General features: G+C 65.2%; 810 protein-coding genes, 13 tRNA genes, 9 rRNA genes, 8 pseudogenes and 1 riboswitch (2 of these 841 cut by a window edge). Of the genes and pseudogenes, 485 read left to right on the top strand and 355 right to left on the bottom strand.

The window, feature by feature from the left end; all coding sequences use genetic code 11:
• A protein-coding gene (locus ACL58G_RS05355; protein WP_440965587.1) for a glutamate synthase subunit beta crosses the window boundary here: on the top strand, positions 1-1354 show its 3' portion. Its footprint begins 110 nt before the window's first position; 1354 of the gene's 1464 nt are visible here — the last part of the coding sequence; its start codon lies off the left edge, out of view; its stop codon occupies positions 1352-1354.
• Between the two features lie 256 nt (positions 1355-1610).
• Here ACL58G_RS05355 and ACL58G_RS05360 read toward each other — a convergent pair whose 3' ends face one another.
• Together ACL58G_RS05360 and ACL58G_RS05365 are read right to left on the bottom strand one after the other, a co-directional pair.
• Positions 1611-2627 (bottom strand): CapA family protein, encoded by a 1017-nt coding sequence (locus ACL58G_RS05360; RefSeq protein WP_440965589.1) that lies wholly within the window; start codon positions 2625-2627, stop codon positions 1611-1613.
• Positions 2617-3261, bottom strand: a complete 645-nt coding sequence (locus ACL58G_RS05365) for a dienelactone hydrolase family protein (RefSeq protein ID WP_440965591.1) — start codon at positions 3259-3261, stop codon at positions 2617-2619. Before ACL58G_RS05365 ends, ACL58G_RS05360 begins: the two co-directional genes overlap by 11 nt.
• A gap of 367 nt (positions 3262-3628) precedes the next feature.
• On the opposite strand from ACL58G_RS05365, the gene ACL58G_RS05370 reads away from it, so the two are divergent.
• From ACL58G_RS05370 to tatC, 24 genes are all read left to right on the top strand, one after another.
• The gene (locus ACL58G_RS05370) at positions 3629-4432 is read left to right on the top strand and encodes an ABC transporter ATP-binding protein (protein WP_413337560.1); all 804 of its coding nucleotides are present in this window, start codon (positions 3629-3631) and stop codon (positions 4430-4432) included.
• Complete coding sequence (gene mlaE / locus ACL58G_RS05375) at positions 4429-5208, top strand: lipid asymmetry maintenance ABC transporter permease subunit MlaE (protein ID WP_440965593.1); 780 nt, start codon at positions 4429-4431, stop codon at positions 5206-5208. The genes ACL58G_RS05370 and mlaE overlap by 4 nt, the downstream gene beginning before the upstream one ends.
• A gap of 22 nt (positions 5209-5230) precedes the next feature.
• Positions 5231-5704 (top strand): outer membrane lipid asymmetry maintenance protein MlaD, encoded by a 474-nt coding sequence (mlaD, locus tag ACL58G_RS05380; protein WP_440965595.1) that lies wholly within the window; start codon positions 5231-5233, stop codon positions 5702-5704.
• Positions 5701-6564 (top strand): MlaA family lipoprotein, encoded by an 864-nt coding sequence (locus tag ACL58G_RS05385; protein WP_440965597.1) that lies wholly within the window; start codon positions 5701-5703, stop codon positions 6562-6564. Before mlaD ends, ACL58G_RS05385 begins: the two co-directional genes overlap by 4 nt.
• Before the next feature lie 77 nt (positions 6565-6641).
• Positions 6642-7295: an MlaC/ttg2D family ABC transporter substrate-binding protein gene (locus ACL58G_RS05390; RefSeq protein ID WP_413381095.1), complete on the top strand. Its 654-nt coding sequence runs from the start codon at positions 6642-6644 to the stop codon at positions 7293-7295.
• Positions 7296-7297: 2 nt separating this feature from the next.
• Positions 7298-7573, top strand: coding sequence for an STAS domain-containing protein (locus tag ACL58G_RS05395; RefSeq protein ID WP_371760708.1), 276 nt, complete (start codon positions 7298-7300; stop codon positions 7571-7573).
• 167 nt (positions 7574-7740) lie between these two features.
• Positions 7741-8658, top strand: a complete 918-nt coding sequence (locus tag ACL58G_RS05400; protein ID WP_413381097.1) for an ABC transporter ATP-binding protein — start codon at positions 7741-7743, stop codon at positions 8656-8658.
• On the top strand, positions 8655-9422 hold the full coding sequence (locus tag ACL58G_RS05405) for an ABC transporter permease (protein ID WP_413381099.1): 768 nt from the start codon (positions 8655-8657) through the stop codon (positions 9420-9422). Before ACL58G_RS05400 ends, ACL58G_RS05405 begins: the two co-directional genes overlap by 4 nt.
• A gap of 6 nt (positions 9423-9428) precedes the next feature.
• On the top strand, positions 9429-9665 hold the full coding sequence (locus ACL58G_RS05410) for a BolA family protein (protein WP_105380128.1): 237 nt from the start codon (positions 9429-9431) through the stop codon (positions 9663-9665).
• Positions 9666-9679: 14 nt separating this feature from the next.
• Positions 9680-10930 carry a UDP-N-acetylglucosamine 1-carboxyvinyltransferase gene (gene murA / locus ACL58G_RS05415; RefSeq protein ID WP_413381102.1) on the top strand — a complete coding sequence of 417 codons (1251 nt, stop codon included), beginning with the start codon at positions 9680-9682 and terminating at the stop codon, positions 10928-10930.
• 141 nt (positions 10931-11071) lie between these two features.
• Positions 11072-11746 (top strand): ATP phosphoribosyltransferase, encoded by a 675-nt coding sequence (hisG, locus tag ACL58G_RS05420; protein WP_413337553.1) that lies wholly within the window; start codon positions 11072-11074, stop codon positions 11744-11746.
• A 5-nt stretch (positions 11747-11751) separates the two neighbouring features.
• A complete protein-coding gene (hisD, locus tag ACL58G_RS05425) occupies positions 11752-13077 on the top strand; it encodes a histidinol dehydrogenase (protein ID WP_413381106.1) in 1326 nt (441 codons plus the stop codon).
• Complete coding sequence (locus tag ACL58G_RS05430; protein WP_440965602.1) at positions 13074-13898, top strand: DNA-methyltransferase; 825 nt, start codon at positions 13074-13076, stop codon at positions 13896-13898. Before hisD ends, ACL58G_RS05430 begins: the two co-directional genes overlap by 4 nt.
• Positions 13895-14989 (top strand): histidinol-phosphate transaminase, encoded by a 1095-nt coding sequence (gene hisC / locus ACL58G_RS05435; protein WP_440965604.1) that lies wholly within the window; start codon positions 13895-13897, stop codon positions 14987-14989. The genes ACL58G_RS05430 and hisC overlap by 4 nt, the downstream gene beginning before the upstream one ends.
• Positions 14990-15009: 20 nt before the next feature.
• A complete protein-coding gene (gene hisB, locus ACL58G_RS05440; RefSeq protein ID WP_036233394.1) occupies positions 15010-15600 on the top strand; it encodes an imidazoleglycerol-phosphate dehydratase HisB in 591 nt (196 codons plus the stop codon).
• A gap of 8 nt (positions 15601-15608) precedes the next feature.
• Positions 15609-16250: an imidazole glycerol phosphate synthase subunit HisH gene (gene hisH, locus ACL58G_RS05445; RefSeq protein ID WP_413337549.1), complete on the top strand. Its 642-nt coding sequence runs from the start codon at positions 15609-15611 to the stop codon at positions 16248-16250.
• A gap of 25 nt (positions 16251-16275) precedes the next feature.
• Positions 16276-17052, top strand: coding sequence for a 1-(5-phosphoribosyl)-5-[(5-phosphoribosylamino)methylideneamino]imidazole-4-carboxamide isomerase (gene hisA, locus ACL58G_RS05450; RefSeq protein ID WP_413381112.1), 777 nt, complete (start codon positions 16276-16278; stop codon positions 17050-17052).
• A gap of 125 nt (positions 17053-17177) precedes the next feature.
• Positions 17178-17939, top strand: a complete 762-nt coding sequence (hisF, locus tag ACL58G_RS05455; protein WP_413337547.1) for an imidazole glycerol phosphate synthase subunit HisF — start codon at positions 17178-17180, stop codon at positions 17937-17939.
• An 18-nt stretch (positions 17940-17957) separates the two neighbouring features.
• Positions 17958-18389: a phosphoribosyl-AMP cyclohydrolase gene (gene hisI, locus ACL58G_RS05460; protein WP_056126210.1), complete on the top strand. Its 432-nt coding sequence runs from the start codon at positions 17958-17960 to the stop codon at positions 18387-18389.
• Between the two features lie 7 nt (positions 18390-18396).
• On the top strand, positions 18397-18738 hold the full coding sequence (locus ACL58G_RS05465) for a phosphoribosyl-ATP diphosphatase (RefSeq protein WP_371763189.1): 342 nt from the start codon (positions 18397-18399) through the stop codon (positions 18736-18738).
• A 50-nt stretch (positions 18739-18788) separates the two neighbouring features.
• Positions 18789-19163: a histidine triad nucleotide-binding protein gene (locus tag ACL58G_RS05470; RefSeq protein ID WP_413381114.1), complete on the top strand. Its 375-nt coding sequence runs from the start codon at positions 18789-18791 to the stop codon at positions 19161-19163.
• Positions 19164-19260: 97 nt separating this feature from the next.
• Positions 19261-19503, top strand: coding sequence for a Sec-independent protein translocase subunit TatA (tatA, locus tag ACL58G_RS05475; protein WP_056126149.1), 243 nt, complete (start codon positions 19261-19263; stop codon positions 19501-19503).
• 42 nt (positions 19504-19545) lie between these two features.
• Complete coding sequence (gene tatB, locus ACL58G_RS05480) at positions 19546-20052, top strand: Sec-independent protein translocase protein TatB (protein WP_056126151.1); 507 nt, start codon at positions 19546-19548, stop codon at positions 20050-20052.
• A 36-nt stretch (positions 20053-20088) separates the two neighbouring features.
• Entirely contained in the window at positions 20089-20844 is a 756-nt protein-coding gene (tatC, locus tag ACL58G_RS05485; protein WP_371763190.1) for a twin-arginine translocase subunit TatC, read from the top strand.
• A 32-nt stretch (positions 20845-20876) separates the two neighbouring features.
• Here tatC and ACL58G_RS05490 read toward each other — a convergent pair whose 3' ends face one another.
• Entirely contained in the window at positions 20877-21032 is a 156-nt protein-coding gene (locus tag ACL58G_RS05490) for a hypothetical protein (protein WP_440965608.1), read from the bottom strand.
• A gap of 39 nt (positions 21033-21071) precedes the next feature.
• Here ACL58G_RS05490 and ACL58G_RS05495 point away from each other — a divergent pair, with 39 nt between their 5' ends.
• The gene (locus ACL58G_RS05495; RefSeq protein WP_440965609.1) at positions 21072-21443 is read left to right on the top strand and encodes a hypothetical protein; all 372 of its coding nucleotides are present in this window, start codon (positions 21072-21074) and stop codon (positions 21441-21443) included.
• A gap of 4 nt (positions 21444-21447) precedes the next feature.
• On the opposite strand, the gene ACL58G_RS05500 is transcribed toward ACL58G_RS05495, so the two are convergent.
• The 4 genes from ACL58G_RS05500 to ACL58G_RS05515 all read right to left on the bottom strand — a co-directional run bounded on the left by ACL58G_RS05500 (position 21448) and on the right by ACL58G_RS05515 (position 31619).
• A complete protein-coding gene (locus ACL58G_RS05500; protein WP_440965611.1) occupies positions 21448-23502 on the bottom strand; it encodes a gluconolaconase in 2055 nt (684 codons plus the stop codon).
• A gap of 3 nt (positions 23503-23505) precedes the next feature.
• Positions 23506-25362: a DUF885 domain-containing protein gene (locus ACL58G_RS05505; RefSeq protein ID WP_440965613.1), complete on the bottom strand. Its 1857-nt coding sequence runs from the start codon at positions 25360-25362 to the stop codon at positions 23506-23508.
• 144 nt (positions 25363-25506) lie between these two features.
• Positions 25507-29679: an SNF2-related protein gene (locus ACL58G_RS05510; RefSeq protein WP_440965615.1), complete on the bottom strand. Its 4173-nt coding sequence runs from the start codon at positions 29677-29679 to the stop codon at positions 25507-25509.
• A complete protein-coding gene (locus ACL58G_RS05515) occupies positions 29676-31619 on the bottom strand; it encodes a dipeptidyl-peptidase 5 (RefSeq protein ID WP_440965617.1) in 1944 nt (647 codons plus the stop codon). The genes ACL58G_RS05510 and ACL58G_RS05515 overlap by 4 nt, the downstream gene beginning before the upstream one ends.
• A 143-nt stretch (positions 31620-31762) precedes the next feature.
• Here ACL58G_RS05515 and hemE point away from each other — a divergent pair, with 143 nt between their 5' ends.
• The 4 genes from hemE to ACL58G_RS05535 all read left to right on the top strand — a co-directional run bounded on the left by hemE (position 31763) and on the right by ACL58G_RS05535 (position 38222).
• Positions 31763-32842, top strand: a complete 1080-nt coding sequence (gene hemE, locus ACL58G_RS05520; RefSeq protein WP_440965619.1) for a uroporphyrinogen decarboxylase — start codon at positions 31763-31765, stop codon at positions 32840-32842.
• Between the two features lie 677 nt (positions 32843-33519).
• Entirely contained in the window at positions 33520-35526 is a 2007-nt protein-coding gene (locus ACL58G_RS05525) for a primosomal protein N' (protein ID WP_413381132.1), read from the top strand.
• A 312-nt stretch (positions 35527-35838) separates the two neighbouring features.
• On the top strand, positions 35839-36576 hold the full coding sequence (locus ACL58G_RS05530; RefSeq protein WP_413381134.1) for a PEP-CTERM sorting domain-containing protein: 738 nt from the start codon (positions 35839-35841) through the stop codon (positions 36574-36576).
• Positions 36577-36785: 209 nt separating this feature from the next.
• A complete protein-coding gene (locus tag ACL58G_RS05535; RefSeq protein WP_413381136.1) occupies positions 36786-38222 on the top strand; it encodes a dihydrolipoyl dehydrogenase in 1437 nt (478 codons plus the stop codon).
• Positions 38223-38348: 126 nt separating this feature from the next.
• Here the strand turns inward: ACL58G_RS05535 and ACL58G_RS05540 are convergent, their stop codons facing one another.
• Entirely contained in the window at positions 38349-38834 is a 486-nt protein-coding gene (locus ACL58G_RS05540) for an SRPBCC family protein (protein WP_413381138.1), read from the bottom strand.
• Between the two features lie 180 nt (positions 38835-39014).
• Here ACL58G_RS05540 and ACL58G_RS05545 point away from each other — a divergent pair, with 180 nt between their 5' ends.
• Positions 39015-41075 carry a UvrD-helicase domain-containing protein gene (locus ACL58G_RS05545; RefSeq protein ID WP_413336819.1) on the top strand — a complete coding sequence of 687 codons (2061 nt, stop codon included), beginning with the start codon at positions 39015-39017 and terminating at the stop codon, positions 41073-41075.
• 69 nt (positions 41076-41144) lie between these two features.
• Here ACL58G_RS05545 and ACL58G_RS05550 read toward each other — a convergent pair whose 3' ends face one another.
• On the bottom strand, positions 41145-41495 hold the full coding sequence (locus ACL58G_RS05550) for a hypothetical protein (protein ID WP_413386005.1): 351 nt from the start codon (positions 41493-41495) through the stop codon (positions 41145-41147).
• Here ACL58G_RS05550 and ACL58G_RS05555 point away from each other — a divergent pair.
• The 16 genes from ACL58G_RS05555 to ACL58G_RS05630 all read left to right on the top strand — a co-directional run bounded on the left by ACL58G_RS05555 (position 41385) and on the right by ACL58G_RS05630 (position 58352).
• Positions 41385-42749, top strand: coding sequence for an Ig-like domain-containing protein (locus tag ACL58G_RS05555; RefSeq protein ID WP_440967967.1), 1365 nt, complete (start codon positions 41385-41387; stop codon positions 42747-42749). The two genes, ACL58G_RS05550 and ACL58G_RS05555, sit on opposite strands and share 111 nt — an antisense overlap.
• Positions 42664-43404 (top strand): DUF4214 domain-containing protein, encoded by a 741-nt coding sequence (locus ACL58G_RS05560; protein ID WP_440965622.1) that lies wholly within the window; start codon positions 42664-42666, stop codon positions 43402-43404. The genes ACL58G_RS05555 and ACL58G_RS05560 overlap by 86 nt, the downstream gene beginning before the upstream one ends.
• Before the next feature lie 85 nt (positions 43405-43489).
• Positions 43490-43693, top strand: a complete 204-nt coding sequence (locus ACL58G_RS05565) for a SlyX family protein (RefSeq protein ID WP_413336820.1) — start codon at positions 43490-43492, stop codon at positions 43691-43693.
• Positions 43694-43779: 86 nt separating this feature from the next.
• The gene (locus ACL58G_RS05570) at positions 43780-44988 is read left to right on the top strand and encodes a GNAT family N-acetyltransferase (RefSeq protein WP_440965624.1); all 1209 of its coding nucleotides are present in this window, start codon (positions 43780-43782) and stop codon (positions 44986-44988) included.
• Positions 44989-44991: 3 nt separating this feature from the next.
• Positions 44992-45288 (top strand): DUF3144 domain-containing protein, encoded by a 297-nt coding sequence (locus ACL58G_RS05575; protein ID WP_413381142.1) that lies wholly within the window; start codon positions 44992-44994, stop codon positions 45286-45288.
• Between the two features lie 378 nt (positions 45289-45666).
• Positions 45667-46098 (top strand): hypothetical protein, encoded by a 432-nt coding sequence (locus tag ACL58G_RS05580; protein WP_440965626.1) that lies wholly within the window; start codon positions 45667-45669, stop codon positions 46096-46098.
• Positions 46099-46115: 17 nt separating this feature from the next.
• Positions 46116-46712 (top strand): TMEM175 family protein, encoded by a 597-nt coding sequence (locus tag ACL58G_RS05585; protein ID WP_413336824.1) that lies wholly within the window; start codon positions 46116-46118, stop codon positions 46710-46712.
• A 186-nt stretch (positions 46713-46898) separates the two neighbouring features.
• A complete protein-coding gene (locus ACL58G_RS05590) occupies positions 46899-49025 on the top strand; it encodes a M3 family metallopeptidase (RefSeq protein WP_413381176.1) in 2127 nt (708 codons plus the stop codon).
• A gap of 111 nt (positions 49026-49136) precedes the next feature.
• Positions 49137-49418, top strand: coding sequence for a DUF4404 family protein (locus ACL58G_RS05595; RefSeq protein WP_056126187.1), 282 nt, complete (start codon positions 49137-49139; stop codon positions 49416-49418).
• Between the two features lie 78 nt (positions 49419-49496).
• A complete protein-coding gene (locus ACL58G_RS05600; protein WP_440965628.1) occupies positions 49497-51770 on the top strand; it encodes a YgiQ family radical SAM protein in 2274 nt (757 codons plus the stop codon).
• 188 nt (positions 51771-51958) lie between these two features.
• Complete coding sequence (locus tag ACL58G_RS05605; protein WP_440965630.1) at positions 51959-54832, top strand: type VI secretion system Vgr family protein; 2874 nt, start codon at positions 51959-51961, stop codon at positions 54830-54832.
• Positions 54833-54839: 7 nt separating this feature from the next.
• Positions 54840-56204: a hypothetical protein gene (locus ACL58G_RS05610; protein WP_413381182.1), complete on the top strand. Its 1365-nt coding sequence runs from the start codon at positions 54840-54842 to the stop codon at positions 56202-56204.
• On the top strand, positions 56201-56977 hold the full coding sequence (locus ACL58G_RS05615; protein ID WP_413381184.1) for a hypothetical protein: 777 nt from the start codon (positions 56201-56203) through the stop codon (positions 56975-56977). Before ACL58G_RS05610 ends, ACL58G_RS05615 begins: the two co-directional genes overlap by 4 nt.
• Positions 56978-57347: 370 nt before the next feature.
• Positions 57348-57497, top strand: coding sequence for a hypothetical protein (locus ACL58G_RS05620; protein ID WP_440965633.1), 150 nt, complete (start codon positions 57348-57350; stop codon positions 57495-57497).
• A 99-nt stretch (positions 57498-57596) separates the two neighbouring features.
• On the top strand, positions 57597-57818 hold the full coding sequence (locus tag ACL58G_RS05625; protein ID WP_440965635.1) for a transposase: 222 nt from the start codon (positions 57597-57599) through the stop codon (positions 57816-57818).
• A 60-nt stretch (positions 57819-57878) separates the two neighbouring features.
• The gene (locus ACL58G_RS05630; RefSeq protein WP_440967969.1) at positions 57879-58352 is read left to right on the top strand and encodes a DUF6630 family protein; all 474 of its coding nucleotides are present in this window, start codon (positions 57879-57881) and stop codon (positions 58350-58352) included.
• 9 nt (positions 58353-58361) lie between these two features.
• Here ACL58G_RS05630 and ACL58G_RS05635 read toward each other — a convergent pair whose 3' ends face one another.
• The gene (locus ACL58G_RS05635; RefSeq protein ID WP_440965637.1) at positions 58362-59498 is read right to left on the bottom strand and encodes an AI-2E family transporter; all 1137 of its coding nucleotides are present in this window, start codon (positions 59496-59498) and stop codon (positions 58362-58364) included.
• Entirely contained in the window at positions 59495-59977 is a 483-nt protein-coding gene (locus tag ACL58G_RS05640) for a cyclic nucleotide-binding domain-containing protein (protein ID WP_413336828.1), read from the bottom strand. Before ACL58G_RS05640 ends, ACL58G_RS05635 begins: the two co-directional genes overlap by 4 nt.
• 247 nt (positions 59978-60224) lie before the next feature.
• Between ACL58G_RS05640 and ACL58G_RS05645 the strand changes: the two genes are divergently transcribed.
• Positions 60225-61379, top strand: coding sequence for a GGDEF domain-containing protein (locus ACL58G_RS05645; protein WP_413381188.1), 1155 nt, complete (start codon positions 60225-60227; stop codon positions 61377-61379).
• 204 nt (positions 61380-61583) lie between these two features.
• Here the strand turns inward: ACL58G_RS05645 and ACL58G_RS05650 are convergent.
• Positions 61584-61660: transfer RNA gene (locus ACL58G_RS05650), tRNA-Asp, on the bottom strand.
• A 45-nt stretch (positions 61661-61705) separates the two neighbouring features.
• A tRNA-Val gene (locus tag ACL58G_RS05655) sits at positions 61706-61781 on the bottom strand.
• Between the two features lie 326 nt (positions 61782-62107).
• On the opposite strand from ACL58G_RS05655, the gene ACL58G_RS05660 reads away from it, so the two are divergent.
• From ACL58G_RS05660 to ACL58G_RS05680, 5 genes are all read left to right on the top strand, one after another.
• Positions 62108-64330 carry a TonB-dependent receptor gene (locus ACL58G_RS05660; protein ID WP_413381190.1) on the top strand — a complete coding sequence of 741 codons (2223 nt, stop codon included), beginning with the start codon at positions 62108-62110 and terminating at the stop codon, positions 64328-64330.
• A 559-nt stretch (positions 64331-64889) separates the two neighbouring features.
• Positions 64890-66725 (top strand): S8 family peptidase, encoded by a 1836-nt coding sequence (locus tag ACL58G_RS05665; protein WP_440965640.1) that lies wholly within the window; start codon positions 64890-64892, stop codon positions 66723-66725.
• Between the two features lie 138 nt (positions 66726-66863).
• Positions 66864-68483 (top strand): S8 family peptidase, encoded by a 1620-nt coding sequence (locus ACL58G_RS05670; protein WP_440965642.1) that lies wholly within the window; start codon positions 66864-66866, stop codon positions 68481-68483.
• 114 nt (positions 68484-68597) lie between these two features.
• Positions 68598-69674 carry a DNA polymerase IV gene (dinB, locus tag ACL58G_RS05675; protein WP_413336833.1) on the top strand — a complete coding sequence of 359 codons (1077 nt, stop codon included), beginning with the start codon at positions 68598-68600 and terminating at the stop codon, positions 69672-69674.
• Between the two features lie 89 nt (positions 69675-69763).
• Complete coding sequence (locus ACL58G_RS05680; protein WP_036233477.1) at positions 69764-70660, top strand: recombination-associated protein RdgC; 897 nt, start codon at positions 69764-69766, stop codon at positions 70658-70660.
• A gap of 114 nt (positions 70661-70774) precedes the next feature.
• On the opposite strand, the gene ACL58G_RS05685 is transcribed toward ACL58G_RS05680, so the two are convergent.
• Both ACL58G_RS05685 and ACL58G_RS05690 read right to left on the bottom strand, forming a co-directional pair.
• Positions 70775-72397, bottom strand: a complete 1623-nt coding sequence (locus ACL58G_RS05685; RefSeq protein WP_440965645.1) for a catalase — start codon at positions 72395-72397, stop codon at positions 70775-70777.
• A 124-nt stretch (positions 72398-72521) separates the two neighbouring features.
• Positions 72522-73007, bottom strand: coding sequence for an asparaginase domain-containing protein (locus tag ACL58G_RS05690; protein WP_440965647.1), 486 nt, complete (start codon positions 73005-73007; stop codon positions 72522-72524).
• 134 nt (positions 73008-73141) lie between these two features.
• On the opposite strand from ACL58G_RS05690, the gene ACL58G_RS05695 reads away from it, so the two are divergent.
• On the top strand, positions 73142-73906 hold the full coding sequence (locus ACL58G_RS05695) for an L-asparaginase (RefSeq protein WP_413381202.1): 765 nt from the start codon (positions 73142-73144) through the stop codon (positions 73904-73906).
• Between the two features lie 177 nt (positions 73907-74083).
• Here the strand turns inward: ACL58G_RS05695 and ACL58G_RS05700 are convergent, their stop codons facing one another.
• On the bottom strand, positions 74084-75058 hold the full coding sequence (locus ACL58G_RS05700; RefSeq protein WP_440965648.1) for a D-2-hydroxyacid dehydrogenase family protein: 975 nt from the start codon (positions 75056-75058) through the stop codon (positions 74084-74086).
• A 443-nt stretch (positions 75059-75501) separates the two neighbouring features.
• Here ACL58G_RS05700 and ACL58G_RS05705 point away from each other — a divergent pair, with 443 nt between their 5' ends.
• The 3 genes from ACL58G_RS05705 (at position 75502) to ACL58G_RS05715 (ending at position 79314) form a co-directional block, all read left to right on the top strand.
• On the top strand, positions 75502-77367 hold the full coding sequence (locus ACL58G_RS05705; protein ID WP_413336840.1) for a phosphoenolpyruvate carboxykinase (GTP): 1866 nt from the start codon (positions 75502-75504) through the stop codon (positions 77365-77367).
• A 156-nt stretch (positions 77368-77523) separates the two neighbouring features.
• Entirely contained in the window at positions 77524-77610 is an 87-nt protein-coding gene (locus tag ACL58G_RS05710) for a DUF2256 domain-containing protein (protein ID WP_440967971.1), read from the top strand.
• 135 nt (positions 77611-77745) lie between these two features.
• A complete protein-coding gene (locus ACL58G_RS05715; protein ID WP_440965650.1) occupies positions 77746-79314 on the top strand; it encodes a GH39 family glycosyl hydrolase in 1569 nt (522 codons plus the stop codon).
• Between the two features lie 21 nt (positions 79315-79335).
• Here the strand turns inward: ACL58G_RS05715 and ACL58G_RS05720 are convergent, their stop codons facing one another.
• Positions 79336-80718: a YfcC family protein gene (locus ACL58G_RS05720; RefSeq protein ID WP_413381220.1), complete on the bottom strand. Its 1383-nt coding sequence runs from the start codon at positions 80716-80718 to the stop codon at positions 79336-79338.
• Position 80719: 1 nt separating this feature from the next.
• Positions 80720-81838, bottom strand: a complete 1119-nt coding sequence (locus tag ACL58G_RS05725; RefSeq protein ID WP_440965653.1) for a succinylglutamate desuccinylase/aspartoacylase family protein — start codon at positions 81836-81838, stop codon at positions 80720-80722.
• 152 nt (positions 81839-81990) lie between these two features.
• Between ACL58G_RS05725 and ACL58G_RS05730 the strand changes: the two genes are divergently transcribed.
• From ACL58G_RS05730 to ACL58G_RS05740, 3 genes are read left to right on the top strand one after another with little or no spacing between them, the layout of a single operon-like run.
• Positions 81991-82920 (top strand): MurR/RpiR family transcriptional regulator, encoded by a 930-nt coding sequence (locus tag ACL58G_RS05730; protein WP_440965655.1) that lies wholly within the window; start codon positions 81991-81993, stop codon positions 82918-82920.
• A 33-nt stretch (positions 82921-82953) separates the two neighbouring features.
• Positions 82954-85704 carry a TonB-dependent receptor gene (locus tag ACL58G_RS05735; RefSeq protein WP_440965657.1) on the top strand — a complete coding sequence of 917 codons (2751 nt, stop codon included), beginning with the start codon at positions 82954-82956 and terminating at the stop codon, positions 85702-85704.
• 1 nt (position 85705) lies between these two features.
• Entirely contained in the window at positions 85706-86917 is a 1212-nt protein-coding gene (locus ACL58G_RS05740; protein WP_440965659.1) for a cyanophycinase, read from the top strand.
• Between the two features lie 112 nt (positions 86918-87029).
• Here ACL58G_RS05740 and uvrA read toward each other — a convergent pair whose 3' ends face one another.
• Positions 87030-89876 carry an excinuclease ABC subunit UvrA gene (gene uvrA / locus ACL58G_RS05745; protein ID WP_413381230.1) on the bottom strand — a complete coding sequence of 949 codons (2847 nt, stop codon included), beginning with the start codon at positions 89874-89876 and terminating at the stop codon, positions 87030-87032.
• 470 nt (positions 89877-90346) lie between these two features.
• Here uvrA and ssb point away from each other — a divergent pair, with 470 nt between their 5' ends.
• A complete protein-coding gene (gene ssb, locus ACL58G_RS05750) occupies positions 90347-90847 on the top strand; it encodes a single-stranded DNA-binding protein (RefSeq protein ID WP_105380070.1) in 501 nt (166 codons plus the stop codon).
• 343 nt (positions 90848-91190) lie between these two features.
• Entirely contained in the window at positions 91191-91868 is a 678-nt protein-coding gene (locus ACL58G_RS05755) for a methyl-accepting chemotaxis protein (RefSeq protein ID WP_440965662.1), read from the top strand.
• 1 nt (position 91869) lies between these two features.
• On the opposite strand, the gene ACL58G_RS05760 is transcribed toward ACL58G_RS05755, so the two are convergent.
• Together ACL58G_RS05760 and ACL58G_RS05765 are read right to left on the bottom strand one after the other, a co-directional pair.
• The gene (locus ACL58G_RS05760) at positions 91870-93405 is read right to left on the bottom strand and encodes a rhamnogalacturonidase (protein ID WP_440965664.1); all 1536 of its coding nucleotides are present in this window, start codon (positions 93403-93405) and stop codon (positions 91870-91872) included.
• 130 nt (positions 93406-93535) lie between these two features.
• Positions 93536-95281 (bottom strand): ClcB-like voltage-gated chloride channel protein, encoded by a 1746-nt coding sequence (locus ACL58G_RS05765; protein WP_440965666.1) that lies wholly within the window; start codon positions 95279-95281, stop codon positions 93536-93538.
• 153 nt (positions 95282-95434) lie between these two features.
• Between ACL58G_RS05765 and ACL58G_RS05770 the strand changes: the two genes are divergently transcribed.
• On the top strand, positions 95435-96328 hold the full coding sequence (locus ACL58G_RS05770; RefSeq protein ID WP_440965668.1) for a hypothetical protein: 894 nt from the start codon (positions 95435-95437) through the stop codon (positions 96326-96328).
• Between the two features lie 81 nt (positions 96329-96409).
• Positions 96410-96619 (top strand): DUF4287 domain-containing protein, encoded by a 210-nt coding sequence (locus ACL58G_RS05775; RefSeq protein ID WP_440965669.1) that lies wholly within the window; start codon positions 96410-96412, stop codon positions 96617-96619.
• On the opposite strand, the gene ACL58G_RS05780 is transcribed toward ACL58G_RS05775, so the two are convergent.
• Both ACL58G_RS05780 and ACL58G_RS05785 read right to left on the bottom strand, forming a co-directional pair.
• Positions 96603-97955 carry an ATP-binding protein gene (locus tag ACL58G_RS05780; protein WP_440965671.1) on the bottom strand — a complete coding sequence of 451 codons (1353 nt, stop codon included), beginning with the start codon at positions 97953-97955 and terminating at the stop codon, positions 96603-96605. The two genes, ACL58G_RS05775 and ACL58G_RS05780, sit on opposite strands and share 17 nt — an antisense overlap.
• Positions 97939-98601 (bottom strand): response regulator transcription factor, encoded by a 663-nt coding sequence (locus ACL58G_RS05785; protein ID WP_413381243.1) that lies wholly within the window; start codon positions 98599-98601, stop codon positions 97939-97941. Before ACL58G_RS05785 ends, ACL58G_RS05780 begins: the two co-directional genes overlap by 17 nt.
• Positions 98602-98715: 114 nt before the next feature.
• Between ACL58G_RS05785 and ACL58G_RS05790 the strand changes: the two genes are divergently transcribed.
• The 4 genes from ACL58G_RS05790 (at position 98716) to ACL58G_RS05805 (ending at position 107416) form a co-directional block, all read left to right on the top strand.
• Complete coding sequence (locus ACL58G_RS05790) at positions 98716-100026, top strand: outer membrane protein assembly factor BamB family protein (protein ID WP_440965673.1); 1311 nt, start codon at positions 98716-98718, stop codon at positions 100024-100026.
• Between the two features lie 209 nt (positions 100027-100235).
• Positions 100236-103688 carry a glycosyl hydrolase 2 galactose-binding domain-containing protein gene (locus ACL58G_RS05795; RefSeq protein ID WP_440965675.1) on the top strand — a complete coding sequence of 1151 codons (3453 nt, stop codon included), beginning with the start codon at positions 100236-100238 and terminating at the stop codon, positions 103686-103688.
• A 149-nt stretch (positions 103689-103837) separates the two neighbouring features.
• Positions 103838-106495, top strand: coding sequence for a TonB-dependent receptor (locus ACL58G_RS05800; RefSeq protein ID WP_440965677.1), 2658 nt, complete (start codon positions 103838-103840; stop codon positions 106493-106495).
• Positions 106496-106579: 84 nt separating this feature from the next.
• Positions 106580-107416 (top strand): alpha/beta hydrolase, encoded by an 837-nt coding sequence (locus tag ACL58G_RS05805; RefSeq protein WP_440965679.1) that lies wholly within the window; start codon positions 106580-106582, stop codon positions 107414-107416.
• Positions 107417-107645: 229 nt separating this feature from the next.
• Here the strand turns inward: ACL58G_RS05805 and ACL58G_RS05810 are convergent, their stop codons facing one another.
• The 7 genes from ACL58G_RS05810 to ACL58G_RS05840 form a co-directional block, all read right to left on the bottom strand.
• Positions 107646-108410 (bottom strand): ThuA domain-containing protein, encoded by a 765-nt coding sequence (locus tag ACL58G_RS05810; protein ID WP_413381254.1) that lies wholly within the window; start codon positions 108408-108410, stop codon positions 107646-107648.
• A gap of 10 nt (positions 108411-108420) precedes the next feature.
• Entirely contained in the window at positions 108421-109326 is a 906-nt protein-coding gene (locus ACL58G_RS05815) for an alpha/beta hydrolase (protein ID WP_440965680.1), read from the bottom strand.
• On the bottom strand, positions 109316-112339 hold the full coding sequence (locus tag ACL58G_RS05820) for a glycosyl hydrolase family 28-related protein (RefSeq protein ID WP_440965682.1): 3024 nt from the start codon (positions 112337-112339) through the stop codon (positions 109316-109318). The genes ACL58G_RS05815 and ACL58G_RS05820 overlap by 11 nt, the downstream gene beginning before the upstream one ends.
• Before the next feature lie 6 nt (positions 112340-112345).
• Positions 112346-113668 (bottom strand): gluconate:H+ symporter, encoded by a 1323-nt coding sequence (locus ACL58G_RS05825; RefSeq protein ID WP_413337514.1) that lies wholly within the window; start codon positions 113666-113668, stop codon positions 112346-112348.
• Positions 113669-113681: 13 nt separating this feature from the next.
• Positions 113682-116651, bottom strand: coding sequence for a TonB-dependent receptor plug domain-containing protein (locus ACL58G_RS05830; protein ID WP_440965683.1), 2970 nt, complete (start codon positions 116649-116651; stop codon positions 113682-113684).
• A 73-nt stretch (positions 116652-116724) separates the two neighbouring features.
• The gene (locus ACL58G_RS05835; RefSeq protein WP_413381262.1) at positions 116725-117261 is read right to left on the bottom strand and encodes a gluconokinase; all 537 of its coding nucleotides are present in this window, start codon (positions 117259-117261) and stop codon (positions 116725-116727) included.
• Positions 117262-117502: 241 nt separating this feature from the next.
• Positions 117503-118579, bottom strand: coding sequence for an AI-2E family transporter (locus ACL58G_RS05840; protein ID WP_413381264.1), 1077 nt, complete (start codon positions 118577-118579; stop codon positions 117503-117505).
• 133 nt (positions 118580-118712) lie between these two features.
• On the opposite strand from ACL58G_RS05840, the gene ACL58G_RS05845 reads away from it, so the two are divergent.
• Complete coding sequence (locus ACL58G_RS05845) at positions 118713-119261, top strand: putative glycolipid-binding domain-containing protein (protein ID WP_440965684.1); 549 nt, start codon at positions 118713-118715, stop codon at positions 119259-119261.
• On the opposite strand, the gene ACL58G_RS05850 is transcribed toward ACL58G_RS05845, so the two are convergent.
• On the bottom strand, positions 119228-120457 hold the full coding sequence (locus ACL58G_RS05850) for a DUF418 domain-containing protein (RefSeq protein WP_440965686.1): 1230 nt from the start codon (positions 120455-120457) through the stop codon (positions 119228-119230). The genes ACL58G_RS05845 and ACL58G_RS05850 overlap by 34 nt on opposite strands.
• A 298-nt stretch (positions 120458-120755) precedes the next feature.
• Here ACL58G_RS05850 and ACL58G_RS05855 point away from each other — a divergent pair, with 298 nt between their 5' ends.
• The 4 genes from ACL58G_RS05855 to ACL58G_RS05870 all read left to right on the top strand — a co-directional run bounded on the left by ACL58G_RS05855 (position 120756) and on the right by ACL58G_RS05870 (position 124667).
• Positions 120756-121913 carry an MFS transporter gene (locus tag ACL58G_RS05855; RefSeq protein ID WP_440965688.1) on the top strand — a complete coding sequence of 386 codons (1158 nt, stop codon included), beginning with the start codon at positions 120756-120758 and terminating at the stop codon, positions 121911-121913.
• Positions 121914-122060: 147 nt separating this feature from the next.
• Positions 122061-122684: a DUF4254 domain-containing protein gene (locus tag ACL58G_RS05860; protein WP_413381272.1), complete on the top strand. Its 624-nt coding sequence runs from the start codon at positions 122061-122063 to the stop codon at positions 122682-122684.
• Positions 122681-123538, top strand: a complete 858-nt coding sequence (locus tag ACL58G_RS05865) for a glycosyltransferase family 2 protein (protein ID WP_440965690.1) — start codon at positions 122681-122683, stop codon at positions 123536-123538. Before ACL58G_RS05860 ends, ACL58G_RS05865 begins: the two co-directional genes overlap by 4 nt.
• Positions 123498-124667: a glycosyltransferase family 9 protein gene (locus tag ACL58G_RS05870; RefSeq protein WP_440965692.1), complete on the top strand. Its 1170-nt coding sequence runs from the start codon at positions 123498-123500 to the stop codon at positions 124665-124667. The genes ACL58G_RS05865 and ACL58G_RS05870 overlap by 41 nt, the downstream gene beginning before the upstream one ends.
• Here the strand turns inward: ACL58G_RS05870 and ACL58G_RS05875 are convergent, their stop codons facing one another.
• Genes ACL58G_RS05875 through ACL58G_RS05885 form a run of 3 tightly spaced genes read right to left on the bottom strand, consistent with a single transcriptional unit; the run spans position 124668 to position 128797 of the window.
• Entirely contained in the window at positions 124668-125720 is a 1053-nt protein-coding gene (locus tag ACL58G_RS05875) for a glycosyltransferase family 9 protein (protein WP_440965694.1), read from the bottom strand.
• A gap of 30 nt (positions 125721-125750) precedes the next feature.
• Positions 125751-127121: a N,N-dimethylformamidase beta subunit family domain-containing protein gene (locus tag ACL58G_RS05880; RefSeq protein WP_440965695.1), complete on the bottom strand. Its 1371-nt coding sequence runs from the start codon at positions 127119-127121 to the stop codon at positions 125751-125753.
• Positions 127118-128797 (bottom strand): carbamoyltransferase family protein, encoded by a 1680-nt coding sequence (locus ACL58G_RS05885; protein WP_440965697.1) that lies wholly within the window; start codon positions 128795-128797, stop codon positions 127118-127120. The genes ACL58G_RS05880 and ACL58G_RS05885 overlap by 4 nt, the downstream gene beginning before the upstream one ends.
• 163 nt (positions 128798-128960) lie before the next feature.
• Here ACL58G_RS05885 and nudC point away from each other — a divergent pair, with 163 nt between their 5' ends.
• Complete coding sequence (gene nudC, locus ACL58G_RS05890) at positions 128961-129782, top strand: NAD(+) diphosphatase (protein ID WP_440965699.1); 822 nt, start codon at positions 128961-128963, stop codon at positions 129780-129782.
• Between the two features lie 12 nt (positions 129783-129794).
• On the opposite strand, the gene ACL58G_RS05895 is transcribed toward nudC, so the two are convergent.
• Positions 129795-130667: a hypothetical protein gene (locus ACL58G_RS05895; protein ID WP_440965701.1), complete on the bottom strand. Its 873-nt coding sequence runs from the start codon at positions 130665-130667 to the stop codon at positions 129795-129797.
• Positions 130668-130816: 149 nt separating this feature from the next.
• Between ACL58G_RS05895 and folE the strand changes: the two genes are divergently transcribed.
• Together folE and ACL58G_RS05905 are read left to right on the top strand one after the other, a co-directional pair.
• A complete protein-coding gene (folE, locus tag ACL58G_RS05900) occupies positions 130817-131383 on the top strand; it encodes a GTP cyclohydrolase I FolE (RefSeq protein ID WP_160410791.1) in 567 nt (188 codons plus the stop codon).
• Positions 131384-131565: 182 nt separating this feature from the next.
• Positions 131566-131841, top strand: a pseudogene (locus ACL58G_RS05905) (transposase); the annotation flags it as partial.
• A 113-nt stretch (positions 131842-131954) separates the two neighbouring features.
• On the opposite strand, the gene ACL58G_RS05910 reads toward ACL58G_RS05905, so the two are convergent.
• The gene (locus ACL58G_RS05910; protein WP_413381289.1) at positions 131955-132377 is read right to left on the bottom strand and encodes a hypothetical protein; all 423 of its coding nucleotides are present in this window, start codon (positions 132375-132377) and stop codon (positions 131955-131957) included.
• Positions 132378-132412: 35 nt separating this feature from the next.
• On the opposite strand from ACL58G_RS05910, the gene ACL58G_RS05915 reads away from it, so the two are divergent.
• From ACL58G_RS05915 to ACL58G_RS05925, 3 genes are read left to right on the top strand one after another with little or no spacing between them, the layout of a single operon-like run.
• A complete protein-coding gene (locus ACL58G_RS05915) occupies positions 132413-133111 on the top strand; it encodes a (2Fe-2S)-binding protein (protein ID WP_413385942.1) in 699 nt (232 codons plus the stop codon).
• Between the two features lie 10 nt (positions 133112-133121).
• Positions 133122-134144, top strand: a complete 1023-nt coding sequence (locus ACL58G_RS05920) for an FAD binding domain-containing protein (protein WP_440965703.1) — start codon at positions 133122-133124, stop codon at positions 134142-134144.
• On the top strand, positions 134141-136360 hold the full coding sequence (locus ACL58G_RS05925) for a xanthine dehydrogenase family protein molybdopterin-binding subunit (RefSeq protein ID WP_440965705.1): 2220 nt from the start codon (positions 134141-134143) through the stop codon (positions 136358-136360). The genes ACL58G_RS05920 and ACL58G_RS05925 overlap by 4 nt, the downstream gene beginning before the upstream one ends.
• A gap of 12 nt (positions 136361-136372) precedes the next feature.
• Here ACL58G_RS05925 and ACL58G_RS05930 read toward each other — a convergent pair whose 3' ends face one another.
• The 6 genes from ACL58G_RS05930 to ACL58G_RS05955 form a co-directional block, all read right to left on the bottom strand.
• Positions 136373-137860, bottom strand: coding sequence for an efflux transporter outer membrane subunit (locus ACL58G_RS05930; protein WP_440965707.1), 1488 nt, complete (start codon positions 137858-137860; stop codon positions 136373-136375).
• Complete coding sequence (locus ACL58G_RS05935; protein WP_440965709.1) at positions 137857-138801, bottom strand: efflux RND transporter periplasmic adaptor subunit; 945 nt, start codon at positions 138799-138801, stop codon at positions 137857-137859. The genes ACL58G_RS05930 and ACL58G_RS05935 overlap by 4 nt, the downstream gene beginning before the upstream one ends.
• A gap of 7 nt (positions 138802-138808) precedes the next feature.
• Entirely contained in the window at positions 138809-139015 is a 207-nt protein-coding gene (locus ACL58G_RS05940) for a DUF1656 domain-containing protein (RefSeq protein ID WP_025511664.1), read from the bottom strand.
• Positions 139016-139026: 11 nt separating this feature from the next.
• Positions 139027-141063, bottom strand: coding sequence for an FUSC family protein (locus ACL58G_RS05945; protein WP_440965711.1), 2037 nt, complete (start codon positions 141061-141063; stop codon positions 139027-139029).
• Between the two features lie 2 nt (positions 141064-141065).
• Positions 141066-141518, bottom strand: coding sequence for a MarR family winged helix-turn-helix transcriptional regulator (locus ACL58G_RS05950; protein WP_413381301.1), 453 nt, complete (start codon positions 141516-141518; stop codon positions 141066-141068).
• 156 nt (positions 141519-141674) lie between these two features.
• Positions 141675-142307 carry an HAD hydrolase-like protein gene (locus tag ACL58G_RS05955; RefSeq protein ID WP_440965713.1) on the bottom strand — a complete coding sequence of 211 codons (633 nt, stop codon included), beginning with the start codon at positions 142305-142307 and terminating at the stop codon, positions 141675-141677.
• Between the two features lie 150 nt (positions 142308-142457).
• Between ACL58G_RS05955 and ACL58G_RS05960 the strand changes: the two genes are divergently transcribed.
• The 12 genes from ACL58G_RS05960 (at position 142458) to ACL58G_RS06015 (ending at position 152427) form a co-directional block, all read left to right on the top strand.
• Complete coding sequence (locus ACL58G_RS05960) at positions 142458-143669, top strand: extracellular catalytic domain type 2 short-chain-length polyhydroxyalkanoate depolymerase (RefSeq protein ID WP_440965715.1); 1212 nt, start codon at positions 142458-142460, stop codon at positions 143667-143669.
• A 102-nt stretch (positions 143670-143771) separates the two neighbouring features.
• Positions 143772-144263: an Hcp family type VI secretion system effector gene (locus ACL58G_RS05965; protein ID WP_440965717.1), complete on the top strand. Its 492-nt coding sequence runs from the start codon at positions 143772-143774 to the stop codon at positions 144261-144263.
• Between the two features lie 14 nt (positions 144264-144277).
• A complete protein-coding gene (locus tag ACL58G_RS05970) occupies positions 144278-144751 on the top strand; it encodes a penicillin-insensitive murein endopeptidase (RefSeq protein ID WP_440965719.1) in 474 nt (157 codons plus the stop codon).
• Complete coding sequence (locus ACL58G_RS05975) at positions 144748-145119, top strand: hypothetical protein (RefSeq protein WP_440965721.1); 372 nt, start codon at positions 144748-144750, stop codon at positions 145117-145119. The genes ACL58G_RS05970 and ACL58G_RS05975 overlap by 4 nt, the downstream gene beginning before the upstream one ends.
• Before the next feature lie 314 nt (positions 145120-145433).
• The gene (locus ACL58G_RS05980) at positions 145434-146525 is read left to right on the top strand and encodes an acyltransferase family protein (RefSeq protein WP_440965723.1); all 1092 of its coding nucleotides are present in this window, start codon (positions 145434-145436) and stop codon (positions 146523-146525) included.
• A 76-nt stretch (positions 146526-146601) separates the two neighbouring features.
• Positions 146602-147159: an HNH endonuclease gene (locus tag ACL58G_RS05985; RefSeq protein ID WP_440965724.1), complete on the top strand. Its 558-nt coding sequence runs from the start codon at positions 146602-146604 to the stop codon at positions 147157-147159.
• Positions 147144-147710: an HNH endonuclease gene (locus ACL58G_RS05990; RefSeq protein WP_440965725.1), complete on the top strand. Its 567-nt coding sequence runs from the start codon at positions 147144-147146 to the stop codon at positions 147708-147710. Before ACL58G_RS05985 ends, ACL58G_RS05990 begins: the two co-directional genes overlap by 16 nt.
• Positions 147711-148020: 310 nt before the next feature.
• Positions 148021-148596, top strand: a complete 576-nt coding sequence (locus ACL58G_RS05995) for a PAAR domain-containing protein (RefSeq protein ID WP_440965727.1) — start codon at positions 148021-148023, stop codon at positions 148594-148596.
• Positions 148593-149174: a VRR-NUC domain-containing protein gene (locus tag ACL58G_RS06000; RefSeq protein ID WP_440965729.1), complete on the top strand. Its 582-nt coding sequence runs from the start codon at positions 148593-148595 to the stop codon at positions 149172-149174. The genes ACL58G_RS05995 and ACL58G_RS06000 overlap by 4 nt, the downstream gene beginning before the upstream one ends.
• Before the next feature lie 67 nt (positions 149175-149241).
• A complete protein-coding gene (gene istA, locus ACL58G_RS06005) occupies positions 149242-150321 on the top strand; it encodes an IS21 family transposase (protein WP_440962794.1) in 1080 nt (359 codons plus the stop codon).
• Positions 150318-151103: an IS21-like element helper ATPase IstB gene (gene istB, locus ACL58G_RS06010; protein ID WP_413382469.1), complete on the top strand. Its 786-nt coding sequence runs from the start codon at positions 150318-150320 to the stop codon at positions 151101-151103. The genes istA and istB overlap by 4 nt, the downstream gene beginning before the upstream one ends.
• A 265-nt stretch (positions 151104-151368) precedes the next feature.
• A complete protein-coding gene (locus ACL58G_RS06015; RefSeq protein WP_440965731.1) occupies positions 151369-152427 on the top strand; it encodes a type VI immunity family protein in 1059 nt (352 codons plus the stop codon).
• Positions 152428-152569: 142 nt separating this feature from the next.
• On the opposite strand, the gene ACL58G_RS06020 is transcribed toward ACL58G_RS06015, so the two are convergent.
• From ACL58G_RS06020 to ACL58G_RS06030, 3 genes are read right to left on the bottom strand one after another with little or no spacing between them, the layout of a single operon-like run.
• Complete coding sequence (locus ACL58G_RS06020; RefSeq protein WP_440965733.1) at positions 152570-153253, bottom strand: hypothetical protein; 684 nt, start codon at positions 153251-153253, stop codon at positions 152570-152572.
• Complete coding sequence (locus ACL58G_RS06025; protein WP_440965735.1) at positions 153250-156651, bottom strand: VPA1269 family protein; 3402 nt, start codon at positions 156649-156651, stop codon at positions 153250-153252. The genes ACL58G_RS06020 and ACL58G_RS06025 overlap by 4 nt, the downstream gene beginning before the upstream one ends.
• Complete coding sequence (locus tag ACL58G_RS06030; RefSeq protein ID WP_440965737.1) at positions 156648-158099, bottom strand: tyrosine-type recombinase/integrase; 1452 nt, start codon at positions 158097-158099, stop codon at positions 156648-156650. The genes ACL58G_RS06025 and ACL58G_RS06030 overlap by 4 nt, the downstream gene beginning before the upstream one ends.
• A 266-nt stretch (positions 158100-158365) precedes the next feature.
• Between ACL58G_RS06030 and ACL58G_RS06035 the strand changes: the two genes are divergently transcribed.
• The gene (locus tag ACL58G_RS06035; RefSeq protein WP_440965739.1) at positions 158366-158509 is read left to right on the top strand and encodes a hypothetical protein; all 144 of its coding nucleotides are present in this window, start codon (positions 158366-158368) and stop codon (positions 158507-158509) included.
• Between the two features lie 66 nt (positions 158510-158575).
• Here ACL58G_RS06035 and ACL58G_RS06040 read toward each other — a convergent pair whose 3' ends face one another.
• The 7 genes from ACL58G_RS06040 to dnaA form a co-directional block, all read right to left on the bottom strand.
• Entirely contained in the window at positions 158576-159748 is a 1173-nt protein-coding gene (locus tag ACL58G_RS06040) for a Wadjet anti-phage system protein JetD domain-containing protein (protein WP_440965741.1), read from the bottom strand.
• A complete protein-coding gene (locus tag ACL58G_RS06045) occupies positions 159732-163082 on the bottom strand; it encodes an ATP-binding protein (protein ID WP_440965743.1) in 3351 nt (1116 codons plus the stop codon). Before ACL58G_RS06045 ends, ACL58G_RS06040 begins: the two co-directional genes overlap by 17 nt.
• 14 nt (positions 163083-163096) lie before the next feature.
• On the bottom strand, positions 163097-163762 hold the full coding sequence (locus ACL58G_RS06050) for a DUF4194 domain-containing protein (protein WP_440965745.1): 666 nt from the start codon (positions 163760-163762) through the stop codon (positions 163097-163099).
• A 7-nt stretch (positions 163763-163769) separates the two neighbouring features.
• Complete coding sequence (locus tag ACL58G_RS06055; RefSeq protein ID WP_440965747.1) at positions 163770-165239, bottom strand: DUF3375 domain-containing protein; 1470 nt, start codon at positions 165237-165239, stop codon at positions 163770-163772.
• Positions 165240-165338: 99 nt separating this feature from the next.
• Positions 165339-167843: a DNA topoisomerase (ATP-hydrolyzing) subunit B gene (gene gyrB / locus ACL58G_RS06060; protein WP_440965748.1), complete on the bottom strand. Its 2505-nt coding sequence runs from the start codon at positions 167841-167843 to the stop codon at positions 165339-165341.
• Between the two features lie 243 nt (positions 167844-168086).
• Positions 168087-169193: a DNA polymerase III subunit beta gene (dnaN, locus tag ACL58G_RS06065; protein ID WP_440965750.1), complete on the bottom strand. Its 1107-nt coding sequence runs from the start codon at positions 169191-169193 to the stop codon at positions 168087-168089.
• A 95-nt stretch (positions 169194-169288) separates the two neighbouring features.
• Positions 169289-170701 (bottom strand): chromosomal replication initiator protein DnaA, encoded by a 1413-nt coding sequence (dnaA, locus tag ACL58G_RS06070; protein WP_371763268.1) that lies wholly within the window; start codon positions 170699-170701, stop codon positions 169289-169291.
• A 589-nt stretch (positions 170702-171290) separates the two neighbouring features.
• Here dnaA and rpmH point away from each other — a divergent pair.
• The 9 genes from rpmH to ACL58G_RS06115 all read left to right on the top strand — a co-directional run bounded on the left by rpmH (position 171291) and on the right by ACL58G_RS06115 (position 179491).
• Positions 171291-171425, top strand: a complete 135-nt coding sequence (rpmH, locus tag ACL58G_RS06075) for a 50S ribosomal protein L34 (RefSeq protein WP_075796440.1) — start codon at positions 171291-171293, stop codon at positions 171423-171425.
• 34 nt (positions 171426-171459) lie between these two features.
• Positions 171460-171903: a ribonuclease P protein component gene (gene rnpA, locus ACL58G_RS06080; RefSeq protein WP_413338521.1), complete on the top strand. Its 444-nt coding sequence runs from the start codon at positions 171460-171462 to the stop codon at positions 171901-171903.
• Positions 171900-172160: a membrane protein insertion efficiency factor YidD gene (yidD, locus tag ACL58G_RS06085; RefSeq protein ID WP_056126914.1), complete on the top strand. Its 261-nt coding sequence runs from the start codon at positions 171900-171902 to the stop codon at positions 172158-172160. The genes rnpA and yidD overlap by 4 nt, the downstream gene beginning before the upstream one ends.
• A gap of 9 nt (positions 172161-172169) precedes the next feature.
• A complete protein-coding gene (gene yidC / locus ACL58G_RS06090; RefSeq protein WP_413381322.1) occupies positions 172170-173837 on the top strand; it encodes a membrane protein insertase YidC in 1668 nt (555 codons plus the stop codon).
• Between the two features lie 65 nt (positions 173838-173902).
• Positions 173903-175282, top strand: coding sequence for a tRNA uridine-5-carboxymethylaminomethyl(34) synthesis GTPase MnmE (mnmE, locus tag ACL58G_RS06095; RefSeq protein WP_413381324.1), 1380 nt, complete (start codon positions 173903-173905; stop codon positions 175280-175282).
• Between the two features lie 211 nt (positions 175283-175493).
• On the top strand, positions 175494-176162 hold the full coding sequence (locus ACL58G_RS06100; RefSeq protein WP_440965754.1) for a hypothetical protein: 669 nt from the start codon (positions 175494-175496) through the stop codon (positions 176160-176162).
• Entirely contained in the window at positions 176159-178348 is a 2190-nt protein-coding gene (locus tag ACL58G_RS06105) for a hypothetical protein (protein ID WP_440965756.1), read from the top strand. The genes ACL58G_RS06100 and ACL58G_RS06105 overlap by 4 nt, the downstream gene beginning before the upstream one ends.
• 50 nt (positions 178349-178398) lie before the next feature.
• Complete coding sequence (locus ACL58G_RS06110) at positions 178399-178956, top strand: DUF1439 domain-containing protein (protein WP_413341917.1); 558 nt, start codon at positions 178399-178401, stop codon at positions 178954-178956.
• A 322-nt stretch (positions 178957-179278) separates the two neighbouring features.
• A complete protein-coding gene (locus ACL58G_RS06115; RefSeq protein WP_413341915.1) occupies positions 179279-179491 on the top strand; it encodes a hypothetical protein in 213 nt (70 codons plus the stop codon).
• A 15-nt stretch (positions 179492-179506) separates the two neighbouring features.
• Here the strand turns inward: ACL58G_RS06115 and ACL58G_RS06120 are convergent, their stop codons facing one another.
• On the bottom strand, positions 179507-180124 hold the full coding sequence (locus tag ACL58G_RS06120; RefSeq protein WP_440965758.1) for an Hpt domain-containing protein: 618 nt from the start codon (positions 180122-180124) through the stop codon (positions 179507-179509).
• Positions 180125-180129: 5 nt separating this feature from the next.
• Positions 180130-181089 (bottom strand): CAP domain-containing protein, encoded by a 960-nt coding sequence (locus tag ACL58G_RS06125; RefSeq protein ID WP_440965760.1) that lies wholly within the window; start codon positions 181087-181089, stop codon positions 180130-180132.
• Between the two features lie 148 nt (positions 181090-181237).
• Here ACL58G_RS06125 and pssA point away from each other — a divergent pair, with 148 nt between their 5' ends.
• Entirely contained in the window at positions 181238-182020 is a 783-nt protein-coding gene (gene pssA / locus ACL58G_RS06130; RefSeq protein ID WP_413381336.1) for a CDP-diacylglycerol--serine O-phosphatidyltransferase, read from the top strand.
• A gap of 78 nt (positions 182021-182098) precedes the next feature.
• Here the strand turns inward: pssA and ACL58G_RS06135 are convergent, their stop codons facing one another.
• The 11 genes from ACL58G_RS06135 to ACL58G_RS06185 all read right to left on the bottom strand — a co-directional run bounded on the left by ACL58G_RS06135 (position 182099) and on the right by ACL58G_RS06185 (position 192013).
• Positions 182099-182407, bottom strand: coding sequence for a metal-sensitive transcriptional regulator (locus ACL58G_RS06135; protein WP_413341907.1), 309 nt, complete (start codon positions 182405-182407; stop codon positions 182099-182101).
• Between the two features lie 14 nt (positions 182408-182421).
• Positions 182422-183351: an aldo/keto reductase gene (locus ACL58G_RS06140; RefSeq protein WP_413341905.1), complete on the bottom strand. Its 930-nt coding sequence runs from the start codon at positions 183349-183351 to the stop codon at positions 182422-182424.
• A gap of 138 nt (positions 183352-183489) precedes the next feature.
• The gene (locus ACL58G_RS06145; protein WP_413341903.1) at positions 183490-184638 is read right to left on the bottom strand and encodes a D-alanyl-D-alanine carboxypeptidase family protein; all 1149 of its coding nucleotides are present in this window, start codon (positions 184636-184638) and stop codon (positions 183490-183492) included.
• A gap of 100 nt (positions 184639-184738) precedes the next feature.
• Positions 184739-185368 (bottom strand): alpha/beta hydrolase, encoded by a 630-nt coding sequence (locus tag ACL58G_RS06150; protein ID WP_160410777.1) that lies wholly within the window; start codon positions 185366-185368, stop codon positions 184739-184741.
• A 21-nt stretch (positions 185369-185389) separates the two neighbouring features.
• Entirely contained in the window at positions 185390-185716 is a 327-nt protein-coding gene (locus ACL58G_RS06155; RefSeq protein WP_105380024.1) for a (2Fe-2S) ferredoxin domain-containing protein, read from the bottom strand.
• Positions 185717-185759: 43 nt separating this feature from the next.
• Positions 185760-186887 (bottom strand): VanZ family protein, encoded by a 1128-nt coding sequence (locus ACL58G_RS06160; protein ID WP_413381338.1) that lies wholly within the window; start codon positions 186885-186887, stop codon positions 185760-185762.
• Complete coding sequence (locus ACL58G_RS06165; protein WP_440965764.1) at positions 186884-187489, bottom strand: ABC-type transport auxiliary lipoprotein family protein; 606 nt, start codon at positions 187487-187489, stop codon at positions 186884-186886. The genes ACL58G_RS06160 and ACL58G_RS06165 overlap by 4 nt, the downstream gene beginning before the upstream one ends.
• A 14-nt stretch (positions 187490-187503) precedes the next feature.
• Positions 187504-188451, bottom strand: a complete 948-nt coding sequence (locus tag ACL58G_RS06170) for an MlaD family protein (protein ID WP_440965765.1) — start codon at positions 188449-188451, stop codon at positions 187504-187506.
• A 1-nt stretch (position 188452) separates the two neighbouring features.
• Positions 188453-189316: an ABC transporter ATP-binding protein gene (locus ACL58G_RS06175; RefSeq protein ID WP_413343609.1), complete on the bottom strand. Its 864-nt coding sequence runs from the start codon at positions 189314-189316 to the stop codon at positions 188453-188455.
• Positions 189316-190443 (bottom strand): MlaE family ABC transporter permease, encoded by a 1128-nt coding sequence (locus tag ACL58G_RS06180; RefSeq protein ID WP_413343611.1) that lies wholly within the window; start codon positions 190441-190443, stop codon positions 189316-189318. Before ACL58G_RS06180 ends, ACL58G_RS06175 begins: the two co-directional genes overlap by 1 nt.
• An 88-nt stretch (positions 190444-190531) precedes the next feature.
• Positions 190532-192013, bottom strand: a complete 1482-nt coding sequence (locus ACL58G_RS06185; protein WP_413381342.1) for a B12-binding domain-containing radical SAM protein — start codon at positions 192011-192013, stop codon at positions 190532-190534.
• A gap of 411 nt (positions 192014-192424) precedes the next feature.
• On the opposite strand from ACL58G_RS06185, the gene ACL58G_RS06190 reads away from it, so the two are divergent.
• From ACL58G_RS06190 to rrf (ACL58G_RS06210), 5 genes are all read left to right on the top strand, one after another.
• Positions 192425-193953, top strand: a 16S ribosomal RNA gene (locus ACL58G_RS06190).
• 81 nt (positions 193954-194034) lie between these two features.
• Positions 194035-194111 (top strand) — tRNA-Ile (locus ACL58G_RS06195).
• A gap of 9 nt (positions 194112-194120) precedes the next feature.
• Positions 194121-194196: transfer RNA gene (locus tag ACL58G_RS06200), tRNA-Ala, on the top strand.
• Positions 194197-194413: 217 nt separating this feature from the next.
• Positions 194414-197290: ribosomal RNA gene (locus ACL58G_RS06205) — 23S ribosomal RNA — on the top strand.
• Positions 197291-197416: 126 nt separating this feature from the next.
• Positions 197417-197529: ribosomal RNA gene (rrf, locus tag ACL58G_RS06210) — 5S ribosomal RNA — on the top strand.
• The 16S, 23S and 5S rRNA genes sit together here with 2 tRNA genes alongside, the layout of an rRNA operon.
• 51 nt (positions 197530-197580) lie before the next feature.
• Here the strand turns inward: rrf (ACL58G_RS06210) and ACL58G_RS06215 are convergent.
• A complete protein-coding gene (locus ACL58G_RS06215; protein WP_440965767.1) occupies positions 197581-198426 on the bottom strand; it encodes an aldo/keto reductase family oxidoreductase in 846 nt (281 codons plus the stop codon).
• 115 nt (positions 198427-198541) lie between these two features.
• Here ACL58G_RS06215 and ACL58G_RS06220 point away from each other — a divergent pair, with 115 nt between their 5' ends.
• A complete protein-coding gene (locus ACL58G_RS06220) occupies positions 198542-199441 on the top strand; it encodes a LysR family transcriptional regulator (protein ID WP_440965768.1) in 900 nt (299 codons plus the stop codon).
• On the opposite strand, the gene ACL58G_RS06225 is transcribed toward ACL58G_RS06220, so the two are convergent.
• The 7 genes from ACL58G_RS06225 to ACL58G_RS06255 form a co-directional block, all read right to left on the bottom strand.
• Positions 199435-199911, bottom strand: coding sequence for a YbhB/YbcL family Raf kinase inhibitor-like protein (locus ACL58G_RS06225; RefSeq protein ID WP_440965769.1), 477 nt, complete (start codon positions 199909-199911; stop codon positions 199435-199437). The two genes, ACL58G_RS06220 and ACL58G_RS06225, sit on opposite strands and share 7 nt — an antisense overlap.
• Positions 199912-200207: 296 nt before the next feature.
• Positions 200208-200678, bottom strand: a complete 471-nt coding sequence (locus ACL58G_RS06230; protein ID WP_440965771.1) for a DUF6328 family protein — start codon at positions 200676-200678, stop codon at positions 200208-200210.
• Between the two features lie 60 nt (positions 200679-200738).
• The gene (locus ACL58G_RS06235) at positions 200739-201881 is read right to left on the bottom strand and encodes a VWA domain-containing protein (protein WP_440965773.1); all 1143 of its coding nucleotides are present in this window, start codon (positions 201879-201881) and stop codon (positions 200739-200741) included.
• Entirely contained in the window at positions 201871-204093 is a 2223-nt protein-coding gene (locus ACL58G_RS06240; RefSeq protein ID WP_440965775.1) for a DUF5682 family protein, read from the bottom strand. Before ACL58G_RS06240 ends, ACL58G_RS06235 begins: the two co-directional genes overlap by 11 nt.
• Entirely contained in the window at positions 204090-205181 is a 1092-nt protein-coding gene (locus ACL58G_RS06245; protein WP_440965777.1) for an ATP-binding protein, read from the bottom strand. Before ACL58G_RS06245 ends, ACL58G_RS06240 begins: the two co-directional genes overlap by 4 nt.
• The gene (locus ACL58G_RS06250) at positions 205178-206716 is read right to left on the bottom strand and encodes a DUF5691 domain-containing protein (protein ID WP_440965779.1); all 1539 of its coding nucleotides are present in this window, start codon (positions 206714-206716) and stop codon (positions 205178-205180) included. Before ACL58G_RS06250 ends, ACL58G_RS06245 begins: the two co-directional genes overlap by 4 nt.
• A complete protein-coding gene (locus tag ACL58G_RS06255) occupies positions 206713-208035 on the bottom strand; it encodes an SWIM zinc finger family protein (protein ID WP_440965780.1) in 1323 nt (440 codons plus the stop codon). Before ACL58G_RS06255 ends, ACL58G_RS06250 begins: the two co-directional genes overlap by 4 nt.
• Before the next feature lie 474 nt (positions 208036-208509).
• Between ACL58G_RS06255 and ACL58G_RS06260 the strand changes: the two genes are divergently transcribed.
• From ACL58G_RS06260 to rrf (ACL58G_RS06280), 5 genes are all read left to right on the top strand, one after another.
• Positions 208510-210038, top strand: a 16S ribosomal RNA gene (locus ACL58G_RS06260).
• An 81-nt stretch (positions 210039-210119) separates the two neighbouring features.
• Positions 210120-210196: transfer RNA gene (locus tag ACL58G_RS06265), tRNA-Ile, on the top strand.
• A 10-nt stretch (positions 210197-210206) separates the two neighbouring features.
• Positions 210207-210282, top strand: a tRNA-Ala gene (locus ACL58G_RS06270).
• A 223-nt stretch (positions 210283-210505) separates the two neighbouring features.
• Positions 210506-213382, top strand: a 23S ribosomal RNA gene (locus ACL58G_RS06275).
• Between the two features lie 124 nt (positions 213383-213506).
• Positions 213507-213619: ribosomal RNA gene (rrf, locus tag ACL58G_RS06280) — 5S ribosomal RNA — on the top strand.
• Positions 213620-213670: 51 nt separating this feature from the next.
• Here rrf (ACL58G_RS06280) and ACL58G_RS06285 read toward each other — a convergent pair.
• Positions 213671-214558, bottom strand: coding sequence for an alpha/beta hydrolase (locus ACL58G_RS06285; RefSeq protein ID WP_440965782.1), 888 nt, complete (start codon positions 214556-214558; stop codon positions 213671-213673).
• Positions 214555-215403 (bottom strand): subclass B3 metallo-beta-lactamase, encoded by an 849-nt coding sequence (gene bla / locus ACL58G_RS06290; protein ID WP_440965784.1) that lies wholly within the window; start codon positions 215401-215403, stop codon positions 214555-214557. The genes ACL58G_RS06285 and bla overlap by 4 nt, the downstream gene beginning before the upstream one ends.
• 141 nt (positions 215404-215544) lie before the next feature.
• Between bla and ACL58G_RS06295 the strand changes: the two genes are divergently transcribed.
• From ACL58G_RS06295 to ACL58G_RS06335, 9 genes are all read left to right on the top strand, one after another.
• Positions 215545-216651, top strand: coding sequence for a sensor histidine kinase (locus tag ACL58G_RS06295; protein ID WP_440965786.1), 1107 nt, complete (start codon positions 215545-215547; stop codon positions 216649-216651).
• A 2-nt stretch (positions 216652-216653) separates the two neighbouring features.
• The gene (locus ACL58G_RS06300; protein WP_440965788.1) at positions 216654-217409 is read left to right on the top strand and encodes a LytR/AlgR family response regulator transcription factor; all 756 of its coding nucleotides are present in this window, start codon (positions 216654-216656) and stop codon (positions 217407-217409) included.
• A gap of 41 nt (positions 217410-217450) precedes the next feature.
• On the top strand, positions 217451-218644 hold the full coding sequence (gene ampC, locus ACL58G_RS06305; protein ID WP_440967973.1) for a class C beta-lactamase: 1194 nt from the start codon (positions 217451-217453) through the stop codon (positions 218642-218644).
• A gap of 373 nt (positions 218645-219017) precedes the next feature.
• Positions 219018-220546, top strand: a 16S ribosomal RNA gene (locus ACL58G_RS06310).
• A gap of 80 nt (positions 220547-220626) precedes the next feature.
• Positions 220627-220703 (top strand) — tRNA-Ile (locus ACL58G_RS06315).
• A gap of 10 nt (positions 220704-220713) precedes the next feature.
• Positions 220714-220789 (top strand) — tRNA-Ala (locus tag ACL58G_RS06320).
• 218 nt (positions 220790-221007) lie between these two features.
• Positions 221008-223884 (top strand): 23S ribosomal RNA (locus ACL58G_RS06325).
• 126 nt (positions 223885-224010) lie between these two features.
• Positions 224011-224123 (top strand): 5S ribosomal RNA (gene rrf, locus ACL58G_RS06330).
• A gap of 183 nt (positions 224124-224306) precedes the next feature.
• Positions 224307-226691: a penicillin acylase family protein gene (locus ACL58G_RS06335; protein WP_440965790.1), complete on the top strand. Its 2385-nt coding sequence runs from the start codon at positions 224307-224309 to the stop codon at positions 226689-226691.
• Between the two features lie 6 nt (positions 226692-226697).
• On the opposite strand, the gene ACL58G_RS06340 is transcribed toward ACL58G_RS06335, so the two are convergent.
• On the bottom strand, positions 226698-228143 hold the full coding sequence (locus tag ACL58G_RS06340) for a DHA2 family efflux MFS transporter permease subunit (RefSeq protein WP_413343631.1): 1446 nt from the start codon (positions 228141-228143) through the stop codon (positions 226698-226700).
• 221 nt (positions 228144-228364) lie between these two features.
• On the opposite strand from ACL58G_RS06340, the gene ACL58G_RS06345 reads away from it, so the two are divergent.
• Positions 228365-229576, top strand: coding sequence for an IS4 family transposase (locus ACL58G_RS06345; RefSeq protein ID WP_440965792.1), 1212 nt, complete (start codon positions 228365-228367; stop codon positions 229574-229576).
• A 13-nt stretch (positions 229577-229589) separates the two neighbouring features.
• On the opposite strand, the gene ACL58G_RS06350 is transcribed toward ACL58G_RS06345, so the two are convergent.
• The gene (locus tag ACL58G_RS06350) at positions 229590-230129 is read right to left on the bottom strand and encodes an acyloxyacyl hydrolase (RefSeq protein ID WP_229412198.1); all 540 of its coding nucleotides are present in this window, start codon (positions 230127-230129) and stop codon (positions 229590-229592) included.
• A gap of 151 nt (positions 230130-230280) precedes the next feature.
• Here ACL58G_RS06350 and ACL58G_RS06355 point away from each other — a divergent pair, with 151 nt between their 5' ends.
• From ACL58G_RS06355 to ACL58G_RS06380, 6 genes are all read left to right on the top strand, one after another.
• Positions 230281-231180, top strand: a complete 900-nt coding sequence (locus ACL58G_RS06355) for an NAD(P)-dependent oxidoreductase (RefSeq protein WP_413381367.1) — start codon at positions 230281-230283, stop codon at positions 231178-231180.
• Positions 231181-231359: 179 nt separating this feature from the next.
• Positions 231360-232409 (top strand): ABC transporter substrate-binding protein, encoded by a 1050-nt coding sequence (locus ACL58G_RS06360; protein ID WP_413381369.1) that lies wholly within the window; start codon positions 231360-231362, stop codon positions 232407-232409.
• Positions 232406-232969, top strand: a complete 564-nt coding sequence (locus ACL58G_RS06365) for an SCO family protein (RefSeq protein WP_440965795.1) — start codon at positions 232406-232408, stop codon at positions 232967-232969. The genes ACL58G_RS06360 and ACL58G_RS06365 overlap by 4 nt, the downstream gene beginning before the upstream one ends.
• Complete coding sequence (locus ACL58G_RS06370) at positions 232966-233391, top strand: cupredoxin domain-containing protein (protein ID WP_413381373.1); 426 nt, start codon at positions 232966-232968, stop codon at positions 233389-233391. The genes ACL58G_RS06365 and ACL58G_RS06370 overlap by 4 nt, the downstream gene beginning before the upstream one ends.
• Before the next feature lie 17 nt (positions 233392-233408).
• Positions 233409-234188: an ABC transporter permease gene (locus ACL58G_RS06375; RefSeq protein ID WP_371771382.1), complete on the top strand. Its 780-nt coding sequence runs from the start codon at positions 233409-233411 to the stop codon at positions 234186-234188.
• Positions 234178-234942 carry an ABC transporter ATP-binding protein gene (locus ACL58G_RS06380; RefSeq protein ID WP_440965798.1) on the top strand — a complete coding sequence of 255 codons (765 nt, stop codon included), beginning with the start codon at positions 234178-234180 and terminating at the stop codon, positions 234940-234942. The genes ACL58G_RS06375 and ACL58G_RS06380 overlap by 11 nt, the downstream gene beginning before the upstream one ends.
• On the opposite strand, the gene ACL58G_RS06385 is transcribed toward ACL58G_RS06380, so the two are convergent.
• Positions 234908-236122: a M20 aminoacylase family protein gene (locus tag ACL58G_RS06385; protein WP_413381378.1), complete on the bottom strand. Its 1215-nt coding sequence runs from the start codon at positions 236120-236122 to the stop codon at positions 234908-234910. The two genes, ACL58G_RS06380 and ACL58G_RS06385, sit on opposite strands and share 35 nt — an antisense overlap.
• A 138-nt stretch (positions 236123-236260) precedes the next feature.
• Here ACL58G_RS06385 and ACL58G_RS06390 point away from each other — a divergent pair, with 138 nt between their 5' ends.
• The 4 genes from ACL58G_RS06390 (at position 236261) to ACL58G_RS06405 (ending at position 243173) form a co-directional block, all read left to right on the top strand.
• Positions 236261-238342, top strand: a complete 2082-nt coding sequence (locus ACL58G_RS06390) for a molybdopterin-containing oxidoreductase family protein (protein ID WP_440965800.1) — start codon at positions 236261-236263, stop codon at positions 238340-238342.
• A 9-nt stretch (positions 238343-238351) separates the two neighbouring features.
• Positions 238352-239467: an aminopeptidase gene (locus tag ACL58G_RS06395; RefSeq protein WP_440965801.1), complete on the top strand. Its 1116-nt coding sequence runs from the start codon at positions 238352-238354 to the stop codon at positions 239465-239467.
• A gap of 164 nt (positions 239468-239631) precedes the next feature.
• Complete coding sequence (locus ACL58G_RS06400) at positions 239632-241314, top strand: long-chain-fatty-acid--CoA ligase (RefSeq protein WP_440965803.1); 1683 nt, start codon at positions 239632-239634, stop codon at positions 241312-241314.
• Between the two features lie 179 nt (positions 241315-241493).
• Entirely contained in the window at positions 241494-243173 is a 1680-nt protein-coding gene (locus tag ACL58G_RS06405; protein ID WP_440965805.1) for a long-chain-fatty-acid--CoA ligase, read from the top strand.
• A 156-nt stretch (positions 243174-243329) separates the two neighbouring features.
• Here the strand turns inward: ACL58G_RS06405 and ACL58G_RS06410 are convergent, their stop codons facing one another.
• Together ACL58G_RS06410 and ACL58G_RS06415 are read right to left on the bottom strand one after the other, a co-directional pair.
• On the bottom strand, positions 243330-244907 hold the full coding sequence (locus ACL58G_RS06410; protein ID WP_440965807.1) for an alkaline phosphatase D family protein: 1578 nt from the start codon (positions 244905-244907) through the stop codon (positions 243330-243332).
• 10 nt (positions 244908-244917) lie between these two features.
• On the bottom strand, positions 244918-245352 hold the full coding sequence (locus ACL58G_RS06415) for an acyl-CoA thioesterase (protein WP_413338854.1): 435 nt from the start codon (positions 245350-245352) through the stop codon (positions 244918-244920).
• A 61-nt stretch (positions 245353-245413) separates the two neighbouring features.
• Between ACL58G_RS06415 and ACL58G_RS06420 the strand changes: the two genes are divergently transcribed.
• Together ACL58G_RS06420 and ACL58G_RS06425 are read left to right on the top strand one after the other, a co-directional pair.
• Positions 245414-247261 carry an ABCB family ABC transporter ATP-binding protein/permease gene (locus ACL58G_RS06420; RefSeq protein ID WP_440965809.1) on the top strand — a complete coding sequence of 616 codons (1848 nt, stop codon included), beginning with the start codon at positions 245414-245416 and terminating at the stop codon, positions 247259-247261.
• Positions 247262-247273: 12 nt separating this feature from the next.
• Positions 247274-248146 (top strand): Kdo hydroxylase family protein, encoded by an 873-nt coding sequence (locus ACL58G_RS06425; protein ID WP_413381391.1) that lies wholly within the window; start codon positions 247274-247276, stop codon positions 248144-248146.
• A gap of 129 nt (positions 248147-248275) precedes the next feature.
• Here the strand turns inward: ACL58G_RS06425 and ACL58G_RS06430 are convergent, their stop codons facing one another.
• Both ACL58G_RS06430 and ACL58G_RS06435 read right to left on the bottom strand, forming a co-directional pair.
• Positions 248276-249352: a type II asparaginase gene (locus ACL58G_RS06430; protein ID WP_440965812.1), complete on the bottom strand. Its 1077-nt coding sequence runs from the start codon at positions 249350-249352 to the stop codon at positions 248276-248278.
• 74 nt (positions 249353-249426) lie between these two features.
• On the bottom strand, positions 249427-250698 hold the full coding sequence (locus ACL58G_RS06435; RefSeq protein WP_056329705.1) for a dicarboxylate/amino acid:cation symporter: 1272 nt from the start codon (positions 250696-250698) through the stop codon (positions 249427-249429).
• Between the two features lie 184 nt (positions 250699-250882).
• Here ACL58G_RS06435 and ACL58G_RS06440 point away from each other — a divergent pair, with 184 nt between their 5' ends.
• Complete coding sequence (locus tag ACL58G_RS06440) at positions 250883-251608, top strand: amino acid ABC transporter ATP-binding protein (protein WP_413381393.1); 726 nt, start codon at positions 250883-250885, stop codon at positions 251606-251608.
• Positions 251609-251718: 110 nt separating this feature from the next.
• Here the strand turns inward: ACL58G_RS06440 and ACL58G_RS06445 are convergent, their stop codons facing one another.
• Positions 251719-252456 carry a sulfite exporter TauE/SafE family protein gene (locus ACL58G_RS06445; protein ID WP_440965815.1) on the bottom strand — a complete coding sequence of 246 codons (738 nt, stop codon included), beginning with the start codon at positions 252454-252456 and terminating at the stop codon, positions 251719-251721.
• A gap of 124 nt (positions 252457-252580) precedes the next feature.
• On the opposite strand from ACL58G_RS06445, the gene pyrC reads away from it, so the two are divergent.
• The 6 genes from pyrC to ACL58G_RS06475 all read left to right on the top strand — a co-directional run bounded on the left by pyrC (position 252581) and on the right by ACL58G_RS06475 (position 257266).
• Positions 252581-253630, top strand: a complete 1050-nt coding sequence (gene pyrC / locus ACL58G_RS06450) for a dihydroorotase (RefSeq protein ID WP_413381397.1) — start codon at positions 252581-252583, stop codon at positions 253628-253630.
• Positions 253631-253634: 4 nt separating this feature from the next.
• Entirely contained in the window at positions 253635-254450 is an 816-nt protein-coding gene (locus tag ACL58G_RS06455) for a DUF3025 domain-containing protein (protein WP_413381399.1), read from the top strand.
• A 104-nt stretch (positions 254451-254554) separates the two neighbouring features.
• Positions 254555-255460, top strand: coding sequence for a Gfo/Idh/MocA family protein (locus ACL58G_RS06460; RefSeq protein ID WP_440967975.1), 906 nt, complete (start codon positions 254555-254557; stop codon positions 255458-255460).
• On the top strand, positions 255457-255831 hold the full coding sequence (locus tag ACL58G_RS06465) for a 50S ribosome-binding protein YggL (protein WP_056123727.1): 375 nt from the start codon (positions 255457-255459) through the stop codon (positions 255829-255831). The genes ACL58G_RS06460 and ACL58G_RS06465 overlap by 4 nt, the downstream gene beginning before the upstream one ends.
• A gap of 141 nt (positions 255832-255972) precedes the next feature.
• Positions 255973-256371, top strand: a complete 399-nt coding sequence (locus ACL58G_RS06470; protein ID WP_440965817.1) for a hypothetical protein — start codon at positions 255973-255975, stop codon at positions 256369-256371.
• Between the two features lie 412 nt (positions 256372-256783).
• Positions 256784-257266, top strand: coding sequence for a hypothetical protein (locus ACL58G_RS06475; protein WP_440965819.1), 483 nt, complete (start codon positions 256784-256786; stop codon positions 257264-257266).
• Between the two features lie 43 nt (positions 257267-257309).
• Here the strand turns inward: ACL58G_RS06475 and ACL58G_RS06480 are convergent, their stop codons facing one another.
• Entirely contained in the window at positions 257310-258311 is a 1002-nt protein-coding gene (locus ACL58G_RS06480) for a GlxA family transcriptional regulator (RefSeq protein ID WP_440965820.1), read from the bottom strand.
• 87 nt (positions 258312-258398) lie between these two features.
• Here ACL58G_RS06480 and ACL58G_RS06485 point away from each other — a divergent pair, with 87 nt between their 5' ends.
• Both ACL58G_RS06485 and ACL58G_RS06490 read left to right on the top strand, forming a co-directional pair.
• Positions 258399-259079, top strand: coding sequence for a DJ-1/PfpI family protein (locus ACL58G_RS06485; RefSeq protein WP_413381409.1), 681 nt, complete (start codon positions 258399-258401; stop codon positions 259077-259079).
• Between the two features lie 124 nt (positions 259080-259203).
• Positions 259204-259464 (top strand): hypothetical protein, encoded by a 261-nt coding sequence (locus ACL58G_RS06490; protein ID WP_160410841.1) that lies wholly within the window; start codon positions 259204-259206, stop codon positions 259462-259464.
• 71 nt (positions 259465-259535) lie between these two features.
• Here the strand turns inward: ACL58G_RS06490 and recG are convergent, their stop codons facing one another.
• Complete coding sequence (recG, locus tag ACL58G_RS06495; protein ID WP_413381411.1) at positions 259536-261620, bottom strand: ATP-dependent DNA helicase RecG; 2085 nt, start codon at positions 261618-261620, stop codon at positions 259536-259538.
• A 253-nt stretch (positions 261621-261873) separates the two neighbouring features.
• Here recG and queA point away from each other — a divergent pair, with 253 nt between their 5' ends.
• The 5 genes from queA (at position 261874) to secF (ending at position 267605) form a co-directional block, all read left to right on the top strand.
• Positions 261874-262935, top strand: coding sequence for a tRNA preQ1(34) S-adenosylmethionine ribosyltransferase-isomerase QueA (gene queA / locus ACL58G_RS06500; protein ID WP_440965823.1), 1062 nt, complete (start codon positions 261874-261876; stop codon positions 262933-262935).
• A 3-nt stretch (positions 262936-262938) separates the two neighbouring features.
• Positions 262939-264078: a tRNA guanosine(34) transglycosylase Tgt gene (gene tgt, locus ACL58G_RS06505; protein WP_440965825.1), complete on the top strand. Its 1140-nt coding sequence runs from the start codon at positions 262939-262941 to the stop codon at positions 264076-264078.
• 269 nt (positions 264079-264347) lie between these two features.
• The gene (yajC, locus tag ACL58G_RS06510) at positions 264348-264626 is read left to right on the top strand and encodes a preprotein translocase subunit YajC (protein WP_229502203.1); all 279 of its coding nucleotides are present in this window, start codon (positions 264348-264350) and stop codon (positions 264624-264626) included.
• Between the two features lie 57 nt (positions 264627-264683).
• On the top strand, positions 264684-266570 hold the full coding sequence (gene secD / locus ACL58G_RS06515; RefSeq protein WP_440965827.1) for a protein translocase subunit SecD: 1887 nt from the start codon (positions 264684-264686) through the stop codon (positions 266568-266570).
• 12 nt (positions 266571-266582) lie between these two features.
• On the top strand, positions 266583-267605 hold the full coding sequence (gene secF, locus ACL58G_RS06520) for a protein translocase subunit SecF (RefSeq protein ID WP_413381419.1): 1023 nt from the start codon (positions 266583-266585) through the stop codon (positions 267603-267605).
• 184 nt (positions 267606-267789) lie between these two features.
• Here the strand turns inward: secF and ACL58G_RS06525 are convergent, their stop codons facing one another.
• The 5 genes from ACL58G_RS06525 to ACL58G_RS06545 all read right to left on the bottom strand — a co-directional run bounded on the left by ACL58G_RS06525 (position 267790) and on the right by ACL58G_RS06545 (position 270934).
• The gene (locus ACL58G_RS06525) at positions 267790-267930 is read right to left on the bottom strand and encodes a hypothetical protein (RefSeq protein ID WP_440968202.1); all 141 of its coding nucleotides are present in this window, start codon (positions 267928-267930) and stop codon (positions 267790-267792) included.
• A 663-nt stretch (positions 267931-268593) separates the two neighbouring features.
• A complete protein-coding gene (locus ACL58G_RS06530) occupies positions 268594-269112 on the bottom strand; it encodes a porin family protein (protein WP_413337082.1) in 519 nt (172 codons plus the stop codon).
• 202 nt (positions 269113-269314) lie between these two features.
• Positions 269315-270151 carry an HDOD domain-containing protein gene (locus ACL58G_RS06535; RefSeq protein WP_440965829.1) on the bottom strand — a complete coding sequence of 279 codons (837 nt, stop codon included), beginning with the start codon at positions 270149-270151 and terminating at the stop codon, positions 269315-269317.
• A gap of 29 nt (positions 270152-270180) precedes the next feature.
• Positions 270181-270462, bottom strand: a complete 282-nt coding sequence (locus ACL58G_RS06540; protein WP_056123771.1) for a hypothetical protein — start codon at positions 270460-270462, stop codon at positions 270181-270183.
• Position 270463: 1 nt separating this feature from the next.
• Positions 270464-270934, bottom strand: a complete 471-nt coding sequence (locus tag ACL58G_RS06545) for a MarR family winged helix-turn-helix transcriptional regulator (protein ID WP_413337080.1) — start codon at positions 270932-270934, stop codon at positions 270464-270466.
• Positions 270935-271034: 100 nt separating this feature from the next.
• On the opposite strand from ACL58G_RS06545, the gene ACL58G_RS06550 reads away from it, so the two are divergent.
• From ACL58G_RS06550 to ACL58G_RS06600, 11 genes are all read left to right on the top strand, one after another.
• A complete protein-coding gene (locus ACL58G_RS06550; protein WP_371767380.1) occupies positions 271035-271952 on the top strand; it encodes a DMT family transporter in 918 nt (305 codons plus the stop codon).
• 30 nt (positions 271953-271982) lie between these two features.
• Positions 271983-272921 carry a GlxA family transcriptional regulator gene (locus tag ACL58G_RS06555; RefSeq protein ID WP_413337078.1) on the top strand — a complete coding sequence of 313 codons (939 nt, stop codon included), beginning with the start codon at positions 271983-271985 and terminating at the stop codon, positions 272919-272921.
• A gap of 192 nt (positions 272922-273113) precedes the next feature.
• Entirely contained in the window at positions 273114-274355 is a 1242-nt protein-coding gene (locus tag ACL58G_RS06560) for an acetylornithine/succinyldiaminopimelate transaminase (RefSeq protein WP_440965831.1), read from the top strand.
• A gap of 83 nt (positions 274356-274438) precedes the next feature.
• Positions 274439-275479 carry an arginine N-succinyltransferase gene (locus ACL58G_RS06565; RefSeq protein ID WP_440965833.1) on the top strand — a complete coding sequence of 347 codons (1041 nt, stop codon included), beginning with the start codon at positions 274439-274441 and terminating at the stop codon, positions 275477-275479.
• Positions 275480-275504: 25 nt separating this feature from the next.
• Positions 275505-276536, top strand: a complete 1032-nt coding sequence (gene astA, locus ACL58G_RS06570) for an arginine N-succinyltransferase (protein ID WP_413337075.1) — start codon at positions 275505-275507, stop codon at positions 276534-276536.
• Positions 276529-278025 (top strand): succinylglutamate-semialdehyde dehydrogenase, encoded by a 1497-nt coding sequence (gene astD / locus ACL58G_RS06575; RefSeq protein ID WP_440965835.1) that lies wholly within the window; start codon positions 276529-276531, stop codon positions 278023-278025. The genes astA and astD overlap by 8 nt, the downstream gene beginning before the upstream one ends.
• A gap of 5 nt (positions 278026-278030) precedes the next feature.
• Entirely contained in the window at positions 278031-279374 is a 1344-nt protein-coding gene (gene astB, locus ACL58G_RS06580) for an N-succinylarginine dihydrolase (protein ID WP_440965837.1), read from the top strand.
• A 164-nt stretch (positions 279375-279538) separates the two neighbouring features.
• On the top strand, positions 279539-284308 hold the full coding sequence (locus ACL58G_RS06585; RefSeq protein ID WP_440965839.1) for an NAD-glutamate dehydrogenase domain-containing protein: 4770 nt from the start codon (positions 279539-279541) through the stop codon (positions 284306-284308).
• A 3-nt stretch (positions 284309-284311) separates the two neighbouring features.
• The gene (locus ACL58G_RS06590) at positions 284312-285298 is read left to right on the top strand and encodes a succinylglutamate desuccinylase (protein WP_440965841.1); all 987 of its coding nucleotides are present in this window, start codon (positions 284312-284314) and stop codon (positions 285296-285298) included.
• Between the two features lie 145 nt (positions 285299-285443).
• A complete protein-coding gene (locus tag ACL58G_RS06595; protein WP_413381435.1) occupies positions 285444-286559 on the top strand; it encodes an NADH:flavin oxidoreductase/NADH oxidase in 1116 nt (371 codons plus the stop codon).
• 119 nt (positions 286560-286678) lie between these two features.
• Positions 286679-287545 (top strand): head GIN domain-containing protein, encoded by an 867-nt coding sequence (locus tag ACL58G_RS06600; RefSeq protein WP_440965843.1) that lies wholly within the window; start codon positions 286679-286681, stop codon positions 287543-287545.
• Positions 287546-287627: 82 nt separating this feature from the next.
• Here the strand turns inward: ACL58G_RS06600 and hmpA are convergent, their stop codons facing one another.
• Positions 287628-288833 carry an NO-inducible flavohemoprotein gene (hmpA, locus tag ACL58G_RS06605; protein ID WP_440965845.1) on the bottom strand — a complete coding sequence of 402 codons (1206 nt, stop codon included), beginning with the start codon at positions 288831-288833 and terminating at the stop codon, positions 287628-287630.
• An 85-nt stretch (positions 288834-288918) separates the two neighbouring features.
• Positions 288919-289416 carry an RrF2 family transcriptional regulator gene (locus tag ACL58G_RS06610; protein WP_413337067.1) on the bottom strand — a complete coding sequence of 166 codons (498 nt, stop codon included), beginning with the start codon at positions 289414-289416 and terminating at the stop codon, positions 288919-288921.
• Positions 289417-289602: 186 nt separating this feature from the next.
• On the opposite strand from ACL58G_RS06610, the gene ACL58G_RS06615 reads away from it, so the two are divergent.
• Positions 289603-291090 carry an APC family permease gene (locus tag ACL58G_RS06615; protein WP_413381441.1) on the top strand — a complete coding sequence of 496 codons (1488 nt, stop codon included), beginning with the start codon at positions 289603-289605 and terminating at the stop codon, positions 291088-291090.
• Positions 291091-291236: 146 nt separating this feature from the next.
• Here ACL58G_RS06615 and ACL58G_RS06620 read toward each other — a convergent pair whose 3' ends face one another.
• Positions 291237-292337 carry an alpha/beta fold hydrolase gene (locus ACL58G_RS06620; RefSeq protein WP_440965847.1) on the bottom strand — a complete coding sequence of 367 codons (1101 nt, stop codon included), beginning with the start codon at positions 292335-292337 and terminating at the stop codon, positions 291237-291239.
• 160 nt (positions 292338-292497) lie between these two features.
• Here ACL58G_RS06620 and ACL58G_RS06625 point away from each other — a divergent pair, with 160 nt between their 5' ends.
• The gene (locus ACL58G_RS06625; RefSeq protein WP_440965849.1) at positions 292498-293724 is read left to right on the top strand and encodes a pyridoxal-phosphate-dependent aminotransferase family protein; all 1227 of its coding nucleotides are present in this window, start codon (positions 292498-292500) and stop codon (positions 293722-293724) included.
• On the opposite strand, the gene ACL58G_RS06630 is transcribed toward ACL58G_RS06625, so the two are convergent.
• The 3 genes from ACL58G_RS06630 to ACL58G_RS06640 all read right to left on the bottom strand — a co-directional run bounded on the left by ACL58G_RS06630 (position 293725) and on the right by ACL58G_RS06640 (position 297513).
• Entirely contained in the window at positions 293725-295884 is a 2160-nt protein-coding gene (locus ACL58G_RS06630) for a S46 family peptidase (protein ID WP_440965851.1), read from the bottom strand.
• 10 nt (positions 295885-295894) lie between these two features.
• Positions 295895-297172 carry a cardiolipin synthase gene (gene cls / locus ACL58G_RS06635; RefSeq protein WP_413381447.1) on the bottom strand — a complete coding sequence of 426 codons (1278 nt, stop codon included), beginning with the start codon at positions 297170-297172 and terminating at the stop codon, positions 295895-295897.
• Between the two features lie 71 nt (positions 297173-297243).
• Positions 297244-297513 carry a GlsB/YeaQ/YmgE family stress response membrane protein gene (locus ACL58G_RS06640; RefSeq protein WP_036234577.1) on the bottom strand — a complete coding sequence of 90 codons (270 nt, stop codon included), beginning with the start codon at positions 297511-297513 and terminating at the stop codon, positions 297244-297246.
• A 393-nt stretch (positions 297514-297906) separates the two neighbouring features.
• On the opposite strand from ACL58G_RS06640, the gene ACL58G_RS06645 reads away from it, so the two are divergent.
• Positions 297907-299391 carry a hypothetical protein gene (locus ACL58G_RS06645; protein ID WP_440965854.1) on the top strand — a complete coding sequence of 495 codons (1485 nt, stop codon included), beginning with the start codon at positions 297907-297909 and terminating at the stop codon, positions 299389-299391.
• Positions 299392-299569: 178 nt separating this feature from the next.
• Here ACL58G_RS06645 and ACL58G_RS06650 read toward each other — a convergent pair whose 3' ends face one another.
• From ACL58G_RS06650 to purB, 4 genes are all read right to left on the bottom strand, one after another.
• Positions 299570-300139, bottom strand: a complete 570-nt coding sequence (locus tag ACL58G_RS06650) for a YceI family protein (RefSeq protein ID WP_413381451.1) — start codon at positions 300137-300139, stop codon at positions 299570-299572.
• A 30-nt stretch (positions 300140-300169) separates the two neighbouring features.
• Positions 300170-300724 (bottom strand): YceI family protein, encoded by a 555-nt coding sequence (locus tag ACL58G_RS06655; protein ID WP_413381453.1) that lies wholly within the window; start codon positions 300722-300724, stop codon positions 300170-300172.
• Positions 300725-300735: 11 nt separating this feature from the next.
• The gene (locus tag ACL58G_RS06660; RefSeq protein ID WP_440965856.1) at positions 300736-301272 is read right to left on the bottom strand and encodes a cytochrome b; all 537 of its coding nucleotides are present in this window, start codon (positions 301270-301272) and stop codon (positions 300736-300738) included.
• 638 nt (positions 301273-301910) lie between these two features.
• Positions 301911-303290: an adenylosuccinate lyase gene (gene purB, locus ACL58G_RS06665; protein ID WP_413340650.1), complete on the bottom strand. Its 1380-nt coding sequence runs from the start codon at positions 303288-303290 to the stop codon at positions 301911-301913.
• Between the two features lie 165 nt (positions 303291-303455).
• On the opposite strand from purB, the gene ACL58G_RS06670 reads away from it, so the two are divergent.
• The 7 genes from ACL58G_RS06670 to ACL58G_RS06700 all read left to right on the top strand — a co-directional run bounded on the left by ACL58G_RS06670 (position 303456) and on the right by ACL58G_RS06700 (position 312628).
• Positions 303456-304064, top strand: a complete 609-nt coding sequence (locus ACL58G_RS06670) for a glutathione S-transferase family protein (protein ID WP_413381459.1) — start codon at positions 303456-303458, stop codon at positions 304062-304064.
• Between the two features lie 31 nt (positions 304065-304095).
• On the top strand, positions 304096-305082 hold the full coding sequence (locus ACL58G_RS06675; protein WP_440965859.1) for a LacI family DNA-binding transcriptional regulator: 987 nt from the start codon (positions 304096-304098) through the stop codon (positions 305080-305082).
• A gap of 260 nt (positions 305083-305342) precedes the next feature.
• On the top strand, positions 305343-307622 hold the full coding sequence (locus ACL58G_RS06680; protein ID WP_440965860.1) for a TonB-dependent receptor domain-containing protein: 2280 nt from the start codon (positions 305343-305345) through the stop codon (positions 307620-307622).
• A gap of 6 nt (positions 307623-307628) precedes the next feature.
• Positions 307629-309404, top strand: a complete 1776-nt coding sequence (locus ACL58G_RS06685; protein ID WP_440965862.1) for an alpha-amylase family glycosyl hydrolase — start codon at positions 307629-307631, stop codon at positions 309402-309404.
• Positions 309401-310345: a PfkB family carbohydrate kinase gene (locus ACL58G_RS06690; protein ID WP_440965864.1), complete on the top strand. Its 945-nt coding sequence runs from the start codon at positions 309401-309403 to the stop codon at positions 310343-310345. Before ACL58G_RS06685 ends, ACL58G_RS06690 begins: the two co-directional genes overlap by 4 nt.
• Positions 310345-311718, top strand: a complete 1374-nt coding sequence (locus tag ACL58G_RS06695) for an MFS transporter (protein WP_440965866.1) — start codon at positions 310345-310347, stop codon at positions 311716-311718. The genes ACL58G_RS06690 and ACL58G_RS06695 overlap by 1 nt, the downstream gene beginning before the upstream one ends.
• Entirely contained in the window at positions 311669-312628 is a 960-nt protein-coding gene (locus ACL58G_RS06700; RefSeq protein WP_413381471.1) for a PfkB family carbohydrate kinase, read from the top strand. The genes ACL58G_RS06695 and ACL58G_RS06700 overlap by 50 nt, the downstream gene beginning before the upstream one ends.
• A gap of 78 nt (positions 312629-312706) precedes the next feature.
• Here the strand turns inward: ACL58G_RS06700 and bfr are convergent, their stop codons facing one another.
• From bfr to ACL58G_RS06715, 3 genes are all read right to left on the bottom strand, one after another.
• Complete coding sequence (gene bfr, locus ACL58G_RS06705) at positions 312707-313177, bottom strand: bacterioferritin (RefSeq protein ID WP_413340699.1); 471 nt, start codon at positions 313175-313177, stop codon at positions 312707-312709.
• A 107-nt stretch (positions 313178-313284) separates the two neighbouring features.
• Entirely contained in the window at positions 313285-313965 is a 681-nt protein-coding gene (locus tag ACL58G_RS06710) for a PepSY-associated TM helix domain-containing protein (RefSeq protein ID WP_413340700.1), read from the bottom strand.
• 128 nt (positions 313966-314093) lie between these two features.
• Complete coding sequence (locus tag ACL58G_RS06715; RefSeq protein WP_036234554.1) at positions 314094-314312, bottom strand: (2Fe-2S)-binding protein; 219 nt, start codon at positions 314310-314312, stop codon at positions 314094-314096.
• Between the two features lie 244 nt (positions 314313-314556).
• On the opposite strand from ACL58G_RS06715, the gene ACL58G_RS06720 reads away from it, so the two are divergent.
• From ACL58G_RS06720 to ACL58G_RS06730, 3 genes are read left to right on the top strand one after another with little or no spacing between them, the layout of a single operon-like run.
• A complete protein-coding gene (locus ACL58G_RS06720; RefSeq protein ID WP_413340702.1) occupies positions 314557-314826 on the top strand; it encodes a FeoA family protein in 270 nt (89 codons plus the stop codon).
• Positions 314827-314836: 10 nt separating this feature from the next.
• Positions 314837-316729, top strand: coding sequence for a ferrous iron transporter B (feoB, locus tag ACL58G_RS06725; protein ID WP_440965868.1), 1893 nt, complete (start codon positions 314837-314839; stop codon positions 316727-316729).
• 2 nt (positions 316730-316731) lie between these two features.
• Entirely contained in the window at positions 316732-316986 is a 255-nt protein-coding gene (locus ACL58G_RS06730; protein ID WP_413381475.1) for a DUF6587 family protein, read from the top strand.
• Between the two features lie 30 nt (positions 316987-317016).
• On the opposite strand, the gene ACL58G_RS06735 is transcribed toward ACL58G_RS06730, so the two are convergent.
• The 4 genes from ACL58G_RS06735 to ACL58G_RS06750 form a co-directional block, all read right to left on the bottom strand.
• Entirely contained in the window at positions 317017-317844 is an 828-nt protein-coding gene (locus ACL58G_RS06735; protein ID WP_440965870.1) for a DUF72 domain-containing protein, read from the bottom strand.
• A 28-nt stretch (positions 317845-317872) separates the two neighbouring features.
• Positions 317873-318445, bottom strand: coding sequence for a PEP-CTERM sorting domain-containing protein (locus ACL58G_RS06740; RefSeq protein WP_440965872.1), 573 nt, complete (start codon positions 318443-318445; stop codon positions 317873-317875).
• A gap of 109 nt (positions 318446-318554) precedes the next feature.
• Complete coding sequence (locus ACL58G_RS06745; RefSeq protein ID WP_440965873.1) at positions 318555-320489, bottom strand: CocE/NonD family hydrolase; 1935 nt, start codon at positions 320487-320489, stop codon at positions 318555-318557.
• Between the two features lie 371 nt (positions 320490-320860).
• The gene (locus ACL58G_RS06750; protein WP_440965876.1) at positions 320861-322777 is read right to left on the bottom strand and encodes a methyl-accepting chemotaxis protein; all 1917 of its coding nucleotides are present in this window, start codon (positions 322775-322777) and stop codon (positions 320861-320863) included.
• A gap of 259 nt (positions 322778-323036) precedes the next feature.
• Between ACL58G_RS06750 and ACL58G_RS06755 the strand changes: the two genes are divergently transcribed.
• From ACL58G_RS06755 to ACL58G_RS06765, 3 genes are read left to right on the top strand one after another with little or no spacing between them, the layout of a single operon-like run.
• Entirely contained in the window at positions 323037-323705 is a 669-nt protein-coding gene (locus ACL58G_RS06755; RefSeq protein WP_440965878.1) for a glutathione S-transferase, read from the top strand.
• 7 nt (positions 323706-323712) lie between these two features.
• Positions 323713-324489: a 5'-3' exonuclease gene (locus tag ACL58G_RS06760; RefSeq protein ID WP_440965880.1), complete on the top strand. Its 777-nt coding sequence runs from the start codon at positions 323713-323715 to the stop codon at positions 324487-324489.
• Between the two features lie 13 nt (positions 324490-324502).
• On the top strand, positions 324503-324886 hold the full coding sequence (locus tag ACL58G_RS06765; protein ID WP_440965881.1) for a response regulator: 384 nt from the start codon (positions 324503-324505) through the stop codon (positions 324884-324886).
• A 3-nt stretch (positions 324887-324889) separates the two neighbouring features.
• On the opposite strand, the gene ACL58G_RS06770 is transcribed toward ACL58G_RS06765, so the two are convergent.
• Positions 324890-325078, bottom strand: coding sequence for a GAF domain-containing protein (locus tag ACL58G_RS06770; protein WP_440965883.1), 189 nt, complete (start codon positions 325076-325078; stop codon positions 324890-324892).
• Between the two features lie 159 nt (positions 325079-325237).
• Between ACL58G_RS06770 and ACL58G_RS06775 the strand changes: the two genes are divergently transcribed.
• Positions 325238-327025: a putative bifunctional diguanylate cyclase/phosphodiesterase gene (locus ACL58G_RS06775; RefSeq protein WP_440965885.1), complete on the top strand. Its 1788-nt coding sequence runs from the start codon at positions 325238-325240 to the stop codon at positions 327023-327025.
• A gap of 96 nt (positions 327026-327121) precedes the next feature.
• Here ACL58G_RS06775 and ACL58G_RS06780 read toward each other — a convergent pair whose 3' ends face one another.
• The 3 genes from ACL58G_RS06780 to ACL58G_RS06790 all read right to left on the bottom strand — a co-directional run bounded on the left by ACL58G_RS06780 (position 327122) and on the right by ACL58G_RS06790 (position 329338).
• Positions 327122-327598: a chemotaxis protein CheW gene (locus ACL58G_RS06780; RefSeq protein WP_413338047.1), complete on the bottom strand. Its 477-nt coding sequence runs from the start codon at positions 327596-327598 to the stop codon at positions 327122-327124.
• A gap of 122 nt (positions 327599-327720) precedes the next feature.
• The gene (gene mnmA, locus ACL58G_RS06785) at positions 327721-328830 is read right to left on the bottom strand and encodes a tRNA 2-thiouridine(34) synthase MnmA (protein WP_413381495.1); all 1110 of its coding nucleotides are present in this window, start codon (positions 328828-328830) and stop codon (positions 327721-327723) included.
• A 4-nt stretch (positions 328831-328834) separates the two neighbouring features.
• Complete coding sequence (locus ACL58G_RS06790) at positions 328835-329338, bottom strand: NUDIX hydrolase (protein WP_440965886.1); 504 nt, start codon at positions 329336-329338, stop codon at positions 328835-328837.
• Between the two features lie 246 nt (positions 329339-329584).
• On the opposite strand from ACL58G_RS06790, the gene ACL58G_RS06795 reads away from it, so the two are divergent.
• From ACL58G_RS06795 to ACL58G_RS06805, 3 genes are read left to right on the top strand one after another with little or no spacing between them, the layout of a single operon-like run.
• The gene (locus ACL58G_RS06795) at positions 329585-330697 is read left to right on the top strand and encodes a Re/Si-specific NAD(P)(+) transhydrogenase subunit alpha (RefSeq protein ID WP_440965888.1); all 1113 of its coding nucleotides are present in this window, start codon (positions 329585-329587) and stop codon (positions 330695-330697) included.
• A gap of 16 nt (positions 330698-330713) precedes the next feature.
• Positions 330714-331067, top strand: coding sequence for an NAD(P) transhydrogenase subunit alpha (locus tag ACL58G_RS06800; protein WP_413338040.1), 354 nt, complete (start codon positions 330714-330716; stop codon positions 331065-331067).
• Positions 331064-332521: an NAD(P)(+) transhydrogenase (Re/Si-specific) subunit beta gene (locus ACL58G_RS06805; RefSeq protein ID WP_440965890.1), complete on the top strand. Its 1458-nt coding sequence runs from the start codon at positions 331064-331066 to the stop codon at positions 332519-332521. The genes ACL58G_RS06800 and ACL58G_RS06805 overlap by 4 nt, the downstream gene beginning before the upstream one ends.
• 71 nt (positions 332522-332592) lie before the next feature.
• On the opposite strand, the gene ACL58G_RS06810 is transcribed toward ACL58G_RS06805, so the two are convergent.
• Genes ACL58G_RS06810 through ACL58G_RS06825 form a run of 4 tightly spaced genes read right to left on the bottom strand, consistent with a single transcriptional unit; the run spans position 332593 to position 336910 of the window.
• Positions 332593-333777 carry an FAD-dependent monooxygenase gene (locus tag ACL58G_RS06810; RefSeq protein WP_440965892.1) on the bottom strand — a complete coding sequence of 395 codons (1185 nt, stop codon included), beginning with the start codon at positions 333775-333777 and terminating at the stop codon, positions 332593-332595.
• Positions 333770-335119, bottom strand: a complete 1350-nt coding sequence (pepP, locus tag ACL58G_RS06815; protein WP_440965894.1) for a Xaa-Pro aminopeptidase — start codon at positions 335117-335119, stop codon at positions 333770-333772. The genes ACL58G_RS06810 and pepP overlap by 8 nt, the downstream gene beginning before the upstream one ends.
• Positions 335116-335841 carry an N-acetylmuramate alpha-1-phosphate uridylyltransferase MurU gene (murU, locus tag ACL58G_RS06820; protein ID WP_056123940.1) on the bottom strand — a complete coding sequence of 242 codons (726 nt, stop codon included), beginning with the start codon at positions 335839-335841 and terminating at the stop codon, positions 335116-335118. The genes pepP and murU overlap by 4 nt, the downstream gene beginning before the upstream one ends.
• 10 nt (positions 335842-335851) lie before the next feature.
• Positions 335852-336910, bottom strand: coding sequence for an aminoglycoside phosphotransferase family protein (locus ACL58G_RS06825; RefSeq protein WP_440965896.1), 1059 nt, complete (start codon positions 336908-336910; stop codon positions 335852-335854).
• 313 nt (positions 336911-337223) lie between these two features.
• Between ACL58G_RS06825 and ACL58G_RS06830 the strand changes: the two genes are divergently transcribed.
• The 4 genes from ACL58G_RS06830 to rsmA are packed head-to-tail and all read left to right on the top strand — an operon-like array spanning position 337224 to position 342772.
• Positions 337224-339485: an LPS-assembly protein LptD gene (locus tag ACL58G_RS06830; RefSeq protein ID WP_440965898.1), complete on the top strand. Its 2262-nt coding sequence runs from the start codon at positions 337224-337226 to the stop codon at positions 339483-339485.
• A 46-nt stretch (positions 339486-339531) separates the two neighbouring features.
• A complete protein-coding gene (locus tag ACL58G_RS06835; RefSeq protein ID WP_371767331.1) occupies positions 339532-340941 on the top strand; it encodes a peptidylprolyl isomerase in 1410 nt (469 codons plus the stop codon).
• Positions 340942-341988 (top strand): 4-hydroxythreonine-4-phosphate dehydrogenase PdxA, encoded by a 1047-nt coding sequence (pdxA, locus tag ACL58G_RS06840; protein WP_440965899.1) that lies wholly within the window; start codon positions 340942-340944, stop codon positions 341986-341988. It begins immediately after the preceding gene.
• Positions 341989-341992: 4 nt separating this feature from the next.
• Entirely contained in the window at positions 341993-342772 is a 780-nt protein-coding gene (gene rsmA, locus ACL58G_RS06845) for a 16S rRNA (adenine(1518)-N(6)/adenine(1519)-N(6))-dimethyltransferase RsmA (RefSeq protein ID WP_440965901.1), read from the top strand.
• Here the strand turns inward: rsmA and ACL58G_RS06850 are convergent, their stop codons facing one another.
• Both ACL58G_RS06850 and ACL58G_RS06855 read right to left on the bottom strand, forming a co-directional pair.
• Positions 342773-343471, bottom strand: a complete 699-nt coding sequence (locus ACL58G_RS06850) for an anti-sigma factor family protein (protein WP_440965902.1) — start codon at positions 343469-343471, stop codon at positions 342773-342775.
• The gene (locus ACL58G_RS06855; protein WP_413381518.1) at positions 343468-343956 is read right to left on the bottom strand and encodes an RNA polymerase sigma factor; all 489 of its coding nucleotides are present in this window, start codon (positions 343954-343956) and stop codon (positions 343468-343470) included. The genes ACL58G_RS06850 and ACL58G_RS06855 overlap by 4 nt, the downstream gene beginning before the upstream one ends.
• An 89-nt stretch (positions 343957-344045) precedes the next feature.
• On the opposite strand from ACL58G_RS06855, the gene ACL58G_RS06860 reads away from it, so the two are divergent.
• Both ACL58G_RS06860 and ACL58G_RS06865 read left to right on the top strand, forming a co-directional pair.
• The gene (locus ACL58G_RS06860; protein WP_440965904.1) at positions 344046-345320 is read left to right on the top strand and encodes a S8 family serine peptidase; all 1275 of its coding nucleotides are present in this window, start codon (positions 344046-344048) and stop codon (positions 345318-345320) included.
• Positions 345321-345414: 94 nt separating this feature from the next.
• The gene (locus ACL58G_RS06865) at positions 345415-345978 is read left to right on the top strand and encodes a hypothetical protein (protein WP_440965906.1); all 564 of its coding nucleotides are present in this window, start codon (positions 345415-345417) and stop codon (positions 345976-345978) included.
• A 6-nt stretch (positions 345979-345984) separates the two neighbouring features.
• Here the strand turns inward: ACL58G_RS06865 and ACL58G_RS06870 are convergent, their stop codons facing one another.
• Positions 345985-346749 carry a hypothetical protein gene (locus tag ACL58G_RS06870; RefSeq protein ID WP_440965908.1) on the bottom strand — a complete coding sequence of 255 codons (765 nt, stop codon included), beginning with the start codon at positions 346747-346749 and terminating at the stop codon, positions 345985-345987.
• Between the two features lie 226 nt (positions 346750-346975).
• Here ACL58G_RS06870 and ACL58G_RS06875 point away from each other — a divergent pair, with 226 nt between their 5' ends.
• Positions 346976-347170 (top strand): hypothetical protein, encoded by a 195-nt coding sequence (locus ACL58G_RS06875; protein WP_413381525.1) that lies wholly within the window; start codon positions 346976-346978, stop codon positions 347168-347170.
• Positions 347171-347190: 20 nt separating this feature from the next.
• Positions 347191-347361 carry a hypothetical protein gene (locus ACL58G_RS06880; protein ID WP_413381527.1) on the top strand — a complete coding sequence of 57 codons (171 nt, stop codon included), beginning with the start codon at positions 347191-347193 and terminating at the stop codon, positions 347359-347361.
• 344 nt (positions 347362-347705) lie between these two features.
• On the opposite strand, the gene ACL58G_RS06885 is transcribed toward ACL58G_RS06880, so the two are convergent.
• Positions 347706-348413 carry a hypothetical protein gene (locus ACL58G_RS06885; RefSeq protein ID WP_413381529.1) on the bottom strand — a complete coding sequence of 236 codons (708 nt, stop codon included), beginning with the start codon at positions 348411-348413 and terminating at the stop codon, positions 347706-347708.
• Positions 348414-348436: 23 nt separating this feature from the next.
• Positions 348437-349036: a hypothetical protein gene (locus tag ACL58G_RS06890; protein WP_440965910.1), complete on the bottom strand. Its 600-nt coding sequence runs from the start codon at positions 349034-349036 to the stop codon at positions 348437-348439.
• A gap of 232 nt (positions 349037-349268) precedes the next feature.
• Between ACL58G_RS06890 and ACL58G_RS06895 the strand changes: the two genes are divergently transcribed.
• Together ACL58G_RS06895 and hrcA are read left to right on the top strand one after the other, a co-directional pair.
• A complete protein-coding gene (locus ACL58G_RS06895) occupies positions 349269-349991 on the top strand; it encodes an HAD family hydrolase (protein WP_413381533.1) in 723 nt (240 codons plus the stop codon).
• Between the two features lie 60 nt (positions 349992-350051).
• Complete coding sequence (gene hrcA, locus ACL58G_RS06900; RefSeq protein ID WP_413381535.1) at positions 350052-351065, top strand: heat-inducible transcriptional repressor HrcA; 1014 nt, start codon at positions 350052-350054, stop codon at positions 351063-351065.
• 44 nt (positions 351066-351109) lie between these two features.
• On the opposite strand, the gene fur is transcribed toward hrcA, so the two are convergent.
• Positions 351110-351538, bottom strand: a complete 429-nt coding sequence (fur, locus tag ACL58G_RS06905; RefSeq protein WP_036234473.1) for a ferric iron uptake transcriptional regulator — start codon at positions 351536-351538, stop codon at positions 351110-351112.
• Between the two features lie 81 nt (positions 351539-351619).
• Here fur and ACL58G_RS06910 point away from each other — a divergent pair, with 81 nt between their 5' ends.
• The 13 genes from ACL58G_RS06910 (at position 351620) to ACL58G_RS06970 (ending at position 368752) form a co-directional block, all read left to right on the top strand.
• Positions 351620-352237, top strand: a complete 618-nt coding sequence (locus ACL58G_RS06910) for an outer membrane protein assembly factor BamE (protein WP_082577466.1) — start codon at positions 351620-351622, stop codon at positions 352235-352237.
• Entirely contained in the window at positions 352237-353046 is an 810-nt protein-coding gene (gene dapB, locus ACL58G_RS06915; RefSeq protein WP_440965913.1) for a 4-hydroxy-tetrahydrodipicolinate reductase, read from the top strand. Before ACL58G_RS06910 ends, dapB begins: the two co-directional genes overlap by 1 nt.
• A gap of 173 nt (positions 353047-353219) precedes the next feature.
• Positions 353220-353546, top strand: a complete 327-nt coding sequence (locus ACL58G_RS06920) for a barstar family protein (protein ID WP_056123988.1) — start codon at positions 353220-353222, stop codon at positions 353544-353546.
• Positions 353547-353679: 133 nt separating this feature from the next.
• Complete coding sequence (gene leuS / locus ACL58G_RS06925; protein ID WP_440965916.1) at positions 353680-356325, top strand: leucine--tRNA ligase; 2646 nt, start codon at positions 353680-353682, stop codon at positions 356323-356325.
• 60 nt (positions 356326-356385) lie between these two features.
• On the top strand, positions 356386-356856 hold the full coding sequence (locus ACL58G_RS06930) for an LPS-assembly lipoprotein LptE (protein ID WP_413381540.1): 471 nt from the start codon (positions 356386-356388) through the stop codon (positions 356854-356856).
• A gap of 15 nt (positions 356857-356871) precedes the next feature.
• Positions 356872-357888 (top strand): DNA polymerase III subunit delta, encoded by a 1017-nt coding sequence (holA, locus tag ACL58G_RS06935; protein WP_440965918.1) that lies wholly within the window; start codon positions 356872-356874, stop codon positions 357886-357888.
• A 22-nt stretch (positions 357889-357910) separates the two neighbouring features.
• On the top strand, positions 357911-359176 hold the full coding sequence (locus tag ACL58G_RS06940; RefSeq protein ID WP_413381544.1) for a glutamate-5-semialdehyde dehydrogenase: 1266 nt from the start codon (positions 357911-357913) through the stop codon (positions 359174-359176).
• An 88-nt stretch (positions 359177-359264) separates the two neighbouring features.
• Positions 359265-359678, top strand: coding sequence for a CopD family protein (locus tag ACL58G_RS06945; RefSeq protein WP_413338935.1), 414 nt, complete (start codon positions 359265-359267; stop codon positions 359676-359678).
• 323 nt (positions 359679-360001) lie between these two features.
• Entirely contained in the window at positions 360002-361210 is a 1209-nt protein-coding gene (locus ACL58G_RS06950) for a THUMP domain-containing class I SAM-dependent RNA methyltransferase (RefSeq protein WP_440965921.1), read from the top strand.
• A 3-nt stretch (positions 361211-361213) separates the two neighbouring features.
• Positions 361214-362488, top strand: a complete 1275-nt coding sequence (locus ACL58G_RS06955) for a multidrug effflux MFS transporter (protein ID WP_413381548.1) — start codon at positions 361214-361216, stop codon at positions 362486-362488.
• A 347-nt stretch (positions 362489-362835) separates the two neighbouring features.
• Positions 362836-364947: an HDOD domain-containing protein gene (locus ACL58G_RS06960; RefSeq protein WP_413385944.1), complete on the top strand. Its 2112-nt coding sequence runs from the start codon at positions 362836-362838 to the stop codon at positions 364945-364947.
• A 7-nt stretch (positions 364948-364954) separates the two neighbouring features.
• A complete protein-coding gene (locus tag ACL58G_RS06965; RefSeq protein WP_440965923.1) occupies positions 364955-367177 on the top strand; it encodes a putative bifunctional diguanylate cyclase/phosphodiesterase in 2223 nt (740 codons plus the stop codon).
• Between the two features lie 6 nt (positions 367178-367183).
• Positions 367184-368752 carry a tetratricopeptide repeat protein gene (locus ACL58G_RS06970; RefSeq protein WP_440965925.1) on the top strand — a complete coding sequence of 523 codons (1569 nt, stop codon included), beginning with the start codon at positions 367184-367186 and terminating at the stop codon, positions 368750-368752.
• 3 nt (positions 368753-368755) lie between these two features.
• Here ACL58G_RS06970 and ACL58G_RS06975 read toward each other — a convergent pair whose 3' ends face one another.
• The 3 genes from ACL58G_RS06975 to ACL58G_RS06985 all read right to left on the bottom strand — a co-directional run bounded on the left by ACL58G_RS06975 (position 368756) and on the right by ACL58G_RS06985 (position 371288).
• A complete protein-coding gene (locus ACL58G_RS06975; RefSeq protein ID WP_440965927.1) occupies positions 368756-369742 on the bottom strand; it encodes a bestrophin family protein in 987 nt (328 codons plus the stop codon).
• 10 nt (positions 369743-369752) lie between these two features.
• Positions 369753-370361, bottom strand: a complete 609-nt coding sequence (locus ACL58G_RS06980) for a glutathione S-transferase family protein (RefSeq protein WP_440965929.1) — start codon at positions 370359-370361, stop codon at positions 369753-369755.
• A gap of 90 nt (positions 370362-370451) precedes the next feature.
• On the bottom strand, positions 370452-371288 hold the full coding sequence (locus ACL58G_RS06985; RefSeq protein ID WP_440965931.1) for an alpha/beta fold hydrolase: 837 nt from the start codon (positions 371286-371288) through the stop codon (positions 370452-370454).
• Positions 371289-371455: 167 nt separating this feature from the next.
• On the opposite strand from ACL58G_RS06985, the gene ACL58G_RS06990 reads away from it, so the two are divergent.
• From ACL58G_RS06990 to ACL58G_RS07005, 4 genes are all read left to right on the top strand, one after another.
• On the top strand, positions 371456-372685 hold the full coding sequence (locus tag ACL58G_RS06990) for a putative DNA modification/repair radical SAM protein (protein ID WP_440965933.1): 1230 nt from the start codon (positions 371456-371458) through the stop codon (positions 372683-372685).
• Complete coding sequence (locus ACL58G_RS06995) at positions 372685-374196, top strand: UdgX family uracil-DNA binding protein (protein ID WP_440967978.1); 1512 nt, start codon at positions 372685-372687, stop codon at positions 374194-374196. Before ACL58G_RS06990 ends, ACL58G_RS06995 begins: the two co-directional genes overlap by 1 nt.
• A 115-nt stretch (positions 374197-374311) precedes the next feature.
• On the top strand, positions 374312-375331 hold the full coding sequence (locus tag ACL58G_RS07000) for a TraB/GumN family protein (protein WP_440965935.1): 1020 nt from the start codon (positions 374312-374314) through the stop codon (positions 375329-375331).
• A 10-nt stretch (positions 375332-375341) separates the two neighbouring features.
• A complete protein-coding gene (locus ACL58G_RS07005) occupies positions 375342-376361 on the top strand; it encodes a TraB/GumN family protein (RefSeq protein WP_440965936.1) in 1020 nt (339 codons plus the stop codon).
• On the opposite strand, the gene epsC is transcribed toward ACL58G_RS07005, so the two are convergent.
• Positions 376362-377294 (bottom strand): serine O-acetyltransferase EpsC, encoded by a 933-nt coding sequence (gene epsC / locus ACL58G_RS07010; RefSeq protein ID WP_413342610.1) that lies wholly within the window; start codon positions 377292-377294, stop codon positions 376362-376364.
• 993 nt (positions 377295-378287) lie between these two features.
• Between epsC and ACL58G_RS07015 the strand changes: the two genes are divergently transcribed.
• The 5 genes from ACL58G_RS07015 to ACL58G_RS07035 all read left to right on the top strand — a co-directional run bounded on the left by ACL58G_RS07015 (position 378288) and on the right by ACL58G_RS07035 (position 385776).
• Positions 378288-378361, top strand: a tRNA-Gly gene (locus tag ACL58G_RS07015).
• Positions 378362-378378: 17 nt separating this feature from the next.
• Positions 378379-380046, top strand: a complete 1668-nt coding sequence (gene ltrA / locus ACL58G_RS07020; RefSeq protein ID WP_440965938.1) for a group II intron reverse transcriptase/maturase — start codon at positions 378379-378381, stop codon at positions 380044-380046.
• A 225-nt stretch (positions 380047-380271) separates the two neighbouring features.
• The gene (locus ACL58G_RS07025; RefSeq protein ID WP_440965940.1) at positions 380272-382311 is read left to right on the top strand and encodes a hybrid sensor histidine kinase/response regulator; all 2040 of its coding nucleotides are present in this window, start codon (positions 380272-380274) and stop codon (positions 382309-382311) included.
• A 135-nt stretch (positions 382312-382446) separates the two neighbouring features.
• A complete protein-coding gene (locus tag ACL58G_RS07030) occupies positions 382447-382989 on the top strand; it encodes a response regulator (RefSeq protein ID WP_440965942.1) in 543 nt (180 codons plus the stop codon).
• 102 nt (positions 382990-383091) lie between these two features.
• Positions 383092-385776, top strand: a complete 2685-nt coding sequence (locus ACL58G_RS07035) for a bifunctional diguanylate cyclase/phosphodiesterase (protein WP_440965944.1) — start codon at positions 383092-383094, stop codon at positions 385774-385776.
• A gap of 119 nt (positions 385777-385895) precedes the next feature.
• Here ACL58G_RS07035 and ACL58G_RS07040 read toward each other — a convergent pair whose 3' ends face one another.
• Entirely contained in the window at positions 385896-387014 is a 1119-nt protein-coding gene (locus ACL58G_RS07040; protein WP_413381580.1) for a succinylglutamate desuccinylase/aspartoacylase family protein, read from the bottom strand.
• A gap of 139 nt (positions 387015-387153) precedes the next feature.
• On the opposite strand from ACL58G_RS07040, the gene trmB reads away from it, so the two are divergent.
• Complete coding sequence (gene trmB / locus ACL58G_RS07045; protein WP_413385946.1) at positions 387154-387834, top strand: tRNA (guanosine(46)-N7)-methyltransferase TrmB; 681 nt, start codon at positions 387154-387156, stop codon at positions 387832-387834.
• A gap of 82 nt (positions 387835-387916) precedes the next feature.
• Here trmB and recQ read toward each other — a convergent pair whose 3' ends face one another.
• The 3 genes from recQ to ACL58G_RS07060 form a co-directional block, all read right to left on the bottom strand.
• A complete protein-coding gene (gene recQ / locus ACL58G_RS07050) occupies positions 387917-389737 on the bottom strand; it encodes a DNA helicase RecQ (protein ID WP_413336967.1) in 1821 nt (606 codons plus the stop codon).
• A gap of 22 nt (positions 389738-389759) precedes the next feature.
• Positions 389760-390593 (bottom strand): undecaprenyl-diphosphate phosphatase, encoded by an 834-nt coding sequence (locus ACL58G_RS07055; protein WP_413381584.1) that lies wholly within the window; start codon positions 390591-390593, stop codon positions 389760-389762.
• A gap of 108 nt (positions 390594-390701) precedes the next feature.
• Positions 390702-390974 (bottom strand): YkgJ family cysteine cluster protein, encoded by a 273-nt coding sequence (locus ACL58G_RS07060; protein WP_440965947.1) that lies wholly within the window; start codon positions 390972-390974, stop codon positions 390702-390704.
• Between the two features lie 116 nt (positions 390975-391090).
• On the opposite strand from ACL58G_RS07060, the gene ACL58G_RS07065 reads away from it, so the two are divergent.
• The 4 genes from ACL58G_RS07065 (at position 391091) to ACL58G_RS07080 (ending at position 394255) form a co-directional block, all read left to right on the top strand.
• Positions 391091-391738 carry a TetR/AcrR family transcriptional regulator gene (locus tag ACL58G_RS07065; protein WP_160410642.1) on the top strand — a complete coding sequence of 216 codons (648 nt, stop codon included), beginning with the start codon at positions 391091-391093 and terminating at the stop codon, positions 391736-391738.
• Positions 391739-391902: 164 nt separating this feature from the next.
• Complete coding sequence (locus ACL58G_RS07070) at positions 391903-392556, top strand: protein-L-isoaspartate O-methyltransferase family protein (RefSeq protein ID WP_413336964.1); 654 nt, start codon at positions 391903-391905, stop codon at positions 392554-392556.
• A 14-nt stretch (positions 392557-392570) separates the two neighbouring features.
• The gene (locus ACL58G_RS07075) at positions 392571-392894 is read left to right on the top strand and encodes a rhodanese-like domain-containing protein (RefSeq protein ID WP_413381592.1); all 324 of its coding nucleotides are present in this window, start codon (positions 392571-392573) and stop codon (positions 392892-392894) included.
• Positions 392895-392935: 41 nt separating this feature from the next.
• Positions 392936-394255 carry a TolC family outer membrane protein gene (locus ACL58G_RS07080; RefSeq protein WP_413336962.1) on the top strand — a complete coding sequence of 440 codons (1320 nt, stop codon included), beginning with the start codon at positions 392936-392938 and terminating at the stop codon, positions 394253-394255.
• 95 nt (positions 394256-394350) lie between these two features.
• Here ACL58G_RS07080 and ACL58G_RS07085 read toward each other — a convergent pair whose 3' ends face one another.
• Entirely contained in the window at positions 394351-395676 is a 1326-nt protein-coding gene (locus ACL58G_RS07085) for an IS4 family transposase (RefSeq protein WP_440963700.1), read from the bottom strand.
• Between the two features lie 212 nt (positions 395677-395888).
• Here ACL58G_RS07085 and ACL58G_RS07090 point away from each other — a divergent pair, with 212 nt between their 5' ends.
• Entirely contained in the window at positions 395889-397079 is a 1191-nt protein-coding gene (locus tag ACL58G_RS07090; protein ID WP_440965950.1) for a hypothetical protein, read from the top strand.
• Positions 397080-397085: 6 nt separating this feature from the next.
• On the opposite strand, the gene ribB is transcribed toward ACL58G_RS07090, so the two are convergent.
• From ribB to ACL58G_RS07115, 5 genes are all read right to left on the bottom strand, one after another.
• Positions 397086-397742: a 3,4-dihydroxy-2-butanone-4-phosphate synthase gene (gene ribB, locus ACL58G_RS07095; RefSeq protein ID WP_440965952.1), complete on the bottom strand. Its 657-nt coding sequence runs from the start codon at positions 397740-397742 to the stop codon at positions 397086-397088.
• Between the two features lie 114 nt (positions 397743-397856).
• A riboswitch (FMN riboswitch) is annotated at positions 397857-398000 on the bottom strand.
• Positions 398001-398053: 53 nt separating this feature from the next.
• Positions 398054-398467 carry a lactoylglutathione lyase gene (gene gloA, locus ACL58G_RS07100; RefSeq protein ID WP_056124069.1) on the bottom strand — a complete coding sequence of 138 codons (414 nt, stop codon included), beginning with the start codon at positions 398465-398467 and terminating at the stop codon, positions 398054-398056.
• Positions 398468-398608: 141 nt separating this feature from the next.
• Complete coding sequence (locus ACL58G_RS07105) at positions 398609-399037, bottom strand: OsmC family protein (RefSeq protein ID WP_440965954.1); 429 nt, start codon at positions 399035-399037, stop codon at positions 398609-398611.
• On the bottom strand, positions 399034-400356 hold the full coding sequence (locus ACL58G_RS07110; RefSeq protein WP_440965956.1) for a PQQ-dependent sugar dehydrogenase: 1323 nt from the start codon (positions 400354-400356) through the stop codon (positions 399034-399036). Before ACL58G_RS07110 ends, ACL58G_RS07105 begins: the two co-directional genes overlap by 4 nt.
• Entirely contained in the window at positions 400353-400664 is a 312-nt protein-coding gene (locus ACL58G_RS07115) for a hypothetical protein (RefSeq protein WP_413336958.1), read from the bottom strand. Before ACL58G_RS07115 ends, ACL58G_RS07110 begins: the two co-directional genes overlap by 4 nt.
• Positions 400665-400772: 108 nt before the next feature.
• Between ACL58G_RS07115 and ACL58G_RS07120 the strand changes: the two genes are divergently transcribed.
• The 9 genes from ACL58G_RS07120 to ACL58G_RS07160 all read left to right on the top strand — a co-directional run bounded on the left by ACL58G_RS07120 (position 400773) and on the right by ACL58G_RS07160 (position 411158).
• The gene (locus ACL58G_RS07120) at positions 400773-401669 is read left to right on the top strand and encodes a DUF3667 domain-containing protein (protein ID WP_440965958.1); all 897 of its coding nucleotides are present in this window, start codon (positions 400773-400775) and stop codon (positions 401667-401669) included.
• Between the two features lie 144 nt (positions 401670-401813).
• Entirely contained in the window at positions 401814-402716 is a 903-nt protein-coding gene (locus tag ACL58G_RS07125) for an NAD kinase (protein ID WP_413336956.1), read from the top strand.
• 31 nt (positions 402717-402747) lie between these two features.
• Complete coding sequence (gene recN / locus ACL58G_RS07130) at positions 402748-404412, top strand: DNA repair protein RecN (RefSeq protein WP_413336955.1); 1665 nt, start codon at positions 402748-402750, stop codon at positions 404410-404412.
• A gap of 3 nt (positions 404413-404415) precedes the next feature.
• Entirely contained in the window at positions 404416-405519 is a 1104-nt protein-coding gene (gene hemH / locus ACL58G_RS07135) for a ferrochelatase (RefSeq protein ID WP_440965961.1), read from the top strand.
• Between the two features lie 429 nt (positions 405520-405948).
• Complete coding sequence (gene grpE, locus ACL58G_RS07140) at positions 405949-406500, top strand: nucleotide exchange factor GrpE (protein ID WP_413381620.1); 552 nt, start codon at positions 405949-405951, stop codon at positions 406498-406500.
• A gap of 92 nt (positions 406501-406592) precedes the next feature.
• Entirely contained in the window at positions 406593-408533 is a 1941-nt protein-coding gene (dnaK, locus tag ACL58G_RS07145) for a molecular chaperone DnaK (protein ID WP_413381623.1), read from the top strand.
• Between the two features lie 259 nt (positions 408534-408792).
• Entirely contained in the window at positions 408793-409914 is a 1122-nt protein-coding gene (dnaJ, locus tag ACL58G_RS07150) for a molecular chaperone DnaJ (protein ID WP_413336951.1), read from the top strand.
• Between the two features lie 94 nt (positions 409915-410008).
• Positions 410009-410671, top strand: a complete 663-nt coding sequence (can, locus tag ACL58G_RS07155) for a carbonate dehydratase (RefSeq protein ID WP_413336950.1) — start codon at positions 410009-410011, stop codon at positions 410669-410671.
• A gap of 124 nt (positions 410672-410795) precedes the next feature.
• Positions 410796-411158, top strand: a complete 363-nt coding sequence (locus tag ACL58G_RS07160; RefSeq protein ID WP_440965964.1) for a nucleotide pyrophosphohydrolase — start codon at positions 410796-410798, stop codon at positions 411156-411158.
• Between the two features lie 10 nt (positions 411159-411168).
• Here ACL58G_RS07160 and ACL58G_RS07165 read toward each other — a convergent pair whose 3' ends face one another.
• The 3 genes from ACL58G_RS07165 to ACL58G_RS07175 form a co-directional block, all read right to left on the bottom strand.
• A complete protein-coding gene (locus tag ACL58G_RS07165) occupies positions 411169-412788 on the bottom strand; it encodes a methyl-accepting chemotaxis protein (RefSeq protein ID WP_440965966.1) in 1620 nt (539 codons plus the stop codon).
• 244 nt (positions 412789-413032) lie between these two features.
• On the bottom strand, positions 413033-413392 hold the full coding sequence (locus ACL58G_RS07170; RefSeq protein WP_440965968.1) for a hypothetical protein: 360 nt from the start codon (positions 413390-413392) through the stop codon (positions 413033-413035).
• A complete protein-coding gene (locus ACL58G_RS07175) occupies positions 413393-414847 on the bottom strand; it encodes an NAD-dependent succinate-semialdehyde dehydrogenase (RefSeq protein WP_440965970.1) in 1455 nt (484 codons plus the stop codon).
• Between the two features lie 257 nt (positions 414848-415104).
• Here ACL58G_RS07175 and ACL58G_RS07180 point away from each other — a divergent pair, with 257 nt between their 5' ends.
• From ACL58G_RS07180 to ACL58G_RS07190, 3 genes are all read left to right on the top strand, one after another.
• Positions 415105-415863 carry a gamma-glutamyl-gamma-aminobutyrate hydrolase family protein gene (locus ACL58G_RS07180; protein ID WP_413381638.1) on the top strand — a complete coding sequence of 253 codons (759 nt, stop codon included), beginning with the start codon at positions 415105-415107 and terminating at the stop codon, positions 415861-415863.
• 125 nt (positions 415864-415988) lie between these two features.
• Positions 415989-417359, top strand: a complete 1371-nt coding sequence (locus ACL58G_RS07185) for a glutamine synthetase family protein (RefSeq protein WP_056124109.1) — start codon at positions 415989-415991, stop codon at positions 417357-417359.
• Between the two features lie 30 nt (positions 417360-417389).
• Positions 417390-418829, top strand: coding sequence for an aspartate aminotransferase family protein (locus ACL58G_RS07190; protein ID WP_440965973.1), 1440 nt, complete (start codon positions 417390-417392; stop codon positions 418827-418829).
• An 80-nt stretch (positions 418830-418909) separates the two neighbouring features.
• On the opposite strand, the gene ACL58G_RS07195 is transcribed toward ACL58G_RS07190, so the two are convergent.
• Complete coding sequence (locus ACL58G_RS07195; RefSeq protein ID WP_413381647.1) at positions 418910-420367, bottom strand: sodium:solute symporter family protein; 1458 nt, start codon at positions 420365-420367, stop codon at positions 418910-418912.
• A 138-nt stretch (positions 420368-420505) separates the two neighbouring features.
• On the opposite strand from ACL58G_RS07195, the gene ACL58G_RS07200 reads away from it, so the two are divergent.
• Positions 420506-421990: an aldehyde dehydrogenase gene (locus ACL58G_RS07200; protein ID WP_440965975.1), complete on the top strand. Its 1485-nt coding sequence runs from the start codon at positions 420506-420508 to the stop codon at positions 421988-421990.
• Between the two features lie 89 nt (positions 421991-422079).
• Here the strand turns inward: ACL58G_RS07200 and ACL58G_RS07205 are convergent, their stop codons facing one another.
• Positions 422080-422832, bottom strand: a complete 753-nt coding sequence (locus ACL58G_RS07205; RefSeq protein ID WP_413381653.1) for a LytR/AlgR family response regulator transcription factor — start codon at positions 422830-422832, stop codon at positions 422080-422082.
• Complete coding sequence (locus ACL58G_RS07210) at positions 422829-423869, bottom strand: sensor histidine kinase (RefSeq protein ID WP_440965977.1); 1041 nt, start codon at positions 423867-423869, stop codon at positions 422829-422831. Before ACL58G_RS07210 ends, ACL58G_RS07205 begins: the two co-directional genes overlap by 4 nt.
• A gap of 233 nt (positions 423870-424102) precedes the next feature.
• Between ACL58G_RS07210 and ACL58G_RS07215 the strand changes: the two genes are divergently transcribed.
• Positions 424103-425425, top strand: a complete 1323-nt coding sequence (locus ACL58G_RS07215) for a glutamine synthetase family protein (RefSeq protein ID WP_440965978.1) — start codon at positions 424103-424105, stop codon at positions 425423-425425.
• Positions 425426-425510: 85 nt separating this feature from the next.
• On the opposite strand, the gene ACL58G_RS07220 is transcribed toward ACL58G_RS07215, so the two are convergent.
• Positions 425511-427079 (bottom strand): response regulator, encoded by a 1569-nt coding sequence (locus tag ACL58G_RS07220; protein ID WP_440965980.1) that lies wholly within the window; start codon positions 427077-427079, stop codon positions 425511-425513.
• Between the two features lie 150 nt (positions 427080-427229).
• On the opposite strand from ACL58G_RS07220, the gene ACL58G_RS07225 reads away from it, so the two are divergent.
• Together ACL58G_RS07225 and ACL58G_RS07230 are read left to right on the top strand one after the other, a co-directional pair.
• Entirely contained in the window at positions 427230-428009 is a 780-nt protein-coding gene (locus ACL58G_RS07225) for a DeoR/GlpR family DNA-binding transcription regulator (protein ID WP_440965982.1), read from the top strand.
• A complete protein-coding gene (locus tag ACL58G_RS07230) occupies positions 428006-429172 on the top strand; it encodes an MFS transporter (RefSeq protein WP_440965984.1) in 1167 nt (388 codons plus the stop codon). Before ACL58G_RS07225 ends, ACL58G_RS07230 begins: the two co-directional genes overlap by 4 nt.
• A 44-nt stretch (positions 429173-429216) precedes the next feature.
• On the opposite strand, the gene thpR is transcribed toward ACL58G_RS07230, so the two are convergent.
• Both thpR and panB read right to left on the bottom strand, forming a co-directional pair.
• Positions 429217-429726, bottom strand: a complete 510-nt coding sequence (thpR, locus tag ACL58G_RS07235) for an RNA 2',3'-cyclic phosphodiesterase (RefSeq protein ID WP_440965986.1) — start codon at positions 429724-429726, stop codon at positions 429217-429219.
• Between the two features lies 1 nt (position 429727).
• Positions 429728-430564: a 3-methyl-2-oxobutanoate hydroxymethyltransferase gene (panB, locus tag ACL58G_RS07240; RefSeq protein WP_413336935.1), complete on the bottom strand. Its 837-nt coding sequence runs from the start codon at positions 430562-430564 to the stop codon at positions 429728-429730.
• 151 nt (positions 430565-430715) lie between these two features.
• On the opposite strand from panB, the gene ACL58G_RS07245 reads away from it, so the two are divergent.
• Positions 430716-431933 (top strand): anion transporter, encoded by a 1218-nt coding sequence (locus ACL58G_RS07245; protein ID WP_440965988.1) that lies wholly within the window; start codon positions 430716-430718, stop codon positions 431931-431933.
• On the opposite strand, the gene folK is transcribed toward ACL58G_RS07245, so the two are convergent.
• Genes folK through ACL58G_RS07270 form a run of 5 tightly spaced genes read right to left on the bottom strand, consistent with a single transcriptional unit; the run spans position 431930 to position 436251 of the window.
• Positions 431930-432406: a 2-amino-4-hydroxy-6-hydroxymethyldihydropteridine diphosphokinase gene (gene folK / locus ACL58G_RS07250; protein WP_440965990.1), complete on the bottom strand. Its 477-nt coding sequence runs from the start codon at positions 432404-432406 to the stop codon at positions 431930-431932. The genes ACL58G_RS07245 and folK overlap by 4 nt on opposite strands.
• On the bottom strand, positions 432403-433779 hold the full coding sequence (gene pcnB, locus ACL58G_RS07255; RefSeq protein ID WP_056124143.1) for a polynucleotide adenylyltransferase PcnB: 1377 nt from the start codon (positions 433777-433779) through the stop codon (positions 432403-432405). The genes folK and pcnB overlap by 4 nt, the downstream gene beginning before the upstream one ends.
• Positions 433772-434446 (bottom strand): HAD family hydrolase, encoded by a 675-nt coding sequence (locus ACL58G_RS07260; protein WP_413381678.1) that lies wholly within the window; start codon positions 434444-434446, stop codon positions 433772-433774. Before ACL58G_RS07260 ends, pcnB begins: the two co-directional genes overlap by 8 nt.
• Positions 434443-435135: a DnaA regulatory inactivator Hda gene (hda, locus tag ACL58G_RS07265; protein ID WP_413336929.1), complete on the bottom strand. Its 693-nt coding sequence runs from the start codon at positions 435133-435135 to the stop codon at positions 434443-434445. The genes ACL58G_RS07260 and hda overlap by 4 nt, the downstream gene beginning before the upstream one ends.
• A 33-nt stretch (positions 435136-435168) precedes the next feature.
• On the bottom strand, positions 435169-436251 hold the full coding sequence (locus tag ACL58G_RS07270; RefSeq protein ID WP_440965993.1) for an AI-2E family transporter: 1083 nt from the start codon (positions 436249-436251) through the stop codon (positions 435169-435171).
• A gap of 148 nt (positions 436252-436399) precedes the next feature.
• On the opposite strand from ACL58G_RS07270, the gene purM reads away from it, so the two are divergent.
• From purM to ACL58G_RS07290, 4 genes are all read left to right on the top strand, one after another.
• On the top strand, positions 436400-437443 hold the full coding sequence (gene purM / locus ACL58G_RS07275) for a phosphoribosylformylglycinamidine cyclo-ligase (RefSeq protein ID WP_440965995.1): 1044 nt from the start codon (positions 436400-436402) through the stop codon (positions 437441-437443).
• A gap of 3 nt (positions 437444-437446) precedes the next feature.
• Positions 437447-438037 (top strand): adenylyl-sulfate kinase, encoded by a 591-nt coding sequence (gene cysC, locus ACL58G_RS07280; protein ID WP_440965997.1) that lies wholly within the window; start codon positions 437447-437449, stop codon positions 438035-438037.
• A 164-nt stretch (positions 438038-438201) separates the two neighbouring features.
• On the top strand, positions 438202-439050 hold the full coding sequence (locus ACL58G_RS07285) for a sulfotransferase (protein WP_440965999.1): 849 nt from the start codon (positions 438202-438204) through the stop codon (positions 439048-439050).
• Positions 439047-448085: an Ig-like domain-containing protein gene (locus ACL58G_RS07290; protein ID WP_440966001.1), complete on the top strand. Its 9039-nt coding sequence runs from the start codon at positions 439047-439049 to the stop codon at positions 448083-448085. Before ACL58G_RS07285 ends, ACL58G_RS07290 begins: the two co-directional genes overlap by 4 nt.
• Positions 448086-448155: 70 nt before the next feature.
• Here the strand turns inward: ACL58G_RS07290 and ACL58G_RS07295 are convergent, their stop codons facing one another.
• From ACL58G_RS07295 to ACL58G_RS07310, 4 genes are read right to left on the bottom strand one after another with little or no spacing between them, the layout of a single operon-like run.
• On the bottom strand, positions 448156-450219 hold the full coding sequence (locus tag ACL58G_RS07295) for a sodium:solute symporter family protein (protein WP_440966003.1): 2064 nt from the start codon (positions 450217-450219) through the stop codon (positions 448156-448158).
• Positions 450216-450527, bottom strand: coding sequence for a DUF4212 domain-containing protein (locus ACL58G_RS07300; RefSeq protein WP_413381694.1), 312 nt, complete (start codon positions 450525-450527; stop codon positions 450216-450218). Before ACL58G_RS07300 ends, ACL58G_RS07295 begins: the two co-directional genes overlap by 4 nt.
• Positions 450499-452064: a sensor histidine kinase gene (locus tag ACL58G_RS07305; RefSeq protein ID WP_413381697.1), complete on the bottom strand. Its 1566-nt coding sequence runs from the start codon at positions 452062-452064 to the stop codon at positions 450499-450501. Before ACL58G_RS07305 ends, ACL58G_RS07300 begins: the two co-directional genes overlap by 29 nt.
• Complete coding sequence (locus tag ACL58G_RS07310) at positions 452061-452795, bottom strand: response regulator (protein ID WP_440966006.1); 735 nt, start codon at positions 452793-452795, stop codon at positions 452061-452063. Before ACL58G_RS07310 ends, ACL58G_RS07305 begins: the two co-directional genes overlap by 4 nt.
• Positions 452796-452984: 189 nt before the next feature.
• Between ACL58G_RS07310 and recA the strand changes: the two genes are divergently transcribed.
• The 7 genes from recA to ACL58G_RS07345 all read left to right on the top strand — a co-directional run bounded on the left by recA (position 452985) and on the right by ACL58G_RS07345 (position 459779).
• Entirely contained in the window at positions 452985-454064 is a 1080-nt protein-coding gene (gene recA, locus ACL58G_RS07315) for a recombinase RecA (protein ID WP_413381703.1), read from the top strand.
• A gap of 8 nt (positions 454065-454072) precedes the next feature.
• Complete coding sequence (recX, locus tag ACL58G_RS07320) at positions 454073-454531, top strand: recombination regulator RecX (RefSeq protein ID WP_413381706.1); 459 nt, start codon at positions 454073-454075, stop codon at positions 454529-454531.
• Between the two features lie 263 nt (positions 454532-454794).
• Positions 454795-455352, top strand: coding sequence for a DUF2889 domain-containing protein (locus tag ACL58G_RS07325; protein WP_413381709.1), 558 nt, complete (start codon positions 454795-454797; stop codon positions 455350-455352).
• Positions 455353-455439: 87 nt separating this feature from the next.
• Positions 455440-456609, top strand: coding sequence for an ADP-forming succinate--CoA ligase subunit beta (sucC, locus tag ACL58G_RS07330; protein ID WP_056124707.1), 1170 nt, complete (start codon positions 455440-455442; stop codon positions 456607-456609).
• A 17-nt stretch (positions 456610-456626) separates the two neighbouring features.
• The gene (sucD, locus tag ACL58G_RS07335; RefSeq protein WP_056124704.1) at positions 456627-457508 is read left to right on the top strand and encodes a succinate--CoA ligase subunit alpha; all 882 of its coding nucleotides are present in this window, start codon (positions 456627-456629) and stop codon (positions 457506-457508) included.
• 301 nt (positions 457509-457809) lie between these two features.
• Positions 457810-458250 carry a pilin gene (locus ACL58G_RS07340; RefSeq protein WP_440966008.1) on the top strand — a complete coding sequence of 147 codons (441 nt, stop codon included), beginning with the start codon at positions 457810-457812 and terminating at the stop codon, positions 458248-458250.
• An 89-nt stretch (positions 458251-458339) separates the two neighbouring features.
• A complete protein-coding gene (locus ACL58G_RS07345; protein WP_440966010.1) occupies positions 458340-459779 on the top strand; it encodes an O-antigen ligase family protein in 1440 nt (479 codons plus the stop codon).
• Here ACL58G_RS07345 and ACL58G_RS07350 read toward each other — a convergent pair whose 3' ends face one another.
• From ACL58G_RS07350 to pqqA, 8 genes are all read right to left on the bottom strand, one after another.
• The gene (locus tag ACL58G_RS07350) at positions 459780-460496 is read right to left on the bottom strand and encodes a flagellar brake domain-containing protein (protein ID WP_440966012.1); all 717 of its coding nucleotides are present in this window, start codon (positions 460494-460496) and stop codon (positions 459780-459782) included.
• A gap of 118 nt (positions 460497-460614) precedes the next feature.
• Positions 460615-462660 (bottom strand): S9 family peptidase, encoded by a 2046-nt coding sequence (locus ACL58G_RS07355; protein ID WP_413385947.1) that lies wholly within the window; start codon positions 462658-462660, stop codon positions 460615-460617.
• A 115-nt stretch (positions 462661-462775) separates the two neighbouring features.
• Positions 462776-464506, bottom strand: coding sequence for a methyl-accepting chemotaxis protein (locus ACL58G_RS07360; protein ID WP_413381722.1), 1731 nt, complete (start codon positions 464504-464506; stop codon positions 462776-462778).
• A 162-nt stretch (positions 464507-464668) separates the two neighbouring features.
• A complete protein-coding gene (gene pqqE / locus ACL58G_RS07365) occupies positions 464669-465796 on the bottom strand; it encodes a pyrroloquinoline quinone biosynthesis protein PqqE (RefSeq protein ID WP_413381725.1) in 1128 nt (375 codons plus the stop codon).
• Between the two features lie 7 nt (positions 465797-465803).
• Positions 465804-466067 carry a pyrroloquinoline quinone biosynthesis peptide chaperone PqqD gene (gene pqqD / locus ACL58G_RS07370; protein ID WP_413337305.1) on the bottom strand — a complete coding sequence of 88 codons (264 nt, stop codon included), beginning with the start codon at positions 466065-466067 and terminating at the stop codon, positions 465804-465806.
• Between the two features lie 11 nt (positions 466068-466078).
• Positions 466079-466768 carry a pyrroloquinoline-quinone synthase PqqC gene (gene pqqC, locus ACL58G_RS07375; RefSeq protein WP_371767250.1) on the bottom strand — a complete coding sequence of 230 codons (690 nt, stop codon included), beginning with the start codon at positions 466766-466768 and terminating at the stop codon, positions 466079-466081.
• Entirely contained in the window at positions 466765-467673 is a 909-nt protein-coding gene (gene pqqB, locus ACL58G_RS07380; RefSeq protein ID WP_440966015.1) for a pyrroloquinoline quinone biosynthesis protein PqqB, read from the bottom strand. Before pqqB ends, pqqC begins: the two co-directional genes overlap by 4 nt.
• 47 nt (positions 467674-467720) lie before the next feature.
• Positions 467721-467795: a pyrroloquinoline quinone precursor peptide PqqA gene (gene pqqA, locus ACL58G_RS07385; protein ID WP_081984033.1), complete on the bottom strand. Its 75-nt coding sequence runs from the start codon at positions 467793-467795 to the stop codon at positions 467721-467723.
• Positions 467796-467986: 191 nt separating this feature from the next.
• Here pqqA and ACL58G_RS07390 point away from each other — a divergent pair, with 191 nt between their 5' ends.
• Entirely contained in the window at positions 467987-468379 is a 393-nt protein-coding gene (locus ACL58G_RS07390; RefSeq protein WP_413381734.1) for a VOC family protein, read from the top strand.
• Here the strand turns inward: ACL58G_RS07390 and ACL58G_RS07395 are convergent.
• The 4 genes from ACL58G_RS07395 to moaC all read right to left on the bottom strand — a co-directional run bounded on the left by ACL58G_RS07395 (position 468376) and on the right by moaC (position 470534).
• A complete protein-coding gene (locus tag ACL58G_RS07395; protein WP_413337301.1) occupies positions 468376-468780 on the bottom strand; it encodes a hypothetical protein in 405 nt (134 codons plus the stop codon). The genes ACL58G_RS07390 and ACL58G_RS07395 overlap by 4 nt on opposite strands.
• Position 468781: 1 nt before the next feature.
• Complete coding sequence (locus ACL58G_RS07400; RefSeq protein ID WP_413381737.1) at positions 468782-469306, bottom strand: penicillin-insensitive murein endopeptidase; 525 nt, start codon at positions 469304-469306, stop codon at positions 468782-468784.
• Between the two features lie 13 nt (positions 469307-469319).
• Positions 469320-469811: an Hcp family type VI secretion system effector gene (locus tag ACL58G_RS07405; protein WP_413337299.1), complete on the bottom strand. Its 492-nt coding sequence runs from the start codon at positions 469809-469811 to the stop codon at positions 469320-469322.
• A gap of 237 nt (positions 469812-470048) precedes the next feature.
• The gene (gene moaC, locus ACL58G_RS07410) at positions 470049-470534 is read right to left on the bottom strand and encodes a cyclic pyranopterin monophosphate synthase MoaC (RefSeq protein WP_413381740.1); all 486 of its coding nucleotides are present in this window, start codon (positions 470532-470534) and stop codon (positions 470049-470051) included.
• 96 nt (positions 470535-470630) lie between these two features.
• On the opposite strand from moaC, the gene ACL58G_RS07415 reads away from it, so the two are divergent.
• Positions 470631-472226, top strand: a complete 1596-nt coding sequence (locus tag ACL58G_RS07415; RefSeq protein ID WP_440966019.1) for a M48 family metalloprotease — start codon at positions 470631-470633, stop codon at positions 472224-472226.
• Positions 472227-472330: 104 nt separating this feature from the next.
• Here the strand turns inward: ACL58G_RS07415 and ACL58G_RS07420 are convergent, their stop codons facing one another.
• Genes ACL58G_RS07420 through ACL58G_RS07430 form a run of 3 tightly spaced genes read right to left on the bottom strand, consistent with a single transcriptional unit; the run spans position 472331 to position 474157 of the window.
• The gene (locus ACL58G_RS07420) at positions 472331-472933 is read right to left on the bottom strand and encodes a DUF2946 family protein (protein WP_440966021.1); all 603 of its coding nucleotides are present in this window, start codon (positions 472931-472933) and stop codon (positions 472331-472333) included.
• Between the two features lie 3 nt (positions 472934-472936).
• A complete protein-coding gene (locus ACL58G_RS07425; protein WP_440966023.1) occupies positions 472937-473938 on the bottom strand; it encodes a YheT family hydrolase in 1002 nt (333 codons plus the stop codon).
• Positions 473939-473962: 24 nt separating this feature from the next.
• Positions 473963-474157 (bottom strand): zinc-finger domain-containing protein, encoded by a 195-nt coding sequence (locus ACL58G_RS07430; RefSeq protein ID WP_036236204.1) that lies wholly within the window; start codon positions 474155-474157, stop codon positions 473963-473965.
• A 223-nt stretch (positions 474158-474380) separates the two neighbouring features.
• Between ACL58G_RS07430 and ACL58G_RS07435 the strand changes: the two genes are divergently transcribed.
• The 12 genes from ACL58G_RS07435 to ACL58G_RS07490 all read left to right on the top strand — a co-directional run bounded on the left by ACL58G_RS07435 (position 474381) and on the right by ACL58G_RS07490 (position 487322).
• Positions 474381-475124 carry an AzlC family ABC transporter permease gene (locus tag ACL58G_RS07435; RefSeq protein ID WP_440966025.1) on the top strand — a complete coding sequence of 248 codons (744 nt, stop codon included), beginning with the start codon at positions 474381-474383 and terminating at the stop codon, positions 475122-475124.
• Positions 475117-475461, top strand: a complete 345-nt coding sequence (locus tag ACL58G_RS07440; protein ID WP_440966027.1) for an AzlD domain-containing protein — start codon at positions 475117-475119, stop codon at positions 475459-475461. The genes ACL58G_RS07435 and ACL58G_RS07440 overlap by 8 nt, the downstream gene beginning before the upstream one ends.
• 40 nt (positions 475462-475501) lie before the next feature.
• Positions 475502-476707: a phosphoglycerate kinase gene (locus tag ACL58G_RS07445; protein WP_440966029.1), complete on the top strand. Its 1206-nt coding sequence runs from the start codon at positions 475502-475504 to the stop codon at positions 476705-476707.
• A 58-nt stretch (positions 476708-476765) separates the two neighbouring features.
• Positions 476766-478214, top strand: a complete 1449-nt coding sequence (pyk, locus tag ACL58G_RS07450; RefSeq protein WP_413337291.1) for a pyruvate kinase — start codon at positions 476766-476768, stop codon at positions 478212-478214.
• 161 nt (positions 478215-478375) lie between these two features.
• Positions 478376-479440, top strand: a complete 1065-nt coding sequence (fba, locus tag ACL58G_RS07455; RefSeq protein WP_413337289.1) for a class II fructose-bisphosphate aldolase — start codon at positions 478376-478378, stop codon at positions 479438-479440.
• Positions 479441-479663: 223 nt separating this feature from the next.
• Positions 479664-480560 (top strand): phosphoribosylaminoimidazolesuccinocarboxamide synthase, encoded by an 897-nt coding sequence (locus ACL58G_RS07460; RefSeq protein ID WP_413337288.1) that lies wholly within the window; start codon positions 479664-479666, stop codon positions 480558-480560.
• Complete coding sequence (purE, locus tag ACL58G_RS07465; RefSeq protein ID WP_371767239.1) at positions 480560-481066, top strand: 5-(carboxyamino)imidazole ribonucleotide mutase; 507 nt, start codon at positions 480560-480562, stop codon at positions 481064-481066. The genes ACL58G_RS07460 and purE overlap by 1 nt, the downstream gene beginning before the upstream one ends.
• Positions 481066-482256, top strand: coding sequence for a 5-(carboxyamino)imidazole ribonucleotide synthase (locus ACL58G_RS07470; protein ID WP_440966033.1), 1191 nt, complete (start codon positions 481066-481068; stop codon positions 482254-482256). Before purE ends, ACL58G_RS07470 begins: the two co-directional genes overlap by 1 nt.
• Positions 482253-483278 carry an L-threonylcarbamoyladenylate synthase gene (locus ACL58G_RS07475; protein ID WP_440966035.1) on the top strand — a complete coding sequence of 342 codons (1026 nt, stop codon included), beginning with the start codon at positions 482253-482255 and terminating at the stop codon, positions 483276-483278. The genes ACL58G_RS07470 and ACL58G_RS07475 overlap by 4 nt, the downstream gene beginning before the upstream one ends.
• Positions 483279-483387: 109 nt before the next feature.
• Positions 483388-484899, top strand: coding sequence for an alpha/beta hydrolase family protein (locus ACL58G_RS07480; RefSeq protein ID WP_440966037.1), 1512 nt, complete (start codon positions 483388-483390; stop codon positions 484897-484899).
• 196 nt (positions 484900-485095) lie between these two features.
• Complete coding sequence (locus tag ACL58G_RS07485) at positions 485096-486466, top strand: SGNH/GDSL hydrolase family protein (protein ID WP_440966039.1); 1371 nt, start codon at positions 485096-485098, stop codon at positions 486464-486466.
• 178 nt (positions 486467-486644) lie between these two features.
• Positions 486645-487322 carry an OmpW/AlkL family protein gene (locus tag ACL58G_RS07490; protein WP_413337283.1) on the top strand — a complete coding sequence of 226 codons (678 nt, stop codon included), beginning with the start codon at positions 486645-486647 and terminating at the stop codon, positions 487320-487322.
• Between the two features lie 63 nt (positions 487323-487385).
• On the opposite strand, the gene ACL58G_RS07495 is transcribed toward ACL58G_RS07490, so the two are convergent.
• Positions 487386-488579, bottom strand: a complete 1194-nt coding sequence (locus ACL58G_RS07495; RefSeq protein WP_440966041.1) for an acyl-CoA dehydrogenase — start codon at positions 488577-488579, stop codon at positions 487386-487388.
• A 132-nt stretch (positions 488580-488711) separates the two neighbouring features.
• Positions 488712-489212: a flavin reductase family protein gene (locus tag ACL58G_RS07500; protein ID WP_413337281.1), complete on the bottom strand. Its 501-nt coding sequence runs from the start codon at positions 489210-489212 to the stop codon at positions 488712-488714.
• A 106-nt stretch (positions 489213-489318) separates the two neighbouring features.
• Between ACL58G_RS07500 and msrA the strand changes: the two genes are divergently transcribed.
• Positions 489319-489858: a peptide-methionine (S)-S-oxide reductase MsrA gene (gene msrA, locus ACL58G_RS07505; protein WP_413381779.1), complete on the top strand. Its 540-nt coding sequence runs from the start codon at positions 489319-489321 to the stop codon at positions 489856-489858.
• A gap of 2 nt (positions 489859-489860) precedes the next feature.
• Here the strand turns inward: msrA and ACL58G_RS07510 are convergent, their stop codons facing one another.
• Both ACL58G_RS07510 and pdxH read right to left on the bottom strand, forming a co-directional pair.
• Positions 489861-491075, bottom strand: a complete 1215-nt coding sequence (locus tag ACL58G_RS07510) for a class I SAM-dependent methyltransferase (protein WP_413381782.1) — start codon at positions 491073-491075, stop codon at positions 489861-489863.
• A 38-nt stretch (positions 491076-491113) separates the two neighbouring features.
• Positions 491114-492310: a pyridoxamine 5'-phosphate oxidase gene (gene pdxH, locus ACL58G_RS07515; RefSeq protein WP_440966044.1), complete on the bottom strand. Its 1197-nt coding sequence runs from the start codon at positions 492308-492310 to the stop codon at positions 491114-491116.
• A 100-nt stretch (positions 492311-492410) separates the two neighbouring features.
• On the opposite strand from pdxH, the gene tcdA reads away from it, so the two are divergent.
• The 3 genes from tcdA to cysK all read left to right on the top strand — a co-directional run bounded on the left by tcdA (position 492411) and on the right by cysK (position 495076).
• Positions 492411-493289 carry a tRNA cyclic N6-threonylcarbamoyladenosine(37) synthase TcdA gene (tcdA, locus tag ACL58G_RS07520; RefSeq protein ID WP_440966046.1) on the top strand — a complete coding sequence of 293 codons (879 nt, stop codon included), beginning with the start codon at positions 492411-492413 and terminating at the stop codon, positions 493287-493289.
• A 160-nt stretch (positions 493290-493449) separates the two neighbouring features.
• Complete coding sequence (locus ACL58G_RS07525) at positions 493450-493992, top strand: FKBP-type peptidyl-prolyl cis-trans isomerase (RefSeq protein WP_413337276.1); 543 nt, start codon at positions 493450-493452, stop codon at positions 493990-493992.
• 151 nt (positions 493993-494143) lie between these two features.
• Positions 494144-495076: a cysteine synthase A gene (cysK, locus tag ACL58G_RS07530; RefSeq protein ID WP_413337275.1), complete on the top strand. Its 933-nt coding sequence runs from the start codon at positions 494144-494146 to the stop codon at positions 495074-495076.
• 48 nt (positions 495077-495124) lie between these two features.
• Here the strand turns inward: cysK and ACL58G_RS07535 are convergent, their stop codons facing one another.
• The 5 genes from ACL58G_RS07535 to ACL58G_RS07555 all read right to left on the bottom strand — a co-directional run bounded on the left by ACL58G_RS07535 (position 495125) and on the right by ACL58G_RS07555 (position 500800).
• A complete protein-coding gene (locus ACL58G_RS07535; RefSeq protein ID WP_440966049.1) occupies positions 495125-496114 on the bottom strand; it encodes a cation diffusion facilitator family transporter in 990 nt (329 codons plus the stop codon).
• Positions 496111-496428: an ArsR/SmtB family transcription factor gene (locus tag ACL58G_RS07540; protein WP_036236165.1), complete on the bottom strand. Its 318-nt coding sequence runs from the start codon at positions 496426-496428 to the stop codon at positions 496111-496113. Before ACL58G_RS07540 ends, ACL58G_RS07535 begins: the two co-directional genes overlap by 4 nt.
• Positions 496429-496622: 194 nt before the next feature.
• Entirely contained in the window at positions 496623-499409 is a 2787-nt protein-coding gene (locus tag ACL58G_RS07545) for a M16 family metallopeptidase (RefSeq protein ID WP_440966052.1), read from the bottom strand.
• Positions 499410-499424: 15 nt separating this feature from the next.
• Positions 499425-500315, bottom strand: coding sequence for a metallophosphoesterase family protein (locus ACL58G_RS07550; RefSeq protein WP_413381794.1), 891 nt, complete (start codon positions 500313-500315; stop codon positions 499425-499427).
• 2 nt (positions 500316-500317) lie between these two features.
• On the bottom strand, positions 500318-500800 hold the full coding sequence (locus ACL58G_RS07555) for a CinA family protein (RefSeq protein WP_036236278.1): 483 nt from the start codon (positions 500798-500800) through the stop codon (positions 500318-500320).
• A 370-nt stretch (positions 500801-501170) separates the two neighbouring features.
• Here ACL58G_RS07555 and ACL58G_RS07560 point away from each other — a divergent pair, with 370 nt between their 5' ends.
• The 3 genes from ACL58G_RS07560 to ACL58G_RS07570 are packed head-to-tail and all read left to right on the top strand — an operon-like array spanning position 501171 to position 506303.
• A complete protein-coding gene (locus tag ACL58G_RS07560; RefSeq protein WP_413381797.1) occupies positions 501171-501713 on the top strand; it encodes a YfiR family protein in 543 nt (180 codons plus the stop codon).
• A 4-nt stretch (positions 501714-501717) separates the two neighbouring features.
• The gene (locus ACL58G_RS07565; protein WP_413381800.1) at positions 501718-503724 is read left to right on the top strand and encodes an ATP-binding protein; all 2007 of its coding nucleotides are present in this window, start codon (positions 501718-501720) and stop codon (positions 503722-503724) included.
• Complete coding sequence (locus ACL58G_RS07570; protein ID WP_413381803.1) at positions 503721-506303, top strand: EAL domain-containing protein; 2583 nt, start codon at positions 503721-503723, stop codon at positions 506301-506303. Before ACL58G_RS07565 ends, ACL58G_RS07570 begins: the two co-directional genes overlap by 4 nt.
• A 218-nt stretch (positions 506304-506521) precedes the next feature.
• Here ACL58G_RS07570 and thiL read toward each other — a convergent pair whose 3' ends face one another.
• The gene (gene thiL / locus ACL58G_RS07575) at positions 506522-507496 is read right to left on the bottom strand and encodes a thiamine-phosphate kinase (RefSeq protein WP_440966055.1); all 975 of its coding nucleotides are present in this window, start codon (positions 507494-507496) and stop codon (positions 506522-506524) included.
• Between the two features lie 9 nt (positions 507497-507505).
• Positions 507506-508441: an AraC family transcriptional regulator gene (locus tag ACL58G_RS07580; protein WP_440966057.1), complete on the bottom strand. Its 936-nt coding sequence runs from the start codon at positions 508439-508441 to the stop codon at positions 507506-507508.
• Between the two features lie 112 nt (positions 508442-508553).
• Between ACL58G_RS07580 and ACL58G_RS07585 the strand changes: the two genes are divergently transcribed.
• The 6 genes from ACL58G_RS07585 (at position 508554) to ACL58G_RS07610 (ending at position 516348) form a co-directional block, all read left to right on the top strand.
• Positions 508554-509102 carry a carboxymuconolactone decarboxylase family protein gene (locus ACL58G_RS07585; protein WP_413381812.1) on the top strand — a complete coding sequence of 183 codons (549 nt, stop codon included), beginning with the start codon at positions 508554-508556 and terminating at the stop codon, positions 509100-509102.
• A gap of 144 nt (positions 509103-509246) precedes the next feature.
• Positions 509247-511559 (top strand): NADP-dependent malic enzyme, encoded by a 2313-nt coding sequence (locus ACL58G_RS07590; protein WP_413381815.1) that lies wholly within the window; start codon positions 509247-509249, stop codon positions 511557-511559.
• A gap of 363 nt (positions 511560-511922) precedes the next feature.
• Positions 511923-512966 (top strand): GDP-mannose 4,6-dehydratase, encoded by a 1044-nt coding sequence (gene gmd, locus ACL58G_RS07595; protein WP_413342770.1) that lies wholly within the window; start codon positions 511923-511925, stop codon positions 512964-512966.
• Between the two features lies 1 nt (position 512967).
• Positions 512968-513909: a GDP-mannose 4,6-dehydratase gene (locus tag ACL58G_RS07600; protein WP_440966059.1), complete on the top strand. Its 942-nt coding sequence runs from the start codon at positions 512968-512970 to the stop codon at positions 513907-513909.
• The gene (locus ACL58G_RS07605; protein ID WP_440966061.1) at positions 513906-515171 is read left to right on the top strand and encodes a glycosyltransferase family 4 protein; all 1266 of its coding nucleotides are present in this window, start codon (positions 513906-513908) and stop codon (positions 515169-515171) included. The genes ACL58G_RS07600 and ACL58G_RS07605 overlap by 4 nt, the downstream gene beginning before the upstream one ends.
• A gap of 25 nt (positions 515172-515196) precedes the next feature.
• Positions 515197-516348, top strand: coding sequence for a glycosyltransferase family 4 protein (locus ACL58G_RS07610; protein ID WP_413345295.1), 1152 nt, complete (start codon positions 515197-515199; stop codon positions 516346-516348).
• 78 nt (positions 516349-516426) lie between these two features.
• Here the strand turns inward: ACL58G_RS07610 and ACL58G_RS07615 are convergent, their stop codons facing one another.
• Positions 516427-517455, bottom strand: coding sequence for a response regulator (locus tag ACL58G_RS07615; protein WP_413381821.1), 1029 nt, complete (start codon positions 517453-517455; stop codon positions 516427-516429).
• Positions 517452-520808 carry an MHYT domain-containing protein gene (locus tag ACL58G_RS07620; RefSeq protein WP_413381824.1) on the bottom strand — a complete coding sequence of 1119 codons (3357 nt, stop codon included), beginning with the start codon at positions 520806-520808 and terminating at the stop codon, positions 517452-517454. The genes ACL58G_RS07615 and ACL58G_RS07620 overlap by 4 nt, the downstream gene beginning before the upstream one ends.
• Before the next feature lie 222 nt (positions 520809-521030).
• Between ACL58G_RS07620 and ACL58G_RS07625 the strand changes: the two genes are divergently transcribed.
• Positions 521031-521771 (top strand): substrate-binding periplasmic protein, encoded by a 741-nt coding sequence (locus ACL58G_RS07625; RefSeq protein WP_413381827.1) that lies wholly within the window; start codon positions 521031-521033, stop codon positions 521769-521771.
• A 64-nt stretch (positions 521772-521835) separates the two neighbouring features.
• Here ACL58G_RS07625 and ACL58G_RS07630 read toward each other — a convergent pair whose 3' ends face one another.
• Positions 521836-522945 carry a helix-turn-helix transcriptional regulator gene (locus ACL58G_RS07630; RefSeq protein ID WP_440966064.1) on the bottom strand — a complete coding sequence of 370 codons (1110 nt, stop codon included), beginning with the start codon at positions 522943-522945 and terminating at the stop codon, positions 521836-521838.
• A 95-nt stretch (positions 522946-523040) separates the two neighbouring features.
• On the opposite strand from ACL58G_RS07630, the gene ACL58G_RS07635 reads away from it, so the two are divergent.
• Positions 523041-524090 (top strand): hypothetical protein, encoded by a 1050-nt coding sequence (locus ACL58G_RS07635; RefSeq protein WP_440966066.1) that lies wholly within the window; start codon positions 523041-523043, stop codon positions 524088-524090.
• Entirely contained in the window at positions 524065-525459 is a 1395-nt protein-coding gene (locus ACL58G_RS07640; protein ID WP_440966067.1) for a hypothetical protein, read from the top strand. Before ACL58G_RS07635 ends, ACL58G_RS07640 begins: the two co-directional genes overlap by 26 nt.
• A gap of 389 nt (positions 525460-525848) precedes the next feature.
• Here ACL58G_RS07640 and ACL58G_RS07645 read toward each other — a convergent pair whose 3' ends face one another.
• The 27 genes from ACL58G_RS07645 to ACL58G_RS07775 all read right to left on the bottom strand — a co-directional run bounded on the left by ACL58G_RS07645 (position 525849) and on the right by ACL58G_RS07775 (position 544770).
• Entirely contained in the window at positions 525849-526766 is a 918-nt protein-coding gene (locus tag ACL58G_RS07645; RefSeq protein ID WP_440966069.1) for an XAC2610-related protein, read from the bottom strand.
• Positions 526767-526822: 56 nt separating this feature from the next.
• On the bottom strand, positions 526823-527434 hold the full coding sequence (locus ACL58G_RS07650; protein ID WP_440966071.1) for a GAD-like domain-containing protein: 612 nt from the start codon (positions 527432-527434) through the stop codon (positions 526823-526825).
• An 83-nt stretch (positions 527435-527517) separates the two neighbouring features.
• Positions 527518-528123, bottom strand: a complete 606-nt coding sequence (locus ACL58G_RS07655) for a GAD-like domain-containing protein (protein ID WP_440966073.1) — start codon at positions 528121-528123, stop codon at positions 527518-527520.
• A gap of 84 nt (positions 528124-528207) precedes the next feature.
• Entirely contained in the window at positions 528208-528813 is a 606-nt protein-coding gene (locus tag ACL58G_RS07660) for a GAD-like domain-containing protein (RefSeq protein ID WP_440966075.1), read from the bottom strand.
• An 84-nt stretch (positions 528814-528897) separates the two neighbouring features.
• Positions 528898-529503, bottom strand: coding sequence for a GAD-like domain-containing protein (locus ACL58G_RS07665; protein WP_413381848.1), 606 nt, complete (start codon positions 529501-529503; stop codon positions 528898-528900).
• A gap of 14 nt (positions 529504-529517) precedes the next feature.
• Positions 529518-530942 carry a DUF6861 domain-containing protein gene (locus tag ACL58G_RS07670; protein ID WP_440966077.1) on the bottom strand — a complete coding sequence of 475 codons (1425 nt, stop codon included), beginning with the start codon at positions 530940-530942 and terminating at the stop codon, positions 529518-529520.
• A gap of 437 nt (positions 530943-531379) precedes the next feature.
• The gene (locus ACL58G_RS07675) at positions 531380-531928 is read right to left on the bottom strand and encodes a DUF2726 domain-containing protein (RefSeq protein ID WP_440966079.1); all 549 of its coding nucleotides are present in this window, start codon (positions 531926-531928) and stop codon (positions 531380-531382) included.
• 10 nt (positions 531929-531938) lie between these two features.
• On the bottom strand, positions 531939-533702 hold the full coding sequence (locus ACL58G_RS07680) for a methyltransferase domain-containing protein (RefSeq protein ID WP_440966080.1): 1764 nt from the start codon (positions 533700-533702) through the stop codon (positions 531939-531941).
• Between the two features lie 579 nt (positions 533703-534281).
• Positions 534282-534494, bottom strand: a complete 213-nt coding sequence (locus tag ACL58G_RS07685; RefSeq protein WP_440966082.1) for a helix-turn-helix transcriptional regulator — start codon at positions 534492-534494, stop codon at positions 534282-534284.
• 11 nt (positions 534495-534505) lie between these two features.
• Positions 534506-534679 carry a hypothetical protein gene (locus tag ACL58G_RS07690; protein WP_440966084.1) on the bottom strand — a complete coding sequence of 58 codons (174 nt, stop codon included), beginning with the start codon at positions 534677-534679 and terminating at the stop codon, positions 534506-534508.
• Positions 534672-534983 (bottom strand): hypothetical protein, encoded by a 312-nt coding sequence (locus ACL58G_RS07695; RefSeq protein WP_440966086.1) that lies wholly within the window; start codon positions 534981-534983, stop codon positions 534672-534674. The genes ACL58G_RS07690 and ACL58G_RS07695 overlap by 8 nt, the downstream gene beginning before the upstream one ends.
• Positions 534984-534992: 9 nt before the next feature.
• Positions 534993-535919: a phage Gp37/Gp68 family protein gene (locus tag ACL58G_RS07700; protein WP_440966088.1), complete on the bottom strand. Its 927-nt coding sequence runs from the start codon at positions 535917-535919 to the stop codon at positions 534993-534995.
• 5 nt (positions 535920-535924) lie between these two features.
• On the bottom strand, positions 535925-536695 hold the full coding sequence (locus ACL58G_RS07705) for a hypothetical protein (protein ID WP_440966090.1): 771 nt from the start codon (positions 536693-536695) through the stop codon (positions 535925-535927).
• A complete protein-coding gene (locus ACL58G_RS07710; RefSeq protein ID WP_440966092.1) occupies positions 536692-537567 on the bottom strand; it encodes a hypothetical protein in 876 nt (291 codons plus the stop codon). Before ACL58G_RS07710 ends, ACL58G_RS07705 begins: the two co-directional genes overlap by 4 nt.
• A 2-nt stretch (positions 537568-537569) precedes the next feature.
• The gene (locus ACL58G_RS07715; RefSeq protein WP_440966094.1) at positions 537570-538106 is read right to left on the bottom strand and encodes a hypothetical protein; all 537 of its coding nucleotides are present in this window, start codon (positions 538104-538106) and stop codon (positions 537570-537572) included.
• An 18-nt stretch (positions 538107-538124) separates the two neighbouring features.
• Positions 538125-538358, bottom strand: a complete 234-nt coding sequence (locus tag ACL58G_RS07720) for a hypothetical protein (protein WP_440966096.1) — start codon at positions 538356-538358, stop codon at positions 538125-538127.
• Complete coding sequence (locus ACL58G_RS07725) at positions 538358-540169, bottom strand: YqaJ viral recombinase family protein (protein ID WP_440966097.1); 1812 nt, start codon at positions 540167-540169, stop codon at positions 538358-538360. Before ACL58G_RS07725 ends, ACL58G_RS07720 begins: the two co-directional genes overlap by 1 nt.
• A 2-nt stretch (positions 540170-540171) precedes the next feature.
• Positions 540172-540708, bottom strand: a complete 537-nt coding sequence (locus ACL58G_RS07730; RefSeq protein WP_440966099.1) for an HNH endonuclease signature motif containing protein — start codon at positions 540706-540708, stop codon at positions 540172-540174.
• Complete coding sequence (locus ACL58G_RS07735) at positions 540701-541474, bottom strand: recombinase RecT (protein ID WP_440966101.1); 774 nt, start codon at positions 541472-541474, stop codon at positions 540701-540703. Before ACL58G_RS07735 ends, ACL58G_RS07730 begins: the two co-directional genes overlap by 8 nt.
• A 139-nt stretch (positions 541475-541613) precedes the next feature.
• Positions 541614-541823 carry a hypothetical protein gene (locus tag ACL58G_RS07740; RefSeq protein ID WP_440966103.1) on the bottom strand — a complete coding sequence of 70 codons (210 nt, stop codon included), beginning with the start codon at positions 541821-541823 and terminating at the stop codon, positions 541614-541616.
• Entirely contained in the window at positions 541820-542140 is a 321-nt protein-coding gene (locus ACL58G_RS07745; RefSeq protein WP_440966105.1) for a hypothetical protein, read from the bottom strand. Before ACL58G_RS07745 ends, ACL58G_RS07740 begins: the two co-directional genes overlap by 4 nt.
• Positions 542141-542181: 41 nt before the next feature.
• A complete protein-coding gene (locus ACL58G_RS07750) occupies positions 542182-542373 on the bottom strand; it encodes a hypothetical protein (protein ID WP_440966107.1) in 192 nt (63 codons plus the stop codon).
• A gap of 86 nt (positions 542374-542459) precedes the next feature.
• The gene (locus ACL58G_RS07755; RefSeq protein WP_440966109.1) at positions 542460-542834 is read right to left on the bottom strand and encodes a hypothetical protein; all 375 of its coding nucleotides are present in this window, start codon (positions 542832-542834) and stop codon (positions 542460-542462) included.
• A 182-nt stretch (positions 542835-543016) separates the two neighbouring features.
• Entirely contained in the window at positions 543017-543352 is a 336-nt protein-coding gene (locus tag ACL58G_RS07760; protein ID WP_440966110.1) for a hypothetical protein, read from the bottom strand.
• A gap of 42 nt (positions 543353-543394) precedes the next feature.
• A complete protein-coding gene (locus tag ACL58G_RS07765) occupies positions 543395-543778 on the bottom strand; it encodes an HIRAN domain-containing protein (RefSeq protein WP_440966112.1) in 384 nt (127 codons plus the stop codon).
• Between the two features lie 2 nt (positions 543779-543780).
• Positions 543781-544053, bottom strand: a complete 273-nt coding sequence (locus tag ACL58G_RS07770) for a hypothetical protein (RefSeq protein ID WP_440966114.1) — start codon at positions 544051-544053, stop codon at positions 543781-543783.
• A 12-nt stretch (positions 544054-544065) separates the two neighbouring features.
• Entirely contained in the window at positions 544066-544770 is a 705-nt protein-coding gene (locus ACL58G_RS07775) for a LexA family protein (protein ID WP_440966116.1), read from the bottom strand.
• A gap of 90 nt (positions 544771-544860) precedes the next feature.
• Between ACL58G_RS07775 and ACL58G_RS07780 the strand changes: the two genes are divergently transcribed.
• The 34 genes from ACL58G_RS07780 to ACL58G_RS07945 all read left to right on the top strand — a co-directional run bounded on the left by ACL58G_RS07780 (position 544861) and on the right by ACL58G_RS07945 (position 569992).
• Complete coding sequence (locus tag ACL58G_RS07780; protein WP_440966118.1) at positions 544861-545064, top strand: hypothetical protein; 204 nt, start codon at positions 544861-544863, stop codon at positions 545062-545064.
• A 109-nt stretch (positions 545065-545173) separates the two neighbouring features.
• Positions 545174-545425 carry a hypothetical protein gene (locus tag ACL58G_RS07785; RefSeq protein ID WP_440966120.1) on the top strand — a complete coding sequence of 84 codons (252 nt, stop codon included), beginning with the start codon at positions 545174-545176 and terminating at the stop codon, positions 545423-545425.
• Between the two features lie 99 nt (positions 545426-545524).
• Positions 545525-545698, top strand: coding sequence for a hypothetical protein (locus ACL58G_RS07790; RefSeq protein ID WP_440966121.1), 174 nt, complete (start codon positions 545525-545527; stop codon positions 545696-545698).
• Positions 545698-545910: a hypothetical protein gene (locus ACL58G_RS07795; RefSeq protein ID WP_440966123.1), complete on the top strand. Its 213-nt coding sequence runs from the start codon at positions 545698-545700 to the stop codon at positions 545908-545910. The genes ACL58G_RS07790 and ACL58G_RS07795 overlap by 1 nt, the downstream gene beginning before the upstream one ends.
• Positions 545907-546785, top strand: coding sequence for a DNA adenine methylase (locus tag ACL58G_RS07800; RefSeq protein WP_440966124.1), 879 nt, complete (start codon positions 545907-545909; stop codon positions 546783-546785). The genes ACL58G_RS07795 and ACL58G_RS07800 overlap by 4 nt, the downstream gene beginning before the upstream one ends.
• Positions 546782-547627, top strand: a complete 846-nt coding sequence (locus ACL58G_RS07805) for a YdaU family protein (protein WP_440966126.1) — start codon at positions 546782-546784, stop codon at positions 547625-547627. The genes ACL58G_RS07800 and ACL58G_RS07805 overlap by 4 nt, the downstream gene beginning before the upstream one ends.
• Positions 547581-548273: a hypothetical protein gene (locus ACL58G_RS07810; protein WP_440966127.1), complete on the top strand. Its 693-nt coding sequence runs from the start codon at positions 547581-547583 to the stop codon at positions 548271-548273. The genes ACL58G_RS07805 and ACL58G_RS07810 overlap by 47 nt, the downstream gene beginning before the upstream one ends.
• A 70-nt stretch (positions 548274-548343) precedes the next feature.
• Entirely contained in the window at positions 548344-548760 is a 417-nt protein-coding gene (locus ACL58G_RS07815) for a Gp49 family protein (RefSeq protein WP_440966129.1), read from the top strand.
• A 38-nt stretch (positions 548761-548798) separates the two neighbouring features.
• The gene (locus ACL58G_RS07820; protein WP_440966131.1) at positions 548799-549245 is read left to right on the top strand and encodes a DUF2829 domain-containing protein; all 447 of its coding nucleotides are present in this window, start codon (positions 548799-548801) and stop codon (positions 549243-549245) included.
• Between the two features lie 57 nt (positions 549246-549302).
• Positions 549303-549785 carry a hypothetical protein gene (locus ACL58G_RS07825; protein WP_440966133.1) on the top strand — a complete coding sequence of 161 codons (483 nt, stop codon included), beginning with the start codon at positions 549303-549305 and terminating at the stop codon, positions 549783-549785.
• Positions 549782-550003, top strand: coding sequence for a hypothetical protein (locus ACL58G_RS07830; RefSeq protein ID WP_440966135.1), 222 nt, complete (start codon positions 549782-549784; stop codon positions 550001-550003). The genes ACL58G_RS07825 and ACL58G_RS07830 overlap by 4 nt, the downstream gene beginning before the upstream one ends.
• Positions 550000-550377 (top strand): hypothetical protein, encoded by a 378-nt coding sequence (locus ACL58G_RS07835; RefSeq protein WP_440966137.1) that lies wholly within the window; start codon positions 550000-550002, stop codon positions 550375-550377. Before ACL58G_RS07830 ends, ACL58G_RS07835 begins: the two co-directional genes overlap by 4 nt.
• Positions 550378-550429: 52 nt before the next feature.
• Positions 550430-550888: a hypothetical protein gene (locus ACL58G_RS07840; RefSeq protein WP_440966138.1), complete on the top strand. Its 459-nt coding sequence runs from the start codon at positions 550430-550432 to the stop codon at positions 550886-550888.
• 267 nt (positions 550889-551155) lie between these two features.
• The gene (locus ACL58G_RS07845) at positions 551156-551545 is read left to right on the top strand and encodes a hypothetical protein (protein ID WP_440966140.1); all 390 of its coding nucleotides are present in this window, start codon (positions 551156-551158) and stop codon (positions 551543-551545) included.
• Positions 551542-552930 (top strand): phage terminase large subunit, encoded by a 1389-nt coding sequence (locus tag ACL58G_RS07850; RefSeq protein WP_440966142.1) that lies wholly within the window; start codon positions 551542-551544, stop codon positions 552928-552930. Before ACL58G_RS07845 ends, ACL58G_RS07850 begins: the two co-directional genes overlap by 4 nt.
• A complete protein-coding gene (locus ACL58G_RS07855) occupies positions 552918-553289 on the top strand; it encodes a hypothetical protein (protein ID WP_440966144.1) in 372 nt (123 codons plus the stop codon). Before ACL58G_RS07850 ends, ACL58G_RS07855 begins: the two co-directional genes overlap by 13 nt.
• Positions 553276-555405: a portal protein gene (locus ACL58G_RS07860; protein WP_440966146.1), complete on the top strand. Its 2130-nt coding sequence runs from the start codon at positions 553276-553278 to the stop codon at positions 555403-555405. Before ACL58G_RS07855 ends, ACL58G_RS07860 begins: the two co-directional genes overlap by 14 nt.
• Positions 555406-555434: 29 nt before the next feature.
• The gene (locus ACL58G_RS07865; RefSeq protein ID WP_440966147.1) at positions 555435-556379 is read left to right on the top strand and encodes a hypothetical protein; all 945 of its coding nucleotides are present in this window, start codon (positions 555435-555437) and stop codon (positions 556377-556379) included.
• 36 nt (positions 556380-556415) lie between these two features.
• Complete coding sequence (locus ACL58G_RS07870) at positions 556416-557630, top strand: P22 phage major capsid protein family protein (RefSeq protein ID WP_440966149.1); 1215 nt, start codon at positions 556416-556418, stop codon at positions 557628-557630.
• A gap of 72 nt (positions 557631-557702) precedes the next feature.
• Positions 557703-558104 carry a hypothetical protein gene (locus ACL58G_RS07875; RefSeq protein ID WP_440966151.1) on the top strand — a complete coding sequence of 134 codons (402 nt, stop codon included), beginning with the start codon at positions 557703-557705 and terminating at the stop codon, positions 558102-558104.
• 80 nt (positions 558105-558184) lie between these two features.
• Positions 558185-558688, top strand: a complete 504-nt coding sequence (locus tag ACL58G_RS07880; RefSeq protein ID WP_440966153.1) for a hypothetical protein — start codon at positions 558185-558187, stop codon at positions 558686-558688.
• An 84-nt stretch (positions 558689-558772) separates the two neighbouring features.
• Positions 558773-559408 carry a hypothetical protein gene (locus ACL58G_RS07885; protein ID WP_440966155.1) on the top strand — a complete coding sequence of 212 codons (636 nt, stop codon included), beginning with the start codon at positions 558773-558775 and terminating at the stop codon, positions 559406-559408.
• A complete protein-coding gene (locus tag ACL58G_RS07890) occupies positions 559405-559884 on the top strand; it encodes a GNAT family N-acetyltransferase (RefSeq protein ID WP_440966157.1) in 480 nt (159 codons plus the stop codon). Before ACL58G_RS07885 ends, ACL58G_RS07890 begins: the two co-directional genes overlap by 4 nt.
• Positions 559860-560546, top strand: coding sequence for a hypothetical protein (locus ACL58G_RS07895; protein WP_440966159.1), 687 nt, complete (start codon positions 559860-559862; stop codon positions 560544-560546). The genes ACL58G_RS07890 and ACL58G_RS07895 overlap by 25 nt, the downstream gene beginning before the upstream one ends.
• A gap of 9 nt (positions 560547-560555) precedes the next feature.
• Positions 560556-561965: a hypothetical protein gene (locus tag ACL58G_RS07900; RefSeq protein ID WP_440966161.1), complete on the top strand. Its 1410-nt coding sequence runs from the start codon at positions 560556-560558 to the stop codon at positions 561963-561965.
• A gap of 51 nt (positions 561966-562016) precedes the next feature.
• Positions 562017-563900 (top strand): hypothetical protein, encoded by a 1884-nt coding sequence (locus tag ACL58G_RS07905; protein WP_440966163.1) that lies wholly within the window; start codon positions 562017-562019, stop codon positions 563898-563900.
• Entirely contained in the window at positions 563900-565324 is a 1425-nt protein-coding gene (locus ACL58G_RS07910; protein WP_440966165.1) for a hypothetical protein, read from the top strand. The genes ACL58G_RS07905 and ACL58G_RS07910 overlap by 1 nt, the downstream gene beginning before the upstream one ends.
• A gap of 3 nt (positions 565325-565327) precedes the next feature.
• Positions 565328-566017, top strand: coding sequence for a hypothetical protein (locus ACL58G_RS07915; RefSeq protein ID WP_440966167.1), 690 nt, complete (start codon positions 565328-565330; stop codon positions 566015-566017).
• 30 nt (positions 566018-566047) lie between these two features.
• A complete protein-coding gene (locus ACL58G_RS07920; protein WP_440966169.1) occupies positions 566048-566377 on the top strand; it encodes a hypothetical protein in 330 nt (109 codons plus the stop codon).
• 9 nt (positions 566378-566386) lie between these two features.
• Positions 566387-568513: a hypothetical protein gene (locus tag ACL58G_RS07925; RefSeq protein WP_440966171.1), complete on the top strand. Its 2127-nt coding sequence runs from the start codon at positions 566387-566389 to the stop codon at positions 568511-568513.
• A gap of 45 nt (positions 568514-568558) precedes the next feature.
• Complete coding sequence (locus tag ACL58G_RS07930) at positions 568559-568807, top strand: hypothetical protein (RefSeq protein WP_440966173.1); 249 nt, start codon at positions 568559-568561, stop codon at positions 568805-568807.
• Positions 568804-569043, top strand: a complete 240-nt coding sequence (locus tag ACL58G_RS07935) for a hypothetical protein (protein ID WP_440966175.1) — start codon at positions 568804-568806, stop codon at positions 569041-569043. The genes ACL58G_RS07930 and ACL58G_RS07935 overlap by 4 nt, the downstream gene beginning before the upstream one ends.
• Positions 569040-569507 carry a glycoside hydrolase family 73 protein gene (locus tag ACL58G_RS07940; RefSeq protein ID WP_440966177.1) on the top strand — a complete coding sequence of 156 codons (468 nt, stop codon included), beginning with the start codon at positions 569040-569042 and terminating at the stop codon, positions 569505-569507. Before ACL58G_RS07935 ends, ACL58G_RS07940 begins: the two co-directional genes overlap by 4 nt.
• Positions 569504-569992, top strand: coding sequence for a hypothetical protein (locus tag ACL58G_RS07945; RefSeq protein WP_440966179.1), 489 nt, complete (start codon positions 569504-569506; stop codon positions 569990-569992). Before ACL58G_RS07940 ends, ACL58G_RS07945 begins: the two co-directional genes overlap by 4 nt.
• 69 nt (positions 569993-570061) lie before the next feature.
• On the opposite strand, the gene ACL58G_RS07950 is transcribed toward ACL58G_RS07945, so the two are convergent.
• Entirely contained in the window at positions 570062-571285 is a 1224-nt protein-coding gene (locus ACL58G_RS07950; RefSeq protein ID WP_440966181.1) for a tyrosine-type recombinase/integrase, read from the bottom strand.
• Between the two features lie 175 nt (positions 571286-571460).
• A tRNA-Leu gene (locus ACL58G_RS07955) sits at positions 571461-571545 on the bottom strand.
• Between the two features lie 140 nt (positions 571546-571685).
• On the opposite strand from ACL58G_RS07955, the gene ACL58G_RS07960 reads away from it, so the two are divergent.
• A complete protein-coding gene (locus tag ACL58G_RS07960) occupies positions 571686-573644 on the top strand; it encodes an APC family permease (protein ID WP_413381864.1) in 1959 nt (652 codons plus the stop codon).
• Positions 573645-573650: 6 nt separating this feature from the next.
• Here ACL58G_RS07960 and ACL58G_RS07965 read toward each other — a convergent pair whose 3' ends face one another.
• Positions 573651-574124, bottom strand: coding sequence for a hypothetical protein (locus ACL58G_RS07965; protein ID WP_440966183.1), 474 nt, complete (start codon positions 574122-574124; stop codon positions 573651-573653).
• A gap of 285 nt (positions 574125-574409) precedes the next feature.
• Between ACL58G_RS07965 and ACL58G_RS07970 the strand changes: the two genes are divergently transcribed.
• Positions 574410-575015 (top strand): FxDxF family PEP-CTERM protein, encoded by a 606-nt coding sequence (locus tag ACL58G_RS07970; RefSeq protein WP_440966185.1) that lies wholly within the window; start codon positions 574410-574412, stop codon positions 575013-575015.
• 4 nt (positions 575016-575019) lie between these two features.
• On the opposite strand, the gene ACL58G_RS07975 is transcribed toward ACL58G_RS07970, so the two are convergent.
• The 6 genes from ACL58G_RS07975 to hutC form a co-directional block, all read right to left on the bottom strand.
• Positions 575020-576780 carry an ArnT family glycosyltransferase gene (locus ACL58G_RS07975; protein ID WP_440966187.1) on the bottom strand — a complete coding sequence of 587 codons (1761 nt, stop codon included), beginning with the start codon at positions 576778-576780 and terminating at the stop codon, positions 575020-575022.
• Positions 576781-576959: 179 nt separating this feature from the next.
• The gene (locus tag ACL58G_RS07980; RefSeq protein WP_056124537.1) at positions 576960-577229 is read right to left on the bottom strand and encodes a type B 50S ribosomal protein L31; all 270 of its coding nucleotides are present in this window, start codon (positions 577227-577229) and stop codon (positions 576960-576962) included.
• Between the two features lie 164 nt (positions 577230-577393).
• A complete protein-coding gene (locus ACL58G_RS07985; protein WP_440966188.1) occupies positions 577394-577627 on the bottom strand; it encodes a hypothetical protein in 234 nt (77 codons plus the stop codon).
• A gap of 189 nt (positions 577628-577816) precedes the next feature.
• Entirely contained in the window at positions 577817-579079 is a 1263-nt protein-coding gene (gene rho / locus ACL58G_RS07990; RefSeq protein ID WP_413343042.1) for a transcription termination factor Rho, read from the bottom strand.
• Positions 579080-579217: 138 nt separating this feature from the next.
• Positions 579218-579544 (bottom strand): thioredoxin TrxA, encoded by a 327-nt coding sequence (gene trxA, locus ACL58G_RS07995; RefSeq protein ID WP_036236119.1) that lies wholly within the window; start codon positions 579542-579544, stop codon positions 579218-579220.
• Between the two features lie 280 nt (positions 579545-579824).
• A complete protein-coding gene (hutC, locus tag ACL58G_RS08000) occupies positions 579825-580544 on the bottom strand; it encodes a histidine utilization repressor (RefSeq protein WP_440966191.1) in 720 nt (239 codons plus the stop codon).
• Between the two features lie 130 nt (positions 580545-580674).
• On the opposite strand from hutC, the gene ada reads away from it, so the two are divergent.
• Entirely contained in the window at positions 580675-581757 is a 1083-nt protein-coding gene (ada, locus tag ACL58G_RS08005; protein WP_440966193.1) for a bifunctional DNA-binding transcriptional regulator/O6-methylguanine-DNA methyltransferase Ada, read from the top strand.
• Positions 581754-582440, top strand: coding sequence for a 2OG-Fe(II) oxygenase (locus ACL58G_RS08010; RefSeq protein WP_440966195.1), 687 nt, complete (start codon positions 581754-581756; stop codon positions 582438-582440). The genes ada and ACL58G_RS08010 overlap by 4 nt, the downstream gene beginning before the upstream one ends.
• A gap of 9 nt (positions 582441-582449) precedes the next feature.
• Here ACL58G_RS08010 and ACL58G_RS08015 read toward each other — a convergent pair whose 3' ends face one another.
• Entirely contained in the window at positions 582450-583118 is a 669-nt protein-coding gene (locus ACL58G_RS08015; RefSeq protein WP_440966197.1) for a transposase, read from the bottom strand.
• 257 nt (positions 583119-583375) lie between these two features.
• Here ACL58G_RS08015 and ACL58G_RS08020 point away from each other — a divergent pair, with 257 nt between their 5' ends.
• On the top strand, positions 583376-583876 hold the full coding sequence (locus ACL58G_RS08020; RefSeq protein ID WP_413381891.1) for a hypothetical protein: 501 nt from the start codon (positions 583376-583378) through the stop codon (positions 583874-583876).
• A 9-nt stretch (positions 583877-583885) separates the two neighbouring features.
• On the opposite strand, the gene ACL58G_RS08025 is transcribed toward ACL58G_RS08020, so the two are convergent.
• Positions 583886-584524, bottom strand: coding sequence for a glutathione S-transferase family protein (locus ACL58G_RS08025; protein ID WP_413381894.1), 639 nt, complete (start codon positions 584522-584524; stop codon positions 583886-583888).
• Between the two features lie 171 nt (positions 584525-584695).
• On the opposite strand from ACL58G_RS08025, the gene ACL58G_RS08030 reads away from it, so the two are divergent.
• From ACL58G_RS08030 to ACL58G_RS08070, 9 genes are read left to right on the top strand one after another with little or no spacing between them, the layout of a single operon-like run.
• Positions 584696-586366, top strand: a complete 1671-nt coding sequence (locus tag ACL58G_RS08030; protein WP_440966200.1) for an amidohydrolase — start codon at positions 584696-584698, stop codon at positions 586364-586366.
• On the top strand, positions 586363-587016 hold the full coding sequence (locus tag ACL58G_RS08035; RefSeq protein WP_413381900.1) for a hypothetical protein: 654 nt from the start codon (positions 586363-586365) through the stop codon (positions 587014-587016). The genes ACL58G_RS08030 and ACL58G_RS08035 overlap by 4 nt, the downstream gene beginning before the upstream one ends.
• Positions 587017-587071: 55 nt before the next feature.
• Entirely contained in the window at positions 587072-588778 is a 1707-nt protein-coding gene (gene hutU, locus ACL58G_RS08040) for a urocanate hydratase (RefSeq protein ID WP_440966202.1), read from the top strand.
• Positions 588779-588795: 17 nt separating this feature from the next.
• The gene (gene hutH, locus ACL58G_RS08045) at positions 588796-590340 is read left to right on the top strand and encodes a histidine ammonia-lyase (protein WP_413381906.1); all 1545 of its coding nucleotides are present in this window, start codon (positions 588796-588798) and stop codon (positions 590338-590340) included.
• 13 nt (positions 590341-590353) lie between these two features.
• Positions 590354-591154, top strand: coding sequence for an N-formylglutamate deformylase (gene hutG / locus ACL58G_RS08050; protein WP_413381909.1), 801 nt, complete (start codon positions 590354-590356; stop codon positions 591152-591154).
• The gene (locus ACL58G_RS08055; RefSeq protein WP_413381912.1) at positions 591151-592512 is read left to right on the top strand and encodes a formimidoylglutamate deiminase; all 1362 of its coding nucleotides are present in this window, start codon (positions 591151-591153) and stop codon (positions 592510-592512) included. The genes hutG and ACL58G_RS08055 overlap by 4 nt, the downstream gene beginning before the upstream one ends.
• Before the next feature lie 25 nt (positions 592513-592537).
• Positions 592538-593155 carry a HutD/Ves family protein gene (locus tag ACL58G_RS08060; protein WP_371761963.1) on the top strand — a complete coding sequence of 206 codons (618 nt, stop codon included), beginning with the start codon at positions 592538-592540 and terminating at the stop codon, positions 593153-593155.
• Complete coding sequence (gene hutI, locus ACL58G_RS08065; RefSeq protein WP_440966205.1) at positions 593148-594359, top strand: imidazolonepropionase; 1212 nt, start codon at positions 593148-593150, stop codon at positions 594357-594359. Before ACL58G_RS08060 ends, hutI begins: the two co-directional genes overlap by 8 nt.
• A gap of 45 nt (positions 594360-594404) precedes the next feature.
• Positions 594405-595892: an ABC transporter permease/substrate-binding protein gene (locus tag ACL58G_RS08070; protein WP_440967982.1), complete on the top strand. Its 1488-nt coding sequence runs from the start codon at positions 594405-594407 to the stop codon at positions 595890-595892.
• Here the strand turns inward: ACL58G_RS08070 and ACL58G_RS08075 are convergent.
• From ACL58G_RS08075 to ACL58G_RS08100, 6 genes are all read right to left on the bottom strand, one after another.
• On the bottom strand, positions 595880-596047 hold the full coding sequence (locus ACL58G_RS08075; RefSeq protein WP_371767179.1) for a hypothetical protein: 168 nt from the start codon (positions 596045-596047) through the stop codon (positions 595880-595882). The genes ACL58G_RS08070 and ACL58G_RS08075 overlap by 13 nt on opposite strands.
• 243 nt (positions 596048-596290) lie before the next feature.
• Positions 596291-596782, bottom strand: a complete 492-nt coding sequence (locus ACL58G_RS08080) for a GNAT family N-acetyltransferase (protein WP_413340336.1) — start codon at positions 596780-596782, stop codon at positions 596291-596293.
• The gene (locus ACL58G_RS08085) at positions 596779-597720 is read right to left on the bottom strand and encodes a DMT family transporter (protein WP_413381925.1); all 942 of its coding nucleotides are present in this window, start codon (positions 597718-597720) and stop codon (positions 596779-596781) included. Before ACL58G_RS08085 ends, ACL58G_RS08080 begins: the two co-directional genes overlap by 4 nt.
• A 48-nt stretch (positions 597721-597768) precedes the next feature.
• On the bottom strand, positions 597769-598224 hold the full coding sequence (locus tag ACL58G_RS08090) for a glycine zipper 2TM domain-containing protein (protein WP_036236083.1): 456 nt from the start codon (positions 598222-598224) through the stop codon (positions 597769-597771).
• Between the two features lie 14 nt (positions 598225-598238).
• Complete coding sequence (locus ACL58G_RS08095; protein WP_056124490.1) at positions 598239-598670, bottom strand: Mpo1 family 2-hydroxy fatty acid dioxygenase; 432 nt, start codon at positions 598668-598670, stop codon at positions 598239-598241.
• A gap of 43 nt (positions 598671-598713) precedes the next feature.
• Positions 598714-599676, bottom strand: a complete 963-nt coding sequence (locus tag ACL58G_RS08100; RefSeq protein ID WP_413381931.1) for a LysR substrate-binding domain-containing protein — start codon at positions 599674-599676, stop codon at positions 598714-598716.
• A gap of 157 nt (positions 599677-599833) precedes the next feature.
• Here ACL58G_RS08100 and ACL58G_RS08105 point away from each other — a divergent pair, with 157 nt between their 5' ends.
• The 6 genes from ACL58G_RS08105 (at position 599834) to ACL58G_RS08130 (ending at position 607596) form a co-directional block, all read left to right on the top strand.
• Positions 599834-600049, top strand: a complete 216-nt coding sequence (locus tag ACL58G_RS08105) for a hypothetical protein (protein WP_413340342.1) — start codon at positions 599834-599836, stop codon at positions 600047-600049.
• Positions 600050-600051: 2 nt separating this feature from the next.
• Positions 600052-600906, top strand: coding sequence for an alpha/beta hydrolase (locus tag ACL58G_RS08110; RefSeq protein WP_413340344.1), 855 nt, complete (start codon positions 600052-600054; stop codon positions 600904-600906).
• 139 nt (positions 600907-601045) lie between these two features.
• The gene (locus ACL58G_RS08115; protein ID WP_413381934.1) at positions 601046-602257 is read left to right on the top strand and encodes an efflux RND transporter periplasmic adaptor subunit; all 1212 of its coding nucleotides are present in this window, start codon (positions 601046-601048) and stop codon (positions 602255-602257) included.
• A gap of 27 nt (positions 602258-602284) precedes the next feature.
• A complete protein-coding gene (locus ACL58G_RS08120) occupies positions 602285-605497 on the top strand; it encodes an efflux RND transporter permease subunit (RefSeq protein ID WP_440966210.1) in 3213 nt (1070 codons plus the stop codon).
• Between the two features lies 1 nt (position 605498).
• Positions 605499-607004: an efflux transporter outer membrane subunit gene (locus tag ACL58G_RS08125; RefSeq protein WP_413381941.1), complete on the top strand. Its 1506-nt coding sequence runs from the start codon at positions 605499-605501 to the stop codon at positions 607002-607004.
• A 100-nt stretch (positions 607005-607104) separates the two neighbouring features.
• A complete protein-coding gene (locus ACL58G_RS08130) occupies positions 607105-607596 on the top strand; it encodes a DNA-deoxyinosine glycosylase (protein WP_440966212.1) in 492 nt (163 codons plus the stop codon).
• Positions 607597-607601: 5 nt separating this feature from the next.
• On the opposite strand, the gene ACL58G_RS08135 is transcribed toward ACL58G_RS08130, so the two are convergent.
• The 3 genes from ACL58G_RS08135 to ACL58G_RS08145 form a co-directional block, all read right to left on the bottom strand.
• The gene (locus ACL58G_RS08135; protein WP_440966213.1) at positions 607602-608087 is read right to left on the bottom strand and encodes an RICIN domain-containing protein; all 486 of its coding nucleotides are present in this window, start codon (positions 608085-608087) and stop codon (positions 607602-607604) included.
• A gap of 397 nt (positions 608088-608484) precedes the next feature.
• Positions 608485-608802: a CcdB family protein gene (locus tag ACL58G_RS08140; protein WP_440966215.1), complete on the bottom strand. Its 318-nt coding sequence runs from the start codon at positions 608800-608802 to the stop codon at positions 608485-608487.
• The gene (locus ACL58G_RS08145) at positions 608802-609059 is read right to left on the bottom strand and encodes a type II toxin-antitoxin system CcdA family antitoxin (RefSeq protein WP_413381952.1); all 258 of its coding nucleotides are present in this window, start codon (positions 609057-609059) and stop codon (positions 608802-608804) included. The genes ACL58G_RS08140 and ACL58G_RS08145 overlap by 1 nt, the downstream gene beginning before the upstream one ends.
• Positions 609060-609344: 285 nt before the next feature.
• Between ACL58G_RS08145 and infA the strand changes: the two genes are divergently transcribed.
• Positions 609345-609608 carry a translation initiation factor IF-1 gene (infA, locus tag ACL58G_RS08150; RefSeq protein WP_413381955.1) on the top strand — a complete coding sequence of 88 codons (264 nt, stop codon included), beginning with the start codon at positions 609345-609347 and terminating at the stop codon, positions 609606-609608.
• 49 nt (positions 609609-609657) lie between these two features.
• Here infA and ACL58G_RS08155 read toward each other — a convergent pair whose 3' ends face one another.
• The gene (locus ACL58G_RS08155; protein WP_440966218.1) at positions 609658-610836 is read right to left on the bottom strand and encodes a tetratricopeptide repeat protein; all 1179 of its coding nucleotides are present in this window, start codon (positions 610834-610836) and stop codon (positions 609658-609660) included.
• A gap of 82 nt (positions 610837-610918) precedes the next feature.
• Positions 610919-611791, bottom strand: coding sequence for an HDOD domain-containing protein (locus ACL58G_RS08160; RefSeq protein ID WP_413381961.1), 873 nt, complete (start codon positions 611789-611791; stop codon positions 610919-610921).
• Between the two features lie 150 nt (positions 611792-611941).
• Between ACL58G_RS08160 and ACL58G_RS08165 the strand changes: the two genes are divergently transcribed.
• Positions 611942-612511 carry a DNA-3-methyladenine glycosylase gene (locus tag ACL58G_RS08165; RefSeq protein WP_413337818.1) on the top strand — a complete coding sequence of 190 codons (570 nt, stop codon included), beginning with the start codon at positions 611942-611944 and terminating at the stop codon, positions 612509-612511.
• A 4-nt stretch (positions 612512-612515) separates the two neighbouring features.
• Here the strand turns inward: ACL58G_RS08165 and ACL58G_RS08170 are convergent, their stop codons facing one another.
• Both ACL58G_RS08170 and ACL58G_RS08175 read right to left on the bottom strand, forming a co-directional pair.
• The gene (locus ACL58G_RS08170) at positions 612516-614198 is read right to left on the bottom strand and encodes a methyl-accepting chemotaxis protein (protein ID WP_440966221.1); all 1683 of its coding nucleotides are present in this window, start codon (positions 614196-614198) and stop codon (positions 612516-612518) included.
• Positions 614199-614309: 111 nt separating this feature from the next.
• Positions 614310-614768 (bottom strand): cache domain-containing protein, encoded by a 459-nt coding sequence (locus tag ACL58G_RS08175; protein WP_440966223.1) that lies wholly within the window; start codon positions 614766-614768, stop codon positions 614310-614312.
• A gap of 297 nt (positions 614769-615065) precedes the next feature.
• On the opposite strand from ACL58G_RS08175, the gene ACL58G_RS08180 reads away from it, so the two are divergent.
• Genes ACL58G_RS08180 through ACL58G_RS08190 form a run of 3 tightly spaced genes read left to right on the top strand, consistent with a single transcriptional unit; the run spans position 615066 to position 618616 of the window.
• The gene (locus tag ACL58G_RS08180; RefSeq protein WP_440966225.1) at positions 615066-616472 is read left to right on the top strand and encodes a KamA family radical SAM protein; all 1407 of its coding nucleotides are present in this window, start codon (positions 615066-615068) and stop codon (positions 616470-616472) included.
• Positions 616473-616488: 16 nt separating this feature from the next.
• Entirely contained in the window at positions 616489-617796 is a 1308-nt protein-coding gene (locus ACL58G_RS08185) for an MFS transporter (protein WP_440966227.1), read from the top strand.
• Positions 617765-618616 carry a fumarylacetoacetate hydrolase family protein gene (locus ACL58G_RS08190; protein ID WP_440966228.1) on the top strand — a complete coding sequence of 284 codons (852 nt, stop codon included), beginning with the start codon at positions 617765-617767 and terminating at the stop codon, positions 618614-618616. The genes ACL58G_RS08185 and ACL58G_RS08190 overlap by 32 nt, the downstream gene beginning before the upstream one ends.
• 93 nt (positions 618617-618709) lie before the next feature.
• Here the strand turns inward: ACL58G_RS08190 and ACL58G_RS08195 are convergent, their stop codons facing one another.
• A complete protein-coding gene (locus tag ACL58G_RS08195) occupies positions 618710-620044 on the bottom strand; it encodes an aspartate aminotransferase family protein (protein ID WP_440966230.1) in 1335 nt (444 codons plus the stop codon).
• A 92-nt stretch (positions 620045-620136) separates the two neighbouring features.
• On the opposite strand from ACL58G_RS08195, the gene ACL58G_RS08200 reads away from it, so the two are divergent.
• From ACL58G_RS08200 to ACL58G_RS08230, 7 genes are all read left to right on the top strand, one after another.
• A complete protein-coding gene (locus ACL58G_RS08200; RefSeq protein WP_440966232.1) occupies positions 620137-620691 on the top strand; it encodes a carboxymuconolactone decarboxylase family protein in 555 nt (184 codons plus the stop codon).
• Positions 620692-620808: 117 nt separating this feature from the next.
• Positions 620809-621372, top strand: coding sequence for a transcriptional regulator (locus ACL58G_RS08205; protein WP_440966234.1), 564 nt, complete (start codon positions 620809-620811; stop codon positions 621370-621372).
• A gap of 8 nt (positions 621373-621380) precedes the next feature.
• Positions 621381-622412 (top strand): sensor histidine kinase, encoded by a 1032-nt coding sequence (locus ACL58G_RS08210; protein ID WP_440966236.1) that lies wholly within the window; start codon positions 621381-621383, stop codon positions 622410-622412.
• Positions 622409-623146 carry a LytR/AlgR family response regulator transcription factor gene (locus tag ACL58G_RS08215; RefSeq protein ID WP_440966238.1) on the top strand — a complete coding sequence of 246 codons (738 nt, stop codon included), beginning with the start codon at positions 622409-622411 and terminating at the stop codon, positions 623144-623146. The genes ACL58G_RS08210 and ACL58G_RS08215 overlap by 4 nt, the downstream gene beginning before the upstream one ends.
• Before the next feature lie 25 nt (positions 623147-623171).
• Positions 623172-624197: a S41 family peptidase gene (locus tag ACL58G_RS08220; protein WP_440966240.1), complete on the top strand. Its 1026-nt coding sequence runs from the start codon at positions 623172-623174 to the stop codon at positions 624195-624197.
• Between the two features lie 191 nt (positions 624198-624388).
• Positions 624389-626089, top strand: a complete 1701-nt coding sequence (locus ACL58G_RS08225; RefSeq protein WP_440966242.1) for a tetratricopeptide repeat protein — start codon at positions 624389-624391, stop codon at positions 626087-626089.
• Between the two features lie 113 nt (positions 626090-626202).
• Positions 626203-627546 (top strand): MFS transporter, encoded by a 1344-nt coding sequence (locus tag ACL58G_RS08230; protein ID WP_440966244.1) that lies wholly within the window; start codon positions 626203-626205, stop codon positions 627544-627546.
• 5 nt (positions 627547-627551) lie between these two features.
• On the opposite strand, the gene ACL58G_RS08235 is transcribed toward ACL58G_RS08230, so the two are convergent.
• Genes ACL58G_RS08235 through yjgA form a run of 4 tightly spaced genes read right to left on the bottom strand, consistent with a single transcriptional unit; the run spans position 627552 to position 629626 of the window.
• Entirely contained in the window at positions 627552-627749 is a 198-nt protein-coding gene (locus ACL58G_RS08235; protein WP_105376471.1) for a hypothetical protein, read from the bottom strand.
• A 2-nt stretch (positions 627750-627751) separates the two neighbouring features.
• On the bottom strand, positions 627752-628420 hold the full coding sequence (locus tag ACL58G_RS08240; RefSeq protein ID WP_440966246.1) for an alpha/beta hydrolase: 669 nt from the start codon (positions 628418-628420) through the stop codon (positions 627752-627754).
• Positions 628417-629037, bottom strand: a complete 621-nt coding sequence (gene mog / locus ACL58G_RS08245; RefSeq protein ID WP_440966247.1) for a molybdopterin adenylyltransferase — start codon at positions 629035-629037, stop codon at positions 628417-628419. Before mog ends, ACL58G_RS08240 begins: the two co-directional genes overlap by 4 nt.
• Positions 629021-629626 carry a ribosome biogenesis factor YjgA gene (yjgA, locus tag ACL58G_RS08250; protein ID WP_056124414.1) on the bottom strand — a complete coding sequence of 202 codons (606 nt, stop codon included), beginning with the start codon at positions 629624-629626 and terminating at the stop codon, positions 629021-629023. The genes mog and yjgA overlap by 17 nt, the downstream gene beginning before the upstream one ends.
• A gap of 93 nt (positions 629627-629719) precedes the next feature.
• Here yjgA and pmbA point away from each other — a divergent pair, with 93 nt between their 5' ends.
• The 3 genes from pmbA (at position 629720) to nfsB (ending at position 632882) form a co-directional block, all read left to right on the top strand.
• Positions 629720-631072: a metalloprotease PmbA gene (pmbA, locus tag ACL58G_RS08255; RefSeq protein ID WP_413382008.1), complete on the top strand. Its 1353-nt coding sequence runs from the start codon at positions 629720-629722 to the stop codon at positions 631070-631072.
• A 92-nt stretch (positions 631073-631164) separates the two neighbouring features.
• On the top strand, positions 631165-632169 hold the full coding sequence (locus ACL58G_RS08260; protein WP_440966250.1) for a DUF4214 domain-containing protein: 1005 nt from the start codon (positions 631165-631167) through the stop codon (positions 632167-632169).
• 59 nt (positions 632170-632228) lie between these two features.
• Positions 632229-632882: an oxygen-insensitive NAD(P)H nitroreductase gene (nfsB, locus tag ACL58G_RS08265; RefSeq protein WP_413382014.1), complete on the top strand. Its 654-nt coding sequence runs from the start codon at positions 632229-632231 to the stop codon at positions 632880-632882.
• A gap of 30 nt (positions 632883-632912) precedes the next feature.
• Here the strand turns inward: nfsB and ACL58G_RS08270 are convergent, their stop codons facing one another.
• The gene (locus ACL58G_RS08270) at positions 632913-634049 is read right to left on the bottom strand and encodes a M14 family metallopeptidase (RefSeq protein ID WP_440966252.1); all 1137 of its coding nucleotides are present in this window, start codon (positions 634047-634049) and stop codon (positions 632913-632915) included.
• A 106-nt stretch (positions 634050-634155) separates the two neighbouring features.
• Between ACL58G_RS08270 and ACL58G_RS08275 the strand changes: the two genes are divergently transcribed.
• Positions 634156-634410 (top strand): DUF2442 domain-containing protein, encoded by a 255-nt coding sequence (locus ACL58G_RS08275; RefSeq protein ID WP_413382019.1) that lies wholly within the window; start codon positions 634156-634158, stop codon positions 634408-634410.
• Between the two features lie 104 nt (positions 634411-634514).
• Here the strand turns inward: ACL58G_RS08275 and paaX are convergent, their stop codons facing one another.
• Complete coding sequence (gene paaX, locus ACL58G_RS08280; RefSeq protein ID WP_440966254.1) at positions 634515-635444, bottom strand: phenylacetic acid degradation operon negative regulatory protein PaaX; 930 nt, start codon at positions 635442-635444, stop codon at positions 634515-634517.
• A 102-nt stretch (positions 635445-635546) separates the two neighbouring features.
• On the opposite strand from paaX, the gene paaA reads away from it, so the two are divergent.
• The 13 genes from paaA (at position 635547) to ACL58G_RS08345 (ending at position 648118) form a co-directional block, all read left to right on the top strand.
• A complete protein-coding gene (gene paaA / locus ACL58G_RS08285; RefSeq protein ID WP_440966256.1) occupies positions 635547-636536 on the top strand; it encodes a 1,2-phenylacetyl-CoA epoxidase subunit PaaA in 990 nt (329 codons plus the stop codon).
• Between the two features lie 110 nt (positions 636537-636646).
• Positions 636647-636931, top strand: coding sequence for a 1,2-phenylacetyl-CoA epoxidase subunit PaaB (gene paaB / locus ACL58G_RS08290; RefSeq protein WP_056124395.1), 285 nt, complete (start codon positions 636647-636649; stop codon positions 636929-636931).
• Between the two features lie 8 nt (positions 636932-636939).
• Positions 636940-637695, top strand: coding sequence for a 1,2-phenylacetyl-CoA epoxidase subunit PaaC (paaC, locus tag ACL58G_RS08295; RefSeq protein ID WP_440966258.1), 756 nt, complete (start codon positions 636940-636942; stop codon positions 637693-637695).
• On the top strand, positions 637695-638222 hold the full coding sequence (gene paaD, locus ACL58G_RS08300) for a 1,2-phenylacetyl-CoA epoxidase subunit PaaD (RefSeq protein WP_440966260.1): 528 nt from the start codon (positions 637695-637697) through the stop codon (positions 638220-638222). Before paaC ends, paaD begins: the two co-directional genes overlap by 1 nt.
• A gap of 7 nt (positions 638223-638229) precedes the next feature.
• Positions 638230-639309 carry a 1,2-phenylacetyl-CoA epoxidase subunit PaaE gene (paaE, locus tag ACL58G_RS08305; protein ID WP_440966262.1) on the top strand — a complete coding sequence of 360 codons (1080 nt, stop codon included), beginning with the start codon at positions 638230-638232 and terminating at the stop codon, positions 639307-639309.
• Between the two features lie 135 nt (positions 639310-639444).
• Positions 639445-640236, top strand: coding sequence for a 2-(1,2-epoxy-1,2-dihydrophenyl)acetyl-CoA isomerase PaaG (gene paaG, locus ACL58G_RS08310; RefSeq protein ID WP_440966264.1), 792 nt, complete (start codon positions 639445-639447; stop codon positions 640234-640236).
• 2 nt (positions 640237-640238) lie between these two features.
• Positions 640239-641729, top strand: a complete 1491-nt coding sequence (gene paaH, locus ACL58G_RS08315; RefSeq protein ID WP_440966266.1) for a 3-hydroxyacyl-CoA dehydrogenase PaaH — start codon at positions 640239-640241, stop codon at positions 641727-641729.
• Complete coding sequence (gene paaI / locus ACL58G_RS08320; protein ID WP_413382044.1) at positions 641719-642150, top strand: hydroxyphenylacetyl-CoA thioesterase PaaI; 432 nt, start codon at positions 641719-641721, stop codon at positions 642148-642150. Before paaH ends, paaI begins: the two co-directional genes overlap by 11 nt.
• Positions 642151-642165: 15 nt before the next feature.
• Positions 642166-643476: a phenylacetate--CoA ligase PaaK gene (paaK, locus tag ACL58G_RS08325; RefSeq protein ID WP_440966268.1), complete on the top strand. Its 1311-nt coding sequence runs from the start codon at positions 642166-642168 to the stop codon at positions 643474-643476.
• Positions 643477-643486: 10 nt separating this feature from the next.
• The gene (gene pcaF / locus ACL58G_RS08330) at positions 643487-644692 is read left to right on the top strand and encodes a 3-oxoadipyl-CoA thiolase (protein WP_440966271.1); all 1206 of its coding nucleotides are present in this window, start codon (positions 643487-643489) and stop codon (positions 644690-644692) included.
• 1 nt (position 644693) lies between these two features.
• A complete protein-coding gene (gene paaY, locus ACL58G_RS08335; protein WP_413382053.1) occupies positions 644694-645287 on the top strand; it encodes a phenylacetic acid degradation protein PaaY in 594 nt (197 codons plus the stop codon).
• Positions 645288-645433: 146 nt separating this feature from the next.
• The gene (paaZ, locus tag ACL58G_RS08340) at positions 645434-647479 is read left to right on the top strand and encodes a phenylacetic acid degradation bifunctional protein PaaZ (RefSeq protein ID WP_440966272.1); all 2046 of its coding nucleotides are present in this window, start codon (positions 645434-645436) and stop codon (positions 647477-647479) included.
• 45 nt (positions 647480-647524) lie between these two features.
• Positions 647525-648118 carry a cupin domain-containing protein gene (locus ACL58G_RS08345; RefSeq protein WP_440966274.1) on the top strand — a complete coding sequence of 198 codons (594 nt, stop codon included), beginning with the start codon at positions 647525-647527 and terminating at the stop codon, positions 648116-648118.
• A gap of 16 nt (positions 648119-648134) precedes the next feature.
• Here ACL58G_RS08345 and ACL58G_RS08350 read toward each other — a convergent pair whose 3' ends face one another.
• The 3 genes from ACL58G_RS08350 to argH all read right to left on the bottom strand — a co-directional run bounded on the left by ACL58G_RS08350 (position 648135) and on the right by argH (position 650549).
• Positions 648135-648806, bottom strand: coding sequence for an HAD-IA family hydrolase (locus tag ACL58G_RS08350; protein WP_440966276.1), 672 nt, complete (start codon positions 648804-648806; stop codon positions 648135-648137).
• Positions 648807-648822: 16 nt separating this feature from the next.
• The gene (locus ACL58G_RS08355; protein WP_440966277.1) at positions 648823-649062 is read right to left on the bottom strand and encodes a hypothetical protein; all 240 of its coding nucleotides are present in this window, start codon (positions 649060-649062) and stop codon (positions 648823-648825) included.
• A gap of 92 nt (positions 649063-649154) precedes the next feature.
• Positions 649155-650549 (bottom strand): argininosuccinate lyase, encoded by a 1395-nt coding sequence (gene argH / locus ACL58G_RS08360; protein WP_440966279.1) that lies wholly within the window; start codon positions 650547-650549, stop codon positions 649155-649157.
• Between the two features lie 309 nt (positions 650550-650858).
• On the opposite strand from argH, the gene ACL58G_RS08365 reads away from it, so the two are divergent.
• The 3 genes from ACL58G_RS08365 to ACL58G_RS08375 all read left to right on the top strand — a co-directional run bounded on the left by ACL58G_RS08365 (position 650859) and on the right by ACL58G_RS08375 (position 652831).
• Positions 650859-651005 carry a hypothetical protein gene (locus tag ACL58G_RS08365; RefSeq protein ID WP_413382069.1) on the top strand — a complete coding sequence of 49 codons (147 nt, stop codon included), beginning with the start codon at positions 650859-650861 and terminating at the stop codon, positions 651003-651005.
• A gap of 94 nt (positions 651006-651099) precedes the next feature.
• Positions 651100-651543: a GNAT family N-acetyltransferase gene (locus ACL58G_RS08370; RefSeq protein ID WP_413339232.1), complete on the top strand. Its 444-nt coding sequence runs from the start codon at positions 651100-651102 to the stop codon at positions 651541-651543.
• Positions 651544-651610: 67 nt separating this feature from the next.
• Positions 651611-652831, top strand: coding sequence for a cyanophycinase (locus tag ACL58G_RS08375; RefSeq protein ID WP_440966281.1), 1221 nt, complete (start codon positions 651611-651613; stop codon positions 652829-652831).
• Here ACL58G_RS08375 and ftrA read toward each other — a convergent pair.
• Complete coding sequence (ftrA, locus tag ACL58G_RS08380; RefSeq protein WP_440966283.1) at positions 652800-653783, bottom strand: transcriptional regulator FtrA; 984 nt, start codon at positions 653781-653783, stop codon at positions 652800-652802. The two genes, ACL58G_RS08375 and ftrA, sit on opposite strands and share 32 nt — an antisense overlap.
• A gap of 89 nt (positions 653784-653872) precedes the next feature.
• On the opposite strand from ftrA, the gene ACL58G_RS08385 reads away from it, so the two are divergent.
• The 4 genes from ACL58G_RS08385 (at position 653873) to ACL58G_RS08400 (ending at position 657054) form a co-directional block, all read left to right on the top strand.
• Positions 653873-654271, top strand: a complete 399-nt coding sequence (locus ACL58G_RS08385) for a rhodanese-like domain-containing protein (protein WP_413339226.1) — start codon at positions 653873-653875, stop codon at positions 654269-654271.
• Positions 654272-654358: 87 nt separating this feature from the next.
• Complete coding sequence (locus ACL58G_RS08390) at positions 654359-655771, top strand: M64 family metallopeptidase (protein ID WP_440966285.1); 1413 nt, start codon at positions 654359-654361, stop codon at positions 655769-655771.
• Positions 655772-655856: 85 nt separating this feature from the next.
• A complete protein-coding gene (locus tag ACL58G_RS08395) occupies positions 655857-656369 on the top strand; it encodes a hypothetical protein (protein WP_413339223.1) in 513 nt (170 codons plus the stop codon).
• A 154-nt stretch (positions 656370-656523) separates the two neighbouring features.
• Positions 656524-657054, top strand: coding sequence for a hypothetical protein (locus ACL58G_RS08400; RefSeq protein ID WP_413339221.1), 531 nt, complete (start codon positions 656524-656526; stop codon positions 657052-657054).
• Between the two features lie 49 nt (positions 657055-657103).
• Here the strand turns inward: ACL58G_RS08400 and parC are convergent, their stop codons facing one another.
• Positions 657104-659443 carry a DNA topoisomerase IV subunit A gene (gene parC / locus ACL58G_RS08405; protein ID WP_413382082.1) on the bottom strand — a complete coding sequence of 780 codons (2340 nt, stop codon included), beginning with the start codon at positions 659441-659443 and terminating at the stop codon, positions 657104-657106.
• Between the two features lie 113 nt (positions 659444-659556).
• Positions 659557-661557 carry a DNA topoisomerase IV subunit B gene (locus ACL58G_RS08410; protein ID WP_413382085.1) on the bottom strand — a complete coding sequence of 667 codons (2001 nt, stop codon included), beginning with the start codon at positions 661555-661557 and terminating at the stop codon, positions 659557-659559.
• A gap of 295 nt (positions 661558-661852) precedes the next feature.
• Between ACL58G_RS08410 and ACL58G_RS08415 the strand changes: the two genes are divergently transcribed.
• On the top strand, positions 661853-662821 hold the full coding sequence (locus ACL58G_RS08415; protein WP_413382088.1) for a gamma-glutamyl-gamma-aminobutyrate hydrolase family protein: 969 nt from the start codon (positions 661853-661855) through the stop codon (positions 662819-662821).
• Positions 662822-662832: 11 nt separating this feature from the next.
• Here the strand turns inward: ACL58G_RS08415 and ACL58G_RS08420 are convergent, their stop codons facing one another.
• On the bottom strand, positions 662833-663285 hold the full coding sequence (locus ACL58G_RS08420; RefSeq protein WP_440966288.1) for an Lrp/AsnC family transcriptional regulator: 453 nt from the start codon (positions 663283-663285) through the stop codon (positions 662833-662835).
• 81 nt (positions 663286-663366) lie between these two features.
• On the opposite strand from ACL58G_RS08420, the gene ACL58G_RS08425 reads away from it, so the two are divergent.
• Entirely contained in the window at positions 663367-663984 is a 618-nt protein-coding gene (locus ACL58G_RS08425) for a LysE family translocator (protein ID WP_440966290.1), read from the top strand.
• Between the two features lie 78 nt (positions 663985-664062).
• The gene (locus ACL58G_RS08430) at positions 664063-664413 is read left to right on the top strand and encodes a hypothetical protein (protein ID WP_440966291.1); all 351 of its coding nucleotides are present in this window, start codon (positions 664063-664065) and stop codon (positions 664411-664413) included.
• Position 664414: 1 nt separating this feature from the next.
• Here ACL58G_RS08430 and ACL58G_RS08435 read toward each other — a convergent pair whose 3' ends face one another.
• On the bottom strand, positions 664415-665089 hold the full coding sequence (locus ACL58G_RS08435; RefSeq protein WP_440966292.1) for an ArsR/SmtB family transcription factor: 675 nt from the start codon (positions 665087-665089) through the stop codon (positions 664415-664417).
• Positions 665090-665162: 73 nt separating this feature from the next.
• Here ACL58G_RS08435 and ACL58G_RS08440 point away from each other — a divergent pair, with 73 nt between their 5' ends.
• Entirely contained in the window at positions 665163-665468 is a 306-nt protein-coding gene (locus ACL58G_RS08440; protein WP_440966294.1) for an NIPSNAP family protein, read from the top strand.
• Complete coding sequence (locus ACL58G_RS08445) at positions 665465-665797, top strand: antibiotic biosynthesis monooxygenase family protein (RefSeq protein ID WP_440966296.1); 333 nt, start codon at positions 665465-665467, stop codon at positions 665795-665797. Before ACL58G_RS08440 ends, ACL58G_RS08445 begins: the two co-directional genes overlap by 4 nt.
• Here the strand turns inward: ACL58G_RS08445 and ACL58G_RS08450 are convergent.
• The 6 genes from ACL58G_RS08450 to ACL58G_RS08475 all read right to left on the bottom strand — a co-directional run bounded on the left by ACL58G_RS08450 (position 665787) and on the right by ACL58G_RS08475 (position 671455).
• Entirely contained in the window at positions 665787-666233 is a 447-nt protein-coding gene (locus ACL58G_RS08450) for an SRPBCC family protein (RefSeq protein WP_413382109.1), read from the bottom strand. The genes ACL58G_RS08445 and ACL58G_RS08450 overlap by 11 nt on opposite strands.
• Positions 666234-666322: 89 nt before the next feature.
• Positions 666323-667441, bottom strand: a complete 1119-nt coding sequence (locus ACL58G_RS08455) for a YbdK family carboxylate-amine ligase (RefSeq protein ID WP_413339187.1) — start codon at positions 667439-667441, stop codon at positions 666323-666325.
• On the bottom strand, positions 667431-668621 hold the full coding sequence (locus ACL58G_RS08460) for a cation:proton antiporter (RefSeq protein ID WP_440966299.1): 1191 nt from the start codon (positions 668619-668621) through the stop codon (positions 667431-667433). The genes ACL58G_RS08455 and ACL58G_RS08460 overlap by 11 nt, the downstream gene beginning before the upstream one ends.
• Positions 668622-668814: 193 nt before the next feature.
• Positions 668815-669996, bottom strand: a complete 1182-nt coding sequence (locus ACL58G_RS08465; RefSeq protein ID WP_440966300.1) for a vWA domain-containing protein — start codon at positions 669994-669996, stop codon at positions 668815-668817.
• Between the two features lie 11 nt (positions 669997-670007).
• On the bottom strand, positions 670008-670604 hold the full coding sequence (locus ACL58G_RS08470; protein ID WP_440966302.1) for a GNAT family N-acetyltransferase: 597 nt from the start codon (positions 670602-670604) through the stop codon (positions 670008-670010).
• The gene (locus ACL58G_RS08475; protein ID WP_440966304.1) at positions 670601-671455 is read right to left on the bottom strand and encodes an AAA family ATPase; all 855 of its coding nucleotides are present in this window, start codon (positions 671453-671455) and stop codon (positions 670601-670603) included. The genes ACL58G_RS08470 and ACL58G_RS08475 overlap by 4 nt, the downstream gene beginning before the upstream one ends.
• Positions 671456-671684: 229 nt before the next feature.
• Between ACL58G_RS08475 and ACL58G_RS08480 the strand changes: the two genes are divergently transcribed.
• From ACL58G_RS08480 to ACL58G_RS08490, 3 genes are all read left to right on the top strand, one after another.
• Positions 671685-672023 (top strand): c-type cytochrome, encoded by a 339-nt coding sequence (locus tag ACL58G_RS08480; protein ID WP_413382124.1) that lies wholly within the window; start codon positions 671685-671687, stop codon positions 672021-672023.
• 10 nt (positions 672024-672033) lie between these two features.
• Entirely contained in the window at positions 672034-672390 is a 357-nt protein-coding gene (locus ACL58G_RS08485) for a c-type cytochrome (RefSeq protein ID WP_413382127.1), read from the top strand.
• Between the two features lie 94 nt (positions 672391-672484).
• Entirely contained in the window at positions 672485-673990 is a 1506-nt protein-coding gene (locus ACL58G_RS08490) for a SulP family inorganic anion transporter (protein ID WP_440966307.1), read from the top strand.
• A gap of 117 nt (positions 673991-674107) precedes the next feature.
• On the opposite strand, the gene ACL58G_RS08495 is transcribed toward ACL58G_RS08490, so the two are convergent.
• The 3 genes from ACL58G_RS08495 to ACL58G_RS08505 all read right to left on the bottom strand — a co-directional run bounded on the left by ACL58G_RS08495 (position 674108) and on the right by ACL58G_RS08505 (position 676973).
• Positions 674108-674533, bottom strand: a complete 426-nt coding sequence (locus tag ACL58G_RS08495) for a DUF1841 family protein (RefSeq protein ID WP_036238314.1) — start codon at positions 674531-674533, stop codon at positions 674108-674110.
• A 71-nt stretch (positions 674534-674604) separates the two neighbouring features.
• A complete protein-coding gene (locus ACL58G_RS08500) occupies positions 674605-676149 on the bottom strand; it encodes an aspartyl protease family protein (RefSeq protein ID WP_440966309.1) in 1545 nt (514 codons plus the stop codon).
• Between the two features lie 134 nt (positions 676150-676283).
• Positions 676284-676973: an RNA pyrophosphohydrolase gene (locus tag ACL58G_RS08505; RefSeq protein ID WP_413339204.1), complete on the bottom strand. Its 690-nt coding sequence runs from the start codon at positions 676971-676973 to the stop codon at positions 676284-676286.
• Between the two features lie 209 nt (positions 676974-677182).
• On the opposite strand from ACL58G_RS08505, the gene ACL58G_RS08510 reads away from it, so the two are divergent.
• Together ACL58G_RS08510 and ACL58G_RS08515 are read left to right on the top strand one after the other, a co-directional pair.
• On the top strand, positions 677183-678916 hold the full coding sequence (locus ACL58G_RS08510; protein WP_440966310.1) for a proline--tRNA ligase: 1734 nt from the start codon (positions 677183-677185) through the stop codon (positions 678914-678916).
• Positions 678916-679566, top strand: coding sequence for a lytic transglycosylase domain-containing protein (locus ACL58G_RS08515; RefSeq protein WP_413382139.1), 651 nt, complete (start codon positions 678916-678918; stop codon positions 679564-679566). Before ACL58G_RS08510 ends, ACL58G_RS08515 begins: the two co-directional genes overlap by 1 nt.
• A gap of 103 nt (positions 679567-679669) precedes the next feature.
• Here the strand turns inward: ACL58G_RS08515 and ACL58G_RS08520 are convergent, their stop codons facing one another.
• The 3 genes from ACL58G_RS08520 to ffh form a co-directional block, all read right to left on the bottom strand.
• The gene (locus tag ACL58G_RS08520; protein WP_440966312.1) at positions 679670-680563 is read right to left on the bottom strand and encodes a LysR substrate-binding domain-containing protein; all 894 of its coding nucleotides are present in this window, start codon (positions 680561-680563) and stop codon (positions 679670-679672) included.
• A 125-nt stretch (positions 680564-680688) separates the two neighbouring features.
• Entirely contained in the window at positions 680689-681093 is a 405-nt protein-coding gene (locus ACL58G_RS08525; protein ID WP_160409423.1) for an SWIB/MDM2 domain-containing protein, read from the bottom strand.
• 234 nt (positions 681094-681327) lie between these two features.
• Positions 681328-682695: a signal recognition particle protein gene (gene ffh, locus ACL58G_RS08530; protein ID WP_413344018.1), complete on the bottom strand. Its 1368-nt coding sequence runs from the start codon at positions 682693-682695 to the stop codon at positions 681328-681330.
• A 253-nt stretch (positions 682696-682948) separates the two neighbouring features.
• Here ffh and ACL58G_RS08535 point away from each other — a divergent pair, with 253 nt between their 5' ends.
• The 9 genes from ACL58G_RS08535 to ACL58G_RS08575 all read left to right on the top strand — a co-directional run bounded on the left by ACL58G_RS08535 (position 682949) and on the right by ACL58G_RS08575 (position 694659).
• Positions 682949-683923: an ABC transporter substrate-binding protein gene (locus ACL58G_RS08535; RefSeq protein ID WP_413382146.1), complete on the top strand. Its 975-nt coding sequence runs from the start codon at positions 682949-682951 to the stop codon at positions 683921-683923.
• A gap of 102 nt (positions 683924-684025) precedes the next feature.
• Positions 684026-684862 (top strand): ABC transporter permease, encoded by an 837-nt coding sequence (locus ACL58G_RS08540; RefSeq protein ID WP_413382150.1) that lies wholly within the window; start codon positions 684026-684028, stop codon positions 684860-684862.
• A gap of 1 nt (position 684863) precedes the next feature.
• Complete coding sequence (locus tag ACL58G_RS08545) at positions 684864-685658, top strand: ABC transporter ATP-binding protein (protein ID WP_440966315.1); 795 nt, start codon at positions 684864-684866, stop codon at positions 685656-685658.
• Positions 685659-685853: 195 nt separating this feature from the next.
• Entirely contained in the window at positions 685854-686657 is an 804-nt protein-coding gene (locus ACL58G_RS08550) for a cytochrome C assembly family protein (RefSeq protein WP_056124239.1), read from the top strand.
• The gene (locus ACL58G_RS08555; protein ID WP_413344304.1) at positions 686654-686959 is read left to right on the top strand and encodes a PP0621 family protein; all 306 of its coding nucleotides are present in this window, start codon (positions 686654-686656) and stop codon (positions 686957-686959) included. The genes ACL58G_RS08550 and ACL58G_RS08555 overlap by 4 nt, the downstream gene beginning before the upstream one ends.
• Before the next feature lie 8 nt (positions 686960-686967).
• Entirely contained in the window at positions 686968-688653 is a 1686-nt protein-coding gene (locus ACL58G_RS08560) for a sensor histidine kinase (protein WP_440966317.1), read from the top strand.
• Between the two features lie 17 nt (positions 688654-688670).
• Positions 688671-690101, top strand: a complete 1431-nt coding sequence (locus tag ACL58G_RS08565) for a sigma-54-dependent transcriptional regulator (RefSeq protein ID WP_440966319.1) — start codon at positions 688671-688673, stop codon at positions 690099-690101.
• 450 nt (positions 690102-690551) lie between these two features.
• Positions 690552-693464 carry a ribonucleoside-diphosphate reductase subunit alpha gene (locus ACL58G_RS08570; protein ID WP_413382162.1) on the top strand — a complete coding sequence of 971 codons (2913 nt, stop codon included), beginning with the start codon at positions 690552-690554 and terminating at the stop codon, positions 693462-693464.
• A 91-nt stretch (positions 693465-693555) separates the two neighbouring features.
• Positions 693556-694659 carry a ribonucleotide-diphosphate reductase subunit beta gene (locus ACL58G_RS08575; RefSeq protein WP_440966321.1) on the top strand — a complete coding sequence of 368 codons (1104 nt, stop codon included), beginning with the start codon at positions 693556-693558 and terminating at the stop codon, positions 694657-694659.
• Positions 694660-694720: 61 nt separating this feature from the next.
• Here the strand turns inward: ACL58G_RS08575 and ACL58G_RS08580 are convergent, their stop codons facing one another.
• A complete protein-coding gene (locus tag ACL58G_RS08580; protein WP_440966323.1) occupies positions 694721-695434 on the bottom strand; it encodes a DUF6445 family protein in 714 nt (237 codons plus the stop codon).
• 402 nt (positions 695435-695836) lie between these two features.
• On the opposite strand from ACL58G_RS08580, the gene ACL58G_RS08585 reads away from it, so the two are divergent.
• From ACL58G_RS08585 to ACL58G_RS08645, 13 genes and pseudogenes are all read left to right on the top strand, one after another.
• Entirely contained in the window at positions 695837-697012 is a 1176-nt protein-coding gene (locus ACL58G_RS08585; protein ID WP_440966324.1) for a type VI secretion system Vgr family protein, read from the top strand.
• 30 nt (positions 697013-697042) lie between these two features.
• Positions 697043-698584, top strand: a complete 1542-nt coding sequence (locus tag ACL58G_RS08590; protein ID WP_440966326.1) for a DUF2345 domain-containing protein — start codon at positions 697043-697045, stop codon at positions 698582-698584.
• 14 nt (positions 698585-698598) lie between these two features.
• Positions 698599-700323, top strand: a complete 1725-nt coding sequence (locus ACL58G_RS08595) for an esterase/lipase family protein (RefSeq protein ID WP_440966328.1) — start codon at positions 698599-698601, stop codon at positions 700321-700323.
• A complete protein-coding gene (locus tag ACL58G_RS08600) occupies positions 700320-701723 on the top strand; it encodes a T6SS immunity protein Tli4 family protein (protein ID WP_440966330.1) in 1404 nt (467 codons plus the stop codon). Before ACL58G_RS08595 ends, ACL58G_RS08600 begins: the two co-directional genes overlap by 4 nt.
• Before the next feature lie 3 nt (positions 701724-701726).
• Positions 701727-701993: a PAAR domain-containing protein gene (locus ACL58G_RS08605; RefSeq protein ID WP_413382182.1), complete on the top strand. Its 267-nt coding sequence runs from the start codon at positions 701727-701729 to the stop codon at positions 701991-701993.
• A gap of 104 nt (positions 701994-702097) precedes the next feature.
• A complete protein-coding gene (locus tag ACL58G_RS08610; protein WP_413382185.1) occupies positions 702098-703168 on the top strand; it encodes a T6SS immunity protein Tli4 family protein in 1071 nt (356 codons plus the stop codon).
• Positions 703169-703305: 137 nt separating this feature from the next.
• A pseudogene (locus ACL58G_RS08615) lies at positions 703306-703626 on the top strand (T6SS immunity protein Tli4 family protein); the annotation flags it as partial.
• Positions 703627-703644: 18 nt separating this feature from the next.
• A complete protein-coding gene (locus ACL58G_RS08620; RefSeq protein ID WP_440967984.1) occupies positions 703645-704217 on the top strand; it encodes a T6SS immunity protein Tli4 family protein in 573 nt (190 codons plus the stop codon).
• 14 nt (positions 704218-704231) lie between these two features.
• Positions 704232-704912: a peptidoglycan editing factor PgeF gene (pgeF, locus tag ACL58G_RS08625; protein ID WP_440966332.1), complete on the top strand. Its 681-nt coding sequence runs from the start codon at positions 704232-704234 to the stop codon at positions 704910-704912.
• Positions 704913-705064: 152 nt separating this feature from the next.
• On the top strand, positions 705065-706330 hold the full coding sequence (locus tag ACL58G_RS08630; protein WP_440966333.1) for a glycosyltransferase family 4 protein: 1266 nt from the start codon (positions 705065-705067) through the stop codon (positions 706328-706330).
• Positions 706327-707982: a glycosyltransferase family 4 protein gene (locus tag ACL58G_RS08635; protein WP_440966335.1), complete on the top strand. Its 1656-nt coding sequence runs from the start codon at positions 706327-706329 to the stop codon at positions 707980-707982. The genes ACL58G_RS08630 and ACL58G_RS08635 overlap by 4 nt, the downstream gene beginning before the upstream one ends.
• Before the next feature lie 707 nt (positions 707983-708689).
• Entirely contained in the window at positions 708690-710030 is a 1341-nt protein-coding gene (locus tag ACL58G_RS08640) for a transcriptional regulator (RefSeq protein ID WP_440966337.1), read from the top strand.
• 75 nt (positions 710031-710105) lie between these two features.
• On the top strand, positions 710106-710633 hold the full coding sequence (locus ACL58G_RS08645) for a YggT family protein (RefSeq protein WP_413382202.1): 528 nt from the start codon (positions 710106-710108) through the stop codon (positions 710631-710633).
• A gap of 226 nt (positions 710634-710859) precedes the next feature.
• Here the strand turns inward: ACL58G_RS08645 and ACL58G_RS08650 are convergent, their stop codons facing one another.
• The 8 genes and pseudogenes from ACL58G_RS08650 to ACL58G_RS08685 form a co-directional block, all read right to left on the bottom strand.
• Positions 710860-711798 carry a carbohydrate kinase family protein gene (locus ACL58G_RS08650; RefSeq protein WP_440966339.1) on the bottom strand — a complete coding sequence of 313 codons (939 nt, stop codon included), beginning with the start codon at positions 711796-711798 and terminating at the stop codon, positions 710860-710862.
• Positions 711799-711806: 8 nt separating this feature from the next.
• On the bottom strand, positions 711807-713237 hold the full coding sequence (locus tag ACL58G_RS08655; RefSeq protein WP_440966341.1) for a DUF3426 domain-containing protein: 1431 nt from the start codon (positions 713235-713237) through the stop codon (positions 711807-711809).
• A gap of 3 nt (positions 713238-713240) precedes the next feature.
• Positions 713241-714191, bottom strand: a complete 951-nt coding sequence (gene prmA / locus ACL58G_RS08660; protein ID WP_440967986.1) for a 50S ribosomal protein L11 methyltransferase — start codon at positions 714189-714191, stop codon at positions 713241-713243.
• Positions 714191-715583, bottom strand: a pseudogene (accC, locus tag ACL58G_RS08665) (acetyl-CoA carboxylase biotin carboxylase subunit). Before accC ends, prmA begins: the two are co-directional and overlap by 1 nt.
• A gap of 73 nt (positions 715584-715656) precedes the next feature.
• The gene (gene accB, locus ACL58G_RS08670) at positions 715657-716121 is read right to left on the bottom strand and encodes an acetyl-CoA carboxylase biotin carboxyl carrier protein (RefSeq protein ID WP_413382213.1); all 465 of its coding nucleotides are present in this window, start codon (positions 716119-716121) and stop codon (positions 715657-715659) included.
• An 86-nt stretch (positions 716122-716207) separates the two neighbouring features.
• A complete protein-coding gene (gene aroQ, locus ACL58G_RS08675; RefSeq protein ID WP_413338106.1) occupies positions 716208-716645 on the bottom strand; it encodes a type II 3-dehydroquinate dehydratase in 438 nt (145 codons plus the stop codon).
• 106 nt (positions 716646-716751) lie between these two features.
• The gene (locus ACL58G_RS08680) at positions 716752-717306 is read right to left on the bottom strand and encodes a TlpA family protein disulfide reductase (RefSeq protein WP_413382216.1); all 555 of its coding nucleotides are present in this window, start codon (positions 717304-717306) and stop codon (positions 716752-716754) included.
• On the bottom strand, positions 717299-717928 hold the full coding sequence (locus tag ACL58G_RS08685; RefSeq protein ID WP_413385950.1) for a hypothetical protein: 630 nt from the start codon (positions 717926-717928) through the stop codon (positions 717299-717301). Before ACL58G_RS08685 ends, ACL58G_RS08680 begins: the two co-directional genes overlap by 8 nt.
• A gap of 85 nt (positions 717929-718013) precedes the next feature.
• Between ACL58G_RS08685 and mpl the strand changes: the two genes are divergently transcribed.
• The 8 genes and pseudogenes from mpl (at position 718014) to corA (ending at position 726437) form a co-directional block, all read left to right on the top strand.
• The gene (gene mpl / locus ACL58G_RS08690; RefSeq protein WP_440966344.1) at positions 718014-719384 is read left to right on the top strand and encodes a UDP-N-acetylmuramate:L-alanyl-gamma-D-glutamyl-meso-diaminopimelate ligase; all 1371 of its coding nucleotides are present in this window, start codon (positions 718014-718016) and stop codon (positions 719382-719384) included.
• Positions 719381-719986, top strand: a pseudogene (locus ACL58G_RS08695) (YqiA/YcfP family alpha/beta fold hydrolase); the annotation flags it as partial. The gene mpl and the pseudogene ACL58G_RS08695, both read left to right, overlap by 4 nt.
• A 48-nt stretch (positions 719987-720034) precedes the next feature.
• A complete protein-coding gene (locus ACL58G_RS08700) occupies positions 720035-720628 on the top strand; it encodes a chorismate--pyruvate lyase family protein (RefSeq protein ID WP_413382221.1) in 594 nt (197 codons plus the stop codon).
• A complete protein-coding gene (locus ACL58G_RS08705) occupies positions 720625-722673 on the top strand; it encodes a ribonuclease catalytic domain-containing protein (RefSeq protein WP_440966346.1) in 2049 nt (682 codons plus the stop codon). The genes ACL58G_RS08700 and ACL58G_RS08705 overlap by 4 nt, the downstream gene beginning before the upstream one ends.
• Positions 722674-722857: 184 nt before the next feature.
• A complete protein-coding gene (locus ACL58G_RS08710; protein ID WP_413338113.1) occupies positions 722858-723709 on the top strand; it encodes a TonB family protein in 852 nt (283 codons plus the stop codon).
• Positions 723710-723720: 11 nt separating this feature from the next.
• A complete protein-coding gene (gene aroE / locus ACL58G_RS08715; RefSeq protein ID WP_440966347.1) occupies positions 723721-724542 on the top strand; it encodes a shikimate dehydrogenase in 822 nt (273 codons plus the stop codon).
• Positions 724539-725279 (top strand): monofunctional biosynthetic peptidoglycan transglycosylase, encoded by a 741-nt coding sequence (gene mtgA, locus ACL58G_RS08720; protein ID WP_440966348.1) that lies wholly within the window; start codon positions 724539-724541, stop codon positions 725277-725279. Before aroE ends, mtgA begins: the two co-directional genes overlap by 4 nt.
• 192 nt (positions 725280-725471) lie before the next feature.
• A complete protein-coding gene (corA, locus tag ACL58G_RS08725) occupies positions 725472-726437 on the top strand; it encodes a magnesium/cobalt transporter CorA (RefSeq protein ID WP_413382232.1) in 966 nt (321 codons plus the stop codon).
• A gap of 1 nt (position 726438) precedes the next feature.
• Here corA and ACL58G_RS08730 read toward each other — a convergent pair whose 3' ends face one another.
• The 5 genes from ACL58G_RS08730 to thiD all read right to left on the bottom strand — a co-directional run bounded on the left by ACL58G_RS08730 (position 726439) and on the right by thiD (position 731056).
• Positions 726439-726924: a heme-degrading domain-containing protein gene (locus ACL58G_RS08730; RefSeq protein WP_413338086.1), complete on the bottom strand. Its 486-nt coding sequence runs from the start codon at positions 726922-726924 to the stop codon at positions 726439-726441.
• Between the two features lie 169 nt (positions 726925-727093).
• Complete coding sequence (locus ACL58G_RS08735) at positions 727094-727507, bottom strand: hypothetical protein (protein ID WP_413338084.1); 414 nt, start codon at positions 727505-727507, stop codon at positions 727094-727096.
• A gap of 92 nt (positions 727508-727599) precedes the next feature.
• On the bottom strand, positions 727600-728877 hold the full coding sequence (locus tag ACL58G_RS08740; protein WP_440967989.1) for an NRAMP family divalent metal transporter: 1278 nt from the start codon (positions 728875-728877) through the stop codon (positions 727600-727602).
• Positions 728878-728893: 16 nt separating this feature from the next.
• On the bottom strand, positions 728894-730195 hold the full coding sequence (gene hemL / locus ACL58G_RS08745; RefSeq protein ID WP_440966351.1) for a glutamate-1-semialdehyde 2,1-aminomutase: 1302 nt from the start codon (positions 730193-730195) through the stop codon (positions 728894-728896).
• Positions 730196-730234: 39 nt separating this feature from the next.
• The gene (gene thiD, locus ACL58G_RS08750; protein ID WP_440966353.1) at positions 730235-731056 is read right to left on the bottom strand and encodes a bifunctional hydroxymethylpyrimidine kinase/phosphomethylpyrimidine kinase; all 822 of its coding nucleotides are present in this window, start codon (positions 731054-731056) and stop codon (positions 730235-730237) included.
• Positions 731057-731150: 94 nt separating this feature from the next.
• Here thiD and ACL58G_RS08755 point away from each other — a divergent pair, with 94 nt between their 5' ends.
• The 6 genes from ACL58G_RS08755 (at position 731151) to ACL58G_RS08780 (ending at position 740634) form a co-directional block, all read left to right on the top strand.
• Positions 731151-731303 carry a rubredoxin gene (locus tag ACL58G_RS08755; protein WP_029755924.1) on the top strand — a complete coding sequence of 51 codons (153 nt, stop codon included), beginning with the start codon at positions 731151-731153 and terminating at the stop codon, positions 731301-731303.
• A 161-nt stretch (positions 731304-731464) separates the two neighbouring features.
• The gene (locus ACL58G_RS08760; protein ID WP_440966354.1) at positions 731465-731866 is read left to right on the top strand and encodes a response regulator; all 402 of its coding nucleotides are present in this window, start codon (positions 731465-731467) and stop codon (positions 731864-731866) included.
• Positions 731867-731888: 22 nt separating this feature from the next.
• Positions 731889-732257 (top strand): response regulator, encoded by a 369-nt coding sequence (locus ACL58G_RS08765; RefSeq protein ID WP_413382244.1) that lies wholly within the window; start codon positions 731889-731891, stop codon positions 732255-732257.
• A 1-nt stretch (position 732258) separates the two neighbouring features.
• Positions 732259-732735 (top strand): chemotaxis protein CheW, encoded by a 477-nt coding sequence (locus ACL58G_RS08770; RefSeq protein ID WP_413382247.1) that lies wholly within the window; start codon positions 732259-732261, stop codon positions 732733-732735.
• Positions 732736-732842: 107 nt separating this feature from the next.
• Positions 732843-735185: a methyl-accepting chemotaxis protein gene (locus ACL58G_RS08775; RefSeq protein ID WP_440966356.1), complete on the top strand. Its 2343-nt coding sequence runs from the start codon at positions 732843-732845 to the stop codon at positions 735183-735185.
• 19 nt (positions 735186-735204) lie between these two features.
• On the top strand, positions 735205-740634 hold the full coding sequence (locus ACL58G_RS08780) for an Hpt domain-containing protein (RefSeq protein ID WP_440966358.1): 5430 nt from the start codon (positions 735205-735207) through the stop codon (positions 740632-740634).
• 87 nt (positions 740635-740721) lie between these two features.
• Here ACL58G_RS08780 and ACL58G_RS08785 read toward each other — a convergent pair whose 3' ends face one another.
• The gene (locus ACL58G_RS08785) at positions 740722-742170 is read right to left on the bottom strand and encodes a cryptochrome/photolyase family protein (RefSeq protein ID WP_440966360.1); all 1449 of its coding nucleotides are present in this window, start codon (positions 742168-742170) and stop codon (positions 740722-740724) included.
• Positions 742171-742390: 220 nt separating this feature from the next.
• On the opposite strand from ACL58G_RS08785, the gene ACL58G_RS08790 reads away from it, so the two are divergent.
• The 6 genes from ACL58G_RS08790 (at position 742391) to ACL58G_RS08815 (ending at position 747026) form a co-directional block, all read left to right on the top strand.
• Positions 742391-743005: a YqgE/AlgH family protein gene (locus tag ACL58G_RS08790; RefSeq protein ID WP_229482057.1), complete on the top strand. Its 615-nt coding sequence runs from the start codon at positions 742391-742393 to the stop codon at positions 743003-743005.
• Positions 743006-743107: 102 nt separating this feature from the next.
• Positions 743108-743503 carry a Holliday junction resolvase RuvX gene (gene ruvX, locus ACL58G_RS08795; protein WP_440966362.1) on the top strand — a complete coding sequence of 132 codons (396 nt, stop codon included), beginning with the start codon at positions 743108-743110 and terminating at the stop codon, positions 743501-743503.
• Positions 743487-744023: a bifunctional pyr operon transcriptional regulator/uracil phosphoribosyltransferase PyrR gene (gene pyrR / locus ACL58G_RS08800; RefSeq protein ID WP_413382258.1), complete on the top strand. Its 537-nt coding sequence runs from the start codon at positions 743487-743489 to the stop codon at positions 744021-744023. Before ruvX ends, pyrR begins: the two co-directional genes overlap by 17 nt.
• Positions 744016-744981: an aspartate carbamoyltransferase catalytic subunit gene (locus tag ACL58G_RS08805; RefSeq protein ID WP_025511864.1), complete on the top strand. Its 966-nt coding sequence runs from the start codon at positions 744016-744018 to the stop codon at positions 744979-744981. Before pyrR ends, ACL58G_RS08805 begins: the two co-directional genes overlap by 8 nt.
• Positions 744978-746264: a dihydroorotase gene (locus ACL58G_RS08810; RefSeq protein ID WP_413382263.1), complete on the top strand. Its 1287-nt coding sequence runs from the start codon at positions 744978-744980 to the stop codon at positions 746262-746264. The genes ACL58G_RS08805 and ACL58G_RS08810 overlap by 4 nt, the downstream gene beginning before the upstream one ends.
• The gene (locus ACL58G_RS08815; RefSeq protein WP_440966365.1) at positions 746265-747026 is read left to right on the top strand and encodes a lysophospholipid acyltransferase family protein; all 762 of its coding nucleotides are present in this window, start codon (positions 746265-746267) and stop codon (positions 747024-747026) included.
• Between the two features lie 118 nt (positions 747027-747144).
• Here the strand turns inward: ACL58G_RS08815 and ACL58G_RS08820 are convergent, their stop codons facing one another.
• Positions 747145-747990, bottom strand: a complete 846-nt coding sequence (locus ACL58G_RS08820) for a symmetrical bis(5'-nucleosyl)-tetraphosphatase (RefSeq protein ID WP_440966366.1) — start codon at positions 747988-747990, stop codon at positions 747145-747147.
• Positions 747991-748222: 232 nt separating this feature from the next.
• Between ACL58G_RS08820 and ACL58G_RS08825 the strand changes: the two genes are divergently transcribed.
• The 6 genes from ACL58G_RS08825 (at position 748223) to ACL58G_RS08850 (ending at position 754144) form a co-directional block, all read left to right on the top strand.
• Positions 748223-749317 carry a glycosyltransferase family 4 protein gene (locus ACL58G_RS08825; protein ID WP_413337415.1) on the top strand — a complete coding sequence of 365 codons (1095 nt, stop codon included), beginning with the start codon at positions 748223-748225 and terminating at the stop codon, positions 749315-749317.
• A gap of 86 nt (positions 749318-749403) precedes the next feature.
• A complete protein-coding gene (locus ACL58G_RS08830) occupies positions 749404-749730 on the top strand; it encodes an H-NS histone family protein (RefSeq protein WP_056130024.1) in 327 nt (108 codons plus the stop codon).
• Between the two features lie 197 nt (positions 749731-749927).
• Positions 749928-751310: a phosphomannomutase/phosphoglucomutase gene (locus ACL58G_RS08835; RefSeq protein ID WP_413382272.1), complete on the top strand. Its 1383-nt coding sequence runs from the start codon at positions 749928-749930 to the stop codon at positions 751308-751310.
• Complete coding sequence (waaC, locus tag ACL58G_RS08840; RefSeq protein ID WP_440966369.1) at positions 751310-752281, top strand: lipopolysaccharide heptosyltransferase I; 972 nt, start codon at positions 751310-751312, stop codon at positions 752279-752281. The genes ACL58G_RS08835 and waaC overlap by 1 nt, the downstream gene beginning before the upstream one ends.
• Positions 752281-753543, top strand: coding sequence for a lipid IV(A) 3-deoxy-D-manno-octulosonic acid transferase (gene waaA, locus ACL58G_RS08845; RefSeq protein ID WP_413382278.1), 1263 nt, complete (start codon positions 752281-752283; stop codon positions 753541-753543). The genes waaC and waaA overlap by 1 nt, the downstream gene beginning before the upstream one ends.
• Positions 753544-753646: 103 nt before the next feature.
• Positions 753647-754144 carry a YcxB family protein gene (locus tag ACL58G_RS08850; RefSeq protein ID WP_413382281.1) on the top strand — a complete coding sequence of 166 codons (498 nt, stop codon included), beginning with the start codon at positions 753647-753649 and terminating at the stop codon, positions 754142-754144.
• 56 nt (positions 754145-754200) lie between these two features.
• Here ACL58G_RS08850 and ACL58G_RS08855 read toward each other — a convergent pair whose 3' ends face one another.
• From ACL58G_RS08855 to ACL58G_RS08885, 7 genes are all read right to left on the bottom strand, one after another.
• Positions 754201-755124: a M48 family metallopeptidase gene (locus ACL58G_RS08855; protein ID WP_440966371.1), complete on the bottom strand. Its 924-nt coding sequence runs from the start codon at positions 755122-755124 to the stop codon at positions 754201-754203.
• Positions 755125-755168: 44 nt separating this feature from the next.
• On the bottom strand, positions 755169-755951 hold the full coding sequence (locus ACL58G_RS08860; RefSeq protein ID WP_413382286.1) for a lysophospholipid acyltransferase family protein: 783 nt from the start codon (positions 755949-755951) through the stop codon (positions 755169-755171).
• Complete coding sequence (gene gmhB, locus ACL58G_RS08865) at positions 755948-756505, bottom strand: D-glycero-beta-D-manno-heptose 1,7-bisphosphate 7-phosphatase (RefSeq protein WP_413382288.1); 558 nt, start codon at positions 756503-756505, stop codon at positions 755948-755950. The genes ACL58G_RS08860 and gmhB overlap by 4 nt, the downstream gene beginning before the upstream one ends.
• Positions 756506-756510: 5 nt before the next feature.
• Complete coding sequence (gene glyS / locus ACL58G_RS08870) at positions 756511-758607, bottom strand: glycine--tRNA ligase subunit beta (RefSeq protein ID WP_413382291.1); 2097 nt, start codon at positions 758605-758607, stop codon at positions 756511-756513.
• Positions 758608-758626: 19 nt separating this feature from the next.
• Positions 758627-759538 carry a glycine--tRNA ligase subunit alpha gene (gene glyQ, locus ACL58G_RS08875; protein ID WP_440966374.1) on the bottom strand — a complete coding sequence of 304 codons (912 nt, stop codon included), beginning with the start codon at positions 759536-759538 and terminating at the stop codon, positions 758627-758629.
• 99 nt (positions 759539-759637) lie between these two features.
• Entirely contained in the window at positions 759638-761215 is a 1578-nt protein-coding gene (gene lnt / locus ACL58G_RS08880; protein ID WP_413382294.1) for an apolipoprotein N-acyltransferase, read from the bottom strand.
• A 15-nt stretch (positions 761216-761230) separates the two neighbouring features.
• Positions 761231-762109 (bottom strand): HlyC/CorC family transporter, encoded by an 879-nt coding sequence (locus ACL58G_RS08885; RefSeq protein WP_259450082.1) that lies wholly within the window; start codon positions 762107-762109, stop codon positions 761231-761233.
• Between the two features lie 153 nt (positions 762110-762262).
• Between ACL58G_RS08885 and ACL58G_RS08890 the strand changes: the two genes are divergently transcribed.
• Positions 762263-762712 carry a (2Fe-2S)-binding protein gene (locus ACL58G_RS08890; RefSeq protein ID WP_413382297.1) on the top strand — a complete coding sequence of 150 codons (450 nt, stop codon included), beginning with the start codon at positions 762263-762265 and terminating at the stop codon, positions 762710-762712.
• Positions 762713-762884: 172 nt separating this feature from the next.
• Positions 762885-765122: a molybdopterin cofactor-binding domain-containing protein gene (locus tag ACL58G_RS08895; RefSeq protein WP_440966377.1), complete on the top strand. Its 2238-nt coding sequence runs from the start codon at positions 762885-762887 to the stop codon at positions 765120-765122.
• Between the two features lie 103 nt (positions 765123-765225).
• Here ACL58G_RS08895 and ybeY read toward each other — a convergent pair whose 3' ends face one another.
• The 3 genes from ybeY to miaB are packed head-to-tail and all read right to left on the bottom strand — an operon-like array spanning position 765226 to position 768129.
• A complete protein-coding gene (ybeY, locus tag ACL58G_RS08900; protein WP_440966379.1) occupies positions 765226-765696 on the bottom strand; it encodes an rRNA maturation RNase YbeY in 471 nt (156 codons plus the stop codon).
• On the bottom strand, positions 765677-766771 hold the full coding sequence (locus tag ACL58G_RS08905; protein ID WP_440966381.1) for a PhoH family protein: 1095 nt from the start codon (positions 766769-766771) through the stop codon (positions 765677-765679). The genes ybeY and ACL58G_RS08905 overlap by 20 nt, the downstream gene beginning before the upstream one ends.
• Positions 766768-768129 carry a tRNA (N6-isopentenyl adenosine(37)-C2)-methylthiotransferase MiaB gene (gene miaB, locus ACL58G_RS08910; RefSeq protein ID WP_413337400.1) on the bottom strand — a complete coding sequence of 454 codons (1362 nt, stop codon included), beginning with the start codon at positions 768127-768129 and terminating at the stop codon, positions 766768-766770. Before miaB ends, ACL58G_RS08905 begins: the two co-directional genes overlap by 4 nt.
• A gap of 687 nt (positions 768130-768816) precedes the next feature.
• Between miaB and ACL58G_RS08915 the strand changes: the two are divergent.
• A pseudogene (locus ACL58G_RS08915) lies at positions 768817-769128 on the top strand (hypothetical protein); the annotation flags it as partial.
• Between the two features lie 218 nt (positions 769129-769346).
• Here the strand turns inward: ACL58G_RS08915 and ACL58G_RS08920 are convergent.
• Positions 769347-770189, bottom strand: coding sequence for an HDOD domain-containing protein (locus tag ACL58G_RS08920; RefSeq protein ID WP_413382313.1), 843 nt, complete (start codon positions 770187-770189; stop codon positions 769347-769349).
• The gene (locus tag ACL58G_RS08925; protein ID WP_413382316.1) at positions 770186-770518 is read right to left on the bottom strand and encodes a hypothetical protein; all 333 of its coding nucleotides are present in this window, start codon (positions 770516-770518) and stop codon (positions 770186-770188) included. Before ACL58G_RS08925 ends, ACL58G_RS08920 begins: the two co-directional genes overlap by 4 nt.
• 137 nt (positions 770519-770655) lie before the next feature.
• On the opposite strand from ACL58G_RS08925, the gene ACL58G_RS08930 reads away from it, so the two are divergent.
• The gene (locus ACL58G_RS08930) at positions 770656-771207 is read left to right on the top strand and encodes a DUF1697 domain-containing protein (RefSeq protein ID WP_056130069.1); all 552 of its coding nucleotides are present in this window, start codon (positions 770656-770658) and stop codon (positions 771205-771207) included.
• A 79-nt stretch (positions 771208-771286) separates the two neighbouring features.
• Here the strand turns inward: ACL58G_RS08930 and ACL58G_RS08935 are convergent, their stop codons facing one another.
• Positions 771287-771559, bottom strand: coding sequence for a hypothetical protein (locus ACL58G_RS08935; protein WP_413337396.1), 273 nt, complete (start codon positions 771557-771559; stop codon positions 771287-771289).
• 510 nt (positions 771560-772069) lie between these two features.
• Here ACL58G_RS08935 and ACL58G_RS08940 point away from each other — a divergent pair.
• Complete coding sequence (locus tag ACL58G_RS08940; protein WP_413382319.1) at positions 772070-774034, top strand: AAA family ATPase; 1965 nt, start codon at positions 772070-772072, stop codon at positions 774032-774034.
• A gap of 201 nt (positions 774035-774235) precedes the next feature.
• Here ACL58G_RS08940 and ACL58G_RS08945 read toward each other — a convergent pair whose 3' ends face one another.
• Entirely contained in the window at positions 774236-774865 is a 630-nt protein-coding gene (locus tag ACL58G_RS08945) for a Vgb family protein (protein WP_413382323.1), read from the bottom strand.
• Positions 774866-774874: 9 nt separating this feature from the next.
• Positions 774875-776095, bottom strand: coding sequence for a helix-turn-helix domain-containing protein (locus ACL58G_RS08950; RefSeq protein ID WP_440966385.1), 1221 nt, complete (start codon positions 776093-776095; stop codon positions 774875-774877).
• Between the two features lie 85 nt (positions 776096-776180).
• Here ACL58G_RS08950 and ACL58G_RS08955 point away from each other — a divergent pair, with 85 nt between their 5' ends.
• Positions 776181-776951: a DUF899 domain-containing protein gene (locus tag ACL58G_RS08955; RefSeq protein WP_440966387.1), complete on the top strand. Its 771-nt coding sequence runs from the start codon at positions 776181-776183 to the stop codon at positions 776949-776951.
• A gap of 2 nt (positions 776952-776953) precedes the next feature.
• The gene (locus tag ACL58G_RS08960) at positions 776954-777538 is read left to right on the top strand and encodes a copper chaperone (RefSeq protein WP_440966388.1); all 585 of its coding nucleotides are present in this window, start codon (positions 776954-776956) and stop codon (positions 777536-777538) included.
• On the opposite strand, the gene ybaL is transcribed toward ACL58G_RS08960, so the two are convergent.
• Complete coding sequence (gene ybaL / locus ACL58G_RS08965; protein WP_440966390.1) at positions 777515-779206, bottom strand: YbaL family putative K(+) efflux transporter; 1692 nt, start codon at positions 779204-779206, stop codon at positions 777515-777517. The genes ACL58G_RS08960 and ybaL overlap by 24 nt on opposite strands.
• 126 nt (positions 779207-779332) lie before the next feature.
• Positions 779333-779968 carry a TetR/AcrR family transcriptional regulator gene (locus tag ACL58G_RS08970; protein ID WP_413341208.1) on the bottom strand — a complete coding sequence of 212 codons (636 nt, stop codon included), beginning with the start codon at positions 779966-779968 and terminating at the stop codon, positions 779333-779335.
• Between the two features lie 94 nt (positions 779969-780062).
• Here ACL58G_RS08970 and ACL58G_RS08975 point away from each other — a divergent pair, with 94 nt between their 5' ends.
• The 5 genes from ACL58G_RS08975 to ACL58G_RS08995 are packed head-to-tail and all read left to right on the top strand — an operon-like array spanning position 780063 to position 785193.
• A complete protein-coding gene (locus ACL58G_RS08975) occupies positions 780063-781244 on the top strand; it encodes a lipid-transfer protein (RefSeq protein WP_440966392.1) in 1182 nt (393 codons plus the stop codon).
• Between the two features lie 10 nt (positions 781245-781254).
• On the top strand, positions 781255-782376 hold the full coding sequence (locus ACL58G_RS08980; protein ID WP_440966394.1) for an acyl-CoA dehydrogenase family protein: 1122 nt from the start codon (positions 781255-781257) through the stop codon (positions 782374-782376).
• A complete protein-coding gene (locus ACL58G_RS08985; protein WP_440966396.1) occupies positions 782376-783536 on the top strand; it encodes a CaiB/BaiF CoA transferase family protein in 1161 nt (386 codons plus the stop codon). The genes ACL58G_RS08980 and ACL58G_RS08985 overlap by 1 nt, the downstream gene beginning before the upstream one ends.
• A 19-nt stretch (positions 783537-783555) precedes the next feature.
• Positions 783556-784854 (top strand): DUF445 domain-containing protein, encoded by a 1299-nt coding sequence (locus tag ACL58G_RS08990; RefSeq protein ID WP_440966398.1) that lies wholly within the window; start codon positions 783556-783558, stop codon positions 784852-784854.
• Between the two features lie 12 nt (positions 784855-784866).
• Complete coding sequence (locus ACL58G_RS08995) at positions 784867-785193, top strand: putative signal transducing protein (protein WP_413382347.1); 327 nt, start codon at positions 784867-784869, stop codon at positions 785191-785193.
• Positions 785194-785196: 3 nt separating this feature from the next.
• On the opposite strand, the gene ACL58G_RS09000 is transcribed toward ACL58G_RS08995, so the two are convergent.
• A complete protein-coding gene (locus ACL58G_RS09000; protein ID WP_440966400.1) occupies positions 785197-786366 on the bottom strand; it encodes a mandelate racemase/muconate lactonizing enzyme family protein in 1170 nt (389 codons plus the stop codon).
• A gap of 92 nt (positions 786367-786458) precedes the next feature.
• On the opposite strand from ACL58G_RS09000, the gene ACL58G_RS09005 reads away from it, so the two are divergent.
• Entirely contained in the window at positions 786459-787358 is a 900-nt protein-coding gene (locus tag ACL58G_RS09005; RefSeq protein WP_440967992.1) for a LysR substrate-binding domain-containing protein, read from the top strand.
• A gap of 52 nt (positions 787359-787410) precedes the next feature.
• On the opposite strand, the gene ACL58G_RS09010 is transcribed toward ACL58G_RS09005, so the two are convergent.
• The 5 genes from ACL58G_RS09010 to ACL58G_RS09030 all read right to left on the bottom strand — a co-directional run bounded on the left by ACL58G_RS09010 (position 787411) and on the right by ACL58G_RS09030 (position 791673).
• Positions 787411-787487: transfer RNA gene (locus ACL58G_RS09010), tRNA-Met, on the bottom strand.
• A gap of 79 nt (positions 787488-787566) precedes the next feature.
• Positions 787567-787643: transfer RNA gene (locus ACL58G_RS09015), tRNA-Met, on the bottom strand.
• Between the two features lie 86 nt (positions 787644-787729).
• The gene (gene miaA, locus ACL58G_RS09020) at positions 787730-788683 is read right to left on the bottom strand and encodes a tRNA (adenosine(37)-N6)-dimethylallyltransferase MiaA (RefSeq protein ID WP_440966402.1); all 954 of its coding nucleotides are present in this window, start codon (positions 788681-788683) and stop codon (positions 787730-787732) included.
• A gap of 8 nt (positions 788684-788691) precedes the next feature.
• A complete protein-coding gene (gene mutL, locus ACL58G_RS09025; protein WP_440966404.1) occupies positions 788692-790656 on the bottom strand; it encodes a DNA mismatch repair endonuclease MutL in 1965 nt (654 codons plus the stop codon).
• 102 nt (positions 790657-790758) lie between these two features.
• Positions 790759-791673 carry a peptidylprolyl isomerase gene (locus ACL58G_RS09030; RefSeq protein ID WP_440966405.1) on the bottom strand — a complete coding sequence of 305 codons (915 nt, stop codon included), beginning with the start codon at positions 791671-791673 and terminating at the stop codon, positions 790759-790761.
• A 181-nt stretch (positions 791674-791854) separates the two neighbouring features.
• Here ACL58G_RS09030 and ACL58G_RS09035 point away from each other — a divergent pair, with 181 nt between their 5' ends.
• Positions 791855-792499, top strand: coding sequence for a VTT domain-containing protein (locus ACL58G_RS09035; RefSeq protein ID WP_056130107.1), 645 nt, complete (start codon positions 791855-791857; stop codon positions 792497-792499).
• 148 nt (positions 792500-792647) lie between these two features.
• On the top strand, positions 792648-793715 hold the full coding sequence (locus ACL58G_RS09040; RefSeq protein WP_440966406.1) for a carbonic anhydrase: 1068 nt from the start codon (positions 792648-792650) through the stop codon (positions 793713-793715).
• Positions 793716-793727: 12 nt separating this feature from the next.
• Here the strand turns inward: ACL58G_RS09040 and ACL58G_RS09045 are convergent, their stop codons facing one another.
• From ACL58G_RS09045 to tsaE, 4 genes are all read right to left on the bottom strand, one after another.
• Complete coding sequence (locus ACL58G_RS09045; protein WP_413382367.1) at positions 793728-793958, bottom strand: hypothetical protein; 231 nt, start codon at positions 793956-793958, stop codon at positions 793728-793730.
• Positions 793959-794063: 105 nt separating this feature from the next.
• On the bottom strand, positions 794064-794897 hold the full coding sequence (locus tag ACL58G_RS09050) for a D-hexose-6-phosphate mutarotase (protein WP_440966408.1): 834 nt from the start codon (positions 794895-794897) through the stop codon (positions 794064-794066).
• Positions 794898-794934: 37 nt separating this feature from the next.
• Positions 794935-796350 (bottom strand): N-acetylmuramoyl-L-alanine amidase, encoded by a 1416-nt coding sequence (locus ACL58G_RS09055; protein ID WP_440966410.1) that lies wholly within the window; start codon positions 796348-796350, stop codon positions 794935-794937.
• A complete protein-coding gene (tsaE, locus tag ACL58G_RS09060) occupies positions 796314-796802 on the bottom strand; it encodes a tRNA (adenosine(37)-N6)-threonylcarbamoyltransferase complex ATPase subunit type 1 TsaE (RefSeq protein WP_413382376.1) in 489 nt (162 codons plus the stop codon). The genes ACL58G_RS09055 and tsaE overlap by 37 nt, the downstream gene beginning before the upstream one ends.
• 31 nt (positions 796803-796833) lie before the next feature.
• On the opposite strand from tsaE, the gene queG reads away from it, so the two are divergent.
• Entirely contained in the window at positions 796834-797925 is a 1092-nt protein-coding gene (gene queG / locus ACL58G_RS09065; RefSeq protein WP_440966412.1) for a tRNA epoxyqueuosine(34) reductase QueG, read from the top strand.
• Here the strand turns inward: queG and ACL58G_RS09070 are convergent.
• From ACL58G_RS09070 to ACL58G_RS09080, 3 genes are all read right to left on the bottom strand, one after another.
• A complete protein-coding gene (locus ACL58G_RS09070) occupies positions 797922-798275 on the bottom strand; it encodes a DUF3052 family protein (protein ID WP_440966413.1) in 354 nt (117 codons plus the stop codon). The genes queG and ACL58G_RS09070 overlap by 4 nt on opposite strands.
• A 140-nt stretch (positions 798276-798415) precedes the next feature.
• The gene (locus ACL58G_RS09075) at positions 798416-799009 is read right to left on the bottom strand and encodes a response regulator transcription factor (protein ID WP_413340077.1); all 594 of its coding nucleotides are present in this window, start codon (positions 799007-799009) and stop codon (positions 798416-798418) included.
• A 30-nt stretch (positions 799010-799039) separates the two neighbouring features.
• Positions 799040-801034, bottom strand: a complete 1995-nt coding sequence (locus tag ACL58G_RS09080; RefSeq protein WP_440966415.1) for a two-component system sensor histidine kinase NtrB — start codon at positions 801032-801034, stop codon at positions 799040-799042.
• A 264-nt stretch (positions 801035-801298) separates the two neighbouring features.
• Between ACL58G_RS09080 and ACL58G_RS09085 the strand changes: the two genes are divergently transcribed.
• From ACL58G_RS09085 to ACL58G_RS09100, 4 genes are all read left to right on the top strand, one after another.
• The gene (locus ACL58G_RS09085) at positions 801299-802318 is read left to right on the top strand and encodes a TRAP transporter substrate-binding protein (RefSeq protein ID WP_413382388.1); all 1020 of its coding nucleotides are present in this window, start codon (positions 801299-801301) and stop codon (positions 802316-802318) included.
• Between the two features lie 423 nt (positions 802319-802741).
• On the top strand, positions 802742-803272 hold the full coding sequence (locus ACL58G_RS09090) for a methylated-DNA--[protein]-cysteine S-methyltransferase (protein ID WP_413340082.1): 531 nt from the start codon (positions 802742-802744) through the stop codon (positions 803270-803272).
• Entirely contained in the window at positions 803245-804150 is a 906-nt protein-coding gene (gene xerD / locus ACL58G_RS09095; protein ID WP_440966418.1) for a site-specific tyrosine recombinase XerD, read from the top strand. Before ACL58G_RS09090 ends, xerD begins: the two co-directional genes overlap by 28 nt.
• 73 nt (positions 804151-804223) lie before the next feature.
• Entirely contained in the window at positions 804224-804406 is a 183-nt protein-coding gene (locus ACL58G_RS09100; protein WP_413382394.1) for a hypothetical protein, read from the top strand.
• Positions 804407-804477: 71 nt separating this feature from the next.
• On the opposite strand, the pseudogene ACL58G_RS09105 reads toward ACL58G_RS09100, so the two are convergent.
• From ACL58G_RS09105 to ACL58G_RS09115, 3 genes and pseudogenes are all read right to left on the bottom strand, one after another.
• A pseudogene (locus ACL58G_RS09105) lies at positions 804478-807578 on the bottom strand (efflux RND transporter permease subunit).
• 3 nt (positions 807579-807581) lie between these two features.
• Positions 807582-808769 carry an efflux RND transporter periplasmic adaptor subunit gene (locus tag ACL58G_RS09110; RefSeq protein WP_440966420.1) on the bottom strand — a complete coding sequence of 396 codons (1188 nt, stop codon included), beginning with the start codon at positions 808767-808769 and terminating at the stop codon, positions 807582-807584.
• A gap of 311 nt (positions 808770-809080) precedes the next feature.
• A complete protein-coding gene (locus ACL58G_RS09115; RefSeq protein ID WP_440966422.1) occupies positions 809081-810052 on the bottom strand; it encodes an endonuclease/exonuclease/phosphatase family protein in 972 nt (323 codons plus the stop codon).
• 38 nt (positions 810053-810090) lie between these two features.
• Here ACL58G_RS09115 and ybaK point away from each other — a divergent pair, with 38 nt between their 5' ends.
• The 3 genes from ybaK (at position 810091) to ACL58G_RS09130 (ending at position 812140) form a co-directional block, all read left to right on the top strand.
• Entirely contained in the window at positions 810091-810582 is a 492-nt protein-coding gene (gene ybaK, locus ACL58G_RS09120) for a Cys-tRNA(Pro) deacylase (RefSeq protein WP_371768992.1), read from the top strand.
• Positions 810583-810657: 75 nt separating this feature from the next.
• The gene (plsY, locus tag ACL58G_RS09125; protein WP_440966424.1) at positions 810658-811299 is read left to right on the top strand and encodes a glycerol-3-phosphate 1-O-acyltransferase PlsY; all 642 of its coding nucleotides are present in this window, start codon (positions 810658-810660) and stop codon (positions 811297-811299) included.
• A gap of 172 nt (positions 811300-811471) precedes the next feature.
• Positions 811472-812140, top strand: coding sequence for a DsbA family oxidoreductase (locus tag ACL58G_RS09130; protein WP_413343727.1), 669 nt, complete (start codon positions 811472-811474; stop codon positions 812138-812140).
• A gap of 7 nt (positions 812141-812147) precedes the next feature.
• Here the strand turns inward: ACL58G_RS09130 and ACL58G_RS09135 are convergent, their stop codons facing one another.
• The 3 genes from ACL58G_RS09135 to ACL58G_RS09145 form a co-directional block, all read right to left on the bottom strand.
• Positions 812148-812993 (bottom strand): endonuclease/exonuclease/phosphatase family protein, encoded by an 846-nt coding sequence (locus ACL58G_RS09135; protein WP_413382407.1) that lies wholly within the window; start codon positions 812991-812993, stop codon positions 812148-812150.
• Positions 812994-813101: 108 nt separating this feature from the next.
• Complete coding sequence (locus tag ACL58G_RS09140; protein ID WP_440966426.1) at positions 813102-813803, bottom strand: tetratricopeptide repeat protein; 702 nt, start codon at positions 813801-813803, stop codon at positions 813102-813104.
• Between the two features lie 6 nt (positions 813804-813809).
• Positions 813810-815921, bottom strand: coding sequence for a bifunctional 2',3'-cyclic-nucleotide 2'-phosphodiesterase/3'-nucleotidase (locus ACL58G_RS09145; protein ID WP_440967994.1), 2112 nt, complete (start codon positions 815919-815921; stop codon positions 813810-813812).
• A gap of 317 nt (positions 815922-816238) precedes the next feature.
• On the opposite strand from ACL58G_RS09145, the gene ACL58G_RS09150 reads away from it, so the two are divergent.
• The 3 genes from ACL58G_RS09150 to ACL58G_RS09160 are packed head-to-tail and all read left to right on the top strand — an operon-like array spanning position 816239 to position 819142.
• A complete protein-coding gene (locus ACL58G_RS09150; RefSeq protein ID WP_413382413.1) occupies positions 816239-817471 on the top strand; it encodes a CmpA/NrtA family ABC transporter substrate-binding protein in 1233 nt (410 codons plus the stop codon).
• Between the two features lie 13 nt (positions 817472-817484).
• On the top strand, positions 817485-818339 hold the full coding sequence (gene ntrB, locus ACL58G_RS09155; protein ID WP_413382416.1) for a nitrate ABC transporter permease: 855 nt from the start codon (positions 817485-817487) through the stop codon (positions 818337-818339).
• Complete coding sequence (locus tag ACL58G_RS09160) at positions 818336-819142, top strand: ABC transporter ATP-binding protein (protein WP_440966429.1); 807 nt, start codon at positions 818336-818338, stop codon at positions 819140-819142. The genes ntrB and ACL58G_RS09160 overlap by 4 nt, the downstream gene beginning before the upstream one ends.
• A 98-nt stretch (positions 819143-819240) precedes the next feature.
• Here the strand turns inward: ACL58G_RS09160 and tsaD are convergent, their stop codons facing one another.
• Positions 819241-820278: a tRNA (adenosine(37)-N6)-threonylcarbamoyltransferase complex transferase subunit TsaD gene (gene tsaD, locus ACL58G_RS09165; protein WP_413382421.1), complete on the bottom strand. Its 1038-nt coding sequence runs from the start codon at positions 820276-820278 to the stop codon at positions 819241-819243.
• Positions 820279-820369: 91 nt separating this feature from the next.
• Positions 820370-821428: a 3-deoxy-7-phosphoheptulonate synthase gene (locus ACL58G_RS09170; protein ID WP_440967996.1), complete on the bottom strand. Its 1059-nt coding sequence runs from the start codon at positions 821426-821428 to the stop codon at positions 820370-820372.
• Positions 821429-821529: 101 nt separating this feature from the next.
• Here ACL58G_RS09170 and ybiB point away from each other — a divergent pair, with 101 nt between their 5' ends.
• The 7 genes from ybiB (at position 821530) to ACL58G_RS09205 (ending at position 829428) form a co-directional block, all read left to right on the top strand.
• A complete protein-coding gene (gene ybiB, locus ACL58G_RS09175; protein WP_440966430.1) occupies positions 821530-822504 on the top strand; it encodes a DNA-binding protein YbiB in 975 nt (324 codons plus the stop codon).
• 148 nt (positions 822505-822652) lie between these two features.
• On the top strand, positions 822653-823864 hold the full coding sequence (locus ACL58G_RS09180) for an NAD(P)/FAD-dependent oxidoreductase (RefSeq protein WP_413382429.1): 1212 nt from the start codon (positions 822653-822655) through the stop codon (positions 823862-823864).
• Positions 823865-823970: 106 nt separating this feature from the next.
• Positions 823971-824183 (top strand): 30S ribosomal protein S21, encoded by a 213-nt coding sequence (gene rpsU / locus ACL58G_RS09185; RefSeq protein ID WP_005665410.1) that lies wholly within the window; start codon positions 823971-823973, stop codon positions 824181-824183.
• A gap of 129 nt (positions 824184-824312) precedes the next feature.
• Complete coding sequence (locus tag ACL58G_RS09190; protein ID WP_413337597.1) at positions 824313-824762, top strand: GatB/YqeY domain-containing protein; 450 nt, start codon at positions 824313-824315, stop codon at positions 824760-824762.
• Positions 824763-824913: 151 nt separating this feature from the next.
• On the top strand, positions 824914-826716 hold the full coding sequence (dnaG, locus tag ACL58G_RS09195; RefSeq protein WP_413337598.1) for a DNA primase: 1803 nt from the start codon (positions 824914-824916) through the stop codon (positions 826714-826716).
• 269 nt (positions 826717-826985) lie between these two features.
• Positions 826986-829196: an RNA polymerase sigma factor RpoD gene (gene rpoD, locus ACL58G_RS09200; protein WP_440966434.1), complete on the top strand. Its 2211-nt coding sequence runs from the start codon at positions 826986-826988 to the stop codon at positions 829194-829196.
• Positions 829197-829349: 153 nt separating this feature from the next.
• Positions 829350-829428: transfer RNA gene (locus ACL58G_RS09205), tRNA-Ile, on the top strand.
• Positions 829429-829596: 168 nt separating this feature from the next.
• On the opposite strand, the pseudogene ACL58G_RS09210 reads toward ACL58G_RS09205, so the two are convergent.
• From ACL58G_RS09210 to ACL58G_RS09240, 7 genes and pseudogenes are all read right to left on the bottom strand, one after another.
• A pseudogene (locus tag ACL58G_RS09210) lies at positions 829597-830803 on the bottom strand (IS3 family transposase).
• Positions 830804-830881: 78 nt separating this feature from the next.
• Entirely contained in the window at positions 830882-831760 is an 879-nt protein-coding gene (locus ACL58G_RS09215) for a macro domain-containing protein (RefSeq protein WP_440966436.1), read from the bottom strand.
• Positions 831757-832338 (bottom strand): TIR domain-containing protein, encoded by a 582-nt coding sequence (locus tag ACL58G_RS09220; protein ID WP_440966438.1) that lies wholly within the window; start codon positions 832336-832338, stop codon positions 831757-831759. Before ACL58G_RS09220 ends, ACL58G_RS09215 begins: the two co-directional genes overlap by 4 nt.
• Positions 832316-833065, bottom strand: a complete 750-nt coding sequence (locus tag ACL58G_RS09225; RefSeq protein ID WP_440966440.1) for a hypothetical protein — start codon at positions 833063-833065, stop codon at positions 832316-832318. The genes ACL58G_RS09220 and ACL58G_RS09225 overlap by 23 nt, the downstream gene beginning before the upstream one ends.
• 147 nt (positions 833066-833212) lie before the next feature.
• The gene (locus tag ACL58G_RS09230) at positions 833213-833554 is read right to left on the bottom strand and encodes a hypothetical protein (protein ID WP_440966441.1); all 342 of its coding nucleotides are present in this window, start codon (positions 833552-833554) and stop codon (positions 833213-833215) included.
• A 42-nt stretch (positions 833555-833596) separates the two neighbouring features.
• Positions 833597-833863: a hypothetical protein gene (locus ACL58G_RS09235; RefSeq protein WP_440966443.1), complete on the bottom strand. Its 267-nt coding sequence runs from the start codon at positions 833861-833863 to the stop codon at positions 833597-833599.
• A 142-nt stretch (positions 833864-834005) separates the two neighbouring features.
• Positions 834006-834221, bottom strand: a complete 216-nt coding sequence (locus tag ACL58G_RS09240; RefSeq protein ID WP_440966444.1) for a hypothetical protein — start codon at positions 834219-834221, stop codon at positions 834006-834008.
• A gap of 425 nt (positions 834222-834646) precedes the next feature.
• Here ACL58G_RS09240 and ACL58G_RS09245 point away from each other — a divergent pair, with 425 nt between their 5' ends.
• Positions 834647-835270: a YkgJ family cysteine cluster protein gene (locus ACL58G_RS09245; protein WP_440966445.1), complete on the top strand. Its 624-nt coding sequence runs from the start codon at positions 834647-834649 to the stop codon at positions 835268-835270.
• A 263-nt stretch (positions 835271-835533) separates the two neighbouring features.
• Here the strand turns inward: ACL58G_RS09245 and ACL58G_RS09250 are convergent, their stop codons facing one another.
• From ACL58G_RS09250 to ACL58G_RS09260, 3 genes are all read right to left on the bottom strand, one after another.
• Positions 835534-836316 carry a hypothetical protein gene (locus ACL58G_RS09250; RefSeq protein WP_440966447.1) on the bottom strand — a complete coding sequence of 261 codons (783 nt, stop codon included), beginning with the start codon at positions 836314-836316 and terminating at the stop codon, positions 835534-835536.
• Positions 836317-836499: 183 nt separating this feature from the next.
• Positions 836500-837894, bottom strand: coding sequence for an FAD-containing oxidoreductase (locus ACL58G_RS09255; protein WP_440966449.1), 1395 nt, complete (start codon positions 837892-837894; stop codon positions 836500-836502).
• Positions 837895-837995: 101 nt separating this feature from the next.
• On the bottom strand, positions 837996-838961 hold the full coding sequence (locus ACL58G_RS09260) for a helix-turn-helix transcriptional regulator (RefSeq protein ID WP_440966450.1): 966 nt from the start codon (positions 838959-838961) through the stop codon (positions 837996-837998).
• Between the two features lie 79 nt (positions 838962-839040).
• Between ACL58G_RS09260 and ACL58G_RS09265 the strand changes: the two genes are divergently transcribed.
• From ACL58G_RS09265 to ACL58G_RS09280, 4 genes are all read left to right on the top strand, one after another.
• Positions 839041-839718 (top strand): NIPSNAP family protein, encoded by a 678-nt coding sequence (locus ACL58G_RS09265; RefSeq protein ID WP_440966452.1) that lies wholly within the window; start codon positions 839041-839043, stop codon positions 839716-839718.
• Between the two features lie 10 nt (positions 839719-839728).
• On the top strand, positions 839729-840193 hold the full coding sequence (locus ACL58G_RS09270) for a DUF1579 domain-containing protein (protein ID WP_440966454.1): 465 nt from the start codon (positions 839729-839731) through the stop codon (positions 840191-840193).
• Between the two features lie 235 nt (positions 840194-840428).
• Positions 840429-841787, top strand: coding sequence for a GGDEF domain-containing protein (locus tag ACL58G_RS09275; RefSeq protein WP_440966456.1), 1359 nt, complete (start codon positions 840429-840431; stop codon positions 841785-841787).
• Positions 841788-841807: 20 nt separating this feature from the next.
• On the top strand, positions 841808-843163 hold the full coding sequence (locus ACL58G_RS09280) for a GGDEF domain-containing protein (protein ID WP_440966458.1): 1356 nt from the start codon (positions 841808-841810) through the stop codon (positions 843161-843163).
• A 14-nt stretch (positions 843164-843177) separates the two neighbouring features.
• On the opposite strand, the gene ACL58G_RS09285 is transcribed toward ACL58G_RS09280, so the two are convergent.
• The 4 genes from ACL58G_RS09285 to ACL58G_RS09300 all read right to left on the bottom strand — a co-directional run bounded on the left by ACL58G_RS09285 (position 843178) and on the right by ACL58G_RS09300 (position 848306).
• On the bottom strand, positions 843178-843759 hold the full coding sequence (locus ACL58G_RS09285; RefSeq protein ID WP_440966460.1) for a DJ-1/PfpI family protein: 582 nt from the start codon (positions 843757-843759) through the stop codon (positions 843178-843180).
• A gap of 172 nt (positions 843760-843931) precedes the next feature.
• Positions 843932-845797: a putative bifunctional diguanylate cyclase/phosphodiesterase gene (locus tag ACL58G_RS09290; protein WP_413382579.1), complete on the bottom strand. Its 1866-nt coding sequence runs from the start codon at positions 845795-845797 to the stop codon at positions 843932-843934.
• Positions 845794-846282 (bottom strand): YfiR family protein, encoded by a 489-nt coding sequence (locus ACL58G_RS09295; RefSeq protein ID WP_413382582.1) that lies wholly within the window; start codon positions 846280-846282, stop codon positions 845794-845796. The genes ACL58G_RS09290 and ACL58G_RS09295 overlap by 4 nt, the downstream gene beginning before the upstream one ends.
• A 2-nt stretch (positions 846283-846284) precedes the next feature.
• The gene (locus ACL58G_RS09300) at positions 846285-848306 is read right to left on the bottom strand and encodes a TonB-dependent receptor plug domain-containing protein (protein ID WP_440966461.1); all 2022 of its coding nucleotides are present in this window, start codon (positions 848304-848306) and stop codon (positions 846285-846287) included.
• Between the two features lie 271 nt (positions 848307-848577).
• Here ACL58G_RS09300 and ACL58G_RS09305 point away from each other — a divergent pair, with 271 nt between their 5' ends.
• Entirely contained in the window at positions 848578-849024 is a 447-nt protein-coding gene (locus ACL58G_RS09305) for a glycine zipper 2TM domain-containing protein (protein WP_413382588.1), read from the top strand.
• On the opposite strand, the gene ACL58G_RS09310 is transcribed toward ACL58G_RS09305, so the two are convergent.
• Positions 849021-850304 (bottom strand): cytochrome P450, encoded by a 1284-nt coding sequence (locus ACL58G_RS09310; RefSeq protein WP_440966463.1) that lies wholly within the window; start codon positions 850302-850304, stop codon positions 849021-849023. The two genes, ACL58G_RS09305 and ACL58G_RS09310, sit on opposite strands and share 4 nt — an antisense overlap.
• Positions 850305-850342: 38 nt before the next feature.
• Entirely contained in the window at positions 850343-852628 is a 2286-nt protein-coding gene (locus tag ACL58G_RS09315; RefSeq protein ID WP_440966464.1) for a CHASE domain-containing protein, read from the bottom strand.
• A gap of 151 nt (positions 852629-852779) precedes the next feature.
• On the opposite strand from ACL58G_RS09315, the gene ACL58G_RS09320 reads away from it, so the two are divergent.
• Both ACL58G_RS09320 and ACL58G_RS09325 read left to right on the top strand, forming a co-directional pair.
• On the top strand, positions 852780-853253 hold the full coding sequence (locus ACL58G_RS09320; protein ID WP_440966465.1) for a cupredoxin domain-containing protein: 474 nt from the start codon (positions 852780-852782) through the stop codon (positions 853251-853253).
• Between the two features lie 53 nt (positions 853254-853306).
• On the top strand, positions 853307-853924 hold the full coding sequence (locus tag ACL58G_RS09325) for an LON peptidase substrate-binding domain-containing protein (RefSeq protein WP_413343162.1): 618 nt from the start codon (positions 853307-853309) through the stop codon (positions 853922-853924).
• 144 nt (positions 853925-854068) lie between these two features.
• Here the strand turns inward: ACL58G_RS09325 and ACL58G_RS09330 are convergent, their stop codons facing one another.
• Positions 854069-854659, bottom strand: a complete 591-nt coding sequence (locus ACL58G_RS09330) for an EF-hand domain-containing protein (protein WP_440966467.1) — start codon at positions 854657-854659, stop codon at positions 854069-854071.
• 286 nt (positions 854660-854945) lie between these two features.
• Here ACL58G_RS09330 and ACL58G_RS09335 point away from each other — a divergent pair, with 286 nt between their 5' ends.
• Complete coding sequence (locus tag ACL58G_RS09335; protein WP_440966468.1) at positions 854946-856397, top strand: DEAD/DEAH box helicase; 1452 nt, start codon at positions 854946-854948, stop codon at positions 856395-856397.
• A gap of 72 nt (positions 856398-856469) precedes the next feature.
• On the opposite strand, the gene ACL58G_RS09340 is transcribed toward ACL58G_RS09335, so the two are convergent.
• The 9 genes from ACL58G_RS09340 to ACL58G_RS09380 all read right to left on the bottom strand — a co-directional run bounded on the left by ACL58G_RS09340 (position 856470) and on the right by ACL58G_RS09380 (position 869617).
• Positions 856470-858143 carry a histidine kinase famiy protein gene (locus ACL58G_RS09340; protein ID WP_440966470.1) on the bottom strand — a complete coding sequence of 558 codons (1674 nt, stop codon included), beginning with the start codon at positions 858141-858143 and terminating at the stop codon, positions 856470-856472.
• A 91-nt stretch (positions 858144-858234) separates the two neighbouring features.
• Positions 858235-861990, bottom strand: a complete 3756-nt coding sequence (locus ACL58G_RS09345; RefSeq protein ID WP_440966472.1) for a glycosyltransferase — start codon at positions 861988-861990, stop codon at positions 858235-858237.
• Positions 861974-863281, bottom strand: coding sequence for a class I SAM-dependent methyltransferase (locus ACL58G_RS09350; protein ID WP_440966473.1), 1308 nt, complete (start codon positions 863279-863281; stop codon positions 861974-861976). Before ACL58G_RS09350 ends, ACL58G_RS09345 begins: the two co-directional genes overlap by 17 nt.
• A complete protein-coding gene (locus ACL58G_RS09355; protein ID WP_413343393.1) occupies positions 863278-864498 on the bottom strand; it encodes an ABC transporter ATP-binding protein in 1221 nt (406 codons plus the stop codon). The genes ACL58G_RS09350 and ACL58G_RS09355 overlap by 4 nt, the downstream gene beginning before the upstream one ends.
• Positions 864498-865298: an ABC transporter permease gene (locus ACL58G_RS09360; RefSeq protein ID WP_413343391.1), complete on the bottom strand. Its 801-nt coding sequence runs from the start codon at positions 865296-865298 to the stop codon at positions 864498-864500. Before ACL58G_RS09360 ends, ACL58G_RS09355 begins: the two co-directional genes overlap by 1 nt.
• Before the next feature lie 101 nt (positions 865299-865399).
• Positions 865400-866179, bottom strand: a complete 780-nt coding sequence (locus tag ACL58G_RS09365; RefSeq protein WP_413343389.1) for a Crp/Fnr family transcriptional regulator — start codon at positions 866177-866179, stop codon at positions 865400-865402.
• Positions 866180-866186: 7 nt separating this feature from the next.
• Positions 866187-866513 (bottom strand): VanZ family protein, encoded by a 327-nt coding sequence (locus ACL58G_RS09370; protein WP_413343387.1) that lies wholly within the window; start codon positions 866511-866513, stop codon positions 866187-866189.
• A gap of 33 nt (positions 866514-866546) precedes the next feature.
• Positions 866547-867815, bottom strand: a complete 1269-nt coding sequence (locus tag ACL58G_RS09375) for a tetratricopeptide repeat protein (RefSeq protein ID WP_440966475.1) — start codon at positions 867813-867815, stop codon at positions 866547-866549.
• On the bottom strand, positions 867812-869617 hold the full coding sequence (locus ACL58G_RS09380; protein WP_440966477.1) for a CHASE2 domain-containing protein: 1806 nt from the start codon (positions 869615-869617) through the stop codon (positions 867812-867814). Before ACL58G_RS09380 ends, ACL58G_RS09375 begins: the two co-directional genes overlap by 4 nt.
• A gap of 201 nt (positions 869618-869818) precedes the next feature.
• On the opposite strand from ACL58G_RS09380, the gene ACL58G_RS09385 reads away from it, so the two are divergent.
• The 6 genes from ACL58G_RS09385 to ACL58G_RS09410 all read left to right on the top strand — a co-directional run bounded on the left by ACL58G_RS09385 (position 869819) and on the right by ACL58G_RS09410 (position 879966).
• The gene (locus ACL58G_RS09385) at positions 869819-871147 is read left to right on the top strand and encodes a FecR family protein (RefSeq protein WP_440966479.1); all 1329 of its coding nucleotides are present in this window, start codon (positions 869819-869821) and stop codon (positions 871145-871147) included.
• Positions 871148-871367: 220 nt separating this feature from the next.
• Positions 871368-874178 carry a beta strand repeat-containing protein gene (locus tag ACL58G_RS09390; protein ID WP_440966481.1) on the top strand — a complete coding sequence of 937 codons (2811 nt, stop codon included), beginning with the start codon at positions 871368-871370 and terminating at the stop codon, positions 874176-874178.
• Between the two features lie 380 nt (positions 874179-874558).
• Positions 874559-876361: a type I secretion system permease/ATPase gene (locus ACL58G_RS09395; RefSeq protein ID WP_440966483.1), complete on the top strand. Its 1803-nt coding sequence runs from the start codon at positions 874559-874561 to the stop codon at positions 876359-876361.
• Positions 876361-877743, top strand: coding sequence for an HlyD family type I secretion periplasmic adaptor subunit (locus ACL58G_RS09400; RefSeq protein ID WP_440966484.1), 1383 nt, complete (start codon positions 876361-876363; stop codon positions 877741-877743). The genes ACL58G_RS09395 and ACL58G_RS09400 overlap by 1 nt, the downstream gene beginning before the upstream one ends.
• A gap of 2 nt (positions 877744-877745) precedes the next feature.
• Positions 877746-879083 (top strand): TolC family outer membrane protein, encoded by a 1338-nt coding sequence (locus tag ACL58G_RS09405; protein WP_413382640.1) that lies wholly within the window; start codon positions 877746-877748, stop codon positions 879081-879083.
• Positions 879084-879396: 313 nt separating this feature from the next.
• Positions 879397-879966, top strand: coding sequence for a DUF4214 domain-containing protein (locus tag ACL58G_RS09410; protein WP_440966486.1), 570 nt, complete (start codon positions 879397-879399; stop codon positions 879964-879966).
• An 88-nt stretch (positions 879967-880054) separates the two neighbouring features.
• On the opposite strand, the gene ACL58G_RS09415 is transcribed toward ACL58G_RS09410, so the two are convergent.
• Positions 880055-880927 carry a sulfurtransferase gene (locus ACL58G_RS09415; protein ID WP_440966487.1) on the bottom strand — a complete coding sequence of 291 codons (873 nt, stop codon included), beginning with the start codon at positions 880925-880927 and terminating at the stop codon, positions 880055-880057.
• Positions 880928-881138: 211 nt separating this feature from the next.
• Here ACL58G_RS09415 and ACL58G_RS09420 point away from each other — a divergent pair, with 211 nt between their 5' ends.
• Positions 881139-882017, top strand: coding sequence for a MipA/OmpV family protein (locus ACL58G_RS09420; RefSeq protein ID WP_413382649.1), 879 nt, complete (start codon positions 881139-881141; stop codon positions 882015-882017).
• Positions 882018-882271: 254 nt separating this feature from the next.
• Positions 882272-885767: pseudogene (gene dnaE / locus ACL58G_RS09425) on the top strand (DNA polymerase III subunit alpha).
• Between the two features lie 49 nt (positions 885768-885816).
• On the opposite strand, the gene ACL58G_RS09430 reads toward dnaE, so the two are convergent.
• The gene (locus ACL58G_RS09430) at positions 885817-886233 is read right to left on the bottom strand and encodes a hypothetical protein (RefSeq protein WP_440966489.1); all 417 of its coding nucleotides are present in this window, start codon (positions 886231-886233) and stop codon (positions 885817-885819) included.
• Between the two features lie 312 nt (positions 886234-886545).
• Between ACL58G_RS09430 and ACL58G_RS09435 the strand changes: the two genes are divergently transcribed.
• Positions 886546-888087 carry a methyl-accepting chemotaxis protein gene (locus ACL58G_RS09435; protein WP_413382658.1) on the top strand — a complete coding sequence of 514 codons (1542 nt, stop codon included), beginning with the start codon at positions 886546-886548 and terminating at the stop codon, positions 888085-888087.
• On the opposite strand, the gene ACL58G_RS09440 is transcribed toward ACL58G_RS09435, so the two are convergent.
• Positions 888038-888847, bottom strand: a complete 810-nt coding sequence (locus ACL58G_RS09440) for a glycosyltransferase family 2 protein (RefSeq protein WP_413382661.1) — start codon at positions 888845-888847, stop codon at positions 888038-888040. The two genes, ACL58G_RS09435 and ACL58G_RS09440, sit on opposite strands and share 50 nt — an antisense overlap.
• Before the next feature lie 124 nt (positions 888848-888971).
• On the opposite strand from ACL58G_RS09440, the gene ACL58G_RS09445 reads away from it, so the two are divergent.
• The 3 genes from ACL58G_RS09445 to waaF are packed head-to-tail and all read left to right on the top strand — an operon-like array spanning position 888972 to position 892991.
• Complete coding sequence (locus ACL58G_RS09445) at positions 888972-890213, top strand: O-antigen ligase family protein (protein WP_440966490.1); 1242 nt, start codon at positions 888972-888974, stop codon at positions 890211-890213.
• Positions 890206-891936, top strand: a complete 1731-nt coding sequence (msbA, locus tag ACL58G_RS09450) for a lipid A export permease/ATP-binding protein MsbA (RefSeq protein ID WP_413382667.1) — start codon at positions 890206-890208, stop codon at positions 891934-891936. The genes ACL58G_RS09445 and msbA overlap by 8 nt, the downstream gene beginning before the upstream one ends.
• The gene (gene waaF / locus ACL58G_RS09455) at positions 891933-892991 is read left to right on the top strand and encodes a lipopolysaccharide heptosyltransferase II (RefSeq protein ID WP_440966492.1); all 1059 of its coding nucleotides are present in this window, start codon (positions 891933-891935) and stop codon (positions 892989-892991) included. Before msbA ends, waaF begins: the two co-directional genes overlap by 4 nt.
• Before the next feature lie 31 nt (positions 892992-893022).
• On the opposite strand, the gene ACL58G_RS09460 is transcribed toward waaF, so the two are convergent.
• Together ACL58G_RS09460 and ACL58G_RS09465 are read right to left on the bottom strand one after the other, a co-directional pair.
• On the bottom strand, positions 893023-893979 hold the full coding sequence (locus ACL58G_RS09460; protein WP_440966493.1) for a VirK/YbjX family protein: 957 nt from the start codon (positions 893977-893979) through the stop codon (positions 893023-893025).
• A gap of 148 nt (positions 893980-894127) precedes the next feature.
• Complete coding sequence (locus tag ACL58G_RS09465) at positions 894128-896380, bottom strand: family 1 glycosylhydrolase (RefSeq protein WP_440966495.1); 2253 nt, start codon at positions 896378-896380, stop codon at positions 894128-894130.
• Between the two features lie 179 nt (positions 896381-896559).
• Here ACL58G_RS09465 and ACL58G_RS09470 point away from each other — a divergent pair, with 179 nt between their 5' ends.
• Positions 896560-896796 carry a hypothetical protein gene (locus ACL58G_RS09470; RefSeq protein ID WP_413382678.1) on the top strand — a complete coding sequence of 79 codons (237 nt, stop codon included), beginning with the start codon at positions 896560-896562 and terminating at the stop codon, positions 896794-896796.
• A gap of 249 nt (positions 896797-897045) precedes the next feature.
• Here the strand turns inward: ACL58G_RS09470 and ACL58G_RS09475 are convergent, their stop codons facing one another.
• Positions 897046-898554 (bottom strand): class I adenylate-forming enzyme family protein, encoded by a 1509-nt coding sequence (locus ACL58G_RS09475; protein ID WP_440966497.1) that lies wholly within the window; start codon positions 898552-898554, stop codon positions 897046-897048.
• Positions 898555-898617: 63 nt separating this feature from the next.
• Here ACL58G_RS09475 and ACL58G_RS09480 point away from each other — a divergent pair, with 63 nt between their 5' ends.
• From ACL58G_RS09480 to ACL58G_RS09505, 6 genes are read left to right on the top strand one after another with little or no spacing between them, the layout of a single operon-like run.
• On the top strand, positions 898618-900345 hold the full coding sequence (locus ACL58G_RS09480) for an NAD(P)H-dependent oxidoreductase subunit E (RefSeq protein ID WP_440966498.1): 1728 nt from the start codon (positions 898618-898620) through the stop codon (positions 900343-900345).
• Positions 900342-903140 carry a formate dehydrogenase subunit alpha gene (gene fdhF / locus ACL58G_RS09485; RefSeq protein WP_440966499.1) on the top strand — a complete coding sequence of 933 codons (2799 nt, stop codon included), beginning with the start codon at positions 900342-900344 and terminating at the stop codon, positions 903138-903140. The genes ACL58G_RS09480 and fdhF overlap by 4 nt, the downstream gene beginning before the upstream one ends.
• Positions 903137-904003 (top strand): formate dehydrogenase accessory sulfurtransferase FdhD, encoded by an 867-nt coding sequence (locus tag ACL58G_RS09490; RefSeq protein ID WP_440966501.1) that lies wholly within the window; start codon positions 903137-903139, stop codon positions 904001-904003. Before fdhF ends, ACL58G_RS09490 begins: the two co-directional genes overlap by 4 nt.
• Entirely contained in the window at positions 904000-904710 is a 711-nt protein-coding gene (locus ACL58G_RS09495; protein ID WP_413337389.1) for an ABC transporter permease, read from the top strand. Before ACL58G_RS09490 ends, ACL58G_RS09495 begins: the two co-directional genes overlap by 4 nt.
• Complete coding sequence (locus ACL58G_RS09500) at positions 904707-905438, top strand: energy-coupling factor ABC transporter ATP-binding protein (protein ID WP_440966503.1); 732 nt, start codon at positions 904707-904709, stop codon at positions 905436-905438. Before ACL58G_RS09495 ends, ACL58G_RS09500 begins: the two co-directional genes overlap by 4 nt.
• An 8-nt stretch (positions 905439-905446) precedes the next feature.
• Positions 905447-906256: an extracellular solute-binding protein gene (locus ACL58G_RS09505; RefSeq protein WP_440966505.1), complete on the top strand. Its 810-nt coding sequence runs from the start codon at positions 905447-905449 to the stop codon at positions 906254-906256.
• Between the two features lie 135 nt (positions 906257-906391).
• Here the strand turns inward: ACL58G_RS09505 and ACL58G_RS09510 are convergent, their stop codons facing one another.
• The 9 genes from ACL58G_RS09510 to hemF form a co-directional block, all read right to left on the bottom strand.
• Positions 906392-907495, bottom strand: coding sequence for a glycosyltransferase family 9 protein (locus ACL58G_RS09510; RefSeq protein ID WP_056130344.1), 1104 nt, complete (start codon positions 907493-907495; stop codon positions 906392-906394).
• 355 nt (positions 907496-907850) lie between these two features.
• Positions 907851-910577: a beta-galactosidase GalA gene (gene galA / locus ACL58G_RS09515; RefSeq protein ID WP_440966507.1), complete on the bottom strand. Its 2727-nt coding sequence runs from the start codon at positions 910575-910577 to the stop codon at positions 907851-907853.
• A 196-nt stretch (positions 910578-910773) separates the two neighbouring features.
• On the bottom strand, positions 910774-912249 hold the full coding sequence (rng, locus tag ACL58G_RS09520; RefSeq protein WP_056328307.1) for a ribonuclease G: 1476 nt from the start codon (positions 912247-912249) through the stop codon (positions 910774-910776).
• A gap of 60 nt (positions 912250-912309) precedes the next feature.
• Positions 912310-913275, bottom strand: a complete 966-nt coding sequence (locus ACL58G_RS09525; protein WP_413381204.1) for an IS110 family transposase — start codon at positions 913273-913275, stop codon at positions 912310-912312.
• 272 nt (positions 913276-913547) lie between these two features.
• The gene (locus ACL58G_RS09530; RefSeq protein WP_413337384.1) at positions 913548-914168 is read right to left on the bottom strand and encodes a Maf family protein; all 621 of its coding nucleotides are present in this window, start codon (positions 914166-914168) and stop codon (positions 913548-913550) included.
• Between the two features lie 4 nt (positions 914169-914172).
• Positions 914173-914643, bottom strand: coding sequence for a 23S rRNA (pseudouridine(1915)-N(3))-methyltransferase RlmH (rlmH, locus tag ACL58G_RS09535; protein ID WP_413382702.1), 471 nt, complete (start codon positions 914641-914643; stop codon positions 914173-914175).
• Between the two features lie 6 nt (positions 914644-914649).
• Positions 914650-915336: a ribosome silencing factor gene (gene rsfS / locus ACL58G_RS09540; protein WP_413337383.1), complete on the bottom strand. Its 687-nt coding sequence runs from the start codon at positions 915334-915336 to the stop codon at positions 914650-914652.
• Positions 915336-915995: a nicotinate-nucleotide adenylyltransferase gene (locus ACL58G_RS09545; RefSeq protein ID WP_440966510.1), complete on the bottom strand. Its 660-nt coding sequence runs from the start codon at positions 915993-915995 to the stop codon at positions 915336-915338. Before ACL58G_RS09545 ends, rsfS begins: the two co-directional genes overlap by 1 nt.
• On the bottom strand, positions 915992-916068 hold the 3' end of the coding sequence (gene hemF / locus ACL58G_RS09550) for an oxygen-dependent coproporphyrinogen oxidase (protein WP_440966512.1). It continues 835 nt past the right edge of the window; only the last 77 of its 912 coding nucleotides appear in the window; its start codon lies off the right edge, out of view — the gene reads right to left on this strand; the stop codon is at positions 915992-915994. The genes ACL58G_RS09545 and hemF overlap by 4 nt, the downstream gene beginning before the upstream one ends.

Consider the following 916068-nt stretch of genomic DNA (forward strand, 5'->3'; position numbering starts at 1 on the left):
GCAAGCGAAGGTGCAAGGTGCGCGTTGCATGGATTGCGGCATCCCGTTCTGCAACACCGGCTGCCCCGTCAACAACCAGATCCCCGACTGGAACGACCTGGTCTACCACGGCAACTACCGCTACGCCGTCGACAACCTGCATTCGACGAACAACTTCCCGGAATTCACGGGCCGCATCTGCCCGGCACCGTGCGAAGCCGCCTGCACGCTGGGCATCAACAATGAGCCGGTCGGCATCAAGTCGATCGAGCGCAAGATCGCCGACGCCGGCTGGGAACACGGCTGGATCGTCCCGCAACCGGCTGCCGTCAAAACGGGCAAGAAGGTCGCGATCATCGGTTCCGGCCCCGCAGGCCTGGCCGCTGCCCAGCAACTGGGCCGCGCCGGTCACGACGTGACGGTGTTCGAGAAGAACGACCGCATCGGCGGCCTGCTGCGCTACGGCATCCCCGACTTCAAGATGGAGAAGGACCTGATCGACCGCAGGGTTGAGCAAATGCGCGAAGAAGGCGTGAAGTTCCGCACCTCGACGCTGATCGGCAAGGACTTCCCGGCCACCGTCAGCAACATGGCGCGCGACACCATCTTCCCGGAAGACCTGGTGAAAGATTACGACGCGGTCGTCATGGCCGGCGGCGCCGAGGCACCGCGCGACCTGCCGGTCCCGGGCCGCGACCTGAAGGGCGTGCACTTCGCGATGGACTTCCTGCCGCAGCAGAACCGCGTCAACGCCGGCGACAAAGTCAAGGACCAGATCAAGGCCACGGGCAAGCACGTGATCGTGATCGGCGGCGGCGATACCGGCTCCGACTGCGTGGGCACGTCGAACCGCCACGGCGCCGCGTCGGTGACCCAGTTCGAACTGATGCCGATGCCGCCGGAACAGGAAAACAAGCCGCTCGTGTGGCCGTACTGGCCGACCAAGCTGCGCACCTCGTCGTCGCACGAAGAGGGCTGCGAGCGCGACTTCGCCGTCGCCACCAAGCGCTTCGAAGGCAAGGGCGGTAAAGTGGAAAAAGTCATCGCCTGCCGCGTCGAGTGGAAAGACGGCAAGATGACGGAAGTGGCCAACTCGGAATTCGAACTGAAGGCCGACCTCGTGCTGCTGGCCATGGGCTTCGTCTCGCCGGTGCAGCAGGTGCTGGACGCGTTCGGCGTGCAAAAGGATGCGCGCGGCAACGCACGCGCCACGACCGATGGCGACGTCTGCTACCAGACGTCGGTGCCGAAGGTGTTCACCGCCGGCGACATGCGCCGCGGCCAGTCCCTGGTCGTGTGGGCGATCCGCGAAGGCCGCCAGTGCGCGCGCGCCGTGGATGAATTCCTGATGGGTTCGTCGGTACTGCCGCGCTGATCGACGCCAGGCTTGCCTGATTCCAGACACCCTGCAATGCTACGGCTTGCAGGGTGTTTTCATTTGGAGATCCGATCGAAGAATGCTCTCCGACGACGGTGCGATCCTCGGCATCGACGGCATGCATGGCGCGCAAGCACTTTGCGCCGGTCAGGCTGGCGGCCGGTGTCCGGAATTTCCGGATGCGCTACTTCCAGGGATTACGCGAGCACATCGCACTCGTGCTGGGCTGGAAAAGGCAGGTCTACGAAGCGGATCACTCGTGCGGCCTGGCGGCCTCCGGCTCGATGACGAGCAGGTCGCCGTCCAGCCGCGCTGCCGTGCCGAGATCGCGGCACAGCGCCTGCATGCGCGTATAAATCCACGTGCGTTGCGTGTGGTCGGCAGGTAGCACGCGGCCGTGGCGGATGAACACCGGGTGCAGCACGATGCGGCGCAGGGCGTCCTCGCCCAGGTGCACCTCGAACAGCAGTTGATGGTCGTTGCGCAGGTCCGCGTCGACGGCGTAGTCGTCGACGAGGTCGCCAGTCGCGTACAGGATCGGCCAGCCCCGGTACAGCTCGATGCCGTGGAAGATGTGCGCGCTGTGGCCGTAGACGATCTTCCAGCCGACGTCGATCGCGGCGTGTGCGAGGCGGCGCAGGTGCGGTGCGGGCGCCGTCACCCTGTTCGGACCCCAGTGCAGCGACAACACCGGCCAGCGCACGCCGGCCGCGCGCAGGGGCGCGAGCGCGCGTGCGAAGGCGTCGGTGGCGGCCGTTTCGTCGTGCAGGCCGAGCCAGGCGATGCCGGGATGATCGTCCGTCGCGGCGAAATCGGCCTGGTGGTCGCAGAACGCCGCCATCCCGACGAGCACCTTGCCGCACGCCACGACGGCCGGAGACAGCGCCCATGCGAGATCCGGACCGGCGCCCGTGTGGCCGATGCCGTGCGCGTCGAGGATGCGCAGCGTATCGGCCAGCCCTTGCACGTCGTAGTCGAGACTGTGGTTGTTGGCGAGGCTGACCATGCGGATGCCGGCGTCGAGCAGCGCCTGGCCGGCCACCGGCGTCGCGGCAAAATAAAACGCCTTGGGGACGCCGTGCCAGCGCTCTACGCTGTCAGTAAGTGCACACTCCAGGTTCACGATGGTCGCGTCGGCCGCGCGCAGCAGCGGCGAGATCGCTTCCAGCGGCGCGTGGACGCCGTCGCGCAGCATGACGTCGCGCACGTGGCGGCCCAGCATGACGTCGCCGCCGAACACGAGGCGCAGAGGGCGCAGATCAGGGCTCATGGACGAACCAGCTCGTGAACCAGTCCGCTGCCAGCCGCGCCACCTCTTCCAGCGTGCCAGGTTCCTCGAACAAATGCGTCGCACCGGGCACGAGCGCCAGCCGTTTTACGCAGCCCAGCTCGCCATAGGCTTGCCGGTTCAGCGCGATGACGGGTTCGTCGGCACCGCCCACGATGAGGAGTGTCGGCGCCTCGACGGCGCGCAGGGCGTCGCTGCCGGCGAGATCCGGCCGCCCGCCGCGCGACACGACGGCCGCGATGGGCACCGCCGGGTCCGCCGCCAGCTGCAACGCGGCGGCCGCGCCCGTGCTGGCGCCGAACAGGCCCAGCGGCAACGGGGCCGTCGCGTCCTGCGCGCCCAGCCAGCTTGCTGCCGCGCGCAGGCGGCCCGTCAGCAGGGAGATATCGAATCGGTTATGGTATTGACGGTCTTCGTGCGGCGTGAGCAGGTCCAGCAGCAGCGTACCGATGCCGGCGTCGCGCAGCACGTGCGCCACGTGGTTGTTGCGCGGGCTCAAACGGCTGCTGCCGCTGCCGTGCGCGAACAGCACGACGCCGGAGGGAGTGTCGGGCAGCTCGAGCATGCCTTCCATCGTCGCCGCGCCGCTGTCGATGTGGACCAGGGCTTTTGTCATGATCGTTAGACCATCTGGCAGGGGCAAAGATTCGGCATCCGATTGTTAAATGGGGCGTGACCGAAAGCCCGGTATTTGCCCGTTCCCGACGTCCGGGACAGGACGCCGGATCGCGATGTAGTGGATCTTCAGGATGTCCCCGCAAAAGGGTTTCTTTCAGGCATTTGTAAAGATTGTTTACTAATGTGAAACAATGTGTTGTATGCATAAGTTATTAAAAACAAGCACTTATGTCGCAAAATATCTGACTCTTCGTTTAGTAATGTTGTAATATCACGTCGATAACATCCCCGGAATCGGGCCGTGTCCTGCAGGCCTTGCCGTTTCTGCACTACAATACGGGATTCTCCAAATACCAATATCCACTGTGTCCAACCTCGTCGAAATTCGCGATCTGCATTTTTCGTATGGCGATCGCCCGATCCTGCAGAACCTGAGCATGGACTTCCCGCGCGGCAAACTGATTGCCGTGATGGGCGGCTCCGGCTCGGGCAAGACGACGGTCCTGCGCCTGATCGGCGGCCAGATCAAGCCGCAGCGCGGCACCGTCGCCGTGAATGGCGAGGTGGTGAACCAGCTCGACACCGAAGGCCTGTACAGGTTGCGGCGCAAGATGGGCATGCTGTTCCAGTTCGGCGCGCTGTTCACCGACCTGACCGTGTTCGAGAACGTGGCCTTTCCGCTGCGCGAGCACACGGAACTGCCGGAAGAACTGATCCGCGACCTGGTGCTGATGCGCCTGAATGCCGTCGGCCTGCGCAATGCCGCGGACCTGAAGCCGAACGAGATCTCGGGCGGCATGGCGCGCCGCGTGGCGCTCGCCCGTGCCGTCGCGCTCGACCCGGCGCTGATCATGTACGACGAACCGTTCGCCGGCCTCGATCCGATCTCGATGGGCGTGACCGCCAACCTGATCCGCAACCTGAACGACGCGCTCGGCTCGACGTCCATCCTCGTCTCGCACGACGTGAACGAAACTTTCTTGATCGCTGATTACGTGTATTTCCTGTCCGCGGGCCGGATCGTCGCTTCGGGCACGCCGGACGAGATGCGCCGCTCGACCGATCCGTACGTCAAACAATTCGTGAACGCCGAGCCGGACGGCCCCGTGCCGTTCCACTATCCCGGCAAATCGCTGGCCGAGGACCTGGGCCTGGGAGGCAAGCGATGACCAATCCTCTCGCACTCATCGGGGGCTTCGTCCTCGACACTTTCGCCCGCGTCGGCTTCGTCACGCGTTCGTTCGGCGGCCTGCTCGGCAAGGCGCCGGGCGCGCTGCGCCGTCCGACCCTGATTTCGGAACAGGTCCACTTCATCGGCAATTACTCCTTGCTGATCATCACCGTGTCCGGCCTGTTCGTCGGCATGGTGCTGGGCCTGCAGGGCTATTACACGCTGAGCCAGTTCGGCGCCGAGGAAAAGCTGGGCCAGCTCGTGGCGCTGTCGCTGCTGCGCGAACTGGGGCCGGTCGTGACGGCGCTGCTGTTCGCGGGCCGCGCCGGCACGTCCCTCACGGCGGAAATCGGCCTCATGAAGGCCGGCGAGCAACTGACCGCGATGGAAATGATGGCCGTCAACCCGATCCAGCGCGTGCTGGCGCCCCGGTTCTGGGCGGGCCTGATCGCCATGCCGGTGCTGGCCGCCGTGTTCTCCGCCATCGGCGTGGTCGGCGGCTACCTCGTCGGCGTGCAGCTGATCGGCGTGGACGAGGGCGCGTTCTGGTCGCAGATGCAGGCGAACATCGACGTGCGCCGCGACATCATGAACGGCGTCATCAAGAGCTTTGTATTCGGCATGGCCGTGACGTTCACGGCCCTGTTCCAGGGCTATGAAGCGCAGCCGACGCCGGAAGGCGTGTCGCGCGCCACCACGCGCACCGTCGTGATCGCGTCGCTGATGGTGCTGGGGCTGGACTTCGTCATGACCGCCTTGATGTTCAACAAGTAATCTGAAGAGTTGGGAAAAACTTATGCATCGTAAATCCATTGACGTCTGGGTCGGCCTTTTTGTCCTGTTGGGTGCGTTATCGCTCCTTTTCCTGGCCCTCAAGGCCGGTAACATGAGCACGATTTCGTTCAGCAAGACCTATTCGATCACGGGCAAGTTCGACAACATCGGCGGCCTGAAGCCGCAGTCGGCCGTCAAGAGCGCGGGCGTGGTCGTGGGCCGCGTGGGCGACATTGCGTTCGACGATAAAAGCTTCCAGGCGATCGTCCGCCTCGATTTGAATCCTGCTTACAAGTTCCCGAAGGACAGCTCCCTGAAGATCCTGACCTCGGGCCTGCTCGGTGAGCAATACATCGGCATCGAGGCCGGTGGCGACACGAACAATCTCGTCGAAGGCGACCGCATCACCCGTACGCAATCGGCCGCAGTGCTCGAAGACTTGATTAATCAATTTATCTATAGCAAGGCAGCCGAAGGAAAGGACAGTAGCAAATGACGAACCGCAATGACTCCGCCTCGCCGCGTATCCGCACTGGCCTGGCGCTGGCACTCGGTGCAGCCGTATTGCTGAGTGGCTGTGCGACGACCGCCAACCCGAAAGACCCGTTCGAGAAGTTCAACCGGGCCATGTTCAGCTTCAACGACACGGTCGACCGCGTCGCCCTGAAGCCGGCCGCCACCGCCTACAAGAACGTCACGCCGACCTTCGTGCAAACGGGCGTGAACAATTTCTTCGGTAACTTGACCGATTTGTGGAGCTCGCTGAACAATTTTGCCCAGCTGAAAGGGCAAGACGGCTTGAACGATTTCATGCGTTTTGCCGTGAACTCCACGCTGGGTCTTGCCGGCGTGCTGGACATCGCCACCCCGGCCGGCATGCGCAAGCATAACGAGGACTTCGGCCAGACCCTCGGATATTGGGGCGTGCCGAGCGGTCCCTACTTGATGTTGCCGCTGCTGGGCCCATCTACGATCCGTGACACCGCGACCTTGCCCGCCGACTGGTGGGGCGATGCGTGGACCCACGTGAACGATGTACCGTGGCGCACCAGCGGCATCGTCCTGCGCGCGGTCGACCAGCGTGCCAGCGTGCTGGACGCGTCGAACCTGCTGGAAGACGCCGCCCTCGACCGTTACGAATTCATCCGTGACGGCTACATGCAGCGCCGCAACAGCAAGGTGCTCGACACGGACAAGGCGCAGGAACGCGCCGACAAGGTCCACGAAAAACTGGAAAAGGTCCAGGAAAAGGTCGAATTGAAGCTGGGCGTGAAACTGGGCCCGAAACCGGTGCCCGAAGATGGCGCGGAAGAGCCCGCAGCGGCGCCCGTGTCATCCGAACCGGCCAGCAAATAGTTAACGACGGTACAGCCAGGCCGTCCGCGCAGCACGCGGGACCGCTTGGCCAGACCCAACCAAATTAAAGGAAGCGTATGAAACCCATCGCAAAACTGATCGTGACCGCCGCCGCCGTGGCCATGTCCACCGCCGTTCTCGTCGCACCGGCCCGTGCCGCCGTCGAGGCACCGGATGCCCTCGTGAAACGCGTCTCCACCGACGTCATCGAGAGCGTCAAGGCCGACAAGGACATCCAGGCCGGCAACAACAAGAAAATCATGGATCTGGTCAACAGCAAGATCCTGCCGTACGTCGATTCGGACAAGATGACGGCCCAGGCCGCCGGCCGCTTCTGGCGCCAGGCGACGCCGGAGCAGCAAAAGCAGCTGGCGGCCGAGTTCCGCACGCTGCTCGTGTACACCTATGCCGGTGCGCTGTCGCAGATCAAGAACGAAACCATCGAGTTCAAGCCGTTCCGCGCCGACCCGGCCGACACGGAAGTCGAGGTGAAATCGCAGGTCAACCTGACCCGCGGCGAGCCGATCACCCTGAACTACCGCCTGGCCAAGGGCCCGCAGGGCTGGAAGATCTTCGACCTGAACGTGCTGGGCGCGTGGCTGGTCGAGACCTACAAGAGCACCTTCGCGTCGGAAATCGGCAAGAACGGCATCGACGGCCTGATCAAGAAGCTGCACGACCGCAACGAGCAGCTGGCCAACAAGCCGCTGACCAAGTCCGCGCAGAAGTAAGCATGGCGGAAGCGAATCCCATGCTCTCGCTGGAAGCCCTGACGTTCGACAACGCGCAAGCGGCGTTGGCGCAGGGCTGTGCGGCCGTGTCCGCCGGCGAAACCGAGTTCGACCTCGGCGGCGTCAAGGCCGCCGACTCCTCGGCCCTGGCCCTGATGCTGGCCTGGCAGCGCCGCGCGCAGGGACAGGGGCGCAGCCTGAAGTTCATCAATGTGCCGGCCAACGTCGATGCGTTGGCAAAGTTGTACGGCGTCGACGGGCTGCTCGGCCGGGCGTAGATGCAGGCGGCCGCTGCCGGATTGTCGTAGGGTGGGCTCGCCGAGCCCACGCGTAACGCGCGCGGCCCATCCGACGTCGTTCGATACCCTGTCCGGCTTCACGTGGCGTTTTCTTCTATAATGGCTCGTTTCACCCGCACGGTTCCGGTCCTTCGGATCCCCAACGCATGACAGCAGCCATCCAGATCGACAGCGTCGAGAAAAGCTACAAGGGCTTCAAGGCCCTCAAGGGCGTTTCACTGAACATCGAACAAGGCGAATTCTTCGGCCTCCTCGGCCCGAATGGCGCCGGCAAGACGACCCTGATTTCGACCATCGCCGGCCTCATTCGTCCGGACGTCGGCAGCGTGCGCATCCACGGCCACGACGTCGTGAAGGATTTTCGCGACGCGCGCATGAAGCTGGGCGTCGTGCCGCAGGAACTCGTGTTCGACCCGTTCTTCACCGTGCGCGAGACCCTGCGCCTGCAATCGGGCTATTTCGGCCTGAAGAACAACGATCCATGGATCGACGAGGTCATGGAAAACCTCGACCTCACGCCCAAGGCGGACGTCAACATGCGCGCGCTGTCCGGCGGCATGAAGCGCCGCGTGCTCGTCGCCCAGGCCCTCGTCCATAAACCGCCCGTGATCGTGCTCGACGAACCGACGGCCGGCGTCGACGTCGAACTGCGCCAGACGCTGTGGAAGTTCATCGCGCGCCTGAACCGCGAGGGTCATACGGTCGTCCTGACGACGCACTACCTGGAAGAAGCGCAGGCCATGTGCCAGCGCGTGGCCATGCTCAAGACGGGCAACGTCGTCGCGCTGGACACCATGTCGCAGCTGCTGCGCCGCGTGTCCGGCTCGTCGCTTGTCGTGCACCTGAAGCACGGCGGCCTGCCGGAAGGCCTGCGCCACCTCGTCGCCCATGACGAACATAACGGCGGCAACAAATACACCCTGCGCGTGAACGAGTACAGCGAAGTGGAGGGCATCCTCGCGCGCCTGCGCGAATCCGGCGCCGAGATCGACGAGATGCAGCTGCAGCAGGCCGACCTGGAAGACATTTTTATCCAGATCATGGAAGGGAGCCCGGTACGATGAACGCGTTTTCCGTGGGTTTCCGTACCCTGTTTTATAAAGAAATCCTGCGCTTCTGGAAGGTCGCGACGCAGACCATCGCCGCGCCCGTCGTCAGCGCGATGCTGTATCTGCTGATCTTCGGCCACGTGCTCGACGGTCGCGTCGAGATGCTCGACGGCGTCAGCTACACGTCGTTCCTCGTCCCCGGCCTCGTGATGATGAGCGTGCTGCAGAACGCGTTCGCGAACTCGTCGTCGTCGCTGATCCAGTCGAAAATCACGGGCAACCTCGTGTTCATCCTGCTGCCGCCGCTGTCGCACGTGGAGATCCTGTCCGCATACGTGACGGCCTCCGTCGTGCGCGGGCTGGCCGTCGGCCTGGGCGTGTTCATGATCACGGCGTGGTTCGCGCACCTGTCGTTCGTCGCGCCGCTGTGGATCATCGTGTTCGCGCTGCTGGGCGCCGGCATCCTGGGCACGCTGGGCGTCATCGCCGGCATCTGGGCGGAAAAATTCGACCAGCTGGCCGCATTCCAGAACTTTTTGATCACGCCTGCAACATTTTTGGCCGGGGTGTTCTATTCCATTAAGAAACTTCCGCCGTTCTGGCTTGCAGTCTCGCATTTCAACCCGTTCTTTTATATGATTGACGGGTTCCGCTATGGTTTCTTTGGCCAGTCCGACGTGTCGCCCTGGACCAGCCTGGCAATCGTCGCCGTCTTCTTCGTGGCCTTGGCCGCTATCGCAATCAATCTGCTTCGCCGCGGCTACAAGCTGCGTCACTGAAAAAACATGGTTACTACACCCGAACTCATCCACGGCTACATCCAAAAGGGCCTGGAATGCACCCACCTGGAAGTGGAGGGCGATGGCCAGCATTTCAGCGCCGTCATCGTCTCGCCCGCGTTCGCCGGCAAGAGCCGCATCCAGCGCCACCAGATCGTCTACGCCGCCCTGGGCGACCGCATGCGTGAGGAAATCCACGCGCTGTCGATGAAGACGCTGACCCCGGACGAATACGGTAACTGAGCCAAGGATAATCAATGGACAAGCTCCAGATCGTCGGCGGCAAGCGCCTGAACGGTGACATCCCCATCTCGGGCGCCAAGAACGCGGCGCTCCCGATCCTGTGCGCGGGCCTGCTGACGGCCGGCGACCTCGCGCTGTCGAACGTGCCGCGCCTGCACGACGTGCGCACGATGCTGCGCCTGCTCGAGCAGACCGGCCTGAAGGTCACGCAGGACGACGAGAACGTCGTGCTGAACGGCTCCGCCATCAACACCCTCGTCGCACCTTATGAACTGGTGAAGACGATGCGCGCGTCGATCCTCGTGCTGGGCCCGATGCTGGCGCGCTTCGGCGAAGCCAAGGTGTCGCTGCCGGGCGGCTGCGCGATCGGTTCGCGCCCCGTCGACCAGCACATCAAGGGCCTGCGCCAGATGGGCGCCGACATCACGATCGAGGGCGGCTACATCTACGCGAAGGCATCGCGCCTGAAGGGCGCCCGCATCCACACGGACATGATCACCGTGACGGGCACGGAGAACCTGCTGATGGCCGCCACGCTGGCCGACGGCGAGACGATCCTGGAAAACGCCGCGCGCGAACCGGAAGTGACGGACCTCGCGAACATGCTCGTGGCGATGGGCGCGAAGATCGACGGCATCGGCACCGACCGCCTCGTGGTCCAGGGCGTCGACAGCCTGCACGGCACCGAACACGGCGTCATTTCCGACCGCATCGAAGCGGCGACGTTCCTGTGCGCCGTCGCGGCGACGGGCGGCGACATCCGCATCACCCGCACCCGCACCGACATCTTCGACGTGGCCATCGACAAGCTGCGCGAGATGGGCGTCCAGCTGACCGTGGAAGGCGACAGCATCCGCGCGCGCATGGACGGCCGTCCGCAACCGGTGTCGTTCCGTACCACGGAATACCCGGGCTTCCCGACCGACATGCAGGCCCAGTTCATGGCCGTGAACACGATCGCGAACGGCTCGAGCCGCGTCACCGAAACCATCTTCGAAAACCGCTTCATGCACGTGCAGGAAATGAACCGCCTGGGCGCGCAGATCTCCACCGAGGGCAACACGGCCTTCATCAAGGGCGTCGACCGCCTCGTGGGCGCGCCCGTGATGGCGACCGACCTGCGCGCCTCGGCCTCCCTCGTGATCGCCGGCCTGGCCGCCGAGGGCACGACCCTCGTCGACCGCATCTATCACCTCGATCGCGGGTATGACCGGATGGAGGCGAAGTTGTCGGCGGTGGGCGCGGATATCGTCCGTATTAAATAAAACAACGTCGTCCCCGCGAAAGCGGGAACCCATACTGAGGCTCCGACAGCCGATTCGTCGAATCCTCGTTGACCTAACTCGGAAGCTCAGCATGGATTCCCGCGTGCGCGGGAATGACGGGTCTAAAACGAACGCAGTCACATGAACGACACTACTCGGGACAGCTCGCAGCTGATCCTCGCCCTCTCGAAGGGCCGCATCTTCGAAGACACGCTGCCGCTGCTGTCCGCGGCCGGCATCGAGGTGCTGGAAAATCCGGAAACCTCGCGCAAGCTGATCCTCGCCACCAACGATCCCGGCATCCGCGTGCTGATCGTGCGCGCCAGCGACGTGCCGACCTATGTCCAGCATGGCGCCGCCGACTTCGGCGTGGCCGGCAAGGACGTGCTGCTCGAGCACGGCGGCGAAGGACTGTACCAGCCGATCGACCTGCGCATCGCCTGCTGCCGCATGTCCGTGGCCGCCAACGCCGGCTTCGACTACGACAACGCCGTGCGCCAGGGCGCGCGCCTGCGCGTGGCCACCAAGTTCGTGCACACGGCGCGCGAGCACTTCGCCAAGAAGGGCGTGCATGTCGACCTCATCAAACTGTATGGCTCGATGGAGCTGGCGCCGCTGGTCGGCCTGTCCGACGCCATCGTCGACGTCGTGTCGACGGGCGGCACGCTGCGCGCCAACAATCTCGTTGAAGTCGAAAAGATCATGGAGATCTCGTCGCGCCTCGTCGTCAACCAGGCCGCGCTGAAACTGAAGCGCGAGCGCCTGCAACCGATCATCGACGCGTTCGACCGCGCGTCCAAGCAGCAGCAATGCTAACGACCATGTCCATCACGATCCGCAAACTCGATTCCACCGCCGCCGATTTCCAGCAGACTCTCAGCAACCTGCTCGCGTTCGAAGCGGAGACCGACGACGCCATCGAAACCGCCGTGGCGAAGATCCTCGCCGACGTGAAGGCGCGCGGCGACGCCGCCGTGCTGGAATACACGAACAGGTTCGATCGCATCCCGAATGGCGGCGCCACGAGCATGGCTGCCCTCGATATCGGCCAGTCCGAATTGGATGAAGCCCTGGCGTCGCTGCCGGAATCGCAACGTGCGGCACTGCGCACGGCCGCGGAGCGCATCCGCGTGTTCCACGAGCGCCAGAAGCAGGAACTGAACGGTTTTACGTACACCGAGCCTGACGGCACGGTGCTGGGCCAGCGCGTCACGCCGCTGGACCGCGTGGGCATCTACGTCCCGGGTGGCAAGGCCGCGTATCCGTCGTCCGTGCTGATGAACGCGATCCCTGCCAGGGTCGCGGGCGTGAAGGAAATCGTGATGGTCGTGCCGACGCCGGACGGCGTCAAGAACCGCATGGTACTCGCGGCCGCCGCCATCGCCGGCGTGACGCGCGTGATCACGATCGGCGGCGCCCAGGCCGTCGGCGCACTGGCTTACGGCACGGCGACCATTCCGCCGGTGGATAAAATCGTCGGCCCGGGCAATGCGTACGTCGCCGCCGCCAAGCGCCGCGTGTTCGGCACGGTGGGCATCGACATGATCGCGGGCCCGTCGGAAATCCTCGTGCTGTGCGACGGCACGACGGACCCGGACTGGGTCGCGATGGACCTGTTCTCGCAGGCCGAGCACGACGAGCTGGCGCAGGCGATCCTGCTGTGCCCCGACGCCGGCTACATCGCGCAAGTCGAAGCGAGCATTCATAAACTGCTGCCGACGATGCCGCGCAAGGACACCATCGCCACGTCGATGACGGACCGCGGCGCGCTGATCAAGGTGCGCGACATGGATGAAGCGTGCGCGATCGCGAACGCCATCGCGGCCGAGCACCTGGAGATCTCCGCCGAGGAGCCGCAGCAGTGGGCCGATAAAATCCGTCACGCCGGCGCGATGTTCCTGGGCCGCTTCTCGTCCGAATCGCTGGGCGATTATTGCTGCGGCCCGAACCACGTGCTGCCGACGTCGCGCACGGCGCGCTTCTCGTCGCCGCTGGGCGTGTACGATTTCCAGAAGCGCTCGTCGATCCTGTTCGTGTCGCAGGCCGGCGCGCAAACATTGGGCCGTGTCGCGGCCGAACTCGCGTACGGCGAGGGCCTGCAGGCGCATGCGCGCAGCGCAGAGCTCAGGATCCAATCGGAATCATGACGGCCTGGCTCGATCAGGTCTTCTGCGAGGATGCGCTGGCCGGCATGGCGCGCATCCCCGACGGCAGCATCGACCTGATCCTGACGGACCCGCCTTATAATCTCGGCAAGGATTACGGCAACGGCTCGGACCAGCAGAGCGTGGAGGATTACCTCGCGTGGACCGAGCGCTGGATCGATTGTGCGCTGCCGAAGCTGAAAGACAACGGCAGCCTGTACATCTTTCTCACGTGGCGCTTCGCGCCCGAGATCTTCGTCATGCTCAAGCGGCGCATGACGATGATGAACGAGATCATCTGGGACCGCCGCGTCCCCTCGATGGGGGGCAGCACCAGGAGCTTCAGCTCGGTGCACGACACCATCGGCTTCTTCGTGAAGCGCAAGGATTATTATTTCGACTTGGACTCCGTGCGTATCCCGTACGACGCCGAGACGAAGAAGGCGCGATCGCGCTCGATCTTCGTGGGCGCCAAGTGGCTGGAAGTGGGTTACAACCCGAAGGACCTGTGGAGCGTGTCGCGCCTGCATCGCGAACATGCGGAACGGGTCGACCATCCGACCCAGAAACCGCTCGAGATCATCGAGCGCATGGTCAAGGCGTCGTGCCCGCCGGGCGGCGTCGTGCTCGACCCGTTCATGGGCAGCGGCACGACGGCACTGGCCGCCAAACGCCTCGGCCGGCATTTCACCGGTTTCGAGCTGAACCCCGCCTACTGCGCGACCATCGCGGAACGCTTGTCCGCTCCCGCGCAGCCGGCCACCAGGAAACAACGCAAGGGCGTCCGTGTGGACGCCACCACCGAAGGAGTGAACCAGGAATGACCAGCATCGACAAGCTCATCGCCAACACGATCCGCGAGGACGTCCGTGCCGGCCATATCTACAACGTGCCGGATTCGAGCGGCTACATCAAGCTCGACGCGATGGAAAACCCGTACCAGCTGCCGGATGCGCTGCGCGGGGAACTGGCCCAGCGCCTGGCGGACGCCGTCCTGAACCGCTATCCGCTGGCGTCGTACAGCACGCTGAAGGAAAAGATCCGTACCAACCTCGGCGTGCCGGCCGGCTTCGACGTCATCCTCGGCAACGGCTCGGACGAGATCATCTCCATCCTGTGCACCGCCTGCTCGCGGCAGGACAAACGCGCGGTCGTGCTGGCACCGAGCCCGGCGTTCGTCATGTTCCAGCGCTCCGCCCAGTTCGCGGGCATGGATTACGTCGGCGTGCCGTTGAAGGCCGACTTCTCGCTGGACCGCGCCGCCATGCTGGCCGCGATCGCCGAGCACAAGCCGAGCCTCGTGTTCCTGGCTTACCCGAACAACCCGACCGGCAACCTGTACGATGAAGCCGACATGGTCGCGATCATCGACGCGCTGGGCGAGAACGGCATCGTCGTGGCCGACGAGGCGTATCACCCGTTCGCCCGCACGAGCTTCATGGACAAGCTGCCGCAGTATCCGAACCTGGTCGTGATGCGCACGCTGTCGAAGCTGGGCCTGGCCGGCATCCGCCTGGGCTACCTCGCTGCCGCACCGGCGCTGCTGGAACAGTTCGACAAGGTGCGGCCGCCGTACAATGTCAACGTATTGACGCAGGTGGCGGCCGAATTCGCGCTCGACCACGTCGAAGTGCTGGACGAGCAGGCCGCCCGTTTGAACGAGGCGCGCACGGAACTGGCCGCCGCCATGGCCGCGCTGCCGGGCGTGACCGTGTTCCCGTCGAGTGCCAATTTCATCACCTTGCGCGTACCCGACGCTGAAAAGACCTGCGCTAAACTGTTCGCAGAACGGGTGTTGATTAAAAATTTGAGTAGAATGCATGAATTGCTGGCCAATTGCATCCGTGTGACGGTCAGCACCCCGGAAGAAAACTCCGTATTCCTGAATGCCCTGAAGGCTTCGCTGCAAGCCTGAACACCGCCGAGCACCTTGCAATGACCCGCACCGCAGAAATCACGCGCAACACCAGCGAGACGCAGATCCGCGTCGCGCTCAACCTGGACGGCACCGGCCGCCAGAAACTCAATACCGGGGTGCCGTTCCTCGACCACATGCTGGACCAGATCGCGCGCCACGGCCTGATCGACCTCGAAGTCGAGGCCGTCGGCGACCTGCACATCGACGACCACCACACCGTCGAGGACACGGGCATCACGCTGGGCATGGCGGTCGCCAAGGCCATCGGCGACAAGAAAGGCATCCGCCGCTACGGCCATGCGTACGTCCCGCTGGACGAAGCGCTGTCGCGCGTCGTGATCGACTTTTCCGGCCGCCCGGGCCTGGAATGGCACGTGCCGTTCACCCGCGCGACCATCGGCCGCTTCGACGTCGATCTCACCATCGAGTTCTTCCGCGGCTTCGTCAACCATGCGGGCGTGACGCTGCACGTGGATAACCTGCGCGGCGTGAACGCGCACCACCAGTGCGAGACCGTCTTCAAAGCGTTCGGCCGCGCGCTGCGCATGGCGTCCGAGCTGGATGCGCGCGCCGCGGGCACGATCCCGTCCACCAAGGGCAGCCTGTAAAGAGAATCATGAACAAGATTGTTGTTGTCGACTACGGCATGGGCAACCTGCGTTCGGTTGCGCAGGCCCTGCGCGCCGTCGCGCCCGAAGCCGACGTCCAGATTTCCGGCGACGCGGCCGCCATCGACGCGGCCGATCGCATCGTCCTGCCCGGCCAGGGCGCCATGCGCGACTGCATGCGCAGCCTGCGTGAATCGGGCGTCGAGGACGCCCTGCTGCGCGCGGCGAAAACCCGTCCGATGATGGGCGTGTGCGTGGGCGAGCAGATGCTGTTCGATTCGAGCGACGAGAACGGCGGCGTGCCCGGCCTGGGCCTGTTGCCGGGCAAGGTCGTGCGCTTCGAACTCGACGGCAAGCTGCAGGCCGACGGCTCGCGCTTCAAGGTGCCGCAGATGGGCTGGAACCGCGTGCACCAGAAGCGTGCCCACCCGCTGTGGGACGGCGTCGCCCCGGACAGCTATTTTTATTTCGTGCACAGCTATTACGCGCAGCCCGCCGAGGCGCAGGACGCCATCGGCGAGACCGACTACGGCGGACAATTCTGCTGCGCGGTCGCGCGCGACAACATCGTCGCCACCCAGTTCCACCCCGAGAAAAGCGCGGCCGCCGGCCTGCGCCTGTATCGCAATTTCGTCCACTGGAATCCCTGAGTTACCTAATCAACCGACTACGACCATGCTGCTGATCCCCGCCATCGACCTGAAAGACGGTCACTGCGTTCGCCTGAAACAGGGCGACATGGAACTCGCCACCGTGTTCTCCGAAGATCCCGCCGAGATGGCGCTGCACTGGCTCAAGAAGGGTGCGCGCCGTCTGCACCTGGTCGACCTGAACGGTGCGTTCGCGGGCAAACCGAAGAACGAAGAGGCGATCAAATCGATCCTGCAAGTCGTGCAGGAGTACGCCGAAGACAACGACCTGGACGAGATCCCGGTCCAGCTGGGTGGCGGCATCCGCGACCTGGACACCATCGAGCGCTACCTGGACGACGGCATCACCTACATCATCGTGGGCACCGCGGCCGTCAAGAACCCGGGCTTCCTGCACGACGCCTGCGGCGCCTTCCCGGGCAGCATCATCGTCGGCCTGGATGCCAAGGACGGCAAGGTCGCGACCGACGGCTGGAGCAAGATGTCCGGCCACGAAGTCATCGACCTGGCCCAGAAATTCGAAGGCTACGGCGTGGAATCGATCATCTACACCGACATCGGCCGCGACGGCATGATGGGCGGCGTGAACATCGAAGCGACCGTGCGCCTGGCGCAGGCCGTCAGGATCCCGATCATCGCTTCGGGCGGCCTGCACAACCTGGCCGACGTGGAAGCCCTGTGCGCCGTGCAGGACGAGGGCATCGAAGGCGTGATCTGCGGCCGCTCGATCTACGAAGGCACGCTCGACCTGGCCAGCGCGCAGGAACGCGCGGATGAACTCACCGAGGGCGCGCAGGCGTAATCAAGGCCGCCGCCCTCAAAACCGTCGCCCCTGCGAAGGCAGGGGCCCAATTTGCACGCGCAAACGCTACGCATGCAGAACTTGGGTCCCCGCCTTCGCGGGGACGACGCTAACCTAGTAATCTTATGCTCGCAAAACGCATCATCCCCTGCCTGGACGTCACCGGCGGCCGCGTGGTCAAGGGCGTCAACTTCACCGAACTGCGCGATGCCGGCGACCCCGTCGAGATCGCACGCCGCTACAACGAGCAGGGTGCCGACGAGATCACCTTCCTCGACATCACCGCCTCGAGCGACGGCCGCGACCTGATCCTGCCGATCATCGAAGCCGTGGCGTCGACCGTGTTCATTCCGCTGACCGTGGGCGGCGGCGTGCGCAAGGTCGAGGACGTGCGCCGCCTGCTGAACGCCGGCGCGGACAAGGTGTCGATGAACACCTCGGCCGTCACCAACCCGCAACTCGTGTACGACGCGTCGCAGAAACACGGCGCGCAGTGCATCGTCGTCGCCATCGACGCCAAGCAGGTCGCGCCCGGCAAGTGGGAAGTCTTTACCCACGGCGGCCGCAACGCGACCGGCATCGATGCCATCGAATGGGCCCGCAAGATGGAAAGCCTGGGCGCCGGCGAACTGCTGCTGACCAGCATGGACCGCGACGGCACCAAGTCCGGCTTCGACCTGGGCCTGACGCGCGCCGTGTCGGACGCCGTCGGCATTCCCGTGATCGCCTCGGGCGGCGTGGGCGGCCTGAAGGATCTCGCCGATGGCGTGCAGGAAGGGCATGCCGACGCCGTGCTGGCCGCGAGCATCTTCCACTACGGGCAGCACACGGTCGGCGAAGCCAAGCGCTTCATGGCGGACCGCGGCATCCCGATGCGCCTCGACTGATTGATGGAACCGACGACCATGGTGACCCCGCCCACCCCCCCGACGATCCCGGCCCAGCCCTGGCTCAAGAAAGTCCAATGGGACGAGCACGGCCTCGTGCCGGTGATCGCCCAGGAAGCCGCCACCGGCGACATCCTGATGTTCGCCTGGATGAACCGCGAAGCCCTGGCCAAGACCGTGGAGCTTGGCGAGGCCGTGTACTGGAGCCGCTCGCGCAAGAAGCTGTGGCACAAGGGCGAAGAGTCCGGCCACGTGCAGAAAGTACTGGAAATCCGCCTCGACTGCGACGAAGACGTGGTGCTGCTGAAGGTCGAGCAGGCCGGCGGCATCGCCTGCCACACCGGCCGCCATTCCTGCTTCTTCCAGAAGTTCGAGGACGGCGACTGGAACAGCGTCGAGCCCGTGCTGCAGGACCCGGATACCATCTACACCAACCAGAAGAAGAAATAGCGCACACATGAGCACGCAACTGGAACGCCTCGCGGCCGTCATCGAATCCCGCAAGCCGGCCAACGGCGGCGACCCGACGGCCTCGTACGTCGCGAAACTGTTCGCCAAGGGCGACGACGCCATCCTGAAAAAGATCGGCGAGGAAGCCGTCGAGACCGTGATGGCCGCGAAGGACGTGCGCGCCGGCGCGGATGCGTCGAAGCTGCTGTACGAGACGGCCGACCTGTGGTTCCATTCGATCGTCCTGCTGGCGCAGTTCGGCCTCACGCCGCAGCAGGTGCTGGACGAACTGGCGCGGCGCGAAGGCATTTCCGGTATCGAGGAAAAGGCGTCGCGCCCGAAAGACTGAGCCCGGCTGTCACGCCGGCGTCATCCCGTATCGATAGAATGTGAGAGAACATGGATAACTGTATCTTCTGCAAGATCGTCGCCAAGCAGATCCCGGCCAGCGTGGTGTACGAGGACGACGAGCTGCTCGCGTTCAAGGACATCAACCCGGCCGCGCCCGTCCACCTGCTGGTGATCCCGAAGCAGCACGTGGCCAGCCTGTCCGACTGCACCGACGCGCACGCGCCCGTGCTGGGCAAGATGCTGGCGCTGGCGCCGAAGCTGGCGCTTGACCACGGCATCGCGGTGAAAACCGGCCCGGACGGCGAGCGCAGCGGCGGCTACAAGACGCTGTTCAACGTCGGTCCGGACGGCGGGCAGGAGGTGTATCACCTGCACCTGCATGTCTATGGTGGTCCGCGTCCGTGGCGTGGCCTGGGAACGTAATTCCCTAAAGGAAAGAGGGCATTCCGGCCCTAAACCGCTTATACTGGCGTAGCTTTAGCTTACGCTGATCGGGTTGTCGCCCGGCAAGGAGAAAACAATGGGTTCGATGAGTCTCTGGCACTGGTTGATCGTGCTGGTCGTGGTGGTGGTGGTGTTCGGTACGGGCAAGCTGCGCAATGCGGGCTCGGACCTGGGCAAGGCCGTCAAGGGTTTCAAGGATGGCATGAAGGGCGATGAAGACGGCAAGACGCCCGCCAGCCAGACGGCGCAACAGACCGCGCAGCAGGTGGCCGACAAGTCGACTATCGACGTCGACGCGCGCGAAAAAACGCGTCACTAAGCGCGCCGCTAAGCCCGCCATTAATCCCATGCCTGACCCCGCATGATCGATCTCGGTCTTACCAAACTCGCCATCATCGGCGCGGTGGCGCTGGTTGTGATTGGCCCCGAGAAACTGCCTAAGGTGGCGCGCATGGCCGGCACCCTGTACGGCCGCGCCCAGCGCTACCTGCACGACGTGAAGTCGGAGGTCTCGCGCGAGATCGAAATGGAAGAATTGCGCAATCTGCACAAGGATATCCAGGACAGCGCGCAAAGCTTCAAGTCCGAGGTCGAGACGTTCAAGTCCGAGGTCGAGAACACCGTCTCGACCCACATGGACGAGGTCGAGTCTGCCTGGCGCGGCGACACGGCCGTAATGCCGACGACGGCCTCGACGGACGACATCGAGCGCAAGGCGCGCGACTTCCGCCGCAAGAAGCTGGCGAAGACGTCGAGCATGCCGGCCTGGTACAAGAACCGCCAGGGCACGCGCCAGCATGTGCTGTCCGGCGCCGCACGCGTGCGCAAGTTCCGTCCCGGCGCCACTTCCAACACCAAATTTTTCTGATGACGGCCGCCGTTGGGCGCCGCCTCCTAGCGCCAGATGACTGAAGAAACCGCGGGCGAAGAAACCTTCATCTCCCACCTGGTCGAGCTGCGCGACCGCCTGATCAAGGCGACGTACGGCATCGTCCTCGCCTGTATCGTGCTGATGCTGTGGCCGGGCCCGGCACAGATCTACGATTTCCTCGCCGCCCCGATGCTGGCCGCGCTGCCGGCCGGCTCCAAGATGATCGCCACCGGCGTCGTCTCGCCGTTCCTCGTGCCGATGAAGGTCACGTTGCTGATCGCCTTCATCCTCGCGCTGCCGTGGGTCTTTTATCAGGTGTGGGCGTTCGTCGCACCGGGGCTGTACGCACACGAAAAGCGGCTCGTGCTGCCGCTCGTGATTTCGTCGTCGTTCCTGTTCATCGCGGGCGTCGCGTTCTGCTACTTCTTCGTGTTCGGCCGCGTGTTCCACTTCATCGGCAACTTCTCGCCGACGTCCATCGCCGTGATGCCCGACATCGAGAACTACCTCGACTTCGTGATGTCCATGTGCCTTGCGTTCGGCGCCACGTTCGAGGTGCCGGTGGTCGTCGTGATCCTCGTCCGGATGGGCATCGTCAGCGTCGAGAAGCTGCGTTCGATCCGCCCGTACGCCATCGTCGGCGCGTTCGTCATCGCCGCCATCGTCACGCCGCCGGACGCCGTCAGCCAGCTGGCGCTGGCCATTCCGATGTGCCTCCTGTTCGAACTCGGGCTACTGATGGCGCCGATCTTCGTCAAGGCGACGCAGGCGCCGCAGGAACAGTCCTGATCGCCGCTATTTTTTCGCGCTATTTTTTCGCGCTATTTTTTCGATTTGGCGGCCACTTCTTTTTTCAACACCAGCTCGACCGTCAGCTTCGCACTGGCCGGATAACTCGTGCTGGAGATCTTCTTGAAAAAATAGGCGGGGTCGTCCGGATGGCCGTCGTCGCTTTCGGTCAGCCGGTACCAGCGCACCGGTGCATGCCCTGCTGTTGCGACAAGAATATCGAATCGATGCGCAAGACACTGCTGGCCATCGCCGGGGCGATCGTGGCGTCATGGCTCGCGTTGTTCGTGAACGCTGTTACGCTGCCGGTCGTCTTCCTGCATTACTCCGCCCAGGCCGTCGCGCCCGTGACCTATTTCTTCAACGAAGACAACGACATCGTCAAGGATCACCTGGCGCCCGGAGCAAGCATCGAGTTCCGTACCGCCCGCCGTCTCCATGCCGACTACTTCATCGACGTGAGCCTGCCACTCGCCAGCCGCGACGGCGTGGAAATCAAACGGCCGTTCAGCCGCGTCGATGTCTATATCGGGCCCGATACGAAGATCGAGCGCACCGTGGTGAAAACCGACTTCCTGGCACGCGTCGCTTTTGAATGAGTGCTTATTCCACCGTGATCGGCAGATCCCGCCCCTCCAGCGCCACCTGTCCCGCGAAATCCGCCGCGTAGATCCGTAACACGTAATCGCCCGGCGCGAGTCCATCCACTTTCCACGTACCGGGCAGCGCGACGCCATCCTGCAGCGTATTGTTGACGGCATAGGCGAACACGGTGGCCTTGCTGCCGTAGACCGTGATGCCGCTGTTCTCCGCGTACAGCAGTTTTACAGCCTCACGCTCGCGCGGCAGGCGGTCGTAGACCTGCGTGATGCGCGGCGTCTCGAATCCGGCGACGGGGCTGCCGTCCGCATGGAGCAGTTGGTAGCCCAGCTTGTACAGGCCGAGGCGGCGGCGCGCCAGGTTGCCGTCCATCTGGTCGTAGGCGGCGGCGACGATGGACACCGCGCCGAGCGTGCGCGCCACGTGCAGCCGCTTGCCCTTCCTGCCCGGCAGGCGCTGGCCGTTCGCATCGTACAGCGCGATGCTCTGGATGCGGGGCGGCACCGTGTCACGCAGGCCGGCGAAGGGCAGGGCCAGCGCGTTGACCGCGCGGCCGCCGGGGTAGTACTCCATGTGCACGTGCGCCATCGGATTGATGGTGCCGAGCGCGTCGCCGACGGCGAACCGCGTGCCGCGCCGTACGCGCACGCGTTCCGGCTTGCCGTTCGCGCCGCGCAGCACCTGGAAGCGCGGATCGAGCGCATTGCCCCTGGCGTCGCGGCCCACGCGCATGTGGATGTACGACAGCGGCCCGATGCTCATGCCTTCGCCCAGATCGTCGAACGCCCAGTTGGGATACGGATCGCTGACCGTCGCCGGCAGGACCGCCAGCACGCGTGCGCCGACGTCGGCGCGGATGTCCAGGCCCGCATGGAAGTGGTCGCGGTTCTCGCCGTCGTAGCTGCCGCGCACCTCGCCCAGCACGCCGACGACTTCGTGCGGTTCCGTTTGCGGGCCCACGGGCCAGGGCATCGATGCCGCCGCGGGCAGCACTTGCGGCCGCGCCTGCGGGGGCGGCGTGCCCGGTTGGGGCGGGGCCAGCACGAACAGCTGCTGCGCCTGGCCGTCGGCCACCACCAGTGCGCCGTCGCGTTTCACGGCGATGCCGCGCGGCGCATACAGGCGCACGTTGCCGTCGCTGGCATAGCTCACGCCCGCGGGACGGTCGGCGTCGGGCAGGGCGTGGTACTGCCCGCTCGGATCGAACTGGAGGATGCGTCCACCCGCGCCGCTCGCATACAGGTAGCCGTCATGCGTCAGCGCCAGCGCGACGGGGCGCCACAGCAGCGGGCGCCGCTCGTACTCGGGGGCGCGGGCGAACGTCGTCACGGCGCCGGTCTTGTCGATGCGCCGGATCGCGTTGTTGCCCGTGTCGGCGACGAACAGCACGCCGTGCTTGTCGACGGCGAGGGCGCTGGGCGTATCGAATGCGGCTGCGGTGCCCGTGCCGTCGAGGTGGCCGGGCGTGCCGCTGCCGGCCACCGTCGTCACCGCGCCGTCCTTGCCGATGCGGCCGATGCGGTCGTTGTAGGTGTCGGCCACATACACGTTGCCGTCGCGGTCGACGGCCACGCCGACCGGCCCGTCGAAGCCGGCGGCGCCGCCCGCCAGCGTGCTCACGCTGCCGTCGGGCGCCACCTTGCGGACCGCGTTGTTGTGCGTGTCGGCGACGTACAGGTTGCCGAGGCGGTCGATCGCCAGCGCCGACGGCGTGTCGAATGCCGCGGCGGCGCCGGCACCGTCCGCGAAGCCCGCGTGCCCACCGGCGAAGAGGGTCACCTGTCCGTCGGGCGCGATGCGGCGGATGCAGCTGCAGTCGCCACCGTCCGCGACGAACACGTTGCCGTGGCCATCGACGACGGTGCCGAACGGATCGCCGAAGCGGTCCGGCAGCGGCGTCACGCGTGCGGACCATGCGGGCCTCGTCGGCGCGTCGGCGGGACGCCAGAACGCGCGTCCCGGCGTCGCGTCCTGGCGCGCGTTGAAGACGTACAGGGCCGCGCCGCCGGCCAGCACGGCGACGCCCGCGAGCGCCGCGACGATCGTGATGCGCTTCACGCGTTACTGCATCAGCTGGCCGATGATCTTCACCGGCGCATTCCCGTAACCGAGGAACTGGTCGTGGAATTGCTTGAGGTCGAAGCGCTCGCCCAGCTGTTCCTTGCGGCGCTCACGGAGTTCCATGATGTCGCTGTAGCCGCTGAAATAACTGGAGAGCTGCACGGACGACAGCTGCGCGCGTTTCCACTTCTCGGCCGCTTCCTGCGGGGTCTGGAACGCCTGGCGCACGAGCAGGTCGATCGCCTGTTCGCGTGTCATGCCCAGCACGTGCACGCTGTAGTCGAGGATCGTGTTGGAGACGCTGCGCAGGTTCCACTTGCACCACATCAGCCACAGCTCCGGCGCGTTGTCGCCATAGCCCGATTCCAGCATCATGCGCTCGCCGTACACGGCCCAGCCTTCGACCATGGCGCCGTTGCCGAACAACGCCTTCACCAGCGACGGCGAACGGTTCGCGTTCATCAGCTGCGTGTAGTGGCCGGGGATCGCCTCGTGGATGTTCAGGATTTGCAGCATCCAGTTGTTGTACTCGCGCAGGCTGCTTTCGGCCTGCTCGGGCGTGAGGCCGTCCAGCGGCGTCACGTTGTAATAGGTTTTATCCTTCGGACGGTACGGCCCCGGCGCATCGATGCTGGCGCCGGCCACGCCGCGCTGGTACAGCGGCGTCTCGCGCACGACGAGCGGCTTGCTCGGGTCGATCGTCACGAGATTGTTCTTGATGACGTACTCCTGCAGTTGCGGGATCTGGCGGCGGATCTCGGGCAGGAAGTTGGCGGCCGTCGTGTGCTGCAGCGAGAGCTTGTCGATCACCATGCCGATTTTTTGATAACGGTCCGCGGGCTTCGCGGCGGCGCCCATCGTCTTGTCCCACAACTGGTCGGCGAGGCCGTCCATGCGCGTGAGGAGTTCGTCGCGCGCGGCCAGCGCCTTGCGATACGTCTGCTCGCCCGTGCTGGCGGACTGGATCTCGAACGCGAATTTTTGCTCGTACAGATCCTTGCCGATGCGGAACGAGCGCGCGTTCTGCATCTGCACCTGCGACTTGTCGAGGTCCGTCAGGAAGTCGACCCACGCCACCACCGCCGTGCCGGCGTTCGCGATGCGCTGCGCGAAGATCGCCTTCTCCTGCGGCGTCAGGATCGATTCCTGCGCGGCCTTGCCGAGGTCCGCCAGCACGACGAGCGTGCCCGGCGCCTGCTGGATCGCGAGCTGCGTGTGTTCGTGCGTCGGGTTGACGATGGACGCTTGCGCGGCCTGGTAGTACGCCGGCACCTCGGCCAGGCGTTTCAGGATCGTGCGCAGGCGCTGGGCCTTCGCGGCGTATTCCGTGGTCAGGATCAGGTCGAACGCCTGCGCCACGTTGTACTCGGCCGGGTTCCATTCGAACTCGCGGAACGTGGTCAGCTGCCAGCGCTCGTAGTTCAGCTTGTTGAGGAGGACGGCGAGGTCGGTGCGCTGGTTCGGCGACAGTTTGTCGGCGTTCAGCTTGCCGAACTTGTCGAGCCACTCGTCGATGAACGCGAGCTTTTTCGCGCGCGTGGCGGCGTCGGGAATCGTCAGCTTCGCCGCGGCGTCGAACTTGCCGACGTAGATGCCGTCTTCCGGATCGATGCGCCACAGCGCGGTCACGAATTGCATGGACAGCGAGTCCATGTAGCGGTCGTTGCGGTTCTGTGGCGTGGCGGCGGCGACGTGCGCGGCGGCCTTCCGTACCGGCTTGGCGGCGGCTTTGGCCTTCGGCTTGCTCTTGGCTTTGGCCGTGCTGGCCGCCTTGTGATGCGTCTTGGGACGCGCACTCGCCGGCGCCAGTGCGACGCTGGTCAGCAGGACGGCCAGTGCGATTTTCGATTTCATCATGTTCTATCTGCCTGGTTCATGGATGGGCCAGATGGGGGGCGCCAGATTAGCATCATTTGGCCCATTTGCGGGCATCTGAAACAATACGTCACGCGCGCGTCGTGACGTGATCCGCCGCCAACGCACCCGCAACGGCATGCATCCTCACCCGGTTTGCCACTCTCCGACGGATGGCGGACGCGGGTCCGACGACCCTGCGAGCCCCGCCTGCAGCATGGCCAGCATGTCCGCCGGCGACAGGCGCGCGGCGACGTCGGTCCCTTCCAGCAGGCTGTCGGCCAGGTCGCGCTTGTGGCGGTGCAGGTCGACGATGCCTTCCTCGATCGTGTGGCGCGCGACCAGCCGGTAGATCGTGACGGGCCGCTGCTGGCCCATGCGGTGCGCGCGGTCGCTGGCCTGGTCTTCCACGGCCGGATTCCACCACGGGTCCATGTGGATGACGTAATCGGCCGCCGTCAGGTTGATGCCGACGCCGCCCGCCTTCAGCGAGATCAGGAACAGGTCGCCGTCTCCGGCCTGGAACGCATCCACGCGGCGCTTCCGTTCCTGCATGGGCGTCGACCCGTCGAGGTACTGGTAGCGGATGCCGCGTTCGTCGAGATGCTTGCGGATCAAGGTGAGGTGGTCGACGAACTGGCTGAACACGAGCGCCTTGTGGCGGTTCTCCAGCAGTTCATCCGCGAGGCGCGCGAACGTCTCCAGCTTGCTGCTGCGGATGCCGCTTTCCGGCGCGACGAGCGCGGGATTGCAGCACGCGCGGCGCAGCTTCATCATCTCGGCCAGGATCTGGATCTGTTTCTGCGATTGCGGTGCCTCCAGCGCGGCGATGCGTTCGAGCGCTTCGCGCCGCAGCGATTCGTACAGCGCCGTCTCTTCTTCCGACAGCTGCACCGGCAGATCGACCTCCGTGCGCGGCGGCAGTTCGGACAGCACCTGCGCCTTCGTGCGGCGCAGGATGAACGGCTGCGTGAGGCGGCGCAGGCGCGTGCGCGCCGCCAGTTCCGCGCGCTTGTCCGATGCCTTTTCGATCGGGCCGGAGAAGCGCAGCTGGAACTGGTCGCTTGTCCCGAGCAGGCCCGGATTGATGAAGCGGAACAGGTTCCACAACTCGCCCAGGTGATTCTCCAGCGGCGTGCCGGTGGCGACCATTTTGAAATCGCCCGTGAGCGCCATCACGGCGGCCGAGCGGCGCGTGTACGCGTTCTTGATGGCTTGCGCCTCATCGAGCACGATCGTGCGCCAGCGGATGCCGTCGAACAGCGCGGACTCCAGCTGCAGCAGGCCGTAGCTCGCGACGATCACGTCGAACGGTCCCGCGTCCTTCAGCATTGCGGCGCGGTCGCCGGGCCCGAACAGCTTCATGTTCAGCGTGGGCGCGAAGCGCTCCGCTTCCGCCAGCCAGTTCGTCGCGACGGACGTCGGTGCCACGACGAGCGTCGGCCCGCCCGGCGCGCGCGACAGGATCAGCGCCAGCGCTTGTAACGTCTTGCCGAGGCCCATGTCGTCCGCGAGGCAGGCGCCGACGCCCCAGTGCGCAAGGCGCGACAGCCATTCGAAGCCTTCGACCTGGTAATCGCGCAGCTCCGCCTGCAAGGTGTTCGGCAACTGCGGCCGGTATTCGGCGTTCTCCTGCATGTGCTTCAGGTGCGCGCGCCACGCTTTATCCGCGTCGACGCCGCCCGCTTCCAGCGCCATCTCTTCCAGCGCGAAGCTGGCGAGCGGGTGGAAGCGCAGCGCCTCCTGGTCCGCATCGCTGTAGGCGGAGAGATCCATCAGGCGGCGGTGCAGCTCGTGCGTGAGCGCGAGAAACTGGTTGTCGCCGAGGGCAATGAAACGGTCTTCGCGCACGCGGGCGAGCAGCTCGCGCAGGTCCATCACCTTGTTCTCGTCGACCTGCACTTCGCCGTTCGCGGCGAACCAGTCCTTGTCGCGCCGGATCTGGAGGCGCACGGACTTCGACGTGATTTTCTTCGACACGCGGAACGATTCGCCCTCGGGCCACGCGACGACGACCTTCGCTGCATCCAGTTCCTGCAGCTGGACGACGAGTTCCAGGCAGTGGATCGGCGCCGCGAGCAGCCATTCGCCATGCTCGTCTTCCGCGTGCTCCAGCGCCGGCAGGTCGGCCAGGAGCTGGCGCTCGGCCTCGCGTTCGGCATTCAGGTCGCGGCGCGCTTCCGTGCGCACGCCGCCCACGTCGGCGATCACGCTTTCCGCGCCGTCGCCCGGGCGGAAGTAGGGGCCCGCATCAGGCAGCGGCCGCACCATCACGTGGATGCGCAGGCCCTGCTGGTAAGGCAGCAGGTTGATGTGCAGGCGCGGATCGGCCGTCACTTGCTCGATGTCCGCCGCGCTGCCGCCGATATCCGACTGCACGGTGACGATGGACGAGATGGCGCTGATCGCCTGCAGCACGCGCTTCTCCGCTTCCAGCGGCACTTCGAGCCCGTCGCCGACGATGGCGCCGATGCGCCGGTGCTCGTCTTTTACCCGCACGATGCGCAATCTCGTCGGCGTCTCCTTCGTGACGACGACCTCGCCCTGCTGCTCGCGCAAGGGCGGCACCAGCGTGATCATGACCTTGCCGCCGCCGGCGCGCACGACCAGTTGCGGCTCGCCCGGCAGCAGTTCGATGCGCGTGCCCGGCGCATCCATCCAGAACAGCAGCGGGTGGCCGGCCAGCGCGGCCACGGCCTTGTCCAGGTCGAATTCGTAGCGCGTGCCCGTGCCGCTGTAGTAGCGGTAGGCGCCGATGCTGCTCGCGACCTGCACGTCCTGCGCGGTCAGGAAGTCCAGCTCCGCCGCCTCTTCCGCGAGACGCTTGAGGCCCAGCGGACGGCCGCGCGTCCAGCCGCCCTGCACGTCGCGCTTCTGTTCTCTCGGTTCGATGGCGCGGATGCCGAGGTGCGCGTCCCAGCTCACGAGCCACGCGAGACGCGATTCCTTCACCACCTCCACGTTCACGGCGGGCTGCAGGTTGATGAGGGCGTTCAGCTGGCGTTCCCACGGCTGCTCGCGCTCGAACCACAGCGCGAGGTCGACGAAGCGGTGCCGCTGGCGCAGCGCGATCGCCTGCTTGTCGATGCCGACCATGCCCAGCTGCCCCAGCACGGACGCGATCTGCGCCGCGATGAAGTCGAAGCCCGCTTTCCCCGCTTCTTCGAACTGCCGTTCCAGCATGGCGCGCTGGTCCGCCAGCTGCGGCATGCCGAGCCACCAGTGCAGCAGGGCGCGGAACATCACGGGCTGCAGGCTCGTCTCCCAGTTGCGCGACGGGAGCACCTCCGCATCGACCGTGCCGCCGCGGATCTGGCGCAGCATCGACAACTGCTGGTACACGGCCGTATCGTGGCTTTGCACGGCGCGCGTGGCGCTGTCCAGATACGACTCCACGGCCTTCGCATGCCTGGTGTCGGCGCTCCTCAGCAGCGCCGTCACGTACAGATGGCCGCCGATGCCCTCGAAGATGGCCTTGCGTTTGCCCGTCTCGCGCCGCAGCGCTTTCAACGCCTTGTCGAAGCCGGCCAGCGCGGGTTCCGTGTCGCCGCGCAGCAGTTGCAGCACGCTGCGGTAGTACAGCGTGGCAGATTCGTCGAGGTCGACGAGCAGGTCGGCCGCCGCGTCGAGGCGCCCGCACAGGATCAGGTGTTCCGCCAGCGCCGTGCGCAGCGCCATCGATGCGCCGCCCTGTGCCACATGGTCTTCCGCATACGCGCGGATCGCGGGCGCGCTGGCCGGCTCGCGCTGCACGTGGTTGACGAGGACCGCGAGCACGTCGTCGCGTACAAGCCCGTTGATGCGCTCCATCAGGTCCGGTTCGAACGGCCGCGCGCAGATGTCGACGAGCGGATGCAGGTACGCCGCTTCGTGGCAGCGCAGGCACGCGGCCAGCAGCGGCGCGACGGCTTTCGGGCCATCGCCGGCGAGCAGGGCGAAACGCAGCAGCGCGACGCCCTGGCGGTAGCTGCGCAGCATGGGCGTGCCCTGCCAGTCCACGCGCAGCGGCGTCACCTGCTGGTAGACCTCGCGCAGCTCGTTGAGCCGGCGCGTGCGCAGCGCCCACTGGATGGCGGGCCAGGCGACATCGGCGGCAATCGTGTAGCCGCGCGACGGCAACTCGCCGACCAGGCCATCGGCGCGCAGGCGCTCCATCGGCTCGGCCAGTTTTTGCTCGCCCGCGCTGGCCTCCAGCGGCGCCAGGTGTTCGTGGATGCGTCGCCGTCCCATCGGCTCGCCGGCCAGCGCCAGCAGCGCGAGGATCAGCTTGCGTTGCTCGTCGCAGGCTTCCACGACCGCGTGTAACACCTCATCGCTCATGCAGGGAGATTCTCGATCTCGACGGCCGGCAGGCTTTCGGGGACCGGGATGCCGAACACGCGCAGATAAAAATACAGCTCCGCTTCCAGCGTGCGCACGATGCTGTCCGCCTTGCGGAAGCCGTGGCCCTCGCCGGCCAGCGTGATGTATGCGACCGGCACGCCGCGCGCGCGCAGCGCGGACACCATCACTTCGGATTGCGGCGGCGGCACGACCTTGTCGTCGAGACCCTGGAAGAAGATCATCGGCCGGTGCAGTTTATCGGTGTGGTTGATCGGCGAGCGCTCGGCGTAGACGCGGTCGGCGCTTTCCTTCGGCGCGATCAGGTATTCGTTGTAGTGCGATTCGAACTTGTGCGAATCCGCGTCCAGGCCTTTTAAATCGGACACGCCGTAGTAGCTGGCGCCGGCCTTGAACACGTCGTGGAAGGCGAGGGCGCACAGGGTCGTCAGGCCGCCCGCGCTGCCACCGCGGATCACGAGGCGCTCGCGGTCGACGAGATCGTTGTCGACGAGGTGCTGGGCGCCCGCGACGCAATCCTCGACGTCGACCACGCCCCATTGACCCTTCAGCAGGTCGCGGTAGGCGCGGCCGAAGCCCGTGCTGCCGCCATAGTTCACGTCCAGCACGGCGATGCCGCGGCTCGTCCAGAACTGCGTCGCCAGCTTCAGCGTGCTGGCCGCCATGCTCGTGGGGCCGCCGTGGCCGATCACCATCAGCGGCGGCAGCTCGCCCGGCTGCGGCGCGAAATCCCTGTTCGTGGGCGGGTAGAAGAACGCGTACGCCGTTCTCCCATTCATACTCGGATAGCGGATGCTTTGCGGGACCGACAGATAGCTCACGTCGGGCAGCTGCTCGATCGAGCGCGCCAGCACGTCGCGCTGCCCGGTCGCGAGATCGATGCACGCGATTTCCGCCGCCAGCGTGGGCGCGCCGCCCAGCAGCGCGACCGTGTCGCCTTCGATCTTCAGTTCGCTGATCTGTTCGTAAGGCGTGGCGATGGGTGTGAGGTGGCCACTGCGCGCATCGAGGCGTGCCAGCTTGCTCACGCCATCCTCGATGAACGTGCAGACGATTTCCGTGGCCGAGCGGAAGCCGTACATGCTGTTCCCGAAGACCCAGTGCGGGCCGCCGAATTCCGCCGCGCGCGGGCACACGGGAAGCACGACGCCGTGCTCGTAGCGGTACAGGTTCCACCAGCCGCTGCGGTCGGACACGAAGTGGAGTGTCCCGTCCGGCGACCATTCCGGCTGCACGATCGCTTCGTCTGCCCCGCCGGCGATCAGGCGGCCGTCCAGCAGCGTGCCGTCGTCGCCGATCTCGGCCAGCCACAGTTCGGTGCCTTGCCACGGCATGCGCGGATGGTCCCAGCTCAGCCACGCGAGGTGTTTGCCGTCGGGGGAGATGCGCGGCGACGAATAAAAATCGTTGCCGTCGACGAGGACGGTGACCGTGCCGTCCGCGCCGAGCGCGCCAAGCGTGTTGTCCGGGTACGTGCCGCCGGCAGAGTGATCTTCGCGCACGCCGATCAGGCGCCGGTGCGCGCGGTCCAGCACGAAGTCGGCCCAGCGCTCGCCGCCGCCCGCGCTGACGGGGACGGGTTCGCCGCTGCCGGCGCGGTCGAGGCGGTAGACGCGGTTGTCGGCGAAGTTCGAGAACCAGATGTGGCTGTCCGCGACGAGCGTGGCGCCGCCGCCGTACTCGTGCACGCGGGTGCGGACGTTGAACGGGGCCGGGGTCAGTTCGTCGACCTGGCCGCCGCGGCGGCGCAGCAGCGTGTTGCGGCCGCCTTCGCTGGCGCGGCCGGCCAGCCAGAACACGTCGCCGCCGTCGAGCAGCACCTGCGACAGCGGCGTGGCGCCGGCCGCGACGACGGCGGCGGTGATCGGGGAGGTCCAGGTGCCGCAGGGCGCGGCCTGTTTGCGGGTGGTGTCGGTCATGGTCGGTTCTGGAGACGGGCAGCGGGAAGACAGCCATTATAAGTGTCTGCCGCGCGGGTGTATGTCCACGTGGATGCGGTACGGGGGGCCAGTGATGCGATAATAGAGGTTTGCCCACTCAACCCGCGAACGGATTGTCAGCCATGCCACAATTTGCCCCGCTCCAGAACGACACCTTCCTGCGTGCGCTGCTGCGCCAGCCGACGGACTACACGCCGGTGTGGCTGATGCGCCAGGCGGGGCGCTACCTGCCGGAATACCGCGCCACGCGCGCGAAGGCCGGTTCGTTCCTGGGCCTGGCCAAGAATCCGGACTTCGCGACCGAAGTCACGCTGCAGCCGATCGACCGCTATCCGCTGGACGCGTCGATCCTGTTCTCCGACATCCTGACCGTGCCGGACGCAATGGGCCTGGGCCTGTATTTCGAGGATGGCGAAGGCCCGAAATTCGAGCGCACCGTGCGCACGGAAAGCGATGTCGCCGCCCTGCGCGTGCCCGACATGGCCTCGTTGCAGTACGTGTTCGATGCCGTGACGTCGATCCGCACGGCGCTGAACGGCCGCGTGCCGCTGATCGGCTTTTCCGGCAGCCCGTGGACCCTTGCCTGCTATATGGTGGAAGGCGGCGGCTCGCGCGAATTCCACACGATCAAGAAGATGCTGTATTCGCGTCCGGACCTGATGCACCGCATCCTGGAGATCAACGCGGAAGCCGTCGCGCAATACCTGAACGCCCAGATCGACGCGGGCGCGCAGGCCGTCATGATCTTCGACTCGTGGGGCGGCGCGCTGGCCGACGGCGCTTATCAACAGTTCTCGCTCGCGTACATGGAGAAGGTCGTCGCGAAGCTGCAGCGTGAAAAGGATGGCGTGCGCATCCCGGCCATCGTGTTCACGAAGGGCGGCGGCCTGTGGCTGGACGCCATGGCCGATATCGGCGCCGACGCGCTGGGCCTGGACTGGACCGTCAACCTGGGCCGCGCCCGCGCGCAGGTGGGCGACCGCGTCGCCCTGCAGGGCAATCTCGATCCGGCCATCCTGTTCGCCGGCCCGGACCAGATCCGCACCGAAGTGGAAAAGGCGTTGGCCAGCTACGGTACGCCGTCCGCAGGCCACGGCCACGTGTTCAACCTGGGCCACGGCATCTCGCAATTCACCCCGCCGGAATCCGTGACGGCGATGGTCGACGCGGTTCACGACTTCAGCCGCCGCCAGCGCGCCTGATGTATCTTCAGGCACCTCGAAAAACCGTCGCGAGCGGCAGCAATGGTGTTCGAGACGCGCAGCTGTACGAAAGTACAGCCGGTCCGCCGTCGCGGAGCATCGCAGGACGCCAGTGCAACGCGCAGCAGGTTTTGCGACGTGCCTGCAGCACGGTGAGCAGGCAATCACACTTATTCACAAAAAATCGGATTCGATCAGCGTGGACTGTAGAAATGTACAGTGCCCGTCCCAATATGGTAAGTGATTGATTTTATTGGATTTAATGCTGGGCCAAGGGCGGCCTGGCGAGGTGCTCGCAGAGGAGTGACCAGTTATCCACCGAAGCTGTCAGCCTATTGTTCACAAAGTTATGCACAGGTTCTGTGAATAATCCGGAAAAGTGCTTGGTTTACCGTGGTTTACGAGTTTTCTTCAAGTGTTGTATCAAGAATTTGCTGCACTGCGCTCAAGTTTTTCACCGGAAAGGCACAGTTATGCACAGAAGCGCGCAAGCGATGGGATATTTCACCTGCTCAAAGTAGAAAATCGTAAGTCATTGAATTTATAGAGAAAATTTCGGACTTTATGTAGAGAATTTCCTAACGTTTTGATCTAGCGTAAACCTTCTCCACGGTCAACTTTTCCATTTTCCACAAAGTTTTCCACAGTTTTCCACAGCTTCTCGACAAGGTACCGGATTGTCCCACTGCATCCTGCAAATCGCGCTCGACACGCCGCTCGACAGCCTGTTCGACTACCGCTGGGCATGCGAACCCGGCAGCGAGCCGGAAGTCGGGCAACTGGCGCTCGTGAACTTCGGGCGGCGCGAGGCGGTCGGGCTGATCGTCGCGGTCAAGCACGAGACGGACGTCCCGGCCGACAAGCTGAAGGATGCGCTCGCCGTACGCAGCCAGTTGTCTCCGCTGCCGGAGCGGTGGATCGCGCTGGCGCGCTTCGCCGCCGCGTACTACCACCGGCCGCTGGGCGAGGTGGCGATGCCGGGCTTGCCGAAGAATCTGCGGCTGTCGACGACGGTGGCGCTGGACCGGGCGCTGAAAAAACTGAACAAGGTCGAAGACGCCCACGATCCCACGCCGGCCGATATGCCCGTCCTGAACGCGGCCCAGCAGCAGGCGGCGGATGCGATCGGCGGCGCGCAAGGATTCAGTCCGCTGCTGCTGTACGGGGTCACGGGCAGCGGCAAGACCGAGGTCTATCTGCAGGCGTGCGCCCAGGTACTCGCGCGCGATGAAGACGCGCAGATCCTGATCCTGGTCCCCGAGATCAACCTGACGCCGCAGCTGGAAGCGAACATCCGCGCGCGCTTCCCCGGCGTGATGCTGGCCACGCTGCACAGCAGTCTTTCGGAAGGCGAGCGCATGCTGCACTGGCTGGCCGCGCACACGGGCCGCGCGCGCATCGTGCTCGGGACGCGGCTGGCGATCCTCGCGTCGCTGCCGAATCTGAAGATGATCGTGATCGACGAGGAGCACGACCCGTCGTACAAGCAGCAGGAAGGCCTGCGCTATTCGGCGCGCGACCTGGCCGTGTGGCGCGCGCGCCAACTGGGCATCCCCATCGTGCTGGGCTCCGCGACGCCGTCGCTGGAAAGCTGGCACCACGCGCAGACGGGCCGCTACCGCAGGCTCGAACTGCGCGAGCGCGCCGTGCGCGACGCCGTACTCCCGCGCGTGAAACTCATCGACATGGAGCGCGACAAGCCGAAGGAGGGCCTCACGTCGGCGCTGATGCAGGCGCTGCGCCTGCGCATGGAACGGGGAGAACAGTCGCTACTGTTCCTGAACCGGCGCGGCTATGCGCCCGTGCTGTGCTGCGAGGCGTGCGGCTGGATCAGCAACTGCACGCGCTGCACCGCGTTCATGGTCTTGCACCGGCCGGAGCGGCGGCTCCGCTGCCACCACTGCTCGCTCGAACTGCGCATTCCGCACGCGTGCCCGACCTGCGGCAACATCGATTTGCAGCCGCTGGGCCGCGGCACGCAGCGCATCGAGGAAGGCCTGCAGGCGCTGTTCCCGGACGCGCGCATCCTGCGCATCGACGCCGATTCCACGCGCCGCAAGGGCAGCGCGCAGGAGGCGTTCGACACGGTGCACCGGGGCGACGTCGACATCCTGATCGGCACGCAAATGGTCGCGAAGGGCCACGATTTCAAAAGGCTGACGCTCGTCGGCGTGCTGAATCCCGACACGGCGCTGTTCTCGCAGGACTACCGCGCCAGCGAGCGGCTGTTCGCGCAGCTGATGCAGGTCGCGGGCCGCGCCGGTCGCGCCGGACTGGAATCCGAGGTGCTGATCCAGTCGCGCTACTGCCAGCATCCGCTGTACGGCGCCGTGATGCGGCACGACTATGACCGCTTTGCCGGCAGCCTGCTGGAAGAGCGTCACCAGGCGGCGCTGCCGCCCTACATGTACCAGGCGCTGCTGCGTGCCGAGGCGCCCGAGCTGGCGACGGCGATCGAATTCCTCGGGGCGGCGCGCGACGCGGTGCCGTCGGACACGGTCGTCATCAACGAGCCGATCCCGATGACGATGACCCGCGTGCACAACGTCGATCGCGCGCAGCTGCTCGTCGAATCGAATTCGCGGCCGGCGCTGCAGGCGTTTTTGACCGAGTGGGTCGACGTGCTGCGGGCGATGAAGTCGCGGGTGCGGTGGTCGCTGGAAGTCGATCCTCTTGATATTTGAGGCATGTGCCGGTTTCCCTGGAAAAGAAAAGACGACGGCGTGGCTCTATTACCAGGGCACGCTCTGAGCGCAAAATGAAATGCCTTGTAATTGGATTTTACAATTACCCCGTCACTATCTGTCGAGAGTATTTACACTAAATCAGGAAGCGCCAAATCCAAATCAGCAAGCACTTGATTTCATTGAAAATTTAAAATTGGCATGGTAATTGCTGAATCTCAATTCGCAGTAAAGGGAGTCTTGATTACCAACCGAATGGAGAATGATATGTCTAGTGCACTGTATCGAGTCAAAAGAATGCTCGGATCATTCATGGTGATGCTGGCGACCCTGTTCGCGGCTCAGTATGCCTCAGCAGGTGCTGTTTTCCTGATCGGGAGCGATGCGATCGGCTTTCACGGCGACGCGAGTTTCGTCAATCCTGTCATCAACCAGCTTGCGGCCTCGGACCCTTCGAAGCCGGTTCTATTTTTGAACAACGTGGGGCGCACGTCGGTAAATTACACCGCAGGTACTGCCCTGATCGACTTCCAATCGTACGGGTTCCTGACAACGGCAAACCTTGCCAATTACAGCGGTGTGTACGTCGATTCACCGTATAACTGCTGCAGCGATGCCGGCCCGTTCATGACCCCTGCAGATAGCACGAAACTCGCTGCTTTTGTCGCGGCCGGTGGCAGCCTCGGCGTGGGTGACTATCAAGGTGATTCGTTCTGGGATGCCACTTTGGGCTTTTCCGGCAGCCCCGGCGTAACTGTTCCCGGCCCCACCTGCGTCGACCCCGGCGTTTCCACCGCATCCGGCCTCGCCTTCGGATTTGCGCCGTCGTATTCTGAAGGGTGCTTCGTGCATCAGGAATATGATCCCGCATTCTGGTCTGCCCATGGTTATTTTGCGCTGCAGGTGACGGACAGTGGCAGCTGGGTCACGATGGCGGCGGGCTTCGTGGAGCCGGGCACCGTGCCCGAACCGGCAACGCTTGGCCTGCTGAGTGCTGGTTTGATCGGCCTGGGCTGCGCGCGCCGTCGTAAATCCGCTTGCGTCTTGTAATATTCAAAGCGGTGAAAATCGCATAAAAGCCTGAAATCCATCGAAGACGATCTTTCCCCCCAGCATCCGTGATTCGGGGGGAAAGAGCCCGAATAGTAATCTGCAGCTTTTCCTTTGTTCCTCCCTGCATGCCCCGGCCTCGCGCTGTCGAGCCATCAGCGGAAACTCCGAAAATGGCGTATCGTCATGGGCGAACCAAAGGAGTGGAGATGCAAAAAATAATGGTCGACGTGGCCGTAATCGGCGCCGGCACGGCGGGGCTGGTCGCCTACCGCGCCGCGAAGGCGCAGGGGGCGCGGACGGTGCTGATCGAACGCGGCGTGTACGGCACCACGTGCGCGCGCGTGGGCTGCATGCCCAGCAAACTCCTGATCGCGGCCGCCGAGGCTGCCCACATGCTGCACCTGGCCCCCCAGTTCGGCGTCCATCCCGGGACGACCCGCATCGACGGCGTCGCCGTGATGGAGCGCGTGCGGCGCGAACGCGACCGCTTCGTCGGCTTCGTGGTCGACGGCGTCGACGCGATGCCGGATGAAGACAAGGTGCGTGGCCATACCCGCTTCGTCGATCCGCACACGCTGCAGGTCGACGACCACACGGAGATCGACGCCCGCCGCATCGTCATCGCCACCGGGTCCAGCCCCACGCGCCTGCCGACGCTGGAAAATGTGGGCCCCGGCGTGATCACGAGCGACGACGTGTTTTACTGGAACGACCTGCCGCGGTCCGTGGCCGTGATCGGCACGGGCGTCATCGGCCTGGAAATCGGCCAGGCCCTCGCGCGGCTGGGCGTGCGCACGCGCGTGTATGCGCGCGGCGGCAGCGTGGCGCAGTTGTCCGATCCGGTCGTGCTCAAGACGGCGTCGCGCGTGCTGTGCGAAGAACTCGACATCCATTTCCAGTCGCGCATCCTGAAAGCGGAACAGGACGGCGACGACGTCGTGCTGACGACGGGCCGCCACGACGAGGCGATCACGGAACGCTTTCAATACGTGCTGCAGGCGGCAGGCCGCACGCCGAACGTGCACGACCTGGGCCTGGAAAACGCCGGCATCGCGCTCGACGCCAGCGGCGTGCCGGTCTTCGACCCGCGCACCATGCAGTGCGGGAACAGCCACATCTTCATCGCGGGCGACGCCAACCAGGAGCGCCCCGTGCTGCCGGAAGCGGCCGACCACGGCAAGATCGCGGGCGACAATGCCGGCCGCTTCCCGGACATCCGCCCCGGCCTGCGCCGCGCGCCGCTGACGGCCGCGTTCACGGAACCGAACATCGTCACCTTGGGCGCCAGCTACAAGGCGCTGTGCGCGCCGGGCAAATCGAAGTTCGCGGTGGGGCAGGTGTCGTTCGAGAACCAGGGCCGCAGCCGCGTCATGTTGCAGAACAAGGGCATGCTGCGCGTGTACGGCGAATACCGCACGGGACGCTTCCTCGGCGCCGAGATGATCGCGCCGCGCGGCGAACACATCGGCCACCTGCTCGCCTGGGCCGTGCAGTCGCGCCTGACGGTGGACCAGATGCTGGAGATGCCGTTCTACCACCCCGTGATCGAGGAGGGCGTGCGCACGGCGTTGCGGGATCTCGCCGCCAATCTCGCGAAGGGAGAAAGCGATATCGATCCCGACGAGGTGGAACCCGGTACGTAGGGTGGGCGGCCTCCGCCCACGCGGATGCGGACATTACGCGTGGCACGTTTCATTTGAGGCCCCCGGCCTCAAATGCCCACCCTGCGAACGCATTTACGCGATCGGGCGCGTGCGGTGCCGTTTCATTCAATTCAAGAGCGAAGCGTCCAGCTTCCCTTCTGACGCCAGCTGCCGCACGATCTTGATCGTATCGATGTCGGCTTCCTGATACGCCGACTTCTTGAAATCCTCGTACATGCGGCCCGTCTCGTCGGTCGCCGACGCATTGCCGTCGTCGTACAGGAAACGCACCCACAGCACACCTTCGGACGGCGCCTCGATGGTCATGGTCAGCAGCGACTGGGCAATATCTCCCTGCGCCGGCACTTCGTAGCGCACTTCGTGCAGCGGGTGCAGGACCACTTTGTCGTCGATGACGAGGTCGCCGTAGCGCAGGCGGCGCATGAAGCTGCCGCTTTCGCGCTCGCTGATCGTGCATTCGTCCAGGTGCGGCACGAACATCTTCGGATCTTCGGCGCGCAGCACGAGGCCGCGCCACAGTTGTTCGCGTGTCATGGTGTCCGCCAGCGGATTCAGCGGGTCGTTAATCTCGATCAGGTGTTCAAATTTCATGTCGTATCCCTCGTTGGCTACTGCCCGGTCATGTTAGCGCATGCGTGGCGGGACTGATGCAAAAGACACATGTGGAGGCGGCTTGCGGTTTACTCAAGCGGCGTCGCCGATTCGACACGAACGTTACGCATGAGGTCCCAGCTTCGCTACAATGCTGGGCTGTTCTCTCCAATATTTCCAATGTCCAACACCCCGAACTTCGGCCTGAACGGTCCGCAAAGCGAAGCCGTGCTCTATCTCGACGGTCCGTGCCTGGTGCTGGCGGGCGCCGGGTCGGGCAAGACGCGCGTCATTACGCAAAAGATCGCCTACATGATCGAGCACCGCGGCTACGACCCGCGCACGATCGCGGCGCTCACCTTCACGAACAAGGCCGCGCTCGAGATGCAGGAGCGTATCGCCAAGCTGCTCAAGCAACCCAAGCAGGCCAAGCAGCTGACGGTGTCCACGTTCCACTCGCTGGGCGTGAAAATCCTGCGCCAGGAAGCGGCCGGCGTTGGTTTGAAGGACAAGTTTTCCATCATGGACAGCGACGACTGCTACACCATCGTCTCCGACCTGGCCGTGACCACCGACAAGCAGGAAATCCGCCGCATCCAGAACGCCATCTCGCTGTGGAAGAACGGCCTCGTCGACCCCGAGGACGCGATCCGGGACGCACGCGACGAGGACGAGGCCCAGGCCGGCCGCATCTACCGCAGCTATGTCGCGACCCTGCAGGCCTACCAGGCCGTCGACTTCGACGACCTCATTCGCCTGCCGGTGGAATTGTTTCGCAATAACGAGCCGATCCGCGACCGCTGGCAGCGCCGCCTGCGCTACCTGCTGATGGACGAGTACCAGGACACCAACACCTGCCAATACGAACTGGTCAAACTGATGGTGACGGGCCTGGGCAAGAAGCCCATGTTCACGGCCGTGGGCGACGACGACCAGGCGATCTATGCGTGGCGCGGCGCGTCGGTGGAAAACCTGCGCACGCTGCAGACGGACTTCCCCGACCTGAAAGTGATCAAGCTGGAGCAGAACTACCGCTCCACGACGCGCATCCTGCAGGCGGCCAACGCCGTCATCGGCAACAACCCGAAACTGTTCGAAAAGTCGCTGTGGTCCGAGCACGGCTTGGGCGAGCCCATCAAGGTTCTCGGCATGCCGAACGACGAGACGGAAGCGGACCAGATCGCGATCATGATCTCGGCCGACCATTTCCAGCGCAAGAATAAATGGTCCGACTTCGCGATCCTGTACCGCGGCAACCACCAGGCCCGCGTGATCGAGCAGGCGCTGCGCAAGGAGCGCATCCCGTACACGATCTCGGGCGGCCAGAGCTTCTTCGACAAGGCCGAGATCAAGGACATCATCGCCTACCTGCGCCTGATCGCGAACCAGGACGACGACCCGGCCTTCATCCGCGCCATCACCACGCCCAAGCGCGGGGTCGGCATGACCACGCTGGAAAAGCTGGGCGAATTCTCGCGCCAGTGGAATTGCTCGCTGTTCGAGGCGGCGCGCAAGGGCGGCATCGAAGCGCTGCTGCAGGAGCGCCAGCTGTACCCGCTGCGCGAGTTCTGCCACTGGATCGACGAACTGGAATCGCGCGCCACGCGGCCCGGCCCGTCGGGCAGCGGAGACAATGCCGCCGAGCTCATCGACGACATGATGAAGGAGATGAATTACGAGCACTACCTGTACGAAAACTTCGACGACAGGGCCGCGCAGGGTAAATGGCAGAACGTGCTCGAGTTCCTGAACTGGCTGAAGGAGAGGGGCCGCGGCGGACGCGACCGCGACGGTGAAGAGAAAAACCTGCTGGAACTGACGCAGATGGTGGCGCTGATGTCCATGCTCGAGGGCCAGGACGAGGAGCCGGACGCCGTCCGCATGTCGACCCTGCACGCCTCCAAGGGCCTCGAGTATCCGCACGTCTACCTCGTCGGTTGCGAGGAGGGCATCCTGCCGCACAAGGGCGATCCGGACGACCCCGTCGAAAAGATCGCTGCCCGCATCCAGGAAGAACGGCGCCTGATGTACGTGGGCATCACGCGCGCCCAGCGCAGCCTGCACGTCACGTGGTGCAAGAAGCGCAAGCGGGCAGGCGAGCTCGTGCATTGCGAGCCGTCGCGCTTCATCAAGGAAATGGCACTCGACGTGGGCGATGCGCCGCCGAAGGAAAACGAAGTGCTCACGCCCAAGGAACGTCTTGCCAGCCTGAAGGCGTTGCTGGCCACGCCGAAAGTGTGACGTTCACCCGCAGGGGGTGCGCACGATTGAAATTCTTATTTGACTTCAACTGTTGCGCGGGAAATACTTTCATGAATCAATTTTCAAGCAGCAAGCATCGTTAATTTCATGGCTACCGTATCTGACATCACGACCACGCCCGTGTCCGGGTTGAACCACATCGATGCCCTGCTCGATACCGGTCCAGACTGGAACTATTTGACGGATGAATTTGGAAAGCCCGTCTATCAGCTGACTTACACGTTTTCCATCGCGTCCGGTAACGAAGATCCAAAAGATACGCAAAAGAATTTCACTGGCGCCCAGCAGATATTCACCGCTACACAGCAACAGGCTGCTCGAGCCGCCTTTGACTATCTCAAGCAAGTCACGGGCATCGAGTTTGTCGAGACCCCCATAGGTAGCGATGCGCAGATTCATCTGTCATACGCTAACCTGATAGCCACGAACGTGACCGGCCTGTGCAGCTGGCACAGCAGTTTCACAAACTATCAAAGTGGCCAGCTGATGACTTACGACGCGGACGCCTACGTCTACCTCGACAACGACGCGACCTGGGGCGCACAGAACGCGAACCTGAGCAAAGGCGGCGACGGCTACGAGACGCTGCTGCACGAGCTGGGCCATGCGCTGGGTTTCAAGCACCCGTTCTATGAGCCTGACTACACAGGCGACAACAAGGCCGTGCTGCCGGACGCACAGGACAACACGGCCTATACCTTGATGTCCTACGACGCCAATGGCGGCCCGTACGCGACATACCGCGACTACGACCTCGCCGCATTGCACTGGCTGTACGGGGACGATGGCCTCGGTGGCGCGCAAGGCATGAACTCGACCGGCGGAGGGCGCTACATCACGGGAACCGGCGGTACGGACACCCTCACCGGAACGAGCGCCGATGACAAGCTTGCAGGAAATGGAGGAAACAACATGATCGACGGAGGAGCAGGAAACGATACCGCCGTATTCAGCGGCGCGCGCATCGATTACACGTTCACGAAGCTTGCCGACGGCGACTTGCAGGCCGTCGACAAGACCGGTACCACGACATTGCATTCGATCGAACTGATCCAGTTCGGCAGCAGCAAGGCCGTCAGTGCCAGCACGGTCCTCAGCAGCGACACGACGCCGCCCGGCGCGCCCGTGATGGCGGTCACCCGCAACGGCGCCGGTTATGCGCAGGGCAGCCAGCCGTACGTGAGCGGCACCGCGGAAGCCAATGCCGTGGTCAAGATCTACACGGCCAACAACGTGCAGGTCGGAACCGCCCAGGCCGATGCGAAAGGCGTGTGGAGCACGAACCTGAGCCCGTTCGCCGACGGGCTCGGCTACACGATCTACGCGACCGCCACCGATGCGGCCGGCAATACCTCGACGCACAGCGGCACGGCGACGTTCAACGTCGACGCGACTCCGCCCGTCATCCCGACCTTCAGCATGCAGTACGCGTCGGGCGACAACATCGCCACATTCAGCGGCACCGGCGAAGCCGGCACGCTGATCCAGGTCGTGCGCGCGGGGGGCGACCGTCGACGACTACATCGACATCGCCACCACCACCGTCCGCCTGGACGGCTCGTGGTCGGTGACCACGTCGCCGCTGCCCAATGCCGGCTACCAGGTCAACGTCGTCTCGTCCGACAAGGCGGGCAACGCCACCGCCAGCTTTAACAGCGCAACGTTCACGGTGGCGAACAGCGCCTTCCAGGGCGGTACGGCCAAGGACGACGTGATCAAGGTGACGACCGCGAACGGCGGTCATGCGATCGACGGCGGCGCGGGGCGCGACACGGCGGTTATTGCGGGCAAGTTTGCTGACTACAAGGTGGTCAAGGAAACCTGGGGCTACGGCGTCACGGACAAGCTGGGCAGCGGAGGACACGATTCGCTCATCAACGTCGAGCGTCTGCAATTCAACGATGTCAATGTCGCGCTGGACATCGATGGTCCCGCGGGCCAGGTCTACCGGCTGTACAAGGCCGCGTTCGACCGTGAACCCGATCCCCAGATCAATTACTGGATCGATCGGGTCGACCATGGCCTGCAACTGGAAGACATGGCGAAGGAGTTCATGACCAACCAGCCCGAGTGGGACAGGATGTACGGCAAGACCCCGTCCAACGCGGACTTCCTGACGAACCTGTATGCCCACGTCCTGCACCGCGGGCCGGACGGCGAAGGTTACGCATTCTGGCTGAATGCGCTGGACACCAAGATCGCCACGCGCGAACACCTGCTCGCCTTCTTCAGCGAAAGCCCGGAAAACCAGTTGCAGGTGATCGGCTCGATCGAGAACGGCTTTACCTATACGCCTTTCGGCGCCTGACGCCGATGCACGCAGAAGGCCGCCGCGACTGGCGGCCTTTTTTTCGCCCACGTATCATGCAGCTTTTACTTCACCGGACATCCACGTGAGCGACGAGAACCGTTTCATCGACATCGAAATCAAGCTGGCCGACCAGGAAAACCTCGTCGATACCCTCAACCGCACGATCTACGAGCAGGGCCGCCGCATCGACCAGCTGGAAGCCATGGTGGCCAAGCTGGCCGACCACGTGCGCGCGCTGCGTGACGCGGGGCAGGGGCCGATCAACGACCGGCCGCCGCATTATTGACGCATCACCGGCAGTCCATATCGATTTTTACAAGATGTCACCCGCGGTCCTTGCCTAATCTGTGATTTTTTTGGCGGGGGGCTGACATGATGGCCATACGGAGTCTCGGGACGAGTCCGCGCGCGCTGCCTGCGCCTTGGGAAGCGCGTCCCCGCGCGGCGCGTTGCCCGGACAGGTTCGAGCTGAACGTCGCGACCGCCTATCACGACCGCCCGGACATCCTCGCGGCGTGGCACCGGATGCTGGCTGCGGCGGCCGGTCCGGAAACGCTGTACCAGTCGCCCCAATTCTTCAACCACCTGATCGACATGGATCAAGGGCGGGACGCGAACCATGAATTGTTCCTCGTCCGCCGCAGTGTCGATTACGCGATCGTCGGCTTCATTCCCGTGCGCATCCTGCCGTGCCGGATCGCGTTCCATGCCGGCCCCGTGCCGCTGTTCGGGCGGACATTGCGCGCCTGCCAAATCCTCGGCAGCGTTCCGTTGCTGGACCCGGCGGAACCGGGCCTCGCCGAATTCATCGCGCGGCAGCTGCTCGTCCGCTTTGCGCAATGCCACGTGCTGTACCTGCAGGCCGTGCCGCAAGATGGCTGGAAAGGCATCGCGGGCGTGGCGGCGTACGTGCTGAACGGCTGGCGCGCGTGCCATACGCAGCCGCTGCCGGACGGCGTCGACGCCTATTTGAAGCATTTCAGCGCCAAGAAGCGCTACAACCTGTCGCGCCAGGTCCGCCTGCTGACGGAAGCGGCCGGCCCGCTGCACGTGCTGCGCATCGACCAGCCCGGCCAGGTCGGGGCCATGCTGGACGCCATGGTCGCCACCGACGCCTCCCGCGCCGCCGGGCGCGCCGGGGAGCAGGCGCGCCTGCAGAGCCTGGCGCGCCATGGCCTGCTGCTGTCCTACGTGATCCGTTGCGGCGAGAACGATGTCGCCGTCGTGTACGGCATGCGCTCGGCGTCCGTTCTGGCATGTCTACAAGATCCTGTGCCGGCAGGACTATATGCATCTGTCGGTCGGCACCAGCGCGATCCACCTGGCCGTGCAGGACGTGCTGGCCCATTGCACGTTCGACCATATCGACTTCGGCTACGGCACGCCGCACGCGGAATTCCGCTCCACGCACGTGCTGGAGACGCGCGGCCTGGTCCTGCTGCACCGCGCGCGCAGCCGGACGGCCTGGCTGCTGAACGTCCACGGCCGGTACGATGCGCTGAACGGCGCGCTGATCCGCCAGGTGAAGCGGTTCCGGAAATGACTGTTATAGTGGCGCACCTCCACCTCAATCCACGATGACTCATGAGTGACAACGCCCCCAGCCCGGAATTCTTCGACCGCGCCAACGCCCTCATCAACCTGGCGAACGACCAGTGCGCGTCGACCCATCCGAGCGAAGTCAGCGCATCGACGCTGTACGCCTCGGCGCGCTTCAACGCCTTCATCGTCGCGGCAACGACCGGCAACGCGGAGACCATGACCTCGGAAAAGGCGCGGGCGCTGGAGTATTTCACCGACCAGTTCCGCAAGATGATGGAAGCGAATCTCGACGATTTCATCGAGAACTTCGACACCTACATGAAGCGGGCGGACAAGTAAGCGCCTGCGCTCTACACATGGCCGCCGCGTGCGGCCATTTTCTTGCGCAGGGAAATGGCGTTCAAGCGGTACGCCCGTGGTGGCGGCTATCATGATGTCATTGTGAACTGAAGAGGTATCGATGGTGCAATTCGAATTCAGGCCGCAGTGGAAAGAGGAACTGCTTTGCTCTTGCGCCCTTGGTTCATTCACGTTGGACATGCCGATGGGCGTCATGTCCGTGTACCTGCCAATCAAGGCGTGTTGGCATGAAGTTGCGCCACCATGGGCATCGGAACTTTGGGACACGTTGCACCAGCAATTGCGAGCGTGGTGTGAGGAGAGAAACATCCCTCTTTATTTTTGTTAGTGCCACAACAATTACCACAAGGACTTCGTATGAAACCTGCCGAATCGGTACAAGCATTCCGGGACTTCGCTGCATCAAAAGGCATTGATTTGAATGCGTCAACGCCCCGAGTAGGCATCGAAGCAATGCTTGAGTTTCGTGCCCAGGCCGGATGCGTTGCATGTTCCGATGATATCTTGCTGTACCAGTGGGGAACCTACGACTGGGGAAACGGAAAATACTTCGAACTTGACATCACGCGTCAATTCATCGAAGCAGGGCTCGAGGATGACGACGCGATCAGCCAGCTGAGTCTTACATACAAGTATCAGCCAGGCGCTGAGCTGGATGCGCTCGGAACGAGTAACTGCTGGGAGGATGCAACACCGGACTTTCGCCGGTTCATCCTTGAGTCCGCTTCATTTATTTCGGTTGCGGACGCAAAAGCGGAGCAGATCGATCTCCGCCATTCTTACGTATAACGTTCACGAGAAAAGAGATGGGCAAAAACCGGCTGGAAGCCTTCAGCGACGGCGTCATCGCCATCATCATCACCATCATGGTGCTGGAACTCAAAGTCCCGCACGGCGCCACGTTCGACGTGCTGCTGCCGCTGTGGCCCGTCTTCATGAGCTACGTGCTCAGTTTCATCTACGTCGGCATCTACTGGAACAACCACCACCACATGCTGCACGCCGTGAAGGAAGTCAGCGGCGGCGTCCTGTGGGCCAATCTGCACCTGCTGTTCTGGTTGTCGCTGATCCCGTTCGTCACCGCGTGGATGGGCGAGAACCATTTCGAGAGCGGGCCGACCGCGGCGTACGGCTTCGTCCTGTTCATGTGCTCCGTCGCCTATCTGATCCTGGTGCAGGTGTTGACGGCGAATCATCCGAAGAACGCGGCGCTGGCCGAGGCGATCGGCAAGGATCGCAAGGGCAAGCTGTCGTGCGTTCTGTATCTCTGCGGCGTCGCCCTGTCGTGGTTTGGCGCCTGGCTCGGGTTCCTCGTCTATGCCGCCGTCGCCATCGTGTGGCTGATTCCGGACCGGCGCATCGAGGACAAAGTGGCACAGGAAGAGCAATCGGAGCGGGGCTGAGTCTCCCGCAAAGCCTTTTTTTAGGCCGTAAATATGTAACTTACGGCAATATCCCTGCTATCCTTAGGGCGCACTTCGCCGCCGGGTTCGTCCCGGCGGTTTCCATTATGGAGTGCACGAGCAAGAAGAGATCGGTCCGTGGCACAAGCACGGTCGGATCCGACAACCCTCCGGAGAGCCCAAAGAATGAACCGTTCGCACATCCTGGCCGTCGCTGTTACCGCAGCCGTCGCCAACCTGGCCCATGCCGCCCCTGCTTCGCTGCTGCCGGCGTCCAACCCGTTCGCCAAGCCGAGCACCCTGCAGTTCCAGTACCCGGCCTTCGACAAGATCAAGAACGAGGACTTCGCGCCGGCGTTCGAAGAAGGCATGCGCCAGCAGTCGCTGGAGATCGATGCCATCGCCAACAGCAAGGCAGCACCGACCTTCGACAACACGATCGTCGCGATGGAGCGTTCGGGACTGCTGCTGAACCGCGTCTCGACCATCTTCTACAGCCTCGTCGGCGCCAACACCAATCCCACGCTCGACGCGCTCGACAAGGATCTCGCGCCGAAACTGGCCGCCCACAGCGACAAGATCCGCCTGAACGACAAGCTGTTCAAGCGCATCCAGACGCTGTACGACAAGCGCGCCAAGCTGCACCTCGATCCGGAATCGGCCTACCTGCTCGAGCGTTATCACACCGACTTCGTGCGCGCCGGCGCGAAACTGTCGGCCGCCGACAAGGAAAAACTGAAGGCCTATAACGGCAAGATCGCCGCCCTGCAGACCCAGTTCAGCCAGAACGTGCTGAAGGAAGCGAACGCGTCGGCGCTCGTCGTCGACACACGCGCAGAACTCGCCGGCATGTCCGACAAGGCCATCGACGCCGCCGCCGCGCTGGCGAAGAAGGATGGTCTCGACGGCAAGTTCAAGGTGCCGGTCGTGAACACGACGCAGCAGGCGCCGCTGTCCGTGCTGACCAACCGCGCGACGCGCGAAAAACTGCTGGCCCTGTCGCTGGCCCGCGGCAGCCACGGCGGCGATTATGACAACCGCCAGGTCGTGCTGGACCTGGCCAAGGCCCGCGCCGAGCGCGCGAAGCTGCTGGGCTATCCGAACCACGCCGCCTACATGCTGGAAGACCAGACGGCCAAGACGACGGACGCCGTCAACAATCTGCTTTCCGAGTTCGCCAAGCCGGCCGTGCGCAACGCGAAGAAGGAAGCGGCCGAGATCCAGAAGGTCATCGATGCCGACGGGGGCAAGTTCCAGGCGACCGCCTACGACTGGAACTATTACACGGACAAGGTGCGCCAGGCGCGCTACGCGTTCGACGAGAACCAGCTGCGTCCCTATTTCGAGTTCAACAACGTGCTCGTGAACGGCGTGTTCTTCGCCGCCACCAGGGAATACGGCATCACGTTCAAGGAGCGCCACGACCTGCCGGTGTACAACCCGGACGTGCGCGTGTTCGACGTGTTCGATGCCGACGGCAAGCAGCTCGCGATCTTCCTGCACGATCCGTATGCCCGCTCGAACAAGCGCGGCGGCGCGTGGATGAATGCGTATGTCGGCCAGAACAAGCTGCTGGGCACGCACCCGGTCGTCGCGAACCACCTGAACATCCCGAAACCGGCCGCGGGCGAGCCGACCCTGCTGACGTACGACGAAGTGCGCACGATGTTCCACGAGTTCGGCCACGCGCTGCACGGCATGTTCTCGAACGTGAAATACCCGCGCTTCTCGGGCACCCGCGTGCCGCGCGACTACGTCGAGTTCCCGTCGCAGGTCAACGAGATGTGGGCGACCTGGCCGGACGTGCTGGCGAATTACGCGAAGCACTACCAGACGGGCGCGCCCATGCCGAAGGAGCTGCTGGATAAAGTGCAGGCCTCGTCCAGGTTCAACGAGGGTTATCGCACGACCGAATACCTGGCCGCAGCTATCCTCGACCAGAAATGGCACCAGCTGGGCGCCGCGCAAATCCCGACCGACGTGCTGGGCTTCGAGGCGACGGCGCTGCACGACGCCGGCGTCGACTTCCCGCTCGTCCCGCCGCGCTACCGCACGACGTACTTCTCGCACGTGTTCTCGGGCGGCTATTCGGCCGGCTACTACGGCTACCTGTGGGCCGAGAAACTGGACGCCGACACCGTCGAATGGTTCAAGGAACACGGCGGCCTGACGCGCGCGAACGGCGACCGCTTCCGCCAGATGCTGCTGTCGCGCGGCGGCACGATGGACGCGATGGACATGTACCGCAACTTCCGCGGCCGTGATGCGAAGATCGAGCCGCTGCTGGAGCGCCGTGGCCTGACGGGCGAGTAAATCCACGTGCGCGCGCCGCTCCCGTGCCGGCGGGAGTGGCGCGCGCCAATCCGCCGCCATCGCTGCCCCATCGGGTGTAGACTTCTCACAACATCATGACGTGAGAAAGCCATGCTGCCCGAAAACGAAAATACCCTGAAAGCGCACCTCAAGACGCTGCACCGCAGCCTCGAGGAAACCGGCGAAGTCGACGACGAACTGGAAATGCTGCTGCGCCAGCTCGACGGCGACATCAAGCACGTGCTCGACAAGCGCTCCCAGGATCCGGACGCGAACACGTACGGCCTGGCTTCGCGCACGCAGGAGCTGACAGCGCGCTTCGCCATCCGCCATCCGCACCTGGAACCGGCCCTGCGTGAACTCGGCAACATCCTCGCGAGCATGGGGATTTAACGACAAGCCATTGAAAATTAAGCCATTTTTCGAGGGGTCCGCAGCTTAAACAGGCGTTTTCCGGTAAAATGCCGGCCAATGAACTCCCCTGCCAATCTTTTCGCGAACGTCGCCAAGCGTTCCAGCCGCGCCCCTGCGGCCCCGTTCCTGCCCATGTCCCGTGCCGAGATGGACAAGCTGGGCTGGGATTCGTGCGACATCATCCTGATCACGGGCGACGCCTACATCGACCATCCGAGTTTCGGCATGGCCCTCGTCGGCCGCCTGCTGGAAGCGCAGGGGTACCGCGTCGGCATCATCAGCCAGCCGGACTGGACCTCCGTGGAACCGTTCCGTGCGCTGGGCAAGCCGAACCTGTACTGGGGCATCACGGCCGGCAACATGGACTCGATGGTCAACCGCTACACGGCCGACCGCAAGATCCGCTCGGACGACGCCTACACCCCGAACGCCGAGCCCAATAAACGTCCGGACCGCGCCGTGACCGTCTACTGCCAGCGCGCGCGCGAAGCGTTCCCGGGCGTGCCCGTCATCGCCGGCTCGATCGAGGCGTCGCTGCGTCGCATTGCCCACTACGATTACTGGTCGGACAAGGTGCGCCGCTCGGTGCTGTTCGAATCGAAGGCCGACCTCGTCATCTTCGGCAACGCCGAACGCGCGCTCGTCGACGTCACCCGCCGCATCGCGGCCGGCGAGAACATCAAATCCATCCGCGACCTGCGCGGCACGGCGTTCCTCGTGCCGCACGGCTGGCTGCCGGACGAAGAGTGGACGGTGCACAATTCCACCCGCGTGGACGTGCCGGGCCGCATCGACGCGCAGCCGAACCCGTACGCGATGGCACTGGAAGATCCGAAGCAGTGCGCGCTGGACAATGCGCAGCCGGAACCGGAAGTCAAACCGATCGTCATCATGACGCGCGAACAGCGCCAGGCCGCCGCGCGCGAAAAGGCGCAGAAGACCGTTGTCCGCCTGCCGTCGTTCGAGACCGTCAGCGAGGATCCGGTGATGTATGCGCACGCGTCGCGCGTGTTCCACCTGGAATCGAACCCGGGCAATGCGCGCGCGCTCGTGCAGCAGCACGGCGACCGCGACGTCTGGCTGAACCCGCCGCCGCTGCCGCTCGCGATGGACGAGATGGACGGCGTCTACGACCTGCAGTACGCGCGCGCGCCGCACCCGAGCTATGGCAAGGCGCACATCCCGGCCTGGGAAATGATCCGCTATTCCGTGAACATCATGCGCGGCTGTTTCGGCGGCTGCACGTTCTGCTCGATCACGGAACACGAGGGCCGCATCATCCAGAGCCGTTCGGAACCGTCGATCCTGCGCGAGATCGAGCTGATCCGCGACACTACGAAGAATTTTGCTGGCACCATCACGGACCTGGGCGGCCCGACCGCGAACATGTACCGCCTCGCGTGCAAGGACAAGAAGGTCGAGGAGAGCTGCCGCCGCCTGTCGTGCGTGTACCCGACCATCTGCAGCAACCTGGGCACGGACCACAGCAAGCTGATCTCGCTGTACCGCAAGGCGCGCGCGATCCCGGGCATCAAGAAGATCCTGATCGGCTCGGGCCTGCGCTACGACCTGGCCGTGCGCTCGCCGGAGTACGTCAAGGAACTGGTCACGCACCACGTCGGCGGCCTGCTCAAGATCGCGCCGGAGCACACGGAAGAGGGCACGCTCTCCAAGATGATGAAGCCGGGCATCGGCGCGTATGACGAGTTCAAGGCGCTGTTCGACAAGTACTCGCGCGAAGCGGGCAAGAAGCAATACCTGATCCCGTACTTCATCGCCGCGCACCCGGGCTCGACGGACGAGGACATGCTGAACCTGGCCCTCTGGCTCAAAAAGAACAACTTTCACCTCGACCAGGTGCAAACGTTCACGCCGACGCCGATGGCCATGGCGACGACGATGTACCACTCGGGTAAAAATCCGCTGCACAAGGTTACCGAGGATTCGGAAGAGGTTCTCACCGCCAAGAGCGGCAAGACGAGGAAACTGCACAAGGCGTTCCTGCGCTACTACGACCCGGAAAACTGGCCGGTGTTGCGCGAGGGCCTGAAGCGCATGGGCCGCGGCGACCTGATCGGCAACGGCGAACGTCACCTCGTGCCGCCGGCAGGGTCCGAACAGGAAGTTGCGCCGCAGCGTGGCGAGCGCCGGCCGCCGGTGGCGCCGCGTAGCGAGGCGCCGAAAGGCCGCGTGATCGAGGTCGCGACCCGGCGTAAAGGGCGCGGCAGCGAGCGCCGCAGTGAGCCGGCACCGTTCATGGCGCCGCCGCCCAAGGCGAAGGCGGGCATCCTGTTGACCATCAAGTCGAAGCCCAAGGCGGGGCGAAAATAAGCCGAGCACAAACCGGAGCAGCGTCTCCGGTTTTTTTTCGTCGATTGCCATGCCGCCCTGTTAGATTTCGAGAAATTTGCTCGACCACCCCAGTGTTATACTCGGAATTTTGTAAAGTTAATATTTCCGGATATTAACATTCTGGGGTGGTGAGGATGACGGGGATATTTGAGGCTACGATCTCGGCATTGGCTGGGGAAATTGCCGGACGGTTCACCCAACACCGGCGCATCCTGCGCCTGTCGTTACCGAACGGCCCGGACCTGTTGGCCGAAAGCCTGCGTGGCGAAGAAGGGGTCGATCAAGGCTATCGATTCCAAGTGACGGCATTGGCGCTGGACGCCGACATCCCATTGAAGACGCTGCTCGGACAGAGCGTGCTGGTCGAGCTGGAAACCACGGCCTTCGCTGCGCCGCGCGCGTTCCACGGCCACGTCACTGCAGCCGAACTGCTGGGCGCGAACGGCGGCTTTGCGCGCTACAGCCTCACGATCGAACCCTGGACCGCGTTCCTCGCACTGGGCCGCGACAGCCGCGTCTTCCAGGACAAGACCGTCTTCGACATCCTCGACGCCGTCTTCAAGGCTTACGACGGCAAGGGCTGCCTGGCACCGGGCTGGCGCTTCGACATCGGCGACCGCAGCCGGTATCCCCAACGCAGCCTGACGACGCAGTACCAGGAAAGCGACCTCGCCTTTGTCGAGCGGCTCATGAGCGAAGAAGGCCTGTTTTATTTCTTCGAGCACGAGAGCGCGCCGGACAGCCCTTCGCTCGGCCGTCACACGCTGGTCATCGCCGACCACAACGGGGCCTTCAAGCGCAATGTCCAGGCGGACGTACGCTTCACGCAGCCCGGCGCGGTCATGCGCGAAGACAGCCTGGACCGCTGGCGCACCGAAGTGCGCATGCAGACCAATACCGTCGAGCTCGCGAGCTGGGACTATCGGACGCGTTCGGTGCGCGCCGTCGCCAGCGCGGGCGGCGATGGCGACGTGCTGGCGATCCGCGACGTCCCGGGCGCATACGCGTACACGAACCGCGCGCATGGCCAGCGCATCGCCGACAACCAGCTGGAAGGGCTGGAAGCGCGCCGCAAAACCTTCGTCGGCGCCGGCACCGTTCGCACCTTCGCGCCGGGCACGACGTTCACGCTGCACGATCACAGCCTTTACGATGGCGGCGACGAGGCCGGCTTCATCATCCTGCGCGTCAGCCATCTGGCGCACAACAACCTGAACGCCGACACCGGCAATGCGCTGGAGCGCCTGCTGGGCGCCGGCCACGTGCAGCGGGCGAACGATGCCGATCTCGCGACGAGCCTGCATGCGACCGGTCGCGGCCCTGGCGAGCGTCCGGTCTACCGCAACCGCATCGACGCCATCCCGGCCAGCGTGCCTTACCGCCCCAGCCGGACGGACGGCCACGGACAATTGCTGCATCCGCGACCGAGCGTGCGCGGCCAGCAGACGGCGATCGTCGTCGGTCCTCCCGGCACCGTCATCCACACGGACCGCGACCATCGCATCAAGGTGCAATTCCACTGGCAGCGCGGCGAAGCGAGCCACAGCCGCCTCGACCACCCCACGCCGGACGGCCACACGGGCGCCCCCGCGGACGACCGTGCAGGCACCTGGGTGCGCGTGGCCACGCCACTGGCCCCGGTGGCCGGCGCCAACTGGGGCAGCCACGCGCTGCCACGCGTCGGCCAGGAAGTGCTCGTCGATTTCCTCGACGGGAATATCGACCGACCCGTGGTGATCGGCACGGTTTACAACGGCGCCGGCCAACAGGACGCACAACACAACCAGGCCGCCTACGGCAGCGGCGCCGCGACGGGGAACGCGCCGGCGTGGTTCCCGGGCGAGTCCGGCGCGCATGCGCACGCTGCTGTCCTGTCCGGCATCAAGAGCCAGGCGCTGCAATCGAGCCAGAGCGGCACGGGCGCCTACAGCCAGCTCGTGTTCGACGACACGCCGAGCGAGGCGCGCGTCGCGCTGCAGCACCATGCGACGGCGCACAAGGGCACGGCCGAACTGAACCTCGGCCACCTGCGCCACCAGACCGACAACCAGCGGCTTGCGCAAGTCGGTCGCGGGGCCGAACTGAAGACCGAACATGCGGCCGCCCTGCGCGCCGGCAGCGGCATGCTGCTGACCACCGACCGCGCCGGCGACGCGCAACCGCACCTGGATTCCAGCCCCGCGAGCCAGCAAATCACCGCGGCCGCGCAGCTGCAAAGCGACCTGGCAGGCACCGCGCAAAAGCACAACGCCAAGCTGGACAAGGAGCCCGATCCGGACAAGCTGCCGGCCATCGAAGCCATGCGGCGCAGCGCGGACGTCGTGCAGGCCTCCGATGAAGGTGCGGTCGGTTATACGGAACCGCATCTGCAAGTGTCGGCGCCGGCCGGTATCGCCGCGACGACGCCGGCCAGTGCCGTGTTCAGCGCGGGCGCATCGACGTCATTGGTCGCGGGGCAGGACCTGAACTTTGCCGCGCAGGGCAATCTGCATCACGGCGTGAAGGCTGGGATCAGCATGTTCACGTATGGCAAGGGTAGTAATGCCAGCAAGCCGAACCAGGAAACAGGCATCCGGCTGCATGCGGCCAGCGGCAAGGTCAGCAGTCAGAGCCAATCGGGCGCCACGCGGCTGACGGCGGACAAGCTCGTGACCGTTGCCAGTGTCGGGGCAAGCGTCAACGTGGCGGCGCGCGAGCATGTGCTGCTGACTGCGCAGGGGGCTTATCTCAAGCTGGAGGGTGGGAATATTCAGCTGCATGGGCCGGGGAAGATTGAGTTCAAGGCCAGCATGAAGGAATTTGCGGGGCCGGTTTCTGTGCCAAGTCTCGACATCGCTAACAAGATACATGAGCTCAACATTAAATCCGACCTAGAAATTGAATATGTTGACGCAGAGGGGAACGTCCCAGTCGGGGAGCCAATTACATTGCGATTCGCGAACGGCGAAAGGAAAGAAATAACGCTGGACGATAAGGGCAAGGGGGCTTTAAAAGATGTCCCACTTGGACCGTTTAGTGCAGATCAGATAAAGCGAAAATGAGGTAAGCATGACAAGCGCGGCTGCGAAGGTAAAAGAACCGATTGCTCAAGAGGTATGCATTGATTTGCCAGGTGAAACAGTTCAATGCTGGCGCTCAGGCGACAAACTTAAGGTAATTTTGCGGAAACATCGAGACGTTATACTTGACCTAAATCTTGGCCATGGGAAAACTTACACAGTACACGCGACGAAGTCAGACTTTTACAACGCGCGTGATAAAAAATTAGTTTATAGGAAACGCCATGATGGGGTGAGTTTTGTCGATGGTGAGCGGCTGCATTTATGGATTACACGCGGATTCAAAGGCTCCCTCATAGTGAAATGCGAAGACCATATTATTATTAAAATAACGCCGAGCGAAATCGATCCTCACGTATATGACGAGGCGCCGAAAACCAAGCCGTCGCCAATTATTATTGCATTGGGAAAGTCTTCAACACCAGTTGCTCCGGTTCCGAAATCAAATAGTAAACCTTTGATAAAGATGCCTGCGCCGGCTGCCGCTCCTGTTGATGAAGAGTGTGCAATTGTTTGCGTGGTTGATGGTACGGTGAAGGGTATGCCGGCTCACATCGCTCAGTTCTTCGCTAAAGGTGGAGGGAATTCAGGGCTTGCCGAAATAGATCCATATCAGATACCTACTCGAAACTGGATATGGGGTCAAGTGGCTGCTCTAGGAGCTTACATTGGCGACAATTGGAAGTGGCTGCGAGAGAGCTTGGATGGCAGAACTCACAAAGGATTCCGTTTAGTGAAAGCACAGGTCCATTTGGTGAGGGGTAAAGTCAGATTCTATTTTTCTGGATTCAGCAAATATAATAGTGTTTTTGGTCCTGGGGGATTTGGTCCTGCTCATGATCGGATTATGAGCATATTTGCTGGCGCTGGAAAGACCAAAAGTTCTTTTATGGCGATGGCAAAGGGAGTCGTTGGCACATTCAAAGGGTATGCTGCGGTAAGCTTTATATTTGGCGCTGCCACTTCTTATGCTGAATGGAAGGATGATGCAAAGAAAGATGGATATGATTTTGCGACTAGCTTTGTAATGGGGGTTGTAAAGAGCATTATTAGCGCGGCAATCGCTGTTGCCGTGGTTTCGGCTCTTGTAATGTTCCTCATGGTTTTTTTCGAAATTTCTGTCTCGGTCCTACTTGTCGGGGCGCTAACTATCTGCATTGGTACGGTAGTGGGATATCTCGTAGAAGCCGCCGATAGGAAACTAGGGCAGGTCGTAACAGGCGATAAAACAAATTTTGATGGAAGCTCTTCCATTATAGCCCCATATGTACGTAAATTTAGTTCGATGGTAGAGTCATCTTGGGCAGAGTTAATGAAGAAATTTCCCGCCGATTATCTGGAGATCGGATTTTGAAAAACTTGGAGAAGATTAATCCAGAATTCTCTAAACCAGAGCGGATTTTGCCTATTGGCACCATAATGCCATTTTTTGTAGGAGGGATAGGATGGTTTTTTTCTAGCGAAGCCGCGCCAAACATCCCGTTATATAAGGACCCACTCTCAATATTTTGCGTCATTGTAATGCTGTCGTCGTGTTTGTTGGCACTAATTTCAAAGATAAAAAGATGGGGGTGGCACGCGAAATATTTCGGGGTGGGCGCGTTGTATGTTGGCAGTGTCAGCCTATTAGGGATTGTCCCGTTTCTCTGTATTGTCTTGTACAGTTATCTGCCGTTGCTTGCTCGTTTAGTTTTGTTTTTAAGCTACAGTTCGGTCGTATTATGGTGGTGTTGGCGATTTGTTTTGTTTTATCGTGCGATAACGGCTGGCGAAAGATGGAATGAAAAGATATATGTAGAAGATGAGGATGTGGTTTATTATCTTCAAAAGAACGATACTTGGTTTCTGAAAAATCGATATAGATTCAGGCAATTGCCTTTTACTCCGTTTTTCGTAATAATGGCTTCCCTCGGTTTTTCTCTATTTCCATTTGGTAAAACCATATCGTCATCGATTGGTATGCCGGTCATTTATCTTTTTATGACAGTAAGTTTTTTTCCGTTTGTTCTTATGTTGTTGGGATTGATGACGCGCGGCTATCTTATTTATTACTTTTACCCAAGAAAGATCAGGGAAAGCACTGGTAAGAGCGTGTATATTGACATGGTCACAAGGACGCTGCACTAAAACCTATCTATATTAATTGAAAAGAATAAATGTACAGCTTTGGCGTGTCTCGAATTGCCGGTTGCGCGCGACGTCAAAATTATATTGACGAGAGGACCCATAGCAACACGCTCGCTCATCACGAACGCGAGGAGAATTTTATAATGATTTCTTGAGTAGGCCAGAAGCGCATGTGCGTAGCCATGCGACAGCACTGCGGTATCGCGCATTCGACCTCTGGAATGCTTTCCAGCTTAAATACACTTCTGGAGAAGATATTTCGGAGCTGACTCAGCATTAGAAAACGCTGTTGCGGCATACGGAAGATATGTTGACAAGAACGAGGAAATTCCCCGAGGGAGATTATCTGCCGCCTTTCCGGTTCGTCGGCATGATCGAAATCTATGTCGACTTTCTTCACATGCTGTGTGCAGCTATCCTGTCACATCTCGAAGATCTGGTGGTAACGATGCTTTCCTGGCTGGACGGTGGAGAGTGCATCGGGGAAGATGCAGTCCCGGAAGAATTGTTTACTTTTTAATATCCGGAATCGTCCTTCACCTAATTATTGGATCTGGAGGCCTGACCGGGGGGGCTCGACGTTGTAGATGCCAAGTCACCACACGACCGCCCAGAATTGATGAAACGCAATGTCCAAAAATTGTATAGCGGCATGAAGGGAAAAGCCGGCTTCTGGGGACAAAACGAGAAGATAACGCCTGAGTTCATCTATCCGATGAGCTCATCAATCCTGGAGGGCGTCAACAATCGCATCAAAGTCATCAAGCGCATGGCCTACGGATTTCGGGACGCATCCTACTTCTTCCTTAAAATCAAGGATGCGTTCCCCGGCAAAGCGTGATGAACCTTGTTTTTCTCACCCTAAACAAGTTAGAAGGAACACTCACTGTACGCTGAACTGATCGATCTGCTGAGCAGCCACATGCTCGAACCCCATGAGCGCGACGCTATCGCGGAGCGTGTCGCTGCCGCGCCCGACGATCCAGAGTACGAATGGACCCAGACCTACGGCGACGCGACGGTGGCCTGCGCGAGTGAACTTCGGTATGCGCTCGACGATTTCGCCGCGACGAGCGACAAGATCGATGAAGTGCACGAGCAGATCCAGGAGATGTTCGATGACGACTTTCCCGATTTTCCTTACGAGGCCGTCAAGTCCGGCTGGGGCGACGGTGTCGATGCGGACAAGTACGCTGCCTGGCTCGACGCGGAACTGGCTGCGCGGGGCGCGGAGAATGGCGGCTACGGTTTCGTGGTATTCGACACCCGCGCGGACGACAACATGAGTGTGTTTGTGGTCGACCGTAGCGACATCGACCGGATCATCGAGCTCGCCGGTGAACTCGACCTGAGAATTCAGCGGCGATTCGCGTGACGGCGATGCTCAGACACTCAAATCCGCACTCGCCTGCTTGTCCCTCAACCTGCGCGCATACCGATGCCGCGCCCTGAGCCTTGGATTGGTCATCAGCCGCCCCATCGTCTCGCCAACAACCATCACGACCCCCAATAACGGCAGCACGAGCATCAACCCAGCCACGCCGGACAGCGCCCCGCCGATGAAGATCATCAGCACCGTCACCAGCGGGTGGATATGCAGGCTGCGCCCCAGGGTCAGCGGCATGAAGACGAAGTCGTCCAGCAGGCGCGCGAGAATGAAGACGACGATCGCGCCATACGCGATCAGCGGATTGTTCGGCGCATCCGTGGCGGCCACGACCACGACCATGATGCAACCCACGACCGAGCCGACGAACGGCACCCACGCCAGCAGCGCCGAAATAAAACCCAGCAGCAGCGGCGACGAGACGCCGATCACCCACAGGCCGAAGCCGAGCACGATGGTGTCCAGCACGGTCAGCTTCAATAAACCCTCGAAGTAGCGGCGCGCGGTCTGGTCGACCTGGTGCAGCAGGAACAGCGTCCGTTCGAAATAGGCGTTCGGCACGGCGCGCGCGAGGAATTTTTTGAAGCGCAGGCCGTCGCGCAGGAAGAAGAAGGCGAGGAACGGGGCCAGCAGCAGCGACGGCAGCCAGCCCGCGGCCCCCAGCAGGATGGTCGTCAGGTGGCGCTGCGCGAAATTGTCCGTGTAGGCCTTGAAACGCTTGTTGACGATGGACGTCAAATGCATCTCGGCCAGGATCGGGAACTTCGCTTCCAGCAGCGTCATCGTGTTGCGCACGAAGGCGACGCCGCCGTCCAGGTAAAGGGCGCCCGTCTCGTGCCAGCCGTCGGCGTCGCCGGGCGCCGAGGTCCAGGTCATCGCCGCCATCACCAGCAGGACGGTGGCGCCGTAGAACACGATGCACACGAGCGTCGCGGAGACGTTGCGTGTAAAACCGGCGCGCAGCAGGCGTTGCATCGGGCCCAGCAGGATGTAGTACATGACGGTGCCCAGGATGAAGGGCAGCACCAGCCACAGCATGTGCTCGAGCAGCACCAGCAGCAAACACGTCACGCCGATGATGCCGGTCCAGACGAAGGGACCGCTGCGCTCGTCGCGGAGGGCGCCGTGGATCACAGCGCCTCCACCTGGGCGTTGCCGTCGAGCCAGCCGCGCAGCCGCTGGCCGATGTGGCGGGCCAGGGCGAGCGAGATCTTGTAGCCGATCACGGCATCCGTTTCCATCAGGGCGAGAAAGTCGTCGCGGAAGAAGACGGCCAGTTCGCACGTGTCGAGGGCGCGGACCTGGGCGCTGCGCGGGGAATTGTCCAGCAGGGCGAGGTCGCCGAAGAAACTGCCGGCGCTCATTTCGCCCACGATCTGGCGGCCCCGGCTGTGGCTGCGGCTGATCTGCACGCGGCCGCTCATCACGAGATACAGCGCCTGCCCTTCCTCGCCTTCGTCGAACACGATCTCGTCCGGCAGGTAGCGGCGCTCATGCATGAGGCCGTCGACAAACTTGATTTCCAACGGTTTGAGGGAACGGAACAGCGACGTGTTCTGCAGCCGAAGCTGGCGAGGGGACAGCGTGGACGATTTCAGGAAACCAAAGATCACGAATGCTCCAGGACGATGCAACCGAGTGGCTGCTTTGTCAATTATGAACGATTCATTTGTGCTTGCGCAGCAACGAATGCTCAGTTGATTGGACGCGACACAACACCCTCCAGCCGTTATGCATACCGCCCAACCATTGGTGCAAGTCGTGCGTGCACCTGCTTGAGAAACGTGTAATATAATTCCTTTGGGAAATATTCATTACATTCATGGCATCATCTCACCACTTCCTGCCAGGAGGAACCGAGTGATCGATATCCAGACCTTCATGCTGGCTCTTGGCGTCGGCAACACGGCGTTTGCGTTGCTGATGGCGGGTTACATGCGCGGTGCGGCGCCCAATCCGGGCCTGCGCACCTGGATGTGGGCGCGGCTGTCGTCCGGGCTGGCACAGATCTGCTGCTGGGTGGCGCCGCATGTCGGGTTGCCCATCGTGGAGGAACTGGCCGCGTTCGGCTGGGTAGGCGGCGTCGCGCTGGAACTGGCGTCGTACTGCGTGTTCTTCGGCTTCCGCAACTGGCGCCGCATTCTTGCGCCCGCGGCCGTTGCGGCATTGATCATCGTCGCGGCCGCGGCGCTGGTCCAGGCGTCGCGCGAGCAGATGACGCAGGTGGTGGCCGTGATCGTTGCCCTGTTCGCCTCCGGCGCCGCCGCGATCCTGCTGCGTCCGCAGGCCGATGCGCCTTTGCTGCAGCGGATCATCGGCGTCAACGATGCCCTGTTCGCCATCGCGATCTGGATCTGGATGGCGGTGGCCAATGGCGGCGTGGGCCCGTTCAATGCGAATCCGGTGTATGGCTTCGCGTACCTCGCCAGCTATCTGCTGATGATCGTCAACGGGTTCGGTTTCCTGTTGCTGTGCAAGCTGAAGGACGACAAGCGCATGCAGCGCCTGGCCACGATCGACGGCTTGACGGACATGCTGAACCGCCGCGCCTTCTTCGAGCGAGCCGAGAGCGCCCTGCAGACGGCGGTCCGCCTGCGCAAGCCGATCGCGTTGATGATGCTCGACCTTGATCATTTCAAGCAGCTCAACGACGGCTTCGGCCATGCCTGCGGCGACGAGGCCCTGCGGTTGTTTGCCGACACGGCGCGCGCCACCTTGCGCGAGAACGACGTGATCGGCCGGCTGGGTGGGGAAGAGTTCGCGCTGGCGATGCCGGGTACGTCGCTGGCGGGCGCGCAGTATGCGGCCGAGCGCCTGCGCATCGCCGTCGCCGAAGCACCTGCGCTCGCCTGCGCCGCTACCTATCGCATGACGGTCAGCATCGGCCTCGTGATGATCGATCCGAACGAGGAATTGACGGCCGCCCTGGCGCGTGCCGACCACGCCCTGTACGCGGCCAAGACGGGCGGCCGCAACCGCGTCGAGATCGGCGCGCCGCTGCTGAGGCGGGCTTAAGCGAAGATGGAACGAAAAAAGGTCCGACGAATCGGACCTTTTTTCTTGATGCTGGCGGAGCGGACGGGGCTCGCCCACGTTCCGCGGGCCGCGGTTTCGCTTGCAAGCGAAACCCTTCGAGCCCCAAACCGTGCCTCCCGCAGGGGAGGCACTCCGATAGAACGAAAAAAGGGTCCGACGAATCGGACCCTTTTTTCTTGATGCTGGCGGAGCGGACGGGGCTCGAACCCGCGACCCCCGGCGTGACAGGCCGGTATTCTAACCAACTGAACTACCGCTCCGTTTACTCTGATCGGTGCTTCACTTGCAAGACTTCTGAAACTGACTGGTGGGCGCTGAGAGGCTCGAACTCCCGACCTAATCCTTGTAAGGGATCCGCTCTACCAACTGAGCTAAGCGCCCGTTTCAGGGTTTTTCTTGCCGACGTTTGTCATCACGTCCGAAGAGGCCCGAATCATAGCGTATCCCTTCGAAAACCTGCAAGGGTTTTTCGGAAAAAAGTGAACAGGGATGTGACACACCACGTTCTCATATACAACAAACTGTTGTATGGATGTGTAAGCCGATTCGTATTCCTTGCATAAGGATATACACATAATCGACAATTGCCGGTTTACATGCCGGCAATATTTAGACATCAACAATCAGGTGCGAGTTTGCCGAGGCAGGAGAGAACGGCGGAGACAACGCGGCAGTTTTTTTCACTCTTCCCAGCTAGGAAAAACTCAATGATCAAGATGTCCAAGATGCACAAGCGCGTCATCGCCGCGCATGGCGCAATGCTGGCGCTCGCAGCCGTACCCGGCGGCGCGGCCCTGGCCCAGACTGCGCAGGCGACCGAACTGCAGACGGTGACCGTGACCGCACAACGCCGTACCGAGAACATCAAGGAAGTCCCGGTGTCCGTCACCGCCATCAAGGGCGAGAAGCTGGACGTGCTCGTGTCCGGCGGCGCAGACATCCGCCTGCTGGCCGGCAAGACTCCCAGCCTGAACGTTGAGTCCTCGAACGGCCGCACGTTCCCGCGTTTCTATATCCGCGGCTACGGCAACACGGATTTCTCGACCTTCGCATCGCAGCCGGTGTCGCTGATCTATGACGACATCGTCCAGGAAAACCCGATCCTGAAGGGCTACCCGATCTTCGACCTGGCCGGCGTGGAAGTGCTGCGCGGCCCGCAGGGCACGCTGTTCGGCCGCAACACCCCGGCAGGCGTCGTGAAATTCGAATCCGAGAAGCCGAACCTCAAGAAGACCGAGGGTTACTACAACCTGTCGTACGGCACCCACGGCACCGCCAACGTCGAAGGCGCGATCAACGTGCCGCTGTCGGACAAGTGGGCGATGCGCGTGTCGACCCTGCGCCAGCACCGCGACGACTTCGTCGACAACTATAGCGACGTCGCCAAGACGAACAAGACCGGTGAACTGGACGGCTACAACGAACACGCCGAACGCGTGCAGTTCCTGTACAAGCCGGACACCACGTTCAGCGCCCTGTTCAACGTGCACCAGCGCACGACCAACGGCAGCGCCCGTTTGTTCCGCGCGAACCTGATCAAGAAGGGCACGAACGATATCGCCGACGGCTACGATCTCGACAGCATCGTGACGAACGCCCAGAACTTCCAGAGCCTCAAGACGAACGGCGCCAATGCCCGCATCACGTGGGACCTGGGTCCGGTCATCTTCCACTCGATCACTGGTTACGAGTCGGTCGGCAGCTACTACAGCCGCGGCGACATCGACGGCGGCACGCCGCAAGGTCCTGGCTTCATTCCGTTCCAGTCCGAGACGGGCGGTTTCATCGACGACCTGAAGCAGTATTCGCAGGAATTCCGCGTCGAGTCGAAGAGCACGGGCCCGCTGAACTGGCAGGCCGGCGTGTATTATTTCAAGGAAGACGTGACGGGCGGCAGCGACGGCTACAACAGCGCCACGGGTGCCCGCACCTCGCGCCAGGCCAGCGAGCAGAACAACAAGGCCTGGGCCGCGTTCGGTTCCGTGACATACAACATCAACGACGCCCTGTCGGTGCGCGGCGGTATCCGTTACACGGACGACAAGAAGGACTTCCGCACCGTCACCGCGATCGGCTTCACGCCGGTGGGCCCGAACAGTGTCGGCGAAAGCAAGGACAAGATCAGCTGGGACCTGTCGAGCACGTACAAGCTGAATCGTGACGTGAACCTGTACGCGCGCGTCGCGACCGGCTTCCGCGCCCCGAGCATCGCGCCGGCCTCGACCTTCGCACCGGTGGGCATCACCGTCGCCGACGCCGAGACCATCACGTCGTACGAAGGCGGCATCAAGGCCGACCTGTTCGAACGCCGTGCCCGCGTCGCGTTCTCGCTGTACGACTACGAGATCAAGAACCAGCAGCTGACCGTGGTCGGCGGCAACACCAACGTCACCAAGCTGATCAACGCGAAGAAGACGGCTGGCCGCGGTGCCGAGTTCGACCTGGAAGGCCTGGTGACACCGGACCTGCGCGTCGGCGCCAGCGCGTCGTACAACTTCACGGAAATCCGCGACGCGAGCCTGTCGCTGACGAAGTGCGCAGCCTGCACGATCACCGATCCGCTGAACGCCGCCGGCAACGTCCTCATCGATGGCAACCCGCTGCCGCAGGCACCGAAGTGGATCGTCAACCTGAACGCCCGCTACAGCATGCCGGTCGCCAATGGCGAGTTCTACGTCTACACCGACTGGTCGTACCGTTCGAAGATCAATTTCTTCCTGTACGAAGCGAAAGAGTTCACGGGCAAGCCGCTGACGGAAGGCGGTCTGCGCCTGGGCTACATCTGGGCCGACGGCAAGTATGAAGTGGCCGCCTTTGGCCGCAACATCCTCGACCAGCGCCGCATCTCGGGTGCCATCGACTTCAACAACCTGACGGGCTTCACCAACGAACCGCGCACCTACGGTGTCCAGTTCAAAGGCAATTTCTAAGTTTTACTAAGTCGTCAGACGGAAAGGCCGCGAGCGATCGCGGCCTTTTTTTTAATTCGGGGTCAGAGCACATTTCGGATCAATTTTCTTGCGCATCCCGAACCGTTCAAGTCCGCAGGCGCCGTCGGTGTATCGCTTTGAGAAGCAGGCGGCGCCCCGATCGCGAATTGCTTTAAAGCTCGAGCACCAAAAAGCGCTCTGACCCCGAATTCCTTCTTTGGTGACGATTGAGATATCTCAATGTTGAGGATGTGCATATGTGCGCAACGCCTGACAGTCACGAAACATTGTTAATTCATGGGTTCGGCCAAGGCGATATGTTCTTCTGCTGAGTTCACAGTTTTCCGAAGAATCTAGGTTTTAGCGCTATCAATCGGTGAAAGTGTTGTATAGACATCGAATCCAATTGTGAAATTTCTACACGTTCATTTCTTTCGCGCTAATCTGGCACTCCCGCTTTTCAGACGGGAAATCGACGCTAAAAAAGCGTCGAGACAAAGATCTCAGGCAATCACGCCTGCGGAAAATCAACTTTTGTGTTTTTCTAAAAGGAATAAACATGAAGTCTCAGCAATCGAAGTCTCCGGCAGTGTTGAAACTGTGCGCCGCGGCCGTCCTCGGTCTCGGCGCCGGCGTTGCGGGCGCGGGGGTGCCTGCGGACGTGCCGGCCACACACGCCGCGCAGCGTGTGGCCGTCTCGGACCAGACCGACCGCATCATCGTCAAGTACAAGGACGAGAGTGCACCGGTCGTCTCCAAGGGCGGGCAGGTATCGGTCGCACGTGCGATGCCGCTGTCCGCCTCGCGCAAGGCCGTGGTCGACCGCGCCGGCCAGCAGTTCGGCATGCTGGTGAAGGCGTCGCATTCGATCGCCACCGGCGCCCGCGTCTTCAAGCTGGACCGCAAGGTGTCGCTGGCCGATGCCGCCAAGCTGGCGGCAGAGCTGAAGTCGCGCGATCCTTCCGTCGAGTACGCCGAGCCGGACCGCATGATGCATCCGCTGTTCACGCCGAACGACTCGATGTACAGCCAGCAGTGGGATTTCTTCGAAGCGACCGGCGGCCTGAACGCGCCGGCCGCCTGGGACAAGTCGACCGGGACCGGCATCCGCGTGGCCGTGATCGACACCGGCTACCGCCCGCACGCCGACCTGTCGGGCCAGATCCTGGCCGGCTATGACTTCATTTCCGATACCGCTATCGCGAACGACGGCAACGGCCGCGACAGCGACGCCAGCGATCCGGGCGACTGGACCGCGGCAGGCGAGTGCGGGGCCGGTGAACCGGCGTCGAACTCGAGCTGGCACGGCACCCACGTGGCCGGCACCATCGCTGCGGCGACGAACAACAGCACGGGCGTCGCCGGCGTCGCATACGGCGCCAAGGTCGTGCCCGTGCGCGTGCTCGGCAAGTGCGGCGGCTACACGTCCGACATCGCCGACGGCATCATCTGGGCATCGGGCGGCACCGTGTCCGGCGTGCCGGCCATCGCGGCGCGCGCCCAGGTGATCAATATGTCGCTGGGCGGCGGCGGCGCGTGCGACACGACGACGCAGAACGCGATCAACAGCGCCCGTTCGCGCGGCACCGTGATCGTCGTGGCGGCCGGCAACGAGTCCCAGAACGCGAGCAACAGCAACCCGGCCAACTGCGCGGGCGTGATCACGGTGGCGGCAACGAACCGCTCCGGCGGCCGAGCCTCCTACTCGAACTACGGCACCGTGGTCGACGTCGCGGCACCGGGCGGCGACAGCGGCGCGGCCATCCTGTCCACCTTGAACGCCGGCACCAAGTCGCCGGGCGCCGACAGCTACGCGGGCTATATGGGGACGTCGATGGCGACGCCGCACGTGGCCGGTGTCGTCGCGCTGATGCTGGCCAAGAACCCGAACTTGACGCCGGACGAGGTCGAGTCGCGCCTGAAGTCGAGCACGCGTCCGTTCCCGGCCAGCTGCTCGGGCTGCGGCACCGGTATCGTGGACGCCTCGGCCGCGGTGGATGCAGCGGCCGGCACGGGTGGCGGTACGGGCACGACGATTTCGGAAACGGAGTCGAACAACACGCTCGGCACGGCCAACGGCGTGACGACGTCCGGCACGACGGTCAATGCCGCGATGGGCAGCTCGACGGACACGGATTATTTCTCTGTCCAGCTTCCGGCCGGTAAAACCCTGAGCGCGACGATGACGCCGAATTCGAGCTCGGACTACGACCTGTACATCTACAACAGCGCGGGCACCTTGCTGGCACGTAGCGAAAACGGCACGGGCACCGCGGATACCGCCACGTCGTCCAACACGGGCTCGACCACGGTGACCCGTTATGTACGCGTCGTCTACTACAGCGGCGGCACCGGTTCGACCAGCGGCAAGTACACGCTCAAGCTCACCTGGTAATGCGTTATAACTGGACTCATAACCGTTAAAATTCAATTACTTAACGAAACTTTCCTGTTGTAAAAACCCCGAAAAGCGGCCCCATGCGGGCCGTTTTTCGTTACGCTGCACAGTTCGGTTTTCTGAAAAGGATGCAGCATGACGCAGCGCCGCAAGATCTCTTCGTTGTTGAAAATTTGTGCAGCGGCCCTCGTTGCCGCAGGTTTCGCCGGCCAGGCCGTGGCGCAGACCAATCACGCCGTCGTCCAGACGGACCGCATCATCGTCAAGTACAAGGGCGACAGCGACACGTCGAAGACCGGCGTGGCCGCACGCGGCATCGACCGCGCACGCCAGGCCCTGATCGACCGCGCCGGCCAGACCTATGGCGCCACGATGCGCGCGCTGCGCGCGACGGCGAACGGCGCGAACGTGCTGCAACTCAACCGCACGATGTCGCTCGACGAGGCGCGCCAGCTGGCCGCCGAACTGAAGTCGCGCGACGCCAACGTCGAGTACGCCGAGCCGGACCGCATCATGGTCCCGCTGGCCACCCCGACCGACCCCAGCTATACCCAGCAGTGGGACCTGTACGAAGCCACCGGCGGCATCAACGCGCCCGCCGCCTGGGACAAGTCGACCGGCGCCGGCATCAACGTGGCCGTGATCGACACGGGCTACCGTCCGCACGCCGACCTGTCGGGCCAGATCCTGCAGGGCTATGACTTCATCTCGACGACCACGATCGCCAATGACGGCGGCGGCCGCGACACCGACGCCAGCGACCCGGGCGACTGGGCCCCGGCCGGCAGCTGCGGCACGGGCGTTCCGGCCGCGGACCAGAACTCGAGCTGGCACGGCACGCACGTGGCCGGCACGATCGCCGCGAAGACCAACAACGGCATGGGCATCGCGGGCATCGCCTATAACGCCAAGATCGTCCCGGCGCGCGTGCTGGGCCGTTGCGGCGGCTACACGTCCGACATCGCCGACGCCATCGTCTGGGCGTCGGGCGGCACCGTGACCGGCGTGTCCGCCAATGCGAACAAGGCGCGCGTGCTGAACCTGTCGCTGGGCGGCACCGGCGCCTGCGACACCACGACGCAGAATGCGATCAACAGTGCCCGCTCGCGCGGCGCCGTGGTTGTCGTCGCGGCCGGCAACTCGAACACGAATGCGATCAATTCGAACCCGGCCAACTGCGCGGGCGTGATCACCGTCGCGGCGACGAACCGTGCGGGCGGCAAGGCGTCGTATTCGAACTACGGCACCAACGTCACCATTGCGGCCCCGGGCGGCGACAACGGCGCCGGCATCCTGTCGACCTTGAACGCGGGCACGACGACGCCGGCATCGGACAATTACGCCTGGTACATGGGCACGTCGATGGCGACGCCGCACGTGGCCGGCGTCGTCGCGCTGATGCTGTCGGCGAATCCGAACCTGACGCCGGATGACGTGGCCGCCAAGCTGAAGTCGACGGCGCGCGCCTTCCCGGCCGCGTGCTCGGGCTGCGGCGCCGGCATCGTCAACGCGGCCGCCGCCGTGAACGCGGCGCTGGGCTCGACGACCACGACGACGACGACCCCGACCTGGACGTATTGCGCCGGCGAGAACGGCACCTGTTCGTTCACCGGCACGCGCGACGTGCGCTACGGCACCGCCACGAGCTATGTGACGAAGACCTTCACCGGCTCCGTGAAATGCTCGAACTCGGTGTTCGGCGATCCGGCCTATCGCATCGCCAAGTCGTGCAGTTACTCCAGCGTCACCAAATAAGTCCTCTCTACCCGCCGCCGCATCCCCGCGGCGGCGTTCCCTCTTGCACTATTCCTAATTCCCAGCGATACTGTATGCAATTACAGTAGTCGCTCGGCGCGGGCGACCGCCACCGTGAACGCTCCCGTCCGCAAGATCATCCACTGCGATTGCGATTGTTTTTACGCATCCGTCGAGATGCGCGACGACCCGTCCCTGCGCGGGCGGCCGCTGGCCGTCGGCGGGCGGGCCGAGCAGCGCGGCGTGGTCGCCACCTGCAACTACGAGGCGCGCCGCTTCGGCATCCATTCGGCGATGGCCACCGCGCAGGCGGTCAAGCTGTGCCCGGACCTGATCCTGATTCCACCGAACATGGAAAAGTACCGGGTCGCGTCGCGCCAGATCATGGACATCTACCGCGACTACACGGACCTCGTGGAGCCGCTGTCGCTGGACGAAGCCTATCTCGACGTGACGAACTCGCCGCATTGCAAGGGCAGCGCGACCTTGATCGCGCAAGAGATTCGCCGCCGCATTCATGAAACGGTCGGCATCACGGCGTCGGCCGGCGTGGCGCCGAACAAGTTCGTCGCCAAGATCGCCAGCGACTGGAACAAGCCCGATGGACTGTTCCTCGTGCGGCCGGATGAGGTCGACGCGTTCGTCGCCGTGCTGCCTGTGAAGAAGTTATTCGGGGTAGGGAAGGTGACGGCCGCGAAGCTGCATCGCCTCGGCGCGCAGACGTGCGGCGACCTGCGCGACTGGAATATGGACAAGCTGCAGCAACACTTCGGCTCGTTCGGCGCGCGGCTGTATGATTTGTGCCGCGGCATCGACTACCGCGACGTGAATCCGGTGCGCGAGCGCAAGTCGATCAGCACGGAGGAGACGTACACGCCGGACGTCCCCGACCTGGATGGCTGCCTCGCGTTGTTGCCGGACTTGTACGAGCATCTGCTCGGCCGCATCAAGCGCAACAATGCTGAAAAATTCATCAATAAATTGTTCGTGAAGATCAAATTTGCCGACTTCCAGCGTACGACCGTCGAGTGCGTGGGCTACGCGCCGAACATGACGACATTCCGTCACCTGATGGAGACGGGCTGGCTGCGGGCGAGCCGTCCCGTGCGGCTGCTGGGCGTCGGCGTGCGCCTGAGCGATACGGAAACGGTCGAGCAGCTGAGCTTGTTTGACGAACGTGCAACACAATAAAAATCCCTTGTCGACGACGTGAATTTTGCCGCCAGTCAGCGTGTAGAATGTCGTTCCTTTGAAATATCGAGATAACTGGAAGCAACGTTATGTGGTTCAAGAATCTTCAGATCTACCGCCTGCCCGCACCGTGGAATTTCTCCCCTGAACAGATGGAAGAGGCCCTGCAGTCGCAGGCGTTCACGCCGGCCAGCAGCAACGAATTGCTGCGCCAGGGCTGGGATTCGCCACGCGGCAACGGCAAGCTCGTTCACGTCGTCAACAAGCAGATGCTGATGATGCTGGGCACGGAAAAGAAATTGCTGCCGAGCTCGGTCATCAACCAGGTCGCCAAGGCCAAGGCCGCCGAGCTGGAAGAGCAGCAAGGCTTCCCGCCGGGCAAGAAGGCGATGAAGGAACTCAAGGAACGCGTGGCCGACGAGCTGTTGCCGCGCGCGTTCTCGATCCGCGGCAACGTGTGGACGTGGATCGATCCGGTCAACGGCTGGCTCGTCGTCGACGCCGCCAGCCCGAGCAAGGCCGACGACGTCATCAAGCTGCTGCTGAAGGCCGTCGACAAGCTGCCGCTGGAATCGCTGCGCGTGCAAAAATCGCCGGTCGCCGTGATGACGGGCTGGCTGGAATCGGACGAAGCGCCGTACAACTTCACGATCGACCAGGACACGGAGCTGCGCGCCACCGGCGAGAGCAAGGCCGCCGTCCGCTACGTGAAGCACTCGCTGGATCCGGAAGACATCCGCCGCCACATCGCCAACGGCAAGCAGTGCACGCGCCTGGCCATGACGTGGAACAGCCGCATCTCGTTCGTGCTGACCGAGCAGCTGGCCGTCAAGGGCATCAAGCCGCTGGATGTGATCAAGGAAAACGAAACGATCACCTACAGCGACGACGAGCGTTTTGATAACGACATCATGCTGATGACCGGCGAGCTGGCCAAGATGCTGACCGACCTGGTCGAGGCACTGGGCGGCGAAGCCAAGGCGTAATTTCGACGGTGATGCATGGTGGGCACGTGTCATTTGGGACCCCCAGGCCCCAATTCCCACCCTACCGCTCGATCGCCAAACGTTGGGTGGGCACCCCGTGCCCACGCGTAACGCCTATTTGACCGACGCCACTTCTTCCGTCGTGGCCGGTTCCTTCTTGCCGCCGCCGCTTTCCGGCTGGCCGCCCGAATAGGCCGAGCCCGGGCGATTCTCTCCCGGCGCCGGCTTGCCCGGCAGCGGCTGCAAGGCTTTCGCCTTTTCCAGGTCGATGCCAGCGATCCCGGCGACGCGACGTCCGTAGTCCTCGTCGCAATGCCACAGGTGCCATACCATGCGCAGCTGGATCACTTCCGGACATTTCTTGAGGTCGTTGCCGACATTGTTGACGAGGTCGTCCCGCTCCCAATCCGCGAACGTGCGATAGCGGTCGCCGGCCTGCTTGTAGTCGTCGGCCGTGCGGCTCGTCTGGTAGCGGCCCAGGTGGCCTTCGACGTGCTGGTGGTAATCCTTCTCGGGCTGCGGTGCCTCGCCCAGGCCGCCCAGCAGGCTCGGTTCGTAATTGATGTGCTTTTCCTCGCCGCCGCCGTCGACATGGAAGGTCATCTGGCCGTCGCGCTGGTTCGTGCGCGCGATCGCTTTTTCTTGCGGCGCATTGATCGGTAGCTGAAGATAGTTGGGCCCGACGCGGTAGCGCTGCGTGTCCGAGTAGGACAAGGTGCGGCCCTGCAGCATCTTGTCGTCCGAAAAGTCGATGCCGTCGACGAGCACGCCCGTGCCGAAGGCCGATTGCTCGGTTTCGGCAAAGACATTGTCCGGGTTCTTGTTGAGCACCATGCGACCCACGGGCAGCAGTGGGAAGCGGTCTTCCGGCCAGCGTTTCGTGTCGTCCAGCGGGTCGAATTCCAGTTCCGGATGCTCGCCGTCGCTCATGATCTGCACGCAGAATTCCCACTCCGGAAACTCGCCGCGCGCGATCGCGTCGTACAGGTCGCGTGTGGCGTGGCTCGTGTCGTGCGCCTGGATCTCGGCGGCCTGCTGGCTCGTCAGGTTGCGCACGCCCTGTTTCGGCTGCCAGTGGAATTTGACGAGGTGGGCGATGCCCTGGTCGTTCACGAGTTTATATGTGTTGACGCCCGAGCCTTCCATCTCGCGGTAATTGGCGGGAATGCCCCACGGGCTCTTGACCCACGTGACCATGTGCAGCGCTTCCGGGTGGCTGCAGATGAAATCGTAGAAGCGCCACGGCTCCTGCTGGTTCGTGACGGGGTCGGGCTTGAAGGCGTGGATCATGTCCGGGAACTTGATCGCATCGCGGATGAAGAAGACTTTCAGGTTATTGCCCACGAGGTCCCAGTTGCCATCGACCGTCTTGAGCTTGACGGCGAAGCCGCGCGGATCGCGTGCCGTCTCCGGCGATTCCTTGCCACCGATCACGGTCGAGAAGCGCACGAACACGGGCGTCTGCACGCCGGTCTCGTTGAGGACGCGGGCACGCGTGTACTTGCTGGCGGGTTCGTTGCCGATCTTGCCGTAGGCCTCGAAATAACCATGCGCGCCCGTGCCGCGCGCATGCACCACGCGCTCGGGGATCCGTTCGCGGTCGAAGTGGGTGATCTTTTCGATGAACTGGTAGTTCTCGAGGGTGGCCGGACCACGTTCGCCGACGGAACGCATGGCCTGGTTGTCGCGGACGGGATGGCCCTGGCGCGTGGTCAGGGTGGGGCGCTGCTCGCTCATCGCATGGCTCCTTCAGGTTTGTTGGAAAACCATTATAGGAATTGACGAAAGCGAGCAGCGCCCGACACACCGGGGTCAGAGCCCGATTTTGGGCAATTGCCCAAATCGGGGCTCTGACCCCGGCTTACAGCGCCTGGAACACGCCCGCTGCGCGATTCTTCGTGACGTTATTCCAGGTGAACACTTTGCCGTTCATCGCGACATAGACGCCCGGCGGCAGCATCTGCGCGGCGGCGCAGGCGAAGCCGAAGTTGAACAGCGCATCCGAGTTGGCGATTTCGTACGGGATCATGGCACCCGTGAACACGATCGTCTTGTCCGACGTTGCCGCGCCCAGCACCTCGGCCGTTTCGCGCATCGTGTCGGTGCCGTGCACGATCACGATCTGCTTCTCGCTCGCGGCCTGGCACGCGGCCAGCACGTTCTGGCGATCGCTGTCCCGCATCTCCAGCGAATCGAGCAGTGACACGACCTGCAGTTCGACGGGAATGGTCATGCGGGAACGTGCGATCACCTCCGGTAAGTGGCTTTCGGCAAAGCCCAGAACGCCATTGAGTTCGTTATAGTGTTTGTCGAAAGTGCCGCCAGTGGCGATGATCCGCAAAGTCATGATGATTTGAAAACTCGGTAAAAAAAGGTGGGTAATGATAGCCGCAAACCGTAGTGTATCCGTATGTGTCTGCGCTAGAATCGTCCGGATCGGATGAGTATCCTTTCTCCTTTTTGGGCCGAGCCCGCCTTCCAATGAAACCCGTCGCACCTGGAACCGTCATCTTCCATCGCCATCGCGGCTATGGTGTCATCACCCACGTCAACCTGCTGACAGGCTGGATTTCCGCACGCTTCGGCAACGAGTCGCGCACGCTCGACCTGAACCTGTCGACCGACGAGGTGCAGCACGCCGATGGCGAAGCGATCCTGTTCCGCCGCTCGCCGCCGGACCGCATGCCGCATGCGCGCCTGATGGCGATGGTGCGCGAGCTGCACAAGGCCGGCTACGAAAAGCTGTACCTGTATTCCTGGCCGAAGCCGTCGGGCCTGCATTGGCGCTGGCAATTGTTCACGGGTAAGCGCGACTGGATGCAGCGGCCGTGGCGCGAAGGCTGGTACGGCTCGGGCGCCGACTACAACAACAATCCCGTGATGGGCTGGGGTGATGCGCCCGGCGCCAGCACGGATGAGCTGATCCATGCACTGGCGAAGTTCGATCCCGAAGGTCTTGCGCGCGCGCTTGGGCGCGACGAGGATCACACCGCATGGTTCGCGAACGTGTGCGATGCGCTGCTGCCGGGCTATATGTATTCCTTCGATATGGCGCCGATGCAGCCGAATGCGAACGGCGGCCTCATCGAGATGCCGCCGGTGCCCATCGTGCCCGTGCGTGCCGGGTTGCCCGCGTATGCCGGGCCCGTGATCGAGTGGCCGCCCGGCTGGGCCGGTCTATGGACGCGCCGGCATGAGATGCCGATGCGCAAGCCCAACTTCACGGGCGAGCCCGAGCTTCGGTAAGGGGGCGGCCTCTGCCCACGCGTGACGTTCCCGGTATGTTGGCGTCACGCGTGGGCACGGGTGCCCACCCTGTAAAGGCAAAGTTAAAATGTCCGCTTTCAGCAAAGTAGAAATGTCCGCTTTTTGGGGCGTTCAAATGCGCTTTTGAGCGGACATTTTCTTTGCTGCCGTCACACCCTACGGATTCAGGATATTGGTCGGGTTCCCGTTTGCGAAGTTCACGACATTCTCGAACGCCGCCCGGAAATACAGTTCATAACTGTCGCGCTCGACATAACCGATGTGCGGCGTCGCCAGCACGGTCGGAATCTTCAAGATCGGCGCGTCGCCCGCCAGCGGTTCGCTGGTGAACACATCCAGTGCCGCATACCCCGGCCGTCCCTTGCGCAGCGCGGCCTCCAGCGCACCTTCTTCCACCAGTTCTGCACGGCTCGTGTTCACGAACAACGCGTCGCGCTTCATGCGCGCCAGGTCGTCGGCCTTGACGATGCCGCGCGTCGCATCGTTCAGCCGCAGGTGCACACTGACCACGTCGGCCTGCTCGAAGAACGCTTCACGCGTCGGCGCGGCCGCCAAACCGCCGGCGACCGCGGCGGCCCGGCTTTTCTCGCTGCCCCACACCATCACCTGCATGCCGAACGCCTGCGCATAGCCCGCGATCAGGTGTCCGATCTTGCCGTAGCCCCAGATCCCCAGCGTACGACCCTTCAGCACGCGGCCCAGGCCGTTGAGCTCGGGATTGATCGACGCCGTCTGCCACAACCCGTCCTTCAGGTTGTTGGCGTATGGCACGATCTTGCGGCTGGCCGCCATGATCAGGGCCCACGTCAGTTCGGCCGGCGCGACCGGCGAGCCGACGCCTTCCGCGATCGCGACGCCGTGTTCGGTCGCGGCAGCCACGTCGATATGTCCGGCGACCTTGCCCGTCTGCGACAGCAGCTTCAAATTGGGCAGCTTGGCCAGCAGCGCGCGCGGAAACGCGGTGCGTTCGCGGATCAGGACCAACGCGTCGAACGGTGCCAGGCGGATGGCCAGTTGGCCCAGGCCTCGGGTCGAACTGTTGAACACTTTGACCTCGTGGCCGTCCAACATGCGGAAGCACTCGAGGGTGCGGACAGCGTCTTGGTAATCGTCAAGGATCGCAATTTTCATGGATGTTAGCGGATGTTATCGGTAAGAAAGTAATGAAATGACAGAATTTGAACGATGAGAAATAGCCTACTACTTTACTCAACCAAAATTCCTACATTTTTGTTGTGAAAGCATTCTAAAGCTGTTTGTGCAGGTGTAGAATCGACCAGAAATAAGAGCCAGAGATGTCAGACTGACATCATTTGCGGCCAGCAGCACACGTTCCAACCAGCCCGCCGGCCTCCGCGCACACGCGACCCCGGGCTGGCGACATGACCGCCGTAGCACCGAACCGTGAACCGCACGGCTTTCCGGGTGCGGGCCCACGAGGCCATCCTTGACGACGATCCTGCCGGGACAAGATTAACGGGATTCCGACCGCCGCGCGCATTGCAGGCCGCCGCCTCTGCCGCATCAAGGCCATCGGAATCGCCAGGGATTCTTAATTGGCATTGGAGGTATGTATGAACCAGCCCGTGATGGGCGGCGTCGCCGCACTGAACGTCCCAGCTTACATCAAGCACAATAAACTCATCAATTGGGTGGCCGAGATCGCGGCCCTCACGAAGCCGGACGCCATCTACTGGTGCGACGGCTCCGAAGAAGAGTACGACCGCCTGTGCGCACAGATGGTCGAAGCCGGCACGATGAAGCGCCTGAACCCGGAGAAGCGCCCGAACTCGTACCTGGCCTGCTCCGACCCGAGCGACGTCGCGCGTGTCGAAGACCGCACCTTCATCTGCTCGGCCACGAAGGAGCAGGCGGGTCCGACCAACAACTGGACCGACCCGAACGAGATGCGCCAGACCCTGAACGGCCTGTTCGACGGCTGCATGGCCGGCCGCACGATGTACGTCGTGCCGTTCTCGATGGGCCCGCTGGGCTCGCCGATCGCGCACATCGGCGTGGAACTGTCCGATTCGCCGTATGTCGCCGTCAACATGCGCATCATGACCCGCATGGGCAAGGCCGTGTACGACGTGCTGGGCAGCGACGGCGATTTCGTGCCGTGCGTGCACACCGTCGGCATGCCGCTGCAGGCGGGCCAGCAAGACGTGCGCTGGCCGTGCAACGCGACCAAGTACATCGTGCACTATCCGGAAACGCGCGAGATCTGGTCGTTCGGCTCGGGCTACGGCGGCAATGCGCTGCTGGGCAAGAAATGCTTCGCACTGCGCATCGCCTCCAACATGGGTTACCAGGACGCGCAGCAGGGCGGTCCGGGCTGGCTGGCCGAGCACATGCTGATCCTGGGCGTGGAATCGCCGCAGGGCGACAAGAAATACGTCGCGGCCGCGTTCCCCTCGGCCTGCGGCAAGACGAACTTCGCGATGCTGATCCCGCCCGCCGGCTTCGAAGGCTGGAAGGTCACGACCATCGGCGACGACATCGCGTGGATCAAGCCGGGTGCCGACGGCAAGCTGTACGCCATCAACCCGGAAGCGGGCTATTTCGGCGTCGCCCCGGGCACGAACGAAAAGACCAATCCGAACTGCATGGCCTCGCTGCGCGAAAACGTCATCTTCACGAACGTGGCGTTGACCGACGACGGCGACGTGTGGTGGGAAGGCATGACCAAGGAAGCCCCGGCGCACCTGATCGACTGGCAGGGCAAGGACTGGACCCCGGCGTCCGGCACCAAGGCCGCGCACCCGAACGCGCGCTTCACCGTGGCCGCCACGCAGAACCCGGTGATCGACCCGGCATGGGACGATCCGGCCGGCGTGCCGATCTCGGCCTTCATCTTCGGCGGCCGCCGCTCGACGACGGTGCCGCTCGTGACGGAAGCCCGCAACTGGACGGAAGGCGTGTACATGGCCGCCACGATGGGTTCGGAGACGACGGCAGCCGCCGCCGGCCAGATGGGCATCGTCCGCCGCGATCCGTACGCCATGCTGCCGTTCATCGGCTACAACATGAGCGACTATTTCCAGCACTGGCTCAACCTGGGCCAGAAAGTCGCCGACAAGAACCCGCAAGCGCTGCCGAAGATCTTCTGCGTCAACTGGTTCCGCACCGATGACAACGGCAAGTTCGTATGGCCGGGCTACGGCGACAATATGCGCGTGCTGAAGTGGATCCTGGACCGCAGCCAGGGCCAGGCCGGCGGCGTCGAGCACATGTTCGGCACCACCCCGACCTACGGCGACCTGAACTGGACCGGCATCGAGTTCACGTCCGAACAGTTCACCATGATCACGTCGATCGACAAGGATGCATGGCGCGAAGAACTGAAGCTGCACAGCGAACTGTTCGACAAGCTGGCTTACCGCCTGCCGCAGGAACTGGTCGCGACCAAGCAGCAGCTGGAGAAGCGCCTGGCCGAGTAAGGCTGCCGCGGAGAAACACAGGCGAGGAGACGACGGCCGCACACACGACGATGCGGCCGCGACAAAATGGAAAAGGACAGGTCTGGTGGCCTGTCCTTTTTTCATTGACTCATCGTGTCGTACTAGTCGGAAATATTGCAACTAACCGACTTCGACGTGGGCGCTCGGTGGAAGCGCAACTGGGACCAGGTGAAATACTGTTCCGGAGTGCTGCCGCCGCGCATCGCCTCCGTCACGAAATAAACCCATCGTCTTACGCGAAATCATTTCGTTTTTGATTTTACTAAATCACGCATATCCACTATCCTGTCGTCAACTCGCACTGTTAGCGCAAACATTGTGGATATAAGCGAGCTTCGACGTAAAAGGACAATAGACATGAGACAACGCCGCACCGTGCTGCGCGCCGCTCTGGCGCTGGCTTTCACCACCCCATTCGCATTGCCGGCCATGGCCGCCGACGCCGCGCGCCAGATCGTCATCGATGCGAAGGCGCCGACCGTCGCGCGCGACCATGCCGCCGACCTGTCGGTGGGTTCCGATTACCCGGGCACGCTGATCCGTGACGACAGCCTGGCCCAGTTGAAGATCGCGAAGGATGAGCTGGGCTTCCGCTACATCCGCTTCCACGGCATCTTCCACGACGTGCTGGGCACGTTCAAGGTCGTCGACGGCAAGCCCGTGTACAACTGGACGAAGATCGACTACCTGTACGACAAGCTGCTGGGCATGGGCATCAAGCCGTTCGTCGAGCTGGGCTTCACGCCGGAAGCGATGAAGACGTCGGACAACAGCATCTTCTACTGGAAGGGCAATACCTCGCACCCGAAACCGGAACTGTGGGCCGGCCTCGTCGACGCCTTCGTGCGCCACGTGCAGCAGCGCTACGGCAAGGAAGAAGTGCGCACCTGGTTCTTCGAAGTCTGGAACGAGCCGAACCTGGACGGTTTCTGGGAAAAGGCCGACCAGAAGGCCTACTTCGACCTGTATGACGTGACCGCGAAGACCATCAAGGCGATCGACCCGACGCTGCGCGTGGGCGGTCCGGCGACGGCCGGTGCGGCCTGGGTGCCGGAATTCCTCGCGCACACGCAAAAGAGCGGCGCCGCGGTCGACTTCATCGCCACGCACACGTACGGCGTGGACGGCGGCTTCCTGGACGAGAACGGCCAGGGCGACCAGAAGCTGTCGCCGTCGCCGGACGGCATCGTCGGCGACGTGCGCAAGGTCCGCAAGGAGATCGAAGCGTCGTACCTGCCCAAGCTGCCGCTGTATTTCACGGAATGGAGCACGAGCTACAACCCGCGCGACCTCGTGCACGATTCGTACATCAGTGCCGCCTACATCCTCTCGAAGCTGAAGGCGACGGAAGGCATCGCGCAGGGCATGAGCTACTGGACCTATACGGACCTGTTCGAAGAACCGGGTCCGCCGACCGCGCCGTTCGAAGGCGGCTTCGGCCTGATGAACCCGCAGGGCATCCGCAAACCGGCCTGGTTCGCCTACAAGTACATGCACGAGCTGGGCGACCAGCAGGTGCAGACCACCGACAAGCAAAGCTGGGTGACGAAGGACGCGAACGGTGTGCAGGTGCTGGCATGGGACTTCCAGACGCCGGACATGGGCAAGAAGACCAACCGCCCGTTCTTCGGCGCCGTCCAGCCGACGAAGAACGCCACGCCTTTGACGCTGTCGCTGAAGGGCATGAAGCCGGGCACGTATAACGTCCAGGTGTACCGCACGGGCTTCAAGGCCAATGACGCGTACACGGCCTACATCGAGATGGGCAAGCCGAAAACCCTGGCGGCCGACCAGCTCGCGAAGCTGCAGGCGCTGACGGTGGACACGCCCGAGACGCGCACCGTGAAGGTCGCGGCGAACGGCACCGCGAACGTGCAGGTGCCGATGCGCGCGAACGACGTGGTGCTCGTCAAGATCGCGAAGTAACCTGACCTGGTACTGCGCGGCTCAGCCCCACTGCATCAGGCAGGGGGGTATGAGCAGCACGAGGGCCAGCACGAGGTAGATCAGCTGCAGCGGGATCATCCACCTGGCCCACGTGATCCACGGCACGCGCGCGAGCGCGAGCACGCCGACCGTGATGCCGGACGTCGGGATCATCGGCGTCGACAATTCTCCGAGTTGAAAAGCGAGGATCGCGGTCTGGCGCGTCACGCCCACCAGGTCCGCGAGCGGCGCCATGATCGGCATCGTCAGCGCGGCCTGGCCCGTGCCCGAGTGGATGAAGAAGTTGATCACCGACTGGATCAGGTACATCTTCTGCGCCGCGAACACGGGATGGCTCGACTGCACGAGCGGCATCAGGCCGTGCAGCATCGTGTCGATGATGTGGGCGTCGCGCGCGAGGATCATCGTGCCGCGCGCGATCGCGATCACGAGCGCCGTCGGTGCCAGGTCCTTCGCGCCCTGCATGAAGGCCGCCACCCAGTTGTCGGGTCCGAGCCGCCCGACGATGCCCACGACGATCGCCATGGACAGGAACAGCGCCGCGATCTCGTCGATGTACCAGTCGAATTTCACCACGCCGATCACCATCGCCGCCAGCGACAGCGCGAAGATCGCCAGCACCGCCTTGTGCCGGCCCGTCATGCGGTCGAGGCCAATGTGCGCCGGCTGCTCCTGGCGCCGCGTCTGGTCCAGCACGTAGGTCGGGCTCAATGTCGGGTTCTGCTTCACGCGCGCCGCGTACCACATCAGGAACAGGATCGTGACAGTCGTCGTCGCCACCCACACGATCAGGCGATACCCGATCCCCGAAAACACGGGCACGCCCGCGATGCCCTGCGCGATGCCGACGTTGAACGGATTGAGGAAGGCGGCGCCGAAGCCGGCCTGCGAACCGAGGAAGGGGATCGACACGCCGGTGATGGTGTCGTAGCCGAGCGCCAGCGCGAGCGGCACGAAGATCAGCACGAACGGGATCGCCTCCTCGTTCATGCCGAATGTGGCGCCGCCCAGCGAGAACAGGGTGACGAAGACGGGAATCAGCGCGGCGCGCACGAGCGCCGAGTGCTCGTGCATGCGGGCGATCGAGCGGATGCCCGTGTCGATCGCGTCGGTCTTCTGCACGACGGCGAACGCGCCGCCGACGACCAGCACGAAGCCGATGATCTGCGCCGCCTCCACGAAGCCCTTGATGGGCGCCTTCATCAGCGCAACGAGGCCTTGGGGCGCGCTCTCGACATAGTGGAACGAGGCCGGGTCGATGAGCTGCTTGCCGTTCACGAGGTGCGTGTCGTACTTCCCGCCGGGGATGAACCACGTCGCGAGCGCGATCAGTGCGAGGATGGCGAACAGCAGCACGAAGGTATTGGGGATTCGCAGGCGCATGTTATTGGCTTAAAAGTGAACCCGAACGGAAGGGCGTCGTCCCCGCGATCTTACAGATGTGCATCCCGCGCAGCAGGTGGCGGTGTGCGGTACTCGCGAACAGCAGGCCGTCGCGGCTCGCATGCACGGTCGCCGTGTCGCCGGTGACCGGGTTGACGATGTCGGCGACGGCCTCGCCCGCCTTCACCTCGTCGCCCAGCGCCTTCAGGAACACGAGCACCCCCGTCTGCGGCGCGTGCAGGGGCTCGACGGCTTCCAGCGGCGACGCCGCGCACCGCGGCGCGGGCAGGGGGGCCGAGGGGATGTCGACGATGCCTTCGCGCGCGAGGAACTGCAGCAGCGCCCGCGCATCCTGCTCCGCGTAATCGTAGCGCACGTCCATCTCGCCGCGCAGTTCGACCGTGACGGCGGCGCAGGCGGGCGGAATCGGGATCGACGGTCCGAAATGCGCGGCCAGGTCCCACCACAGCCGGCTGCACGCCTCGTCGAACGGCTCGCCACCCGAACCGGCGGACAGCAGATAGGCGCGCGCGCCGAGCAGTGTCGCCAGCGGTGCCACGCGGTCCGCCAGCGCGGGACCGGTATAGACGTGCAGCAGCGCCTCGTTGTCGCAATGCAGATCGAGCACGATGTCGGCGTCGATCGCCATCTCCAGCAGCGTCTTTTTCAGCACCTGCGTTGCGTCTTGAGGAACCCACCGCTCGACGGCGGCGCGTGCCCCGGCGCGGATCGCGGCCACGTTCGCGGCCGCATCCGGCCCGAGCCGGCCGGCCAGCGTGTCTTTCAATTCGTCGGCGACGTGGCGGAAGGCGCGGTTGAAATTGGTACCTGTGCCCAGGTCGAAGCGTCCGAACGGCGTGCCGTGCACGATTTGCGACAGCCCGATCGGATTCGCGGCGGGGACGAGGATCACTTCGCCGCGGATGCGTCCCGCCGCATCGAGTTGTTCCAGTTCGCGCCGCAGGACGTGCGCGACGAGCATCGCGGGCACCTCATCCGCGTGCAGCGACGCCTGGATATAGACCTTGCCGCCGCTGCCCGCGCTGCCGTAGTGGTACGACGTGAGCTGGTAGCTGGCGACGCCCGGTTCGGTCGCGATCGGATGGGTCTTCGTATGCATGCGGACGGGTCTCCTGGCGGCGGATCTGCGGCCGATTATGTATGAATTTTTACACAACGTAAATCGATGAAAGATTATTTTCAAAATGTTGTTGAGTTGGGCGCTGTAACTGTTTTACATTAAAAAACATTAACTCATTGACATCCGGTCACATGACTTCTGCCGTCCCGTCCAGCGCTTCGCCCGACATCGGTTTCGCCGAATCTTCGCTCGGCCAGTCGCTGCTGCGGGTGCTGGCGGAAGGCTCGGCGTCGAACCGCGCGATCGCGGATTACGTGCTGCGCAACCAGGTGCGCGTGACGGCGCTTGGCATCGAGGAACTGGCCGACGCGTGCGCCGTGTCGACGGCGACCATCAGCCGCTTTGCGCGCGACCTCGGTTTCAAGAACTACGCGGCGATGCGCGGCGCGGTGGCGGAGACGCTGCAGTCGGTACTGCAGCCCGTCGAAAAGCTGCGCAGCACGATCGCCCGCCGTGCGGCCAAGGCGTCGCCGGCGCTGGAAAGCCTGGGCTATGCGGAAGCGTCCATCACGGCCACGAGCCGCGCGCTGGCCGGCACGCAGATCGACCGCGTCGGCGCCGTGCTCACCAAGGCGCGCACCGTGTACGTGCTGGGGTTCGGCCTGTCGTCGTTCCTCGCGGGCGCGCTCGCGATGCACTTGCAGCCGTTCTGCCGCCACGTCGTCGAAGCGGCGGCGAGCGGCGGCACGGAAGTCGCGGCCAGTCACCTCGCGACCATCACCGACAAGGACGTGCTGGTCGTGATCTCGCTGCCGCGCTACACGCTGGACGCCGCGTCGCTGACCCGGTTCGCGCGCGATGCCGGCGCGACCATCGTCTCCATCACCGATTCGCCGGCGTCGCCGCTCGCCGAACTGGGTCACCACGTGCTGTACGCGCACAGCACGCACCCGGTGCTGCCCAGCAGTTCGAGCGCCGCGCTGGCCGTCATCGAGGCGCTGGCCGTGTCGCTGATGACGTCCAACAAGGCCAACGTGGCCAAGGCGGCCCGCCACACCGAAGCGATCGCCGCGTATCTCTACGGTGAACACCAGATTCGCAAGCTCGTCAAAAAAACCTGAGTCATCACAAGACACCAAGAGGGAGAGCACCGCATGACCAAGCACATTTCGAGAGCCCTGCAACCGACCATACTGGCCGCGGCCGTCGCCGTCTTGACGTCGCAGCACGCCACCGCGCAAACGAAGACGCAGGCGGACGAACCGAAGATGCACCGCGTGGAGATCACCGGCTCGTCGATCAAGCGCATCGACACCGAGACCGCGCTGCCCGTGCAGCTGATCTCGCGCGAGGACATCGAGAAGATGGGCGCGACCACGGCCGCGGAACTGGTCAAGAACATCAGCGCGAACACGGCGCCGGTGACGGACGGCCCGAGCATCACGGACGGCACGTCCGGCCAGCGCGGCCTGAACGGCGCCAACCTGCGCGGCCTCGGCGTGTCGTCCACGCTGATCCTGCTGAACGGCCGCCGTCTCGCCAACTTCGCGTCGCCCGGCGACAACTCGGGCGTCGACCTGAACAACATCCCGGCCGGCGCGATCCAGCGCGTCGAGGTGCTGAAGGATGGCGCATCGGCGATCTACGGGACCGACGCCATCGGCGGTGTGATCAACTTCATCACGCGCAAGGACTACACGGGCATCGACCTGGCCGCGTCGGCCGCGGGCACGCAGCAGGGCGGGGCGGGCAAGAAGACGCTGAGCCTCAGCGGCGGCACGGGCGATTTGACCACCGACCGCTTCAACGTGTTCGGCGTGCTGGACATCCAGCAGCTCGACCGCCTGCGTTCCGGCCAGCGCCGCTTCATCTCCGAGCATCCGCTCGCGACGACGCTGCCGGCGCAGATGTCCAGCAACACCTTCCCGGCCAATATCGACATCTCGGCCGCGCAGCGTGCCGCCCTGATCGGCGCGGGCCTGCTGCCGGCCGGCAGCCGCGCGAGCCGCGTCAACCCGAGCGCGCCGAAGTGCAATCCGCCCGCCACCGTGTATGCCGAGAAGGGGCCGGGCGGCGTGGCCGGCTGCAGCTACGACTACATGGAAGATACGGAGATTTATCCGGACTCGCGCAAGATCGGCTTCATCGGCCGCGCGACCTTCCAGCTCGATCCGGACAACCAGCTGTTCGCGGAGCTGGTGCAGACGCAGGCCAAGACCAAATACGTGCTGTCGCCGAATCCGGTGTCGACCCTGCGCAACCTGCCCGTCAGCATCCTGCCGGAGGCGTACCGCAACGCGCTGTCGGCGCCCGGCCTGCCCGCCACGGTCAACCGGATCCGCTACCGGATGGCGGAAGCGGGCAACCGCACCAACGACGTGACGAGTACCGGCCAGCGCCTGCTGCTGGGTGCCACGGGCACCCTGGGCGGCTGGGACTACGACGTGGCGCTGGGCCGCGCCGAGAACAAGGCCATCGACAAGTACGTCGATGGCTACTTCCTGTACGACCAGTTCGAGGCCGGCGTGCGTTCGGGCGCGATCAATCCGTTCGGGCCGTCGTCGCAGGCCGGCCGGGACCTCATCAACAAGATCCGGGTCAACGACGAAGCACGCAATGCGAAGGGCGTGTCGACTTCCCTCGACGGCAAGATGTCGCGCTCCCTGACGACGCTGGCCGGCGGCGACCTGGCGCTCGCGGTCGGCGGCGAACTTCGCCACGAACACCAGACGTTCAGGCCGTCGGACCTGCTGCGCTCGAATAACATCCAGGGCGACCGCGACAGCACGATCCCGGCCGGCGAGCTGGCCGACGTCGAGACGGCGGACAACACGAGAAAAGTGGCGTCCGTGTTCACCGAGGTGGTCGCGCCGTTCACCAAGGAACTCGAGATGCAGTTCGCGGTGCGCTACGACCACTACAGCGAAGTGGGCAACACGACCAATCCGAAGATCGGCCTGCGCTGGCAGCCGATGCAGTCGCTGTTGGTGCGCGCGTCCGCGGGCACGGGCTTCCGCGCGCCGTCGCTGTCGGACCTGAAGCGCCCGACGATCTTCGGCACGACGGCCGGCATCCTGACCGACCCTCAGTGCGTGAAGCAGGAAGGCAGCATCGACACGTGTACCGACCAGTGGGACGTGGAACGCCGCTCGAACCCGGACCTGAAGCCGGAAAAATCGCGCGAGTTCTCGCTGGGCGTCGTGTTCGAACCTGTTAAACGCACGAGCCTCTCGATCGACTACTGGAACATCGAGAAGCGCGACGTGATCAGCACCCTGGGCGAACAGGTCATCATCGAAAACCCGGCAGCGTACAACGGCAAGTACATCCAGCGCGACGAGGACGGCTTCATCTCCAACATCCTGCTGATGAAGGAAAACCAGGGCAAGCTCAGGACGTCGGGCTTCGACATCGCCGGCGACTGGCGCAGCGAGCGCGGACCGTGGGGCCGCTTCGGCGTCAACCTGTCCGGCACGCTGATCCTGCATTACGACCGCCAGTTCGGTCCGCAGGAGCCGTTCCGTACGAACCTGGGCGTGTTCCTGAACGACCAGGCGATCCAGAAGTGGCGCCACCGCGTGAACTTCGAGTGGGACAACGGCCCGGTCACGCTCACGCTGGCGAACCAGTACTCGATGGGCTACACGGACCAGAACACGACCTACGACCCGTACACGGACACGCTGCTGGCGCCGAACCACGTGAAGTACTACTCGCTGTGGGACCTGACGGGCAGCTGGACGATCAGCAAGCAGCTCAAGGTGCGCGCGGGCGTCCTGAACATGTTCAATGCGGATCCGCCGTTCTCGAACCAGGCCTGGTTCTTCCTGGCGGGGTACGACCCGAGCTACACGGACCCGCGCGGCCGCAGCGCGTTCGTGAGCGTGAACTACTCGTTCCGCTGACATGCTGAAGAAACTGGGTGTCGCGCTGGCGCTGGCGGTATGCGCCGGCGCGGTGATGGCGGCCGACGCCGGGCAGCCGAAAGGATCGCTGGTCATCATCGGCGGCGGCCTGCGCGTCAACAACGCCGAGGTGTGGGAGAAGATCGTCGCGCTGGCGGGCGGGAAGGGCGCGCGCATCGCCGTGCTCCCGACGGCCGCGCAGACGCCCGCGAAGGAAGCCCGGCTCACGGTGGACGCGCTGAACCGCTACGGCGCGCGCGCGTTCGTCGTCCCGGTCGCGCCCATGCTGGCCGGGACGGACGTGAGCAAGGCCGCGGACGATCCCGCGCTGGCCGAGGCGATCCGCAAGGCCGGTGGCGCGTTCTTCACGGGCGGAGATCAAGCCCGCATCACGGGTTCGCTGCGGCGTGCGGACGGCAGCAACACGGCCGTGCTGGACGCGTTGTGGGCGCTGTACCGGCGCGGCGGCGTCATCGCGGGAACGAGCGCGGGCGCCGCCATCATGAGCAGCACCATGTTCTACGACCCGCCGCTGGAAGTGATGCCCGTGCTGAAGAACGGCGTGGCGGACGGCAAGGACGTGGCGCCGGGCCTGGGCTTCATCGGCGGCGACGTCTTCGTCGACCAGCACCTGCTCGCGCGCGGCCGCTTCGGCCGCATGCTGCCCGCGATGCTGGCCAAGGGTTATACGCTGGGACTGGGCATCGACGAGAACACGGCGGCCGTCGTGGGACCGTCGCGCGACGTGACGGTGATCGGCTACCGCAGCGCGCTCGTGCTCGATCTGGCCGGGGCCACGACGGACAAATCGAAGCCGGGATTCAATCTCGCCAATGCGCGCATCAGCTACCTGGACAGCGGCGACCGGTTCAACCTGGCCACGCGGACGTACACGCCGGGACCGGGCAAGGAGCCCGTGGACCGGCAGTACGTCGAGCACCGCGCGCCGATCTTTTATACGGACATCCTCGGCAACACGGCGGTCGCGGACCTGCTCGAGAAACTGGTGGACAGCGATCTGCAGCGGGCCGTCGGCGTGGCGTTCGAAGGGCCGGACAGCCAGTCGCCGGACCGCGGGTTCGAGTTCACGTTCACGCGCGTGCCGGACACCGCGGAATACGTGACGAATCGCGAGGATGCGTATTCGATCTACCGGATCCGGATGGACGTGCGGCCGGTGCGGGTGCACCAGCCGTTTTATACGGTGGAGTAGCAAGACTGTCGTTCCCGCGCAGGCGGGAACCCAAGTCACGTGCGCAGTGTTAGCCTGACGCCACAGGCTTGCATGCAAGATTGGGTCCCCGCCTGCGCGGGGACGACGTGGGTTACTTGAGCAGCGGTTTCAAGTATTTGCCGGTCACGCTGTTCGGATTGTCGGCCACGTCTTCCGGCGTGCCGTGCGCGACGATCGTGCCGCCGCCCGCGCCGCCTTCCGGACCCAGGTCGACGATCCAGTCCGCCGTCTTGATGACGTCCAGGTTGTGCTCGATGATGACGAGCGTGTTGCCCTGGTCGCGCAGGCGGTGGATCACCTTCAGCAGCAGGTCGATGTCGGCGAAGTGCAGGCCGGTCGTCGGCTCGTCGAGGATGTACAGCGTGCGGCCGGTATCGCGCTTGGACAGTTCCAGCGACAGTTTCACGCGCTGCGCCTCGCCGCCCGACAAGGTGGTCGCGCTCTGGCCCAGCTTGATGTAGCCGAGGCCCACGTCCAGCAGCGTGTGCAGCTTGCGGGCGATGACCGGCACCGGCTTGAAGAACTCGTGCGCATCCTCGACCGTCATGTCCAGCACTTCGGTGATGTTCTTGCCCTTGTACTGGACTTCCAGCGTCTCGCGGTTGTAGCGCTTGCCGTGGCAGACGTCGCAAGGCACGTACACGTCCGGCAGGAAGTGCATCTCGACCTTGATCACGCCATCGCCCTGGCACGCCTCGCAGCGGCCGCCCTTCACGTTGAACGAGAAGCGGCCGGCCGAGTAGCCACGCTCCTTCGCGGTCGGCACCGTCGCGAACAGGTCGCGGATCGGCGTGAACACGCCCGTGTACGTGGCCGGGTTCGAACGCGGCGTGCGGCCGATCGGCGCCTGGTCGACCGAGATCACCTTGTCGAAGTGTTCCAGGCCGTGGATCGCCTCGTGCGGCGCCGGTTCGGTCTGCGAACCGTACAGGTGGCGCGACAGGGCCGGGTACAGCGTATCGTTCACGAGCGTCGACTTGCCGGAACCCGACACGCCCGTCACGCAGGTCAGCAGGCCTACCGGCAGCTCCAGCGACACGTTTTTCAGGTTGTTGCCGGTCGCGCCCGTGATGACCAGCTGGCGGTCCGGGTCGGCCTGCGTGCGCTTCTTCGGCACGTGGATCTTCTTCTTGCCCGACAGGTAAGCCGCCGTCAGCGACTCCTTGCTCTTCATGATGTCCTTGAGCGAGCCTTCGGCGATCACGGCGCCGCCGTGCACGCCCGCGCCCGGACCCATGTCGACGATGTAGTCCGCCGTGCGGATCGCATCCTCGTCGTGTTCCACCACGAGCACGCTGTTGCCGATGTCGCGCAGGTGCTTCAGCGTGGCGATCAGGCGGTCGTTGTCGCGCTGGTGCAGGCCGATCGACGGCTCGTCGAGCACGTACATCACGCCCGTCAGGCCGGAACCGATCTGCGACGCGAGGCGGATGCGCTGCGCTTCGCCGCCCGACAGGGTGTCGGCGCTGCGGTCCAGCGACAGGTAGTCGAGGCCCACGTCGTTCAGGAATTTCAGGCGCGCGACGATTTCCTTGATCACGCGCTCGGCGATGTCCTTCTTCGCGCCCGTCAGTTTCAGGTCGTCGAAATAGGTCAGGCAGTCGCGCAGCGGCGTCTTCGCGACTTCATAGATGGCGCGCTGCTGGCGGCCAGCGCCGATCTTGACGTAGCGCGCTTCCGTGCGCAGGCGCGCGCCGCCGCACGACGGGCACTCCTTCTCGTTGATGAACTTCGCCAGCTCTTCCTTCACCGCCATCGAATCCGTCTCGCGGTAGCGGCGCTGCAGGTTGTTGACGACGCCTTCGAACGTGTGCTCGCGCATCACCGTGCGGCCACGCTCGTTCACGTACGCGAACGGCACCGACGTCTTGCCGGAGCCGAACAGAACGACGTCCTGCGCGGACTTCGGCAGCTGCTCGAACGGCTTGTCGAGGTCGAAGCCGTAGTGCGACGCGAGGCTCGTCAGCATCTGGTAGTAGAACTGGTTGCGGCGATCCCAGCCCTTCACGGCGCCGGACGCCAGCGACAGGTTCGGGAACGCGACGATGCGCTTCGGATCGAAGAACTCGATATGGCCCAGGCCATCGCATTCCTGGCAGGCGCCCATCGGGTTATTGAAGGAGAACAGGCGCGGCTCCAGCTCCTGCAGCGAATAGCCGCAGACGTTGCACGCGAACTTGTTCGAGTAGATGTGCTCCTTCTCCGTGTCCATCTCGTACGCGACGGCGCGGCCGTCCGCGATGCGCAGCGCGGTCTCGAAGCTTTCGGCCAGGCGCTGCTTGATCTCGGCATTCACCTTGATGCGGTCGATGACGACGTCGATCGTGTGCTTTTCCGTCTTCTTGAGTTTCGGCAGGTCGTCCACGTCGTAGATCTTGGCCGCGTGCGTGCCGCTCTGGATGCGGAAGCGGACGAAGCCCTGCGCCTGCATCGCTTCGAACAGGTCGCCGTGCTCGCCCTTGCGGTTCGCCACGACGGGCGCCAGGATCATCAGCTTGGTCCCTTCCGGCATGCCCAGCACGGCATCGACCATCTGCGACACGGTCTGCGCGGCCAGCGGCTCTTCCGGGTGATCCGGGCAGTAGGGCGTGCCGACGCGCGCGTACAGCAGGCGCAGGTAGTCGTGGATCTCGGTGACGGTGCCGACGGTCGAGCGCGGGTTGTGCGACGTCGCCTTCTGCTCGATGGAGATGGCGGGCGACAGGCCCTCGATCATGTCGACGTCCGGCTTTTCCATCAGCTGCAGGAACTGGCGCGCATAGGCCGACAGCGATTCGACGTAGCGGCGCTGGCCCTCGGCATACAGCGTGTCGAAGGCGAGCGACGACTTACCGGAACCCGACAGGCCGGTGATCACGATCAGCTTGTTGCGCGGCAGGTCGAGGTTGATGTTCTTGAGATTGTGCGTGCGGGCGCCGCGGATACGGATTTCTTCCATTGTTGTTTGAAGGCTTTCGAATGGTTGCGGGGCCGGCGCACGAATGGCACAGGTGAGCGGGCCGAACGGGAAAGCGCACTAGTTTACCTGTTTTTATTTACAGTGGTATGCCGGCCCTCGAAAAAGTCTGCGAGGCTTAACAGCATGATATGACGACCTGTCAAGATCTGCCGTTCCGGTATAACGTGCGCGTGTCGTATGTGGTCCGGGAGCGGGGCAATTCAATGGCAGACTCGCCAGAAAACAGAAAAAATTTTCGGTGATCCTATTGATGCGTATCTCTTCCAAAATGGGCACTTTGGCCCCATCTACGAGGTCTGATCGGGTGCTGCAACCCGGGGGTCCGGTCAGTGCGGAACCAGTTGCTTTATGAGGCAACTGACCAGCATAATAGCGGACGCAATATCAACAGTTTCCCTCACGCTTAGTCTTCATGCAGAGTCAGGGATCATCCAAAGGAGCTTTACAAAATGGCATCAGTTAACAAGGTCATCATCGTCGGCAATCTCGGCCGCGATCCGGAAATCCGCTACATGCCGAGCGGCGACGCCATCGCCAACATCGCGGTGGCCACGTCCTACAAATCGAAGGACAAGAACACCGGCGAGCAGAAAGAGCTGACCGAGTGGCACCGCATCTCGTTCTTCGGCCGCCTCGCCGAAATCGTCGGCCAGTACCTCAAGAAGGGTTCGTCGGTCTACGTGGAAGGCCGCCTGCAGACCCGCAAGTACACCGACAAGGACGGCATCGAGCGCTACGCCACCGACATCATCGCTGAAAACATGCAGATGCTGGGCGGCCGCCAGGGCATGGGCGGCGGCGACAGCTACGGTGGTGGCGACGACATGGGCGGCTACGATGCCCCGCCGAGCCGCCCGGCACCGCGCCAGGCCCCGCCGGCCCCGGCCGCACGTCCGCAGCCGAAACCGGCACCGAACTTTTCGGATATGGATGACGACATTCCGTTCTAAGCGCGACCTCGTTGTCCACTGACGAAAGCCCGCTCTTCGGAAGAACAGCGGGCTTTTTCTTTGTACATGCCGATGGGTTACCAATGTGTGCCTGATTGCGCCGCACAGGTCTTGAGCGTTCATCTTTTCAGTGTGTTCACGTTACGTGAACAAGAAAAAATCGTGAACAAACGGGCGAGCCTGCCCAATATGTGGGCTGTCTCACGCCCCGGGTGCAAATCGTCCCCAGAGTTTGATTCAAGTTAGTGCATGTAACTACAGCCGCCACGAATCTCGCTGGCATAAAACCTGCATCAGCTACTGCATCAGCCGCCGCCGGCGGCCCACCCGATCGGAGCCCAGCATGCACGCAGAAACTCTCCCCGCCGTATCCACCGCCCAGCCCGACGTCAAACTGTCCGGCGACGTGTTCGGCGCCCTGATCAACCTGTCCGGCCGGCGCCGTTTCACGTCACAGCGGGTGGTGCTGTATTCCGTGCTGGCGTCACTCGGCCATGACGGCGCGGACAAGACTGCCCGCGACACGCTGGCGGCCTTCCGGGACGCGCATGTCACGCTCGTGCAGGGCAAGCAGGGATTGCCGGGCATCTTTTGCCAGCAACTGCGCGACGCGTATTTCGGCACGATGCGGGGCGACCAGATCATCCGCGACTTCATCGCACTGGCCGAGAGTACGCTGGACGCCATCGGCACGACGTCGCGGCGCGCGCCCGCGCTGCTCGATGAGCTGGTGCGCAGCGCGACGCCGCTGCTCACCGTGCTCAATGCGCTGACCCTCGTGTACGAGGAACAGTCCAAGCGCCATGCCCTGCTGCAGCGCAGGCAGATGCAGGAATTGATGGGGGACATCAAGACCATCGCGCGGCAGGCGCGCATGGTCGCCTTCAATGCCCAGGTCGTTGCCGCGCGCGCCGGCGACGTCGGCAGGGAGTTCGCCGTGGTCGCGAGCACCATGACCAACATCACCGGCGAGATCGATGCGCTGGTGCAGACCGCGCTGGAGGGTTCGCTCGCCTACTGAATCAGATGCGCTGGCGCTGCACGGTGTCGGGAACGTGCTGGTCCTGGACCCTGCGCGCGTCGCGCACCGTGAAGTCCGTCACCGACCGCAGGTCGAACATCGCCGCGCCGCCGCTGCCCGGCTGGGCATTGACCGCGCTGAAGACGGCGTCCCGTACATCCTCCAGCACGAAGGCGGCGCGCGCCTCGGGCTGCGCATACGTCACCGTGACGTGGCCGACGTCGATGCCGGCCGCATGGCGCACGTACAGGCCATAGGCCGGGCACGGGCCGAACATGCCCGGCTCGGGATACGCTGTCGGCTTTTCCAGCGGGACCACGTCGCGCAGCATGGCCGTGCCGCCGCCTTCGACGTGCAAGCGCAGGTTCGACAGGTGGATGTCCTCGACCGGATGACCGGGCAGGCCGCTGATCGTGCTGGTAAAACCCGGTTGGGCGCCCGAGACGACGATGTTGCTGATGTTGACGCGCCGGATGGTCCCGACCGGCGGCGCATCCGGCCCACGCAGGCGCGCGCCGAGGCAGATGAAGATCGGATCGTTGGCCACCTTGCGCATGGTGATGTTGGAAATCGTGAGGTCTTCGATGTGCGAACCGTCCACGCTTTCGATGGCGAGGCCGCGGCAATCGTCGAAGATGCAGTTGGTGATCGTGATGTTCCTGAAGTCGCCATTCGATTCCGTGCCCAGCTTGATCCGCCCGACGCGGCTCGAGTGGTACTCGGGCGCGCTGCGCTTGAATGTCCCGTCCAGCAGCGTGCCGACGTCGAAATTCCCGGCCACGTAACAATCCGAAATGGTGATGTTGTCGCAGGCCGCGATCCGGCCCAGTGCATACGACGCCTTCAGGCAGATGCCGTCGTCCCAGGGCGAATTGACGCTGCACCTGGAAATACGCACGTTGCTGCAGCAATCGATGTCCATGCCGTCGCGATTGGTATCGATGCGCAGATTGTCGACCGTCACGTTGCTGCATCCGGTCGCCAGGAGTCCGAAATGGCCCCCTCTCAAGATGCCGAAGTCGCGCAGCAGGACGTTATTGCATTCGCGTAGCGAGATCGCCTTGTTGCCTTCGCCCGGCCCGCCGTCCGCGTCGTAGCGTATGCTCCCGTCGGGCAGCTTCCGGTAGCCCGGGTTCAGTCCCTTGCCATCGATGTGGCCGGTGCCGGTGATCGCAACGCTGTCCAGGCCGATGCCCCAGATCAGGCTGTTCTTCCAGTGGCTGTGGCCGAAGTCCTGGTAGTTGCCGCCCGCGGCATTCGGTTCCGGCAGGTCGTACGGCGCGACCTTCCAGTCCACCGCTTCGATCACCGCGCCCGCCTCCAGATGCAGCGTGACGCGGCTGCGCAGCCGGATCGATGCGGACAGGTAGCGTCCGGGCGGGAAAAGTACCGTGCCGCCACCCGCCCTGGCCGCCGCCTCGATGGCGGCGTTGATGGCGCCGGAATCGACCGTCTTGCCGTCGCCGCGGGCGCCGTAGTCGCGCACGTCGTGGCGCGCCGCGGCTTGCGCCTGCGCGTTGCCGAAGGCGGACAGCATGGGAAGCGAGGCCGCCAGTCGGGCGGCTGAACCAAGCAAACGACGGCGGGTAAGTGTGCTCATGGACCGATAAGCGGAAGAGTGGGTAATCTCTCGATGTTATCGATCTCACAATATATCTGCAAGCAGTTTATGCCTCCACCTGCATCCCCAGCGGCGCCCGATTCAGCCTGACATACGCATCCAGCACATCCGTCTTGTGCACGGCCCCGAGCAGCTCGGGGTCGAGCGCGCTGCGCACGGCCGGCAGCCGCTCGCCGAAGTGGCGCATGAACTGGCGCAGCGCGTCGTCCAGGCCCATGTCGGCGGTGACGACGGGCAGGGCGTCGGGCCGGGCGATGTCGGCGCAGGTGCGGGAGGATGCTTCGTCCCGCTCGTACAGCGCGGCCACGTCGTGCAGCGCCACCACGCCGCGGTAGCGCCGGGCGGCGTCGACGAGGTAAACGTATTTCACGGGATGCTGGCGAAACAGCGCGGCGGCCTGCGCGATGGAGGCATCGAGCGGCAGGACGGTGTCGGCGGGGCGGATCAGTTCCTGCATCCGGATCGCGCGCAGGCGTTCGCGTTCCTGCTCGTCGGCCGCGCGGCGCGCCGTGATCTCGTACATCGACGGCCCGTTCACGGCCCGCGCGACGGCAAAGGCGACGACGCAGGCCAGCATCAGCGGCAGCATCAACGCATAGCTGAGCGTCATCTCGAAGATCATCAGGATCGCCATCAGCGGCGCGCTCGTGGCAGCGGCCAGCAGGGCGCCCATGCCGACGGCGACGAACGCGGCCGGCGCGGCGGCCGTTTCCGGCGTCAACGCCTGCGGCACCAGCGCGAACAAATGGCCGACGGCCGCGCCGACGAACAGCGTGGGCGTGAAGATGCCTCCGATGGCGCCGGAGCCGCTGGTGAGCAGCGTCGCCGCGATCTTGCAGACGAGGACCACGAGAACGGCCTGCCATAGCCAGGACTGATGCAGCAGCGCGTTCACGACGCTGTAGCCGTTGCCCCAGACCTGCGGCACCCAGATGGAGATGGCGCCCACGCCCAGGCCGCCGAGCGCGAGGCGCAGCGGCAGCGGCAGGCCGCTGTCGGCGAACCTGCCGCGCGTGCGCTGCAACGCGACCAGGAAGGCCGGCGCGATCAGTCCCGCGAGCACGCCCAGCGCGACGAACCACACGACCTCCAGGTTGGCGATGGGCGCGAACGCGGGCATCTCGTACGTCGGATGATAGCCGGGCAGGCGGCGCATGGTGATGTTGGCGACGACGGCGGCGACCATGATCGGCCCGAGGCTGTTCATGGTGATGGCCCCCAGGATGATCTCGGTGACGAAGAACGCGCTGGCGATGGGCGCGTTGTAGGCCGCGGCGATGCCCGCCGCCGCGCCGCACGCCACGAGCAGGCGCAGACGCTCCGTATTGAAACGGGCGATGCGGCCGACGACGGACGCGCTCATCGCCGCCAGCTGGATCATCGAGCCTTCGCGGCCGATCGAGCCGCCCGACGCGATCGACAGCAGCGACGATACGCTGTTCACGAGCGTAAGCTGCACCGGCACCTTGCCGTCGCCGACGGCCACCACTTCCATGTAGTCCGCACGCGCACCGCCGGCATGGCGGCGCGCCAGCACCAGCACGCAGCCGGCCAGCAGGCCGCCCGCGCTTGGCATCAGCAGGCGTGCCTGCCAGGGCAGTGCGGTCGCGATGTCGACGAACGAGCCGCTGCGGCCGAACAGCAGCGCCTGCAGCAGCGTGAGACCGTCGCGGAAGAGGAGCGTCGCCAGCGCGCCGACGAAGCCGACGAGCGCCGCCCACAGCAGGATGGCATTGGCGCGCAGCAGCAGCGAGAGCCGCGTGCGCAGGCGATCGGGCAAAGGAGCATTCATGACGAGGGGGCGGAGCCCGGCGCGGACCAGGTCGGCAACTATAGCATGCGCGCTGCGTTATGCGATCTGCATTTGAGGGATGTCAACCCGACGCCGACGGTACGACTTAGGATCGCTTCAGCGCCGTGTGCGCATTCCGACCTGGAGGTTCTCATGCCGTATCCACTGCGCCGGCTGCTCCGCCCGCTGCTCATCCTCGTTGCCGTCATCATCATGGCGGCGTCCGGCCATGCATGGGGCCGTGAGCCCCCGTTGCCGAGCGTATCCGCCCCGTACCGTGTCACGGTGTATGCCCATGTTCCCGAGCCCATGAAACTGTCGTTCGCACCGGACGGCTCACTGTATGTCGGGCGCCAGCCGGGACTGCGCATCCATCGTGTCGGACCCGGCGGGCAGCCGGTGACGGAGTTCGGTCCGCCAATGACCGATCCGGACGCCGTGCTCGTCGACGCCGCCGCGCACATCGGCGGGCACAAGTTTGCGGTCCTCGTCGGCGGTGGCGGCGTCCTCGCGGCGATCCATGCCGACGAGACGTCATCGGTTCTCTTCGACACCGGCTTCGACGATGTCGACGACATGAAGTTCGACCGTCACCGGCGCCTGGTTTTTTCGGACGACCGGCCACGCGTGTTGAGCACTACCGGAGCCCCGCCGACCGTCCTGTTCGAGACGCCGACACGTCCCGGCAGCATCGCCATCGATACGCGCAACCGGATCTTCGTTGCGCTCGCCGACGGTACGATCCGGATCTACGGCCCGGATGGCCGTCTCGTGGACGACGCTTTCGCCACCGGCCTGGCCGGTCTGGATACCTATCTCGCCTTTCCCGGCATCGCGGGCGCCGCGATGCCGGGGCCGCTGTACGTTCTGAGCGGCACCACGCTGCTACGCTTCACGCCTGGAGGAAAGGCGATGACGATCGGGACTGGCTTCGTGCCCGGCCCGTCGAGCGGGACTGGCTTCGTATTCGGTCCGGACGGCGCCCTGTATGTGTCCGACTACTATGCGAACCGCATCCTGCGGATTTCGCGTCGCGGCCGGCCATAGCGCGGCCGGGTGTCGACATGCCGTATCCTCGTTCGTCGTCGAGAAGCAGACTCGACTCGACAACGACCGCAAGGAACCGGCATGCCAACGCAAGACACCGTAAAAGGCCCCGCCTCGTACTTCCCCTCCATCGAAAAGAAGTACGGCAAGCCGATCGCGCACTGGATGCAGGTCCTGGAGCAGGCGGGTCCGCGCAAGCACATGGAGCTGGTCGCCCACCTCAAGAACGACCACCAGCTGGGCCACGGTCACGCCAATGCGCTGGTCGCGGCATTCATGGCGAAGGCGTAGCGCAGCCGGCGTCGCCGAACGCGATGCGCACGGCCAGTCCGCGCCCATCGGGGCGGCCGTCGAGCGTGATGCGGGCGCCGTTGCGGGCCGCGGCCCGTTCCGCGATCGCGAGACCCAGGCCGCTGCCCGCCTGGTCCTGGCCCGGCACGCGGTAGAAACGTTCGAACACCCGCGCGCGCAGCGTGGGCGGGATGCCGGGGCCCTGGTCCGACACAGTGATGCAGGGGCCGGCGTCGAGGCACACGTCCACGCGCGTGCCGTCCGGTGAATACTTGATCGCGTTGCCGACCACGTTGTCGAGCAGGGCGGCCATGCTTTCGCGGTGCAGCGGCAGGGTGATCGGAGCGGGCGCGTGCAATTCGATGTCGACGCCGCGCTGCAGCGCCAGCGGCGCGGCCACGGCGATGCGTTCGCGCAGCAGCGCGGCCAGGTCCAGGTCCTGCAGCGGCGCGTCCGTCGATTCCTGGCGTGCCCGTTCGAAGGCGAGCAGCTGGTGCACCGCGTGCGTGGCGCGCGCGACCCCTTCGCGCAGGCCGGCGCCGGCTTCGGTCTTCTGGGCCGCGTCCGTGGACGCTTCCAGCAGGTGGGCATTGAGCTGCACGACCGACAGCGGCGTCTTGAGCTCGTGCGCGGCGTCGGCGAGGAGTTCTTGTTCGCGCGCGAGCCGTTCGGACAGGCGCCGCATCAGGCGGTTCACAGCATCCACGACCGGGGCCAGTTCGCGATAGGGCGACGCGGGCAGCGGCGCCAGCTCGGCGGCGCCGCGCGCCTCGAGGGCCTGCGCCACCTCGCGCAGCGGGCGCAGGCCCACGCGCACGATGAGCCAGGCCGGCAGCAGCATGAACGGCAGGCTGTAGACCAGCGGCGAGAGCAGATAATTGGCGGCCGACGGGGTGAATACCCAGTCGCTGTCGGGCTTTTCGCGTCGCTCCACCGTGATGCCGCGTGTGGCGTCGCGTTCGGTCCAGAGCGCCCACCCGTCGTCCAGCGGCGCGCCCGGCGCCGAATCGTACGCGAGCTGCCCTCCCAGCCAGACGCGGATGCGCGCCTGCGTCGGGTAGCCGAACTCGCGGAACATGTCCAGGCGCAGGTCTTCGATGCGCTGGCCGATGCGCGCCAGCGCCGCCGGATCGGGTGGCAGCGACTGCATGTTGAGCATGATCTGGCGCGTCCAGGCCCGGTTGACGGCCGCCGTCTGGCGCACTTTGTCGACCTTGACCTGCTTCACGATATGGGCCAGCGCCGCCAGCCAGATGGCGAGCATGACGAGCATGAAGCCGATCAGGAGGCGACGCAGCAGCGACTTCGGCGGCGACATGCTAACGGTCGCCGTCATGGCGCACCATGTAGCCGACACCGCGCACGGTGCGGATGTAGCCGTCGCCGATCTTCTTGCGCAGGTTCGAGATATGCACGTCCAGCGTCTGGCCCTCGCTGTAGGGCAGCACGCCCTGTTCGAGTTCCGCGCGCGTGACGATGCGGTCCGGGTTGCGCACCAGCGCGTGCAGCAGCGCGAACTCCGTCCGCGACAGGTTCACGGGCGCACCGCGGCAGGTGGCGCTCATGCTGCGTGCGTCGATGGCGAGGTCGCCGACCTGCCACAGCGCGTCGGCCTGCGCGCCGCCGGCGCGGCGCACGACGGCGCGCAGGCGGGCCAGCAGCTCGGGGATGTCGAAGGGTTTGATGAGGTAATCGTCGGCGCCGCCGTCGAAGCCGTCGAGGCGGTCCTGCAGGCTGTCGCGCGCCGTGATCAGGACGGCGGGAAGCACGTGGCCGGCCGCGCGCAGGCGGCGCAGCAGCGCGACGCCGTCGCCGTCGGGCAGGCCCAGGTCCAGCAGCAGCGCGTCGTGGCGGCGCTCGTCCAGCAGGCGCGCGCAGTCGCTGCCCAGGCGCACCCAGGTGACGTCATGGCCGTCGTTGTGCAGCACCGACTGCAGCGCGCGGCCCAGCGCCAGGTCGTCTTCCACGAGTAGGAGTCGCATGGAGCGCAAGTATAGCGACGCGCCGCCGCCGCGCCTATCGGCCGTGAAGCCTCCCTGAAGATTGCGGGCGCTTCCCGCCTCTAGAATGGCGGCATCCCAACGTCAGGATCCCCCATGCGCCGCCTTGCCCTGCTGCTTGCCTTCCTCGCCACCCCATCGTTCGCCGCCGACTGGCCCATGTTCATGGGCGACCCCGCGCATACCGGCCGCGTGGCCGGCGAAACGCGCGCCATCGAGGGTTTCAGATTGGCGGGGCGGTTCGACGTCCACGCGGCGATCCATGCGTCGCCCGTGGCGGCGCAGGGGCGCGTGTTCGTCGGCGCGGAGAACGGCAACCTGTACGCGCTGGATGCGAAGACGCGTACCCTGCAGTGGCTGTATCACGCGCGCGGCGGCATCGCGTCGACGCCCGCGGTGGCCGACGGCACCGTGTACTTCCTCGACCGCGCGGGCAGCGTGCATGCGCTCAAGGCGGACGACGGCTCGCCGCGGTGGACCTTCCGCACGCAGGGCGAGGCGGTGTTCGCCGCCCACGGCATGTTCGGCATGCCGCGCGACGGCCAGCCCGTGCCCGACCCGTGGGACCTGTACCTGTCGTCGCCGCTGGTCCACGGCGGCAAGGTCTACGTCGGCAGCAGCGACGGCCACGTGTACGCCCTCGACGCGAAGGACGGCAAGCTCGCGTGGGCGTGGCGCACGGGCGGCATGGTGCATTCGTCGCCCGCGCTCGCAGGCGGCAACATCGTCGTCGGCAGCTGGGACGGCGCCGTGTATGCGCTCGATGCGCAGACGGGCGAGCAGCGCTGGCGCCACCAGACGGGCGTCGAGCAGAAGACCAGCATCATGTTCGGCATCCAGGCATCGCCCGCCGTCGATGGCGACACGGTGTACGTCGGCTCGCGCGACGGCTTTTTCTACGCGCTCGATGCGGTGGGCGGCCAGCCGAAGTGGCGCTACGACGCGCAGGGCAGCTGGGTCGTCGGCACGCCGGCGGTGGATGGCGACAGCGTGTACGTCGGCACGTCGGACACCGGCCTGCTGCTGGCGCTGGACAAGCGCACCGGCCGCGAACGCTACCGCTTCGAAACGAAGGTGTGGACGTTCGCGTCGCCGCTGCGCGTGGCCGACGTCGTCGTGGCGGCGTCGATGAAAGGAGAGTTGCACGCGCTCGACGCGGCGACCGGGCGCGCGCGCTGGTCGTGGCGCAGCGATGCGCTTGCCGTGAACGATGGCCGCGTGATCGACACGGCTACGGGCAAGCTGGACACGAAGCACATGTACGAGGGCGGACCGCATGCGCTGTACTCGGCCATGGAATACGTCAAGCGCCTCGGTGCCTTCGCGGGTTCGCCGGCCTGGTACGACGGCCAGCTGATCGCGGCCACCGCGACGGGCGAGGTATTGTTCTTCGAACCGCAGCGCTGACGGGCGGCTTTACTAAAACGCCGCGCGCCGCTGCCCGCGCGGCGGACGGCGTCGTTTGACCATCAAGCGCGGCCAGTTTAGTAATCGCCGCTAAACAGCGCCGCAAAGCCTTTCCGGCGTTTGACCCTCCCTCCGGGCGGATGCAGAATCCGCCGCATAATGATCCCGGCCGTCCGCGCCGGGACTTCATGCCTATCCCGGAGACCATCATGCGCCACGCCAGTTCGGGCCTGCCCACGCCCGTCGCACGCCCACCCCGCCTTTCGAACGCCTTGCTCGCCGCCGTGTTGCTGGCGGCATCTACCGTCCACGCGGCCACGTGGGGACCGTTCAACGCCGAATTCCCGGCCGCCGCCGACGGCCTGGTCAAGAAGGCGCCCGCCGGCGTGACGCTGGCGGCGCAGCGCGTCGCCATCGGCGGCTGGTTCAAGCCGTCGGAGACCGCGCGCGGGACGGTGCTGCTGGCCGGCGCGGACGGCATCGGCTATCTGTGCAGCGTGGACGGCACGCTGGCCTTCTGCGGCGCGGGTGCGCCGGTGCGCAGCAGCGTGCCGCTGCCCGCCGGCGCCTGGACCCATGTGGCGGCCAGCCGGGACGGCCGCCACGTCGTCCTGTACGCGAACGGCAGGGAAGTGGCGCGGCGGGAGGTGCAAGGCAGCGCTGCGGCCGCCGCGCAGATCGCGATCGCACCGCGCACGGGGACCGATGCCGCGTTCGCGGGCCGCGTGGCCGGGCTGACGCTGGGGGACGACGCACAGGCCGTCGCACGGCTCGCGGCGACGCCGCCGGATGAAGGCATGATCGTGTTCGAGACCGGCAGCCCGCACTGGCCGCTGCAGACCCGCCAGATGGCCGGCCAGCTCGTGCCGCAGGATGCGTGGACGCTGCCGCACAGCGCGACGCCGCCGTCGAAGCCCGTCGCCGTGCCGGCCTATGCGGGACCGGCGCTGGAACCGCGGGGCGCGAACGCATGGACGATCCGTGCGTGGACGCTGCAATCGGCGGACCAGGCACCGGGATCCGCGCAGCAGATCGCGAGCGGCGGCTATGACGCGTCGCGCTGGTACAAGGCCACGGTGCCGGGGACCGTGCTCACGACGCTGGTCGACCGCGGCGTCTATCCGAGCCCGGCGTATGGCCTCGACAACCTCGCGATCCCGGAAAGCCTCAGCCGCCAGGACTGGTGGTACCGCACGAGCTTCGCGCTGCCGCGCGGCCATCGTCCGGGTCGTCACCTGTTCGTCACGTTCAAGGGCATCAATTACGCGTCCGAGATCTGGGTCAACGGCCACCGCGCCGGCACCACGCGCGGCGCCTTCGTGCGCGGCAGCGTCGACCTGGGGCCGTACCTGAACCCGAAAGGCGAGAACGTCATCGCCGTCAAGGTGTCGCCGCCGCCACATCCCGGCATCGCGCACGAGGAATCCGTCGCGGCCGGCGTCGGCGAGAACGGCGGCGTGCAGGCGCAGGATGGCCCGACCTTCATCGCCACCGAGGGCTGGGACTGGATCCCGTCCGTCCGCGACCGCAACACGGGCCTGTGGCAGGACGTCGTCCTGCGCAGCACGGGCGACGTGCGCGTGGGCGATGCGCACGTGATCACGGCGCTCGCGGACGACCATCGCGAGGCCGACGTCGGCATCGAGGTGCCGGTGACGAATTTGTCGAACAAGACCGTGCGCGCGACCGTGCGCGCCACCATCCGCGACCGGGCGGGATCGATGCAGCCTATCGTCGTGAGCCGCACGCTGGACGTGGCGCCCGGCACGCGCACCGTGCGCTTCGCATCGAACGACTTCGCCGCGCTGAAGGTCAAGCAGCCGCGCCTGTGGTGGCCGAACGGCTACGGCAAGCCGGAGCTGCACGACCTCGACGTCGACGTGCTGCAGGGCGCGGCCCTGTCCGACCATGCGCGCACCGCGTTCGGCATCCGCAGCGTGACCTACGAACTGTCGCTGGTCGACCGCACGGGCCACCTGCGCCGCGTGGAGGCCGATTTCACCAGGGCGCACGCGCTCGGCGTGCGCATCACCGATGCCCGCCACGAGGCGCTGCGCAAGGTCGCGGGCAACCAGTGGGCGACCGGCCTGCGTGCGGAAGCGGAAGGCACGGCCGCGATCCGCGAACTGGCCGATGCCGGCAGCCTGGCGCCGCACCTCGTCATCAAGGTCAACGGCGTACGCATCGCGGCGCGCGGCGGCAACTGGGGCATGGACGACTTCATGAAGCGCGTCGACCGCGCGCGCCTGGAACCCTATTTCCGCCTGCACCGCGACGCCCACGTGAACATCATCCGCAACTGGGTCGGCCAGAACACGGAAGAGACGTTCTTCGAGCTGGCCGACGAATACGGCCTCATGGTGCTGAACGACTTCTGGGCCTCGACGCAGGACTACAACATCGAGCCGCAGGACGTCGACCTGTTCATGGCGAACGCCGTCGACGTCGTGCGCCGTTTCCGCAACCACCCCTCGATCGTCGCCTGGTTCGGCCGCAACGAGGGCGTCCCGCAGCCGGCGCTGAACGAGAAGCTGGAAGCGCTGATCTACGCGGAAGACGGCACGCGCTGGTACACGGGCAGCTCGAACCGCGTGAACCTGCAGAACAGCGGCCCGTACGACTACCAGCCGCCGGAAACGTATTTCACGACGCACGGCAAGGGCTTCGCCGTCGAGGTGGGCACGCCGTCGTTCCCCACGCGCGAGGCGTTCGAGGCCGCGGTGCCGGCATCCGAGCGCTGGCCGCTGGGCGATACCGCCGCGTACCACGACTGGCACCCCAGCGGCAACGGCCGCGTGGAACCGTTCATGAAGGCGCTCGAGCGGCAGTACGGCGCGCCAGCGTCGCTGGCCGACTTCGAGCGCAAGGCGCAGCTGATGAACTACGAATCGCACCGCGCGATCTTCGAAGGCATGAATGCGGGGCTGTGGCGCGAGAACAGCGGCCGCATGCTGTGGATGACGCAGCCGGCCTGGCCGAGCACGATGTGGCAGATCCTCAGCCACGACTACGATACGCACGCCGCCTACTACGGCACGAAACACGCGTCCGAACCCGTGCACGTGCAACTGAACCTGCCCGATCACGCGGTCGACGTCATCAACAACCCGACCGCGCCGCTGGACAATGCGCGCGTCGCATTCGAGGCCTGGACCGTCGACGGCCGCCTGGCGGGCCGCGGTGCCGCCACCGTCAGCGTCCCCGGCGTGGCCACGTCGGGGCCGATCGACCTCGGCATCGCGCCGCTGCTGGCGCGCGAAGGCCTGCTGGTCGTCAAGCTGACCTTGACCGACGGCGCGGGCCGCACGCTGTCGGACAACGTGTACTGGCCGTCGACGAGCCCCGAGCGCCAGCGCGGCCTCGATACGCTCGCCGGCGTGCCGGTGACCGTGCGCGCCACCGCCCGCACGCAAGGGAGGGTGGACGTCACGCTGACCAATCCATCGAAGGTGCCCGTGTTGAACACCAAACTGACCCTGCTCGACGCGGCCGGCGCGCGCGTGCTGCCCGTGTACTGGTCGGACAACTACGTGGCGCTCTTGCCGGGCGAGAGCCGCACCGTCAGCGCCGAATTCAGCGGCGGACAAGGCGCGCTGAAGGTCGCCGTACGCGCCTGGAACGGCCCGGAACAAGCGGTCGCGGTGGACGCCGCGCAGCCTTGAACCTGCGCGACAAGCTGATTGTTTAGTAAAGACGAAGAAACTGAAAGGTGTCCGGCGAAATTCTTTGATTTTACGAATTCCGATTGAAATACTCGTCGACACGTGACCGGTTCGCCGGCACGCAGAATTCAAAAAACCAAGGAGATATGATGCTGCATCCAATCAAACGGACGGCCATGAGCGTGGCCGTCGCCAGTGCCTGCGCCTTCGCCGCCATGCCTGCCTGGGCGCAGGCCGACACCAAGCCCGCGCAGTCCGCCGACACGATCCCGGAAGTGACGGTGACCGCCACCCGCTTCAGCACCTCGCTGCTCAAGACGCCGGTCGCCGTGACGGCGTTCTCGCAGGACCAGCTGACCCGCAAGGGCGCCACCAACATCCGCGACCTCGCCAACGACATCCCCAACGTCACCATCGATTCGGGCCTCGACAACGGTGTGCAGATCACGATCCGCGGCATCACGTCGACCAACTTCACCGAGACGGGCGACCCGGCCGTGGGCTTCCACGTCGACGGACTGTACTCGCCGCGGCCGCAGGGCGCGCAGGCGCTGATGTTCGACATCGACCAGCTCGAAGTGCTGCGCGGTCCGCAGGGCACGCTGTTCGGCCGTAACTCGACGGGCGGCAGCGTCAACGTCATCACCGCGAAACCCGACTTCAACGGCAACTACGGCCGCGTGGAGACGGACTTCGGCAACTACAACAAGAAGCAGGTCAACTGGGTGCAGAACGTCGTCGTCAACGACAAGCTGGCGCTGCGCGGCTCCTTCATGCGCGTGCGCCGCGACGGCTACGCCGACCAGCACCAGGACCTGTCGGAAGCGAACGTGCCGTCGAAAGGCTGGATCCCGAACGGCGTGCCGGACGTCGACATGCGCTACAACCGCCAGGTCCGCCCGTCCGACTACTACACCAACCAGAACGAGTGGGCCGCGCGCCTGCAGGCACTGCTGCGCGTGAACAAGGACCTCACCTTGCACGCCGCCTACGAGCACTTCCAGGATTCGGGCGCGGGCTATGCGTTCTTCCGCGACTGCGGCGCCGGCGTCGGCACGCGCTATGCCTGCACCAACGACGAGTTCTATATCAACGTCAACGTGCCGGGCCAGACCGACATGAAGATCCGCACGGTGCGCGCGGGCGCGGACTGGAACGTCAACGACCGCACGGCGGTGAGCTACAACTTCGCCGTCGCCGACCAGCGCCGCAGCCAGATCTCGGACGACGACCTGGGCCTGCAGAACGCACCGTCGTGGGCCGACATCGCCCCGTTCCCAAATACGAAGGACGGCAACTGGGGCACCTGGCCGCTGCGCGACACGTGGCACCGCACCGCGGATTCGCGCTACCTGTCGACCGTGCACGAACTGCAGCTCAAGCAGCAGCTGGGTTCCCTGAAATACGTGTCCGGCCTGTTCTGGATGCACGAGCGTAACCGCATCGACTACGAGATGACGGAAGCGATCCAGAAACCGTTCGGCGACCCGGGCAGCGTGGTGTACGCGCAGCCGAACCGCCAGATCGATTCGAAGGCCATCTTCGGCCAGGCCGACTGGAGCTTCGCGCCGAAGTGGACGGCCACGCTGGGCGCGCGCTACAGCCGCGATTCGAAGGAAGACAAGGGCGGCAAGGTGTACGGCGCCAACTGGATCGGCAACCCGGCCTATTACCGCGGCCTGTACGACCGCGGCATCCCGGGCACGCCGGGCTTTACGATCCACGACGGCACCGACCTGACGCAGCAGATGGGCTGGGCCGGCGGCGGCCCGATCGCCTATGCCGGCTACGCCAACGCGACCAACAACGATCACAAGGAAACGTGGGGCAAGGTGACCTGGCGCGCGGGCCTGCAATTCCAGATCACGCCGCGCCAGATGGCTTATGCCTCGGTCTCGACGGGCTACAAGGCGGGCGGTTTCGCGGACAAGGTCGACAGCTGCAACTACCACCTGTGCGCCGCGACGGGCAAGCCGGGCGAGGCGACGTTCCTGCCGTACGGCCCGGAGACCGTCACCAACTATGAGCTGGGCTGGAAGGGCCGCTTCCTGGACAACCGCCTGAGCCTCTCGGCCACCGCCTTCTACATGCGCTACAAGGACATGCAGCTGACGGGGAACTACTTCGTCAACCAGATCATCCCGGACAACGGCCTGCCTTGCCCGGCCGACCAGCCCAAGTGCGACGTGTACGAATCCTGGCGCACGATCAACGTGGGCGACACCCGCATCCCGGGCCTGGAACTGGAATGGGACTACAAGCCGTGGCGCGGCGCGCGCGTGGGCGGCGGCTTCGCCTTCATCGACACCAAGGTGCACGGCTTCTACAACTACAGCGACGATTACCAGTGCGGCGACGTGCGCGCGGAATTCGGCGTCCAGCCTTGCCCGGCCATCTACAACGGTCCGGACAAGTCGCTGCTGGGCCGCCGCCTGTACGACATCGACGGCAACCACCTGCCGAACACGCCGAAGTACCAGGTCTACCTGAACTTCTCGCAGGAGTTCGAGCTGCCGGGCGGCTACCGCCTCACGCCGTACGTGAAGGTGAACTGGCGCGACAAGGCCTATTTCGACCTGCGCAACTCGGACTGGGCCGGCATCGGCCGCTACCAGGCCGCGTATGCGCTGGCGGATGCGTCGGCACGCCTGGATGCCCCGGACGGCAACTGGTATGCGGAAGCGTACGTGCGCAACGTGACGGACAAGCGCGCCAAGACCAGCAGCGATTCGCTGTGGGGCGGCTTCATGAAAGCCACCTACGTCGAGCCGCGCATGTTCGGCATCCGCGCGGGCTTCAATTATTGAAGACTGCCTGAAGAAAGCCCGTTCCATTCGTGGCTAGAATGAGCCGGTGCTCATGGGAGGCCACGGATGGAACGTCGGAGTCTTTTGCTTGCCACGGCTGCCTGCCTGGCCGGTTGCGGGGGCGGCAACGCTCCGGTTCAGCTGGCCGTCGCGCCCGGCCCCGCGGCACCGGCGGGCACCGTCGACACCTTCGCCGTCGCGAGCCGCGCGCTCGGGCGCACGATGAACGTCGCGCTGTACCTGCCGCCGGGCGGCGCGCGCCATCCCATCCTCTATCTGTTCCACGGCTTCGGCGGCAACGGCGCGGCATTCTTCGATGCCGGCCTGGCCATCAACCGCGCGGCCGACCGGCTGGGCACACCGCTCGTCATCGCCGCGCCCGACTACGACAACGGCTTCGGCGTGAACACGACGCCAGCGCAAGGGACGCAGACCTCAGGCGGCACGATCGGCCTGTACGAGGATTACCTGATGACGGAGATGCTGCCGGCCGTCGAATCACGGCTCGGCGTGACGGCCACGCGCGCGGACCGGCGCATCGGCGGCGTGTCGATGGGCGGATTCGCCGCGCTGCATCTCGCATTGCGCCACCCGGAGATGTTTTCACGCGTGGGCGCACACAGCGCCGCGTTATGGGACTACAGCGGCGCGGACCAGTTCACCGGCCAGCGCGACTGGCTGTACCCGACGCCGGCCCTGCGCGCGCAACGCGATCCGCTGCTGCTGGCGCAGCACGCCGACCTGCGCGGCCTGCGCTTCTACCTCGACGTCGGCGACCGCGATCCGTTGCGCAAGCAGGACGAAGCGATGCAGGCCGTGCTCGGCGCCGCCAGCGAATTCCACGTGGGCAGCGGCGGCCACGACGCGCAGTTCTGGCGCAGCCGGCTGGAAGACTGGTTGTCCTTCTACAGTGCCGCCTGACGCCGCTGGCCCTGAAACAACCCACCCGATAAATTCGGGGTCAGAGCACATTTCGCCGCAGATTCGGGGTCAGAGCACTTTTTGAGACACAATCTTCAAAGAAAGATCTTTCGGAGCTACAGCCAGCTCCGTCGTGTGGTCCGGCGTGAATGGCGTCCCGATTGCTCCAATCTAGGAGAAGCACTGTTCACCCGGACATTGACCCGGAATGCGCTCTGACCCCGAATTTTCAGCGCTGCTGGCCCCGGCCCGTCGCCGCCCACCAGATCCCGCCCATCAGGTGCGCGAGATATTGCGGGTCGCGGTACATGTCGCCGTTGTGGCCCAGCAGCGTGACGAACACCCGGCCCTTCTCGACCGTGTGGTACCACGACACCGGGTGGTCACGGCCCATGCCCGTCGACACTTGGCCGGGCCAGATCTTCGTGACGTCGTAGCTGGATTCGTCGATGTTCAGCACGGGGTGGATGGCGACCTTGTACGGGTTCGTCGTCTCGTACCACTCGTCGCTCCAGATCCAGCGCGGCGGGATGCCGAACGTCGCCGGGAACGTTTTATCGACGACGTCGACGGCGCCCGTCTGCAGCATCGGGTGCGTCTTGAACGAGCGGCCGACGAGCTTCTCGTACCATACCCACCCGTTCGGCGGCGTGATCGCGGCGCGGTGCACGACGACGGCATTCCCGCCGTCACGCATGTAGGCCTCGAACTTCGCGCGCTGCGCCGGGTTCAGTTCCTCGCCCGGCGTGTTGAGGAAGACGACGGCGGCGTACTGTTTCAGGTCGCCGTCGAACACCTCGGGCTTGTTCGTGTACGTGAAGTCGAACGCGTGCAGCTTCGCCAGCTTTTCCAGGCTCTCGCGCGCGATCGGGATGTATTCGTAGTGGTACTTGTTGGGGATGGCCAGCACGAGCAGCTTGTACTGGACGTCCGCCGCCCAGGCGGCCGGCGTGGCCAGCAGGGCCACGGCCAGCGCCGATGCGATACGTTTCATATGGATCCTTTCAAGGTGCGGGCACGCCTTCCGGCTTGCGCGAATGACTCCCGATACTGCGCGGGATGAGCCAGCCGCCGTCGGCGAGCCAGTCCGCCAGGCGATCCGGCCAGTGCTGCAGCGAGATGCGTTCGCCGCGCTGGCCCACGTTGAAGGCGTGGTCCGTGTCCGCGTACAGGTGCAGCTCGGCCGACACGCCGGCCTTCACGAGCTGCTGGTACAGGGTGATGGTGGGCGGCATGCAGCACGTGTCGCGCGAGCCGGCGACGAGGAACGCGGGCGGCGCACCGTCCACGGCCTTCGCGGGAGAGCCCAGCGGCCCGGGATACACGAGCACCTGGAAATCCGGGCGCGCGCTCTGGCGGTCCAGCGCATCCATCTTGCCGCGCGGCGCGGGCTCCGGATTGTCGGCGACGAGCGACACGAGTTCGCCGCCCGCCGAAAAGCCCATGATGCCCACGCGCTGCGGGTCGATGCCGTATTCCCCCGCATGCGCGCGCACCCAGCGCACGGCGCGCCGCAGGTCGGCCGCGGCGTCGCCTTCGATGCTGTAGCCGGCGGAATCCGGATCGCGCGCCAGCCGGTATTTCAATACGAAGGCCGTCACGCCCATGCGGTTCAGCAGCTTGCCCGCGACGACGCCCTCGTTCTGGAACACGAGCATGCGATGCCCGCCACCCGGCACGACGACGATCGCCGCGCCGTTCGCATGGCGCGGGTCGGCGCGCAGCACCGTCAGCGACGGGTCGTGCACGTTGCTGACGTACGCCCCGTCCGTCAGCTTCTCGGGCTCGCCGTGACGCTTTTCGGAACCGGGCGCGCCGTCGGGCCACAGTTGCACGGCCTGCTGGGCGAGGGCGCTGCCGGCGCAGCCCAGCGCCAGCAGCATCGCCACACAAAGGCGCTTAGTCGACATGGCTCGTGTACAGGCTGTGGTGCGTCAGGATGAACAGCGTGCGCTTGTCGGCGCCGCCGAAGATCAGCTGCAGCGGCCGTTCCGGCACGTCGATGCGGCCCCGTTCCTTGCCGTCCGGGCCATAGATGAACACCTGGCCGTTGGCGACATAGACGTTGCCGTCCGGGCCCATGGTCGCGCTTTCGCCGCCGCGGTCGGCGACCTGCTTCAGGTCCGTGATGGCGCCGCCCTGGCCCACGAGACCGCTGAACGTGCGGTTCTCGGAACCGTTCGTGAAGATCACGCGCTCGCCCACACGGGCGCTGGTAAAGCCGTGCGTGTCCAGCGTGTCGGACCAGCGGTAGCCCAGGTGGTCCGTCGGGCCCTGGCGCGTCACGCGCCATGCCGGGAGCACGAGGCTGCCGTCCGGCGACACGTATTCCTGCGCCTTCGGCTTCGCCACGTCGCGCGCGAACATCTCGCTCAAGGTGGTGAACTCGTAGGTCTTCGGATCGATCTGGTCCTGGAACTCGCCGTTCTGCCAGAAGTTGACGGGAATGGCCACACGCGCATCCGCACGCGCCGCGACCGCCGTCGGCTTGATCATCGTGTAGCCTTCCGGCGTCGGCGGCACGTCCGGCTTGAACGCATACACGCTCGCGTTCGGACCGTAGTGCGACACGACCATCACGTTGCCGCTGCGGTCGATGGCGAGGTTGATCGGGTCGAGCGGCGTGTCGCGCACGATCTCCAGGCCGCGGTCATGGCTCCATGCGTGGACGCGCTTGAAGTGGCGATCGATGAAGTACAGCTTGCCGTTGGCGTCGACGGCCGCGCCGGCGATGGAATAAAAGCCGTCCGCGACCTTCTCGACCTTGCCCAGCGGTGCCGGCGCGGCCGTCTGCTTGCCCGTGTAGTCGAGGATCGCAAATTCCCGCTCGCGCACCTGGATGTTGTGCGTGACGTCGGTGATGGCGTTCTCGTACGGGTACTTCGACGCGCGCAGGTACGTGGTGCAGCCGTTCTCGTCGCAGGTGGCGAAGCCGCTCTCGCCGTTCACGTGCACGTTGCGAAAGCGGATGTCGCTGGAATTCGCGATGCGCACGGCCGTCACCGCCGGCTTGATGGAGCGGGTGACGCGGTAGCCGTGGTAGTTCGCGATCAGGATGTTTTTCGAATTCCGGATATCGAGCGACACGGAATCCATGCCGTCGCGGACTTCCTCTTCGGTCTGCGGCGCATAGAACGACCAGTTCTCCACGCCGTCCAGCACGATCTCGTTGCGGATGTGGTGCTCGGCCGAGAGTTCGTACACGCGGCCCGGCGTCTTCGTGTTCGTTACGTAGAAGCCCGCCTGGGCATAGCCGCTCGGCGACCAGATGCCGGTGAACGTGCCGCCGCCGCCGTCCGTCACCCAGACACTCGGGTACTGGCGGTCCCACCATGCCGTCGTATCCCACCGCTCCGTCTTCTTGTACGGATCGGCGCGCGTGCCGTCGTACAGGCGCGTGCCGTGGCCGCCCTGGATGCGCACGTCGTCGACCAGCGATTGTTCGCCCGCGCGCCACAGCAGCGCGACGGCGCGGTTGTTGACCTCACCGGTCGCGAGGCCGATGCCGGACACGATGCCGGCGCCGCCGCGCGCGCTTTCCAGCAGCGCCTTCGGCGTGTCGACGCCCTGGAACAGCGGCGAGCCGTTCGGCAGCACGAGCTGCGTCAGGCCCGGGTGCAGGCCGACGATCACGGTGTCCGGCTTCATGCGGATCGTGTCGTTGACCATGTAGAAGCCCTGCGGCAGGTACACGACGCGGTTGCTGTCGATGGCTTTCTGGATCGCGGCCGTGTCGTCCGCGCGGCCGTCGCCCTTCGCGCCGAACTTGTGCACGTTGGCCCATTCTTTCGACGGCGGAAGCGCTTTCAGCACACGCTGCGGCGTGACCCTGGCGCTCAAAGGCGCCGTCTTGTAGTGGGTCGTGAAGCGGCCCGGCGTGCCCAATTGATCGAGCTTCATGCCGTAGTTGAGTTCCGTGACCTCGTACGCGCGGCCGGCGCCCGCGAGGGTCTTGCCGCTGTCGCGGAACTTCGCGAAGGTCGGCACGTTCTTCGCGCTGGCGTGGTCGAACGCGATCTGCGTGTAGACGTTGTCCTCGTTGCTGATGACGACGGCGGCCTTCGCCACGTTCTCGAAGCGGACGTTCTTGGCATACAGCCAGTCGCCGTAGCCGCGGTCGATGTCGATGCCGACCGGGGTGTCGCGGATGTCGACGTTGTCCAGCGTGAGCCCGGCCTCGTGCTCGCGGATGGCGGCGTCGCGCTGGCCGTCGAACGTCGCGTCGACGAGCGTGAACTGCCAGGCGGGCGACGTCTTTTCGGCCAGGATGCCGTAGCGGCCGCCGTGGAATTTCAGGTCGTACGCGATGTTCCCGACGTGGTAGACGCCGGCGAGGCCGCTGCCGATATGGAAATCGATGTGCGACAGGTTCGAGTGCTGCGCCGTGTGCATGCGCACGCCGGTGGCGGCCGGGTTGCCGTCGCCGATCTCGAAGTCGACGTTCGACAGCACGGAATAGAAGGTGGCGGAGTTCGCGTCGCGCACGTCCTTCTCTGCGCCGACGGCGCCCGCGACGGGCATCGGCACCTTGCCCACCGTGTACTGGTCGCCGCCGGTGAAGATCACCATGTTGGCGACGCCCTGCTGGAAGCCCGGCGTCTTCGGCGCCAGCACGAACACGGGACGCGTCGCGCCCACGCCGTACACGCGCACGGCGAGCGGAATCAGGATGCTCTTCGTGATGCGGTAGCGGCCCGACGGCAGGAACACGACGCCGCCTTCGCCCTTGTTGGCGGCGGCGTCGATGGCCTGCTGGATGGCGGCGGTGTCGTCCGTTTTGCCGTCACCCTTCGCGTGCACGACGACGGCGCGCGGGTCCTCGGGCATGGTCTGGAAAGCCGATACGGATGCGGCGGAAGCCGGCGTGGCGAGTACGAACGCCAGCGCCAATGCGGCAGGAATCGTTGAAAGCGTAGTCTTCATTTATAGTTATCCTTGAGTGACGAACAGCGACAACAACATCACGAACAGCAGTCCGAACACGCCGACGAGGGTCTCCATCATCGTCCACGAGCGGAACGTATCCTTCAGCGACAGGCCGAAGTATTCCTTGAACATCCAGAAGCCCGAATCGTTCACGTGACTGAACATCAGGCTCCCGGCACCGACGGCCAGGACCATCAGGTTCGGGTCGACGCCGGAGCTTTCCACGAGCGGCCCGACGACGCCCGCCGCCGTGATGCCGGCCACCGTGGCGGAGCCCAGGCACACGCGGATCAGCGTCGCCACGGCCCAGCCGAGCAGCAGCGGATGCACGGGCATGTGCGCGAGCTGCGTGCCCAGTTCCGCGCTGACGCCGGAATCGATCAGCACCTGCTTCAGGCCACCGGCACCGGCGATGATCATCAGGATCGGCGAGATCTCGCGCAGCGCGCCCGCGGCGCTGTCCGTCACTTTCGAGAACGGCTGGCCGCGGCCGATACCCAGTGTCACGACCCCGACGGCGTACGACAGCAGCATCACGACGAGCGGACTGGATAGAAACGCGAGCGGCTTGGACAGGTCCGGGCGGATCAAGGTGACGAGCGTGAGGGCGCCCAGCAGCACGACCGGCAGCAACGCGGTGAAGAAGCTGTTGAAGGTGCCCGGCAGCTCGCTGTCGGGAATCGCCTGCTGCGCGGTGCGGAACATCGGCGCGGGCTCGCCGCGGATGTGTTTCAGCGACATGGCGAAGATCGGCCCCGCGATGATCAGCGTGGGGATCGCGACGACGAGGCCATACAGCAGCGTCTTGCCCATGTCCGCGTGCACGGCGACGACGAGCGCGGTCGCGGACGGGTGCGGCGGCAGGAAGCCGTGCGCGATCGACAGGCCCGCCAGCAGCGGCATGCCGAGCGCCACGGCCGGACGGCCGGACTGGTACACGAGCGAGAAGATCAGCGGGATCATCAGCACGAAGCCGACGTTGTAGTACAGCGGCATGCCGACGACGAAGCCGGTGACGGTCATCGCCACCGGGATCCGCGCCATGCCGAGGCGGTCGACGAGGCTGATGGCGATGCGCCGGGCCGCGCCGCTGTCGGCGATCAGCTTGCCGAACACGGCGCCCAGGCAGATCACGACGACCAGGGACCCGAGCAGGTCACCGATCCCTTTTTCGATGGCGCCCGGGATCTTCGCGGCGGGCATCCCAAGCATCAAGGCGGCGACGATGGCTGCGACGACGAACGCGAGGAGCGGCTGAATCTTGCCCCACGCGATCATCACCGTCAGCAGGCCGACCGCCAGTAGTACTGACAGCAGGTTCCACATGGCCGGCCTCCGGTCAGAAGTTGTAGCGCAGGCCGGCGCGGTAGGTGCGTCCCACGACGTCGTACAGGGCCGGGTTGATCGCGAAGCTCGGGTTGGCCTGCGGTGCAGGTTCCGGATCGCGGTCCGCCAGGTTGTCGATCTTGAAGTAGACCATCATCTGCTTCGACACGTTGTAGCTGCCGCCGAAGTCGACGTAGGTCGCGCCCTTCATCTTGTTGTCGTAGATGGTCGGGTGGATCAAGGTCGACACCGGGCAGTTCGTCTGGCACTCGATGTACTCGTTGCTGTACTTGCCGTCGCTGAACCAGCGCTCGGTGAGGGTCAGGCTCAACTTGTCGTTGTCCCACGACTGCGTGGCGAGCAGCTTCCACTTCGGCGTGTTGCCCAGGTTGACACCAGCGCCTTCCGACGGGATCGTGCCGACGACGCCCGAATCCGTGATGAAGTGCAGCGTGCGGGTGGCCAGCGCGCGGACGGTGAAGCGGCCCGGCAGGTTGAATCTGTCGAGGTTCGTGCGGTACGCCGACTCGATGTCGAAGCCTTTCAAATGCAGCGAAGCGAGATTGAAGTTCTGCACCGTGACGTAGTTGTTGCCCGGGCTGTTCAGCTCCATCGCCTGGCAGATCTCCTGGTTGCCGGCCACGCACAGGTCGACTTCCTGCTGGATCGACAAGGTCGAGATCACGTCGTTGACCTTGATGTCGTAGTAGTCGAGCGACGTCGAGAAGCCCGGCGCCCAGCTCGGCTGGCTCAGCACGATGCCGAACGAGTTATTACGCGCGATTTCCGGACGGAGCTTCGTGTTGCCGACGGTGCGCTGCTGCACGCTGACCGTGTTGCCCTGGTACTGCACCTGGTTGTTGACGACGACCGGCGCCGCGAACAGTTCGGAGAGGTTCGGTGCGCGCACGTCCTTCGAGCTGACGGCGCGGAAGCGCAGGCCGTCGATGGGCGTCTTCCACGTGGCGCCGATCTTCCAGCTGCTGACGCTGCCGGCGGTGCTGTACTTGGTCTGACGGTCGGCCAGGTTCAGGTTCGCTTCGCCCCAGGTGTCCGACTTCAGTACGGGCAGGTTCAGCTCGACGTACGCCTCGCGCACGTTGTACGCGCCCGCGCCGTTGTGATAGTTACCGGCATACCAGTTGTTGCCGACCGTGCTGTTGAGGGTCGGGTCGGCGGGGTAGGCTGCGCCGCCGATCGAATCCGGGGAAACGCCGGCGCCGTACGGATCGCCGTGCACGTCGTACTTCTCGCGGCGCCATTCGGCACCCGTCGCCATCGACAGCGGGCCCGCCCAGCCTTCCCAGATCTCGCCGTTGAAGTTGGCGCTGGCCACGTCCTGGCTCTGCGTCGTGCGCTGGATCGGGCCGGCGCCCGGCGCGACATAGCCCCACGCGGCCGGATCGACCGGGTTGTTGCCGATGATGTTCAGCGGCACGCAACCGTTGGCGGCGGCGACGGCGTTGCGGCAGACGATCTTGCCGCTGGCATCGCGCACGGCGTCGATCGCATTGTTGTAGCGCGTGTTCAGCGTGATGTCGTGGACGTTGATGTTGGTCGTGTTCTCGCCGTGTTCCGCGTAGGCGTCGTACGACCACTCCTTGCCGAACAGGTTGAACCTGCCGTCCGCGCCCACGACGAAGCGGCGCTGCGTGCGCGTCGGGTGGACGTTGATGTTCTCCGGGAAGATCGCGTTCGCCGTGCCGTACTGGAAGCTCTTGATGTTGTTGGCCGCGCAGGCCGCCGCGATCGAGGCGGGCAGGAACGGGTTGTCGCACTGGATCGTCAGGTTGGCCTGCTTGGCCGCGCCCGGGTTCGGCGAGAAGTGCGATTTCACCTGCGCATAGTTCGCGGTGAAATAGATCTCGTTATCCGCGTCGAGGTCCCACGACAATCGCGTGTAGGCGACTTGTCGCTTGAAATTCATCGCGAGGTTCGTACCGGCGCCCACGCTGCCCGAGAGGTCGCCGCCCACGCAGAACGGATTCACGCAGTTCGTGACCTGGCCGGTGCCGGTCGGCACGCCGTTCGAGCCGTAGTTGAACTGGTACGGCACGCCGCCGTCGCCGAACGCGGTGCCCTGCAGCGGGCCGCTCGTGATCAGGCCGTATTTCGAATACTGGTATTGCTGGGCGTGGTCGATGGCCATGTATTCCGGCTTGCCGTCGGTGGTCTGCGACAGCGGACGGCGCTGGAACACCGTGTTGCGGTACCACGTGCGGCCACCCGCGCCCACTTCGCCGAAGCCCGGCGAGTCGATGCCGTTTTCCTTGCTGAATTCGCCGCTGACGGTCGCGTGCAGGCGGTCGTCCATGAAGCCCTTGCCCCAGGCGGCCTGCAGGGTGCCGCTCTTGTCGTCGTGGTAGCGCGTCTGGCCGCCCTCGACGTTGGCCTTGAAGCCCGTGAATTTCTTATCCGTGATGAAGTTGACGACACCGCCTACCGCATCGGAACCGTACGACGCCGACGCGCCGCCCGTCACGACGTCCACGCGCTTCACCAGCAGTTGCGGGAACTGGCTGACGTCCGTGACGCCGGTGACGTTCGCGCCGACGACGCGCTGGCCATCGAGCAGGGTCAGGGTCCGGATGGTGCCCAGGCCGCGCAGGCTCAGCGAGGACAGGCCCTGGATGCCGCTCGAGGTGCTGTTGGTGCTCGTCGTGCGGCCCGTGCTGCCCTGCAGCGCCGGCAGTTCGGCCAGCGTGTTGAACAGGTTCGGCTTCGCGGCCTTTTCGAGGTCGGCACTGGACAGGCTCGTCGTCGGCGTCGGCTGCGTGAAGCCGCGGGCCGCGATGCGCGAGCCGGAAATGCGCACGACGTTCGCTTCCGGGACGGCGGGGGCGGCTTCAGGCGCCTGGGTTGCCTGGGCATCCGTCGCCGGCTGTTGTGCCGGTTCGGCTTGCTGCGCATGGGCGGCGCCGAGCATGCCGCAGGCGCTGGCGACGGCGAGGTTGATGAGGGTGCGTTGTAGTGGTGTACGCATGGTAGTCTCCATTATTCTCATGTGGTCGGCATGCCGCCTCGGATGGGCGGCTGGGCCGGGTGCGACGACTGACTTAGTGATTGATCGATGCGATGATGCTGGCCACCAGGGTTTCTGGCGGCTGGGTAATGTCCAGGGTGATGCCGGCCTCGTCCGGCTGCAGCGGCTCGAGGTCGCGCAGCTGGCTGTCCAGCAGGGTAATCGGCATGTAGTGGCCGATGCGCGTCTGCATGCGCGCCGCGATCGTGCCGCGCGGACCATGTAAATGGGCGAAGCGCAGGTTCGGGTCGGCCTGGCGCAGCAGGTCGCGGTAGCGGCGTTTGAGCGCCGAGCACGACACGACGACACCCGTGCCGCGTTCGCGCGCGGCGCCGATCTCGTTGGCCAGGGCTTGCAGCCAGCCGGCGCGGTCGTCGTCCGTCAGCGGGACGCCGGCCGACATCTTGACCACGTTGGGCGCCGGGTGATACGCGTCGCCCTCGAGGAAGGCGACGTCGAACGCCGCGGCGAGGGCGGCAGCGATCGTGCTCTTGCCGCAGCCGCAGACGCCCATGATGACCCAGCGGCGGCCTTCGCCCGAGGGATTGGATACATCGCTTGGTGATGCCATTCTGTCTCTCTTTCTGTCAATTCACAGCGACCGTTAGCGCTATCATTTTTGCCAAGTCTTCAATAAGGCGGCGGGTTTGTAAAGTGTTATTCATGTTGCGGAGCAAACCTTGCGGGGGGCGGCTCATGCAATTTGCATGAAATGACCGGGAGATTGCTGTTTCCTCAGAGGGAAACTGTGAAAATTGGACTGATAGCGCTATCAGTTGTGCACGGCGGCATTATGGGAGAGCGTGTGGCGTTTACAACACGTTTGCATCACCGGACGTTGGCGGAGTCGTGACCTTGGTCCGATGCAGGCGCATTTGCACGACAAACATCCGCAGCGCGGCCAGGAAGGGAACGGAAAGGAAGATGCCGGACACGCCGGCCAGTTCCTCGCCGGCGAGCAGGCCGAACACGACGAGGATCGGCGGCACGTCCACGCCCTCGCTCATCAGCCAGGGGCTCAACATATAGTCCTGGAAGACGCGGTAGCCGCCGATGAAGACGATGATCCAGCCCACGTGCTCGTAGCCGCTGAACAGGGCGACGCCGACGATGGCCGCCGCCGCGACGAGTGGCCCCAGCACGGGAATCACTTCCAGCACGGCCGCGACGCCGGCCAGCAGCAGGGCGAACGGCACCCTCATCAGCGACAGCACGAGACCGTAGGCGAGGAGCGTCGCCAGCGACAGCAGGGCCAGTGCCCGCACATAGCTCGACAGCAAGGTGTTCAGGCCGTGCAGCACGTCTGTCCAGAACGCGCCGTTGCGGCGGTGGCGCATCGCCACGAGCAATTCGTCGAAGACATGCGCCTGCAAAATCATCAAGAAGCTCAGGATCGGGACGACGATGACGTAGATCAGGTTGCCGGCGAGGTGCACCAACCCGTAGCCGATGTTGCGCACGAACGGCATCGCCTCCGCCGAGCCGCCCTGCAACAGGTCGCGCAGGAAGGCGGCCAGGCGCGCGCGCAGGGGTTCGAGCAGGTGGGGCAGCGGCAGGCGCCGCTCCAGCGTGGCGGGATCGAGCAGGGTCGGCAACTGTTGCGCCAGGGCCGTGGCCTGCTCGGCCACCGTGTTGCCGAACAGCCCGACGGCCAGCGCGACGAGCCCGACCACGACGAGGTAGACGAGGCATAGCAGGAGCGTGCGCGGCACGCGGCCGCCGACGACACGCTGGGCCAGCACGAACAGCGGATAGATGAGGTAGCTGAACAGCACGGCGATCAGCATCACCAGCAGCGTCGTCCGCACGAGAAAGACACCATACAGTCCTGCAATCACCAGCGCGGCCGTCCACACCACGCGGGCCGTACGCGCATCGATACCGAACACGGCGTCTCCCTGTCAGCAACCCGCCGCGGCGGCGGGCCTTGTCATGATGATACGACCAGGCCTTCTTCGCTGGCGCGCAACACGGCCGCCCGGTGCTACATTAGGCGTGCATGGAACACGGAAGGAGGGCGACGTGAAACGCAGCTATCGCTGGGCAACGGAGCAGGGTGGCGGCCTGGAGCATGTCGAGCTGGAGACCGGGGAGGCCGGCGTGACGGCGGAAGGTGTCCTCATCGGCCCCGCCGGCGGACGTCTGTTCGCCTGCAGTTATCTGTTGTGCTGCGACGAGCACTGGCGCGTGCGCAGCCTTGACGTCCATGTCGCGGGCAAGGGGCGCGTGAGCCTGCGCGCCGACGGGGCCGGCAACTGGACTGACGCGGGCGGCGCGCCGTTGCCGGCGCTGCAGGGCTGCACGGACGTCGACCTGTCCGGCAGTCCCTTCACGAACACGCCGCCGATCCGGCGCCTCGGCGATGCGCTGCATGACCGCCAGGAAATCCGCGTCGCGTACGTCGACCTGCCCAAGCTCGACGTCCAGCCCGTCGCGCAGGCGTACACGCGCGTGGCGCCCGACCGGGTGCGGTTCGAAAGCCTGTCCCGGCCATTCGCCGCCGACCTCGACGTCGACGGCGATGGCGTCGTGCTGCGCTACGAGGGGTTGTTTACGCGCGTCGCGGGCTGAGGGCTTTGCGTTGACGCCGCGCCGATCCACGTCAGGCGGTGCCACAGGGCTTCCAGCGGGCCTTGCTTATGGTGCTTGAGCCACCAGGCGCTGAAGCAACCCTGCAGCATGGCCAGCACGATGCCGATCGACAGCGCCGCGACGGTGCCGGTGACCTCGTACAGGCCGAAGCCGAAGCCGTGGTACAGGGTCGTGCCGACGATCGATTGCATCATGTAGCTCGTCAGGCTCATCCTTCCCAGCCAGCGGAGCGACCCCAGCACGCGCGCGCCGGCGGGACGACGGTACAGCAGGGCGAAACCCGTCACGAGCAGCAGCATGATGTCCAGGTTGAGCAGCGGCTTGGCGATGGCGTCCAGCGGCCGGCGCAGGGCCTCGGCGGGGAACCACGCCGCCAGGTGCCCTTGGATGAAGATCAGCGGACCGAGCAGCAGCAACGCCCCGAAAAAGACGCGGCGCCAGATGCCGATGTTCCTGTCATTCACGGCAAACAGCCCGAGGCGGCCGGCCAGCATGCCGAACATGAACAGCGCGGGAATCTGCAGGAGGCGGCCCATTTCCCAGCTCCACAACAGCACGGCCTGCTTGCCGTTCGTGAGGTTGCCGATCCAGACGTCGAGCAGTGAGCCGTGCTTCAGGTATTCCTCGGCGCGGCCGAAGTATGCCCAGGAGGCGGGATCGGGCAGCTTGCCCGGCGCACTGCCCAGCGCCGCCAGCGCATCGAACCACGCGACCGGCTGCAGGCTGAGGAAGCAGGCCAGCAGGAAGACCGTCCACGTGCCCAGGCGCGCGACGGGAATCAGCACGAGGCCGAGCACGGCATACATCGCGAGAATGTCGCCCTCGTAGAACGCGGAATTCACGAGTCCGAACCCGAGCAGGAGCAGCATGCGCCACGCGAAGCGCGGCCGGAAATCCTCCCCGCGCCGGGCCCGGGCGTCGTCCTGCAAGTGGAACGTCAGGCCGAACAGCAGGGCGAAGATGGCATACGACTTGCCGCCGAACAGGGCGAACATCGTATCCCAGATGTGTTGTCCCAGTTCTTTCAACCAGGCCGGCTCGCCCGGCGGCGAAAAATAGAGATCGAAGTGCTCGATGTTATGCAGCAGCATGATCGAGACGATGGCAAAGCCGCGCAGGGCATCGACCAGGTCGAGGCGGGAGTCGGTACGGGGCATGTCGGGGGAGGGCGTCATGGTATTCCTGTCCGTTTTTGGGCCCGGCCATTCTAGTTTGGAATCGTTTTCATCTCCACTATATTTTTTACAACGCCCACGCTTATTTCTCGTTATAAGTTCACATCTGGTTACAAACTGCCCGTGTTTGTCGGCATCCCGCAACGCTGAAAATTTTTTCCGAGTGGCAAAGCAAAGTTCTCGCAAACCGTTTAGAATTGCCTCCCATCAGCTTTCCACGCGCCAACCGCTCGGTTGGCGTTTGCTTTTTGATCCAGACATTTTTTTAAAAAAAGTCATCTACTAAATGCAAAATCATTTGCCCGCTACTGCTGCCGCCCGCTCCCGCAGCCTCCCGCTCGCGCAATCGCAGTCGTTCGCCCTGCCGCTCCTGTTCACGGTATTCGGCGTGATCATGGGTTCGTGGGCCGGCCGCATTCCGGCCATGGCCGAACGCGTGCACGTGTCGCACTCGGCGTTGTCGATGGTGCTGCTGTGCGGCGGCCTCGGTGCCGTTCTGTCGTACCCTATTTCATCGCGCATGATGAGCTCGCTTGGCGCCCGCAAGACCATGCTGTTTTCCGGCCTGGCCCTGCTCGCCGTGCTGGTCGCCATCGGCGGCGCACCGACTGTGCCGCTGCTGATGATGGCCGTCCTGAGCCTGGGCATCACCGCCAGCACGTTCGACGTCGCCGTCAACTCGACCGCCACCCGCCGCGAAAAGCAGTCGGGCAAGTCGGAACTGTCGAAACTTCACGGCCTCGGCTGCGCCGGCGGCCTGGCGGGTGCGACCCTGGGCAGCCTGATGGCCGGCCTGCACATCGCGCCGCTCACGCACTTCGTGATGCTGGCCAGTCCGCTGGCCCTGGCCCTCTACTATGGCTATGCGTCGCTGGATGCGGACGACACCGGTGAAGTCGTCGAGAAAAAATCGTTCTCGCTGCCGCGCGGCCCGCTGCTGTTCCTGGGCGCACTCGGCTTTTTCGGTTCGATGGCCGAAGGCAGCATCGCCGACTGGAGCGGCGTGTTCCTGAAGGAGCACTTCGGTGCGTCGGACGGCCTGGCGCCGCTGGCCCTGTCGTCGTTCTCCGTGATGATGCTGCTGGCCCGCCTCGGCGGCGACAAGCTCAAGGTGCGCTATGGTGCCCGTTCGCTCGTCACCAGCGGCTCGATGCTGGGTGCCGCCGGCCTGTTCTTCGCCGTGCTGTCGCCGAATGCCTGGTTCGCCCTGTTCGGCTTCGCCGTCGCGGGCATGGGCCTGGCGCTGGTGTTCCCGTTCGTGTTCAGCGCGGCGGGCGCGCAGGGTCCGGCGGCATTGGCCGGCGTGGCCAGCATGGCCTACAGCGGCAGCCTGATGGGCCCGCCGGTCATCGGCGCCATCGCCCAGGGCATGGGCATGCAGATCGCCATCGCCTACATCGGCGGCCTCGCCTGCCTGATCGCCTTCGTGGCCAGCCGTTCGCGCCTGCTGAAGTAATCATCCTTTCTTCCTCGTTCAGGGCGGTGCCGATGGCGCCGCCCTTTTTTGTTTGCGCTGTGCCAAGCCCGCGCGCATTCCGCAGAACTCCAGTACGCCTGCGTACTCCAAGCAAACGTCGCTCGTCTGCCCAGGATCGGAGTTGCCATGCAAAGCGAAATCGATGCCGTGTCCGTCGTCTGGTTCCACGACCGCCAGCTGCGCGAACGCGATTGGCCCGTGATGTCGCACGTCGCCGCCGATGCTGGTGTATGGGAATGGATCGCCGCCAATCACCGCTACAACGGCCTGCTGTGGCGCGAGGAAGACCGGGCGCGCCGGCTCGACGTGCCGCCTTCCGAGATCGCGGCCGGCAAGCGCCTGATCGACCGCTACAACCAGAAACGCAACGACGCGGTCGAATCCATCGACGAAGCGCTGCTGGCCGGCCTGCGCCACGTCGTCTGCGTTCCCGATGCGCGGCTCTCCAGCGAAACGGCCGGCGCCATGATCGACCGCCTGTCGATCCTCGCGCTGAAGATCCACCACATGCGCGCGCAGACGCAGCGCGTCGATGCGGACGACGCCCACATCCGCGCGTGCACCGCCAAGCTCGACCGCCTGCTCGCGCAGCGCCAGGACCTGATGGCCTGCCTCGACCTGCTGCTCACGGAAGCGCGGGCCGGACGGGCCTATTTCAAGCTGTATCGTCAATTCAAGATGTACAACGATCCCGCGCTGAACCCGTACCTCAACGGCCAGGTGCAGGGGGATGGAAGGGCGGCGCCGTGAACGAGACGATCGACGTCGTGATCCCGACCCGCAACCGCCCCGCGGCGCTCGCGGTCACGTTGACGGCGCTCGGCGCGCAGACCTGGCCGGCCTTGCGCATCGTGCTTGCCGACCAGTCGGATGGCGACGGCGTCTGCACGCATGGCGAAGTGCAGGCGGTATTGCGCTACCTGCGCGTTACCGGGCGCAGTGTCGACACGTTCCGGCGCCCGCGCCGCCGCGGCATGGCCGAACAGCGCGCCTTCCTGCTGGCCCACGTGCGCTCGCCGTGCTGCCTGTTCGTCGACGACGACGTGATCCTCGAACCGGACCTCGTCGCCCGTCTGCACGCCGTCCTGCGGGAAGAGGAATGCGGCCTCGTCGGCAGTGCGCTGCATGGATTGAGCTACCTGGGCCAGTTGCGGCCGATGCAGGAAGCGATCGAATTCTGGGACGGTCCCGTGATGCCGGAAACCGTGCGGCCCGGCAGCCCGGCGTGGGCGCGTCATCACCTGCACAGCGCGGCGAACCTCTTTCACGTGCAGACCCGCCTGGCGGACGAGACCGGAGCGACGCGACGCTACAAGATCGCCTGGGTCGGCGGCTGCGTGATGTTCGATACGGCCAAGCTGCGCGCGGTGGGCGGCTTCGACTTCTGGCGCGACCTGCCGGCCCAGCATTGCGGAGAAGATGTACTGGCCCAGCAGCGTGTGATGGCGCTGTACGGCGGCTGCGCGATATTTCCGTCCGGCGCGTATCACATGGAACTGCCGACGACCATCACGGCACGGGCCATCGATGCGCCGTATGTGTTGCCGCTCAGTGAGCCACACGATGAGCCGCACGACGAGCCGCACGATGCGACCGGCGAGTGACCGTGTCGATGACATGCGTGTAGACGACATGCGTGTCCACGACATGCGTGTCCACGACGTGCGTGTCCACGACATGCGTGTCCACGATGTGCGCAAGATCGTCGTGCTGCGGCCGGGTGCGGTGGGCGACTTCGTGTTCGCGCTGCCGGCCCTGCACGCGTTGAAGCAGGCGTATCCCGGGGCCGAACTGGTCCTGGCGGGAAAAGCCTGGCATCGTGCGTTCCTGCACGGGAGGCCAGGGCCGGTCGACCGGGTTGTCGAGGTGCCGCCCGTGCAAGGCGTCGGCGCACACGAGACTTCGAAAGACGAGGTCGAGCGCTTCGTCGACGCGCTGCGCGCCGAGCGTTTCGATCTCGCATTGCAGATGCATGGGGGAGGGCGTCATTCGAATCCATTCCTGTTGCGCTTCGGTGCACGGCTGACGGCGGGGGCCTGCGCGCCGGGTGTGCCCTTGCTCGATCGCTGGGTGCCGTTTCGCCAGCCCAGCCCGCGCAGGCTGGCCTTGCTCGAGATCGCGGGCCTGGCCGGCGCGGAGATCCAGTGGCCGCTTGACGCGCAACCGGAACTCGCGCTCACGGAAGCCGACCGGCACGAGGCTGCGGCGATCATGCCCGGGCTGGCCGGTAAACGGCTCATCGTGCTGCAGCCGGGGTCGACCGATCCGCGGCGCTGCTGGCCGGCGCCATCGTTCGCGGCGCTGGGCGACCGGCTCGCGCAGGACGGCGCCTGTGTCGCCGTCAACGGTTCGCCGGACGAAGTGGATCTTGTGCACGAGGTCGTGGCGCGCATGCACGCGCCGGCCGTCGCACTCGCAGGCCGGCTGAGCCTGGGCGGGCTGTGCGGCCTGCTGGCGCGCGCCGCGCTGCTCGTGTCGAACGACACCGGCCCGCTGCACCTGGGCCTGGCGCTCCGTGTGCCGAGTGTCGGTATCTTCTGGCTGACGAATTTGATCGACGGAATGCCGTTGCGGCCCTCGACCCTGCATGCGGCCATGTCGGTGCGGACACGCTGCCCTGTTTGCGATCAGGACAATCTGCGAGCGCGCTGTCCGCACGATGTGAGCTTCGTCGCCGATGTCGGCATCGACGAGGTGGAGGCGCTGGCCCATGCGGCATTGGCTCATCAATAGTCACCAGTAAGGCCACATGCCGACACTGCGCTGGCGGCTCGGCGCCGTGCCGGCCAGCAATGCGCGTGCATGTTGCAGCACCACCTGGGCGCGCTCCGCACCGGGATCCCAGATGCAGCGGTGCGTGTGGCGGTCGAGCGGCGCCCAGCGGGCAATGTCGGCCTTGCTGAACACGACGACGCTTTTGAGCCCGAGGCCGGCCGCGATGTGGGACACGCCGGTGTCGTTGCAGAGCAAGAGCCTGGCATCACGCATCAGGACGGACATCGCACCGATCGAGATGGGCGCGGCGGCGTCGAGCGGCGGGTGGTGCATGCGGGACGCCACGTCGGCCGTCAGGTCCGCTTCCTCGGCCGATCCCGTCAACACCACCTTGAGGCCGAACTCGGCGGCGAGGCGGTCGCCGACCTCCGCAAACAAGGCCGCCGGCCAGCATTTGTCCCGCTTGCGCGCGCCCGGGTGGATGCACACGTAGGCGCCGGGCGTGAGTGCGGTGCCGAGGCCGCTTGCGCGCCACTCGTCTTCGTCGTCGTGCGACAGCGGAAATTCCAGGTGGACGCCGGTCGATGGTGCGCCGAGCTGCTCCATCAGCGACAGGAGGCGCTCCGGCTCCGCCCCGACTTCCGGATAGGGAAACAGGACGGTGCGGTCGCGGACGACGGGCGCGCCACGGCAGAACCCGGCCATCGCCTGCGCGCCGAAGCCGCTGACGATGTCGTTGCTCACGTCGCCACTGCCGTGCAACTGGAGCGCCAGCGCGAACTGGCGGGCGCAGAGACTGTTGTAGAAACGCGCGAGCGCCTCCTGCCGTACCGGTTGCTCGGGCAGCAAAGGGTGGCCGGGAAAGGCGATGAATTCATCGACGTACGCACTGAACCGGTCTGCGAATTGCTGCGCCCACGGCAAACCCACCAGCGCGATGTGGGCACGGGGCACGGCGGCGCGCAGCGCACGCAGCGCGGGCACCGCGCACAGCATGTCACCCAGGTGAAGGGCGCGGAATACGATGACCGAAGGCGGATCGAGGCGCTGCAGCAGTGGTCGACGGTACATTGTTGCTCCTTTGTCGCCTGAGTTGCCGCGCTACCTTCGCAACAGGCCATCAAGGACATTGCGCGTGACGCGCTCCAGTTGGCGATCCCGGCCGGCGTCGAGGACTTGCGCCCAGTCGGTGGTTCCGGCAGAAAACACGGTGCCGTTGCGTGTGAACAGGCCCATGGCGGCCGTGTGGATGCCTTCGCCGGCCGCGTGGCGTGCACGTGCCGGCAATTCCTGCCAGTCGGGGCCCAGGCGCGCCGCCGCCAGCAATGCATAGCCGTCCGGCGTACCGTCCCCGTCCGCCCAGACGGACAGCAATGCGCCATGGTCGGCATCGAAGACGTCGAGCGGAACGCCGTCGCATTCATAGCCCGCCAGCGGCGGCCAGCTATGCCGTCCGAGCGCGTCGCCGCGCGCCAGGCCGGTCTCCGTGAAGATCCAGTGATCGGGCTGCTGGACACGATAGCCGCCGGACCTGCGCGGACCATCCCACGAGCCGCCGCCATGCCGGTAGCTGGCGCCGCTCAAGCTGTCTTCGGGACGCGCCGCGCCGCGGGGTGACCACCATTGGTCGCGGGCGCCATGCGGGCCGCCCTGGTGGCAGACGATGGCCGTCCCGTCAGCGACGACGTGGATGCGCCACCAGCACACATTGCCGGCGAAGAAAGCGAGATTGCCGCCGCGGGCGACGAAGTCCTCGACGGCATCGCGTGTCGTCGTGCTCCAGTATTCGTCATGGCCGGCCGCGACCAGGAGGCGGTAGCCCGCGAGCAGCGCCGGGTCGGCGTGGATGTCGAGGTCCGTGCAGAAGTCGGCGCGGTAGCCATTGCGTGCCAGCCAGCGGATGAAGCGCGCGTCCCAATGGGCGAAGGTCTGGCGGGGCGATGCGGTGTCGTAATGGTCGGCGGCGCACCATACCGGCCCGCCGATGCCGCCGCCGGGACGGCGCAGCGAGACGCGCGCGCCCGGTGGCTCGATCGAGCGCGGCGGGTGGACGTAGAAGCAGCCGCCGCCGCTGGCGTTATAGGCGTGGTACGTGGCCAGCGGCAGTTTGTAGAGCAGACCGCCGGGCATGCCGCGTTCTCCAGGCCGTGCCAGCACGACGAACAGGGCGGCCCCGTGGCCGCGGGCCAGGTCGAACGTGGTCTTGCGTCCTTCTTCTTCGAGGTCGGCAATGACCACGGCCGAGGGCCAGTCCGGGGGGATCGGAAAGGGATAGGCCGGCCAGTTCCAGTCCGCGTCCGGCGCGGCATCGGCCGCCCATGCGCCGGGCAGCCAGTCGCTGCGCAGCATCTCGACCGGTCCGTCGCTCCAGCGGTAGAACGTGACGCGGAAACGGCGGCTGTCGGTCGACACGTGCAGCTGCAGCGTGGCGCCGGGCAGCACGCTGGCCCGTCCTGGATACGCACGGATCATGCGGGCAGCTCCGGTTCGATCCGTTTGGTCACGAGAAAGGGCGGTATCGCGAGGGCGTGCAGCGGCATGCGGCGGAACGAGGCAAGCGCTTCCTCCGGCGTTTCGACGATCGGTTCGTCCTTGCCGTTGAACGACGTGTTCAGCAGGACCGGCACGCCCGTGCGCGCATCGAAGCCCGTCAGCAGGCGGCGCAGCAGCGGGTCATCGTCCGGGCCGACGGTCTGCAGGCGCGCGCTGCCGTCCACGTGGGTGATGGCCGGTACCTGTGCGATCCTGTCCGGCCGGACCGGCGCGGCGAACTGCATGAAGGGCGAGGGACGCGGCAGGTCGAAGTATTCCCCGGCCCGTTCGGCGAGCACGACGGGGGCCAGCGGACGGAACCACTCGCGCTGCTTGACGCGCGCATTGATCCAGTCGCGGACTTCGGCCTGGCGCGGATCGGCCAGGATGCTGCGGTGGCCCAAGGCGCGCGGTCCGAATTCGCTGCCTTCCTGGTACAGGGCGAGGACGCGGCCCCGGCACAGCAGGTCGAGCATGTGGCTGCACATGGCGTCGGTGTCCGCGAGGTGGACGATGTGCAGATCGTCCCGGTCTGCCAGGGCGGCTTCGATGTCGTGGTGCCGCGGCAGGGGCCCGAGGTAGTCGTGGGTCCAGCGGTAGGCGCAGCCGGCGCCGGCCAGTTCCGCGAGGCCGTACAGCGCACAGCCCAGCGCGGTGCCCGCATCGCCCGGCGCGGGCGGAATGAAGACCTGCTTGAACGGCGTTTCGCGCAGCAGGCGTTCGTTGGCCGAACAGTTCAGCGCCGTGCCGCCGGCGAAGCACAGGTTGTCCAGCCCGGTCTCCGCATGCAGCCAGCGGGCCACGGCCAGGATGGCATCCTCGAACGCGCGCTGGCCCGCCGCCGCCAGGTTGGCGCAGTCGGCGAAGGCGACGCCCGGCTGGCCGTAGCGGAATCGTTCGTGGTCGCGCAGGATGTCGCGCCAGGCCGGCGGCAACGTCACCTGCCCGCCTTCGACGGCCAGTGGCGGCAGGCCCAGTGCATGCGGCTGGCCGTGCGGGGCGAGCCCCATCACCTTGCCTTCGTTGCCTTCGCCGGGGAAGATGGCTTGCGTCAGCAGGAAATAAAACATGCCGAGGCCGACGAGGCGCATGTCGTCCCGGTCCCACAGGTGCTTGCCGATGCAGTGCACGCGTTCGCGGTCGGCGCGGTAGAACGAGGCGACTTCGCGCCAGTCGCCCGGCACGTACGCCGCGCCGCTCCAGTGGTCGGTCAGGTCCGCGACGGGGCTGCCCTGGCCGTCGATGACCATGGCGGCGGCCTCGCGGAACGGCGACGGGTGGAACACGCTGTAAAGGTGCGCCAGGTGGTGCGAGATGCGCACATGCCGGCAGCCGGGGGCAAGGCGCAGCGTCGCGCCCAGTTCCGCGTCGTACCGGGCCTGGTGGCGCGCTTCGTCGTCGCACGAGAAGCATTCGACCACGATGTCGATGGGCCGCTCCGGCCATGGCAGGCGCGGTCCGTAATGGTCGCGCACGTCGCCCGGCCGGCCCCAATGGTGCTTGTGCCGCGTGAGCCGCTCCTTCTGGATCGCCCACACCAGCCGCGAGCCCTGCATCAGGCAGGCACTGGCGTCCTGGGTCCGGTTAATACCGAGCACGACGGGGACATCGGTCATCGTTACCTCCGCGTTGGGTTGCGCTGCGGTCCTGCTGAGGCTTGGAGCACGATGAGCTGGATTAGTTCATCCATTCGCGCGGTCGTTGGATGTCGATGGCGGCCTGAACGGTACGGCGAAAGACGGTATCATCGACGGCAGTGCCCTTGATGACGGATTCCTCATGCTCCAGACGCCCGCCTCGTTCACGCCCCTGATGGCTCCGCAGCAGGATGCCGCACCGCTGTCCTTCGTCTTCCATGGTGGGCGGCTGCTCGTGCGCGAGGCCGACCTCGGCCTGCCCGACGAGGCCGCGCTACGCAGCCTCGCGCTCGACCCGCCGCGCCTGCAGCCGGTGGGCCTGCTGGACGGCCGTTATTGCCAGACCGCCTGGGTCGACGACGAAGCCCTGGCTCCGCCCGGCCACGCCTGGCGCGGGCTGCGTTCGCTGTTCGGCGAGTTCGACGAAGGCCACCTCGGCGTGGCCGCGCGTGCCTGCCAGATCGCCGAATGGGCGCGCACGCACCGCTTCTGCGGCGCCTGCGGCAGCGGCACCGTGCTGGCGGCGGGCGAGCGCTGCTTCAAGTGCGTGAACTGCGGCCACATGGCCTATCCGCGCATTTCGCCGGCGATGATGGTCCTGATCCGCAATGGTGACAAGGTGCTGCTGGCGCTGCACACGCAGTCCGCCGTCAAACGCTTCGTGCCGCTGGCCGGCTTCCTGGAAGCGGGCGAGACGATCGAGGAAGCCGTGCACCGCGAAGTGTTCGAGGAAGTGGGCCTGCGCGTGCACAACCTGCGCTATTTCGGCAGCCAGTCGTGGCCGTTCCCGCACTCGCTGATGATCGCGTTCACGGCCGATTACCTGGACGGCGAGATCCGTACCGATCCCAACGAGATCAGCGAGGCGCGCTGGTTCGCACCGGGCGACGAGTGGCCGGAGCGCGTGCCGCACGTGTCGATCTCGAGCATGCTGGTCGACAGCCACCGTCCGCCCGGCCGCTGACGGCCGGCCCGCTTACGGTACGGGCGTAGCTGCGACCTTGCCTTCCACGCGCAGCGCCAGCGGCGTCTCTTCCGGCCGCGCGCCCGTGCTGCGCATGCGGACGACGCGCTGCATCAGGTCGAACCAGAAGGGGGCGCCGAACAGCGCGGTCGACGCCGTGACGATCCAGCCGGCGACCTGCAGCGCGAAATCGGCATTGGCTACCGGAGGGAACCGCGTCCAGCCGATCGGCAGCGCCATCATGGCGTCGAACACGGCCGGGTCGAGCGCGCCGGGCGCGTCATGGAGATGGGCCGCAAGGGCCGGCTGCTGCCACAGCGTGCGGAACAGGTGGATGCTGTCGATGTTGAACAGGATCGCCAGCAGCAGCGCCAGCAGCAGGGAAATCAGCATCTGGCGCCGTTTATAGGCGCCGGACATGCGCGCCATCGCGTTGTCGAACCAGCCAGCCAGCATGTCCTGGAATTGCTGCAGGTCGCGCGCCCGCCCGTACAGCCCGCGCATCACCTGCCGGACCTGCGCATCGGGAATCGTCTCGATGGCGTTGCCGAGCTGGGCGAAGTCGCCCGGCACTTTCCACAGGCTGTCCACCAGCGCAATCGCAAAATGCGCCGGTTCGATGTACGATGGCCGCGTACGCATGTCCCGTTCGCTCGGGTGCGTGCCGTCCGCATGCGGGTTGACGAGCGGATGCTGGTAGACGGCACGCGCCAGCCCGTCGAAGCGGGAGTCGTTGAGCATGCTCTTGACGCCCGCCAGCAGGGTGTTGGCACGCAGCCGGAACGCCGCGGCCAGCGCTTCCTGCAAGGTGCTGACGATCAGGGCGACCGTGCCATAACAAAATGTCAGGCCGATCGCGACTTCCAGGACGGTGCTCCCAAGCATGGCTGTTCTCCGCGCAGTGACAAGGACGTCGACTACGCTAGCGCATCCGCCACAGTCCGGCTTTCGTTTTGCGCAAGGAAGCCGCCGTCATCTGTGGATCCGCTTCATTTTCTATATACTCTCGGCAATCGAAAATTTTAGGGTTAACCATGTCTGACAAAGAAGTCTTCACCGAGAATGACTGGCGCCGCCTGCTGGTAAGCCTTGGCGAAGATCCCAATCGCTCCGGCCTGCACGAGACGCCCGCGCGTGTCGCCAAGGCCTGGAAACACTGGACTTCCGGCTACGACCAGGATCCGGTCGAGATCCTCAAGGCGTTCGAAGACGGCGCCGAGGAATACAACGAATTGATCGTCGTGCGCGGCATTCCGGTCTACAGCCATTGCGAACACCACCTGGCGCCGTTCTTCGGCAAGGCGACGGTGGGCTATCTGCCGAACGGCAAGATCGTCGGGCTGTCGAAGCTGACGCGCCTCGTCGACGTGTTCTCCAAGCGCCTGCAGGTGCAGGAACGCTTGACGGTCCAGATCGCCAACACGCTGATGGAAGTGCTGGAACCGAAGGCCGTGGGCGTGGTCATCAAGTGCCGCCACATGTGCATGGAAAGCCGCGGCATCCGCACGCCGGGCGAGGAAACCATCACGTCGACCCTCCTGGGCGAACTGCAGCCGAACCTGGCGCTGCGCACCGAGTTCCTGGCGCTGGCCCGCGACTGACGGCCTGCCCGACCCCGCACGCATGGCGCCGCAAAAAAAAGGCGCCATGATTCCGAACACGCTGCTAGACTGTATTTACTGGGCGCCGTGTTCGAATCCGTCGCGACAATGCGCTACGCCCCGTCGATGACCGGGAACCTGTTCCGGATCATGTGTCTCCAAGTGAATTTGAGGCGATCGACATGGCCAGGCAAACCTTTCCAAGCGATGTACCGCGTGAACAGTTCGAGACCGTGCGTGAAATGCTGGAAGCGGCCCGCCGCAAGACCCGGCCGCGCAAGCACGATCTGTACGATGTGTTCTGCGCCGTCCTGTACTTCCTCCACACCGGCAGCGCCTGGCGCAGCATGCCGCCCGAGTTTCCGCCCTGGCGCACCGTGCACGAATATTTCACGCAATGGACGATGCTGCGTGACGGCGACCGCACCCTGCTCGAGCAGGCGCTCGACCGGCTCGGGCGCACGGCCGAAATCGCGCGGCTGCGCCAGCTGACCGGGCAGCACTGATCCGGGCTGGGGGCGGATGACCGACTGGTCGCCGGCGGGTGTGAGCGCTATCCAGCGAGGCGGGACTAGCGCGTGGCCGCCACCGAGCCTTCCGCCGGCTCGAACACGAGCTTCTTTTTCGCATCCATGTGGAACACGCCGATCGGCTGGGCCTGCACATTGTCCGACGGTTCCGGCAACTGGCTGCAGGTACGGGTTTCCAGTTGCCACATCGCGTCGCCCGCGCGCAGCAAAAAGGTTTCGTCGCCCGTGGAGAACAGCTCGACGTTCAGGTCGGCCAGTGGCGTCTTGCCGAGGTCGAACTGGCGCTGGCAGTCCGGCAGGCGCGATGCGATCACCCGCAGGCCCACCTGTTTGCTCCAGAAATAATCCTGTGTGACAACCACGGTCAGGGCGTGGTCGTTGCTGTCGATCGTGTAGCTGGCCGATTCGTTGACGCAGCCGGCCAGCAGCAAGAGCGGTGTCAACAGGAGCAAGGTGGAGCGCATGGTCATTTCCGGGTTGCTGATGCTTCTGTGCATCACTGCGCGAGTATAGAGCGCTTCAAACACTTGCCGCAACGGCACGCTTCTCGCGCGCTCCGCGATTTTTTGATTTCGGAGATGATGAATCAGGCAATCCATCTTCGAAAGCGAGCAAAGTCATGCCAGACGATGACCAAAGTCTATCGGAGCAGCGTGCGCAGGGCGCGACGTTGGTCCATGCACCGCCGCAACCGCTCACCTTGCGGATCAATGGCGCCGAGCACAACCTGACGATCGAGCCCCGCGTGACCCTGCTGGACGCACTGCGCGACGTGCTGGGCCTGACCGGCACCAAGAAGGGCTGCGACCGCGGCCAGTGCGGGGCCTGCACGGTCCTCGTGGACGGCCAGCGCATCAACGCCTGCCTCACGCTGGCGATGATGCATGACGGCCGCGAGATCACGACCGTGGAGGGGCTCGCCCAGAGCGGGCAGCCGCATCCGATGCAGCAGGCGTTCATGGATTGCGACGGCTTCCAGTGCGGCTATTGCACGCCGGGACAGGTGTGTTCGGCGGTGGCGCTGCTGGATGAAGTGAAGGCAAGGCAGGCCAGCATGCTGACCGAAGGCGACCAGCTGGCGCCGGGGGCGCTGTCCGAAGACGAGATCCGCGAGCGCATGAGCGGCAACCTGTGCCGCTGCGGCGCCTATCCCAACATCGTCAAGGCCATCCACAGCGTGGTCTTGCGCCAGGCGTAGGGGGACGTGCATGCAATCGATCTTCTACGACCGTGCCAGGGATGTGAATCACGCGCTCGAGCTCGCGCGCCAGCCGGGTGCGAAATACATCGGCGGCGGCACCAACCTGCTCGACCTGTACAAGAGCGGCATCGAGAAACCCGTCCGCCTGATCGACGTGAGCCGGCTGGCGCTGGCCGGCATCGACGAGCTGCCGGGCGGCGGCCTGCGCATCGGTGCCATGGCCAGCAACACGGCGGCCGGGAATCATCCGCTCGTGCGCCAGCGCTACCGCCTGCTGTCGGAGGCGCTGCTGAACGGCGCGTCGCCCCAGCTGCGCAACATGGCGACCGTGGGCGGCAACCTGCTGCAGCGCACGCGCTGTTATTACTTCACCGATCCAACCTTCCCCCACTGTAACAAGCGCGATCCCGGCTCGGGTTGCGACGCCATCGACGGCCACAACCGCATCCACGCGATCCTGGGCGCGAGCCCGCACTGCATCGCGACCAATCCGTCCGACATGAGCGTTGCCCTTGTCGCGCTCGACGCGGTCATCCACCTGCAGGGGCCGGACGGCGCGCGGCAGGTGCCCGTCGCCGAGTTCCACCGGCTGCCGGAAGACCGCCCGCAGGACGACACGGTGATCCGCCCTGGCGAACTGATCACGGCGGTGGAATTGCCGCCGACGCCGTTTTCCCGGCATGCGCACTACCTGAAGGTACGCGACCGCGCCAGCTATGCGTTCGCGCTCGTGTCGGTGGCGGCGGCCGTCGACGTGGACGGCGACATCATTCGCGACCTGCGCATCGTGCTGGGCGGCGTGGCCCATAAACCCTGGCGGGCGCTGGGTGCGGAACAGAGATTGCGCGGCCAGTCGCTGGGCGCGCTCACGGACGACGTGCTGGGCAAGGTCGGGGCGGATGCCGTCGCCGGCGCGCAACCGCATGCGCACAACGCGTTCAAGGTCGAACTGGCGCGGCGCGCGGTCGCGCGGGCGCTGCGGATCGCGACGGGCAGTCAGGCCACGGGCGAGATGGGAGGCATGGCATGACGATCACGGGCGCACCCATCAATCGCGTCGACGCCTGGGCCAAAGTCAGCGGCGCGGCGCGCTATTCGGCCGAGCATCCGGTCGACAACGTGGCCCATGCGGTCCTCGTCACGAGCACGATTCCCAGCGGACGCGTGCTCTCCATCGACGACAGCGTGGCCCGCGAGGTGCCGGGCGTGCTGCTCGTGCTGACCCCGGCGAACGCCATGCGGCTTCCTCCCAACATGAAGGACGGCAAGCTCCAGCCGCCGATCGGGCGCAGGCTGACCCTGCTGCAGGAAGACGACGTCTACTACAACAACCAGCCGATCGCCGTCGTCGTGGCCGACACGTTCGAGCGCGCACGCGAGGCGGGCGCCCGGCTGCGCATCGAGTACGAACGCAAGCCGGCCGTGCTCGACTTCGAGCAGGCCAAGGCGTCCGTGCATCCGCCGGAAAAAGTGTTGACGGAAGAGACCGACACGAAGCGCGGCGATTTGCAGGCGGGGCTGCTGGCCGGTAGCGCGCGGATAGCCGTCACCTACACGACGCCCATCGAAAACCACAATCCGCTCGAAACGCATGCGACGATCGCGCAGTGGGACGGCGACCGCCTCACCTTGTACGACTCGACGCAATACATGAAGGGCGTGCAGCGCATCGTCGCCAGCATCTTCGACATCCCGCCGGAGAACGTCACGGCGATCTGTCCGTACGTGGGCGGCGGCTTCGGCTCGAAGGGTTCCGTGTGGTCGCACGTGGTGCTCGCCGCGATGGCCGCGAAGCAGTTGGGGCGTCCCGTGAAACTGTCGCTGGACCGCAACCAGATGTTCGGCCCGGTCGGCACCCGCCCGAACACCGAGCAGCGCATGCGCATGGCGGCGCTGTCGGACGGCCGCATGACGGCATCCAGCCACGATACGATCGCCTACACGTCGATGATCGAGGACTGGATCGAGCCGTGCGGCCTCGTCACGCGCATGATGTACGAAAGCCCGAACCAGGAAACGTCGCACCGGCTGGCACGGATGAATCTCGGCACGCCCACGTTCATGCGCGCGCCAGGGGAAGCGACGGGCTCGTACGCCCAGGATTGCGCGATCGACGAGCTGGCCTACGAGCTGCACATGGACCCGCTCGACCTGCGCCTGAAAAACTACACGGAGCGCGATCCCGGCAAGGATTTGCCGTTTTCCAGTAAATCGCTGCGCCAATGCTACGAGATCGGCGCGGAGCGCTTCGGCTGGCGCGACCGCAACCCGCAACCGCGCTCGATGCGGCAGGGGAACAAGCTCGTCGGATGGGGCATGGCGACGGCGAGTTATCCGACGAACCGTTCGGCGGCGGAATGCTCCGCGACCTTGACGCCGGACGGCACCGCGCTGTTCCGCTCCGGTACGCAGGACCTCGGCACCGGCACCTACACCGTGATGACGCAGGTGGCGGCGGATGCGCTCGGCGTGCCCGTCGACCGCGTGCGTTTCGAGCTGGGCAATTCGCAGATGCCCGAAGCGCCCGTCTCGGGCGGATCGACGACGGTCGCCAGCGTGGCGCCGGCCGTGCAGGCGGCGGGGAAGGCGTTGCGCCTGAAGCTGCTCGGCATTGCTGCGGCCGATGAACGCTCGCCATTGTTCGGCGCGACGGCCGACCAGGTGGGCGTGGATTCGACGTCGGATGGCGGCGAGCTCTATCTGCTGGCCGATCCGGCGCGGCGTGTAGCGATGCAGGCCATCGCCGCACGCCACGGCGGTCCCGTGGAGGTGACGGCGAAGGCCGAGCCCGGCGACGAGAAGCAAAAGTATTCGATGCACGCGTTCGGCGCCGTGTTCGTCGAGGTGACGGTGGACGAGGACCTGGGCGAGATCCGCGTGCCGCGCGTCGTGGGCGTCTATGGCGTCGGCAAGCTGATGAACGAAAAGACGGGCTACAGCCAGCTGATGGGCGGCATCGTCTGGGGCATCGGCCTGGCGCTGTTCGAAGAGACGCTGATCGACAAGCGCGCAGGCCGCGCGGTGAACGGCAACCTGGCCGAGTACCACGTCCCGACGAATGCCGACATCCAGGCGATCGACGTGCAGATCGTCGACGAGGACGACCCGCACGTGAACCCGCTGGGCGCCAAGGGCATCGGCGAGATCGGCATCACGGGCGTGGGCGCCGCCATCGCGAATGCCGTGTTCCACGCGACGGGCAAGCGGGTGCGGGATCTGCCGATCACGCTCGATAAATTGTTGTGAACGCCAGGCGCGTCACTCCTTGTGATGCGCCTGCGCGACATGCTCGCCGCCATGCTGCGCGTGCGTGTTTTCCCATCCGCCGCCCAGCGCCAGGAACAGTTGCACCTGATCCGCCGCCAGCTGCGCGTCGGATGCCGCGAGGATGCTCTCGGCGCTGGCCAGCGTGCGGTCCGCGTCGAGCTGGGACAGGAAGTCCGTGCGGCCGAACTGGTACAGCCTGGCCGACTGGCGCGACGCCAGCGCGCTCTGGTCGCGTGCGGCGCGCAGGGCGGCGTTGCGGTCGAGCTCGCGGGCGTAGACGGTCAGCGCGCTTTCCGTCTCGCGCAATGCGTTCAGCACGACCGAGTCGAAACGGGCCAGCGCACCGGCCGTGCTGGCCTTGGCCTGCGCGATGTGCGAGCGGGCGGAGCTGGTCGCCGGCAGGCTCCACGAGATCAGCGGGCCGAGGCTGAACTTCCACGTGTTCGCATCGTTGAACTGGTTCATCATGCCGATCATGCCGACCGACGCGCCTAGGTTGATGTTCGGGTACAGCTCGGCCGTCGCGACGCCGATGCGCGCGGTGGCGCCGGCCAGTTGGCGCTCGGCCTGGCGCACGTCGGGGCGGCGGCGCAGCAGGGCGGCACCGTCGCCGACGGGGATCGTCGCGGCCACGCGTGGCGGCGTCGAACATTGCGCGACCTCGGCCGGGAACTGGCTCGGGACTTCACCTGTCAAAACAGCCAGACGGTACAGCGCCGTGCGGCGGCGCGCTTCCAGCGGCGGCAGGTTGGCGCGCAACTGGTCGAGCTGGGCTTGTGCACGGGTGGTGTCGATGGCGATGCCGCGGCCGCGCTTGACGCGTTCGGCCGTGAGGTTCACGAACTTCCGCTGCAGATCGACGGAATCCTGCGCCACTTTCAGCTGGTAGCCGGCCGAACACGCTTCCGCATAGGCGCGGGTCGTGTCGGCCGCGACGATCACGTGCGTGAGGTCGCTGGCCGCCTGCGCGGCTTCGACGTCCGCTTCCGACGCTTCGACGGCGCGGCGGATGCGGCCCCACAGGTCGAGCGTGTAGCCGATCTTGACGTCGGCGTCGTACAGGCCGTCGGTAGGCAGTTGTTCCGGGATGCCCAGCTGGGCGCCGGCGATCCGGCCGTATTGCGGGGCGGCGCTCATCTCGACTTCGGGGCGCTTCTTTTCCTCGACCTCTTCCAGCACGCCATGCGCGCGTTGCAGGTTGGCGGCGGCCACGCGCAGGTCGGCATTGTTGGCGAAGGCCTTGGCGACCAGCTTGTCGAGCAGCGGGTCCTGGTACAGGCGCCACCAGTCGGCCGGGAGCGGTTCGGATTTGAAGGACTGCTCGGCCGCGCCCATGAACGGGGCGTTGGCCGCGTCGCGCTTGATCACGGCCTCTTTCGGCACGTGGTAGTCGGGGCCCACCGTCGTGCAGGCGGCGAGCGCGGCCGCCAGCAGCGACAGCGTGAAGACTTTCTTGACGGAGGATCGGTAGCGGTTCATGACGATTTATGCGTGGTAGTCGCGGCGGGAACGGCAGCCACTGCCTTGGCCGCAGGCTTGGCCGAAGGTTTGGCCAAAGCCGGCAACACCTTCACCGTCGCCGTCTGCCCGGCGACGAGGCGCACGGTGGCCGGCACCTGGTCGATGGCGATCCGCACCGGCACGCGCTGCGCGAGGCGGACCCAGTTGAAGGTCGGGTTCACGTTCGGCAGCATGTTGGCGCCCGTGCTGCGGTCGCGGTCGGTGATGCCTTCGGCGAAGCTCTCCACGTGGCCGCGGATCGGCTGGCGCGTGCCCATCACCGTCACGTCGACCTGGTCGCCGAGCTGGATGCCGGGCAGCTTGGTCTCTTCGAAATAGCCTTCGACGTAGAACGAGCCGCTGTCGACGACGGCCATCACCGGATGCCCCGCCGTGGCGTACGCGCCTTCGCGCAGGTCGAGGTTCGTCACGATGCCGTTCACGCTGGAGACGACGCGCGTGCGTTCGAGGTTCAGCTTGGCGGTGTCGCGGTTGACGATGGCTTGGGCCAGCGTGGCGCGGGCCTGGTCGGTGCGGGTCTGCCCTTGTTCCCGCGTTTCCTGCGACACGAGGTCGTCGAGCTGGGTGTTACGCTGGTTCTCGCGCAGCGCCTGGGCCAGCGCGGCCTGGGCTGCCGTCACCTGGGCTTCGCTCTGGCGCAAGGCGAGTTCGAAACGGGCGCGGTCGATGTCGAACAGTGCCTCGCCGGCCTTCACCTGCTGGTTGTCGTGCACGTAGACCTTGGTCACCTGGCCCGTCACGTCGGGCGCGACCTGCACGACATAGGCTTTCACGCGGCCGTCGCGCGTCCAGGGCTCGACCTCGTAATGGCGCCACAGCTGCCAGCCCGCGTAGACCGCGCCCGCGGTCACCGCCGCCGTGATTGTTACCCGGCCAATTGTCGACAAAATAGTTTTCATAGCCATCTCAGGACCAGTTGCGTGTGTAATACGTCAGTGCGCCGAGCACGATGACGAACAGGGAAAAATCGAACAGGGCCGGGTGCCAGACGACGCGATAAAAGCCCGTCTTCGCCAGGACCAGGTTGATGAGCCGCGAGACCACCAGTGCCGCCAGCGTGAGCAGCAGGAGCGGAGGAACGTAGAGGCCGTAGATGCTGACTTCGCCGATCATCGGATCTCCTTTCAGATTGCAGTTGCAAGCGACGGCTGATATGCCGCCGCCTTGGGAAACAGGTCGCGCCGCATGCCGGTGAGGGCAGCGAGCGCCTCGCGCTGGGCCGCGTCGCGTTCGCCGGCGCAGATGGCGCGCAGGGCGTTGTCGAGCGTGTCCAGCAGGCTGCGTTCGCAGCCGGCGTCGACCCTGGGGCGCAGCGCGAAATGGCGCGACAGCTGCTTCATCAGCGGGCCAACGGCCGCTTCGCCGCGGCCCAGCCGGGCGCGCACGCTTTGCAACAGGGTCATGTTCAGGCCGATGCGCAGGTCGCGCAGGGCGTCGACGGCCTGCAGGTCCTGGTCCTTGCCGGCCAATGCCAGGCGCGGGGTCAGCTGGCCCACGCGGTCGACCATCCTGGCCGAGAATTCCGGCAGCGACGGCACGCGCTCGCCTTTGCCCATGCGCGACAGCTCGCTCCACCCGGCCTTGAGCAGGCGGCGCGCCGTCCAGCCGGCGCCCACGCGGCGGAACACGCTCGTCGTGACGGCGGCCGCGATGTAGCCGACCACCTGCGCCAGCGTGCTGTTCACGAAGGACACCATGTCGGCGTTGTGCGTGTCGACCATGGCCAGCGTGCCACAGATCGCGAACAGGAAGGGCATCGCGCGCCCGAACGTCGAGGGACGCGCGAGGAAGACGCCCAGCGCGAGGAAGGTCGGGGCGCACGCGAGCACGAGCGACTCGAAGTTGTGCACGGCCGGCAGGATGCCCAGCAGGTACAGGGCCGACAGCGGGATCGCGTAGATCGAGTACCACATGAAGGTCTTGATGAACGGGACCGGGTCGTCCTGCGTGGAGAAGAAACAGCACAGCACGGCCGTCATCATCGGGGCGGCGGGGCCGGCCGGCCAGCCGGTCAGGATCCAGAACGCGCAGCAGGCCAGCACGGCGACCGCGGCGGCGAAGGCGGACAGCGCGGCCATGCCGCGGTCCAGGTGCAGCGCGCTCACCGGCACGCCCGGCAGGTGGCGTACGGCCTCGGGCAGGCGCCCGTGCACGCCCGCGTCGATGTGCTGGCGCAGCGCGCGCGTCTCGATGCAGATCTCGATCAGGCGCCGCAGCCGCGCGGCCAGGTTCACTTCGATCATGCCGGTCCAGCCCAGCGTCTCGTCGACCTTCGGTTCAAGGGCGTCGATGCGCTGGCGCAGCGCGGCGCCCTGCGCATCGATGGCCACGTCCTTCGGGCTCCCGGTGAGGGCGACGACGTCGCGCAGCAGCGCGTGCCACCGTTCCGATACCTCGGTGGCGCCCAGGTCGCGCAACGCCGTCAGGCGGTCTTCGACGCCGGAGACGATCGGCACGAACGCGGCCAGGCGTTCCTGCAGCGCATTGACCGCCTTCTCCGTCCAGCGCAGGTGCGATGTGTCGAACGGCAGGTGCGTGGTCATCAGGCGCATTTCCGTGATGTCGCCCGCGAGCTTGCGCCGGTCGCCGGCACTGCGCGCGTCGCCGGCCGGGTTCAGGGCGTCGCGGATCCAGTGCTGGGCGTCGCGCACGGCATTGTCCAGGCGCGCCACCAGCATCGGACCGAACGGCTGCGGCAGCACGAGGCTGTGCACGACGGTGGCGCACGTGATGCCGAGCAGGATCTCCTCCACGCGCGCGAGGGCGATGTCGAAGATGGCGGCCGGCTCATTGACGGCGGGGAAGGCGATGAGGCCGGCCGTATAGCCGCCCAGCATCAGCATGTACGAGCGCGGCGTGCGGTCGAGCAGCGACACATACAAGCAGCCGGCGATCCACAGCGCCAGCGCCAGCGACAGCAGTTCGGGCGAGTTGATCAGCCGCGGCACGAGGAACGTGACGACGATGGCGCCCAGCACCGTGCCGCCCGCGCGATACAGCCCCTTGGAGCGGACGGGGCCGGCGAACGGCGCGGCGCAGATATAGGCCGTCATCATGGCCCAAAACGGTCGCGGCAGTCCGATGCGCATCGATACATAGACCGAGAGCATCGCTGCCGCGAATGACTTGACGGAGAACAGGATCTCCGACCGGGTTGGCATGTTCACGCACCCTGGATGGTGGCGATGGCCGTCGGCAGGCCGGACAGGACGCGCAGCGTGGCCTCGACATCGGCCGCATCGAACTGCCCGAACAGCTTGCGGCGGAAGGGCGTCAGCGCCTGGTCCATCTGGTGGGCGGTCTTGAGGCCCTCGTCGGTCAGGCGCAGGATCTTGGCGCGGCGGTCCTGCGGATCTTCATGGCGCTCGACGAGGCCCGATCCGATCAGGTGGTCGACGACGCGCACGAGCGACGACGCTTCCAGGCTCAGCGTCTCGGCCAGGATGCCCGGCCGCACGCCGTTCTCGCCGAAGCGGTGGATGACCAGCACCGGCAGCCCGGTCGCCTGGGACAGGCCGAAGTCGGATGCGACCTTGTCGGCAGCGGCACGGTAGGCGCGCGACGCGTGGGTCAGCGCGGCGGTGAGACTGCTCAGGGTCTGGTCGGTGAGTCGCATGTTGATCCTTGTAAATACTTTTCTTGTTCACTGTTGATATGCGAAAGTTTAGCATGCGAACTATTTACATGCAACGTAGCGTGGGCACGCTGTGCCCAGGCGTAACGTTTGCGTGATGCCTGCCTTCGCGCGGCACGAGGTGCCCGCCCTGCTTGCTTATGGAGACGGTGCGATCCGGCATAACGCCGCCGGTGTCACGAATTCAGTGGCGCACGCCTCCGCGCGCAGCGCTTCGATCGTGGCAATGCCCCAGTGGACGGCGCCGAACGCCACGCCGGCTTTTTGCGCCGCCTCCGCATCCGTCGCCTGGTCGCCGATGTAGATGGCATCCGCCGGCGCCACGCCGCAGGCCTTGAGCACGGCCCGGATGCGGCTTGCCTTGCCGAACACGGACATGCCGCATTCGAAGCGCCGGATCAGCGCCGCCAGCTCGGGTCCCAGCACCGCGCGCACGTTGTGCTCGGCATTCGACGAGACGACGGCGAGTACCACGCCCCGGTCGTGCAGGTGGCGCAGCGCGTCCGCGATGCCGTCGAACAAAGGAATCGCGTGGGCGCTGGCGCGCATCATCGTGACGAAGGTCTTCGACGCGAGCGGCAGCTTCCAGGCCGGCATGCCGACGTGGTCCATCATCTGGCGCACGTGGAGGTGGCGCAGTTCGTCCGCGCGCGCGACGTCGATACGGCGAAAGCCGTGCTGGTCGGCGATCGTGTTGAAGACGGTGAGGACGAAGGGAAACGAGTCGGCGAGCGTGCCGTCGAAATCGAACATGGCGAGGCGATAGGTCATGCGCACATGGTACACGCCGCGTGCTTCCGCTCCGGATGCATCGTTTTTGCACAGCCGCCTGATCGCAAGCGCACATCGCTTTGCGCTTGCACATCGGTCTGCCTCATCTAAGCTGATCCGGGTCAAACCTATAAAACAATCGGAGACAGTATGACCATCCTGATCAGGGCAAGGCAGCTTGCCGGCATCCTCATTGGTTTTCTCGGCACGAGCGCCTTCGCGGCGGTCGTCGCTTTACCGAAGTACAACGTCAGCGTGAACGACGTGTCGGTCTCCGGTTTTTCGTCCGGCGCCCACATGGCGGCGCAGATGCATTTCGCGTATTCGAAAACGGTGAAAAAGGGCGCAGGCATCATCGCCGGCGGGCCGGTCTACTGCTCGCAGGGGAACGTCGCGATCTCGGTCGGTCCGTGCATGGCGAATACCGGCTCGCGCAATCTGCCGTATTTGATGTCGGTGGTGAATACGTGGTCGGGCAATGGCTATATCGACCCGACCAGCAATATGGCCGCATCGAAGGCCTATCTGCTGTCGGGAACGATCGATTCCACGGTCCGCCAACCCGTGATGGACGACCTCAGGACGATGTACGGTTCGTATCTCCCGGCCGCCAATATCTATTACAAGAACAATCTCGCGGCCGAGCATTCGATCCCGACGGATTTCTTCGGCAACGGCTGCGCCATCAACGGCAGCCCGTACGTCGACAACTGCAACTTCGATACCGCGGGCGAGATCCTGAAATGGATTTATGGGCCACTGAATCCGAAGAACACGGGTGTGCTGTCCGGCAGCTTCATCAACTTCGACCAGTCCGTTTTCTGGGGCAATTTCAATCCGAATTTTTATAGCATGGCCAACAGCGGCTACGCCTACGTGCCGGCCAGCTGTGCCGCGGGTCAATCCTGCCGGCTGCACGTGGCATTCCACGGCTGCCTGCAAAGCGCGTCCGTCGTCGGCACGGCGTTTTACCAGAATGCCGGCTATAACCGCTGGGCCGATACGAACAACATGATCGTGCTGTATCCGCAAACGATCGTTACCGCGAACAATCCCGGCGGATGCTGGGACTGGTGGGGCTATGAGGACGTGAATTTCCCGGCCAAGAGCGGCGGGCAAATGGTCGCCATCAAGACCATGATCGACAAGATCGTCAGCGGCAACGCGGCGGCGCCGTTCACGTGCAGTCACTGGTATGCCAGCAATGTGTCGCACGTGTCGGCCGGCCGGGCGTACATCGGGGCGGATGGGCAGGTGTATGCGAAGAATTCGAACCAGTATCTGGGGTATTACATGGTCGCCGCCTATACGGATGTGAGGCAGACGTCGGCGGGGTATTACGCGTATGGCAGTTGTTCGTGACCAGCTCCTTGATTGACCAAGCGCATCGAGCCTGCCGAGCTTGGGTGAATACTTCAGCTTTTCATCGCAGAAGTGATTCACCCTCTAACTCGGAGATGATCCATGGCAATCGACGTATATCTGCAAATCGACGTCATCAAAGGAGAGTCGCAGGATTCCACCCACCAGGGATGGATCGAACTGACGTCAGCCCAATGGGGTGTTTTGCAGCCCAAGTCAGCGACAGCATCAACTGCCGGGGGCCACACTGCCGAACGCTGCGAGCACCGCAGCATTACGGTAACGAAGCTGGCCGACCTGGCTTCGCCGCTGCTGATGCAGACTTGTTCGGCTGGGAAAACGATCCCGAAAGCCAAGCTTGAATTCATGCGTGCCGATAGCGACGGCAAGCCGGTGAAGTACTACGAGGTCGAACTGGAAAAAGTATTGATTGGCAGCGTGAACCAAGCCGCTCATGAAGGCGGCATTCTCCAGGATTCCGTGTCCCTCAAGTTTTCGAAGGTCAAATGGAAGTACACCCAGCAGAAGATCAGCGGGGGTGCCGGCGGAAATACTGCCGGAGGCTGGGATCTGGCAGCCAACCGCATCATGTGAGCGGAGGGCTCACCATGCTCGAAGTCCATCCGAAGGATTCGCGCGGCTACTTCATGCTCCCACAAACTCCCGAAGATGCCGGCTACTATGTGTATGGGACGCCGGATCAGGGAGGCGGGCAGTATGCTCATCCTGTAATGATGACTCTCCTTTTGTTCATCGAGCGCGAGTGGCAGGCGATCGATCGCCGGAAGTTCGGTGTCGGGAACATTAGCCTGCCAGGCGGTGGGAAATTCAAACCTCACGACTCGCACAAGGATGGCCTTCAAGTGGACGTCCGGCCTTTGCGAAAAGACGGTGCCCATGTGCCCGTAAAATACTTTCAAGAGGGGTATGACAGGGGCGCTACGGAACGGCTCATCGGTCTTTTTCAAGCTCACCCGGCCGTGATCAAGGTGTACTTCAATGACTTGAGTATCCCTGGCGTACAACCGTTGAAGGATCACGACAATCACTTCCATGTCGCACTACGTGTGGGTACAGCATGAAGAACACCGTGGCAATTTTAGGAGCAACGGCATTGGTTTCCTTGGCATATGCTGCGGAACAAGTCCACCGGCCGGCGCCGTATCGGCCGTTCAAGGGGGAGTACACCATTTATTCAGGCGACCTGGATGATCAGCAGGCACCTACCAAAGAGGACCGCAAGCTGTCATTCATCATCGAAGGCCAGCCGGCGAAGGAGATATTCAATGCGATGCCTCCAGATGACAAGCAAACCTGTAGCGGGAAGAAGGGCGCGCGAAGCCGGAGCAAAGAGAAGGTCTGGTGCACGTTCGACCCGGCAGATGGATATACCTGTTATTTCGGGTTTGACTTAAGGACTGGCAAGAGCATCGTCGGCGGTATTTGCTGACGGTTACGACGTCCAAGGTGAAAGTTATATCTGCTGCTTCTTGGACAGTTTAGTTGCTTTGCATGGCTTAAAGCGCAAGCAAAACGCCCATTCAGCCATTATTTTTACGATTAATTTGCATCTTTATGTAACAGGCTTTACGAGGTGTAAAGCGTGGTCCCGCACAATTCAGCTCGGCTATGATGGCCGCCCGCTCAGCTGTTTCCGCAACATTGTTGCTTAATTAATGCTGAGCAACACTGAAATGGCTGGGCTCACACATGAAAGATCCGGGAGTGTCTGGACCGAACGCGACGGTCCAAAAACAGTTTGGTTTGATCAACCTTTTGAAAGCCGGTGCGGCGCAACTGATCGTCTTGCACCACCTGGCGTTCTACGGCCCGATGGCCGACGCCGCGCGGCCGCTGATGCCGCCGATTATCGACTGGCTCGACCAGTACGGCCGCATCGCCGTCCAGGCCTTCCTCGTCATCAGCGGGTTCCTCGTCGCGAAATCGCTGTCGCCGTCCGGCATGCCGGGCATCGGCAATCCGCTGGGCACGATCTGGCGCCGCTACATCAAGCTGGCGCCGCCGTTCATCGTGGCCATGTTCCTGGCGATCGGCGCGTCCGCGCTCGCGCGCACGTGGATGGTCCACGATTCGATCTCGGCCCCGCCGAACATGTCCCAGCTGGCCGCGCACGTCCTGCTGCTGCACAGCGTGCTGGGCTATGAATCGCTGTCCGCCGGCGCCTGGTATGTCGCGATCGATTTCCAGCTGTATGCGCTGATCACTTGCCTGCTGTGGTTGGGCGGACGCATCGCCGGCAACCGCTCCATGCCCTGGCTGATGCCCCTGCTGGTCACGCTGGGCGTGAGCATCTCGCTGCTGTACTTTAACCGCGACGCCGATTTCGACGTGTGGGCGTCTTACTTTTTCGGCAGCTACGGCCTGGGCATCCTCGCGTGGTGGGCGAGCGACCCGCGCCGGCCGTTCATGGCGACGTTCTCCCTGCTGTTGATGATGGTCGTGCCGGCCGTGCTGGCGCTGGAACTGGATTTCCGGATCCGCATCGCGGTGGCGTCCGTCGTGGCCTCCTTCTTGTGCCTGTACGGCCGCACGCGGCTGGGCACGTATGCGAGCTCGGGATGGTCGCTCATCAATTACCTGGGCAAGATTTCATATTCGATTTTTCTCGTCCACTTTCCGGTTTGCCTGATCGTGAATGCGGCATTCACGCGCTTCGTTCCGGATGATGCTTATCTGCAAGGCGCAGGGGTCGTGTGGGCGTGGGCGGCCAGCGTGGCGTCCGGGGCGGTGTTTTATCATTGGGTCGAAGCGCCGCTGGGCCGCTTCCTGGCCGGGCTGGCGAAGCCGGTGACGGTGCCGACGTTCGGCACCAAGCCCGTGAGATTGCGGGGCTGACGCCGAAGTCAGCGCACGATTGCTGACTTTTATTTGTGTTCAAGCTACGCTGTCACTACGGAATGAAGGTGACACGATGAACACGCAAATCCTGGCACTCGATATTGCAGGTAACCCTTTCGACTGGATTGCGCCCGAGGACGCCATCCTGTACTACGCACTCGGCAAAGTGGCCTGGGAACTGGGCGGCCGCGAATTCGTTTTCCGCGGCGGCTATTCCAAGTCGGGCGTGCAGTCGAAAATCGCGGTCAAGCCGATCATTGCCATCGCCGGCAGCGAAATCATGACGCGCATGTTCAGGACCGGCCTGCCGCTGACGCACCAGAACGATCTACTGTTCAAGCGCGACCGCTACACCTGCGCCTATTGCGGCAACCGCTTCGCGCACAAGGAACTGTCGCGCGACCATATCCTGCCGAGGTCGCGCGGCGGCCAGGACACGTGGATGAATTGCGTGACCGCATGCAAGTTCTCCCCACCAAAACCCTTACCAGTCCATCATGATATTAACCAACGCCGCGTGTATCGGAGAGTTTATGGTCGGCCGAATGTAGTAACCCTTACTACTTCCACCTTACCAGTTGTCCGGCACAGGCATTTTTGCCAAAAGGACGACCGATGCAACAGATTCTGATGCTCGACAACGGCGGTCGCCCGTGCGAATGGGTTCCGCCGGACAAAGCTTTTTCATTGAAGCGCCGGGGGGCAATTGCCTGGGGTGTAGGAGAGGACCTCGAATTTCATGCGGGCGTCTCCAAACAAACTGGCGAACCTTCGATTCTTCGTGTTCCGCCCATCATCTCCGTTCGCAACCAGACGTTTTCCGGGCGCGTGTTATTTTGCAATACAACACTGTTCGCGCGCGACCAGCACATCTGTTGTTATTGTGGATTGAGGTTCCCCCGGAGCATGCTGACGAGGGAGCACATCCACCCCAAGTCAAAAGGAGGCGGAACGAATTGGCTTAACTGCGCCGCTGCGTGCAAAACATGCAATAGCCGCAAAGGTGACAAGCTTTTGTCCGAATCCGGCATGGAGCTGGTCTACCTGCCATATGTCCCGAACACTGCGGAGGCCTTACTCCTGTCTGGGCGAAGCATTATCTCAGACCAGATGGAGTTTCTGAAGGCATGCCTACCTAGCGGCTCACGTGTCTGCCTGCCATGGTCTGAAGAACGGTTCTAGGGTGCTGAGCGGCCATCAGACCGCGGGTGGCATCAGACCCTAGACTCGGTAATGCCGCAGGTTTTCTCGGCCAGGCTTACCGCACCTCTGCCCGCCTCAAAACTTGAAGTCAGGGTAAGCCTGCCAACGCCTTGAAGGGCCGCCCTTGGCATGTCCAAAGCGGACTATGCGGAACTCATGGCCGTCAGGAGTCTGCGCGGCTTTTCAGACCACTCGACCACACAAAATATTGGATTCAGAAAAGTCGCAAATGCAACATCGATGTGAAAATTTACTTCAAGACAAGTAACAAGTCATCGCGGAGGAATTCTTGAAGCCCATCATCGTTATCGGCGACAAAACGAGTCACGGCGGGACCGTCATCACCTGTTCTCAATCCTCAGATACCGACGGGAAGGGTTGGGCTCGGGTTGGCGACATGGTTTCGTGCCCGAGATGCAAGGGCGTGTATCCCATCGTGGAAGGGGACGCAGGCTTTCTTGACGACGGCCACGCTGTCGCCTACGACGGGTGCAAAACAGCATGTGGTGCTGTGTTGGTCGCCAGCCAGCAAATGACCCTTACGGAGCCCGTGAACGGCAGCGCATCTGGTGCCGTGTCCGACGCTATCGGTACATCGCTGCAGGGCTTCGGCGTCGTGGCCAAGGGGCTCGCAAGCCGCTACCAAGATGAGCCCGCCACGTCAGGCCAAGAGCGCTTTCGCGGGCGGTTCCAACTCGTCGACGCCATCACTGGAGCTCCAATGCGCAACCAGGCGGTGCGCGTCAGGTCCACCGGTGGGCAATACATCACGGGCACTACCGACGCAGACGGCTACACGACATGGGTCGAGCGTGACGCGCGCGAAGCGCTGGCGTTCGATTTGATTCAGAAAGATGACGCATGACGGGCCCTACTGCTCCGCCGCCGGGCGAACGGCCGCCGATGGCGGTTGGGGACATGTCTCCGGAAGGTTCCACGACCGTCGTGCCCTTCAAGCCGCCTGAGCTCGACCCAGTCGACAAGAAAGTCCTCTGCTCGGCGATGTGCCAGTGCCAGACACAGCCGAATATCGGTGCTGACGGGCGCCGGCTGAAGCAAGAGTGTGTCTCCGGCCGACTCAAAGCGCTCGACGAGACGCTCAAGCACACGAGTCCTTACAAGGCCGAGTACACCTACGACATGACGAAGCGCCCGCCACAACCGTTCCTCGACAAGGAGGTTGCAACGAAGGGCCGGGAGCTTTGGCCCGGCTGGACGAAGACGCTATGGCCCAAAGACCCGACGCGCCCGCAGCCGTATGTCGCCGGTCGCGGCTATACCCGCCGCCCGGATGTGGTCATCGTCAAGGACCCTTCAAAGCCGCCCACGCAGGACAACATCAAGCAAGTGGTGGAGATGAAGTTCCCCGACGACCAATATCGGTTAGGCCAGCGCCAGGCCTACATCAAAATTGCCGGTGACCGCTGTCAGCAGCGGTTGTAAACTGATACAGGCAGCGATTGAAAACTGATACACCGATTTGAGAAGATGGCCGCTTTGCGGAGCGGCCTTGAAACCCAAAGAGGTGTACGTGGAAGTCAAGCTACTGAAGAAGCATGGGTTGAGCCTTCGGCAGATTGCCGCTGAAGTCGGCTGCGCAGTGAACACGGTGCGCCGGCATCTGGCTCTGGAGGCCGTGCCGAAGTACGAGCGCAAGGTCAAGCGCCAGACGAAGCTGGCGCAATTCGAGCGGTATCTGAGGGATCGGCAGCAGGCCGCCCAGCCCGATACGATTCCAGCCACGGTGCTGTACCGTGAGATCGCAGCGCGCGGCTACGAAGGCGGCATGAGCCAGCTGCGCGCCTTCATGCGCACGCTGCGCCCGACGCCGCCGGTAGATCCGGTGGTGCGTTTCGAGACGGCGATGGGCGAGCAGCTGCAGGTGGACTGGGTCGAGTTCCGCAAGGGCAGCGCGCCGCTGTATGCATTTTGCGCCACGCTCGGCTTTAGCCGGGCCAGCTATGTGGAGTTCGTCAGCAACATGAAGGTGGAAACCCTGATCGCTTGCCACGAGCGCGCTTTCGCTGCCTTCGGTGGCGTGACGCGGCGGGTCCTGTACGACAACATGAAGACGGTGGTACTGGAGCGCGACGCTTACGGCGAAGGCGAGCACCGCTTCCATGCCGGCTTCCTGGACTATGCCAGGCATAGCGGCTTTGTGATCAAGCTGTGCCAGCCGTACCGTGCCAAGACCAAGGGCAAGGTCGAACGCTTCAACGGTTATCTGCGCCGTTCGTTCTACGTGCCGCTGGTGAGCCGGCTGGCGCAGAGCGGCCAGAAGCTTGATGTCGTAACGGCCAACGTGGAAGTGGCTCACTGGTTGCAAGAAGTGGCCAATGCACGCATCCACGGCACCACCGGGGAGCCGCCAGCCGCGGCGTTGAAGCGGGAGTCGGAGCACCTGCAGCCACTGCCAGCACCGTGGCGGGCAGACATTGCGGCAGCCCGGCCGCAACCGGCAGTAACGGCGCCTGCGGCACCACGGCCGGCGGCAGTGGTGGAGCGGATCGCGCAACCTTCTCCGGTACAGCATCCGCTGCAGGTCTACGACGCGCTGCTGATGCGGGTATCGGAAGGAGTGGTGGCATGAATCTGCAGCATGAGCGGATCGCGGCGCTGTGCGAGAGCCTGAACCTGCCGTTCGTGGCGCAGGGCTACAGCGCCGCAACCCAGAAGGCAGCCAAGCAGGGAACGGCCTACAGCGACTTCCTGGAAGGCTTGCTGAGGGAGGAAGTAGCTGGACGCAATGTGCGCAAGCAAAGCACGCTGACCCGGCTGGCCGGATTCCCGGCAGTGAAGACGCTGGATGAGTTCAACTACGACTTTGCCAAGGGCGTCAAACGCAGCCAGGTCGAGGAGTTGGCCGGCCTGGGCTTCGTCGAACGGCATGAAAACGTGGTACTGGTCGGCCCCAGCGGCGTGGGCAAGACGCACTTGGCAATGGCCCTCGGTTACAAGGCCACGCAGGCCGGCATCAAGACGCGCTTCACGACGGCAGCCGACCTGTTGCTGGCGTTGACGACGGCGCACACGCAGAACAATCTGAAGGCGGTGATGCACCGCGCGATCAAGGCATATCGGCTCCTGATCATCGACGAGATCGGCTACTTGCCGATGAACCGGGAACAGGCCAATTTGTTCTTCCAGGTGATCGCGGCCATGTACGAGCGCAGCAGCCTGGTCGTGACCAGCAACCTGCCGTTCGGGCAATGGGACACGACCTTCGCGCAGGACACGACGCTGACTGCGGCCCTGCTCGACCGGTTGCTGCACCATGCGCATATCGTGCCGATTGCAGGGGAAAGCTATCGCTTGAAACACCAGCGACAGGCCGGAATGATGAGGGGGAACGACGTTGCAGAACTGGGCTGAACACGGACGGTGTTCGGCGACGGCGGTGTATCAGTTTTAAATCGCTGGCATGACGAAATCTGTATCAGTTTTCAATCGCCGTTGACAACCGCAACAAGATGGTGCCGTTAGACCTCAAGCAATGCGACTGTGACCGTCCCGAGCCAAAGGCGACGAAGGTGCCCGTTGAACAATTGGGGCCCGCAGCTGCAGCTGCAGGCATAATTTACATGATTGTGACGAAGCGGCCGCCACCAGGCGGCGTGCCGGCATTCTAAGGACTGACATGAATGATTTACCGTTCGACCCTATCGAGCTGATGCGCACGAACCCTGGGGCTATGAACGTTCCTGGCGGACTGCTCACGAAGCAGGGACCGCAAAACTATGTGGGCTGTGTGCCCGCCATCGCCGCCACGCTCTTTTTCACGGACGCGCACCTGCCCGCTGTGCGCGAGGCCATCAATGAGTGTTTCGCGGTATATCAAGCAGCAGTGAACCCTAAGCTGACCTGGCTCTTGCGTGAAGACCCGCCGGAGGGGCCCGACAAAATGGCAATCGAGCAGGCAAAGCCGCTCAAGGTTATGCTGTCAAGGCTGGACCCGGACGATGCAGTGAGCTTTTACTACACCAGCGGCAAACTGGTGCACGACGCCGGACCTTGGGAATTTCAGGTCTATGGGCTTCCCGCATGGAACGCGAAGATGGGCGACTGGGGCCTGTGCGGCATGCGATTTTCTGTACCGCTCCTGTTTGTCGAGGAGCACGCAGCCGCCTTCCAGGAACTCTTCGTTGACTGCGCGCGACGTCTGCGTGCGGTCCATGGCTATGCGGGCCACAGCCTGAATCTGTCAGCCCTGCGCTATGACGAGAACCAGGCGTTCGAGGCGTTCCTCTGTTCGAAGTTGCGCGGCTTCGATGCTGGCAATCTGATTGCCGGCGCCGCCAACGCGCATCTGGGCATCAAAACCATTGGCTGGCTGACGGCTATTAACAGGGAATACCTGGAGAAGGTGGGCGGTGAGTCGACCGTCCGGTCCGAGCTGCCGATGGATTGGTTCCGCCTGTTCGATTACGGCGCGGGCGTCGTTATCCAGGCTGGCCCTCGGCCGGATGCGGCGCCGGCGGACGAGCCTCCCCCAGCGCGGATGGTGCTACCGAACATGCTCCTGCAGCCCGTCCGGACGCCTGACGTACAGCTCCACTACGCCTCTTCTGAGAGTGAACCTCGGCTGATAGGCTGGGCCGCCGACCAGTGGCTCAAGCGATTCGACGTACCGCCCGAGCAGCTGATGGCCTACAAGGCGCAGTTGCTCAAGGAGCCAAAGATTCCTTCCAGTCGGTAGAGCCGCCTCTGCTGGACGGTCGCTCGGTTCGCCGCGACTTGAGGCCCAAATAGCAAATCAAACGAAGAGCCCTCTGTGGTAGCGTCTTGTACACCTTGGCGGCCCGGAAGCATACGTAATACAGGCTGGCTCTAGGGGCTCCTTAGGCTGACCCGTACCTTAGCTTCCACTCGTCCTCTCGCAGACCACAAGCCTGCCGGAGAGTGGAAAGCTCGCGAGGGTCCAGAATCGCCTTGTGGTTGATGGTCAGTCGTCCACGCATTTCCACGTACTGCCGCTCATGAATCAGGTGGTCCATGAGCTTCAGCAGGGCACCGCTGAGTTCGTCGCTTGCCGGCGCCGCACTGGGTGGTCGAGCCGCAATTAACGGTTGGCCCTTCGTGGCGCGCGAGAGTGCAGTGTCGATGTCGGCCCCGGGCGACAGGTTCTTCAGCAGGTGGCGCAGCGCCGTGTTCTCCTTTTGGAGCCACCGGGCAGTGCTTTCCTTGTCTCGAATCTGTGCGGCCAGAACCGGGTCGGAAATGCGTTCCGCAAGGTCTTGCTCACGCCCAGGTGACTGAGGCAGCGCCGCTGCCTGCTCAGTTATGCGCAGCTTGACGTACTCGCCCAGCTGCGAGCCCTTGTTGCTGATGGTCGAATAGGCTGGCCCGTGCTCTCCACCGCGCCGAACCACCTCTGCGGCCGTAATGATTACCCGGTCGCGCTCCATCTGGTCACATACTTCCTTGATAATTCGGATGTTCTCACGGCGCCCGCTGTTCCGGGAGTCTAAGATTTCCTCGTAAAGGACATCGGATGCTCGACGTTTTTCCTTGGTCGCAGTCATGCGGGTTCTCCGAGTGTGATGGGTTCGCGCGGGGTAAGCACGAAGGATTTGTTGTGACTGTGGGCAAGCATGGTCGTGATGTCCTCTCGCAAGCCGGGGACCATTGTCAGGTCCAGGCTCCCTTCAAGTAGAGCCTCGGCGCTCTCCGGAGGCAAGGCTCCCATCATTAGTTCGACGGCCAGGTTCGCGGCCGTAAGCCGCTGCTGGTCCGACAGCTTGAAGAACGTCGCGGTCAGGTCTCGCTCGTTGTTAATCGCCAGGAACTTGCCCACTGCAATCTCGATGTCCTGGCGGGCACCAGTCTGCTCAAGGCTGAACTCAGGCAGTATCTCGGCGCAAGTGGACAGAAAGTGCTTCAGCTCAAGCGACGTCGCTTGGTTAAAGCCGAAGCGAATATCAGCCTCGGACGCCTTCGACATTAGCACGACTGGCCTGGCGCTACCTGGCACGCCGTCGAGCGGCTCTGCACGTTGGGCCGTTCGGTAGGCTTCAAGTTTGGCCACCGACGCCTCGTAAAATCGCATCCGATGCCACCATTCGGTCAGCATGTCGTTGAGCTGCCGTTCTTCGATTTCCGCCTGGCCGCGCAAGAGGTCGGCTTGCCGGGTATCGTCGGCGTCTTCGGCATCCATTACGCGGTCGCGCAAGGCGGTGAGGTTCTGAATTTTGTTTCGAATTTTGAGGATGAGCTGGTTGCCCTCGATGGCCTGGCCGAGCAGGAACGCCGGGCCAGTAAGCCAAAACCGGCATTGTGGGCATGAGGGCCCTCTGTCGCCAACAGGCACCGGAACCATCCGCATCGTTTCATCGAGCCCGCCTTCCGAGCAGCGTGCCCCCGGGCAGATTCCGGACTGCCGCAACAGTATCAATCCCTTGTTCTCGTTCAGAGCATCGAACCCGTTGTAAAGGTCTCGATGGTCCGGATGAGGAAGCAGATACGGCTTCAAGTCCGCGAGTTCTTCCTGTGTAAAATCTGGCAGCGGACCTGCTCCGCTGCCGACGCCGGCGCGGGCCTGCATCAGGTAGTTCCGTACCGCACCTGGTGCGGGCTTGTCGTACCAGAGGGTCATGATGTATGTCGCATGTCCGGCCACGTACTCAGAAACGATGTTGAGCGGTACACCTCGGTCGAGTAGGTCCGTAATTCCGGAGACTCGAAGGGAGTGGATGTCGAAAAGAGCTTTGGGATAGCGCTCGCTTTCAGTCCCAGGCCGAACCAGCGTTATCCGGCCTCCGTTAACGACCCCGTCGTTGTAGCGTCGCTGCGTCTCAAGACAGAGCGCTCCCCACAATTTGAGAAGCTTCTGCTTCGAGACAGGTAAGGATGCGGCAACCTTTTGTTCCGCAGCCGGGTCCCGGAACAGGCAGTAGAACTTCGGTTCACGCTCCACCCATTCGATGGGCGTGTTGCGATGGCCTTGGGCCTCACTAATGCCGTGTGTATGCGGATGAGCCGCATATCGCGTAATGAACTCACGTTGGTAACGCAAATGCCGTAGGAGGTCTTCACTGACCCATGGAACGGCATATCCCTGGTCGCTCGTCTTATTGGTCGAAATCCAGAGTCCCGCGATGTCCGTGATGCCACGCATGCCAGAAGCCATGGTCTGCAATACACCTTCCTTTCGGCGAGGGTCCAGCTTGCCGTCGATAGGAAGTTGGTGCGGATTCGGCACCATGCGACCTGAGTCGAAATCGAAAATTTCGGCATCGCCCTCGCCTGAATCAAGAAGCCGTCCTTGCAGGCTGCGCAAGGGCACAGAGAGCAGTGTGTAGAGCAAGATTGTCGCGCTCGGGCACCAAACTCGCTCGATTACGCCGGTATCGTCATTAACCAAAGTCGCCCAGTCGTTCGGCAGTGCGGTCTTGGCCCACTCGTAATCGTCCGCCACCAGGATGTTGCGCATCATCTCCATGATGTCGCTGCCGATGGCCTTTCGATGGCTACCTGCCTTGTACTTCACCACAAACCGGTCGAACCGCATATCAACGGGATTCGGGAACCAGGCTTTGTCGACCGCATCGGCCGAGCTGGCACGCGACGAGTCCCGCACAAAGTCAAAAAAGCTACCCAGCAAGGCAAGGCGGCCATTCCGCGTCTCAGCAGTCGCCTCGCCGGACTTCAGATGGTTGCGATAGGTCGCACCCTCATCGTCGTAATCGTTAATCAGGTCTCGAGGTGTTGACTCTGGTGAAGCCGGGGGACTGGGATGGCCAACCAGGAACTTCGCAAACTCGGTGCAAGTCAGCCGCCGCAGCCCGCCTTGGCTGTCTTCGGTTGCCGCTACAAAGGACTCAAACGCGGTCGCCCATTTGTCCCATTTCTGGTCGAGGTCTCGCAGGTACTGGAACGAAGCGAATTCCGCTACGGTGACATTCTTGCGCGGTGGCATAACCTCCCGCACCAGGTAACCCTTCTCGGCTTTGCTGTTATGGATTTTGATGAGCGCGTTGTAGGTACGCCGCGCCATGCCAATGTTTTGGAAAACCATCGGCCGTTCCGTCTCTGCCATGACAGCCATGCATGCTTCAAACAGCTCGCGACTGCACTGGCGGATGTCGCGAAAGGTCGAGGCTATTACCAAATTACGGAAGTGAATGGCGAACTTCGCGTGGGTGGTTCGCTCCACAGGGACCGCTTCCAACGCGGCAAGGATGTCCGCAATCTCGGCTGGCCGGTACGGCTCGATAAAGAACCGGCCGACATTTTCCCGGTGACTCAGGACATAGTGCTCCTGAAGCCCGGAGCTATGGTGGATGAAGGGAAATAGTATCCACTGGCGAGCCATCGCCATGCCGAGCAGTTCAAACGCCCTGGCTTGATGCTGTTCGGTTGGAGGCGTACCAAGCCGGTAGTCTACGCCCTTCAGGAAGCTGAACAGATTGTCAATCAGTTTTCCGAAAAAGGTCAGCGCATCCGGAGCATCCTCCAGAATCGACATGAAGTAGCGGTAGCCAGTTACATCTTCGATAGGCTGGTCGCGGTATAACGCAAGCATCTCCGCAATGGACTTGGGCTTATGAGCGCTCAGCCGGCCCCGTTGTTCTTCGATGGACGCGCCCGCCAGTTTTGAAAGGATGCCTGCCTTCGTCGTAGCGCCGGCCGTATCCCGCAGGACATGGGCGGGCAGCCAGGCGCGATTGCTTGAATGGACAATGAATGCGCGAATGGTTTGCGTTGCAGAGGTCGCCGGCGAGCCCAGCTGATTGAGAAAGTCCCAGTGGGCGTCGAGCCGAAAACGCGCGTGCTCCTCTACAAGCGCCTGAATTTCGGAGAGAGCCGGGTTCGCAATGAGCCGGAACTGCTGCTTGTTGGGATTGAACAAGACCGGTGCAACGCGCGCATCAGGGCCTGGAAAGCTAAGCGGCGCGTCAACTATCAGGTGGTCATAGGTCATCGGAGGGGTCTTTGAAGGTTTCTCGTGTCCAGCATGCCGAAACGAGTCGAGTCAAGTCGCCAAGCTTCGGGAATCGGCTCAATGCTTTGGCCAGCAAACGATTGAGCAATGGCTTCGCGCTCTTCCGGAGTAATGCTCACGCGGCCATCAAGCTTGGCCTGGATTTGCGCATCGGCCAGCGCCTTTGCTGCGGTCTCGGGTGAAATATGTGCGTACACTGCCGTCGACGAAGGCTGGGCGTGCCCCATCCATTTCTGGATAAGCAGCAGGTCTGCCCGCAATACGTCGGCGCAATAAAAGCCGTAGTAGTGACGTAGGGAGTGGGGCCCGTATCCCTCAAGCGAAACGCCGTACTTCTTTTCGAGCCGGCGGCAAGCCAAGCTGAACTGCTTTTCTACCGCCCGGATGGTGAGCGGCTCGCCGTCCAGTGCGACAAAGTAGTACGGGTGAGGTCGTCGTGGGACTTTGCTGCGGACTTCGTGCAGGTAGGCTCGGTGCAGAGTCAAAAGGTAGCTTTCGACTTCGCGGATAAAGTACACCTCCGAGCTCATACGAGCCTCGTCGTCGAATTTCATCCCTTTCCATCCTGCGGCAGAGGGCTGCGCCCCATGCTCGGTCCGAGGTAACAGCTGGAACATGTTGCGCAGGTATTCGACTCGGGAACCCTTGACCGTTGCCCCAGTCGCGGACGTCCACTTCATCGGCGACTGAGAAGGGTGGCGCAGGACTACACCAACGCTCAGGCCACGTGCTTCAACGTCACCGACGAAGAGGTGCAGCATCTCCGAAAGTCGACGGCCTCCGAAAGCCATCAAGGAGAACAGGAGCTTGTCACGAATATTCTTCGTGTGCTCAATCAACGGAACCACGAGGTCGGGCGGAAACGGTTTGTAGTGCCTGAGCCCGGTGACGATGCGCTTGCGGCCACGCGCCTTCTTGCGACCTCGTTTCTTCGTATGAAACAGGAGGCTCTTTTCGGCATGGGTTGCGTTCTGCCAAGCATCCCGGCAGGCGGCAATAAAGCGAAGCTCGTGCGTCGGCCAATCAACACTGGGGTTGTCGAGGAGGAATTTGACGTACTCGAAGACTGCGCTGCGTGTCTGCAAATAGTCGTGATTGCTCGCTGGTCGCCAGTTCAGAATCGTACCGTGGTCGATGGCGAACAGGAAATCTTCGAGAAGACTTTTCATGCCATCAGGCGTGAGCATCTCGCCACCGCGCTCACAGAGGTAGAAGTCCCGGAGCTTGCCGATGGCGATGACTGCCTTCCGGAGTTTATCGTAACTGTAGACGCCTTCACGCTGGAGGTAACGGGCGAACTTGGCCACGCTGACCGTAATCTTCGGGTGCTCAGGGTCATCTAGTTCTACTAGAACTGGAAGGGTTTTAGCATCCGGGGCTTGGATTCCAAGATGAATAACGGTGTGGGTCCTTCTCAACGCTTCCATTTCACCTACACCTAATAGACCTTAGAAAATTCGACTGGGCAACATTATATAGTAATCTAGTTGGTAGGTGTATCGTTAAAGGACGGCGTGAAACACCCGCCGCATGGATTGTCGACAGGAGGCGCTCGCCTCTTGCTGCATATGGACTGCCGGGGCATCTACGTAGATAACCCTGCCATAGTGGTAATCGGAGAATCGGTGAAGTAGTGAACTACCCGTGGTAGGGATAATGCAAGCGCTGCAACCAGGAGAAGGGCAATCTGCTGGTGGAGCAATTCCGGCCGCTGATCTACGTGCCGTATGTTCCCTGCCGCGCGGAGCATTACCTGCTGAGCGGCCGGAATATCCTCGCCGATCAGCATGATTATCTGGCGGCGCAACTGCCCAAGCACAGCCGGTTGTTGAATTGACGGTGCTGTATTGATTGTTTGATATGCAATTTCGAGGTGCCGCAGCATCGCACCTCATCGCCTCGATCAATCCACTTTTGCCAGCGCATCGTTGAGCGCCGGCCAGGCGATGTCCCAGGAAATCCGTTCCTGCTCCAGCCGTACCGCGGAGCCCAGCACGTGTTGCTTGAGTATGTGGTACAGGGCCTGCTCCACGGGATCGAGATGCGGCAGTTCATGCGCGGCGTGCTGCGTTGGTTCACTGGCCCACAATGCGCGGTGGGCCAACAAGGTGGATTCGTTCATGAACAGCGAGCGAACCGCAGGCAGCTGTGCGCGTAATAGGCTCAGGATGGCAAAGCCGTGGGTGTCGATGTCGCCCCAGTAAAAGCTGTGCGCGCCACGTACCCAAGACACCCTCGCCAGCAGGTCGACGCCATAACCCAGCGCCATGAACAGCACCGTGCCGGGGAGGTCCCCGAATGCGAGTCCCGTCTGCAGGTTCTCGACGATGACGACATGCCGCGGTGCGAGGTCCAACTGGTCCAGCTCGTTGACGGGTACGGTGAGATCGCCGAGTCCACCCACGCGAGCACGCAGCGCAGGGTCGAGCACGCGCATGCGCAGTCGGACCGGCGGGCGGCGGAGACCGCACAGGGCGTGAAAGTCGCCGGGTATATCGGCGCGGTTTGTTATGTGACACAACATGTCCGCGAGTACGCCTTTGCGTGCCTCGATCCACTTCGTGTCGAGGCCGGCAATGGGTAACTGGCGCAAGTACAGGCCGGAGTCGGGATGCCGTTCCAGCCAGTCCAATGTGGCGATCAACCGTTCGAAATCGGGGTCGGCATAATCGGCAAGTACGTCGAAAAATCGGCCCAGACGTCCCGTCAACACGGGCCAGCGCCGGACCATCCCGGCCTGCCGACCTCGAGCCCGGTCCCAGCGTTCCACCTCGTCGAGCCATGCGGCCACGTCACGAACGCCGCCGAGACGCAGCGATTCGGGCACGCGCTGCGTACCCAGCGTGCGCCACTGGCGTTCGGTCCACTGCAACATGCCCGCGCCCCGCCACGTCTGCCACGCACGCACCCAGGCAAGGGCCGCGTCCAGGCGAGTCTTTGCCGCTTGCTCCGTGGGCACGCCGAGAGGAATCGTCAGCGGCCAGTCTTCGCCGGTATCCGGAGCGTTGAACCATTCGCGATGACGGTTGTCGAAGCGACGCCGCAGCAGGGCGTGCACTTCATTCGGCAGTTTCAAGCGTGTCCCCTTCGGGCAGGCGGTCGGCCAGTTTCAGGCGCTGGCGTTCATCGTCGTATTCGATCAGAAGTACGCTCGATACCTTGCGTTCGCGAATATCGACAAAACACGCGCCGCCGATGAAAGGTTCCAGCGTCATCACGGATTTGAGCGGCGTGGCGACGATCATCTGGAAACCGAAGTTGGCAAAGATGTTCATGGCAAGGGCGGTGAATTCATTGTCCGCCTTGTCGAATGCCTCATCCAGCACGACAGGCGCGTAGCGTGGAATACCCGTATCGTTGCCGCCGAGCTGGTAGCGCAGGGCCGCGGCCAGCACAGTCGTCGCCAGCTTTTGGCGCTGACCGCCGGACAGGCCGGCCCCGCTTTGGTGCACCTGCACTTCCTGGCCTTCCTCGTCAAACTCGCGGCCGATGAATTCGACGTGCTGGCGCACGTCGAGGACGGCTTCGCGCCAGCGGCGATGTTCCGATTCCTGGCTGGCCAGCCGGTTCACCAGGCGGCGCAAGTCCATGAAGCGGGCCTCGGCGAACTCGCGGTCGTCGATCCACGCATGCTTGAGCGCAGCCGTAATGTCCTGCTTGAACTGCTGCACTTCGGGCAACTGTCGATCCTTCGGCTGAATATGCAGGTAGGTGCGCTGGTGCTCGCTGCTGTTGAAGGGCACTTGCCGCAGACTGTCATTGACCAGTTCCATGCGCGCCAGGATCGCCTTGCGCGCGTCGTTCAGGTAGCTGGACAAGGCGGCCAGATTCTGGTGGCTCTGGTTCTGGAGCAGGTCGAAAAAGCGCTGTTCGTGCGCGGGCAAACCGTCCGATTCGAGGCGGACGAGCTTGCGGAAGAAATCAGGTGCCGCCGCCAGGCGTGCATCGAGCCCGTCCGCATCCGCGCGCCAGCGGTTGATGAAGATGGCGAACTGGGCCTCGACGAATTTTTCGCCTTGCGCGAGATCGGCGTCGACCGCACGGATGTCGTCGTGCAGCCCTTTGCCGACGGCCCGGTCGGCGCTGTCCACGTCCTTCAACCGTAACGTTCCGTTCCAGGCCGCATACCGTTGCGCCAAGCCCGCTTGCTGGTGCGGCGTCAGCGCCACGATGGACGGGTCCTCCCGCAGTGCGGACAACTGCTCTTCCTGTTCCGCACACAGTTTTTGGCGCGACCGTTGTTCGACGAGTTCATCGTTCAACGCATTGCGCGCCTCCCGCACCAAGTCTTCCTGCTGGCGCAGGCGCTCGTCCATGCGCTGCAAGTCGGTGTTCCCCTTCTGCAACGCGTCGAGCTGGCGCTGGATGGCGGCGATGCGGTCGGCCAGCGGCAACACGTCGATTTCCTGCCATTGCAGGTTGACCAGGGTCTGGCATTGCAACAGGCGCGCGGCGCGCGTCTGGCGCTGTTCGCGCAATGCCCGCAATTGGGTGTCGAGCCGGGCTTCGCGTTCTCGCAATTGCCGGGCCTCCTCCTCGTATAGAGCAAGCTTGGTGCGGTTGTCGAAACCGAGCACCCAGTACTGGCGGGCCTCGACGCTGGTGCGATCGTCCTTTTCGTGGCGTGACCGGTTGTGCTTGATTTGGCCTTCGCGCGTGAGCGCGCGCTCGCGCGCGGCACGGAACGCCCGCAGTGTATCGACGCAGTCGTAGTCGAAGCGTTGCCGCAATTCGTTCTGCAGCCAGCCGGAAAATCCATTTTCCTTGACGTTCAGCTTCAGCACCAGCGATTGCGTTTGCAGCGGCCGCGCCGGTTGGTCGCCACGCACCGTGCGGTAATAGACCAGCTTGCGTCCGAGGTCGGTGTCGTTGACGTAGGCGGACACGGCGGCGTACTGGTCTTCCTGCACGAGGATCGACAGCGCAAACCCGTGCAGCACACGTTCGATCGCACCGCGCCACGCATGTTCTTCCGGCTTGACCTCGACCAGTTCGCCCACGAATGGCAGCGCCGCTTCTGCGACCCCGATGGCCTCCGCGATCTGGCGTCGCAGTTCCAGCATTGGTGCCGGAATGTTCGACGGCTGGCGTCGCAGCGAGGCGAGTTCATGGTCGACGACGACGCGCCGCGCCCGGACCTCCGTCGCCTCGCGGTCCAATGTCAGCAGGGCTTGCTGCTGCAGGTCATCGTTTTGCCATTCATCGATTTCCCGGCGCGCCATGCCGAGCAGTTCGGCAAAACCCTGTGGGTCCGGCCGCAAATCCCAGCCGAGCGCCTTGCAGGCATCGACCGCTTGCGATCGCTTGCGCATGCGCTCCTTGCGCTGGACTCCCAAGGTCTCGATTTCACTTCTGAAAAATTCGATCTGCTCACCACCCGCTTCCCGTCGTTGGCGTTCGAGGTCGCGCAACGCGGCGCTGCGATTGTCGAGCACGTTCTGGTGACGCTGGACGTTGCCGGCCAGGCCCTCCAGTTCGATCCTGAGCGCAGCAATGTGCTCGGCCAGCAAGGTCATGCGCAGCCGCTCGCGATAGCTGTGCATGCCCGCCAGCAGTTCTTGCAGGCCATTGCGCTCAAGCGCGAGTGCTTCCATTTTCTGGTGCCGGCTGCGCGCCGGCGCGAGTACCTGTACTTGTTCGCGCGCGGTCACCACGGCTTGGTGCGCGGCATCCAGTTCGCCGAACTCACTGACGAGGCGATCCGCAACCTCGAACGTTTCCGGCTTGTCCAGCATGAAGTCGCGCAGGAAGGCATTCAGGTCGCCGACATTCTTGGCCGATTGCGTCTTGTGCAGCAGGCGCAAGGCCATCTCGCTGTCGATGCCGAGCAAGCGGCAGAAGCGCTCGCAATATGGCCGGAATTCGTCGCGCGCGAACGCATCCGGCAGCGCCTGTTTCAGCTTGCGCACATCGAAATTCGTGCTGCCGAAATCCTGCAGTTCGCGCAGGTCGAAGAGGCGCTCGAGGACGAGAAAATAGGATTTCACGTCGCGGTTGCTGTTCGCATTGCCGCGCACCCAGAATAATTGGACCAGCGCCACCCGCTGCCCCGCTTCGTTTTCGTACTGCAAAGCCAGGGCCGACCAGGTCGTACCGGCGCGCAGGTAACGCACTGCGGATTCACCGGAAGCGGCATCTGTTTGCGCAGTCCAGGCGCCGCGCACATAGCTGACCAGGTTGCGGTCGCGGCCAGCGCGGCTGGCTTCGCGTGCGGCGGCATTGAAATCGATCCAGCGCGGCGGTACCAGCAGGGCGGACAACGCATCGAGCAGAGTCGACTTGCCGGCGCCGGAACGGCCGACGATCAGGAAGCCGCGCTTGCTGACCGGGATGTCGTGCAGACCGCTGAACGTGCCCCAGTTGAACACCTGCAGGCGGGTCATGCGGAATTGTTCGCCGGTGTCCGGCATCGGCATGTTCATGGTCACTCGTCCTCGTCGTCGTCCAGCGGTTGGCGTGCCAGCGTCGGCAATTCGCCGGCCGCCATGCGGTCATACAGCGCGGTCAGGGCGATGATTTCCTCGGCCGAGAACAGCAGCTTGAGGGTCGGCGCGATCTCGAAACGGTCTTCGCTGGCACGCAGCTTCTGCAGGATATTGTGCTTCTTGAGTTTCTCGACCGACGCGTTGACCCGCTTGCTGAAACCTGCCCGGTCCGTGCTGGCGGCCCGCTCGTAGGGCATCAGGTTCTCCACCATCTCGTCGCGCGCAATCACGGCGCGTTCACCGTGGGACTCGGCCTGGGTCAGGCGTTGGCGCAGGAACAGCAGCAGGACCGAGTCGACGAAAGTCAGTTGCGCGCGCCGCAGCAGGATGGGAATGTCCAGCTCCTCGGCGGCCACCTGGGACGTGAATGCGACCTGCACATCCCGGTCCAGCACGAGCTCAAGGAACAGTTCGGCCAGGCGGCGCCGGATGACTTGTTCATCGCGCAGCAGGACGGGCCAGAGCCGAGGATGCCGCCGTCCCTCCAGCGACGGACCGGACAGCAGCTGCACCAATACGCGCCGCGTGTCGAGCGGCAGCTCGCCCGTGTCGTTGACGAATAACACGTCGGCGGGCCGTTCTTCATGACCGGTTGCTTGGGTCATCGTGTTTTCATGTGCCGGCCCCGACGTCACTGAGCTTCTCCTTTAAGAAATAGATGAGCGGAATGCGGGCTTGGCGGGCGACACCATCGCCACCGATCCATGCGACGGTTTCGCCGCTTTCCCCCACGATGCCATGCCGCGCGCCTAATGCGAGCAGGCCGAGCACACTGCCAAGGCCTTGGCTGGCCGGAAACTCGCGCAAGACTTCGCCGATGGACGCTTGCGAACGTATGTCCAGCACGTTGCTCACGTTTTCCCGTAGCGAACGGAAATCGATCTCCGATTGAGCGACGAGGTCGCCGATCATCGAGAGGTCGAGTAGCGCGGTATCGCCGTCCGTCATGCGGTCGGGCAGCGCCTGCAGCGCAGGATCATGCAGCACCCATTGCGACAGCGAAGACAGCCTGCTGCTGGTGAGCGGGAGCGTGTATTGCAGCGCCTCGGTTGCCTTGACTTCATCCTTCAGCGCGAGCGCCGCTCGTTGGGCCTTGCGCAACAACTGGTTCAGACGGCGCTGTTCGATGAATTCACGGCTTTGCACAAAATTCTTCAGGCTGCGCGCAAATGACTGCAGCACGTCGTGAACCATGCCGCCCTGGTCCAACAAAGTTCGTGTCAGCCGCAGCAGGAACCGGCGTTCATCGGGATCAAGAGCCGCGACGTAATCGCGTGACATCAACTGGTCCAGCGCGTCGTCCAGCGACGCGGACTGGACAGGATCGGTGAGCAGGCGCCAAAACGCGGAAAACGTGCGTCCGGCTTCGCTCTCCGAAATGACATCGATGCCGGCGAACAGCGCGTCGAGTACGTCGCCACGGCTGCCATCGTTGTCCATGATCCGCTCGCGCAGATGCCGGTTCAGCTGCTCGAACTGGTCGCGCACCCGGCGAAAATCGCCGGCGAGATTGTCGGCCAGCGCGATGATCTCGCGCGTGCGTTCCAATGCCGCGCTTTCGGACAGCACCTGGAACGTGCCGCGCTCGACGTCCGCGATCTCGCATGCGATCCGTTCCTGCTCTGCGCGCAGGCGTGCGATGCGCCGTCCCTTGTCGTTATCGGTATCGTCGGCCAGCTTGGCCAGCGCCCCGATGACCAGACCGAGGCGGCTTTCGGTCGCCGCATTGTGCGGCCTGGTCAAACTGGCGACATAGCGGATCGCTTCGACGGTCGAGGTGGCGAGTTCGTACTCTTCTTCTTTGGACCCCGCCGGAAAGCGCCGTTCCAGATAGCCTTCGGCAAGCCAGCGCGCCACGTACAACTGCGCCGTTTGTGGCCAGTCCTCGCCACGGTTGCGTAATTGCTCGAGGTCGCGCTCGATGCGCTCGTGCAGGATCGACGCAGGCAGGCTGCGGTCGGCGTCGTACAAGTGGGTTTGCAGTAGTGCGAGCACGGTCGGCCCCGTGTCGGCCGCCAGCAGGCGCCACAATGGCTGGGTGCGCAGTTGGCGGTAGAGGGCGAGGGGCTTGTCGGCTTTCATTGCGCGAGGATCGTCGATTACCTGATTGTAGCGCAGCCAATCAGCCGAATTTCGTGAACTATAAAGGCCTCCGAAGAGGCCTTTGCATTTTCATTCCGATCAAACGTCGATATTCCCCGCCTGCAGTGCATTCGACTCAATAAAGTGCCGCCGCGGCTCCACGTCATCTCCCATCAGCGTCGTAAAGATCTGATCGGCAGCAATGGCGTCCTCGATCTGCACCTTGAGCAGGCGACGCACCGTCGGATCCATGGTCGTCTCCCACAGCTGCTCGGGATTCATCTCGCCCAGGCCCTTGTAACGCTGCTTGGACACGCCACGCTCCGCTTCCTCGCGCAGCCATTCCATGGCCTGCTGGAAGTCGCGCACGGCGAATTCCTTCATCTTCTCGCCTTCGCCGCGGCGGATGATGGCGCCTTCGCCCATCAGGCCCTGGAACGTCTCGGCCGAGTTTTCCAGCGTCTTGTAGTCGGCGCCGGCGACGAAGTCGGCGTCGATCGACGTCACTTGCACGTTGCCGTAGTGGATGCGTTCGATGCGCAGGCTGTGCTTGTCCGACAGTTCGTCCGAACGCACGCCCACCTTCACGCTCGTGTCGTGGATCGCGTCGGCCATCGCCTGGGCCGATTTCTCGGCCGCTTCCTGGGTCGACAGGTCCAGCTTCACGCCGGTCATGATGGCGGACAGGGCGGCGCGGTCGATCACGCGCGACAGGCGCATCATGATCGCGTTCGCCTTGTTGTACTTGTCGACCAGGTCGCCCAGCGCGCCGTCGGTGATCGTCTCCGCGCCCTCCTTCGGCATCAGGGCAGCACCGTTCAGGGCGAAGCGCATCATGTAGCTGGCTTCCTCGACGTCGTCCTTCAGGTAGCGCTCGTCGCGGCCGGCTTTCACCTTGTACAGCGGCGGCTGCGCGATGTAGATGTGGCCGCGCTCGACCAGCTGCGGCATCTGGCGGTAGAACAAGGTCAGCAGCAGGGTGCGGATGTGGGCACCGTCGACGTCCGCGTCGGTCATGATGATGATGCGGTGGTAACGCAACTTGTCGACGTTGAACTCGTCCGGGCCGATCGACGTGCCGAGCGTCGCGATCAGCGTCGTGATCTGTTCCGACGACAGCATCTTTTCGAAGCGCGCCTTTTCCACGTTCAGCACCTTGCCGCGCAGCGGCAGGATGGCCTGGAACTTACGGTCGCGCCCCTGCTTGGCGGAACCGCCTGCGGAGTCACCCTCGACGATGTACAGCTCGGCCAGCGCCGGGTCGCGCTCCTGGCAGTCGGCCAGTTTCGACGACAGGCCCAGGCCGTCCATCACACCCTTGCGGCGGGTGAGGTCGCGGGCCTTGCGGGCCGCTTCGCGCGCGCGCGCCGCTTCCACGATCTTGCCGCAGATGATCTTGGCGTCGTTCGGCTTTTCCATCAGGAAGTCGGTGAGCGTCTTCGCCACGATCTCTTCGACCGGGCCGCGCACTTCCGACGACACGAGCTTGTCCTTCGTTTGCGACGAGAACTTCGGCTCAGGCACTTTCACCGACAGCACGCAGGTGAGACCCTCGCGCATGTCGTCGCCCGAGATTTCGACCTTGGCCTTCTTGGCGAAGTCGTTCTCGTCGATGTATTTGTTGATCACGCGCGTCATCGCCGCGCGCAGGCCCGTCAGGTGGGTGCCGCCGTCGCGCTGCGGGATGTTGTTCGTGAAGCAGAGCACTTGCTCGTTGTACGCGTCGTTCCACTGCATCGATACGTCGACCGAGACATTGGTGCCGTTTTCCGACATACGGTCGCCCGTCGCCTGGAATACGGTCGGGTGCAGGACGGTCTTGGACTTGTTGATGTACTCGACGAAGCCGCGGGTGCCGCCTTCGAAGGCAAACACTTCTTCCTTGCCGGTGCGCTGGTCGGTCAGCTTGATGTTGACGCCGTTGTTCAGGAACGAGAGTTCGCGGATACGCTTGCTCAGGATCTCATAATGGAACTCGACGTGCGAGAAGATTTCCTCGTCGGCCCAGAAATGGACTTCCGTGCCGCGCTTGTCGGTTTCGCCGATAACCTTGATCGGCGAGACTTCCACGCCGTCACGGATTTCGATTTCGCGGTTCAGCGGAACGCCGCGCTCGAACTCCATCTGGTGCACTTTGCCGTTCTGGCGCACGGTCACGCGCAACAGTTTCGACAGTGCGTTCACGCAGGACACACCCACGCCGTGCAGGCCGCCGGAGACTTTATAGGCGTTCTGGTTGAATTTGCCGCCGGCGTGCAGTTCCGTCAGGGCGATCTCGGTCGCCGAGCGTTTCGGCTCGTGCTTGTCGTCCATCTTGATGCCGGTCGGGATGCCGCGGCCGTTGTCGGTGATCGAGACCGAATTGTCGGAATGGATCGTGACGTGGATTTCGGAGCAGTAGCCGGCCAGGGCCTCGTCGATCGAGTTATCGAGCACCTCGAACACCAGGTGATGCAGGCCGGTGCCATCCGACGTGTCGCCGATGTACATGCCCGGACGCTTGCGTACCGCTTCCAGGCCTTCCAGAATCTGGATCGACGAGGCGCCGTACTCTTCCGCCTTGGCAGGGGAGGATTCCAAAACTGCTTGAGTGTTCTCGGACATGACTGCTTTCTCAAATAACGTGTGAATCAGACGGCGGGCTTTCGGGACCGGCTGTCTTGTGTCGTCGGATTATGGCGGGACGCTTGCGCTACGACTTCGGTAGTTCAGCTTGGATTCCCGCCTTCGCGGGAATGACGGTTTTGAGGTACGCGGCCTTAAAACCGTCGCCCCTGCGCAGGCAGGGGCCCAATCACCACTTGAGTCCCCGCACAACAGGACGAATATATGGGCGCTTCGCCCTAATTAAATACGCATCGGCATGACGACATACTTGAAGTCGCCATTCTCCGGAATCGACATCAGCGCCGACGAATTCGAATCGCCCAGCGAGATATTCACCTGGTCGCACTTCAGGTTGTTCAGCACGTCCAGCAGGTACGTGACGTTGAAGCCGATGTCGATCGTGTCGCCGCCGTAGTCGATTTCCAGTTCTTCCACCGCTTCTTCCTGGTCGGCGTTGGTCGAGCTGATCTTCATCGAACCCGGAGAGATCATGCAGCGCACGCCCTTGAACTTGTCGCTCGTCATGATCGCGGCACGCTGCAGCGAGCGCAGCAGTTCATCGCGGCTGATCGTGAAGTCGTTCTTGTAACCCTTCGGGATCACGCGGGTGTAATCCGGGAACTTGCCTTCGACCAGTTTCGAGACGAGCTCGATATCGGCGAACGTCAGCTTGACCTGCGAAGCCGCGATGTCCAGGCGGACTTCGTCGTCGCTCTCTTCCAGCAGGCGCTGCAGTTCCAGGATGGTCTTGCGCGGGATGATCACTTCCTGGCGCTCGAACGTCTGCTCGGCCGTCACCTGGGAAAATGCCAGGCGGTGGCCATCGGTGGCGACGGCGATCACGTTGTTACCGTCCAGCACCAGCAGCAGGCCGTTCAGGTAGTAGCGGATGTCTTGCTGGGCCATCGCGAAGTGCACCATGTTGAACAGGTGCTTCAGCGTTTTCTGCGGCAGCGTGACGGTCGCGTTGTAGCTGTCGGCCACGGACACGGTCGGGAATTCCTCGGCCGCCAGGGTCTGCAGCGCAAAGCGCGACTTGCCGCTCTGGACGGTCAGGCGCTTGTTCAACAGGGTCATCGTGACGTCGCCCGATTCCGGCAGGGCGCGCAGGATGTCCAGCAGCTTGCGTGCCGCGACGGTCGTGCCCGCCTCTTCAGGACCCGAACCGATGTTGGCCAGGGTCGTGATCTGCACCTCGGTGTCGGTCGACAGGAACGAGACGCTTTCGCCAGTCTTGCGGATGAGGATATTGGCCAGAATCGGCATGGTGTGCCGACGCTCGACAATACCACTCACGATCTGCAGTGGCCGGAGAAGCGTGTCTCGGGTGGATTTGACCAGTTGCATAAATATCCTCGGTTATGGGTAGGGTAAAAATGTTGTTCGCGCAATATTTTGCCAGAAATCATCGGGGGCACAGCCTTTTCCCCCGCGTTCACGCATCAGCCTTTCAGGGTCTGTTCCAGCACGTGCAATTCGTGGTTGCACTCGGCGTTCTTGGTACGGTCCTGGGCGATCTTGCGGACCGCGTGCAGCACCGTCGTATGGTCGCGGCCGCCAAACAGTTCGCCGATTTCCGGCAGACTCTTCTGCGTCAGCTCTTTCGCCAGGTACATCGCGATCTGGCGCGGACGCGCGATGTTGGCCGGGCGGCGCTTCGAATACATGTCCGCGACCTTGATGTTGAAGAAATCGGCCACGGTCTTCTGGATGTTTTCCACGGAGATCTGGCGGTTCTGCACGGACAACAGGTCCTTCAGCGCTTCCTTCACGACGTCGATCGTGATGTCCTTGCCGTGGAAACGCGAGTACGCGAGGATCTTCCTCAACGCGCCTTCCAGTTCGCGCACGTTCGAGCGCAGGTGTTTCGCGACGAAGAAGGCGACGTCGTCGTTCAGCATAACGCCTTCCGATTCCGCCTTCTTCATCAGGATCGCCACACGCATTTCCAGTTCCGGCGGTTCGATCGCGACCGTCAGGCCCGAGTCGAAGCGCGAGATCAGGCGATCGTCCATGCCCGTGATCTCTTTCGGATAGGTATCGGACGTGATGATGATCTGCTTTTTCGCCGCGATCAGCGCCTCGAACGCATAGAAGAATTCTTCCTGCGTACGGCTCTTGCCACCGAAGAATTGAATATCGTCGATGAGCAGCATGTCCAGCGAGTGATAGTAATGCTTGAAGTCGTCGAAGCCTTTGCGCTGGTACGCGGTCACGACGTCGCGCACATACTGTTCCGCGTGGATATAGCGGATGCGCGCGCCCGGCTGGTCGGCCATCACCTGGTTGCCGATCGCGTGGATCAAGTGGGTCTTACCGAGGCCCACGCCGCCGTAGAAGAACAGCGGGTTGTACGAGACGCCCGGGTTGTTGGCGACCTGGATCGCGGCGGCGCGCGCCAGCTGGTTCGCCTTACCGGTCACGAAGTTCTCGAACGTGAGGTCCGGGTTGACGCGGCTCTGCTCGCGGCGCGGATTGTTCGCGATGACATTGTCCGGCGTGACGACGGGCATCTCCGGCACGGTCTTGTCGGCGGCGGCGTTGATGCCCAGCGCGCCGCTGCTGGACGGCATCGGGGCAGGGGCCGACGACACCGCTTTTTTCGGCATGCTGTTCTTCGGGTCGAGCACGAACTGCACGTCGACCGGCCGCTGATAATGCTCGGACGCCAGCGCGGTGATGCGGTTGGCGAACTGCGACTTCACCCAGTCGAGCTTGAATCGATTGGGCGCCGCAATGCGCAGCTTGCCGTCCTCGTAGTCAAGGGCGACGAGTGGTTTGATCCACGCGGTATATTGCTGCGGTGTCAGCTCGAGCTCCAACTGGTTGGAACAGGTCTGCCAAAAGTTATCCATACATCGACTAAGTTAAGCGTAACACTCTATTTTACCTGTGTTCTCGCAAGTTATCCACAGGCGATACAGGAATTTTCCACCGAAACGGGAGCGCCTGACGTGCATGTGCAACCGTTTGCGGCGCACAATAACGCGGCCTTGACACAACTGGTGCCTTGACAGTTGAACTCAAAATGCTGAATAATTCAGGGTTCCCCGCCCGTACGCTTTGTTTGGGCACCTCGCAAACCTACTGCGCGTTGCATTTCCGGCCTGCGATGCTCGCTGTACTTTCGTACAGCTGCGCTTCTCTGCCAGAACTGCTGCCGCTCGCGACGGTTTTCGAGATGCCCTTTTAAGTGCACACAGGCGACAAGCTTTGCTGTGGCGTGACGCTGGCTTAACAACTGCGAAATGTCATTGGCGCAATGCTGGCAACAGGGAGCTTCGAAGAACCGTCGCGAGCGGCAGCAGTTTTGAACGAGAAGCGCAGCTGTACGTGAGTACAGCGAGCATCGCAGTTCAAAAATGCAACGTGCAGCAGGTTATTCGACGCTATCCGTGAGCTCAGCCCCGATTTTGCATCTATTTTGCTTTAAGCGAGACCACCATGAAACGTACTTACCAACCTTCCGTCGTCCGTCGCAAGCGCACGCACGGCTTCCGCGCACGTATGGCTACCCGTGGTGGCCGCCTTGTCCTGAACGCTCGCCGCGCCAAGGGCCGCAAGCGCCTGGCTGTCTAAGCCCGGAAAGCCGCATCGACCACGCCTACGACCTATGTCAGGCGAAGGTTCGCACGACTTTGCGCGCGTTCGGCGTATCGTAAAAACGGATGAGTTTTCATCCGTTTTTCGTTTGCGCCCTGCACAAAAAACCGCGCATTTCGTGCTCTATACCCGACCGAATGCCCTGCCTCATGCGCGGCTGGGCGTCGTCGCGGCCAAGCGTTTTGCGCCGCGCGCGGTCACGCGCAACACCATCAAGCGCATCACGCGCGAACTGTTCCGGACCACGCAGCTGCCGGCGCTCGACTGCATCGTGCGCTTGTCGCGTCCGGTCAACGGCAAGGACGGTCCGGCGACGACGTCCGCGTTGAAGGCGCAGTTGCGCGTGGAACTGGCACGCCTGTTCGCGTCGCAAATGCCGCGTCCGCGCAATGCCCAGGCCGCTCCACAGGCGGCAAGCGTTGCGCCTTCAGGCTCGCAACCGGGACTATCATGAACCGGTTGCTCGTCTGGCTGTTGCGCGGTTACCAGTTGCTGGTGTCTCCGATGCTCGGACAGAACTGCCGTTTCTTTCCGACCTGTTCCAATTACGCGATCGAGGCCGTCAAGATCCACGGCGCCGCGCGCGGCGGCTGGCTGGCCCTGCGCCGCGTCTGCCGCTGCCATCCGTGGAACGACGGCGGCGTCGACCTGGTACCGCGTCCCGGGGAGCAGCATTCCTCACCAACCGCTTGCGGTTGCAAGCATTCCTGAATAAGACCAATGGAAATCAATAAACGTACCATCCTGTGGATCGTGTTCGCCGTCGCGCTGGTCGTCCTGTGGAACGACTGGATGGTGGCCAACGGCAAGCAGTCGATGTTCTCGGCACAGCCGCCGGCCAAGGTCGCGCAGGCACCGAACCCGGCCAAGCCGAACGACTTGCCCAATGACGTAACCTCAGCGGCGACGCCGACCCCGGCCGGCACCGTCCCGGGCACGCCCGCGGCACCCGCGCCCGTGCAGGCCCAGGTCATCACCGTCACCACCGACGTCTATAAAGTCGACATCGACACGGCTGGCGGCGTGATCCGTCGCCTGGAATTGCTGAAGTACCGCGACAAGGTCGACCCGAACAAGAACCAGGTGCTGTTCCAGGCCAACGGTCCGCGCGTCTACCTCGCGCAGACGGGCCTGACCGGCGCCAGCGCGGCCGGCGTCCTGCCGAACCACAACACCCCGTTCACGGTCCGTCCGGGCCCGCGCACGCTGGACAGCAACAACCAGGTGCAGGTCGTGCTGGACGCGGAGCAGGGCGGCGTGCGCCTGACCAAGACCTTCACGTTCAAGCGCAACGACTACGTGATCGACGTGCGCCACGACGTGACGAACCTGACCCAGGCACCGGTCACGCCGTCGCTGTACTTCCAGCTCGAGCACGACGGCATGAAGCCGGAAGGCGACACCTATTTCAACAGCAGCTACACGGGCCCCACGCTGTGGACGCCGGAAGAGCACTACCAGAAGCTGACGTTCGAGAAGGTCGGCAAGGGTTCGGCCGACCACGCCAAGCAGTCGAAGGATGGCTGGATCGCGATCTCGCAGCACTTCTTCGTCTCGGCGTTCATCCCGCCGGCGAACACGCAGCGCGACATCTACACGAAGTCGCTGGGTAACAACCTGTTCGCCATCGGCGCCGTCGAGCCGCTGGGCACCGTGGCACCGGGCGCGACCGTCTCGAACACCGCGCGCCTGTACTCGGGTCCGCAGGTGCAGTCGCTGCTGGAAAAAGTGACCCCGGGCCTGGACCTGGTGCGCGACTACGCGTGGGCCGCGATCATCGCCAAGCCGATCTTCGCCACGATGAACTGGCTGCACTCGATGATCGGCAACTGGGGCTGGACCATCATCGCCTTCACCATCCTGATCAAGCTGCTGTTCTTCCCGCTGTCGGCCGCCGGCTACCGCAGCATGGCCAAGATGAAGACGGTGACGCCGAAGATGCAGGCGATCCGCGAGCGCCATAAAAACGATCCGGTCAAGATGCAGCAGGCCACGATGGAGCTGTACAAGGCCGAGAAGATCAACCCGCTGGGCGGCTGCCTGCCGATCCTGGTGCAGATGCCGGTGTTCCTGGCGCTGTACTGGGTGCTGCAGGCCGCGGTCGAGATGCGCGGCGCACCGTGGGTGGGCTGGATCCACGACCTGACGGCACCGGACCCGTACTTCATCCTGCCGATCCTGTACGCGATCTCGATGTTCATCACGCAGAAGCTGAACCCGCAGCCGGCCGATCCGGTGCAGGCCAAGATGATGATGTTCATGCCGCTGGCGTTCTCGGTCATCTTCCTGTTCTTCCCGTCCGGCCTCGTGCTGTACTGGGTCGTGAACAACCTGATCTCGATGGCGCAGCAGTACGTCATCACCAAGAAGTTCGCGCCGGCCAAGTAATACCGGCCCGGTGATCGAAAAGCCCGTGTCCGCACGGGCTTTTTTATTCGCACTACAATCCGACCATGAAACTCGATACCTCTCCCATCGCCGCCATCGCCACCGCCCCCGGCCGCGGCGGCATCGGCGTGGTGCGCGCCTCCGGCAAGGACTTGTCCGCCCTTGTGGCCGCGCTGTTCCCCGGCACGAAGCTCGCGCCCCGCCACGCCACCTATGTACCGTTCAAGGACGCCGCGGGCACCGTCATCGACGAAGGCCTCGCGCTGTACTTCAAGGCGCCGCATTCGTACACGGGCGAGGACGTGCTGGAACTGCAGGGCCACGGTGGCCCCGTCGTGCTGCGCATGCTGCTCGCGCGCGTGCTGGAGGCGGGCCGCGACGTGGACCTGCGCCTGGCCGAGCCGGGCGAATTCACGCGCCGCGCTTTCCTGAACGACAAGCTCGACCTCGCGCAGGCGGAGGCCGTCGCCGACCTGATCGACGCGTCCACCGAGGCCGCCGCGAAATCGGCGTCGCAATCGCTGTCCGGCGCGTTCTCGAAGGTCGTGCACGAACTGGTCGAGAAGACGATCAACCTGCGCATGCTCGTCGAAGCCACGCTCGACTTCCCGGAAGAGGAGATCGACTTCCTCGAGAAATCCAATGCGCGCGGCCAGTTGAAGGGCATCGTCGATGCGCTGGAAGCCGTGTTCCGCCAGGCCGCGCAGGGCGCGCTGCTGCGCGAGGGGTTGAACGTGGTGCTGGTCGGCCAGCCGAACGTGGGTAAATCGTCGCTGCTGAACGCGCTGGCCGGATCGGACGTCGCCATCGTCACGCCGATCGCGGGCACGACGCGCGATAAAGTCAGCGAGACAATCCAGGTCGAGGGCATCCCGCTGAACATCGTCGACACGGCCGGCATCCGCGCCATCGACGAGGGCATCGACGTCGTCGAGCGCATCGGCATCGAGCGCACGTGGGGCGAGGTCGGCAAGGCGGACGTGATCCTGCACCTGCTCGACGCGAGCCTCGGCCCGGCCAAGGCCGACGAGGACATCGTCGCCGCGTTCCCGGCCGGCGTGCCCGTCGTGCGCATCTGGAACAAGATCGACCTGTCCGGCCACCAGCCGTCCGTGGACCAGGGCGCGGATGCGGTCAACATCTACCTGTCCGCGCACGAAAAGATCGGCATCGACCTGCTGCGCGCGGAACTGCTGCGCATCGCCGGCTGGCAGCAGACGGGCGAATCGCTGTACCTCGCGCGCGAACGCCACCTCGTCGCGCTGCGCCAGGCGCGCGAGCATCTGCGGTATGCCGCCGAGCATGCGGCGCAGGATGACCAGTCGCTCGACCTGTTCGCGGAGGAGCTGCGGCTCGCGCAGGATCAGCTGTCCAGCATTACGGGGCAGTTCACGCCGGATGATCTGCTTGGGGTGATCTTCAGTCGCTTCTGTATCGGTAAATAAACCCGTTCCGGCCTAATGCCGGTCAATTAAGCGCATGCAATCCGCAAACGTGTGGTGGGCACGGGGTGCCCACTCTACGGGTTCTGCTTAACTGAACGGCATTACCCGCTCCGGCGGGTTTTTTTACGACCATCGTGTGTGATTGTGTGTGCAAATTCGGCAACAAAAGCTTGCTAACATAGCGCCCGCCGCAGCTGCTGAAAGAACCCGCTTGCCCATTCCCGCCCTCCCGCCCGAACCGCCCGCCGGCGCCATCGCCTGGCTGTGGAGAGATGCGCCCGTCCCCGCGTTCTCGCGCACTACTGTCGCCGTGGTCGACCGCCACATCTGGCTCGCCGGCGACAAGGTGCTCGTGCGGCCGGGCGCACGTCCGCGCGCGCTGGCGCGCGGGACGCGCGTGATCCCCGTCGTGCACGTCGAGATCGACCCGCTGCATCCGCCATCGGGTTTGCAGGCCGCACGCGCTACCGTGCTCGCCGCCATGCACAGCGCCGCACGCGCGTCGACGTCGGGCTGGGTGCAGCTGGACCTGGAAGCACGGCCGTCGCAGCGCGCCGACTACCGCGACCTCGTGCACCGCATCCGCGCCGCGCTGCCGGGCGATATGCGGCTGAGCGTCACGGCCCTCGGCTGGTGGTGCCGCGCCCCGGCCTGGCTGGACGGGCTGGAGGCGGACGAAGTGGTGCCGATGTTCTTCCGCATGGGCCGCGACAACGAGGCGCTGCGCGGCATCGTGGCGACGCGGCCCGACGTGCTGCATCCGCTGTGCCGCGCGGGCAGTGCCGGCTTTTCGCGCCAGGAAGCGTTCCCGCCCGCGGTGGCGGCGCGCTACCGGCGCACGTTCTGGTTCGACGAAAAAGGATGGAGAGATTCCCGATGAAATACCGGCTTGCCTGTGCCGCCATCGCCGCCGTCGCGGCGAACGCGTTCGCCAGCGGCGACTATGGTCCCAGCTACACGATGTTCAAGGCTTACACGAAGCCGGACATTCCCAACGCGCGCTTCCAGGCCGGCGACCTGGGCGTGCTGCAGCCGGGCATGCGCCGCGTCTACCTGTACACGGCCTGGCGCGCGATCATGCTCGGCGCGCCGGTCGCGCAGAAGCCGGGCACCGAGAAAGGCCTGGACCGGGCCGACGGCAGCGCGTTCGGCTACGGGTGGGACCACGTCGACGGCGAGGACACGTCCGCGGATCTGGTCGGGCGCGCCGCCAAGGTATTGAACATCAAGATCGACGATCCGGCGGCGCGCATGATCGTGGCCTGTCCGGCGGCCGCCAATGCCTACGCGGCCGCGACCCTGCGCCAGCTGGAGGCGCGGCCCGACGCCACCCGCGCGCGGGTCGATGCGTGGCTGCGCGCGCAATACCAGGTCGGCGAATCCTGCCAGCGCGCGGAGGATGCGCGTTACGCGTATCGCACCGAGAAACTGCCCGAGATCGTCGCGCCGCAGCCGCTGCCCGCGACGGAGCCGGGCTACTGGCGCCAGCTGCGCGACTACCAGCGCGCCGCGTGGCAGTTCCACGGCGCCCACTATGCCGAGAGCACCGCGCTGTTCGACCAGATCGGCGCGACGGCCGGCCATCCGATGCGGGGTCTCGGCGCATATCTGGCCTTGCGCTCGGAAGTCCGGCGCGCCGTCGCCGCCGTGCCGCAGACGCCGCGCAATGAACGCGAGCTCCAGGCGCAGCGCCTCGACAAGCGCGGCGCCGCCATCGTGACCGACGCATCGCTGCAGCCCATGCACGAACCGGCCCGCGCGCTGCTGCGGTCCATGCGCGCGCGGCTGACGCCCGAAGCCCGGCTCGACGAATTGAACCGCTACCTGGGCGATCCCGCGCACGACCCGTTTGCGCTCGACCGCCTCGGCGACTGGTCCGTCCTGATGGACGACGCGAAGCCGGAGCCCCTGCGCGGACAGTACGCCTTCGTCGACTGGATCGCAACGCTGCAAGACTGCGACGGCAGCCGCGATGGATCGTGCGCCGTCCCGGCACGCCATGCGCTGGAGCGCTGGCAGCGGGGGACGAAGCCGCGCGGGCATACCGACCCGTGGCTGGTCGCCGCGCTGATGCTGTCCGAGTCCCTGACGCCCGCGCTGGAACAGGCCGCGCTGGCCGTCGACGCTTCCGATCCTGCTTACCTCACCGTGCGCTACCACCTGGCGAGGCTGTACCGCCTGGCGGGCAAGCGCGATGCCGCGCGCGCCGTCGCGGACGCCGCGCTGAAGGGCAAGCTGTCGCCGGGCACGCGCAACCTGTTCCGCGAAGAGCGCTTCGCCGTCGCGACGTCGGTGCGGGACGCCGGCGCGTACCTGCTGCGCGCGAACGTCGACATGGCGAGCCCCGACGCCGCACCGGCCGAGGACATGCTCAACGACGATGCCATCGCGTGGTTCAAGCGCGGCCTGGCCGCCGCCGACATGCTCGAGCTGGCGCGCGTGGAGTCGCTGCCGCAGCCGCTGCGCGCGCGCATCGCGGGCGCGGCCTGGATCCGCGCGGCGCTGCTCGACCAGCCGGAAACCGGCCGCGCCGCCGCCGACCTGCTGGCCAGGCTGGTGCCGGCCACGGGCGACATGGCGACGCGCTACGCCCGTGCCGCCACGCCCGCCGAGCGCCGCCACGTGGCGCTGGTCGCGTCGGTCGCATTCGGCCTGTCCGCGGACCTCGACATGACGGCCCCGCCCGTGACGCGGATCGAGGCCGGCGATGCGACGGCGTCCGCCTGGTGCAGCTTCAAGCCGGACCGCCTGGGCGAGCCGACGAGCTTCGTGTGGCGCCTGCCCGCGACGCCCGAACTGGGCGACTCGGCGGCGCGCCGCGCGGAACTCGGCAAGCTGGAACAACTGAAAACGGCCACCGGCACGTTCGGCGACGACGTGCTGCAATGGGCCGACACGCATCCGGCCGACCCGGAGCTGCCCTGGCTGCTGCACGTGACCGTGCTGTCGACGCGCGGCGGCTGCCTCGACAAGGATGCGTCGGCCCTGTCGCGCAAGGCGCACGCGCTGCTGTACAAGCGCTGGCCGAAGAGCGAATGGACGCGCGCAACGCCGTACTTCTATTGATGTGCTAGGCTTCGCCCCATCCATGGACGAGTGAGGCGATGATGACGGCGATGACGAGACGGACGTTCGGCAAGGCGGCGCTGGCGCTGGCGGGCGGTGGCCTGCTGGCATCGTGCGCGACGGTGATCGGACCGCGCCGCGTCGAACTGTCGCAATCCCGCCTGCAGGCCGGCCTGGAGCGCCGCTTCCCGCTGCGCAATCGCATGCTCGAGCTGTTCGACGTGCAGCTGACCCGGCCGCGCCTCGCGATCATGCCGGAGACGGACCGCGTGGGCTTGTCCCTGGACGTGTCCGTGTCGCCCCCGTTCCTGCGCCAGTCGTGGAACGGCAGCCTGGCCATGTCCGGCCACCTGGTGCTGGACAATGTGCGCAATGCCGTCGTCCTGTCCGCCACGCACGTCGACAGCTTCGACGTCGACGGCATGGAGGGCGACCGCGCGCGCGACCTGGGCCGCGCCGCCGATCTGCTCTTGAATCAACTGATGCGCGACATGCCGGTCTACACCTTCCGCCCCGAAGACCTGCGCTACGCCGGCGTGCAATTCATTCCCACCCGCCTCGAGACGGCGCCCGGCGCCCTGTTCGTCACGCTGGAACCGGCGCGCTGACGGCATCCGGCGCGCCCGTCGTAAATCCGGCACGCCGGCTCGCACGATTGAACGGCCCGGCGCACGCATTGCCATTGCTGCTATTATTTCGGGCAGTTGGATGGTCCGGCATCGGTGACGATGACGTCGGGGCACCGTGACTGTTGTTTCTTGAAAACTCGTGGGCAACAGGCGTTGCACAGGTAGCCCATTCGGCGCACACTGGTTTGAAAGACCACGTACCGCAGAAGCGGGCACAAGCGCGCTTGCGCTTTCTCATGCACACGATGTTCCACTAAAGTAATCTCAGCGTTACTGACGTGCTGCCGGTAAGGGGGAAACCTTGGAAACGATACAGGAAAGTGTTCCGGACAAGAGCGTGCCTGTCGATCCGGCCGTCGCGGCGCCCATGAGTGCGGCGCCGGTGCCCGCCCGTTTGAGCCTGCCACCCAAGGGCGCGTGCTGGTACTGCGACAAACCGCTCGACAGCGTGCGCCGTTTTTGCGGCAAATCCTGCGCCGATTCCTTCGACGAAGAAGCGGAATACAACCGCTGAACCGCGGGCTGCGCGTCAGCCGCCCGCCCGTTCGCGCAGCAGCGCCAGGGCGCCGTCGAAGTCGAAGCCTTCGACCAGGTCCGCCACCTGGCGATAACATCCTTCCCCGAGTTGTGCGGCCAGCGCGCCGGCGCCTTCGCGCACGAGGTCGACCGCATCGCCATTGCCTTCGTCGAGCAGCGCCATCAGGCGGTCGACGATAGCGTGATCCATCTCCGCCGGCCGCTGCGCCGGCGCCGCGGGACGGCGTTCCGGCAAGGTGAGCGCCAGCGCATCCAGTTCGCGCAACACCCGTTCCAGCTCATCCTGCAGGCGCGCGAGGCTGCCGTGGACGTCGCCCGCACCCCCGCGCAACAGGTCTTCCACGATGTCGGCCTGGCGCCGCAGCGGCACGGCCTCGATCATGCCGGCGGCCCCTTTCAGCGTGTGGACGAGGCGCAGCGCCAGCGCGGTGTCGCCCTGGTCGTGCGCGGTGCGGATGCCGGCCGCGGCCTGGCGGTATTCGTTGCGGAAGCGCGCGAGCACGCGTCCGAACAGGGCCCCGTCGCCCATCAGGCGCGCGATGCCGCCCGCGTGGTTCACGGCGGGGGCATCGTGTGCGTTTGGCGGGAAACGGTGGTCGGGACTGTCCATGCGTTTTATTTTGTCGTGAATGACCAGGTGCGGCTGACCGGGGCACCGTCGATGGCGCCCGAGAAGCTGACATCATACGTGGTCGCGGACGCCAGCTGGGCCAGAGGCACGATCGCCGCCGCCGACTTTGTGGTTGTATTCGAATCCTTGCCCAAGGCCAGCAGACGCGTCTCCAGGTCGCTACTGGTCCCGTGGGCGCGCATCGTGAAACTCTGGACCGTCAGTGTGCGATCGAGGTTCGTGTGCACGCTGACCGGGTAGCCGACGACGCTGCGGTCGGGGACCGGATCCGGTTCCTCGTAATCGCTGTTGAAATTGTTCGGGACCTGGGTCTGGCCATTGAACGGCCACGTGACGATCGTGCCCGCGGCGATGCCGGTCCCGTAGCCGTTGTTGGCGACGAAGTCGGCGGTGAAGTAGCTGTAATTGGCGGACGTCGTCGCCGCACCCGCGCCGATTTCCTTGAACACGGGTTCGAAGATCACGAAGCGGTGGTAGATCGCCGTGATCAGTTCCTCGGCCATGTAGAAGCCGGAACCGTTCGAAGTGGCCGAAATGACTTCGCCGATCGCATTCGGCGACCCGAACACGTAGCCGGCATTCTGCAGGCGGTCCTGCAGGCGCGCGCCCGTGTAGCCGGTCTTGCCGGCCGTCTGGTCGTGCGTCACCACGTTGTTGATGCGCTGGTAATCGGAATGGCCCTGGGCCGCGGTGTCGATGACGGCGTTGCGCGCCAGCGCCGGCATGCCGATCTGGCTGCGGCGGTAGTTGATCCAGTTCAGGCCGTCGGTGGCGATGTTGTTCGTCGCCGTGGGCGCCGAGGCGTCCTGTCCCGAGAATCCGGTGGAGGGAGTCGCGTTCGGGGCGCCGGCACTGCTCCCGCCGCCGCCTCCGCCGCAGGCGACGAGCGCCCACGCCGCGGTACAGGCGAGGGCGATCTGCCGCACGCGAAGCATATTGTTCATCATATATCACTCCCGGCGTCGGTCCTGATGGGGTAAAGGAGCCTCCATTCTAGGCGAAATCGGTGCCCGGTGACGATCGTAAGGACAATCGCGGCCCCGGCATAAGCCCATGTAAAATAAGCCATTCTCTCGCTTTTAACGAATCTCAGTGAACCCAACCCGCCAGCAGCGCCTCGCGCGCGCCAAGTTTGCCCTGCCCAGTTTCGTGACCCTGCTGTCGATCGCCTGCGGATTCGGCAGCATCGTGATCTCGGTCGACAACGCCCCCGTGGGCGATCCGTCCGACTATCGCCTGGCCGCGATCCTGCTGGTGCTGGCGGGCGTGTTCGACGCGCTCGACGGCTTCGTCGCCCGCGCCACCAACACCCAGTCCGCGTTCGGCGTGCAGCTGGACTCCATCGCCGACGTGATGAATTTCGGCTGCGCGCCAGGGCTGCTGCTGTACTGCTACGGCTTCGCCCAGATGGGCGCCGCGCACCCGACCCTCGTGCGCATGGGCGGCCTGGCGTGCTTCGTGTTCGTGGCCTGCGGCGCGCTGCGCCTGGCGCGCTTCAACGTGATGGTCGGGAAGACGGACCCACGCTACTTCGTCGGCATGCCGATCACCGCGGGCGCGGCGTGCGTCGCCTCGGTGGTGGTCGCATGGCCGGATCCGGTGGCCGACATGGCCGGTGCCTTTCTCGTCATGCTGCTGATGGTGGCCGTCGGCACGCTGATGGTGTCGACGATCCGCTTCCCCAGCTCCAAGCAGCCGAAATCGAAGGCGGCGCTCGTCGCGCTCATCGTCTGCATCGCGCTGCTGGCGCTGTTGCGCACGCGCTTCTTCGCGCTGTTCTTCGTGTTTTATATCAGCGCGACGCTGCTGCTGAACATCGCGTGGACGGGCGGGTGGACGAAGATTGCGCCGCCGAAGGTGTACGACGACGAGTGAGCCGGTAGGTTGGGCACCCTGTGCCCACGCGGAAGTTCGCGCACCGAACACGTTACGCGTGGGCTCGGGGAGCCCGCCTTACGCGAACTTGTCGAACATGGCGGCCAGGCGCGCCGCCGCCGCTTTCGCTTCCTCGACGTCGCCCGCATTACCCGTATGGGTGACGATGCTGGCGGTGAGGAGCTGCACGAACGACCGGTCCAGCGCCTTGCGCGCGGCGGCCATCTGCTGGGCCACGGCGTCGCAGTCGGACGGCGCGTCGGCCAGCGCGATCAGCTTCTGCACGCCGCGCAGTTGGCCTTCCACGCGCGCGAGGCGGTTCAGCAGGTCCTTCTTCTGCTGCGCCGTCAGCGCGCGGCCTTCCACGATCTTGAGGGGTTCGCCCATGGCGGCGTAGACTCCTACGCGACCTCGTGGCCGCGCGCGGCGCGCAGGATCGTGAACCAGTCGGCGCGCGACAGCTGGAACGTGGTGCCGGCGACGGCGACCGCGATCGCCTCCGCGCGGCCGCTGCCCGTCAGCGGGATGGGACGCGACGGCAGTTGCAGGATCCACGCGAACACCACGCTGGCGAACGGCTGGTGCAGGCGGTCGGCGATCTCCTTGATCACGAGGCGCAGGTTTTCCGCGTTCGCGTCGTTCGACGTGAACAGGCGGCCGCCGGCCAGTGGCGACCAGATCATCGGCGCCACGCCTTTATCCTGCAGGCCGTCGAAGGTCTCGTCGAACATCGGCGCCACGTGCAGCGGCGAGAATTCGACCTGGTTCGTCGACAGTTCGATGCGGCGGTTCAGCGCCTCGAACTGGTGGCGGCTGAAGTTCGAGACGCCGAAGTGCAGCACCTTGCCGTCCTGCTTCAGGCGCGAGAATGCGTCCGCGATCTCGTCGAAGTCCATCAGCGGGTCGGGGCGGTGGATCAGCAGCAGGTCGAGGCGGTCCGTGTGCAGCTGGCGCAGCGATTCCTCGGCGGACGCGACGATGTGCGCGGCGCTCGTGTCGTAGTGCTGGATGGTGTGCTGCGGGCGTTTATTGGACAGCAGCTTGATGCCGCACTTGCTGATCAGCTGCATGCGGTCGCGCAGCGACGGCTGGGCGCGCAGGGCTTCGCCGAACAGGCCTTCGACGCCGTAGTTGCCGTAGATGTCCGCATGGTCGAACGACGTGACGCCCAGCGCGATGCACTGCTCGATGAAGGCGATGCGCTGCTCCACCGTCATGTCCCAGTCGCCCATGCGCCACATGCCGGCGACGATGCGGGACAGTTCGAGGTCACCGTTCTTGCGGGGGGCGATGCGCGGGCAGGACAGGTCGCGGGGGAGGGCTGGGTTCATTGCGTTTTTTCCAGGTTGACGGATCACGTCATTATAAAACGTCGTTCCCGCGGAAGCGGGAACCCATGCTGAGGTGATCGAGGACGCTCAGTATGGGTTCCCGCCTGCGCGGGAACGACGGTGTTTACAGGCAGGTGATTACTTCATCCACAGACGCATCGAGTCCCACGCCCGGCCAAAGATCGACGCTTCCTGCACCTCTTCCAGCGCCACGACCGGCAGCGCCAGCAGCGGCTTGCCGTCGACGTTCATCTTCAGCGTGCCGACGCGGCTGTTCAGGGCCAGCGGCGCGACCAGCGGATCCTTGCGTTCCAGGACCGGCTTCATCTTCTGCGCCACGCCCTTCGGCACGGTCACCCACACGTCGTTCGGGAAGCCGATCTTGACGTTCGACTTGGAGCCCTTCCAGATTTCCGGGGTCAGGATGGCCTGGCCTTTCGAATACAGCTTGACGGTGTCGAAGTTCTGGAAGCCCCAGTTCAGCAGCTTCTGGCTTTCGGCCGTGCGGTTGCCGTCCGACGTGGCACCGGACAGCACCGAGATCAGGCGGCGCTCGCCCGCCGGGCCGTTCGGGCGGTGGGCCGACGCGATCATCGAGAAGCCCGACGCTTCCGTGTGGCCCGTCTTCATGCCGTCCACGGTCGGGTCCAGCCACAGCAGGCGGTTGCGGTTCTGCTGCTTGATGCGGTTGTATGTGAATTCCTTGACCGAGTCGATCTTGTAGAACTCGGGGAAATCCTTGATGACGCGCGCAGCCAGGATCGACAGGTCGCGCGCGGTGGAGTAGTTGTCCGGCGACGGCAGGCCGTGCGGGTTGGCGAATTTGGTGTTCTTCATGCCCATGCGCTCGGCGTCGCGGTTCATCAGGGTGACGAACGTCGCTTCGTCGCCGGCGACGGCTTCGGCCAGCGCCACGGCCGCGTCATTGCCCGACTGGACCATCAGGCCGTACAGCAGGTCGCTGATCTTGACCGGGGTGGCGGGGTCGATGAACATCTTCGAGCTGCTGCCGTCGACCTTCCAGGCGCGGACCGACACGTTGACCATCTGGTCCAGCGTGACTTTCTTGTCGCGCACGGCTTCGAACACGACGTAGGCCGTCATGACCTTGGTGAGCGACGCCGGCTCGATGCGGGTATCCGGATCCTGCGAGGCGATGATCTGGCCGCTGGTCGCGTCCAGCAGCAGCCACGAACGGGCGGCGATTTGCGGGGCCGGCACCTGCTGCGCTTGGGCGGCCGACATCAAAAGGGCACTGGCGGCGAGGGCCGCGATTAACTTTTTCATGGAAGACAATTCAGAGAATAACGTGGATTGTGATGCGATAGACAATGCTCGAAAGCATTGCCTTGAAAGAAGATCGCATCATTATAGGCCAGCGTTCGCCTCAAATGTCACGTCTCCACAATTGCGCGACAAGATTTTTAATGTGGACGAGCTTGCGGTGGAAGAAGTGGTCGGCGCCGGGGATCACGGTCACGGGGATGTCGAGCGGGCGCGCCCAGTCGAACACGTGCGCGAGCGGTATCGTATCGTCAAGTTCGCCGTGGATCAGGATTGTGTCGGCCGGGACTTCCGGCATCGGCCACTTGCCGGCGGCCGTACCGACCAGCGCCAGGCGCTCGGCCGGGCGGCCCTGCTGGATCAGGCGCTGTTGCAGTTGTGCCTGCACGAAGGTGCCGAACGAGAAGCCGGACAGCGCGTACGGCAGGCCCGGATACTGTTCGATCATGTGGTCGAGCATGATTTCCATGTCGTCCACTTCGCCGCGGCCTTCGTCGTGCACGCCTTCCGACTCGCCCACGCCGCGGAAGTTGAAGCGGGCCGTCACGTAGCCGAGGCCGACGAAGGCGCGGGCCAGCGTCTGCGCCACTTTATTGTCCATCGTGCCGCCGTACAGCGGGTGCGGGTGCGCCACGAGGGCGATGCCGACGGGCGTGCCTTCCGGTTCGTCCAGCACACACTCCATCTTGCCGGCGGGGCCGGTCAGGTAAAACTTCTGGGAATTCTTGTTCATTGCTTGTTCAGGCGTACTTCGTCAGATCTTGAGGCGTTCGACGACCTCGCCCTTGACGAGGTGGCGGTCGATGATTTCGTCGATGTCGGAGTTGTCCACGTAGGTGTACCAGGTGCCCTGCGGGTAGATGACCACGACGGGGCCTTCCTCGCAGCGGTCCAGGCACCCGGCCTTGTTGATGCGCACCTGGCCCGGGCCGTTCAGGCCCAGTTCCTTGACGCGCTTCTTGGCGTGTTGCTGCGCCGCTTCCGCGCCGCTCTTGCCGCAGCTGGGGCGGCAGTCCTTGCCTTCGCGTTCGTTCAGGCAGAAGAACACATGGTGTTGATAAAAGGGTTTGTCGTCGTTCATGTTGGTTCCGGATGGCGTGTATCTTTCATATGATACGCCGTTATCAAGAGCGATTCAGCCGGTGCGACGGCAGCAGCAGGAACCACAATGCGATGATGGGCCAGGCCATGTCGAGGAACTGGGCCGCCCCGTTGAAATTCAGGAATTTACCCTGCTGCCAGGCCTGCAGGGTGGAGACGAAATACGGGTTGGCGGGAATCGTGTTGACGACGATGAGCGACAGTACGAGCGTCACGACGGCCAGCCGGCGCTGCGCGACCTGGGGCGCGAACGCAAGGCCCGTCAGCATGATCAGTCCGATCAGGAAGCCGCCTTCGGCGCCCGGCGTGACCCACACGAACGCATTGTCGGGCGCGAAGAACAGGGAACTGGCGAGCGTCTTGACGACGATGCCGACGCCGACCAGCGCCAGCATCAGCGACAGCCGCGGCGCGCCGCGGCGCGTGAGGCACAGCAGCGTGAGGGCGGCGCCCGTCATGCCGCACGCGGTGATGATGGTTTCAGAGAGCCAGTATTGCTCCACGCTCATCGGCACGTCGCCGCGCAGCATGGTCACGAGGTCGATGTCCGTATCGAGCCAGTCGGACAGCCATTCCGACAGCAGCGGCAGGATCTGGCCGTTGCCGAACAGGTAGTTCTGCGGATAGACCTGGGCCAGCGGCCACAGCGCGACGAGCACGAGGCCCTGGCTCGCATGCGCCGCGAACCAGCGCTGCCGCAGCAGATACAAACGGCTGCGGTCGAGGAGCATCGGGGCGAACCACGCGCCGATCACCGCCCCGGCCAGGCAGCCGCCCGCATTGGTCAGCAGGTCGAGGCTCGACGGCACGCGGCTGGGCAGGTAGTTCTGCACGACCTCCATCGTGCCCGAGACGAGCAGGCCGACGACGGCCGCGATGGCGACCGCCCACAGGCCGCGCACGCGCGGATGCAACGCGAGCGCGATCAGGATCCCGAACGGCATGTAGCCGACGATGTTGACCATGACGTCGAAGCCGGTCCACCAGCGCGGCATCTGCAGGACGAGGAAGGCGAACGGCGACAGGCCGCTGCTGCGCCAGCCGGAGAACGGGAACCAGCTGGCGTAGATGATCAGCAGCAGATAGGCCAGCAGCGCCGCGCGCGCCACCGGCGAGGCGCGCGGGCCGGCAGCGTCTTCCGTCTCGGTCATCGTCGGTTGAGATTCAATGTGCCCAGCCACGCCACGATGTCGGCCGCGACGGCATCGGTGCTGGCCGCGAGGGCGCGCGCGCCGCCGGCCGCATCGGCGCTGGGCGCGGCGACGGCCTGGCGGAAGCTCTTCTGGTCGACGAGCGTATGGCCCTGGAACACGGAGGCGCGCACGGCGACGACGCCGGTGCTCTGGCTCACGGCGCCGAAGTCGTGGATGAATTCATCGACATCGATGCGCAGCAGCGGGATGCCGGCGGCCGCATCCGTCTCCGACAGCACGCGCGCACCCGCCTGCGCGAGCCGCGTCTTGAAGCGCTGCGTCAGCAGCTGCAGCGGATTCGCCGTCCAGCGGCTGTTCGCATAGGTGCGGGCCTGCAGCGGGTCGGCATAGCTCAGGCGGTAGAACATGCGCTCGCTGTCCAGGGCACTCGAGCCGGTGACGTCGGTGACGACCACCGCGCCGAGCATGCCCTGTGCCTGCGCTTGCGCGGCCGTGGCGGGGCCGAAGTCGAATTGCGTGGTGGGCTGGCCCTTCTGCGAGGCGCAGGCGGACAGGGTCAGGGCCAGGGCGGCAGCGAGAATGATGCGGGTCGGATGCATGGTCGCTGGGTTCCTCATTTGGTCGGGGGGACGAAGCCGGGTTCGCCCGGGCCGGGTTCGGCGGCCGGTGCGCCGAACAAGATGCTTTGCGGGCGGTCGCCCAGGTTCGTCACGGTGCGGCGCACGGCGCGCAGCGAGGTCTTCGCCTCGTCGGCCATGTCGACGACGTGCGGCAAGGTTTGCAGCTCGAGGTCGGATGTCACGCCGCCCAGCGAATCGATGGTCGCGCCGGCGCGCTCGACCGGGCCGCCCGGGGCCTGCAGGCTCGTCGCGAGGCGGTCGTAGTTGTGTGCGGCGGCAGTGACGCTGGTGGAAAGCTCCTGTACGGAGCCCATCGTGCGGTCGAGTTTATCCGCCAGCGCGGGCAGGCGCGCCAGCGTGGGCTGCAGCTGGCCCGGGATCTCGGCATACGCGGCGGCGGCCTTGTTGATGCTGTCGAAGGCGCCCGTGAGCTTGTCCTGGTTTTCTTTACTGAGCACGTTGTTCAGGCTGTCCGTGATGCGCTCCGTTTTTTCCAGGATCGCGAGGCCGCGCTTTTCCAGTTGGTCGAGCAGGCCGGGACGCAGCGGGATGCGCGCCACGTGGCCCTTGTCGCTCTGCAGCAGCGGGGAGCCGGTGCGGTCGTCGTCGAGCTGGATGAAGGCGATGCCCGTCACGCCCTGGTAGCCGAGCGAGGCGAACGTCGTCTGCGTCACGGGCGCGCCTTCCTCGATCGAGAGCTTGATGAGGATCTGGCCCGTCACGCGCGGGTCGAACACGATGTCGTCCACGCGCCCGACTTCCAGGCCGCGGTAGCGCACCGCGGCCTGCGGGTTCAGGCCGGGGATGGTCTGCGTGGTGACGATCTCGTACGGATGCATCGTGGTGCGGTCGCGGTTCAGCCACAGGCCGATCAGGATGGCCGCGACCAGCAGCGCGACCGTGAAGAAGCCCGTCATGAGGGCATACGATCTGTTTTCCATGTCAGTCTTCCGACTCCTTTCTTGCGATGCGCTCTTCCAGCACTTCCAGCGCCCGCTGGCCGCGCGGCCCCAGGAAAAAGTGTTTGATGAAGGGGTGCTGCACGCGCAGCACGTCGCACGACGGTCCCACCGCGATCACGTGCTTTTCCGCCAGCACGGCGATGCGCGAGGACAGCGCGAACAGCGTGTCCAGGTCGTGCGTGACCATCACGACGGTGAGTTTCAGCTCGCTGTGCAGCGTCTGGATCAGCGCCACGAACGAATCGGACAGGTCGGGGTCGAGGCCCGCCGTCGGCTCGTCGAGGAACAGCAGTTGCGGCTCGAGCGCGAGGGCGCGCGCGAGGGCCGCGCGCTTGATCATCCCGCCCGACAGGTCGGACGGCATCTTGTTCGCGTCGCCCGGGCCGAGTCCGACCATGTCCATCTTGAGCAGCACGGCGGCGCGCACGACCTCCTCCGGCAGGGCGCGCAGTTCGCGCAACGGCAGGGCGATGTTGTCGAACACGGTCAGCGCGGAATACAGCGCGCCCTGCTGGAACAGCATGCCCCAGTGGTTGCGCATGCGCTGCAGCTGTTCCGGGCTGGCGCTGCTGACATCCTCGCCGAACACCCGCACGCAGCCGCTGGACGGCCGCTCCAGGCCCAGCATCTGGCGCAGCAGCACGGTCTTGCCGGTCCCGGATCCGCCCACGATGGACAGGATTTCGCCCGCATAGATGTCGAGGTTCAGGTCCTGGTGGACGACGGTGCGGCCGAAGCGCGTCCACAGGTTGCGGATCTGGACGACCGGCGGCCCGACGTCTTCCTCGGGCTCGCGGTTCAGTTGCTGTGGCGGGCGTTGGGCTGGTTGAGCAGGATTCGCCATCAGAAGCCCACCCCGGAGAAGATGATCGCGAACACGGCGTCGGCCAGGATCACGACGGTGATCGCCGTGACCACCGACGTCGTCGTGCCGCGGCCCAGGCTTTCCGTGTTCGGCTTGATGCGCAGGCCGAAGTGGCACGAGACGAGCGCGATCAGCATGCCGAACGCGACGCCCTTCGCGAGGCCGATGGTGTAGTTCACGATCGGCACGGCGGACGGCAGCTTCTGGATGAAGTAGCGCATCGTCAGGTTCAGTTCGATCTTCGCGGAGACCATGCCGCCGATCAGGGCCATCGCATCCGTCCACACGACGAGCAGCGGCATCGCCAGCGCGAGCGCGACCACCTTGGGCATGATGAGACGGTAGCCGTGCGAGATGCCCATCACCAGCATCGCGTCGAGTTCCTCCGTCACGCGCATCACGCCCAGTTGCGCCGTGATCGACGACCCGGAACGGCCCGCGACGAGGATCGCCGCCAGCAGCGGCCCCAGTTCGCGGATGATGCTCATGCCGAGGATGTTGACGAGGTAGATGTCGCCGCCGAACATGCGCAGCTGCTGCGCCGACAGGTACGACAGCACGACCCCGATCAGGAAGCCCACGAGCGCCGTGATGCCGAGCGCCTGGAAGCCGGAGTGATAAATATTGGCCGACACTTCGCGCCAAGGTCCGGACAGCGGATGGCGGATGAAGCGGCCGATGTCCTGCACCACCTGGCCGATCAGGGTGATCGCGCCGCGCAGGTGTTCGAAGAAACTCAGCACGCCGCCGCCCAGCGTGATCACCCATTGCAGATGGCTCTTGCGCGTGCGCGGCAGCTCGATCCGGCCGGATTTCTCGATGCGCTCGAAGAGTTCTTCCTGCTTCGGGTCGAGCTTCAGCTGCTCGGGGCGGCGCTTGCCCCACGAACTCCAGAACAACTGGGCGCCGATGTGATCGAGGCTGGCGATCTCGGACAGGTCCCAAACGACCGGCTTGCCGGCGAGGGATTTCAGCGTCTTTTCGATGTCCTTGAAGCCGCGCCGGGAAAACGCGTGGACCTGCCATACGCCGCGCGCCACCACGGATTGCCCCGCGCCGGCGTCTGGGTGTTCGATGGTTAATGTTGGCGCATTTTCAATCCGCATTGCGGCAGTGTAAAAGAGATTCGCGACTGCCGCCACCAGCGCTACGTTACCGTGACCGGATAGCGTTCGGTGGCGCACATTGCCGTGTTTACGCTGCGAGGTGGCGAACCTGGCGCTCGGGTGCGGCGTGCGTCGACTTGTCGGCCGGCTTATGGGCGCTGCCGGCGTAATCGCTCGCGATGAGGGCGGCAGCGTCGGCGGCCGGCATGCCCTGGCGCTGCAGCCAGGCCTGCACCAGCTTGGCCAGGCGGTCGAGCGCGATGCGGTGGGTGGCGTCGAGCTGCGTGTAGATCCAGTCCGAGAACGCCATGAAGTTGGCGAACGGGCTGTCGCCCAGCAGCACCTTGACCGTGTGGGCGAAGCGGCCGGAGTTCGCGACCAGGTCCCAGTAGCGGGCAAAGCGCACGAGCCGTTGCATGGTGGCGAAGTCGATGCGGTCGGTGGCCAGCACGGTGTAGGGCGGGTACGGCTCATACACCATCTTGTACGGTTCCGTGTGGCGGATGATCGGCGTGCCGCGCAGGCGCTTGAGGATGCCGAACTGGATCTCGTGCGGGCCGAGGGCGACCAGCTGGTCGAAGCCGCGCGCGAACGATTCGACGTCTTCGCCCGGCAGGCCGGCGATCAGGTCCACGTGCAGATGGGCGTGCGATTGCGTCGTGAGCCAGCGGATGTTGTCTGCAGCCTTGGCATTGTCCTGGCGGCGGCTGACGAGCGTCTGCACTTCCGGGTTGAAGCTCTGGATGCCGATCTCGAACTGCAGCGCGCCGGGCGGGAATTGCGCGATCGTCGCCTTCAGCGCTTCCGGCAGGTGGTCCGGGACCAGTTCGAAGTGGGCATAGACCGGATCGTCGGGATGCGCCGCGATCTTGTCGAGGAAGAACTGCATGATGCGCTGGCTCGTCTTGACGTTCAGGTTGAACGTGCGGTCGACGAATTTGAATAATCGTGCGCCGCGCTGGTACAGCGTTTCCATCTCCGCGAGAAAGGTGTCGATGCCGAATGGCCAGGCCGTCTTGTCCAGCGAGGACAGGCAGAACTCGCATTTGAACGGGCAGCCGCGCGACGCTTCCACGTAGAGAGTGCGGTGGGCGATGTCTTCGTCGCTATATAAAGCGTAAGGCAGGGAGATGTCCGCCATCGGGGGCTGCACGCCCGCATGCACCTTCATGATCGGCTTGGGGCCATTAAGGATCTCGCCGCACAGCTTGGGGAAGGTGATGTCGCCCCAGCCGGTGACGACATAGTCGGCCAGGCGCGCGATCTCCTGCTCGTTCGTCTCGTACGAGACTTCCGGCCCGCCCAGCACGACCGTCACCTCGGGCGCGACGCGCTTGAGCATCGCGACGACCTTCGTCGTTTCCTCGACGTTCCATATATAGATGCCGAAGCCGACGATGCGCGGCTTCTTCGCCAGCAGGCGTTCGACGACCTCCACGGTCTTCGCGCCGATGACGAATTCCATCAGGCTCGTCTGTTCCTGGAGCTCGCCCATATTGGCCAGCAGATAGCGCAGCCCGAGCGAAGCATGGGCGTAGCGGGCATTGAGGGTGGAGAGCAGGATGGTCATGGCGGAGCGGGGAAGACGGCAAAGGATGCATTGTAGCGGGACTTGCGGCCCGTATGCGACGCTGGTATGATTCGGTCCCTCGTCGCAAACGACAGGCCGTCAAACGGTTCTGAACGCTTCGATGGGGAATAAAAAGAAGTTGACGAACATCGCGAAACACTGCATAATCTCACTTCTCTGCTGCTGACGAACAAAACGATTCGCAAGCGCAGCAAGGCAGTACCGAATACAGCTCTTTAACAATCAACAGTCGATAAGTGTGGGCGTTTGATGAAGTGCCAGTATCGCTTCGGTGATACTGAATGCTTAAATTATCAAATGTTCACGCAAAAGAAATACGTTGCTCAGCAATGAGTGACGGTCAGTATTTTGAGTGAGCGATCTGCTACGAAAGTAGCAAAAACAGAGATTAAACTGAAGAGTTTGATCCTGGCTCAGATTGAACGCTGGCGGCATGCTTTACACATGCAAGTCGAACGGCAGCGCGGGGCAACCTGGCGGCGAGTGGCGAACGGGTGAGTAATATATCGGAACGTACCCAAGAGTGGGGGATAACGTAGCGAAAGTTACGCTAATACCGCATACGATCCAAGGATGAAAGTGGGGGACCTTCGGGCCTCATGCTCCTGGAGCGGCCGATATCTGATTAGCTAGTTGGTGAGGTAAAGGCTCACCAAGGCGACGATCAGTAGCTGGTCTGAGAGGACGACCAGCCACACTGGGACTGAGACACGGCCCAGACTCCTACGGGAGGCAGCAGTGGGGAATTTTGGACAATGGGCGCAAGCCTGATCCAGCAATGCCGCGTGAGTGAAGAAGGCCTTCGGGTTGTAAAGCTCTTTTGTCAGGGAAGAAACGGTTCAGGCTAATATCCTGGGCTAATGACGGTACCTGAAGAATAAGCACCGGCTAACTACGTGCCAGCAGCCGCGGTAATACGTAGGGTGCAAGCGTTAATCGGAATTACTGGGCGTAAAGCGTGCGCAGGCGGTTTTGTAAGTCTGTCGTGAAAGCCCCGGGCTTAACCTGGGAATTGCGATGGAGACTGCAAGGCTTGAATCTGGCAGAGGGGGGTAGAATTCCACGTGTAGCAGTGAAATGCGTAGAGATGTGGAGGAACACCGATGGCGAAGGCAGCCCCCTGGGTCAAGATTGACGCTCATGCACGAAAGCGTGGGGAGCAAACAGGATTAGATACCCTGGTAGTCCACGCCCTAAACGATGTCTACTAGTTGTCGGGTCTTAATTGACTTGGTAACGCAGCTAACGCGTGAAGTAGACCGCCTGGGGAGTACGGTCGCAAGATTAAAACTCAAAGGAATTGACGGGGACCCGCACAAGCGGTGGATGATGTGGATTAATTCGATGCAACGCGAAAAACCTTACCTACCCTTGACATGTCAGGAACCTCCGAGAGATTGGAGGGTGCCCGAAAGGGAGCCTGAACACAGGTGCTGCATGGCTGTCGTCAGCTCGTGTCGTGAGATGTTGGGTTAAGTCCCGCAACGAGCGCAACCCTTGTCATTAGTTGCTACGAAAGGGCACTCTAATGAGACTGCCGGTGACAAACCGGAGGAAGGTGGGGATGACGTCAAGTCCTCATGGCCCTTATGGGTAGGGCTTCACACGTCATACAATGGTACATACAGAGGGCCGCCAACCCGCGAGGGGGAGCTAATCCCAGAAAGTGTATCGTAGTCCGGATCGCAGTCTGCAACTCGACTGCGTGAAGTTGGAATCGCTAGTAATCGCGGATCAGCATGCCGCGGTGAATACGTTCCCGGGTCTTGTACACACCGCCCGTCACACCATGGGAGCGGGTTTTACCAGAAGTAGGTAGCTTAACCGCAAGGAGGGCGCTTACCACGGTAGGATTCGTGACTGGGGTGAAGTCGTAACAAGGTAGCCGTATCGGAAGGTGCGGCTGGATCACCTCCTTTCTAGAGTGGCACGGGAGCTAACGCTCCATCATCAAGCGCCCACGCTTATCGGCTGTTCAAAGTTAAACGAGAAGAGTTTTCGGGGCTGTAGCTCAGCTGGTTAGAGCACCGTGTTGATAACGCGGGGGTCGTTGGTTCGAGTCCAACCAGCCCTACCACGTTACACTGGGGGATTAGCTCAGCTGGGAGAGCACCTGCTTTGCAAGCAGGGGGTCGTCGGTTCGATCCCGTCATCCTCCACCACTCTCTGTTTACTGCATTTATGTAAGGCACAAGCTTTAGATAAGTGTAGTTCTCGTTCTTTAACAATCTGGAAGAAGTAAAGTTTTCTTTAAGCGTGTAGCTAACGAAAGTTGGATGCACACTTAGGGTAGTAATCTGTATGTATCAACAAACAAAGTAAGCTGAACTCTTGTTGTTATGACGTTCCCTGATACTCATGCAGGGGCCAACGTTATAGGGACAAGTGAATAAGTGCACATGGTGGATGCCTTGGCGATTACAGGCGACGAAGGACGTAGTAGCTTGCGATAAGCTGCGGGGAGTGAGCAAACACACTTTGATCCGCAGATTTCCGAATGGGGAAACCCGGCCTTTTAGGTCATTGCATACTGAATACATAGGTATGCAAAGCGAACGCGGCGAACTGAAACATCTAAGTAGCTGCAGGAAAAGAAATCAACCGAGATTCCCAAAGTAGTGGCGAGCGAAATGGGATGAGCCTTGTACGTGATAGTCGATCGAATAGTGGAACAGCCTGGAAATGCTGGCCATAGAGGGTGATAGCCCCTTACACGAAATTCGAACGGTGGTACTAAGCGTACGACAAGTAGGGCGGGACACGAGAAATCCTGTCTGAAGATGGGGGGACCATCCTCCAAGGCTAAATACTCGTAATCGACCGATAGTGAACCAGTACCGTGAGGGAAAGGCGAAAAGAACCCCGGGAGGGGAGTGAAATAGATCCTGAAACCGTGTGCATACAAACAGTCGGAGCCTCTTCGTGGGGTGACGGCGTACCTTTTGTATAATGGGTCAGCGACTTACATTCAGTGGCGAGGTTAACCGGATAGGGGAGCCGTAGAGAAATCGAGTCCGAACAGGGCGGCAGTCGCTGGGTGTAGACCCGAAACCAGGTGATCTACCCATGGCCAGGATGAAGGTGCGGTAACACGCCCTGGAGGTCCGAACCCACTAATGTTGAAAAATTAGGGGATGAGCTGTGGGTAGGGGTGAAAGGCTAAACAAACCTGGAAATAGCTGGTTCTCTCCGAAAACTATTTAGGTAGTGCCTCAAGTATCACCATCGGGGGTAGAGCACTGTTATGGCTAGGGGGTCATTGCGACTTACCAAACCATTGCAAACTCCGAATACCGATGAGTGCGAGCTTGGGAGACAGACGTCGGGTGCTAACGTCCGGCGTCAAGAGGGAAACAACCCAGACCGCCAGCTAAGGTCCCAAAGATTGGCTAAGTGGAAAACGAAGTGGGAAGGCTAAAACAGTCAGGATGTTGGCTTAGAAGCAGCCATCATTTAAAGAAAGCGTAATAGCTCACTGATCGAGTCGTCCTGCGCGGAAGATGTAACGGGGCTAAGCCAGTCACCGAAGCTGCGGATATGTGCTTGCACATATGGTAGGAGAGCGTTCCGTAAGCCTGAGAAGGTGTCTTGTAAAGGATGCTGGAGGTATCGGAAGTGCGAATGCTGACATGAGTAGCGATAAAGAGGGTGAAAAGCCCTCTCGCCGAAAGCCCAAGGTTTCCTGTTCAACGTTCATCGGAGCAGGGTGAGTCGGCCCCTAAGGCGAGGCAGAGATGCGTAGCTGATGGGAAGCAGGTTAATATTCCTGCACCGTCGTATGATGCGATGGGGGGACGGATCGCGGAAGGTTGTCCAACTGTTGGAATAGTTGGTTCTTGACTCATAGAAGGCGCTTAGGCAAATCCGGGCGCGTAATTCAAGGGGTCGAGACGTGTGTCCTTGTGACACGAAGCAATCGGAAGTGGTTCCAAGAAAAGCCTCTAAGCTTCAGTCATACGAGACCGTACCGCAAACCGACACAGGTGGGCGAGATGAGTATTCTAAGGCGCTTGAGAGAACTCGGGAGAAGGAACTCGGCAAATTGGTACCGTAACTTCGGGATAAGGTACGCCCCGGTAGCTTGAATGGTTTACTCCATGAGGGTGAAAGGGTTGCAATAAACTGGTGGCTGCGACTGTTTAATAAAAACACAGCACTCTGCAAACACGAAAGTGGACGTATAGGGTGTGACGCCTGCCCGGTGCTGGAAGATTAAATGATGGGGTGCAAGCTCTTGATTGAAGTCCCAGTAAACGGCGGCCGTAACTATAACGGTCCTAAGGTAGCGAAATTCCTTGTCGGGTAAGTTCCGACCTGCACGAATGGCGTAACGATGGCCACACTGTCTCCTCCCGAGACTCAGCGAAGTTGAAATGTTTGTGATGATGCAATCTACCCGCGGCTAGACGGAAAGACCCCATGAACCTTTACTGTAGCTTTGCATTGGACTTTGAACCAATCTGTGTAGGATAGGTGGGAGGCTTTGAAGCGGGGACGCCAGTTCTCGTGGAGCCAACCTTGAAATACCACCCTGGTTCGTTTGAGGTTCTAACCTTGGCCCGTGATCCGGGTCGGGGACAGTGCATGGTAGGCAGTTTGACTGGGGCGGTCTCCTCCTAAAGTGTAACGGAGGAGTTCGAAGGTACGCTAGGTACGGTCGGACATCGTGCTAATAGTGCAATGGCATAAGCGTGCTTAACTGCGAGACCGACAAGTCGAGCAGGTACGAAAGTAGGACATAGTGATCCGGTGGTTCTGTATGGAAGGGCCATCGCTCAACGGATAAAAGGTACTCTGGGGATAACAGGCTGATTCCTCCCAAGAGTTCATATCGACGGGGGAGTTTGGCACCTCGATGTCGGCTCATCACATCCTGGGGCTGTAGCCGGTCCCAAGGGTATGGCTGTTCGCCATTTAAAGTGGTACGTGAGCTGGGTTTAAAACGTCGTGAGACAGTTTGGTCCCTATCTGCCGTGGGCGTTGGAAATTTGAAGGGGGCTGCTCCTAGTACGAGAGGACCGGAGTGGACGAACCTCTGGTGTACCGGTTGTCACGCCAGTGGCATTGCCGGGTAGCTAAGTTCGGAAGAGATAACCGCTGAAAGCATCTAAGCGGGAAACTCGCCTTGAGATGAGATTTCCCGGAGCCTTGAGCTCCTTGAAGGGTCGTTCGAGACCAGGACGTTGATAGGTCAGGTGTGGAAGTGCAGTAATGCATTAAGCTAACTGATACTAATTGCCCGTACGGCTTGTCCCTATAACCTTGGCAGTCATTGCCAATGCAAGGGTTCAGCTGTTTGTTGAGACAACAGATTACGAAAACTGCTTCTTCCGGATTCAGAGTGACGCACGCATTATGCAAGCGGCACTCGTACAAGTTATGCCTGATGACCATAGCAAGTCTGTACCACCCCTTCCCATCCCGAACAGGACCGTGAAAAGACTCTGCGCCGATGATAGTGCTGCAACCAGTGTGAAAGTAGGTTATCGTCAGGCTAGTTATATGCAGAAGCCCGTTCAGTTGATACTGAGCGGGCTTTTTGCTTTCTAGATCCTCTCGAGCTTCTTCAGCACATCCGGAGACAACACGAGATCCGCCGCCTTCAGGTTCTCGCGCAGGTGGGCACTCGACGACGTCCCGGGAATCAGCAGGATGTTCGGCGACCGCTGCAACAGCCAGGCGATTGCTACCTGCATCGGCGTCGCCCCCAACTCGGCTGCGACTGCGGACAACGCATCCGACTGCAGCGGCGAAAAGCCACCGAGCGGGAAGAACGGCACATACGGAATACCGTCGCGCGCCAGGGCATCGACCAGCGCGTCGTCATTGCGGTGCACGAGGTTGTACATGTTCTGCACGCACGCGATCGGCACGATGCGCCGTGCGTCCTCGACCTGCTTCATCGTCACGTTGCTCAGGCCGACGTGCTTGATGAGACCTTCCTCGCGCAGCGCCGCCAAGGTCGTCACCTGTTCTTCGAGCGACCCTTCCGCTGGACCATGGACATCCAACATGCTGCGGAAATTGACCACCTCCAGCACGTCCAGGCCGAGATTGCGCAGATTGTCGTGCACGGCCTCGCGCAGTTCCTTCGGCGACGTGGCCGGCAACCACGCACCCTGGGCGTCCCGTCGCGCACTGACCTTGGTGACGATGACGAGGTCGTCCGGATACGGATGCAGCGCTTCCCGGATCAATTGATTGGTGACGTGAGGGCCGTAGAAATCCGATGTATCGATGTGGTTGACGCCGAGCGCCACCGCGTCGCGCAGCACGGCGAGCGCGGCCTCGCGATCCCGCGGCGGCCCGAAGACGCCGGGTCCTGCCAGCTGCATGGCGCCATAGCCGAGGCGCCGGACGGTACGGTCGCCGAGTTGATACGTGGTGGACATTGAGATTCTCCTTGATGGATAGTGAACAGTGCAGCCACGATAAGCCCGCGACGATCTCAGGACAATCCGGCATAATCCGCATGGGTTGTACGTCATAACGGACAATGGAAAACACATGAAAGTCGATCTGGGCGATCTGTCCGCCTTCGTCGCCGTCGCGCGAGCCGGTGGCTTCCGCGATGCCGCGCGGGCCACGAGCGGCAGCGCATCCGGTCTCAGCGATGCGGTACGGCGCCTCGAAGCGAAGCTCGGCGTACGCCTGCTCAACCGCACCACGCGCAGCGTCGTGCCGACGGAAGCGGGCCGTAGCCTGCTTGCGCGCCTGGACCCCGTGCTCACCGAAGTCGAGAGTGCGCTCGACGTGGTCAATGGTTTTCGCGATACGCCCACCGGCACTCTCAAACTCAATGTACCGATGAGTGCGGCCCGGCTCGTGCTGCCGTCCATCGTGCCGCGCTTCCTGGCTGCCTACCCCGAGATCCGCCTGGAAGTGATCGCGGACGAGAGCTTCGTCGACGTGCTCGCGGCCGGCTGCGATGCGGGTATCCGCTACGAGGAAAAGCTCGAGCAGGACATGGTCGCCGTGCCCATCGGCCCGCGCGTCCAGCGCATGGCCGCAGCCGCGGCGCCCGACTATCTCGACCGGCGCGGCCGCCCTCAGCATCCGCGCGACTTGCTGGACCACGCTTGCATGCGCGCGCGTTTTGCCAGCGGCGCCGTCATCCGCTGGACGTTCGAACGCGACGGCGAGACGCTCACGATCGATCCGCCCGGACAATTGCTCGTCCAGGTGGGCGGCGCTCTCGACCTGAAAATCGACGTCGCCGTCGCCGGCACGGGCATCGTCTACCTGTTCGAGGACTGGCTGCGCCCGTATATCGACCGCGGCGAGCTCGAGCCCGTGCTGGAATCGTGGTGGCCATCCTTTTCCGGCCCGTATCTCTACTATCCGGGGCGCAGGCTCGTCCCCGCGCCACTGCGCGCCTTCATCGATTTCATCCGCGCGGATCAGTGACCGCGCTGATAGGTGCCGATCAGTTCCGCCTGCGCCTTCACATGTCCCTGCATCGCCTTTTCCAGCTGGGGCTTGGTCGGGTGACGCAGGTCGGGCAGCATGGTGTCGAGCGCATACAATTTATGCACGTAGCGATGCCGTCCGATGGGCGGACATGGCCCGCCGTAGCGCGTGTTCTTGAAATCGTTCAGGCCGGCTTGCGTGCCGCGCGGCAGTTCCGCCTCGCGTATCGCGGCGGGAAGGTGGTTGGCCTGCGGCGGCAGGTTGTACAGCACCCAGTGCACCCAGGTCATTTTCGGTGCCGCTGGATCGGGCGCGTCCGGATCGTCGATGATGAGGACGAGGCTGCGGGTGTCGGGCGGGACGCCGGACCACGACAGCGCGGGCGACGTATTCGCGCCATCGCATGTGTGGATGGCGGGGATGGGGCCGCCGGGCGTGAAGTCGGCCGAGGTCAATGTCAGGCTCATGCTTGCCTCCCTGGAGTCGAAACGCTACAGGCTTCGACATCGGCAAACGCTCTCGGTTGCACCGCTTCCAGCCGTCACAGCAGGCGCGCGATCGTCGCGTCGCCGCTGCGTGAACGGCTGGGCAAACACCCGCCACCGTTCTGTGCTCCCCCCGATATCGGAACTTGAAGGTAGGCCAGTGTCGCCCAGTTCGTAAAATTCTTGTCCACGATGCCGTGGACACAGGAGCATTATCCGGGTGCAAGCGCCCTCATCTGTTCGCCGCCTCACACAACACGGCCGCGGCCACGCCGGCGTCAGGACTGCGGTTCGCCGACCTGGATCGGGTCACGGCGCGGAATGATGTACCAGAGTCCCACAAAGAGGAGGAGTGAGGCAACCGCGGCAGCGATACTGAGCGAGAGCATGTCGGTTGCAAGCGACACGACCGTCAACATGTCGAGCGACAGCCCAAGAGCCAGTGGCATCAACGCACCCCGGATGGCTTTGCGCGCTACCTTGACCATGAGCGACGTCGCGTAACCGTGCTGGGCGCGGTAATACACTGCCGGCGTCATCAGGAGAGCCATCGCGATCACCATCAACGCGAGGCCGACCATGTGGCACGCCTGTGCGTACGGCGCGAGGTCATTGAACCGTTCGTTGAACACGGCGATCGTCTGGAAACCAAACACCGCCTGCAGGCCTGGGAGAATGCAGCGCGCCTCTTCGATGATGTCGCGCATGGCTCGGTGGTTCTTTTCTTGTTGAGAAGCTTGATCGTCCATGGGATGACAGTAGCGCCAAACACGGCTGTGTTCAACCGCCCGCACGATTGAAGCACGTCGTTACGCATGGACGATGCCGGCCTGCGATGCCCATTGTTCCAGGCTGTGCCGCTGGATCGCCGCCGCCATCAGGTCGGGGAATAAATCTGGCGTGCAGGCGAAGCAGGGAATGCCCAGCGCGGCCAGCTGCGCCGCATTGTTGCGGTCGTACGAAGGGGCGCCGCTGTCGTCCAGTGCGAGCAGGGAGATCACCTGCGCGCCGCTGCCGACGAGGCTCGCCGCGCGCCGCAGCATTTCCGCATTGTTGCCGCCCTCGTACAGGTCGCTGATCAGGACGAAGATCGTATCCTGCGGCCGCGTGACGAGACCCTGGCAATATGCGAGCGCGCGGTTGATGTCCGTGCCGCCGCCGAGCTGCGTGCCGAACAGGACCTCGACCGGGTCGTGCAGCAGCGGCGTCAGGTCGACGACGGCCGTGTCGAACACGACCACCGACGTCGTCACCGCCTTGATGCTCGCAAGGACCGCCGCGAACACGCTCGCGTACACGACCGACGGCGCCATCGATCCGCTCTGGTCCACGCACAGCACGATGTCGCGCAGCGAGCGTCCGCGCCGGCCGTAGCCGATGCGCGTCTCGGGGATGATCGTCTGGTAGTCCGGTTGATAGTGCCGCAGGTTGGCGCGGATGGTGCGCAGCCAGTCGATGTCCTGGTGGCGCGGGCGCAGGTTGCGCGCCGCCCGGTTCAGGCTTCCCGACACGGCCTGGCGCATCGGCGTGGACAGCTTCTTTTCCAGTTCCTCGACGACCTTCGCGACGACGGCGCGGGCCGTCGCGCGCGTCTTGTTCGGCAGGACGCGGTTCAGGCTGAGGAGCGTCGCGACGAGGTGCACGTCCGGCTCGACGGCCGCCAGCATCTCCGGTTCGCACAGCATCTGCTGCAGGCCGAGGCGGTCGAACGCATCCTTCTGCATCACCTGCACGACGCTGGACGGGAAGTACTGGCGGATGTCGCCCAGCCAGCGCGCGACGCGCGGTGCCGATCCACCCAGGCCGCCGCTGCGCGTGTCCGGACCGGCGCCGTACAGCGCGTCGAGTGCCGCATCGATCGCGGCATCGGCACCGCCCAAGTTGAGTGATTCGTCCGCGTCCTGGCCCAGCACGAGGCGCCAGCGGCGCGCCGCTTCTTGTTCATTCGCCATGGACGGCCTCCTGGAGTGACCCGGTTCCGAACAGCGTGTGCAGGATGGGCAGCACGCGGCGCGCCCGCGCCGGATCGATGGCCGTTGCCGCCGCGGCGTGCGTGACCGCGCCGCCTGCTTGCGCCGCACGCTGGCCCAGTTCGCGCCGCTCCGGTGCGCTGAACGTGGCGACCGTCCGGCGCAGCAGCGGCAGCAGTTCCGTGAACACATGGTCCGGCTGCGCGAGCAGCCAGCCGTTCACGATATGCCACAACGGGTCGCTGTGCGCGAGCAGCGCGCCGCTGCCCTGCAAAAACCCTTCGAGCCAGTGCGCGGTAACGAGCGGCGGCACGGCCGGCGAGCAACGCAGCGCGAGCTGGCGCGCGGCGCGCTCGCTGTCCCAGCGTCCCTGCTCGGTGAGGATGCGGCCGCACCGCCCCGCCAGCAGCGGGTGCGACAAATCGCTCGTCGCGCCGGCCTCCAGCGCATCGAACCAGGCCGCCGCATGCGCCTCGTCCTGCAACAGGCGCACGGCCTGGTCGGCCGCGATGATCTGGCCCAGCAGCGCGGCGGCCGCATCGTCCGCGACGCCGCGCAGGCCGTACGGCAGCGCGATGCACGCGCGCGCCAGGAGACCGTCGACGACGCTCGCCAGTGCCTGCGTGTCGACGTTGCGCGCGCTGCCGTAGCGCAGCACGTTGACGAGCGACGGCAGCGCCGCCAGCAGCAGCCCGAGGTCGGGCGTCAACGTGCCCACTTCCTGGATGCGCGCCATCAGCGGATCGACGGCCGCGCGCAGGTCGGCCAGCAAGATCGTCTCCATCAGGCGCGTGAGTTCCGGCAGGGTGTGCGCCTGCGCGGCGCGGTCGGCGGCGAGCGCAGTTGCGGCGCTTTCGAGCGTGGCGCCCCAGCGGCTCGCGGCGATCAGGTCGACGGCGAATTCCGGCTCCCACGCGAGCTGCCATTGCTCGTGGAACGTGCCCGTCCGGCCGCGGACGGTCTGCTGCCGGCCCCACGGGACGCCCAGCAGCGCGAGGCGATGCAGCAGCACGCTCTTTTCCAGGTGAGCGGGCTGGCGCAGGTCGAGGTCGAGCTCCGTCATGTCCGCCCGCACGGGCATGCGCAGGCGCTTCTGCTGCGCGGCCACGTCCTGCGCGAGCGGCACGGCCGGGACCTCGTCCGGGACACTCCCCAACGCCTCGTCGACGAGCAGTTCGCGCCGGATCAGACGCAGCGGCGCGTCGCTGTCGTAGCAGAACACGGCGCGCACGGCTTCCATCAATTCGTCCAGGCCCGGACGTGGACGGTCGCGCAGCGCGGCCAGCGTGTCGGCCAGGCGCGCCGCCTCGATCACGTGGGCGGACGATGCGTCGAGATCGTGCTTGCGAAGGAGCGTCGCGACTTCCGTCAGCCAGTGCAGGCCCGCGCGCTCGCGATGGCGCCACAGGTGGCGATACCAGCCGGGCGCCGTCACGCCGGCGCCGTAGCCGCTGGCGAACGTGAGGCGGCCGTGCGTCCACGGCACCCACGTCGCCGCGATCTTTTCCTTCGCCAGGCCTTTCAACAGATCGGCGTCGCTCTTCGCGCTGGGCAGCGTCGCGAGGGCCGGCACGTGCCACGCACCACACACGACGGCGATGCGTTCGCGGCCTTCCTTGACGGCCTGGCGGATCGCCGTGCGCATCCACGCTTCGCGTTTTAGTTCGACGTCGTCGGACGGCGGGCCGGTTTCGTTGCGCAGCGCCGTCATCATCTCGGCAATGGCGGCGAACAAGTCCAGGCTGTCGCCGCGCTGTTCGACGAGATGGTCCCACCACGTCTCCGTGTCGCCGTAGCCGGCCGCGCGGGCGAGCCAGCGCAGCGGGTCGTCCTGGATGTCGTCCTTCTTGGCATCCTTCCTGTCGTCCGCTGCGCGCAGTGCGAAGCGGTAGGCCTGCGGCAGATCGCAGAAGCGCAGCTCCGCGCCATGTTCGCTCGCGTAGCGGAGCGCCTGCCATTCCGGCGAATACTCGGCGAACGGGTAGAACACGGCGCGCTGCGGATCGGCCGGCGCGTACAGCAGCAGGGCCACGGGCGGTACCAGCTCCGCATGGCCGGCAAAGGGCGCCAGCGCATCCGCTTCCGCCGGACCCTCGACGAGGATGCAGTCCGGCGCCAGCGCGGACAGCGCGGCCGCCAGGCTGCGCGCGCAACCGGGGCCGTGGTGGCGGACGCCGAACAGGTGGACGCTCATGCCATGACGTCGCGGCAGGCGCGGTACAAGTCCTTCCACCCGTCGCGCTCCTTGACGACGGTCTCCAGGTATTCGAGCATCGCCACGCGGTCCTGCAGCGGATCCTTGACGATTGCGCCGACCATGCCGGCCGCAAGGTCCGCGCCGCGCAGCACGCCGTCGCCGAAGTGCGCCGCCAGCGACAGGCCGTGCGTGACGACGGAGATCGCCTCGGCCGTGCTCATGCTGGCGCTGGGGACTTTCAGCTTCGTCTTGCCGTCGCTGGTAACGCCTTCGCGCAGCTCGCGGAATACGGTGACGATGCGGCGTATCTCTTCCAGCGCCGGCGTCTCGGCCGGCAGCTCCAATGCGCGTCCGATGCTCGCCACGCGCGTCTCGACGATGCGCACTTCCTCGTCGGCCGTGCGCGGCGGCGGCAGCACGACGGTGTTGAAGCGGCGTTTCAGTGCGCTCGACAGCTCGTTGACGCCGCGGTCGCGGTCGTTCGCGGTGGCGATGATATTGAAGCCTTTCTCGGCCAGCACCTCGTCGTCCAGCTCCGCGATCGGCAAGACCTTCTCGGACAGGATCGAAATCAGGCCATCCTGCACCTCGCCCGGCATGCGCGTGAGTTCCTCGATGCGGGCGACGCGTCCCGTGCGCATGGCGCGCATCACGGGACTCGGGACGATGGCCTCCTGTGACGGGCCCTTGGCCAGCAGCTGCGCGTAGTTCCAGCCATAGCGCACGGCTTCCTCGCTGGTGCCGGCGGTGCCGTGCACGACGAGCGTGGAGTCGCCGCTGATCGCGGCCGCGAGATGTTCGGACACCCACGATTTCGCGGTGCCCGGCACGCCGAGCAGCAGCAGGGCGCGGTCGGTGGCGAGCGTGGCGACGGCGATCTCGATCACGCGCGGATTGCCGATGTACTTGGCGCTGATCGTCGCGCCGTTTTCCAGCGCGCCGCCCAGCAGGTATGTCGAGACGGCCCACGGCGACATCTTCCAGCGGGGCGGGCGCTGGCGCGTATCGGCGGCGATCAGCGCTTCCAGCTCGTCGGCGTACTGCTGCTCGGCGTGCTGGCGGAGGACGGAAGAGGTGGCGGTCATGCGGGCTCCTGGAATGAAAGGGTCATCTCGTGGCGCAGGCGCGCGAGATCGAAGAATGCGTCGACGGCGTTGTTCCACTCGGCGTCGGGCTGCCAGGCCGCGCGCAGGCCTGCTTCCGACGCGACGGTGGTCGCCGGGTCGAGCGCAAGGGCGAGGCTGGACAGCATCTGGCGTACGAGCCACGGGTGGCCCATGTCGGGCAGCGGCAGCAGCGATGTGCGCAGCCGCTCCAGCGCGCGCCGGCTCATGTCCGCGGACCAGGCGTGTGGCGCGCCGGCGGCGAGGCGCGTCAGCAGCCGCATCGGGAACCCGTCGCCGATCCACTTGCCGGCGAGGGCGTCGAACAGGGCATCGTCTTGTGCGACGTGGGCGGCGGCGACGTCGAACAGGCTGTCGGGCACGGCCTCGCGCAGGGAGGGGCGGGCGCCGGCCGACCAGACGAGGAAGTCGCGCAGCCACGCGCGTGCGCCGTCCTGGCGCTGGACGGCCAGCGCCCAGCCGCGCACGAATACGGTGGCGAACTCGCCGTGCGCGGCGAGTTCGAGGCAGGCGCGCGGTGTGCGGTCGACATGGCGCGGCCACACGTTCGGATCGACGGCCGCCAGCATGTCCACGACCCACCCGGCCTTTTCGCCCAGGCCGTGATGCGGCGTGGCGCCGATGCCGTCGCGCCGCATGGCCGCGTCCAGCGCCGCCGGGAAGGCCAGTTCGATGCGGTCGGATTCGATCCGCAGCAGCGGCAGCAGCCGGCCTTCCATGCGCTGCGCCAGCCGCGATCCGGGCAGGCGCGCGAGCAGGCGCTGGGCCGCGGTGCGCACTTCCTTGCGGCGATCGTCGAGCGCCGCTTCGAGGAAGGCTTCGTCGTCCGGCCCCAGTCCGACGGCCAAAGCGGCCAGCAGGGCCGCGCGCCGGTCCGGGGGCTCGCTGCTCCACGCCGCTTCGAGTGCGGCGAGCGCCGCCTGCGGATCGCGCGCACGCCAGTCGCGCAGCGCGGCCACGCGTTGTTCCGGTGTGCCGGTGTCCCACGGCGCTGCCTCCGCATCGATGCCGGCGGCCCAGTTCCACTCCGCCTGCACGCGCGCGAGCCAAGGTCCCCGTTCGCCCAGCACGGGCAGCAGTGCGGGACGCAGCGCCGGCCGGCGCGTGGCCGCATCGAGCAGCTTGGGCAGCATGTGTGCGGGCAGGTGGCCGCCGTACCGGTGCAGCAGCCGGAGCCACTCCGCTTCCAGGCCGGCCGGATGCAGGTCGCGCAGCAGCACGGCCAGGACGGCTTCCGCACGGCGTGGGCAAGGACGCAGGGTCTCGGGCGCGGCGACGGATGCCGGCATCGGCGCGGGCAGGCCGGGCGCGATAAAACCGCTGCGTTCCCACAGGTCGAGGGCACCGAGCGAGAGCCACAGCGCCGCTTCCGGCACCGCCGCGGCATCGTGCGGCAGCAACGCATCGAGCGGCGCGTGGAGTCCGGCGGGCGGACGGCCGGCGCGGGCCATCCCGATTTTTAACTGCTGCTGCAGCTGGCGCGCGGCGTCGTTCATGGAAGGTCGCTGTCGATGTTGTAGAGCCGTCCGTCGTTCCAGACGGCGAGCGGCAGCAGCATGCGGCCATCCCATTCAGCGCAGACGGTGAGCGGATGGCCGCCGGAGAGGGCCAGCAGGTGCACCGGATGGCGGAAAGACGGATGCAAGGCGATGCGGCGGCCCTGCGTGTCGCGGACGATGCCATGGTCCGCGCCGTCCGGCACGAGGCCGCCGAGCAGCACCGGGTGGCGCTCCAGGAAGGGCTGGGCGGCGAGGGCGTCCGCGTACGTGTCCTGCAGGGTGTCGAGGCTGGACGGGTCTGCGATGGCGGACAAGGGCTGCACGTCGTCCTGGTGCCGGATGTGCGCGCGCAGCGGCCATGCGCTCGGATAGAAGCACAGGTCACCGTCGAATGCGGTGCCCGGCGCGAGCTGTTGTTCGAAGCCCTGCGTGCCGACCGCGTACTGGAGGTGCAAGGCCCAGCGTCCCGTCGCGGCGCCCAGCAGCCAGGTCGAGCGCACGCGCAGGCGTTCGTCGTCGAACGTGCACTGGGCGAGCACGCTCCAGCGGTCCGTGACGGCGCCCTGGCGCAGGACGTCGTCCTGGCTCATCGTCCACCCGAGCAGGGCGCGCACGTCGGCCTGCAGCGCCGGCGCCAGTTCGTCGATGCGCTGCCATGCCCGGACCAGCAGGTACAGCGATGCGAGTTCGTTCGCGACGAGGCTTTCGGCGTTGCGCAAGCCTGATTGGTAGAGCATGCTGCCCGCGCGGCGCAGGCGGCGTGCGACCGGGGCCGCCTGGGCATCTGCCATGCGCGCGGCGATCGCATCCCAGAACCCTTGGCCGCGCGAGCGCACGGACGCGAGACCTTCGCGCGCCAGATCGTGCAGCCAGGTCTGCAGGTCCGCCAGGCCAGCGGTCACTTTGTCTTCGCGCTTTTCCTCACGCTTGCGGGCCAGTGCCGCGGCTTCCGGACCGGCGTCTTTTGTGAGCGTCTTCTTTTCCTGGCGCGACTGGCGTCCCTGTAGCCAGTCGCTGACCCATGCCGGCGTCTCCGCCTGGTCGAACAAGGAGGGCTCGGCGGCGCGCAGCAGGTACAGGCCGAGGCCATGCTTGCAGGGGAATTTGCGGCTGGGGCACGTACATTTGAAGGCGGGGCCGCCGAGGTCGATCTGGGTGCGATAGGGTGTCTTGCCGCTGCCCTGGCATTCGCCCCACAGGGTGCTGTCGCTCGTGCCGAGATTCGACCAGTTCCGCGGCGTCGCCAACTGGCTGCCGGCCTTGGCCGAGGCGGAATCGGGCGCGAGAGCCAGGATCTGGTTGGCGTCGAGGGTCACCGGTGTCCTTCAGGCGGATTGATATATTTTCTAGTTCAGTATTCGTGATTATTGCCTAAACGTCAATTAGATGGTGGAGGCGCTGAAGTCGCGCTCGTGCAACGGTACTTGCGTAAGGGCACGTGGGTTGTTATAGTGCGCGTCCTGTTTTGCAGCGCATGAATTGAGTCGGAAACGACGACGCGACAAAACAGACGAGGGGTTGACGAGTTAAGCGAAGTACGGCATAATCTCACTCCTCTGCTGCTGACGAACAAAACGATTCGCAAACGCAGCAAGGCAGTACCGAATACAGTTCTTTAACAATCAACAGTCGATAAGTGTGGGCGTTTGATGAAGTGCCAGTATCGCTTCGGTGATACTGAATGCTTAAATTATCAAATGTTCACGCAAAAGAAATACGTTGCTCAGCAATGAGTAGCGGTCAGTATTTTGAGTGAGCGATCTGCTACGAAAGTAGCAAAAACAGAGATTAAACTGAAGAGTTTGATCCTGGCTCAGATTGAACGCTGGCGGCATGCTTTACACATGCAAGTCGAACGGCAGCGCGGGGCAACCTGGCGGCGAGTGGCGAACGGGTGAGTAATATATCGGAACGTACCCAAGAGTGGGGGATAACGTAGCGAAAGTTACGCTAATACCGCATACGATCCAAGGATGAAAGTGGGGGACCTTCGGGCCTCATGCTCCTGGAGCGGCCGATATCTGATTAGCTAGTTGGTGAGGTAAAGGCTCACCAAGGCGACGATCAGTAGCTGGTCTGAGAGGACGACCAGCCACACTGGGACTGAGACACGGCCCAGACTCCTACGGGAGGCAGCAGTGGGGAATTTTGGACAATGGGCGCAAGCCTGATCCAGCAATGCCGCGTGAGTGAAGAAGGCCTTCGGGTTGTAAAGCTCTTTTGTCAGGGAAGAAACGGCCCAGGCTAATACCCTGGGCTAATGACGGTACCTGAAGAATAAGCACCGGCTAACTACGTGCCAGCAGCCGCGGTAATACGTAGGGTGCAAGCGTTAATCGGAATTACTGGGCGTAAAGCGTGCGCAGGCGGTTTTGTAAGTCTGTCGTGAAAGCCCCGGGCTTAACCTGGGAATTGCGATGGAGACTGCAAGGCTTGAATCTGGCAGAGGGGGGTAGAATTCCACGTGTAGCAGTGAAATGCGTAGAGATGTGGAGGAACACCGATGGCGAAGGCAGCCCCCTGGGTCAAGATTGACGCTCATGCACGAAAGCGTGGGGAGCAAACAGGATTAGATACCCTGGTAGTCCACGCCCTAAACGATGTCTACTAGTTGTCGGGTCTTAATTGACTTGGTAACGCAGCTAACGCGTGAAGTAGACCGCCTGGGGAGTACGGTCGCAAGATTAAAACTCAAAGGAATTGACGGGGACCCGCACAAGCGGTGGATGATGTGGATTAATTCGATGCAACGCGAAAAACCTTACCTACCCTTGACATGTCAGGAACCTCCGAGAGATTGGAGGGTGCCCGAAAGGGAGCCTGAACACAGGTGCTGCATGGCTGTCGTCAGCTCGTGTCGTGAGATGTTGGGTTAAGTCCCGCAACGAGCGCAACCCTTGTCATTAGTTGCTACGAAAGGGCACTCTAATGAGACTGCCGGTGACAAACCGGAGGAAGGTGGGGATGACGTCAAGTCCTCATGGCCCTTATGGGTAGGGCTTCACACGTCATACAATGGTACATACAGAGGGCCGCCAACCCGCGAGGGGGAGCTAATCCCAGAAAGTGTATCGTAGTCCGGATCGCAGTCTGCAACTCGACTGCGTGAAGTTGGAATCGCTAGTAATCGCGGATCAGCATGCCGCGGTGAATACGTTCCCGGGTCTTGTACACACCGCCCGTCACACCATGGGAGCGGGTTTTACCAGAAGTAGGTAGCTTAACCGCAAGGAGGGCGCTTACCACGGTAGGATTCGTGACTGGGGTGAAGTCGTAACAAGGTAGCCGTATCGGAAGGTGCGGCTGGATCACCTCCTTTCTAGAGTGGCACTGGGAGCTAACGCTCCATCATCAAGCGCCCACGCTTATCGGCTGTTATAAAGTTAAACGAGAACAGTTCGGGTCTGTAGCTCAGTCGGTTAGAGCACCGTGTTGATAACGCGGGGGTCGTTGGTTCGAATCCAACCAGACCCACCAGTTACCAAATGGGGGATTAGCTCAGCTGGGAGAGCACCTGCTTTGCAAGCAGGGGGTCGTCGGTTCGATCCCGTCATCCTCCACCATTCGACTGTTTAGACTATCTTTATCCAAGACCTGCGTCTTCGATAAGTGTAGTTCTCGTTCTTTAACAATCTGGAAGAAGTAAAGTTTTCTTTAAGCGTGTAGCTGGTCTAACGATCAGATGCACACTTAGGGTAGAAAATCTGTATGTATCAACAAACAAAGTAAGCTGAACTCTTGTCGATATGACGTTCCCTGATACTCATGCAGGGGCCAACGTTATAGGGACAAGTGAATAAGTGCACATGGTGGATGCCTTGGCGATTACAGGCGATGAAGGACGTAGTAGCTTGCGATAAGCTGCGGGGAGTGAGCAAACACACTTTGATCCGCAGATTTCCGAATGGGGAAACCCGGCCTTTTAGGTCATTGCATACTGAATACATAGGTATGCAAAGCGAACGCGGCGAACTGAAACATCTAAGTAGCTGCAGGAAAAGAAATCAACCGAGATTCCCAAAGTAGTGGCGAGCGAAATGGGATGAGCCTTGTACGTGATAGTCGATCGAATAGTGGAACAGCCTGGAAATGCTGGCCATAGAGGGTGATAGCCCCTTACACGAAATTCGAACGGTGGTACTAAGCGTACGACAAGTAGGGCGGGACACGAGAAATCCTGTCTGAAGATGGGGGGACCATCCTCCAAGGCTAAATACTCGTAATCGACCGATAGTGAACCAGTACCGTGAGGGAAAGGCGAAAAGAACCCCGGGAGGGGAGTGAAATAGATCCTGAAACCGTGTGCATACAAACAGTCGGAGCCTCTTCGTGGGGTGACGGCGTACCTTTTGTATAATGGGTCAGCGACTTACATTCAGTGGCGAGGTTAACCGGATAGGGGAGCCGTAGAGAAATCGAGTCCGAACAGGGCGACAGTCGCTGGGTGTAGACCCGAAACCAGGTGATCTACCCATGGCCAGGATGAAGGTGCGGTAACACGCCCTGGAGGTCCGAACCCACTAATGTTGAAAAATTAGGGGATGAGCTGTGGGTAGGGGTGAAAGGCTAAACAAACCTGGAAATAGCTGGTTCTCTCCGAAAACTATTTAGGTAGTGCCTCAAGTATCACCATCGGGGGTAGAGCACTGTTATGGCTAGGGGGTCATTGCGACTTACCAAACCATTGCAAACTCCGAATACCGATGAGTGCGAGCTTGGGAGACAGACGTCGGGTGCTAACGTCCGGCGTCAAGAGGGAAACAACCCAGACCGCCAGCTAAGGTCCCAAAGATTGGCTAAGTGGAAAACGAAGTGGGAAGGCTAAAACAGTCAGGATGTTGGCTTAGAAGCAGCCATCATTTAAAGAAAGCGTAATAGCTCACTGATCGAGTCGTCCTGCGCGGAAGATGTAACGGGGCTAAGCCAGTCACCGAAGCTGCGGATATGTGCTTGCACATATGGTAGGAGAGCGTTCCGTAAGCCTGAGAAGGTGTCTTGTAAAGGATGCTGGAGGTATCGGAAGTGCGAATGCTGACATGAGTAGCGATAAAGAGGGTGAAAAGCCCTCTCGCCGAAAGCCCAAGGTTTCCTGTTCAACGTTCATCGGAGCAGGGTGAGTCGGCCCCTAAGGCGAGGCAGAGATGCGTAGCTGATGGGAAGCAGGTTAATATTCCTGCACCGTCGTATGATGCGATGGGGGGACGGATCGCGGAAGGTTGTCCAACTGTTGGAATAGTTGGTTCTTGACTCATAGAAGGCGCTTAGGCAAATCCGGGCGCGTAATTCAAGGGGTCGAGACGTGTGTCCTTGTGACACGAAGCAATCGGAAGTGGTTCCAAGAAAAGCCTCTAAGCTTCAGTCATACGAGACCGTACCGCAAACCGACACAGGTGGGCGAGATGAGTATTCTAAGGCGCTTGAGAGAACTCGGGAGAAGGAACTCGGCAAATTGGTACCGTAACTTCGGGATAAGGTACGCCCCGGTAGCTTGAATGGTTTACTCCATGAGGGTGAAAGGGTTGCAATAAACTGGTGGCTGCGACTGTTTAATAAAAACACAGCACTCTGCAAACACGAAAGTGGACGTATAGGGTGTGACGCCTGCCCGGTGCTGGAAGATTAAATGATGGGGTGCAAGCTCTTGATTGAAGTCCCAGTAAACGGCGGCCGTAACTATAACGGTCCTAAGGTAGCGAAATTCCTTGTCGGGTAAGTTCCGACCTGCACGAATGGCGTAACGATGGCCACACTGTCTCCTCCCGAGACTCAGCGAAGTTGAAATGTTTGTGATGATGCAATCTACCCGCGGCTAGACGGAAAGACCCCATGAACCTTTACTGTAGCTTTGCATTGGACTTTGAACCAATCTGTGTAGGATAGGTGGGAGGCTTTGAAGCGGGGACGCCAGTTCTCGTGGAGCCAACCTTGAAATACCACCCTGGTTCGTTTGAGGTTCTAACCTTGGCCCGTAATCCGGGTCGGGGACAGTGCATGGTAGGCAGTTTGACTGGGGCGGTCTCCTCCTAAAGTGTAACGGAGGAGTTCGAAGGTACGCTAGGTACGGTCGGACATCGTGCTAATAGTGCAATGGCATAAGCGTGCTTAACTGCGAGACCGACAAGTCGAGCAGGTACGAAAGTAGGACATAGTGATCCGGTGGTTCTGTATGGAAGGGCCATCGCTCAACGGATAAAAGGTACTCTGGGGATAACAGGCTGATTCCTCCCAAGAGTTCATATCGACGGGGGAGTTTGGCACCTCGATGTCGGCTCATCACATCCTGGGGCTGTAGCCGGTCCCAAGGGTATGGCTGTTCGCCATTTAAAGTGGTACGTGAGCTGGGTTTAAAACGTCGTGAGACAGTTTGGTCCCTATCTGCCGTGGGCGTTGGAAATTTGAAGGGGGCTGCTCCTAGTACGAGAGGACCGGAGTGGACGAACCTCTGGTGTACCGGTTGTCACGCCAGTGGCATTGCCGGGTAGCTAAGTTCGGAAGAGATAACCGCTGAAAGCATCTAAGCGGGAAACTCGCCTTGAGATGAGATTTCCCGGAGCCTTGAGCTCCTTGAAGGGTCGTTCGAGACCAGGACGTTGATAGGTCAGGTGTGGAAGTGCAGTAATGCATTAAGCTAACTGATACTAATTGCCCGTACGGCTTGTCCCTATAACCTTGGCAGTCATTGCCAACGCAAGGGTTCAGCTGTTTGTTGAGACAACAGATTACGAAAACCACTTCTTCCGGATTCAGAGTGACGCACGCATAAGCTGCGGCACTCGTACAAGTCATGCCTGATGACCATAGCAAGTCTGTACCACCCCTTCCCATCCCGAACAGGACCGTGAAAAGACTCTGCGCCGATGATAGTGCTGCAACCAGTGTGAAAGTAGGTTATCGTCAGGCTAGTTATATGCAGAAGCCCGTTCAGTTGATACTGAGCGGGCTTTTTGCTTTCTACTTCACCTTCTTCAGATACGCCCGCAAGCCATGGGTCAGCACCAGCGGAAAGACGCTGGCATGATCCTCGTCCGCAAATACTTCGAGCCGGCTTTTCAGGTTCGGATACCGGTGCGTTTTCAATGCCGCGTCGAAGTCGCATAGATCCGCGACCATGTCCGCATTCTCTTCCGTTCGCGACCGCTTCCGGTTCGCCGGCAATGTCTCACGGCCGCCGATACCGAAGAACACGGACGCCGGCATATCCTTGTGTCCCTTTGCATAAGCCTGTTCCCGATCGAACATCACGCCCTGGTCGAACCACAGCGATGGACTGCCGAGGATGTAATGGTCGAATGTGGCCGGCTCGCTCAACAGCACTTGCAGGCCGAGCAGACTGCCATAGGAATGGCCGACAAAGATCTTGCGACTCATGTCGGCCCGGTAGTTCGCGGCGATCAGCGGGAAGACGTCGGCAGCGATGAAGCGGCCATAGGCTTGCGCCTCGCCGAACGCGGCGCTCCGTCCCGGCATATCGGAGACATACTGGCCCCGGGGCATCGACGGCGTGTAATCGCGGCGCCGGCTATACACGGGACTGTCGCCTTTCGCATACGACAGCCCGACGATGATCGCCTCTTCCAAACCCGCATGTTTGGCCAGCCGCTGGGCGATACCGCGCGCGACCGGAAACGCGTAGTTCGCATCGACGACGAACACCACCGGATAACGCCGGCTCGACGAACGATACGAATCGGGCAGCGCGACGAATACCTGGTAGTCGCGGTTCAGCGTATTCGCATGCACGTCGCGCACCTCCGTGTCGTCGAGCACATAAGGTGTCGCGGCCGAGGCCAGGCTGGACACGAAGCAGCACGCCGACAGCAGTTTGCGGATGACCGTCACTGTTGCCCCTCCGCCGCCAGCGTCTTCGCCAGCCATTCCCGCGCGACCGCCGCGTACTTGCGGCAGGCGTCGCGATCGACGAGGGTCTTGTTCTCCTTCCGCTCCCAAAGATCACCGAAATCCGGATGCGCGCTCACGAGCACGTCGCATTCCAGTCCTTCGATCGTGGCGATCGAACGCTCGACGTCCGCGCGCGCGGTCGGATAGAGCGGATTCCTGCTGAAACTGCGGCCATCCGCAGCGATGGCGGTGAGGCTGTCCGCGTACACCACGCGCATCGTCTTGCCGCTTTCGCTCGATTGCCACGTCCAGCTGGTGGCACCCGGTGTGTGCCCCGGCGTGAAGTGCGCCGTGACGGCGAGCGGCCCGAGTGTCACGACTTCGCCGTCGCGTACCGCACGCGTGTTGGCGACGGGTGTCATCGGGACCAGGCTGGGATATTGCGGATCCCGCTTGTCCGGCTGGCCCGACTTCAGCACGGCGACGGAAGCCGGACTGCCCAGCACCGTCGCACCGCTCATCTTCTGCAGCGCCGCGATGCCGCCTGCGTGGTCGAAGTGATCGTGGCCATTCAGGATGTAGCGGATGTCTTCGACCTTGAAGCCGAGCGCGCGGACATGCGCCGCGACCTGGTCGGCCGCGGCGGGCGGGCCGCCGTCGATGAGGATGTGGCCCGCCGGCGACGTGATCAGCACGGCGCTGATGCCGTGCGTGCCGACGTAATACGTGTTGCCGTAGACGGGGAACGGATCCTGCGGCGCGAGCCACTCCGCCATGCCGGCGACGGTGGAAGCGGAGACGCCGCCGAGCAGGAGCGCGGCAGCCAGGCGTATCGTGTTTTTCATGGGTAGCTGGAGAGTTGATAAAGAGGATGCGTCGCCGATTCTGCGGCCATGCCGGTACGACGGACACGCCGCCGTGACGAAACACCGCTTCCACGTGACGAAGCGGCCGGCTGCGCTCCACCGGCAGGCTATACTTTCCCGATGACGCAGCACGCCATTTCCCCGCCATCGACTCCGCCCGCGGTAAGGACCATCGCCATCGTCGTGCTCTTGTGGACGGCGATCAGCACCCTGGGCGCCCTGCAGACCTACAGCGACAACCTGCGCCTCGGCGTCGACAGCCACTATCCGTCCCTGCTGGTGACGTGGTTCGTGGAGTACGCCGTGCCGCTGATCGTCCTGAGCGCGGGCCTGAGCCTCGCGCTGGCGCGCTGGCCTGGATTGATCGCCCGTCCGCGCAACGTGTTCCTGCTGTTCGTGGGCCTCGTGCTCGTGTTCCAGCCCGCGCAGTGGACGTACATGGCGTGGCTGCGCGGCTATCTGCACATCGCGAGCCTCGACGACGCGCGCCGCCTGCTGATGAAGATGCTGCTGGTCGGCTGGTTCTCGACGACGGGCACGTTCGCCGCCATCCTCGCGGTCCACTACTGGCGGCAGGCGCGCGAGCGTGATCTGGCGTGGCAGCGCAGCCAGACCGACATGCTGAATCTGCGCCTCGCGCTTGAAGAGCAGCGCATGCTGGCCCTGCGCGCGCAGTTCGAACCGCACTTCCTGTTCAATGCGCTGAACGCGATCAGCGCGCTCGTGCGCGAGGGCGACCGCACGCTGGCCCTCGGCGGCATCGGCCGCCTGAGCGACCTGCTGCGCTACGCGCTGTCGGCCAGCGTGCGCAATACGGCGACCGTCGCGGACGAGCTGCAGTTCGTCCGCGACTACCTCGACCTGCAACGCTTGCGCTATGGCGACCGGCTGCAGGTCCGCATCGAAGGCGACGACGCGCTGCTGCACGACGTCGATTGTCCGCCGCTGCTGCTGCAGCCGCTGATCGAGAACGCGCTGCGCCACGATCTCGACTGCCACGACGGACCGAGCGATATTCGCCTGTCCTTCGTGTCCGACGGCGCGGCCCTCACGATCCGGGTGACGAATCCCGCGCTCGCGCAGGCGTCGCCCAATCCCGGCGCGGGTCTCGGGCTCGCGAATACGCGCGAGCGGTTGCGCCTCATGCATCCCACCGCGACGCTGCGCACGACCCTGCCGGACGGCCGTTTCGTGGCCGAAGTCCGGCTGCCTTTGGCGCGGGAGTGAGCATGCCGGTGCGCTACCTGATCGTCGACGACGAGCTGCCCAGCCGTTCGAACCTGCGCCTGGCCCTGGCCGCGCATCCGGACTGGCGGCTCGTGGCCGAATGCGACGGCACCGCGTCCGCGCGCGCGGTGCTGGCCGCGCAGGAGGTCGACGTCATCTTCCTCGACATCCAGATGCCGGCCGAATCGGGCCTCGTGCTCGCCCGCGAGATCAGCCGCGCATGCGCGCCGCCGCTCATCGTGTTCGTGACGGCTTACAGCGAACACGCGATCGACGCGTTCGACGTGCACGCGCTCGACTACCTGCTCAAGCCCCTGAACGATGCACGCCTCGCCCAGACGGTCGAGCGGATCGGCGCCATGCTGGGACAGCGCCAGCGCGAGGCCTATGGCGCGGCGCTGCGCGATTACGTCGATGCCGGCCAGACTGCGGCGCGGCCGGAGCGGATCAACGTGCGCTCCGTCGGCCGCATCGAACAGATCCGGGTGGCCGACATCCTGTGGATCGAATCGGCCGGGAATTACGTCGAGCTGCACCTGGCCGGACGCACGGTCCTGCACCGCATCACGCTCAACCGCCTGGAAACGCTGCTCGCGCCCGAGGATTTCCTGCGCGTGCACCGCGGCGCGATCGTCAGGCGCGGCGAGATCGCGCGGCTGGATTCCGTCGGCGACGGCAGCTACCGGCTCACGCTGCGTTGTGGCGCCACGGTCGCCGTCAGCGAGCGTTACCTGGGCGCGCTGAAGTCGGCGATGTGACGGACACCCGGTTTGCCGGGATGGCCGCGCTGTCGGCGGACATGGCTGCGTGCCTATACTGGTGCCCGTCACGAACGAACCCGGAGAATGCCTTGTCTACGAAATCCATCGCCCTCGCATGCCTGTCGTTGTTGCCGCTGACGGCCGGCGCCGTCGATGCCGCTGCCGTGCGTGCTGCCGTCGACCGCGCGATCCAGCCCTTGATGGCGCAGCACGACGTGCCCGGCATGGCGGTCGCCGTCACGGTGGATGGCCAGGCACTGTTCTTCAATTACGGCGAGGCGTCGAAACAGGAGCACAAGCCCGTCACCGAGAACACCTTGTTCGAACTGGGCTCCGTCAGCAAGACCGTCACGGCGGCGCTGGCGTGTTACGCGCAGGGACTCGGCAAGCTGTCGTTCGCGGATCATCCCGGCCAATACGTCCCGCAGTTGAAGGGCAGCGCGATCGACCGTGCGAGCGTGCTCGAACTGGGCACCTACACGCCGGGAGGCCTGCCGCAGCAATTCCCGGACGACGTCGAGACCGAGGCGCAGGCGCTCGCTTACTTCCGCACGTGGCGACCGGACGCCGCACCCGGCACGCTCCGCCGGTATTCGAATCCCAGTCTCGGGCTGTTCGGCCATGTGACGGCGCGGGCGCTGGGCGCCGGGTTTGCCGATGCCGTCGAAGGCCGGCTGTTCCCCGCGCTGGGCCTGAAGCACAGTCATATCCGCGTGCCTGGCGGCGCAATGGGCGACTACGCCTGGGGTTACGACAAGACCAACCAGCCGGTGCGCGTCGGCCCCGGACCGTTCGACGCGGAGACGTATGGCGTGAAAGCCAGCGCGGCGGACATGATCCGCTACGTCCAGCTGAACATCGACGCCAGCGGCCTGCCGGAACCGATGCGGCGCGCCATCGATTGCACGCACACCGGTTATTTCCGCATCGGCGATACCGTGCAAGGGCTCGGATGGGAGCAGTACCGCGCGCCCGTGAGCCTGGCTGCGCTACAGGTGGGGAATTCCACGAAGATGAGCGCCGAGCCGAATCCGGCCGTCCGGCTGGAGCCGGCCCAGGTCCCGCCGCCGGGGACGCTTTTCAACAAGACGGGCGCGACGCGCGGATTTGGCGCTTATGTTTTGTTCGTGCCGTCGCGTCGCGTCGGGATCGTCATGCTGGCCAATAAGAATTACCCGAATGCGGCACGGGTGGAGGCGGCGTATTCGATTCTCGGGCATTTGGTACCGTGACCCCCTTGCGCACTGGGGCCAGGCTTTGCTATAGTTCGCCTCCTGTTTTGCAGCGCAAGAAAATCAGTCGGTAACGACGGCGCAACAAAACAGACGAGGGGTTGACGAGTTAAGCGAAACACTGCATAATCTCACTTCTCTGCTGCTGACGAACAAAACGATTCGCAAGCGCAGCAAGGCAGTACCGAATACAGCTCTTTAACAATCAACAGTCGATAAGTGTGGGCGTTTGATGAAGTGCCAGTATCGCTTCGGTGATACTGAATGCTTAAATTATCAAATGTTCACGCAAAAGAAATACGTTGCTCAGCAATGAGTAACGGTCAGTATTTTGAGTGAGCGATCTGCTACGAAAGTAGCAAAAACAGAGATTAAACTGAAGAGTTTGATCCTGGCTCAGATTGAACGCTGGCGGCATGCTTTACACATGCAAGTCGAACGGCAGCGCGGGGCAACCTGGCGGCGAGTGGCGAACGGGTGAGTAATATATCGGAACGTACCCAAGAGTGGGGGATAACGTAGCGAAAGTTACGCTAATACCGCATACGATCCAAGGATGAAAGTGGGGGACCTTCGGGCCTCATGCTCCTGGAGCGGCCGATATCTGATTAGCTAGTTGGTGAGGTAAAGGCTCACCAAGGCGACGATCAGTAGCTGGTCTGAGAGGACGACCAGCCACACTGGGACTGAGACACGGCCCAGACTCCTACGGGAGGCAGCAGTGGGGAATTTTGGACAATGGGCGCAAGCCTGATCCAGCAATGCCGCGTGAGTGAAGAAGGCCTTCGGGTTGTAAAGCTCTTTTGTCAGGGAAGAAACGGCTCAGGCTAATATCCTGGGCTAATGACGGTACCTGAAGAATAAGCACCGGCTAACTACGTGCCAGCAGCCGCGGTAATACGTAGGGTGCAAGCGTTAATCGGAATTACTGGGCGTAAAGCGTGCGCAGGCGGTTTTGTAAGTCTGTCGTGAAAGCCCCGGGCTTAACCTGGGAATTGCGATGGAGACTGCAAGGCTTGAATCTGGCAGAGGGGGGTAGAATTCCACGTGTAGCAGTGAAATGCGTAGAGATGTGGAGGAACACCGATGGCGAAGGCAGCCCCCTGGGTCAAGATTGACGCTCATGCACGAAAGCGTGGGGAGCAAACAGGATTAGATACCCTGGTAGTCCACGCCCTAAACGATGTCTACTAGTTGTCGGGTCTTAATTGACTTGGTAACGCAGCTAACGCGTGAAGTAGACCGCCTGGGGAGTACGGTCGCAAGATTAAAACTCAAAGGAATTGACGGGGACCCGCACAAGCGGTGGATGATGTGGATTAATTCGATGCAACGCGAAAAACCTTACCTACCCTTGACATGTCAGGAACCCTCGAGAGATTGAGGGGTGCCCGAAAGGGAGCCTGAACACAGGTGCTGCATGGCTGTCGTCAGCTCGTGTCGTGAGATGTTGGGTTAAGTCCCGCAACGAGCGCAACCCTTGTCATTAGTTGCTACGAAAGGGCACTCTAATGAGACTGCCGGTGACAAACCGGAGGAAGGTGGGGATGACGTCAAGTCCTCATGGCCCTTATGGGTAGGGCTTCACACGTCATACAATGGTACATACAGAGGGCCGCCAACCCGCGAGGGGGAGCTAATCCCAGAAAGTGTATCGTAGTCCGGATCGCAGTCTGCAACTCGACTGCGTGAAGTTGGAATCGCTAGTAATCGCGGATCAGCATGCCGCGGTGAATACGTTCCCGGGTCTTGTACACACCGCCCGTCACACCATGGGAGCGGGTTTTACCAGAAGTAGGTAGCTTAACCGCAAGGAGGGCGCTTACCACGGTAGGATTCGTGACTGGGGTGAAGTCGTAACAAGGTAGCCGTATCGGAAGGTGCGGCTGGATCACCTCCTTTCTAGAGTGGCACGGGAGCTAACGCTCCATCATCAAGCGCCCACGCTTATCGGCTGTTATAAAGTTAAACGAGAACAGTTCGGGTCTGTAGCTCAGTCGGTTAGAGCACCGTGTTGATAACGCGGGGGTCGTTGGTTCGAATCCAACCAGACCCACCAAGTTTCAAATGGGGGATTAGCTCAGCTGGGAGAGCACCTGCTTTGCAAGCAGGGGGTCGTCGGTTCGATCCCGTCATCCTCCACCACTCTCTGTTCACTGCATTTATGTAAGGCACAAGCTTTAGATAAGTGTAGTTCTCGTTCTTTAACAATCTGGAAGAAGTAAAGTTTTCTTTAAGCGTGTAGCTAACGAAAGTTGGATGCACACTTAGGGTAGAAAATCTGTATGTATCAACAAACAAAGTAAGCTGAATCCTTGTTGCTATGACGCTCCCTGATACTCATGCAGGGGCCAACGTTATAGGGACAAGTGAATAAGTGCACATGGTGGATGCCTTGGCGATTACAGGCGACGAAGGACGTAGTAGCTTGCGATAAGCTGCGGGGAGTGAGCAAACACACTTTGATCCGCAGATTTCCGAATGGGGAAACCCGGCCTTTTAGGTCATTGCATACTGAATACATAGGTATGCAAAGCGAACGCGGCGAACTGAAACATCTAAGTAGCTGCAGGAAAAGAAATCAACCGAGATTCCCAAAGTAGTGGCGAGCGAAATGGGATGAGCCTTGTACGTGATAGTCGATCGAATAGTGGAACAGCCTGGAAATGCTGGCCATAGAGGGTGATAGCCCCTTACACGAAATTCGAACGGTGGTACTAAGCGTACGACAAGTAGGGCGGGACACGAGAAATCCTGTCTGAAGATGGGGGGACCATCCTCCAAGGCTAAATACTCGTAATCGACCGATAGTGAACCAGTACCGTGAGGGAAAGGCGAAAAGAACCCCGGGAGGGGAGTGAAATAGATCCTGAAACCGTGTGCATACAAACAGTCGGAGCCTCTTCGTGGGGTGACGGCGTACCTTTTGTATAATGGGTCAGCGACTTACATTCAGTGGCGAGGTTAACCGGATAGGGGAGCCGTAGAGAAATCGAGTCCGAACAGGGCGACAGTCGCTGGGTGTAGACCCGAAACCAGGTGATCTACCCATGGCCAGGATGAAGGTGCGGTAACACGCCCTGGAGGTCCGAACCCACTAATGTTGAAAAATTAGGGGATGAGCTGTGGGTAGGGGTGAAAGGCTAAACAAACCTGGAAATAGCTGGTTCTCTCCGAAAACTATTTAGGTAGTGCCTCAAGTATCACCATCGGGGGTAGAGCACTGTTATGGCTAGGGGGTCATTGCGACTTACCAAACCATTGCAAACTCCGAATACCGATGAGTGCGAGCTTGGGAGACAGACGTCGGGTGCTAACGTCCGGCGTCAAGAGGGAAACAACCCAGACCGCCAGCTAAGGTCCCAAAGATTGGCTAAGTGGAAAACGAAGTGGGAAGGCTAAAACAGTCAGGATGTTGGCTTAGAAGCAGCCATCATTTAAAGAAAGCGTAATAGCTCACTGATCGAGTCGTCCTGCGCGGAAGATGTAACGGGGCTAAGCCAGTCACCGAAGCTGCGGATATGTGCTTGCACATATGGTAGGAGAGCGTTCCGTAAGCCTGAGAAGGTGTCTTGTAAAGGATGCTGGAGGTATCGGAAGTGCGAATGCTGACATGAGTAGCGATAAAGAGGGTGAAAAGCCCTCTCGCCGAAAGCCCAAGGTTTCCTGTTCAACGTTCATCGGAGCAGGGTGAGTCGGCCCCTAAGGCGAGGCAGAGATGCGTAGCTGATGGGAAGCAGGTTAATATTCCTGCACCGTCGTATGATGCGATGGGGGGACGGATCGCGGAAGGTTGTCCAACTGTTGGAATAGTTGGTTCTTGACTCATAGAAGGCGCTTAGGCAAATCCGGGCGCGTAATTCAAGGGGTCGAGACGTGTGTCCTTGTGACACGAAGCAATCGGAAGTGGTTCCAAGAAAAGCCTCTAAGCTTCAGTCATACGAGACCGTACCGCAAACCGACACAGGTGGGCGAGATGAGTATTCTAAGGCGCTTGAGAGAACTCGGGAGAAGGAACTCGGCAAATTGGTACCGTAACTTCGGGATAAGGTACGCCCCGGTAGCTTGAATGGTTTACTCCATGAGGGTGAAAGGGTTGCAATAAACTGGTGGCTGCGACTGTTTAATAAAAACACAGCACTCTGCAAACACGAAAGTGGACGTATAGGGTGTGACGCCTGCCCGGTGCTGGAAGATTAAATGATGGGGTGCAAGCTCTTGATTGAAGTCCCAGTAAACGGCGGCCGTAACTATAACGGTCCTAAGGTAGCGAAATTCCTTGTCGGGTAAGTTCCGACCTGCACGAATGGCGTAACGATGGCCACACTGTCTCCTCCCGAGACTCAGCGAAGTTGAAATGTTTGTGATGATGCAATCTACCCGCGGCTAGACGGAAAGACCCCATGAACCTTTACTGTAGCTTTGCATTGGACTTTGAACCAATCTGTGTAGGATAGGTGGGAGGCTTTGAAGCGGGGACGCCAGTTCTCGTGGAGCCAACCTTGAAATACCACCCTGGTTCGTTTGAGGTTCTAACCTTGGCCCGTAATCCGGGTCGGGGACAGTGCATGGTAGGCAGTTTGACTGGGGCGGTCTCCTCCTAAAGTGTAACGGAGGAGTTCGAAGGTACGCTAGGTACGGTCGGACATCGTGCTAATAGTGCAATGGCATAAGCGTGCTTAACTGCGAGACCGACAAGTCGAGCAGGTACGAAAGTAGGACATAGTGATCCGGTGGTTCTGTATGGAAGGGCCATCGCTCAACGGATAAAAGGTACTCTGGGGATAACAGGCTGATTCCTCCCAAGAGTTCATATCGACGGGGGAGTTTGGCACCTCGATGTCGGCTCATCACATCCTGGGGCTGTAGCCGGTCCCAAGGGTATGGCTGTTCGCCATTTAAAGTGGTACGTGAGCTGGGTTTAAAACGTCGTGAGACAGTTTGGTCCCTATCTGCCGTGGGCGTTGGAAATTTGAAGGGGGCTGCTCCTAGTACGAGAGGACCGGAGTGGACGAACCTCTGGTGTACCGGTTGTCACGCCAGTGGCATTGCCGGGTAGCTAAGTTCGGAAGAGATAACCGCTGAAAGCATCTAAGCGGGAAACTCGCCTTGAGATGAGATTTCCCGGAGCCTTGAGCTCCTTGAAGGGTCGTTCGAGACCAGGACGTTGATAGGTCAGGTGTGGAAGTGCAGTAATGCATTAAGCTAACTGATACTAATTGCCCGTACGGCTTGTCCCTATAACCTTGGCAGTCATTGCCAATGCAAGGGTTCAGCTGTTTGTTGAGACAACAGATTACGAAAACTGCTTCTTCCGGATTCAGAGTGACGCATGCACCATGCAAGCGGCACTCGTACAAGTTATGCCTGATGACCATAGCAAGTCTGTACCACCCCTTCCCATCCCGAACAGGACCGTGAAAAGACTCTGCGCCGATGATAGTGCTGCAACCAGTGTGAAAGTAGGTTATCGTCAGGCTAGTTATTAGAAAAGCCCGCTCAGTATGCACTGAGCGGGCTTTTTGCTTTTCCGGGCCTCGAAAACGGATATTTGAATCGGAAAAAACGAAACCTGACAAGCTTGTGTTCCAACAGTTGTAGCAAAAGCGAAAACCGCTAGCATCGATAGCCCGATTCGCTTTCTCTACGTTCAAGGAGCACTATGCACTTCCATCGTGTTTTTCCTGCGATCGCCCTGGGCGCCATTCTCACCGCCTGCAGCCATCACGACAGCGACATTTCGCCTTCCACGTCCGCACCGCCGCCCCAGTTCAGCGCCGACATCACCCGCACGACCCACGGCATCGTCCACGTCAAGGCGGCCGATTTCCGTAGCCTGGGCTATGGCCTCGCGTATGCCTACGCGCAGGACAACCTGTGCATGTTTGCCGATTCCTTATTGACCGTACGTGGCGAGCGTTCGCTGTATTTCGGCGGCGAAGCGCGTGCCACGGCCCGCAAGGGCGATAAATACGGCGCCGCCAGCGGATTCATGGACCTGAAAAACGAAGACAGCGATTTCTTCTTCAAGGGCTATCTCGACATCGACCAGCTGCGCGCCGGTTATACCGCCGGCGCAAAGGAGCCGCGTGATCTGCTCGAAGGCTATGTCGCCGGCTACAACCGCTACCTGAAGGACAATGCCGGTAATTATCCAGCCGCGTGCAAGGACGCGAAGTGGGTCAAGCCGATGACGGTCGAGGATATGTACCTGGTCCTGGCCGAGAAAGCGCTGCACGCCTCGGGTGAAGTGTTCGCGAAGGAGGTCGTCGCGGGCGCGCGTGACACGAACGCGACGGTGGCATCCCGGTCGCGTCGACAAAACAAGCTCGACCCCGCCTTCCTCCTCGCCCGCCTGGACAAAGTCGTGCACCAGGGCTTCGGCAGCAATGCGCTGGCCGTCGGCAAGGATTTGTCCGCGACCGGCCGCGGCCTTCTGCTCGGCAATCCCCATTTCCCCTGGACGAGTACCGACCGCTTCTACCAGGCCCATCTCACCGTGCCCGGGCGCTATGACGCGATGGGTGTCGTGCTGGGTGGCTTGCCTGTCGTTGTCATCGGGTTCAACAAGGATGTCGCGTGGTCGCACACCGTCACGGCCGCCACGCACTTCACGACGTTTAAACTGGCACTCGATGCGGGCGATTCGACGGGCACGACCTATCTGATCGACGGCGAAAAGAACAAGATGACGTCGAAGACAGTATCCGTCGACATCCTGATGGCGGACGGCGCGACGGTGAAGCGCACCAAGACCTTTTACTTCAGCAAGCAGGGCGCCGTCATCGTGAAACCGGAGGCGGGGCTGACGTGGAACAGCACGACGGCCTATGTCCTTGCGGACCCGAACCGCGGCAATACCCGCATGCTCGAACAATGGCTGGGCATCGGCACCGCGACGAGCGTGCAGACGCTCAAATCGTCGCTGGACTCCGTTGTCGGCCTGCCGTGGGTGAACACGGTCGCGGCCGACCGCGCCGGCAATGCGTTGTATGCGGACGCAAGCGTCGTCCCGCGCGTCACGACGGACAAGTTCGTGGGCAATTGCCTGCTCCTGCCGGCCCTCGTGTTGTTCGACGGTTCGCGCAGTGCGTGCGGCTGGGGCCAGGATGCCAATGCGCCTGCCGGCATTTTCTCGCCGGCCAATGCCCCATCGATGCTGCGCACGGACTACGTGGGCAATTCGAACGACAGCTACTGGCTGACCAACGCCCGATCCCTGCTGACGGGCCCGGCGCCGCTGGGCTATTCACCGCTGTACGGCAAGACGGGTGTCGAGCAGCGCCTGCGCACGCGCATCGGCTTCATCCAGTTCGAAGAGGTGGCGCAACAGGGACATCAATTCCAGCTGTCCGACCTGCAGACGCTCGTGTTCGCCGACCGCATCTACGCTGCCGAGCTCGTGCTGCCGGACCTGCTGGCGGCCTGCCCAACGAACGATGCGACCCTCGTCCAGGCCTGCACGGTGCTGGGTGCGTGGGACCGTCACGCGAATCTCGACAGCCGCGGGGCCGTCCTGTTCCGCGAATTCTGGACTGCGGCCTCGCAGATCCCCAACAAGTGGAAGGTGCCGCTCGACCCGGCCGACCCCGTCCACACGCCCAATGGTGTCGCGCCCGCCGCGCTGCCCGCGATGTTCGCCGCGCTGAAGACGGCGGCGCAGACCTTGCAATCGCTGAACATCCCGCTCGACGCGAAGCTGGGCGATTACCAGGGCGAAACGCGCAACGGCGCGCGCACGCCCTTGCACGGCGGCGTGGGCGACGTCGACGGTTCGTACAACTCGCTGCGGATGAGCACCGGCCTCACGACCACCGGCTACAACAACGTCTATTGGGGCACGAGCTATGTGCAGACGGTGACGTTCGACGATGCCGGCCCGGTCGCCCAGGCGATGCTCGTCTATGGCCAGTCGACGGACCCGAAGTCGCCGTACTATGCGGACCAGTTGGCGCTGTACTCGCGCAAGGAATGGCCGACGCTGCCGTTCACGGACGCCGGCATCAATGCGGATCCGAACCGCAAGACGACAACGCTGACCGAGTAACCCGCGTCAGGCTTGGGACAGCGGCGCCGGATCCTGCGCCACGGCCGTCGCTGTCTTGCCCTGCGTGATGCTTGCGCCATCGCCGCGGCGCAGGCGCGCGAAGACGAGGGACGACAGCATCGTCATGACGGCCAGCGTGATGAACGCGTGGTGCAGCGCCTTGGTGACCATCACCTGGTCCGTCTGCGGCACGCGGCCCAGGAACCACGCCGTCACGATCGAACCGGCGGCGAGGCCGAAGCTCATCGACAGCTGTTGGAACGACGAGGCGATCGTGCTGGCCATGCTGGAGTCTTTCGATTCCACGTCGGCATACGCGAGCGTGTTCATGCTCGAGAATTGCAGCGAGTTGAAAAAGCCCTGCAGCAAGCCGATGCCCGCAATGGCGTACCACGGCGTGGACGGCCCAACGAGCGAGAACAGGCCGATCGTCAGGCCGATGCAGATCGTGTTGAACATGAGCACCTGACGGTAGCCGAAGCGGGCGAGGACTTTCGGCGCGATGAGCTTCATGCCCATCGCGGCGGCGGCTGTCGGCATCATCAAGAGGCCCGACTGCCACGGCGCGAGCTTGAGGCCCAGCTGGTACAGCAGCGGCAGCAGGAAGGGCAGGCCGCCGATGCCCAGGCGCGTGATGAAGCCGCCCAGCACCGAGATGCGGAACGTGCGCACCTTGAACAAGGCCAGGCGCAGCAGAGGGAACTGGGCCTCGTTCGCGTGCCAGGCATACGCGGCCAGCAGGGAGATCGATAGCGCCAGCATCAGGCCGGCCGTCATGGGGTCGAGCGTGTGCTCGCCGAACACTTCCAGCAGCCAGGACAGGATCGCCGTGCCGGAGCTGAACAGGATCAGTCCGATCACGTCCAGCGGACGCGGCTCGGCGCCGTGGTAATCCGGCATGTGGCGCCAGACGAGGTAGAGCGCGAGCAGGCCGACGGGCACATTGACGAAGAAAATAAAGCGCCAGGAAACCCAGTGCACGATCAGGCCGCCGACGGTCGGGCCCAGCAGCGGGCCGATCAGCGCCGGCAGGATCACGAAGTTCATCGCGCCCAGCAACTCGTTCTTGGGAAACGTGCGGATGATCGACAGGCGCCCGACCGGCATCATCATCGCGCCGCCGAGGCCCTGCAACAGGCGGGCCGCGACCATCATCGGGGCGTTCAGCGACAGGCCGCACAGCACGGACGCCACCGTGAAGATCGCGATCGCCGTGAAGAACACGCGGCGCGTGCCGAACCGGTCGGCCATCCACCCGCTCACCGGAATGCCCACGGCGAGGCTGAGGATGTAACTCGTGACGACGGATTTGAGACTGAGCGGCGTGACCTGCAGGCTGGCCGCGATGCTGGGGACGGCGGTGTTGACGATGGTGGCGTCGAGCTGCTCCATGAACAGCGCGGTCGCCACCAGCCACGGCAGATAGCGTTTGATGGTGTCGGTATCGGTCATCGGATGAATTCTCACACAAATCCGATAACCGGGTCGCAACCGGGGTCAGAGCCCGATTTTGGGCAATTGCTTAAATTCGGGCTCTGACCCTGACCCTTCCCCACATATTTTTCTTGTAGGTGGACGGAGTTGCTGTTAGCTTCCGGTGAAAAAAGCTGGTGCATGCATGGCTGTGTTAGCCCTCTCTTTCGTAGCGTCCAAACTGCGAAGGAGAAGCAACCATGCACGCACACCGCATCATACAAAATCTATTGGACACGAAGTGTCCCGAGATCCATGCCAAGCGCCGCGGCTGTATAGCGAAAGTGGCAGAGGCCGGCAGAATCGGCGGGCTTGGTGTCGTCAAGATGGGGCGCTGTCTAGACACGAAGACGAGCATTCGTCATCGCATCAAGTGCTGTGATCGTCTGCTGAGTAATCGTCATTTGCCGGCTGAGCGGCTAACGATTTTTCGTGCTCTGGACGAAGCCGTCCTGGCTGGTCATCGGCACATTGCCATTAGTGTCGACTGGTCCGATTTGGTGCCTGACGGAAGCTTGCATCTCTTGCGCGCCGCAGTCACCGTCAAGGGACGTGCCTTGGTTCTTTACGAAGAGGTGCATGCGGAATGCGACCTGGGATCTTCGAAGGTACACCGCCGCTTCCTCGAAACGTTATGTTCGCTATTGCCCGATCAATGCCAGCCGATACTGGTCACTGATGCCGGGTTCCGGGCAACGTGGTTCAAGCTGGCCACGGGAATGCACATTTCGTGGGTTGGGCGCATCCGGAATCGTGACATGGTATGTGCCGAAGGATCCGGACAATGGGACGGCTGCAAGACCTGGTATGCCGGAGCGACAGCAAAGCCACGCTGTCTTGGCCGTTTTGAGTACGCACGCTCCAACGCGACGCCATGTCAGCTGGTGCTGTACAAAAAGGCACCTCAAGGGCGCCATCATCGCACCAGCTTCGGCAAGAAGACGACGAGCTCCAATAGCAAGAAAAACAGGGCTGCTCAAGTTGAACCGTGGTTACTCGCCGTCTCCCCGGACCTGGAAGCATTGAGTGCGAAACAGGTAGTGGAGATCTACGCTGGCCGGATGCAGATCGAGCAGACCTTCCGGGATTTAAAAAATGCTCAATGGGGAACGGCATTATCAGAGAGTCAGAACGCGCGCGCCCCAACGTCTGGAAGTACTCTTGGTGCTCGGAGCATTGATCAGCTATGCCCTCTGGCTGATCGGCTTGGCGGCGGCAAGCGCTGGCTACCACATCAATTACGGCAACACGAAGAAGTCGGGGCCCACGCTCTCAATACTAACCCTGGCACGTCATTATTTGGCCGATTGCGTACGACCTCCGTTGGATCGCCAAGCCTTCCAGCTCGCCCGACTTACACTGATCAATCTGGTGCAGGTAGTGAAAATTTGAGGGGAAGGGTCAGGCTCTGACCCCGGTTTGATCTTAATAGTGGTACGCCGCCTTCAGCAGCAGCAGGTTCACGCCGCCGTTCGGTTTCTTGATGCCGCCGTTCGAGTAGTGCTGCAGGCGCGCGCCCAGTTCCCATTTGTTGGCGAAGACATAGCCCACGCCCACGTGGTCGGCGAATTCGAACGCGGTCGACAGCTGGCGGTGCGTGTTGCGGTAGACGCTCGAGAAGACCGCGGCGCCGATGCCGGCGTCGGCGTAGAAGCCCAGCTTGTTGTCGGCTTCCCAGCGGAACACCGGCGTGATGCCGACGACGGCGAGGTCCTTCGTGTTGCCCTGCTGGTCGAGCCACTGGTTGGCGCGCCAGTAGGCGACGTTCGCGTCCCAATAGCCGTTCAGGTGGTAGCCGCTGGTCGGCAGCCAGGATTTGTTCCAGTCTTTCTGGACCGCGAGACGGACGACCTGCACGTGTTCGCCGCCGCCGACTTCCACCGACGAGGAATCGAAATAACCGTCGGCGGCATGGGCCGCCGTCGCGGCCGACAACGCGGCCACGGCCGCCAGGGAACGCATCATTTTTTTCATGGAGAACATTGCCTTTGCTGTGAATGAGAGCCGTGCAAGCAAAATGGTCACGGCCAAACCGCTATTGTAGCGAGGTCGTTGAAAGGACGTAGTCGACCTATCAATTGTTAAAATGCGGACAATGAATCATCGAGAGGAAGCAATGACGTTACCGACTGTGGCATTTCTCGGCATCGGCCTGATGGGCAAGCCGATGGCGACCCGGCTGGCCCAGGCCGGCTATCCCCTGCGCGTGTGGAACCGTACGGCCGCCAAGGCCGAGGCACTGCGCGACACCGGGGCCGAACCGCATGCCGACCTGATGGATGCCGTGCGCGGTGCCGACATCGTGATCTCGATCCTGGAAGCGGGCCCGGTCGTCGGCCAGGTCATCGACGATGCCCTGCCGGCACTCGCGCACAACACGTTGTGGATCGACATGAGCTCCACGCGCCAGGACGAAGCCGTGAATTTTGCCGGCCGCCTGCGCCAGGCCGGCTGCCGCTTCGTCGATGCGCCCGTGTCCGGCGGTGTGGGCGGCGCGGAAGCGGGGCAGCTCGCGATCATGGCCGGCGCCGATGCGGCCGACTACGCCCAGGCCGAGCCCGTGCTGCGCGTGATGGGTTCGCCGAAAGCCGTCGGGCCCGTCGGCAGCGGCCAGGTGGCCAAGCTGTGCAACCAGTTGATCGTCGGTGCGACGATCAATGTTGTGGCGGAAGCGCTGTTGCTGGCGGAAGCGGCCGGGGCCGATCCGGCTGCCGTGCGCGAGGCGATCCGCGGCGGCTTTGCCGGCAGCCGCGTGCTGGAAGTGCATGGCCAGCGCATGCTGGAGCGGAACTTCATGCCGGGCGGCCAGGTCAAGACGCAATTGAAGGATCAGCGCAACATCCTCGCGGCAGCCAGCGGCGCCGGCGTCACGCTGCCCGTGACGGAACTCGTGACGCGGCAGTTCGAGAGCATCGCGGGCGACATCCCGTCCGCCGACCATGCGGCCGGCCTCATCGCGCTGGAGCGGATGAATCCAGGCAAGCGGCTGGGCTCCGCGCCGGACCGTATGCCATAAGTATTTATTCGCTACCTGTTTGCGCTATCAATACAACCTCGTATAATTCCCAGAGGTATTACATCGTTACGTAATATCACGGAGACAATGGAGTAGATGGCCCGCCGCAACAGTATGTTGCCCCGGGCCGAAAACTTCTCTACCCTTGCCGCACATAACGAACCCAATACAGGGGCAGCATGGATAATCTGGGAAACGGCTTCCGCACGCGGCGGCAGTTGTTGAAACTGGCGTCGGCAATGGCGTTGCCGTCCGCTTTGGCGGCGTGTTCTTCGGAGAAGAAAAGCGCATCACTGGTCGTCGGCGGTTTGCCGGTGACGTGTAACCTGACCCTGCCCGTCGCGTGTGCGGCCAAAGAGGCCGAGATCGCCGCGAAGAATGCCGCAACCAAGCCGGCGAACCCGCTCGGCTTCGAGTACAGCAAATACAGCGGCTTCCCCGAGCTGAAGGAATCGCTGATGTCGGGCCGCATCCAGGCCGCCTATGTGCTGGCGCCGATGGTCATGGACCTCGTGTCCAGCAATATCCCCGTCAAGGTCGTGTCGCTGGGCCACCGCTCGGGCGCCGTCATCATGGTGCGCACGGATGCCGGCTACAAGAAATTCCGCGACCTGCAGGGCAAGCGCGTCGCCATTCCGAGCCGTTTCGCCGTCGACCTGCTCTTCCTGCGCAAGATGCTGGCGGAAGAGGGCATGAACATCAAGGACGTCGAACTGGTCGAGATGCCCCCGCCGGACATGCCGGCCGCGCTGTATGCGAAAGCCATCGATGCCTATTGCACGGGCGAGCCGTTCGGCGCCTCCGCGCAGATGGCCGGTTACGCGACGCCGCTGCGCATGACGCGCGACGAATGGCCGAATTACATCTGCTGCGTGCTCACCGTGCGCGAAGACCTGATCGCGAACAACCGCGCCGCCGTGCAGGACCTCGTCAACTACGTCCAGGCGGCCGGCAGCTGGATGGATGCGGATCCGGTCCACCGCGACCGCGCCATCGCCATCGCCGCGACCAGGAAATACTTCAATCAGGATCCGAAGATCCTGAAATTCGTGATGACGAATCCGAGCGACCGTGTCACGTATGGCGACCTGCGCATCATCCCGAAGGAATTCGACGAATTGATGCAGATGTCGCTGGACGCGGGCACGCTGAAGAAACCCATCCAGTTCAACCAGTACGTGGACGAAAGCTTCTTCAAGGCCGTCCGCCCCGTCACGATCACGCTATGAAACGCCTCGCCGCAGCACTGCTGTTTGCCTTGCCGTTGGCCGCGAGCGCGGATGCATTGAAATCCGGGGAATTCTCGCCGCCCCGCATGGCGCCGGATTTCACGCTGCAGGGTTCGACCGGCAAGCCGCTGAAACTGTCCGATTACCGCGGCAAGGTCGTGGCGCTGGGCTTCGGCTTCACGTCCTGCCCGGCCGTCTGCCCGACGACGCTCGCCGAACTCGCGGCCGTGAAAACGAAGCTCGGCGCGCAGGGCAAGGATTTCCAGGTCGTGTACGTGACCGTCGATCCGGAGCGCGACACGGCAGAGCGCATGCGCGCCTATCTGACGGCGTTCGATCCGACGTTCGTGGGCGCGACCGGCCCCGCCGCGCAACTGGCCGAGGTGCGCAAGGAATACGGCGTCACGTCCACGAGGACGGGCAGCGGCGCAAATTACGGTTTCAATCATTCGTCGTTCGTCTACCTGATCGACCGGTCCGGCAAGTTGCGCGCACTGAGTCCGTATGGCCGCGCGGTGGATGACGTCGTGCACGACGTGCGCGTCCTGCTGAATCAATGACACGTTCCCGCATCCTGGTCCTGGCGGCCGTGGCGCTGGCCGTCGCTGCCCTGTGGGCCATGTTCGCGCCGATTCCCGCCGGCTCGCGCGAGCAGCTGTTCGAGATTCCCGCCGGGACGTACGCGCGGCGCGCGGCGGGCGACAAGGTCGAGATCCTGCCGACGTCGATCCGGCTCACGCTGGGCGTGAAGGACATCCTCGTGCTGAAGAATCTCGACAACGTGCCGCAAACGTTCGGGCCCGTGCTGATCATGCCGGGGCAGAGTTTCAGGATGCCGTTCGGCGTCGCGGGGGACGTGCAGTTCGAATGCACGGCGCACGCGAGCGGCCAGATGCGCATCGTCGTCGAGCCGGCGCCCGATGCGGGTTGGCGCCGGCTCGCGTGGCGCGCGCGGACGGCACTACATTGGTTGCAACCATGATGGGGAGACAAGAAGCTGTGAAAAAGAAGAGTTTTTTTGCACAGAAGCGGGCGCGGATCATCGCGCCGGCGGTCGTGCTGGCGTTATTGATCGCGGTCTGGTGGATCGTCGTCGTCCAGACCAGGAGCGCGATCTTCCCGACGCCGGGGCAGGTCGTCACGGGCACGTGGGAACTCGTGCAGGACGGTACGCTGTGGGACCACATCGGTTCCTCGCTGATGCGCGTCGGTACCGGCTTCCTGCTGGCGATCGCCGTCGCCATTCCGCTGGGCCTCTGGATCGGCCGCATGGAGGGCGCGTGGGTCACGCTGAATCCGCTGTTCCAGCTACTGCGTCCGATCTCTCCGATCGCGTGGATCCCGCTCGCGATCCTGTGGTTCGGCGTGGGTAACGCGTCGCCGATTTTCCTGATCTTCATCGCGTCCGTGTTCCCGATGATCGTGCAGACCGCGGCCGGCGTGCACACGATCGAGCGGCGCTACCTGCGCGCGGCGGAAAACTTCGGCGTCTCGCGCGCCAAGCTGTATCGCCAGGTGATCATTCCCGCCGTGCTGCCCGAGATCATCGTGGGCATGCGTATCACGCTCGGTGTCGCGTGGCTGGTCGTCGTGGCGGCGGAAATGATCGCGCTGCGCTCGGGCCTCGGCTACCTGATCATGGATTCGCGCAACGCGGGCAACCGCTACGACCTCGTGATCGCCGCCATGATCATCATCGGCATCATCGGCCTCATGCTGGACGGGATCACCCGTCTCCTGGAACGTCTCAAATCGGTAAGGTGGCGCTATGGACGCTAAGGTGAACTACAAGGTCGCGGACAAGATCGTCGTCGACGACATCCGTCGAAGCTTCGAGACGCGCAAGGGCACGCTGCCGGTCGTCGGCGGGATCAGCCTCACGATCCGCGACGGCGAATTCGTCGCCATCGTCGGGCCGTCCGGCTGCGGCAAATCCACGTTGATGAAGATGCTGTGCGGCTTCGATCAGCCGGACGAAGGCCGCGTCCTGATCGACGGCCAGGTGCGCCACGGTCCGAGCCCGAAGGGCATCCTCATTTCCCAGCACGGCTCCGTGTTCCCGTGGCTGACGGTGCAGCAGAACCTGATGTTCGGCCTGGACGGCATCAGCGAGGCCGAGAAGGCAGAACTCGCCGACCACTACACGGCGATGGTGGGATTGAAAGGTTTCGAAAAAAGCTATTCGCACGAGCTGTCGGGCGGCATGCTGAAGCGCGTGGAGATCGCGCGGGCGCTCGTCATGAAACCCGAGATCCTCTACATGGACGAGCCGTTCTCCGCGCTGGACGCGCTCATGAATCTGAAGATGCGCATGGAGCTGCTGCGTATCCTGGAAGAGGAGCGCCACACGGTGCTCCTGATCACGCACGACGTCGAGGAAGCCGTGCACCTGGCCGACCGCATCGTCGTGCTGTCGCCGCGGCCGACGACGATCCAGGCCACGTTCGAGGTGAACATCCCGCATCCGCGCAAGATGTCCAGCCCCGAGGCGCAGGATCTCAAAGAGGCCGTGTTGAAGGAGCTGGGGCTGTAAGGCTCATCTCGACCAATCGCGCCCAGAAGCTCGCGCCGATCGGCAGCAGGTGGTCGTTGAAGTCGTAGCTGCCGTTGTGCAGCTGGCACGGCCCGAGGCCGTGCCCGTGGCTTCGATGATCGCCGTCGCCGTTGCCGATGAAGACATAGCAGCCCGGCTTTTCCTGCAACATGAACGCGAAGTCCTCGGCGCCCATCGTCGGCTCGACGTTCGTGTCCACGTTGTCCGCACCCACCACGGCGCGCATCGCTTCGATGGCGAACGCCGTCTGTTCCGGATGGTTGATCAGCGGCGGGTAGTTGCGCTTGAACGAGAAATCGATGGTTGCGCCGAAACCGGCGGCCAGGCCGTTCGCGATCTCGTTCATGCGCCGCTCGATCAGGTCCAGCACGCTGGTGGAGAACGTGCGCACGGTGCCGATCATGACGGCTTCGTCCGGGATGACGTTGGTGGCGCTGCCGGCGTGGATCTGCGTGATCGAAAGGACAGCCGTATCGAGCGGGTTCTTTTCGCGCGAGATGATCGTTTGCCACGCTTGCGCGATCTGCACGGCGGCCATCACGGGATCGATGCCGCGGTGCGGCTGCGCGGCGTGCGCGCCCTTGCCCTTGACGACGACGCGGAACTCGTTACTGGATGCCATCATCGGCCCCGCGACGACGCCGAAGCTGCCCGCCTTGATGCCCGGCCAGTTGTGCATGCCGTACACGGCGTCCATCGGAAAACGTTCGAACAAACCATCGTCCATCATGCGGCGCGCGCCGGCGCCGCCTTCTTCGGCCGGTTGGAAGATCAGGTAGACGGTGCCGTCGAAGTTGCGGTTCTGCGACAGATAGTGGGCTGCACCCAACAGCATCGTTGTGTGCCCGTCATGACCACAAGCATGCATCTTGCCGGCGTGGCGCGACGCGTGATCAAATGTGTTGAGTTCCTGCATCGGCAGGGCGTCCATGTCGGCACGCAGGCCGATGGCGTGGTCCGAGGTGCCGTTCTTGATGATGCCGACGACACCCGTCACGCCCAGCCCGCGGACGACGGGGATGCCCCATTCGGTGAGACGCGCGGCCACCACGTCGGCCGTGCGTTGTTCTTCGTAGCAGAGTTCGGGATGGGCGTGGATGTCGCGCCGGATCGTTTCGAGCTCGGATTGGTAAGCGAGTATGGGTTCTACCAGTCTCATTGATTTCTCCTCATGCCTGATAGGCATGCATGTTTTGAACTATTGTAGCCCTTCCATCATGTGGAAGGCCAGAGCCCCGACGGCTGCCACCGGAATCGTATAAAGTACTGGTTTATCGACGTTTTTCCGGATGAATCCATGACCAAGACCATCGTCCGCGGCGCCTGTCCGCATGACTGCCCCGATACCTGCGCGTTGCTCGTGACCGTGGAGGACGGCGTGGCCACGGAGGTCAAGGGCGATCCGGATCATCCGACGACGGCCGGGGTGCTGTGCACGAAGGTCTCGCGCTACGTCGAACGCACGTACCACCCCGACCGCCTGCTGTACCCGATGCGCCGCGTGGGTAAAAAGGGCGAAGGCAGGTTCGAACGCATCACGTGGGAACAGGCGCTCGACGAGATCGCGAACCGCCTGCAACCCATTGCCGCGCGCGACCCGCAGGCGATCCTGCCGTACAGCTATTGCGGCACGATGGGCCTCGTGCAGGGCGAGGCGATGGCCATGCGTTTCTTCAACACGCTCGGTGCTTCCCTGCTCGACCGCACCGTGTGCGCGAACGCCGGTGCCACGGGCTACAAATACACGATCGGTGGTTCGATCGGCACGGATACCGAACAGTTCCAGGATGCGAAGCTGGTCTTGATCTGGGGCGGCAATCCCATCGCGTCGAACCTGCATTTGTGGACGCGTTTGCAGGAAGCCAAGCGCCGCGGCGCGAAGCTGATCGCCATCGATCCGTATCGCTCGCTGACCGTCGAGAAATGCCACCAGCACATCGCGCTGATGCCCGGCACGGACGCCGCGCTGGCGCTGGGCATGATGCACGTGCTGGTGAAGGACAACCTGCTCGACCACGACTACATCGAGAAGCACACGTTCGGCTTCGCGCAACTGAAGGACCGGGTGGCCGAATGGACGCCGGAGCGCACGGCTGCAACCTGCGGCATCACGGTGGAAGAAGTCGTCGACCTCGCGCGCGAGTACGGCCGCACGGCGCGCGCGGGCGAACCGGTCGCGATCCGCATGAACTACGGCCTGCAGCGCGTGCATGGCGGCGGCATGGCCGTGCGCAATATCGCGTGCCTGCCGGCGCTCGTGGGCGCGTGGCGCCACGCGGCGGGCGGCGTGCAGTTGTCGACGTCGGGCACGTTCCCGGCCAATAAAACCGTCCTGCAACGCCCGGACCTGTTGCGCGGCAAGCTTCCGCGCACGATTAACATGAACACGATCGGCGCCGACCTGCAGCGCGACGCGTCGCCGGATTTCGGCCCGAAGATCGAAGCGGTCATCGTGTACAACTCGAACCCGCTCGCGATCGCGCCGGATTCGGCGCAGGTGCAGCGCGGCTTCGAGCGCGAAGATCTCTTTACGGTGGTGCTGGAACACTTCCAGACCGACACCGCCGACTACGCGGACATCCTGCTGCCGGCCACCACGCAGCTGGAACACGTCGACGCGCACCTCGCGTATGGCCATTTGTACATGATGGCGAATAATGCGGCGATTGCGCCATTGGGCGAATCGAAGCCGAACACGGAAATCTTCCGCCTGATCGCGAAGCGCATGGGCATGAACGACCCGATCTTCGACGAGACGGACGACGAACTGGCCGCGCAAGCGTTCGACAGGAAACACGAACGCGCCGTGCACTTCGACTGGTCGTCGCTGAAGCGCACGGGCTGGCAAAAGCTGAACATGCCGGCCGCGCCGTTCGCCGAAGGCGGCTTTCCGACGCCGTCCGGCAAGTGCGAGTTTTATTCGAGCTCGATGCTGGCCGATGGCCTCGACCCGCTGCCGACCCATATCCCGAACTACGAATCGGTCGCCTCCAACCCCGAACTGGCTGAGAAATATCCGTTGGCGATGATTTCTCCGCCGGCCCGGAACTTCCTCAACTCAACCTTTGTCAATGTCCAGAGCCTCCGCGCAACGGAAGGTGAACCGCACCTGGACATCCATCCCCTTGATGCCGCCTCCCGGGGCATCGTCGACAAGGAGATGGTACGCATCTTCAACGACCGGGGCGCGTTCGTCGCGCGCGCCCGGGTCACCGCCAAAGCGCGGGCCGGCCTCGTCGTCGGCCTGTCGATCTGGTGGAAGAAGCTCGCCAGCGACGGCAAGAACGCCAACGAAGTCACCAGTCAGCGCCTGACCGACATGGGCCGGGCGCCCACCTTTTACGACACGCTGGTGCAGGTTGAAAAGGCCGCACCATGATCTGGAAATATGAAACTCACACGGATTACCCCGTGGCTCCGCCCCGTGCTGATCGCAGGCACGGCAGCGGGGCTGCTGGCCAGCTGCTCGACGCTGAATTACTACACCCAGGCCGCCCAAGGGCAGCTTGAACTCCTGTCGGACGCCCGTCCGATCGATGACTGGATCGCCGACCCCGGCACCAGTACCAAACTGCGCCATCGCCTCGAGACGGCGCGCCAGATCCGCCGCTTCGCAGTTGCCGAAATGGCTTTACCCGACAACAACAGTTATAAAAACTACGCGGCGCTGAAGCGGCAATACGTGTTGTGGAACGTCGTCGCGACGCCCGAGCTGTCGCTGCGGCCCCTGCAATGGTGCTTCCCCGTCGCCGGGTGCGTGAACTACCGCGGCTATTACAACAAGGAAGCGGCCGAGTCGTACGCGAAGGAATTGCGCGACGCCGGTGACGACGTCGAGGTCGGCGGCGTGGCCGCGTATTCGACCTTGGGCTGGTTCAGTGATCCGCTGATCTCCACGTTCATCAATTACCCGGACGGCGAACTGGCGCGCATGATTTTCCACGAGCTGGCGCACCAGATCGTGTACGTGCAGGGCGATTCGCAATTCAACGAAGCGTTCGCGTCGACGGTGGAAGAGGTCGGCGTCGAGCGCTGGATGGAGCGCTTCGGCAACCAGCAGATGCGCGACGCCTATGCGCGCTACTGGAGCCGCAAGAAGGATTTCCTCGGTTTGCTGATGAAGTACCGCAAGGCGCTCGAGCAGAATTACGCGCTCGTCGACCGCAGCGATGCGCAGAAGCGGGCCGTCAAGGCGCGTTTGTTCCAGGAGTTGAAGGACGAATACCAGGTCCTGAAGGGCAATTGGGGCGGGTATGCAGGGTATGATCGGTTCTTCGAGCAGCCGTTGTCGAACGCCCACCTGGCATCGATCGCGACCTACGAGGATTTCGTGCCGGCGTTCCGCGCGCTATTGCAATGCGAGGGCAGCTTCCCGAAATTCTATAACGCCGTCAAAAAACTGGCCGACATGGACCGTTCCGACCGCCACCGCGTGCTGAACGCCCTGGTGCCGCCGCTCGTGACGGCACCGTTGATGGTGCAGCGCAGCGAAACGCGACCGTAGCCATTTACGTCAAACGTCGATAGAGTCGTTGTTCGAAAAGCGCAAAAGTGCTTGCGTCCGCGGGCGCTGCCCGATAGCATCTTGTTTGATAATATCAGCACGACCGTGCGATTTTTTTTTGGGCCGCGCTCAGAACGATAACGATACTGGAGACAGAGGCACCGATGGACAAGATTTGGCTCAAGGCTTACCCGCCCGGCGTGCCGGCGGAAATCGATCCCGACCAGTATGGTTCGCTGGTGCAAATGCTGGAGGAATCGTTCCGCAAGTATGCGGCGAACAACGCGTACGTCTGCATGGACAAGTTCCTCACCTACGGGGAACTGGACAACATGTCGAAGCGCCTGGCGGCCTGGCTGCAGAGCCGCGGCATGAAGCCGGGCGCGCGCGTGGCGGTCATGATGCCGAACGTGCTGCAATACCCGGTGGCGCTGGCCGCGATCCTGCGCGCGGGCTATACGGTCGTCAACGTCAATCCGCTGTACACGCCGCGCGAGCTGGAACACCAGCTGAAGGATTCGGGCAGCGAAGCCATCATCGTGCTCGAGAACTTCGCGCACACGGTCGAGCAGGTACTGAGTAAAACGCTGGTGCGCCACGTCGTCGTGGCCAGCATGGGCGAGCTGCTGGGCGGTGCCAAGGGCATGCTCGTCAACTTCGTCGTCCGCAACATCAAGAAGATGGTGCCGGACTTTACGATCCCGCACATGGTGCGCTTCAAGGACGCGCTGGCGCAGGGCGCGAAGATGCCGTTCCAGGCGGCGCAGCTGAAGAGCGGCGACGTCGCCTTTTTACAGTACACGGGCGGCACGACGGGCGTGTCGAAGGGCGCGACGCTCACGCACCGCAACGTCATCGCCAACATCCTGCAGACGGAGGCGTGGTCGAAGCCGGCGATGAGCCAGCCGCCGCTCGTCGAATTCCCCACCATCGTGTGCGCGCTGCCGCTGTACCACATCTTCGCGCTGACGGCGTGCGCGCTGTGGGGCATGCGCGTGGGCGCGCTGAACATCCTGATCCCGAACCCGCGCGACATCCCGGGGTTCATCAAGGAGCTCAAGAAGTACCGCATCAACATGCTGCCCGCAGTGAACACCTTGTACAACGCGCTGGTGAACCACCCCGATTTCAAGGACGTCGATTTCAGCGCGCTGAAGGTCTCCAACGGCGGCGGCATGGCCGTGCAGCAGGCTGTCAACGACAAGTGGAAGTCGCTCACGGGCACCAACATCATCGAAGGCTACGGCCTGTCGGAGACGTCGCCCGTGGCCACGTGCAACCGCTGCGACGTGCCCGGCTTCACCGGCACGATCGGCCTGCCGGTGCCGTCGACGGACATCGCCATCGTCGACGACGACGGCCGCCCGCTGCCGGTGGGCAGCATCGGCGAGATCGCGATCCGCGGTCCGCAGGTGATGGCCGGTTACTGGAACCGTCCGGACGAGACGGCGAAGGTCATGACGGCGGACGGCTTCTTCAAGTCGGGCGACGTCGGCATCATGGACGACAACGGCTACGTGAAGATCGTCGACCGCAAGAAGGACATGATCCTCGTGTCGGGCTTCAACGTGTATCCGAACGAACTGGAAGCGGTGATCGCGGCGCATCCGGGCGTGCTGGAATGCGCGGTGGTCGGCGTGCCGGACGAGCATTCCGGCGAGGCCGTGAAGGTGTTCGTCGTGCGCAAGGATGCGAGCCTGACGGCCGAGCAGCTGATGGACTACTGCAGGCGCGAGCTCACCGGCTACAAGAAGCCCAAGTACATCGAATTCCGCACCGAGCTGCCAAAGACGAACGTCGGCAAGATCCTGCGCCGCGCGCTGCGCGAGGAAAAGCAGGCGGCGTAACGGATGTGACGACAAGCGCATGAGACGTCATCCCCGCGGAGGCGGGGATCCAATTTTGCATGCAACGCGATGACGCGAGCAGAAATTGGGCCCCTGCCTTCGCAGCGGCGACGGGCCGCCGTTCGGCGGCTTTTTTTGCGCATACGATTTATATGATTGAGAACTAGCGAGGCAATGACATGGACAAATTCTGGCTGAAGTCGTACGAGGCGGGCGTGCCTGCGGAAATCGACTGGACGCAGTACCGCTCCCTCACGCACCTGCTGGAGGATTCCTTCCGCAAGTACGCCAACCGCAACGCCTTTGCGTGCATGGGCAAGTCCATGTCGTTCGCGGAGCTGGACAAGCTGTCCGGCGCGATGGCCGCGTGGCTGCAGCAGAAGGGCCTGGCGCCGGGCGCGCGCGTGGCGATCATGCTGCCGAACGTGCTGCAGTATCCGGTGGCGATGGCCGCCATCCTGCGCGCCGGCTACACCATCGTCAACGTCAACCCGCTGTACACGGCGCGCGAATTGCAGCACCAGCTGAACGATTCGGGCGCGGAAGCCATCGTCGTGCTGGAGAACTTCGCGCACACCGTCGCCGAAGTCGCGCACAACACGAAGCTCAGGCACGTCATCGTCGCCACCATGGGCGACCTGCTCGGCGTGAAGGGCCTGCTCGTCAACTTCGTCGTCCGCACCGTCAAGAAGATGGTGCCGGCGTGGTCGCTGCCGTCCGCCGTGCCGTTCAAGCGCATGCTGGCCGAAGGCGCGCGCCTGTCCCGCAAGCCGGTCGAGTGCGGCCATGAAGACGTCGCCTTCCTGCAGTACACGGGCGGCACGACGGGCGTGTCGAAGGGCGCGGTGCTGAAGCATAAGAATGTGATCGCCAACGTGCTGCAGAACGAAGCCTGGTTCGCGCCGACGCTGGCCAAGATCCCGGCCGGCGAGACGCCGATCTTCGTGTGCGCGCTGCCGCTGTACCACATCTATGCGCTGACCGTGTGCGCCCTGATGGGCCTGCGCGCGGGCGGCACGAACCTCCTGATCCCGAACCCGCGCGACATCGGCGGCTTCATCAAGGAGCTCAAGAAATACCGCATGCACGTCTTCCCGGCCGTGAACACGCTGTACAACGGCCTGCTGAACCATCCGGAGTTCGCGAGCCTGGATTTCTCGGGCCTGAAGGTCTGCCCGGGCGGCGGCATGGCCGTGCAGAAGGCCGTGGCCGACAAATGGCTCGCGGTGACGGGCGCGCCGATCGTCGAAGGCTACGGCCTGTCGGAGACGTCGCCGGTGGTTGCCGCCAACCGCTGCGACATCACCGAATTCACGGGCACCATCGGCTTTGCGCTGCCCTCGACGGAGCTGCGCATCATCGACGAATCCGACAACGAAGTCCCGTTCGGCACGGCCGGCGAGATCGCCGTGCGCGGCCCGCAGGTGATGGCCGGGTACTGGCAGCGTCCGGACGAGACGGCGAAGGTCATGACGCGCGACGGGTTCTTCAAGACCGGCGACATCGGGGTGATGAACGCCAGCGGCGCCGTGAAGATCGTCGACCGCAAGAAGGACATGATCCTCGTTTCCGGCTTCAACGTGTACCCGAACGAAGTGGAAGACGTCGTCGCCGCGCACCCGGGCGTGCTGGAAGTGGCGTGCGTGGGCGTGCCGGACCAGCATTCCGGCGAGGCCGTCAAGCTGTACGTCGTCAAGAAGGACAAGACGCTGACCAAGGACGACCTGCTGGCCTTCTGCAAGGAACAGCTGACGGGCTACAAGCGGCCGAAATACGTCGAGTTCCGCGACAGCCTGCCCAAGACGAACGTCGGCAAGATCCTGCGGCGCGAGCTGCGGGATGAAAAGCAGACTGCCTAACCGTCGTCCCCGCGGAGGCGGGGACCCATGCTGAGCATCAGTAATCGCGATACCTGAAGCGCCGCAGCATTTCTAACGTTGCGACGCCGGCGCCTCAGCTTGGATTCCCGCCTGCGCGGGAATGACGGTTTTTAATGCAGCGGCAAGAAACACGTTCTAGACCGCCGTGATCTCCACCCCAGGCTTCCCATCCTCGACCCGAAAGGCCGCCAGCTCCCGCTGGACGGTCTTCGGATCGCGCACCTCGTCCAGCCCGATGAAATGCGTGCGCGTCTCGCCGGGGGTGATCTCCATGAGCATGTACCCCCGCTTGTCGCTGCGCCCGTACCGGACGTGCGGGTTCATCGCCACGTATTGCGACGTGCGCAGCTGCGGGCGCGAATTCGACGTGACCGACGTGCCGACGAATTCCGTCGCCACGACCGGGTTTGCTTTCGATACGGGCCGGTTGAAATCGCGCCGCAGCTCCGTCGCGTAGAACGTGTGCACGTCGCCGCCCAGCACGAGCGGGTTCGCGGCGCGCGTGTCCACGAGCGTGTCGAGGAGGCGCCGGCGCGCGACCGGGTAGCCGTCCCACCCGTCCGTCCAGAAGCGGCCGCCGTCGACACTTCCCACCGGGATCTGCGACGACTGCGCCATCATCGTCTGCTGCGCGAGGGCGTTCCAGCGCGCCTTCGACGACGCCAGCCCCGCCTTCAGCCACGCTTCCTGCTCCGCCCCCAGCATCGTGCGGCGCGGGTCGAGCAGGGCGGGGCAGGCGCGCGGCGTCACGGAATTCGAGCCGCCGATGCCCGGATGCGAGCACGCTTCCCACGCGCGGTACTGGCGGTCGTCGAGCACGTGGAAGCGCGCGAGGCGCCCCCAGTCGTAGCGCTGGAACATGCGCACGCTCGCGAAGCTGCGTGGCGGCGGCAGGCGCAGCGGCATGTGCTCGTAAAAGGCCTGGTAGGCGGCCGCGCGCCGTTGCACGAAGGTCGGCGACAGGCGCTCGTCGCGGTCCGCCGCGTAGTCGTTCGCGACTTCGTGGTCGTCCCACGTGACGATCCACGGCGCGATCAGGTGCGCGGCCTGCAGGTCCGGGTCGGTCTTGTATTGCGCGTAGCGGCGGCGGTAGTCGGCCAGCGTGAACGACTCGTCCTGGCGCACGATCCGCACGCCCGGCGCCGGATGCTGCAGGCGGTACGCGCCCCATTCGTAGATGTAATCGCCGAGGAAGGCGACGAGGTCCGGGTTCGCCTGCGCGAGGTAGCGGTGCGCCGCATAGCTGCCGAATTCCCAGTGCTGGCACGACGCGACGGCGAGTTTCAGGCTGTCCGGCATGCTGTCCGGCGCCGGCGCCGTGCGCGTGCGGCCGACGGGGCTGACGGCGTCGCCCAGCATGAAGCGGTACCAGTACCAGCGCCCCGGTTCCAGGCCGCGCACGTCCACGCGCACGCTGTGCGCCAGCTCCGGCGTCGCGACGGCGGTGCCCTGCGCGGCGATCTTGCGGAACGCGCCGTCGTGCGCCACTTCCCAGCGCAAGGCGAGGGCGAGCGGCGGCGTCCTGGTCGCGTCGAGCGGATCGGGCGCGACGCGCGTCCACAGGATCACGGAATCGGGCAGGGGCGAGCCCGACGCGACGCCAAGGCTGAACGGATAGCCGGCCGCGTTCGACGGTTTGGCGAGCAGCAGCGACGACGATGCCGCCGCGAGCCGCGCGGCGTTCAGCAGGAACAGACGGCGCGGCCAGGTCATCGGGAGGCGATTACTGCGCGATCAGCGATTCGAGCGGCGGCAACTGGCGCGGCTTGCGGTCCGGGCCCGTGGCGACATAGGTCAGCGTTGCTTCCGTCACCTTGACGACGTCCGTCTGCAGGCGGTTGCGCTCCGCATAGACCTCGACGTAGACGGTGATCGACGTATTGCCGACCTTGACGATGTCGGCGTAGAACGACAGCAGGTCGCCGACGAACACGGGATTCTTGAACACGAAGGAATTCACGGCGATGGTGGCAACGCGGCCGTTTGCGCGGCGCACGGCCGGCAGCGAGCCGGCCACGTCGACCTGCGCCATGATCCAGCCGCCGAACACGTCCCCGTAGACGTTCGCATCGGACGGGGCGGGCATCATCCGCAGCACGGGCATCTTTCCTTCAGGCAGGCGGGTGATGGACGGGGTGGTGTTTACTGGCTGGGTCATCTTGAATTCTCGGTAAAGGCTACAATCCTCTCGATTGAACCATAAAACCTCGAGCCCTGCCATGCGACGCTCCTCTCCGAACTCCCTGCCGCCCGCCGCCGACCCGAACGCCAAACGGAACGACTGGGCCACCATCGCCACCTTACTGCCCTATTTGTGGGTCTATAAATGGCGCGTGCTGGCCGCACTGATCTGCCTCGTCGGCGCCAAGATGGCGAACGTCGGCGTGCCGCTCGTGCTGAAAAAGCTCATCGATGCGCTGACGATCAGCCCGACGGATCCGCACGCCCTGCTCGTGCTGCCGCTCGGCGCGCTGGTCGCGTACGGCGCGCTGCGCTTTTCGACGACGCTGTTCACCGAGCTGCGCGAATTTTTATTCGCGCGCGTGACGCAGCGCGCCGTGCGCACGATCGCGCTGAAAGTGTTCCGGCACTTGCACGCGCTGTCGCTGCGCTTCCACCTGAACCGCCAGACGGGCGGCATGACGCGCGACATCGAGCGCGGCACGCGCGGCGTCAGCTCGCTCGTGTCGTACTCGCTGTTCTCGATCCTGCCGACGCTCGTCGAGATCACGCTGGTGCTGGGTTACCTCGGCACGCACTACGACGCCTGGTTCGCGGGCATCACCGCGATCGCGCTGGTCACCTACATCACGTTCACCGTCACCGTGACGGAATGGCGCACGCACTTCCGCCGCACGATGAACGAGCTGGATTCGAAGGCGAACACGAAGGCGATCGACTCGCTGATCAACTACGAGACGGTCAAATACTTCGGCAACGAGGACTACGAGGCCAGGCGCTACGACGAAGGCCTGCAGAAGTACGAGCAGGCCGCCGTGCGTTCGCAGACGTCGCTGTCGTTCCTGAACACGGGCCAGTCGCTGATCATCGCGGCGGCCGTCACGGCGATCCTGTGGCGCGCGACGCAGGGCGTGATCGACAAGACGATGACCCTGGGCGACCTCGTGCTCGTGAACTCGTTCATGATCCAGCTGTACATCCCGCTCAACTTCCTCGGCGTGATCTACCGCGAGATCAAGCAGAGCCTCGCGGACATGGAGCGGCTGTTCGGACTCCTCGAGCAGAACCGCGAAGTGGCGGATTCACCGGACGCCAGGCCGCTCGCGACGCACGGGGCAAGAGTGGAATTCTCGCATGTGGAATTCAGCTATGACCCGAACCGCCAGATCCTGTTCGACGTCGACTTCACGATCCCGCCCGGCACCACGACGGCCGTGGTGGGCCACAGCGGCTCGGGCAAGTCGACGCTGTCCCGCCTGCTGTTCCGCTTCTACGACGTGCAGCAAGGGGCCATACGCATCGACGACCAGGACGTGCGCAACGTGACGCAGGATTCGCTGCGCTACGCGATCGGCATCGTCCCGCAGGACACGGTGCTGTTCAACGACACCATCGAATACAACATCGCCTACGGCCGTCCGGGCGCGAGCCGCGCGGACATCGTGGCGGCGGCGCGCGCGGCGTCGATCCACGACTTCATCGAAACCCTGCCGGACGGCTATGCGACAATGGTGGGTGAACGCGGCCTCAAACTGTCGGGCGGCGAGAAGCAGCGGGTCGCCATCGCGCGCACCCTGCTGAAGAATCCCGCGATCCTGATCTTCGACGAAGCCACGTCGGCGCTCGATTCGAAGTCGGAGCAGGCGATCCAGGCGCAGCTGAAGGAAATCGCGAAGCAGAGAACGACGCTCGTCATCGCGCACCGCCTGTCGACCATCGCGGACGCCCACCAGATCCTCGTGCTCGACCACGGCCGCATCGTCGAACGGGGCACGCATGCCGCGCTGATCGCGGCGGACGGCCTGTACCGGCAGATGTGGGACCGCCAGCAGGCAAGGCAGGACGAGGACCTGGCGTCACCGCCGGTCGAAGTGGTACAAGATTAAGGATTGAACAGGATGGAAAAACAGATCGTCGAGATCGACATGGCCGACGTCGGCCACGGCAACCCGGCCTGGATCGCCGCGCTGGAAGCGGGCAAGGTGCTGTACTTCCCCAACTTCGCGCAGCACGGCTTCGCGCCGCAGAAGGAAGAGCTGGCGCTGTTCCGCGAAGACATCCGCGACCCCAAGATCCGCAACATCAGCCTGTCCACGAGCGGCGACCTGAAAGGCGTCGTCGGCGACGATGCGACGAAGGCGCTGATGGCCGGGATGATCGGCCGCTTCCGCGCCGAGGCCGAGGGCCTGCTCGCGAACCTGGTGCCGCGCTACGGCGAGTACCTGCGTCGCGGCGCGACGAGCTTCCGGCCGTCCGTCGTGCAGAACCGCGTGCAATCGTGGCGCGCCGACGACCGCCGCATGCACGTCGACGCCTTCCCGTCGCGCCCGAACTACGGCGAGCGCCTGCTGCGCGTATTCACCAACGTGAACCTGGAAGGCGAACCGCGCGTGTGGCGCGTGGGCGAACCGTTCGAGGACGTGGCGCGCCGCTTCCTGCCGAAGGTGAAGCCGTATTCGGCATGGCAGGCGAAGGTGCTGAATGCGCTGCACGTGACGAAGTCGCTGCGCAGCGAATACGACCACATCATGCTGCAGCTGCACGACGCGATGAAGTCGGACCTCGATTACCAGAAGAACGCGCCGCAGGTCACCTTCAACTTCCCGCCGGGCTGCGCGTGGGTGTGCTTCTCGGACCAGACCTCGCACGCCGTGATGGCGGGGCAGTACATGATGGAGCACACGCTGCAGCTGTCGCCCATGCACCAGTACGACAAGGAGGCGAGTCCGCTGGCGATCCTGACCAGGATGCAGGGACACGCACTGGTTTGACGATGAAAAACGGCCGCAATCGCGGCCGTTTTCGATGATGCATGCGTTGTCGTGGGCACGGGGTGCCCACCCTACGGTAATGCGTACATCGTAGGGTGGGCTCCCCGAGCCCACGCGGAAGCCACCAACTCAATACGTGTAGAACATCCGCTGAATCTCCTTGGTGCTGTTGGTCTTCGTGAGCGCCAGCATCAGCAGGATGCGCGCCTTCTGCGGATTCAAGGTATCGGCCACGACGAAGTCCAGCTGGTCGTCATTCGCTTCGCCATTGCGCGCCACGATGCCCTGGCCCACGCGGCTCGCGCGCACGATGATCACGCCTTTTTCGCGTGCGGCCGACAGCGCCGGGCGCACCTTGTTCGGCAGGCTGCCGTCACCGACACCCGCGTGGATCAGGCCCTTGGCACCGGCGGCGACCAGCGCGTTGACGGCGGTCGGGCCCACGTTCGCGTAGGTGTAGGCAATGTCGACCTGCGGCAGGGCCGACAGGTTGCTCACGTCGAATTCCGTGTCGACCGTGTGCTTGCGGGTCGAGGCGCGGTAGAAGTGCGCCTTGTTGCCCACCACGTAGCCCAGCAGACCCAGTTCCGTCGCCTTGAACGTGTCGGTGGTCGTCGTGTTGGTCTTGCTGACGTCGCGCGCGGCGTTGATCTGGTCGTTCAGCACGACGAGCACGCCCTTGCCGACGGCGTCCGGGCTGCCGGCCGTCAGTACGGCGTTGTACAGGTTGATCGGGCCGTCGGCCGAGATCGCGGTCGACGGACGCATCGCGCCCACCACCACGACCGGCTTCCTGCTCTTGACGACGAGGTCGAGGAAGTAGGCGGTTTCCTCGATCGTGTCGGTGCCGTGCGTGATGACGATGCCGTCCACGTCCGGCTTGGCCAGCAGCGTGTTGACGCGCTTCGCCAGCGTGAGCCAGTGCTCGTTGCTCATGTTTTCGCTGGCGATCTGGAACACCTGTTCGCCGGTCACGTTGGCGACCTGCTTCAGTTCCGGGACGGCCTTGATCAGGTCATCGACGCCGACCTTGGCGGCCGTGTAGCCGACCGTCGTCGTGCTGGTGGCACCCGTGCCGGCGATGGTGCCGCCGGTCGCGAGGATCACGATGTTGGGCAGGCGGGCCGCCGTCTGGGCTTGGGCGGATGCGGCCAGCAGCGTCATGAGGCACAGTGCGAACCACGTGCGTACAATTTTTAAGAACATCAGATCTCCTTTTTTAACAATTTTTGGAAGGCAAAAAAAAGGCTCCTTGGGAGGAGCCTGGTTCGGGGTGCCGGTCAGCGCAACGGCGCTGTGGCGATGTCCTTGTCGGCGAGCGCGGGATCGGTGAGATCCCCCTCCCACTTCGCGACGACCGCGGTGGCGATGCCGTTGCCGATCACGTTCGTGGCCGAGCGGCCCATGTCGAGGAAGTGGTCGATACCGAGCAGCAGCAGCAGGCCGGCTTCGGGAATATGAAACTGGTTCAGCGTGGCGGCGATGACGACGAGCGACGCGCGCGGCACGCCGGCCATGCCTTTCGACGTCAGCATCAGCACGAGCATCATGGTCATCTGCGTGGACAGCGCCAGCTCGATGCCGTAGGCCTGGGCGATGAAGACGGAGGCGAAGGTGCAATACATCATCGAGCCGTCCAGGTTGAACGAGTAACCGATCGGCAGCACGAACGCGGCCAGGCGGTTCTTGACGCCGAAGCGCTCCAGGCCTTCCAGCGTCTTCGGATACGCCGCTTCCGACGACGCGCAGGTGAACGCGAGGATGGTCGGCTCGCGCAGCAGGCCGAGGAGCTTGAACAGGCGCGGGCCGACGAACAGCATGCCGATCGCGATCAGGATGCACCACAGCAGCGCGATGCCGAGGTAGAACTCGCCCATGAACTTGCCGTAGGTGCCGAGCACGCCGACACCGCTCGTGGCGACGACGCCGGCGACGGCCGCGAACACGGCGAACGGCGCGAAGTTCATCACATAGCCCGTCACTTTCAGCATCACGTGCGCGGCGCCGTCGATGGCGGCGATCATCGGCGCGGCGCGATCGCCGATGGCGGCGGCGCCGGTGCCGAAGAAGATCGAGAAGATCACGATCTGCAGGATCTCGTTCCTGGCCATGCCGTCGAAGATCGACGTCGGCACGAGGTGGGTGATGAAGTCCTTCAGCGTGAGGCCGGAAGCGGTGATGCCCGACGAGGCGCCGGCCGCCGGCAGGGTGCCGGACAACGCCATCGCGTCGCCCGGGCGGAACAGGTTCACGAGGATGAGACCCAGCGTGAGCGACAGGAGGGAAGCGATGATGAACCAGCCCAGCGCCTTGATGCCGATGCGGCCGACTTCCGCGGCGTCGCCCATCTTGGCGATGCCCACCACCAGCGTGGAGAACACGAGCGGTGCGATGATCATCTTGATCAGGCGGAGGAACAGCGTGGTGACCAGCGACATCGTGTCGGCGAAGCCTTTGGGATCGGCGAGATTCGTGTGCGCGATGTAGCCGGCGGCGATGCCGAGCGCCAGGCCCACGAGGATCCAGGTGGTGAGGCGGTTTCTTTTGTTCATAAGCTTCCTCTAGGGTGGCGGATGGCGGAGCAGGGGAGATCGTCCGTCCTGTTCCGCTGCCGTGGCACAATCTCGTGCAAGATCAGGGAGTTGCCGGGTGCCTGGTGCTGCGATATTGACAAGTCCCGGCAGTATCCTAGGCGTTGATGGTACTGTCAAGCAAACCTAAATCCGACGAAAACAAATGATAGAAATCGACAACGTCAGCAAGTGGTACGGCCCTGTCCAGGTTCTGCGCGACTGCACGACACGCGTCGCGCGCGGCGACGTGGTGGTCGTGTGCGGGCCGTCCGGTTCCGGCAAGTCGACGCTCATCAAGACCGTCAACGGCCTCGAACCCTTCCAGCAGGGGACGATCAGGGTGGACGGCACGTCCGTCGGCGACCCGGCCACGCGCCTGCCGGCGCTGCGCGCGCGCATCGGCATGGTGTTCCAGAATTTCGAGCTGTTCCCGCACCTGTCCGTCCGCGACAACCTGACGCTCGCGCAGGTCAAGGTACTCGATCGGTCGCGCGACGAGGCGGCGGCCAACGGTTTGACATACCTGGACCGCGTGGGCCTGCTGGCGCACCAGGACAAATTCCCGGCCCAGCTCTCGGGCGGCCAGCAACAGCGCGTGGCGATCGCGCGGGCGCTCGCGATGGACCCCGTCGCGATGCTGTTCGACGAGCCCACGTCCGCGCTCGATCCGGAAATGGTGGGCGAAGTGCTGGACGTGATGACTGGCCTGGCGCAGGAGGGCATGACGATGATGGTCGTGACGCACGAGATGGGATTTGCGCGCCGCGTCGCGGACCGTGTCGTGTTCATGGACGAGGGGCGGATCGTCGAGGACAGCGCCGGCGAGGCGTTCTTCGAGGCGCCGCAGTCGGCACGGGCGAGAGAATTTTTGGCGCGGATTATCCACTAGCCCCAAGACCGCCGCCCCCGAGCAGGCGGGGGCCCGGTTTCTCATGCAGCCCGGCAGTGCGACGAACCTGGATTCCCGCCAAGGGGGGCGCCTAGCCCGGGGATGACGAATCACAGGTTCCGTAGCACCAAATTCACCCCACCGGTGATCAGCACGACCCACACCGCCTGCTTGATCCGCTCCGCCGGCAGCCACTGGTGCAACCGGTTGCCGACATACAGCCCGCCGAGCGCGAACGGCAGCAGCACGATGGCCAGCAGCGGCAGCGCCGGCTGGCTGTACAGGCCCGCGCCTGTAAACAGCACGAGGCGCGAGATGGCGCTGAAGAACAGCACGCCGCTGAGGGTGGCGCGCAGGGCCAGCTTGTCGTCCAGGCGGCTCGTGAGGAAGATCGTGTAGAACGGCCCGCCGGTGCCGAACAGCGCCGTGAAGATGCCGCCCACGACGCCGAACGGCACTGCCCACGCGGGCGCAAACGGCGGCAGCTTGCGGCGCGCGAACAGGCTCCAGGCCGAATAGCCCAGGATGAACAGGCCGAGCACGACCAGCAAGGTGCGCTCGGGCGCACGCACGAGCGCGAGCACGCCGACGGCCATCCCGACCGCCATGAACGGGATGAGGCGCAGCGCTTCGCGCTTGTCGATGTGGCGGCGGTTCTTCACGCCCAGCAACACATTCGAGACAAAGTCGAAGATGAGCATCAGCGGCACCGCCATGCGCAGCGGCATGAACAGCACGAGCAGCGGCATCGCCGTCACGGACGAGCCGAACCCGGTCAGCCCCAGCACCGTGTAACCGAACACGATGATGAGCGCCAGCTGGGCGAGCGTGAGCAGATCGAACGTCATGCCACGATTTTAGCCCTAACGGGTGATTTCATTCTGTATTGCAATGTATCGTGCGTAGCAAACAACGCGTGCCGGCAACTTGACCTCCTAGTAAAATGTCGGGGTTCGCAATCCGAGAGCCGCCATGTCCATCATCGAATCCCCCGACACCCTCACCATCACCCGCCCCGACGACTGGCACCTGCACCTGCGCGACGGCGCGGCCATGGCCAGCGTGCTGCCGCACAGCGCGCGCCAGTTCGCCCGCGCCATCGTTATGCCGAACCTGAAGCCGCCCGTCACGACGGCCGCGCTGGCTGCCGAATACCGCGCGCGCATCCTCGCCGCGCTGCCGCAAGGCATGAGCTTCGAGCCGCTGATGACGTTGTATCTGACTGACAACACGGAACCGGACGAGATCCGCCGCGCGCGCGACACCGGCTTCATCCACGGTGTGAAACTGTACCCGGCCGGCGCCACGACGAATTCCGCCGCCGGCGTGACCGATCTGCGCAAGTGCTATAAAACGCTGGAAGTGATGCAGGAACTGGACATGCCGCTGCTGACGCACGGCGAAGTCACGGACCAGCACATCGACCTGTTCGACCGCGAAGCCGTGTTCATCGAGCGCGTGATGCGTCCGCTGCGCCGCGACTTCCCGGAACTGCCGATCGTGTTCGAGCACATCACGACGAAGGACGCGGCCGAGTACGTGGCCGAGGCCGAAGGCCCGATCGCCGCGACGATCACGGCGCACCACCTGCTGTACAACCGCAACGAGATCTTCAAGGGCGGCATCCGCCCGCACTACTACTGCCTGCCCGTGCTGAAGCGCGAGGAACACCGCCTGGCGCTGGTGACGGCGGCGACGAGCGGCGACGAACGCTTCTTCCTCGGCACCGACTCCGCGCCGCACGCCATCCACACGAAGGAAGCCAGCTGCGGCTGCGCCGGCTGCTACACGGCGCTGCACGCGATGGAGCTGTACGCCACCGCCTTCGAACAGGCCGGCGCGCTGGATAAACTGGAAGCGTTCGCGAGCCTGAACGGCCCGGCCTTCTACGGCCTGCCGGTGAACGAGGGTACGATCACCCTGAAGCGCGAGGCGTGGAGCCTGCCGGCGACGGTGCCGATGGGCGAGCAGGAACTCGTCCCGCTGAACGCGGGCGAACAGATCGGCTGGAAGATGCTGTAACGGGATGTTCCCCGAGATCGACTGGGCGCGGCCGTGGTACGACACGGTGCGTCCCGCCTTCGACAGTCTGTCCGCCGGGCCGTTCATCGATGGTTTCAACGCGAACGCGGCGCGGCTCGGCCTCGTCAACGTGGACGGCCAGCCGATCCGCTTCGTGCCCCAGGCCGACCTGCCGGAGGGCGTGGCGTACGAAGCCTTCATCGGCGCCACGGGGTGCGTGCCCACGCGCGCGAACCTGCACGATTTTTTCAACGGCCTCGTGTGGCAGACCTTTCCGCGCATCAAGCGGGAACTGAACGCGCTGCAGGCCGCGCAGATCGCGCAGGCGGGCGTCGGCAAATCGCGCGGACCGGCGCGCGACGCCGCCACCATTTTTGATGAGAATGCCGCGCTGCTCGTCGTGCGCGACGATGCTGCCGGCCACGCGCTCGTCGCCGACCTGCGTGCGCATCGATGGCGCTCGGCCCTGTTCGACAAGCGCGACTTGTTCGGACGCGATGCCGAACTGTGGCTGTTCGGCCACGCGCTGATGGAAAAGCTCGTCGCGCCGCGCAAGGCGATCACGGCCCATGTGCGCGTCGTGTTCGCCTGCGACGATTTTTTTGCGCTCGACCGCGAGGGACGCCGCGACTGGATCGATGGCGCGGTGTCCAAGGCGATAGCGGCCGAGGGCCTGTCCACGGCCGGCTTCACCCCGCTGCCCGTGCTGGGCGTGCCGGGCTGGTGGCCGGACCAGGACGAAGCCTTTTATCTCGACCACACCGTGTTCCGGCCCAAAAGGCCGGCCAGCACCACCGAAGGAGGACACCATGACCGATAAGGTACGTTGGGGCATCCTTGGCACGGGCAAGATTGCCAAGGCCTTTGCCTCCGCATTGAAAGACACGCCAGAACGCGCGGCTCGCCGGCGTCGGCTCGCGCAACCTGGCCAGCGCCGAATGGTTCACCCGCGAGTTCGGCGGCACGGCGTACGCATCGTACGAAGACCTCGTGCATGCGCCCGACGTGGATCTCGTCTACGTCGGCACGCCGCACCCCATGCATTACGAGAACGTGCGTTTGGCACTGGAAGCCGGCAAGGGCGTCCTGTGCGAAAAGGCGTTCACGGTGAATCGCCGGCAGGCCGAGGAACTCGTGCAACTCGCGCGCGAGAAAAACCTGTTCCTGATGGAGGCGATGTGGACGCGCTTCCTGCCCGCGCTGGCCGAGGTGCGCCGCATCGTCGACTCGGGCGAGATCGGCACCGTGCGCCAGGTGAACGCGGACCTCGGCTTCAAGGCCGAATTCGGCCCGGAACACCGTTTGTTCAACCCGGTGCTGGGCGGCGGCGCGCTGCTCGACCTGGGCATCTATCCGCTGTCGATCGCCGTGGCGCTGCTGGGTCCCGTGGACACCGTGCTGGCCCATGCCGACATCGGCCCGACCGGTGTCGACGAGCAGACGGGCATCCTGCTGCGCCACAGCGGCGGCGGCCTGTCCGTGTGCAGCTGCTCGCTGCGGGCGCGCCTGCCGAGCGAGCTGACGATTGCCGGCGAACGTGGCCACGTCCGCATGAACACGATGTTCTACCGCACGCAGACGGTGACGGTGGTGCGCGCCGACGGCATCGCGCGCACCGTGCCCACGCCGTACATCGGCAACGGCTACGTGCACGAAGTGATCGAGGCGCAGCGCTGCTGGCGCGCGGGCCTGATTGAGAGTCCCGGCATGACACATGCGGACACGCTGGCGCTGATGGGCGTGATGGACGAGATCCGGCGCCAGATCGGCCTGACCTATGACGCCGATTCGACACAGATGAGCGGCACACCACCCAAGGAGAATGCATGAAACGCGACCCTCGTTCGACCAGCCGCATGCGGCGCCTGAAGCCGCGCCAGCGCAAGAAGCTGCGCGTCGGCGAATTCCAGGAACACTGCTTCGACGTCGAACTCGTCTTCCACAACCCGATGCGCGGCGAGCCGTATCACGACTTCATCAACGACTTCTTCGGCGCGCTGGAAGAACGGGGCCTGCTGGGCGGCGGCTTCGGCGGCCGCGAGCCGTTCAGCGAGACGGAAGGCGTCATTGCCCGCATCGAGCGCGGCTCGCCGTCGGAAGAAGACCGCGAAGCCGTGATCGCGTGGCTGCGTGCGCGGCCGGAAGTCGTCGACGCGCGCGCCAAGGACTTCAAGGACGCGTGGCACGGTTACGGCTTTTAATACGGTCGAGTTGTAAGGATCTGTCAGCGCGGTAACGGATTGTAAAGCCCGTCAACAGGCGGGTAGGCCGCGCCGTTTTAGGGACAAGTGCAGCGCAAAACGACCTGCACCGAACCCCAAAAACTCCGAGGACCCTTCATCATGAAAAAGACCATTGCTACCCTGATCGCCGGCCTGTTCGCAACCGCTGCCTTCGCCCAGGCGCCCGCGCCTGCCGCTACCACGCCGGCCGCGGCCAAGGTCGAAGCCAAGCAGGAGAAGCAGGCCGCCAAGGCTGAAGTGAAGGAAACGAAAGCCGCCGCGAAAGCCGACGTCAAGGAAGCCAAGAAGGAAGCCAAGGCCAACGTGAAGGAAGCCAAGCTTGATGCCAAAGCCGACGTCAAAGAGGCCAAGCTTGACGCCAAGGAAGTCAAGAACGAAGCCAAGGCCGACGTGAAGGAAGCGAAAGCCGATGCCAAGCATGCAAAGGCCGAGCACAAGGCTGAACTGAAGGCGGAAAAGGCTGAACACAAGGCAACGACCGTCGCCGCTGCCAAATAAGCGTTCTTTACGCCGTCACAAAGCCCGCGCGATGCGGGCTTTTTTGTTGTGCGCCCAGCATGGGCGCACTCTTGTGGGTGAAAGTCCCGCCGCAAGCTGACCACAGCGAGCGAAGTGAAGCGCAACTGCGTGAGGGCGACCGGGTCGGAAGCCGATGAAAGCGGGCCTGGTGCGCGGTTCGGCACTGCGACCTCAACTGTTCCAACCGCCTGGTGCGGACCCGCATGGCGGGCCCCTATCCCGATATGGCAGGCGGCGCCGATAAGCAATAATCGTTGCACACCCTGTAAGCATCTGTCAGGCACGTAACCGATTGTAAAGTTCGTCAACACACGGACAGACGGGCTCGTTGATGGGATAAGTCACACACAACGATGTGCACATTGACCGACAACCGAAAGGACCCTTCATCATGAAAAAAACCATCGTTACCCTGATCGCCGGCCTGTTCGCCACCGCAGCTTTCGCCCAGGCGCCTGCTCCCAAGCAAGCAGTGCTGGTCAACAACGCCGATGTGAAGGCAACGAAGACGGAGACGAAGGCAGCGCCGGCCGAAGCCAAGGCAGCGCAAGCCGACGTGAAGGAAGCGCACGCCGATGCGAAGACGGCAAAGACCCATGCCAAAGAAGCAAAAGCCAGCGCCAAGCATGCGAAAGCCAAGACGAAGCATGCCGTGAAAGAAGAAACGGCCGCCACGACGGCACCGGCACCGGCCGATGCAGCGACTCCAGCCACCCCGGCCGCTCCGGCCGCCATGGGCAGCTCGGGTACCGCGGGCACGTCGGATTCCTCGGCGACCCCGGCTACGCCGGCCACTCCGGCCACCCCGGCTGATCCTGAAACGCCGGCGACCCCGGCACCGGAAGCCGCACCCGCCGCACCGGTCACCCAGTAACTCTACGAGCATCTTCACGAAGCCCGCGCGATGCGGGCTTTTTTTATTCCGCCCCCTGTTCCGCGTGCATCGCACGGAATAGCCCCGGACTCACGCCGAAGCGGCGCGCGAACGCCTTCGACAACTGGCCCGCCGCCGCGTAGCCCGCCTGCGCGGCCACCGTCTTCAGCGCCATCGACGTCTGCAGCAGCGTGCGCGCGTGGTCGAGGCGCAGCGTCTCGACGAAGCGCGCCGGCGTCTCGCCCAGCGCGTCCGTGAAGCGGCGGTGGAACGTGCGCGGCGACATGCCCGCGCGCGCCGCCAGGCTGGCCACGTCGAGTTCTTGGTCCAGGTGCGTGCGGATCCAGTCGACGAGGTCCGCGAACGGGCTGTCCGCCTTTTCCTGCGCCGCCAGCACGGTGCTGAACTGCGACTGGTAGCCGGGCCGGCGCGCATACAGCACGAGCCGGCGCGCGATGGCGTTGGCGACGGCGTCGCCCAGGTCGCGCGCGACGAGCGCCAGGCACATGTCGATGCCGGTGGTGACGCCGGCCGACGTCCACACGCGGCCGTCCTCCACGTACAGCGCATTCGCATCGACGTCGACGCCGGGATGCCTGCGCCCGAGGATGTCCGTCGCTTCCCAATGCGTGGCGACGCGCTTGCCGTCCAGCAGGCCGCACGCGGCCAGCGCGAACGCGCCCGTGCACACGGACCCGTAGCGGCGCGCGCGGGCACAGGCGCGCCGCAGCCACGCTTGCGCGGCCGGGTCCTGCGCGAGCGCCTGCAGGCCGCGCTTGCTGCCGCCGGCGACCAGCACCGTGTCCATCGCGCCCGGCTTCACGGCGGCCAGCGGCGTCGTCACGACCGCGAGACCGCAGTTCGTGGTCACGTGGCCGCCCTGCGGCGACAGGATGTGGATGCGATAGAACGCGCGTCCCGTGAGGTGGACGGCGGCGTCGTTGGCCGCGCCGAACACGGCGGCGGGGCCGGTGACGTCGAGCACCTGGACGTCGTCGAAGGCGATCAGGGCAACCTGGCGCGCTTTGGAAGGCCCGGATGGCATGGCAGGAATCGACACAAGTTTGACATTGCTGCCAATGCTAGCGGGTTCCTAGAATGGCGTCACCATCCATCGACAACGGAGCCTGCCATGACTGACACCCTGCACATCGGATTCCTGCTGTTCCCGCGCGTGACCCAGCTCGACCTGACCGGTCCCGCCCAGATCCTGAGCCGCGTCCCCGGCGCCCGGGTACACCTCGTGTGGAAGACGCGCGATCCGGTGCCGACCGACGTCGGCTTCACCATCAACCCCACGACCACCTTCGCCGACTGCCCGCAGCTGGACGTGCTGTGCGTGCCGGGCGGCTTCGGCATCGAAGACCTGTTCGGCGATGCCGACACGCTGGCTTTCCTGCGCCGTCAGGGACAGCAGGCGCGCTATGTCACGTCCGTGTGCAACGGCTCGCTCGTGCTGGGCGCGGCCGGCCTGCTCGACGGCTACCGCTCCGCATGCCACTGGACCTGGTTGCCGTTCCTGACGCACTTCGGCGCCATACCCGTCGCGGAGCGGATCGTGCGCGACCGTAACCGGATCTCGGGCGGCGGCGTGACGGCGGGGATCGACTTCGGCCTCGCGCTGGCGGCCGAACTGGCCGGCGACGACGTCGCGCGCATGATCCAGCTGGCGCTCGAATACGACCCGCAGCCGCCGTTCGATGCGGGCTCGCCGCAGGGCGCCGGCGCCGAGCTCGTGGCGCGCTACCGCGAGATGGTGGCGCCGCGGCTGGCGCGGGTCGAGGCGGCGCTGGCGCAAACGGCTGGGCTGTAAGAGATTGTCAGGCGCGTAAGCATTTGTAAATCGCGTCAACAGGGGAGTGTTCCCGGCCGTTTTCAGGCACAAGCGACGCGCAAACGTGGTCGCAGAAACCCAAAACTACCAAGGACCCTTCATCATGAAAAAAATCGTCGCCACCCTGATCGCCGGCCTGTTCGCCACCGCTGCTTTCGCCCAGACCCCGGCTCCGGCCCAGACGACCACGCCGGATTCGGCCACGCCGCCGGCCGTCGCCAAGGCCGAGGCGACGCACGAGAAACAGGAAGCGAAGAAGACCACGAAGCACGTGAAGAAGGCCAAGCACGCGAAGAAGGCCGAGACCAAGGAAGCCGCGAAGGATGCGGCGGCCGATACGACGGCGCCTGCTGCGACGAAGTGATGCATGGTGGGCACCCCGTGCCCACGTTACACCACGATCGGGATACGTAGGGTGGGCACCCCGTGCCCACGTTACACCTTCAAGAACTCCTCGCGCCCGCCCAGCCACCGCTGCAGGTGCGCATCCACAATGGCCGCGGCTTCCGGCCGATCCGACTCCAGCAGCCACGCCGCCACGTCGCGCGCCTGTTCGACGATCCACTGGTCCGTCTCCAGGTTCGCGAAGCGCAGCATCGCCTGGCCGGACTGGCGCGCGCCGAGGAATTCGCCGGGGCCGCGGATTTCCAGGTCGCGCCGCGCGATCTCGAAGCCGTCCGTCGTCTCGCGCATCGTCATCAACCGCTGTTTCGCCACGGGCCCCAGCGGGCTCTGATACAGCAGCAGGCACACGCTGGCCGCCGAACCCCGGCCCACGCGGCCGCGCAACTGGTGCAGCTGCGACAGGCCGAAGCGCTCGGCGTGTTCGATCACCATCAGCGATGCATTGGGCACGTCCACGCCCACCTCGATCACCGTCGTCGCCACGAGCACGTGCACCTCGCCCGCGGAAAACGCGTCCATGATCACCTGCTTTTCCGCCGGCTTCATGCGGCCGTGCACGAGCCCGACGACGAGGTCGGGCAGCGCTTCCGCCAGCGTTTCGTACGTCTCGGTGGCCGTTTGCAGCTGCAGCGCTTCCGATTCCTCGATCAGCGGGCAGACCCAGTACACCTGCCGGCCTTCCTGCGCGGCCGCGTGCACGCGCTCGATCACTTCGTCGCGCCGGTTCTGGTCGATGGCGCGCGTGACGATGGGCGTGCGACCGGGCGGCAGTTCGTCGATGACGGAGACTTCCAGGTCGGCGTAATACGTCATCGCCAAGGTGCGCGGGATCGGCGTCGCCGACATCATCAACTGGTGCGGCACCAGCCCGTCCGACCCCTTGTTGCGCAGCGTGAGGCGCTGGCCGACGCCGAAGCGGTGCTGTTCGTCGACGAGCACGAGGCCGAGCTTCGCGAACTGCACGGTGTCCTGGATGAGGGCATGCGTGCCGATCACGAGCTGCGCCTCGCCCGATTCCGCCATCTCGCTGGCCGCCGTCTTTTCCTTCTTTTTCAGGCTGCCGGTCAGCCACGCGACCTTCACGCCCAGCGGTTCCATCCATGCGGCGATCTTGCGGAAGTGCTGCTCGGCCAGGATCTCCGTCGGCGCCATCAGCGCGGCCTGGTAGCCGCTGTCGATGGCCTGTGCGGCCGCGAGCGCCGCGACGACGGTCTTGCCGCTGCCGACGTCGCCCTGCAGCAGGCGCTGCATCGGGTAATCCTCGCGCAGGTCGCGGCGGATCTCTTCGACCACGCGCTGCTGCGCATTGGTCAGCTTGAACGGCAGGGCTTCCAGGAACGACGACGACAATGCGCCGACCGCACCGAGCACCGGCGCCCCTTTTTCGCGGCGTGCCTGCTGCGCGCGTTTCAGCGACAGCTGCTGCGCGAGCAGTTCGTCGAACTTCACGCGCGTCCACGCGGGGTGGCTGCGTTCCGTCAGCGCGTGCTCGTCGACGTCCGGCGGCGGGTAGTGCAGCAGGCGCACGGCCGGCTGGAACTCGGCCAGGTTCAGCTTCTCGCGCACGGCACGCGGCACGGTGTCGGTCCAGTCCACGCGCTTCATCGCGTCCGCGATCGCGCGCCGCAATATCGTCTGCGACAGCCCTTCGCCCGCCGGGTACACGGGCGTGAGGGAGTTGGGGAGCGGCGCGCCCTCGTTGACGATCTTGTAGACCGGATGGACCATCTCGGCGCCGAAGAAGCCATGCCGGACCTCGCTGCGGGCGCGCACCCGCGTGCCCTCGGCCAGCTGTTTCACCTGGCTGCCGTAGAAATTCATGAAGCGCAGCTGGATGTCGGACGTCTCGTCGGCGATGGTCACCAGCAGCTGGCGCCGCGGTTTATAGGCGATTTCGTTCTTCGTGACGACGCCTTCGACCTGCGACACGTGGCCGCCGCGCAGGCAGGCTTCGCGGATGGGGACGATCTGCGTCTCGTCCTCGTAGCGCATCGGCAGGTGCAGGACGAGGTCCATGTCCGTGCGCAGGCCGAGCTTGGCGAGCTTGCTCTCGATGCTTTTCGGTGCTTGTTTGGCTGCGGCTTTGGCCGCCGGTTTGGCATTCGTGGCTGGCATGGCGGTTCGTTGGCGCGTGTTGTCGGCTTATCAGGATTTGGGCATAACGGTTATGGCCTGCGCCCGCCGGCCGGAATCCGGGTGTAAAATAATGGGTTCGCCGCACGCTGTAGCCCATATTGTAAAGGGAACCTGAAGAGCCGTCGCGAGCGGCGGCAGTGCCGGTCGAGAAGCGCAGCTGTACGAGGAGTACAGCGAGCATCGCAGGCCGGCAATGCAACGCGCAGCAGGCTATTCAGGTTCACGCGGCTCCATGAGCAGTTTTTCCCAGATGAGCAAAACGTACTCTCTCTCCGACTTCGATTTCGACCTGCCGCCCGAGCGCATCGCCCAGGTGCCGCTGCCCGACCGCAGCGCGTCGCGCCTGCTGCAGCTGGACGGCGACCGCATCACCGACCGTCAATTCTCCGACATCGTCGACCAATTGCAGGCCGGCGACACGCTCGTGATGAACAACACCCGGGTGCTGAAGGCCCGCTTCTTCGGCCAGAAGGACACCGGCGGCCAGGTCGAGGTACTCGTCGAGCGCGTGCTCGACCCGCGCACCGTGCTCGCGCAGGTGCGCGCGTCGAAGTCGCCGAAGCCCGGCTCGCGCATCCGCCTCGCGGACGCGTTCGAGGTCGGCGTCGGCGAGCGTGCCGGCGAGTTCTTCACGCTGCACTTCGACGGCGACGTGTTCGAGCTGATCGAGGCCCACGGCCGCCTGCCGCTGCCGCCGTACATCGAGCATGACGCCGACGATTTCGACGAGCAGCGTTACCAGACGGTCTATTCATCGGCGCCGGGCGCCGTCGCCGCGCCGACCGCCGGCCTGCACTTCGACCAGCCGCTGCTCGACAAGGTCGCGGCCAAGGGCGTGCGCATCGCGTACGTGACGCTGCACGTGGGCGCCGGCACGTTCCAGCCCGTGCGCGTGGAAAATCTCGCCGAGCACAAGATGCACAGCGAGTGGTACACGATCCCGCAAGAGACCGTCGACGCCGTGCGCGCCGCGCAGGACGCGGGCCGTGACGTCGTCGCCGTCGGCACGACGTCGCTGCGCGCGCTGGAGTCGGCGTCGCAGTCGGGCGCCCTTGCGGCCGGCAGCGGCGACACCAACCTGTTCATCACCCCGGGTTACCTGTTCAAGACGGTCACCCGGCTGATCACGAACTTCCACCTGCCCAAGTCGACGCTGATGATGCTCGTCTCGGCCTTTGCCGGCTACGACGAGATCCGCGCCGCGTACGCGCACGCGATCGCCTGCGAATACCGCTTCTTCAGCTACGGCGACGCGATGCTGCTGACGACGCATTCACGCGCAAACAAGAATTGAACCATGCTCGAATTTACCCTTCTTAAAAAAGACACGAGCGGCCTGTCGCACGCCCGCCGCGGCCGTTTAAAACTGAACCACGGCACCATCGAGACGCCGATCTTCATGCCCGTCGGGACCTATGGCTCCGTCAAGGCAATGGCGCCGAACGAGCTGAAGGAAGTGGGCTCGCAGATCATCCTCGGCAACACCTTCCACCTGTGGCTGCGCCCGGGCACGGACGTCATGGACAAGTTCGGCGGCCTGCACGGCTTCATGGGCTGGGACAAGCCGATCCTCACCGACTCCGGCGGCTTCCAGGTGTTTTCGCTGGGCGCGATGCGCAAGATCACGGAAGAGGGCGTGAAGTTCGCGTCCCCGATCGACGGCTCGCGCCTGTTCCTGTCGCCGGAAATCTCGATGCAGATCCAGCGCTCGCTGAACTCGGACATCGTCATGCAGTTCGACGAGTGCACGCCATACGAGATCGACGGCCGCCCGGCCACCGCCGAGGAAGCGGCCAAGTCGATGCGCATGTCGCTGCGCTGGGCCCAGCGCTCGATGAACGAATTCAGCAAGGGCGAGAACCCGAATGCGCTGTTCGGCATCGTCCAGGGCGGCATGTACGAGCGCCTGCGCGACGAATCCCTCGCCGGCCTGGAAGAGATTAATTTCCCGGGCCTGGCCATCGGTGGCCTGTCGGTGGGCGAGCCGAAGGAAGACATGATGCGCGTGCTGCAGCACGTCGGCCCGCGCCTGCCGGAAAACAAGCCGCACTACCTGATGGGCGTCGGCACGCCGGAAGACCTCGTGGAAGGCGTCGCGAACGGCGTCGACATGTTCGACTGCGTGATGCCGACCCGGAACGCGCGCAACGGCTGGCTGTTCACCCGCTTCGGCGACCTCAAGATCAAGAACGCCCGCTACAAGGACGATCAATCTCCGCTGGACGAGTCGTGCTCGTGCTACTGCTGCAAGAATTTCTCGCGCGCGTACCTGCACCACCTGCACCGCTCGAAGGAGATCCTGGGCGCGCGCCTGAATACCATCCACAACCTGCATTACTACCTGAACCTCATGCAGGAGATCCGCGACGCCATCGATGCGGATCGGTTCCACGCCTTCCGCCTGCAGTTCAACGCCGACCGCGCCCGCGGCGTGTAGGATGGGCGGCCCCCGCCCACGCGGACGTCAACATGATTTGAACATCCGCGTGGGCACGGGGTGCCCACCCAACGCCAACCCGCTACGAATTAAATTTCCGATAACGACTTGCATTTAGGCATGCCAGTTCCCACATCGTGGGGAATTGGCTGTTGCCAGTTTGCCGGTGCTAGAATACAGCGCTTGTTTTTTCATCTTATACAATCGGAGTCCTTGTGTTCATTTCCAACGCTTACGCGCAAACCGCCGGTGCAGCCGATCCGGGTCTGATGGGTAACCTCACCACGTTCGCCCCGCTGATCCTGATGTTCGTGGTCATGTACTTCCTCATGATCCGTCCGCAGCAGAAGCGCCAGAAAGAACTGAAAACCATGATGGACGCGCTGGCCAAGGGCGACGAAGTCATCACCGTCGGCGGCATGCTGGGCCGCGTGACCAAGGTCACCGACACGTACGTGACCGTCGAAGTGTCGGCCGGCACCGAAGTGGTCGTGCAGAAGAACGCCGTGACCGCGCTGCTGCCGAAGGGCACGCTGAAGTCCCTGTAATCCGGCCGCGCGGCCTGCGCGCCGCGCTTCCCGCCCGATCCTGAACGCTGGAACATCATGAATCGTTACCCCCTCTGGAAGTACATACTGATCCTCGTGACAGTACTCGTTGGCCTGCTGTACACGGCGCCCAACTATTTCGTCGACTCGCCGGCACTGCAGGTGACGACCTCCAAGGCGACCGTCAAGGTCAACAGCGACACGGCTGCCCGGGTTGCCGAAGCGCTCAAGCGTGACGGTATTCCTGCCGAAGCCGTGAGGCTGGAAGGTTCGGGCGACAGCAGCACCGTGCGTGCGCGCTTCGCGACCACCGATATCCAGTTCAAGGCCAAGGCCGCGCTGGAGCGCGACCTGAACCGTGACCCGGCCGACCCCGACTACATCGTCACCGTCAACCTGGTCAAGAACACGCCGGCCTGGATGCAGGCCATCAACGCCAAGCCGCTGAACCTGGGCCTCGACCTACGCGGCGGCGTGCACTTCCTGCTGCAGGTGGATGCGAAGGCCGTGCAGGAAACCCGCATCAAGGGCGTCCTGTCCAGCGTCCGCAGCGAGCTGCGCGACAAGAACATCCGCCACGCCGGCATCGACCGCATCGGCAACAACATCGAGATCAAGTTCCGCGACGAAGCCACCCGTACGCAGGCGCGCAATGCGCTGGCCCAGAACGCCGACCTGGCATTCTCCGAAGCCGCCGACGGTACCGACCTGAAGCTGATCGTGGCCCTGAAGCCGGAAGCACTGCAACGCGTGGTGGAAGAGGGCGTCAAGCAGAACATCAGCGCACTGGGCAAGCGCATCAACGAACTGGGCGTGAGCGAGCCCGTGATCCAGCAACAGGGCCGCGACCGCATCGTCGTCCAGCTGCCGGGCGTGCAGGACGTCGCCCACGCGAAGGACATTATCGGCCGTACCGCCACGCTGGAATTCCGCATGGTCGACGAGACCGTGACCCCGGGCACCGAGCTGTCCGCTGCGATCCCGCTGAATTCGGAACTGTTCACCGAAGGCCAGGGCGCGCCGGTCGTCGTGTCGAAGGATGTCACCGTAACGGGCGACTCCATCACCAGTGCCGTGGCCGGCTTTGACGAGAACCAGCGTCCGGCCATCAACATCGACCTGAACAGCGACGGCGGCCGCAAGATGCGTGAAGCGACCCGCACCCGCGTCGGCAAGCGCATGGCCACGCTGCTGAAGGAAAAAGGCAAGTACAACGTGCTGCAGGTCGCGACCATCCAGAGCGAGCTGGGTTCGCACTTCCGGACCACCGGCATGGCCAGCCCGCAGGCCGCCGCCGAGCTGGCGCTGCTGCTGCGCTCCGGCGCGCTGTCGGCCCCGATGGAATTCGTCGAGGAACGCGTCGTCGGTCCGCAGCTGGGCGCCGAGAACATCGCCAAGGGCCTGCACTCCACGCTGTGGGGCTTCGTGGCCATCGCGATCTTCATGATCATCTATTACCAGCTGTTCGGCTTCTTCAGCGTCGTCGCGCTCGCGTGCAACCTGCTGTTCCTGCTCGCGCTGCTGTCGATGCTGGGCGCGACCCTGACCCTGCCGGGTATCGCGGCAATCGCGCTGGCGCTGGGTATGGCGATCGACGCCAACGTGCTGATCAACGAGCGCATCCGCGAGGAGCTGCGGGCGGGTAATACACCGCAGTCGGCCATCTCGGCCGGCTTCAGCCACGCGTGGGCGACCATTCTCGACTCGAACGTGACGACCCTGATCGTCGGCCTGGCATTGCTGGTGTTCGGTTCGGGCGCCGTGCGCGGCTTCGCCGTCGTGCACTGCCTGGGCATCCTGACGTCGATGTTCTCGGCCGTGTTCCTGTCGCGCGGCGTCGTGAACCTGTGGTACGGCCGCAAGAAGAAGCTCGGCAAGCTCGCCATCGGCACCGTGTGGAACGCGGATGCCGCCGCGGCCAAGACGGCCGTCAAGAAAGGATAACCGGGGTAGACCATGGAATTTTTCAAGATTAAACGGGACATCCCGTTCATGCGCCACGCGTTGATCTTCAACGTGATCTCGGCGCTGACCTTCGTCGCCGCGGTGTTCTTCCTGGTGACCAAGCACCTGCACTTCTCGGTCGAGTTCACGGGCGGTACCGTGATGGAGCTGCGCTATCCGCACGCGGCCGACCAGGAAAAGATCCGCCACACGCTGGAAAAACTGGGTTACGAGCAGCCGGAAGTAACGAGCTTCGGCACCGCGCAGGACGTCATGCTGCGCCTGCCGATCCGCAAGGACGTCGCCGGTTCGGGCACGTCGGCGACTGTCTTCAACGCGCTGTGCGCGGCCGAAGCCGGCTCGCCGAAGCAGATCGAGCAGACCACCGACAAGGGCGAGAAAGTCGCCCGCACCAGCTGCGTCAACGCGGCCGGCGCGGAAGTGCTGAGCCAGCAGCGCGTGGAATTCGTCGGCCCGCAGGTCGGCGACGAGCTCGCGCAGAACGGCCTGAACGCCCTGATCATGGTCGTCGTCGGCGTGATGATCTACCTGGCCGTGCGCTTCGAGTGGAAGTTCGCCGTCGCGGCGATCGTCGCCAACCTGCACGACGTCGTCATCATCCTGGGCTTCTTCGCCTTCTTCCAGTGGGAATTCTCGCTGACCGTGCTGGCCGCCGTGCTGGCCGTGCTGGGCTACTCCGTGAACGAATCGGTCGTGATCTTCGACCGGATCCGCGAGACCTTCCGCAAGGAGCGCAAGCTGTCCGTGACCCAGGTCATCGACCACGCGATCACGAGCACGATCTCGCGTACGATCATCACCCACGGCTGTACCGAGATGATGGTCCTGTCGATGCTGTTCTTCGGCGGCCAGACGCTGCACTACTTCGCGATCGCGCTGACCATCGGTATCCTGTTCGGTATCTACTCGTCCGTGTTCGTCGCGGCCGCCATCGCCATGTGGCTGGGCGTCAAGCGCGAAGACCTGATCAAGCCGATCAAGGCCAAGGACGAAACGGACGGCGCCGTCGTGTAAGTACGCGCATCGTCTTCGGTACAAAAAGAGCCGCCCGGCCTGGCCGTGGCGGCTTTTGTTTTTACTATGTGTGAAACAGCGCACAGAGCGCTGACACAAGGCGGCCGTAAGATGGACTCGTCTCTTTCAGGACATCCCTAGTTTTGGACTTCACCCGCTCCCGCAAGGAGCGGGTTTTTTTTTATCAGGCCGGCGGCAGCGGGATCCCTTCCGCGCGCGTCAGCCGCGCCAGCGCCGCCTCGCGGATCATGCAGGCCTGGCCGGTCGACGGGTACAGATCCAGGCGGACTTGCGCAACCGCGCTCGACGTCGATGGGCCGCACAAGCACGCCGTCGCGCGGCGCGCCGCCGCCGCCCAGCGTGCGCAATTCGTCCGTGGACAAATGGGCCAGCTGGCCGATGGGATGGCCGCGGTCGACCAGTTGTTTCAGCAGGCCCAGGCGTTGCACCTGGTCCGCCGTGTACAGGCGCTGGCCGCTGGCCGCTGGCCGAACGGCGCGTGCCCGACAGGTCGTAGCGCCGTTCCCACACGCGCAGGGTTTCCACCGACAGGCTCGCCAGGCGGGCCGCTACACCGCTGCGGTAGGTCAAGTCGCTGGTATTGTCCCGGGGTTGTTCGTCTATTGCCTCCATGGAGAACCGAAGTTGAACAGGAAAGCTGCGCTTATATCGGTTCAAAGATTGGACGCTACCGAATTTACCTCTACATTGTCAGTGTAGCAACCAAGGCGGGTGGCCCGTCCTTTTTGCGCTTGGGCACGAATTAGTCAAAATATTTAACAAATGTGAGTTCACGCACAGAGTGCACGCGCCGTGGGCACTAAGATGGACTCGTCTCTTTCAGGACATCCCTAGTTTTGGACTTAGCCCACTCCCCGGAGTGGGCATTTTTTTTATCCGGATGCCATAAAAAAACGTCGTCCATGCTTGCGCAGGGACGACGCCGGTGCAGCAGACCCGTTGCCGGGTCCGGGGAGGGGAATCGGAATCAGAAACCGTATTTCAGGCCGACGGTGTAGACATCGGCCTTGGCGCCGAATGCTTTGTCCTTGCCGTAGCGTTCGTACTCGGCGTTCAGGGCCAGATTCTGGTTCAGCTTGTACTCGACGCCGACGCCGCCGTACAGGCCGGTGTCGTAGCTGTTGACCTGACCCAGGGTGCTGCTGCTGTACTTGCGCTCGTTGTACGAGACGCCCAGCTTGCCGTAGCCGGTGAAGCGCTCGCCCAGCGGCATGCTGTACTTGCCGGCGACATAGGTGCCGGAACCTCTCACGTTGCCGAGGGAAGTGTCCTGCTTGTCGAAGTTCGTGTAGCCGGCTTCGACGCCCCAGTTCTGGTCGAATTCATAGCCGCCGTAGATCTTGGCGTTCGTGTGGTAGTCGTCGGTCGACTTGTTGTCCGCGGTGGCGGCGCCGATGCCGACGTAGGCGTGCGGCGTGGTGGTCTGGGCTTGTGCGACGCCGGCGACGGCGGAGGTGGCGATCAGTGCGAGCAGCAGTTTCTTCATGGTTCACTCCTTGGTGTTCTAGGGCTCGCGATTCGTCGTGAATCGCAATATGGCCAAGATAGCACCATGTTTCCCTAAGAGAAGTTCTTAAACGGTAAGGAATGTAACAAGATGAAAGTAAGTGACTCAAAAGTCACATATGGTCGAAACGACACCGGCCGCATGCAGCGGCCGGTGGCGACGTGAACGTGAGAATGGGGAATCAGGCCAGCGCGGCCGTCAGGCTGTGCACTTCATCCTCCGATTCCTGGAGGATGGTTTTCAGCGTGCCTTCGCCGACGGCGAAGTCGATGGTGGCGCCCACCTGGATGCCGGACACGCCGGTATCGCGTTCCAGCAGCGGCGATGCGACGGGAGACAGGTCGTTTGCCAGCAGCAGCGTGTCGCCCAGCGTTTCCGGCGGCAGCGCGCGCATCCCGTTCCACAGCGCCTCGATGGCGCCCATCACGGGGGCCGGCACGCCCAGCTTGAGCAGGACGCCGCGGCCGATGGCGGTTTCGCCGTGCTCGATCCATTCGTCGGCGCCGCCGTCGAGCAGGCCCGGGAACTCGGGCGCGCGCGACAGCAGATAAAAGCCGCCGACTTCGTGCACGATGCCGGCGAACATTGCCGTTTCCGGATCGACGAACGACACGCGCCGCGCGATCACCTGCGACAACGCGGCCACGTGGGTCGAGTGCAGCCATAGTCGATCGGCCTTGGCGCGCAACTCGGGATCGTGGATTTCGCTCGCCAGCTGGCGCACGATGACGGCGGCGGCGAGCGCGCCCAGCGTGCGGAAGCCGACGCGCTGCACGGCCGCCTTGACGTTGGTGACGTCGTTGCCGAAGCGGTTATAGGCGGCCGAGTTGGCGATGGCGACGGTGCGGGCGGCCAGCAACGGCTCCGTCTGCACGAGACGCGCCGCTTCGTCGATGTGGCATTCCGGATCGGTCAGCGCGCGCTGCAGCTTGAGCGTCGCGTCGACGTGGGTAGGGAAGTGGAGGTCGCCGCGCCCGGCTTGCGCGGCAATGCTCTTGAAGGCGTCGATTCTGTCCATGGGAAAAAATTATACCCCCAGGAACTTCGTCAAGGCTCGCTGAAAATGGCGTCGCAGCCGTCTTTCGGTTCCTCGGTGTCCTGCAGCTCGTCGACGAGGCCGAGGTCGAACAATTCCTCGACCGCGTTCATGAAGCTGTTCAGGGTGGCGGCGCCGATCAGGCGGTAGATCTCGCCGTCATCGTTGCGCACGCCGATCACCATCGGTTCCTCGCGCACTTCGGCGGGCGATGCCACGTCCAGCAGCAGGTTGCCGATGATGTGCTTGTCGAAATGAGGCGGCTTTTTGCCTTCCAGTAGTGCTGTATTCATATCATCCTTCGTCGGCGGGAACGTGCCCGCCCGGTGTGACCAGGCCCGGCGCATCGAGCCGGGTGCGCAGCCGGCGCAGCGCGTGGTCAAGTTGTTCGAAATCGCCGTCGCCATAATCGGCGAACAGCTGCTTGCCGTGTGCGACCACGGCCGGAAACACGGTGCGGAACAGGCACTCCCCGTCCGCCGTCAGGCGCACGAGGAACGAGCGCTTGTCGTCGCAATTGCGCGCGCGTTCCACGAGTCCCTTCTGTTCGAGGCGGTCGATGACGCCGGTCAGCGTCCCCTTCGTGATCAGGGTCCGCTCGCCCAGTTCCTTGTAGGTCATGCCGGGCGTGTTGCCGAGGGTGGCGATGATGTCGAATTGCGGATGCGTCAGCCCATGCCGGCGCACCGGTTCGGCGACGAAGCGCTCGAACCCTTGCAGGCACTCGGCCAGCAGGCGCACACTCTTCAGATATCGTTCACCCATGAAACGATTATAGCCGCCAGCGCGGGAGGGGACCCCAGTCTTCGTCGTTGCGGCCGGGTCCGGTACCATAGCAATCTTGCCAGAATTTATTTCACGTTTCATGACCCAGCATCTGCGCGGCATCCTCGCCCTCGTCGTCGTCGTCCTCGTGTGGGGGACGACATTTCCTGCGATGAAGGAACTGACGGCTTATTTTTCTCCCGTCTGGATCATTTTGACCCGTTTCGCCATCGCGACGGCGCTCTTGTCGCCGTTCCTGTGGCGCGCACGCCGCACGGACCTGATGCTGGGCGGCATACTCGGCTTGCTGCTGTTCTTCTGCTACCTGTTCCAGGTGGAAGGTCTCGCGCTGACGACCTCGAACCGCAATGCCTTCATCTGCGGCCTCAACGTGCTCGTCGTGCCGCTGCTGGGCCTGCTCGGCGGACGCTTGCCGGAACGCCGCATCGTCATCGCGCTGCTGCTCGCGATCGCGGGGCTCGTGGCGCTGTGCTGGGATGGCGGGGGCGGCTGGGGCCGCGGCGACACGCTCGCGCTGCTGGCCGCGCTCACGTTCGGCGCCTACATCAAGGTCATGGAGGTGTATACGCGGCGCGCCGTCCGCCTGATGACCGTGACGGCCGCGCAGATCGGTACCGTCGCCCTGTGCGCGGCGCTGTGGTTGTTCGCGCGCGAGGTGCCGCGGGGCAGCATCGACGTGGCGTCCGATGCCGCCAACTACTGGGCCTACATCGGTCACGGGCTGCTTCACTATTCGCCGAATTTCGCCTATCTCGGCGTGCTGTGCACGGCCGCCATCATCTCGATGCAGGCGTGGGGCCAGGCGCGCACGAGCGCCAACGAGGCGGCCGTCATCTATGCGTTCGAGCCCGGCGGCGCCGCGTTTTTCGCGTATTTCTGGCTGGGCGAGGCGATGGGCGGCCGGGGCTGGCTCGGCGCAGCTTTGTTGATCTCCGGTATGATAGTCAGTCAATGGAATGCCGAAAGCCGGCCGGCCGCCGCGCTCGCCCCCGAGTGATGATCCCTCATTGTCCTGCTCATTTTCCTAATGCAGCAACTTGAATTATCCCGCCTCGCGCTAGAGGCGCCGCTGCGCGTGCTGCTCGTGCATGCGGGCGAGCCGGATTCGCTGACGTGGTCCGGCCTCGTGCAGCCGCTGCGCCTGGCGGCCAAGGTGCTGGGGCCTGAACGCCTGCACGTGGACGTGCGCACCCCCGACAAATTCGCGGCCGACCAGCGCCACTGGCATCTCGTGCTGCTCGTCGCCGACGAGGCCGAGGCGGGGCTGCGTCCCGCCAACCTGCGCACCGTGATCTCCCGCTGCCGGGCGGCGCCGTGCTGGGGCGGCGTCGGCGCGGGCGTGCTGTGGCTGGCGGAGGCGGGCGCGCTGAACGGTGCGCGCGCCGCGTTGCCGTGGTCGCTGTATCCCGACGTCGACATGCGCGCCGACCAGGCCCTGCTGAGCCCGCACCTGTACGAGATCGACGGCGCGCGCCTGACGTCCTGCGGCGGCGCGGCCAGCATCGACTTCGCGCTGACCCTCGTCGACCTGCTGTTCGGTGCGACGGTCCAGGCGCAGGTGAAGGAAATCCTGTGCGTCGACCGCGTACGCGGCCCGGACGAACGCCAGCGCGTCGCCCTGCAGGCCCGCTTCGGCGTGCTGCAACCCAAGCTGACGGAGGCCGTGACCCTGATGGAAGCGAACATCGAGGAACCGCTGTCGACCGACGACATTGCCCAACTGGCGGGCGTGTCCCGCCGCCAGCTGGAGCGGCTGTTCAAGCAATACCTGGGCAGCCTGCCGTCGCGCTACTACCTCGAACTACGCCTGCAACGGGCGCGCCAGCTGCTGCGCGACACCAACTACTCCATCGTGCAGGTGGGGCTGATGTGCGGCTTCTCGTCCGGCTCCCACTTCTCTACCGCCTTCGGCGCCCTGTTCGGCAATACGCCCCGCGAAGAACGCCAGCGCAAATTGAGCCAGTAAGCACCGGGGTCAGAGCCCGATTTTGGGCAATTTCCAAAATCGGGGCTCTGACCCCGGTTTTTGTTGCTCGTCCAAAAATGAAAATGCCTGTCGCAGTTTGGAAAGAACGGCAACGATTGGCTTCTCTATAATGAGTCGCTCGGCGCGGCTGCTGGAGTCCGCGCAACCTTTTATTTGGATGAGGAAAACGTCATGAATGCTAAGCTCGACTCGGGTGTCGCCACGCGGCCTGTCACACGCCAGACTTTCGACGAGGTGCTCGTCCCGACCTACGCACCCGCCGCGATGGTGCCCGTGCGCGCGTCGGGCCTGGACGTCTGGGACCAGGACGGCAAGCATTACCTCGACTTCACCTCCGGCATCGCCGTCAGCAGCCTGGGCCATTGCAACCCGGTCGTCGTCGAGGCGCTGACCCGCCAGGCCAACACGCTCTGGCACGTCGGCAACGGCTACACGAACGAGCCGGTCCTGCGCCTGGCGTCGGCCCTGATCGAGGCCACGTTCGCCGACCGCTGCTTCTTCGCCAACTCGGGCGCGGAAGCCAACGAAGCGGCCCTGAAGCTGGCGCGCAAGTACGCGCACGGCAAGTTCGGCCCGCACAAGTCGCGCATCGTGTCGTGCTATTCCTCGTTCCACGGCCGCACGCTGTTCACCGTGTCGGTCGGCGGCCAGTCGAAGTACACCGAAGGCTTCGAGCCGCTGCCGCCGGAAATCAACCACATCAACTACAACGACATCGAGTCCGCGCGCGCCGCCATCGGCGATGACGTCGCGGCCGTGATCGTCGAGCCGATCCAGGGCGAAGGTGGCGTGATCCCGGGCGACATCGAATTCCTCAAAACGCTGCGCGAACTGTGCGACAAGACCGGCGCCCTGCTGATCTTCGACGAGGTGCAGTCGGGCGTGGGCCGTACCGGCACCTTCTACGACTACATGAACGTGGGCGTGACCCCGGACGTGCTGACCTCGGCCAAGGCGCTGGGCAACGGCTACCCGATCGGCGCGATGCTGACCACCAACGAGATCGCGCAGTATCTGGCCGTCGGCAGCCACGGCACCACGTACGGCGGCAACCCGCTGGCGACGTCGGTGGCGCTGGCCGTGATCGAGCAGATCAACCAGCCGGCCTTCCTGGCGCGCGTGCGCGAGGCAAGCGGCAAGATCGTCGCGAACCTGGAAAAGCTGGCCACCGACTACCCGCAGCTGTTCACCAAGCCGCGCGGCAAGGGCCTGCTGCTCGGCCTGCCGATGGCCGAAGGCTACAAGGGCAAGTCGAAGGACTACACGAAGGTCGCGGAAAAGCTCGGCCTGATGCTGCTGATCGCCGGTCCGGACGTCGTCCGCCTGGCACCGGCGCTGGTCGTCTCCGACGAGCAGATCCTTGACGCGGATCGCATCATGCGCCAGGCCGCCGACGCGTTCCTCGCCGGCTGATACGCCTGCACCACCCGGCCGGCGGGGGGGGCCCCGCCCTCCCGGCCGGCTCCGTTCGTTCGATGCCTTTGTCGGGAGAATCCATGTATGTAGTTCGTCCGGTAGAACCAGCGGATGTCGGCGCCCTCGAGACGCTGCTCGCCGCGTCCACGCCGGGAGTGCACACCCTGCCGCGCACGCGCGAAAAGATCGCCGCGTTCGTGGAGCGTTCCGTGGCGTCGTTCGCCGCCCACGTCGACATTCCCAGCGAAGAGTCCTACCTGTTCGTGCTCGAAGACGCCGACAGCCGCGAGTTGGTCGGCACCGCCGCGATCCACGCGTCGGCCGGTTCGAACGGCACCTATTTCGCGTTCCGCAACGATGTGATCCAGCAGGTCTCGCGCGACCTGAACATCAGCCACAGCGTGCACGCGCTGACCCTGTGCTCGGAGTTGACGGCGTATTCGCAGCTGTCCGGCTTTTATATTCGCGCCCGCGACACGGCGCGGCGCGAAGCCGCGCTGCTGTCGCGCGCCCGATTGTTATATGCCGTGCTGGCGCCGCACCGTTTCGGCGACCGCTTCTTCGTGCCGCTGGCCGGCGTCACCGACGAGGGCGGCCAGTCGCCGTTCTGGGACGCGCTGGGCCGCAAGTTCTTCAAGATGGATTTCCTCGATGCGGAGCGCACGATCGGCGGCGCCCGTAACCGCACGCTGATCGTCGAGCTGATGCCGCACTACCCCGTGTACGTGCCGCTGCTGCCCGGCCCCGCGCAGGCCGTGATGGGCCAGATCCACCCGAGCGGCGAACTCGCGTTCGACCTGCTGACGGAAGAGGGCTTCGAGGCCGACGAATACATCGACATCTTCGACGGCGGTCCGATCCTGCAGGCGCACAAGCACGCGCTGCGGTCGTTCTCCGGCTCGATGGTGAAGAAGGTCGCGAACGCCGAACTGCAGCCGCCCACGCGCGGCGGCAAGGCCGCGATGGTGAATTACGCGGTGGCCAGCAGCGAGCGCAAGTTCCGCGCGATTGTGCTGCCGTGCGACCCGGCCGAGAGCTCCGAGTCCATCTGCCTGCCGCCCGCGGCACGCGAGGCGTTAGGCAGAGAGACCGGCGACAGCGTCATCTGCGTACGCATCTGACGCTTTGGAAAACTATGAGGAATCCATGCTCGTAATCCGCGCAATCACCCTGAACGACATCGATCCGCTGATCGAGATGGCGCGCCAGGTCGGCAGCGGCATGACCACGCTGAAGCCGGACCGCGCCATGCTGGGCGAGCGCGTCGAGACCGCGGTGGCATCGTTCGCGCAGACGATCCCGCCCGAGGAACGCGACTACATGTTCGTGATGGAAGACACGTCCAACGGCCGCCTGGCCGGCGTGTGCGCCATCAAGGCCGCCGTCGGCCTCACGGAGCCGTTTTATAACTACCGGATCGGCACGCTGGTGCATTCCAGCCGCGAACTGGGCGTGTTCACGCGCATGGACACGCTGTACCTGTCCAACGACCTGACCGGTTCCACGGAACTGTGCTCGCTGTTCCTGATGCCGGAATACCGCACGGGCTACAACGGCAAGTGGCTGTCCAAGAGCCGCTTCCTGTTCATGGCCCAGTTCCAGCACCTGTTCACGGAAAAGATCATCGCCGAGATGCGCGGCTACCAGGCGGAGGACGGCACGTCGCCGTTCTACGAGGGACTCGGCCGCCACTTCTTCAAGATGGATTTCAACCACGTCGACGGCCTCACTGCACTCGGCAAGAAATCGTTCATCGCGGAGCTCATGCCGCGCCAGCCGCTGTACGTCGCGTACCTGCCGGAAGACGCGCAGGCCGTGATCGGCCAGGTGCACCGCTCCACGCTCCCGGCGCGCAAACTGCTGGAACAGGAAGGCATGCACTACGAGGGTTACGTCGACATCTTCGACGCGGGCCCCGTGTTGCAGGGCCGCGTGGCCGAGCTGCGCGCCGTGCGCGACAGCGTGCTGACGACGGCCGAGGAAGGCCAACCGGACGGCGAGTGCGAAGTCACGCTCGTCTCCAACACGAAGCTCGACGATTTTCGCATGGTCCTTACCCAGGCCTGCGACGGCGGCCGCAAGGTCGCGCTATCCGTGCGCGAACTCCAACTGCTGCATTGCCAGCCGGGCGACCTTATCCGCTCGCTGGCCCTCAACGTAAGGAAAAACAATGGCTAAAGAATTGAGCTCTAACTGCGCTAACTTCATCGGCGGTGAATGGCTGGCCGGCTCCGGTCCGCAGCTCGACACGATCGACCCGTCCACCGGCCGCCAGACCTGGACCAGCAACGAATCCACGGCAGAAGATGTGGACCGCGCCGTAAAAGCCGCGCGCGCCGCGTTCGAAGACTGGGCGCTCACGCCGCTCGAACAACGCATCGCCATCTGCCAGCGCTTCCGCGACCTGCTCAAGGAGCACAACGAGGAACTCGCCGCGATCATCGCCGAGGAAGTGGGCAAGCCGCTGTGGGAAGCCCGCACGGAAGTGACGACGATGGCCAACAAGGTCGACATCTCGGTGCAGTCGCATGCCGCGCGCACGGGCGAAACGGCTGCGAAGGTCGCCGACGGCAACGCCGTGCTGCGCCACCGTCCGCACGGCGTGTTCGGCGTGTTCGGCCCCTATAACTTCCCCGGCCACCTGCCGAACGGCCACATCGTGCCCGCGCTGATCGCGGGGAACACGCTCGTGTTCAAGCCGAGCGAATATGCGCCGCGCACCGCCGTGCGCACCGTGCAGCTGTGGGAACAGGCCGGCCTGCCGCAGGGCGTGCTGAACCTCGTGAACGGCGGCCGCGCGACCGGCGTCGCGCTGTCGCAGCACCCGGACGTGGATGGCATCCTGTTTACCGGCAGCAGCCAGACGGGCGTCGCGCTGCATAAACAGTTCGGCGGCCAGCCGGGCAAGATGCTGGCGCTGGAAATGGGCGGCAACAACCCGCTCGTCGTGTGGGACGTGCAGGAGGATGAGAAAATGCGGGACGCGGCCGTGCACCACGCCGTCATGTCCGCGTTCATCTCCGCCGGCCAGCGCTGCACGTGCGCGCGCCGCCTGATCGTGCAGGACACGCCGGAAGGCCAGGCCTTCATCGACCGCCTCGTGGACGTGGCGAGCAAGCTCACGGTCGGTCCGTCGAACGCGGACCCGCAGCCGTTCATGGGCCCCGTCGTCTCGGCCGCCGTGGCGAAACGCCTCGTGCAGGCGCAGGAGATGATGGAAGCGCAGGGCGGTAAAGTTTTGCTGCGCATGCGCCAGCTCGATCCGAACGCGGGCTTCGTCACCGCCAGTATCGTCGACGTGACGGATGCGACGGGCATCCCGGACGAAGAGTGGTTCGGACCGCTGCTGCAGATTGTCCGCGTGGCCGATTTCGACGCCGCCATCGACGCCGCCAACGCGACGGAATACGGTCTCGCCGCCGCGCTACTGTCGCCGTCGGAAGAGCTGTGGAAGCGCTTCGCGATCAAGGCGCGCGCGGGCGTCGTCAACTGGAACCGTCCGACGACGGGCGCCGCCAGCTCCGCGCCGTTCGGCGGCGTGGGCAAATCGGGCAACCATCGTCCGAGCGCCTATTACGCGGCCGACTACTGCGCGTACCCGGTCGCCTCGATCGAAACGTCCGAGCTGGAAATGCCGGCGAAACTGTCCCCGGGCCTTAACTTCTGAACGATATGCGCAACGCACGCGAATTCAACTTCGACGGCCTCGTGGGCCCGTCGCACAACTACGCCGGTCTGTCGTTCGGCAACGTCGCCTCGTTCAACAATGTGCGGAGCGCGTCGAACCCGCGCCAGGCCGCTTTGCAGGGCCTCGCCAAGATGCGCGCGCTGGCCGCGCGCGGCTTCGCGCAAGGCCTGCTGCCGCCGCAGGCGCGTCCGAACTTCCGCCTGCTGCGCCGCCTCGGCTTTTCCGGCACGGATGCAGACGTGCTGGCGCAGGCGTACCGCGAATCGCCGGTGATCCTCGCGTGCGCGTACTCCGCATCGCCGATGTGGACCGCGAACGCCGCCACCGTCAGCCCGTCGGCCGACACGGCGGACGGCCGCGTGCACTTCACCGCCGCGAACCTGAACAATAAACTGCACCGCGCGGAAGAACACGTGCAGGCGACGCGCACCCTGCGCGCCCTGTTCGCGAACCCGGACCGCTTCGTCGTGCACGACCCGCTGCCGTCGACGCCCGCGTTCGGCGACGAGGGCGCCGCCAACCACACGCGCTTCGCCAGCGCCCACGGTGCGTCCGGCGTCGAGTTTTTTGTCTATGGCCGCGTCGAATTCGACCCGTCCGCACCGGCGCCCGTGAAATACCCGGCGCGCCAGACGCTGGAGGCGTCGCAGGCCGTCGCCCGCCTGCACGGCCTGGACGCGGCGCGCACCGTGTTCGCGTCGCAGAACCCGGCCGTGATCGACCAGGGCGTGTTTCATAACGACGTGATCGCGGTCGGCAACGGCAACGTGCTGTTCTACCACGACCAGGCGTTCGCCGACGAAGCGTCCACGCTGGATCTGCTCCGCCGCGCGCTGGGCGTCACCGGCACCGACCTGCGCGCCGTGCGCGTGGACACGGGCGTCGTCCCCGTCGCCGATGCCGTCGCCAGCTACCTGTTCAACAGCCAGCTGCTGTCGAAGCCGGACGGCGGCATGGCGCTCGTCGTCCCGCACGAATGCCGCGAGACGGCGACCGTGGCCCGCTACCTCGAGCAGCTCGTCGCATCCGGTGGCCCGATCGACGAATTGATCGAATTCGACCTGCGCCAGAGCATGCGCAACGGCGGCGGCCCCGCATGCCTGCGCCTGCGCGTGGTGCTCACGGACGAGGAAGCGGCCGCGATGCACCAGGGCGTGCTGATGACGGAAGATTTGTATGCGCGCCTCGTGCCGTGGGTCGAGCGTCATTACCGCGACCGCGTGGAGCCGAAGGATCTCGCAGACCCGCAGCTGGCCATCGAATGCGCGGCCGCGCTGGAAGACCTGGAGCGCATCCTGGGCTTGCCGGGGCTGTATGATCTGGCATGATTGGTTGGGTGGGCACAGGGTGCCCACCCAACATAATGAATCGTTTCCGGGAACAGGAAGCATAAGAGATCTGGACGGGACAACCCTGTCCGTACCAGCCGGGAACATGTGGCCACAAGCCGCGCCGAACCCGGCGCAACAACCAGCTTTTGGAGAAGCTAAACATGAACAAAGACATGCCTCACGATCTGCGCACGCAAACCCTCGCGCTGGTTAACGAGAACAAGCCGGTGAACGCCCCGGAACAAGTGGGCGCGCTGATCGGCGCCTGGATCGGCGCGCTGGACGAGGACGACCTCGCCGGCATCGATCCCCGCAACCTCGCCGCCATCCTGTGGGATGCCTTCGCCCAGGTGGCGCAGCGCACGACCGACGGCTGCCAGATCGCGGAGAATCGCTATACGGATGGGCGCTGCGGCATGTCGACCGCCTTGCTGATCCTGAACGAGGACATGCCCTACCTCGTCGACTCGTTCGTGATGGCGCTGCGCCGCCAGCGCGTCGTCGCGTCGGGCGTGCTGAATACGGTGCTGCCCGTGCGCCGCGACGAGGCCGGCCGCGTGGTCGCCGTCGGCGAAGCGGGCGCGCCGCTGGAATCGTATGTCCTGTGCCTGCTGGCGGAAGACCTGCCGCAGGACGAACTCTCCCAACTCATCGAGCGCATCCAGATGGTCGCGCGCGACGCCGCCATCGTGCACCGCGACGCCGTCGCCATGGCCGACCGCATGACCGCCGTTGCCGCCGCCGCCGCCGCACAAGGTACGCCGTCCGGCCAGGAAGTGGCGGCCTTCCTCGACTGGGCCAAGAACGAAGGCTTCGAGCCGTTCGGCTACGCCTACTACTTCGTCAAGCCGGGCGTGCGCGAACTCGAACGCGACATCCCGAGCCGCATCGGCGTGCTGCAGGATACGTCGCACCCCGTCTACGGCACCTGCCTGCAGAACATCCCGGGCGACTTCGAGATCCTGTCCAAGCGCGACGAGACGCTGTCGATCGTGAAGGCCGACGTGGCCGGCACCTTGCACCGCGACCAGCCGCTGGACTTCATCGGCGTGCGCGACACCGACACGCAGGGCAACACGATCGGCGAACACTGCTTCGTCGGCCTGTTCACCCGCGCCGCCACGTCGACCCCGCTGGCGCGCCTGCCGTTCGCGCGCGGCCGCGTGGCGAAAGTGCTGTCCATCGCCGGCGTGCGCCAGGAAGGCTTCCGCGCCGAGAAATTCCTCGAGATCCTGGAGTCGCTGCCGCGCACGGAAGCGCTGGAAGCGGATCCGGACTGGCTCGCCCAGGTGTGCAGCTCCGTCGTCTCGCTGTACAAGCAGCCGCGCGCGAAAGTGTTTGCACGCCGCGACGTCTATCACCGCCACCTGAACGTCCTGGTCTATTTGCCGCGCGAACGCTACAGCGCCGCCGTCGTCGCCGGGCTGGCGCAGGCGCTGAAGGAAAGCTCGGGCGCCGTCGACGTGCGCACGCAGACGCTCGTCGCGGACGGCCCGCTGGCCCGCGTCTACCTGATCGCCCAGGCCGCGCGCTATCCGCTCGACCTGGAATCCGACATCCAGAAACCGCTGCTGTCCGTGCTGGACGGCTGGCATGACCGCTACACGGCGCTGACCGACACCGTCGAAGACGTCCCGACCCGCAACGCGCTGCGCAAGATCCTGCCGACGCTGCCCGTGAACTACGTGGCCGCGACGGCACCGGAAATCGCCTTCCGCGACGTGAGCGCGATCATCGCGAACGGCCAGCAGGGCCACGTCTCGGTCCGCATCGAGACGGATGAAGCGGGCGTCACGTCGCTGCGCCTGTACTCGACGAACACGATGCCGTCGCTGTCGCGCATCCTGCCGGCGCTGCAGAACGCCGGCGTCGCCATCGACCGCGAGCAAAGCTTCTGGATCGACACGGCCGACGGCACCCGCCGCTACATCACGGGCCTGATCGTCGACGCGGATTCGGCCGCCAAGCTGGCCAAGCCGGGCGTCGCGGAAGTGGCCGGCGAACTGTTCGCCGCGCTGTTCAACGACGAAGCGGAAGACGGCCGCCTGAACGGCCTCACCATCGAAGGCGGCCTGGCGATGCGCGAAGTGCAGCTCGTGCGCGCGTACATCAGCTACTGGCGCCAGGCCGGCAGCAAGTTCTCGACCCGCTACATGGCCGAGACGCTGCGTCCGCGCGCGAACCTCGTCAAGGAACTGGTCGAAGGCTTCGAACTGCGCTTCGACCCGAAACGCAGCGCCGAGGAGCGCGCCGAGGGCGATGCGAAACTGGTCGCGCTGAAGGCGGGCCTGGCCAAGGTCAACCACGCCGACACCGAGGAAATCATGGCCGCGCTGGTCGATCTCGTGATGGCGACAGTGCGCACCAATTACTATCAAGGAACGAAGGAAAATCGCGGCGAGAAGATCATCTTCAAGCTCGACACGAGCCACCTGGCGCTCGTGCCGGAACCGCGCCCGTTCCGCGAGATCTACGTGTTCTCGCGCCGCTTCGAAGGCCTGCACCTGCGCGGCGGCCCGGTCGCCCGCGGCGGCCTGCGCTGGTCCGATCGCATGGAAGACTACCGCACCGAAGTGCTGGGCCTCGTGAAGGCGCAGATGGTCAAGAACGCCGTCATCGTGCCGGCCGGCTCGAAGGGCGGTTTCGTCTGCAAGCAGATGCCGAAGGATGCGGCGCGTGACGTCGTCGCGGCCGAAGGCGAAGCCGTCTATCGCCTGTTCATCGCGAGCCTGCTGGAAGTGACGGACAACCGCGTGCGCGGCGAGATCGTTCCGCCGGCCGACACGGTGCGCTATGACCAGGACGACCCGTACCTCGTGGTCGCCGCCGACAAGGGCACCGCGACGTTCTCCGACATCGCCAACAGCATCGCCGTCTCGCGCGGCTTCTGGCTGGGCGACGCGTTCGCGTCCGGCGGCTCGAACGGCTACGACCACAAGAAGATGGGCATCACCGCGAAGGGCGCGTTCGAAGCGGTAAAACGCCACTTCTACGAGATGGGCCACGACATGAACACGACCCCGGTGACGATGGTCGGCGTGGGCGACATGTCGGGCGACGTGTTCGGCAACGGCGTGCTGCTGTCGCGCCAGCTGAAAGTGCTGGCCGCGTTCGACCACCGCCACATCTTCCTCGACCCGAATCCGGACGTCGTCGTGTCGTTCAATGAGCGCAAGCGCATGTTCGCGCTGCCGCGTTCCTCGTGGGACGACTACGACAAGGAACTGATCTCGGAAGGCGGCGGCGTGTTCCCGCGGTCCGCGCGCCACATCGAGCTGTCGCCGCAGGTGCGCGAAGCGCTGGCCATCGAAGAGACGTCGCTCACGCCGGAAGAACTGATGCACCGCATCCTGCTGGCACCGGTCGACCTGTTCTATAACGGCGGCATCGGCACCTACATCAAGGCATCGACCGAGACCCACGCGCAAGTGAAGGACCGCGCCAACGACAACATCCGCGTCAACGGCAACGAGCTGCGCGTGAAGGTTGTCGCGGAAGGCGGCAACCTGGGCGCCACGCAGGCCGGCCGTATCGAATTCGCGCTGGCCGGCGGCCGCATCTTCACGGATGCGATCGACAACTCGGCCGGCGTGGACTGCTCCGACCACGAAGTCAACGTCAAGATCTGGCTCGACACCGAAGTCAACGCGGGCCAGCTGGACGAGGGCGAGCGCAACCGCCTGCTGACCGAGATGACGGGCGATATCGAGAAGCTGGTCCTGCGCGACAACACGCTGCAGACGCACCTGCTGGTGCGCGAGGCGCAGGCGCAATCGAACAGCGCCGTCGTCGACGGCTACGCTGCCCTGATCGCGAGCCTGGAGGCGGAAGGCGCCGTGTCGCGCGAGCTGGAACAGCTGCCGGGCGAGACGGAACTGCAGCGCCGCAAGGCCCAAGGCCTGGGTCTCACGACGCCGGAACTGGCCGTCGTCGTCGCCAACGTCAAGAACCGCTTGAAGCGCACGCTGGCCGCGCTGCCGCTGACGGAACAGCCGTGGGCCGAGACCATCCTGCGTCCGTACTTCCCGGCGCAGCTGGTCGCCACGCGCGATCCGCTGGCGCACCCGCTGGCCAACGCGATCCTCGCGACCGTGCTGGCCAACGAATCCGTCAACCGCTGCGGCCCGCTGATGCTGCGCGACCTGGCGCTGGAACACCGCATCGACGACGCCGAAGTCGTCAAGTCGTGGGGCCAGGCGTGGGCCGCGCTGCACCTGGCGCCCGTGTTCGAGGCACTGGACCATGACGCGCTGGTCGTGCCGCGCGACGTGTCGCAGACCGTCGATGCGCGTACCCGCGTGATGCTGCGCACCGTGATCGAAGGCGTGCTGTCGCTGCCGGCCGAGCAGGCCGGTGCCGGCGGCATGGAAGAGCTGTCGAACCTGTTCGCCCAGCCGGAACAACTGCGCCAGCTGATGCCGGCGAAGTCGGAGGCGGACAGCCACGCCGGCCTGTCGTCGTCGTTCGTGCAGGCGTGGAAGGCCGTCGACACGGTCGAATCGCTGGCGACGTTCCTGTTCGCGGCCGTCTCCGTCCAGCGTCCGCAAGGCATGTCGCTGGCCGAGTTCCTGCGCGTCGGCATGTTGCTGCGCGAGCAGGCGGGCATCGACACGCTGGAACGCGGCCTCAAGCTGCCGGCCACGAGCAAGTCGCAGGAACAGCTGCGCAACTACGCGCTGCAAGCCCTGCGCCGCACGCAGCAACGCCTGCTGACGGAAGTGCTGGCGGCGAGCCGCACCAGCGGCGACATGCAGTCGGCCGTGCGCGAGCTGACCGCGGCAATGGGCCTGTCGGCCGGCTACGTCCAGCCGACGGACCTGGAGCAGGCGATGCTGGCCGTGTGGTCGCTGTCGGAGGGTTCGAGCCCGGACCGCATCGCGTCCGGCACCGCGGCGACGACCGTCGCCACCACCGTCGCGAACCTGGCGTAAGCGATGGCGGCCACCTTACCGAAGGAAATCCGGGCACTGGCCGAAGGCGACTTCGGCGAGGTCGCCGCCCGCTTCGCGCAAGCCGGCTTCACGGTCGGCCAGCCCGCGAAGGGCGTGCTGACCGTGAAGGCCGCGACGCCGTCGGCAGAGCGGCCCGCCGTGCTGCTGTCGGTGGGCGTGCACGGCGACGAGACGGGGCCGATCGAGATGGTGGCCTACGCCATCGAGGCCCTGTCGCGCACGCCGGGCGAGCTCGCGGTGGACCTGATGCTGTGCGTCGGGAACATCGACGCCATCGCGGCCGGCAAGCGCTTCATCGACGCGGACCTGAACCGCATGTTCCGCGACCAGCGCGGCGACCTGGCCGGCACCTTCGAAGCCGGCCGCGCGGACACGCTGATCGCGGCGACGGCCGCGTTCTTCGAGGCCAGCGGCCCGCGCCGCTGGCATCTCGACCTGCACACGGCGATCCGCGGCTCGCGTTATCCGCGCTTCGCGATCGTGCCGGAGCTGATCGCGGAGACTCCCCGCCGCGCGCTGATCGCGTGGCTGGGCCTCGGCGGCATCGAGGCCGTCATCATGAACCCGGCGTCCGCGGGCACGTACAGTTACTGGACCGCCGAGCGGCACGGCGCCGCGGGCACCACCGTCGAACTGGGGCGCATCGGCACGCTGGGGCGGAACGACCTGTCGCAGTTCGCGGCGATGGCCTCGGCCCTGCATGGCCTGCTGCGCGGGCAAGCGCAGGCGGGCGGCAACGAGCCCATCGTGTTCAACACGGTCCAGTCGATCATCAAGCTGTCCGATGCGTTCACGATGAGCTTCGGACGCGATACCGAAAACTTCACGCCATTGAAAAAGGGTGAAGTGATCGCGCGCGACGGCGATACTGTTTATACCGTTCAGCACGACGAAGAGTGTGTCGTGTTTCCGAATCCCGATGTGCGCGTGGGGTTGCGGGCGGGGATCATGGTGGTAAAAATACAGTAGTAGGGTGGGCACCCCGTGCCCACGCGTTCAACGCACGTATCCGTTCTCGAAAAGCGCGTTTTTTCTCTGCGCGCTAGACTATCCCTTTACGCACGCATCTGGTGGGCACGGGGTGCCCACCCTACAAAGGGAAGGGTTTCTACCCATGAGCAAGCTGTTTTCTCCGATCAAGCTCGGCCCGCTGGAGCTGGCCAACCGGATCGCTATCGCGCCGATGTGTCAATACTCCGCCGACCGGGGCTACGCCACCGACTGGCACATGATCCACCTCGGCCACCTCGCACTGTCCGGCGCGGGACTTCTCATCATCGAAGCGACCGCCGTGACGGAGGAAGGGCGCATCACCTATGCCGACCTGGGCCTCTGGTCCGACGAGCATGCGGCCGCGCTGGAGCCCGTCGTCAACGCGATGCGCAAGCATGCACCGATCAAGATCGCCATCCAGCTCGCACACGCGGGCCGCAAGGCGTCGAGCGAGGTGCCGTGGCACGGCGGCGCGAATCTTCCGGTGGGGGACTCCCACGGCTGGCAGACCGTGGCGCCGTCCGCGATCCCGCACGCGGAGGGCGAGACCGTGCCGCTGGCGCTCGATGCCGCCGGCCTGCAGCGCGTGAAGGACGGCTTCGTCGCTGCCGCGCGCCGCGCCGATGCGCTGGGCCTGGACGCCATCGAACTGCACGGCGCCCATGGCTATCTGCTGCACCAGTTCCTGTCGCCGCTGTCGAACCAGCGGGACGATCAATATGGCGGCTCGCTGGAAAACCGCATGCGCTTTCCGCTCGAGGTGTTCCAGGCCGTGCGCGCGGCCGTGTCGCCCGAGATGGTGGTCGGCATGCGCATCTCGGCCAGCGACTGGGTCGAGGGCGGCTGGGACCTGGAACAGAGCCTCGTGCTGACGCAGGAACTGGAGCGGCTCGGCTGCCAGTTCATCCACGTGTCGAGCGGCGGGCTGTCGCCGCACCAGAAGATCCCCGTCGGTCCGGGCTACCAGATCGAGTTCGCCGCGCGCATCAAGGCGAACACTCCCATGCCGACCATCGGCGTGGGCCTGATCACGGAAGCGAAGCAGGCCGAGACCATCGTGCAGACGGGCCAGGCCGACATGGTGGCGCTGGCGCGCGCGATGCTGTACGACCCGCGCTGGCCGTGGCATGCGGCCGCGGAGCTGGGGGCGACGGTCAGCGCGCCGCCGCAGTACTGGCGCTCGCAGCCGCACGAGTACAAGCATCTGTTCGGCGATACGCGCCTGGGCCAGCGCTGACGGTCGTCGCTGGTTTTCCTCCGTTCGTTCCGCGTTTTACACCGTCCGTCGCACGCGGGCGGACGGCCCTGCAAGCCCTTGCTACAGTGGCATGGTCAATAACAACAAGGCCATCCACCATGCGTACTCCGTTCGCCATCGCTCTCACCTGCGCCATCCTCGGCGGCTGCGCCATCATCGTCGCCCCGGGCGGCGATGGCGACTACCAGGTCCGCACGCCATTCTCCAGCGATTCCATCGAAGGCAACGGCGTGCCCGCGCGCGACGAGCGCACGATCGCCACGGTGCCGGCGCTGGAAGTGAACGGCACGATCACCGTCGACGTGCGCGTGGGCCCGGCGACGTCGCTGGTCGTGGAGGCGGACAGCAACCTGCTGCCGTTCATCCGCACGGAGCTGCGCGGCGACCGGCTCGTCATCGAGAAGGAGCGCTCGTTCCGCACCAACAATCCCGTGCGCGTGACCTATACCGTGCCGCGCCTGACGAACGTCCGCCACAACGGCTCCGGCCACCTGTCCGTGCAAGAGCTGAACGGCGGACCGCTGGTCGTGGAAGCGCAGGGATCGGGTTCCGTGCTGCTGACGGGCCGCGTGGCCAGCCTGGACGTGGTGCAGAACGGTTCGGGCAGCATCGACGCGACGACGTTGCAGAGCAGCGGCGGCAACCTGACCTTGACCGGTTCCGGCCGCATCGTCGCGGGTCGCATGCAGGGCGAGCGCCTGACGGCGAGCCTGAACGGCTCCGGCCAACTGCGCGTGACGGGTGCGGTGCGCCACCTGGCGGCGCGCTCGAACGGCTCCGGCCACCTGGACCTGGCGGACCTCGTCAGCGAGCAGGCGGACCTGTCGTCGACGGGATCGGGCGGCATGACCGCGAACGTGCGGCAATCGCTCGTCGCGCAGAATAGCGGCTCCGGCGGCATCCGCGTGTACGGCAATCCGTCGCAGCGGACTGTGAGCGGGAAGCTGATCCAGGTCCTGAACTGAATGCGGTGGCACGCGTGGGCACGGGGTGCCCGCCCTACCGTAGGGTGGGCGGCCTCCGCCCACGCGTTCAACGCACGCTTGCTTACAGCAGGTGGTCGAGCAGCTCCGGCCCGAACACCTCGCGGTGCAGGCGGCCGGCCGGCACGCCCGCATTCAGGAGGTCCAGCCACTGCACCTGCATGAACTTGTGCGGACCGCACAGGTAAACTTCAGCCTCATCGACCGGCCATGCCGGCAGCCTGGCCACGTCCATGCGGCCTTCGATCACGCCGGCGCGATTTTTCTCATCCTTCTGCGCATCTTCGTGGAAGGTCACGATGGACAGGTTCGGCATCACGGACACCAGGCCTTCGACTTCCGCGCGCAGCGCGTGGTGGCCGGCGTCGCGTGCGGCGTGCGCGAAGATCACACGGCGCTGCGGATTCACCTGCGCCACGCGCTTCAGGGCGGACACCATCGGCGTAATGCCGACGCCAGCCGACAGCAACACGAGCGGCGCGTCGCCTTCCGTCTCCGGCAGGAACTCGCCGAACGGGTGCGACACCTGCAGCGTGGCGCCGACCTTCACGTTGGCGTGCAGCCAGTTCGACACTTCACCGGCCGGCGTATCGTCCACGCCGTCTTCGCGCTTCACCGAGATGCGCAGGTCTTCACCATTCGGCGCATCCGACAGGCTGTACTGGCGCAGCTGGTGACGGCCGCCCGGCAGGTCGACCGCGACGCTGACGTACTGGCCCGGCTTGAACGCGGGGACCGGTTTGCCGTCGGCGGGGACGAAGCGGATCGACAGCACGTTGACGGATTCCGTCTTGACTTCCACGACGCGCATCGGACGGGTGTCGCCCGGCTGGATGCCGGCCGTGCTGTACAGGTTCGCTTCCGCTTCGATCAGCAGTTTGGCGAGCGAGTTGTAGGCTTCCTTCCACGCGTTCAGCAGCGGTTCCGTGGCGGCGTCGCCCAGCGTGGCCGCGATGGATTCCAGCAGGTGCTTGCCGACGATCGGGTAGTGCTCGGCGCGGATGCCGACCGACACGTGCTTGTGCACGATGCGCTCGACGACGGGACCCAGCGCGCCCGGGTTGCCGATGTTGGCCGCGTACGCGAACACCGCCGATGCCAGCGACTGCTGCTGCGCCCCACTGGCCTGGTTCCCCATGTTGAAAATGCGGGTCAGTTCAGGATGCGCGCCCAGCATGTTCGTGTAGAACAGCCTGGTGATCGTCAGGCCGTGCTGGCGCAGGACGGGGACGCTGGCATCGATGTAGGGGCGGGAAGCTTCCGAAATCATGGTGGTTCCTTTAATTATGCATTTAAAATGCAGATTTAAGATTCAAAAAAAGGCCCGCACAGCGGGCTTGCCATCAATATTGAAGTTAATCCTCACTCACCGGCTCGGGCAGGGCCACGGCGGTTTTCGCCGCTGCGCTATCCCAGAACATGCGGTGCATGCGCACGACCTGTTCGCCCGTGCCGCCGGCGGTCGCGTGGGCCAGCGTGTAGCGGTCCATCGCGTCGTAGAACGCCCGCATGCCGGCGCGCAGCATGCCGCGCAGCTGGCAATCCATCTTCAGCGCGCAGTCCGTGCCGTCGCAGTCGACCAGCTCGTCGTCTTCGCCTTCCAGCTTGCGCAGCACCTGGCCGATCGTCAGGGTGGCGGGATCGGCGGCGAGGCGCAGGCCGCCGTTGCGTCCGCGGGTCGCCTGCACCCAGCCCAGTTTGGCCAGTTGCCCGACCACTTTGACCAGGTGGTTCAGCGGGATGTCGAATTGCTTGCCGATCTCGGCCACCGTTACCGGATGCGGACGTTCTCCCGCGCGTTCCAGATAGATCAGGACACGCAGGCCAATATCGGAGAATCGGGTGAGTCGCATCGGATCAGCTCAGTGGTTACGAGCGTATTCTAACTCCATGGGCGTATTCTACCTAAATGTGCATTAAAAATGCAGGTTTAGAGGAAGTATTTTTTTTCCCGCAGTGAAAGCAGTGCCGGGAACTGGCCCTATAATCGCGGACTTTGGATAAGACAACAGCGCTACCCGCGCCAAGAGGACGACGACGTGAACCAGACACTGGGCCAAAAGCTCTTTCGTACCAAGACGTCCGAGCACAAGCTCGATGACGGCCATGCCCACGCCCTGGGCCGCTCGCTGGGCTTGTTTCCCCTGACGATGATCGGCGTCGGTGCCACGATCGGCACCGGTATCTTCTTCACGATGGTGGAAGCCGTGCCGAAGGCCGGTCCGGCCGTCGTGCTGTCGTTCCTGATGGCCGCCGTCACCGCGGGCCTCACCGCGCTGTGCTATGCCGAACTGGCCAACCGCGTGCCGGCCGCCGGCTCCTCGTATTCGTTCGCCTACGCCACCGTGGGCGAGTTCGCCGCCTTCATCGTCGCGGCCTGCCTGCTATTGGAATATGGCCTGGCCGCCAGCGCGACCGCGATCGGCTGGTCGGATTACCTGAACAACTTCCTGCAGAACGCGCTCGGCTGGCAGATCCCCGACGCGCTGCGCTCGCCCCTGGTCGTCGCGGGCAAGAACGGCGGCGTCGAATTCCATACGGGGCACATCAACCTGCCGCCGATCCTGCTCGTCGTGCTGTGCTGCGTCCTGCTGATCCGCGGCACCAAGGAATCGGCGACGACGAACGCCATCATGGTGCTGATCAAGCTGGCGATCCTCGTGTTCTTTTCCGCGATCGCGCTGTCCGGCTTCGACATCAACAACTTCCACCCGTTCGTCTGGCCGGCGGACGGCAAGGGCGTCGGCGGCCTGGCCGGCGTGACGGCGGCCGCGGGCACCGTGTTCTTCTCGTTCATCGGCCTGGACACCATCGCCACGGCCGGCGAAGAGGTCAAGGATCCGACGCGCGACGTCCCGATCGGCATCCTGGCCGCCCTCGGCATCGTCACCGTGTTCTACATGCTGGTTGCGATCGCCGCGCTCGGCGCCCAGCCGGCCTCGATGTTCGCGGGCCAGGAAGCGGGCCTCGCCGTGATCCTGCAGAACGTGACCGGCAAGGCGTGGCCGGCGCTCGTGCTGTCGGCCGGCGCCGTCATCTCCGTGTTCTCGGTGACGCTGGTGACGATCTACGGCCAGACGCGCATCCTGTACGCCATCGCCAAGGACGGCCTCGTGCCGAACGCCTTCCGCAAGGTCAATCCGCGCACGCAGTCGCCGGTGACGAACACGCTGATCGTCAGCATCGTCGTGGGCGCCGTGGCGGGCCTCGTCGACTCCACCTTCCTGTGGGACATGGTGAGCATGGGGACGCTGGTCGCGTTCATGGTCGTGTCGATCGCGGTGCCGGTCATCCGCCGCAAGCAGGGCGAGACGGGCCGCAAGGGCTTTCGCGTGCCATTCGGGCCTTACCTCGTGCCGGGGCTGTCGATCCTCGCGTGCCTGTATCTCGTCGGCGGGTTGTCCAGCACGACTTATACGGTGTTCACCATCTGGATGGCGGTGGCCGTTCTCACGTATTTCGGGTATGGGATGCGCAACAGCCGGTTGAACAAGGCGGGTGTTCCGCAGACCGAGTTGACGCACTGACCTGACCGCGAACGCTTATCGACGTCGTCCCCGCGAAGGTGGAATAGTGCCCCCAGCACTATTCCTGCAATCTTACAAGCGTCGTCGCGACGCATCGAACTTGGGCCCCCGCCTCCGCGGGGGCGACGTTTATATGCCGTCGGTTTTTATTTCGCCAATGGCCTCACATACGTCAGCAAACTGACCAGCGTCTTGCCCGGTTCCTCCCACGGCACCATGTGCGCCGACCGCTCGAACCACACGGCCTGTTTCGACGGCGCCTTCACCTGCTTCAGCCACGCCTCGGTCGGTGCCGTCGGCGTCGTGTAATCGTGCCGGCCCAGGAACATCACCACCGGGATCGGGAAGCTTTTCACGTTCGAGAAATCCACCTGCACGAACTCCGGCAAAATGCGGCCCAGCGTGAGCAGGTTGCCCTGGTCGATGTCCTTGACCTGCTGCGCATCGTATTCCGGCGACAGGCGCGGGCCGTCGAAATAATAGGCCGACTCGCTGCGGTAGGCGCTCAATCCGCCGTAGTACTGCGGCCACTTGCGCGCGACGATGATGCGTTCGCGGGTGATCGGCTGGTTGCCGGGGTAGGGCGCGATCGACTGCAGGTCGCGCAGCGCTTCCTCGTTCTTGTGCTGTTTCGCCTGTTCCAGCGCGTAGTCGAAGCTGATGCGCTCGTTCTCGCGCACGCTGATCACCTGGCCGATGCCAACGTAGGCATAGAATAAATCCGGACGCTTCAGCGCCGCCTTCATGCTCACGATGGTGCCCCAGCTGTGGCCCATCAGGATCAGCTTCTTCTTGCCGTAGCGCTGGCGCAGGTGCTCGGCCACCTCGATGGCGTCGTCGACGTAGCGGTCGATACGGATGGTGTCCGCGACCTGCGCGGGATCCGTCTCGCCATAGGTCTTGCCGGCGCCGCGCTGGTCCCAGTTCGCGATGGTGAAGTATTCCTCGAGCGGGCGCTCGAACTGCCACAGGGTCGGCGTGACGGGCGCCGCCGGGCCGCCGTGCACGAACAGGATCATCGGATTGTCGCGCTCCTGGCCGCGCACGGTGAGCCACTGGTCGATGCCGCCGATGCGCGTCTTGTACGATTCCTGCACGCCGTGCGGCGCGACGATTTTATCGAGGTCCGCCACGATGGCGCGGGCTTGCGTCCATGCCTGCGCCCGCTCTTGCCGGATTTTGTCGTCCTGTGCGTGCACGTGGGCGCATGCGACGGCGAGCAGTGCCCAGATCCAGATCCGCTTCATACCAATTCTCCTTATGCGTGATGTGCAGGCAGTGTAAGGAATCCGCTCCGCGCCGGCAGGCCCAATGGCATGGATTGCGCATTGCGCGGTATGAGATGCAGATGGCGCGGATGGAATACTTGGTACACTTGTCCGACTGCCAACACGACGAAGACCCACCATGAACACACTGCTCCAGCCAACCCGCAACGACATCCTCCCGCCCCACGTCGACCATCTCAGCGCCATCCTGCCGGACGACCCGTTGCTGATGATGGGCGCCGGCCCCGTGCCGATCCCCAGCGCGGTGGCCCGCGCGAATTCGCTGGTCATCAACCACCTGGGCGAGACCATGGCGAAGATCATCACCCAGGTGAAGGACATGGCGAGATACGTCTTCCAGACCCGTTCCAACTGGGTGCTGGGCGTGGCCGGTCCCGGATCGGCGGCGATGGAAATGGCGATCTGCAATCTGGTCTGGCCCGGCACGCGCGTGCTCTCGATCTGCAACGGTTTCTTCAGCGGCCGCATGGCGGAAATGAGCCGCCGCGCGGGGGCGGACGTCGTCACGATGAACGAGATCTTCCCGCACTCGATGTCGCTGGACAGGCTGGAAGCGCTGCTGGACGAACATCGGCCCCATTGCCTGACGCTCGTCCAGGGCGAAACGTCCAACACCACGTTCAACAACGACGTGAAGAACATCGCGCGGCTGGCGAAGGCGCGGGGCTGCCTCGTCATCGTCGACGCCGTGTGCACGCTCAGCACGACGCCGTTCGAGATGGACGACTGGCAGGTCGATGCCGTGATCACGGGCGGGCAGAAAGGGCTGTCGTCGATTCCCGGTGTCTCGCTGCTCGCGTTCTCCGACGCCGCGTGGAGCCGGATCCGCGAACGGTCCACGCCGAATACGCACTGGTGCCTGGACGCCCTGCTGGCCGAGAACTTCTGGCACAAGGCGTCGTACCACTACACGGCGCCGGTGTCGGGCGTGCTGGCGCTGCACGAAGCCTTGCGCCTCGTGTGCGAAGAAACGCTGCCGGTCAGGTTCGCCCGCCACCTGCGCTGCTCGACCGCGCTGCAGGACAGCATCGAGGCGATGGGCCTGTCCCTGTTCGCGCCCGCGGAATCGCGGCTCAATTCGGTGGTCGGGATCAATCTGCCGGAGGGCATCACCAACCAGGCGGTCTGCTCCACGATCTCGAGCCGCTACCAGGTCGAGATCTCGGGCTCCTTCGGCCTGCCGATCGTCAGGATCGGGCAGATGGGCGAGCAGTGCCGCGCGCATCACCTGTTCCGCACGGTGCACGCGCTGGGCAGCACGATGCGCGACCTGGGCGCGACCGTGGATCTGCCGTCCGGCATGGCGGAACTCGAGAACTCGTTGCAGCGCTCCAAGGCCGACTGATCACAGCACGCCCATCTCCTTGAGTAGGTTGTCCGCATGGTCGACCTTCTCCATGTTCCACAGGATGTAGCGGACGTCGACCTGGATGTCGCGCGTGGCGCGCGGATCGAAATCCCAGTCGGAGATGATCGAATCGAGCGTGCCGTCGAACGCGAGGCCCACCAGTTCGCCGCGCGCGTTCAATGCCGCGGAGCCCGAGTTGCCGCCCGTGATGTCCAGCGTGGCGAGGAAGTCGACGGGCACCGTCTTCAGCTTCGGATCGGCCCAGCGTCCGAAGTCCTTCGCGCGGATCGCGGCCAGCTGGCGCGCCGGCGCATTGAACTCGCCTTCGCCCGTGTGCTTGGCGACGACGCCCTTCACGGTCGTGAACGCGGTCCATGAGCCGGTGCCGTCGGCGCCGTAGTCGCGGCCCTTGACGTTGCCGTACGTGACCCGCAGGGTGCTGTTCGCGTCCGGGTAGACGGCGCGGCCCTTGCTGTTCATGTACGCGATCTTCGCCTTCATGTAGCTGGCGTAGGTCTTCTGGATGTTCCCCGCCAGTTCGTCCTCTTCGGCCTCGCGCTTCATGTCGGCGTCGTACATCGCGACGGCGGCCTTGATGAAGCTGTCGTTGCTGGCCCTGAACTCCTGCGGGGTCTTCGTCAGCCACGCCGTGCGTACTTCCTTGTCCTGCAGGTGCGAGCCCGCGTAGATGCGGTCCAGCGCCGTTTTCAATTCGGCTTCGCTCATGCCCGGCCCGATGCCCAGCGCACTGTCGAACGCGGCGTCGTGCTGGTCGGCCGGCTGCGCGTTGTACTGCTTCAGGAAGTTCAGCACGAGGGCCTTGTCGACCTTCTCGTCGTACGTCCGGTCCTGGCCGCCGATGACGGACGTCAGGCGCGGCAGGTCGCGTTCCTGGTAGCCGGACTTGCGTTCGACGTCCGGCTTCGTGCGCTCGTTGGCCAGGCGGTACAGGGTGCGCGCCGAGTTCAGGAAGCGCGGCACCGAATACCCGAGGAAGAATTCGCGCCGCGAGTCGGCGTCGCGCCGGGCGATCAGCTTTTCGACCGCCTCGATGTCCGCGCCGAATTCGGCCTTGCGCCGCGGGTCCGCAGCGACCCAGGCCTTCAGCGCATTGTGCTCGGCCGTCTTGCGCGCGAGGATGTCGCTGCCTTCGTAGCTGGCGATCATGCCCTTGCGGTTCTTGTAGTAGTTGTTGACGCTCGCGATCTGGCCCGCGTACTTCAGGCGCGCGGCGGGGTCGTTCTTCGTCTCGCGCTCGATGACGGCCAGCGTCTCGCCGGACGCCTTCACGAAGGCCGGATAATTCCAGTCGAACGTGAACGCCACTTCGGACGGCAGGCGGTGCCGGTTCGTGCGGCCCGGGTAGCCGAGGGCCATGACGAAATCGCCTTCCTTCACGCCGTCCTGCGCGATCCTGAGCCACAGCTTCGGGCGGTACGGGACGTTGTCCTTCGCGTAGTCCGCGGCCTTGCCATCCTTGCTGACGTAGGCGCGATAAAAGCCGTAGTCGCCCGTGTGGCGCGGCCACATCCAGTTATCGGTATCGCCGCCGAACTTGCCGATGCCGACCGGGGGCGCGTGCACGAGGCGCACGTCGCGGATCTCGAGCTGCTTGATGCGGTAGAACTCGAGGCCGCCGTAGAAGCTCGCGACGGTGCAGCGGTAGCCGGCGTCCTTCTCGCATTCGGCGACGAGTGTTTTCTGGTTCTTTTCCATCGCGTCCAGGCGCGCCTTGCCGGTCAGCTGCGCGACATCCGGCGTGATCACGCGCGTGCTGACGTTCGCGACTTCCTCCGTGACGAACACGCGGCTGCCCGGCGCGGCGGGCAGTTCCTCCGCCATCGTCTTCGCGAGGAAGCCGTCGGCGAGCAGGTCGCGTTGCGGCGTGGAGTTCACGGCCACGCTGTTGTACACGCAGTGGTGGTTCGTGATCACGAGGCCTTGCGGCGACACGAACGACGCCGAGCAGCCGCCCAGGCTCACGACGGCGCCCATCGGGAACTCCGTCAGTTTGGTGAGGCTGGCCGGATCGAGCTTGAGGCCGGCGGTCTTGAGTTGCTGCGCGATTTGCGGCAGCTGCTGCGGCATCCACATGCCTTCGTCGGCGCGAGCGCCTAAGGACGCGAGGATGGCGAGCGAAAGAAGGGTGTGTTTCATGGCTAGTCCTTTACAGCTGCGCCCCGATCAGGTCGGCCAGCTTGCCGCCGATTTTTTCCATGAATGGACGGTTCTGCCACGCCTGCAAGGTGATGGGGCGCGCGTGTTTCCAGTCGTCTTCGAAGACAGCTTCTTGTTGCTTGGCAAAGTCAGGATCGAGCACGTTCAGGTTGGCCTCGTCGTTGAGGATGAACGAGCGGTTGTCGAAATTGGTGGAGCCGACGGAGACGAGCAGCGAATCGACGACCAGTGCCTTCACGTGGTACATCGTCGGCTGGTACTCGGCCATCTTGACGCCGGCTTCCAGCAATTCGCCCCAGCGCTCGCGCGAGGCGGCGCGCACGACGTCGGAATCGATGATGGGACCCGGCGTGATGATGCGCACGTCCACGCCCCGTTTCGCCGCCGCGACGAGCGCCTTCACGGCCAGCTCGTCCGGCACGAAGTACGAGTTCGACAAGTGGATCGTGCGGCGCGCGGCCGTGATGGCCAGCAAATACATCAGGTGCATGCTCTCGCTGCCGCCCGTGGGCGAGCTGGAGAACATCTGCGCGGGCATGTCGCCCTGCGCGACGAGGGCGGGGAAGTAGGCGGGGCCGTCCAGCACGGCGCCCGTCGCCTTGGTCCAGTTGTCGTTGAACACGGCCTGCATCTGGCCGACGACCGGGCCTTCCACACGGAAATGCGAATCGCGCCAGTGCTCGGGATCCTGGGCGTTGCCGCGCCATTTGTCCGCGATACCGACGCCGCCCGTGAAGCCGACCTTGCCGTCGACGATCAGGAGTTTTCTGTGCGTACGGTTGTTCAGGCGCGCGAGTTTCCACCAGACGGGCTTGTGGTAGCGGTGCAATTCGACGCCGGCGCGGCGCATCTCGTCGAGCGACTTGTCGTCGATCTTCATGCTGCCGATCCAGTCGAGCAGCACGTGCACCTTGACGCCGGCGCGCGCCCGTTCCGACAGCGCGTCCGTGAATTCGCGGCCGATCGTGCCTTCCCAGTAGATATAGGTTTCGAAGCTGATGGATTTCTGCGCCGAGCGGATCGCGTCCAGCATGGCGGGGAAAATCTTGTCGCCGTTGAGCAGCACTTCGGCCTTGTTGCCCTCGATGATGGGCGGGCCCAGCAGGACGCCCAGCGAGCGGCGGAATTGCGGATCGTCCGTGTCGTACAGGCGCGTGAGCTGCGTGTCGATCTTCTTTTCGCCGGGCGCGAAGTTCAGCACGAGCAGGCCCGCCACGAGGGTGGCGACGCAGGTGATGAGGACGACGATGGGGCGTTTGATACGCATGAGTTCGATTTGAAGACGTAAAAAAACCAACGCCAGCCGACGTTGGTTTTCAAAGCGGGGCTTGCACCTGCTTAGCGGACGCGGCCGCGACGCAGCAGATTCACGATTGCGAGCAGGATCACAGCGCCCAGGAACGAGACCAGCAGCGACGATACACTGAAGTCATCGGAGTTGATGGTGCCACTACCGAACAGCGGGGACAGCAGCCAGCCACCCAGGAAGGCTCCCACGATACCGACCACGACATTGAGAATCATGCCTTGCTCAGCATCCGTCTTCATGACCATGCTGGCGAGCCAGCCGAGCACACCACCAACGACGATCCAGATAATGAATAACATGTTGAGTCCTCCTCAAGTTGGAAAAAACATACTCCAGGCCAATTGAATGCCGAGGCCATGTGCAAAGTCTATTGATGCACACGGTACCGGGTCGGTGCGTTGCCGAACGTTAGACGCGCAAACTCCGGCGACGTTCTCTTGTGGTGCGGAATGTCCCCAACTGGGTGCGTCACCGAACAGAAGCGCCTTGCTCGGCAGGCATATCGTTCAATCACTTTGCATCGAAAGGCGCGTCGAAAAACCTACTGCGCGTTGCACTTGCAGTTTGCGATGCTCACTGTACTTTCGTACAGCTGCGCTTCTCAACCGCAACTGCGGCCGCTCGCTACGGTTTTTCGAGACGCCTTGAAACGTAACACCCCGGACCGCTTCGATTACTGAAAGGAACGCATCATGGCTATTTTCGACAACACGACGACTGAGCAGAACAAGCAGAACCGTATGGTGACCGGGCTGTTCCCCGACCGCGCCAGCGCGGAGCGCGCCTACAGCGCCATCTCCACCCGCGGCTATACGAAGGACGACGTCAACCTGATGATGTCGGACACGACCCGCAAGACCCATTTCTCCGACACCGAGACTGAGCTGGGCAGCAAGGCCGCGGAAGGCGCCGCTGCCGGTGCAGGTATCGGCGGCACCATCGGCGCCGTGCTGGCCGGCGTGGCCGCCATCGGCACCTCGCTCGTGATCCCGGGCGCAGGCCTCGTCGTCGCCGGTCCGCTGGCGGCAGCTCTGGCCGGCGCAGGCGCGGGCGGCATTACCGGCGGCCTGATCGGCGCGCTGATCGGTGCCGGCATCCCGGAAGAACGCGTCAAGCACTACGAGGAAGGCATCAACAACGGCGGCATCGTGATGGGCGTGACGCCGCGTTCGGACGAGGACGTTGCCTACCTGAACCAGACCTTCACCGATAACGGCGGCTCGCACGTGATCGGCACCGGCATCGGCGCCGCCGCGGGTGCCGCCACCGGCGCCGCCCTGGGCGCGGCCGGCGGTCCGATCGGCATGGCGGCCGGCGCCGCGATCGGCGGCATCGCCGGCGGCATGGCCGGCAAGGGCGTGGGCGAAGTCGTCAACCCGAAAGCGGGCGACGACCTGGGCGAACACTACCTGGCCAAAGGCACGGGCGCCGGCGCCGGCGCGGCAATGGGCGCGGCGGCAGGCTCCGTGGCAGGTCCGGTCGGTGCCCTGGCCGGTGCCGCGATCGGCGGCCTGGCCGGCGGCGCGGCGGGCCGCGGTGCGGGCGAAGTCGTGAATCCGCATTCGGAAGACCGCCTGCATGAACACAACCTGGCCCAGGGCACGGGTGCGGGTGCGGGCGCACTGACCGGTGCGGCCGTGGGCAGCGCGGCCGGTCCGATCGGCACCGTCGCGGGTGCGGCCATCGGCGGTATCGCGGGCGGCATGGCCGGCAAGGGCGCGGGCGAAGTCGTGAACCCGAAACCGGGCGACGATCTGCATGAGCATAACCTGGCCGGCGGCGTCGGCGCGGGCGGTGGTGCGGCAGCCGGTGCGGCGATTGGTGCCGTCGGCGGCCCGGTCGGCATGGCGGCGGGTGCAGCCATCGGCGGCATCGCCGGCGGCATGGTCGGCAAGGGGGCCGGCCACCTCGTGAATCCGACGGTGGAGGATGCGTACTGGCGCTCGAACTACCAGAACGCAACCGTACTACACCACGGGCTACACGTACGACGATTATTCGCCGGCCTATGCGCTGGGCTACAACAATGCCCGCCGCTTCCCGAGCTACGACCTGGCCGAGCCGCACATGGCCGACGAGTGGGATCGCGTGAAGGGCCATTCGCGCCTGTCGTGGGAGCAGGCCAAGTCGGCCAGCCGCGCCGCGTGGGATCGCGTGGAGCGTGCGATTCCGGGTGATTCGGATCGCGACGGCCACTGATCGTTCGGCGGCGCAGGGTGGGTATTTGAGGCCGGGGGGCCTCAAATGAAACGTGCCCACGCGTGACGCATGCGGTTCGTTGGCGCTACGAACCCGGCAAAAGAAAAAGCCCCGCGGCCGTGCTGGCCGCGGGGCTTATTCTTTGGGATCGAGCGATTACTGCTTGACGGCTTCGACCTGGATCGCCAGCTTGACTTCCGGCTTGAAGCCCATCTTGACGCCGTAGTCCACGCCGAAATCGGCACGGTTGAACGTGGCCGACGCATCGGCGCCGCACACTTCGCGCTTCAGCATCGGGTGCTGGATGCACTTGAACGAGTTGATGTGCAGGGTGACCGGCTTGGTCACGCCGTGCAGGGTCAGTTCGCCGTCGACGGTGGACGGTGCGTCGCCCTTGAACACGATCTTGCCCTTGTAGGTGGCGTTCGGGAACTTGGCCACGTCGAACATGTCCGGGCCCTTGGCGTGCTCGTTCATCTTGGCGTGGCCGAAGTCCAGGCTGTTCGCGTCGATGGTGATGTCGACGGTGCCCGTCTTGGCCGCGCGGTCGACGACGATGGTGCCTTCCGTCTTGTCGAACTTGCCGCGCCAGTTCGACAGGCCGCCGAAGTGGTCGGCCTCGAAGCTCGGGTACGTGTGGTTCGAATCGATCTTGTAGGTGTCGGCGGCGAAGGCGGCGCTGGAAGCGAAGGCGACGGCCAGGAGGGCGAGGTGCTTGAGTTTCATGTAAGGCGATCCTTTAACGATAGATAGTGTTTATTGTCCCGCTGCGACGCGGAATTTGATGACGACTTCGTCGGCGACCATGCTCGTGTCTTTCCACTCGCCTTCGCCGATGTTGAAGGCCAGCCGCTTGATCGGCAGTTGCCCTTCGAAAACCTGTTTGCCGCCTTCCGGCTTGACGGTGACCGGGAAGGTCACGTCCTGGACCCGGCCCTTGATGGTCAGCTTGCCCGAGACGGAGAGCTTGCCCGCGCCGGCCGGCTTGATGGCGGACGAGACAAAGGTTGCCTTCGGAAACTTGGCCGAGTTGAACCAGTCCTTGCCGGCCACTTCCTTGTTGTACTCGGCCTCGCCGATGTCGAAGCTGGCCGTGTCGATGTCCACGCGCGCCGTCGCTTTTTCCGGGTGCGCCGCGTCGTAGTCGATCTGTGCGTTGAAGCTCTTGAACTTCGATTCGACCGGCACGTTCATCTGCTTGAACACGGCCGAGACGCTGCTGTGCGCGACATCGGTTTTCAGCGGTACGGCGCTGGCGATCAGCGTCACGCCAGCCAATACGGCCGCCAGGCCGCCACGGGTGAATTTCATGGTTTTCTCCTTCAGTGGGAACGGCCGGGCAGCATGCGTCCGAGCGTGCCGTCGCGGTCGACGAATTGGTGCTTCAGGGCGGCGACCACGTGCACGCCGACGAGGCCGGCCATGACCATGTTCAGCCAGTAGTGGATCGGCTTCAGCGTGGCGGCCAGTGCCGGGTTCTTGGCGATGAACACGGGCAGCTGGAACAGGCCGAAATAGACGACCGGGAAGCCGGCCGCCAGCGTGTAGAAATAGCCGGACAGCGGCACGGCGAAGATCAGCACGTACAGCAGATGATGCAGGCCGTGGGCGGCGCCGCGCTGCCACGCGGGCATCGTGGCGGGCAGCGCCGGCGGACGGTTCTTCAGGCGCCACAGCAGCCGGATCGTGGCGAGCAGCAGCACGGTCACGCCGGCCCATTTGTGCCACGAAAAATACTTCAGCTTGGTGGGCGAGATGCCGGGAATGTCCGTCATCACGAGACCCAGCGTGAACGCACCGATGATCAGCACGGCGATCAGCCAGTGAAGCACGATGGCGGTCGTGGTGTAGCGCTGCATGACGGGTCTCCGATGAATTAGTACGAATTAGAACTAAATATTACCAAACTACCCAGCACACTAGCATGAGTTGCGGGTAGCTGTGGATTTGCAATAGGGATACTTTAACGGTTCCAAATATTGCGCGGAAGCTATCCATACGGATAACTTTGTTCAGCCAGTGGGACAATCCGTGACGCATATGCCATGTCTGCCCATGTGCGCACTGGGCCGCGCATGCGTGAAGGTAAAATGTTAAAAAAATGGCAGCCCGATGACGACGGGGCGTGATCCCGCCTGCACGGCCCAGCTGCGTTCCAGCCACGCGATCGACGCGGACCGTGAACTGGAACTGGCCGTGCGCCGCAATGGCGCGCCGGGATTTCCGAACGTGCCGGCTTACTGGGCCGTGGATGCCCGGTTCGGCTGGCGTTTCGCGCCGGGGATGGGGGGCGGTGATCGGGACGAACCTGAACGGCGGGCACGCGGAGTATGGCGTGGCGTCGGTGCGGACCGAGGTGCCCGGGACGGTGGGGTGAAGCTGACGTGGCAGCGCTAAACCCGTCGTTCCCGCGCAGGCGGGAACCCAGGTTCTGCACGCGTTTCGGCAGCTCATGCAACATTGGGCCCCCGCCTTCGCGGGGGCGACGTTCATCGACTTAGATAGCCTTCGCCAGCTGCGCCGCCAGACCGGTGTAATTCGCCGGCGTCATGGCCAGCAGCAGGTCCTTGGCATCTTGCGGAATCGCCAGCTTGCCGATGAATTCCTGCAGCGCGTCGCGCGTGATGCCCTTGCCGCGCGTGAGTTCCTTCAGTTGCTCGTACGGGTTCTCGATGCCGTAGCGGCGCATCACGGTCTGCACCGGCTCGGCCAGCACTTCCCAGTTCGCGTCCAGGTCCTGCTCCAGGCGCGCCGGGTTCACTTCCAGCTTGTTCAGGCCGCGCAGGCAGCTGTCGTACGCGAGCAGCGCGTAGCCGAAGCCCACGCCGATGTTGCGCAGCACGGTGGAGTCGGTCAGGTCGCGCTGCATGCGCGACACCGGCAGTTTATCGGCCATATGGCGCAGCACGGCGTTGGCCAGGCCCAGGTTGCCTTCCGAGTTCTCGAAGTCGATCGGGTTCACTTTGTGCGGCATCGTCGACGAGCCGATCTCGCCGGCCTTCAGCTTCTGCTTGAAGTAGCCGAGGGACACGTACGTCCAGATGTCGCGGTTCAGGTCGAGCAGGATCGTGTTCGTGCGCGAGATCGCGTCGAACAGCTCGGCCATGTAGTCGTGCGGCTCGATCTGGATCGTGTACGGGTTGAACGTCAGGCCCAGGCGCTGTTCGATGACGTTCTTCGAGAACGCCGGCCAGTCGAAGCCCGGATACGCGGACAGGTGCGCGTTGTAGTTGCCGACGGCGCCGTTCATCTTGCCGAGGATTTCCACGTCCGCGATGCGCTTCACCGCGCGCTGCAGGCGCGCGACGACGTTGGCGAATTCCTTGCCGAGCGTGGTCGGGCTGGCGGTCTGGCCGTGCGTGCGCGACAGCATCGGCAGGTCGGCGTTCGTGTGGGCGATCTCGGTCAGCCTGGCGATGACGGCCTGCAGCGACGGCAGCAGCACGCCGTCACGCGCCGCCTTCAGCATCATGCCGTGCGACGTGTTGTTGATGTCTTCCGACGTGCACGCGAAGTGGATGAATTCGGACGCCGCGACCAGCTCCGGCACGTCCTTCACTTGTTCCTTCAGCCAGTACTCGACGGCTTTCACGTCGTGGTTCGTGACGGCCTCGATTTCCTTGATGCGGGCGGCGTCCGCGTCGGAGAAGTCGGCGGCCAGCTTGTCCAGCAGGGCGGATGCGTCGGCGGAGAACGGTTTCAGTTCGGCGAAGCCGGCCTGCGACAGCGCCTGCAGCCAGGCGATCTCCACTTTCACGCGGTGGTGCATGAAGCCGGCTTCCGACAGGATCGGACGCAGCTTGTCGGTCTTGGCGGCGTAGCGGCCGTCCAGCGGGGACAGGGCCGACAGGGTCGAGGAGGATGCGGTAGAGGTCATGGGAGGAGGGAGGCGGTGAGTGCAAAAACGAGATTCTACCATCGGCAGCCTGGGGTTGGCCGCTTTGTCAAGTCTCATTTGGCCACCGTTGCAGGCGTTTCGCCGGCGTTTGGCGGGCGATAGGCCGATGCTATACTGTCTGCCAATCCACATGACTGAGCATCTATGAAACTCATCGGTTCCTTCACCAGTGCCTACGTGCGCAAGGCGCGTGTCGTCCTGGCAGAGAAAAAGCTCGACTATCAGTTCGAGCTGGAAAACGTCTGGGCGCCGGAAACGAAGATCGCTGCGTCGAACCCGCTGGGCAAGGTGCCGTGCCTCGTGATGGAAGACGGCAGCACGATGTACGACTCGCGCGTGATCGCGGAATATCTCGATACGCTGACGCCCGTGTGCAAGCTGCTCCCCCCGAACAGCCGCGACCGCGCCAACGTCAAGGTGTGGGAAGCGCTCGCGGACGGCGTGCTGGACGCGGCCGTGCTGGCCTACCTGGAGCGCACGTGGCGCCCGGGCGAGCAGCAGAGCCAGGCCTGGTTCGACCGCCAGATGGGCAAGGTGCGCGGCGGTCTTGCCGTGATGTCCGAGAACCTCGGCGAACAGCCGTTCTGCATGGGGATCCATTACACGCTGGCCGACGTCGCCGTCGGCTGCACGCTCGGCTGGCTGTCGTTCCGCTTCCCGGACATCGACTGGCGCAGCGCGTATCCGAACCTGGCGCGCCTGTTCGACAAGCTGTCGGAACGGCCGTCGTTCAAGGACACCGTCCCGCACTGATACGATGTCCTCGTCGTCCCGGCGGTTGCAAATGGTCGACATCGCGCGCCTCGCGGGCGTGTCGACGTCGACCGTCTCGCGCGCGCTCAGCCACAGCCCCCTCGTCAACCAGGAAACGCGCGACCGCATCCTCGACCTCGCGCGTTCGCTGAATTACACGATCAACATCGGCGCGCAAAACCTGCGGCTGCAGCAGAACCGCACGGTGGCCGTCGTCATCCCGATCGACCAGTCCTCGCGCCAGCAACTGACCGACCCGTTCTTCCTGTCGATGCTGGGCGGCCTCGCGGACGCGCTCAGCGAACAGGGTTTCGACACGCTCGTTTCGCGCGTGGACGCCGACCAGGTCGACGCCGCCGCCGCCCCATTCGACGGCGGCCGCGCCATCGGCGTGATCCTGATCGGCCAGGGCCGCCACCACGCTGAACTCAACAAGATGGCCGCGCGCGGCGTGCCGTTCGTCGTCTGGGGCGCGCAGCTGCCGCAGCAGTTGTACACGACGGTCGGCGGCGACAACGTCACGGGCGGCCGTCTCGCGACGGAACGCCTGCTGGCGCAGGGCCGGCGCCGCATCGCCTTCTTCGGCGACACCAGCTTGCCCGAAGTCGAGCAGCGCCACCGCGGCTACGTGGAAGCGCTGGCCGCGCACGGCCTCTCTCCCGATCCGCAACTGCACGTGGCATCGTCGTTCCTGCCCGAGAGCGGCGGCCAGGCCGTGGCGGAACTGGCCCGGCGCGGCGTCGCGTACGATGCCCTGTTCGCCAGCAGCGACTTGCTCGCGATGAAATCCATCCACGCCATGCGCGAACTGGGCAAGGACGTGCCGGTCGACGTGGCCGTCGTCGGCTACGACGACATCGAGTTGTCCAGTTATTTCCACCCGCCGCTCACCACCGTCGCCCAGCCGCGCGACGTGGCCGCGCGCGCGCTCGTCGATGCGCTGCTCGTCCTCGTCGACGGCCGCAGCGCACCCTCCGTCCAGCTTCCCACCGAACTGATCGTCCGCGCCAGCGCCTGACCGGGCGCCGCCGCGACCTGCGTTGCATCCCCTTTTTTTTGCAAACGATTGCAATCGAAGCGTAGGGTGGGCGCCCCCGTGCCCACGCGTAACGCCAAAGCGTCGCGTAAGAGCGCGTGGGCACGGGGTGCCCACCCTACGTTGATCTGTTGCAGCGTTTTTGCAACGCTATTGCAATCGTTTGCATTTTTCCAAAAATAGGGAAATAATGGCCGCGTGCCTGACAAGGTGCCAACAAATCGAATACAAATGGAGGAGACATGGAAGTTCGCATGAAGCTCACGGCGCGTGCCGTGGCGCTGGCTTTGCTGCACCTGGGTGCGGCGTCCGCGCAGGAAGCCGCCGCGCCGGCATCGGCTACCGATGGCCTGAAGATGGAACGCGTCGTCGTCACCGGCACGCCGATCGGTTCGAGCAAGATGAAGTCGAGCGTCTCGGTCAGCACGCTGGAAGCGGACGCCATCCAGAACCTCGCGCCGACCAGCGCCGCCGAAGTGCTGCGTTCGATCCCGGGCGTGCGCTCGGAGTCGTCGGGCGGCGAAGGCAATGCCAACATCACCGTGCGCGGCGTGCCCATCTCCGCGGGCGGCGCGCGCTACGTGCAGATGCAGGAAGATGGCCTGCCGGTGCTGCAGTTCGGCGACTTCAACTTCATCACCCCCGACAGCTACATCAAGATCGACGGCACCCTCGACCACGTGGAAGCCGTGCGCGGCGGCTCGGCCTCGACCCTGGCCACCAACTCGCCCGGCGGCATCATCAATTTCATCTCCAGGGACGGTGCGCAGCAGGGCGGCAGCATTGGCCTGTCGCGCGGCCTCGATTACGACAGCACGCGCGTCGACTTCGACTACGGCGCGCCGGTCTCGGAGCGCGACCGCTTCTTCGTCGGCGGCTTCTACCGCCGCGGCGAAGGCATCCGCAACGCGGCCGGCAAGGACGAGCGGGGCGGCCAGCTGCGCGCGAACTTCACGCACGACTTCGACGGCGGCTACGTGCGCGTCGCGCTCAAGCACCTCGACGACCAGAGCCCGACGGCGCTGCCCGTGCCGGTCCTGGTGGGCAACGGCCACATCTCGGAAATCGCCGGCATCGACCCGCGCTATGCATCGTTCTATTCGCCGTACTGGGTGCAGGACGTCTCCCTCACCAAGGGCAACGGCCGCGTCGCGAGCGACGTCAACGACGGCCTGTCCGTGAAGAGCAATGCGATCGGCCTGGAAGGCTCGTTCGACCTGGGCAATGGCTGGACCGTGACGGACAAGTTCCGCAAGGCGTCCAACAGCGGCCGCTTCGTGGGCGTCTTCCCGGCCGACAGCGGCACGGTGGGCAGCTATACCTTCGCGACGGGCCCCAGCGCCGGCCAGGCCTACAACGGCCGCGCCTTTAATGCCGTCGTCTTCAACACGTCGATCGACGACGCGGGCAACACGCTGAACGATGCGCGCCTGACCAAGACATTTAAAATCGACGGTGCGAAGCTGAACGTGACGGCGGGCTGGTACTCGTCGCTGCAGAAGCTGGGCCTGACCTGGAACTTCAACCAGTACCTGATGCAGGCGACCGGCGACGACCCCGCGCTGCTGAAGACCGCGAGCGCGACGCCGGGCTACGTGGGGCCGGCATTCGGCGGCTGCTGCTCGCGCGCCGTCGACGTCGAATACCGCACCAACTCGCCGTACGCGAACTTCGGCTGGGAGCAGGGCACCGTGAACGTGGACGCCAGCGTGCGCCGCGACCGCCAGCACGCCGGGGGCAGTGCCAACATCGCCACCAATGCGGCGGCGTACCAGCCGGGCACCGTGCAGCACGTCGACTACGACATCGGCCACACCTCGTATTCGGTGGGCGGCAACTGGAGAATCACGCCGTCGCTGGCACTGTTCGCCCGCACGAGCGAAGGCGTGGCGTTCAACGCCGACCGCATCCTGTTCGGCACCCCGCTGGACGGCAGCGCGCCGATCAGCATCAACACCGTGAAACAGCTGGAAGGCGGCGTGAAATGGCGCAGTGGCAGCCTGTCCACGTTCCTGACGCTGTTCCATGCCAAGACCCGCGAGAGCAACTACGAAGCGACGACGCAGCTGTCGACCGCGAACAGCTACGACGCGAAAGGCGCCGAACTGGAAGCGGCCTATCGCGTGGGCGACTTCCGCGTCAACGGCGGGCTCACCTTGACCAATGCGAAGATCACCGCGACGGCACCGGGCGGCGAAGCCACGATCGGCCACACGCCGCGCCGCCAGGCCCACGCCGTGTACCAGCTCACGCCGAGCTACGACCTGGGCGCGGCCAACTTCGGCCTGGCCGTCGTCGGCACCGGTAAAAGCTGGGGCGACGATGCGAACACGCTCGTCCTGCCCGGCTACACGGTCGTGCATGCGTTCCTGAATTACCAGCTGACGCCGAAGGTGCAGCTGTCCCTGAACGCCAACAACCTGTTCAACCGCATCGGCTACACCGAGATCGAAGGCGACGGCCATGCCGCCCGTTCGATCACGGGGCGCGCCGTGAAGGCCAGCGTCAAGTACGCGTTTTAAGGATCCATGAGCACGATGTCCCACTCCCTGCGCCGCCTGCTCGACGGGCTGCCTCTGGGTCGCCACGCCGACGCGCAGCGCCGCTTTGCGCGCCACGAGGCCGTGCTGGCCGATCGCCTGCAGCGCCTGTACGGCCACCTGCCCGGCCACGCCGGCTGGTTCGACAACCTGATGGCCGGGATCGGGCGCCTGATGGCCGCGCGCCCGGCCGCGCTGCAGGCGCTCGACGCCGCCCGCGAAGACGATCCGCGCTGGTTCTGCGCGCCGACGATGCTCGGCTACAGCGCGTACGTCGACCAGTTCGGCGGCAACCTGCGCGGCGTGAAGGAACGCATCCCGCACCTGCGCGACCTCGGCGTCACGTACCTGCACCTGCTGCCGTTCCTGCGTCCGCGCGCGGGCGAGAGCGACGGCGGGTTTGCCGTCGCGAGCTTCGACGAGGTCGACCCGCGCTTCGGCACGATGGCCGACCTGGAAGACCTGACGGCGGCGCTGCGCGAAGCGGGCATCAGCCTGTGCTCGGACCTGATCCTGAACCACGTGTCTGACGACCATCCGTGGGCGCTGGGCGCCCTGACCGGCGACACCGCCATGCGCGCCTTCTTCCACGTGCTGGACGAAGACAAGGCGCAGGCGTATGAACGTACGCTGGGCCAGGTGTTCCCGCAGGCGGCGCCCGGCAATTTCACGCATGTCCCGGCGATGGGCGGCTGGGTGTGGACGACGTTCTACCCGTTCCAGTGGGACCTGAACTACGCCAACCCGGCCGTGTTCGAAGCGGTCGCGGCGGCGCTGCTGCGCCTCGCGAACCGCGGCATCGACGTGTTCCGCCTCGACTCGACGGCCTTCCTGTGGAAGCGCCTCGGCACGGACTGCATGAACCAGCCGGAAGCGCACCTGCTGCTGCAGGCACTGCGCGCCATCGTCGACATCGCCGCACCGGGCGTGCTGCTGAAGGCCGAAGCGATCGTGCCCACGCGCGAACTGCCCGCGTACTTCGGCGACGCCGCAGCACCCGAATGCCACCTCGCGTACCACAGCACCCTCATGACGGCCGGCTGGGCCGCGCTGGCCGAGGAAGACGCGGGCCTCGTGCGCGCGGTCGCCGCCGCCACGCCGCCGCTGCCGTCGGGCGCGAGCTGGCTGACCTATGTGCGCTGCCACGACGACATCGGCTGGAAGCACCTGCTGGCCGAAGCGGGCAATCTCGACCGCCTGGCCAAAGTCGCGCGTTTTTATAATGACGAGGTGAGCTATGCCGCAGGCGTCGGCTTCCAGGGCGGCCTCGCGACCAACGGCACGGCCGCGGCGCTGTCCGGCGCGGACGGATCCGAGGAAGGCTTGCGGCGCCTGCTGCTCGTGCACGGCCTCGCGCTGTGCTTCGGCGGGCTGCCCGTGCTGTACATGGGCGACGAGCTGGCGATGGCCAACGACGAAAGTTATCTCGCCGACCCGGCGAAAGCGCACGACAGCCGCTGGATCCAGCGCGCGCCGTTCGACGAAGCGCGTCACGCGGCGCGTGACGACATCACGACGCCGGCCGGCCGCGCGTACGCGGGCCTGCGCCGGCTGATCCGGCAGCGCCGCGCGACGCCGGACCTTGCGGCCGGGACGCCGTGCACGGTGCTGCCCGCCGGCGATCCGGCCCTGCTGGCGCTGGCGCGCGGCGAGCGCTTCCTAAGTCTCTTCAATTTTTCCGGCCGCGCGTTGACCGTCGACCTGGCCGCGTACGGCCGCGCCGGCGCGGTGACGCTGGCGCCGTGGGATCAGGTGTGGCTATGATGACGCAACGTGTCAATGGAACCGTCGCCGTGTTCGGCGAAGCGCTGGTGGACGACTTCGGCGACCGCCAGGTGATCGGCGGCGCGCCGTTCAATGTCGCGCGCCACCTGGCCGCGCTGGGACAGGACGCCCTGATGCTCACCCGCGTGGGCCTGGACGAGAATGGCGCCCGCATGCGCGCGGAGTTCGAGCGCTTCGGCCTGCCGATGGCCGGGCTGCAGGTGGATGCGGCCTTGCCGACCGGCCGGGTGAGTGTGGAACGCCACAGCGACGGCGGCCACCGCTTCACGATACTGCCGCACCAGGCTTATGATGCCATCGAGGCGGAGCCCGCGGTGACGGCCATGGCGGCCGCCGCGCCCGCGACGCTGTATTTCGGCACGCTGGCCCAGCGCGAGCCGGCATCGCGCGATACGCTGGCGCGGCTCTTGGGCGCGACCGATGCCTGCCGCTACCTGGACCTGAACGTGCGGGAAGGGCAGGTGACGGAGCGGTGCGTGTTCGCGTCGCTGCACGCGGCCGACATCGTCAAGGTCAACGAAGAGGAGTTGCAGGATTTGTTCGGCTGGTACACCCACATGCGGCTCCCGACGGACGACATGGCATGCGCCGACGTGCGCCACGCGTGCGCGACCTTGCTGCGCGTGTTTAACCTGACGGGCCTGATCGTGACGCTGGGGCCGCGCGGTGCCGTGTATCTCGGTGCCGATGGCGCATATCACTCAACCCCGACGCCGGGAGTACCCGTGCAGCTGGCCGATACGGTCGGCGCAGGCGACGCCTTCTCCGCCGTGTTCCTGCTGGGCCGCGCGCGCGGCTGGGCGCTTGATGCCACGCTTGCCCGCGCCAACGAATTCGCCGGCGCCGTGTGCGGCATCGTCGGCGCCGTCCCGGACGATCATGCGTTCTACCGTCCATTCATCGACCGCTGGGAGCCATGATGGCCAAGCCGCGTATGACGTTCTGGCAGATCGTCAACATGAACATCGGATTCTTCGGCATCCAGTTCAGCTTCGGGCTGCAGCAGAGCAGCATGAGCCCCATCTACAAATACCTCGGCGCCGACGAGGCGAGCCTGCCCTACCTGTGGCTCGCGGGTCCCGTCACGGGCCTGCTCGTGCAGCCGCTGATCGGCGCGATGAGCGACCGCACCGTCAGCCGCTGGGGGAGACGTACGCCATACTTCCTGATCGGCGCGATCCTGTGCAGCCTCGGCCTGCTGGCAATGCCGTACAGCCCGACGCTGTGGATGGCCGCGAGCCTGCTGTGGATCCTCGACTCCGCGAACAACGTGACGATGGAACCGTACCGCGCGTTCGTCAGCGACAAGCTGCCCGCGAGCCAGCACTCGCTCGGCTTCCTCACGCAGAGCGCATTCACGGGCCTGGGCCAGACGCTGGCCTACCTGACGCCGTCGCTGCTCGTGTGGATCGGGATGGACAAGGACGCCGTCAACGGCAGCCATATCCCGCAGGTCGTCGTCGCGGCATTCCTGATCGGCGCCGTGTGCTCGCTCGTGTCCGTGCTGTGGTCCGTGAAGACGACGCCGGAAGACCCGCTGCCGCCGCACGCGCTGGCGGCGCTGCGCGCCACGCCCGGCGGCTGGAAGCATACGCTGGCGGAGATCGGCGCCGCCGTGCGCGACATGCCGGTGACGATGAAGCAGCTGGCCCTCGTGAAGCTCTTCCAGTGGTACGCGATGTTCTGCTACTGGCAATTCATCACGCTGTCGCTGGCGCGCACCCTGTTCGGCACGAGCGACGCGGCCTCGCCGGGCTTTCGCGACGCGGGCCTGCTCAACGGCCAGATCGGCGCGTTCTACAACTTCATCGCGTTCCTCGCCGCGTTCGCGCTGGTGCCGTTCGCGCGGCGTCACGGGCCGCACGTCGTGCACGCCGTTTGCTTGCTGCTGGCCGGCGCCGGCATGCTCGCGATCCCGCACATCCACACGCCGGTGCTGCTGCTCGTGCCGATGGTCGGCATCGGCCTCGCGTGGGCCAGCATCATGGGCAATCCGTACGTGATCCTCGCGTCCAGCCTGCCGCCGGAACGCACGGGGGTCTACATGGGCATCTTCAACATGTTCATCGTGATCCCGATGATCATCCAGATCTTCACCCTGCCGCTGTACTACCACAGCTGGCTGGGCGGGAACCCGGAAAACGTGATCCGCCTGGCCGGCGCGCTGCTCGTTTGCGCCGCTTTCGCGATGCGCCTGGTGCGCTACAATGCCCCGGGTACGGTCGAACGGACGGAGATGGCGTATGGTGAAGTGGAACGGGATGGCGGTGGTGTTCGGCGAGGTGCTCGTTGAGGAAGGCGCGGGAGGGACTCTGGTCGTGGGCGGCGCCCCGTTCAACGTGGCGCGCCACCTGGCCGCCTTCATGGCACCGCCCCTCCTGATCACCCGCATCGGCGACGACCGCAATGGCGCCGCCGTGCGCGCCGAGTTCGAGCGCTTCGTGATCCCGGAAACGGGCCTGCAGATCGATACGATGGAAGAGACGGGCCGCGCCGTCGTCGAGCGCCAGGGGACGAGCCAGCGCCTCACCTTGCTGCCGCGCCAGGCCTACGATTTCATCGACCCCGCCTCCGCCGCAGCGAGTGTTTCCGGCGAGGTGGGAAGCAATGAGTACGACACCGTGTATTTCGGCACGCTGGCCCAGCGCGAAGAACGCTCGCGCCTCGCGCTGGCGGCCGTGCTGGACGCGACGCCGGCGGCCAAGCGCTTCCTCGACCTCAACCTGCGCATGGGCCACGCGACCGAACCGATCGTCACGAAGGCGCTGACGGCGGCCGACATCGTCAAGGTCAACGAGGAGGAATTGCAGGCGCTGTTCCAGTGGTATTTCCAGATCGGCCCGAACGACGCGGCGCTGTCGACGGAAGAGGTGCACGCGGCCTGCCGCGCGCTGATGGACCGGTTTGCGCTGGAGGCGCTGATCGTGACGCTGGGCCACCGCGGCTCCGTGTACTTCGGCGCGGACGGCAGCTACATCGCCACCCGCGACAACCCGGTGCCGCCGTTCGTGATCGACACGACGGGCGCGGGCGACGCCTTCGCCGCCATCTTCATGCTGGGCCGCGCGCGCGGCTGGCCGCTGGAGCTCATACTGGCGCGCGCCAACGAATTCGCCGGCGCGATCTGTGCGGTCAGCGGGGCGGTGCCCGGCGATATCGGCTTCTACGACAAGTGGGTCGCGCGCTGGCGCGACGCGGCCTGATTCAATCTGCCGGTCGACGCATGGCGGGCACGGGGTGTCCACCCTACCGCCCACCATTGCACGCGAATTGCCGACGTATTATTCGCCCATTTGCGATTGCAGGTAGTTCTGGATGCCGACCTTGACGATGAGGTCGAGCTGCGTCTCCAGCCACTCGATGTGTTCCTCGGTGTCCTCGAGAATCTCCAGCAGCAGGTCGCGCGACACGTAGTCGTGCGCCACCTCGGCGGCGGCGATGCCCTCCTTGACCGTGACCTGGGCCGCGCGTTCCAGCTTCAGGTCGCATTCCAGCATCTCCTGTACCGATTCGCCGATCAGCAGCTTGTGCAGCGCCTGCAGGTTCGGCAGGCCGTCCAGCATCAGGATGCGGTCGATCAGGCGGTCGGCGTGTTTCATTTCGCCGATCGACTCGTCGTATTCCTTCTTGCCCAGTTTCGCGAAGCCCCAGTGCCTGTACATGCGTGCATGCAGGAAATACTGGTTGACTGCGGTGAGCTCATTGGTCAGCTGTGCGTTGAGCAGCCGGATGATGTTGGGATCGCCCTTCATGGATTGCCTTTTCGTGCGGTTGTCGTCATAGCATCATAGCAAACCACGAGGCAGGCGGGGAGGGCATACTCCAGATGTCGCATGCCGGTGCCGCCCGCTGCAAATCGTCAGATCGCCGCCAGCGCCAGGCCGCCCGCCGCCAGCAGCGACATAGCCCCGATCACGATGCCGACGGTGCGCCGCCGGTTGGTCAGCGACCACAGCACGACGCCGGACAGCGACAGCAGGATGATGGAGCCGGCAAGCGTGTCCACGAGCAGGATCCACGCGGCACTCATGCCCACGCCCTTGTGCAGGTTGACCAAGGTGCCGAAGACATTATTCTCGGCACGCTTGACGGTCACATAGCTGTTGCCGACCCAATATTCGGCTTGGACATTGCCCGACGGTGAAGTAAAACTGGCGCTCCAGCGCGCGGGTTGGATCAGCGACTTCTCGCCCCACGCGACGGGCCGCGCGGCCTCGGCTTTTACGCGCCCGGGTTCCGGCTCCAGCCGCAGCGAGCGCTTGAGCCAGGTCGCCAGCGCCTGTGGACTGCCGGGTGCCGGACTCGGCAAGGGAACCTGGACCGTGGACTCCTGCGCCTGGACGGCGGGAATCTTCATGACGGCACGGTGGTTGAGGAGGATGCCGGTGCTGCCGAACAGCAAGCCGAGCACGGCGCCCCAGAGACCGATCCAGCCATGCGTCTTGCGCAGCCATTTGACGATGACGGCGCGGCGCGTGGGCTGCGGAGGCGGCTGGACCGTAAAGGGCGCTTTCGGTGGGCGGAACGGGATTACGGGCATGGGAGTGAAATCCGGATGCGTCGGAAGTCACATATTACCAAGACCGGGTCGTGCATGGTCGGGTGCACGTACCGATTTTGCATAGCAATATCGGGCACCGCGGCGGCCTGCGCGGGAAGGTGTGTGGATCAGGCCACGATCCCGTCGGCGGGCGCGCGGCGCAGCTCGGTGACGACGGTCTTGCTTTCCAGGTGTTCGTGCATTACTTCGCGCGCATAGCTGACGCATTTGCCGCAGCAGGTGCCGACGCCCAGTTCCTTGTACAGGTCGGCCATCGACGTGAGGCCGAGGTCGACCGCCTGGCGGATTTCGCGGTCGGAGATGTTATTGCAGACACAGACGATCATGGGACGGTTCCGGTGGTGGATGCATCACAGGCCGTTGTTACTTGGTCTATAATGCGAATCATTCTCATTACCCTTCGTATTCTGCTCAAGTTGGATCGCGAATGCAAGCGTTTTTGTTGCGTTGTTGCGTTAAATGAAGGCTGAGAGAGCGGAAGTAGACAAACCGCAAATAGAAATAATTCGCATTTAGGTTTATGATGTACCCAACCGTAAAAGCATCGCCCCTTACTCCGGAAGCGACACCATGACTCTTGCTCCTACCCTGACCACGCTCGACAGCCTCAAGGCCGGCCAGAGCGGCACCGTGATCCATCTCGCGCCGAACGCGATCGGCAGCCGCGACGGCGGCATCGACGTGTCGCGCCGCCTGATGGAACTGGGTTTCGTGCCGGGCGAGCGCATCCGCATGCTCAAGCGCGGCCTGCCCGGCGGTCCGCTGGCGGTCAAGGTCGGCCAGTCGACGTTCGCCCTGCGCCGCTTCGAGGCAGCGCTGGTCTCGATCCAGCCGGAGTAATGGAACCGACATGGGAGCAGTAGATCAGCAGGTCCAGGCGGCCGCAAAAACGCCGCTCATCGCCCTGCTGGGTAATCCGAACTGTGGCAAGACCGCCCTGTTCAACCGCCTGACCGGCGCGCGCCAGAAGGTCGCGAACTACGCCGGCGTCACCATCGAACGCAAGGAAGGCAGCTTCACGCTGCCGGGCGGCCGCGCATTGCGCGTGCTCGACCTGCCGGGCGCCTACAGCCTGAACGCCCACACGCCCGACGAAGCGATCACGCGCGACGTCGTCGCCGGCCTGCGCGCCGGCGAACAAACGCCGGACGCCGTCGTCTGCGTCGTCAACGCGACGAATCTGCGCCTGAACCTGCGCCTCGTCCTCGAGATCAAGCGCCTCGGCCTGCCGATGGTGCTGGCGCTGAACATGGTCGACGTGGCGAAGAAGCGCGGCATCGAGATCGACACGGCGCGCCTGTCGAACGAGCTGGGCATGCCCGTCATCGAGACCGTGGCCGTGCACGCCGGCGGCGAGAAGGGCCTGCTGGCGGCGCTGGAAGCCATGCCGCTCGAGCTGCACGTCAAACCGAATCCGCTGTCCGCCATCGACGCCGTCCCGGTCGAGGAGACCCAGCGCGAGGTGCGCCGCATCATCGACGCGACGGTCAGCTTCGACAACGACAAGGGCAACCTGAGCGAGCAGATCGACCATGTCGTGCTGCACCCGGTGATCGGCCCGGTCATCCTCGCGGCCACGATGTTCCTGATTTTCCAGGCCGTGTTCAGCTGGGCCGCCGTGCCGATGGACCTGATCAAGAACGGGGTCGACGCCATCGGCCAGTGGGTCGGCGGTGCCATGGCCGATGGCCCGCTGCGCAGCCTGATCGTCGAGGGTATCCTGGGCGGCGTCGGCAGCGTGCTCGTGTTCCTGCCGCAGATTTTGATCCTGTTCCTGTTCATCCTCGTGCTGGAGGATTGCGGCTACCTGCCGCGCGCCGCGTTCCTGCTCGATCGCATGATGGGCGGCGTCGGCCTCTCGGGCCGCGCGTTCATCCCGCTGCTGTCGTCGTTCGCCTGCGCGATTCCCGGTGTGATGGCCGCGCGCACGATCCAGAATCCGCGCGACCGCCTCGTCACGATCATGATCGCGCCGTTGATGACGTGTTCCGCGCGCCTGCCCGTGTATGCGCTCGTGATCGCCGCGTTCATCCCGAACCGCGAACTGGCCGGCGGCATCAACCTGCAGGGCATGGTGCTGTTCCTGCTGTACGCTGCCGGCATCATCAGCGCGATGGCCGTCGCCTGGGTGTTCAAGCGCACGATGGGCGCCAAGGGCCACCAGCCGCTGATGCTGGAACTGCCGGCCTACCACTGGCCGCACCTGCACAACCTGGCGCTGGGGCTGTGGGAACGCGCGCGCATCTTCATCACCCGCGTCGGCACCGTGATCCTCACCCTGATGGTGCTCGTCTGGTTCCTGTCCAGCTTCCCGGGCGCACCGGAAGGCGCGACGCACCCGCCGATCTACTACAGCATCGCGGGCATGCTGGGCCGCGCATTGGCCGTCGTGTTCGAACCGATCGGCTTCGGCTGGCAGATCTGCATCGCGCTCGTGCCGGGCATGGCCGCGCGCGAAGTGGCCGTCGGCGCGCTGGGCACGGTGTACGCGCTGTCGGGCGGCGGCGAGGACGTGGCCAGCTCGCTGACGCCGATCATCGCCGCGTCGTGGGGCCTGCCGACCGCGCTGTCGCTGCTCGCGTGGTATGTGTTCGCGCCGCAGTGCCTGTCGACCCTGTCCGTCGTGCGCCGCGAAACGGGCAGCGTGCGTTACGCATTCCTGATGGCCGGCTACATGTTCGCGCTCGCGTACACGGCCTCGTTCCTGACCTTCCACATCGCACGGGCCGTGCTGGGGAGCTGATCATGATCCAGTACCTGGTCGTCGCAGTCATCGTCGCCGTCGCCGCGCTGTATGCGGCGGTCAAGTACCTGCCCAAGGCGTGGCGCGAAAAGCTCGTCTACAAGCTGTCGGGCGGCACCGGCAAGGGCCGTTTCGTGAAGTGGCTCGGCACGGATTCCAGCTGCGGCAGCGGGTGCGATACCTGCGGCACGTGCGAGACCGAACCGCTGCCGGAGAAGGATGCAAAAGGGCGCAAGATCATCAAGATCCATTCGTAGGGTGGGCGGCCCTCCGCCCACGCGTTACGCCTACGATTCGCGCCAGCGCAGGTCCAGCATTTCCATCAACCGCTTCGCATCGAACGGCGCCCTGACCTTGATGTCGTTGTCGAAGTAGCAGTACACATCCCCATCCTGCGCCCAGGCGCGGATGCGCGCGGCCCAGCGTTCCAGCGATTCGTCCTCGTACCCGCTCGCATACAGTTCGTGCTCGCCGTGCAGGCGGATGTAGACGAAGTCCGCCGTCACGTCATCCACTTCCAGCCATTTGCCGGCCGTATCGGCCACCACCAGCGCCACGTTGTACTTGCGCAGCAGCGCGAGGAAGGCCGGGTCGCGGAAGCTCTCGTGCCGCACTTCGACGGCGTGGCGCAGCGGGCGCACGGCGTCGATGTCGAGCAGCGCGCGGCCCGCGAGCTTCTCGTCGTGGGCGCGCGCGATGGCAAGCGCATGGCCCGTGTCGTGCGGGAGCAGGGACAGGAAGTGTTCGACCTTGTCGGCATCGAAGCGCAGCTGCGGCGGGAACTGCCACAGGACCGGCCCGAGTTTTTCGCGCAGCGCGAACACGCCGGACGCGAGCACGTTGGCGAGCGGCGTCTCGATGCCGCGCAGCTTGAGCATGTGGGTGAGGAAGCGGTTGCCCTTCACGGCGAAGATGAAACCGGGCGGCGTTGCGTCGTACCACGCCGCATAGCTGGATGGGCGCTGCAGCGAGTAGAACGAGCCGTTAATCTCGATGGTGGGCAGGAAGCGCGACGCATATTCCAGCTCGCGCGCCTGCGCGAGGCCGGGCGGATAAAACACCCCGCGCCATGGTTCGTAACGCCAGCCCGAGATGCCGATGTAGATTGCGCCCATGCCCCCAGTCTAGGGCAAACCGCGGAAATCAGGCGCGCCGGCGGCGCCACAGTCCGATGCCGCCCACGCCCGCCAGCAGCATCGCCCACGTGGGCGCTTCCGGCACGGCCGGCACCGATTCCATGCCGGGCAGGACGGACGACATGGAGAGCGTCGTGCCGTCCGTCCAGAGCAGGTGGTGTTCCGAACCGCCGTACGGGTTGAACTGGTAGTCGTAGACCATCTGCCCGGTCGTGACGAAGTGGCCGCCGCCGTTCAGGCCTTCCGGATCGCTGGAATATTCGCTGATGCCGAACGACAGGCCGCTCTCCGCGGAGAAGCGGAAGCTGTCGGCGTCGCAGTGGTAATAGGTATTGCTGCCCGCCGCGCAGGCCACGTAGTCCTTCGCGTCGACCAGCAGCGACGTCAGCTCGCCCCGTTCGAGGACACCGTCGCCGTTGGCGTCGACGCCGGTGAACGACCCGTCGATGCGCAGGTCGGGCAGGAAGGCGGCGGCTTCCTGGTCGTGGAAGCCGGTGTAGCTGAAGGCCCAGTGGGATGTCTGGGCGTGGGCGATTGTGCTGGCCAGCAGCAGGGCGCCGGCGGTGACGGGGAACTTCATGGGCAGGACCTCGGGAATCAACAAGCGCGACAGACGACAGCCTACCTTGCCGTCCACGAAAGTCCTATGGATTTAACATATGTGTCGCCGCTCAGCCACAGTGCATGAATTACTTCCCTGCCTGCACCACCGGCAGCTCGATCGCGCTCTCCAGCCCCGGCGCGTGATAGATGCGCTGCGTCGCCTTGCGATAATCGCCCGGCTTGGCGTAGAAGATGTTCGGCACGAACGTCTGCGGGTTGCGGTCGTACAGCGGGAACCAGCTGGACTGGATCTGCACCATGATGCGGTGGCCCGGCAGGAACACGTGGTCGACGTTCGGCAGCGCGAAGCGATAGCGCTCGGCCTTGTTCGCGGGGATCGCGGCCGGCTTGTCCAGGCCCTGGTAGTAGCGGCCGCGGAAGATGTCCATCGCGATCGGCAGCTGGTAGCCGCCCATCTCGGGCTGCGCCGCGACTTCGTCCGGGTACACGTCGATCAGCTTGACGACCCAGTCGCTGTCCGTGCCCGACGTCGACGCGTACAGGTCGACCATCGGCTGGCCGGCCAGCTGCAGCGGCGCGGTGAGCGGGGCGGTCGTGTAGGTCAGCACGTCCGGGCGGTCCGAATAGCTGCGCTGGTCCGTCACGAGCCACGGCTTCCACACGCTGGCGTCGGTCATGTGCACGGGACGGGGCACGAACGGCACCGGTTTCGCCGGGTCGGACACGTATTCGTCGAACGCGGCCGTCTTGTCGGCCTTGCCCTGCGCCTTCTCGAAGGCGAGGCCGAAGCCCGGCTTCAGGTACAGCGGCGTAGAGGCCGGCACGAGCGGCCACTGGTCGAGACGGCGCCAGCGATTGACGCCGGTCTGGTACGACCACACGGGCGGCGTGTCGAACGCGGGCGCGCCATCCTTCAGGTACTGGTTGAAGAACGGGAGCATGACTTCACGGCGGAATTCGCGCGCGGTGTCGCCCGTGAATTTCAGCGCGCCCAGCGTCGAGCCTTCGTAGTTGACGCCACTGTGGCGCCACGGGCCCACCACCAGCGAATTCAGTTTATTCGTCTTGTCCTGCGGCTCGACGGCGGCATAGGTCGCATAGGCGCCGTAGATGTCTTCCTGGTCCCAGCGGCCGACGACGGTCATCGTCGGCACGGCCAGCGGACGCCTGGCGAGGATCTTGTCCAGTGCCTGCTCCTGCCAGTAGCTGTCGTAGGCCGGATGCTCGAACAGCTTCTTCGTGAAGTTCAGCTGGTCGACGCCGTAGAGGTGCGCGAAGTCGGACGTGGAGCCCGCGCGCAGCCAGGCGTCGTAGTCGTCGTTGATGCCGGTGACGATCTTCTCGCCTTCGCCGCGCGCCGCGTTCTGGCTGGCGATGTAGGCGAGGTTCGGGTTGCGGAACGCGCCGTTGTGGAACCAGTCGTCGCCGCGCCAGCCGTCGACCATGGGGCTCATCGGCACGGCGGCCTTCAGCGCGGGGTGCGGGTCGACGAGGGCCATCAGCACGGTAAAACCTTCGTAGGACGAGCCGACCATGCCGACCTTGCCGTTCGATTGCGGGATGTTCTTGATCAGCCAGTCGATCGTGTCGTAGGCATCGGTCGTGTGGTCGACTTGCGTGTTGTTCAGCGGGCCGCGCACCGGGCGCGTCATCACGTAGTCGCCTTCGGAACCGTACTTGCCGCGCACGTCCTGGAACACGCGGATATAGCCGTTCTCGATGAAGGCATCGTCGCCGTCGCCGAGAATCGACGTGATGTGCGGGCTCTTCATGCGGCCCGCGCGGCCCGACGCGTTGTACGGCGTGCGCGTCAGCATGATCGGCGCCTTGCCTTCCGCGATGCTCTTCGGGATCACGATCACGGTATGCAGCTTGACGCCGTCGCGCATCGGGATCATGACGTCCTGCTTGACGTAGTCGGCGTTCGGGACCGTCGTCTCGAATTTTCCGGCCGGGATATCCGGCGCCATCGGTGACGTCTGGGCGTGCGCGGCGCTGGCGAAGGCGGCGGCAAGCACGAGGGAAAGGACGGACAGGGACGGCAGGCGGTAACGCGGCATCGGATTGGTCTCCACGGGACGGTTGAGTGAGCAACCTTGGATAAAGATTGCAACAGAGCATGGTACCGAACCGTGGGAAAGTCTGCAAACGCGCCACCAGAATTCGGGGTCAGAGCACGTTTTGCTCAGAATTCGGGGTCAGAGCACATTTTTAGGCACGGTCTTTAGAGAATTCGGGGTCAGAGCACATTTTTAGGCACGGTCTTTAGAGCAAGCTTGTGCGCTAGTCGTCACCTGTTCGGATCTACATGCGGCGAGCGGTCGCGGGGCCATGTGAGCATCCCGTAGGGTCAATATCCATCTGGACATTGACCCAAAATGTGCTCTGACCCCGAATTGAAAAAATGGCCGGTGGGAACCGGCCGGGAGGATCAGGTGGCCAGGAGCTTGCGGCCTGCCGGCGCAGCGACGGGCGGCGTGCTTGCTGCCAGCTTGAAGGTGCTGACGACGGCATCCAGTTCGCGTGCCTGTTCCTGCAGCGCGGCGGCCGCTGCGGCGGCTTCTTCGACGAGGGCCGCGTTCTGCTGCGTCGCGTCGTCCATCTGCGCGATCGCCTGGTTGACCTGCGCGATGCCCGTGCTCTGTTCCTGGCTGGACGCCGCGATGTCGCGCATCAGCACTTCCGCGCGGCGCACCGACGTGACGATCGCTTCCATCGCCTTGCCCGCGCCGTCCGCCAGCGCGCTGCCCGCGTCGACCTTGGCGACGGAGTCGAGGATCAGCTGGCGGATCTCTTTCGATGCCGCCGCCGAGCGCTGCGCCAGGGTGCGCACCTCGCCCGCGACGACGGCGAAGCCGCGGCCCTGTTCGCCCGCGCGCGCGGCTTCCACGGCTGCGTTCAGCGCGAGGATATTGGTCTGGAAGGCGATGCCGTCGATGACGCCGATGATCTCGGAAATCTTGCGCGAGCTTTGCGTGATGGCGCCCATCGTGCGCACGACTTCCGCCACGACGGCGCCGCCTTTCTCGGCCGACTGCGCCGTCTCGGACACGAGGCGGTTCGCTTCCATCGCATGCTCGGCGTTGTGGCGCACGGTGGTCGTCAATTCTTCCATCGCGGCCGCCGTCTCTTCGATGCTCGACGCCTGCGCTTCCGTGCGCGCCGACAGGTCCAGGTTGCCGCGTGCGATTTCCTCGGTCGCGCCGGCGATCACATGGCTGCTGTCGCGCACCTTGCCGATCGTGCCGCTCAGCGAGCCGACGAAGCGGTTGAACGCCTGCGCCAGCTTGCCGACTTCGTCCTCGCCGTCCGCCTGCAGACGGCGGCTCAGGTCACCTTCACCGTCGGCGATCTCGCCCAGCATGCCGGCCGCGCCCATCACCGGCGCCGAGATGGCGCCCGCGACGAACCAGATCGCGGCGAGACCGACGGCACCGCCGACGAGGGCCGCAACGATGGCGGACACCGCCGCCGTCTGTCCGATGTTGCCGAGCACTTCGGCCTCCGGCACCTCGGCCACGACGTACAGGTTCAGCTCCGGCACATACGACGAGGCGACGAACTGGCGGCCCGCCGGCGCGTCGTAGCGCGCGGAGGAAAAGGCCTGCTTGCCCAGCAGCGAACGTACGAGTGCGGGCGTGAAGCCGGGCTGCTTGTCGAGGGTGTGGCGACCGTCGAGCAGGCCGCGGTCGCGGTGGACCAGCAGCGTGCCGTCGGTGCTCACCAGGTAGACGTAGCCGGATTTGCCGAGGCGGTAGTTGCGGATGCTGTTCGCCAGCGCTTCGGCAGAGAGGCCCAGGCCGGCGACCGCCAGCTTGCCGCCCGGCGTCTGCACGCGCGCGTCGATGAACAGCATGTAGACGCCCGTGGTGCCATCCTTGTCCAGGTTGAGCGAATAGGACACGCCGCTGTCGAGGAATTTCTTGAACCAGGCATCCTTGTCCGACTTCTTGTCGATCATGCGGTCGAGGCCCTTTTCGGTGAAGTATTTCGACGTCGTGTCCGACACCCATAACACGGTGGCCGCATGGTTGGCGTCCTGCAGGCGCTTGGACTGCGCGGTCCACGCGGCGAGGCCGTCGTCCGGATTGCCGGCGTCTTCCCACGCCTGCAGGAAGGTGTTGTTCGCCAGCGTCTGCGAAATCGCGGCGGGTTCCGCGATCTGGCGCTGGATGTCGTTGCGGATGGCGCTGACCTGGGCCGGCAATTCATTGTCGACGACGCGCTCGCGCATCTGCGCGCTCGTCATCGAAATGGACAAGGTGGAGGAAATGGCGATGAAGACGAGCAGGCACACGCCCATGCTGAGCATGAGCTTGCTGCGGATGCCGAGTTGACGAAAGTTCATGAGCGTGAATTGATTTGTGGAAAGTCACATGGAGTGTAATCAGGGAAGCGTTGCATGAAGCCCGTAATTCCTGAACTTCGTCAAATTTCATGCCTTGACGCGGCATCGCTACAACGTTCTTTTATAGTCTTGTAAATGGTCAGGGAGCTGATCTTTCCAGCGATATATGGGCTATCTTCCCTTGAGTATGTTGTCGGTTTGCTTCTTGTCGGCACGCAAGAATGCTAAGCTACCGCCTTTCCCATCCCGGTACACGCTGATGATCGTCGTCCATCACCTGAACAACTCGCGCTCCCAGCGCATCCTGTGGCTGCTGGAAGAACTGGGCCTGGACTACGAGATCAGGAAATACCAGCGCGATCCGAAGACGATGCTGGCGCCGCCCGAACTGCGCGCCGTGCACCCGCTCGGCAAGTCGCCCGTGATCCAGGACGGTGACGCGATCGTGGCCGAATCGGGCGCGATCGTCGAATACCTCGTCGACCGCTACGCCCCCGCATTGGCACCGAAGCCCGGCACGCCCGAGCGGCTGCGCTACACGTACTTCCTGCACTACGCGGAAGGCTCGGCGATGCCGCCGCTGCTGTTGAAACTCGTGTTCGACCAAGTGGAGAAGAGCCCGGCGCCGTTCTTCGTGCGCCCGATCGCAAAGGCCATCTCGAACAAGGTCAAGAGCAGCTACGTGCTGCCGCAGATCCGCCAGCACCTGGCGTACCTGGAGGGAGAATTAAGCAAGCGCACGTGGTTCGCGGGCGACGAGTTTTCCGCCGCCGACATCCAGATCAGCTTTCCGCTGGAAGCCGCAGCCGCGCGCGGAGGATTGGATGCACAATATCCGAACCTCGTCGCCTTCCTCGACAAGATCCACGCGCGCCCGGCCTACAAGCGCGCGCTCGAACGCGGCGGGCAATACGACTTTGTAAAGTAAGAGATACATGGCGAAGCTGCTGGCCATCGACGGCCTGAACATCGTGCGGCGCGTGTACGAGGCGAGTCCCGAGCCGGACTCCGACCTCAAGGCGAGCATCGCCCTGCGCCACGCGTTCTCGTCGTTCCGCAACCTGCTGGAAGCGCACGCGCCCACGCACGTGCTGGCCGCGTTCGACTACGGCGGCGCCACATGGCGGCACGCGCTGTATCCGCGCTACCGGGAAGGCCGGGCGCCCATGCCGGGCGTGCTGCGCGAGGCGCTGCCGGCATTCCACGACCGCCTGCGCAGCGTCGGGCTGCACGTGCTGATGCTGCCCGAGGTCGAGGCCGACGACGTGATCGGCACGGGCGTGATGCGCTGGCTGGCGGAAGGGCGCGGCGACGCCGTCGTCGCCACCACCGACAAGGACTTGCACCCGCTGATCGCGCACGGCGCGCTCGTGTGGGATCATTTCAAGGGCGAGTGGCACGACGACGCCTGGGTGCGCAACAAGTTCGGCGTCGCGCCCGAGCGCCTGCACGACCTGCTGGCGCTGATGGGCGACCCGACCGACGGCGTGCCGGGCGTGTCGAAGATCGGAATGAAGACGGCGGCGCGGCTGCTGAATGCGTACGGCGACCTGGACGCCGTCATGGCCGGCGCCGGCATCCTCAAGACGCCGCTGGGCGAACGCCTGCGCGCGGAGCGCGAGATCCTCGAGGTGTCGCGCAAGCTGGTACAACTGAAGACCGACGTGCGGCTGGGCGTCACGTGGAACATGCTGGCCTACGAGTCAGGCTGAAGAAAGGAAATCGATGCTCAAGGCGATCATCGTCGACGGCAGCGCAGTGGCGCGCGGCCTCCTCAACACGGTGCTGACGGACGGCGGCTACGACGTGGCCGGCCAGGCCCATACGGCGGCGGCCGGGTTCGCGCTCGCGCTCAAGCACCAGCCGCACATCTTCTGCATCGCGCGCGACCAGTTCGAGGATGGCCGGGAAGCCGTCGACCAGCTGCGCGCGCAACTGCCCAAGACGCTGATCTTCATGGTCTCCGGCTCGCTCGACGCACCCGCCATCCAGGCCGCGGTCGCGGCCGGCGTGCACGGCTTCATCGTCAAGCCGTTCAAGGCCGACACGGTGCTGCGCACGATCCGCAATACCGTCATCTCCATCGTCAAGAAGCACCGCGGGCCTTGACCTTCAGGGGCGGCGCCGCAGCTCCTCCACGGCGCTGGCCGCCAGTTCCTGCAATGCCCTGACTGCGCGCGCGCGCAGGCGGCGCGGCTCGCGGTCCAGCTCGCACAGCGTGCCGAGCGCATGGCCGCCCGCATCGGCCAGCGGCACGCCGGCGTAGAAGCGCACGTGCAGCTCACGGCATTCTCCTTGCATGTGTGTCACGCATCCAAAAAATTGACGCATTTGATTTGTTGCTTTCCCGCGTATTCGGCAAGTATTTGATTATATGGCCGAATTATTTGTTGACCACAGGGAATTTGCCGATCAGAATCCAATGAATTAGTCAAATCCGTCAAATCACTGAAGGCAACCATGCCCCTGACCCACCTCCGCCCGCGTGGCGAAGCCGCCCGTCTCGATGTGTTGCGCAAGCTGAACCTGCTCGACACGCCCCCGAGCGAGGCCTTCGACCGCATCACCCGCATGGCCGCCCAGTTGTTCGGGCTGCCCATCGCGGCCGTGTCGCTGACGGACAGCAACCGCCAGTGGTTCAAGTCGCGCGTGGGCGTCGAGCGCGACTCGATCCCGCGCATGAAGGCGCCGTGCGGGCAGGTGGCCGACGAGCGCGCGCTGCTGGTCATCGAGGACCTGCAGCTGGAAGCGTGCTATCACGACAGCGTGCTGGCCGCGTCGGGCGTGCGTTTCTACGCGGGCGCGCCGCTCGTCACGCGCGACGGCTGGTGCCTGGGCGCGATGTGCGTGCTGGGCCCGAGCCCGCGCACGATCACGGACGCCGAGCGCGTGGCGCTGACCGACCTCGCGGCGATGGTGATGGAACAGATCGAGCTGCAGCATGCGCTGGGCCGCGTCGACGCCGTCAGCGGCCTGCCGAACCGCACGCAGTTCCTCGACGATTTCAAGGACCTCAACATGGACAGCCCGCGTGGCGAACACCGCCTCGCCGCGCTCGTGAACCTGGCGAGCCCGGAGCAGCTGGGCAACGCGATGCGCGCGATGGGGGCGTCCTACCAGGACGAGATCGTCGGCGAGGCCGTGCGCATGCTGGACTCGACGATCGGCAAAACGGGGATCGTGTACCACATCGGCGCGACGGAATTCGCCTTCGTCGCGCCGGCCGGCACCGAGCTGGATGGGTTCTGCGCGGACCTGGAAGACTGGCTGCGCCAGCGCGCGCAATCGGTGACGTCGCGCTTCGTGACGACGGCGACGGTGGGCATCGTGCCGTTCCAGATCGGCCCCACCGCGTGCGCGGACCTGCTGCGCAACCTGCACTCGGCGGCGCACCACGCGTTCGAGATGGACCGCGGCGTGTCCGTGTTCTCGCGGGAGCAGGACGCCGTGTACCGGCGCCGCTTCTGGCTCATCAACGAATTCGGCGCGGCGCTCGAGAACAGCGACCAGCTGCGGCTCGTGTACCAGCCCAAGGTCGACCTGGACAGCGGCGCGTGCATCGGCGCGGAAGCGCTGCTGCGCTGGACGCATCCGACGTTCGGCGACGTGTCGCCGGCCGAGTTCATTCCCATCGTCGAGCAGACGTCGATGGTGCGCGCGACCACGCGCTGGGTCGTGGAGACGGCGCTGCGCCAGCTGGCGGCGTGGTGGGAAGCGGGTATCGAACTGCAGGTGGCCGTCAACGTGTCGGCCGTGAACCTGCTGGAGCCGGACTTCTGCGAGCGCATCGTCGACGGCCTGCGCCGCCACGGCCTGCCGGCATCGAGCCTCGCGCTGGAGATCACGGAGAGTGCGCTGATGAAGAACCCGCGGCTGGCCGAGGCCACCCTGCAGGCGCTGGATGCGGCCGGCGTGCGGCTCGCGATCGACGATTTCGGCACGGGCTACAGCAGCCTGGCCTATCTGCAAAGCCTGCCGGCGCAGGTGGTCAAGATCGATCAGTCGTTCGTGCGCGGTATCGAACGGGACGAGCGCAAGCGCTCACTGGTGGCGGCGATGATCAAGCTGTCGCACGACCTGGGGCACCGCGTGGTGGCGGAAGGCGTGGAGACGGCGGATGTCGTGGATGTGCTGAAGGAGGTGGATTGCGACGAAGCGCAGGGCTATCTGTATGCGCGGCCGCTGGCGCCGCAGGCGTTTGTGCAGTGGGTTGAGCGACGGGGGCAAGCTAACGCAATGCCAGCTTAAACCAACGTCGTCCCCGCGCAGGCGGGGACCCAATTTTGCATGCGTTTCGATACGCTTAAAACTTGGCCCCCCGCCTTCGCGGGGGCGACGGCATTTTTACGCCGCGTCCTTCGCAGCGGCCAGCAACCCCATCTCTTCCGACCCGAGCAGCTTGTCGATATCGAGCAGGATGAGCATGCGCTCGTCGACGGTGCCCAGCCCGCGCAGGTATTCGCCCGACACGGTGGCGCCCAGGTCCGGAGCCGGCTTGATCTGGTCCGGCGTCAGCGTGACGACGTCCGAGACGCTGTCCACCACCATGCCGATCGTGTGCTTGTTGATGTTCAGGACGATCACGACGGTGAACGCGTCATAGGTCGGCGCGCCCACGTTGAACTTGATGCGCATGTCGACGATCGGCACGATGCTGCCGCGCAGGTTGACGACGCCCTTCAGGTATTCGGGCGCGTTGGCGATGCGCGTGACGGCGTCGTAGCCGCGGATTTCCTGGACCTTCAGGATGCTGATGGCGTATTCCTCGCCGCCCAGGCGGAACGACAGCACTTCGGTCGCGTTGTTGATGTCTTCAGCCATGATACCTCTCGTTAATTTCCATGTGGCAATATAACGAGAGATTACGACATTTTTGTGTCAGATACGATGGACAAATGACAATCGCGCACAAAAATGCCGCAACTGCGGGATGAACGCAACAATCAGACGGCGCTCGCCGTATCGATGATGCCGCCGCCCAGGCAGACGTCGCCGTCGTACAGCACGGCCGACTGGCCCGGCGTCACGGCCCATTGCGGGTCGGTGAAGTCGAGCGCGAAGCGATCGAGGCCTTCCGGCGTCACCGTGCACGGCACGTCGGTCTGGCGGTAGCGCGTCTTGGCCGACAGTGGACGGGGCTCCGGAGGTTCGCCCGCGATCCAGCTGGCCTGGCCCGCGCCGAGACGCTCCGACAGCAGCCACGGGTGATCGTGGCCCTGCACGATGTACAGCGTGTTGGTGGCGATGTCCTTGCGCGCCACGAACCATGGCTCGCTCGTGCCGTCCGCATTCTTGTGCGACTTCAGGCCGCCGATGCCGATGCCCTTGCGCTGGCCCAGCGTGTAGAACGACAGGCCCACGTGCTCGCCCACGGTCTGGCCATTATCGAGTTTCATCGGGCCCGGCTTGTGCTGCAGGTAGCGCCCGAGGAATTCGCGGAACGGGCGCTCGCCGATGAAGCAGATGCCGGTCGAATCCTTTTTCGCCGCGTTCGGCAGGTTCAGCTTTTCCGCGATCTTGCGCACTTCCGTCTTGGCGATCTCGCCCAGCGGGAACAGCGATTTCGACAACTGCGCCTGGTTCAGGCGGTGCAGGAAGTAGCTCTGGTCCTTGGTCGAATCGAGCGCTTTCAACAGCTCGAACTTGCCGGTCGAGACGTTCTGGCGCACGCGCGCATAGTGCCCGGTCGCGATCAAATCGGCGCCCAGCTTCATCGCGTGGTCGAGGAAGGCCTTGAACTTGATCTCGGCGTTGCACAGCACGTCCGGGTTCGGCGTGCGGCCGGCCTGGTACTCGCGCAGGAATTCCGCGAACACGCGGTCCTTGTATTCGGCGGCGAAATTGACCGCCTCGATGTCCACGCCGACGACGTCGGCCACGCTGGCCGCGTCGATCCAGTCCTGGCGCGTGGAACAGTATTCGGAATCGTCGTCGTCTTCCCAGTTCTTCATGAACAGGCCGACGACTTCATAGCCCTGTTCCTTCAACATCCAGGCCGCGACCGAGGAGTCGACGCCGCCCGACATCCCGATCACGACTTTCTTTTTGTGCATAGCTTCAGGTTACGTCCGGTTTGATGGTTAGCCCGCTGTTATACACCGAGTAGTCCGTGTACAGCAGGTCCAGCGGGGTGCGCTTGCCCGCCAGGTAATCGTCCACGCAGCGCAGCACGATGGGGCTGCGGTGGCGCTCCTGGCACGCGGCCAGTTCGTCGCGCGTGAGCCACAGCGTGCGCAGGATGCCGTGGTCCAGTGCCTGGTCGTACTGCCTGCCGGCCTTGCCGCAGAACGTGAAGCGCAAATACGTCACGTCGTGCCCGCGCGATTTCGAGTGGTAACGCGACAGATACATGCCGACGAGGGCTTCCGGGATGAACTCGTGCGCCGTCTCTTCCATCGCCTCGCGGATCACCGCCTGTTCAAGCGATTCGTGGGGGTCGAGGTGGCCGGCGGGCTGGTTCAGGCGGATGCCGTCGCTGGTTTCTTCTTCGATCAACAGAAAGCGGCCATCGCGCTCGATGATCGCGGCGACGGTGACTGACGGTCTGAAGGTATGGGTCATGCGCGTCCTTGTAGTGAGCCGACATTCTACCTTGATGGAACGTGCGTTGCTCGGGCGCACGCTGCGCCGCAACAGTTCGAGTCAAGGAAACTTATTGATATAAGACAAAACGAGGCGAGATTTGTCTAGGTTGCAATGGTATGCGCTATGAAAATCGCTTATCTGTTTCTGAAAAACCACTATCTGTATTGATCGGGTGTATTACATGCTAGATTGTAGACAGTTAATTAACTACACGGAGGCATCATGAGAATTGGTGTGCCGGCCGAATCGAGGCCGGGCGAAACGCGTGTCGCAGCAACTCCCGAAACCGTCAAGAAGCTGGCCGCCCAGCACGAAGTCATCGTGCAGTCGGGCGCCGGCCTTCACGCTGCCGCGATCGACGATGCCTATGTCGCCGCCGGCGCCCGCATCGGTACGGCGGAAGACGCCCTCGGGGCCGACCTCGTCCTCAAAGTGCGCAGCCCGGATGCCCAGGAACGCGCGCTGATGAAACCGGGCGCCGCCCTCGTCGGCATGCTGAACCCGTTCGATACCGACAACCTGGCCGCGCTGGCCCAGCAGCGCTTGACGGCGTTCGCGCTGGAAGCGGCGCCCCGGATCACGCGCGCCCAGTCGATGGACGTGCTGTCGTCGCAGGCCAATATCGCCGGCTACAAGGCGGTGATGATGGCCGCCAACGCGTACCAGCGCTTCATGCCGATGCTCATGACTGCCGCCGGCACCGTGAAGGCGGCGCGCGTGCTGATCATGGGCGTGGGCGTCGCCGGCTTGCAGGCCATCGCGACCGCGAAGCGCCTGGGCGCCGTCATCGAGGCGTCCGACGTGCGTCCGCCCGTGAAGGAACAGGTGGAATCGCTGGGCGCCAAGTTCATCGACGTGCCGTTCGTCACGGACGAGGAACGCGAGATCGCGAAAGGTGTCGGTGGCTATGCGCGCCCGATGCCGGCCGACTGGATGCGCCGCCAGGCGGAACTCGTGCACGAGCGCGCGAAGCTCGCGGACATCGTCATCACGACCGCGCTGATCCCCGGCCGCAAGGCGCCGGTGCTGATCCTTGAGGAGACGGTGCGCGCGATGAAGCCGGGCTCCGTGATCGTCGACATGGCCATCGAGCAGGGCGGCAACTGCCCGCTGACGGAGCTCGGCAAGACGGTCGTCAAGCATGGCGTGACGATCATCGGCGAGCCGAACCTGCCGGCGCTGGTCGCGGCCGACGCGTCGGCCCTGTACGCGCGCAACGTGCTGGACTTCCTGAAGCTCGTGATCGACAAGGACGGGAAGCTCGTCATCGACCGCGAGGACGAGATCGTGCGCGCGGTGCTGGTCGCCATCGATGGCGACGTGTTACGCAAATAGAAGGGGAGGGGACGCCATGGAAATCAGCCATACCATCATCAACCTGATCATCTTCGTGCTGGCGATCTACGTCGGCTACCACGTCGTGTGGACCGTCACGCCCGCGCTGCACACGCCGCTGATGGCGGTGACGAACGCCGTATCGGCCATCATCATCGTCGGCGCCATGCTGGCGGCCGGCCTGACGGAAGGCCTGACGGGGCAAGTCGCCGGCACCATCGCCGTCGCGCTGGCCGCCGTGAACGTGTTCGGCGGCTTCCTCGTGACCCAGCGCATGCTGGAGATGTTCAAGAAGAAGGAACCGAAAGCGAAGGGGCTGCCTGCCGCAAAGGATGCCGCCGGCGCCGTCCATGCCAAGGAGGCCGCATGAACATGATCAGCATGAACGTCGTGACGCTCTTGTACCTCGTGGCGTCCGTGTGCTTCATCCAGGCCTTGAAGGGTTTGTCCTCGCCGTCGACCGCGCGCATGGGCAACGCGTTCGGCATGACGGGCATGGGCATCGCCGTCATCACGACCATCGCCCTGATGTTCAAGCTGAAGGAGCAGATGCAGACGGGCGGCATGGGCTTCGGCCTCGTGCTGCTGGGCGTCGTGGTCGGCGGCGCGATCGGTGCCGTGGCCGCGAAGCGCGTCGAGATGACCAAGATGCCGGAGCTGGTGGCCGCGATGCACTCGCTGATCGGCCTCGCCGCGGTGTGCATCGCCATCGCGGCCGTGTCGGAGCCGTGGGCTTTCAACATCGCCGCGCGCGGCGAAGGGCTCCCGTTCGGCAACCGGTTGGAACTCTTCATCGGCACGTTCGTCGGCGCCGTCACGTTCTCCGGTTCCGTGATCGCGTTCGGCAAGCTGGCCGGCAAATACAAATTCCGGCTGTTCCAGGGCGCGCCCGTGCGCTACCCGGGCCAGCACATGATCAACCTGGTCGCCGCCCTCGCCATCGTCGGCCTGGGCCTCGCGTTCTGCTTTTCGGACGGTGCCGCGCCCGCATGGACGCCATACATCGTGATGGCCGTGCTGTCGTTCATCCTGGGCGTGCTGATCATCATCCCGATCGGCGGCGCCGACATGCCCGTCGTCGTGTCGATGCTGAACTCGTACTCCGGCTGGGCGGCGGCCGGCATCGGCTTTTCGCTGAACAACTCGATGCTGATCATCGCGGGCTCGCTGGTGGGCTCGTCGGGTGCGATCCTGTCGTACATCATGTGCAAGGCGATGAACCGCTCGTTCTTCAACGTGATCCTGGGCGGCTTCGGCGGCGAGGCGGTAGCGGCAGATACCGGCGGCGCGAAGGAACAGCGCCCCGTCAAGTCTGGCTCGCCGGAAGACGCGGCGTTCATCCTGCAGAACGCCGAATCCGTCATCATCGTGCCGGGCTACGGCCTCGCCGTGGCGCGCGCCCAGCACACGGTGAAGGAACTGGTCGACAAGCTGACGGAACACGGCGTGCAGGTGCGCTACGCGATCCACCCGGTGGCGGGCCGCATGCCGGGCCACATGAACGTGCTGCTGGCCGAAGCGGAAGTCCCGTACGACCAGGTCGCGGAGATGGAAGACATCAACGGCGAATTCGGCCAGACGGACGTGGTGCTCGTGCTGGGTGCGAACGACGTCGTGAACCCGGCCGCGAAGGATCCGAAATCGCCGATCGCGGGGATGCCGATTCTCGAGGCCTACAAGGCCAAGAGCATCATCGTCAACAAGCGGTCGATGGCGTCCGGGTATGCGGGGCTGGACAACGATCTGTTCTACCAGCCGAACACGATGATGGTGTTCGGCGATGCGAAGAAGGTGATCGAGTCGATGGTGAAAGCCGTCGAGTAGGGGCGGCACCCTGTGCCCACGCGTGACGCATGCGTCCAAGTCGGCCGTCGCGTGGGCTCGGGGAGCCCACCCTACCGCCGACCGAACATCATCAGTTCGGCCAGCAGCATCCGCGCTGGTTTGACGGTATCTAAAGCGGCCAATGCGAGCCCGAACAGCGGCTGCAGCGGCCCCGTGTTCGCGAACACGCGCGCCATCGCATCCGTCGCGCGGATGATGGCGCCGCGGTCGCGCGCACGTTCCTCGGCGAAGCGGGACAACGCGTCCGCGATGCCTCCGTCCTGCTCGATCCCGTGCCCCAAGGATCGAGCCAATAAGCGCGCGAGCACGGCCGCATCGCGCAGGCCGAGATTCAGTCCCTGGCCCGCGACCGGATGCAGCGTTTGCGCCGCGTTGCCGATCGCGACCGTGCGCGCCGAGAAGCGCGGATCCGCATTCAGCCCGAGCGGAAACGCCGCGCGTTCCGATGCGCGCGTAAAGGTGCCGAGACGTTCGCCGAACGCGTCGCCCAGCTGGCGCAGGAATTCAGGCTCGCCCAGGTCCAGCAACTGCTGCGCGCGTTCCGGCCGCACGCACCAAACGAGCGCATATTGGTGGCCATCGGGGCCGTCCTGCGGCAGCAGCGCGAGCGGGCCTTCGTCCGTGAAGCGTTCGAAGGCGCGGTGCGGTATGCCCTGGCTGCACGTCACGCGCGCGATGACCGCGGTCTGCACGTAGTCGCGCCGCCGGGTGCGTTCCGCCTGTTCGCCGAACACGCCGCCTTCGGCCTGCACGGCCACCTGCGCATGGAGCTTGCGGCCATCGTCCAGGTCGAGCACGACGCCGTCGCGGTCTTCGACGAGCGCCGTCACGCGCACGGGGCGCAAGGCCTGCACGCCCGCGCGGTCGCAGGCGCGCACCAGCGCGTCGACGACGTCGCCGTAGCGCGCCACATAGCCCAGCGCGTCGACATCGTGTTCGGCGCGGTCCATCATGCTGCGGCCCAGGTGGCCGCGGCGCGACACGTGGATCTGGTGGATCGGCGTCGCGTGCGGCTGCACGTTGGCCCACGCGCCCACGTCGACGAGCAGCTGGCGGCTGCCCCACGACAGCGCGATCGAGCGCGGATCGGAGATCGCCTGGCCCAACGCCTTCGCATCGACGAGCGCGATGCGCTTCGGTTCGACCCCGCGGCGCGCCATCAATGCGGCCAGCGCGAGGCCGACCGGGCCGGCGCCGCAGATCGCGACATCGACGGACAGCGTGTCTTCAGCCATGCGTGGTCCCCACGATCGCTTCGATCTCGGCCACCGACTTCGGCGCGGACGCCGTCAGCAAACGATAGCCGTCCCTGGTCACGACGACGTCGTCCTCGATGCGGATGCCGATGTGCCAGAAGCGTTCCGGCACGCCGCCGGCCGGGCGCACGTAGATGCCCGGTTCCACCGTCACGACCATGCCTTCCTGCAGCGGCCGCGAGGGCTTGTCGGCCTGCGTCACGTCGCGGTAGGCGCCCACGTCGTGCACGTCCATGCCGAGCCAGTGGCCCGTGCCGTGCATGTAGAACGGGACGTGGGCCTTGTCGGCGATGGCGTCGTCGACGGTGGCGTATTTCGTCTTGTCGATGAGGCCCAGGTCCAGCATGCCCTGCGCGAGCACGCGCAGGGCCGCTTCGTGGAAGGCGCCGTACGGCCGGCCCGGCGCGATGGCCTTGAACGCCGCGTCCTGCGCCGCCAGTACGAGCTCGTAGAGTGTTCTCTGGGCGTCCGTGAAGCGGCCATTCACCGGGAACGTGCGGGTGATGTCGGACGCGTAGCCATCCAGCTCGCAGCCGGCGTCGATCAGCACGAGATCGCCGTCCTGCATCTGCCGGTCATTGACGTTGTAATGCAGGATGCAGGCGTTCGGACCGGATGCCACGATGGGCGTGTAGGCCGGGAACTGGGCGCCGTGCTTGCGGAAGGCGTACAGCAGTTCCGCTTCCAGTTCGTATTCGAACATGCCGGGCTGCGCCGCGCGCATCGCGCGCGCGTGCGCGCCGCCCGAGATCTCTCCGGCGCGCAGCATCAGCGCCTGTTCGTCGGCGTCCTTGATCAACCGCATTTCGTCCAGCAGCGGCAGCAGGTTGACGACCGTGTCGGGCGCCGTCGTGCCGGTGCGGCCTTGCGCGCGCACGGCCTTGATCCAGCCGGCCACCTGCGCATCGAGCGCCGCGTTCGACGCCACCGCGTAGTACAGCGCGGGCGCGTTGGCGAGGATGCGCGCCATGTGCGTATCGAGTTCGCCGATGGGATAGGCGTCGTCGAAACCGAACGCCGTGCGCGCCGCTTCCGGGCCGTGGCGGTAGCCGTCCCAGATCTCGCGTTCGACGTTCTTCTCGCGGCAGAACAGGATGGCGCGGGCCGGCTTGTCGCCGTGCGCGGCGACGAGTACCAGCACGCTTTCCGGCTCCGTGAAGCCGGTCAGGTAGTAGAACGAACTGTCGTGGCGGTAGGGATAGTCGCTGTCGCCGTTGCGCAGGACTTCCGGCGCGGTGGGCAGCACGGCCACACTGCCGGGCTGCATCTGCGCGGCCAGGCGCGCTCGCCGATTCCCGTACTGTGCCGCGTAATCCATCATGCCCCGGCCTTCGCCACGGAGCCCGGTGGCGCGTTGAGTTCTTCGAGCTGGCGCACGGTGCCCACGTTGACCCATTGGCCATCGTAGATCTCGCCGCCCACGCGACCCTGGTCAATGAACTTGCGCATCAGCGGGCCGAATTTCAGGAACTCGCCCGCCTTGATCCCGTCAAACATCTCAGGACGATAGACGCCGATGCCGGCGAAATTCCACTTCGGGTTGCCCTCGTTGGACAGGGTGTACATCGTGAGGCCGAAGTCGCCGTCCGGGTTGTGCCACGGGTTCGGCGTCAGGTACAGCCAGGCGATGTCGCGCTTCTCGGTCGGAATGAGCTGGCCGACGGCGTCGTGGTCCTTCAGCACGTCCAGGACTTGCTCGAAGTCGAAGTAGGGCGCGTAGATGTCGCCGGAGACGGCCAGGAACGGTTCGTCGCCGAGCAGGTGCAGGGCGTTGGCGATGCCGCCGGCCGTTTCCAGCGGCGTCGGCTCGTGCGAGTAGACGATGCGCGCGCCGTAGCGGCTGCCGTCACCCAGTTCTTCCTCGATCATGTGGCCGAGGTGGGAATGGTTGATGACGATGTCCTTGATGCCGGCGCGCACGAGGTTCAGCACGTGCCAGGTGATGAGGGGACGGCCCCGCACCTTGAGCAGGGGCTTGGGACAGGTGTCGGTCAGCGGACGCATCCGCTCGCCGCGGCCCGCGGCGAAGATCATGGCTTTCATCGGCTTGTCTTCAGAAGGTGTAGCCGACCTGCGGCGCCTTGTCCTCGAGCGCGTCGAGCAGGCGCAGGAGCGGCTTGAGTTCGGTGTAGCGGTTGGCGGTCTTGCGCACGTAATCGATTACCGTGGGCAGGTCGCCCAGGTAGTGGGATTTGCCGTCGCGGTAGTTCAGGCGGCAGAAGATGCCGAGGATTTTCAGGTGGCGCTGCAGGGCCATGTATTCGAAGTCGCGGTAGAACGCGTCGATGTCCGGATTGACGGGCAGGCCGACCTGCTTCGCGCTTTGCCAGTAACGCACGACCCAGTCCAGCACGAATTCCTCGTCCCACTGGATGTAGGCGTCGCGCAGCAGCGAGGCCAGGTCGTAGGTGACGGGGCCGTAGACGGCGTCCTGGAAATCCAGCACGCCCGGGTTGCCCTGGTCGAGGAACATCAGGTTGCGCGAATGGAAATCGCGGTGCATGTAGACCTGCTGTTGCGCCAGCACGTTCGCCGTGATCGCCTCGAACACTTTATCCAGCTGGGCGCGCTGGACGTCGTTCAGCCTGGCGCCCAGGTGGCGTTCGATGAACCACTCGGGGAACAGGTTCAGCTCGCGCAGGACGAACGCGCGGTCGAATTCCGGCAGCACGCCGGCCTGGCTGGTCATCTGGAACTTGATCAGGGCGTCGATGGCGTCCGAATACATGAACGGCGCGTTGTCGACGTCCAGGCGCTGCAAATAGGTCGTCGTGCCGAGGTCGGACAGCAGCAGGAAGCCGGCTTCCACACTGCGGGCCACGATGGCGGGCACGGTGACGCCGGCGTCGCGCAGCAGGCCGTCGACGTGGATGAACGCGGGCACGTTTTCGCGCTCCGGCGGGGCGTCCATGGCGATGAGCGTATCACCCAGCTTGTCGCGTAGCGCCGGCACAACATCGAGACGGAAGTAGCGGCGGAAACTCGCGTCGGCCGACGCGGGGCGCAGGCTGGCGACGTCGACCAGGTCGAGCGGGACGAGCCATTCGGTCAGCTGGGCGAGGCGGGCATCCTTGTCGGAGGCGGAGGGAGCGTGTTGAGGCGAAGAAGACATGAAGCGTCCCGGTGAACGGGTTGGTGACTGGAGTTATAAGTTTGCCCATGCGCGGGCACGGGCGGTTCGATGTAATGATACGCGATTTCCCCTTGGATCGGACCATCCGGGCCTGAGGAGGGAAAGATCCCATTGTTAAAATTGTATCTATCGGTAAAAATCATTTCCCTTTGAAAATCAAAGGGTTATGGTCCACCGTCGCGCTTCCAAAGTATTGCCGTTGGGCCGACTAACGCGACCGTGCCGCACGAATTCCCCTATAATAAGGGATTCAATCCAAACAATCGCCCTCCATGGTGCAACGCGATCTTTCATGAGCTGGATGACGGCCCTACCATTCCCGCGGCGGCGAACTGCCGCCGCTGTGTCCGCCCTCGTGGCCGTGGCCGCGGGACCGCTGTATGCGCAAACGGCGACACCGGCTGCTCCCCGCACCGACGAGCAGGACCTGCCGATCACGATGCGCGCCGAGTCGTTCAGCGGGCGCCCGGACCGCATCCTGAACATGGAGCGCAACGTCGAGATCACGCGCGGCGCCACCGGCGTCACGGCGGACACGGCGTGCTACCGCCGCGTCGAGGACGAGGTCACGGCCGAGGGTCACATCACGATGTGGCGCTTCGGCGACCGCTACAAGGGCGACGCCCTGCAGCTGAACCTGGAAACGGGTAAAGGCTGGGTGCTGCATCCCGAATACCGGCTGGTGATGAACAATGCGCAGGGCAAGGCGCAGCGCATCAACTTCCTGGGCGAGGACCAGGCCGTCGTCGTCGACGGCACGTACAGCACGTGCGAAGGCCCCGATCCGGACTGGTATCTTAAATCCAGCACGCTGCGCCTGGACCAGGGCCGCGACGTCGGCACGGCCGGCAAGACGATCATCTATTTCAAGGACGTGCCCATCATCGGCACGCCCGCGCTGTCGTTCTCGCTGTCGGGCGCGCGCCGCTCCGGCTGGCTGCCGCCGACGATCGGCGTCGGCTCCAAGGGTTCGGCCGAGCTGATGGTGCCGTATTACGTCAACATCGCGCCCAACCGCGACCTGACGCTGTTCCCGCGCTACATCTTCGCGCGCGGCCTGCAACTGGGCGCGACGGGGCGCTACATGGGCGAGACCGACCGCGGTCCGTACCACGGCGAGACGCACGTCGAATACCTCGCGAACGACCGCCTGGCGCACCGCAATCGCTGGTGGGTCGACACGCTGCACAACCAGTACCTGGACTCCAACTGGACGTTCGGCTGGAACGCGCACGCGGCGTCCGACAACGAATACCCGTCCGACTTCTCGCGCACCGTGGCCGCCAGCGCCGAGCGCCAGCTGCTGCGCGAACTGCGCACGGACTACTACGGCCAGTACTGGAACCTGACGGCGCGCGTGCAGAGCTACCAGGTGCTGCAGGACCCGGGCGCCGTCGCGAATCCGGACCTGACCGTGGCCACGCCGTACAACCGCCTGCCGACGATTAACTTCCACGCCGGCCGCTACGACGTGCTGGGCGGATTCGACTGGGCGGTGGACGCGGAGGCGACGCGCTTCACGCACCCGGACGACAAGCAGGTGCAGGGCGACCGCGCCAACATGGTGGCGCAGGTAAGCTATCCGTGGGTGCATCCGGGCTGGTTCGTCACGCCCAAGCTGATGCTGCACGCGACGCAGTACAACCTGACGCACAACGCAGTCGGCGCGGACGACAAGATCTCGCGCGTGCTGCCCACGTTCTCGCTGGACAGCGGCCTCGTATTCGAGCGCAAGACGTCGCTGTTCGGGCCGGACGGCACGCAGACGCTGGAGCCGCGCCTGTTCTACGTGCGCACGCCGTACAAGAACCAGGACGACATCCCCAACTTCGACACGGGCGTCGCCGGTTTCAACTACGCCCAGCTGTTCACGGAAAACCGCTTCGTCGGCGCCGACAAGGTGTCGGATGCGAATCAGCTGACGGCGGCGATCGTGTCGCGCTTCATCGAGTCCAACGGCGCCGAGCGCCTGCGCCTCGCGGTCGGCAGCCGCTATTACTTCAGCGATCCGCGCGTGCGCCTGAATTCGAACGAGCAAAGCAACCAGACCCGCTCGGACGCGCTGGTCGCGGCGTCGGGCCGCATTTCGGAATCGTGGACCTTCGACAGCGGCGTACAATACGATGCACAGGCGCGCAGCCTGTACAGCTCGAATGTCGGGGTGCAGTGGCAGCCGGCCCCGATGAAGGTGTTGAACCTCGAATACCGCTACCAGCGCGACACCTTCGGCATCGCCAACGGCTTCCGCAACGCCGACGTCTCGGGCCAGTGGCCGCTGTCGCAGCGGTGGTATGGTGTGACCCGGGTCAGCTACTCGGTGCGCGACCGCAAGCTGCTCGAGAGCCTCGTCGGGCTCGAGTACAAGGCGGATTGCTGGGTGTTCCGCATGGGCGCACAGCGCTTCGTGACCGCCGCGCAGAACGTCTCGACGACGAGCTTCTTCCAGCTCGAACTGAACGGCCTGTCGCACCTGGGCTTCGGTAATCCGCTGGAGACTTTCAACAAGAGCATTCCCGGCTACACCCGGCTGAACACCAACGTCGGCCGCCCCTGACCGGGCCATGGACAACTAGATACCTGAAATGAGTGCTTTCCTGAATATGCGTACTACCCGTCTGTCTCCGCTCCGCCCGCACCAGATCAAGCTCGCGGCGGTGCTGCTGTGCGCCCTCGCCACGGGCGATGTCCTGGCCCAGGCCAAGCCTGCAGCTCCGGCTGCGGCCCCTTCCACCAAGCCGGGCTCCGGCTTCCTGCCGCCGGCGTCCAGCAACGCCCACGTCATCGATTCCGTGTACGTGATCGTCAACGACGAAGTCATCACCAAGCGCGAAGTCGACCAGCGCATGGCCGAGATCGCGCAGCGCCTGAAGGCGCAGGGCGCCCAGATGCCGGCCGAGGAAGACCTGCGCCGCCAGGTCGTCGAAGCCATGATCACCGAGCGCGCCCAGCTGCAGCTGGCCAAGGAAATGGGCGTGCGCGTCGACGACACGACGCTCGACCGCGCCATCGGCCGCATCGCCGAAAACCAGAAGATGACCGTGCAGGACATGCGCAACGCGATGGAGAAGGACGGCCTGCCGTTCTCCCAGTTCCGCGAGCAGATCCGCAACGAGATCATGATGCAGCGCCTGATCGAGCACGAAGTCGACAGCAAGATCCAGGTCACCGACGCCGAGATCGACACGTACATGGCCGCCGAGAAGGCCGCCGCCGCCGACCGCGTGGAGATGGACATCTCGCAGATCCTCGTGCGCATCCCGGAAAACGCGTCGCCCGAACAGATCGCCGCCCGCAAGGCGCGCGCCGACGAAGTGGCGCGCCAGCTGCGCACGGGCGCCGACTTCGCCAAGATGGCCGCGACGTATTCCGATTCGCCGGACGCGCTGAAAGGCGGCTCCGTCGGCTGGCGCGACCCGGACCGCCTGCCTCCGATCTTCGCGAGCGAGCTGCACAAGCTGAAGCCGGGCCAGGTGACGCCGGTGATCCGCACCAACGTCGGCTTCCACATCATCAAGCTCGTCGACCAGCGCAAGCTGGCGGATGCGCAGAAGGCCGACCAGGCCGTCGTGCAGCAGACGCACGCGCGCCACATCCTGCTGAAGATCACGCCGACGCAGAGCGAGGACGACGCCCGCAAGAAGCTCACCGAGATCAAGCAGAAGATCGACAGCAAGCAGGCGACCTTCGAAGACATGGCGCGCCAGTATTCGAACGACGGTTCGGCCTCGAAGGGCGGCGACCTGGGCTGGCTGTTCCCGGGCGACGCGCTGCCGGAATTCGAGAACCCGATGAACGCCCTGAAGCCGGGCGAGGTGTCTGGCGTCGTCAAGACCCCGTTCGGCCTGCACCTGATCCAGGTCGTCGAGCGCAAGTCGGAAGACGTGTCGAAGGAGAAGGAACGCGCGGCCGCGCGCCAGGTCCTCACCGACCGCAAGCGCCAGGAAGCGCTGGAAGACTGGAGCCGCCAGGTCCGCGACCGCGCGTACGTCGAGTTCCGCGAGGACAAGTAATTGGCCTCGAGTCCACGTCCCACGCTGGCGATCACGGTCGGCGAGCCGGCCGGCATCGGTCCGGAGATCTCGATCCGGGCCGCGTGGGCGCTGCGCGCCGACGCGCGCTGCGTGCTCGTGGGCGATGCCGCCTTCCTGTCCCTCACGGCGAGCCTGATCGACCCAGGCATCCGCCTGTCCGCGATCTCCACGCTGGCGCTGCACCACAGCGGCCTGCCGCACTTCGGCCCGGACATCATCCCCGTCGTCGACGTGCCGCTCGACGCGCACGTCGTCCCGGGCAAGCTGGACGCCGCCAACGGCCGCGCCGTGCTGGCCACGCTCGATCTCGCGATCGAGGGCACGCAGGCCGGCTGGTGGGACGCCATCGTCACGGCGCCGCTGCAGAAAAGCACCATCAACGACGCGGGCGTCGCGTTTTCCGGCCACACGGAATACCTGGCCGAGAAGACGGAGACGCCCAGGGTCGTCATGATGCTCGCGGGCTCGCCCGGAGGCGATCAGCCTTACCTGCGCGTGGCGCTGGCCACGACGCACCTCCCTTTGAAAGACGTGCCGGCGGCGCTCACGCGTGACACCCTCACGCAGGTGCTGGACATCCTGCACGCGGACCTCGTGCGCAAGTTCGGCATCGCGGCGCCACGCATCCTCGTGACGGGCCTGAACCCGCACGCGGGCGAAAACGGCTATCTGGGCCGCGAAGAGATAGCCGTGATCACGCCCGTGCTGGAAGACGCCCGCACGCGCGGCATCGACGCGCGCGGCCCGTATCCGGCCGACACGCTGTTCCAGCCGAAGTACCTGCGGGACGCCGACGCGGTACTGGCCATGTACCACGACCAGGGCCTGCCCGTGCTCAAGTACGCGACGTTCGGCCGCGGCGTCAACATCACCCTCGGCCTGCCGCTGATCCGCACGTCCGTCGACCACGGCACGGCGCTCGACCTGGCCGCCAAAGGCCTCGGCGAGGCCGATTGCGGCAGCATGGAAGAGGCGATCCGCGTCGCCCTTTCGATGGTGCGCGCGCAACAGCAACAATCCGCATAAGACCATGAAACACGTAGCCCGCAAGCGTTTCGGCCAGAACTTCCTGACCGACGACCACGTCCTTCACGACATCATCGAAGGCATCAACCCCCGCCGCGGCGACACCATGGTCGAAATCGGCCCGGGCCTGGCCGCGATGACGGCGCTGCTGCTCAAGGAGCTCGACCACATGCACGTGGTCGAACTGGACCGCGACCTCGTCGCGCGCCTGGAAAAAGCGTATCCGCGCGAGCGGCTGACCATCCACTCGGGCGACGCGCTGAAATTCGATTTCGGCAGCATCCCCGTCCCGGAAGGGAAGAAGCTGCGCGTGGTGGGCAACCTGCCGTACAACATCTCCAGCCCCCTGTTGTTCCACCTGGCCGATTTCGCCCACCTCGTCGAGGACCAGCACTTCATGCTGCAGAAGGAAGTCGTGGAGCGCATGGTGGCGGAGCCGGGCACGAAAGCCTACAGCCGCCTGTCCGTGATGCTGCAGTGGCGCTACGACATGGCCATGCTGTTCGTCGTGCCGCCGACGGCATTCGATCCGCCGCCGCAAGTCGATTCCGCCATCGTGCGCATGGTGCCGACGAAGCGCCAGCTGCCGGCCGACGCGGACGCGCTGAGTGCCGTCGTGCAGAAGGCGTTCTCGCAGCGCCGCAAGGTGATCCGCAACTGCGTGGCCGGCATGTTCACCGAACAGCAGCTCGTCGACGCCGGCATCGATCCGGGCGCGCGTCCGGAGGCCGTGGGGCTCGAGCAGTACGTGGCGCTCGCCAACATCCTCAAGCCGCAGGGCTGATCAACGTGCGGGCCGCCATCCGCGCGCCCGTGCCGCTTCTTCTCCCGCCGCGTCGAGCGGCTTGTCCGCGATGCGCGCGTCGATCGCGTCCAGCACGGCCGGCGGCAACGCGCTGCCGGCCTGGCGGTAGCCGCCCGCCGCTTCCTTCTCCGCCTCGGCCAGCACGGGAATCTTCCACTGTCCGCCCTCCCGGCACGCGAGGCCGGCCGCCGCGCCCATGACGAAGCCGCGGCAATAGGCGCCGTCGCGGGCGGCGAAGCTGACGCCCACTTTTACCGCGCCCTCCGCCTTGCCGCCGACCTGGCGGTCCAGCGCGGCCGCGAGTTCTCCCTGCGCCACCACCTGGTTGCCGTTGCCGGCGATGGCCGGACCGCCGCCGCCGGGGATCATCCGGCCGGCCAGGACGCCGACGACGAGCGTGGCCGCCAGCGCGGCCCATTCCGGCCACGACCAGCGCCGCCGCTTGTCGCGCTCCACAGCCAGCGACACGACGGGTGCCGGCGGCTGCAACCGCGCGGGCACGGGTTCGTCGAGGATGCCGGCAAACGCGGCGGCCACGTCCGCGCGCAGGGCGCGGTGGCGCTCCACGGTGGCGGCGATGGCGGGATCGGTGCGCATCGCCTGTTCGATGGCGGCCCGTTCGGCGGGTTCGAGCTCGCCGTCGGCATAGGCCATCAGGGTGTCGTCGGAATACGTCATGGTGTCCTTCGTGTTGGGTCGGCGAGCAGTTGCTGCAGGGCGTCGCGGGCGCGCGCGAGGCGGCTCGTAAGCGTCCCGACGGGGATCTCGAGCACGTCGGCCGCTTCCTTGTACGGCAGGCCGTCGACAAGCACGAGGCCGACGACGAGCCGGTGTTCCTCGGACAGCAGACTGATCGCCTTCTGCAGCGCGAGCCGCTGCTGGTGCGCCTGCGCGGTGTCGTCGCCCACGTGTTCGCCTTCCTCCTCGGGCGCGAACAACTCGGCGCGCCGCGTCCGGCTGCGCACTTCGTCGATCCACGCGTTCTTGATGATCCGGAACAGCCAGCTGTCGAGCCGCGTGCCCGGTTCCCACTGCTCGCTGCGGCCAAGCGCACGCTCCATCGCGATCTGGACGAGGTCGTCCGCGTCTTCGCGATGATAGGTCAGCGCCCGCGCGAAGCGGCGCATGCGGGGCAGCAGGGCGGCGATGTCGTCGGCAAGCATGGTCTCTATGAGGTAAACGATCCGGGCGGGGATTTTCTTCCCGGCGCCGTTCGTTATTGGGGTATCGGCCAATCATATATGATCCACTCATGAGTCCCTTCGTAAATATGCGTGTTCTCGTGGCCCTGGCGCTCCTGTGCGGCACGGTCTCCGCGCACGCGCAGCTGGGCCTGCCCTCGCTGCCGCTGCCCAGCCGCATCGGCCCGCTGGGGCTGGACGGCGTGCGCCGCCCGGTCGACCGGTTGCTCGACCGCGCGCCGTTGCCGGATCTCGGCCACCTGCGCGTCGACACCGTCCGGCGCCTGCTGCGCGACCATCCGGACCAGTTGGAGGCCGACCCGCGCGGCGAGCCGGCATTGCGCGGCGAGGTGCTGGCCGGGGCGCCGTCCGAGGCGGCCTTGCAGGCGGCGCGTGACGCGGGCGCGGCGGTCGTGCGCGACGAGGTGCTGCCCGGGCTGGGCGAACGCATGGTGGTGCTGCGCCTGCCGGCCGGTGCGTCGACCGCGGCCATGGTCGAGCGCCTGCGCGCCATCGATCCGGACGGCAGCTACGATTTCAATCATGTCTACACGGGCAGCGGGGCGGCGGGCGGCGTTCGCGCCGGCGAGGGAGACGCCGTGCGCATCGGCCTCGTCGACAGCGGCGTCGACGGCGCCCACCCCGTGTTCGAGGATGCCGCGATCACGCGCTGGGGCTGCGGCGGCCAGGTGATCCCCGCGCCGCACGGCACGGCGGTGGCGGCGCTGATGGTCGGGCGTTCCGACTACCTGCGCGGCGCGGCGCCGGGCGCGCGCCTGTACGCGGCCGACGTGTACTGCGGCAGCCCGGTGGGCGGCGCGGCCGACCGCATCGTCGCCGCGCTGGGCTGGCTCGACCAGCAGGAGGTCGGCGTCGTGAACATCAGCCTCGTCGGCCCGGCCAATGCGCTGCTGGCGCGGGCCGTCGCCGCGATGCAGGCGCGGGGACACCTGCTCGTGGCCGCCGTCGGCAACGACGGGCCGGCGGCACCGCCGCTGTATCCGGCCAGTTATCCCGGCGTCGTCGGCGTGACGGGCGTCGACCGGCGCGGCCGGCCGCTGCCGGAAGCGGCACGGGGGCCGCAGGTGAAATTCGCCGCGCCGGGCAGCCAGATGGTCAGCGCCGCGCCGGGCACGCCACCGTACCGCCAGGTGCGCGGCACGTCGTTCGCGGCGCCCATCGTCGCGGCCCTGTTGGCGCAGCGGCTGCCCCGGCCGGACCGGGCCGGCGCCGCGCGCGCCGTGGACGCACTCGCGCGCGAGGCCGGCGCTGCCGTCGCGAACGACGAGACCGGGTACGGCATCGTCGGCGCGAGCCTGCGCACGGACCCGGCGGAGCTGCGCTGAAAAATTTTTTGAAGGGATGGAAGAAATCGGCGAGCCCATCCGTTTTCCCTGTATCGGCGGTGAGAGACACCGCCCCATCACAAGGAGAACAGTCATGAAAGCCAAGTCCATTACCCTCGTCCTCATCCTCGCCCTCGGTCTCGCCACCCAGGCCCACGCGCAGCTGCTCGGCGGCCGGCTCGGCGGCTCATTGGGCGGCTCGCTGGGCGGCTCCATCGGCGGTATCAGCGGGATGAGCGGGATGAACGACATGGGCCGCGTGCACACGATGGGCGGCACGCTGCGCGACGATACCGCTGGCCGCGCGAGCCGCGCTACCAGCCAGCCGGCAGCCGGGAGCGCACCTGCGCAGCGACCGGGCGTGCTGGCGGGCGCCGGCAGCCTGGCAGGAAATGCGGGCGCCGGAAGCTCGGCCGGCGCGGACGGCTCCGGCTCGGCCAGCGTGGACGCGAGTGCCGTCACCGGGGCACTCGGCGGTGCCGCCGGCGCGGCCCGTGGCGCGGCAGGCACCGCCCGCGGCGCCGTCGGCTCGGTGCGCGACACGGCATCGACCATGAACGGCAGCGTGGCCGTCGAAGGCAGCGCGGGCGGTTCAGCGGCGGGCAGCACGGGCGGCTCGGGTGCGAGCCAGGCATCCGGTACCGCGTCGCGCCAGTAAGACGCGTTACATGTCCCCTTGCCAGTACCGGCGCGCCTTGTCGAACACGCGCGCGCCGACCTTTCTTCCCATGTCCTGACCGGGCCCCGGTCCCGCCTGCGCCGCCAGGTCCGTGAATGTGGCGTCGTCCAGGATGTCGCTGCCCGTGAAGCGGCGCAGCGCCTCGGCGGCGGCAAAGGCGGCGCATACGCCGTCGCGCGCAGCGTCGTCCGCGTCGGCCAGCGCATTGGCCAGCACGAAGAACAGCAGCACGTCGCGGTCGTCGTCATGCCCGTCGCGGACGGACACGCGCTGCGCCACGTCGCACCACACCGCGACGAACGCCAGCGGCCGTGCGGCGGCGGCCGGGCGGACCTCGGCCGGCATCAGCGCGAACGGCTGGTCGCGGTGGCGGACGTCGAGCAACGCGGCCGCCTGCATGCGCCCGATGCCCTTTGGCGTGAACAGACCGTCATCCGTGCCAGACCGGGCGTCCAGGCCGGCGAGTACGGCGTGGGCCGCATGCCCCATCGCGGCGGCCTGGCTGGCGGCGTCGCGTTCGGCCCGCGGCAGGCGCACGGCCACGCCATGCGCGGTCTGGCGGGCGTTATCGTCGTACGCCGCCCACGCGTTGTACATGCAGGTATGCACGAGGGCGAGCGCACGCGCGGGCTCATGTGCGAGTGCCACGGTGCCGATCGTTCCGAGTGCCAGCGCATTCCAGGCCCGCACCGTCGCCAAGGGCGTAGCCGCCCCGTTCGCCTCGAGTTCCAGGATGTTTTGCCGATCCATGTCGCCCCCTTTGTGCCCTCGAGAAGTATCGCCAGCGAATCCGGCCCGGCTGTTGAGCGTTCTCATGCGTCGGCTGCTCATGCGGCAACGCACCATCCGCTTTTTGGGCGCGCTTTTGATCCTTCCATCCCGTGTTTTTTGCGTTTCGTCGCACGCCGGTGGAAGGGGAGGGGGCGGTCGCCTACAGTGACACCATCGACGAAACAAACACACAAGGAGAGCCAAAATGAACGTCCTCAAACACATGGAAGCCATCTTCCTCGCAGCCGCCGTCCTCGTGGGCGTGACGAGCGCCGCGCACGCCGCCAGCGTCGCCAAACACGAGCGCTACGATGCGCAGGTAACGATCGAAGGCCAGCAGATGGCCGTCGTCAAAGTGACCGCGAAACGCCTCGCCGCCATCGACAAAGCCGCCAATTGAACACGTCAAGGATAGCCCCAATGAACATCCTGAAAAACATGGAAGCCATCTTCCTCGCGGCCGCCGTCCTCGTGGGTGTGACGAGCGCCGCGCACGCCGCCAGCGTCGCCAAACATGAGCGCTACGACGCGCAGGTAACGATCGAAGGCCAGCAGATGGCCGTCGTCAAAGTGACCGCGAAGCGCCCGTAACACCCGTAGTGGAAGCAGCTGCCGCCCGGCAGTGAAGACGCAGAACGCGCAGCTCGAGAGCGCCGTTCGGACCCGGCCCCGAGGCCAATCGCACCAGACAATACCGGCACCTCCGCCGGCACCCCGCAGACCTTGACCAGCCGCGACGGCATGCCGCCGCAGGGACGCTTGTTGCCGTATGGGCGAAAAAAAAGCCCGCTGTTGAGGCGGGCTTAAATCCAATTCTTTCTGAGGAGAGTTGGAGGAGACAGGTGCAATTATGCTGCGCTACAGCATATCAGTCCAATTTTTGTTTCGCATATTCGTTATAAGAATTTGCGATATCTCATCCATGCTCTCCGGGTTTAGTTATTGACGCAGGTCACGACCAGGTTGCCCACGCCGCCTGCCGCTTCCGCCGCATCGTCCATCGTGCCGCCGCCGAAGCCGTTCGCGCCGCCGGTAACGGTGCAGGTCTGGGCCGGGTTGGTGGGCTGGGTCAGGACGGTCACGCCATAAGTCGTGTTGTACGGAACCGAGTTCATGACGAGGGCCACGTCCGCGCCGGTCGGTTTCTGGTTGGCGTCCAGCGCGGGGTTGACGCCGATGGTGCCGGTCGTGCTGCCGTTCGCCAGGACGAGGCCGGTACCGGTCAGGCCCTTGACCGTGCCGCCGAGCGGGTAGGTGTTGATGGCGCAGACGAAGCGGATGTCGATCCTGGCCAGTTGGCCGGCCGTGCCGTATGGCAGGTATGGCGACGCCGCGCATTGCTGGTGTTTCGGCTGGGTGCCGCCCACCGGGGTGTGATTGGTGACGACCGCGCCTTTCGGGATCACTTCATAGACCTGGCCGTATTCGATCTGGTTCGGGAAGACGGCCGTGACGTCCTGGCCGGCCGTGGCCGGCGGATTGATGGGCAGGTCCTGGCCGTTCGTGCTCAGGACCAGGCCCGGGTATTGCAGGCCGCTGACCGTGATGTTGATCGGGAACGTGGCCTTGCCGCCACCGCCGCAGGCGGCCAGCGTGGCCAGGACCGCGAGGGCGAAGGCCGGACGCGCGAGGGAAAACTTCATGTGGGTCTCTCCAGATTCCAGATTTAAGCGCAGGTGACGGTGACGGTCGTGTCTTCGGTCGCGCCCATGGTGCCCGCACCCTTGCCGTTGCCGCCGCCGCTGACGGTGCAGGTCTGGCCGGCCGGCTGCTGCAGGACGGTGACGCCGTACGCGCCGTCTTCGTTCACGGGGGCCATCGGCACGGTTGCGGTGCCCGCCGCGACCTCCTTGCGGTCGGCGCCATTGATGATCACGAGGCCGCTGGCCGTCAGGTTGACGATGCTCGCGGTCAATTTACGCTGGCGGATCTTGCAGTCCACGCGGATCTGCGCGATCGTGTAGTAGTTGGCGCGCGCCTTGCCGTTGGTGACGACGCAATCCGCGATCTTCTCGACGTTCGACGGGACGCTCTTGACCGTGATGTTGAACTGGTCGTCGGTCGAGATGCGGTTGTTGAACTGGAACGACTGGTAGGGCGTCGTCACGGCCAGGTCTTCGCCGTTATTCGTCAGCACCAGACCGTCCTTGGTGACGTTATAGACCGCGCCGGTCAGGTACAGGTCGCCGCTCCCGCCGCCGCAGGCGGACAGGCCCAGCGCGCATGCCAGCGCTACAACGCCGGCACGCAGGATCGAGCTCTTCATAAAATCTCCACAGTGGAATGGGTGGCGCGCGGACGCTGCGCCGGTACGGCCGAATAGAAAAATGCCCATCATTTTAGTGCATTTGGCAAGCGGCGGCCCTATTTGGCTTTGTATCACGGTGTAACCATGAGCCCGTGTCCGGCGCGCCATTGCTTTTCGGCGCTGCCCTCGTTATGCTTGGACCGCTCCTTTCCACTCTCCAAGCTTCGTTTCCGGAGCCGCAATCCCGACCATGAACACGCGCCGCGCCTGGCCCAAGGCCATCCTGTTCGACCTCGACGACACGTTGTGGCCCATCGCCCCCGTGATCCTGCAGGCCGAAGAGAAGCTGTTCGCGTGGCTGCGCGAGCACGCGCCGCGCGTGGCCGAGCGCTTCACCATCGACACCCTGCGCCAGGCGCGCCTGGAGCTGCTGGCGAAGAAGCCCGAATTTCACCTCGACCTCGGCAAGCTGCGCCATGCCGGCCTCGTCGACGCCTTCCAGCAGGCCGGCGAGGATGCCGCCAAGGTCGAGCACGCGATGGCGCAGTTCTTCGCCGCGCGCAATGCCGTGATCCCGTACGACGACGTGCTGCCGGGCTTGCTGAAACTGAAGAACCGCGTACTGATCGGGTCGATCTCGAACGGCAACGCCGACCTGCGCACGATCGGCCTGTCGCACCATTTCAAGGTGTCGGTGGCGGCGTCGGCGTTCGGCGTCGCCAAGCCGGATGCGGCGATCTTCCTGGCCGCCTGCAAGGAGCTGGGCGTGGCGCCCGAGGATGCGGTCTACGTCGGCGACGACGTGCTGCTCGACGTGCGGGGCGCCCAGCGCGCCGGCCTGCGCGCCGTCTGGATGAACCGCACGGGCTCGACGAAGCACATGGAGCACGAAGTGGTGCCGGATGCGATCGTGCGCGACTTCGACGAGTTGCTGGACTGGCTCACGCGCGAACACGAACAACAGCGCGGATAAAGCACAAGCACGCATCGAACGTGCATAATGACATAAATGAAACGAAATCCTGGCTAGACCATGCAACTCGATAACCGTGCACAAACCCTGTTGAAAGCCCTGGTCGAGCGCTACATCGCCGACGGCCAGCCGGTCGGTTCGCGCGCGCTGTCGAAGATCTCCGGCCTCGACCTCTCCCCGGCCACGATCCGCAACATCATGGCCGACCTCGAGGAAATGGGCTACGTCGCCAGTCCGCACACGTCGGCCGGCCGCATTCCCACACCGCGCGGCTACCGCCTGTTCGTCGACACGCTGCTCACCGTGCAGCAGATCGACGAGAACGCGGTCGAAGCCGGCATGCGCCTGCCCGCGCACCAGCCGCAGAAGGTGATCGCGAACGCGGCGCAGATGCTGTCGTCGCTGTCGCAGTTCGCCGGCGTCGTGCAGAGCCCGCGGCGCGAATCGGCGTTCCAGCAGATCGAATTTTTACGCCTGTCGGAAAAGCGCATCCTGCTCGTCATCGTCGACCCGCGCGGCGACGTGCAGAACCGGCTGCTGCTGACCGACGTCGATTATTCGCCGTCCCAGCTGATCCAGTCCGCGAATTACCTGAACCAGCATTTCGCCGGCCTGTCGTTCGACCAGGTGCGCGCGCGCCTGACGGGAGAATTGCGCCAGCTGCGCGACGACATGGGCCGCCTGATGCAGGCCGCGGTGGAGGCGGGCAGCGAGGCGCTGGCCGAGACGGACGACATGATCATCGCAGGCGAGCGCAACCTGCTCTCGGTGGCCGACCTGTCGTCCAACATGAGCTCGCTACGCCAGATGTTCGAGATGTTCGAGCAGAAGACGGGCCTGATGCAGCTGCTCGATGTGTCCAGCAAGGCCGGCGGCGTGCAGATCTTCATCGGCGGCGAATCGAAGCTCGTGCCGATGGACGAGATGAGCGTCGTCACCGCGCCGTACGAAGTGAACGGCAAGATCGTCGGCACCCTCGGCGTGATCGGACCCACGCGCATGGCCTATGAGCGCGTGATCCCGATCGTCGACATCACGGCCAAGCTGCTGTCGAGCGCGCTGAGCCATTCTTGAAGGTAGGGTGGGCGGCCCTCCGCCCACCCTACCAGGTCGCGCTCTTAGTGCCGGTGCGGGCAATCCGTCTTCTGGCAGTGGCCGTAGATGGCCAGGGCGTGCTCGGCGATCTTGAAGCCGCGTTCGCTGGCGATCTTCTGCTGGCGGCTTTCGATTTCGTCGTCGTAGAACTCTTCCACGTGGCCGCAGTCAAGGCACACGAGGTGGTCGTGGTGCGAGCCGGCATTCAGCTCGTAGATCGCCTTGCCGGTTTCAAAGTGATTGCGGTTCAGGAGGCCGGCCTGTTCGAACTGGGTCAGCACCCGGTAGACGGTCGCCAGGCCCACGTCCATGTTTTCGTTCAGCAAGGTCTTGTAGACGTCTTCCGCCGTCAGGTGCCGCACCGCGCTGTTCTGGAAAATTTCCAGGATTTTTAGCCGAGGCAAGGTCGCTTTCAGGCCGCTGGCTTTCAGGTCGGTTGGATTGTTGCTCATGTTTTGTTACTCGGATATGGGCGGAGTGCTTTATGATATAGCGTTTTACAAGCTCCCGCCTCATCGATTTTAAGGTCAGATATGCGCACTAAAGCCGTTTTCCATCGTTCCCACGCACGGGCAGCGCTCGTGGCCGGCCTCGCCTGCATGACGCTGGCGCTGTCCGGCTGCGCGGCCTGGCGTAACCAGACCAAGCCGGCGGCGCCGGTGAGCACCGCCCCCGACGCGGTCGCCGCCGATGCCGGCAAGTCCGCGGCAATCGCGAATTCGGGCGCGCAGACGACGACCGTCACCAAGCTGCAGAAATTCCTCTGGATCTTCTCGCCGTACCGGCCGGACATCCAGCAGGGCAATTTCGTGTCGCAGGAAATGCTGAACCAGCTGAAGGTCGGCCAGACCCGCGACCAGGTGAGATTCATCCTCGGCAGCCCGCTGCTGCAGGACGCCTTCCACAAGGACCGCTGGGATTACCCGTTCTACCTTGCGCGCGGTAACGGCGAGCTGACCACCAGCCGCGTCACCGTCTACTTCAAGGACGACAAGGTCGACCACTTCGACGGCGGCAACCTGCCGACGGAACGCGAATACATCAATCGCCTGATCGGCATCTCGAAATACGAAACCAAGACCGAGCAGGAATCGCTGGACGAGCTCAAGCGCAAGCGCGACGAGGCTGCGAAAGGCGGCGGAGGACAATAATGACCCAACTGAAAATCGCCGTTGCCGGCGCCAGCGGCCGCATGGGCCGCATGCTGATCGAAGCCATCGCCGCCGCGCCGGACGTCGTCCTCGCCGGCGCCCTCGACCGCGAAGGCAACCCGTTCATCAATTCGGACGCCGGCGCGTTTTCCGGCCAGCTGACCGGCGTCGTGATCCAGTCCGACCTGGCCAAGGGCCTGGCGGACGCCGACTTCCTGATCGATTTCACGCGCCCGGAAGGCACGCTGCAGCACCTGGAGTACTGCGCCGCGCACGGCATCAAGATGATCATCGGCACCACCGGTTTCGATGACGCCGGCAAGGCCGCCATCCGCGCCGCCGCCGAGAAGACCGCGATCGTGTTCGCCCCGAACATGAGCATCGGCGTGAACGTCACGCTGAAGCTGCTGGAAATGGCAGCCAAGAATTTCTCGGAGGGCTATGACATCGAGATCATCGAGGCCCACCACCGCCACAAGGTCGACGCCCCGTCCGGCACCGCGCTCAAGATGGGCGAAGTGATCGCCGACGCGCTGGGCCGCGACCTGAAGGAATGTGCCGTCTACGGCCGCGAAGGCGTGACGGGCGAGCGCGACCCGTCGACGATCGGCTTCGCCACCGTGCGCGGCGGCGACATCGTGGGCGACCACACCGTGCTGTTCGCCGGCATCGGCGAGCGCATCGAGATCAGCCACAAATCCAGCAGCCGCGTCAGCTACGCCCAGGGCTCGCTGCGCGCCGCGCGTTATATTGCCGACAAGGCAACGGGACTGTACGACATGCAGGACGTGCTGGGTCTCAAGGCCTGATCCGAACTGGACGGCCTGGCTAGCGATCTGCTGGCATACTGACACCTACCTCCGTCGTTCCCGGACTGGCCGTCCGCCTTGGCGGGAACCCAAGTTGCGTGAGCGCGTGCAAACTTGGGCCCCTGCCTGCGCAGGGGCGACGTTGTTTTACGTTACCTGACAGGAGATTCCCCATGGCCACCGTCGAGCTCAACGGCGCCGCGATCACCGATGCGGAAAGCTTCCACGTCGAGAGCCAGCGTGCGTTCGGCTTCCCCGATTCGTACGCGCACACGATGGATTCCTGGGTCGATTGCCTGAGCTACCTGCGCGACGAGGACGGCATGAGCAGCGTCCGCCTGAAGAAGGACGAGGTGCTGCACATCGTCGTGACGCACTCGGAAGCCCTGCGCGAACGGGCCCCGGACGTGCTGGAAGAGATGGCGTTCTGCATCATCGGCATCAACGAGCGCTACGAGGACTATGGCGAGAAGGCGGCGCTGGAGCTCGAACTGCGGTAATTGCGCGTCACGCGTGGGCACGGGGTGCCCACCCTACGGCAATGTGCGGATATCGTAGGGTGGGCACCCCGTGCCCACCACGCCGAACGACCGGTATAATGTTCTGCTCACCTCCTTCAGTCCGCAGAACATCATGCAAGAAAAATATAGTCCAGCCGAAGTCGAACAGGCCGCGCAGGCCTACTGGAAGTCGATCGACGCGTATAAAGCCGTCGAGAACGACCCACGTTTCCCGAAAGGCAAGTATTACGCCTGCTCGATGCTGCCCTATCCGTCGGGCAAGCTGCACATGGGGCACGTGCGCAACTATACGATCAACGACGTGATGTACCGCTACCTGCGGATGAACGGCTACAACGTGCTGATGCCGATGGGCTGGGACGCCTTCGGCATGCCTGCCGAGAACGCGGCGATGGCCAACAACGTGCCGCCGGCCCAGTGGACCTATTCGAACATCGCCCACATGCGCGGCCAGATGGAGTCGATGGGTCTCGCGATCGACTGGTCGCGCGAAATGACCGCGTGCAAGCCGGAATACTACAAGTGGAACCAGTGGATGTTCCTCAAGATGCTCGAGAAGGGCATCATCTACCAGAAGACCGGTACCGTGAACTGGGACCCGGTCGACCAGACCGTGCTCGCGAACGAGCAGGTCATCGACGGCAAGGGCTGGCGCTCGGGCGCGGTCGTGGAAAAGCGCGAGATCCCGATGTACTACGTGCGCATCACGGACTACGCCGACGAACTGCTGGACCACGTCGAGAACAAGCTGCCGGGCTGGCCGGAACGCGTGCGCATCATGCAGGCCAACTGGATCGGCAAGTCGACCGGCGTGCGCTTCGCATTCCCGCACGTGATCATGGACGAGCAGGGTGAGCTCATCAACGAGGGCAAGCTGTACGTCTTCACGACGCGCGCCGACACGATCATGGGCGTGACCTTCTGCGCCGTCGCGCCGGAACACGCACTGGCCCAGCACGCGGCCAAGGACAATCCGGAACTGCAGGCGTTCATCGCCGAGTGCAAGCAGGGTTCCGTCATCGAAGCCGACATGGCGACGATGGAAAAGAAGGGCATGCCCACGGGCCTGTTCGTCACACACCCGATCTCCGGCGAGCAGGTGCCGGTCTGGGTCGGCAACTACGTGCTGATCACGTACGGCGACGGCGCGGTGATGGGCGTGCCCGCCCACGACGAGCGCGACTTCGGCTTCGCGCAAAAATACGACCTGCCGATCAAGCAGGTGGTGGCCGTGGAAGGCGAAACGTTCTCGCTGGACGGCTGGCAGGAGTGGTACGGCGACAAGGAGCGCGGCGTCGTCATCAATTCGGGCAAGTACGACGGCCTGGATTACACGTCGGCCGTCAACGCCGTCGCGGGCGACCTCGCGAACCTGGAGCTGGGCGACAAGAAGGTCACGTTCCGCCTGCGCGACTGGGGCATCTCGCGCCAGCGCTACTGGGGCACGCCGATCCCGATGATCCACTGCGAGAAGTGCGGCACGGTGCCGGTCCCCGAGAAGGACCTGCCGGTCGTGCTGCCGGAAGACTGCGTCCCGGACGGCTCCGGCAACCCGCTGAAGAAACACGAAGCGTTCCTCAAGGTCGACTGCCCGTGCTGCGGCGCGCCCGCCCGCCGCGAGACGGACACGATGGACACGTTCATCGACTCGTCCTGGTACTACATGCGCTATACGTCGCCGGGTTCGAACGACGCGATGGTCGACCCGGCCCGCAACGATTACTGGATGCCGATGGACCAGTACATCGGCGGCATCGAACACGCCGTGCTGCACCTGCTGTACGCGCGCTTCTGGACGAAGGTCATGCGCGACTTCGGCCTCGTGAAATTCGACGAGCCGTTCGTCAACCTGCTCACGCAGGGCATGGTGCTGAACGAGACCTATTATCGCGAAGACGCGTCGGGCAAGAAGACGTGGTACAACCCGGCCGACGTGAGCCTCACGTTCGATGAGCGCGGTCGTCCGCAATCGGCGGTGCTGAAGGAAGACGGCCAGCCGGTCGTCATCGGCGGCACCGAGAAGATGTCGAAGTCGAAGAACAACGGCATCGATCCGCAGGCGCAGATCGAGCAGTACGGCGCGGATACCGCCCGCCTGTTCACGATGTTCGCCGCGCCGCCGGAGCAGACGCTCGAGTGGTCGGAATCCGGCGTGGAAGGCGCGAGCCGCTTCCTGCGCCGCGTCTGGGCCTTCGCTTATGCCCAGCGCGAGCGCGTGGCCGCCGCGCTGGCCGGTCAGCAGGCCGGGACGCTGGACGACGCGCAGAAAACGCTGCGCCGCGAAGTGCACAAGGTGCTGCAGCAGGCGGACTATGACTTCAAGCGCATCCAGTACAACACGGTCGTCTCGGCCTGCATGAAGATGCTGAATACGCTGGAGTCAAGCAAGCTGGCCGACGGTGCAGCGTCGGACGCCGTGATCACGGAAGGCCTGTCGATCTTCCTGCGCATGCTGAACCCGGTCGCGCCGCACATCACGCACGCGCTGTGGCAGGAACTCGGCTACGCCGGCAAGTATGGCGACATCCTGAACGTGGCCTGGCCGGAAGTGGATCCGGCCGCGCTGGAGCAGGCCGAGATCGAGCTGATGATCCAGGTGAACGGCAAGCTGCGCGGTTCGGTGAAGGTGCCGAAGGAGGCCGACAAGGCCGCCATCGAAGCCGCCGCGCTGGCGTCGGAAGCCGCACAGAAGTTCGTCGAAGGCCTGCCTAAGAAGGTCATCGTCGTCCCCGGCAAACTGATCAACATCGTGGTGTAAGCCATGCGCGCCCTGACTAGGAAGTTGACGGTGCGTGCGGTTACGGTTGCGGCTCTGCTGGTGGCCAGTAGCCTAGCAGGCTGCGGCTTCCAGCTGCGCGGTTCGAACGGCAGCTACACGATGCCGTTCCACAGCATCTATCTCGGCTTCCCGGACACGTCCGCGCTGGGCACGGAACTCAAGCGCAACCTGCGCGCGACGGACCAGGTGGTCATCGCGGACAAGGCGGCGGACGCCGAAGCGCAGTTCGTGCTGCTGGGCGAGTCGCGCAACAAGTCCATCCTGTCGCTGAACAGCCTGGGCCGCGTGCGCGAATACCTGCTGACGTACACGATGTCGTTCACGGTGCGCGACGCGAAGGGTGCGGAACTGGTGCCGCCCACGCAGATCTCGCTGCGCCGGAACATGGCGTTCGACGAGACCCAGGTGCTGGCCAAGGAATCGGAAGAAGCGCTGCTGTACCGCGACATGCAGGCGGATCTCGTGCAGCAGATCATCCGCCGCCTCGCGTCGATCAAACCAGCCACTTGATTAAAAAGGAACACCATGCAGTTGCGGCCTGAGGCGCTCGACGGGCACCTCGCCAAGGGGCTCGCGCCCCTGTACGTGATCACCAGCGACGAGCACCTGCTCGCGCTGGAAGCGGCGGACAAGATCCGCCGTGCCGCGCGCGCGCAAGGGTATTCCGAGCGCGACGTGCTCACGGTCGAGCGCAACTTCAAATGGGGCGAGCTGCTCGCCGCCAACCAGGCCATGTCGCTGTTCGGCGACAAGAAGCTGATCGAGCTGCGCATTCCCGGCGGCAAGCCCGGCAAGGACGGCAGCGCCGCGCTGCAGAACTATGCGAAAGACCTGAACCCCGACAACCTCACGCTGGTCACCCTGCCGAAGCTGGACTGGCAGACGGCCAAGGCGTCGTGGGTGGCGGCGCTGCAGCAGGCCGCGGTCTACGTCGAGATCCCGAACGTGGAACGCGCGCAGCTGCCGGGCTGGATCGGCACACGTCTGGCCGCGCAGAACCAGAGCGCGGACCGCCAGGGCCTGGACTTCATCGCCGACCGCGTCGAGGGCAACCTGCTGGCGGCGCACCAGGAAATCCAGAAGCTCGGCCTGCTGTACGAACCGGGCAAGCTGACGTACGAGCAGGTGCATGACGCCGTCCTGAACGTGGCGCGCTACGACGTCTTCAAACTGTCGGAAGCGATGCTTGCCGGCGACCCGGCCCGCCTCGTGCGCATGCTCGAAGGCTTGAAAGGCGAGGGCGAGGCGCTGCCGCTGGTATTGTGGGCCGTCTCCGAAGAAATCCGTACGCTGCTAAAATTAAAGGCAGGGATGGCGCAGGGACGCCCGCTGGGCGCCCTGCTGAAGGAATACCGCATCTGGGGCCCGCGCGAGCGCATGATGGAACCGGCGCTGCGCCGGATCTCCCTGCCGACGCTGGAAGCGGCGCTGCAGCAGGCGGCGCAGGTCGACCGGATGGTCAAGGGCCTGCGCGCGAAGCAGTTCGCGGGCGATGCGTGGGATGCGATGCTGCAACTGGCGTTGAAAGTCGCGTCGACATAACGAAATCACAGGAAGAAGCACGATGGATATCACCGAGACCATGCACACAATGGGCCGCCAGGCACGCGCGGCGTCGCGCGGCATGGCGCGCGCGGACAGCGCGACCCGCAACCAGGCCTTGCTGCTGATCGCCGCCGCCATCGAGCGCGACGCCGACCAGCTCCGCGCCGCCAACGCGCGCGACATGGAAGCGGCGGCCGCCGCCGGCCTGGAGCCGGCGCTGCTGGACCGCCTCGCGCTGTCCGACAAGGCGATCGCGACGATGGTCGACGGCCTGCGCCAGATCGTCGCGCTGCCCGACCCGATCGGCGAGATCACCGACCTGAAATTCCGCCCGACGGGCATCCAGGTGGGCCGCATGCGCGTGCCGCTGGGCGTCATCGGCATCATCTACGAAGCGCGCCCGAACGTGACGGTCGACGCGGCCGGCCTGTGCATCAAGAGCGGCAACGCCGCCATCCTGCGCGGCGGCTCGGAAGCCATCCACTGCAACCGCGCGCTGGCGGCCCTCGTCGCCGAAGGCCTGCGCGGCGCCGGCCTGCCGGAGCACGGCGTGCAGGTCGTCGAGACGACGGACCGCGCGGCCGTCGGCGCCCTCATCACGATGCCGGAATTCGTGGACGTCATCGTCCCGCGCGGCGGCAAGGGCCTGATCGCGCGCCTGATGAAGGAATCCACCGTCCCGATGATCAAGCACCTGGACGGCATCTGCCACGTCTACATCGACGCGAAGGCGGACATCGCGAAAGCGCTGCCGATCGCGATGAACGCGAAAACGCACCGCTACGGCACGTGCAACACGATGGAGACCTTGCTCGTCGCCCGCGCCATCGCGCCGACCGTGCTGCCGCAACTGGCGGAGCTGTACGCGACGAAGGAAGTGGAACTGCGCGCCGATCCGGAAGCGCTGGCGATCCTGCAGGGCTATCCGCATCTGACGCCCGCGACGGAAGAGGACTGGAGCACGGAATACCTGGCGCCGATCCTCGCCGTGAAGATCGTGGACGGCATCGACGCGGCCATCGAGCACATCAACACGTATTCCTCGAAGCACACGGACGCCATCGTCACCGAGGATTACACGGACGCGATGCGCTTCCTGCGCGAAGTCGATTCGGCCTCCGTGATGATCAACGCGTCGACGCGCTTCGCGGACGGCTTCGAATACGGCCTGGGCGCGGAGATCGGCATCTCGAACGACAAGCTGCACGCGCGCGGGCCGGTCGGGCTGGAGGGTCTTACGTCGCTGAAGTACGTGGTGTTCGGCCACGGAGAGATCCGCAAGTAGGGTGGGCTCCCCGAGCCCACGTGTAACGCCAACATACCGCAAACTTCACGCGTGGGCACAGGGTGCCCACCCTACGTAAAGGATCTGCATGTACCTCTGGATCAAAGCGCTGCACATCGTCTTCGTCGCCTCGTGGTTCGCCGGCCTGTTCTACTTGCCGCGCATCTACGTGAACCTGGCCCAGGAAAGCAACCCGGCCGTGGTCGAGCGCCTGCTCGGCATGGGCCGCCGCCTGTACCGCTTCACGACGATCCTGATGGTGCCGGCGCTGTTGCTGGGCCTGTGGCTGTGGCTGGGCTTCGGCATCAAGGGCGGCTGGCTGCATGCAAAACTGGCGCTCGTGATCCTCGTGATCGGCTACCATCATGCGTGTGGTTCGCTGCTGAAAAAGTTCGAACGCGGCGCCAATACGCGCAGCCATAAGTGGTTCCGCGTGTTCAACGAAGTGCCGGTTTTACTGTTGCTGGCAATCGTGATCCTGGTCGTCGTCAAACCGTTCTGACCTGAAGATTCAACCAGATTGATTGGCGGCCGGGCCTACATCCCCGGCCGCTTCGTTTTAGTCAGTCGGGGTCAGAGCCCACCCGTGAAAACCGGGCGCTGACCCCGAATGTTCTTCGTTTTAGTCAGTCGGAGTCAGAGCCCACCCGTGAAAACCGGGCTCTGACCCCGAATGTTCTTGTTTTAGTCAGTCGGGGTCAGAGCCACCCGTGAAAACCGGGCACTGACCCCGAATGTTCTTTTTTAGTCAGTCGGGGTCAGTGCCCACCCGTGAAAACCGGGCGCTGACCCCGAATGTTTTTCAATACGGATAAAGGGTACCCCATGACTTCCTATTTTTGCCCCTGCCCGCGCGGCATGGAACAGGCGCTGGCCGACGAGCTGGCCGAGATCGCACAGACCACCGGCAGCACGTCGCTGAAGGTGCACAACCAGGTGCCGGGCGGCGTCCACTGCTCGGGCACGGACACGGACGCGTACCGCATCAACCTGCATTCGCGCATCGCGTCGCGCGTGCTGCTGCGCATCGCCAACCGCACGTACGCCAACGAGAACGACATCTACGACCTCGTGCTGGAACAGCCGTGGGAAGACTGGTTCAGCGTCGACCACACGATCCGCGTCGACATCACCGCGATCAAGTCGCCGCTGACGAGCCTCGAGTTCACCACGCTGAAGATCAAGGACGCCGTCTGCGACCGCTTCCGCGACCAGTTCGGCCGCCGCCCGTCCGTCGACACGCGCACGCCGGACATGCGCATCATGGGCTTCCTCGACCAGCGCAACTTTACGATCTACCTCGACACGTCCGGCGAAGCGCTGTTCAAGCGCGGCTGGCGCGAGGAGACGGGCGACGCGCCGCTGCGCGAAAACCTGGCCGCCGGCCTGCTGCGCGTGGCCGGATGGAAGCCGGGCATGACGTTGTTCGATCCGATGTGCGGCTCGGGCACGATCCTGATCGAGGCCGCGCAGATGGTGCAGGGCATCCCGCCCGGCGCGCGCCGCCGCTTCGCGTTCGAGAAATTCAGGAACTTCAATGCCAGGGCCTGGCAGGAGATGAAGACGGCGATCAAGCCGAACCCGCTGCCGGCAGAGCCCACGATCTTCGGCTCCGACATCTCCGGCGACATGGTCGCGATGACGCGCCACAACCTGCGCTCGGCCGGCATCCTGTTCGAGGTGCCGCTGAAGCAGATCGAGGCGCAGCAGGTGCAGCCGCCCACCAACGAGCCCGGCCTGCTGGTGACGAATCCCCCGTACGGCGAGCGGATCGGCGTGCGCGGCGATTCGACCATCCCGCAGGACGAGATGGCCGTCGGCTTCTACCAGCAGCTCTCCGCCACCCTGAAGCAGCGCTTCGCCGGCTGGACGGTATATCTGTTCACGGCCGACCTGGGCCTGCCGAAGATGCTGCGCCTGAAGGAATCGCGCAAGACCCCGTTCTTCAACGGCGCCCTCGAATGCCGCCTGTTCCGCTTCGACATGGTGGCAGGTTTCAACCGCCGCGACGCCGCAAAACCGAAAGAAGAATAATCAATGCTGCCCGAACCCGAACCGGACAATCTACCGAAAGACCCCGTCACCCCCATCCCGCTGCCGGCACCGCACAAGATCGCGATGCTGTCGGCGGGCGGCCTCGCCACCCTGCTGGCCGCGCTGTCGATGCTCGGCCCGTTCTCCGTCGACGCCTACCTGCCCGCGTTCCCCGCGATCCAGGCATCGCTGCATGCGACCGGGCTGGAAGTGCAGCAGACGCTGACGGCGTACATGCTGGCCTTCGCCGCGATGTCGCTGTGGCATGGCGCGCTGTCGGACGCGTTCGGGCGGCGCAACGTGGTCCTCGTCGGATTGATCGTGTTCGCGGTCGGGACGCTCGGCTGCGCGTCCGCGCATTCCGTGCACTACCTGTGGATCTTCCGGATCATGCAGGGCGTATCGGCCGGTGCCGGCGTCGTCGTGGGCCGGGCGATCATCCGCGACCTGTATTCGGACGCGCCGGCCGCGCGGCTGCTGTCGATGGTGACGATGATCTTCTCGATCGCGCCGGCCATCGCGCCCGTGCTGGGCGGCTGGGTCGTGTCCGCGTTCGACTGGCGCTCGATCTTCCTCGGCCTGCTCGCGTTTTCCGTCGTGCTGTGGTGGGTGTGCTGGCAGCACCTGCCCGAGACGATGCCGGTGGAACGCCGCCAGCCGTTCAACCCGCGCTTCCTCGCGCGCAGCTACTGGGACATCTTCAGCTCCGTGCTGTTCCAGATGAAGTCCGGGATCGTCGCGTTCAACTTCGGCGGCATGTTTCTGTTCATCGCGGGCGCGCCGGTGCTGCTGCCCGTGCACCTGCACCTGGGGCCGTCGGATTTCGCGTGGCTGTTCGTGCCGGCCGTGAGCGGCATCTTCCTGGGCGCGCTGGTCGCCAACCGGCTGGCGGGCAAGATGACGTTCTCGCGCCAGATCGCGATCGGCTATATGTTGATGCTGGCGGCCGTCACCGGCTCCGTCGCCTACCACGCCGTGCTGCCGCCGGCGCTGCCGTGGACCGTGCTGCCGATGTTCTTCTATAACTTCGGCAGCTCGATCATCAACCCCAGCGCCACCCTGCTCGCGCTCGACCTGTTCCCGCACATCCGCGGCACGGTGGCGTCATGCCAGTCGTTCGTGACCACGTTGATGGGCGCGCTGGTCGCCGGCCTCATCGCGCCGGCGCTGACCCATTCCGTGCTGGCGATGGCGCTCGGCCAGGCCGCGTTTGCGCTGGCGTCGCTGGCATGCTGGATGACGTCGCGCCAATACCGCCGGTACAAGGCTCTCGCTTAAAAAGTAGTGGCGGTAATGATAGTGGTCGTAAATAAATGCTAAATTTCGGGGACTTCTCTGTGCATTGTCAATACATTTCAGTTGAAATTTGATTCTAAAACGCGTCAAATTTCTTGGAAAGTATTGTTCCCGGTCAGAAATGTATATATGCTAAGATAAGTTTTTCATGCTTGGGATAACGATGTAAACATCGTGCTGTTCCAGGGACCGCAAGAACGAACACTGTGGCAGCCCCCGCAGGGGAGAGCGGCCATCACCCAAAAACCAAGTTGGCGGCCGTGCTTGAATCCATACATCAACCTGACCAGGACATCCGCAATCGCCTGCTGATCGCGCGCTTGCCGGCCATGCCCCAGATCCTCATCAAGCTGCTTGCACACCTGCAGGCGGACGATCTGGGCATGCCCGAACTGGCCGCGCTGGTTGCGAAGGATGCCGGCATGACCGGCAAGATCCTCACCGTCGCCAACAGCTCCGCCTACCACCGCAACAGCCGCCAGCCGAACCTCGAGCAGGCGATGGTGGCGCTGGGCACGGACATGATCAAGACGCTGGTCATCAGCGACTCCGTCTTCCAGACCTTCAACAGCTTCCCGAATTCCAGCGCCACCGACCTGCGCGCGTTCTGGAAGAACTCGTTGACGGCCGCCGTGCTGGCGCGCGAAACCGCACGCCGCATGAATTACGCGCAGCCGGAAGAAGCGTATCTCGCCGGCCTGCTGCACAACGTCGGCCGCCTGGCGCTGCTCGCGACGGCGCCGAAGGAATATGCCTTCAACTTCACGGCGCGCGACGACGAAGACCTGTGCGCCGTCGAACAGCGCACCCTGCAGATCACGCATGCGGAAGCGGGCGCCTGGCTGATCGAACGCTGGCAGCTCGATTCCTTCCTCGCCGATTCCGTGCTGTACCACCATGAGCCGAGCGAGCGCCTGGAAGCGGCGCATCCCCTGATCCGCATCGTGCGCGTGGCCCACGTGCTGGCCTGCCATGCGCACGACGATGCCCTCGTGGACGAGGCGCGCGCGCTGTGCGGTCTCGGTCCGGAAGCGCCGGACGAATTGCTGGGCCTCGCCGCGCGCCAGGTCGAGAAGGCCGCGATCCACCTCGGCATCGATCTCGCCGGCGCCGACGACCTGCCCGTGCCGGCCGCGTTCGCGCCGCCGCCGCCCGTCGATCCCGTGCAGCAGCGCCTGTCCGAGGAAGTGCGCAACCTGGTGCTCGTGTCCGAAGTGGGCCAGGCGTTCGCGCGCCAGCAGGGTGAATCGGGCCTGCTGGAAGCGATGACGCGCTCGGCGCGCATCCTGTTCGATTTCGAGAACGCCGTCGTCCTGCTGGAGAACCCGACCGGCCAGGCCCTCGTCGGCGCGCCGACCGCGAACCAGCAGCGCATCGCCGAATTCACGGTACCGCTGGCGAAGGGCGGCGCCGTCGCGCAGGCCGCGCTGGACCGCCGCCTCGGCTTCATCCGCCGCGATGGCCGACCGCTCGGCCTCGCCGAAGAACAGCTGCTGCGCATGCTGGGCACGGAATCGCTCGTGTGCCTGCCGCTCGTCGCGGGCGCGCGCTGCCTCGGCGTGATGATCGGCGGCGTCGCGACGTGGCAGCTGCCGGCGTGCCAGAAGCGCGAGCGCTTCCTGCACGCGTTCGGTGCGCAGGCCGCGGGCGCGCTGGAGACGGCGATGTCGGAACGGGGCCACGCGCGCCGCCAGCTCGCCCACGTGGCGGAGGAATACCGCGAAGCGTCGCGGCGCGTCGTGCACGAAGTGAACAACCCGCTGGCTATCATCAAGAACTATTTGTCGGTCCTGGACAGCAAGCTCGAACGCCAGGAACCCGTCAGCGCCGAGCTGTCGATCCTGAACGAGGAGATCGACCGCGTCGGCCAGCTGGTGGGCAGCCTGACCGAGATCCAGCTGGGCGCCGCTACGTCGAAGGTCGACAGTGCGCCGGCGGCGGACGTCGCCCGCGTCGTGGACGACGTGCTGCGCCTGTTCCGCACGACGAATTTCATCCCGGCGAACGTGGAAATCGTCGTCAGCATGTCGGACGCCGAGAGCCGCATCGAGGGCGATCCGGACATCCTCAAGCAGATCCTCGTGAACCTCGTCAAGAACGCGATCGAGGCGCTGTCCGGCAGCGGCGGCCGCATCGAGATCGCCAACCGCGGCCACGTGAACCGCGAGCGCAGGCTGTACCTGGAACTGGTCGTCTCCGACACCGGTCCGGGCCTGTCGCGCGAGGTGCTGGCCAACCTGTTCTCGGCCGTGAAGAGCACCAAGGAGGGACCGCACCACGGTCTCGGCCTGTCGATCGTGCACAGCCTGGTCAAGAAGCTGAACGGGCATATCGCCTGCCGCAGCGGCACGACCGGCACCAGTTTTGAAATCCTGCTGCCGGCGCATGCCGGCGCCGGCGCCCCGGCCATACCGCCGGTGCGCGCGCTTGGATCCGTATAAGGTAACAATGAATCCATTCTCCGCCAGCGCCACGTCGTCCAGCCCCCACGACACGCAATCCTCGCTCGGCATCGACCAGCCCCGACTCCTGCTCGTCGACGATGAACCGCGCCTGCTCACCTCCCTGTACGAACTGCTGCAGGGCCGCGGCTACCAGCTCGTCACGGCCGCCACCGGAGGAGAAGCCCTCGCGCACCTGGCGCGCCTGCGCTTCGATCTCGTGCTGCTCGACCTGCGCCTGCCCGACATCGGCGGCCACGAGATCATGGACTTCATCAACGAGAAGGGCATCGACGCCGACGTGATCGTGATGAGCGGCGAGGTCGGCATCGACGCGGCGATCGGCGCGCTGAAACGCGGCGCCTACGATTACCTGCGCAAGCCGTACAGCCGCGAGGAACTGCTCAAGACCGTCGCGAACGCCCTGAAGCAGCGCCGCCTGGAACAGGCCAACGCGCGCATCGCGAGCCAGCTGGAAAACTCGGAAAAGATGTACCGCTACCTGGTGGATTCGTCGCCGGACATCATCTACACGCTGAACCACGAAGGCAAGTTCACCTTCATCAACGACCGCGCCTACCAGCTGCTCGGCTACAAGCGCGAAGAACTCATCGGCCAGCATTACTCGATCCTCGTGCACGACGAAGACCTGGAGCGCGCGCGCTACGTCTTCAACGAGCGCCGGGTCGACGAGCGGGCCTCGCGCAACGTCGAGCTGCGCCTGAAGTGCCATGCGGGTGCCAACCAGGACCGCACCTTCAACAACACCTTGATGACGATCTCGCTGAACGCGATCGGCATGCACGTGCCCGACCAGGAAGTGAAACGGCTCGAGTTCTACGGCACGTACGGCGTCGCGCGCGACATCACGGACCGCAAGCGCGCCGAGGAAGTCATCTCGTACCAGGCCTACCACGACATCCTGACCGACCTGCCGAACCGCATCCTGTTCAAGGACCGCCTCGGCCTCGCCGTCATCCAGGCCAAGCGCAAACAGACGGAACTCGCCGTCATGTTCATCGACCTCGATCGCTTCAAGCTCGTGAACGACACGCTCGGCCACGTCAAGGGCGACGAGCTGCTGCAGCAGGCCGCGGGCCGTTTGAAAGAATGCCTGCGCAAGGGCGACACGCTGGCGCGCCAGGGCGGCGACGAATTCACGATCGTGCTGCCGGAACTGCGCGACCGCGACGACGCGCGCATGGTGGCCGACAAATTCCTCGAGGTGCTGCAGGAGCCGTTCGATCTGGACGGCCATGCCGTGCACATCTCGGCTTCGATCGGCATCGCGGTCTATCCGGTCCACGGCGAATCGATCGACGAGCTGCTGCGCCACGCCGACATCGCCATGTACCAGATCAAGGGGCAGGGCAAGAACGGCCACGCGTTCTACGACCCGTCGATGCAGGACGTGTCGCACCAGAAGATCGCGCTGGAACAGAGCCTGCGCCGCGCGCTCGAGAACAACGAGCTGGAGATGTACTACCAGCCGCAGATCGACGCCATCAGCGGCCGCATCGTCGGCGCCGAGGCGCTGATGCGCTGGAACCATCCGACGCGCGGCGTCGTGTCGCCGGGCGAATTCCTGCCGTTCGCCGAGGAGAACGGCCTGATGCTGCCGATCTCGGACTGGATGATCGGCGCGCTGTGCCGCGACATGCTGCAGTGGAAGAACTTCGGCGGCAACCAGGTGCGGTTGTCGCTGAACCTGTCGCCGCAATACCTCGACCGCGGCGATTTCTACGAAAAGATGCGCAACGCGCTGCTGCGCTACGGGATCGCGCCGAGCCAGATCGAAGTCGAAATCACCGAGAACATCTGCATCCGCAACCCGCAGCACGCCATCGAGCAGCTCAACAAACTCGGCCAGCTGGGCGTGTCCGTCGCGATCGACGACTTCGGCACCGGCTATTCGTCGCTGGCCTACCTGCACCGCTTCCCGGTCCACACGATCAAGATCGACCAGTCGTTCGTCAAGGAGATCCACGACGAGCACGGGCACTATCCGGTCGTCCTGGCGATCATCTCGATCGCGCGCGGCCTGGGCCTGAACCTGATCGCGGAAGGCGTCGAGACGGACTCGCAGGCCCGCTACCTGCGCGCGAACGGCTGCCTGACGATGCAGGGCTATTTGTACCACCGCCCGATGCCGCTCGGCCGCTTCATCGACGTGCTGCGCGGGCAGACACTGCCGGCGGGCGTGTCGAACGTGCTCGCCTTCCAGGCCTGATGCGTCATGACCCCCAGCGAGACCGACGCTCGCCATACCGCTGAGTTCTTGCGGGTCAAGGCGCTCGCGGAGCGCGGCGTCGCCACGGCCCAGCACAGCCTGGGCTTCATGTACGTGAACGGCCAGGGCGTGCCGCGCAACTACGAGCAGGCCGTTGCGTGGTATCGCATGGCGGCGAGCAGCGGCCTCGAACAGGCGCAGTACAACCTCGGCGTGATGTACCAGAAGGGGCAGGGCGTGGCGCAGGATCTGGGCCAGGCGCTGTACTGGTACCGGCAGGCCGCGGAGCAGGGCTACGTGCAGGCCCAGTACAACCTGGGCTGGTTGTATGCGAAGGGACAGGGCACGCCGGCCGACGTGCATGAGGCGCTGCACTGGTTTAACAAGGCCGCCGAACAGGGCGACCCCGGCGCCCAGCACAATCTCGGCATGATGTACGAGGGCGGCAAGGGCGTCGCCCAGGACGTCGCGCTGGCCATCGAGTGGTACCGCAAGGCGGCCGAACAGAATTACGCGCGCTCGCAGTTCAATCTCGCACTCAGATACGACAGTGGCCAGGGCATCGCACGCGACGTGCAGCAGGCCATCCACTGGTTCCGCAAGGCCGCGGAGCAGGGCTATGCGCCCGCGCAGTTCAACCTGGGCCTCCGCTACGACAAGGGCCAGGACCTGCCGCAGGACAGCGAGAAGGCGGTCCTGTGGTACGGCCGCGCGGGCGAGCAGGGCCACGCCAGCTCGCAGTTCAACCTCGCGCTGATCCACGATGCCGGCCATGGCGTCGCGCGCGATCCGGAGCTGGCGCTCGCGTGGTTCCGGCGCGCGGCCGAGCAGGGACACGCGGGCGCGCAGGACAATCTCGGCCTACGTTATGAACACGGCCAGGGCGTCGAGCAGGATTACGCGCAGGCCGCGCACTGGTATGTCCTCGCCGCGGAGCAGGGCTTCGCCGGCGCGCAATACCACCTCGGCCAGTTGTACGATGCGGGCCATGGCGTGGTGCAGGATCCTTCCATCGCACTGGACTGGTATCGCAAGGCCGCGGAACAGGGCCACCTGCGCGCGCAGTTCGATCTCGCCTTGCGCTACGAGAGCGGCAATGGCGTCACGCAGGACGAACGCGAAGCCGCGTACTGGTACCGCAAGGCGGCCGACCAGGACTATGCGCCCGCGCAGTACGCGCTGGGCCAACTCCTCGACCGCGACGACACGGGCACGGTCGATCCGCGCCAGGCGACGCTGTGGTACCGCAAGGCGGCCGAGCAGGGCCACGCGCTCGCGCAGTTCGCGCTGGGCCTGCGCCACGACAGCGGCCACGGCGCCGAGCGCGATTACGAGGCCGCGCACTTCTGGTACCTGTGCGCCGCGCGCCAGGGCCATGCGCGCGCCCAGTTCAACCTCGGCGTGATGTATGCGGCGGGGCAGGGCGTGCCGCTCGATCTCGTCGAAGCCTATGCATGGCTGCACCGCGCGGGCGCCGCGGGCATTGCGCCGGCCGCGAACTATATCCGGCGCATCGCCGCGCGCATGGAACCGGCACTGCTGGCGCAGGCCAACGGCTATATCGGCGCGGCGTAGATCCTAGAGCACGATGTGGCCGGCCGGCGGGGCGGGCGGCCGGTCGTGGGGCAGGCCATGGAGCACGCTCAACTCGGCTTCGATCGCCCGCGACAGGGACGTGATCGGCACATCGTTGGCGCTGCCTTCGAACGGATTATCGGTGCTGGCGCCGACCTGGTCGAGTGCCAGGTACATCCATCCGATCAGCACGCTGAACGGCACGGCCAGCCACGCCATCTGCCCGTCCAGCCGCGCGAATTCCCGCACCGTACCCAGTGGCAGCAGCAGCGCGAACAGCCAGACGAACAGCGAATTGACGATCGCGTACTGGCGCGGATAAGGAAAGTCCTTGAGGCGTTGCGCCCGCGCGTGCTGATCGATCAGGTCCTTCAGGGTCTTTTGCATCTCGGCGTATTGCAGCATCTGCAGCGCCTGGCCGTGGAACAGGTCGCGGATGGCGCGGCTCTGCAGGGACATGAGCGCGGCGGGAACGTCGGCGACGGTCAGGAGGTGCGCGACGGTGTCCGGCGGCAGATAGCGGGCCAGTTCGGCCTCGAGCGGCACGCTGCGTTCCGCCACGTCGAACATGCGCTCCCGGTATTCGGCATTCGGCGCGGCCGCGGCGGCCTCCCACACGCGCGGCGCGCGCAACTGGTAGCGGACGGCGGTCAGCCAGGCCAGGTGGCGGGTGACCAGCGCGGGGATCGCGCGCTCGTCGGTCGGAAAATCGCGGCAGATCAGGCCCCAGTGGCGGCTGGCGGCCGCGAGGGACGACCAGATCTGCTGGGCTTCGACCGTGCGGCCATAGCTCTGCGCATTCTTGAACCCGACGATGAAGGACGCGGCGGTACCCAGCAGCGCGAGCACGGGCCACGGCAGGGAAAGCCAATGCCAGCCGCCCAGCTGGTACAGGGCCACGACCGTGCCGGCGCACGCGGCGAGCGGGTAGACGTGGCGCCGGGTCCAGTGCGCGAACTCGAACAGCCCGTAGGACTTCCCGATGTGCATGGACGTCCGGTCAGGTTTCCTCGGCGCGCAGCGCGTCGCGCACCGCCGGATCGCGCGACATCCGCTCGTGGAACGCGGCCAGCGCATCCAGGCCCGCCATGTCGACGCCTTTCGCTTGTGCCCAGCGCAGCACGACGTAGAGGTAGGGATCGGCGATCGAACGCTGCCCCGTGAGCCAGTCGCGGTCCGCGAGCGCGCCGTCGAGGCGTTCGAGGTACGCCCGGACATGGCGGTGCGCGTTGGCCGCCAGCTGCTCGTCCAGGTCGCGTTCGTCGAGGAAGCGCTCCGGCGCGAACAGGGGTTTGAATGCCTTGTGGACGTCCGAATTGAGGAACGCCAGCCAGCGCATGACTTCGGCCCGGCCGCGCGGGCTGCCGTCGCCCGCCAGCCGCGCATGCGGATGGAGGTCGGCCAGGTAGCCGAGGATGGCGACGTTTTCCGTGAGGGCGAGGTCGTCGTGCACGAGCAGCGGCACGTTGCCGCCGGGGTTGCGCGCCAGGTAGGCGGGCGCCTTGATCGAGTCGAGCGTCATCGGCACGATCTCGTGCGGCACGCCGAGCCAGCCGAGAACGATCAGGTCGGCCAGCGAACAGGCGCCGCGCATGTGGTAGAGCTGCATGGTGTCTCCGGTGGTGTCGATAGCGGCGCCACTATCGCACGGGTCCATGCCGCGCATTGGTGCATTTTCGGCACCGGATTGCGTCCTGTCTTACACTGCCGGATTCAAGGCGAGCCGTCCGTCCTCGCGCAGCGTCCGTGCGAGGAAGGTATCGATCGCGACCGAGCTGGCCGTCGGCGCGCTCAGGTGCGGGCAGTGGCCCACGTTGTCGATGACCTTCAGCGTGCTGTGTGCCAGGTGCTCGTGCAGCCATTCGCCCACTTCGCGCGGCACGATCAAATCGTCGCTGCATTGCAGGATCAGGGCCGGGACCGTGGCGCGCTTCACCTCGGCGCGGATGTCGGCCTGGAAGGTCACGCGCGCGAAATGCTTGGCGATGGCGGGATCGTTGCGGCAGAAGCTGCGCGTCAGTTCCGCGCCCAGTTCCGGACGATTGGGCGCGCCCATGATCGCGGGCGCCATCTTGCGCGACCAGTCGAGGAAGTTCGTCTCCATCGCCTGCAGTAGGCCGTCGATGTCCTCGCGGTTGAAGCCGCCGATGTAATCGCCGTCGTTGATGTAGCAGGGCGACGGGCCGACGAGAACCTGGGCGAGGAAACGCTCCGGCGCCGCCACCGACGCCAGCAGCCCGATCGACGCGCCGACCGAGTGCCCGACGACGACGGTCGGACCGGCCGCGCAGGCGTCGAGGATGTCCAGCAGGTCCGTCACGTGGCCCTGCAGGCTGGCGTACTTCGCGCGGTCGTAGGCTTCCCAGTCGGAGCGGCCGCTGCCCGTGAGGTCGTACAGCACGACGCGGAAGCGCTCCGCGAACGCCGGCGCCAGGAAGCGCCACATGGTCTGGTCGCAACCGAAACCGTGCACGAACACCATGGTGACAGGTCCAGAGCCGGTGACGTGGACGTTGTTGCGAAACTGTACAGACATGGTGAATCCTGGCCGAAGCATGTAACAATCCACTGATATTACCACTGTGAAACCACCGTCAGCGGCACACACATTGATCTAGCGCAAACCGCGCAACAGTGCGTTCGCGCACGGCACGGCGGGATCGATTCGCGATATACTGTTTATATATACAGTATTTATTCGCGATGGAACTCAAAGACAAGCTGGAGATCCTGGCCGACGCGGCCAAGTACGACGCCTCCTGCGCCAGCAGCGGCGCGCCCAGGCGCGATTCCGTCGACAAGGACGGGCTGGGTGCGACGAACGGCATGGGCATCTGCCACAGCTATACGCCGGACGGACGCTGCGTGTCGCTGCTGAAGATCCTGCTGACGAACTTCTGCGTCTACGATTGCCAGTACTGCGTGAACCGGCGCACGTCGAACGTGCCGCGCGCCCGCTTTTCCGTCGACGAGGTCGTGAAGCTCACGCGCGATTTTTATCTGCGCAACTACATCGACGGCCTGTTCCTCAGCTCCGGCATCATCCAGTCGAGCGACTACACGATGGAGCAACTGGTCGAGGTCGCGCGCCGCCTGCGCGAAGACCACCAGTTCCGCGGCTACATCCACCTCAAGACGATTCCCGATGCCGACCCGCGCCTCATCGAACTGGCGGGCCGCTATGCCGACCGGCTGTCGGTGAACATCGAACTGCCCACGCAGGACAGCGTGACGAAGCTCGCGCCGGAAAAGAGCGTCCACACGATCAAGCTGGCGATGGGTTCCATCCGCACGAAACTGGACGAAAAGGACGACCACCCCAAGGCGCCCACGTTCGCGCCGGCGGGGCAGAGCACGCAGATGATCGTCGGCGCGGACGCCAGCGACGACCAGACGATCCTGAATACCGCGCAGACGCTGTACGGCAGCTATAAACTGAAACGCGTGTACTACTCGGCGTTCAGCCCGATCCCGCACAGCCCGTCCAGCGTGCCGTCCGCGCCGCCGCCGCTGCTGCGCGAGCACCGGCTGTACCAGGCCGACTTCCTGCTGCGCGGCTACGGTTTCACGGCGAAGGAGCTGATGCCCACGGCCGGCAACCTGGCGCTGGACATCGACCCGAAGCTGGGCTGGGCGCTCGCGAACCGCGACCACTTCCCGCTCGACCTGAACCGCGCGGACGAGACCATGATCGCGCGCGTGCCGGGCATCGGACTGCGCACGGCCAAGCGCCTGATCGACCTGCGGCGGCTGCGGCGCATCCGCTGGGAAGACCTGTCGCGCCTGCGCTGCAGCCTGAAAAAGCTGGCGCCCTTCGTGATCACGGCGGACTACAAGCCGGTGCAGGGCACCGTGTCGTCCGACCTGCTGCGGCGTAACCTGGCCGACGCCCCCCAGCAGATGAATTTGTGGCCGGAACTGCAGGCGGCGTGATGGCGGCGGATGCGCTGGTCCGGACAGGGCAGCCGGTGCAGGTCGAGACGTTCGCGGAGTGGCGCGAGGCCGCGCGCGAGCTGCTCGTCCACGGCATCCCGCCCGACCAGGTGACGTGGGGCGTGCCGCACATGGGCGACCTGCTGGCCGGCGGCGACCTGTTCACGGGTGCGCCGGCCCCCGCCGAGGCACCGCATAATCCCGTCATACCGCCGGACGAGCCAAGGAATGAGCCGCTGCGCCCCGCGCCGCACATCCCGCGTTCGCTGATGGAGATGCTGCAGTCGGCCGCCTGCTGCCGCGTGCCGGACCGCTGGGCCTTCCTGTACCGCGTGATCTGGCGCTGGCAGCAGGGCGAGCACGACGTGCAGTCGCCGGCCGACGAGGATGGCGCCCGGCTGCACGCGATGGTGAAGGCGGTCCGCCGCGAGGAACACGACATGCATGCCTACATCCGCTTCCGCGAGCGTTCGGAAGAAGCCGGCCCGCCGCGCTTCGTCGCCTGGTACGAGCCGCGCCACGACGTGCTGCCCCAGGTGGCCGACCATTTCGTCTCGCGCATGGGCAAGGTCAGCTGGATGATCGCCACGCCGGAGGCGAGCGTCCTGTGGGATGGCCATACGCTGCACAATACCGGACCGCTCGTGCGCGATGCGGCCGACCTCGAAGACACGGGCGAAGCCCTGTGGCTGACCTACTACCGCAGCGTGTTCAACCCGGCCCGCCTGAACACGAACGTGATGCACCAGCATATCCAGTCGGACCGGTGGAAGAACCTGCCGGAGGCGAAGATCGTGCCGCACATGGTCAGCGAGGCGGCGCTGGGTGCGCGCAAGGTGGGCCAGTACGAGGCCGTCGGCCAGCGCAAGGGCACGACGATCCCGATCGCCCCCGAGGATGCGCAACCGGAACGCGAGCAGCCGTCGAAACTGGACGAATGCCGGCGCTGCGAGCTGTGGCAGTTCGCGACGCAGGCCGTGGGCGGCGAGGGACCCAAGCGGGCGAAGATCATGTTCGTCGGCGAGCAGCCGGGCGACCAGGAAGACCTGGCGGGGCAGCCGTTCGTCGGCCCGGCCGGCAAGCTGCTGGACCGCGTGTGCGAGGCGGCCGGCGTCGACCGCGACACGATCTACGTCACCAACGCCGTCAAGCATTTCAAGTGGGAGCCGCGCGGCAAGCGGCGCCTGCACAAGACGCCGGTCCAGCGCGAGATCGAGGCCTGCCACTACTGGCTCGACAAGGAACTGGCGAGCGTCAAGCCGACCGTCATCGTGGCCCTCGGCGCCACCGCGCTGAAGTCGGTGCTGCGCACGGCCAACGTCACGCTCAAGAATTCGCTCGGCAAACCGCTGCGCCACGAAGGGCACTGGGTCGTCACGACGTACCACCCGTCGTATGTGCTGCGCGTGCCGGGCGAGGACGCGAAGCGCGAGGCCTTCGACGCGATGGTCGAGGGCCTCAGGCTGGCGCACGCGCTCCTGGACCGCCCGGTCGACGTACCGGACGCGTGAACGTTGCTGTTGCGATATATGCATGTCAAAGATGTAACACTTCGTTGCCTCGATAGGCTAAGCTCATCGGTGGCGCTAAGCTTTTGCGCACACAACAACAACGATGGGATGCCCGATGAGCAAACGGTATGCATGTGCGCTTTACCTGAGTTTCCTGACCCTGCCTGTTCTGGCCCAGACCACGCCCGAGCCCGAACCCGCGCCCGCCGCCGCCGAGGCCTTTGACACCGTCCCCGCGACGGTCGTGGTCGAAGGCCGCCGGCCCGGTCCCGGCGTCTGGAAAGTGTCGAAGGGCGACCACGTGATGTGGGTGTTCGGCGTGTATTCCCCGCTGCCGCAGAAGATGGAGTGGGATGCGGCGCGCGTGGAACGCCTCGTCGGCAAGTCGCAGGAAGTGCTGACGCGGCCGGGTGCCCGCATGGAGGTCGGCTTCTTCAAGGGCCTGACCCTGCTGCCGACCGCGATCGGCATCGACAAGAATCCGGACGGCGCCACGCTGCACGACGTGCTCCCGGCGGACGTGTATGCGCGCTGGCAGGTATTGAAGGGCAAGTATATCGGCGATGACGACGGCATCGAGCGGCGCCGCCCGATCTTCGTCGCCGACACGCTGCTGAGCAAGGGCTTGTCGAAAAGCGGCCTGACCCAGAATACCGGCGTGGAAGAGCAGATCGAAAAGGCGGCCAGGCACAACAAGGTCAAGATCACGTCGACCACGCTCAGCATGGACGTCGACGATCCCCGCGCGCTGATGAAGGAATTCAAGAAGTCGCAAGTGGAAGACGTGGCGTGCTTCACCAAGACCCTGGACCGCCTGGAAGGCGATATCGACGCCATGCGCGTGCGCGCGAACGCCTGGGCCAATGGCAATATCGCCGAGATGTCGAGCCTCGATTACGCCGAGCGCGACAAGGCGTGCAACGACGCCATCTTCAACAGCCAGTTCGCCAAAAATTCTCCCGCATTCCAGCATCTTCCCGAGCGCATCCGTGCCAACTGGATGAAGGCGGCCGAGAAAGCATTGGCCGACAACACGTCGACGTTTGCGCTCCTGCCGATGAAGAACGTCATCGGTCCGCAGAGCTATCTGGCCGACCTGCAGGCGCAGGGCTATACGGTCGAGAGCCCGAAATAAGGAGCACGCCATGACGAAGACAATCAACGGGTATGTGTTCTCGTTGGCTCTGCTGGCCCCGCCGGCGTTCGCGCAGAGCGTGGACCAGACCGCGCAACCCGCCGCCGCCGAGGCCGCCGGCGCCGTTCCCGCGACGGTCGTCATCGAAGGCCGCCGGCCCGGCCCCGGCGTGTGGAAGGTGTCGAAGGGAACGCACGTGATGTGGGTCTTCGGCACCTATTCTCCGCTGCCGCGGAACATGGAGTGGGATGCGTCGCGCGTCGAGCGCCTCGTGGCGAAGTCGCAGGAAGTCTTGATGCCGCCCGTCGCGAAAGCCCACATCGGTTTCTTCAGCGGATTGACGGCGTTGCCCAGCCTCATCGGCATCAAGCGCAATCCGGACGATGCGGTGCTGCATGACGTCGTCCCGGCCGACGTCTACGCGCACTGGACGGTGCTGAAGGCCAAGTACATCGGCGAAGACGACGGCATCGAGCATTACCGGCCCGTCTTCGCCGGCGAGGAACTGCTGCTCGCCGGCCTCAAGAAAAGCGGCCTGAGCTATGGCAGCGAAGTGCTCGGCAAGATCGAGGACGTCGCGAAAAAGAACAAGGTCAAAATGACCGACTCGGGCTACGACGTCATGGTCGACGATCCGCGCAAGCTCGTGCGCGACTTCAAGAATTCGCAGGTGGCCGACCTCGTCTGCTTCACGAAGACGCTCGACACCCTGGACACCGATCTCGAAACGATGCGCGTGCGCGCGAATGCCTGGGCCAACGGCGACATCGCCGAGATCCGCGCCCTGAACTTCGCGGAGCGGCGGGATGCATGCCTGGACGCCGTCATGAACAGCTCGATCGCGAAGGACGCCGCGGCCCTGCGCCAGGTGCGCCAGCGCCTGCGCACGTCGTGGCTGAAGGCGGCGGAGAATGCGCTGGCCAGCAATGCCGCCACCTTCGCCGTGCTGGAGATCCAGGACATCCTCGGCCCGACGAGCTACCTGGCCGGCCTGCAGGCCAGGGGTTACGTCGTCGAAAGTCCGAGGTAACTACACCGGCTCGCCCGATATGTCCGATGCGCCCAGGTCGTCCTCGCGCGACGCGGCCTGGGCCACGCGGGCACCCGGCGGCACGTCATGCGTCAGCCAGACATTGCCGCCGATGACGGCGCCCTTGCCGATCGTGATGCGGCCCAGCACGGTGGCGCCCGCATAGATGACGACGTCGTCCTCGACGACGGGATGGCGCGGCAAGCCCTTCTGCAAGGTGCCGTCGACATTCGCGGGAAAGCGCTTCGCGCCCAGCGTGACGGCCTGGTACAGGCGCACGCGCTGGCCGATGACGGCCGTCTCGCCGATCACGACGCCCGTGCCATGGTCGATGAAGAAGCCGGCGCCGATCGTCGCGCCCGGGTGGATGTCGATGCCCGTTTCCGCATGCGCCTGCTCGGCGATGATGCGCGCGAGCAGCGGCAGGCCGAGCCCGTACAGGCAATGCGCGAGGCGGTAATGGATCATCGCGTGGATGCCCGGATAGCACAGCAGCACTTCGTCGACGCTGCGCGCGGCCGGGTCGCCCTGGAAGGCGGCGATCACGTCGCTGTCGAGCAGGGTGCGGATGCCGGGCAGCGCGGCGCCGAACGCGCGCGTGGCCTCGAGCGCCTGCGGTTCGATGTCGGTATGGGTCAGGTGGCGCAGCGCGGCGCTGTAGCGCAGCTCGATGCGGACCTGGCGTAGCAGCGCGTGCAGGGCGGTGTCCAGCGCGTGTGCGACGTGGAAATCCTCGCTTTCCTGGCGCAGGTCGGGCGGACCCAGGCGCAGCGGAAACAGCACGCCTTTCAACTGCCCGACGATGGTCGCCAGCGCGTCGCGCGACGGAAACTCGATGCCGCGCACCTCGCCGGCCGGACGATGCGCCTGGCGCCATTGGCGGCGCGCCTCGTTCAGGTCGCGCACGATCGCGCCAATGTCGAAGTCGGCCATCATTCATGCTCCCGGAGGCGGTGTTGGTCGGAAAGAATTGGCCTCACGGTGCCTCCGCTGTGCTGATGGACGAGTGTTCAATATACGAGCCCATCCATGGGGGGCTCAACGAATTTTTCGACACAAGCTCATGTCGAAAAATGTCTAAGGTGACAAAGGAACGTGAACCCGCGTAGAATGCGGGCAACGCGGGTGTAGCTCAATGGTAGAGCAGAAGCTTCCCAAGCGTGCGACTCGAGTCGCTAAGGACGCCGTTCCTCCACACCACGTCATAGAGTGTGGTCAATCCCCAGCTGCACCTTTGCTACCATGGGGAGAACAGGTCTGATGAGCAACAAATGTAGCGACGAAGGCTGTACAAGCAATTGTCTTGAGGTGCATCAGCGGCCGGCAAGACCGAGGGTTCAGCCCCTCGTAGCCTAGGAGCGGTGCGTCACTGGTAACGGTGGGGTGCTGAGCGCTCCGACAATGTAGCCACCTTTCGGGGTACGGTAGGTTCCGTGAGGGATTTGCTGGGAGTTCGGTAGTTGCGATCGGACGAGGCGCTAGGCTGGATTAGATGGTTAACGCAAAGTGAACTGCTATTAAACGTCGTCAAGCTTGACGAGCCAAACGCAACGGCAAGAGGCTCGACGTGATCGGTTGTCCGTCTGCTTGGTGCGGACACGCTGACATAGGTATCACCGGCGAAAAGGCAGAACCTTCCTAATCCTGTTGCCAGTACGGAACGAGGTAAGCCTGATATGGCGTCTGGCCTGTACGGCAGACAAGGGTAATCGCGAGGTTGCCTGATGCTATAGTAGGTAGAGGATGATGGAAAAAGCGAATGCCTCTCTGTAATGGAGAGGATAGGGGATGAAAAGATTGCCCTAACGTGAAAACGTGCAGACTTCCATCTGGTGATCTGTCGCAAGACAGGTCTGTTAATCGCACCCAGTGGGGATAACGCATGCCCCGTTGGGGGCAAAGTGCGTCTATTCCCTTTGGGACGATGCGGGTGTAGCTCAATGGTAGAGCTGAGGCTTCCCAAGCCTATGACGAGGGTTCGATTCCCTTCACCCGCTCCAATCGACCGGAGGTTGATATGGACGCAAGTCAGTACGATTGTGATATTGCCTCCACAGGCTGGAAATCTTGGCACGACATTTCGTGGGTCAAAATTTATCAGACTGTCGCGAGGATACAGACACGCATTGCGAAGGCAGCAAAAGCAGGTGAATGGCGGAAGGTGCGCTCCCTGCAGAGACTCCTGACCAAATCCACCGGAGCGAAAGCTCTGGCCGTGAGGCGGGTAACGGAGAATCGTGGCCGGAAAACTCCTGGTGTGGATCAGCAGACCTGGAGCACCCCAGAAGAGAAATGGCAGGCGGTGAATGGTCTCGGTATCAAGAGATACAAGCCTCTGCCACTACGTCGCATCTATATCCCGAAAGCTAATGGTGAAAAGCGCCCGTTGGGCATTCCCACCATGCGTGATCGAGCCATGCAAGCGCTGCACCTGTTAGCACTGGACCCTGTTGCCGAAACCATCGGCGATCCTCATTCATATGGCTTTCGACGGGAACGCTCGACGGCGGATGCCATCGGTCAGGTACGAAATGTACTGAGCCGTGAGGTGTCTCCCAAGTGGGTTCTTGAAGGGGATATCAAAGGTTGCTTCGACAATATCAGCCACGACTGGTTGGCCGCCAATGTCTGCATGGACAAGGGTGTCCTAAAGAAATGGCTGAGAGCAGGGTTCGTCGAGATGGGAAGGCTGTTCCCGACGCAAGCCGGAACGCCGCAGGGAGGCATCATCTCTCCGGTACTGGCGAATCTCGCATTGGATGGGCTGCAAAACGAACTTGCCTCACTGTTCCGAACGGTGAGAGAAGCGCGGACCGCGAAGGTCAATCTGGTGCGTTATGCGGATGACTTCATCATTACAGGCAGTTCGAAAGAACTTCTGGAAAATGAAGTAAAACCTCTGGTCGAGCGGTTTCTTGCGACCAGAGGACTTGTTCTCTCGGAGAAGAAAACCAAGGTCACGCATGTGACGGAGGGATTCGACTTTTTGGGATGGAACGTCAGGTACTTCGACAGTGGGCTGCTAGTGCAACCTTCCAAGAAGAACCAGAAGACGTTTCTGGACAAGATTCGGGAATTTCTGAGAACACGACAGGCCGTAGCACAGGTCGAGGTGATAGAGAAACTCACGCCGGTCATCAGGGGATGGGCCAACTATCATCGAAGCCAGAACTCGACCCGGACGTTTGCGAAGTGCGATCATCAAATCTGGCAAGCGTTGTGGCGCTGGGCGTGCAGACGCCATCCCAACAAGGGAAAGAAGTGGGTCAAGAAGCGCTACTTCAGGTGTGTAAAGGGGCGTGAGTGGTATTTCGCCGATAAGGATAAGCTCCTGCCGGTCTTGGGTGGTTATACGAAGCAGGTCCATGCCAAGATCAACAGCGACGCGAATCCATATGATCCGAAGGATGATGAATACTTCTCCAGACGGCTCGCGCAGCGGATGGAGAGGACTCTGGAGGGGCGGCGAAAGCTGCGATGGTTGTGGTGGTGGCAGGAAGGTCGGTGCCCGGTGTGCGAACAGAAGATCACACGCGAGACGGGGTGGCATCTGCACCATATCGTCAAGCGATCTGAACGTGGATCTGACAAGTTGACCAACCTGGTGTTGTTGCACCAAAACTGCCATATGCAGTATCACGCTAGAGAGAAACACGGTCCTGCCGGCATCTCGATGTTCAAGTAGGGATGCTGATGGATTGCTTGAGCCGTATGCGGGGAAACTCGCACGTACGGTTCTAAGGGGAGGGGAGTGCCGCGAGGCGCTCTCCTTACCCAACTTACGACGAGGGTTCGATTCCCTTCACCCGCTCCATCTTCAATCCCTCCCCTGAAACATACCGACCGCTGCGCGCGCCCTGCGGCAAGCCCTTATGGCACACTGGCGTTGTTGCTTCAACCAGTGTCAATCATGCAAGAAAACAGACAACAGTCTGACGAAAACCATGCCGGCGCCCTGATGTTCCTGAGCGGCGGCGGCGAAGTGGGCGCGATGATGCGTGCGCACGACTGGTCCACGTCGCCGCTGGGCCATCCGCGCACGTGGCCGCAGGCGCTGCGCACGGTCGTCGGGCTGATGCTCAACTCGAAATTCCCCATGTTCGTCGCATGGGGGAAGGAACTCGCATTCCTGTACAACGATCCGTATCGCGAGATCCTCGGCGACAAGCATCCGGCCGCGCTGGGCGGGCGCTTCCACGACATCTGGGCCGAGATCTGGCACGACATCAACCCGCTGATCGAACGCGCGCTGCGCGGCGAGGCGACGTATGCCGACCGCCTGTACCTCGTGATGAACCGCCACGGCTACGACGAGCCGACCTGGTTCACGTTCTCGTATTCGCCCGTGCGCGACGAGGACGGGGCGATCGCCGGCATGTATTGCGCGTGCGTCGAGGTCACCGAGCAGGTGCTGGCCGAGAAATACCGCAACGAGGAAAACGAGCGGCTGCGCGGCCTGTTCTCGCAGGCGCCGGGGATCATGGCCGTGCTGCGCGGCCCCGAGCACGTGTTCGAGCTGACGAACCAGTCGTACATGCAGCTGGTCGGCCACCGCCCGATCGTCGGCAAGCGCGCGCGCGAGGCGCTGCCGGAAATCGTCGGCCAGGGCTTCCTCGAACTGCTCGACCGCGTGTACGCGACGGGCGAGCCGTTCGTCGGCCATGCGCTGCCCGTGCGCCTGCAGCGCGAACCGGAAGGGCCGCTGGAAGAGCGCTACATCGACTTCGTCTACCAGCCGATCCGCGACGAGAACGGGGCCGTCAGCGGCATCTTCGTGGAAGGCAGCGACGTCACCGACCGCAAGCTCGTCGAGGACGAGCTGCGCGCCGCCAACCGCCAGAAGGACCAGTTCCTCGCGATGCTGGCGCACGAGCTGCGCAATCCGCTCGCGCCCATCATGACGGCGGCCCAGCTGCTGAAGCTCGGCCGGCTGGACGCCAGGAGCGTGGCCAACGCCAGCGAGATCATCGTGCGCCAGGCCGAGCACATGACGGACCTCGTCAACGACCTGCTGGACGTCTCGCGCGTCACGCGCGGCCTCGTCACGCTGGAGATGGAAGCGCTGGACCTGAACGTGATCGTGTCCGCCGCCGTCGAGCAGGTGCGGCCGCTGATCGACGCGCGCCGCCATGCGCTGACCCTGCAGCTGTCGGGCCAGCCGGCGCACGTGACGGGCGACCGCACGCGCCTCGTGCAGGTCATCTCGAACATCCTCAACAACTCCGCCAAGTACACGGCGCCCGGCGGCCGCATCGTGCTGGCCGTGACCGTGGGCGACGGGCAGGTGACCGTGGCCGTGCGCGACAACGGCGTCGGCATCGCGCCGGAAGTCCTGCCGTACATCTTCGACCTGTTCACGCAGGCCGAACGCACGCCCGACCGGTCGCAGGGCGGGCTCGGGATCGGCCTGGCGCTGGTGAAAAGCCTCGTCGCGCTGCACGGCGGCACCGTGCATGCCCGCAGCGAGGGCCTGGGGCAGGGCAGCGAGTTCTCGATCTGCCTGCCGTGCGCGGCGCGCGCGCCGGCGGCGGCGGCCAACGATGGCGGCGGGGCCGCGGCGGGCACGGCGCCGGACAATGGCAACCTGCGCGTGCTGGTCGTCGACGACAATGCCGACGCGGCCCAGATGCTGGCCGCGCTGCTCGAAGTGCAGGGCCACGCGGTCAGCGTCGAATACGATGCGCGCGGCGCGCTGGCGCGGGCGAGAAGCGAGCATCCGGACGTCCTGCTGCTCGACATCGGCCTGCCCGACATGGACGGCTACGAACTGGCGCGGCGCCTGCGCGCACAGCCCGAGAGCGCGGGCGCCACGCTCGTCGCCCTGACCGGCTACGGCCAGAACCAGGATCGCGAGGAGGCCCAGCAGGCCGGCTTCGACCATTACCTCGTCAAGCCGGCCGACCTGAACGAGGTCAACGAGGTGCTGGCCCGGGCGGAAGCGCGGCGCTGAACGTTCTTGCGTGCGCGTATTGCCGCGCGGAACAAGGAGCGCTATCCTAGGTGCATGCCCCCCCTGCGTAAGTTGCGCGCCGGGGCGGCGTATTTTCGTACCATAGTCAACGCGGGCGAAAACGGGGACGAGCATATGTACGACACCATCGAAAAACCGCAGGAGATCAGCCTCCTCGAACGGCACGGCGGACAGGCCGCCACGCAGGGCGTGGGACCGGACAAGGGTGCCGCGTCGACGGCCAGGCCGCCGCATGCGGGGCCGGGGGCCGTGGCCGTCGACGCCGCCGGCGGCGCCGCGGCGCAGCCGGGCGTGCGGCGCGTGCTCGTCGTCGACGACAACGCCGACGCCGCCCAGACGGTGGCGATGCTGCTGGAGGTGCTGGGCCACGAGGCGTCCATCGAATACGACCCGCTGCAGGCGCTCGCCTGCGCGCGCGAACGGTCCTTCGACGCGTTCGTCCTCGACATCGGCCTGCCGGGCATGGACGGCCACGAACTGGCGCGCCAGATCCGCGCGCTGCCGCGTGCGGCCGGGGCGCTGTTCATCGCGCTCACGGGCTATGGCCAGCAGCAGGACCGCGACGCGTCGAAGGCCGCGGGTTTCCATTACCATTTCGTGAAGCCGGCCGACGTGGATGCGCTGGCGCAGGCGCTGGCGAAGGGCACGCCGGCCTGACGCGCGGCCGTGTCATCATCCCGTCACTTTCTTTTCTTACACTGCGGGTTGCTGAACAGTAACTGAGCGTGCATCCCCGCACGCCTTTCTGACGGAACCCGCATGTCCAAGTCCAGTGCGCACACCGCCCCGCGCACCCACCGATTCCTCGCGCTGCTGTGGCCCGCGCTGGCCCTGCTCGCCTGTGCCGCCCTCTGGACCGCCACCATCCTGCACGCCGGCGCGGAACGCCGGCGCGCCGAGGAGCAGGCGTTCAAGGAGGCCGACGCGTATGCCGAAGCCTACGAGCAGTACGTCACCCGCTCGGTCGCCCAGGTCGACCAGATCACCATGCAGCTCAAGCACAGCTGGGAGCACGCGCGCGACCGCAGCCTGATCGAGAACATGCGCCGCGACGGCATGTTCACCGACGCCGCCTTCGTCAACGTGAGCGTGATCGGGCCGGACGGCGCGGTCCGCTCCTCGAGCCGCATCCACGCGCGCGGGCTGAATCTGTCCCGGGCCGACTTCTTCATCCAGCACCGCAACGCCATCTCGACCGCGCTGCGCATCGGCACGCCGCCGCCGGAACTGGACGAAGCGCGTGGCACCATCCTCTTCACGCGCCGGCTCGACACGCCTGACGACGGCTTCGACGGCGTGCTGCTGATGGCCGTCGACGCCGCGTATTTCACGTCGTTCGTCAGCTCGCCCACGCTGGGGCCCGGCAGCCTGCTGGCGCTCGTCGGCACCGACAACGCCTTGCGCGTCGAGCAGGACGCCAGCGGCATCGTGCGGACCATGGGCGCCGCCTCGCTGCTGCCCGCGAACGCCGACCGCTGGCCGGTGGCACGCGGCGTGCAGCTGGTCGACGGGCAGGGCGGCTTTGCCGACGGCGAGCCGCGCGTGCTGGGCTGGCGCCGCTCCGGCGCGTATCCGCTCGTGGCCCTCGTCGCGCTGTCGCATACGGCCGTGCTGGAAGCAGCCGACGCCTACTGGACGGACAGCCGCAACCACACGCTGGTGGCCACCGCCGTGCTGACCCTGCTGGCGCTGGGTGCGAGCATGCTGTCGCTGCGCGCGGCGGCGCGGGCGCGCGAGCGGGCCGAGATCCAGCGCGCCTACCGCACGGCCACCGACAGCGGCAACGACGGTTTCTACATGATCGCGCCGGTGCGCGACCGCAAGGGGCAGACGGTCGACTTCCGCATCGTCGACTGCAACGAGCGCGGCGCCTTCTTCTACGGCACGACGCACGCGCAACTCGTCGGCAGCCTGATTTCGCAGCTCCACCACGGCAAGTCCTTCGACGACCTGACCGCCAATTACCGTACGGCGCTGGCCGTCGGCTTCCACCAGGAAGACCGGCGCATGCCCGACAACAACCGGCTGAACATCCGCTGGGGCCATCGCCGCATCGTGCGCGTGGGCGACAACCTCGCCGTCACCCTGCAGGACATCAGCGAGCGCAAGGAACACGAATCCCAGCTCGCGCGCCTGGCCAACGAGGACAGCCTCACCGGCCTGCCGAACCGCCACTGGTTCCTGAACTTCGTGCCCGTGGCGCTGGCGCGCGCGGACGACGGCGACCACGGCGCGGCGCTGCTGTTCATCGACCTCGACGAATTCAAGCAGGTCAACGATACGCACGGCCACGCCGTCGGCGACCGCCTGCTCCAGCTGGCGGCCGAGCGCCTGCTGTCGCAACTGCGTCCGGGCGACAGCGTGGCGCGTTTCGGCGGCGATGAATTCGTCGTCTTGCTGAGCCCCTTCGACAGCGACCAGCAGGTGGCCATCGTCGCCACGCGCATCGTCGAAGCCTTCAGCAAACCGTTCCCGATCGCCGACGACCAGCACATGATCGGCGCCTCGGTCGGCATCGCCGTGTACCCGCGTGACGGTCTCGATGCGGCCACCCTGATCCGCCACGGCGACATCGCCATGTACGCGGGCAAGGCCGAGGGCAAGGGCCAGTACCGCTTCTTCGACCCCGCGCAGTCGAACATCCTCAAGACGCGCACCCAGCTGCGCCAGCGCCTGCTGGAAGCGATCGACAAGCGCCAGTTCGTGCTGCACTACCAGCCCCGCGTGGACACGCGCACGGGCGAGCTCCTGAGCATGGAAGCGCTGCTGCGCTGGGAGCATCCGCAGCTGGGCATGATCCGCCCGGACGAATTCATCCCGCTGGCCGAATCCAGCGGCCTGATCGTGCCGATCGGCGCCATCGTGATCGACCAGGCCTGCGCCCAGCTGGCGGCCTGGCGCGCGCACGGCGCCGTGCCGGTGCCGGTGTCGATCAACGTCTCGCCGAAGCAGTTCCTGCGCGGCAGCGTGCAGCGCGAGCTCGAAGACGCGCTGGCCCGCCACGCCGTGCCGGCCGGCCTGCTCGAAGTGGAGATCACGGAGTCCGCGATGATGGGCGACCAGGCCGAGATCCTCGCCGAGCTGGCCGCGATCCGCGCGCTGGGCGTCAAGCTGCACGTCGACGATTTCGGCACCGGCTACTCGTCGCTGTCGCAGCTGCAGCGCATGAAGATGGACGTGCTGAAGGTCGACCGCTCATTCACGGCCGAACTGGGACGCTCGCGCGAAGGCACCGTGTTCTTCCAGGCCATCGTGTCGATGGCGCACGCGCTCGGGATGGAAGTCGTGGCGGAAGGCGTCGAGAACGAGGAGCAGCTGCAGATCCTGCGGGCGCTGAAGTGCAACGAGGTGCAGGGGTATTTCGTTGCGAGGCCGCTGCCGGCGGCGGGCATCGGTCCGTTGCTGGCGCAGCGCTATCTGTTCAAGGAAGAGTTGGCAGCGTAGGACACGCGACGCTCGCTACGTCGTCCCCGCGAAGGCGGGGACCCAATTTTGCATGCCCCGCCACTGCGCATGAAACTTGGGCCCCTGCCTTCGCAGGGGCGACGGTGCATACGTTCCGGTCAGGCGCCCAGCAGACTGCCCGTCCGCGACGCCTCCGCCCCCGCGATCTTACAAACGTGCATCCCGCGCAGCAGGTGACGATGCGCCGTGCTCGCGAACAGCACCCCGGACTGCGTGCACCGCAAGGCCGTCGTCCTGCCGCTGACCGGATCGACGATGTCGGCCACGGCATCGCCGGCCCGCACCTGGTCGCCCAGTTTTTTCAGGAACACGAGCACCCCCGCATGTGGCGCGTGCAGCGGTTCCACGCCTTCCAGTGGCGTCGGTTCGCACAGCGGCGCCGGCAGCGGCGCGACGGGCAGGTCGACGACGCCCTCGCGCGCCAGGTATTGCAGTAGCGCGTGCGCGTCCCGTTCGGCCAGGTCGTAGCGCACGTCGTTCTCGCCGCGCAGCTCGACCGTCACGCCCACGCAGCCGGACGGGATCGGGAAGCGGTCGCCGAAGTGTTCCGCCAGTTCCCACCACACGCGGCTGCACGCTTCGTCGAACGGCTCGCCGCCGGATTCCGTCGCCAGCAGCACGGCGTGCGCGCCCATCAGCGCGGCCAGCGGTTGTACCCGCCCGGCGAGCGGCGTGCCCGTGTACATGTGCAGCACGGCCTCGTTGTCGCAGTGGAGGTCGAGCATGATGTCGGCGTCGATCGCCATGCCCAGCAGCGTCTTCTTGAGCTCTTCCGTCGCGCTCGATGGCAGCCATGCGGCCACTTCGCGGCGCGCGTGCTCGCGCACGAGGGCCGCGTTGGCGGCGGGATCCGCGCCGAGCTTGTCCTGCAGCGACGCCTTCAACGCCGCGGCCACGTGCCGGTACGAGCGGTTGAAATTGGTGCCGGTAGCGAGGTCGAAACGCCCGAACGGCGCGCCGTGGATCACCTGCGACAGCCCGATCGGATTCGCGGCCGGCACCAGGATGATCTCGCCGGTGACCTTGTTCTCCGCATCCAGCCGGTCGAGCTCACGGCGCAGCACGTGCGCGACGAGCATCGCGGGCACCTCGTCCGCGTGCAGCGAGGCCTGGATGTAGACCTTCCTGCCGCTGCCCGGCGTACCGTAGTGGAAGGAGGTCAGGCGGTAGGCGGCGACGTTGTCTTCGGTGGCGATCGGGTGGGTCTGCTGGCGCATCGGTGGCTCCTGGTTGCAACAGATGCATTATGTCCGAGATCGCGGCCGGAAAGCGCCGGGTTATAATGGCGCCCGTTTTTTCCTCATTCTTTCATTCCCCATGTCCGCCGATACGCCTACCAACGAGCAGGGCCGCCCGATGCTCTACGACCCGACCGACCGCCGCATCCGCAGTTTCGTCACCCGCGCCGGCCGCCTGTCGACCGGCCAGGCGCGCGCGCTGGAAGCGTATGGTCCGCATTACCTGATCGAGTACCGCAAGGCCCAATTCGATTTCCACGCCCCGTTCGGCCGCACCGCGCCGTTGATCCTGGAGATCGGCTTCGGCATGGGCGACACGACGGCGCACATCGCGAAGGCGATGCCGGACAAGGATTTCGTCGGCGTCGAAGTGCACACGCCGGGCGTGGGCAGCCTGCTGAAACTGGCCGGCGAACAGGACATCCAGAACCTGCGCCTCATCCAGCACGATGCCGTCGAGGTGCTGAACAACATGATCGCCGACGGTTCGCTGGCGGGCGTGCACATCTTCTTCCCCGACCCATGGCACAAGGCGCGCCACAACAAGCGCCGCCTGATCCAGCCGCCGTTCGTGCAACTGCTGTGCCAGAAGCTGGCGCAGGGCGGCTATATTCACTGCGCGACGGACTGGGAAGATTACGCGGTGCAGATGCTGGAAGTGCTGGGAGCGGAGCCGGCGCTGCGGAACACGGCCGAGGGCTATGCGGAGAAGCCGTCGTACCGGCCGCTGACCAAGTTCGAGAACCGCGGCCTCAAACTCGGCCACGGCGTGTGGGACCTCGTCTTCACGAAACGATAACGCGTGCATTTGGTGGGCACGGGGTGCCCACCCTACGGCACCGAGATATCGTAGGGTGGGCGCCCCGCGCCCACGCGTAACGTCAAACCATCTCGCTGATGATCCCGACGATCTCGTCGCCGTAGGACGTCAGCTTCTTCTCGCCGACGCCCGAGACGCCGCGCAACTGGTCGAGCGACACCGGCTTGACCTTGGCGATCTCGCGCAGGGTGGCGTCCTGGAACACGACGTAGGCGGGCACGCCGTGCGCGCGCGCCGTCTCGACGCGCCACCAGCGCAGCTTGTCGAAGATCGCCTGCTCGGACTTCGACAGCTCGACCTCCTCGTAGCTGCCGCGCGGCGTCGACGTGCGCTTGGGTTTCACGGGCTTCTGGTACTGGCGCAGCTGCACTTTCTGCTCGCCTTTCAGCACCGGCCGCGCCGCTTCCGTCAGCTTGAGTGAACTGAACGCGTCGTGGTCGACGGTGACGAGGCCCAGGGCGATCGTCTGGCGCACGATGGCGCGCCATTCCTGCTCGCCGCGCTCGGCGCCCACGCCGAACACGGTCAGCTTGTCGTGGTGCCACTGGACGATGCGCTCGGAGCTCACGCCGCGCAGCACGTCGATCACGTGACCGGCCGCGAAGCGCTGGTCGACGCGGTAGATCGCCGACAGCAGCTTTTGCACGGGCACCGTCGCGTCGAACGACGTCGGCGGAATGAGGCACGTGTCGCAATTGCCGCATGGGCCGGAGCGCTCGCCGAAGTATTCGAGCAGGCGCATGCGCCGGCAGCTGAGCGTCTCGCACAGGCCCAGCATCGCGTCGAGCTTCGACGACAGCACGCGCTTGAAATTCTCGTCGGCCTCGGACTCGTCGATCATCCGGCGCTGCAGCACGACGTCCTGCAAACCGTAGGCCATCCACGCATTGGACGGCAGCCCGTCGCGGCCCGCGCGGCCCGTCTCCTGGTAATAGCCCTCGAGCGATTTCGGCAGGTCGAGGTGGCAGACGAAGCGCACGTCCGGCTTGTCGATGCCCATGCCGAACGCGATGGTGGCCACCATCACGATGTTGTCTTCACGCAGGAAGCGCGCCTGGTTGTCGGCCCGCAGCGAATACTCCATGCCCGCGTGATAGGGCAGGGCGCGGATGCCGTTCTCGTTCAGGAATTCCGCCGTCTCCTCGACCTTCTTTCTCGACAGGCAGTAGACGATGCCCGAGTCGCCCGGGTGTTCCGCCGTGATGAAGTCGAGCAGCTGCTTGCGGCCGTTCGTCTTTTCGACGATGGAATAGCGGATGTTCGGGCGGTCGAACGACGACACGAACTGCCGCGCCTCTTCCAGCTGCAGGCGCTGGGCGATTTCCGCGCGCGTGAGCTGGTCGGCGGTTGCCGTCAGCGCGATGCGCGGCACGTGCGGGAAGCGCTCGTGCAGGATCGACAGGCGGATGTATTCGGGCCGGAAGTCGTGGCCCCATTGCGACACGCAGTGCGCCTCGTCGATGGCGAACAGCGAGATGTGCGCGGACTCGAACAGTTCCAGGCAGCGCGGCGTCATCAGGCGTTCGGGTGCCACGTAGACGAGGTCCAGTTCGCCGGTGCGCACCATGCGTTCGATGCGCAGGGTCTCTTCGAACGTCTGCGTCGAGTTCAGGAACGCGGCGCGCACGCCCACTTCGGCCAGCGCGTCGACCTGGTCCTGCATCAGCGCGATCAGCGGGGAGACGACGACGCCGACGCCGTCGCGCAGCAGCGCGGGAATCTGGTAGCACAGCGACTTGCCGCCGCCGGTAGGCATCAGCACGAGCGCATCGCCGCCGGACGCCACATGCTCGACGATGTCGGCCTGCTGTCCGCGGAAGGCGGGATAGCCGAAGACCGTCTGCAGGATTTGCAGCGCGCGTTGCTCGATGTCGCTCGTCATGATGGTGCTTGCTGCTTTCTGATTATTCGGCCCAGACCACCCAGCCGAAATGGGCGGTGATCAACACGACCACACCGAACACGATACGGTACCAGGCGAAGCCCGTGAAGTCGTGCGTGCTGATGAAGCGCAACAGCCAACGTACGCACAGGAAGGCGGAAATGAACGCCGCCACGCCGCCAATCAGGAACAGCGGCAGGTCGGACGCGTGCAGGTCGTGGCGCGCCTTGAAGACGGAATACACGGTCGCGGCCAGCAGCGTGGGAATCGCGAGGAAGAACGAGAACTCCGTCGCGGCCGTGCGCGACAGGCCGAACAGCATGCCGCCGATGATCGTCGCACCCGACCGGCTCGTGCCCGGGATCAGCGCGAAGCACTGGGCGCAGCCGACCTTGAACGCGTCGACGACGGTCATGTCGTCCACGGTCTGGACGCGGTGCGCGCCCGGCAGCACCTTGTGGCGGCGCTCCGCCCACAGGATCACGAACGCGCCGACGATGAACGCCAGGGCCACGGGCACCGGCGCGAACAAATGCGCCTTGATCGCCTTGCTGAACAGGAAGCCCAGCACGGCCGCCGGCAGGAACGCGACGATCAGGTTGATGACGAGCTTTTGCTGGCGCGGATCGGACGTGATGCCACCGAGCACGGCGCCGATGCGCGCACGGTATTCCCACATCACGGCCAGGATCGCGCCGGCCTGGATGGCGATTTCGAACACTTGGGCCACTTCGCCCGTGAAATTGATCAGACTACCGGCCAGGATCAGGTGTCCGGTGGACGAGATCGGCAGGAATTCGGTGAAGCCCTCGACGAGGCCCATGATGATCGCTTTCAGGGCGAGAATGATATCCATTGGTGTGTGCGGTTCGGTAGGGTTGGGGACGCGTGCGCGGCAGATATTGCGCGGGCCGCAAGCTTACCATGAGGAAGGGGACTGCCGTCGAGTTACCGTGTCGCCATGTCAGGCTGTCAAGCGCTCCAGTTCGGCCAGGAAGAACATCGCGTGCTCGCGCGTGTCGCCGCACATCTCGCCCGACGGCGGCAGGCTGCCGCACACGCGCGGGCGGCCCGGCTGCCCGAAAATCTTGCAGCCGTGGTGCTCGTCCAGCTGCACGCAACGCACGCCCGCAGGCTTGCCGTTTGACATGCCTGGAATCGGGGACGTGATCGACGGCGCGATGCAGCAGGCGCCGCAGCCGGGGCGGCAGGAAACAGGAGAAGGCGGGATATGCATGTAAAGACCGGGGACAGGCAAGCAGACAGTATACTACGGTGAAGGCGGCCGTTCTTGACTGGCCCTATCCCCAGGTCTATATTTGCTGACTCAATAGTTAGTTGTCGGACAGAAGCATGCCATGCCCTTTTGACACCAAGCCGCGCTGGGAGCGCCGTAAGGACGCGCGGCCCCAGGAGTTGCTGGAGGCGGCCATCGACCTGTTCGTCGAGCGTGGCTACGCCGCCACACGCCTGGAAGACGTCGCGCGCCGCGCCGGCGTGTCCAAGGGCACCTTGTACCTGTATTACGAGAACAAGGAAGAGCTGTTCAAGGCCGTCGTGCGCAGCAATATCGTGCCCGTGATCGGTGAGGCGGAGGCGTCCGTCGCCGAGTTCGACGGCCACAGTGCCGACCTGCTGCGCCAGCTGATCCACTCCTGGTGGCAGCGGCTGGGCGCGACCAAGGCCTCCGGCATCATCAAGCTCGTCATGGCCGAAGCGGACAATTTCCCGGAACTGGCCCGCTTTTATCAGGAAGAAGTGATCACCCGCGGCACCAATGCCATGGCGTCGATGCTCGAACGGGGCATCGCGCGCGGCGAATTCCGCAAGATCGACGTCAACACGATGACCCAGGTGCTCGTCGCCCCGATGCTCACCCTGATCATCTGGAAGCATTCGGTCGGCCCGTGCCCGCGTGCGGAGCTGGAGCCGCTGGCCTTCCTCGACACCTTCCTCGACATGGCGCTGCATGGCCTCCTGCCGGCCGCGCCTCCCGTTTGACCCCGTTTTCCTACGTCAAGACGCTGTTTTCCGGGGTTCATGCCCCGGAAACTGCAGACTGTCGCAATTTCCGCTGGCACTCAGCCCCATGTCGTTAAGATATGTTTGCTGAAGCCGTTCAACGATAAAATATCGGATTATTTATTTTCCCACCGAGTCTAAAGATGAATATCGAACAAGCCCGCTTCAACATGATCGAACAGCAGATCCGTCCGTGGAACGTGCTGGACCAGGATGTGCTCGACCTGCTGCACGTCGTCAAGCGCGAACAGTTCGTGCCGGCGGCGTACCAGAACCTGGCGTTCGCCGACGTCGAGATCCCGCTGCCGGGCGGTGACGCCATGCTGGCGCCGAAGTTCGAGGCACGCATCCTGCAGGAAACAGGTGTGAAGAAGCACGAGACCGTGCTGGAAATCGGTACGGGTTCGGGCTACATGGCCGCCCTGCTGGCGCACCGCGCCGCCAAGGTGACCACCGTGGAAATCAATCCGGAAACGGCGGAACAGGCCAAGAAGAACCTGGCCAATGCCGGCGTCCACAACGTGACCGTCGAAGTCGGCAACGGCGCCCAGGGCTGGGAAAAAGGTGCGCCGTACGACGTGATCGTGATCTCGGGCGCGCTGGAAGTGCTGCCGGAAGCGATCCTGAAGCAGGTGAAGGTGGGTGGCCGCATCGCCGCCATCGTCGGCCAGGCACCGGTGATGGAAGCCTCGATCATCACCCGTACCGGCGACAACGCCTACAGCACGGTCAAGGTGTTCGAGACCAACGTGCGCTACCTGACGGGCGCCCCGGTGCCGTCGCACTTCCAGTTCTGAGAGGCGAACGACGCATGCAGCACATTACCGCCCCCGAGTTGGCCGCCTGGCTGGCCGACTCGTCGCGTCCGCAGCCGCTGCTGCTCGACGTTCGGGAAAACTGGGAATTCGAGACCTGCCATATCGAAGGCTCGACCCAGATCCCGATGAACCTGATTCCAATCCGCGTGAGCGAGCTGGACGACGGCCAGGACATCGTCTGCGTGTGCCACCACGGCGCACGCAGCATGCAGGTGGCCGCCTTCCTGGAGCGCAACGGATTCAGCAACATTACCAACCTTACAGGCGGGATACACGCCTGGGCCGTGCAGGTCGACTCTTCGATGCCGAAGTATTGACTCTGCGTCCTTAACTATTGATGACTCCGACGGAGAAAGTAATGCAGAAGCCCCTCATCGCCGTACTGTTGGCCAGCGCGTTTTCGCTCAATGCCCAGGCGGCCGATCTGATCCAGGTGTACCAGCAGGCATTGGCGAACGACGCCACGTATGCCAGCGCCCGCGCGTCCGCCGCGGCGGGTCGCGAACGTATCACCCAGGGGCGAGCCGGCCTGCTGCCGACCGTCGGCATCAATGGCGACATCACCAAGAACAACAGCAGCACCGACCCGTGGAACAACGTACCGAGCCCCGGCAGCAACCTGCGCACCAACGAGATCCAGGTGACCCTGCAGCAGCCGCTGTTCCACTGGGACCGCTGGCAAACCTACCAGCAGAGCAAGCTGTCGCAAGCCATTTCCGAAGCACAGTTCGCCCAAGCCCAGCAGGACCTGATCACGCGCGTCGCGCAAGCCTATTTCGACGTGCTGGCCGCCCAGGACACGCTGGAATCCACGCGCGCGCAAAAAGTCGCCGTGACCGAGCAGCTGGCTTCCGCCAAGCGCAACTTCGAAGTCGGCACGCAGACCATCACCGACACCCATGAAGCCCAGGCCGCATACGACCTCGTGGTGTCGCAGGAAATTGCTGCCGTCAACGATCTGGAAACCAAGAAGACGGCGCTGCAAGCCATCATCGGCACGCCACCGTCCACGCTGGCGACCTTGCGCACGGGCGTGTCCCTGACGGCGCCGCAGCCGATCAACGTCGACCAGTGGGTGTCCGCCGCCGAGAACCAGAACTACGCCGTGACCGTGGCCCAGCTGCAATTGGAATCGGCCAAGCGCGACATCTCGAAGAACCGCGCCGGCCACTATCCGACCGTGGACCTCGTCGCATCGTCGCTGCACCGCGACGTCAATGGCCAGACGATCCAGTCGGGCAAGACCACGAGCAACTCCATCGGCATCCAGTACAGCATCCCGATCTTCAACGGTTTCGCCGTGACGAGCAAGGTGCGCGAATCGATCGCGCTGGAAGACAAGGCCCGCAACGACCTGGAAGCGAACCGCCGCAACGCCGCGCTGGTGGCGCGCCAATCGTTCCTCGGCGTGAACAGCGGCCTCGCGCAAGTGAAGGCGCTGGAAGCGGCCGAAGTGTCGAGCAATTCCGCGCTGGAATCGAACAAGCTCGGTTACCAGGTCGGCGTGCGTATCAACATCGACGTGCTGAACGCGCAGCGCCAGCTGTACCAGACCCGCACCGACCTCGCGCGGGCGCGCTACAACACGATCCTGGCTGGCCTGAAGCTGAAGGCCGCGGCGGGTTCGCTGCGCGAGGAAGACCTGCAGCCGATCAACGCACTGCTGCAGCAGCCTTGAACACCGGGGTCAGAGCCCGATTTTTGGCAATTTCCTGAAAACGGGCTCTGACCCCGGTTTGAAAAGACGGCGCTCGATGCGCTAATGCCGTTCAGTTAAGCTAGCTTCTTGACCTTCCGGACGGCATAACGCTTTGGCGTTGCCTTGACGGCCCGGTCGCATTTGCGGCCGGGCCGTTCGTCTTTCAGGAGGCTAACCAGCCTTTCCCGCAAGTGTCTCATCGACGCAGGCAATTTTCCATACGATCTCGTGACGCCGGCCCAGTGCAGTTCGAATTGGATCAGGTGGAATGCCCGGATGAAGCTGACCTCGGTCGGCTCGCACTTCACCGCCAGCGCAGCCTTGGCGATCTCGAGCCGGATCAGGTTGTAGGCGATAAGCGTTCCCCAGATTTCCTGATATACGCCATCCGTTGTTTTCGAGCGCAGCGTCAGTGCCGTGCCGAGCATCGTTTGCTTGAGCTCCCGGTAGCTCGTTTCAATCCCCCAGCGCTTGTCGTAACAGGCGGCGATATCGCTTGGCTTGTAGCGACGACGGTCGCGCAGCGAGGTCAGCAGGATGCGTTTGCGCGCCTGTGCGTCGACGACGGTGATCGCGCGCGCTTCCCAGAACTCAGGCAATTCTGCGCACTTGGCCCTGGCCTGGGGCGACACACGCATGCGCACCAACATATCGTCGCTTTCGGCTTCGAGCGCTTCCCACTTGGTGTTCGATTTGGCTGGAATGATGTAGTGCCGTTCGGCGCCGCTGCCTGTCAGGCCGCACAAGATTTCGGCCGAGAGAAAGCCTCGATCGAAGACCGTCAGCGATTCATCCGGAATAGCCTCGATAAGCTGCTTTGCGTACAGCATTTCATTGGTCGAGTATGGGCCGAACGCGGCACTATGCACCAGGTGCGTGGGCAGCGACGTGAGGGTGACACCGCGCACTTGCGGATAGCTGGCGACCGTATCGCTGGCGTAACTCTGGGCGCCAAAGTGGTTGCGATTTTCCGCAGTGTCGTGCGTGCGCAAGGTCGTCCCGTCCATGGCGAACAGCTGCAGTCCTTTGAACAGGTAAGCCTTCCTGTCCTGCGTCACCCAATGCCTTGCCGAGCGCTCGAATAGCCACTTCAAGGGCTCAGGTCCGACGCGCTGGCGCGCTTGGGCCGCAGCGCTTTTGCTGACGAACGGCGTCTGCGCGTCCGGTAGCGCCAAACCAAGATCATCCAGCACTTCGCTGATCGATTTGTGCCGATACAAAGCCAGTGCCACCATCAGCCATACAACCTGCTCGGCAGGCAGGCGACGATGTCGGATACTCGTCGCTTCCGTGCTTATGACGGCCTGCTCGATCCATTCGTATGGCAAATGCTCCCCCAACCTTGCCCAGTCGGGAGCCTCAAGATGATTTGCCAGAAAATGCAGAGTGTCGTCGAACATGGCGACGAAGGTTAACAGCGATGCCCGGCGTTTACAACGATTAAATAAAAATGCCGTTCAGTCTTAACTGAACGGCATTAGCGCTCGATGCGCCGTTTTTTATTGCCCTCGAAAATCTCGCTTGAGACGCCCCAAGCAAGCTCCTCATTCATCGAACTCGCGCGACACGCACTCCTACACTCAAGCGTGAACCATTCGAAAGCGAGGTCGCCATGTTCACGTTCTCCCGCGCATCCGCATCCGCCGCTGCGCTCGCATTCACACTGACGCTGACCGCCTGCGGCGGTGGCCACCATCACGGCAATCCGGGCGGGCCCGGGCCCGGGCCCGGTGACACGGGACCTACCTACGACGTCATCCCGATCGGCCTGCCGGGCATCGCGTATGGCGAGGTCACGCGCCGCGGCATCGCGAACGGCGGCATCGTCGCCGGCACGTCGCGCGGCGCGGACGGCGTCGCGCACGCATTCCTCTACGACGGCAGCAAGACGATCGGGCTGGGCACGCTCGGTGGCGATTTCTCCCAGGCCATGGCCGTGAACGCCTGCGGCCATGTGACGGGCTGGTCCACGACAAAGGCCGACCTCGTGCATGCCTTCCTGTACGACGGCACCCTGCACGACCTGGGCACGCTCGGCGGCAGCGAATCCGCAGGCACCGTGATCACCCATTGCGGCCAGATCACGGGCTGGGCGGCGACGGCCGCCGGGCAGACCCACGCGTTCCTGTACGACGGCAAGAAGCTGAACGACCTCGGTTCGCTCGGCGGCAATTCGTTCGGAAACGGGCTGAACAACCTGGGCGTGGTGGTGGGCTATTCGTACGGCCCGGGCAATGCCTGGTTCCACGCCTTCCTGTACGACAGCCGCACGGGCGGACCGTTGGTCGATCTCGGCTCGCCGGTCGGCAATTCCGTGGCCGTCGACATCAACGATGCCGGCCAGGTCACGGGCTGGTTCCGCAACGGCGAGGGGCCGATCGGGGCGTTCCTGTACGAGCTGGGCAAGATCCGCGACATCGGCACGCTCGGCGGCGCCGGCGCGGAAGCCGTTGCGATCAATGGTGCGGGCCTCGTCATCGGCATGTCCGCAACTGCCGATGGCAGCAACCGCGGCTTCGTCCACGACGGCACGACCATGACGAGCATCGGCGTTCTCCCGGGCGGCAATTTCTCGACCGCGGAGGCGATCAATGCGAGCGGCCTCGTCGTCGGTGCGTCCGCGACGGCGACCGAGGCGCATGCCGTGTCCTGGACCCGCAGGGACGGCCTCGTCGACCTGAACGACCGGCTCCATGCGCCGCCGGCGGGCCTCGTGCTCGTGCACGCGCTGGCGGTGGCCGACGACGGCTACATCGTCGTGCGCACCAACCAGGGCCTGGCGTTGCTCAAGCCCAGGAAGTGAGACGGCCTACGCGGCTTGCTGCTCGTTGCGCGACCGCCAGGCGATCAGCTCGGCGATGGTGAGGATCGGAAAGCCGCGTTCGCGCGCGAAGCGTTCGATGGCGTCGCCGCGCATCATCGTGCCGTCCTCGTTCATCAGCTCGCACAACACGGCCGCCGGCTGCAGGCCGGCCAGCACGGCCAGGTCGACGGAACCTTCCGTGTGGCCCTTGCGGCCCAGCACGCCGGCCGGGTTGGCACGGAGTGGGAACACGTGGCCCGGACGCACGAGGTCGGACGGCTTCGCATCCGGCGCGATGGCCGCGCGGATCGTCGTCACGCGGTCCGCTGCGGACACGCCCGTGGTCACGCCGTCGCGCGCTTCGATCGAGACGGTGAACGGCGTGCCGTAGCGGCTGCCGTTGTCCGCCGCCATCGGCGGCAGGTCGAGCGCGCGGACCTTGTCGGCCGACAGGCACAGGCACACGATGCCGCTGCATTCGCGGATCATCAGCGCCATGGAAGCGACGGTCAGTTTTTCGGCCGCGACGATCAGGTCCGCTTCGTTCTCGCGGTCGAAATCGTCGAGCAGGATCACGGGAATGCCCGCACGGGTGGCATCGAGGGCGGCGGCGATGCGGCCGTCGAGATCCTCGCTATACAGCGTAAAAGTTTGGGTGGTCATTGAGACGCTCCTCGCAAAAAATTGGCACACAAAGGCGCAAAGCGAAAAACGCATCAGGGCAAAGCGAAACGACGCGCACGCCCATGCCTGGCGGCACAGCGTACGCATGATGACGCACATCTTCTTTCATCCGGACTATACCGTCGGCCCTGGCATCTCACCAGGTCTGCTGACCCTGCAACCGCAGGCGCTCGCGGGCTCGGCCATCGTGATGGCCATACCGCCGGTGGGGAATTTCACCCCGCCCCGAAGACGTAGTTAAATTGTCGCCCGTCGCGAAACGGGCGCGGTGATTGTAGCAGGGTGGGTAATTAGCTGCCGAGGCCGCCGCCGCCGGCGTTGTCGGCGCGCTCGATCAGTTCGACCTTGTAGCCGTCCGGATCGGTGATGAAGGCGATCACCGTCGTGCCGCCCTTGACCGGGCCCGGCTCGCGCGTGATGTTGCCGCCGGCCGCGCGGACCTGGTCGCAGGTTTTATAGATGTCGTCGGCCGAGATCGCGATGTGGCCGTAGGCCGAGCCCATGTCGTACTTGTCGACGCCCCAGTTATAGGTCAGCTCGAGTTCCGCATGGTCCGGATTGTTGCCGTAGCCGACGAAGGCCAGCGTGTATTTGTATTCCGGATTCTCGCTCGTGCGCAGCAGTTTCATGCCGAGCACCTTGGTGTAGAAATCGATGGAGCGCTGCAGGTCGCCGACGCGAAGCATGGTGTGCAGGAGGCGCATGGTTGTCCTTGTTGCTTTGTTGATTGGGAGGGAAAGCAGGAATTTTATGCGCTTGAAAGGATTTGTGCAGGCGGATGGTGGGCACGGGGTGCCCACCCTGGGTTGCCGTGTAGCGTGGGCTCCCCGAGCCCACGCGCTGCATCATGCCTGCAGCTTGGCGTCCAGCGTGATATCGGCATTGAACAGCTTCGAGACCGGACATCCTTCCTTGGCCTTGCGCGCCGCTTCCTGGAACGCTTCCTCGCTCGCGCCGGGAATCGTGGCGACGAGCTCCAGGTGCACGGCCGGGATCGCGAAGCCGCCGTCGGCCTTGTCGAGCGACACGGTGGCCGTCGTCTCCAGCTTCTGCGCCGTCATGCCGGCCTCGCCCAGCTGGGCCGACAACGCCATCGTGAAGCAGCCGGCGTGCGCGGCCGCCAGCAATTCTTCCGGATTCGTGCCCGCGCCATTTTCGAAGCGGGTGTTGAAGCCGTATTGCGCCTGGTTGAGGACGCCGCTCTGCGTGGACACGGTGCCCTTGCCATCTTTCAGTCCGCCGCTCCAGACGGCGCTTCCCTTCCGTTTGATCATCGTTTTGCTCCCTGGTTAGTGGCGGCCGGAGTGATCCGCCAGACAATGTTGCCGACGTCATCCGCCAGCAGGATGGCCCCGGTCCGGTCGACCGCGACCCCGACCGGGCGCCCGTACGCGTGCTCGTCCTTGCCGAGGAAGCCCGTCAGGACGTCCTGCGGCGGACCGCTCGGCTTGCCGTCGGTGAACGGCACGAACACGAGCTTGTAGCCGGAGTGCGGCTTGCGGTTCCACGAGCCGTGCTGGCCGATCAGCGCGCCGTTCCTGAATTGCGGCAAGAGATCTCCGTCGTAGAACGCCAGGCCCAGCGACGCGGTGTGCGCGCCCAACGCATAGTCGGGCGGGATCGCTTTCGCGACGAGGCCGGGATTCTGCGGCTTGACGCGCGTGTCGACGTGCTGGCCGTAATAGCTGTACGGCCAGCCGTAGAACGCGCCGTCCTTCACGGCCGTCATGTAGTCCGGCACGAGGTCGTTGCCCAGTTCGTCGCGCTCGTTGACGACGGTCCACAAGGCCTTCGTCTGCGGCTGGAAGTCCATCCCGTTCGGATTGCGCAGGCCGCTCGCGTAGATGCGCGACTTGCCGCTGGCGAGGTCGTACTCCCAGATGGCGGCGCGGCCCTTTTCGATCTCCATGCCGTTCTCGGCCACGTTGCTGTTCGAGCCGACCGTGATGTACAGCTTCTTGCCGTCGGGCGAGGCGACGACGTTCTTCGTCCAGTGGTGGTTGATCCCCGCGGGCAGGTCGAGCACCTTGGTGCCCTTGGCCGTGATGCTCGTCTCGCCGGATTTATACGGAAACTTCCACAGCGCGTCGGCATTCGCGACGTACAGCTCGTTGCCGACGAGGGCCATGCCGAACGGCGACGTGAGGCCCTGCATGAACGTGGTCTTCGTATCGGCCGTGCCGTCCGGCTTGAAGCCGCGCAGCAGGATGATCTTGTCGGGCGACTCGACGCCGGCGCCCGCCTTCTTCTGCGCCAGTCCCTGCACCTTGGCGCGTATGCCTTTTTCCTTGGGTGCATTGCCGGGCTTGTTGCTCTCGGCGACGAGCACGTCGCCGTTCGGCAGCACGTACAGCCAGCGCGGATGGTCGAGGCCGGTCGCATACGCGGTGACGGCCAGGCCCGCGGCCGGCGTCGGGCGCGTGCCTTGCGGCCATGCGTCCGCCTCGGCGATGTTGATGGTCGGGATCAGCGATCTTTCGGGTGCCGGCAGGGCCGGATTCGGTCCCCAGCCGACGGGATACTGCTGGGCGTGCGCCATGCCGGCGCCCAGCAGAGGAAGGATCAGGAGCGCAAGCCTGGCACGTGGTGTCATCGGTTCTGCCCTCCGTCCGGAATGGTCGAATCGTGGTCGCGCATGTCGCGGTGGCGGTCGGGCTGCGGGTTGGCCTGGCCCGTGGCGCCCGGTGCCGGGTTCACGGCTTCGCTGGCGCCCGGAGTCGCGCGCGCATCGGTGTCGACGAGGCCTTGCTCGAGATCTTCCGCCGCCTGCTTCATGATGCCGCGCGGCCTGACGCCTTGCCCGTCGGGCGATTCGTCGCGCTCGTGCGGTTCGCGCTTGTAGCTCTGTTCCTCGATCTTCCGGTCGGTGTTCACGACGCGGTCTTTTTCTTCCTGCACCATAGCAACCTCCTTCGATTCAATTGATTAAATCCTAATCCTTCGAATCGAAGGCGGTCGCGCAATTGGAAGATGCTTTTTTGCAATGAACTGTTTAACATGCTGGTTCATATGACAAACCATTCTCACCACACCGCCAGCGATTGCCCGAACTGCGGGGCCACCGTGTCCGGTAATTTTTGCCACGAATGTGGCCAGGAAACGGTCCTGCATCCGCCCAGCACGCGCGAGTTCCTGCACGAGTTCATCGGCCATTACGTCGCGCTGGAAGGCAAGCTTTGGAAGTCGCTGCTGCTGCTTTTGTTCCGGCCGGGGCAGCTGACTTTGGAATACATCAATGGCCGCCGCGTGCGCTACATCCAGCCGCTGCGCCTGTACCTGACGTTCAGCCTGATTTTCTTCGCGGTCGCGAAATTCGGCGGCCACGACCAGGTCCCGGCACCGGCCGGGCAGGACCATGCGCCGGTTGCCGCGCACGGCCAGGCGGACAGGCAGGGCGGCCTGGTGCGCGAAGACGCGCCGGGTGAAATCGCCGAGGGGACGGTGGACCTGCGCAAGAGCATCGGCAGCGTCAACGCGCACTGGGGCGAGCAGGCGGACCGGTTCGCGCGGATGCCGCCGGCGGAGCGGGACAAGGTGATGCGGACGGCCTTCGGTAGCTACGTGCCGTATGCCGTGTTCCTGATGATGCCGCTGTTCGCGCTGTACCTCAAGATCCTGTATCTCGGATCGGGACGGCGCTACGGCGAACACCTGCTGTTCGCGCTGCACGTGAATGCGTTCGCATTCCTGGCGCTGACCCTGCTGATGGTGGTGCCGGATATCGTCGGCATCGTCTCGTTCGTGCTGTGGGCGTGGCTCCTGCTCTACACCCCTGTCGCGATGCGGCGCGCGTACGGCGGCTCGCGCCTGGCGACCGGCGTGCGCTGGCTCGTGCTGATGGCGCTGCACGTGACCGGGGTCGGGGTGGCGATCGGCGCCGCGTTCGCATTCGGCATCCTGCATTGAAGCGGGCTCGACTGTCCGCTTGCCGGAAGTCCATCCGCCCAACTATACTGTGCGTTTGTACAGTATTTGCTGAGTTGCGATAGTGCAGAAGCCGGGCGAATCGGTTAATCTTCTGTCTCCCTAACACCTGCTGCCGAGAGTCGTATGTCCGTGACGCCTGAATCGCAACAAACCATCGCGCTCGTCGTACGGCACAACACGGCCGGGATCGACGAGCCCGTGCAGGCCATCGTCGACTTCCTGCAGGGGGCCGGCTATCGCGTCGTGTTCGAGCAGGAAACGGCGGGGCACGTGAAGGTCGCAGGCGTGGCCGCCATGACCATCGACGAGATCGGCGCGCACTGCGGCACCGCCATCGTCGTCGGCGGCGACGGCACGATGCTCGGCATCGCCCGCCAGCTCGCGCGCTACCGCGTGCCGCTCATCGGCATCAACCAGGGCCGCCTGGGCTTCATGACCGACATCCCCATCGACCGCATGCTGCCCGCGTTGGGCGAGATCCTCAGCGGCAAGGCCAAGGCCGAGGAACGCTCGCTGCTGGAGGCGCGCGTCGTGCGCGACGGCGTCGAGATTCACTGCTCCGTCGCCGTCAACGACGTCGTCGTCGCGCGCGGCTCGGGGGCCGGCATGGCCGAGCTGAAGGTCACGGTGGACGGCACGTTCATGTACAACCAGCGCTCGGACGGCCTGATCGTCTCGACGCCCACCGGTTCCACGGCGTACGCGCTGTCGGCCGGCGGCCCGCTGCTGCACCCCACCTTGGCCGGTATCGTGCTGGTGCCGATCGCGCCGCACGCGCTGTCCAACCGCCCGATCGTCGTGCCGAACACGAGCGATATCGTCGTCGAGATCATCAACGGCCGCGACATCAGCGTGAACTTCGACATGCAGACCTTCACCAGCCTGCAGCACGGCGACCAGATCATGATCTCGCGCTCGCCCAACACCATCACCTTCCTGCATCCGGAAGGGTGGAGCTACTACCACACCCTGCGCGAGAAGCTGCACTGGAACGAATATCCGTCCGGTGACGGCAAGCTCAAATAAATCCAGCATCCATCGGGAGACCTGTTTCTTCATGTTGCGCACACTGACCATCCGCGACTTCGTCATCGTCGATACGATCGAGCTCGAGTTCTCGAACGGCTTCACGGTGTTCACCGGCGAGACCGGCGCCGGCAAGTCGATCCTGATCGACGCGCTCCAGCTCGCGCTCGGCGGCCGCGGTGAGGCAAGCATGGTGCGCGAAGGCGCGGCCAAGGCCGACATCAGCGCCGACTTCGCGCTGACCCAGGCCGCGAGCATCTGGCTGGAACAGAACGAGTTCGAAACCGACGAAGGCGGCGCGCTGCTGCGCCGCGTGATCGACAACGCCGGCCGCTCCAAGTCCTACATCAACGGCATCGCGGCGACGGCCAGCCAGCTGCGCGAACTGGGCGAGCTGCTCGTCGACATCCACGGCCAGCACGCGCACCAGTCGCTATTGAAACTCGACGCCCAGCGCGCGCTGCTCGACAACCAGGTCGCCGTGCGCGACCCGGGTGCGACTGCGCAGGTGCAGGAAGTCGCGAGCGCGTATAAAGCGTGGAAGGCGCTGGCGCGCCAGCGCGAGGAATTCGAGACCAACGCGAAGAACGTGCTGCTGGAGCGCGAGCGCCTCGAGTGGCAGGTCGGCGAGCTCGATAAGCTCGCGGTGAAGCCGGGCGAGTGGGCCGAGATCACGAATGAACACAGCCGCCTGTCGCATGCCGCGAGCCTGATCGAAGGCGCGCAGGAAGCGCTGAATGCGTTGTCGGAATCGGAACAGCCGATCCTGTCGCAGCTGTCGTCGCTGAACCTGAAGTTGTCCAAGCTCGCGGGTGTCGACGCGGACCTGCAGGCCGTGCTCGACTGCATGGAGCCGGCGCGCATCCAGCTGCAGGAAGCCGTGTACGCGCTGAACACCTATGTCGACAAGGTCGAGCTCGATCCGGACCGCCTGTCCCAGGTCGATGGGCGCATGGACGCCATCCACAGCACGGCCCGCAAGTTCCGCGTGACGCCGGAAGAACTGCCGGAAGAACACGCGACCCTGAAGGCCAAGCTGCAGCAACTGGCCGACGCGAGCGACGTGGACGGCCTGCGCAAGCAGGAAGAGAAGGCGAAGGCCGTCTACATGGCGGCTGCGCAAAAGCTGTCCGCGACGCGTGCGCAGGCGGCGCAGCGTTTGTCGTCGCAGGTGTCGGAAGCGATGCAGGAACTGTCGATGAGCGGCGGGCGCTTCGTCGTCGCGCTGAACCCGTGCGAGCCGGCCGTGTACGGCTGCGAGCAGGTCGAGTTCCTCGTGGCCGGCCACGCGGGCGTCGCGCCGCGGCCGCTGGCCAAGGTGGCGTCGGGCGGCGAACTGGCGCGTATCTCGCTGGCCATCTCCGTCATCACGGCGAACGCGACGACGGTGCCGACCTTGATCTTCGACGAGGTCGACACGGGCATCGGCGGCGGCGTGGCGGAAGTCGTCGGCCGGTTGCTGAAACGCCTGGGCCAGAGCCGGCAGGTGCTGTGCGTCACGCACCTGCCGCAGGTCGCGAGCCAGGCGAACCAGCACTTCCAGGTCGCCAAGGGCACGACGGATGGCGGCAAGACCGTGTCGCGCATCGACGTGCTCGACAACAAGGCCCGCGTGGAAGAGGTGGCGCGCATGTTGGGTGGCATCGAGATCACCGAGACCACGCGCAAGCATGCGCGCGAGCTATTGGCTTCCTGACCCATGGCATTCAACAAAGAACCGGTGCACGAGCACGGCACCGTCGCGAAGAGTGCCATCGTCCTCGTCAACCTCGGCACGCCCGACGCGCCGACGCGGCCCGCGGTGCGCCGCTACCTGAAGCAGTTCCTGTCCGACCCGCGTGTGGTGGAGATTCCGCGCGCCGTCTGGAATTTGATCCTGCACTGCGCGATCCTGCCGTTCCGCTCGGGGCAGTCGGCAAAAAAATACGCGACGATCTGGAGCCGCGAAGGCTCGCCGCTGAAGGTCTACACGGAACGGCAGGCGAACAAGCTCCAGGCGCTGCTCGAACAGCGCGGCCACCACGACGTCGACGTGGCGATGGCGATGCGCTACGGCTCGCCCGCGCTGCCGGACGTGCTGGACGAATTAAAGGCGCGCGGCGTCGAGCGCATCGTCGTGCTGCCCGCGTATCCGCAATACTCCGGCACGACGACCGCGTCGATCTGGGACGCCGTCTTCGACCACTTCAAGAAGGTGCGCAACATCCCCGAACTGCGCCTCGTGAAGCACTACCACGACCACGAGGGCTATATCGACGCGCTGGCCGCGTCCGTGGAGACGTACTGGGAGACGCACGGCCGCGGCGAAAAGCTGGTGATGAGTTTCCATGGCGTGCCCAAGCGCACGCTGCTGCTCGGCGACCCGTACCACTGCGAATGCCACCGCACGGCGCGCCTGCTGGCGGCACGCCTGCGCCTGACGCCGGAGCAGTACATCGTGACGTTCCAGTCGCGCTTCGGCAAGGCCGAATGGCTGCAGCCGTACACGGCGCCGACCGTCCAGCAGCTGGCGAAGGACGGCATCAAGCGGATCGACGTCCTGTGTCCCGGTTTTACCAGCGACTGCCTGGAGACGCTGGAAGAGATCAACATGGAAGTCCGCCACGACTTCGAATCGAACGGCGGCCAGGATTATCACTACATTCCGTGCCTGAACGACAATCCGGCCTGGATCGTCGGGATGGCCGAGATTGCCGAACAGCACCTGATCGGCTGGCCGACGATGCTCACGCCCGTGCAACGCGAGGCGCAGCGTAGAGATGCGGAGACTGCGCGCGAGCACGCGGTGAAACTCGGCGCGTAGGGTGGGCGACCCCCGCCCACGCGGACGTATGCGGTTCGCCGGCGTCCGCGTGGGCACGGGTGCCCACCCTACGGCAGCCAACGCCGGGATGTTAGAATGCCACGTTTTGCGGCGCCGACCCGAGCTCCGCCAGGCAGATCGCAGCCAGCGCAAGCAGGGTGTAGATGAGCACGGCGCCGCTGATCAGATGCAGTTTCATGTTCTTTCCCATCGTGTCGATAGACGGATGTCTTAACGACACGATAGTAGAACGGCTGACTGTCGATGGTGACTACGAGCAAGTAAATCTTGTAACAAAAGAATACGCACATCTGCATATTAGTTCCGTGTCCCCTTGAAAATGTAGGCGAATGCCCAATATGGGGCGCTGTGTGACTGCAACAGTCGTCCAACCAATCAGCCAAGTCCTTGATTTCAGGAGTTTTTTCGATGCAAGACCAAGAAAACCAAGAGGTGAGCAATCAGCCGGAAGCCGCCGATGCGGCTGCACCCGCGGCAGCGCAGGCCGCACCGGCCAACGAGCCCGGCCTCGAAGAACAGCTGAGCGCCACCGAAGCCAAGCTGGCCGAGATGCACGATGCCTTCATGCGTGCCAAGGCCGAGGCGGACAATATCCGCCGCCGTGCCCAGGAAGATGTGAGCAAGGCCCACAAGTTCGCCATCGAAAGCTTCGCGGAGGCCATGGTGCCCGTGCGCGACAGCCTCGAGATGGCGCTGAAAGTCGAAGCGCCGACGGTCGAATCGATCAAGGAAGGCGTCGAGATGACCCTGAAGCAGCTCACCGCCGCGTTCGAGAAGAACCGCCTGGTCGAAGTGATGCCGCAGCCGGGCGACAAGCTCGACCCGAACAGGCACCAGGCCGTGGCCGTGGTGCCGTCCGACCAGGAAGCGAACACCGTGGTGGCCGTCCTGCAGAAGGGTTACATGATCGCCGACCGCCTGCTGCGTCCGGCCATCGTGACCGCCGCCGCACCGAAATAATGTTGCTGCAAGGCTGAATAAGCTCTTGAAACTACGCGACATTTCCCAATATTCGACACATCTGAAAACTTAGTACTAAAAAGGAAAATATTATGGGCAGAATCATCGGTATCGACCTGGGCACCACCAACTCCTGCGTGGCGATCATGGAAAATGGTCAGCCCAAGGTCATCGAAAACGCGGAAGGCGCCCGTACTACGCCTTCGATCATCGCTTATCAGGAAGATGGCGAGATCCTGGTCGGCGCGCCGGCGAAACGCCAGGCCGTCACCAACCCGAAGAACACCCTGTTCGCGGTCAAGCGCCTGATCGGCCGTAAATTCGACGAGAAGGAAGTCCAGAAGGACATCAGCCTGATGCCGTACACGATCACGAAGGCCGACAACGGCGACGCGTGGGTCGGTGTGCGCGACAAGAAACTGGCGCCGCCGCAGATCTCGGCCGAAGTGCTGCGCAAGATGAAGAAGACCGCCGAAGACTACCTCGGCGAAGAAGTGACGGAAGCTGTCATCACGGTCCCGGCGTACTTCAACGACTCGCAGCGCCAGGCGACCAAGGACGCCGGCCGCATCGCCGGCCTGGACGTCAAGCGCATCATCAACGAGCCGACCGCGGCCGCGCTGGCATTCGGCCTGGACAAGACCGACAAGGGCGACCGCAAGATCGCCGTGTATGACCTCGGCGGCGGTACGTTCGACGTGTCGATCATCGAGATCGCCGACGTGGATGGCGAGAAGCAGTTCGAAGTGCTGTCGACCAACGGCGACACGTTCCTGGGCGGCGAAGACTTCGACCAGCGCATCATCGACTACATCATCGACGAGTTCAAGAAGATCAACGGCCTCGACCTGTCGAAGGATCCGATCGCGCTGCAGCGCATCAAGGCTTCGGCCGAGCGCGCGAAGATCGAACTGTCGTCGTCGCAGCAGACCGAGATCAACGAGCCGTACATCGCCATGGCGAACGGCGCGCCGGTCCACCTGAACCTCAAGATCACCCGCGCCAAGCTGGAAGCGCTGGTCGAGGAACTGATCGCCAAGACCATCGAACCGTGCCGCGTCGCCATCAAGGATGCGGGCGTGAAGGTCTCGGACATCGACGACATCATCCTGGTCGGCGGCATGACCCGTATGCCGAAGGTGCAGGAAAAAGTTAAGGAGTTCTTCGGCAAGGATCCGCGCAAGGACGTGAACCCGGACGAGGCCGTCGCAGTCGGCGCCGCCATCCAGGGCTCCGTGCTGGCCGGCGACCGCAAGGACCTGCTGCTGCTGGACGTGACCCCGCTGTCGCTGGGTATCGAAACCCTGGGCGGCGTGATGACCAAGATGATCCAGAAGAACACCACGATCCCGACCAAGTTCTCGCAGGTGTTCTCGACCGCCGACGACAACCAGCCGGCCGTAACCATCAAGGTTTATCAAGGTGAACGCGAAATCGCCGCCGGCAACAAGGGCCTGGGCGAGTTCAACCTGGAAGGCATCCCGCCGGCACCGCGCGGCACGCCGCAGATCGAAGTGACCTTCGACATCGACGCCAACGGCATCCTGCACGTGGGCGCGAAGGACAAGGCCACCGGTAAGGAAAACAAGATCACCATCAAGGCCAACTCGGGTCTGTCGGAAGACGAGATCCAGAAGATGGTGAAGGACGCCGAGCTGAACGCGGAAGAAGACAAGAAGGTCAAGGAACTGGCCGAGTCGCGCAACCAGGCCGACGCGCTGGTGCACTCGACCAAGAAGTCCCTGACCGAATACGGCGACAAGCTGGACGCCGGCGAGAAGGAAAAGATCGAAGCCGCGATCACCGACCTGGAAGGTTCGATCAAGTCGGGCGACAAGGCCGAGATCGACGCCAAGGTGGCTGCGCTGTCGACCGCCGCGCAGAAGCTGGGCGAGAAGATGTACGCCGACATGCAGGCCCAGCAGGGCGCCGCGGGCGCGCAGGCTGGCGGCCAGCAGCCGGGTGCCGAGTCGGCCAAGCAGGAAGACGACGTCGTGGACGCCGACTTCAAGGAAGTCAAGGACGCCAAGTAAGGACGTCCTGGCGGGGCGGACCTGATGCAAGGCCCGCCCCGCCGCCGCAACCCCGAGCCGAAGCGACCTCATGGTGCCCGGCTCGTTTTTTTGTGGTGTGTCCAACATCAGCGGGAGCGATTCGGCCGTTGTTTTTACGGCCGAGTCGCGCAAGCCCGACATGCTCACTGTATACTCGTATCCTTTTGGGCTGTGCGATCGCAGGTGTCAGCCTGGTCCGCCACAGTTCTTTTGTAGATAGACAGCAAGGTGCCGACAAATGGCAAAGCGTGATTTTTACGAGATCCTCGGCGTCGCGAAGACCGCTTCGGAAGACGAGATCAAGAAGGCCTATCGCAAGCTTGCGATGAAGTACCATCCGGACCGCAATCCCGACAACAAGGAAGCGGAAGAGAAGTTCAAGGAGGTCAAGGAAGCCTACGAGATGCTGACCAATCCGGAAAAGCGCGAGGCTTATGACCGCTACGGTCACGCTGGCGTCGATCCGAACGGCGGCATGGGCGGCGGCTTCGGTGCCGGCGGCTTCGGCGATGCGTTCGGCGACATCTTCGGCGACATTTTCGGCGGCGGCCGCGGCCGCAGCTCGGGCCCGCAGGTGTACCGCGGCGCCGACCTGCGCTATAACCTGGAAATTACGCTGGAACAGGCAGCCGCCGGCTTCGACACGACGATCCGCGTGCCGAGCTGGGACAAGTGCGACACCTGCCACGGCAGCGGCGCCAAGCCGGGCACGTCGCCCATCACCTGCACGACCTGCCACGGCCACGGCCAGGTGCGCATGCAGCAAGGCTTCTTCTCGATCCAGCAGACCTGCCCGAAATGCCACGGCAGCGGCAAGATCATCCCGGAACCGTGCGCATCCTGCGGCGGCGCCGGACGCATCAAGCGCAACAAGACGCTGGAAGTGAAAATCCCGGCGGGTATCGACAGCGGCATGCGCATCCGCTCGACCGGCAACGGCGAGCCGGGTACGAACGGCGGGCCGCCGGGCGACCTGTACGTCGAGATCCACATCAAGCCGCACACCGTGTTCCAGCGCGAAGGCGACGACCTGCATTGCGAAATGCCGATCTCGTTCAGCAAGGCTGCACTGGGCGGCGAGATCGAGGTGCCCACGCTGGGCGGCAAGGTTTCGTTCACGATCCCCGAAGGTACCCAGACCGGCAAGACCTTCCGCCTCAAGGGCAAGGGCATCAAGGGCGTGCGCTCGGGTTACTCCGGCGACCTGTTCTGCCACGTCGTGATCGAGACGCCCGTCAAGCTCACCGAGAAGCAGAAAGACCTGCTGCGCGAATTCGACCGCCTGACGAACGAAGGCGGTTCGAAGCACAGCCCGCAGAGCAAGGGCTGGATGGACAAGGTGAAGGACTTCTTCGAGTAAGATAGCGGATGGACCGCCGGGCGCGCGAGCCCCGGCGGTTTTTTTTGACCAGAATGTGGTCGATTAAACAAGTTTTAGAGCAAGGTAAAACGTCATGGCAAAGACCCCTACCGGCCTCACCGCCGCAGACCTCTTCGAACGCAACCGCCAATGGGCGGCGGCGATGATCCAGGAGGATCCTGATTTCTTCAAGGATCTGGCCTCCCAACAATCCCCGGAATACCTGTGGATCGGCTGCTCCGACAGCCGCGTGCCCGCGAATGAACTCGTCGGCATGGCGCCGGGCGAACTGTTCGTCCACCGCAACATTGCCAACGTCGTCTCCCACTCCGACCTGAACTGCCTGACGGTGCTGCAGTTCGCCATCGACGTGCTGAAGGTCAAGCACATCATCCTGTGCGGCCACTACGGCTGCTCGGGCGTGGGCGCGGCGCTGAACAACACCCGCGTCGGCCTGGCCGACAACTGGCTCGGCCACGTGCGCGACGTGCGCGACAAGCACGGCAAATACCTGGGCAATGTCGCCGGCACGGCCGCCACAAACCGTCTCGTGGAACTGAACGTGGCCGAGCAGGTCATCAACATCGCCCAGACCACGGTCGTGCGCGATGCGTGGGAGCGGGGCCAGGACATCACCATCCACAGCTGGGTCTACGGCGTGCATGATGGCCTGCTGCGCGACCTCGGCGTCACCGTCCGCAGCTACGACGAGATCCAGCCGAAGCTGGACAAGATCCTGCAGGGCTACCTGAAGTGACGGGCACGTCGAAACACCTACTGCGCGTTGCACTGCCGTTCTGCGATGCTCGCTGTACGACTCGTACAGCTGCGCTTCTCGAACAGCATTGCTACCGCTCGCTACGGTTTTTCGAGGTGCCCTGATGCAGCCCGGCGGCGAACTTGACCAACTGCGCGCCATCGTGCGCCAGTTCGTCGAGGAGCGTGACTGGGACCAGTTCCACACGCCGAAAAACCTCGCGTCCGCGCTGACGGTGGAAGCGGCCGAGCTGCTGGAACACTTCCAGTGGCTGCAGCACGGCCGTGCGGACGAACTCGGCGCGGACAAGCTCGTGGAAGTGCGCCACGAGATGGCCGACGTGCTCGTCTATCTCGTGCGCCTGGCGGACAAGCTCGACGTCGACCTGCTCGCCGCCGTGCAGGAAAAGATGGTGCTCAACCGCGCCAAATACCCGGCCGACCAGGTACGTGGCGACGCGCGCAAGTATGACGAGTACAAGCGATAGGCCGTGACGGTCAAGCCATCGCGATACGCACACGGTGGCTGGACGCGTGGCCGGCGGAGCCGCTCACCCTGCGCCCCGGTCCCTCGTCCGCCAGCCGGAACGTGCTGACCATCTGCTCCAGCTGACCCGACTGCACCTGGAGCGACTGCGCCGCCGCGGCCGCTTCTTCCACCAGTGCGGCATTCTGCTGGGTGACGGAATCCATTTCGCTCACGGCCTGGTTGATTTGCTGGATGCCGGCTTCCTGTTCCAGGCTGGCCGCAGTGATCTCGGCCATGATGTCCGTCACGCGGCGTACGCTGCCGACGACGTCTTCCATCGTCGCGCCCGCTTCGTGGACGAGGCGGCTGCCTTCGTTGACCTTGCTGACCGAATCGCCGATCAGCGTCTTGATTTCCTTGGCCGCGCTGGCCGAACGCTGGGCCAGGTTGCGCACTTCCGACGCGACGACGGCGAAGCCACGGCCCTGCTCGCCGGCACGGGCCGCTTCCACGGCGGCGTTCAGCGCCAGGATATTGGTCTGGAACGCGATGCCATCGATGACGCCGATGATGTCCACGATGCGGTTGGCGGATTCGTTGATCGATCCCATGGTCGTGACGACGTCGGCGACGACAACGCCGCCGCGCACCGCGACTTCGGATGCCGATTGCGCCAGCACATTCGCCTGGCGCGCATTTTCCGCATTTTGCTTGACGGTCGAGGTCAGCTCTTCCATCGACGATGCGGTTTCTTCCAGCGCGCTGGCCTGCTGCTCGGTGCGGCTCGACAGGTCGAGGTTGCCCGTCGCGATTTCGTCGGTGGCCGTGGACAGCGTCCGGGTGCCGTCGCGCACCTGGTGCACGATGGAACGCAGCGATTCGTTCATGGCCTTGAGCGCGGCCAGCAGCTCGCCCGTCTCGTCCTTCGTGTCCACCTCGATGCGGCTCGTCAGGTCGCCGGCCGCAACGGTCTTGGCGATGGCGATTGCCTGGCGCATCGGATGCGTGATCGAGCGCGTGAACAGCCAGCCGACGGCCACGGCGAGAAGGGTGGCGAGACCCGCCACGCCCCACAGCAGCATGCTCGCCTGTTCGTACCGGACCACGCCTTCCTTCTGGTCCTCCTCGTTGCGGGCAGTCTGGTAATCGACCATGTCGCCGATGGTTTTCTGCCAGGCCGCCACGGCCGGCACGACCTTCGTCTTGAGTTGCGCGAACGCTTCCTCGTTCCTGTTTTCCTTGCCGAGTTGCGTGGCCGTCGCGATCAGGGGCAGGGCTGTCGCGCGGGCATCGGCGATCTTGTGCAGGAAGGACTTGCCCTGCGGGCGTTTGACGAGATTTTCCAGGACCTGGTACGCGTGGTCGTAGTCTTTCCAGGCCGCGTCGACGCTTGCGGATTCGCGCGCGATGCTGGCGTCGTCTTCCGCCAGGATGACGTCGCGAATGCCCTGGGAAATGCGGCGCTGGGCGTCACGCATGCTGTTGGCGGTACTGAGCCGGGCATTGTTTTCGTCGACGACACGGCGCATCAGCGTGTTGATCGACGACATGTTGGTGAGTCCGGTCGCGGCCACGAGCAGCAGCAGCGCCACCATCAGGCCGAAGCCCAGGCCGAGACGCTGGCCGATTTTCAGATTGTTCAGCTTCATTGAATCTTTCTTTTTTTTCGAGAAGGCACACAACCGAGAGTCGGCGGTCAGGGGTGTCATTGTGGGAAACACTGTTGCGAGGATGCGATCACGGCTTACGGCGCGCTGACTCTTGCCGTGACGACGTCGCCCAATGTTAGAGAGATAAGACTAAAATTTGAAGCGATTTTAGTAGGATTAGTCCTACAGCACAACGAGTTAATTTCTTTGTGGAAATGGGGCAACGGGAACAGAAAGGTGCGACTTACCGTTCTGTAAGGTAAAACGCGACCAAGCCGTCCACGTCATCGATGCCCAGGATGGCCAATAGATGTTCGAGTTCCTGACAGAAGCAACGCCGTGCCCGGGGACGCTCGCCGGCAACCGCTTCCAGCGATTGCCGGATTTGCAGCATGGCCCAGAATCGCGTGGGATGGGCGCCGATGCCGCCGAGCAGCCGCTCGCCCAATCGGTCCAGTTCGGCCGCCAGCCGCGCATGCTCTGGCGCTTCCGGCCTCAGGTCGGCAAGCTTCGGCCCGGCACGCCAGGCGCGCAAGGCGTCCAGCGTGCGCGGCACGACGAACAGTGGCGCGTCCGTGATCCGCTCGGGCGGTCCGGACGGCATTCAGATCCCGCCCAGGCAGATGTACTTGATGACGAGATAGTCATCCATGCCGTACTTCGACCCTTCGCGCCCGAGCCCGGATTGCTTGACCCCGCCAAACGGTGCGACTTCATTGGAGATCAGGCCAGTGTTCACGCCCACCATGCCGGATTCGATCTGCTCGGCCACGCGCCACACGCGGCCGATGTCACGGGCGTAGAAGTACGACGCCAGCCCGTACTCCGTCGCGTTGGCCAGGGCGATCGCTTCCTCGTCGGTCTTGAAACGGAACAGCGGCGCCACGGGGCCAAACGTTTCCTCGTCCGAAATCAGCATCTGCGGCGTGACGTCGGCCAGCACGGTCGGCTCGAAGAAGGTAAGTCCCAGCGGGTGGCGCTTGCCGCCGAGCAGCACACGGGCGCCCTTGCCGAGCGCATCGGCGATGTGGTGTTCGACCTTCTCGACGGCTTTTTCTTCGATCAGCGGTCCCTGGTTCACGCCCGGCTCCATCCCGTTGCCGACCTTCAGCTTCGCGACGGCGGCCGTCAGCTTTTCGGCAAACGCCTCATAGACGCCATCCTGCACGTAGATGCGGTTCGCGCACACGCAGGTCTGCCCCATGTTGCGGTATTTCGAGGCCATCGCGCCTTCGACGGCGGCATCGAGGTTGGCGTCGTCGAACACGATGAACGACGCGTTGCCGCCCAATTCCAGCGACAGTTTCTTGACGGTCGGCGCGCATTGTTCCATCAGCAACCGGCCGACCTGCGTGGAACCCGTGAAACTGAGCTTGCGCACGATGGGATTCGCGCACATCTCCGCGCCGATCGCTTTGGAGTCCCCGATCACGATCGAAAAGACGCCCTTCGGCACGCCGGCGCGCTCCGCCAGCACGGCCAGCGCGAGGGCGGAATAGGGCGTCAGCTCCGCCGGTTTCAGCACGATCGGACAGCCCGCCGCGAGCGCCGGGCCGACTTTACGGGTGATCATCGCGGCCGGGAAATTCCACGGCGTGATCGCGGCGCACACGCCGATCGGTTCCTTCGTGACGACGATCCGGCGGTCGCGCGCGGGCGATTCCAGCACGTCGCCCTCGATGCGCTTGGCCTGTTCGCCGAACCATTCCAGGAACGAGGCGGCGTACGCGATTTCTCCCTTCGATTCGGCCAGCGGCTTGCCCTGTTCGGCCGTCATGATGGCGGCCAGGTCGTCCGCGTTGTCCAGCATCAGGTCGTTCCACTTGCGCAGGACGAGGGCACGTTCGCGCGCCGTCTTCTTGCGCCACGCGGGCCAGGCCGCCTGTGCCGCATCGATGGCGCGCCGGGTTTCCCGTGCGCCCATGTGGGGCACGGTGCCGAGCGTTTCTCCGGTGGCGGGGTTGATCACGGGGACGGTCTTGCCGTCGTCGGCGTCGCACCAGGCGCCGTCGATGTACGCCTGCTGGCGCAGCAGGGAAGAATCATTGAGGTTCAGCATGGGTTCCTCGTTGTCATGTCGTTCGGGCGGGAACAACATAGCACGATGCTCGCCAAGGCCTCGTTTGTGTTGGCATCGTTCTTCAGTTGACGTTAAGCTTTTGCTACGGGTTACAACCGCGAACCCGCTCGACTAGCAGATCCCAGGAAGCGTTTGCAATGGGAACGCGGTTTCCTTGATCTGAAACAACGGCCACTCGCATTCGGACCACTTTGTACGTATGATGGTTCCTGTGCGCTCACTACAAGGTAGAGACCATGCGCCCGATCGTTTTCGTCCCCGCTTGCACCCGCGATTTCGGTGAACACCCGTACCACGCGGCCCAGCACAAGTATGTCGACGCCGTCGTCCTCGGTGCCGACTGCGCCCCGCTGATCCTGCCGTCGCTGGGGGAGGCGCTCGACCTGGAAACGATGCTCGCGCTGTGCGACGGGATCATGCTGACCGGCTCGGCATCGAACGTTCATCCCAGCTATTACTCCGAAGAATTGCTCGACCCGTCGCTGCCGCAAGACCCGGCACGCGACCAGACCACGTTGCCGCTGATCCGCGCGGCCGTGAAACGCGGCATCCCGATCATCGCAATCTGCCGTGGTTTCCAGGAAATGAACGTGGCGCTGGGCGGCAGCCTGTTTCAGGCGGTGCAGGCGGTACCCGGGCACTTCGATCACCGCGAGAATCCCGAACTGGGCATGGACGAGCAGTACGGCGACGCGCACAAGGTGCAGCTCGTCGAAGGCGGCATGCTGCACCAGATCATCGGTCTGCCGGAAATCCCCGTGAATTCCCTGCATGGCCAGGGCGTGAACGAACTGGCGTCGGGCCTCGTCGTCGAAGCGACGGCGGAAGATGGGCTCGTGGAAGCCTTCTCGGTGAAGGACGCGCCCGGTTTTACGCTGGCCGTGCAATGGCATCCGGAATGGCGCATCGTCCACAATCCCCATTCGATGAAGATGTTCGGCGCATTCGGCGCCGCCTGCCGCGCCTACAGATCAACGAAACGGACACCATCATGACCCCCGACGCGACATGGGCGGTCACGCCTGTCCCATAGCTTCCCTGATCTCTGCTCGATCCCACGCAGCCCGCGGGCGGCGCGTTTGCGCTCGCGTGCAATCCATTAACGGACAGAGGAAACATCATGGCTATCCGCGACAATTTTTCGTACAACGACATGGACGAGTGGCTCAACGGCAAACGAGTCACCGAAATCGAATGCCTGGTGCCCGACCTGACGGGCGTCGCGCGTGGAAAAATCCTCCCGCGCGTGAAATTCACCGAGGACCGCGGCATGCGCCTGCCGGAAATCGTGCTGGGCATGACCGTGACGGGCAATTCGCCGTCCGACGACGACGCGTTCGACCGCGCAATCTCCACCACCGACCGCGACATGATCCTGAAGGCCGACCCGGGCACGATCACGATGGTGCCGTGGGCCGTCGATCCGACGGCGCAGGTGATCCACGACTGCTATTTCTCCGACGGCAAGCTGGTTGATTTCGCGCCACGCAGCGTGCTGCGCCGCGTGCTGAAGCTGTACGAGAAAAAGGGGTGGAAGCCGCTCGTCGCGCCCGAACTGGAGTTTTACCTGACGGCGAAAAACATCGACCCCGACCTGCCGCTGGCCGCCCCGATCGGCCGCAGCGGGCGCTCCGAGACGAGCCGCCAGGTCTACAGCATCGACGCCGTCAACGAATTCGACCCGCTGTTCGAAGACATCTACGATTACTGCGACATGATGGGCCTCGACGTCGACACCCTGATCCACGAGATCGGCGCCGGTCAGATGGAAATCAATTTCCAGCACGGCGAACCGCTGGGCCTCGCCGACAAGGTCTTCTACTTCAAGCGCACCCTGCGCGAAGCGGCTTTGAAACACGACATGTACGCCACCTTCATGGCCAAGCCGATGGCTGGCGAGCCCGGCTCGGCGATGCACGTGCACCAGAGCGTCGTCGACGCGGAATCCGGCCGCAACATCTTCAGCAATGTGGATGGATCGCCGTCCGACCTGTTCCGCCACTACATCGGCGGCCTGCAGAAATACATGCCCTCCGCGATGGCGATCGTCGCGCCGTACGTCAATTCCTACCGCCGCATCGTGCGCCACACGGCCGCCCCGATCAACCTGCAATGGGGCGTGGACAACCGCACCGTGGGCTTCCGCGTGCCCGTGTCCGGCTCGCAGGACCGGCGCGTGGAAAACCGCGTGATCGGCGCCGACGCGAATCCGTATCTCGCGCTGGCCGTCACCCTGGCGTGCGGCTACCTCGGCATCCAGGAACAGCTGGAACCGACACCGATGGTCGAAGGCAGCGCCTACAAGATGAAGGTCGAGCTGCCGCAAGGCCTGTCCGAAGCGCTGACCCTGCTGCGCGGCGAAGACCGCCTGCGCGACATCCTCGGCGAGCGCTTCGTCGACGTCTATTCCGCGGTCAAGGAACTGGAGCACCAGGAATTTATGACGGTCATTAGCCCGTGGGAACGGGAGCACCTGTTACTGCACGTATGACCATGCGACGACGACGACAAGGAGATCATCATGACTTTCGACACCATGGCATTCGAGGCAGGCCTGCGCGCGCCGGTCCGTGAGGACCATGACACCCGCACATTGCAACAGCTCGACAGCGCCCACTTCCTGCATCCGTTCACCGACCACGGTGCCCTGAGCGCGAAGGGCGCGCGCGTGATGGTGCGCGGCGAGGGCATTTATTTATGGGATTCCGACGGGCATAAAATTATCGACGGCATGTCGGGCCTGTGGTGCGTGAACGTGGGCTATGGCCGCACGTCCATCACGCAAGCCGTCGCGCGGCAGATGGATGTTTTACCGTTCTACAACAGCTTCTTCAACACGACGAACGTGCCGGCCGTGAGGCTGGCGGAAAAGCTGGCGAGCCTGGCACCGCCCGGCTTCGAGCACGTGTTCTTCACGAGCTCCGGCTCGGAGGCGAACGACACCGCGCTGCGCATGGTGTGGCGCTACTGGCAGCTGATGGGGCAGCCGGACCGGCAGATCGTCATCAGCCGGCGCAACGCCTATCACGGCAGCACGATTGCCGGTGCGTCGCTGGGCGGCATGGCGGCGATGCATGGCCAGGGCGCGCTGCCGATCCCGCACATCCACCACATCGAGCAACCGCATTTCGGCGAGCACGGCCGAAGCTTGTCCGAAGCGGAATTCGGGCTGCTGGCCGCGGACTGGCTCGAACGGAAGATACTCGAATTGGGGCCGGACAAGGTTGCCGCGTTCATCGGCGAACCGGTGCAGGGCGCGGGCGGCGTCATCATCCCGCCGCAGACGTACTGGCCGCAGGTCCAGCGGATCTGCGACAAGTACGGCATCCTGCTCATCTCGGACGAGGTCATCTGCGGCTTCGGCCGGCTGGGCACGTGGTTCGGCAGCGAGCGCATGGGCACGCGGCCGGATTTGATCCCGTTCGCGAAGGGCGTCACGTCCGGCTATGTGCCGCTGGGCGGGGTGCTGGTCGGAGAGCGGGTGGCGCGCGCGCTGATCGAGCGCGGCGGCGATTTCAACCATGGTTTCACCTATTCCGGCCACCCCGTCGCGTGCGCGGCGGCGCTGGAAAACCTGCGCATCATCGAGGACGAGAAACTGGTCGACAAGGTCGCGCGCGAGACGGGGCCGCATTTGAAAGCCGCGTTCGCGCGGCTGGCCGAGCATCCACTCGTCGGACACGCGGAGAGCATCGGCATGACCGCCGGCCTGAACCTCGTGCGCCGCAAGGGCGCGACGGTGCACGACTGCGAACCGTTCGCACGCGACCTGGCGGTGGGGATGGTGTGCCGGCAGCACATGTTCGACAACGGCGTCATCATGCGCGCCGTCGGGGACCGGATGATCGTCGCGCCACCGCTTGTGATGACCTGTGCGCAGATCGACGAGATGGTGGCGCGGATACGGGATTGCCTCGACCTGACGCTGAAGGACGTGACCGGACGGGGATGGATGGACTAACCGCGTGCGGGGTGGGCTCGGGGAGCCCACCCTACGGCTAACCGCGTGCGGCGTGGGCTCGGGGAGCCAACCCTATACGATTACACGCTGAGCGCCGTCTTGTGCGGCTCGTGCCGGTTCTTGAGAACCTGCGGCGCCAGCGAGCCGACGAACATGCCCGCGAACGCCGCCAGCAGGCCCGCCAGCTGGCCCGGGAAGACTTCGCCCAGCGGCGAGATCTGCGGGAAGAATACGATCCACGTGGCGATGCCGGCGACCAGCGACAGGATCGCGCCCTGCGTCGTCGCGCGCTTCCAGTACAGGCCGGTGACGAGCGGCACGAAGGCGCCCACGAGCGTTACCTGGTACGCGGACGACACGAGGTCGTAGATCGACGTGCCCTTCATCGCGATCGCGTAGGCCAGCACGAGCGAGGCGAATACGACGATGGTCACGCGCATCGCGAGCAGTTGCTGGCGGTCGCTCATGCCCGGGCGCAGGTTTTTCAGGATGTTTTCCGTGAAGCTCGTCGACGGGGCGAGCAGCGTGGCGGATGACGTACTCTTGATGGCGGACAGCAGGGCGCCGAAGAACAGGATCTGCATGATCAGCGGCATCTTCGTCATCACGAACGTGGGCAGCACGCGCTGGTAATCGCTCTTGGCCAGTTCCAGCGCATCATTGCCCATCACGATCACGGCACACGCGACGACGAACATCGGCACGAACGCGAAGATGATGTAGCTGGCGCCGCCGATCACGGCGCCGGCGCGCGCGGTCGGGGCGTTCTTGGCGGACATCACGCGCTGGTACACGTCCTGCTGCGGAATCGAGCCCAGCATCATCGTCACGGCCGAGCCGACGAAGAAGGCGATGTCGGTGAACTTCGGCTCCGGCAGGAAGTGCCACAGGTTCGCGTTGTTGGCCATGTCGATGACGGCACCGGTGCCGCCGGCCAGCTTCGCCGAGAACACGGCGATGATGGACAGGCCGACCACGAGCACGATCATCTGGATGAAGTCGGTGATGGCGACGGCCAGGAAGCCGCCGATGACGACGTAGATCAGCACGGCGAGCGTGCCGACGATCATGCCGGCCGTCTCCGACATCGCGCCGCCCGTCAGCACGGAAAACACGAGGCCCAGCGCCGTGATCTGCGCCGCGACCCAGCCGAGGTAGGACAGGATGATCGCAGCCGAGCAAAAGACTTCGATGCCCTTGCCGTAGCGGGCGCGGTAGTAGTCGCCGATGGTCAGCAGGTTCAGTTTATAGAGGCGGGCGGCGAAGAACAGGCCGACGAGAATCAGGCAGGTGCCGGCGCCGAACGGGTCTTCCACGAGCGCGCCCAGGCCACCCTGCACGAACTTCGCCGGGATGCCCATCACGGTTTCGGCGCCGAACCAGGTGGCGAACGTCGTCGTGATGACCATGATCAGCGGCAGGCTGCGGCCGGCGACGGCGAAGTCGGACGTGTCCTTGATCCGCGTGCCGGCCCATACGCCCAGGCCGAGCGTGCCGAGCAGGTAGAGCACAACGGACGTAATCAGAATAGTGTTCATTAAATGCTCCGCGGCAGGCGATTAACTGAAATTACGGCGGGGAAAAATTCGCGATTATAGCGGCAGAAATCGGCATTTGGATCGATTTTGTTTGCTAGTATCGGCCTGACAACAAGTTGTAATCTTGATGGAGGCATTATGACCACGCCAGGCTGGCATGAGCGTTCCAAAAGGGTGCATATCGACGGCCGCGCCGTCGTCGAGGGCCGGCGGATCGACGCCGCATCGGGCGCCCGTTTCGACAATATTTCTCCCATCGACGGCCGCATCCTGGGCGAGATGGCCCGCTGCGACGCCGCCGACGTCGACGCCGCGGTCGCCAGCGCCCGCGCCGCGTTCGAGGACGGCCGCTGGGCGAGTAAAGCCCCGGCCGAGCGCAAGCGCACCCTGATCCGCTTCGCCGACCTGATGCTCGCGCACGAAGACGAACTGGCCCTGCTGGAAACCCTCGACATGGGCAAGCCCATCCGCTACAGCAAGAGTGTGGACGTGCGGCTCGCGCAGAACTGCATCCGCTGGTACGGCGAGGCCATCGACAAGATCTACGACCAGGTCGCGCCGAGCCCGCAGGACAGCCTGGCCCTCATCACGCGCGAACCGGTCGGCGTCGTCGCCGCCATCATCCCGTGGAATTATCCGATGCTGATGGCCGCGTGGAAGATCGGCCCGGCACTCGCGGCCGGCAACAGCGTCGTGCTGAAGCCGTCGGAAAAGGCGCCCCTCAGCTCCTTGCGGCTGGCCGAGCTGGCGCTGGAAGCGGGCGTGCCGGAAGGCGTGTTCAACGTGCTGCCCGGCTACGGCGACGAGGCGGGCCGCGCGCTCGCGCTGCACATGGATGTCGACTGCATCGGTTTTACCGGTTCCACGCGCGTGGGCAAACAGATCCTGCAGATGGCGGGGCAGTCGAACCTGAAGCGGGCGTGGACGGAGCTGGGCGGCAAGTCCGCGAACATCGTGTGCGCGGACTGTCCCGACCTCGACGCGGCCGTCGCGGGCGCCATCGGCGCGATCTATTTCAACCAGGGAGAAAGCTGCAACGCGCCGTCGCGGCTGTTCGTCGAGGAATCGATCCGGGAAGCGTTCCTCGACAAGGCCCTCGCGTTGATCCCGCAGTACGCGCCGGGCGACCCGCTCGACGAGTCCACCGTGATGGGCGCGATCGTCGATTCGATCCAGATGAAGACGGTGCTGGGCTATATCGAGGACGGCAGGGCGGCCGGCGCGCGCCTGCTCGCGGGCGGCAACGCGGCACGCGCGCAGACCGGCGGTTTGTACATCGAACCGACGCTGTTCGACGGCGTGGAGTCCACGATGCGCATCGCGCGCGAGGAAATCTTCGGGCCCGTGCTGTCCGTGCTGTCGTTCACGGACCTGGACGAGGCGGTGCGCGAGGCCAACGCGACACCGTATGGCCTCGCGGCGGCCGTGTGGACGTCCGACATGAGCCGCGCGATCCGCACGTCACGCAAGCTGCGCGCGGGCACCGTGCACGTGAATCAGTACGACAACGACGACATCACGGTGCCGTTCGGCGGCTATAAACAGTCGGGGAACGGGAGGGACAAGTCCCTGCACGCGTTCGACAAGTACACGGAACTCAAGACGACGTGGATCCAGGTCTGACCCGGTAGGGTGGGCACCCCGTGCCCACGCGTGACGTTCGCGTGATGCCGGCGTTACGCGTGGGCGGAGGGCCGCCCACCCTACCGGAGTCAGATCGCCATCTCGCGCAGTATCTTCGACGCTTCCCGGCTCGCCGTCAGCACGGCCCCGTCGCGCATCGTGATCTCGAGCTGCGACTGGTCGTCCGCGCGCATGGAATCCACGAAGTCGAGGTTCACGAGCGCCGAGCGGTGGATGCGGATGAAGCGGCCCGGGTCCAGCTGGGCTTCCAGTTCCGAGATCCCGATGCGCACGAGGAAGGTGTGGCCGCGCGCGGCGATCGCCGTGTATTTCGCATCCGCCTTCAGGTAGGCGATCTCGTTCACGGACAGCGGAAAGATGCGGCCGCGGTCGCGCACGAGGATGCGTTCGATGCGGCTCGGCACACGATCGACCGCCAGCGTGAGCGCGCCGCCGATGACGTCGGGTGCGGGGACGGACGATCCCGGCGTCTCCAGCAGGCGCGCGACGGCCGCGTCGAAGCGGGCGCGCGTAAAAGGTTTCAGCAGGTAGTCGACGGCATTCAGTTCGAACGCGGTCACGGCGTACTGGTCGTACGCGGTCGTGAACACGATGTCCGGCACGACGGTCAGGCGGCGCAGCACGTCCAGGCCCGTCATCTCGGGCATCTGGATATCCATGAAGACGATGTCGGGGCGGATGCGGGAGATCTGCGCGAGCGCGCTGGCGCCGTCCGCCGCTTCGCCCACGAGGCGCAGGCCCGCATGGGCATAGATGAAGTCGCGCAGGACGTCGCGCGCGAGCGGTTCGTCTTCCGCGATGAACACGGTCCGGGCATTCATGTGAATTCCTTGTCGTTGGCGGACAGGGGAATGGCCATGGTGACGACGAAGCCGGCGCCCGGCGCCGTGTCGATGGCGAGTCCCTCCTCGGTGCCGTATTCCAGTTGCAGGCGGCGCTCGACGGTGCGCAGGCCCAGGCCGTTCGACGCGCGCACGCGGCCGATGTCGGCGCCGGGGCCGTCGTCGCCGACGGACAGCACGAGCCTGCCCGTGTGCGCGTCGAGGCGCGTGCGGATCAGCAGGCGGCCCGGCCGGCTGTGCGGGTTGAACGCGTGCTTGATGCTGTTCTCGACGAGCGGCTGCAGCGACAGCGCGGGCAGCAGGTGGCTGGAGGCGGCATCGTCGAGCTCCCAGTCGACGTGCAGGCGCGCGCCGAGGCGCAGGCTTTCCAGCTCCAGGTAGTCGCGCACGAAGCGCAGTTCGTCGTCCAGCGTCACGCGGTCGTTGCCCGTCTTTTCCGTGTCCAGCACGTAGCGCAGCATGTCGGAAAACTGGAACAGCGCGGTCTCGGCGGCGTTCGGGTCCTTGCGGGTGAGGGCGATGATCGAGTGCAGCGTGTTGAACAGGAAGTGCGGATTGAGCTTGCTGCGCAGCGCGTTCAGCTCCGTCGCGACGAGCAGCGCGTGCGCCTGCTGCACGGCGACTTCCTGCAGGCGGCGCGCATCGTTGGCGCGGATCATGTGGAACGCGGTGGCGATGACGCCATAGCCCATCATCGAATACAGCACGGGCCACACGTAGAACGACAGCGGCTGCGTCGTCTCGTAGAGGAGCCCCGGCAGCGCGTACGACAGGATGGCGTACGTCGGCGCGCCCACGCCGTGAATCAGGCAGCGCGTCGCGAACGGGACGTGGCGGCGTTCCATCCAGCCGCTGAGCGGCCAGTGCAGGGCGAGCACGAAGGCCTGGGGCACGATCCACAGCATCGGGATCAGGCCGCGCCAGTTGTAGCCGTGCTGGCTGGAGTCGGCGAGCCGCAGCACGACCGCGAGCAGCACCATGTACGCGAGCCAGGCGCAGGCGTAGTTACGCCACATGCGGGTGGTTTTCGGCTGTGTCGTGGTCGTCAGCTGTTCCATTCATAAAGTATGACGCAGGACGGCGCTTGGCGGAACGGCGATGACGCGAAGTGCGGTATCGCGGCAACTAATTGAGGAAATGGGGCGAAAACGGGGCCGTCCGACCCGCGCGCGGCCTAAAAATCGCCGATGCTATATTGACTCGCATCGAGTCAAGCGAGGGTGTGATGGATTCCGAAGCGCATAATCCGATGCGCGATTTTCTGCGCGAACACAATATCCACGAAGTCGAGTGCGTCATCGCCGACATGACGGGCATTGCCCGCGGCAAGATCCTTCCGAAAGACCTGTTCCTGGCGGGCGAGCACATGCGGTTGCCGAAAAGCGTGCTGCTGAACACGGTCCATGGCGAACAGCCGAACAACACGCCGTACGTCGGCTCCATCGATCCCGACATGGTCTGCGTGCCCGACCCGGCCACGATCCGCGTCGTGCCCTGGGCGACGGAGCGCGTCGCGCTCGTGATCCACGATTGCACGAACTTCGACGGTACCCAGGTCGACCTCGCCCCGCGCTCCGTGCTGCGCCGCGTGCTGGGCCTGTACGCCGAACGGGGCTGGCGGCCCGTCGTGGCACCCGAAATGGAGTTTTATCTCGTCGCGCGCACGACGAATCCGCACGAGCCGTTGAGTCCGCCTACGGGCCGCAGCGGCTTCACGGAGCAGGGCCGGCAGTCGTATTCGATCGATGCCGTCAACGACTTCGATCCGTTCTTCCTGGAACTGTCGGCGTTCTGCAAGCAGCACGAGCTCGGTGTCGAGACGCTGATTCACGAGGCCGGCGCCGGGCAGATGGAAATCAATTTTACGCACGGGGACGCGCTGGAGCTGGCCGACCGCGTGTTCCTGTTCAAGCGGGCCGTGCGCGAAACGGCGCTGCGCCACGGCATCTTTGCCACGTTCATGGCCAAGCCGATGGAGACGGAGCCGGGGAGCGCCATGCACGTGCACCAGAGCATCGTCGACGCGGACGGCCGCAACATCTTTTCCAACGACGACGGGTCGGAGAGCGCCCTGTTCCGCCACTTCATCGGCGGGCTCGAACGCTACGTGCCGGCGGCGACACTCCTGTTCGCGCCGCACGTGAATTCCTACCGGCGCCTGTCGCGCTTCCAGTCGGCGCCGATGAACGTGCACTGGGGCTACGACAACCGCACGTGCGGCATCCGCATCCCGAACTCGAGCCCGGCCAGCCGCCGCGTGGAAAACCGCGTGCCCGGTGTCGACGTGAACCCGTATCTCGCGATGGCGGCCACGCTGGCCTGCGGCTTCCTCGGCATGGTCGAAGGGCAGGAACCGTCGGCGCCAACGCCCGAGAGCGCGGAGCACATCCACGGCGACCTGCCGCGCAATCTCGAGGATGCGATCCTGCAGCTGCGCGGGTGCCCGGCGCTGGCCGACATGCTCGGCCCCTTGTTCGTGCAGGCGTTCTGCGAAGTGAAGGAGCTGGAGTTCGCGACGTTTTCGCGCGTGATCAGTTCGTGGGAGAGAGAACACCTGATGTTGCTGGTTTGATCGGGGATGGTGGGCACAGGGTGCCCACCCTACGATGCGGCGATTACCGTAGGGTGGGCGGCCCCCGCCCACGCGTAACGTTGCGTCACACGCAGGGCAGGGTGATCGTCAGCCGCGTGTGCCCGTCGCCCGTCTCCATGGTGGCGTCGCCGCCCTGGACCTCGGCCATCAGGCGGATCGAATAGGTGCCGAGGCCCATGCCGCCCTGCTTGCCGGCCGTGGCGTACTTGTCGAAGAAGCGGCCGCGCATGGTCAAGGGAACCTCGCCCTCGTTGTCGATCACGACGTGCAGGCTGCCGGGCCCCGGCGCCACGTCGACCTTGATCGTGCCGCCCGGCGCCGCCGCCTCGGCCGCGTTCTTGAAGGCGTTCGAGAACATCGAATAGCACAGCAGCGATTCGCCCAGGCAGACGGTGTCGCCCGGTGCGGCGAAGCGGATGGCGATGCGGCGGTCCGTGAACGCGAGCTCGGTCTGCTGCGCGACGCGCGACAGCAGCGCTTTCATGTCGAACGGCTGCAGCGCCGGCTGGTACTCGCCCTTTTCCATCTTGTGGATGTCGAGCGTGCGGTTGATCATGTCGAGCGCGTGATTGGCGGCCATCTCGATCATGTGCGCATGTTCGCGGTGCGCATCCAGCAGGTCGCCCGCGAGCAGCGCCTGGCTCGCGTGCAGGGTGACGGCGATGGGGCTCTTGAGGTCGTGGCGCGTCATCCGCTCCACGTCTTCGCGCAGGTGCGCGTTCTCGATCAGCAGTTCGTTCTGGCGCTTCAGGTCGCCCATCGCGGTGGCCAGCGCCAAATGTGTCGCGATGCGCGCCTTCAGGATCGTCGGGTCCGCGGGCTTCGACACGTAGTCGACCGCGCCCAGGCGCAGGCCGCCCACGATATCGTCGACGGCGTCCTTCGCGGACAGGAAGATGATCGGGATGTGCGCCGTCTTCGGATCGGCTTTCAGGTGGCGGCACGTCTCGAAGCCGTCCATCACGGGCATCATGATGTCGAGCAGGATGATATCGATGGGGAAGGCGGCCGCGATCTCCAGCGCCTTGCGGCCGCTGATCGCCACCTTGATCGCGTACTCGTCCTTCAGCGCGCCGGCCAGCACCTCGATATTGGTCGGCACGTCGTCCACGATCAGCACCGTGCAGCGCTTCAGGCGCTCGGCCAGCGGGGCCTGCAGGCCGATGACGTCGGCCTGGACGGGCGTCGGCTTCAGCACCGGCGGCGGCGCGGAATCGGGCCGCGGTACGGGTTCCGGCGCAGGCTCGGACTCTTGCACCGTGCCGATCATCGCCATGAACTTGCTGGCGAAGCTGTGCACGGTGAACGGCTTGATCATGTACGCGTTGACGCCGGCCCGCAGCGCGCTGCGCACGGAAGCGGGATTCGCCTCGGCCGTCAGCATCATGAACGGCGTCTTCGCATAGCGCGCGTCGTGGCGCATCCAGTGCAGCAGGTCCAGGCCGCTCATCACCGGCATGCCCCAGTCGCCGATGACGATGTCGATCGTCTGCTTGCGCATGAGGTCTTGCGCGGTCTTGCCGTTCTCGGCCTGGAACACGTTGGAAAAGCCGAGTTCCGTCAGCACCTGGCGCACGGCGGTGCGGATCAGGAGATAGTCGTCGACGATCAGGATGGCGGCGGACTTATGCATATTGTTCTGATAATGAATGCAGCGAGTGTAGCAATGATTAGGCCGCCAACCAACCGCCAGGTCGCCCGCATGCATGAACATGCGTGTTTTTATTGATTATTGCTGGTTTGTGCGTAAACGTGTAAAGTGTGGGCATTCAAGGAGAAACATATGCAACTGGCGGAAGAACGACGGCAACACATCGTCGACACGGTCGAGCAGCAGGGCAAGGTGCTGGCGGCCGAACTGGCGCAGCGGTTCAATACATCGGAAGACACGATCCGCAGGGACCTGCGCGACCTGGACGCGGCGGGCCTCTTGCGCCGCGTGCACGGCGGCGCGATGCGGCGCACGCAGCCGGTGCCCAGCTTCGGCCAGCGCGTCGATGCCGACGAAGCGCGCAAGGAGATGCTCGCGCGCGCGCTGGCCGACAGCGTGCAGCCGGGCGACACGGTGCTCGTGGATGCCGGCACGACCAATCTCGCGTTCGCGCGCCAGCTGGAAGACGGCCGGGCCGCGACCATCATCACCAACAGTCCGCAGATCGCCCTTGGCCTCGGCCATTTGCGCAGCACGCGCGTCGTGCTGCTGGGCGGGGTGTATTCGGCCCACGTCGGCGCCGTGATGGGCGCGCAGACGCTGGCCGAGATCCAGCGCCTGCGCGTGGACGTGTCGGTCGTGGGCGTGTGCAGCGTCGAGGCCGAGCGTGGCCTGGGCGCGAGCGACCCCGAGGAAGCCATCCTCAAGCAGGCCATCCTGGCCGCCGGCAGCCGGCGCGTCGTCGCCGCGCTGAACGAGCGGCTGGAAGCGCCGGCGCCGTTCCCGATCGCGCTGCTGGCGGACATCGACCGCCTCGTGCTGGAAGCGGATGCGGCACCCACCGTGGTCGCGCGCCTGCGCAAGGGCGAGCGCGCACCTGAAATCGTACTGGCAGCAAGGAGCCGCGCATGAGCCGCATCGACGACACACGATCCCTCCAAAGGGCGCCGGCCGCCAGCGTGAACGCCGCGCGCTGGTCCGTGTCGACCATCTTCCTGCTGAACGGCGCCGGCATCGGCGTGTGGGCCGCGCACGTGCCGCTCGTGCAGGCGCGTGCCGGCATCGACACGGGCGTGCTCGGCTTCCTGCTGCTCACCATCGCGGGCGGCGCGATCTCCGCAATGCCGCTGTCCGGCTGGATGGCGGGACGCTGGGGCACGCGCGCCGTCGTCGTCGGCAGCGGCCTGCTGTTCGCGCTGACGAGCGACATCCTGATGAACGTGAGTGGCCTCGTGCCCCTGTTCCTCGCGGCCTACGCATTCGGCGCCAGCAACGGCGTGCTGGACGTGGCGATGAATGCCAACGCCAGCGAGGTCGAGGCGGCGCGCGGCATCCCGACGATGTCGTCGTTCCACGGCTTCTACAGCCTCGGGGGCCTGATCGGCGCGGCGCTCGGCGGCCTCATGATCGGCGCGGGCCTCGGCGATGGCCGCGGTGCGATGATGGTGAGCGCCGCCATCTTCGCCGCCGTGGTGTCGTGCGGCGGGCGTTTGCTGGTCGTCCCTCCGGCGCCGCATGCGAGCCATTTCGCCTTGCCGCGCGGGCCCGCGCTGTTCCTCGGTTTATTGGCCCTGCTGTGCTTCGCCATCGAGGGCGCGCTCGTGGACTGGAGCGCGCTGCTGCTGAAGGAGCGCACGCAGGTCGATGCGGCGACGGCGGCGCTCGGCTACTCCGCGTTCTCGGTGACGATGGCCGCCTGCCGTTTCGCGGGCGACCGGCTCGTGCTGCGTTTCGGTCCGCTGCGCGTGATGATCGTCGGTGGCCTGGGGATGTTCGCGGGCCTGATGCTGGCCGTCGTCAGCACGCAGTTCTGGCTGTCGGCGCTGGGCCTCGCGCTGATCGGCCTCGCCGCGGCGAACGTCGTGCCGCTGATCTTCGCGGCGGCCGCGCGCATGCCGGGGATGTCGGCCGGCGGCGGCCTCGCGACGGTCGCCACGCTCGGTTACGCGGGCCTGTTGATGGCGCCGCCGCTGCTCGGGGCGATTGCGGCGCACACGAACATCGCCGTGGCGCTGGGCATCCTGTCGTTGTCGGGGATCGTGATCGCGGCGAATGCGCGGATCGTGAAGCGGTAGGGTGGGCACCCCGTGCCCACGCGGACGCCGACACATGGCAAACGTCACGCGTATTCTCGTAATACGGTGTATGTGCCGGAACGCGATTCGACCAACGCGTATCGCTCGACCCGCCAATCGATCGCTGGACCGGCGGCGGGGATGACCGCGCCGTTCGCGCGCCGCGCCATCGTCACGTGCGGCCGATAGGCGCGGGCTTCCGGCACGAGGCCCAGCGCCATTAAAGCGTCGGACAGCCGCGCATGCAGGTCCAGCAACCCTTGCGGTTCGCTGAGCGGCTCGATCCACGCGATGCCGCTGCGCTGCAGCGCGGCGCGGCCGAACTGCAGGTCGAACGGTTCGAAAGGCACCTGGAAGCCGTCCAGGAAGTCGGGCAGCCGCGCGGTGGGCTGGTTGCCGAGGAAGTGCAGGGTCACGTGCAGTTTATCCGTGTGGACAGGCGTCGCGCCGCGCGGCCACGTCCACGCGTCGCGCCACGCGCGCAACTGGTCACGCACGGGCTCAATCGGCCACAGGGCCAGGAAGAGGCGGGCGGTGTCCGGCTGCGCGCTCATCTCAGAAGCAGTGTTCCGGCGCCGGGAAGCTGCCGTCCTTCACGGCCGCGACATAGGCCTGCACGGCGGCGTCGATGCTCGTCTGGCCTTCCATGAAGTTCTTCACGAAGCGCGCCTTGCGGCCCGGGAAGACGCCCAGCAGGTCGTGCATGACGAGCACCTGGCCGGAGCAGTCCGGACCCGCGCCGATGCCGATCGTCGGCACCTGCAGGATGCCCGTCACTTCCTTGCCCAGCGCCGCGGGCACGGCTTCCAGCAGCACCATCGCGGCGCCGGCTTCCTGCAGCGCCAGCGCGTCGCGCTTGAGCTGCTCCGCGCCTTCGTCCGTCTTGCCCTGCACCCGGTAGCCGCCCAGCTGGTGGACGAATTGCGGCGTCAGGCCGATGTGGGCGCAGACGGGGATGCCGCGCTCGGTCAGGAAGCGGACCGTTTCGGCGAGCCACTCTCCGCCTTCGATCTTGATCATCTGGGCGCCCGCGCGCATCAGGGCGGCGCAGCTGTCGTAGGCCTGCTGCAGGGTGCCGTAGCTGCCGAACGGCAGGTCGGCCAGCACGAACGCGTTCTTGCGGCCGCGTACGACGGACGCCGTGTGGTAGGCCACGTCGGCCACGGTCACGGGCAAGGTCGAGTCGTAGCCGGCGCACACCATGCCCAGCGAATCGCCGATCAGCAGGATGTCCACGCCACAGCGGTCCATCAGCGACGCGAAGCTGGCGTCGTAGCAGGTGAGCATGGCGATCTTCTCGCCGGACGCGCGCATCGCCAGCAGCGAGGGCAAGGTCACGGCCTTGCGTACCGGTGCTTCGTTCGTCGAGGTTCCGCCCAGGTAAGCGCTCATAGTATTCCTTTGCAAATCAAAATAAGCCGTGCCGGAGGATCGCCCCGGCGTGCCACGCGTCCGGGCAGGCATGCGGTCACAGGCGTGCCCGGTATCGTTTGTTAAGATGCGCGATCTTACCCGAAAACGCCGCCGGCATTCGTGCAACCCCATGGCCACAACAATCCTCATCATCTTCCTCATCGTCTATCTTGGCATGATCCTCGGCGGCCTGCCGTTCCTGCGCCTCGACCGGACCGGCGTCGCGCTGCTCGGGGCGATTGCGCTCATCAGCATCAATGCGCTGACGCTGGAGCAGGCGGTGGCATCGATCCATTTGCCGACGATGGCGCTCCTGTTCGCGTTCATGGTCGTCTCCGCGCAGATGCGGCTGGGGGGATTCTACGACTGGGTCACGCAAAGACTGGCGGGGCTGGCGCTGAGTCCCGCCAGCCTGCTGGGCGTGCTGATAGGCGTGTCCGCCGCGCTGTCGGCCGTCTTCAGCAACGACATCGTCTGCCTCGCGATGGCGCCGCTGCTCGTCGACGCGTGCCGCCAGCGCCAGCTCGCGCCGGTCCCGTATCTGCTGGCGCTCGCGTGCGCCTCCAACATCGGCTCGGCCGCGACCCTGATCGGCAATCCGCAGAACATGCTGATCGGCCAGACGATGCGGCTGTCGTTCGACGGTTACTTCCTCGACGCGATCCTGCCCGTCGCGCTGGGCCTCGCCGCCTGCTGGGTGCTGATCGCCTGGCAGACGAAAGGGCGCTGGAAAGAGCGCGCAGCCGCCACCGAATCCCAAGCCGCAACGGTGCCTTTCGATGCGTGGCAGACGACGAAGGGCCTGCTGATCGCGGGCGCGCTGCTGGTGGCGTTCCTCGTCGCGCCGTGGCCCCGTGAGCACATGGCGCTGATCGGCGCGGGCATCCTGTTGATGAGCCGCCAGCTGCGTTCGCAGAACATGCTGGGCCTCGTCGACTGGGAATTGCTCGTGCTGTTCATGAGCCTCTTCGTCGTGAACGCCGCGTTCCAGGGCACGGGCTTCACGGCGCATGCGATTGCCTGGCTCGCGTCGCTCGGCGTGCGGCTCGACCAGCCGGGCTCCCTGTTCGCCGCCACGTTCGTGCTCTCGAACCTGGTCTCGAACGTGCCCGCCGTGATGCTCCTGATGCCCGTCGTGCACCATCCGCTGGGCGGCGTCATGCTGGCGCTGGTGAGCACCCTGGCCGGCAACCTGCTGATCGTCGGGAGCATCGCGAACATCATCGTCGTGGATGCGGCGGCGCGGCGCGGCATCGTCATCGACTGGCGGCGCCACGCGCGCGTGGGCGTGCCGGTCACGTTGATGACGCTGGCCGTCTCCGGCGTCTACCTGGCGCTGCGGTTTTAAGCGAGGCGGGCGACGCCCTGGTCGCCGGCGTCCGCGAGCAGCGCGGTCACGGCACCGCGGCCGGGGATGACGAGATCGGGCGCGACGTCGGCCAGCGGCGCGAGCACGAACGCGCGCTCGTGCATGCGGGGGTGAGGGACGATCAGCGTGGGCGCATCGTCGATGACCTGATCGCCGTAGAGGAGCAGGTCGAGGTCCAGCGTGCGCGGCGCGTTGCGGTAGGGCCGCTCGCGGCCGTGCGCCTGCTCGATGGCGAACAGGGCCCGCAGCAGGGCGTGTGCGTCGAGGTTGGTGTCGAGCATTGCCACGGCGTTGACGTAGTCGTCGCCCGAGGAATCGATCGGCGCCGTGCGGTACAGCGGCGACGTCTGCAGCAGCCTTGCGCCCGGCAGGCGCGACAGGCGCTCGATCGCATCGAGCACGTTCGCGCGCGCGTCGCCCAGGTTGGCGCCGATGCCGACCCAGGCGATCATTCGCCGCTCGCGGCCTGCGGGGCGTCGACCGGTGCGCCGCCTTCGCCCTCGGCGCGGCGCGGGCCGCGGCGGCGCGGGCGTTTCTTCTGGCTGGACGGCTGGACGTCGCGCGCGGAATTGACCAGGCGTTCGCGCTCGGCGATGTCGCCGGCGTAGAACGTCGCCCACCAGTTGCCGATCTCCGCATCGAGCTCGCCCGATTCGCAGCGCAGCAGCAGGAAGTCGAAGCCGGCGCGGAAGCGCGGGTGCTCCAGCAGCTTATACGGGGTCTTGCCGGTGCGGCGCTCGAAGCGCGGCTGCATGGCCCAGATGTCGCGCATGTCGGTCGCGATACGGCGCTGCAGGGCGAGATTGTCGGTCTGGTTGTCGAGGACGTCGTCCGCCGCGAGGTGCAGCGCGGGGATCGGCGATTCGCCGGCGGCGCGGTACGCATTCCACTTTTCCAGCACCTGGTGCCACAGCAGCGACGCGAACAGGAAGCCCGGCGACACGCCCTTGCCGGCTTTTACGCGCGTGTCCGTGGATTCGAGGGCCAGGGTCACGAACTTCATGCCGATCGGCTGCTCCAGCACGACGTCCAGCAGCGGCAGCAGGCCGTGGTGCAGGCCGGACGAGCGCAACTCCTTCAGGCAGGCCAGCGCGTGGCCGCTCATCAGGAGCTTCAGCATTTCGTCGAACACGCGCGCGGCCGGCACGTTGTTGATCAAGGGGGCCATCACGGGGATCGGGGCGCGGGTCGCCGGCTCGATCGTGAACTGCAGCTTGGCCGCGAAGCGCACGACGCGCAGCATGCGGACCGGATCTTCGCGGTAGCGCGCTTCCGGCTGGCCGATGATGCGCAGGACCTTGGCGCGGATGTCCTCGATGCCGCCGTGGTAGTCGAGCACCGACTGCGTGGCCGGGTCGTAGTACATGGCGTTGATCGTGAAGTCGCGGCGCTCGGCATCTTCGTGCTGCGGACCGAAGTTGTTGTCGCGCAGGACGCGGCCATGTTCGTCCTTCGGCGCGTTGTCGCTGCCCTTGCCGCGGAACGTGGTCACCTCCAGCAGGTCCTGGCCGAACATCACGTGCACGATCTGGAAGCGGCGTCCGATGATGAAGGCGCGCCGGAACAGCTTTTTCACTTCCTCGGGCGTCGCGTCGGTGGCGATGTCGAAGTCCTTCGGCTTCACGCCCAGCAGCAGGTCGCGCACGGCGCCGCCGACGACGAACGCCTTGAAGCCGGCTTCCTGCAAGGTCTGCGTGACGCGCACCGCGTTGTTCGACACGAGCTTCGGATCGATGCCGTGCTGCTCCGGCCCGAGGATGACGGGTTCGGTCGGGTCGCGCTCGTCTTTGACGCCCAGGATTTTGCGGATGAATTTTTTAATCATTGAAAAGGTGCAGTGAAGTCCAGCCGAGGGCGTTGGCGTGTTGGTTCAGTTTCTCGCTCGGGTTGGTCGCCACCGGGTGCGAGACGACCGACAGCAGCGGGATGTCATTGTGCGAATCGCTGTAGAACCAGCTGCGCTCGAAACTGTCGAACGGGCGCCCCAGGCCGTCCAGCCACGCGTGCATGTGCACCACCTTGCCGTGGCCCTGCGTGGGCGTGCCGGCCAGCTTGCCGGTAGGGTGGCCGCGCTCGTCCAGCTCGGGGCGCGCGGCGATCAGGTGCTCGACGCCGAATTCGCGCGCGATCGGCGCGGTGACGAACGCATTGGTCGCCGTGATGATCGCCACGAGGTCGCCCGCGTCCTGGTGCTTGCGCACGAGGTCGAGCGCCTTCGGACGGAGCGCCGGGCGGATCACCTCCCGCATGTACTGCGCCTGCAGGTCTTTCAAATGGGCCGGGTCGAAGGCCGCCAGCGTACCGAGGGCGAATTCGAGGTATTCGACCGGGTCGAGCGTGCCGGCGTTGTACTGCGCGAAGAAGGCGTCGTTGCGGCGCTGGTGTTCGGCGGCGTCGACGACGTTCTCACGCACGAGGAACTGGCCCCATTCGTAGTCGGAGTCGATCGGCAGGAGGGTGTGGTCGAGGTCAAACAGCGCGAGGTCGTTCATTCTTTTGGTTCGGAGTGTGGACTGCCGGGATTGCCCTGAAGCAAGAGATCACGCAGCAGCGGCACCGTGACCGGACGCTGGGTCTCGAGCGAATACTGGTCGAGCGCATCCAGCATGGTCGACAGGGAGCGCATGTCGCGCTTGAAATGGGACAGCAGATAGGGTAACACGCTGGCGGACAGCGTCAAACCGCGGGCCTCGGCGGCCTGCGTGAGGGCGGCGATCTTCTGGTCGTCGGACAGGCCGTGGATCTGGTACACGAGACCCCAGCCCATGCGGGTCCGCAGGTCTTCGCGCACCGGGAGCACGGCCGGCGGCACCGGCCCCGTGCAGACCATGTAGGCGCCATGCTCGCGCACCTGGTTGAACAGGGCGAAGGCGTCGATCTGGCGTTCGGGCGACAGCTGGTCGACGTCGTCGACGAGGTACAGGCTCACGTCTTGTGTCAATACGAAGTCGTCCGCACCGCTCGTCGCCGCGATGTAGCGCGCGCCGTCGGTGGCGGCGAGGCCCTGCAGCAAATGCGTCTTGCCGGCGCCCGTTTCTCCCCACAGGTAGCAGAAATGCTCGCGCGATGCGCGCTGGGCGAACTGGTGCATCAAGTGCGCCATTTCGGCATTTTCCCCTATCTGGAAGGTGTCGAGGCTTTGCGCCGGCTCGGCGCCCAAGTCGAGCACCAGCTGTTTCATGGCTCGGTTCTCTTCATGTCGTGTGCGTAGGAACTAGGCATTATAAAAGCTGCTGCGCAGATAGTGGCGTTTCAAGTGACGGAAAGCCACCATCAGCACGGCCGACGCCGGCAACGCCAGCAGCACGCCCACGAAGCCGAACAGCTGGCCGAAGGCGAGCAGGGCGAAGATTACGGCCAGCGGATTCAGCCCGATGCGCTCGCCCACGAGGCGCGGCGTGAGGAAAAAACCCTCGATGACCTGGCCCGCGCCATAGATCACCGCGACGGCGATCACGCCGCTCCAGTCGGAAAACTGCAGGATGGCGGCCGTCAGCGCCAGCACGAGCCCCAGGCCGTAGCCCAGGTAGGGGATGAAGACGAGCAGGCCCGTCAATATGCCGACCGGCAGCGCCACCTCGAAGCCGGCCAGCGCCAGCGCGGCCGAGTAATACAGCGCCAGCACGAGCATCACGAGCAGTTGCCCGCGCAGGTACTGGGCCAGCAGCGCGTTGACTTCCTGGGCCATGCCCACCGGCTGGCGCACCCAGCGGCGCGGGACGGCGTTTTCCAGTTGCAGAAGCAGGCGGTGCCAGTCCAGCAGCAGGTAGAACAGCACGACGGGGATCAGGATCGCCGTGGCGACCCAGCCGAGCAGGGCGCTGCCGCCCACGCGCGCGGACGCGAGCACGGTCGTCCAGATCTCGTCGCTGGACGTCATGATCTGCTGCGTGAGGATGGTGCGCAGGCTGCTGCCGTCCAGCTTGATATGGATCCCGAGCTGCGCCAGGCGGGGCGACAGGATGGTGTCGATGCGGGCCAGCGCGTCCGGGATCTGGGCCTGCAGCAGCGGCAATTCCGTGCGCAGCACCGGCACGACGATCAGCACGAGGGCGGTGACGGACGCCAGGAACGCGAGGATCACGACGACGACGGCGAGCGAGCGCGGCAAATGGAACTTGCCGAGACGCGTGCGTTCGAGCCGGTCGACGGCGCCGTTCAGGGCGTAGGCGAGGATGGCGGCGGCGATGAACGGGGTGAGGATGGGGCCGAGAGCGTACAGCAGCAGACCGCAAGCGAGCCAGAGTGCCAACCAGAACGCTGACTGTTTTTGCTCCGGGCTGAGGGAAAAAGGCATCTAATTGTTGTTCTTGACCGTTAAAACGGTGCCGCGGCAGGCCGTTTTGATAAAATAATGGATTGACCGACTGGCTACCACCGGTGCACGCTGTTAAATGCCCAGTTGTCAACCGCCTACTATTTTACCGCCTCCGCTGCCAAATACCATGAGCCAACCATCTAATGTTTCTCTCTCCTACCGCGACGCTGGTGTCGATATCGATGCCGGCGACGCCCTGGTCGAAGCGATCAAACCTTTTGCCAAGCGCACCATGCGCGAAGGCGTGCTCGGCGGCATCGGCGGTTTCGGTGCGCTGTTCGAAATCAGCAAGAAGTATAAAGAACCGGTCCTCGTGTCCGGCACCGACGGCGTCGGCACCAAGCTGAAACTGGCGTTCGAACTGAACCGCCACGACACGGTCGGCATCGACCTCGTCGCCATGAGCGTCAACGACATCCTCGTGCAGGGCGCCGAGCCGCTGTTCTTCCTGGATTACTTCGCTTGCGGCAAGCTGGACGTGCCGACCGCGACCGCCGTCGTCAAAGGCATCGCCACCGGCTGCGAACAGGCCGGCTGCGCCCTGATCGGCGGCGAAACGGCCGAAATGCCGAGCATGTACCCGGACGGCGAATACGACCTGGCGGGCTTCGCCGTCGGCGCCGTGGAAAAATCGCAGATCATCGACGGCACGAAAATCGCCCCGGGCGACGTCGTGCTGGGCCTGGCTTCGTCGGGCATCCACTCGAACGGCTATTCGCTGGTGCGCAAGATCATCGAGGTGTCGAAGCCGGACCTGGAAGCCGACTTCCACGGCAAGAAGCTGTCCGACGCGCTGATGCAGCCGACCCGCATTTACGTGAAACCGCTGCTGGCGCTGATGCAGTCGATGGAAGTGAAGGGCCTCGTGCACATCACGGGCGGCGGCCTCGTCGAGAACATCCCGCGCGTGCTGCAGGATAACCTGACGGCCGTGCTCGACAGCAAGTCGTGGACCCTGCCGCCGCTGTTCCAGTGGCTGCAGCAGCACGGCGGCGTGGCCGACGCCGAGATGCACCGCGTGTTCAACTGCGGCATCGGCATGACCGTGATCGTCTCGAAAGAGAACGCGGACGCGGCCGAAGCCCAGCTGAAGGCGGCCGGCGAGACCGTGTACCGCATCGGCGAGATCCGCGCGCGTGGCGAAGGCCAGGCGCAGACGATCGTCGAATAAGCCATGACGGCGCCCGCTGTTCCGCTGCCTGTTGGTGACGAAGAACGGCGGCGCCCCACCGGCGCGGTGGTCTGGATTACCGGACTGTCCGGCGCCGGCAAGACGACGCTGGCTCAGGCCGCCGAACGGGTCCTGTTCGAGCGTGGGTGCGGCGTGTTCGTGCTGGACGGCGACAAGGTCAGACATGGCCTGTGCGCCGACCTCGGTTTTTCCCTCCCCGAACGATCCGAAAACATCCGTCGGATCGGCGAAGTCGCGCGCCTGTTCTACGAGGCCGGACAGATCGTGATCGTTTCCGCCATCTCCCCGCTGCGCGCCGACCGCGCCCGGGCCCGGGCCCTGATCCCGGCGCCCTGTTTCATCGAAGTCCATTGCCGTTGCCCGCTCGCCGTGTGCGAGGCGCGCGATCCCAAGGGCCTGTACCGCCGGGCGCGCGCGGGCCTGTTGCCGGAATTTACCGGCATCTCGTCGCCCTACGAGGCGCCGGATGGGCCGGAACTGGTCGTCGACAGCGCGACCACGTCCGTCGCGGACGAAGTCGCGCGCCTCGTCGACGTGCTCGAGCGGCGCGGCCTGCTTACCCCGCGCGGCTGAACGGGATCGGCGACTGTCTCGGTTTCGGAACACTTTGCTGTATTTTTCGTTTTAATGTCACTTCTCCATTGCTCCACTGAAATAGTCTTTGCATGATGATGGGAATACACGGGTGATTTGCTTCATCCGGAGTTATTTCCCATTTTTCATGAGTGACCATTCCAGTGTCAGCGAACAGGAAATTCCATTTCATTTCCGGCTTGCCGCGTTCCGGCTCCACGCTGCTGTCGGGCATCCTGCTGCAAAATCCGCGCTTCCATGCGGGCATGTCGAGCCCGGTCGTCGGCCTGTGCTCGTCGATCATCGGCCAGTTCAGTGCGGGTTCGGAATTCGCCCCCGTCGTCGGCCGTGACAAGCGCAAGGCCCTGCTGCGCGGCATCTTCGATGCGTATTACGCGGACGTCGACCGCGAGATCGTGTTCGATACGAACCGTGCCTGGTGCGCCAGGCTGCCCCTGCTGCTGGACCTGTTCCCGCAGGCGAAAGTGATTGCCTGCGTGCGCAATGTCGCGTGGATCATGGACAGCGTCGAGAAGATGGTGCGCGCCAATCCGTATGAAAACACGCGCCTGTTCGGCGCCGGCGGCGGCCGCGGCACCGTGTACAGCCGTCTCGATTTCCTGGCCCATCCGGACAACCTGGTCGGTTTCCCCTGGGCCGCGCTGCGCGAAGCCTTCTATGGCGAGCATGCGGGTTCGCTGCTGCTGGTCGACTACGACCTGCTGGCCAAGGCGCCCGCCAAGGTCCTGCCGCTGGTCTACGACTTCCTCGGCGAGCCGCATTTCGAGCACGACTTCGACAACGTCGAGTACGACGCCGAGGACTTCGACCTGCAGGTGGGCGTGCCCGGCCTGCATCGCGTGAAGGCGCAGGTGAAATTCACGCCGCGCCGCGCCGTGCTCCCGGCCGACCTGTTCGATAAATACAGCAAGATGTCTTTCTGGAATGACTCCACCGGCAGCACCGCCAACGTCATTACCGCCCAGTCTCCACAACAAGGAAAACCTGAATGAGCTCCACTGACCTCGATGGCATCGGCGACGATCTGATCATCTCGACCGGCGCGGCGCCCGCCGCCCCGTCGCTGGATGCGGCGTTCCAGGATGTGCAACTGGCGCGGCCGCGTACCGAGATCGTCTTCATCGAAGACAACGTCGCCGATTACCAGTCGCTGGCGCAGCAATTGGGCGCCGGCCGTGAAGTCGTCATCCTCGATTCCACTGTGGACGGCGTGCACCAGATCGCCGACGCGCTGGCCGGACGGACCGGCATCGATGCGCTGCACATCATTTCGCACGGCGCCGCCGGTACCGCGAACCTGGGCGCGCTGACGCTGGATGCGGCCAGCCTGGGCGACCACCAGGCCGACCTGAACGCCATCGGCCGCAGCATGGCCAAGGACGGCGACATCCTGCTGTACGGCTGCGACACCGGCGCCGGCAGCCGGGGCCAGGCCTTCGTCGACCAGCTGGCGATCGCCACCGGGGCCGACGTGGCGGCATCGAACGACTTGACCGGCAGTGCAGCGCGGGGCGGCGACTGGCAACTGGAGGTGACGAGCGGGAAGGTGGAAACTGCCAGCGTCGGCGCGGCGGGACAGAGCCTCAGCTACGACGACGTGCTGGCGCTCACCCAGGCGACCGCCACATTCGATCTCAATTACGGCTATTCCGGGTCGTGGGGCCCGCAAGGGGCAGACCTGTATTTCGGCCTGACGCAGGACGGGGCTTACCAGATCCACGTGCACAACGACACCAATGTGAACATCGTGTCGACCGACATGGTCCAGCTTATGGTCGATTCCTACGCCGTCGCCGCACATCCGGCCGAGGTGTCGTTTTACGGCGGCAAGGTGTTTTCGGTAACCTCGCTCGACCTGTCCCTGGACGGTTCGGGGTATTACACTCCCGGGGTCCAGCACGCCAACGTCAAGATCACCGGCCTGGACGCACACGGCAACACGGTCGACAGCAAGACCGTCGACATGGCGTACGATATCAACGGTGCCTACGCTCAGCTCAATACGGTGACGTTCAGCGGGATGACCGAGATCACGACGCTGAAGATCGTCGTGGACAATAACTCCGGCAATTTCCGGAGCGTGCTGATCGACAACGTGGCCGTCACCAATGTCCATGCCCCTGACACGACCCCGCCGACCGCGACGAATGCCAGCGTCGCCTTCTCGGCCGACACCGGCGCGTCGAGCACCGACCTGATCACCCAGACCGCGGCGCAGAGCATCAGCGGCACGCTGAGCGCCAACCTGGCGTCGGACGAGCACGTCGAAGTCTCGCTGGACAACGGCGCGCACTGGACGACGGCCAGCGCCACCGTCGGTACCAACACCTGGTCGCTGAGCGCGACGCTGACCGCCAGCAATACGCTGAAAGTGCGCGTGGTCGACACCGCCGGCAACGCCGGCACGGCTGATAGCCACGCCTACACGCTCGACACGGCCGCCCCGGCTGTGTCGACGCCGGTGCTGGACGCCGCCAGCGACACGGGCGTATCGAACAGCGACGGCATCACGGCCGCCACCACGCCGACCTTCACGGGCACGGCCGAGGCGGGCGCCACTGTCGACCTGTACGAAGGCAGCACGCTGCTGGGCAGCGCCGTCGCCACCGGCGGCACCTGGAGCATCGCCAGCGCGGCACTGGGCGCGGGCCAGCACACGGTGTCCACGATCGTGACGGACGCCGCCGGCAACGCCAGCGGCGCCTCGGCCGGCCTGACCTTCACCATCGACCTGACCGCGCCCACGACCACCGTGGGCGGCATCGCGTTCTCGGCCGATCATGGCGCATCGGGCACCGACTTCATCACGGACACGGCCGCGCAGACCATCAGCGGCACCTTGAGCGCCGCGTTGCAGACCGGCGAGCAAGTCCAGGTCTCGCTCGACAACGGCGCCAGCTGGACGGTGGCGCAGGTCAACGGCACGGCCTGGTCGCTGGCGGCCACGCTGGCCGGCAGCGGCACGCTGCAGGCGCGCGTGGTCGACGCCGTCGACAATGCCGGGCCGGTGGCTTCGCAGGCCTATGTGCTGGACACGGCGGCGCCGACGGTGACGATTACCAGCGACGCCGCCGTGCTCAAGGCCGGCGAGACCGCCACCGTCACGTTCACGTTCAGCGAAGACCCGGGCGCGAGCTTCACCTGGGACGGCACGCAGGGCGACGTCGTCGTCAGCGGCGGCACGCTGTCCGCCATCGGTGGTTCGGGCCTGGTGCGCACGGCGACCTTCACGCCGGACGCGAACACGGACGGCGGCACCGCCAGCATCACGATCGGCGCCGGCAGCTATGCCGACACGGCGGGCAACACCGGCGGCGCGGGGACGACCCCGTCGCTTCACTTCGACACGCTGGCGCCGGCGGTGCCGCTGGCGCACCTCTCGCTGCTCAGCGACAGCGGCGCCGTTCCGGTCGACGGCGTGACCAGGGTCGTTACGCCGACCTTCGAGGGCTTCACCGAAGCCGGTGTCACCATCACGTTGTACGATACCGACGGCACCACGGTGCTGGGCAGCACGGTCGCCACCAACGGCATCTGGTCGATCACGACGTCGACGCTGAGCGAGGGCGCACACACGATCACCGCCAGGGCGAGCGATGCCGCCGGCAACGCGAGCGCCGCATCGCTCGGCACGCAGGTCACGATCGACACGACGGCACCGGACGCGCCGTCGATACCGACGCCGGGCGCCACCACGACCAGCGACACGACCCCGACGTTCACGGGCACCGCCGCGGCGGGCGTCGTCGTCGACCTGTTCGATACCGACGGCACCACGGTGCTGGGCTCGACCGTTGCCGACGGCAACGGCGCCTGGAGCATCACGGCCGCGACGATGGACGAGGGCACGCACACGGTGACGGCCAAGGCCACGGATCTGGCCGGTAACACCAGCGCCGCCTCGCCGGCGCAGGGCGTCACGATCGACACCAGCGCGCCGGCCGCATCGTCGGCGCCGGTGCTGGACGCCGCCAGCGACACGGGCGTATCGAACAGCGACGGCATCACGGCCGCCACCACGCCGACCTTCACGGGCACGGCAGAGGCGGGTGCCACGGTCGACCTGTACGAAGGCAGCACGCTGCTGGGCAGCGCCGTCGCCACCGGCGGCACCTGGAGCATCGCCAGCTCGGCACTGGGCGCGGGCCAGCACACGGTGTCCACGATCGTGACGGACGCCGCCGGCAACGCCAGCGGCGCCTCGGCCGGCCTGACCTTCACCATCGACCTGACCGCGCCCACGACCACCGTGGGCGGCATCGCGTTCTCGGCCGATCACGGCGCATCGGACACCGACTTCATCACGGACACGGCCGCGCAGACCATCAGCGGCACCTTGAGCGCCGCGTTGCAGACCGGCGAGCAAGTCCAGGTCTCGCTCGACAACGGCGCCAGCTGGACGGCGGCGCAGGTCAACGGCACGGCCTGGTCGCTGGCGGCCACGCTGGCCGGCAGCGGCACGCTGCAGGCGCGCGTGGTCGACGCCGTCGACAATGCGGGGCCGGTGGCTGCGCAGGCCTATGTGCTGGATACGGCGGCGCCGACGGTGACGATTACCAGCGACGCCGCCGTGCTCAAGGCCGGCGAGACCGCCACCGTCACGTTCACGTTCAGCGAAGACCCGGGCGCGAGCTTCACCTGGGACGGCACGCAGGGCGACGTCGCCGTCAGCGGCGGCACGCTGTCCGCCATCGGCGGTTCGGGCCTGGTGCGCACGGCGACCTTCACGCCGGACGCCAGCACGGACGGCGGCACCGCCAGCATCACGATCGGCGCCGCCAGCTATGCCGACACGGCGGGCAACGCCGGCGGCGCGGGGACGACCCCGTCGCTTCACTTCGACACGCTGGCGCCGGTGGTACCGCTGGCGTACCTGTCGCCGCTCAGCGACAGCGGCGCCGTTCCGTTCGATGGCGTGACCAGGGTCGTGACGCCGACCATCGACGGTTTCGCCGACGCCGGTTCCACCGTCACGTTGTACGATACCGACGGCACCACGGTGCTGGGCAGCACGGTCGCCACCAACGGCATCTGGTCGATCACGACGTCGACGCTGAGCGAGGGCGCACACACGATCACCGCCAGGGCGAGCGATGCCGCCGGCAACGCGAGCGCCGCATCGCTCGGCACGCAGGTCACGATCGACACGACGGCACCGGACGCGCCGTCGACGCCGACGCCGGGCGCCACCACGACCAGCGACACGACCCCGACATTCACGGGCACCGCCGCGGCGGGCGCCATCGTCGACCTGTTCGATACCGACGGCACCACGGTGCTGGGCTCGACCGTTGCCGGCGGCAACGGCGCCTGGAGCATCACGGCCACGACGATGGGCGAGGGCACGCACACGGTGACGGCCAAGGCCACGGATCTGGCCGGTAACACCAGCGCCGCCTCGCCGGCGCAGGGCGTCACGATCGACACCAGCGCGCCGGCCGCATCGTCGACGCCGGTGCTGGACGCCGCCAGCGACACGGGCGTATCGAACAGCGACGGCATCACGGCCGCCACCACGCCGACCTTCACGGGCACGGCCGAGGCGGGCGCCACCGTCGACCTGTACGAAGGCAGCACGCTGCTGGGCAGCGCCGTCGCCACCGGCGGCACCTGGAGCATCGCCAGCGCGGCACTGGGCGCGGGCCAGCACACGGTGTCCACGATCGTGACGGATGCCGCCGGCAACGCCAGCGGCGCCTCGGCCGGCCTGACCTTCACCATCGACCTGGCCGCGCCCACGACCACCGTGGGCGGCATCGCGTTCTCGGCCGATCATGGCGCATCGGACACCGACTTCATCACGGACACGGCCGCGCAGACCATCAGCGGCACCTTGAGCGCCGCGTTGCAGACCGGCGAGCAGGTCCAGGTCTCGCTCGACAACGGCGCCAGCTGGACGGCGGCGCAGGTCAACGGCACGGCCTGGTCGCTGGCGGCCACGCTGGCCGGCAGCGGCACGCTGCAGGCGCGCGTGGTCGACGCCGTCGACAATGCCGGGCCGGTGGCTTCGCAGGCCTATGTGCTGGACACGGCGGCGCCGACGGTGACGATCACCAGCGACGCCGCCGCGCTCAAGGCCAGCGAGACCGCCACCGTCACGTTCACGTTCAGCGAAGACCCGGGCGCGAGCTTCACCTGGGACGGCACGCAGGGCGACGTCGTCGTCAGCGGCGGCACGCTGTCCGCCATCGCCGGTTCGGGCCTGGTGCGCACGGCGACCTTCACGCCGGACGCCAGCACGGACGGCGGCACCGCCAGCATCACGATCGGCGCCGGCAGCTATGCCGACACGGCGGGCAACACCGGCGGCGCGGGGACGACCCCGGCGCTTCACTTCGACACGCTGGCACCGGATGCGCCGTCCGCGCCGCAACTGGCGGCGTCCACCAGCGACGTGACGCGCGACACCACGCCGACCTTCACGGGCACGGCCGAAGCGGGCGCCACCGTCACCTTGTACGACACCGACGGCACCACGCTGCTGGGCAGCACGGTCGCCACCAACGGCACCTGGTCGATCGATGCGGCGGCGCTGGGCGAAGGCGCGCATACCGTCACCGCCAGGGCGACCGACGCCGCGGGCAATGCCGGCGCGGTGTCCTCCGGTACCACCTTCACCGTCGACACGACGGCGCCGACCGTCACGATCGGCAGCGATGCGAGCGCACTGAAGGTGGGCGAGACCGCCACCATCACATTCACGTTCAGCGAAGACCCGGGCGCAAGTTTCGCCTGGGACGGCACGCAGGGCGACCTCGTCGTCAGCGGCGGCACGCTGTCCGCCGTCAGCGGCACGGGCCTGGTGCGTAGCGCGACCTTCACGCCGGACGCGCACGTGAACGGCGGTACGGCCAGCATCACGATCGCGGCCGGCACCTACGCCGACCGGGCCGGCAACGACGGCGCGGCGGGATCGCTCCCTGCGCTGCACTTCGACACGCTGGCGCCGGCCGCATCGTCGGCGCCGGTGCTGGACGCCGCCAGCGACACGGGCGTATCGAACAGCGACGGCATCACGGCCGCCACCACGCCGACCTTCACGGGCACGGCCGAGGCGGGCGCCACCGTCGACCTGTACGAAGGCAGCACGCTGCTGGGCAGCGCCGTCGCCACGGGCGGCACCTGGAGCATCGCCAGCGCGGCACTGGGCGCGGGCCAGCACACGGTGTCCACGATCGTGACGGACGCCGCCGGCAACGCCAGCGGCGCCTCGGCCGGCCTGACGTTCACCGTCGACCTGGCCGCCCCCACGACCACCGTGGGCGGCATCGCGTTCTCGGCCGATCATGGCGCATCGGGCACCGACTTCATCACGGACACGGCCGCGCAGACCATCAGCGGCACCTTGAGCACCGCGTTGCAGACCGGCGAGCAAGTCCAGGTCTCGCTCGACAACGGCGCCAGCTGGACGGCGGCGCAGGTCAACGGCACGGCCTGGTCGCTGGCGGCCACGCTGGCCGGCAGCGGCACGCTGCAGGCGCGCGTGGTCGACGCCGTCGACAATGCCGGCCCGGTGGCTTCGCAGGCCTATGTGCTGGACACGGCGGCGCCGACGCTCACGATGGCCAGCGACGCGAACCCGCTCAAGGCCGGCGAGACCGCCACGATCACGTTCACGTTCAGCGAAGATCCCGGCGCGACGTTCACGGCGGCCGATGTCGCCGTCAGCGGCGGCCAGCTCTCCGCGTTGTCCGGTAGCGGCACGGTCCGCACGGCCGTGTTCACGCCGGATGCGAACCTGGACAACCAGACGGCGAGCATCACGGTCGCCGCCGGCAGCTACATCGACGCGGCCGGCAATGCGGGCGGTGCGGGCACGCCGGTGAGCATCTACTTCGACACGCTGGTGCCGGGCGCGCCGCCTGCTCCCATGCTGAGCGCCGCCAGCGACGCCGGCAGCTCGGCCACGGACACCGTCACGAACGTGGCCGCGCCGACCCTCGAGGGCATGGCGGACCCGCATGCCGTCATCCTCGTGTACGAAGGCGACGCGCACGTGGTGGGCGCCACGATCGCCGACGCCACCGGTGCCTGGAGCGTCAGGATCGACGCGCTGGCCGACGGCGACCACATCCTGCGTGCGGTGCAGTCCGACGCCATCGGGAACGTGTCGCCGTTCGGCGCGCCGCTGGTCATCACGGTCGACACGCACGCGCCGTCCGCGCCGGCGGCCCCGCTGCTGGCTGCCGCCAGTGACAGCGGCACGGCCGGCGACCGCATCACGAAGGTCACGACGCCGACGTTCAGCGGCACCGCCGAAGGCCTGTCCCGGGTGACGCTGTACGACACCGACGGCACCACCGCGCTCGGTTCGACGCAGGCCGATTCCCACGGCAACTGGTCCCTCGCGGCGTCCCCGCTGGCCGACGGCACGCACGTGCTGACCGTCAGGCAGGTCGACGTGGCCGGCAACGAATCGGCCGCCAGCCCGGCCCTGACGGTGACGGTCGACGCGACCGCACCGGCGGCGCCCGCGGCCCCGCAGCTGCAGGCGCAATCCGATACGGACTCGGTCGGCGACGGCGTCACGTACGCGGTGCCGGTCCTCGAGGGCAATGCGGCGGCGAACGACCTCGTCACCCTGTATGACGGCACGACCGTGGTGGGCACGACCCATGCGGACGCGCACGGCCACTGGAGCATCGCCGCCCAGGCGCTGGGCCTCGGCCGGCACACGCTGAGCGTGACCGATACGGATGCCGCGGGCAACGTGTCCGCGGCGAGCGGCAGTTTCGCCCTGACGGTCGAGGAAGCGCCGGTGCCGCTGGTGGATGGCGTGCGCGTGGTGACGGTGCCGGTCGCGCTGCCGGGCGGCGCGTCCGGCAGCCAGGTCCAGGTCCCGATCGTGAGTGCCGGCCGCGTCGAGCAGACCGGTGCGGCCGCCACGGCGGACATTCCGCTGGCCGGCGGTACCGACCTGCTGATGGCCCACGTGGGCATCGGTTACGGATTGACCGCCAGCGGCGGCGCCAATACGACGGTGGCAAACGGCAGCGCCGGCCTGATCGCCGCGATCCAGGCGACCACGTCCGGCGGCGACCTCGTCCACATGAGCGGCAACGGCCAGAGCTACCTGGCGCAACTGCAGGCGAGCCAATCGCTGCTGGTCCAGACCATCGCGCCGGTCAGCAGCCAGGAGGCGCCGGACGGGGTCCTGACCCTGAGTGCCGCGAGCAGCGCCGGGCAGCAAGTGGCACTCGTGATCCAGACCGGCGGCCTCGCTCCTGGCGCCACGATCGCGCTGCAGAACGTCAATTTTGCGGCGATCGTCGGCTCGGCCAATGTCGTGGTCCAGGGCGGCACGCAGATGCTGACCGGCGATGCGGCCAGCCAGCACATCACGCTGGCGTCCGGCGGCGACACGCAGGTGTTCAGCGGCGGCGGCGACGATACGCTCGGCTTCGGTGTACCGGCGGCGCGGGCGGCGAGCGCCAGCGGCGCGGCCCACGCGAATGCGGCATCGGCGCCGGCCACCACGGTCCTGCACGGCGGCACGGGCAGCGACACCGCGACGTTCGCCGGCGCCCGTGCCGACTTCGACGTGGAAGCCCACAACGGCTACCTGGTGGTGAGCAGCAAGGCCGCGCCGGCGGCGAAGGCGCTGGTCGTCAACGTCGAGCAGCTGCAGTTCAGCGACGCCACCGTCAAGGTCGAGGACAGCGGCGCCATGGATACGCTGGCCAGCATCTACCAGACCGCGCTCGGGCGCCAGGCCGATATGTACGGCATCGAGTTCTGGGCCGACGCGCACCAGGCGGGCGTCAGCTGGGGCAGGATTGCGCTGGACATCATCCGTTCGCCCGAGTACACGGCCAGCCACGACGCGTTCAACGGCAATGCCGAGCACGATGTCGGCATGCTCTACAAGGCCTTGTTCGACCGCGCTCCCGACGCGCCGGGCCTGGCGTTCTGGACCGAAGCGATGCGCAATGGCGTCAGCCTCGAGCATATCGCCACGGAGTTCGTGGAATCCGTCGAGATGATCGGCCACCAGCGCGCGGCCACCGACTGGGATTTCATCGTGTAAGCATTGCGCAAGCGATGAACAACGGGCGCCGCGTGGCGCCCGTTGTCATTGGATCGTCGACGATGCGTTTTTATTCCGGCGCCCGGATATGCGCCACGAGCCCGCCGCTCGCGCGCGGCGGCGCCCTGGTGACCAGGCTGACGACGACCAGCGCCAGCGCCCCCGCCGGCACGCCGAACACGCCCGCGGAGATGGGCGCGATGTGGAACCAGACCGCATCGAGGCTCCCGCCCAGCATCGGATTCGTGTGCAGCATGTAGTAGATGCAAACGAGGAAGCCGGTCGCCATGCCAGCGATCGCGCCGGCGAAATTGGCCCGTTTCCAGAACACGCCTGCCACCAGCGAGGGGAACATGGTCGACCCCGCGAGCGAGAACGCGGCGCCGACGAGCGACAGGATGTCGGCCGGCTTTTGCGACGCGACGTAGGCCGCGATGAACGCGACGGCCAGCAGCAGCAGCTTGGAGATCGTCACGCGCTTCTGCGTGGAGGCGCCCGGGTCGACGATCTTGAAGTAGATGTCGTGCGACAGCGCGTTCGAGATCGCGAGCAGCAGGCCGTCCGCGGTGGACAGCGCCGCCGCCAGGCCGCCGGCCGCCACCAGCCCGGAAATCACGTACGGCAGGCCGCCGATCTCCGGCGTGGCCAGCGTGAGCACGTCGCCGTCGATCGCGATCTCGGCCAGTTGCACGATGCCGTCGCGGTTGACGTCGACGATGCTGATCAACGGATTCGCCTTGTCGACGTTGGCCCAGTACGAGACCCAGGTCGGCAGGGAATCGAAGTTCGTGCCGACGAGGGCCGTGTAGATGTCGTACTTGGCCAGCACGGCCAACGCGGGCATCGTCAGGTAGATCAGCAGGATGAAGAACAGGGTCCAGAACACGGATACGCGCGTCTCGTGCACGGACGGCGTCGTGTAGGACCGCATCAGGATGTGCGGCAGCGCCGCGGTGCCGAACATCAGGCAGAACACGAGCGATAGAAAATTGTTGCGGCGGATGTCCGATTCTTCCCGCGTCTTGCCCGGGAACGGTTCCGCGTGCGGTTCCGGCGGCTGGGCGCGCGCCAGGTTGGCGGCGCGCAGTTCGGTCCACACGCGCGCGGCTTCGTCCGCCGTGCGCGGATAGTCGAGCAGCTCGCGTTCCGCGCTGCGCACTTCGGTCAGCGGCGCATTGCGGCCGCGCGCCTTGTCCAGCCGGCGCTGCGCCTCGATCTTGCCCGCTTCCCAGGAGTGGGGCAGCGCGGCGATGCGCGCCGCGTAGTCGTCGGCGCGGGCGCGGAAACGGCCGCGCACTTCGGCCTCGCGCGGATCCGCCGCCAGCTGGGCTTCGCGCGCGGCCAGCTTGGGCAGCACGGAGCCGTACGCGACCTGCGGCACCGGGTTGCCCGCGAATTTCATCGACAGCCAGATCGTCGGGATCAGGAAGGCGACGAGGATGATGATGTATTGCGCCACCTGCGTCCACGTGATGGCGCGCATTCCGCCGAGGAACGAGCACACGAGGATGCTGGCGAGGCCGAGGAAGATGCCGACCGAGAAATCGACGCCCGTGAAGCGCGACGCGATCAGGCCGACGGCATAGATCTGCGCGACGACGTACGTGAACGAGACGACGATGGTGCCGCCGACCGCGAGCGCGCGCACGATGCTGCCCTGTCGCGTGCCGGTCTCGCCGCCGTAGCGCGCGGCGAGGAAGTCGGGGATCGTGTACTGGGCGAAGCGGCGCAGGTAGGGTGCGATCAGCAGGGCGACGAGGCAGTAGCCGCCCGTCCAGCCCATCACGTAGGCGAGGGCGTCGAAGCCGTGCAGGTACAAGGTGCCCGCGAGGCTGATGAAGCTGGCCGCCGAGATCCAGTCGGCCGCCGTCGCCATGCCGTTGAACAGCGCCGGCACCCGCCGCCCCGCCACGTAGTATTCGGACACGTTCGACGTGCGGCTGACGACGCCGATGATCGCGTACAGGACGATCGTCGCGAACATGTACAGGTGGCCGATCCACTGGCGCGGCATGCCCTCGTGTTCCAGGATCGCGAGCGCGCCCAGGAACAGCGCGAAGCACAGCGTGAACCACAGGTAGTAGCGGGCGAGGCGGCGGAAATAGCTGCGGGTCCTGGCGGCCGTCCCAGTCATGAACGGCCCTCCAGCATGCGTTGGAAATCGCGGTCGAGGATGCGCATGCGCCAGGCGTACGCGCCGATGATGGCGAGGTACGTGAGCGACGCGCCCTGTGCCGCGAGGTAGAACGACAGCGGCCAGCCGAACACGGACAGGTGCGCCAGGTCGCGCGCGAAGAACACGGTGCAGAAGCTCGTCGCGAGCCACAGCGCCAGCAGCAGCGCGATCAGGCGGCGCGCACGCGCCCAGTGCGCGGCGCGCGCGGCAACGATGGCCTGGCGCTCGCGGTCGGGGTCAGAGGAAGGGGCGGTCTCGGTCGGCATCGGGGACAAGCGTGACGGTGGGCGGGAAGGTCAGCCGGAACAGGCTGCCCGGGAATTTCTTGTGCGTGCTGCGCGGGTTGTTGAAGATCTCGATGTCGGCGCCGTGCTGCTGCGCGATCTCGCGCACGATGGCGAGACCGAGGCCGGAGCCGGACGCGCTCGAGCCGAGGATGCGATAGAAACGTTCGAACACGCGGTGGCGTTCGGCGGGCGCGATGCCGGGGCCCGTGTCCTCGACTTCCAGCAAGGCCTGGTTGCCGTTGCCGATGTTCGTGCCGCGCACGCGCACGGTGACGCTGCCGCCCGGCGGCGTGTAGCGCAGCGCGTTGTCGATCAGGTTCGACAGCAGCTCGCGCAGCATCATGGCGCTGCCGTCGATCTCCGGCGGGTCGCCGATGACTTCGTAGCCGAGGTCGATCTCGTGCGCGAACGAGGCCTGCACCCAGTCCTGCACGACGTCGCGCGCCAGGGCGGCAAGGTCGAGCGGTTCCAGCGTCTGGCCCGCGTGCGGCTGGTTTTCCGCGCGGGCCAGCGCCAGCAACTGGTTCACGAGGCGCGTGGCCGATTCCGAACTCGTGGCCAGCTGCTCGAGCGAGCGGTGGATCTCGTTCGGATCGACCTGGCGCAGCGCCAGCTCCGACTGCATGCGCATGCCCGCGAGCGGCGTCTTCATCTGGTGCGCGGCGTCGGCGATGAAGCGCTTCTGCGCGTCGATCGTGTGCGCGAGGCGCGCCAGCATGTCGTTCAGGGAGCCCACGAGCGGCGAAATCTCTTCCGGCACCTGGCGCGAATCGATGGGCGACAAATCGTCCGGCGGGCGCGCGCGGATGCGTTCCTGCAACTGCGCGAGCGGCGACAGGCCCCGCGACAGCGCGAACCAGACGAGGGCCAGGATCACGGGCAGGATGATGAACTGCGGCAGGATCACGCCCTTGATGATCTCGTTGGCCAGCTGCGCGCGCTTGTCGAGCGTTTCCGCCACCTGCACGAGCGCGAGGCGCGGTTCCTGCGTGGCGTCCAGCAGCGGCTGCAGATTGACCCAGGCATAGGCGATGCGCACCGGCGTGCCGTGCAGCGTCTCGGTGCGGAAGTGCACGCGGCCGCTGCGCTCGGCGTCGTCGGGGTTCGGCGGCGGCAGGTCGCGGTCGCCGTCGACGAGCTCGCCGCGCGGGCCGCTGATCTGGAAATACACGCTGTCGACGTCGTCCGCACGGAGAATGTCGCGCGCGGTGCCGCCCAGGCGCGCGACGACCTTGCCGTCGACCTCCTTGACCTGCTGCGCGAGCACCGTGACGCTGTCTTCCAGCGCGTGGTCGAACGGTTGATTCGCGATCGACTTCGCGACCAGGTACGTGATCGCGATGCTCATCGGCCACAGCAGCAGCAGCGGGGCCAGCATCCAGTCGAGGATTTCGCCGAACAGCGAGTGCTGGATGCTTTCTTCCGGTTCCGGCCTGGGCGGGACGTAGAGGTCGTCGACCGGTTCCGTGACGGCGAGCGGATCCGGTCCGGCCGCGCGCCGCTTGAACCGCTTCACTTCTGGCCGCTGGCCGCTTCGGCGCTCTTGCGGGCGCTGTCGCGGGCGCTGTCGCGGTTATTCTCGGAAAAGCGCTCGAGGCAATAGCCGAGGCCGCGCACGGTGGCGATGCGGATGCCGCCCGTCTCGATCTTCTTGCGCAGGCGGTGCACGTAGACCTCGATGGCGTTGTTCGACACTTCCTCGCCCCATTCGCACAGGTGGTCGACGAGCTGTTCCTTCGACACGAGACGGCCCGTGCGCGCCAGCAGGATTTCCAGCAGGCCCAGCTCGCGCGCGGACAGGTCGAGCATCTGGTCGTTGATGGTCGCGCTGCGGCCGACCTGGTCGTACACGAGCGGGCCGTGGCGGATGACGGTCGAGCCGCCGCCCTGGCCGCGCCGGGTGAGGGCGCGCACGCGCGCTTCCAGTTCGGACAGCGCGAACGGCTTGGGCATGTAGTCGTCGGCGCCGGCGTCGAGGCCGCCCACGCGCTGCTCGATGGAATCGGCGGCCGTCAGGATCAGCACCGGCAGCAGCGAGCCGCGCGCGCGCAGGCGGCGCAGCACGTCCAGGCCGGACAGCCTGGGCAGGCCGAGGTCGAGGATCAGGAGATCGAACTCCTGGGTCGACAGCGCCGTGTCCGCGTCCTGGCCGTTCTTGACGCAATCGATCGCGTAGCCGGACTGGCGCAAGGAGCGCGTCAGCCCATCGGCCAATACGCTATCATCTTCGGCTAGTAAAATACGCATCTTTTCCCCCGGCTTTCGTTGTTCGACCCCGCTTACCCGCGTATTGTGTGTGAAGTTTCGCAACATGTCGAATGGGGCAGGCGATGGTAAATATCGCTTGCCAAAACCACTGGGATTTTATACAGTACTTCCTATTGAAATCGCGCGAGCGGCCCACACCTTGGTTCACTCTAGGACAGAAAGAAAGTTATGGACGACAAAAAATCCGCAGTAAATGCAGCCGAGAAGGGCAAGGCGCTGGCAGCAGCCCTCGCGCAGATCGAAAAGCAATTCGGTAAAGGCTCGGTGATGCGCATGGATACCAATGCGCCCGTCGAGGAAGTGCAAACCGTCTCGACCGGCTCGCTGGGCCTGGACATCGCACTCGGCGTCGGCGGCCTGCCGCGTGGCCGTATCGTCGAGATCTACGGGCCGGAATCGTCGGGCAAGACGACGCTGACCCTGCAGACCATCGCCCAGATGCAGAAGCTGGGTGGCACCTGCGCGTTCATCGACGCCGAGCACGCGCTGGACGTGACCTATGCGCAAAAGCTGGGCATCAAGCTGGACGAGCTGCTGATCTCGCAGCCGGACACGGGTGAACAGGCGCTGGAAATCACGGACGCCCTCGTGCGCTCGGGCAGTGTCGACATGGTGGTCATCGACTCGGTGGCGGCGCTGACGCCGCGCGCCGAGATCGAAGGCGACATGGGCGACTCCCTGCCGGGCCTGCAGGCCCGCCTGATGTCGCAGGCGCTGCGCAAGCTGACCGCGTCGATCAACCGTACGAACACCCTGGTGATCTTCATTAACCAGATCCGTATGAAGATCGGCGTCATGTTCGGCAGCCCGGAAACGACGACCGGCGGTAACGCGTTGAAGTTCTACGCCTCCGTGCGTCTGGACATCCGCCGTACCGGCTCGATCAAGACCGGCGACGAGGTGATCGGTAACGAAACCAAGGTCAAGGTTGTCAAGAACAAGATCGCGCCCCCGTTCAAGGAAGCGCACTTCGACATCCTGTACGGCGAAGGCACGTCGCGCGAAGGCGAGATCATCGACCTGGGCGTGGACAACAAGATCGTCGAGAAGTCGGGTTCGTGGTACAGCTACGGTGGCGAGCGTATCGGCCAGGGCAAGGACAATGCCCGTATCTTCCTGAGGGAGCGTCCGGCACTGGCACGCGAAATCGAGAACAAGGTCCGCGCCGCCCTCGGCGTGCGCGAACTGCCGCCGGCCCCGGCCGGCAGTGCTGCGGTCGTGCCGGCAGCCATCGGCGACGACGAGTAATCGTCCTGATGCCGCGCCAGCAGCTGAGCCTCAAGGCTCGCGCGTTGAAGTATCTGTCGACGCGCGAGCACAGCCGGCTCGAACTGGCGCGCAAATTGTCGCGCTATGCGGAGGAGGGCGACGACGTCGAAGCCCTCCTCGATTTCCTTGAAAAGAACAACTGGCTGTCGCAGGAGCGGTTTGCCGAATCGCTGGTTCACCGGCGAGCCGGACGCTACGGTAACGCCCGGGTGCTCGCCGAACTGCAGCAGCATGGCGTCAATGGCGAAGCGTTCGACGAACTCAAGTCCGAACTGAAGGAATCCGAAACGGCACGGGCGCGTGACGTCTGGCGCCGCAAGTTCGGCAGGGTTCCGCAGGACGCCGAAGAACGCAGCAAACAGATGCGCTTCCTGATGCAACGCGGCTTTTCCCAGAGTGCGGTGCGTGCCGCGCTGAAGGGCGGCGACGACGAGGACGACCTCTGATCTCATCGTTGTGAATGTCCCACTGTCGTCTTGTTTATGATGCGAGCTTGCGCTTTCGGCATCACAACTTCGCAACATCTCCCCTTATCTTCCCTGCAAAAACCCTTCTGTAACCGGGGAGACGGTGCACAGCCCGTTACCCTGTGCTAAACTTTCATGGTTTAAGCAGCGCCGCAAGAGCGGTTGTTGCCGTAGAAGCTGCGGCAACGTGCATCAGGCACAACGGCTGCAAATTTTTTCGCCGCATTCCGGCATTGGTGTTTATGCCCCTGTCTCCTCCCGCTCCGCGTAAGCCAAGGCACACGCGCGCCATTACCGTCGAAGCGTTCGCGCGCGACGATGGCCTGTGGGACCTCGACGCGTGCATCCGCGACACCAAGACGCATGACATTGCCCTGCCTTCGGGGGCCCGTCCGGCCGGCCTGCCGGTGCACGAACTCAAACTGCGGGTGACTATCGACCGCGACATGAACATCGTCGACGCCGAAGCCGCGTCCGATGCCGTACCCTATCCCGGTTTCTGCGACACCATCGCCCCTGCGTATAAAAAGCTCATCGGCTTGTCGCTGCTGAAACATTTCCGATTGCATCTGAAGGACCGCCTGTCCGGGGTACTCGGCTGCACCCACCTGACCGAACTCGCGCAAGTCCTGCCCACCGCGGCAATCCAGGCCTTCGCCGATGACGCGATGGCCAACCGCCCGGCCGATGCTTCGGCCGGGCGGCCTTACGAACTGGACCGCTGCCACGCGCTGCGCCTCGACGGCCCCGCCGTCGAAACGTATTACCCGCGCTGGTCGCTCAAGGCGGTGCCGGGGTAGTGTTGTCCGGAGTAGACTCCGGATTTGTCGCTTTATTTTTCAACCGTATTTCTAAACTACATCAGTAACAGAAGAAGGGAAGCCAGCATGAAAATCCATGAGTATCAGGGCAAAGAGATCCTCCGAAAATTCGGAGTGACCGTTCCGCGCGGCATTCCATGCCTGTCGGTCGACGAGGCTGTCAAAGCAGCTGAAGAGCTGGGCGGTCCGGTCTGGGTGGTCAAGGCCCAGATCCATGCTGGCGGCCGCGGCAAGGGCGGTGGCGTGAAAGTCGCCAAGTCGCTGGAACAAGTGCGCGAATACGCGAACCAGATCCTGGGCATGCAGCTGGTGACCCACCAGACCGGTCCGGAAGGCCAGAAAGTCCGCCGCCTGCTGATCGAAGAAGGCGCCGACATCAAGAAAGAACTGTACGTGTCGCTGGTCACCGACCGCGTCACCCAGAAAGTCGTGCTGATGGCCTCGTCGGAAGGCGGCATGGACATCGAAGAAGTTGCACACAGCAACCCGGAAAAGATCCACAACGTCGTGATCGAGCCGAGCGTCGGCCTGACCGATGCGGATGCCGACGACATCGCCCGTAAGATCGGCGTGCCGGAAGGCTCGATCGCCGCTGCGCGCGCGAACCTGCAAGGCCTGTACAAAGCGTACTGGGAAACCGACGCATCGCTGGCGGAAATCAACCCGCTGATCCTGACCGGCGACGGTAAAGTGATCGCCCTGGACGCCAAGTTCAACTTCGACTCGAACGCCCTGTTCCGTCACCCGGAAATCGTCGCCTACCGCGACCTGGACGAAGAAGATCCGGCCGAAGTCGAAGCATCGAAATTCGACCTGGCGTACATCTCGCTGGACGGTAACATCGGCTGCCTGGTGAACGGCGCCGGCCTGGCCATGGCCACCATGGACACCATCAAGCTGTTCGGCGGCGAGCCGGCCAACTTCCTGGACGTCGGCGGCGGTGCAACCGCCGAGAAGGTCACCGAAGCCTTCAAGATCATGCTGAAGAACCCGGGCCTGAAAGCCATCCTGGTCAACATCTTCGGCGGCATCATGCGCTGCGACGTGATCGCCGAAGGCGTGATCACCGCATCGAAGGCCGTGTCGCTGCAAGTGCCGCTGGTCGTCCGCATGAAGGGCACCAACGAAGACCTGGGCAAGAAGATGCTGGCCGACTCCGGCCTGCCGATCATCTCGGCCGACACCATGGAAGACGCAGCGAAGCAGGTCGTTGCCGCCGCTGCTGGCCAAGCCTAATTCGCAAAGGAAATAACATGTCGATTCTGATTAACAAAGACACCAAAGTCATCACCCAAGGTATCACCGGCAAGACCGGCCAGTTCCACACCCGCATGTGCCGCGACTACGCGAACGGCCGTGAAGCCTTCGTCGCAGGCGTGAACCCGAAGAAAGCCGGTGAGGACTTCGAGGGTATCCCCATCTTCGCGAGCGTCAAGGAAGCCAAGCAGAACACCGGCGCGACCGTGTCGGTCATCTACGTTCCGCCGGCAGGCGCCGCTGCCGCCATCTGGGAAGCCGTCGAAGCCGAGCTGGACCTGGCAATCTGCATCACCGAAGGCATCCCCGTCCGTGACATGATGGAAGTCAAGGACCGCATGGCCAAGGCCGGTTCGAAGACCCTGCTGCTGGGCCCGAACTGCCCGGGTCTGATCACGCCGGACGAGATCAAGATCGGCATCATGCCGGGTCACATCCACAAGAAAGGCCGCATCGGCGTCGTGTCCCGTTCGGGCACGCTGACGTATGAAGCCGTCGGCCAGCTGACCGCACTGGGCCTGGGCCAGTCGTCGGCAGTCGGCATCGGTGGCGACCCGATCAACGGTCTGAAGCACATCGACGTGATGAAGATGTTCAACGACGATCCGGACACGGACGCCGTCATCATGATCGGCGAGATCGGCGGCCCGGACGAAGCCAATGCTTCGTACTGGATCAAGGACAACATGAAGAAGCCGGTCGTCGGCTTCATCGCCGGCGTCACCGCGCCGCCGGGCAAGCGCATGGGCCACGCCGGCGCGCTGATCTCGGGCGGTGCAGATACCGCCGACGCCAAGCTGGAGATCATGGAAGCCTGCGGCATCAAGGTCACCAAGAACCCGTCGGAAATGGCTCGTCTGCTGAAGGCGATGCTGTAATCCTGCGGTTTCGGATCCGATGACACGGGACGCTTCGGCGTCCCGTTTTTTTTGTGCTGACAATTTTTGTCGTAACTCAACAAAAACGGTCGGGGTGACAATTTTCGCCATGCCGGCGTGACAAAAATTGTCATGCGGCAATGCAAAAAGTACGCGAAAACCCACAATTCGATGGCACTGTGCTAACGATTCTGTACGGAAACGAGCTGGCACGCCCATTGCATAGTGTAAGGGCAGAAGCAAGCAGTAACCAGATACGCAGTACCCCTTAATTTTGCAGTGCCCCACCTGGAGAGACATCATGAAAGCACCGAAAATCGTCAAGAAAGCCCAAGCCGGCTTCACCCTGATCGAACTGATGATCGTTGTCGCGATTATCGGTATCCTGGCCGCCGTCGCTATCCCGGCTTACCAGAACTATGTTGCCAAGTCGAAGTTCACGGCTGCGCTGGCTGAAGTGTCGGCTGGTAAGACCGGTTTCGACGTCAAGATGAACGACGGCACGGCCCCGGCGGACCTTACTGAAGTCGGCCTGCAAGCCTCGACGACCAACTGCGCGATGAAGCTGAAGGACACGACCGGTGGTGGCCTGGTTTGCAAGATCGTCGGTGGCCCTGCTGTCGTGAAAGATTCGACGATCACCCTGACCCGCGGCACCGATGGCACCTGGTCCTGCGCGAGCGACATCGCCGACGCTGCCGACAAGACGAAAGTCGCCGGCACGACTTGCACCGGCAGCTAATCTGTCCTGACTCAACCGACATAGCGTCAAGGAGCCGCCCAGTGTAAGCTGGGCGGCTTTTTTTATTACCGGATCGAACGAGGTCTAGCGTGCTTACGACGGGAACCCATCCATCGGCGCTGTTGCGGACGCGCTTCACGGCGCTGCTGTGCCTGGCCCTGTTGGCCAATTTCATGGTGGTGGCCGGCCACGATCACCAGCGCCTCGTCCAGATCGGCACCGTGCTGCTGGGCGGCAGCATCGCCCTCGTCGAGCGCAAGACCCTCTCCAGCCTGTTTTCCGGACGCCCCGGCATGGCGCTGGCTGCGTTCTTCCTGCTCGGCATCCTGAGCACCGCGGCGGCCTTCTCGCCGCGCTTTGCCGCCTTCGAAGTCGCGAACCTGTTTTTGCTCTACGTGCTGGCCGCCATGGCCGCGGCCGAGATCGCGCGCTACGGACAATCGGCCCTCCTGCTCGTTCTTCGCTGCCTGGGCGGCATGTGCGCGTTCTATGTATTCCTGTTCATCGTCGCGTATGTCGGTGGGCTCAGCCTCGGTATCCCGCTCGCCCTGGACGACTTCACGACCAACTTCAGCAACATCCGTTTTTTCAACCATACGCAGACCTCGACGTTGCCGCTGCTGATCCTGCTGTGCTGCCTGACACCACGCACGTCCAGGTTGCGCTGGCTGTGGATGGCCGTGGCGACGTACTGGTGGATGGCGTTGTATGCCACGGCGGGCCGCGGCACGCTGGTGGGCATGATGGCCGGTTGCGCCGTCGCCGCCGTGCTGGCGCGGCGCCGCGCCGCGCCGTACCTGCGCCACGTCGCCACGACGGCGGCACTGGGCCTGGTCGCGTACTTCTTCTTCCTGACCGTCGTGCCGGCGTTGCTCGGTGCCGCCGGCATGAGTTCGTTTTCGTCCGCGTTCCAACGCACGGCCGCCGATCCGGCGTCCGGCCGCATGCTGCTGTGGCGGCTTGCCGCCGCGCTGATCGAACAGCATCCGTGGCTTGGCGTCGGACCCATGCATTTCGCACACCATGCCGGTTATCTGCACATCGGTGCCCATCCGCACGACTGGCTGTTCCAAGTTGCCGTCGAATGGGGATTGCCCGCCCTTGCGTGCCTGCTTGCCGCCATCGCGTACGGGCTGCGCGCCCTGCTGCGATCCGGCGCGCGCGTCCGCGACGACGACGGCGCCAACCAGGCCATCTTCGCCGCGCTGCTCACGGGCGCCGTGGCGATCCTCGTCGACGGGCTCGTGTCCGGCATTTTCGTGATGCCGCAGAGCCAGCTCGCCGTCGCGTTGTATCTCGGGTGTGCCATCGGCTGGCACCGGATCGCCGGCCCGGCGCTCACCGCCACATCAGGCGGCGTCCGCTATGGCATCAGTGCGCTGTGCATCGTCGCGGCAATGGTGGGGGTGGTCGCCGGCGCAGGGCCGGATGCCGGCGCCAGGCTGCGCAGCGAGGATCCGACGCCGGCGCAGCAGGCGCTCAACACGGGCTCGCAATGGCCCCGCCTGTGGAAAGCCGGCTACTTCTGATCAGACGATCTTCTGGCGATCCGCCAGCAACGCCTCGTACGTCAGGTTCTGCACCAACGTATAGTGCGCCGGATTCAGGCTGATGAACTGCACACCGTAGGCAAACCCTTCAGCCTGTTCCGCACCGCTGGTCAGCGCGCTAATGTTGCGCACGGCCGCGCGCGCGCGTACACGGACTTCCTGGTTATTGGGCGGAGCTTGCAGCAGGAACTCCAGATCGAACTCGTCTTCGTCCTGCGGCAGGCTTTTCTGCGCTTCGATGCGCGCGCCATTCACGCTCAGGTTCGTAAGAAGGCATTCCGCAACCAGCACGGCGCTGTTGGCGGTGAAAATGCGTGCGGGAATATCCACCTTGACCCGCATCGCCGTGCGCAGGCTCGTGCCCTGGATCGTGCGCGGGAACGAGATGTGGGCATACAACAACGGCCGGCCGAACACGCGCTCGACCGTACATGCGAACGAGCACACGTGGATGCCCGAGAATACGCGCATCGTCACGCGCTCGCCCTCGACCAGGGCGATCGGCGCGCCGTTGTCCATCGGGATCTTGACGATCAGGTATTCGTCCTTCGACCAGCCGATCAGCGTGGAGAAGTGCTGCACGGGTTTCAGGCGCCGGTGCGTGATGAATTGCAAGCGCATGCCGACCTGCAGGTTCATCGATTCGAATTCGAATTCCTGGGGTTTGAGTTCGCGGTCCGCTTGCGGGTCGTTCATGATGTTTTCATCTTCGTAAGCGACCAATAGTAGCACTGGGGCAATTCTTTGGAAACGAAAAAAACGCCTGTACGTACAGGCGTTTTTTTCGTCATCCAGGCAAGACTACTGCGCGGATTTACTGCTTCAGGTGTTGGTCCAGCCAGCCGATCACGGTGTGATGCCACAGCACGGAGTTGGCCGGCTTTAGTACCCAGTGGTTCTCGTCCGGGAACACGAGCAGCTTGCTGTCGATGCCGCGGCGTTGCAGCGCCGTGAACGTGGACAGGCCCTGGGTCGTCGGGATGCGGAAGTCGAGGTCGCCCTGCACGACGAGCATCGGCGTCTTCCACTTGTTCACGTGCAGCACCGGGTTGAAGCGCTCGTGCTTGTCCGGTACGGCGAAGTACGGACCGCCGTTTTCCCAATCGGTGAACCATTGTTCTTCAGTGGAATACGCCATGCCGCGGGTGTCGAACACGCCGTCGTGGTTGACGATGCACTTGAAACCATCGGACCAGTTACCCTCGATCCAGTTCATCATGTAGCCGCCATACGACGCGCCCAGCGCGCACGCGTGCGAACGGTCCAGCCAGGCGTACTTCGCCGTCGCCGCGGCCAGGCCTTTCTTGAGGTCCTCGAGCGGCTTGCCGCCCCAGTCGCCGCTGATGGCGTCCGTGAATTTCTGGCCGTAGCCGGTCGAGCCGTGGAAATCGATGAACACGGTCGCGTAGCCCGCGCCCGCGTACACCTGCGGGTTCCAGCGGTAGCTCCAGCCGTTGCCGAAGCTGCCCTGGGGGCCGCCGTGCACGAGGAAGGCGATCGGATATTTCTTGCCCGGCTCGTAATCCCACGGCTTCATCACGTAACCATGGACGGTGTCGCCGTTCGCGCCCTTGAACGAAAACTGTTCATAGTCGCCCCAGCGTACGTCGGCCAGCTTCTCCTCGTTCACATGGGTCAATTGCTTGGATTGCGTCGTGCCCAACTGCATGCCGAACAATTGCGCGCCCGATGCGAGGTTCGTTTGCGTGAAAGCGACGGTATTGCCGCGCACGTCGAAGCCGCCGATGGAACCCTTGTCAGTCAGCGGCGACACTTTGCCGCTGGCCACGTCGATCGCAAACAGGCGGTGCTGGCCGATGTCCTCGGCGTCCGCGATGAGCGTCTTGCCGTCGGCCGTCCACTGGATACTGCCCGGCGAGCGGTCCCAGCTGTCGGCCACGTTGCGCTTCTTGCCGGTGGCGAGATCGAGCAGCACGATGTGGTAGCGGTCCGCCTCGAAGCCGGGACGGGTCATGGCCAGGTAGGCGAGGGTGCGGCCGTCCGGCGAGAACACCGCTTTCGTATCCCAGGCGTTATTGTCGGCAGTCAGGTTGCGGGGCGTGCCGCCCGTGGCGGGGACGGTGTACACGTCGAAGTTCGTCGACCACGCCTCGGTCTTGCCTGCGATGCGGACCGAGAACACGACGGTCTTGCCGTCCGGGCTGAAGCGGAATTCCTCGCGGTCGCCGAACGGTTTCGACGGCACGTCGCCGTCGAGCGCACCCGACAGGCTGACCGGCGTGCCGTTCACGCGGCCTGATGTATCCAGCGGTGCAGCGTACAGCACGTTGTTGCGGCCGTCCGACCACGTGTCCCAGTGGCGCACGAACAGGCGGTCGTAGATCTTGCCGCTGGCCTTGTCTTTCTCTTTCGCGTCCACGCGCGCCTTCGTGCAGGCGAGGTCGGCGCAGTCGCGGAACACGGCCATGCTGAGCAGCATGCGGTCGCCCGTCGGCGCGACGCGGAAGGCGTCCACGTCGAGCGGCAGATCGGTCACGCGGACCGCGTCGCCGCCGGCCGCCGGCACGCGCCACACCTGGCCCGAGCCCGACCGGGATGACAGGAAATAGATCGCGTCGCCGTTCGGCGACCATTCCGGATCCGTGCTGCTGGCGGCATCCGACGTCAGGCGTTGCGGCGCCGGATTGGCGGCGCGCAGGTCGACCAGGTAGAGGTCGGTATGGCCGCGGTTCTTGCCCATGTCGGTCGTGCGCACCGTGTAGACGACGCGGCCGCCGTCCGGCGACACCGCCGGGCTGCCGACGCGTTCCATCGTCACCAGGTCTTCGACCGTGAATCCGCGCGGTGCGGCCGTCGCGCCCAGCGCCGTGCCCGTCAGGGCGGCGGCCAGCGCCAGCATACGTAATTTCATCCTGTCCTCTCGCTTGTGGCTTGTGAATACACGGCTGCGCCTGTTGGCTCAGCCGGTGAAAGGCAGCAATTTACCACGCGAAAGATGGAGCAGGGAACGGGCCTTAGAACTCTTCCCACTCGTCCGCAGCGGCCGACGCCTTCGCGGGCGCGCGTGCCGGCGCCGGCTTGACGACAGGTGCCGGCTTCGGTGCCGCCAGCGTCGCGGCACGTTTCGCGGCACGGACCGGCGCCGCCGGCGCCGCCGGTGCGGCCGGTGCAGTCGCCTTTACACGGTCGTCGAGGCGGAACACGCTGACCAGTTCCGCCAGCTTGCCCGCCTGGTTCTGCAGGGCTTCCGACGCGGCCGCGGCTTCCTCGACGAGGCCCGCGTTCTGCTGGGTCACGTTGTCCATCTGGCTGATCGCCTGGTTGATCTGCTCGATGCCGCTGGTCTGCTCCTGGCTGGCGGCGCTGATCTCGGCCATGATGTCCGTCACGCGCTGGATGCTTGAGACGACCTCGTGCATCGTGCTCCCGGCCTGGTCGACGAGCCTGGTGCCGATCTCGACCTTGTCGACGGAGTCGCCGATCAAGCCCTTGATTTCCTTGGCCGCGGCGGCCGAGCGCTGGGCCAGCGTGCGCACTTCGCCCGCCACGACCGCGAAGCCGCGGCCCTGTTCGCCGGCACGCGCGGCCTCGACCGCCGCGTTCAGCGCCAGGATGTTCGTCTGGAACGCGATGCCGTCGATGACGGTGATGATGTCCACGATCTTCTTCGACGAATCGTTGATCGAGCCCATCGTCTGCACGACCTGCGCCACGACGTCGCCGCCCTGGCCGGCCACGGTCGACGCCGTCTGCGCAAGCACGTTGGCCTGGCGCGCGTTGTCGGCGTTCTGCTTCACGGTCGACGTCAGCTCTTCCATCGACGATGCCGTTTCCTCGAGCGAGCTGGCCTGCTCTTCCGTGCGCGACGACAGGTCCAGGTTACCGCTCGCGATTTCGGCGGAGGAGGAAGCGATGGCGTCCGTGCCCTGGCGCACCTCGCTGACGATGCGGGCCAGGCGGTCGCGCATGGATTTCATCGCGAACAGCAGGCTCGTCTCGTCGCCGGCGCGCAGTTGCACGTCGGTGCCCAGGTCGCCGGCGGCGATGCGGCCTGCAACTTCGGCTGCGTAGGCGGGCTCGCCGCCCAGCTGGCGCGTGAAGCTCCGGGTGGTCAGGATACCGAAGCCGGCGCCGAGCAGGGCGCTGAGCGCGACCAGCACGAGCAGCGTGGCGCGGCTGTCTTCATATGCGTTCTTGTTGCTCAGATTGGTTTCCTGGGCCATCGCTTCCTTGTTCTGGGCCAGATCCGCCAATTTGGCGTCGAGGTCTTGCGACTTCGGCAGCATCGTCCCGAACAGGTAGTCGACGGAATCGCGCTTCGTCTCGAGCGGCTCCGCTTTCACGCGCTTGACCAGGTCCGCGATCATGCCGTCGAAGTCGCGCAGCTGGGCGTCGGCTTCGGCAAAGATGCGCTTGCCTTCGTCCGAATGGAACAGCGGACGCGCCTTGTCGAGGTTTTCCTGCAGCTGCTGCCTGTACTTGTCGGCGTTGGCCAGCATCGTGGTGCGCTGGTCGTCGGTCGACGCCAGCATGGCGCTGCGCAGCGAACGGCCGAGGGAGACCTGGTTCAGATCGGCTTCCTTGACGTAGGAAATGCCCAGCAATTCCTTCTGATACATGCGCTTGGCGCGCTCGTTCATCTGGGTCATGTTATAGATCGCAATGCCGGCGACGATGGCGCCGAGCACGACGACGGCAAGAAAACCAAGGGTCAGCCGGGTCGCGACCTTCATTTGCTTGAACATGGCACATCTCCTGATGATGAGTTCAGGTAAATGTTAATTGATGTGCGGAAATAATTTGTGAGAATTCGGGTCCGTATGTACGATCTGGCGTGTTTTTCCAACACTTACTTGAATGCTTGCTTAGTTCGATATCTGTTCAATAAAAGATCGTTGAGTAGAGACCTATTTCTTGGGATTTTTCCGGAACACGATCGGTTGCGCCGGCTGCCACACGGCGTCTTGCTGTGTTCGCTGCGCATGCATGACGATCGCCTGCACGTCGCCATGCCGCGCCGACTTCGCGCACACCGGGTCCGCGTTTGCGGCGTCGCCCGTCAGCGCATGCGCCTGGCAGCGGCAGCCGCCGAAGTCCTTCGCCTTGTCGTCGCACGTGCGGCACGGATCCTTCATCCAGGCATCGCCGCGGTAGCGGTTGAATGCGTCGCTGTGGTACCAGATGTCCTTCACGCGCGTGTCGCGCACATTCGGAAAATCGATGCCCGGCAATGTGCGGGCCGCGTGGCAGGGCAGGGCGGTACCGTCCGGTGCGATGCCGAGGAATACGCCGCCCCAGCCGTTCATGCACGCCTTGGGCCGCGCCTCGAAATAGTCGGGCACGACGAACAGGATGCGCATTCTGTTGCCGATCCGCGCGCGGCATGCATTCACGACGCTTTCCGCACGCGCGACCTGCTCCCGCGTCGGCATCAGCTGGTCGCGGTTGACGAGCGCCCAGCCGTAATACTGCGTGTTGGCCAGTTCCAGGTACTCGACGCCCATCTCGAGGGCCATGGCGATGATCCGCTCCACGTGGTCGAGATTGAAGCGGTGCAGCACGACGTTCAGCACCATCGGATAGTCGTACTGCTTGATGAGCCGGGCGACGCGCGCCTTCAGGTCGAACGTGTTCGTGCTCGACAGGAAATCGTTCAGCTCGCGCGTCGAATCCTGGAACGACAGCTGGATGTGATCGAGGCCCAGTTCCTTCATGCGCGCGAGACGCGATTCGGTGAGGCCGATGCCGGACGTGATCAAATTCGTATAAAACCCCAGCCGGCGGCCTTCGCCGACCAGTTCTTCGAGATCGTCCCGCAGCAGCGGCTCGCCGCCCGAGAAGCCGAGTTGCGCGGCGCCGAGCTGGCGTGCCTGGCGCATTACGTCGAACCATTGCTCGGTCGTCAGTTCGGTGCGGTCGTTGGCGGAATCGACCGGGTTGTAGCAGAACGGGCAGTGCAGCGGGCAGCGATAGGTCAGCTCGGCCAGCAGCCACAGCGGCGGCGCGATGACGGGACGGAAGGTCGGGGCGTTCATGATGGGCTCACACGATCCAGCCGCGCTCGCTGGCGACGCGCAGGAAATCGTCGACGTCCTCGCGCAGGCCGCCGCAGTTGAACGCCTGTTCGAGCTCGCCGACGATGGCCGGCACGGTACGGGCGCCATCGCAGCGCTTCAGGATCTCGGCCGCGCTCTGGCTCAGCTTGACCATCCCTTCCGGATACAGGAGCACGTAGTTGCCTTGGGCCTCTTCCCACTGCATGCGGAAGAGGCGCGACAGGGCGGGTTGATCGGGAACGGTGTGCATGACTTGCCTCCTCAGGGATAGGCCTTCTCGATGGCGTCGAGCATGGACCACAGGATGTCGAGCTTGAATTGCAGGATCTCGAGCGCGCGTTCCTGCTGGGCGCGGGTGGTGAAATGGCCGAGCGTCACTTCCAGGCCGTGCTCGACGTCGCGCTCGGCGAGCGAGATGCGGCTGCGGAAATACTGCAAGCCATCGGGATCGATCCATGCGTAATGCGTCGGCCAGTTGGCCAGCCGGTCCTTGTGGATCTTCGGCGCGAACATCTCCGTCAGCGACGAGCAGACGGCTTCCTGCCACGGCGCCTGGCGCGCAAAATTGACGTACGCATCGACCGCGAAGCGCACGCCGGGCACGACGTGCTTGTGCGACCACAGCGCGTCGCGCGTGAGCCCGACGGCTTCGCCGAGCCGCACCCACGCCTCGATACCGCCTTCGTTATCGCCCCAGCCGTCATGGTCGAGGATGCGGCGCACCCACCGGCGCCGCGTGGCGCGATCCGGGCAATTGGCGATGATGGCGCCATCCTTTTGCGGGATATTGACCTGGTAATAAAACCGGTTGGCGACCCAGCCGCGGATCTGGTCCGGGCCCAGCAGGCCCTCGTTCATGTTGACGTTGAACGGATGGTGGATGTGGTAGCCGGCACCTCGGGCGCGCAATTGCGCCTCGAACTCGTCGCGGCTCCATGCTTCGGTACTCATATCGTGATCTCCATGCCGTCGAACGCGACCTCGATGCCGTGGCGCGCGAGCAGGGCGCGCTCGTCCGAGTCTTCGTCCAGGATCGGATTCGTGTTGTTGATGTGGATAAGCACCTTGCGCCGCGCTCCAATCCTGTCGAGGACGGCGATCATGCCCCCGTCGCCGGACTGCGGCAGGTGACCCATGTCGGCCGCCGTTTTTTGGGAAAACCCCAGCGCGATCATCTCGTCCGCGCGCCAGAACGTGCCGTCGACGAGGACGCAATCCGCTGTCTTCAGCGCGGCGTCCACCTGCGCATCGATTGCGCCAAGGCCAGGTGCGTAGAACACGGATTTGCCTGTTTGCGTGTCTTCGATCAGCAGGCCGATGTTGTCGCCCGGGTGCGGATCGTTGCGGTGGTCGGAATAGGGCGGCGCCTTGCTGTTCAGTGCGAGGGGCGTGAAACGGATGCCGTCGATGCCGGGCACGTGCAGGCCGTCTTCGATCGGCAGTTCATGCCAGCGCACGCCGCAATAGTGCGACAGCACGGGCACGAGCGGCAGCCCCTGGTTGAGTTCGCGCCAGACCTGTGCGGTGCAATAGAGCGGTAGTTCTTTCCCTTCGCGCAGCATCAGGAGGCCGGTGACATGGTCGATCTGCGCATCCATCAGCATGACGGCGGCGATGCCGGAGTCGCGCTGGCCGCGTGCCGGCTGCAGGGCCGGTGTGGCGCGGATCTGCGCGAGGATATCCGGCGACGCGTTGATCAGCACCCAGTCGGTCCCGTTGGCCGACACGGCGATCGACGATTGCGTGCGCGCCGTCGCGCGGAGGGTACCGTTACGCAGGCCAGCGCAATTGCGGCAATTGCAGTTCCACTGCGGGAAACCGCCTCCGGCTGCGGAGCCTAATACGACGATGTTCATGACGTGGGTCCGGTAAGCCCGCGGCGCTGCCGCGGGCATGGGCTGCATTAGCGATTCGCGATGTACATCGTGATTTCGAAGCCGAAACGCCAGTCGATGAATTCGGGTTTGGTCCAGGCCATGGTTGTCTCCTTGATCGTTGGATGGGTTATGAATGCGCGGCGCGCAGTCAAGGAGGAATTCGCAATATCCATGCCACATGGCCGGCGCGGTCTCGCCGGGGCAGGCCTGTGTCAAAGATGAACAGTTGTATTGCACGACGATACATCTGTGACAGAATTGTTCAGTTTCGTGTGAACACTGGGAGACGCGGATGGACGAACGATACAAACCGGATGGCTATAACGCGGTATCGCCGTATTTGCTCGTGAAGGATGTGCGCGCCATGCTCGATTTCCTCGCCCACGCGTTCGGGGCGACCGAGCTGCGGCGCCAACCGGACGCCGACGGCGGGATCCGGCACGCGGAAGTCAGGATCGGGGATTCCGTGGTGATGATGGGATGCCGGCCGGGGGCGGAGCTGATCGCCTCGGTGCATGTGTATGTCGAGGATGTCGACCGGGTCTATGCGCGGGCGCTGGACCGTGGCGCAACCAGCCTGTCTGAGCCGCGCGACCAGCCGTATGGGGACCGGACGGCGGGGGTGCAGGATGCGCAGGGGAATTACTGGTGGATCGGGACGCGGTTGCGTGGGAGCGGTAGCTAGCAACTCACGGTTCCGACGCTGTCCCCAGTTCGAAGGTCGAGACCGATCCAGCATCGATAGGGGCCATCTTTCGTTCCCTTGTCCTGCGCGGTGTAGCTGCAATGAAGGCCTTTTTTTTCCCGCATCCGGTCGCCCGGTTCTCCGGTACATGTTTCGGGCAGGTCCGGACCAATGGAATCGAAAATGTCTTTCGCAGACTTGCCATCGACGAGAACTGTCAGCTTGCGATCGCTCGCCGTGGCCGGCGTGCGATCTGAAACGATGCCGGAATGGACCTTGTAGATTGCCCCTTGCAGTGGTTTCCAGAGACGGTACGGATCGGAAGACGGGGCGGCAGCATGGGCGAGCGACAGCGCGATCGCCGTCGCGCCCAAGGTCAGTAAGGTTATCGTTTTGCGCATGTCAGCCCCGTAGCTTCACATGAAAATGATGGTCGTGATTCGTGGCCTTTCTGACGAACGGGATATCAGGGCCGTTAAACAATACAAAAGCGGCTGGAGCAAATGTTCTGAACATCTCGATCAGCTTTGCGGTGCCTTGTTTGTCATACTCCGCATCCCACCAGAACACCGGAAGTTCGAGACCGTCCTTGCGTAGCGGCCGCACATCAACCTCCAGCCCGCTCATGTGTGAGTTGTGATCCGGGGTTCTCCTGCCGTCCGGGAGGCTGATGTCTCCGATACCGATACGTCGCTTATCGATGGCCTGCCACTCCAGCGCCACACGAAGCACGGCCGTCATCATGATCGGGTGAGCGTACTGATAGGCGCCTTTGGCCGGCTTCTTGTAGAGATCACCATACGCATAGTAGCCCGAGTCCATCGGCGCTTGTGGAAGCATGAAGAAGCCGCGCGAATCCTGCGTCGGGCGAGGACGGATCGGGTCGGGGCACTTGTCGTCGTCTTCGGTCGTCCATTCGGTAGGCATGGCGTAGCCTCCGTCAGGCGCATTTGTTACAAGCCAAATCCCAACCGCCCGTGGTCGATCCACCAGCGCCGCCGCCGATTTTCTGCTGCGTGTACGACCATTTGATCTTGGAGAAGCGCAGTCCGATTTCGTCATGCAGGATGCCGCCCCCATGCACCATTTGCTCCATGTTGGCGATCATGACGTTTTCTAACTCGACTTGGTAATACTTGACGCGGGCGCCATCGCCATCAGCGCGCATGAACTCCAGCTTGGCCTTCGGGATCGTTTTTCCCATCGAACAAGTCTGCATCAAAACGGGTGAGGCGAGGTCCGCAAGCTTACTGATTGCGAGGGTGCGGTGCTCGCAGCGTTCCGCAGTATGGCCGCCTCCTGTGGATGCGGTTGCGCTACGGGGCTGTGTGACGCCCCATTGGGCCGAAGTCAGCTCGATCCATCCTTGGTGTGCAGAGTCTGCTGACTCGCCCTTGATTCCATCGATACTCAGATAAACGTCAGTAGCCATGCTTCTCTCCGGTACAAGTTGAGGGAAGCGAATATTTTCGACCGGGCCGCTGGCGCCGTCATTGGTAACTGTCAAGTGAAGTGAAGGGGAAAAATCAAGTCTCAAGAATGGGGTTTCTGGAATTTTCTTTGATTATTAAACGGGCGCCCGTGCGGACAAATCTTCTGTCGTTGACCGGCTCTTGAAGAGTGGCCAGTTTCGGATGGGCATATAACCCAACGAGTCTATACACATTAATCACACCGCCGCCGTCCAGTCGCCCGACTTGCCGCCATGCTTCTCCAGCACCCGCACATTGCTCATGACCATCCCCCGATCCGCCGCCTTGCACATGTCATAAATGGTCAGCAAGCCGACCTGCACCGAAGTGAGCGCTTCCATCTCGACCCCGGTCTTGCCGTAGGTCTCGACCTGCGCCCGGCAATGGACGCTGTTGTTCGCCGCGTCGATCTCGAAATCGACGGCGACCCGCGTGATGGCCAGCGGATGGCACAGGGGGATGAGGTCGCTCGTCCGCTTGGCCGCCATGATGGCCGCGATGCGCGCCACGCCCAGTACGTCGCCCTTCTTGGCCGAGCCCGACGTCACCAGTGCCAGGGTGGCCGGCTGCATGCGGATGGTGCCGGCGGCGACGGCGATGCGGTGGGTCGCGTCCTTGGCGCCGACGTCGACCATGTGGGCTTGTCCGGTGGCGTCGAAGTGGGTCAGGGGGGAGGTTGTCATGTTGTCGAGGGAACGAAGTAACAAAATATGGCCCAGCAGTAGCAACGGCCAGGAAGCGGTTATCATAGCATCGTGAAACCTAACCCGATTTCAGCGATGTTGCAGCTTTCACCAAGGTGGCCGTGGCGCCGTGTCGCGGCGTCCGTCGGCCTGGTCGTGGCCACCGCCGGCGCGCTTGCCGCCCCTACCGTTCCCGTCCTCCACGGCGGCGCCGATACGACCGGATTGCCGACGCTCGGCGATACCGCGCGTGCCGACTTGTCGCCCTTCCTCGAGCGCAAGCTAGGCGAGGAGATCATGAACGATATCCGGCGCGATCCCGATTACCTGGACGACGACGCGATCATCGAGTTCTTGAACAATTTCGGCGAAAACCTCGTGTCGTTCGCGCCCGGCGCGCGCGGCGAGACGAATGCCGATTTCTTCTTCTTTGCCGTGCGCGATCCGATGATCAACGCATTCGCGCTCCCCGGCGGCTTCATCGGCGTGCACTCGCAGTTGCTGATCTCGGCGCAGAGTGAGTCGGAACTGGCCTCCGTGCTGTCGCACGAGATCGGCCACGTGCAGCAGCGCCACATCGCGCGCATGATCGGCCAGCAGAAGCAGGATGCGCTGTTGCCGCTGGCCGCGCTGCTGCTGGCGGCGCTCGTCGGCAAGGCCGGCGGCGGGGCCGATGCGGCGATGGGCGTCATGCTGGGCGGGCAAGGTCTCGCCATCCAGCGCCAGCTGAATTTCAGCCGCGACGCCGAACGCGAGGCGGACCGCGTCGGCTTCCAGACGATGCGCGCGGCCGGCTACGACACGTCGGGCATGGTGGCGTTCTTCAAGCGCCTGCAGAGCACGACACGCGTCTATGGCGAGGCGCCGGCCTGGCTCAGCAGCCACCCGCTGACGGGCGAGCGCATCGCCGACATCCAGGCCCGCATCCGCGACAATCCGAAGCCGATCCACATCCGGCCGGACAGCATCGAATTCCACCTCGTCCGCGCCCGCGCGCGCGTGCTGCAGGACGAAAGCCAGAAGGGGCGCGACGAAGCGAAGTCCACGTTCGACAGCCAGCTGGCCCAGCCGAACACGCAGCAGCAGACGGCCGCGATGTACGGCCTGTCGTTCCTCGCGCTGAAGCAGGGCGACCTGAAAGGGGCGCAGAGCTGGCTCGACAAGGCGAAGGCATCGACGAAGCCCCGCCCCGGCGTGTTTTCGAGCGAGCGCAGCGGTACCGATGGCAGCGCCATGTTCGCCGCCCTCGGCACCGAGATCAAGCTGGCGCCGGGGCAGCCGCCCGCCGTCGTCCACCAGGCCGTGCAGGATGCGGAAGCCGCGTACCAGAAATTCCCACTGTCGCGCATGCTGGCACGCCAGTATGCCGACGCGCTGATCGCGGACGGCCAGCTGGACAAGGCGGCCCAGTTCCTGCGCGACCAGGTGCAGCAATACCGCGAAGAGCCCAAGCTGTACGACCAGCTCGCCAAGACCTATGCGGCCCAGGGCAAGATCGCGCTGCAGCACATGGCGCTGGCCGAATCGTATGTGTTGTCGGGCGCGTTGCCGGCGGCCGTCGACCAGCTCAATCTCGCACGCAAGGCGAAGGATGTGTCGTTCTACGACCAGGCCGTGATCGATGCGCGCGAGCGCGAGCTGAACGAGCGGCAGAAGGACGAGAAGAAAGAGAAGAAGGACAAGGACCGGTAACCCAAAACCACGTCGCCCCTGCGAAGGCAGGGGCCTAATATTGCGTGAGCGACCTGCGCAAAAATTCGGTTCCCGCCTTCGCGGGAACGACGTTCACATGTTATCTATTTTTGCCCCTGCAGCAAGTCCGGCCGCCGCACGAACCCGAAGCGTGCCGGCACCTCGTCCGCCATCAACCGTCCAACGGCGATGCGCCTGTCCTGCCAGCGCAGCGCCAGCTCTCCGGCGCCGCCTTCCAGCCACGCCATCACGTCGTCGTCCGACGCAGGACGGCGATCCAGCTCGAACGCCTGCAGCAATTGCGCCACGTCGCGGTCGTCCACCTGGGCCACCGTCCGGCCCGCACGCAGCACGATGCCGCCGGCCTCCGTCATGAACGCTTCCTCCGGCGCGCCCAGCGGTTGTCCGGTGTGCAGCACGAGGCCCTGCGCCGGATCCGTGCGCGCGATGAAGGGCGTCGTCTCGAGGTTGATGTACACGCGCTGCGGACCGTTCTGGAAATACCAGCAGCCGCGCTCGTCCGATAAATAATTGCGGGCGATGAAGCCGACCAGCGCGGCGTTCGTCAGCTTGTCGCCGGGGGCGCTCGCGCGCTGGGCCGCCTCGTCGCGCATGCGCCACGCGCCGCGCGCATCCAGTGCGAGCCAGCCGTAGCAGTACGGCACGTTCGGCCACTTGGCCATTGCCTGTTTTACGATGTCGTCCATGGTTCAAGCTTCGCACAGCCGCGCGGGCGCGGGCGCGCGCATGGCCGTGTCGTCGAAAAATGTCAGGATGCGTTGCGGCAGCCAGTCGAGCCGCCCTGGGAAGGGACCGACGGAAAAGCCGACGTGACCGCCCGTCGCGGGATACTCCAGGGTCACCGCGTGTGCAGCTGTCCGCGGCAGGTGCCGGCCGGGCAGGAACGGGTCGTTCTGCGCATTCAGCACGAGCGTCGGCACGACGATGTCGTGCAGGACGTGGCGGGCACTGGCGCGGTGCCAGTAATCGTCCGTGTCGCGGTAACCGTGCAGCGGGGCGGTGACGACGTTGTCGAAACTATATAAATCGTTCGCGGCGAGCAGACGGTCGCGGTCGAACAGGCCGGGAAAGCGGTCCAGCTTGGCCAATGCCTTTGGCTTCAGGGTCTGCAGGAACATGCGCGTGTACAGGCGGTTGAAGCCGGCCGACAGCGCGGTGCCGCCGGCCGCCAGGTCGAGCGGGGCGGAGATGGCCACGGCGGCATCGACGATGCCCGCGCCATGGCCCTGTTCACCGAGCCAGCGCAGCAGCGCGTTGCCGCCCAGCGAGACGCCGGCCACGTAGAACGGCCCGGCATGGCGGGAGCGCAGGCGGCGGATGATCCAGTCGAGTTCTTCGGCGTCGCCGGAGTGGTAGAAGCGGGGCGCGAGGTTCGGTTCGCCCGAGCAGCCGCGGAAATGCGGGATCGCGCCATGCCAGCCGCGCGCTTTGGCGGCCGCCATCAGCGACCGCGCGTAATGGCTGTCCGACGACCCTTCGAGGCCATGGAACAGCAGTACGCAGGGAGAAGCAGGGGAAGCGCCGTCGACGAGGTCGACGTCGATGAAATCCTGGCCGCAGGGGGTGTTCCAGCGTTCGCGCCGGTAGGCGACGGCCGGCTTGCGGATGCAGACGGCGGGATAAATCGTCTGCAGGTCACCGCCCGGCAGCCACCACGGCGCCTGGTAGCCTGCTGCGCCCGGTTGGTTCACGGCAAGCTCCCGGACAGAAGGGAATCAGTGATGCGCCAGCACGGTACCCGGCTTCAGGCGGTACTGGGTGCCGCAGTACGGGCACTTGGCGTTGCCGTCATGATCGAAGTCCAGGAAGACGCGCGGGTGGGACGACCACAGCGGCATGGCAGGGTTCGGGCAATAGGCCGGCAGGTCCTTGGCTTCCAGTTCCACGACCGGGATGGTCTTGTCGTTCATTCATTTCTCCGTCAGCAAATAGGCAGGAAGTACAACATTCCCAAAACCACGATTCTAACGGATTCGACCTGATTGCCGGAATGGTCCGGTAGAATAGCGATCTTAATACTGTCGAGTAGAATTTCCGACAGGGAAATCTACGCGCATTTTCACGCCCTCGTTTCATGTCCGAACGCAGCCTGTCCGCCATGCTTGTCGACCGCTTTTGTTGCAGGAACGCGACATGAGCGGAGTGCGCATGGAGAGCGGCAACGATGTCGACGTTCACGACCCCGTCGCCTGGCGCGAGGGTTTCCACGTCGGCCTGCCCACGTTGTTCGGCCTCGGCGCATGGGGCATCGTGGTCGGGGTCGCGATGGTCAAGAGCGGCCTCACGGTGCTGCAAGCCAGCGCCATGACGCTGATCGTGTATTCCGGCTCGGCGCAGCTCGCATCGCTGCCGCTGATCGCCACCGGCGCACCCATCGGCGTCATCTTCGCCACCGCCTTCGTCGTCAACCTGCGGTTCGTCATTTTTTCCGCACTGCTCGCCCCCCATTTCTCGCACCTGCCGCTGGTGCAGCGTTTTTATCTTGGCCATATCTCCGGCGACCTGACCACCGCGCTCTTTCTGCAGCGCTACCCCCGCACGGCGCCCGAACGGGGCAAGCTGTCGTTCCTGAAGGGCTTGCTGTATCCGAGTTGGGTCGCGTGGCAGGTCGGCACGTTCATCGGCATCTTCCTAGGCAGTGCCGTGCCCACGGAATGGCAGCTGGGCTTTGCCGGCACGCTCGCCATCCTGTGCATCCTCGTCCCCCTGGTCATGAACAGCGCGGCCCTGTGCGGCGTGCTGGTGGCGGGCATCGTGTCCGTGCTGGCGCATGGCCTGCCGTACAAGCTGGGGCTGCTGCTTGCGGTTCTCGTCGGCATGGTCACCGCCATCGCCATCGAGGAAACGCAGGAACGCCGCAAGGTCCGCCATGGCTGACTGGGAAATCTGGACCGTCATCGTGGTGCTGAGTGTCGCCACCGCGTGCTGTCGCAGCGCCTTGTGGATGGTGGGCCACCGCGTAACGATTCCCCGGCGGGTGCAGGAAATGCTGCGCTATGCGCCCGCCTGCGCGCTGGCCGCGATCGTCGCGCCCGATTTCATGCTGGGCCCCCAGGGCGAGATCGAGCTGGTCGTCACGAACCCGAAACTCCTGGCCGGTATCTTCTCGCTTGCCTACTACCTGTGGCGGCGGAACATGTTGCAGACCATCGTTATTGGCATGGTGGTATTTACTGTGCTGCGCGTTTCTGGTGTTTTCCATGGGGTCGGCTAAGGTAAAATAGCGTTTTTTAAACATTCCAAGATTGTTGACAATGGCCGTTCTCAATTTCACCCGCTTGCAAGACCTGATCGACCAAGACGCGCTGAAAGGCAAGCGCGTCTTCATCCGCGCCGACCTGAATGTCCCGCAGGACGACGCCGGCAACATTACGGAAGACACGCGCGTGCGTGCTTCGGTTCCCGCGATCCGCGCTGCGCTTGATGCGGGTGCGGCCGTGATGGTCACGTCGCACCTGGGCCGTCCGACCGAGGGCGAGTTCAAGCCGGAAGACAGCCTGGCGCCGGTCGCCAAGCGCCTGTCCGAGCTGCTGGGCTTGCCGGTCGAACTGAAACAGAACTGGGTCGATGGCGTCGACGTCGCGCCGGGCCAGGTCGTGCTGCTGGAAAACTGCCGCGTCAACAAAGGTGAGAAGAAGAATTCGGACGAGCTGGCGCAGAAGATGGCCAGGCTGTGCGACATCTATGTGAATGACGCCTTCGGCACCGCGCACCGCGCCGAAGCGACCACGCACGGCATCGCGAAGTTCGCGCCCGTGGTCGCCGCCGGTCCGCTGCTGGCGGCCGAGCTGGATGCGCTGGGCAAGGCGCTGGGCGCACCGCAGCGTCCGCTGCTGGCGATCGTCGCCGGTTCCAAGGTGTCGACCAAGCTGTCGATCCTGCAGAGCCTGGCCGACAAGGTCGACAACCTGATCGTCGGCGGCGGCATCGCCAACACGTTCATGAAGGCCGTGGGCCTGAACATCGGCAAATCGCTGGCGGAAGCGGACCTCGTTGGCGAGGCGAAAACCATCATCGACAAGATGGCCGCCCGTGGCGCGACCGTGCCGATCCCGGTGGACGTCGTGTGCGCGAAAGAGTTTTCGCCGACCGCCGCCGCAACCGTCAAGGACGTCAAGGACGTAGCTGACGACGACATGATCCTGGACATCGGCCCGAAGACCGCGGCCCAGCTCGCCGAACAGATCGCCAAGGCCGGCACCATCGTCTGGAACGGCCCGGTCGGCGTGTTCGAGTTCGACCAGTTCGCCGAAGGCACCAAGACCCTGGCCCAGGCCATCGCCGCATCGAAAGCCTTCTCGATCGCGGGCGGCGGCGACACCCTGGCTGCCATCGCAAAATACAATATTGCCGACCAAGTCGGCTATATCTCGACCGGCGGCGGCGCCTTCCTCGAGTTCCTCGAAGGTAAGACGCTTCCGGCGGTGGAGATCCTGCTGCAGCGTAGCGCTGCGAAATAACACCTCACGGTCACCGGCGCAGCCCACGGGCTGCGCTTTTCACTTCAAGGATAGATCAATGTCTCGTGGTACCAAGATCGTCGCAACCATCGGCCCCGCTTCCTCCGACTTCGATACGCTCGTCCGCATGATCCGCGCGGGCGTGGACATCGTGCGCCTGAATTTCTCGCACGGCCGCGCCCAGGACCATATCGACCGTGCCAACCTGGTGCGCCGCGCCGCGGCCGAGTGCGGCCGCGAAGTGGCGATCATGGCCGACATGCAGGGCCCTAAGATTCGCGTCGGCAAGTTCGAAGAAGGCAAGATCCTGCTGAACAACGGTGACCGCTTCATCCTGGACGCCCGCTGGGGCGAGAACGGCGAGCTGGGCAACCAGGAACGCGTCGGCCTCGACTACAAGGCACTGCCGAACGACGTCCGTCCGGGCGACACGCTGCTGCTGAACGACGGCCTGATCGTGCTGATCGTCGAGCGCGTGGCGGGCAGCGAGATCCACACCATCGTGAAAGTCGGCGGTGACCTGTCCAACAACAAGGGCATCAACCGCATGGGCGGCGGCCTGACGGCGCCGGCGCTGACCGCGAAGGACATGGAAGACATCAAGACCGCGATGACCTTCCAGGCCGACTACCTGGCGATCTCGTTCCCGAAGACGGCGACCGACATGGAAATGGCGCGCCAGCTGGCGAACATCGCCGGCGAGCCGTTCGGCCACAAGCCGATGATGATCGCGAAGATCGAGCGCGCGGAAGCAATTCCCGTGCTGCAAGAGATCCTGGACGCCTCCGACGGCATCATGGTCGCCCGCGGCGACCTCGCCGTGGAAGTGGGCAACGCGGCCGTGCCGGCGCTGCAGAAGCGCATGATCCGCATGGCGCGCGATTGCAACAAGCTGGCGATCACCGCCACGCAGATGATGGAATCGATGATCGTCAACGCCGTGCCGACCCGCGCCGAAGTGTCGGACGTGGCCAACGCCGTGCTGGACGGCACCGACGCCGTGATGACGTCGGCCGAGACCGCCGCCGGCAAGTGGCCGGTCGAGACGGTCGAGATGATGTCCGCGATCTGCGTCGAAGCGGAACGCTCGGAATACAACAAGCTGGAAGCCGACTTCCTGAACGTGCAGTTCACCCGCATCGACCAGTCGATCGCGTACGGTGCCCTGTTCACCGCGCACCACCTGCGCGTGAAGGCGATCGTGGCGCTGACCGAGTCCGGTTCGACCGCGCTGTGGATGAGCCGCCACCGCGTCGACACCCCGATCTTCGCCCTGACGCCAAGCGTCACCACCCAACGCAAGGTTGCGTTGTATCGTAACGTGCATGCGTACCACCTGACGCAGCGCGGCGACAGCAGTGCCGTCCTGAAACAGGCGGAAGACTTGCTGGTGGCCAACGGCATCGTCAAGAAGGGCGACACGATCGTCGTCACGTGGGGCGAGCCGATGGGCCAGGTCGGCGGTACGAACGCGCTCAAGATCGTTCGCGTCGGTGAATTCAATTAAGAGGGAGCTCAACACCTGAGCGCGCGGCCGCAACCGCGGCCGCGCCAGACTGTCGAACGGATGATGTGCATGGCTGACGCGCCTTTGCGCGAGGCCAGACGCACGCACGCGCAGAAGGTGTGAGACCCGGAAAGGTTTCTTTATTCCTATGGAGCTAAACCATGGCACTCGTATCAATGCGTCAACTGCTGGACCACGCCGCCGAACACGGCTACGGCCTCCCGGCGTTTAACGTCAACAACCTGGAGCAGGTCCAGGCCATCATGGCCGCGGCCGACCAGACCGGCAGCCCGGTGATCATGCAGGCTTCGGCCGGCGCCCGCAAATATGCCGGCGAAGCCTTCCTGCGCCACCTGATCGACGCCGCCGTCGAAGCCTACCCGCACATTCCCGTCGTCATGCACCAGGACCACGGCCAGTCGCCGGCCGTCTGCATGGCCGCGATCCGTTCGGGCTTCACGTCCGTCATGATGGACGGCTCGCTGGAAGCGGACGGCAAGTCCGTCGCCTCGTACGACTACAACGTCGAAGTGTCGAAGGAAGTGGTGAAATTCGCGCACTCGATCGGCGTGACCGTCGAAGCGGAACTGGGCGTGCTCGGTTCGCTGGAAACGATGAAGGGCGACAAGGAAGACGGCCACGGCGCCGACCGCACCATGACCCGCGAAGAGCTGCTGACCGACGTGGCACAGGCCGCCGACTTCGTCGCGCGCACCCAGTGCGACGCGCTGGCCATCGCCATCGGCACCTCGCACGGCGCCTATAAATTCACGCGCAAGCCGACCGGCGACATCCTCGCCATCGACCGCATCAAGGAAATCCACGCGCGCATCCCGAACACGCACCTCGTGATGCACGGTTCGTCGTCGGTCCCGCAGGAACTGCTGGCGATCATCCGCGAATTCGGCGGCGACATGAAGGAAACGTATGGCGTGCCGGTCGAGGAAATCCAGGAAGGCATCAAGCACGGCGTCCGCAAGATCAACATCGACACGGATATCCGCCTGGCGATGACGGCCGCGATCCGCAAATACCTGTTCGAGAATCCGGCGAAATTCGACCCGCGCGACTACCTGAAGCCGGCCCGCGAAGCTGCGACGCAGATCTGCAAGGCGCGCTATATCTCCTTCGGCTGCGAAGGCATGGCGGCCAAGATCAAGCCGATTCCGCTGGAGAAAATGGCGGAGCGCTACAAGGCTGGCGAACTGGCGCAGATCGTCCAATAAAGGCATTACGCGTGGGCGGAGGGCCGCCCACCCTACGGTCGCGGTATCTCGTAGGGTGGGCACCCTGTGCCCACGCGCAGCGCCGGCATACCGCATCCATCGCCGCTTTTGACGACGATGACGTAAGAATCACGTAAAATATCGCTTTGGCACCGGCTCTCACTGGCCTTCGCCCATCCGACCGGCCCCTTCGCCGGTTTCGCTTTATCAAGATATCCCCTCTATGAAAAGCCTCTACCAATCCACTATTTCCTCCCTGCCATTGCTGGGCCATGGCAAGGTCCGTGACAACTACGCCGTCGGCGACGACAAGATCCTGATCGTCACGACCGACCGCCTGTCGGCCTTCGACGTCGTCATGAACGAACCGATCCCCGGCAAGGGCATGGTGCTGAACCAGATGTCCGACTTCTGGTTCGAAAAACTCGGCCACATCGTGCCGAACCACCTGACCGGCGTGGCGCCGGAATCCGTGGTCGCACCGGAGGAAGTGGAGCAGGTCAAAGGCCGCGCCGTCGTCGCCAAGCGCCTGAAGCCGATCCTCGTGGAAGCCGTCGTGCGCGGCTACATCATCGGTTCGGGTTGGAAGGATTACCAGGCGACCGGATCCGTCTGCGGCATCCAGCTGCCGGCTGGCCTGCGCCAGGCCGACAAGCTGCCCGAGCCGCTGTTCACCCCGGCCGCGAAAGCCGACCTGGGCGAGCACGACGAGAACATCAGCTTCGCCGACATGGAACAGCGCATCGGTTCCGAACTGGCGAATAAAATCCGCGACATCAGCATCCAGCTGTACAAGACCGCCGCCGACTACGCGGCCACGCGCGGCATCATCATCGCCGACACCAAGTTCGAATTCGGCCTGGACGAGAACGGCGTGCTGCACCTGATGGACGAAGTCCTGACCGCCGATTCCTCGCGTTTCTGGCCCGCGGATTCGTACGCGCCGGACATGTCGCCGCCGTCGTTCGACAAGCAGTTCGTGCGCGACTACCTGGAAACGCTGAAGGACTGGAACAAGGCCCCGCCGGCGCCGGCGCTGCCGCAGGACGTCATCGAAAAAACCCAGGCCAAGTACTTCGAAGCCATCGAACGCCTGACGGGCGAGAAGCTGAAGGTTTAATGATGGCGGATCAGAACAAGCCGCTGGTCGGGGTAATCATGGGTTCCAGCTCCGACTGGGACGTGATGCAGCACGCCTGCGCCATGCTGAAGCAGTTCGGCGTGCCGTTCGAAGCGCAAGTGATCTCGGCGCACCGCATGCCGGACGAGATGTTCGCGTATGCGGAATCCGCCCGTCGCCGCGGCCTGCGCGCCATCATCGCCGGTGCCGGCGGTGCGGCGCACCTGCCGGGCATGGTCGCCGCGAAAACGGTCGTGCCGGTGCTGGGCGTGCCCGTGCCGTCGAAATACCTGCGCGGCGAAGACTCGCTGCTGTCGATCGTGCAGATGCCGAAGGGCGTTCCTGTGTCGACGTTCGCCATCGGCGAAGCCGGCGCCGCGAATGCCGCGCTGACCGCGATCGCCATCATCGCCACCACCGACGACGCCCTGGCGGGCCAGCTTGAACAATTCCGCCAGCAACAGACCGCCGCCGCCAAGGCCATGACCCTGCCTGTGAACGACTGATGAGTACTACGAAGTCACTCGCCTATTTGCCGGAAGCCGCGGAACCCGCGTGGCTCGGCGTGATGGGCGGCGGCCAGCTGGGCCGCATGTTCGCCCACGCCGCGCAGGCGATGGGCTACCGCGTGGCCGTGCTGGAGCCGTCGGCCGACTGCCCGGCCGGCCAGGTGGCCGAACGCCTCGTCGAGGCCGGCTATGAAGATGCGGCCGGCCTGGATGCGCTGGCCGCGCAATGCGTGGCCGTCACGACGGAATTCGAAAACGTCCCGGCCGCCAGCCTGTCGCGCCTCGCGCAGCAGGTGTTCGTCGCGCCGAACGCGCACGGCGTGTCCGTCGCCCAGGACCGCATCGCGGAAAAATCCTTCTTCGTCGCCTGCGCGACTAAATCCGGCGTGATGCCGGCGCCGCACAAGGTGATCGCGAGCGATGCCGACATCGACGCGATCGCCGAGGACCTGCTGCCCGGCATCCTGAAAACGGTGCGCATGGGCTACGACGGCAAGGGCCAGGTGCGCGTGCGCACGCGCGAGGACGTCCGCGCCGCATTCGAGGCAATGGGCCGCGTGACCTGTCTGCTGGAAAAGATGCTGCCGCTCGCGTACGAGGTGTCCGTGCTGACGGCGCGCGGGGCGGATGGCCAGTCGGTCGTCTACCCGATCGCGGAAAACGTGCACCGCGACGGCATCCTGTTCACGACGACCGTGCCGGGCCCGAACGTGTCCGACGAATGCGCGCGCAAGGCGCAGGATGCGGCGCGTGCCATCGTGGCCGAGCTCGGTTACGTCGGCGTGCTGTGCATCGAATTCTTCGTGCTGGCGGACGGTTCGCTCGTCGTCAACGAGATGGCGCCGCGGCCGCACAACAGCGGCCACTACACGATCGACGCGTGCATCACGAGCCAGTTCGCGCAGCAGGTCCGTGCGATGGCGAAACTGCCGCTGGGCGATGTGCGCCAGCATTCGCCGGCCGTCATGCTGAACATCCTCGGCGACGTGTGGTTCGAGGGCGAGACCGTCCGTGAACCGGCGTGGGGCCAGGTGCTCGCGCTGCCCGGCGCCAACCTGCACCTGTACGGCAAGACGGACCCGCGCCGCGGTCGCAAGATGGGCCACGTGACGTTCGTCGCGCCGACGCTGCAAGAGGCGCAAGCAAACTTTGCGCAGGCCTGCGCCATCCTCGGGATCGCGCCGTGACCGATGCGATCAAGGCCGCCGCGCGCGCGCTCGAGGCCGGCCGCCTCGTCGCCCTGCCGACCGAGACCGTGTACGGCCTCGGCGCCGACGCGGAGAATCCGGCCGCCGTCGCCGCGATCTATGCCGCCAAGGGCCGCCCGCAGGATCACCCCGTGATCGTGCACGTGGCGCCTGGCGCCGATCTCGACTACTGGGCCACCGATATCCCGTCGGAAGCGCGCCAGCTGGCCGACGCCTTCTGGCCCGGTCCGCTGACGATGATTTTAAAACGCGCGCCGCACATTCCGGACGCCGTCTCGGGCGGCCAGGACACGGTCGGCATCCGCTGCCCGTCGCACCCGGTTGCCATCGAACTGCTGCAGGCGTTCAAGGGCGGGAAGGGCGGCATCGCGGCGCCGTCCGCGAACAAATTCGGTGCCGTCAGCCCGACGACCGCGCAGCACGTGCGCGACGAGTTCGGCGACGACATCGGAGAACACGGCCGCATCGCGTTCGTGCTGGATGGCGGCCCGAGCGAGGTCGGCATCGAATCGACGATCGTGGATCTGTCGCGTCTCGCCACGCACGGCCCCGTGCTGCTGCGTCCGGGCCATATCTCGGCGGATGCCATCGCGGCCGTGATCGACCAGGTGCCGGCCCGTCCGGATGCCGCGGCACCGCGCGCCTCGGGCACGCTGGAATCGCATTACGCGCCGCACACCCCGGTCGCGATGCAGGATACGGCGACCCTGGCTGACACCTTGTCCAGGTTGCAAGGGGCGGGACGCAAGGTCGCCCTGATCCATTACTCCGACTTGCCGGCCACGCACGCGGCCGTCCGCCTGCCGAATTCTCCGGAAGGCTTTGCGCACGCGTTGTATGCGGCGCTGCGCGCGATGGATGGCACGGGTGCCGACGTCATCCTCGTCGAGGCGCCGCCGCAGGATGGCGCCTGGCTGGGCGTCAACGACCGCCTGCGCCGTGCCGCGCATGGTTCGACCGGCATCGTGCACGGGTTGATAAACAACACTACCGCGCTGTAATCAGTCGGGAATCTTCCCAAAAACGCCTGTCCGGTGCATGCTACTCGGCAATCCCGGCCCGCCTTTCTGCGCGGGCCTTTTGCCTTGATCAGTGAGTCGAAGGACATCCATGCGTTCCCTCTTAACCCTGGCCTGCAGCCTTGGGCTGGGCTATTTGCTTGCCGCTTGCAGCGGCGGCACCACCGCCGGCGGCACGCCGACCGGCGTCGCGAATCCTGAGCCGCTGCCCGTCGCAACGCGCGGCAGCCTCGTGGGGCAGGCCGCCTCCGTGGCCGTCAGCGTCGGCGGTGCGAGTCTCACCACATTGACTCCGACCGTGCTGGCCGGCTTCCTCGAATCGGCCCAGCAGGGCACCCTGGCCGTCGCGGGACAGCCGCAGTGCTCGGTCTCCGTGTACAAGGTCCACTACAACACCATCGGCGGCGCCGGCGAAGCGACGGACGGCAGCGCCGCCGTCTTCGTGCCCACCGGCGGCGGCGCGTCGTGCAGCAACTCGCGGCCCGTCGTGCTGTATGCGCACGGCACCTCGTTGCAGAAATCCTACGACATGGCCGACATCGCCAACAACACGGAAGCGCGCCTCGCGGCGGCCGTGTTCGCGGCCCAGGGCTTCATCGTCGTCGCGCCGAACTATACGGGCTACAGCGGTTCGTCGCTGGGCTACCACCCGTACCTGGATCGCGTCGCGCAGGCCGCCGACATGATCGATGCGCTGCGCGCCGCACGCACGTCGTTCGGGGCGATCGGCGCCAAGGATTCCGGCAAGCTGATGGTCACCGGCTATTCGCAAGGCGGCTATGTCGCGCTGGCCACGCAGCGCGCCATGCAAGACCTGGGCACGAACGAGTTCACGTTGACGGCGGCGTCCGGCATGTCGGGTCCGTATGCCATCGCCCGCTTCGGCGACGACCTGTTCGGCGGCGCACCGCGTAGTGGTGCCACCGTGATCGTGCCGATGATCATCAACGCGGGCCAGCATGCGAGTGCCGCGCTGTACGCGACGCCGTCGGACGTTTACGAGACGCAGTACGCCGCATCCATCGCCGACCTGGTGCCGGGCAGCCTCGGCAGCGGTGACCTCGTCGACCAGGGCAAGCTGCCCGAGTCCGCCCTGTTCGCCGCGGATTCGCAGCCGCAGACGCCCGGCTACACGGCATATTTCGGCGCCAACAACCTGATCCGCACGGCCTACCGCAGCGGCTACCTGGCCGATCTCGCCGCGCACCCGTGCGACCAGAGCGCGACGTCGCCGCTGGCCTGTTCTCCGGCCCACAACCTGCGTAAATGGCTCGTGCGTAATGACCTGCGCAGCTATATGCCCAATGCACCGACGATGCTGTGCGGCGGCCACGACGACCCCGTCGTGCCATTCTTCAACGCGACGTCGGCCGCGAGCTATTTCAGCGCGCGCGGCAGCAGGATCACGCTGCTCGACATCGACGATACGCCAAGCCTGAACGACCCGTACCGCTCGGCCAAGGCAGGCTTCGTGGCGGCCAGGACGATCCTGCGCGCGGCGTCGGGCGACGGTGCCGTCGCGTCGGCCTATCACGCCGGTCTCGTGGCGCCGTTCTGCATGGCGGCGACGCGTGATTATTTTCAGACAACATTGTCACATTAAGACATGAATTCACCGGCGGCATTGCTATAATCGGCCGCGCTGCCGGCCTCGTCTCCCAGCCGTCGCAACAGGGTGTTGTTGCCGGCGCACGACAAAGCTTTTCGCTATACAACGATGCCGAACACTGGCATATTAGTCGGCACACGAATAGCACGGCCGTTCGTTGCAAAAGAGAAAAATTTCTTTAGGAGACACAATGCGTAAGACCTCATTCGCGCTCGCGCTGTTGACCGCTGCCGTCCTGACGGCTTGCGGCGGCAGCAGTACCAGCCCTCGCGGCGGCGACCAGACCCCGGTGACCAAATTCAGCGCACAGGTATCGTTCGGCGACAGCCTGTCCGACGTTGGCTCCTATGCCGTCGGTGGCGTCAAGGCGCTGGGCGGCGGCAAGTTCACGATCAACGGCGACAACACGTCGATCAACGCTGACCTGACGGGCAAGAACTGGACCGAATTCGTCGCAGCCCAGCTGAAGCTGCCGGCACCGTGTGCGGCCCAGACCGGCCTGCAGGGCGACGCGACCAAGGGCTTCGCCGTGCCCGTTACGTTCAACACCAATTGCCTCAATTACGCGCAGGGCGGCTCGCGCGTGACGAATCCGATCGGCCCGAACAACAAGGCCGTGAACCCGACGCTGGGCCTGACCACCGTGCCCGTGGTGACGCAGATCGAGAACCACCTGGCCAAGAACGGCGGCAAGTTCAGCGGTACCGAACTCGTGACCGTGCTGGCCGGCGGTAACGACATCCTGTTCCTGCTGGGCCAACTGTCGACGAACGCCACCGCCGCCGGCACCGCCGCCGGTTCCCAGGCCTTCGCCGTGTCGCTGACGACCCAGCTGGCCGCCGGTGCGACGAACCCGGCCACCGCGGCCCAGGCGATCGGCCTCGCCATCCAGACGGAAGCAGCGCGCGCGGGCCACACCGACGCGTCCATCGTGCAAGCCGCCGTCACCGCCGCCGTCATGGCCGGCAACACCGCCGCCGCGCAGGCGACCGTGTATGGTCCAATGGTCGCCAAGGCCCAGGCCGACGCCACGGCCGCCGGCCAGAAGGCGGGCGCCGACTACCTGACCGCCAACGCCGCAGGTGTCGTCACCGCGATGGCGACGGCCGGCGCCGAGCTAGGCGTCCTCGTCAAGACGCAGATCGTCGCCAAGGGCGCGAACTACGTCGTCGTGAACAACCTGCCGGACGTGGCGTCGACGCCGTCGGGCAAATCGCAGTCGGCCGCCGTCCAGGCGCTGATCGTGAAAGCCGTCGACGCCTTCAATGCGCAGCTGAAGGCCGCTGTCGCCAGCGAGCCGAAAGTGCTGTACGTCGACCTGTGGACCATCAGCCACGACGAGGTGATCAACCCGGCCCCGTACGGCCTCACCAATACGTCGACCCCGGCCTGCGGCCAGAACGCGCTGGGCACGACGTCGCTCGTCTGCAACGCGAAGAACGTGATCGCAGGCGACGTCAGCCGCTACATGTTCGCCGACGACGTGCACCCGACGCCGTTCGAGAACTGGCTGATCGCGCGCTACGTCCTCGAGCAGATGGCCGTGAAGGGCTGGCTGTAATCGTCACGAAGGGGACCTCGAAAAATCGTCGCGAGCGGCCGCAATGTCGGGCGAGAAGCGGCGCTGTACGAGGAGTACAGCGAGCATCGCAACCCGACAGTGCAACGCGCAGCAGGTTTTTCGACGTTCACGACAGGCCCGTCCGCGGGCGGGCCATCAATAAGAATCAGGAGATAACATGAAAGTAAGTTCCAACGTCGTGAAACTGCTGGTCGCCGCGGGTGCGCTGGCCGTGGCGGGCAGCGCCGCGGCACAGGCCAAGGGGAAGTGGGCCGTGTCGCTGGGCGCCATCGAGATCGAACCGAAGGTAGAAAGCGGCGCGATTTCCGCCCCGGCCCTGCCGAATTCGCTGGGCGACGTCGGCAAGGACACGGAACCGGTGGCGATCATCAACTACGGGATCACCGACAACATCACCGCCGAATTCACGATCGCGAAGCCGTACAAGCACAGCATCTACGGCGCAGGCGCCATCGCCGGCACGGGCGAGCTGGGCACGGCCCATGCCTTGCCGCCGACGTTGTTCGCGCAATACCGTTTCTTCTCGCCGAACGCGGCGTTCCGTCCTTACGTCGGCCTGGGCGTGACCTATGCCTACTTTTACAAGGAAACCGGTTCGTTCCGCCTGACCGCGCTGACGAACCCGGGTGGTCCGGCCACGACGTTTAGCATCGACAACAAACTGACTTATTCGGGCCAGATCGGTGCCGTCTGGAACTTCAACGAGAAATGGTTCCTCAACGCCGCACTCGTGAAGACCCGCCTGCGGACCGACGTCCACTTCTCGACGGGGCAGAACCAGCACATGAAGCTGGACCCGAAGTCGACCGTGCTGACCCTGGGCTACAAGTTCTGAGCGCGTTTCGCGCAATAAAAAACCCGCCGTGTTCGGCGGGTTTTTTTTCGTGAACCGGGGCGATCAGAACGCCGCGATACCGGTCTGCGCGCGACCCAGGATCAGCGCGTGGATGTCGTGCGTACCTTCGTACGTGTTGACGACTTCCAGGTTGACGAGGTGACGCGCCACGCCGAACTCGTCGCTGATGCCGTTACCGCCCATCATGTCGCGCGCCATGCGTGCGATGTCGAGTGCCTTGCCGCAGGAATTGCGCTTCATGATCGACGTGATCTCGACCGCGGCCGAGCCCTCGTCCTTCATGCGGCCCAGACGCAGGACGCCCTGCAGGCCCAGCGTGATTTCCGTCTGCATGTCCGCCAGTTTTTTCTGGATCAGCTGGTTGGCGGCCAGCGGCTTGCCGAATTGCTTGCGGTCCAGCACGTACTGGCGCGAACGGTGCCAGCAGTCTTCCGCGGCGCCCAGCGCGCCCCAGGCGATACCGTAGCGGGCCGAATTCAGGCACGTGAACGGACCCTTCAGGCCGCGCACGTCCGGGAACGCGTTTTCTTCGGGGCAGAACACCTCGTCCATCACGATCTCGCCCGTGATCGACGCGCGCAGGCCGACCTTGCCATGGATGGCCGGCGCCGACAGGCCTTTCCAGCCCTTTTCCAGCACGAAGCCGCGGATCTTGCCTTCGTCATCCTTCGCCCAGACGACGAACACGTCGGCGATCGGCGAGTTCGTGATCCACATCTTCGAGCCGGACAGCGAGTAGCCGCCGTCGACCTTGCGCGCGCGCGTGACCATCGAGCCCGGGTCGGAGCCGTGGTTCGGTTCGGTCAGGCCGAAGCAGCCGATCCACTCGCCGGTGGCCAGTTTCGGCAGGTATTTCTGCTTCGTTTCTTCATTGCCGAATTCGTAGATGGGCACCATCACGAGCGACGATTGCACGCTCATCATCGAGCGGTAGCCGGAATCGACGCGCTCGACTTCGCGCGCGATCAGGCCGTAGCTGACGTAGTTCAGGCCGGGGCCGCCGTATTGCTCGGGGATGGTCGGGCCCAGCAGGCCGAGCTCGCCCATCTCGCGGAAGATGGACGCGTCGGTGGTTTCGTGGCGGAAGGCTTCGAGGACGCGCGGCAGCAGCTTGTCCTGGCAATAGGCCGCGGCGGCGTCGCGCACCATGCGTTCTTCGTCGAGCAACTGCTCGTTCAGCAGCAACGGATCATCCCAATGGAACTGGGCTTTGCGGGGCGTATCGGAACGGCTCATGGGGCTCCTGTCTCAATCTTTGTAAGAATGTGGCGGGCGAATGGATGGCCGCCCGGGACGAGCCATTATAGAAACCCCTCCCCGTCACATCTTTTCAAACTGCGACAGGCATTTTCATTTTTCAAACAAGGATCAGGTGCTGCCGAACCGCCCGCCATGGAACAGCAGGGCGGACTGTGGATGCACGGCGCAGTCTTCCACTTCGCCCACGAAGATCACGTGGTCGCCTTCCGGGTAGCGGCTGCGGTTGTGGCATTCGAACCAGGCGGAGACCCCCTTCAGGATCGGCAGGCCGGTGCGCGACAATTCGTACTCGACGCCTTCGAACGGATCCTGGCCACGGCGCGAGAACCGGCGCGCCAGCTCTTCCTGGCCGGCGGACAATACGTTGATGACGTAGTGCGAATTGCCCGTGAAGATGGGCAGGCTGTTGGCGACGTTCGACAGGCTCCACAGCACCAGCGGCGGCTCCAGCGATACGGAATTGAAAGAGGACGCGGTCAGGCCGCGGAATTTGCCGTCGCCCAGGCGGGTCGTGATGACGGTGACACCGGTCGCGAATTGGGACAGGGCCTGGCGAAAATGGGCGGAATCGAAACCGCGCGTGGTGGCGCGAGGTGAGCTGGTGTTCATGCGCGCATTATGCCATCAATGGCCGGCGGTCCCCCGAGCCTGCACGACCGCGCACTTTCGTTTACAGTGAAACCATGAACAACTATTTATCCCTCGAGGAGTCAGCATGAGCCAGCAATCAGCAACCGAAGTGGCCATCCTGGGCGGCGGGTGTTTCTGGTGCCTGGAAGCGGTTTACCTGGAAGCGCGCGGTATTCTCCGCGTGGAATCGGGCTATATGGGCGGCGAGATTCCCGCGCCGACCTACGAGCAGGTGTGCGCGGGCACGACGGGCCACGCGGAAGTGGTGCGCCTGGAATTCGATCCGAACGTGATCGGTTATCGCGACATCCTGGAAATCTTTTTCACCATCCACGACCCGACGACGCCGAACCGCCAGGGCAACGACGTCGGCACGCAATACCGCTCGGTGATCTTCTTCACGTCGCCGGAACAGGAAGCGACGGCGCGCAAGGTAATGGCCGAGATGGCCGCTGTGTGGGATGCGCCGATCGTCACGCAGGTGCTGCCGGCCGAGCAGTGGTACAAGGCCGAGGACTACCACCAGAATTATTTTGCGCAGCACCCGTTGCAGGGGTATTGCGCGTTCGTGGTGGCGCCCAAGGTGGCCAAGTTCCGCAAGGTGTTCACGGATCGGGTGAAATAGCGCTAGCGATACATGTACCGCCGCGACCACGGAATCAGGTCCGGTTCTTCGCCCGCCTTGCCGCACACGATCTGGTACAGGCTGATCCAGTCGTGTGCGAAGCCGTACGCGCAGCCGGCCAGGTAGACGTGCCAGATGCGGAACGTCTTCGGATCGCACGTCGCCCGGATGCGGTCGGCATTGTTCTCGAAATTCTCGGTCCACAGCGCGCACGTGCGGGCATAGTGGCGGCGCAGGTTTTCCACGTCGCGGACCTCGAGTCCGCCTTCCTGCATCGTGCGGATGACGGTGGACAGATGCGCCAGCTCGCCGTGGGGGAACACGTATTTGTCGATGAACTCGCCACTGCCGTGCGGGCTGTTGCGCTGCTCGACATCGGTCGTGGTGATGCCGTGGTTCATCACGACACCGCCCGGCGCCAGCAGCTTGCTGATGCGGCGGAAGTATTCCGGTAAATTGTCCACGCCCACGTGCTCGAACATGCCGACGCTCGTGATGCGGTCAAAACTGCCCGCGACGTCGCGGTAGTCCTGCAAGCGGATCTCGACACGGTCCTGCAACCCGGCCTGCGCCACGCGCTCGCGCGCCAGCTCGTACTGGCGTTCGGACAGCGTGACGCCGACGCAGCGCGCCCCGAACTTGCTGGCCGCACGGATCACGAGCGCGCCCCAGCCGCAGCCGATGTCGAGCAGCGTCTGGCCCGGCTGCACGCCGATCTTGGTGAGGATGTGGTCGATCTTCTTTTGCTGGGCCGTGGCCAGGTCCTCGTCGCCATTCTCGAAATAGGCGCAGGAATACACCATGGCCGGGTCGAGGAACAGGCCGTAGAACTCGTTGGAGACGTCGTAGTGGTAGCGGATTGCCTCGGCATCCTTCTCGCGCGTGTGCGGCGAGACGAGGCGCAGGGCGGCGCTGGCGACGCGGCTCGCGCGCGCCGGCTTGCCCGTCGATTCCGCGAGGGCGGAACCCACCTGGATCATGTCGGCCGCGCGTCCTTCGATCTCGAGCGCGCCTTCGACATAGGCCTCGCCGAGGTTGCCCAGCGATGGCGCGAGGAGGTAGCGCAGGCCGCCCGGGTTCGGGACGCGGATTTTCACGCGTGGTTGCTCAGGGGACAGGTCCACCTGCGCGCCGTTCCATAATTCCACGCGCAGAGGCAGGTTGAATTTACTGCGTATGCCTGAGGTCCAGGCGGAAAGCTTCAGTTGATCGAACACGCGTCTTCTCCGGCTGATCCTGAACCGGATGCACCGGGTCAGGGTTGCAAACGTTGCCGCGTCCAGCTGCCATCTTCCTGCCGCGTGTAGACGATGCGGTCGTGGAAGCGTGAACGCCGCCCCTGCCAGAACTCGATCCGTTCCGGCACCAGGCGAAAACCGCCCCAGTGTTGTGGTCGTGGCGGTGCTTCGCCATACTGACGCGCCACTTGCTCGTAGTGTTCTTCGAGGGCGGCACGGTTTGCGATCGGCTCGCTTTGTTCGGACGCGATCGCCGACAGCCGGCTTTTCAATGGTCGGCTGTTGAAATACTTATCGCTTTCCTCGGCACTCGTGCGCTCAACTCTGCCTTCGATCCGCACTTGCCGTTCAAGTTCACTCCAGAAGAATAGCAGAGCTGCAAAAGGCTTGCTTGCCAGCTGCCTGCCTTTCTGGCTGTCGTAATTCGTGTACCACGTGAAGCCGCGCGCATCGAATTGCTTGACGAGAACAATGCGCGACGTCGGCCGCCCATCCTCGCCCACGGTGGCCACGCTCATCGCGTTCGGCTCGTTCACTTCGGCCTTCAGCGCCTCCTCGAACCAGCGCGTGAACTGGTCCATCGGGTCGTCGGCGACGTCGCTTTCGTCCAGGCGGGCCTGGCCGTAATCCTTGCGCAGGTCGGCGACTTGTTCGCCGATCGAAGGTGCCGGGGCCACCGCCTGTTGGAGGCCGCGGCGCTGGCGCATCGCGCCGCCCAGGCGCGCCATCTGATCCGGACCAAAGAGGCGCAGCGCCATCGGCGCGACGATGCCTTCTTCGCGTTCCATATGGCCGTGATAGCTCTGCACGAAGCGGCGCACGATCGAAGCCGACAGCTGCGTGCCGCTGCCGTCCGCGATGCCCGCCAGCTGCTCGTGCAGGTCTTGCCACATTGCATCCATGTCCTTGTGTTCCTGCAGGATCATGGGCGCGAGCGCCTGCAGCGTGGCCGCATCGTCGCCCTTGGCGACCGCGAGCAGCATCGGCAGCAGGTCCTGTTCCTCGTCTTCGTGGTGCAGGTGGGCGGCCTTGTCGAAGTATTTCAGTACGGCCGTAGCCGCCTGGCGCGCCTGCTCGTCGGCGCCGTGTTCGGGCAGGTGGGCGAGCAGTTTTTCCATGGTCGCAAGCTGTTTGCGGATGCGGCCGTGGCAATGCTTGAGGACGGCGACGGGTTGGTCGAAGTCGGGAGCGGGGTCGGCAAGAAGGTTGTTCATGATCGCTGTTGTGGACGTGCAGAATGCGGGAAATTTTTTGATTGACTGAAAGTTATTTTAGAGCAATGAGCGCCATTCCGTCCGGTAAAATGAAGGGATCATGACTACGATTTCCACCTCCCTCTTCGATGACGTCGACTTCGAGCGGCGCTTCGGCGGCATTGCCCGCCTCTACGGCGAGCGTGCACTGGAACGGTTCCGTGCGGCGCACGTTTGCGTGGTCGGCGTCGGCGGCGTCGGCTCCTGGATCGTCGAGGCGCTGGCCCGCAGCGCCGTCGGCCGGCTCACGCTCATCGACCTCGACAACGTGGCCGAATCCAACATCAACCGGCAGATCCAGGCCCTGTCGACCACGGTCGGCATGCCCAAGATCGAGGCGCTGAAACAGCGCATCGCGCTCATCAATCCGTACTGCCAGGTCGATCTCGTCGAAGACTTCATCGATCCGGACAACATTCCGCAGATGATCGGCACCGACGGTTTCGACTACGTCGTCGACGCGATCGACAGCGTCAAGGCCAAGGCCGCGCTGATCGCGTACTGCAGCCAGCATGCGATCCCGCTGATCGTCATCGGCGGCGCCGGCGGCCAGCTGGATCCGACCAAAATCGAAGTGCGCGACCTCGCCCGTACCGAGCAGGAACCGCTGCTGAAGAAAGTGCGCAAGATCCTGCGTGCCCGCTACGGCTTCGCGCGCGGCGAAAAGAACAAGTACCACATCGACGCCGTGTTCTCGATGGAACCGCTGCGCTACCCGCAGTCCGGCGACGGCGACGCCTGCGAAGTCGACGCGAACAGCATCACGGGCCTGAACTGCGCCGGCTTCGGCTCGAGCATGGTCGTCACCGCGACGTTCGGCATGGTCGCGGCCGGCCACATGCTGCGCAAGATGGCGGAGGAGGCGAATGCCGTGCCGGTGCCGGACCATGTAACCGAATCCGTCGACGCTGTCCAACTGGAAGATGCCTTGTTATCATAGGATCAGTGGGGCACGTCGCAAAACCTGCTGCGCGTTGCACTGCTGTCCTGCGATGCTCGCTGTACTACTCGTACAGCTGCGCTTCTCAAACAGCATTGCGGCCGCTCGCGACGGTTTTGCGAGGTGCCCTGGTTTTTACTGATTCGTGAAAAGAGGCTCCATGATCCGTCGTATCGCCCTCGCGAGCCTGCTGCTGGCGGCCGTCGCCGCCAACGCGCAGGACGCATCCCAGCAGGCCGGCGACGGCCTGCAAGGTCCCAAGGACCCGGCCCAGGCCACCGCCAACGCGGCCCATCCCGGCAACCCGAACAATCCCGTCGACCCGACGCCCGCTGGCCAGGAACAGCAAGGGCCGAAGGTGCAGGTCGTCGACCACGTGATCGGCAAGGGTGCCGAAGCCAGCGTCGGCAGCACGGTCGTCGTCAACTACACGGGCTGGTTCTACAAGCCGCTGGCCGCCAGGCAACGCGGCCGCAAATTCGACTCGTCGCTGGACGCGGGCCGCGAACCGCTCGAGTTCCAGCTCGGCGCGCGCCAGGTCATCAAGGGCTGGGAGCAGGGCGTGCAGGGCATGAAGGTGGGCGGCAAGCGCACGCTGATCATCCCGAGCGAACTCGCGTACGGCAAGCGCGGCGCAGGCGGCGGTTCCATTCCGCCGGATTCCGACCTGATCTTCGACGTCGAACTCCTGAAGGTCAAGTAAGGGAACCTCGAAAAACCGTCACGAGCGGCAGCAATGTCGGTTGAGAAGCGCAGCTGTACGCTAGTACAGCGAGCATCGAAGACCGACAGTGCAACGCGCAGTAGGTTTTTCGATGTTTTCTTAAGTCAAAACTCATCAACGGGAGAACTGCATGCGTATCGCGAACGACGTGACGGAACTGATCGGCAATACCCCCTTGGTGCGGATCCGCCGCCTGGCGCAGGGCGCCGGCGCCGATCTCACCGCCAAGCTCGAGTTCTACAATCCGGCCCACAGCGTGAAGGACCGGATCGGCTGGGCCATGATCGAAGCGGCCGAGCAGGCCGGCAAGATCGGCCCGAACACCATCATCGTCGAACCCACCAGCGGCAACACGGGCATCGCGCTGGCAATGGTGTGCGCGGCGCGCGGCTACCGCTGCCGCCTCGTCATGCCGGAAACGATGAGCAACGAACGGCGCATGCTGCTGCGCGCCTACGGCGCCGAACTGGTGCTCACGCCGGGGCCGGAAGGCATGCTGGGCGCCATCCGCCGCGCCGAGGAAATCGTCGCGGCCGACCCGAACTGCTTCATGCCCCAGCAGTTCAACAATCCCGCCAACCCGGAAGTCCACCGCCGCACGACGGCCGAGGAAATCTGGCGCGATACCGACGGCAAGGTCGACATCCTCGTGGCCGGCATCGGCACGGGCGGCACGATCACGGGCGTGGCCGAAGTGATCAAGGCGAGGAAGCCGTCGTTCCAGGCCATCGCCGTGGAACCGGAAGCGTCGCCGATCCTGTCGAAGGGCACGAAGGGCCCGCACCCGATCCAGGGCCTCGGCGCCGGCTTCATTCCGGACGTGCTGAACACGAAAGCCTACGACGAAGTCATCACCGTCAAGAACGAGGATGCTTTCGAGACGGCTCGTGCGGCCGCGCGCGAGGAGGGGCTGCTGGTCGGCATCTCGTCCGGCGCTGCCCTGTGGGCCGCGATCCAGGTCGCCAAACGGCCGGAAAATGCGGGCAAGCTGATCGTGACGATCATTCCGTCGTTCGGCGAGCGCTATCTCAGTACGGCGTTGTACGCGAACCTGGCCGGCTGATCAGGCTTTCCATGTAAAAACGGCCCGCTTGCATGCGGGCCGTTTTGTTTAGTGTGCGTGTGAGTGACCGTGATGATGGTCATGATCATGATCGTGATCGTCATGCGCCTCCGGCCCATCGTGCAGGCAGCAACTGCTGTGCTTGGTCGTCCCTTGCTCCACCTGCAGCGTGCAGTGATGGATGGCGAAATCCTCGCGCAGGTGCCCGACGATCTCGTCGATGGCCGCATCGCCCGGATAGCCGCCCGGCATCACGAGGTGGGCCGTGAGGGCCGTTTCCGTCGTGCTCATCGCCCAGATGTGGACGTCGTGCACTTCGGTCACGCCGGGTTGCGCGGCCAGGAAGGCCGTGACGCCCGTCGCGTCGACACTGGCCGGCACGCCCGCCAGCACCATCTGGATCGATTCCTTGAGCAGCGACCACGTCCCCACGACGATCACGACGACGAGCACGAGGCTGACGACCGGGTCGAGCCACGACCAGCCCGTGTAGATGATCACGACGCCGGAGATGACGACGCCAAGCGACAGCAAGGCATCCGCCGCCATGTGCTGGTAGGCGCCGCGCACGTTGATGTCGTCCTTGCTGCCGGCCACGAACAGCCAGGCCGAGAAGCCGTTGATCAGCACGCCGACGAGGGCGACGATGGACACCGTCGTGCCGGCCACCGGTTCCGGATGGGCGAAGCGATGCACGGCTTCCCATGCGATGGCGCCGCAGGCCACCATCAGCAGCAGGGCGTTGGCGAGGGCGGCCAGGATGGTCGTGCCGCGCATGCCGTACGTGAAACGGCGCGTGGGCGCGCTCTTCGTCAGCAGCGCGGCGCCCCAGGCGAGGCCGAGACCCAGCACGTCGGACAGGTTGTGGCCGGCATCGGCCATCAGCGCCGTCGAGTTGGCGATGAAGCCGTAGATGAATTCGATGGCGACGAACGCGGTGTTCAGGCCGATCGCGATGCCGAACGCGCGGCCGTTGTCGCCCGGCGTCGGGTGATGATGGTGGCCATGTCCATGGCCGTGGGAATGGTGGTGACTCATGCGTCCAGTCCGGTGGTGGGTTCGGCGATGTGTTCGAACATATTGGAAAGCAGGCCGCTGATGTGGGCATCGGCGGCCGCATAGAACACCTGCTTGCCCTGGCGCTCCGCCTTGACGATGCGGGCCGCGCGCAACAGGCGCAAGTGGTGGCTGACCAGCGAACTGGACAGGTTCAACGCGCCGGCGATATCGCCCACGGCCGTCGGCTGCGCCAGGCAGGCGAGCACGATCCGCAACCGGGTGGGGTCGCCCAGCAGGTGGAACAGGTCGGCGAGTTCGTCGACCGCATTGTCGATGTCGGGTGGGATGCTCATGCTTAACGTTTGAAGAACTGTTCACATGTTAAGCGCATAGACGTGGCGGGCGCAAGGGATATCGTACCGACGTGGCGAAGGTGTAATGAAGACTCGCGCGTTTGGCGGGCTCGGGGCGCCCACCCTACGAATCGAGCGGCGCACGGGTAGAGTGGGCACCCCGTGCCCACGCGGAAGTTGGTGTTACCGGAGCGTTACGGCACCTGCCCATCCGCGTCCCGCACCTCCGGCTGCCCCAACCCAAGCTTCTGCAACTGCGGCAAAATCGCCGCGCGATCCCCGACGGCGATGACTTTCAGCTGATCAGGCTTCAGGTATTTCTGCGCCGCCGCCTGCACCTGCGCCGCCGTCACGGCGCGGAACCGGTCGGGCAGGGTGCGCCAGTAATCCGCCGGCAGGTCGAACACGAAAGTCTCGGCCAGGCTCGCCCCGATGCCGCTGTTCGTTTCGAACTGTCCCGGCAGCGAATACACCTGCGAGTCGCGCGCGCCCGCCAGTTCGGCCGCAGGCAGCGGCTTGGCGCGCATGCCGTTCACTTCCCTGAAGATCTCGGAAATGGAAGCCCCCGTGACATCCGTGCGCACGCTGCCCGCGATGGTGAACGGGCCCGGTGTGCGGTCGTAGCGGAACGCCGAGAACACGCCGTAGCTGTAGCCCTTGTCTTCGCGCAGGTTGAGGTTGATGCGGCTCGAGAACAGGCCGCCCAGCGCCGCGTTCATGACCTGCATGGCCGGATAGTCCGGCGTCCTGCGCGCGGCCGCGATCGTCGTCACGCGCAGCGCCGTCTGCGGCGTGCCCGGCTTGTCGACGACGACGAGGCGCGCCTTGGTGCCGGCAGGATCGCCGACCGACGTCACGGCGGCATCGGCGCGTTCCCAGCCGCCGAAGCGGGCCGTTGCCAGCGCGCGCAACTCGTCCGCCGTGATGTCGCCGGAGACGACGAGGGCCGCATTGCCCGGCAGGTAGTGGCGGCGCCAGAAGCGCACGAGGTCTTCGCGCGTCGTCGCGCGGATCGCCTGTTCCGTGCCCAGCTGGCCGTAGCCGTACGGGTGATCCGGGCCGTACAACGCACCGGCCGCGGCGACGACGGCGACGAGGGCGGGATCGTCGCGCTGCTGCGTCAGTTCGCCGATGCGGGAGGCGCGCTGGCGTTCGACTTCCGCGGTCGGGAAGGCCGGGTGCAGCACGACGTCGGCCAACACGTCCAGCGCCTGCGGGAACGTGGAACGCAGCGCGAGCAGCGACACGGTCGACGCGTCCGCCGTACTCCCGCTGCCGAGGAAGGCGCCGAGCTGCGCGATCTCGTCGGCGATGCGCGGCGCGCTGCGGGTGGCCGTGCCTTCGTCCAGCATCTGCGCCGTGAAGCCGGCGAGGCCCGGCTGGTCGGATGGATTGGCGTCGGAGCCGCTTTTCACGACCAGTTCCGCCGCCACGAGCGGCAGCGCGGGGTTCGGGTGGACGATGACCGTCAGCCCGTTCGGCAGCTTGAACGCGTCGCCCTGCGGCAGCGTGAAGCGCGGCGCCGGTCCCGGTTTCGGCGGCGTGCGGCGCCACGCCTCGTCGCGGTTGATGCCGGCGGCGCGGTCGGTCTTGCCGGTCTTCGAGACTTGGGGCGGTGGCGGCGCCGGCACGTCGGGGCCGAGGTCCGGCTTGCCCGGCACGCCGGCGACGATCACGCGCGCGTTCGGCTGCAGGTAGGCCTGCGCGACGCGGCGCACGTCGGCGGCGGTGACGCGGCGCAGGCGCTCGATGTCCTTCGGCAGGTAGCCCGGGTCGCCCGTGTACTGGTTGTACTGGTTGATCTGGTTCGCGAGGCCCGTGCCGCCCAGCTTCTCGATCGACGTCAGCATCGCCGTCTCGATCGTGTTGCGGGCGCGTTCGACTTCCTGCTCGGACGGTCCCGTGTCGCGCAGCGCCTTGAGTTCCGCATCGATCGCCGTCTCCAGCTCGGACGGTTCGTGGCCCGGGCGCGCGGTCGCGTCGACGATGAAGGTCGACGTCAGCGCGTTGGAATTCTGCGCGGCCGCCGCTTCCTGCGCGATCTGCCGTTCGTACACGAGGGTTTTATACAGGCGGCTCGACTTGCCGCCCGCGAGGATCTGTGCCGTCACCGCCAGCTCGGCGTCGCCCGGCTGGAAGGCCGGCGGCGTGAGCCACGCCATGTACAGGCGCGGCAGCTCCACGCGGTCCGGCACCGTGATGCGGCGCTCGCGCGCGATGGCGGGTGTCGCGACCTTCGGATGCACGACGGGCGGACTCTTTTTGAAGCTGCCGAAGTATTTGGCGACGAGGGCGCGCGTCTTGGCCTTGTCGATGTCGCCGGCGATCACGATGCTGGCGTTGTTCGGGCCATAGTAGCGTTTGAAGAAATCGCGCACGTCGGCCAGCTTCGCGTTCTGGATGTCGGCGTGCGAGCCGATGACGGCGGCGTAATACGGGTGCGTCTTCGGGAACAGCGCGTGGTTCAGCGCTTCCTCGACGACGCCGTAGGGGCGGTTCTCGACGCTCTGGCGGCGCTCGTTGCGCACGACGTCCTGCTGGTTCGACAGCGCCGCCTGATCCAGCACGTCGAGCAGGTAGCCCATGCGGTCGGCGTGGACCCACAGCGCGAGTTCGAGCTGGTTCGACGGTACCGTGTCGTAGTAATTGGTGCGGTCGTAGTCCGTGCTGCCGTTGCTGTCGGTGGCGCCGGCGCCTTCCAGCAGGCGGTCGGCGAGGCCGCGCGGCAGGTGCCGCGTCCCGGCGAACATCATGTGCTCGAACAGGTGGGCGAAGCCGGTGAGCCCTGGCGCCTCGTTGGCGGGGCCGACGTGGTACCAGATGTTGACCGCAACGATGGGCAGGCGGTGGTCCTCGACGAGGATCACTTCCAGGCCGTTGGGCAGCGTCGTCTTGTCGTAGCGGACCTCGGGCACCTCGGCCGCTGCCACCGGCCCTGCGAGGAGGAGCAGCAGGGAAAAACAGGAGAGGAGGCGTGTCATGCGGGCTCCGTTGTTTTAATGACAGGCGGCGCTGCCGCGGTCGGGTGGGGCGATGCTGAAGGACGCGAGCCGCGTCGACTCGACGAATTCCCAGCCGTACCCGCCCGCGTACAGGCGCAGGCGCAGCACGCCGGTGCGGTTGCTGTCGCGGACTTCGCTGTGCGCGACGGTGAACAGGAACGGCGTCGGATACGCGCCGCCGGTGCCGACGACGAACTGGCGGATGCCGTGCGTCGGGTCGAGCCGGCCATCCGCATCCTGCGGGGCGAAGCGTTCGTAGTCGTGGTCATGGCCGGACAGCACCAGCTCGGCGCCGGCCGCGTACAGCAGCTGCCAGGCGTCGCGCATCTTCGGGATGCTGCCGTGGCCGCCCGAGCTGTACAGCGGATGGTGCCAGTAGGCGAGCGTGCAGCGCGCGGGGTGGGCGGCGAGGTCGGCGCGCAGCCAGTCCAGCTGGGCCGCGTGCTGGGCCGGGGCGACGTTGCTGTCCAGCGAGATGATGTGCCAGGTGCCCAGCTCGAAGCTGTAGTAACCGCGGCCGGCGCGCGCGCCCCACCAGTCGAAATAGGGCTTCGCGCCCGGCGTGTAGTACTCGTGGTTGCCGGGTGCGGGCCACGTGCGGTCCTTGAAGCGGCCCCACGTCGGCGCATAGCAGCCGGTGAATTCCTTCATGGCGCCGCGCGGATAGGTCAGGTCGCCCAGCGCCAGCACGACGGCCAGCGGGTCCTGCGCGAGGCCGGCGGCGACGGTGGCGGCCGTGTCGGCCGCGCCCGAATACGCCGGATCGCGGTATGCACAGCGCGCGATGTCGCCGGCCGCGTACACGGTGATGCCCTGGTCCGGGCTTGCTGCGGCAGCGTTCAAGGAAGCGGCCGCCAGGAGCGCGGCCGCGGCCAGACGGCGCATCCTTACTCGAGCAGCCGCAAGAGGCCGGCCAGCGCGTGCGCCACCGTCTGCTCGCGGACCGCGTGGCGGTCGCCGGAGAACACGAGGCGTTCGGTGTACGTCGTGTCGCCCTTCGACCAGCCGAAGCACACCGTGCCCACGGGCTTGCCGGGCACGGCGCCGGTCGGGCCGGCGATGCCGGTCGTGGACACGGCCACGTCGGCGTTGCTGTTGGCGACCGCGCCCTCGGCCATCGCGCCCGCGACTTCCTCGCTGACGGAACCGAATTGCGCGATCAGCGCGGCCGGCACGTCCAGCATCTCCGTCTTGGAGGCGTTCGAATACGTCACGAAACCGCATTCGAACCAGCCGGTCGAGCCGGGGATTTCCGTGATGGCCTGGGAGACGCCGCCGCCGGTGCAGGATTCGGCCGTGGCCAGCAGCAGGTTCTTGGATTCGAGTGCCCGGCCCACACGGGTGGCCAGGTCGATGATGTCGTTCGTCACGTGTCGCTCCTCCTTGTAATGGCGGTAGCAGAGAACCGCCAGGTCTCCAGGATCCAACCGAGTGCGCCGCCGTGTGCCGGTCGCGGAAACGTTCCGCTGCGCGCTCGCGTCCATTCTAGCGCGCCTTCCCGCCCTGCGGCATCGGAATCTTAACGAAAAGCCATTCTTGCGGTTATGCCTTTACCGTCCTTACAAACGCAAATGTCTTTACCGCTGTAAATGACAGGCCCCGTTCCGTGCGACATCGTCCCCGGTTGTGCTGCTATCCTGCTCGCCTTGCGGGCTGGCCCGCTTGTTGTTCATTGACCGAACCAGGACCTCGCATGCCGCTCGACCGTTTCGCGCATGACCATCCGGGGCCGGCATACTCATGATGGTCTTTTCACGCGCAGCCGCGCGGCCTGTCCGCCGGGCGGCGCTGTGCCTGCTGATCCTCGCGGGTGCCGCCCACGCCGGCACAGGCCCCCTTGGCGCGCCTGAGCACAAGCTCAAGGCGGCCTACCTGTACCGTGTGGCCACGTTCGTCGACTGGCCGGACGCCGCGTTCGCGCACGCCGGCAGTCCGTTGCTGGTCGGCGTCGCCGGTAACGACGCGCTGGCCATCGAAGCCGCACAATTCATGACGGGCCGCCTCGTGCATGGCCGCGCGCTGGCGGTCCGCCGCGTCGACCCGCGCGCGCTGCCGCCCGGCCTGCACGTCCTGTACGTGGCCGCGTCGCCCGCGCGCGGCCGGTTGCTCGCGGCCGTGCGCAGCCAGCCCGTATTGACGGTGTGCGACGGCGTCCCCGCACCCGGTTGCGTCGTCGGACTCGTGGCGGACGGGGACCGCCTGCGGCTGCGCATCGACCGGCTCGAAGCGATGGCCGCGCAGCTGCGCATCAGCGCGCGCCTGCTGGCGTTGGCGACGTGGTGATGCCATGATCCGTCCGCGCCGCTCCATCCGCGAAAAACTCGTCACGATCGTGATGTCGACGACGCTCGCCGCGCTGGCCGTGTCCGTCGGCACCGTCGTCGTCTACGACCTGCGCAGCTATAAACACGCGCTGCTGACCGACCTCGCGACGCAGGCCGAACTGGTGGGGCACATGACGTCGGCCGCGCTGGCCTTCGACGACGCGCGCCTCGCGCGCGAGAACCTGGCCCTGCTGCGCAGCCGGCCGTCGGTGCGCGCCGCCGCGATCTACGACGAGAAGGGCGCGCTGTTCGCGACCTATGTGGCGCCCGGCGCGGACAGCACGTTCCCGGTGCGGCCCGCGAAGGGCGGCCGGTCCGTGCATGCGGGCGGCACGGCAACCTATGTCGGGCGCGGCGACGAACTGGTGCTGTACAAGCCGATCAGCGAAAACGGCGACCTGCTCGGCACCGTCTACCTGCGCTCGGAAAACCAGCTGATGGAACGCATGCGCGACTACCTCGTCATCTGCGCGTGCGTGACGGTGCTGGCCCTGTTCACCGCGTGGCTGCTCGTGCGCCGCCTCGGCCACACGATCACGACGCCCATCGATGCCATCACCCGCATCGCGCGCGAAGTCGTGGCGCGGCGCGACTATTCGCGGCGCGCGCCGCGCATCAGCGAGGACGAGGCGGCGGAACTCGTCGACTCCTTCAACGCGATGCTGACCGAGATCGAGCAGCGCACGCGCGCGCTCGAAGACTCGAACCGCGAGATCGCGCGCCTGAACGAAGGCCTGGAAGCGCGCGTGCAGGAACGCACGGCCCAGCTGGAGCTCGCCAATTCGGAACTGGGACTCGCGATCGACGAAGCGCGGAATGCCAACCAGGCCAAGTCCGCGTTCCTGTCGTCGATGAGCCATGAGCTGCGCACGCCGCTCAACGCCATCCTCGGCTTCGCGCAGATCCTGGCATCGAAGGACATGCCGACGACGCCGGAGCAGAAGCTCGAATTCTCCGGCCATATCCTGAAATCCGGCCGACACCTGCTCACCCTGATCAACGAGATCCTCGACCTGGCCAAGGTCGAGGCAGGGGCCGTGAGCCTGTCGATGGAACCGGTGCTGCTGGCCGAGGTGCTCGCCGAATGCGAGGGCATGATCGCGCCGCTGGCCGCCGCGCGCGGCGTGCGCGTGCTGTTCCCGGAGGCGCCGGCGGCGCGCCTGCTGGCCGACCGTACGCGCCTGAAGCAGGTCCTGCTGAACCTGTTGTCGAACGCGGTGAAGTACAACCGCGACGGCGGCGCCATCGTCGTCGATTGCGCGCAACCGGCGCCGCAGCGCCTGCGCCTGTCGGTGCAGGACACGGGCATGGGCTTGAGCCCTGAACAGGTCGCGGGCCTGTTCCAGCCCTTCAACCGCCTGGGCCAGGAAGCAGGCACGCAGGAAGGCACGGGCATCGGCCTCGTGGTGACGCGCCGCCTCGTCGAGCTGATGGGCGGCGAGATCGGCGTGACCAGCAGCCCCGGCGTGGGCAGCGTGTTCTGGATCGAGCTGGCCGTCGCCGGTACGGATGGCGCGTCGCCTGCCGCCCCGCCTGCCGCGCGGTCGGTGCCCGTCCGGGCGGACGGCACCGGACCCGGAGAGCCGCATACGGTGCTGTACATCGAAGACAATCCGGCCAACCTGAAGCTCGTGCAGGAGATCGTGCGCTTCCGGTCCGACCTGCGCCTCGTGAGCGCGCCGGACGGCCACTTCGGCCTGTCGCTCGCGCGCAGCCAGAAACCCGACGTCATCCTGATGGACCTGAACCTGCCCGGCCTCTCCGGGTTCGAGGTCCTGGCGCAGCTGCGCCGCGAACCCGAGACCGCGCGGATCCCGGCCATCGCGGTATCCGCCAACGCCATGCGCGCCGACATCGACCGCGCGCTGGCGGCCGGCTTCACGTACTACCTGACCAAGCCGATCGACATCGGCCAGTTCAACGAGGCCATCGACGCCGTACTGTCAGCCCGAATGAGGACGACCCCATGATTTCCGCCACCGACATCCGCCACGCGCACATCCTCGTCGTCGACGACGAACCGGTGAACGTGCAGCTGCTCGAGTTCCTGCTCAAGACCAGCGGCTACGAGCACGTCGCCAGCACCACCGACCCGCGCCAGGTCGCCGCGCTGCACCTGCAGCATCGCTACGACCTGATCATCCTCGACCTGCAGATGCCGCACATGGACGGCTTCCAGGTGATGGAAGCGTTGAAGCCGATGGAGCGCGAGTCCTGGCTGCCCGTGCTCGTGGTGACGGCGGAGCCGGACAAGAAGCTGGCCGCGCTGGAAGCGGGCGCGCGCGACTTCATCGGCAAGCCGTTCGACACGGTGGAGGTCCTGACGCGCATCCGCAACCTGCTCGAAGTGCGGCTGTTCCACAAGGAGTCGCAGGACTACGGCGCGCGCATGGAGCGCACGGTGCGCGAGCGGACGGCCGAGCTGCAGCGCTTCCGCGGCGCGATGGACGCGACCACCGACGCCATCTTCCTCGTCGACGCGCGCACGATGGCGATGGTCGACGTCAGCGACGGCGCCTGCCGCATGCTGGGTTTTTCGCGCGAGGCGCTGCTGCGCATCGATCCGGTGGCGCTGGGTCTCGCGGAACGCGCTCAGCTCGAACGCTATGCGGACCCGGCGTCCACGTCGCGCGAGCACGACATCGTCGAGACGGAGCTGCTGCGCGCGGACGGGCAGGGCGCGGTGCCGGTCGAGATCAGCTGGCAGCTGCAGCAGCAGGACAACAGCCACCGCATCCTGATCGCCGTCGCGCGCGACATCAGCGAGCGCCTGCAGGCCGCGCAGCGCCTGAAGCACATGTCGAACTACGACAGCCTGACCGGCCTGCCGAACCGCAGCCTGTTCTTCCACACGCTGCGCGACGCCATCGAACTCGCGCAAGACAAGAACTGGCGCATCGCCGTGCTGTTCATCACGCTCGACCGCTTTAAAATCGTCAACGACTCGCTCGGCCCCGCGCTGGGCGACGAGCTGCTGCGCCAGTTCAGCACGAGACTGGTGCGCTGCGTACGCCTGCGCGACACGATCGGCCGGCTCGGTGGCGACGAGTTCGCGCTGATCCTGACGATGACGCGCGAGCAGACGGAGGACGAAGCGGTCAGCGTCGCCAACGAGGTGCGCGAGGCGCTGCGCGCGCCGTTCGACCTGAACGGCCAGCAGGCCGTGCTGACGGCCAGCATCGGCATCGCGATGTACCCGGACGACGCCACGGATCCGGGCACGCTGGTGAAATACGCGGACGTGGCGATGGTGCGCGCGAAGGAGGCGGGCCGCGACGGCTACCGCTTCTTCACGGCCGGGATGAACGTGCAGGTGCTGGCGCGGCTCGACCTCGAACTGGCGCTGCGCGCGGCCATCGACGGCGAGCAGTTCGAGCTGCACTACCAGCCCAAGCTGGACCTGAACACGGGCCGCGTGACCGGCGTGGAGGCGCTGCTGCGCTGGCGCCGTCCCGGTGTCGGCCTCGTGTACCCGGCCGAATTCGTGCCCGTCATGGAAGACACGGGCATGGTCGTGCGCGTGGGCGCGTGGATCATCGACGAGGCCTGCCGCCAGATCGCCGCGTGGAATGCGGAGGGCGTGCGCGACGTACGCGTGGCCGTCAACGTGTCGAGCCGCCAGTTCGTCGAGGGCGACCTGGAAGGCGACATCCGCGCGGCGCTGGCGGAGCACCGCGTGGATCCGGGCCTGCTCGAACTGGAGCTGACGGAAAGCGCGCTGATGTCGAACTTCGAGCACACGGTGCAAGTGCTGGAGCGCTTGAAAGCACTGGGCATCCGCATCGCCATCGACGATTTCGGCACCGGCTATTCGAGCCTCGCGTACCTGAAGCGCTTCCCGATCGACAAGCTGAAGATCGACATCGCGTTCGTGCGCGACATCACGACGAACCCGGACGACGCCGCGATCGCGCTGGCCATCATCAGCATGGCGCACAGCCTGCACATGCAGGTGATCGCGGAGGGCGTGGAATCGCGCGCGCAGATGGCGCTGCTGCGCCGCCACCGCTGCGACGAGATCCAGGGTTTTCATTTTTCGCGCGCGCTGCCGCCGGCCGACCTGGCCCGGCTGGTGCTGGAGAACCGCGCCCAGCCGACGCGTCCGGCGGAGGACGACCGCAACGTCCAGACGCTGCTGCTGGTGGACGACGACGTCAACGTGCTGGCCGCGCTGCACCGGCTGTTCAGGCGCGACAACTACCGCGTGCTGACGGCCGCGTCGCCGGCCGAGGGCTTCGAATTGCTGGCGCTGTACCACGTGCAGGTGATCCTGTGCGACCAGAAGATGCCCGTGATGAACGGCACCGAATTCCTCAGCAAGGTCAAGGAGATGTATCCGGACACGATGCGCATCATCCTGTCCGGCTACACGGGCGTGGAGACGGTGCTCGATTCGATCAACCGGGGCGCCATCTACCGCTTCTACACGAAGCCGTGGAACGAGACGGAATTGCGCGACAACGTGCGGCTCGCGTTCCGCCAGTACTGGCTCACGCACGGGCCGTACGATGACCGCAAGACGCCGCGCGGGGACGAGGAAGCGGCGTGAACGCGTGGGCACGGGGTGCCCACCCTGCCGGCTACGCGACATCGTAGGGCGGGCTCCCCGAGCCCGCGCGCAAGCTAGCCCGGGCTGAAGTGATCCCAGCCGTAGGGCGGGCTCCCCGAGTGAACGCGTGGGCACGGGGTGCCCACCCTACCGGCTACGCGACATCGTAGGGCGGGGTAATTGATGCCAGCGGCATCAATTACGAGCCCGCGCGAAAGCTAGCCCGGGCTGAAGTGATCCCAGCCGGCCAGCTGCAGATCGAGATCTGTGCCGTCCGCATCGACGAGACGCAAGCCCCGTTCGGAAGTGATCGACCCCACCCGCGTCACCGCCGTCCCGCTGGCCGCGCCGGCGGCCACGATCGCATCGCGCTGCGCCACCGGCGCCGTGAAGCACAGTTCGTAATCGTCCCCGCCGGCCGCGGCGAAGCGGCGGCGTAGTCCGATCGGCTGGCGGGCCAGTGCCGGGCCGGCCGGCAGCGCGTCCACGTCCAGCACGGCGCCCACGCGCGACGCGGTCAGGATGTGCTTCAAATCGCCCACGAGGCCGTCCGAGATGTCCAGCGCGGCATGCGCGAGGGCTCCTTCCGCGAGCAGGCGCCCGAGCGCCACGCGCGGCGTGGGCGCGTGCATGCGCTGGCCGGTGGCGGCGTGGTCGGCGGCATCCAGCGCGACCTCGCTGCGGCGCGCGGCCAGCCACAGGCGCGCATCGCCCAGCGTGCCCGAGATCCAGATGTCGTCGCCCGCGCGCGCGGCGTCGCGCCGCAGTGCCTGGCCGGGCGCCAGCTCGCCGAAGATCGTGATGCACACGTTCAGCGGGCCCTTGGTCGTGTCGCCCCCGACCAGCTCGCAGCCGTGGGCGTCGGCCAGCGCGAACAGGCCGCGCGAGAAGGCGTCGAGCCAGTCGGGTTCCGCCGCCGGCAGCGACAGCGCCAGCGTGAAGCCGAGCGGCCGCGCGCCCATCGCGGCGAGGTCCGACAGGTTCACGGCGAGACACTTGTGCCCGAGCGTGAACGGGTCGGCGCCGGCAAAGAAATGGCGGTCCTCGACCAGCATGTCGGACGAGATGGCCAGCACCTTGCCGGGCGTGGGGGACAGCAGCGCGCAATCGTCGCCGATGCCCAGGAAGGTGTTGGGACCGGGCGCGCGGTCGCGCTGGAAGTAGCGCTTGATGAGATCGAATTCGGAGAGCATGCCGCGATTCTAATCCGTGACCGCCGCCACGTGGGCCGCGCGCCGGTAGCCGCCGGGCCCGATCCCGTAATGGCGCTTGAACACGCGGTTGAACGCCGCTTCCGACTGGTAGCCGACGGCCAGGGCGACGTCGCCGACGGCGCCCTCTCCCTGCAGCAGGGCGCGGGCGGCGCGCGCCATGCGCAGCTGGGTCAGCATGTCGGCCGGCGGCATGCCGCACAGGCGCGCGAACAGGCGGGCGAACGTGGCGCGCGACATGTGGCACGCCTCGGCCAGGTCTTCCACCTTCCACGGCCGTTCGGGCGATTCCAGCATGCGGGCGAGCGCGTTGCCCAGGCGGCGGTCGGCCAGGATGGCGAACAGGCCGGGCGCCTCGTGACCGGTTCCGGCCAGCCAGGCGCGCAGCAGCAGCGCGAACAGGGCGCCCGACAGCTGGGCGATGACGACGTCGCCGCCGGGCCGCACCACCGTCGTCTCGTGCTGCAGCAGCCGCACGAGCGCGTGCAGGCCGGGGAAGTCATCGGCGCGGCTGGCGCGCACGACCATCACGTCGGGCAGGGCGCGCGCGAGGGCCTGGCGCGCGGCGCCGTCGAACACGAAGCTGCCGCACAGGATCGCCGTGGCGGGACCATCGCCTTCGTTGCCCTTGCGTTGCAGCGGGCCGTCGGCGCCGAGCGATCGCACCGGGGCGGCGTCCGCGGCCGGCCCGGCGTGCAGGCGGTGCGCGCTGCCGCCGGGGAAGACGACGACGTCGCCCGTCGCAAGGTCCAGCGTGTCGTGGCCGGGGACGTCGACGCGCGCGCCGCCCTCGACGATCACGTGGAACGGCGCCACGCCCGGCGTCGCGGCGGGTTCGTCCAGCACCCAGGGCGCCGCGAGTTCGCAGCGGATGTCGAGGGAGGTGCGGATCGTGTACAGCGACAGCAGGCGGCTCAGGGTATCCATGTCTTTATCAGATGAGACGATTGGGCAAATTATCGCAGCATCCGGGCATTCATCGTACTAGTCCAAGGGCCTAGACTTCTTTCCACACCAACCCACAACGAAAGGAAAGATCATGAGCCGTCTTAACGCACTGGGTACCAACGCCACCGGCCGTACCGCCGAACTCTTTACCGCCATCAAAGCGAAACTGGGCAAGGTCCCGAACGCGTACGACACGATCGGCAGCAACAGCGCCGTGGCCCTGGAGGCGCTGCTGGGCTTCGATGCGAAGCTGGCCGACACAAGCCTGTCGAAAAAAGAGATCGAGGTGATCAAGCTGGCCGTCAGCGAAGTGAGCGGTTGCGATTATTGCCTGGCCGCGCATACGCTGATGGGCAAAATGGCCGGCCTGAGCCCGGAGGAAATCCTGGCCGCAAGGAAGGGTAACGTCAACGGCAACCCGGGCGGCGATGCGAAACTGGACGCGCTGTCGACGTTCGTGCGTGAAGTGGCGGGCACCCGCGGCACCGTGCCGCAGCCGGTGGTGGATGCGTTCAAGGCGGCCGGCTACACGGATACGCAGGTGGTGGACACGATCTTCGCGATCAGCAGCATCACGTTCACGAACCTGCTGAACCGCATCAACGACACGGTGGTGGACTTCCCGAAAGCGCCTGCCTGAAGCGGAACGGGGCGGGAAGCGGAGGCAGGTGCCATGCTACCTGCCTCCGGTCACGACTGTCGATACCAAGAAATACGTAGACGGTTCGCGGTGACACTCTGCTAAAATCGGAGACCCCCGGTTAGTTCAGGAAGGCTGCAAAGCATGGATTCGTCAATCGATAAAAAAGAAGAACTACGTCAACAACTGCGGGCTGCCGCGCTCGAGTACCACCAGTTTCCCTCTCCCGGCAAGATCGCCGTCACCCCGACCAAATCCGTCCTGAACCAGCGCGACCTGGCTTTGGCGTACTCGCCGGGCGTCGCCGCGCCCTGCGAAGAAATCGTCAAGGACCCCGCCAGCGCCTATAAATATACGGCGCGCGGCAACCTCGTCGCGGTCATCTCGAACGGTACCGCCGTCCTCGGCCTCGGCAACATCGGCCCGCTTGCCTCGAAACCGGTCATGGAAGGCAAGGGCGTGCTGTTCAAGAAGTTCGCCGGCATCGACGTGTTCGACATCGAGATCAACGAAACCGATCCGGACAAGCTGATCGAGGTGATCGCCGCGCTGGAACCGACGTTCGGCGGCGTGAACCTCGAGGACATCAAGGCGCCCGAGTGCTTCTACATCGAGCGCAAGCTGCGCGAGCGCATGAAGATCCCGGTCTTCCACGACGACCAGCACGGCACCGCGATCATCGTCGGCGCCGCCATCCTGAACGGCCTGAAGGTCGTCGGCAAGGATCTCAAGAAGTGCAAGATGGTCGTGTCCGGCGCGGGCGCCGCGGCGCTGGCCTGCCTCGACCTGGCGGTCGACCTCGGCTTCCCGATCGAGAATATTTACGTGACCGACCTCGCCGGCGTCGTCTACAAGGGCCGCACCGAGCTGATGGACCCGGACAAGGAACGCTTCGCCCAGGATACGCCGGCCCGTTCGCTGTCCGAGATCATCCCGGACGCCGACATCTTCCTGGGCCTGTCCGCCGGCGGCGTGCTCAAGCCGGAAATGGTCGCGAAGATGGCGCCGAACCCGCTGATCCTGGCGCTCGCCAACCCGAACCCGGAAATCCTGCCGGAAGACGCGAAGGCCGTCCGCGACGACGTCATCATCGCCACCGGCCGTTCGGACTACCCGAACCAGGTCAACAACGTGCTGTGCTTCCCGTACATGTTCCGCGGCGCGCTGGACTGCGGCGCAACGACGATCACGCGCGAAATGGAAATCGCCGTGGTGCACGCGATCGCCGACCTGGCCCACGCGGAACAGTCGGACATCGTGGCATCGGCCTACGGCATCTCGAACCTGTCGTTCGGTCCGGAATACCTGATCCCGATGCCGTTCGACCCGCGCCTGTTGACGCACATCGCGCCGGCCGTCGCCAAGGCGGCGATGGATGGCGGCGTCGCCACCCGTCCGATCGCCGACCTGGCCGCGTACGCCGAGAGCCTGCAGCAATTTGTCTACCGCAGCGGCAGCTTCATGAAGCCGCTGTTCCAGATCGCCAAGAGCGCGCCGGCCGAGCGCAAGCGCATCGTCTTCGCCGAGGGCGAGGAAGAGCGCGTGCTGCGCGCGGTGCAGGTCGTCGTCGACGAGAACCTGGCCCGCCCGATCCTCGTCGGCCGTCCGGCCGTGCTGGAAAAGCGCATCGAGAAATTCGGCCTGCGCCTGAAGCAGGGCAAGCACTTCGACGTCATCAACCCCGACTTCGACGAGCGCTACCGCGATTACTGGCAGTCGTACCACCAGATGGTGATGCGCAAGGGCGTCACGGAAGACCTCGCCAAGCTGGCGATGCGCCGCCGTCACACGCTGATCGGCGCGATGATGATCCACAAGGGCGACGCCGACGGCATGATCTGCGGCACCTACGGCACGACCGACGTGCACCTGCAGTACATCGAGCAGGTGCTGGGCAAGCGTGCCGGCAGCAACGTCTATGCGGCGCTGAACTTCATCATCACGCAGGAACGCCAGATCGCGATGGTCGACACGCACGTCAACGAGAATCCGACCGCGGAAGAGCTGGCCGAGATCACGCTGATGGCGTCCGAGGAACTGGAGCGCCTGGGCATCACGCCGCGCGTGGCGCTGCTGTCGCACTCGAACTTCGGCACGTCGAACAGCGCGTCGGCCAGGAAGATGCGCGCCGCGTTGGGCCTCATCCAGCAAAAGGCCCCGAACCTGGAAGTCGACGGCGAGATGCACGGCGACACGGCCCTGGACACGAAGCTGCGCGCCAAGATCATGCCGCAATCGACGCTGAAGGGCGACGCCAACCTGCTCGTCATGCCGAACATCGAAGCCGCGAACATCGCCTACAACGTGGTCAAGACGGCGGCCGGCAGCGGCGTCGCCATCGGTCCCGTGCTGCTGGGTTGCGCGCGTCCGGTGCACATCCTGACCCCGTCGGCCACCGTCCGCCGCATCGTCAACATGACGGCGCTGTGCGTCGTCGACGCCGTCTCGGAGCGTTGATACGACACCTTTGTGTTGTAGATTTGCCACCTGTGACGAAATGACTCAAAAGGGCCCATTGCGGCCCTTTTGTCATTGAAATGTAGAAGTTCCCGACATTTCGTGAATATGTAATAAAGCTTGAGCGACTCGTAACAATGCGTAATCACGCGACGTGTTTGCGGGCTTTCAGGCGATAATAGACGAGTACATATTGCTTCTTTTGCACGATTTCTTTTGTGCAAGGGCCCAAGCACCACTCTGTTACAATGCGGGGTTGTTGGAAAATTATCTGGTCCGCGCCAGCGCGGCCGACGACCCGCATGCCGACCCGCCTCGGCTGTTGCGGCGGCCGCTACGGACCACCACTGGATCACCAAGAACATGCAAACAACAAAAAAGGCCCTGATCACCGGTATTACCGGGCAGGATGGAGCCTATCTGGCACAATTGCTCCTGGAAAAGGGCTACTCCGTGACCGGCACTTTTCGCCGGTCCAGCTCGGTTAATTTCTGGCGCATTGCCGAACTCGGTATCGAGCAGCATCCGAACCTGAACCTCGTCGAATACGACCTCACCGATCTCTCCTCGAGCATCCGCCTGATCGAATCCACCCGTCCGGACGAGGTGTACAACCTGGCCGCGCAGAGCTTCGTCGGCGTCTCGTTCGATCAGCCCGTGACCACCGCCTCGATCACCGGCATCGGCGCCGTCAACCTGCTGGAAGCGATCCGCATCGTCCACCCGAAAGCGCGCTTCTACCAGGCCTCCACGTCGGAGATGTTCGGCAAGGTGCAGGCCGTGCCGCAGGTCGAGTCGACCCCGTTCTATCCGCGCAGCCCGTACGGCGTCGCCAAGCTGTACGCCCACTGGATGACCGTGAACTACCGCGAGTCCTATGGCATCTTCGGCAGCTCGGGCATCCTGTTCAACCACGAGTCGCCACTGCGCGGCCGCGAGTTCGTCACCCGCAAGATCACGGATTCCGTCGCCAAGATCGTCCTGAACAAGCTGGACGTGCTGGAACTGGGCAACATGGACGCCAAGCGCGACTGGGGCTATGCGCGCGAATACGTGGAAGGCATGTGGCGCATCCTGCAGGCCGACGAGCCCGATACGTTCGTGCTGGCCACCAACCGCACCGAAACGGTGCGCGACTTCGTCACCATGGCCTTCCGCGGCGCCAACCTCGACGTCGAGTGGAAAGGCAAGGGCGAGCAGGAAACGGGGCATTGCGCCCGTACCGGCAAGCTGCTCGTGCGCGTGTCGCCGAAGTTCTACCGTCCGGCCGAGGTCGACCTGCTGATCGGCGATCCGTCCAAGGCGCAGCAAGAGCTGGGCTGGAAGGCCGAGACGTCGCTCGAACAGCTGTGCCAGATGATGGTCGACGCCGACCTGCGTCGCAACGAGACCGGTTTTTCGTTCTGACATGAACCGCATGGTCACGGAAGACCTCGTCCGGATGGTTGAGCCCAGGGAAGGCGAGGGCAAGCGCGCCCTCATCACCGGCCTGCGCGGCTTCACCGGCTACTACATGGCGCGCGAGCTCACCGCCGCGGGCTATCACGTGTTCGGCACGGTGTTGCCGGGCAGCGAGACCGGACCGGACATCTTCACCGTCGACCTGACCGACCGCGCCGCGCTGGCCGCCGTCATCGAACAAGTGCGGCCGGACGTGGTGGTCCACCTGGCCGCCATCGCGTTCGTGGCCCACAACGACGCCGAGCAAATGTACCGCGTCAACGTGGTCGGCACCCGTAACCTGCTGGAAGCGCTGGCGCACGGCGCGCACAAGCCGTCCAAGGTGCTGCTCGCGTCGTCCGCCAATATCTACGGCAACGCCGCGGTGCCCGTGATCGACGAATTCGTGCCGCCCGCGCCGGCGAACGACTACGCCGTCAGCAAGCTCGCGATGGAATACATGGCGCGCCTGTGGATGGACAAGCTGCCGATCGTGATCGCGCGGCCGTTCAACTACACGGGCGTCGGCCAGAACGAGAACTTCCTGCTGCCCAAGATCGTGTCGCACTTCCGCAAGGGCGCGCGCCGCATCGAGTTGGGCAACCTGGCGATCGCGCGCGATTTTTCCGACGTGCGCACGGTGGCGAAGAGCTACCGGCGCCTGCTCGCGGCGGCACCCGCCGGCGAAGTCTTCAATGTCTGCTCCGGCCGCTCGCACTCGCTGGAGAGCCTGATCGACATGATGAGCGACATCGCCGGCTACCGCATCGAAGTGCACGTCAACCCCGCCTTCGTGCGCGCCAACGAGGTGCTCACGCTGTCCGGCAGCAACGCCAAGCTGGCAGGCACGATCGGTACGATCGAGCCCACGCCGCTGGTCGACACGCTGCGCTGGATGTACCAGGCATGAACAGGGTGCCGACCGGCCTGGACACCACCATGATCGAACTGGGCCTCCCTAAACGACGACCGGACGGCACGCCCGCCCTGCAGGACCGCCTGCGCGCGCTCCCCGGTTCCGCCGAGGCCGCCAACGATGCGCTCGTGCAGCCGGACCTGCGCATCGGCATCGGCACGACCATGATCGAGCCGGCCTTCACGGGCGGGCACCTGGACGGCATCGGCGTCTATACGCAGGCATTGCTGCGCCACCTGCCGCACGCCGGCTGCGCGATGCGGCCGTATTCCTGGCCGCGCCTGCGCAGCGCCGGGCCCGTGACGAAGGGCGAAGCGTTGCCCCGTACCTTCGAACGCGCGTCCTTCGTCGACCTCGTGACCCCGGACGCGCACCGCGTGCACATGCCCGTCGACGTGTTCCACGTGACCGACTACCGCGTCGTGCGCATGGATTGCCCCGTGGTCGCCAGCCTGCACGATGCGCTGCCCGTGAAACATCCCGAGTGGTGCAATCCGCGCATGCGTGGCCTGAAGAACTGGCTGCAGCGCAAGGCCGCGCAAAAGGCCGACCACGTGATCGCGCTGTCGCACTTCGCCATCGACGAACTGGTCGACTGCTTCGGCATCGACGAGCGCCGCATCACCGTCGTGCCGTGCGGCGTGGATGAAGAATGGCTGGCGCCGCCGCCGGCGCATGCCGTGGCGATGACCCTGCAGGCCAACGGATTGCGTCCGGGGTATTTCCTGTTCGTGGGCACGCTGCAGCCGCGCAAGAACGTCGAGCGCCTGCTGGACGCCTACCTGTCGCTGCCGCCCGCCGTGCGCGCGGAGCGCCAGCTCGTCATCGTCGGCAGTGCCGGTGCGCGCTCGGAAGACCTGCTGCGCCGCATCGCCGCCGCCGTGCAGGACGGGGCGAACGTCGTCTGGCTGAACCGGCTCACCGACAACACCGAACTGCGCCACGTGTACGCCGGCGCGGGCGTGTTCGTGTTCGCGTCGCTGTACGAAGGCTTCGGCATCCCGGTCGTCGAGGCGTTCGCGTCCGGCGTGCCGGTCGTCGCGTCGAACACGACGTCGCTGCCGGAAGTGACGGCCGGCGCGGCGCTGGAGGTCGATCCGCTCGACACCGGCGCGATCGCCGACGCCATGCTCACGCTGGCGCGCGAACCCGCCGTGCGGGCGCGCTGCATCGCGGCCGGGCGGGTGCGCGCCGCCCAGCTGACCTGGAACGCGACGGCGCGCCAGACCGCCGCCGTCTACCGCTCTTTACTCTGACCAGACTGCCTCCATGTCCCAGCCCATGCGTGTCCTGCACTTCTACAAGACCTATTTCCCCGATTCGGTCGGCGGCGTCGAACAGGTCATCCGTCAGATGTGCGTGGGAACAGGGCGTCTGGGCATCACGAACCAGGTGTTGTCGCTGTCGCGCGACCGGCGCCTGGAACCGTTCGACTACGAAGGCCATACGGTGCACCGCGTGCCGCTGAACTTCGAGGTGGCGTCGAACGCGGTCTCGGTGCAGGCGATCGGCAAGCTGGCGCGCATGGCGGCGGAAGCCGACGTCGTGCACTACCACTTCCCGTGGCCGTTCATGGACCTGGCGCACTTCATCGCCCGCATCGACAAGCCGACCGTCGTCACGTACCACTCCGACATCGTGCGCCAGAAAGCGCTGCTGAAGCTGTACCAGCCCCTGAAGCACCGGTTCCTGGAAAGCGTCGACACGATCGTCGCGACGTCGCCCAACTACCTGGCGTCGTCGGCCGTGCTCGACCGCTACCGCGACAAGACGCGCGTGATCACGTTCGGCCTCGACAAATCCAGCTATCCGGAACCGGACCAGGCCCGCCTGGACCACTGGCGCGCGCGGGTCGGCCCGAAATTCTTCCTGTTCGTGGGCGTGCTGCGCTACTACAAGGGCCTGCACATCCTGCTCGACGCCGTGGCCGGCACGGATTACCCCGTCGTGATCGTCGGCGCGGGTCCGATCGAGGCGGAACTGAAGGCGCACGCCGAGCGCCTGGGCCTGAAGCGCGTGCAGTTCGTCGGCGCCGTGGACGACCTCGACAAGGCGGCGCTGCTCAAGCTCTGCTACGCCGTCGCCTTCCCGTCGCACCTGCGCTCGGAAGCCTTCGGCATCTCGCTGCTGGAAGGCGCGATGTACGGCAAGCCGATGATCTCCAGCGAGATCGGCACGGGCACCACGTACATCAACGTGCACGGCGAGACCGGCCTGGTCGTGCCGCCGTCCGACCACGAGGCGCTGCGCGCCGCGATGACGCGGCTGTGGCACGATCCGCAGATGGCGCAGGAGATGGGCCAGCGCGCGGAGGCGCGCTACTGGCAGCTGTTCACGTCGGCGCAGATGGCCGACAACTATGCGCGCCTGTACCAGGAACTGGTGGCGCGCCGGGCGGATGTGCGACTGGCTGCCGCGCCGCGTCTGGGCTAAGGTCACGCGTGGGCACGGGGGGCCCACCCTACGGTTCCCGTAGCTCGTAGGGTGGACTCCCCGAGCCCACCATGCATATCACGCCGCCACCGCGATCGGTGCCGGCGCCGGCACCGCGTCCTGCTCCGCCCACCGCTCGCGGATCGCGCGGATCGCCGGCATCTGCGCGAGAAACAGGTCGACCAGCTCCGCATCGAAGTGCTTGCCCTTCTGCTTGACGAGGAAGTCGAGCGCCTCTTGTTCCGTCCACGCCTTCTTGTACGGCCGGATCGACGTCAGCGCGTCGAACACGTCGGCGATGGCGCAGATGCGGCCTTCGAGCGGAATGTCCTTGCCGGCCAGGCCGTTCGGATAACCGCTGCCGTCCCATTTCTCGTGGTGCGTGAGCGCGATATTGCGCGCCAGCGCCAGCACGCCGTGGTCGTGGTGGCCGATGATCTCGGCGCCGATGCGCGCGTGGCTTTGCATGATCTTCCATTCGTCCGGATCGAGCGGTCCGGGTTTCTGCAGCACGCGGTCGGGAATGCCGATCTTGCCCACGTCGTGCATCGGCGCGGCGTGCAGCAGGTCGTCCGCTTCCGCTTCCGTCATGCCGGCCGCGAGGCCCAGGATGCGCGCGAAGTGGCTCATGCGGATGACGTGCAGGCCCGTCTCGTTGTCCTTGTATTCGGCGGCCAGGCCGAGGCGCTGAACGATCTCCAGGCGCGACGCGCGCAATTCTTCCATGCGCACGAGCGACAGGTGGGTGCGCACGCGGGCGCGCACGATCGGCGGGCTGACGGGCTTCGTGATGTAGTCCACGGCGCCGGCCTCGAAGCCTTCCACCTCGTCGCTCGTGTCGTTGAGCGCGGTGACGAAGATGACGGGGACGGCGGCCAGCGCCGGATCGGCCTTGAGGGCGGCGCACACTTCGTAGCCGCTCATGCCGGGCATCATCACGTCGAGCAGGACCAGGTCGGGCGTTTCTTCGCGCGCCAGTTCGAGCGCGCGTGGGCCGTCCTTGGCGAAACGCAGGCGGTAGTGGTCTTGCAGGATCTGGCGCAGCAGCTGCAGGTTGCTGGCCTCGTCGTCGACCGCGAGGATCAGCGGTTGGTTGACGGTGGTCATTCGATGGTCTCCTGTGCCGGCTCGTCGATGGCGGCCAGCACGGTGTCAAGTTGTTGCAGGGCGAGGTCGAAGTCGAAATCGGAAATGGCGGCGTGGACTTGCGCGACGCGGGAGGCGAGCGGATGGCCGCTCGTGGCGGCGGCGAGGCCCGCCAGCGCGGCGTCGTCCAGGCCGCCGCGCTTGAGCGCGTCGCGCAGCACGTTGGCGGCGCGGCGTGCGCGGTCCAGGTCGGCCACGGGGCGGGCCGCCTGCGGCTTGGCGGCGGCCGGCTGGGGCAGGGCGGCGCGGATCGCGTCCAGCGCGGCGTCGAGCAGGCCGCAGAGGTCGTCCAGCGACGCTTCCAGCGTGGGCTCGGCGGCGGGATACAGCTTGCCGCTGTCGCCGTCGACGAGGCCTTCCAGCTTGGCCAGCGCATCGGCCAGCAGTTCCAGGCCGAGGTTGGCGGCGACGCCGCGCACCTTGTGCGCGTGCATGCGCAGCGCGCGGTAGTCGGCCGCCGTGGCGTGGGCCGCGAGCGTGGCGCCGAGGCCGTCGTGCTGGGCGGCGAAGTGGGCGAGGGCTTCCAGCCACGCGTCTTCCTTGTCGCTCCAGCGGCGCAGGCCGGCGTGGCGGTTGAGGGTCTGGCGTTCCTGCGCCGGCAGGTCGTCCGCTTGGTGGCCGGGGCCGAGGCCCAGCACACGCGCGATTTCGTGCGACAGCGCGAACCAGTCGACCGGCTTGGTCGCGAAGCCGTCCATGCCCGCCTCGACGCTGGCGCGGCGGTGCTCGGCCAGCACGCTGGCGGTCATGGCGATGACCGGCACGCGCGTCCGGCCGCCGGCGGCTTCCTGTTCGCGGATCATGCGCGTGGCGGTGAGACCGTCCAGCGTCGGCATCTGGAAATCCATCAGGATGACGTCGAAGCGCTCGCGGGCCGCGATCTCGACGACGGCGGCACCGTCGCCCACGGCCGTCATCGTGTGGCCGCGGCGCGCCAGCAGCAGTTGCAGCAGTTCCTGGTTCTGCGGCACGTCGTCCGCCACCAGCACGCGCAGCGGCGGCAGGGCGGCGGCCGTGCGCACGCGCGGCTGCTGCGGGGCGAAGCGCGCCAGTACGAGCGGCAGCACGACGTGGAACGTCGTGCCGCGGCCTGGTTCGCTCTCGGCCCAGATGCGGCCGCCCATCAGCTCGACGAGCTGCTTGCAGATCGTGGTGCCGAGGCCCGTGCCGCCGAAGCGGCGCGTCATCGACGCGTCGGCCTGGGTGAACGGTTCGAAGATGGCGGCCAGGCGCTCCGGCGCGATGCCGATGCCGGTGTCGCTGATCGTGAAATGCAGGTGTTCGTCCTTCAGGTCGGCGCGCAGGGTGACGCTGCCCTGTTCCGTGAACTTGATCGCGTTGTCGAGCAGGTTGGTGAGCACCTGGCGCACGCGCAGCTCGTCGCCGCGCAGGCAGGTCGGCAGCGCCGGATCGTAATGGATGTCGACGTGCAGGCCCTTGGCGCGCGCGTTGGCGGCCAGCGTCGACGACAGCTCGTCGATCAGCGACAGCAGGTTGTAGTCGTTCTGTTCCAGCTCCACCGCGCCTTTTTCCAGCTTGGCGGTGTCGAGGATCTCGTTGAGGAGGCGCAGCAGGGCGCGGCCCGAGCTGCGGATCGTGTCCAGGTGGCGGCGCTGGTCGGCGTTCAGTTCGCCGTCCAGCAGCACGTCGGTGAAGCCGAGGATGGCATTCATCGGCGTGCGGATCTCGTGACTCATGTTGGCGACGAAGCTCGCGCGCGCCGCGGCCGCCTGTTCGGCGTTTTCCTTCGCCACGCGCAGCGCGTCTTCTATCTCGCGCCGCTCCGTGATGTCGAGGATGACGCCGTCCAGCCAGCACAGCTCGCCCGCCTCGTTGCGCACGCCGGTGCCGTTTTCCCACATCCAGCGGGTGCTGCCGTCCGCATGCAATAAACGGTACTCGACGAGGTACGGCCGGTCCTCGCGCAGCGCGGTGGCGATCGTTTCCGACACGCGCACGCGGTCGGCCGCGTGGATCAGCGGCGCGAACGTGCGGCGCGGCGCCGCGCCCAGGAAGTCGCGGCCCGGATAGCCGGTGATGCGCTCGACGGCGTCGCTGATGAACAGCATCGGCGCCTCGCCTTCGATCAGGCTGCTGCGATACGAGATGCCGGGAATGTTGCCGATCAGCGAACGGAACTGCTGCTCGCTGGCGCGCAGCGCCTGCTCCATCTTGCGCCGGTCGCTGATGTCGGTGATGAAGCAGACGAACAGGTCCTGCCCGTCCAGGCGCGCATGGCCGAGGGCGCGCCGGATCGGCACGATGCTGCCGTCCTTGCAGCGGCCCGTGACGTCGGCGCCGCGCGCGCCGGGGCTGATCTGGCCCGTGCGCAGCGAGTGCAGCAGGCCGACTTCCTCGGACGCGGTTTCGTTGCCGATCACGAGGCGGATGTTGTGGCCGACGATCTCGTCGCGGCGCCAGCCGAAGATGCGTTCGGCCGAGGCATTGAATTCGCGGATGGTGCCCTGGCGGTCGACCGTGATCACGCCGTCGACGGTGGTGGTGAGCAGTGCCCGCATCCACGCCTCGCTGCGCGACAGTTCGCGGAACAGCTGGCGGTAGCGCAGCAGGCCGTTGGCGGCCAGCACGAAGACGGTGAACGCGACGGTGATCAGCGTGATCGCCAGTGCGAGGAAGGTGCTGGTCGTGTGGGTCGCCGGCGTTACCGTGTGGCCGACGAAGCGCGCCGCGGCCATGCCCGTGTAATGCATGCCGGCGATGGCACAGCCCATCACGATGGCGGCCAGGAGCAGGCGGCGTTGTTCGCTCAGCCGGTGCGACAGGCTGGACAGGCCGAAGCGCACCCACAGGGCCAGCGTCGCCAGCACGACGGCGACGACGATCGACAGGCCGAACATGAGCGGGTCGTAGCGCAATTCCAGGCCCATCTGCATGCCGGTCATGCCCGCGTAGTGCATGACGCCGATGCCCGCGCCGACGATCACGCCGCCGGCCAGCAGGCCCCAGCCGCCCAGGCGCTCGCGCGCGATCAGGGCCAGCGCCACGAACGAGGCGCCGATGCTCGGCAGGCTGGAGAGGATGGTGGCGGACGGGTCGTAGTCGACCTCCGTGCACAGGTCGAACGCGAGCATGCCGATGAAGTGCATGGCCCACACGCCGGCGCCGAGCGCGAGGCTGCCGGTGGCGAGGATGATCCAGCGCTGGGCGCGATTGGCGGCGGCCTGGCCGGCGATCTGCAGGCCCATCCAGGATGCGAAGATGGCGACGAGGATGGACAACGCGACGAGCTTCGGCGTGTACAGCCCGTAGCTGAGCAGCGACGGATCGGAAGGAAGCGTGAACACGGACAGCATGGCGTGTGATTTTTGGTGAGAATGGCCCAAGTATGGCACTTTCACCACTGAAAGTCTTGCCTGTAAGAATTAAATGCCGAACGAGCCGGAAAAATGTCGCAAATACGCTACCGGTAAGCAGTCAATATTGCCGGCTTGTTACGCGTTGCCGCGTTCTCGATGTTGCTGCTATGCTAGTTAAACGGGTTGTCCGCCGGGGACGCCCGCACTGGGTGCGAACGTATGAAAACGACAGTTCTTGCCGCATTGCTGGCGGTAGCCTGCGCGTGGGCGTGGGCGGAGCCGGCGCCGCGGCTGTACCTGACCACCGAGACCTCGGCACCGTACAGCATGCGCGAAGGCGACCGCGTGACGGGGATCGGTACCGACATGGTGCGCGAAATCATGGCCCGCTCCGGCATCGCCTATTCGATCGACCTGCTGCCCTGGAAGCGCGCCTACACGGCCGCGCTGGAACGCAAGGACGCCTGCGTCTATTCGACCACGCGCACGCCCGAGCGCGAACCGCATTTCAAATGGATCGGACCGATCGGCGAGGCCGAATGGGTCCTGATGGGCCGCGCCGGCCGCCGCTTCGACGTCCGCACCCTGGACGACGCGCGCGCCTACCGCGTGGGCACCTACAACGGCGACGCGCGCGACCAGTTCCTGCGCGCGCGCGGCTTCAACGTCGACCCCGCGCCGAACGACCTGATCAATCCCCGCAAGCTCATGATGGACCGCATCGACCTGTGGGCCGCCAGCATCCGCCGCGGCAGCCTCACGCTCGACCGCCTGGGCTACACGGGCAAGGTGGTCCCCGTCCTCGTGTTCAACCGCATCCGCGTCTACCTGGCCTGCAACCGCGCCGTGCCGGATGCGCTCGTCGCGCGCATGAACGGCTCCCTGGAAGCCATGGAACACGACGGGACCTCGCGCGCGATCGTGCACAAGTACGACGACTGGGGCGTGAAGTCGCGCTGACCGTCCGTGCGGCCGGGATCGGGCGGGCGATCGACATGCCGGTCAAGGCTGCCTGGCCGTTCCGTCAGTCGCCCTGTTGCAAGGCGAGCGCCTCGGCCAGGAAGGCGCATATCTCCTGTTTGAGATCGTCCGGCGCCAGCACCTTGGCTTCGCGGGCCATGCTTTGCAACATGCGGCGCAGCGTCGACGTATTGGCCACGGTGGCCATCAATTCCCGTTGTCCGGCCGTGTTGAGGAAGATGGTTTGGTCGTCGGACAACGGCATCTCTTCCAGTGTGCGCGCGAAGACGTCCGCGTTCTCGCCGCCAGCGAAGCGCAGGTGCAGGGTGATACGGCCCTTCGACCACATCTCCAGCGTGCCGCGCGCGAGCGCCTCGTCCAGCGTGGGCACCCTGATGTTGCGCGCGACCGGATCGTCCAGGGCCACTTCCCGCATGCGGTGAAGGTGGAAACTCTTGACCGTCATCGCCGCTGGATCCTTGGTGACCTCGGCCTCGTCGACCGCCAGCAGGCGCAGCGTACGGTCATGGATCACGAGGCCGACGGGATACACGCGATGCGTCCTGTTCACCTCGGACCTGGCCGCGCGGTAGACCAGACGCAGCATCAGGTTCTTCATCAAGGCGTCGTTGACGGTCTGCAGATGCGCCGGAGCTACCTTGCCAGGTCCCATCGGCCGGCCGTCCGGCAGGCGGCGGATCTTGTCCTGGTAGGCGATGGCCTGCCGATGCGCGTCGGTCTGGTGCAGATGCCGCTGTTTCCGTTCGATCGTCGCGACCTGCTCGTCCAGCGCCCGGCGCGCGTCGCGCGGCAGGAACGGCCCCAGTTCCTGGCGGGCGAAGCTGGCCACCAACGCGTCGACGGCCGTCACGGATTTGAACAGAGGGATCTTGCTGTGCGCGGTGGTGAACCATTCGTTGACCCTTCCGTCGTCCGCGCTGGGACGGGACTCCACCTCGAGGCCGAACTGTCGCCGCCACGGACCCTGCGGATCGGCGAGGTCCCGCAGGTCACGTTCGAACGTGCGCCGATCCACCGCGAAGGCGTCGCCCAGCCTGGTGATGAGCTGGTCGACTGTCGCCCCCTGTCCGGTACCGTGCTCGGGCAGAAGGGGCAACAGGTCGATGATCGCCAGCCTGCGGGCCAGCTGTCGTTCGGTGGAATCTCTGGGCATGGTTTCCGGCGTATTTTGTCGCTAATCCGTCGCACTATAGCGGTACCGGTGCCGGGCAACAAGCCGCGGGAATCGGATATCGAAAGGAGAACGCATTGAAGCAGACGACGATCACGCAGGCGACGAGCGCGCCACGCCTGCTGCGCGAACTGACGGAGCTGGGCAATCTCGTGTTCGGCATGTTTGCCGGTCCGCACGTAATCGTCCGGCACTGGCCAGTGTATTACCGCGTGTACGTCGAAGTCGACGGGCTGTGCCGTGAAGTCAACCGGCTGGCCGGGCACCTCGCGCGCGGGTTTATCCACGCCGACGACACGGTCGACGCGGGCAGGATCGCGGATGCGAATGCGTGCTTCGCCCGCGTCGACGGACATGTGCGCACGACGGTGGCGCTACTCGCGGACGTCGTGCGCGACCGGCTCGTGATTCCCGGCAATCCAGCGCTGGTACAAATCGCGGACCGCCATTTCGCGCCGGAGAGCCAGTGGTACCGCGGCGTGCAGGCGCACTACCGGTCGGGATGCGTCGCGCCGGACGGACGCACGCTGGCGCGCTCCGTTCTGCCGATCGATCCAGATCCGGCCCGGTGGGGCGGGGACGAGGCCTCCATCGAACAGCAGCAGTTCGAGCTGGCGCCGGCGTACGTGCGCACGCTGAATGACCGCACCATCCGGCAGGTGCAGACGGCTCTGAACCAGGTGTACGCCGCACTCGGCGGGTGTTTCGTCCAGCGGTGTCCGTCGGTGGGCGCCTTGCTGCATCCGCGTTCGACGCCCGGGCCCGCATCCATGGGTTTCTTCTACAGCGCCAGGACCCTGCACGAGGAGCACGAACCGGTCAGGGAGCTGCCGGGTGGCCTGGCCGTGTACGTCAGCCGCGACCATACGTTCGCGACAATCGGCACGCGCGGGATCCGGCCGGCGGACGGGACGCCGGGGCTGATCATCCACGTAACCGTCGACATCGCGGAAGAAGATCCGGCGAAGCGGTCGGCGCGCTTCATTCCCGCGCAATCGCATCACAACGGCGGATACACCGCGGCCAGTGCGGATGAACTCAGGACTTTACTCTTCCGCGCATTGATCGACGCCGGCCTCGTGCCCCCGGGCGCCAGGTTCGATGACGAGCGCTGGCGTTATTTTTGACCGATACGCGCGCTCGACCCGCATTGCTATAATTTGGATCGTAGTTTCTTTAAAGAAAGCTTTTCGCATGAACAGAAACGCATTTATCGCGTCGTCGGACGTCGCCGCATTCACGGACTGGCTGGCTGAACACTACCGTAGCCTGTCGATCCGGCTCGACATCAAATCGTCGCGCTTCGTCCCCGGCGGCATCCGTACGGACGTATCCGGGCTGGACTTGCTGCGGCATTACCGCTGGCGTACGAAGGGCAGCGAAACAGGCAACTGGCAGGAAACGCGGGATTACCTGCACGAGCTGGGCGATGCGTTGAAGCGGGCCATCGCCGGCCGCAACGAGGACGAGGTGCTGGACGCCTGCCGCCGGGTTCTCGCTTGGGGTGGCAACCGTAACGATGCAAAAGGCGCCATGCCGTTCTTGAAAGCGTTGCATGCGGAGGGAAAGCTGGCGGAATACCTGGGCACGTCGAGCCGCGCATTCGCGCTCGATGTCGCCGTCGTTGACGCCAGTCGGCCGCAGGCTGTGAAGATGAATTCGATGCTGACCAAGGTCCACGCGCTCGCATCGCACGATGGATTGCCGATTTACGATTCGCGGGTCGCGGCGGCGATCGCTGCGCTCGTCGAGTTGTGGCGCCGCTCGCAGGGCAAGGCAGGCGTACCGCTGCCATCCGAACTGGCCTTTCCGGCGATACCGTCCGACCGCTCCGTGCACAGCCTGTTCGCGGATGCGCAGAGCCCCGGCGTGCTGTCGTACGCGCCCGCCGCTGCCGCCGCGACGGCCGCCGACTGGTGCGGCGCAAAGATCCGGCTTGGCTGGCTGATGGCCGCGCTGTTGGAGAAGGCGCCCGGGCTGTTCGCGGGAGAGGCGGCAAAAGACCGCATGCATGCGTTCGAGGCGAGCCTGTTCATGATCGGCTACGACGTCAGCTGCCTGAAGGAGAACGCGCCGGGTGCTGGCATCGACGAGCGGCAACGCAAGCACATCCAGCGGGCGGGCGCAGCACGGCTCAGGCGCGATCATGCGGGTTTGCCGCGCACGCTGATCAGCACGCTGAACGGCAAGACACCGAACATCAGCTACGCGGGCAACGTCCACATCGGGTTTTCGGGTGACTGGAGCGAGACGCCGTTCACCATCGACAGCGACTTCCTGCAGGATTTGCTGAACGATTTTCCAGCGGGCGCGGAAGCTGGTCTCGGTGCCAACATGACCGGCGATGTCGAGCCCGACACGCTTGGCTACTGGATCAATCAACACTACCCGGCCAAGTCCCGCAGGCTGGCGTCCGTGCTGGCGCCGATTCTGGTTGCCGAAGGCTGCGTGGAATCCATCACCGGCGTATACCCGATCCGCCTGCGTTTTCTCTGAACGCAGTGAATCCGGCGGGCGCCGCGCAATCAGGAGCGGGCTGCTGATTCAAACTTCGGCGCACAAAAAAACGCGTTCCCGGAGGGAAAAATGCGGGTTCTTGGACTTTGCGGGTTACTACGGATGAGTAGGTTCTGGCCGGAATCGATGAGTTCGATGGAAGGCGCGTGGCTGCTGGGTTTTCGTGGCGGGCTCAGCTGTGGCATGGATACACCTGTGGGTACACAACCGTTTAGGGTATGGATGCGGTTTTCTAACGCGGAATCCCGCTGACCAATTTGACCGTTGTCGCGAATCTTGGTTCACTGTCGTTTCTAGGCAAACGCGTGCAGCGGCGGGACGGGCTGCGTTACGACGCCGACTGAAGCACATCACTACCTCGCGCGTCGTCAGTCTTCCTTGGCCTTGCATTGCGACACCGGATATTTTTTCTTGCTGGTCTTCGCTGTCTCGGGTTCGCCGGACACTGTGGTTTCCTCGATCAGGCAGTATTTGCTGCCCGTGTATTTGTAGACATTCATACCTTTAGACTTTGACCCGCCGTCCCACTCCTCGATGATTTCATCGGTGCTGTACCGCGTGTGCGTGACGTTAATGTCGCGCAGCGACGCCGGCGCGTCCACGTAGCGGTGTTGTATCGGGTCGTACAGCCAGTAGAGCTGCTCGCCATTCTCGACAGGTATCGCGAGATCGGGATAACCGTCGAAATTCAGGTCGCGGTTCTCGTACCGGAGATTCGAGAGCGATGTGAAGATGTTGGCGTCGGCCGGGAGCGATTGCGTCAGCTTTTGGTCGCGATAGATGTCGATTCCCTTTAACTTCATGTCCTCGTTCGTACGCGCGACACGGGCGAAGATCTTGAGATTGCCTGGCACCCCGACGGCGGTCGCCGTGAATTCCAGGCTCTTGCCTTCCGGCGAACGCCACATCCCCGAAAAGACGTTGCCGGCGATTTTGCCGTCGAACTGGCCCGTCATTTTATCCTTGAATTTTTCGACCAGCGTCACGCTGCCAATGGCTGTCGCGGTGCCGTTCAAATCAATCCAGCGCGGTGCTTCGTTGGCGCCTTGTTTCACGTAGGCGTAGGCGCCCTCGACAGTCGCCCCCTGCTGTGACAGAACCATCAGGATGCGCTTGTTGGACAGAGTCCCTTCGTAGCGTGTCGGCGGTTTGCGGACAGCGTTCAGCGCGACGCTTTCTATCTTCGACGGTTCGTTTGCCGCGAAGGCGGACGGCATGTTTAAGAAGGCGCCGGCCACGGCCAAGCACGAGAAGCGTTTCTTCATGTTGTCGACTTCGTCTTTCATTTAAAAGCGGGGACTGGACCAAAGGCCGATCACACGGCCGGATGGCGCCCGCCCGATCAGATTCCGGTTTCGGTCACGTAAAGGGGCTCGATCTGCGCTAGGATAACGAGGTGCTCGACCGCCTTGACCTTTTTCAGGTTGGCTAGCGTGGGCGCGCCTCCGAGCGCCAATGCGGGAACGAAGCCGTACATTTCGTCGTGTGCCAGACGGCCCAACTGCTTGAGCGCCGGCGCGAATAGTCCTTCGACGTCGTTAGTGTCGCGCCACAGCGAACCAAAGAAGACGCGCATTTGGAAATCCCGATCGACGTCGTTGTCAGCCGCCGATGAGAAACCGCATGACGCAGGCGCAAAGATACGCAGCGTGTCACCGGTTTGCTCGCCCCAGAGGTAAAGCATGCCGAACGCACTTCGGGCGATGACGTGATACACGTCCTGTTCCATGAACGGCGTATCGCCGATCCACGCACCGAGCGCAGGTTCGTATTCCTGAGGATCGGCGGTCCAGAACAACCCATCCGCATAGCCGCACCAGCCGTACTCGTCCCAGTACGCTAACAACTGGTCCGGCAGTTTGCCTCGATAGCGCGCGATCGTCGATGGCGGAACGTAGCGCTTATCGATTGCCGGTCCAAACTCTGCCAAGAAGCAGGCGAAATCTTCATCCATATCAAGGGTCCTTTGGCAGGAAGCGGCTGCGCCATCACGGCCTGGACTGAGGCCGGTCACGCGGCTAGACGGCGCCCGCCCGATCACATTACGGTTGCGTCACGCGGCGCAAGCTGTGCAAGGAGGACGAGGTGCTCGACCGTCTTGACCTTGCGCAGGTTGGAGAGCGTTAGAGCGCCGCCCAGCGCGAGCGCCGGAACGAAGCCGTACATTTCGTCGTGCGCGGGGCGCCCTAATTGCTGCAGGGCCGGCGCGAACAGGCCCTCGACGTCAATGCCCTTGCGCGACATTCCCCCAAAGAACAAACGCATTTCGAAATCGCGGTCGATGTCGTTGTCGGGAGACGATGCGAAACAGGTCGAGGCTGGCGCGAATATGCTGAGTGTGTCCCCGGTCTCTTCGCCCCAGAGGTAAAGCTTACCGAAAGCGCTGCGTGCGATGACGTGGTAGGCGTCCTGTTCCATGAATGGCGTATCGCCGATCCACGCTTCGAGCGCAGGTTCGTATTCCTGAGGATTGACGGTCCAGAACAACCCATCCGCATAGCCGCACCAGCCGTACTCGTCCCAGTACGCTAACAACTGGTCCGGCAGTTTGCCGCGATAGCGCGCGATCGTCGATGGCGGTACGTAGCGCTTATCGATCGCCGGTCCAAAATCTGCCAAGAAGCAGGCGAAATCTTCGTCCATGTCAAGCGTCCTTTGACGGGAAGCGGCTGCGCCAGCGCGAGCCTACACTGAGGCCGGTCACGCGGCCGGACGGCGCCCACCCGGTCAGATTTCAGTTACGTGAAGCGGTGCAAGTTGTGCAAGGATAACGAGGTGCTCGACCGCTTTGACCTTGCGCAGGTTGGAAAGCGTTAGAGCGCCACCGAGCGCGAGCGCCGGAACGAAGCCGTACATTTCGTCGTACGCGAGGCGCCCCAACTGTTGCAACGCCTGCGCGAACAGGCCCTCGACATCATTGGCCCCGCGCGACATCCCCCCAAAGAACAAACGCATTTGGAAATCACGGTCGATGTCGTCGTCGGAAGGCGAGGTGAAACAGGTCGAGGCCGGCGCCATCACGTTGAGTGTGTCTCCGGTCTCTTCGCCCCAGAGGTATAGGGTGCCGAAAGCGCTGCGTGCTATGACGTGGTAGGCGTCCTGCTCCATGAACGGGGTCTCGCCGATCCATGCCTCCAGCGCCGGCTCGTACTCCTGGGGATTCACGGTCCAGAATAACCCATCCGCATAGCCGCACCAGCCGTACTCTTCCCAGTACGCCAGCAACTGGTCAGGGAGCTTGCCGCGGTAACGATCAATCGTCGCGGGCGGCACGTAACGCTTATCGATCGCCGGTCCAAACTCTGCCAAGAAGCAGGCGAAATCTTCGTCCATGTCGAGTTTCCTCTGGTGGGAAGCGGCTGCGCCATTGCGGGCCAGGACTGATACCAGTCACGTGGCCGGACGGCGCTCGCCCGATCAGATTTCAGTTACGTGAAGCGGCGCTAGCTGTGCGAGGATGACGAGGTGCTCGACCGCCTTGACCTTGCGCAGGTTGGTGAGCGTTGGAGCGCCACCGAGCGCGAGCGCCGGAACGAAACCGTACATTTCGTCGTGCGCGAGGCGCCCCAGCTGCCGCAAGGCTGGCGCAAACAAGCCTTCGACGTCGTTCGTGCGGCGCCACAATCCTCCAAAGAACAGGCGCATGGCGAAGTCACGATCGATGCTGTCATCCGGCATAGACGAAAAGCCGCGCGACGCCGGCGCGAAGATGCGCAGCGTGTCGCCGGTTTGTTCGCCCCACAGATAAAGCGTGCCGAACGCACTGCGGGCGATGACGTGATACGCGTCCTGTTCCATGAACGGCGTATCGCCGATCCACGCTTCGAGCGCAGGCTCGTATTCCTGAGGATTGACGGTCCAGAACAACCCATCCGCATAGCCACACCAGCCGTACTCGTCCCAGTACGCTAACAACTGGTCCGGCAGTTTGCCGCGATAGCGTGCGATCGTCGATGGCGGCACGTAGCGCTTATCGATTGCCGGTTCAAACTCTGCCAAAAAGCTGGCGAAATCTTCGTCCATGTCCAAGCGTTCCCTTATTTGCAGCGTTCAAGTTTTGCGTTCATCTTCATCGTCGCGCGTAGCGATGCCGGCACGCGCTCGGCGGCCTTGTCCAATTCCGCCAGCCGGGTCGTCTTGTTACCAGGCTCTCCAGTCAGCGCCTTCCATTGTGCTCCGATACGCGAATTGATCGAGCGGTCGCCGAATCCGGCGATCACATCCCTCCCGCCAGCGACCATGTCCGGATTATGCAGTGCGGCGAGCGTTTTCATTTGGTCCGCCGCCATTTCCACTGCCTTGGCTCGCGCTGCGTCGGACGACAATCCCTGTACGCGCAACTGCCTGAGGAACTTGGCTTCCAAGCCGCCCTCATGGGTTGTACGTGCCGTGCGCGCGACATTCGGATCGCGCACGGCCGTACCCGATTCAAACGCGTCGCGACCATCGAGGTAATCGGCCACCGTCATGGCGTTGAGTCCGGTCTCCTGCCCGGCCAACTGGCGGTCGAATTCAGGAAAGCGTGTCGACGGCAAGCCGTTGGTCTTGAAACACGGAACCCTCGCCGTCGGCATCAGGAGCGGGCGGGAGCCCTCGCTCTCGCGTCGTCCGTCACGCGGCCGCGATGGCGGCGGCTTTTGCGCCGTCCCGTGAGGACCGCCAGCGCCTCCATGGGTCGCCTGCAGCGCCGGTTGGCGGCGCAGCCGTTCTTCGTTCTGCTCGACCCAGGCCGCGACGCGCGGACCTAGCCGGGGGCTGCGCTCGATTTCGTTCAGCAGGACCGCCCGGTCAGCCTTCCCTCGCGACATATACGGCGTCATGACGGACAGGATCGCCATCATCACGATCACGTGGCCGTTGGCGAGGTCGAACGCTGCCGCGGCCGTATCGCCGCGCGCGCCCAGTCCCAGGCGCAAGCGGTCGTCCTGTCGCTCGGGGCCCCATGCATCCGCGATTCCCTTCTGGTAGTGCCGCAGCGCGGCCGGTATCGCCTCTGCGATGCCTTCCACCAGCGACTTCAGGCCCAGCACACTCAAAATGAGGCCGCCGACGTAGCTGCCCGCAGCGGCGCCGGCGGCAGCGCCCGGTACCGCGCCGATGCCGCCGAAGAAGGCGCCGCCGACACCGCCGATGAATCCACCGATAACGGTCGAGCCACCATAGATCAGTGCCAGGTCCTGGCACGCCGACACGAGGATGGACGCGATCATCGACAAGTCGATACCAGCGAGGCGCTCGACGATTATGCGCTGCGCCAGCGGCCCCGAATCGTGCAGCGCCTTGCGCACACGATTGACGCGGCCGAGCTGGTCATAGCCCCACGCGCCGCCCAGGTGCGCCGAGGTGCCGGCAGGCCGCCCCATGCTGTCGTACTGTTCGCCGTGACCAGGATAGCCACCGCTCCACGTCAACTGGTCTTCTTTTCGCTTCAGATCGTTCCAGACACGTGACACTTCCTGCATCGTCAGTCCCCTTGCACACACCGTCCGATATTGCCTACTGCACGTTGCCCGTAGTCGCAGCTGTCGTCGACAGAACTACGACAGCGCTGACTCGGTCGAGTTACCGCCCGGCATGATATCCGAATGCCCCGGCTACCCGCGCTCGATAGGCAAGGACCTTAGGCTCGCCAGCATGGTTGCTTAGAGCCCTTATTCGTGTCATCCATTTATTTGCAGCGATACCCGGTCGGGAATGGAGGGGTCTTGCATCAGGAAGAGCATCTTTACAAGCGATGCTTAGGAAGCGATGCGTACAAATTTCGTCGCGACGAAATCCGGATGTTCGCCATGACCGCGCTGCAGCTTCAAGTCGCTGTTGTTCGAAGTGATGGAGCAACAGGCATCGCGGCGGCCCGGACCACAAATTTCGTCATGACGAAATCCGGTGCGCGGGCGAACTATTGCTGTGTGAGCGGCGTAGCACTGGCCGGGACGGCATCCTGGCCGGCGTGTTCGGTCGTACCCTTGCCGGCCTCGGTCACCGCGGGGCCGACAATCATGTTCCGGATGACGTCGACCTTTGGCTTGTTACGAGCCTGGAAGCGGACAGTCCGTATGCCCGCCTGTTCGAGGCGCGCGTCCCGCAGTTCATCCTTTGCGCGCGAGTGCGTCTTGTCGTCCAGTTCGACGACGGCGACGACCTCGCAGCGTCGGGTGCAGACGACGTAATCGACGCGCTGCTGGGCGATCCGCAATCGGTCGCTATGGGCTGTTCGCTTGTCGCTACTCGCCGTGTCGAGCAGGGCTGACATCGCGACTTGCGGAAAAATGTAGTGGTCGGGAAGCGCCACGACGAGCCGGCCGAAGAACTCTTCCTCGTTATCGGTCATGAACTTGCGGCGGCGGTACGCACCCGTGCGGCCTTTTCCCTTCGCCGTCTTCGACTGCACTGCGAAGAGTCCCGCTAGCAGAACGGCAAGGACGACGATGACGAAGATGATTTTCATGTGTGCGAACTCATTCGATAGTCGGTTGATGCATTGACGGAAGGCTTGCTGCCGCAGCCCGGTTGCGACCGGCAGTATTGGCAGGCTCCCAAGGGCGCAGTCCCTGATCCTTGCTCAACCTGATGCGATGGACTTTCATCGCGTCGATGACGTCCGCCGGTTCCGGAGTGGTCACGAGAATCGGCAGGGTCTGTGACGCTTCAAGGAAGAACTGGCGCCGCAGGCCGTCGCCCTGACTCAGGAAGGCGTCGTTCCACCAGCTGCTGATGGTGTCGCTGGCGCGTTCCAGCGCGGCCTGGGAGACGAGCCGGTTCGACTTCTGGATGTTGACCTGGCGTGACGCCGGCATCAGGTTCCACGCGTCCCCGCAAGGCCAAGCGGCGAACGGGAAGCAGTGGTCGACGTCGTATTCGTCGCGCAGGCGCGCACCGGACCAGACGCAATACACAGGCTTGCCGGCTGTGCGCATGCGATCGACCGCCGCGCGGGCGAAGCTGGTGTCGCGCGCCGGATCGACCCATGCGAGCAGCGAGTGAGCGAGGGTGCGAACGTCCGGGCGCCCGTCGTTGCAATAGGACTCGATCACCCTGACCCACTCCGACACGAGCACGGGCTCGATCCACACGTTGTAATGCGTGAGCGCATGCCAGATCTCGAGTGGGATGCGGAAGTCGCCGAGACTCCACAGGAAGGCTTCGTCGATCTGCAGCGACGAGGGCGTCGGCACCATGCGGCGCCGCGTGACGTCGAAGATCGGCTTGTCGCTCGCGGGCCAGCGCAGGTAGTTCGCGGGCATGTTGCGGATCACCTGCGAAATCTCGGAAAGACTCTGGTGCAGGTGCTTCGCCGTTTGGTCGCCGAACACGGAGCCGATCCGCAGTTCGACCGCGGTCACGGACCGCAGCGAGGTGAAGCTGTTGGTGACGAAACCGGGGCCGGTCCCGAGCCGCGTGAGCGGCATCTGGGGCAAGGCGTGTTCGATCAGGGGCTTGTACATGCGCAGCCAGAACAGCGATACAACACCCAGCGGCACGATCACGGACTCCGCTTCGTAGCGCGCCAGTCCCGCTGCGGTATCCGCGATGCGGGCAAGGACGCGCAGCAGCGCGATCTTGTACGTCGACGACTTTTCGTCCACGAGGATCAGGTGCCGCAGCAGGGACAGGGCACCCAGGCCGTCGTCGGGGAGCCCCAGCACGACGTTCGTCCACGACACTTCGCTTCGTCCCAGCTTGTCCTGGCTGTCGCTGGCGTGGACGATGCGTAGCCCGAATTGCTGGGCAAGGCCGGCCAGTTCCAGTAGCGAGACCTCGTGCATCGCGCGTTCGGTGTCGGGCGCACCGAGCCGGAGGCTGATCGCGATGCGTCCTTTCGGCGCCAGCAGCGTCGCCAGCTTGCGCAACGCACGCTGGCGATCGGATGGAGGAATGTGCATCCAGACGGCGGACAGCAGGATGAGGTCGAAGCTCAGCCCGAGGCGTCGCACCTTCGCGAGGTCAGGCAGGCTGTCGGAAAGCCATTGGATCCGGCTCGACGTGTGTTTCGCGCGCGCGTGGGCGAGCATGGCTTCGGATGGCTCGACGGCCACGACGTCGTATCCCTTTGCCGCGAGCCACGCCGCGTCCCGGCCGGAACCTGCGCCGATATCGAGGACCGTGCTGCCCGGCGCCGGCAGTATGCCGATCAGGTCCGCGTGGACGTCCTCAAATGACAGCGACTCATATTGAGTAACCAGCCGAGTTGCGTGCTGTTCGTAATAGGGGATAGCTGACATCGACTGTTGCCGTTGCTGTTGAGCTAATTGCTATTGTAATGCGGAGCTGTTCAATATCTATATTTTTGTTTCAAATGGGCAACCTTTGGCAAGGTTGGCAGGACAAATTCCGTCATGACGAAATCCCGCCTCTTTGCGCGACGCCGGTCGAGGTTTTGTATGGGGTGGTGAGATAAACCTCCAGGCCGACCAAATTCTTGAGCTGGCACGATCCAAGGGCGTGCCGAGTACACGCGCTGTGGGCTGCGCCGGCGTATCGCTCGCACTACTCGCGTCGCTGACCGATGAAGGCCGGCTGCTCGAGCTGGTTCGCGGCTTATGTGCTTTGCCCGACAGCGCAACATCCGCCTACGACAAAAACGATGGCTGGTGATGGACGAGCTCAAACTTCGGCGCACAAAAAAACCGCGTTCCCAGAGGGAGAAACGCGGTTTCTTGTACTTTGCGGGACTACTACGGATGAGTAGGTGGTGCCTCCGGCCGGAATAGAAAAAGCGGCTGGAGGCCTCATGGATGCTGGGTTTTTGCGGATGAGGTTGGCGACGTACCAACAGAAATACCAACAAATCGCGGCGTTGGTCAGGCGTGCTTCGCGATCCATTCGCGCACGTCCTCGACGCGCCAAGCCGTGATGCCTTCGGACAGCTTGACTGGCGCCGGGAACTGGTGCGATTTCACTTTCCGCCACAGGGTTGCGTGCGAGAAGGGGATCGGGCCGCGCGCTTTCGCACTCCCGATCAGGTCGCGCTCGCGCATGAAGCCGGTTTCCGGCAGGGTTGTGGTGGTTTGCATCTGGTCTTCTCCTAACGTTCTCGTGGGTGCTGCCGGCGCTCGCCGTACAACTGCTGCTCGCGCGTCGGCGGTGCCTCCTGGGGCACCGTGCCGCGCCGCTCGAACCGCGGCCGGCGTCGGTCGTGCTGCGGGCTGGTGAAGTACGACGACACGCCGCGGCGGCGGTCGGCTCCTCGTTCAATCATGGTGCCCGCCTTCGCTGTCGACCTGGTCGTTGGTAGGGACATCGTGCACGACGCTTTGCGTCATCCATTCGCCCAAGGCATTCGCAAGCGCGGCGCCATCGCCCTGGCCAACGATCGGCCGCGCGTCCGGCACCTGCTTGCGCAGCAGCAGCGCCACCTGCGCCGGCGTCCCGATCGCGATCACGCGGTCGCCGCCCGGGATGTGCACGATGTTCGATTCCGTCTTCGTGCACTGCTGCAGGCCGACGGCCGCCGCGATCAGGTTCACGCGCATGGTGTCGCAGGGGTCGATTTTCTGGTTCATGGTGTCCTCTCAAAAAGTGCCAGATTTGGCACTCGGGTATCCGTCGTGCTGGACGCCGTCGAGCTGGCGTCCAGCGGCTTTCTTGCCGACCCGCGCGACCTGCTGTCCGCACTCGAAGCCGTGCCATTGCAGCTTTTCCGGTAACGGCGCGGCGCCCTCGAGGATCAGCGTCTTACCCAGCACGCTGCGGCCGTCGATGGCCGGCAACCACTCTCCCCACTGCTTGAATAGGAAGGGCACGCCGGCGGCCGCGCACTGGTCGCGCAGGTCACGAGCCCAGTCCGGATGCATAGGGCGCGCGGCCGGGCCGCTCTCGCCGCCGACGATGACCCAGTCCAGCATATTCAGCATCGGGCGGTGCCAGCGTAGTGCGCGCTCCCCCGGCAGGTTGCCACGCAGGTCGACCGGCCCCAGCAGCGGTTCCATGGACAGGAACTTCACGGCGGCGTGCAGCGCGACCAGCTTCGGGATGTCGCGGTCCGCCTCGATCTGGTTGACGATGCTCGCCCCCAGCCACACGTTCGTGTGCTTCATCAGCCAACCGTTTGGCAGCATGTCGGTCACGTTGCCGATGCGCTTCGTCAGCAGCAGCCAGTCCAGGTCCGGCGTCTGGTCGATCAGCTCAAGCAGATCCGCGCGCCACGCCGGGTCGACCTGATTGTCGAAGACGTCGGCCAGGCTGGCGCAGAACACACGCTGACGGCGGCCGTGCTGGGCGAAGAATCCCTCATGCCGGCGGTTCCAGGCCAGCGGCTTCGACCAGTTCGCCGGCTTCGTGCGCACGCGCTCGCCGTGCGGGCCCCACTGGACCACCTTCAGGCGGCTGGCCATGTCGCGCTCGGCGTAGCAGTGGTCGCAGCCCGGGCTTACCTTCGTGCAGCCGATCCACGGATTGAAGGTGTGATCGGTCCATTCGATTTTGCTGTTTTCGCTCATGATTTTCAGGCCGTCATTTCTCGGTAAAGCTGTTCCACGAGATCAGCCGCTTTCGTGCTGATCCTCCCTTTTTTGTTCGGCTGGATCGACGGCGCATCCTCGCCGAGCCGCGCGGCCAGCTCCACCAGCCGCTGCTCGATCTGATGTTGCGTGTATCCCTCGTCGCGCAGCTTCGACAGCAGCTTCATGGTCGGCTTGGCGCACTCGCATTTCAGTTTCTCGAACAGGCGCTCGACCAGGTACGCGCTGCGCACCGTCACGAAGTCGCGTTTGAGCTGCAGCGCCGGAACCTTGCTTTTGCTGCCGAGCTGCGCAGCGAGATAGGTCCGGGTGTATCCGTCGTCGATCAGCTGGTCGAGCATCTTCCAGGTGGCCTTGCCGGGGACCAGCGCCCCGTCGCCAGCTGCGGCGGCGGTGACTTTCAGGATGGCGCGTTCCGTCGAGGCGCGGATGTTCGTCTTGCGGCCGGAGATGATGTCGGCCAGCACGGTGTCGGCGACGTCGCATGCAGCCCCGACAGAACGCCGTCCGACTCCCTGCGCCGACAGTGCCTTCAGGTGCGCACGCGCCTTCGCGGCCGGCACGATGCCGTTTCCTTCGCCGGCGGCGCGCGCAATCTTCCGGGCCGCCTCGTACGCGGTATTGGCGCTCCGGCAGTGGAAGCAACGGCAGCCCGCCCTGTAGCGCAGCCGGTCGCCGTGATCCCGGCCCGCGGCGAGTTCTGCGATCGGCCTGAGGCCACGGATGCTCAGCGGATTCTGGGATAACTGGCTCACGATTCGTTCCTCGCATGGCTGCGCGCCGTCTGGACGTCGGCCACCAGCTGCCTGTCGGCGACGGACGCATACAGTGCACTGTAGGACCAAGTCGTATCACGGAAGACACGACCGTCCTCGAAGTCGCGCGTACAACCCAGAACGTCGTTGGCGATGTCCTTGTCCTCGTTGTCGCGGATCGTGAATCGGCTCAGCGCGTATTCCACGGCGCCGCATCCATCGTTCCAGTCGCCGCGCACGTCCTCCATCGCCACAGCCAGGTCGAGCCGCTGATCGCGGCCGCGCAGGGCTTCCAGCACATCGTGCCATTCGGACTCGATCGGCAGACCGTAGCGCTGAATGATCGTCACCAGTTCGAGGTCGGCGCGGTGCTTGGCAAGCTTCTGCGCCGCCTCACGCTCGGCCGCAGCACGTGCGCGCTCCGCCTCCACCTGGGCCGACGCCTCATACTCGCGATAGCGCGCCAGCAGCGTGTTATAGGTGTTCGTCGCAGCCGTGAAGCCGTCGTCCGTCCTGCACTCGCGTACTAGGTCAGTCAGGTAGCCCGCCGGAGTGGTGATGTTCTTCGGGTAGCGCGACCGCGACTTAGTCTCGCGCTGTGACCAGCTGCGCGGCATGCCGATCGCATCCATTACGGCCTCGACGTGGGCGCGAACCGCAGCATTGTTCGCGATCGCCGGCAGGTTACGTTCATGGGTAGCCACGTCAACAGCACGCGCCGATTCCAGTTCCCGCATTGCTCGCGTGGCGATCTGGTCAATGGATGGCGTGCGGTAGGCGCTGATGCTCGACGCGTAGCTCTGGGGCGACGCCATGCATTTGCTGACGGCGCCGCACTGTTCCAGCGGCATGATTTTCAGTACGGCGCTCATGATCAGGCCGCCTTCCGCATGTTGTCCGGGAACAGATCGTCGGCCGTCTTCGCCTCTGGCGCCGTCAGCGTCAGGTCGATGTCGCGCGCCATGAACTCGCAGATCGCGCCGACGTCCTCGGTGTCCGGATGGGCGATGATGCGGAAGGTCAGCACGACCGAGCCGCCGTTCTGGGCCTCGATCTTGAAGTGGTCGATTTTGCAGTCGTGCAGGACGATGTTGCTGTCGCCGCCCAGGCCGTAATCGATGGTGGCCGTGTACCCGGCACCTTCCCAGTCCCATTTGATGGCGCCCATCTTCGGGTAGCGCAGCACGGTCAGGCCGTCGCCCCCGGTCATCTGGTCGACCTGGTCGACCAGGTCGGGGTTCTCGTCCTTCTTGAAGAGGTGCTGACGCAACTCCGAATGGAAGTGGATCAGCACGCTGCTCGGGCACGTGGCCTCGATCTTGAGGTCGAAGGCGGGCTTCGGGTCTTCGCCGTGCAGCTCCGCGCGCGGGTTGACGTTGGCGAGTTTGACGATCTGTTTCAGTTCGAACATGGGTTACATCTCCTGGTCCTATTGGTGGTTGGTGGGGTGCTGCTTTTGATAGTTGAGGTACGCGCGCCGGATCCGTTCATCCCAGCGCGCCTGTGCGGCTGCGTCGCGGTCCAGCTCGGCGCGCGAGCCGACTTCGCAGACTTCCTTCACGCGGCGCGCGGCCGCGGTCTCGCTGTCGACGCCGAGGAAGCGCTGGAAGTCCTGCTGCTTGCAGTGCAGGACCGTCCACAGGCACGGGCGCTGGCCGGCCATTACGCGGCCTTCGCCTGCTGGGCCACCGTTGTGACGTGGCGGATCAGCGCGGCGCACATCGCCGGGAAGTCTGCTTCGTGGTACAGCTTGGCGGACTTGTCGGTCGCGGCCGGCGCGAAACCCAGGCGCGCGAGGCCGTCGGCGGTCAGCGCGATGGGCGCCAAGCGCTCATTGATCTGGCCCAGGCGCAGCGCGGGCGCCGTGGTCGGTGCTGCTGCCGGGCGCGCGGTCTCGATCGGCGTCACAATCGCTGCGGCAGCTGGATGCGTCGCGGCGAAACGGGCTGCGCCTTCTTGCTCGAGCAGCACCTGCGCGGACGGCGACAGGTCCGCGCCTTCTGGGCTGGCTTTTGCTGCGGCCAGTTCGGCAGCAGCTGCCTTGTTCGCCGCAGCGATGCTGGCGGCCTGCTCATCCAGCTGCCGCTTCATCTCGGCGGCGACGCGCGCACGCTCAGCGTCCTCTGCAGCCTTCTCGGCCTTGACGCGTTCCTCTTCGGCGATCTTGGCGCGCAGGGCTTCGGCCTTCGCCGCCTCGGCCTGCTCGTGTTCGGCGATCCGCAGCTTGACCAGCGCGGCCAGGTCATCGGGGTCCTTGAGCACGATCGATGGCGTATCCGCGAACAGGAAGGAATGCGCGACGGCCAGCTCGCGCAGCGTGCCGAGGTTGATCTGGATGCGGTCGGCGACTGCATTCGCCTCGATCTTGAAGCGCGCGAGCTCGGTGTCGACGGCGTCGCGCAGGCTGGTGACGGTCTTCTTGCCCTTCATGACGCCGGCGAAGTCCACGGCGACGGGCGGCATGTACGGCTTGCCGAGGCGCGCGTTCAGCGCAGCGATGTGGGCCGCGGCCTTGTCCTTGCCGGCCTGCTGGATCTCGACGCGGATCGTCTCCTTGCGCGCCTTGACGACCTTTTCCAGCATCAGGCGCGTCTTCCTGGCCAGCTCGTGGTAGCTGTCCACCGTGCGCACCATCTCGTCGACGCTGGAGACCTGGCCCAGCGCGGATGCCTTTGCGGCGCCCAGCGCGGTCTCGGCGCGCTCCATCACCTTGATGGCCTGCTCGGCGTCGGCGAAAGCCTGATCGTCGCTCGGGTTCGTATCGATGTCGTCGATGAACGACTGCAGCCGCTGGCCGAACAGCACGAGATTGTGGTTCAGGGTGAGCTGGCCGTCGACGCGGATCGACAGCGCCGGCAGGTCCTGCACGGCGGCGGCAACCGGCGGCGGAAGCACCTCGACGTGCTGGTATTCGGCCAGGTCGGCTTCGAACTGCTTCCAGCCGTCGCGGATGCGCGCCTGCCACGCCGGATCCGGCAGCACCCACAGGTACACGAAGTTATCGCGCGTGCCGTCGGAACACACGAAGATCACCTTCTTCGCGGGCGTCACCATCATGATCTGCTGCGGCTGCGGCATATACTCGTCCGGCAGCTGGCCGGCCTCGATCGCAGCGGCCAGTGCCTGGTTCCACTGCTTGTGCTCGAATGCGATGTCTTCACCCATCGTCAGGCCGTCGCACGATGCCGAGAGGCGGCCGTCGGAGCACGTGACCGGATAGAGGTCTTCTCCGATCAGCTCTTCGACGAGCGGGCGCGCCAGCGCTTCGACGTGGTGGCCGTAGTCGAGGATGTTCTTTTGCACCCAGTCGCTGAACTCCTGCGCGGTGCCGGTAGCCTTCATGTGCAGCAGCTCATTGCGCTTCACGAGCGTGGAAATTCCCAGCATCGCGGCCGCCTCGCTGGCGCCGAACTTCTCCAGTCGGTACTGCTGCCACTCGGCGCTGCCTTGGGTGAGGTCGTGGATGGTTGTCATATTCATTTCCTTCCGTGGTTCGAATGAAAGCCGAGATTTACTTCGGCGGTATGCCTGGCCGCAGCGGCTTCCGCCACAGTCCCGAACAGGCCCAGGTGTTGCGCTTTCCGGTTCACCTTGATCGATGCGCGCCATTTGCGATGCGGCTGGCTCCAGTGCACACCGATGACGCCCGACTTGTTGGTGATGGCGAGCTGTCGGTTTTGCTGGTTCTCTTGCTGCGTTACATCGCGGAGATTGCCGGGGCGGTTGTCATCGCGCATGCCGTTCTCGTGGTCGATGAACTGCGCCGGCCAATGCCCATGGGTCATTGCGAACACGACTCGATGCGCGAACACAAAGCAGCCATCGATACGACCAGTGAAGTAGCCGGCCGCCGTCTTGCTGTGCAAAGCCGGCTGACCAGCGCGCACTGCATTCCAGTGCTTTGCCCGAACGCTGGCGGCCTTGGGCTTCCAGGTCAGCAAGCCCGTCTCGAGGTCGAGCGTCAGCAGCTCATGCAGCCGCTCGACCGGGATGCGCGTCTCGATCTCAGTCATTCTCACGACCCCAACTGTCGATCGTCAGCTTCTGCTCTTCGGACAGGACCGCCTTCGTGCTCAGCATCGAGATCAGCGCGGCCGGCGTCTTCTTTCCGGACAGGACCATGTCGCGCCACGCCGGCGCGTTCTCTTCGAACTTCTCGGGCGTGCACACCGGCAGCTCCGCCCGGGCCAGCGCCGCAGTCTCCTTGGCCGTTGCTGTCGGCGCCGGCGTGATATCGCGCTCGACGCGCTCCTCGGCGGGGTAATCGCGCAGCTCCTCGGTCGACTTGATACCCTTGAGTGCGTCGGCGAACAGGTCGCGGGCGGCGAACGCGAACGCGCGCATTTGCAGCATCCGCTTCGGCGCGGTCTGCCACGGCCCCGACTTCCCGGCCAAGCCGGCTTTCTTCGCGTCTTCCATCGTAAACGTCGTGACCACCGGGGAGCGCCCGCGCCGCTTCAAGGTGACGGTGCAGTACGTGTCCTGCTTGTCCTCGTGCAGGTCCTCGAATTCGGGGTGGCTGATCACGAGCGCGCGCATCGCATCACCCCAGATGCTGGGCCGGCCGTTGATGACCGAGATACCCTGCAGCGACTGCATCGGCTTGAGGCCCAGCTCGGCGCCGGTCTGCACTGCCACCAGCACGTTGCCCGGCTTGTTGACGTAGTCCTTCGGGACCATATCGGACTGCGCGATGATCTTCGCGAACTCCATGGCCTCGGCCAGGTTGCGGGGGGAAAGGGAGAACGTGGATTCGCCCTGGATGGTCAGTTCGTTCATGGTTTCCTTCGTGGTTAAAAGCCGATCAGGTAGCTGCTCACGGCGCGGGCAGCGGCTTGGCGCGGGCGGAAGCCGGCGCGCAGGTACAGGCGGTACTGATTGAAGACGTGGCGGATCATGGGTTCCTCGGGTTGATGGGTTACCAGTTGCGAATTTCGTTCCGGCGCGCGACCAGCAAGACAGCGTGCACGCGCATGTCCTTCTCCATGCCGACCAGGTCGCCGCGCAGCTGCGCGTAGTGTTCGGCGTGCGCTTCGGCCTCGGCGATCTGCAGGTCGGCCAGCCACAGGGCGAACGGCTTGATCAGCTTGCGCACCAGGCGGCGCGCGATGCGGGCGGCGGCGATCATGCGGCGCTCCCGGTGGCCCTCGCAATAGCCGCATCGATAGCGGCTCGCGCACTGCAGGGGATACGGGGCAGACCGTCCAGGCCGCAGTCGTCATCGGCGTCGCGCATCATGATTACGACGTCGAGCAGCTCGGGGGCCGCGGCGATCAGCGGGATGTTCTCCGGCGCGATGGATTCGGCGATGAGGTTGCCGCCGTAGTACTCGACGGCATCGGAGCCGCCGAGCGCGCCGACCGCCAACTGGTCGGAGACCACTGATCCTTTGCCACCGGTACCGCTTCCGGCGCGCCACGGCCCCGGCGTGTGTTTCAGTTCCATCCTGCTGCTCCTCGTTCTGGCCGGCGCCGCCGGCGGTTGGTTTATTGGTGTTGGCCGGCTGCTGCGGCCTTGCCCTGTTCGTAGATCAGCTCACGTGCGACTGCGTCGACGGCGATCTGGATGCCGGACCGGAGCGCTTCGACGGTTTCAACCCTGCCGGGGTTGGAGAGCTGGGCTGCAGCCTCGAGGCTCGATTTCAGGCGCTCCAGGCACTTAATGGTTTCGCAGTTCATGCTGCCTCCCGTTCACGGCACCAGTTCAGCAGTCAGCGCGCGGTTCTCTTGCCGCAGGTACGCGGCCTGTGCACGGAAGAGCTTGCTCACGCTGCCACCTCACGCGCAAAGAAGTGGTTCCACACGCGCTGCTCGATGCGTGCGTCCTGCGCGGACTGCTCGCGGCGGCGCTCCATGTCGGCCACGTCGCTCTCGGCCAGCGCCTCGGCTTCGAAGTAGATGGCGGCCTCGACGGCGGCTGCGTGGTCGACGCCCACGGCGGCGGAGTGGCCGACCACGGCCGCGTGCAGCACGGCGCCGGCGTCGCCGTCGAACGAGCCCAGGTCGAGGCGCTCGAGCACGGCCGCGACGGTCGACGCGCGATTCGCGCGGATGTCGTGCTTGATGGCGTGGATGCGGGCGTCGATCAGCTGGCAGACCTGGTCTTCGCGGTCTTCGGCGGTGTAGGGGAAGCGGTCCATCGTGGTCTCCGGTTGGCCCTGCTGGGCTCGGTTGCGATGGAGACATACTAAAGCCAACTTTAGTTTAAGGTCAAGTAATCTTGAGAAAAATATTCAAGTCAACTTGGGTGAAGGGGGGGATTGAATCGGAAGGGCGAAAAAAAACCCGCTTGAAGCGGGCTCGGTACTGATGAGGTTGCGAGTTAGAACTTGGACGGCTTTATGGGTTGCAGCCCAGGCAAAGGTTGAAGTCCTGGTGATGGCTGGCTCAGCGTGTTTGACTGGCTGGGCTGGGACTGCTGTTGGCGAGGTTGGGCGTTCTGGTAGCCATACGGGTCAGGTTCCTTCGTGCCCGGCTGCCCGGTATACGGGTTCACGTTGCCCTTCGTGCTGTAGTTGTCCAAATTGGTATGGTTGGGCGCTGTACGCTCGTGCGGAGCGACATACGTGCCGTCCTTTTTCGTATAGCCATTCACATGCACTTGGGCAAACGCTGGCGCGGCAGCAATAAGCAATGCTGCGGTTAATATCTTTTTCATTTTTTCTCCCTAGTTCGGCATGTAGGCGTGCCGTATCGCCGTTCAATCTCCATCGAGTAAGAGGTCGAGTCGCACGCCGAAATGTCCGACGTTGCCGTTACCAGTGTCCCAGCCGCCGCAAATAATCGCAGCGCATTCAAACGTTTCGTACACGGACAGCGGGCCATAGCGAACAGTGCGCCGAAATGCGCGAGCAGCGTCTTTAGGTAGGTGTCCCACCTGGTAACCTGAAATGGTGACCTGCACCGCAAGCTTGTCATACTCGTTGTCATCTTGCAGCGTCAGCTGGGCGCGCGTCTCGATCTGCACACCCTCAGGCCTGCGTGGCCCGGCGAGGGCGATAAAGCTCTCGGGGTAAAAGCTCTCTCCAGCTACGTTGACCAGGTAGAGACCCGGGCCCTTGATAAAAGGAAGATCGCCCGACATTTTCAATCGTCGTTTAAAAAGGTATCGCGCTGAGCATAATTAGCTAATCGCTGATAATCGTCGGTTGCTTCGTTTATCCTTTCAAGGTGATTTGCAGATTTACTCATCTCTATTTCAATAAGATTTAGCTGGTCGTATATTTGCGCAAGCTTCTCTTCCGTGGATTCTGAGCGCGAAATTGACTTTTGAAGTTGGTCGCAAACTCGAGCCAAATTCGTGCTGATTTGCCATAGAAACGCAATAATGCAACCTAGTAGTACGTACTCATAATTCATCGGGCGTTCCTCTCACAGACTTGGGCGGAATACGAGTTTTGGGATGTGTCCGAGCACCAGATGCATGCGATCAATTTCGGCGCAATCGATGATGATGTTAGGGTGGTCCTTGTTCACGGACTCGAAGCAGGCCTGGTCGTCTCGTATCCACAAAAGGCGTTTGATTAGCCGACGGCCATCCTTGAGAAGAACAATCACCTCATCGCTCGGTTGCGCTTCACCGCACGGATCCACGCCCACGAATTCACCCGGCAGGTAACGCGGGCTCATGCTCTCGCCGCGGATTCGCAACGCGTAAGCATCCGCACAAGTCGCATACCAGTCGAGGAATCCATCAGGGTGCTCGGCACTGAAGTCGTCGATATGCAACAGGCCATCCGTTCCCGCCTGGACACGACCGATCACGGGAATGCTCTGCCGCGGTCGAATGATCTTTGGCGCATCTTCCACCTCGCTGTCGTCTGAACGCCCGATTGATGACGTCGCGGTCGGACTTCCTTCGCCGGTTTCCAGCCACAGCGGATCGACCCGCAGATACGCCGCCACCGCGCGTGCCTTGGGGGCGTCCATCCCGTGATCGCCCTTGAGCCAATTACCAGCGGCCGTGTCCGATACGCCAGCCACACGAGCCAGCTCGGCTTTGGTCACCCGCTTGCCGTTCCGGCGCACGCGCTCGCGCTCAATGGCCCAGCGCAATCTTTCCGATAGTAATTTCATAAAGATAGCTTAACAAACCGTTTTTCAAGCTGGCTTGACTTTATTCTCAAGGGAACTTACGATGTTTCTAAAGTCAACTTGAGAATTCAAATGAACGCTACCGAAATCATTCAACGCCTTGGGGGCGTGACCAAAACTGCGGCGCTGTGCGAGGTCACGGCCCAGGCTGTGTCGCAGTGGCACCGCAACGGCATCCCCAAAGCGCAAGTGAAATTTCTACGCCTCGCTCGCCCTGACGTTTTCGAGCCTGTGCCAGCCAGCGACACGCCCCATCCTGAATCTCAGCCGCAGTAACAGCTGCGGTTTTTTTGCGCCTGAAGAGTTGCACAAGGGAAGTTGCCCTTGAGCGATAGCAGCACCAGAAGTCCCATCCTCGCAAACCCGCATCACCAAGGAGAAACACATGAGCTTGAACCCCGCGACCCGCATCGAGACGGTCGAAGTGAAGATGAACCCGGAAGAGCTGGCCAGCCTCGACGGCCTGCGTAAGTTGTTCGGCCTCGGGCGCAGCCCGTTCCTGCGGGCGCTCAGCAATGTTGCAGCGCACACGCATGGTATGGCGCCGCCACCGGTCCGGGAATCCCGAGCATGTCCGGGTGTCGGTCGGATTGCAGGCCGCTCGCGCGGCGTGAGCAACGGCCGGAGGCATCTTTAATGGCTTCCGGCTGCGCTCGGAGACGACAAAAACGCGCCCTGCCACGAGCTGGGCTGAACAGGAATCAGAACCATGACAACATCAACCCAAGATCCGGACATGACGAAACTGCTGTCGATGACTGACAACGTCGTGATCCGGGATCGCGTGTATGGAGCCGCCCGCAACTCGGGCACCGAGAACCGGGAATACGGGCGGCTCCACAAAAGCATCAACGAGCTGGCGAAGGAAGCGAAGAAGTTCCGCAAGCCGAGCGAACAGGCGGAGGATTGATGGATTCCCCGATCATCCCCATCGACATGCTCCAGGCGGAAGCCCGCGCCGCGTACGCGCGCCGGGCCGGCCGTGACGACCACGGTTTCAACTGGCACGCCGTCGACGCCATCGCAGCCTACCAGGCCGAGTGGGACCGCTGCGCAGCTGCGGAAGCGGCCGTGCTGAAGGTCAAGCCCATGCTGGCCCAGGCGGGAGTGACGCCGCCATGACGACCACCGCCGACACGCTCGAGGCGCCGGCGCGGCCGGTGCTGCGCTACCACGGCGGCAAGTTCCGCCTGGCGCCGTGGGTCATCCGCCACTTTCCTCCGCACCGTTGCTACGTCGAGCCATTCGGCGGCGCGGCCGGCGTGCTCATCCAGAAGGATCGCGCCTACGCCGAGGTCTACAACGACCTGGACGGCGACATCGTCAACGTGTTCCGCGTGCTGCGCGATCGCGCCCAGTGCGACGAGCTGATCGCTCAGCTGCTGCTCACCCCCTATGCCCGCGACGAGTTCGACGCCGCGTACAAACCGACCACCGATCCGATCGAGCGCGCGCGCCGCACGCTGGTCCGTGCTGAGATGGGTTTCGGCTCGGCCGGCGCCACGAAGGGAACGACCGGCTTTCGCGTCGACACCCGGCGCAAGCACGGCACCGCGCAGCAACTGTGGGCCCGCTTCCCGGAATCGCTCGCTCGAGTATGCGCGCGCCTGTCCGGCGTGATGATCGAGAACCGCCCGGCCCTGTCCATCCTCGACCAGCACGACGCCGAGGACACGCTCTTCTACGTGGATCCGCCGTACGTCATGGGCACGCGTAACGTCGGCGCACGCCACGGCCGCTATTACACATGCGAGATGTCCGACGACGAGCATGTCCAGTTGCTGGACAAGCTGTGTGCCTTGCAGGGAATGGTCGTGCTCAGCGGGTACGAGAGCGCCATGTATCTCGGCGCCCTGCAGGGCTGGTCCATGGCCAGCACCGAGGCACGCATCTCGGCCGCCCGCGGCACCGGGATCCGGACGGAATGTCTTTGGCTGAATCCGGCCGCGTCGCGCGCGCTCGATCGCACGGGCCTGTTCGCCCAGGTGGCGCCATGAACTTCTACAAACGCCACATCGGCGACTACATCAAGAAGGCCGGCCACCTGACGCTGCTCGAGCACGGCATCTACGCGCGCCTGATGGACGTCTACTACACGCGCGAGGCCGGCATCCCCGAGGACAAGGCCGCGCGTCTCATCGGCGCCCGCACGAAAGACGAGCTGCAGGCGCTTTCCAACGTGCTCGACGAGTTCTTCACGCTCGTCGACGGCACGTGGACGCAAGGCCGCTGCGAGGAGGAAATCGGCATCGCCAGCGCGAAAGCGGACAAGAACCGAGAGAACGGCGCGAAGGGTGGCAGGCCGAGGAAATCGGCAAGCGAAAACAAACCCAGCGAAAACCCAAACGGTTTTGATTTCGAAAACCATGTGGGTTTTGAAAAAAACCTTAGCCAGACTCCAGACTCCAGACTCCAGACTAAAACCCTTGGAGACCGCGCGTCTGATCAACCGGAGTTGAGCGCGGAGCCCATCCTCCCGACGCCCGTTGGCGACCTGAGCAAGGCCATGCGCGAACTCGGGATCATGGGTCAGCCTGCCGACCCGCGCCTGATCACCCTGGCCCAGCAGGGCGTGTCCGTCGCCACTATGCGCGCCGCCTGCGAAGACGCAAAACGTTCGAAGCCGAACGAGCGCATCGCGCCGGCCTACGTGTTCGCCATCCTCGAGCGCTGGGCCCGCGAGGCCGCCGACCTGAACGCCGCAGGCGCCACACAGCCGCGCGCATCGCCGCGCCTAGCCGCGAACGCCAACATGCAACGCCTCAACGACCGCATCAACGGAACCGCACGCCATGAACCTGACGACCGAATCATCGACCTCAACGAACGCCCTGCCTGAGGCGTGGATCGAGCGCCTGTTCGAGCGGATGCTGCTCGAGTACGGAAAGCGCTTCGGCGACCAGTGGGCACAGGCCAACATGGACAAGCTGATCGCGCACTGGGCTGCGGAGCTCGCCGGCTACAGCGGCGCGGAGCTCAAGCGCGGCGTCGATGCCCTCGCCTCGCGCGATTGGCCGCCGACGCTGCCCGAGTTCAAGCGCATGTGCCGCCCACCCGTCGACCCGATGCGAGCGTACTACGAGGCCGTCGCCGGCGTGCAGGCCCGCTTCGCCGGCGAACACGGCACCTGGTCGCACCCGGCGATCTACTGGGCCGCGATGCCCATGGCCGTCGAGCTGCGCGAACAGACCTTCAGCGCCGTCAAGGCCCGATGGGAAACTGCGCTAGCCGACCAGCTGGGCCGCGGCGAATGGGAGACGATCCCCGCGCCGATGCTGCAGCTCACCGCGCCCGGCCAGTCGACCACCAGCAGCGCGAAAGCACGCGAGGCGATCAAGCAGCTCGTTGGCCAGATCGTGCACAAACCAGCCGACGGCGACCCGAAAGGCTGGGCCCGGCGGATCCTTGATCGCCACAAGGCGGGCGAGAAGATCACGCCCACCCAGCTGAGCATGGCGCAGGACGCGCTGCAGGCCGGAGCCTGACGAGACCATTTCGCGCGCGAGCGCACCACCGAGCCGGGTTACGGCTTCGACAACAACCTGAAAGGCAGACATGAACGACCAAGCAATCGAGCAGCAGATCCAGGCCAAGGGCAAGACCGCGCCGCGCGTCACGCCAGCGGACATCGAGGCGAACATCGCCAGCGCGCACTACTTCACGGCACACGCCGGCGTCATCGGTGACATGTTCGCCGCCGGCCTCATCGACGATCCGGACGGCCACAACCTGCCGCCTACGCTCGGCCTGCTGACGTTCTGCGTGCTCACCCTGCGCAACGGCTTCACCGTCACCGGCGAGAGCGCGTGCGCCAGCCCGGAGAACTTCGACGCCGAGATCGGCCGCAACATCGCGCGCCAGAACGCCGTCCAGAAGATCTGGCCGCTGATGGGCTACCAGCTGCGCGACGAGCTGCACCGTCGCGCTCAGTTCGCAGCCGAGCCGAAAACCAGCGACGCGGTGCAGGCATGACGCGCTACATCGGAACCAAAATCATCACCGCCGAGCCCATGACGCGGGTCGCGTACAACCAGTTCCGGGGCTGGGCCTTGCCGACCGACGAGAACGGTGCGGACAACGGCTACCTGGTCGAGTACGAGCCCGACGGCAAACCGAACGTGCCCGGCCGCGCTGGTTACGTCAGCTGGTCTCCGAAGGCCGTCTTCGACGACGCGTACCGTCGCACCGATGCCATGACGTTCGGTCTGGCCGTCGAGGCATTGAAGCGCGGGCACCGCGTGACGCGCGCCGGCTGGAACGGCAAGGGCATGTTTGTGTACCTGGTCCCGGCCAACAGCTACCCGGCGCAGACCGGCGCCGCGAAGGCCTTCTTCGGCGACGGCGGCATGGTCCCGTACAACGCCTACCTCGCGCTCAAGGGCTCGGACGACACCGTGAGCACCTGGGCGCCCAGCGGCAGCGATGCCCTGGCCGAGGACTGGCTGATCGTCGAATAACCACCACCCCGCCCGGCCAGCCCGGGCGCACAACAACGACACGGGAGAACCTGAACGATGAACATCCTCGCCATCGACATCGGAACCCAGACCGGCTGGGCACGCAGCTCGCGCGCCGGCACCGTCGCCAGCGGCAGCGAATCGTTCGCGCCGCGCCGCATGGAAGCGGCCGGCCAGCGCTGGCTGAAGTTCCGCGCCTTCCTCAACGAGCAGCGCGTCGCCGGCGGCGAGATCCACGCGGTCTACTACGAAGACGTGAAGCAGCACGCCGGCACGCTGGCGGCACACGTCTACGGCGGCTTCCTCGCATGCCTGGAGATGTGGTGCGCGGCGAACAACGTCCCGCTGCGCCCGGTCGGCGTCGGCCAGGTCAAGAAGCACTGGACCGGCAAGGGCAACGCGGACAAGGCAGCCATGTGCGAGACCGCGCGCGTGCTCGGCTTCCGCCCGAAGGACAACAACGAGGCCGACGCGCTGGCGATCCTGTCGCTGGCCAAGCACCTGGAAGGCGTGACAGCGCCGGTGGCGGAGGCGGCATGATCGGCGCGTTCTTCGACTTGCTGACCCCGATCTACGAGCACGAGGCCACGCGGCAGCGCATCGCCGTGCTCGAGGCAGACATGGAACGCCATCGCCGCGAGTACGAGGAGCAGCTGCGCGCGCACGCCGCTGCGGATCCGGCCATCATCGACGTCGAGGCGCGCGAGGTGGACGACGTGCCCGCGCTGCCGGCGCCCGAGGGAACGGAGGCACCTTGACCGAACGGAAGGACATCGGCTGGAGGCTGGAGAACTGGGCGCGCTGGGCAACCGCGCGCGGCCGGCGCGGCGCCGATTGCATGACGGGCGCCATCTGCGACAGCATGCGCCGTTCCGCCCTGGGCGACGTGTGGTCCGGGATCGAGGTTCGCGCCGGCATCGATGCAAAGGACGCCGCGCGGATCCAGCTCGCTATGCCACGCGTTCCGATTGCGCAGCGCGTGCTGCTGAACTGGTGCTACATCGAGCAGGCCCGGCCCGAGATCGTCGCGCGCAAGTGCGGGTTCCCGGTCAAGGAATTCGTCGAGCGGTTCCGTGCCGCGCAGGCCGCCGTTGAGGACGCGGCCGACGACCTGGACAGCGGGAACAGATGAGCGCGCGGACTGGCCTACAATGGCGGCTGATGAGATTGCGAGGGCAACAACCATGAACACCGACGACAACCCTTTCCGCCGCGTCGACTGGCCCGGCGATCAGCCGCAGCCGAGCGACGACGACGACGAGCACGGCATGCCGCTGCAGCCGCCGCGCGGGCCCGGCCTGTCTGCCGACGACCTGGAGCTGCTGACGCTGGCCGCGCGTGCGCTCGGTGCCGTCCGGGTCGAGGTCGTCGAGGGTGAGAACTGGGTGAATCTGTACTTCGCTGACCAGCCGCCCGCGTTCAGCTGGAACCCGCTGCTGCACGGCGACGATACGTTCAACTTGCAGGTGCAGCTGCGCATGATGATCGAGGTCGACACGGCGTGGTCCTATGCCTGGTTCAACTACCGGAAGCAGCATACTCAGGAGTCCCACGTCGACCAAACCCCAGGAGACGCCACGAAACGCGCCGTCACGCGCGCCGCCGCCGAGATCGGCCGTGCCAATCTGCAACAAAATGCTTGACAGCCGGAAATCTCAGCAGTAAATTCCGAGCAACAACTAATTTCCGTCCTTCAAGACGCGCGCCGGGTTCCCAGTGGGAGCCTGCGGCGCGCCCGAAGGGAAAGCGAGGCCCCGATGCAGCGATGCTCGGGGCCTTTTTGCTTTCCGGACGATAGCGTTTGACAGTCGGGAACAGCACCGACACCAGTTTCCAGCGTCTCCTGCCCTGCGCTCCACAGGGTATTCGGGCCCGGCCTCAACAGCCGGGCCTTTTTTTGGCCCGAACATATGTCCGCTTCCACCTACACCACCGAACTCGCCGCCCAGTTCTGCGCCGCGATCGCGGACGGCGGATCCCTGCGCTCGGTTTGCAAGAAGCCCGGCATGCCCAGCAAGGCCACCGTGTTCCGCTGGCTGGGCGAGTTCCCCGAGTTCGTGAAGATGTACGAGAAGGCCACCGACGAGCGCGTGGACACGTTCGTCGACGAGATCGTGGACATCGCGGACAACTGCAAGACCGACAAGGATTCGATCCGCAAGGCCAAGCTGCGCATCGAGGCACGCGTCGAGCAGGCCCAGCGCATGAAGCCGCGCAAGTACGGCAAGCAGCTGCAGCTGACCGGCGAGGGCGGCGGCGCGCTCCAGGTCGTGTTTGCCGCGTCGGACGCCGACCTATGAGCGGCTTCAATCCCACCGAGCGCCAGAAGCTGGCGCAGGCCGTGCTGGGCAGCCTCGCCACCTGGTTGATGCTGTTCGGCGGCGGCCGCTCGGGCAAGACCTTCCTCATCATTCGCAACATCATCACCCGCGCGCTGAAGGCGCCCGGCTCGCGCCACCTCATCGTCCGTTCCCGCTTCAACCACCTGAAGGCCTCGATCATGCTCGACACCTTCCCGAAGGTGATGCGCGTGTGCTTCCCCCAGCTGGAGAAGGGCCGCGACTGGGACATGAACATGAGCGACGGCTACGCGAAGCTGCCGGGCGACGCCGTGGTCTGGTTCCTCGGTCTGGATGACAAAGACCGCATGGAGAAGGTGCTGGGCATGGAGTTCTGCACCATCTACGTCAACGAGGCGTCGCAGATCGCCTGGGCCGGCGTGCAGATCCTGCTGACCCGTCTCGCGCAGCGCTGCATGCAGATCATCAACGGCGTCGAGCAGCCGCTCAAGCTGCGCTTCCTGTTCGACTGCAACCCGCCGTCGAAGATGCACTGGACCTTCAAGGTCTTCAAGCAAAAGCTGGATCCGGAGACGAAGGCGCCGCTGGCCAACCCGGCCAACTACGACAGCTTCCAGATGAACCCGACGGACAACGCGGCCAACCTGTCGCCGGAATACCTCGCGACGCTGGAAGGCCTGTCCGAGCGGATGAAGCGTCGCTTCCTGCGCGGAGAGTTCGCCGACGCCACGCCGAACGCTCTGTTCGACGAGGCTGACATCGACAAGTGGCGCGTGAACGCGAGCGAAGGCTTGGTCGAGGAACTGCCGACGATGGTGCGCATCGTGGTCTCCGTGGACCCGAGTGGCGCCAGCGACGACGAGCAGAACGCCGACAACGACGAAGTGGGCATCACCGTCGATGGCTTGGGCGTGGACGGCAACGCGTACTTGCTCGAAGACCTCACCGTAAAGGGCGGCCCTTCTGTCTGGGGCAAGGTGGCCGTGCTGGCGTACATGCGGCACGAGGCGGATGTGATCGTGGGTGAGACGAACTTCGGCGGCGGCATGGTGAAGTTCGTCGTCCAGGCTGCAGCGGTGAAGCTCGGCACTCGCGTCAACTTCAAGATGGTCAACGCCAGCCGGGGCAAGGTGCAGCGCGCCGAGCCCTTCAGCGTCCTGTACATCGACGGGAAGGTACGCCATGCCGGCCTGTTCCCGAAGCTCGAGGACGAGCTGTGCGCCTTCTCCACCTCGGGCTACACCGGCCCGCGCTCACCGAACCGCGCTGACGCGCATATCTGGGCTCTGGCCGAGCTGTTCCCCGCCCTGGTCAAGCCCGCCAAGAAATCGGCGGAAGCCGACACCCAAGACCACTACGAAGGAGAAGGCGGATGGATGGGATGAAGCCCGGCCACATCGTCATGGGCCACGCAAGCCTGGAGCTCAGCTACTCGGGCATCGTCCCGGTCGCCGATCGCGGCCGCGTGCTGGAAGTCACGAGCTTGCGCACGGATCGCTGGTCGCGCAACCAAGGCCACGCCGGCGCACTGATGCGCGAGGTCTGCCAGCAGGCGGACGACAACGACATGTTCCTGCTGCTGCGGCCCGAGGCGTTCGGCGCCGGTGGCCTGACTACCGAGCAACTGGCCGACTGGTACATGCGCCGCTTCGGGTTCGTCGAGCTGCAAGCCGCGCCCCTGATCCTCGTCCGCCTGCCGCGCACCGCGGCGCAACAATGGGCCGCCGCGCATGAGTACGCATGACAATGACGGCGCCGGCAAGGGCGCCAACACCGACGCCGGCCTGCTGAAGGAAGTGCGCGAGTTCGTCGAGCACGCGATCAGCGCAGACAGCGACAACCGCGACAACGCTCGCGCCGATCTTCGCTTCGAGGCCGGCGATCAGTGGCCGGAACAGATCAAGGCGCAGCGCCAGCGTGAGGGCCGCCCGTGCCTGACGTTCAACCGCCTGCCGACCTACAAACGCCAGGTCACGAACGACCAACGGCAGAACAAGAGCGGCATCAAGGTGCACCCGGTTGGCGACGGCGCCGACGTGAAGAAGGCAGGCATCCTGCAGGGCATCATCCGGCACATCGAATACAGCAGCAACGCCGACATCTGCTACGACACGGCCGTGAACAGCGCCGCGTCAATCGGTTGGGGCTTCTGGCGCCTGGTCACCGAGTACGAATCGCCGATGTCGTTCAACCAGGTCATCCGCTTCAAACGCGAGCGCGACGCGATGAAGGTCTACTTCGACCCGAACAGCGTCGAGGCCGACGGCAGCGACGCGAAGCGCTGCGCCATCGTCTGGGACATGGCCTCGGCCGACTTCAAGCGCACGCACCCGAACGTCGACGTTCCGATCGGCGCCGCCGCCGGCTGCGAGCTGCAACCCGGCTGGATGGACACTCGCTACGTGCGCATGGTCGAGTTCTACTACTTCGAGCAGACGCGCAAGACGATCTACCTGCTGGACACCGGCGACGTCGTCGAGAAGGTGCCCGACGGCGGCGTGGTGAAGGCCCAGCGCGAGACGTTGGTGCCGCAACTGAAGTGGGTCAAGACGGCCGGCGGCACGAAGGTGCTGGAGCGCACGGACATCATGTGCCGCTGGATCCCGGTGTTCCCGGTCTGGGGCAACGAGATCGACATCGACGGCAAGGTGATCCGCAGCGGCATCATCCGCGACGCGAAAGACCCGGCCCAGATGTACAACTTCTGGATGACCAGCGCGACCGAGGAGGTCTCGCTGCGTCCCAAGACGCCGTTCATCGGCGCCGAAGGCCAGTTCGAGGGTCACGAGAAGAAGTGGGCGCAGGCGAACAACAAGAGCTTCGCCTACCTCGAGTACAAGCCCGTCTCCATCGACGGCGTGCTGGCACCGCCGCCACAGCGCTCGCCCATGGCCGACGTCCCGGTCGGCATGCTGCAGATGGCCGTGCACGCGGCCGACAACATCAAGGCCGTTACCGGCCTGTTCGACGCATCGCTGGGCGCCGCCGGCAACGAGACGAGCGGCAAGGCCATCACGGCCCGCCAGCGCGAAGGCGACACCGCGAATTTCCATTACACGGACAACCTGAACCGGTCCATTCGCCATTGCGGTCGCTGCCTGGTCGACATGATCCCGCACTACTACGACGCCCAGCGCGTGGTGCAGATCCTCAACGAGGACGAAACCATCTCGGCGGCCGAGATCAACAAACCGGCCGTCGACGAGCAGGGCCGCGCGGTGGATGAGCAGGGACAGCCCGTCGTGGACCCGGTGAACCAGGTGCAAGCCGTGCTGAACGACATGACGGTCGGTACCTACGACGTCACGATCGGCACCGGCCCGAGCTACGCGACCCAGCGTCAGGAAGCTGCCGACGGTATGGAACGCCTTGCCTCGGCCTGGCCGAAGCTGATGGACGTGGCCGGCGACAAGGTCGTCGCCGCGCTCGACTGGCCGGGCTCCGAAGAGATCGCCGCGCGCATCAAGGCCACGATCCCGGGCCAGATCACCCAAGCCGACAAGAACGGCGAAGACGGCGAGGAACAGGGCCCGGCACCGCTGCCGCCCGAGATCGAGCAGGCCCTCCAGAACGCCGACCAGATGGTCGAGCAGCTGCAGCAGCAGCTGGCCGAAGCGCAGGCCGGCCATCAGGCCGCGCTGGACAAGGCCCGGCTCGACGCTGCCAGCCGCGAGGAAGTCGCGCGCATCAACGCACAAGGCCGCGCCGACGTGGCCGAGCTGACCGGCCTGGTCAACCTGCTGCTGGCGCGCATCCCGCCGCCGGCCGGCCTGGTCGCCGCTGCCGCTGAAACCGAAGATTCCCGCCCCGCAGGCAGCCAACCTGCGGACCCGGCGCAAACCACGGCCCAACCGGAGTGAGTCCGGGTTTCTAATCCTTGGGATGAACCATGCAAATCAATAACGACGCCTCTGCAACGACCACGACCACGACCGCGCCCGCCGGCACGGACGTCACCGCCCAGACCACGACCACGCCGCCGGCCAACGGCGAGGCTGGGCAGGGCCAGGGCCAGGGCCAGACCGACGCCGGCACCAGCACCACCAGCACCGCACCCGCGGATGGTCAGGACGAGCAAGGCAAGCAGCAGGGGAAGACCGACGACGCGAATGGCGACACGCCGCGCGACGAACAGGGCCGCTTTAAGTCCCCGAAGCTCCAGAAGCGTATCGATGAACTGACCCACGCGCGCCATGCTGCCGAACGCGAAGCGGCACACTGGCGCGCCATCGCGGAAGGTCGCAAGACCGACCCCGCGCCCCAGGCTCACGAATACGCCTCGGACGAGGCTTACGAAGCGGCCAAACGCCAGCACGAGGTGCGTCAGGCTGCCCGCGAGGAGCTGGCCGAAACCGCCAAGGCGACGGCCGACCGCTTCCAGCAGGACGCGGCGCACGCGATCGACGCCACGTACAACGAACGGGCGACCGCAGCGGCAGCTCGGATCCCGGACTTTGTGGACGTCGTGAGCAAGGCCGACATCCAGATCACGCACGACATGCTGGCGGCCATCAAGGAAAGCGAGCACGGCCCCGACATCACCTACCAGCTGGCCAAGAACCCGGAGCAGGCCGCGCGCCTGGCGCAGATGTCGACCGCGCAGATGTACCGGGAGCTCGGCCGCATGGAAGCGGCGATCGAGGCCAAAGACGCCACCGCAGCACCGGCGCCCGCTGCCGCACCTGCCCCTGCTGCACGCACCACCAACGCGCCCGCGCCGGCCAGCACCGGCGCACCTGCCGGCGCAGCCCCCGCCAACACGGACCCGGCCAAGATGTCGCAGTCCGAGTACGAGGCATGGCGGAAGGCGAACGGCGCGAAGTACTTCCGATAGCACACCCCTCAACGCCAAATTTAGGAACCCATCACCATGGCAAACGTACTTGCAACTACCGCCGTCGTCGCGAAAGAATCGCTGGCGGTCCTGAAAAACATGCTGTCGTTCTCGGCCAACGTCAACCGCGACTGGGAAGACGAGTTCACCGAGAACAAGAGCCGTGGCTACGCGCCGGGCCAGACCATCAACATCAAACGCCCGCCGCGCTACCAGTACCGCGCCGGCCGCGTCGCCGTCCCGCAGGGCACCGTGCAGAACACCGTGCCGCTGACCCTGCAACAGGGCGGCTGCGACCTGCAGTTCACGTCCGGCGAGCGCACGCTGTCGCTGGACAAGCTGTCGGACAAGCTGCAGGCCGCGATGGCCGAGGTGACGAACGAGATCGACCGTCAGGGCCTTGCTCTGGCGCACTACTCGACCTTCAACACGCTGAACCCGACCGGCGCCATGCCGAACACGCAGGACCTGTCGATCGGCGCGATGACGGACCTGAACGCCCGCCTGGACGAAATGGGCGCCCCGCGCGTCCCGGGCTCGCGCACCCTGATCAGCGCCCCGCGCCTGAACGGCAACCTGGTGCGCGGCATGGCCGGCCTGTTCAACCCGAACGGCACCATCGCGAAGCAGAACAACAACGGCATGCAGGTGCCGTCGTTCGGCCTGAACGTGGGCATGGACCAGAACGTCGATTCGCACACGAACGGCACGCAGGTCGTCACCGGTACGGCCGTGAACGGCGCCAATCAGACCGGCAGCGCGATCACCGTGGCCGCGCTCGGCGGCACGATCACCCGCGGCACGGTCATCACCTTGCCGGGCGTGTTCGCCGTGAACCCGAAGACGCGCAACAGCACCGGCGTGCTGGCCCAATTCGTCGTCACGGCCGACCTGGCCGCCGGCGCCGTCTCGATCCCGGTCTCGCCGGCCCTGGTGACCAATGGCGCGTTCCAGAACGTGACCGCGTCGCCGACCAACGGCCAGAACTTCCTGATCGTAGGCGCCGCGTCGACCACCTACCAGACCAACATCGCCTACCACAAGGACGCCTTCACCCTGGCCATGGTCCCGATGGCGACGCCGCAGGCTGGCTCGGGCGCGACCGCGCACCAGGAAACCAGCGACGGCTTCACCGTCAAGGTCACCGAGTTCTACGACGGCACGAACGACGTCTCGATCATGCGTCTGGACGTGCTGTTCGGCTGGGCCGCGACCTACCCCGAGCTGTCGGCCAAGTACTACACGACCTGATAACGGCGCGTAGGCGAGCGCGGGGCTCTGGCCCCGCTTCAACGAATCCCCATCATTTCAAGGAAGCACACCATGGCAATCACCCTCAACCGCGGCTACATGGGCCTGCTGGCCGGTACCGTCGTCGGCCTGACCACCAACATCGAGCAGAACCTGATCGCCCAAGGCCTGGCCAGCGCGGCAGCGTCGAAGGCGAACATCACCCCGGGCAACGTCACCTATAACGGCATCCAGGGCTCTGTCGCGATCGCGGCCGGCGCGAACTCGGTGACCATCACCAACGCCCTGATCGATGCCAACACGAAGATCACGGCCAACATCGCGCAGGCAGCCGCCGACGGCACGCTGACCAGCCTGCCGCGCATCGTTCCCGCCGCCGGCTCCGTGACGATCTACGGCAACGCCAACGCGACGGCCGCCGTCATCGTCGACTGGTCGATCGTCGCCGCCCCTGGCCTGACCGTCGCCAACTGATCCCGTTCCCGCGTACGCGGGTTTCCCTCGCAGCCCGGCCCATCACCACGATGCGCCGGGCTTTTTTGTAGGAGCAGAACATGCAAAAGCAGCAATTCCCGATGATCCTGACGCACCGCGAGAACGCGCACGCGCAGATCGTGGTGGCGAACGCCGAACAGCTGGCCGACGTGCCGGAAGAATTCCTGCCGCCGGCGCTGATCCCGACCGTGACGGCCGCCGCCGCAGTGCCGGACGTGAACCTTGACGCCGGCGTCGCCGAGCTGGACGCGCAGCGCGCCGAGTTCTCGCGCACCGTGGACGAGTTCACGATGCACGTGCAGTCCGAGACCGAGCAGCTTGCGGCCATGCGCACGCAGATCGACGCCGACCGCGCCCAGCTGGACGAGCTGCGGGCCCAGCTCGAGCAGGACCGCGCCGCCTTCGAAGCGCAGAAGAACAGCGCCCAGCCGCCGGCAACTGGCGACACCGCTGGCGAAGCCGGCGCGGATCAGGCAGCTGCACAGGGCGCGGAAACTGGCGAAGATGCCGCGCAGGCCGCAGCACCCGCCAAGCGCGCCAGCACCGCGAAGGCGAAGGGTTAAACCATGGCTGCGGTTCTGGACCTGATTACGGCCGCCCTGGTAACCGTCAAGGCGCTGGCAGTTGGCGATACCCCGGGCGCCGATATGACGACGGACGCCCTGGACAAGTTCAACGACGTGCTGGAGGCGCTTTCGATCCAGAACCTGGCCGTGTACGCGAGCGTCGACACCGTGGTGCCGCTGGTGGCCAACCAGGCTGTCTACATCCTCGGCCCGGCCGGTACCGGTCAGCGCCCGCTGTCCATGAACTCGATCGACTCGGCGCGCGTCACCTACGGCGGCGTCGACTTTCAGGTCGAGATCGTGTCGGACGTCGAATACGATGCCCTGGCGGTGAAGCAGACCACGGGCGTGCCGAAATGGGCCGCACTGGACAACGACTACCCGAACGCGACCATCAGCCTGTGGCCTGTTCCGTACCAGGCCAGCGCCCTCACGCTGAGTCAACGGCAGAAATTCACGGCCGCCAGCACGCTCGCCGACACGTTCGATATGCCACCCGGCTACAAGCGCCTGATCCGCCTCATGCTGGCCTGGGAGCTGCGGACCGACTACCCGGGCATGTCGCCGCAGGAGCTGCAGAACCTGAAAGACGACCTGACCGGCGCACTCGCCAGCGTGAAGCGCGCCAACATCGAGCCGGTGCTCATGCGCAGCGAGGTTGCCGAGCTGGACGCCTCGGGCGGCGGCGCGTTCGCGAACTGGCGGGACGGCGTATGAAGGTCGAGCGCACGCACGATATGCGCTTGGTCGCCCAGATCATGGCGCATCCGTCGATTTTTCCCCACATCGCGGAGGATGGCGTCGACTGTCCGGATCCGCTCGATCACCCGGGTTTCTTCTGGATGCTGGCCACGGACGACGGCGAGGCCGCAGGACTGTTCCTGGTTCACGCCCGGGGCGCGGTCTGCTTCGAAATGCACACGATGATCCTGCCGGCCTTCTGGGGAGCTCCTGCGACGGCTGCGGCGCGCGCATTGCTGGCTTGGGCATTTACCGAACTGGGTTGCCAGAAGCTCGTCACCAGCGTGCCCGAATACAACCGCGCCGCGCTGCGCTTCGCGATCGCCAACGGCATGCGCCGCGAGGGCGTGAACCGCGCCAGTTTCCTGCGTCGCGGCCAGCTTATCGACCAAATCACCCTCGGAATCACGAAAAAGGAGTGGATCCCATGCCAGCAGCAATCCCTGTCGTAGCCGCCGTCGCCGGCGGCTATATCGCGTCGCAAGGCGCCAAGTCGGCCGCAAGCACGCAGGCCGCGTCTACCGACCGCGCGGCCGACTTGAACTGGCAGCAGTACCAGCAAACGCGCGAGGATCAGGCGCCGTGGCGCGACGCCGGCAAGGTCGCGCTGTCGCAGCTCGTCGGCGGCCTGTCGCCGGGTGGCGAGTACAACCGCTCGTTCACGATGGCCGACTATCAAGCCGACCCGGGCTACCAGTTCCGCCTCTCCGAAGGGGAAAAGGGCATCAACAACGCAGCGGCCGCGCGCGGCTCGCGCTATTCCGGCGCCACGCTGAAGGCTCTCGCACGCTTCAACAGCGATCAGGCCAGCCAGGAATACGGCAAGGCGTACGACCGCTACAACAACGACGTCTCGACGCGCTTTAACCGGCTCGCGTCCGTGGCGGGCGTCGGCCAGACCGCAACGAACCAGACGGCGGCGGCCGGTGCATCGGCAGCGGCGGCGACAGGCCAAGCCATCCAGGATGCCGGAACCGCGCGTGCGTCCGGATATGTCGGTACTGGCAACGCCGTGAACGGCGCGCTGGGCCAGATCAGCAACTACTACACGCTGCAGTCGCTGCTGCCGAAGACCGGTACCGCAAGCGGCACCGTCGCCAACGTCCTGTATTGAGAGGAATCCATGCCACAACCCCTCGTTGCACTTCAGGCAGCGCTACCGCAGTTCGCTGACCCGGCCGACCAACAACTCAAGGCATACAAACTGCGCGACCTTGCCGCGCAGGCTGACGTCGCCGACCAGGCCCGCGCCGATGACCAGGCTTCGCGCGCCGCATACGCCGCGAACCCGACCGACGGCGCGGCACGCCTGTCCGCGCTGGCCGGCGTCTCGCCGAAAGCGTACGCCGCTGAAGCTAAGGCGCAGGCCGACCAGGCCAAGGCCAGCGCCGAGACCCGCGCAAAGCAGATCGATTCGGCGCACAAGGCAATCGAAGTCGCTGGACGAGCTTTTGATTACGTGCGTCGCTATCCCACCCCAGAGAACGCCCACAGCGCGATCAAATGGCTAACAGATCTCGGAAACTTCACTCCGGAGCAGGCTGCGCAGTATCACGCTCAAGTGGACGCAAATCCGGGCGGCATCCAGGCGATGGCGGATCAGGCATTCGCTGCAGCTCTCGATGCGAAAGACCATTTACCGAAGATCGAAACGCGCGATCTGGGCGGTCAGGTGCAGACCATCAGCACTGACCCCCTGACCAACAAGACCACCACGCTGTCGACGCTGGCCAAGACGCAGAGCCCGGACAACGTCGCCACAAACGAGCGGATTGCGAAGGAGGGGGCAGCGAACCGCACCAACCAGATCGAGGTGCAAAAGATGATCGGCGCGCGCCAGGACGCGAAGGGCGACGCCGAGGCGTCCCTGGATCCGGACACGCTGGGCATGATGGCGAAGCAGTACCTGCGCGGCGACAAGTCGGTGCTGCAGAACCTCGGCCGCGGCGCGCAGGGATCAGCCAACCTGGTCGCGCTGCGCAAGTCGATCACCGCCGAAGCGAAGGCGCAGGGCATGAGCGGCGATGACATCGCCGCGCGCATGGCCGACTTCCAGGGCCAGACCGCAGGCCTGCGCACCGCCAACAACATCAGCGCGCGCATCGAGAACGCCGCCGCCGAGGCCGCCCAGCTGGCGCCGCTGGCGATTGAGGCCAGCCGCAAGGTCGCGCGTTCCGACTTCCTGCCGTTCGGACGCGCACAGGTGATGTTCAACAACCAGACCAACGATCCGGACCTGAACAAATTTGCGACCGCGAACATCGGCTTGGCCACCGCGTACGCCGGCGCAATGGCACGCGGCGGCAAGGCCACCGTGTCCGACAACGAACACGCGCGCGAATTGCTGACCACGGCGAAGAGTCAGCAGGCCTATGAAGCGATCGTGAACCAGATGCTGCAGGAGATCGCCGCAGCGCAACGCGCGCCGAAACAGGTGCGCGACAACCTGCGTGGCGAAGTCAGCGGCAAGGGTGGCCACGGCGCGCCGGACGCGAGCGCCGGCAAGGTCGTCGACTTCGGGAGCCTGAAATAATGGACGTTCGACTCCCTGACGGCACCATTATCCGCGGCGTCCCAGAACGGCATGAGCAAGGCCGACTTGACGGCAAAGCTCGCGCGCAACGGGTACGACGTCTCGAAGCTGGGCGGCGGACCGGCCGATGTGCCCCAGGTCGGCACCGATGGCCATATGGTCCGCCAGCAGCCGGCCGCAGCCGAGGAACCGCGCGACAGCCTGCTGGGCGTGATCGCTTCGCCGGTCGACGCTGCGCTGTCCGCTGGATCCGCCGCGCTCGGCGGCATCGTCGGTGCTGTCGCCGGCGCCGGTAACAACATCGTCAATGGCCGTGCCCCAGGTGCACGCCAAGGCGAAGAATTCGGCTCACGCGTAGCCGAGAAGATCGCCCGGCCGCCGGCCACGCAGACCGGCCGCGCGATCCTCGAGACTGTCGGCAAGGCGGCCGAACCGCTCGGCGCGCTGCCGACGGCCACGCTTGCCGAATTGGCGGGCGCCGCCGGCAACGCATCGCGCGCCGTGCGTGGCGCCGCGGCAGCCACGGCCGCCACGCAGGATGCAGCCGACGCCGCGGCAGCGGCAGCGACTGGCCCGCGCCTGCGCGACCTGGTGCGCGCGCCGCAACAACTCGACGGCGTAGGCGCCGCGCGGGCCAGTGAGGCCGCCCAGCGCGCCGCGCGCGCACAGTCGCTTCCGGTACCGGTCAAGCTGACGAGGGGCCAACTCACGCGCGACCGTACGCAAGTTGCCTTCGAACGCGAGACCGCCAAGCAGAAAGAAGGCGCATCGCTGGCCGCGCACTACGAGGACCAGAACGCGACGTTCGGCCAGAACCTGGACGCCGGCGTTGACGCGACGGGCGCCCAGAACATCACGCCGCGCGCGGTCGGGAAGTCGTTCGTGGCCGCCCTGGAATCGAAGGACACGGCCAAGCGGGCCGAGATCAACACCCTGTACCAGAAGGCGCGCGACGCCGGCGAGATGGCGCAGCCCGTTGACGTCTCGGCGCTGGCGGAATGGGTGAAGCGGAATAAGGGGAAGGATCGCCTGGCGCCCATCATCAGTGTCATCGAAAGCGAGTTGAAACAAAACGCCGAGGTGCAGGGCGGCGGCGTCGACCTGCGCACCCTGACCAAGCAGCCGTCGCGCACCGTCATGTCGCTCGAGGCCTCGGAAGACCTGCGCCAGGCGATCGGCAAGCTGTCGGAGCCTGGGACGCCCAATGTGGCGTTCGGCAAACAGGCGAAAGGCATCATCGACACCGCGCAGGACGGGAAAGGCGGTGACCTGTTCCGCCAGGCCCGCCGCGCGTACGAGAACTACGCCAACGAGTTCGAAAACCGCGACGTGATCGCCAAGGCGCTGCGCACGAAGCCGGGAACGAGCGATCGCGCCGTCGCCTACGAGGACGTCTTCAAGCACGCCATCATGAACGGCAGCACCGACGACGTCCGCCACGTCTTCCGCGTGCTGACGGCGCACGAGGCCGGCGCGGATCCGGCGGTCGTAGCAGCTGGCCAGCAGGCAGCGAAAGACCTGCGCGGCGCCGTGATCAACCACATCAAGGACGAGATGCAGAAGAACCTAAATGTGGACAGCACGGGCGCGCGCACGGGCTCGCCGGCGAAGATCGATTCAATCGTGCGCGAGCTGGACAACGACGGAAAGCTGGACGTGATCTTCGGGAAGCAGGACGCCCAGAAGATCCGCGACCTGCGCGACGTAGCGATCGACATCTACACCTCGCCGAGCGGCACCGTGAATTCGTCGAACACGGCCAGCGCCCTGATGCGCAAGCTTGACGACGTCGCGGGCTACGCGAAGTCGGTACCGGTCGCCGGCAAGGCCGCGAAGTACATGGCTGACCAGATCAAGTCCGTGCAAACGCGCCGCAAGGTGCGTGACGCGATCAACCCGAACCTGCGTGACCTGACCGGGAAAGGGGGCAACTGATGCCGCAGATTCCATTCGTCGGCGCCTCCTACCGCGAGCGCAGCAGCAACCTGGACGCGCAGGCCTGCATCAATCTGTTCCCGGTGGTGGGCGAGTCCGGCACGGCCAAGGCCGTCAGCGCACTTTACGGCACGCCCGGCACGCGGCCGCTGCTGACGCTGCCGACCGTTCCTGTGCGCGGCATGCATGTTCCCGACGATGGAAGCCGTGCCATCGTGGCCGCCGGCGGCAGTGTGTACCGTCTCGGTAAGGATCTCGCATACACGAAAATCGGCACCATCGACGATGGAACAGGCCTGGTCGATATCACCGACAACGGGACGCAGGCGGTGATTGTTACCGGCGTGGCAGGGTATCTGGTCGACATCAGCGCGAATACCGTGACCAGGATCATCGACGACGCCTTTTACGGAGCCAGCAGCGCCGCCATCCTCGACACGTTCGCGATTTTCAACCGGCCAGGTACCAATCAGTTTTACATCTCCGGCTCGAACGACATGACGTTCGATGCACTCGACTTCGCCAGCGCGGAAAGCAACGCCGAGCCGATCGTGCGCTTGATCGTGAACCACGGTGAGCTGCTGATCTTCAAGGAAACCGTCACCGAGCTCTGGCGCGCCAACGGCAACACGGACTTCCCGTTCGGCCGAGACACCAACGCCACGATCGAGCAGGGTTGCGCAGCGCCTTGGTCGGTCGCCTCTATGGACAACACCGTGTTCTGGCTGGGGAAGAACAAGGACGGCGGCGGCATCGTCTGGCGCCTGAACGGCTACACACCGCAGCGGGTAAGCACTGACGCGATCGAGTACGCCATCGCCAAATACCCGACGATCGCTGATGCGCGCGCGTACGCCTACCAGCAGGAGGGGCACACCTTCTACGTGCTCACGTTCCCGAGCGGTGGCGCAACGTGGGTTTATGACGCCGCGACGCAGCTGTGGCACCAGCGTGCCTATCTGGATCCGGACACGGGAACGCTGGGCCGGCATCGCTCCAACTGCCACATGTACTACGCCGGCCTGCATATTGTGGGCGACTTCGAAACTGGCGACCTGTATGCGCTCGACTTGGACTATTTCCAGGACGGCACGGACCCGATGCCGTCGATCCGGGCAGCCGCGTACATCAGCGGCCCGGATTACAACTGGATCATCCACAACCGCCTGCAGGTCGACTTCGAGCCTGGCGTGGGCCTCGTCGACGGCCAGGGCTCGGCGCCACTGGTCCTGCTCGACTGGTCCGACGACGGCGGCAAGACGTGGAGTAATCAGCATCGAGGATCCCTGGGGAAGACCGGCGAATACATCACCCGCATTTTCTGGACACGTCTCGGCCGGGCCCGCGCGCGCACGTACCGCGTGACGATCAGTGACCCGGTCAAGCGCGTGATCATGGGCGCGGCCCTGAATCCGGAGGCTTGAGGCATGAGCACGATCCTGAATCTGTTCCCGGTGCGCGTGCCGATCGGTCGGTTCACAGGCCCGGATGGCAAGGTCTACGACGTCTTGATGACTCAGGAACTCGCCCGGGCGCTGGCTGCGCTGATGGTGCGTGTCGGTGGCCCGTCGGCGATGAGTCTGGACGACATGCTGATGCTGTTCTCCAGCGATGTGAGCAGCGCGGCCACTAGCGCCGCGGCCGTGCGCGCCGCCTCCGACGTCGCCGTGCAGCAGGCGGCCAACCCCCAGTTGGCGGCACGGATCGCGGTGCTCGAGCGCCGCATTGAAGACCTTGCGCGCCTGCTGAACTCGACCGGGCCGGCGCCTGTCGATTGGGAGCACCCGGGCCGCCTGGGCGACAAGACCCCAAACACGGCGCGCGTGACCACGCTGAACAAGATCACGTTCACCCAGCCGGCGGTGCAGGCGACCTTCACGCTGGCCGACGGGAAGACGTTCACGGTTTCCAACACCCTGACGCTGACTAGCAACGACGGCGCGACTCTGAACATCGTCGGCGGGGGAACGCTGGGCAGCGCGGCATACCAGAACACCACTGCATTCGCCGCGCGCACGAATACCGCACTCGCGGCCGTCGCCACCGACGCCGCCAGTACGCAGGCGCTGGCCAACAGCATGCGCGCCGCCCTGATCTCCGTCGGCATCGGCACGTAACCGTAGCACCCCACCCACGATAGGAAAAACATGACCATCCAAAACTATGTTCACGACGGCAGCACCATGGCGGCGGCTGCGGCGATCCAGGGCGCCGCTGTACCAGCGCTGACCAAGCGCATCATCCGAGCCGCCACGATTTGCAATTCAACCGCGGCGCCGGTCGCCGCGTCTGCCTGGCTTGTGCCGTCTGGCGGTGCTGCGGACGCGACCAACATCATGATCAGCGCGCGCACGATCGCCGCCGGCGAATCCTATCCGTGCCCCGAGCTGGTGAATCAGGGCCTGAATGCGGGCGGCGCTGTATATGGCCTCGGTCTCGGCCTGACCTTCAAGTACACCGCCACCGATATCTCGTAAAGGACAGTCATGCCCATTACTAACCTGATGCCGCTACCGAAACAGCAGTTTCTGTCCGCACTGGGCACTCCGCTGGTCGGCGGTAAGGTCTATACATACGCTGCAGGTACGTCGAACCCCAAGGCCACGTACACCGATGCTGCCGGTACCATCAATCAGCCGAACCCGATCCCCCTGAACGTGCGCGGCGAACCCGCGAGCCCCATCTACTGGAGCGGTAACTATCGCGTCGAGGTGCACGACCTGCTCGATAACCTGGTCTACACGGTCGACAATTTCAATACTGATCCTGCGGGTCTTTGGGGTCTGGTGAAGTCGTACGGCTCCTCCCTGATAGGTTTCATCCAGTCCGACGCGGGCGCGGTTATGCGTACCGTTCAGGACAAGTTGCGTGAAACGGTCAGCCTTAAGGATTTCGGCGTAATCGGCGATGGCAGCGACGAGACGGAGAACTTCCAAAAAGCGATCGATGCCTCTGTGGGCAAGACGTTGCGTGCCGAAGCAGGACAGAACTACGTGCTGCGCAACACCATCACGATTCCGAGCAATGTGACGTTGGACATGCAGGGAGCGATGATCACGGACGGCGTGCAAGGGTTCTGGCCCGCATCGAATGCCGGACGGGCGAAACCGCTGTTCTTCATTTACGGGGTGGAGAACGTTTGCATTAAAAACTTGACCTATTCCGCGACGTCGGATCGTTCGACCCTTGCTGACGACGGGATCCCAACTGTCATTTTCTGGGTTGGTGACAATCGCGGCGGCACCGACGCGACGCGCGGAATCTCGCTCCAGAACATCAAGGCATCCAACTGCGCGGCTTCCACCATGTTTATTGCCGTCTTGGGCAATGCCTTCGACGTTGACGTGCAGAAGGTCGAAATCACTGGTTCTTGCTCGTATGGGATCAACATCGAATATGGGCGAGCACCGACCTTGAGCGACCCGTACGGCATGCACCCGTACGACGTCCGTGTCGAGAACTTCAACGGCTACGACAACCCGACATCGGTCGGATTTCTTCGGGTTGCCAGCTGCTACAACATCAAGTTCACGAATTGCTACGGCAAGGACGTTCGATTTTTCATCTACGCATGGGCGGGGGACCGCGGCATTTCCCGCGTCTCTGAAAACGTGGTTTTCGAGAACTGCAGCCACTATGCCAGTTCGGACTTCTTGCCCGGTGTGGTCAATTACGTGGTGCAGGTCATGGCGGCGGATCAGGATGGATCCACCGGCGTACCTCTGCCATCGTGGACCAACTACGACCACCTGTTCATGTTCCGGGGATGCCAGTTCCAGAACAATAAAGTCCAGTTCAGCGCGGCGCTTCGTTACTACGGCACGCAAGGCTCCACCGTATTCGACACCTGTATTTTCCAGGGCTCTTACTACGGTGCGCGAATCGAGCGAACTGCCAAGGTGACCTACACCCCCATCAGCGTCCTCTCGTTCCGTGAATGCGTTTTCAAGAAGAACTACCAGGACATCACCATGGCGGGCATCGTCGGGGTTCTGTTCGACCACTGCAAATTCAAGGAACCGGACGGTGCAGTGGCGCCGTTCGCTATGACCAGCAGTGCCTATTACAACAAGGTGCTGAACTGCCATTTCTCAGGGATGCCGACAGACATTGCGTGGCTGACGATTGGAGGCAGTTGTGACGATAACGAGATCAGCGGGTGCGTGTTCGAGGACTCCGGCGGCGCCGGTTCGGTACCGCCGCTGGAGCTGTCTTCTCGCACCTTCGGGTTGGGCAACAGCAACCGGTATTCGGCGCAGGGCCTGGCCAAGTCTGGCAGCGCCTATTACGGCGTTCAAGGCGAACCGTCGACCATGGAATTCGATCTGGCCGGCCTTGTTGGGACGTCGGTGGATTGCAAAAAGCGGACTTCCTATGTCGCCGGCACATCGGCAGTGAACGCCACGATCAGCTCGATCACAAACGGCAACGTCGGCGACGTCGTGGTGTTCCGCTCGACCTCGACGGGTGCCACGGTCACCTTCGTGGATAACGATGCCGCCGCTGGCACTTCGAATCGAATTTTGACTCCAGCCACGGGCAACCTGGTGAAAACCGGATCGCGCTGGGCCGTAACCGCATATCGCACCGCAACCGGCTGGGTTCTGTCGTAACAGCCTCCCACCAACAACCATAAACGTGAAATGAAAGTCCAAAACATGAGCGAACCCCTGAACATGCATTCGGTGCTGGAGGCGGCGGCTGGCAATCCGAAGGTCGGCGCTGCCGTCGCCGCAGCAACAGGCGCAACCGGCGCGGCGAACTACCTGCAGGTGATCGACGGCTTTCTGGCGCGCGCCAGCATGGTCGTCGCCCTGGCCACCGCGATTGTCGTATTCGGCGTGCAGCTGATCCGCTTCGAACAAGCCTGGCGCGAACGCCGCCAGAAAAATAAGGAGTCTGCATGAAGATCCTCGACCACATCCGCGCCGCATGGCGCTCGTTCACGGTCCGGCTGAACGCCATGTTGCTGATTGCGTATCCGTTCGCCGACTCTATCATCGTGGCCGTGCGCGACAACCTGCCTGACATGGCGCCGTACCTGCCGGCGAATGTGTTCCGTGCGGTCGGCTTGGCCCTGGTCATCTACAACATCGTGCACGGTGCGCGTGCAGCCTCGAAAGCGGCGAAGGCGGCCCAATGACGCCCGCCGAATTCATCGACCAGATGCTGCCGGGCGCGCGTCAATGCCAGCGAACCGCCGGCATCCCGGTCAGCTTCACGATTGCGCAGGCAGCGCTGGAGAGCGGCTGGGGCAAGGACGCGCCCGGGAATAACATTTTCGGCATCAAGGCGGACTCCTCGTGGAAGGGGCCGACGGTCAAGTTCCCCACGACCGAAGTCGTCAACGGAAAGCGCATCCGGATCATTGGTACGTTCCGCGCGTACCCGAGCTGGGCCGCATGCATCGAGGACCGAGCGCAGTTCTTCCTCCGGAACCCGCGCTACGCCCGTTGCTTCACGGAGCACACCGGCGCTGGCTGGGCGCGAGCGGTGGCCGCCGCCGGCTATGCGACCGATCCGAAGTATGCAGACACGCTCGTTTCGATCATGGACGGCCGCAGGCTGCAGCGCCTCGACGTCCTACCGGCCGAGGTGGCGCCGTGACCGCGCTGGAACGCCTGCTCGTCCAGGTGCTGACGGCGGTCGTGCTGGTAGCCGTCAGCATCCTCAGCGTGCGCGGGTACGGAAACCACCGATACAACGCCGGCCACGCCGCGGCGATCGAGGAGCGCGCCACAGCCGACGCCGCTGCCGTGCTGAAGCGCACGCGCGAGAACGCCACTACGGCCACCCAGCAGGCGACCAGCAACGCAACCATTACGGAGAAAACGCATGAAGATATTCAGCCTGTGCGCGAGCGCATTGTTACTCGCCGCGTGTACGTCGGCTCCGCGTTATGTGGTGACCGACCTGCCGCCCCCGCCGAAGCGCAAAGCCCCGGCGGTGGCGACGAAGCCGATCCACCCGGCCGGCTGGTTCGACCAGACGTTGAGCGAGATCTTGTCGCGCTGAAGCTGGCCGTCGAGGAAGACCTTGCCACGGGCCGCGCATGTCAGGCTGTGCTCAAGGACGAAGGCATGGTGCCGTGATGGACCTGCACGTGATCGCCCCGGGCCGGCCCGCCGACCTCGTGGCGCGCGTTGTCGACGGCCAACTCGTTATCGTGCCGCCGGCGGGTGCAGCGACACGACGTCTGCGCCCACCCGCAGCTTGTCCAGATAGTCGGCCCACCGCTGCATCATCTCTCGACGCGCCGGCAGGTGAGCCGTGCGGTTGTACGCCCGCCCGTTCGCGTCCGTGACCGCGTGCGCGAGCTGGTGCTCGATCAGGTCGACCCGTTCGCCCAACACTTCATCCAGGATGGTGCGAGCCATGGCGCGGAAGCCGTGGCCCACCATCGTCTCTTTGTCGTATCCCAGCGTGCGCAGCGCGGCATTGATCGTGTTGTCGCTCATCGGCCTGCCGGGCCGTAGGCTGGCGAACACGTAACGGCCGCTCCCTGTGATCTTCTGCACCTCGCGCAGGATGTCGACGGCCTGGCGCGACAGCGGCACGATGTGATCGTTGTCCATTTTCATTCGCGCGGCCGAGATCCGCCATTCCGCGGCGTCAAGGTCCACCTCTGCCCATTCGGCCTCGCGCACCATGTGCGGGCGCTGGAATACGAGCGGCGCGAACTTGAGCGCCAGGCAGGTCACGGGGTGCCCGTCGTAGGCGTATATGGCACGCAGCAGGGCGCCCACCTTTTCCGGTTCCGTGACCGCGGCGTGGTGTCGCGTGACGGGCTTCTCCAGCTGCTCTCCAACGCCGATCGTCGGATCGCGCTCAACCAGTTCCGCCACCATCGCGCGGCGGAACACCTTGCTGACGTAGCCGAGCACCCGGTGGGCCGATTCCTTGACGCCGCGCGCCTGCATCGTCTTCATGATGTCGAGGATGTCGGATGGTCGCAGGCTGTCGATCTGCCTCTGGCCGATGCGGGGGAGCACGTCGCGTTCGAACCAGCTGACGACCCGGCTGTGCGTGCTCGAGCTGCGCTGGCTGGCGGTGCTGGCCAACCAGTCGCGCGCCACGGTTTCGAACACGGCGCCGGCGGCCCGCGTGGCGTCCCGGGCAGCTTCCTGTTTCTCCGCGCTCGGATCCTTGCCGGCGGCCAACAGCTCGCGCGCCTGGTCGCGGCCCTTGCGTGCTGCGGCGAGCGAAACCGTCGGGTAGACGCCGAGGGCGAGCGTCTTCTGTTTGCCGAGGAAGCGGTAATTCATCCGCCAGTACTTGCCGGCCGCATTGACCAGCAGGTATAGGCCGCCGCCATCGGAGTGCTTGTCACCGGCCTTGGCCCCGCTGTATTTGGCCTGCCGGATAAATGTGTCAGTAAGGGGCATTCCTGTCTCGTGTTGGTATCTGGTAGCCGTTTGATGGCGACATACCATCAAACCTACCAACAAATTTTCGAGATGGAATGATACAGCAGGTGACGAGGTGAGCCGACTTAAACGCCAGCTTCATAGGAGAAGCGAGGGATTTTGATACAGGGTGGTACTAGTTGCTACAAGGTAATGGTGCCTCCGGCCGGAATCGAACCGGCACGCCTTTCGGCGCTTGATTTTGAGTCAAGTGCGTCTACCAATTCCGCCACAGAGGCTGCAAGCGCAGGCGCGCATATTAGCACATGGAATGCAAAACTGACCAGAGTGCGTGCGCCCGAAGTGGGCGCAGGGGGCGTTCCGGCGTATGATCTTGCCTACCTGAGCAAACGCGCCGTCCGGCAAGGCGGCCTGTACGATGAAGAATAAGAAAATACGCGAGATCATCCTCGGCAAGCCGCTCGACCCCATGAAGAGCGAGACGCGTCACTCGATGGCCCTGGTCGCCTTCCTTGCCTGGGTCGGGCTCGGGGCGGACGGCCTGTCCTCCTCGTCGTACGGTCCGGAAGAAACCTTTCGCGCGCTCGGCGCCCACACCCACCTCGGCCTGTACATGGCCGCCGCCACCGCCGTCACCGTCTTCATCATCGCGCTCGCCTACAACCAGGTGATCGAACTGTTCCCGACCGGGGGCGGCGGCTACCGCGTGGCCACCAAGCTCGTCGGGCCGTATCTCGGCCTCGTGTCCGGCGCCGCCCTGATCCTCGACTACGTGCTGACCATCGCGATCTCGATCGCGTCCGGCGTCGATGCGCTCGCGTCGTTCCTGCCGCTCGGCTTCCAGCCCTATAAACTCTGGGCCGAGGCGTTCTTCATCGGCCTCCTGATCGTGATGAACCTGCGCGGGCTGAAGGAGGCGATCCAGATCCTGCTGCCGATCTTCCTCGGCTTCGTCGCCACCCACCTCGTGCTGATCGTGTACGGCATCGTCGCGCATGCATCGCACCTTCCGCAACTGGTACCGAACACGATGGCCGAGACGGGGTCGCTGGCCGGCGAGATCGGCTGGGCCGGCGTGGCCGGCATGCTGCTGCTCGCGTACTCGCAGGGCGGTGGTACCTATACGGGCCTCGAGGCCGTGTCGAACAACGTCAACCTGCTGGCCGAGCCGCGCGTCCGCACAGGCAAGATGACGATGTTCTACATGGCGCTGTCGCTGGCCGTCACGGCCGGCGGCATCATCCTGCTGTACCTGTTGTGGGATGCGCAGCCGACCGCGGGCGAGACGCTGAACGCGACCACCTTCCGCCGCATCATCGCCAGCATGGGCCTGGGCGGTGAGCTCGTGAACCAGATCGTGCTGGCCGTCGTCCTCGCGTTCGAGGCCGGACTCCTGTTCGTGGCGGCCAATACCGGCTTCCTCGGCGGGCCGTCCGTGCTGTCGAACATGGCGGGCGATTCGTGGGTGCCGCACCAGTTCCGCTACCTGTCCACGCGCCTCGTCACGCAGAACGGCATCCTCGTGATGGGCATCGCCGCGCTGGCGATCCTGTTCTGGACGCGCGGCCAGGTCACGCTGCTCGTCGTGCTGTATTCGATCTCCGTGTTCCTCACGTTCGCGATCTCGCTGTTCGGCCTGTGTTTGTACTGGTGGCGTCATCGCAAGGACGCGCGCTGGATCCGGCGCTTCCTGCTGTCGCTGACGGGCTTCATCATCTGCGCCGGCATCCTCGCCGTGCTGCTCGTCGAACGTTTTACGCAGGGCGGCTGGGCCACGGCGCTGATCATCGCGGCCATCGCGGGCCTGTGCATCTTCATCCGCAACCACTACCGCGAAACCAAGCGCGCCATCCGTTCCGTCGACCGCGTGTTCGCCAACCAGCCGTTCGGTCCGGTCAAGGAAGCCGTCGATCCGGAACCGGATGCGCAGACGGCCGTCTTCATCGTCGGTAACTCGCGCGGCGGCGGCCTGCACGCGCTGCTGTGGGTGCTGCGCATGTTCCCCGGCCACTTCAAGAATTTCCTGTTCGTGAACGCGCGCACGGTCGACGCCCACGCCTATGGCGGCGAGGGTGCGCTCGAGAAGATGCGGAAGGATGCGGCGCGGACGCTGGAATACTTCGTCGATTTCTGCCAGAGCCACGGGATGGCGTCGGCGTCCTACATCGGCTTCGGCACGGATGCGGTGGAAGAGGTGACCCGCATGTGCGAGCAGATCAACCGCGAGTATCCGAACTCGATTTTCTTCACCAGTAAATTGATCTTCGCATCCGATAACTGGTTCACGCGGCTGCTGCACAACCAGGCGTCGCTGGCGGTGCAGCGCCGGCTGCACCTGGAAGGCTTGCAGATGGTGATCCTGCCGATGAAGGTGTGAGGCGGGTCAGCAGCTGAGCTGCCGGCGCAGCGCGTGCAGCGTGCGTACGGGGCCGGCGACTTCGAGCATGTGGTCGCGCACCGTCACCGTGATCTCGGCGTTCTTTCCTGCGGGCCAGCGTGCTGCGCGCATGCGGTAGCGCACGGTGCCGGGGCCGCGTTCGGCCGGCGCGTAGCCGAGATTTTCCATCGCATCGTCCAGGGTGCCGACCAGGTGGCAGGCCGAAAAGCGGGTCGTGACCTCGAAGCGGCCAAGGAGCGTGGGCGCGATCGCCGGCAGCAGGCCGCCCAGCAGTACCGGCACGACGATGTAGCCGAGCGGCGCTGTCGGATCGATGAGGTGGAAGGCGAAGGCCAGCGCGGGCAGGCCCAGCACCATGCTCAGCAGGAGAAGTAGCCGGCGTTGCGCGGGGGCGGGGGAGGTGGGGCGATGCGCTCCCTTCCGGACGCGCTCGATTTCGGAAAACGTCACGCTTTTCATGTCGCACTCCTTACGTTCAACGACGGCAGGGACCGATTACAAACCCCATTTTGATCAAGCGCCCCCGGGACGGATTGACCTTCCTCAAATTCGCCTTTTCTGAGAAGAATTGTTCTGGAATAAAAGGTTCCTGGTCGGAAAATTCTTTTCTATTCAGAAATGATAGAAATTTGTGCGAGATCTAACGGTTAGTCAGGCTTTCGGAACTTAAGCTGTTCCGACGGATCGGTGTAAAGACACCTGCTCCTGGATAGCGAGTCCGATTAATCTCTCAACGGAACTATCATGAAACTCAAATCTCTCGTTCTGGCCATGGTCGCGGGCGCGGCCCTGATGGCGCAAGGCGCGGGGGCGGCGACGGTCAACCGCACGGCCCCGGTCGTCACGACGGACGATGGCCTGGGCGGCTTCAACGCGCATTTCGGCGACACGTTCGCGCAGTCGACCACCGGCAGCACCTTCACCGACGTCTTCACGTTCGACGTCGGCACGCCGTTCGACGCGGCCGCCTCGCTGACGTCGTCCTACCTGAACACGCCGCAGACGAAGGACCTGCTGATCACGGGCTTGTCTCTTTACCGCTACGATCCGGTCACGAAGGCCATGCTGGGGACCGCCATCGCGGGCATCGATCTGACGGGTTCGGGTGCCGATGCGCCGGATTCGTGGGCGCTGTCGGGCTTTGGGCTGACGAGCGGTTCCTACGCGATCCAGGTGAATGGCGAGGTGCGTGGTGTCGGGGGCGGGGTGTTCGGGGCGGATCTGACGATCTCGCCGGTGCCGGAGCCGCAGGCTTGGGGCATGCTGCTGGCCGGCCTGGGCGTGTTGACGACGCTGGCATGGCGCCGGCGCCAGCCCGCGCGCGTGCGCGCGGACGTGCGGCGCCGCTGAGCGCTCAGCGCACGCGCCGGTACAGGCGGAAGCGTTCGTCGCGGTCGGACGGGCGGCGGCCTTCCCACAGCAGCGTCCAGTCGCGGCCGTGGAACGGCAGCGCCGCACCGCCGCGCACGAGCGCGCCGTTCTGCATCGCGCCCGACTGGGCAGGCACCTTCTGGCCGACGCTGTCCTGCAGCAGCAGATAGCTGCACGCGCCGCCGTCGACGGGGGCGAACGGCAAGTGGCCGAAGTAGGCGAACGACGCACGCTGGGGCGCGCCGACGTTCGTGTCGATGCAGTCCGCGCCGGCCGGCAGGCGCGCGGCGATCTGCTGGGCCACGCTGGCGTAGCTCTTGCCGTAGTTCAGGTCCGGCAGGAACAGCGTCATCAGCAGCACCCACAGCAGGATCAGGCCGCCCGACGACAGCACCACGGCCCGCCACAGCACGGAAGGCTGGCGCGACAGGCGCCAGTGCACGAGGAAGATCCAGCCGACCGTCGTCGCGGCCGCGACGAGGAAGGCGACGATGCCGAATTCCGGCTTGAAGCCCGGGACCAGCTTGAGGGCGTTCTTGGCGAATTGCGCGGGCCAGCCCGTCAGCTTGGCGATCCAGAACACCCAGACGAGGCCGCCCAGCAGCGTCAGCACCATCACGGAGAACCAGTCGATCGCATTGATCGCGCCGCGTTTCATCGTCGGCAGGCCGAACGCGGCCATCAACGCCATCGGCGGCAGCAGCTTCAGCAGGTCGCCGCTTTCGGGAATCGGGTCGCACAGGATCACGAGCGTCAGCACGCCGACGAAGCAGGTCGGCAGGATGATGTGCAGCAGCCCGTGCTGGCGGCGCCAGGCCCAGGCGGTCCAGGCGGCGAACGGCCACGCCGGCCAGAAATACCAGATGCCGACGCGGAAGAAGGCCTTGATCGCATGCCAGCCTGGCACGCTCAGCTGCTCGGCATTCCAGGCCAGCCAGCCGCCGACGGGCGACAGGCCGTACGGATGCGCCAGCGTGGCCGGGATGGCCCATACGAGCGTGATGAGCAGCGCGGTGCCCGCGGCCTGGCCGAGATGGCGCAGCAGGGAGGCCGACGGCAGCTTGAGGAAGCGGATGCACAGGTACAGGGCGGCCAGCAGGGCCAGCGGCGGCGCGAAGCCGCGCGTCAAGGTGAGCAGGCTGAGCGCTGCGCCGACGTACACGGCGTTGCGCGGCGTGCTGTCCTCGATATAGCGCACCGAACGGAACAGGAACCAGGACAGCAGCGCGCCCTGCAGGGTGACGGCCAGCGTCTCGTGGCTGTGTAGCAGCAGGCCCAGGCAGCCGAGGTAGATCAGGACGGCCGTGTCGGCCAGCGTGCGGCCATAATCGTCCGGCTCGGGCTGGCCGCCGAAGGCCAGGCGCAGCGGCTGGGCTTCCGAACGCCGGCCGAGGTGGAATGCCGTGTGCCACAGCGATACCGTGCCGAGCGCGAAGATGCCGATGGTCGAGATGCGCGCGCCGAGCACGTCGCCCAGGAGCCAGCCGAACAGTTTGATGCACAGTGCGCCGAGCCAGAACGCCAGCGGCCCTTCCTCGGGCGCGGGCAGGCCGGCGATGTGCGGCATCAGCCAGTCCTGGATGCCGCCGTGCGCCATCGTCCACATGATGCCGAAGCTGGCGGCATCATCCTTCCACGGGTCACGCCCGATCAGGCCCGGCAGGATGTACAACAGGCCGAGTGCGTACAAAGCCCAGCGTGGCAGCGCGAGGGTGGCGGCGGCGGGTAGGCGGACGGGTTTCATCGATAGCGCGCGAAGTAATGCAATAAATTAATGTCGCGTAGTATAAGGGGACCGTGGCAAAGCGTCGCGGGTGGTATTGCTACGAGGCGTAACGTGGGTGGGCAACGACGAAAAAAAAGGAAGCCCTGGGCTTCCTTTGGGGAGGCCCGAAGGCTTCCCGGATGTTCGCTCGTCGGGAATTAGCCGTTGGCGACGCTGGTCTTCGAACCGACCGAGCCGAACTTCTGGCGGAATTTTTCAACGCGGCCAGCGGTGTCGACGATCTTGTGCTTGCCGGTAAAGAACGGGTGCGATTCAGCGGACACCTCGATCTTGACCAGCGGGTAGTCTTTACCTTCGAAATTGATGGTTTCGCGGGTAGAGATGGTCGAACGGGTGATGAATTTGAAATCGCAGGACAGGTCGTGGAACACGACTTCGCGGTAATCCGGATGGATATCGGTCTTCATGGTTTTGCCTTGGTTAGGTTGGTAGCCAAACGGCACTTCGTCGGTCGACCTGCTTCTTGACCCGATTGCCGATCACTTGCCAGGGTTGGATACGGAACCGGCGATTATAAGCCAGCCCCGCGCCCAAGGCAACCGGCGCTGTTGCTGCACCGTTTCGGCACCGTTCAGGCGCCGTGCAGGCGCGACATCATGGTGAGGATCATGCCGCCGAAACCGAGGCCGAAGCCGATGAGCATCGTGATGGCGGTTGCCGCCATCCACTTGCTCAGGTGGGCCGATTCGCCATGGATGTCGGCCTTGAGTTCGGCCTTCAGTTCCGACAGGTCTGCTTTGTTGGGTAACATGGTCAGCGTGGTGTCGAAGCGGGTTTCGAGAACCGTCAGCCGGCGGTCGAGCACGACGTCCTTGTCGTGCCGCGCGCCGGGACGTCGCGTAATTCGTTGAAGATCATCTTGGCCTCCATGGTTGTCTTGGTGCGGATTTTCCGCGCCCGTACCACCCTCGGCTTGACCTAGATGAATCGTACCGCATAAAGCAGAAAAGGCGAGTACGACTCGCCTTTTCCGTTCGATGCCAGGGCTGGAGGATCAGCCGCCGCGACGCATCAGGTCGAAGAATTCGACGTTGGTCTTGGTCGCGCGCATCTTGTCGAGGATGAACTCCATCGCCTCGATCTCGTCCATCGAGTACAGCAGCTTACGCAGGATCCAGATCTTCTGCAGCTGGTCCGGCTTGATCAGCAGTTCCTCGCGGCGGGTGCCCGACTTGTTCAGGTTGATCGCCGGGTAGACGCGCTTCTCGGCCAGGCGGCGCTCGAGGTGGACTTCCATGTTGCCGGTGCCCTTGAATTCCTCGTAAATCACGTCGTCCATGCGCGAGCCGGTCTCGATCAGCGCGGTCGCGACGATCGTCAGCGAGCCGCCTTCCTCGACGTTACGCGCGGCGCCGAAGAAACGCTTCGGACGCTGCAGCGCGTTGGCGTCGACGCCGCCGGTCAGCACCTTGCCCGAGGCCGGGATCACGGTGTTGTAGGCGCGTGCCAGGCGGGTGATCGAGTCCAGCAGGATCACGACGTCCTTCTTCATCTCGACGAGGCGCTTGGCCTTCTCCAGCACCATCTCCGCGACCTGCACGTGACGGGTGGCCGGTTCGTCGAAGGTCGACGCGACGACTTCGCCGCGCACCGAGCGCTGCATCTCCGTCACTTCCTCGGGACGTTCGTCGATCAGGAGGACGATCAGCGTGCAGTCCGGGTGGTTGGCGGTGATCGCGTGGGCGATGTGCTGCAGCATGACCGACTTGCCCGACTTCGGCGAGGCGACCAGCAGGCCGCGCTGGCCCTTGCCGATCGGCGAGATCAGGTCGACGATGCGGCCGGTGATGTTTTCCGCGCCGTTCATGTCGCGCTCGAGGCGCAGCGGCTCGTTCGGATGCAGCGGCGTCAGGTTCTCGAACAGGATGCGGTGTTTCGAGGCTTCCGGCGATTCGCCATTGACCTTGTCTACCTTCACCAGCGCGAAGTAGCGCTCGCCATCCTTCGGCGTGCGGACCTCGCCTTCGATCGAGTCACCCGTATGCAGGTTGAAACGGCGGATCTGCGATGGCGAGATGTAGATGTCGTCGGTGGAAGCCATGTAGCTCGCATCCGGCGAACGCAGGAAACCGAACCCGTCCGGCAACACTTCGAGCGCACCGTCGCCGAAAATCTGTTCGCCCTGTTTCGCGCGCTTCTTGAGGATCGCGAACATCAGTTCTTGTTTGCGCAGGCGAGCTGCGTTGTCGATATCCAGGCTGATCGCCATCTCCAGAAGGGCGGAGACGTGCATTGCCTTCAGTTCAGATAAGTGCATGTGTCGGGTGTCCCGTGACGGGAAAGTAAAGGTAGGGGAGGGAACTGCGTGGGTTAATCAAAGGGATAGGATCGGAATCGATCGCCTACCCGGTCCGGAACAGGCGGCAGTGCGGGCGCGCTGCCGCCACCTATGGTATCAGATGTTGCTATCGATGAAAGCAGTCAGCTGGCCTTTTGCCATCGCGCCGACTTTCTGGGCCGCTGCGACACCGTTCTTGAACAGGATCAGCGTGGGGATGCCGCGGATGCCGAACTTGGCCGGAACGGCCTGGTTCGCATCGACGTCCATCTTCGCGATCAGCAGCTTGCCATCGTATTCTTTCGCGACTTCTTCCAGGATCGGGGCAATCATCTTGCAGGGGCCGCACCACTCGGCCCAGAAGTCGACCAGGACCGGGCGCTCCGATTTGAGCACGTCGGTTTCGAAAGATGCATCGCTGATGTGTTTGATGTTTTCGCTCATGTTTTCCTCAAGAGAGGTAAGTAATTAACGCCTGCAGGTCTTTCGGACTCTCGTCGATCCTGCTCGGTAGTGTCAGCCGGTTCCCGTACTTGTCAGACTGGCTTGCTGCACAAAGGTGGTGCCAATGTGTGCAATATTCAATAGTGGAAGAGCTGCAAGAGGATGTCAGGCGGGGTTTAATCGGAATAATAACCGATTTTTTTGGAACGTGTTCGTGAGCTTTGTACAAAATCCCAACATGCTCAAGGTTCCTGATTGACCTCACCAATTATCACCACAATCAGCCGACGCTGCCCGTGAATTTATATAAATGTCCCGGGTGCCACATTGTCACGACCGAGGCCACCCGGCCGCCCGACGTCGTGCGGCGCTTGAGCACGAGGCACGACGTGCCGGGTGCGACACCGAGCATCTCCGCCACTTCGCGCGGCGCCGGCAGCGCTTCGATGCTGTACGTGGCACCCTGCAGCGGCGCCGCTTCCATCAGGTGCTCGTTGGGCGTGATGCGCGCGAAGTCCTGGTCCAGGTAGGCGGGCGCGCAGGCCGGATTGACCCAGCGGTCCTCGACCTGGATCGGCTGGCCGTTCTCGTCGTGGACGATCAGCGAATGGAACAGCGGCGTGCCGGGTTCCAGCTCGAACTGGCGCGCCAGCGACTCGCCCGCCGGACTGTGTTCCAGCAGGCGCGGATGGCTCGCATGCACGTGGCCGCGCGCGCGCACCTCGTCGGCGATGTTGCGGATCTCGACCAGCGTCGCCTGGTACTTCTGCGGCGCGACGTAGGTGCCCGAACCCTGGCGGCGCGTGAGCACCTGTTCCGCCGTCAGCTCGCGCACGGCGCGGTTGACGGTCATGCGCGAGACGCCGAACTGGCGCACGAGCGCCTGCTCGGACGGCACCAGGTCGCCTTCCTTCCAGCGGCCCGACGCGATCTCGCCGAGCAGATAATCCTTGATACGCTGGAAAATGGGCGTGCTGTCTTGCGCGATCTGTTCGTCCAAACTACTCTCCGGAATCTGTCACCTCGTCGGGGAGGCGACATTCTAGCATCGCGAATTCGAAAGCAAGACCCGAAGTGTTTGCCGGAACGCCCGCGCTTACGATGGGGCCATCGAGAATCTGGAGACCGAGATGAACACCGCCACCCTCCCCCAATCCGCTGCCGCCTGGCTCACCGACGACGAGCGCTGGGCCGCCGTGGTCGCCCGCGCGCGCGAAGCCGACGGCCAGTTTTATTATTCCGTGCGCAGCACGGGTGTGTACTGCCGGCCCTCGTGCCCGTCGCGCACGCCGCGCCGCGCCAACGTCGCTTTCCACGCGACGCCGCACGATGCCGAGGCGGCGGGTTTTCGCGCCTGCCTGCGCTGCCGCCCGGACGCGCCGCCGCTGGCCGAACGCCAGGCCGAGGCCGTGGCGAAGGCGTGCCGTCTGATCGAGGCCGCCGAGGAAGAACCGGACCTCGCCAGCCTGGCCGAGGCCTGCGGCATGAGCCGCTTCCACTTCCATCGCATCTTCAAGGCGCACACGGGCATCACGCCGAAGGCCTATGCGGCGGCGCGCCGGGCCGAGCGCTTGAAGCAGGGGCTGGCGCAGGCGGGCAGCGTCACCGCGGCCGCCTACGACGCCGGCTTCAATTCCAGCGGCCGCTTCTATGCCGCGTCGTCCGGCGTGCTGGGCATGACGCCGAAACGCTATCGCGCGGGCGGCGGCGGGGAAGCGATCCGCTTCGCCGTGGCGGCGTGCTCGCTGGGCGCGCTGCTCGTCGCCGCGACCGACAAGGGCATCTGCTGCATCCTGCTGGGCGACGATCCGGACGCCCTCGTGCGCGACCTGCAGGACCGCTTTCCGAAGGCCGAGCTGATCGGCGCCGAACCCGGCTTCGAACGCACGGTGGCGCAGGTCGTCGCCTTCGTCGAGGCGCCGCGTCTCGGGCTCGACCTGCCGCTCGACGTGCGCGGCACCGCGTTCCAGCAGCGCGTGTGGCAGGCGCTGCGCCAGATCCCGGCGGGGCAGACGGTCGGCTACGCCGAACTGGCCGCGCGCCTCGGCATGCCGCAGGGCGCGCGCGCCATCGCCGGGGCCTGCGCCGCCAATCCGGTGGCGGTGGCGATTCCGTGCCATCGCGTGGTGCGCAACGACGGCTCGATCTCCGGCTACCGCTGGGGCGTCGAACGCAAGCAGGCGCTGCTCAAGCGCGAGGCCGAGGCATCATGAGTATCGACTGGGACCGCGTCGCCGACGACCTCGACGCCTTCGGCTGCGCCGTGCTGCCGTCCCTGCTGGATGCGGACCAGTGCGCGGCGTATGCGGCCGGCTATGGCGACGACGCGCGATTCCGCAGCCGCGTCGTGATGGAGCGGCACGGCTTCGGGCGCGGAGAATATCGCTATTACGCATATCCGCTGCCGCCCGGGCTTTCGGACCTGCGCACGGCGCTGTACCCGCCGCTGGCGCGCATCGCCAACCGCTGGCAGGCGGCGCTCGGGCTGGAGGAGCGCTACCCGGACGCGCACGGCGATTACCTCGCGCGCTGCCACGCGGCCGGCCAGTTGCGGCCGACACCCCTTCTGCTGCAATACGGTGCGGGCGACTACAACTGCCTGCACCAGGACCTGTACGGCGATTTCGTCTTCCCGTTGCAGGTGGCCGTACTGCTGTCGCGCCCCGGCGTCGATTTCGGCGGCGGCGAATTCGTCTTGACGGAACAACGGCCGCGCATGCAGTCGCGCGTCGAAGTGGTGCCGCTGGGGCAGGGCGATGCCGTCGTCTTCCCCGTGCACACGCGCCCCGCCAACGGCACGCGCGGCATCTACCGCGTCAACATGCGCCACGGCGTCAGCCGCGTGCGCAGCGGGCAGCGGCATACGCTCGGGATCATCTTTCACGACGCTAGTTGAGAACCGGGGTCAGAGCCCGATTTTTGGAAATTGCTCCAGCGCGCTGTCTGACGTCGTCTCTCTTGGTGCTGCCGTGCCAAGAGGACGATTGCCGTTGCTGGCGCCCCTGATTTCGGAGATGAGTTGATCGGGCAATGCGTCTTCGCATAGCTGCCTGTACACAGCCTGGCGCGTGATCGTTTCATGGTGCAGGCGCAAATATGCGAGATGCGGCTTGACCAGCGGGCTATCGTGTCCGAGGGCATTTGTTTGGTAGCTGGACCAGGGGTAATGTTCTGGCTTGACCACCATGCGTGCGCGCACAGGATTCAACTCGATGTAGCGCTGGCATGCCAGAAAATAGTCCTCGTCGAGCACGAGACAGGAACGAAAGCGGCCTTCCCACAAGGTGCCCGTACGCGTGTGGCGACGGTTGAAGTATTGCACGTAACGCTGGCCCAGGCGCCGCATCAGTACGCTGGCTCCATGCGCATCATCTGGCGACAAAAGCAAATGGACGTGATTGGTCATCAGTACATAGGCATGCAAAGCACAACCGCAGTCGTAGGCGCATTCACGCAATATGTCGAGATACACCAGATAGTCGCTTCGACAGGTGAAGCACGGAATCCGATTGTTTCCTCGCTGGATGACATGGAGCGGTACCGACGGCAGGACAAGGCGGCGCGGACGTGGCATGGCGAAAGCGAAACGTGACGGAAGACGAGACGATACAAAACCGTCGTCCGGAGAGAGCGAGGAAAATCAACTGTGCAACGGTATTCGGACCATTTTCAGGCGGATCTTTCCAAAAACCGGGCTCTGACCCCGGTTTTATGAAATGTGCTAAGGGAAGTAGAATTTTTATCAGATGTTTGGCATGCATACGTTTCCGTCGTAGCATCGAGGAACCTGCACCTCTGCAGGCTTACAACGATAATCCAACGGAGACAACCATGAGCGTATCGCGTCGCCTGTTCCTGGCCGCCCTCGGCGTGGCCAGCGTGTCCGGCGGGAGCCTGGCCCGGGCCGGGGACCTGCCGCACCCCCTTGTCATTTACGATGACGAATTGAAGAACGGTTTCCAGAACTGGAGCTGGGCGAAGACGCAGTTGTCGGTGCCGGTCGGGAACGGCAAGCCGATCCGCGTCGAAGGCGAGCCGTGGAGCGCGCTCGCCCTGCACCACGAACCGTTTTCCACCGAGGGCTACAACAAGCTGACCTTCGTCATCAACGGCGGCATGAACGGCGGCCAGACCCTGATGGTCAAGGCCATGGCCGACGGCAAGGCGATCGAGGCCGACTTCGCCATCCAGCTGAAGGCGAAGACGTGGGCCGCCGTCGAAGTGCCGCTGAAGGACATCAACGCGGCCGGCAAGACCATCGACACCCTCATCTGGCAGGGCCAGGGCGCCGCCTACCCGGGGTACTACATCACGCGCATCCAGCTCGAGTAAGCCCGCCCTTCACGGCAGCTCGCCGCCCGCAAACGGATCGATCGAGTACGGGTACACGGTGCCCAGGAATCCCGGTTGTGCACGCACGTGGGCGATCCACCCGACGATGCCGGGATAGTCGGCCAGCGCCAGCCCGGCCTCGTCGGCCCGGTGGACGTACGCAAACAGCGACATGTCGGCGATCGTGTACGCGGCGCCCGCGATGAACGGGCGCTGCGTCAGTTCGCGGTCGAGGATCGCCAGCGCCTTGTCCGCGACGCGGCGCAGGCGGTCGACCAGCGCCGGCGCGCGCCGCGCCAGCTTGCCCGTCAGCGTCCAGTGGCGCAGCGTCGCGATCGACGCCACGTGGTCCTGTTCGAACGCCAGCCATTGCTGCACCTTCGCCCCGCCGAACGGATCGGAAGGCAGATACGGCGTGCCGTGCGCCAGGTACGTCAGGATGGCGTTCGATTCGGCCAGCGTGCGGCCGTCGGACAGGCGCAGCGCGGGCACGGCGCCGGTCGGATTCAGCGCGAGGAAGTCGGGACGCTGGCCTTCGCCTTCGAAGATGCGCACGATCTCCGTGCGATAGGGGATGTCGAGATGGTTCAGCAGCAGGCGGACTTTCCAGGCGTTCTGCGAGGGCAGGTAATCGTACAGGGTGAGCATCGTTATCTCCGGTGAAAAAACACGATTGGACCACCGCGTAAAACGCCGCACCCTCCGGTTCTTGCGATCGAACCAGAGGCCCGCGATTGACCACAATGTAAATTTCTATACACTCTGTTTCTTGCTATTGAGCCGTACCCCGGTTCATCCACAACGACAACGGAGACCCCGATGCGCCCCCGCCACAAGCAACTCAGGCACACCCTGATCGCCCTGGCCCTCGCCACCGCCACGGCCCACGCCACCACCGTCATCGACAACGCCAATGGCTACACGCTGAACGCGAAGGGCGACGTCGTCCAGTTCGCGTCGCTCGCGTTCGATGACGCCGGCCGCATCCTCGCCGTCGGCACCGCCGCCGATGTCGCCGCGAAGGCTCCGCAGGCAAAGCACGTCGACATGGCCGGCCGCACCGTGCTGCCGGGCCTCATCGATGCGCACGGCCACGTGTTCGGCCTGGGCGAGATGCTGACGCAGCTCGACCTGTCGGCCACGACGTCGCTGCCGCAGGCGCTGGCCGCCATCGGCGACTACGCGCGTGCCGACGCCAAGGCCGCGTGGGTGCGCGGGCGCGGCTGGAACCAGGAGAACTGGAAGCTGGGTCGCTTCCCGACCGCACAGGAACTCGATGGCGTCGTGGCCGACCGGCCCGCGTGGCTGGAACGCGTCGACGGCCACGCCGGCTGGGCCAACGGCCGCGCGCTGGCGCTGGCCGGCATCACGGACCAGACGCCGGACCCCGTCGGCGGCAAGATCGTGCGCGACGCCGCCGGCCATGCGACGGGCGTGCTGGTCGATGCGGCGCAGGCGATGATCCAGAAGGTGCTGCCGCAGCCGACGGAACAGGAAGCGCGCACGATGCTCGACCGCGCGCTGGGCACGATGGCCAGCGTCGGCCTCACGAGCGCGCACGACGCGGGGATCGGCATCGCCGAGGATCGGCTGTACCGCGATTACGCGGACCACGGCAAGCTGACGGCGCGCATCTACGCGATGGTCAAAGGCACCGGCGCCGACTTCGACCGGTTGGCGCGAAACGGCCCGCTGGACACGTACGGCCACGACATGTACGCGCTGCGTGCCGTGAAACTGTACGCCGACGGCGCGCTGGGCAGCCGCGGCGCGGCGCTGCTGGCGCCGTACACGGACGATCCGCATTCGCACGGCCTGCTGTTCCATTCGAACGGCGAGATCGACGCGATGATCGCCAAGGCCATGAAGAAGGGCTACCAGGTCAACGTGCACGCGATCGGCGATGCCGGCAACCGCCAGATCCTCGACATCTTCGCGAAGGAGATCCCGGCCAACCGCGGCCAGGCGCTGCGCCACCGCATCGAGCATGCCCAGGTCGTGACCCCGGCCGACATCCCGCGCTTCAAGAGCATCGGCATCATCCCGTCGATGCAGCCGACGCACGCGACGTCCGACAAGAACATGGCCGAGCAGCGCATCGGCCCCGAGCGCATCAAGGGCGCGTACGCGTGGCGCACGTTCCTCGCGCAGGGTTCGCGCATCGCGTGCGGTTCGGATTTCCCGGTCGAGGCGCCGAACCCGTTCTTCGGCATCCACGCGGCCGTCACGCGCCAGGACGCAAGCGGCAATCCGATCGCCGGCTGGTATCCCGAGCAGGAGATGTCGCTGAAAGAAGCCTTCCGCTGCTTCACGCTCGACGCGGCCTACGCGGGCCACCAGGAAAAAACGCAGGGCTCCCTCGAAGCGGGCAAGTACGCGGACTTCATCGTCATCGACCGCGACCTTTTCAAAATCTCCCCGTACGACATCCACAAGATCGGCGTCCTCGAGACGTGGGTCGGCGGCCAACAGGTATATCGCAAACCATGATGAAAGCTCTCGTCGCCGCTCTCGCATTCGTGGCCGTTTCCCCGGCCTGGGCGCAGTCTTATGCCCGCATGGTCGTCATCGTCTCCAAGCCTGGCCAGGCCGAGGCGTTTGAAAAAGGCTACGAGCGCCACCTGCAATGGCACAAGGGCGTGCAGGACCCGTGGACGTGGTACGGCTGGACCTTCGTGCTGGGCAACCGCATCAACCGCTTCATGGACGGCACGTTCGGCCACGCGGCCGCCGACTTCGACGCGGCCGTGCAGCCCGCGGCCGACGCCGCCGACAACAACGTGAACGTGGTGCCATACGCCGACTTCGTCAGCCACGGCATCTACCAGCGCATGGACGCGATGAGTGCGGGCGAGCCGCTGCCGGACGCGTCGCCGTTCCTGAGCCTGACGACTTACCACATCCGTCCCGGCCAGGAGGCGGCGTTCGAGCAGGCGGTGGCGCGCGCGCGCGGCACGGCGCGCCAGACGTGGTACAGGCTGCAGGCCGGCGGCGAGGCCCCGGCCTACGTGCTGATGCGCGCCGTGGCGTCGTTCGGTGCGGCTGCAACGCTGGGGACGCCGTACACTTTGTCCGGCCTCGTCGACCGGGTCGATAACGAATTGCTGCGCTACCGTCCGAACCTCAGTTATCGCCCTTGACGAGGTTGTATAGACAACTTAGACTTCCTGGAAAACTTATGTCGAGGAGTCCGTCATGACCACAGCCTCTCCCGCCGGAGATCCGCGTTTCGATCCCACCCGCGTCATCCGCGCCCCGCGCGGCAGCGAGCTCACATGTAAGAGCTGGCTGACCGAGGCGGCCTATCGCATGTTGCAGAACAACCTGGATGCCGAGGTGGCGGAAAACCCGCAAGGCCTCGTCGTCTACGGCGGCATCGGCCGCGCGGCGCGCGACTGGGCCTGCTTCGACCAGATCCTCGCGTCGCTGCGCGATCTCGACGACGACCAGACGCTGCTGATCCAGTCCGGCAAGCCGGTCGGCGTGTTCCAGACGCATCCCGACGCCCCGCGCGTGCTGCTCGCGAACTCGAACCTCGTGCCGAAATGGGCGACGTGGGAGCATTTCAACGAGCTCGATCGCAAAGGCCTGTTCATGTACGGCCAGATGACGGCCGGCAGCTGGATCTACATCGGCACCCAGGGCATCGTGCAGGGCACGTACGAGACGTTCGCCGAGGCGGGCCGCCAGCACTTCGGCGGCGATATGTCCGGGCGCTGGATCCTCACCGCGGGCCTGGGCGGCATGGGCGGCGCGCAGCCGCTGGCCGCGACGTTCGCCGGCGCCGTGTCGCTGAACGTGGAATGCCAGCAGAGCAGCATCGACTTCCGCCTGCGCACCCGCTACCTCGACAGGCAGGCGAAGGACATCGACGACGCGCTGGCCATGATCCGCGACCACAAGGCGCGCAAGGAGGCCGTTTCCATCGGCCTGCTCGGCAACGCCGCGGACGTGCTGCCGGAACTCGTGCGCCGCGCCAAAGAGGGCGGCCTCGTGCCGGACCTGGTGACGGACCAGACGTCCGCCCACGACCTGATCCACGGCTACCTGCCGCGCGGCTGGACCGTCGAGCAGTGGCTCGCGGCCCAGCGCGATCCGGCGCAGCACGCGGCCCTGAAGCAGGCGGCGGCCGAATCCTGCGCCGTGCACGTGCAGGCGATTCTCGACTTCAAGGCGATGGGATCGTACGCCGTCGACTACGGCAACAACATCCGCCAGGTCGCGTTCGACCAGGGCGTGAAAAACGCGTTCGACTTCCCCGGCTTCGTGCCCGCGTACATCCGCCCGCAGTTCTGCGAGGGCCGCGGTCCGTTCCGCTGGGTGGCGCTGTCCGGCGACCCGGAAGACATTTATAAAACCGACGCGAAGATCAAGGAGTTGTTCCCGCAGCACGCGCGCGTGCATCGCTGGCTCGACATGGCGCGCGACCGCATCGCGTTCCAGGGCCTGCCGGCGCGCATCTGCTGGCTGGGCCTCGGCGAGCGCCACCTGGCCGGCCTCGCGTTCAACGAGATGGTCCGCACGGGAGAATTGAAAGCGCCGGTCGTGATCGGACGCGACCACCTGGACACCGGTTCCGTCGCGAGCCCGAACCGCGAGACGGAAGCGATGCGCGACGGCACCGACGCCGTCTCCGACTGGCCCCTGCTGAACGCCATGCTGAACACGGCCGGCGGCGCGACGTGGGTGTCGCTGCACCACGGCGGCGGCGTCGGCATGGGGTATTCGCAGCATGCGGGCGTCGTCATCGTGGCGGACGGCACGGAGGCTGCGGATAAGCGCCTGGCCCGCGTCCTCGTCAACGATTGCGCGTCCGGCGTGATGCGCCATGCGGATGCCGGCTACGAACTCGCGATCGAGACGGCCAAGCGCTTCGGCCTGCGCCTCCCGATGATCAAGTAAGACGGAATCGAACCACCATGACTCAAGACCACCACGAACTGACCCTGAATCCGGGCGCCTTGTCCCTGAACGACCTGCGCGCCGTCTGGGGCGCGCACGGCCCGCTCACGCTTGCGCCGGCCGCATATGCCGCCATCGAGACGTCGGCCGCCACCGTCCAGGCCATCGTCGCCAAGGGCGATCCGGCCTACGGCATCAACACGGGCTTCGGCATCCTGGCCAAGCGCCACATCCCGCAGGCCCAGCTCGAACAGCTGCAGCAGAACCTGATCCTGTCGCATGCCGTCGGCACCGGAGAACTCCTGCCGGACAACGTGGTGCGCTTGATCCTGCTGACCAAGATCGGCAGCCTGGGGCGCGGTTATTCCGGCGTGCGGCCGCTGATCGTCGATACGCTGATCGCCCTGTACAACGCCGGCATCATGCCCGCGATCCCGTCGCAGGGGTCCGTCGGCGCGTCCGGCGACCTCGCACCGCTGGCGCACATGACGCTCGCGATGCTGGGCGTCGGCCAGGTGCGCATGCGCGGCGAATTGATGGAGGCGCGCGCCGCGCTGGCCGCGGCCGGCATCGAACCGGTCGTTCTCGCGGCGAAGGAAGGCCTCGCGCTGATCAATGGCACGCAGGTGTCGACGGCGCTCGCGTTGAACGGCCTGTTCCTCGCCGAGCGGCTGCTGGAAGCGGCGATGGTGTCCGGCGCGCTGTCGCTGGATGCCGCGCGCGGCAGCGACGCCCCGTTCGACCCGCGCGTGCATGAAGTGCGCGGCCAGCCGGGCCAGATCGCGGCGGCGAAGATTTATCGCCAGCTGGTCGCGGGCAGCGCGATCCGCGCGTCGCACCTCGTCGGCGACGAGCGCGTGCAGGACCCGTACAGCCTGCGCTGCCAGCCGCAGGTGATGGGCGCCGTGATGGACCTCATCGCCCAGGCCGGCCGGACACTCCTCATCGAATCCAATGCCGTCACGGACAACCCGCTCGTGTTCCCGGACTCTGGTGAAGTCATTTCCGGCGGGAATTTTCATGCGGAACCCGTCGCATTCGCGGCCGACACGCTTGCGCTGGCCATCGCCGAGATCGGCGCGCTGGCCGAGCGCCGCATCGCGCTGCTGATCGATTCGACGCTGTCCGGCCTGCCGCCGTTCCTCGTGCGCGAGCCGGGCGTCAATTCCGGCTTCATGATCGCGCACGTGACGGCGGCCGCGCTGGCGTCGGAAAACAAGTCGCTGGCGCATCCGGCCAGCGTCGACAGCCTGCCCACGTCCGCCAACCAGGAAGACCACGTCAGCATGGCGACATTCGCGGCGCGCCGTCTCGGCCAGATGGCGCACAATACGGGTGTCATCGTCGGCATCGAATTGCTGGCGGCGGCGCAGGGGATCGAATTCCACCGCCCGCTGACGAGCTCCAGCCACCTGGAACATGTCCACGCAAAATTGCGCGAGCACGTGCCAGCGTTCGACGAAGACCGGTTCTTCGCGCCGGACATCGAGGCGGCGCGCCGGATGGTGATGGAAGGCGAACTGTCGGCGGCGTGCAAGGACTTGTTCGCCGCACTGCACTGATCGGGGAGTCACGATGGATTTCAGGTTCAAGCCGGGTTCCGTGCCGCTGCTGCTGTCGATGCCGCATGCGGGCACCGACATTCCCGACGACATCGCGGCGGACATGGCGCCGTGCGCGCTGGTGCGGGCCGACACGGACTGGCACCTGCCCGACCTGTACGCCTTCGCCGACAGCATCGGCGCCTCCACGTTGTCCGCGCGCTGGTCGCGCTACGTCATCGACCTGAACCGGCCGCCCGAGGACACGAATCTGTACCCGGGCCAGGATACGACGCGCCTGTGCCCCGTCGACACGTTCGCCCGCGAACGGTTATACCAGGACGGCCGCGAGCCGGACGCCGACGAGATCGAGCGCCGCCTGGACCTGTACTGGCGCCCATACCACCAGCAACTGCGCGCGGAACTCGACCGCCTGCTCGCGCTGCACGGGCAGGTGGTGCTGTGGGATGCGCATTCGATCGCGTCCGTCGTGCCGCGCTTCTTCGACGGCCGCCTGCCCGACCTGAACTTCGGCACGGCCGACGGCCGGTCATGCTCGCTGCAGCTGCAGGGCGAGATGATGCGCGTGGCCGGCTCCCAGGACCTGTTTACCTTCGTCTTCAACGGCCGCTTCAAGGGCGGCCACATCACGCGCTTCTACGGCGATCCGGCCGCGGGCGTGCATGCGATCCAGCTCGAAATGTGCCAGTGCCTGTACATGGATGAGGCGCCGCCGTTCGAATATCAACCCGACGCCGCCGGCAAGGTGCAGCCCCTGTTGCGCGAGCTGCTGGAATCGGCAGTCGCGTGGGCGAGGGCAGGGGGGCACGCGTGAACGCTTTATTCGCGCGCCACGCGCTGCTGGCCGGCGGCTGGGAGCAGGACGTGCTGCTCGAATGGGACGTGCGCGGCGACCTGACGAAGGTCGCGCCGGAGGCGTCGCCGCCGCTCGGCGTGGCGCGCGTCGATTACGTCCTGCCCGGCATGATCAACCTGCATTCGCACGCGTTCCAGCGCGCCATCGGCGGATTGACCGAACGGGCGGGAAGTGGTCCTGACAGCTTCTGGACGTGGCGCGACCTGATGTACCGCGTCGCCAACCGCATCACACCGGAGCAGATGGAATCGGTGGCCGCGCAGCTGTATGCGGAATGCCTGCGCCACGGCTACACGGCGGTCTGCGAATTTCATTACGTGCAGCGCGCGCCGGGCGGCCATCCGTATGGCCATCCGGCCGAGACGGCGCAGCGCATCGCCCAGGCCGCGCGCGAATCCGGCATCGGCCTGACCCTGCTGCCCGTGATGTACGCGTACGCGGGTTTCAACGACACGCCGTTGCGCGAGGACCAGGAACGCTTCCGCACGGATCCCGCGCAGGTGCTGCGCATCGTCGAAGCGCTGGAACCCTTGCGCGGGCCGCAGCTGGAAGTGGGCGCGGCGCCGCATTCGCTGCGCGCCGTATCGGCCAGCCAGCTGCGCGAACTGGCGCAGGCGCTGCCGGCAGGCCGGCCGCTGCACATCCACATCGCCGAGCAGCAGCTCGAAGTGGCGCAGTGCGTGGAGGCGACCGGCATGCGCCCGGTGGATTACCTGATGGAGCAGGTGGACGTCGACGCGCGCTGGTGCCTCGTGCACGCGACGCATCTGTCGGACGGAGAACGGGACCGCATCGCGGCCAGCGGCGCCGTCGCGGGCCTGTGCCCGACGACGGAAGCGAACCTGGGCGACGGCCTGTTCCCGTTGTCTCCCTACATCGCGGCCGGCGGGCGCTTCGGCATCGGCAGCGACAGCCACGTGTCGCAAAGTCCCGTGGAAGAACTGCGGTGGCTCGAATACGGCCAGCGTCTCCGCTACCTGCGCCGCAATATCGCCGTCCATGGCGAGGAGCGCGACGTCGGCGCCTTCCTGTGGCGGCAGGCGCTGGCGGGCGGCGCGCAGGCGGCGGGGCGCCGTCTCGGCGTGCTCGCGCAGGGCCGGCGCGCCGACCTGCTCGTGCTGGACAGCGCGCACCCGAACCTGGACGGCGTGCCGCCGCACGAGGTATTGGGCCGCTTCCTGTTCAGCGGCAACGACAACCTCGTGCGCGACGTGCTGGCCGGCGGCCACTGGGTGGTGCAGGGTGGCCGCCACAAGGCACAGGAAGCGATCGCGCAGCGCTACAAGGCCGCAGCGCGTACACTGCACGCACATTGATGCCAACGACGAAGGGAAGCAAGCCATGACGATGCTGATTCCGTATGCGAACCTCGAACCGGTGTCGTGGAAGAACGGCGGCGGCAGCACGACCGAAATCGCCGTGTTCCCACCGGACGCCGGCTTCGACGACTTCGACTGGCGCGTGAGTCTCGCCACGATCGCGAACGACGGCCCGTTCTCCATGTTTCCCGGCGTGGAGCGCACGCTGGTGCTCGTCGACGGTCCCGGCATGACGCTCGACATCGACGGCACGCCCACGCTGCTGTCGAAGGGCGAACCGGTCGCCGCGTTCGACGGCGAGTCGCGCGTGGAGGCCAAGCTGAACCGCGGCGCCAGCACCGACTTCAACGTGATGACCCGGACGGACCGCTGCTGGCACCGCTTCGGCCGGCGCCGGCTCGACGGCGACTCCACGTTCGTCGCGCGCGCCGACGTCACCGTGCTGTTCCTGGCCGAAGGCGACAGCCTGGAACTCTGCAGCGACGACCAGCGCATCAATCTCGTGCGCTTCGACGCCGTCGTGCTCGACCCGGACACGAAGTGGAAGCTGCGCGCGGAGCAGGGCGCCATCTTCATCGTCGACATCCATTACTACGACGACGAGGACGACCTCGACAACGAGGACGGCATGTATGAGTGAAGCCGTCGACGTCCTGTACGCGAATGCGCGCGTCGCGACGTTGGCGGATGGCTATGGGATCATCGACGATGGCGCGGTCGCCGTGCGTGACGGCCGTATCGCGTGGGTGGGACCGCGTGCCGAGGCGCCGCCGGCCTCCATCACGCACGATTGCAACGGCCTGTGGCTGACGCCCGGCCTCGTCGACTGCCACACGCACGTCGTCCACGCGGGCAACCGCAGCGACGAGTGGGAAGCGCGCCTGAACGGCGCCACCTACGAAGACATCGCGCGGGCCGGTGGCGGCATCATGTCGACCGTGCGCGCCACCCGGGCGGCATCGGAGGACGACTTATTGAAAGCCAGCCTGCCGCGCATTCGTGCCTTGCTGGCCGAAGGCGTGACGACGCTGGAAATCAAGTCCGGCTACGGCCTCGATCTCGAATACGAAGCGAAGATGCTGCGCGTGGCGCGCCGCGTGGGCGAACTGCTGCCGGTGACGGTCCGCACGACCTTCCTCGGCGCGCACGCGCTGCCGCCCGAGTACGCGGGCCGCGCGGACGACTACATCGACATGCTGTGCAGCGGGATGCTGCCGGCGCTGGCGGCGCAGGGTCTCGTGGATGCCGTCGACGCGTTCTGCGAGCGCATCGGCTTTTCGCACGACCAGACGGCGCGCGTGTTCGACGTCGCACGGCGTTTGGGTCTGCCCGTGAAGCTGCACGCGGAGCAACTGTCCGACCAGGGCGGCGCGGCGCTCGTGGCGCGCTATGGCGGGCTGTCGGCCGATCACCTGGAGTGGCTGTCGGACGAGGGCGTGGCCGCGATGGCGCGCGCGGGTACCGTCGCCGTGCTGCTGCCGGGTGCGTATTACTTCCTGCGCGAGACGCGCATGCCGCCGCTGGCGCAACTGCGCGCCGCGGGCGTGCCGCTGGCCGTCGCCACCGACTGCAACCCGGGCACGTCGCCGATGACGTCGCTGCTGCTCGCGCTGAACATGGCCTGCACGCTGTGGCGCCTGACGCCGCTGGAAGCCTTGCGGGGCGTGACCGTCAACGCGGCGCGCGCGCTGGGCCGGCCGGACGCCGGCACGCTAGAAGCAGGCAAGCGCGCCGACTTTGCCTTGTGGGACATCGCCCGCCCGGCCGACCTGGCGTACGCGATCGGCGCGAATCCGTGCCGGGGCGTCGTCCATGCCGGCGTGTGGCGCGATCGGGTATCCTGACGTCTCATCCACAACGCCACCGGAAACCGCATGCTGAGATTCGCCATGCTGGTGCTCGCCTGCGCCGGCATCCTGTCGTCCGCCCACGCGGAGGAACCCCTGCGCGTGGGCTCCAAGCGTTTCACCGAGTCGTACATCCTGGGCGAGATCCTCACCCAGACCGCGGCGCGCGTCGGGCCGGCCGAACACAAGCAAGGCCTGGGCAACACGGCCATCGTGCTGGGCGCGCTGCGCTCGGGTGCCATCGACGTCTATCCGGAATACCTGGGCACCATCGACCTGGAAATCCTCAAGAATGCGCAGCCGACGTCGCTCGATGCGATGCGCGCGGCGCTGCGCTCGCTGGGCCTCGGTGTCGCCGTGCCGCTGGGCTTTTCCAACGGCTACGCGCTGGCCGTGCGTGGTGATGCCAGTGTGCGCCGCCTGTCCGACCTGGCGGCGCATCCAGACATAAAAATCGGGCTGTCGCATGAATTCCTGGGCCGCGCTGACGGCTGGCCAGGGCTCGCGCGGCGCTACGGCCTCGCGCAGCAACCGCGCGGCCTGGACCACGGCATCGCGTACGAGGCGCTGGCGCAGCGCCAGGTCGACGCCATCGACATCTATTCGACGGACGCCAAGATCCGCCAGTACGGCCTGCGCGTGCTGGACGACGACAAGCAGTATTTCCCGCGCTATGACGCCGTGCTGCTGTACCGGCTCGACGTGCCGCAGCGGTTTCCGCAAGCGTGGCATGCCATCGAGAAATTGGAAGGCACGATCAAGGCGGACGACATGATCGCGATGAACGCGGCGGCCGAACTCGACGGTCAGAGCTTCGCAAGCATTGCGAAGTCGTGGCTGGGTAGGGTGGACGGCACAGCCGTTCACCCTACAAACTCCGCGATCATCGTGCGCGACGGTCTGCTTACCAAAACTTTCGGCAACGGCTTCATGAACCTTGCGCGCCAGCACCTGCTGCTGGTCGTGCTGGCCGTCCTGCTCGGCAGCGTCGCCGGCATACCGCTCGGCATCGTGGCCGCACTGGTGCCGCGCCTGCGCCAGGCCGTGCTGGCCGTGGCGGGCGTCCTGCAGACCGTGCCGTCGCTGGCACTGCTCGCGATCCTGATCCCATTGCTCGGCCGCATCGGCACCGTTCCCGCGCTCGTCGCCCTGTGCGCGTATGCGCTGCTGCCCATCGTGCGCAATACGTGCACGGGGCTGCTGCAGGTGCCGTCCGGCCTGCGCACGGCGGCGATGGCGCTGGGGCTGACGCGGCGGCAATCGCTGGTCGAGGTCGAGTTGCCGCTGGCTATGCCGACGATCCTCGCCGGCGTGAAAACGGCGGCCGTGATGAGCGTCGGCACGGCCACCATCGCCGCCTTCATCGGCGCCGGCGGCTTCGGCGAACGCATCACCACGGGCCTCGCGCTGAACGACAACGACATGCTGCTGGCGGGCGCGATCCCGGCCGCGTTGCTGGCCTTGCTGACCCAGGCGGCGTTCGAGCTGTGCGAGCGTCTTCTGGCGCAGCGCCGGCGCTACAGCGATTGAAGTTTGGAACGGGTCGTGGAGATCGCGCGGTGCAGGATGCGTTCCGCGTGGAAGTCGTTTTCGCGCTGGACGGCGATGGCGTGCAGGCTGCGGGTATAGGTGTCTATCCGGGAGCGGAGCCAAACCCGGTAGACCCATCGGGTGATCGTTTTCATGTCCATGTCCTCGTGAATGATCACATTGTCCCGCTCGACGCGTTCTTGCATTTGTGATCACTCAATCGAGTCCGGCCCACAAACCCCAGCTTTTTGTTACCGAGGTAAGCATTTGTAAGGAACCTGCACACGCCGCGGTCGGGAGACTATATTGAAGCCACTGGATTCAAGTCTCCCCTCCCCATCGACGAATGGGTTCACCCGCGGCGCTGCGAGCAGCCCGCGGGTTTTTTCTTGCCTGAATCAGCCCTGGGCCAGCGCTTCCAGCGGCGCGCCCGTGACGCGGCAGATGCGCCAGTCCGGCATGACCTCGGCACCCATCGATTGATAGAAATTGATTGCCGGCGTGTTCCAGTCCAGTACGGACCATTCGAAGCGGCCGCAGCCGCGATCGACGGCCAGGCGCGCGAGATGCTTCAGCATGCGGCTGCCATAACCCTTGCCGCGATGCGATTGGCGCACGTACAGATCTTCCAGATACAGCCCACGCTTGGTGAGGAACGTCGAGAAATTGTGGAAGAACAGGGCGAACGTGACGACTTCGCCATCCGCTTCGCCGACGATGGCTTCGCAGGCCGGCTGCGGGCCGAACAGGCCTTCGTGCAATTTCTCTTCCGTCGCCACGACAAGGTGCTCGAGCTTTTCGAACACGGCCAGTTCGACGATCATCGATTGGATGTGGGGGACGTCGGCCGGCGTGGCGGGGCGGATCGCGAAGGTGGTATCAAGAGTCATGGCGTCGTTTCGATGCAATCGTTGAGGTTGACGGAAGCGGCTGGCCTGGCCGCAGGGGAACGTAATGCCCAGGCGACACTGCCCAGGCACACGGCCATGCCCAGCCATTCGGTCAGGCCGGGGCGGTAGTGTTCGAGCCTGATCGACAGCAGCACGGAGATCACGGGCGTGATCACGCCGATGTACACGGCCTTGTTCGAGCCGATGCGGTTGATCAGCGTGAAGTAGCAGATGAAGGCGACGACCGAGCCGAAGATGGACAGGTGCAGCAGGCCCAGCACGTAGCTGGCCGTGCGCGGGATGATGAAGGCCTGGCCGGTCGCGAGGCACCATGCGGCGACCATGCACGTGCCCCAGAACATCGACCAGCCCGTCGTCAGCACGAGGTTGTTCGATTCCTCGCGCACCTTGCCGACGACGATGCTGCCCGCCGAGCTGGCGATCGACGCGGCGATGCCGAGCACGAGGCCGAGAGTGAAATGGCCTTGCCCGCCCTGGCCCAGGTGGCGCAGCTCGGTGCCGATCGCATGCCAGAACAGCAGCGTGACACCGGCGATGGCCGCCGCGCCGGCGCCCCACGTGCGGCGCGGGATCGGCGTGCCGAACGCGATGCGGGCACAGATCGGCGTCCAGAACACCATCAGCGCGAACAGCACGGCGACGAGCGCCGACACGACATATTGTTCGGCGTTGTACGTGCAGACGTACGACACGCAGAACGTAAAGAATCCTTGCAGCAGGGTCCAGCGCTGGACGCGCCAGGGCAGCCGCAGCCTGTCGCCGCGCAGCAGGCAGACCGCGAACAGCGTCAGCGACGCGAGCGCGAAGCGGTAGACGACCGACACCGCGGGCGGGACTTCACCCAGCTCGAGCGTGATCGCGAAGAAAGTCGATCCCCAGATCAGGGACGCAATGGTGAAGAGGACGTAGGAGGGCATCGCGAAAGTATATCGCGATCCCTCTACTGTCGTGGCCGGTGGTAAATGTCAGTGCGTCACGCGCGTCGTGTACCCGTTGCTGAGCAAACGTACGCGTTCTCCCGGCCGGAACATCTCGTCGGCCGCCTGCGTGATGGAACGCAATTCGCCGTTGTCGAGCTTGACGGTGATTTCGAAACCGGGCCGGTTGTTGGCCTGGTTCTCGACGCGGTTGCCGATGATGCCGCCCGCGACGGCGCCCAGGATGCCGACCGCGGCCGAGCCGTTGCCGCCGCCGACCTGCGAACCCCCCAGGCCGCCCAGCGCGGCGCCCGCCATCGTGCCGACGCCGGATTCCGGATTCGCGATCGTCACGTTGCGGACGGATTCCACGGTGCCCATGCGCACCGATTGTTCATTCATCGTCTGGTAGCTGCTGTAGACGCTGCCCGAATTCGACGGGCCCGCGCAGGCGGCGAGCAGGGCGGTCAGCGGGACGAGGGCGAGGATGGCGATGCGTTTCATATTCACTCCAACAATTAATAAGCGACATGGAGGCGACGATACAAAAAACCAAGCACGAACAGCGGACCGATCAGCAGGAAGCGCACGTCGTCGAAGAACGACGGTTTCTTGCCTTCGATCTTGTGCCCGATGAATTGGCCGATCCACGCAACGACGAAGATCGCGATCGACAGCGGCAGCACGGTGAACGGCGGCATCAGCGCGAGCAGCGCCAGCATCACGGCGCTCATCAACAGCATGCCGAATGCGAACGGCGGCGACAGCCGGAAGTAATACACGAGTGCCGCAAGCACCGCCACGACGGCGACGGCCGGGTGGATGCTCCACAGGATGCCCAGCAGGGTGAACACGATCACGGGCACGCACACAATATGGATCAGCTCGTTGGTCGGATTGCGGTGGCTGTCGCTGTACTGGTCGAGCAGCACGTCGATGGTCCGGGGCATCGTGGTCTCCTGTCCTGTGGTGCTTTCGATTCTACACCCGTGATTACGCCGCGGCCGGGACAGGCGCAGAGGCCGCAGCAAACGAGCGTGGCAATGCGCCCATGTGCATGTACGGATTCGCGGCGAACAGCTCGGCCACCCATTCGACGAACACGCGCACCTTCGCGGACAGGTGGCGGTTCTGCGGATACACGACGTGGATCGGCAGCGGATCGCTGCGCCAGTCCGCCAGCACCTGCACCATGCGCCCCGTCGCCACGTGCTTGTCGAGCAGGTAGTCCGTCATCTGGATGATGCCGAGGCCCGCCAGTCCCGCTTCCACGTACGCGTTGGAATCGTTCAGCGCGATCACGCCGCGCATGGGCACCTCGATCCGTTCGTCGCCGCGGTTGAAATCCCAGTCGAAGATCTTGCCCGTCTTGGCCGAGAAGTAATTCACGCAGCGGTGGCGCTCGAGGTCGCGCGGATGCTGGGGCATGCCGTGGCGTGCGATGTACGCGGGCGACGCCGCCGTCAGGAAGTTGACGACGCCCACGCGCCGCGCGATCAGGCTCGTGTCGCCCAGGGCGCCGCCGCGCACGGCGCAGTCGACGCCTTCCTCGACCAGGTCCACGGGACGGTCGGAACTGCCCAGTTCCAGCATGATGTCGGGATAGCGCTCGAAGAAGTCGGGCAGGGCGGGCACGAGGATCTCGCTCGACAGCCCCGTCGGCGTATCGACCCGCAGCCGCCCGCTGGGCGACAGGCGCGTGCGCGACAGCGATTCCTCGGCGTCGCGCACGTCGGACAGAATGCGCAGGCAGCGCTCGTAATAGGCGGCACCGTCCGTCGTCACCGTCACCTGGCGCGTGGTCCGGTGCAGCAGCTTGGCCGACAGCGCCGCCTCGAGCGCCTGCACGAGCGTCGACACCGTCGCCTTGGGCAGGTTCATCATCTCGGCTGCCCGGGTGAAGCTGCCGGCGTCCACGACCTGCACGAAAACTTCCATCGCTTGTAACTTGTTCATACTAGATCGGCATCATATAAACGGTGAGAATGCGTGATTGTTCAAAAATCTGAACAATGGATTCGTAATTGAGCTATTTATTAGATTCTAGTCGAAGTTTATAGTGTCGGTACGGTAGCTGATAGTTTCGATATTTGACACACCCAAGGAGAGGATCATGAAAGCGCATCGCGATGGAATCGCGGCAGTGTTCGGGCTGGTACTCGGCGTAGTGGCCATGGCAGGCACGGTACTCACGGACGAGTACGCGCATGCGGCCGGTGCCGAGGCACGCGGATACGATGCGTTGTTCCACGTCGTCGCCACGGGCGAACAATGCGATGCGACCGCGATCCCGTCCGTGCTGGTAGCGTCCAATGAGGTAAGCCGGTGAGCGTGGCACGCAAAGCCGACGACGGCCATACGCTGGCGGTCCGCGACCTGCAAGTCGTGGGCGCGGAAGGACCGCTGGCGGCCCGCCTGTACAAGGCTGCCGTCGACGGCAAGCGCGATGTGCTGATCGTGTTCTTCCATGGCGGCGGCTTCGTCGACGGCGACCTGGAAGACGCGGATCCGTTCCTGCGCCACCTGTCCGAGGCGAGCGGCTATCCGGTCGTGCTGTCGTCGACCTATACGCTGGCGACGGTGAAGCCGTTCCCGGCCGCCGCGGAAGATGCGCATGCCGTGCTGCTGTGGGCAAAGAAGAACAAGACGAAGCTCGGCTGGACCGGCAAGCGCATGCTGGTCGCGGGCATCGAGGCGGGCGCGAACCTCGCCGCCGTGTGCACCCTGATGGCGCGCGACCGGGGTGCGCCGCGGCTGGCCGGCCAGATCCTCTTGATGCCGATGCTGGACCCGGGCCTGTCGACCTGCTCGATGCGCGAGATGCCGACCTGCCCCGACAAGGCGAAGGTGTTCGACGAATGCGCCGCGGCCTACCGGGGCTATCTGCCGCACGCGGCCGACCGCAGCCATCCGTATGCCTCGCCGCTGCAGTCGAGCCGTTTGAAGAACCTGCCGCCGGCCCTGATCCTGTCGATCGAGGACGACCCGCTGCGCGACGAAGCGGAAGCCTACGGCGGCAAACTGATCCAGTCGGGCGTGCCGACGACGGTCAGACGCCTGCAGGCGGCGCAACGCCTGCAGGAGCCGAATGCGCGAGATACGTGTGCCTGTCGGGGCCATGCATTGAGCGAGATTGCCAACTTCATTGCCGGACTCGACGAGGAAGACGAACCGGCCAGCTGTTGACCTCGTAGTTCACCAGATTTACCACCAACGATAAAGACGTGCCCGCGAGGCACGGGAGACCTGTCTTTTCCTGCAAAAGCCTGGAAAGGACCGTTTTCGTCCAATCATTAAAAGCTAGTTAATAACCGGAGGGCTAACCATGAAAACGATTCAACAATTCCAGATGGCCGTGCGACCCGTCGTGCTGGCGCTGGGCGCAGCCGGCGTTGCGGCCCTGATTGCGGGCTGCTCGGATGCAACCGGCAAGGCAGCCGAGGCGCAAACCCAGGCGCAGGCAGGTCCGCCCGTGTCGGCGGCCGCCGTGCTCGAAAAGCCGGTGGCCGAAACGCAGGAATTCTCGGGCCGTCTCGAAGCCATCGAGCGGGTCGAGATCCGTCCGCGCGTGTCGGGCTACATCACCGCCGTCAACTTCAAGCCGGGTGCGGAAGTGAAAAAGGGCGACGTGCTGTTCGTGATCGATCCGCGTCCGTACCAGGCCGAAGCCGAGCGCGCCGTCGCGGCCGCCAAATCGGCCCGCGCCAAGGCCGACCTGGCCCGTACGGAACTGGCCCGCGCCGAGCGCCTGCTGGGCGACAAGGCGATCGCGCAGCGCGAATACGACGCGAGCCTGTCGAGCCAGAAGGAACTCGACGCCGCCGCCCGCGCCGCCGAAGCCCAGGCCGAAGCTGCCCGCCTGAACCTGTCGTACACCCGCGTGATCTCGCCGATCAACGGCCGCGTGTCGAAGGCCGAGATCACCCTCGGCAACCTGGTCGATGCATCGGCCGTGCTGACGTCCGTCGTGTCGCTGGACCGCATCTACGCGAGCTTCGACGGCGACGAAGAGACCTATCTGCGCGTCGCCAAGCAGGCGCACGACGGCCAGTCGGTGCCGGTGAAGGTGGGCCTCGTCAACGAGGAAGGCTACCCGCACGAGGGCAAGCTGGAATTCGTCGACAACCAGCTCGACTCGCAGACCGGTTCCGTGCGCATGCGCGCCACGTTCGAGAACAAGGACCGCAGCATGGCGCCCGGCCTGTTCGCCCGCGTGCAGATCGGCGGCGGCGAAGCCAAGCCCGCGCTGCTGATCACGGACCGCGCCATCGGCACGGACCAGAGCCACAAGTTCGTGTTCGTCGTGGGCGCGGACGGCAAGGCCGAGTACCGCGAAGTGAAGCTCGGCCCCGTCGTCGACGGCCTGCGCGTGGTGCGCGCCGGCCTGAAGCCGGGCGAGAAGATCGTCGTCAACGGCCTGCAGCGCGTGCGTCCGGGTGCGCCCATCACGGCGCAGACCGTGCCGATGGTCGCATCGCTGGCGCCTGCGAAAGCGCCCGGCAAGGACGCGAAGCTGGCCATGGCAGACACGAAGTAATCCCATAAGACCGAGGGACAAGAACAAATGAACATCTCACGCTTTTTCGTCGACAAGCCGATCTTCGCGGCCGTGCTGTCGGTGCTGGTCTTCGTGGCCGGCCTCATCTCGATCTTCGAGTTGCCGATCTCCGAGTACCCGGACGTCGTGCCGCCCTCCGTGGTGGTGCGCGCCCAGTACCCAGGCGCCAACCCGAAGGTGATCGCGGAAACCGTCGCGACGCCGCTGGAGCAGGAAATCAACGGCGTCGAAAACATGCTGTACATGACGTCGCAGAACACCTCCGACGGCGCGCTGATGCTGACGGTGACTTTTAAAATCGGCACCAACGTGGAGCAGGCCGAGACGGCCGTGCAGAACCGCGTCCAGCGCGCGCTCCCGCGCCTGCCGGACGAGGTGCGCCAGATCGGCGTCACGACCGTCAAGAGCTCGCCCAACATCACGATGGTGGTCCACCTGCGCTCGCCGGATGGCCGCTATGACGACCTCTATCTGCGCAACTACGCCACGCTGAACGTCAAGGACGAACTCGCGCGCATCAACGGCATGGGCGAAGTCCAGCTGTTCGGTTCGGGCGACTACGCGATGCGCGTCTGGCTCGACCCGCAAAAGGTCGCGGCACGCAACCTGACCGCCAGCGACGTCGTGAATGCGATCCGCGAGCAGAACGTGCAGGTGGCGGCCGGTGTCGTCGGCCAGGGGCCGTCGAAAGGCGCGGACTTCCAGCTGACCGTCAACACGCAGGGCCGCCTGCAGTCGGTCGAGGAGTTCGGCAACATCGTCATCAAGACCAATGCCGACGGCGCGACCACGCTGCTGAAGGACGTCGCGCGCCTCGAAATGGGCTCGAACTCGTACGCCCTGCGCGCGCTGCTGGACAACCAGTCGGCCGTGGCGATTCCCATCTTCCAGGCGCCGAACGCCAACGCGCTGCAACTGTCGTCCGACGTGCGCGCCAAGATGAAGGAGCTGTCGAAAGATTTCCCGGAAGGCGTCGAATACAGCATTGTGTACGACCCGACCCAATTCGTGCGTGAGTCGATCAACTCCGTGATCCACACGCTGATCGAAGCCGTGATCCTGGTGGCCATCGTCGTCATCGTGTTCCTGCAGACGTGGCGCGCCTCGGTGATCCCGCTGCTGGCCGTGCCGGTGTCCGTCGTCGGCACGTTCGCGGTGATGCTCGCCTGCGGCTTCTCGATCAACACGCTGTCGCTGTTCGGCCTCGTGCTCGCCATCGGTATCGTGGTGGACGACGCGATCGTCGTGGTGGAGAACGTCGAGCGCAACATCGCGAACGGCCTGAATCCGCACGACGCGACCGTGCAGGCGATGAAGGAAGTCTCCGGCCCGATCATCGCGATCGCCCTGGTGCTGTGCGCCGTGTTCATCCCGATCGCGTTCGTCTCGGGCCTGACCGGCCAGTTCTACCGCCAGTTCGCGCTGACCATCGCCATCTCGACCGTGATCTCCGCGTTCTCGTCGCTGACGCTGGCCCCGGCGCTGTCGGCCGCGCTGCTGCAAGCGCACAATGCGCCGAAGGACCGCCTGACCCGCATGATGGACGCCGTGTTCGGCCGCTTCTTCGCCGGCTTCAACCGCTTCTTCGGCCGCTCGTCGCATGCCTATGAAGGCGGCGTGAAGGGCGTCCTGAAGCGCAAGAGCGCCACGCTGGGCGTGTACGTGCTGCTCGCCATCGCCGGTATCTTCATGTTCAAGGCGGTGCCTCCGGGCTTCGTGCCGGCGCAGGACAAGGCTTACCTGATCGGCTTCGCGCAGTTGCCGGACGCCGCCTCGCTGGACCGCACGGACGCCGTCATCCGCAAGATGTCGGACGTCGCCAAGCAGATCCCGGGCGTGGAATCGTCGGTCGCGTTCCCGGGCCTGTCGATCAACGGCTTCACCAATGCCCCGAACGCCGGCATCGTGTTCACCACGCTGAAACCGTTCGACGAACGCAAAGGCAAGGAGCAGAGCGCCGACGCGATCGCCGCCGAGATCAACAAGCGCATGGGCGCCATCGAAGACGCATTCGTGATGGTGCTGTCGCCCCCGCCGGTGAACGGCCTGGGTACGACGGGCGGCTTCAAGATGATGATCGAAGACCGCGCGGGCGTCGGCTACGACGAGCTGTACAAAGCCGTGCAGGCCGTGCAGGCCAAGGCGTGGACCGACAAGCGCCTGCAAGGCGTGTTCTCGGGCTACCAGATCAACGTGCCGCAGCTGTTCGCCGACGTCGACCGCGTGAAAGCGAAGCAGCTGGGCGTGCCGCTGGCCGAGATCAACCAGACCTTGCAGATCAACCTCGGCTCGCTGTACGTGAACGACTTCAACCAGTTCGGCCGCACGTACCAGGTGCGCGTGCAGGCGGATGCGCAGTTCCGTTCGCAACGCGAGCAGATCGCGCAGCTGAAGGTCCGCAACGACAAGGGCGAGATGATCCCGCTGTCCTCGCTCATGAAGGTCAAGGACACGTATGGTCCGGATCGCGTGCAGCGCTACAACGGCTACGTCGCCGCCGAGCTGAATGGCGGCCCGGCACCGGGCGTGTCGTCGGGCCAGGCGCAGGCCGCGATGGAAGAAATCGTCAAGGCCACGCTGCCGAAAGGCATCTCGTACGAATGGACCGACCTGACGTACCAGGACATCCTGGCCGGTAACACCATGCTGTACGTGTTCCCGCTGTGCGTGCTGCTCGTGTTCCTCGTGCTCGCCGCGCAGTACGAAAGCTGGACGCTGCCGCTGGCCGTGATCCTGATCGTGCCGATGTCGATCCTGTGCGCCCTCATCGGCGTCAAGCTCACCGGCGGCGACAACAACGTGTTCACGCAGATCGCCCTGTTCGTGCTGGTGGGTTTGGCATCGAAGAATGCGATCCTGATCGTGGAATTCGCGCTGGAGCTGGAACACCATGGCCGCAGCATCGTGGCCGCCGCGCTGGAAGCCTGCCGCCTGCGTCTGCGTCCGATCCTGATGACGTCGATCGCGTTCATCATGGGCGTGGTGCCGCTGGTGCTGTCGCACGGTGCCGGCGCCGAGATGCGCCACGCGATGGGCGTCGCCGTGTTCGCCGGCATGCTGGGCGTGACGTTCTTCGGCCTGTTCCTGACGCCGGTGTTCTACGTCCTGCTGCGCACGCTGGCCAAGCGTTTCGAGAAGCCGAAGCATGCCCACGCCCACGACACGGCGCCGAATACCGTCGTCGATGGCGACCGTGCACCGGCCCTGGAAGGAAACTGATATGAAAACGATGATTGCAAGGGGCGTGGCCCCGCTGATGGCGGCCCTGCTGCTGACGGCGTGCGCCGCCCCGGAATTCAAGCAACCGGGCATCACGACGCCGACGGCGTTCAAGGAGTCGCAAACGGTGCCTGCCGGCGCAGCCAATGACGTGCGCAGCGCCGCCGACGGCACCACGTGGACGGTCGGCCGTCCGGCCGAAGCCCAGCCGCGCGGCGAATGGTGGCGCGCCTTCCACGACGAGACGCTGAATGGTCTCATCGCGGAAGCGACGGCCAACAACCAGAGCCTGACGGTGGCCGCCGCCCGCGTGAAGCAGGCCCGCGCCATCGCCGGCATCGCCGAAGCGGACCGCATCCCGCAGGTGGGCGTGGGTGTCGGCGCGCAGCGTGAACGCCTGTCGCCGCTGGAAGCGTCGCTGCCGAAGGGTTCTCCCGTCGCGCCGGCGAATGTCTATAGCGCGCGGCTGTCGGCCAGCTACGAAGTCGACCTGTTCGGCCGCGTGTCGTCCAACGTGGCGGCCGCCCGCGGCGACGCCGGCGCGGTGGAAGCGACGTACCGCTCCGTGCTGCTGTCGCTGCAGGCCGACGTGGCGCAGACCTATTTCCGCCTCCGCTCGCTGGATGCGGAAATCGCGACCGTCAACCACACGGTGCAGCTGCGCGAAGAGAGCGTCCGTGTGACGGGCCGCCGCTTCGACGCGGGCGATATCGGCGAGTTCGACCTGTCGCGGGCGAAGACGGAACTGGCGACGGCGCGTTCGGAAGCCATCGGCCTGCAGCGCCAGCGCGCCGCGGCGGAGCACGCGCTGGCCGTCCTGCTGGGCAAGCCGGCGTCGAACTTCACCGCGCCGTCGGCGCCGCTGTCGGATGTCGCCGCGCTGCCGGTGATCCCGGCCGGCCTGCCGTCCACGCTGCTGGAACGCCGTCCCGACATCGCCAGCGCCCAGCGCTCGATGGAGGCGGCGAACGCCCGCATCGGCGTGGCACGCTCCGCGATGTTCCCGGCGCTGAACCTGTCGGCGGGCGCCGGCGGCGTCGGCACGAGCTTCGCCGAGGTGTTCAAGTGGAGCAGCCGTTCGTGGCTGCTGGGCGCCGCGCTGTCGATGCCGCTGATCGACGGTGGCCGCAACCGCAACAACGTCGTGCGCAGCGAGGCCGCGCTGGAAGAAGCGGTAGGCGCCTACCGCCAGAGCGTCCTGACCGCGTTCGCTGAGGTCGAGGACAACCTGGCCGGCCTGCGCATCCTGGCGGGGCAGAGCGCCGAGATCGAGGCGGGCGTGGTCTCCGCCCGCCGCTCGGCCGACCTGGCGCAGAAGCTGTACGACGCGGGCCGCGGCAGCTACCTCGAACTGCTGGACGCGCAGCGCAACCTGGCGATCGTCGAGCGCAACGCCGTGCAGCTGCGCGGCGACCGTGCGATCACCACCGTGGCGCTGATCCGCGCGCTGGGTGGCGGCTGGGATGCCGCTGCCCGCGCGGACGATACCGCGCAGGCGCGCAACTGAAGACGAAGTCCCTGGCCTTACTGTGATTCCGGTAATGCCCTTTGCGGCGGTACGTGCGAGCGTATCGCCGCTTTTTTCGTGCGCGGGCTAGAATCGCCGCATGACCGATTCTTCCCCGCTCGCGGGCCTCGCCCCCGTCATCGCTCCCGACACGCGCATCCTCATCCTGGGCAGCTTCCCGGGCGCCGCATCGCTGGCGGCGCAGCAGTATTACGCGCATCCTCGTAACCAGTTCTGGAAACTGGTCGGCACGCTGGTCGGCGAGGACCTCTATTCACTGCCGTATGCGGGCCGCCTGCCGCGTCTCCTCGCGCATCGCTTCGGCCTGTGGGACGTATTGGCCGCGTGCGAGCGCGAAGGCAGTCTCGATTCCGCGATCCGCAACCCGGCGGCCAATGATTTCGAACGCCTGCACCGGTTGTGTCCGGAGCTCGAAACGGTCGGGTTCAATGGGCAGACGTCGGGCAAATTCGCGCCGCAGTTCGCGGCGCGGGGCTATCGGACCGTCGTGCTGCCGTCATCGTCGCCGGCGCACATGGCGCTGACGTTCGAGCAGAAGCTGGCAAGCTGGAGGCGGTTGCTTGGCGATTGAACCCGTCAGCGAAAACCGCGCCTGCTCCAGTACTGGCCCGAATAGTTGCCGCATGCTGCAAGGTGCACGCGGCCGCTGCCATCGTTGACGATGTCCAGGCATTTGCCCAGGCCCGTGAACTGGTTCCACAAACGCACGCCCGGACCGGGGCCGGTCTGGTCCATGTGCCACTGCTGGCCCGTCACGTTGGCGCAGGATGCCATGCGCACCTGGTCGTTGGTACCGTCGTTGACCACGTCCAGGCACATGTCCGCGCCGGTAAAGCGCGTCCGCAGGCGCACAAAACTGCTCCCGGCGTCCGGCACGATCTCCCACATCTGGCCCGAATAGCGGCCGCAGCGAGTCATGCGCAACTGATCATGGTCGCCCGCGTTGACGATATCGAGGCAGTTGGTGCGTCCCGTAAAGTCGGTGTGCAGGGTCACGGTGGGCGAGTTTGCGCTGACGCATTGGGAAACGGCAGCGAGCAAGAGGGGCAGCAGTCGTCGCATTGTCTTCTCTTGAGTAAATAGATCGATGCTGGTCGAGCAAGGCCACCATATGATTCCTTTCTGATTCTGAAATCGATCGGCGTCTCGCTAGCGCTTTCGCTATTGTTCGAACAGTTCAGCACCCGAGCTTATCACGTCGGGTTCTTGCAATTTATCACTCTTTATTGCACATTTCGGCTTCCTGCCCGGCAGGTGTTCGCACCGGCCCGCTTCCTGGCTACCGTGGATGAGCTTTCGATGGCTGCCGAGCGAGTGACCGAACAGCCGGCGACCAGCCGACCTTGCCAAGCACAACGTTGCCGCGATGAGCCACATGCATGACATCTCCCGATCAAGAGCCTGCGCACGAGTCTGCGAGGGTTCCATGGTGATGTGAATCGCCGATCATTCCGCACGCTTAGTACGAGCCGAACACCCGGTCCAGCGCGGCCTGGATCTCGAATCGATAGCCCTGGGCGGAGCCCACCCTGACCTTGAGCTCACTCGACGGGATGGCACCCAGCTGTGGCGTATCGAGCAAATACTCTTTCCCGTCGATAGTGATGAGCGGGAACAGGTCGGAGGGGAGGGTAAGCTTTCCAAAGCCGGCCAGGTGCCGCAACGGTATGACGATCCTCGTTGCCAGTCCGCTGATCACATTGCTCTGCACTTCGACCAGATATGGAATGTTCGCTTTGTTCCTGCCCGGATTGTCGTAGATATCGAACCGCGCCATCAGAACGCACGCCATTCCTGCAATGCCACGCCTTCGGTTTCAACGAGGCTGTTATAGGCTGCAAGGAAGTTGGCATGCTGTTCATTCCACTGCTGTTCCTTGCGCTTTTGTATTTCTTCGCGCAGTGCCTGTTCACACAGCTGGGAAATATTGATGCCAAAATTTTTGGCATCCAGATACACGTCCATGGCCAAGCTGATATTGGTCGCTTTCTTGCTCGGAATTTTCTCTAAGGGCGAGGAATGTGCAAGTTTCATGATGGATCCAATGCGCATGAAAAATGTTAGCAATGATGCGCATTTTACTCCTGGCGGGCGACCATGTCTTGATTGCCGTCGCCCGAAATGCCCTTTTTTTCTGAAGCAACGTCCCCATATCCGTTCCATCCCCATTCACGGCGCCACGAACCAGGCTGGCGCCGCTTTTTCCCGACCCCAGCAGGCAATGCGTGACCAGCGTCCCGAGGATGACGCTGCGATAGCTATTTCGCCATCCCGGGCGCATGCCATACGAAGGGGCGGGATCACATTGAAAGGAAACCCATGAAAGAAGATCTGATCGAAATGAATGGCAAGGTTACCGAAGTGCTGCCGGAGATGCGTTTCCGCGTGAACCTCGAAAACGGTCACCAGCTGGTCGCGTACACGTCCGGCCGGATGAAGAAGAACCACATCCGCATCATCGCCGGCGACCGCGTCACGCTGGAGATGTCGCCGTATGACCTGAACAAGGGCCGCATCGTGTTCCGCCATCTCGAAACCCGCGGCACCCCCGCGCCGTCGGCCGCGCGCCAGCGCCGCCGTTGAGCGGCGGGCGAAAGCAACCCAACGGCCGCCGACGCGGCCGTTTTTCGTTCTAGTAGATGCGGACGCTGTTCGCGCTCTGGCGTTTCAGGTGCGCCAGCTTGGCGGAGTACAGCTGGCGATTGTCCGACTTCGTGCTCGTGTCGATCGCCAGCGCGAGCTGTTCGCGCGCTTCTTTTGCCTCGCCCAGCTGCAGCAGCGTCACCGCCAGCCAGAAGTGGAACTCGTCGTAGTAGGGCGCGCGTTTGATTTCGCGTTCGAACAGTTTGCGCGCGGCGTCGTAGTCGCCCGCCTTGAGCGCGACCATGCCCTTGTCGAAGTACTGGAACGGCGGGACCGGCTCGATGCTGGCCACGCGCCGCGCCATCTCGGCCGCTTCGGCCGTGCGGCCCGTCGCGGCCAGCAGGGGGCCCAGGTTCTGCATCACGACGAGGCTTTCCGGTTCGCGTTCGAGGGCCGTGCGCAAGGCCCGTTCGGCCATGACGAGGTCGCCATGGCGCTGGTAGATGACGCCCAGCGTGTTGTAGGCGATCGCGTTCGGCGGATTGGTCGCCACCGCGGCGCGTGCCCACCAGTAGGCGTCGTCGATCTTGCCCTGCACGAGCGACTCGGCGGCGCGGTTGTTGAGGTACAGCGCGACGATGTCTTCTTCTTCCAGCAGGCGCGTATGGAAGCGGCTCGCTTCCGGCGGCGGCAGGAAGTCGACGACCAGTTCGTGCTCCGACGTTTCGTCGTACAGCAGGCCGTTGCGCTTGCGGTGGCCGAGCGCGATGTTGACGTGCGACGCCACGAGATAGATGCCGCCGTCGCGGCTCCAGGTCTCGTCCGCGAGCACGCTGCGAAAGCGCACCGTCATGCCCAGTTCGCGCGCGAAGGCGGCCGTCATGACGACGAGCGAGAGGCAGTTGCCGGCGCGCGCCTCGTACGTTTCGGCCGCCGTGCGGGTGCGGCTGGAATCGTATTCGAGCTTCAGGTCGGTCTTGCTGTACAGCGCGTCGATCAGGCCCCGTTCCAGCCCCTTGCTGCGCAGAAGCGCTTCGAAGGCGGGACTGTGCAGGTAGGCCTGCATGGCGGGGCTCAGCGTGAACAGGTTGTGTGCGCCGATGGTCTCGGACGGCGGCTTGAACGACGCGTCGGCGAACAGCGGCGGCGGGGCGGATAGTTGCGGTGTGCTGGCGCAGCCGCCCAGCAGCAGGGGTAATACGATCAGCAGGGACGCCAGGCGTTTCATGTCTCCTCCTCGGCCGGCGGTTCGTCGATTCTAGGTCTTGTGAATCAAGTATCTGCCCGTCCGGGGCGGAAGTAAAGACGCGCTACTGGTCGTCGTGGAAGGCTTCGTGCAGTTCGTCGAGCAGCTCGGCCGTTTCCTCGTCGGAGAGGCCCAGGTAGGCGAGCGCGCGCGCGCCGCCCTTGTTCCATTCGAGCGATTCGGCGTCGCCCTGGTATTTGCGGATCGCGCTTTCGGCCAGCAGCGACAGCGCGACGAGCGAACGCACCGTCGACGTCGTGTTGACGTCGTCCAGGACCGCGTAATCGTGATGGTGCAGGATGGACCACGCGACGTCTTCCGACAGGCCCCAGTTGCGCGCCAGCAGGGTGCCGATGGCCGTATGGCTCGTGTTGTGGCGCTCTTCTTCCAGCGCCGTGAACGGACGGTCCGTCTCCAGCGACGCCGCGGCATACGTGCGGGCGTAGTCGGGGAAGCGGTCCATCAGTAGCGGCACGCCGGTATCGCAGAACAGGCCGAACGTGTGCGCCACATCGGCCTCGCCAATGCGCAGGCGGCGCGACAGGAACACCATCGCCTCGGCGCGGCGGCTCGACACTTCCCAGAAGCTGGCGAGCGCCGCGCTGTTGGCCGGGATCGCCCGGCGCGCGAGCAGGCCCGTCATCAGCGACGCGACCTGGTTAATGCCGAGGAACAGGATTGCCTGCTCGATCGACTTGGCCTTGCGCCGGCCCCCGAAGATGGATGAATTGGCAAGTTTCAGCAGCGCGCCCGACATGCCGACGTCGTTGGCGACGATGCGGCCGATGGCGGCCGGGCTCGGATCGGACGACGCGAGCTCCCGTTGCAGGTCGGCGAGCAGGCTGGGACGCGGCGGGATCCGGATCGACTTGATCAGGGCGTCGACGGGATCCTCGGCGAAGGCGCTTGGGCGCGCCAGGGCAGCTGCTGTACTCATGACGGGAAGGGAACAAAATGATGCTGCACGGAAATCCATGCGAAGTTTGTCACTATAAACCAGTGCCGTTGAAGTTGCAGCAAAGTATTGCTTTTGTGTAGCGAAACCGACAGTGCGACCTGTCAAATCTTAACAATATAGAATTGCTCCATGTCCTCAACCATCCTTGCCGACATTGATTTTCTAGCACCCTCGCATCTGGTGGCGCGCCAGCTGATCGGCGTCACGGTGCTCGTCGACGGCGTCGGCGGCCGCATCGTCGAGACGGAGGCCTATGACGGCGAAGATCCCGCCTCGCACAGCTATTCCGGCCCCACCGACCGCAACTTCGCGATGTTCGGCCCGCCGGCCCACGCCTACGTCTACCGCTCGTACGGCATCCACTGGTGCCTGAACTTTGTCTGCCGGGAAGAGGGGCATGGCGCCGGGGTGCTGATCCGCGCGCTCGAACCCGTGACGGGCATCGAGACGATGGTCGAGCGGCGCGGCACGCGCGACCACTGGCTGTTGTGTTCCGGCCCCGGCAAGCTGTGCCAGGCACTGGGCGTGACGCGCGACCTGAACGGCCGCTCGCTGGCCGCGGCGCCGTTCGAACTGGCGCCGGCACCCGCCGGCATCGACGTGGTCAGTGGGCCGCGCATCGGGATTTCGAAAGCCGTCGACGTGCCCTGGCGGTTCGGCCTGGCCGGGTCGCGCTGGGTCAGCAAGCCGTTCCGCTGAACGGTCAGCGGCCGTTGGCGGCCCGCCTCGGTCGTGGCGCTTCTTCCTCGTCCCGCGTCGCACGATGCGCGAGCGCGGGCCGGACGCGCATCGGGCTGTCCGCGGCACGCCGTTCGAGCAGGGCTGGTGCATCGTCCTGAGCATCCTCGATGCGGAAGATTGCCACGGCGCGTGCCAGGTTGACGGTCTGCTCGTGCAGGCTGGCCGCCGCCGCCGCGGCCTGTTCGACGAGCGCGGCGTTCTGCTGCGTCATGTCGTCCATCTGGCCGACGGCGAGATTGACTTCGGCGATGCCCTCGGCCTGCTCGCTGCTGGCGGCGCTGATGCGGTTGATGATGTCGTTCACCTGCTGCACCGACGCGACCACGCTGCCCATGCTCGAGCCCGCCTCGTTGACGGAAGCGCTGCCGTTGTCGATGATCGCCACCGAATCGGCGATCAGCGCCTTGATCTCCTTGGCGGCCGATGCGGAGCGCTGCGCGAGCGTGCGCACCTCGCTGGCCACGACGGCGAAGCCGCGTCCCTGTTCGCCGGCGCGCGCCGCTTCGACGGCGGCGTTCAGCGCAAGCAGATTGGTCTGGAACGAGATGCCGTCGATGACGCCGGTGATCTCGACGATCTTGCGCGAACTGGCGCGGATCGATTCCATCGTGGCGACGGCGCGGTCGACGGCCTGGCCGCCGCCGGCCGCCAGCCGCGCCGCCTCGGCCGCGAGTTGCGTCGCCAGGCGCGCGTTGTCCGCATTGCCCTTGACGGCCTGGGTCAGCGTCTCCATCGCGCTCGCGGTCTGCTGCAGGGAACCGGCCTGCAGCTCGGTGCGGGTCGACAGGTCGAGGTTGCCGCTGGCGATTTCCTTCGATGCCGTGTCGATCGAGCGCACGGAATCGAGCACGCTGCGCAGCGTCGTGTTCAGGTTGGCGATGGTCTGGTCGAGCGCGCGCGCCGTGTCGGCGATTTCGTCGCGGCCGTCGTTGTGGACGCTCGCGCACAGGCGGCCTTCGGCCAGTTCGCCCATGACGGCCGAGATGGTCCCGATGTCACGCAGCATGGCGCGGCGCACGAACATGGTGACGGCCAGCGACGCGGCGATCGACAGCAGCACCAGCATGGCCATCCACGTGCCCAGGTTGTGGAATTCCGTGCGCGCCGCGGCATAGGCCTGTTCGCTGAGCGTCTTCTCCAGCGCGGCCAGTTGGGCCAGCTGCTGGTTCAGCACCATGAATTCCTTTTCCGCCTTCTGCATCGAGTTGGTGGCGATCGACTGGTCGACCTGCGCCATCTCGATGGTCTCCTGCACCGCCTTGCGGTAGGCCGCCAGCGCGGCCAGCGACGCGTCGACGGGCTTGCGTTCCGCGCCGTCGGTCGTGCGCGCGAGTTCCTGCAACTGTGCCTGCACGGCGGCGTGGCGCTTGCCGATGTCGGCGATCAGCGCGTCGAGGCGGTTCTTGGCGAAGCTGCCGTTGATCCAGGCCAGCAGTTGATAAGCGTTGGCGTGGACGTACTTGGCGTCGCCGGCCACGTCGGCCACGTTTTTCAGGCGCGCCGCGCGGACCTGCACCATGTTTTCCAGCGACGCGTTCTGGCGCACCATCCCGTACCAGGCGGCACCGGACAGCATCAAGAGCAGCACCAGCACCATGCCGGGCGCCAGCAGCAGCTTCGGACCGATCCTCAGTTTTTTCAGCATGTTGCGCTCCCGCTTAAAAAAGAACGCGGGCATGCCGCCCGCTTGAACACCGAACGCGGGCATGCCGCCCGCTCGAACACCGAACGCGGGCATGCCGCCCGCGCGCACGTCCTATTGCTTCTTGTATAGCCCGGCCTCGAGCACGACGCCGTCGACGAGCAGGATGTACGTCGTCTTCGGCTCGATCTTGCCCGTGGTCGGATTCTTGTACTGGTAGTCGACCCAGCCCTTGCCCTTGGCGGCGGCCAGTTCGATGATCTCGCGGCGGTATTTCTTGCCGTTCGCATCGGGCACGTCCGTCAAATCCTTGCCGACGATCGACGGGTTGTACGGGTGAGCCAGCACGATGCCGGTCTTGACGTCGCGCATGTCGATGTACAGCGAGCCCTGGACGAATTCCGGGTCCTTGGCCGTAATGCGTTTCATGACTTCTTCCTTGCCCTTGGCCTTGACCATCGCGGCGCCGCGCTCGGCCATGGCGATCGCGTCTTTCTCGGTCGGTTCGGCCGCCAGCGCGCCGGCGCAGGACAGGGCCAGGGCGGTAGCGACTACGGTTGCGGTCAGCTTCATAGGATGTCCTTTCGGGAAGGGGAAAGAGATAGGTCTGAATGTTGCCTATTTGCATTTCGTACTCTACGCCGCGGCCCCAGCCGGGTTGTTGTGCTAACGCAAGTAGCACCCGATGTGCCGCCGCAACGGCAACGCTGATCTTTCGCAGTGCATGTGGAAATCAGTGAGAAACGGAATCAGAACTTGACTCGGGGCAACTCAAAGGCAAGTCCGTCTCCCTACCATCGGTTCCTGTCGGCAATTATTTCCGTGCGTCACCTTTTGCTGCCGCCAACCACTTCCCTCAGGAGAAATCCCGTGACCCTCGACGCAACCCCCGCCAAGTTCAAGCCCTATACCCGCCAGTCGATCCAGAACGCCCGCCAATGGCAATGGCTGAGCCCGGATCTGCAGGAAGCCGTGCAGGTGGTGTCCCACGTGCTGCCTTTCCGCACGAACGAATACGTGATGGAGCAGTTGATCGACTGGAGCAATGTTCCGGACGATCCAATCTATCGCCTGACGTTCCCCCACCGCGACATGCTGCCCGCGCGCGAATACGAGCAGCTGCGCGACCTCGTGCTGGTCAAGAAGGACGACGCCGCGATCGCGCAGCTCGTGCACCAGATCCGCATGCGCATGAATCCGCACCCGGCAGGGCAGATGACGCACAACGTGCCGCGCGTGAACGACGCGCCGCTCAAGGGCCTGCAGCACAAGTACAAGGAGACCGTGCTGTTCTTCCCCAGCGCGGGCCAGACGTGCCACGCCTATTGCACTTTCTGCTTCCGCTGGCCGCAGTTCGTGGGCATGGAAGAGATGAAGTTCGATGCGCGCGAGTCCACGGAACTGGTGTCCTACCTCGGCACGCATCCAGACGTGACGGACGTCCTGATCACGGGCGGCGATCCGATGATCATGAATACGCGCTCGCTGGCCGAGTTCATCGAACCGCTGCTGGCGCCCGAACTGGCGCATATCCAGAACATCCGGATCGGCACCAAGTCGGTCGCATACTGGCCGCAGCGCTACGTGTCGGACAAGGACAGCGACGACCTGATGCGCCTGTTCGAGAAAGTCGTCAAGGCCGGCAAGAACCTCGCGCTGATGGGGCATTACAACCACGCCGTCGAGCTGCGCCAGCCGGTGGCCCAGCAGGCCGTCAAGCGCATCGTCGGCACGGGCGCGACCTTGCGCATGCAGGGGCCGCTGATCCGCCACATCAACGAAGACCCGAACAGCTGGGCCGAGCTGTGGACGACGGGCGTGCGCCTGGGCGCGATCCCTTATTACATGTTCGTCGAGCGGGATACCGGTCCGCGCGAGTACTTCGCGCTGCCGCTGGCGCGCGCGCACGAGATCTTCCAGTCCGCGTACAGCATGGTGTCGGGCCTGTCGCGCACCGTGCGCGGGCCGTCGATGAGCGCGTTCCCGGGCAAGGTCGTGATCGACGGCGTCGTCACCATCAACGGCGACAAGCTGTTCGCGCTGCAGTTCCTGCAGGCGCGCAATCCGGACTGGGTGCGCCGGCCGTTCTTCGCGAAATACGATCCCGACGCCACCTGGCTCGATCACCTGAAGCCGGCGTTCGGCCGCAAGAAATTCTTCTTCGAGGGCGGCGAGGACGATCACGACACCTTCGGTGCGGCGGGCCGCGTGATCCCGATCCAGGCTGTCCACGCGCAGGACCGGCGTGCCAGCGACAGCCAACCCGACGCGGCCTGACCCGCAGGAGACGTCCATGGAAACCGACCAGAGCCAGTCGCGCCTCAACGGGGTGGCAGTGTTTTTCTACGTGTTCCTGCCGTTCGCGCTGGGGCATTACCTGTCCTCGCTGCTGCGCAACGTGAATGCCGTGCTGGCACCGCATCTGGTCGGCGCGCTCGCGCTGACACCGGGCCAGCTCGGCCTCCTCACCAGCGCGTTCTTCTTTGCGTTCGCCCTCGTCCAGCTCCCGGTCGGGATCGCGCTCGACCGCTACGGCCCGCGCAAGGTGCAGGTGGTGCTGCTGATGCTGGCGGCGACGGGCGCGCTGCTGTTCGCCACCGGCCGCTCGTTCGGCCAGCTGGTGCTGGCACGCGCCATTATCGGCTGCGGCCTGGGCGGATGCTTCATGTCGGCCGTGAAGGCGATCTCCACCTGGATCTCGCCCACGCGCCTGCCGTCCGTGCAAGGTTACCTGATCGCCGTGGGCGGCCTGGGTGCGGCCTCCGCCACCATGCCGGTCCGCATGCTGCTGCAGCACACGGACTGGCGCGGCCTGTTCATGCTGCTGGCCGCGTTGACGGCGTGCAGCGGCCTGCTGATCTGGCTCGTCACGCCCAGGTCGAAGGCACCCGGCGGCGCGCTGCCGACCGTGCGCTCGGTGCTGGACGTGTACCGCGCGCCCGCGTTCCGTGCGACGATCTCGCTGGTGCTCGTGCCGCATGCGATCTTCTTCGGCATCCAGGGCCTGTGGATCGGGCGCTGGCTGTCCGACGTGGCCCGGTTTCCGGACGCCGCCGTCGCCTACCTGCTGTACATGGGCATGGCGTCGGTGATCTTCGGCGCCATCGCGGTCGGCATGATCACCGAATGGGCGGGACGGCGCGGCATCGAGGCGCTGGACGTGGCCGCCGTCGGCGTGTTCCTCTTCATCGTCGTGCAGGTGGTCATCGTATTGAACTGGCGACCCAGCCTGCAGCTGCTGTCGGTGCTGTTCACGCTCGTGGGGACGATCACCGGCATCGAATACGCGATCGTGGCCCAGAGCCTGCCGCGCACGCTGACGGGACGCGCGGCGACGTGCCTGAACCTCCTGATCTTCATCGGCGCATTCCTCGTGCAGGCGGGGTTCGGGCTGATCGTCGGCCTGTGGCGTCCCGACACTGCGGGCCACTTTCCGGCGCTCGCCTACCGCGTCGCATTCGGCGTGCTGGTGGCGCTGCAGATGCCTGGCCTGCTCGGCTACTTCCACGACTTCCTTCGGCGCCGTCAAGTAAAATGCGGCATCGCTTTGCTCACCCAGAAGGAAGAATATGAGATTGGTTCGTTACGGTCGCCCAGGTAAGGAAAAACCGGGCCTGTTCGACGAAGAAGGCCGCCTGCGCGACCTGTCCGGCGTCATCGAGGACATCGACGGGTCGGTGCTGTCGGAAAAGGCGTTGCGCAAGCTCGCCAAGGTCGACTGGAAAACGCTGCCGGTCGTCCGCGGCAACCCCCGCTTCGGCGTGCCGGTCAAGGGCGTCGGCAAGTTCATCGGCATCGGCATGAATTACTCCGACCACGCGGCCGAAGTCGGGGCCTTGACCCCGAAGGAACCGATCATGTTCATGAAGGCGACGTCCTGCCTGAACGGCCCGGACGATCCCATCCAGCTGCCGAAAGGCTCGAAAAAGACCGACTGGGAAGTCGAGCTGGGCGTCGTCATCGGCACTCGCGCGCAATACGTCGACGAGAAGGATGCGCTGAAATACGTGGCCGGCTATTGCGTCGTCAACGACGTCTCGGAACGCGCCTACCAGTTCGAACTCGGCTCGCAGTGGGATAAAGGCAAAGGCTGCGACACCTTCGGCCCCGTCGGCCCGTTCCTCGTCACCAAGGACGAGATCTTCGACGTGCAGGACCTCGACCTGTACCTCGACCTGAACGGCAAGCGCGTGCAGACCGGGAATACGTCGAAGATGATCTTCACGGTCGCGCAAATCGTCAGCTACCTGTCGCGCTTCATGACCCTGGAGCCGGGCGACATCATCACGACGGGCACGCCGCCGGGCGTGGGCCTCGGCCGCAGCCCGCAGCGCTTCCTCAAGAAGGGCGATAAGCTGCGCCTCGGCATTGCGGGGCTGGGCGAGCAGCAACAGGAAGTGATCGCGTATCCGAAAGGCTGATACGTGTGAAACGTCGTCCCCGCGGAGGCGGGGACCCAAGTTCGTGGCCAAGCCTGGAACTTGGGCCCCTGCCTTCGCAGGGACGACGTTGTTTTAGATTGCCACTGCTTTTAAAGCCCCCTCCACTGATTCTTTCAGTCTGCCCACGATCTCGCCCAGGTCGCCCTGCGTGACGACGAACGGCGGCGCCAGCAGCACATGATCCCCGTGCCGGCCATCGATCGTGCCGCCCATCGGATACACCAGCAACCCGTTCTCCATCGCGCGCGCCTTGATCGCGGCGTGCAGTTTCAGTTCCGGCTCGAACGGCGACTTGGTCGCGCGCTCGCGCACCAGTTCCAGCGCCAGGAACAGCCCGCGGCCGCGGATGTCGCCCACGTGCGGATGGTCTTCGAATTCCTCGTCCAGCATCGCCCGCAACTGGGCGCCGCGCAGGCGCACCTGGGTGAGCAGATCGTCGCGTTCGATGACGTCCTGCACGGCAAGGGCCGCGGCTGCCGCCACCGGATGCCCGATGTAGGTGTGCCCGTGCAGGAATGCGCCGCTGCCGGCGCGCAGGCGTTCGATGATGGCGCCGTTCACGAGCACCGCGCCGATCGGCTGGTAACCCGCGCCCAGGCCTTTCGCCACGGCGATCAGGTCGGGCGCCACGCCGTCCTGCTCGATCGCGTACATCGTGCCCGTGCGGCCCATCCCGCACATGACTTCGTCGGCGATGAACAGGATGCCGTACTTGTCGCACAGCGCGCGCACGCCGCGGAAGTAGCCGGGCGTGGGCGGGATCGCGCCGCCGGTCGCACCCACGACGGGTTCGGCGCAGAACGCGATCACGCGGTCCGGGCCGGCCTGCAGGATCGCCGCTTCCAGTTCGTCCAGCAGCATGGCCGTGTACTGGTCGACGGTCTGGTCCTCGGCGCGGCCGCGGTATTCGTAGCAGGCCGACACCCGCTCGACGTCGATCAGCAGCGGGGCGAAGGGCTGGCGGCGCCATTCGTTGCCGCCCACGGCCAGCGCGCCCAGCGTATTCCCGTGGTAGCTCTGGCGCCGGGCGATGAACAGCGAGCGTTGCGGCTCTCCACCTTCGACGCAGTACTGGCGCGCGAGTTTGAGCGCGGTCTCCATCGCTTCCGAACCGCCCGACACGAGGTAGACGCCCGCGATGCCGGCCGGCGCGTTCGCCACGAGGCGGTCGGCCAGCTGCTCCGCCACCTCGGTCGTGAAGAACGCGGTGTGGGCGTAGGCGCACCGGTCGATCTGGCGGTGCATGGCGGCGATCACGTCCGGATGGCCGTGGCCGAGCGACGACACGGCCGCGCCGCCGCTGGCGTCCAGGTAGCTGCGCCCGTGGCTGTCGTACAAATAGACGCCCGCGCCGCCGACCGCGACGGGCGGCGTCTGGCGCAGGCTGCGATGCAGGATATGCGTCATTGGAAGCTCCCCAAAAAGTTGACGTTTGACAATAAGCGGGAACCGTCGGGATTCTTTTGATTTTTGCCTCAAGGCATGCGAATATTTTCGTCATGACAGACCGCCTCCGCCCGATTCCGCCCGAAGACTGGACCGACGCCCAGCGCGCCGCGGCCCAGGAGATCATCCATGGTCCGCGCGGTGCGCTGTACGGCCCGTTCGTGCCGCTGCTGCGCAGTCCCGAGCTGATGGGCCATGCGCAGCGGGTCGGCGAGTACCTGCGCTACCGCAGCGCCATCGGCGTGCGCCTGTCGGAGCTGGCGATCCTCGTCACGGCGCGCGAATGGGACCAGCAGGTCGAGTGGGCGATCCACGCGCCGATCGCGCAGCAGGTGGGTGTGCCGCCGGACGTCATTGCCGCCATCGCCCGGCGCGAGCGGCCGGCCACGATGCTCGTCGACGAAGCCGTCGTGTACGACTTCTGCCTCGAACTGCACCGCCACAAGCGCGTGTCGGACCGCGTCTACGACGACGCGCTGGCCCTGTTCGGCGAGCAGGGCGTCGTCGACCTGATGGGCGTGAACGGCTACTACACGTTCCTCGCGATGGTGATGAACACGGCGCGCACGGAAGCGCCGGCGTCGAGTGCGGCGCCGCTGCCCGAATAGCTCGTCGGCCTCTGGCCGCGTTCGTCGCGGCGCGGTAGTCGTCCGTCGCATTGCCCGGCGCATCGCCGGCGCCGGCGGCATAGTGACGGCTCCCAACCACTCGTGAAAGACAAACCGATGAAACCCCATTACATCCTCGCCGCCGCGGCGGCCGCCACGACCGTCCTGGCGCTGGCCGCGACCCCCGCGCCGTTGCCGCCGAGCTGGCACGTGACCGGTGCAAATCCCGACAAATTCACGGCGGGCGTGGACACGTCGCCGGAAGGGCGCGGAGCCAAGTTCTTGCGCAGTAAGACGAACGATCCCAAGGCGTGGGCAGCCCTGGTCCAACCTGTCCAGGCGCAGCGCTACCTCGGCCAGCGCGTGCGGTTCCGCGCGCGCCTGCGTACCGAGGCGATAAGCGACTGGGCGGGATTGTGGATGCGTGTCGATACGCACGAAGGCAAGACGGTCGCCTTTTATAACACCAAGAGCCAGCCGGTCAAGGGCACCACCGGCTGGCAGGAGCGCAGCATCGTGCTGGATGTCCCGGTCAACGCGGCGCTGATCGTGTTCGGCGCCATCGGCGGCGGCACGGGCCAGGTGTGGATGGAGCCGGTCGCATTCGAGACCGTCGGCAACGAGGTCCCGGTCGACAAGATGCCGCCACAGGCCGCCATCCCGACCACGCCGACCTTGTGAGCGAATCGATGACCGGCGACGACTGCGCCCGCGCCATCCGCCGCCAGTACGGTTGCACGTGGCGCCAGGGGCTGCTCAGCCTCCTGTGCCTGGCGCTCGTCGCGGGCGGCGCGCTGCTGCTGGAGCGCTACGCCTTGCTGGCCTTGTTCGGCGCGATCGTGGTGCCGGGCTTCGTCGCGTGCATGTTGCTGCTGCTGGCCGCGCGCCGGCTCGGCTGGACCGGGGCCATGATCCTGCTGCTGGCCGCGACCGGCGCCGGCGCGTGGGCCGTGCTGCCGGCATACCGGCACGTGCTCGCGGCGTGGGACGTGCAAGCGCTGCCCGACCAGCAACTGCTGGCCTGCGTCTTCGGCGTGAACGTGGCCGTGCTCGGATTGCCGCTGTGGTTCGCCCGCACCCGCGCCCGCGCGCAGCAGCTGGCCGACCTGCGCAACGCGGCGCTGGCGGCCGAGCTGAAAGCGCTGCAAGCCCAGGTCGAACCGCACTTCCTGTACAACACGCTCGCCAACACGCGGTATCTCGCGCGCCACCAGCCGCCGCGCGCCGTCGAGATGCTGGAACACCTGATCGCCTACCTGCATAGCGCGCTGCCCGACATGCGCAGCCAGGCGTCCACGCTGGGCCGCGAATTCGAACTGGCCGGCCACTACCTGGCGCTGATGGCGATCCGCTTCGGCGAGCGGCTGCAATACCGGCTCGATTGCCCATCCGACCTGGCGGCCGTGTCGATGCCGCCGCTGCTCCTGATGACGCTCGTGGAAAACGCTGTGCGCCACGGCGTCGAGCCGAAGCCGGGCACCGTGCGCATCGCCGTGACTGCCGGCCGCGAGCACGGCGTGTTGACCATCGTCGTCGCCGACGACGGCGCCGGCATCGGCGAGACCACGCTGGGCAGCGGCGTCGGCCTGCGCAACCTGCGCGAGCGCCTGCAAGCGTTGTATGGCGCGCGCGCCGGCTTCGTCCTGCGCCGCGGCGACGGCGGCCTGACGGAAGCGGTGCTGACGCTGCCGGCGACCGCCGCGCTGGAGGTGATGGCATGACGGCGCCCCGCATCCTCGTCGCCGACGACGAACCGCTGTTGCGCGCGGAACTCGTCGAAGCGCTGGAACGTTTGTGGCCGGACGCGCAGCTCGCCGCCGCGCAGGATGGCATCGAGGCGCTGCGCCTGGGCCGCGAATGGATGCCGGACGTGGCCTTCCTCGACATCCGCATGCCGGGCCTGGACGGCCTGGAACTGGCGCGCGTGTTCGGTGCGCGGACGCACGTCGTGTTCGTGACGGCCTACGGCGAACATGCGCTCGCCGCCTTCGACGAAGGGGCCGTGGACTACGTGGTCAAGCCCATCGCGCTGGAACGTCTCGCGCGCGCGGTCGAGCGCGTGCGCGCGCGCCTGGCGTCGCCGCCGCCGGACCTCACGCACCTCGTGTCGCGCTTGCGGCCCGCCCCCAGGGCGCCCGCGTGGCTGCAGGCCACGGTCGGCAACACGATCCACTTCATCGACCTGGCCGACGTCGTCTATTTCTGCGCCGACGCCAAGTACACGCGCGTCGTGACGGACGGACTCGAAGCCCATATCCGCCTGAGCCTGAAGGAACTGGCCGATTCGCTCGATCCCGCAGCCTTCTGGCAGATCCACCGCGGCTACATGGTGGCCGTGCGGCGCATCGCGAGCGCCGCGCGCGCCGAGGATGGCGCCTTGTGGGTGCACCTGCGCGGTCATCCCGCGCGACTGCCGGTCAGCCAGCGTTTTCAATATCTGTTCCGCGGCATGTAGCCGCCTCGTTGAACAAGGAGACACCATGAATCGCACCATGTTGCGGGCGGCCGTTTGCGCCCTGTCGTTTGTCGCATCCGGCGCCGCAGGCGCCTCGGAGACCATGCCCCTGGCCCTGGCGCGCGATGTGACCACGCGGGCCATCGAGCTGGTCGAGAGCAAGGGCCTGTATCCGCTGCGGCAGGAAGACTATGCGCAGGCGAAGCAGCGTTTGCTGGCGCTCGTCGACGACAAGGCGCAAGGCGTCGACCGGGCCGACCTGTATGCACGCATCAACGGACTGCTCGCTACGCTGGACACAGACAAACATTCCTTCGTGATGCCGCCCGTGGCGCCGGGACAGTTCGCCGGCGCCGCGCCGGCCCGCCCGCGTGTGCCGATGTTCCAGCTCGTCGCGACGACCCGGGGCACGGTGTTGCGCTTCGTGCCGCCGCCCATCACGGCCTCCACGCCCGAGGCCATGTCGGCCTACGTGCAAGGCGTGTATGACGAGGCGGTTGCGCTTCCCGGTAGCCGTGGGGCGTGCGCCCTCGTCGTCGACCTGAGTGAACAGACGGGCGGCAATGGATGGCCGCCGCTCATCGCCATGTATCCGCTGTTCGGCGACGCGAACAAGGCGCGCTGGGTGGAGCGCGACGGCAACCCGATTCCGTTGGTGCACCGCGGGTACCTTGAATCGAAGGCCGGTCACGATGCGCCCGGCCACGTGAATCCGTTCGCCTCCTTCGCCACGGATCCGCTGGCCGTGCTGGTCGGCGCGAAGACGGCAAGCGCCGGCGAGATGCTGCTCGTCGCGTTGATGGGAGAGGCAAGGGTGCGGACGTTCGGACAAACGTCGTACGGGATGTCGACGGCGAACATGACGTATACGCTGCCGGACGGCGCGCTGTTCGTGTTGACGCAGGCGCGCTCCGCGCTGGCCGACGGTCCGGTCTTCCGCGGCGGCATCGCGCCCATGCAGCCGGCGCCGAAGGGGGAAACGGCGGACGTGTCGCTCAAGACGGCTGCGGAATGGGCGGCAGCGAACTCGCCGCGCTGCGCGCCGAAGTAAGCCGGCTTGCGCCAGCGCTGGCGACCAGGTGGTGTTCGAGCTCGATGCACCAGTGAGTCAGCGTCTCGTCGTCGAGATGGTCTTTCTTTGCCATTGTTCAGCCTGGCACTTTCATCAGCCGCAGCGTATGCACTGTTTCGTCCGCCGTGGCATCGTTTATCGCTACTGGTCCGTAATATGCGGAGGAACGAATGACCATACCCAAGTACGCATTCTCCCTGCTCGTGGCAATCGCGTTCGTGCCGGTTGGTGCATCCGCGAACGAATCGCCCAAGGTCGTCGTCAAGGGCAAACACGATCCCTCCACGGTTGTCGTCAAAGGCGTACGCGATCCATCGTCATGGTTCCGGATCGAGAGTCAGCATCTGATCGTCTATTCGAACGACGATCCGGATGACGTCATTGAGCTGGTCAATAATATCGAACGGCTCGACTATCTTCTACGCTTGTACCTAAAGCCATTCCTGGACAGGCAGGAGACAATGCCCAAGCTTACGTTGTATTTCCAGAATCCGGTGAACTGGCCATTGGAGATCGGCGAGCATTCTCCATCCGCCGTCGGCATGGTCAACAGTTGCGTATCTGCAACGCAAGCTTTCACATACGAAGTAGGAAAAAGCTGGAAGCTCAATAATTCATCGCTGCTTCGCGCGGACGATGATTACACACTGATGGCAAATCTGTGGTTGTATGCAGAGAACTTCCTGTACCGCCATACCCGAATTCGGGCGCCTACGTGGTTTATCGTCGGCTTTCAAGCGTATTTCGCAGGTGTGCGATTCACCGATACCCAAATGGCAATAGGGCGTGATGCGGGCACCTCATACAATTGGGTACAAATGATCGACGAGGGAAAGGCAGGCGCGCGCCTTTCTTTCGACCAGGTATTCAATTTCAAAAGCCCATCCAAGTCTTACAAGGTCGGCACGGCCGACTATTTCGAACAATATGAATTCATGGGACGCGCTTTCAATCTTGTGCACTATATGCTCTCGTCGGAGGAAAACCGCAACAAGACTGCGAAATACCTCGACCTGGTCAATAACGGAAGCGATTCCGCCGAGGCGTTTGCCGAGGTATTCGGCCTTTCGGGCCGCGATCTCGATGCGGCAATGTTGCGATACCGGCGCGGGTCGCTAAAAATCCTTCAGGTCGATGTGCCAGAATTGCCTAAAGGCAACATAGATTTCACCCGTCTGAGCCGTATCGAGGGCGAGTTCGTAATCGACAACGCCTTGCTGAAGACTTGCCCGACACCCGCCGACGGCAGGAAGCTGCTGGAGCGTTTGAAGCTTACGGCCCCCAAGGCATCCGCCGTCGGTCTCGCCCAAATTACCTTGAGTCGTGCCCAGGTCGAGTGGGGCAATCCGCGGGAGGCCATCGGCTACCTGTCGCGGGCCGTGGAGGACGATCCCTACAATCCTGAGCCACATTATCTGTTGGGGTTGGCGTATGCGAAGCTGGCAGAGCGCGCAGGCCCGAACAAGCAGGATTTGCTGGAGTCGGCACGGGCGGGCTTGACGCAGGCCGCCGTCTTGGCGCCCGACGCGCCCGAGATATCGTATGCGCTATTCCGCGTTGGGCTCATGGGCGCGAGCCCGACACGAAAAGATATTGTCAAGGGAACCGAAGCCTGGCATCACGGTCATGATGTTACCGCATTCGCGCGCGCGGCAGCGCTTGCCTATGCCTGGTTGGGCAATGCCGCCGATGCCTATCAGACATTCAATACGTTGGTGAGGAGCGAGCGGGACCGCGACACCGCCGCATGGGCAGCAAGCTGGCTGGCCAAGCTGGAAAAGGGCGTGACGCAGGACGAACTGCTGGCGGCGATGCGCAGCGAAAATCCGGCGCTTCCCAACTTCAGGTCGTGGATATCCGACAGTCGCTAGCAAACCAAAGGTCGTCATGCTGGCTTGCACGCGCTCGCACCGCCTGCCCAGCTTTTCCGTATAGGGCTGCAAAAACCGGTCGGGCTATTTTAATAACCACGAGAAGTCCCTCAATGACGAATTATTTCAGGCGCTCAGGTTCACGCTCCAGGCTTGCCTTCTGGGTACCCTCGATATATATGACGATGGGTTTTCCGAATATTTTCGTCGCATCGGCGGCGGCCATCATGTATCGCAACTTGGGCATGACTACGGAGCAGGTGGTGATATATACAAGCCAGCTTTATCTGCCTTGGGTCTTGAAGCCGATCTGGGCGCCATTGCTCGAGTCATTTGGCACGAAAAGGCGATGGGTATTGGCAATGCAGTTCATCCTGATGACTGCGTTCGGGCTTGCCGCGATTTCACTCAGCGGAACCTATGCGGTCCCTCTCACGCTTTGTTTTTTCTGGATCATCGGGTTTGCATCGGCAACACAAGACATCGCCATCGACGGTATCTTCATGAGTGCCACGAATTCCGCCGAGCAGGCTCGTTATGCGGGGGTGCAAAACCTTTGCTGGAATATCGGAGCGGTAATCGCGTCCGGCATCGTGGTCTCTCTGAGTGGAGTGCTTAAAAAGAATTACTCATTGAGCTGGCCGGAATGCTGGATGATGGTGCTTCTGATCTGTTCCCTGTTTATCGGCATATCGGCAATCTGGCATGCGACGACTCTTCCGCATACGCGAGCTACCGCCAGGTCCGATTACAGTTTTTTCGACGCATTCAAATCCTCCGGGCGCGCCTGGCACACGTTTGTCGCAAAGCCAAAAATATGGACGATGCTTTTCGTCGTTTTCATGTATCGCCTCGCGGAAGGATTTTTGGAAAAGATCAGTCCACTCTTCCTGCTCGACAGCAGGAAGTTGGGAGGGCTGGGTCTTGATAATCAAACGCTGGGCACGATAAATGGAACGTTCGGCACGGTCGCATTCATCGCCGGGACGATTTTGGCGAGTTTCGTGGTCAGCAAGATGACATTGCGCCGCTCATTTTTTATCCTGGCATTGTCGCTCAATGTGCCGCACCTGACGTACTATTGGCTCAGCATGGACTTGCCGTCGAGTCTTGCCGCGATTTCCGGCGCGGTTTTACTGGAAAAATTCGGTTACGGGATAGGTTCGGTCGGGCACATGTTGTACATGGTGCAGCAGGTTTCGCCAGGGCGTTTTCAAATGTCGCATTACGCATTTGCGACCAGCGTCATGGCATTGTGCAAATGCGTAACGGGATGGGTCAGCGGGCCGGTGTTTACGGCCTTCCACCAAAATTATCAAACCTTCTTTATTTTCGTACTGGTGATGTCGATTCCACCGGTGCTTGTCGCTTATTTTGCGCCGTTCTCGCTTGGCGAGGCTCGACCGGCGTCCTTGCACGAATCTGTCCCTGCCGCAGCCAATCCGGGCCCCCAGTAGAGTGCTTACGCCAGCGCTTCCTTCGCCGCCTGCTCGGGCGTGAGGCCTTCGTAGAACATGTCGGTGAACCACTCGACCTGTTCCTCGATGTGTTCCTGCGCCTGTTTCTGCGTGGCGCCGCCGGCGACGAGGTGGTGTTCGACCTCGATGCACCAGTGGATCAGCGCCAGCGTCTCGTCGTCGAGTTGCTCTTTCTTTGCCATGGTCAGCCCAGTACTTTCTTCAGCCACGCGGAGATGTGCTGGACTTCTTCCAGGCACAGCGTGTGCTGCATGGTGTATTCGTGCCATTCGAGCTGGTAGCCCAGCGAGACGAGCAGGTCGCGCGACGCTTCCGCGCGATTGAACGGCACCACGTTGTCGTAGCGGCCGTGGGCCATGAAGATCGGCGTGGACTTGCTGGCGTCGGTGCGCTCGGTCGCCACGTTGGCCGACAGCGGCACGTAGCCGGACAGGCACAGCAGGCCGGCCAGCGGTTCCGGATGGCGCAGGCCCGTCTGGATGGCCATCGCGCAGCCCTGCGAGAAGCCGGCGAGGATGATGCGCGAGGCGGGAATGCCGCGCGCTTTTTCGCGCTCGATGAAGGCTTCGATCTGTTTCTGCGAGGCGCGCAGGCCGTTCTCGTCTTCGCGCCGCCCGAGTTCCAGGCCCGTGATGTCGTACCAGGAGCGCATCACGTAGCCGTTGCTGATGGTCACCGGCATCGTGTTCGCGTGCGGGAAGATGAAGCGGATGCCGGGCAGGCCGTCGAGGTCCAGTTCGCTCACGATCGGCACGAAGTCGTTGCCGTCCGCGCCCAGGCCGTGCATCCAGATGATGGCGATCTCCGGGTTATCGTTGGTCTCGATCTGGATGTGTTCGAGCAGGTCGCTCATGCGGTGTCCTTGTGTCGTTGCGCCGACTTCGGCCGGAAGGCCTTGCAGACGGCCGGGTCGGTCTCGGCGTATGGGCCGCCGATCAGGTCGATGCAATACGGGACGGCCGCGAAGATGCCGCCGACGATGCTTTGACCGTCCGCGTCCTTCAAGCCTTGCAGCGTTTCCTTGATCGACTTCGGCTGGCCCGGCAGGTTCATGATCAGGGCGGTGTGGTCGGGAGTCTCGCGGATCACGGCCGTCTGGCGCGACAGGATCGCGGTCGGCACGAAGTGCAGGCTGATCTGGCGCATCTGCTCGCCGAAGCCGGGCATCTCCTTCGTGCCCACGGCGACGGTCGCTTCCGGCGTGACGTCGCGCCGAGCGGGGCCCGTGCCGCCCGTCGTGAGCACGAGGTGGCAGCGCACGGTGTCGACCAGCTCGACGAGCGTCTGCTCGATGCTGGCGCGGTCGTCCGGGATCAGGCGCGTCTCGACGCGGAACGGGGTGACGAGGGCGGCTTCCAGCCACTCGCGCAGCGCGGGTATGCCCTTGTCTTCATAGACGCCGCCGCTGGCGCGGTCCGAGACCGACACCAGGCCGACGACCAGTTCTTCGACTTTATTGTCCAGACTCATCGTCTTCGTCCTCGTCCCCGGAGGCTTCATCGGCAGGCGCGGCTTTCGGCGCCTTCGCCAGGTCCTTCAGGATCTGGAAGATTTCGCGGTAGGCCTTGGGGGGCTTGTTCTCGGCCTGTTCCTTGCGCGCATTGCGGATCAGCGTGCGCAGGTGCTGCACGTCCAGGTCCGGATGTTCTTCCAGCAGCTGGGTGAGGGCCTTGTCGTCGGCCAGCAGCTTGTCGCGGCGGCGCTCCAGCGCGTGCAGCGCGGCGGCCTCGGCCTTCGACGTGCCCTTCCAGCTTTCGATGGTGCGCTGGATGACGGCGACCTCTTCCTCGTCGAGCGAGCGCATCAGCTTGCCGACGAATTGCAGCTGGCGGCGCCGGCCCTCGTGGTTGGTGATGGTCTGGCACATGAGGATGGCGTCGCGGACTTCGTCCGGCATCGGGACGCGCTTCACGCGGTCGCGCGGCGCCTCGATGAGTTGTTCGCCGAGCTTCTGCAGCTCGTTACTCTGGCGCTTGAGTTCGGACTTGGAAGGGCGGTCGTATTCCTGGTCGAACTCGTCGGAGCGGAAGCCGACGGAGCCGCGGTTGGCATTTGGCATGATGATCTAGATTCGGCAGGCACGAAGCCGGCCGGTAAAAACAGTAAACGGCTGCTATGATAACTGTTTTAGGGCTCGCTACGAAAAACGCACATGACCGATACCGTCTTCACCCATACCCAGGATCAGCTCAAGCAGCTTGCACAGGACGTGCTTGCCATTGCCAAGGAAACGGGCGCCAGCGATGCGTCGGTCGAGATCAGCGAGGGTAGCGGGCTGGCGGTGACGGTCCGCAAGGGCCAGATCGAGACCATCGAGCAGAACAAGGACAAGGGCATCGGCGTGACCGTCTACTGCGGCCAGCGCCGGGGGCACGCCAATACGTCCGACTTCTCGCGCGATTCGCTGCGCGCCACCGTCGAGGCGGCGTACAACATCGCCCGCTTCACGGCCGAGGACCCGGCCGCCGGCCTGCCGGATGCCGACCTGCTGGAAACCAACCCGCGCGACCTGCGCCTGTGTTACCCGTGGGACATCAGCGCCGAGGACGCCGTCGCGATCGCGCAGCGCTGCGAGGCGGCCGCGTTCGCCGTCGACAAGCGCGTCACCAACAGCGAGGGCGCCAGCGTCTACGTGCAGCAGTCGCACTTCGTGGCGGCCAACTCGCTCGGCTTCTGCGCCGGCTACCCGTTCTCGCGCCACACGCTGTCCGTCGCGCCGATCGCGGGCAAGGGCGCCCACATGCAGCGCGACGACTGGTATTCGTCGGCGCGCGATCCGAACAAACTGGGCGATCCGGAAAAGATCGGCCGCTATGCCGCCGAACGCGCCCTCGCGCGCCTGAACGCGCGCAAGCTCGACACCCGCACGTGCCCCGTGCTGTTCGAGGCGCCGCTGGCCGCCGGCCTGCTGGGCGCATTCGTCCAGGCCACCTCGGGCGGCGCCCTGTACCGCAAGTCGAGCTTCCTGCTCGATTCGCTGGGCAGCAGCATCTTCCCGTCCCACATCCAGATCGTCGAAGACCCGCACCTGATCGGCGGCGTGGGCTCGGCCCCGTTCGATGAAGAAGGCGTGCGCACCCAGCGCCGCAAGGTCGTCAGCGACGGCGTGCTGCAAGGCTATTTCCTGTCGTCTTACTCGGCCCGCAAGCTGGGCATGCAGACGACGGGCAATGCCGGCGGCTCGCACAACCTGGAAATCATCTCCAAGGAAACGAAGATCGCGGACGACTTCGAAGGCATGCTGCGCAAGATGGGGACCGGCCTGCTCGTCACGGAACTGATGGGGCAGGGCACGAACTACGTCACGGGCGATTATTCGCGCGGCGCGTCCGGCTACTGGGTCGAGAACGGCGTCATCCAGTACCCGGTCGAAGAGATCACCATCGCGGGCAACATGAAGGACATGTTCCAGGCCATCGTCGGCGTCGGCAACGACGTGCTCACGCGCGGGAACAAGTCGACGGGCTCCATCCTGATCGAGCAGATGGTGGTCGCGGGCAATTGATTTCACATTCCCCCATGAGGTCGTGACAATCTATTGCAAAAACGTCATAACCATGTGTTACATTGACGTCTTTCTATGTCACGGGAGACGTCATGGCAACACTCCAGACCTTCGGCCCGCACCTCGACCTGATCGGCAGCACGGCCGTGCAATGGAAAATCATCTCGACCTCGTCCAGCAGCGTCATTCTGGAAAACGGGCTCCAGCACCTGTCCATCCTGGGTAACTTCGCGATCGGCCCGGCCGGCGACGTGAGCGGCACCGCGACGGCGGTGAACCTGGTCCAGCTGGGCTACTCCGGCCTGCCGGTGTTCCAGGCGACGGACCTGACCATCGATGGCGGGACGTTCCTGGACACGGTCCTCGAGGCCACCACGGATACCCAGATTTATACGGCGCTGCTGGCCGGCTCCGACACCATCACCGGCAGCGCCGGCAAGGATATTCTGAAAGGCTTCGCGGGCAGCGACGTCATCCGGGCCGGCGGCGGCGACGACCGCATCGGCGCCGATGCGGGCAGCGACGTGATCGACGGCGGCGCCGGTTTCGACACCGTCGCCTACCAGGGCGCCTACGCCGACTACCGGATCGAACGCACGGGCGACGCGTGGACGATCGCGGACCTGAAGGGCACCGGCGGCATCGACACGCTGACAGGCGTCGAACGCGTGTATTTCGACGACAAGGACGTCGCGCTCATCAGCGTCGACAACACGGGCGGCCAGCTGTTCCGCTTGTACCAGGCGGCATTCGGCCGCAATCCGGACGAGCCGGGCCTGGATTTCTGGACGCAGCAGATCGATGGCGGGGGCGCGACCCTGGCAGGGATCACCGGCGCCTTCCTCGCATCGGCGGAATACCTGAAGCTGTACGGCGGCCTCTCCAACCGCGACCTCGTGGTCAAGTATTACGAGCACATCCTGCACCGCGCGCCGGACCAGGCCGGGCTGGATTTCTGGACCGACGCCCTGGACCGCAAGATCGCCACCCGTGGCGAGGTCCTTGCCGGCATCAGCGAGAGTCCGGAAAACGTGGACCTGAGCGTGCAGCTGATCGGCAATGGTCTTGTGTTCGACACGCCCATCATGACCATGTGACGCACGCGTTTTCGGGTTCCTGCAATAATGTGCAGATACGCATTTTTGAAAGGAACCCGATGGACATTCTTGCCGCCGCCCGCAAGCGCTACACCGCCAAGGCCTACGACCCGACCCGCCGCGTCCCCGAAGAGACGATGCAGCAGATTTATGAAGTGCTGCGCACCAGCCCGTCGTCGGTGAACTCGCAGCCCTGGCACTTCATCGTCGCCAGCACGCCGGAAGCGAAGGCGCGCCTGGCCAGGGGCGTGCAGGGTCCGTACAGCTACAACGAAGCGAAGATCCTGAACGCGTCGCACGTGATCCTGTTCTGCACGCGCGTCGACGCCGAAGGCGGCCACCTGGAGCGCCTGCTCGAGCAGGAACAGCGCGACGGCCGCTTCAAGGACGATGCCGCCAAGGCTGGCCAGGCCAAGGGCCGCCAGGGCTACGTCAACCTGCACCGCTACACGCTGAAGGACCTGCCGCAGTGGTTCGAGAAGCAGGCCTATATCGCGCTGGGCAACGCCATGCTGGCCGCTGCCGCGCTCGGCGTGGACACGACCCCGATGGAAGGCCTCGACCCGGCCGCGCTGGACGCGGAGCTGGGCCTGCACGAGAAGGGCCTGTCCAGCCTCGTCCTGCTGAGCTTCGGCTACCACGCCGACAGCGATTTCAACGCCAGCCTGCCGAAATCGCGCCTGGCGCAGGAACAGGTGTTTACTTTCCTGTAAGAGCAATAACGGGGGCTTGTGCCCCGTTGCTTATTCTTCCAGCCGACGGACCGCCTGCAGCACCGGCTGCAGCACCGCGGCGCCGAGGCGCGCGCTGCGGGCACCGTCCCAGCCGACCTGCGGATCCGGGTCGTTGGCATTGTCCTTGAACGGCAGTTCCAGGGTCAGCGACAGGCAGCCGAACGCGTGCGTGACGTACGGCGAGCCCATCGTCAGCACCTCGTCCGTGTACGGCTCCTTCGGGTAGCCGTGGACGTCCTGGAAGTCCGGGCTGGCGATCATGAAGGCGTCCGAGAATGCCTTCTGCGCGGCGGCCTGTTCGGCCGTAAAGGTCGGCAGGGCATCGCTGCCGGCGATGAAGACGTAGGGCAGGCCCTCGTCGCCATGCACGTCCAGGAACAGGTCGACGCCCGTCTCTTCCATCTTCTTGCGGACCAGGAACACTTCCGGGCTGCGTTCCAGCGACGGATTCAGCCATTCGCGGTTCAGGTTGGCGCCGGCCGCGTTCGTGCGCAAATTGCCGCGCACGGACCCGTCCGGGTTCATGTTCGGCACGACGTGGAACACGGTTTCTTTCAGCAGCTGGCGGCCGAACGGGTGGGCCGGGTCGAGCAGGGCGTCGAGCATGCCTTCGACGAACCATTCCGCCATCGTCTCGCCCGGGTGCTGGCGCGCGATGACCCAGACTTTCTTCTTGCTCGCCGCCTCGTCGCCGATCACGAGCATGTTCAGGTCGCGGCCGTCGACGGTCGAGCCGAGGTCCAGCATGCGCACGTGTTCGGACAGCTGGGCGCGGTCGAGCAGCTCCAGGTGGCGTTCCCACGAATACGGCTCGAAATAGGCGTAGTAGACGCTGTCCATCGCGGGCGTGTGCTCGATCGTGAGCACCTGGCCGTCGAAGCTGGTCGGCACGCGGAACCAGTTGACGCGGTCGTAGCTGGCCATCGCGTGATAGTCTTCCCAGCCCTTCGGATACGCGGACTTGCCCGCGTTGAGCAGGCGGATCGTGCACGGCTGCGCCTGCGCGCCCTGCAGGCGGAAGTAGAACCACTGCGTGATGTCGGCGTGGGAGTCCTTGCGGATGTTCAGGTCGATGGCGTTCGCGCTCGTGGCGTTCACGATATCGATGGCGCCAGCGTCGAACTGGCTGCTGATCTTGATAGACATGGTGCGTCCTGATGTTGTTGGGTGTGAGCCGGCATGATACCGCTTAAGGGATGATGACCAAGGGTTTGTTACTGTTCCTGCTTGGCCTCATCGAGGGGGAGGGAACATGATGAACATCCGTGTGGCGCGGCCGGAAATCACGACCATCGACCGGCGCGGCTTCTGGCTGCGCTGGCGCGACGAAGAGCTCTATGTGCCGTTCGCGCTGTTCCCCTGGTTCGAGCACGCCACCGTGGCGCAGTTGTGCCATATCCAACCCCTGGGCGGGGAATGCCTGTACTGGCCGGGGCTCGACCTGGAACTGGCGCTGGACCGCATCCGCCATCCGATGGCGGCGGCGCAGTTTGCGCTGGATTGTTGAGTTACCTCGTCGTTCCCGGACTGGCCGTCCACCTTGGCGGGAACCCAGGTTCAGCGTCTCGGTGACGCAAAATTGGGCCCCCGCCTGCGCGGGGGCGACGTTGCTCAATGCTGCAGTCCGCCGAACCGCTCGGCCAGCCCCGCATCCGCCGCCGGCGCGGCCGCATCCTCGCGCCGCAGCACGTCCATCAGATGCCGTTCGGCCGGTGCCCACACGAGGCGGTAGATCGCCTGCGCCAGCGCATACGCCTCCGACCCCGGCCACGGTTGCGGCAGCAGCGCGAGCGGCAGCATCGGATCGTGCAGCTGGACGCGGCGGTATGCGTGGATCAGCAGGGTACGCACGCTAAAGGCATGCTGCGGACCCGGTTCGGGCTCGCCGCGCAGCAGGTCGAGCAGCGGCGTGAACTGATCGATGAAACGGCGGTAGCCCGCCGCGACGGCAGACAAATTCCACCCTTCGCGCACCAGTTCGGCCAGCGGCCGCGCGCCGACGCCCGGCAGTTCCGTCGCGGCGCAGACGAAGATCTTGCCGCCGCCTTCCACGCGCCGCAACACCTCGGCCACGCCGTCCGGGTCGGCCGCCGGATGCGCCAGCAAGCCCGGCGCCAGCATGGCGAAGCCTTCCCATTCGAGTTCCTTGCGCACGGCCGCGCGCAGGGCGGTGTCGATACTGCCGTTGGGGGCGAGCAGGAGGGTCCAGCGGCCGTCCCAGTCGACGCCGGGCGGCGCGTAGATACGGCGGTTGGCGCGCGCGAAGCGGGGCGCGGCGTCGGGCTGCAGCGCATAGCTGCTGCGCCGGCCTTCGCGGTTCGCGACGAGCCAGCCTTCCTGCACGAGGCGGAACACGCTCGTGCGCACGAGCCGGTCCGTGACGCCGAGCGGCGCCACCAGCTCGATCAGGCTGCCCAGCCACAGGCGGCCGCCATGCGGCGCGATGGCGTCGCCGAAGATCGTCATCACGAGCGATTTGGAGCGTGGCGGGTCGTTCTCGAGGAAGTGGTTGATCCACTCGTGGCTGCTGGGCTGGGTCATGGTGGGCGATTTTACCGCGTCTCAATATGATTCAAAATTTCGCTATACATCGTCATTAGTGTATCGTATTATGAATCGACACAGAACCCAGGGAGACCAGCCATGTATGCCCAGATGGTGGAAACCGGCCTGAAACAAGTCCAGACCCGCGCCGACATGAGCGAGGAAGAGCAGGCGTTCCAGGCGCGCATCGACGCCGGCGTGAAGATCGAAGCCAAGGACTGGATGCCCGAGGCGTACCGCAAGACGCTGATCCGCCAGATTTCCCAGCACGCGCATTCCGAGATCGTCGGCCAGTTGCCGGAGGGTAACTGGGTGACGCGCGCGCCCACGCTGAAGCGCAAATCGATTTTGCTGGCGAAGATCCAGGACGAGGCCGGCCACGGGCTGTATTTGTACAGCGCGGCCGAGACGCTGGGCGTGTCGCGCGACGAACTGCTGGCCGCGCTGCACTCGGGCAAGGCCAAGTACTCGAGCATCTTCAATTACCCGACCCTGACCTGGGCCGACATCGGCGCCATCGGCTGGCTGGTGGACGGCTCCGCGATCATCAACCAGATCCCGCTGTGCCGCTGCTCGTACGGTCCGTATGCCCGCGCGATGATCCGCGTGTGCAAGGAAGAGTCGTTCCACGCGCGCCAGGGCTACGACATCATGATGAAGCTCGCGCAGGGCACCCCCGAGCAGAAGGCGATGGCGCAGGATGCCCTCAATCGCTGGTGGTGGCCTTCCCTGATGATGTTCGGCCCGTCCGACGCGGAATCCGTCAACAGTGCCCAGTCGACCGCCTGGCGCATCAAGCTGTTCTCGAACGACGAGCTGCGCCAGCGTATGGTCGACCAGACCGTGCCCCAGGCCGAGTTCCTCGGTCTCACCATTCCCGATCCCGACCTCAAATGGAACGAGGAACGGGGCCATTACGATTTCGGCGAGATCGACTGGGACGAGTTTTATAACGTCCTCAAGGGCAACGGGCCGTGCAACAAGGACCGGCTGCGCACGCGCGTGAAGGCGTACGAGGATGGCGCATGGTTCCGCGAGGCGCTCGTCGCGCACGCGGACAAGCAGGCCGCAAAGAAGGCCGCCGCATAACAATTCACCTCCGTTATTCCCGCGCACGCGGGAATCCATACTGAGCATCCGAAGCCGATTCAGCATGGATCCCCGCTTCCGCGGGGACGACGGCTCTAATGGAGACAGCAATGAGCAAGGAATGGCCCCTGTGGGAAGTCTTCATCCGCAGCCAGCACGGCCTCGCCCACAAACACGTGGGCAGCCTGCACGCGCCGGATGCCGGGATGGCGATCAACAACGCGCGCGACGTCTACACGCGCCGCAACGAAGGCGTGTCGATCTGGGTGGTGAAGGCCGCCGACATCGTCGCGTCCAGTCCGGCCGACAAGGACGCGCTGTTCGAGCCGTCGAACAGCAAGGTCTACCGCCACCCGACGTTCTTCCCGATGCCGGAAGACGTCAAGAACCTGTGAGCGGCGTCATGGACGCGAACAAGTTCGAATACCTCCTGCGCCAGGGCGACAACGCGCTGATCTTGTCGCAGCAGTTGTCGCAGCTGTGCGGCAAGGGCCCGGCGCTGGAAGAAGACATGGCGCTGACCAACGTCGCCCTCGACCTGCTGGGCCAGACCCGCATGTGGCTCACGTATGCGGGCGAGATCGAAGGCCACGGCCGCGACGAGGACCGCCTCGCCTACCTGCGCGACACCCGCGACTTCCGCAACTGCCTGCTCGTCGAACAGCCGAACGGCGACTACGCGCAGACGCTGACGCGCCAGTTCCTGTTCGATACGTGGCACTACTTCCTGATGCGCGGCCTGTTGTCGTCCAGCGACCGCCGCATCGGAGAGATCGCGGAAAAATCGATCAAGGAAGTGACGTACCACCTGCGCCGCAGCGGCGACCTCGTCGTGCGCCTGGGCGACGGCACGGACGTCAGCCACCGCAAGATGCAGGATGCGCTCGACGAATTGTGGACCTACGCCGGCGAGATGTTCATCTACGACGACGTCGACCAGGCCATGGTCGCGCAGGGCGTCGCGCCGGCCGCGGAACCGCTGCGCGACGCATTCCTGGCCCACGTGGCCGAGGTGCTGATTGAGGCGACGCTGACGATGCCGCCCGTGGATGCCTATGTCCAGCGCGGCGGCAAGCAGGGCCGGCACACGGAGCGCCTCGGCTACATCCTCGCCGAGATGCAGTTCCTGCAGCGCGCCTACCCGGGCGTGGAATGGTGATGACCGCGGCCTCGTCACCGATCACGGCCGGCCAGGTCTGGTCCTGGCTGGGCGAGGTCCCGGATCCGGAGATTCCCGTGATCTCCGTCGTGGACCTGGGCATCGTGCGCGATGTGACGGTGGCCGACGACGGCGAATGCGTCGTCACGATCACCCCGACGTATTCCGGCTGCCCCGCGATGGAAGTCATCGCCGAGGACATCGGCAAGGCCTTGCGTGCACGCGGCGTGGACCGCCTGCGCATCGTCACCCGGTTGTCGCCCGCATGGACGACGGACTGGATGAGCGATGCCGCCAAGGCCGCGCTGAAGGGCTACGGCATCGCGCCGCCGGTGCAGCAGGTGATCGACATCAGCGGCCTGGCGCGCGGCGTGAAGCGCCATGCGATCCAGCAGCCCGACGTGGCCTGCCCGCGCTGCGGCTCGATGCACACCCGTCTCACCAGCCAGTTCGGCTCCACGCCGTGCAAGGCGCTCTACCAGTGCCTCGATTGCCGCGAGCCGTTCGACTACTTCAAATGCCATTGAGGCCCACATGAGCAAGTTCTACCCATTGACCGTGGCGCACGTGAAGCAGGAGACGCGCGACGCGATCGCCGTCACGTTCGACGTCCCGCCGCCGCTGCGCGAGGCCTTCCGCTACCGCCAGGGCCAGCATCTGACAGTGCGCGCGATGATCGACGGCGAGGACGTGCGCCGCTCCTATTCGATCTGCTCGGCCGTGCAGGACGACCGCCTGCGCGTCGCCATCAAGCGCGTGCAAGGCGGCCTGTTCTCGACCTGGGCCAACGAGTGCATCCGGCCCGGCGTCACGCTCGACGTGATGCCGCCGGAAGGCCGCTTCAACCTGCCGCTGGAACCGGACAGCCGCCGCCACTACCTGGCCTTCGCGGCCGGCAGCGGCATCACGCCGATCCTTTCCATCGTCAAGACGACCCTGATCGCCGAGCCGCACAGCCGCTTCACCGTGTTGTACGGGAACCGCGCGTCGTCGTCCGTGATCTTCCGCGACGAGCTGGCCGAGCTGAAGGACCAGTACCTGGAACGCCTGAACCTCGTCTACGTGATGAGCCGCGAGCAGCAGGACATCGAGCTGTTCAACGGCCGCATCACGCAGGACAAATGCCGTCAGCTGTTCCAGCGCTGGCTGCGCGTGGAAGACGTCGACTACGCGTTCATCTGCGGTCCGGAAGACATGATGCATGGCGTGTCCGCCGCGCTGCAGGAAGCGGGCATGCCGAAGGAGCGCATCCGCATCGAGCTGTTCGCCGCCGGCGCCGCGCAAGAGCCGCGCAAGCCGCGCCGCCAGGCAGCGGCCGAAGCGCACCACCTGACCGAAGTCACCGTGATCATGGACGGCAACCATGCCAGTTTCACGATGGACCGCGACAAGGAGTCGCTCCTCGACGCCGGCCTGCGCGCAGGCATCGACATGCGCTACTCGTGCAAGGGCGGCGTGTGCTCGACGTGCCGCTGCAAGGTGCGCGAGGGGCAGGTCGACATGGACGTCAACTACGCGCTGGAAGACTACGAGGTCGCGCGCGGCTTCGTGCTGAGCTGCCAGAGCTTCCCGGTGACGGACAAGATTGTCGTCGATTTCGACGTGGTCGAATAAACACCCCTCCGTCGTTCCCTGCATTGCCGGAAACGACTCCCCGCGAAGGCGGGGACCCATGCTGAATCGGCGTCGGATGCTCAGTATGGATTCCCGCCTGCGCGGGAATGACGGAATTGAGAACGAGGAGACACCATGACCTACGAATCCATCCTGTTCACGATCGGGCAGGGCATCGCCACGCTCACCCTGAACCGCCCCGAACGCCTGAACAGTTTTACCCAGGCGATGCACCTGGAGGTGCGTGACGCGTTGAAGCGCGTGGAGGAAGACAAGACCGTGCGCGTGCTGCTGCTGACGGGCGCCGGCCGTGGCTTCTGCGCCGGCCAGGACCTGAACGACCGCGCCGTGGAGCCGGGCGCGCCGGGCGTCGACCTGGGCGAATCCGTCGAAAAATTCTATGCCCCGCTCGTGCTCACGCTGAAAAGCCTGCCACTGCCCGTGATCTGCGCCGTCAACGGCGTGGCCGCCGGCGCCGGCGCCAACCTGGCGCTCGCGTGCGACATCGTGCTGGCGGCACAGTCGGCATCGTTCATCGAAGCGTTCTGCAAATTGGGCCTGATCCCGGACACGGGCGGCACGTGGGCCTTGCCCCGGCTGCTCGGTCCCGCGCGTGCCATGGGTCTCGCCCTGCTGGGCGACAAGCTGCCGGCCGAGAAGGCCGAACAATGGGGCCTGATCTGGCGCTGCGTGCCGGACGAGTCGCTGATGGACGAGGCGCTGGCACTGGCCCGCCACTTCGCCACGGCGCCGACGAAGGGTCTCGCATTCACGAAGCGGGCGATGCAGGAAAGCTGGGGCAATACGCTGGAACAGCAGCTGCAGCTGGAAGCGGAGATGATGCGCGAACTGGGCTACAGCCACGATTACCGCGAAGGCGTCGCCGCGTTCATCGCCAAGCGCCAGCCCGCGTTCAAGGGGGAGTAAGCATGGCCCAGGCATTGGAGAAAAACAGCGTCGTCGCCGTCGTCGGAAGCGGCGCGATGGGCTCCGGCATCGCCCAGGTGGCGGCCGTCGCCGGGCACACCGTGCAGCTGTTCGATACGCGCCCGGAGGCCGTCGAAAAGGCCATCGCCGGGATCGGCAAGGCCCTCGCGCGGCTCGTCGAAAAAGGCCGCATGGGCGCGGCGGAAGCGGATCTCGCGCGCGAGCGCATCCACGCGATGCGCGCGCTCGATGAAGCGAAGGATGCCGCGCTGGTGGTCGAAGCCGTCGTGGAGGATCTCGACGCCAAGCGTGCGCTGTTCGCCGACCTGGAAGGCATCGTCGGGCCGGACTGCATCCTCGCCACGAACACGTCGTCGATCTCCGTCACGGCCATCGGCGCACAACTGAAACGCCCGGAGCGCCTCGTCGGCATGCACTTCTTCAATCCGGTCCCGCTGATGGCGCTGGTCGAAGTGATCTCCGGTGTCGCCACCGACAAGGCCGCCGCCGATACCGTCCATGCGACGGCCGCCGCCTGGGGCAAGAGCCCTGTGCACGCGAAGTCCACGCCGGGCTTCATCGTCAACCGCGTGGCGCGCCCGTATTATGCGGAGGCGCTGCGCCTGCTGCTGGAACGGGCTGCCGATCCGGCCACGATCGATGCCGTGATGCGCGACTGCGGCGGGTTCCGCATGGGCCCCTTCGAGCTGATGGACCTGATCGGCCACGACGTCAATTATTCGGTCACGCAATCCGTGTTCAACGCCTATTACGGCGACCCGCGCTTCGCGCCGTCCGTCGTGCAGCAGGAGCTGGTGAATGCCGGTTTCCTGGGGCGCAAGACGGGCCGCGGCTTCTACCGCTACGGCGATGACGTGGCGCCGCCGCAGGCACAGGCGGAGCCCGCGCAGCAAGGCGCCGAACACGCAACGCTTGGCGGCGCCGATCCGGTGACCCAAGCCCTGAAAGCGCGCCTGCACGTGGCCGAGGGCCCCGCCACGATCTTCCTGACCGACGGCCGCAGCGCCACGCAGCGTGCGGCGGATGAAGGCCGCCCGGACACGATCCTGTTCGACCTGCTGCTCGACCCGGCCAAGGCCACGCGCATCGCGCTGGCCCGCGCCGACCAGTGCAGCGCCGCCGCGTGGAACGCCGCCGTCGCCCTGTTCCAGCAGGCCGGCTTCACGGTGACGCGCCTCGACGACGTGCCGGGCATGGCCGTGATGCGCACCGTCGCCATGCTGGCCAACGAAGCGCTCGATGCCGTCAACCAGGGCGTGTGCTCGGCGGCGGCCGTCGACATCGCGATGCAGAAGGGCGTGAATTACCCGCGCGGTCCGCTGGCGTGGGCCGATGCGATCGGCCTGCGTCACGTGTTCACCGTGCTGGCCAACCTCGGCGCGACGTATGGCGAGGACCGCTACCGCGTGTCGCCGCTGCTGCGCCGCAAGCTCGCCGCCAACCCCGCCGGAGCGCGCATCCATGCCCAATGATCCGCAAGCGCTGGCCGAACTGGCCGGCAAGACGATGTATGAACGCGATGCGGCCAGCCAGGCGCTGGGCATGACGCTCGACGCCATCCGCCCCGGCTATGCGCGCATGCGCATGCGGGTGCGCGAGGACATGCTGAACGGCCACGGTACCTGCCACGGCGGCTACATCTTCATGCTGGCCGACAGCGCGTTCGCATTCGCGTGCAATTCGCACAATTTGAATACCGTGGGTGCCGGCTGCACGATCGACTACCTCGCGCCTGGTCGCGCGGGCGACGTGCTCGTGGCCGAAGCGGTCGAGCAGGCGCTGGCCGGCAAGACGGGTGTCTACGACGTCGTCGTGACGGACCAGGACGGGCGCAAGGTCGCGCTGTTCCGCGGAAAGTCGCACCGCGTCGCGGGCCACGTCGTGGATATGTAAACGGAGGAGACAACGATGGTGCAACGCATTCCGCAACCGGGCGAGCTGGATCCGATCGAGCGCGCCAGCCGCGCCGAACTGCAGGCCCTGCAACTGGAACGGCTGAAGTGGAGCCTGAGGCACGCCTACGACAACGTGCCGCACTACCGCCGCGCGTTCGACGAGGCGGGCGTGCATCCGGACGACCTGAAAACGCTGGCCGACCTGGCGAAATTCCCGTTCACGGACAAGAAGACGCTGCGCGACAATTATCCGTTCGGCCTGTTCGCCGTGCCGCGCGAGCAGGTCGTGCGCGTGCACGCGTCGTCCGGCACGACGGGCAAGCCGACCGTCGTCGGCTACACGCAGCGTGACATCGACACGTGGGCCGGCGTCGTCGCACGCTCGATCCGCGCGGCGGGCGGGCGGCCCGGCGACATGGTGCACATCGCCTACGGCTATGGCCTGTTCACGGGCGGCCTCGGTGCCCACTACGGCGCCGAGCGTCTCGGCTGCACGGTCGTGCCGATGTCGGGCGGGCAGACGGAAAAGCAGGTCCAGCTGATCCAGGACTTCAAGCCTTCGATCATCATGGTAACGCCGTCGTACATGCTGAACATCGTCGAGGAATTCAAGCGCCAGGGCCTCGATCCGGCCGCGTCGTCGCTCAAGGTCGGCATTTTCGGCGCCGAGCCGTGGACGGACGCCATGCGCCGCGAGATCGAGGAACGTGCCGGCATCGACGCCGTCGACATCTATGGCCTGTCGGAAGTGATGGGTCCCGGTGTCGCCAGCGAATGCATCGAAAGCAAGGATGGCCCCGTGATCTGGGAAGACCATTTTTACCCCGAGATCATCGACCCGGACACGGGCGAGGTGCTGCCGGACGGGGAAGAAGGCGAGCTGGTGTTCACGTCGCTGACGAAGGAAGCGCTGCCGATCATCCGCTACCGCACGCGCGATCTCACGAAACTGCTGCCGCCCACGGCACGCTCGATGCGCCGCATGGGCCGCATCAACGGCCGCTCGGACGACATGCTGATCATCCGCGGCGTAAACGTGTTCCCCAGCCAGGTCGAGGAACAGATCCTGCAGATGCCGGCGCTGGCGCCGCACTACCAGCTCGTCGTCACGCGCGACGGCCACCTCGACGCGCTGGCCGTCCATTGCGAGCTGCGCGAAGAAGGTGCGGACAGCGTGGATGCGCTGGCGCGCGAGCTGCAGCACCGCATCAAGACGTATATCGGCGTGACGACGACCGTCACCCTGCTGCCCGCGCAAGGCATCGAACGCTCGCTGACGGGCAAGGCGCGCCGCGTGGTCGACAAGCGGCCCAAGAACAACTGAGGAGATTTTCATGACTGACGCATTCATCGTCGACGCCATCCGCACCCCGTTCGGCCGCTTCGGCGGCGCCCTGTCCGGCGTGCGTGCGGACGACCTGGCCGCGCTGCCGATCGCCGCGCTCATCGCCCGCAATCCAGGCGTGGACTGGGCGCGGGTCGACGACGTCCTGTACGGCTGCGCGAACGGCGCCGGCGAGGACAACCGCAATGTCGCGCGCATGGCCGCGCTGCTCGCGGGCCTGCCGCCGTCTGTGCCGGGTTCCACGATCAACCGCCTGTGCGGCTCCAGCCTGGATGCCGTCGGCAGCGCCGCGCGCGCGATCCGCGCGGGCGAGGCGAACCTGGTCATTGCCGGTGGCGTGGAAAGCATGACGCGCGCGCCGTTCGTGATGGCCAAGGCGGACAGCGCGTTTTCGCGCACGGCGAAGATCGAGGACACGACGATCGGCTGGCGCTTCGTGAACCCGAAGTTGAAGGCGCAATACGGCATCGACTCGATGCCCGAGACGGCGGAAAACGTGGCGCGCGACTTCGGCATCGCGCGCGGCGACCAGGATGCGTTCGCGCTGCGCAGCCAGCAGCGCTGGGCGGCGGCACAGGCGGCCGGCGTGTTCAACGACGAGATCGTGCCCGTGACCTTGCATGACAAGAAAGGTAATGCGCGTGTATTCGACACGGACGAGCACCCGCGCCCGGAAACGACCCTGGAATCGCTGGCCCGTCTGAAAGGCGTCGTGACGCCGGACGGCACGGTCACGGCGGGCAACGCGTCCGGCGTCAACGACGGCGCCTGTGCCGTGCTGGTGGCATCCGGTGCGGCTATCGATGAATTCGGGCTGACGCCGCGTGCCCGCATCGTCGGCATGACCACGGTGGGCCTGGCGCCGCGCATCATGGGCTTCGGCCCCGCGCCCGCGACGAAGAAACTGCTGGCCATGACGGGCCTGAGCATCGGCCAGATGGATGTGATCGAACTGAACGAAGCGTTCGCGTCGCAGGGCCTGGCCGTGCTGCGCGACCTGGGGCTGCCGGACGACGCGGCGCACGTGAACCCGAACGGCGGCGCGATCGCCATCGGCCATCCGCTGGGCGCATCGGGCGCGCGGCTCGTCACGGCGGCCGTCAACCAGTTGCACCGCACGGGCGGGCGTTATGCGCTGTGCACGATGTGCATTGGTGTGGGTCAAGGCATCGCATTGATCTTGGAACGGGTGTGAGATGGTAAAGGTCTATGAAATCGACGGACTGCGTCCCGTCGTGCACCCGACGGCGTACGTGCACCCGACGGCGGTGCTGATCGGCGACGTGATCGTCGGTCCGCGCTGCTATGTCGGGCCGCTGGCGTCGCTGCGCGGCGACTTCGGGCGGCTGATCCTGGAAGAGGGCGCGAACGTGCAGGACACGTGCGTGATGCATGGCTTTCCGGAAGACGACACGGTCGTCGAAGTGGACGGCCACATCGGCCACGGCGCCGTGCTGCACGGCTGCCGCGTGGGAAGGAACGCGATGGTCGGGATGAATGCGGTCGTGATGGACAAGGCCGTCGTCGGCGCGGAATCCATCGTGGGCGCGGCGGCGTTCGTGAAGGCGGGCATGGCGATCCCGCCGCGTAGCCTCGTGCTGGGCGCGCCGGCGAAGATCGTGCGGGCCGTGTCGGACGAGGAGATCGCGTGGAAGAGCTATGGCACGCGGCAGTACCACGATTTGAACGTGCGGTCGATGCGCACGATGCGGGAAGTCGAGGCGCTGACGGAAGTGGAACCGGACCGGCAACGTATCGTGTTCGACGAGCCGCACAAGCCGAAAAAGTAGCCGCGTCGACGCACGCAGACTTGGGCCCCTGCCTGCGCAGGGGCGACGGTTTGAGGCCAATGCCAAATGATACGTCGTCCCCGCGCAGGCGGGGATCCAATTTACGTACCGAAGTCGCATAACGAGATGAAGTGAGGAGACAAGACATGACCCCCACCCTGCAAAGCCTGATCGCCGGCCGCTGGCTCGGCACCGAAGCGCACCAGCCGCTGCACAGCGCCCTGGACAACCAGCTGATCTACCACACGCACGCCGACAGTATCGACTTCGGCGAAGCCGTCACGTATGCCCGCAAGACGGGCGTGCAGGCGCTGATGAAGATGGACTTCCAGAAGCGCGCCCAGCGTCTGAAAGCCCTGGCGACGTACCTGATGGAGCGGAAGGAAGAGCTGTACGAGATCTCGCACCTGACCGGCGCCACGCGGCCCGACAGCTGGGTCGACGTCGAAGGCGGTATCGGCACGCTGTTCGCCTACGCCAGCATCGGCGGGCGCGAGCTGCCGTCGTCGAACGTGCTGCACGAAGGGCCGGCCATGGCGCTCGGCAAGCGCGGCGGCTTCGCGGGCACGCACATCCTCGTGCCGCGCGGCGGCGTCGCCGTCCACATCAACGCTTTCAATTTCCCGATCTGGGGCCTGCTGGAGAAATTCGCGCCGAGCTTCCTCGCCGCGATGCCCTGCATCGCCAAGCCGGCCACCGCCACCAGCTATCTCACGCATGCGGTGGTCAAGATGATGATGGAGTCGGAACTGCTGCCGGAGGGCTGCCTGCAGCTCGTCATCGGTTCGACGGGCGACCTGCTGGACCGCCTGAACGGCTTCGATGCCGTGACGTTCACCGGGTCCGCCGACACGGCTGCCAGGCTGCGCGGCAACGCGAACCTGATCCGCGAATCCGTGCCGTTCACGGCGGAGGCGGATTCGCTGAACGCCGCCATCCTCGCGCCGGACGTCACGCCCGACGACGAGGAACTGGACCTGTTCGTCAAGGAAGTGGCGCGCGAGATGACGGGCAAGGCGGGCCAGAAGTGCACGGCGATCCGCCGCGTGATCGTGCCCGAGCACCTGGCGGACGTCGTCGGCGAGCGCCTGCGCGCGCGCCTCGCGAAGATCGTCGTCGGCAATCCGAAGGTCGAGGGCGTGCGCATGGGGGCATTGGCGTCGCTGGACCAGCAGCGCGACGTCAGCGAGCGCGTCGAGATGCTTGCGCGCGGCAACGAGGTGCTGTTCAGCGCCCGCGACGGTTTCAATCCCGTCGGCGAAGGCGTTGCCGCCGGCGCGTTCTTCGCGCCCACCTTGCTGCTGTGCCGCAACGGCATGACCAGCGACGCCGTGCACGACATCGAGGCGTTCGGCCCCGTCAGCACGATGATGACCTACCGCGACATCGACGAAGCGCTGGCGCTGGCCGCGCGCGGCAAGGGCAGCCTCGTGACCACGCTGGTGACGAAGGACCCGGCCATCGCGGCGCATGCGGTGCCCGTCGCGGCGGCGTCGCACGGCCGCGTGCACATCCTCGACCGCGTCGCGGCCGTGGACTCCACGGGCCACGGCTCGCCGTTGCCGATGCTCAAGCATGGCGGGCCGGGCCGCGCTGGCGGTGGCGAGGAACTCGGCGGTATCCGCGCGGTCAAACACTTCCTGCAGCGGGCGGCGGTGCAAGGTTCACCGACGATGCTGGCGGCCGTCACGGGCGAATACGTGCGCGGCGCGGCAGTCAAGGAATCGGAGGTGCACCCGTTCCGGCGCTATTTCGAAGACCTGGAGATCGGCCACTCGCTGCTGACGCACCGCCGGACGGTCAGCGAGGCGGACATCGTCAACTTCGGCGGCGTCTCGGGCGATTATTTCTACATGCACTTCGACGAGATCGCGGCCAAGGACACGCAGTTCGGCAAGCGCATCGCGCACGGCTACTTCGTGCTGTCGGCGGCGGCGGGCCTGTTCGTGTCGCCGGCGCCCGGCCCCGTGCTGGCGAACTATGGCCTGGACAACCTGCGCTTCGTGGCGCCGGTGGCGATCGGCGACACGATCCGCGCGCGCCTCACCTGCAAGCGCAAGGTCGACCGCAACCGCACGGACGACCAGGGGCGCGGGCAGGGCGTGGTGGCGTGGGACGTCCAGGTGACGAATCAGAACGACGAACTCGTCGCAAGTTACGATATCCTGACGCTGGTGCAAAAACGCGGCTGAGGAAGGGCCAAGGCCGCGCGCAAACCTGATAAGGAGTGATGATCCATGTCGCGGCTAGACCTGAGCAGTATTCCCGTGCTGACCGGTACCGGGTATCCCGATCCCTTTGCCGAAGCCGTCAACGGCCGCAGCAAGCAGGCGCTGGGCGATGCCGGCGGCCTGACGCAGTTTGGCGTCAACCTCGTCGAACTGTTGCCCGGCGCCGCCTCGTCGCAGCGCCACTGGCACAGCCACGAGGACGAATTCGTGATGGTCGTCTCCGGCGAGCTGACGCTCGTCACGGACGAAGGCGAGACCCTGATGCGCGCGGGCGATTGCGCGGCCTTCCCGGCCGGGCGGCCGAACGGCCACCAGCTCATCAACCGGGGTTGGGGCAATGCGCTGTTCCTGTGCGTGGGCTCGCGCATTCCAGAGGACCGGGCCCAGTATCCGGACATCGACCTCGTGTACGACGGCAAGACCGACAGCTATTCCCACCGCGATGGCACGCCGTATCCCAAGCGTGACACGCGCACGTCGGCCATGCCGGCTGCGGCGCAAGGCGCAGCTATCGAAACGGACGAAAAGACGCTGGACCCGCGGGTGTTCCGGGCCGACCACGGGGAGCAGGCCGGCATTGCGCCGGACGAGCCCCGCTAGCGGGGCCTCGTCGCCGTCAAGTCCGGCGCTGCACGCGCAGCAGGCCGTCGGCCGTCGTCACGGCGCGCAGATCCGCATAGTCGAGGACTGCGGTGACATCCGTGTCGAGCGGGTGCGCATGGGTGACCGTCACGACGATGCTGTCCATGCCGGCGGCGGCGGCCGAACGCAGGCCGGCCAGCGTGTCTTCGAACACGAGGCAGTCTTCCGGCTTCACGCCCAGCTTGCGCGCGCCCAGCAGGAAAGGATCGGGCGCGGGCTTGCCCCGTTCGACGTCCTCGGCGGCCACCAGCACGGCCGGCAACGGCAGGCCGGCCGCGGCGATGCGCGCTTCGGCCAGCGCCCGCGGCGCGGACGTGACGATGGCCCAGCGCCCGGCCGGCAGGCTGGCGATGAAGTCGGCGCAGCCCGCGATGGCTTCGATGCCCGTCACGTCCTCGATCTCGGCCATGGTGATGCGCGCAGCTTCCGCCACCGGGTCGACGCCGGGCAGTTCCAGCGCGCGGATGGTTTCCTCGGTGCGCTTGCCGTGGATGGTGGGCAGGAAGGCGGCAACGTCGAGCCCGTGGCTGGCGGCCCAGTCGCCCCAGACCCGCTCGGCGGCCTTGATGGAAGTGAGGATGGTGCCGTCCATGTCGAACAGGAAGGCGGAAAAATCGCGTTGGGGCAGGGCTGGCGTTGCAGTCATGGATCTTTCTTGTAGGTTACTGTCGGCGCGAATGGATCTTGCGGGCGTAGCGGTCGTGGACGTGCTGGCTGATGAAGCTCGACAGCCCGCGGCCGGCCCTGGCCAGGTCCTGCATCCGCGCGATGTTGGTGGCGCCGGCGCTGTCTTCCGTGTAGAGATAGCGGTCGCCGTTCCTGAACTGGACGATGATCTGGCCGGCGTCGATGTCGTAGGCGACGACGCCGGATTCGCGGTTCTGGTTGCCGTAGCGTTGCATGCTGCCCTCCCAACATGTTGGGTGGGCACCCCGTGCCCACGCGTGACGCCAACATAACGCAAACGTCACGCGTGGGCCGAGGGCCGCCCACTCTACGCCAATTGTGCCCGGACACGGGCAACGGCCGCGCGCACCTGGTTCGGCGCCGTGCCGCCCACGTGGTCGCGCGCCGCGACGGAGCCTTCCAGGGTCAGCACGGCGAACACGTCCTGCTCGATCAGCGGCGAGAACTCGCGCAGGCGCTCCAGCGACATCTCCGACAGGTCGCAGTTGGCGTCGTCGCACGCGCGCACGGCATGCGCCACGGCTTCGTGGGCGTCGCGGAACGGCAGGCCCTTCTTGACGAGGTAGTCGGCCAGGTCGGTCGCCGTCGCATAGCCCTGCAGGGCGGCCGCGCGCATGTTGTCGGGCTTGACCGTGATGCCGGATGCCATGTCGGTGAAGATGCGCAGGGTGTCCAGCACGGTGTCGACGGTGTCAAACAGCGGTTCCTTGTCTTCCTGGTTGTCCTTGTTGTACGCGAGCGGCTGGCCCTTCATCAGGGTCAGCAGGCCCATCAGGTGACCGTAGACGCGGCCCGTCTTGCCGCGCGCCAGTTCCGGCACGTCCGGGTTCTTTTTCTGCGGCATGATCGACGAGCCGGTGCAGAAGCGGTCGGCGATGTCGATGAAGCCGATGCGCGGGCTCATCCACGTCACCAGCTCTTCCGACATGCGCGAGATGTGCATCATCAAGACCGATGCGGCTGCCGTGAACTCGATGGCGAAATCGCGATCAGACACAGCGTCGAGCGAATTGTGGCAGACGTCTTCGAAACCGAGGGTCTTGGCCACGCGCAGGCGGTCGATTGGGAAGGTGGTGCCCGCCAGGGCGGCGGCACCCAGCGGCAGGCGGTTCACGCGGCGGCGCGTGTCGGCCATGCGCTCGGCGTCGCGGCCGAACATTTCCACATAGGCGAGCAGGTGGTGGCCGAAGGTCACCGGCTGCGCCACCTGCAGGTGCGTGAAGCCCGGCATGATGGTGTCCGCGTTGCGTTCCGCCAGGTCGGTCAGGGCGCCGCGCAGGCCTTTCAGCAGGGCGAGGATGTCGTCGATGGCGGCGCGCATGTACAGGCGGATGTCGGTCGCCACCTGGTCGTTGCGGGAACGGCCCGTATGCAGACGCTTGCCGGCATCGCCGACCAGTTCCGTCAGGCGTTTTTCGATGTTCAGGTGCACGTCTTCCAGGTCGAGCAGCCACTCGAACTGGCCGGCTTCGATTTCGCCACGGATCTGCGCCATGCCGCGCTCGATCTCGGCGCGGTCTGCGGCACTGATGATGCCCTGGGCAGCCAGCATCTCGGCGTGGGCGAGCGAACCCTGGATGTCGAACAGGGCCAGGCGCTTGTCGAAGAAGACGGACGCGGTGTAGCGCTTGACGAGGTCGGAGACGGGTTCGGAGAAGCGGGCCGACCAGGCTTCCGCTTTTTTGGCAAATTGATCAGTCATGATGGGAGACGGGTGACGGGATGTTCTTGGATTTCCTGATTATAAACTGTGCAGACTTACGCCCGGCGATTGCGCCCCGGTGACTTGCATCCGCAATTGTCCGATGATGTCGTTGTGCTTGGCACCCATGACATAACGACGGGATACGGACATGGCGGCACGACACGGGATGGGTTGGATGGCGGCGATGGCGATCGTGGGCGGGGCGTATGCTCGGCAACAGGCGACTGGGACCGGATGCGCTCGCTGTTCGCAGCACGGAGACGTGCGGCCAGATCGTCCACGTGTTCAGTACGTACGAATCGCGGCATGCGCGGGGACGCCGAACCGTTCCAGCGCGGCATCAACAGCATCCAGCTGTACCACGACGGCAAGCGCTGGTGGATCGTGAGCCTGCTGTGGCGCGCCGAGGACGCGTGGGTGCGCCTGCCGGAGCGCTATTTGCCCAGGCGCTGAACGGTTCATGCACGCACGATTGGCGGAAACGTCCATGCGGACCGGAACGGGGATAGAATTGGTTTTTTTACCAGATTGACGGTTTGGCGTGTCCATGATTCCAACCACCAACGATTCCAGTTTCCAGGTCAGCACGGACCGGACGCGGCTCGATATTCCGATGATCTACCGCTTCCTCAGCGAGCAGTCGACCTGGGCCGTCGGCATCTCGCGTACCGTGGTCGAGCGCTCGATCGAGAATTCGCTGTGCTTCGGCGGCTACCTCGACGGCCGCCAGATCGCGTTCGCGCGGGTCATCACCGACTATGCGACGATGGCGCACTTGTGCGACGTCTTCGTCGTGCCCGAGTACCGCGGGCGCGGCTATGCGAAGCAGCTGATCCGTATCGTCATGGAGCATCCGAGCCTGCAGCGCATGCGCCGGTTCACCCTCAACACGAACGACGCGCACAGCCTGTTTGCCCGCTTCGGCTTTGCGCCGTCCGAGCGTCCGGACACGCTGATGGAGCGCTACTACCCGAACATATATCTTTCCTGACCGGACGCAACACGCTGCCGGTCCTCTACAATCAGGCTTACTGTTTGTCGAAGTCGGGAAGGGTTTTATGGTTCGGTCTGCGTTGCGTCTTTTCCTGGCCGTGCTGCTGCTGGCCGGCGCGCCCTGGTGCGCCGCCGCCGATGCGGCGGTACAGCCCAAGGGATCCCTCGTCATCATCGGCGGCAATCTGCGACCCGCGAATGGTCCCGTATGGGAACGCATCATCCAGCTCGCGGGCGGGAAGGGGGCGCGCATCGCCGTGTTCGCGTCCGCGTCGGGCACGCCGGAACGGTCCGGCAAGAGCCTCGTCGAGCGCCTCAACAGCTATGGCGCCAAGGCATTTTTCGTCCCCGTCGCGGTCAAGCTGTCCGGCAGCAATTACCAGGCGGCGGCCGACGACCGGGGCCTGGCCGAAGCCGTGCGCAACGCGAACGGCGCGTTCTTCGCGGGCGGCGACCAGAGCCGGATCACGCGCGCGCTGCGCCACGAGGACGGCAGCAATACCCGCGTCCTCGATGCCCTGTGGGACATGTACCGGCGCGGCGGCGTGATCGCCGGCTCCAGCGCCGGGGCCGCCATCATGAGCAGCACGATGTTCGGCCGGCCCCGCACGGTGCTGGCCACGCTCAAGCTGGGCGTGGAAGAGGGCGAGGAAATCACGGACGGGCTCGGCTTCGTCGGCGACGACGTCTTCATCGACCAGCACCTGCTCGTGCGCGGCCGCTTCGCGCGCATGTTGCCCGCCATGCTCAAGAAGGGCTACAAGCTGGGCCTGGGCATCGACGAGGACACGGCGATGGTGGTGCTGCCCAGCCGCGACGTCGAGGTGATCGGCTACAAGGGCGCGCTCGTGCTCGACCTGTCGAACGCGATCGTGCACGAGGGCGCGTTCAACGTGACCAACGTGCGCGTCAGCTACCTCGACAACGGCGACCACTTCAATATCGTCACGCGCGAATGCACGCCGTCCGACGACAAGGCCGACAACAAGCTCGACCCGTCGCGGCCGTACTACCGCGAACCGCTGTTCACCGCCGATATCCTCGGCAACAGCACCGTCGTCGACCTGATGAGCAAGCTGATCGACAGCGACCAGCCGGACGCGATCGGCATCACGCTCGGCAGCCCGAACGGCGTCCAGCCCGACCTCGGCTTCGAATTCCGTTTTACACGTACGGACGACAGCGTCGGCTACCAGTCGTCGTCGATGGAATCCTATTCGATCTATAACGTGCGGCTGGACATCCGGCCGATCCTCATCCGCCGTCCGCTGTACCAGTACAAGTAACCTGGCCAGGCGGGCGCTTGCGGTAGCGCCCGGGCGATGCCAGCCCGTGCGCGCGGAAATGCCGGCGCAGCGATTCGGCCGAGCCGAGCCCGGCCAGGTCCGCGATCGCATCGATGGCGAGTTGTGGCCGTGATTCCAGCAACTGCGCGGCGAGTGCGACCCGCTCGCGCACGAGCCAGCCGAGCGGCGCGAGGCCCGTTCTTTCCTTGAAGCGGCGCTGGAAGGTGCGCGTCCCCAGGCGCGCCTCGGCCGCCATCGACGCCACCGTATGCTCGGCCCGGATGGTTTCGCGCACGCGGTCCATCAGGCGGGCGATGGTGTCCACGCCGGCGTCGGGCACCGGACGCGCGACGCGCTGCGCCTGGTCGCCGTCGCGGTGCGCCGGGATCACGAGACGTTGCGCGACAAGGTTGGCGACCTCGGCCCCGAAGTCGGTGCGCACGAGGTGCAGCAGCATGTCGAGGCCGGCCGCGGAACCGGCTGACGTGACGATGTTGCCGGATTCGACGTACAACGCGTCCGGATCGATCTCGATGGTCGGAAAGCGGGCGAGCATGTCGTCCAGGTAGTGCCAGTGCGTGGTTACCCGCAGGCCGTCGAGCAGGCCGGCGTACGCCAGCACGTAGGCGCCCGTGCAGATCGTGCATAGACGCGCACCGCGTGCGTGCGCCGCGCGCAGGGCGTCGGTCAGGGCGGGCGGCGGCACCTCGTACCGGTCGCGCCAGCCGGGAATGACGATCGTGTCCGCGTGCGCGAGGTCGTCGAGACCGTGCGGCACCTGCACCGTCAGGCCGCCCCTGGCGCGCAGTGGACCCGGCTCGATGGCGCACACCGTATGGCTGTACCAATGCACGCCCAGTTCCGGACGCTCCAGGGCGAACAGCTCGATGGCGCAGGCGAATTCGAAAGTGCACAGGCCGTCGTAGGCGATGATGGAGACGTGATGGGACATGGCGCGATGTTACCAATTTCTGTCGCGCAAGGCACTGCCGCCAGCGCGCCGGCGCTGCGACACTAGCGTCTCTTACACAGGAGAGACCCATGACTTCATCCGTATCCGCCATCCCAGCCGCATCCGGCGACCGCGCCATGGACCACTTCGGTACCGCATTCGAATTCGAGACGGACTGCTGGGACGTGCACGACGCGATCGCCAGCGGCACGCAGGATTTCGTCCTGTTCGACGTGCGCAGCCCTGAGCTGTATGCGCGGGGCCATGTGCCGCAGGCGATTAACATGCCACACGGGAAAATTGTTGAAGCGAAGCTGCGCGATTATCCGCTGGACACCTTGTTCGTCGTCTATTGCGCCGGCCCCCATTGCAATGGCGCGCACCGCGCCGCGTACCGGCTGGCGAAGCTGGGGCGGCCCGTCAAGTTGATGATCGGCGGAATCACGGGCTGGATAGACGAAGGCTTCGAGTTGGTCCAGGCAGCTTGATCGTTGATTGTCAGAAAGCCAAACCTGCGCTAGATTGCAAGTTTTAGGGCTTGCTGAAGAGCCTGCCAAACTGACGACGGAGCGCACATGATTCGATCGCTGTTACCTCTGCTGGCCGCCTGCGCCTTCCCCGCACTGGCCCTGGCCGCCCAGCCCGCCACCGTCCGCGTCGACTACATCCACAGCGGCAACGCCCTGTCCGAACAGTACGCCATCGAGCGCGTGCTGATCGAACCGCTGCCGTGGCCGGGCGACATGTCGCGGCCGTTCGACGACACGAACCGCGGCAACAACCGCGTCGAGGTGGCCGATGCGAAGACGGGAGACTTGCTGTATTCGCGCGACTTTTCCACCGTGTTCGGCGAGTGGAAGACGACGGAAGAGGCCAATAAACTCAGCCGCGGGTTCCATGAGTCCGTGCGCTTTCCGAAGCCCGACCGCCCCGTGCGCGTGCGCATCCTGAAGCGCGACGAGCGCAACCAGTTCTCCGTCGCGTGGAGCGTCGATGTCGACACGGATGCGCAGGACGTCGTGCGGGCACAGGGACCGGCGCCGGCCACGCCGATTCCGATCCGCGTGAGCGGACCGTCGCCGCGCAAGGTCGACCTGCTCGTGCTGGGCGACGGTTATACGCAGGCCGAGATGCCGAAGTTCGAAGCCGCGGTACGCCGCCTCGCGCAGCATTTGTTCGAGGTGTCGCCGTTCAAGGAGCGCGCGAACGATTTCAACGTGTGGGCGCTGGCCGTGCCGACGCAGGAATCCGGCGTGTCGCGGCCGTCGACGGGCGTGCATCACGCGTCCGCGCTGGGCACGCGCTACGACATCTTCGGCAGCGAGCGCTATGTGCTCACGCTGGACAACCGTGCGCTGCGCGACATCGCGCAGTACGCGCCGTACGAATTCATCGAGATCCTCGTCAACAACGACACGTATGGCGGTGGCGGCATCTTCGGCCAGTTCAGCACGGCGGCTGCGAACAACGACTGGGCGGACTATCTGTTCGTGCACGAGTTCGGCCACCACTTCGCCGGGCTGGCCGACGAGTACTACACGTCGCCCGTCGCGTACCAGTCCAGCGGCGCGCGCATGGAGCCGTGGGAACCGAACGTGACGGCGTTGCGCGATCCGGCCCGCCTGAAGTGGAAGCAATACGTGCAGGCCGGCACGCCGTTGCCGACGCCGTGGCCCAAGGCCGAGTACGAAGCGTATTCGCGCGAGTACCAGAAAAAGCGGGCCGCGCTGCGGGCGGCCAACCGGCCGGAGTCGGAGATGAACGCGCTGTTCCGCGAAGACCTGGCGCACTCGAACGCCCTGTTTGCGCAGGCCAGGTACCGCAAGGCGATCGGCGCGTTCGAGGGCGCGAACTACGAAGCGACCGGCTATTACCGTCCGGCCATGCAATGCATCATGTTCGACCGCAGCGGCGAGTTCTGCCCCGTCTGCCAGGACGGCATCAGCGACATCATCGACCTGTACGCGGGCCGGCCTGCCAAAAAGTAGCACCGGCGGGTGCGCTGCCGAACAGAGTCACCCGGGCGGCGCACCTATCCTCGTTTCGACTACTCACCTACGAAACGGGATCATCATGAACAAATTCCTCCCCACCCTCGTGTGTGCCCTGCTGGCGTCGTCGGCCTGGGCCCAGACCACGGCCAATACGGCGCCGATCGGCCAGGCCGTCTCCGGCCACAACACCACGGCCGCCGGCGTGTCCGGCACGGGCCTGCGCACGGACGGCACGGCGAACACCGGTTCCGCACATGGCGCCACGGGCCGCCAGGCCGCTGGCGTCAACAGTGCCGGCCAGGTCGTCGGCAAGAGCACGGCCGTCATCAATCCCGCGCCGGCCAAGGCCGACAGCGTCAACGCCCAGGCCACCAACACGACGGCACCCAACAACACCGACACCGATGCGGCCGCTACCGGCGGGCGCGGCAAGGCCGGCACGAAGGCCGAAAGCGAAGTCATGAAGGCGAATGCAAGGGCCGTGAAAGAGCCGCCGGGCAGCCGCATGAAAACGGAAGCGGCTGTGAAGGCAAGCAAGAAAAAACATGCTGAATCGAAACGCAAGGGCGCCGAGAAGGCGGCCGAGCGCTGAAAAATCTTGTCACAAATTGGATGATGACCAGTATGTACTGCGTGCGCTGGCGAACAGAGTGAAAGTTGTCCAAAGCATATTCTGAAGCCCTGACTTAACAAAAACATATCGGCGCGTCACGGCGCGCCCCACCATAATCTTCAGGAGAACTACGATGAATAAACTGCTCGCCACCCTGATCGCCGGCCTGTTCGCTACCTCGGTCTACGCCCAGACCACGACCGCACCGGCGACCCCGGTCACGACCACCACCGACACCACCATGGGCCAGAGCGGCACGGCTGGTACGACCTCGACCGGCAATGCGGATGCCGACAAGAAGATCGCCAAGGCCAACGAGAAGGAAGCCAAGGAGATGTCGAAGCAGGACGAGAAGATCGACAAGGCCGTCGGCCAGGCCAACGAGAAGAAGGCCAAGGCCCACGACAAGGCCGAGAAGAAGGTTGCCAAGGCTCACGAGAAGGTCGCCAAGGCTGATCCGGAAGACAAGGCCAAGGCTGCTGCCAAGGCCGAGGAAAAGACCGCCGAAGCCAATTACGACGCCCAGAAGACCATGATCAAGGCCGACGAAAAGGCCCAGAAGAAGATCGTGGACGCCAACGCCGATAAAGCCAAGGCCCACGCCAAGGCCAATGAAAAGCGTGCCGAAGCCACCGCCGAGGCACACAAGGACGCCGCCAAGTAATCGGATGCGCCCATGAAAAAACGGACCCGCGGGTCCGTTTTTTTTATCCTCAACCGCCGTCCGTTTGGCGCATCGCGAGGTCTTTCGCCTTCAGCTTGGCCGACAACGGCTTGCCCTTGTTGGCCCGCTTGCCGAAGTGCGGCTCCAGGCCGGACGCGAACAACTCCACCGTGCGTGGCTTGTCGCCGGCCCAGGTGCCGACCACGTTCAGGCCTTTCTGGCTGATCGGCTGCACGGCCAGCAGCTTTTCCTTCGGCTCGAGGCCCATCAGGATCACGCCGCGGCCGCCGTTCTGCAGCACCTTCATCTCGTCGATGCCGAACACCAGCACGCGGCCCTTCTCGGACAGGCAGGCGATGGCGCCCGCATTGTCCGATACGACGCGCGGCGCCAGCGGCACGGCGCCGTCGTCCAGCGTGATAAACGATTTACCACCTTTCAGGCGCGTGATCATGTCGCCAGCTTTCGTGATGAAGCCGAAGCCGGTCGTCGTCGCGAGCAACAGGCGCGTCTCGGCCGGGCCCACGTAGTAGTACAGGATGCGTCCGCCGCCGGAGAGATCCACGAGGGTCGTGATGGGCACGCCGTCGCCGCGCGCGCCGGGCAGGGCGGCCACGGGCACGGAATACACCTTGCCGTTGTCGCCGACGCACAGCAGCGTGTCGACCGTGCGGCACTCGAACGCGCCGTACAGCGAGTCGCCCGCCTTGAACGTGAACTGGGCCGGATCGTGGCCGACGCCGGTACGCGCGCGCACCCAGCCCTTTTCGGACACGATGACGGTCACCGGCTCGTCGATGATCTTCTGCTCGGCCACGGCCTTCTGCGCTTCCTCGATCAGCGTGCGGCGGTCGTCGCCGTACTGTTTCGAGTCCGCCTCGATCTCGCGGATGATCAACCGCTTCATCGAGTTCGGGTTATCGAGGATGTCTTCCAGCTTTTCCTTCTCGCCGCGCAGCTCGGCGAGCTCCTGCTGGATCTTGATCGCTTCCAGGCGCGCCAGCTGGCGCAGGCGGATCTCGAGGATGTCCTCGGCCTGGCGTTCGGACAGGCGGAAACGCTCGATCAGCGCGGCCTTCGGATCGTCCGAATTGCGGATGATGTGGATGACCTCGTCGATGTTCAGCAGGACGGTTTCGCGGCCTTCCAGGATGTGGATGCGGTCGTTGACCTTGCCCAGCCTGAATTCCGTGCGGCGGCGGACCGTGACGAAGCGGTACTCGATCCATTCCTGCAGGATCTCGGTGAGACCCTTCTGGCGCGGACGGCCGTCGCCGCCGATCATCACAAGGTTGATCGGTGCCGACGTTTCCAGCGACGTGTGCGCCAGCAGCATCAGCATGAATTCGGTCTGGTCCTGGTTCTTCGACTTCGGCTCGAACACGAGGCGTACCGGCGCTTCGCGGCCGGATTCGTCGCGCACGGCGTCCAGCGCGCCGAGGATCGTCTGCTTCAGCGTGAGCTGCTCGGGCAGCAGGGTCTTCTTGCCGACCTTGATCTTCGGGTTCGTGAGTTCCTCGATCTCTTCCAGCACGCGCTGCGACGACACGCCCGGCGGCAGTTCCGTGACGACGGCCTGCCACTGGCCGCGCGCCAGTTCCTCGATCTTCCAGCGCGCGCGCACCTTCATCGAGCCACGGCCCGATGCGTACATGTCGGCGATGCTTGACGCCGGGGTGATGATCTGGCCGCCGCCCGGATAGTCCGGACCGGGCATGAGGGTCATCAGCTCGGCGTGCGTGATCTTCGGATTGCGGATCATCGCGACGGCGGCGGAAGCCACTTCACGCAGGTTGTGCGACGGGATCTCGGTGGCCATGCCGACCGCGATGCCGGACGCGCCGTTCAGCAGCAGCATCGGCAGGCGCGCTGGCAGCGTGCGCGGTTCCTCGCTGGAACCGTCGTAGTTCGGCTGGAAGTCGACGGTGCCCATGTCGATTTCGTCGAGCAGCAGGCGCGAGACGGGTGTCAGACGGGCTTCCGTGTAACGCATCGCGGCGGCGCCGTCGCCGTCGCGCGAGCCGAAGTTGCCCTGGCCGTCGATCAGCGGATAGCGCAGGGAGAAATCCTGGGCCATGCGCACGAGGGCGTCGTAGACCGACTGGTCGCCGTGCGGGTGCAGCTTACCGAGCACGTCGCCGACGACGGTCGCGGACTTGCGCGGCTTCGCGGTCGGGCCGAGACCCAGTTCGTTCATCGAGTACAGGATGCGGCGCTGGACGGGCTTCTGGCCGTCCGAGACGTCCGGCAGCGCGCGGCCTTTCACGACCGAGACGGCATAGTCCAGGTACGCGCGCTCGGCGAAAGTCGAGAGGGTCAGCGTCTCGGCGTCATCGCCGCCGCCGCCGCCGGGGGGAGTGGTTTGTTCGAAGAGGCTTGCTTGCGTCATGATCTTGTATGTTCGATTCTTTTCGGGCTGCGTCGCGTGGGCTCGGGGAGCCCACCCCACGGCGTTGCAGGTAACGTAGGGTGGGCACCCCGTGCCCACGCGCTACGTGCGCGTCAAATGTCCGCTTCCGTCTCGTTCCCGTGCTCCTCGAGCCACGCGCGACGGGCGGCAGCTTCGCCTTTACCCATCAGCATGTTGAAGCGCGCCGACGATTCGGCCAGGCCGTAGTCGCCGAAGGCCACCGGCAGCAGGCGGCGGGTGTCCGGGTTCATCGTCGTTTCCCACAGCTGCTCGGCGTTCATCTCGCCCAGGCCCTTGAAGCGGGAGATGCTCCACACGCCTTCCTTCAGGCCTTCTTTTTTCAGCTTGTCCTCGATGGCGAGCAGTTCGCCGTCGTCCAGCGCGTACAGCTTCTGGATCGGCTTCTTCCCGCGCGCCGGCACGTCCACGCGGTACAGCGGCGGGCGCGCGACGCATACGTGGCCGTTCTTGAAGAGGGCAGGGAAATGCTTGAAGAAGAGGGTCAGCAGCAGGACCTGGATGTGCGAGCCGTCGACGTCCGCATCGGAGAGGATGCAGATCTTCCCGTAGCGCAGGCCGGACAGGTCCGGGCTGTCGTCCGGGCCGTGCGGATCGACGCCGATCGCCACCGCGATGTCGTGGATCTCGTTGTTGGCGAACAGGCGGTCGCGGTCCGTTTCCCACGTGTTCAGCACCTTGCCGCGCAGCGGCAGGATCGCCTGGAATTCCTTGTCGCGGCCCATCTTGGCGGAACCGCCCGCCGAATCGCCCTCGACGAGGAACAGCTCGTTGCGCGTGATGTCCGTCGATTCGCAGTCGGTCAGCTTGCCCGGCAAAACGGCCACGCCGGACGACTTCTTCTTCTCGACTTTTTGCAGCGAACGGAGACGCGATTGCGCCTGCTTGATGACGAGTTCCGCCAGCTTGCGGCCGTATTCGACGTGCTGGTTCAGCCACAGTTCGAGCGGCGGCTTGGTGAACGACGACACGAGTTTCACCGCGTCGCGCGAGTTCAGGCGTTCCTTCGTCTGGCCCTGGAATTGCGGGTCCAGCACTTTCGCGGACAGCACGAACGAGACGCGCGCGAACACGTCTTCCGGCAGCAGCTTGACGCCCTTCGGCAGCAGCGAGTGCATCTCGACGAAGCCCTTCACGGCGCCGAACAGGCCGTCGCGCAGGCCGGACTCGTGCGTGCCGCCGCTGACCGTCGGGATCAGGTTGACATAGGATTCGCGCACCACCGAACCTTCCTCGGTCCAGGCCACGACCCACGCCGCGCCTTCGCCCTCGGCAAAGCCTTCATCGCCGGCGGCGGCGTACTGCGCGCCTTCGAACAGCGGGATCACGGTCTGGCCGCCGCCGGCCGTCTGCGCCAGCGCTTCCGTCAGGTAGCCGCGCAGGCCTTCGTCGTAGCGCCAGGTCTGCTTGTCGCCGGTCTTGGCGTTCGTCAGCGTGACGGTCACGCCCGGCAGCAGCACGGCTTTCGAGCGCAGCAGGCGCTGCAGCTCGGTCATCGGGATGTTCGGCGAATCGAAGTATTTACCGTCCGGCCAGGCGGTGACGCGCGTGCCGTTCTTCTTGCCGCCGCGCTCGAACGGTTCGGAGGTCAGCGGCTCGATGACGTCGCCGTCGGCGAACACGAGCTTGTGCACGCCGTTGCCGTCGTCGTCCTTGCGCCACACCGTGATTTCCAGGCGCTTCGACAGTGCGTTCGTGACGGACACGCCGACGCCGTGCAGGCCGCCCGAGAACGCGTAGGCGCCACCGGAGCCCTTGTCGAACTTGCCGCCGGCGTGCAGGCGGGTGAACACGATCTCGACGGTCGAGACGCCTTCTTCCGGATGCAGGCCGACCGGGATGCCGCGGCCGTCGTCCTCGACGGTGATGGAACCGTCCGCGTTCATCGTCACGTCGATGTTCTTGCAGTGGCCGCCCAGCGCCTCGTCCGAGGCGTTGTCGATCACTTCCTGGATAATGTGCAGCGGATTCTCGGTGCGTGTGTACATGCCCGGACGCTGCTTGACGGGCTCCAATCCTTTCAGGACGCGGATGGATGATTCGCTGTAATCGGGTGCGGGTTTCTTGGTGGCCATGCTTGATCTTCAATCATTCGAATGCTGCGCATTCTATCTTGTCGCGCGGAAAATAAGCGACTTCACGCGGTGGGTTCTACAGGACGGGACGCGGCGTGCGGCCAAAACAACTGTATGAAAATACAGTATTTTTGCCTGTTAAGCGCAAGTTTGCAAGTGTTCGTTGCACGGATTGCCAAGTCGGCGGCATCCCGGCATCCTGTGCATATGCGGGTGGGTGCGGAGATTTCATTACTAAAACGATATTTTTCTTAAAACGAATCGTGCGCGACCGTCGCAAGGATATATTGAGATCATGGCTGAGGACAATGACAAGCACGCTAATGAACCAGCGGACGCCGGACCGCCGCCGAGGGTGCCGGACCGGCGAGCGGGCGGCAATGCGTCGCGCTACCTCCGTACCGACGACACGCCGTTGAACTTGGCCGGCCGCGTATTGCGCTCGCGCTGGCGTGCGCTGACCGACAAGTTCAACCGCGACTTCATGCGGCGCACGCTGCGCATTGGCGTCTCCGCCCGCATCTTCCATCCGGAAGAGGGCGCGAAAGGCCTGCGCAGCAAGAACTTGCAATACCTTGAGGAATCGATCGCGCAATGGGTGATGTCGCGCGACGTGCTCGTGTTCATGGTCCCGACTGTCAATACGAACGGGCTGCTGCACCCCAGCAACATCACGATGCGTCATTACGCGCGCCACCTGGACGGCCTCGTGCTGCAGGGCGGGGCGGACGTGTCGCCGATGACGTATTCCGAAACGCCGACGCGGCCCGAATGGAACGGCGACCGCGCGCGCGACGTGTATGAACTGGAACTGCTGCACGAATTCGTCGACGCGGGCAAGCCCGTGCTGGGCATCTGCCGCGGTTGCCAGCTGATCAACGTCGCGTTCGGCGGCACCTTGCACCAGGATATCGTCTCGAACGTGCCCGGCGCCCTGCCGCACGTGCACGACATCTACGACGCGCACCGGCACGCCATCATGTTTCCGCATGGATCGTCGCTGCGCAAGATGTTTCCCCAGCACGAACGCGCCGTCGTGAACTCGATCCACCACCAGGCCGTCAAGGACCTGGGCCGCGATATCCACGTGGAGGCGATGTCCGAGCCGGACGGCGTCATCGAAGCGATCCGCTACCAGCGTGCGCCATTCGTGATGGGCTTGCAATGGCATCCGGAATTCCACCGCGCCACGGGCGGCGACCTGCTCGACTGCACGCCGGTGCTGGATGAATTCCTGCGGGCCGCGCGCGAGACCCGCCTATGAGCCGCCTCTGATCACAGCGGCAGGGGCCGCCCCTGCACGATGCTCTTCATCACGAGCGTCGACGTCAGCCGCAGCACGTTCGGCAACGTCGACAGGCTGTCGTCCCACAGTTTCTGGTACGCCGCCAGGTCCGTCGTGATGACGTTCAGAATGTAGTCCGGGTCGCCGAACAGGCGCTGCGCCTGGATGATTTCGGGAACGCCGGGCACGGCGACTTCGAAGGCACGTACGCTCTCCCGGTCGGTGGCGCGCAAGGTGACGAACACGATGGCCGCGAAATTCAGTCCGACGGCCGCCGGATCGATCGTCGCCCGGTAGTCGGCGATGATCCCCGCGTCTTCCAGTGCGCGCACGCGCCGGTGGCACGGCGACAGGCTCAAGCCGATGCGTTCCGCCAGGTCGGTGAGAGAAAGTCGTCCGTCTTTCTGTAGTTCCGCAAGAATCTTTCGATCGTAATCGTCCATGAGAAAGATGTTGCCTGATATGGGCGACTTTTGACAAGACTCTGGAAGCACATTTCTGGCGCGGCGCAGTACGCTGTCGTCATGAATACACATACCCTCCTGCTGTTTTCCGTCACCGTCCTGCCGCTCGTGTGCACGCCCGGCCCGGACATCCTGTTCATTGCGTCGCAAGCGATGTCCGGCGGCACACCGGCCGGACTGCGCGCCACGACGGGCGTGCTGCTCGGCTATTGCGTCCATTCCTTTCTCGTCGCGCTCGGCCTCGCGGCCGTGGTGGCGGCGTCACCCGTCCTGTTCGAGGCGATCCGCTGGGCCGGTATCACATACCTGGTCTACCTGGCCTCGAAGATGATCCGGGCGGCGCTGCGTTCCGGCGAGCTCGTCGTACCGAAGGGGCGGGTAACGAACCAGCTCGCCAAGGGTTTTCTTACGTCCCTGCTCAATCCGAAGGGAATGATGGTGTACGTGGCCATCCTGCCCCAGTTCATGGACCGGCACGGCGGCAACACGACGCTGCAGGCGGTCGTCCTGTCGGCGGCCTTCATGTTCTGGTGCGCGGTCGTGTACGCCTCGCTGTGCCTTGCGCTGGGCCGGGCAGGACAGCGCCGCCTGAACGACACCCGGCGCCGGGTGATCGACGGCTCGGCCGGTGGCATGGTCCTGGTTGCGGCCGGGTTCATGGCGCTGGTCCGGCAATGAGCAGATTGCGCTTGCGTTCATCTTCGTCCCGATCCATAATCTAAACGAGAATCATTCTCATTTATGCGAGGAGTCTTTATGGACGACGATCTGCTGGACGAACTGAACACGCCGGACGGGCGGCGCACCACGCGCCACGAACTGCTCGTGGCGGCGCTGCTGCACCTGATGTCGCAATACACCGTGAACAATGCGGATGCCTGCGACCGCGCGAGCGGCGATGGGCCGTGCGTGAAACTGGCCTCGGTGATCGAGCGCCACCTGAATGCGCTGGCGCGCCTGCCGGATGCCGATCCGGTGCTGCGCGCCACCTGCGAACAGCTGAGCGTGAAATGGGCAGCCCTCGTCGACCGCGGCCTGCCGGCGCCCGTCAAGCGCCCGCTGCTGGCACGGATCCTGGGGCCGGGCCGGCCCTCGCTGGCGACCTGACTCAGTCCAGCCAGGCCCTGAGCGCCGCCTCGCCGTCCGCGCTGAACGCGAGCACGCGCGATTCCGGCACGCGGCGCGCCCAGCCCAGTTGCTGGAAACGGTCCAGCAGCGCCGTCCCGAGGGCGCCGGCCAGGTGATGGCGGCGCTCGCTCCAGTCCAGGCAATGCCGGCACAGCGGCCGCCGTGTGGCGGAGGGCAGTGGATCGATGCCGATGGCCGCGATCAGTGCGCGGCCATGGTCGGTCAGGGTGACGCCGCCCGCATCCAGCGCGAACGCGCCGCGCCGGGCCAGACTTTCGTAGACGAGCACCCCGAGTTCGCCGGCGAGATGGTCGTAGCAGACCCGCGCCTTGCGCAGCGCCGGTTCGCGCGGACTGGAACGCACGCGCACGGATCCTGTGCCGAACGCGATGCCCATCATGGATTCGAGCAGGTGCGCGACGTCGGCGTCGGCGATGCGGAAATAACGGTGCCGCCCCTGCGCCTCCACGGCGAGCAGGCCCGCCTCGCGCAGCTTGGCGAGGTGCGTGCTGATCGTCTGGCGCGTGACGCCGGCGGCGTCGGCCAGTTCCGTCGCCGTCAGTGCCATGCCGCTCATCAGCACGTTCAGCACTTCGGCGCGCGCCTGGTCGCCGATCAGTGCGGCGATGTTCGCGATATTCGGTCCGTCTCTCATGGTTCGATCTTAGCCGAAGCATCGGGGGAGGGCCAGTGACTACCATGGGGCTTCAACGTTACGAGGAGCCATCATGCCCATCACCTGTTTCATCCGCTACGAGATCGACCCCATCCAGCGCGACGCTTTCCGCGAGTATGCCGGGAACTGGGGCCGCATCATCCCGCGGCTGGGTGGCCGCCTGCTCGGCTATTTCCTGCCGCACGAAGGCACCAATTACGAGGCGTGGGGTCTCGTCGGCTTCGACAGCCTGGCCGATTACGAAGCCTACCGGCTGCGCCTGAAGAAAGACGACGAAGCAGTGGCGAACTTCCGGTTTGCGCGCGAAAAGCGCTTCATCCTGCGCGAGGAGCGCACGTTCCTGGAAAACGTCGCATGATCGCCGTGATCTTCGAAGTGGAGCCGGCGCCCGGCAAGCGCCAGGATTACCTGGATGCGGCCGCCGCGCTGCGTCCCGAACTGGAAGCGATCGACGGCTTCATCTCCATCGAACGTTTCGCATCGCTGGCGCGGCCGGAGAGGATGTTGTCGCTGTCGTTCTGGCGCGACGAGGACGCCGTGAAACGCTGGCGCACCTTGCCCGCGCACCGTGCCATGCAGGCGGCAGGGCGGGCCGGCCTCTTTGCCGATTACCGCCTGCGCGTGGCCGCCGTCGTGCGCGACTATGGATTGCACGAGCGGGAAGAAGCGCCGCCAGTTACTCCTTGATTTCGGGCTCGACCAGTTGGGCCAGCAGCTGCAGCGATTCCTGCCAGCCGAGGTAGCACATCTCGGCGGGAATCGCGGCCGGGATGCCTTCCTGCTTGACCTTGATGTCGACCCCGCAGAACACCTCGCGCAGCTGCACGGTCGTCTGCATGCGGCCGGGCAGGTTGGGATCGTTGAATTCGGCCGTGTAGACGAGGCGCTTGCCCGGTTCCAGTTCCAGGTATTCGCCGCCGAACGAGTGGCTGCCGTCCGTCGTGAAATTCGTGAAGGACATCCGGTAGCGGCCGCCGACGCGGGCGTCCTGCTCGTGCACGGTGCAGGTGAAGCCGTGCGGCGGCAGCCATTTGGCGACGGCGGCCGGCGTGATAAAGGCGCGGTAGACGCGGTCGGCGGTGGATTTCAGGACGCGGTGCAGTTCTACAGTATTCGTGGACATGATCGGTCTCCTTGGCGTAAGTGGCAGAGGACATCCCTCTGATCCTACGACGAACGGGCGGCCCGCGGATCGACACGCGGACAAAAAAATTATCGTCCGCGGAAGCGCCGGATCGCCGCGTCGACCATGCCCTCCGCGCTGCCCTGGCGTTCGTACTGCCCGCGCAGGAAACTTGCGTCGCCGCCGTCGCTGGCCGCCGCGGCCAGGTGCGGCAGCGCGTCCAGGCTGCCCAGCGCCTGCGCATGCGGTTCCATCAGGTCCAGCGTGGCGATGATGTCCTCGCGCAGCGGGAGTTGTTCATAGGTCTTCGGATGCGTGATCACGCCGTCGAGCCCGAAGCGGCTGGCCTGGAAGCGGTTGTAGTTGTAGACGAGGTAGTCGTCTTCCAGCGGCGGCGCTTCCTTCCGTTCGAGCAGGTGGCGGCACAGCGCCTGCAGGTAGGCCGCGAGCGCGGCGGCCCGTTCGACCGTCAGCGGCGTATCGCACACGCGCAGCTCGATCGTGCCGTATTCCGGTTTCGGCCTCAGGTCCCAGTAAAAATCCTTCATGCTCCTGATGATGCGCGTGCGCTCCATCTTGGCGAAGTAGACGTCGGCGAAGTCCGCCCAGCTGAGCGTGAACGGCGCGCGGCCGCTCAGGGGGAAGGCCGAGACCGAATTCAGGCGCGCCGAATCGAAGCCGCTGTCGTGGCCCTGCACGAACGGCGACGATGCGGACAGGGCGATGAAGTGCGGGATGTAGCGCGACAGGGCGTGCAGCAGGAACAGCGCGTCGTCGCCGCTGGCGCAGCCGATGTGCACGTGCTGGCCGAACACGGTGAACTGCTTGGCGAGATAGCCGTACAGCGCCGACAATTCCTGGTAGCGCGGCTTGGCCGAGATGCGCTGTTCGGACCAGTGCTGGAACGGATGCGTGCCCCCGCCGGCGATGCCGATGTTCAGTACGTCGCTGGCGGCGACCAGCGTATCGCGGATCTCGAGCAACTCGGCCAGCAGCGTGCGGTAGTTCGTCTGCACGCTCGAATTTATCTCGATCATGCTTTCCGTGATCTCGGGCGTGACGTTGCCGGGGAACGGCTTGCGCTTCAGCAGGTGCATCAGGTCGGGGCTGGCCGGCGTGAGGTCGAAGTCGGACAGGCTGACGAGCTGCAGTTCCAGCTCCACGCCGAACGTCAGCGGTGCCGAGGTGGCGAAGGGTTCAAGCGGCATGGTTGACCTCCGGCGCTTCGCGCGCCCACACGAGGGCGCGTTGCAGGATGATGGGACCGAATACTTCGAGCAGCATCGTCACGGCGGCCACGGCGCGCAATTCTTCGACGACCTGCACGCCGGCGTGGCGCGCATGCTCGATCAGGAGGATCACGAACACGGACAACGGCGTCAACGCCACGCCCGTCAGCGCACCCTTGCGCCACGAGATGCCGGACAGATGGGCGAACGCCGTCACGCCGGCCATCTTGGCGAGCAGGCGCACGAGCACGAGGGCGACGGCAAGCAGAGCGCCGGCCCACACGCGGCGCCAGTCGAGCGTCGAGGCGGCGAACACGAACAGCACGACGGTGAGCAGTTCGCCCAGCGCGCCGAAATTGCGCTGCGCCTGACTGAACGCGACGCGGCGGTGGCGCGCCGTCAGTCCGAACGCGAGCGCCGCGACGACGGGCGACAGGCCCAGTGCGTACGTGATCGCGACGAGCAGGATCACGGCCAGCGCGAAGGCGACGGTGGCGTCCTGCGCCAGCTTGCCCAGCAGACGCAGGATGCCCGGCACGACCAGGCCGAACACGGCGCCCGTGAAGGCCGAGACGCCCAGCACGACGAGGCTGTTCCACAGCGCGTCGCCGACGTCCTCGAACGTGCGGAAGATCCACAGGCCGACGGTGGCGTTGAACGCGAACACGGCCAGCACGCAGTTCAGCGCACACAGGTGCAGTGCCCGTTCCGTCACCTGGCCCGAGCTTTTCTGTTCGTTGATCACGCGGACGACGGTCGCGGGCGACGTCGCCATCGACAGCGACGCGAGCATCAGCCGGTCGATCAGCGCCGCGCCGAACGCATTCGCGACGAGGTAGACGCCGACGAACGTCAGGCCCGCTTCGACGAGGCCCGTGACGCCGATCCACGGATTCGTGCGCAGCCAGCGCAGGTTGATGCGGTAGCCCAGCTCGAACAGGATCAGGCCGAACCCGACGTCGGCCAGCAGCAGCGTCGTGCCGCCTTCCGGCAGCGGCAGTATGCCCAGCTGGGGCGCGGCCAGGATGAACCCGACGAGGCCATAGAAACTGATGCGCGGCAGGCCGGTCCAGCGCTGCCCGAATTCGCCGACCAGCCAGGCCAGCGTGATCGCGAAGGGCCAGGCGAGGCTCGTGAGGACAGACAGGAATTCCTGCATACCGGCTCCTTTGTCAAAATGTTACAACCTGCGACCGATTCTACAAGAGCGATTTGTCCGCACGATTACGTGTAGGAATACGCCGTGCGCAATTCAAACGCCGCGCGTGGGCACGGGGTGCCCACCCTACGATGTTCACATTGCCGTAGGGGGGCACTCCCCGCCCAGCTTTGCGTGAAGGATCGCCGTCCGGTTATTTGCTCAACAAACGCATCGCCCGTTCCAGGCCGTCGATCGTCACGGGGAACATGCGGTTGCCCATGATCTGCCGGATGACGGCGATCGATTGCCGGTACTGCCACAGGTGCTCGGGTTCCGGATTCAGCCACGCGAATTTCGGGAAGGCGTGGCAGAACCGGGCGAGCCATTCCGCGCCCGCTTCCTCGTTGGCGTATTCGACGGAGCCGCCCGGCGCGAGGATTTCGTAGGGGCTCATCGTCGCGTCGCCGACGAAGATCAGGCGCGTGTCGGCCGGGTAGGTGCGCAGCACGTCCCATGTCGGAAAGCGCTCGGCGTGGCGGCGGCGGTTGTTCTTCCACAGGTGGTCGTAGACGCAGTTGTGGAAATAGTAGAACTCCATGTGCTTGAACTCGGCCTTCGCCGCCGAGAACAGCTCTTCGGTGCGCTCGATGTGGTCGTCCATCGTGCCGCCCACGTCCAGCAGCATCAGCACCTTGATGCGGTTGCGCCGCTCCGGCTGCATCCTGATATCGAGCCAGCCCGCGTTGTTGGCGGTCGAGCGGATCGTCTCGTCCAGCGCCAGTTCGTCCGGCGCGCCCTGGCGCGCGAAGCGGCGCAGGCGACGCAGCGCGACCTTGATGTTGCGGATGCCCAGTTCACGCTCGCCGTCGTAGTCGCGGTAGGTGCGCTGGTCCCACACCTTGACCGCAGACCGGTTGCCGCCCCGCATTTTATCTTCCTTGCCGATGCGGATGCCCTGAGGATTGGTGCCGCCGTTGCCGAACGGGGACGTGCCGCCGGTGCCGATCCACTTGTTGCCGCCCTCGTGGCGCTCCTTCTGTTCCTTCAAGAGTTCCTGCAAGCGGTCCATCAGCTTGTCGTAGCCGAGTTTCTGCAGGTCCGCCTTCTGCTCGGGCGTCAGTTCGCGTTCCAAGCGCTTGATCAGCCAATCCAGAGGAATGTCGGCCTTCTCGTCGAACACCGTCTCGATGCCCTTGAAAAAGGCGCCGAACGCGCGGTCGAACTTGTCGAAATGGGCTTCGTCCTTCACCAGCGTCAGGCGCGCGAGATAGTAAAACTCGTCGAGCGACGGCGCGATCACCTGCTTCTGCAGCGCTTCCAGCAGCGTGAGGAATTCCTTGATCGTGACGGGGACCTTCGCGTCGCGCAGGGTGAAGAAGAAGTCGATCAGCATGCCGCGCCTCTTTACCCTGCGTGGCGCGCGTGGCGGCTCAGTTTGTAATGCAGGTGCGACTTGATCTCAAGCCACTCGCCGCGCACGATGCTGTACATGACCGTGTCGCGCACGGTCCCGTCGCGGCGCGGCGCATGGTGGCGCAGCACGCCATCCTTCTTGGCGCCCAATCTCTCGATGGCGGCCTGCGACGTATAATTGAAATTATCGGTGCGCAGGCCGACGACGGCGCAGCCCAGCGTGTCGAACGCGTGCGACAGCAGCAGGAGCTTGCAGCTCGTGTTGACGTGGCTGCGCTGGCGGCTCTTCGCGTACCACGTGTAGCCGATCTCGACGCGGTCGATCGCGGGCATGATGTCGTGGTAGCTGGTCGTGCCGATCACGGCGTCGCTGGACGCGTCGACGACGGCGAAGGCGACCCGGTTCGGCGTCTCCAGCCCCATGCGGATATAGGCTTCCGTGTCCTGCGGTTCCGGCACGGAGGTGACGCGCAGGTTCCACAGTTCGCCGTCGGCGGCTGCGGCGCGCAGGCCGTCGAGGTGGTGCAGCCCGAGCGGCTCCAGGCGCACGCCATTGAATTCCAGGGTGACGGGAGCGACCTGGATCATCGGTTGTGCCTCGCCATCGCCACCAGGCGCTCGAACAGGCTCACGTCCTGCTCGTTCTTGAGCAGGGCGCCCGCGAGCGGCGGCACGATCGTCTTGCCGTCCTGGCTGCGCAGGACCTCGGCCGGGATGTCCTCGGCCAGCAGGAGCTTCAGCCAGTCGAGGAATTCCGACGTCGACGGCTTCTTCTTCAGGCCCGGCACGTCGCGCAGCTCATAAAAACCCTGCAGCGCGGCGGCCAGCAGGTCGGCCTTCAGCGTGGGGTAGTGGACCTTGACGATCTCCGCCATCGTGTCGCGGTCCGGGAATTTGATGTAGTGGAAGAAGCAGCGGCGCAGGAAGGCGTCCGGCAAATCCTTCTCGTTGTTCGACGTGATGATGACGAGGGGACGGTGCTTCGCCACGACCATCTCGCGCGTCTCGTACACGTAGAACTCCATGCGGTCCAGTTCGCGCAGCAGGTCGTTCGGGAATTCGATGTCGGCCTTGTCGATCTCGTCGATCAGCAGCACGACCGGCTCCGGCGCCGTGAACGCCTGCCACAGCACGCCCTTGACGATGTAGTTGTGGATGTCGCGCACGCGCTCGTCGCCCAGCTGCGAATCGCGCAGGCGCGAGACGGCATCGTATTCGTACAGGCCCTGCTGGGCCTTGGTCGTCGATTTGATGTGCCACTGCAGCAGGGGCATGTCCAGCGCGGCCGCGACCTCTTCGGCCAGCATCGTCTTGCCGGTGCCGGGTTCGCCCTTGATCAGCAGGGGCCGGGCGAGGGTGAGGGCGGCGTTGACCGCCAGTTTCAGGTCGGCGGTGGCGACATAGTTGTCGCTGCCTTCGAAGCGTCGGGGTGCGTGCATGGGCCTGGGCAGATCATATGGAAATGCTATCGAGTATATGCCAGAACGCCGTGGCGGGCAGGCCGTCCATGCTGCGCTGCCCAATGGACTCGACTATATTCTTCGGATAGAATCGATTGGATCGTGGCAAAAATGCCATTGCAGTTGCAGTACCGGGGGTCTAGAAAACCTGCTGCCGCCGCACGGGTCGCAAGGCGCCCTATCGATTCAACCCAACGATAGGTCATCCATGAAAATTTCAACAGCATTACTCGTGCTGGCAGCCGGCGCCTCGATGGCCGGCACGGCCGGCGCAGCCGACATCGTCGGCAATCCGAAGGCAGCACCCAACAAGATCGAGCAGTGTATCGGCTGCCACGGCATCCCCGAGTACAAGGGCACGTTCCCTGAAGTCTATCGCGTACCGAAGATCGGCGGCCAGTCGGCGAAGTACATCGAAGCCGCGCTCCATGCCTATAAAAAAGGCGACCGCAACCACCCGTCCATGCGGGGTATCGCGGCCAGCCTGTCCGACCAGGACATCGCCGATATCGCCGCGTATTATTCGCAACAAACCCCGTCCAAGTAAGGAGCGCACCATGAATAAACTGATCGTCGCGCTGACCCTGGGCGCCGCCTCGCTGGTCCTGTCCGGCCAGGCGCTGGCTTCGGGCAATGCCGCCAACGGCGCCGAACTGGCGAAGAAATACAACTGCGCGTCCTGCCACGGCGCCGACTACAAGACCCCGATCGATCCCAGCTATCCGAAGCTGGCCGGCCAGCATGCCGACTACCTCGTGCATGCGCTGACCGCGTACAAGCGCGGCACCAAAGCCGCCAACGGTCGCAACAACCCGATCATGGCCGGCATGGCCCAGCCGTTGTCGGATCGCGACATGGCCGACATCGCTGCCTACCTGGAAAGTCTGCCTGCGGCGCTCGTCACGAAGCGCTGATCCGGACGGGCCGTTACAATAACGGCCCATCCGGATTGTCCGGAATCCCTCCTGCCGCGTGCCGGCCGGAGGGATTTGTCTTTTGGAGCCCGCCTTGTCCGACGTATCCCCCTCCCACATCAAGACCAATGTATTGAGCGGCCTGACGGTCGCGCTGGCGCTGGTTCCCGAGGCCATCGCCTTCGCCCTCGTGGCCCACGTGTCGCCGCTGACCGGCCTGTATGCCGCCGTGCTGGTCTCGTTCATCACCTCCGCGTTCGGCGGCCGGCCCGGCATGATTTCCGGCGCGGCCGGCGCGCTGGCCGTCGTCATGGTCGCGCTGGTCGTCCGGCACGGCGCGCAATACCTGTTCGCCGCCATCGTGCTGATGGGTGTGCTGCAAATGCTGTTCGCGGCCGCGCGGCTCGGTAAATTCATCCGCATGGTGCCGCATCCCGTGATGCTGGGCTTCGTCAACGGCCTGGCCATCGTGATCTTCGTCGCGCAGTTCGAGCACTTCAAGACGGGCGGCGGCTGGATGGCCGGCCCGCAGCTGTGGACGATGCTGGGCCTCGTCGCGCTGACGATGGCGATCATCTACGTCACGCCGCGCCTCACGAAGGCCGTGCCGGCCACGCTGGTCGGCATCCTCGCCGTCGCGCTGCTCGCGCACGTCATGGGCATCGAAACCAAGACCGTGGGCGACCTCGGCTCCATCGCGGGCGGCCTGCCGGCATTCCGCGTGCCGGACGTGCCGTTCGACCTGCAGACCCTGAAAATCGTGTTCCCGTACTCGCTCGTGCTGGCGGGCGTGGGCCTGATCGAGACGCTGTTGACGCTCACGCTGATCGATGAGATCACGGACACCCGCGGCCAGCCGAACCGCGAAAGCCTGGCCCAGGGTGTCGCGAACGTCGTCACCGGTTTCTTCGGCGGCATGGGCGGCTGCGCGATGATCGGCCAGAGCATGATCAACGTGGGCAACGGCGCGCGCGGCCGCCTGTCGGGCATCTGCGCGTCGCTGTTCCTGCTGTCGTTCATCCTGTTCGGCGCGAGCGTGATCGAGCGGATTCCGCTGGCCGCGCTGATCGGCGTGATGTTCGTCGTGTGCGAAAAGACGTTCGAGTGGGGCACGTTCCGCCTGTTCGGCAAGGTGCCGCGCGCCGATGCGCTCGTGATCGTGCTGGTGGCGGGCGTGACGCTCGTCTTCAACCTGGCGACCGCCGTGCTGGTGGGCGTGGTCGTGTCGGCGCTGGTGTTCGCGTGGCAGCACGCGAAGCAGATCCGCGTCGCGACCGCGCAGGACGCGCACGGCTGGAAAGTCTATGAACTGGAGGGCACGCTGTTCTTCGCGTCGGTGGCCGGCTTCCAGGCGCTGTTCACGCCGAAGGACGACCCGCAGGACGTCGTCGTCGAGTTTCGCAGCGCGCGCGTGGCGGACCACTCGGCGATCCAGGCCATCGACGGCCTGGCGGAACGCTACCGCGCCCTCGGCAAGCGCCTGCATCTGCGCCACCTGAGTCCGGACTGCCGCGCGCTGCTCGAGCGCGCGAAGGACATGATCGAGGTGAACCTGCCGGAAGACCCGCGCTATCGGGTCGCCGACGACAAGCTCGATTAAAAACGTCTCCCGAGCTGCTGCGCGTTGCGCTGCCGGCCTGCGATGCTCGCCGTACCACCGTACGGCTGCGCTTCTCGACCGGCATCGCCGCCGCTCGCGACGCTCGTGAGAGGTTTTTTAGCGCACGCGCTTGCGCACGCACTCCACGTACGCGTCGGTGTCCGGCTGCGTGCCGTGGCGCTGTGCCGACCAGATCATCTCGCCAAGACACTCCATGATGCCGTGGTGCGCCTCGTGCTCGCCCACGCGCGCGGCCAGCGCCTCGTAGGCGGCGCGGATGCCGCGCGGCTGGTCGATCGACACCTGTTCCGTGATCGACAGATGCATCGACAGGTGCAGGAACGGATTCGGCTTGCCGCCTTCGACGGAATAGTCGCGCGCCACCGCCGCATCGGCATCCGTCAGCTCGTCGTGGTATTCGGGATGCTGTTCGATCCAGTCGGCGGCGATGGCGTCCATCGGGGTCAGGATCTCGCCGGCGCGGCGCTTGCGCAAGGCTTCGCAGAAAAAGCGGCGGACGTCGTTGGAGGAAGGGGTGAACATGGAGAAAACCGTCGGAAAACCAGGAGGAAGGGCGTCATTGTAGCGCGATGGCGCACACCCTGCCGGCGCGGTCACGGTGCCGGCTTGCGTGCGGCCGCGGGCGCGCAGTTCGCACGCAGCGTGTCCTTGAGCGCACTCGCTTCGGCCGCGTCGCCGCGCGCGGCATGCCACTCCGCCATGTACGTCCGGGCCATGCACGTGCGCGCATGCGCGAGCTTCGCGTCCTTGCCGGCTTCTTCCAGCAGGCGCGCCGCGTTGGTCTTGCCGAGGTAGAAGTCGGCGATCGGCGCGGGCCAGTCGTCTTCCTTCTGCTGTTTCAGTGCCGCTTCCAGTTCCGTCTTCGCCAGGTCCGCCTCGCCGTGGCGCACGCGGGCGATGTACAGCCACAGCGGGCCGAGACGGTCGGCCGGCAGCAGGTCGAGCGCATGGCGCAGTTGCGGGATCGCCGTGTCCAGCTGCCCGGCCAGCATCTGCCGGCGGCCGCGCAGCAGGCTGGCGTTCGGTTGGCCCCCAGTGGCTGCCATGTCGAGCCAGACGCCGGCCTGGAGCGGATCACGGGGTACGCCGCGGCCGGTGTTGTAGATCTGGGCCAGCGCGTACTGGGCGTCCGCATTGCCGGCGTCGGCCTCGGCGCGCATCCAGGGTTCCAGTCCCGTGCCGCGCGTGAACACGTCGCCGCCCAGGTAGGCGAGGTACAGTTTTTCCTGGCTCATCGCGAACAGCACGCGGTGCGTGCGCAGGAAGTCCTGGCCGAGGTACACGTCGGCCGTGCGCGAGCCCTGCGAATCGATGACGCCCAGTTCGACGTTGCTGATGGTCTCCTGGCCGATCTGCAGGCTCTTGACCGGGGCGATCCAGTGCGGCGCGCGGTCGGAGCCGATCCCGCCGGCGTCGCCCATGCGGACCGCGCCCGGGCCATTGACGTCGATGCCGGCCTTTTTGGCGGCGTCCAGCATCATGAAGCTGCGGTGCGCGCCGGAGTCGATCAGCGCGTCCATCTCCTTGCCGTTCACGACGACCGTGAAATGCGGGTTCGGGCTGCGGCCGTAGTTGCGCCCGAACGGCAGGACGACGGTGTCTTCCTTCCACAGGAGCAGCTCCGCCTTGCGGCATTCGAGCGGTCGGTAGAATTTCATCCGCTTCGCGCGCAGGTCGAGCTCGAGGTCCGTCTGCAGCAGGAACGGGGCGCCGACGATGGCGTCGAAGGCCGGCGTGCCCGCGGTGCTGCCGATCACGGTCAGTTCGGGACGGCGGCCGGCGTGCGCCGGACCGATGGCGAAGTCCTTCAGCCGCACCCCGTACAGGCGCGACAGGCCGCCGATGCCTTCGACGTACCGACCCGTCATGGACAGGTTCAGGTCGCGCCGGGTCGCGGCGTTCATCGTCATGTGGGTCTGGTCGGAGCCGGTGTCGATCAGCATCGTGGCCGGGGTGCCGTTGATCGTGCCGTCGACCGCGGGCGCCAGGCTCGCGCCGACGTAGCGGATGGGCAGGCTGGCCACTTCCACGTAGGTGCATTTGGGCGGGGTGTCCTCGGCGTGGACACGTGCGGACGAGCACAGCGCGGCCAGCAGGACGGGGAGGGCACGGAAAATCGGCAAAGTCGGCATCATCATGGCGATGATTCTACTTCGCAATTTTGCAAAAATTACATTACCAAAATGTAAAAAAGGCAAAGGCAACCGCTTGCACGGCTGCTTTGCCTCTGTTGTGTTGCTTCTGGGCTACTTGCGCAGATCGCTCCCGCAGGTCATTCCTTCCTTGTCACACCCTGTTGCGCCAGTACCATCTTGGAGCTGCCGGCCGCGTCGGCGATGGCCTTGCTGGCTGCCGCCACCGCCTTGCTGGCATTGGCGCCACTCGCCACGGCCTTGTTACCGCCATTGCCGTTGCCATTGCCCCCCTGGGCGCGCCGCTCGTGCGGCTGGCGCAGGTAGCGCGAGCTGTGGCGGCGTTCGCCGTTCGCGGGCCACGTGATGAAACGCGACAGTTCCTGCAAGGCGCGCTGGTACACGTCGCGCTTGAATTCGATGACCACGTCGAGCGGGACCCAGTAATCGTGCCAGCGCCAGGCGTCGAACTCGGGATGGTCGGTCAGGCGCAGGTTGACGTCGTTGTCGCGTGCCACCATGCGTAGCAGGAACCAGATCTGCTTCTGGCCGCGGTAGTGACCGCGCACTTCGCGCTTGATGAAGTGATCGGGCACTTCATAGCGCAGCCAGTCGCGGGTCCGGCCCACGATCTTGACGTGCTCCTGGCGCAGGCCGATTTCTTCCTCGAGCTCGCGGTACATCGCCTGTTCCGGCGTCTCGCCGTATTTGATACCCCCTTGCGGAAATTGCCAAGAATGCTCACGCACCCGCTTGCCCCACCACACTTCGTTGTTGGCGTTCAGCAGGATGATGCCGACGTTGGGGCGAAACCCTTCACGATCGAGCATAATTCACCTCGAAACTTTCTGCCGGCTGATCCCTCTTACTTACGTTTTTACCTAGCAATCCAGATACGTCTGTCGCGCAACCTGCACAGGAACAACAGCATGCACCACGTGTTTCGGATCCATTTGTATAAAGATTGGATGCATCAGCCAGCTAATCCTTTAAAATTAGGTCGATTATAACCCTCTCTTTTTAAAAAGAATTCACCGATATGCGCGCCTCACGATTTTTTATTTCAACGCTCAAAGAAGCGCCCTCCGACGCCGAGATCGTCAGCCATAAACTGATGATGCGCGCCGGGATGATCAAGCGACTCGGCTCCGGCATCTACACGTACATGCCGCTGGGCCTGCGTGTCATTCGCAAGGTCGAGGGCATCATCCGCGAAGAGATGAACAAGGCGGGCGCGATCGAACTCCTGATGCCGCTGGTGCAGCCGGCCGAGCTGTGGCAGGAGACGGGCCGCTGGGACAAGATGGGGCCGGAACTGCTGCGTCTCAAGGATCGCCACGGCCGCGACTTCGCGCTGCAGCCGACGTCGGAAGAAGTCGTGACCGACGTCGTGCGCACCGAAGTCAAGTCGTACCGCCAGCTGCCGTTGAACTTTTATCACATCCAGACCAAGTTCCGCGACGAGCGCCGTCCCCGCTTCGGCCTGATGCGCGGGCGCGAGTTCACGATGAAGGACGCCTATTCCTTCGACCGTGACGTCGAAGGCATGCAGAAGTCCTACGAGACGATGTTCAACGCCTACGTCAGCATCTTCAACCGCTTCGGCCTGAAGTTCCGCGCGGTGGCGGCCGACAACGGCGCCATCGGCGGCACGGGCTCGCACGAATTCCACGTCATCGCCAGCACCGGCGAGGACGCGCTGGTCTACTGCCCGAACTCGGACTTCGCGGCCAACATGGAAGCGGCCGAGGCGCTGCCGCTGATCGCCCAGCGCGGCGCCGCGACGCAGCCGCTGACGAAGGTCTCCACGCCGAAGACGACCAAGTGCGAAGACGTGGCCAAGCTGCTCGGCATCGGCCTGGACCAGACCGTCAAGTCGATCGCGCTGACGGTCGAGAAGGACGTCGACGGCAGGCAGGTCAGGGAAAACTGGCTGCTGCTGCTGCGCGGCGACCATGAACTGAACGAAGTCAAGGTCACGAAAGTGCCGGGCCTGAAGGACTTCCGCTTCGCCAGCGAAGCCGAGATCCAGGAAGCCTACGGCACCGTGCCGGGCTACCTCGGCCCCATCGGTACGAAGCGGCCGGTCAACATCGTGGCCGACCGCACCGTCGCCAACATGGCCGATTTCGTGTGCGGCGCAAACGAAGCCGAATACCACCTCACCGGCGCCAACTGGGGCCGCGACGTGGCCGAACCGCTCGTCGCCGACCTGCGCAACGTCGTCGAAGGCGATGCGTCGCCGGACGGCAAGGGCACGCTCGCGATCGAGCGCGGCATCGAAGTGGGCCACGTGTTCCAGCTGGGTACCGCGTACTCCGCCGCGATGAACTGCGTCTACCTGGACGAGAAGGGCCAGCCGGCCCCGATGCAGATGGGTTGCTACGGCATCGGCGTGACCCGTATCCTGGGCGCCGCCATCGAACAGAACTTCGACGACAAGGGCATCATCTGGCCGGACGCCATCGCGCCGTTCGAACTGGTGCTGTGCCCGATGGGCTATGACCGCAGCGATCTGGTGAAGACCGAGACCGATCGCCTGTATGCCGAGCTGCAGGCGGCCGGCGTGGACGTCATCGTCGACGACCGCGGCTTGCGTCCGGGCGCCATGTTCGCCGACTGGGAACTGGTCGGCGTGCCGCACCGCGTCGTGATCGGCGAGCGCGGCCTCAAGGAAGGCAACCTGGAATACCAGGGCCGCCGCGAGCTTGACGCGACCGCCGTCCCGGCTGCGGACATGGTCGGCTTCATCAAGGGCAAGCTGGGCAAGTGATGGCACGACGGTTGATGGTCCGGGCAGCAGCCCGGTTCGGCCCGGTCTTGCTCGCCGCTGCACTGATGAGCAGCGGCGCGGCGCAGGCCGGCAACCAGAAAGAAGAAGCGCTCGCCGATTCGGTCCGGCTGGCGCTCGAAAACGCCATCCGCGACGGCCGGCCGCCCAAGCCGGCCTTCCGCGACGAGGTCGCGCGCGTGCGCTATCAACAATGGTTCGACGCGATGTCGGCGCGCCTCAAGCGCCGCCTGCCGGACGACCAGACGCGCACGGAATTCCTCGAAATCGCGTGGTACGAAGCGACGCGCGCGGGCCTCGATCCGGGGCTCGTGCTGGGCCTGATCCAGGTCGAATCGGCGTACCGCAAGTACGCCGTGTCGATGGTCGGCGCGCGCGGCTACATGCAGGTGATGCCGTTCTGGACGAAGGTGATCGGCGATTCGAACCGCCGCGCGCTGTTCGACATGCAGACGAATTTGCGCTATGGCTGCTCGATCCTGCGCATGTACATCGACATGGAAGGGGGCAACCTGTACCTCGCCCTCGGCCGCTACAACGGCAGCCGCGGCAAGCCCGAGTATCCGAATGCGGTGCTGGCGGCGTGGAAGAACTGGGAGTTCAAGCAGGACGTGATGGTGTCCAGCCGCTGAACGCGGAGACCCTTGGTGGGCTCGGGGAGCCCACCCTACTGCATCGTCTCAATCGTAGGGTGGGGTGATTGATGCCGGGGGCATCGATCACGTGCCCACCAATTCATGCGCGGATTTCCTCGATCAGCTGCTGCGCGTGGCGCGGCAACCCCTCGAAGCTGCGCATGCACAGCGACAGCTGGCGCACCGCCCACGCGTCGGCCAGCTCCAGTACGGCGAGGTTCATCGTGCGCGCGCAGCGCCGCGCGGCCGGTTCGGACACCAGGCCGATCCCGACTCCGCTCTCCACCATCCGGCACACGGCGTCGAAGCTGCGCAGGCGCACGCGCGCGCGCAAGGTGCGGCCCGCGCGTTCGGCCAGCTGCGTCAGATAGCGGAACAGGGCGCTGTCGCCCGTCAGCGTGACGTGGTCGAAATCGACGAGCCGCGCGAACGTCACGGCTTGCCCCTCCTGCGTGACGAGCGTGCGCGCCATGGCCGGCTGCGCGACCGCGACGATGCGGTCGGTGCAGAACGGGAAGGTCTCGAGGCCGGACAGGTCGACCGTGTCGGCCACGATGCCGAGGTCCGCGCCGCCTTCGCGCACCGCGCGCGCGATGTCGCTGGAGGTGCGTTCTTCCAGGTCGATGTCGACGTCCGGATGGCGTGCCATGAAGCCGGCCAGCCGCTCTGGCAGGTACTCCGACAGCGCCGCCGTATTGCACAGCAGCCGGATCTGGCCCTTGAGGCCCGCCGCATGCTCGCCCAGTTCCGCGCGCAGGCGCGCCAGTTGCTGGAACACGAGACGGGCGTGGCGCTGCAGGGCGAGGCCCGCGGCCGTCGGCTGCACGCCGCGCCGGCCGCGCACGAGCAGGGGTACGCCCAGCGTCTCTTCCATGTGCTGGATGCGTTCGCTCGCGGACGCCAGCGCCAGGTGCGCGCGCCGGCTGCCGGCCGTGATGCTGCCGGCATCCAGCACGTGCAGGAACAGTTGCAGGTCGGTCAGGTCGAATCTCATGTGGGACGTCATGCTAAGCGGTAGGGTGGGCGGCCCTCCGCCCACGCGGATGCTACGGCAAAACAAAAAGCCCCGGCTCGCCGGGGCTTTTCGTATGGGGCCATGGGGCAGCCAGCCAGATGTTCTTATTTGAGGTGATCCGAGATCAGCTTGGTCATTTCGAACATCGACACCTGCGCCTTGCCACCGAAGACGGCTTTCAGCTTGTCGTCGGCGTTGATCATGCGGCGGTTGGCCGCGTCCTGCAGGTTTTGCGCCTTGATGTAGTCCCAGACTTTCTTGGTCACTTCCGTGCGCGGCAGCGGTTTCGCGCCGACGACGGCGGCCAGCGTTGCCGATGGGGTCATCTCTTTCATGAACGCGGCGTTGGGCTTGCGTGCCGCGGCAGGCTTCTTTGCTGCGGCGGTTGCTTTCGGTGCTGCTGCTTTGGCAGGAGCTGCTGCCTTTTTCGCTGCCGGCTTCGCCGCCGCAGCAGGCTTGGCAGCGGCTTTTTTAGCGGGCGCTGCGGTGGTTTTTTTGGCTGTTGCCATCTTCGAGCCTCCTAAACGGAACACATGGAAATTTGCGCTTGAGCGCACCGGGCTTATATTGGTAGGGTTTTAGTGTTCGTGCAAGTCTTTTTCGAAATTTTTTCACTCTTACAAGCCCTAAAATAGCCCGTTGTGTTACCCGGGCCTCTCTAGAGCGAAAAAACGGACATCCCAAGCACAAAAAAGCCGTGCGGGACGGTCGTCGCGCACGGCTTTTTAGAGATGGATCAAGGATCAGCGCATACCGGGCATCATGCCCTTCATCCCGCGCATCATCTTCATCAGGCCGCCGCCCTTGAGCTTCTTCATCATCGTGTTCATCTGCTCGTACTGGGTCAGCATGCGGTTCACTTCCTGCACCTGCACGCCGGCGCCGGCCGCGATGCGGCGCTTGCGGTTGGCCTTGATCAGTTCCGGCTTGGCGCGTTCCGCCGGCGTCATCGAGTCGATGATGCCGCACATGCGGCGCACCTGTTTCTCGGCCTGGTCCATGTTGGCACCGTTCGCGGCCTGCTGGAACTGGGCCGGCAGCTTGTCGAGCAGGCCCGCCATGCCGCCCATCTTCTTCATCTGCGCGAGCTGGGCGCGGAAGTCGTTCATGTCGAACTTGCCGCCCGACTTGATCTTGTTGGCCATGTCGGCCGCGGCCTTCATGTCCACGCCCTTGCGCGCTTCCTCGACCAGCGCGAGGATGTCGCCCATGCCCAGCACGCGGTTGGCCATGCGGGCCGGATCGAACGCTTCCAGGCCGTCCAGCTTTTCCGAGACGCCGGCGAACTTGATCGGCTTGCCCGTCACGTGGCGCACGGACAGTGCCGCGCCCCCGCGCGAGTCGCCGTCGAGCTTCGTCAGGATCACGCCGGTCAGCGGCAGCGCGTCGTTGAAGGCTTTCGCGGTGTTGATCGCATCCTGGCCGACCATGGCGTCGACGACGAACAGCGTCTCGATCGGATTCGCGGCCGCGTGCACGGCGGCGATCTCCTGCATCATCGCCTCGTCGATGGCCAGGCGACCGGCCGTGTCGATGATGACGACGTCGTGATAGTGCTTCTTCGCCCAGTCGATCGCGTTCTTCGCGATGTCGACCGGCTTGTCGCTGGCGGTGGACGGGAAGAAGTCGGCGCCGACCTGCTTCGTCACCGATTCCAGCTGCGCGATTGCGGCGGGGCGGTAGACGTCGGCGGAGACGGTCAGGACCTTTTTCTTCTTCTCTTCCTTGAGGTACTTCGCGAGCTTGCCGGTGGTGGTCGTTTTACCGACACCCTGCAGGCCGGCCATCAGGATCACGGCCGGCGGCTGCTGCGCGAACGACAGCTGCGACGCGTCCGGACCGAGGTCGGCGCCCATCAGCGCGCCCAGTTCCTTCTGCACGACGCCGACGAGGGCCTGACCCGGCGACAGCGAACCGATCACTTCCTCGCCCAGCGCCTTTTCTTTCACTTTGGCGATGAATTCGCGCACGGCCGGCAGCGCGACGTCGGCCTCGAGCAGGGCCAGGCGCACTTCGCGCAGCATTTCTGCGGTGTTCGCCTCCGTGAGGCGGGCCTCGCCACGCATCGTCTTGACGACCTTGGCAAGGCGTTGTGTCAGGTTATCCAGCATCGTTCTACCTTCTGTACTGATATATATAAGTGGCGGCGGCGCGCAATCCGCCATTTTACCCCATGTCGGGGCGCGTTTTCCCCCGTCAAGACCCCAATTCAGCCATTCGCAACGCGTCCAGTCAACCTGGCGATTTGATTCTTGGTAAAATCTGATTGGACGGTTTGACAATGTATTGCTTCGAGTTTATGTTCCTGAGGCGTCACGCAGTTCATTCCAATAAAAGTTTCACCCCCAATCGGAGAGACAGGCAATGAAAGCACACGTGTTCGGCAAGACCCTCGCCATCGCCGCGCTGCTGGCCGCGAGCGGCGCCCAGGCGCAGGACGTGGTCCGCCTCGGCAACCTCAAGTTCGCGCACTACGGCGCGGTGTCATACATCAAGGAGATCGCGCCCAAGTGCGGGATCAAGGTCGAGGAACGCATCTTCGCGAAGGGCCTGGACGTGATGCAGGCCATTATCGCGGGTGAACTCGACGTCGGCACGACGGCGTCCGAGGCCGCGATCTCGGGCCGCGCCGGCGGTGCCCCGATCTACGTCGTGGCCGGCTTCGCGAAAGGCGGCGCCCGGCTCGTCGCGCGCGCGGACGCCAACGTCAAGGGCGTGAAGGACCTGAAGGGCAAGAAGGTGGGCGTGACGCGCGGCGGCATCCAGGAAGTGCTCCTGATGGCCGAGTTGCACAAGGCCGGCCTCAGCGCCGACCCGGCGCCCGGCAAGGACGTGCAGATCGTCTACCTGGCGTACGCCGACCTCAACCAGGCGCTGCTGGGCAAGAACATCGACGCCATGATGCAGTCCGAACCCCAGTCGTCGCAGGCGATCAACAAGGGCTTCGGCGTCGAGGTCCTGAAACCGTACGACACGCCGATCGGCGAACCGGTGCGGACGATGGTGATGACGGAAAAGTTCTACAACACGAAGCGCCCCGTGGCCGAGAAATTCATGCGCTGCTTCGTCATGGCCACGAGCGCCTTCATCCGTGACCGCGCGCTGGCCGAGAAATACGTGCGCGAAGTCGTGTTCAAGGGCCAGATCACGAAGGACGACTTCGACGACGCGATCAGCAATTCGCCCTACACCTACGACATCACGCCGGAGCACATCCAGACCACGACCGACATCATGGTCAAGACGGGTGTCGGCCGGATGGCGAAGCCGCCGGTGGCGAAGGACTGGGTCAAGACCGATTTGCTGGATGAGGCCAAGAAAAGCCTGAACATCAAATAATCGTTGGGTGGACATCTTCGCGTGGGCCCGGGGGGGCCCCCCCACCCTACGGCGGATACGTAGGGTGGGCGGCCCTCCGCCCACGCGTAACAAGGAGCGGAGATGATGAAGCGCAGGTGGCAGGACATCGCGATCGGCCTGGTCGTGCCGGTCGTCGCGATCGCGATCTGGCAGTGGGTCGCCAGCATGGGATGGGTCAACGAGCACGTTCTGCCGTCCCCGCTGCAGGTCTGGCGGAAATGGATCGCGTACCTGCTGCCGCTGCAGGACTTCGCCACCTGGCGCGAGGCCAACGGCGGCGGGGGAAAGCTGGCGTGGATGCTGTCCGGCGAATTGATCACCGACGCCATCGGCAGCATGTACCGCGTGATCGTCGGCTTCCTCGTCGGCGCCGCGCTGGCGCTGCCGATCGGCCTCGCCATGGGCGCGAGCCGCATCGCGCATGCCTGGCTGAATCCGTTGTTCCAGCTGCTGCGCCCCATTCCGCCGATCGCCTACATCCCGATGTCGATGCTGTGGTTCGGCCTCGGGAACCCGCCGGCCTTCTTCCTGATCGCGCTGGGCGCCTTCTTCCCCGTGCTGATGAATACCATCGCGGGCGTGCGCCAGGTCGACGGCATCTATTTGCGCGCGGCGCGCAACCTGGGCGCGAGCGGGCCGACGATGTTCCTGCGCGTGATCCTGCCGGCGGCCGTGCCGTACATCCTGACCGGCATGCGCATCGGCATCGGCACGGCGTTCATCGTCGTGATCGTGGCCGAGATGATCGCCGTGAACAACGGCCTCGGTTTCCGCATCTCGGAGGCGCGCGAGTACTTCTGGTCGGACAAGATCATCGCCGGCATGATCACGATCGGCCTGCTCGGTCTCGCCATCGACGTCGGCATGAACAAGCTGAACAACCATCTGCTGCGCTGGCACCGCGGCCTGGAGCATTGAGATGACCGCGCATATCGTGATCGACAGCGTCAGTAAAGTATTCGACGGCGACGGCCGCCGCATGGTCGCCCTGCAGGACATCAGTCTCGAGATCCCTCACGGCCAGTTCGTCTGCCTGCTGGGGCCTTCCGGCTGCGGCAAGTCGACCCTGCTGAACGCCGTCGCCGGCTTCGCGCCGCCGACGACCGGCCGCGTGCTGGCCGACGGCGTGCCGGTCGCCGGCCCCGGGCCGGAGCGGGGCATGGTGTTCCAGGAATATGCGCTGTTCCCGTGGATGACGGTGGAGCAGAACGTCGGCTTCGGCCTGGAGATCAAGGGCATGGCGCGCGCGCAGATCGCGGCGCGCGTGGGCGAGCTCCTGAAACTGCTGTCGCTGGAGGATTTCGCGAAGCGCTATCCGAAGGACCTGTCCGGCGGCATGCGCCAGCGCGTGGCGATCGCGCGCGTGCTGGCGCTGGATTCGCCGATCCTGCTGATGGACGAACCGTTCGGCGCGCTCGACGCCCTCACGCGGCGCAACCTGCAGGACGAGCTGCTGCGCCTGTGGGCCGAATTGAAGAAGACGGTCATCTTCGTCACGCACAGCATCGAGGAAGCGATCTACCTGGCCGACCGCATCGTCGTGATGACGTACCGGCCGGGCACGATCAAGCGCGACATCCTCGTCGACCTGCCGCGCCTGCGCGATCCGGCGGCGCCCGAGTTCAATGCGCTCAAGCGCGAACTGGGGCTGATGGTGATGGAGGAGCAGCAGCGCCATCACGATGCGGAAATCAAGGCGGCTGCGGTCGACTAAAGCGACGTAAACTCGAAGCGTCGTTCCCGCGCAGGCGGGAACCTGATTTTGCGTGAGCAGCCGTAGCCAAAGCTGGTGGTCCGCGACGAACCTGGATTCCCGCCTGCGCGGGAATGACGGTACAAACTTCAGTGGTATATCTTACTCTTCTGGCAACCTAACCTTGCCCACCCTGGATGGTGTAGACTCGCGCGTATGCAACTTACCCTATTCATCGCCGCGGCAATCCTGTACGCGGTATGTGCCCTGCTGCCGTCGCGGCAGGGCTCGGCCATTTCGGCCGTGACCGCCGTGGCCTGGGCCGTGCACGGTGCCGCGCTGTGGCCGGATATCGTGTCGAACGGCACCTTACGGGTCGGCTTCGCCTTCATGCTGTCGGCCGCGCTGTGGATTTCGGTCGCCGCCTACTGGATCGAAAACCGCAATTTCGCGCTGGACGGCATGCGCCGCATGGTCATGCCGTGCGCGGCCGTCGCGGCGATCCTGCCGCCGCTGTTCCCTGGCAACCTGATGCCCGTGCAGGACCAGTCGCCCGCGTTCGGCTGGCACGTCGCGGTTGCCGTGTCCGCGTACAGCACGCTCACGATCGCCGCCTTCCACGCCGTGCTGATGGCGCTGCAGGAGGCGCGGCTGCACACGAAGAGTGCAAAGAAGGGCTGGTTTACCGGCGCTCTCGACCAGCTGCCGGCGCTGCTGACGATGGAGCGGCTGCTGTTCCGCATGATCGGCATCGGTTTCGTGCTGCTCAGTTTGACCGTCCTGTCGGGCATCGTGTTCTCCGAACAGCTGTTCGGCCGCGCGCTGCGCTGGGATCACAAGAACTTTTTCGCGCTGCTGTCGTGGGTGCTGTTCGCCGCGCTGCTGGCCGGACGCCGCTGGCGCGGCTGGCGCGGCAAGACCGCGCTGCGCTTCACGCTGGCGGGATTCGCCACGCTGGCGCTGGCTTACGTCGGCAGCCGGTTCGTTTTCGAAGTCGTTCTGCACCGGGGGTTCGTATGACGCGACTGCTTTTCTGGATTGCGCTCGTCATCCTCGTGGTGGCCGCCATCCGCAGCAAACTGCGCGCCGCGATGACGCGCGCACAAGGCCCCGCCGTAAATCCGGCCTCCGGGCCGGCACCGGCGTCCGCCGGCGGCGAAGCAAAGGCCAAGGCGTGGAGCCGCGTCGAGGACCAGTCCGAGACGATGCTGTGCTGCGCCCATTGCGGCATCTATTTCCCGGCGTCGGAAGCCGTGCGGGCCGATGGCCGCGACTATTGCGGCACGGCGCACGCGCGCGAGGCGCACCAGCAGGCCCGGTAAGCCGCCGCATGGCGAGCCGGCTTTCCCTTTCCGCCGAGTCGCGCTCGACGTTCTGGCGCTCGCTGCAAACGCTCACGGTCACGCGCATCGTGATCGCGTTCGTGCTGCTGCTGTACCTGTCGATCGACGTGCGGCGCGGCCGCGTCGACGGCACCGCGTATGCCGAGACGTGCATCGCCTACGTGCTGGCCGCGCTGATGTTCGCGGTCGTCGCCCAGCGCTGGCGCCGGCGCTTCCTGTGGCAGTTGTCGGCCCAGGTCCTCGTCGACATCGTCGCGATCTCGCTGCTGTACCTCGCCGCCGGCGGCATGCGCAGCGGCCTCGCGCTGCTGTACCTGTTCCCGCTCGCGGGCGCCGCGATCCTCGCGCCGCTGGTGCTGGCCCTGTTCTCGGCCGCGCTGGCCACGCTGTTCGTGCTGGGCGAGAGCACATGGGGGATCTTCATGCGCGCGGACGACCCGCCGCTGACCCAGGCCGGGCTCACCGGCGCCGCGTTCTTCGCGGTGGTGCTGGTGGTGAACCGCCTGGCCGCGCGCCTCATCAAGCAGGAAGAGCTGGCCGCGCGGCACGGCGCCGACCTGCGCATCCAGCAGGCGATCTACCGCATCGTCGTCGACGACGTGGACGACGGCATCCTCGTGCTGGGGAGCGACGGCACCGTCTTCGGCGGCAATCCGGCGGCGCGCCGCATGCTCGGGCTGGAGACGCCGCCGGGCGAGGACGGCAACACGTTTCGTTTGACCGACCTGGCGGCGCTGGAACCCGTGGCGCAGCGTTTCACGGACTGGGCCGGCCGCCGCATGGACGCGCCGGCGACCGGCGGCTTCGTCACCGTCAAGCGCTGGCACGAGACGGACGGCCCGGTGCGCGGCCGCCTCGACCAGCCGGTGCACCTGAAGCTGCGCTTCGCGCGCGTGGACACGCCGCAGGGCACGGCCGAACGCAGCCTCGTGTTCCTGCAGGACGTGAGCGCCATCGAAAACCAGGCGCAGCAACTCAAGCTCGCATCGATGGGACGCCTGACGGCCAGCATCGCGCACGAGGTGCGGAATCCCCTGTCGGCGATCGGCCACGCGACGTCGCTGCTGGCGGAAGACCTGCACGGTCCGGCGGAAACGCGCCTGCTGCGCATCGTGAACGACAACGTGGCGCGCGTGAACCGCATGGTCGAGGACATCCTGAAGCTGTCGCGCAAGGTGCAGCCGAACGGCACGCCCGTCGCGCTGGACGACTTCCTGCCCGAGCTGCGCGCCGAGTTCACGGAAATGCACGGCATGGCCGGTGATATAGTGTGGGTGGGCGATGCGGGCGGCCGGTCCGTGCGGTTCGACGGACTGCATCTGCGCGAAGTGCTCGTGAACCTGCTCGGCAATGCGATCCGCTACGCGAGCGGCAAGCCGGCCAGCATCCGCGTGGTTCCCGTGCCCGACGCGACGGGCCGCATGGAATTGCACGTGCAGGACGACGGTCCGGGCATTACGCCGGAAGTGCGGGCGCATTTGTTCGAACCGTTCTACACGACGTCGAGCAAGGGCACGGGCCTCGGCCTGTACCTGGCGCGCGAGCTGTGCCTGAACAACGGCGCAATGCTCGACTACGAATACCGCACCGAGGACGTGCGGCCCGGCGCGGGCGCCGGCGGCACGGGCGAGGCCAGCGGCCGCTTCGTGATCACGTTCGGTGCAACTATCTAATGTCACGGAAAGAAGGCATGAGCTCACCCCGCATCCTGGTGGTCGACGACGAACCCGACCTGCGCGAGCTGCTCGAGATCACCCTGCTCAAGATGGGGCTCGATGTCGACAGCGCCGCGACCGTCCGCGAGGCGCGTGCGCTGCTGGGACAAAAGCCGTTTGCGCTGGTGCTGACCGACATGCGCCTGCCCGACGGCCTGGGCCTGGAACTCGTGCGCGAGGTCGCGGCCCATCATAAATGCACGCCCATCGCCGTCATTACCGCCTACGGCAGCGCCGAGAATGCCGTCGTCGCGCTGAAGGCCGGCGCATTCGACTACGTGTCGAAGCCGGTCGTGCTGGACGATTTGCGCGCGATGGTGCGCGCGGCCTTGAAACTGTCCGACCCCGCGGCGGCACCGGCCGCCAGCCAGGCCGAGGGCACGTCGCGCCTGATCGGCCAATCGTCCGCGATGCAGGCGCTGCGCGCGCAGATCGCGCGGCTGGCGCGGTCGCAGGCGCCGATCGCGATCAACGGCGAATCCGGCAGCGGCAAGGAACTGGCCGCGCGCGAGATCCACGCGCAGAGCGCGCGCGCGGGCAAGCCGTTCGTCGCCGTGAACTGCGGCGCGATCCCTGAGGCGCTGATGGAGGCCGAGTTCTTCGGCTACCGCAAGGGCGCGTTCACGGGCGCGAACGACGAGCGCGATGGCTTCTTCCAGGCCGCCAATGGCGGCACGCTGATGCTCGACGAGGTGGCGGACCTGCCGCTCGCGATGCAGGTCAAACTGCTGCGCGCGATCCAGGAGCGGCGCGTGCGCAAGATCGGCGCGACGGTCGAGGAGCCGGTCGACGTGCGCATCATCAGCGCCACGCACAAGGATCTCGCCAGGTGCGTGGAAAACGGCAGCTTCCGCCAGGACCTGTTCTACCGCCTGAACGTGATCGAATTGACGCTGCCGCCGCTGCGCGAACGGCTGGACGATTTGCCGCTGCTGGTCGATGCCATCCTCGTGCGCCTGGCCGGGCCGGGCGGGGCGCGACTGGGGCCCGGCGTGCTGGACGCGCTGCGCGGCTACGCGTTCCCGGGCAACGTGCGCGAGCTGGAAAACGTGCTGGAGCGCGCGCTCGCGTTTGCCGACGACGGCGTGATCGAAGTCGGCGACCTGCTGCTGAAAGGGGCGAAGCTGGGCGATGCGGCCGTCGTGCCGCAGCCGCCGCAGATGCCGGCGAGCGCGGCACCGGAGCCGACATCGGAGCTGGAGCGGGCCGCGCCACCGCCGCTCGCGCACGACGCGCTGCCGAGCAACCTGCCGGACTACCTGAGCCAGGTCGAACGCGACATCATCCTGCGCGCGCTGAACCAGACCCAGTTCAACCGCACGCAGGCCGCGAGCCTGCTCGGCATCAGTGTCCGGCAGCTGCGCTACCAGATGCAGAAACTGGATATCCACGCGCCGGAACCTTGAGGTTGAACTGTGAAGCGGCGTGGTCTTTTCGCCAACGCAGCAACGCGAAACGGGCCGATTTTGCACGATTAATAAGCACACGAATTCGCGCTACAAATTCAATGTTAGTGCTTACTTCGCCGTGGAGGCTTCAAGTATCGGCACTGATCGATGTCAAGAAAAAAATCTTACTGACAGAGCTCATAAAAATCGCGGACATCGACTACAATTAGGTCTGTAAGGCCGTTGTCTACTACATCTAGTGGTCAACGGCCTTAATGCCGAACAGGCTGAGTAGGAGCGCGAAGCTTTTTTTCTCAATATTGCCGCTCCTATTTTTTATCGGCAGAAAGTTATCGAGTTGCCAATTTTAATGAGTTGGCAGCGTTCCCTGGATTCACTCCGAGGGGTCCATATCTACCTAATTCGTGAAGGCGATGGCAGTCTGTGACGCCAATGCTGGGAGGCTCAATGCAAACATCTTCGGACATTTCCATCAATACCGTCGCGGCAGCTACGACGGCCGGCAAGAGCGCGGACGAACTGGTCGCGGGCAGCGACTACCGCATCATCCGCCGTAACGGCGCCGTGGTGCCGTTCGCGCCGAGCAAGATCGCCGTCGCGATGACCAAGGCGTTCCTGGCCGTCAACGGCGAGCAGGGCCGCGAGTCGGCACGCATCCGCGAGCTGGTCGCGCAACTGACGAACAACGTGGTCGCGGCCCTCGTGCGCCGCCAGCCGAACGGCGGTACCTTCCACATCGAGGATGTGCAGGACCAGGTGGAACTGTCCCTGATGCGCTCGGGCGAGCACGACGTCGCGCGCGAATACGTGCTGTACCGTGCCAAGCGCATGGAAGAGCGCCGCGCCGCCAAGGAAGCCGCCGGCACGACGCAGATCACCGCCCCGCAGATCCACGTGGTCGACGGCGGCGCGCGCCGCCTGCTGGACATGAACGAAGTGTCGGCCCTGATCAACGCCGCCTGCGCCGGCCTGGAAAAGCACGTCGACGCCGACGCGATCCTGGCCGAGACCATGAAGAACCTGTACGACGGCGTGCCCGTCGAGGAACTGCACAAGTCGGCCGTGCTGGCCGCGCGCGCACTGATGGAAAAGGATCCGGCCTACAGCCAGGTCACCGCGCGCATCCTGCTGCACTCGATCCGCAAGGAGATCTTCGGCAAGGACGTGCCGCAGGCCGGCGCCGCCGCCGAATACGTCACCTACTTCCCGCAATACATCGCCAAGGGCATCGACGCCGAGCTGCTGGACGAGGAACTGGGCAAATTCGACCTGCAGAAGCTGGCCAAGGCCATCGTCGCCGACCGCGACCTGCAGTTCGGCTACATCGGCCTGCAGACCCTGTACGACCGCTACTTCCTGCACATCCGCGAAACCCGCATCGAGATGCCGCAGGCGTTCTACATGCGCGTCGCGATGGGCCTGGCCCTGCGTGAAGAGAACCGCGAAGCGCGCGCCATCGAGTTCTACAACCTGCTGTCGACGTTCGACTTCATGAGCTCGACCCCGACCCTGTTCAACTCGGGCACCCGCCGCTCGCAGCTGTCGTCGTGCTACCTGACCACCGTCGCCGACGACCTGGAAGGCATCTACGACGCCATCAAGGAAAACGCGCTGCTGTCGAAATTCGCCGGTGGCCTGGGCAACGACTGGACGCCGGTGCGTGCGCTGGGCTCGCGCATCAAGGGCACGAACGGCAAGTCGCAGGGCGTCGTGCCGTTCCTGAAGGTCGCGAACGACACCGCCGTCGCCGTCAATCAGGGGGGCAAGCGCAAGGGCGCCGTCTGCGCCTACCTGGAAACGTGGCACCTGGACATCGAGGAGTTCCTCGACCTGCGCAAGAACACGGGCGACGACCGCCGCCGCACGCACGACATGAACACCGCGAACTGGATTCCGGACCTGTTCATGAAGCGCGTGATGGAAAAGGGCGAGTGGACCCTGTTCTCGCCGTCGGAAGCCCCGGACCTGCACGACAAGGTCGGCCGCGCGTTCGAGGAAGCCTACCTGAAGTACGAAGAGAAGGCCGCCCGCGGCGAGATGACCGTGCACAAGAAAGTGCAGGCGCTCGACCTGTGGCGCAAGATGCTGTCGATGCTGTTCGAAACGGGCCACCCGTGGATCACGTTCAAGGATCCGTGCAACATCCGCTCGCCGCAGCAGCACGTCGGCGTCGTGCACTCGTCGAACCTGTGCACCGAGATCACGCTGAACACGAACGAAGACGAAATCGCCGTCTGCAACCTGGGTTCCGTGAACCTGCCGGCGCACATGAAGGGCGACGGCCTGGACGTGGTCAAGCTGCAGAAGACGATCCGCACCGCGATGCGCATGCTCGACAACGTCATCGACATCAACTACTACGCCGTCGACAAGGCGAAGAACTCGAACCTGCGCCACCGTCCGGTCGGCCTGGGCATCATGGGCTTCCAGGACTGCCTGCACATGATGCGTGTGCCGTTCGCCTCTAGCAAGGCCGTGGAATTCGCCGACCGCTCAATGGAAGCCGTCTGCTACTACGCCTACCTGGCGTCGACCGAGCTGGCCGAGGAACGCGGCCGCTACCAGTCGTACGAAGGTTCGCTGTGGGACCGCGGCATCCTGCCGCAGGACTCGATCAGGCTGCTGGCCGAAGAGCGCGGCGGCTACCTCGAGCAGGATACGTCGGAATCGATGGACTGGAGCATCGTCCGCAACCGCATCAAACAGTTCGGCATGCGCAACTCGAACTGCGTGGCGATCGCCCCGACCGCGACCATCTCGAACATCATCGGCGTGTCGGCCTGCATCGAGCCGACGTTCCAGAACCTGTACGTGAAGTCGAACCTGTCGGGCGAGTTCACCGAGATCAACGCCTGCCTGGTGCGCGACCTGAAGGCGCGCGGCCTGTGGGACGAGGTCATGATCAACGACCTGAAATACTTCGACGGCTCGCTGTCGCGCATCGATCGCGTCCCGCAAGACCTGCGCGACATCTACGCCACGGCGTTCGAAGTCGAGCCGAAGTGGCTGGTGGAAGCCGCGTCGCGCCGCCAGAAGTGGATCGACCAGGCCCAGTCGCTGAACATCTACATGGCCGGCGCCTCCGGTAAAAAGCTGGACGAGACCTATAAACTGGCCTGGCTGCGCGGCCTGAAGACGACCTACTACCTGCGCACGATCGCCGCGACGCACATGGAGAAGTCGACCACCCGTACCGGCGCCCTGAACGCCGTGGCGGTCGACGGTGGACTGTCCGGCGGGGCGCCGGCCGCAGCACCGGCGGCCGCTCCGGCAGCAAGCGCACCGGACGTCGTGGACGGCGCGGCCTGCTACCTGCGGCCGGGCGACGCGGGCTTCGACGAGTGCGAAGCCTGCCAATAATCGGTCAATACCGACTGAAACCCTAACGTAACCACGCATCGCCCGGCCTCCCGGGCGATGCCGCTAAAAGAATTCAAGAAGGAAAAACATCATGGCTCTCTCCTGGGACGATGAACCGGCCGCCGCACCGGCCCCCGCCGCCGCCGTCAATCCTGAAGTCAGCGCCGCCGACGTCGCCAAGCGCGTGAACGCGGACGACAAGCGCATCATCAACGCCAAGACCGACGTCAACCAGCTGGTCCCGTTCAAATATAAATGGGCGTGGGACAAATACCTGGCCGGCTGCGCGAACCACTGGATGCCGCAGGAAGTGAACATGCAGCGCGACATCGAACTGTGGAAGAACCCGAACGGCCTGACCGAAGACGAGCGCCGCATCGTCAAGCGCAACCTGGGCTTCTTCGTGACCGCCGACTCGCTGGCGGCCAACAACATCGTGCTGGGCACCTACCGCCACATCACGGCGCCGGAATGCCGCCAGTACCTGCTGCGCCAGGCGTTCGAAGAGGCGATCCACACGCACGCCTACCAGTACATCGTGGAATCGCTGGGCCTGGACGAGAAGGAAATCTTCAACGCCTACAACGAGATCCCGTCGATCCGCGACAAGGACCAGTTCCTGATCCCGTTCATCGAAGTCATCAACGATCCGATGTTCCACACCGGCACGCTGGAAAACGACCAGAAGCTGCTGCGCTCGATCATCGTGTTTGCTTGCCTGATGGAAGGCCTGTTCTTCTATGTCGGCTTCACGCAGATCCTCGCGCTGGGCCGCCAGAACAAGATGACGGGTGCCGCCGAGCAGTACCAGTACATCCTGCGCGACGAATCCATGCACTGCAACTTCGGCATCGACCTGATCAACACGATCAAGATGGAAAACCCGCAGCTGTGGACGCCAGAATTCCGCGAAGAGATCAAGCAGCTGTTCCTGCAAGCCGTCGACTTGGAATACCGCTACGCCGAAGACACGATGCCGCGCGGCGTGCTGGGCCTGAACGCGGCCATGTTCAAGGGCTACCTGCGCTTCATCGCGAATCGCCGCGCCGTCCAGATCGGCCTGGATGCGCTGTTCCCGAACGAGGAAAACCCGTTCCCGTGGATGAGCGAGATGATCGACCTGAAGAAGGAGCGCAACTTCTTCGAGACGCGCGTGACCGAGTACCAGACCGGTGGTGCGCTGAACTGGGATTGATCCCGCAACGCCCTCGACGAAGCCCGCCGCCCGGCGGGCTTTTTTATTTGGGCAATACCATTCAGCCCGCCGCCATGCGCAGCTGGAAGAACGCATTCGCCGTCAGCCGCCCCGTGCGCGGGTCGCCCGTCATCAGCTCGGGCATGTGGATATGCCCCGAGTGGAAGATGCTCCCGTTATAGAAGATCGCCCGGTTGTAGCGCGGTTCGACCGTCAGCACTTTTTCGAACCAGCGGCTCGACGCGATCGCGAAGGTCGGCGGCACGTCCGCCAGCGCCGCGCCGGCCCGTTCGTGGCGCCGCAGCTCGTGTTCCAGGGCCGTGATCTCGTGCTCAGCGACCTTCGGCTTGAAGAAGCTGGTGCCGCCGAAGCGCTCGTCCTTGAACAGGTACAGCACCATCGCGCCCACGCCGACACCCGCGGGCAGGCCGGTGAAGTCGCGGTGCGGCAGGCGCTGGCCCGGCAGCAGGTCCGCGGGACGGCGCGTCACGAGCGACAGCCGGCTCTTGAGGTCGAGGATCCGGCGTGCCCCGAGCGCTGTGCGTGCGTGCTGCAGGAAGCTGTCCTTCACGCGCGCCGCGAAGGTGCCGCCGAGCGGCAGTTCGGGACCCGGATAGTAGTTGCCCGCCAGGTCCTGGAAATTCATGCGGTTGTTCGCCGCGAAGTCGACCAGCGCCTCCGGCTCCAGCATGAAGTCGTCGACGATGACGCAGTGGTGGCCGTCGAAGATCGGTACGGTGCTGACGCGCGGCCGCGGGTTGAGGAGGGAAAGCATTGTATCGGTTCGCGGTGTGGGCAAAAAGGAGCGCCCATGGTAGCGATGGCGCCGCTTCGTGTAAATCGATTGGCCCGTATTTTTCAAAGATGTAATCCATTTAATCGGGCTGCGCGATTATTCACGCATTTCGGCCTGTTTTTCGTTTTCGAATAATCGCGAATTATTTCAATTCACTGGATTTTGTTGTTCGCGAAGTAAATGTTTATGCGCAGATGCAATAGCGGTTGCAATCGATTTGTCTCGAAGAATCAACGGGTTGGCGATCGGGTCGAGTAATCCTTCAAATGTGAATTGTGCACATGGACAGAATCCGATAATTCGCAATAACATATATGGTTGAGTTGGTTCGTCCAATTCAATGTATTAATCAATCCGATCGTGCCTGGCAAGGATATTTGCATGAACCTCAAGGATCTCATTGAAGCATTCGCCGGCCTCTCCGAGGCGAATCGTCCCATCCGTTTACGACTGTCGCAAGAGCGGCACGTGCTCGACGATGTCCTGCTGGTCAAGCGTGTCACCGGCAATGAAACGATGTGTGGCGGACTGGAATACCGGCTCCTGTGCGTATCGACGCATGCCGGGCTGCGCCTCAAGGAATTCATCACACTGCCCGTCGAACTCCAGTTCGTGACGGACCGCGGCGATGTGCGCGCCGTCTGCGGTATCGTGGCGCAAGCGGCGGCGGGTCAGAGCGATGGCGGCCTGGTGACGTACGAACTGGTGGTGCGCGACGCCCTGGCGTTGATGGAGCACCGGACCAATACCCGCGTCTTCCGTAACCGGAACGAACTGGATATCACGGAGGTCATTCTCGACGAGTGGCGCCAGAATAATCCGGTGCTGGCAAAAGCGTTCGACGTCGATTGGTCGCACGTCACCGGCACGTATCCGGCTCGCGAATTCACCATGCAGCACAACGAATCCGATGCCGACTTCTTGCGGCGCTTGTGGAAACGGCGCGGCATCGCATGGTGCATGCGGCCCGGACGGGCAAGTCAGGCGGACGACCAGGAAACGCCGGCCCATTCTCTCGTGCTGTTCGACGACGCTTTCACGCTGCCGCAGAATGCCGCCGGCACGGTGCGTTATCACCGCGACGCCGGTACGGAAAAAAGCGACACCGTCATCACCTGGAATGCCGTGCGCACGCTCAGACCGGGCAATGTCTCACGCCAGAGTTGGGATTATCTGCAATCCCGTCCGATGACGAGCAATACGTCGTCGCGCATCGACCAGGGGAAGGCGGGTAACCAGTTCGCAGCCAGCCTCGACGACTACCTGATCGACATGCCGCATGCGGGCGAGGACGGTGACGATTACCGCAAGCTCGGCGAATTGCGCATGAAGCGCCACGAATACGAATCCAAGTGTTTTTATGGCGAAGGCAGCGTGCGAGCGCTTTGCGTCGGCGAATGGGTCGCTTTGACCGGGCATCCCGAGATCGATACACATCCCGAGAACGAACGCGAATTCGTCGTGACCCGGCTCGAGGTCGATGCGGAAAACAATCTGCCCAAGACCATCGATGACCAGGTCCGGCGGCTGTTTGCCCTCAGCCGCTGGGACGATTGACCTTCTGCCGACGCGCTTCTGCAAGCCAGTATGGAGCGCGGCATGCGTTACACGAACCGTTTTTCGTGCGTACGCCGCGGCATTCCGATCGTGCCCGCGTTCGATCCCCGGACCGATTTGCCGCGACCGCGCCTGCAAAGCGCGCGCGTCGTCGGGCCGGCGGGCGAAGAGGTGCATTGCGACGAACATGGCCGGGTCAAGGTGCGCTTTCCCGGCACCCGGCCGGAAGACCACGGCCATGCGCAGGACGCCGGTGCCAGCGACAGCGACCGCGACTCCGCCTGGGTCCGCGTGGCGAGCACGTGGGCCAGTAACCAGTGGGGTACCATCACGCTGCCTCGCGTCGGCGACGAAGTCATCGTCGATTTCCTGGGCGGCGACCCCGACAAGCCTATCATCGTGGCGCAAGTGTATGGTGGCACGGCGCCGCCGCCGTCGTTCACCCACACGGGCACACTGCCCGGCAATAAATACCTTGCCGGGATCAAGAGCAAGGAAGTGCAGGGGACCCGCTACAACCAGCTGCGGCTGGACGATACGCCGGGCGAGATCAACGCGCAGCTGTCTTCGGAGCACGGTCACAGCGAGCTCAACCTGGGTTGGCTCACGCATCCTCGCAGCGAGGGCAAGGGCGAGGCACGCGGCGAAGGCGCGGAACTGCGCAGCGACCATGCCGTCGCGGTGCGCGGTGCCAAGGGTGTCCTGATCAGTGCCGACGCCCGTACGCAAGCCGGCGGCAAGCAACTCGATCGCGCCGAACTGGTCGGCTTGATGGAAGTGCTGCAGGGCGTGCAACGCCAGCTGTCCGAGCTGTCGTCGACGCATCACGCGGACGACACGGACGATCACGAACTGAAGCAATTGCTCGGTCACCTGAAACAATGGGAAGCGGGCAGCAATACCGCCAGCGGCACCGCGGACGGCGGCGGCCAGCCTGTCGTCGCACTGTCCGCACCGGCCGGCATGGCGATGGCGAGCCAGAACAATATCGCGCTCGGCGCGCAGACGCACGTCGACGTGGTCAGCGTCGGCAATACCCAGTTCTCCATCGGCAAGCGGCTACTGGCGCGCGTCTCGGAAAGCATCAGCCTGTTCGCACATCGCCTGGGGATCAAGCTGATCGCCGCCAGCGGCAAGCTGGAACTGCAGACGCATGGCGACGACATCGAGCTCACGTCGGCCAAGCGCATCGTGCTGACGGCCGCCGACGAGATCGTGCTGCAGGCGCCGAAGGTGCGCTTCGTGGCGCAGGGTGCGCAGGTGGACATCGGCGGCGGCGCCATCACGCAGCAGAGCAGCGGGGCGCACACGATCAAGTCGTCGACGTTTGCGCACGTGGGGCCCGGAGGCGGCACGCCGCCGGGCGTGGAACTTCCCGTCAGTACGTTGAAAACGGACGAACGATTCGTGCTCGCCCGCCGCGGCAGCGGACGCCCGCACGCCAATCAACGCTACCGGATCGAGCTGGACGACGGCCGCACCATTGAAGGCGTCACCGATCAGAACGGACATACCGAACTGGCACAGGACATGGCGCTGAAGATCGCGCGCCTGACCCTTTTGAAAGAGTAATGGAAGAGTAACCCATGAGTGATACCGATACCGCTACCCGCCTGGTCGGCACCGGCTGGGACGAACACGGCAACGATACCGCGCAGTCTGTCCTTACGGGTACCAATCTGAAGGTTCGCGCGTTGTGCCTCACGACGCCGGATCTTGTCGTGCCTATTTTGTTCGTGCCGGGCATTATGGGGACGCGGCTTAAAATGAAGAACAGGGATGCATCAGCTTGGTTTCCGCCAGAGAATACTTGGGAAGGCCTTGTCACGGTGCTCAAGCATATGTTCAAGTCCGCAGCCGACCGTCAAAAAGTCCTTGATCCAAATAATACCGAGGTCGACGAGGATGGGCCGGCGCGCCCTGATGAGTCCAGCAAGGCCCTGTTGGCGATTGCCCCAGGCGCCACCGATGCCGAGCGCGCAAAGTGGCGTGGCTGGGGACAGTTGTATGGTAAGAGCTATGGCGGAATTCTTTCATTGCTAGAAAAGAGCCTCGCGCTCATTTTCGATCCTGCCAGTCAAGGCAAACAGCTTACAGCGACATGGAAAACACTTGTGATGGACAAGCAGGATCCAGCAAAGCTCGGTGCGCAGAAACCATTTACGCCGTTGCAGGAAGTTCATCTGCGCGACGCCGCCGACGTTCTTTATCCAGTACACGCCGTCGGGTACAACTGGCTCCGAAGTAACAAGGAATCTGGCGAACATTTAGCTCGGGAAATTGAGCGCATTACCGGTCATTACCGCAGCAAGGGAAAGATCTGCGATAAGGTCATCATTGTCACTCATAGTATGGGTGGTCTCGTCGGGCGAGCATGTGCGCAAGTTCCAGGCATGGCTGATCGTATCCTCGGTATTGTGCATGGCGTCATGCCTGCAATCGGTGCGCCGGCAACGTACAAGCGTATTCGAGCCGGATTCGAAAGCGTCGAGCAAGTTTTGTTGGGTCGGGACGCTGCTGAATGTACGGCCGTTATGGCCAATGCGCCGGGGCCACTGGAGTTGTTGCCTACGGCCCAGTATAAAACGCAATCCGAAAAAGGATTGAGGCATTGGCTCCGGGCGAGTTATGTAAAAACCAATATGCAAGGGGTGGTCGAGGAGGTCGATACGTTTTTGGGCGAGTCAGATCCTTACGCGGATATTTATTTGAATAATACCGAAAGCTGGTGGAAGTTGGTGAGGGAAGATCTTATCGATCCGGCGGGAAGAAGAGAGAGGGAGGCAGCTGCTCGTAAAGGTAGAGAGGCCGTTGAACAGGATCCTGATTATTCTGATTTCATAAAATTTCGACACAATATGCGTGCAGCACAGGATCTTCAAAATATGATTGAAGATAAATATCACTCAAACACGTATGCTTATTACGCTGCTGATCCTAAACGGTTATCATGGAATGAAGTTAACTGGAGGAGCGAAAAAATCATCGACGGAGATTTTAAGGCGGCATTAATCGCCGACGACGATTTGAATGGCACGGTACAGCTCTCCTTTAAAGAGACAAACAAATACGGCCTGAAGATCCAAAAGGCTCAAGGCCCTGGTGACGGGACTGTGCCAGCGGAATCTGGATCCGCCCCGACGCCACATGTAGTACAGATCTTTCGGCATGAAGGTAAAGAGAAGGGCCATGAAAGCTATGATCACCAAGACTCATACAAGGCGGAACTGGCGCAGGCGGTAACATTGTATTCCATAATTAAGATTGTGGCCGAGTCAAACTGGTTGAAACAAAATTTAAGTAAAACATGAAAGCTTCATATCTCTCGCTAGCTATTCTCGTTGCGGCATTTTGTCTAGGGTATAATACTTGTCGAGCTGAGCTCATCCAATCTCAATTGTTGAATATGAATCAAAATCCCAGCATTATTTCCTCTACATCAATCTCTACTTTCTGTGCAGGGCGTTTTTTGATTGGCGTGCCTGCTGGATCGACGCTGAGCGGAGGAAACTATAAATATGATTTTATGGAAATCGAGCCGACGAAAGTCATGACGCTTGATGAATTTGAAAAAAACTTGAGCAAATCAGAGCTAGATCTTAGGTCGGTAAAAAATAAAATTACAAAACAAGACATGCTGCTTCAGTCTTTGCGATCGGAAGGAAATGCCAGAATATTGACTTCATGGGCGGCTGACTTCGGTACGGATGTCATCAGAATAGATGGGTATCGTTGGATTAATGGTGGCCGATTTCAGTTCAAACTTGACGTTGCTGCGGATAGGCAAGAATCAGGTATAAATCGTATGCGGGATGCTCTTTCGCGCTTGCATGTTCGGCCCGACTCCGAGATTCCTGCCGAGGCCGGCTATTGCTTTGCAGGTGGTTTTATTTCAAACCCGCGATGGCGCAATGAAGAAGCGGGCATAGACTTCCGCGTTTCCGGGCATCCGGATACCGTCGTTTCGGTCTGGTTCTACCCACTCTCTAGCTTTAAACACGACAAGCCGTTGCTGGAACGCCTGAGCGGTATGACGCAAGTACTCGGCAACCTCGCCACTTCTGTACATGTGCTACGCAAAGGCGACCGGCAGATCGGCCCTTATAAAGGACAGGAGTATCTAGCGTCTGCACCTAACAGTGGAGGTATGCGTGGACATGCGTTTGTCTGGGAAACCCAAGGCGAGGGCACGCTGGAGACACCTGCCATCAAGATTGAGTTATCGACCGGTCATTCGGATCGTAAAGGCAATCCCCAAAAAACAAGCCTCACTGACGAACAGGCAATGAAGCTATGGGACGACATTCTCAACAGCTTCCGTTTGCGTCCTACAGGCGACGCAATAAAGACGAGTGATGTCGTCCCTGAACCGTCTCCGCACCTTCCGCTCGGAGAGCTCGTCGCGACTGGTGGCACATGCCCACAAACGGGCTGGTGGCAAGCGAGCGAGGCCGGCGAGATCGAAGGCGGCGCCCGTCAGTATTTCAGGGCCGGAGAAACGATGCCGCAGGTGACGATGTTGGGCGAATCGTCGTTGTGGCAAAAGCTCAAAGGAGCGCGCCCTTCGTATCGTACGGCGACCGTGTGGAAACTGGTCGATTACGACTCCGAGGCGCCAAAGGCGCAGTCGATCGCGCAGGCCACACCAGACAACGCAAGTTCCGACGCACATGGCCTGGGTGACGAATCGTCGCATCAAAACAAGGGGTGACCGATGCCCAATGTGATTCGTCTTGGCGATCCCACGTCGCACGGCGGCAAGGTCGTGAGCGTGAGTGCGCAACATTTCACGGTCGACGGTATTCCGGTGGCCCGCGTTGGAGACCTGTGCAGTTGTCCGATCGCGGGACATACCGTTTGCACCATTGCCGAAGGCGACCCGCATCATGTCATCGATGGTATCGCGGTCGCTTATGAAGGACATAAGACGACTTGCGGCGCCACGCTAATTGCCACGATCGGGAACTTCAGCGGTCAATAGATCGCCCTTATCGATTATCGCGAGGGGAACGCAGCCTGGCCGGCATCTCCCTACCAGCATCAGGCCGCCCGGTCCGGCTGGCTGAAACACGACGTACTCGAATCATGTCCATCCATCGTTCTTTGTTGGCCGCACTCGCGACGGCCTCGTGCGCAGCACTTGGCGCCTGCACGGCCTTATTCGGCAATTCCAGCTCATCGACCATGACACATCACAGCGCTGCTGCCTCCACGTTCTGCATGGGACGCTACCTGATCGACGTGCCTGCCGGGTCCACGCTCAGCGGGGGCAACTATAAGTATGACTTCATCCGTATCGAGCCGGTCAAAGCCATGACCAGTGAAGAGTTCGAGAACGAGGTGGGCAAGCGCGAGTCGGACCTCAGCTCTGCAAAAAACAAAAAGACACGACAGAGCATGCTGCTCCAGTCTGTGCAGTCGGAAAATGGCGCGAGGGTATTGGCCTCATGGAAAAGCGACGCTAGCGCAGCGCAGATTAGAGTGACAGGCTATCGTTGGATCAACGGTACCCGATACTTGTTCGAAGACGACGTCGGGGGCAGCAAGCAGGAGCAAGGCATAAGCGGCATGCAGGACGCTCTGTCCCGCCTTCGGCACCGCGCCGACACCGATATTCCCGTCGACCCCGGCTTCTGCTTTGCCGGCGGCTTCATCGCCAACACGCATTGGCAGAACGAAGAGGCGAGCCTGGACATCGACATCGCCGGCCACCCCGATGTCTTCGTGTCGGTCTGGATCTACCCGCTCGCCAGCCACAAGCACGACAAGCCCCTGCTCGACCGGATGGGCGGCATGGCGCAATTCCTCGGCAGCCTCGCCACGTCGGTGCGCGTGCTGCGCAAGGGTGACCGCCAGGTCGGTCCATACCCGGGCCAGGAACACCTCGCTACGGCACCCGGCAGCAACGGCATGCGCGGCCACGCCTTCGTGTGGGAGACCCAGGGCGATGGCACGCTGGACACGCCCGCCATCAAGATCGAGCTGACGACCGGCCATCACGACGGGAAGGGCAATCAGCAAAAAACTAGCCTCACCGACCAGGAAGCGATGAAACTGTGGGACGACCTCCTCAATAGCTTTCGCTTGCGTCCTGCCGGCAATGCGGTGAAGACGAGCGACACCCTTCACGGGGCGGTTGAAACACGACATTCCTGATCATGCCCATCCATCGTTCTTTATTGGCCGCACTCGCGACGGCCTCGTGCGCGGCACTTGGCGCCTGCACGGCCGTACCCGGCAATTCCAGTTCATCGACCATGACACATCACAGTGCTGCTACCTCCACGTTCTGCATGGGACGCTTCCTGATCGACGTGCCTGTCGGGTCCACGCTCAGTGGGGGCAACTATAAGTATGACTTCATCCGGATCGAGCCAGTCAAGGCCATGACCAATGAAGAGTTCGAGAAGGAGGTGGGCAAGCGCGAGTCGGACCTCAGGTCTGCAAAAAACAAAAAGACACAACAGAGCATGCTGCTCCAGGCCGTCCAGCACGAGAACGGTACCAGGATGCTGGCGTCCTGGGAGGTCGATGCCAGTACCGCCGAGATCAGGATCTGGGGATACCGCTGGATTAACGGTCATCGGTTCCTGCTCCGGGATAACGTCGATGACGATAAACAGGAACTTGGCGTGAATCGCGTGCAAGAGGCTCTCTCCCGACTACGCCCGCGCGCCGACACCGACACCGACACCGACATTCCCGTCGACCCCGGTTTCTGCTTCGCCGGCGGCTTCATCGCCAACCCCCGCTGGCGGAACGAAGAGGCGAGCCTGGACATCGACATCGCCGGCCACCCCGACGCCTTCGTGTCGGTCTGGATCTACCCGCTCGCCAGCCACAAGCACGACAAGCCCCTGCTCGACCGGATGGGCGGCATGGCGCAGTTCCTCGGCAACCTGGCGACGTCGGTGCGCGTGCTGCGCAAGGGCGACCGCCAGGTCGGTCCGTACCCGGGCCAGGAATACCTCGCTACGGCACCCGGCAGCAACGGCATGCGCAGCCACGCCTTCGTGTGGGAGACCCAGGGCGATGGCACGCTGGCCACGCCGGCTATCAAGATCGAGCTGACGACCGGCTATCATGACGGGAAGGGCAACCAGCAAAAGACGAGCCTCACCGACCAGGAAGCGATGAAACTGTGGGACGATGTCCTGAACAGCTTCCGCCTCCGTCCTGTCTCGCAGCCCGTTCCACCCGCCTGATCGACTGTCGCTCCATGCTCACATCACCGCTCCTCGACCATCCCGCCATCGTGCACGGCTTCGGCACGCGCCATGACGACATGGCCGCGCTGCTGCCCGACTACTGGCCGCACCGTCCGATCCAGCACGAGCGCCACGGCACGCGCATCGCGATCGCGACGGCGGCGAACGAGGACTGCGGCGAGGCCGACGGCATGTTCACCGATCGGCCCGGCCTGTTGCTGGCCATCGCCACCGCCGATTGCGTGCCGGTGCTGCTGGCGCGGCGCGACGGGCGCGAAGTGGCCGCGCTGCATGCGGGATGGCGCGGCGCGCTGGGCGGCATCGTCGCTGCGTTCGCGGACCTCGTGCGTGCGCGCGGCGGCGATCCCGGCGACTGGGTCGCGGCGCTGGGGCCGGCCGCGCGCGCGTGCTGCTACGAAGTGGGCCAGGAGGTGATCGACGGTTTCGTCGAGCGCTGGGACCTCGCGCCCGGCGTCGTCGCACCGCGGCCGCGCCGGCTCGACCTGTCCGCGATCGTGCGCCGCCAGCTCGAACGCGCGGGCGTGCAGGCCGTGGCGGCACGGGACGAGTGCACGATGTGCCACACGCGCGCCGATGGACGCTGGACCTTCCACAGCTACCGCCGCGACCGCGCAACGCGCACGCCCGTGGTCGATGTGCACTGGTCCGCGATCGCGATCACGCACCGTTAGTCCGTACCTTCGACGACACGTTGATGCCATCTTGCGTGGTCCAACGCACGCATTCTTCACGATTTTGCACGTGCGTCGCGCCACGACGTGGAGTCTGAGGCTATCATGCGTTCAATTCCAACTTGTCGTCGTCGTCACGCGAACCGAACGTCATGACCCGAGTCCTCTTCATTCACCAGAATCTGCCGGGCCAGTTCCGCCGGCTGATGCGGTATCTGCAGACGCGGCCCGACTTCGACGTCGTCGCGATCGGCGAAGAGACCGCGGTGCGGCGCGAGAGCGCGGGACCGAAGGTGCGGACGATCGGCTACGCCAGGCCGGACGGTCCGGGCGAGAAGACCCATCACTACCTGCGCCACTTCGAAGGCTGCGTGCGCCGCGGCCAGGCCGTCGCGCGCACGTGCGTGGCGCTGAAGCAGGAAGGCTTCGTGCCCGACGTCGTCGTGTGCCATCCCGGCTGGGGCGAGGCCCTGTTCGTCAAGGACGTGTTCCCGCAGGCGCGCCTCGTCGTGTTCTGCGAGTTCTGGTGGGCGGCAAGCGGGTTGGACGTCGGCTTCGATCCCGAGTATCCGGTGAGCTTCGACGACCGCCTGCGCATCCGCATCAAGAACTCCGTGCTGATGCAGTCGCTGCTCGCGGCCGACGACGGCGTCGCGCCCACGGCGTGGCAGCGCGGCGTGCATCCGCCCGAACTGCGCGGCAAGATCCGCGAAGTCCACGAGGGCATCGACACGCAGCAACTGAGCCCCGACCCGCACGCGCGGCTGGAACTGCCCGGCGGCGCCGTCCTCACGCGCGCGCAGCCGGTGCTGACGTTCGTCGCGCGCAACCTCGAGCCCTACCGCGGCTTCCACGTCTTCATGCGCAGCCTGCCACGGCTGCTGGCCGGGAATCCGGCGCTGCAGGTCGTCGTCATCGGCGGCGACGGCGTCAGCTACGGCCGCCGTCCGCCGCAGGGCCATGCGAGCTACCGCGACGCGCTCAAGGCCGAGCTGGACGGCGGCGGCGAGACCGTCGACTGGTCGCGCGTGCACTTCCTCGGCAAGGTGCCGTACGCCATGTACCGCAGCGCGCTGCAGGTCTCGAGCCTCCATGTGTACCTGACGTATCCGTTCGTGCTGTCCTGGTCGATGCTGGAGGCGATGGCCGTCGGCGTGCCGGTGCTGGGCTCGGATACGGCGCCGGTGCGGGAAGTGATCCGCGACGGCGAGAACGGGTTCCTGACGCCGTTCTTCGACACGGCGCTGCTCGCCGACCGCGCGCTCGACCTCATCGCGCGCCGCGACGAGATCGCACCTGTCGGCCTGGCCGGACGCGAGACGGTGCGCACGCGCTACGATTTCGAAACGGTGGGCCTGCCGGTCTACCTCGACCTGCTCAAGCCGCTGCCCGGGCCGGTGGAAGAGGAGGCCGCATGACGGACCGCTTCGCCTTCCACTACGCCCCCGACGGCTACTCGACGGCAGGCCCGCACCTGATGGGCCGCCAGGCCGCCGGCGCCGGACTGCTGCGTGCGATCGCGACGGCGCCCGGCCTCGAGTCGGTTGGCTGCTTCGCCGGCGGCCACGCCCACGCGGCCGAAGGCGAGCGCCTGCTGCGCGAGTCCGGCTACAAGGGCCAGGTCGACCGGATCGCGCAGGGCCGCCCGCAGGACCTGGAGCGCTACGGCACGCTGTACCACCCCGCGCCCGGCATCGAGCGTCTCGCGTGGCGCCGCCAGGGACTCGGCGAGCGCCGCTACAGCCTGTGCGGCATCACGCACACGACGGCCAGCCACGCCTTGATGACGAGCCTCGCCAACCTGCTGGTGGCGCCCGTGCGCAGCTGGGATGCCGTGATCTGCACGTCGCGCGTCGTGCGCGACAGCGTGCGCCGCGTGCTGGAGCGCCAGGCCGAGTATTTGAGTGCGCGCCTCGGCGCCCAGCGCTTCGAACTGCCGCAGCTGCCCCTGATTCCGCTCGGCGTGCACGCGGCCGACTTCGACGTCGACGCATCCCGCCGCGCCACCGTGCGCCGGCGCCTGGGGATCGAGGACGGCGGCGTCGCGTTCCTGTTCCTCGGCCATTTGTCGTTCCACGCGAAGGCGCATCCGCAACCGATGTTCGCGGCGCTCGAGGCGGCCGCGCAGGACGGCAAGCGCGTGCACCTGGTGCTGTGCGGGTGGTTTGCCGACGAGGCCACCGACAAGGCCTTCCACGAGGCGGCCGCGCAACTGTGCCCGTCCGTGACGCTGTCGGTGCTGGACGGCCGCGTGGCCGCGAACCAGCTCGACGCGCTGGCCGCCGCCGACGTCTTCATCTCGCTCGCGGACAACGTCCAGGAGACCTTCGGCCTCGCGCTGCTGGAAGCGATGGCGGCGGGCCTGCCGTGCATCGTCAGCGACTGGAACGGCTACCGCGACACCGTGCGCGACGGCGTGGACGGCTACCGCATCCCGACCGTGATGCCGGATGCGGGTGCGGGCCTCGATCTGGCGCAGCGTTACGACGATGGCGTGGACAGCTACGACACGTACTGTGGCCACACGAGCCAGGCGGTCGCGGTGGATGGACCGGCCCTCGCGCAGGCCTGCGCGCGCCTCGCGGGCGATGCCGCGCTGCGGCGCGAACTGGGCGAGAACGCACGCCGGCGCGTGCGCGCGGAATTCGATTGGGCCGTCGTGTTCGGGGGCTACCGCGCGTTGTGGCGCGAGCTCGACGAACGGCGCCGCGCCGATGCGGCACTGGGTCCCGCGCTGCCGGCAGTCGTGCCGGACCGGCTCGATCCGTTCGAGTTGTTCGCCACGTACCCGACGATGCGGATCACGCCGGCATCGATGGTGGAACTCGCGCCGGACGCATCGCTCGCGCTGCTGCGCCAGTATCGCGAGCTCGCGATCAACCGCTTCGCGCACGCGTCGCTGCCGACGCTGGAAGAGTTTGGACAGATCTTCGGATCGATCGAATCGCGGCCCATGCAGGTCGACGAGCTGCTCGACGCGCTCGGACCGTGCGACCGGCCGACTTTGCTGCGCGGACTCGCGTGGCTGTGCAAGATGGACTTGCTGCGTATCACTGCAGCGGAGGACTGATTTCGAATATCGCCTTTATATAAAGGCTTTATGCGAAATCGTAGTAACGTAATGCACGTTGTTATGTGCGCTTGTTTTTGGAGACCGAGCAAGACGAGGAAGGAATCAAACGTTATCGCAGCGATCGTTTCGGTTGAGGTTATCGCTGGTTCGCCTGTAAAAGACATGAAAAATACTGTGTGCGGGTTGCGCACTGACAAGGTTTTCGTGTACTTTACGTGATTGAATTTGTCAAAACGTGAAGACGCCGATTTTCGAGGCGTTCAACGGGAAACAAACCGATCATAAATGGGACGCTGATTCATTCAGTATGCACGTAAGCTTAGCGAAAAGAACAAGCCGCATTGCCTGATAAACGTCGGGTATGGCGGCTTTTTCTTTTCGCGGCCAGCGGGCTGCGATGTGGACAGCGCAGTGAGCCATCGGACTTTAGTCGTTTAGGTCGTCGGCGACGACGATTAGCCGAGGTGCCGCAGTGAGCGATTGAGCGACTACTGTATGCAAACACAGTATAGCGTAAATCGGCGATGAATGCCCGGATGTTTTACGGGTTTTATCGAATCGCCGCGGCAGTTCGGCTGGTGCCGGATTCATTGACGCAAACATAGCGTTTGCGCCGATGAATAATTCGCCCGACCAAGCAGACCGGGTTGGACGGGTTCAAACCATGTAGCGTAATTTCTCATCGCAGAGAAGGAGAACAGAAAATGGCAACCGCCGCGAAAAAACCAGCAGCAAAGCCGGCTGCAAAAGCCGCCACCAAACCGGCCGCTAAGGCAGCAGCAGATAAACCCGCAACCAAAACCGTAGCCGCTAAAGCCGCTGCGAAGCCGGCTGCAAAGAAAGCCGCAGCAACCAAAGCTCCGGCTAAATCGGCAGCAACCAAAACCGCCGCCAAGTCGACCGCCGCCGCCAAACCGGCAGCAAAGAAAGCCGCAGCAACCAAGACCGCCGCCGCCAAACCGGCAGCAAAGAAAGCTGCTGCAACCAAGACCGCAGCAACCAAGTCGACCGCAACCAAGTCGACCGCTACCAAGGCGGCGGCAACCAAGACCGCCGCCAAGTCGACCTCCGCCGCCAAACCGGCAGCGAAGAAGACTGCAGCCAAGTCGACCACCGCCGCCAAGCCGGCAGCGAAGAAGGCCGCAGCCAAGTCGACCGCGACCAAAGCCGCCGCCAAACCGGCAGCGAAGAAGACTGCAGCCAAGTCGACCGCCGCCGCTAAACCGGCTGCAAAGAAGACCGCCGCCAAGTCGACCGCTGCCGCTAAACCGGCTGCCAAGAAGACTGCCGCCAAGTCGGCTGCTGCCGCCAAACCGGCTGCCAAGAAAGCAGCAGGCAAGACCGCTGCCAAGTCGACCGCTGCCGCCAAACCGGCTGCCAAGAAAGCAGCAGGCAAGACCGCCGCCAAGTCGACCGCTGCCGCTAAACCGGCTGCGAAGAAGACGGCTGCCAAGTCGACTGCCGCCAAGTCGACCGCTGCCGCCAAACCGGCTGCGAAGAAAGCAGCAGGCAAGACCGCCGCCAAGTCGACCGCCGCCGCTAAACCGGCTGCGAAGAAGACCGCTGCCAAGTCGACCGCCGCCAAGTCGACCGCTGCCGCCAAGCCGGCTGCAACCAAGACCGCCGCCAAGTCGACGACCGCCGCCAAGCCGGCTGCGAAGAAGACTGCAGCGACCAAGACCGCAGCGACCAAGACCGCAGCCACCAAGGCCGCCGCTCCCGCCGCCAAAAGCGAAGCCAAGCCGGCAGTGAAGAAGGCCGCCGCCAAGCCGGCCGCCAAGGCTGAAGCGAAGCCGGAGGCTGCTGCTGCTGCGAAGAAGCCGGCCGCCAAGAAGGCCGCAAGCAAGACCGCGGCCAAGGCGGAAGCCAAGCCGGAAGCCAAGGCCGAGTCGAAAGCTGAAACCAAGGCCGACACCAAGGCCGAGACGAAAGCCGAAGCCAAGACCGACGGCAAGGACAGCGGCGCCGCTGCAGCCCCGGCACCGGCCGCCAAGTCGGTGATCGCACCGGCAGCATGGCCGTTCCCGACCAGCAGCCGTCCGTAAGCCATTCCTGCCTGGTTCAGGCAAAATACCGCTGTGTGAGCTTTCACACAGCGGTTTTTTTTTCAAGGAGTCCTCGTGCTGCCCATTCTCAAATTGATCGTCGATACCGCGGCCGGTGTGCTGGGGGGCGTCTTGCTGCTGCGTTTCTGGATGCAGGTGACCCGCGTGCGTCCGCCGGCGTCCGTCGCGCAATTTACGTTCACGTTGTCCGACTGGCTTGTGCGCCCACTGCGCCGCATCGTGCCGGGCATGGGTGGTTACGACTGGGCCAGCCTGCTGGGCGCGTTCCTCGTGGTGCTGGCGGCATCGTCGATCCTGCTGCTGGCGGGGACGAGCGGCCAGGCCGTCGTGCTGATTGCCGTGGTCCGCCTGCTCGACTGGATCCTGTACGGCTTCATGGGCCTGTTGATCATCGAGGTGATCTTCAGCTGGGTCAATCCGCATGCGCCGCTGGCGCCGTTCGTCCACGCGCTCAACGACCCGCTGCTGCGCCCGCTGCGCCGCGTGATCCCGCCGGTCGGCGGCCTCGATCTGTCGGTGCTCGTGGCATTCATCCTGATCCAGATCGCGCAGTATCTGCTCCGCCAGGTGTTTTTGGTGTGACCGCTAAAAACCTACTGCGCGTTGCAGGGCCGGCCTGCGATGCTCGCTGTACGTCAGTACAGCTGCGCTTCTCGGCCACCCCTGCTGCCGCTCGCGACGGTTTTTAACGGTCATTTGGCGTTTCGAGAAAAGCCGAACAGGGCCGTTTGGTGACCAAACGCATGCAGCCCAAAACAAAGCGCGCCGGTCCCGCGAGGGACGGCGCGCTTTTCATTGGCCCGACGCTTTAGAAGCGGTAGCCGAAGGCCGCTTCGAACTTGTCGGCGATCTCCTGCTGCGTGAAGCTGTGGTTCTGGCCGCCCTGGTGGGCGATCTTGATGGAACCCAGCAGGCTCGCCAGGCGGCCCGTCGTGGGCCAGTCGAGGTCATTGGCGATGCCGAACAGCAGGCCGGCGCGGTAGGCGTCGCCGCAGCCCGTCGGATCGACGACGCTGGCCGCCGGCACGGCCGGGATCTTGTGGTGCTCGCCGCCGGCGTAGATGTCCGAACCGGCTTCCCCACGCGTGACGATGAGCGCGTCCAGGCGCGCGGCGATGTCCTGCAGGGGCAGGCCCGTGCGGTCCATCACCATCTCGAATTCGTAGTCGTTGCAGGCGAGGTAGCTGGCCTGGCCGATGAACGTCAGCAGCTCGTCGCCGCTGAACATCGGCAGCTGCTGGCCCGGGTCGAAGATGAACGGCACGCCCCGTTCCGCGCAGTCGCGCGCGTGCTTGATCATGCCGTCGCGGCCGTCCGGCGCGACGATCGCGACGCGCAGCGGCAGGTAGTCGGCCAGGTTGTTCTCGTGCGCGAACTGCATCGCGCCCGGGTGGAAGGCGTTGATCTGGTTGCCGTCCAGGTCGGCCGTGACGAAGCACTGGGCCGTGTACGCGTTCTCGATGGTGCGGATCGCGTTGGTGGCGAGGCCCTGATGCTCCATGCGGTCGAGGTAGTCGCCGCCGTCCTGGCCGATGGTGCCCATGATGAGCGGCTCGCCGCCCAGCAGCTTCAGGTTGTAGGCGATGTTGACGGCGCAGCCGCCGTATTCCGTGCGCAGCGTGGGCACGAGGAACGAGACGTTCACGCGATGCAGCTGGTCGGCCAGCAGGGTTTCGCCGAAACGGCCGTGGTATTGCATGATCTTGTCGAAGGCGATCGAGCCGCAGATCAGCGAGGTCTTGGTCATTGGAAGCCTCAAGGATAGAAAACGAAAGTGTGATAACCGGACGGCTGCAGGCCGTCCAGCGTGAAATGGAGCGTGACCGGCTGTTCCGAGTGCGGGCCGAAACCGTTCGCCGACGGCGTGCCGCGCGGCAGATAGTCGGCGGGCGCCAGCACCCGGCGCAGCACCGGCTTGTCGCCGGCGTCGGTCAGCTCGAGTTCGATGCTGGGCCAGGCCAGCACGAGGTTGCCCTGGTTGCGCAGCAGCGTATTCAGCGCGTACGTGTTCGGTCCCAGCGTCGTCAGTTCGCCCGTCTCGATGACGAGGTTCTCGGCCTGCGCGGGCAGCTCCACGCGGCAGCCCAGCACGGCGCATGCGCCCGCCAGGGCCGGTTTCAGGCCCGGATGCTGCGCGGCCAGCGTGTTGCGGAAGCCCAGCACCGCCTGGGCCAGCAGCAGGAGCAGCAGCACGACGGCGCCCGCGGCCATCAGCATGCGCTGCGTGCGGCCCATGCGTTCCTGGCGGCGGCTGCGCTTGACGAATTCGGGCTCGTCGGCGTCGGCGTCGAGCGCGAGGCGCAGCTTCGGCGGTTCGATCTTCGTCGGCGTCAACCTGGAGCGGCGTGCGCGCGCGTCGGACGCACGCGCCGCCTTGCTGCGCGCCGGTTTCACCACGGGCGGGATCATCGCCGGTGCCGGCGCGGGCGGTTCGCTCGCGGCCGATGCGCGCAGCGGCAGGAAGGGCGGGGCGTCGGATGCCGGCGCGGGCGCGGGCGCGGGCGCGGGCGCGGGCGGTTCCGGTGCGGGCTCGGGCTGCGGTTCAGGCTGCGGTTCGGGCGATGCGGCGACCGGCTCCGGCTCCGGTTCGTAATCCGGCAGCGGCTGGGCGACGATTTCCTCGGTCACCGGCAGGTCGAAACCCGGTTCGATGCGGTCGGCGGGCGCGTAGGCGCTCGCCGGCGGCGGTTCGGCGACGGTGTCTTCCGCGGGCTCCGGCTCCGGCTCCGGCTCCGGCTCCGGCTCCGGCTCGGGCTCTGGCTCCGGCTCGGGCTCGGGCTCCGGCTCGGGCTCCGGCGCCGCGTGGACAACCGGTTCCAGTTGCGGTTCGACGCGGTCCGCGGGGGTGTAGTCCGCCGCAACCGGCGCCGCTTCCTTCGCTTCCTCGGCCTCGGGCGCGCGCCGCCACACCTGCGCGCGCGGGGGCTCGGGCACGTCGTCGGCAGGCTTCGGCAAGATGCCGAGCGGATCGAAGGTGTGGTCGAAGTCGAGGGTGTAGACGGGCAGCGCGTCGTCTTCCTGGACGGGCGCCGGCGCTGCCGGCTTGTCCAGGTCGATCAGGTGGGCGTTGCCGTCAAAGATGCGCTGGCAAGACCCGCAGCGGACGATGCCGCCGCGGAGCTTGAGTTGGTCCGCGGCGACGCGGAACGTGGTGTGGCAATGCGGGCACTGGGTGGCGAGCGCCATGCCTTATTTGCTGCCGTCGGTGGCACGTGCCCCAGGTGCATTTTCTGCGCCGAGCTGCCCGTGAAGAGCGACCCAGCCGTCCTGCTCGGCCCAGACGCCCAGCTTGATGAAAGGTGCGTACGCGGCGGCCACTTCCTCGGCCTGGCGCGCCAGCACGCCCGACAGGATCAGCGAACCGCCCTCGGCCACGCGGCTTGAGAGCATCGGCGCCATCAGCTTCAATGGGCTCGACAGGATGTTCGCGACGACGATGTCGAAACGTTCGTTGCCGTGCGCGGAGGCGACGAAGTCGTCCGGCACGTGGAAATCGATCTCGCAGCGGTTGCGTTCCGCGTTCAGCCTGGCGGATTCGATGGCCTGCTCGTCGATGTCGACGCCGGTGACGCCAGCCGCGCCGAGCTTCTTCGCGACCATCGCGAGGATGCCCGAGCCGCAGCCGTAGTCCAGCACCGATTTGCCGGGCGCCGGGTGGGCTTCCAGCCATTCCATGCACAGGCGCGTGGTCGGATGGCTGCCTGTGCCGAATGCGAGGCCCGGGTCGACTTCGAGGATCAGCGCGTCGGGATCCGGGGCTTCGTGCCAGCTCGGCACGACCCAGATGTTCTTGCCGATGTGGATCGGCTCGAACTGCGATTGCGTGAGACGTACCCAGTCGGCGTCCGCGACGGGACGCGTCGTGAATGCAGGCGCCTGCCGCAGGCCGATGGCCGCCGCAGCCTCGGCCACGATCGCGGCCTGGTCGGCATCCTCGTCCGTCAGCGCGACGACGCGGCTGTGGTCCCACGCGGCTTCCTTGGGCACCATGCCCGGTTCGCCGAACAGGGGCTTCTCGTCTTCCGTGCCTTCGTCCGCGTCTTCCACCGAGACCGACAGCGCGCCCGCCTCCATCAGGGCATCGGAGAGCCCTTCGGCGTGCTCGCGTGCGATCTCGATGACAACTTCAGTCCAGCCCATCATTCAACCTCGGCTTTGGCGCCGATCGCGCCATCCTTCGGCAGGTCCGGCTTGTGGGCCAGCTTCTGCTCCAGGTAGTGGATGTTGGTGCCGCCTTCGATGAAGCGGGCGTCGACCATCAGTTCGCGGTGCAGCGGGATGTTGGTCAGGATACCCTCGACGACCATTTCCGACAACGCGATCTGCATGCGGCGGATCGCCTGGTCGCGCGTGGCGCCGTAGGCAATCACTTTACCGACCATCGAATCGTAGTGCGGCGGGACGTAATAGCCGGCGTACGCGTGCGAATCGACGCGGATGCCGGGGCCGCCCGGCGGGTGCCAGCTGGTGATGCGGCCCGGCGACGGGGTGAACTTGAACGGGTCTTCCGCGTTGATGCGGCACTCGATCGCGTGCCCCGACAGCATGATGTCGCGCTGGCGGAAGCGCAGCTTTTCGCCGCAGGCGATGCGGATCTGTTCCTGCACGATGTCGATGCCGGTGATCATTTCCGTAACCGGGTGTTCGACCTGCACGCGAGTGTTCATCTCGATGAAGTAGAACTCGCCGTTCTCGTACAGGAATTCGAACGTGCCGGCGCCGCGGTAGCCGATCTTGCGGCAGGCTTCGGCACAGCGGTCGCCGATCTTTTCGATCAGCTTGCGCGGGATGCCCGGCGCCGGCGCTTCTTCGATCACCTTCTGGTGGCGGCGCTGCATCGAGCAGTCGCGCTCGCCCAGCCAGACGGCCTGCTTGTGCTCGTCGGCGAGGATCTGGATTTCCACGTGGCGCGGATTCTCCAGGTATTTCTCCATATAGACTTCCGGATTGCCGAACGCGGTGCCGGCTTCCGTCTTGGTCATCGCGACGGCGTTCAGCAGCGCGGCTTCCGTGTGCACGACGCGCATGCCGCGGCCGCCACCGCCGCCGGCGGCCTTGATGATGACCGGGTAGCCGACGCGGCGCGCGATCTGGATGATCTCTTTCGGGTCGTCGGGCAGGGCGCCGTCCGAGCCGGGCACGCATGGCACGCCGGCGCGGATCATCGCCTGCTTGGCCGAGACCTTGTCGCCCATCAGGCGGATCGATTCGGGACGGGGGCCGATGAAGACGAAGCCCGATTTTTCGACGCGTTCGGCGAAGTCGGCGTTTTCCGACAGGAAGCCGTAGCCGGGGTGGATCGCTTCGGCGTCCGTGACTTCCGCCGCGCTGATGATCGCCGGCATGCTCAGATAGCTTTGCGCGGACGCTGCCGGGCCGATACAGAACGGACTCGTCTGCCAGCTTCACGTACTTGGCGTCCTTGTCCGCCTCGGAGTGCACGACGACCGTCTTGATGCCCATCTCGCGGCAGGCGCGCTGGATACGCAACGCGATTTCACCACGGTTGGCGATAAGAATTTTTTCAAACATGGTAAGTTCGGTGTTTCTTTGAGTGCCGGCAGCGTGCCGGGAGGGCGCGGTCGGACGACCGCGCCGGAGACGTTTAGCCGATCACGAACAGCGGCTGGCCGAATTCGACGGGCTGGCCGTTTTCCACCAGGATCTTGGTGACGGTGCCGGACAGGTCGGCATCGATTTCATTCAGGAGCTTCATCGCTTCGATGATGCACAGGGTGTCGCCTTCCTTCACGGTAGCGCCCACTTCGACGAACGCCGGGGCGCCCGGTGCCGAGGAACGGTAGAACGTGCCGACCATCGGCGACTTGACGACGTGGCCGGTCGGTTCGGCCGGTGCGGCCGGGGCTGCTGCGGGCGCGGCTGCCGGTGCCTGGACGGCCGGTGCCGCGTATTGCTGGACGCCTTGCTGCGGCACCATGACCATCTGATTCTGCGGGATTGCCGACGACTTGACGATGCGGACCTTGCTTTCGCCTTCGGTCACTTCGAGTTCGGCGATATCCGACTCGGCGACGAGGTCGATCAGTGTCTTGAGTTTTCTTAGATCCATGTAAAACCCCTTGGAATTATTTGTTTAAGAGCATACTGCGCGTCGGCGGTAGGTACTTATGCGCGAATGCGTGAAGTTGACGTAGATTAACGTTGTTTCAGCGCGAAGTCGATGGCAAAGCGATATCCATCCGCTCCCAGCCCGCAGATCGTGCCCAGCGCGATCGCCGACAGGAAAGAGTGGTGCCGGAATTCCTCGCGCTTGTAAATATTAGAGATGTGCACTTCCACGAACGGAATGTCCACCCCGGCCAGCGCATCGCGCAGCGCCACGCTGGTATGGGTCAAACCGCCCGGGTTGATGACGATCGCGTCCACGCTTTCCTGGCGGGCGGCGTGAATGCGGTCGATCAGCGCGCCTTCATGGTTGCTTTGGAAACAGACAATCTCCGCCCCGGCTTCCCGTGCCTGGGCGGTGGCGGCCTGCTCGATGTCGGCCAGCGTCGTCGCGCCGTACACCGCAGGCTCACGTGTCCCCAACAAATTCAAATTAGGGCCATTGAGCAGCAGTAGCTTTTTCGCCATATTCAACCGTTTGTTTGCCCGAAAGACAGGCATTTTGCCGCCAACGTTACGTGTTGGCAAGCGATAAAAAGAAGTCGGAAAATAAGTGAACGACCGTTCGCTGGAACTACAACTTGGCCAGGTCGGCGCGCACCTGATCGAACTTCAAACGGCCCAGGTAGGTCTTGCGGACCTGCCCATCTGCCCCGATCAGCACCGTAAATGGCAGCCCGCCGTTCGCGTTGCCGAGGCCGCGCGCGAGGTCGGTGCCACCCATGCCGCCTACGTACAATGGGTAGGAAATCTTGATTTTGCGGGCAAACTCGGCGAGGTTCGTGGGGGAATCGATGCCGATGCCGATCACATTGAAGGTCTTGCCGCCGTCCTTGGCCGCCAGTTCCGACAATTCCGGCATTTCCGACACGCACGGTGCGCACCACGACGCCCAGAAGTTGACGAGCAGCGGCTTGCCCTTCCACCGGGCGAGCGGCTGTGGCTTGCCGGCCAGGTCGTTCAGCGAAGTCGCATACAGATTCGTCACCGCCGTGTGCGGCCTTCCGTCCGTGGGTGTATAGGTCGTCGTCAGCGGACCCTTGGCATCCTGCTTCACGCCGGCGATGGCACCGAGAACCGTAAAGGCGGCGGCCAGGATCACATAACCGGCCAGGTGTTTCTTATTCATCGTGTTCGAGAGAGTCGTTGTTCGTCAGGGTGCGGAGCGTGGCAGTATCGGCGCGCTGCAGGCTGCCGTCCGCGCGGGTTTTCAGCGCACCGCGTAAATCGTTCATATCATAAAGCTCGGCGTGCACCATTTCCTTTTGCCACATGAAGCTTACCGTTTCTACCGGATCGTAGCGTCCCCCTTTGAAGTGGGGAGTTTCCGATATCTCGATATTGACATTGCGATTCAACAGCCAGATTTCGACTTCCTTGGCGCTGTCGGCAAATAATTGCAGGTGGATGTCGTCATGTTCGCCCGCCGTTCCGTTCAAGACCGCACCGGTAATATACGGACGGAACTCGGCCAATTGGTCCATCACTTCCAGCGCCGTACTGCGCATGTGTTGTAGGCGCGCGGCCTGGGCCGGGCCGTGGAACAATGCCTGGTAGCGGCGCACCTCGTCTTCGACTTGCAGATTATCCGGCAGGTAATTAGGAGAAGGGCGGTCGACGCCGAGCACCTGGCGCGCCGCCTTCGTCTTGGCCGTCGAGTAATCGGCCCCATCCTGGGCGATCATGCGGGCGGCCGTCGCGGCGATGCGTGCGCGCACCTGTTGGAGGTCGTCGTTTGAATTGGGCATCATGTCGAGATCATACTCTTGAAAGGAAAATGGCATCGCGTCGGGTAGAATCGCGTATTCGCCATTACAGAGATCCCTTCGGCACGTCATGCACATCCATATCCTCGGCATCTGCGGCACCTTCATGGGCGGCCTCGCGGTGCTGGCCAAAGAGGCCGGCCACCGCGTCACCGGGTGCGACGCCAACGTCTACCCTCCGATGAGCACCCAGCTCGAAGCCCAGGGCATCGAGCTGATCCAGGGTTACGGGCCCGAACAGGTGAGCCTGAATCCGGACCTGTACGTCGTTGGCAACGTGATGACGCGCGGTAATCCGCTCGTCGAGGAGATCCTGAACCGCGGCTTGCCGTACGTATCTGGCCCGCAATGGATTGGCGACCACATTCTCCGTAATAAATGGGTGCTCGCCGTCGCGGGCACGCACGGCAAGACGACGACCACGTCGATGCTGGCGTGGATCCTGGAAGACGCCGGTTATTCGCCGGGATTCCTGATCGGCGGCGTGCCGCTGAACTTCGGCGTGTCGGCCCGCCTGTCGGGCGAAACGGATTCGGATTTCTTCGTGATCGAGGCGGACGAGTACGACACGGCCTTCTTCGACAAGCGTTCGAAGTTCGTGCACTACCACGCCAAGACCGCGGTATTGAACAACCTCGAATACGATCACGCCGACATCTTCCCCGATATCGGCGCCATCGAGACCCAGTTCCACCACCTCGTGCGCACCGTGCCCGGTGTCGGGCGCATCGTCGTGAACGGCGACGAAGCGTCGCTGGCGCGCGTGCTGAAGCGCGGCTGCTGGAGCGAAAAGGAAAGTTTCGGCTCGGCCGAAGGCGTGGACTGGAGCCTCGTCGAACATCCGGGCGGTTCCAGCTTCGACGTGTTCTTCAAGGGCGACAAGCAGGGCACCGTCCACTGGGAACTGACCGGCCACCACAACCGCAGCAACGCCATGGCCGCCATCGCGGCCGCGCGCCACGTGGGCGTGCCGCCCGCGCAGGCGATCGAGTCGCTCGCGCGCTTCCAGAACGTCAAGCGGCGCATGGAAGTGCGCGGCGTCGTCAACGGCGTGACGGTGTACGACGACTTCGCGCACCATCCGACGGCGATCGCGACGACCGTCGGCGGCCTGCGCCAGAAGATCGGCACAAGTGGCCGCATCCTGGCCGTGCTGGAACCCCGCTCGAACACGATGAAGCTGGGCGCGATGAAGGATGCGCTGCCGGGCAGCCTGAAGGACGCCGACCTCGTGTTCGGCTTCGGCAGCCAGCAGGCGCTGGGCTGGTCGCTGGCCGACGCCTTGAAACCGCTGGGCGCCAACGCGCACAGCTTCGACCAGCTCGACTACATGGTGCAGGCGATCGTCCAGGCCGCGCAGCCGGGCGACCACATCCTCGTGATGAGCAACGGCGGCTTCGGCGGCGTGCACCAGAAGCTGCTGGAGGCGATGGCGGCATGAGCGGGACAGCAGGCTTTTCCGCAGGCGCCCGCGAGGGCGCGCGCGTCCACCTCCTCTATCTGCACGGCTTCCGCTCTTCCCCGCGCTCGTTCAAGGCGCGCGTGGTACAGCAGCGGATGGAAGCAGCCGGCCGCGCCGGCAACCTGATCTGCCCGCAACTGCCGGCCTCGCCGAAGGCCGCCATGGACCTCGTCCTCACGCTGGTCGAACGCTATTCGGACAATCTCGCGATCATCGGTTCGTCGCTGGGCGGCTTCTACGCCACCTGGCTGGCGGAACGCTTCGGCTGCCGCGCCGCGCTGATCAATCCGGCCGTCGATCCCTTGAAAGACCTCGACAAACACGTCGGCATCACGACCGAATGGCATACGGGCGAGCCGTTCGAATTCAAGCGCGACTACATCGACGAACTGGCCGCATTGAAGGTCGGCGCCATCACCCGGCCGGCGCGCTATTTCCTGCTGGCCGCCACGGGCGACGAGGTGTTGGACTACCGCGACATGGTTGCGCATTACGCGGGCGCGCACCAGCACGTCATCCAGGGCAGCGACCACGCGGTGTCGGAATTCGAGCAGTATGTCGATGAGGTGCTGGCGTTCTGCCTGACGGATAATCCAGAACGAAGGCGACGCCGGATCGGACCATCGTCAGTGAGGCCCGCGTCGCTGCGCCGGGCCCGCTGGCTGGCGCATCCGGACGGTACGGGCGCGCCGGCCGTCATGCGCGACTGGCTGACGACGCCGGGTTCGCTGACGGCGCGCCTGATCGCGCACAGCCGGCATTTCCGGGTACAGAAACTGCGCCAGGCGGGCAACGTCTGCCTGGCGGACGAGGCCGACGCGATCGGCCTGGCGCGGCCCCGGCGCGTGTGGGAACGCGAAGTGCTGCTGCGCTGCGACGGGCAACCGGTCGTGTACGGCCACACCGTCGTGCCGATGAGTGCGAGCGCGAGCGACTGGCCCCTGTTTTCGGCGCTGGGCGAACGTTCGCTCGGCACCACGCTGTTTTACGATCCTCGGGTCACGCGCGGGGCGCTCGAATTCGCGCGGCTGCGTCCCGGCCATCCGCTAGTGGCGCGCGTGCATGCCGCGCTCGGCCGGAACGGGCCGGCGCGCGACACTTATTTTGCGCGGCGCTGCGTGTACCGCCGCCGCCAGGGACTGCTGCTGGTCACCGAGGTCTTCCTGCCCGAGGTGCTCGATCTCGAGGCGACCGCATTTAATATGAATACGAATACAAAATGAACTTATTTTTCGAAGAGTCCGGCGATTTCAAGGTCGGCACCGTGCTGTCGCAGGCGGGCGAGGCCTACCAGGTCGAAATGCCGAGCGGGAAGCGTACGAAGGTCAAGGCGCGCGACGTGATGCTGCAGTTCGACAAGCCGGACCCCGCGACCTTGCTGGAACAGGCGAAGGCCGTCGCGGCGGACGTCGATCTGGAATTCCTGTGGGAAGTCGCGGGCCAGGAAGAATTCGGATTCGCGGAACTGGGCGCCGAGTACTTCGGCCACGCGCCGCTGCCGTTCGAAGCGGCCGGCCTCGTGCTGGCGCTGCACGGCGCGCCGATCTATTTCTACAAGAAGGGCCGCGGCCGCTACAAGGCGGCGCCGGAACAATCGCTGCGCGCGGCGCTGGCCGGCATCGAAAAGAAGAAGCAACAGGCCATCGTGCAGGCCGCGTATGTCGAGGAACTGAAGGCCGGCACGCTGCCGCAGGCGATGCAGCCGCTCGTCCAGCAACTGCTGTTCAAGCCGGACAAGAACAGCATCGAATACAAGGCGCTCGAAACGGCGGCCGACGAGCTGCAGACGACGGCCCCGCGCCTGATGCTGTCCACGGGCGGCATCGCGTCGGCGAAAGAGCTGCACATGGGCCGCTTCCTGTTCGAACACTTCCCGCGCGGCGCTGGCTTCCCGCCCGTCGCCGTGCCGACTCCGCCCGCCGACCTGCCGCTGGCGAACGTGGCCGCGTTCTCGATCGACGACGTGACGACCACCGAGATCGATGACGCGTTCTCCGTCGAAAAGCTGGACGACGGCACCGTCCGCGTGGGCATCCACATCGCGGCGCCGGGCCTGGGCATCCGTCCGGACGACGCCATCGACAAGATCGCCCGCGCGCGCATGTCGACCGTGTATATGCCGGGCGACAAGATCACGATGCTGCCGGACGACGTCGTCGACGCCTACACGCTGGCCGAGGGCAACGACTGCCCGGCGCTGTCGCTGTATGCCGTGCTGGATCCGGCCACGTGGACCGTGCTCTCGACGACGACCCGCGCCGAGCGCGTGCCCATCAAGAACAACCTGCGCCACAACGACCTCGACGACGTCGTCAACGAGGAGACGCTGAACAGCGGCGCGGGCGACTACCCGCACAAGACGGAACTGGGCCTGCTGTGGCAATGGGCGCTGCAGCTGGAGGCGGGCCGCATGAAGAAGCGCGAAGCGTTCGGCCTGAAGCCGGAACAGGCGAACCGCGTCGACTTCAATTTCTATGTCGAGGACGACGTCGTCACGATCGTGCGCCGCAAGCGCGGCGCGCCGCTGGACAAGATCGTGGCCGAGCTGATGATCTTCGCGAACAGCACGTGGGGCAAGCTGCTGCACGACTGCGGCGTGCCGGGCATCTACCGCTCGCAGGGCCCGGGCGCCGGCGGCTGGGCCGCCAAGATGCAGGTGCGCATGGTGACGCACGCGGCGCCGCACCAGGGCCTCGGCGTCGATCAATATGCGTGGTCGACGTCGCCGCTGCGCCGCTATACGGACCTCGTGAACCAGTGGCAGATCCTCGCGTGCGCCAGCAATGGCGTGACGGCGCCGCTCGTCGCCCCGTTCAAGCACCGCGATGCCACGCTGTTCTCGATCGTCTCCGCGTTCGACGCCGCGTACTCGGCCTATAACGACTTCCAGCAGAACATGGAGCGTTACTGGTGCCTGCGCTGGCTGGCGCAGGAAAACGCCAGGCAGGTCGAGGCCGTCGTGCTGAAGGACGAGGTGTTGCGCCTCGTCGAGATCCCGCTCGTGATCCGCCTGCCGGGCATGCCGCAGGCGGCGCGCGGCGCGCAGGTCCGCCTGGACATCGTGCGCTGGGACGAGGTCGACCTGGCGCTGGAGGCGCGCCTGCTCGAAGTCGCGGCCGTGGCGCCGGAGGCGGCCGAGGAGCTGGGCCTGGACGAGGAAGAAGACACGGGCGAGGCGGCGGCAGCGGAAGCGGCCGAGGCCGAAGGTGCCGTGGCCGTCACCGATCCGGAAACGCAGACCGACGTCACGGGCGAGCAGGCCGCGTGATGTGTGACTGATACCGATCGTTGACACGTCGACAAGATCCTGTTGCGTTAGTGGTGACTTCAGCGGTCGGGTCTTTCCGCAAGGCTCGCAAATCGGCCGGCCTGCACGGTAGAATGGGGAGTTCCATGACCCCAACCGTCCCACCCCGCAGCGCGTGAACACCCTCCGACACAACCGCCCCCTGATGATCGCCATCACCTGCTCGGTGCTGGCGCACGCCTCCCTGCTGGCGGTCCGTTTCGCCGCGCCGGACGCGTTCCGGCTGCAGCCGGCCGATCCGGGCCTGGAGGTCATCCTGGTCAACGCGAAGCATGCGCGTGCCCCCGTCAAGGCGGACGCGCTGGCCCAGGCCAACCTGGACGGCGGCGGCAATGCCGATGCCGGCCGCGCCCAGTCGCCCCTGCCGGACCTGCGCAAGGTCGAGAATGGCGACAGTATCAAGGCCCTGCAACGCCGCATCGCGGAACTGGAACAGCAGCAGAAAAGCGTGCTGACGAAGATGCGCCAGTCGCAGTTCAACAGCGCCCCCGTGGCCGAACAGACGAAGCCCGACCCCAGCCGCACGGGCGAGGACAACCTCGACTCCACCAAGGCGATCGCGCGCATGACGGCCGAGATCACCCAGCGCATCGCCGACGAGAACAAGCGCCCGAAAAAGACGTTCATCAGCCCCAGCACGCGCGAGGTCGGCTACGCCATGTACTACAAGGCGATGCAGAAGCGCGTGGAGGAGGTCGGCACCTTGAACTTCCCGCAGCAGAACGGCAAGAAGCTGTACGGCGAGCTGGTCGTCTACATCCCGATCTTCCAGGATGGCACGCTGTACGAAAAAGAAGGCGGACCGCGCATCGAACGCAGTTCCGGCAATCCGGCGCTGGACAAGGCCGCGCTGGCGATCGTCCGCCGCGCCGCGCCGTTCGGCAAGTTCCCGGCCAATATGCGTTCGACCGACAAGGACGACCTCTGGATCGTCGTCACCCGCTTCAAATTCACCCGCGAAGAAAAACTGCAGGCCGAACTGCGCGGCGAAGGATAACAGGAGACTTCATGACGGATAAATATTGCGTGATCGGCAACCCGATCGCCCACAGTAAATCGCCGGACATCCACGCCGCCTTCGCGGCCGCGACCGGCCAGGACATCGCGTACGGGCGCTGCCTGGCGCCGCTCGACGGTTTTGCGGACACGGTCCGCGACCTCGTCGCGCAAGGCTACCGCGGCGCCAACGTGACGCTCCCGTTCAAGCTGGAAGCGGCCGCGCTGGCCACCCGGCTGGAAGCGCGGGCGCGCCTGGCCGGTGCCGTCAACACGCTGCGCTTCGAAAATGGCGAGATCGTCGGCGACAACACGGACGGTCCGGGCCTCGTCGCCGACATCGTCAGGAACGCCGGCGTGCCGCTCACCGGCAAGCGCGTCCTGCTGCTGGGCGCGGGCGGCGCGGCGCGCGGCGTCATCCTGCCGTTCTTGAACGAGAAGCCGGAAGCGATCGTGATCGCCAACCGCACGCGCGCGACGGCCGATGCGCTCGTGTCCCACTTTGCCGATCACGTGGCTTGCCCGGGGCAGATCAGCGCCTGCGGGTTTGCCGACATCGAGGGTGCGTTCGACGTCGTCGTCAACGCGACGTCGGCCAGCCTGTCGGCCGACCTGCCGCCCGTGCCCGCGTCGGCGTTCCGCGCGGGGACGCTGGCGCTGGACATGATGTACGGGAAGGAGCCGACGCCGTTCATGGCGTTCGCGGCCTCCCACGGCGCGGCCGTGCGCGATGGCCTCGGCATGCTGGTCGAGCAGGCGGCGGAAGCATTCTTCACGTGGCGCGGCGTGCGGCCGGAGACGTCGGCCCTGCTGGCCCGCATGCGCGCATCATGAGCGGCATCGGCACGCTCAAGGCGGGCGCGCCCACGCGCGCAAAAACCGGCGGGCGGCGCTGGCTGAAATGGATCGTCCTCGGGCCGCTGCTGCTCGTCGTCCTGCTGCAGCTGTATTTCTTTGCGATGGTGTGCTGGTGGACGCAGTTCAACCCGTCGTCCACAAGCATGATGCGCCAGCAGCTGTCGGCGCTGCGCGAGCGGAATCCGAACGCGAAGCTGGAGCAGGTGTGGGTGCCGTACGCGCGCATCTCGAACAACCTCAAGCGCGCCGTGATCGCGTCCGAGGATTCCAATTTCGTCGACCACGACGGCGTCGACTGGGACGCACTGGAAAAGGCGTACGAGCGCAACAACAAGAAGCACCGGGTCGTGGGCGGCGGCTCGACGATCACCCAGCAGCTGGCCAAGAATTTGTTCCTGTCCGGCTCGCGCAACTACCTGCGCAAGGGCCAGGAACTGGTCATCGCCTACATGCTGGAAGCGGTGATGGACAAGGAACGCATCCTCGAGATCTACCTGAACGTGGTCGAATTCGGCCGCGGCGTGTTCGGCGCCGAGGCCGCGGCGCGCCACTATTTCCGCATCCCGGCCGCGAACCTGAACGCCGCCCAGGCCGCCCGCCTCGCGGTGATGCTGCCGAACCCGCGCTATTACGACCGCCACCGCGACACCAACTACCTGGCGCGCCGCACGGCGATCATCCAGCGCCGCATGAACGCAGCGGAATTGCCCTGAACCGGGGTCAGAGCCCGGATTTTGGCAATAACTCAAGAGCATGCTGAATCGGACAACGCATTGCCGACAAGTTTGCTCAGGATATTTCCAAAAATCGGGCTCTGACCCCGGTTTCATCTGCTTTAGGCTGGCCGCCCTCAGGGCTTACAGGTACACTTGCGCTGTTTCCGAATCCGGCCGAGAAAGCAGCGCATGATCAATGTATTTGTCCTACAAAATGGCCGACTGAACCAGATACCCATCGCGTCGCGCGCCGATCTGGAGAACGCGCCTGCCGTTTGGGTCGACCTGCTCGACCCGACCGACGAGGAGCGCGCCTGGGTCAAGACGACCTATGACGTGATCCTGCCCGGCGAGGACGAAGTCCAGGACATCGAGGCGTCCGCGCGCTACTACGAAGCGGAAAACGGCGACCTGCACCTGCGCACCGACTTCCTGCGCGAGGAAGAGGACGGCCCGTCGCGCATCGTGACGGTCGCGTTCATCCTGGCCAAGAAGATCCTGTTCTCGGTCCACACGGACGACCTGCCCGTGTTCCGCCTCGTGCGCCTGCGCGCGCGCTCGCGGCCCGGGTCGATCGAGGACTACATGGACGTGCTGCTGGACCTGTACGCGACCGACGCCGAGTACTCGGCCGATGCGCTGGAAGGCATCTACGAGAGCCTGGAAGACGTCAGCCAGCGCGTGCTGCAGAAGGAATTCACCGACCAGGACGCGGCCTCCGCGCTGAATGCGATCGCCCACGAGGAAGACTTGAACGGCCGCATCCGCCGCAACATGATGGACACGCGCCGCGCCGTCAGCTTCCTGATGCGTGGCCGATTGCTGAACGCGGAACAGTTCGAGGAGGCGCGCCAGATCCTGCGCGACATCGAATCGCTCGATGGCCACACGTCGTTCCTGTTCGACAAGATCAACTTCCTGATGGACGCCACCGTCGGCTTCATCAACATCAACCAGAACAAGATCATCAAGATCTTCTCGGTGGCCTCGGTCGCGTTCCTGCCGCCGACCTTGATCGCCAGCATCTACGGCATGAACTTCGAATTCCTGCCGGAACTGCACTGGAAGTTCGGCTACGGCTGGTCGCTGGGCCTGATGGTCGTCAGCGCGATCGCCCCGTTCCTCTACTTCCGGCACCGGGGCTGGCTGAAATAAGTTACAGCGCGACGTCGTCCGCCTTCAAATACCACTTCAGCGCGCGCACGACCATCGCATGGTCGTCCACGCCCGCGAGGCCGGACACGGTGATCGTGCCGACCTGGCCCGTCCCCTTGATGACGATCGGGAACGAGCCGCCGTGCGCGGCATAGTCCTTCGAGTCGAACGTGGGCAGGTTGTCGAAGTCGCGGCCCGCGTTGACGGCCTCCGTGTGCACGAAGAACGACGCGTGACCCGTGCGGTTCACGAGGTTGCTCTTGCGGCGGATCCAGTCGACGTTGTTCGGGCTCGTACCCGCCATCGCATAAAAGAACAGCGGATTGCGGTTGATCGTGATGTCGATCGTGACGGCGACCTTGTCCGCCTTCGCCTGCTCGACGATCCTGTTGCCGATCGCGAGCGCCGCGTCGTTGTCGAAGGACGTGAACTGCAGCGCCTGCTCCTGGCGGCGGATGGTGTCGAGCGATACGGTTTTCTTGTCCATGCTGGTTCCTGGGGTGGTCGTTGCGGCGCCGGCGGTGCCGGCGAACAAAGCGCTTGCCGCGATCAGTACGGCGCAGGAACAGGGAATAATGCGGCGGATGGTGCGCACAGCCATGTCGTTGCCTCTCTCCGGTTTTATTATCCGGAAAGTATAACCGGAGAGCGGCCCGTTATTGCTTCAGATTCACGAACAGATTCGCGGCGAACGCGAGGATGGCCAGCGCGGCGATGATTTCCGCGATCACCAGCGCCGGCGCGAAGGCCATGTGACCCAGCAGCAGCATGGAGAGCGCGACCATCATCACGGGCAATGCGAGGTTCAGCAGCCAGAAGTGCAGGCGCGCGAGGCGGCTCTCGCCCGCCTTCGGGAACACGCTATAGATCAGGCCGGCGAGCGCCAGTGTCGTCCAGCCCAGCAGGTTGACGTGGGCGTGCACGGGGCGCAGGGTGAAGTTCTGGCTGGCGCCCATGGCGATGCCCAGCGAGATGCCGAAGATGAGGTAGAGGACGGCCAGCTTGATCCAGATGATGCCTGCGCGCGAGAACTGCGGTTGCGGCAGGGGAGTAACGGTCGTGGTTTGCATGGTGGGGCTCCTGATGGATGGTCGATGTGGAGCGCATCGTACATACGGTGCGCGCACCCGTGCAGCCCCACGCGTGGGGGACGATCGACCGGTCACATCGTTGCAAACATGGCCACGACGGCCACCAGCATCACCGCCACGCCGATCCAGCCGATCACGGTATGGCGTGTGGATAACGTGTAGCCGCCCATGATCTTGCGGTTATGCGCGAGCAGCATCATGACGGCCATGATCGGCACGGCGATGACGCCGTTGATCTGCGCGGACAGCACCAGCGCGGCGATCGGGTCGACCGGGGCGAAGTCGAGCGCGACGCCGCCCAGCGTGGCCAGCGCGATGATGCCGTAGAACTCGCGCGCCTCGACGACTTTCAGGTCCATGCCGTTGCGCCAGCGGAAGCTCTCGGTGACGGCATATGCAGCCGACCCCGCCAGCACGGGCACGGCGAGCATGCCCGTGCCGACGATGCCCAGCGCGAACGCGAGGAACGCGAACTCGCCCGCCACCGGCCGCAGCGCCTCGGCCGCCTGCGCGGACGACTGGATGTCCGTGATGCCGTGCGCGCCCAGGGTGACGGCCGTCGTCAGCATGATGAAGAAGGCGACGAGGTTGGAAAAGCCCATGCCGATCAAGGTGTCGGACTTGATGCGCCTGAGTTGCGCGGCGGCGTCGCGCGGGCGCGTGCGCAGGGCGCGCGCGTGGTGGTCGTTGCGGATCTCCTCGACTTCCTGCGACGCCTGCCAGAAGAAGAGGTAGGGGCTGATCGTCGTGCCGAACACGGCGACGATGAGGGCGACGGCATCCTTCGTGAAGGCGAAATGGGGCCACACGGTGCGCGCAAGGACTTCCGTCCACGGCATGTGCACGGCGAACGCCGTCGCGACGTAGGCCAGCAGGCCCAGGGTCAGCCATTTCAGGTAGCGCACGTAGGTGGCATACGGCAAAAAGACCTGCAGCGCGAGGCACAGCAGGCCGAAGCCGAGCGCATACAGGTGGCTGGAGCCGGTGCCCGTCACGAGGCGCAGCGCCTCGCCCATCGCGGCGATGTCGGCCGCGATGTTGATGACGTTGGCAACGAGCAGCAGCGCGACGATGGCGTACAGGAGCCAGGGCGAATACGCGCGGCGGATGTTGGCCGCGAGCCCGCGCCCCGTCACGCGCCCGATGCGTGCCGACACGAGCTGGATGCCGACCATGAACGGGTAGGTCAGCACCAGCGTCCACAGCGTGTTGAAGCCGAATTGCGCGCCGGCCTGCGAATACGTCGCGATGCCGGACGGGTCGTCGTCGGCCGCGCCCGTGATCAGGCCGGGGCCGAGCGATTTCAGCGTGGCGTTGTCGGTGAGGCGGCGGAACAGCTTGAGCGGCATGTCGGGCCGGGCGCGGTCACGCCAGGCGGGCAAACACGCGGCGGGCCGCTTCGACCGTCTCGGCGATCACGGCATCGTCGTGCGTGGCCGAGACAAAACCTGCTTCGAACATCGCGGGCGCGAAGTACACGCCTTCGTCCAGCATGCCGTGGAAGAAGCGGTTGAAGCGCTCCTTGTCGCCGGCCATCATCTGGCCGTAGCTGGACGGGATCGTGTCGGCGAAATACAGGCCGAACATGCCGCCGACGCTGTCCGCGCAGAACGCGATACCGGCTTCCTTCGCGGCCGCCGTCAGGCCGTCGACCAGTTTCTTCGTCTGCGCCGCCAGGTGCTCGTAGAAGCCCGGCTGCTGGATCAGCTTCAGCGTGGTCATGCCGGCGGCGACGGCGACCGGGTTGCCGGACAGCGTGCCCGCCTGGTAGACGGGGCCGATCGGCGCCATCTTCTGCATCAGGTCCGCGCGGCCGCCGAACGCGGCGACCGGCATGCCGCCGCCGATCACTTTGCCGAGCGCGGTCAGGTCCGGCACGATGCCGTACAGCGCCTGCGCGCCACCGATGCCGACGCGGAAGCCCGACATCACTTCGTCGAAGATCAGCACGGCGCCATATTCCGTGCACAGTTCGCGCATGCGCTGCAGGAATTCCGGCGTCGCGCGGATCAGGTTCATGTTGCCGGCGACGGCTTCCACGATCACGCAGGCGATGGTGTCGCCCATCGACTGGAACGCATCTTCCAGCTGCGGGATGTTGTTGTAGTCGAGGACGATGGTGTGCTTGACGAAGTCTTCCGGCACGCCGGCCGACGTCGGGTTGCCGAACGTGAGCAGGCCCGAACCGGCTTTGACCAGCAGGGAATCGGCGTGGCCGTGGTAGCAGCCTTCGAACTTGACGATCTTGTCGCGGCCGGTGGCGCCGCGTGCGAGGCGCAGCGCGCTCATCGTCGCTTCCGTGCCGGACGAGACGAGGCGCACCTGCTCGATCGACGGCACGAGGCGGCAGATTTCCTCGGCGATCTCGATCTCGCCCTCGGTCGGCGCGCCGAACGACAGGCCGCGCGCGGCCGCGTCCTGCACGGCTTTCACCACGTCCGGATGGGTGTGGCCGACGATGGCCGGGCCCCAGGAGCCGATGTAGTCGATGTAGCGCTTGCCGTCCGCGTCCCAGAAATACGGCCCCTCGGCCCGCGTGATGAAGCGTGGCGTGCCGCCGACGGAGCGGAAGGCGCGCACGGGCGAGTTCACGCCGCCCGGCGTGGTCTGCTGGGCGCGGGCGAACAGGATGTCGTTTTTCGAAGTGGTGTCGGACGTGGCGGTCATGGTTGTCTGGATGAATCCCGGGCGCAGGCGCCGGCGGGGTTAGCAGGCCGCGCCGGGAGCGCGGAAGATCTTGTTCGGGATGAGCCGGCCCATGCCGAAGCGGCAGGCATGGACGAGGGCGCCGGTGAGGTAGTCCTGGGCCCCGGGCAGGGCGTCCGCCGCGCCATCGCCGCGCGCCATCCGCGCCACCAAAGCGGCCGACAACGTGTTGCCGGCGCCGACGAACGGGCCGGGCAGGAGCTGCGCCCAGGGCAGGGCGGTGGCCAGGCCGTCCGGCTCGTACAACTCGTTGCAGCGGCTGCCGTCGCCGCCGCCGACGCCCGTCACGAGCACGTGGCCGCAGCCGAGGCCCGTCAGCTCGGCCGCGTCCTCGGCGACGGTGGCGATGCTGCCCGGGTCGCGCCAGCAGTCGGCCAGGCGCGCCAGTTCCGGCTGCGACAGCATGAAGACGCTGGCCTGCGGTACGAGCAGTTGATGAATGAGGGTCAGCATGTCGTCGTCGCGCGGGCCGCAATCGGGCAGCGACGACGTGAACGGGTCGAGCACGAGCGGCACGTCGGCATAGTCGGACACGATCTCCGCCACCGCCGCGATCTGCTCCAGGCTGGCCAGGGTGCCGACCTTGATGGCGGCCACGGGCATGTCCTCGAGCAGCATGCGCGCCTGTTCCACGACGAGCGAGTGGTCGGTCGGCTGCATGTCGTCCACGCGCGCGGAATCCGCCACGAGCAAACCCGTCACGACCGAGAGGGCGTGGCAGCCATGCATGGCGAAGACGGTCACGTCGGACTGGATGCCCAGCGCCCCGACCGGGTCGGCGGGCCCGAACGTGAGGATGAGTGGAGACGTTTGGTTTTGCACAGCGGGTAGAATACTATACCTTTCCCTGTCATTTTATCTGAACCGAAAAGAGGAAATCGAAGTGAGTACTGAAACACAGGTGTACCAGACGTGGATGTGCCTGATCTGCGGCTGGGTCTACGACGAGGCCGCCGGCGCACCGGACGACGGCATTGCGCCGGGCACCCGCTGGGCCGACGTGCCCATGAACTGGACGTGCCCGGAATGCGGCGCGCGCAAGGACGACTTCGAAATGACCGCGATCTGAGTGGTTCATTGTCGATTCATTAACGTGAAATAACGTCCCGCCAATGTTTCGTGTCATCCCGTCAATGAGTCGTCATACGGCAAGTTGACGTAACGCAACACTTCATGCACAAGCCGCAGCCCCTATGCTATCTTGCGGGTTCATGCTGAAGTGAAACGAATATGACGACGCAACCGACAGGCCTGACGATCATGGTGATCGACGACAGCAGCACGATCCGTCGGTCCGCCGAAATCTTCCTGACGCAGGCCGGCTACCGCGTGGTACTGGCCGAAGACGGCTTCGACGCGCTGGCCAAGATCAACGACCATCACCCGTCCCTGGTGTTCTGCGACATCCTGATGCCGCGCCTGGACGGCTACCAGACCTGCGCGCTGATCAAGAAGAGCGCGAAATTCCATGCCACGCCGGTCATCATGCTGTCCTCCAAGGACGGCCTGTTCGACCGTGCGCGCGGCGCGATGGTCGGATCGAGCGCCTACCTGACCAAACCTTTTTTCAAGGACAGCCTGCTGGCGGCCGTGCGCGACCATGCGCAGGGCCGGACCGACGCGGCTGCTTGATTCCAACGTTGCGGAGCCCACCGTGGCCATACAAAAAATCCTGATCGTCGACGATTCCCCGACCGAACGTTACTACCTGACCGACATCCTCGTGCGCAACGGCTTCACCGTCACCACCGCCGACAACGGCGAGGAGGCGCTGGCCAAGATCCGCGCCGAGCGTCCGGAACTGATCCTGATGGACGTGGTGATGCCCGGCGCGAACGGCTTCCAGGTGACGCGCTCGATCGCGCGCGATCCGGAGCTGGCGTCCGTCCCCGTCATCATCTGCAGCAGCAAGAACCAGGAAACCGACCGCATCTGGGGCATGCGCCAGGGCGCGAAGGATTATTTCGTCAAGCCCGTCGATCCGGCCAGGCTGCTGGCCACAATCGCCACGCTCGGCGCCTGAGATGGACGTCAGCGACGCCGCCGGACAGAAGGGCGCGGCCCGGCGCGCGCGCCTGCGCCAGTACCAGGAACAGCTGCTCGAGCGCATGCAGGCCGCGCGCACGAGCAGCGGCGCGCGCGCGCACCAGCTGGGCGTGGAGATCGGCGGCGTGCGCTACCTGCTCGACCTCGTCGAAGCGGGCGAGATCGTGCCGCTGCCGCCGCTGGCCGCCGTGCCGCTCACGCAGCCCTGGTATCTCGGCCTCGCGAACGTGCGCGGCAACCTGCTGGGCGTCGTCGACCTGGCGCGCTATCTCGATCCGGAGGCGGCGCCAACGCCCGGCACACGGCTCGTGACGTTCGGACCCGCCCTCGGCTTTCCGTGCGCGCTGCTCGTGGCGAAGGTCGTCGGCCTGCGCGAGGCGGGCGGCCAGGATTGGACCCCGCTGTCGCTGGCCGCCCTCGCCCGCGAGGAACGCTTCCTGCAGGTCGCACGGTAGGGTGGGCGGCGCTCCGCCCACGCGTGACGTTCGCGGTTTGTTGGCGTTGCGCGCGGGCACGGTGCGCCCACCGAACAGGTTGTAAGAATTTTTGTACTGGAGCTCGCATGGGATTCGTATCCAAACTGTCGATGAATTTCTTCCCCAAGGACGGGGGCGGCGACGCGCAGGCGTCCGGCACGGTGCTGGCGTCGCCCGACACGCAGTTCGGCCCCGGCACGGTACCCGCCGGCCCGGTCAGCGGCACGCCATCGACGGGTTCCGCCGATGACGCCGCGCGGCGCCTCGGCCAGCTCGCCCGGCGCAAGCGCCGCCATGCGGAGGAAGCTGCCAGCGGAACGGCCGGTGGCGACGACGACCTGCGCCTGCCGCTCATCGGCCATCTGTCCCTGCCGCGCCAGCTGCGCATCCTGCTCGTCGCCTTCGGCATCGGTATCCTGCTCACGCTGCTGTCGCTGTGGCGCAATGCCGGCAGCGGCGCGATCGCCAGCGGCCAGACCCAGATCGCCAGCGAAGCGCTGATGCACTCGCAGCGCGTGGGCAAGGCCGCGCCGAACGCGATGCAGGGCGTGCCGGACGCGTTCACGCAGTTGCAGGACAGCCGCATCGCCCTGTCGCACGACCTCGACCTGCTGGCCCGCGGCGGCGACTTCAACGGCAACGCGATTCCCGCATCGTCGGGCGACCTGGCCGCGCAGCTGGCCGCCGTGCGCAAAAAGTGGAACGTATCCGACGCGGCCGCCGCCAGCATCCTCAAGATGAAGCCGGAGCTGGTCGCCTTCGACAAGAACCTGAAGCAGCTCGACGTGCTGGCGCCGGACATGCTGGCGCTGACGGAAGACATCCTCACCGAACGCACGGCGCGCGGCGGCAGCGCACGCGAACTGGCGGCGCTGGGCCGCATGATGATGCTGACGCAGCGCCTGTCGCGCAGCGCCAGCGAATTCCTCACGTCGGGCGGCATCCGTCCCGAGACCGCGTTCCAGATGGGCCGCGACACGACCACGTTCCGCGCCACCGTCGACGGCCTGCTGAACGGCAGCGCCGCGCTGGGCCTGGCCCCGCTGCGCGACCCGGAGCTGCGCGCCAAGCTGGAAGAAGTGCGGTCGAAATTCGACATCTGCCAGAAGCTGATCTCCACCTTCCTGGATAAACTGTCCGACATGACGGCCGCCAAGGCCGCCGAGCAGACGATCTTCCGCGACAACGAGACGCTGCGCCGCCAGCTGACCGGCCTGCAGGCATCGTACCGCGCCGGCGCGGGCAGCACGGACATGTGGCTGTGGGTGCTCGTGGCGGCATCGATCTTCACCCTCGTCACGGCGGGCAGCATCTCGCGCGTGATGCTGCAGGATTCGCGCAACCGCACCCGCGGCGCCGACGCGCGCCGCCAGGAAGCGGAGGCGATGCGCCTGCTGGCCCAGGCCAAGGAAGAGGAAGCCAAGGCCACCAACGACCAGAACCAGGCCGCGATCCTGCGCCTGATGAACGAATTGCAGGAAGTGGCGGACGGCGACCTGACGGTCTATGCCGCCGTCTCGGAAGACATCACGGGCGCCATCGCCGACTCCGTCAACTACACGGTGGAAGAGCTGCGCGGCCTCGTCGTGCGCGTGATCGATACGGCGGAACAGGTGACGCAGGCGTCGAACGACGCGCAGCAGGTGTCGAGCCGGCTGCTCGTCGCGGCGGGCCAGCAGGCGCGCGAGATCCAGGACACGTCGGCCACGATGCTGCGCATGGCCGGCGAGATCACGGACGTGTCCAGCTCCGCGAAGGAGTCGGCCGAGGTGGCGCGCCAGTCGGTGGCGGCGGCGGAGCAGGGCGCGACGGCGGTGCAGAACGCCATCCGCGGCATGGGCGAGATCCGCGAGCAGATCCAGGAAACCTCCAAGCGCATCAAGCGCCTGGGCGAATCGTCGCAGGAGATCGGCGAGATCACCGAACTCATTTCCGACATCACGGAGCAGACCAACGTGCTGGCGCTGAACGCCGCGATCCAGGCCGCGTCGGCCGGCGAGGCGGGACGCGGCTTCTCGGTCGTGGCGGAAGAAGTGCAGCGGCTGGCGGAACGGTCGGCCGAAGCGGCCAAGCAGATCGGCGCGCTGGTGCGCACCATCCAGACCGACACGCACGACGCCGTGGCGGCAATGGAAAAGTCGACGCAGGGCGTCGTCGAGGGCGCGCGCACGACCGACGCGGCCGGCGCCGCGCTGGCCGACATCTCGCGCGTGTCGAACCGCCTGGCGGAGCTGATCCAGGGGATGGCGGTCGCCGCGGGCTTGCAGGCGACGTCCGCGAACGGCGTGGCGCATAATATGCAGCACATCCTCGCGATCACCGAACAGGCACAGGGCGGCACGCAGCAGACCGCGCAGTCGATCCGGCAGCTGGCGGCGCTCGCGCAGGAACTGAAGAATTCGGTGTCGCGCTTCCGCGTCGCCGCCTGAGCATCTCACTTTTGCCCACATGACCCAGTTTTCGCACGCATCCGCCGCACCGCCTTTCGACACCGGCCCCCTGTCCTGGGTCATCGGTGAAATCCGCGATGCCCTCGGGCGTTCCGCCAAGGCGTTGCAGGATGCGGCTGGCCGCACGCCGGAAGCGCAGCCCACGCTGCTGCTGCATGCCAAGTCGCACCTGCACCAGGCCCACGGGGCACTGCAGATGGTCGACGTGGCCGGCGTCGAACGCCTGAGCGAGGCGGCCGAACAGGTCATCGACCGCTTCAAGGATGGCACGCTGGCGCTCGAGCTTGAGCGTGCCGGCGCCGTGGGCGAGGCGTATCGGGCGCTGGTCGAATACCTGGAAGAGTTGCTGGACGGCGCGGCGCCGCAGCCCGTGCGCCTGTTCCCGTACTACCGCGCGCTGCAGGAGTTATTGGGCGTAGAAAGGGTGCACCCGGGCCAGATGCTCGTGCTGGATCTCGCCCCGGCGCTGTTGCCGGCTGGCGGCGCCGGCCCGATGCCGGACTACGCCGCGACCCGCGCCGCATTCGAAAAGGCGCTGCTGCCGTTCCTGCGCAGCCAGGACGTCGACGCCCAGCGCGCCCAGGCGGCCGCGATGCGCGAGGCGCTGGCGGGCGTCGTCGACGGCCAGCCGCAGGCGGAAAATCATGCGTTCTGGCTGGCGCTGCAGGCCGTCGCCGACCTCGTCGCGACCGGCCAGGTGGCGCCCGACCTGTATGTAAAGCAGCTGTTCGGCCAGATCAACCTGCAGCTGCGCCGCCAGGCGCAGGGCCATACGGAGCTGCCGGAAGCGCTGCTGCGCGACGCGCTGTTCTTCATCTCGGCCGCGCCCGAGCCGACGCCCGAGGCGCGCCAGCTGCGCGACGCTTACCACGTCGGCGGCCAGGTGCCGGCCGATTACCTGGAACGCCGCTACGGCAAGGTCGATCCGGAGGTGCTGAAGGATGCCAAGGAAGCGCTGATCGAGACCAAGCAGGGCTGGGACCGCGTCGCCACGGAAGGCGGCGACGCGACGGGCGGCGGCTTCAACGAGGCGTTGGCGAAGCTGGCCGGCGCCAGCGAGAAGCTGGGCGCACCGCAGCTCGCGCACCTGCTGCGCGAACTGGGGCAGGCCGCCAGCGAATCGATGGCGGGCGGCCGCAGCGACCAGTTCAGCCTCGAGATGGCCGAGGCCATGCTGTTCGTCGAGCACGGCCTGGACCAGGTGCGCCAGCTGCCCGAGGACTTCGGCCAGCACGCGGAAGCGGTCGGCCAGCGCCTGCTCGCGCTCGCGCACGGCGAGACCCCGCCGGACGCGCCGGTGTGGCACGGCGAGATGGCGCGCGAGCTGCAGCAGGGCCAGACCGTCGCGGTGCTGGCGGGCGAGATCCGCACGGGCCTGCGCCAGGTCGAGAAACTCATCGACGACTACTACGAAGACCCGGCACGCATTGCGTCCCTGGAACAGGTCGCCCCGCTGCTGCACCAGCTGCAGGGCGCGCTGGCCATCCTCGACCAGGAGCAGGCCACGCAGGCCGTCGGCCACGTGCGCGCCCAGGTACGCGCGCTGATCGAGACGCCGCCGGATGCCGCGGCGCGCGGCGCCGTGCTGGACAACCTGGCGCGCAACATCGGCGCGCTCGGCTTCTTCACGGACGCGCTGGCGCAGAACGTCGACGGCGCGCGCCGGCGCTACCGCTTCGACGCGGCCGCGGGCCTGTTCCACGAGCTGCCGCTCGAAGCACAGGCCGAAGCACAGGCGCCTTCGGAGCCGCAGGCTGCGCCGGAGACGGCACCGGATGCCGTCGACGCCGAACTGCTGGAGATCTTCATCGGCGAGGCGCGCGAAGTGCTGGACGTCGTCGGCACCGCATTGCCGGCCGCCGAAGCGAATCCGGCCGACCAGGACACGCTGACCCGCCTGCGCCGCGGCTTCCACACGCTCAAGGGCAGCAGCCGCATGGTGAACCTCGAGCAGTTCGCCGCGGCGGCAGCGGCCATCGAAAAGGTCATGAACCTGTGGCTGGCCGAGGCGCGCGCCGCCACGCCGGACCTGCTGGCACTGCTCGCGCAGGCGCATGCGGAGCTGGGCGCGTGGGTCGACGAACTCGCGGCCGGCGGATCGCGGCGCGATGGCGCGGCGCTCGTGCAGGCAGCCCAGCGCGTGCAGGAGGGTGGGCCGTTCGCGCTGGCGGAAGCGCCGGCGCCGCTCGTATCGACGCCGGAGGTGCCTGCGGTCGATGCGCCGGCCGAGCTGGCACCGGAAACGGTCGGCGCGCTCGATGCCGTGCCCGCCGCATCCGAGCCGCCGCCGGAACCGGTCGAACCGGCCGCCGGCTTCGACGTCGCACCGGACGAGGCGCCCGCGCCGCTGCCGGCCCTGTCCACGGACGAGCTGCCGGACAACGTGCTCGCGTTCCCCGTGTCGGAAGCGAACGTGCGGCACGTGGGCGACCTCGAGATCCCGCTCCCGCTGTACAACATCTACCTCGGCGAGACCGAGGAACTGGTGCGCACGCTGGCCGAGGACTTCGCCGGCTGGCGCGCGGAACCGCTGCGCGCCGTGTCGGCGCAGGCCCTGAAGGCGGCGCACACACTGGGCGGCACGTCGGCCACCGTCGGCTTCAACGCGCTGCGCGAACTGGCCGCGGCGCTGGAAGAAGCGCTGCAGGTGGCCGTCCCGCCGCTGGACGGCGCCCAGTTCGACCTGCTGGACGAAACGGTCGAGCGCGTGCGCATCATGCTGCAGGTGTTCGCGCTGGGCGAGCTGGCGCCCGCGCAGCCGGAACTGCTGGCGCGCCTGGAAGCGCTGCGCGATGAGCTGGGCCGCCAGCGCGCCGACGCCGTCATCGCCGACGCCGAGCCGGAACTGGCGCAGCGCCTGGACGCGCTGTTCGCCGCCACGTATGCCAGCATCCTGGCGGATCCGCCGCTCATCACCGGCACGCCGGCGCTGCCCGCCAGCACGGAACTGGCGCCGCGCACGCCGGCACCGCACCAGGAAGATCCGGCCGTGAGCGCCGTCGACGATCTGTTCGATGCCTATTTCGACGATCCGTTCGCCGCGCCCACGCTGGAGCAGGCCGAACCCGCGCCCGCACCGGTCGAAGCGGACGAGGTCATCGACGTCGATGCGCTGTTCGACATCCCGGTGCCCGAACCCGAGCCCGAACCCGAGCCCGAACCCGTCGCAGAACCGGAAGCGGACGCGGTGCTGGCCGCAGAGCCGGTATTCGTCGACGACCTCGACCCGGACCTGCTGCCCGTCTTCATGGAAGAAGCGGCGGACCTGCTGCCGCAGATCGGCAACGGCCTGCGCCAGTGGCAGCAGAACCCGGCCGACGTGGCCGTCGCGCAAGGCCTGCTGCGTGCCCTGCACACGGTGAAGGGCAGCGCGCGCATGGCCGGCGCGATGCGCCTCGGCCAGCACACGCATGCGCTGGAAACGCAGATCGAGAACATGCTGCACGCCGGGACGACGAATCCGGCCGCCTTCGACGAACTGCTGGCCAACTACGACCAGGCGCAGCTGCTGTTCGAGCAGCTGCAGCAACCGGGCGCGCCGGTGCTCCAACCTGCTCCGGCAGCGGAACCCGCGCAGCCGGCGCCGCCCGCGGACGAGCAGGCCGCGCGCGCACCGCTCGTGCGCGTGCGCGCCGACATCCTCGACCGCCTCGTCAACCAGGCCGGCGAGGTGTCGATCACGCGCTCGAAGCTGGAGACGCAGGTCGGCACGCTGAAGGGCATGCTGGCCGAGTTCTCCGACAACCTCGCCAACCTGCGGCGCCAGCTGCGCGAGGTGGAGATGCAGGCGGAATCGCAGATCGCGTCGCGCCTGTCGATCGCGGGCGAGCGCGAATTCGACCCGCTCGAGTTCGACCGCTTCACGCGCCTGCAGGAGCTGACGCGCATGATGGCGGAGAGCGTGAACGACGTCGGTTCGTTCCACGACGGCCTGGCGCGCACGGTGGAAGCGGCGGCCGACGACCTGGCCGCGCAGTCGCGCCTGACGCGCGAGCTGCAGCGCGACCTGATGCGGGTGCGGATGGTGCCGTTCGCGAGCCTCTCGGAGCGCCTGTTCCGCGTCGCCCGCCAGACCGCCAAGGAAATGGACAAGCGCGTCAACCTGGACATCCGCGGCGGCGGCGTCGAGATCGACCGCAGCGTGCTGGAACGCATGGCAGCGCCGTTCGAACACCTGCTGCGCAACGCCATCGTGCACGGCATCGAGCCGCGCGGCCAGCGCCTGGCGGCCGGCAAGCCGGAGACGGGCGAACTGCTCGTGCAGGTGAGCCAGCAGGGCAACGAAGTCGAGATCCGTTTCGCCGACGATGGCGCAGGCCTCGACCTGGGCCGCATCCGCGCCAAGGCGGCGTCCCTCGGGCTGCTGGCCGACGGCGAGGACGTGTCCGACCAGGACGCCGCCGAGCTGGTGTTCGAGCCGGGCTTCTCGACGGCGGACACGCTGACCGAACTGGCCGGCCGCGGCGTCGGCATGGACGTCGTGCGCTCGGAAGCGCGCGCGCTGGGCGGCCGCGTCGACGTCGAGACGACGCCGGGCCGCGGCGCCGCCTTCGCCATCCACCTGCCGCTCACGCTGGCCGTCACGCAGGTCGTGCTCGTCGCCAGCGGCCCGCGCACGCATGCGCTGCCGGCCGTGCTGGTCGAGCAGGTGCTGCAGGTGCGCGAGGCCGACCTCGATGCGGCCTTCGCCGCCGGGGCGATCAACGTCCACGGCGAGAACGTCCCGCTGCACTACCTGCCTACGCTGCTGCACGAACCGGGCGGCGCATGGCAAAAAAGCGGCGGCCAGCGCTCGTCGCCGGTGCTGGTCCTCAGGAGCGGCAACACGCGCGTCGCCGTGCGGGTGGACGAGGTGCTGGGCAACCGCGAGGTCGTCATCAAGAACATCGGGCCGCAGCTGGCGCGCATGCCTGGCATCGCCGGCGCCACCGTGCTCGGGTCGGGCGAGATCGTACTGATCCTCGATCCGGTGCAGCTGGCCGGCTCGGGCGCGCGTCCCGGCCATGTCGCGAATACAGCGGCAACCGCGCCGGCACCGGCGCCGGCCGCGCGCATCGCGACCATCATGGTCGTCGACGATTCGCTCACCGTGCGCAAGGTCACCCAGCGCCTGCTGGAGCGCGAGGGCTATCGCGTGCTGCTGGCCAAGGACGGCGTCGACGCGCTCGAGCAGATGCAGGAGACGCGCCCGGACCTGATGCTGGTCGATATCGAGATGCCGCGCATGGACGGCTTCGACCTCACGCGCCACGTGCGCGGAGACGCGGCCACTTCGGCGCTGCCGATCATCATGATCACGTCGCGCACGGCGGACAAGCACCGCAACGTGGCGCTGGGGCTTGGTGTCGATGCTTATTTTGGCAAGCCGTATCAGGAGGATGCGTTGCTGGCGGCGATTACGGGGTTGCTCGAAACTCGTAACACATGAACGTCGCCCCGCGGAGGCGGGGGCCCAATTTGCACGCGTTTCGGCCGCGCATGCAGAACTTGGATCCCGCCTCCGCGGGGATGACGTTTACAGGTCACGGATCGCCTTGAAGCGCGCGAGTGTTTTCTCTCTCGCTGCTTCGTGGTCCACCACCGGCACCGGATAATCCTTCCCGAGCACGACGCCGGCCTTCTGTAAAACCTCCGGCTGCGCCAGCCACGGCGCATGAATGGCCGCCCCGCTCAAGCCGGCCAGCTGCGGCAGGTACTGCCGGATGAACTCTCCATCCGGATCGAACCGTTTCGACTGCGTGACGGGATTGAAGATGCGGAACCACGGCTGCGCATCGCATCCCGTCGACGCCGCCCACTGCCAGCCGCCGTTGTTCGACGCCAGTTCGTAATCGTTCAGCTTCAGCGCGAACCAGCGCTCGCCGCAGCGCCAATCGATGCCGAGGTCCTTGGTCAAAAAGCTGGCCGTCACCATGCGCAGGCGGTTGTGCATGAACCCCGTGCGTTCCAGCTGCAGCATTGCGGCGTCGACGAGCGGATAGCCCGTGCGGCCCGCGCACCACGCGTCGAACAGCGCATCCGCTTCCGCACCGTCGTCCCACGCGACGGCGTCGAAGGCGGCCTTGAACGATTGCGTGACGACGCGCGGATGGCGTGCCAGGATCATCATGTAGAACTCGCGCCAGATCAGTTCCGCCAGCCACACGGGCGCCCCTGGACCGCCCGTGCCGTCCACGATGCGTGCCTGCAGCATCGCGACGAGGCGGCGCACCGACAGCGTGCCGAAACGCAGGTGGATCGACAGGCGCGACGTGGCCTCCAGCGCCGGGTAGTCCCGGTCGTGGTCGTAGCGCGCGAGGCGCTGCCCGAATTGCGCCAGCAGCGCCCCCGCGCCCGTCATGCCGGGATGCGCGATGGGCGCCGCGTTCGGGACGAAACCGAGATCCGCGAGCGCGGGCAGGGCGTGGTCCGCGGGCGGGGGCGCGAGCGCGCCCGCGTGCGGTGCCGTCTCGTACGGCCGCAGCGCCTCCGGCTCGCGCGCGAGGCGTTTCAGCCACGCGTTCTTGTACGGCGTAAAAACCGAATAGGGGCCGCCGGCCAGCGTCAATACTTCATCCTGTTCGAAGATGACTTGATCCTTGAACGTCTGCAGGCTGCGGCCGGCCGCGCGCAGGGCATCCTGCACGGCGCGGTCGCGGGCGATGGCCTGCGGTTCGACATCGCGGTTGGTAAATACGGATTCCGCGTCGAGCGCGTCGGCCAATTCCGGAATCACCTGCGTGGCGCGCCCGTGCCGCACGATGAGATAACCTCCCATTGCATGCAGGCGCGCATCCAGCTCGCGCACGCTGTCGAGCAGAAATTGAACGCGCCGGTCGTCGGACGGCAGGCCGGCCAGGATGTCCGTATCGAACACGAACACGCCAACCACCCGGCGTGAGGAGAGCAGGGCGTGATGCAGCGCGGCATGGTCGTCCACGCGCAAATCGCGCCGGAACCAGACGAGCGAGTTTCTCAGAGTCATCTTCTGTGTGTTGAGTCAATGCAGTCCAAAATTTTACTGTCTACCATCTCTCAGGTTTGCCCCGCCGAGCGGCTTCCGTGGCCGGTCGGGCAATTCGGTGTAAACTAGCGAAAAGTCCAGCTTTTCAGCTTCAGGTACCGCGGTAAACCCGGAGAGTGAGCCAACAGAGAGTATGAGCATGAAAAAAAGTAAGGTCGGCAAGCCTCTAACCATGCCCGGGATGCCCCAGGAAGATACGCCTCTCCTCGGCACGTTGAGCGCATCCACGTCCCAGCTGAACCTGGCTAATCATTTCCTGATTGCCATGCCGTCCATGAATGACCCGATCTTCGGCGGCACTGTCGTGTATATCTGCGAGCACAACGAGAAGGGCGTACTCGGCGTCGTCATCAACAAGCCCACCGACATGACCATGGACGTGCTGTTCGACCGCATCGACCTGAAAGTGGCGGAAGGGCTGCGCGCCAGCGTCGAGGACGAGCCTATCATGTTCGGCGGCCCGGTCCAGGACGACCGCGGCTTCGTGCTGCATTCGCCCGGCGGCCGCTATTCCTCGTCGCTGAGCGTCACCGACGACGTCGCGTTCACGACGTCGATCGACGTGCTGGAAGCCGTCGCCAACGGCACCGGCCCGCGCCGCATGCTCGTCTCGATCGGCTATGCGGGGTGGAGTCCGGGCCAGCTGGAAGAAGAGATTGCCCGCAACGGCTGGCTCACGGTGAGCGCCGACGCGCGCGTGCTGTTCGACCTGCCGATCGAGGAGCGCTACAACGCGGCCATCAAGCTGCTGGGGATCGATCCCCTCATGCTCGCGTCGGAGGCAGGTCATGCCTGATGCGGTGGTGGGGTGGGCATCACTGTGCCCACGCGAACGCCAACCAAGCGCAGACGTCACGCGTGGGCACGAGGTGCCCGCCCTACGGAGCGACAAGCGGTAATGGTCGACATCGTTCTAGGCTTCGACTTCGGCATCAAGCGCATCGGCATCGCCATGGGGAATACCCTGACGGGACAGGCGCAACCGCTGTCCGTCATCAAGGCGGTCGACAATGCGACCCGCTTCAAGGTCATCGGCGACCTGATCGAACAATGGTGCCCTGCGCGCCTCGTCGTGGGCGAGCCGCGCCATCCGGACGGCGCGGAGCACGACATGACCCTGCGTGCGCGCCGCTTCGCGAATCAACTGAACGGCCGCTTCAACCTGCCCGTCGAACTCGTCGACGAGCGCTACTCGTCGGCCGTCATTCCCGCCAGGCGCGGCGAGATCATCGACGCCAAGGCCGCCGCCATCATTTTGCAACAATACTTTGACGATCATGCCAACTCATATTAACGACGCGGACAGGACAGACAACTTCGATGCCGAGGCCCTGTACCGCGACCTGCTCGCGCAGGTGCGCGCGGGTCTTACGGGCGTGCCCGATGCCGCCATCGTCGGCATCCACTCGGGCGGCGCCTGGCTCGCGGAACGTCTCGCGGCCGACCTGGGCCTGCAATCGCGCCTGGGCTTCATCGACGTCTCGTTCTACCGCGACGACTATGCCCGCAAGGGCCTGCATCCGGACGTGAAGCCGACCCGGATCGAATTCAACGTCGACGGCGCGACCATCGTGCTCGTCGACGACGTGCTGTACACCGGCCGCACGGTGCGCGCTGCCATCAACGTGCTGTTCGACTTTGGGCGTCCGCAGCGTATCATGCTGGCCGCGCTGGCGGACCGCGGCGGCCGCGAACTGCCGGTGGCGGCCGATTTCGTCGGCGCGCACGCACAGCTTGCCCCTGGCCGCTCGCTCGCGCTGGCCCGCGCAGCAAACGGCCAACTTTCGCTCACGATCGAAGACGACAATGCATAACCCGCAACTGAACAAGAACGGCGAACTGCAGCACCTCCTTACCATCGAGGGACTGCCCAAGGCCATCATCAACCACATCCTCGACACCGCCTCGAGCTTCGTGAGCATCTCCGACCGCGAGGTCAAGAAGGTGCCGCTGATGCGCGGGAAAAGCGTCTTCAACCTGTTCTTCGAAAATTCGACGCGCACGCGCACGACGTTCGAGATCGCGTCGAAGCGCCTGTCGGCCGACGTCATCAACCTGAACATCGCCGCCTCGTCGACGAGCAAGGGCGAATCGCTGCTGGACACGATCGACAACCTGTCGGCCATGCACGCCGACATGTTCGTCGTGCGCCACGCGCAGTCGGGCGCGCCGTACCTGATCGCCAAGCACCTGAACGATACGAAGCAGAACCACGTGCACGTGGTGAACGCGGGCGACGGCCGCCACGCGCACCCGACGCAGGGCCTGCTCGACATGTACACGATCCGCCACTACAAGAAGGATTTCACGAACCTGCGCGTGGCCATCGTCGGCGACATCCTGCACAGCCGCGTGGCCCGTTCGGACATCCACGCGCTGACGACGCTGGGCGTGCCGGAAGTGCGCGCCATCGGCCCGCACACGCTGCTGCCGGGCGGCCTGGAACAGATGGGCGTGCGCGTGTTCACGAACATGGACGAGGGCCTGAAGGACGTCGACGTGATCATCATGCTGCGCCTGCAGAACGAGCGCATGTCGGGCGCGCTGCTGCCGTCGGCCGGCGAGTATTTCAAGAGCTACGGCCTGACGCCGGAGCGCCTGGCGCTCGCGAAACCGGACGCCATCGTGATGCACCCGGGCCCGATGAACCGCGGCGTGGAGATCGACTCGGCCGTGGCGGACGGCGCCCAGGCCGTGATCCTGCCCCAGGTCACCTTCGGTATCGCGGTCCGCATGGCGGTTATGAGTATTTTGGCTGGAAGTCACGCATGACGAATTTACATATCAAGAACGGGCGCCTGATCGACCCGGCGGCCGGCCTCGACGCCGTCCAGGACCTGTACATCGCCGACGGCAAGGTCGCCGGCATCGGCAACGCCCCCGCGGGCTTCACGGCCGCGCGCACGATCGACGCCGCGGGCCTCGTCGTCGCGCCGGGCCTCGTCGACCTCTCCGCCCGCCTGCGCGAACCGGGCTACGAATACAAGGCCACGCTGGAATCGGAAATGCAGGCCGCGGTGCAGGGCGGCGTGACGACGCTCGTGTGCCCGCCCGACACCGACCCCGTGCTGGACGAGCCGGGTCTCGTCGAAATGCTCAAGCACCGCGCGCGCCTGCTGAACCAGGCCAACGTGCATCCGCTGGGCGCGCTGACGGTCGGTTTGAAGGGCAAGGCGCTGACCGAGATGGCCGAGCTGACGGAAGCCGGCTGCATCGGCTTCGCGCAGGCCGAGGAACCGATCACGGACACCACCGTGCTGCTGCGCGCCATGCAGTACGCGAAGACGTTCGGCTACACCGTGTGGCTGCGCCCGCAGGACCCGTTCATCGGCCGCGGCGGCATCGCCCACAGCGGCCCGCTGGCGTCGCGCCTGGGCCTGTCCGGCGTGCCGGTGATGTCCGAGACGATCGCGCTGCACACGATCTTCGAGCTGATGCGCGCCTCCGGTGCGCGCGTGCACCTGTGCCGCATCTCGTCGGCCGCCGCGCTGGACCTGATCCGCGCCGCCAAGAAGGAAGGCTTGCCGGTCACGTGCGACGTCGGCGTGCACCACCTGCACATGACGGATGCCGACATCGGCTTCTTCGATTCCAACGCGCGCCTCACGCCGCCGCTGCGCAGCCAGCGCGACCGCGACGCGATCCGCGCGGCCGTCCAGGACGGCACCGTGGACGCCGTCTGCTCGGACCACACCCCGGTCGACGACGACGAGAAGCTCCTGCCGTTCGCCGAGGCCTCGCCCGGCGCCACCGGCCTGGAACTGCTGCTGGCGCTGATGCTGAAATGGGCGGCGGAGCAGGGCAACGACGCGAAGGCGCTTATGACCGCGCTGGCGAAGATCACGAGCGATCCGGCACGCATGGCGGGCCTGTCCGCCGGCACGCTGGCACAGGGCGCAAGCGCGGACGTCGTGCTGTTCGATCCGGACACGCGCTGGACCGTCAACGCGGCCGCCCTCGCGAGCCAGGGCAAGCACACGCCGTTCCTCGGCTACGAACTGGCGGGCCAGGTGAAGGCGACGATCGTCGCCGGCCACGTCGCGTTCGAACGCTGATTGAAGATCCGGCTTGCGTGGCGCCTCGCGCGCCTCGTCCTCCACCTCGTCCAGGGCCTGGCCACCTGCGCCCTCGTGTTCCCGTGGGCGGGCGATGCCCTGCGCGAGCGCCTGATCCAGCGCTGGTCGGCGCGCCTGCTGGGCATCTGCCGCGTGCGCCTCGAGCGCGTGCCGGGCGAGGACTCGCTGGCGCATGCGCTCATCGTCGCGAACCACATCTCGTGGCTCGACATCTTCGTCATCAATGCCGTGCACCCTTGCCGCTTCGTGGCCAAGGCCGAGATCCGCGCCTGGCCCGTCGTCGGCTGGCTCGTCGCGCAGGCGGGCACGGTGTTCATCGCGCGCGGCAACCGGCGCGACCTGCGCCACATTTTCAAGGGCCTCGTGGAGGCCCTCGGCCAGCGCCGCCGCGTGGCGTTCTTCCCGGAGGGGACGACGGCCAGCCAGGGCACGGTGCTGCCGTTCCACGCGAATCTGTTCGAAGCCGCCGTCGACGCCGCGGTGCCCGTGCAGCCGGTTGCGCTGGCTTACGTCGATGCGTTCGGCGCGTGGCATCCGGCCGTCGACTACACGGGCGAGACGACGTTCGTCGACAGCATCATGTGCATCCTCGGCGGCGAGCCGGTCGTCGCGCGGCTGGCCTGCCTGGCGCCGATCCCGGCGGCGGGCGCGCACCGGCGCGAGCTGGCGCAGGCGGCGCATGATGCGATCGCGGGGGCGCTGGGGCAGGGCGCAACCTCCGGCGATCAGATAACCCGTTAGCCTAAAGACCGGCATTGCCGGAAATGACTTCCCGCGCAGGCGGGAATCCAAGTTCGAGCGTATCGAAACGCATGCAAAATTGGGTCCCCGCCTGCGCGGGGACGACGTTGTGTTTGCCTTACTTCTTCCCGCCGTGCACCCGATACTCGGGACAATCCACCTGCAACATCGACCGGTCATCCAGGCACACGGCCGTCAGCTTGCCACCCCACACGCAGCCGCTGTCCAGTCCCACGAGATTCGGCCGCAGCACGAGCCCGAGCGCCGACCAGTGTCCGAACACGACGGTGACATCGAGCGTGCGGCGGTTGGGCAGGTCGAACCAGGGTTGCAGGTCCGTGCCTTCCGGCCCCTTGTCGCTTTCCTTGTGATGGAAATCCATGCGGCCGTCCGGCCAGCACAGGCGCATGCGCGTGAGCGCGTTGACGATGCAGCGCAGGCGGGCGATGCCCGTCAGGCCGTCGTCCCAGCGGTCCGGCTCGTTGCCGTACATCTGGCCGAGGAAGTCGGTCCAATGGTCGCCGCGCAGGACAGCCTCGACTTCCGCCGCCAGCGCCATCGTCTGCGCGGCCGTCCACTGCGGCGCCACTCCGGCATGTACCAGCAGGTGGGCATCGACGAACATGGCGAGCGGGCGGCGGCGCAGCCAGTCGATCAATGCATCGAGGTCGGGCGCGGCGAGGATCTCGTCCAGCGTGTCGGACCGGCTCATTTTCTGGGCGCCGACGGCCACGGCCAGCAGGTGCAGGTCGTGGTTGCCGAGCAGGGCGTCGACACGGCCATCGCTCGTTTCCGCCAGCGCCTTCATGCGGCGCAGCGCGCCCAGCGAATCGGGGCCGCGGTTGATCAGGTCGCCGACGAACAGGATGCGCGTACCTGGTCCCGCCGTCGCGTCGATTCGGTCCAGCAGCAGGCCGGCTTCATGGGCGCACCCTTGCAGGTCGCCGATTACATAGGTTTTCATCTCGCTCACATTCGATTTTGCAGGATCGATACTAATCGATTCTTCCGGGTTTCGTACGGCGGCCACAGCCGACGGAATTACCGATTGTAAATTGTCTTGCCCCTCAGTCAAAGTTCCGGTATTTCGTAATTCCTCGATCGGACGACAGTCTGCGCGCGTACACTGCCGAGGTCCGGTTTGCCAGCGACTATTCCGGTACAATCCCGCACGATTGCATTTAAAAAATAATAAAATGTTTTCCTTCATCGTAAGTTTTGTCGTGTCCGCGCTGCTGACGCTCCTCGTCGTCAAGCATTCGAAATTGCACGGCCCCGCACTCGACAATAATTTCGACGGCGTGCAGAAGGTCCATCTGCATGCGGTGGCGCGGATTGGCGGATTGCCGATCTTCCTCGCGGTGGCCCTGACCGCCGGCATTTCCGTATGGCGGGTGCCCGGCCTCGGTTATTGGCTGGTCTCGCTGCTGGGTTGTTCGGGGATCGCATTCGCCGGCGGTATCGTCGAGGACTATACGGGGAAGGTGCGTCCGTCGCGCCGCCTGATATTGACGATGGTCGCCGCGTTCCTCGGCTATCTCGTGCTGGACGCGAAGATCGCGCGTCTCGATATGCCTTTCGTGAGCTGGAACCTCGATTCGCTGTGGCTGATATTGCCGCTGACCGTACTGGCCGTTGCGGGCATTGCGAACGCGGTGAATATCATCGACGGGTTCAATGGCCTGGCCAGCGTCGTCACGATCTTCATGCTGCTGTCGCTCGCTTACGTGGGCTGGCAGGTGGGCGACATGTTCGTGCTGGTGTCCGCGCTGACGGTTGCGGGTGCAACGGCCGGTTTCCTCGTCTGGAATTATCCCGTCGGCCTCATCTTCCTCGGCGACGGCGGCGCTTATTTCATCGGATTCATGCTGGGCGAACTGGCCCTGCTGCTCGTGATGCGCAATCCCCAGGTATCGACGTGGTATGCCGTCTTGCTGCTGATTTATCCGGCATTCGAAACCATATTTTCCGTTTACCGCCGAATGTTTGTGCGTGGGAAATCTCCTACCATGCCAGATGGAATCCACCTGCACAGCCTGATTTTCCGGCGTATCGTGCAATGGACCGTCGGTCGCAAAGAAGCCCGCGCGCTGATGAAAAGGAATGCGCGTACTTCGCCATACCTGTGGCTGTTTTCCCTCACTGCCGTTATCCCTGCAACCGTGTTCTCGCAAAATACCGGAATTTTGATATTCTTCTGTCTGTTGTTCATTATCAGCTACGTATGGTTGTACGCGCGTATCGTGAGATTCAAGTCGCCGCGCTGGCTGATTTGGCACAAAAAACACTGAAGAAATTTCAGTTGTAGTATATTGCGAGCATTGGTGATTATTCGATAAAATCCCTTACACCTAGACTCTACATATAAGGAATCAAGATGGATCTGTCTAATTTGTCCTTGGGCGATTTGCGCAACCTGCAGGAGCAGATCAAGCAGGAAATGAAAAAACGCGAGGTGCAGGAAGTGCAAAAGGCGCGTGAACAGATCATGGCCATCGCACAGAGCGTCGGCGTACCTTTGAAAGACCTGATCAGCGCCAGCGGCCGTGGCGGCAAATCGGCGGGTGCGAATGCCGGTTCCGTCGCCGTCCGTTATCGCAATCCGGACAATGCCTCGCAACAGTGGACCGGTCGCGGCCGCCAGCCGAAATGGGTCAAGGAATGGGTCGAAGGCGGTAAATCGATGGACAAACTGCGCGTCTGATTCCGTTTCATATCGTTCCGAGTGCGCACGTTCTGTGCGCCTCATCGCGCTTGTTTGCGCATCCAGTACACCGGTAATCCGGCCCCGGCGGCCCGGCTTGCCGTTACAATATCCCTTTTTCCAATCCCGACCCAACCGGCGTTCGGAATGCCCGTGCGTGCGCATTCCGTTGCCCCGTCCAGCAAGGTAGATAATCCATGGTTTCTCTCTCGAAAACGATCTTCAAGGCTTATGACATCCGCGGCGTCATCGGCAGCACGCTCGATGCGGGGATCGCACGCCGCATCGGCCAGGCGTTCGGCGCCGCCGCGCTGGCCAAGGGAGAACGCACCGTGATCATCGGCCGCGACGGCCGCCTGTCCGGCCCGGAGCTGGCCAAGGCGTTGGCCGAAGGCCTGCAGGCCGCCGGCGTGGATGTCGTCGACCTGGGAATGGTTGCCACGCCGATGGTGTATTTCGCCACCAACGTGCTGGGTGCGCGCTCGGGCATCATGGTCACCGGCAGCCACAACCCGCCGGACTACAACGGCTTCAAGATGGTGCTGGCCGGCGAGGCGATCTACGGCGACGCCATCCAGGCTTTGTACCAGGCCATCGAACGCGACGACTTCCAGCCGGCCGCCCAGCAAGGTAATTACTCGACGCACGACATCAAGGCCGCCTACGTCGAACGCATCGTCGGCGACGTCAAGATCGCGCGTCCGATCAAGATCGCGGTCGACTGCGGCAACGGCGTGGCCGGCATGGTCGCCGGCGACCTGTTCCGCGCGATGGGCTGCGACGTGATCGAATTGTTCTGCGACGTGGACGGTCACTTCCCGAACCACCACCCGGATCCGGCGCACCCGGAAAACCTGCAGGACCTGATCGAATGCCTGAAGACGACGGACGCCGAGATCGGCCTCGCGTTCGACGGCGACGGCGACCGCCTGGGCGTCGTCACGAAGGACGGCCAGATCATCTTCCCGGACCGCCAGATGATGCTGTTCTCGCAGGACGTCCTGTCGCGCAATCCGGGCGCCGAGATCCTGTACGACGTGAAGTGCACGCGCCACCTGGGGCCGTGGATCGAGCAGCACGGCGGCCGTCCGCTGATGTGGAAGACGGGCCACTCGCTCGTCAAGGCCAAGCTGAAGGAAACGGGCGCGCCGCTGGGCGGCGAGATGAGCGGCCATATCTTCTGGAAAGACCGCTGGTACGGCTTCGACGATGGCCTGTACACGGGCGCGCGCCTGCTCGAGATCCTCACGCGCGAAACCGACCCGTCGGCGCTCCTCAACGGCCTGCCGATCGCGTCCAGCACGCCCGAGCTGCACCTGCACCTGCAGGAAGGCGAGAACTTCGCGCTGATCGACAAGCTGCGCGCCGAAGCGGAATTCCCGGGCGCGGACCGCATTGTCGACATCGACGGCCTGCGCGTGGAATACCCGGACGGCTTCGGCCTGGCGCGCGGCTCGAACACGACGCCCGTCGTCGTGCTGCGTTTCGAGGGCGAGAATCCGGAAGCTCTTGAGCGCATTCAGCGTGATTTTGCGCGTGTGATCCTGGCCGCCAAGCCAAACGCCAAGCTGCCGTTCTGATGAAGATCCTGCTGGTGCGGGTGTCGTCGCTGGGCGACGTCCTGCACAATCTCCCGATCGTGGCCGACATCCGGCGCCACTTTCCGGATGCCCAGGTCGACTGGGTGGTGGAAGAGGGCTACGTCAGCCTCGTGAAGCTCAACCCGTACGTGCGCAAGGTGATCCCGTTCGCGCTGCGGCGCTGGCGCAAGGGACTCGGCCAGGCGGCCGTGCGCGCGGAGCTGCGCGGCTTTTTCCGCGACCTGCGCGCCGAGCAGTACGACTACGTGTTCGACACGCAGGGCCTGATCAAGACGGGCATCGTGATGGCCTGTGCCCGCGGCAGCCAGAAGATCGGCCTGGCCAACGGCACCGAGGATTCGGGCTACGAAGGCGTCTCGCGCATCTTCCACAGCCGCAGCATCGCCGTCGAACCGCGCACGCATGCGGTGGCGCGCGGACGCCAGGTCGTGGCCGCGGCGCTCGGCTATGCCGTCGACACGCCGCCCGATTTCGGCCTGCCGGCACCCGACGGGGAGGCGCGTCCCGCCTGGATGCCGGCGGACGACTACGCCGTGTTCTTCCACGGGACCGCGCGCGACGCGAAAAAATGGCCGACGGCGCACTGGATCGCGCTTGGCCAGACGCTCGCGCCGATGACGATCCTGCTGCCGTGGGGCGCGCCCCGCGAGAAGGAAGAGGCCGAGCGCCTGGCGGCCGCGCTGCCGAACGCGCGCGTGCTGCCGAAACTGTCGATGATGGATGCGGTGGAGCTGGCGCGCCACGCGGCCCTGGCCGTCGGCGTCGACACGGGCCTCACGCACATCGCCGCCGCCTTCGTGCGGCCGACGGTCGAGATCTATGCCGATTCGCCGCGCTGGAAGACCGAGGGCAACTGGTCGCCGCGCATCGTCAATCTGGGCGACACCGGTGCGCCGCCGTCGGTCGACGAGGTCGTGGCGGCCGCGCGGCGCCTGCTGGAGAGCCGCTGATGCGCGTGCTGTACTCGCTGATGTGGTGGCTGGCGCTGCCGCTCGTGCTGGGCCGCCTGTGGTGGCGTGGGCGCCGTGAACCCGGCTACCGCACGCACATCGGCGAGCGTCTCGGCTTCTACGGCCGTCGACTCGAGCGCCGCCCGACCATCATGGTGCACGCCGTCTCGGTCGGCGAGACGCGCGCGGCAGAACCGCTGGTCGAGGCCCTGCTGGCCGCGCGCCCCGACGCGCGCATCCTGCTCACGCACATGACGCCCACCGGCCGCGCCACGGGCAAGGCGTTGTTCGGCAAGCATGGCGACCGCGTGATCCAGTCGTTCCTCCCGTACGACACCGGCTTCATGGTCGGCCGCTTTCTGCGCCATTTCGAGCCCGCGATCTGCATCCTGATGGAGACGGAAGTGTGGCCGAACCTGATCCACGGCTGCGCGCGACACGGCGTGCCGGTGGCGCTCGTGAATGCGCGCCTGTCCGAAAAATCGCTGCGCCGCGGCCGCAGGATCGGCACGCTGATGACGGATGCGGCCCGCGCGATCACGCTGGTGGCCGCGCAGACGGATGCGGACGCCGAACGCATCGTGTCGCTGGGCGCCCCGAAGGTCGCCGTCACGGGCAGCATCAAGTTCGACGTCGTGCCGCCGCAGGCCGCGCTGGACACGGGCGCGATGCTGCGCGCGCGCTTCGCGAACCGCCCCGTGCTGCTGTGCGCGTCCACCCGCGAAGGCGAAGAGGCCCTCATCCTCGGCGCGTACAAGGCCCTGGACCAGCGCCCGGCGAACATGCTGCTCGTGCTGGTGCCCCGTCATCCGCAGCGCTTCGACGAGGTGGCGCGCATGGTCGAGGAACGCGGATTGAGCCTCGCACGTCGATCAAGACTGCCGGAACACGTGGACACCGACGTGCTGCTGGGCGATTCGATGGGCGAGATGTTCGCCTATTACGCCGCATGCGACTGCGCCTTCATCGGCGGCAGCCTGCTGCCGCTGGGCGGCCAGAACCTGATCGAAGCGTGCGCGCTGGGACGTCCGGTGCTGGTCGGCGAACACACCTTCAACTTCCTGCAGGCGACCGAGGAAGCCGTCGCCGCGGGCGCCGCGCTGCGCCTGCCCGATGCGCCGGCGTTGCTGCGCGCGGCCGCGGGCCTGCTCGATGACGACGGCCGCCGCGCCGCCATGGGCGCCCACGCCCAGGCTTTCGCGGCCCGCCATCGCGGCGCAACAGTGCGCACTGTTGAACTCTTGCAACAAATTATCGCTTAGCTTTTGTTACCATTCTCTTTAGATTAGAAAACGAAAGGGGATGCACATGTTGTGGTCAAATCGCTCGCGAGCGGCCGGCCACTCGGATGGCGGGGCCGCGCTTTTGGACCAGCCTGACGCCGCGGATCTCGGTGCCGACGCGATGCCGGCAGCCACGATCCCGGTCGTGCATCCGCCGGCAGAACGTTACCGTCTTCATTTCTGGGTGCGTTACTCGTTCGCCGAGTACGTGCGCTTCATGTGGGAGCATGGCGGTTACCTGATCCGGCGCCGCCATATCCGCTGGCCGATGGGCGTCTATTTGCGCCTGAAAAGCACGCTGTCGGCGGCCACGCACTTCGTGCTGCTGCAGCGCGGGAAGCGCACCTACGAATTCCAGATCGACCAGCACGGCATCGTGCGCACCAGCGACACGGGCGTGAGCCTGATCGACTGGAGCGACGTGGAGCGCATCCGCACGTATTCGAACGGCTTCATGATGATCCTGAAGCGGGGCACCCTGCCCATTCCGTTCCGGTGCCTGAACAAGGACGAGGTCAGCGCGATGCGCGGGATCGTCGAGGCGCGTGCGGCGGGCGAATTGCAGTTCCGCGCCTCATAGACTACGATTTGCCGATGCCGTAGGGTGGGCACCCCGTGCCCACCATCGCGTCCCGATTACTCGTCCGGGAACAGCACCGGCATCTCCACCGACCGCTTCTTGAGCGCCGCCTTGGCGCCGTCATAATCCGGAAACACCTCGCCCACGACGGCCCAGAAGGCCGGGCTGTGGTTCATCTCGCGCAGGTGCGCCAGTTCGTGCACGACCACGTAGTCCAGCAGCGCGAGCGGATAGTGCACCAGCTTCCAGTTCAACCGGATGTTCCCGGCCACCGTGCACGAGCCCCAGCGCGTGCCGGCCGACGAGATCGCGAACGCGTTGTACGTCACGCCCACGCGCGGCGCGTACAGGTCGAGGCGTTCGCCGAAGATCCGCTTCGCCTCGTCCTGGAACCACAGCTTCACGCGCTCGCGGATCTGCCACGTCTCCAGTCCCGGCGTCACGCCGAGGTGGAGGGTGCGCGTATCGGCATCGTGGACGCAGTGGCTGCGCGCGGCCGGTTCCAGGCGCAGGGTGATGTCGGTGCCGAGGTAGGGCAGTTGCGCGCCGTCGACCCAATCCACGGGCGGACGTTCGGCGCGCAGCGCGCGGCGCTCGCCCCGTTCGAACAGCTTGGTGAGGATCCAGCGCTGCTTGGCGCGGATGGCGCGCTCGATGTCGTCCAGCGGCGCGCGGTTCGGCGACGTCACGAACAGGCCGTCGTCGCAGACCATGAAGCCGTGCGAGCGGCGCGCGGAGCGGCGCAGGACGTAGTGCACGGTGTGCGATCCGAGCTGGATCTTGCGCAGCGGCGGGTCGTTCGGACCGACGGGCGGGATGGGCAAGGTGCGGGTCGGCACCGGCGGTGCCTTGAACAACGGGGCCGGCGGCACGGGTCTGGCCGCCGGCGTGGGCGCGGGTGTGGGCGAGGGCTTGAGCGCCGCGACGAGTTCCTGGGCAAACAGCTCCAGCTGGTTCGCGTCGATCTTGGGGGAGGTCATGGTGGGCGGCTTCGATGATGCTTGGTTCTGCGCGCCCAATTCGTTCAAGTACCTGAATAGGCGTGGGGCGAAATGACGCGCATTTCCGATTCTATCCAATTTTCGACCTCTTGCATCAGACTGTCGGCAGTGTGGTTTTCCGGCGATATCGGCTTGCCGATCGAGACGGTGATGAGGCCCGGCCGCTTGATGAACGAGTTCTTGGGCCAGCACTCACCTGAATTATGCGCGATCGGCACGACCATCGCACGAGTTTCTATCGCGAGGCGCGTACCGCCGCTTTTGTACTGTCCTTTCTGGCCGACGGGGATGCGCGTCCCTTCGGGGAACATGATGATCGACTGGCCGTCGGCGAGGCGCGCCTTGCCGATCTTGACGACGTGGGCAAAGGCGCGCTTGCCCTTGCTGCGGTCGATCGGGATCATGCGCAGCAGCGCCATGCCCCAGCCGAAGAAGGGGATGTAGAGGATTTCCTTCTTGAAGACGTAGACGAGCGGGCGCTTCATGTTGGGCAGCATGAAGATGGTCTCCCATGCCGACTGGTGCTTCGACAGCAGGATCGCGGGTTGGTCCGGCAGGTTCTCGTAGCCTTTCACCTGGTAGCGGATGCCGCAGATGACGCGCGCGCACCAGATGATGAAGACGTTCCAGCGCGAGGTGACCCAGAAGCGCGTCTTGTACGGGAACGGCGCCGCGAGGAAGCAGACGCACGCCCACACGACGGTGGCGACGATCATGACGATCGTGAACAACAGGGAACGCAGGAACAGGGCGGCGGTACGCAAAGGCGTGGTCTCCAGGTCTGGGGTGGCGGTGGTAACGATCATGCGTTTGCAGGCGCGGACGTGGTTTTGAGGAAGGCATCGACCATGGCGGCGAGGTCGGGGAAGACCTGCGTGCCGGGCGGCAGGCCGCCCGTCTCCAGGGTCTTCTCGCCCTTGCCGGTCAGGACCAGATAGGGCACGCAGCCGCTGATGAAGCCGGCCTGCAGGTCGCGCAGCGAATCGCCGACGGTCGGCACGCCTTTCAGGCTGAGTTTGAAGCGCTTGCTGATCTCCTCGAACATCCCGTTCTTCGGCTTGCGGCAGTCGCAGTGGTCGATGGCCGCGTGCGGGCAGAAGAAGATCGCGTCGATGTCCGCGCCGACCAGCTGGGCGCTCGCGTGCATCTTCTGGTGGATCGCGTTCAGGGTCGCGATGTCGAACAGTTCGCGCGCGATGCCCGACTGGTTCGACGCGATGACGACACGGTAGCCGGCCTGGTTCAGGCGCGCGATCGCCTCGAGCGACCCCGGGATCGGGATCCACTCGGCGGGCGACTTGATGAACTCGGGGGAGTCATGGTTGATGACCCCGTCCCGGTCGAGGATGATCAGCTTCATTGCGCTTACGCCGCCAGTTTCGAGATGTCGGCCACGCGGTTCATCATGCGGTGCAGGATGGACAGCAGGGCCAGGCGGTTGTTGCGCAGGGCGACATCGTCGGCCATCACCATCACGTCGTTGAAGAACGCATCGACGTCGTCGCGCAGTTGCGCGAGCGTCTTCAGGGTGCCCGTGAAGTCGCCGCGCTCGAACGCCGCATCGACGTCAGGCTGCACGCGCAGCACGCTCGCATACAGCGTCTTCTCCGCGGCATCCTGCAGCAGGGCCGGATCGACGTTTCCTGCCTGGGCCAGCGCCTCTTCGTTCTTCTTGAGGATGTTCGAGATGCGCTTGTTGGCGGCAGCCAGCGACGCGCTTTCCGGCAGTGCGGCGAAGGCCTGCACGGCTTCCAGGCGCTGCACGACGTCGTCCACGCGGTCCGGGTTCTGCGCCAGCACGGCTTCCACCTCGTTCGGCGCGAAGCCGCGGTCGCGCAGCAGGCCGCGCAGGCGGTCCAGCATGAAGGCCGTGACTTCCGCCGTCGGGTCCTTGAACGTCGGCATGTAGTCGAACACGCCGGCGGCATCCGTCAAGAGGTCGGACAGCGCGAGCGGCAGGCGCTTCTCGACCAGCATGCGCATCACGCCCAGCGCGTGGCGGCGCAGCGCGAACGGGTCTTTCTCGCCGGTCGGCTGCAGGCCGATCGACCAGATGCCGACGAGGGTTTCCAGTTTGTCGGCCAGCGCGACGGCCAGGCCGGTGTTCGTGGTCGGCAGCGCGTCGCCCGAGAAGCGCGGCTGGTAATGCTCGGACGCGGCCAGTGCCACTTCCTCGTGCTCGCCGTCGTTGCGGGCGTAATACGTGCCCATGATGCCTTGCAGTTCGGGGAACTCGCCGACCATGTCGGTCAGCAGGTCGGCCTTCGCCAGCTGCGCGCCGCGTTCGGCCAGCAGCACGTCGTAGCCGAGGCGGCGGGCGATGGCGCCGGCCAGGCGCGTGACGCGCTGCGTGCGCTCGGCCTGCGTGCCCAGCTTGTTGTGGTAGACGACGTTCGCCAGCAGCGGCAGGCGCGATTCCAGCGACTTCTTCTTGTCCTGCTCGAAGAAGAATTTTGCATCCGACAGGCGCGGGCGCACGACGCGCTCGTTGCCGCCGATGATGGCGGACGGGTCGTCGGTCGCGAGGTTCGAGACGATCAGGAAGCGCGAGCGCAGCTTGCCGTTCGTATCCGTCAGCGCGAAGTACTTCTGGTTCGTCTGCATCGTCAGGATCAGGCATTCCTGCGGTACGGACAAGAACACGTCTTCGAACTGGCATTCGTAGACGACGGGCCATTCGACCAGCGCCGCCACTTCATCCAGCAGGGATTCCGGCATCAGCACCTGGTCGCCGCCGGCCTTGGCCAGCAGCTGGGTGCGGATCGATTCCTTGCGTTCCTCGGCATTGGCGACGACCTTGCCGAAGACCTTGAGCAGTTCGTTGTAGGCGTCCGCATGGCCGATATCGAAGGCGTGGCCGTTCGACAGGAAGCGGTGGCCGAGCGTGCTGCGGCCGGCCTTGAGGCCCAGCAGTGACAGCGGCACGATGGTCTCGCCGTGCAGCGCCAGCAGCGTGTGCACGGGGCGCACGAACTGCACGGTGGCGCCGTCCGGACGCTGGTAGCTCATCACCTTCGGGATCGGCAGCTTGGCGACCGTCTCTTCCAGCACCGGCTGCAGGCCCTCGGCCAGGCCCACGCCCGGCGCGGTGTACGTGTAGAAGAAGCTCTCGGCCTTGCCGTCCTGGGCGCGTTCGAGGTCGCTGACTTTGAGGTCGGGGAAGCCGAGGGCGGCCAGTTTCTTGGCCAGCGGCGCGGTCGGGTTGCCGTCCTTGTCGAGGGCGACGGTCACCGGCAGGATCTTCTCGCGGATGGTCTTGTCGGCCGACGTGGCGCGCACGTTGGTGATCGAGACGGCCAGGCGGCGCGGCGTGGCGTAGGTGGTGACGACGCTGTCGGCGTCCAGGAAATCACGGGCCTTCAGGCCGTTCGCGATACCGTTGGCGAAAGCGGCGCCCAGTTTCACGAGCGCCTTCGGTGGCAGCTCTTCGGTCTGCAGTTCGACGAGTAATGTCTGATTCATGGTGATGTGATTTCTGTTCTCAGGCCGCTTGTTCAACCTTGGGGAGCATCGGGAAGCCCAGCTTCTCGCGCGAGTCGTAATAGGCCTGGGCGACGAGGCGCGACAGGGTGCGCACGCGGCCGATGTAGGCGGCGCGCTCGGTGACGGAGATCGCGCCGCGCGCATCCAGCAGGTTGAAGCTGTGCGAGGCCTTCATGATCTGCTCGTACGCGGGCAGCGTGAGCGCCAGTTCGATCAGGTGCTTGGCTTCGCTCTCGTGGTTATTGAAGGCCTGGAACAGCAGGTCCGTGTTCGAGTGTTCGAAGTTATAGGTCGACTGCTCGACTTCGTTCTGGTGGAAGACGTCGCCGTACGACAGCGATTTTTTCTCGCCGTTCTCTTCCCACTCGGTCCACACGAGGTCGTAGACGTTCTCGACGCCCTGCAGATACATGGCCAGGCGCTCGATGCCGTACGTGATCTCGCCCAGCACCGGCTTGCAATCGAGGCCGCCGACCTGCTGGAAGTACGTGAACTGGGTAACTTCCATGCCGTTCAGCCAGACTTCCCAGCCGAGGCCCCAGGCGCCCAGGGTCGGGCTTTCCCAGTCGTCCTCGACGAAGCGCACGTCGTTCTTTTTCAGGTCCAGGCCCAGCGCTTCCAGGGAACCCAGGTACAGGTCCAGGATGTTTTCCGGCGCCGGCTTCAGCACGACCTGGTACTGGTAATAGTGCTGCAGGCGGTTCGGGTTCTCGCCGTAGCGGCCATCCTTCGGGCGGCGCGACGGCTGCACGTAGGCGGCGCGCCACGGTTCCGGTCCGATCGCGCGCAGGAAGGTGCCAGTGTGGAAGGTGCCCGCGCCGACTTCCATGTCGTACGGCTGGAGCAGGGCGCAACCCTGCTTGTCCCAGTAGGTTTGCAAGGTCAGAATGATTTGTTGGAATGTGAGCATCTTGTTGGCTTCGCGCGCACGGGGCGCGAACACGGTGAGTTTGCTAAAACACCAATTCTAGCGGGTTTTACGGAATGGCTTGAGGAATCGCTCGCTATTTTAGCCGGTCGTCCGCCGTTGCCGTCCGGCGAGCCAGGCGCCGGCCAGCAGCAAAGCGCCCAGCGCGAGGAACAGCAGGTTGCCGAAGCGGATGTACGGCGTGCTGCCGGCCATGCCCTGCACCGTCGCCGCCAGCGTACCCTGGCTGTAGAACGGCAGCAGCGCGGCGACGTTGCCGCGGCCGTCGATGACGGCGGTGGCGCCGTTGTTCGTGGCGCGCAGCATCGGGCGGCCCGTCTCGAGACTGCGCATGCGCGAGATCTGCAGGTGCTGCGGAATGGCGGTCGACTCGCCGTACCATGCCAGGTTCGACACGTTCAGCAGCACGGTGGCCGGCTGCGCCTGCGACCGCAGGTTCTTCGCGATTTCTTCGCCGAACACGTCTTCGTAGCAGACGTTGGGCAGCACCAGCTGGTCCTTGACGGCGAACGGCGCCTGCACGTCCGGGCCGCGCGTGAAATCGCCCAGCGGGATCTGCATCAGGTCCGTGAACCAGCGGAAGCCCGTCGGGATGAATTCGCCGAACGGCACCAGGTGGTTCTTGTCGTAGCGGTAGGACTGCCCCTGCGGGCCGATGCCCGCCACGCTGTTCGCGTACACGGTCATGCTGTCGGCCAGCGGGATCCCGAACAGGAACGCGCTGCCGGTCTTTGCCGCATAGTCGCGGAAGGTCTGCAGGTACTCGGGCGGGAGCTGGTTCGGGAACACGGGGATCGCCGTCTCCGGCGCCGCGATCAGGTCGGCCGGCGCGGCCGTCATCATGTCGCGGTAGCGCGCGAGGATCATGCCCAGGTGCTCGGCGCTGAATTTTTCGTCCTGGCGGATGTTCCCCTGCACGAGACGCACGCTGAGCGGCTTGCCGGCAGGTGCGGTCCACGCGACGTGCTTCAGGCCCCAGCCGGCCAGCAGCAGCGCGGCGAACAGGCCCATGGCGGGCAGCCGGCGGCGCTGGGTCAGCATCACGAGGCACGCCGAGCACACCGCGACCAGCACGCCGATGCCGTACACGCCGAGGATCGGCGCGAAGCCGGCGAGGGGCGCCGTCACGTGCGCATAGCCGGACGCCGCCCAGGGAAAACCGGTAAAGACCCAGCCGCGCATCCATTCGGAGACGCCCCAGCAGGCGGGGAACACGAGCAGCAGGAACGCGGGGACGGGCAGCGACCAGCGCTTGCGCAGCCACGACGACACGCCCGCCGCGAACGCGCCGAACAGGCCCATGTAAAGGCCCAGCAGGGCGATGGCGATGGCGGACAGCGGCGCGGCGAGGCCGCCGAAGCGGTTCAGCGCAATATACAGCCAGTGCATGCCGGCCACGGACCAGCCGAAGCCGAATGCCCAGCCGAGGAACACGGCCCGCTTTACGGAACTGCCCATGCCGACCTGGTAGAACAAATAGGCGAGCGACAGGAACTGGACTGGCCACCAGCCGAACGGTTCGAACGAGAACAGGCTCAGGGCGCCGGCCAGCGCCGCGACGGCGAGGCCGGTGACGCTCGGCCGCGTGCCGCGCAGCGCGGGATCGGGCGCCACGGCGGGCTTGCGGCGGCGCCGCAGGTTCAGGCTGGATTCAATCAATGCTGGGGCCCCGCGTCAATCGTGTTCGTCGTCGACGGCCGGGAGTTTTTCCACCAGCAGCACGTGGATCTGGCGCGCATCGGCGCGCAGCACTTCGAAGCGCAGGTTCTCGAGGTCGAACACCTCGCCCTTGTGCGGCATGCGGCCGAGGTGGCTGGCCACGAGGCCGCCGATGGTGTCGACGTCGTCCTCGGGCAGGTCGACGCCGATCTCTTCGTTGAACTGCTCGATCTCCGTCAGCGCCTTCACGCGCCAGCGCGAGCCGTGCTGGCCTTCCTTGATGGAGAGGATGTTGTCTTCTTCCTCGTCGAAGTCGTACTCGTCCTCGATGTCGCCGACGATCTGTTCCAGCACGTCCTCGATGGTGATCAGGCCGGCCACGCCGCTGTACTCGTCGACGACGATCGCCATGTGGTTGTGGTTCGCGCGGAAGTCGCGCAGCAGCACGTTCAGGCGTTTCGATTCCGGGATGAAGATCGCCGGGCGCAGCATGTCGCGCACGTCGAACGATTCTTCCGCGTAGTAGCGCAGCAGGTCCTTGGCGAGCAGGATGCCGACCACCTTGTCGCGCTCGCCCTCGATGGCGGGGAAGCGCGAGTGCGCCGTTTCCAGCACGATGGGCAGCCATTCCTCGATCGGCTTGGTGATGTCGATCACGTCCATCTGGGAGCGCGGGATCATGATGTCGCGCACCGACAGGTCGGACACCTGGAACACGCCCTCGATCATGGAGAGCGCGTCGGCGTCGATGAGGTTGCGTTCGTGGGCGTCGTGCAGAACTTCGAGCAGTTCGGCGCGGTTTTCGGGCTCGGGGGAAATCAGTGCGGTCAACCGTTCGAACAGCGACCGGTGGGTTTTAACGTCCGAACGGACGTCAGCAGGGTGCTCGGGCATAGTTGGCGTGAAGCCGTTGTTGCGATGGGCCATAGGATACACCAAAAGCCGGAATGCCTGATTTTTATGCAGACATCGACGTTCAAGCAGCCGTGCGCCATTGCTGTTAGGCTTCGTCCTATAGTTGCTCATTAGCTAAGGAAAGGAATCGCCATGCCCGCCTTGAACGTCAACGGCACCACCACCAACCTCGATGTCCCCGACGACATGCCCCTGCTGTGGGCCCTGCGCGACGTGATGGGGCTCACCGGCACGAAGTTCGGCTGCGGCGTCGCCCTGTGCGGCGCCTGCACCGTGCACCTGGACGGCCAGGCCATCCGCTCGTGCGTGACCCCCGTGTCGGCCGCGGCCGGCAAGAAGATCACGACCATCGAGGCGATCGGCAACGACCCGGTCGGGGCGAAGGTGCAGGATGCGTGGCGCAAGATCGACGTCGTCCAGTGCGGGTATTGCCAGTCGGGCCAGATCATGTCCGCCACCGCGCTGCTGCACGCGACGCCGAAGCCGGGCGACGCCGACATCGACAACGCCATGGCCGGCAATATCTGCCGCTGCGGCACCTATAACCGCATTCGCAAGGCGATCAAGATCGCATCGTCGTGAGGGGAGCCTCGCAAACCTACTGCGCGTTGCATTTCGGCCGGGCCGCGTAGGCCTGCGATGCTCGCTGTACCTCAGTACAGCTGCGCTTCTCGGCCCGAACTGCCGCCGCTCGCTACGGTTTTCGAGGCCCCCGAAGCGCCCGGGTATGAAAAGAGGATTTTATATGGACGAAATGACTAAAACCTCCGTCTCGAACAAACGCCGCCAGTTGCTGAAAGCGGGCGGCGTGGCCGGTGGCGGCCTGCTGTTCGGCTTCTCGCTGTTCGGCTGTACGAAACAGGGCGACGCGCCGGCCAACGACCGCAAGGAACCGCCGTCCGAGAAGGCCGTCGGCCAGGCGTCGACCGCGATGACGAACGAGCAGCCGGGCCTCGCGCACGACGCGTTCATCCGCATCGACCGCGAAGGCATCGTGACCCTCATCATCCACAAGGTCGAGATGGGGCAGGGCACGTTCACCTCGCTGCCGCAGCTGCTGGCCGAGGAACTGGGTGCCGATCTGTCGAAAGTGAAGCTGGAGCAGGCGCCCGCGAACAATTCGCTGTACGCGGACGCTCTTTTGGGCGGCCAGGTGACGGGCGGCTCGACCTCGATCCGCGCGACCTACAAACCGCTGCGCGAAGCGGGTGCCAAAGTCCGCACGGTGCTCGTGCAGGCCGCGGCGAAGAACTGGAACGTCGAGCCGGGCGACCTGAAAGTCGTGGGCGGGACGATCCGCCACGAGGCGTCGAACCGGCAGGTGCACTTCGGCGAAGTCGCGGAAGCCGCGTCGAAGCTGACGTTCCCGGCCGAGGTCAAGCTGAAGGATCCGGCCCAGTTCACGCTGGTCGGCAAGGCGATCAAGCGCCTCGATTCGCCCGCGAAGGTGAACGGTTCCGCGCAGTTCGGCATCGACGCGCGCCTGCCCAACATGGGGATCGCTGCCGTGGCGGCGTCGCCCGTCCTGGGCGGCAAGGTCGCCGCCGTCGACGAGCAGAAGGCCATGGCCGTGAAAGGCGTGCGCCAGGTGCTGCGCATCGAAGGGGCGGTGGCCGTCGTGGCCGACCACTTCTGGGCCGCGAAACAGGGCCTCCTTGCGGCGGCGCCGCGCTTCGACGACGGTCCGAACGCCAACGTCAGCACGGCCGGCATCGTCGCGGACATGATGAAGGTGTCGCAGAACACGGGCGCCATCGCCGCCGACAGGGGCGATGCCCTGAAGGCGCTGGACTCCGGGCCGGGGCGGCGCATCGACGTCATCTACGAAGTCCCGTTCCTCGCGCACGCGACGATGGAACCGATGAACTGCACGGTCGACCTGAAAACCGACGGCTGCGACATCTGGGTCGGCACGCAGGTCCCGGCGCTGGCGCAGGGCGCGGCCGCGAAGATCACGGGCCTGCCGCTCGAGAAGGTCCGCGTCCATAACCACTACATCGGCGGCGGCTTCGGGCGCCGGCTGGAAGTCGACAACGTGATCCAGGCCGTGGAATTCGCCAAGCTGGCCAAGGGGCCGCTGAAGATCGTCTGGACCCGCGAGGAAGACATCCAGCACGACATGTACCGCCCCTATTACGTCGACCGCATGTCGGCGCGCATCGACGACAAGGGCATGCCCGTGGCGTGGTTCCACCGCGTGACCGGGTCGTCGATCATGGCGCGCTTCGCCCCGCCGATGGTCAAGAACGGCGTCGACCCGGATGCGGTGGAAGCGGCGGCCGACATCCAGTATTCGATCCCGGCGATCCGCGTCGAATACGTGCGGCACGAGCCGCCGGGCCTCGCGACCGCATTCTGGCGCGGGGTCGGCCCCACGCACAACGTGTTCGTCGTCGAGAGCTTCATCGACGAGCTGGCGTACGCGAGCAAGACGGACCCCGTCGCGTTCCGCCGTGCGCTGCTGCAGAAATCGCCGCGCACGCTGGCCGTGCTGAACCTGGCGGCCGAGAAGGCCGGCTGGGGCAAACCGCTGAAACCGATCGCGGGCCGCAAGCTGGGACGGGGCGTGTCGACGCAGTTCGCGTTCGGCAGCTACATGGCGCAGGTGGCGGAAGTGTCCGTCGGGCCGGACGGCGACGTGCGCGTGCACCGCGTCGTGTGCGCGGTCGACTGCGGCCAGAACGTCAATCCCGACACCATCGTCGCGCAGATGGAGGGCGGCATCGTGTTCGGCGCCAGCGCGGCGCTGTGGGACGAGGTGACGGTCGAGAAGGGGCGGGTGCAGCAGTCGAACTTCTCCGACTACCGCGTGATGCGCATGCCGGAATCGCCGGCGGTGGAAGTCTATATCGTGAACAGCCACGACGATCCGGGCGGGATCGGCGAACCGGGGACCGCGGGGATCGCGCCGGCACTGGCGAATGCGGTGTTTGCGGCGACCGGGAAGCGGGTGAGAAAGTTGCCGATTGCGGAACAGCTCAAGAAGGCCTGAACGTTCCGCGACCTAAAACAACGTCGTCCCCGCGCAGGCGGGGATCCAAGTTTGCCGGCAGATCGTGCAGATTGGGTTCCCGCCTTCGCGGGAACGACGATGATTAGTTCTCCGCGTAAGGATCCGGATACCCCAGCGCTTCCATGATGTCGCGCTCGAGCTGTTCCATCTCCTCGGCTTCCTCGTCCGTCTCGTGGTCGAAGCCCTGCGCGTGCAGCACCCCGTGCACGACGAGGTGCGCGGCGTGTTCCTCGACCGTCTTCTTCTGCTCGTCCGCTTCGCGCTGCAGCACGTCCGTGCACAGGACGATGTCGGCCTGCGTCGGCTCGTCGTCGGCGATTTCCGCGCCCTCGTTGTACGCGAAGGTGAGCACGTTGGTGGCGTAGTCCTTGCCGCGGTATTCGCGGTTCAGGGTCTGGCCTTCCTCGGTGTCGACGAAGCGGATCGCCAGCTCGGCCGGGCCGAGGAGGGCGCCGCGCACCCAGCGCTCCACCAGTTCGGGCGTGATATCCGCTTCGAGGCGGGTGTCGGGGTACTGGACGTCCAGTTCGAGGTTATGCTTTTTTTCTTGCATGGCGGGTAGCGGCTGGTTTGGTCAAAGTGCCCGGGAGTGCGCCGAGTTCCTGCATCGACGCGGCCTTCTCGTAGGCGTCGACGATGCGGGCCACCATCGGGTGGCGCACGACGTCGGCGCTGGAGAACTGGGTAAACGCGATGCCGCGCACGTCCTTTAGCACGTGCATGGCGTCGACGAGGCCGCTGCGCTGCGTCTTGTGCAGGTCGACCTGGGTGACGTCGCCCGTGACGACGGCCTTGCTGCCGAAGCCGATGCGGGTCAGGAACATCTTCATCTGTTCGGCCGTCGTGTTCTGGGCCTCATCGAGGATCACGAACGCGTGATTCAGGGTGCGGCCGCGCATGAACGCGAGCGGCGCGATCTCGATCACCTGTTTCTCGAACAGCTTCTGCGTGCGGTCGAAGCCGAGCAGGTCGTACAGCGCGTCGTACAGCGGGCGCAGGTACGGGTCGACCTTCTGCGCGAAGTCGCCCGGGAGGAAGCCCAGGCGCTCGCCCGCTTCCACGGCCGGACGCGTCAGGATGATGCGCTTGACGGCGTCGCGTTCGAGGGCGTCGACGGCGCAGGCGACGGCGAGATAGGTCTTGCCGGTGCCGGCCGGGCCGATGCCGAAGCTGATGTCGTGTTCGAGCACGGCCTTCAGGTACTGGATCTGGTGCGGCGTGCGGCCGCGCAGGTCGTGGCGCCGCGTCTTGAGCATCGGGCTGACCAGTTCCTCGTCGTCGACCTCGTCGGCTTCCTCCGTGACGGCGGCGCCGGGTTCCTTCGGCGGCGGCGCTTCGGCCTCCGCGGACTTGGGCTTCAGCCCGGCGCGCTGTTCGACCAGCGCCAGCTGCACTTCCTCGATCGGCACGACCTTGTCGGCCACCGCGTAGAAGCGTTCGAGCAGCTCGACGGCGCGTTCGGCATTGGTCCCGCTGACGATGAATTTCTCGCCGCGCCGGAAAATGGTCACGTCGAGGGCGGCCGAGATCTGGCGCAGGTTTTCGTCGAGCGGGCCGCATAGGTGGGCGAGCCGCGTGTTATCGAGCGGCTCGGGGAAGAAGTACGAAGGCTGGGTAGGCGTTTTCAACTGGCTTTGGCAATCGTATCAATGCGGGCGACCAGGTCGCCCCGCAGGGTGTAATCCAGGCTCTCGGTGATGCGCACGTCGACCAGCTGGCCGATGAGCGCATCGCTGTCGTCGCCCGGGAAGAAGTTGACGACGCGGTTGTTCTCGGACCGCCCCTGGAGTTCTCCGCCGCCTTTTTTGGACGGGCCCTCCACCAGGATGCGCTGCACGGTGCCGACCATGCTTGCGCTGGTCTTGCGGGTGTTGGCGTCGATCTGCGCCTGCAGGCGTTGCAGGCGCGCGAGCTTGACCTCGTGCGGGGTGTCGTCCGCCAGGTTGGCGGCCGGGGTGCCGGGGCGCTTGCTGAAGATGAAGGAAAAGCTGTTGTCGAAGCCGACATCTTCGACGAGCTTCATCATCGCTTCGAAATCGGCGTCCGTCTCGCCCGGGAAGCCGACGATGAAGTCGGACGAGATCGAGATGTCGGGCCGCACCGCCTTGATGCGGCGGATGATCGATTTGTATTCCAGGCCCGTGTAGCCGCGCTTCATCGCCTGCAGGATGCGGTCGGAGCCGTGCTGCACGGGCAGGTACAGGTGGTTGACCAGCTGCGGAATCTTCGCGTACGCGTCGATCAGGCGCTGGGTGAATTCCTTCGGATGGCTGGTGACGAAGCGCAGGCGCTCGATGCCGGGGATTTCGGCCACGTATTCCAGCAGCAGCGCAAAATCGGCGATTTCGCCCGACTCCATCGCGCCGCGGTAGGCGTTCACGTTCTGCCCCAGCAGCATGATTTCCTTGACGCCCTGCGCGGCCAGGCCGGCGACTTCCGTCAGCACGTCCTCGAAGCGGCGCGAGACTTCCTCGCCGCGGGTGTACGGCACCACGCAGTAGCTGCAGTATTTGCTGCAGCCTTCCATGATCGACACGTAGGCGACCGGACCCTCGACCTTGGCCGGGGGCAGGTGGTCGAACTTTTCGATCTCCGGGAAGCTGATGTCGACCTGGGCCGCGCCCGTGTGGCGGCGCAGCTGGATCATCTGCGGCAGGCGGTGCAAGGTCTGCGGGCCGAACACCATGTCCACGTGCGGCGCGCGCTTGACGATGGCTTCGCCTTCCTGCGACGCCACGCAGCCGCCCACGCCGATGATCAGGTCGGGCTTGGCGCGCTTGAGTTCCTTCAGTCGGCCGAGGTCGGAAAACACCTTTTCCTGCGCTTTTTCGCGCACGGAGCAGGTGTTGAACAGGATCACGTCGGCATCGTCCGGCGTGTCGGTACGTACGAGCCCATCGGACGCGCCCAGCACGTCCGCCATCTTGTCCGAGTCGTACTCGTTCATTTGGCAACCGAAGGTCTTGATGAATACTTTTTTCTGCATGGAATGCTTCTAAGTGCTGATGCTTTGACAAGTGGAATGCAGTTTACCGTAAATCGGAAACACGCCGAAAAAGCGGTGCGTGGGGCCGTGCGCGTCGACATTCGGTGCTGCGCGGAATTCAAGTTTTTCCGATGGCAATATTTCTACAGTCGGTTACATTGTTAAATCTTGAATTTTTCTTTCTAGCTGTTATCTTTAAAGTTGCCGATTCGACTTGAATTAGTTTCTTCTTGTAAATCAAGGAGATCGTGTAGCTCGGCAATTGCAAAATTAGTCCAAAAAAACACTTGCGTGCGCCACAATTTGTCACCATGTGCTGAAATGACTATGTGACAAGCTTTCCACAGGTTAGCTTGATTTCGGCCAATGAATTTCGTGCTCAGGTCGAGTGTGAACCCGACATATGAGTTTGATAATTTGTCCGAAAGACAAGTGCATGTGGGAAGCGGGGAGTGCAAAAACCGCAGCGGCGACGGCAGTTCGGTCGCGGCGCCCGGACAGGGTTCCAACGCTGCATTCGTTTTTCGCTTCCCGCCAAGGGAGCGCACGCGGTCCGGAGATGCGCCGGCCGATATGTCAGGTGGATGCCTGGTCAGTCGGTCTCGCAATCCGGGAACTTATGTTGATGAAACTTAGTCATTAAACACGGTTCGTAAGAGAACTATTTTAACCATTTACGAGGTCATCATGGCACATCACGCTTTGTCATCACAGGAAAGCTACAACCCGAACCATCTGCTGGACATTCTGCTGGGCAAGATGCAGCTGAAGAACGACGCTGCGCTGTCGCGCATGCTGGAAGTCGCTCCGCCGGTGATCAGCAAGATCCGTCACCACCGCCTGCCGGTCGGCGCCTCGCTGCTGATCCGCATGCACGAAGTGACCGGCATGAGCATCCGCGACCTGCGTGACCTGATGGGCGATCGCCGCACCAAATATCGCCTGTCGGATGCCCAGGGCCGCCCGAAGCCTGAGGAAAAAGCTGCACAGCAAGCTGCTCTGCAGGCTGCGCAACAGCAACAAGCTCAGTCGCAAGCTCAGCAAGGCCAGCCAGCGCAATCGAACGACGCATCGTCTTCGACAAAGCCGTCGGGCAACTATGCGCACTGATGCCGCAGGCATGACAGCCGGTCCTGTCATGCCTTCGGACAGACCCGGCAGCGAAGCAACCCTTCGCTGCCGTCACGATCGATCATCCTGGGCTTGATCGGCCCTTTTCAAGCCATCAGGATGGTCGACATTTCGCCGAACTGCAGTTCCGTTTCGCGGAACAGGTGCAGATAGGCTTCTTCATTCAATCCCATCGCATCCCAGGCCACGCTGGATACGCGCGGCACCAGTTCCTCGTCGTCGCCGGCCAGGTCGAGTGCGTGCACGATGGCGTTGGCCACGTGCACGATCGTTGCCAGGAACCCCGCGCCGTGGATGTCGGGCGCGTGGTGGTAGGCGATCGCCTGGCGCATGGTGCTCGAGAAATTCCAGTGGTCGGCCAGCGCGACCCCCGCGTCGACGTGGTCGATACCGAGGACCGCCTGTTCGGCGTCCTGCCAGTCGCCGCCGTGCTGCGCGTGCCAGGCCACGACCTGGGCATAGGCGTCGGGATGACCGGTCACCAGGACGAGCCGGCCGATGTCATGCAGCAGACCGGCCGTGAAGGCGATGTCCTGGTTGAAACGCATCCGGCGCGCCAACGCACGGGCGCACGCGGCCGTGGCGATCGAATGGCGCCAGAACGCCTTGTCGTGGAAGCCCTCGCAGCGTCCGCTCGGGAAGCAACCCGTGATGGCGGCCGCCGTGATCAGGTTGCGCGTCGTTTGGAAGCCGAGGAACGTGATGGCTTGCTGGATCGTCGTGACCTTCACTTGCAGGCCATACGTCGAGGAATTGGCCAGGCGCAACGTTTTTGCCGTCAAGGCCTGGTCGTACGACACTTTTTTTGCCAGCACCGAGATGTCGATGTCTTCCTGCTCTATGCTGCTGAGCAATTCCATGACGACGGCGGGCAGCGACGGCAAGTCTTGCACGCCGGCGGCCAGTTGTTCGGGTGTCAGGCGGTTCATGGGTTCACCTCGCGCTGCAGGCGGTAGTCTTCCACGTAGCGCCGCAGGATCCCGGTGGCCCAGTCGCCGAGGTCGTCGCGGTCGTGCTTGCGGAAGATGTGATCGAGCCGTGCCTGGACCGCTTCCGGATCGATGGGCGGCGGTTCGGGTGTCGCCTGGAGGATCGGCAACATGTCGATGCCATGCCGTCCCAGCGACGCCAGCATGGATTCGGTCAGCACAATGCCCTGTGCCAGTAACACATTGCCTTTCCCGTCGCGCACGACGTCGGACAACACCATGCCCGGTCGGGTCTCGGCCAGCGGCGTCAGGTGGAAAGGACCGCTCATGCTTCCCTCATTTAATTTAATTTTTACAATGGATTGAATATTACCATCCGGTAAGGAGGGTGTGAGCGCCTGCGGGCCCCGGTGTTGTACGCCGGTGTCTTAATGCTTATCTAATTCGGGCGCCGTACCATGCCTGGATGACCAGAAAACGCTACATTGTTTTATTAAGAGGCGTAAATGTCGGGCGGGCGAAACGCATCGCCATGGCCGACCTGCGCAAGCTGATCGCGGATCTCGGCTACGAACACGTGCGAAGTCTCCTCAACAGTGGCAACGTCGTGTTCACCGGTCCCGCCAAGCCCCACGACACGGTCGCGGCCGAAATCGAGGAAGCGCTCGTGCTCAAGCTCGGTGTCGCATCCCGCACCGTCGTGCTCAGTTGCGATGACCTCGATGCGATCATTGCTTCCAATCCCTTGCTCGACCAGGCAACGGACCATTCCCGCCTGCTGACGTTCATTCTCGCCGGACCCCATTCGCGCGAGGCAGTCGAAACGCTGTGCGGCCAGGACTGGCGGCCGGGGGCGATGGCGCTGGGCGAGCGCGCGGCCTATGTCTGGTGCCCGGAGGGCATTCTCGACAGCCCGGTCGTGGCCGCACTGGGCAAGAAACTGGGCGATGCGACGACAACGCGCAATTGGGCGACGTTGAGCAAACTCCATACGCTGTGCCAGGAATTGCCGGCCTGAGCTGCAAACCAAGAAAAACGGCGCCTTGCGGCGCCGTCGATCAACATTTCCGCGTCATGCGGAAAAGTCTTTCTTTTCCTTATTTGAATTTCTCGCTGCTGTCACGGCTGGCCCGGTAACCGATCAGGATCAGGCCGACCAGCATCATGGCAAACACTTCCGGTTCCGGAAGTTCGGACATCGAAGGGGAAGGCGGCGCCACCACTTCGTTGTGATTTACCGTCGACAGATCGGTCACGCCCCGCATGCGCAGCACGGCGTGACTGTTGTCGAGGTCAATGGCGGCAGCCTGGACGGCGCCACCCATCAAGAGACTGAGCGTTGCGGCAAGTGCGTATCGTTTCACGGTCATTCCTTATCCATCCATCGTCTGACTGTGGGGTACGTCATCCGCATGACCGTTGGCGGCGTCATGCAGATGATCCCAGCATAGCAAAAATGCGCCATGCATTGCGTCCGTTACGTGCCGTTAAAGCACGATAAACAGATGGCAAAATTAATCATTTTTAAATAAAACAAATGCAATCAATTAATCGATTGGCTATTGATAAAACGCCAAATACGAGACAACTTATTGCGATTTATTTATTGAATGTATGGGATGGACAATGAAATCCGATGTCAATTTGATCAGCCGTGTTGCGATTCAAAATTTTTTCACCGCACGGTATACACGTCGCTTTTCTTTGCGAGTATAGTCTCGATATCCCCATTGCCTTCGGGCATCAAAACAATATCAAACGCACACGTTTGAATACCCCGCGGTCCCCGCACCGCCGCCTTTCGCGTCCACTCGGCACTCCGGAAGGCACGTAATAACACATGCCGTATCACGCACCTTCGACCTTGTAAGAGTACCGATATGCCCAATTTTGCTCGACTTCAAATTGCTTTTAAGAATGTTTATGTCCGGATTCTGACCGCCGTACTGCTCGGCGTGCTGACGGGCTGGGCAATCTACAAGGCCGATATCCCGCAAGATCCGTCGCCGGTCGTCTACTCGCAGAATATCTCCGAGATCACCCAGCTGGCCGCCCAGAAGGATCGTCTCGACTACCTGCTCGTCGCGAAGCCGCTGTCGGATTCGCCGCGCTATATCTATAAGTACAAGGATGCGCCGCAGCTGCACGTGGTGAAGGTGCCGAGCACGTCGCACCTGTCGCTGGAGCGCGAAGTCCTGCTGAAGAACGCGATCCCGTACTCCATTGCCAAGGATGAATACCTGGCGTCGCACAAGGCCGTCCTGCAGGACGAAGGCGAAGGCGTCGGCGCCGACATCCTCGACTTCCTGAAGCGTCACGCGCTCGACATCACCGTGCTGCTGGTGATCCTGTACGCCATGAAATTCGGTATCCCGGGCATGGGCATGAGCAGCCAGATGATCACGCCGGACAAGCTGAAGGGCAGCCTGGACGACCTGATCGGCATGGAAGACATCAAGCAGGAAGTGCTGCACCTGGAAGACATGATCCGCAACCGCGAGTTGTACAAAGAGCACAACATCGACAAGCCGTTCAACGTCATGCTGACGGGGCCGGCCGGTACCGGTAAAACCAAGCTGGTGGGCTACCTGGCCAAGCGCCTCGACATCCCGCTGATCCAGGCGTCCGGCTCGGCGCTGGAATCCGGCTACGTCGGCGGCGGTTCGAAGGCGCTGAACGCCCTGTACCGCAAGGCGTCGGGCAAGGGCCGCTGCATCATCTTCCTGGATGAAGCGCAAAGCCTGTTCATGCCGCGCGGCCGCAGCGAAAAGAAATGGGAAGACGACACCGCCAACACCCTGCTGGGCCTGCTGGACGGCGTCAAGAGCGACAAGGGCCAGGGCGTGATCTGGGTCGTGGCCTCGAACTTCGACGATGCGTCGACGGACATGGACGAAGCCATGCTGCGCCGCTTCTCCGTGAAGATCAATTTCCGCCTGCCGAACAAGGGCGAGCGCAAGGAACTCCTGCGCAGCTTCCTGTCGCGCAAGAAAGAAGGTCTCGTGGACTGGAACGACCTCGACCTGGACCAGGTCGCGGAAATCACCCAGAACCTGAGCCCGGCGCTGCTGGAGACCGTGGTCGAGCGCGCGTCGATGATTTCGATCCAGGAAAAGGCGATCATCAATACCGATTTGCTGTTCCGTGCCTACGAGCGTGCCACGATCGGCCTGACCGACCGCGCCACGACGGCCGAGAAGCTCAAGCAGCGCGAGCGCATCGCCGTGCACGAACTGGGCCACTTCTTCATGCAGATCGACCCGTTCCTGCGCGCCGGCATGAGCCTGAGCGAGGTCAAGGAAAAGTCGCATCTGCTGAAGATCAGCACGGAAGCGGTGTCCAAGATCGGTGCGCTGGGTTATGTGCTGCAGTCCGGTGAGGACATGTCGCTGCGCACGCTGGAAGAACTGGAGCGCGACGTGATCGGCCTGTACGGCGGCGTCGCGGCGGAGGAATTGTTCTACGGCGCACGCGGTATCTCGGTGGGTAGCCAGAACGACATCGAAAAGATCACGAAGATGCTGAGCCTGATGGTTGGCCGCCTGTCGATGTATTCGCGCGCCAAGATCGACTACAGCCAGCTGCAGAACGACGCGTCGGGTGAGCACACGCTGCGCCAGGTCGAGGAGAAATCGGACGAGCTCTATAACTACACGCTGAATTCGATCCGCGACTACGAAGAGGTGATCGTGTCGATCAAGGACACGCTGCTGGACCAGTACGTGCTGTCGAAGGATGCCGTGTTCGCCCTGCTGGAAGAGCACCAGGACGCGCTGATGGCCGGCCTGAACGCGCCGCGTCACGCCAGCCTCAAGCTGTGCGCCGAAGAGGCAGCAGTGGCCTGAAAAGTTTTGGTGGTAGGGCACCTCGAAAAACCGTCGCGAGCGGCAGCAGATTTTGTTGAGAAGCGCAGCGGTACGAGAGTACAGCGAGCATCGCAGACGGAATCTGCAACGCGTGGCAGGTTTTTCGACGTGCCCGGTTGTTTGATGGTCTTGAGGTGATACTCAAGTTAATGCGGCGGACAGCGATGTCCGCCGTTTTTTTTATTCGGGCTTTTGCACGACGCGGATCTTGCCGCTGCCTCCACCGCCGCAATAAAAACGGTCGATGCCGTCGGACTCGAGACCGGATACCAGCACGCCGGGCGGCATGTCGACGGTTTGCAGCACGTCGCCCGTGCGCGGATCGACCCGGCGCAGATCGCTCTGTTCGTTTTCCCAGGTCGCGTGCCACAGCTCGCCGTTCAGCCACGTCACCCCCGTGACGAAGCGCTTCGATTCGATCGTGTGCAGGATCGCGCCCGTCTCCGGATCGAGGCGGTGGATCTTGCGCGCGCGGTGCTGGCCGATCCACAGCGAGCCTTCGGCCCACGTAAGGCCCGCGCCGCCGCCTTCCGGCGTCGGGATGCTCGACAGGACCGTGCCTGTAGCCGGGTCGATCTTCTGGATGCGGCTGTCCGCGATCTGGTACAGGTAGCGGCCGTCGAAGGCCGTGCCTGCATGCGCCTGGACGGCCAGTGAGCGGCGCAGTTCGCCGCTGGCCGGATCGACGGCATTCACGTGGTCGCCGGACGCGAACCACAGTTGCTTGCCGTCGAAGGAGACGCCGTGCACGCCGGGCTTGTTGTCGTAGGGTCCGTATTCGCGGACGATGTGGGCGGTTGTCGTTTTCATACGGTCATTCTAGGGAACGCCGAGTGCGGCCGGGAGTAACAAAGTTGTCGCGAAACCGGGCAGCGGCAGCATCGACCAACGGCGCGCGCGGCCCTGGCCGAACGCCTGGATCTTGCCGCTTCCCGCCAGCGCTTCCAGCGAACGCTGGATGGTGCGCTGGCTCGCGCCCAGTGCCAGCGCGAGCGCGGAACTGGACCACGCCTCGCCGTCCGCCAGCAGGGCCAGCACGGACGCGTGGTCGTCGTCGCCGGGCCGGACGAGCACGGCGACGTCGTGGCCATCGTGCGGCACCAGTTGAAAACCACGCGGCGTGGCGCGCACGCCGGCGACGCCGCGCAGTATCGTCCGCAGCCGGCCCATCTCGACGCGCAGGCGGGCGCGGTGCGTCTCGTCCGGATGGCGGATGCGGAAGGCGGCCAGGATCAACGTGTCGCGCGTGGCATCCTGCGGCCAGGCCTCGGCCAGCGTGCGGACCAGCGCGAACAGGACCGGGCGCCGGGCCAGCGGGATCGCCGTGCCGAGGTGGTGCACGGCGTTCAAACAGCCGTCGACGACCAGTGCCGTGGACGACATCAGCCGCTCCACCTCGTCGAGCAGTACATCGCGCGGGCCTTCCGGCGTGACGAGCCGCGCCGCCGGCGCATCGAGCAGGCGCGCGGCCCATTCGATCTCGGCGCCCAGCGCGGCGATGCCGGCGGCGCGCGCGTGGGCGTCCGCGCGGGCGAGCGCCGCGCGCGCCGCGTGGGCGCGCATGCGGCGCATCGCGATGCCGGCCGCGGTGAGCTCGTGCGCGGCACGCAGGGTGCGCGGCAGGCCGGCCGGGTCGAGCGCGGCCAGACGCTGCTCGGCGTCAATGAGGCGGCCCGTCAGCAGCAGGCGGCGGATCTCCAGGTAGCGGGCATGCGCGGCGTTGGCATGGTCGCCATGCGCGTCCAGCGTGCGCTGCGCATCGGCGAGCAGCGCCGTGCAGGCATCGAGGTCGCGCACGGCGAGGGCGATCTCGGCCTCGGCGAGCAGGCAGCGGGCGCGCGCCACGGCTTCGTTCCTGCCGAAACCGCGGGCGGCGCGGCGCACCAGCTGGCGGGCGCGCGCGAGATCGCCCAGCTGCGCCATCGCGATGCCGCGCAATGCGAGCGCGGGCGCGTCGTCACGCAGGGCGACGCGGGAGAGGGCGCCGAGCGGGTCGCCGTGTGCCAGCGCCAGGGCCGCCGCCGTGATCATCGAGTCCATCGGAATCGCGCCAAATTTGTCACTCTCGCAGGGTGGTAGGTCGTCCCTAATATAGCACCGCACCTTCAACCAACAGGAGAAAGCGATGAGCACTCATCAAGCGGGAACCCGGGACGAATGGCTGGCCGCACGCCTGCGGCTGTGGGAAGCGGAGCGCGAGCTCACGCACCGCAGCGACGAGCTGGCGCGCCAGCGGCAAGCGTTACCCTGGGTCCGCATCGACAAGGATTACCGCTTCGAGACCGAAGCGGGCAACGTGGCGCTGGCCGACCTGTTCCAGGGCCGGTCGCAACTGCTCGTCTACCATTTCATGTTCGGGGTCGACTATACGGCGGGCTGCCCATCCTGCTCGGCGATCGCCGACGGTTTCAACGGCATCGCCACGCACCTGGCCAATCACGACGTGCTCTTGACGTCCGTGTCGCGTGCGTCGCAGGCGAAGCTGCAGGCCTACAGGAGGCGCATGGGATGGACGTTTCCGTGGGCGACATCGCTGCCGGGCGAGGCTGACTTCAACGCCGATTTCAACGTCTGGTTCTCGGAGACGCAGCAGCGCGAAGGCGGCATCGAGTACAACTACCGCCGCGAGCCGCCGCTGCCGCTGCCGCTGCGGGACGGCACCGGCCCCGCGGCGCTGCAGGCCGTATCGACCGGCACCGACCTCGCCACCTACACGCGCGAGCGTCCGGGCCTGAGCGCCTTCGTGCGGGAAGACGGCGTCGTGTACCACACGTATTCGACGTACGCGCGCGGCCTCGACGCGCTGTGGGGCATGTACCCATGGCTGGACCGGGCACCGAAAGGCCGCAACGAAAAAGGCGTCTGGTGGCGGCGGCACGACGAGTATCCCGTGTGATCATGGGACGGATCCCGATGCCCGGCGGGTGGAGCATGGCGGCGATGTGGTTGCCGGTGTGCGGTCAGTCGTGGCTCGGCGCCGCCGCCGGTTTCATCGGGTTGTGGGCCGCGATGATGGTGCCGATGATGCTGCCGCTCGCCGTGGCGCCGTTGCTGAACTACCGCGCCACGCTGGCCGGGGAGGGAAGGGCGTTCCTGCTCACGGCGATCGCCGGCCTGGCTTGGGCCGCGACGTGGATGGCCTCTGGACTGCCCGTGTACCTGGCCGGTGCGGCCGTCGCGAGGGCGCTGCTGGCCATGCCCGCGCTGGCGCGCATGATGCCGGTGCTGGCCGCGGTGGCCGGCGTGGCGGGCGCCGTCTGGCATCTGGCAGCGTGGCGCCAGCGTCCGGTGCATCCGGGGCTGCCTGGTCCGCCCGTCTGCGCCGCGGCGTTGCGGCACGGCGCGTGCCTGGGGGCGCATTGTGTCAGGCGGTGCTCGGGCCTGACTGTCGCGCTGCTGGCTGCCGGCATCATGGAGCGCAGCACGATGGTCTGCGCAGTCGTCCTCGTGGCCGCGGAATCAGTGCGCCTGCGCGAGCGCTAACCCATCCAGCACGTGTCGCGTCATGCTGCGCGCCAGTTCGTGTTCGCCGACGAGCACCGTGCCGCCCGTCTCTTCGCGCAGCAGGCGCGCCTCTTCCTCGTTGTGCGTGCGGACCACGCAGCGGATCTCGGGATTCAGCGCCTTGGCCGTTTCGACCATCGCGCGCACGTGGAAGGTGTCCGGCGTCGCGATCACGAGCATCGACGCGCGCGCGATGTGGGCCTGGATCAGCACCGCCGGTTCCGCCGCGTTGCCCGCCACGGCAGGCTGGTCGCGCTTGCGCAGCTGGTCGACGATGTCGCGGTTCTGTTCCGCGACGACGTAGTGGATGCCTTCGCGGTCCAGCTCTTGCGCGATGCGCTTGCCCACGCGGCCGTAGCCGACCAGCACGACCTGGCCCGTCAGGCGCTCGTGCGTGACCGTCGTCGGCAGCTCGGCCAGCGGGTCGGGCGAGCGCGCCATCTTGCGCGCGTGGTCGGATTTCGCCAGCACCCAGTTCTGCAGCGGGCCGACCAGCTTGAACATCAGCGGGTTCAGGGCGATCGAGATGATGGCGCCCGCGAGGATCAGGTTCTGGCCCATCTCCGGCAGCAGGCCGAGCGAGATGCCGAGGGCGGCCAGGATGAACGAGAATTCGCCGATCTGCGCGAGGCTGGCCGAGACCGTGATCGCCGTGTTGAGCGGATAGCGCAGCGCCAGCACGAGGAAGAACGCGGCGAGCGATTTGCCGACCAGGATGATGGCGACGACGCCCAGCACTTCCAGTGGGCTCTCCACGAGTACGCGCGGGTCGAACAGCATGCCGACGGAGACGAAGAACAGCACGGAGAATGCGTCGCGCAGCGGCAGCGTCTCTTCCGCCGCGCGGTGGCTCAGCTCCGATTCGCGCAGCACCATGCCGGCGAAGAAGGCGCCCAGCGCGAACGACACGCCGAACAGGTGCGACGACCCGTAGGCGATGCCGACGGCCGCCGCGATCACGGCCAGGGTAAACAGCTCGCGCGAGCCGGTCTTCGCCACGCGCCACAGGAACCACGGGAACAGCTTGCGGCCCACGAGCAGCATGAACGCGATGAAGGCGCCCACCTGCAGCAGCGTCTTGCCGAGCGAGAGCCACAATGAGCCGCCTTCGCCCTTGCCGCCCAGCGGCCCCGCGAGCGCGGGCAGCAGCACGAGCACGAGCACCGTCACGAGGTCTTCCACGACGAGCCAGCCGACCGCGATGCGGCCGTTGAAGGAATCGAGTTCACCCCGGTCTTCCAGCGCGCGCAGCAGTACCACGGTGCTCGCGACCGACAGCGCGAGGCCGAACACGAGACCGGCCCCGAGATCCCAGCCCCACAGGTGCGTGAGGCCGATGCCGAGCAGGGTCGCCACCGAGATCTGCAGCACGGCGCCGGGCAGGGCGATGCCTTTCACTTCGAGCAGGTCGTCCAGCGAAAAATGCAGCCCGACGCCGAACATCAGCAGCATCACGCCGATCTCGGCCAGCTGCGACGCGAGATGCACATCGGCGACGAAGCCGGGCGTGGCGGGGCCGATGATGACGCCGGCAGCCAGATACCCGACCAGGGCCGGCAGGCGCAAGCGCACGGCCAGCATGCCGAACAGCAGGCCGAGACCGAGGGCGGCGGCGATGGTAGTGATCAGGCTGATGTCGTGCTGCATCCAGACTCCTTATTCGGTAGGGTCGGCGGCCCGCCGCCCACGCGCATGCGTGCGCAATCGCGCCGTCCGCGTGGGCACGGTGTGCCCACCCTGCGCAGTATACGCGACACGACGAATGAAGGAGGCTTACGGCACCGTGGCGAGATTCAATAACGCCTTGCGCACCGCCGCCCGCACGGCCATGAATTGTTCGCGCCGCGATTCGCGATCGAGCCGGAACAGCATCAATCCTTCGATCTGCGCCACCATCAGGATCGCGCGCTGCATGTACTCGTCGTCGGAGATGGCCGGGTTCAGCCCGCGGATCAGGTTGTAGACCGTCTTGCGCTCGCGCCCCAGCATGCGGTCCATCAGGCTCGACGCGAACGCGTTGCGCGACGCCAGTGCCCAGATCTCGAAGAACAGCGCGTGCGTGACCGGGTCCGTGATCTCTTCCAGGAACATGTCGGTCGTCGACAGGAACTGGTCCAGGCGCGGGCGGTCGCGCATCTCGGCCGAGATGCGGTCCATCTTGGCCTGGAATTCGTCCATCGTGGACAGCAGCGCCGCCTCCAGCAGGACGTCCTTGCTGTTGTAATAGTGCTGGACGTTCGACAGGGTCATGCCCGCCTCGGCCGCCACCTTGCGCATCGACAGTCCGGCATAGCCGTCCTCCGCGAGCAGCCGGCGCGCGGCCTGCAGGATCGCGTGCACGCGCTCCCACCCTTTTTCGGTCGTGAGAGAGGGTTTGTTGCGCAGGGTCTGGTCGATCGTTGCTTTCATGCCCGGCATTATCGCACGGCATGCTTTGAGAAGCAGGTCGGCTGACCTATAATCCGTCGGATAGGTCGGCTGACCTAATAAACAGGAGACGACGATGAGCCGCAAAGTCCATGTGACCGGCGTGGGGATGATCCCGTTCGCCAAACCGGGGGCGAGCGCCCCGTACCACGAGATGGGAGCCCTGGCCGCGCGCGCCGCGCTGGAGGATGCGGGCATCGGCTGGGAGGACGTCGAGCAGGCCTATGCCGGCTACGTCTACGGCGATTCCACCTGCGGCCAGAAGGCGCTGTACGGCGTGGGCATGACGGGTATCCCGATCGTCAACGTCAACAACAACTGCTCGACCGGCTCCACGGCCTTGTACCTCGCGCGCCAGGCCGTGCAGGGCGGGGCGGCCGACTGCGTGCTCGTGCTGGGCTTCGAGCAGATGAGCCCCGGCGCGCTGGCGTCCGTGTTCACCGACCGGCCCGCGCCGTTCGACGATTTCGACGCCGTCACCGACCGCCTCGTCGGCAAGCCCGGGATCCCGCTCGCGCTGCGCTACTTCGGCGGCGCCGGCCTCGCGCACATGGACAAATACGGCACGCCGCTGGAGGCGTTCGCGCGCATTCGCGCCAAGGCCAGCCGCCATGCGGCGAACAATCCACTGGCGCTGTTCCGCAAGGAGGTCAGCATGCAGGACGTGCTCGACGCGCCCGCGATCTGGCCCGGCGTGATGACGCGCCTGATGGCCTGCCCGCCCACGTGCGGCGCCGCGGCGGCCGTGCTGGTATCCGAGGAATTCGCGAAAAAGCGCGGCCTGCGCGCCGACGTCCACATCGCCGCGCAGGCGATGACGACGGACCGTCCCGGCACGTTCGATTCGGACGACATGATGCGCCTCGTCGGCTACGACATGAGCCGGGAAGCGGCGCAGAAGGTCTACGCGCAGGCGGGCATCGCACCGGACGACCTGGACGTCGTCGAACTGCACGACTGCTTTGCCCACAACGAGTTGATCACGTACGAGGCGCTGGGCTTGTGCCCGGAAGGCGGCGCCGATAAATTCATCCGCGACGGCGACAACACGTATGGCGGCAAGGTCGTCACGAATCCGTCCGGCGGCCTGCTGTCGAAGGGGCATCCGCTCGGTGCGACGGGCCTTGCCCAATGCTTCGAGCTGACGCACCAGTTGCGCGGCACGGCGGGCGCGCGCCAGGTCGAGGGCGCGCGCACGGCGCTGCAGCACAACCTGGGCCTGGGCGGCGCGTGCGTCGTCACGCTGTATCAAGTGTGAGGGGCGGGCGATGACGACGGAACTCGATACCTTCCGCGCCGCCGTGCGCCGCTTCGTGGCCGCGGAGGTCGCGCCGCACCAGCAGCGCTGGCGCGAGCAGCGGCACGTCGACCGCGCGCTGTGGAGAAAGGCCGGCGAACTCGGTCTGCTGCTCGCGGACGTCCCCGACGACTTCGGCGGCTCGGGCGGCACGTTCGCCCACCAGGCCGTGGTGTTCGAGGAACTGGCGTTGGCCGGCGACACCGCGTTCGGCCTGCACGTGCACGCGATCGTCGCGCACTACCTGCTGAACCACGGGACGGAAGAACAGAAATACAAATACCTGCCGCGCCTCGCGACCGGGGACATCATCGCCGCGATCGCGATGTCCGAACCGGGCGCCGGGTCCGACCTGAAAGGCATCCGCACGACGGCCGTGCGATCGGACCTGGGCTACCGGCTGAACGGGTCCAAGACCTTCATTTCGAACGGCTATCTCGCCGACCTGGTCCTCGTCGTCGCCAGGACCGACCCGGCCGCGGGCGCGAAGGGCATCTCGCTGATGCTGCTGGAGACGGCGAACAATCCGGGCTTCCGCGTCGGCCGCATCCTGGAGAAGATGGGGCAGAAGGGCCAGGACACGTGCGAGCTGTTCTTCGACGATGCCATCGTCCCCCCGCAGAACGTGCTCGGTGGCGAGGAAGGGCGCGGCTTCGCCCAGCTGATGACGGAGCTGCCGTACGAGCGCACGATCGTCGGGGTGGCGGGCGTCGCGTGCATCGAGCGTGCGCTGGACCTGACGATCGCGCACGCGCGCGAGCGCCGTGCGTTCGGCCAGGCGCTCATCGACATGCAGAACACGCGCTTCGTGCTCGCCGAGTGCAAGACCGAGGCGACGGTGGCGCGTGTGTTCATCGACCGCTGCGTCGACGACCTCGTCGCCGGCCGTATGGACACGGTGCGCGCGTCGATGGCCAAGTACTGGATCACGGACCTGCAGTGCAAGATCGTCGACCGTTGCCTGCAGCTGTTCGGGGGCTACGGCTACATGCTCGACTACCCCATCACGCAGATGTACCTGGACGCGCGCGTGCAGCGCATCTATGGCGGGGCGAACGAGATCATGAAAGAAATCATCGCCCGCTCGCTGTGATGAACAACGGACCTCATGGACCTCTCGCAGGGCTGCGCGTGATCGAACTGGTCGGCATCGGCCCGTGCCCGTTCGCCGCCATGATGCTGGCCGACATGGGCGCGGACGTGATCCGCATCGACCGCCAACCGGATCCTTCCGCGCCGAATCCGTACCCGACGCTGGGCACGAAATACGACGTGATGGCGCGCGGCCGCCGTTCGCTGGCGCTGGACCTGAAGCACCCGCGTGCACGCCAGCTGCTGCTCGACCTCGTGACGAAGGCCGATGCGCTCGTCGAAGGCTTCCGGCCCGGCGTGATGGAGAGACTGGGTCTCGGTCCCGACTTGTGCATGGAGCGCAATCCCCGGCTCGTGTACGGCCGCGTCACCGGCTGGGGGCAGACCGGCCCGCTGGCGCCGGCGGCCGGGCATGACCTTAACTACGTGGCGCTGTCCGGCATGCTGCATGCGATGGGAGACGCCGACCGGCCGCCGTCTCCACCATTGAACCTCGTCGGCGACTTCGGCGGCGGCGGCATGATGCTGGCGTTCGGCGTCGTCTGTGCCATGCTGGAAGCGCGGATATCGGGTCGCGGCCAGGTCGTCGATGCCGCGATGACGGACGGCGCCGCGCTGCTGGGCGCCATGATGTACGGCCTGCGCGCGCACGGCTCGTGGTCGGCCGCGCGCGGCGCGAATTTCCTCGACGGCGGCGCGCCGTTCTACGCCACGTATGCCTGCGCGGACGGGAAGTTCATCGCGGTGGGCGCCATCGAGCCGCGGTTCTACGCGCGGCTGCTGGCGTTGACGGGCGCATCGGATCCGGCATTCGCGCGGCAATGGGATCGCGAAGACTGGCCGGCGCTGAAGGAAAAATTCGCGGCGCTGTTCGCGACGCGCCCGCGCGACGCGTGGTGCGCGCTGCTGGAGGGGACGGACGTGTGCTTCGCGCCTGTGCTCGACATGGACGAGGCGCCGCGCCACCCGCACAACGCCGCGCGCAAGACCTTCGTCGATGTCGACGGCGTCACCCAGCCGGCGCCCGCGCCGCGCTTTTCGCGCACGCCGGGCCAGGCCGGGACCGTGGCCGCGCCGGGGCAGGACGGGGCGGCCATCCTGGCCGACTGGGGCTGGACGGAAGACGCCATCGCCACGCTGCGGCGCGACAATATCGTCTAGGCTGGGCTACGATGGCGGCATGGACACTTTGCCTTCCAAAGAACTCGAGCCTGACAAGGAACTGGAACTTCGGCAGTCCAAGCGCCTGGCGCTGGGCTTTTTCATCGGCGCCGCCGTGCTGTTCGTCGTCGCCCTTCTGCTGTCCGCCCGCTGGCCCGGCAACTGGTGGATCGGGCTGCTGAAGGCGTTCGCGGAAGCTGCGATGGTCGGCGCGCTGGCCGACTGGTTCGCCGTCGTCGCGCTGTTCAAGCGGATCCCGATCCCGTTCGTGTCGCGCCACACGGAGATCATCCCCGCCAATAAGGAGCGCATCGCGGATAATCTCGCCGCGTTCGTGCGCGACAAATTCCTCGACACGGATTCGATCGTGCGCCTGATCCAGCGCCACGACCCGGCGCAGAAGGTCGCGGATTGGCTGACGAAGCCGGAGAACACGGAACGCCTGGGCGACACGCTCGTGCGCGTGGCCGGCTTCGCGCTCGACGTCATCGAGGACGCGGCCGTGCAGGATTTCATCCGGCGTGCGGTGCACGGTGTGGTCAAGAGCGTCGACCTGTCGCAGGCGGCGGGCACGATCCTGGAAAGCCTCACGCGCGACGGCCGCCACCAGCAGATCCTCGACGAGGGGATCGATCAACTGGCGAACCTGCTGGCGAATCCGGAGACGCAGGATTTCATCGCGCAGGGCATCGTCGACTGGCTGCGCGACGAGTACGCGTTCATGGAAAAGATGCTGCCGTCGGAACTCATCGGCCGCAAGGGCGCGGACATCTCCGTGCGGCTCGCGGCCGGCATCCTCAAGCGCGTGAGCGAAGACCCCGAGCACCCGCTGCGGCGCCGCTTCGACGTCTTCACGCACGATTTCATCGAACGGATGAAGACCGACCCGGCCTTCATCGAAAAGGGCGAGGACATCAAGCGCCACCTGATCGGCGACGCCACCGTGAACGGCTACATCGGTTCGCTGTGGGGCGACCTGAAAGGCTGGATCAAGGCCGACCTGCACAAGGAGGATTCGGTGCTGCGGCGCCGGATCGTCGCGACGGGCGCGTGGATCGGCAGGACGCTCGCCGAGGATCCGGTACTACGCACGGCGCTGAACGAGAACCTGGAACTGGCGGCGCGCGGCGCCGCGCCGGAATTCGCTGGCTTCCTGACGCGCCACATCGCCGACACGGTGAAACACTGGGACAGTGGCGAGATGTCGCACCAGGTCGAAATCAACATCGGCAAGGACTTGCAATACATCCGCATCAACGGCACCATCGTGGGCGGATTGATCGGCGTCGTGCTGTACCTGTTGTCCGCGCTGGCCTGAAAGGAGCTCGTCATGCATGCATCGAACGAACCGTTGGACGGACTGCTGACCGGCGTCCCCGAACTGGCACGCCTGCCGGGCCGCGACCTGGTGGAGGTGGCGCGCTACCTGATCCCGCTCGAAGCGAACCTCGTGCAGGGTTGCCTCGTCGCCTCCGGCATCCCGGCCGTGCTGGCCGATGCCCACCTCGTGCAGACGGACATGCTGCTGGCACCCGCGCTGGGCGGCGTGCGCATCCTCGTCCCGGAAGACCACCTGCAGCAGGCGCAGGCCGTGCTGGAGGCGTTTGCGCGCGGGGAGTTCGAACTCGGCGAGGATGCGGACGTGAGCGGCGGCTGATTTCTACGCTCCGGATAGGTGACGCATCACCCGGATCAGGTCGGCCTTGCCCTCGAACCCGATGCCCGGCAGGTCCGGCATCGTGATGAAGCCGTCCTCCACGCGTACGCCGTCCGGGAAGCCGCCGAACGGCTGGAACAGGTCGGGATACGATTCATTGCCACCCAGGCCCAGGCCGGCCGCGATGTTCAGCGACATCTGGTGGCCGCCGTGCGGGATGCAGCGCGTGGGTGACCAGCCGTGCCGGCGCAGCATGTCGAGCGTGCGCAGGTATTCCACCAAGCCGTAGGAGAGGGCGCAATCGAACTGCAGCCAGTCGCGGTCCGGCCGCATGCCGCCGTAGCGGACCAGGTTGCGCGCGTCGTGCATCGAGAACAGGTTTTCGCCCGTCGCCATCGGCTTGTCGTAGTAGTTGCGCAGGGTGGCCTGCAGTTCGAAGTCGAGCGGGTCGCCCGCTTCCTCGTACCAGAACAGGTCGTAGCGCGACAGCGCCTTGGCGTAGGCGATGGCCGTGTCGAGGTCGAAGCGGCCGTTGGCGTCCACGGCCAGTTTCTGCCCGTTCTTCAGCACGGACAGCACGGCGTCGATGCGGCGCAGGTCCTCGTCCAGCGGCGCGCCGCCGATCTTCATCTTGACGACGTTGTAGCCGCGCTCGATGTAGCCGCGCATCTCGTCCTTCAGCTTCTCCAGGTCCTTGCCGGGATAGTAGTAGCCGCCGGCGGCGTACACGAACACGTTGCGGTGCGGGCGGCCGTCGCCGTAGCGGTCGGCCAGCAGCTGGAACAGCGGCTTGTCCGCGATCTTCGCGACGGCGTCCCACACGGCCATGTCGATGGTGCCGATGGCGACGGAGCGCTCGCCATGCCCGCCTGGCTTTTCGTTGGTGAACATTGCGTCCCAGATCCGGTGCGGATCGAGGTTGTCGCCCGCGTCGTCCAGCAGCGATGCCGGATCGGCCTCGAGGATGCGCGGGATGAAGCGCTCGCGCATCAACTTGCCCTGGCCGTAGCGGCCGTTCGAATTGAAGCCGTAGCCGACGACGGGCTTGCCGTCGCGGACCACGTCCGTGATGACGGCCACGAGACTCAGGGTCATCTTGCTGAAGTCGATGTAGGCATTGCGGATGGGGGAGCTGATGGGGAGTGTCTGTTCGCGGATCTCGACGATTCTCATGGCGGCCTCGCTGGCGTGTTGTTCAAGCGTGCAGGGTAAGTCCGCGCGGCCCTCTTATAATTCGCCGGGTGTGAATTGATTATTGAATGACGGTGAATACTGACGGCGCCTCCGAAATGGAATTCTTCGTGCTGGTCGCACGCCACGGCTCGCTGGCCGCGGCCGCCCGCGCCCTCGACCTCACGCCGCCGGCCGCAACGAAACGCCTGGCGCAGATGGAGGCGCGGCTGGGCGTGCGCCTCGTCAACCGCACGACGCGGCGGCTGTCGCTGACGAGCGAAGGCGAGACCTATCTCGCGCACGCGACGCGCATCCTGGCAGCGATCCGTGAGATGGAAGACGCGGTCGCGAGCAACCGCACCGCGCCGCGCGGCCTGTTGCGCGTGAATGCGAGCCTCGGGTTCGGCCGCACGACCATCGCGCCCATCGTCTCGGCTTTCGCCAAGCGTCATCCGCAGGTCGAGGTGCAGCTGGACGTGACGGACCGCCCCGTCGACCTGGTGGAAAGCGGCTACGACCTCGCCATCCGCTTCGGCGCGCTGCCGGATAAACGGCTGGCCGCGCGCCGCGTGCTGTCGAACCGGCGCTTCCTGTGCGCGTCGCCGCGCTACCTCCAGCAGCATGGCGAGCCGCAATCGCTGGCGGATTTATCTCGCCACCGCTGCATCCTGCACCGCCAGAACGACGACGCGTACGGCATCTGGCGTTTCAACGAGGGCGAGGACAGCGAGGTGGTGAAGGTGCACGGCGCGCTGTCGAGCAACGACGGCGACATCGTGCTGGGCTGGGCGCTGGATGGTCACGGCATCCTGATCCGGTCGGAGTGGGACCTCGCCAAATACGTCAAGAGCGGCCGGTTGCGTATCGTGCTGCCGCAGTACACCTTGCCGGCGGCCGATTTGTTCGTCTACTACCTCAACCGCAAGAACCAGGCGGCGCGCACGCGGGCGTTCATCGATTTCCTGGTCGAGCACCTGGGCGAGATGGGGTAGGCCGGAAATGGAAAAAGCCGCCGGCTCTTGCGAGCCGGCGGCTTTCCGAATCTGGTGGTGATAGGTGGACTTGAACCACCGACCCTAGCATTATGAATGCTATGCTCTAACCAACTGAGCTATATCACCAGCTGCATCACTGCTGAAACAAACACTTTTAAAGCAAAATGGCTCAGCCTTGAGTGCCAAGCCATTCCGCTTGAATCCTTGGTGGTGATAGGTGGACTTGAACCACCGACCCTAGCATTATGAATGCTATGCTCTAACCAACTGAGCTATATCACCAGAACGGGGTGCATTATGCCGTTCGGCCCCGGAAGTGTCAAGGCTACCCGCTCCGGATCACCCTGTCCAGCCTCGCACGAACCGTCTTACGCCCGCAACGTGGCCAGATGAGCAAGCATCTGCGGCGCCGGATCCGGCCCCAGGCAATCGATCACGATCCGCTCCGGCATCGCCCGCAGCCAGGTCAGCTGGCGCTTGGCCAGCTGGCGCGTGGCGACGATGCCCGTCTCGCGCAGCTGGGCGCGGTCGATCGTGCCGTCGAGGTATTCCCACGCCTGGCGGTAGCCCACGCAGCGCATCGACGGCAGGTTCGGGTTCAAATCGCCGCGCGCGCGCAGGCCCGCGACCTCGGCCACGATGCCGCTGTCGTCGCGCTTGCCCAGCATCTGGTCGAAGCGCAGCGCGATGCGCTCGTGCAGCACGGCGCGGTCCGATGGCTCCAGTGCGAACGGTACGAGGTCGAACGGCAGTTCCTGCTTCTCGCGGCGCGCGAGCAGGGCGGACATCGGCTTGCCCGACAGTTCAAAAATTTCCAGCGCGCGGTTGATGCGCTGGGCGTCGTTTGGCGCGAGGCGGTCCGCGGTGACCGGATCGACTTCGCGCAGCTTCGCGTGCATGCCGGGCCACCCGATGCGCGCGGCCTCCGCGTCGAGGCGCGCGCGCACGTCGGCATCGGCCGTGGGCAGGTCGTCCAGGCCGTCGTTCAGGCCCTTGAAGTACATCATCGTGCCGCCGACGAGCAGCGGCAGCCGGCCGCGCGCCTGGATCTCGGCGACGAGCCGGATCGCGTCTTCGCGGAACTGCGCGACGGAGTAGGCGTCGAGCGGATCGATGATGTCGATGAGGTGATGCGGCGCGCTCGCGAGTTCCTCGGCCGACGGTTTTGCCGTGCCGATGTCCATGCCGCGGTAGACGAGGGCGGAGTCGACCGAGATGATCTCGACCGCGATTTCCTTGGCGATGGTGAGCGCCGCTGCCGTCTTGCCGGACGCGGTCGGGCCCATGATGGCTACCGCCAGCGGTTTGTGTTGCGATGTCATCTGATGCTTTACTGGCCGCGCAGGAACAGCTTGTCGAGCGCGGCGATTTCGAGTTGGACCCAGGTCGGGCGGCCGTGGTTGCACTGGTCGGCGCGTTCCGTCGCTTCCATCTGGCGCAGCAGGGCGTTCATCTCGGGCTGCGTGAGGATGCGGTTCGCGCGCACGGCCGTGTGGCAAGCGAGGGTGCCGAGCAGTTCGTTGCGGCGCTCGATCAGCACGCGCGAGCCGCCGAATTCGCGCACGTCGCGCAGCACGTCGCGCGCGAGCGTTTGCGCGTCGGCGTTCTTGAGGAGCGTCGGCACGGCACGCACGGCGAGCGTCGTCGGCGACACGGCCGCGATGTCGAAGCCCAGCGCCTTCAGCGTCTCGTGTTCTTCCTGCGCGGTGCCCACTTCGATGGCGTCGGCGAAGAACGTCACGGGGATCAGCATCTGCTGCACCTGCATCTGCTCGCCGCCGGCCTGGGCATCGAGCGCGTTCTTCAGCTGTTCGTACAGGATGCGTTCGTGCGCCGCGTGCATGTCGACGAGGACCAACCCTTTGCGGTTCTGCGCCAGCACGTAGATGCCGTGCAGCTGGGCCAGTGCGAAGCCGAGCGGGAAGTCGTCGTCGGACGCGGGCCTGGTCGTTTCCGGCAGCGGCGCTTCCTGCACGCCGGGCGGTTGCACGGGTTTCGGCGCGCCGGTGAACAGCGCGCCATAGTCCGAGGTGCGTTGCGGGACGCCGGCGCCCGTCGGCGCATCCCAGCGGCTGCCGGGCGGGAACGGGGACGGCGAGAACGTCGATGAGGCGCGCGAGCCGCCGCCGCCCGAGCCGCCCGAGCCCGAGGTCCAGGCGGGCGACGCCAGCTGCGACCCGAACGACGTCTGCTCGTGCGGACGGCGCCAGGACGGCGTGTCACCCAGCGACGTGGACGACGGCGTGATCTCGGCGGCGCTCACGGGTGCGGGCGTATCGCCGTGCGCGGTCGCCGACGTCTTGGCCAGCGCGCGCTGCACGGCGTGGAACACGAACTGGTGGACGGCGCGGCTGTCGCGGAAGCGCACTTCGATCTTCGACGGGTGCACGTTCACGTCGACCATCGCCGGGTCGAGTTCGAGCGCGAGCACGTAGGACGGGAAGCGGTCGCCGTGCAGCACGTCCTCGTACGCGGCTTTCACGGCGTGGACGAGCAGCTTGTCGCGCACGAAGCGGCCGTTGACATAAAAATACTGGCTGTCGGCGCGCGCCTTCGATGCCGTCGGCAGGCCGACGTAGCCGTGCAGACGCAGCGGGCCGGCACTCTCGTCGAGCTGCAGGCGCGCCTCGGCGAAGTCGCCGCCGAGGATCTGCGCGCTGCGCTTGGCCGACTCGCTCGTGTTCCAGTGGTCGATCGTGCGGCCGTTGTGGGTCAGGCTGAACGACACGTCCGGCCGCGCCAGCGCGATGCGGCGCACGACTTCGGCGCAGTGGCCGTATTCGGTCTGCTCGGATTTCAGGAACTTGCGGCGCGCGGGCGTATTGAAATACAGATCCTGCACGTCGATCGTCGTGCCGAACGGACCGGACGACGGCGACACCGTGCCCTGGTGCGAGCCGACGATCTCCCACGCATGCGCGGCGCCGTGCGTGCGCGACGTGATCTTGACGGCGGCGACGGACGCGATCGACGCGAGCGCCTCGCCGCGGAAGCCGAGCGTGTTCACGTTCTCGAGGTCGGTCAGCGACGCGATCTTCGACGTCGCGTGACGGGCCAGCGCGAGCGGCAATTCCTCGGGTGGGATGCCGCGGCCGTTATCGGTAATGGCGATGCGCTTGACGCCGCCTTCCTCGAGCCGGACCGTGACCTGCGTGGCGCCGGCGTCGAGCGCGTTTTCCAGCAACTCCTTCACCACCGCCGACGGCCGCTCGACGACCTCGCCGGCGGCGATCTGCGAGATGAGCTGGTCGGGAAGTTGCTGGATGGGGCGGTGGGTGGGGGCCGGGGCGTTCATCCGTAAATTATAGCTCGCGGCAAGCCCCGAAACCGGTGGCGTTTGATTTTTCCCAAACCGGGGTCAGAGCCCGACTTGAGGACATTGATTGACAGAATATCTTTAAAGAAGTTGCCAAAAACCGGGCTCTGACCCCGGTGTTACCGGTGTTACGACCTTGGTCCACGGGCCGCCGCGGTTGCGCTGGGCGTCCAGGACGCTCTGGTAGACCGCGCTCTCGGTGCGCATCACTTCGAAACGGCTGCGCTGGTCCGCCGGGACGTCGGCCGCCACCTTAACCGATGCGATCGGCACGTTCATCTCCGGCTTGTCGTAGAACCCCATCGGCGCGGGGCCGCGCGGCAGGGCGGATAGTTGCGGCATGCCGGAGATCACGCGGCCCACCACCGTGATGTTGCGGTCGAGATGGCGCGCCGGACCGATGACGGCATACAGCGCCGTGCCGCCGCCGCTGTCGGCATCGTTGTCGCGGCCCACGCCGACCATGCCGTAACAGTGCGCCAGCCAGGTCTCGCCCGTCTTCGGATCGCGGCCAACGGGAAAGCCGTTCGAATGGCCGACCTGGGGCGCGTAGCCGTCGACGTCCTTCATGCGCGTGAAATGGGCGTCGTTCCTGAGGGGGACCGTAAATTCCGCCTTCAGTGTCTTCCGCGCACCTGTGACCGGACGGGCGTTGTCGTTGTCTTCATTCGGATCGGCCCATTGCACGACCCAGTTGTCCTGCACGCGCACGACGGCCAGCCCGTCGAAATAATGCTCGCGCACGAGGGCCTTGATGTTCTTCACGTGGTTCGGCGCGAACGTCGGCGCCAGTTCGATGACGACGCGGCCAAACGGGAGTTCCATGTACAGCGTGTTGTCCGGGTCGAGGGGCCGCCAGTCGGAAGGTTTCGATGCCTTGACGATGTCGGCGACGCCGGGCTTCGGCGGGAGTTCCCTGGCGCCGGCCGTCGCCGCGAAGAGGGCGCAGGTGGCGGCGAAAATCGTGTGCCGGAAGGGGAAATAGGCCTTCTTCAATGTCGTCTCCTTGCCGCTTGTGGCGGGCCGGGGTCGTGGGTGGTGTGATGACAATTGTAATCTGGAAAATAATAGAATTAAAACATTTTGCCGACGAAGAAAATTCGCGGTGAAGATGAGCCGGCGGCCATTTTCGGGGGCGGACTGATGGTATGATTCGGCGCTACCATTTAGGAAAATTATGGATCTGATGCAATTCTTCGACATGATTCTTCATGTCGATAAGACCCTCGGAACATTGCTGGCGCAATACGGGGTGTATGTGTATGCCGTGCTGTTCGCCATCGTGTTCTGCGAAACCGGCCTCGTGGTTCTGTTCTTCTTCCCCGGTGATACCCTCCTGTTCATTGCCGGCGCCTTCTGCGCCACCGGCGAGATGAGTTATGCCTTGCTGACGCTCCTGTTGATCGTGGCGGCGGTGACGGGCAATACCCTCAACTATTACATCGGCGGGGCGATCGGGCATCGCGTGTTCACGCACGATTACCGCTGGCTGAACAAGGACGCCCTGCACCGCACCCACGAATTCTTCGAACGCCATGGCGGCAAGACGATCATCCTGGCCCGCTTCGTGCCCGTCGTGCGCACGTTCGCACCGTTCGTCGCGGGCATCTCGGACATGACCCATGCCCGCTTCCAGATGTACAACGTCACGGGCGCCGTGGCGTGGGTGGTCAGCCTGGTGACCGGCGGTTACTTCTTCGGCAATATCCCGGTGATCCGCGATCACCTGACGATCATCGTGCTGGTGGGTGTCGGCGCGGCCGTCGTGCCGCTGGCGCTGGGCGGGCTGTACAAGGTCGGACGGCGCATGATGAGCCGCTGAAGCCCGACAATGTGATCACATGAAACGCGCCGCATGACGGCGCGTTTTTTATTTGCGGCGGCTATTGATGCACGGAATTGTTCCTCAGGCTCAAGTTTACTGTCGGTCACGCCGATAATGCAGGAGAGAGTAACACTACTGGATTCCCATGCGTACCCTGATCGCCCTGTTCGCTTGCAGCTGCGTCGCCCTGAGCGCAAGCGCCGCGAACGATCCCGCCGCCGCAGCGGCAGCCAGGCTGGCGGCTTCCGTGTCCCGTCCGGCCTCTGCCATGGTGCCGGCCGCGACGAAAAAGGCCGAGCCCGCCGAAAAGAAAGCCGAACCGAAAGCCGAACCGGCCGCGAGCGCCAGCGCGGCCAGCGAGGAAGATGCCGAGGTCGAGCTGTCGGCCAAGATTGCCCAGCGCCTGGCCGCGCTGCGCGAGCGCCAGCAGGCCCGCGCGACGGCCGCCGCGCGCGCGAAAAAGCTCGCCGATGCGAAGCGCAGGCAGGAGGAGCAGGCCGCCGCCGCGGCGGCCGCCGTCGCCGCCGCGCCGAAGCACGGCACCGTGTGGTCGTATGAGGGCGAGCTGGGCCCGGCGAACTGGTCGAAGATCAATGTCGACTGGGCCAAGTGCGGCACCGGCAACCGGCAGTCGCCGATCGACTTGCGCGACGGCATCAAGGTCAATCTCGAACAGATCAGCTTCGATTACCACCCGTCGTCGTTCAGCGAGGTCAACAACGGCCACACGATCCAGGTGACGGTGGGCGGCGGCAATTTCATCACGGTCGGCAACACCGTGTACGAATTACAGCAATTTCACTTCCACCGTCCGTCGGAAGAAAAGATCAACGGCAAGGGCACGGAGATGGTCATCCACCTCGTGCACAAGAGCGCCGAAGGCAAGATCGCGATCATCGCCGTGCTCCTGGAGCGCGGCCAGCCGCACCGCCTGATGCAGACGATCTGGGACAACCTGCCGCTGGAAAAATTCGACACCGTCTCGCCCTCGATCGTGATCGACCCGACCGACGCGCTGCCGGAGCGGCGCGAGTATTTCACCTACATGGGCTCGCTGACGGAACCGCCGTGCACGGAAGGCGTGCTGTGGATGGTGTTCAAGCAGCCGATGCAGGCGTCGCCGGCGCAGATGGCCCTGTTCTCGCGCCTGTATCCGCTGAACGCGCGGCCGGTCCAGTCGACCGCGGGCCGCTTGATCAAGGAATCGAACTGAGCGCCAGCGTGCTCAACGCCAGCGGCGGCCACCGCCACGGTGCCCATGCCAGCCACGGCCGCCACGATCGTATTCGTGATAGCTGAAGTCCAGCGAGACGGGCGGTCCGACATATGCGGGGCCGTAGCCGCCTGGATAATAGGGCGCGTCATAGGCCGCATAAGGCGGCGCATAGACGGCGCAGCCAGACAGGGCGGACCCCGCCGCCAGCACGAGTGCCAGCCGTTTCACCAATGTATTCATTGTGTGTCCTCCCATGCGTGTAGCCTGTAGTTTAGGCCGCATGGCGAGGCGCACCGCGCATTTTTTGCTACAAAATGAAACGCCGGCACATGCCGGCGTTGTCGTTCATCCTGCCTGGACGACGGCCCGGTACGTCCCGCGCCAGATCCCGCCCGGCTCCAGTTGCTGCGGTCGGGCGGCCGCATCCCCCAGCAGGGCAGGTTCGATGCAGACGAAGCGGCGGTATTCCTCGTCTTCCATGTCGGACAGCGCCGCCGCGTCGGCCGCGCCCGGGTTCCACACGACGGCGTCGTTGAAGCCCGTCTGCTCCAGCGTCACCTTGTCCGCGCCCGTGTCGAACGTGATCGCGCCCGCGATGCGTTCGAACACCTGGTCGAGCTTGTCGGTGATGGCGAGCGTATCCGCCTGCACGCCGTCGATGCGCACGGCTTCCACGTCTTCGACGAGGTGGTACGTGTGCAGCGCGGCGGCGAACGGGAAGGTCTGCGTGCCGGTGTTGCGCACGTCGAGCGACATGTCCAGTTGCGCGCCGCGCACTGCCACGCGCAGCTGCAGTTCGAAGGCGTACGGCCACGCGGCTGCCACTTGCTGCGGCAAGTCCGAGGCACTCAGTCCCAGCACCGCGAACGCTGCGCCATCCGCTTCGCCCTGGTCGAGGACGCGCCAGGTCGACACGCGCGCGAAGCCGTGGCGCAGGCCGGTGCCGCGTTCGGCGAATTGGGGAAAGATGACGGGCACGCCGCCGCGGATCGCCTTCTGGCCGTCCAGCGCGGACAGGCTGCTCATGAACAGGCGTTCCTGCGCGGGCCCGCCGGCCGTGGTGACGGCTTTCCACGACACCAGGTGGGCGCCGTACAACGTGATGGTCGCCTCGGCGCCGTCCGGCGCGCGAAGTTGCAGGGCGGGCAATTGCCCGAAGTTGATGGTCGTTGCGCTCACGAGAATCCTCCTCAGGGGGACGCCCGCGGGCGTCCCATTAAGTCATGCGGCTCTTTGCCAGCGGCGGATTGTACGCGAAGTAGCGCTTGATGCCTTTCGTGATCGCGTCGGCCAGCTGGTTCTGGTAGGCATCATCCTTCAGCCGCGCTTCCTCTTCCGGGTTGGAGATGAATGCGGTCTCGACGAGGATCGAGGGGATGTCCGGCGCCTTCAGCACGGCAAAACCGGCCTGTTCGACCACGCCGCGGTGCAGGCGGTTGATGCCGCCGATTTCCGTCAGCACGGCCTTGCCGAGCTTCATGCTGTCGTTGATCTGGGCCGTCTGCGACAGGTCCATCAGCACGCTCGCCAGCTGCCTGTCGTGGCTGGCGAGATTCACGCCGCCGATCAGGTCGGCCTTGTTCTGGTCGGCCGCCAGCCAGCGCGCCGCGCTCGAGCTGGCGCCTTTTTCCGACAGCACGAACACGGACGAGCCGCGCGCCGTCGGCTCGACGAACGCGTCGGCGTGGATCGACACGAACAGGTCGGCCTGCACCTTCCGCGCCTTTTCCACGCGCTGGCCGAGGGGGACGAAGAAGTCGGCGTCGCGCGTCAGCATCACGCGCGTGTTCGGCAAGTCTTCCAGCTTGGCCTTCAGGCGCTTCGCCACCGCGAGCACGATGTCCTTCTCGTGCACGCCCGTGGTACCGGTCGCGCCGGGATCCTCGCCGCCGTGGCCGGGGTCGAGCGCGATGGTGACCATGCGCGCCACCTTCTGTCCCGGCGCGGCCTTGGCGGGCGCGTGCGGCTGGGCCGGTTGCGGCGTCGTCGGCTGCGGCTGTGCGGGCGTGGAACCGGCGCGGGCGGCATCCGCTTCCAGCTTGGCGATGGCGTCCGGCCCGGCCTGGCCGACCGTCGGCTCGCCCGGCTGCACGGCCGGGGTCGGCGTGGCGGGGGCCGCGTCCGTCGTCCAGTTTTCCTTGGCGATCATGGTCGCGAGCGGGTCGACGGGCTTGACGGGATACAGGTCGAAGATCAGGCGGTGGTGATAGCCGGCGATGGGCGCCAGGTTGAACACCTGCGGCTTGACCTCTTCCTTCAGGTCGAACACGAGGCGCACGACGTTGGGCCGGTTCTGGCCCACGCGCACCTGCTTGATGTACGGGTCGTTCGATTCGATCTTGGCGACGAGGCTTTTCAGCGTGTCGTTCAGCGCGAGGCCGTCGATGTCGACGACGAGGCGCGGCGGATCCGGCACCATGAAGTGCGTCGTCTTCAGCTCGCCGTCGTTTTCCAGGGTGACGCGGGTGTACTCGTCGGCCGGCCACACGCGCACGGCCATGATCTGGGCGGCGGATGCCGTCAGCGGCGCGACGACGGACAGCAGCAGCGTACCGCCGGCCTTCAGGATCGTGCGACGCGTCAAGGAACCGGGAATCAGGGAGTCGGGGGGTAGTGCAGGCGTTCGAGGCATAGCAGGCCCAAGTCGGACAACGCCTGCAATTCTACCTCACGCCCGCGACCGCTGACCTTAAGCAACACTTTAACGTCGGGCGGCGGCAACACCGGCTCTCCCTTTTCCGGCCATTCGACGATGCAGATGTTGTTACCGTCGAAATCTTCGCGGAACCCCGCGTCGAGGAATTCCTCGGGGCTGGACATGCGGTACAGGTCGTAGTGGATCAGGTTGACTTGTCGGCCATCCAGCTCGATGCGGTACGGCTCCGACAGCGTATAGGTCGGGCTCTTGACGGCGCCCTTGTGGCCGGCCGCGTGCAGCAGGGCGCGCGTGAGCGCCGTCTTGCCGGCGCCGAGGTCGCCGTGCAGGTAGATCACGAGGCCCGGGCTCAGCGCGCGAGAGAGGGCGGCGCCCAGGGCCTGCGTGGCCGATTCGTCGGGAAGATAGGCTGTAAGTTGCTGCTGCATCGAATAAAATATGAGGTTTGTAGGTCCGCCAATGTCCGCCCAGCTTCCCGTCCAGCCCGATCTTCCCGCACTCGCCCAGGCCATCAAGGCATGGGGCGCGGAACTGGGCTTTGCCGACGTGCGCATCGCCGACATCGACCTGGCCGGCCACGAAGCGGGCCTGCAGGCCTGGCTGGACGCCGGCCACCACGGCGAGATGGATTATATGGCAAGCCACGGCATGAAGCGCGCCCGCCCGGCCGAGCTGGTGCCGGGCACGGTGCGCGTGATCAGCGCGCGCATGGATTACCTGCCGATGGCGACGCCGCCCGACTGGCGTACGCGCGAGCGCCTGCGCCAGGACGACCCGCAGGCGGCCGTCGTCTCGATCTATGCGCGCGGCCGCGATTATCACAAGGTGTTGCGCAACCGGCTGCAAGCCCTGGCCGAGAAGGTCAAGGCGGCCGTCGGCGAGTACGGCTACCGCGTGTTCACGGATTCCGCACCGGTGATGGAGCTGCCGCTGGCGCAGAAGGCCGGCCTCGGCTGGCGCGGCAAGCACACGCTCTTGCTGAGCCGCGAGGCCGGCTCAACGTTCTTCATCGGCGAGATCCTCGTCGACCTGCCGCTGCCCGTCGACGAGCCGACCGGCGCGCATTGCGGCCAGTGCAGCGCCTGCATCGATGCCTGCCCGACGGGCGCGATCCTCGGCCCGGGCCGGCTGGATGCGCGCCGCTGCATTTCCTATCTGACCATCGAGTTGAAGGGCGCGATCCCGGAAGAATTCCGTCCGCTGATCGGCAACCGCATCTACGGCTGCGACGATTGCCAGCTGGCCTGCCCGTGGAACAAGTTCGCGCAGCGGGCGACCGTGCCGGATTTCGATGAGCGGAATGGCCTCGGCACGGCGGGGCTCATCGAGCTGTTCGGGTGGAGCGAGATTGACTTCAACCGCCGCCTCGAAGGCAGTCCGATCCGCCGTATCGGGCACGAGCGCTGGCTGCGCAACCTGGCGGTCGGACTCGGTAATGCGTCAACAACGGACGAGATCGTCGCCGCGCTGCGCGCCCGCGCGGACCATCCATCCGCGCTCGTGCGCGAACACGTCGCGTGGGCTCTCGCGCGCCACGGTGAGGCTGTCTAGAGTTCGATCCGCTTCATGCGCAGCGCGGACCAGTCGCCGTCGATGGAAATCATGGCGACGCCCGTGATGCCGTTTTCCTTGGCATACGCATTGATCGAATCGCGGTTGATGTCGGTGGCCTTGGAGGCGGTCTGTTTCAGATAGGCGACCCACAGCGAGCCCTTGTCGCCCATGCGTTCCTTGGCGATCGGGAAATATTGTTCGAGTTCCTTGCGGTTCATCGCGAACAGCAGCACGACGTCCACTTTCTCCTGGTCGGATTTGACCAGGTTGGGCGGCATCTGCGACACCATGCCGGGGTGGACGTTCCCGTTCAGGATCAGCATCGATTTCGCGGTCCTCAAGAACATTTTGTCGGCTATCGTCTTCTCGCTCATCTGCGTTCCCTAAAGAATGTTTCGACGTGGTGAGTTCGACCACTCCATGTTCAGGCTGATTTTACAAGCGAACCCCGCGCGGCACAGGACGCGCGGCCTGCCGTGCGCAGGTATTACTTCAGCAACCCGGCCAGCTCGACGGCCGTCTTGACCTGCATCTTGTCGAAGATATGCGCGCGGTGCACCTCGACCGTACGCATGCTGATGCCGAGCTTGTCGGCGACGACCTTGTTCATGTTGCCGGCGAGGATGAGATCGAGGACTTCCCGCTCGCGGGCCGACAGGGTGGCCAGCCGGGCATGGATGGCATCGCGCGACGCGGCCTTGCGCGAGGCGGCGAGTGCTTCCTCGACGCGGTCCATCAGCTGGTTGTCGTTGAACGGTTTTTCGAAGAAGTCGAAGGCGCCGCGCTTGAGGGAATCGACGGCCATCGGCACGTCGCCGTGGCCGGTCAGGAAGATCACGGGCAGGCGTGCCAGCAGGCCGCGCGCCACCAGCTGGTCGAATACGGCGATGCCGTTCATGCCCGGCATGCGCACGTCCAGCAGGACGCAGTCGCCGTGTGCCGCATCCGCGGCGAACCGGTCGCCGAGCGCGTCGAGGAAGGCCTGGCCGCCCGCATAGCCGCGTGCCGGCAGTCCGCGCGATTGCGCCAGCCATTCCAGGGCGTCGCGGATCACGTCTTCGTCGTCGACGATGTGCAGCATGCAGGTCTCCTTTTTTTGACGTATTGTAATTCACCGTTCGGTGACGGGGGCTTCCTGCGCCTGCTGCAACGTAAACGTAAACACGGTGCCGCCGCCCGGATTGTCCGCGTGGGTGAGGGTGCCGCCGTGGAACTCGATCGCGGTGCGGCAGATCGACAGGCCCATGCCCATGCCTTCGGCCTTCGTCGAAAAGAACGGCGAGAACAGGCGCTCCGCGACTTCCGGCGGGATGCCGTGGCCGTTGTCGATCACCGATACGGCCACCTGGCCCTGGTCGCCCGTGTGCGCAGCGATCCTCAACACACGCCGCTCGGGATCGACGGCCTGCATCGCCTCGATCGCATTGCGCGTGAGATTGAGAAGCACCTGCTCGATCAGCACGCGGTCCGCGAGCACGGGCGGCAGGTCGTCCGGCACGTCCACCTGCAGCGCGACATAGCTCTGGCGCGCCTGCAGTTCGACGAGGGCGCGGATGCCGTCGACGACGTTGGGAATGCCGACCGTCTCGCGGCGCGGTTCGCGCTTCTTCACGAATTCGTGCACGCTGCGGATGATCTGGCCGGCCCGGCGCGCCTGCGTGTTCGCCTGTTCCAGCGCACGTTTCAGCATGCCGGTGTCGAGCGGCGCCGCCTGGGTCTCGCGCGCGAGCACGTTCAGCGCGCCCGCCGTGTAGCTGGAGATGGCGGCCAGCGGCTGGTTCAGTTCGTGCGCCAGCATCGACGAGATCTCGCCCATCGTCGCCAGGCGCGCGCTCGTCTCGAGCTTTTCCTGCTGCTGGCGATTCAGTTCTTCCGCGCGCTTGCGGTCCGTGATGTCGAGGATGGAACTCATCCAGCCCGTATGGTGGCCGTGCGCGTCGACGAGGGGCGCCTCGAACACGAGCACGGGCACGCGCACGCCGTCCGAGCGCTGGAACACGGTCTCGAACTGTGGCGTGGCCTGGCCCGACAGCACTTTGCGGAAGCGGCCTTCGTATTCCGCCATCGCTTCCGGCGCCCAGTACGGCATCGGCGGCGTCTTGCCCAGCAGGTCTTCCGCGGGATAACCGACCATGCGGCAGAACGCCGGGTTGACGTAGGTGACGCGGCCTTCCAGGTCGCGCGCGCGCAGGCCCGTCAGCAGCGAATCTTCCATCGCGGTGCGGAAGGCCATCTGCTGGCGCAGCGCGTTTTCCGCCGCGATCGTGCGCGCGATGTGGCGCCACAGCGCGACGAGCGAAATGACGAGGCCCAGCGCCAGCACGATCACGGAGCCGACCAGCAGGTTCGGCAGCAGCTTCGGCGCGGCCTTGACGCTGTCGGTGGCGAGGACGATCTGCGAGCCGGGCAGGTCGAGCGCGCGCTTGTGCGTGTAGACGCCGCGGCCCGGCCCGCCCGCCGCGCGCTGCGCCACGACGTGGTCGTCGCGGTCGAGCAGGGACAAGGCATTGTCCTGGGCGAACCACCACGGCACGTTCTCGTCCAGCAAGGTCTGCAGGTTGTACGTGGCGACGAGGCTGCCCATGTATTTGCCGGCGTGGATCAGCGGCAGGTGGAAGTCGATCAGGCCATGCACGAGGCCGGTGGCACCGTATGGCTCGCTGTAGCGTCCCAGGCGCGTGCTGCGCGACATGGCGGCGGCATCGCGCGACGATTGCGTGAGCCCTTCGGGCGGCAGTTCCATGCCGCGGCTTGCCTTGACCTGGCCCTGCGCGTCGTACCAGATGATGCGCTGGAGTTCGTGGCCGTTCTTGAACATCTGCGCGAAGCGGGCCTGCAGGGCGGCCGGCGCCGGCGTCTCGATAACGAGATCGTTGCCCAGCGCGGCCAGCGCTTCCTCGCTGCGCGCGAGTTCGAAGCGCAAGGTCTGCTCGACCCATAACGTATCTGCGATCAATTGTTCCTGCCGCTCGTTGCTTTCCATCTGGCGCGCCTGCCAGGGCAGCCACAGCAGGACGAGCAGGAACAGCAGCACCAGCAATACGGGCACGAGCCAGCGCCACGGGCCTTGCTTGACGGGGCGGGGCAGGGTGAATGGACTTTTCATGTGATAACGTTTCATCTTTTGCCGACGACTGTCTGTGTCGGAAACCTCGAAAAACCGTCGCGAGCGGCGGCAATGTTGTTTGAGAAGCGCAGCTGTACGAGTAGTACAGCCGGTCCGCCGTAGCGGAGCATCGCAGAACAACAGCGCAACGCGCAGCAGGTTTTTCGACGTTTCCCGTCGTGGTTTTCCACGATAGCGGTACGACCCGCAAAGCGGCACACTGGCGGTCGGTATCCGAATATACACCGCGGGAACATGAAATTTATGCGCATCAAAGCCTTGCTGGCCGCGCTTGCTGTCGTGACTGGCGCCGGCGCCCACGCCCAGGCCCCGATCATCATCAAGTTCAGCCACGTCGTGTCGCCTGACGCGCCCAAGGGCCTGGCGGCCGAACGCTTCCGCGTGCTGGCGGAACAGCGGACGCACGGCCGGGTGAAGGTCGAAGTCTATCCCAACAGCCAGCTCTACAAGGACAAGGAAGAGCTGGAAGCCCTGCAGCTGGGTGCCGTGCAGATGCTGGCGCCGTCGCTCGCCAAGTTCGCGCCGCTCGGCGTGAAGGAATTCGAGGCGTTCGACCTGCCGTATATCTTCCCGACCAAGGCGGCGCTGTATGCCGTGACGGAAGGGCCGATCGGCAAGAGCCTGCTGCAAAAACTGGAGTCGAAGGGCATCACGGGCCTGGCTTACTGGGACAACGGTTTTAAAGTGATGTCGGCCAATCGTCCACTGCACACCCCGGCGGATTTCCGCGGCCTGCGCATGCGCATCCAGGGCTCCAAGGTGCTCGACGTGCAGATGCGCGCGCTCGGCGCGGTGCCCCAGGTGCTGGCCTTTTCCGAAGTCTATCCCGCCCTGCAGGCCCATATCGTGGACGGCACCGAGAATCCGCCGTCGAATATGTACACGCAGAAGATGCACGAGGTGCAGAAGTACGTGACGGTGTCGAACCACGGCTACCTGGGCTATGCCGTCATCGTCAACAAGAAATTCTGGGACGGCCTGCCGCGCGACATCCGGACGGAGCTGGAGCAGGCGATGCGCGAAGCGACGGCATTCGAAAAGACCATCGCCCAGCGCGACAACGACGCGGCCCTCGAAGCGATCCGCAAGACCGGCAAGACGAAGATCTATACGTTGACGCCGCAGGAACAGGCCGACTGGCGGCGCGCCCTGCTGCCCGTGCAGAAGCAGGTGGAAGGGCGGATCGGCAAGGATCTGATCGATGCGATCAACCGTACGACGTCCCGCGCGACTGCGCCCATCACGACAGCCCAGGCCAGGTGAGAATCGCCCCTATTCGGTGCGGGTAAAACGTGTTAGTTGCCTGTAATCAATGAAACATCGGCACTAGCATTTTTATGACATGTCATGGGGGCTTATGACCGAAATATATTTCGTGAATGTATATAAAAAACTACGCTTTTCTTATGCGGTTGCGTTATGATGGGGCACCTTTCGGCACCAACCTGGTGCGGACAAGCGAACCGAATACGATTTGGGAGAGGGAAAAGAAAGCGGTAAATACAAACTTTACCGTAAAACAGTTAGGAGGAGACACACGTTTTATATGATGCAGCCGGCAATGACCAGGCAGCCGAAAACGTGACCATATTAGAAACGCACCCACGGGTGCGTTTTTTTTTGCCTCGGTTTGGTGGACCTTGGGCGGGCCTTGCGAACGCGCTCGCCGGGTCTTACACTGCATCGATGAGCACACAACAAGGCAGCGAGATTTTCAGCGCCATCATCGCGGCGCCGTTCGGAGCGATGGGCATCCGTACCGAAGACGGGCGGTTGCGCGAACTGGTCTACCTGCCGCCGCATTACCACGAAAAATCGGCGCAGGATGCCGTTGCCGAGCAGGCCGCCGTTCAGGTGGCGCGCTATTTCGAGGATCCCGATTTCCGCTTCGACCTGCCGCTGAAGGAAGCCGGCAGCGCATTCCAGCGGCGCGTGTGGGACACCATTTGCGCGATCCCGCGCGGCAGCGTCCGTACGTACGGCCAGATCGCCAAGCAGCTGGAGTCGGCACCGCGCGCCGTCGGCCAGGCCTGCGGCGCCAACTGGTTCCCGCTCGTGATCCCGTGCCATCGCGTGACGGCGTCCGGCGGCCTGGGCGGTTTTTCCAGCAGCGACGACGAACACGGATTCCAGCTCGGAATCAAGCGCTGGCTGCTGCGCCACGAAGGCGCGCTGGCGCTCGAGATGCCATGGCAGCAGCAGTCAATCTTCCCCTGATCGACGCGTTCTGCGACACGCTCTGGCTCGAGCACGGATTGGCGAAGAATTCCCTCGACGCCTACCGGCGCGACCTGCGCCTGTTCGCGCGCTGGCTTGAAGTGAAGCGGCCGGAGCGGAGCGACCTGTACGCCGTCGAACCGCAGGACATCGCGGCCTATTTCGCCGAACGCCACGAAGACACGAAGCCCAGCTCGGCCAACCGCCGGCTGTCGGTGCTGAAGCGCTTTTACCAGCTCGCGCTGCGCGACCGCCGCATCGCCGCCGACCCGTGCCTGAGGATGGCATCCGCGAAGCAGCCGCAGCGTTTCGTCCATACGCTCACCGAGGCGCAAGTCGATGCGCTGCTCGCGGCGCCGGACGTCGCGACGCCGCTGGGCCTGCGCGAGCGCACGATGCTCGAACTGATGTATGCCAGCGGCCTGCGCGTGTCGGAACTCGTCGCGCTGAAGCTGGTCGAACTGAGCCTGAACGATGGCGTCCTGAGGGTTACCGGCAAAGGGAGCAAGACCCGGCTCGTGCCGTTTGGCGAACAGGCGCGGCACTGGCTGGACCGTTACCTGAAAGAGGCGCGCGGCATCATCCTCGACGGCCAGGTCGACGACGCGCTGTTCGTGACGGGCCGCGGCGGCCCGATGACGCGTCAGATGTTCTGGGTCGTCATCAAGAAGCATGCGGCGAAGGCTGGCATCACGGCGCCGTTGTCGCCCCACACGCTGCGTCACGCGTTCGCAACACACTTGCTGAACCACGGCGCCGATCTCCGCGTGGTGCAGTTGCTGCTGGGGCATTCCGACATTTCCACGACCCAGATCTACACCCACGTCGCGCGCGAGCGCCTGAAGCACCTCCACGCGCGGCACCACCCGCGTGGTTAATTCTCAAGACGATGTGGGATGACTGGTCCATAATGGACTAGTACGACCTTTCCAACGATAGCAAGAGGTGAGCATGGCCAAGACGAATTTCCAGTACGAAAAACGCCAGCGGGAGTTGGAGAAGAAACGCAAGGCGGACGAAAAGGCGCGCAAGAAGCAGGAAGCCAAGCAGCACAAGGGTGAAGGCGGGGAGGATGGGCCAGCCCTGGATGAGGATTCCGGCGAGGAAGCGCAGCAGGAGCACAACCCCGCGTAGGGTGGGCACTCCGTGCCCACGCGTACGTCGCCGAACCGCATACGTCACGCGTGGGCGGAGGGCCGCCCACCCTACGGCGTTACGGCGGCCTCTTCCTCCTCGTGACCTTTCTTGAACCACGCCGCCACTCGCTTGCCCAGGCTGTCGAGATAGGTGTATGCCACCGGCACGACGACCAGGGTGAGCAGGGTCGACGTGATCACGCCCCCGATCACCGCACGTCCCATCGGCGCCTGCGTTTCTCCGCCTTCGCCCATGCCGATTGCCATCGGCAGCATGCCGAAGATCATCGCGAGCGTCGTCATCAGGATCGGGCGCAGGCGCACCTGGCCCGCTTCCATCAGCGCGTCGAACTGTGACCGGCCTTCGCGCTGGCCGTGGTTCGCGAAGTCCACCAGCAGGATCGCGTTCTTCGTCACGAGACCCATCAGCATCACGACGCCGATGATGGAAAAGATGTTCAGCGTCGTCTTCGTGATGAGCAGCGCGACCAGCACGCCGATCAGCGACAGCGGCAGCGACACCATGATCGCGATCGGCTGCAGGAAGCTGCCGAACTGCGAGGCCAGCACGAGGTAGATGAAGATCACGGCAATGCCCAGGGCGACGCCGAAACCGGCCATCGTCTCGTCCATCTGCTGGGCGTCGCCGCCGACGTCGAAGCGCACGCCGTCCGGCAGCTGCATGGCTTTCATTTCCTTGTTCACGTCGCCCATCACGTCGCCCAGCGGACGGCCTTCGAGGCCCGCGAAGACCGCCACGCGGCGCTGCAGCGCCTGGCGCTTGAGCATCTGCGGGCTCGTCGACGGGATGAATTGCACGACCTGGCGCAGCGGGACCATGACCGGGTTGCCCATCGCGTCACGCTTGCTCGATGCCACCGACAGGTCGGCCAAGTCGGCCACCTTTTCGCGGCCCGACTTCGGCAGCTGCACGTTGACTTCGTAGTTCTGGCCATCCGGCGCGAGCCAGCGGTTGGTCTGGTCGCCGGCGACGAACGGACGCAGCGCCGTGCCGATCTGCTGCACGGTGAGCCCGAGGTCGGACGCCAGCTCGTGGTTGATCTTGACGATGGTCGCCGGGTTCGCGCCTTCCTGGCTGTACTCGATGTCGGCGATGCCGCGGATCTTGCGCATCTTGTCCATCAGCGTGTGGGCGACCGCGTCCAGCTTCGCCTCGTCATTGCCGAGGATGGCGATGTAGATCGGGCGCTGGCCCACCGTCAGCGAGATGCCGGCGATCTTTTCCAGGCGTTCGCGGATGACTTTTTCCATCTCCTGCTGCGAGCGGCGGTGCGTCTTGTGCACGTCCGTCAGCTTCAGGTGCACTTCCGAGTAATTGCGGCCTTCCCACGAACCGACGATGGTCGAGACGCTTTCGATTTCCTTGAACTCGGCCAGCGCCGCCTCGGCCTGGCGCAGTTTCGCATCCGAGTAGTCCAGGCTGGAACCGATCGGCGTCTTCAGGCGCATGTGGATGTAGCCGTCGTCGACCTGCGGCACGAATTCGCCGCCGATCTTCGGCACCAGCATCAGGCTGGCCGCGAACAGGACGACCGCGAGCAGCAGCGTGGATTTGCGCCAGTCCAGCGCCAGCGCCAGCACCTTCGCGTACACGTCGTGCAGCCACTCGATGCCGTGCTCGATGCGCGCCATCAGGCGGCCCAGCCACGGCACGTACTTGAAGCGGTCCTTGACCGGGTCGGGCCACACGGACGACAGCATCGGGTCGAGCGTGAAGCTGACGAACAGCGACACCAGCACGGCCACGGCGACGGTGATCCCGAACTGCAGGAAGAAGCGGCCGATGATGCCCTTCATGAACGCGATGGGCACGAACACGGCGACGATGGCGAACGTCGTCGCCATCACGGCGACACCGATCTCGTTGGTGCCGTCTTCCGCGGCGCGCACGTGGTTCTTGCCCATGCCGAGGTGGCGCACGATGTTTTCGCGCACGACGATGGCGTCGTCGATCAGGAGGCCGATGCACAGCGACAGCGCCATCAGCGTGAGGAAGTTCAGCGTGAAGCCGAAGTATTTCATCGCGATGAAGCTGGCCAGCACGGAGATCGGCAGGGTGAGGCCCGTGATGATGGTGCTGCGCCACGAGTGCAGGAAGAAGAACACGATCACCATGGTCAGCAGCGCACCTTCGAGGATGGTGTCCTTGACGTTGTCGAGCTGGCCCTGCACGTTTTTCGCCTTGTCGTCCAGGATGCGGAACTGCACGTCCTTCGGCAGCGTCGTCTTCATCGCCTCGATGGCGGCCTTGACGCCGGTGCCCACCTGCACGGTGTTGGCGTCCTGGATCTTCGCGATCTCCAGCGTGATCGAACGCTCGCCGTTCACGCGCGAGATCGACTGTTCCTCGGCGGCGCCGTCGAGATGTCGGCCACCTGGCTCAGGTAGATCGGGCCGCCCGTGCGGTTGGCGACGACGATGCGCCGGAAGTCGGCCGCTTCCTTCATCTTGCCTTCGATGCGCACGAGGTTCTCGCGCGCGCCGTGGCTGATGCGGCCGGCCGGCAGGTTGGCGTTGGTCGTCGCGATCGCGTTCATCACCTCGTCGATGCCGACGTTGAGGCTCTTCAGCTGGTCGGGGCGGATGTCGATCAGCACCTGGCGGTCCTGCTTGCCGTTGACGCGGATCTGGCCGACGCCGGCCACGGCCTGCAGGCGCTTGACGATCACCTGGTCCGTCAGCATCGTCAGGTCGCGCAGGCTGCGCTCCTTCGACGTCAGCGCCAGCAGGACCACGGGCTGCGTGTTCTCGCCTTCCTCGCGGTACACGATGGGTTCTTTCACCTCGCGCGGGAAGCCGCCGCGGACGGTGCTGATGCGGTCGCGCAGGTCCTGCACGGCGCGGTCCATGTCGACCGTCAGCTGGAATTCGATGCCGACGCCGGAGCGGCCTTCCCACGACGTGCTGCGGATCGTCTTGATGCCGCCGACGGTGTTCGCCGCTTCCTCGAGCGGGCGCGTCACGTCATTCTCGACCTGCTCGGGCGAGGCGCCGGGATACGCGGTCTCGATGAAGACGGCCGGGATCTCGACGTTCGGCATGCTCTCGACGCCCAGGCCGCGGTACGCGAACAGGCCGAGCACCATCAGGCCCACCATCACCATCGTGGCGAAGACCGGGTATTTGATACTGGTACGGGTGATCCACATGGCTCAGCCTTTCGCGTCCGGCAGTTTGACCTTGCTGCCCGGCTTGATGCCGTCCAGCGGCACGGCCAGCACCGTCATGCCGGCGTCGACGCCTTCCAGCGCTTCGACGACGCCTTCGTCCTGGTTGCGCAGGCCCAGCTTCACGGGCTGCGCGACGACCTTGCCGTCAGCGATGCGGTAGACGACGTCGCGGCCATTGTCCTGGCGGATGGCGCCGATCGGCAGCAGCGGATGCGCGGCCGACTTGTCGGTGACGATGGTGCCCTTGGCGAACATGCCGGCGCGCAGCACGGCGTCGGGATTCGCCACGTCCACGTACACGATCATGGCGCGCGAGCCCGCCTCGGTGGCCGGGTTGATGCGCGCGACCTTGCCCGTGAAGTTGCGGCCGTCGAAACCGTCGACCTTGAACTGCACGTCCTGGCCGACCCGGATGCGGGGGATGTCGGACGCGGGCACCTGGGCGTCCAGCGTCAGGTGCTTCAGGTCGACGATCGAGAACACGGGGCTGTCCGGCGCCAGCTTTTCGCCCGCCTGCGCGTGGCGCCTGCTGACGACGCCTTCGATCGGCGCGTGGATCGTCGTATCGGCCAGCGCGATGCGCGCGAGGTCCAGCTGGGCGCGCGCCGAGTCGACGGCGGCCTGCGCCAGGTCGACGGCGTTCCCGGACGTGTCGTACGCGTTCTGCGCGATGAAATTCTGCTTCAGCAGCGACGCGCTGTTGCTCATGTTTTTCTTCGCCATCGCCAGGCGCGCCTGCGCGTCCGCCAGCATGGCCTGCTGCTGCGCCACGCGGGCGCGCGCCTCGGCAGGGTCGAGCTGCGCGATCACCTGGCCGGCCTTGACGTCCATGCCTTCCTGCACGGCGGTCGACAGTACGATGCCCGACACCTTCGACTTGACGGTGGCCTGCGCCAGCGGCATGAGCGAACCGGTGACGGGCAACGTGACGGCCAGCGGGCGCGCCTCGATGCGGGCGATGTCGCGCACCGACAGCTCGTGCACGGGCACCGCCGCCGGTGCCGGCGCGGCCGTCGGCGCGGGGGCCGCGGCGCGGTGGGTCAGCGCATACGCGCCGGCGCCCGCCAGCGCGACGGCGAGCAGCGACAGCGCAATGACCTTGGCGCGGCGGCGCGGCGCCGGTTTCTTGGCGGGCTGGTCGGCGGACAAAGGCAGGGACTCGATCTTCATGGTTATTCTTTATGTGGTGGTGAGCGCGAGCGGAATGGAGAGCGCACGTGCTCCGTCCTGCCAGGCAGGATGGAGCTCCCAGCGCATGACGGCATGGTAGGTTTGTCGATGACGAACCGCTATCGGAATGCGACGAGCGGTGCAAAAGGGACGCTGAACTGCGAAAAATCCGGGGCGGACGTGCGGATGGCAGAAAGACACCCGATACTCAAACAACGTCATCCCCGCGCAGGCGGGGATCCAAGTTCGCCAGCGTTATCGCGACGCATGCAAACTTGGGTTCCCGCCTTCGCGGGAACGACGGGCGGGCGTCAGCCGTCCCCTGTCGGCGTCCCGGCCTGCTCGAACAGCCGCAGCCGCGCCAGCACCTGCCCGTGATCCGACGCCTCCGGCAACCCGAGATCGAGGTGGTCGTTCAGGTACACGACGTCGATGACCTCGCCCACCGCTCCCGGCAGCCCCGCATTGAATTCCGCCGACACGAGGATGTGGTCGATCGTGGAATGGTACCCATCATGGACGTTGGAAAAACCGACGTGCCGCAGATGGTCCTGGCGGCCCTGCAGCTGGCAGGCATCATATAAACGGTCGCCGCTGGGCGCGCCGAGGCCCAGCACGATGCCGGTCGTGACCGCGTCGGCCACGTCGTTGAAGTCGCCCAGCACGACGCGCGGGCGGTGGTGCGTGCGGCCGATGTCGGTCAGCAGCACGCGCAGCGCGGCCGCTTCCGTGCCACGCCGGATCAGCGAGCGCAGCGACGCCAGCGCGTACAGTTGCGGGTCGTCGCCCGTGTCGCCCGCGCGGTAGTCGGGGCGGCGCGATTTTAAATGCACGACCACCACGTCGGCGACGAGATCCGGCGTCAGCTGGATCGCCGCGTGCAGCGGGGCGCGGGTAAAACGTTCGGGATCCCGGTTGCCGGGCGGCATCGCGATCCCGGGCGGGAAATAGGGCAGCTGGCGCGGGGCGTCCGCGAGGGGCAGGCGCGAGGCAAGGGCGACGCTGGGCGTGAGCTTCTCGGCGTCCGGGTCGGGATCGAAGCCGACGTGGATGGCGTCGCGGAAGCGCCGCGTGCGCGACAGCGCCTCGGCCAGCGCGGCCTGGGAGAACACTTCCTGGAAGCCGATCACGTCGGCGCCGAGCATGTCGATCTGGTGCGCGGTCCAGGCGATCTTCGCTTCGTATTCCTCGGGGGTGCTCGGTTCCAGGTTGTCGTACAGCCTGGCGCCCGGCGGGGCGAGGTTACACACGTTGAAGGTGGCAAAGCGAATCTCTTGCTGCATAATAAGCAACTCCTCCGTTTGCATTTAGCGTAACACGCATGGCCAAGAAAGAGCATATCTCCGAAACCCCGGCGACACAGTTCCTGCGCAAGCATGGGGTCGCCTTCACGGAGCACCCTTATGAATACGAGGAACACGGCGGTACGGCCGTGTCGTCGCGCGAGCTGGGCGTGGAAGAGCACGCCGTCGTGAAAACCCTCGTCATGCAGGACGAGGCGGCCAAGCCGCTGATCGTGCTGATGCATGGCGACTGCAAGGTCTCGACGAAGAACCTGGCCCGCGCCATCCCCTGCAAATCCGTCGAACCGTGCAAGCCGGACGTCGCCCAGCGCCATTCCGGCTACCTGGTCGGCGGCACGTCGCCGTTCGGCGTGCGCAAGGCGATGCCGGTCTATGTCGAGGAAAGCATCCTGCAGCTGGACAAGATCTATATCAATGGCGGACGGCGCGGTTTCCTGGTCGGGATCGCGCCGGCCGCGCTGGTGGACGTGCTGAAAGCCCGGCCGGTCAACTGCGCGCTGGCCGACTGACTATCGTCGGGCTCGGCCGATGGTGTATATTTCACGCGCGCCAGATTCCTGGCCGGGGATTATGAAAAGAGACTCATGTACACAATTCTGTTCACCATCGCAGCCTATTTGATCGGCTCGATTTCCTTCGCCGTCGTCGCGAGCCGCCTGTTCGGCCTCGCCGACCCGCGTACCTATGGCTCGAAGAACCCGGGCGCCACCAACGTCCTGCGCTCGGGCAGCAAGAAGGCGGCCATCGCGACGCTCGTCGGCGACTGCGCCAAGGGCTGGCTGGCCGTGTGGCTCGCGGTCCAGTTCGGCGAACGCTTCGGCGTCGAGGACGGCGGCGTGGCGCTGGTCGCCATCGCAGTCTTCCTGGGCCATCTGTGGCCGGTGTTCTTCCGCTTCGTCGGCGGCAAGGGCGTGGCGACCGCGCTGGGCGTGCTGCTGGGCCTGAATGTCTGGCTCGGCCTGGCGACGCTGGTCACGTGGCTCGTCGTCGCGTATGCGTTCCGCTACTCGTCGCTGGCCGCGCTCGTGGCCGCGATCTTCGCGCCGTTCTATTACGGACTGCTGTTCGGCGCGGACGAAAAACTGTTCGCCGTCATCGCGATGAGCCTGCTGCTCCTCTACCGCCACAGCAGCAACATCGGCAATCTCATGGCCGGCAAGGAATCGAAGATCGGCAGCAAATCGAACGGCGCCGCGACCGCCAAACCGGCAGTCAAAAAGAAATAAACCAGAACCGGGGTCAGAGCCCGGTTTTTGGAAATTGCTCCGAACACTATTTGCCGAATTTGTTTGGCGCGCTGCTCCCTTTCGTTCGATGTGTCACCATATGCCATCCGCTGCAAAAACGATGTAGCGTCAGTGAATACAATATGAAAGGCGGTGAAACGTGAGCAAGCAGATGAGAATCGATTTCGTGTCGGATGTGTCGTGTCCGTGGTGCGTGATCGGCCTGAAATCGCTCGAACAGGCACTGGAGCGGGTGGGCGGCGACATTACGGTCGACATGCACTTCCAGCCGTTCGAGCTGAACCCGGGCATGGGGCCGGAAGGCCAGGACATCTTCGAACACATCACCGAGAAATACGGCTCCACCCCCGCCCAGCAGGAACAGTCGCGCGAGATGATCCGCCAGCGCGGCGAGGCCGTCGGCTTCACGTTCGACATGAGCAAACGCGGCCGCATCTACAACACCTTCGACGCGCACCGCCTGCTGCACTGGGCGGAAGGCCAGGGCCGCCAGCAGGCGCTGAAGGAAAAGCTGTTCGAGGCGTATTTCACGCTGGGCGAGAACCCGGGCGCGCACGACGTGCTGCTGCGCGCGGCGGGCGAGGTCGGCCTCGACGTGGAGGCCGCGCGCCAGGTGCTGGCATCCAACGCGTATGCGGACGAGGTGCGCCAGCTCGAGTACTACTGGCAGCGTGCCGGTATCCGCTCGGTGCCGGCGATCGTGATCAACCAGCGCCACCTGATCTCCGGCGGCCAGCCGCCCGAGGTGTTCGAGCAGGCGCTGCGCCAGATCGCGCAGCAGGACGAGGAGCTCGAGCAGGACGAGGAACCGGCCGCCTGAGCGGTTCTCAGTTCAGATCGAGCACGATGGGCTGGTGGTCCGAGGCCGACGTCTCGGACTGCACGCTCATGTCGGCCACGCGTCCCGCCAGGTCTTCCGTGACGAAGAAATAATCGTAGCAGTCGGGCTTTTCCGGCCATTTGAAGCCATGCAGGCCCGCCGTCGGGGCGCGCGGGATGTCGCCGTGATGCACGCGCCAGGCGTCGACGAGGCCCAGCGCACCGCTTGATGCGGGCGCCAGCAGGGCGCGATAGTCTTCCGAATCCGGACCAAGATTGAAATCGCCGCAGTAGATCGCCGTGCCGGGCCTAAAGCCGAGCTGGAACGGCGGCTCGAGCGCGGGTTCCGGCTGGTAGACGGCGGCGCGGGCGCACGCTTCCTCGTGCAGTTCGCGGATGCGGGCGATCTGCGCGCGGCGCTGCATGGGCGAATAGTATTCGAGGTGGGTCGTCAGCACGCGCAGCTTGCCGCCGGGCGCTTCCAGCACGGTTTCGATCATCCCGCGCGGCATGCCGGCCGGGTGTTCCGGATCGACGGGCCAGGGCAGCATGTGGCGCTGCGCCTGGGTGATGCGGTATTTGGACAGCAGGAGATTGCCGAACTGGCGGGGCAGGTTGTTCCGGTAGATTTCGCTCGGCGCCTGCTCGATCATGTGGTACCCGCCGAATGCGCCGGCCAGTTGCTTGAACTGGCTCGCGCTGGCGCTGCCCTCCAGTTCGGGATGGTTGGCGGCCACTTCCTGCAGGCAGATCACGTCGGGATTCAGCTTGCGCAGCACATCGATGATTGCGTGGATCCGGATGCGCCCGTCCCTCCCACAGCCCCAGTGAATATTCCAGCTAACCACGCGCATTCGATACCTCCGTAAAACTCAACTGCCAGAGTTTGCCATTCTTTGGAGAATGACGGTCACACGGTAGGATCGATGTCAAGGTTACAAGTTCACCTGATTGGGGCCGTTTTAGAAACGGCGGGCGTTGCTGCGCCGGTGTTCCGCGCCTTCTTTCAGCAGCTGGTCCGCCTCCGCGGCATCCTTGGCCGTGAGGTCGTCGCCCGTCTGCTTGACGAGCGCCAGTTCCTGGATCGCGGCCGGGTATTCGCGGTCGGCCGCGCGTTCCAGCAGGTCGCGCGCGCGGCGTGGATCGGCCGGCACGCCGTCGCCGTCCTTATACGCGTTCGACAACAGGAACATCGCATGCGCATCGCCCGCCTGGGCCGCCACGCCGAGCCAGTGCGCGGCAGCCGTTTTGTCCGTCGGGATGCCGTCGCCGTTCTTCAACAGCAGCGCGAGCCTCAGCGCGGCCTTCGGGTGCCCTTGCTGCGCGGCCTGGCGGTACCACTGCGCGGCCTGGGCGTTCGTACCCGGGCGGTCGCGTTCCAGCTCCCCGAGTTGATGGGCGGCTTCCGCATCGCCCTGGCGTGCCGCGCGCAGGAACAGGGCGCGCGCCTGGTCGTCGCGATGGCGCTTCCGGTACAGCAGCGCGAGCTCGCGCTCGGCCACCGGCATGCCGTCGGCGGCCCAGTCCCGCAGGCGCTGCTCGGCGGCGTCATCGCCGCGCTGGGTCGCGGCCATCGACACGGCCTCGATCTCGGCCGGCAGCGGCGCGCGTCCGCAGCCGGCGAGGAGGGCGAGCACCAGCGCGGAGGCGAGTCGGCGCTTCATGCCGGCTTACTTCGACAGGTCGATCGCATATTTCGCGAACCCGCTCGCGTCCAGCCCGCCCTCGGCCGTGACGCTGGCGAGACCCGCGGCCTGCGCCAGCGCCAGGTGGCCCGGCGCCGAGCGCAGGATCACGGGGCCGGCGGTCGCGGTCTTGACGAAGCGCCAGCTGCGCGCGCCGCCGTTCGCGGCCAAGGTGACCTTGCCGGTGGCCGCGCCGATCTTCTGCAGGTAGTTGCTGACGACGGCCTGGTTCGCGTCCGGGGACTTGATGATCGTCTTGCTGCCGTCGATGCCGGGGAAGTTGCCGCCGCCGCCCGCGCGGTAGTCGTTGGTGGCGACGATGAAGTCGTCCGTGTCCGCCACCGGCTTGCCCTGGTACGTCAGGTTGACGATGCGGCTGCCGGCCGGCTTCGTCACGTCGATCTGGTATTGCAGCGCGTTGTTCTCGGCGTAGAACACGTCGTAGTTGTAGATCGTGCCGTACGACGGGACGAGGTCCTGCTCGGCGGTCGCTGCCGGATCGATGCGCGCGAACTGCTTCGCGGCCGTCTCCAGCCAGTTCTTCAGGTCCGATCCCTTGATCTTCACGGCCTGCAGGTTGTTGTTGCTGTACAGGTAAAGGTCGCCCGGGTTGCGGACTTGCAGGCCGACGGGCGCCGCCGGCGTCGCGCCCGGTGCCACGTCCGTGAAGTCCGACGGCCCGTTGCGGCCCGCCTTGAACGGCGCGCTGCACGAGATCACGGGGATGTTGTTATAGCTCGCCAGCGTGGCATCCGTGCTCGTCGCGATGGCGTTCTTCACATAGTCGATCTGCGCCTGGTTCACGAGCTGGATCGCCGACACGTCGCCGACGAGCGCGAAGTACGACGACATCTCGAAATCCGTCGCCACGCCCAGCGGCTGCTTCGCATACGCGATCGTGGCCTGGTGCTCGGTCTGCACGGCAGCCGCGATGGCCGGGTCGGCCGCGACGCTGGTCGTGCCGTCCTTGTACTTGTAGCCGCGCGATTCGACCGTCGTCCGCGCCGGCTGCACGACCCACTTGCCGCCCTGGTACGCGAGCGTCAGCTTGACGATGCCGAGGCGCCGCCCCCAGCTCTGCGCCATGACGGTCGGCACGCCGTTGACGAAGCCGTTCACCGCATCGACCCTGGCCGATGCGGGGATCGCCGCGAACGACGGATCCAGCGCCGCGGCGCCCGTCTCTTTCCCCTTCGGGAAGATGAGGTGCGAGTGGCCGATCAGCAGGGCGTCGATGCCGGTCGTGCTGAGGTGATAGCTCTGGTTTTCCATCTTCGGGCTGTACGTGCTCGTGTCCAGGCCCCCGTGCGACAGCGCGACGACGAGGTCCGCGCCCTTGCCGCGCATCTCCGGCACGTACTGCTGCGCTGCTTCCACGGCGCCGCCCACGGCCACCTTGCCGGCCAGGTTCTTCTGGTCCCAGTCGAGGATCTGCGGCGGCACGAAGCTCATCACGCCCACGTTCACGGAGACCGGCATCGTCTCGCCGTTCGGCTTCGTCGCCGTGAAGTTGCGCGCGAGGATGCGGTACGGGGCGTAGATCGTCTTGTTCGTGGCGACCGCGGTCACGTTCGACAGCACGAGCGGGAAGTTCGGCCCGCCGCAGGTGCCGGCCGGCTTGGAGACGCCCGGGATGCCGAAGTCGGTGTTCGTGACCTGGCTGAGGAACGGCAGGCCGTAGTTGAATTCGTGGTTGCCCAGGCCGCCCGCATCGTATTTCAGCGCGTTCATCGCCTTGTGCACGGCCAGCGTGTCGGCGCACTTCACGGGCGCCGTGACGGCCTGCAGGTCGGCCAGCAGGGTGCCCTGGATGACGTCGCCGTCGTCGAACAGCAGGTTGTTCGGATTCTCCGCGCGCGCCTGCTGGATCAGCGTGGACGTACGGTCGAGGCCCAGGGTCGCGTCGTCGGCCAGCGAGTAATAGTTGTAGCCCAGGACGTTCGAGTGGATGTCGGTGGTCTCGAGCAGGGCGAGGGACACGGTGGTGCCTTCGGGGATGACGTTGGCGGGCGTGGATGGCTCGCCGCAGCCGGTGAGGCCGGCGGCAACCAAAGGGCTGGCAAATGCGGCGAGCAATGCGTGATTGCGTTTCAAGATGTTGGTCCGGTTGTGATGGAAACCGGCCGCACTCTATCTTGATGGGATGACAACGGTATGACAGGCATGCGCCACGCCGGCGCACGCCGCACGGTTCCGGACGCGCATGCGCCGCCGTCTGGCAAACCCGTGCGGACCGTTGCACGCAATCGGTGTGCGGCCCCGTTTTTCATGGTGCGTCGGCACAACGACGGTGCCGACGCACCAATTTGCGTGTTGGCACGGCAATTGCTGTATTGACTATGAGGGCGCCGGAGCTGGCCACTCCGCCGCCGCAGCGTTGTCTCTTCTTTCGATTGCCTTCTACAAGGACCAACATGACCGATACAACCAATCCGACCCGTCGCCGCCTGCTGGCCGCCGGTGCCACGGCCTCGCTCACCGGACTCGTCTCCGGCGGGGTCTTCGCCGCCGGCTCCGACAAGCCCGAGAAGACCGAAGTGAAGGTCGGCTTCATTCCCCTGACCGATTGCGCCTCCGTGGTGATGGCGTCCGTGCTGGGCTTCGACAAGAAGTACGGCATCAGGATTGTCCCCAGCAAGGAATCGTCGTGGGCCAGCGTGCGCGACAAGCTGGTCAACGGCGAACTGGATGCCGCCCACGTGCTGTATGGCCTGATCTACGGTGTGCAGATGGGTATCGGCGGTCCGAAGAAGGACATGGCGGTGCTGATGAGCCTGAACCAGAACGGCCAGGCCATCACCCTGTCGAAGAAATTGGCCGACGCCAGAGCCGTGGACGGCCCGTCGCTGGCGAAGGTGATGAGCACGGACAAGCGCGAGTACAGCTTCGCCCAGACCTTCCCGACCGGCACCCACGCGATGTGGCTGTACTACTGGCTGGCCAGCTACGGCATCAACCCGATGAAGGACGCCAAGGTGATCACGGTGCCGCCGCCGCAGATGGTGGCGAACATGCGCGTCGGGAACATGGACGGCTTCTGCGTGGGCGAACCGTGGAACCATCGCGCCATCGTCGACGGCGTCGGCATCACGGCCGCAACCACCCAGGACATCTGGAAAGACCACCCGGAAAAGACCCTCGGCACGTCGCTCGAATGGGTCAAGAAATACCCGAACACGGCGCGCGCCCTGGTGGCCGCGGTGCTGGAGGCCAGCCGCTGGATCGATGCGAACATGTCCAACAAGGTCAAGATGGCCGAGACGATCGCCGACAAATCCTACGTCAACACCTCGGTGGACGTGATCAACCAGCGCATCCTGGGCCGCTACCAGAACGGCCTGGGCAAGACGTGGGACGACCCGAACTCCATGAAGTTCTACAACGACGGCACGGTCAACTTCCCGTACCTGTCGGACGGCATGTGGTTCATGACCCAGCACCGCCGCTGGGGTCTGCTGAAGTCCGATCCCGACTATCTCGCCGTGGCGTCGAGCGTCAACCAGGTCGCGCTGTACCGCGAGGCGGCCGCCATGGCGAAGGCCGACGTGCCGAAGTCGCCAATGCGGTCCGCGAAGCTCATCGACGGCGTGGTGTGGGACGGGAAGAACCCGGCCGCGTATGCCGCCGCTTTCAAGATCAAGGTCTGAACCGGAGGACATCATGAATACCGTCGTGAATTCGACAGCGGGCGCGCACGCCGTGCCTGCCCGGCGTGCCCTGGCGCTGCGTGTGCCGAACGGCCGCGCGCTGTTGCTGGCAGTGCTGCCGCCGGTGCTGGGTCTCGCCATGCTGGTGCTGGTGTGGCAGCTCGTCTCCGCGAACAACAGCAACTTTCCGTCGCCCTTCGTCACGTGGCAGGCGGCCGTCCAGCTGTTCGCCGACCCGTTCTACAGCAACGGGCCGAACGACCAGGGCATCGGCTGGAACATCCTCGCGTCGCTCGAGCGGGTGGCGCTGGGCTTCGGCCTCGCCGCGGCGGCGGGCATCCCGCTCGGCTTCCTGATCGGCCGCTCGCGCTTCCTGGCCGGCATGTGCAATCCCATCGTCAGCCTGCTGCGCCCCGTGTCGCCGCTGGCCTGGCTGCCCATCGGCCTGCTCGTGTTCAAGGCCGCGAACCCGGCTGCCATCTGGGCCATCTTCATCTGCTCGATCTGGCCGATGATCATCAACACGGCCGTCGGCGTGCAGCGCGTGCCGCAGGACTACATGAACGTGGCGAGGGTGCTGAACCTGTCGGAGTGGAAGGTCTTCACGAAGATCCTGCTGCCCGCGGTGCTGCCGTACATGCTGACCGGCGTGCGCCTGGCGATCGGCACGGCGTGGCTGGTGATCGTCGCGGCCGAGATGCTGACCGGCGGCGTGGGCATCGGCTTCTGGGTGTGGGACGAGTGGAACAACCTGAACGTGCCGCACATCCTCATCGCCATCGTCGTCATCGGCGTGGTCGGGTTGGTGCTGGAGCAGGCGCTGGTCGCACTGGCCCGCGCCGTCACCTACGAAGAGAGTGGATCATGAGCGAACCGAAATTCATCGAAGTGCAGCAGGTCGAGATGCTGTTCGACACCCGCAAGGGCCGCTTCCACGCGCTCACCGACGTCAACCTGAAGGTGGCGCGGGGCGAGTTCATCACGCTGATCGGCCACTCCGGCTGCGGCAAGTCCACGTTGCTGAACCTGCTGGCGGGCCTGACCCGCGCCAGCGAGGGCGTGCTGATCTGCGCCGGCCGCGAGATCGCCGGACCGGCGCCGGAGCGCGCGGTCGTGTTCCAGAACCATTCGCTGCTGCCGTGGTTGACCTGTTTCGAGAACGTCTACCTGGCCGTCGAGCGCGTGTTCGGCGTCCGCGAAGGGAAGGAGCAACTGCGTACCCGCACGGCCGATGCGCTGGCGCTGGTGGGCCTGACGCACGCGGCGCAGAAGCGGCCCAGCGAGATCTCGGGCGGCATGAAGCAGCGCGTCGGCATCGCCCGCGCGCTGTCGATGGAACCGAAGGTGCTGCTGATGGACGAGCCGTTCGGCGCCCTCGACGCGCTGACCCGCGCGCACTTGCAGGACGAGTTGCTGCGCATCGTCGCCCAGACGGAGTCCACGGTCGTGATGGTCACGCACGACGTGGACGAGGCGGTGCTGCTGTCGGACCGCATCGTGATGATGACGAACGGCCCGGCCGCGACCATCGGCGAGATCGTGGACGTGCGCCTGCCGCGGCCGCGCGAGCGCGTCGCGCTGGCGCACGATGCGCTGTACAACGAGTATCGGACGCGGGTGCTGGAGTTCCTGTATCACCGGCAGGCGAGGCCCGCCAAGGAAGCGGCGTGACGGATGAAGCATGGTGGGCTCGGGGAGCCCACCCTACGGCAGGTCGTGTATTGTAGTAGGGTGGGCTCCCCGTGCCCACGGCTACACTGTGCGTCGAATCAGGCCGGCTCGATTTCGTCCAGCGGCCAGCGCGGGCGCACGTTGAATGCGTAGTCGCGCTGCGCCGCGTCCGGATTGCGCTCCAGGCGCAGCGCGCCCGCGAACGCGATCATTGCGCCGTTGTCGGTGCAGAATTCGAGTTCGGGGTAGTAGACCTTGAAGCGCTTCTTCGCGGCCGCCTCGTTCAGCGACGCGCGCAGCTGGCGGTTCGCGCCCACGCCGCCCGCGATCACGAGGCGTTTCAATCCGGTGTGCTTCAGCGCCAGCACGCACTTCGCCGTCAGCACGTCGACGATGGCATCGACGAAGCCGCGCGCGATGTTGGCCTTGTCCTGCTCGCACACGTTCGCGATGTCGCTTGCGTTGTTCTTCACGACGGTCAGCACGGCCGTCTTGAGGCCCGAGAAGCTGAAGTTGAAGTCTTTCGAGTGCAGCATCGGGCGCGGGAGTTTATACGCTTCCGGATCGCCGAATTCCGCCAGGCGCGAAATGGCCGGGCCACCCGGGTAGCCGAGGCCCAGCAGCTTGGCCGATTTGTCGAACGCTTCGCCGGCCGCGTCGTCCAGCGTCTCGCCCAGCAGGGTGTAGCGGCCGACGCCATCGACGCGCATCAGCTGCGTGTGGCCGCCGGAGACGAGGAGGGCGACGAACGGGAATTCCGGCCGCTCGGTCGCGAGCAGCGGCGACAGCAGGTGGCCTTCCAGGTGGTGCACGCCCAGCACGGGTTTATCCAGCGCCAGCGCGAGGCTGCAGGCGACGGACGATCCCACCAGCAGCGCGCCCGCGAGGCCGGGGCCCTGCGTGTAGGCGATGGCGTCGATGCGTTCCATCGGCAGGCCGGCCTTCGCGAGCACCTGTTCCAGCAGCGGCAGCGCGCGCCGGATGTGGTCGCGCGACGCCAGTTCCGGCACCACGCCGCCGTATTCCTCGTGCATCGCGACCTGCGAGTGCAGTGCGTGGGACAGCAGGCCGCGCTCCGTGTCGTACAGAGCCAGGCCGGTTTCATCGCAGGAGGATTCGACGCCGAGGACAATCATGGGCAAGCAAGGAACAGTGTGAGGTAGACAAGATCGGCGCGCCGGGGCGGCGCGCAATCTGCCATTGTACCTGCATTGGCCCGCCAGGGCATCACGGCCGCTCCAGCAATTCCTTGTGTGCGTTGCGCAGCATGGTCTCGGTATCGTCCCAGGCGATGCAGCCGTCGGTGACGGAGCAGCCGTACTTCAGCTGCGACAGATCGCTCGGAATCGGCTGGCTGCCGCCGACGATGTTCGATTCGATCATCACGCCGACGAGCGACTGGTTGCCGTGCCTGATCTGCTGGATCACGTCCGACATGACGAGCGGCTGCAGCTCCGGCTTTTTATAGCTGTTGGCGTGCGAGCAGTCGACGACGAGGTTCGCGGGCAGGCCGGCCTTCTTGAGCGCCTGCTCGGCGATCGCGACCGAGACCGAGTCGTAGTTCGGACGGCCGCCGCCGCCGCGCAGCACGACGTGGCCGTAGGCGTTGCCGCGGGTGCGCACGATCGACACGCCGCCCTGGCCGTTGATGCCCAGGAAGGAGTGCGGGCTGGACGAGGACAGCACGGCGTTGATGGCGATGCTGACGTCGCCGTCGGTGCCGTTCTTGAAGCCGACCGGCGTGGAGAGGCCCGACGACATCTCGCGGTGCGTCTGCGATTCGGTCGTGCGTGCGCCGATCGCGGTCCACGCGATCAGGTCGCCCAGGTATTGCGGCGAGATCGGGTCGAGCGCTTCGGTGGCCGTCGGCAGGCCCAGTTCGCACACGTCGAGCAGGAACTGGCGCGCGCGCTCCATGCCGACGTCCACGCGGAACGAGTCGTCCATGAACGGATCGTTGATATAGCCCTTCCAGCCGGTCGTGGTGCGCGGCTTTTCGAAATACACGCGCATCACGAGCACCATCGTGTCTTCCACCTCGGCCTGCAGCGCCTTCAGGCGGCGCGCATAGTCGAGGCCCGCGACCGGATCGTGGATCGAGCAGGGCCCGACGACCACGAACAGGCGCTTGTCCTTGCGGTCGAGGATGTTGCGCAGGGTCTCGCGGCCCTTCATCACGGTGGTGAAGGCCTTGTCCGTCAGCGGCAGCTTTTTATGCAGCTCGCTGGGCGTCGGCATGGTCGCGAACGAGGTGACGTTGGTGTTTTCGATATCGGGCGTGATCAGCATGGCAATCGTATTTATTCCAGAGGGGATCGTTGAGTCTAGCCTGAAATCTTACACCGTGCATCCTCCTGCTCAAAAATGTTGCATGGTATCCTGTCATCATGGACACGACCAACACCTCCCAAAATCCCTTCCCGGCGGCCCGCTTCATCAAGGAGATCGGCCGCGGCGTAAAAGGCGCGCGCAGCATGTCGCGCGAGGATGCGAAACTGCTCTACGCCGCCATGCTCGACGGGCGGGTGTCCGACCTGGAACTGGGCGGCATCCTGCTCGCGATGCGCATCAAGGGCGAGTCCGTCGAAGAAATCGCCGGCTTCATGGACGCGGCGGAAAGCTCGTTCGCGCCGCTGCCCGCGCCGCCCGGCGATTTCGCGCCCGTGCTGATCCCCAGCTACAACGGCGCGCGCAAGCTGGCCAACCTGACGCCGCTGCTGGCGCTGCTCCTCGCGCGCGCGGGCGTGCCGGTGCTCGTGCACGGCGTGCAGGAAGACCCGGGCCGCGTGACGACGGCCGAGATCTTCGCCGAGATGGGCATCGGCCCGAGCGGCTCCACGGCCGACATGCTGGACGCCTTCGCCGCCGGCCGCCCGTGCTTCATGCCGATCGAGTTATTGGCGCCGGAACTGGCGCACCAGTTGTCGCTGCGCCGCATCCTCGGCGTGCGCAATTCCACGCATACGATCGTCAAGATCCTGCAGCCGTTCGAAGGCCCGGCGCTGCGCCTCGTGTCGTACACGCACCCGGAATACCTGGCGATGCTGACCGAGTATTTCGAAACGGCCGCCCCGCACAAACGCGGCGACGCGTTCCTCATGCGCGGCACGGAAGGGGAGACGGTGGCGAACGCCAACCGCGCCCAGGAAATCAACTGGTTCCACGCCGGACAAAAGACGCTGCTGGTCGAACGCGACGCGCCGACAGACGAGCTGGCGCCCGCGCCGGAAGGCCGCGACGCCGCGGCGACCGCCGACTGGATCGGGCGTGCGCTGCGCGGTGAAGAGCCCGTGCCGCCGCCGATCGCGGCGCAGGTGGCGCAGTGCGTGCAGGTGGCGCGGGCGTTACGTATCGCCGCGTAATCCTCCGTTGGGTGGGCATTTGGGGCGGGGGGGCAAATGAAACGTGCCCACGCGTAACGCCAACGTACCGCACAGATATTCGCGTGGGCACAGGGTGCCCACCCTACCGTACAATCATGCCTTTTTGCGCGCGATAAACGGGATAGGCATGGCAAAACACTACGACGTGGCGATCATCGGCGCCGGTGCCGCCGGCATGATGTGCGCCGCCACCGCGGCCCAGCGCGGCAAGCGCGTCCTGCTGGTCGACCACGCCGGCAAGCTGGCGGAAAAAATCCGCATCTCGGGCGGCGGGCGCTGCAACTTCACCAACATCAACGCCGGCCCGCAGAATTTCCTGTCCGAGAATCCGCATTTCTGCCGCAGCGCGCTGTCGCGCTACACCCCGCAGGATTTCCTCGCGCTCGTCAAGAAGCATCGCATCGCGTACCACGAAAAACACCGCGGCCAGCTGTTCTGTGACGACTCGTCCGAACAGATCATCGCCATGCTGAAGGCGGAGTGCGACGCGGGCGGCGTGCAGTGGCGCATGCCGTGCAAGGTGGCCGGCGTCACGAAGAACGCGGAAGGATTCCGCATCGACACGGATGGCGAGCCCATCCTCGCGAGCAATGTCGTGGTCGCAACGGGCGGCCTGTCGATCCCGAAGATCGGCGCGACGGATCTCGGCTATCGCATCGCGAAGCATTTCGATCTGAAAATTGTCGAGACGCGCCCGGGCCTCGTGCCGCTCACGTTCGACGGTCCCAGCTGGCAACCGTTCGTGCCGCTGGCCGGCATCGCGCTGGAAGTGGACGTGACGACGGGATCGAAGAAGGGCCGGAACGCGAAGTACGGCTATTTCCGCGAAGACTTATTGTTCACGCACCGCGGCCTGTCCGGCCCGGCCATCCTGCAAATCTCCAGCTACTGGCAGCCGGGCACGCCCATCGTACTGAATCTGCTGCCGGAAATGGATGTGGCGGAAGAGCTGATTGCCATGAAGACGACGGTGAAAAAACAGCTGGGCAATATCTTGTCGCAATGGCTGCCGACGCGCCTCGCCGAAGGCCTGCTGACCGGCAATGGCCTCGCACCGGATGCGCGCTTGCCGGACATGGCCGACGCGAAATTGCGCAAGCTGGGCGATGCGATCAACCGCTGGGCCATCGTCCCGACCGGTTCGGAAGGCTATAAAAAGGCCGAGGTGACCCTGGGTGGCGTCGATACGCGCGAACTGTCGCAGCAGACGATGATGGCGAACACTGTCCCGGGCCTGTATTTCATCGGCGAGACGGTCGACGTGACGGGCTGGCTCGGCGGCTATAACTTCCAGTGGGCATGGGCTTCCGGCGTCGCGGCGGGCGGGGCAATCGAGTAAAAAAGCAGCCATGTGGCAACTTTGCACACTGATGAAAAACTTCGCACAGAAGTTGAAAAGCTGTTAGAATTTCGTTCTTCCCTAAATCCAACGGTTTCATTTTTACATGACCACTATCCGCCTTAAAGAAAACGAGCCGTTCGAAGTCGCTATGCGTCGCTTCAAGCGCACTATCGAAAAAACCGGTCTGCTGACTGAACTGCGCGCACGCGAGTTCTACGAGAAGCCGACCGCAGAGCGCAAGCGCAAGCTGGCCGCTGCCGTGAAGCGTCACTACAAGCGCATCCGCAGCCAGCAACTGCCGAAGAAGCTGTACTGATTTATATTCACGCTTTCCCCGGTGACGGCCACTGCCAGTCCCGGCGTTGCAAAGCCTGAATTCGACGAAGCCCGCTCCGGTTGTGCCGCAGCGGGTTTTTGCCTTTTGTCCCTATCGAACGGAGTATCCATGAGCTTGAAAGACCAAATCACCGACGACATGAAAGCCGCCATGCGCGCCAAGGACAGCGAGCGTCTTACCACGGTCCGTCTCCTGATCGCCGAGATCAAGCGGAAAGAAGTGGACGAACGCATCGAGCTGGACGATGCGCAGGTGGTGGCCGTCGTCGAAAAGATGATCAAGCAGCGCAAGGATTCGATCACCCAGTTCGAAAATGGCGGCCGCCAGGATCTGGCCGACAAGGAAAAGTCGGAACTGGCCGTGCTGTCGGCCTACATGCCGGCCGGCCTGTCGGATGAGGAAGTCGCCGCCGAAGTGGCCGCAGCCGTCGCCGCATCGGGCGCCGCCGGTCCGCAGGACATGGGCAAGGTGATGGGCATCCTGAAACCGAAACTGGCCGGCCGCGCCGACATGACGGCCGTCTCGGCCCAGGTCAAGAAAGCGCTCGCAGGCGGCTGATGCCTGGTGGCACGGCTGCGGCACCGCCGCCACGGCCGTGTCTGTTTTTGATGCACCGGAGCGGCAACGCCATGTTGCATTGTTGCAAATCAACTTGTAACGAGCCCTGCGGTATAGTCTGACCTGAGACAAATACTGTTAGTTAGATCAAGTGATTCCGCAATCATTCATTACCGATCTGCTCAACCGCGTTGACATTGTCGACGTGGTGGGGCGTTACGTGCAGCTGAAAAAGGGCGGCGCCAATTACATGGGGCTCTGTCCGTTTCACAACGAGAAATCCCCCAGCTTCACCGTCAGCCCGACCAAGCAGTTCTATCACTGCTTCGGCTGCGGCGCCCACGGCACCGCCATCGGCTTCATGATCGAATACTCGGGCATGGGCTTCGTCGACGCCGTCAAGGACCTCGCACAAAGCGTGGGCATGATCGTCCCCCAGGAGGACGACAAGATCCCGCCGGCCCAGCGCGCCGCCCAGCAGGCGCAGACCCTGGCGCTGACGGACGCGCTGAACCAGGCCTGCGACTTCTACCGCGCCCAGCTGCGCACGGCGCCGAACGCCATCGCCTATCTGAAAGGCCGCGGCCTGACGGGAGAGGTCGCCGCCCGCTTCGGCCTCGGCTATGCGCCGGGCGGTTGGGACAATCTGCGTTCCGTCTTCCGCGACTACGATGCGCTGGCGCTCGTCGAATCCGGCCTCGTCATCGACAAGGTCGACGAGGATGGCAACAACAAGAAGCGGTACGACCGTTTTCGTGAACGGATCATGTTCCCGATCCGGAACACGAAAGGGCAGGTGATCGGCTTTGGCGGCCGCGTGATGGACGGTGGCGAACCCAAATACCTGAACTCGCCGGAAACCCCGCTGTTCCAGAAGGGACATGAACTGTACGGCCTGTTCGAGGCGCGCCAGGCGATCCGCGACGCCGGCTACGTGCTGGTGACCGAAGGTTATATGGACGTCGTCGCGCTGGCCCAGCTCGGCTTCCCGCAAGCCGTCGCGACGCTTGGCACGGCGTGTACCAGTACCCACGTGCAAAAGCTGCTGCGCCAAACGGACAACGTCATCTTCAGCTTCGACGGCGACAAGGCCGGCCGCCGCGCCGCCCGCCGCGCGCTGGAAGCGTGTCTGCCGCAAGTGACGGACAACAAGACGATCCGGTTCCTGTTCTTGCCGCAAGAGCATGATCCGGACAGCTATGTGCGCGAATTCGGCGGGGACGCATTCGCCCAGGAAATCAACGAGGCGATGCCGCTGTCGCAATTCCTGTTGCGCGAGGTTACGACGGAGCATGATCTCGACACGCCGGAAGGCCGGGCGCGCGTCCAGTTCGACGCGAAACCGCTGCTGCAGGCGATGACGCCGTCGGCCTTGCGCCTGCAGATCGTGCGCGGCCTGGCGAACCTGACGGAGTCAACGCCGGCGGAGATCGAAACGTTGTTTGAATTGTCCAAGCCGGTGGCGGTGGCCAGGAAGGCGCCGCCGCGCCAGGGGCGTCCGGAACCGGTCGGCCTGGAATTGCAGATGTCGCGCATCCTGGTGTCGCATCCGGCGCTGGCGCTGGGCCTGGACGAGTCGGCCTTGCGCGCCTTCGACCACTTCGGCACCGAGCAGGCCGAACGCCTGCGCCAGCTCGTGGCGATGGCGCAGGCGTTGGGACCGAACGGTACGTTTGCCGCGTTGTCCGAGCAATTGAAGGAAGCGAGTTCGGAGTACGACAACCTGATCGCATCGATCGCGGTCGAACCCGAATCGGATATCGACGCGGACCGCGTGTGGCTGACGAGTGCTGTGAGGCAAGTCAAGATGGACGTGCTGAAACAGGAGTTGAACCAGTTGTTTTCTTCCGGATTGACCCCAGATCAGGTGAGTGCCCGCTATCGCGAAATCACAGCTCAGCAGGACCTCTTGGCCCGGGAGGCAGCGAACGACACCCCTGCGAAATTCGCCTGATCGGGGAGGGTTGCCGAGGCGCCGTTCTTGACTGGAAAGAACAGGGGCGCGTGCTATAATAAAACGCTAACTATTGCAAGCATTGAAACGATTTTTCGTGACAATTCAGGCGAGGTGTTTCAGTTAGTGGGGCAAACAGTATGTGCCTGCAGCGTGATGTAAGGTAACAAAACTTTATCTTTAACCATCGTAAAGTGGTCGTTGTGACTTCGAAAGCGCCTGTGCCAACCAAGAAACCCGAAACCAAAGTGGCTACCAAATCCACCAGAATGTCCGCTAAAGTGGACAATTCGCAAGACAAGGCGGAAGCTCGCGTTGCGGGTGTCGCCCCAGTCAACCAGACGACCGATGCGGAAGCCCTCGCCGCAATCGATACGTCGGGCTACGTGCTGCCGGCCGTCAAGGTGCCAGGCCGCCGTGGCCGCAAGCCCAAGGAATTCACGCCCGAGAACGACGAAGTCGCCGCCCTGAACGCGGTCGAGCGCGCCGAGCTGAAAGCGGTCGACAAGGCCAAGGCCAAGGACCGCAAGGCCAAGGAAAAAGCGCTGCTGAAAGATGCGTTCTCGTCGGACACGGAAGCGAGCGAAGAGGAACTGGAAATCCGTCGCCAGAAGCTCAAGGCCCTGATCAAGTCGGGCAAGGAGCGCGGCTTCCTCACGTATTCCGAGATCAACGACCATCTGCCGGACAACATCGTCGATCCGGAAGCGATCGAAGGCATCATCGGCACGTTTAACGACATGGGCATTGCCGTCTACGAGCACGCGCCCGATGCCGAAACGCTGCTGCTGTCCGATAACGTCGCCACCGTCACCAGCGACGACGAAGCCGAGGCTGCCGCCGAAGCGGCGCTGTCGACCGTCGACTCCGATTTCGGCCGCACGACGGACCCCGTGCGCATGTACATGCGCGAGATGGGCTCGGTCGAACTGCTGACCCGCGAAGGCGAGATCGAGATCGCCAAGCGCATCGAAGACGGCCTGCGCGACATGATCCAGGCGATCTCCGCCTGCCCGGTGACGATCGCCGAGATCATCGACGCCGCCCGCCGCATCGAGCAGGACGAGATCAAGATCGACGAAATCGTCGACGGCATGGTTGATCCGGAAGAGGACGAAGCGACGTCCCCGGCGGCCGTCGCTCCGACGTCGACCGAGTCCGACGACGATGAGGACGACGACGAGGAAGAGGAAGAAGAGGAAGAGGAAGAAGAGGCGAACGCGGGTTCCGGCGCGGCCGGCTATTCCGCCGAACAGCTCGAGCAGCTGAAGAACTCGGCTCTCGACAAATTCCGCGAAATCGAACAGCAGTTCGACAAGATGCGCAAGGCCTACGAGAAGCAGGGCTATAACTCCGACGGCTACGTCAAGGCCCAGGAAGCGATCTCGAACGAACTGCTCGGCATCCGCTTCACGGCCAAGGTCGTCGAAAAGCTGTGCGACACCCTGCGCGGCCAGGTCGACGAAGTGCGCCATATCGAGAAGCAGATCCTGGACGTGGCCGTGAACCGCTGCGGCATGCCGCGCGCCCACTTCATCAAGGTCTTCCCGGGCAACGAGACGAACCTCGACTGGGTCGACGGCGAAGTGAACGCCGGGCACGCGTACAGCGCGATCCTCGGCCGCAATATCCCGACGATCAAGGAGTTGCAGCAACGCCTGATCGACCTGCAAGCCCGCGTCGTCCTGCCGCTGCCGGACCTGCGCAACATCAACCGCCAGATGGCGGCCGGTGAAATGAAGGCGCGCAAGGCCAAGCGCGAAATGACGGAAGCTAACCTGCGTCTCGTCATCTCGATCGCGAAGAAATACACGAACCGCGGCCTGCAATTCCTCGACCTGATCCAGGAAGGCAATATCGGCCTGATGAAGGCGGTGGACAAGTTCGAATACCGTCGCGGCTATAAATTCTCGACGTATGCGACGTGGTGGATTCGCCAGGCCATTACCCGCTCGATCGCGGACCAGGCGCGCACGATCCGTATTCCGGTGCACATGATCGAAACGATCAACAAGATGAACCGGATCTCGCGCCAGATCCTGCAGGAAACGGGCGCCGAGCCGGATCCGGCCACCCTCGCGATCAAGATGGAAATGCCGGAAGATAAGATCCGGAAGATCATGAAGATCGCGAAAGAGCCGATCTCGATGGAAACGCCGATCGGTGACGACGACGATTCGCATCTGGGCGACTTTATCGAGGACAACAACACGCTGGCGCCTTCGGACGCGGCGCTGCACGCCTCGATGCGCGGTGTGGTCAAGGACGTGCTCGACTCGCTGACGCCGCGCGAAGCGAAGGTGCTGCGCATGCGCTTCGGCATCGAAATGTCGACCGACCACACGCTGGAAGAGGTCGGCAAGCAATTCGACGTGACGCGCGAACGCATTCGCCAGATCGAAGCGAAAGCGCTGCGCAAGCTGCGCCACCCGTCGCGTTCCGACAAGCTGAAGAGCTTCCTCGAGAACAACAGCGGCTGAGGCTTGACGGACCTACGCTAACACAATATCCTCTCGCCACTTCGGCCACTTCGGCCACTTCGGCCACTTCGGCCACTTCGGCCACTTCGGCCACTTCGGCCGCTTCGCGACCACAAGTGGCGAGTTTTTAGCGTCTTCGGATGTACCAGTTTCGGGCCTCTAGCTCATGCCTGGTTAGAGCAGCGGACTCATAATCCGTTGGTGCCCGGTTCGACTCCGGGGAGGCCTACCAAATTTATATTTGAAAACAAGGGGTTACGTAATGGCGTAACCCCTTTTTTATTTCTTTGAAAAATCTTTGTCCAGATTTTGTCCAGTTTGGCTGGATCAATCTATCAACGCTAGAGGTCTAATCTCTGTTGAAATGTATTTGCCTGTAGATATCTCGGCGACGCGAAGATCATATGCATTCTGGAGGTTGAGCCAGCCTTGTGTAGTGGTCAAGTAATTTCGGACACCGCAATAGGTTTTTCGCTGCCATATTGCGTTCATAAACGCTGGGCGGCAGATTACCCAGTACCGAATGCAGGCGCTGGCTGTTGTAGAATTCGACGATGTATGCCGCGATATCGAACTTGGCTTCGGTATGGTTCGCGTAATTGCGCTGCCAAACGCGCTCAATTTTCAGGTCCAGGAAGAACCGCTCCGCGACGGCGTTGTCCCAGCAGTTGCCTTTGCGGCTGATGCTACAGATGAAACCGAGTTCGGCCAGCAGGGCCTGATACTGGCCGCTGGCGTACTTGGCGGAATGCACGATCAGTCCTGGCGCCGGCCGGCGCTGCTGAATCGCCATACTCAAGGCGTCGCACACCAGGCTTGCCGGCATGGTCGGTGCCATCGCCCAGCCCACGATTTTGCGTGAGAAAAGATCGAGCACGACGGCCAAATACAGCCAACCAGCGCCAGTCCGGATATATGTGATATCGGAGGCGTAAGCCACGTTTGGCGCTGTCGGGTTGAACTCTCGGGCCAGCACGTTCGGCGCGACGGAAAGGCCATGCCTGCTGTCGGTCGTGTGCACAAATTTGCGCTTCCACACTGGCTTGAGCCGCTCTCGGCGCATCAAACTGCGCACCTTGTAACGGCCGATTTGAACGCCCTGGTTTGCAAGGGCGGCCACAACGCGACGGCTGCCATAGCTTTGTCCGCTGGCGGCAAAGGCGCCTCGCACGTGCACGCCGGCTTTGCAAATCGCCGGCTTCTCGGCGCGCTGTCTGGCTTCATAAAATCCGGACCGGCTCACACCGAGCACCCGGCAGCTTTGCGTGACAGGAATGGCCTTCTTCTGCAACTCGTCGATGAGCCGGTGGGTCACTTGAGCTCGCGGGCAAAGAAGGCCGACGCCTTTTTTAATATTTCTACATCGCCACGAAGTTGACGGTTTTCCTGTTGCAGCTGGCGGATACGCAGCTGCTCCGGCGTCAGCGGTTTGCCGATGCCGGGTTGGCCCTGCTGCTCGGCCTCGTACTGCGTCAGCCAACGTCGAATGGCCGTCAAGCCAATGTCCATCGTCTGGCTGACGTGCGAGATGCTCAGTCCCTGTTCTTGATCATGCGGACGACCTCCAGCTTGCGGCTGGGGTCAAAACTGCGGCGTTGCCTTGTCATCTAAACTCCTCCGAAGGTGAATTATCCACCTATCGAGGTGTCCGGCATCACTAGACCGCTACAAACAGACGTTGTTGATCAAGCGTGAAGACTCTGTCCTAGATAGTCGCGAACTTGGAAAAGATTTAGCGAAAACCTCGACGCGTCCTCAGGGCGCACGACGATAATCAATTTGTTGGAGAAGGCTCGCTGACTGCAAGCGTCGGTGAAAGACTGAGCGATGCGCTCGATCATTTTCTTTCGAGGATACGCCACACGTCCGCGTCCCGTACCTATTAACGGCATAACGATATCTCCGACCTCGCCTTTAGATGCCAAATTCAGCCACAGCTTTCCAAGCGCCTCGTCAATCATCTTCAAGTCTGACGAAGCATTCCCGTTCTCGTCCATGTGCGACATCGCCACAAGGTAGAAATTCTTGCTGTGCGCACTCACGCGAGCGACGGTGCCAATCGGATATTCCTTCTTCTTGCCCGGTCGTCTGTCATTGGTGATGAACTGCTCCCGCGAAAGCGACATTTCTATTTGACGATCAATATCCGCCGTTTGACCATTGAAGTAGTTAGTAGCCAACTGACCCTGTAAGCTCGTCGCGGCGATCAACCCTGATGACATGTCAGTATCGAACGTAGAGCTAGTGCTGATGATCACTTCGCCCGGAATTTTGAAAAGGTCGCCAATCAAGACTTCGACAGCAAAGTCCTTTTGTGGAATCTTATAGCTGATGCGTGAAAGAGGTCGCCGCGTAGATAGCACGTACATTAGTGCGAGCACGACTAAGATAACCAGACCGTAGTAGCTGTAACGGTCCTTCTTGTAGATGTTGAAGGAATCGGCCAAGTCGACGCAAAGATATAAGATCCCCACGACAGAAAAGAACTTCCCAATTGCTTCGCCGGAGAACAGGGCATAGCGCCAATAAGCCCGCGTGCTTATTGACTCGAAGAAGTACCTCATAGCCCGAGCTGCCGGTACACGGCGTCAGCGTAGTAACGGCAGCCTACCGCGCCCGCACTGCGCAGCCTTTGGAATTCGTCGGGCCAACGATTCATCGCGTATTCGATGATGTTGTGATTAAATGAGGTGTAGACCACAAGTTTGTCTCGTATCGTCGGCGGGCAGCGGTCATCAATCTGCCGGCTTCCGTTCAAGTTCACGCCAATGATAGGCAAGTTGAGCCGCAACGCAACCTCAAGCTCCCAACTCACGAACTTGGTCAAATATTTGGTGTTCTGCCCAATTAGTACTAAGAGAAGCATAGAATTTGCAAAGCGCTCCCGAAGCTGGCGCTTGATGCTCTCTTCCTGGCTCGAATCTCGCGCACTGTTTAGATCATGTGCGTTGTGGAAATTAAGCGAAAAGCCGTCATTCGCCTTCCACGCTGTCATGAGGCGGTAATAATGCATGTCATTGTCGCCGTCGAAGGCGATATAGGTCTTGTTGCGATATGACATCAGATTCCCTTTACCAGTGCTTTCGGATTCTAGTGCAGGTAGCTGCCACCTTTTTTTATTATCGGCGGCCAGTACTTGCAATCACACTTTTACTTAGATTGTTAAGATTTCTGTTTCGTACCGAAAGTTTTAGTCGCACTTCATCCCAATCTAAGAAGATAGCAATCTCGTCTGACTCTTCTCTCGCAGTCGATGAAAATGCGGTTAGTCCTAACGCTGAGCTACCGGAAAAGACTTTATATTTTTCAATCACAGTAGCGAACAAGTTGCGCGCATCCGTTGTGGGCTTGTCGATACTCTTGCGGGCGAAATCGTGCACATCACTGAGCGCTCCAAGGTAGCACCGAGCGGCGTTGAGGAAGTCAACTTCTTCAGGGCATTCAAGTAATACGCTTTTCTTGAACGATGGGTCAAGCGCGAGGAAACGTTTTTTCGTGAACACTCCTAGCGAAAATACCTGCGTAACTTTCTCGCCGGGTGACGTCCATTTTCCGCCAATGGATAGCCCATGAACTGCCGAACCAGAGTGCTGAACATGGTTTCGTAAAGCTTCCATAAATCGGTATTCAAAAGCACGATCGTACTCAACGCTGAGGCGTCTCTTTACTTCGTCTCTGTCCACTCGACATGCTCTAACTCTCTGAAGAATTTGGTCTACAAACAATCTGGCCGAACTAAGGAAATTAACTGCCCGCCTATTCATCTCAGCCGTGATTTCGAACATATCTTGATATTCATGGCTCTGTCTTGCCATAGTTTCAGCTGACAGGGCTAAGGCCGATTTCTCCAGTTCTAGGTAATTTCCCACCAATAGATCATAGTTTTCCTCGAAAGAGAAGGCTGCATTAAGAATTAGTCAAGCAGTTTTAAGTTTGAGATAATCGTCCTCAGTGATTTGCATCGCTGGCGGTGCCCCGAAGTATGCCGGCTGGAGGTAAAAATCCATATCGGGGGCTTACTCTTCGTCACCAGCCCAAGGGAACACATCGAGTTCTTTATCCTGAGCAAGGATGAGTTGCTCATGCAGCCGGTCAACGTGGTTTGAGAGCTTCTCGGCTTCAGATCGACGATTAGCGTGCAATACCTGCAGCCCATCCGCGCAATCGTTGATGAGTTTGCCTTCGGAGTCCAACTTCAGCTTCGCAAGGTCGGCAGCCATTGCTTTCAAACTGCCAATGCGGTTCATGAGAAAATCATTGTTATCCACGTTGCGTCCCAGCTCAGCTGTGCGCTCTTGCCACGTACGATGGGCCTTCTGGTATTCTTCATGCGACTTAATTTCCGGGTACTTGCTCATGCTTGGCACTTTCGATTCGATGTGTTAAGGACAGTATTACGCTTAACTGAAGAAGAACGTTTTGATCGCGACGATCATCAGCGTCCCAGTGACCGTGGCGAGCTTCGCCCAGTTCTCCCCAGCCCACTTCAGTCCGGCGCTCAAGGCTTTCCGTAGTGCCGAAGGCTTAGAGAACTTCGCCGGCGTGTCTACCCAATCGCGGCCTGCAGCGCGCAACTCCTCCTCGGAGTTGAAAATTTTCCCTGCGGGGCAGCGCTTCTGGTGATACATCCATTTAGGGTATTCCTGGTACATGTACTCCCCGGTCATTGCAGCTCCGTAGATGAGATATGTCTGTTTTGTGGCGTGGAAAGGCTCCTACAGGGCAGGGTGGAAGACCAATCGCAGGTGCCCAAGGCGAGCCGGCAAAGAAACCTCCGCAGTTGGCGAGACATATTCATGGATTCGCACTTCACTTTTCAGGTTCGCTGCAATACTTAGCCAGTTCTTTTGGGTCTTCCGCAGTACAGGCATCCAGCACTACATCAAGAATGTCGGCTTTACTCCACCCATCACTGTCGGCCTGATAAGAAAATTGCATAATCATCCGTTCCAACGTGGGGCGGGGTCTACAACGATTACGCAACGCGGTGTAGTTAATCTTGAGTTTCCGGTCTGTCTTGGCCACGCTGGTCCTTGTCGATGTCATCCGTGAATACTTGATTTTACCGTAAGAAGAAGTTCTCAGGCGGAAGCTGTCGGGGCCGCACAGGAGGTTTCTGGTGGAATGGCGCCAATACCGCTAGCGACTGGGATCTCTCAGGGAATCGCGTTTGCTAATAGGCATGCTGACGATCGCGCCAAGTCGGTGGCTGCGAATCTGCATGATTTTGGAGACTCGCATTGGGGTTTGAAAGACAGAGAGGAGGGCGATTTGAGGCCCCCTAGGGCTGGAGCGAAGCGGAACCCTTCTCGTGTCACGGTGGCATGCAGGAGCGTTTTGGCCGGTCGACCCGGCCAGCGGCAATGCCATCCGTTTACTTGCAATTTCCGTACGGAAACTAATAGAATGCGATGTTGCCTTAGAACTCGGGCACTTTTGCAGGGAGAGAAATGAATACGGCTGTAATCAAGTTTCGCGATAAGAAAGACATTCGACCACTGCCGCCGATCCCAGCAGATCTGGTTTGTGAAATGCGGGTGCTGATCGATACAAAGATCAACGCCCGTGACTTGACCATGTTCGACAAGCTCGCGGCTGTCTACGCTTTCATGGATCGTTACAATGCGTTCGTGGCGACTTTCGCAGTATGCCAAAAGGGGTGCTCGCATTGCTGCAAGATCGACGTTAGCGTGAGCAGGTTAGAGGCAGAGTTCATCACGCACAACGGTGGGCCGATGCTCGATCAGGGATCGTCATACTCTACGAACCACACGATGGCATGTCCATTTCTCGCGAAGGATGGCGCATGTTCGGTGTACGAGTCTCGTCCATTCAATTGTCGGACGTTTCACACGCTTGATGATCCAAAATACTGTGAGGATGGCAAGGTCGATCACCAAGTGTACGGGGCTTCGAGCAAAGGTTACGGCGTAACAATTTACGCGAAGATCGCAGAATGGCTGCGTTCGGTACACAACCAGAACGGTCTGCCATATCGTGATATTCGTGACTGGTTCCCCACGTCAGCGCAAGGCTCGTCTCTGCTGGACCGCTTAGTTCGGCGAGTTCGCTAGAGATACCAATGCAGTTATGTGCGCCCCAGTGCCAAGTGGGACAACGTCCAGAATTTGTCCAGTTTAATGACGGTTCTGCGGACGATCAGTGACGGTAAAATTTCCGTAAGCCGTTGAATTGATAGACATCGACAACCATTGGCGGGTTGCAAAACGGACTCATAATCCGTTGGTGCCCCGGTTCGACTCCGGGGAGGCCTACCAAAAACCCGCAATGAATCAGGGGCTTGCGCAACACCCGCCAAGCCCCTGATTTTTTGATCTCAATGCCCCAGCAGCATCTTCGCCACCGGTAACCACGCCGGCCACAGATACAGGCTGACGTGCGTGACTTGCCAGCCAAAACTCCAGACCAGACCCATCACGTAGGCCGGATGCAACCGCCCGCGGGTCAGCAGGTCATGGACGCCGATGCCGAGCGCGAGCACGTCGTTGGTCAGGTGCAGGATCAGGAACGTCGCCCAGAAACTCTGCCCCCAGTAGCCGAACGGATAGGCGGCGCTGATCGTACCGCCCAGCCAGCGCGCAAAGCCCGCTGTGCTCAGTTGCAGGATCGCCAGCATCATCAGGCGCTTGTGTGCCGCTACCCGCTTGCGGAGAACGATGCCCGCCACACTCAGGCCAACGAAACCAATCAAATCGCCCAGTTGCACGCTCAGGAATGCCGGATCGCTGTGCGGCGTGCCGAACTTCAGGTTTTGGATCGTATAAGCCGTCAGCGGGCCGACGATGGCGAGCACGCCCACACCGAATGCCATCGCGATGCCCAGGCGCCGGTGCAGGGCGGGCTTCCCTGCGCGAACGAGCAGGATTTGCGCGGTGAACGCGACCAGCCATGTGGCGAACACGGCGGAATGCACGTGCAGGATCACGGGGTAGGGCGGGGCATTGTTCGCGATATGCTGCGCGATCTCACGACCGAAGCCGAGCAGCATCCCGATCCAGATCAGCGTGATATAGATGAGAAAGAGCGAACCGTCGGCAGGGTGGGTGGGTGCGAATTCCAGGCGTGTCCGTAGCGGTTTTGCGGCTGCATCCGAAAACATCGTGCGTCCTCGTTCAACGAAAGTTGAAAGGAGTCTGGCCGACCAGCTGTTCGGGTGGCAATTACGAAAACGCCCAGCAGCGTCAACATTTTTGAGGCAACTTATGCATGAAAAATGCGACGCCATCTCGGCAGCATACCCATGCCGATATGCGTCAATGGTTCGGCGCAGCGGCGCCGCGCGTCAGCCGGCGCCCGCGTGCGGCGCGTCCAGCTCGCCGGCGATCGTGGGAATCAGCTCGGATACGGTCGGGTGGATCGCCACCACGTGGGTCAGCTGCCGGCAGGTCATCCCGGCGGCCATTGCAGCCAGCACCATGTGCACGGCCTCGTCGCCGCCGGGGCCGAGGATGGCGGCCCCGAGGATCTCGTCCGTCTGCCCATCCGCGATGATCCGCATCGAGCCCTGGGACTCGCCTTTTTCGACGGCGCGTCCCACGCGCGTCATGGGCCGCTTCCCGACGCGTACGGTGCGGCCCTGCGCCAGCGCCTGTTCCTCCGTCATGCCGACGCGTCCAAGGGGCGGATCGATATACAGTGCATAGACGGGGATGCGGTCGTTCACCGAGCGCGACGCGCCGTCCAGCAGGTTGGCGGCGACGATCTCGTAGTCGTTGTAGGCCGTGTGCGTGAAGGCGCCGCGCCCGTTGCAGTCGCCCAGCGCCCAGATGCCCGGGACGTTCGTACGCAACTGCTCGTCGACCTCGATATGGCCGTGCGGACCGGTGCGCACGCCGGCCTTGTCGAGGCCCAGGTCGTCCGTGTTCGGCACGCGGCCCGCCGCCACGAGGATGTGGCTGCCGACGGTCTGTTCCTTGCCGCCATGCGTGATCACCGCGCCGCCTTCCGGATGCGGGCGTACCTGGATGCATTCCGCGTCCAGCTTGAACATGATGCCCTCGGCTTCGAGGATGGCGCGGATCTCGTCCGAGACGTCGCGGTCCTCGCGCGGCATGAGGCGCGCGCCGCGTTCCACCACCGTCACCTGCGAACCGAAACGGCGGAACATCTGCGCGAATTCCAGTCCGATGTAGCTGCCGCCGATGACGACCAGGTGGCGCGGCAGTTCGCGCAGCGTCACCATGTCGCTGCTGCTGAGCCAATCGATGTCGCCGAGTCCTTCGATGTTCGACGCCGAAGCGCGGCCGCCCACGTCGATGAAGATCCTGTCCGCCTCCAGAAGACGGTCGCCTGCCCGCACCGTGCGCGCGCTCTCGAAGCGCGCATGGCCGTGGATCAGCGTGCAGCCGGGCAGCCCGGTGATCCAGCGCTCGAGTCCAGCGCGGCTTTTGCCGACGATGGCGCGGGTCCGGTCGTTCACGGCCGCCATGTCGACCACGGGCGCGCCCGCGATCGTCACGCCGTATTCGCCGGCCCGCGCGGCCAGGCGGGCGACGCGGGCGCTCGCCACCATCGCCTTGGTGGGCGTGCAGCCGACGTTTACACAGGTGCCGCCCACGGCACGGCGTTCGATGACGGCGACGGTCATGCCGGCCGTTCCCAGGCGGTTGGCCAGGGCGGACGCCGCCTGGCCCACGCCGATGATCACTGCGTCGAATCGTTCGGTGACGGCTGGCATGGCTGCTCTCCTTGTCGACGCCGGCGCGGGTGTCCGGCCGGGCGTTCTATTGTAGGACGTTCGGCCGGGCGGCCGGCACTGGCCGGATTGCGGGGGGCGTATCAGCAGCCATACATCTCCGACTGGCACCGCAACCTGGAAACGATCGCTTCCCTGAGCCTGGCCGGCCCCGTCACCTCCACCTCCGGCGCCAGCCGCAGCAACTGCCCGGCCCCATGCTCGACCGACTCGACCGGAATCCGCAACGCGACCCGCCCATCCCGCCACCGCGCCGGCCGCGCGTCCGCCACGGCACGGGCAACGGCGGCATTCAGGTAACGCAGACTCTTGAGCCCGGCCGGCGTCGCCAGCACGTCCGCATGGTCCGTATAAAGCTCGGCCTCGAAGCGCGCGACGGACTCCGCCCAGTAGCGCGCCAGGTCGAACCGCGCCGGCCGTTTTGCGCGCTGCTCCAGCATCGCCGCGCGTTTCACGTTCGAGATCCGGTACGTGCGCGGCTTGCCGTCCGCCGCGGCGACGAGATACCACGCACCCGCCTTCAGCACGAGCCCCAGCGGATGCACGACCCGCTCGACCTCGTCGCGCCAGCTCTCGTAGCTCATGCTCAGTTGCCTCTCCGACCAGAGTGCTTCGGCGACGACCGCCAGGCACGGCACCGCATCCGCCTCGCGATACCAGTCGACCGGGTCGAGGTGAAAGCGCGACTGCATCTTCTGCGCTTCCGAGCGCGACGATTCCGGCAGCGACGTCAGCAACTTGAGTTGCGCGCCCTGCAGCGGCTTGTCGAGGCCGAGGTCGGCTGCGGGGCCAGCCAGGCCGCTGAGGAAGACGACTTGCGCTTCGGCCGGCGTCAGGCCGGTCAGTCGCGTGTTCCAGCCGTCGAGCAGGCGGAAGCCGCCGGTGCGGCCCCGTTCGGCGTAGATCGGCACACCGGCTGCGGTGAGCTGGTCGATGTCGCGGTGCAGCGTGCGCACGGAGATTTCCAGCGCCGCGGCGAGCGCGGCGGCGCTCATGGGGCCGCGTGTCTCAAGCATCATTTGGATGGAAAGCAGGCGGCTGGCGCGCATGGTCGGGCGGAATATATGACATCAGGTGGCAGATATTCTATTCGATACTGCCTGCATTGATACCAACGAGGAGCCCGCCATGCCACCGACACATCCCCAGGTCGTCGAACTGCGCCAGTACACGCTGCACCCGCGAAAGCGCGATGCGCTGATCGAGCTGTTCGACCGTGAATTCGTCGAGTCCCAGGAAGCGGAAGGCATGAGCGTGATGGGCCAGTTCCGCGATCTGGATGATCCGGACCGCTTCGTCTGGCTGCGTGGTTTTGCCGACATGCCGTCGCGTGCACGCGGCCTGCAAGGCTTCTACGGCGGTCCGGTCTGGGCGGCCCATCGCGACGCGGCGAACGCGACCATGATCGATTCCGACGACGTCCTGCTGCTGCGCCCGGCGTGGCACGGCGCCGGTCTCGCGCATGATCCCGCACGCAGGGCAGGGGGCGCGGACGGCTTCGTGGACGTCACCGTGTTCACCCTGAACGATGCCGCGGGCCCGGCACTGCTCGACGTCTGCCGCGAGCGCATGACGTCCGTTCTGCAAAGGGACGGGGCGCTGGCGCAAGGCTGGTATGTCACCGAACCGAGCCCGAACAATTTCCCGCGGCTGCCCGTGCGTGAAGGCGAGCACGTGCTCGTTAGCGTGGCCGTGTTCAAGGAGCCGATCGAACGGAACGTGACGCCGGCCCTGTCGCAGTGGCTCAAACAGCCGCCCCATTCCATGAAACTCGCGCCGACAGTCCGTTCGGCCATCCATGCATAAGGATCCCACCATGAACGATTTCGATTTCCTCGTCGGCCACTGGACAGTCCGCCATCGGCGTCTCAAGGAACGCCTCGTCGGATGCACCGAATGGGAAGAGTTTAGCGGGACATGTTCCCTGCGACCGCTATTGGACGGCCAGGCGAACGTCGACGACAACGTGCTGGAAACGCCGACAGGCACCTATCGTGCGGCCTCGATCCGCGCCTATGATCCGGCGACGGATCAGTGGTCGATCTGGTGGCTCGACAGCCGCCAGCCCCATGACCTGGGCGTCCCGGTCGTGGGCGCGTTCAAGGACGGCACCGGTACCTTCTTTGCCGACGACACCCTGGACGGCAAACCGATCCGCGTACGCTTCCTCTGGACGGACATCACGGCCGCGGGCGCCCGCTGGCAGCAGGCGTTCTCGAAGGATGGCGGCGCGACGTGGGAAACGAATTGGGTCATGAAGTTCGAGCGCGCCGTTTCTTGAACGTTCCGCGCAGCAGGCCGTCCATGCCCCGCCCTTGCCATCATCGCTGCGGGACGCTTCCACCGCCGGCATCGGGCGCCGCGTCGATGTTGAACTTGAAACCCTCCACGACGTCCAATTTGTTCGCCATTCGCACTAACTGATACCGATTGGCAACACTGCTTTTCAGTTTTATTGCGTGCACCTAAATGGTGAGGTATCTTGCTGTATCGCAAGAATCTCTAAGAAACTCACCATGTCGGTGCCCTCCACTGAAACCTCGCTGCAGCCCCTGGTCCGGCTCCTCGGCTATGCCCGCTATGTCTTCGCGGGCTTGCTGCTCATCACGGTCATCCTGCTCGTATGGCAGCGCTATGGCATGGAAAAGGTCGTCGAGTTGACCGGCGATCACGTTCCGCTGTGGGTAGAGGATGACCGGTCGGGCGGTGGCGCTTCCGTGGCCTCGCTCGAGCGCAAAGGGCAGGACCTCATCGTGCACTGCCATATCGCGTCGAAGAGCCCGTGGCCGTACTGTAAGTTGAGTTTCAATTTCCTCAAGGGGGAGAAGGGCATGGACATGTCCCGTTTCGACTTCTTGACCATCGAGGGGCGATATGCCGGGCCGGGGGCGTCGAAATTCGGCCTGGTGCTTGCGGATATCGAAGAAGGGCTGACCCACCTCGACCAGTGGCAAACCTACAAGATCAACCAGATCGATGCGCTCGACCTGCCGCCCGATGGCAAAGTCTTCGTGATACCGATCAAGTGGTTTGGCGTGGCGCAGTGGTGGAAGGACATGGCAAAGCCGACGCTGGCGCATTCCGCGGTCAATGTCGACAACGTCGCGCGCGCGGAATTGATGATCAATGGCGGCGGCAAGGAAGGCGAGCACGTCTTCACCCTGCACGCCCTGCGCCTGCACGGCAAGATGATCAGCCGCGACACGCTGCTGATGTGGATCGTGGCCGCATGGGTATCGTGCGCCGTCGGCTGGCTCGCGATCCTCACGCTGTCGCTGCGCTCGCAACTGCGGGACAGCCGGGCGGCCGTCGCGCTGCTCAGGACGGTCAACAAGGCGCTCGAACTTGAAGCGCGCGACCTGGCCGGGCAGGCGCACATCGATCCGCTCACGGGCGTGCTGAACCGGCAAGGCCTGCGGGCGGCGCTGATGAGCACGTCGAGCCTGCTGGCCGATCCGATGGCCGTGATCTTCATCGACATCGACCACTTCAAATCGATCAACGACACGCATGGCCACGACGTGGGCGACGATGTCCTGCGCAAGTTCGCCAGCGTCATCGCGTCCGGCATCCGTTCGTCCGACCGCCTCGTGCGCTGGGGCGGCGAGGAATTCCTCATCGTCTGCCCGGTGACCAACGTGCACCAGGGACGGACTCTCGCGGAAAACCTGCGCCGTGCGCTGCACCAGCAGGCGTGGCCGGCGGATCTGCATGTCACAGCCTCGTTCGGCGTGGCGCAGCATCACGAGCGCGATGAAGTCGGTGTCGTCATCAAGCACGCCGACGAAGAGCTGTATCGCGCCAAGCAGGGCGGCCGCGACCGCGTTTGCGCCTATGTTCCGGCCGACATGATCGCTAACGCCGCGGCGGCCTGACGTCATAGCGTATAACGATTATGTCCGCGTCCATCGCCTCGCTTCAGCCGTTAGCCCGTATCGTCGGCTATGCCCGTTACGTGTTCGGCGGGCTATTGCTGCTGACGATCGTTCTGCTCACCTGGCAGCGCGTCGGCATGGAGGAGGTGGTTGAGCTGACCGGCGATCATTTCCAGGTCTGGATCGAGGATGATCGCAGCAGCGGCGAAGGCGGCGCTTCGGTCGGGGTGATCGAAAAGAAAGGGCGCGACCTGGTCGTGCATTGTCATGTCGTCCCGAAGTACGGATGGCCATATTGCAAACTCACGTTCAATCTTCTCAAGGGGAATGTGGGTATGGACATGTCAACGTTCGATTACATGACCATTGACGGACACTATTCCGGCACCGGGAACCCGGACTTCAGTATGGCCCTGGCCCAGGTCGAGAAAGGGTTGACGCGGCTCGACCAGTGGGAAACCTTCAAGGTCCACCAGGTCGATAAACTCGATTTGCCGGCCGACGGCGAGTTACGCATTCCGCTCAAATGGTTCGCTGTGGCACCCTGGTGGAAGGATATGGTCAAGCCGTCGATGGAGCACGCGGCCGTCAATGTCGACAATATCGCGCGCGTCGAGTTGCTGATCAGGGGCGACGGCAAGGACGGCGTGCATGTGTTCACGTTGCGCCGACTGCAGTTGCACGGCAAGGTGATCGCCCTGAATACATTGCTGATGGGGCTGGTGAGCGCCTGGGTCCTGTGCGCCGTCGGCTGGCTGGTGGCCGTCACGCTGTCGTTGCGTACGGAATTGAAGGACCGGGAGGCGGCCATCGCCTTGCTCAAGGAGGTCAACAAGGCGCTCGAGCTCGAGGCCCGCGACCTGGCCGGGCAGGCGCACATCGATCCGCTCACGGGCGCGCTGAACCGGCAGGGCCTGCGGGCGGCGCTGATGAGTACGTCGAGCCTGCTGGCGGATCCGATGGCCGTGATCTTCATCGACATCGACCACTTCAAATCGATCAACGACACGCATGGCCACGACGTGGGCGACGATGTCCTGCGCAAGTTTGCCAGCGTCATCGCGTCCGGCATCCGTTCGTCGGACCGCCTCGTGCGCTGGGGCGGCGAGGAATTCCTCATCGTCTGTCCGGTGACCAACGTGCACCAGGGACGGACTCTCGCGGAAAACCTGCGCCGTAGGTTGCACCAGCAGGCGTGGCCGGTTGGCCTGCGCGTCACGGCGTCATTCGGCGTGGCACAGCACCACGAGCGCGATGAAGTCGGTGTCGTCATCAAGCACGCCGACGAAGAGCTGTATCGCGCCAAGCAGGGCGGCCGCGACCGCGTTTGCGCCTATGTTCCCGCCGACATGATCGGGAACGCCGAGGCGGCCTGACGTTACCGCCCGAACTACAGCGTTATGTCGGTCCCGAGCCGCTTGAGGATCTGCGCGATCCATTGCGGATGCGCGGGCCAGGCCGGGGCGGTGACGAGGTTGCCGTCCGTGACGGCCTGGTCGACCGGGATGTCGGCATATTCGCCGCCGGCCAGCTTGACCTCCGGCGCGCAGGCGGGATAGGCCGACACGCGCTTGCCGCGGATGACGTCGGCGGCTGCCAGCAGCTGGGCGCCGTGGCAGACGGCGGCGATCGGCTTGTCGGCGTGCGCAAAGCCCCGCACCAGCGCGATCACCTGCGGATCGAGGCGCAGGTATTCCGGCGCGCGGCCGCCCGCGATGACGAGGGCGTCGTAGTCGTCCGCGCTCGCTTCGGCGAAATCGGCGTTCAGCGCGAACTGGTGGCCGGGCTTTTCCGTGTAGGTCTGGTCACCTTCGAAATCGTGGATCGCGGTCTTGACCTTGTCGCCCTTCTTCTTGCCGGGGCAGACGGCGTGCACCGTGTGGCCTACCGCCAGCAGCGCCTGGAACGGCACCATGGTTTCGTAATCTTCCGCAAAATCGCCGGTCAACAACAGGATCTTTTTCGCTGCCATCGTGTGTTCTCCTTGAAGAGGTTCCCCTGGACTTGCCTCGACAAGATACCATCGTCGCGCGGGCGCCGTAAGGCTTGATGTTCGGCACGGTTTGTTGCCGGAAGCGGATCCGCAACAAGGGAGCTCGCTCCGCGCCCGATCGTGGACGTGCCGGCGCCGGATTGAAAGCGGCTCAGGCCGCCGGCACGCATTCCTCGAGCACGCGCGCACGCAGGGCCGCCAGCGGCAGCGGGCGCGCCAGCAGGTAACCCTGCACGTAGTCGCAGCCCGCCTCGCGCAGCCATTCGAACTGCTCGGGTTCCTCGACGCCCTCGGCGACCACGGTCAGCCTGAAGCCGTGGGCGAGGGCGATCACGGCGCCGGCGATCGTCGTGCCCGACGTGGGCAGCAGGCGGACGAAGCTGCGGTCGATCTTGAGGTGGTTGATCGGGAAGGTCTGCAGGTAGGCGAGCGACGAATAGCCGGTGCCGAAGTCGTCGATCGACAGGCGTACGCCCAGCGCGCGCACGTTGTGCATGAATTCGACGGCGCCGTCCAGGTCTTCCATCAGCATGCTTTCCGTGAGCTCCAGCTCGAGCCGGTCCGCGGGCAGGCCCGTGTGCGCCAGCGTGCTTTCGACGACGCGGATGAAATCCTTGTCGCGCAGCTGGCGCGCGGAGACGTTGACGGCCATGCTGAGCCACGTGCCGGTCTGGCGGTACAGCGCGACGGCGTCGCGGCAGGCGCGGTCCAGCACCCACTTGCCGACTTCGACGATCAGGCCGCTTTCCTCGGCGATGGGGATGAATTCCGCCGGCGAGATATAACCCTGATCCGGATGCGGCCAGCGCAGCAGCGCTTCCACGCCGACCATCTTGCGCGAGCCGCAGGCGTATTGCGGCTGGTAGCACAGTTCCAGCAGGCCGGCCTCGAGGTGGCGCCGCAGGTCGCGTTCCAGGCGCGCGCGCCGCTGCGTGGCGAGGATCATGTCGCGCTCGAACAGGACCACGTTGTCGCGGCCCTTGCCCTTGGCGCGGTACAGGGCGGCGTCGGCGTTGCTGAGCAGTTCGCTCATCGTGTGCGCGTCGTCCGGGAACACGCAGGCGCCGATGCTGGCGGTGGGCATCACTTCGATCCCCTCGACCTGCAGCGGCTGGCGCAGCGCGGCCACGATGCGCTGGCCCGCGCGTTCCAGCTCGGCCGCATCGTCGAGCGGGGCGACGATGACGGCGAATTCGTCGCCGCCGATGCGGCCGATGCGGTCGCTGGGGCGCGCCGTCGCGCGTAGCCGGCTTGCCACCTGTTGCAGCAGGCGGTCGCCGGCGGCGTGGCCGGCGGTGTCGTTGACGACCTTGAAGTTGTCGAGGTCGATCAAGAGCAGGCCGATGCGGCCGCCGCCCTCGGTGCGCATGGCGATTTCGAGCTCCAGCGCTTCGTAGGTGCAGCGGCGGTTCGGCAGGTCGGTCACGGTGTCCGTGTAGGCCAGGTGCTTCAGCTGCGATTCGGCGCGGCGCATGCGGGCCTTGGTGCGGCGCGTGAGCATGGACGTCGTCACCAGCGCGCCCAGCGAGGCCAGGGCCAGCAGGGCGCCGTAGCGCAGCAGGCCGTTGCGGATGCCGACCGTGTCGGCCGTCAGTACGACCCGGCCCAGCGCCATGCCGCGGTAGCGGACGGGCCGCGCCACCGAGAGCGGCGTGAACAGCGTCCAGTCGCGCAGCAGCGACGGCGTATCGTCGACGGCACCGTTGCGGTAGGCGGCGAATTCGACGTCCTGGCGGTCGTACACCGTGGCGGCGGCGAGGAACGACGAGTGGCGGAACGAACGCAGCATCTCGTGCGCCGCGTCCTGGTCGTGGAACATCAATGTGGCCGCAACGTTGTCGGCGATGATCGCGGCCTGCACGGTGAGGTCGTCGGTGAGGTTGCGGCGCAGCGCGACGAACTGGTAAGCGAGCAGGATGCAGCAGGCCACGCCGAGCGCGGCGGCCGCGGCCAGCAGCTGGCCCATGCCGAGCATGCGGCTCAGTTCTCCGGGGCGGCGTGCCGTCGTCGGGTTCATAACACGTTCCTCGCCAGGCGCAGCAGGTGGGAAGAAAAGCGCAGGCCGCTCTTCGCCGCTTCCTGCGTGTCGATGTCGAAGCGGATGTGTTCATCGTCCTCGACGAGCGTGATGGCGGCCTTGCCGCCGGCGCCGTCGCGCACGACGAGCACGCCCGCCGCCAACGCGGCCGGCCGCTCCATCGAGCGCGCCAGCACGGCGATGTCGCAGTGCGCGGCTTTCGGATGCGCCAGGTCCGTCACGGTCCAGGGGCGGTCGTTGACCGGCTTGCCGTTCAGGGCGCTCAGCGCGGACCACAGCGGATTGTCCGGATTCACGCACACGAACAGCGGCCCCTTGGCGGCGGCATCCGGCCAGGTCGTGAACATTGCGAAGTTGAAGATGTACGCCGCCTTCATGTCCTTGCCCTCGACCTGGGCGCGGCAGACGCCGGCCGCCAGGCCCAGGCCGGTTGCAATCGCCAGGATAGCGAGGGCGCGGATCATCGTCAGAACCGCCAGTCGAGTTTCGCGGCCAGCGTGCGGCCTTCGCGCGCGAGCGCGGTCTGCACGAAGGCGGGGCCGGCCACGTCGGCATAGCGCTTGCCGGTGGCGTTGTAGGCGCTGAGCGACAGCTCGGTGCGCGGCAGCAGCCGCAGCGCGGAGAGCGTGACGTTGGCGACGCAGTAGCCGCCGGCCGCGCCCTGGTCGGCCAGGCGCTTGCCGCTGCACTGCAGCTCGGCGCCGACGCGGCCGCCGCGCCAGCCCAGCGGCGCCGTGAGGTTGGCCTTGGCCAGGTGGCGCGGCGAATCGATCAGGGGCACGTCGCGGGTGCCGCGCGCCAGCTGCCAGGAATAGCTGGCGCGCAGGCGTACGGCGCCGAAGTCGCGGTCGAGCGCGGCTTCCAGGCCGCGGGCATCGGCATGGTCGATGTTGCGGAAGATGAGCATGCCCGTGCCCGGCTCGACCTGCTGGCTGATCAGGTCGTCCACCGCGTAGCGGAACAGGGACAGCGTGGCGTGGCCGCCGCCTGCCAGGACGTGTTCCAGCACCAGCTCGCGCGTCGCGATCTTTTCCGGGCGCAGGTTCGGGTTGGGGAGCAGGCCGCCCGCCATCTCCGGCAGCGCGTAATACATCTCGTAGGCGTTGGCCGCGCGGAAGGCGCTGCCCGCGATCAGCTTGACGGTGTCGGACGGCGTCGCCTTGTACACGACGGCCACGCGCGGGCTGAAGCGATGCATGTCCGGGTCTTCGCGGTCGTCGTAGCGCACGCCGGCGTTGACGAGGAAGCCGGCCGGCAGGCGGATCTCGTCTTCCACGAACACGGCGCGGCGCATCGCATCGCGGTGGTCCTGCAGCAGCAATTCGTAGGGCTGCTGGTTGTAGTTGTACTGGTCGCGGTGCGCGTCGCGTCCCAGCTCGGCGCCGATCACGATCTTCTGGCCCGGCAGGTTCGTCAGCGTCGCGTGCGCGCTGGCTTCGTACCAGCGCGCGTGGGCGCCGTCGACGTTCTGGCGGACCACGCCCTCGATGTCCGGATACCAGCCTGGCCCCTCGTAATCGGCCTGGCCCGACTGCAGCTGGACCGCCAGCGCCAGCGCGGGCGCGAGCTGGCGGTTCCACGCGAGGCCGAGGATCGTCTGCGTGTCGCGGGTCTGGTTCGGCGTATTGAACACGGCGCCGAAGGATCCCGTCGGGATCCCCTTGGTGCGCGCGACGTGGCTGGCCGTGAGCGTCACGCCACCAAAGCTGCCCTTGGCGAGGAAGTTCTGGGCGCGGTCCCAGTCGAGGTGGCGGGCGATGCCGTTGTTGGTCTCGGGGGCGTCGAACTCCGGGTAATACAGGTCGCGGCCCGCGCGGTTGAAGGCGCTGGCGGACAGCAGCAGGTCGGCGCCGTTCTGGCCGTGCCAGCCGTAGCTGGTGCGGGCCTTGCGCTCGCCCTGGCCGGCCGCCGTGACGGCGCCCTGGACGCCGGACAGGCCGCTGCCGTCGCGCGTGACGACGTTGATCACGCCGAACAGCGCGTTCGAGCCATACACGGCCGAGCCGGGACCGGGCACGAATTCGATGCGCTTGACCATGTCCATGTCGACCAGGCCCTCGGTGCCGATGAGGGCCTGGTCGTACACGGCGTCGTTGATGCGCATGCCGTCGACCAGCAGCAGGAAGCGGCTGTTGTAGTCGCCCGGACGCAGGAAGCCGCGCGCGCCCAGGTACGTGTAGTTGCGGTCGCCCGTCACGTACAGGCCGGGCAGCGTGGCCAGCGCGTCGGCCAGTGTGCGCCAGCCATGGTCGCGGATGTCGGAGGCGGTGAGCACGACCGCGGACGACGGTGCGTCGCTGATCGGCTGGGCGAATTTCGATGCGGCCGTGACGACCCGCATCTGCATCAGTTCCTCGAGGGGGATCGTACTCAGCGAACGGATGTCGCCGGTCTCCATGTCGGCGCCGGCGAGTGCGACGGTGGGCCAGGCCAGCACGGCGGTGCAGACGATGACGGACAGGGTGCGTGACGACATGGACGTGGACATGGGATGACAAAGGCCTGCGGTAACAGCCCGTCTTCTGTAAATTGTTTCAAATAATCACATGTCAGTACTATAGAGAAACTTTCGCGGCGTGGCACCGAAAAGTTGCATCGAAAAGACAGAATAACGCATTTATGGCAAGCATCATTCCATATTGCACCAAAAATGGGCGGTTACACTCACTTGCAATTGATACTGTTTCACTCTTTCCACATTGGCGCATGACCGTTACTCTGTACACATATTTGTTACAACGATATGTAAGGGGAACACCATGCAAGCATTTGCTATCCGTCACACCGCCCGTGCCGCCCTCGTCGCCGCGGTCCTCGCCGCGCCATTTGCAGCCCAGGCCGCACCCGACCACCATCCGCGCGCCGAAGCGCAATGCCGCAACTGCGCGACGGTCGTCTCGAACCATACGTACAAACGTGAACCCGAGCGCGCCAGCGGCGTCGGCGGCGTGGGCGGTGCGGTCGTCGGCGGCCTGCTGGGCAACCAGGTAGGCAGCGGCCGCGGCCGCACCCTGGCCACGGTGGCGGGCGCGGTGGGCGGCGCCTATGCCGGCAACCGCATCGAGCGCAACATGAAGGCGGAAACCTATACGGACGTGCGCGTGAAGATGGCGGCCGGCGGGTACCGTACCTTCACGGAGAAGGGCGTGCCGCGGTTCCGCAATGGGGAGCGCGTGCGCGTGCTGGATGGGCGCCTGGTCCGTTAATCGGCGGGCCGCACGTTCTTGATCACGAACCCGCTCGCCGGCAACGTCGGAATCCTGCGCATGCCGACCGTCAGGTCCTGCGGCGGCACGTCGTAGGCGATCTCGCTGGCGAACAACTGCAGCGCCGACTTCACCAGGTCGCCCGTCACGAATTCGCCCGGGCAGCGGTGGCCCGAGTAATGGTCGCCGCCGCCGTGCGGTACGAAATCGAAACCGCTGCTCTGCCGGCGGTCGAAGCGCTCCGGCCGGAACACCTCGGGGTCGCCCCAGATCGCGGGGTGGTGGTTCGTGCCGTACAGGTCGAACAACACCCACGTCCCCTTTTTCACATGCATCCCGTGCCAGTCGAAGGCGTGCAGGGCGCGGCCGCCCATCGCCGGGATGAACGGGTAGTAGCGCCGCACTTCCTGCATGAACCACGTCGTGTACGCGTCGTCGCCCGCCGCGATGCGCGCGCGTGATTCCGGATGGTCGTGCAGCGCCAGCAGGCCGAACACGATGTAGCGCGCCACGGCCACCGTCGGGCGCAGCAGGTTGATGAGTTCCACGCCCGCGTGCTTGCGGTGCATGGGTTCCCCATCGGCGTCGCGGTGGCGTGCGATCACGTTCAGCGGACTGTCGAACGCCGGCTGGACCTGGCCGGCGCGCACGGCGTCGACGAGGGCGCGGGCCCATTGCTCGGTGCGGGCACGCGCGAGGTGGCCGCGCCAGTTGCGCGGGCCGGCCGAACCGGCGCCCGCGATCATCCGCGCGAATTCGCGCGTGCGCTCGCGCGCGTCCTCCGCGCTGACCGGAATCCCGGCCCAGCGGCACACGGCGCGGCACAGCACTTCCTGCGCGGCCTCGTGCACGACGACCTGCGCGTTGCCCGTCCACTGCGCGAAGCGCGTGCGCCATTCCGCCGCGGCCAGGCCGACGAGGCGCTGCCGCTCCAGGGGGCTGAACAACGACATCAGCATGGCCTTGCGCTTCTTGTGCGCCTCGCCGTCCAGCGCCATCACGCTGCCGAAGTCCTGCAGCAGGGCCATCGTCGTCGCCGGCAGCGCGTGGCGGCGCGTGAAGCGGCCGGGTTGATAAAACATGCGGCCCGCGTCCTCGCCGCGCACGCACAGCACGCGCCGCAGCATCAGGCGGGTCGCGAACATGTCGCTGTCCAGCGCGGCGTAACGGCGCGGCATGAACTCGTAGCCTTGCGCCAGAAAGGCGATCGAGTTGTCGAAACCCGCGGCGCGCGGTGCGGCGTCGAGGGCGTCGGCATGGTGGTGGTCGGTATTGCTCAAAACTTCTCCTGCGGTGGTGATACCGGATACCCGGTGCGTCAGTGCGGCACGGGCACGAAGGCGGGGTCGGGCGTGTCCTGCAGCGCGCGCGGCAGGTAGATCGTCACGGTCGTGCCTTCTCCTTCCCGGCTCGCCAGCCGGATATGGCCGCCGCTCTGCTTGACGAAGCCGTGCGCCATCGACAGGCCCAGGCCCGTGCCCTTGCCCTCGGGCTTGGTCGTGAAGAACGGTTCGAACGCCCGTTCGATCACGTCGGGCGGCATGCCGCTGCCGGTGTCGCTGACGGCGATCGTGACGAACTCGCCGGGACGGATGCCGGGGTAGGCCAGCTGGTCGGCCGGATCGACCGTGATGTTGGACAGCGTGATGGTGACGGTGCCGCCGCCCTCCATCGCGTCGCGCGCGTTGATCACGAGGTTCAGCAGCACGTTTTCCAGCTGGTTCGGGTCGACGAGGACGTTCCACAGGTCGGGCGGGATGGTCAACCGGATCGCGACGCTGTCGCCGACGGCGCGGTGCAGCAGCGCGTCCATGCGTTCGATGAGCTGGGCCAGGTTGACGACGCTCGGGTGCAGCGGCTGGCGCCGCGCGAAGGCGAGCAGTTGGGCGGCCAGCTTCTTGCCCCGTTCGACGGCGTCGAGGATGTTCAGCAGGCGCTTGCGGCCGTTGTCGTCGCTGCGCAGCATCAGCTGGACGTTGGCGCTGATGATGTGCAGGATGTTGTTGAAGTCGTGCGCCACGCCGCCGGTCAGCTTGCCGACGGCTTCCAGCTTCTGCGAGCGCAGCAGCGCGGCGCGCGCTTCCTCCAGGCCTTGCTGGCGCTGCCGCTCGCGCTCCGCCGTTTCCTTGCGCGGGCGGATGTCGCGCACGAACGCCGTGATGCCGTAGCCGTGCTTCGTCGCCAGCGGCGTCATCGCAACCTCCACCGGGATCGCGTGGCCGTCGCGCGTCAGCGCCGTCGTTTCCGTCGGGCCCGTCAGCATCGCGCAGGTGCCGCTCTGGGCGAACTGCACCAGGCAGTCCCGCCACGCCGCGCGCCCGGACGCCGGGACCAGGAGGTCGAGCACGTCGTGCCCCACCGCTTCGTCCTCGCGCCAGCCGAACAGTTTGCAGGCCTGCAGGTTCCAGTCCGTGATGCGGCCGTCGGGTGCGATGGCGATGAAGGCGTCGTACGCCGTCTGCAGGATCAGGCGCACGCGCTCGCGTTCGGCGTCGATGCGGTCGCGCGAGGCGCGCAGTTCCACCGTCATCCCCTGTGCCAGCTGCAGCGCGCGGCGGCGTTCGGAGGCCAGCAGCCAGACGACGAGCGCCAGCAGCACGCCCAGGCCGATGCCCGTCAGCGCGATCGCGACGGTCGTGCGGCGCTCCAGCGATGCCTCGAAACGGGGCATCGAGTGGATGGCGACGGTCCATGTGCGGCCGGCGCTGTCGACCGTCGTCTGGTAGCTCAGCAGCGGCTTGCGGCCGGCGGGGCCGGCGCCGGACGACCGGTAGAGCAGGGCGTCCGCGGTGGGCGCCAGGCCATCGTAGATCTCGACGAGCAGATCGTCCGCGTGCTCGCCCCCCAGGCCGCGCATCAGGTCGTTCATCCGGAACGGCGCGTACACCCAGCCGATGATGGCAGCGCGCCGGGCGTCGAGCGAGTCGTGCACGAGGCCGGCCTCGTACACCGGCATGTACATCAGGAAGCCGGGCTGGCCGCCGTTGCCGCCTTCCTGCACCAGCACGACCTTGCCGGTGGCGGCCGCATGGCCGGTATCGCGCGCCTGCTCCATCGCCGCGCGCCGCACCGGCTCGCTGAACATGTCGTAGCCGAACGCGCGCAAATTGCGTCCCGAGAACGGTTCGATGCGCGTGATCGACGTGATCACGGGGCGCGGCCCGGGCGGCTTGATCGCATAGTCGCGAAAGCCTTCGGCGCGCATCGCGGCGACGTGCGCGTCGAGCCGGCCGGGCGGGACGATCGCGGCGATGCCCAGCGCCTCGATGCCGGGGAAGTGTTCGTTCAGGCGCAGCAGGTCGTAGTACTCGGCGAATGCACCGCGGTCGATCTCGACCGAGCCGCGCAGGAAGCCGCTCGTGGCCAGCAGCACTTCCTCGTAGACGTCCATGCGCCGGTCGATGCTGGCCGCCATGTCGCGTGCGCGGAAATTGAAATTGCCGGCCAGTTCGGCCGCCGCGGTCCGCTGCGCATTGCCGGCCACCATATAGGTCACGATCAGCGCGGCGAGAAACGCGAGCGCGGCCAGGAGCAGGGGAAGGTGGACCGGGCTGCGCGGCGACGGGCGGGTGGCTGGAACGGGCGATGGGTCTGGACGCGGCATGAATGCAGTACGCTGTACTCGACAAGGGAAAAGGTGGCAATGGTCCATTGCCGGCAGGGCAAGCGTGCCGTCATGACAGGATACGCGGGTGCCCACGAAATCGGCGCACAACAGGGCGCGTATCGTCCGGCTACAATGAGCGTTTTACGCCATGCCGATGCCTTTCCACTTCTCCACGATGAGCCTGCTGCAGCGCGTGCGCCGGGGTGCCGCGCTGGCCCTCGTCGCCGTCCTCCTGTGGGCCGCGCTCGCGCCCGTGCGCTACCCGACGCGCGAGCGCACGTTCGTGTTCCCGCGCGGCGCGGCCATCCTGCGCGGGGAGGATGCCGGCCTGGTGCCGGCCGAGGTGCAGCTGACGCTGGGCGTGCGCGACGTCCTGCTGCTTCTCAACCGCGACATCGCGCCGCACGTGTTCGGGCAGGTGCTCGTGCTGCCGGGCCACGCGTTCCGCCTGCCGTTCGAGCAGGCCGGCGACTACGTGTACGCCTGCGACGCGGCGCCCGGCCATGCCGTCACGGTGCGCGTGGGCAATCATCCCGATCCCGGCTGGGCGCGCCTCGGGTGGCGCCTGCGTGCCCTGGCCGAGGCCGTCCGCACCCTGCCGATCGTCGCGCCGGACGACTGACGGGACGTGCAATCGTGCTCCGTCCCGCGCGGCGAATCTGTCATCATGCGCGCATGGCCACGATCACGTTACCCCTGTTCCCGCTCAGTACGGTCCTGTTTCCGGATGGCGTGCTGCCGCTACAGATCTTTGAGGTACGCTACCTCGACATGATCAGCCATTGCCTGACGGAAGACGAGCCGTTCGGCGTCGTGCTGCTGACGCATGGCCAGGAGGTGCGCACCCCGCAGGGCCAGGAAAAGTTCGCGTCCGCAGGCACGCTGGCCTCCGTGCAGGACACGACGGCCTCCACGCCGGGGCTGCTGCAGGTGGTGTGCCGCGGCGGCGCGCGTTTCAATGTCCTGGAAAGCGAACGCCGCACGAACGGCCTGTGGATGGCCGAGGCGGAATTGCTGGAAGACGATCACATCGTGCGCATCCCGTCCGACCTGAAAGGCGCGGCCGATGCGCTCGACCGCGTGCTGGCGTCACTGCACGACGTGCCGCAGAGCCGCTGGCCCGTGCAGCCGCCGTTCCGCCTGGACGATTGCGGCTGGGTGGCCAACCGCTGGTGCGAGCTGCTGCCGCTGCCCAATCACCAGAAGCAGAGCATGCTCATGCTGGACAATCCGATGATCCGGCTGGAGCTGCTGCATGACGTGCTCGACGAGCACGGCTTGATCACGTCCTGATTGTTCACGCGTTATAAAACGTCGTCGTTCCCGGACTGGCCGTCCGCCTTGGCGGGAACCCAGTTTTGCGTGCACTGCGACGATGCGTGCGAATTGGATCCCCGCCTGCGCGGGGATGACGTTGGGTAAGGTGCGCAGTGATTCTTAGGCCGCGACGCTGACGGCGCTACTGGTCGAGGCCGTGTCGCCGTCGTCCGAATACGCTTTCAGCAATTGCAGCGCATGGGCGAATTCGCGCATCGGATCGCGCTCGTGGTGCGGTTTGGCCGTCTGGCCGCTGTCCGATTCGCCGGCCCGCTTCGTCTCATACGCCGCCTGTTCCTGGGCGCTGACGGTACCGTCGCCGTTGGTGTCGGCCGGCTCGGTCGAGTCGCCGGTGCTGCCGGTGCTGCCCGTGCTGCCGGCCGCACCGCCCGGCGGCGGACCGGGCGGGGGACCGTCCGGCCGCATGCCGCCGCCGTTCACGCGCGACGCGTCGAACTGGGCGTTGAGCTGGTCGGACAGCTTCGTCATCGCATCCGTGAGCTCGCTCTTGGTGACCTTGCCGTCGCCATCGCCGTCGAGGGCGCTGAAGGCGTCGTCGATGTCGCCCGACTGCATGCCGCCGCCATCGTCCGTCGCCGAGAGCGCGCTCTGCAGGTCGGTCTTCTCGATATAGCCCTGGTTCTTCGTATCGAGTTTGGAAAAGACGGAATCGGCCCACGTCGACAGGCCACCGCTGATGCTCGCTACCATGCTGAATCCTTTATTTAATGAACTATTTATTCAAAGAATTATCGGTCCGGTAAGCGATTTAAAGCTGTAAAGGCGCGTAAAGGTAGGTAAAAACACGGATTTCATATACAGGGGGTAGGATTTGAGGTAACCTTGAGCGCGATTTAGATTCTCTACGTCAGCCTAAGCCGCCGCTCCCGGCCAAGCCCGCGCGAGGCGCGTCCCGTCACCCCGGTTTACCCGCGTTGGCCCAGCCTGGGCAGCAGCCCGGCCGTAGAACGCAACGATTCATTGCCCGAAAGAAAACATGTCTGAAACACCGACCACTATTGAAGCTGGCGGCGCGCCGACCGTGCGCTTCGCCGATTTCGGCCTCGCGCCTGAGATCCAGCGTGCGCTGTCGGACCAGGGCTATGTCCATCCGACCCCGATCCAGGCCCAGGCGATCCCCATCGTCCTGCAGGGCCGCGACGTCATGGGCGCGGCCCAGACCGGCACCGGCAAGACGGCGAGCTTCTCGCTGCCGATCATCCAGCTGCTGCTGCCGCATGCCAACACGAGCATGTCGCCCGCGCGCCATGCCGTGCGCGCCCTCGTGCTGACGCCGACGCGCGAACTGGCGATCCAGGTTGCCGAGAACGTCAAGGCCTATGCCCAGCACACGCCGCTGCGCTCCACCGTCGTCTTCGGCGGCATGGACATGAAGCCGCAGACCGAGATCCTGCGCCGCGGCGTCGAGATCGTCATCGCCACGCCGGGCCGCCTGCTCGACCACGTGGAGCAGAAGAACATCAGCCTGGCCCAGGTCCAGATGCTCGTGATGGACGAAGCCGACCGCATGCTCGACATGGGCTTCCTGCCCGACCTGCAGCGCATCATCAACCTGCTGCCGAAGAAGCGCCAGAACCTGATGTTCTCGGCCACGTTCTCGCCGGAGATCAAGAAGCTGGCGTCCAGCTTCCTGAACGACCCGCTGACGATCGAAGTCGCGCGCAGCAACGCCACCAACACCTCGATCACCCAGGTGCTGTACAAGGTCGACGAAGAGCAGAAGCGCAACGTCGTCGAGCACCTGATCCGCGCGCGCGACCTGAAGCAGGTCCTCGTGTTCTCGAACACCAAGATCGGCGCGTCGCGCCTGGCACGCTACCTCGAGCAGGCCGGCATCAAGGCCTCCGCCATCCACGGCGACAAGACGCAGCAGGAGCGCATCGCCGCGCTGGACGCGTTCAAGAACGGCGACATCGACGTGCTCGTCGCGACCGACGTCGCGGCGCGCGGCCTCGACATCACCGACCTGCCGTGCGTGATCAACTACGACCTGCCGTACAACGCGGAAGATTACGTGCACCGCATCGGCCGCACGGGCCGCGCCGGCGCCACGGGCGATGCGCTGTCCGTGTATTCGGACAAGGACGAGCGCCTGCTGGTCGACATCGAGAAGCTGATCAAGCAGACCATCACGCGCGGCGAACTGACGGGCTTCTCCCCGTCGCGCGGCGTCGAGCGCAGCGAGCGCCCGGGCGACCGCCGCAGCGGCCGCCGCGAATCGGACAGCCCGCGCGCCGAGCGCACGGAACGCCCCGACCGCGGCCCGCGCAGCTACGGCGCGCCGCGCCGCGAAAAGATCGATCCGTGGTTCCTCAAGCCGTACGAACCGGCGGCAGCCCCGCGCAAGGAAACGCCCGCGGCACCGGCCGCATCGGGCAAGCCGAAGCCCAAGCTGGCGGCGCTGCTGGGCGGACTTCCGAAGCCGTAGGGTGGACACCCCGTGCCCACGCGTGACGTTCGCGATGTGCTAGCGTCACGCGTGGGCGGAGGGCCGCCCACCCTACGCCAACGCCGCCTCCACCCGCTCCAGCAGGTCGCCATGCTTGTACGGCTTGGCGAGGATATTCAGCCGCTGGCCCTGCCCATGTCCCGGTAATTCGTCCATGTAGCCCGTCGTGACGAGCACCGGCAGGCGCGGGCGCAGCCGGCGCGCTTCGTCGACCAGCTGCAGGCCGCTCATCCCGCCCGGCATGATCACGTCCGTGAACAGCAGGTCCACCCGCGCACCCTCGCGCAGCAGGTCCAGCGCCTTCTCGCCGCTGGCGGCCGTCAGCACCGAATAGCCGGCCATGCCCAGCACGCTCTCGGCCAGTTCGCGCACGTCGTCGTTGTCTTCCACCACGAGCACGCTGGGCCGGCTGCCCGCCATGGCGTCCGCTTCCGGCGTCGTGGTCTCCTGGTCCGGGCCGGCGCCGCCGGCAGCGTCCTGGCCATTGTCGGCCACGGGGAAGATCATGCGCACCGTCGTGCCTTCGCCCGGCTTGCTGTCGATTTCCAGGCGGCCGTGCGACTGCTGCACGAAGCCGTGCACCATCGCCAGGCCGAGCCCCGTGCCCGGTCCCTTGGTCGTGAAGAAGGGCTCCGTCGCGCGCCGCAGCACCTCGGGCGGCATGCCGATGCCCTTGTCGACCACGCACAGGTCGACATAGGAGATGCGCTCCTCGCCGCGCACGATGGCGGTGCCGACCGTCACCTGGCCGCCGTCCGGCATGGCATCGCGCGCGTTGATCAGCACGTTCAGCAGGGCCATCTCCAGGTGCGTCGGATCGAGGTGGCACAGCGGCAGGCCGGGACGCAGGTCGAGCCGCAGGTCGACCTTGTCGCCCAGGGTGCGCACCAGCATCTCGGAGAATTCCACGACGAGGGTATTGAGGTTGACGGCCTTGGGTTCCAGCCGCTGCTTGCGCGCGAACGTCAGCAGCTGCTGGGTGAGTTTGCCGGCCCGCATGGCCGCGCGCTGCGCCCGTTCCAGCGCGGCGCGCGCCGCGTCGGGTTTCTCGAGGCTGATCAGCGCGACTTCCAGGTTGCCGTTGATGACTTGCAGCAGGTTGTTGAAGTCGTGCGCCATGCCGGCCGTCAGCTGGCCGATCGCTTCCATCTTCTGCGCCTGCAGGTGCGATTCCTGGCTCGTGCGGCGCTCCGTGATGTCCATCTGCGACGCGAAGAAGTACAGCAGCTGGCCGTCCTGGTCGAAGATCGGGCCGATGAACAGGGCGTTCCAGAACGGCGTGCCGTCGGCCTTGTAGTTCAGGATGTCGACGGCGACGGCGCGCTGCTCGGCGACCGCCTTGCGCACCTCGTCCACCGTGTGGCGGTCGGTCTGCGGACCCTGCAGGAGGCGGCAGTTGCGGCCGACGACGTCGTCTTCCTTGTACTGCGTGAGGTCGAGGAAGGCGCCGTTGCAGAACACGATCGGGTTGTCCGGCTGGCGCGGATCCGTGATGACCATCGGCATGCGCGTCATCTCGACGGCGGCGAAGAAGATGTTGCCGCGGTCGTCCAGGCCGTCGCGCTTGATGTAGGTGGCCTGCCAGTGGTTGACGCCGGGGGTGCCCATCGGCTCGTAGGCGTTGCCTTCGACCTCACCCGCGGCGGGTACGCCGTAGCTCTGGCCGCCGCCCTGCACGTCGACGTTCTTGTTGCGCGTATCTTCTTTTTTGGGACCGAGGACCATACGATTTCGCCACATGAAGGCTTGGGATGCCGTTCATTTTGGCGGGGCGACGGTCGGCGCTCTGTACGGATGCGCACAGAGCGCCGCGGCCTCAGGCGGACGGCGCGGACAGCAGCGCCAGCAGGGCTTGCGCCTGTTCGCGCCAGGTCATCCACGTCATGCCTTGCGACGCCGGATGGCGCCCCTCGGCATGCAGCGCGAGCCAGGCGCGCACCGCGTCGGCCAGCGCCGCGCCGTCCAGGCCCGAGAAGTAATACGCATGCTCGCCCGCCACTTCGCGGAACACGGGCAGGTCGCGCGCCAGCAGCGGCAGGCCGTGATGCGCCGCCTCGATCAGCGGCAGGCCGAAGCCTTCGCCCTCGCTGGGGAACAGCAGGCAGGTGCTGGCCAGGTAGACTTGCTGCAGCGTGTCGTCGTCGATGCCGTCCAGCCACAGCAGGCGGCGGCCCAGTTCCGGACTGCCGCGCAGGCGTTCCATGATGCGGGGCAGCGTGCGGCGGTCGGCGTCGGCCAGCGGCTTCCAGCCTTCGCGCCCCACGATCACGAGGTTCACGTCCGCCCCCGCGGCCCACAGCTGCTCGAAGGCCTCGATGGCCTGCAGGTGGCCCTTGCGCGGCTCGATCGTGCCCACCATCAGGAAGCTCGGGCGTGATGCCACCTGTGCCGCGACCTGTTCCGCGACCGGCGACCGCGGCGCCCCGTGCGGCTTTTCCAGTTCCAGGTCGGCGCCCAGGTGCAGCGCCGTCAGCAGCTGGCCCGGCCGGCGCGCCGCGGCGCGCGTCGCCAGCCATTGGGCGAGGTCGTCGCACACCGCGTGCGAGATGCAGATCAGGCGGTCCGCCTCGCCCGCCACGCAGTCGAGGAACGCCGCGTGGGTGACGTCGGCATGGGGCGGGAAGAATTCCGGCCGCAGCACGGGCAGCAGGTCGTACACCGTGAAGTTGATGGAGACGCCGCGCGCGCGCCAGGCGGCATACAAACCGCTGCGCGCGGCCGTCATCGCGGCATGCGGCGAATGGTCGGCGCAGTAATAGATGTCGCCGGCCAGCACGTCCACGACGGGGTCCGGGCCTTGCAGCACCTGGTCGATGCCGAGCAGGCGCGCCGCGTAGTTGCGCGCGTAGCGGTATTGCGGATGGCTGCCGCTCTCGTCGAGGTACACCGGTTCGACGCGCCAGCCGATCGCGCGCATCCTGAGCAGTTCCTGCAACTGGTTGCGCACGACGCGCTCGATGCCCGTCTTGAGATCGTGGCGCGCGATCGTCGTCACGTCCAGCAGCAACTGGCGCGGCTGCAGCGGGTCGGGCGCGCGCGCGATGCAGCGCGCGAGACGCTGCAGCAGGGCGTCGTCGTCGTCGAGGCCGGGCGTCGCCAGCAGCGCGCGCAGCAGCGCGGGACGGCCGTGGCGCCGTTTTTGCGCATCGCGCGCGAGGGCCGCCTTGTACATCAGGCCCACACGTTCCGGGCTGTTGCGTGTGCCCATCAGCGCGAAGCCGGCGGCGCCCAGCGCAAGGCGGCGCGCGTCGTCGGCGCGCAGCGTTTCCAGCGCGGCGACGAGTTCATTTTGTTCAAACACGTCCGGCAGCATCCACACGGCGTCGTGCGGGAATTCCGCCATCGCGCCGTTGGCGTTGATGATCACGGGCAGGCCGTAGATCATGCAGTCGAGGACCGTGCCCGACGTCTCGCCGCGCGAGCTGGTGCGCAGCTGCACGCCGAGGTCGGCGGCCTGCAGCCAGCGGAAATAATCGTCGTCCGACGTCCAGCCGGAGATGCGCACGCGTTCGCCGGCATGGGCGGCGGCGATGGTGTCCGTCATCTGGCGGCCGTAGTCGCCGCCGTGGTTGGCGCCGACGAACACGAGGTGGCAGCTGGTGTCGCCGTGCAGGCTGGACGCGAGCCAGGCCTGCAGCAGTTCCAGGCAGTGCTTGGTGGGCGCGACGAAGCCGAAGTTACAGACGACGAAGGCGTCGTCCGCGATGCCGAGCGCGCGCCGCGCCTGCATGCGGTCGTTCTCGGCCGGCACCGCGCGGGGCAGCTGCGCCGGGCTCCAGTCGGCGCCGGCCTCCGGGCCGTACCACTCGCGCGCGAGCTGGCGCGCGTAGTCGGAGTGGACGATCACGTGCGACGCGTCCTGCAGGATCTCCAGGTTGCACGGGTAGTCTTGCTTGGCGCGTTCGAGGCCCTCCGGCGCCATGCTGGCCTGCACGGCCGCGTAGCCGTGCGAGTGGAGCAGGCTGCGCGTCCACACGTCCGGCATCGCGCCCGTGATCTGCTCGTACGAGAGCATCCCGCTCAGGAAGAAGTCGTGCAGCACGACGACACCAGGATGGCGCTGCAGCAGCGGCATCATGTGGCTGTGGAACGGGCTGTTGCCGAACTGGTAGACGATGTGCCGGTAGCGGTCAGGATGCGCGTCGAGCCATGCGGGCGGATGCCGCGGCAGGTGCGCGAGTTCCGGCGGCAGCGCCACCTCCGCCTGGTGGACGATCAGTTCCACGTCGAAGTGGGGCAGCAGCGTGGGCAGCACGCGCACGGCGTAGTCGGCGACGCCCGTGCGTTCCGGCGGCAGCGGCGACAGGAAGGCGATGCGCGGCTTGTCGGGCGCGTCTTGCGCCGGCGCCGGCGCGGCCGCATGCGCTTCCAGCGCGGCGATCGCGCGGCGGGCGCTGTTGTCCCAACTGAACTTGCGGGCCTGGACGGCGCCGTGCTCGCGCAGGCGCGCCTGCAGCGCCGGATCGTCGAGCACCTGGCGGATGCGCGCCGCGATGGCGGCCGGGTCGCGCGGGTCGAATAGCGCTTCCGGGTTGCCGATCACTTCCGGGACGCTGGTGCTGTCGGCGCCGATCACGAGTGCGCCGCACGCCATCGCTTCCAGCGCGGGCAGGCCGAAGCCTTCATGCAGCGACGGGAACACGAACAGGGCGGTGCCGCGGTACAGGTCGATCAGGTCGGCGTCGCTCACGTAACCCGTCAGGACCATCTCGTCCGGCGCGAGGCCGTGGCGGCGCGCGAGGTCGCGCAGGCGCTGGCGCTCGCCGTCGTTGATCTTGCCGGCGATGAGCAGCTGGTGCGCGGCGCGCTGCACGGGCGGCAGCATGCCGTAGGCGGCGACGAGGCCGTCGATGTTCTTGCGCGCGTCGAAGCCGCCCGGCGCGCACATCAGGTAGGCGCGGCGGATGCCGAAGCGCGTGCGCAGCGCGGCCGCGTGCGCCGCATCGAGCGCGGCGGGGCAAAAGGTCTCGTCCACGGCCGTCGAGATCGAGACGACGCGCGCCGGATCGAGGCCCAGCGCGTCGATGGCTTCCTGGCGCGAGTAGTCGGAAATCGCCAGCAGCAGGCCGGCCTGGCGCAGCGAGGCGATCTTGCGCTCGTAGTAGTGGCGCTGCTCCGGCTGGGCCAGGTATTTGTCCGGGTTGAGGAACGGGATCAGGTCGTACAGGACGGCCGCGGTGGACGCGCCGTCCGCCAGGCGGCCGATCGAGACGACGGCGTCGTCCACATAGCCTTCGAACAGGCTGGTGACGAGCACGGCGTCCGGGCGCAGCTGGGCGATCGCGTGTTCGCGCAGCAGCTCGGACGCGCGCGCGCGCGGGCCGTTGTGCGGATGCGATTCGGCCGTCGGGCCGACGATGTCGAATACGCAGATGCGCTGCGGCGGCACGAGGCCGGCAAATGCCTGGCGGATGTCGTCGATGGCGCTGCCCAGGGCGGCGTTCAGCACGAGCCAGACCTCGTGGCTGCCGGCATTGCGCGCCACGCCCAGCGCCAGCGCGAGCGAATAGCGGCCGATGCCGCGGTAGCGGCTTTCGGACTGGGCGCCCTGGAGATCAATGACGATCCGCATCGTTCATCCTTGCTTGTTCCTGTTTCAGTTGGCGCAGCTGGCGGTACGCGCGCGCGGCGCGCGGCGACAGCTCGCCCGGTTCGTCGTTCAGCCGCACGCGCGCGGCGCCGCTGTTGTCCAGCATGAGCGTGTACAGGCGGGCTTCCAGCGCCGGCACCTTGCGCAGCACGGCGCGCGCGGCGCGCTTCATGCCCGGACGGCGCAGCACGGCGCCGCCGGCGCTGCGCACCAGGCCCTTTACGCGCGTCTTGATGCCGCTGCCGATGCGGCCTTCGCGCTGCGCGCTGCGCAGGCGGAGGGCGAGCGTCATCGCGCGCCGCAGCGGTTCGGTGATGCGCCACGAGGTGCTCGACAACAGGTCGACGACGCGCTGCGACATCTCGGCCGCATGCGCCTCGGCCCGGCCGATGCGCTCGTCCAGCCGCGCCAGCGCGTGGTGCAGTTCCTGCGCCTGTGCCTGGGCGCTCGCCAGCTGCTGCGCGAGGTCGGTGCCGTGCCGTTCGACGCGGGCGAGGATGTGGTGGATCTCGGCGTCGCGGCCGGCCAGCTGGTCTTCGTAGCGCAGCGCGAGCTGGCCCAGCGTGATGCCCCAGCGGGCGGAGAAGGCGTCGTCGAAGCGGGCCAGCGCGTCCGGGTCGGCGGCCTTCTGTGCGACCACGGCGTAGTCGGGGCTGACGCCTTCGAGCACGTTGATCAGGCCCACCGGCGCGCCCGTGCGCAGTTGCGGATCTTCCTGCAGGCGCACGATGCGCTGGCGCGCGAAGCCCGCGTGTTCGGCCGCGAAGCCGAGCAGGCCCGGGGGCAGCGGGTGCAGGTGCGAGGGATCGAGATAGAAGCTGGTGGCGCCGACCGTCAGGTTTTCCGGGTTCGGCGTCTCCATGACGAGCAGGCCGCCCGGACGCAGCGCGCGCAGCGCTTCGGCGATCAGTTCGCGCACGAGGTCGAATGGCAGGTGCTCGACGAGGTGGAAGGCCGAGACGAGCGCCAGGCTGGCGTCCGGCTGGGCGCGCAGCGCGGCCAGCGCGTCGCCGTGCCGCGCGGCGAGGCCGCGTTCGCGGCACGCCGCCAGCATGCCCTCGTCGAGGTCCACGCCGCGCGCCTCGAAGCCGCTTTCGCCCAGCAGCTCCAGCCATTCGCCGCGGCCGCAGCCCAGGTCGAGGGCGACGGCCGGCGCGCCCTGCTGCAGCAGCGGATCGGTGAAGGGAGCGTAGGCGCGCAGCCGCTCCTTGATGGTGTCGCGCGAACCGCGGTAGCGGTCTTCGAAGGCGCGGTAGAACGATGTCTGGCTCATCGCCGGATCTCCACTTGCGGCTCCAGCCAACTGCTGCCCACGAACTCGCGCCGGTTCATGTTCATGACCATGAAGATGGCCGCCAGGTCGCGCCATTCGTAGTTGTCGGCCAGATGGGTTTCGTTGCTCGTCAGGGCGGTGGTGATCGAATAGCTGCCCGGTCCCAGGTTGAGCGGGAAGCGGAAGCGGTAGTCGATGGTTTCGCCGGCCGCGAGGTCCGTCAGCGGGTGGTCGAGGAAGTGCGTGTTGGTGCCGAAGATCTGCTGGCCCAGGCGGTCCTTGATCATGTAGCCCAGCACGAGGCGCGGCAGCGGCTTGTTCACGCGCACGCGGATGCGCAGGGTGGCCGGCACGCCCACGTTCAGCACTTCCAGCACCCGGCCTTCCTCGTTTTCCAGCGCGACGTCGACGACGTTCGCGTGGCCGTTGCCGGACGTGGTCTGGACGCGGCCTTCCGGCGTCCGCACCTGTTCCACCGTCGTGCCTTCGCGCTCGGCGATCAGCGCGTTGTAGTAGTCCATCACTTCCTCGGGCGTGCCCTGCTTGGCCAGGCGCCCGCCGTCGAGCAGGATCGCGCGGTCGCAGATCGACTGCATCGCGGCGCGGTCGTGGCTGACGATCAGCAGGGTCGTGCCCTGCTTGCGGAACTCGCGGATGCGGTCGAAGCTCTTGTGCTGGAAGTAGGCGTCGCCGACGGACAGCGCCTCGTCGACGATCAGCACGTCCGGTCGGCGCACGGTGGCCACGCTGAACGCGAGGCGCATCTGCATGCCGGACGAGTACACGCGCACGGGCTGGTCGATGTAGTCGCCGATCTCGGCGAACGCCTCGATCTGCGGCATCAGCTCCTCGAGCTCGTGCACGCCGAGGCCCAGCAGCTGGCCCGCCATGAAGACGTTCTGGCGGCCCGTGAAATCGGGGTGGAAGCCCATCCCCAGTTCGAGCAGCGCGGCCACGCGGCCGCTGATCGCCACGCCGCCCGTGGTCGGCTGCGTCGTGCCGGTGATCAGCTTGAGCAGCGTGCTCTTGCCGGCGCCGTTGATGCCGATGATGCCCACGGCGTCGCCCGGCGCCAGTTCGAAGCTGATGTCCTGCAGGACCCACTTCAGCTTGTGGCGCGGCTGGTTGCCGGGCAGGATCCATTCGGCCAGCCGGCTCCAGCGGTTGCCGTACTGTTTATAGGCCTTGCCCAGGTTTTCGACTCGGATCGCGCCCATCACAGTTCATCCACCATTTCGCCCGCGCGCTTGCGGAACAGGTGCATGCCCAGCGCGCAGAACAGCAGCGCCAGCACCGTGACCGGCAGCAGGCCTTTCCAATGCGGCAGCCGGCCGTCCAGCAGGATGCCCTGGCAGGCCTGCACGACGGCCGCCATCGGGTTCCAGGCCAGCAGCGGACGGATGTCCTGGGGCAGGGCCGTGGCGGGATAGACGACCGGCGTGAACCAGAACCAGAACTGCAGCACGATCGCGAAGAACTGGCCGACGTCGCGGAAGAACACGTTCAGCACGCCCAGGATCATGGCGAGGCCGATCGCGAACAGCACCAGCACGCCGAGCACGGGCACCAGCGCCAGGTACTGCCAGCCGGGGAACGAGCCGCTGACGGCGAGGAAGACGGTGAACAGGCCGAAGATGATCGCGAAATTGACCAGCGCGTTGAGCACGACGACGATCGGCAGGCAGATGCGGGGAAACTGCAGCTTCTTGATCAGGTTGGCGTTTTCGAGGAAGACATTCTGGCCGCGCGACGTGATCTCGGCGAACAGGCCCCACGTGAGCACGCCCGCGCACAGGTAGATGCTGTACGCGAAGTGGCCGGTGCTGCCCTGCAGGCGCGTGCCCATCACCTGCGAAAAGATGACGGTGTACACGACGATCATCGCGAGGGGATTCAGGATGGTCCACGCGGCGCCCAGCAGGGAATTGCGGTACTTGGCCTGGAATTCGCGGCGCACGCTACCCGCGATGAAGCCGCGATAGCGCCAGACGCCACCCAGCATGGAACGGGAAATCATAGGGAGACGAAAGGAGGAAAACCGGATGGTAAGTTGTTGATTATAACATGTTGCAGGTCGCTAATTTACGTCTTACCAATTGTTACGAATGCCGGCGAACGTCAGCCGTCGATGAGTTTTTGCAGCGCGTCCGGCTTGACGATGATGATGCGGTGCGTGCCTTTTTCGATGATGCCTTGCTGGGCGAGCGTGAGCAGGGCGCGCGTCACCGTTTCGCGGCTCGTGTTGATCATGTTGGCGATGTCCTGGTGCGTCGGCAGGTTTTCCACGACCTGCACGTTGCCGTCCTTTTGCTCCTTCAGCAGGTTGAGGAACGTGTAGATGCGGCGCGACGTGTTGTGGATGCTGAGCAGGGCGCGGAATTCCGAGTCGCGCTGCACTTTCTCGGCCAAAAAGCGCAGCATCTGGTTCGCAACCGGCGGCGAGTGGGAAAACAGGTACAGCGCCGTCGCGCGCGGCAGCAATGCCACCAGCACGGACGACAGCGCCACGACGGACGCCGAGCGCATCGAGCCGTTGATGACGGCGATTTCGCCGAAGAAGTCGCCCGGTTGCAGCAGGCGCAGGCCGATCGCCCGGCCGTCTTCCGTGACGTCGACGACTTGCAGCGAGCCCGTCAGCAGGAACAACAGGCTGTCGCCGGCCGCGCCTTTTTGCAGCACGATCTCGCGCTTGGCGTACTGGCGGATGCGCAGGTCGGACTTCACCCGCTGCATGTGCTCCTCGCTGAGGTTGGCCAGCAGCGGGATCTTGCGCAGGTGGATGTGCACGTTGACTTCCTGCGGCGCCGGTTCGTTGGCGGCCGCGGCCGGATCCGGCACCAGCTCCTTCGGGACGATGTCGTTGTCCGTCTCGTTCTTACGTTTGCTCGACGATGTCATTCGCGTCTCAGATCACTTGTAACAGTCCGAAAACCAGGGCGGCGGCCAGGATGCCTGCCGTGTTGGCGCCCATGTCGCGCCAGCAGAAACTGCGTCCGGGCACCATTTTTTGCAGCAATTCGATCGCCAGTCCCGCCACCAGCAACCCCAGCAGCCAGACCGCGCGCCGGGGCCATGCGGGTTCGATATGCAGCGCGAGCGCGCTCAGTCCGGCAAACGCGATGAAGTGCAGTAGTTTGTCATGTGGCAATAACGGCAGCCAGCGCGCCGGCAGCAGGCAGCCAAGGACAACCGCGGCTGCGGCAGCCAGGAAGACGATCAGTTCCCAGGACATATCGGTCGATTGCTTGTACACCGAATCCCGGCGTCAGAAATTATCCCATCGCAGACTTAGCTGCAGAGCCCGACTATTATATTGGAACAGCGAGATGTTCTCGCGATTGAACGTGCCGCGCCATTCCAGCACCAGGCTGGTGTGCGGCCGCAGCAGCCACTGGCCGGCGGCACGCACCGTCGTCGTGTCCTGCCGCCGGCGCTTGTCGATCAGGTTGGGGGAATAGATTTCGCTGCTTTGCCACATCTGGTGGCTCAGTCCCGCTTCCAGGCCCAGGCGGCTGGTCACCTCGCCGGACCATTGCAGGTTGCCGAACCAGCCCTTGCGGTCGCCGCCGGGACGGTCCGCCGCGCTGGCGTCGTGCAGCCGGGTCAGCGTGGCCTGGGTCAGGCCGAATTCGCTGCGATAGCCGAAGATGCCGCCGATTTCCACCGTGTTGCCGTCGTAGGCCGGGCGTGTCGGATACGCGACATGGCTGTAGTTCGCCATGGCCGCGAACTCGACCCCGGGTGCCAGCCGCGCCGCCGGCGGCGCCAGGCGCGCCTGGATCTGCTGCTGGCGCTGGTACAGGGTGCCGTCGAGCGTCACGTAGCCGGTCGCCGCAGTGCCGCGCAGCCGCCAGGCGAACGGTTTCCACGTGTGCTCGACGGCGGCCAGCACGGAGGCGGTGTCCTGCGCGCGGACGCTGTCGTGCCGGCGCGTGTACGCCTGGACGATGACGTCGCCGTCCGCCTCGCCGAGCGGTCGCAGCCAGGACGCGGCCAGCTGGCTGAAATCGTCGGCCCGGGGCAGGGAGGACGGGTCGAGCTGGTATTCCGTCCGGGTGCTGCCCGTCCCGATCGTGAAACGTGGATCGCTCGCGCCCTGGTTGACGTTGTCGTCGTGCCCGCGCGTGGCGGCCAGCAGCCAGACGCCGCCCCTGCGCACCGGCGCCTTGCCGCAGCCGGTGGCGCGGTAGCGCGCGATCACGTCCTCGATGCCCGCCGGCACGGCCATGCGCTGTTCGAGGCTGGAAAACAGGCGTTCCGCCTCCGCCGCGTTGCCCAGTTCGCACTGGCTGATGGCGAGGTCGAGCCACGCGCCGGCATGGCGCGGTTCGCGCTCGAGGACGCGCTGCAGCAGGGCGGCGGCTTCCTCGAGGCGGCCTTCGCCCAGGGCCAGCAGCGCCGCGGCGTACAGGTCGCCCGGCCGGGCCGGCTCGGCGGCGATGGCGAGCGGCGCTTGCTGGGCGCGGACCGTGCCGGCGGCAAGACATGACGACAGCGCCGCGGCCAGCGCGGCGCACATGGACAGGCGCCTCATGCGTTGCGCTCCAGCGTATAGATGCGGAGCGACCGCTCCTTGCCGCGCAGCTGGCGCTCGCCCAGCGGCAGCAGGCGGTGGCGGCGCGCCCGCGACGCCGTGCCTTCGCCGATGATCACGTCGTGCGGGTAGTCGCGTGCGGCCTGTTCCAGGCGCGCGGCCGTGTTCACGCTGTCGCCCACCGCCGTATAGATGCTGCGTGCGGCCGTGCCGTAGTCGCCGGCCATCGCGGTGCCGCTTTCGATGCCGATGCGCACGCGCAGCGCCGGCTTGCCGTTGGCGACGCGTAGCGCGGAGAAGCGCGCCACTTCGCGCAGGATGCTGGCGGCGGCGTCCAGGGCGAGATCGGCGTGGTCGTCGTCCGGCAGGGGTGCGCCCCAGAACGCGACGAGGCCGTCGCCCGTGTATTTGTCGAGCGTGCCGCGATGCTCCAGCACGGGACGCGTCAGGCAGTCGAGGAATTCGGTTGTCAGGCGCGACGCGTCTTCCAGCGACAGCGACTCGACCTGGCCCGTATAGCCTTCCATGTCCGCCACGAGGGTCGTCACCTCGAGCCGGCGCGGCGCGAGCGGGTCCTGCAGGTCGCTGCGCAGCAGTTCGTCGACGACGGCGCCGGCCACGTATTGGCGCAGCGTCCCCAGCAGCTGGCGCGAACGGCGCTGCGCCAGTTCCCATTGAAACGGCACCGCGACGGCGAGCAGGTACAGGCAGCAGAACAGCGGCGCCGCCGGCGCGAAGAGGGGATCGCGCGGCGCCAGCAGCCACACGACGCCGAGCCACACGAACGCGCTCGCGCCCAGCAGCAACGCGTTGGCGGCCGCGGCCATGCGGGGCAGCGTATAGCCCGTCAGCAACACGACCGCCAGCGTGAAGGCGAACGCGATGGCGCGGCCGGGCAGCGGCGCGGGTGCGCGACCCTGCTGGCGGTCCAGCAGCGACGTCAGCATCGACGCGTGGACCAGCAGGCCGGCGCTGGAGGCGCCCAGCGGCGTGGAAATGCGGTCGCCCAGGCTCAGCGAGGACGAGCCGATCAGCACCAGCCGGTCGCGCGCCATGCCGGGCGGCATCCGGCCCGCGAGCACGTCGCGCGCCTTGACGACGTCGTACGCCGACCAGGCGCGGGAATACGGGATGCGCTCCACCGGGCGCACCGGCGGCACGGCGGCTGTCGCGGCGCCGCAACATTCGAGTAAGGCGAGCGAGAGCGTAGGATAGACTTGGCCTTGGTACATGGTCCGCATCGGCAGGCGGCGCAGGGTGCCGTCCGCGTCGGGCAGCACGCCGATGTTGCCGGCGTGACGCGCCAGTGCGAATGTCGCGTGGTTGGCCAGGTAGCCGTGCGCGCTCGGGGTGCCGGCCGCCGCCCGGGCAGGCAGGCCGCCGATCAGCCGGCCGCTCGCGAGGGGCGCGGCGTCGTGCAGGTAGTCGAACATCTGGGCCAGCACGACGGGGCCGTGGCTCGCCAGCATGGCAAGGCGCATGTCGCCGGACGTATCGGCCGGTTTCTCGAGCAGGATGTCCAGTGCGACGCCGCGGGCGCCGTCCGCCAGCACCAGTTCGACCAGGTCGGCGATGCGCGCGCGGGGCCACGGCCACGGCAGCTGCGCGACGCTGCTTTCGTCGATGTCGATCACGAGCACGCGCCGTTCCGGTGCCGTTTTCGCCTGCAACTGGATGGTTTTGTCGCGCAACCATTCGTTGGCCGCGGCCGTGAAAGCGGGGCCGTCATGCCACTGCAGCCAGCCCCCGACGGCCAGGGCCACGAGCGCGATCAGGCCGCGCAGGACGCCTGTATCGCGCAAAGTGGTACGCAGGAAACCGGGAAATCTCATCAATAAAGAAGACGAAGGGCGCAGGACGCTGGCGAATGTCGAAGTATAACTGCTTGTTAGTCTGGAATTATATGTTGCTTGAACCAATCCTCAGTGCAACAATCGTTACTTGTGACGACGGTCACAGACTTTAGCATTTGCGTCAGGACAATGCTAGTTATGGAGGACTCTATGCTGAAAAAACTCGCCCTGGCCGCCGGCCTGATGTGGTCGCTTGTCGACATGGCGTACGCCGCCGAGGCCGGGCGTGTCGTATTTACTGCCGGACAGGCCCAGGTCGGCCGCCACGCCGCCGCCCTGGATACCGCGGTGGGCGAGGGCGACGAACTGTCGACCGGCGCCGACGGCTATATCTATATGAAGACCGTCGACAACGGTTTCCTGATCCTGCGTCCGAACAGTACGGCGCGCGTCGTCACGTATTCGATCGACAAGGCCGATCCGTCGAAGACGCAGGTCAAGCTCGAGCTCCTGCAGGGCGTGGCGCGGGCGATTTCCGGCCAGGGCGTCAAGCAGGCGCGGCAGAATTTCCGCTTCAACACGCCCGTCGCCGCGATCGGCGTGCGCGGGACCGATTTCACCGTGTACACCGACCAGCAGACCACCCGCGTGACCGTGCTGTCCGGCGGCGTCGTGATGAGCGGCTTCGGCGCCAACTGCACGGCCGCGGGCACGGGCCCCTGCGAGGGCCGCAGCGCACGCGAACTGTTTGCCGCCCAGGCGGGCCTGCTGCTGCAGGTGGAGCGCGGCACCAGCGTGCCGCAACTGCTGCAGAACCCGGCACTGGCGCCGGACCAGACGGAAAAGCCGCGCAGCGACGAACCCGCCGCCAAGCAGGCGCTGTCGGCGACGCCGGCGGCCCAGGTCAACCTCGATCCGCAGCGCTCGGAGCAGTCGTTGAACAGCGCGCGTCCCGTGACGCCCCCGCCCGCGTCGAACAACCCGCCGCCGGTCGTCACGCCGCCGCCCGTCGTGATCAATGACCCGACGCCGCCGAAACCGTTGCCGCCGTCGCCGCCGGAGATTTTCTGGGGCCGCTGGCAGACGCTCGCCGGCCTGCCGGCGCAACCGGGGCGTATCGGCGATCCGGATGTGGAAATTGCCACGTATTACGCGCCGTATGCCATTACCCGCGTAAAAAATACGGAGCTCGTACTTCCGAGGGACGGCACGGCCGCATTCAAATTGATGAGTGGTGAAGCGATCATGTCGAATAGCATCGGCGACCGCCCTGCCAATATCCAGTCGGGGCAGTTGAGTATGGACTTTTCCAAAAGAACGTTTTCCACGTCATTGGACGTGAGAGCGGGAAATGATCGTGCCGACGTCATCGGTAACGGCGTGATTACCGACAAGGGGATGCTGTATGAGGGAATCGGCTCGCCCACCATCATCCGCGGCTATCTGGGCGGTTCGAATGCCGAACAAGCGGGTTATATCTTCAAGAATTCCGCCACGCCCGGCATTACCGTCAGCGGCGCCACGCTGTGGGGGCGCTGAAAATACCGCCAATTGCGTGGAAATCCGTGAGTATCGGAAATAACGTGTAAATAAATTGTATTAATGAAGTAAAAATTCGTAGCTTTGTGATGGCTGTCACAACGTTACTTTGGTGGTCTGGCAATATACTTCGCAGTTCTGCAAATAGCGTTCCGTATCTCGGCACGCGAACCGGTAGCAGACTTCGGTTTAAACCACAATCTTTAAAGGATTTCACATCATGGCAGCACAAGACTACACCAGCGTAGTGCAGCAACTGTACGTTTCGTACTTCGGCCGTCCGGCCGACTACTATGGCCTGCAGAATTTCTCGGCAGCACTCGACAAAATGGGCGTACCGACGGATTTCATTAAGCTGCAAGCCGAATTGCAGGCTGACAAGGCAGGTACCACGGCCCTGTCGCAACTGGTGAATAGCTTTAACTCGTCGCCGGAATCCATCGACCTGTATGGCAACGACAACACCCAGATCGGCATCGGCAAATTCGTCAACGCGATCTACATGAACGTCTTGGGCCGTGCTGCTGACAAGACCGGTTTCGACTTCTGGGTCAATGCCATCACCACCGGCGAACTGACCAAGGGCAACGCTGCTGCCGCCATCACCCAGGCAGCACTGACCGACCCGTCGGCTCAGGGCAAGCTGGACAAGCAGACCGTGGAGCACAAGCTGGCAGTCGCCACCGCCTTCACGACCGCATTGGATACTCCGGCGGAGATCACCGCTTTCTCGGGCGACGCCGCTGCGACGGCTGCTCGTGGTCTGCTGGCTAACGTGAATAACACCACCGACCTGGCTACATATCAAGCAACGATCGCCGACGCCGTCGACAACATCGTCGCCCTGGCAACCCCGGGTCAAACGTTCGCGCTGACGTCGGGCATCGACAATCTGATGGGCACGGCTGGCAACGACGTCTTCAACATCGTGGTCACCGCGGACGCAAACCCGATCGGTTCGCTGGACGTGATCGAAGGCGGCCTGGGCCGTGACGTCCTGAACGTCGCCGATACCAGCGCTGGCCCCCTGTCGCTGACCGGCCTGACCGTCAAGAACGTCGAGAGCCTGGTCGCTTCGAGCGCCACCGCACTGAACCTGGACATCTCGGGCACCGGTGTGACCAACGCAACCTTGAGCTCGGCTGCTACCGCAGGTACCGATACGGTCACCGCTGCTGACACCACCAACGTTACCCTGACGGCTGCCACCGGCGCCGCCACCCAGGTGAACGGCGGCAAGGCTGTTGTCGTGAACGGCTCCGGCGCCAACGGCGTGACCGGCTCCGGTCTGACCAGCGTCACCGTCAACGGCGGTACGGCTACGGTCTCGAACAACACTGCCTCGACCCTGACGACCGTCACCCTGAAAGGCGTGTCGGGCGCGAACTCGTTGACGGGTAAGGGCCTGACCACGGTCAACCTGAACAACATCACCGCAGCGTCGACCGTGGCTGTTTCGAACTCCACCGCCGACCACGCCCTGACCGTCAACGCTGACGGCGTCGGCTACAACAGCTCGGGCTCGGCCGTCGCTGTCTCCGTGACCGACTCCGCCGCGAAGACCGTCGCCATCAATGCTGTTTCGAAGACCGCCCTGGCCGTGAACGCGGCTGCTGCGACCTCGGCAACCGTCGGCGGCGCCGGCGCTGCAGCACTGAACCTGACCGGCTCGACCGCCCTGACCTCGCTGGACGCATCGGGCAACACCGGCGGCGTGACGCTGACTGGCGTGGCTGCTAGCGTTGTGACGATCAAAGGCAGTGCAGGCGCCGACTCGTTCACCACGGCTCAGACCGCTAAAGTTGCATTCGACCTGGGCGCTGGTAACGACGTCGTGACCTTGGGCTCGGCAATCGCTGCTGGCTCGACCATCAACCTGGGCGCAGGCAATGACAAGCTGGTCGTCGGCACCGGTGGTTCGATCGCTGCCAACACCTCGTCGGCATCGACCGTGATCGATGGCGGCGACGGCGTCGACACCCTGGCTGCTGGCCTGATCAACGCCGGTAACGCTGCCCAGTTCAAGAACTTCGAGACCCTGGGTCTGGATGCGTCGACCCTGGACGTCGCACTGGCAACCAGCAACACCTTCACCGGCCTGGAACTGCTGGCTGGCGGTGGTACTTACACCAACATCTCGGCCGCCCAAGCGCTGGCAGTGAATACCAACACGTCCGGCCTCACGACGCTGACCTTCAAGGACGTTGGCGGTGCAGCCGATGCCTACACGATCACGTTCGGCGCGACCACGTCGGGCACGAGCGGCTCGCCGACCGCCATCAACGCCGGCACCGTGTCGATCGCTGGTGTCGAGACCATCAACGTCGTGTCGAAGGCCGCTGCTGGCGTCGCTGCCAACGCGATCACGCTGGCTGATGCTAATGCCCAGACCGTGACCGTCACCGGCGACCAGGCTCTGAATCTGAGCTTCGCTGCCAATTTCGGCAGCACCTCGGGCAAAGGCGTGACCTCGATCGACGCTTCGGCTGCAACCGCCGCTGTGACCATCGACACGACCAACGTCACCGCAGCTTCGGGTGGCCTGACCGTCAAGGGCGGCACTGCTGGTGACTCGATCTCCCTGCACGGTGCTGCAACGGTCGACGCTGGCGCCGGCGACGACACCATCGTCGTGGCTGGTTCCTTCGCATCGACCCTGACGGGCGGTGCAGGCAAGGACACGTTCAACGTCGGTGCAGCAACCTCGACCGCTTCGGGTTCGGGCGTTGTTCTGACCTCCATCACCGACCTGGCTGCCGGTGACAAGCTGGCGTTCGCACACGCCGCCGACACCTTCGCGACGACGGCTGTGAACGTGTCGACCGCGACGACCCTGCAAAGCGCGCTGGACCTGGCGGCTGCCGGCACTGGCGGCTCGGTGAACTGGTTCACGTACGGTGGCAACACCTACGTCGTGGAAGACAACGGTGCTGGCGCTACGTTCGGTAACGGTGACATCGTCATCAAGCTGAACGGCACCGTCGACCTGTCGCACTCGGCCATCTCGGGCGGTATCGTCACCATCGCCTAATTCCCCTAACGGGAACGCCTCGCTTCGGTGAGGCGCAGAACCCCCGGCTTCATGGAGTCGGGGGTTTTTTCAAGAGAAGCGATGGTTCGTGCGCACCGGTCGGTTCGACATTCTGTAGCGCCGTCGAATGCGGAGAATATCTGCTGAGTTTCGGCCAGATGGATAACGGAAGCGCCGCTGTGGGAATCTATCCTTCCTATAGAAGGTCATGCTCAAGGGCATGGCCTTTTTTTTAGTCCGTTTTTTCCTACAAAAGTTTAATAAAACTTGTTATTAAATTGTGATGGGCATCACATTTTCTCGATCTTTTAGGCGATAATGTCGCGTCTGCTTGATATTGGATATTTCCATCCATCAAGTACCTCAACGACGGCCTGAAGATGAACAATAAACAATCCCAACCCAAGAACGAGATCGAGCTCGCGCTACGCAGCTTCAAGAGCACCTTCGTGACCGTGGGCACGTTCAGTGCCATCACGAACCTGTTGGCCCTCGTGCCTTCGCTGTACATGCTGCAGGTCTACGACCGCGTGCTGGCGAGCCGCAACGGGATCACGCTGCTCATGCTCACCTTGATCATGCTCGGCGGCTTCCTGCTGCTCTCGGCGCTGGAAATGATGCGCAGCTTCGTGCTCGTGCGCGTGGGCGCCAAGTTCGACATGATGCTGAACAAGCGCGTCTACACGGCGGCCTTCGAGCAGAATCTCAAGAAGGCGGGCGGCAACGCCGGGCAGGCGCTCAACGACCTGACGAACCTGCGCCAGTTCCTGACCGGTAACGCGCTGTTCGCGTTCTTCGATGCGCCGTGGTTCCCGATCTACCTGATCGTCATCTTCTTCTTCGAGCCCTGGCTCGGCCTGTTCGCGCTGTGCGGTACCGCCGTGCTGATCGTGCTGGCCGTCGTCAACGAAAAACTGTCGCGCGCGCCGCTCAGCGAAGCCAACACCATGGCGATCATGGCCGGCACGCTGGCGACCAACAACCTGCGCAACGCCGAAGTCATCGAATCGATGGGCATGCTGCCCAACCTGATGAGCCGCTGGTTCAAGCTGCACAGCCGCTTCCTGAACCTGCAGGCGGACGCCAGCCAGAAGGCCGGCGTCGTCGGCGCCATCACCAAGTTCGTCCAGTCCTCGCTGACGTCCGGTGTGCTCGGTTTCGGCGCGCTGCTGGCGATCGACGGCCGCATCACCCCGGGCATGATGATCGCCGCGTCCATCCTCGTCGGCCGCGCGCTGGCGCCGGTGCAGCAGGTGATCGCGGTGTGGAAATCGTGGGCCAGCACCCGCAGCGCCTACGGCCGCCTGGCCGAGCTGCTGAACGGTAATCCGGAGCGCAGCGCCGGCATGGAATTGCCCAAGCCGCAAGGCATCCTGACGGTCGAAGGCGTCACCGCGGCGCCGCCGGGCGCGGCGCAGGCCGTCGTGCGCGGCCTGTCGTTCGCCATCGCGCCGGGCGACGCGCTCGGCGTGGTCGGCCCGTCCGGCTCCGGCAAGTCAACGCTGGCGCGGCTGCTGGTGGGCGTCTGGCCGGCCGCGGGCGGCAAGGTGCGCCTCGACGGCGCCGACATCTACAGCTGGAACAAGGGCGAACTCGGTCCGAACATCGGCTATCTGCCGCAAGACATCGAACTGTTCGGCGGGACCGTCAGCGACAACATCGCCCGCTTCGGCGAAGTCGATCCGGAAAAAGTGGTCGAGGCGGCCAAGCGTGCGGGCGTGCACGACATGATCCTGCACCTGCCGAAAGGCTACGACACGCCGCTGGGCGACGCCGGCGCCGGCCTGTCCGGCGGCCAGAAGCAGCGCCTGGGCCTGGCCCGCGCCATGTACGGCGATCCGGCGCTGATCGTCCTCGACGAACCGAATTCGAATCTCGACGAGATCGGCGAACAGGCGCTCGTGCAGGCCGTGCTCGACCTGCGCCGGCGCGGCAAGACGATCGTCCTGATCACGCACCGCACCAGCATCATCGGCGCCACCAGCAAGCTGCTCGTGATGCGCGACGGCGTCGGCCAGATGTTCGGCCCGACCGACCAGGTGCTGGCCGCCCTCCAGGAAGCGAACCAGAAGGCGGCGCAACAGCAGGCCGCCGCCCAGCAGCAGGCCGCCCAGCAGGCCGCGCAGGCGCGTGCCCAGGCCATGCAGCAGGCGCCCGCAACGACGGAACAAGGAAGCAAATAATGAAGCTCGTGAAACACAACGATGCGCACAAGGAAGCGGGCAAGCCCGCGGCCACCGAAGTGATCACCCATGACGTCGAGCCGTTGACCGTCAACACCGACGCGCGCGCCTATGCGCGCCTGGGCTGGCTCATCGTCCTGCTCGGCGTCGTCGGCTTCCTGCTCTGGGCCGCGTTCGCGCCGCTCGACAAGGGCGTGCCGATGTCCGGCACGGTCGCCAAGGAATCGAACCGCAAGGCGGTGCAGCACCAGACCGGCGGCACCATCCAGGAAATCCTCGTCAAGGATGGCGACGTCGTGAAGGCGGGACAGGTGCTCGTCCGCATGAACGGCGTCACCGCCAAGGCCGGCTACGACATCACCGAGGCCCAGTACCTCAACGCGCGCGCCACCGAGGCGCGCCTGCTGGCCGAGCAGGCCGGCGCGAAGACCATCCGCTTCCCGGACGAGCTGACGAAGCGCGCCAGCGATCCGCGCGTGGCCGAGATGATGACCCTGCAAACCCAGCTGCTGGCGTCGCGCCAGGCGTCGCTGCAGAGCGAGCTGGGCGGCGTGGACGAGAACATCGCCGGCCTCAAGTTGCAGATCCAGGGCCTGCAGGAAGGCCGCGAGAGCAAGAAGGCCCAGATGGGCTTCCTCAAGGAACAGCTCGCGGGCATGCGCGACCTGGCGAAGGATGGCTACGTCGCCCGCAACCGCCTGCTGGACCTGGAGCGCACTTATGCCCAGCTGCAGGGCGAGATCTCGGAAGACATCGGCAACATCGGCCGCGCCCAGCGCCAGGTGATGGAACTGACCCTGCGCAAGGCGCAGCGCGTGCAGGACTACCAGAAGGAAGTGCGCACCCAGTTGAGCGAGACGCAGAAAGAGGCCGAAGCCCAGGGCGCGCGCATGAGCGCCCAGCAATTCGAACTGTCGAACGTCGACGTCAAGGCGCCGGTCGACGGCACCGTCGTCAACCTGGCCGTGTTCACCAACGGCGGCGTCGTGCCGCCGGGCTTCAAGATGATGGACATCGTGCCGGCCGACGACCCGCTGATCGTCGAGGGCCAGCTGGCCGTCAACCTGGTCGACAAGGTGCACAAGGGCCTGCCGACCGAGCTGATCTTCTCGGCCTTCAATGCCAACCGCACGCCGCGCATCCCGGGCGAGGTCGAGACGGTGTCCGCCGACCGCAGCGTCGACGAGCACACGGGCGTCCCGTACTACAAGGTACGCGTGAAGGTGACGCCGGAAGGCGCGAAGATGATCGCCGCCCACCACATGGCCATCCGCCCCGGCATGCCGGCGGAACTGTTCGTCAAGACGGGCGAGCGCACGATGATGAGCTACCTGCTCAAGCCGGTCTTCGACCGTGCCCATTCGTCGATGAGCGAGGAATGACGATGGCGCGAGCGATCAGGACGGCCGTGGCCGCGGCCGCACTGCTGGCGCTGGCCGCCGGCAACGCGGGCGCGATCAGCCTGCAGCAGGCCTACGAGGCGGCACTGAAGAACGATCCGCAGTACCGCATGCATTACTTCGAGAAGGAATCGGCGAAGGAAAACGAGATTCTCGGGCGGTCGAACCTGCTGCCGCAGGTGTCGGCCAGCTATTCGGCGAACCGCAACGTGGCGGACCTCGACCAGTATTCGTCGCAGTACAACATGTGGTTCCCGAGTCATCCGCGCTACATCAGCCGGTCGTCCGCCATCCAGGTGCGCCAGCCGATCCTGAACCTGGACGGTGTCGTGCGCTACCGCCAGGGCAAGGTCCAGGCGAAGCAGGGCGCCCAGCAGTTCGAGGCGGATACGAACGACGTGATCCTGCGCGTCGTCGGCGCCTATGCCGATGCCCTGTTCGCCGAAGACCAGGTGGAGCTCGCGCGCGTGCAGCGCGACATGTACCAGGAGCAGATGAAGGTCAACGCGCGCCTGTTCGAAAAAGGCGAGGGCACCAAGACCGACATGCTCGAGACCAAGGCGCGGTTCGACCTCGCCGAAGCCCAGCTGGTGGAAACGCAGGATAACGCCCAGGCCATGCGCGACACGCTGGCCGGCGTGATCGGCATGGAGCCCGGCACGCTCGACAAGCTCGGGACGAATTTCCACTTCCAGCCGCTGAAGCCCGCGTCGATGGACGAGTGGCGCAGCATCGCGCTCGCGCACAATCCGCAACTGCTGTCCGCACGCCTCGGCGTCGAGAACGCGCGCCTGGAGATCCAGCGCAACAAGGCGGGCCACGCGCCGCGCGTGGATTTCATTGCGGCGTACAGCAAGGACGACTCGGCGTCGCTGCAGACTTACCAGCAGAACTCCGTGAACCGCACGATCGGCGTGCAGGTGAACATCCCGATCTACCAGGGCGGCGCCATCAGCGCGCAGACGCGCCAGGCCGCCGACAACTGGAACCGCGCCCAATCCGACCTGGACAACCGCACGAACCAGGTGCTGGTCGAACTGCGCAAGGCGTACGACCTCGTGCAGAACAGCGTGGCCAAGGTCACGGCGCTGGAAAAGGCCGTCGCGTCCGGCAAGGAGCTGATGGTCGCCACCGAGCAGAGCATCAAGGGCGGCGTGCGCATCAATCTCGACCTGCTGAATGCCCAGCAACAGTTGTACTCGAGCCAGCGCGATCTCGCGCAGGCGCGCTATTCCTACCTGCTCGGCCTGCTGCGCCTGCGCGCGGCGGCCGGCACGCTCGGCGACAGCGACGTGCGCGAAGTGGCGGCGTATTTCCGCTGACACGCTCGGCGCCAGGCATGCACGAGGCCCGCTGCGTTCCGCGCAGCGGGCCTTTTATTTCCAGAGTAGGGTGGGCGGCCTCCGCCCACGCGAACGCTTGCCATTCGCCGGCGCGCGTGGGCACGGGGTGCCCACCCTACCTGCTATCCAAGAAGTAACAATTGCGTTTTGGAATGTGAGCAGTTACTTCTCTTAAGAAATAGTATCCATGAGGAACTCAGTCCGTTGCGCCTGAGTTTGGTGCGCCTCCTGTCCGTCAATTCATGTAGCATGAATTCACAACCGTTAGATGGAGGCAGCGATGGCTGACAATGTGAGTGAGATTCAGAAGCTGTACGTGGAGTATTTCGGACGACCCGCGGATCCGGAAGGTTTGAACTTCTGGGTCAGCGCCATGAACCAGAACCCGAACGTGATCACGCAGATCCAGCACGACTTCGCGACGTCGGCTGAATACCAGGCGAATTACGGCGGCAAGAGCAACCACGACGTGGTGGAAGCGGTGTACCACAACATGTTCGGCCGCGAAGGCGATGCGGAAGGCGTGAAATTCTGGACCGACGCCCTCGACAACCACATCCTCAGCATCGAGCACGTGGTCAGCGAGATGGTCAAGGCGGCGCAGACTGCGCACAATGCCGACAGTGTCGTGTTCAACGGCCGCCTCGCCGTCGCCGTCGAGTACACGAACCACCTCGATACTGCGGCCGAGATCTCGGCCTACATGGGGCCGAAGGCGTTCGACATCTCGTCGGGCCTGATCGACTCGATCGTCGACCTCGCCAGCGCCGCCATGGCGCGCGACCCGGGCGTCATCGATGCCAATATCGCCCAGATCGTGGGCAGCGCACAGGGCGTCGAAGCCCCGCACTTCGTGGCTTGAACCGGGTGTGGATGGCACGCACTCTGCGCAAGACGCGCTCGTGACCTGAATCGTGCCGGCTCCCGCTGCAGTATCGAGCGGGAGTTTTTTATTGCGCGGCCGCGGCGTCCCCGGCGGCGGATTCGACCGTTGCCTTGCCACCCGCGCAATGCGGGCACGATTTGCCGACCACATACTCCGGCGCCAGCTGCTGACGCGGCGTCACGACGGCGCGGCACGCGAAGCATTGCACGGTTTCCGTCGGTTCCAGCTTCGGATTGAGGGCGGTACGGTAGTCGAACACGAAGCAGTCGCCCGTGTAATGGTCGCCGCCCACTTCCTCGAAATACTTCAGGATGCCGCCGTCGAGTTGATAAACGCGGTCGTAGCCGATGTTCTGCATGTGGATCGCGGCTTTTTCGCAACGGATGCCGCCCGTGCAGAACGTCACGACGGTCTTGCCCTTGAGCTCGTCCTTGTGTTTCTCGACGACTTCCGGGAATTCGCTGAACTTGTCGATGCGGTAGTCGAGCGTGTTGTCGAACGTGCCGACGTCGACTTCGAACGCGTTGCGGGTTTCCATCATGACGACCGGGACGCCGTCGTCGTCATGGCCCTGGTCGAGCCAGCGCTTGAGCGTCTTCGGCGCCACGGAGGGCGCGCGGCCCAGTTCCGGCTTGATCAGCGGCATGCGCATCGTGATGATTTCCTTCTTGATGCGAACCAGCATGCGGCGGTGCGACTGTTCGGTCGACACGCTTTCCTTCCACTCCAGGTCGGCCAGGCGGGCATCGCTGCGCACCCAGGCGAGGTACTGGTCGATCTCCGCGCGCGGGCCGGACACGAACATGTTGATGCCTTCCGGCGTCAGCAGGACCGTGCCCTTCAGGCCCAGCTCGTTGCACTTCGCCTGGTATTGCGGGCGCAATGCTTCGAGGTTGTCGAGGGTGACGAACTTGTAGGCGGCGATATTGACGTGCATGATCGTTAAAGCGGAGGAGCGTGGAATGAAGCCCTCTATTATAAGCCAGCCGCAGTGCCATGCGTGGCGGCAGCACCACAGACAGCATGCTGCCCCGCTTGGCTCGACAGTTAACCTTCATAAAAGTTCGCTGGCGCATATGAGCCGCCGCAAACAGCCGTATTGACGTCTCCCCTTAGGATGGTTTGCATCTTTCAACGAGGGGTGAATCATGACGAAGCCAACGTTGTTCAAGGCCGGTCTCGCAGTCACCGGCGCCCTCCTGTTCGCGGCGCACGCGGGCGCGCAGGAAGTGATCCCGGTCGAGTTCCCGCAGGAAGTGAATATGGTGGGAGCGGGTGCGTTCGGGTTGCCGGACTTCCCCGGCTCCGAGGACTACCATCCCGAAGGCGCGGGTTTCCTGCACGCGAACTTCGGCAATGGCATGTGGTTGCGCGTGATCGGGCCCGAGGTCAGACTGAACGTGCTGCCGTCCGATATGAACCTGCCGGAGACGTTTGCCCAGCTGAAGAGCCTGCGGGCCGGCTTCCTCTACCGGGCACGGCCGACGCGCGACACGGACGTCGACGATGCCGTCGTGCGCCAGATGCGCCGGATCCCGGCCGCGTCCGAGCTCGGCATCTTTGCCAGCTACGACATGCCGATGGCCGGCGACCCGCTGCACAAGATCGTGTTCAGCGGCGACGTCGCGTGGAACACGAACAACCTGTACACGGGCGCCACGGGCAGCATCAAGGCGACGTATTTTTATCCGTTTCCACAAGGCATCGCCGGGCGGCCGGTGCTTGGCTCGGCCGGTTTCAGCCTGTTTTTCGCGAGCGACCATTTCGCGGACCGGTATTTCGGCATCAACGGTGCGGATCTCGCCGCGTTCCCGGAGCGGGGCGGCACGCCGTACCGGGCCGAGGGCGGGCTGATGTCGATCCGGGTCCCGTTCCAGCTGTCGTCGCAGTTCGACCGGCACTGGGGCGTGACCCTGGCCGGGCGCTATGAGCGGCTGCTGGGGGATGCGAAGGACAGCCCGATCGTGGACCGGCGCGGGAGTTCGAACCAGTGGGTGTTCGGCGGGGCCATCAATTATGCGTTTTAGCGGCCTTCCGCGCGGGCACGGAGGGCCACTCCGCTACTTCCGCGTGGGCACGGGGTGCCCACCCTACTACTTTCGCGTGGGCACGGGGGGGGGCCCCACCCTGCTACGGGTCCGTAGGGTGGGCGGCCCTCCGCCCACGCGCACGCCCGCGGCATGTCGACGTCACGCCGAGATCAAGCGCGGAACGCTTGTCAAGACCGTCACCGTGCCTGGATGCAACCCTCCGATTCGGCCGTCCGAGGTAAAATGACAGGATGACTTCCCCGATCTTCACCCACCTCCGCGTCCATACCGAATACTCGATCGTCGACGGCCTCGTCCGTATTGACGACCTCGTGGCTGCCGCCGTCAAGGACCAGCAGCCGGCGGTGGGTGTCACCGACCTGGCCAACGCCTTCTGCCTCGTGCGCTTCTATAAAGCGGCGCGCGGCAAGGGCGTCAAGCCGATCGTCGGGGTCGATGCGTGGATCACGAACGACGAGAACCGCGACAAGCCGTTCCGCCTGCTCATCCTGTGCAAGAACAAGACGGGCTATCTGCAGCTATGCGAACTGCTGTCCAAGGCGTGGCTCACGAACCAGTACAAGGGGCGGGCCGAGATGCGCGTCGAGTGGCTGGAAGCGCTCGCGACGTCGGTCTCCACGCTGGAGCCGGACGTGCCGCAATCGAATGGCCTGATCGTCCTGTCGGGCGCGCAGTTCGGCGACATCGGCCAGGCCATCGACAACGGCGACCTGGACAAGGCCGAGGCGTGCGCGCGCCGCTGGGCGCAGATCTTCCCGGGGCACTTCTACGTCGAGATCCAGCGCGCCGGCCAGCCGAACCAGGAACAGCAGGTGCGCCATTCGGTGGCGCTGGCGAACCGGCTCGGGCTGCCCGTCGTCGCGACGCACCCGGTGCAATTCATCAGCAAGGACGAGTTCATCGCCCACGAAGCGCGCGTTCTGTATCGCCGAGGGCGAGATGCTGGCCAACGCCAAGCGCGTGCGCCGCTTCAATGAAGGCATGTGCTTCAAGTCGCAGGCCGAGATGGCGGAACTGTTCAAGGATCTGCCGGGTGCCTTGGCCAACTCCGTGGAGATCGCCAAGCGCTGCAACGTCACGCTGACGCTCGGCAAGCCGCAGTTGCCGAACTTCCCGACGCCGGGCATGACGATCGACGAATTCCTCGTCGCGGAAACGAAGAAGGGCCTGGAAGAGCGCCTCGTCGAGCTGTACCCGGATCCGGTGCAGCGCGAGAAGGAGCGCCCGCGCTACGAAGCGCGCCTGGAGTTCGAGAACAACACCATCATCAAGATGAAGTTCCCGGGCTACTTCCTCATCGTGGCGGAGTTCATCCAGTGGGGCAAGAACAACGGCGTGCCGATCGGTCCCGGCCGCGGCTCCGGTGCGGGTTCGCTCGTCGCGTACGCGCTCAAGATCACCGACCTCGATCCGCTGAAATACAACCTGCTGTTCGAACGTTTCCTGAACCCGGAACGCGTCTCGATGCCCGACTTCGACATCGACTTCTGCCAGGAAAAGCGAGAGCTGGTGATCCAGCACGTGAAGGACCTGTACGGCCGCGACGCCGTGTCGCAGATCGCCACGTTCGGTACGATGGCGGCGAAGGGCGCGATCCGCGACGTGGGCCGCGTGCTCGACTTCGGCTATAACTTCTGCGACGGCATCTCGAAGCTGATCCCGTTCAAGCCGGGCAAGCAGGTGTCCATCGCCGAGGCGATCGAAGAAGAACCGATGCTGAAGGAGCGCCTCGAAAACGAAGAAGAAGTGAAGCAGCTGCTCGATCTCGCGCAGCAGGTCGAAGGCATCACCCGCAACATCGGCATGCACGCGGGCGGCGTGCTGATCGCCCCCGGCAAGCTGACGGACTTCTGCCCGCTGTACACGCAGGGCGGCGATGCCGGCGTCGTGTCGCAGTACGACAAGGACGACGTGGAGGCGGCCGGCCTGGTGAAGTTCGACTTCCTGGGCCTGACCACCTTGACCATCCTCGACCGCGCCGTCAACTACATCCGCTCGCTCGATCCTGCCGACAAGGATTTCGAGCTGTCCAAGCTGCCGCTGACGGACCGGCCGACCTATAAACTGCTGACCGACGCGAAGACCGTCGCCGTGTTCCAGCTTGAAAGCCGCGGCATGCAGGGCATGCTGAAGGATGCGCGTCCCGACCGCTTCGAGGACATCATCGCGCTCGTGGCGCTGTACCGTCCGGGCCCGATGGATCTGATCCCGGACTTCTGCAAACGGAAACACGGCGAAAAGTTCGATTACCCGGACCCGCGCACGGAGTCGATCCTGTCCGAGACCTACGGCATCATGGTCTACCAGGAGCAGGTGATGCAGATGGCGCAGATCGTCGGCGGCTACTCGCTGGGCGGCGCGGACATGCTGCGCCGCGCGATGGGCAAGAAGAAGGCCGAGGAAATGGCCGAGCACCGCGCGATCTTCCGCGCCGGCGCCGCGAAGGACGGCCTGACGACGGAAAAGGCCGACGAGATCTTCGACCTGATGGAGAAGTTCGCGGGCTACGGCTTCAACAAGTCGCACGCGGCCGCGTACGCGCTGCTGTCGTATCACACGGCGTACCTGAAGGTCCACCACACCGCCGCGTTCATGGCAGCCAACATGTCGCTGGCCATGGAAGACACGGACAAGATCAAGATCCTCGTCGAGGACTCGATCGACATGTGCGGCCTGACGATCCTGCCGCCGGACGTCAACGAATCGCAGTTCCGCTTCACGCCGGAAGGCCCGCCGCCGTCCGTCACGGGCAAGCCGGTGAAAAACATCCGCTATGGCCTGGGCGGCGTGAAGGGCGCGGGGCAGGGCGCGATCGAGGCGATCATCGCCGCGCGTGAAGCGGGCGGCAGGTTCAAGGACCTGTTCGACTTCTGCAAGCGCGTCGACCGCAAGCAGATCAACCGCCGCACGATCGAGTCGCTGATCCGCGCGGGCGCGATGGACTGCTTCGGCATCGACCGCGCGGTGCTGCTGGCATCGGTCGCCTTCGCGATGGAAGCGGCGGGACAGGCCGCCGCCGCCGCCAACCAGGTCAGCCTGTTCGGCGGCGACGATTCCGACCTCGTCGCGCCGCCCGACTACGTGAAGGCGACGCCGTGGACGGACCGCCAGAAGCTGGCCGAGGAAAAGACCGCGCTGGGCTATTACCTGTCCGGTCACATGTTCGATTCGTACGCGCAGGAAGTGCGCCGGTTCGCCAAGACCAAGCTGAAGGACCTGGAACCGTCGCGCGACCCGCGCATGCTGTGCGGCGTGATCACGGGCGTGCGCACGCAGCTCACGCAGCGCGGCAAGATCCTCATCGTGTCGCTGGACGATAAGTCCGGCGTCGTCGAGGTCACCATCTACAACGAGCTGTTCGAACAGCACAAGAACATCTTCCGCGAGGACGAGTTCCTGCTCGTCGTGGGTAAAGTGTCGGAAGACCGCTTCAACGGCGGCCTGCGCATCACGGCGGAAAAGGTGTTCGACATCGCGACGGCGCGCATCCAGTACGGCCACAAGGTGGAGATGGACGTGGCCTGCACGATCGCGCCGGCGAAGCTGGCCGAGATCCTGCAGCCTTACCGTCACGAGAACGGGCTGCCGGTCAGCCTGCGCGTGACGCCGCAGGGCATCCCGTGCACCTTGCAGCTGGGCGACGCCTGGCGCGTGGCGCCGTCGGACGAACTGAAATACGCGCTCGAGCTGCACCTTGGCGCGAAGGAAGTGGCGGTCGAGTACTGAGGCCGTCATGCGTCGAACGGCGGGCGCCCGTGCCCGCCATCGACCTCCTCTATTTTCGGAGGACGACGATGCCGGCCCGTTGCCTGGAAAACAGCACCGTGCGCGCGCCCACGAGCGCGCGCATGCCCGGGATGCGCATCACCTTGCCGAGCAGGCCGCGCAGCTCGCGCCGGTACAGCGCGATGTAGAGATACTGGGCGTGCGGATGCACGGACCAGCCCGTGAAGCCAGCCTTCTTCGCGCCGTGGATGATTTTCGCGGGATCCATGTCGCGCTCCGTCGTGCCGAATTCCTGCAGGATGGCCGCCGAGCGCCGCCCGTGGCCCAGCCCCGGTTCCGACGTGATGCAGATGCCGCCGGGCTTCAGCACGCGGGTCCAGCCTGTGCCGCAGCCCTTGTCCAGCAGGCGGCCGCCTTCCGGCATCAGGCCCATCATGGCGCCGAGTTGCCCGCCGTGGGTCGCCATGTGCAGTCGTGAAATCGAAAAAGTCGCTGTTCTAATGGATGCCTTGCCGAAGCCATGTGTGCATATGGCAAGTTAATTTGCTAACAGGTGTTGCGCCGCCGCCGCGTCCGACTAAAAGTGACCGCTAACATTCATTACCGTTTTAACTGAGCCATTGTGTTTGAGTGTGGTCATTGGTAAATATTGATCTACGGATATTTTCCGTGTTTACCGCGTCAGGAGACGGCGCCGATCAATATGAAAATTACATTTCGTCGTAAACTCTTCCTCCCCTTGTTACTCAGCTGGGTTTGTCTTCTTGCCGTGTTCACGGTGAACGCGCTGCAAAGCCGCGCATTGCGCCTCGAGGAGCGCAAGATCCAGTTATCGAACGCCAGCGAGATCGCCGCGTCCATCGCCAAGGAGTACGCGGCCCTCGCCGCTGCCGGCAAATTGTCCCTCGACGATGCGAAACAGCAGGCGCTGGCCCGGACCCGGGCGCTGCGCTTCGGCGCCAACGGCTACTTCACGGTCTACGACGACAAGTCCGTGCTGATGCATCCGATCAAGCCGGAACTAATCGGTTCCCCGCTCGGCAATGTCGTCGACTCGAACGGCCATAACCCTTATTCGGACGGCATGGCCGCGGCGCAGGCGAACGGCGCGGGTTTCATCGAATACTTGTGGGCCAAGCCGGGCTCGGACAAGCCGGTACCCAAGCTCACCCATGTCCAGGCGTATCGGCCCTGGGGTTGGTATTTCATGAACGGCCTGTACATCGACGACCTCGATCACGCCTTCTATGCCCAGCTGGCTGGCGCAGCCGCCTGGCTGGCCGTGATCGGCGCGCTGCTCACGGGCCTCGTCTGGATGATCGTGCGCAGCGTCGAGCGTTCGATCGGCGGCGATCCGGAAGACGCTGTCGCGGTGGCGCAGCGCATCGCGTCCGGCGACCTCGGCATGGATGTACCCGTGCGGGCCGGTGCCGAGGCGAGCCTGATGGCGGCCATGAAACGCATGCGCGACGCGCTGGCCGGCATCGTCGCCGACGTGCGCTCGGGCACGGACCTGATCGCCACGGCATCGCGCGAGATCGCCAGCGGCAACCTGGATCTGTCGAGCCGCACGGAAGAACAGGCCAGCTCGCTCGAAGAGACGGCCGCGTCGATGGAGGAATTGACGTCGACCGTGAAGAACAGCGCCGAGAACGCGCGCGAAGCGAGCCGGCTGGCCGATTCCGCCGCCGAAGTGGCGGGCCGGGGCGGCGTCGTCGTCGCGCGCGTGGTCGATACGATGGCGTCGATCAACGCGTCGTCCAGCAAGATCGTCGACATCATCGGTGTCATCGACGGCATCGCGTTCCAGACGAATATCCTCGCGCTGAATGCCGCGGTCGAGGCGGCTAGAGCCGGCGAGCAGGGCCGGGGCTTTGCCGTCGTGGCGAGCGAAGTGCGCAACCTGGCCCAGCGTTCCGCCACGGCCGCCAGGGAAATCAAGGCCCTGATCGGCGATTCCGTCGCGCGCGTGGACGACGGTGCGAAGCTGGTCGAGGAAGCGGGCGCGACGATGCAGGAGATCGTCGCGAGCGTGAACAAGGTCAGCACGATGATCGGTGCAATCAGCAGCGCCACGCAGGAGCAGGGCGAGGGCATCGAGCACATCAACCGGGCCATCGCCCAGATGGACCAGGTGACCCAGCAGAACGCCTCGCTCGTCGAGGAAGCGGCGGCCGCGTCGGAAGCGATGCAGGAGCAGGCCGCGAAGCTGGCCCAGGTGGTCAGCGTGTTCCGCGTGGACGCGGCGCCCGTGGAGACCCGCTTGGCCGCTACGGCGCCGGCCGCGCGTGCTCGCGCAACCCGATCGTTGCCTGCGTAATCTTGTTGGCAGCGCGTTCGAGGACGACCTTGCGGTTGCAGGTCTCCTGGTCGCGCTGCGCCTCGCGGTGCCACAGGTGGAATACCTCGGTGGCAAAGGCGCCGTCCTTGCGGCGCACGCCCGCGTGGAACAGCCGCACGACGAGGTCGGAATCTTCATGGCCCCAGCCCGTGAAGCTCTCGTCGAAGCCGTTCACCTTCTCCAGGTCGCTGCGCCAGACCCCCAGGTTGCAGCTCTTGATACGCCGCCAGGTGAATTTGCGCGACGTGCGGCCCAGGTCGGGCCAGCGCAGCCCGAGCGGCTGCAGCGTCTTGTTCAGGTCGCCCCGCAGCCGCCATCCCAGCCGGGTCAGCGGCGCCGTGGCGCCTACATCGATCCCGTCGTCCAGCACCCGGCGCGTCAGCGCTTCCGACATCAGGATGCGGCTGCCCGACACGAGGCACGCGGGCTCGGCCAGCATTCGATGGCGCGCGATGAAATCGCGTTGGGGGATACAGTCGCCGTCCAGGAAGATGATGTAGTCGCCCGTCGCGGCCAGCGTGCCGCGGTTGCGCGCCATCGCGGCGCGAAAACCCTGGTCGGGTTGCCAGACGTGGCGCAGAAGCACCGGTGACGCCGCCGCCAGCCGCTCCACGCAGGCACGCGTGTTGGCAGTCGAGCCATCATCAGCGATAATGATTTCGAAATTCTTGTCGTTCTGCATAAAACATGCCCGCACCACCGCCTCCAGCGCGTCTGGCCGGTTATAGGTGGTGATCACGACCGAGATTGTCTGTGCGTGAAGCATAAGGTCCAGTGTACACTCCCATATTTTGGGCACGTCGCTAAACCTCGACGGTTTTACGAGGTGCCATCAGGGGCAAGAGTATCCCACAAGAACATCGATGAACAGCAATCCGACGAACACGAGGGAGCCGATGCGGGTCTGGATCGGCACCCTGGCCTTCCTGTTACCCTTTTTGAGCCTCGTCACCTCGTTCGGTGTGAATCTTGCGAGTTTCCTGTTCCTGGCCAGCGCTTTGATATTCTTCAAACCGAGCCGGGATGCGCTCGTGCGCCACTGGCCGCAGGTACGCTGGGTCGTGCTAGCCTTCCTGCTGCACTTCCTGTTCGTGCTCGCCTGCGCGCTGCTGCGCGGCGAACGGCTCAGCGTGCAGGAAAAGCCGCTGCGCATGCTCCTGTCGGTGAGCGCGCTGGTCCTCGTCGTGGCCATGCGCGCGCCGCGCCGGGCGCTGTGGTGGGGCGCGAGCGCTGGCGCCGTGGCGGCGCTGCCGTTCATCGCCTGGCAGCGTCTCGTGCTGCACATCGACCGGCCGGGCGGATTCGTCAATTCGATCACGTTCGGCGACCTGGCGATGCTGCTGGGGCTGCTGTCGCTGGCCGGCGCGATCGACATGCGCGAGCGCCCGCGCGATGCGGTGCTGGCCGGCGCCGGCGCGCTGGCGGGACTCGCCGCGTCCGTGCTGACGGGCACCCGCGGCAGTTGGGCAGCGGTGGTGCTGGCGCTGCTGGTGCTGGGGCGCCACGTGCGCGGGATCGACAGCCGCCGGGTGCGCGCGCTGCTTGCCGGCGGCGTGGCCGTGCTGGCCGCGGCCTGGTTCACGCCGGCGCTGGGCGTGCAGGAGCGCTTCGCCCAGGGCATCAGCGACGCCCGCATCTGGTACGAGGGCGGCACCGTGTGGACGAACGTCGGCACCCGGCTGGAGTTGTGGAAGGGTGCCATCATGCTGATCCGCGAACATCCGGTGCTGGGCATGGGTTTCGATGCCTGCCGCGTCCGCCTGGCAGAATATGCGCAGGCCGGCCGGCTCGATCCGTTGGTGCTCCAGCTGCCGCACCTGCATAATGACGTGTTGCAGGCCCTGGCGACGGGCGGCGCCGTCGGCTTCGTCCTCTGGGCCGCCACGCTGGTTGCGCCCCTGCGGTTCTTCCTGCGCCGGCTCGGCCAGGATGCGCGCGGACCGCAGTTCGCGGTCGCGCTGGGCGGAGCGTTCGTGGTGCTGGGCTATGTCGGCTTCGGGCTGACGGAAGTGATTTTCTGGTCTATGAAGGGCAGTCTGTTCTATGCGCTCATGGTGTTTCTGCTCATGGGCTTCTGCCTGAATGCGAAAGAAAAAATTGGATAACAGTGTCATCATCAAGCGCCTGTGGGCGATCCTGAAACCCTATCGCGGGCGCGCCTTCCTGTCGCTGCTCGCGATGGCGTTGACGGCCGCCACCCAGCCGTTGCTGGGCGAGGCCCTGAAGCTGCTGATGGACATGGGCTTCAAGAACAAGGTGCCGTTCAGCCTGTGGTGGATCCCCGGCGTGCTGGTGTCGATCTTCGTCCTGCGCGGCATCGGCACGTTCGCCACCGCGTATTACAACAACTGGGTGCTGTCGCGCGTGCTGAACGACTTGCGCGCCCAGGCGTTCGCGCGGCTGCTGCGCCTGCCGGTCGCGCGCTTCCACGAAGAGTCGACCGGCAAGGTGATCAACACCGTCGTCGGCGACGTGCGCCAGGTCGTGGACATGATCCAGTCCGTGTTCATCTCGTTCGTGCGCGACGTGCTCGTCGTGATCGGCCTGCTCGGCTCGCTGCTGTGGCTGAACTGGATGCTGACCCTCGTCGCGATCGTCGTCGTGCCGCTCACTGCCGTGATCGTGCGCACCACCAGCCGCCGCCTGCGCCAGCTGAACCGCGAGAACCAGCGCGTGACGGCCGAGATGACGCAGGTCGTCGAGGAAGCGGCGCGCGGCCACCAGGTGATCCGCGTGTTCTCCGGCGAGCAGTACGAAAACCGCCGCTTCTACGAGCGCAGCGAAGCGCTGCGCGGCTTCTCGCAACGCATGACGGTGGCGTTCGCGGCGACCACGCCCGTGACCCAGATCGCCACGTCGCTGGCGTTGTCGGTCGTCGTGGTGCTGGCGCTGCGGGCCGACATGACGGTCGGCGAATTCACCCAGTTCGTCACCCTGATGCTGATGCTGCTCACGCCGCTGAAGGCGCTGGCCGAAGTGAACGGCCCGATGCAGCGCGGGATCGCCGCGGCGGAAACCGTGTTCGCCCTGATCGACGCGCCGGTGGAACACGATCCGGGCACGCGCACCATCGCGCGCGCGCAGGGCCACGTGCGCTTCGAGCACGTGAAGTTCCGCTACCCGAACGCGCAGTCGCTCGCGCTGGACGACGTGTCGCTGGAAGTCAAACCAGGCCAGACCGTCGCGCTGGTCGGCATGTCGGGCGGCGGCAAGTCGACGTTCGTGAACCTCGTCACGCGCTTCTACGAACCGGAATCCGGCCGCATCCTGCTGGACGGCATCCCGTACCAGGACATCCAGCTGCCGTCGCTGCGCGCCCAGCTGGCGCTCGTCAGCCAGAACGTCGTGCTGTTCGACGACACCCTGCGGGCCAACATCGCGTACGGCGTCGAGCACGTGGACGAGGCGCGCCTCGCCGCGGCCATCCACGCCGCGCATCTCGACGACGTCGTCGCGCGCCTGCCGGAAGGCGTCGACACGATGATCGGCGAGAACGGCATGCGCCTGTCGGGCGGCCAGCGCCAGCGCGTGGCCATCGCGCGCGCCATCTACAAGGACGCGCCGATCCTGATCCTGGACGAGGCCACGTCGGCGCTGGACAACGAATCGGAACGCGCCGTGCAGGCCGCCCTCGACACCCTGATGGCCGGCCGCACCACGTTCGTGATCGCGCACCGCCTGTCGACCATCGAAGGCGCCGACCTGATCGTCGTGATGGAACATGGCCGCATCGTCGAGCAGGGCACGCATGACGAATTGCTGTCCCGTGGCGGCATGTACGCCAACCTGTATCGGTTGCAGTTCTCGGCGCTGGTGGAAGAAACATGACGGAGAAAGACAGAACCCTCGTCATCTCGCCGAACTGGATCGGCGACGCCGTGATGGCCCAGCCCCTGCTGCGCCTGCTCAAGCAGGCCCACCCGGAGCGCGCCATCGACGTGCTCGCGCCGCCGCAAGTGGTGCCCGTGTGGCGCCGCATCCAGGAGGCGGACGACATCCTGGTAACGCCGTTCCGCCACCGCGCGCTGCAGCTGGGCGAACGGTGGCGCTATGCACGGATCCTGAAGGAGCGCGGCTACAGCGACGCCTACGTCTTGCCCAACACCCTGAAATACGCGCTGATCCCGTGGCTCGCGCGCATCCCGCGCCGCGTGGGCTACAAGGGAGAAATGCGCTACGGGATGGTCAACGTGATGCACCACGACGACAAGCCGCGCCGCTCGATGGTGCCGTTCTACGCGGCCCTCGCGCGCGAGCCCGAGGTCCGGCTGCCGGGCAAGCTGGTGCGGCCCTACCTCGTCGTCGGTGGGGAAGAAACGGAACAGGTCGGCAAGCGTTTCGGCGTGGACTTGTCCCGTCCCCTGGTCGCGTTCGCGCCCGGTGCCGAGTTCGGCATCGCCAAGCGCTGGCCGCCTGCGTACTACGGCGCGCTGGCCGCGAAGGTCGTCGACGCCGTGCCGGGCGTGCAGGTGGTGCTGCTCGGTTCGCCGAACGACCGCGAGACGTGCGACCAGGTCCTGCGGCATGTCGCCGGTGCGGCCGGCGCCGCGGTGCGCAACCTGGCCGGCCAGACGTCGCTCGACGACGCCATCGCGCTGCTGGCGCGGGCGAGCGCCGTCGTCTCCAACGATTCCGGCCTGCTGCACATCGCCTCGGCGCTGAACCGGCCGGTCGTCGCCTTGTACGGCTCGACGGATCCGGATTACGCGCCGCCGCTGTCGGAGGTGGCGCGGACGGTGTCGCTGCGCCTGGCATGCTCGCCATGCCGCAAGCGCGAGTGCCCGCTCGGGCATCACGATTGCATGAACAAGATGAGCGTGGAGAGGGTGTGGAGCGAGCTGGTGCCGATTCTGGTGCCGTTGCGGAATGGTGCGGTAGCCTGAACTGGGCCCCTGCCTGCGCAGGGGCGACGGTTCATCGGCCGCGTAATCCTTCGCATACCTGGTCGGCGATGCTGCTGACCACGTCGTGCCGCTTGCGCGCCTCCGACCGCTTCTTCGACGGGATGCCGTCCAGGTCCGGCGCCGCCACCGGCGCGCAGTCGAGTTCCCAGTCGCCGTCGGCCCGCTTGCGCGCGCCCAGTTCTTCCCACAGCTGGTCATAGTCGGCCAGCACGCGGCCGTTGCGGATCGCCTTGTAGATCACGCGGTTGCGGTTCGACACCATCACCATCCGTTCGCACCCGTAGCCGTGGCCCAGCTGGCGCACCAGCGTCGCCATCAGCTGCTTCGGCCGGATGCCGTGCAGCTCGCGCGTGGCCGTGCGGATCGCCTCGCGTGCATCCTCCGTCTTGCCGCCCTGGATGCAGCCGATGCTGACGGCCGGGCGGCCGTCGCGCGGCGCCACCGTGAACGCCACCGTGTACAAGGCCTTGTCATCCTGGGTCAGTTGCAGCACCAGTTCGCCCTCGCGATCGAACATGTTCACGGTGCGCAGCTGGACCTGGTAGGGCAGGCCGCTTTTCCCCGCCGCTTCGGCCAGCACGACGGGCCCCAGGCTGGCGCGCGCCAGCACCTGGCCCAGGCCGCGCTGGAACATGAAGTCGTAATGCGCGCGGATCGCCTCCAGGCGCGTACGGGCATCCAGCACGTGGCTGATGTACGGACGGTAGACCTTGTACAGGAAGCGCGGGCAATTGCGCACGTATTCCGAGAATGCCGGATGTGCGTTGAGCAGGTGCAGCCACTGCGGCGTCTGGCGCGGATGCAGCGCGGCGCGCATGCAGATCTTGGCGTATTCGCGGGTGGACTTGAAGCCCGCCAGGTGCGGCGGAACGGCGGAGCGCAACGTGACGGCGGGGAAGGCAAGCGGGCGGTAGCCTGCATACATACCGGACACCGCGGGTAGCGGCCGGCGAGGGAAGTCGGACATGTGAGTCACACCAAGGTTGCGTAACGTAACGTTAAGTAACGTAGTGTAACTAAAGAAATTCCGACGGTAAATACATATTGATCACATTTAATGTAGCGGTAACACGACCGCACGCCGGGGCGCGCGGTCGTGTTTCAGCGCGCGTGGATCAGCTGGCGTAATGCGCCGGTTCGACGTCGTCCGCCCGTTTCGACAGCAGCTCGCGCTCGCGCAGGTAGCGGGCCAGCGCATCGTCGAACGATGGCAGCAACAGGCCGCGCTCGCTGCTCATCGCGCTGTTGCGGGGACGGGCGGCGCGCAGGCCGAGTTCGCCGGTCGTGCGTTCTTCCAGCCGGCCGTCGTCGACGCCGGCCGCGGCACACGCCTGGCGCGCCAGGTCGGCCCAGCTCATCGCGGCGCCGTTGGTGAGGTGCCAGAGGCCGCATTCGCGGTCGATCAGCAGGTCGAGGCAGGTATTCACCAGGTCGGGCACGTACGTCGGCGACACGACCTGGTCGGCCGCCGCGGCGAACGGCCGGCCCGCGTCGAGCGCGTCGAGGGCCTGCGTGACGAAATTGTGTTCGTCCCACGGCCCGAAGAACGCGCTCGTGCGGATGACGAGGGCCTGCGGGTCGGAATCGAGCACGCGCCGTTCCGCGTCCGCCTTGCTGCGGCCGTACACGCCCAACGGCGCCACCTTGTCGGATTCCACGTACGGGCGGTCGAGCGTGCCGTCGAACACGAGGTCGCTGGAGAACGTCATGAAGCGCAGCGCATGCCGGATGGCGGCCAGCGCCAGCACGGTCGGGCCGTGCGCGTTCTCGCGCATGCAGCGGTCGACGTCGCCCTCGGCATCGTCCACGCGCACGTAGCCGCCCGCGTTGACGATGGCCCAAGGCTTGAAGCGCACGATCGCCGCCTCGACGGAGGCCGGATCGGCGATGTCCATCTCCTGGCGCGTGAGCACGTGGTAGGCGAGGTTGCGGCGCTCGCAGATGCGGGCGAAGGCGCGGCCCAGCGTGCCCGTCGCGCCGGTGATCAGGATCGGCTGCGGGAACGTGGAGCGGAACGCGCCGCGTTCGGCGATGTCGGCGACGGCGGTGCGGGTCGCCACCGGCTTCGCGAGGAAGCGGCCCGGACGGCGCCACCAGCCCTGGCCCTGCAGCACCGGATGCGCCAGCGGCCGGCCGCTGGCCAGTTCGCGCATCAGGTTCGCGACCGCGGTCGGGCGCGGCTGCGGACCGCGCACGTCGAACGGACCGGGCTCGTAATAGCCCTTGCATTCGGTGACGAGGCAGTTCCAGTCGAACGAGCCGAGCAGGGCCCACACGGTGACGGCGCGGATGTCGGCGCCGCCCTGCTGGACCTTCTTTGCGGCGTTCCAGATCTCCACGAGCCAGCGCAATTGATCTTCACGGTTGGCATCGATGTGCGCCTCGGTGACGGCGACCGGCAGGCCGTAGCGGTCCCATGTTTCCTGCAGCAGCGGCCCGATGCCGGGCGTCGGCGTGGCCAGCACGCGCGGGCATTCGATGTCGGCGTGGGGGACGCCGCGGTAATGGGTGCGGTGGCTTTCCGGATAGCGCTCGACGCGGTGGTCGAGCCAGCGCTCGCTGGTGATGTAGTAGTTGACGCCGATGATGTCCGGCGGGCAGGCATTGTCCTTGAACCACAGCAGCTCGTCGGCGCCGGCGCCGTTCTCGAGCAGGTAGTCCCACAGCGCGTGGCCGGGGTCGATCTTCCCGCACAACATGTCCCACGCCAGCCAGCGGCGTTCGTTGAAGAAATTCGCGATCTCCGCCATCTCGGGCGTGCCATAGGTGCGCGACAAGTCGTCGGTCTGGACGAGCTTCGCGTTCGGGTTCACTTCGCGGATCGCGCGCATCGACAGCACGACGGCGCGGCACTGGTTGATGAGGGCGCGGATGAAGCCATCTTCGCTCGTGTCATGCGGATACCAGACGCCGTTGAGGCCGGAAAAGCGCGCGGTCGTGCATGGTTCGTTGACGGGCGTCCAGTACTCGACCCAGGGGTAGCGGCGCGCGACGGCGCCGGCGTATTCCGCCAGTTTCTCGGCGAAGTCGGGGGACATCAGGCTCGTGTGGCGCGGGCCGCTGCCATGGTGGACGAGGCCGACGATGGGCGTCACGCCCAGTTGCTGCAGCACGGGCAGGCGTTCGTCGGACCACGACCAGTCGGCGGAGTCGATGCCGTCGGGCGCGGTGCGTTCCCACAGCACGGGGTAGCGGATGGCGCGGATGCCGAGTGAAGCGAACCGCTCCAGGTCCTGAAGCCGTTCGGCATGTCCGTTGCGTTCCATTTGGGAGAAGTACTGATCGCGTACGCGGTTGACGGTGCATTCGAGGCCGCCCCAGAGCTGGAGCGGCGAGCTTGCTGGCTGGATATGGTTGTTGAGATTCATGTGCATGTCCTGCTGTTGATCCAAGACGTAAGCCTAGACGCCGATGCCGGCTTCTTGTGTGGGATGGCGAACATATAGACCGGATTTAGGACAAGTCCTACGTACTATCGGTCTTTGCTATGACTCCCGTCTTGACATGCCGACCGTGCGCCCACACGATGCGGACAGGAGGGCACACGATGTACATGGTCTACTGGACGATCGAAGAAGATGGGCACCCGGCCCCGCATGCGCAGCCGTTCGACACGACCGCGATGGTCGAGGCAATGCGCTTCATGGAAGACCTGCGGCGGCGCCAGCGCGAGGGCGAGCGCATCCGCTTCGTGACGATGTGTTCCGAGCATCCGGACGTCGTCGGGCATCCGGGCGTGGACGTGACGGGGCCGGGGTACGACTGGAAGAAGCGGCGGCGGTAACTGTTGGACGTTGGCCTATGGACGTCGTCCCTGCGGAGGCAGGGACCCAAGTGTTGCGGGCGCAGCCGCGGGACATGCACATTGGGTCCCCGCCTGCGCGGACTAGTGGCCGGAATATTGTTTTCAAAAACCGTCAGAAATAGCATCGTCATTCCCGCGCAAGCGGGAATGACGGTTTTTCCCTATGGCGGGCCTATTTTCGACGGTAAAAATTATTCCGGACAGCAGTGCGCCTGCGCGGGGGCGACGTTACAGGCTGGCGGCTTGTTCCTTCAGTACATGCTTGAGCACCTTGCCGTTAGCCGCCGCCGGCAGGGCCGCCATCATGACGATGCGGGCCGGCCGTTTATAGGGCGCCAGCCGTTCCGCCGCCCATGCGCGCAGCTCGTCCACGGACGGCGTGCGGCGCGGATCCGGCTGCACGAACGCGACGATCTCTTCGTTGCCGTCGGCGGCCGGGCGGCCCACGACGGCCGACTGCGTCACACAAGGGTGCGCGTTCAGCACGGTCTCCACTTCCAGCGGATAGACGTTGAAGCCGGACCGGATGATCAACTCTTTTGTGCGGCCGACGATGAACAGCGCGCCGTCCGGATCCTGGCGCGCCATGTCGCCCGTGTTCAGCCAGCCGCCGGGACGCAGCACCGCGGCCGTCGCTTCCGGATTGCGGTAATAGCCGCGCATCAGGTTCGGCCCGCGCACCCACAATTCTCCCGCCGCGCCATCGACGATATCCGCGCCTGCCTTGTCCACGACGCGCACCTCGACGCCGGGAATCGGCAGGCCGACGGACGTGTCGGACCGCGGCGCGTCCAGCCGAGTCTGGCTGACCGTGGGCGCCGCCTCGGACAGGCCATAGCCATTGTGCAGCGGCACGCCCAGCAGGCGCTCGACGGCCGTCTTCAGCACCGGATCGAGGGGCGAGCCGCCGGCGTAGGCGAAGCGCAGGCGCGTCGCGAGCGGGGCACTGTCGCCGACGTGCTCCAGCAGCCGCGCATACATCGCGGGCACGCCCTGCACGATGGAGAGCCCGGCGTCGCGGATGGCCGCCAGCATTGCCTCGGGCGTGAAGCGGGGCGTCAGGTGCAGGCAGGCGCCCGCGCTGAGCGTGCCCAGCATCACCGACGTCAGGCCGTACACGTGCGAGATCGGCAGCACGCCCCACGCCTTGTCGGCCGGGGTCAGGCCGCGCAGCCGGCTCGACACCGCGGCCACGAACAGCAGGCTGCGGTGGCTCAGCATCACGCCCTTCGGCGTGCCGGTCGTGCCCGTCGTATAGAGCAGGGCGGCGACATCTGCATCCTGTTCGGGCGTACAGTCGTCGTTCAGGGGGCCCACCATCAGGCCGTCGTCGAACGACGCGGCCGCGCGGGCCGCATGCGCCTCCGCTTCCGGCGACACTGCCGCCGTGTACACCGCGAGGCGCACGCGCGCGTGGTCCCGGATCGCGTCCAGCTCGGGTGCGGTCAGGCGCGGGTTGACGTTGACGATCCACGCGCCCACGGCTGCGGCGGCCAAGATGAGTGCGATCTGGTCCGCGCAGTTTTCGCTGGCCAGCAGCACGCGGTCGCCGGGACGCACGCCGCGCGCGCGCAACTGGTCCGCGCGGCGGTCGACGAGGGCGGCCAGCTCGCGGTACGTGAGCGTGCGGCCGGCGTCGACCAGGGCCGGGGCGTTTGGCGTGTGGGCAGCCGCGTTGCGCAGGATGGCGTCGATGCGTGCGGGGAGCGAGGCCAGCAGGGAGTGAATGTCGATCATGGCGGCACCCGTGGAGTTTCCAACGGTATATTATTTCAGAAATTCATCCGCACAGGAGGAGACATGGCAGAACCCATGGTACCCGCGGCCGGCAAGACGGTGATCCCGATCGCGGTCCAGGGCCCAAGCCGCCAGCGCAAGCGCGAGGCGCCGAAGGGCCGCCGTGCCGGCCCGCAGGCGCTCGCCGAGGTGCAGGCGGCGCTGGGGGATGCGCCTCGGCGGCGCGACCTGCTGATCGAGCACCTGCACAAGATCCAGGACCGCTACGGCGCCTTGTCCGCGGCGCATCTGGCCGCGCTGGCGCAGGAGCTCAAGTTGGCGCAGTCCGAGGTCTACGAGGTGGCCACGTTCTACCACCACTTCGACGTGCTGCGCGACGGCGAGGCTGCGCCGCCCGCGCTCACCGTGCGCGTGTGCGCGGGCCTGTCGTGCGAACTGGCCGGCGCGCGCGGCCTGCTGGACCGTTTGCCGGCGATCCTCGGCACCGACGTGCGCGTGCTGGCCGCGCCGTGCATCGGCCGCTGCGACAAGGCGCCCGCGGCCCTCGTCGGCCAGCGGCCCGTCACCCATGCGAGCGCCGAGTCGGTGCTGGCCGCCGTCAGCGCGCGTGCGACCACCGACGTGCACACGGGCCACCTCGACTACGACGCCTACCGCGACGCCGGCGGCTACCGGCTGCTGCGTGCGTGCACGGAATGGCGGTTCGATCCGGAAAGCGTGATCGTGACCTTGATGGCGTCCGGCCTGCGCGGCCTGGGCGGCGCCGGTTTTCCGGCCGGGCGCAAGTGGCGCATCGTCAGGAACGAGCCGGGCCCGCGCCTCATGGCCGTCAACATCGACGAGGGCGAGCCGGGCACGTTCAAGGACCGGCATTACCTCGAGCGCGACCCGCACCGCTTCCTGGAAGGCGCCCTCGTCGCCGCGTGGGCCGTGGGCATCGAGACGATCTACCTGTACCTGCGCGACGAATACCACGGCCTGCGCGCCATGCTGGAGCGGGAGCTCGACCGGCTGCGCGCCGATCCGCCGGTGCCCGACCTGCCGGACATCGTCCTGCGGCGCGGCGCCGGCGCGTACATCTGCGGCGAGGAATCCGCGATGATCGAATCGATCGAGGGCAAGCGGGGCATGCCGCGCCTGCGCCCGCCGTACGTCGCGCAGATCGGCCTGTTCGGGCGCCCCACGCTGGAACACAATATGGAAACGCTGTACTGGGTGCGCGACATCGTCGAGCGCGGCGCGGAATGGTTCACGAACCGGGGCCGCCACGGGCGGAAGGGGCTGCGCTCGTTTTCCGTGTCCGGCCGCGTGCGCGAGCCGGGCGTGAAGCTGGCGCCGGCCGGCATCACGATGCAGGAACTGTTGAACGAATACTGCGGCGGCATGCGGGAGGGACATACGTTCTATGCCTACCTGCCGGGTGGCGCGTCGGGCGGCATCCTGCCGGCCTCGATGGCCGACGTTCCGCTCGATTTCGACACGCTGCAGCGCCATGGCTGCTTCATCGGTTCGGCCGCCGTCGTCGTGCTGTCCGACCGCGACACGGCCCGCGCCGCCGCGCTGAACACGGTGCGCTTCTTCCGCGACGAATCGTGCGGCCAGTGCACGCCGTGCCGCGCCGGCACCGCGAAGGCCGTCGCGCTGATGGAGCGGGCGACGTGGGACACCGCGCTGCTGGCCGAGCTGTCGCAGGTGATGCGCGACGCGTCGATCTGCGGCCTGGGCCAGGCGGCGCCGAATCCGTTCGACTGCGTCATCAGGTATTTTCCGCATGAGCTGGGGGGATCATGAGCGTGACGTTCGAACTCGACGGCCGGGAAGTCGAAGCGCAACCGTTCGAGACGATCTTCGAGACCGCGGCCCGCGCCGGCATCGCCCTGCCGCACCTGTGCCACAAGGACGGGCTGGAGCCGGCCGGTAACTGCCGCGCGTGCGTCGTGGAAGTCGACGGCGAACGCACGCTGGCGCCGTCGTGCTGCCGCCATCCGGTGGCCGGCATGAAGGTGCGTACGGACAGCGAGCGCGCCGTCGCCGCACGCAGGATGGTGCTGGAGCTGCTGCTGTCCGATTTGCCGGGTACGGTCCGCACTGCGCCCCGCACGCGCGACGACGAGGTCGCGCAGTGGGCAAATAAGCTGGGCGTGGGCACGCCGCGCTTTCCCGCCACGCGCGCGCTGCCGCCGGCGGACGCGAGCCATGCCGCGATCGAGGTGAACCTCGACGCCTGCATCCAGTGCACGCGCTGCGTGCGTGCGTGCCGCGACGAGCAGGTCAACGACGTGATCGGCCTCGCCGGCCGCGGAGAAAATGCGCGCATCGTGTTCGACCAGGGCGATGCGATGGGCGCGTCCACGTGCGTCGCGTGCGGCGAATGCGTGCAGGCGTGTCCGACGGGGGCGTTGGCGCCGGCGCGCGGCGCGGCACTCGTCGTGCCCGACAAGCAGGTCGATTCCGTGTGCCCGTACTGCGGCGTGGGCTGCCAGCTGACGTACCACGTGAAGGACAACCGCATCGTGCGCGTGGAGGGCCGCGACGGTCCCGCCAACCACGGCCGCCTGTGCGTGAAGGGGCGCTACGGCTACGACTACGCGCACCATCCGCAGCGGCTCACCAGGCCGCTGATCCGCCGCGAAGGCGTGCCGAAACGCGGCGACTTCACGATGGACCCGGACCGCGTGCTGGACGTATTCCGCGAGGCGACGTGGGACGAAGCGCTCGAAGCGGCCGGCGGCGGCCTCGCGCGCATCCGCGACGCGCACGGCGGGCGCGCGCTGGCCGGCTTCGGCTCGGCCAAGGGCAGCAACGAGGAAGCGTACCTGTTCCAGAAGCTCGTGCGCACGGGCTTCGGCAGCAACAACGTCGACCATTGCACGCGGCTGTGCCACGCGTCGTCCGTCGCCGCGCTGCTGGAAGGGATAGGCTCGGGCGCCGTGTCGAACCCCGTGATGGACGTGACGCGCGCGGAGGTCGTGCTGGTCATCGGCGCCAACCCGACCGTCAACCATCCCGTCGCGGCCACGTGGATGAAGAACGCAGCGAAAATGGGGACAAAGCTCGTGGTCGCGGACCCGCGCCGCTCCGACCTCGCGCGCCACGCGCACCGCTTCCTGCAGTTCAAGCCCGACACGGACGTCGCGCTGCTCAACGCCATGATGCACACGATCGTGGAAGAGAACCTCGTCGACCCGGCGTTCATCGCCGACCGCACGAGCGGCTACGACGCGCTGGCCGCGAACGTGGCGCACTACAGCCCCGAAGCGATGGCGCCCATCTGCGGCATCGCCGCGGAGACGATCCGCTACGTGGCGCGGCTGTATGCGACATCGAAGGGATCGATGATCCTGTGGGGCATGGGCGTGTCGCAGCACGTGCACGGCACGGACAATGCGCGCTGCCTGATCGCGCTCGCGCTGATGACGGGCCAGATCGGCCGTCCCGGCACGGGCCTGCATCCGCTGCGCGGCCAGAACAACGTGCAGGGCGCGTCGGATGCGGGCCTCATCCCGATGATGTATCCGGATTACCGCCGCGTCGACGATGCACGGGCGCAGGCGAAGTTCGAGGCCGCATGGGGACGGAAGCTGGACGCCAAAGCCGGCCTGACGGTCGTCGAGATCATGGACGACATCCTGGCAGGCGGGATCAAAGGGATGTACATCATGGGCGAGAACCCGGCCATGTCCGACCCGGATGCGAACCACGCGCGCGAGGCGCTGGCGGCACTGGAACACCTCGTCGTGCAAGACATCTTCCTGACGGAGACGGCATACCTGGCCGACGTGATCCTGCCCGCATCGAGCTTCGCCGAAAAGACCGGCAGCTTCACGAACACGGACCGCGTCGTGCAGCTGGGCCGCCAGGCGCTGGACCCGCCGGGCGATGCGCGCCAGGACCTGTGGATCATCCAGCAGATGGCGCACCGCCTCGGGCTGGACTGGGCATATGCCGGACCGGCCGCCGTGTTCGACGAGATGCGGACCCTCATGCCCAGCATCGCCGGCATCACGTGGGACCGGCTGGAACATGACGGTGCCGTCACGTACCCGTGCCATGCGGCGGGCGATCCGGGCGAACCCGTCGTGTTCACGCGCGAGTTTCCGCGCGAAGGCGGCCGCGCGCGCTTCGTCCCGGCCGACATCATCCCGGCCGACGAGCGTCCCGACACCGAGTACCCGGTCGTGCTGATCACGGGCCGCCAGCTCGAGCACTGGCACACGGGCAGCATGACGCGCCGTGCCGGCGTGCTGGACGCGCTGGAGCCGGACCCCGTCGCGCTCGTGCATCCGCTCGACCTGGAAGCGCTCGGGGGGCGGCCGGGCGACGTGATCACGATCGCGTCGCGCCGCGGCGAGGTCGCGTTGTATGCGCGAGCCGACGACGGCACGCCGCGCGGCGCCGTGTTCGTCCCGTTCTGTTACTACGAGGCGGCCATCAACCGGCTGACGAATGCCGCCCTGGACCCATACGGCAAGATCCCTGAATTCAAGTATTGCGCCGTGCGCGTGCGGCTGGGCGGCGAGGTCGTGCACCCCGGTTCCTACGGTGGCGGCCAGATTTTGGGGGACGTGGCAGAATTGCAGACATGACATCTTTTTATCGTCCCCAACTGTCCCAGGCCAGCGCCGGGCTCACGCATCCCGTGACGGCCATCGATGAGCGCGGGCGCCGCGAGACGCTCTACATTCCGGCCGAGCGCCCGCTGACGGTCTACGTGGACAAGCGCGAACTCGTCACGCTGATGACCCTGGGCGCGGCGCCGGAAGCGCTGACGCTGGGCTACCTGCGCAACCAGCGCCTCGTGCGGTCGCTGGACGACATCGTGTCCGTGCAGGTCGACTGGTCCGTGGACGCCGTGGCCGTCGTCACGCGCGGCGGCATCCAGGACGTGGCGGCGCGCACGGCCAGGAAAGTCGTCACGACGGGCTGCGGGCAGGGCTCCGTGTTCGGCGGCCTGATGGACGAGGTCGACCGCATCGTGCTGCCGCCCGACGCGCGCCTGCGCCAGTCCGTCGTGCACCGCATCGTCGAGACCGTGCGGACCCAGCAATCCGTGTACAAGCAGGCCGGCTCCGTGCACGGCTGCGCGCTGTTCACGAGCGACGGCGACCTGCTATGGTTCATCGAGGACGTGGGCCGCCACAATGCCGTCGACGCCATCGCCGGCCTGATGTGGCTGGAGGGGATGGAAGGCGCCGACAAGGTCTTCTACACGACGGGCCGGCTGACGTCCGAAATGGTCATCAAGGGCGCGCAGATGGGCATCCCGTTCCTGCTGTCGCGCTCCGGCACGACGCAGATGGGGCATGGAGTGGCGCAGCAGGTCGGCATGTCGCTGCTCGCGCGCTGCAGCGGCCATCACTTCCTGCTGCTGTCCGGCGCCGAGCGTCTCGTGTTCGAGCCGGACTGGCTCGCCGCGCTGGAGACGGCGCGCACGTTGCGAACGGCATGAATGCGATTGCCGACGCCGTCGCGCGCGCGTTCACGCTGCTGTTCACGGGGGATCCCGACCTGTGGCGCATCGTCTGGGTGTCGCTCAAGACGAGTATCGTCGGTCTGCTGCTGGCCACGCCGCCCGCGATATTGATCGGCTACGTCGTCGCCATGCGCAAGTTCCGCGGGCGGCGCATCGTCATCTGGCTGGCGCAGGCGGCGCTGTCGCTGCCGACCGTCCTGATCGGCCTCCTGCTGTACCTGCTGCTGTCGCGCCACGGGCCGCTGGGCGGCCTGCAATGGCTGTTCTCGCAGCCGGGCATCGTGTTCGGCCAGTGCGTCGTCGCGCTGCCCGTGCTGCTCGCCTTTACGCTGGCGGCCGTGCAGGGGCTCGATGCGCGCTATGCCGAGACCGCGATCGCGCTCGGCGCGTCGCCCATGCAGGTGATGGTGCGCGTGCTGCACGAAGCGCGGTTCGGCGTGATGGCGGCCGTGCTGTCCGGCTTCGGCCGCGTGATCTCGGAAGTGGGCTGCGCGCTGATGGTGGGCGGGAACATCGAAGGCGAGACCCGCACGATCACGACCGCGATCGCGCTGGAGACGAGCAAGGGCGAGTTCGCGCAGGGCATCGCGCTCGGCATCGTGCTCGTGTCGATTGCGTTGCTGATGAACGGCGCGCTGATGCTGCTGCAGGGCGACGCCCACACGGTCCGGGAGCGCGCATGAGCATCGGCATCCATTCGCAGATTTCGGCGGCCGTCTACGAGAACGAGAACGTACCCCAACGCGACGAGCGCCGGAAATCCCTGCTGGGCGTGCGCGGCCTGCGCAAGCGCCACGGCGACCGGCTGCTGTTCGACATCGACCGGCTCGAGATCGCCACGCACAGCGCCTACGTGCTGACGGGGATGAACGGCGCCGGCAAGAGCACCTTGCTGCGCGTACTGGGCGGCCTGGAACGGGCCGAGATCGACAGCCTGCGCTTCGCCGGCGAGGACGTCCTGCGCGTGCACCCGTATCCGCGCGCACTGCGCCGGGCCATCGTCTACGTGCACCAGCACCCGATCCTGTTCTCGACGAGCGTCGCCGACAACATCGGCTATGGCCTCGCCGTGCGCGGCGAAAAGCCGGAGGCCGTGCGTCCCGTCGTGGAGGCGGCGATGGCCTGGGCCGGCGTGGCGCACCTGCGCGACACGGACCCGACCCGGCTGTCGGGCGGCGAAAAGCAGCGCGTGGCGCTCGCGCGTGCAAAAGTGCTGGCGCCGCGCCTGCTGTTGCTGGACGAGCCGACGGCCAACCTGGACGGCGCCGCGCGCGAACAGGTGATCGCCCTGATCCCGACCATGATCGAAGCGGGGAGCAGCGTCATCATCGCCTGCCATGACCGCGACCTGATCAACCTGCCCGGCGTGCAGCGGCTGAAGCTGCGCGACGGACATCTCGAATACCGCTAGGAGAATCGATGCAACGCCGTTCCATCCTCACCTTCATCGCCGGCTTGGCCGTCGCCATGCCGTTCGCCCATGCGCAGTCCGACAAGGTGCTGCGCCTGTCCACGACCACCAGCACCGAGAACTCGGGCCTGCTGGGCTATCTGCTGCCCGCGTTCGAGGCGAAGACGGGCATCAGGGTCAACGTGATCTCGGTGGGCACGGGCAAGGCGCTGGAGCTGGGCAAGAACGGCGACGTCGACGTGACGCTCGTGCACGCGCGGGCGCTGGAAGACAAATTCGTGGCCGAGGGCTGGGGGATCGACCGTCACGACGTCATGTACAACGACTTCGTTGTCGCGGGACCGGTCGCCGACCCGGCAGGCGTGAAGGGCAGCCGCGACGTCATCGCGGCCTTCAGGAAGATCGCGGCGGCCAACGTGAAATTCATTTCGCGCGGCGACAATTCCGGCACGGACGTGATGGAGAAAGGCTACTGGCGGCAGGCCGGTACGAAGCCGGCCGGCAGCAACTACGTCAACGCCGGCCTGGGCATGGGCGAGGTGCTGAACATGGCGGCGGAGATGGGCGCGTACACGCTGACGGACCGCGCGACGTATGGCGCCTATCAAGCGAAGACGGGGCTGGCCATCCTCGTCGAGGGCGACAAGCGGATGTTCAATCCGTACGGGATCATTGCCGTCAATCCGGAGAGGCACAAGGGGATCAACTACAAGGGCGCGAAGGCGCTGATCGAGTGGATCACGTCCCCGGAGGGGCAGGCGAAGATTGCGTCGTTCAAGCCAGCCGGCGAGCAACTGTTCTTCCCGTCGGCTAAGTGAAATTGGGCCCCTGCCTTCGCAGGGGCGACGTGCGGACTGTAGCGGTAAAGCCAGCACGTCGTCCCCGCGAAGGCGGGGACCCAAGTTCGTCGAGCAGCCGTAGGGTGGGCACCCCGTGCCCACCGTGCTTGAAGATCACGCCAGCGCGTGCATCACCGCATCGACCGGAATCGCCTTGACCCAATCGCGTCGCTGGTCCGCCGTGATGACGGTGGAGTTGGCCTTGTCGACCGGGGCCCATTCCGGCGTCTTCTGGCGCATCAGCGCGACGACCGGCACGCCCACGGCATTCGCCAGGTGCATCACGGCCGTCTCGACCGACACGATCAGGTCGCACTGCGCCAGCATCGCGGGCAACTGGAAGAAGTTTTCGTTGGCGCTGAACAGTTCCGTGCGGTCGAGCTGGCGGCGCGCCAGCATGGCCTTCACGTTGTCCACTTCCTGCGGTACCGCGTTGACGATGAAGCACGCGTCGCGCCATTCCGGCTGGGCGCGCATCGTCGTGATCAGTTCGGCCACGCGCTCGACGGGCCAGCAGCGCTTGCGCGTCTTGGCGAACGGGTTGATGAAGACGAGCTTGCCGCGGCGGCCGTCGAAGCCCCATTCATGCAGGCGCGCCTTCGCACCCTCGACGAACTGCCCGGGAATGTGCACGAACGGGATGCGACCGGCCGGCGGAATGTCCACGCCGGCCAGCTGGCGGAACCAGTCCGCATGCACGTCGCTGATGTGCGGCGCGCTCGCGCGGTCGGCCACGTCCGGGTCGAGGCTGGCGTCCAGCTTGCGGTAGCTGAACCAGTGGATCAGGCCTTGCAGGCCGTGCGGCTTCTTCAGGCCGAGCACGAAGCCGTCCGGACTGATCTCGCGCGCGAGGTCGGCGTAGAAGTGCGGACGCAGGGTGCCCAGCGAGACGACGATCGGGTAGTGTTCCTGTTGCGCTTCCCGGATGGAAGCCTGGAACAGCTCCGGCGAATAATTCTGCTTGTAGACCTTCTCGATGAAGTCGCAGGCGTCGAGCCAGTCGTACAGGACGTTCTTTTTCAGGTGCGGCCACTGCGAGGCGTCGCTCGTGCGGCGCACTTCGTCGACCCAAAGGTGCAGTTTCAGGTGCGGGTAGGCGCGCGCGAACGCCTGGAAGCAGTTCTGCAAATAGGTGTAGTCGCCCAACGCCAGGTGGGCGATGAACAGGATCTTGTCCGATTTCTTCAGCAGATCGGTAGGAATGAGAGGTACGTTCATTGTCTCTTACGGGTCGCCTGCCAGTTGTTGTCCGACGCCGCCAGCGGTATATCAGGGTCTGCGATTCAGCAGCGCTAACCGGTCGGCTGGCTGCGCATCTGCTGGTGAGGATGCACACTACCGCCAACTCTCGAAATCTTCAACAAATTGTCTCGAATTGTAGTCCAAACCGGGACACTGCGTTGCCCCTGACCATATTTTTGGACGCATTGTCCTGTGCGAGCAACATGAACTGAACAGGATGACAAATCCTTGTCCTGGAGACGGCGAAACTGGCGTATTAAATTAACATCAGCGCGCCGTGCCGTCGGCACTGCGCGCTGGATTCTACGCCATGCGAACTCGCGCTGGAGATTTAGAGCGACAACAGGCGCACGACGCCGCTCAGGCCGTGCGGTTGCCCGGCCGTCAACGGGCATAGCACGCTCAGGCGGGAGACCGCCTCGCCGGCCGGGAAGGCGACGCGCAGCGGCCCGGGAGCGCCGGTGGTTTTTTCTGCGACTTTCCTGCCGTCGATGAACACCTGGCACGGGCCCGTGACCTCGAGGAGTTCCAGCCTGCCGCCGTGCTTGCGCACGCGGGCGAAGGCCCGGACGTCGGTGGCGTACAGCATGTAGCCGGTCTGCTCGGCCGCTTTGGCGCGGGTGCCGGGCGTGATCCAGCCCCACGAATTCATGTCGGTGCCGGCGGGGCGCAGGTTGGGATCGATCGGCGTCGAACTCGGCGGCGATGAGCGCCAGCCATCGAGGATCTGTACGGGCGCAGACGTGGCCTGGTACGGCCACGGCCGGGCCGTGCGCACCTCGACGTCGAGCACCGCTGGTTCGAGACCGGGCGCGCTGGCGCGCAGCCTGAGGATGCCCGCGCTGCCTTCGCGGGTCTGCACGATCACCTGGGCCAGTCCGTTGAACAGGGCGCGCGTGTCGCCCTTTTCGCTGCTGGTGTCGTTCGGGTTGCCGTTGCCCAGGCCGATGATGTCGGCGCCCTCGGCCCGGAACACGATCTGGTGCTGCGCCAGCGGCACGTGGCGGCCCTTCGCATCGAGCGCTTCGACCTGGATGGGCTGGGCGTCGAGGCCGTCGCCCAGCATGAACCGGCGGTCCGGAGTGAGCTTGAGCGCGACCGGCGCACCGGTGGTCTCGACCTCGAACCGCTTGGCCACCTTGCCGCCGCGATAGCCCACGGCGGCCAGCTTGCCGGGCGCATACGGCACCTGCCAGCGGTTCATCTCGTAGATGTCGCCCTTCTGGCGCCCTTGCGAGCGGCCGTTCAGGAACACTTCGACTTCATCCATGTTGTGGAAGGCCATCACGGTGATGGGCTGGCCTTCCTTGCCGGCCCAGTTCCAGTGCGGCGCCAGCCGCAGCACCGGTTCCTTGCGCCACTGGGCCTGGTGCAGCCAGAAGGCGTCCTTCGCGAAGCCGCACAGGTCCATGATGCCGAAGAACGACGAATTCGACGGCCATTCGTGCGGCGTGGGTTCGCCGTGGTAGTCGAAGCCGGTCCACACGAACGCCCCGGCCACGAACGGCCGCTCGGCCACGGCTTTCCAGCCGATCCGGTGCGTCGAGCCCCAGGAGGACGCGTCGTCGTCGTAGCCGGCGAAGATGTGCTTGTCGGGGACGGTCACGTATTCGCCGCGCGTCTGGAAGGCCGAGGTGTCTTCGGACGACGTCATCGGCACGGTCGGGAAGGCCTGGTGGAAAGCGTCGTAGGCCTGGTACTGGTAATTGAAGCCGACGACGTCGACGGCCTGCGCCGCGTTGGCGGGCTCGAACTGGCCGGCGTTCATGGCGGCCGTGGTGGGACGCGACGTGTCGAGCGCACGCACGGCGGCGACCATGCGGCGCACCATCTCGTAGCCCTGTTCGGTGCCCTGGACCGGTTCTTCGTTGAACACCGACCACAGGATGATGGACGGGTGGTTGCGGTGGCAGCGCACCAGCCAGGTCAGCTCGTCTAGGTGCTCCGGCGACGGGTTGAACACGCGGTTTTCATCCATCACGAGGAAGCCCAGCTCGTCGCACAGCTCGTAGAAACGCTTGTCCTGGGCATTGTGCGAGCAGCGGATCGCATTGACCCCCAGTTCCTTGAGGCGGCGCATGCGGTAGTCGAGCAGGCCGTAAGGCACGGCCACGCCGACTCCGGCATGGTCCTGGTGGATGCACACGCCTTGCAGCTTGACGTGCCTGTCGTTGAGGAAGAAGCCCTGCCCGGGGTCGAAGCGCTGGGTGCGGAAGCCGCAGCGGGTGACGACTTCGTCGAGCAGCCTGCCGTCCTGCAGCACGCGGGTACGCACGCTGTACAGGTTGCGTTCTTCCAGGCTCCACAGCTTTGGCGCGGCCACGCGCATGCTGCCGGTGACGACCTGGCGCGCCAGCACGCCGACGTCGGCCGGGGCGCTGAAGCTGGCCACTGCCTTGCCGTCGGCGTCGACGAGGACGCTCTCGACCCGCACCCGCTGCGTGCTCTTGCGGACGTTGTACAAAGTCACTTCGAGCGGAATGGTCCATTGGCCGTCGGCGTACACCGGATGGGCGAACACGCCGTCGGTGACGATGTGCACCTGTTCGCGCTTGACGAGCCACGTGTTGCGGTAGATGCCGGCGCCTTCGTACCACCAGCCCTGCATGGCGTCGGCATCGGCGCGGATCACCAGCGAGTTGAGCGCGTCGCCGTAGGTGGCGAACGGGGTCAGGTCGATGTAGAGCGAGCTGTAGCCGCTCCACGTGTGCGCCACCTGCGTGCCGTTGAACCAGACGGTGGCGAGGGTTGCGATGCCGTCGAGCTGCAGTTCGATGTGCTTGCCGTGGTCCGCCTCGTCCAGGCGGATCAGCGTGCGGTACCAGCCGATGCCGCGCTTGCGGTAGCCCTGCGCCACGTTGGCGTTCTGCTCGGGCACCTGCGCGCTGGCGAAGTCGTGCGGCAGCGCGACGCTGTCCCATTCGGAATCGTCGAAGCCGGGCGCGGCCGCGCCGCCGGCATTGCCGGCCTTGGCGTTGGCATAGGTCCAGCCATGGCCCCGGATGACCGGAAACGCGATGTCGCCTTCATGGAAGCGCCAGCCCTTGTTGAGCGACACCACCGTGCGCCCGGGCGCGGGGCGCGCCTCGCTGGTTGCCGCGTAGGCGGCGGACTGGCCGAAGACCGAGGTGGTGGCGAGCGCACCGGCGCTCTTGAGGAAATTGCGTTCTGTTAAGCATCCTGCAACCCTATCAAGGGCGGCAGTGGTTGTCGACTATGGAAAAACCCGATGCCGCTTATGATTTTCGGCAGCGTTACATCAGGATCACGTCGTACTGTTCCTGGTGATAGCCGCGCTCGACCTGCAGCGAGATCCGCTTGCCGATGAAGTCGCCGAGCATGGCCAGGTGCTGCGACTCTTCCTCGAGGAACAGGTCGACCACTTCCTGCGACGCGACGATGCGGAATTCGCGCGGGTTGAACTGCTTGGCTTCGCGCAGCAGTTCGCGCAGGATCTCGTAGCAGATCGTCCGGCTCGTCTTGACTTGTCCCTTGCCGCCGCAGGCGGGGCAGGGCTCGCACAGGATGTGGGCCAGCGATTCGCGCGTGCGCTTTCTCGTCATTTCGACGAGGCCCAGGGCCGAGAACCCGCTCACGGACACCTTCGTGCGGTCGCGCGACAGGGTCTTCTTGAGCTCCGCGAGCACGGCGTTGCGGTGCTCGGTGTTCTCCATGTCGATGAAGTCGAGGATGATGATGCCGCCCAGGTTGCGCAGCCGCAGCTGGCGCGCGATGGCGTGTGCCGCTTCCAGGTTCGTCTTGAAGATCGTGTCGGCGAAATTGCGCCCGCCGACGAAGCCGCCCGTGTTGACGTCGATGGTCGTCATCGCCTCGGTCTGGTCGACGATCAGGTAGCCGCCCGATTTCAGGTCCACGCGCCGGCCCAGCGCGCGCAGGATCTCTTCCTCGACGCCGTACAGGTCGAACAGCGGGCGCTCGCCCGTGTAGTGCTGCAGGCGCGACAGCACGCTCGGCGTGTACACCTGGGCGAATTCGACGAGTTTCAGGTAGTTCTCGCGCGAGTCGACGAGGATCGCGGCCGTCTCGTCGTGCACGAAGTCGCGCAGCACGCGCTGGGCCAGGCTCAGGTCCTGGTACAGCAGGCTCGTCGCGGGACGCGTGCGCGCGCCCGTCATGATGGCGCCCCACGTCTTGCGCAGGTAGTCGACGTCGGCGGCGAGGTCGGCGTCGGACGCGTCCTCGGCCTGCGTACGCACGATATAGCCGCCTTTTTCGTCCGGCGGCAGCAGGCCCGCGAGGCGCGCGCGCAGGGCTTCGCGCTCGGATTCCTTCTCGATCTTCTGCGAGATGCCGATGTGTTTGTCCTGCGGCAGATAGACGAGCATGCGGCCCGCGATCGAGATCTGCGTCGACAGGCGCGCGCCCTTCGTGCCGATCGGGTCCTTGATCACCTGGACGGTCAGCACCTGGCCGTCGAACAGGATCTTTTCGATGGGCGTTGGAGGGGCGCTGCTGCTGCCGTTCGCGCCGTCGTGCGGCCTGGCCTCCCAGATGTCGGCCACGTGCAGGAACGCGGCGCGTTCGAGGCCGATGTCGATGAAGGCCGACTGCATGCCTGGGAGTACCCGCACGACCTTGCCGAGATAGACGTTGCCCGCGAGACCGCGGGTGAGCGTACGCTCGATGTGCAGCTCTTGTACGGCACCCTGAACCACCAGCGCGACGCGCGTTTCCTGGGGGGTGATGTTGATCAGGATGTCTTCAGTCATGAGGCTGGGTTCTAATTGTTGTCTCTGGTCACATCATACACGTAGATACTGTTATCCCGGTCAAGCGGCGTGCAGGTCTGGATTGAACTTTTGTCCGGACTTCAGCACGCCGAAGGCGACATGAAGCAGCTTTCTCATCATGGCGACGATAATGACCATGGGCTTTTTTCCAGCGCTGGACAGACGAGCGAGGAAGCGCTTTCCCCAGTTCGTTCGATACAACGTGACCATAGCCGGCATGTACAAGCCTTTCCGGATCAGATTGTGACCGACCCTGGAGATGCGTGTCTTTCCTTGAACGCTGCTGCCTGACTCATGATGCCGCGGATCGAGCCCGGCATAGGCAGTCACCTGTCGGGCGTTCGCGAACCGGCCTGGAGCGAGCGAAAAAGCCAGCAGCAATGCGATCGTACGTTCACCGACGCCAGGAATGCTGTCCAGCAGCGCTTTCCGGTCCTTCAAATCGGGATCGCTGTCGATGTGATCGCGAATTTTCTTGCTGAGATGCGCGATTTCCTCGTCAAGCCAGACGATATGGGATGTAATGCCGTCCTTGACGGCTTCACGCGCCACTTCGAGACGATTACTTTCCTGAGTCCGGATCTCCTGAAGAGCGTCCAGGCGCAGCACCATGGCCCGTAACTCTTGTTCTTGCAAAGACGGGGCCTTCCACGGTTCCGGCCGACTCTCCTTGCAGAAATCAGCGATCAACTTCGCGTCGACCTTGTCAGTCTTGGTCCTGACAAGACGCGACGCACCAAACGCTTTGATCTGCACCGGATTGACGATACTGACCACGTACTGATGGTTCGCCAGATACTCGGCGACGGCTTCCCAGTACACCCCGGTAGCCTCCATGCAGACGTGAAGCTGGGGCACGTCAAAGCTGCAAATCCATTGTTGTAACTCTTTAAATCCGTTGGGCGTATTGTCGAAAACCTTATGCTTGTGCTTGCCGTCCGGTTGGCGCAGCGCGCAGTCGAGCTTTTTCTTGGCAACGTCAATTCCCAGGTACCACTCTTGCATCGATATCCTCTTCTGATCCACCTTGCGAAATACGGGCTCACGGCTAGCCGGGCCAAAGATACTGTCCGATCTTCGAACGAGGGAGAGCAGCTGGTGCGAAATCTACGAAACTGGCTCGTGCCAAAGGGTGGGCTCGGCATCCAGCTGCTCAGAACCTGAGGTGCCCCTCAGGTAAGCAAATTGCTCAGAAGGATAATACAAGGGTGGGGTATGTGAGGCCGGGGGCCTCGCATACGAACGTGCCCACGCGTGACGTATGCGATCCGTTGGCGTTACAGGGCGCTGACGCCCGCTTTCTGCAATAACTGCGCCGTCTCGAACACGGGCAAGCCCATGATGCCGGAATGGCTGCCTTCGATGTGCTCGATGAACAGGGCGGCGAGGCCCTGGATGCCATAGGCGCCGGCCTTGTCGTAGGGTTCCGGCGTCGCGCAATAGGCGCGGATCGCTGCCGGCGTGAGCTGGGCGAAGCGCACGTTCGACACCTGCGTCACCTGCTCGAACACGTCCGTGTAGTGCAGCGCGACCGACGTCAGCACCTGGTGCGTGCGGCCCGACAGGCGTTCCAGCATCGCATGCGCTTCCTTCGGATCGGCCGGCTTGCCGAGGATCTCGCCGTCGATGGTGACGGTCGTGTCGGCCGACAGCACGGGGCGCAGCGGCATGCGGCGCAGGTGCAGCACGTTCCACGCGAACGCGCCTTTTTCGCGCGCCACCCGGGCCACGTAGTCCACGGCGGGCTCGCCCGCGAACATGTCTTCGCTGACGTCGATGCCGCGGGCCGGATCGGAGCGCAGGCTGAGGATGTCGAAATCGATGCCGACCTGGCGCAGCAGTTCGCGGCGGCGCGGGCTCTTCGAGGCGAGGTAGATTTTCTTGTCGGTCTGTTTCATCGGCTCATACCCGATGGTAGGGGTGGTTCTGGGTGATGGACCAGGCACGATATAACTGTTCTGCCAGCATCACGCGCACGATACCGTGCGGCAGCGTCATGCTGGAGATGCGGATCAGACCGTCCGCGCGTGCCTTGAGTTCCGGATCGAGGCCGTCGGCCCCGCCGATTAGGAAGGCACAATCGCGCCCGTCCTGCTGCCAGGCCTCCAACGCTTGCGACAGGCCCACGCTGGTGAGATCCTTGCCGCGCTCGTCGAGGGCGACGATGCGCACGCCTTTCGGCAGCACGGCCTCGATGCGCTCGCGTTCGAGCGCCATCGCGGTGGCCGCCGTCTTGCTGCCGGACCGTTCGACCGGTTTCACTTCCTTCAGCACGATACGCAGCTCCGGCGGCATCCGCTTCGCGTATTCCGCGAAGCCGGTCTCGATCCAGGCCGGCATCTTGTGGCCGACCGCGACGATGAACAACTGCATCGCAGTTTATTCTTCGGTTTTCTTGATGCGGCGGATGACTTTCTTGGCCGGTGCGTCGCCCTCGGCCGCGGCTTTCGTCGCGCGCTTCGGTGCGGCAGCAGCCTTGGCCGCCTTGGCGGCTTTCGCGTCCGCGGCAGCGGTCTTGGACACGGCAACCTTCACGGTGCCGCCTGTCGGGATCTTCTTGGCGGCAGGTTTCCTGGCGGCCGGCTTGGCGTCAGCCGACTTCTTCGCTGCCGGCTTGCGCTCGCGCACCGGCTTCGCGTCTTCCTGCTCCTGGTTCGCGGCCAGGTGCTTCGACTTGGTCTTCGGCGCGGCCGCGTCCTGGCCTTCGGCCGTCGACTTGCGCTTGGCGGCGCCCAGTTTCACGGGCTTGTCGCCCCAGATTTCTTCCAGGCGGTAGTACTGGCGGATGGCCGGCTGCATGATGTGCACGATCATGTCGCCCAGGTCGACGAGGACCCATTCACCCGTGTCTTCGCCTTCCAGCCCGACCACGTCGCCGCCTGCTTCCTTGACCTTGTCGCGCACCGAGGCGGCCAGCGCCTTGGTCTGGCGATTCGACGTGCCCGACACGACCGCGATACGGTCGAACAGGCTGGTCAGGTGCGTCGTGTCGAACAGAACGATGTCCTGGCCCTTGACGTCTTCGAGGGCGTCGACGACGAGCGTTTGCAGTTTCTTGATATCCATTAGTTTTTGTACAAGTTATGTTGTTGAATATAGTCTAGCACTTGCGGCGCAACGAGCGCGCTTATGTCAGTACGGGGTTCGGCGTGCAGGGCTGCGCGCACCTGCGTGGCCGAAATGTCGATGGCCAGCGTGTGCGCCAGGCACACCTTGCCCGCCGGGCTGGCGCGCACGTCGTCGAACGACGCGCGCCGCTGCGCCAGTTCGGCTGCCACGGCGGGCGGCAGCGCCGCATCGTCGAGCCGGTAGCCGGGGCGGGCGGCGACGCCGAAATTGGCCAGCGCGAACAGGTCGCGCCAGTCGCGCCAGGTATCCAGCTTCTGCAACTGGTCCGCGCCCATCACGAACACGATGGACGTATCCGGCCCGAGCTCGGCGCGCAGGCCGCGCAGGGTTTCGACCGTGTACGTGGCGCCATGACGGTCGATCTCGCGGGTATCGATCGTCACCGGCGCGACGCTCCCCGCAAATGCCAGCTTCAGCATGGCCACGCGGTCGGCGTCGCCCGCTTCCAGGCCACTCTTCTTTTGCCACGGCTGGCCGGCGGGCAGCACGCGCAATTCGTCCGGGTGGAGCTGGCGCGCGAACAACTCGGCCAGCGCGACGTGGCCGTGGTGCACCGGGTCGAAACTGCCGCCCAGCAGAGCAACACATCGCGTCACGGGGCGAGCCAATCCCGGTGCGGCAGGAAGTCGGTGGTCAGCTTGTCTTCCGGGCTGCCCGGCTCCGGATGCC

The organism is Massilia sp. GER05 (assembly GCF_052056005.1).
GTDB classification, from domain to species: domain Bacteria; phylum Pseudomonadota; class Gammaproteobacteria; order Burkholderiales; family Burkholderiaceae_D; genus Telluria; species Telluria orientalis.

Coding starts and splice junctions, on each gene's coding strand:
- ACL58G_RS05360 (WP_440965589.1), bottom strand. CDS start 2,627: ATGAGCCCTGATCTGCGCCCTCTGCGCCTCGTGTTCGGCGGCGACGTC.
- ACL58G_RS05365 (WP_440965591.1), bottom strand. CDS start 3,261: ATGACAAAAGCCCTGGTCCACATCGACAGCGGCGCGGCGACGATGGAA.
- mlaE (WP_440965593.1), top strand. CDS start 4,429: ATGACCAATCCTCTCGCACTCATCGGGGGCTTCGTCCTCGACACTTTC.
- mlaD (WP_440965595.1), top strand. CDS start 5,231: ATGCATCGTAAATCCATTGACGTCTGGGTCGGCCTTTTTGTCCTGTTG.
- ACL58G_RS05385 (WP_440965597.1), top strand. CDS start 5,701: ATGACGAACCGCAATGACTCCGCCTCGCCGCGTATCCGCACTGGCCTG.
- ACL58G_RS05390 (WP_413381095.1), top strand. CDS start 6,642: ATGAAACCCATCGCAAAACTGATCGTGACCGCCGCCGCCGTGGCCATG.
- ACL58G_RS05395 (WP_371760708.1), top strand. CDS start 7,298: ATGGCGGAAGCGAATCCCATGCTCTCGCTGGAAGCCCTGACGTTCGAC.
- ACL58G_RS05400 (WP_413381097.1), top strand. CDS start 7,741: ATGACAGCAGCCATCCAGATCGACAGCGTCGAGAAAAGCTACAAGGGC.
- ACL58G_RS05405 (WP_413381099.1), top strand. CDS start 8,655: ATGAACGCGTTTTCCGTGGGTTTCCGTACCCTGTTTTATAAAGAAATC.
- ACL58G_RS05410 (WP_105380128.1), top strand. CDS start 9,429: ATGGTTACTACACCCGAACTCATCCACGGCTACATCCAAAAGGGCCTG.
- murA (WP_413381102.1), top strand. CDS start 9,680: ATGGACAAGCTCCAGATCGTCGGCGGCAAGCGCCTGAACGGTGACATC.
- hisG (WP_413337553.1), top strand. CDS start 11,072: ATGAACGACACTACTCGGGACAGCTCGCAGCTGATCCTCGCCCTCTCG.
- hisD (WP_413381106.1), top strand. CDS start 11,752: ATGTCCATCACGATCCGCAAACTCGATTCCACCGCCGCCGATTTCCAG.
- ACL58G_RS05430 (WP_440965602.1), top strand. CDS start 13,074: ATGACGGCCTGGCTCGATCAGGTCTTCTGCGAGGATGCGCTGGCCGGC.
- hisC (WP_440965604.1), top strand. CDS start 13,895: ATGACCAGCATCGACAAGCTCATCGCCAACACGATCCGCGAGGACGTC.
- hisB (WP_036233394.1), top strand. CDS start 15,010: ATGACCCGCACCGCAGAAATCACGCGCAACACCAGCGAGACGCAGATC.
- hisH (WP_413337549.1), top strand. CDS start 15,609: ATGAACAAGATTGTTGTTGTCGACTACGGCATGGGCAACCTGCGTTCG.
- hisA (WP_413381112.1), top strand. CDS start 16,276: ATGCTGCTGATCCCCGCCATCGACCTGAAAGACGGTCACTGCGTTCGC.
- hisF (WP_413337547.1), top strand. CDS start 17,178: ATGCTCGCAAAACGCATCATCCCCTGCCTGGACGTCACCGGCGGCCGC.
- hisI (WP_056126210.1), top strand. CDS start 17,958: ATGGTGACCCCGCCCACCCCCCCGACGATCCCGGCCCAGCCCTGGCTC.
- ACL58G_RS05465 (WP_371763189.1), top strand. CDS start 18,397: ATGAGCACGCAACTGGAACGCCTCGCGGCCGTCATCGAATCCCGCAAG.
- ACL58G_RS05470 (WP_413381114.1), top strand. CDS start 18,789: ATGGATAACTGTATCTTCTGCAAGATCGTCGCCAAGCAGATCCCGGCC.
- tatA (WP_056126149.1), top strand. CDS start 19,261: ATGGGTTCGATGAGTCTCTGGCACTGGTTGATCGTGCTGGTCGTGGTG.
- tatB (WP_056126151.1), top strand. CDS start 19,546: ATGATCGATCTCGGTCTTACCAAACTCGCCATCATCGGCGCGGTGGCG.
- tatC (WP_371763190.1), top strand. CDS start 20,089: ATGACTGAAGAAACCGCGGGCGAAGAAACCTTCATCTCCCACCTGGTC.
- ACL58G_RS05495 (WP_440965609.1), top strand. CDS start 21,072: ATGCGCAAGACACTGCTGGCCATCGCCGGGGCGATCGTGGCGTCATGG.
- ACL58G_RS05505 (WP_440965613.1), bottom strand. CDS start 25,362: ATGATGAAATCGAAAATCGCACTGGCCGTCCTGCTGACCAGCGTCGCA.
- ACL58G_RS05510 (WP_440965615.1), bottom strand. CDS start 29,679: ATGAGCGATGAGGTGTTACACGCGGTCGTGGAAGCCTGCGACGAGCAA.
- ACL58G_RS05515 (WP_440965617.1), bottom strand. CDS start 31,619: ATGACCGACACCACCCGCAAACAGGCCGCGCCCTGCGGCACCTGGACC.
- hemE (WP_440965619.1), top strand. CDS start 31,763: ATGCCACAATTTGCCCCGCTCCAGAACGACACCTTCCTGCGTGCGCTG.
- ACL58G_RS05530 (WP_413381134.1), top strand. CDS start 35,839: ATGGTGATGCTGGCGACCCTGTTCGCGGCTCAGTATGCCTCAGCAGGT.
- ACL58G_RS05535 (WP_413381136.1), top strand. CDS start 36,786: ATGCAAAAAATAATGGTCGACGTGGCCGTAATCGGCGCCGGCACGGCG.
- ACL58G_RS05540 (WP_413381138.1), bottom strand. CDS start 38,834: ATGAAATTTGAACACCTGATCGAGATTAACGACCCGCTGAATCCGCTG.
- ACL58G_RS05545 (WP_413336819.1), top strand. CDS start 39,015: ATGTCCAACACCCCGAACTTCGGCCTGAACGGTCCGCAAAGCGAAGCC.
- ACL58G_RS05550 (WP_413386005.1), bottom strand. CDS start 41,495: ATGAATCTGCGCATCGCTACCTATGGGGGTCTCGACAAACTCGATGCC.
- ACL58G_RS05570 (WP_440965624.1), top strand. CDS start 43,780: ATGATGGCCATACGGAGTCTCGGGACGAGTCCGCGCGCGCTGCCTGCG.
- ACL58G_RS05575 (WP_413381142.1), top strand. CDS start 44,992: ATGAGTGACAACGCCCCCAGCCCGGAATTCTTCGACCGCGCCAACGCC.
- ACL58G_RS05580 (WP_440965626.1), top strand. CDS start 45,667: ATGAAACCTGCCGAATCGGTACAAGCATTCCGGGACTTCGCTGCATCA.
- ACL58G_RS05585 (WP_413336824.1), top strand. CDS start 46,116: ATGGGCAAAAACCGGCTGGAAGCCTTCAGCGACGGCGTCATCGCCATC.
- ACL58G_RS05590 (WP_413381176.1), top strand. CDS start 46,899: ATGAACCGTTCGCACATCCTGGCCGTCGCTGTTACCGCAGCCGTCGCC.
- ACL58G_RS05595 (WP_056126187.1), top strand. CDS start 49,137: ATGCTGCCCGAAAACGAAAATACCCTGAAAGCGCACCTCAAGACGCTG.
- ACL58G_RS05600 (WP_440965628.1), top strand. CDS start 49,497: ATGAACTCCCCTGCCAATCTTTTCGCGAACGTCGCCAAGCGTTCCAGC.
- ACL58G_RS05610 (WP_413381182.1), top strand. CDS start 54,840: ATGACAAGCGCGGCTGCGAAGGTAAAAGAACCGATTGCTCAAGAGGTA.
- ACL58G_RS05620 (WP_440965633.1), top strand. CDS start 57,348: ATGATCGAAATCTATGTCGACTTTCTTCACATGCTGTGTGCAGCTATC.
- ACL58G_RS05625 (WP_440965635.1), top strand. CDS start 57,597: ATGAAACGCAATGTCCAAAAATTGTATAGCGGCATGAAGGGAAAAGCC.
- ACL58G_RS05660 (WP_413381190.1), top strand. CDS start 62,108: ATGATCAAGATGTCCAAGATGCACAAGCGCGTCATCGCCGCGCATGGC.
- ACL58G_RS05665 (WP_440965640.1), top strand. CDS start 64,890: ATGAAGTCTCAGCAATCGAAGTCTCCGGCAGTGTTGAAACTGTGCGCC.
- ACL58G_RS05670 (WP_440965642.1), top strand. CDS start 66,864: ATGACGCAGCGCCGCAAGATCTCTTCGTTGTTGAAAATTTGTGCAGCG.
- ACL58G_RS05680 (WP_036233477.1), top strand. CDS start 69,764: ATGTGGTTCAAGAATCTTCAGATCTACCGCCTGCCCGCACCGTGGAAT.
- ACL58G_RS05685 (WP_440965645.1), bottom strand. CDS start 72,397: ATGAGCGAGCAGCGCCCCACCCTGACCACGCGCCAGGGCCATCCCGTC.
- ACL58G_RS05690 (WP_440965647.1), bottom strand. CDS start 73,007: ATGACTTTGCGGATCATCGCCACTGGCGGCACTTTCGACAAACACTAT.
- ACL58G_RS05695 (WP_413381202.1), top strand. CDS start 73,142: ATGAAACCCGTCGCACCTGGAACCGTCATCTTCCATCGCCATCGCGGC.
- ACL58G_RS05700 (WP_440965648.1), bottom strand. CDS start 75,058: ATGAAAATTGCGATCCTTGACGATTACCAAGACGCTGTCCGCACCCTC.
- ACL58G_RS05705 (WP_413336840.1), top strand. CDS start 75,502: ATGAACCAGCCCGTGATGGGCGGCGTCGCCGCACTGAACGTCCCAGCT.
- ACL58G_RS05715 (WP_440965650.1), top strand. CDS start 77,746: ATGAGACAACGCCGCACCGTGCTGCGCGCCGCTCTGGCGCTGGCTTTC.
- ACL58G_RS05720 (WP_413381220.1), bottom strand. CDS start 80,718: ATGCGCCTGCGAATCCCCAATACCTTCGTGCTGCTGTTCGCCATCCTC.
- ACL58G_RS05725 (WP_440965653.1), bottom strand. CDS start 81,838: ATGCATACGAAGACCCATCCGATCGCGACCGAACCGGGCGTCGCCAGC.
- ACL58G_RS05730 (WP_440965655.1), top strand. CDS start 81,991: ATGACTTCTGCCGTCCCGTCCAGCGCTTCGCCCGACATCGGTTTCGCC.
- ACL58G_RS05735 (WP_440965657.1), top strand. CDS start 82,954: ATGACCAAGCACATTTCGAGAGCCCTGCAACCGACCATACTGGCCGCG.
- ACL58G_RS05740 (WP_440965659.1), top strand. CDS start 85,706: ATGCTGAAGAAACTGGGTGTCGCGCTGGCGCTGGCGGTATGCGCCGGC.
- uvrA (WP_413381230.1), bottom strand. CDS start 89,876: ATGGAAGAAATCCGTATCCGCGGCGCCCGCACGCACAATCTCAAGAAC.
- ssb (WP_105380070.1), top strand. CDS start 90,347: ATGGCATCAGTTAACAAGGTCATCATCGTCGGCAATCTCGGCCGCGAT.
- ACL58G_RS05755 (WP_440965662.1), top strand. CDS start 91,191: ATGCACGCAGAAACTCTCCCCGCCGTATCCACCGCCCAGCCCGACGTC.
- ACL58G_RS05760 (WP_440965664.1), bottom strand. CDS start 93,405: ATGCTGTCCGCCTTCGGCAACGCGCAGGCGCAAGCCGCGGCGCGCCAC.
- ACL58G_RS05765 (WP_440965666.1), bottom strand. CDS start 95,281: ATGAATGCTCCTTTGCCCGATCGCCTGCGCACGCGGCTCTCGCTGCTG.
- ACL58G_RS05770 (WP_440965668.1), top strand. CDS start 95,435: ATGCCGTATCCACTGCGCCGGCTGCTCCGCCCGCTGCTCATCCTCGTT.
- ACL58G_RS05775 (WP_440965669.1), top strand. CDS start 96,410: ATGCCAACGCAAGACACCGTAAAAGGCCCCGCCTCGTACTTCCCCTCC.
- ACL58G_RS05780 (WP_440965671.1), bottom strand. CDS start 97,955: ATGACGGCGACCGTTAGCATGTCGCCGCCGAAGTCGCTGCTGCGTCGC.
- ACL58G_RS05785 (WP_413381243.1), bottom strand. CDS start 98,601: ATGCGACTCCTACTCGTGGAAGACGACCTGGCGCTGGGCCGCGCGCTG.
- ACL58G_RS05790 (WP_440965673.1), top strand. CDS start 98,716: ATGCGCCGCCTTGCCCTGCTGCTTGCCTTCCTCGCCACCCCATCGTTC.
- ACL58G_RS05795 (WP_440965675.1), top strand. CDS start 100,236: ATGCGCCACGCCAGTTCGGGCCTGCCCACGCCCGTCGCACGCCCACCC.
- ACL58G_RS05800 (WP_440965677.1), top strand. CDS start 103,838: ATGCTGCATCCAATCAAACGGACGGCCATGAGCGTGGCCGTCGCCAGT.
- ACL58G_RS05810 (WP_413381254.1), bottom strand. CDS start 108,410: ATGAAACGTATCGCATCGGCGCTGGCCGTGGCCCTGCTGGCCACGCCG.
- ACL58G_RS05815 (WP_440965680.1), bottom strand. CDS start 109,326: ATGTCGACTAAGCGCCTTTGTGTGGCGATGCTGCTGGCGCTGGGCTGC.
- ACL58G_RS05820 (WP_440965682.1), bottom strand. CDS start 112,339: ATGAAGACTACGCTTTCAACGATTCCTGCCGCATTGGCGCTGGCGTTC.
- ACL58G_RS05825 (WP_413337514.1), bottom strand. CDS start 113,668: ATGTGGAACCTGCTGTCAGTACTACTGGCGGTCGGCCTGCTGACGGTG.
- ACL58G_RS05830 (WP_440965683.1), bottom strand. CDS start 116,651: ATGCGTACACCACTACAACGCACCCTCATCAACCTCGCCGTCGCCAGC.
- ACL58G_RS05835 (WP_413381262.1), bottom strand. CDS start 117,261: ATGGCATCACCAAGCGATGTATCCAATCCCTCGGGCGAAGGCCGCCGC.
- ACL58G_RS05850 (WP_440965686.1), bottom strand. CDS start 120,457: ATGACGCCCTCCCCCGACATGCCCCGTACCGACTCCCGCCTCGACCTG.
- ACL58G_RS05860 (WP_413381272.1), top strand. CDS start 122,061: ATGCAAAGCGAAATCGATGCCGTGTCCGTCGTCTGGTTCCACGACCGC.
- ACL58G_RS05870 (WP_440965692.1), top strand. CDS start 123,498: ATGAGCCGCACGACGAGCCGCACGATGCGACCGGCGAGTGACCGTGTC.
- ACL58G_RS05875 (WP_440965694.1), bottom strand. CDS start 125,720: ATGTACCGTCGACCACTGCTGCAGCGCCTCGATCCGCCTTCGGTCATC.
- ACL58G_RS05880 (WP_440965695.1), bottom strand. CDS start 127,121: ATGATCCGTGCGTATCCAGGACGGGCCAGCGTGCTGCCCGGCGCCACG.
- ACL58G_RS05885 (WP_440965697.1), bottom strand. CDS start 128,797: ATGACCGATGTCCCCGTCGTGCTCGGTATTAACCGGACCCAGGACGCC.
- nudC (WP_440965699.1), top strand. CDS start 128,961: ATGCTCCAGACGCCCGCCTCGTTCACGCCCCTGATGGCTCCGCAGCAG.
- ACL58G_RS05895 (WP_440965701.1), bottom strand. CDS start 130,667: ATGCTTGGGAGCACCGTCCTGGAAGTCGCGATCGGCCTGACATTTTGT.
- folE (WP_160410791.1), top strand. CDS start 130,817: ATGTCTGACAAAGAAGTCTTCACCGAGAATGACTGGCGCCGCCTGCTG.
- ACL58G_RS05910 (WP_413381289.1), bottom strand. CDS start 132,377: ATGCGCTCCACCTTGCTCCTGTTGACACCGCTCTTGCTGCTGGCCGGC.
- ACL58G_RS05920 (WP_440965703.1), top strand. CDS start 133,122: ATGCAATCGATCTTCTACGACCGTGCCAGGGATGTGAATCACGCGCTC.
- ACL58G_RS05925 (WP_440965705.1), top strand. CDS start 134,141: ATGACGATCACGGGCGCACCCATCAATCGCGTCGACGCCTGGGCCAAA.
- ACL58G_RS05930 (WP_440965707.1), bottom strand. CDS start 137,860: ATGAACCGCTACCGATCCTCCGTCAAGAAAGTCTTCACGCTGTCGCTG.
- ACL58G_RS05935 (WP_440965709.1), bottom strand. CDS start 138,801: ATGAAAACTATTTTGTCGACAATTGGCCGGGTAACAATCACGGCGGCG.
- ACL58G_RS05940 (WP_025511664.1), bottom strand. CDS start 139,015: ATGATCGGCGAAGTCAGCATCTACGGCCTCTACGTTCCTCCGCTCCTG.
- ACL58G_RS05945 (WP_440965711.1), bottom strand. CDS start 141,063: ATGCCAACCCGGTCGGAGATCCTGTTCTCCGTCAAGTCATTCGCGGCA.
- ACL58G_RS05950 (WP_413381301.1), bottom strand. CDS start 141,518: ATGCGACTCACCGACCAGACCCTGAGCAGTCTCACCGCCGCGCTGACC.
- ACL58G_RS05955 (WP_440965713.1), bottom strand. CDS start 142,307: ATGACCTATCGCCTCGCCATGTTCGATTTCGACGGCACGCTCGCCGAC.
- ACL58G_RS05960 (WP_440965715.1), top strand. CDS start 142,458: ATGACCATCCTGATCAGGGCAAGGCAGCTTGCCGGCATCCTCATTGGT.
- ACL58G_RS05965 (WP_440965717.1), top strand. CDS start 143,772: ATGGCAATCGACGTATATCTGCAAATCGACGTCATCAAAGGAGAGTCG.
- ACL58G_RS05970 (WP_440965719.1), top strand. CDS start 144,278: ATGCTCGAAGTCCATCCGAAGGATTCGCGCGGCTACTTCATGCTCCCA.
- ACL58G_RS05975 (WP_440965721.1), top strand. CDS start 144,748: ATGAAGAACACCGTGGCAATTTTAGGAGCAACGGCATTGGTTTCCTTG.
- ACL58G_RS05985 (WP_440965724.1), top strand. CDS start 146,602: ATGAACACGCAAATCCTGGCACTCGATATTGCAGGTAACCCTTTCGAC.
- ACL58G_RS05990 (WP_440965725.1), top strand. CDS start 147,144: ATGCAACAGATTCTGATGCTCGACAACGGCGGTCGCCCGTGCGAATGG.
- ACL58G_RS06000 (WP_440965729.1), top strand. CDS start 148,593: ATGACGGGCCCTACTGCTCCGCCGCCGGGCGAACGGCCGCCGATGGCG.
- istB (WP_413382469.1), top strand. CDS start 150,318: ATGAATCTGCAGCATGAGCGGATCGCGGCGCTGTGCGAGAGCCTGAAC.
- ACL58G_RS06015 (WP_440965731.1), top strand. CDS start 151,369: ATGAATGATTTACCGTTCGACCCTATCGAGCTGATGCGCACGAACCCT.
- ACL58G_RS06020 (WP_440965733.1), bottom strand. CDS start 153,253: ATGACTGCGACCAAGGAAAAACGTCGAGCATCCGATGTCCTTTACGAG.
- ACL58G_RS06025 (WP_440965735.1), bottom strand. CDS start 156,651: ATGACCTATGACCACCTGATAGTTGACGCGCCGCTTAGCTTTCCAGGC.
- ACL58G_RS06030 (WP_440965737.1), bottom strand. CDS start 158,099: ATGGAAGCGTTGAGAAGGACCCACACCGTTATTCATCTTGGAATCCAA.
- ACL58G_RS06045 (WP_440965743.1), bottom strand. CDS start 163,082: ATGCCGGACACCGGCGAACAATTCCGCATGACCCGCCTGCAGGTGTTC.
- ACL58G_RS06050 (WP_440965745.1), bottom strand. CDS start 163,762: ATGACCCAAGCAACCGGTCATGAAGAACGGCCCGCCGACGTGTTATTC.
- ACL58G_RS06055 (WP_440965747.1), bottom strand. CDS start 165,239: ATGAAAGCCGACAAGCCCCTCGCCCTCTACCGCCAACTGCGCACCCAG.
- gyrB (WP_440965748.1), bottom strand. CDS start 167,843: ATGTCCGAGAACACTCAAGCAGTTTTGGAATCCTCCCCTGCCAAGGCG.
- dnaN (WP_440965750.1), bottom strand. CDS start 169,193: ATGCAACTGGTCAAATCCACCCGAGACACGCTTCTCCGGCCACTGCAG.
- dnaA (WP_371763268.1), bottom strand. CDS start 170,701: ATGGATAACTTTTGGCAGACCTGTTCCAACCAGTTGGAGCTCGAGCTG.
- rpmH (WP_075796440.1), top strand. CDS start 171,291: ATGAAACGTACTTACCAACCTTCCGTCGTCCGTCGCAAGCGCACGCAC.
- rnpA (WP_413338521.1), top strand. CDS start 171,460: ATGTCAGGCGAAGGTTCGCACGACTTTGCGCGCGTTCGGCGTATCGTA.
- yidD (WP_056126914.1), top strand. CDS start 171,900: ATGAACCGGTTGCTCGTCTGGCTGTTGCGCGGTTACCAGTTGCTGGTG.
- yidC (WP_413381322.1), top strand. CDS start 172,170: ATGGAAATCAATAAACGTACCATCCTGTGGATCGTGTTCGCCGTCGCG.
- mnmE (WP_413381324.1), top strand. CDS start 173,903: ATGAAACTCGATACCTCTCCCATCGCCGCCATCGCCACCGCCCCCGGC.
- ACL58G_RS06105 (WP_440965756.1), top strand. CDS start 176,159: ATGAAATACCGGCTTGCCTGTGCCGCCATCGCCGCCGTCGCGGCGAAC.
- ACL58G_RS06110 (WP_413341917.1), top strand. CDS start 178,399: ATGACGAGACGGACGTTCGGCAAGGCGGCGCTGGCGCTGGCGGGCGGT.
- ACL58G_RS06120 (WP_440965758.1), bottom strand. CDS start 180,124: ATGGACAGTCCCGACCACCGTTTCCCGCCAAACGCACACGATGCCCCC.
- ACL58G_RS06125 (WP_440965760.1), bottom strand. CDS start 181,089: ATGAACAATATGCTTCGCGTGCGGCAGATCGCCCTCGCCTGTACCGCG.
- ACL58G_RS06135 (WP_413341907.1), bottom strand. CDS start 182,407: ATGGGCGAACCCCTCAAGATCGTGGAAGGCCGCGCGCTGACGGCGCAG.
- ACL58G_RS06140 (WP_413341905.1), bottom strand. CDS start 183,351: ATGAACCCAGCCCTCCCCCGCGACCTGTCCTGCCCGCGCATCGCCCCC.
- ACL58G_RS06145 (WP_413341903.1), bottom strand. CDS start 184,638: ATGAAAAAGTTAATCGCGGCCCTCGCCGCCAGTGCCCTTTTGATGTCG.
- ACL58G_RS06150 (WP_160410777.1), bottom strand. CDS start 185,368: ATGAACAAGAATTCCCAGAAGTTTTACCTGACCGGCCCCGCCGGCAAG.
- ACL58G_RS06155 (WP_105380024.1), bottom strand. CDS start 185,716: ATGAACGACGACAAACCCTTTTATCAACACCATGTGTTCTTCTGCCTG.
- ACL58G_RS06160 (WP_413381338.1), bottom strand. CDS start 186,887: ATGACCGAGACGGAAGACGCTGCCGGCCCGCGCGCCTCGCCGGTGGCG.
- ACL58G_RS06165 (WP_440965764.1), bottom strand. CDS start 187,489: ATGCATCCGACCCGCATCATTCTCGCTGCCGCCCTGGCCCTGACCCTG.
- ACL58G_RS06170 (WP_440965765.1), bottom strand. CDS start 188,451: ATGGAAAACAGATCGTATGCCCTCATGACGGGCTTCTTCACGGTCGCG.
- ACL58G_RS06175 (WP_413343609.1), bottom strand. CDS start 189,316: ATGGCGAATCCTGCTCAACCAGCCCAACGCCCGCCACAGCAACTGAAC.
- ACL58G_RS06180 (WP_413343611.1), bottom strand. CDS start 190,443: ATGCGGATTGAAAATGCGCCAACATTAACCATCGAACACCCAGACGCC.
- ACL58G_RS06185 (WP_413381342.1), bottom strand. CDS start 192,013: ATGACCATCCTGCTCTCCACCCTCAATGCCCGCTACGCCCATGCTTCG.
- ACL58G_RS06215 (WP_440965767.1), bottom strand. CDS start 198,426: ATGTCCACCACGTATCAACTCGGCGACCGTACCGTCCGGCGCCTCGGC.
- ACL58G_RS06220 (WP_440965768.1), top strand. CDS start 198,542: ATGAAAGTCGATCTGGGCGATCTGTCCGCCTTCGTCGCCGTCGCGCGA.
- ACL58G_RS06225 (WP_440965769.1), bottom strand. CDS start 199,911: ATGAGCCTGACATTGACCTCGGCCGACTTCACGCCCGGCGGCCCCATC.
- ACL58G_RS06230 (WP_440965771.1), bottom strand. CDS start 200,678: ATGGACGATCAAGCTTCTCAACAAGAAAAGAACCACCGAGCCATGCGC.
- ACL58G_RS06235 (WP_440965773.1), bottom strand. CDS start 201,881: ATGGCGAATGAACAAGAAGCGGCGCGCCGCTGGCGCCTCGTGCTGGGC.
- ACL58G_RS06240 (WP_440965775.1), bottom strand. CDS start 204,093: ATGAGCGTCCACCTGTTCGGCGTCCGCCACCACGGCCCCGGTTGCGCG.
- ACL58G_RS06245 (WP_440965777.1), bottom strand. CDS start 205,181: ATGACCGCCACCTCTTCCGTCCTCCGCCAGCACGCCGAGCAGCAGTAC.
- ACL58G_RS06250 (WP_440965779.1), bottom strand. CDS start 206,716: ATGAACGACGCCGCGCGCCAGCTGCAGCAGCAGTTAAAAATCGGGATG.
- bla (WP_440965784.1), bottom strand. CDS start 215,403: ATGAAAAACACGATACGCCTGGCTGCCGCGCTCCTGCTCGGCGGCGTC.
- ACL58G_RS06295 (WP_440965786.1), top strand. CDS start 215,545: ATGACGCAGCACGCCATTTCCCCGCCATCGACTCCGCCCGCGGTAAGG.
- ACL58G_RS06300 (WP_440965788.1), top strand. CDS start 216,654: ATGCCGGTGCGCTACCTGATCGTCGACGACGAGCTGCCCAGCCGTTCG.
- ampC (WP_440967973.1), top strand. CDS start 217,451: ATGGCTGCGTGCCTATACTGGTGCCCGTCACGAACGAACCCGGAGAAT.
- ACL58G_RS06335 (WP_440965790.1), top strand. CDS start 224,307: ATGCACTTCCATCGTGTTTTTCCTGCGATCGCCCTGGGCGCCATTCTC.
- ACL58G_RS06340 (WP_413343631.1), bottom strand. CDS start 228,143: ATGACCGATACCGACACCATCAAACGCTATCTGCCGTGGCTGGTGGCG.
- ACL58G_RS06345 (WP_440965792.1), top strand. CDS start 228,365: ATGCACGCACACCGCATCATACAAAATCTATTGGACACGAAGTGTCCC.
- ACL58G_RS06350 (WP_229412198.1), bottom strand. CDS start 230,129: ATGATGCGTTCCCTGGCGGCCGTGGCCGCGTTGTCGGCCGCGACGGCG.
- ACL58G_RS06355 (WP_413381367.1), top strand. CDS start 230,281: ATGACGTTACCGACTGTGGCATTTCTCGGCATCGGCCTGATGGGCAAG.
- ACL58G_RS06360 (WP_413381369.1), top strand. CDS start 231,360: ATGGATAATCTGGGAAACGGCTTCCGCACGCGGCGGCAGTTGTTGAAA.
- ACL58G_RS06365 (WP_440965795.1), top strand. CDS start 232,406: ATGAAACGCCTCGCCGCAGCACTGCTGTTTGCCTTGCCGTTGGCCGCG.
- ACL58G_RS06370 (WP_413381373.1), top strand. CDS start 232,966: ATGACACGTTCCCGCATCCTGGTCCTGGCGGCCGTGGCGCTGGCCGTC.
- ACL58G_RS06380 (WP_440965798.1), top strand. CDS start 234,178: ATGGACGCTAAGGTGAACTACAAGGTCGCGGACAAGATCGTCGTCGAC.
- ACL58G_RS06385 (WP_413381378.1), bottom strand. CDS start 236,122: ATGAGACTGGTAGAACCCATACTCGCTTACCAATCCGAGCTCGAAACG.
- ACL58G_RS06390 (WP_440965800.1), top strand. CDS start 236,261: ATGACCAAGACCATCGTCCGCGGCGCCTGTCCGCATGACTGCCCCGAT.
- ACL58G_RS06395 (WP_440965801.1), top strand. CDS start 238,352: ATGAAACTCACACGGATTACCCCGTGGCTCCGCCCCGTGCTGATCGCA.
- ACL58G_RS06400 (WP_440965803.1), top strand. CDS start 239,632: ATGGACAAGATTTGGCTCAAGGCTTACCCGCCCGGCGTGCCGGCGGAA.
- ACL58G_RS06405 (WP_440965805.1), top strand. CDS start 241,494: ATGGACAAATTCTGGCTGAAGTCGTACGAGGCGGGCGTGCCTGCGGAA.
- ACL58G_RS06410 (WP_440965807.1), bottom strand. CDS start 244,907: ATGACCTGGCCGCGCCGTCTGTTCCTGCTGAACGCCGCGCGGCTCGCG.
- ACL58G_RS06415 (WP_413338854.1), bottom strand. CDS start 245,352: ATGACCCAGCCAGTAAACACCACCCCGTCCATCACCCGCCTGCCTGAA.
- ACL58G_RS06420 (WP_440965809.1), top strand. CDS start 245,414: ATGCGACGCTCCTCTCCGAACTCCCTGCCGCCCGCCGCCGACCCGAAC.
- ACL58G_RS06425 (WP_413381391.1), top strand. CDS start 247,274: ATGGAAAAACAGATCGTCGAGATCGACATGGCCGACGTCGGCCACGGC.
- ACL58G_RS06430 (WP_440965812.1), bottom strand. CDS start 249,352: ATGTTCTTAAAAATTGTACGCACGTGGTTCGCACTGTGCCTCATGACG.
- ACL58G_RS06435 (WP_056329705.1), bottom strand. CDS start 250,698: ATGAACAAAAGAAACCGCCTCACCACCTGGATCCTCGTGGGCCTGGCG.
- ACL58G_RS06440 (WP_413381393.1), top strand. CDS start 250,883: ATGATAGAAATCGACAACGTCAGCAAGTGGTACGGCCCTGTCCAGGTT.
- ACL58G_RS06445 (WP_440965815.1), bottom strand. CDS start 252,456: ATGACGTTCGATCTGCTCACGCTCGCCCAGCTGGCGCTCATCATCGTG.
- pyrC (WP_413381397.1), top strand. CDS start 252,581: ATGTCCATCATCGAATCCCCCGACACCCTCACCATCACCCGCCCCGAC.
- ACL58G_RS06455 (WP_413381399.1), top strand. CDS start 253,635: ATGTTCCCCGAGATCGACTGGGCGCGGCCGTGGTACGACACGGTGCGT.
- ACL58G_RS06465 (WP_056123727.1), top strand. CDS start 255,457: ATGAAACGCGACCCTCGTTCGACCAGCCGCATGCGGCGCCTGAAGCCG.
- ACL58G_RS06470 (WP_440965817.1), top strand. CDS start 255,973: ATGAAAAAGACCATTGCTACCCTGATCGCCGGCCTGTTCGCAACCGCT.
- ACL58G_RS06475 (WP_440965819.1), top strand. CDS start 256,784: ATGAAAAAAACCATCGTTACCCTGATCGCCGGCCTGTTCGCCACCGCA.
- ACL58G_RS06480 (WP_440965820.1), bottom strand. CDS start 258,311: ATGCCATCCGGGCCTTCCAAAGCGCGCCAGGTTGCCCTGATCGCCTTC.
- ACL58G_RS06485 (WP_413381409.1), top strand. CDS start 258,399: ATGACTGACACCCTGCACATCGGATTCCTGCTGTTCCCGCGCGTGACC.
- ACL58G_RS06490 (WP_160410841.1), top strand. CDS start 259,204: ATGAAAAAAATCGTCGCCACCCTGATCGCCGGCCTGTTCGCCACCGCT.
- recG (WP_413381411.1), bottom strand. CDS start 261,620: ATGCCAGCCACGAATGCCAAACCGGCGGCCAAAGCCGCAGCCAAACAA.
- queA (WP_440965823.1), top strand. CDS start 261,874: ATGAGCAGTTTTTCCCAGATGAGCAAAACGTACTCTCTCTCCGACTTC.
- tgt (WP_440965825.1), top strand. CDS start 262,939: ATGCTCGAATTTACCCTTCTTAAAAAAGACACGAGCGGCCTGTCGCAC.
- yajC (WP_229502203.1), top strand. CDS start 264,348: ATGGGTAACCTCACCACGTTCGCCCCGCTGATCCTGATGTTCGTGGTC.
- secD (WP_440965827.1), top strand. CDS start 264,684: ATGAATCGTTACCCCCTCTGGAAGTACATACTGATCCTCGTGACAGTA.
- secF (WP_413381419.1), top strand. CDS start 266,583: ATGGAATTTTTCAAGATTAAACGGGACATCCCGTTCATGCGCCACGCG.
- ACL58G_RS06530 (WP_413337082.1), bottom strand. CDS start 269,112: ATGAAGAAACTGCTGCTCGCACTGATCGCCACCTCCGCCGTCGCCGGC.
- ACL58G_RS06535 (WP_440965829.1), bottom strand. CDS start 270,151: ATGGACAGAATCGACGCCTTCAAGAGCATTGCCGCGCAAGCCGGGCGC.
- ACL58G_RS06540 (WP_056123771.1), bottom strand. CDS start 270,462: ATGAATACAGCACTACTGGAAGGCAAAAAGCCGCCTCATTTCGACAAG.
- ACL58G_RS06545 (WP_413337080.1), bottom strand. CDS start 270,934: ATGGGTGAACGATATCTGAAGAGTGTGCGCCTGCTGGCCGAGTGCCTG.
- ACL58G_RS06550 (WP_371767380.1), top strand. CDS start 271,035: ATGACCCAGCATCTGCGCGGCATCCTCGCCCTCGTCGTCGTCGTCCTC.
- ACL58G_RS06555 (WP_413337078.1), top strand. CDS start 271,983: ATGCAGCAACTTGAATTATCCCGCCTCGCGCTAGAGGCGCCGCTGCGC.
- ACL58G_RS06560 (WP_440965831.1), top strand. CDS start 273,114: ATGAATGCTAAGCTCGACTCGGGTGTCGCCACGCGGCCTGTCACACGC.
- ACL58G_RS06565 (WP_440965833.1), top strand. CDS start 274,439: ATGTATGTAGTTCGTCCGGTAGAACCAGCGGATGTCGGCGCCCTCGAG.
- astA (WP_413337075.1), top strand. CDS start 275,505: ATGCTCGTAATCCGCGCAATCACCCTGAACGACATCGATCCGCTGATC.
- astD (WP_440965835.1), top strand. CDS start 276,529: ATGGCTAAAGAATTGAGCTCTAACTGCGCTAACTTCATCGGCGGTGAA.
- astB (WP_440965837.1), top strand. CDS start 278,031: ATGCGCAACGCACGCGAATTCAACTTCGACGGCCTCGTGGGCCCGTCG.
- ACL58G_RS06585 (WP_440965839.1), top strand. CDS start 279,539: ATGAACAAAGACATGCCTCACGATCTGCGCACGCAAACCCTCGCGCTG.
- ACL58G_RS06590 (WP_440965841.1), top strand. CDS start 284,312: ATGGCGGCCACCTTACCGAAGGAAATCCGGGCACTGGCCGAAGGCGAC.
- ACL58G_RS06595 (WP_413381435.1), top strand. CDS start 285,444: ATGAGCAAGCTGTTTTCTCCGATCAAGCTCGGCCCGCTGGAGCTGGCC.
- ACL58G_RS06600 (WP_440965843.1), top strand. CDS start 286,679: ATGCGTACTCCGTTCGCCATCGCTCTCACCTGCGCCATCCTCGGCGGC.
- hmpA (WP_440965845.1), bottom strand. CDS start 288,833: ATGATTTCGGAAGCTTCCCGCCCCTACATCGATGCCAGCGTCCCCGTC.
- ACL58G_RS06610 (WP_413337067.1), bottom strand. CDS start 289,416: ATGCGACTCACCCGATTCTCCGATATTGGCCTGCGTGTCCTGATCTAT.
- ACL58G_RS06620 (WP_440965847.1), bottom strand. CDS start 292,337: ATGAAGCGGATCTGGATCTGGGCACTGCTCGCCGTCGCATGCGCCCAC.
- ACL58G_RS06625 (WP_440965849.1), top strand. CDS start 292,498: ATGAACACACTGCTCCAGCCAACCCGCAACGACATCCTCCCGCCCCAC.
- ACL58G_RS06630 (WP_440965851.1), bottom strand. CDS start 295,884: ATGAAACACACCCTTCTTTCGCTCGCCATCCTCGCGTCCTTAGGCGCT.
- cls (WP_413381447.1), bottom strand. CDS start 297,172: ATGCGTATCAAACGCCCCATCGTCGTCCTCATCACCTGCGTCGCCACC.
- ACL58G_RS06640 (WP_036234577.1), bottom strand. CDS start 297,513: ATGTTATTCATTATCTGGATCGTCGTTGGTGGTGTGCTCGGCTGGCTC.
- ACL58G_RS06645 (WP_440965854.1), top strand. CDS start 297,907: ATGGCTATTTTCGACAACACGACGACTGAGCAGAACAAGCAGAACCGT.
- ACL58G_RS06650 (WP_413381451.1), bottom strand. CDS start 300,139: ATGAAACTCAAGCACCTCGCCCTCCTGGCCGTCGCCTTCGCTTCCAGC.
- ACL58G_RS06655 (WP_413381453.1), bottom strand. CDS start 300,724: ATGAAATTCACCCGTGGCGGCCTGGCGGCCGTATTGGCTGGCGTGACG.
- ACL58G_RS06660 (WP_440965856.1), bottom strand. CDS start 301,272: ATGCAGCGCTACACCACGACCGCCATCGTGCTTCACTGGCTGATCGCC.
- purB (WP_413340650.1), bottom strand. CDS start 303,290: ATGACCTCTACCGCATCCTCCTCGACCCTGTCGGCCCTGTCCCCGCTG.
- ACL58G_RS06670 (WP_413381459.1), top strand. CDS start 303,456: ATGAAACTCATCGGTTCCTTCACCAGTGCCTACGTGCGCAAGGCGCGT.
- ACL58G_RS06675 (WP_440965859.1), top strand. CDS start 304,096: ATGGTCGACATCGCGCGCCTCGCGGGCGTGTCGACGTCGACCGTCTCG.
- ACL58G_RS06680 (WP_440965860.1), top strand. CDS start 305,343: ATGGAAGTTCGCATGAAGCTCACGGCGCGTGCCGTGGCGCTGGCTTTG.
- ACL58G_RS06685 (WP_440965862.1), top strand. CDS start 307,629: ATGAGCACGATGTCCCACTCCCTGCGCCGCCTGCTCGACGGGCTGCCT.
- ACL58G_RS06690 (WP_440965864.1), top strand. CDS start 309,401: ATGATGACGCAACGTGTCAATGGAACCGTCGCCGTGTTCGGCGAAGCG.
- ACL58G_RS06695 (WP_440965866.1), top strand. CDS start 310,345: ATGGCCAAGCCGCGTATGACGTTCTGGCAGATCGTCAACATGAACATC.
- ACL58G_RS06700 (WP_413381471.1), top strand. CDS start 311,669: ATGGTGAAGTGGAACGGGATGGCGGTGGTGTTCGGCGAGGTGCTCGTT.
- bfr (WP_413340699.1), bottom strand. CDS start 313,177: ATGAAGGGCGATCCCAACATCATCCGGCTGCTCAACGCACAGCTGACC.
- ACL58G_RS06710 (WP_413340700.1), bottom strand. CDS start 313,965: ATGCCCGTAATCCCGTTCCGCCCACCGAAAGCGCCCTTTACGGTCCAG.
- ACL58G_RS06715 (WP_036234554.1), bottom strand. CDS start 314,312: ATGATCGTCTGTGTCTGCAATAACATCTCCGACCGCGAAATCCGCCAG.
- ACL58G_RS06720 (WP_413340702.1), top strand. CDS start 314,557: ATGACTCTTGCTCCTACCCTGACCACGCTCGACAGCCTCAAGGCCGGC.
- feoB (WP_440965868.1), top strand. CDS start 314,837: ATGGGAGCAGTAGATCAGCAGGTCCAGGCGGCCGCAAAAACGCCGCTC.
- ACL58G_RS06730 (WP_413381475.1), top strand. CDS start 316,732: ATGATCCAGTACCTGGTCGTCGCAGTCATCGTCGCCGTCGCCGCGCTG.
- ACL58G_RS06735 (WP_440965870.1), bottom strand. CDS start 317,844: ATGGGCGCAATCTACATCGGCATCTCGGGCTGGCGTTACGAACCATGG.
- ACL58G_RS06740 (WP_440965872.1), bottom strand. CDS start 318,445: ATGAAGTTCCCCGTCACCGCCGGCGCCCTGCTGCTGGCCAGCACAATC.
- ACL58G_RS06745 (WP_440965873.1), bottom strand. CDS start 320,489: ATGCCGCGTTACCGCCTGCCGTCCCTGTCCGTCCTTTCCCTCGTGCTT.
- ACL58G_RS06750 (WP_440965876.1), bottom strand. CDS start 322,777: ATGAACTTTCGTCAACTCGGCATCCGCAGCAAGCTCATGCTCAGCATG.
- ACL58G_RS06755 (WP_440965878.1), top strand. CDS start 323,037: ATGATCGTCGTCCATCACCTGAACAACTCGCGCTCCCAGCGCATCCTG.
- ACL58G_RS06760 (WP_440965880.1), top strand. CDS start 323,713: ATGGCGAAGCTGCTGGCCATCGACGGCCTGAACATCGTGCGGCGCGTG.
- ACL58G_RS06765 (WP_440965881.1), top strand. CDS start 324,503: ATGCTCAAGGCGATCATCGTCGACGGCAGCGCAGTGGCGCGCGGCCTC.
- ACL58G_RS06770 (WP_440965883.1), bottom strand. CDS start 325,078: ATGCAAGGAGAATGCCGTGAGCTGCACGTGCGCTTCTACGCCGGCGTG.
- ACL58G_RS06775 (WP_440965885.1), top strand. CDS start 325,238: ATGCCCCTGACCCACCTCCGCCCGCGTGGCGAAGCCGCCCGTCTCGAT.
- ACL58G_RS06780 (WP_413338047.1), bottom strand. CDS start 327,598: ATGGCTGAAGACATCAACAACGCGACCGAAGTGCTGTCGTTCCGCCTG.
- mnmA (WP_413381495.1), bottom strand. CDS start 328,830: ATGCACAAAAAGAAAGTCGTGATCGGGATGTCGGGCGGCGTCGACTCC.
- ACL58G_RS06790 (WP_440965886.1), bottom strand. CDS start 329,338: ATGACCCATACCTTCAGACCGTCAGTCACCGTCGCCGCGATCATCGAG.
- ACL58G_RS06795 (WP_440965888.1), top strand. CDS start 329,585: ATGAGAATTGGTGTGCCGGCCGAATCGAGGCCGGGCGAAACGCGTGTC.
- ACL58G_RS06800 (WP_413338040.1), top strand. CDS start 330,714: ATGGAAATCAGCCATACCATCATCAACCTGATCATCTTCGTGCTGGCG.
- ACL58G_RS06805 (WP_440965890.1), top strand. CDS start 331,064: ATGAACATGATCAGCATGAACGTCGTGACGCTCTTGTACCTCGTGGCG.
- ACL58G_RS06810 (WP_440965892.1), bottom strand. CDS start 333,777: ATGGCTGAAGACACGCTGTCCGTCGATGTCGCGATCTGCGGCGCCGGC.
- pepP (WP_440965894.1), bottom strand. CDS start 335,119: ATGATGGATTACGCGGCACAGTACGGGAATCGGCGAGCGCGCCTGGCC.
- murU (WP_056123940.1), bottom strand. CDS start 335,841: ATGAAAGCCATGATCTTCGCCGCGGGCCGCGGCGAGCGGATGCGTCCG.
- ACL58G_RS06825 (WP_440965896.1), bottom strand. CDS start 336,910: ATGTCTTCTTCGCCTCAACACGCTCCCTCCGCCTCCGACAAGGATGCC.
- ACL58G_RS06830 (WP_440965898.1), top strand. CDS start 337,224: ATGAGCTGGATGACGGCCCTACCATTCCCGCGGCGGCGAACTGCCGCC.
- ACL58G_RS06835 (WP_371767331.1), top strand. CDS start 339,532: ATGCGTACTACCCGTCTGTCTCCGCTCCGCCCGCACCAGATCAAGCTC.
- rsmA (WP_440965901.1), top strand. CDS start 341,993: ATGAAACACGTAGCCCGCAAGCGTTTCGGCCAGAACTTCCTGACCGAC.
- ACL58G_RS06850 (WP_440965902.1), bottom strand. CDS start 343,471: ATGACGTATTCCGACGACACCCTGATGGCCTATGCCGACGGCGAGCTC.
- ACL58G_RS06855 (WP_413381518.1), bottom strand. CDS start 343,956: ATGCTTGCCGACGACATCGCCGCCCTGCTGCCCCGCATGCGCCGCTTC.
- ACL58G_RS06860 (WP_440965904.1), top strand. CDS start 344,046: ATGAGTCCCTTCGTAAATATGCGTGTTCTCGTGGCCCTGGCGCTCCTG.
- ACL58G_RS06865 (WP_440965906.1), top strand. CDS start 345,415: ATGAAAGCCAAGTCCATTACCCTCGTCCTCATCCTCGCCCTCGGTCTC.
- ACL58G_RS06870 (WP_440965908.1), bottom strand. CDS start 346,749: ATGGATCGGCAAAACATCCTGGAACTCGAGGCGAACGGGGCGGCTACG.
- ACL58G_RS06875 (WP_413381525.1), top strand. CDS start 346,976: ATGAACGTCCTCAAACACATGGAAGCCATCTTCCTCGCAGCCGCCGTC.
- ACL58G_RS06880 (WP_413381527.1), top strand. CDS start 347,191: ATGAACATCCTGAAAAACATGGAAGCCATCTTCCTCGCGGCCGCCGTC.
- ACL58G_RS06885 (WP_413381529.1), bottom strand. CDS start 348,413: ATGAAGTTTTCCCTCGCGCGTCCGGCCTTCGCCCTCGCGGTCCTGGCC.
- ACL58G_RS06890 (WP_440965910.1), bottom strand. CDS start 349,036: ATGAAGAGCTCGATCCTGCGTGCCGGCGTTGTAGCGCTGGCATGCGCG.
- ACL58G_RS06895 (WP_413381533.1), top strand. CDS start 349,269: ATGAACACGCGCCGCGCCTGGCCCAAGGCCATCCTGTTCGACCTCGAC.
- hrcA (WP_413381535.1), top strand. CDS start 350,052: ATGCAACTCGATAACCGTGCACAAACCCTGTTGAAAGCCCTGGTCGAG.
- fur (WP_036234473.1), bottom strand. CDS start 351,538: ATGAGCAACAATCCAACCGACCTGAAAGCCAGCGGCCTGAAAGCGACC.
- ACL58G_RS06910 (WP_082577466.1), top strand. CDS start 351,620: ATGCGCACTAAAGCCGTTTTCCATCGTTCCCACGCACGGGCAGCGCTC.
- dapB (WP_440965913.1), top strand. CDS start 352,237: ATGACCCAACTGAAAATCGCCGTTGCCGGCGCCAGCGGCCGCATGGGC.
- ACL58G_RS06920 (WP_056123988.1), top strand. CDS start 353,220: ATGGCCACCGTCGAGCTCAACGGCGCCGCGATCACCGATGCGGAAAGC.
- leuS (WP_440965916.1), top strand. CDS start 353,680: ATGCAAGAAAAATATAGTCCAGCCGAAGTCGAACAGGCCGCGCAGGCC.
- holA (WP_440965918.1), top strand. CDS start 356,872: ATGCAGTTGCGGCCTGAGGCGCTCGACGGGCACCTCGCCAAGGGGCTC.
- ACL58G_RS06940 (WP_413381544.1), top strand. CDS start 357,911: ATGGATATCACCGAGACCATGCACACAATGGGCCGCCAGGCACGCGCG.
- ACL58G_RS06945 (WP_413338935.1), top strand. CDS start 359,265: ATGTACCTCTGGATCAAAGCGCTGCACATCGTCTTCGTCGCCTCGTGG.
- ACL58G_RS06950 (WP_440965921.1), top strand. CDS start 360,002: ATGACTTCCTATTTTTGCCCCTGCCCGCGCGGCATGGAACAGGCGCTG.
- ACL58G_RS06955 (WP_413381548.1), top strand. CDS start 361,214: ATGCTGCCCGAACCCGAACCGGACAATCTACCGAAAGACCCCGTCACC.
- ACL58G_RS06960 (WP_413385944.1), top strand. CDS start 362,836: ATGCCCCAGATCCTCATCAAGCTGCTTGCACACCTGCAGGCGGACGAT.
- ACL58G_RS06965 (WP_440965923.1), top strand. CDS start 364,955: ATGAATCCATTCTCCGCCAGCGCCACGTCGTCCAGCCCCCACGACACG.
- ACL58G_RS06970 (WP_440965925.1), top strand. CDS start 367,184: ATGACCCCCAGCGAGACCGACGCTCGCCATACCGCTGAGTTCTTGCGG.
- ACL58G_RS06975 (WP_440965927.1), bottom strand. CDS start 369,742: ATGCACATCGGGAAGTCCTACGGGCTGTTCGAGTTCGCGCACTGGACC.
- ACL58G_RS06980 (WP_440965929.1), bottom strand. CDS start 370,361: ATGCAGCTCTACCACATGCGCGGCGCCTGTTCGCTGGCCGACCTGATC.
- ACL58G_RS06985 (WP_440965931.1), bottom strand. CDS start 371,288: ATGTCTGTACAGTTTCGCAACAACGTCCACGTCACCGGCTCTGGACCT.
- ACL58G_RS06990 (WP_440965933.1), top strand. CDS start 371,456: ATGGAACTCAAAGACAAGCTGGAGATCCTGGCCGACGCGGCCAAGTAC.
- ACL58G_RS06995 (WP_440967978.1), top strand. CDS start 372,685: ATGGCGGCGGATGCGCTGGTCCGGACAGGGCAGCCGGTGCAGGTCGAG.
- ACL58G_RS07000 (WP_440965935.1), top strand. CDS start 374,312: ATGAGCAAACGGTATGCATGTGCGCTTTACCTGAGTTTCCTGACCCTG.
- ACL58G_RS07005 (WP_440965936.1), top strand. CDS start 375,342: ATGACGAAGACAATCAACGGGTATGTGTTCTCGTTGGCTCTGCTGGCC.
- epsC (WP_413342610.1), bottom strand. CDS start 377,294: ATGGCCGACTTCGACATTGGCGCGATCGTGCGCGACCTGAACGAGGCG.
- ltrA (WP_440965938.1), top strand. CDS start 378,379: ATGGACGCAAGTCAGTACGATTGTGATATTGCCTCCACAGGCTGGAAA.
- ACL58G_RS07025 (WP_440965940.1), top strand. CDS start 380,272: ATGCAAGAAAACAGACAACAGTCTGACGAAAACCATGCCGGCGCCCTG.
- ACL58G_RS07030 (WP_440965942.1), top strand. CDS start 382,447: ATGTACGACACCATCGAAAAACCGCAGGAGATCAGCCTCCTCGAACGG.
- ACL58G_RS07035 (WP_440965944.1), top strand. CDS start 383,092: ATGTCCAAGTCCAGTGCGCACACCGCCCCGCGCACCCACCGATTCCTC.
- ACL58G_RS07040 (WP_413381580.1), bottom strand. CDS start 387,014: ATGCGCCAGCAGACCCACCCGATCGCCACCGAAGACAACGTCGCCGCC.
- trmB (WP_413385946.1), top strand. CDS start 387,154: ATGCTCTACGACCCGACCGACCGCCGCATCCGCAGTTTCGTCACCCGC.
- recQ (WP_413336967.1), bottom strand. CDS start 389,737: ATGACGAGCGACATCGAGCAACGCGCGCTGCAAATCCTGCAGACGGTC.
- ACL58G_RS07055 (WP_413381584.1), bottom strand. CDS start 390,593: ATGGATATCATTCTCGCCCTGAAAGCGATCATCATGGGCCTCGTCGAG.
- ACL58G_RS07060 (WP_440965947.1), bottom strand. CDS start 390,974: ATGCATATCCCGCCTTCTCCTGTTTCCTGCCGCCCCGGCTGCGGCGCC.
- ACL58G_RS07065 (WP_160410642.1), top strand. CDS start 391,091: ATGCCATGCCCTTTTGACACCAAGCCGCGCTGGGAGCGCCGTAAGGAC.
- ACL58G_RS07070 (WP_413336964.1), top strand. CDS start 391,903: ATGAATATCGAACAAGCCCGCTTCAACATGATCGAACAGCAGATCCGT.
- ACL58G_RS07075 (WP_413381592.1), top strand. CDS start 392,571: ATGCAGCACATTACCGCCCCCGAGTTGGCCGCCTGGCTGGCCGACTCG.
- ACL58G_RS07080 (WP_413336962.1), top strand. CDS start 392,936: ATGCAGAAGCCCCTCATCGCCGTACTGTTGGCCAGCGCGTTTTCGCTC.
- ACL58G_RS07085 (WP_440963700.1), bottom strand. CDS start 395,676: ATGTTCGACGACACTCTGCATTTTCTGGCAAATCATCTTGAGGCTCCC.
- ACL58G_RS07090 (WP_440965950.1), top strand. CDS start 395,889: ATGTTCACGTTCTCCCGCGCATCCGCATCCGCCGCTGCGCTCGCATTC.
- ribB (WP_440965952.1), bottom strand. CDS start 397,742: ATGACCACCCAAACTTTTACGCTGTATAGCGAGGATCTCGACGGCCGC.
- gloA (WP_056124069.1), bottom strand. CDS start 398,467: ATGCGCCTCCTGCACACCATGCTTCGCGTCGGCGACCTGCAGCGCTCC.
- ACL58G_RS07105 (WP_440965954.1), bottom strand. CDS start 399,037: ATGATCAAACGGAAGGGAAGCGCCGTCTGGAGCGGCGGACTGAAAGAT.
- ACL58G_RS07110 (WP_440965956.1), bottom strand. CDS start 400,356: ATGACACCACGTGCCAGGCTTGCGCTCCTGATCCTTCCTCTGCTGGGC.
- ACL58G_RS07115 (WP_413336958.1), bottom strand. CDS start 400,664: ATGGTGCAGGAAGAAAAAGACCGCGTCGTGAACACCGACCGGAAGATC.
- ACL58G_RS07120 (WP_440965958.1), top strand. CDS start 400,773: ATGACAAACCATTCTCACCACACCGCCAGCGATTGCCCGAACTGCGGG.
- ACL58G_RS07125 (WP_413336956.1), top strand. CDS start 401,814: ATGTCCGTGACGCCTGAATCGCAACAAACCATCGCGCTCGTCGTACGG.
- recN (WP_413336955.1), top strand. CDS start 402,748: ATGTTGCGCACACTGACCATCCGCGACTTCGTCATCGTCGATACGATC.
- hemH (WP_440965961.1), top strand. CDS start 404,416: ATGGCATTCAACAAAGAACCGGTGCACGAGCACGGCACCGTCGCGAAG.
- grpE (WP_413381620.1), top strand. CDS start 405,949: ATGCAAGACCAAGAAAACCAAGAGGTGAGCAATCAGCCGGAAGCCGCC.
- dnaK (WP_413381623.1), top strand. CDS start 406,593: ATGGGCAGAATCATCGGTATCGACCTGGGCACCACCAACTCCTGCGTG.
- dnaJ (WP_413336951.1), top strand. CDS start 408,793: ATGGCAAAGCGTGATTTTTACGAGATCCTCGGCGTCGCGAAGACCGCT.
- can (WP_413336950.1), top strand. CDS start 410,009: ATGGCAAAGACCCCTACCGGCCTCACCGCCGCAGACCTCTTCGAACGC.
- ACL58G_RS07160 (WP_440965964.1), top strand. CDS start 410,796: ATGCAGCCCGGCGGCGAACTTGACCAACTGCGCGCCATCGTGCGCCAG.
- ACL58G_RS07165 (WP_440965966.1), bottom strand. CDS start 412,788: ATGAAGCTGAACAATCTGAAAATCGGCCAGCGTCTCGGCCTGGGCTTC.
- ACL58G_RS07170 (WP_440965968.1), bottom strand. CDS start 413,392: ATGCCGTCCGGACCGCCCGAGCGGATCACGGACGCGCCACTGTTCGTC.
- ACL58G_RS07175 (WP_440965970.1), bottom strand. CDS start 414,847: ATGCTGAACCTCAATGATTCTTCCCTGCTGCGCCAGCAGGCGTACATC.
- ACL58G_RS07180 (WP_413381638.1), top strand. CDS start 415,105: ATGCGCCCGATCGTTTTCGTCCCCGCTTGCACCCGCGATTTCGGTGAA.
- ACL58G_RS07185 (WP_056124109.1), top strand. CDS start 415,989: ATGGCTATCCGCGACAATTTTTCGTACAACGACATGGACGAGTGGCTC.
- ACL58G_RS07190 (WP_440965973.1), top strand. CDS start 417,390: ATGACTTTCGACACCATGGCATTCGAGGCAGGCCTGCGCGCGCCGGTC.
- ACL58G_RS07195 (WP_413381647.1), bottom strand. CDS start 420,367: ATGAACACTATTCTGATTACGTCCGTTGTGCTCTACCTGCTCGGCACG.
- ACL58G_RS07200 (WP_440965975.1), top strand. CDS start 420,506: ATGACCACGCCAGGCTGGCATGAGCGTTCCAAAAGGGTGCATATCGAC.
- ACL58G_RS07205 (WP_413381653.1), bottom strand. CDS start 422,832: ATGAATGCCCGGACCGTGTTCATCGCGGAAGACGAACCGCTCGCGCGC.
- ACL58G_RS07210 (WP_440965977.1), bottom strand. CDS start 423,869: ATGTGGCGTAACTACGCCTGCGCCTGGCTCGCGTACATGGTGCTGCTC.
- ACL58G_RS07215 (WP_440965978.1), top strand. CDS start 424,103: ATGCGCGATTTTCTGCGCGAACACAATATCCACGAAGTCGAGTGCGTC.
- ACL58G_RS07220 (WP_440965980.1), bottom strand. CDS start 427,079: ATGCATAAGTCCGCCGCCATCCTGATCGTCGACGACTATCTCCTGATC.
- ACL58G_RS07225 (WP_440965982.1), top strand. CDS start 427,230: ATGCAACTGGCGGAAGAACGACGGCAACACATCGTCGACACGGTCGAG.
- ACL58G_RS07230 (WP_440965984.1), top strand. CDS start 428,006: ATGAGCCGCATCGACGACACACGATCCCTCCAAAGGGCGCCGGCCGCC.
- thpR (WP_440965986.1), bottom strand. CDS start 429,726: ATGAGCGCGCAGCCGGACACCGCCCGCCTCTTCCTGGCCCTGTGGCCG.
- panB (WP_413336935.1), bottom strand. CDS start 430,564: ATGAGCGCTTACCTGGGCGGAACCTCGACGAACGAAGCACCGGTACGC.
- ACL58G_RS07245 (WP_440965988.1), top strand. CDS start 430,716: ATGGCCACAACAATCCTCATCATCTTCCTCATCGTCTATCTTGGCATG.
- folK (WP_440965990.1), bottom strand. CDS start 432,406: ATGATCGCCTGGGTCGGCATCGGCGCCAACCTGGGCGACGCGCGCGCG.
- pcnB (WP_056124143.1), bottom strand. CDS start 433,779: ATGATTAAAAAATTCATCCGCAAAATCCTGGGCGTCAAAGACGAGCGC.
- ACL58G_RS07260 (WP_413381678.1), bottom strand. CDS start 434,446: ATGAACGACCTCGCGCTGTTTGACCTCGACCACACCCTCCTGCCGATC.
- hda (WP_413336929.1), bottom strand. CDS start 435,135: ATGAAACAGCTGGTGCTCGACTTGGGCGCCGAGCCGGCGCAAAGCCTC.
- ACL58G_RS07270 (WP_440965993.1), bottom strand. CDS start 436,251: ATGCCTTTTTCCCTCAGCCCGGAGCAAAAACAGTCAGCGTTCTGGTTG.
- purM (WP_440965995.1), top strand. CDS start 436,400: ATGAGCCAACCATCTAATGTTTCTCTCTCCTACCGCGACGCTGGTGTC.
- cysC (WP_440965997.1), top strand. CDS start 437,447: ATGACGGCGCCCGCTGTTCCGCTGCCTGTTGGTGACGAAGAACGGCGG.
- ACL58G_RS07290 (WP_440966001.1), top strand. CDS start 439,047: ATGAGCTCCACTGACCTCGATGGCATCGGCGACGATCTGATCATCTCG.
- ACL58G_RS07295 (WP_440966003.1), bottom strand. CDS start 450,219: ATGACTGGGACGGCCGCCAGGACCCGCAGCTATTTCCGCCGCCTCGCC.
- ACL58G_RS07300 (WP_413381694.1), bottom strand. CDS start 450,527: ATGCCGACCGAGACCGCCCCTTCCTCTGACCCCGACCGCGAGCGCCAG.
- ACL58G_RS07310 (WP_440966006.1), bottom strand. CDS start 452,795: ATGCGTATTTTACTAGCCGAAGATGATAGCGTATTGGCCGATGGGCTG.
- recA (WP_413381703.1), top strand. CDS start 452,985: ATGGACGACAAAAAATCCGCAGTAAATGCAGCCGAGAAGGGCAAGGCG.
- recX (WP_413381706.1), top strand. CDS start 454,073: ATGCCGCGCCAGCAGCTGAGCCTCAAGGCTCGCGCGTTGAAGTATCTG.
- ACL58G_RS07325 (WP_413381709.1), top strand. CDS start 454,795: ATGCCCCTGTCTCCTCCCGCTCCGCGTAAGCCAAGGCACACGCGCGCC.
- sucC (WP_056124707.1), top strand. CDS start 455,440: ATGAAAATCCATGAGTATCAGGGCAAAGAGATCCTCCGAAAATTCGGA.
- sucD (WP_056124704.1), top strand. CDS start 456,627: ATGTCGATTCTGATTAACAAAGACACCAAAGTCATCACCCAAGGTATC.
- ACL58G_RS07340 (WP_440966008.1), top strand. CDS start 457,810: ATGAAAGCACCGAAAATCGTCAAGAAAGCCCAAGCCGGCTTCACCCTG.
- ACL58G_RS07350 (WP_440966012.1), bottom strand. CDS start 460,496: ATGAACGACCCGCAAGCGGACCGCGAACTCAAACCCCAGGAATTCGAA.
- ACL58G_RS07355 (WP_413385947.1), bottom strand. CDS start 462,660: ATGCTGGCGCTGGCCGCCGCCCTGACGGGCACGGCGCTGGGCGCGACG.
- ACL58G_RS07360 (WP_413381722.1), bottom strand. CDS start 464,506: ATGTTCAAGCAAATGAAGGTCGCGACCCGGCTGACCCTTGGTTTTCTT.
- pqqE (WP_413381725.1), bottom strand. CDS start 465,796: ATGAACGCCCCGACCTTCCGTCCCGTCATCGCGCCGCCGCTGTGGCTG.
- pqqD (WP_413337305.1), bottom strand. CDS start 466,067: ATGCACACCGTTCCCGATCAACCCGCCCTGTCGCGCCTCTTCCGCATG.
- pqqC (WP_371767250.1), bottom strand. CDS start 466,768: ATGAGTACCGAAGCATGGAGCCGCGACGAGTTCGAGGCGCAATTGCGC.
- pqqB (WP_440966015.1), bottom strand. CDS start 467,673: ATGAACATCGTCGTATTAGGCTCCGCAGCCGGAGGCGGTTTCCCGCAG.
- ACL58G_RS07390 (WP_413381734.1), top strand. CDS start 467,987: ATGGACGAACGATACAAACCGGATGGCTATAACGCGGTATCGCCGTAT.
- ACL58G_RS07395 (WP_413337301.1), bottom strand. CDS start 468,780: ATGCGCAAAACGATAACCTTACTGACCTTGGGCGCGACGGCGATCGCG.
- ACL58G_RS07400 (WP_413381737.1), bottom strand. CDS start 469,306: ATGCCTACCGAATGGACGACCGAAGACGACGACAAGTGCCCCGACCCG.
- ACL58G_RS07405 (WP_413337299.1), bottom strand. CDS start 469,811: ATGGCTACTGACGTTTATCTGAGTATCGATGGAATCAAGGGCGAGTCA.
- moaC (WP_413381740.1), bottom strand. CDS start 470,534: ATGACAACCTCCCCCCTGACCCACTTCGACGCCACCGGACAAGCCCAC.
- ACL58G_RS07415 (WP_440966019.1), top strand. CDS start 470,631: ATGTTGCAGCTTTCACCAAGGTGGCCGTGGCGCCGTGTCGCGGCGTCC.
- ACL58G_RS07420 (WP_440966021.1), bottom strand. CDS start 472,933: ATGGACGACATCGTAAAACAGGCAATGGCCAAGTGGCCGAACGTGCCG.
- ACL58G_RS07430 (WP_036236204.1), bottom strand. CDS start 474,157: ATGAACGACAAGACCATCCCGGTCGTGGAACTGGAAGCCAAGGACCTG.
- ACL58G_RS07435 (WP_440966025.1), top strand. CDS start 474,381: ATGAGCGGAGTGCGCATGGAGAGCGGCAACGATGTCGACGTTCACGAC.
- ACL58G_RS07440 (WP_440966027.1), top strand. CDS start 475,117: ATGGCTGACTGGGAAATCTGGACCGTCATCGTGGTGCTGAGTGTCGCC.
- ACL58G_RS07445 (WP_440966029.1), top strand. CDS start 475,502: ATGGCCGTTCTCAATTTCACCCGCTTGCAAGACCTGATCGACCAAGAC.
- pyk (WP_413337291.1), top strand. CDS start 476,766: ATGTCTCGTGGTACCAAGATCGTCGCAACCATCGGCCCCGCTTCCTCC.
- fba (WP_413337289.1), top strand. CDS start 478,376: ATGGCACTCGTATCAATGCGTCAACTGCTGGACCACGCCGCCGAACAC.
- ACL58G_RS07460 (WP_413337288.1), top strand. CDS start 479,664: ATGAAAAGCCTCTACCAATCCACTATTTCCTCCCTGCCATTGCTGGGC.
- purE (WP_371767239.1), top strand. CDS start 480,560: ATGATGGCGGATCAGAACAAGCCGCTGGTCGGGGTAATCATGGGTTCC.
- ACL58G_RS07470 (WP_440966033.1), top strand. CDS start 481,066: ATGAGTACTACGAAGTCACTCGCCTATTTGCCGGAAGCCGCGGAACCC.
- ACL58G_RS07480 (WP_440966037.1), top strand. CDS start 483,388: ATGCGTTCCCTCTTAACCCTGGCCTGCAGCCTTGGGCTGGGCTATTTG.
- ACL58G_RS07485 (WP_440966039.1), top strand. CDS start 485,096: ATGCGTAAGACCTCATTCGCGCTCGCGCTGTTGACCGCTGCCGTCCTG.
- ACL58G_RS07490 (WP_413337283.1), top strand. CDS start 486,645: ATGAAAGTAAGTTCCAACGTCGTGAAACTGCTGGTCGCCGCGGGTGCG.
- ACL58G_RS07495 (WP_440966041.1), bottom strand. CDS start 488,579: ATGAGCCGTTCCGATACGCCCCGCAAAGCCCAGTTCCATTGGGATGAT.
- ACL58G_RS07500 (WP_413337281.1), bottom strand. CDS start 489,212: ATGAACACCAGCTCACCTCGCGCCACCACGCGCGGTTTCGATTCCGCC.
- msrA (WP_413381779.1), top strand. CDS start 489,319: ATGAGCCAGCAATCAGCAACCGAAGTGGCCATCCTGGGCGGCGGGTGT.
- pdxH (WP_440966044.1), bottom strand. CDS start 492,310: ATGAACAACCTTCTTGCCGACCCCGCTCCCGACTTCGACCAACCCGTC.
- tcdA (WP_440966046.1), top strand. CDS start 492,411: ATGACTACGATTTCCACCTCCCTCTTCGATGACGTCGACTTCGAGCGG.
- ACL58G_RS07525 (WP_413337276.1), top strand. CDS start 493,450: ATGATCCGTCGTATCGCCCTCGCGAGCCTGCTGCTGGCGGCCGTCGCC.
- cysK (WP_413337275.1), top strand. CDS start 494,144: ATGCGTATCGCGAACGACGTGACGGAACTGATCGGCAATACCCCCTTG.
- ACL58G_RS07535 (WP_440966049.1), bottom strand. CDS start 496,114: ATGAGTCACCACCATTCCCACGGCCATGGACATGGCCACCATCATCAC.
- ACL58G_RS07540 (WP_036236165.1), bottom strand. CDS start 496,428: ATGAGCATCCCACCCGACATCGACAATGCGGTCGACGAACTCGCCGAC.
- ACL58G_RS07545 (WP_440966052.1), bottom strand. CDS start 499,409: ATGACACGCCTCCTCTCCTGTTTTTCCCTGCTGCTCCTCCTCGCAGGG.
- ACL58G_RS07550 (WP_413381794.1), bottom strand. CDS start 500,315: ATGCGCCGTCTGGCCGCGGCCGCGCTCCTGGCGGCCGCTTCCTTGAAC.
- ACL58G_RS07560 (WP_413381797.1), top strand. CDS start 501,171: ATGATGGTCTTTTCACGCGCAGCCGCGCGGCCTGTCCGCCGGGCGGCG.
- ACL58G_RS07565 (WP_413381800.1), top strand. CDS start 501,718: ATGATCCGTCCGCGCCGCTCCATCCGCGAAAAACTCGTCACGATCGTG.
- ACL58G_RS07570 (WP_413381803.1), top strand. CDS start 503,721: ATGATTTCCGCCACCGACATCCGCCACGCGCACATCCTCGTCGTCGAC.
- thiL (WP_440966055.1), bottom strand. CDS start 507,496: ATGCTCTCCGAATTCGATCTCATCAAGCGCTACTTCCAGCGCGACCGC.
- ACL58G_RS07580 (WP_440966057.1), bottom strand. CDS start 508,441: ATGGATACCCTGAGCCGCCTGCTGTCGCTGTACACGATCCGCACCTCC.
- ACL58G_RS07585 (WP_413381812.1), top strand. CDS start 508,554: ATGAGCCGTCTTAACGCACTGGGTACCAACGCCACCGGCCGTACCGCC.
- ACL58G_RS07590 (WP_413381815.1), top strand. CDS start 509,247: ATGGATTCGTCAATCGATAAAAAAGAAGAACTACGTCAACAACTGCGG.
- gmd (WP_413342770.1), top strand. CDS start 511,923: ATGCAAACAACAAAAAAGGCCCTGATCACCGGTATTACCGGGCAGGAT.
- ACL58G_RS07600 (WP_440966059.1), top strand. CDS start 512,968: ATGAACCGCATGGTCACGGAAGACCTCGTCCGGATGGTTGAGCCCAGG.
- ACL58G_RS07605 (WP_440966061.1), top strand. CDS start 513,906: ATGAACAGGGTGCCGACCGGCCTGGACACCACCATGATCGAACTGGGC.
- ACL58G_RS07610 (WP_413345295.1), top strand. CDS start 515,197: ATGCGTGTCCTGCACTTCTACAAGACCTATTTCCCCGATTCGGTCGGC.
- ACL58G_RS07615 (WP_413381821.1), bottom strand. CDS start 517,455: ATGACCACCGTCAACCAACCGCTGATCCTCGCGGTCGACGACGAGGCC.
- ACL58G_RS07620 (WP_413381824.1), bottom strand. CDS start 520,808: ATGCTGTCCGTGTTCACGCTTCCTTCCGATCCGTCGCTGCTCAGCTAC.
- ACL58G_RS07625 (WP_413381827.1), top strand. CDS start 521,031: ATGAAAACGACAGTTCTTGCCGCATTGCTGGCGGTAGCCTGCGCGTGG.
- ACL58G_RS07630 (WP_440966064.1), bottom strand. CDS start 522,945: ATGCCCAGAGATTCCACCGAACGACAGCTGGCCCGCAGGCTGGCGATC.
- ACL58G_RS07640 (WP_440966067.1), top strand. CDS start 524,065: ATGACGAGCGCTGGCGTTATTTTTGACCGATACGCGCGCTCGACCCGC.
- ACL58G_RS07645 (WP_440966069.1), bottom strand. CDS start 526,766: ATGAAAGACGAAGTCGACAACATGAAGAAACGCTTCTCGTGCTTGGCC.
- ACL58G_RS07650 (WP_440966071.1), bottom strand. CDS start 527,434: ATGGATGAAGATTTCGCCTGCTTCTTGGCAGAGTTTGGACCGGCAATC.
- ACL58G_RS07655 (WP_440966073.1), bottom strand. CDS start 528,123: ATGGACGAAGATTTCGCCTGCTTCTTGGCAGATTTTGGACCGGCGATC.
- ACL58G_RS07660 (WP_440966075.1), bottom strand. CDS start 528,813: ATGGACGAAGATTTCGCCTGCTTCTTGGCAGAGTTTGGACCGGCGATC.
- ACL58G_RS07665 (WP_413381848.1), bottom strand. CDS start 529,503: ATGGACGAAGATTTCGCCAGCTTTTTGGCAGAGTTTGAACCGGCAATC.
- ACL58G_RS07670 (WP_440966077.1), bottom strand. CDS start 530,942: ATGCAGGAAGTGTCACGTGTCTGGAACGATCTGAAGCGAAAAGAAGAC.
- ACL58G_RS07675 (WP_440966079.1), bottom strand. CDS start 531,928: ATGAAAATCATCTTCGTCATCGTCGTCCTTGCCGTTCTGCTAGCGGGA.
- ACL58G_RS07680 (WP_440966080.1), bottom strand. CDS start 533,702: ATGTCAGCTATCCCCTATTACGAACAGCACGCAACTCGGCTGGTTACT.
- ACL58G_RS07685 (WP_440966082.1), bottom strand. CDS start 534,494: ATGCAAACCACCACAACCCTGCCGGAAACCGGCTTCATGCGCGAGCGC.
- ACL58G_RS07690 (WP_440966084.1), bottom strand. CDS start 534,679: ATGATTGAACGAGGAGCCGACCGCCGCCGCGGCGTGTCGTCGTACTTC.
- ACL58G_RS07695 (WP_440966086.1), bottom strand. CDS start 534,983: ATGAACCAGAAAATCGACCCCTGCGACACCATGCGCGTGAACCTGATC.
- ACL58G_RS07700 (WP_440966088.1), bottom strand. CDS start 535,919: ATGAGCGAAAACAGCAAAATCGAATGGACCGATCACACCTTCAATCCG.
- ACL58G_RS07710 (WP_440966092.1), bottom strand. CDS start 537,567: ATGAGCGCCGTACTGAAAATCATGCCGCTGGAACAGTGCGGCGCCGTC.
- ACL58G_RS07715 (WP_440966094.1), bottom strand. CDS start 538,106: ATGTTCGAACTGAAACAGATCGTCAAACTCGCCAACGTCAACCCGCGC.
- ACL58G_RS07720 (WP_440966096.1), bottom strand. CDS start 538,358: ATGGCCGGCCAGCGCCCGTGCCTGTGGACGGTCCTGCACTGCAAGCAG.
- ACL58G_RS07725 (WP_440966097.1), bottom strand. CDS start 540,169: ATGACAACCATCCACGACCTCACCCAAGGCAGCGCCGAGTGGCAGCAG.
- ACL58G_RS07730 (WP_440966099.1), bottom strand. CDS start 540,708: ATGACTGAGATCGAGACGCGCATCCCGGTCGAGCGGCTGCATGAGCTG.
- ACL58G_RS07735 (WP_440966101.1), bottom strand. CDS start 541,474: ATGAACGAACTGACCATCCAGGGCGAATCCACGTTCTCCCTTTCCCCC.
- ACL58G_RS07740 (WP_440966103.1), bottom strand. CDS start 541,823: ATGATCGCCGCCGCCCGCATCGCGCGCCGCCTGGTGCGCAAGCTGATC.
- ACL58G_RS07745 (WP_440966105.1), bottom strand. CDS start 542,140: ATGGAACTGAAACACACGCCGGGGCCGTGGCGCGCCGGAAGCGGTACC.
- ACL58G_RS07750 (WP_440966107.1), bottom strand. CDS start 542,373: ATGAACTGCGAAACCATTAAGTGCCTGGAGCGCCTGAAATCGAGCCTC.
- ACL58G_RS07755 (WP_440966109.1), bottom strand. CDS start 542,834: ATGGACCGCTTCCCCTACACCGCCGAAGACCGCGAAGACCAGGTCTGC.
- ACL58G_RS07760 (WP_440966110.1), bottom strand. CDS start 543,352: ATGAAAAAGATATTAACCGCAGCATTGCTTATTGCTGCCGCGCCAGCG.
- ACL58G_RS07765 (WP_440966112.1), bottom strand. CDS start 543,778: ATGTCGGGCGATCTTCCTTTTATCAAGGGCCCGGGTCTCTACCTGGTC.
- ACL58G_RS07770 (WP_440966114.1), bottom strand. CDS start 544,053: ATGAATTATGAGTACGTACTACTAGGTTGCATTATTGCGTTTCTATGG.
- ACL58G_RS07775 (WP_440966116.1), bottom strand. CDS start 544,770: ATGAAATTACTATCGGAAAGATTGCGCTGGGCCATTGAGCGCGAGCGC.
- ACL58G_RS07780 (WP_440966118.1), top strand. CDS start 544,861: ATGAACGCTACCGAAATCATTCAACGCCTTGGGGGCGTGACCAAAACT.
- ACL58G_RS07785 (WP_440966120.1), top strand. CDS start 545,174: ATGAGCTTGAACCCCGCGACCCGCATCGAGACGGTCGAAGTGAAGATG.
- ACL58G_RS07790 (WP_440966121.1), top strand. CDS start 545,525: ATGACGAAACTGCTGTCGATGACTGACAACGTCGTGATCCGGGATCGC.
- ACL58G_RS07795 (WP_440966123.1), top strand. CDS start 545,698: ATGGATTCCCCGATCATCCCCATCGACATGCTCCAGGCGGAAGCCCGC.
- ACL58G_RS07800 (WP_440966124.1), top strand. CDS start 545,907: ATGACGACCACCGCCGACACGCTCGAGGCGCCGGCGCGGCCGGTGCTG.
- ACL58G_RS07805 (WP_440966126.1), top strand. CDS start 546,782: ATGAACTTCTACAAACGCCACATCGGCGACTACATCAAGAAGGCCGGC.
- ACL58G_RS07810 (WP_440966127.1), top strand. CDS start 547,581: ATGAACCTGACGACCGAATCATCGACCTCAACGAACGCCCTGCCTGAG.
- ACL58G_RS07815 (WP_440966129.1), top strand. CDS start 548,344: ATGAACGACCAAGCAATCGAGCAGCAGATCCAGGCCAAGGGCAAGACC.
- ACL58G_RS07820 (WP_440966131.1), top strand. CDS start 548,799: ATGACGCGGGTCGCGTACAACCAGTTCCGGGGCTGGGCCTTGCCGACC.
- ACL58G_RS07825 (WP_440966133.1), top strand. CDS start 549,303: ATGAACATCCTCGCCATCGACATCGGAACCCAGACCGGCTGGGCACGC.
- ACL58G_RS07830 (WP_440966135.1), top strand. CDS start 549,782: ATGATCGGCGCGTTCTTCGACTTGCTGACCCCGATCTACGAGCACGAG.
- ACL58G_RS07840 (WP_440966138.1), top strand. CDS start 550,430: ATGAACACCGACGACAACCCTTTCCGCCGCGTCGACTGGCCCGGCGAT.
- ACL58G_RS07845 (WP_440966140.1), top strand. CDS start 551,156: ATGTCCGCTTCCACCTACACCACCGAACTCGCCGCCCAGTTCTGCGCC.
- ACL58G_RS07850 (WP_440966142.1), top strand. CDS start 551,542: ATGAGCGGCTTCAATCCCACCGAGCGCCAGAAGCTGGCGCAGGCCGTG.
- ACL58G_RS07855 (WP_440966144.1), top strand. CDS start 552,918: ATGGATGGGATGAAGCCCGGCCACATCGTCATGGGCCACGCAAGCCTG.
- ACL58G_RS07860 (WP_440966146.1), top strand. CDS start 553,276: ATGAGTACGCATGACAATGACGGCGCCGGCAAGGGCGCCAACACCGAC.
- ACL58G_RS07865 (WP_440966147.1), top strand. CDS start 555,435: ATGCAAATCAATAACGACGCCTCTGCAACGACCACGACCACGACCGCG.
- ACL58G_RS07870 (WP_440966149.1), top strand. CDS start 556,416: ATGGCAAACGTACTTGCAACTACCGCCGTCGTCGCGAAAGAATCGCTG.
- ACL58G_RS07875 (WP_440966151.1), top strand. CDS start 557,703: ATGGCAATCACCCTCAACCGCGGCTACATGGGCCTGCTGGCCGGTACC.
- ACL58G_RS07880 (WP_440966153.1), top strand. CDS start 558,185: ATGCAAAAGCAGCAATTCCCGATGATCCTGACGCACCGCGAGAACGCG.
- ACL58G_RS07885 (WP_440966155.1), top strand. CDS start 558,773: ATGACGACGGACGCCCTGGACAAGTTCAACGACGTGCTGGAGGCGCTT.
- ACL58G_RS07890 (WP_440966157.1), top strand. CDS start 559,405: ATGAAGGTCGAGCGCACGCACGATATGCGCTTGGTCGCCCAGATCATG.
- ACL58G_RS07895 (WP_440966159.1), top strand. CDS start 559,860: ATGCCAGCAGCAATCCCTGTCGTAGCCGCCGTCGCCGGCGGCTATATC.
- ACL58G_RS07900 (WP_440966161.1), top strand. CDS start 560,556: ATGCCACAACCCCTCGTTGCACTTCAGGCAGCGCTACCGCAGTTCGCT.
- ACL58G_RS07905 (WP_440966163.1), top strand. CDS start 562,017: ATGAGCAAGGCCGACTTGACGGCAAAGCTCGCGCGCAACGGGTACGAC.
- ACL58G_RS07910 (WP_440966165.1), top strand. CDS start 563,900: ATGCCGCAGATTCCATTCGTCGGCGCCTCCTACCGCGAGCGCAGCAGC.
- ACL58G_RS07915 (WP_440966167.1), top strand. CDS start 565,328: ATGAGCACGATCCTGAATCTGTTCCCGGTGCGCGTGCCGATCGGTCGG.
- ACL58G_RS07920 (WP_440966169.1), top strand. CDS start 566,048: ATGACCATCCAAAACTATGTTCACGACGGCAGCACCATGGCGGCGGCT.
- ACL58G_RS07925 (WP_440966171.1), top strand. CDS start 566,387: ATGCCCATTACTAACCTGATGCCGCTACCGAAACAGCAGTTTCTGTCC.
- ACL58G_RS07930 (WP_440966173.1), top strand. CDS start 568,559: ATGAGCGAACCCCTGAACATGCATTCGGTGCTGGAGGCGGCGGCTGGC.
- ACL58G_RS07935 (WP_440966175.1), top strand. CDS start 568,804: ATGAAGATCCTCGACCACATCCGCGCCGCATGGCGCTCGTTCACGGTC.
- ACL58G_RS07940 (WP_440966177.1), top strand. CDS start 569,040: ATGACGCCCGCCGAATTCATCGACCAGATGCTGCCGGGCGCGCGTCAA.
- ACL58G_RS07950 (WP_440966181.1), bottom strand. CDS start 571,285: ATGCCCCTTACTGACACATTTATCCGGCAGGCCAAATACAGCGGGGCC.
- ACL58G_RS07960 (WP_413381864.1), top strand. CDS start 571,686: ATGAAGAATAAGAAAATACGCGAGATCATCCTCGGCAAGCCGCTCGAC.
- ACL58G_RS07965 (WP_440966183.1), bottom strand. CDS start 574,124: ATGAAAAGCGTGACGTTTTCCGAAATCGAGCGCGTCCGGAAGGGAGCG.
- ACL58G_RS07970 (WP_440966185.1), top strand. CDS start 574,410: ATGAAACTCAAATCTCTCGTTCTGGCCATGGTCGCGGGCGCGGCCCTG.
- ACL58G_RS07975 (WP_440966187.1), bottom strand. CDS start 576,780: ATGAAACCCGTCCGCCTACCCGCCGCCGCCACCCTCGCGCTGCCACGC.
- ACL58G_RS07980 (WP_056124537.1), bottom strand. CDS start 577,229: ATGAAGACCGATATCCATCCGGATTACCGCGAAGTCGTGTTCCACGAC.
- rho (WP_413343042.1), bottom strand. CDS start 579,079: ATGCACTTATCTGAACTGAAGGCAATGCACGTCTCCGCCCTTCTGGAG.
- trxA (WP_036236119.1), bottom strand. CDS start 579,544: ATGAGCGAAAACATCAAACACATCAGCGATGCATCTTTCGAAACCGAC.
- ada (WP_440966193.1), top strand. CDS start 580,675: ATGAACACCGCCACCCTCCCCCAATCCGCTGCCGCCTGGCTCACCGAC.
- ACL58G_RS08010 (WP_440966195.1), top strand. CDS start 581,754: ATGAGTATCGACTGGGACCGCGTCGCCGACGACCTCGACGCCTTCGGC.
- ACL58G_RS08015 (WP_440966197.1), bottom strand. CDS start 583,118: ATGCCACGTCCGCGCCGCCTTGTCCTGCCGTCGGTACCGCTCCATGTC.
- ACL58G_RS08020 (WP_413381891.1), top strand. CDS start 583,376: ATGAGCGTATCGCGTCGCCTGTTCCTGGCCGCCCTCGGCGTGGCCAGC.
- ACL58G_RS08025 (WP_413381894.1), bottom strand. CDS start 584,524: ATGCTCACCCTGTACGATTACCTGCCCTCGCAGAACGCCTGGAAAGTC.
- ACL58G_RS08030 (WP_440966200.1), top strand. CDS start 584,696: ATGCGCCCCCGCCACAAGCAACTCAGGCACACCCTGATCGCCCTGGCC.
- ACL58G_RS08035 (WP_413381900.1), top strand. CDS start 586,363: ATGATGAAAGCTCTCGTCGCCGCTCTCGCATTCGTGGCCGTTTCCCCG.
- hutU (WP_440966202.1), top strand. CDS start 587,072: ATGACCACAGCCTCTCCCGCCGGAGATCCGCGTTTCGATCCCACCCGC.
- hutH (WP_413381906.1), top strand. CDS start 588,796: ATGACTCAAGACCACCACGAACTGACCCTGAATCCGGGCGCCTTGTCC.
- hutG (WP_413381909.1), top strand. CDS start 590,354: ATGGATTTCAGGTTCAAGCCGGGTTCCGTGCCGCTGCTGCTGTCGATG.
- ACL58G_RS08060 (WP_371761963.1), top strand. CDS start 592,538: ATGACGATGCTGATTCCGTATGCGAACCTCGAACCGGTGTCGTGGAAG.
- hutI (WP_440966205.1), top strand. CDS start 593,148: ATGAGTGAAGCCGTCGACGTCCTGTACGCGAATGCGCGCGTCGCGACG.
- ACL58G_RS08070 (WP_440967982.1), top strand. CDS start 594,405: ATGCTGGTGCTCGCCTGCGCCGGCATCCTGTCGTCCGCCCACGCGGAG.
- ACL58G_RS08075 (WP_371767179.1), bottom strand. CDS start 596,047: ATGAAAACGATCACCCGATGGGTCTACCGGGTTTGGCTCCGCTCCCGG.
- ACL58G_RS08080 (WP_413340336.1), bottom strand. CDS start 596,782: ATGACTCTTGATACCACCTTCGCGATCCGCCCCGCCACGCCGGCCGAC.
- ACL58G_RS08085 (WP_413381925.1), bottom strand. CDS start 597,720: ATGCCCTCCTACGTCCTCTTCACCATTGCGTCCCTGATCTGGGGATCG.
- ACL58G_RS08090 (WP_036236083.1), bottom strand. CDS start 598,224: ATGAAACGCATCGCCATCCTCGCCCTCGTCCCGCTGACCGCCCTGCTC.
- ACL58G_RS08095 (WP_056124490.1), bottom strand. CDS start 598,670: ATGCCCCGGACCATCGACGTGCTGCTCGACCAGTACAGCGACAGCCAC.
- ACL58G_RS08100 (WP_413381931.1), bottom strand. CDS start 599,676: ATGAACAAGTTACAAGCGATGGAAGTTTTCGTGCAGGTCGTGGACGCC.
- ACL58G_RS08105 (WP_413340342.1), top strand. CDS start 599,834: ATGAAAGCGCATCGCGATGGAATCGCGGCAGTGTTCGGGCTGGTACTC.
- ACL58G_RS08115 (WP_413381934.1), top strand. CDS start 601,046: ATGAAAACGATTCAACAATTCCAGATGGCCGTGCGACCCGTCGTGCTG.
- ACL58G_RS08120 (WP_440966210.1), top strand. CDS start 602,285: ATGAACATCTCACGCTTTTTCGTCGACAAGCCGATCTTCGCGGCCGTG.
- ACL58G_RS08125 (WP_413381941.1), top strand. CDS start 605,499: ATGAAAACGATGATTGCAAGGGGCGTGGCCCCGCTGATGGCGGCCCTG.
- ACL58G_RS08130 (WP_440966212.1), top strand. CDS start 607,105: ATGACCGATTCTTCCCCGCTCGCGGGCCTCGCCCCCGTCATCGCTCCC.
- ACL58G_RS08135 (WP_440966213.1), bottom strand. CDS start 608,087: ATGCGACGACTGCTGCCCCTCTTGCTCGCTGCCGTTTCCCAATGCGTC.
- ACL58G_RS08140 (WP_440966215.1), bottom strand. CDS start 608,802: ATGGCGCGGTTCGATATCTACGACAATCCGGGCAGGAACAAAGCGAAC.
- ACL58G_RS08145 (WP_413381952.1), bottom strand. CDS start 609,059: ATGAAACTTGCACATTCCTCGCCCTTAGAGAAAATTCCGAGCAAGAAA.
- infA (WP_413381955.1), top strand. CDS start 609,345: ATGAAAGAAGATCTGATCGAAATGAATGGCAAGGTTACCGAAGTGCTG.
- ACL58G_RS08155 (WP_440966218.1), bottom strand. CDS start 610,836: ATGAAACGCCTGGCGTCCCTGCTGATCGTATTACCCCTGCTGCTGGGC.
- ACL58G_RS08160 (WP_413381961.1), bottom strand. CDS start 611,791: ATGAGTACAGCAGCTGCCCTGGCGCGCCCAAGCGCCTTCGCCGAGGAT.
- ACL58G_RS08165 (WP_413337818.1), top strand. CDS start 611,942: ATGTCCTCAACCATCCTTGCCGACATTGATTTTCTAGCACCCTCGCAT.
- ACL58G_RS08170 (WP_440966221.1), bottom strand. CDS start 614,198: ATGCTGAAAAAACTGAGGATCGGTCCGAAGCTGCTGCTGGCGCCCGGC.
- ACL58G_RS08175 (WP_440966223.1), bottom strand. CDS start 614,768: ATGAAGCTGACCGCAACCGTAGTCGCTACCGCCCTGGCCCTGTCCTGC.
- ACL58G_RS08185 (WP_440966227.1), top strand. CDS start 616,489: ATGGAAACCGACCAGAGCCAGTCGCGCCTCAACGGGGTGGCAGTGTTT.
- ACL58G_RS08190 (WP_440966228.1), top strand. CDS start 617,765: ATGAGATTGGTTCGTTACGGTCGCCCAGGTAAGGAAAAACCGGGCCTG.
- ACL58G_RS08195 (WP_440966230.1), bottom strand. CDS start 620,044: ATGACGCATATCCTGCATCGCAGCCTGCGCCAGACGCCGCCCGTCGCG.
- ACL58G_RS08200 (WP_440966232.1), top strand. CDS start 620,137: ATGACAGACCGCCTCCGCCCGATTCCGCCCGAAGACTGGACCGACGCC.
- ACL58G_RS08205 (WP_440966234.1), top strand. CDS start 620,809: ATGAAACCCCATTACATCCTCGCCGCCGCGGCGGCCGCCACGACCGTC.
- ACL58G_RS08210 (WP_440966236.1), top strand. CDS start 621,381: ATGACCGGCGACGACTGCGCCCGCGCCATCCGCCGCCAGTACGGTTGC.
- ACL58G_RS08215 (WP_440966238.1), top strand. CDS start 622,409: ATGACGGCGCCCCGCATCCTCGTCGCCGACGACGAACCGCTGTTGCGC.
- ACL58G_RS08220 (WP_440966240.1), top strand. CDS start 623,172: ATGAATCGCACCATGTTGCGGGCGGCCGTTTGCGCCCTGTCGTTTGTC.
- ACL58G_RS08225 (WP_440966242.1), top strand. CDS start 624,389: ATGACCATACCCAAGTACGCATTCTCCCTGCTCGTGGCAATCGCGTTC.
- ACL58G_RS08230 (WP_440966244.1), top strand. CDS start 626,203: ATGACGAATTATTTCAGGCGCTCAGGTTCACGCTCCAGGCTTGCCTTC.
- ACL58G_RS08235 (WP_105376471.1), bottom strand. CDS start 627,749: ATGGCAAAGAAAGAGCAACTCGACGACGAGACGCTGGCGCTGATCCAC.
- ACL58G_RS08240 (WP_440966246.1), bottom strand. CDS start 628,420: ATGAGCGACCTGCTCGAACACATCCAGATCGAGACCAACGATAACCCG.
- mog (WP_440966247.1), bottom strand. CDS start 629,037: ATGAGTCTGGACAATAAAGTCGAAGAACTGGTCGTCGGCCTGGTGTCG.
- yjgA (WP_056124414.1), bottom strand. CDS start 629,626: ATGCCAAATGCCAACCGCGGCTCCGTCGGCTTCCGCTCCGACGAGTTC.
- pmbA (WP_413382008.1), top strand. CDS start 629,720: ATGACCGATACCGTCTTCACCCATACCCAGGATCAGCTCAAGCAGCTT.
- ACL58G_RS08260 (WP_440966250.1), top strand. CDS start 631,165: ATGGCAACACTCCAGACCTTCGGCCCGCACCTCGACCTGATCGGCAGC.
- nfsB (WP_413382014.1), top strand. CDS start 632,229: ATGGACATTCTTGCCGCCGCCCGCAAGCGCTACACCGCCAAGGCCTAC.
- ACL58G_RS08270 (WP_440966252.1), bottom strand. CDS start 634,049: ATGTCTATCAAGATCAGCAGCCAGTTCGACGCTGGCGCCATCGATATC.
- ACL58G_RS08275 (WP_413382019.1), top strand. CDS start 634,156: ATGATGAACATCCGTGTGGCGCGGCCGGAAATCACGACCATCGACCGG.
- paaX (WP_440966254.1), bottom strand. CDS start 635,444: ATGACCCAGCCCAGCAGCCACGAGTGGATCAACCACTTCCTCGAGAAC.
- paaA (WP_440966256.1), top strand. CDS start 635,547: ATGTATGCCCAGATGGTGGAAACCGGCCTGAAACAAGTCCAGACCCGC.
- paaB (WP_056124395.1), top strand. CDS start 636,647: ATGAGCAAGGAATGGCCCCTGTGGGAAGTCTTCATCCGCAGCCAGCAC.
- paaC (WP_440966258.1), top strand. CDS start 636,940: ATGGACGCGAACAAGTTCGAATACCTCCTGCGCCAGGGCGACAACGCG.
- paaD (WP_440966260.1), top strand. CDS start 637,695: ATGACCGCGGCCTCGTCACCGATCACGGCCGGCCAGGTCTGGTCCTGG.
- paaE (WP_440966262.1), top strand. CDS start 638,230: ATGAGCAAGTTCTACCCATTGACCGTGGCGCACGTGAAGCAGGAGACG.
- paaG (WP_440966264.1), top strand. CDS start 639,445: ATGACCTACGAATCCATCCTGTTCACGATCGGGCAGGGCATCGCCACG.
- paaH (WP_440966266.1), top strand. CDS start 640,239: ATGGCCCAGGCATTGGAGAAAAACAGCGTCGTCGCCGTCGTCGGAAGC.
- paaI (WP_413382044.1), top strand. CDS start 641,719: ATGCCCAATGATCCGCAAGCGCTGGCCGAACTGGCCGGCAAGACGATG.
- paaK (WP_440966268.1), top strand. CDS start 642,166: ATGGTGCAACGCATTCCGCAACCGGGCGAGCTGGATCCGATCGAGCGC.
- pcaF (WP_440966271.1), top strand. CDS start 643,487: ATGACTGACGCATTCATCGTCGACGCCATCCGCACCCCGTTCGGCCGC.
- paaY (WP_413382053.1), top strand. CDS start 644,694: ATGGTAAAGGTCTATGAAATCGACGGACTGCGTCCCGTCGTGCACCCG.
- paaZ (WP_440966272.1), top strand. CDS start 645,434: ATGACCCCCACCCTGCAAAGCCTGATCGCCGGCCGCTGGCTCGGCACC.
- ACL58G_RS08345 (WP_440966274.1), top strand. CDS start 647,525: ATGTCGCGGCTAGACCTGAGCAGTATTCCCGTGCTGACCGGTACCGGG.
- ACL58G_RS08350 (WP_440966276.1), bottom strand. CDS start 648,806: ATGACTGCAACGCCAGCCCTGCCCCAACGCGATTTTTCCGCCTTCCTG.
- ACL58G_RS08355 (WP_440966277.1), bottom strand. CDS start 649,062: ATGCAACGCTACGGCAACCAGAACCGCGAATCCGGCGTCGTCGCCTAC.
- argH (WP_440966279.1), bottom strand. CDS start 650,549: ATGACTGATCAATTTGCCAAAAAAGCGGAAGCCTGGTCGGCCCGCTTC.
- ACL58G_RS08365 (WP_413382069.1), top strand. CDS start 650,859: ATGCGCGGGGACGCCGAACCGTTCCAGCGCGGCATCAACAGCATCCAG.
- ACL58G_RS08370 (WP_413339232.1), top strand. CDS start 651,100: ATGATTCCAACCACCAACGATTCCAGTTTCCAGGTCAGCACGGACCGG.
- ACL58G_RS08375 (WP_440966281.1), top strand. CDS start 651,611: ATGGTTCGGTCTGCGTTGCGTCTTTTCCTGGCCGTGCTGCTGCTGGCC.
- ftrA (WP_440966283.1), bottom strand. CDS start 653,783: ATGTCCCATCACGTCTCCATCATCGCCTACGACGGCCTGTGCACTTTC.
- ACL58G_RS08385 (WP_413339226.1), top strand. CDS start 653,873: ATGACTTCATCCGTATCCGCCATCCCAGCCGCATCCGGCGACCGCGCC.
- ACL58G_RS08390 (WP_440966285.1), top strand. CDS start 654,359: ATGATTCGATCGCTGTTACCTCTGCTGGCCGCCTGCGCCTTCCCCGCA.
- ACL58G_RS08395 (WP_413339223.1), top strand. CDS start 655,857: ATGAACAAATTCCTCCCCACCCTCGTGTGTGCCCTGCTGGCGTCGTCG.
- ACL58G_RS08400 (WP_413339221.1), top strand. CDS start 656,524: ATGAATAAACTGCTCGCCACCCTGATCGCCGGCCTGTTCGCTACCTCG.
- parC (WP_413382082.1), bottom strand. CDS start 659,443: ATGACGCAAGCAAGCCTCTTCGAACAAACCACTCCCCCCGGCGGCGGC.
- ACL58G_RS08410 (WP_413382085.1), bottom strand. CDS start 661,557: ATGGCCACCAAGAAACCCGCACCCGATTACAGCGAATCATCCATCCGC.
- ACL58G_RS08415 (WP_413382088.1), top strand. CDS start 661,853: ATGGCTGAGGACAATGACAAGCACGCTAATGAACCAGCGGACGCCGGA.
- ACL58G_RS08420 (WP_440966288.1), bottom strand. CDS start 663,285: ATGGACGATTACGATCGAAAGATTCTTGCGGAACTACAGAAAGACGGA.
- ACL58G_RS08425 (WP_440966290.1), top strand. CDS start 663,367: ATGAATACACATACCCTCCTGCTGTTTTCCGTCACCGTCCTGCCGCTC.
- ACL58G_RS08430 (WP_440966291.1), top strand. CDS start 664,063: ATGGACGACGATCTGCTGGACGAACTGAACACGCCGGACGGGCGGCGC.
- ACL58G_RS08435 (WP_440966292.1), bottom strand. CDS start 665,089: ATGAGAGACGGACCGAATATCGCGAACATCGCCGCACTGATCGGCGAC.
- ACL58G_RS08440 (WP_440966294.1), top strand. CDS start 665,163: ATGCCCATCACCTGTTTCATCCGCTACGAGATCGACCCCATCCAGCGC.
- ACL58G_RS08445 (WP_440966296.1), top strand. CDS start 665,465: ATGATCGCCGTGATCTTCGAAGTGGAGCCGGCGCCCGGCAAGCGCCAG.
- ACL58G_RS08450 (WP_413382109.1), bottom strand. CDS start 666,233: ATGTCCACGAATACTGTAGAACTGCACCGCGTCCTGAAATCCACCGCC.
- ACL58G_RS08455 (WP_413339187.1), bottom strand. CDS start 667,441: ATGCCGCTTGAACCCTTCGCCACCTCGGCACCGCTGACGTTCGGCGTG.
- ACL58G_RS08460 (WP_440966299.1), bottom strand. CDS start 668,621: ATGCAGGAATTCCTGTCTGTCCTCACGAGCCTCGCCTGGCCCTTCGCG.
- ACL58G_RS08465 (WP_440966300.1), bottom strand. CDS start 669,996: ATGCTGATCGACTTCTTCTTCACCCTGCGCGACGCGAAGGTCCCCGTC.
- ACL58G_RS08470 (WP_440966302.1), bottom strand. CDS start 670,604: ATGATCCAGGTCGCTCCCGTCACCCTGGAATTCAATGGCGTGCGCCTG.
- ACL58G_RS08475 (WP_440966304.1), bottom strand. CDS start 671,455: ATGCACGCACCCCGACGCTTCGAAGGCAGCGACAACTATGTCGCCACC.
- ACL58G_RS08480 (WP_413382124.1), top strand. CDS start 671,685: ATGAAAATTTCAACAGCATTACTCGTGCTGGCAGCCGGCGCCTCGATG.
- ACL58G_RS08485 (WP_413382127.1), top strand. CDS start 672,034: ATGAATAAACTGATCGTCGCGCTGACCCTGGGCGCCGCCTCGCTGGTC.
- ACL58G_RS08495 (WP_036238314.1), bottom strand. CDS start 674,533: ATGTTCACCCCTTCCTCCAACGACGTCCGCCGCTTTTTCTGCGAAGCC.
- ACL58G_RS08500 (WP_440966309.1), bottom strand. CDS start 676,149: ATGATGATGCCGACTTTGCCGATTTTCCGTGCCCTCCCCGTCCTGCTG.
- ACL58G_RS08505 (WP_413339204.1), bottom strand. CDS start 676,973: ATGCTCGATCGTGAAGGGTTTCGCCCCAACGTCGGCATCATCCTGCTG.
- ACL58G_RS08510 (WP_440966310.1), top strand. CDS start 677,183: ATGCGCGCCTCACGATTTTTTATTTCAACGCTCAAAGAAGCGCCCTCC.
- ACL58G_RS08515 (WP_413382139.1), top strand. CDS start 678,916: ATGGCACGACGGTTGATGGTCCGGGCAGCAGCCCGGTTCGGCCCGGTC.
- ACL58G_RS08520 (WP_440966312.1), bottom strand. CDS start 680,563: ATGAGATTCGACCTGACCGACCTGCAACTGTTCCTGCACGTGCTGGAT.
- ACL58G_RS08525 (WP_160409423.1), bottom strand. CDS start 681,093: ATGGCAACAGCCAAAAAAACCACCGCAGCGCCCGCTAAAAAAGCCGCT.
- ffh (WP_413344018.1), bottom strand. CDS start 682,695: ATGCTGGATAACCTGACACAACGCCTTGCCAAGGTCGTCAAGACGATG.
- ACL58G_RS08535 (WP_413382146.1), top strand. CDS start 682,949: ATGAAAGCACACGTGTTCGGCAAGACCCTCGCCATCGCCGCGCTGCTG.
- ACL58G_RS08540 (WP_413382150.1), top strand. CDS start 684,026: ATGATGAAGCGCAGGTGGCAGGACATCGCGATCGGCCTGGTCGTGCCG.
- ACL58G_RS08545 (WP_440966315.1), top strand. CDS start 684,864: ATGACCGCGCATATCGTGATCGACAGCGTCAGTAAAGTATTCGACGGC.
- ACL58G_RS08550 (WP_056124239.1), top strand. CDS start 685,854: ATGCAACTTACCCTATTCATCGCCGCGGCAATCCTGTACGCGGTATGT.
- ACL58G_RS08555 (WP_413344304.1), top strand. CDS start 686,654: ATGACGCGACTGCTTTTCTGGATTGCGCTCGTCATCCTCGTGGTGGCC.
- ACL58G_RS08560 (WP_440966317.1), top strand. CDS start 686,968: ATGGCGAGCCGGCTTTCCCTTTCCGCCGAGTCGCGCTCGACGTTCTGG.
- ACL58G_RS08565 (WP_440966319.1), top strand. CDS start 688,671: ATGAGCTCACCCCGCATCCTGGTGGTCGACGACGAACCCGACCTGCGC.
- ACL58G_RS08570 (WP_413382162.1), top strand. CDS start 690,552: ATGCAAACATCTTCGGACATTTCCATCAATACCGTCGCGGCAGCTACG.
- ACL58G_RS08575 (WP_440966321.1), top strand. CDS start 693,556: ATGGCTCTCTCCTGGGACGATGAACCGGCCGCCGCACCGGCCCCCGCC.
- ACL58G_RS08580 (WP_440966323.1), bottom strand. CDS start 695,434: ATGCTTTCCCTCCTCAACCCGCGGCCGCGCGTCAGCACCGTACCGATC.
- ACL58G_RS08585 (WP_440966324.1), top strand. CDS start 695,837: ATGAACCTCAAGGATCTCATTGAAGCATTCGCCGGCCTCTCCGAGGCG.
- ACL58G_RS08590 (WP_440966326.1), top strand. CDS start 697,043: ATGGAGCGCGGCATGCGTTACACGAACCGTTTTTCGTGCGTACGCCGC.
- ACL58G_RS08595 (WP_440966328.1), top strand. CDS start 698,599: ATGAGTGATACCGATACCGCTACCCGCCTGGTCGGCACCGGCTGGGAC.
- ACL58G_RS08600 (WP_440966330.1), top strand. CDS start 700,320: ATGAAAGCTTCATATCTCTCGCTAGCTATTCTCGTTGCGGCATTTTGT.
- ACL58G_RS08605 (WP_413382182.1), top strand. CDS start 701,727: ATGCCCAATGTGATTCGTCTTGGCGATCCCACGTCGCACGGCGGCAAG.
- ACL58G_RS08610 (WP_413382185.1), top strand. CDS start 702,098: ATGTCCATCCATCGTTCTTTGTTGGCCGCACTCGCGACGGCCTCGTGC.
- pgeF (WP_440966332.1), top strand. CDS start 704,232: ATGCTCACATCACCGCTCCTCGACCATCCCGCCATCGTGCACGGCTTC.
- ACL58G_RS08630 (WP_440966333.1), top strand. CDS start 705,065: ATGACCCGAGTCCTCTTCATTCACCAGAATCTGCCGGGCCAGTTCCGC.
- ACL58G_RS08635 (WP_440966335.1), top strand. CDS start 706,327: ATGACGGACCGCTTCGCCTTCCACTACGCCCCCGACGGCTACTCGACG.
- ACL58G_RS08640 (WP_440966337.1), top strand. CDS start 708,690: ATGGCAACCGCCGCGAAAAAACCAGCAGCAAAGCCGGCTGCAAAAGCC.
- ACL58G_RS08650 (WP_440966339.1), bottom strand. CDS start 711,798: ATGACCAAGACCTCGCTGATCTGCGGCTCGATCGCCTTCGACAAGATC.
- ACL58G_RS08655 (WP_440966341.1), bottom strand. CDS start 713,237: ATGGCGCTCGCCACCCAGTGCCCGCATTGCCACACCACGTTCCGCGTC.
- prmA (WP_440967986.1), bottom strand. CDS start 714,191: ATGGGCTGGACTGAAGTTGTCATCGAGATCGCACGCGAGCACGCCGAA.
- accB (WP_413382213.1), bottom strand. CDS start 716,121: ATGGATCTAAGAAAACTCAAGACACTGATCGACCTCGTCGCCGAGTCG.
- aroQ (WP_413338106.1), bottom strand. CDS start 716,645: ATGGCGAAAAAGCTACTGCTGCTCAATGGCCCTAATTTGAATTTGTTG.
- ACL58G_RS08680 (WP_413382216.1), bottom strand. CDS start 717,306: ATGAATAAGAAACACCTGGCCGGTTATGTGATCCTGGCCGCCGCCTTT.
- ACL58G_RS08685 (WP_413385950.1), bottom strand. CDS start 717,928: ATGATGCCCAATTCAAACGACGACCTCCAACAGGTGCGCGCACGCATC.
- mpl (WP_440966344.1), top strand. CDS start 718,014: ATGCACATCCATATCCTCGGCATCTGCGGCACCTTCATGGGCGGCCTC.
- ACL58G_RS08705 (WP_440966346.1), top strand. CDS start 720,625: ATGAACTTATTTTTCGAAGAGTCCGGCGATTTCAAGGTCGGCACCGTG.
- ACL58G_RS08710 (WP_413338113.1), top strand. CDS start 722,858: ATGATCGCCATCACCTGCTCGGTGCTGGCGCACGCCTCCCTGCTGGCG.
- aroE (WP_440966347.1), top strand. CDS start 723,721: ATGACGGATAAATATTGCGTGATCGGCAACCCGATCGCCCACAGTAAA.
- mtgA (WP_440966348.1), top strand. CDS start 724,539: ATGAGCGGCATCGGCACGCTCAAGGCGGGCGCGCCCACGCGCGCAAAA.
- corA (WP_413382232.1), top strand. CDS start 725,472: ATGATCAATGTATTTGTCCTACAAAATGGCCGACTGAACCAGATACCC.
- ACL58G_RS08730 (WP_413338086.1), bottom strand. CDS start 726,924: ATGGACAAGAAAACCGTATCGCTCGACACCATCCGCCGCCAGGAGCAG.
- ACL58G_RS08735 (WP_413338084.1), bottom strand. CDS start 727,507: ATGCAAACCACGACCGTTACTCCCCTGCCGCAACCGCAGTTCTCGCGC.
- ACL58G_RS08740 (WP_440967989.1), bottom strand. CDS start 728,877: ATGCCGCTCAAGCTGTTCCGCCGCCTCACCGACAACGCCACGCTGAAA.
- hemL (WP_440966351.1), bottom strand. CDS start 730,195: ATGACCGCCACGTCCGACACCACTTCGAAAAACGACATCCTGTTCGCC.
- ACL58G_RS08755 (WP_029755924.1), top strand. CDS start 731,151: ATGTGCCTGATCTGCGGCTGGGTCTACGACGAGGCCGCCGGCGCACCG.
- ACL58G_RS08760 (WP_440966354.1), top strand. CDS start 731,465: ATGACGACGCAACCGACAGGCCTGACGATCATGGTGATCGACGACAGC.
- ACL58G_RS08770 (WP_413382247.1), top strand. CDS start 732,259: ATGGACGTCAGCGACGCCGCCGGACAGAAGGGCGCGGCCCGGCGCGCG.
- ACL58G_RS08775 (WP_440966356.1), top strand. CDS start 732,843: ATGGGATTCGTATCCAAACTGTCGATGAATTTCTTCCCCAAGGACGGG.
- ACL58G_RS08780 (WP_440966358.1), top strand. CDS start 735,205: ATGACCCAGTTTTCGCACGCATCCGCCGCACCGCCTTTCGACACCGGC.
- ACL58G_RS08785 (WP_440966360.1), bottom strand. CDS start 742,170: ATGACTCTGAGAAACTCGCTCGTCTGGTTCCGGCGCGATTTGCGCGTG.
- ACL58G_RS08790 (WP_229482057.1), top strand. CDS start 742,391: ATGCCCCAGGAAGATACGCCTCTCCTCGGCACGTTGAGCGCATCCACG.
- ruvX (WP_440966362.1), top strand. CDS start 743,108: ATGGTCGACATCGTTCTAGGCTTCGACTTCGGCATCAAGCGCATCGGC.
- pyrR (WP_413382258.1), top strand. CDS start 743,487: ATGCCAACTCATATTAACGACGCGGACAGGACAGACAACTTCGATGCC.
- ACL58G_RS08805 (WP_025511864.1), top strand. CDS start 744,016: ATGCATAACCCGCAACTGAACAAGAACGGCGAACTGCAGCACCTCCTT.
- ACL58G_RS08810 (WP_413382263.1), top strand. CDS start 744,978: ATGACGAATTTACATATCAAGAACGGGCGCCTGATCGACCCGGCGGCC.
- ACL58G_RS08820 (WP_440966366.1), bottom strand. CDS start 747,990: ATGAAAACCTATGTAATCGGCGACCTGCAAGGGTGCGCCCATGAAGCC.
- ACL58G_RS08825 (WP_413337415.1), top strand. CDS start 748,223: ATGTTTTCCTTCATCGTAAGTTTTGTCGTGTCCGCGCTGCTGACGCTC.
- ACL58G_RS08830 (WP_056130024.1), top strand. CDS start 749,404: ATGGATCTGTCTAATTTGTCCTTGGGCGATTTGCGCAACCTGCAGGAG.
- ACL58G_RS08835 (WP_413382272.1), top strand. CDS start 749,928: ATGGTTTCTCTCTCGAAAACGATCTTCAAGGCTTATGACATCCGCGGC.
- waaC (WP_440966369.1), top strand. CDS start 751,310: ATGAAGATCCTGCTGGTGCGGGTGTCGTCGCTGGGCGACGTCCTGCAC.
- waaA (WP_413382278.1), top strand. CDS start 752,281: ATGCGCGTGCTGTACTCGCTGATGTGGTGGCTGGCGCTGCCGCTCGTG.
- ACL58G_RS08855 (WP_440966371.1), bottom strand. CDS start 755,124: ATGACCTCCCCCAAGATCGACGCGAACCAGCTGGAGCTGTTTGCCCAG.
- ACL58G_RS08860 (WP_413382286.1), bottom strand. CDS start 755,951: ATGATCGTTACCACCGCCACCCCAGACCTGGAGACCACGCCTTTGCGT.
- gmhB (WP_413382288.1), bottom strand. CDS start 756,505: ATGAAGCTGATCATCCTCGACCGGGACGGGGTCATCAACCATGACTCC.
- glyS (WP_413382291.1), bottom strand. CDS start 758,607: ATGAATCAGACATTACTCGTCGAACTGCAGACCGAAGAGCTGCCACCG.
- glyQ (WP_440966374.1), bottom strand. CDS start 759,538: ATGCTCACATTCCAACAAATCATTCTGACCTTGCAAACCTACTGGGAC.
- ACL58G_RS08885 (WP_259450082.1), bottom strand. CDS start 762,109: ATGCCCGAGCACCCTGCTGACGTCCGTTCGGACGTTAAAACCCACCGG.
- ACL58G_RS08890 (WP_413382297.1), top strand. CDS start 762,263: ATGCCCGCCTTGAACGTCAACGGCACCACCACCAACCTCGATGTCCCC.
- ACL58G_RS08895 (WP_440966377.1), top strand. CDS start 762,885: ATGACTAAAACCTCCGTCTCGAACAAACGCCGCCAGTTGCTGAAAGCG.
- ybeY (WP_440966379.1), bottom strand. CDS start 765,696: ATGCAAGAAAAAAAGCATAACCTCGAACTGGACGTCCAGTACCCCGAC.
- miaB (WP_413337400.1), bottom strand. CDS start 768,129: ATGCAGAAAAAAGTATTCATCAAGACCTTCGGTTGCCAAATGAACGAG.
- ACL58G_RS08920 (WP_413382313.1), bottom strand. CDS start 770,189: ATGAACCGCCTGACACCCGAACAACTGGCCGCCGGCGTGCAAGACTTG.
- ACL58G_RS08925 (WP_413382316.1), bottom strand. CDS start 770,518: ATGAGCGGTCCTTTCCACCTGACGCCGCTGGCCGAGACCCGACCGGGC.
- ACL58G_RS08930 (WP_056130069.1), top strand. CDS start 770,656: ATGACCAGAAAACGCTACATTGTTTTATTAAGAGGCGTAAATGTCGGG.
- ACL58G_RS08935 (WP_413337396.1), bottom strand. CDS start 771,559: ATGACCGTGAAACGATACGCACTTGCCGCAACGCTCAGTCTCTTGATG.
- ACL58G_RS08940 (WP_413382319.1), top strand. CDS start 772,070: ATGCCCAATTTTGCTCGACTTCAAATTGCTTTTAAGAATGTTTATGTC.
- ACL58G_RS08945 (WP_413382323.1), bottom strand. CDS start 774,865: ATGAAAACGACAACCGCCCACATCGTCCGCGAATACGGACCCTACGAC.
- ACL58G_RS08950 (WP_440966385.1), bottom strand. CDS start 776,095: ATGGACTCGATGATCACGGCGGCGGCCCTGGCGCTGGCACACGGCGAC.
- ACL58G_RS08955 (WP_440966387.1), top strand. CDS start 776,181: ATGAGCACTCATCAAGCGGGAACCCGGGACGAATGGCTGGCCGCACGC.
- ACL58G_RS08960 (WP_440966388.1), top strand. CDS start 776,954: ATGGGACGGATCCCGATGCCCGGCGGGTGGAGCATGGCGGCGATGTGG.
- ybaL (WP_440966390.1), bottom strand. CDS start 779,206: ATGCAGCACGACATCAGCCTGATCACTACCATCGCCGCCGCCCTCGGT.
- ACL58G_RS08970 (WP_413341208.1), bottom strand. CDS start 779,968: ATGAAAGCAACGATCGACCAGACCCTGCGCAACAAACCCTCTCTCACG.
- ACL58G_RS08975 (WP_440966392.1), top strand. CDS start 780,063: ATGAGCCGCAAAGTCCATGTGACCGGCGTGGGGATGATCCCGTTCGCC.
- ACL58G_RS08980 (WP_440966394.1), top strand. CDS start 781,255: ATGACGACGGAACTCGATACCTTCCGCGCCGCCGTGCGCCGCTTCGTG.
- ACL58G_RS08985 (WP_440966396.1), top strand. CDS start 782,376: ATGAACAACGGACCTCATGGACCTCTCGCAGGGCTGCGCGTGATCGAA.
- ACL58G_RS08990 (WP_440966398.1), top strand. CDS start 783,556: ATGGACACTTTGCCTTCCAAAGAACTCGAGCCTGACAAGGAACTGGAA.
- ACL58G_RS08995 (WP_413382347.1), top strand. CDS start 784,867: ATGCATGCATCGAACGAACCGTTGGACGGACTGCTGACCGGCGTCCCC.
- ACL58G_RS09000 (WP_440966400.1), bottom strand. CDS start 786,366: ATGAGAATCGTCGAGATCCGCGAACAGACACTCCCCATCAGCTCCCCC.
- miaA (WP_440966402.1), bottom strand. CDS start 788,683: ATGACATCGCAACACAAACCGCTGGCGGTAGCCATCATGGGCCCGACC.
- mutL (WP_440966404.1), bottom strand. CDS start 790,656: ATGAACGCCCCGGCCCCCACCCACCGCCCCATCCAGCAACTTCCCGAC.
- ACL58G_RS09035 (WP_056130107.1), top strand. CDS start 791,855: ATGGATCTGATGCAATTCTTCGACATGATTCTTCATGTCGATAAGACC.
- ACL58G_RS09040 (WP_440966406.1), top strand. CDS start 792,648: ATGCGTACCCTGATCGCCCTGTTCGCTTGCAGCTGCGTCGCCCTGAGC.
- ACL58G_RS09045 (WP_413382367.1), bottom strand. CDS start 793,958: ATGAATACATTGGTGAAACGGCTGGCACTCGTGCTGGCGGCGGGGTCC.
- ACL58G_RS09055 (WP_440966410.1), bottom strand. CDS start 796,350: ATGCCTCGAACGCCTGCACTACCCCCCGACTCCCTGATTCCCGGTTCC.
- tsaE (WP_413382376.1), bottom strand. CDS start 796,802: ATGCAGCAGCAACTTACAGCCTATCTTCCCGACGAATCGGCCACGCAG.
- queG (WP_440966412.1), top strand. CDS start 796,834: ATGTCCGCCCAGCTTCCCGTCCAGCCCGATCTTCCCGCACTCGCCCAG.
- ACL58G_RS09070 (WP_440966413.1), bottom strand. CDS start 798,275: ATGTTCTTGAGGACCGCGAAATCGATGCTGATCCTGAACGGGAACGTC.
- ACL58G_RS09075 (WP_413340077.1), bottom strand. CDS start 799,009: ATGCTGCACATCGTCGACGACGAAGACGTGATCCGCGACGCCCTGGAA.
- ACL58G_RS09080 (WP_440966415.1), bottom strand. CDS start 801,034: ATGAAAAGTCCATTCACCCTGCCCCGCCCCGTCAAGCAAGGCCCGTGG.
- ACL58G_RS09085 (WP_413382388.1), top strand. CDS start 801,299: ATGCGCATCAAAGCCTTGCTGGCCGCGCTTGCTGTCGTGACTGGCGCC.
- ACL58G_RS09090 (WP_413340082.1), top strand. CDS start 802,742: ATGAGCACACAACAAGGCAGCGAGATTTTCAGCGCCATCATCGCGGCG.
- xerD (WP_440966418.1), top strand. CDS start 803,245: ATGGCAGCAGCAGTCAATCTTCCCCTGATCGACGCGTTCTGCGACACG.
- ACL58G_RS09100 (WP_413382394.1), top strand. CDS start 804,224: ATGGCCAAGACGAATTTCCAGTACGAAAAACGCCAGCGGGAGTTGGAG.
- ACL58G_RS09110 (WP_440966420.1), bottom strand. CDS start 808,769: ATGAAGATCGAGTCCCTGCCTTTGTCCGCCGACCAGCCCGCCAAGAAA.
- ACL58G_RS09115 (WP_440966422.1), bottom strand. CDS start 810,052: ATGCAGCAAGAGATTCGCTTTGCCACCTTCAACGTGTGTAACCTCGCC.
- ybaK (WP_371768992.1), top strand. CDS start 810,091: ATGGCCAAGAAAGAGCATATCTCCGAAACCCCGGCGACACAGTTCCTG.
- plsY (WP_440966424.1), top strand. CDS start 810,658: ATGTACACAATTCTGTTCACCATCGCAGCCTATTTGATCGGCTCGATT.
- ACL58G_RS09130 (WP_413343727.1), top strand. CDS start 811,472: ATGAGAATCGATTTCGTGTCGGATGTGTCGTGTCCGTGGTGCGTGATC.
- ACL58G_RS09135 (WP_413382407.1), bottom strand. CDS start 812,993: ATGCGCGTGGTTAGCTGGAATATTCACTGGGGCTGTGGGAGGGACGGG.
- ACL58G_RS09140 (WP_440966426.1), bottom strand. CDS start 813,803: ATGAAGCGCCGACTCGCCTCCGCGCTGGTGCTCGCCCTCCTCGCCGGC.
- ACL58G_RS09150 (WP_413382413.1), top strand. CDS start 816,239: ATGACCGATACAACCAATCCGACCCGTCGCCGCCTGCTGGCCGCCGGT.
- ntrB (WP_413382416.1), top strand. CDS start 817,485: ATGAATACCGTCGTGAATTCGACAGCGGGCGCGCACGCCGTGCCTGCC.
- ACL58G_RS09160 (WP_440966429.1), top strand. CDS start 818,336: ATGAGCGAACCGAAATTCATCGAAGTGCAGCAGGTCGAGATGCTGTTC.
- tsaD (WP_413382421.1), bottom strand. CDS start 820,278: ATGATTGTCCTCGGCGTCGAATCCTCCTGCGATGAAACCGGCCTGGCT.
- ybiB (WP_440966430.1), top strand. CDS start 821,530: ATGGACACGACCAACACCTCCCAAAATCCCTTCCCGGCGGCCCGCTTC.
- ACL58G_RS09180 (WP_413382429.1), top strand. CDS start 822,653: ATGGCAAAACACTACGACGTGGCGATCATCGGCGCCGGTGCCGCCGGC.
- rpsU (WP_005665410.1), top strand. CDS start 823,971: ATGACCACTATCCGCCTTAAAGAAAACGAGCCGTTCGAAGTCGCTATG.
- ACL58G_RS09190 (WP_413337597.1), top strand. CDS start 824,313: ATGAGCTTGAAAGACCAAATCACCGACGACATGAAAGCCGCCATGCGC.
- rpoD (WP_440966434.1), top strand. CDS start 826,986: ATGTCCGCTAAAGTGGACAATTCGCAAGACAAGGCGGAAGCTCGCGTT.
- ACL58G_RS09215 (WP_440966436.1), bottom strand. CDS start 831,760: ATGAGGTACTTCTTCGAGTCAATAAGCACGCGGGCTTATTGGCGCTAT.
- ACL58G_RS09230 (WP_440966441.1), bottom strand. CDS start 833,554: ATGAGCAAGTACCCGGAAATTAAGTCGCATGAAGAATACCAGAAGGCC.
- ACL58G_RS09235 (WP_440966443.1), bottom strand. CDS start 833,863: ATGACCGGGGAGTACATGTACCAGGAATACCCTAAATGGATGTATCAC.
- ACL58G_RS09245 (WP_440966445.1), top strand. CDS start 834,647: ATGAATACGGCTGTAATCAAGTTTCGCGATAAGAAAGACATTCGACCA.
- ACL58G_RS09250 (WP_440966447.1), bottom strand. CDS start 836,316: ATGTTTTCGGATGCAGCCGCAAAACCGCTACGGACACGCCTGGAATTC.
- ACL58G_RS09255 (WP_440966449.1), bottom strand. CDS start 837,894: ATGCCAGCCGTCACCGAACGATTCGACGCAGTGATCATCGGCGTGGGC.
- ACL58G_RS09260 (WP_440966450.1), bottom strand. CDS start 838,961: ATGCGCGCCAGCCGCCTGCTTTCCATCCAAATGATGCTTGAGACACGC.
- ACL58G_RS09265 (WP_440966452.1), top strand. CDS start 839,041: ATGCCACCGACACATCCCCAGGTCGTCGAACTGCGCCAGTACACGCTG.
- ACL58G_RS09270 (WP_440966454.1), top strand. CDS start 839,729: ATGAACGATTTCGATTTCCTCGTCGGCCACTGGACAGTCCGCCATCGG.
- ACL58G_RS09275 (WP_440966456.1), top strand. CDS start 840,429: ATGTCGGTGCCCTCCACTGAAACCTCGCTGCAGCCCCTGGTCCGGCTC.
- ACL58G_RS09280 (WP_440966458.1), top strand. CDS start 841,808: ATGTCCGCGTCCATCGCCTCGCTTCAGCCGTTAGCCCGTATCGTCGGC.
- ACL58G_RS09285 (WP_440966460.1), bottom strand. CDS start 843,759: ATGGCAGCGAAAAAGATCCTGTTGTTGACCGGCGATTTTGCGGAAGAT.
- ACL58G_RS09290 (WP_413382579.1), bottom strand. CDS start 845,797: ATGAACCCGACGACGGCACGCCGCCCCGGAGAACTGAGCCGCATGCTC.
- ACL58G_RS09295 (WP_413382582.1), bottom strand. CDS start 846,282: ATGATCCGCGCCCTCGCTATCCTGGCGATTGCAACCGGCCTGGGCCTG.
- ACL58G_RS09300 (WP_440966461.1), bottom strand. CDS start 848,306: ATGTCCACGTCCATGTCGTCACGCACCCTGTCCGTCATCGTCTGCACC.
- ACL58G_RS09305 (WP_413382588.1), top strand. CDS start 848,578: ATGCAAGCATTTGCTATCCGTCACACCGCCCGTGCCGCCCTCGTCGCC.
- ACL58G_RS09315 (WP_440966464.1), bottom strand. CDS start 852,628: ATGCCGCGTCCAGACCCATCGCCCGTTCCAGCCACCCGCCCGTCGCCG.
- ACL58G_RS09320 (WP_440966465.1), top strand. CDS start 852,780: ATGCCGATGCCTTTCCACTTCTCCACGATGAGCCTGCTGCAGCGCGTG.
- ACL58G_RS09325 (WP_413343162.1), top strand. CDS start 853,307: ATGGCCACGATCACGTTACCCCTGTTCCCGCTCAGTACGGTCCTGTTT.
- ACL58G_RS09330 (WP_440966467.1), bottom strand. CDS start 854,659: ATGGTAGCGAGCATCAGCGGTGGCCTGTCGACGTGGGCCGATTCCGTC.
- ACL58G_RS09335 (WP_440966468.1), top strand. CDS start 854,946: ATGTCTGAAACACCGACCACTATTGAAGCTGGCGGCGCGCCGACCGTG.
- ACL58G_RS09340 (WP_440966470.1), bottom strand. CDS start 858,143: ATGGTCCTCGGTCCCAAAAAAGAAGATACGCGCAACAAGAACGTCGAC.
- ACL58G_RS09345 (WP_440966472.1), bottom strand. CDS start 861,990: ATGCGGATCGTCATTGATCTCCAGGGCGCCCAGTCCGAAAGCCGCTAC.
- ACL58G_RS09350 (WP_440966473.1), bottom strand. CDS start 863,281: ATGAGCCAGACATCGTTCTACCGCGCCTTCGAAGACCGCTACCGCGGT.
- ACL58G_RS09355 (WP_413343393.1), bottom strand. CDS start 864,498: ATGGGCGCGATCCGAGTCGAAAACCTGGGCAAGGCCTATAAACAGTAC.
- ACL58G_RS09360 (WP_413343391.1), bottom strand. CDS start 865,298: ATGATTTCCCGTTCCATGCTGGGTGGCGTCTGGCGCTATCGCGGCTTC.
- ACL58G_RS09365 (WP_413343389.1), bottom strand. CDS start 866,179: ATGACATCGTCGAGCAAACGTAAGAACGAGACGGACAACGACATCGTC.
- ACL58G_RS09370 (WP_413343387.1), bottom strand. CDS start 866,513: ATGTCCTGGGAACTGATCGTCTTCCTGGCTGCCGCAGCCGCGGTTGTC.
- ACL58G_RS09375 (WP_440966475.1), bottom strand. CDS start 867,815: ATGAGGCGCCTGTCCATGTGCGCCGCGCTGGCCGCGGCGCTGTCGTCA.
- ACL58G_RS09385 (WP_440966479.1), top strand. CDS start 869,819: ATGCTGAAAAAACTCGCCCTGGCCGCCGGCCTGATGTGGTCGCTTGTC.
- ACL58G_RS09390 (WP_440966481.1), top strand. CDS start 871,368: ATGGCAGCACAAGACTACACCAGCGTAGTGCAGCAACTGTACGTTTCG.
- ACL58G_RS09395 (WP_440966483.1), top strand. CDS start 874,559: ATGAACAATAAACAATCCCAACCCAAGAACGAGATCGAGCTCGCGCTA.
- ACL58G_RS09400 (WP_440966484.1), top strand. CDS start 876,361: ATGAAGCTCGTGAAACACAACGATGCGCACAAGGAAGCGGGCAAGCCC.
- ACL58G_RS09405 (WP_413382640.1), top strand. CDS start 877,746: ATGGCGCGAGCGATCAGGACGGCCGTGGCCGCGGCCGCACTGCTGGCG.
- ACL58G_RS09415 (WP_440966487.1), bottom strand. CDS start 880,927: ATGCACGTCAATATCGCCGCCTACAAGTTCGTCACCCTCGACAACCTC.
- ACL58G_RS09420 (WP_413382649.1), top strand. CDS start 881,139: ATGACGAAGCCAACGTTGTTCAAGGCCGGTCTCGCAGTCACCGGCGCC.
- ACL58G_RS09430 (WP_440966489.1), bottom strand. CDS start 886,233: ATGGCGACCCACGGCGGGCAACTCGGCGCCATGATGGGCCTGATGCCG.
- ACL58G_RS09445 (WP_440966490.1), top strand. CDS start 888,972: ATGAACAGCAATCCGACGAACACGAGGGAGCCGATGCGGGTCTGGATC.
- waaF (WP_440966492.1), top strand. CDS start 891,933: ATGACGGAGAAAGACAGAACCCTCGTCATCTCGCCGAACTGGATCGGC.
- ACL58G_RS09460 (WP_440966493.1), bottom strand. CDS start 893,979: ATGTCCGACTTCCCTCGCCGGCCGCTACCCGCGGTGTCCGGTATGTAT.
- ACL58G_RS09465 (WP_440966495.1), bottom strand. CDS start 896,380: ATGAATCTCAACAACCATATCCAGCCAGCAAGCTCGCCGCTCCAGCTC.
- ACL58G_RS09470 (WP_413382678.1), top strand. CDS start 896,560: ATGTACATGGTCTACTGGACGATCGAAGAAGATGGGCACCCGGCCCCG.
- ACL58G_RS09475 (WP_440966497.1), bottom strand. CDS start 898,554: ATGATCGACATTCACTCCCTGCTGGCCTCGCTCCCCGCACGCATCGAC.
- ACL58G_RS09480 (WP_440966498.1), top strand. CDS start 898,618: ATGGCAGAACCCATGGTACCCGCGGCCGGCAAGACGGTGATCCCGATC.
- fdhF (WP_440966499.1), top strand. CDS start 900,342: ATGAGCGTGACGTTCGAACTCGACGGCCGGGAAGTCGAAGCGCAACCG.
- ACL58G_RS09490 (WP_440966501.1), top strand. CDS start 903,137: ATGACATCTTTTTATCGTCCCCAACTGTCCCAGGCCAGCGCCGGGCTC.
- ACL58G_RS09495 (WP_413337389.1), top strand. CDS start 904,000: ATGAATGCGATTGCCGACGCCGTCGCGCGCGCGTTCACGCTGCTGTTC.
- ACL58G_RS09500 (WP_440966503.1), top strand. CDS start 904,707: ATGAGCATCGGCATCCATTCGCAGATTTCGGCGGCCGTCTACGAGAAC.
- ACL58G_RS09505 (WP_440966505.1), top strand. CDS start 905,447: ATGCAACGCCGTTCCATCCTCACCTTCATCGCCGGCTTGGCCGTCGCC.
- ACL58G_RS09510 (WP_056130344.1), bottom strand. CDS start 907,495: ATGAACGTACCTCTCATTCCTACCGATCTGCTGAAGAAATCGGACAAG.
- rng (WP_056328307.1), bottom strand. CDS start 912,249: ATGACTGAAGACATCCTGATCAACATCACCCCCCAGGAAACGCGCGTC.
- ACL58G_RS09525 (WP_413381204.1), bottom strand. CDS start 913,275: ATGCAAGAGTGGTACCTGGGAATTGACGTTGCCAAGAAAAAGCTCGAC.
- ACL58G_RS09530 (WP_413337384.1), bottom strand. CDS start 914,168: ATGAAACAGACCGACAAGAAAATCTACCTCGCCTCGAAGAGCCCGCGC.
- rlmH (WP_413382702.1), bottom strand. CDS start 914,643: ATGCAGTTGTTCATCGTCGCGGTCGGCCACAAGATGCCGGCCTGGATC.
- rsfS (WP_413337383.1), bottom strand. CDS start 915,336: ATGGATATCAAGAAACTGCAAACGCTCGTCGTCGACGCCCTCGAAGAC.